Here is a 922,746-nt window from a genome sequence, read left to right on the forward strand (position 1 = left end):
CTCAGCCTGGCCGACGGGAACGGTATTGATGCCGGAGCGCAGTGCCTCGCATACGAAGGCCGCGGTGTAGGCGACGAAGCCGAGGATGGCGAGCCGGAAGCCCTGGACCTTGAAGTCGTCGGGCGCGCCCATCGTCATGCCGAAGATGTCGGCGAGACCCAGCGACGTGAAGACGATGATGACGGTCAGCGGGATGTTCCGCACGAGGTTCACATAGACGGTGCCGAAGCCGCGCATCAGGGGTACGGGGCTGACGCGCATGGCCGCCAGCAGAGTTCCCCAGACCAGTGAGCCGATGGCTGAGAGGACGGTGAGCTTGACCGTCATCCAGAACGCACCCAAGAAGCTTGGGTCGTTGTAGTTTGAAAGGAAGTCGAACACTGTCTCCCGCGCTTCCGGGTGTGTGGCGTACGAGGCAGGCGCGCCGCGCCGCCGCCCCTACCGCGCTCTGCGGCGGGCGGCGGCGCGACTACGAGAACCGCGCTGGATGCGGATGTCCGCTTACTTGATGTCGCCGATCTTCGGGGCGGGCTCGTTCTTGTAGTCGGCCGGGCCGAAGTTCTCCTTGACCGCGGTCTCCCAGGCGCCGTCGCTGACCATCTTCTCCAGCGCGGCGTTGATCTTGTCGACGGTCGCGGAGTCGCCCTTCTTGACGCCGATGCCGTAGTTCTCGTTGCTGAGCTTCAGGCCCGCGAGCTTGAACTGACCCTTGTAGTTCTCCTGCGCGGCGAAGCCCGCGAGGATCGAGTCGTCGGTGGTGACCGCGTCCACAGCGCCGCTCTGCAGGCCGGCGATGCACTCGGAGTAGCCGCCGTACTCCTTCAGCTGGGCGTCCGGGGCGATGTCCTTCTTGACGTTCTCCGCCGAGGTGGAACCGGTCACCGAGCACAGCTTCTTGCCGTTGAGGTCCGTGCCCTTGCTGATGTCGGAGTCGGCCTTCACCAGCAGGTCCTGGTGGGCCAGCAGGTAGGGGCCGGCGAAGTCGACCAGCTTCGCGCGCTCGTCGTTGATCGAGTAGGTGGCCGCGATGAACTTGACGTCGCCGCGGGCCAGCGCGTTCTCGCGGTCGGCGCTCTTGGTCTCGACGAACTCGATCTGCTTGGGCTCGTAGCCGAGCTCCTTGGCCACGTACGTCGCCACGTCCACGTCGAAGCCGGAGAAGGAACCGTCGGGGTTCTTCAGGCCGAGACCTGGCTGGTCGTACTTGATACCGATCTTGATCTTGTCGCCGCCACCGGAACCGGAGCCCGAGCCGCTCTCGTTGCTGCTGCTGTCGTCACCACCACAGGCGGTGGCCGTAAGAGCGAGGACGAGGGCGGTGGCCGCTGCGGCGGAGACCTTGCGGAGCTTCATGGTGAACATCCTTTGAGTGGAGAAGAGATGCGGACCGTCATGGTGCGGGTGCCGGGGGCGGGAAACGGCATCGGCGGGGCCGTCAGTGGTGCAGGATCTTCGACAGGAAGTCCTTGGCCCGGTCGCTGCGGGGGTTGCTGAAGAACTGGTCCGGCACAGCCTCTTCGACGATGCGGCCGTCCGCCATGAAGACCACCCGATTGGCGGCCGAACGGGCGAAGCCCATCTCGTGGGTGACCACGACCATGGTCATGCCCTCCCGGGCGAGCTGCTGCATGACCTCCAGGACCTCGTTGATCATCTCGGGGTCCAGTGCCGAGGTCGGCTCGTCGAAGAGCATGACCTTGGGGTCCATGGCCAGCGCCCGCGCGATCGCGACACGCTGCTGTTGGCCGCCCGAGAGCTGCGCGGGGTACTTGTCCGCCTGGGTGCTCACGCCGACCCGGTCCAGCAGGCTCCGGGCCTTCTCCTCGGCCTGCTTCTTGTCGGCCTTGCGGACCTTGATCTGCCCCAGCATCACGTTCTCGAGCACGGTCTTGTGCGCGAAGAGATTGAACGACTGGAACACCATGCCGACGTCCGCGCGCAGTCTGGCGAGCGCCTTGCCCTCGGCGGGCAGCGGCTTGCCGTCGATCCGGATGTCGCCGGAGTCGATCGACTCCAGCCGGTTGATGGTGCGGCACAAGGTGGACTTGCCGGACCCGGAGGGTCCGATCACCACGACGACCTCGCCCCTGGTGATCGTCAGATCGATGTCCTGGAGTACGTGCAACGCGCCGAAGTGCTTGTTGACGTTCTTCAGGACGACCAGGTCGTCGGCCGCGGGCACCGCGTCCTTGACCACCGAAACTTCGGTCATCGCTTTGGGCTCCGTCTTCCTCGGTTTCGGAGGACAGTAGTGACCGGCGACGACCAGCGTCATTACATCTGAGCGAGAATTGAGCATAACGATCTGGTACCCGGGCGATCACTGCACGTGACGAGGCTGCGCACGGCGTTCCGGCTGTATGACGGAACCCGTTCGGAACTCGTACGGCCTTGACGGCGTCCTCACTCATCAGTGTGACGGCGAAGGGGGCAATGCGCGCGTGCCCGGGATGCGGATCCGCGTAGTGTGTGCCAGCCGAGGCGTACAAATGAACGAAACGCGAGATCGGGCGCGAGGCCGGACGTGAAACCGTGCGCGAGGCCGGACGCGGCACCGTGCGCGAGGCCGGACGTGAGACCCGCGCAAGACCGCAGCAAGACGACCGAACCGAACCGAACCGTAAGGGGCCGGAATGAGGCTGCTCCTCGTCGAGGACGACAACCACGTCGCCGCCGCCCTGTCCGCGGTATTGGCGCGGCACGGCTTCGACGTCACCCACGCCCGCAGCGGCGAGGAGGCCCTCCAGGCGCTCGTCCCGGAGGGAAACGGCTTCGGGGTCGTCCTGCTCGACCTCGGCCTGCCCGACCAGGACGGCTACGAGGTCTGCGGCAAGATCCGCAAGCGCACCAGCACCCCGGTGATCATGGTGACGGCCCGTTCCGACGTCCGGTCCCGGATCCACGGCCTCAACCTGGGCGCGGACGACTACGTGGTCAAGCCGTACGACACCGGTGAGCTGCTCGCCCGCATCCACGCCGTCGCCCGCCGCCGGGCCCCCGACGAGGCCGCGGCTCCCGGCGACAGCGGGCTGCGCCTCGGGTCCGTGCTCATCGAGCTGCCCACCCGCCAGGTCAGCGTCGACGGCACGGTCGTCCAGCTGACCCGCAAGGAGTTCGATCTGCTCGCGCTGCTGGCCCAACGGCCCGGGGTGGTCTTCCGCCGCGAACAGATCATCAGTGAGGTGTGGCGGACCAGCTGGGAGGGGACCGGCCGCACCCTGGAAGTGCACGTCGCGTCCCTGCGGTCCAAGCTGCGGATGCCCGCCCTGATCGAGACGGTGCGCGGGGTCGGCTACCGGCTGGTCGCCCCGACGCCGTAGCGTGCCCGCGTGCGCACTCGTCTTCTTCCGCTGCTCATCGTCCTGATGGCCGCCGTGCTGCTGGCTCTCGGCGTCCCGCTGGCGGTGAGCCTGGCGGCGGCGCGGCAACAGGAGGTGGTCGTCGACCGCATCGACGACACGGCGCGTTTCGCGGCGCTGGCTCAGTTCGTCACCGAGTCGCCCACCGGTTCCCGGACCAGCGGCGCGACCGACGGCCGTCGGGAGACGTTGCAGCACGAACTCGACCAGTACCACCGGGTGTACGGAATCAAGGCCGGTGTCTTCTACCGGGCCGGGGGCGGGCGGGCGATGGCCAACGCCCCCTACAACTGGGAAGTGCCCTCCGAGGGCGAGGGGCTGGCCGCGTTCGAAGAGGCGCTGCTGGGTCGTCGCCCGCACAATCCGGACCAGGTGTGGCCCTGGCAGCGCGGCCGGCTCGTCGTCGCCTCCCCGGTCATCCACGACGGTGACGTGATCGCCGTCGTCGTGACCGACTCGCCCACGGGACAGATGCGCTCCAAGATCCTGCGCGGCTGGCTGGTCATCGGCGCCGGTGAGTTCGCCGCGATGCTCCTCGCCGTCGGCGCAGCGCTGCAGCTGACCGGCTGGGTCCTCAAACCGGTACGCGTCCTCGACGCCACCACCCACTCCATCGCCTCCGGGCGGCTGAAGTCACGCGTCGCCGTGGCCAGTGGGCCGCCCGAACTCCGGCGGCTGGCACGGTCGTTCAACGAGATGGCCGACAACGTCGAGGACGTGCTGGAGCAGCAGCGCGCCTTTGTCGCCGACGCCTCGCACCAACTGCGCAATCCCCTCGCCGCGTTGCTGCTGCGCATCGACCTCCTCGCCCTCGAACTGCCCGAGGACAACGAGGAGATCGCCTCCGTGCGCACCGAGGGCAAGCGCCTCGCCCACGTCCTCGACGACCTGCTCGACCTGGCCCTCGCCGAGCATGTCGACGCCGATCTGCGGCTCACCGACATCGGCGAGCTGGCCGCCGAGCGGGTGGCCTCCTGGTCGCCGGTCGCCGACGACAAGGGGGTGGCGCTGGTGGGCGACTGCCCCGCCACCACCGCCTGGGCCGACCCGGTCGCCCTGTCCAGCGCCCTGGACGCGGTGATCGACAACGCCCTGAAGTTCACCCCTGCCGGAGAGAGCGTCGAGGTCCGGGTCGCCTCGAACGGGGAGGTCTCCACGGTCGTCGTCACCGACGCCGGGCCCGGCCTCAGCGACGAGGAGCTGGAACGGGTCGGCGACCGCTTCTGGCGCAGCACCGCGCACCAGAACATCAAGGGTTCGGGTCTCGGGCTCTCCATCTCACGGGCTCTGATCGTCGCGGGCGGCGGCGCCATCGCCTACGCCCACCGCGAGCCCCACGGGCTGCAGGTGACGGTGACGGTGCCCCGGACGCGCCCGACGGAGTGAGCGGGGCCCCGAGTGCTTCCCGGCCCTACGGCTTGACCGACCGGTAGTACTCCTTGGCGCCCTTCTGCAGGTACAGCGGGTCCGTGTAGATGGCGGTGCGCAGGTCCACCAGCTGTGCCGCGTGCACGTCCTTGCCGATCCGGTCCCGGTTCTTGATGACCATGCGGGTCAGCCACTCGGTCAGCCGGGGATCCATGTCCTCGCGGGTGATGAGCAGGTTCGCGACCGTGATGGTGGGCACGGTGGAGTTCCGCAGGATGGACGGGTAGGCGTCGGCGGGCATCACGGCGGTCCGGTAGTGGAGGAAGGAGTCGTCCTCGCCGTGCAGCTTCGCCACCAGCTCGCTGCCGATCGGGACGAACCGGTACTCGTACCCCGTGGCCGCCAGGTCGGACAGACCCTTCGTTGGGAGTCCCCCCGACCAGAAGAACGCGTCGATACCGCCGCGGCGGAGCGCGTCGGGGCTGGTGCGGATGGTGTCCGGCCGTGACCGGATGTCCTTGTCGATGTCCAGCCCCTCCGCGGCCAGCACGCGTTCCGCTATCAGCCGTACGCCGGAGCCCTTCGGCCCGACGGCCACGCGTTTGCCCTTCAGGTCCGCGATGGACTGGATCGGGGAGGTGACCGGGACGACCACCTGCACATAGTCGTCGTACAGCCGTGCGAGGCCCCGCAGCTTCCCGCCGCCGGGCCTGCGCTCGTCCAGGTACGTCTGCACGGCGTCGGCCGCGGCGATGGCGAAGTCGGACTCACCGGTGGCGACCCGTTCGACGTTCTCCTGGGAGCCGTCGCTGGATCTCAGGTCGATCGTCAGGCGGGGCATGTCCTGGGCGATCGCGGTCTTCATCTCCTGGCCGTACTGCTGGTAGACGCCGCTGTCGGCACCCGTGCTGAGCGTGATCGTCCCGCTCGGCGGCTCCTCGCGCGGCCACAGCCACCACGCGAGCAGCCCGAGGACCACCAGCGAAGCCACCGAGCCCAGCAGCGCCTGCCGCGTGCCGATGCGTGGGAGTACCTGGACCATGCGCGAGATCCTGCCAGGTCACCCGCCGGGCGGCCAGGACGGGACCCATCCGGTGCGAGGCTGTGACCTCGTGACCTCGTGACCTCGGGGCGCCCGGACCTCCGGACCTCGTGACCTCGGGGCGCCCGGACCTCCGGACCTCCGGACCTCGGGACATGCCGGGTCGATAGGGTCGCCGGATGAGTTCCTCTCCCGCTCACCTGGTCCGCGAGTTCCACCGGGCCTTCGGCCTCGACGCCCGGACCGCCCCCACCGAGGTGTCGCCCGAGCTGGCCGCCCACCGCGGCGAGCTGCTGGCCGAGGAGGCCGCGGAGGTGGCCGAGGTGGCGGTCGACGGCCCGCTCGACCGGCTCGCCCACGAACTGGCGGACGTCGTGTACGTGGCCTACGGCACCGCCCTCGTCCACGGCATCGACCTCGACTCCGTCATCGCCGAGATCCACCGTTCCAACATGACCAAGCTGGGCCCCGACGGCCGCGTCGCCCGCCGGGACGACGGCAAGGTGCTCAAGGGGGACCACTACCGGGCGCCCGACGTGTCGGCGGTGCTGCGCCGACAGGGGTGGACCGGCGGAGCCGCCTGACAGACGAGCGCCCCCGGCCGCTGCCTTAGGCTTACGGAGTGACCAACAGCAGCGACCGGAGTCAGGCAGTGGGCGTCAAGACATACGAAGTACGTACTTATGGATGTCAAATGAACGTCCACGACTCCGAACGCCTGTCCGGACTTCTGGAGGACGCCGGATACGTCCGCGCACCCGAGGACGCCGGCGAGGGCAACGCCGACGTGGTCGTCTTCAACACCTGTGCCGTACGGGAGAACGCCGACAACCGCCTCTACGGCAACCTCGGCCGCCTCGCCCCGATGAAGACGGCCCGCCCCGGCATGCAGATCGCGGTCGGGGGGTGTCTGGCCCAGAAGGACCGGGACACCATCGTCAAGAAGGCGCCCTGGGTGGACGTCGTCTTCGGCACGCACAACATCGGCAAGCTCCCCGTCCTGCTGGAGCGCGCCCGCGTCCAGGACGAGGCACAGGTCGAGATCGCCGAATCCCTGGAGGCATTCCCCTCCACGCTGCCGACCCGCCGCGAGAGCGCCTACGCCGCCTGGGTCTCCATCTCCGTCGGCTGCAACAACACCTGCACGTTCTGCATCGTCCCGGCCCTGCGCGGCAAGGAGAAGGACCGCCGTACCGGCGACATCCTCGCCGAGATCGAGGCCCTGGTCGCCGAGGGCGTCTCCGAGATCACCCTGCTCGGCCAGAACGTGAACGCGTACGGCTCCGACATCGGCGACCGCGAGGCGTTCAGCAAACTGCTGCGTGCCTGCGGAAAGATCGACGGCCTGGAACGGGTCCGGTTCACCTCGCCCCACCCCCGTGACTTCACCGACGACGTGATCGCCGCGATGGCCGAGACGCCGAACGTGATGCCGCAGCTGCACATGCCGCTCCAGTCCGGCTCGGACACGGTCCTCAAGGCCATGCGCCGCTCGTACCGCCAGGAGCGCTACCTCGGGATCATCGAGAAGGTCCGCGCCTCCATCCCGCACGCGGCCATCACCACCGACATCATCGTGGGCTTCCCCGGCGAGACCGAGGAGGACTTCGAGCAGACGATGCACGTGGTCCGTGAGGCCCGCTTCACCCAGGCCTTCACCTTCCAGTACTCCAAGCGTCCCGGCACGCCCGCCGCCACGATGGAGAACCAGATCCCCAAGCAGGTCGTGCAGGCCCGCTACGAGCGCCTCGTCGCCCTCCAGGAGGAGATCTCCTGGGACGAGAACAAGACGCAGGTCGGCCGCACCCTGGAACTGATGGTCGCCGAGGGCGAGGGCCGCAAGGACGGCGCCACCCACCGCCTCTCCGGCCGCGCCGCCGACAACCGCCTGGTCCACTTCACCAAGCCGGACCAGCAGGTCCGCCCCGGTGACGTCGTGACCGTGGAGATCACGTACGCCGCCCCGCACCACCTGCTCGCCGAGGGCGCCGTCCTCGACGTGCGCCGCACGCGGGCGGGCGACGCCTGGGAGAAGCGGAACTCCGCGCCCGCGCAGACGCCGGCGGGTGTGATGCTGGGGCTGCCGAAGATCGGGGTTCCGGAGCCCCTGCCGGTGGCGGCCACGGGTGGGTGCGGCAGCCACTGAGCGGCCTCAGGTCCGAGGCTCCGTAGCCGATCCGTAGGCGTCGGGTTCCGCCGCACCCCGCGCCCCGGGCGGCGCGGCTGTCCCCGTACCGTCGGGGCGGCACGGCTGCCCCCACGCCGGTCGCGGAAGTTACCCTGCGGATCATGCTTGTAGCCGCTGCCGTGTGCCCCTGCCCCCCGCTGCTCGTGCCGGACGTCGCCGCGGGAGCCGCTCCCGAGCTGGACCCCGCGCGGGACGCCTGTGCGGACGCGCTCGGGGTGCTCGCCGCCGCTCGGCCCGACCGGCTGGTCGTCGTGGGCCCCGGCGGGCGGGACGCGTCGTACCCGGAAGGGGCGCGCGGCTCCTTCCGGGGGTTCGGCGTGGATCTGGACGTCCGGCTGGGACGCGGGGCGGCGGACTCGCCCGCCGAGTTGCCCGCCTCCCTCGCCGTGGCCGCCTGGCTGCTCCACCGCACCGGCTGGGCCGAGGCTCCCGTGGAAGGGCTCGGCGTGGCGGAACCGCTCCCGGTCGAGCGGTGTGTCCGGGCCGGCCGGGACATCGCCGGGACGGCCGGGCGAGTGGCCCTGCTGGTGATGGGCGACGGCAGCGCGTGCCGGACGCTGAAGGCTCCGGGATACCTGGACGACCGTGCGGCCGGCTTCGACGCGGAGATCGCCCGTGCGCTCGGCGCCGCCGACATCGCGGCCCTCCGGGCGCTGGACGCCGGTCTCGCGCGCGAGCTGAGGGTCTCCGGCCGCGCCCCCTGGCAGATCCTGGCCGGCGCCGCAGAGAACGCGGATCTGGGCGGCAGCCTGCTGTACGACGACGCGCCGTACGGGGTGGGCTACCTGGTTGCCGCCTGGTCGTAGGCCGGACACGGCGGACGGCCGGGAGCACGAGGCGCTCCGCGGCCGTCCGACGATGGGAAGGTGCTCAGGAAGCCGGTGGCGGTGGTGTGGCGCCGCCGCCCGGAGGCGGGGGCGTGCGGCCGGTGCCCGAGGGCGGGGGAGTGGGGCCACCGCTCGCGGACGGGGTGGTGTGCCCCCCGCCCGTCGGCGAGGACGTCCGGTCGCCGTGCTCATGGTGCGCGAGTCGCTCCATGGCGTGCTTCGCCTTGCCCGTGCCCGACTGGATCCGGCCGCTGTACTTGCCCTTGGTCTTCTTGTCGACGGTGTGCGCGGCCTTGTCGAGACCGTGATGGATCTTGTCCTCGTGCTTCTGTGCGAGGTGCGAGACCTTGTCCTTGGCCGGGGACAGTTTGGATTTCAAATTATCCAGCAGACCCATGGTTCACCTTTCCGCGCGGGGCAGTCATTTGCGGGCGCCCTCGCCGGCCTCGTTGTCGGCCGCCTGGTCGGCGGTCTGCTGCTTGGGGATCTCCACGTCGTCCGCCGCCTCGACGGTCTCCGCCTCCTGCTCGACGGACTCGTCCGCGGTCGCGGCCTCCGGTTCGGGCTGGACGGCCTCGGTGGATCCCTTCGCCTCGTCCGACTTCTCCGCCTCGGTCTCGGTGCTCGGCGCGGATGCCGTCACGACGGCCTCGTCCGCGCCCTTCGCCTTGCGCCGGAACAGTGAGAAAACGCCCATCTCAACCTCAATGCTAATCATGCGGGCCAATTCCCGCGCTCTCCCGGAGCGTCCCATCGCGTCATCCGGGCCGCCGGAGCTCGCCTCCGGCGCTTCGAACTCGCAACACGCAACGACCCCGGCTGCCTCGCGTCACGTAGCTCGTTCGAGAAGTGGGGCCGACATTTGCGAGACTGGGGCGGTGAGTAGCGCAGTTCCCCCTTCGCGGGTCATCGCCGTCGTCGGACCGACCGCGGCCGGAAAGTCCGATCTGGGCGTCTTCCTCGCCCAGCGCCTCGGCGGCGAGGTCGTCAACGCCGATTCCATGCAGCTCTACCGGGGGATGGACATCGGCACCGCCAAGCTGACCCCGCAGGAGCGCGACGGAGTACCGCACCACCTCCTGGACATCTGGGACGTCACGGCCGCCGCCAGCGTCGCCGAGTACCAGCGCCTCGCCCGCGCCCGCATCGACGCCCTGCTCGCCGAGGGCCGCTGGCCGATCCTCGTGGGCGGCTCCGGGCTGTACGTCAGGGGGGCCGTCGACCATCTGGAGTTCCCCGGCACCGACCCCGAGGTCCGGGCCCGTCTGGAGGAGGAGCTGGCCCTGCGCGGGTCCGGCGCGCTGCACGCCCGGTTGGCCGCCGCCGACCCCGAGGCCGCCCAGGCGATCCTGCCGAGCAACGGCCGCCGGATCGTGCGCGCCCTCGAAGTGATCGAGATCACCGGAAAGCCGTTCACGGCGAATCTCCCGGGCCATGACTCGGTCTACGACACCGTCCAGATCGGTGTCGACGTGGCGCGTCCCGAACTCGACGAGCGCATCGCCCGCCGTGTCGACCGCATGTGGGACGCCGGTCTGGTCGAGGAAGTGCGCGCTCTGGAGGCGCGGGGGTTGCGTGAGGGGCGCACCGCGTCGCGTGCGCTCGGCTACCAGCAGGTCCTCGCGGCGCTGGCCGGGCAGTGCACCATGGACGAGGCGCGAGCCGAGACCGTGCGTGCCACCAAGCGCTTCGCGCGCCGCCAGGATTCATGGTTCAGACGCGACCCGCGGGTGCATTGGCTCAAGGGGGGCCTCGCCGACCTGACGGAACTCCCGCAGCTCGCACTGGCGTTGATCGAACGACCGGTCACAGCCTGATCACGTCATGGCATCGGGTCGCCCCGGCGGTCATCCCGGCCTCCGGGGGCGTGCCATCATCGAGCTTCGATCGACCAAGTGGAGTCCGAGTTGGGAGGGCGCGTGGCGATGGAGGCCGGCCCTCGCGACACCGCACAAGGCGCGGAGCACGACGCCGCGGAGGACGCGGATCAGCTGGTTACCGAGGGGTACGCACTGGATCCCGACGACGACCCGCTGAGCCCCGACGGTCCCGACGACCAGACTCCCGGTGGTGTGAGCGACGACGGACCGGAACCGGACGAGATGACCGGGCCGGAGGTCGAGGTCGAGCTGCGCCCCCAGCGCAGGCTCCGGCTCTGGCAGCTCGCGCCCATCGTGGGTCTCGCCGCGGTCGGCTCCCTGATGTTCGCCTTCCCGCTCGCCTTCGAGTTCGGTGACGGCGGCGCCGTCGTCGCCATGCTCGGGCTGCTGATCTGCGCCACCGCGGCCGGCTGGGGCATGATGGCCGCCCGCCGCGTCGGTTACACGTGGCCCGGACTGCCCGCACGCGGCTCAGGCCGCCGCCCGGACTGGCGGATGGCCCTGCTCTACATCCTGATCGTGGCCGCCGTCGTGGTTTTGGCCGTGTGGCGGGTGGCGCGGCTCCGCTAGCGGGTGCGCGAAAGTCCCGTGCGCCGCCCGCCGACGGACGCGCCGCCGGGTGGAACACCGCTCCGTCGCGCGAGCACCGGCCGCCCGGGCTCTGCCCCGGCCCCCTCGTGCTCTTGCGTCGCTCATGACACCACAGGGCTCCCGTACGATCGAGGAATGAGCACGCGGATCGCCTTCCTCAAGGGGCACGGGACCGAGAACGACTTCGTGATCGTCCCGGATCCCGAGAACGCCATCGACCTCTCCCCGGCCGCCGTCGCGGCCCTCTGCGACCGCCGCGCGGGCATCGGGGGCGACGGCGTCCTGCACGTCGTACGGTCCGCCGCGCACCCCGAGGCCAAGAACCTGGCGGCCGACGCCGAGTGGTTCATGGACTACCGCAACGGCGACGGGTCCATCGCCGAGATGTGCGGGAACGGCGTCCGCGTCTTCGCCCGCTACCTCCTGCACGCCGGTCATGTCACCGAGGGCGACCTCACCGTCGCCACGCGCGGGGGCGTGAAGAAGGTGCACATCGACAAGGACGGTGACGTCACGGTCGGCATGGGCGGCGCGCGCCTCCCGGAGGGCGACGTCACGGTGAGCGTCGGCGAGCACAGCTGGCCCGCGCGCAACGTGAACATGGGCAACCCGCACGCGGTCGCCTTCGTGGACGACCTCGCGCAGGCGGGCGACCTGCTCTCCCCGCCGCCCTTCAGCCCCGCCTCGGCCTACCCCGACGGCGTCAACGTCGAGTTCGTCGTCGACCGGGGCCCCCGGCACGTGGCGATGCGCGTCCACGAGCGCGGGTCCGGCGAGACGCGCTCCTGCGGCACCGGTGCGTGTGCCGTCGCCGTGGCCGCCGCCCGCAGGGACGGGGCGGACCCCGCCGTCACCGGCGCCCCGGCGACCTACACCGTCGAGGTGCCCGGTGGCACGCTGGTGATCACCGAACGACCCGACGGCGAGATCGAGATGACCGGGCCCGCGGTGATCGTCGCCGAGGGCGAGATCGATGCCAAGTGGCTGGAAACAGTGGGGCGTTGAGGTGTGGTAAGGCTTGACTTGGCAGTGTCCGGAGGGCGGACGTCGTCAACATCCAAGCCCACCGTGCGTCCGGAGGTGCGAATCCATGGTGCACTCCGGGTGAGGTGGCCCGAAACCGCAAACCGTCGAGTCTTCCCTCTAATGGGTGATCCGTTTCACGCTCGGCGAGAGGCGGTCGGACGGGCGTGATGGGCTCGGTAGCATCAAGCACCGGCACGGACGGGGGAACGACACGATCCCCTGAGCCGCCGCACGCCATGGGGCACCCGTCCGCCGGTCCACGCAGCCGGAGGTGCCCATGAGCGCGGAGGCCACGAACCCCGCCGTATCGCCCGCCCCTGCGCCGCCACCAGCGCACCGCAGGAAGGGCCGACCTCGTATCGACCTGCGCCGTCTGGGCCGCGCCGCACTCCTGGGCCCGACGACACGCGACCGGTTGCCCGACGCGATCGGCCACGTCGCCGACGCGCACCGCGCCCACCACCCCGACGCCGACCTCGAACCGCTGCGCCGGGCGTACGTCCTCGCCGAGTCGTCGCACCGCGGCCAGATGCGCAAGAGCGGTGAGCCGTACATCACCCACCCCCTCGCGGTGACCCTGATCCTCGCCGAACTGGGCGCGGAGACCACGACCTTGACGGCCTCTCTGCTCCACGACACCGTCGAGGACACGGATGTGACCCTCGATCAGGTGCGCGAGGAGTTCGGCGAGGAGGTGCGGTACATCGTCGACGGCGTCACCAAGCTGGAGAAGGTGGACTACGGAGCCGCCGCCGAGCCCGAGACCTTCCGCAAGATGCTCGTCGCCACCGGCAACGACGTCCGGGTGATGTCGATCAAACTCGCCGACCGGCTGCACAACATGCGCACCCTCGGCGTGATGCGCCCCGAGAAGCAGGAACGCATCGCCAAGGTCACCAAGGACGTCCTGATCCCGCTCGCCGAACGGCTCGGCGTCCAGGCGCTCAAGACCGAGCTGGAGGACCTCGTCTTCGCGATCCTCCACCCCGAGGAGTACGCGCACACCCGCGAACTCATCACGGAGAACGCGGCGCGCGAGAGCGACCCGCTCGCGGAGATCTCCGACGAGGTGCGCGGGGTCCTGCGCGAGGCCGGCATCCAGGCCGAAGTACTCATAAGGCCGCGGCACTTCGTCTCACTGCACCGGGTCTCGCGAAAGCGCGGACAACTGCGCGGCTCCGACTTCGGCCGGCTCCTGGTCCTCGTCAACGAGGACGCCGACTGCTACGCGGTCCTCGGCGAACTGCACACCTGTCTGACGCCCGTGGTCTCGGAGTTCAAGGACTTCATCGCCGTACCGAAGTTCAACCTCTACCAGTCGCTGCACACCGCCGTCGCCCGCGCCGACGGCCAGGTCGCCGAAGTCCTCATCCGCACCCACCAGATGCACAAGGTCGCCGAGGCCGGCGTCATCGCGCTGGGCAATCCCTACGCCGCCCCCGCGGAGGAGCAGACCGACGGCGAGGGCGAGCGCATCGACCCCACCCGCCCCGGCTGGCTCTCCCGGCTCCTCGACTGGCAGGAGGCGGCACCGGACGCGGACATGTTCTGGTCCACCCTGCGCGAGGACCTCGCCCAGGACCGCGAGATCACCGTCTTCCGGCCCGACGGGGGCACGTTGGGGCTCCCCGAGGGCGCCAGTTGCGTGGACGCGGCGTACGCGCAGTACGGCGAGGACGCGCACGCCTGCATCGGCGCCCGCGTCAACGGCCGCCTGGTGCGACTGAGCACGGTCCTGAAGGACGGCGACACCGTCCAGCTCCTCATGGGCCAGGACCCGGCCTCCGAGCCCTCCAGGGAGTGGCTGGAGCACGCCCACACGCCCGGCGCGCGCATCGCCATCCAGCGCTGGCTCGCCACCCATCCCGCCCCCGCCACCGAGGAGGGGCACGAGGAGCGCGACGACGCGCGCAAGGACGGGACACCGGCCCTGCGCCCCGCCATCGACGAGCCCGCCGCCACCTCCGACACCGTCGGTGCCGTGATCGTCGTCGACAGGCCCGGGGCGACGGCACGTCTCGCCGGCTGCTGTACGCCCGTACCGCCCGACGAGGTCACCGGCTTCGCCGTCCGTGGGGGAGTGGTGACCGTGCACCGCGTCGCCTGCCCCGCCGTCACGCGCATGAAGAACCTCGGGCGCCCGGAGATCGAGGTGCGCTGGGGCGACACCACCGAGTTCCGGGTCACCCTCGTCGCCGAGTCCTTCCAGCGGCCCCACCTGCTCGCCGACCTCACCGAGGCCATCGCCCTGGAGGGCGTCGCCATCGTCTCCGCCACCGTCGAGCCGCCGACCCAGCAGCGCGTCCGCCACACCTACACGCTCCAACTCCCCGACGCCGCCCACCTGCCCGACCTGATGCGGGCCATGCGGAACGTACCCGGCGTGTACGACGTGGGCCGGGCCCAGCACCAGGCGGCGGCCGGCCAGTGACCACCGCGCGGGCGGGTTCTGACCCCCGAGAGTGAAGGCGGCCCGGCCGACGGCCTGCCGCTCGTTCGGGTGGGACCGCTGCGCGTCGGCCGCGCACGGTGCGTGCGCGCTGGTAGCGGTGGTCCATGCCGCTCATCCCACGCTCCAGGAGCCGCCGCGTCCAGGCCGCGCTGCTCGCCTCCGCCGTCTCCGTCTGCCTGATCGCCGCGAGCGCCCCCTCGCCCGCCGTGCCCCTCGGCGTCGGCGACCGCCTCTTCCCGCACCTCGGCAACCCCGGATACGACGTGCGGTCGTACGACCTCTCCTTCAGCTACCGCGGCAGCAACCGCGAGCCGCTCACGGCCGTCACCACGATCGACGCCCGGACGACCTCCCGTCTTGAGCGGGTCAACCTCGACTTCTCGCACGGCAAGGTCGGCTCCGTCGAGGTCGACGGGGAACCCGCTGCCTTCACCAGCGCGGGCGAGGATCTGGTGATCACACCCACGGAGCCGCTCCCCGAGGGCAGCCGCACCCGCATCACCGTGCGGCACACCAGCGACCCCGTGTACACGGGGAGCGAGGAGGGCGGCTGGCTGCGGACCGCCGACGGGCTCGCGATGGCCAACCAGGCCGACGCGGCACATGTGGTGTTCCCGTGCAACGACCACCCCTCCGACAAGGCCATGTTCACCGTCCGCGTCACCGTGCCCGACGGCTACACGGCCGTCTCCAACGGTCTGGCCACCGGCACGGACCGCGCCGCCGGAACCACCACCTGGACCTACCGCACCCAGCACCCCATGGCCACCGAACTGGCCCAGGTCTCCATCGGCCGCTCCGCGGTCCTGCGCCGGACCGGACCGCACGGCCTGCCCGTGCGCGACGTCGTCCCCGCGAAGGACCGCGAGAAGCTCGAACCGTGGCTCGGCAAGACCCCCGCCCAGATCGAGTGGATGGAGGACAGGGTCGGCCCGTACCCCTTCGAGACGTACGGCGTGCTGATCGCCGAGGCGCAGACCGGGTTCGAGCTGGAGACACAGACCCTCTCCCTCTTCGAGCGCGAGCTGTTCGTCCGGCCCGAGTACCCGAAGTGGTACGTCGAGTCGATCATGGTGCACGAGCTGGCCCACCAGTGGTTCGGCAACAGCGTCAGCCCCCGCACCTGGTCCGACCTGTGGCTCAACGAGGGACACGCCACCTGGTACGAGGCCCTGTACGCCGAGGAGGTCGCGGGCCGGACGCTGGAGGCGAGGATGAAGGCCGCGTACGGCGCCTCCGACCGCTGGCGGACCGCCGGGGGCCCGCCCGCCGCACCCAAGGAGGCCAAGGACGGCCAGAAGATCGGCATCTTCCGGGCCAACGTCTACGACGGGGCCGCGCTCTTCCTCTACGCCCTGCGCCAGGAGATCGGCGCCCCCGCCTTCGACCGGCTGCAGCGGGCCTGGGTCACCGTCCACCGGGACGGTGTCGCCTCGACCGCCGACTTCCGGGACCTCGCCTCCGTGATCGCCGGACGCGACCTGGACGCGTTCTTCCACGCCTGGCTGTACGAGGTGCGGACGCCGCCGATGCCGGGCCACCCCGACTGGAAGTCGACCCCGGCGTCGGCGGCGCCGGCGAAGCGGTAGCCGGGTTCCGCCGGGGTGTGGCCCCGCTGCGGACGGGAATAACCTGGGTGACGAGACGGGGCGTACCGTGCGACCATCTTCGGGTCGGCGACGGGGGAATCTCCCGGAAGCCCCGGGCGTTGTCACCCTTGACAGGTCGCGATCCGTTTTCGTGATCCTCGCCCTTCGGTATCCCTATCGACGTAAGGACCCAATGACCTCCTCTTCTTCCCCTTCCCAGGCCGCACAGAGCGCCTTCGCGCAGAACAACCCCGAGAATCTTCGGGCCGATGCCCTGATGGAAGAGGACGTCGCCTGGAGCTTCGAGATCGACGGAGAACGGGACGGCGACCAGTTCGACCGCTCCGACCGCGCGGCTCTGCGCCGTGTCGCGGGCCTCTCCACCGAGCTCGAGGACGTCACCGAGGTCGAGTACCGACAGCTCCGTCTGGAGCGCGTCGTACTCGTCGGTGTCTGGACCACGGGAACCGTGCGGGACGCGGAGAACTCGCTGGCCGAGCTGGCCGCCCTCGCGGAGACCGCGGGCGCGCTCGTGCTCGACGGCGTGATCCAGCGCCGCGACAAGCCGGACGCGGCCACCTACATCGGCTCCGGCAAGGCCAACGAGCTGCGGGACGTCGTCCTCGACTCGGGCGCGGACACCGTCATCTGCGACGGTGAACTGAGCCCCGGCCAGCTCATCCATCTCGAAGACGTCGTCAAGGTCAAGGTCATCGACCGTACGGCCCTGATCCTCGACATCTTCGCCCAGCACGCCAAGTCCCGTGAGGGCAAGGCGCAGGTCGCGCTCGCGCAGATGCAGTACATGCTGCCGAGGCTCCGCGGCTGGGGTCAGTCACTGTCCCGTCAGATGGGCGGTGGCAAGGGCGGTGGCCTCGCCACCCGTGGTCCCGGTGAGACCAAGATCGAGACGGACCGGCGACGGATCCGCGAGAAGATGGCGAAGATGCGCCGGGAGATCGCGGAGATGAAGACCGGCCGCGAGATCAAGCGTCAGGAGCGCCGCCGCAACAAGGTGCCCTCGGTCGCCATCGCCGGCTACACCAACGCAGGCAAGTCCTCCCTGCTCAACCGCCTCACGGGCGCGGGTGTGCTGGTGGAGAACTCCCTGTTCGCGACCCTCGACCCGACCGTGCGCCGGGCCGAGACCCCGAGCGGGCGGCTGTACACGCTGGCGGACACCGTCGGCTTCGTACGCCACCTGCCGCACCACCTCGTCGAGGCGTTCCGCTCCACGATGGAGGAGGTCGGTGACGCCGACCTGATCCTGCACGTGGTCGACGGCTCGCACCCCGCGCCGGAGGAGCAGCTGGCCGCCGTGCGCGAGGTCATCCGTGACGTGGGCGCGACCAAGGTCCCCGAGATCGTGGTGATCAACAAGGCGGACGCGGCCGACCCGCTGACGCTGCAGCGGCTGCTGCGGGTCGAGAAGCGCTCCATCGCGGTCTCGGCCCGTTCCGGCCAGGGCATCGCGGAGCTCCTCGCCCTGATCGACCACGAGCTGCCGCGTCCCTCGGTCGAGATCGAGGCGCTCGTGCCGTACACCCACGGCAAGCTCGTCGCCCGCACCCACACCGAGGGCGAGGTGATCTCCGAGGAGCACACCCCGGAGGGCACCCTGCTCAAGGCCCGGGTGCACGAGGAGCTGGCGGCCGACCTGGCGCCGTACGTCCCGGCGGCGACGCTTTGATGGCCTGAGGCCCATCGTTCGCCTGCGGGCGAACGTTCGCCTGTGGTGTTCGAGTGCGGGGCCGTCGCTTTTGGGCCCCGCAGGCCTGGTCTTTCAGGGGCGCGGGGAACCGCGCGAGAAGATCCACCGGACCCGCACCCGCAAACGCGACCCGAAGGCCCGTCCCCCTCCGCCGAGGGGGACGGGCCTTCAGCATGCGAGCGTGACGCTGCCGTCAGCGCCTGCCCGGAGTCAATGCGCGAACTTGTCGCTCACGGCCTGGTACACACCCTCGGCCTCCTTGCCCAGCCGCGGCCCCGCCAGCCAGCCGGCGCTCGCCGGACCGATGGAGGTGTTGGACACCAGCGCGGGCTGCCCGTCCGAACCGGTCGCCACCCAGCCGCCGCCGGACGAACCGCCGGTCATGGAGCAGCCGATGCGGTACATCGTCGGGTCGGCCTCGACGAGCGAGAACCGGCCGGGCCTGTCCTGGCACTGGTACATCGTCTCGCCGTCGTACGGAGCCCCGGCCGGGTACCCCGTCGCCGTGATGCTCTTCACCTGCGGCACGGCAGGCGCGTCGAAGTCCACCGGCAGGGCCGAACCGACCGTCTCCTCCAGCGACTTGCCCCCGCTTCCCTCCTCCGGCGTCACATGGATCACCGCGAAGTCGTACGGCGCACCGTCACCGCCCGTCTGACCGCCCTGCTCGATCCACTGGTCCGAGGTCTGCGCCCAGTCACCCCACCAGACGCCGTACGGAGCGACCTCCTCCTTGGTGGCGGTCTGCCGCTCCGACGCCGACCTGCCACTGTCGTTGTACGAGGGCACGAAGGCGATGTTGCGGTACCAGCCGCCCGCCTTGCCGGCGTGCACGCAGTGGCCGGCCGTCCACACCATGTTGGACTTGCCCGGGTTGGCCGGATCCTGGACCACGGTCGCCGAGCAGACCATGGTGCCTTCGGGCGCGTCGAAGAACACCTTGCCCGCCTCGGGGACGTTCGCGTGGTACTTCGCCGACACCGCCGTGGCATCGACGGGCCGCGGCGTCGGGTCGGTCACGCCCTGGTCACCGGTGAGGTCGCTCTCGTCGACCTCCTTGTCCGGCTCCTCGGCGTCCCGCATCCGATCCGGGTCCCACAGGTCCTCGATGATCGGGTTGACGTAGTCCTCGGCCTCGCGCAGCCAGTCGTCCTTGTTCCAGTTCTTCCAGGCACCGCCCCGCCACTTGTCGAGATCGATCCCGTGTTCCTTGAGCTTGTCCTTGATGTCGTCCGGAATCCGGATCTTGCCGTCGCCCGCGCTGCCGCTGTCCTGCGCGGACGCCGACGCGTCGGCGTTGGCCGTGGTGTCACCCGAACCGCACGCGGTGGCGGTCAACGACAGAACCGTGGCAAGGCCGACCGCGGCCACGACGGGGGAGGTTCTGCGGCGCGTGCCCCTCCCGCGACGAGCGGTGAAGAGCGGTCGTATGGGTCGCATGGTCTGAACTCCCCCTGGGCGTGTGAGAACTCTGTGCTGCCGAAGCGGGTCGCGCACGGTCATCCGCGCGCCACCGCCTCCTTGTACGTGAGCGACACGGCATCGCGCGGCTCCGTACCTCGGTTTCTTCGTACGTAGTCGTCCTACGAGGACGTCCCACGCGGTCGTCCTACGTGATCGCCGCACTCGGTAGCCGTACGCGCGACTTGCCACGCATCACGCCGAGCCGCGTCCTGCGGAACGGCACCACACACTATGCGGTCGTTGTGGGGGACATCCGATGGAACGGCAACGGTTCCGTCACGGCAAGGATCTTCGTCCCACCCGCTTCCCCGCGCGAGTCCCGTCGTTGGTAGGTGCGGGGGACCCGCCGGTGCTCGGTGCCCCCTGCCAACTCGCCTTCGGACAGCGGGAGGAAGTGCAGTCGTGGCGGTGACCGAGTCTGCGGTGGCGCCGGTGGGACGTGAGCCCGAACGGGCGCGTTCGGGACACGAGGACGAACGGGCGCGCACACGACGGGAACACGACGGCGCGCGCTCGACGCACGAGGGGATCCTGCGGCGGCAGGCCGCCCGTGAGTCGGCGGCGCGCACCTACGCACGCGCCCTGCCCATCGTGCCCGTGCGCGCACGCGGGCTGACCATCGAGGGCGCCGACGGCCGCCGCTACCTCGACTGCCTGTCCGGCGCGGGCACCCTCGCCCTCGGCCACAACCACCCGGTCGTCCTCGAAGCCATCCGGAAGGTGCTCGACTCGGGCGCCCCGCTGCACGTCCTCGACCTGGCCACTCCGGTCAAGGACGCCTTCACCACCGAGCTGTTCCGCACCCTTCCCCCGGGGCTCGCGGACCGCGCACGCGTCCAGTTCTGCGGACCCGCCGGCACGGACGCGGTCGAGGCGGCCTTCACCCTGGTCCGGGCGGCGACCGGACGCACGGGGATGCTCGCCTTCGCCGGTGCCCACCACGGCGTGACCGCCGAGGCACTGGAAGTGCCCGGAGGCGTCCACGACGCACCCGTGACACGTCTGCCCTACCCCCAGGACTACCGCTGTCCCTTCGGTGTCGGTGGTGAACGCGGTGCCGAACTCGCCGGCCGCTGGACCGAGTCGGTCCTCGACGACGTCACGTCCGGCGTACCGCGGCCCGCGGGCATGATCCTCGAACCGGTGCAGGGTGAGGGCGGTGTCAACCCGGCGCCGGACCATTGGCTTCGTCGTATGCGTGAGATCACCGCCGCGCGCTCGATCCCGCTGATCGCCGACGAGATCCACACCGGTGTGGGCCGCACCGGCCGGTTCTGGGCCGTCGAGCACAGCGGCGTCGTCCCCGATGTGATGGTCCTGTCCAAGGCCATCGGTGGCAGCCTCCCGCTGGCCGTCGTGGTCTACCGCGACGACCTCGACGTCTGGCGACCGGGCGCCCACACGGACGCCTTCCGCGGCAACCAGCTGGCCATGGCCGCCGGCACCGCTACCCTCGCCCACGTCCGGGAGAACGGCCTCGCCGCACGTGCCGAATCCCTGGGCGCCGGCATGCTCAGCCAACTCCGTGGCTTCGCAGAGCACTTCGCCTGCGTAGGCGACGTACGAGGACGTGGGCTGATGCTCGGCATCGAGATGGTCACCCCGGGAGCGCCCTCCCCCTCCGGCGACCCGGGCCCGCCCCCGCCCGCCCCCAGCCTCGCCTCCGCGGTCCAGCGCGAGTGCCTTCGCCGTGGCCTGATCGTCGAACTCGGCGGCCGCCATGCCGGCGTCGTCCGCCTCCTCCCGCCTCTCACGATCACCGACGAACAGGCGAACGCCGTACTCGACCGCCTGACCGACGCGATCGCCTCGGTAGCGGCCGCCGCCGGGGGCCGCGTCCCCGTGAGCCCGAAGCCCGAGCGAGCCGGAGGCCCCGGAGACCCGCCCGGCGGCTGAGCACCGAGCCCACGCGCCCCTCCGTCCGATACGGCCCCCACTTCGCCCGCGAACCAGCCACGCACCCCAGGCACCGGCCCACCCGGCCACCACCCCGCGACTCCGCCGAACGAGCCCCCGAAACACCATCGCCTCGCCTCCCTCCACACCCCCGTCGCCCGCACCACTTTCCACCTCCGCACAAGCACCCGGCCCCGCTCGACCGCACCCGCCCGCGACTGCCCTTCCGCACGAGCAACCCCAGGAACCGCCTTGAAGCCGCCGCCCGCCCCCGAGGCCCGCACCCACGACACGAACAACCGCACTCCCCTCACCCCTGGCCAGCCCGGCGACGAACAGTCGCCCGCCCATGTGGAAACGAGGTTCGACCAGGCCGGACCGGGGTTCGGGCAGGTTGAGCCGAAGTCCGACCTCGCCGCCCTGGGCTCCGGCCAGACCACCGTGGGCTTCGGCCAGACCACCGTGGGCTTCGGCACGGCCGCTTCGGCGCACGGCCAGGCTCACCGGGGGGCCGCTCCGCCGGTCGGGCAGCGGCTCGGGCAGCCTGAACCGGGATCCGGTCACGCCGAGCCTCTGCCCGGCCAGGCCGGGCCGACGCCCTGCCGCACCGAGCCGGAACCCTGGCGGGACGAGCCCCTTCCGTACCCCGTGACTCCGGTCCCTCACCAAGCGGCGCCCACTCGCACACCGGTCCCACCACGTGATGAGTGGCTTCAGCCGGCGCCCGGCGAGACCGACGAAGCCCGCCCCACCGAGCCGCCCGACAGCCCCCTCACCGACCCTCTGCTCCACCCCGACCCGCACACCGCGGCCCAAGCCGCAGCGATCGAGAATCTCCTGCGCTGCTGGGTACGCGAGCACAACCTGACCTCCCCCCACGACGGCACCCTCCGCATCCCCCTCCCCACAAGCGCCACGACGCTCCTCGCCCCCGTGCACTACTGGTCCCTCAGCGGCTGGCACCGCTTCGGTCCGCCACGCCTCGCCGGCACCCCCGAGAGCGCACCCCCTCTCGACGCGGCGAAAGTGGCGGCCCTGTTGGCCGGTGAAGCGACTGCCCGAGGCCCGCTCAGGACCAACACGTACGAGCCCCGACCCACAGCAGCGCACGCCCCCACCACACCCCCACGCCCCCCGAGCGGCCCGGCGAGCACCGGTCCGCTCACCCGGCTCGACCATCCACACCGGCCCTCCCACGGGTCCGTCTCCGTCGACCGGCCCGGCCCCCTCGACCAGCCCGGCCGATCCGGACAGCGCGACCGGCTCGATCAGCTCGACCCACTCGATCTCATCGGACGGGTCGCCGACTCCACCCGACGCGTCGCCATGTTCATCGCCGAGCGCCGGGTCGGGCCCGCCGACGGTCCGGGCCGATTCCTCGCTGCCGAGCAGGCTCTCGTCCTCGGCCACCCCCTGCATCCGACGCCGAAAAGCCGGGAGGGCCTCTCGGAGCTCGAAGCGCGGCTCTACTCACCGGAGTTGCGTGGCTCCTTTCCCCTGCACTGGCTGGCGATCGCTCCCTCCGTCATGTCGGCCGACTCGGCATGGACCGAGCGCGGTCGTGCTGTCCGCGTCGAACAGCTGACCGCCCGGCTGGCAGGCCCGGAGCTGCCGCTGCCGGAAGGCCACGGCGCCCTGCCCGTGCACCCCTGGCAACTTCGCGAGATCCGCCGCCGTCCGGCCGTCGCCGCTCTGTTCGACGCCGGCCTGCTCAGGGACCTGGGGCCGCACGGCGACCCATGGCACCCCACTTCCTCCGTTCGCACCGTTCACCGCCATCACGCCCCCGCGATGCTGAAGCTCTCGCTGGGCCTGCGCATCACCAACTCCTGTCGCGAGAACCTCCGCAAGGAACTCCACCGCGGTGTCGAGGTCCACCGCCTGCTCCGCACCGGCCTGACCGCGCAGTGGCAGGCGGCCCACCCCCGGTTCGACATCGTCCGTGACCCGGCGTGGCTGGGCGTCACCGCACCGGACGGCGGCCCTCTGCCCGGCCTGGACGTGTTGGTCCGACACAACCCGTTCGGCCCGGTGGACGACGTGGCCTGTGTCGCGGGGCTCGTCTCACCGAGGCCGTATGCCCATGCCGAGTCGCGAGCCGCCCACCGCGCGGACCGTCGCAGTACGCAAGGCGAGGGCGCCGAGGGGCATCAGCCGCAGTACCCCGTCAGCACCCTCCGGCAGGGCCCCGACGCCGCTTCGGAAACGCACCTCATGGTCGGGTCCCGACTCGCCGATGTCGTGACCCGCCTCGCCGGGCGCACCGGTCGGCCCCGAGGAGCCGTCGCCGTCGAGTGGTTCCTGCGCTATCTGGAACAGGTCGTGCGCCCCGTGCTGTGGCTGGACGGCGAGGCAGGGATCGCCCTCGAAGCCCACCAGCAGAACACGCTCGTCCTGCTGGACCCGGACGGCTGGCCCGTCGGTGGCCGGTACCGCGACAACCAGGGTTACTACTTCCGCGAGTCCCGCCGCGCGGATCTCGCAGCCCGACTGCCCGGCATCGGCGAGCGCAGCGACACCTTCGTCTCCGACGAGGTCGCCGACGAACGGTTCGCCTACTACCTCGGCATCAACAACGTGCTCGGCCTGATCGGTGCGTTCGGCTCGCAGCGCCTCGGGGACGAGCGACTGCTGCTGGCCGCCTTCCGCCGCTTCCTCTCGCATGCGGCCACCGGCCCCGCCCGAATGAACACCACCCTGCCGGCCCAGCTGCTCGACTCACCTGTTCTGCGTTGCAAAGCCAACCTCCTGACCCGCCTGCATGGCCTCGACGAACTCGTCGGCCCCGTCGACAGCCAGTCCGTCTACGTCACCATCACCAACCCCCTCCATCGCTGACCGGGGCGTTCGCTGCTGTGCGGCCCCGCTCGGCTTGGTCATCCCGACTCCCTCCAGCCCCGAGGAACATGACCCACCCGATCTCCTGAGAGGAACGTCGCCGTGGCTCCCACCGACGCGAGCACCGACGCGAGCACCGACACCGGCCCAGCCTCGACCCCGACGTGCCATGAGGACACGCTCGAACTGCGCCTGCCCGACGACTTCCTCGCCCTGCTGTCCGAGGACGGCGGCGCGTGCGGCGGTGAGACCGAACCGGCGCACCAAGGCCCCCGGGCCGACGGCGAACTGCTCGACCACCTCGCCGACTGGGGGCCGGTCGTCACCTCCGCAGGCACCCTGCACCTGGTCCCTGTTCGCCTCGAACGGGAGCTCCCGCTGATCTCCCGCTGGATGAACGACACGACCGTGGCCTCGTACTGGCAGCTCGCCGGCCCCGACGACGTGACCGCGGACCACCTCCGCACCCAGCTCTCCGGAGACGGCCGCAGCGTGCCCTGCCTCGGAATGCTGGACGGCACCCCCATGAGCTACTGGGAGATCTACCGGGCAGACCTCGACCCCATCGCCCGCCATTACCCCGCCCGTCCCCACGACACCGGGGTCCACCTCCTCATCGGACCCGTGGCCGACCGGGGGCGGGGTCTGGGAGCCACCCTGCTCCGCGCCGTGGCCGATCTCGTCCTCGACAGAAGACCTTCCTGTGCCCGCGTCGTGGCGGAACCCGACCTTCGCAACTTTCCCTCCGTCTCCGCGTTCCTGAGCGCAGGCTTCCGGTTCTCCGCAGAGGTCGACCTGCCCGACAAGCGGGCCGCTCTCATGATCAGAGACCGGCTCCTTCGCGATCTGATGTAGATCCGATGTGGATCTCCTGTGGCGCCGTCACTTTTGGTACACCGCCCGCGACGGTCCGGTTCCCGATCACCGCCGACGAGATCTCCGGACTCCCGGGGAATCCACCCGGCCCGACGAAGAGACAACGGTCTTGATCCCGCACCTCACGCCTCGTGCTTCCGCCTGGATAACCCGTTTGTCAGTGGTGAGCCGTAGGGTGGTCGCGCTATGACGAAGCCCTCACTCCACGAACTCCTGCACGCCGCTGTCGCCGCTGTCGGCGGTATGGAGCGCCCCGGCCAGGTGACCATGGCCGAAGCCGTCGCGGAGGCGATCAACGACGGTTCCCATCTGCTGGTCCAGGCGGGCACCGGTACCGGAAAGTCGCTCGGTTACCTGGTGCCCGCACTCGCGCAGGGAGAGCGCGTCGTCGTGGCGACGGCGACCCTGGCGCTGCAGCGCCAGCTCGTGGAGCGGGACCTGCCGAGAACGGTCGACGCGCTGCATCCGCTGCTGCGCCGCCGCCCCGAGTTCGCGATGCTCAAGGGCCGGTCGAACTACCTGTGCCTGCACCGTCTGAACGAAGGCGTGCCCCAGGACGAGGAGGAGGGCCTCTTCGACCAGTTCGAGGCGGCCGCACCCTCCACCAGGCTGGGCCAGGACCTGCTGCGGTTGCGGGACTGGTCGCAGGAGACCGAGACCGGCGATCGTGACGACCTCACCCCGGGCGTCTCCGACCGGGCGTGGGCGCAGATCTCCGTGTCGTCCCGGGAGTGTCTGGGCGCGTCGAAGTGCGCGTACGGCGCCGAGTGCTTCGCCGAGATGGCCCGGGAGCGGGCCAAGCTCGCCGAAGTGGTCGTCACCAATCACGCGCTGCTCGCGATCGACGCCATCGAGGGCGCGCCGGTCCTCCCGCAGCACGAGGTGCTGATCGTGGACGAGGCACACGAACTCGTGTCACGAGTGACCGGCGTGGCGACCGGCGAACTCAGCCCGGGCCAGGTCAACCGCGCTGTGAAGCGGGCGGCGAAGCTCGTCAACGAGAAGGCCGCCGACCAGCTCCAGACCGCCGCCGAGGGATTCGAGAGGGTCATGGAGCTGGCCCTGCCGGGCCGTCTGGAGGAGGTCCCCGAGGATCTCGCCTACGTCCTCATGGCGTTGCGTGACGCCGCCCGTACGGTGATCTCGGCGATCGGCAGCACGCGCGACAAGTCCGTCCAGGACGAGGACGCCGTGCGCAAGCAGGCGCTGGCGGCCGTGGAGAGCGTGCACGACGTGGCGGAGCGGATCAGCAACGGCTCCGAGTGGGACGTCGTCTGGTACGAACGTCATGACCGGTTCGGAGCGTCCCTGCGCGTCGCCCCGATGTCCGTGTCGGGTCTCCTGCGGGAGAAGCTCTTCGCGGACCGTTCGGTCACCCTGACCTCGGCCACGCTCAAGCTGGGCGGCGACTTCAACGGCGTGGGCGCCTCACTGGGTCTCGCGCCGGAGGGCACCGAGGGGGACGACCTTCCGCAGTGGAAGGGAGTGGACGTCGGATCGCCGTTCGACTACCCGAGGCAGGGCATCCTCTACGTCGCCAAGCATCTTTCGCGGCCCGCGCGGGACGGCGACCGGGCGGACATGCTGGACGAGCTCACGGAGCTGATCCAAGCGGCGGGCGGCCGGACCCTCGGTCTGTTCTCCTCGATGCGGGCCGCCCAACTGGCGGCGGAGGAGCTGCGGGCCCGGATCCCCGAGTACCCGATCCTGCTCCAGGGCGAGGAGACGCTCGGCGAGCTGATCAAGGGCTTCGCGGCCGACCCGAAGACCTGTCTCTTCGGCACGCTGTCGCTCTGGCAGGGCGTCGACGTGCCGGGTCCCAGCTGTCAGCTGGTCGTCATGGACAAGATTCCGTTCCCGCGCCCCGACGACCCCCTGATGAGTGCCCGGCAGAAGGCCGTCGAGGAAGCGGGCGGCAACGGCTTCATGGCCGTCGCCGCCACCCACGCGGCCCTGCTGATGGCCCAGGGCGCCGGCCGCCTCGTACGGGCGCAGGGAGACCGCGGCGTGGTCGCCGTCCTGGATCAGCGGCTGGCGACCGCGCGGTACGGCAGCTACCTGAAGGCGTCACTGCCCGACTTCTGGTACACGACGGACCGTAACCAGGTCCGTAGGTCGCTCGCCGCGATCGACAGCGCGGCGAAGGACAGGGAAGCAGGGGTGGAGGCCGAGACGGCGGAAGCATGACGGACGGCCGGCGGTCCGTCCCGGAGCATCGGGACGGACCGCCGGCCGCGTTTCGCGCACATCGTCAGGCCCCGCAGATGTTCATCGGCGAGTCCTGGACAAGCCAGGACCCCGGAACCGGCGCAGTGGATTCCGGGGCCTGGATCAGGGGCGGGGACGAGCACGGGGACCGTCCGCCGCTGGGTGTCAGACGCGGCGCAGGACGGCCACCACCTTGCCGAGGATGGTCGCGTCGTCACCCGGGATGGGCTCGTAGGCCGCGTTGTGCGGGAGCAGCCAGACGTGGCCGTCCTCGCGCTTGAAGCGTTTGACCGTGGCCTCGCCGTCCAGCATGGCGGCCACGATGTCGCCGTTCTCGGCGACCGGCTGACGGCGGACCGTCACCCAGTCCCCGTCGCAGATGGCGGCCTCGATCATGGAGTCGCCCACGACCTTGAGGACGAAGAGTTCGCCGTCCCCCACCAGCTGGCGGGGGAGGGGGAACACGTCCTCGACGGATTCCTCGGCGAGGATCGGGCCACCGGCGGCGATCCGCCCGACGAGCGGCACGTACGAAGCGGCCGGTTTGCCCGCGGTGTCCGTCGGCTGCGCCGAGGACTGGTCGGAGCCGCGGACCTCGTACGCACGTGGGCGGTGCGGGTCGCGGCGCAGGAAGCCCTTGCGCTCCAGTGCCATCAGCTGGTGTGCCACGGAGGATGTGCTGGACAGGCCGACCGCCTGGCCGATCTCCCGCATCGACGGCGGGTATCCACGCCGTTGCACCGAGTCCCTGATCACCTCGATGACCCGGCGCTGCCGATCGGTGAGCCCGGAGCTGTCCGCCCTGATGCCTGGAGGTCGGCCGGGCAGGGCTCGCTTGGGCCCTTCATGGTTCGTGGCTTCGTTCATCGCATGCACCGGCTCGAGTCGGCTCTGGGAGCGGTCCTGGGCAGTGATGGTGGCACTGTCAGCGGTGGTGGTCACGTCGGCCCCTCTCGATGGTCTCCCGTGCAGCACAACGGTAGTTGCTTTCGAAAGGTTGCGCCAAACACACGTTCGAGTGAAAAACCGTGGATTACCGGACGTGGCCTTCTGTCTGGGTGTAGGGCCTGAGCTTCGGCGGACAAAAGCACTGATTGCTGTACTCTTCACCGCCGGAACGGCTGGCCTTGTGGGCCGCTGTCGCCGCGTGGCCCAGTCTGCCACCCGGTACTTCACCGGCCGGGTACCGACCCCTTCCTTTGTGCCGCCTTACCGCGACCGCGTCCGCTCCGCGACGGTGCGGCTGCGCTCCGCGACGGCGCCCGCGTCCGGTACGTGCCTCTACGTGGGCGACACGCGCGCCGTAGGTGGATTTACGTGCCAAGCCCTACATCTAGTGCTTGGATTGCCGCAACAGCCCAGAAGTTGTGGTCCCCCGGGTCCTAGGCCTCTTGGTCATCCCCTATGCTTGGGGCTGCTTCCGCGGGGCCCGAGGGACCTGTGGGGGCTATCGAGTCGTGCTGTGAGGAGGGTTGGAGTTATGCACTGTCCCTTCTGCAGGCACCCCGACAGCCGTGTCGTCGACAGCCGTACGACGGACGACGGCACGTCGATCCGCAGGCGCCGTCAGTGTCCCGACTGCTCCCGTCGTTTCACGACGGTGGAGACGTGTTCGCTGATGGTGGTCAAGCGGTCCGGCGTGACCGAGCCCTTCAGTCGTACCAAGGTCATCAACGGCGTCCGCAAGGCATGCCAGGGGAGGCCCGTCACCGAGGACGCGCTCGCCCAGCTCGGCCAGCGGGTCGAGGAGGCGGTGCGCGCGACCGGAAGCGCCGAACTGACCACCCACGACGTGGGGCTGGCCATACTCGGCCCGTTGCAGGAGCTGGACCTCGTCGCCTACTTGCGGTTCGCCTCGGTCTACCGGGCGTTCGGCTCGCTGGAGGACTTCGAGGCCGCCATCGGGGAACTGAGGAACGAGCAGCACCAGCGCCCGGTCGCGAACGACGAGGACGTCGAGAACGCGGCCGAGGGGCGCCCGAAGAACGACCGCGGGTCCGGAGGGGCTGCCCAAGTCCCCGTGCCCGCCAACGCCGCCGACTGACGGCGGGCCGCACCGCCGGACCGAAGGGTCCGGACGATCGGCGGCGATCCAGACCTGTCGCGAACGGCTGTGCGGCCGGGTCGCGACACAAGACAGAACACCGTGTCACGGGAACAACGCGACACTTCAGGGCGTTTACGCCCGTACAGGGAGGCGGCATGACAGAGACGGCGAGCGGTCCGGCACGGAGTTCCCGCGCCAAGGCCACCAAGGCGAGCAAGGGCCTGCGTATCGAGCGCATCCACACCACTCCCGGCGTGCACCCGTACGACGAGGTGGTCTGGGAGCGCCGTGACGTCGTCATGACCAACTGGCGCGACGGCTCGGTCAACTTCGAGCAGCGTGGCGTCGAGTTCCCCGACTTCTGGTCGGTGAACGCGGTCAACATCGTCACCAGCAAGTACTTCCGCGGTGCCGTGGGCACCCCGCAGCGCGAGACCGGCCTCAAGCAGCTGATCGACCGCATCGTGAAGACCTACACGAAGGCCGGCGAGGACAACAAGTACTTCGCCTCGCCCGCCGACGCCGAGATCTTCGAGCACGAACTGGCGTACGCCCTCCTGCACCAGGTCTTCAGCTTCAACAGCCCTGTCTGGTTCAACGTGGGCACGCCGCAGCCCCAGCAGGTCTCCGCCTGCTTCATCCTGTCCGTCGACGACTCCATGGAGTCGATCCTCGACTGGTACAAGGAAGAGGGCATGATCTTCAAGGGCGGCTCGGGCGCCGGCCTGAACCTGTCCCGCATCCGCTCCTCCAAGGAGCTGCTCTCCTCGGGCGGCAACGCCTCCGGCCCGGTCTCCTTCATGCGGGGCGCCGACGCCTCCGCCGGAACGATCAAGTCGGGCGGCGCCACCCGCCGCGCGGCCAAGATGGTCGTTCTCGACGTGGACCACCCGGACGTCGAGGACTTCATCGCCACCAAGGTGAAGGAAGAGGAGAAGATCCGCGCCCTGCGCGACGCGGGCTTCGACATGGACCTGGGCGGCGACGACATCACGTCCGTCCAGTACCAGAACGCCAACAACTCGGTCCGCGTGAACGACGAGTTCATGACGGCCGTGGAGAACGGCACAGAGTTCGGCCTGCGCGCCCGTATGACCGGCGAGGTCATCGAGAAGGTCGACGCCAAGGCGCTGTTCCGCAAGCTCGCCGAGGCCGCGTGGGCCTGCGCCGACCCGGGCATCCAGTACGACGGTGTGATCAACAACTGGCACACCTGCCCCGAGTCCGGCCGCATCACCGCGTCCAACCCGTGCAGCGAGTACATGCACCTGGACAACACGTCCTGCAACCTCGCCTCGCTGAACCTGATGAAGTTCCTCAAGGACGACGGCCTGGGCCGCCAGTCCTTCGAGGTCGAGCGCTTCGCCAAGGTCGTCGAGCTCGTCATCACGGCGATGGACATCTCCATCTGCTTCGCCGACTTCCCCACCCAGAAGATCGGCGAGAACACCCGCGCCTTCCGCCAGCTCGGCATCGGTTACGCCAACCTGGGCGCCCTGCTGATGGCGACCGGTCACGCCTACGACTCCGAAGGCGGCCGCGCCCTCGCCGGTGCCATCACCTCCCTGATGACCGGCACGGCGTACAAGCGTTCGGCGGAACTCGCCGCGGTCGTCGGCCCGTACGACGGTTACGCCCGTAACGCCGACGCCCACAAGCGCGTCATGAAGCAGCACTCCGACGCCAATGGCACGGCCGGTCGCATGGACGACCTGGACACCCCGGTGTGGGCCGCCGCCACCGAGGCCTGGCAGGACGTGCTGCGCCTCGGCGAGAAGAACGGCTTCCGCAACTCCCAGGCGTCCGTGCTCGCGCCGACCGGCACGATCGGGCTGGCCATGTCCTGCGACACCACCGGTGTCGAGCCGGACCTGGCGCTGGTCAAGTTCAAGAAGCTGGTCGGCGGCGGCTCGATGCAGATCGTCAACGGCACGGTCCCGCAGGCCCTGCGCCGCCTGGGGTACCAGGAGGAACAGATCGAGGCGATCGTCGCCCACATCGCCGACCACGGCAATGTGATCGACGCCCCGAGCCTCAAGCCGGAGCACTACGAGGTCTTCGACTGCGCCATGGGCGAGCGCGCCATCTCCCCGATGGGCCACGTCCGCATGATGGCCGCGATCCAGCCGTGGATCTCCGGCGCCATCTCCAAGACGGTCAACATGCCGGAGACGGCGACCGTCGAGGAGGTCGAGGAGATCTACTTCGAGGCCTGGAAGCTGGGCGTCAAGGCGCTGGCGATCTACCGCGACAACTGCAAGGTCGGCCAGCCGCTCTCCGCCAAGACCAAGGACTCGGAGAAGGCCGAGATCACCGAGAAGGCCGAGGAGACCATCCGGGCCACGGTCGAGAAGGTCGTCGAGTACCGCCCGGTCCGCAAGCGCCTCCCGAAGGGCCGTCCCGGCATCACCACGTCCTTCACCGTCGGCGGCGCCGAGGGTTACATGATCGCCAATTCCTACCCGGACGACGGCCTGGGCGAGGTCTTCCTGAAGATGTCCAAGCAGGGTTCGACCCTCGCGGGCATGATGGACGCCTTCTCGATCGCCGTCTCGGTCGGTCTGCAGTACGGCGTGCCGCTGGAGACGTACGTCTCCAAGTTCACGAACATGCGCTTCGAGCCGGCCGGTATGACGGACGACCCGGACGTGCGGATGGCGGCGTCGATCGTCGACTACATCTTCCGCCGCCTGGCGCTGGACTTCCTGCCCTTCGAGACGCGCTCCGCGCTCGGTATCCACTCCGCCGACGAGCGTCAGCGTCACCTGGAGACCGGTTCGTACGAGCCGATCCTCGACGACGTGGAGGTGGACGTCGAGGGCCTGTCCCAGTCGGCGCCGCGGCAGTCCCTGAAGGCCGTCGCCGCCCCGAAGGCCGACGAGGAGGGCGCCAAGCCCGCCCCGAAGCAGGCCCACACCAGCGCCGAGCTGGTGGAGATGCAGTTGGGCATCCAGGCCGACGCCCCGCTGTGCTTCTCCTGCGGCACGAAGATGCAGCGCGCCGGCTCCTGCTACATCTGCGAGGGCTGCGGCTCGACGAGCGGCTGCAGCTGATCTGAGCGCCCTCGGGCGCGAACCGGCACGTCAGGGCGGTGGAGTCGAAGTCGACTCCACCGCCCTCGGCGTGTCGAAGGGCGGTTCGTCAGGGCCGGGGCGGGCGGCCCATGACACGGGCGAAGGTCGCCGGGTCCTCGTCGTAGCCGGTGATGCCGGGGTGGAAGGTCCACTCGCCGGTCGCGTCGCGGACGAACGAGGCGACGGTCGCCGCGGTGGAGCCGAGCACGCCGGCGAAGTCGTCCTCCGCGAGGACCGTGTATCCCTCACGGATGCGCAGGCCGGGATTCTGGACGCCGGCGAAGGTCTTCGTGCCGGATTTCTGCTGTATGGCGACGCCGATGACGACCCGCCCGTAGCGGGCGTCGAGGCGGTTCAGCTCCACCGTCATCATCTCGTCCCAGCCGAATCCCTGGCCGGTCTGGCTGTCGCGGTTGAGGGTGATGGTGCCGTCGGGCGAGCGGCTGTCGAAATGGACGACATAGGCGGGGTCGCCACTCGGGTCGGCCGCCAGGTAGGTCGCCGCGACGATGTCGAGATCCGTCGGCGGCTGCCCGGCGGGGCTCGGGTCCCACTTCAGCGACACCTCGACCTTGCGGATGCCCTTGTTGAGGCCGTTCAACAGAACTCTCCTCCCCGTCCTTCTGTGCTTGCGGGCCGAACTGCCTGGTGGTCCAGGCCAGTTGTCCATCCTCGCACGCGGACCGGGCCCCTCGCCCGGGTGTGACCGGCCGGAGAGTGACCGCCGCCACGTTCGGTGGCCTTACCATGGCGCGGTGCTGGTCAAGTGGATTCGCTGCACCGTGGTGGACCGCCGCGGTTTCGAGCGGGGGCAGCGAAAGTGGGCGGGGCTGCCGGGGGAGCCGGGTTTCCGGGGACAGGGTGGGGGTTGGAGCCGGGTGCGGCCCGGCGTGGCGCACATCTTCTCCTTCTGGGAGAGCCGCGCCTTCTACGACTCCTTCATGGCACGCTCCCACGACCGGCTCGCCGCCTCGCAGTCGGGCACCTTCAAGGACCTCCAGGTCAAGCTCTTCGACCACCGCTTCGACGTGAAGACCGGTTTCGAGCCGCGCTTCACCGAGGCCGATGTGGTGCGGGTGGCGCACTGCCGTGTCCATGAGGAGCGCGCCGAGCACTTCGCCCTGATGCAGGAGAAGGTCTGGAACCCCGCGATGGCCGGATCCCCGGGCATGGTGCGGGGGCTGTTCGGCGAGGCGCCGGGACATGAGTTCATGATCCTCTCCATGTGGCATTCGGCCGCGGAGCACGGCAAGTACCGCGCCGAACGCATCGAGCGCCTCGCCCTGCGGGCCCAGCTGGAGGCCGATGTCGCGGCCCTCGCGGGCGACATCGTGGAACTGGAGCCGAGCTGGACGGTTTGAGATCCGGACTCGGGTCGGTTCGGATTTCCAACCTGGCTGATCGGCGAGCGGGACAGGTGTGACCTACGCCGTATGGCACCTGGACGAGTGCTCGATCCGGCCTCGTCCCCTTTAGGGTCTTGGCATGGCACGACCACGGCGCATCATCCTTGTCCGACACGGCGAGTCAACGGGCAATGTTGATGACACCGTGTACGAGCGCGAACCCGACCACGCCCTCGCACTCACCGATCTCGGCTGGCAGCAGGCGGAGGAGACCGGAAAACGCATCCGCGACGTCCTCGGTCGCGAGCGCGTCAGCGTGTACGTCTCCCCGTACCGCCGGACCCACGAGACCTTCCAGGCGTTCCATCTGGACCCCGAACAGGTACGGGTGCGCGAGGAGCCCCGGCTGCGCGAGCAGGACTGGGGCAACTGGCAGGACCCCGACGACGTACGGCTCCAGAAGGCCTATCGGGACGCGTACGGGCACTTTTTCTACCGCTTCGTGCAGGGCGAGTCCGGCGCCGATGTGTACGACCGGGTCGGCGGCTTCCTGGAGAGCCTGTTCCGCAGCTTCGAGGACCCCGACCACCCGCCGAACGTCCTGCTCGTCACCCACGGACTCGCCATGCGGCTGTTCTGCATGCGCTGGTTCCACTGGACGGTGGCGGAGTTCGAGTCCCTGTCGAATCCCGGGAACGCGGAGATGCGGATGCTCGTTCTCGGCGAGGACGGCAAGTACGCGCTCGACCGGCCGTTCGACCGCTGGCGGGACCCGGAATCGTACGGGGCCACCGGATAGAGTGGCAGGGCGATGACCGCTGACTCCTCTTCCGAAGGCCGCCTGGAGCGCGCCCTGTCCAGCCTGCGCGGGCTCGCGGTGGGGGACGCGCTGGGCTCGCAGTACTTCGTGCCTGTGAACTATCCGCTGCTCAAGCGCCGTGAGGTTCCGCCCGGCCCCTGGCAGTGGACCGACGACACCGAGATGGCCTGTTCCGTCGTGGCCGTGCTGGCGGGGCACCACCGGATCGACCAGGACGAGCTGGCGCGCTCCTTCGCCGTGCACCACGACTTCGACCGGGGCTACGGCCCCGCGGTCAACCGTCTGCTGCGCCTGGTCCGGGAGGGCGGCGACTGGCGGGAGCTGGCCTCGGCGCTCTTCAACGGCCAGGGATCCTGGGGGAACGGCGCGGCCATGCGGATCGCCCCGCTGGGTGCCTGGTACGCGGACGACCCCGAGCAGGCCACCCACCAGGCGGAGATCTCGGCCTACCCCACGCACCAGCACCGCGAGGCCGTCGTCGGTGCCATGGCCGTCGCCGCAGCCGCCGCCCTCGCGGGCGACCCGGCCGGAGCGCCGAGCGCGGAAGCGTTGCTCGACGGCGTCATCGCGCTGGTCCCGAAAAGCGCCGTCGGCGCGGGGCTGCGCCGCGCCCGGGACATGCTCGACTACGCCGACGCGGACACCGTGGCCGCCGTACTGGGCTGCGGGCGGCGCACCACGGCGCATGACACCGTGCCGTTCGCGCTCTGGTCGGCGGCACGCGCCCTCGGTGACTACGAGCAGGGCTTCTGGACGACGGCCCAGGTGGGCGGAGACGTCGACACCACCTGCGCCATCGTCGGCGGAGTGGTCGCCTCCGGGAAGACCGGGACGCCCCCCGAGGCATGGGTGGAGCAGACCGAAGCGTTCCCGGGCTGGCTGCGTCCGGCGTAGCCGACCGGAGGAGATGCGCGGCGGGACCCCATCAGCCCCAATCGCCCTGACTGTCACAGGAGTGCCACAGTGCCTTCCTCGGTCGGTCGCGCGTGCCCTCCCGCGGCTAGCCTGTCCGCCACGCCGCCTGTTGATCATGACGAGACGCGGCGACGAGGCACCGGCCGCGGGCCCTTAGCCGTAGTGACGCGCTGCGTACGGGGGCGGTGGGGGCCGGTCGTGGGAGGGGGCCCATGTCCGAGACACCGTCAGAACAAGCCGATCCGGAGCCCGAAGGGCCGGCGTCCAGGGCGCGCGCCGCGAGCGCGGAAGGCCGCTCCGCGCCGGCAGCGCCCGGCCGTGCCGAGCCGCAGGGCAGCAAGGGCGGGCCCGCACGGATACCGCTACCGGGACCGCCGCCCGAGACGCCGAAGTTGATCGACTTCAGCCCGGGGGAACCCGCGCCCATCCGCACCGCGACCCTGTGGGCCGCCCTGGCCACCGGTGTCCTCAGCATGTTGCTGCTGGGCGAGGGACTGGCGGTGAACATACTCGTCGTCACCGTGCCCGCCACGCTCGCCGTGTACGTCGCCGGACGGCGGGCGGGCCGGCGCCCTCGACCCTGGGCGTTCGTCTGGGGCGTCGGCGGGGTCGCCCTGCTGGCCGTACCCGCGCTGCGCGCCGCCGAGTGGCCCTCGTTCCTCGCCGTCGTCACCGCGCTCGCGGCGGGCTCGCTCGCTCTGCACGGCGGCCGTACCTGGCCCGCGGTCCTGCTCGGCCCGGTCGGTGTGTTCACCTCACTGGTCACCGGCCCGGCGTGGGCCTGGCAGGGGCTGCGGGAGCGGGTGGGCGACGACCGGGGTCGTGTGGTGCCCCTGTTCCGCGCGGTCGTCGTGGCGGCGGTCCTGCTCCTCGTCTTCGGCGCGCTGTTCGCCGGGGCCGACGCGGCCTTCGCGGATCTGCTCGGTGCGCTGGTGCCCGACGTCTCCGTGTCCGACGGACCTTGGCAGTTCCTGCTTCTCGCCCTCGGCCTGTTCGGGACTCTCGCGGCAGCCCGCACGGCGGCCGCGCCCGCCCGTTTCGACCGCGTGCAGGTCCCCGCGGGACGCGCGCGCGGGCGCGTCGAATGGGCACTGCCGCTGGTCGGGCTCGTGGCGCTCTTCGCCGTCTTCAACGCCGTCCAGCTGGCCGTGCTCTTCGGCGGCTACGACGCCGTCCTCGCGAAGACCGGCCAGACGTACGCCGAGTACGCGCGTCAGGGATTCTGGCAGCTGCTCATGGCCACACTGCTCACCCTGCTGGTCATCGTGATCGCCCTGCGCTGGGCGCCCCGCACTCGTCCGAGTGACCGGACGCTCGTACGCGGTGTGCTGGGAACGCTGTGCGCCCTGGCGCTCGTTGTCGTGGCATCCGCTGTGCGACGTATGGACATGTATATGGAGGCCTATGGGCTGACAAGGCTGAGGGTCTCGGTGCTGACCATGGAGCTCTGGCTCGGTCTGGTCATCGTGCTCATCATGGCCGCCGGCGTGTGGGGCGCCCGCTGGCTGCCGCGCGCCGTCGCGGTCAGTGTGGTCGCCGTGGTGCTGGCGTTCGGGCTCGCGTCGCCCGACGCGTTGATCGCGGAGCGCAACGTCCAGCGGTACGAGGCGACGGGCCGCTTCGACCTCCCCTACGCCAGGGGGTTGTCCGCCGACGCGGTGCCCGCCCTGGACCGGCTGGAGGAGCCCTTGAGGTCGTGCGCGCTGAGGGACATCAAGGAGGAGCTGGACGAGCGGCACCACATCCCCTGGTACGCCACGAGCTGGGGCGAGGCCGAGGCGAGACGGGTCCTGGCGGAGCGCCCGCCGGTGCCGGGGTCGAGCGGCCCGGCCTGCGGTGAGTCGGGGTCGGAGTTCTACCGCTGAGACGTCCGGGTGTGCCCGCGCAAGGCCGGGCCACGCTCCCTGCCGCAGTCAGCCAGGGGCATGGTCCGGCCGTTCGTGGCCGATCGGGCGCCCGCCCGGTCAGCCTCCGGCAGCGGGCCCGGCGGTGCCGGACAGGGCCTCCAGGTCGCTCTTGCGGACCCTGATCACGAAGATGGCGGTGAGCAGGGCCAGTACGGCCATCGCGACAGCCGGGACGAACGCCGTCGAGATGCCCTGCGCGAGTACTTCGTGGCCCCAGGGGGCGGGGAGCTGGTGAGTCTGGGCGAACTCGGTCTTCTGTTCCGCCGTGGCCTGCGCCATGAAGAGCTGCACCTGCTTGTCCGCCTCGTCACGGCTGGCCGTACCGAAGACCGTGGTGAGGATGGAGAGGCCGAGCGAGCCGCCCACCTGCTGGGTGACGTTGAGCAGGCCGGAGGCCGCGCCCGCCTCGTGCGGCGCGACTCCGGAGACCGCGGTCAGGGTGAGCGTCACGAAGTTCAGGCCCATGCCGAAGCCGAACACCACCATCGGGCCGAGCACTCCGCCGACATAGGAACTGTCGGGATTGATCAAGGTCTGCCAGCCCAGCCCGAGAACGACCATCGTCGAACCGGTCACCATGAACGGCTTGGGCCCGAGCACCGGCAGGAACCGCTGGGACAGTCCGGCGCCCGTCACGATCGCGAAGGTCACCGGCAGGAAGGCCAGGCCGGCCTCGATCGGCGTGTACTGCAGCACGTTCTGCACGAACAGCACGATGAAGAAGAACATCCCGAACATCGCCGCCGCGAGGCTCAGCATGATCACGTAGGTGCCCGAGCGATTGCGGTCGGTGAACATCTTCAGCGGGGTGATCGGCTCCCTGGCCCGCCGCTCGATGAGGCCGAACAGCAGCAGCAGGACCGCTGCCGCCGTGAAGGACCCGATGGTCAGGCTGTCGCGCCAGCCCTCCTCCGCCGCGCGGATGAACCCGTAGACCAGCGAGGCCATACCGGCTGTCGAGGCGAGCGCGCCCGCGACGTCGAACCGTCCCGGGTGCCGCTCGGACTCGGTGATGTACATCGGGGTGAGGACGGCTATCAGCACGCCGATGGGCACGTTGACGAACAGCACCCAACGCCAGTCGAGCCACTCGGTGAGCATGCCGCCCGCGAGCAGGCCGATGGCGCCGCCACCGGCGGACACCGCGGCGAAGACACCGAACGCCCGGTTCCGCTCCGGCCCTTCGGGGAACGTCGTGGTGATGAGTGCCAGCGCGGTCGGCGACGCGATCGCCCCGCCGACGCCCTGGAGAGCGCGTGCCGCGAGCAGCTGCCAGGGCTCCTGGGCGAGTCCGCCGAGCAGTGAGGCGAGCGTGAAGACGAGGATTCCGGTCATGAACACACGGCGGCGGCCCAGGATGTCACCGGCCCGGCCGCCCAGGAGCAGCAGGCCGCCGAAGGTCAGCGTGTAGGCGCTGACCACCCATGTCAGGTCGGTGGTGCTGAACTTGAGCGCGTCTTGAATGTGCGGGAGCGCGATGTTCACAATCGTCGCGTCGAGTACCACCATGAGTTGGCAGGCCGCGATGACGGTGAGCGCGATGCCGGGACGCCCCTCCCGGCGGGCTGCTCCCGGCTTCTGATCCTTGGTCAACGGAGAGGTCGTCACTATGGGTCCCCCACAAGTGCCTTAGTGAACGCTTGCGTTCACCGACGCGTCCACGGTAGTGAGTCCCCCTTAGTGAACGCAAGCGTTCATTGAAGTCGCCGCCGCGGAGTGTGCCGCCCGCCGTTTTTTGGCTTTTCGCACCCCCGCCCCTCGGCTCAACGGAGAAACACAGATGGTCACTTCGCGCTGGACGGCCGCTCCCGCTCAGACGGCCTCCCCGCGTCGGCGCGGCGCCGTACTCGAGCGCGCGATCCTCGATGCCGCGCTCGAACAGCTCAGCACCGTGGGCTGGAGCGGCCTCACCATGGAGGGGGTCGCTGCGGGCGCCCAGACGGGCAAGGCGGCTGTCTATCGACGCTGGCCCTCCAAGGAGGATCTCGTCGCCGACGCGCTCCAGGCCGGGCTGCCCCGCTTCGAGGAGGCGCCGGACCTCGGGAGCGTGCGCGAGGATCTGCTGGAGTTGTGCCGTCAGGCGCGCGAGGCCATGTTCTCCCGGCCGGGTTTCGCGCTGCGCTCGGTCATTCACGAATGCGACACCATCCAGGCAGAGCGCTTCCACGGTGTCATCGTCGGCGGTGTCGTGGAGCCGACGGTCAAGCTGTTGCGGGAGGTCGTCGAGCGCGGAATCAGGCGCGGCGAGGTTCGGCCCGACGCGGCGAACGGCTATGTCTTCGACGCGATTCCGGCCATGATGATGTACCGCTCGAAGATGTGCGGGAGCGAATGGAGTGAGCGGGACATCAAAGAGATGATCGACCAGTTGATGGTCCCGCTGCTGAGCCCGAGGGGTGCCTGAACGGGGCCGCCGGGAGGGCTGGGGCGCCCCTGGGAAACCTGGGTGTCGTCGAGGGGTGTGGGCGGCGTAGGCTAAGGGCGCCATGCCGTACGAACCGCCTACTCACACCGTCGAGCGCTCTCTGCGTGCCACGACCGGAGCGAAGATCATTGCCGGTGTCGACGAGGTGGGGCGCGGAGCGTGGGCCGGCCCCGTCACCGTCTGCGCGGCGGTCACCGGACTGCGCCGGCCGCCCGAGGGCCTCACCGACTCCAAGCTCCTGACGATCAAGCGACGCGAGTCGCTCTCCGAGGAACTGCTGAAGTGGGTGACCTCGCACGCCCTCGGTCACGCCTCTCCGGAGGAGATCGACGACCTGGGGATGACGGCCGCACTGCGACTGGCCGCGGTACGGGCCCTGGAGGCGCTTCCCGTACGGCCCGACGCGGTCATCCTCGACGGCAAGCACGACTACCTGGGCTCGCCGTGGCGGGTCCGTACGGTGATCAAGGGCGACCAGTCCTGCGTCGCCGTGGCGGCCGCCTCGGTGATCGCCAAGGTTCAGCGCGACAAAATGATGGCCGAACTGGGTGTTGACCATGCAGACTTCGGTTTCGCGGCCAACGCCGGGTATCCGTCGCCTGTCCACAAGGCCGCGCTGGCGGAGCGGGGCCCCACCCCGTACCACCGGTTGTCGTGGGCGTATCTTGATGCGCTGCCCCAGTGGCGGCACCTCAAGAAGGCCCGCAACTGGGCGAACGGAAACGTTCCGGAGATCGAGGGCCAGCTCGGCTTCGATTTCTGATGGATCCGTTCGCACTCATGTGCCACCCCGCGACGCGAGTCGCACCGGCGTTTGATAAAAATCAGCTCATGCCTCTCATTCCCGAGGAGCCTCAGATTCACGAGAGTGCCCAGGGCCCGCGTGCCACTCCGGCCAGCGGCCGGGTCGCACCGACCCCCCGTCCCGTACCCGGTCCCCGTCCCGCGGCCCCGCCGCGTCCCGGTCGTCCGGGTCCTGCCCGGCCGGTGCCGGCCCAGCGTGCGGCGCATGCCGCCGCAAAGCCCGGGCCGTCCGCTCCTGCCGCCACCCCGCAGATCCAGCTGATCCCGGCCTCGGCCGAGGGTGCGCTGGACGCCGCCGAGGAAGCCGTCGACCTGCTGTTGGAGTCGGGCCGTGCCCCCGGCGACGTGCTGGTGATCACCACCGGCGAGTCGCATCCGTGGGCCGCCCACGAACTCTCCTTCGGTGAGGCCGCCTACTGGGCGCAGCACGACGCGGGCGACGACGTCTTCTACGCCGATGCCTCGGCCACCGAGCGGGCCGCGCCGCGTCCCGTGGTCGTGGTCGCCGTCAACGGCGGGACCGACGCCGTCGCCACGCACGCGCTGCCCAAGGCCCTCGGCCGGGCCCGGGCCCTGCTGATCGTGTGCGGCGACCCGCAGACGATCAACTCGGTTCTGGGCGCCGGAGTCTGAGCGACTGCGGAACCCGCCCCGGTCGGCCCCACAAGGCTTGCCGGGGAGCCGTTGCGAGCCCGGACGGCGACGCCCGGGCGCCACGACGGCCACACCCCGCGACGGGGCGCTTCGGCGTGCCTGCGGGGTGTTTCGGCGTGTCCGGGACGCGTCGCGCGCGATCTCGCGGGGCGGGGGTGGCGTCGCTGCTCAGTGTGGTGCCGTCCGGCCCGACGCGGGTCGGACGGCACGCGGGGTGAGGGTACGGGCGACGTTCGGGGCGTTGGGGCATTGCCGCACGCACCCCCGCAGACGCAGACGCAGACGCAGACGCAGACGCGGGTGCGGGTGCGGGTTTCGGGTCGGTCTGCCCCTTGTCGCGTCGGCGGCCCGCGCCGCTCAACGTGCGGCGGCTCGGCGAAGTACTTCCGAGGCGACACCGCCGGTGCGCGGCATGGGCGGCGGTGCCACGGCCGTGGCGAAGGGTTCCGCCGGCGAGTCCGCGTGAGGACGGCGACCGCCCCGGCCCTCGCCGAGCACCTGCCAGCCGTCACGTGTCAGCGTGATGTACGCGCCGCAGCGCAGCCCGTGCAGGGTGCAGGCGTCCCTCAGCCCCCACATCCACGCCCCGTCCTCCTCGGTCCAACGCGCGTCACCGTCACGGCAGTAGAGCAGCACCGCCGTTCGCACCGGGGTCCGCCGGCGCAGGTCGTGCGGAATGACCCGCCTCAGCTGGGCGAGAAGCGCGTTGCGGAACATCCAGCCGTCGGCCGGTGCCGGACGCCTGATGAACGAGGCACTCGCCAGCAACCGCTCGTCCGGATCCAGGACGGCGATGACCGCCGTCGCGGGCCGGGGCTGATGTCGCGCGTGCAGCCCGCTGACGACCTCCCGGGGATTACGCAACAGCGGAATCCCGGCGGCGGCCCATTCCGCGGGCTCGAGCATCCGGTTGGCGGAAGCGGCGGACAGGTCGGCAGACGTCGACACGGAGGCCGCCGAGGACGGAGCGAATCCGAAGGTCACGATCCTCCCTTCGGCTACGCGCCCATTCTGCGGGCGAGGGTCGGACTTGGGGGAGCGCACGCCGCAGCGAAAGCCCTACCGATCGACGGGTAGGCCGTGCGGGGAGCGGACTCCAATTCTTCCTGGCGAACTTGGTTGCGGCAACGAGCAATTGGGGCCACTGACAGTTTTGTGGTGATTCACTGCTTATATCCCTGCACATAGGGCTCGTCGGCAACGCCCGGCGGTACCGCGCCTCGTCGGGGCGCCTGGTCGGTCACGCCCGGACGGCGAGAACGAGTGGCAACACCCCCTGTGCACCCGCGCGCCGGAGCGCACGCGCGGCGACCGCGAGTGTCCAGCCGGTCTCGGTGGCGTCATCGACCAGGAGTACGGGTCCGCCCGCCTCCTGGAGGGCGACGGCGAGCTCGGGGGGCACGGTCATCGCCCCGTCGAGTGCCTTGAGTCGTTGCGCGCTGTTGCTACGGGTGACCTGGGAGACCCCGCCGGTGTACGCCACCGAGCCCAGCAGGGGCAGACGGCCGATCTCGGCGATCCGAGCGCCCAGGGAACCGATCAACTGCGGCCGGGAGCGGGAGGCCATGGTGACGACACCCACGGGACGGGGCTGGGCGTCGGCCGGCCCGGAGGCCCAACCGTCGGGGCCCTTCGCCCAGTCGGCCAGCACGGCCACCACGGCCTTCGCCACATCGTCCGGGACCGGCCCGTCCGGGGCCTGGGGAGCGAGCATCGGCCGCAGACGATTTCCCCAGCCGATGTCCGACAGTCGCCCCAGAGCCCGTCCGGGAGCGGCCTGTTCACCGGCCGGAATGCGTCCCTTCAGGTTGACCCCCACGGCAGGCAGGCCCGTCGGCCACATCTTGCGGGGTTCGACCTCGACACCCGCGCGCCCCAACTCGCCGCGCGCCACGTCCAGAGCCGCCGGGGAGACGGAGTCCGCGAACCTGGGCTTCGTGCAGTTGTCGCACCGCCCGCACGGGGCGGCTTCCTCGTCGTCCAACTGCCGCCGGAGGAACTCCATGCGGCAATCCGGTGTCGCGACGTAGTCACGCATGGCCTGCTGCTCGGCGGCACGCTGCTTGGCGACCCAGGCATAGCGCTCGGTGTCGTAGACCCAGGGCACGCCGGTGGAGATCCAGCCGCCCTGGACGCGTCGGACCGCGCCGTCCACGTCGAGGACCTTCAGCATCGTCTCCAGTCGGGAGCGGCGCAGCTCCACCAGGGGTTCGAGGGCGGGGAGGGAGAGCGGTCGCTCCGCGTGCGCGAGGACGTCCAGGGTGCGGCGCACCTGTTCCTCCGGGGGGAAGGCGACCGAGGCGAAGTACTCCCAGATCGCCTGGTCCTCCTTGCCCGGCAGGAGCAGCACCTCCGCGTGCTCGACCCCACGGCCGGCGCGGCCCACCTGCTGGTAGTAGGCGATGGGGGAGGACGGTGAGCCGAGGTGGACCACGAAGCCCAGGTCGGGTTTGTCGAACCCCATGCCCAGCGCTGAGGTGGCGACCAGGGCCTTGACGCGGTTGGCGAGCAGGTCCTCCTCGGCCTGCTGCCGGTCCGCGTTCTCCGTCTTGCCCGTGTACGAGGTCACGGTGTGTCCGCACTGGCGGAGGAACGCGGTGACCTCCTCGGCCGCGGCCACCGTGAGCGTGTAGATGATCCCGGAGCCCGGCAACTCGTTCAGGTGGTCGGCGAGCCAGGCCATGCGATGGGCGGCGTCCGGCAGTTGGAGCACCGCAAGGCTCAGACTCTCGCGGTCCAGCGGCCCTCGCAGCACCAGCGCGTCCGTGCCACCGCCGGTGCCCAGCTGATCGGCCACATCGGCGGTCACACGCGCGTTGGCCGTCGCGGTGGTGGCGAGCACCGGGACGCCGGGCGGGAGGTCGGCCAGCATGGTGCGCAGCCGGCGGTAGTCGGGACGGAAGTCGTGGCCCCAGTCCGAGATGCAGTGCGCCTCGTCCACCACGAGCAGACCGGTCGCGGCCGCCAGCTCGGGCAGGACCTGGTCACGGAAGTCCGGGTTGTTGAGCCGCTCGGGGCTGACCAGGAGTACGTCGACCGTGCCCGCGGTGACCTCCTGACGGATCGTGTCCCACTCCTCCGTGTTCGAGGAGTTGATGGTCCGCGCCCGGATTCCGGCGCGGGCGGCCGCCTCCACCTGGTTGCGCATCAGCGCCAGGAGCGGCGAGACGATGACGGTCGGGCCCGCCCCCTGCTCGCGCAGCAGCGCGGTCGCGACGAAGTACACCGCGGACTTGCCCCAGCCCGTGCGCTGCACCACCAGGGCTCTGCGCTTGTCCGCGACCAGTGCCTCGATGGCGTGCCACTGGTCCTCGCGCAGCCTCGCCGTGCCCTCCGGGGCTCCGACGAGACGGGCGAGTACGGCGTCGGCGGTCGTGCGCAGATCCTGGCGGTCCGTCGTGGGCTGGTCTTCGTCGCTCATGACTCCATGCAACCCGATGCCTCGGACATCGCGCGAACGAGCGGGTCGAACTGTGGACAGCTTCTGACGTGATCATGGTCAGACTTATCCACAGGCAAAAGCGGAATCTCAAGATCCGCGAGATGGTCACCGCATGACGAATCACAGCGAAGCAGCCGGGACCTCCGGCAACAGTGACATCAGCGGGCAGAAGGGGTGCGGCAGCAGTGGGCCCTCCTCCGCCTTTCTGGGACACCGTGCGGCCACCGACCCCGGCGGGGAACCACAGGTGACCCTCCGCACGCCGGCCGAACTCGCCGATGCCCTTCCCTACCTGCTGGGATACCGCCCCGAGGACAGCATCGTCCTCGTCGCACTGCACGACCGGGACACACGAGGCCGGTTCGGCGGGAGGGCACGGCTGGGCATCCCGGCCCAGACGGACGACTGGCCGTCCGTCGCCCAGCAGCTGGCTCACGGTCTGGTGACCGGAAGTGAGCGCCGGGGAGCCAAGCCGGAGAGCATGGTCGCCTTCCTCTGCCAGGACACGGCGAGCGGTGAGTCACCGCGTGACGTCATGGAACGCCTGCGGCCACTCGCCCAGCTGCTGCGCAGGGCCTGCGGCAGCATGGACGTGCCGGTGATCGAGGCCCTGTGCATCTCCGACGGCCGTTTCTGGTCCTACTGCTGCCCCGGCAACGGATGCTGCGCGCCCGACGGAGAGCCGATGGGGCTGCCGGGCACCTCCGTGCTGGCCGCCGCCGCGACCTACGCCGGCCTCCGGGTGCGCGGCACCCTGAAAGAGATGCGGGCCAGGCTCCTGCCGTGGGAGACCGCCGCCGCGCTCCAGCAGGAAGCCGCCCTCGACTCCGCGCAGTCCGCCCTCGTTCCCAGGATCCTGGACGCGGAAAGCCGCAGGGAAGTGGCCGAGGAGACCCTCGCGGTGGCACGGCGCGTCATCGGACGCCTGGCGGGCACCGCGACCTCGACCGCCCCCCTGGACGCCGACCTCCTCGACGACGAGCTCGTCACACACGAAGACGCCGCCACCCTGATCCTCGGACTCCAGGACCGCGCCACCCGCGATCGCGCAGCCGAATGGATGGAAGGCGACGAGGCGGCCCCGGCGCTTCGTCTCTGGCGCACCCTCGCCCGACGCTGCGTCGGCCCCTACGGCGAGCATGCAGCCGCCCCGCTCACCCTCGTCGGCTGGGTCGCCTGGTCCTCCGGCGACGAACTGGAGGCCCGCGAAGCCCTCGCCATGGCCCTCGCCGCCGACCCCGACTACCTCTTCGCCCGCCTCCTCCACCAGGCCTGCAACGAAGGGCTCGACCCCGAGACCATTCGCCGCTGCCTGCGCTCGGAGCGCAGGGGCCGCGATCTGGCGGCGGCCCCCGCCGGTGCGGGGACCGACGGTGAGACGAGCGCCGCTGACCCGTCGCCCGACAACCCCTCCGCCTCGGACCGGCCCTGCGTCGCGGCCGGCCCCCGTCGCCGACGCAGGCCCCGCTCGGAGGGGGGCACCGAGGCCCGTGCCGTCCGGCGATCCCCCGGTGCGGCGCAATCCCGTCGCGCACCTTCCGCCGACGGCAGCCCACCTGTCGGCCGACGTCCGGGACGTACGGCGGACGGGGCGAGCGGACGGGCACAAGCCCGCCGTACGGCCGGAGGGCAGTCCAGGGCGGGGGAGACGTGAGCGTGTGGAACCTGTCGAGTCATGGCATGCCTCGCATTCCCCGCATGCATGCGCTGTTCTGGATCTGGGCGTACCTGAGGGCCACGCTTCTCCACCGGGATCACGCGAGCCGCAATTGCGGAGCCGGGCCGAGCGCCTCGGCCGTGCTCCGGAAGCCGCTGGGCACGCTGCCCTGCCTTGCCGCCCGCATGAGTGCGGCTCTGCGAATCCGAGTGCGCCCGGAGCCACTGCTCGACCGCGGTGCGCGGCTACGGTCCTGCTGGGGTACCCGGCTACGGCCCCTCGGCGGTGCGCGTCCACTGCCCCTGTGCGGCGGTGGGGCGACGCGAGTGCGGCCTGTGCGCCGCGCTCATGTCGAGCGCCGGCTCCCCTGCGCATCGCGGCTGCCTGAGGCTGAGGCCACCGCTTGCGGTTGCACGGTCACCCCCGGCGCAGTGGCACGACGTGCTGGTTCGGTCGGCTTCTCCGTACGGGGGCGTGACCCGGAGCGCAGCCGCTCCGTTCACCTGTGTGGCGGTACCCACGGCCTGGTTCCGCCGCCCCGCCGCCCTGTCCCACACTCCGTCCCTCTCCGGTTCCCCACTCGGTGCCGAGCGCACCCCACGCGCGCCGAAGACAGAAGAAGCCGCCCCATGTCCCTCCCCTCGTTGCCCGAAGCCCCTGATGACGTTCCGACCTTCCCCAGGCCCCTCCAGCCCTCTCCCCGGGCCCGTGGAGACGGCATCGGTGTTCCCCGCGGGGAACACCGAACCCCGGCGGCCCGGGCCGTGGGTCCACGCCTGGGAAGCCTCGGTGGTCCCGGGGTATCCGTGCCCGACGCGGGGGGCTCTCCGGGGCCTCGCCTGCCTGCGCAGCCAGGAACGGCGAGCACGCCGACCCCGCAGTCACCCACCTCCGCCCCGCGCCGCCCCACGGAGCTGCCACCGGCCCACACCACGTTGATCTGTGTCGCCCTGCCGGGCCTCGCGATCTCGACGGACCAGGGCCAGCTGAACGGCAACGGGCTGGAGGGTTTCTACCGCGCGGGACGTCGCATGCTCTCCCGTTGTCAGGTACGGGTGGCCGGACGCGAACCGCTCGCCGTGCAGGCACGGATGGTGACGGCCGACCGGGCCCGATTCATCGCGACCCTGCGCCTGTCCACCGACGCCGGACCGGATCCGGACGTCATGGTCGAGCGCACCCGGTACGCGGACGGCACCGAGCGGATCACCCTGCACAGCACGGCCCGCCGCCCGCTGTGCCTGCCCGTCGAGGTGGCACTGGGCACGGATCTCGCGGAGCTGGGGGCGGTCGCCTCCGGCAGCGCGGGGCCCGAACTGCCGGCAAGCGTCCACGACTCCGGCCTCCGCTGGACCTGCGTCAACGGACACTCCACGGTGACCGCCCATCCTCCACCCACCGACGCCCTGGCCTCCGCGGGACTGCTGCGCTGGGAGCTGCAACTCCCGCCCGGCGGCAGCCGGAGTGTGGAGCTGCGGGTGCGACCTGACGGCGCATGACCCATCAGGCCGGTGGGGCGGGGCGCCACCAGCCCGCTCGCCCAGGCACGCGTCGCGGGGGACGACCCGGTGGCGCAGTCCCTGCTGCACACCTGCCTGGAGGACTTGGAGGCTCTGCTGCTGCGTGACCCGAGGAACCCGTCCGACACCCACCTCGCGGCGGGGGCGCCCTGGCGCTGCGGTATGGCTCCGGCCGACGCGCTCGTCGCGGCCCGGATGACGCTGCCGCTCGGCACGCGCCTCACGGCAGGCACCCTGCGCACCCTGGCCCGCACCCAACTCGCGAGCATGGGAGCCCGGTCCGGCATGATTCCGGGCCCCCGACGGGACGCGGGCCCGCATCTGCCGGCGGGCTGCACAGGTACCGAGGCGACCCTGCTGTTTCCCGTGCTCCTCGCGGAGGCCCGGCGGTGGGGACTGCCCGAGCAGGAGACCGAGGCACTGCTGCCTGCCGCCGAGCGCTGTCTGCGGTGGCTGCGGGGCGCGGTCGGCAGCGGTGTCTATCTGCCCGACCCGGGCCCGGGCGGACCATCGCGTTGCGAGACCCAGGCCCACGCCCACCGGGCCGCTCTCCTGGGCGCCGACCTTCTCGACGCGTACGGCCGGCCGGGTGGTGCCGAGCTGCGGGACTGGGCGAGTGAGCTGCGGAGCCGGTTCATGGTGGACTTCTGGGTGGAGGACCGGAGCGGGGGCAGACCCGCCGCCGCCCGCACCCCGGACGGGCGTCCGATGCCGCACCTGGGCGCGGGGGCCGCCCACCTTCTCGACACCGGGCTGCTCGGCGCGGGAGAACTCGCTCCGGGGCTCCTCGACAAGGTGCGCACCGAACAGCTGGCACGCCTGCTCGGAGGGCCCGCCATGGACTCGGGGTGGGGGCTGCGGAGTCTGGGAGCGAAGGAGGCCGCGTACAACCCCTTCGGTCATCGCGGCGGCGCCGTACGCGTGCAGGAGACGGCGGTGGCGGTCGCGGGACTGGCGGCCGCCGGTTACGAGAAGGAGGCGAGCGCCCTGCTGCGGGGCGTGCTGGCGGCGGCGGAGAGCTTCGGACATCGGCTGCCGGAGATGTACGCGGGGGAGCAGCGGACCGCGGGAGGCGCCCCGCTGCCGCATCCCGCCTCCTGCAGACCGGCCGCGACGGCGGCGGGCGCCGGGGTGCTGCTGCTCGCCACCCTTGTCGGGATCCGCCCCGACGCCCCAGCGGGGACGGTGACCCTGCGGCCGGTGCGCAGTGCGCCGCTGGGCGAGATCGGCTTGACGGGGCTGCGGGTCGCGGGGGCCCCGTTCACCGTACGCGTCAGCAGGCTGGGGCTCGCGATGGTCGAGGAGGCGGCCGACCGACTGCAGTTGGGAGTGTGACCTCGCGCGACACCGGACGGGACTGCGGGTGGCGTCGGCTTCCCCGGGGCCCGAGCGTGGCCCTGGGATAGGTGGCGGACAGAAGTGGATCAAGTGGGGAAGCGGCAGCGAAGGGAGTGTTTATCGTCAGGCAGACGACTATGATCGCGGCATGCCCTACGACCCGTCGGACTACCCGCCCTTCGCTGTCACCGTGGACCTGGTCGTGCTGACCGTCCGTCGTCACGCGCTCTGCGCGCTGACGGTACGGCGGGGCGAACAGCCTTTCCAGGGGCGGTGGGCGCTGCCCGGTGGCTTCGTCCGGCCGGACGAGGACCTGTCCCAGGCCGCGGCCCGGGAGCTGGCCGAGGAGACCGGCCTGACCGCCCATGAACCGTCCGAGCCCGCTCAGGACAACGGCGCGCACCTGGAGCAGCTGGCGACCTACGGCGACCCCAAGCGCGACCCCCGGATGAGGGTCGTCAGCGTCGCCCACCTCGCCCTTGCTCCGGACCTGCCGGCGCCGCGGCCGGGTGGGGACGCCAACAGCGCACGCTGGGCGCCGGTCGAGGAGTTGCTGGAGCAGGGCGGCTACGGACGTGACGGCGAACCGGTGGCGCCGTTGGCCTTCGACCATGCGCAGATCCTCGCGGACGGGGTGGAGCGCGCCCGTTCCAAGATCGAGTACTCGTCGCTGGCCACCGCCTTCTGCCCGCCGGAGTTCACAGTCGGCGAGCTGAGACGGGTCTACGAGGCGGTGTGGGGCGTGGCGCTGGACCCGCGCAACTTCCACCGCAAGGTGACGGGTACGCCGGGATTCCTGGTGCCCACAGGGGGTACCACCACGCGCCAGGGCGGCCGCCCCGCCCAGCTCTTCCGCGCCGGCGGTGCCACCCTCCTCAACCCGCCGATGCTGCGCCCCGAGGTCTGACCCGGCAGGGGTCGAGGCAGGGGCTGACGGCGGGGGCCGAGCCCGCGCAGCCCCGTGCGGCGGCCTCGTTCGTGGGCGGCTGCCGAGGGTGCTCGGGGAGGGTGAGCCCCGGGCTCGGGCCCGGGATCGGCGTGTGGCTTGCCCGGCGGTGGTGTGGCTGCCCGCGAGGTGCACCGCAAGGTACCCGAAAAAACGGACATACCGCGCTATCTTGCCTAGGGTGATCCAGGCCCTCGGATTGACCAGCAATCCCCGCAAGGAGCTTCCGCCTGCCGTCGACGATGTGTCCTTCGAGGCGCACTCCGGTCGCGTCACCGCACTCCTCGGGGCTCCCGGTGCGGGCAAGTCGACCGTGCTGAAACTCGCCCTCGAACTGCAACAGGGCCGTGGGGTGGCCTACTTCAGGGGCCGCCCCCTGCACCGCATCGCCCACCCCACACGCGAAGTGGGCGTCCTCCTCGGCGACGTCCCCGGCCACCCCGCCCGCACCGTCCGCGGGCATCTGCGCATGCTGTGCGCGGCCGCGGGGCTGCCCGCACGGCGTGCCGACGACGTCCTTGAGGTCGTGGGACTGGTCAGTCTCTGCGACGCGCGGCTGAACACGCTCTCGCGCGGCATGGACCGCCGCCTCGGCCTGGCCTGCGCCCTGCTGTCCGATCCGCACACCCTCGTGCTGGACGAACCCGCAGACGGGCTGGCGGTCCGCGAGGGGCGATGGCTGCACGGAATCATGCGCGCGCACGCCGACCAGGGCGGCACGGTCCTGTTCACCACCGGCGATCCGAAGGAGGCGGCGCGGACCGCTGATCGGGTCCTCACGCTCGAACGGGGCAGGCTCGTCGCGGACCAGGAGGTCGCGGACTTCTCCCGCACCCGGCTCCGCCCCAGAGTCGCCGTCCGTACCCCGCACGCCGCCCGGCTCGAAGTGCTGCTCACGAAGGAGGCCCGGACCGCGCGGCGTTCCGTGGAGATCGTGCGGGAGGGCGGGAACCGGCTGTCGGTGTACGGCAGCACGTGTGCCGAGATCGGCGAGACCGTGTTCCGGCACGGCATTCTCGTCCATCAACTCGCTGACGAGATCGGGGACATGGGCCCCACGCCGCCGTCGCCGCCGATGCCGCTGCCGTCAGCGCCGCCGTCGCTCGCGGATGAAGGCCCGGCGGTGGCCGAGACCGCTCGGGGCCCGCATCAGGAGACCCGCGGGTCGATCGACGAGTGCCTGGCACTCACCGACGACCCGTACGCACTCACCGGCCACCCGCACGCGCTCACCGACGACCCGCACGTACTCACCGGCCACCCGCACGCGCTCACCGGCCACCCGCACGCGCTCACCGACGACCCGCACGCACTCACCAGCGACCCGCACGCACTCATCCACCACCCTCACGAACTCGCCGGCGACCCGCACGCCCACGAAGCCGCCGAAGATCCGCAGGCGACCACCGATGAGACGTGGACGCTGGCTGACGGCTCATCGGAGGTCAACCCGGCGCCTCTCGTCGACCTCGAACCCCCCGCCGACCCCGCGCCGCGCACGGATGCCGAATCCCATGATCATTTCCGTCCGCATCCGGATGCCGCCGCTGATGACCACCTCGGGACACGCCCGGGCCGCGTACCGAGCGACCCGCCCGGTACGGTCGCGCTGCCGCCGCCCATCACGGTGCGCCCGGCGCCAAGCCCGTTGCGGCCGCTGCGTTACGAGCTGCGGCGGGCGGGCGGGGTCGGCACCGCGTACTTCACCGCCGCGGCGGTGCTCGTCACCTCCGCCCTCATGTCGGTGCTCCTGGCCAGGGTCGGGCACACTCCACAGCCGCGGCTGCTGGCGGCATGGCCGCGAGAGCTGCCACTGCCGCCCGCGGCCATCGGGGCGGGGCTGCTCGGGGCGATCGCCTTCGGCGACGAGTTCCGCCACCCCGCCCTGGCCGCTGCCCGTGGCACCGTCCCTCGCCGACTGGGGCTGCTCCTCGCGAAGCTGCTTGTCGCGGCGGTCACCGCGCTGCTGCTGGCCGTCCTCACCGTGGGCTGCGACCTCGAAGTGCTCTATCTCGTCTACGGTCCGGAACTCGTCTCGGTCCCCGCCGACTGGTTCCCGCTCGGCGCGAGTTGGCTCGGCCTCGTCGTGGGGTGTGGCTGGGCCGGGGTGCTCGCGGCGGGCGTCTTCCGGTCCACGTCCGCCGGGCTCGCCGCCGTGGTCGCCGTGCCCCTCGTCGTCGTGCCCCTGGTGCAGCAGGCGCTGGAGGGAACAACCGTGCGGAGTGCGGTCGGGTTTCCGGTGCGGCTGCGCGAGCTCGTCCTGGTGCAGTGGCCGTTCGGGGGAGGGCGCTATCTGGAGGCCTTGGCGCGGACGGTCTCCCAACCCGTGGGCGGGGCGCTGTTGTTGTCACTGACGGCGCTGCTGGGGGCCTACGTGCTCACCAACCTCCGCAGCCGGGTCCGGTGATGATCGTCCTCATCCTTTCGTGCTCACTGTCCGTGCCCTTGCGTTGGTGCAATGCGCACAACTCCTCGTAGAACGCCCATTTCTTTCCGATAAGGCGTCAATTGCGACGGGGTGAGCGATCACCCTTTCGTGTGCTTTTCACCAAAGACCTCAAGGGAGTTGGAAACGCAGCCGACAAAGGATGCGTGAGTACCCTTGCGCACACCATGATGACCGCCGCCCGCTCCGCCGACTCCGGCCTCGCCGGACCGGGCGATCTCGACCGCTACCCGTACGCCGAGCACGCGGGCGTCGACCGCGTGAGTCTCCCCGCCTGGGACGGCGCCGAGCCCGAGCTGGGCCGCGTGGGCCGCCGCGCCGCCGGGAGCCGCGGACGCGGACTGCACGGCCAACTCGTCCAGCAGCTCGGCCAGATGATCGTCTCCGGCGACCTCGGCGCGGACCGCCCCCTCGTGCCCGAGGAGATCGGCCAGCGCTTCGAGGTCTCCCGCACCGTCGTCCGTGAATCCCTGCGTGTCCTGGAGGCCAAGGGCCTGGTCAGCGCGCGCCCGAACGTCGGCACGCGCGTCCGGCCGGTCAGCGACTGGAACCTGCTCGACCCCGACATCATCGAATGGCGGGCCTTCGGTCCGCAGCGCGACAACCAGCGGCGCGAGCTCAGCGAGCTGCGCTGGACGATCGAGCCCCTGGCCGCCCGCCTCGCCGCCGGTCACGGCCGTGACGACGTCCAGCAGCGCCTCGGCGACATGGTCGAGCTCATGGGCCACGCCATGGCGCAGGGCGACCCGCTGACCTTCTCGCGCGCGGACGCCGAGTTCCACTCGCTGCTCATCCAGCTCGCGGGCAACCGGATGCTGGAGCACCTCTCCGGCATCGTCTCCTCGGCACTGCAGGTCTCGGGCGGCCCGGCCACCGGGTGTGACCGGCCGACCGAGTCGACCCTCACGCACCACGCCCGGATCGTCGACGCCCTCGCCGCGGGCGACGGAGCGGCGGCCGAGGCGGCCATGCGGCAAGCGCTGACCGTCCAGCCCGAGGTGGAGCGTGTGGTGCCGGCGCCGCGCGAACACTGAGGGCGCCGAGAGCGCGGCGAGGCCCACCGGCGGGGGCACCTGCCCTTCCGCGGCGTCGCTCGACCGGCGGATCCGTGCCGACGGGCCCCAGCGAACCCTCCCAGGGGTTCGGCGGGGCCCGGCGGCACGACGAGCGGAGAGTGACGTCGGCATCGCGCGGCACGGGGCGGCGGCCCTGAACAGGCGGCCCACGCCGCCGCAGGACTCGCAATGTCGGATGCCCCCACCGCGGGAGGACTCACACCGTCGGATGACCCGCACCGCCGGGATCGCCGGGGCTGAAGGCGGCGGCGGAGGTGACGGGATCAGATGGGAGCAGCGGACCGACGGTCCTGCGAGCCCGTCGGGTCGAGGGAGCCCCTTGCGGTGGCTGCCCCGGACAGGCCGCCGGAACCCGAGGAGAACGGTGATCCACGTTGCGGAGTTCGTTCGGGAATCGTTCGGGTACCCGTACCTGTAGAACAGGTTGTGGCCTTGATCGATCACCTCTGGCAGCGTCTGACCGCTTTTGCGCGCTTACGGGGTGTGACTCGGGCCACGCAGATTGGGCGTAACGCTCGCGGGAACAGCGCGATGACCTAAGAGGCGACAGCCGCGGAGGGAATACGGACGCCGTTCACGGCGCTGTGCATCTTCCCGGCCCCCGCCCGCACCGTCGGCCCACTCCCAAGCCGGTGGTCGGCTCCTGTCCGCAGTGGACGGGGCCGGAAGTCGTTTTCCAACGTTCCGAGAGGTTGTTCGTGTCGGCCAGCACATCCCGTACGCTCCCGCCGGAGATCGCCGAGTCCGTCTCTGTCATGGCGCTCATTGAGCGGGGAAAGGCTGAGGGGCAGATCGCCGGCGACGATGTGCGTCGGGCCTTCGAAGCTGACCAGATTCCGGCCACTCAGTGGAAGAACGTACTGCGCAGCCTCAACCAGATCCTCGAGGAAGAGGGTGTGACGCTGATGGTCAGTGCCGCGGAGCCAAAGCGCACCCGAAAGAGCGTCGCAGCGAAGAGTCCGGCCAAGCGCACCGCCACCAAGACGGTCGCGGCGAAGACGGTGACCACCAAGAAGGCCACCGCCACAGCCGCCCCCGCGGAGCCCACCGCCGACGCCTCCGCCGAGGACGCCACCCCCGCCAAGAAGGCCGCCGCGAAGAAGGCGGTCGCCAAGAAGGCGGCCCCCGCCAAGAAGACCGTCGCCGCCAAGAAGACGGTGGCGAAGAAGACCACGTCCAAGAAGGACGACCCCGAGCTCGCCGACGAAGAGGTTCTCGAGGAGACGCCCGGCGCCAAGCCCGGTGAGGAGCCCGAGGGCACCGAGAACGCCGGTTTCGTGCTGTCCGACGAGGACGAGGACGACGCGCCCGCCCAGCAGGTCGCCGCCGCCGGTGCCACCGCCGACCCGGTCAAGGACTACCTCAAGCAGATCGGCAAGGTCCCGCTGCTCAACGCCGAGCAGGAGGTCGAGCTCGCCAAGCGCATCGAGGCCGGTCTGTTCGCCGAGGACAAGCTGGCCAACGCCGACAAGCTCGCCCCCAAGCTCAAGCGCGAGCTGGAGATCATCGCCGAGGACGGCCGCCGCGCCAAGAACCACCTCCTGGAGGCCAACCTCCGTCTGGTGGTCTCCCTGGCCAAGCGCTACACCGGCCGCGGCATGCTCTTCCTGGACCTCATCCAGGAGGGCAACCTCGGTCTGATCCGCGCGGTCGAGAAGTTCGACTACACCAAGGGCTACAAGTTCTCCACGTACGCCACCTGGTGGATCCGTCAGGCGATCACCCGCGCCATGGCCGACCAGGCCCGCACCATCCGTATCCCGGTGCACATGGTCGAGGTCATCAACAAGCTCGCGCGTGTGCAGCGCCAGATGCTCCAGGACCTGGGCCGCGAGCCCACCCCGGAGGAGCTGGCCAAGGAACTCGACATGACCCCCGAGAAGGTCATCGAGGTCCAGAAGTACGGTCGCGAGCCCATCTCGCTGCACACCCCGCTGGGCGAGGACGGCGACAGCGAGTTCGGTGACCTCATCGAGGACTCCGAGGCCGTCGTCCCGGCCGACGCGGTCAGCTTCACGCTCCTGCAGGAGCAGCTGCACTCCGTCCTCGACACCCTGTCCGAGCGTGAGGCGGGCGTCGTTTCCATGCGCTTCGGTCTCACCGACGGTCAGCCGAAGACCCTCGACGAGATCGGCAAGGTCTACGGCGTCACGCGTGAGCGCATCCGTCAGATCGAGTCCAAGACGATGTCGAAGCTGCGTCACCCGTCCCGTTCGCAGGTCCTGCGCGACTACCTCGACTAGACGGCACGGCATCCGCCGCCCGGTCGGTCCGAAGGCCCGGTTCCCTCGACGGAGCCGGGTCTTCGGCGTTGTGCGGCTGCGGAAGCCGATCCCGTGGATCACTCTGGGTGTGCCATCCATGTCCTGGAGTGAGGAGCGCGCATGCGTCGATCGTTCGCCCGACTGCTGGCCGTCGCGGCCACCGCCGCCGTCATACCGCTGGCGTCACCGCCGCCGGCGACGGCCGAGGTCGTCATCGGCGGCCATCCGGTCGAGATCTCCCAGGCGCCCTGGACGGTGGCGCTGTCCAGCCGTGACCGGTTCGGGGGTACGCGGGCGGGACAGTTCTGCGGCGGCGTGGTGGTCGGCCGCTCGACCGTCCTGACGGCCGCCCACTGCCTCAGCGAGAGCGTGCTGGGTGGCCCTCCGGAACGCGTCGGCGACCTGAGGGTCATCGCCGGCCGTGCCGAGTTGCAGTCGGCCGAGGGCCAGGAGATCGCGGTGAGCGGCGCGTGGGTCAATCCCGAGTACGACCCCTATACGAACGCGGGGGACTTCGCGGTGGTGACGCTGGCCTCACCGCTGCCCGAGAGCTCCGTCATCGCGTTGGCGACGGCCGGTGACTCCGCGTACGCGTCCGGCACACCGGCCGCGGTCTACGGCTGGGGGGACACCACGGGCGCCGGCGACTACGGCGGGAGCCTGCGGGCCGCGCCGGTGAAGGTGCTGGCGGACGAGGTCTGCGCGAGGGCCTACCCGGGCAGTGCGGACGGAAGATACCTGTCCGGGTCCATGGTCTGCGCCGGTGAGGAGGACGGTGGCCGGGACGCCTGCCAGGGGGACAGCGGTGGGCCGCTGGTCGCCCAGGGGAAGCTGATCGGGCTCGTGTCCTGGGGCAGCGGCTGTGGGGTCGCCGGGAACCCCGGCGTCTACACCAGGGGCTCGTACGTCGCCCGTGTGCTCACGGGGAGCCGCTGAGGCGCGGTGCGCCCGTCGTAGACGTGTATGTGCGGCACGAGAGCGGGCGGCCACCCCGTGTGTACGGGAGTGGCCGCCCGGTCACCGGCCTCGAGCCGGTGGGGGCTCGTCGTAGGTGCGAAGCGTCAGCGCTCGTCCTCTTCCGCGGTGGCGGGAGCAGCCGTGAGCCGCTCCGTCTCGTCCTGTATCTCCGAGGCGATCTTCTTGAGCTCCGGCTCGAACTTGCGACCGTGGTGGGCGCAGAACAGAAGCTCCCCACCGCTCAGCAGGACGACGCGCAGATATGCCTGGGCGCCGCAGCGGTCGCATCGGTCCGCGGCCGTCAGCGGGGTCGCGGGGGTCAGAACAGTAGTCACGTCGCCTCTTCTCTAGCTCGACGAGCTGTCGTACCAGGGTCAACATCCAACCAGGCCGAAAACGTTCCCGCTCGCGGCTTTAACTCGAAAAAATCTTTCCGGGCCGGCTGTCTGCTGCCGGTTGGCGGCGAATGAGCCGTAGTGCGTGTCTTCGTGTCGTACGGGCTTCGCGCTGGCTGTCGGTGGTTCTGGTTGTCGTTCTTTCGGTTGTACGGTCCTCCCGGCTGGGTTGCCGGTTGTTCATGAGGACGTGCCCGGAGCCTAAATGGTTCATGCCCCGAAGGGAACGTGATATGTACTTCACCCCATCGAGGGATCGAACGCGTATGCGACTCTGCACTACTCTGACTTTCGGACGAGGGTGGCGTGACAACGGCTCTACCAGGCCTCGGTACCCTCGGACCGGCAACAGAGCCCGGCCCCTTACCCAAAAGGGCCTCACCTGAAATTCAGCGAGGAGCGAACCGCGTGACCGCCGATACGTCCGTGCCGTCCACAGCGCTGCTGACCGGAGCAGACCGGGACGGTTCCAACTACACCGCGCGGCACCTGCTCGTCCTCGAGGGGCTCGAGGCCGTGCGGAAGCGCCCCGGTATGTACATCGGCTCGACCGACAGTCGAGGCCTGATGCACTGTCTCTGGGAGATCATCGACAACTCCGTGGACGAGGCCCTCGGGGGGTACTGCGACCACATCGAGGTCATCCTCCACGACGACGCCTCCGTGGAGGTGCGGGACAACGGCCGGGGCATCCCGGTCGACGTCGAGCCCAAGACGGGCCTGTCCGGCGTCGAGGTCGTGATGACCAAGCTGCACGCCGGCGGCAAGTTCGGCGGCGGCTCGTACGCCGCCTCCGGCGGTCTGCACGGCGTGGGCGCCTCCGTGGTGAACGCGCTCTCGGCCCGCCTCGACGTCGAGGTCGACCGCAACGGCGCCACGCACGCCATCAGCTTCCGGCGCGGGGTGCCCGGCGCCTTCGCGGGGCAGGGCGCGGACGCGAAGTTCGAGTCGGCCGGCGGCCTGCGCAAGGGCAAGCGGATCCCCAAGACGCGCACCGGCACACGCGTGCGGTACTGGGCCGACCGCCAGATCTTCCTCAAGGACGCCAAGCTCTCGCTGGAGCACCTGCACCAGCGCGCCCGCCAGACCGCCTTCCTCGTCCCCGGACTGACCATCGTCGTCCGGGACGAGTTGGGACTCGGTGAGGGCGGCAGCAAGGGCGAGGAGTCGTTCCGCTTCGACGGCGGCATCAGCGAGTTCTGTGAGTACCTGGCCTCCGACAAGCCGGTCTGCGATGTCCTCCGCTTCTCCGGGCAGGGCATCTTCAAGGAGACCGTGCCCGTCCTGGACGAGCACGGTCAGATGACGCCCACGCAGGTCACCCGCGAACTCGGTGTCGACGTCGCCATGCGCTGGGGCACCGGCTACGACACGACCCTCAAGTCGTTCGTGAACATCATCGCCACCCCCAAGGGCGGTACCCACGTCGCGGGCTTCGAGCAGGCCGTGGCCTCCACGATGAACGAGGTGCTGCGCGCCAAGAAGATGCTGCGCGTCGCCGAGGACGACGTCGTCAAGGACGATGCCCTGGAGGGTCTGACCGCCGTCGTCACGGTGCGTCTGGCCGAACCTCAGTTCGAGGGGCAGACCAAGGAGGTGCTCGGCACCTCGGCGGCCCGGCGCATCGTGACGCAGGTCGTCGCCAGGGAGCTCAAGGCGTTCCTGACCTCCACGAAGCGGGACGCCGCGGCTCAGGCGCGGGTCGTCATGGAGAAGGCCGTCGCCGCCGCGCGTACCCGTATCGCCGCACGTCAGCACAAGGACGCGCAGCGTCGCAAGACGGCGCTGGAGTCCTCGTCCCTGCCCGCCAAGCTCGCCGACTGCCGCAGTGACGACGTCGAGCGCAGCGAGCTGTTCATCGTGGAGGGCGACTCGGCGCTCGGCACGGCGAAGCTCGCGCGGAACTCCGAGTTCCAGGCGCTGCTGCCGATCCGGGGCAAGATCCTCAACGTCCAGAAGTCGTCCGTCACGGACATGCTCAAGAACGTCGAGTGCGGCGCGATCATCCAGGTCATAGGGGCCGGGTCCGGGCGTACGTTCGATATCGACGCGGCACGTTACGGCAAGATCATCATGATGACCGACGCCGATGTGGACGGGTCGCACATCCGGTGCCTGCTGCTGACCCTCTTCCAGCGGTACATGCGGCCGATGGTCGAGGCGGGACGGGTCTTCGCGGCCGTGCCGCCGCTGCACCGGATCGAGCTGGTCCAGCCGAAGAAGGGGCAGGACAAGTACGTCTACACGTACTCGGACCGTGAGCTGCGCGACAGGCTGCTGGAGTTCCAGAGCAAGGGTGTCCGGTACAAGGACTCCATCCAGCGCTACAAGGGCCTCGGCGAGATGGACGCGGACCAGCTGGCGGAGACGACGATGGATCCGCGGCACCGGACGCTGCGTCGGATCAACCTGTCGGACCTGGAGGCGGCGGAGCAGGTGTTCGACCTGCTGATGGGGAACGACGTCGCGCCGCGCAAGGAGTTCATCTCCAGTTCGGCGGCTACGTTGGACCGGTCGCGCATCGACGCGTAGGCGCTGCGCTGGGCTGGGCTTGGGCGAGGGTGCCTGGGCCGGCCGTGTTCTGGCTTGGCCCGGCCCGGTCTGAGGGTGGGCGGTCTGGCTTGGGTCCCGTTCGGCTGGGGCCGGGTCGGGGGCTGGGATGCCGTCCGGCTCGGGCCGGGCGCCTTCGGTGGTTGGGGGTCGGCGGCGTGCAGGGGGTATCCGTCCTCGGAACGGCGCCGAGTCGGTCGGCTGGGAGGCGCGGGGCGTTGACGCGCCGACCGCTGCGGGCGGACACCACCCGGCACGCCCCCTTCGCGCCGTACGCGGTCGGCCGTCGTGCGTGCCTTCGGGTCATGGATTGGGGGCGCGAGTTCTTCGTTCTGTCCGAGTGGGGGAGGCTGGCCGGGGTTTCACCTGATGGGGTGAAGAATCGTGAAGAGGTACGTCGAGGGTCTATCTGTTCTGGCCATGCTTGGGCATGCAGTCAAGCACCGGCCGTCCCCGCCGACGCGGGGGTGGTTCTGAGAGCCCGGTTGAGCAGCACGTGGGGCACGTCCTCGACGACGAGGACGTGCGGTTCGACGATCCCTGGTACGACGCGCTGGCCTCCGGCTGGGGGGAGTTGGACGGCACGGGCGAGTCGGCCCCGGTCGTGGCCGAGGCGCGGGAGGGCCAGGTCGGGGGTGCGGCCGAGGTGTACCTGGAGGTCCAGCGGAGCGCCGCCTTCCAGGAGGTGCGCAGCCGTTACCGCAGATTCGTGATCCCGGGTGTCGCCGTCTTCTTCAGCTGGTACCTCGCGTACGTCGTGACGGCGACGACGGCCCCGGGGCTGATGGCGCGGCCGGTGGCGGGCGCGGTGAACGTGGCCATGCTGGCGGGGCTCGGGCAGTTCCTCACGACGTTCCTGTTCACCTGGGCGTACGCGCGGCATGCCCGGCTGCGCCGGGACCGGGCGGCGCTCGATCTGCGCTGGGACACCCAGGAGTTGACGCGTGGCGTCCGAGGGGGCGAGCGGTGACCGCCGACCATCAGACGCTGGCACTGCTGCTGTTCAGCGCGTTCGTGGCGGTCACCTTGGGCATCACGACATGGGTGAGCCGTCACCGGCACGGCTCGGCGGAGGAGTTCTACGCCGGGGGGCGGCTGTTCTCGCCGATGGAGAATGGTTTTGCCATCGCGGGCGACTACATGTCCGCCGCGTCCTTCCTCGGGATCTCAGGTCTCATCGCGCTCTTCGGGTACGACGGGCTGCTCTACTCGGTGGGTTTCCTGGTCGCCTGGCTCGTGGTGCTGTTCCTGGTGGCCGAACTGGTGCGCAACTGCGGGCGGTTCACGCTCGCCGACGTGGTCGCGGCCCGGATGAGCGAGCGGCCGGTGCGGATCGCCGCGGGAACTTCCTCGGTGACCGTGTCCGTTCTGTACCTGGTGGCGCAGATGGTGGGAGCGGGCACCCTCGTCGCGCTGCTGTTGGGGGGAGAGAGCGAGGCGGCGCAGGCCTGGACGGTCATCGGGGTCGGCGCGCTCATGGTCGTCTATGTGTCGTTGGGAGGGATGCGGGCCACCACCTGGATCCAGATCGTGAAAGCGGTCCTGCTGATGGGCGGGGCGACCGCGCTGACCGTGCTCGTACTGCTGCGGTTCCACGGCGACTTCAACCAGTTGCTGCGGACGGCCGCCGAGCGCAGCGGACACGGTGACGCGTTCCTCGCACCCGGGCTGAAGTACGGCGGTGACTGGGTCGCGCGCTTCGACTTCATCAGTCTCGGACTCGCGCTGGTCCTCGGCACGGCCGGGCTGCCGCACATCCTGTCGCGCTTCTACACGGTGCCCACCGCGCGGGCCGCGCGCCGCTCGGTGGTCTGGTCGATCGGTCTGATCGGCGGCTTCTACCTGATGACGATCGTGCTGGGCTTCGGCGCGGCCGCCGTGGTCGGCCCTCAGGCGGTACGGGGTTCCAACGCGGCCGGCAACACCGCTGTGCCGTTGCTGGCCCTCGATCTGGGCGGTGGCGTGGACTCCACCGGCGGAACGGTTCTGTTCGCGATCGTCGCCGCCATCGCCTTCGCCACGATTCTCGCGGTCGTCGCCGGTATCACCCTCGCGTCGTCGGCGTCCGTCGCCCATGACCTGTACGCGTCGTTGCGGCGCAGACGATCGAAGCCGCGCAGCGAGGTCGCCGTGGCACGTACGGCCGCCGTCGGGATCGGCATGCTCGCGATCGGGCTCGGGCTGCTCGCCAAGGATCTCAACGTGGCCTTCCTCGTCGGCCTCGCCTTCGCGGTCGCCGCCTCCGCCAACCTGCCCGTACTGCTGTACTCGCTGTTCTGGCGCGGCTTCACCACACGCGGCGCGGTGTGGTCCGTGTACGGCGGACTCGTCCCCTCCCTGGTCCTCGTGCTGCTGTCGCCCGTCGTGTCGGGCAGCGCCGACTCGTTGTTCCCCGGCCTGGACTTCCAGGTCTTCCCGTTGCAGAACCCCGGCCTCGTCTCCATCCCGTTGGGATTCCTCGCGGGCTGGCTCGGTACGGTCCTGTCGGCCGAGCCGCCGGACGAGGCCAAGCACGCGGAGACCGAGGTGCGTTCGCTGACGGGCGCCGGGGCGGTGTGAGAGCGAGGGGCGCCTACGACGACGTGGCGGTCGGCCAGGGGCTTCTCAGGGGCGGGTCGCCCATGCGTAACGGTGCTCCGGGCGGCCGGCGTCCCCGTACTTGAGGGTCAGGCGGGCCCGTCCCGTGCGCTCCAGGAGCTTCAGATAGCGCTGGGCGGTCTGGCGGCTCAGTCCGGTCCGGTCGGCGATCTCCTGGGCGGACAGCGGCCCCTCGGCGGTCATCAGGGCACGGCGTACCAGCTCGGTGGTGGTGGGGGAGTGGCCCTTGGGCAGGTCCGGCTCGCCGCCCGCCGAGAGCGCGCCGAAGATCCGGTCCACCTCCGCCTGTTCGGCCTCGCCGCCACCGTCCAGGGTGCGCCGCAGCTCCGCGTACGCCTCCAGCTTCGCCCGCAGCCCGGCGAACGCGAACGGCTTGACCAGGTACTGGAGCGCGCCCTGGCGCATCGCCGCCTGGACGGTCGAGACGTCTCGGGCCGCCGTCACCATGATCACGTCGCTCTGGTGACCCCGGCGCCGCATCTCCTGGACCACCATGAGCCCCGTGTCGTCCGGCAGATAGTGGTCCAGCAGGACCAGGTCCACGTGCGGCAGCGTCTCCAGGCGGTGCAACGCCTCGGCCGCGCTGTGGGCCACACCGGCGACGTGGAAACCGGCGACCTTCTCCACGTAGGCGGCGTTGACGCGGGCGACTCTGGTGTCGTCGTCCACGATCAGGACCTCGATCATCGCGGCTCCTTGTCGGCGGCTCTGCCGGCGGCTTCGGGCTCCCGCGCGGGGCCAGGCCGGCCTTCGTGACCGGCGATCGGCTCGTCCTGCCGCGCCGGTCGGTCCTCGGGTGCCACAGGGGTGGGCGTGGGTGCGGGCACCGGCGTCCCCGGGCCGTGCTCCGAGAGCGCGTCGGGCAGGACGACGGTGAACTCCGCGCCGCCGCCCGCCGCCTCCGTGACCCGGGCGCTGCCGCCCTGCCGCTCGGCGAGCCTGCGCACCAGACTGAGGCCGATGCCGCGCTCGCGATGGACGGGCGGCGTCTTGGTGGACCAGCCCTCGGTGAAGATCAACTCCCGCTTGTCGGGCGGGACTCCGGGGCCCGTGTCGCGCACCCGGAGGATCGCCGTGCGCCCCTCGGCGCGCAGATCGACCTCCACGCGCGCGTGCGGCGTGCCCGCGACGGCGTCCAGGGCGTTGTCGACCAGGTTGCCGACGACGGTGACGAGCCCACGCGGGTCGATCAGCCGGTCCGGCAGCATCGTGCCGTCCGCGACCGCGAGGGCCACCCCGCGCTCGGCCGCGACGGTCGCCTTGCCCACCAGGACCGCGGCGAGCAGCGGATCGTGGATCTTCTCGGTGACCTGCTCGGCGGTGGCCCGGTGGTCGCCGACGACCTCGCCGACGAACTCCACGGCCTCGTCGTACATCTCCAGTTCGAGCAGGCCGAGGAGGGTGTGCATCCGGTTGGCGTGCTCGTGGTCCTGGGCGCGCAGGGCGTCGGTCAGGCCGCGCGTGGAGTCCAGTTCACGGCCGAGCTGCTCCAGTTCGGTGCGGTCGCGCAGGGTGGCGACGGCGCCTCCGTCGTCGGTGGGCATGCGGTTGGCGACCAGTACGCGCTGACCGCGCACGGTCAGGAGGTCGGTGCCCGTGACCCGGCCCGCCAGCACATCCGTCGTACGGCCGGCGCCGAGCGCCTCGTCGAGCGATCGGCCGACCGCCTCGTCGCCGATCCCGAGCAGCCGCCGCGCCTCGTCGTTCAGCAGGCGTACGCGACCGGCGCGATCCAGCGCGACCACGCCCTCCCGGATGCCGTGCAGCATCGCCTCGCGCTCCGCGAGCAGCCCCGCGATATCGGAGAAGGCCAGGTCACGGGTCTGACGGTGGACCCGTCGGGAGATGAGGTACGCGGCCAGCGCCCCGACCGCCATGGCCCCGCCCGCGTATGCCAGGAGCCCGGGGATCGCGTGAATCAGCCGGGCGCGCACGCTGTCGTATTCGATGCCCACCGAGACGGCGCCGACGATCCTCCCGTCGGCGTCACGCAGCGGCACCTTGCCCCGGGCGGAGCGTCCCAGGGTGCCCGAGTCGATCTCCATGACCTCGTGACCGGCCAGGGCGCGGCGCGGGTCGGTCGAGACGAGCCCGCCGATCTCCGCGGGGTCCGGGTGCGACCAGCGCACTCCGACCCGGTCCAGCACGACCACGTACTCGGCTCCGCTGGCCTTCCTGATCCGCTCGGCCTCTACCTGGACGGGGCCGTGCACGGACGGCCGCGTCGACACCAGGTCCTCCGCGATCTGCGGCTGGGCGGCGGTGGTCTGCGCGATCGCGAGGGCCCGCCGCATCGCCTGGTCGTCCAGCTGTTCGCTGAGCGGCGCGAGGAACAGCCCGGTCGCGAGGACGGCGACACCGGCGGCGATCGCCACCTGCATCAGCAGGACCTGCGAGAACACCCGCCGCGGCATACCGAGACGCAGGCGGCGCGCGGGGGGAGTGGGGCTCATACCCAAGACGGTACGTGGACAGGGTGGGCCGGTCGTAGAGGGGTGTGGCGTGGATCTCAGGCACCGGGTGTTTCTACGACGGCGACGGGACGAGGCGGGGGCTGTGTCCGTGCCCGCTGGTGCCCGGACCGCTAGTGTGCGGCCGCGATCGGCGACAGCTCTCGTACGGTCAGTACGTCCAACCGCGCCGGGGAGCCCAGCGGGGAGCCGCAGCTCTCCGGGCGGGGCGGCTGGGCGGCACCCTGAACGACGGCGACGGTCCAGCGGCGGCCGTCGGTGTGGGCGACGGTCACCTCCCACCGAGGAGCCGAGCCGTCCGTGCGCAGGACGGTGAGCGCGGCGGCCGCGTCCTCCCCGGTCTCGGTGCGCACCGCCAGCTCGGCCGCCTGGCCGGGACGCTCCCAGGCGGAGTTGCCCCGGCACCCCCCGGTCACGACACGGCCCTCCCGTACGCCGTGGAGGACTTCCTTGACGTGGTGTGCCTCCGCGCGGCCGTACACGTACCCGAAGGGGAGCACGAGCAGGGTGGGGGAGAAGCGGTGACCACCCAGATGGGTGACCTCCCAGGTGCCCTCGACCCCCGAGGCGGCCAGTTCGGCGGCGAGCGGCCGGCCGAGGAGGGCGCAGCACCGGTCGCGCTTGCCGTTGGTGCAGACGAGCGCCAGGGGGGCGCCGGTGTGGGGCCGCCCCCGCAGAGCCGTTGCGAAGGTGCGGTGGTCGCCCTGGCCGAGGGCGGCGAAGTCGAGACCGAGCAGTTCGTGGGGGTCGGACGTCGTGGCGGTGTGCAGCCAGACGTTCCCGGGGACGGTGTGCGCCACGTACACCCGGCGCTCGCGGATCTCACGGCAGTCCGCGTGGCGGCCGGGACGCCGGATGAGCGCCACGCGTACGCCGGTGCCCTCGGCCGCGGCTTCGAGGGCACGGCCGAGCACGGGGTCGAGATGGCTGGAGGTGAGCGCCTTGACGCCCCAGGGGCCGGGCTGTTCCAGCAGCAGCCATGTCCTCGCCGTGGCGGCGGTCCCGGCGAGAGGCTCGCCGAGATGTCGGGACGCGGATGTGCACGTACTCACAGAGGTGAGCCTAACCTGACTCGCGTCCGGGCGGCTTCCGGAGGGGCCGAAGGAGTGTGCGGAGGGCTGCGCGAAGGCCGAGAAAGGGGCTTGGGGCTGGGGCCCGGGGAACTGGGTCCGGGGGCTGGGGCCCGGTTTATTGCCGACGGGTGAGAGATCAGACCCGGTCGAGCGGTCCGGCGGCGCGAGGGGCCCGCGCTGTAGTGCAGGCGAGCCCCCGTTCAGGATCAGGCGTCGGGGATGTCCGACTTTGCCCGGATGAGAGTGTCGCGGCTGATGACCACGATCCTCTCGTAGTCAGCGCGCGAGGCGTCGACAGGAAGCTCGGGGTCGAGTCTCTCTGTCTGGTCGGTCCCGATCACTGCGAAGTTGCCATCCTGCAGTTCGAAGATGTCTGGGCATGTCTGCCCCGCGGCACTGCCCCTCTCACGAGGGGACGCACCGATGCGGCGCACGATTTTCAACGGGTTCGATCCTTGAATCATGAGTAGTGATAACGAGCGGGCCAAACTTAGCCGCATGAAGCCGGTTGATGCGCATGCATCCAAGGTGCGCTGGAGTGAAGGCGGAGGTAGGGGTCGCGCTGTGGGGGGGCGAGCGCCGTGGGGGTGAAGGCTGCGGGAGCGAGGGCCGTGGGAGCGAGCGCCGTGGGGCTGAGGGCCGTAGGGGCGTGGATCCTATTCGGCGGGCGGCTCGCCCACGACCCACCACTCGTCCGTGCTCGCGTCCTCCAGATCGCTGATCAGGGCGTCGACCATCCTGCCGATCTCCGACTCCTCCGACCCCTCTTTCAGGCTCGACCGGTGGTGTCGTGTGGCGGCCCAGTAGTCGCGCATGAGGGTGCTCTGGAAGATGCCGCGGAGGTGTCCGTACAACTCGGCCCGGCTGAAGACGCCCACCCGGTAGCCCTGGAGGACGTGGGTGTAGAGGAGGTTGGCGAAGAGGTACTGCCGCTGCCTGTCGGTGGACAGTTCCTCCTCATAGGCGTTCAGGACCGGAAGGAGTGTCGGGTCCGCTGCCGCCTTCATGACCAGGTCGACGTTGTGCTGCTGATAGCTGATCAGGGCGGCACGCTGCTCGGTCTCGCGCTCCAGCCGTTCCAGCCGTTCCAGGCGTCGAAGTACGGTGCGGACGCGCCGCTCCACGGCGACCGCGCCCAGCGCTCCCACCAGGAAGGCGAAGCCCGCTGCTGCGGCGGGGCCGATTCCCCGCGCCCCAAGATTCTGTGTGGCCATGTCAACCCCCGATTCAGGCGGCCGTCCGCCGGTCGTCGGTACGGGGCGACGGGATGGGTACCGGCGAGCGATGGGCGGCGCTTGCCGCCTCTCAGTGTCGCCGAGCGGCACCGGTCGGCTGGGAGGCGGAGAGGAGGCGCACGGAAGGATGTGTGGGTCGCGCGGACCGACGCCATGCCCAACGTGTGCCCCTCGGGCGCCGCTGACAACCGTCCACTCCCCGGGGCGTTCGGCCCCCACTCGTATCCTGGGGCGGCATTCAAGAAAGGCGCGGGAGCTGCGGTGTTCCGGTGTGAGCCGGTTCGTGAACCGGCCTCGGGCGGTGATCGGCCGCGTGCCGGCGCACGCAACGGTGTGAGAGAGGGCGCGTGTTGAGCCAGTCGTCGAGTCAGGACCGGAAGACGCGACCGGAGCCGGAGCCGCAGACCCGACCGGAGCCCGAACCCGGCGCGCGTCCTGAGCCGGGACTCGGGTCTGAGCCGGAACTCGGGTCCCTGACCGGGCTCGGGTCTCTGCCGGGACCGGGGGTGGGGTCGAACCCGGAGCCCCGGCAGGCATCGAGGCCGCAGGGCTCGCGGGAGTTTGAGGAGTCGCCTGAGTCGCAGCGCTCGCACCGCCCCCAGGACTCACGTGAGTCGCAGCGCTCGCGCAGCCCCCAGGACTCACGGGAGTCACAAGGCCCGCACAGCTCCAAGGCCGCACACGGCTCGTACCGCCCGAACGACCCGCAGGTCGCACAGGACTCGCAGAACGCACAGGACTCGCAGAACGTGCAGGACTCTCAGGTCGGACAGGTCGGACAGGACACTCAGAGCACGCAGGACGCGCAGCGTTCGCAGCCCTCGCCCCAGATCCCCGTGGTCGTCCTCGCCGGCTTCCTCGGCGCGGGAAAGACCACCCTGCTCAACCACCTCCTCCACCGCAGCGGCGGCAGCCGTATCGGAGCCGTCGTCAACGACTTCGGGGCGATCGAGATCGACGCGATGGCGGTGGCCGGCGCGCTCGGGGACTCCACGGTGTCGCTGGGCAACGGATGTCTGTGCTGTGCCGTCGACGTCGGTGAACTGGACGAGTATCTGGAGCGGCTCACCGCTCCCGCCGCCGGGATCGACGTCATCGTCATCGAGGCGAGCGGGCTCGCCGAGCCGCAGGAGCTCGTGCGGATGGTGCTCGCCAGCGAGAACCCACGGGTGGTGTACGGCGGCCTCGTCGAGGTCGTGGACGCGGCCGAGTTCCCGCAGACCCGGCAGCGGCATCCCGAGATCGACCGGCACCTCGCCCTCGCCGACCTCGTCGTCGTGAACAAGCTCGACCGGGCCGAGGACGGGGACGGGGTCCTGTCGCTCGTCCGGTCGCTCGGTGACCGTGCCGCCGTGGTGCCGGCCGTCCACGGGCGCGTCGACCCCGAGTTCCTCTTCGACTGCCGGCCGTCCGAGGAGCGCGTCGGCCAGCTCTCCTTCGACGACCTGCACCGGCACGACCCCGACGAACTCCACGAGGACGCCGGGCATCTGCACACCGGCTACGACAGTGTCGCCTTCGTCTCCGACGTGCCGCTCGACCCCCGGCGGCTCATGGCCTTCCTGGACGGGAGGGCCGAGGGGCTCTACCGGATCAAGGGGTACGTCGACTTCGGACCCTACGACCCGCGCAACCGCTATGCCGTGCATGCCGTGGGGCGGTTCCTGCGGTTCTACCCGGAGCCCTGGCCGGACGGCGACGACGGCATCGGCAACGGCCACCGGCTCACCCAGCTCGTGCTCATCGGGGCCGGTGTCGACGCCCCCGCGCTGCGCAAGGAGCTGGAGGCGTGCAAGGGCGGCAAGGACGCCCCGCACGCCGACGAGCACGGCATGTGGGGCGTCCTGCGCTATGTCCAGGAGGCAGCGGCCGAGGACCCCGAGGCCTCCTGCGACGTCCTGTGAACCCCACGACGTCCCGCGGGCCCACTACGACGTCCCGCGGGCCGCCTACGACGTCCTGCGGGGTCTCCGCTCACACCGGCCCCGCCACCGACGCCACCGTCTTGCCCAGGGACACGCCCGAGCCGTCGCGGCGCGGGTCCATCTCCGGGAGGTCGGCCGGGGTGCCGTTCTTCTGGGCGGCGCGGGCCGGGGCGGGACCCGCCCAGGCGACGGAGAGGCAGTCCTCGCCCTTGAGGAACCGCTGGCAGCGGACGCCGCCCGTGGCGCGGCCCTTGCGGGGGTACTGGTCGAACGGGGTGAGCTTGGCCGTGGTCTGGACGGAGTCGTCGAGGGTGCCGCGGGAGCCCGCGACCGTGAAGACGACCGCGTCGACGGCCGGGTCGATGGCCGTGAAGGAGATGACCTTCGCGCCCTCGGTGAGCTTGATGCCGGTCATACCGCCGGCCGGGCGGCCCTGCGGGCGGACCTGGGAGGCCTGGTAACGCAGCAACTGGGCGTCGTCCGTGATGAAGATCAGGTCCTCCTCGCCCGTGCGCAGCTCGACGGCACCGACGATCCGGTCGCCGTCCCTGAGCGTGATGACCTCCAGCTCCTCCTTGTTGGACGGGTAGTCGGGGACCACGCGCTTGACGACGCCCTGCTCGGTGCCGATGGCCAGCCCGGGCGACGACTCGTCGAGCGTCATCAGGCAGATGAGCGTCTCGCCGTCCTGGAGGGTGAGGAACTCCGCGAGCGGGGCGCCGCCCGAGAGGTTGGGGGCCGCCGAGGTGTCCGGCAGCTGCGGCAGATCGACCACGCTCAGGCGGAGCAGGCGGCCGGTGGAGGTCACCGCGCCCACCTCGCCCCGGGCCGTCGCCGGGACCGCGGAGACGATGACGTCGTGCTTGGTCCGCCTGCCGTCCTCGTCCGCCGTGAAGGGCTCGGCGCTCGCCGTCCGGGCCAGCAGACCCGTCGACGACAGCAGCACCCGGCACGGGTCGTCCGCCACCTGCAGCGGGACCGCGGCCACCTGGGTGCCCGAGGACTCCAGCAGCACCGTACGGCGCTCGGTGCCGAACTTCTTCGCCACGGCGGCGAGTTCGCCGGAGACCAGCTTGCGCAGCTCCGCGTCCGACTCCAGGATGCGGGTCAGCTCGGCGATCTCGGCGTTGAGCCGCTCCTTCTCGGACTCCAGCTCGATGCGGTCGAACCGGGTGAGGCGGCGCAGCGGGGTGTCGAGGATGTACTGCGTCTGGATGTCCGACAGCGCGAAGCGCTCGATCAGGCGCTCCTTGGCCTGGGCGGAGTTGTCGCTGGAGCGGATCAGACGGATGACCTCGTCGATGTCCACCAGCGCGGTGAGCAGGCCCTCGACCAGGTGCAGGCGGTCGCGCTTCTTGCCGCGGCGGAACTCCGAGCGGCGCCGCACCACCTCGAAGCGGTGGTCGAGGTAGACCTCCAGCAGCTCCTTCAGGCCCAGGGTGAGGGGCTGGCCGTCGACCAGGGCCACGTTGTTGATGCCGAAGGACTCCTCCATCGGCGTCAGTTTGTAGAGCTGCTCCAGGACGGCCTCCGGCACGAAGCCGTTCTTGATCTCGATGACCAGGCGCAGGCCGTGGGCGCGGTCGGTGAGGTCCTTGACGTCGGCGATGCCCTGGAGCTTCTTCGCGCCGACCAGGTCCTTGATCTTGGCGATCACCTTCTCCGGGCCGACGGTGAACGGCAGTTCGGTGACGATCAGGCCCTTGCGGCGGGCCGTCACGTTGTCCACCGTCACCGTGGCGCGGATCTTGAAGGTGCCGCGACCCGTCGCGTACGCGTCCCTGATGCCGGTGAGACCGACGATCCGGCCGCCGGTCGGCAGGTCCGGGCCCGGGACGTGCTTCATCAGCGTGTCCAGGTCGGCGTTCGGATACCGGATCAGGTGGCGCGCGGCCGCGATGACCTCGCCCAGGTTGTGCGGCGGCATGTTGGTGGCCATGCCGACGGCGATGCCCGACGCGCCGTTGACCAGGAGATTCGGGAAGGCGGCGGGCAGGGCCACCGGCTCCTGCTCCTGACCGTCGTAGTTCGGGGAGAAGTCGACCGTGTTCTCCTCGATCGACTCCGTCATCAGGCTCGTCGCGTCGGCCATCCGGCACTCGGTGTACCGCATGGCGGCCGGCGGGTCGTCGTTGCCCAGGGAGCCGAAGTTGCCGTGGCCGTCGACCAGGGGGAGCCGCATGGAGAAGGGCTGGGCGAGGCGCACCAGGGCGTCGTAGATCGAGGAGTCGCCGTGCGGGTGCAACTTACCCATGACCTCGCCGACCACGCGGGCGCACTTCACATAGCCGCGGTCGGGGCGCAGGCCCATCTCGTTCATCTGGTAGACGATCCGGCGGTGCACCGGCTTGAGTCCGTCACGGGCGTCCGGCAGGGCTCGGGAGTAGATGACCGAGTACGCGTACTCCAGGAAGGAGCCCTGCATCTCGTCGACGACGTCGATGTCGAGGATCCGCTCCTCGAACGCGTCGTCGGGCGGCGGGGTCTTCGTGCTGCGGCGGGCCATCGCTGCCGGCTCCTCTTTTTCTGGTCGCTCACCTACGGGGCGCTCACGTCTCCGGCTCACTCGCGGCGCGAGGTGAACGGGAACTGACGCGCACCATTGTGGACTGCCGCACTGACAACCCCGACACGACCCGGCACCGACCGCCGGGCACGGCCTGCCGGGCCGCCACGTCAACAGCGTGCGCCGACCTTAACCAGTGACCGCCGGCCGCAACCCCGGTCTCGCTCTCGGCGTACGACGCCCGGGAACTTCTCCAGGGGTCCGCGCGCTTGCATACAGTGGCGGGACCGGCAGGAAACAGCGGTTTCCGCGACGATTCCACGACGGATCCCGCGCACACAGCACAGCGATCGAAGGGACGTACCGCCCATGGGTCACACGGCCACAGCCGAGGCCGGCTCCGAAGGCCTGACAGTGAGGGAGCACCGCCTGGACAACGGCCTGCGCGTGGTGCTCTCCGAGGACCACCTGACCCCGGTCGCCGCGGTGTGCCTCTGGTACGACGTCGGTTCGCGTCACGAGGTCGCGGGCCGTACGGGCCTCGCCCACCTCTTCGAGCACCTGATGTTCCAGGGCTCGGGCCAGGTCAAGGACAACGGCCACTTCGAGCTGGTCCAGGGCGCGGGCGGTTCGCTGAACGGCACCACCAGCTGGGAGCGCACCAACTACTTCGAGACCATGCCCACCCATCAGCTGGAGCTGGCGCTGTGGCTGGAGGCCGACCGCATGGGCAGCCTGCTGCTCGCGCTCGACCAGAAGAACCTGGACAACCAGCGGGCCGTCGTCAAGAACGAGCGCCGCCAGCGGTACGACAACGTGCCCTACGGCACCGCCTTCGAGAAGATCTTCCGCCTGGCCTACCCCGAGGGCCACCCCTACCGGCACACGCCCATCGGCTCGATGGACGACCTGGAGGCGGCGAGCCTGGAGGACGCCCAGCAGTTCTTCCGGACGTACTACGCGCCCAACAACGCCGTCCTGTCTATCGTCGGCGACATCGACCCGGAGCAGACCCTCGCGTGGGTGGAGAAGTACTTCGGCTCCATCCCCACCTACGACGGCAAGCCCGCGCCCCGCGACGGCTCGCTGCCGGACGTCATGGGCGAGCAGCTGCGCGAGGTCGTCGAGGAGAACGTGCCCGCGCGCGCGTTGATGGCCGCCTACCGGCTGCCGGAGGACGGCACGCGTGCGTGCGACGCGGCCGACCTGGCGCTGACGATCCTCGGCGGCGGCGAGTCGTCCCGCCTCTACAACCGGCTCGTACGACGTGACCGTACGGCCGTGACGGCCGGTTTCGGCCTGCTGCGGCTGGCCGGCGCGCCCTCCATGGCGTGGATGGACGTCAAGACCTCCGGTGACGTCGAGGTGCCGGTCATCGAGGCCGCCGTCGACGAGGAGCTCGCCCGGTTCGCCGCGCAGGGCCCGACGGCCGAGGAGATGGAGCGCGCCCAGGCACAGTTGGAGCGCGAGTGGCTGGACCGGCTCGGCACGGTCGCCGGCCGCGCCGACGAACTGTGCCGGTACGCGGTCCTGTTCGGCGACCCGAAGCTCGCCCTCACCGCCGTCGACCGCGTCCTGGAGGTGACGGCCGACGAGGTCCAGGAGATCGCCAAGGCCCGCCTGAGGCCCGACAACCGCGCGGTGCTCGTGTACGAGCCCGTCGCCGGCGCAGAGGGCGCCGAAGAGGAGGCCGCCGACGCGGAGGCCGTCGAGAGCACCGACGAGAACGAGGAGTCGGCGAAGTGACCGAGCTCGCGAGCATGGAATTCCACCCGCAGCCCCAGGCCGGCGACGCCCGCCCCTGGGCGTTCCCGGCGCCCGAGCGCGGCACCCTGGCCAACGGCCTGACCGTGCTGCACTGCCACCGCCCCGGCCAGCAGGTCGTCGCCGTCGAGGTCGTCCTCGACGCGCCCCTGGACGCCGAACCGGCCGGCCTCGACGGTGTCGCCACCATCATGACCAGGGCGTTCTCCGAGGGCACCGACAAGCACACGGCCGAGGAGTTCGCCGCCGAGCTGGAGCGCTGCGGCGCCACCCTCGACTCGCACGCCGACCACCCCGGCGTCCGCCTGTCCCTCGAAGTGCCCGTGTCGCGGCTGGAGAAGGCCCTGGGGCTGCTCGCAGACGCCCTGCGGGCCCCCGCGTTCGACGACGGCGAGATCGAGCGTCTGGTGGCCAACAGGCTCGACGAGATTCCGCACGAGACCGCCAGCCCGGGCCGCCGGGCCGCCAAGGAGCTCTCCCGGCAGCTGTTCCCGGCCACCTCGCGCATGTCGCGGCCCCGGCAGGGCACCGAGGAGACCGTGGAGGGCATCGACTCCGCGGCTGTACGCGCCTTCTACGAGCGGCACGTGCGCCCCGCGACCGCCACCGCCGTGGTCGTCGGCGACCTCACCGGGGTCGACCTCGACACGCTGCTGGGCGACACCCTGGGCGCCTGGACCGGCTCCCCGGCCAAGCCGAGCGTCGCCCCCGCGGTGAGCGCCGACGACACCGGGCGCGTGATCATCGTGGACCGTCCCGGTTCCGTGCAGACCCAGTTGCTCATCGGACGGGTGGGCGCCGACCGGCACGACCGGGTGTGGCCGGCCCAGGTGCTCGGCACCTACTGCCTCGGCGGCACCCTCACCTCCCGCCTGGACCGCGTCCTGCGGGAGGAGAAGGGCTACACCTACGGGGTGCGCGCGTTCAGTCAGGTGCTGCGTTCCGGGCCGGAGGGATCGGGCACGGCGATGCTGGCCATCAGCGGGTCCGTCGACACGCCCAACACCGGTCCGGCGCTCGACGACCTGTGGACCGTGCTGCGGACCCTCGCCGCCGAGGGGCTGACCGACGCCGAGCGCGACGTCGCCGTGCAGAACCTCGTCGGGGTCGCCCCCCTGAAGTTCGAGACGGCGGCGGCCGTGGCGGGCACGCTGGCCGACCAGGTCGAGCAGTTCCTGCCGGACGACTACCAGTCGACGCTGTACCGCCAACTCGCCGCCACCGGCACGGTGGAGGCTACCGCGGCCGTCGTGAACGCCTTCCCGGTGGACCGTCTGGTGACCGTCCTCGTCGGGGACGCCGCGCAGATCGAGGAGCCGGTCAGGGCCCTCGGGATCGGCGAAGTCACCGTCGTACCGGCCGAGTAGGGAGCCGAGGGGAAACCGGGCGGAAGGACACGCACGTGTGAGGCCCTGGTGACTGAAGAGTCACCAGGGCCCAGGTTTGTCCGTATTGATGGCGGAGGTTGTGTGTCTGACCTGTGGCGTAGCTAACAAATCCTGTGATCCGTTTGTTATTTCGAAGACGCCGCACTTAGCGTCGGTCCGGCTGTTCGTCAGATGTTCGCCGCAGCCGCGGCACCGGACAGTCATCGCCGAGTCCCCATGGCGCGAGCCCGGGGAGCCGGGGACCCACCTAGTCCCCCGGGGTGAATCGGGTGCCCTTCGCGAGCGACGCGAAACGGGGGGCAGCCGTAGGAGACCTTCCTGCTCCGAACCCGTCAGCTAACCCGGTAGGCGAGAAGGAAGGAAAGGACCAGCCACTTCATGGCGTTCACCCGCGCCCCTGGGAAGCACCGCCGTCCCGGCCGTGTACAGCGCACGACCACGAGGAACGTGGGCGTAGCCGCTCTCACCACCACCGGTGTCATCGGTACCCTCGCCGGCCCCGCGCTCGCCGCGGAGGAGCCCGCCGTCGAGCAGACCGGCCTGAACCAGATCATCGTCCTCGGCGACACGGTCGCCGACCAGGTGGACGCCCAGGCCGTTGCCCAGCAGCAGGCCGCCGAGGTGGCTGAGGTCAAGAAGAAGGCGCAGGAGGAGGCCCGCAAGGCCGCCGCCGAGAAGGCCGAGCAGGAACGTGCCGCCGCCAAGGAGCGCGAGGAGATCAAGGCCCGCGCCGCCCGCGCGGCCGAGCGCGAGCGCCTCAACACCTACGTCTCGCCCATCAGCGGCTCGTACATCTCCACCGGCTACAAGGCCGGCGGCGCCGTCTGGTCCTCCGGCAGCCACACCGGCGTCGACTTCCACGCCGCCACCGGCACGGCCGTCATGGCGGTCGGCTCCGGCACCGTCGTGGAGGCGGGCTGGGGCGGGGCGTACGGCAACAACATCGTCATCAGGATGACCGACGGCACGTACACCCAGTACGGCCACCTGTCGTCCATCGGCGTCTCCGTCGGCCAGACGGTCACCCCCGGCCAGCAGATCGGCCTCTCCGGGGCGACCGGCAACGTCACGGGCGCGCATCTGCACTTCGAGGCCCGGACGACGGCCGAGTACGGCTCGGACATCGACCCCGCCGCGTACCTGCGTTCGCACGGCGTGAACGTCTGAGACACCGCTCCACGCTTCTGGCGAAGGCCCCGGCTCACCGAGCCGGGGCTTTCCGCGTTGTGCGAACGCCCGGTGACGCGCCTCCTGTCCAAAAAATATCCCTGGATTCCGGCCCGCCGTCGGAAATTCCGGCTCGCTGCAATAGAGTCGCTGGAAGACACGTCAATCATCGACGTTTCACGGGGATTAAGGCGGAGGTCGGTCATGCGTATTCCGGCGCATTCGGTATGCACGGCGATCCGAGATGACATCGTCGCGGGTGTCTACGAGCGCGGCAGCCGTCTCACCGAGGAACTGCTCGCCCGCCGGTACGGCGTCAGCCGGGTCCCCGTGCGTGAGGCGCTGCGCACGCTGGAGGCCGAGGGCTTCGTGGTGACCCGTCGGCACGCGGGCGCGTGCGTCGCCGAGCCGACCGAGCAGGAGGCCGCCGACCTGCTGGAGATGCGCATGCTGCTGGAGCCGCTGGGAGCCGCCCGCGCCGCCCAGCGCCGCACGGAGGCCCATCTCAAGGTGCTGCGCGGCCTGGTCAGACTGGGCCAGGAACGGGCCAGACGGGGCACCAGCGAGGATCTGCGCTCCCTGGGGGGCTGGTTCCACGAGACGCTCGCACAGGCGTCCGGCAGCCCCGCCCTGACCTCGACACTCGCCCAGCTGCGGCACAAGATCGCCTGGATGTACGCGGTCGAGGCACCCGCCGACCCCGTGGAGTCCTGGGCGGAACACGGCGGCATCGTGGACGCCGTCGCGCGCGGCGACGGCGACCGGGCCCGGACGCTCACGTCCCTGCACGCCGAGCGCGCCACCGACGCGCACCGCTTCCGGTTTCCGGGCGGGGCCGGCGCGGCGGAGCGGGCGGAGCGTGTGAGGACTTCGCAACACCCCGTAAACATGTCGAGCCTGCGGCATTAACGCGGGAGCCGTATACAAAGAGGCGGGAATTCCGAGGGGCATTCTTTCTGCTGCCCGCAGAACGAAATCGGGACGACGGCAGAGGGAAATCGGAGCGGTAGGGGAACGAAATGACGAAGGGCCCGCCCGATAAATCGGACGAGCCCTTCGATGTGTGTGCGGGTGGCCTTTCAGGCCTGTTTCCGTTCCGGGCGCCCGGTCACGGGGTCGCTCAGACCGTCTCGGGAAGTTCCTCGAGTCCCTCGGCCACGAGCTTCGCCAGACGGTCGAGCGCGACGTCCGCGCCCTCGGCCTCGGACGCGAGCACGATCTCCTCGCCGCCCTGGGCGCCGAGGCCCAGGACCGCCAGCATGGAGGCCGCGTTGACGGGGTTCCCGTCGGCCTTGGCGATCGTCACGGGGATACCGGAGGCCGTGGCGGCCCGGACGAAGATGGATGCGGGTCGGGCGTGGAGGCCCTCGGCCCAGCCGACGTTGACGCGGCGCTCAGCCATGTGATGCTGCCCTTCGGATGTCTCGGGTGGTTCAGAGAGGTCTAGACCGGGTTGTCTAGACCAGTTTCCCATATGGCGCGACGGAGCGGAACGGGCCCACGGCCTGGCCACGAACCGGCTCTCGCGCTTCTGTTGTGCTTCCCCAGACTGCCCCGCGCCGTAGCCTGGCGCGAGCCGTACTCTGGGGCCCATGCAGACCTCGTCGGACCGGCACGAGTACCCCGCCCACTGGGAGGCCGACGTGGTGCTGCGCGACGGCGGCACCGCACGCATCAGGCCCATCACCGTCGACGACGCCGAGCGTCTGGTCAGCTTCTACGAGCAGGTCTCGGACGAGTCGAAGTACTACCGCTTCTTCGCGCCGTACCCTCGCCTGTCCGCCAAGGACGTCCACCGCTTCACGCACCACGACTTCGTGGACCGGGTGGGGCTCGCCGCCACGGTCGGCGGCGAGTTCATCGCCACCGTACGCTACGACCGGATCGGCGCCGACGGCATGGCCGCGTCCGCCCCCGCCGACGAGGCGGAGGTCGCCTTCCTCGTCCAGGACGCCCACCAGGGCCGCGGCGTGGCCTCCGCCCTCCTCGAACACATCGCCGCCGTCGCCCGCGAGCGCGGCATCAGACGCTTCGCCGCCGAGGTGCTCCCCGCCAACAGCAAGATGATCAAGGTGTTCACCGACGCCGGGTACCAGCAGAAGCGCAGCTTCGAGGACGGTGTCGTCCGCCTGGAGTTCGGCCTGGAGCCCACCGACCGCTCCCTGGCCGTGCAGCGCGCCCGGGAGCAGCGGGCCGAGGCCAGATCCGTCCAGCGTCTGCTCGCCCCCGGCTCCGTCGCCGTCATCGGCGCCGGGCGCACGCCGGGCGGAGTGGGCCGCGGCGTCCTCGCCAACCTCCGGGGCGCGGGTTTCACCGGACGGCTGTACGCGGTGAACAGGGCTCTCGGCGAGGACGAGAAGGAGATCGACGGGGTGCCCGCGCACCGGTCCGTCACCGAGATCGAGGGGCCCGTCGACCTCGCGGTCGTCGCCGTCCCCGCCGCGTACGTCCCCGAGGTCGTCGCCGAGTGCGGCGAGCACGGTGTGCAGGGGCTCGTCGTCGTCTCCGCCGGGTATGCCGAGAGCGGCCCCGAGGGGCGCGAGCGCCAGCGCGAACTGGTGCGCCAGGCGCGCACGTACGGCATGCGCATCATCGGGCCGAACGCCTTCGGGATCATCAACACCGCCCCGGACGTACGGCTGAACGCCTCACTCGCCCCCGAGGCACCGCGCTCCGGGCGCATCGGTCTCTTCGCCCAGTCCGGCGCCATCGGGATCGCACTCCTGTCCCGGCTGCACCGGCGCGGCGGAGGGGTCACCGGCGTCACGGGCGTCTCCACCTTCGTGTCGTCGGGCAACCGCGCCGACGTCTCCGGGAACGACGTCCTGCAGTACTGGTACGAGGACCCGGACACCGATGTCGTCCTCATGTATCTGGAGTCCATCGGCAATCCGCGCAAGTTCACCCGCCTCGCCCGGCGCACGGCGGCGGTCAAGCCGCTCGTGGTCGTGCAGGGCGCGCGCCACGGCTCCGCGCCCCAGGGGCATGCCGGGCGCGCCACCGAGCTGCCCCACACCACCGTGTCCGCGCTGCTGCGGCAGGCCGGGGTGATCCGGGTCGACACGATCACGGAACTGGTCGACGCGGGGCTGCTGCTGGCCCGGCAGCCGTTGCCGGCGGGGCCCCGGGTGGCGATCCTCGGGAACTCCGAGTCACTGGGGATGCTCACGTACGACGCGTGTCTCTCCGAGGGGCTGCGGCCGCTGCCCCCGCTCGACCTGACGACCGGGGCCTCGGCACGGGACTTCCACGCGGCGCTGTCGCGGACGCTCGCCGACGACGCGTGCGACGCGGTGGTGGTGACGGCGATACCGACGTTGGGGGAGACGTCGCCGGGGGACGCGGCCCTGGCGGAGGCGCTGCGGTCGGCCACCGCCGCGAATCCCTCGAAGCCGGTGCTCGTGGTGCACGTCGAGCTGGGCGGCCTGGCCGAGGCGCTGTCGGCCGCGGCCAGCACGGCACCGCAGGCCGGCGACAGGACGCCCGGCAGCGACGGCGGCACCGGCCTGTCCCGCCCTGCGCAACCACCGCTTACCCCAAGCCAGGAGACGACAGAGACGGGAGAGGCGAACGCGTCCCCCTCCGAGCGCGCCGGCTCCCGGCTCATCCCCGCCTACCCCGCCGCCGAGCGGGCCGTCCGCGCCCTCTCCGAGGCCGTGCACTACGCGCAGTGGCGACGGGAGGCGGCGGAGCCGGGACGGGTGCCCGCGTACGAGGACATCGACGAGAAGGGCGCGGCCGAGCGGATCGACGCGCTCCTCGCCACGGGTGAGGGGCTCACGCTCGGCGCGGAGGAGGCGGGCGCGCTGCTCGGCCGGTACGGCATCCACCTGAGGCAGGCGCGGCCCGCCCCCACGCCCGACGAGGCGGCGCGGGCGGCCGAGGCCCTCGGCTATCCCGTCGCGCTCAAGACGACGGCCCCGCACCTGCGGCACCGGGCCGATCTCGGCGGCGTACGGCTCGACCTGGCGGACGAGGAACAACTGCGCCGGGCGTACACGGAGTTGACCGAGCTGTTCGGGAGTCCGGCGGAACTGCGCCCGGTCGTGCAGGGCATGGCCCCGCGCGGGGTCGACACGATCGTGCGGAGCGTGGTGGACCCGGCGGCTGGCGCCGTGCTCTCGTTCGGGCTCGCCGGGCCCGCGTCGCAGCTGCTCGGCGACATGGCGCACCGCCTGATTCCGGCCACCGAACGAGACGCGGCCTCGCTGGTCCGGTCGATCCGGACGGCACCGCTCCTCTTCGGCTGGCGGGGCTCGGCCCCCGTGGACACGGACGCGCTGGAGGAGCTGCTGCTGCGGGTCTCCCGGCTGGTCGACGACCACCCCGAGGTCGTGGCGGTCTCCCTCGAACCCGTCGTGGTCGCCCCGCACGGCCTGAGCGTCCTCGGCGCCACCGTCCGGCTCGCCCGCCCGCCCCTGCGTGACGACCTCGGCCCGAGGACGCTTCCGGTCTACTGACGGACCCGCCGCAGCGAGCCGACGACGGCCCGCGCCCCCACCCGGTGCGAGCCGCACGGCCCACCCCGTGCGAGGGCCGCCCGGCCCGCCGCGCGAGGGCGCGCGCACCGCGTGCGGACGGCGCACGGCAGCCCGCATTGATCCGTCCACGACAGAACAGAGACGGCAGAGCGGTCCCTCGCAGTCAGTGCGCCACCGTAGGATGGACATCATGGCCAAGACCAGTACGACGACCCAGGGGCTGCGTGCGGCGATCGAGCGCAGCGGCTACTACCCGGCCCTCGTGGCCGAGGCGGTGGAGGCCGCTGTCGGCGGCGAGGCCATCAAGTCGTACCTGGTCCACCAGGAGACGACGTTCGACGCGAACGAGGTGCGGCGGCATGTCACCGTCCTCGTCCTCACGGGCAACCGCTTCATCGTGAGCCACACCGACGAGCAGGCCGCGGACACCACCTCGCCGACGCCGTACGCCACGACGTCGACCGAGTCGGTGAAGATCGGCCGGATCTCGTCGGTCGTGCTCAGCCGTGTCGTCGCCAACCCGGAGTCGTACACGCCGGGCACCCCGCCCCGCGAGGTCGTCCTGACCATCGGCTGGGGCGCCGTCTCCCGCATCGACCTGGAGCCCGCCGCCTGCGGCGACCCCAACTGCGAGGCGGACCACGGTTACACGGGCAGCTCGACGGCGGACGACCTCAGCCTGCGCGTCAGCGAGGCCGGGGACGGCCCGGAGACCGTGCGCCAGGCCCTCGCGTTCGCGCAGTCCCTCTCCGAGGCGACCGCGGACACCGCCCGCTGATGGCGCTGCCCACCTGGGACGACCCGCAGCCGCTGGCCCTCGGCTCGGCCCCCGTCCCCGAGTACGGCGCCGGCTCGCTCGCGGATCTCCTGCCCACCCTCGCGGCCGGCATGGGGGTCGCCGGGACGACCGCGTCGATACCGGAACTGACCGAGGCCGACCGTGCCTGTGTCTTCCTGGTCGACGGCCTGGGCTGGGAGCAGCTGAAGGCGCACCCGGACGAGGCGCCCTACCTGACCGCGCTGCTGGCCTCCTCGCGCGGCGGCACCGGTCGCCCCATCACCGCGGGCTACCCGGCCACCACCGCGACCTCCCTCGCCTCCGTGGGTACGGGCCTGCCCCCGGGCGCACACGGGCTGCCCGGCTACACGGTCCGCAACCCGCAGACGCGGGAGCTGATGAACCAGCTCCGCTGGCAGCCCTGGACGTCCCCGAGCGAGTGGCAGCCCTACCCCACGATCTTCCAGCTCGCCGACCGGGCGGGTGTGCACACCGCCCAGGTCACCTCCCCGGCCTTCCAGAACACCCCGCTCACCAAGATCGCGCTGAGCGGCGGCACCTTCCACGGCCGTCTCTCCGGCGAGGACCGTATGGACGTGGCCGCCGCGCAACTGGCCGCCGGGGACCGCGCGCTGGTCTACACGTACTACTCCGAGCTGGACGGCGCCGGCCACCGCTTCGGCGTCGACTCGGACGCCTGGCGCGGCCAGCTCATGCACGTCGACCGGCTGGCCCAGCGCCTGGCCGAGCAACTCCCGCCCCGCACCGCGCTGTACGTCACCGCCGACCACGGCATGCTCGACGTCCCGTTCGACGAGCAGCACCGCATCGACTTCGACGAGGACTGGGAGCTGCGCGCCGGGGTCGCCCTGCTGGGCGGCGAGGGCCGGGCCCGCCATGTGTACGCCGTGCCGGGCGCCGAGTCGGACGTCCTGACCTGCTGGCGCGAGGTGCTGGGCGAGCAGTTCTGGATCGCCTCGCGCGACGAGGCGATCGCGGCGGGGTGGTTCGGACCGCGGATCGACGAGCGCGTGTACGCCCGCATCGGCGACGTGGTCGCGGCGGCACACGACGACGTCCTGATCATCGCCTCCGAGCGGGAGCCCAAGGAGTCGGCGATGGTCGGCAACCACGGCTCGATGACCCCCGTGGAGCAGTTGGTCCCCCTCCTCGAAGTACGCTCCTGAGGCACCTCGCCCTGCCGTCCGTTCGCCCGCGCCCGTCCGCCCCGCCCCTCGCCGTCCATGCCGAAAGGTGCTCAACTCACCATGCCCGAGCTGGTGTTCTTCTCCGGAACCATGGACTGCGGGAAGTCGACGCTGGCCCTCCAGATAGAGCACAACCGTTCGGCGCGCGGCCTCCAGGGCATGATCTTCACGCGTGACGACCGCGCGGGCGAGGGCAAACTGTCGTCACGGCTCGGCCTGGTCACCGACGCCGTCGAGGTCGAGGACGGACAGGACCTCTACGCCTACCTCGTCGATCATCTCTCCCAGGGCCGCCGCGCGGACTACGTGATCGCCGACGAGGCCCAGTTCCTCGCCCCCGAACAGATCGACCAGCTTGCCCGCGTCGTGGACGACCTGAGCCTCGACGTGTACGCCTTCGGCATCACGACCGACTTCCGCTCCAAGCTGTTCCCCGGCTCCCAGCGTCTGGTCGAGCTGGCCGACCGCGTCGAGGTCCTCCAGGTGGAGGCCCTGTGCTGGTGCGGCGCCCGCGCCACCCACAACGCCCGCACCATAGGCGGCCAGATGGTCGTCGAGGGGGCCCAGGTGGTCGTCGGTGACGTCAATCAGCCCGACGACATCGGCTACGAGGTCCTGTGCCGGCGCCACCACCGCCGCCGTATGACGGCGGCCTCCGCCCATGCGAGCGCCCTCGCCCCGGACGTCCTGCCGGTCGAGACGGTCTGAGGGGGCGGCGGGCGCCGCCCGGGATCACCCGATCGTGTGACGGGCCGAGCAGGCGGCTCAGCGCTGCGTGTGCACCACGGCGAACTTCGCGCCCTCCGGGTCGGCCAGCGTGGCCACCGGCCCGTGCGGGGTGTCGTGGACGGGGTCGAGGACGCGTCCGCCGAGTTCGATGACGCGGTTGGCGGCCTCGTCGGGGTCGCTCACCTCGAAGTAGGTCAGCCAGTGGGGGCCCCGGTCGCGGGGCAGCGCGCCGCCGACGCCGTGGATGCCGGCGACGGAGCGGCCCTCGACGCGCAGGGTGACGTAGTCGTCGTCGGCGGAGACCACCGGCTCCTCCTCGTACCCGAACGTCGTCTCGTAGAACTTGGCGACCAGCGAGCTGTCGACGGTGAGGAGTTCGTCCCACGCCGGGGTGCCGGGCACTCCGGTGATGTCCGCGCCGAGATGCTCCGCCGCCTGCCAGACACCGAAGACGGCTCCCGCGGGGTCGGAGGCGATCACCAGCCGGCCCGCCTCACCGGCGTCCAGCGGACCGACGCCGACGGTGCCTCCGCAGTGCCGTACGGTCTCCGCCGTCCGGTCCGCGTCGTCCGAGGCGAAGTACGGCGTCCACGCGATGGGCAGATGGCGGTCGGGCGGAAGCTGCCCGATGCCCGCCACCTGGCGCCCGTCGAGCAGTGCCCGCACGTACGGGCCGAGCTGCTGGGGGCCGGGCTGGAACTCCCAGCCGAACAACGCACCGTAGAAATCCTGGGTCGTGGCCATCCCGTGCACCATCAGGCTCACCCAGCAGGGTGTGCCCGGTGGATACGCCGTGCCGCTCAGGCCGGCCGACCCCCGTGCCTCCGTCATCGTCACTCTCTCCTCGGCCGCTCGCGGTGGCCGTGTCCGTCCGCCCTCCGTACGTGTACCGCGTCCGCGCGCGATCACGCCCCGTGCCGATGCTCGCACCAGCCGTAGCGCCACGGGCCCGCGCCGCACCGCCGAGCGAGGTGTACGTGCGCGAGGATGCCCGACGATCCGGTACCCGCCGCCGTCCGCGTCGCTGCCGCGCGGTGTCCATCGGCCGTACGGCATGTGTCCGATCCCGTACTGCTGGTGATCGGCACCGGCGGGCAGAGTAGCCGGACCCGGGCGACGCGGCCACCCCGTGCGCGAGGATGGAGCCATGAACGCCATCATCACCGCCTCCGACCTCGCCGGCGAACTGGCGGGACCCCGTCCGCCGGTCCTCCTGGACGTCCGCTGGCAGTTGGGCGGCCCGAACCAGCGTCCCGAGTACGACAAGGCGCACCTCCCCGGAGCCGTCTTCGTCGACCTGGACGCCGAACTCGCCGGTCCGGCGGGCTCCGGCGGCCGCCACCCGCTGCCCGACACCGACGCCTTCGGCGCTGCGATGCGGGCGGCCGGGGTCGGCGCCGACCGCCCCGTCGTCGTGTACGACGGCGGGCTCAACTGGGCCGCCGCGCGCGCGTGGTGGCTGCTCCGCTGGGCGGGTCACCCCTCGGTACGGGTCCTGGACGGCGGCCTGGCTGCCTGGGAAGGCCCCCTGACGGCCGAGATCCCGCGGCCCGAGCCCGGCACCTTCGAGCCCGTCCCCGGCGCGCTGCCGCTGCTCGACGCGGACGGCGCCGCCGAGCTGGCCCGCACCGGACTCCTCCTGGACGCCCGGGCCGCCGAGCGCTACCGCGGCGACGTGGAGCCCATCGATCCGGTCGGCGGCCACATCCCGGGCGCGGTGTCCGCCCCCACCACGGAGAACGTGACCGAATCCGGCCGCTTCCGCTCCGCCGCCGAACTCGCCGACCGCTTCAAGGGATTCGGCGCGACGGCCGACTCCGAGGTCGGCGTCTACTGCGGCTCCGGGGTCTCCGGCGCCCACCAGGTGCTGGCGCTGGCCGTCGCGGGCATCCCGGCGGCCCTGTACGTGGGCTCGTGGTCGGAGTGGTCCCGGGACGGGAGCCGTCCGGTCGCCACCGGGCCCGACCCCCGGTGAGTCACCGCTGACACGAACGCCGTGGGGCCCGCGTCTGAACGACGCGGGCCCCACACACGTATGAATGACCGATCCTGCTCCCACAAAAAACACCAGCACACACCACCAGCGAAACCATCAGCGAAGACGCAGACAGGACACCGCCACAGACACAGACGAAGAAACGCGTCCGCGAGAACGACCGGTCCGACTCCCCACCGTGGGGTCCGCTACTCCTGTTTCTTGCGCCGCGTACCGAAGACGATCTCGTCCCAGCTCGGCACCGCCGCGCGACGGCCCGGACGGACGCCGTCCGCCTCGGCCTGGCGGTCGGTGGCGCCGATGAGCCGGTCGCGATGGCCGTTGACCGACCGCGGCATGAGGACGTCCGCGTAGGCGGAACCGGCCGAGGCCGCGGGGGCCGCGGACTCCTCCTCCGCCCCCTCCTCGACGGAGACGGACGAGGACTCCTCCTGCGGTTCCACGGAGGGCAGTTCGGGCACCACCAGGTCGCCCCGGTAGCTCGGGACGGCCTCCAGGATGCTGGTGAGCGAGTCGCGCTCGCTCACCAACTCGTCGTCGGACTCCGAGGGCGGGGGCAGGGCGGGACGTTCCGCCTGGCGGTCCAGGGGGCGGTCACGGGGCAGCCGCGCGATCCTCGGCACGAACGGGAAGCTCGGCTCGGGCGTCCCGAGGTCGTCGGACTCGCCGATCAGCGAGCGTGCCTCGTCGTCGACGGCCTGGACGAGCCGTCGGGGCGGGTCGTACGTCCAGCTCGCCGAGTGCGGTTCGCCCGCGACGCAGTACACCAGCAGGACTTCCCAGGTGCCGTCGTCGCGGCGCCAGGAGTCCCACTGGACGGTGTCCTTCTCGGCGCCGCGCAGCAGCAGTCGCTCCTGGACGGCCTCACCGAGCTGGGGTCCGGCGGCGTTCTCGCCGGGGCGGCGGACCGGCGTCTTGCGGGCCCGCTCGGCCATGAAGGCCCGCTCGGCGAGGACGGGACCCTCGAACCGGCGGACCCGGTCGACGGGGATGCCGGCGAGCTGCGCGACCTCCTCGGCCGTGGCACCCGCGCGTATCCGCGCCTGGATGTCACGGGGGCGGAGATGGCTCTCCACCTCGATCTCGATCTGGCCGAGGCGTGGACGGTCGCCGCGCACGGCGGCACGCAGCCGTTCGTCGATCGGAAGCGTGTACTCCGTGGAATCGGCAGCCTTCAGCACCAGCCGTGTGCCGTCATTGGAGACGGCCACGACACGCAGTTCGGGCATGGGGACCTCCCGGGTGGTGCCTGCCGACGTCACGTGCGTCGCTGCTTCCGCTAGTCGAGTGTGGCCTGCCCGGGTGCAGCCTGCCACAACCTTGCCGAGTTGCCCGGCGTGTCGGGCGTGAGCCCGAGGTTGCCGTTATGGCACGGTTATCAATTCGCAACGCTAAGTGACGAACCTCATCACCCTGTGCAACGATCCCCCTCCCGGCGGTCCTCGAAGGCCCCGGACACCCTGGCGGGAGTCCGGACCCAGGGCTCGCAACAGTACTCCATTCGGGCCACTTGCGTGGATCGGCACGCCGCCCAACTTCTCACGCCAGACGTCGATCCGGCGTGGGAACAGACCTTTTCGTGACCTCGGGAGGGACGCCCTTCACACGATCGACGACAACCGCCCGAGGCGCTACGCGCCGAGCACCCGGCGCAAGTAGTCGTTCTGGAAGCGCCGTTCGGGGTCGAGCCGGTCACGCAGCGCGGTGAACTCGCCGAACCGCGGGTAGACCTTGGCGAAGTAGTCCGTGTCGCGGGTGTGCACCTTGCCCCAGTGCGGCCGCCCCTCGTGCGCGGTGAAGATCCGCTCGGCGGCGGTGAAGTACGCCTGATAGGGCGTGCCCTTGAACATGTGCACGGCGACGTACGCGCTCTCGCGGCCGGAGGCGGTGGAGAGCGTGATGTCGTCGGCCGGCGCGGTGCGCACCTCGACCGGGAAGCTGACGCGCAGCTTCGAACGGTCGACCATCGCCTTGAGTTCACGCAGCGTGTCCACCAGGGCCTCGCGCGGCACGGCGAACTCCATCTCCACGAACCGCACTCGGCGCGGAGAGGTGAAGACCTTGTAGGGAATGTCGGTGTACGTCCGCGCGGACAGGGCGCGGCTGGAGATCTGCGCGATGGTGGGGATGGTCGCGGGGACCGCCTGGCCGACCCAGTTGGCCACCTGGAACACGCCGTTGGAGAGGAACTCGTCCTCGAACCAGCTGTTCAGCTGCGGTACGGGCTTCTCGGGGCCCGCGCTGCGGTTGTTGCGCTTGGTGTTGGTGTTGCCGGTGTGCGGGAACCAGTAGAACTCGAAGTGCTCGTTCTCGGCGTGCAGTTCGTCGAACTCGGCCGTCACCCTCTCGAACGACATCGGTTCCTCGCGTGCCGTGAGCAGGAAGATCGGCTCCACGGCGAAGGTGATCGCGGTGACGATGCCGAGGGCGCCGATGCCGACGCGGGCGGCGGCGAAGACGTCCGCGTTCTCCGTCGGCGAGCAGGTGAGGATCGAGCCGTCCGCGGTGACCAGTTCGAGGCCCCGGATCTGGGCGGCGATGGAGGCCGAGTCCCGGCCGGTGCCGTGCGTTCCGGTGCTGGTGGCGCCGGAGACCGTCTGCTCCATGATGTCGCCCATGTTCGTGAGCGACAGGCCCTCGCGGGCGAGGGCCAGGTTGAGCCGCTTGAGCGGGGTGCCCGCGGCGACCGTGACGGTCATGGCCTCACGGTCGATCCTGCGTATGCCCGTCAGCAGTTGGGGACGGATCAGCACACCGTCCGTGGCGGCCGCCGCCGTGAAGGAGTGACCCGTGCCGACCGCCTTCACCCGCAGGTCGTCCTCGGCGGCCTTCCGCACGGCCGCTGCGAGCTCCTCGACGGTGGCCGGGGTGACCTCCCGTACGGGCCGGGCGGTGACGTTCCCCGCCCAGTTACGCCACGTGCCGCTCTTGCCGATCACTGTGGTGCTCATGGGGCCCTCCCCGCCTTGGAGCCGGCCTGCGCAGCCGGCGGTACCCGAGGAAACCCACCGCGACCGCGACGGCCCCGGACGCCGCCGGAACCACGTACCCCGCCTTCGCCCCGGCTGCGTCGATCACCCAGCCGGAGACCGAGGAGCCGAGCGCGACCCCGACCGCGAGTCCGGTGCTCACCCAGGTCATGCCCTCGGTCAGTTGCGTGCGTGGTACGTGCTCCTCGATCAGGGACATCGTCGTGATCATCGTGGGTGCGATGGACAGTCCGGCGACGAAGAGCGCCACGGCCAGGAACGGCAAGTTTCCGACCAGTAGGAGGGGGATCATACTCACGGCCATGCCGCACACGCCCATCAGCCACCGTCGTTCAGCCGCCCCGCCGAAGCGCACCAGCCCGAAGGCGATGCCCGCGGCGCAGGAACCGGCCGCGTAGAGGGCCAGGACGACGCTCGCGGCGGCCTTGTGGCCCCGCTCCTCGGCGAAGGCCACGGTGACCACGTCGACGGCCCCGAAGATCGCCCCGGTCGCCACGAAGGTGGCCACCAGGACCCGCAGTCCGGGCGAGCGCAGCGCCGAACGGCGCCTGTCGTGCCGCGCGCGCGGGTGCGGCGCCGGCTCGGTCGCGCGCTGGGCGGTGAGCCAGAAGACGCCGGCCGCCAGGAAGCAGGCGGCGAGCAGCGGGCCCGCCTCCGGGAACCACGCCGTGGAGAGCCCGATGGAGATGATCGGCCCGAAGATGAAGCAGATCTCGTCGACGACCGACTCGAAGGAGTACGCGGTGTGCAGCTGCGGGGTGTCCCGGTACAGGGCCGCCCAGCGCGCCCGGGTCATCGCCCCGAGGCTCGGCACACAGCCGATGCCGGCCGAGCAGACGTAGAGCACCCAGTCCGGCCACGCGTAGTGCGCGGCGAACAGCAGCGCGGCCGCCGCGGTCAGTGCGACGAGGGTCGCCGGGCGCAGCACCCGGCGCTGTCCGTACTGGTCCACCAGCCGGGAGATCTGCGGGCCGAGTACGGCGGCGGACAGCGCGATGGTCGCCGACAGCGCGCCCGCCAGGCCGTACCGTCCGGTGAGCTGGGAGATCATCGTGACCACGCCGATGCCCATCATGGACAGCGGCATCCGGCCGAGAAGACCCGCGGCGGTGAAACCCCTGGTGCCGGGGGCGGCGAACAGGGCGGTGTAGGGGCTGGGCACGGGGTCTCCGGTCGGTCCGGTACGCGGAGGAGAAGGTTCCTCGTAAGGCGTGACTGTGGTCGATACAGCTTACGGGTGAGGTGACCCTCGGTCCTCCTCGGACGTGGGCCGGGATCCCGGCAGCCGGCGCCGGGTGGCAGGATCGAAGACATGCCACACGCGCACGACGCCACCCCCTACGACGCTCTGCTCCTGCTCTCGTTCGGCGGCCCGGAGGGCCCGGACGACGTGGTCCCGTTCCTGGAGAACGTGACGCGGGGGCGCGGCATCCCCAAGGAACGCCTCAAGGAAGTCGGGCAGCACTACTTCCTGTTCGGCGGGGTCAGCCCCATCAACGGCCAGAACCGCGCCCTGCTCGACGCCCTGCGCAAGGACTTCGCCGAACACGGCCTGGACCTGCCGGTCTACTGGGGCAACCGCAACTGGGCGCCCTATCTGACCGACACGCTGCGTGAGATGGTGGCCGACGGCCGCCGCCGCGTCCTCGTCCTCGCCACCAGCGCGTACGCCTCGTACTCGGGCTGCCGCCAGTACCGCGAGAACCTCGCCGACTCGCTCGCCGCCCTGGAGTCCGAGGGCCTCCAGCCGCCGAGGATCGACAAGATCCGGCACTACTTCAACCACCCGGGCTTCCTGGAGCCCATGATCGACGGCGTCCTGCGGTCGCTCGCCGACCTTCCCGAGGACGTCCGTGACGGCGCGCACCTCGCCTTCTGCACGCACTCCATCCCGAACGCCTCGGCGGACACCTCCGGCCCGGCCGAGGACCACGGGGACGGCGGCGCCTACGTCGCCGAGCACCTGGAGGTCTCGCGGCTCATCGTCGAGGCCGTGCGCGAGCGGACCGGGGTCGAGCACCCCTGGCAGCTCGTCTACCAGTCCCGCTCCGGCGCCCCGCACATCCCGTGGCTGGAGCCCGACATCTGCGACCACCTCCAGGAGCGGCACGAGTCCGGGGTCCCGGCCGTCGTGATGGCGCCCATCGGGTTCGTCTCGGACCACATGGAGGTCCTCTACGACCTCGACACCGAGGCCATGGCCAAGGGCGAGGAGCTGGGGCTGCCGGTCCGCCGGTCGGCCACCGTGGGCGCCGATCCGCGCTTCGCCGCCGCCGTCCGCGATCTCGTCCTGGAGCGCGCCGCCGTCGAGCGGGGCGACGACGTCGCACCCTGCGCCCTCGGCGCACTCGGCGCGAGCCACCACCTGTGCCCGGTCGGCTGCTGCCCGGCCCGCGCCCCCCGGCCCGCCGCCGCGGGCGTCGACAGCCCGTACGCGTGAGGAGCACCGTGAACGACCAGACAGAGCGCCCGGACGGCCTGCGGGCCGAACTGCTGGAGATCGCCCTGGACGCGGCCCACCGCGCGGGAGCCTTCCTGCGCGACGGCCGCCCCGCCGACCTCGGCGTGGCCGCCACCAAGTCCAGCGCGGTCGATGTCGTCACCGAGATGGACATCGCCTCCGAGAAGCTGATCACCGGCCTGCTGGCCGAGCGCAGGCCGCACGACGGCGTGCTCGGCGAGGAGGGCGCCAGCGTCGAGGGGACCAGCGGCGTCCAGTGGGTGATCGACCCCATCGACGGAACCGTCAACTACCTCTACGGCCTGCCCAGCTGGGCCGTGTCCATCGCCGTCCGGGTGGACGGCGAGACGGTCGTGGGCGTGGTCCACGCTCCGGAGCGAGGCGAGACCTTCCGGGCCGTCCTCGGTGAGGGCGCCTACCTGAACGACCGCCCCGCGCGCGTGCGCCCCGCCCCGGAACTGGGGCTGGCCCTCGTCGGCACCGGTTTCGGCTACCGGGCCGAGCGGCGGGCCGCGCAGGCCGACGTGCTGCGCGAGCTGATCCCGCACGTGCGGGACATCCGACGCGGCGGCTCGGCCGCGATCGACCTGTGCGACGTGGCCGCGGGCCGCCTGGACGCCTACTACGAGCGCGGTCTCAACCCCTGGGACTACGCGGCGGGCGACCTCATCGCCCGGGAGGCGGGCGCCCTGACCGGTGGCCGCCCCTCGGAGCCCCTCTCGCCCGAGCTGACCGTCGCCGCCCCACCCGCCCTCTTCGAGGTCCTCCAGACCCGCCTGGAGGAGCTCGGCGCCTGGCACGACTGACACGCACCCGCGCAGAGCAGCGGGCCCCCGGCCTGGATCTGGCGGGGGCCCGCTGTGGTGCGTAGGGCTGGTAAGTGGGCCGGGAATGCGGACGCCTAGGCGCCGACCTCCACACCGTGGTCGGCGGCGAGGCGACGCAGGTCGTCGAGTTCGCCCTGCTCGACCTCGGCGAGGAAGTCGTCGCCCTCGTCGCGTGCCCTGGTCAGGTCGGACTCGGTCGTCCTTATGCGCTGCAGAAGTCCTGCGGTGAATGCGTCCATGCTGCGCCCCCTCGTCCTGGGTCGTGGGTCGGTGGCACGGGGGTGTGCCGTTCGGAAGGGGCGATCACGTCTCCTGCGGGTGCCCAGCGCTGCCCTGCCGGGCGGCGACGGTGCCGGACACCCACGCCCGCTCTGCGGAAAAGCGGATTGCCGCGTACCGCATGGTGGTGCGGCACAAGCGGAGCGTGATCGCGGGGTGTAAAGCCGTCCTCCCCCCGGTCCTTCCGACGGAAACCTCAACCGAACGAAAAAATCCCGTATTCCCGGCCGGGCCCCAGCGGCCTTCCTGCCCGGTGGCCGCCTTACCGCCGACTTACGGCCGAAAAAGGCAGGATGGAGGTCACACACCCACGAACCCCTGCCCGTGCGCGCCTTCGGCGCGCTACGCGGGTGGACACAGGAAGGACAAGCGACGTGCGCGTACTCGTCGTCGAGGACGAGCAGCTGCTCGCCGATGCGGTGGCCACCGGACTGCGCCGGGAGGCCATGGCCGTCGACGTCGTGTACGACGGTGCGGCCGCCCTGGAACGCATCGGCGTCAACGACTACGACGTGGTCGTCCTCGACCGCGACCTCCCCCTCGTCCACGGCGACGACGTCTGCCGCAAGGTGGTCGAGCTGGGGCTGCCCACGCGCGTGCTGATGCTGACCGCGTCCGGCGACGTCAGCGACCGCGTCGAGGGCCTGGAGATCGGCGCCGACGACTACCTGCCCAAGCCGTTCGCCTTCAGCGAGCTCATCGCGCGCGTACGGGCCCTCGGCCGGCGGACGAGCCTGCCGCTGCCGCCCGTGCTGGAGCGCGCCGGGATCAAGCTCGACCCCAACCGCCGTGAGGTCTTCCGCGACGGCAAGGAGGTCCAGCTCGCCCCCAAGGAGTTCGCGGTCCTGGAGGTCCTGATGCGCAGCGAGGGCGCCGTCGTCTCGGCGGAGCAGCTCCTGGAGAAGGCCTGGGACGAGAACACCGACCCGTTCACCAACGTCGTGCGCGTGACGGTCATGACACTGCGCCGCAAGCTCGGCGAACCGCCGGTCATCGTCACCGTGCCCGGCTCCGGCTACCGGATCTGATCCGCCGTGGCCCCCACCCCCGCGCCGCCCCAGGCGCCCCCCAAACCCACCTGGGACCCCCGGCGGGCGCAGAACCCGCTCCCGTGGCTGCGCCCGACCATCCGGATACGGCTCACGCTGCTGTACGGCGGTATGTTCCTGATCGCCGGGATCCTGCTGCTGTCGATCATCTACCTGCTGGCCGCCCAGGCCGTGAGCACCGGCAACACCCCGGTGTTCAAGATCGAGGGCGGCACGAACATCAGCGTCTCCAGCAATATCTGCCCCGCCGTCGACGCCGACACGGCCCCGACCAATCTCAAGCTCGACGACTTCAACGCGGCGATCGCCGCGTGCATCGACCATGAGCGCCAGGTCGCCCTCGACACGCTGCTCAGTCGCTCCCTGCTGGCTCTGCTCGGGCTCGCCGTCATCGCGTTCGCCTTCGGGTACGCCATGGCGGGGCGGGTGCTCGCACCGCTCGGCCGGATCACCCGTACCGCGCGCGCCGTGGCCGGCTCGGACCTGTCCCGGCGCATCGAGCTGGACGGCCCGGACGACGAGCTGAAGGAGCTGGCGGACACCTTCGACGACATGCTGGAGCGGCTCCAGCGGGCCTTCACGGCCCAGCAGCGGTTCGTCGGGAACGCCTCGCACGAGCTGCGGACGCCGCTCGCGATCAACCGCACCCTGCTGGAGGTGCACCTCTCCGATCCGGGCGCGCCGGCCGAGCTGCAGCAGCTGGGCAAGACGCTGCTGGCCACCAACGAGCGCAGTGAGCAGCTCGTCGAGGGTCTGCTGTTGCTCGCCCGCAGCGACAACCAGATCGTCGAACGCAAGCCCGTGGACCTCGCCGAGGTCGCCTCCCAGGCCATCGACCAGGTGCGCTCGGAGGCGGACGCCAAGAAGGTGGAGATCCGCGGCGAATGGGCCCCCGCGGTCGTCCAGGGCAACGGCGTCCTGCTGGAGCGGATCGCCCTGAACCTGGTCCAGAACGCCGTCCGGTACAACGTGCCGGGGCCGGGCGGCTGGGTGGAGGTCACGACGGAGCTGCAGCACGGACAGGCGGTTCTGGTGGTCACGAACACCGGGCCCGTGGTCCCGGCGTACGAGATCGACAATCTTTTCGAGCCGTTCCGGCGGCTGCGTACGGAGCGCACGGGCAGTGACAAGGGCGTGGGCCTCGGCCTGTCGATCGTCCGGTCCGTGGCCCGCGCGCACGGCGGCCACATCGCCGCCCGGCCACGAGAGGGGGGCGGACTCGTGATGCGCGTGACCCTGCCCGTCTGAGAAAATGACCCCGGTTTCCAGGACGTGTTCGCTTTGCGCGGAATTTCCGGGGTACCTGATCGAAACGGTCGTGCACGACCGATGTGTGATCGATCACATGGGCGAATTTCCAGCCATATACCGAGAGTGATCATGTGGCCGCCGGAAAGCCGGGAAAATCCGGGTTTTCGGGGGTTGGGATCACGGGAAGTACATGCTGAAGCGCCTTTGTATGCAGCCTCAGGACCGTGTACGGTCCCGTTCGCCATCCAAGCCGATCACTCTCGAGGGATCCGGTTGGGTGTCGATTGAGTAACAGACCTTGATGTGAGGCAAAATCTCCGCCTCAGGTCGGGCACAAGTCCGGCCTCTCACGCGTTACGTGCGCTGGAGACACCGCAGACACCCAGAGGGGGAGAGCGCGACATGGCAACGGATTACGACACCCCACGCAAGACCGACGACGACGTCGACTCGGACAGCCTGGAAGAACTCAAGGCTCGCCGGAACGACAAGTCGACGTCCGCCGTGGATGTAGACGAGTTCGAGGCGGCAGAAGGCCTGGAACTGCCCGGGGCCGACCTCTCGAACGAGGAGCTGGCCGTCCGGGTGCTGCCCAAGCAGCAGGACGAGTTCACCTGCATGAGCTGCTTCCTGGTGCACCACCGCAGCCAGCTGGCCCGCGAGAAGAACGGTCAGCCGATCTGCCGCGACTGCGACTGAGGCAGGGTCGGCCGTGACTGGCTCGACCCCTCCTTGGAAGCGCCGCTCCCGCAAGGGGGCGGACCCGGGGCCCGAAGTGGGTTCCGACGGCGTGCGTGACGACGAGCGGGGCTCCTCCGATCAGGGAGCGGCCTCGCTCGAACGGGCGTCCGCCATGGCGTCGGGGGGCGCCACGGATGAGCAGGAACGTCTGCCCGTACCGGTGGACGCCCCGGCGCCGGTCGCCACCCGGCGCGCGGCCGTCGTCCGCGCGGGACTGAAACAGGGCCTGAAGGTCGGGGCCCGCAAGAGCGGTGACCGGGCCCGAGCGGGGCTCGCGTACATCACCGACCGGATCATCGAGATCGCCCCGCGGATTCCCGTACGCGATCTCGCGACCCTGCGTGCCCAGTTCCCGGGGCTGGGGCCCGAGCAGATCGCCGACAAGCTCGTCGCGGGGGCCGCGGGCGCGACCTCCACGGTGGGCGCGGGCGTCGGGGCCGCCGCGATGCTGCCGGCGCCGCCCGCCATGCCCGCGGAGCTGGCCGCCGAGATCACCGGGGTCGCCGCGATCGAGCTGAAGCTCATCGCCGAGCTGCACGAGGTGTACGGCGCGCGGCCGCCGGGGAACCTGCGGCAGCGCAGTACCGCCTACCTGAACTCCTGGTCCGGTGAGCGCGGCATCGACGTGACCAGACCCTCCACGGTCAACTCCGCGCTCGGCGGCCAGATGAAGCGGCAGCTGCGTCAGCAGATCATGAAGCGCATGGTGCGGGACCTGCCGAACCTGATGCCGTTCCTGGTCGGCGCGGCGGTCGGGGCGGTCATGAACCACCGGGACACCAAGCGCGTCGCGGAGCGCATCCGCAAGGACCTGCGGCGCACACAGGTGCCGTGGGAGGCGCTGCCGGAACTCCCGCCGCTGGACGAGCCGGCCGATCCCCTGACGGTGGGTGAGCTGCCCGAGGAACTGGGCGGGGGCTGAGCGCCGGTAGGAATTCGGCGAGAAACCGTGCCGCCCACCGGGAGGTGCGCCCCGGGGGCTCGCCGCGCTAAGCCGTCGTCCGTGCCGCTTCCAGGGCGGCGACCAGGCGCTCCGGCTCCCTCGTCGACAGGTACACGTACGGGGTGGGGTCGGCCGGGTCGGTGACCGGGATACGCAGGGCGGTCGGGATGTAGGCGCGCAGGAGCATGAACGCGTGGGGGTTGGCCTTGTACGTGCGCCAGGCCTGGGCCTCCTCACGGTCCAGGATCTCCGGTTCGCCCAGGGCGCTCACCGGGATCTTCGCCTCGCCCGCGACCAGGGAACCGCCGACGACACGGATGCGGACCGAGCCGTACGAGCTGGCGACGACCGCCGCGACCGCGGTGCCGCCGACGAGCCCGCCCAGCAGCGGGAGGGTGCCGAACGGCAGCAGGATGAGGGCCATCGAGACGCCGACCAGGAAGCAGACGAGCCACCAGGTGCGGGGCGCGGTGAGGCGTTCTTCGTACGGCGAGGCGGGGAGCTGCATGGCGTCAAGCTTGGCATGCGGACCCTCCCGCCCCGGAATAGGGGCGTCCGAGGGGAAACCCTGTCCGTAGGGACGGTGGCCGGACGCTGACGGGCGGGTAAGGTCTGCGCCTGTGAGAGGTACTTCCGCGGCCCTGCGCCCCCCGGCTGACGCCACGGCGCCCGTACGGCATCCCGAGGCGCCCGCCCCCGGTGAGCCGCTCGGCGCGCACTACGGGCAGTGTTTCGGCTGTGGTGGTGAGCAGCCGCACGGGCTGCACCTGGAGGCGACGGCCGGTGAGGGCGTCACTCTCACCGCCGAGTTCACGGTGCGGCCCGCGCACCAGGGAGCCCCGGGCCTCGCGCACGGCGGAGTCCTGGCCAGCGCCCTGGACGAGACCCTCGGCTCCCTCACCTGGCTGCTGCGCACCATCGCGGTGACCGGGCGGCTGGAGACGGACTTCCTGCGGCCCGTCCCCGTCGGCACCGTGCTGCATCTGCGGGCCGAGGCGACGGCGGTGGCCGGACGCAAGATCTTCGCGACGGCCGAGGGACGCATCGGCGCTCCCGACGGCCCCCTGGCCGTCCGCGCCGACGCGCTGTTCGTCGAGGTCAAGGTCGACCACTTCATCGACCACGGGCGCGCCGAGGAGATCCGGGCGGCCATGGACGACCCCGACCAGGTCCGGCGGGCCCGCGCCTTCGAGGTGAACCCGTGAGCGACGGCCGTACCCCTCTCGACGTCCTGATCCGGCGCGTCGACCCCGACGTGCCGTTGCCGGACTACGCGCGCCCCGGTGACGCGGGAGCCGATCTGCGCACCACCGAGAGCCGGGAGCTGAAGCCCGGCGAACGGGCCGTACTGCCCACGGGAGTGTCCATCGCGCTCCCGGAGGGGTACGCGGCCTTCGTACACCCACGGTCCGGCCTCGCCGCCCGCTGCGGCGTCGCCCTGGTGAATGCCCCGGGGACGGTTGATGCCGGGTACCGTGGGGAGATCAAGGTGATCGTGGTGAATCTCGACCCGCATGAAGCCGTGCGGTTCGAGCGCTTCGACCGGATTGCCCAACTGGTCGTCCAGCAGGTCGAGAAGGTGCGCTTCCAGGAGGTGGCGGAGCTTCCCGACTCGGCGCGGGCCGAGGGGGGCTTCGGGTCCACGGGCGGTCATGCCGCCGTGGGCGGACCATGGGTGGCAACGGGTGGGAATCGATACGCTTCGGTCGTATCCGACCGGGAAGGACAGTGACGTGTTCGGACGTCGCAAGAAGAAGGGTTCCGCCGAGGACGCGGCGGACGCGGCGAGCGAGGCCGAGCAGGTCGACGGCGTCGCTGGGGACGTCGACACCGAGGCGGACGAGGGCGGCCGGGAGCGCGTACGGCTCGAACCGGAGCCCCGCCCCGACGGTCCGTGGGACAGCACCGAGGTGCGCGAGCCCGGCGAGGGCCGGGTGGACCTCGGCGGCATCTTCGTGCCCGGAGTCGACGGCATGGAGCTGCGGGTCGAGGTCGCGGGCGACGCGATCGTCGCCGCGACCGTCGTGCTCCGCGACAGCGCGGTCCAGCTGCAGGCCTTCGCCGCGCCCAAGCGCGAGGGCATCTGGGGCGAGGTCCGTGAGGAGATCGCCTCCGGCATCACCCAGCAGGGCGGTGTCATCGACGAGGTCGAGGGCCCCCTCGGCTGGGAGCTGCGCGCCCAGGTGCCGGTGCAGCTGCCGGACGGCACGGGCGGCTTCCAGGTCGTCCGGTTCGTCGGCGTGGACGGGCCCCGCTGGTTCCTGCGCGGAGTGATCTCCGGCCGGGGCGCGGTGGAGCCGCAGACCGCCGGGCTGCTGGAGCAGATCTTCCGGGACACGGTCGTCGTCCGCGGCGAGGGCCCCATGGCCCCGCGCGACCCGATCGTCCTCAAGCTGCCGAACGACGCGCAGATGGTCCCCGAGGGTGTCCAGCAGGACGAGCAGGCCGGCTCGCGCTTCTCCGGAGGCATGGGGCAGCTGCAGCGCGGACCGGAGATCACCGAGGTGCGCTGAGCGTTCGGTGCTCGGTGGGGCCGTATCCCTGGCGGGGTGCGGCCCTTTGCCATGTGCCGTCCGCCGTCTGCCGCCCGCTCACGCACTCCTGCCTGCCGCCCGCTCGTTGCCGTCCGGTGCGCGTCAGGGTTACGTCAAAGAGCCGCTCCGGCGGGTCTCCCGTCCCCTTTGCCGCGATTATTGGCCGTAGGGTCGACGCTGCGTAGGCAGCGGTCACGAGCGACCACGGTCACGGGAAGACAGTGGGGACATGGCACGCGGAAAGCTTCGGATCTACCTCGGCGCGGCACCGGGCGTCGGCAAGACGTACGCGATGCTGTCCGAAGCGCACCGCCGGACCGAACGCGGCACCGACTGCGTGGTGGCCGTCGTGGAGCACCACGGCCGCCCGCGCACCGAGGTGATGCTGCACGGTCTCGAACAGATCCCGCGTCGTGAGCTGGAGTACCGGGACGCGGTCTTCACCGAGATGGACCTGGACTCCGTCCTCGCCCGGCGGCCGCGCGTGGCCCTCGTGGACGAACTGGCCCACACCAACGTGCCCGGCTCCCGCAACGACCGGCGCTGGCAGGACGTCCAGGAACTGCTCGCGGCCGGCATCGACGTCATATCGACGGTCAACATCCAGCACCTGGAGTCCCTCGGCGATGTCGTGGAGTCGATAACGGGCGTACGGCAGCGCGAGACCGTGCCCGACGAGGTGGTACGGCGGGCCGACGAGATAGAGCTGGTCGACATGTCGCCGCAGGCGCTGCGACGGCGGATGGCGCACGGCAACGTCTACCAGTCGGACAAGGTCGACGCGGCCCTGTCGAACTACTTCCGGCCCGGCAACCTGACCGCGCTGCGCGAGCTGGCGCTGCTGTGGGTGGCGGACCGGGTCGACGAGTACCTGAACGCCTACCGCAGCGAGCACCAGGTGTCGCGGATCTGGGGATCGCGCGAGCGGATCGTGGTCGGGCTCACCGGCGGCCCCGAGGGTCGAACCCTGATTCGGCGGGCCGCCCGGCTCGCCGAGAAGGGCGCGGGCGGCGAGGTCATGGCCGTCTACATCGCCCGCAGCGACGGGCTGACCTCCGCCTCGCCCAAGGAACTCGCCGTTCAGCGCACCCTCGTCGAGGACCTCGGCGGCACCTTCCACCACGTCGTCGGCGACGACATCCCGGCGGCGCTGCTGGCCTTCGCGCGCGGGGTCAACGCCACCCAGATCGTGCTCGGCGTCTCGCGCCGCAAGAGCTGGCAGTACGTGCTCGGACCGGGTGTCGGCGCGACCGTCGCCCGGAACTCCGGACCCGACCTGGACGTCCACCTCATCACCCACGACGAGGCGGGCAAGGGGCGCGGGCTGCCCGTCGCACGGGGCGCGCGGCTCGGCCGGGCCCGGATGATCTGGGGCTGGCTGGCCGGGACGGTGGGCCCGTTGCTGCTGGCCCTGCTGCTCGCCAACGCCGCGAGGGACCTGGGCCTCACCAACGACATGCTGCTGTTCCTGTCGCTGACGGTGGCCGCGGCCCTGCTGGGCGGTCTGCTGCCCGCCCTGGCCGCCGCCGTGCTGGGATCACTGCTGCTCAACTGGTTCTTCACACCCCCCGTCCACACCCTGACCGTCGACGACCCGACGAACATCGTCGCCATCGTGGTCTTCATAGGGGTCGCGGTGGCGGTGGCGTCCGTGGTGGACCTCGCGGCCCGGCGCACCCACCAGGCGGCCCGGCTGCGCGCCGAGTCGGAGATCCTCTCCTTCCTCGCGGGCAGCGTGCTGCGCGGGGAGACCAGCCTGGAAGCACTGCTGGAGCGAGTACGGGAGACCTTCGGGATGGAGTCGGTGGCCCTGCTGGAGCGCGGGAGCGACGTGGAGCCGTGGACCTGCGCGGGCAGCGTGGGGCCCCGCCAGGTGGACCGTCCGGAGGCCGCGGACGTGGACATGCCGGTCGGCGACCACATGGCGCTCGCCCTCTCCGGACGCGTCCTGCCCGCCGAGGACCGCCGGGTGCTCGCCGCGTTCGCCGCCCAGGCCGCCGTCGTACTGGACCGGCGGCGCCTGCAGCACGAGGCGGACCAGGCCAAGGAGCTGGCCGAGGGCAACCGCATCCGCACCGCGCTGCTCGCCGCCGTCAGCCACGATCTGCGCACCCCGCTGGCCGGTATCAAGGCCGCCGTCTCCTCCCTGCGCTCCGACGACGTGGCCTGGTCGCCGGAGGACGAGGCCGAGCTGCTCGCCGGGATCGAGGAGGGCGCCGACCGGCTCGACCACCTCGTGGGCAACCTCCTCGACATGTCCCGCCTCCAGACCGGCACCGTCACCACGCTGATCCGCGAGATCGACCTCGACGAGGTGGTGCCGATGGCCCTCGGCGGCGTTCCCGAGGGCAGCGTCGGACTGGAGATCCCCGAGAGCCTGCCCATGGTCGCCGTCGACCCCGGGCTGCTGGAGCGCGCGGTCGCCAACATCGTCGAGAACGCCGTCAAGTACAGCCCGCCCGGCACGCCCGCCCAGGTCTCCGCCAGCGCCCTCGGCGGCCGGGTCGAGGTCCGGGTCACCGACCGGGGGCCCGGCGTCCCGGACGAGGCCAAGGACCGCATCTTCGCCCCCTTCCAGCGCCACGGGGACGCTCCGCGCGGGACCGGCGTGGGGCTGGGCCTCGCGGTGGCCCGCGGCTTCGCCGAGGCGATGGGCGGCACGCTGGACGCCGAGGACACCCCTGGCGGGGGGCTCACGATGGTCCTCACGGTGCGGGCGGTGGCGAAGGGCTCCACGGCGGTGGCGGCAGGGGCGTCGGACGGGACGCCCTCACCCTCGGCCTCCTCACCGGGCGGGGGCACTCCGGCAGGTGCGGGTGGGCGGGCCGACGTGGCCCCGTCGGCCGGCGCGGGTGGATCCGGTCGTGGGGCCGTATCGGTGGAGAGGCGGGGCATATGACCCGGGTGCTCGTGGTCGACGACGAGCCGCAGATCGTGCGTGCGCTCGTGATCAACCTCAAGGCACGCAAGTACGAGGTCGACGCGGCCCACGACGGTGCGACGGCCCTCGAACTCGCCGCCGCCCGGCACCCCGACGTCGTGGTCCTCGACCTCGGGCTGCCCGACATGGACGGCGTCGAGGTGATCAACGGGCTGCGCGGCTGGACCCGGGTGCCGATCATCGTGCTCTCCGCCCGCCACACCTCCGACGAGAAGGTCGAGGCCCTGGACGCCGGCGCCGACGACTACGTCACCAAACCCTTCGGCATGGACGAACTGCTCGCCCGGCTGCGCGCCGCCGTCCGGCGTGCCGAGCCCGTCGGGGGCGAGGAGGGCGACGTGATCGTGGAGACCGACGACTTCACCGTGGACCTGGCCGCGAAGAAGGTGAACCGGGACGGCAGGGACGTCCGGCTGACACCCACCGAATGGCACCTCCTGGAGGTGCTGGTCCGCAACACCGGGCGTCTGGTCGGCCAGAAGCAGCTGCTCCAGGAGGTCTGGGGGCCGTCGTACGGGACGGAGACCAACTACCTCCGCGTCTACATGGCCCAGCTGAGGCGCAAGCTGGAGGGCGACCCGTCCCGGCCGAGGCACTTCATCACCGAGGCGGGCATGGGGTACCGCTTCGAGAAGTAGCCGGGGTTACGGCTCTCACGGCGCGCCCCGGTACGCTTTCGTCATGAGTGCTGTTCCTCGTTCCGAGAAGCCGGCGGGCCGGTTCCGGCGCATGCTCGACCGGCTCTCCTCGTCCCAGACGGACCTGGAGTCCGAGGAGCTGCGCGAGGACGCGGACACCGCGGGCTGCACGCGCATCTGTGACTGCCACGACCGACAGATAGTGACGGTTACTGGTACCTTGCGCACGGTCACGCTGCGCCCCCGGGCCGGTGTCCCGGCCCTGGAGGCCGAGCTGTTCGACGGTTCCGCCGCGCTGGACGTGGTGTGGCTGGGCCGGCGCTCCATCGTCGGGATAGAGCCGGGGCGCAAGCTGATCGCATCCGGCCGGGTCTCGATGAGCCGGGGCCGTAGGGTGCTGTTCAACCCGAAGTACGAACTCAGACCCCTCGGACGGGAGTAGCCGGTGACGTCGCTCGACAAGCCGACGGAAGACGCCCAGCGCGGCGTCCAGGACGCACAGGGCGGACAGGACGGCTCGCAGGACTCCAGGGCGGTGACGGAGGCCGCGCTGTTCGAGGCGTTCGGTGGCGTGCGCGGCATGGTCGAGACCGTGCTCCCGGGCCTGCTCTTCGTCTCCATCTTCACGATCAACAAGGACCTGCACTCCGCGGCCCTCGCGGCCCTCGGTGTCTCCGTCCTGCTGGTCGTGGTGCGGCTCGTCATGAAGGACACCGTCAAGCACGCCTTCAGCGGTGTCTTCGGGGTCGCCTTCGGCGTGGTCTTCGCGATGATGACCGGCAACGCCAAGGACTTCTATCTGCCGGGCATGCTGTACACGCTGGGCCTCGGGCTCGCGTACATCATCACGACGCTGGCCGGTGTGCCGCTGATCGGCCTGATGCTCGGCCCGGTCTTCAAGGAGAACCTGTCCTGGCGGACGCGGAACCCCGGCCGCAAGAAGGCGTACGCGAAGGCCAGTTACGCCTGGGGTGCGATCCTGCTGGCCAAGTGCGCGATCCTCTTCCCGCTCTACTGGTGGGCCGACACCACCCAGCTGGGCTGGGTGCTCATCGCCCTGAAGATCCCGCCGTTCCTGCTCGCGGTGTGGCTGACCTGGATCTTCCTCGCGAAGGCGCCGGCCCCCATCGACGTGTTCGCGGAGATGGAGGCGGAGGAGCGCGCGGAGGAGGAGCGGAAGGCCGCGGCGCGGTCCGCCGAGTAGCCGCGGTCTGCCGGGCAGGCGCCGGGCGCGGGCGCGCGTACCGGCGCGGGAGCACCGGGGGCATCGGGGGCACCGGGGGCTGCGCCCCCGGACCCCCACTTCGGCCTGAACGGCCTCGTCCGCGAGCGCCGGGCTGGAGGGCCCCGGTGGGGTGCGCAGCACCGCTGCGAAGTGGCGGCGGGGAAGCGGGGCGGCACGGCGAAGGCACCGAGCAGCGGCCCGGTGCGAAGGCACCTGGCAGAGGCACCGCTCCCGGAGGCGCCGCGGAGCTGCACCGGGCGGGACACTGAGCAGCGGCGCCGAACAGTCGCGCCGCCCCGCGGTGCCGAAGCCGACCCGCCGTGCCGAAGCCGCAGCCGACCCGCCGTACCAAAGCCGAAGCCGACCCGCCGTACCGAAGGCGAAGGGGCGCCCGGAGATCTCCGGGCGCCCCTTGCTGTCGTCGCCGTGCGGCGGTCGCTCAGCTCGTCGCGTCCTCGCGGCGGACCGAGAGGAGGTCCTCCAGCTGCTCCTCGCGGGCCTGGGCGGCCACGAACAGCAGTTCGTCACCTGCCTCCAGGGAGTCGTCCGCGGTGGGGGTGAGGACCCGGGTGCCGCGGATGATCGTGACCAGGGAGGTGTCCTCCGGCCACTCGACGTCGCCCACCTGGGTGCCGGCCAGGGCCGACTCGGGCGGCAGGGTCAGCTCGACCAGGTTCGCGTCGCCGTGGCTGAAGCGGAGGAGCCGGACCAGGTCACCGACGCTGACCGCCTCCTCGACCAGGGCCGACATCAGCCGCGGGGTCGACACGGCCACGTCCACGCCCCAGGACTCGTTGAACAGCCACTCGTTCTTGGGGTTGTTGACGCGGGCGACGACGCGCGGAACGCCGTACTCCGTCTTCGCCAGCAGCGAGACGACCAGGTTGACCTTGTCGTCGCCGGTCGCGGCGATGACGACGTTGCAGCGCTGGAGCGCGGCCTCGTCCAGCGAGGTGATCTCGCAGGCGTCGGCCAGCAGCCACTCCGCCTGGGGGACGCGCTCGACCGAGATCGCGGTCGGCGCCTTGTCGATGAGCAGGATCTCGTGGCCGTTCTCCAGCAGTTCGCCCGCGATCGAGCGGCCCACCGCTCCGGCTCCGGCAATGGCGACCCTCATCAGTGACCGCCCTCTTCGTCGGGGCCCTCGGCGAAGGCCGCCTCGACCTTCTCCACGTCGTCCGTCCGCATCATCACGTGCACGAGGTCGCCCTCCTGCAGCACGGTCTGGGAGGTCGGCAGAACCGCCTCGCCCAGCCGGGTGAGGAAGGCGACGCGGACCCCGGTCTCCTCCTGCATCTTGCTGATCTTGTGGCCCACCCAGGCGGACGAGGCGTGTACCTCGGCGAGTTGGACACCACCGGTGGGATCGCGCCACAGCGGCTCGGCCCCGGAGGGCAGCAGCCGGCGGAGCATCTGGTCGGCGGTCCAGCGGACCGTGGCGACCGTCGGGATGCCGAGGCGCTGGTAGACCTCCGCGCGGCGGGGGTCGTAGATCCGCGCCGCCACGTTGTCGATGCCGAACATCTCGCGGGCGACGCGGGCGGCGATGATGTTCGAGTTGTCGCCGCTGGAGACGGCGGCGAACGCGCCCGCCTCCTCGATGCCCGCCTCGCGCAGGGTGTCGCGGTCGAAGCCGATCCCGGTGACGCGCCGGCCGCCGAAACCCGAGCCCAGACGACGGAAGGCCGTGGGGTCCCGGTCGATCACGGCGACCGTGTGCCCCTGTTGCTCCAGGGTCTGGGCGAGGGTGGAACCCACCCGCCCGCAGCCCATGATGACGATGTGCACGACCGTCCTTCCGGTGTCAATAGCTACTGTTCAGCCGAAACGTCGAAAACAGGGTCTCAGACCGTCGCCCAAGCTACACACGTGCGGTCCACCGGGGGCACCCCCCGTGCAGACTCGGGTCACATCGTGGGACGACGCCGGCTGATCCGGCGGACGCTGATCCCCGTCAGGACGCCCAGCCCGAGTAGGGAGGCGAGAGCGCCGATCAACTCCGCGGTCGCGGCCTGCATGGGGTCTCCAGAGGGTGAGGTGGACGAGTACGTCACGGCGTTCGTCGTGGACGCGGAGCACACCCGGCGGTCGGCGAGCGCCTCCGGCGGGCGACGCGTCCGCACGGGATTCGTCATATAGACGTGAGGACGCCGTCCATGAGACCGGAGGATGCGTGACGTGACGCACTTCGCAGCCGTCCCGGGAAGGATTTCACCCCGGGGCCCGCCGGGATTTCACCCGGATGTGCCCAGAACCAGTCGGGGCGCTTACGATCCTCTGCGTGTCCAAACTGACCGACGTGCCCAAACGGATCCTGATCGGGCGGGCCCTGCGCAGCGACCGGCTGGGTGAAACGCTCCTGCCGAAGCGCATCGCACTCCCCGTCTTCGCCTCCGACCCGCTCTCGTCCGTGGCGTACGCACCCGGAGAGGTGCTGCTGGTCCTCTCCATCGCGGGCGTGTCGGCCTACCACTTCAGCCCCTGGATCGCCGTCGCGGTCGTCGTGCTGATGTTCACCGTCGTGGCGTCCTACCGCCAGAACGTGCACGCCTACCCGAGCGGCGGCGGCGACTACGAGGTGGCGAACACCAACCTCGGCCCCAAGGCCGGTCTCACCGTCGCCAGCGCGCTCCTCGTCGACTACGTCCTCACCGTCGCCGTGTCGATCTCCTCGGGCGTGGAGAACCTCGGTTCGGCCGTCCCCTTCTTCGTCGAGCACAAGGTGCTGTGCGCGATCGGCATCATCGTGCTGCTCACGCTGATGAACCTGCGCGGGGTGAAGGAGTCGGGCAAGCTCTTCGCGATCCCGACCTACGTGTTCGTCGTCGGTGTCTTCCTGATGATCGCGTGGGGCGCGTTCCGCGGGCTGGTCCTCGACGAGACCATGCGGGCGCCGACCGCCGACCTGGCGATCAAGCCCGAGCATCAGGGTCTGGCCGGCTTCGCGCTCGTCTTCCTGCTGCTGCGCGCGTTCTCTTCCGGCTGTGCCGCCCTCACGGGGGTCGAGGCCATCTCCAACGGCGTCCCCGCCTTCCGCAAGCCCAAGTCGAAGAACGCGGCCGCCACGCTGGCCGCGATGGGCCTGCTCGCGGTCACCATGTTCTGCGGGATCATCGGCCTCGCCATGGCCACCGAGGTGCGGATGGCGGAGAACCCGGCGAGCGACCTGTTGCGCGACGGCACCCCGGTCGGCGACTCCTACGTCCAGAACCCGGTGATCTCCCAGGTGGCCGCCGCCGTCTTCGGGGACGGCACGTTCCTCTTCGTCGTGTTGGCCGCCGCCACCGCCCTCGTGCTGTTCCTGGCCGCCAACACCGCCTACAACGGCTTCCCGCTGCTCGGCTCGATCCTCGCCCAGGACCGCTACCTCCCGCGCCAGCTGCACACCCGCGGCGACCGCCTCGCCTTCTCCAACGGCATCGTCCTGCTGGCCGGCGCCGCCGTGCTCCTGGTGTGGATCTACGGCGCCGACTCCACGCGTCTGATCCAGCTGTACATCGTCGGGGTGTTCGTCTCCTTCACGCTCAGTCAGACCGGTATGGTCCGGCACTGGAACCGCCATCTGCGCACCGAGAAGGACCCGGCCAAGCGGCGCCACATGATCCGCTCCCGCGCGATCAACACCTTCGGCGCCTTCTTCACCGGACTGGTCCTGATCGTCGTCCTCGGCACCAAGTTCACGCACGGCGCCTGGGTCGCCCTGCTCGGCATGGTGATCTTCTACGCGACGATGACGGCCATCCGTAAGCACTACGACCGGGTCGCCGCGGAGATCGCCGCGCCGGACGGCCCGAGCGACGACGTCGTCCGGCCGTCGAGGGTCCACTCCGTGGTGCTGATCTCCCGGATCCACCGCCCCACCCTGCGGGCCCTCGCCTACGCCAAGCTGATGCGCTCGCACACCCTGGAGGCGCTCAGCGTCAACGTCGACCCGGTCGAGACCAAGGCCCTCCAGGAGGAGTGGACGCGGCGCGGCATCGACGTACCGCTGAAGGTCCTCGACTCGCCCTACCGCGAGGTCACCCGGCCGGTCATCGAGTACGTCAAGGGGCTGCGCAAGGAGTCGCCGCGCGACGCGGTGTCGGTGATCATCCCCGAGTACGTGGTCGGTCACTGGTACGAGCACCTGCTGCACAACCAGAGCGCGCTCCGGCTCAAGGGCCGGCTGCTGTTCACGCCTGGTGTCATGGTCACCTCCGTGCCGTACCAGCTGGAGTCCTCCGAGGTCGCCAAGCGGCGGGCGCGCAAGCGGCAGGAGTGGAGCGCTCCGGGGTCGGTACGGCGCGGACCGGCGCAGGAGCGGCCGAAGGAATCCTCGGCCAAGGCATCGGCCAGGACGTCGGGCAAGGCACCGGACAAGCCGTCGGGCACGTCGTCGGGCACGTCGTCGGCCGACAACGGCTGACCCGCGCCCGGGCCGACGCGCGCCCGGGCCACACGCTCCCCGGCCGACCTTCGTGGTCAACGGCCGGACGGCACCCACGTAGACTGGTGGGCTGTTGTCCGGCCGTTGTCGCGTTCCCCATCTTCTGGAGTCACCCCACCATGCAGGCAGAACCGAAGAAATCGCTGGTGGGAGAGGAGTACGAGGTCGAGGTCGGCCCCGTCGCCCACGGCGGCCACTGCATCGCGCGTACGTCCGAGGGCCAGGTCCTCTTCGTCCGGCACGCGCTGCCCGGCGAGCGGGTCGTGGCGCGGGTGACCGACGGCGAGGAGGGCGCGCGTTACCTGCGGGCGGACGCGGTCTCGGTCCTCACGGCCTCCAAGGACCGCGTCGAGGCCCCCTGCCCCTACGCCGGCCCCGGCCGCTGCGGCGGCTGCGACTGGCAGCACGCCAAGCCGGGCGCCCAGCGGCGCTTCAAGGGCGAGGTCATCGCCGAGCAGCTGCAGCGGCTCGCGGGCCTCACGCCCGAGGAGGCGGGCTGGGACGGCACGGTCATGCCGGCCGAGGGCGACAAGGTTCCGGCGGGCGAGGTGCCGGCGTGGCGCACGCGCGTGCAGTACGCGGTGGACGCCGAGGGCCGGGCCGGGCTGCGCAAGCACCGCTCGCACGAGGTCGAGCCGATCGACCACTGCATGATCGCCGCGCCGGGTGTCTCCGAACTGGGCATCGAGAAGCGCGACTGGGCGGGCATGGCCTCCATCGACGCGATCGCCGCCACCGGTTCGCAGGACCGCCAGGTGATCCTCGAACCCCGGCCGGGCGCGCGCCTGCCGCTCGTCGAGCTGGACCGGCCGGTGTCGGTGATGCGGGTCGAGGAGAAGGACGGGGGCGTGCACCGCGTGCACGGCCGCCCCTTCGTGCGCGAGCGCGCGGACGACCGTACGTACCGGGTCGGCAGCGGCGGCTTCTGGCAGGTCCACCCCAAGGCCGCCGACACCCTCGTCAAGGCCGTCATGCAGGGCCTGCTGCCGCGCAAGGGCGACATGGCGCTGGACCTCTACTGCGGGGTGGGCCTCTTCGCGGGCGCCCTCGCCGACCGCGTCGGCGACAAGGGCGCCGTGCTCGGCATCGAGTCCGGCAAGCGCGCGGTCGAGGACGCGCGGCACAACCTCGCCGGCTTCGACCGGGTGCGGATCGAACAGGGCAAGGTCGAGGCGGTACTGCCGCGCACGGGTATCGACAAGGTCGACCTCATCGTCCTGGACCCCCCGCGCGCCGGGGCGGGCAAGAAGACCGTCCAGCACATGGCGTCGCTGGGCGCCCGCCGCATCGCCTACGTGGCCTGCGACCCGGCGGCGCTGGCGCGGGATCTCGGGTACTTCAAGGAGGGCGGGTATCGGGTGCGGATGCTGCGGGCGTTCGATCTGTTTCCGATGACGCATCATGTGGAGTGCGTGGCGATTCTGGAGCCTGCCGGGAAGGGTGCCTGAGCTGCGGTTTCGCGGTTCCGGTGAGTCGCTCGACCTGTTTCCCTCGGAACGGGGGGTCGAGCGACAGGACCGACCTTGCAGGCTGCCTGACCTGCGCATTCATGGGAGAGACGCTTGCAACGGAGACGCCTTCAGGGTCTCGTTCGGAGATCGTTGACGCTCGGATGACGCTCATCTCGGGGCTCTGGGTTAGCCGCGTTGCTCTCATCGCGGGAGACGATCACCGGGCGAGGCCGGTATCTCTGGCCACGCAAGGTACCTCAGCTCCCGGAGACCGATGCCCAGTGGGCCTGTTTGGCCACCAGGGAGAGGACGAGAAGCTCGGGAAGGGGCGCCTGCAGAGCCTTGCCCGCAGTCTCACGGTCTTTCTCGGGCAGAGGGTTGGTATTGAGCGGCACAGGAGTTCGGCCTTTCATGTGCGTTGCTGGCACCCTCGTCATGGAAGCCGTCGGATCTGTTGCATGAGCACGGGCGGCAGACGTGTGTATCGGCTGCGCTGATGGCTTCCAGACTATGGACGGTCACGGCCACCCTCGTAAGGTTCAGCCTCTCCGCCGCGAGATGATGCGTGCCGTACGACCTCTCTCCGAGTCGACCGCCACGGCGTCGTTTTGGTGGGCGGGTCCGCTTCGCCCGGGCCGGCGTTGGGTCGATCTGGGCATCAGGGGCCGCGTCGCACGGCTCTGACACCGTTCGCACAGTGGTCAGAGCGTCGGCCGCCGCATCTCCTCGAAGTCACGCAGGTCGATGGTCGAGAGGGCAAGGGACACATCGGCGAAGTGCCGTTGCTCGGTCGAGCACTCCGGGCACCGGCGACGTGGGCGGCGTTTCCGGCGTCCTGCCCAGTGCGCCGATCACCACGCAGGGCCTGGACGGCGGCTCCTCCCTGATCAACTCGCAGTTCACCATGCTTCGCTTCTGTGGGGGCACGGCGCGGGATGACGACTTGAGAGGGCCTCGTCAGGAGGCGGAGGAAAGCCCGCACGGAGGGCCATATGCAGGCCCGGTGGAGCGGTGGAGAGCACGGACGGTTACACCGGCCGTGACTATTCCCCGAGAACACCCTGTTTCTGCAGTCCCTTACGCAGTGCCCGCACGGCGTAGAAGGCACGGCTCTTGACCGTACCGGGCGGGATGCCGAGGTGCTCGGCCGTCTGGGCGACGCTGCATTCCAGGTAGTACATGAGGCGGATGATGGTTCTCTGCTGCTCGTTCAGTTCCTGCAGGGCCTTCAGCACCACATGGGAGGTGATCGTCGATTCCGTGCTGTCCCAGGAGGCGTCCAGGTCCTCGACCGGCATGAGCTCCAACGGCCTGATCCGCCGGGCCCGATGGTGGTCGATGACGAGGTTCCTCGCCACGGTGAACAGCCACGGCCGGATGTGCTCGCCGCGGGTGCCCAGGAACCGGGCGTGCTTCCAGGCGCGGGCCGCAGTCTCCTGGAGGATGTCCTCGGCCTCGTGCCAGTCACCGTCCAACAGTCGCGTGGCGTACCGAACGAGCAGAGGCCCGTACTGATCGTAGATGTCTCGGACAAAGGCGTCGCAGTCGGTCTCCGATGCGACGGGCCGGGCGTGCGCCCGAGCCGGAGCGAGGAGGGCGGTCCCCGCTTCCATGATCCCGTTCATGGGTGGTGCCCATTCCTGTTCAAGTGCTCTATTGCGTGCTCTACCGCAGGTGCGGGCGAGTGGCTCAACACTCGTAGGAAGCCCTTAGCCAAACCTTGTCGTTCCCTTGTCGTGCCGGCCGGCGAGAGCGACAAGGGCCAGGTGAAGGTCGGCGGGCGGCGGGTGATGCTCGGCGGCCCTGGTGCACGGGTGCCAGCTCCGGCCCTCGGTGCCGACGGCTCCATGGCGACCCGTTCTGTGCAGCGGACCGTTCATCGTCCGCGGCACAAGGTGAACCGCCGCCCTGTTCCGGTCGTTCGCAAGAGAGGGACACGCGTTCGGAGAACACGGTGCGCGGTTCTGCGACGGACGCTGCGCCGCGCCTCGCGGGCCTGCTTCCCATCCACCATGCCCCCGGCGTTCTCGCCGGTGTCGAGATGAAGAGGAATATGTGTGATCGGTTCACGGCTTCGCCGGTTCCTGCTGCCCGGAGCAATACTGGCCGGTGTCAAGCCCGAACAGCACGCCCAATGTCGGCAGTTACATGAACAACCGTACGACCTCGCTCCGGAACCGGACCAACCACACCGTCGGTATGGACCGGCACGAGAACTACATCTACGACATGGGGTGTTACGGGGCTGGTGGCTCGACCGGCGTGCTCCCCATCCACAGCGACGAGCTGACGAGCTTCCGGCCCGTGCGATCCCGACGCGGGAGAGCACCGTACCGGCCGGCACTCAGGAGTGAAGCCGGGTTCGGTCCCGGGCGGTCCGGCTGAGCAGCCTGAACCGTCCGGGACCGCAGGAGAAGCCTCATACGCCCGCTGAAGATCAGCGGACGGCGGACGAGTGGCCACCCGCCGAACCGTCCCGCTCGGAGCCCTGACGCGCAGGGTCACCACTCCTCGGCGTCGGGAGCCGATGGCTCCCCTCCGCCCTCTCCGGAACGGCGGGCGTAGGGTCCGAGTCCATGTCCAGAGCGGTGAGCCGGTCGCGGATCTGCTGAGCGCTGTGGGGCATGGCTCGCTCGACGGCGCCGTCGAGGGCGCATGCCCAGTCCGCTCGTGCCCCTTCCCGGTCGCCCAGGGCCAGCCGCGTGTCGCCGAGTCGCATCAGTGTGCCGATGGCGTTCCGGTGGTCCCCCAGTTCCTCGAACGCCCGCGTCGCCCGCTGGTACGTGGCCACCGACTCTTCGTAACGGCCGAGCATGCGGAGGTTGTAGCCCAGAATGTCCCAGGCTTGGGCCAGCTGCCACGGCGCGTCCAGCTGCTGGAACAGGGCGATGCCCTCCTCGCTGTACTGAAGGCTTTTCTCGAGCTGCCCCAGGTTGGATCGGAACCAGGCGAGTTCGACGAGGCACTCGGCCAACCACAACTCTTCACCTGTCTCCCGGGACAGCTCCAGTCCCCGCTCGGAGGACGTCACGGCCTCCTGGACCCGGCCGAACAGGAACAGCGCGCACGCCGTGACGTAGTGGGCTCGGGCCAGCTCACCGGTTGCGTCGAGCTCCTCGAAGATCGTGGTGGCGAGTCGCAGGTGGTGCAGGGCTTGTTCCTGATGGCCGAGATAGCCGTGGACGCCACCGAGGTGGCGTAGGCAACGGCCTTCTTCGAGGCGGTTGTTCTGGCGCCGGGCCACTTCGAGGGCGGGGGTCAGCGCGGTGATGGCTTCGGGCCAGAATTCCTGCCGGTAGAGATAGTCCTTGAGCGACCAGGCCAGCCCGGTGGTGTGGTGGTCCAGCTGCTGGCTGACGGCGGTGTGGAGCAGGCCGGTCAGCACCCGGTGTTCGGCGGTGAGCCATCGGGTTGCCTGCTCGATGGTGGTGAGGTTCTCCGGGGTGACGCCCGGGTTGGGTGTACCGAGGTCGAGTTCGGGCGTTGTGTCGTGTTTCAGGAGCTGGTTTGCCTCGTGGGCGGTGAACAGGTAGTGGTCCAGGACCCGGAGGGTGGCGTGGTGGCGTTCGTCGGTGGTGTCGTGGGTGTCGGTCAGTTCGGTGGCGTAGCCGCGCAGCAGGTCGTGCAGGCTGTAGCGGCCGGGTAGCGGCTGTTCCACCAGGCAGGCACTGACCAGGCAGGCGAGAGCACGGCGGGTCCGGGGGAGGGAAAGACCGGCGAGGCCGGCGGCGGCCGGGGCGGTGATGTGCGGGCCGGAGTGCAGGGCCATGAAGCGGAAGAGCCGGGCGGTGGACTCGTCCAGGGACTGGTAGGACCAGGAGAAGACGGCGCGTACATCGGTGGTGGTGTCGAAGCCGGTGAACGCGTCGAGGCCGCCGTGGGTGTGCCGCAGCTCGTCGGCGATGGCGTGAAGGGGGAAGGAAGGATCGAGTTCGGCGCGGGCGGCGACCACAGCCATGGCCAGGGGAAGTCGTCCGCACAGGCGGATGATTTCGGCTGTGGCGGCGGGCTCGGCGACCAGTCGTTCGGTTCCCAGGCGTCGTTCGAGGGCTTGGTGGGCCTCGGTTGGTGAGGGCAGGGGGAGTGTGAGGGGTTTGGCGCCGTCGGTGGTGATCAGGCCGGGGAGTTGGTTGCGGCTGGTGATCAGGGTGAGGCAGCCCGCTCCCGCGGGAAGCAGGGGGCGCACTTGTTGCTCGTCGCGGGCGTTGTCCAGGACGAGGAGGATCTGCCGGTCGGCGAGGAGGCTGCGGAAGAGTGTGCTGCGGCCGGGGGTGTCTTCGGGGATGCGCTGGGCGGGAACACCGAGGGCGGTGAGGAAGCCGTGCAGGGCGTTGCCGGGTTCGACGGCGGGTGCGTGGGGGTGGAATCCGCACAGGTTGACGAAAAGCTGACCGTCGGGGAAGGAGGGGGCGATGCGGTGGGCGTGGTGGACGGCGAAGGTGGTCTTGCCGACACCGGGAGCACCGCTGATGACGACGACAGGGGCAGCGGTCGGTCCCGGCCGGCCCGGTGCACCGCTCACGGCCGACAGCCACGCACCCTCGGCCGCCCGCCCGGCGAACACCGGCAGCGCGCGCGGCAGTTGTGCCGGACGCGCCAGGGGCGGCGACGTGGTTCTCTCGTCATCCGTGGCCGGGTAGCACCTCGCAGCGGACCGATCGGCCTCGTCGGCCGGTGCGTCGGCGGCCTGGCCGACGGGCGCGGTTGCCCTGCCCTCGTCCGGCACCCTGGACATGGCCGACCCGATCGGATCGCGGCCGTGCGCGGCACCCCCGCCGGGGACGGATGCCGCGCCGAATCTGTTCAGTTCATCGGCTGCGTGAAAGGGGGGCAGGTCGTGGTGAAGGATGCCGTGGTGCAGGGCACGTAGGGACGGGCCCGGTTCGAGGCCGAGTTCGTCGGCGAGGTGCCGGCGCAGGTCGGTGTAGCGCTGAAGCGCTTCGGGGTGCCGGCCGGCGAGGTACAGGGCGCGCAGCAGCAAGCCCCAGCCGGTTTCCCGCAGGGGATGCTCTGTGGTCATCTCCTGTGCCGCGTCCAGCGCTTCGGTGATCCGTCCTTGCAGGAGCAGGGCAGAGGTGCGGATCTCGCGGGTGGTCTGCCGCAGTTCTTCCAGGCGTGCTGCCTCGTGGATGGCGAACAGGTGGTGCGCGGCGTCGGCGAACGGGGTACCGCGCCACATCTCCAAGGCCTTTCCGGCCTCTTCCACGACGCGTTCGGGCCGGCCCTGCTCCATGAACCGGTGTGCCTGGGCAAGAGCCCGCTCGAAGCGTACGGTGTCACGGCTCTCGGGCGGCACACGCAGGGCGTAGCCCAGGGGTTCGGTGACCAGCACCTCGAAGGTGCCCTGTCGGCGCAGGTGCTGGGGTTCCAGGACCGCGCGTACCTTGCTGATGTGGGCGTGCAGGGAGCCCATCGCTGCGCCCGGTGTGCGTCCCGGCTGCTGCGGCCACAGTTCCTCGCACAGCGTCTGCGGAGTGACCGCCCGGCCGTCGGCGAGCAGCAGGCGGATCAGTAGCAGCCGCTGCCTGCGCCGACCCGGATCGAGTACCGTGCCCGCCCGTCGTACCACCAGCGGACCCAGCAGTCCGAAGTCGAGCCCCTGCCTCACAGTTGCCACCGTACCCACTCAGAATCCCGCTCGACGGCGCCGCCATCGGGGGCACACACATGACCATGACCCGCGGACCTGCGGGCGACCCGCTCCCGCGGTGACGAAAACCGCGCGCCGACACACCCGGGCACCCGCGCGACCCTCGTCGCGGTGACCTGTCCGCCGAGGTGGGGTGGGGGACCGGAGCATGTGATCGCCGTGGCGAGGACCCCGTCGTCCGCTTCCCGCATATCGGACAGGACATTAGCAGGACGCCACCCGGCGGGATGACTTCACCGGCGGCGCGATGCGCCGAGGTGACAGGGGCACCTTCGTCGGCCGCGGGGCCCGCAGCCACGCAGCATCCCACCCGTCCTGAGAGGAAGGCTCTCGCCGGCGGCCAGGCGCTGGGCAGCTTCCTCGTCCACGGGGAAACGCGGCCGCTGGAGCGCTGAGCACGGTGCGCGTCAGATGGCCCGGGACGAGTCCACCCTGGTCGAACGCCGGAGCTGCCGCCGCGTGGGCCCGTACCCGTGCCGACGGCACGTCCTTGGCCGGGTGCTCGCTGATGGGAAGGGGATGGCCGCGTCGCGCATCAGAGTGGAAGCGGTGTGCTGTTGCCGGCCGCATCGACGAACTGTCCGATGCGGGATTCGGGGGCGCTCCTCCGTCGGTTGCGCATGGCGGCCTCCTGGAGTTCGTCGTCGCTGCGCTCGTGCCCGGGCGCCATCGAGGTGCCCAGGCGGCGATAGAGGTTCAGCGGGCGAGCCCGAAGGTGGCGGCGCGGGGCAGGAACACCGTGCCCCGTACTTTTGCGTCGCCGGCGCCGAGACGTATCAGGTGCCTGGGTCCAGTTCGGCCGCCTTCTTCGCAGAGCAGGCCGGATTCCCTGTGGACGGCCCCTGCAGGTGACCTGCTGCCAGAGGGCCCCCGCGGACACCTCTCACCTGCGACGAAGCGTGAACCAGCGTGATGTTCATTCCGTTGAGTGGTCGAACGGTCGTCGTCAGGAGTGGGAAAAAGACATGGTCATCGTCGAAGGAACGAGCACCGCCCGGTTCGAACCGGTCCGAGCGGCGCTGGCAGCGCACCTGGAGTCCTGCGAGGAGTTGGGGGCGTCGATCGCCGTCGATGTCGACGGAGTCATGGAAGTCGATCTGTGGGGTGGGCATGCCGACGAAGCGCGGACCGTTCCGTGGCACCAGGACACGTTGGTCAGCCTGTGGTCGACCACCAAGACCCTCAGCAGTCTGGCGGCCCTCGTCCTCGTCGACCGGGGGGCACTGGATCTGCACCGCCCGGTCGCGCACTACTGGCCCGAATTCGCTGCTCAGGGCAAGCGGGACATCGAGGTGCGGCATGTCCTGTCACACACCTCGGGGCTCTCCGGCTGGCAGCAGCCCTTCACCATCGACGATCTGTACGACTGGCCGACCGCGAGCGCCCGGCTGGCCGCGCAGGCGCCCTGGTGGGAGCCGGGCAGTGCCTCGGGCTACCACGTGCAGACTCAGGGACAGCTGGTGGGAGAGCTTGTCCGGCGGGTCAGTGGCCGTACCCTGACCGAGTTCGTCGACACCGAGATCGCCAAGCCGTCACAAGCCGACGTCCAGATCGGTGCGCGGCAGGCCGACTGGCCGCGCATCGCCGAGCTGGTGGCCCCGTCGCAGCTCCCCGGAATGCCCGCCGGCCTCGATCCCGAGGGGATCTTCACCAAGACGTTGCTCGGAAGCCCCGCTCGGGACGAGCACGTCGACACCCCGCAGTGGCGCCGTGCCGAACTCGGAGCCGTCAACGGACACGGCAACGCACGAGGCATGGCCCGTGCCCTCTCCGTGATCTCACGGCGCGGTCAGGTGAACGGCCTCCGGCTCCTCTCCGCGGACACGGTGGACAAGGTCCTCGACGTACAGGCCGACGGAATCGACCTGTTCCTGGGCGTTCCCGTGCGCTGGGGCATCGGCTTCGCGCTCGCCGATGCGAGGACGATGCCGCACATGCCCACCGGAAGGGTCTGCTTCTGGGTCGGCCGGGGCGGTTCGATCGTCATGATGGACCTCGACCGGCGCGTCACGTTCTCGTACACGATGAACCGGCTGGGCGACGGAATACTCGGCTCGGAGCGCACCCACAGCTACATCAGGCATGTCTACGAAGTCCTGGACTCCACCTCCTAATGACGTTGTCAAGCCGCTGCTGTGACCGGGAGTCTGTCTTGGTAGCACCGTCCGTCACGAATCAGCGCCCACAGGACGTTCACGCGTCGACGGGCCAGGGCGAGGACCGCCTGGACGTGGCGTTTGCCTTCGGCGCGCTTGCGTTCGTAGAAGCGCCGAGAGGCATCACAGTTGCGGATGCTGATCAGCGCGGAGGTGTAGAAGACGCGTTGGAGGCCGCGGTGGTAGCGACGCGGCCGGTGCAGGTTGCCGTTGACGCTGCCCGAGTCCCGGGGAGTCGGAGCGACGCCGGCCATGCTGGCCAGCCGGTCGGCGGAGCCGTAGCGGCTCATGTCACCGGCGGTCGCGGCGAGGAACTCTGCGCCCATCAACGGGCCGATGCCGGGCATGCTCTCGATCACTTCGGCGAGTTCGTGCTCGCGAAACCGGGCCGCAATGAGCTTGTCGATCTCGGCGAGCTGCTCGTTGAGGCCCATCACCTCCTTCGCCAGGGTGTGGATCACCTGCGCGGTGATCTTCTCCCCGGCAAGCGCGGTCTGCTGTCGGTCGGCTGCCGAGAGAGCGGCTTCGGCCAGGGACTCGGCCCCGCGGACCTGGCGGTTTCTGAGCCAGGTCTCCAGCCGTTTGCGGCCGGTGCGGCGGAGAGCTGCGGGTGTCTGGTAGCCGGTCAGCAGGACCAGCGGGCCGACGTTGCCCAGATCGAGTACTCGTTCAAGTGCGGGAAAGATGCTGGTCAGTTGGCCGCGCAGGCGGTTGATTCGCCGGGTGCGGTCGGCGCTGATGTCGGCCCGGCGGCCGGTGAGGACGCGCAGTTCAACAGCGTGTTCATCGTCGGGCCGCAGTGTGGTCAGGTCCCGGCGCATGCGGGCCTGGTCGGCGATGACGACGGCGTCCTTGGCATCGGTCTTGCCGGTGCCTCGGTAGCCGGCGGCGGCTCGGTTGACCGCGAGGCCGGGTATGTAGACGAGCTGCTGGCCATGGTTGAGCAGGATGTTGATCCACAAGGCTGCCATGCCATCAGCGACGTCGACCGCCCAGACCACGTCTTCGTCGATGGCCATCACGTCGGCGAACAGGGCCAGGAGCTCCGGCTCATCGTTGAGTACCCGCCGCGACAGCAGTCGCTTGCCGTCGGCGTCGAGCACCACGCAGTGGTGGTGGGTCTTGCCGATGTCCGTCCCCGCCCAGATCAGGGCCACCTGTTCCTCCCGTCGTTCGAGGTGCGCGGTTCGTCCGGACGACCTCGCCAGCGTGGTCCTACTCAGCGATGCACCCGCAGGGGCCCGCAGCTCCTAATCAGCGGCCGAGTCGTCGTGAGACGCCGGGTGGCCAGGTGGGGTGAACCATCTTGTGCAACCGACTGAAAGCCATACCCGCCGTCTCTGGATCTCAGGACCTTACGACGACCCGTCCAACCCACCAACAACGTAGGACCGACTGAGGCCCGCCCGCTCCACCCCGGAGGCCCGGAGGCCCGGAGTCCCGGACCAGCAGTTCCGTGGGCAAAGCCCAGCGACTGACCGCCGAGCCCCACGCAGCCACGCTCGATGCCCGCGAACGAACATCCCGTCCCCGGGGTGAACCGGCCCTGTCTCCTCATCGTTGGACAGGACGAAAGACGTTCTGCCCCGGCAGTTGAGGGTTCGGGCGATGCTCCAGGGCCAGGTCGGCGGCAGCCCGGCAGCCGCTCTCCGGGCCGCTGCCGCGTGTCGCACAGCACCCATCCGATCCGCGCTGACCACCTGGCGCAGACGGAACGCACAACAACTCGGTCATCCACAAAGGAACCCGGTGCTTCGTTCCTCGAACGCACCGGCCCGCTTCGCCGGCGCACAGGCCGGTGAGAGCCGACAACCAAGGAAAAGGACATTCACGCATGCGCATCACCCGCCTGGCCCGACCGAGCCGCAGATCCGCCCTGCTCGGTGTCACAGCGGCCGTGGGGCTGTCTGTGGCCGCCGCCACCCTGCCCGGCGTAGCCGGTGCGGTGTCCCACCATCCGACACGTCCGACGATCGTGCTGGAGCACGGGGCGTTCGCCGACGCGTCGAGCTGGGACGGTGTCGTCACTCGGCTGCAGCGTGCGGGCTATCCCGTGGTGTCCGCCGCCAACCCGCTGCGCGGTCCGGCGACTGATGCCGCCTACCTGCGCAGCGTCGTCGACCACATCGACGGGCCCGTGGTCCTGGTCGGTCACTCCTACGGCGGTACCGTCATCAGCCAGGCCGCCGCAGGCCTGGAGGGCAAGGTGAAGGCGCTGGTCTACATCGCCGCGTTCCTGCCCGACACGGGCGAGAGTTCGCTCGGACTGACGAACAAGTTCCCCGGCAGCACCCTCGGCCAGGCGATCGAGTCCGTCAACTACACGCTGCCCGACGGTGGTCAGGGCGCAGACGTGTACATCAAGCCGGAAAAGTTCCGCGACCAGTTCGCTGCGGACGTGCCGGCGGACAAGGCCAGGCTCATGGCAGCAGGACAGCGTCCGATCGCCGCCGCCGCGCTGGAGGAGAAGTCGACGCAGGCAGCCTGGAAGACGATCCCCTCCTGGTCGCTGGTCACCACCGAGGACCTCAACATTCCCGTGGCCGCCCAGCGCTACATGTCGGCCCGTGCCGGGGCTCGCACCACGGTCATCGACGCGTCGCACGCGGTATCCGTGTCCCGCCCCGAGGCCGTCGCCCGCATCGTGGAGCAGGCGGCCCGCACGGTCCGCTGACCGACGGTTCCGCCCCGTCGCGTCATCGCACATCCCCACAGCCATGCCCACCCGGGCACTTCACCACCAGACGCGTTTCCCACCGAAAGGCAGTAACCAGCATGGCGTTCATCACCGTCGGCCAGGAGAACTCGACCAGCATCGAGCTGTACTACGAGGACCACGGCACCGGGCAGCCGGTCGTACTGATCCACGGCTACCCGCTCGACGGCCACTCCTGGGAGAAGCAGTCCGCCGCCCTGCTGTCGGCTGGCTACCGCGTGATCACGTACGACCGGCGCGGCTTCGGCCGCTCCAGCCAGCCCACCACCGGCTACGACTACGACACCTTCGCCGCCGACCTGAACACGGTCCTGGAGACCCTCGACCTCAACGACGTCGTCCTGGTCGGCTTCTCCATGGGTACCGGCGAGGTCGCCCGCTACCTGGGAACCTACGGCTCCGCCCGGATAGCGAAGGCAGCCTTCCTCGCCTCTCTCGAGCCTTTCCTCCTCAAGACCGACGACAACCCCGGCGGCGTCGACGGCACCATCTTCAAGGACATCGAAGGGGCAGTCACCGCCGACCGCTATGCCTACTTCACCGCGTTCTACGAGAACTTCTACAACCTCGACGAGAACCTCGGCACCCGCATCAGCGAGGAAGCCGTCCGCAACAGCTGGAACGTCGCCGCCGGAGCCTCCGCGTACGCCTCCCTGGCCTGCGTGGCGACCTGGTCCACCGACTTCCGTGCCGACCTCCCCAAGATCGACGTCCCGGCGCTGATCCTGCACGGCACCGCCGACCGCATCCTGCCCATCGAGGCCACCGGAGTACGCTTCCACCAGTCACTCCCGCAGGCGGACTACGTCGTCATCGACGGCGCCCCCCACGGCCTGCTGTGGACCCACGCCCAGGAAGTCACCCAGGCCCTCCTCACCTTCCTGGCCAAGTGACCGAACGGCCGACGGCCCTCCCGCCGGGAAAGGGCACGCGGCCCGTTACGCGGGGGACGCGAGGCTGAACCTGCTCGTTCGCTCGCGGGCCGCTCGTCGGCCGGACCGTGAACCGTGCGCACCCCGCCGTCGTCCCCACGACGGCGGGGTGCACGAACCTCTCCTGGATCCAGGACAGTTGCCCGCCGAGTGGCTCCGGCATGGTTCGAGAGCGGGAGTGACGCCTCCCTGCTCCTCCCGCGCCATCTCCAGCAGACCGAGGGGATGACCGGCGAACGCAGCTCCGCCGGGTCCCACTCGCGGAAGTACGTGCGGACCGTGACGCTCATCTGACGCGGAAAATGGTGGACGGGTCTGATGGGCCGAAGCCGCCTCTGGCCCTCATCTCGCGGGCTCTCACTCGAGGCGTTGCCCTGTGATGCCTTGAACAGGGAACGGACTCGGTCCCTTCGGCACATCGGCCGAGCCGATCGTGCGCCACCTCGTCGACCAGGGCTACCTGGACCGGGACGACGGAATGCTGTTCATCGGCCCGGAGGCGGAACGGCGCTCCGGCCACCGGCACTTCATGAACCTCACCGCCGTGTTCACCGCGCCCCCGCAGTTCACCGTCCTGCAAGGGCGCGCGGAGATCGGCCGCACCGACCCCAGCCTCCTCGCCGAACGGATCGACGGTCCGCGCAGGCTGCTGCTGGGCGGGCGGAGTTGGCAGGTCACGTACATCGACTGGCGGCGCAGGCGCTGCTTCGTCGAGCCCGTCGACGGGGGAGGAAAGGCCAAGTGGAGCAGCGCAGGGTTCGGCCCGGCGGGTTCCCATGAGCTGACGCGCGCCGAACGCCGGGTACTGCTGGGCGAGGACCCGCCCGTGCGGATGACGGGGCGGGCGACTGCCGCCCTGCGCCAGGCCCGCGAGGAGTACCTGGAGCGGGTGCACCCCGGAGGCACCCTGATCATTCAGGACACGGGCGGCCACCTGCGCTGGTGGACCTGGGCGGGCCATCGCACGAACGCCACACTTGCCGCGACCCTCGGCACGGTCGCCGTGCCGGCGCGCAGCACATCAACGACCGGTGGATCCGCCTGCGGGAGGACATCACCGCGCGTACCTGGAGCGATGCGACGCGGGACGTGACGGACCGGTTGTGCCTGCCGGACGTCGACGAACGCGCTGTGCGGGGGCTGAAGTTCGGCGAAGCCCTTCCTCCACGCCTGGCCGAGACCACCCTGTCGGCGCGGCTGGCCGACACGGAGTCCGCTACCGCCGTACTCGCGGAATCGGTGCGTTTTGTCCGGAGCTGATGGTGACGTCGTCGGTGGTGTTCCGGCTGACCTGGGAAGGGCGGCATGAGCGTGCCGAGCACAGAAAAAGCGGACATCCTGCCCAGTAGAGGACGCCGGTCCGGAACAATGGATTGACGATGGCCTCCAAGACGCCCGAGTCCTCCCCGCCCGTCGACCCTACTCCGCGGAGTCTTCGCCCACCTCACAGTTACCGGGGCTGCAGCCTTCTCGCCGACTGATTTCCCATGGCAGGCCCGATGTGCTTGAGATGGGACAAGTCCGCGACTGGCTGCTTTCCTACTTGCTCGTCTCTTGGCACTTGCTCTGGTCGCTTGCGGATGTGATCTCATCCGGACGTGATCAGTCGATGTCCGGCTCTCCGGCCTCTTCGAGGAGACGGTGGCGAGATCGTCGGCCCACTGCACGGCCCAGGTGCGGAGAGCGGTGATGGTGGCGTCATCGAGCCCATAGGCGACGAAGGCTTCGTCGTCGGTCCACTCGGCGCCTGTGAGGTTCGCCTGCAGATCCTCGCGCTCGAAGCGGCCACGGGCGTGGCGGCGGCCGAACTCCTCGAGTTCTGAATTGGAGCAGCGGCGGGAGGCCGCGAACACGTCGATCAGATCGCGGGGCGCTCCGCGGTCGGCGAGGGCGCGGACCTTGGTCCCGATCACGTCCTCCTCCGCGAGGACGGGCCCGTACGGACTCTGAGCGACCGGTCGCCAGAAGATCTCCTTGAGGATGTCGACTTCGCACTCCTGCCCGGTGCCGGGTCGGTCACGGTGAAACGGGCGGACAGCGGAGCGGTCTCCAGCGCGTGCACCTTCCAGCCGCGGGCTTCCAGGCCCACCTGGAGCGTGGCGGCGATATCGGCCATGGGCGCCGGGTTCTCGGTGGCGACATCAAGGTCCTGACTGGGGCGGTTCACAAGGCGGTGCGCCCCGTACGGCATATCCGCCGGTGAGGACCAGGGGATACGGCGAGCCGAGCGCGATCACATCCGCCAGGAGCCGCCTGTGCAGCTCCGGCATGTCCGTCACGCGGTTGCCCGGGCGCGGGAGGCGAGCTGGGGGAAGGCGTCTTCCCATACGGCGCGCACGGTGCGGCCGACGAGAGTGCGCAGCACCGGCCACAGATGGAGGAGCAGGTCCTCGTTGAGGTAGTGGGGCAGATCGTCGCGCAGGCCCTCGTGCAGGACAGTGCGGTACAGGCCCATGCGCTGGCGAGGCTTGCCCAGGTCGTACGAGGTCATCCCCGACCAAGCCATGTGTAGCGGCAGGTCTACGATCCCCTGGGTCGGGCCGTGCAACACGTCCAGCGACTCCGGCAGACGCCGCCGGAACTTCTCTCGGTACAGCGCGAGGTCCTCGGCGACCGCGCCCGAGGGGTCGCTCGGCGTGGGTGCGGCGTGCTGTGAGCTGGAGGGCATGACTCCATATGGCGGCCGGAGAAGCGGTGAGGGTCATGATGTGCGAGCTTGCGTCCGGAGTGAGCGGGAGCGGGCTCTGCAGGTGAGCTGGTCGTGGCAGCCTGTTCCGCCCGAAGAGGAGGGATGGACTGTGGGTCATGACGCTCGTTTGACGCTCTGGGAGCCCGCACGCGGGACAGTGAGCCGAGAAACCGGCTCTGACCTGGGAGTTTCCGAGACTCGCCCAGACCAACATCTTTCCGATGACGGACCATGTGGAGTGCGTGGCGATTTTGGAGCCTGCTGCAAAGGGGCTCTGACCTGCGGTTTTCCCAGGTTGCTCAGGCATGCCCGGGTGCGCTCGACATGTTGGGACGCATTCACCTCGATCCGTGGCGGTGTAAGGGCAAGCGTCCTGACGCTCATGTGACGCTGGTTCAGACGCGGCGTCAGGTGGTCCCTGGGCGTTGACCGGGCGCCGGCCACGGCCTGCCCGGTGGTGGAGTCAGGGTGATGCCTCCCTGCCCAGGGGCCGGCGCGCCGAGGGCGCGGTGAGACCGCCACCCACGTCACCGAGGAGCTTCCGGGCTGCTGCGTGGAGCGCGGCAGTTCCAGGTCCTGTTCGCTGACCCTGCGGTGTCCGTGGGTGTGGTGAGCACCGCTTCGGCCGCGGTGACCTGGATGCGTGCCCAGGTGCGCGGACCGTGCGGACTGAACGCCTCGGGGGCGGCGGGGATCGTCATCGGCCGGGGTGCGTCCAGGAGCGTCAGGACGGCATGTGCCGGGGCGAGCCGCGGAGGCCGGTGAAGGCTGGGGCCCGGGTGAGGAACGGTTCGACATCCAACAGTCCGGCCGGGTCGTCGGTCCAGGAGGGTCGCCAGGAGCGTGCGTCGACCACATCGATCTCCCGCCCTCCGCTTCTCCCAGGCGCTCCCCGCTGCCGTTCGGCGTCACTCCGACGTACACCGGTTGCGGCACACGCCCTCAACTGGCTGCAGGGCATGGCCTCGATCCACCGGCCGTGTCCAGGCGGCGGCCCGTCGCCGTCAGCTGACGGGGAGGAGCCTGGGCGGCCCGGGGGGCAGGGACTGCGGTCGCCGTTGGTTTCCGACGACGGAGAGCAGTTCGAGTTTGCTGTGGCTCTCCGTGCCGGGGCGGGTGGTCAGTACCACCAGGGTCTGGGCTCGGTTCTCGGTGTACAGGAGCTGGGCGTCGACGTCGATGCGGCCGAGTTCGGGATGGAGGATGGTCTTGCAGTCGCCGTAGCGGGCGACCTCCTGAAGTTCCCACATGCGGACGAACTCGGGGCTGCGTGCCTGGAGTTCGGCGAGGATCCGGGCGGCTCGGGGGGTGTCGCTGCCGGCCGTCAGCGCGGCCCGCAGGCGTGCTGCCTGGGCGCGGCCGTGGCGTTCGTGGGTCTCCTCGGGATACACCAGACGTTCGGCCGGGTCCATGAACCAGCGGTAGTAGCCGCTCCTGGCCAGACCGGTGTGACGGGTCTGGTCACCGAGCAGGGCGACGGCCAAGGGGTTCATCGCGAGGGTGTCGACCAGGTCGGTCGTCACCAGGGCCGGGGAGTCTTCGAGGCGGTCCAGGACCCGCATCAGCGTCGGGCTGACGTGTTCGGAGCGGTGGAAGCGGGCCGGGGCGTGGTGTCCGATGAGGACGAAGAGATGGTCGCGTTCGTCCAGGGTCAGCCGCAGCGCCCGGGCGAGCGCCGTGGTGATCTGGACGGAGGGCTGCGGCGCCCGCTGCTGTTCCAGGCGGGCGTAGTAGTCGGTGGACATGCCGGCGAGCTGCGCGACCTCCTCGCGGCGCAGCCCCTGCGTACGCCTGCGCGCCCCCTCGACCAGCCCGACGTCGCGGGGCCGCAGCGTCTCACGGCGGTGGCGCAGGAATGCCGCCAGTTCCTTCTTGTCCATGCCCCCATCTTCGCCGCATCCCGCCCGGCTATCCAGGGACCGCCGATCCATGGCTGAGCAGTTCTCTCCCACCCGCGCACGAAGCCGCTCGCACGGCCGACGCCGAGGGCGCTCGCGGCGAGGCGTCCCGACGGTGACCTGACCCGCATGACCCGCCGGGAATGCGCCGGCTGTCGGCGGTGCGCCGCAAGGTGCCGGCAGGGAAGACGGCCCGCGGCGCCGGTCCTCCGCCGAGGACGCCCGACGCTGTGGACCGGCGCCGGGCCTCGTCGCCCGGCCCGGCACGTCTGAGACGACGGTGTTCGCCGTGTCGAACGGGCGCTCGCCCGCCCCCGCCACTCAGGACGGAGCCGGGCGTCTCCAGCGTGACGACCGGGGCGCAGCCGAAGGCGTCCTGACCTGGCATGACGAGTCGGTCAGCCGCCGCTGATCATGGCGAGGACGTCGTCGTAGGAGCCGTTCGCCACCGCGTCGCGGATGAACCTGGCGCGCTCGACGACCACCTCCTTCGCGTCGGGCTGCTCGCGCAGCAGGTCGAGGGCTTCGGTGAGGAAGTCGTCCAACGGCATGGACTGCTCGCTGTCCTGCTGGCCCAGCAGGGTGGTGCGCACGCCCGGCGGGACCACCTCGATCACCTGGACGCCGGCGTCAGCACCGGCGAGCTGGATGCGCAGGCTCTCGGAGAAGGAGTGCAGCGCGGCCTTGGTCGCGCTGTAGGTCGGGGTGCTCTTGAACGGTACGAACGCCAGCGCGGAGGTGACGTTCATGACGGCCGCGTCGTCCTTGCCCATCAGCAGGGGCAGGAAGGCGTACGTCATCCGGATCGTGCCGAGCAGGTTGACCGTGACGTGATCCTCGGCGACCCGGAGTCCGGCCGGGTCGAGGAGGTTCTCCAGCATCATGATGCCCGCGTTGTTGACCAGGACGTTCAGCCCCGGGTGGCTCGCCGCCACGCTCTCACGGGCCCGGGCGATCGAGTCGGGGTCCGCGACATCGAGGACGAGCGCGCCGATGCCCGGGTGCTCGGCCGTGATGTCGTCGAGAAGTTCCTTGCGCCGGCCGGCGACGATCACCTCGTTGCCGGCCTCGTGCAGCCGCAGGGCCAGGCCGAGGCCGATGCCCGAGGTTCCGCCGGTGATCAGGATCGTGTTGCCGGTCATCTTCATGGAGGTCTTGCTCCTTCGGTACGGCGGGCCGGTGAGCGCCCGCAGCCTCGACCGTAAGAGCGTCCGCACAAGGGCGGGAGAGGACGGCTTATCCATGGATCGGCGGTCTCTGCCTCGTGAGGAGAACGCCGGCCGTCGGGCCGGGTCCTTACGCGGCGGCGATGATCGGTGCAGGCACCAGGATCGTCAGACACAGCCGGACGACTCGGACGTTCCGGCACGCTCGCCCGCGACACGAGCGGGGAGGGCCGCGCGCACCGTGGGGGAGAGGGGGAACAGCGAGTCGAGGCCGAGAAGGCGCCACACCTGGTGGTAGTGGGCGTTGAGAGCGGCGACGCGCAGAGTGCCGGCCCGGTCGCTGAGTACACGCCACAGCTTGATGATCATGCTGATGCCTGAGGAGTCGAGATAATCCACTTGGGAGGCGTCCAGCACCAGGGTGGCACATCCCTGACCGACCAGGTCCTCGCACAGTGCGCCGACGAGCGCGGCGTTGTCGTAGTCGACCTGCTTCGGCAACTGGGCCACCGCTGTGTCCCCGTCCTGCATTCGCACGATGACCATGGAATAGGTACTCCCGACTTGTCCTCGCTGTTTCCGCCGTGCTGTGCCAAAGCGTAATTGCACGTTTTCCCGCAACTTCGCCACCTACTCCGCGAGGGGATCGTGCTCGGGGGGCGGCGGATGTTCGAACTGCGCCCGGCCGGCGGCTGACGCCCCGCGTCAGGGCCGAGAGGGGCGCATGCAGACCGGGGCCCCTGCTGACGAGCGTCCAGGGCAGACGGATGTGCCGCTTCCCGGCCGTTGATTCGCGTCCAGCCCGGCACGGCCGGCCTCCCGCGTGCCTTGGATGCCCTCCCGAGGGAGTCGACAGCGTGGGCTCACTCGGGCAGTTCGGTGTGGAGGCGCACCGTTGTTCCCTCGTCCGGTGTGGAGCGGATCTCGACAAGATCCGCGAGCTGGTGGACGAGCCACAGTCCGCGTCCGCCGACCTGCCCGGGGTGCGGCCGTGTATGCCCGATCAGGGGGTTCTCGATGTAGCCGGCGTCGCGGAACTCGCATACGAGGCGGTCGCCCTCGCTCCACGTGCGCAGCACCCCCTGTCCGCCGCCGTGCCGGATACTGTTGGTGGCCACCTCGGTGGCGGCCAGATGCAGCTCGCGCAGGCGCCTGCCGGCCAAGCCGTGCTCCTCGGCGCACGCGGCGATCTTTTCCCGCAGGGCGGGCAGGTCACCGGTGGTGTAGGTGAATTCGTCGTACGGATCGCAAGGGTGGGTGAGCGGGACGAACGCGTACGGTACCTGCGGGTCGTAGTCCTCGCAGGGCATCGTCCGGCCGTCCCTGCGCAGTTCGGGGTGGCACCGGGCCATCTTCTGCAGACCGGCCTCGTCGTGAGCGATGTCGTAGGGACACAGCAGCCACCAGGCCGGCCCCTGGGCGAAAGCTCGGTTGAGCAGCCACTCGTGGTAGCGCAGTTCCTCGGCCTCCGCAGGGCTGCGGACCTGGTCCCAGGGCGACTCGCCGATCCCGCGGACCGGCCGCCCCTGCGCGACGTGTTCCCTGATCCATTCCTGCCAGGCGTCGATGAGTCGTCCCGGACGACGCGCCACCCGGCTCGTGTCGACGAAGCGCACAGCCTCGTTCTCGCGGATCTCGGCGCGCAGCAGGGACGCCTTGTCCTGCGGGACAGCCACCACGACGGCCTCGCCCCCCTCGAGCGCGTCCCGGATGAAACCCAGTGTGCCGTGGACGAACTCGTCCCCGCCGGTGTACGGGTACAGCTCGTGCCGGTACCCCGTGCCCGGGGTGGCGGGGGCAGGCTCAAGCGAGGCGGTCATGGTGCCATCACCACCGGAATGTCGGGGATCGCGAAGCCAGACAACTCCCAGGCGAGCCGCACGGTCTCGTTGGCACCTTCCATGATCACCTTACGGTCCGGAAGGTACCTGGCGGCATCGGCCAAGGCGCTCATCCCGGCGGCGTCGAAGAACTCCAGGGCATGGCACAGCAGGCGCACCGTCGCCGTCTGGGCGACGAGCGAGCACAGGATGGTGCCGAAAAGCGCCGCGCCGTCGCTGTCGACGATCCCGTCCACCGCCCATCCCTTCCGTCCCGCCCGGTACACCTGGAACGCGGGTGAGGCTGCACGGCTGCCCAGATGATGCGGATGCACGCAACCGAGCTGCCGCAGCGTGGACAGGTCCCAGCCGACACCGCTGTAGGCACAGACCACCAGGGCGCCGGTATCGGCCGCGAACTCCTCGAGATCGAGTTCGCTGCGCAACAGTTCCCTCGCCTGCTCCGCATGGCAGCTGGGCCGGACATGGTGCAGCACCCGAAGCGAGCGGAATCCCTCACGGTCGGCATAGGCCGCCTCGCGACGCACCGCGGCGAGAAGAGAGCCGTCCAGTCGGCCAGGGTCGAGTACGAGCTGAGCGAACTCGGTCCCCGCCTGGAAAGCGGCCCCGACGATCACCACCTTGTCACCGTGCAACGCGCCGTCGGCGACGAAGGCCCGGCTGCGGTCGATGACGTCGTCCATGCGGTCCAGCACCTGGCAGACGTGGTCACCGGTGTCGACCTCGTCCAGGGTTGTCAGAGTGCGCGGCGCTCTCACTGCTCCTCCCTCGCTTCCTCACCTCACCTTACTGACACCGGTGCCGCCCTACTCCGCCAGCCCTTCGAGGACGTGGTACGCGACCGCTCGGCCTCGGACAGCGGAGCCGTCGACGCTGCCACGAGCTGGGTGGGCACAGAGCCGTGGATGTCCGATCGACCGGCCATAGAGCGCGGACGCCGGACCGGCGACCAGGAAGGGAACGGGGCGTGAGGGTCCGCAAGTCAGCCAGGTGCTCGACGCCCGTACCGCCGGGGGAGACGATCGCCCTGGCACTGAGGGACGTACAGGCCGGGGATGCACCCGTCCGGCCGGGGGCCCCGGGCGGGCGGATGCACTGCAGCCATGCTCTCGCGAGCGCGGACGGCCATCGCCTGGCTTCCTAAGCGACCCCTCGCGAGGCAGAAGCTGTGTCGGCGTGCCGTCACGGTTGCGTCTCACGTACTTCCACGGTCTCACCACAATCACCGCCCGTACAGGGCGGACAGCAGGGACTTTCCGGCTGCGAACGTCACGGCCGGGGTCGCAGCGGCGGCCGGGGAGCGGGAGGCCCGCCGGCAAGACCGGTGACCAGACGCGTGCAGACGTCCCGGAGCTTGAGATTGGTTTCCTGGGAGAGCCGGCGGAGCAGGTCGAAAGCCTCTTCCGCGGTGCAGTGCCGCCGTTGCATCACGCTGCCGATGGCCTGGTCGATGACGCTGCGCGAGGCGAGCGCCGTCTGCAGGTCGCGGCTGAAGTCCTCCGCGTCGGCCAGCCGCTGCGCCAGCGCGAGCCCGCCACCTGCCTGCGCGGCGAGCAGCGCGAGCCTGCCTCGGTCGTCCTCCGTGAACGCGTCCTGGCCGGCGGCATAGAAATTGAGGGCCCCTGCGGTATGGGTGCGGGCGGGTATCGGCAGGGACAGCGAGGAGCGGATACCCATGTCGGCCGCGAACCCTGGGAAGGACTCCCACCGGGCCTCACCCAGCATGTCCGGCACATACACGCTGCCCCCGCTGCGCAGACAGTGAAGGCACGGGCCGTCGTCCAGTCCGTACTGTTTCTCGTCCAGCTTTTCCGCCACCCCACCGGTGCTGACCACGGTCAGCGGCCGGTGCCGCCGTTGCACGGTCACGCCGCAGCCGTCCGCGGCCGAGGCGCTGACGGCGTCGTCCACCAAGTGCTGCAGGAACTCCCGAAGGGAAGTGGTCTCCAAGAGCCAGTCGATCATGTCGAGTACATGTCGATCGCGATCGGGCCGGTCCACCGCCCGCCACCTCCCATTGTTGTGACAGCCGTTTCCGTTCCACTCGCACAGCCGTTTCCGCTCCACTCGCACGGATACCCACTGCACCCGGCTTCCTGACACCCCCCTGTGCTGTACACCGACGGTCTGGTCGAGCACCGAGGCGAGGACCTCGACATCGGCCTCGCACGCATGATTACGGCCCTGGCCCAGGACCCACCCTCGCCCCCGAGCAGCCGGCCGACGCGCTGCCGCGCCGTCTCTCGGCGTCGCCGACGGAGGCCCCGATGACATCCCCTCGTCATCATCCGCCTCTGAACTGTGCACCGCCCTTCGAGGGCCCACGGGGCTGTCTGCACGGGGATGAGAAACGGGCGATCTCAGCGACCAGGAGAGGCACGCGCGTCGTGTCGAGGCCGATCTGCCAGGCGCCCTCGGTGACACCATCGCCAAGTCCCCTGACTCGGGAGGGTTGTGCCATCGTGCTCGCTGCTGCTGAGAGGCAGGTGCAGGACAAGGGTGGCGGTGTGGGCCAGTCATGCGCGAAAACGAACATGAGCCGCTGCTGTCCCCCAAGGGGGCGGCGAGCAGTGTCACACGGGGAGATCGGCGCTCCATCGCTTCATGGCCGGGGGCGCAGGTCAGGGCCGGCGGGGGGTTGCCCGGTGAGGTTGGTGATCAGTTCGGCGCACAGGTCGCGGAGTTTGATGTTGCGGTGCTGGGAAGCGGAGCGCAGGATGTCGAAGGCGTCGTCGGCGGTGCAGCGGCGTTGGCCCATGATCACCCCGAGGGCCTGGTCAATGACGCCACGGGAGTGCATCGCCGTCTGCATCTGCTCGGCGAACTCCTGCGCGTCGGCGATGCGCTGGGCCAGAGCGATGGCGCCGGTGGCCTGCGCGGCCAGTGAGCGCAGCGCGCTGAGATCGGCGTCCTTGAAGGCGTGGGGCGGGCCCGCGTAGAGGTTCAGGGCGCCGGTGGTGTGGGTGCGGGCGGAGATCGGCAGGGAGAACGAGGAGCGGATCCCGCAGGCCGCGGCGTAGGCCGGGTAATTGCCCCAGCGGGTCTCCCTGAGCATGTCCTCGACGACGACCTCTTCGCCGGTGCGGGCGGACCGAAGGCACGGGCCGTCGTCCTGGCCGTACTGTTTCTCGTCCAGCTTCAGCGCCGGCGGACCCGCGCTGGCCACGGTCAGAGGCCGGTGATCGCGTTCGATCGTGACCCCGGCGCCCTCGGCGCGGGTCAGTTCCAGAGCCGCGTCGGCCAGAGACTGCAGGAAGCCCTCCAGTGACTCGGTCTCCAGCAGCCACTGCATGACGGAAGCACTGTCGTGCGTGTCGTCGGAACTCACCGGTAATCCTTCGTGAGGCCGTCGGCCCCGTGTTAGGTGCCATGATCACCGGGGCGACGGAGCCCAGTCTCCGAAGGAACATCTCCAGCGCGGGCGGCCACCATCTCATCGCCGGCACATCAGCCGACGCGGCAGGGCCTCTCCCGATCCACCCTACAGACCAGGTCCCGGCGTGCCGCCCGCCGCATGATCGCTCAGGGTGACGGTGGCCGGATCGTTCACGAGCGTCCACGAACACCAGCCGCGCGTGGGCGCGGCGCCGTACTGCGCGGCCAGGGGCGGCCTCGGGCTGGTCACCCAGTCATGGGGCTCGACCGGCCGAACACGGGATCACCGTCAGCGCCGTCGCCCCCGGGGAGATCACCCCGCCGATGACGGGCCAGGGGGACGGCGACGCCGACACCGAGCGGCGTGCCGGCACACCAGTGGGACGGCCCGGGGACGCCCGCCAGGTCGCGGCTGTCATCGCGTTCCTCGCGGGGGCCGACGCCTCCTTGAGTCACGGGCGCCTCCTGAGCGGTCGACGGGGGCATGCTGCGCTTGGGCCCGCCAGCCGGCAGCCACCTGCCCGACGGCGCCCGGCGCCGTCCCCGACCGGGAGATCCGTCCCGGCTCGTCGGAGCTTGCGGGCCCTGAGCGTCACCGGTTGGGCCGCGCGACGCTGATGTCGCCGAGAGCGGACTCCGAGTCACGCTCCATGGCCAGGTCACCGATGGAGACGATGCCCACGGGGTGCCGGCCTTCGTCGACCACGGGCACCCGGCGGACGGAATGCTCACGTATGACGTCACGTTCGCGGCCGGCCGCGCTCAACGGAGCCCCTTACGGCCCCGAGGCACGCCGCTACGGCCGGGGTCCTCGCTGACGAGCTCCAGTTCGGTCGGCTGCCGCTTCGGCAGGTGGTGACGCCCGTTTGACGCTCCTCAGGACTCCCGTCCCGGAGCGCGGGTCAACCGCGGGAGGCGACTCGTCGCGCTCCGATGCCGAGCGCACGGGCGTACGGCGAGGAGTCATGGGGCGGGGACGGGGACGGCCCGGGATCCGGGGGCAGCCCCATGAGGCGGGCGGCGGCCGACGCGGCGTCCTGGGCGAACAGGGCGCAGGCCAGCCGGAGGGCGAGGTGCTCCCGGGAAGGGGCCGGTGATGTCCGGGGCGTGAGTCGTTCGGGTTCACCATGCATGGGGGAAGCGTCGCCGGTGGCGGTGGAGAGGCGCCGGAGAGCGGCTCCAGGCTCGGGTACGGCACGGCACGGCTCGGGCCTCTCACGATGTTCGAGGGCCGCCCTCGCTCACTGCACCGACTCGTCGGGGCAGGGTGGCCGGGACGGTGAGCGGATGGCCTGCCCCCTGGCGACGACGAGGCGAAGGTCCCGTAGGGCCGACACGTCGTGCAGCGGGTCGCCCTCGACCGCGATGAGGTCGGCCCGCAGGCCGAGTGCGATCCTGCCGGTCAGGGTCTCGACCCGCAGGGCGCGGGCCGCACGGGACGTGGCGGCCTCCAGTATCTCCGCGGGCGGCAGACCGAGCCGGGCCATCCCTATCAGGCCCTGGACGTAGGCGTGGTGCGGTGCGCCGTCGGTGCCCGCGTCGGTGCCCGCGACGATGGGGACGCCCTGCCGGTACAGCGTCGGCAGGGCGGGCAGCGGGCCGGGGGCGAGCCGGTCCCAGCGTTCGGTGAAGCGCTCGCTGATGGTGGGACACACGTGAACACCGCTGGCGGCGAGCCGGCGTACGAGGGCGGGATCCGGGGCGATCGCGCCGGACGGGTCGAGGAAGCTGCAGTGTTCGATGGTGTGCACCCCGGCCCTCAAGGACGCCGCTATTCCCGCCGTGCCGTGCGCGTGCGCGGCGACGGGGACACCCGCCCGCGCCGCCTCGTCGACGACGGCCGCGAGCTCCCGGTCCGTGAACTGCCCCTCGGACAAGGCCGAACCCCGCGTGAGTGCTCCGCCGGTGGCCATGACCTTGATGAGGTCGACACCGGCTCCGGTCTGTTCCCGTACCGCCTGCCGCAGCGCCTGTTCACCGACGTGGGCACCGCCCATGAACCAGCAGTGTCCGTCCGGTACGGTCAGCGGCGCTCCCGACACGACCAGTGCCGGCCCGGGAGCGAGGCCCGAGCGGACGGCGTCGCGGACGCGTACACCGAGACTCCCGGGTGCGCCGAGGTCCCGGGCGGTGGTCACGCCCGCGGACAGCAACGCGCCCGCGTTGCGCAGCATCAGCGCGTACAGCTCCGCGGGTGAGGCCGACCGCATCCGGTCCATGGCGCCGGGCGCGCCGTCCAGTGCCAGATGGACATGGCTGTCGATGAGCCCGGGCAGCAGCGTGAGCGGACCGAGATCCACATGCTCACTCCGCCGACGCAGCCGCCACGGCACCTCGTGGGAGGGTCCCACCCAGCGGATCAGCTCCCCGTCCACGAGCACTCCGCCGTACCGGATGCATCTGCCGCGATCACCGGTGATCAGCCGGTCCGCCGTGTAGTACCTGATCATGGATTCTCGTCTCTGCCGGGGGCGCGCACCGGCATCCGGAGACCGCGCCCAGGATGTCGGGGGGCGGGCGCTCCTGGACTGGGGGCTCATGGGCCGGGGGCGGGACCGAGGTCCCGCCCCCGGCCCGGCCGGCCACCGTCAGTAGTTGCCCAGACCACCGCACACGTTCATGGCCTGAGCCGTGATGGAGGCGGCGAGGTCGTCGGCGAGGTAGCCGACGAGGCCCGCGACCTCCTCCGGGGTCGAGTAACGGCCGAGAGGGATCTTCGCCTGGAACTTCGTCAGCACCTCGTCCTCCGTGGTGCCCCAGTGCGCCGCGTAGCCCTGACGTACCCGGGCCGCCATCGGCGTCTCCACATAGCCGGGGCACACGGCGTTCACGGTGATGCCGGACTGGGCGAGTTCCTTGCCGAGTGCCTTCGTGAAGCCGATGACGCCGTGCTTCGACGCGGAGTACGGGGCGGCCAGTTCGACGCCCTGCTTGCCGCCGGTGGAGGCGATGTTGATGATGCGGCCGTGGCCGCGTGCCAGCATGCCACCCTGCGACAGCACCTCGCGGGTGATGCGGAAGACGCTGTTGAGATTGGTCTCGATGACCGCCTCCCACAGCTCGTCGGGGAGTTCGGCGGTCACCCCGCCCCCGCCGCGCCCCGCGTTGTTGACAAGGACGTGGAGGGGTCCGAAGCGGTCCACCGCGGAGCGGACCAGGCGCTGGACGTCCGGCTTCGACGTGACGTCGGCGGCGACTCCGTCCGCCTCGAAGCCGCGGCCGCGCAGCTTGTCCACGACGGTGGCGACCGTCTCACCGTCCCGGCCGCACAGGAACACCGCATGCCCCCGCTCGGCGAGCAGTTCGGCGACGGCGAGGCCGATGCCGCTCGTGCTCCCGGTGACCAGGGCCACCCGCCGCTGTCCGGCCTTCGCGTTCTCCTGCTGAGAGGCTGCTTGTGCCACTGCCATTGCGGATCCTTTCGCCATGACGTTCGGGGAGGTGCGGGATGCCCTGCGGGCTGTTCAGTGCGCGGGCCGGTGCAGCACGTGCCGCAGGGCGCGTTCGATCTCGGCGGCCGGGTCCGGATGCGTCCCGGTGCACCGCCACGCCACGAACCGGTCGGGCCGCACCAGCGCGGCCCCGTCGGCACCGATGCCGTACGCGGTGGAGAACGCTCCTTCCGCATCGAGCAGTTCGGAGCCGGGACCGACCCGGTGCACCTGGACGGCGACGCCGAGCGCGTCCGCCGAGGCGAGTGCGCCCTCGGCCCACGCGGCGCCGTCCGGTCCGGTGAGCAGCACGAACGCGTGACCGAAGAGGGCGGTCGTCGAGGTGGCGGAGCCGTCCCTCCGGGTGAGAGGGACGTACGGGGCGTGGGAGCCGGGCCGGCCGGTGGGCCGGGACGGGTCCTCGAACAGTTCGCCGTCGTCGTCAGGTTCGAGGAGTACGGCCCCCTTGGGAAAGCGGTAGCCGAACGCGACGACCGGTGGCGGCAACGCCACGGCCAGCGACTCGTCCGCGAGCTCGGGCGAGATGCGGTCCACCAGGTTCGCGAACTGCTGCTCCACCAACTCCTCGGCGTACGGACGGCGTTCGGCGTCGTGACTGTCGAGCAGAGTCTCGCCCGCCGTCCCCCGCAGCACGGCCGCGAGCTTCCAGCCCAGGTACAGCCCGTCCAGATAGGCGGTGTTGCCGCCCATACCGCCGGTCGGCGGCATCACGTGCGCGGCGTCGCCCACGAGCAGTGCACGGCCCTCGCGGAAGCGTTCGGCGACCCCGCAGGAGATCTCCGTCTCGCTGATCTCCTCGATCTTCAGCGGGATGTCCGGGATGCCGAGGTCGGAGCGGATCTGCGCGGCGACGGTGTCCTCGTTCGTCCACCAGCCGTCCGGCAGTTCGGGCGTGAGGTTGCGGAAGTACCCGTACAGCCCTGGGATCTCGGTGTTGAACAGGACCGCGCGGCCCACATGCAGCGCGGTGAACCGGCGGCCGTCCGCCGCGCCGTCCGTGTGCGACAGGGGCTCGCTCAGATCGGCCTCGAACAGGACGCGCAGCACCTTCCCGACCGTGCCCCGACCGCGCATCTCGATGCCGAGGGACTGGCGGATGCCGCTGCGCCAGCCGTCCGCCACCACCAGGTACCGCGCCCGGATCACCCGTCGCTCGCCGGTCCCGGTGTGCTGGGTGACCGCGGTGACCCCGTCGGCGTCCTGGGTGAGCGATGTCAGCCGGGTCGAGAAGCGCAGCCGCGAGCCGAGTTCCGCCGCCCGGTCGGCGAGCACGCTCTCCACGGCGGACTGGCTCGCGGTGCCCCAGTCCTCCGGGGACACATGGCGCATGCTCAGCTGGTCGCCGCTCATCAGCGTGCGCAGCACCGGACCCGCGAGGGTCTTCGCGACGACCATGTGGAAGTCGCTGCGGTACGCGCGACCGCGCTCCCGCACGGTCCCGGCGGCGCCGGCGATGGCCAGCGCCTCCATCGTGTGCGGGTACTGGCCGGTGGCCTTCACCGCGGTCGAGGTGCCCGGGTGGCGCTCGACCACCAGCGCGGGTACGCCGTGCAGGCCGAGGAAGACGGCCGTGCTGAGGCCGCCGGGGCCGGCTCCGGCGACGAGGACGGGCACGGTTTCGTCGGGCGCGGGCGCGGGCGCGGGCGCGGGCGCGGGTACGGGTGTTGGTGGGGCGGCCGGATCCGGCCGTCGCGCTCTCTGGGTCATGGTGACGGGCTCCCGCGGATCAGGGGACGAGGACGACACGGCCCAGCTGGGTACGGCTCTCGATGACCCGGTGGGCCTCGGCCGCCTCGGTCAGCGGCAGCGTGGTGTGCACGGCGACCCGCAGTCCGCCCGACGTGACCAGCCGGACGAGCTCCGCGCGTGCCTCCGTCACCCGGACCGGGTCCGCCTTCGCCCAGGCGTCGAGCGAGGTGCCCACCACGTACGTGAGACCGAGGAGTTCGGTCATCGCCACTTTCGCGACCTCGCCGTCGGCGCCCGCGAAGCCGTAGTAGACGAGTCTCCCGTACGGCCTGAGCAGCTTCAGCCCGTCCTTGAACACCGCGCCCTCGACGCTGTCGAGGACCACGTCGACGCCCTGCCCGCCGGTGAGTCGGCGGACCTTGTCCGCCCAGTCGGGCTGCCGGTAGTCGACGACGTCGTCGGCGCCGTGCGCGCGGACGAAGTCCGCCTTGGCGGGCGAGCCGACCGTGCCGATCACCCGGCCCGCGCCTCGCGCCTTCGCGAGCTGGGTGACGAGATGGCCGATCGCGCCGGCCGCGGCGTGCACGAGCACCGTGTCGCCCTTCACGACCCGGGCCGCGTCGAGGACGCTCCAGGCGGTCTGCGCGGTGGAACCGAGCGCGGTCGCGGTGGCCGCGTCGAGGTCCGCGGGGACGACGACGAGGCGCTCGGCGTCGACGACGACCTCGTCCGCGTACGCGGCGGGCACGCCGTACGCCACGACCCGGGTGCCGGGCGCGGGGCCCTCGGTGTCCGGACCGAGCGCCTCGACCCGGCCCACCACGTCGCCACCGGGGCGGCCGGGCAGCGGGGAGGGGAACGGGGCGGTGCCGCCGCGCAGTTGTGTCTCGATGAAATTGACACCGACGGCCTCGGTGCGCAGCAACAGCTGACCGGGGCCGGGGGTGGGCACGGGGACGTCCTCGACGCGCAGGACGTCGGGGGAGCCGTGCTCGTCATAGCTGATCAGTCGCATGGGAACCTCGCGGTGCGGTGAGGGAAGTGGGCTTCGCGGGTACGGCGCACTACGGGCGCCCGGGGTCACATGGACAGGACGACCTTGCCGTTGATCTCGCGGGAGTACAGGGCGTCGATCGCGCGCTGCGGGCTGGTCCAGGGCATCAGCAGGCCGGGCTCCGCCACCAGCCTTCCGGCGGCGACCAGCGCGAGCAGGAGAGACAGGTCCGCCGGTACGTCGCGCCGGGTGACCTCATCGAGCAGGAACAGGTACTCGATGCGCACGCCCGGGCGTGCGTGGCCCCAGTCGGCGGGCAGGCGCAGCTCGGCGCGGACCGTGTTGCCGAAGACGGTCGCCACGCCGCCGCGGCGCAGGAGCCGGTAGCCGGTGCTGAACACCTCGCCGCCGACACTGTCGACGAGGATGTCGACGGGGGTGGTGGGAGGCTCGTCGTAGCCGGCGACGACGTCGGCGCCGAAGTCGGCGAGCCCCTTGCCGCGGGCCGGGGAACCGACCCAGGCGATCACCTCGCTGCCGCCCGCGCGGGCCAGTTGTACGGCCACACGGCCGACGCCGCCGCTGGCCCCGGTGACGAGGGTGCGCCTGCCCAGGAGCCAGCCGGCCTTCCTCAGTGCGTAGAGGGCGGTGAGGCCGGCGACGGGGAGGGTGGCCGCGTCGGTGTCGGTGACGCCGTCCGGGATGACCGCCAGGCGGTCGGTGCGCACCGCGGCCAGCTCCGCCCAGGCGCTGTTCTCCGCCAGGCCCGTCACACGGGCGCCCGCGGGTGGGCCGCTGCCGTCGGACGCGGGGCGCAGGACCGTGCCGACGACGTCCAGCCCCAGGGAGGAACCGATCGGACGGCGAACCGCGAGGAGGAGATCGGCCCTGTTCAGGGCCGTCGCATGGACCTCGACCAGTGCCTCGTCCGGACGGGGGCGGGGGTCGAGTACGGACCGCAGCTCGACGGTGAGCGGATCCACGGCGGTGGTGACCAGAGCCTTCAACGTTTTCCTCGCGGGCAGACGGGTGCGGTGGGTTCTCCCAGGTATAGGAGGGAGCGCTGGATTCCTGGTCCAGCGGCCATGGGGCGGACCGAGCGGATGCCGGGTGCCGCCGTGGGCCCGGCGGACGGAAAGACGTCGGCCCGCCCCCCGGGGCGATGAGGGGCGGGCCGGTGCCGGGGGCGCGGCGGTCAGGCCGGGGTGGATTGCGGGAAGGCGCCCTTGTCCCCCGTGGGCTGCTCCGGGGGTGCTTCCGCGCGGAAGGAGCCGGGGAGGGCGAGGGCCGCGAGGGCAGCGATCAGACTGAAGGCGATGATCACCCAGTACGAGCCGCCGTACGCCCCCGCGGGGTGCTCGCCGGATGTGCCGAGCCGCTCCTGCAGGGTGATCGCGATGACCGCGATGCCGAGCGCGCCGCCGATCTGGTTGAAGATGAACAGCGCGCTGGTGGCCCGCGCCGCGGCGGCCTCGCCGACCGCCCTGTACATGAAGGCCATGGTGCCGGGCGCGGTCAGCCCGATGCCGTAGCCGGTGAGGCCGAAGGCGACGGAGAGCAACGCGGTGTTCGTGCCCGAGCCGATCTGGGAGAAGGCGAGCGCGCCGAGTGCGGTGACGAGCATGCCGACCGTGGAGGTGAGCCGCGCGGTGACCTTGCTCGCCGTCTTGCCGGAGGTGATCGCGCCGGCGGCGCCGAGGATGCCGGAGGGGATCAGCAGCAGACCGGCGTGCAGGGCGCCGAACCCGCGGGACTGCTGGTAGTACAGCGGGGTCAGGAGCAGCAGGGCGTTGGCGACGGCGCCCACGAAGAACATCGTGACGACGGCCATGGTGAAGCCGCGCTTGCCGAACATGCGCAGGTCGATGAGCGGTGTGACCGAGGTGCGCAGGGCGTGCACCGCGTATCCGACGAGCAGGAGCACACCGGCGCCGAAGGCGACGAGCACCTTCGGTGACGACGCGTCACCGGAGTGCGCGGCCGTCGTGAAGCCGTAGACCAGGGCCGCGAACCCGGGGGAGAGCAGCGCCAGGCCGAGGACGTCCAGACGCTCCTCGGGGCGGCCGGCGTGCTGGTCGGCGGGCAGGGTGCGCAGTGCGAGCAGCAGGGCGACCAGACCGATGGGCAGGTTGATCAGGAACATCCAGCGCCAGCTCACGGCGTCCACGAGGACACCGCCGAGGACGGGGCCGAGGATCGGGCCGAGGGTGAGGGGCAGCGAGATCAGTGCCATGGCCTTGGCGACGCGCGCGGGGCCCGCGGTCGTGGCGAGGACGCTCTGCACGACGGGGACGATCATGCCGCCACCGAGGCCCTGGAGCACCCGGAACGCGATCAGCGACTCGATGGACCAGGCGAAGCCCGACAGTACCGAGCCGAGTACGAACAGGGAGACGGCGGCGAGCCACATCGTGCGGCCGCCGAAGCGGTCGACGGCCCAGCCCGCGAACGGTGTGGCGACGGCGACGGCGAGCAGATAGCCGGCGGTCACCCACTGGACGGTCGCGAGCGGCGAGCCGAACTCGCCGCTGAGCGTCTTCACGCCGACGTTGACGATCGTCTCGTCGAGCAGTGCCATCAGCAGCGCGAGCAGCAGGACACCGGCCATGCGCATGAAGGCCGGGTCGAGTTTGTCGTTCACCTCGGCGGCGCTCTCCGCCGCCGCTGGAGCGGTCTGCGAGGGGTCGGGTGTCGTATCGGGTGCCGTGGACGATTCGGGAGTTCCGCGTGTCATGCGTACCGCCTGGGGTCGATGCAGTCGGGGACGGGCGCGGAACGACGCCGCGCTCTGTGCGTCCCTCACCCTACGAGTAAATGCAGGCGCCTGCATCTAATTTTCGGACAGATCTCTGTCTGCCTTGCTGATGGCCGGTCCAATGGGGCAGGCTGTGAGGGAAAGCGCTTGAAAAATGCATGCATAGACATGGTTTATGCATGGAGTTGGTTATAGTGGAGGGGGAGTGAGCGAAGGGGAGGCGGACATGGCGGCCGATGACCGTGGAGGGCGTCCCGGTGAGTTCGACCTGTGGCGTCGGATGACGCTGATGGTCGGTCAGCTCAACCAGTCGCTGGAGAAGACGCTCGCGAGCGAGCATCAGATCTCCCTGCCCGAGCTGATGGTGCTGATCGAGCTGCGGCACGGTCACGAACGCGGCACCCGGGTGCAGGAGCTGTCCACCGCGGTCGGGCTCGACCAGTCGTCCATGAGCCGGCTCGTCACCCGCCTGGAGAACAAGGGCCTCACGACCCGCGTCTCCTGCGAGCACGACCGCCGCGGCGTCTACTGCATGCTGACGCCCGCGGGCGCCGAGCGCGGTGAGCGGGCCGAGGCCCGCTGCCGTGAGGAGCTGACCGGACTGCTCGATGTCGCCTCGTTCGACGACCGTTGGGCATCGCTCGTCTCCCGCTTCCGGCACAGCGCGGCCGGAGCCGCCACCCCTTAAGCGCGTCACCCCCTCCTTTCGGCCCTGTCCGTGAAGGAGACCAGCGTGAAACTGTCCGTCCTGGACCAGTCCGTCGTGCCGGAGGGAAGCACCCCGGCCACCGCCCTGCACAACTCCCTGAACCTGGCACGTCTCGCGGACCGGCTCGGTTACCACCGCTACTGGTTCGCCGAGCATCACGCCACGCCCTCCTTCGCGGGCCCCGCGCCGGAGATCATGGCCGCCAGGGTCGCCGCCGAGACCCGTCGCATCCGGGTCGGCTCCGGTGGGGTGCTGCTGCCGCACTACAGCCCGCTGAAGGTCGCCGAGGTGTTCCGGGTGCTCGGCGCGCTCTCGCCCGGCCGGATCGATCTCGGTGTCGGCCGCGGTATCGGCGCCGGGAGCATCGAGGCGCACGCGCTCGCCCCGGGTACCTCCGGGGGCGGGGACGACGGGGACTTTCCCGGCAAGCTCGCCGAACTCCTCGCCTTCCTGCACGGCGGCTTCCCCGACGGGCACCCCTATGGCCGCATCCAGCTCATGCCCACCGCGGGCGCGCCCGAGGTGTGGCTCCTGGTGGCCAGCCCGCAGAGCGCCGAACTGGCCGCCCGGCTCGGGCTGCCGGTGTCCATAGCCCACTTCGGCCGGCCCCAGGTCACCCGCTCCGTCGTCGAGGCCTACCGCGGCGCCTTCGACAGTCACGACGGCTCGCGGCCGCGCGTGCAGATCGGTATCGGGGTGTACTGCGGGCCCACGGAGGAGGAGGCCCGGCGGATCTTCGCCAGCCAGCGGCTCTTCCGGCTGCGCATGGGCCGCGGGCTGCTGCTGCCGCTGCCGTCGCCGGAGGCCGCTCTCGACGGGCTGCGCGGCGAGGTGGAACCGCTCGCGGACGAGGTGGCCGAATGGCCGAGGTGCGTGGTCGGCGACCCCGACCATGTGCACAAGGAGCTCACGTCCATGACCGAGGCGCTGGAGATCGACGAGTTCATGGTGCTCTCCACGATCCACGCCCCCCGAGATCGCATGCGTTCCTATGAACTGCTCGCGCGGCGCTTCGGGCTGACCGGGGAGGGCGGCGGCGACAGTGCCGCGTGAAGCGGAGCGGACGGCCTGCCGAAGAATGTCCGGAACCATATGACACACCGGCTCGCCGAATGTGGCCTGGATCACATGACGGCGGCCCCCTGCGCAAGCACGTTCTACTGTGGCGCTGGGCACGGCTGACCGTGCGCAGGGGGACCGACGGGGCAGGTGTGCACGTGAATGGGGAACACGCTTCGATCTACGACTTCCGAATACTCGGACCCCTGGCGGTCCTCACAGGGGGAAGAGAACTGACCGTCTCGTCCCCCAAGCAGCGGGTGCTTCTCGCGTCCCTGCTGCTGCGGGCCGACCGGGTGGTCACGTCCGACGAACTCATCCGAAGGCTCTGGGACGACCAGCCGCCACGAGACACCCGCGCCGCGCTGCACGTCCATACCACCCGGCTGAGGGCGCTGCTGCGCGAATCACTGGACGTCGGCGACCCTCCGGTCATCGAGACCCACCCGGGCGGCTACCGGCTCGCGATGGATTCGGCGGCCCTCGACCTCACCCGCTACCGGAAGGCGGCCGACGAGGCCCGCCTCGCCCGGGGCCGGGGGGACACCGCCCGGGAACTGGCCGCCCTGGAACGAGCGCTCGCCGAATGGCGCGGGGATCCCTTCGAGACCGTGCCCTCCGCCTCGCTGCAGACCGAGGCCGTACCGCAGCTCGCGGAGGAACGCCTCACCCTCGTCGAACGGCGCTTCGCGCTCCTCCTCGACCTCGGCGGCAGCGCCGACATCATTCCGCAGCTGCGCGCACTCGCAGCCGAACACCCGGTACGGGAACGGCTTCGCGAGTACCTGATGCGGGCTCTGCACCGCACCGGGCAGGTCGCCGCGGCGCTGGAGGAGTACCGCGACTACTACCGGATGCTCGACCGTGAACTCGGACTCCCCCCGGGGCAGGAACTCCAGGAGCTGCACCGGCAACTGCTCGCCGAGACCGGTGAACTCCACACCCCCCAGGCCGGCCCCTCGGGCCGCCGCGCGTACGCGGTCCGTGAGGTGCACCGGACCGCCGGGGTGCAGCCCACCAACCCCAGCGCGCCCTGGGTGGTGCAGCGCCAACTCCCGCCAGAGGCAACCCACTTCGTCGGCCGGGAGGAACTGCTGGAGGAAGTCGTCGCCGCGCTCACGCCACGCCAGCGCGCGGCCGTACCGCTGGTCAGCCTCGTCGGCCCACCCGGCGTCGGCAAGACCGCGCTCGCGTTGCGGGCCGCGCACCGGCTCAGCCCGGCCTACCCCGACGGGCAGTGGTACATCCGCCTCCACGACGCCTGCGGCGGAGCCCGGCCCGTGCACGACATCATCGCCGAGCTGCTGCACGCCTCCGGCGCCGACGTCTCCGTACTGCCCACCGAACGGCACCAGCTCACCGGCGTGCTCCGCAGCAGGCTCGCCGACCGGCGCGTCCTCATCGTCATCGACGACGTCAACAACAGTGAGCAGGTCCCCGACCTGCTGCCGGGTTCTCCGAGCTGCGCCGTGCTCGCCCTGCACCGCGAATACCGGCCCGACCTCGTCGCCGTCTACGGCGCACGCAGCTTCACCCTCGACCTGTTGTCGCAGAAGGAGGGTGAACAGGTACTCACCGCCGTTCTCGGCAGGGCCCCGGAGACCCTGTGCGCCACGGCCGTCACCGAACTCGTCGAACTGTGCGGCCGGCTTCCGCTCGCCCTGCGCATCGCCGCCGGACACCTGGCCGGACGGCCCTGGCGCTCCGTCGAGTCCTTCGCCGAGGCGCTGCGCGAGGGCGACCCGCTGGAACTCCTCGCCCTCGGCGACAGCCCGTCGACCGCCGTACGGGCCGCGTTCGGCGTCGCCTACGAGTCGTTGCCCGCACTGTCCCGACGGTTCTTCCGATTGCTCGGCGTCGTCGGCGACATGGCCTTCACCGCCCTTACCGCCGCCCAACTCGCCGACTGCGAGCCCCAGGTGGCCGACCAGCTCCTCGACAAGCTCGCCGCGGCCCAGCTCATCGAGGTCTCGTCCCAGGACACCTACCGCTTCCACAGCCTCATCGCCCTGTACGCGGCCGAGCGCAGCATCGAGGAGGACGGTCCCGCCGACCGGAGGCAGGCCCTGAACCGGCTGTGCCGCTGGTACCTGCGCCGCACCGACGAGGCCGTGCGGTCCTGCTACCCGGGCTTCCTGCGGGTGTTCCGGCCCGACCCCCACGGCCCGGACATCGAGGTCGAACCCCGGGCCGCGCAGGAGTGGCTGCGCGTCGAGCAGTCCAACCTCGTGGCCCTGGTCGTCCGCGCCGCCGACGAGCACCTGGACGAGGTCTGCGTCCGCCTGGTGGACATGCTCCGCGGCTACTTCACCCTCGGCCGGCTCCAGACCGACTGGCTCACCATCGCCCAGGCCGGGTTGCGCGCCGCGCGCTCGCTCGGCGACCAACGGGCCACTGCGGTGATGCGGCTCAGCGTCGGACTCGCGCTGCAGGGTCTCAACCGGCTCCCGGACGCGGCCCGCGAACTGCGCCTAGCCCACCGGGAGTTCATCCGACTGGGCGTGCGCGACTTCGAGGCCGTCACCGTCAACGCCATCGCGATGAACCAGCTTCAGCGACCCACCAAGCACATCGACAGCGCCGTCACCCTGCTGGAACGCGGCTTGGAGATCAGCCGGCATCTGGAACTGCGGCATGTCGAGGCCCGCGGGCTGATGTACCTGGGCATGGCCCGGCACAGCCAGGGGCGGCTGCACGTGGCCGAGGCCCATTTCAGCCGCGCCGCCGCGATCCTCGACGAGGACGGTGTCCAGCGCTCCCGCCCCGAGGTGCTGGCCCGGCTCGGTGCCGTCCACGCCGACCTGCGCGAATGGGACGCGGCCATGGCCAATCTCAGCCTCGCGCTGTCGCTCAGCAAGGAGTTCAACGCCCCTCACTCGACTGTTCTCGCCTCCTACGGGCTCGCCCAGGTCTACGCCTGCAACAGCTATGTCGACCTCGCGTACCAGCACGCCGAGAGCGCCGTCGTCATCGCCCGCGACCACGGCTATGTCGCCCTGGAGGCCAACGCCCGCAACACCCTGGGCGGGCTGCACCTCATCCGGGGCAGATCCGCCGACGCCCGCGAGGAGTTCACCCGCACTCTGGCCATCGCCGAACGCATCGGTCATCCCCAGTCGGAGGCCCACGCCCTCATCGGCCTCGGGCGGCTCGAACTGGCGGGGGGCCGGCCTGCCGAGGCCTACCAGCTCGGCGCGCGCGCGGTCACCGTCGCCGACGGGTCCGGGCTGCTCCTCCTTCGCGCCCAGGCCGAGGAGCTGTGCCGACGCACCGGCAACACGCCCGGCCGGGAACACCCGGAGTCCGCCGGAAGGCGCGCGGACGACAGCGGCACGGTCCTGCCCGAGGCGTCCGGCAGCCTCCACGCACTGTTCCCGGAATGCAGTGCATGACGGTGGCGGGAGCGGTGACAGGGGCGCCTTCGGGCAAGGGCGCCCCTGAGCATGCAGGGCGGCTTCGTCAACGCCGTGTTGCGGCCGTACGACGGCCCTGCCCCGCGACGCCGCGTGCAGGGAGGATCGCGCCGGGCTGAAAGGCCGCCGAAAGTGAGGTGCAAGATCCAGCGGCCACGATGGTGCCCGTACCCCATCAAGCCAGCCCTGGAGGCGAGATGTACGCACGAATCCTCGGCACGCTCACCCTCTCCGACGGCCCGCGCACCGTCACCCCGCGGGCCCCGAAGCAGCGCCAGCTCCTGAGTCTGCTGCTGCTGCACGCCGGGCAGGTCGTCACCGTGGACGAATGCGTGGACGAACTGTGGGCGGACTCGCCCCCGCACAGCGCCCACTCCACACTCCAGACGTACGTGATGCAGATACGCAAGACCCTCAGAAGCGCCGCCACCGCCACCGGCACCTCTGCGGAGATGTACCTGGAGACCCGTGACCGCGGCTACCTCCTCGCCGTCGGCGCCGGTCAACTGGACCTGCACCAGTTCGAGAAGCTCGTCGAGCAGGCATCCCTCGCCCGCATCGTCGGCGACCACACCCGCGAGTCGGAGCTCCTGCACCGGGCCCTCGGACTGTGGTCGGGCAAGGCGCTCGCCGACGTGACCTGCGGACCGCTGCTGCGCACCCGGCTCAGTGGATTGCGTGAGACACGGCTGGGCGCCCTCGAACAGCGCATCGACGCCGACCTGAGGATCGGCCGCCACCACCGGCTCATCGGCGAACTCCGTGTGCTCACCCGTCAGTACCCCACGTACGAGAATCTCCACGCCCAGCTGATGATCGCCCTCTCCCGGTCCGGGCGCACCGCCGACGCCCTTGAGGTGTTCGCCGGGCTCCGCCGCACCTTCAGCACCGAACTCGGCCTGGAGCCCTCGGCCCGGGTCCGGGACCTGCACGCCGATCTGCTCAACTCCGTGCCGGTGAGGGAGTCCGTGTACCTGCCGGGGCCGGACAGCACACCCGTACCGCTGCGCACGGCCGGCTGACCCCCGCGCCCGGCCCGTACGCGTGGAGCCGGACTCCACGCCTGCTCCACCGGAACCGGCGAAGGTGGCCCGGACCTCGGCGCCCGACAGGCGCCCACGAAGCACAGGAGGAAGACCGTGACACGGACCGCACCTCCGGACACCCACACCGTGTCCGACCTGGACTACGCGGCCATCACCCGGTTCTACGCCGGACACGCGCAACTGCTGGACGCCGGCCGGGCGGAGGAATGGGCCGAGCAGTTCACCGAGGACGGCACGTTCGCCCAGAACGTCAAACCCGGCGTCAAGCGCGGCCGCGCGGACATCGCCGCCGGCATGCGCAAGGGCATCGACGCGCTCGCCGCTCGCGGTCTGACCCGCCGCCACTGGTTCGGCATGATCGCCGCCGAGCCCGTCGAGCCCGGAGTCGTGCGCACCCGTTACTACGCCGTCGTGTTCGAGACCCCGAAGGGCGGCGAACCCCGGCTGTACCTGAGCACGACCGCCGAGGACGTCCTGGAGCGCCGTGCCGGGACATGGTCCGTCCGCAGCCGCTACATCAGCCACGACGGCGCCGAGACGATCACCGGACGCGAAGCCGTCGCCGGGGCCGGGGCATGAGCGGCCTGTTCGGCTCGACCCCGTTCGGTGGCCTCACCCTGCCGAACAGGATCGTCATGTCCCCGATGGGCCGCGGCCGGACCACAGTCGACGGAACGCCGCTGCCGGTCATGGCCGAGTACTACGCGCAGCGCGCCAGCGCCGGACTCATCATCAGCGAGGCCACCCATCCGAGCCCCCTGGCCGTCGGCCACGCCCACAGCGTCCGGCTGCACACCGCCGAACAGGCCCGCGCCTGGGCCCGGATCGTCGACGCCGTGCACGAGGCGGGCGGGCGGATGTACCTCCAGATCATGCACGCGGGCCGGGTCAGCCACCCCGACCTGCACGGCGAGACCCCCGTGGCGCCGTCCGCCGTCCGGGCCGAGGGGACCGCCCGGGTCTTTGCCGGCAAGCCGGCCCACCCGACACCGCGACCCCTGCACCGGGACGAGATCGCCGCCACGATCCAGGACTTCGTGCGCTGCGCCCGCACCGCCACCGACATCGGCTTCGACGGCGTCGAGATCCACGGCGCCAACGGCTATCTGCTGCACCAGTTCCTGTCGCCGGTGACCAACACGCGCGAGGACGGGTACGGCGGCGACACCGAGGGCCGCATCCGGTTCCCCGTCGAGGTCGCCCGGGCCGTCGCCGCGGAGATCGGGGCGGAACGCACCGGCATCCGGCTCTCCCCGGGGTTCGCGCTCAACGACATGTCCGAGCCGGACCGGACCGAGGTGTATCCGGTGCTCGTGGATGCGCTCGCCGCACTCGGCCTCGGCCATCTCCACTTCGTCGCGGGCAGTGATCCGGCCCTCGTCCACGAGCTGAGCCGACGGTGGCCACGTACCGCCGTCGTCAACCTCGGCACCGGACCGCTCGACACCGACGGCACACTCGCCGCCGCCGACGAAGCCCTCGCCCACGGCGCCGGCCTCCTGTCCTTCGGCCGCCAGTTCCTCGCCAACCCCGACCTGCCCGAGCGGTTGCGCACCCGCGCCCCGCTCAACGCCTGGAACCCGCGGTTCTTCTACGAGGGCGGCGCCCAGGGCTACACCGACTACCCGGTCCTCGCCGCCGCCGGCGCGGCGGGCACCGCGGGCTGACCGAAGTCCGCCCCACGTACCCGCGCCGCCCAGCACGCACGACCACCCGCGTACGAACATCCACCCGAGGAGACCACCATGGCCGTCGTGTTCGTCAACAAGCTCACCCTGATCGGCGACGCCGAGGAGTTCGAGAGCCGCTACGAGGCCGTCGGAGCCTTCATGGAGACCCAGCCGGGCCTCGTCCGTTACTCCCTCGTACGGTCCACCAAGGACGACTCCGTGTACTTCAACATCGCCGAGTGGGATGACGAGGACACCTTCCGCAAGGCTCTCGCGGAGCCGGAGTTCCGCCGCCGGCTCGACGCGCTCACCGGGCTCATCAAGGGCGAACCGCACCTGAGCCTGCCGGTGCGACAGGGCCGGGCCGCCCAGGTCTGAGCCGGAGCGGACCGCGGGTCGGCACGTACACCACGCGCCGGCCCGCGATCGCCCGAGGGGACGCGCTCAGCGCACGCCACCGTCGACACGCAGCACCTGACCATTGATGTAACTGCTCTCCGGCGAGGCCAGGAAGAGCACCGCCCGGGCCACCTCGTCGCCCGTACCGGGACGTCCGGCCGCGAGCGACGGGGCGAGCTTCGGCCACAGCGTCTCGTTGCCGATGAGGGCCTTGCCCATGCCGGAATCGATGTAGCCCGGCGCCACGCAGTTCACGGTCACCCCGTCCGCGGCCAGCTCCAGCGCGGCGACGGCGGTGAACGCCTCGACCGCAGCCTTCGACGCGCAGTACGCCGCGGCGCCCGGCATGGCGCGCGAACCCAGGAGGGAGGACATGGTGACGATCCGGCCGCCCGGGGTCTCACGCACATACGGCGCCGCCGCCCGCACGGTGTGGAACACGCCGTGCAGATTCGTGTCGACCACCTCGTTCCAGTGCTGCACGGACAGCGCGGCGACCGGGCCCGGGCGGCTCAGACCCGCGTTCGCCACCACGATGTGCGGACCCCCGTACCGCTCGTGGACCGTGTCCATCAGCGCCGCCATCGAGTCGGGGGCGGTCACGTCCGCCTTCAAGGCGATCAGCCCGTCACCGGGGTCGTCCGGGACCTCCCGTGCGGCCACCACGACGGTGGCTCCCGCACCGGTGAGCGCGAGCGCCACGTCCCGGCCGAGCCCTCGGGTCCCCCCGGTGACGACGGCGGTCCTGCCACGCAGATCCATCTCTCCTCCACAGCATCGGCTTCGCAACTTCGCCGAGCGTGCGCGGCACGGCTCGCGCCTCGACGGAGGAGGACTGGAGACCCTCCGATGCGCGGGCACGCCCGGGAGAGTCGTCCAGCGCACCTGGAGTCCCGCTCCACCGGGCGCCGGAACGCTGCGGGGCATGGACACCTCCGTACCGCGGAGCACGCAGCCCTGCTGTCCGTCAGGCCGGGCTGCGCAGGGGACGGCCGCCGTTGAAGGCGACCATCTCGCGCATCGCCGGCGCCGACTCGATACGGGCGCCGGGCGCACCGCCGCACGCCTCGTGGTAGGCGCGGTGGAGGTTGCCGACCAGTCGCTCGCGGTCCAGCAGGGTGGCGAACGCGCCCTCGTCGGCGCGCGTCGCCGTCTCCAGGGGGCTCAGCCCGTCCGCGAGTCCCCGCTCGGCGAGCTTCGCGACCCAGCGCAGGTAGTCCTCGGTGAACGTGAGCAACTCGGGCCCGCCGACGGGCCCGTGCCCCGCGACGACGACCAGGGGATCGAGCTCCCGCAGCCGCGCGAGCGCCGCGAGGGACCCGGCCAGCGAACCCATCAGCACGAACGGCGCGGCCCCGGAGAACACCAGGTCGCCCGCGAACAGCACCCGCCGCTCGGGCAACCACACCACCAGGTCGTCCGAGGTGTGCGCCACACCGGGATGGATCAGCTGCGCGGTGATGTCGCCGAGGCGCAGGCCGACACCCTCGCGCACGGTCAGCGTCGGCAGCACGGTCGGGGTGTGACCCCACTCGACCCCCGGCCACATCAACTGCAACGCCGTGCCCTTGCGCACCAGTTCGGCAGGACCCGCCTCATGGCTGACCAGCAGCGTGTGGGGGCCGGAGAACACATGGTTGCCGAAGGTGTGGTCGCCGTGGTGGTGGGTGCTCACCACGATCCGGCGCGGGCCCGGCGCCAACGCGTCCACAGCCTCCCGCAGCGCGAGTGCCCGCTTCTCGGTGGCCGCCGTGTCCACGACGAGGACCGTGTCTCCGCCCACGACGATCCCGGCGTTGTTCACACACCAGCCGACCGGTTCCTGTACATACGCGTGCACCCCGTCGGCCACCGTCACCACAGTCCCCGGCATGACCCCTCCACCTGTTCCGCGCAACCTCGGTTCCCTGCCCGTCCATTGGGCCGACAGCCGGTGGAGCGCCGCTGGAAGGACCACGGAAGCCGCACCTGAACCACCGCCCCAGGCGAAGAGAGGATCCACGATGGAATTCGGCGTGCTCGGGGGGCTGTCCGTCGAGGACAGCGATGGCCGCCATCTGCCCACCGCGCCCAAGCAGCGCCAGCTGCTCGGTCTGTTGCTGCTCCACGCGGGCGAGGTCATGCCCGCCCACACCTGTGTGAGCGAGATCTGGGGCGAGCATCCGCCGCCCAGCGCGGCCACCACCCTGCAGACGTATGTGATGCACCTGCGCCGACTGCTGGCCCGCATGCCGTCCGTCGGCTCCCGTGAGGCCGCCCGTGACCGGCTCAGGACGACCGGACAGGGCTATCTCATGGTCGTCGAGCCCGAGGAGCTGGACCTGCTCAGGTTCGAGCGGCTCGTCGAGCAGGCGGGCCGGGCCGGCGACGACGCCACCGTGGAGCGGCTGCTGCGCGGCGCGCTCGCTCTGTGGAGTCGGCCCGTCCTCGCCGATGTGCGGACCGGACCGGTGCTCCGGTCCGCCGTCACCCACTGGGAGCGGCGCCGTCTGGAGGTCCACGAGATGTATCTCGATGTGCGGCTCCGGCTCGGACGCCCGCGCGACGTGCTCGCCGAACTGGCCGTCCTCACCCGCAGCCACCCCACCCACGAAGCCCTGCACGCCCGGTACATGACCGCGCTCCACCAGACCGGCCGGGCCGGTGACGCGCTCGATGTCGCGTCCCGGCTCACCAGCCGGCTCGCCCGCGACCTGGGCGTCGTGCCGGGCCCCGTGATCGGGCGGCTGCAGGCCGCGATCCGGCGCGGCGGCAGCGTCGTCGTCCCCTTTCCGCTCGTCCCACCGTCCGTGCCCGGCCGGCGCCGGCCGTAAGGAGACCCCTCCCGTGCCCGTACCTCTGCAACGCGACCCCGACCTGACCCGTGCCGTCCTCACCCACTGGTTCGGCACCCGTTCCGCCGAGATCGGTGCGGTCGAGCTCGGACCCGTCACCGTGCCGAAGGAGGCGGGATTCTCCGGAGAGATCCTGCTGTTCGACGCCGAGTGGACCGAGGGCGGCACCTCCCGGCGGCGGCCGCTCGCGGTCCGCGTCGCCCCGACCGGGCACCGGGTCTTTCCCGAGGACTTCTGGGGCGACCAGGTACGGCTGCTGAAGCTGCTCGGCGACACCGGCCTGCCCGTACCGCCGGTGCTGTGGGACGAGCCCTCCGCCGAGTACCTGGGCGCGCCGTTCCTCGTCATGGAACGCGTCGACGGCCAGGTGCCCGCCGATCTGCCCTCCTACCACCGGCAGGGCTGGCTGACCCGGCTGCCGCCCCCCGGCCGGGCCGCCGTGTGGAACGGGGGAGTGGACGCGCTCGCCGCCGTCCACCGCCTCGACCCGAAGGAGGCGGGGGCCGACTTCCTCGACCGGCCCGAGTTCGGCCCCACCGGTCCGGCGCAACTGCTGCGGCACTTCACGCATCACCTGGACTTCTACGGGGTCGCCGACGACAACACGACCGCGGCCGACGCTCTCGACCGGCTGCGCGCCCACGTGCCCGACGACCAGGGACCGGCGTCGCTGCTCTGGGGCGACGCCCGGATCGGCAACATCATCTACGCCGGGACGCGGCCCGCCGCGCTGCTCGACTGGGAGATGGCCGCGTTGGGGCCCGCCGAGAGCGACCTTGCCTGGTACCTGCACATGGACCGGCACCTCAGCGAGGGCATCGGCCTGCCCCGGCTCGCCGGGCTGCCCGGCCGGGCCGAGACCGTGGCCCGCTGGGAGGAGGGTGTCGGGCGCACCGCGCGCGACCTTCCGTACTACGAGCTGTTCGCGGCGTACCGGTTCTGCGTCGTCACCGCGCGTGTGGCCCGGCTGCTCGACGAGAGCGGCATCCTGCCCCCCGGCACCGACTTCCCCCTGCACCGCAACGCGACGGCGCTGCTGGCGAAGGTGCTGGACGAGCACCGCCGGAACTCCCCCTCCAGAGGTTATGGACCCGCCCTCCAGCGCCCTTCGAAAGCCTGAGCGGGCAAGGGAGGAGCTACAGACCCATGGCGATCGATGACGAACTGTTCCGCGCGATGTTCAGCGCGCACCCGGCCGCGGTCTGTGTCGTCACCGCCGCGGGCCCCGACGGCCGGCCGAGCGGTCTGACGACCAGCGCCGTCACCTCCGTGTCGATGGACCCGCCGTTGCTGCTCGTGTGTGTGGGCACCGGGTCGCGGACCCTGGCCGCCATCCGGCACTCGGGCGGCTTCGCGGTCAACTTCCTCGCCGTGCACAACGAACGGCTCTCGGAGCGCTTCGCCGGCAAGAGCACCCAGAAGTTCGACGGCCTCGACTGGCGGCCCTCGGGGCGGGCCGCGCAGGCCCCACTCCTGCCCGCGCACCACCTCAGCGCCGTCGCCGAGTGCCTGGTGCACCAGGAGGTACCGGCCGGCGACCACAGCGTGTTCCTGGGCCGGATCGAGGGCGCCGTCGTGCACGGCCGCGCGCCGATGCTCTACCACGAACGCGACTACATCCATCTGCCCGTACCGGCCCTGTCCGGGACCGTGACGGCCGACTAGCCGGCAGCCGCGGCCCCCGGCCGCGACGCACACACCGTCCGTCCAGCCATCACATCGAGAGGACCCCATGAAGTTCGGCATCAACCTCTTCCCCACCGTGGGACCTGCGGAGAAATCCGCCGGACAGCACTTCGAGGAGTCGCTTCGGCTGGCCGAACTCGCCGACGAACTGGGCTTCCACCATGTCAAGACCGTCGAGCACTACTTCCACGAGTACGGCGGCTACAGCCCGGACCCGGTGACCTTCCTCGCCGCCGCCGCGGCCCGCACCCGCCGGGTACGCCTCGTCACCGGCGCCGTACTGCCCGTCTTCACGCACCCGCTGAAGCTGGCCGGCAAGCTCGCCATGCTCGACAACATCTCCCAGGGCCGCCTGGACGTCGGCTTCGGACGGGCGTTTCTGCCCGACGAGTTCACCGCGTTCGAGATCTCGATGGACGAGAGCCGGGCCCGCTTCGACGAGGGCGTCGAGGCGGTCCGCCGGCTCTGGGCGGAGGAGGACGTCGTCTGGGAGGGCACCTTCCACCGCTTCGGCCCGGTCACCATGCTTCCGCGCACCTGGCAGCGCCCGCATCCGCGCATCCTCGTCGCCACCGCGAAGACGCCCGCGTCCGCGGAGGCGGCGGCCCGCGCCGGGCACGGCGTCATGCTCGTCCCTTCCATCAACCCCCGCGAACAGGTGCAGAAGACGCTCTCCCTGTACCGCGACGCCGCCTCCGCCGCGGGCTTCAAGCCCACCGAGGAGGACATCCACATGAGCTACAACTGCTACCTCGCCGAGGACGGCCAGGAAGCCCGGCAGAAGGGCGGACAGGCCTCCGAGCGGGCCAACCGGGCGCTCGCGTCCGCGGTGTCCGCGTGGCGCGAGACCCGCAGCGCCGACTACCCCGGATACGAGAAGATCGTCGAGAAGGCGGGCCGCGGCGACTTCGACCGCGCGGTCGCCGAACGCAAGGCGCTGGTCGGCACCCCCGACGAAGTGCGGGCCGCGATCGACGACATCCGCGGCTGGTTCGGGGACTTCACCATCAGCCTCCAGGTCATCTCCGGCGCCATGCCGTTCGAGGAATCGGCCCGCACCATGCGCCTGTTCGCCGAGCACCTTCTGCCGCACTACGCAGCGAACGACTGAGGGACGGACCGCCGATGGTTTCCTTGCGCACCGAGCACGGCCGCACGGGCCCGGGCGACGGCACCGGCGGCGAGGACCGTACGTCCCGGGCCCGCAGGCTCCGTTCGGACGGAACCGGCGGGCCGGGCCGGAAGGCGGCGGACGGGGCGGACGCGGCGTTCGCACGGCCGCGCCCCCGCCCGCTTCGCTGGGTGGCCGCGGCGGCGGGCCTGGTCCTGTTGGCGATGGCCCTCAACGCCCTGATCACCAACGACGCGTTCCGCTGGGACGTCGTCGCCAAGTACCTCTCCGCGGAGACGGTGCTCGCCGGACTCGGCACCACGCTGTGGCTGACGGCGATCGCCTTCACCGGCGGCTTCGTCCTCGGCACCGCGCTCGCCGTGATGCGGCTGTCCCGCAACCCGATCCTCGTGACGCTGAGCTTCGGCTACACCTGGTTGTTCCGGTCCGTTCCGATGCTCGTGCAACTGCTTTTCTGGTACAACATCTCGCTGCTGTACCCCGAGCTGTCCCTCGGCATCCCGTTCGGGCCCGCGTTCACCGAGTTCTCCACCGAGCGGATGATCAGCGGCCTGACGGCCGCCGTCATCGGGCTGGTCCTCCACGAAGCCGGGCAGCTCGCCGAGATCGTCCGGGCGGGCATCCTCTCCGTCGGACGCGACCAGACCGAGGCCGCGGAGGCCCTCGGCCTCGGCGGCTGGCGGACCTTCCGCCGCATCGTGCTGCCGCAGGCCATGCCCGCGATCCTGCCGCCCGCCGGCAGTCAGATCATCGGCCTGCTGAAAGGCACGTCCATCGTCAGCGTCATCGCCGTACAGGACCTGCTCTACGCGACCCAGCTGATCTACAACCGCAACTACCTGGTCATCCCGCTGCTTCTGGTGGCCACGCTCTGGTACCTGCTGCTGACCACGCTGCTCAGCGTCGTCCAGCACTTCGTCGAACGGCGCTACGCGACGGGGGACCGCGGATGATCGAGGCAGTCGGTGTCCACAAGTCGTTCGGCGGGCTGACCGTACTGGACGACGTCTCGCTCACCGTCCCCGAGTCCACCGTCACCTGTGTCATCGGCCCCTCGGGATCGGGCAAGAGCACCCTGCTGCGGTGCGTCAACCGGCTGGAGCGCATCGACGCCGGACGCATCGTCGTCGACGGCGAACTCGTCGGCCACGAGTGGCGAGGCGACCGGCTCTACGAGCGCCCCCGCCGCGCGATCGCCCGGCAGCGGACCCGTACCGGCATGGTCTTCCAGAACTTCCGGCTCTTCCCGCACATGACGGTGCTCGGCAATGTCACCGAGGCACCGCGCGCCCTGCTCGGGCTGAGGCGTGCCCCGGCCGAGGAACGGGCCCGCGACCTGCTCGCCAGGGTCGGCCTCGCGGGGAAGGAGACCTCCCGTCCGCATCAGCTCTCCGGGGGCGAGCAGCAGCGGGCCGCGATCGCCCGGGCCCTCGCCATGGAACCGAGGGCGATGCTCTTCGACGAGCCGACCAGCGCGCTCGACCCCGAACTCACCCAGGAGGTGCTGACCGTGATCCGGGAACTCGCCGACGGCGGGATGACGATGATCGTCGTCACGCACGAGATGCGGTTCGCCCGGGAGATCGCCGACCAGGTCCTCTTCATGGACAACGGCAGGGTGGTCGAGACGGGCCCGCCGGACGAGGTCTTCGACGCCCCGCACAACGACCGCCTGGTCCGCTTCCTGGCCCGTGGCTGACGCGGAGGCCGCGCCGCCGCCCGCGCTCGACGGGAGGCCGTGCCCGGTCCCCGCCCCTCACCGTGCCCCACCCGTCCCAGAACAGAGCCCCGTACCGTCGAGGAGACCCCATGTCCCGAACTCCGGCCGCGCGCCCCACGGGCGTGCGCGGACGTCGCCCGCGCACCACTCGGGCGCTCACCACGGCAACCCTGTTCACCCTGCTCCTCGCGGCCTGTGGCTCCGGCAAGGAGGAGATCCCCGAGGACACCCGGGCCGCCGACCTGGGGCGCGAGGACGTCGTCTCCGCGGTCCACGAGGAATCCGCCATCTCCGCGGCCCTGCCCGCGAAGCTGCGCGAGTCGGGGGTGCTGCGCATCGGTTCCGGCATCGGCGTGCCCCCCGTCGCGTTCAGCCCCGAGGACGGCGGCCCGCCGCGCGGCATCGACATCGATGTCTCCGAGGCCGTGGCCCGCGTCCTCGGACTCAAGGTGGAGCGCAAGCACGTCAGCGGCGCCTCCCTCATCACCGGCCTGAGCGCCGGCCGGTACGAACTCGGCACCGCGAATCTCGCCGTGACCGAGGAACGCAAGCAGGTGCTCGACTTCGTCCTCTACGTCACCGACGGCACCGGCTTCGCCGTGCGGGACGGCAGCGCGCTGAAGAAGGTCGACGACCTCGGTCAGCTCTGCGGACTGCGCGTCGGCACCGGTACGGGCACGACGTTCGAGGCGGATCTTGAGGCGGCGAGCAAGGAATGCGCGGCCGACGACAAGGAGCCGATCGAGATCAGTACCTACCCGGACGCGGCCGCGCACTTCCTCGCGCTGCGCCAGGGCCGGGTGGACGTCCTGATGACGACGGCCAGCGTGCTGCGTTACGCGGCCACCCAGCAGCCGGACCTGCGCTACCTCAACGAGATCGAACGCAAGAACATCGGTCTCGCCGTCAAGAAGGGCTCCCCGCTCGCCGAACCCCTGAAGGAGGCGGTGAACCAGCTCATCGAGGACGGCACGTACGCGAAGATCCTCAAGAAGTGGCAGCTGGAGCCGGCGGCCGTCGAGAAGTCGGTCGTCAACCCGCCGGCGCAGCCCTGACCCGGCGACAGGGGCAAGAGGACAGAAACAGGGACAAGAGGACAGAAAGAGGCAAGGGGCGGGCCGCCGCGGACCGGCGGCCCGCCCCGACCCGCTCGGCGCGCATGCGCCACCGGCGCGGCGCGGTCATCCGGATCCCGTCTCTCCCGCGCCCGTACCCGTGAACTCCACGATCGCGCAGCTCCAGGTGAAACCCGCACCGACCCCGAACAGCAGCCCCAGTTCACCGGCGCGCGCCCGGCCCGACTCGGCGAGGAACGCGAGACCCGCGAACTGGTCACCGGCCCCGAGGTGACCGACCGAACGGCCCCACCGCCAGGTGGTCCGCTCCTCCTCGATGCTCCAGCGACGCAGGAACGTGGAGTTCAGCCGGCCGCGTCCGAAGTTCGGGAGCACGAACCAGGAGAGGTCGGCGAGCGTGCAGTCCGCCTCGGCGAGCGCCCGCTTCAACGTCTCGTCCTGCCCGGCCGTGATCCGGGCGACGCTGTACGACCGCCCCGTGTCCTCGATGAACGCCCTCTGCAGCAGCCCCAGATCGATGGGCTGCCGGACGGCGAACGGCACCGGCGAGAACGGGTCCCGCCCCCTGTGCATCTGTTCGAGATCGGCGTCCGACACGGTCACCAGGCTGCGCAGCCGCGCGAAACCCCCGCGTCCCCGGGCCAGGACGAGCGCGGTACCAGCGTCCCCGTACACGGTGCCGGGGTCACTGCGCCAGCGGTCGAAGCCGGGATCTGTGAACACGTCGCCCGTGGTCAGCAGCCCGGCCGTGGGGCCGGGCGCGCCGGCGAGGTAGGCGGACGCGAGTTCCAGCGCGGCCATGCCCCCGTTGGAGAGCTGCTTGATCTCGATCGCGGGGCATCGGTTGCCGAGCGCGTATCGCTGGATGTACGAGGCGGGGGCCCACAGATCGTGCCCCTGGTGCTGCACGGTCGCGTGCAGCACCAGATCGATGTCGGTGGGATGCGTGCCGGTACGCTCCAGCACCTGCCGCGCCGCGCCCACCGCGAGTTCGGGCGCGGACGAGCCCGTCGACACCGCCACGGAGGCGATCCCGCTGCGCGTCGCGGTGCGCTCGTCGCACCGCCCGTCCCGCAGCGCCTCCGCCACGGTGGTCGTGCCCTCCAGGTGCACGGCGGCCCCGGCGATGTACAGGTCCTCGAACCTCATGTCCCGATGCCCTTTCACCGGCCGTCAGGGGAACCACGGTCGGGACACCGACGGCCGCCGGGCCGGGTGGTACCCGGCCCGGCGGCCTTCGTTCCGCCCGCGGCGCACCGGGGCGACGGGTCGCGTGCCTCCGGCTGGGGACAACACTCCGGCCGGCCGGTGGACGAGCGGTCCAGAACGGCTGGAGCGGCTCGGTCGGGGCCGCTGCGAGGCGGACGGCGTCCGTGCGGTGCCGCGCCGCCCGGCCGCGGACGTTGTGCCCGGGGTCGACCGAGGCTCCAGCCGACGCCTCCAGCATGGCGGGACAGCGAGGAGAGGAGACCCGTCGTGACCGCACCGCGGCCGGCCGTACTGCTGTTTCCCGGGCAGGGCGCGCAACAACCCGGTATGGGCGTCGGCCTGTACCGCGCCCATCCGGGTTTCCGGACCCGCATGGACGAGGTCCTCGGACTGTGGCGCGCGCACGGGTTCGATCTGCGCGCCGACTGGCTCGCCGCCCGCACCGGCCCGGAGACCGACGGTCCGCGCACCGCCCAGCCGCTGCTGTTCGCACTCGACTGGGCCGTCGGCCGCACGGTCCTCGACGCCGGGGTGCGGCCCGCGGCCCTGCTCGGGCACAGCGTCGGAGAGGTCGCCGCGGCCACCCTCGCCGGCCTCTTCGACCTGACCGACTCCGTGGCCCTGATGGCGGACCGCATCAGCCAGCTCGACGGCACCCCGCCGGGCGGCATGCTCGCCGTGCAGGCGAGCCCCGACGAGGTCACCCCGTACACCACCGACGAGGTCGTCGTGGGCGCCGTCAACGCGCCCCGCCAGGTGCTGCTCGCCGGCCCCGAGGAGGGCCTGCGCACCGCGCAGCAGAAACTGCGCGCCGACGGCTTCACCTGCCGCAGGGCTCGCGCGCTCAACCCGTTCCACAGCCCGGTGCTCACCGAAGCGGCCCTGCGCGCGCTGCCGCTGCTCGCCTCGGTGCCCGTCCGTCGGCCCCGGTTGGTACTGCACTCGGCGTACGAGCCCGGGCCCCTGACCTACGAACGGGCCCGGGACCCGAGGTTCTGGGCGCTCCAGCCCGCGCGTCCCGTGCTGTTCGGGCCGGCGCTCGACCTCCTGCTCGCCGAGCGGGAGGTGGTGCTCGCCGAGGCGGGTCCGGGACAGGGGCTCACCGTGCTCGCGCGCCGCCATCCACGGGTCGCGAGAGGAGGCTCCCGGGCGGTCGGTCTGCTGCTCGCGCGCCCCGGCACACCCGAAGCCGAGCGCGAGGCCTTCGACAGGGCCCTCGCCGAACTCTCCGACGCACCCGCAGAACCGGCCGCCGACGCGACGGCACAGGCGTCCAGGCCGGTTCGAGCGGGTCTCCAGGCCGGATTGACACGTTTGCGACCCGGGACCGGAGCGCCGGTTCCCGCCGACAGCGAGTGAGGATGCCCATGGAACGACGCGTCGTCATAACCGGAATCGGTGCGGTGGCGCCCGGGGGAACAGGGATCAAGAGGTACTGGGATCTGCTGTCGACCGGGCGGACGGCCACCCGCACCATCTCCCTCTTCGATGCCTCCCCGTACCGCTCCCAGGTCGCGGCCGAGGTCGACCTCCGGCCCGCCGCGGCGGGGCTGTCCCCGCAGGAGGAGCGCAGGCTCGACCGCGCGGGCCAGTTCGCGCTGATCGCCGCCCGGGAGGCGGTGGCCGACTCCGGCCTCGACCTCACGACCTCACAGGCGGCGCGCACGGGTGTGTCGCTCGGCTGCGCGGTGGGCTGCACCACGTCGATGGAGGACGAGTACGTCGTCCTGAGCGACGGCGGCGCCCACTGGCTCGTCGACCCCGCGTACGCGGTGCCCCGGCTTTACGACCACTTCGTGCCGAGCTCGCTGGCCGCCGAGCTGGCCCGCGAGGTCGGGGCCAAGGGTCCGGTGTCGCTGGTCTCCGACGGCTGCACCTCCGGCCTCGACGCCGTCGGTCACGGGGCCGATCTCATCCGCGAGGGCAGCGCCGACGTCATCGTCGCGGGGGGCACCGACGCGCCGATCTCACCCATCACCCTCGCCTGCTTCGACGCCATCAAGGCGACCACGCCCCGCAACGACGACCCCGAACACGCCTCCCGCCCCTTCGACAACTCCCGCAACGGGCTCGTCCTCGGCGAAGGCGCGGCGGTGCTGATCCTGGAGGAACTCCAGCACGCGCGGAAGCGCGGCGCACGGATCTACGCCGAGGTCGCCGGATTCGGCACGCGCAGCAACGCGTACCACATGACCGGACTGCGCTCGGACGGCGCGGAGATGGCCGAGGCGATCCGGGTGGCGCTCGCGGAGGCGCGGCTCGCACCGGGGGAGATCGACTACGTCAACGCGCACGGCTCCAGCACCAAGCAGAACGACCGGCACGAGACCGCCGCGTTCAAGACCTCGCTCGGCGAGCACGCCCACCGGGTGCCCGTCAGCTCCATCAAGTCGATGATCGGGCACTCGCTCGGCGCGATCGGCGCGCTCGAACTCGTCGCATGCGTGCTCGCCATGGAGAACGGCCTGATCCCGCCCACCGCGAACCTGCACGAACCCGATCCGCTGTGCGACCTCGACTACGTCCCCAACATCGCGCGGGAGGCCCGGGTCGACTCCGTGCTCAGCGTCGGCAGCGGCTTCGGCGGTTTCCAGAGCGCCGTCGTCCTCGCCCGTCCCGAAAGGAGTGCCGCGTGACGGCCACCGCCACCCGACCCGTGATCACCGGACTCGGTGTCGCCGCCCCCACCGGCCTCGGCACCGACGCACACTGGTCGGCCGTCGTCGAGGGCACGAACGGCATCGCGGAGATCACCCGTTTCGACGCCTCCGGTTACCGGGTGCGGCTCGCCGGCGAGGTACCCGGCTTCGAGGCCTCCGCGCACATCCCGAGCCGGCTGCTGCCCCAGACCGACCACATGACCCGCCTCGCCCTGTACGCGGCCGACGAGGCACTGAAGGACAGCGGTATCGATCTCGCCGCCCTGGCCCCCTACGAGGCAGGCGTCTCCTCGGCCTCGTCGATGGGCGGCTTCGAGTTCGGCCAGCGCGAACTGCAGAACCTGTGGAGCAAGGGCGGCCAGTTCGTCAGCGCGTACCAGTCCTTCGCCTGGTTCTACGCCGTCAACACCGGCCAGATCTCGATCCGGCACGGGCTGAAGGGCCCGAGCAGCGCCGTCGTCACCGACCAGGCGGGCGGACTCGACGCCATCGGGCACGCGCGGCGGCAGATCCGCAAGGGTACGAAGGTGATGCTCGCGGGAGGCGTCGACGGCGCCCTGTGCCCACTGGGCCTCGCGGGACAGCTCGCGTCCGGTCGGCTCAGCACCGAGAACCGCCCCGACCGCGCTTACCTGCCCTTCGACGAGGCGGCGTCGGGCCATGTCCCGGGCGAGGGCGGCGCGTACCTGGTGCTGGAGGACCCGGTGTCCGCCGAGGAACGCGGCGCCCGTGTCCACGGCGAACTCGCCGGATACGCGGCCACCTTCGACCCCGATCCGCGCGACCCCGGGGCCGACGGTCTGGAGCGCGCGATCCGTGCCGCCCTCGCGGACGCGGACCGTACGCCCGACACCATCGCCGTCGTCTTCGCGGACGCGGCCGGCGTACCCGAGGCGGACCGGGCCGAAGCGGCCGCGCTCGCCGCGGTGTTCGGCCCCCGCGGGGTACGGGTCGCGGTACCGAAGGCGCAGACCGGCCGCCTGTACGCGGGCGGCGGGGCCCTCGACCTGGCCTCCGCGCTGCTGGTCCTGCGTGACGGGAGCGTTCCCCCGACCGCGCACGTCACCTCGGTCGCCGCGGACTGCCCCGTGGACCTGGTGACGGGCGAGGCGCGCACGCTCACCGGCGACGCGGCGCTGGTCCTGGCCCGCGGCGAGGGCGGCTTCAACGCGGCCGCGGTGGTCACGCGCGCGAACTGAACCACCGCCGCACCGAAGAACCAGCGCCCGCACAGACCACCGGCACCCCCGGTGAACCCACCCGAGCACGCATCCGACGGAAGGAAACCACTCATGAGCGCCAACGGGGTCACGGCACTGAGCATCGACGACTTCACCCGCATCCTGCGCGAGTCGGCCGGCCAGGACGAGGGCGTCGACCTGAGCGGAGACATCGCCGACGTGTCCTTCACGGACCTCGGCTACGACTCCCTCGCCCTGCTGGAGGTGGCCGGCCGTATCACCCGCGCCTACGGCGTGACCCTTCCCGACGAGGACCTCGACGGCGCCGAGACCCCCCGGGCCTTCGTCGACCTGGTCAACTCGTCCCTGTCGGGAAGCTGAACCGGAACACGGAGGCGGGGCCCCGGTTGTCCGGGGCCCCGCCCGCTTCCGTTCGCCCGGCGTCAGCGGGACGCGGTGCGTTCCGCGGCCTCCTTGGCCAGGGTGAGGGTGGCCGTGCTGTTCCTGCCGAGGGCCTCGCGTACGAGGTCGCGGGCCGCGGCGAGTGTGGCTTCGGGGCCCAGCAGTTCGCGCACCCGATCCGGGCGCAGGACGACCGTGTGGTGCGAGGTGGCGCGCACCCCGCCCTCGGTGGTCTCGACGGTCCAGCGGCCCGTGTGCGCGGCCATCAGCGGGGGCACCTGGATCTGCTTGTACACGAGCCGGTCCGGCGCGAACCCGACGCGTACCGACTTGGTCGTGTGTACCGAACCGTCGGCGGCGCGGGTATCCATCTCCACCGTCTGCAGGTCGTCGCCCGGCTCGGTCAGCACGAGCCTGCTCACATGCGGAAGCCGCTCCTCCCACAGGTCGGCCCGCCACAGGAAGTCGTACACCTCCTGCCGCGCGCCCGAGATGTCGACGTGATCGGAGAACGACAGCAAGGCCCCCGGCTCCGCTGCCAGGGACTCCGCGGCCGTCTTCAGCGCGGCCAGCTCGGATTCGCTGTTGGTGTCGACGGCGCGCCCCACCCACTCACGGTCCGCCGGGTCGTCGTCGACGACGGTGAAGTCGTGCAGCAGGACGACGCTACTGCCGCCCGGCGCGGCCTCGATGATCCATTCGCCGCCCATCGACGCGACCGGCGCGGACGACACCTCCTGGCGGAACGTCACCCGCAGCGCGCTCGGATCCAGTTCCCGGCGGGAGGTCCACGACCGCACCTCCCCGTTCGCGAACGCCCGGATCCGCAGCCGTTCCGACCGGCCGTCCCGGTCGAACTTCTCCACATGCACGGTGGGAGGAAAAATGTGCGGCCAGTCCTCCGCCGCCGCGATCAGCTCGTACACGGCCTTGGGCTCGGCCGCCACATGGATCGCATGACGCGTCCTGACGACGCCTGAGTCCGGCATGAAGTACCCCTTCCCGAGATGTCACAGCGAGTCTCGGGGCCGCCGCTCCAGCGTCAGTGGAGAGCGACTGGACGGCCGGCCGCGTCAAGGGCCCCAGGTCCGGCACCGGGGAGACACCTGCGACGCCGGCGGCCCGGTGCGGGCGACCTGCCGTCCATGAAAAGTGGGGGGTTAGGGTGGCGCGCAGGGACACGACGGGGGGGCGTTGGTGGCGGAGGTCGAGGGCCATGTCGGGGTCGGGCCCGGCGGACCTGGTGGGCGGCGGGCCGCGCCGCCCGTGCTGTCCGCGCCGCCCGTGCTGCCGGCGGTGTTGCGTGCGTGGCTCGGGACGGTGGCCGTTCTCGCCGCGCTGGGGGTGGCCGTCGGTGGGGTCGTGTTCGCCGGGGACGGGGAGCCCGGTGCGGTGGACGTGCGGGTCTCGGCGGTGGTCGACGGGGTGGGGCCCTCGTGGCGGCGGGTCGCTCTCGGCACGGACTTTCTGGGGGAGCCCGCCGGGGCGGCGGTGCTGGTCGTGGCCGTCGTGGCGGGCTGTCTCCTGCTGCTGCGGCGTCCTCGGGCCGCGGTGTTCGTCCTCGCCTCGGTCGGCGGCGCCGTGGGGGCGACCACGCTGCTCAAGCCCCTGGTCGGACGCACCATCCACGGCGACGACAACCTGTCGTACCCGAGCGGGCACACCGCCTTCCTCACCGCGCTCGCCCTCGCGGTGGCGCTGCTCGCGGCCGGGCGGCTCCGCCTCGGCAGAACGGCCGGCCTCACCCTCGTGCTCGCCGCCGCGCCGGCCGCCGGGGCCGTCATGGGCTGGGCGCAGGTCGTGCTGGGCGCGCACTACCCGACCGACGTCCTCGGCGGCTGGTGCACCGCGCTGGCGGTGACACCGGCCACCGCGTGGCTGGTCGACCGGACGGGCGGACGGGCAGGGCCTCGCTGACGTTCCCTCACGCCAGACGGCGGAACACCGGTTTCACCGGCCGTCCGGACAGCCAGGGCGTGGGGTCGCCGGCGTCCAGCGCCTTCCGGTACACCGCGCACGCCTGGGCGACCACGTCGACGGTCCGATCGATGTCGGCGTCGTCGAGCGCGGCGCTCACCACGAACGACGGGGCCAGCACCCCGCCCGCGAGGAGCCGGCGCAGGAACAGGGTGCGGTACTCCTGCGACGGCCGCCCGTGCTCGTCGAGGGTGGCGAAGACCAGGTTGCTGGGCCGGCCCTTGACGAGGACGTGGTCGCCGACGCCCATGGCGGCGGCGACTTCACGGACGCCGGTGGCCAGCCGCTCGCCGAGGGCGTGCAGCCGCGCGGTGACGCCCTCCTCGACGTAGGTGCTCTGCACGGCCATCGCGGCCGCCAGGGAGTGCGTCTCCGCACCGTGCGTGGTGGACAGCAGGAACACCCGGTCGCCGGAGTGGCGCAGCCCGCCCAGCTCCATCAGGGCGCGGCGGCCGGCCAGCGCGGAGACGGCGAAGCCGTTGCCCAGCGCCTTGCCGAACGTGGAGAGGTCGGGGACGACGCCGTACAGGCCCTGGGCGCCCGCCTCGGACCAGCGGAACCCGGTGATCATCTCGTCGAAGACGAGGACGCAGCCGTGCCGGTCGGCCAGTTCGCGCAGGCCGGCCAGGTAACCGGGCGGCGGTTCGCTGTGGGTGGCGGGTTCGAGGATCAGGCAGGCGATGTCGTCCGGGTACCGGGTGAGCAGTTCCTCGGTGGCGGCCAGGTCCGCGTAGGGGAACGTCACGGTGAGGTCGTTGGTGGCCGACGGGATGCCGGCGGACATCGCCGTGGTGCCGATGAACCAGTCGTCGGTGGAGAAGAACGGATGGTCGGCGCAGAGGGCCACCCGCCGGCGCCCGGTGGCGGCACGCGCGAGGCGCACCGCGGCGGTGGTGGCGTCGGAGCCGTTCTTCGCGAACTTCACCATGTCGGCGGTGGGCACCGTCGCCAGGAAGCGTTCCGCGGCCTCGACCTCCACGATGGACGGCCGTACGAAGTTGCTGCCGCGGTCGAGTTCCCGACGCACAGCCTCGCTCACGCGCGGGTGGGCGTGCCCGAGGCTGACCGACCGCAGGCCGGAGCCGTACTCGATGTAGCGGTTGCCGTCGACGTCCCACACATGGGCGCCGCTGCCGTGGCTGATGACCGGGGCCAGGTGCTCCGGGTACTGGTCGTCGCCCTTGGCGTAGGTGTGCGCGCCGCCGGGCACGAGGGCGTGCAGCCGCTCGTTGGCCGCCCGCGACCGGGGCAGTTCGTACTCTTCGGTGTCCACGGCGACCTCAACTCTCCCTGTGCTTCAGGACGTCGGCGAGGCTCGGCGCCTTCCGGTCCCGCTCGGACATCGACGTGACCGGCAGCGGCCAGGGAATGGCCAGTTCCGGGTCGTCGAAGGCGATCGTCACGTCCTCGGCCGGGTCGTGCGGGCGGTCGATCCGGTACGAGGTGTCGGCGGTCGCGGTCAGCGCCTGGAAGCCGTGCGCGCAGCCCGCCGGGATGTACAGGGTCCTCTGGGTCTCGCCGGACAGCTCGAAGAAGGCACGGCCCAGGTAGGTCGGCGAGTGGGGCCGCAGGTCCACGACGACGTCGAAGATCTTCCCGGACGAGCACCGCACCAGCTTGGCCTCGCCGGCGCCGGAGCGCAGGTGCAGGCCGCGCAGCACACCTCCGACCGAGCGGGACAGGCTGTCCTGGATGAAGGCGTCCGGGTCGAGCCCCACCGAGCGGACCACGTCGGCGTCGAAGGTACGGCAGAAGAAGCCGCGTTCGTCGGCGTACGGCGTCGGCTCGAACAGGTAGGCGCCGAAGATCTCCGGGACGGCGGTCGCTTTCATGGTGTCTCCTGCCGGGTGGACGCGGGGGAGGGGGTGCGGGTGCGGCCGGCCGCCGGGAACAGGGCCGCTGTCAGAGCCGTGAACTGCCGGTCGAGCTGCCGGGCGACGGTCAGGTTCCGCTCGGCGAGGGTCCGCCGTACGTCCGCCGCGTTCTTCTCCAGCTCCCGGAACTGTTCGAGCAGCCGGTCGGCGTCGACCTCGCGAGCCGGATGGCAGTACGTGTCCAGCCCCATCCTCGCCATGAGCGCGTCACTCTTGGCCGCGTAGCCGAGGGCGAGCGTCGGGGTGCCGGCCCTCAGCGCGCAGACCAGGTTGTGGTAGCGGGTCGCCACCACGGTCTCGGCGGCCGCCGTCTCCTTCAGCAGGTCGGCCAGCGAGGTCGCCTCGGCGGCGGTGACCAGCGGCGAGTCCACCGCGTCGAGGATCGCGGCGACCACCGGCGCGTCGCACGCGTCGCCGGTGAGCAGCCGGACGGGTCTGCCCTCCTCGGCCAGCGCGCGGACGAAGCGGGTCGTCCCGTCCAGGTAGCGCCGGTGGATCTCCTCGGCGCGGTCGCGGTCGTCGTCGCCGCCGTGGAAGTCCATGACGCCGACGCACACGAGGCCCGGCGGGTCGCCGGCCGCGCTCACCGGCGGCACCGGCAGGGCGAAGGCGAGGTCCGGATGGACCTCGTCGCGCGAGGTGTCCACGCCCATCGCCCGCAGCGCGTCACGGGACAGCTCGTCCCGGTACGACCGGTGGGCGGCCAGCCGCGCCGACCAGCGCACCAGGGTCCGGGTCGCCCGGTTGCCGATCGGGCCGGCCCCCACGCCGACCAGCGCGACCCGGGTGCCGGACAGCCGGCCGCTCGCGCACAGCAGGAACAGCGCGTACGGGAACCCCCACGGCCGCAGCGGCAGCGTGGCCTCCAGGACGCCCATGCCCGGCACGATCACCACGTCGTGCCGCCGCACCCAGGCGGCGGTGCGGAAGGCGTCGACGAGCTTGCCCAGCCCCTTCCCCGCGATCGCGCCCGCTCGGGAGGCGGTCCGGTACTCCCCGCGATACCAGTGCAGCCGCGTCGCGGGGATGCCGTACCGGGCCGTGACGACCTCGGGTCCGCCGCACAGCGCGTCCACGACCGCCTCCGGATGCGCGGCGCGGAGCTGGCCGAGCACGGCCTCCAGGGACCCGTCGTTGCCGAGGTTGCCGGAGCCGAGCAGGCCGAACACCCCGACGCGTACCGGCCTGCCGGGCGCGGACGTCATGCCTGCCTGCCTTCACGGCCGGCGACGAGATCGTCGACGCGGACGGTCGGCAGGTCCGGGTCGACGGGGGCGCGGTCCTCGACCCGCTCGCCCGCGCCCGGCCGGACCCGGCTGGTCATCCACGCGGCCAGATGGCGGTGGCAGGCGCGCCGGTCGGCCGGGGACAGCGGCGCCCGCCGGATCGCCGAGACGAAACCCCACACGTACTCGGCGAGCAGCCGGGGCGTCGGGTGCAGCGGGCCCGCCCGGCGCGGGTCCAGGTTGACGCACCGGGAGCGCTTGGAGGGGTTGGCCCGCTCGGCGCGGGTGGGGTGGTCGCGGCGGAAGTACAGCAGCTCGGGCACCTGGTGGAAGGGGCCGTGCAGGGTGATCTCGGCGACGAACGTGCGGTCCGCGTGGTGGTAGCTGTCGTGCGGCTTCACCCGGCGCAGCATGTCGGCCCGCATCACCCCGTAGAAGTCGTCGCCGCCGGGCTCGAACAGCAGGCTGCGGAAGCGCTCCGGGGCGTGCGGCGAGTCGGTGGCGAGCCCGTACGCGTAGGGGACCTTCACCTTGCCGTCCTCGTCGATGACCGCCTGGTCGCTGTGCGCGAGGACCACGTCCGGCCGTTCGTCGAGCGCCTCGACGCAGCGCAGCAGCAGGTCCCGGGCGTACAGGTCGTCGTGCGAGGCCCACTTGAACAGCTCGCCGCGGCACTCGGTGAACACGAAGTTGTGGTTGGGCGCGGCGCCGATGTTGCGGGGCAGCCGGATGTAGCGGATGCGGGAGTCCTTCGCCGCGTACCGGCGGCAGATGTCCTCGGTCCCGTCGGTCGAGGCGTTGTCGGAGACGACCAGCTCGAAGTCCTCGTAGGTCTGGCCGAGCAGGGCGTCGAACGACTCGGCGAGGTACTCCTCGCCGTTGTAGACGGGCAGGCCGATGCTCAGCCTGGGGTGGGCGGTCATGGCGTCCTCACTTCGCGGATGGAGTCCTGGTGGTGCTCGCGCAGGGCGGAGCGCAGCTGCAGCCACCACACGGCGGAGCTCGCGAGGGTCGCGGCGGCGACGCCCCAGGCCGAGCCGACCGTGCCGGCCGCGACGGCCCCGCCGAGGCCGCCGCCGACGTAGCAGGCGGAGGCGAACAGCTGGCAGCGCAGAGAGCGGCGGGCCGCGCCGAGCGCGCGCAGCCCGGCCGCCGCGCCGGTGCCGAGACCGGCGCCCGCGACACCGAGCGTGGCCGGCACGATCAGCTCCGAGGCGGCCTGCCAGACGTCGCCGAGCACGAGTTCGCCGGCGTGGTCCGGCACCAGCAGCAGGGCCGCACCCCAGAGCAGCGCGGCGACGGCCTGGGCGCCGCCCAGGAGGAGGCAGAACTTTCCGAGCCGGTGCGGGGCCCGCCGCAGCACCCGCGCCGCCTCCGCGACGGTGACCAGCGACAGCCCCATCAGCACGGCGAGGAACGGGCCGAGCAGCAGCTCGGCGCCCCGGACCACACCCACCGCGCCGACCCCGACGATCGCGCCGAGTCCGTACGCCCGCAGCTGGGCCGCGCCGCTGAGGCAGGTGTTCTCGACCAGGTACCGGTAGCCGAGGTCGCGGTGCTCGCGCAGCCAGGCGCGCGCTCCGGTCAGCCGCGGCCGGATGCCGGACTGGAGGCAGCCGTACACCGCGGCGACCGCGGCGGACGCGCCCCAGGCCAGGACGAACGCGGCCACCGTGCCCACGCGGGCCGCCACGACCATGGCCGGGACGAGCGCGACGCCCCACACCAGGTCGTTGACGAACGCCTTCCGCCCGGTGCCGGCGGCGAAGAACGAGTACCGCCAGGCGTCCTGCAGCAGCAGCCCCGGCAGCAGGACGCCCAGGCAGGCGAAGGCGGGCCCCACCGGACCGCCGACGGCCAGTCCCGCCCCCAGGCAGGCCGCGCCGATGACGCCGCCGACGCCGAGGGCGGTACCCGACGAACGGGCCACGGCCCCGCGCCAGGAGGCCTCCGGCACCCCGCTGAAGCGCACCACGAGCGGGTCGGTGGCCAGCCCCCGGGAGACGCTGAGCACCACGCCGTACGTCACCCAGGCCAGGCTGAACACGCCGAACGCGGTGAGCCCGAGCGAGCGCGCGACGTAGATCCCCACCGCGAAGTTGGTCATGCTGGAGGCGGCCTGGTCGGCCAGCCCCCAGGACAGCCGGCCGAGCAGGGCCCGCCGGGCGGGCCCGGCCCGTGCCGTCGCCTTCTCCTTCTCGGTGGTCATCGGCGTCATGCCTTGATCAGCCCGGCGCCGTGCAGGGCGCCGGCCGCGGCGGCGACGGTGTCGAAAGGCAGCCCGGCCCGCTCGGCCACGTCCAGCAGCGCGTGCTCGCCGTCGGAGAGGCTGAGCACCCACAGCATCGCCATCTGGGCCTCTTTGGCGTCGCTGCGGCCGCCGAGCGAGTCGTACAGGCCCCGCCGGCCCAGCTGGGGCTCGCCGTAGGGGCTGAGGTTGACGTACCGCCGGTTGCCGTCGAGCACGGCGAACGCCTCGCGGCACAGGGTGAGCGTGTCCGTCATCGCCTCCGGGGTGACGAAGTCCGGGTTGTCCGCCGAGGTGTGATATTCCGGGTAACCGGCGTACGGGGTCCGGCTGAGCGAGCCCACGCCGAGATCGAAGCCCGGTGAGCAGTACTGCCGCTCGTCGTAGCCGTACGGGGTGAACTCGGCGATGTGGTGCGGGCGTTCGGAGGCGGTCAGCACATGCCGCATCACCCGGTCGATCTCGGCGTCACCGCGCCGGCTCCGCTTGTACGTCAGCCGGCCCCGGTCGCCCGCGCAGGCCAGCACCAGGCCGTGCTTGACTCGCTCGATCCTCTCCGCGTTGCGGGCCAGCCAGGTGATCGCCCCGATGGTGCCGGGCGCGAAGATGAACCGGTAGGTGTAGTACGGGGTCCGCTCCGCCAGCGCCCGGGCCAGGAACGTCGCCACCGCGACACCGGCCAGGTTGTCGTTGGCCAGCGACGGGTGGCAGACGTGGCAGGAGACGATCACCTCGTCGGCGATCTGCCCGGGGACCACGTGCTCGGCGTAGGTGAGGTGGCCGTCGGCGAGCGTGGAGTCCACGCGCACCTCGTACTCGCCGTCCGGCATCGCGTCCAGGATGTCCTGGGAGAGACAGAACCCCCACTGCGGCTTGTAGTAGCTGGTGCGGTACGGCACCCAGCTCGGCCGCTCCGGCAGCGTGTACAGATGCTCGCGCAGCTCGGCCAGCGGCATCGTCGCCGACACCGGCACGCTGTAGCCGAGCACGTGCAGGCTGGACGCGGCGAAGTCGACGACCCGGTTGCCCGCGGCGTCGGCGATGTAGGCGTCCCGGATGTTCCACTCCTGCGGCACCGTCCAGTCGAGCACCTGGGTCCCGGTCGGCACCTCGTGCACCTGGAGCGGGATGTACTCGCCGACGATGTCCAGGGTGGCGCGCACCCCGTCGCCGGTGATGCTCCGGCACAGCGGGTACAACCGCTCCACCAGCGCGTGCATCTCCTCGCCGACGGTCATCCGCGCCACCGCAGGGTGTCGTCGACGGTGCCGGCCTCGGACGCCGCCCGCAGCACGGCCAGCCGGGTGAAGCGGCGCTCGAAGGCCTCCTGGGTCAGCCCGAACTTCCGGTAGGCGTCGGCGAGTTCGAGCGCCCCCCGCTTCACCGACCACTCGCAGTCGAAGCCGGGGATCGCGGCCCGGAACCGGGAGAAGTCCACCCGGTACGACCGGGGATCGGCCCCGTTCTCGCCGGTGATCACCACCTTCGCGCCGGACACCGCCTCGGCGACCTGCTCGGCGATCTCGGCGACCGTCACGTTGTTGGTCTCGGTGCCGATGTTGAACGCCCGGTCGTGCACCGCCTCGCGCGGCGCGTCCAGCGCGGCCGTGAAGGCCCGCGCGATGTCGGCGGCGTGCACCAGCGGGCGCCAGGGGGTGCCGTCGGAGAGCACCAGCACCTCGCCGGACAGCAGCGCGTGGCCCACCAGGTTGTTCAGCACGATGTCGGCGCGCAGCCGGGGGGAGTAGCCGAAGGCGGTGGCGTTGCGCATGTACACCGGGCTGAAGTCGGCGTCGGCCAGCGCGTGCAGGTCGTCCTCGACCCGCACCTTGGACTCCGCGTACGGGGTCACCGGGCGCAGCGGGGCGTCCTCGGCCACCAGTTCGTCACCGCCGGCGGCGCCGTACACCGAGCACGTCGACGCGTACAGGAAGCGCCGCACCCCGGCGTCGCGGGCCAGCCGGGCCAGCGTCACGGACGCGTGGTGGTTGATGTCGTAGGTGAGCTGCGGCGCCAGTGAGCCCAGCGGGTCGTTGGACAGGGCCGCCAGGTGGATCACCGCGTCGACCCCGGCCACGTGTGCGGCCGTGAGGTCGCGCAGGTCCACCCGTGCACCCGGCGGGTCCGCCGGCTTCGGCCCCAGCACGCAGTCGGCGAACAGGCCGGCGTCGAGGCCGACGACCTCGTGCCCGGCCTCGGCGAGGACCGGGGCCATCACGGTGCCCAGGTAGCCCTGGTGTCCGGTCAGGAGTACGCGCATGGTTCAACCCCCCAGGTTGAGCGTGAGTTTGGTGACGGCGAACGCCTCGGCGTAGCGCTCGTGGCATTCGATACCGCGGATCCGGGCGAGACCGAGGAAGGCCTCCCGGTCGTACCAGGGCCGGTGGCGCTGCGAGGGGTAGTGCTCCTGCAGCAGCCCCACCTTGCGCTCGGCGGTCTCCGGCGAGAGCGGCTGGTACGCCGCCGGACGGCCGAGATCGCCGTCCCACTTGACGATCTCGTAGCCGAGCACCAGGTGGTCGCGGAACGCGGTGGGGATCAGCTTCGCCAGGCCGCGGTGGTCCTGGTGGGCGTCGTCGGTGCGCGGGGCAAGCACGAGGTCCGGGTCCGTCGCCGCGCGCAGCTCCTCGACCGCGGCCTTGGCCTCCTCCCAGTGCGCGGGCAGCCGGCCGTCCGGCAGCTTGTGCACGGTCAGCCGCAGGTCGGCTCCCGGACAGAAGGCGGCGAGCGCGGCCCGCTCCTCCTGCTCCCGGTCGCCGCCGCCGCCGGACAGCACCAGCGCGTCGACGCGCAGGCCCGGGCGCGCCAGGCACATCGTCAGCAGCGTGCCGCCGGCGCCGATGGCGATGTCGTCGCAGTGCGCGCCCACCGCGACGACCCGGTCCGGGCGCCCGGCGCCGAGCCGGATCACGCGCCCACCCCGGTGGCGTCCCGTTCCCACACGGCCCACGGGCGGTCGCCCCGGGCGTAGGCGTCGTCGAGCGCGGCCCGCTCCTTGACGGTGTCGGTCGGCTTCCAGAAGCCGCGGTGCTGGTGCGCCACCAGGCGGCCCTGCTTGGCCAGTTGGCCGCAGCCGTCGGCGACCAGGTCCCCGCCCTGCGGGATGTGGTCGAAGATCTCCTGGCGGAGCACGAAGTAGCCGCCGTTCTCCCACAGCGGCATGTCGCTGACCGCGGTGATGCCCCCCACCAGGCCGTCCTCGCCCAGGTCCACGCAGTGGAACGAGGACTGCGGCGGCACCACCATCATCGACGCGCCGGCGTCACGCCGGGCGAAGGAGTCGATCATCGTCGGCAGCGGCGCGTCGGTGAGCACGTCGGCGTAGTTGGCGAGGAACATCTCGTCGCCGTCGAGGTGGTGGCGCACCCGGCGCAGCCGTTCCCCGATCGGCGACTCGACGCCGGTCTGCGCGAACGTGATCGTCCAGTCGGCGATGTCGGTGGACAGCAGTTCGGTCCGTCCGCCGCGCAGCACGAAGTCGTTGGACGTCGTCTCCTCGTAGGTGAGGAAGAAGTTCTTGATGTGGTGGGCCCCGTAGCCGAGGCAGAGGATGAACTCCGTGTGCCCGAAGTGCGCGTAGTAGCGCATGACATGCCAGATCAGCGGGCGCGGGCCGACCATCGCCATCGGCTTGGGCACGTCGTCGGAGGTTCCGTTGCGCATCCGCATGCCGTAACCGCCGCAGAACAGGACGACCTTCATGCCTTGACCTCGACAATGCTCAGTTCCGGTATCGGGAAGACCAGCCGGCCGCCCCACTCGTGCACGTACGCCAGCTGCTCGACCAGCTCGGCCCGCAGGTTCCACGGCAGCACCAGGACGTAGTCCGGCCGGTCGGCGGCGATCCGCTCGGGCGGCAGGATCGGGATGCGGGTGCCCGGGGTGAACCTGCCGTGCTTGTAGGGGTTGCGGTCGACCGTGTACGCCAGCAGGTCGGGCCGGATGCCGCAGTGGTTGAGCAGGGTGTTGCCCTTGCCCGGGGCGCCGTAGCCGACGACCGTCTCGCCGCGCTCGGCCGCGTCGATGAGGAACCGCAGCAGGTCCCGGCGCACCTTGGCCACCCGGGCGGAGAACTCGGTGTACCCGGACAGCTCCTGCAGCCCGGCGGCCTTCTCCCGGGCCAGTACGTCCGCCACCCGCGCGGTGGGCTCGCCGGCCACCTCGCACGGGCGGGCCCACAGCCGGATCGACCCGCCGTGCGTGGGCAGCAGCTCGACGTCCACGAGCGTGAGTCCGCCGCTCGCCAGCGCCCGGATCGCGGCCGCGACCGTGTAGTACTGGAAGTGCTCGTGGTAGATCGTGTCGTACTGGTTCTCCTCGATCAGGGTCAGCAGGTGCTGCACCTCGACTGAGACCCAGCCGTCGTCGGCGACCAGCGCCCGCAGCCCCTGGGTGAACCCGACCACGTCGGGGATGTGCGCGTACACGTTGTTGGCCACGACCAGGTCCGCCGGGCCGTGCTCGGCGCGGACGCCGGCGCCGGTGTCCGGGCCCAGGAACGCCGTGAGCGTGGGCACCCCCGCCTCCCGCGCCGCCGCCCCGACGTTCACCGACGGCTCGACGCCGAGGCAGCGGATCCCCCGGTCCACCACATGCCTCAGCAGATACCCGTCGTTGCTCGCGACCTCGACCACGAAGGCGTCGGGGCCGAGGCCCACCCGCTCCACGGCGCCCGCGACGAAGGCGCGCGCGTGTTCCACCCAGGAGGTCGAGAAGGAGGAGAAGTACGCGTACTCCTCGAACGTCTCCTCCGGTGTGATCAGCGGAGGGATCTGCGCGAGCCAGCAGTCGGTGCAGACCCGCAGGTGCAGCGGGTACGCCGGTTCCGGCAGGTCCAGTTGTCCCGCGGCGAGAAAGCTCTCGCACGGCGGGGTCGCCCCCAGGTCGACGACGCTCTCCAGCGCCGACGAGCCGCAGAGTCGGCATCCGGTCATCTACTGCCCCCCAATGATTCCGTCCGCCCCGCGATCGCGGAGCGGTACCCCTCCACCAGGCGCTCCAGCCCGACCGCCGGGCTGAAGTCCCGCTCGTAACGGCTCCGGGCCGCCCGGCCCAGCTCCCGGCCGAGGGCCGGGTCGGCCGTGATCCGGCGCAGACAGGACGCGAGCGAGGCGGCCTCGCCCGGCCGGTGCAGCAGACCGGTCACCCCGTCCTCGACGAGTTCGACGAACGCGCCGTGACCGGCGGCGACGGCCGGCACCCCGGCCGCCATCGCCTCCACGACCACCAGGCCGAACGCCTCCAGCCACGTCGAGGGCGCCACCACGGCGACCGACCGCGCGACGGCCTCGCGGACCTGCGCGGTGTCGTACAGGCCGGCGTACCGCACGTCGTCGCGGCCCGCCGCCCAGGCGGTGACCTCCGGCTCCAGCGGCCCCGCTCCGGCGATCACCAGCGGCACCCCCACCCCGCCGCCGGCGGTCAGCTCGTCCCAGGCGGCCATGAGCAGCCGTACGCCCTTGGCCTCCGCGAGCCGGCCGAGATACAGCAGGTGCTCGCCGTCGCCCTCGCGGCGCACGTCCGGGTCGGGCACGAAGTTGTGCTTCACCGCCAGCCGCTCGGCCGGCATCCCGGAGCGCACCAGGACCTCGCGCTGGGCCGCCGAGATGCAGAAGAACCGCTCCACACCGGACCACCACCGCCGCCGGTTCACCGACAGGCTGACCGCGAGCGGCACCGTCGCGAGCCGGGAGCCGCGGTAGCAGCCGTGCCGGACGGCGGGCAGCGGCGCGGACCCCACGCACTCGGCGCACGGCCGGCCGTCGCGCTGCAGCGTGCCGGGCGGGCAGACCTGGGTGTAGTTGTGCAGCGTGGCGACGGCCGGCACCCCGGCGTCCGCGCAGGCGGCCAGCACCGCCGGCGACAGCAGCGGGAAGACGTTGTGGACGTGCACCACGTCCGGCCGCTCGGCGCGCAGCTTCGCGGCGAGTTCCCTGCGGACCGCCGGGTTCCACGGCACCAGCAGCGGGATCGCGGCCTTGGCCGGCAGGGACCGGGCTGCGATGTCGTCGCTGCGCCGCTCGAAGACCTCGGCCCGGTGGCCGGCTTCGCGCAGCAGTGCCACCTCCTGGTCGACGACCTTGTTCTCGCCGCTCGGCTGCGCCGAGGCGTAGCGGTTGTGCACCACGAGAACATGCATGCTTCAGGCCACCTCCGTTCTTCGGACCCAGCGCGTGACGCGCCGTCGGGGGACTGCGGGGGCCGGGAGGGCGGCGGCCGTGTCGGGCACCGCCAACAGCGAGGCGGCCACCGCCAGATGGAGCAGGTACGGCGAGGCGTCGCCCAGCCCGGCCTCGGTGTACGACGCGATCCCGCAGTAGCTGATCAGGAAGATCGCGCAGGCCCTCGACAGCGAGGGCGGCCGCAGCAGTGCGACACCGCCCAGGACGACGATGACCGCCGCCACCAGCGTCACGCCGGTCATCCCCTGCTCGTGGAAGACGGCCAGCCAGCTGTTGTCGATCGGCAGCCCGCCGAAGGACTTGTCACCCAGGCCCATGCCGAACAGGTACTCCGAGGTCGTCCGGGGTGCCGCCAGCAGCGCCTCCCAGACCTTGGCCCGGCCGGTGAGGCTGGTGAAGTTCTCCTGGCTCTGTCCGCGCAGGAACCACGACCGCAGCGCGGGGCCGAACCCCACCGCGGCCACGGCGGCGCACAGCACCACCCAGGCGAAGAACCGGCGGGCGGCGGTGCTGGTCAGGAAGAGCGAGCCGATCGCCAGCACCAGCCCGATCAGCATCCCGAGCGTGGCCGTGCGGGTGTGGGTCAGCGCGAGCAGGACCAGGGACGGCACGATGACCAGCGCCGCGCTGGCCCGGGTCGTCCGGCGGCCCAGCAGGAGCAGCACGGAGAGCCCGATGATCACCGCCGCGTACTGTCCGATCTGCGGCGGGGTGAGCGGCCACAGCGCGCCGACCAGACGCCCGCCGTACAGCTCGGGCAGGGCGGCGCCCGGGGAGACGACCGCGCCGACGGCCACCGACCCGAGGACCACGAAGTACATCCGGATGTGGAGCCGGACGAACCGCAGGTCGCCGTCCCACCAGCGGGTGAGCAGCCACAGCGTGCTGACGAACAGCGCCAGCCGGGCGCAGCGGAACACCGCGCCGAACCCGGACTCCAGGTCCGCGCTGGAGATCACGCTCGGCACCAGCAGCAGGGTCAGCAGGAACAGGAAGGCGTTGGGCCGCACGCGCAGCCGGGGATTGACCACGAGCGCCAGCGCGAACGCGGCGACCAGCGCGCCCATGGTGGCCATCTGGATGAGTGAGCGGGGCAGCGGGACGATGGTCTTCGCCCCGGCGGAGCCGAGCGTGTTGAGGACCAGCAGCCCCCAGACCGTCCCGACGATCTTCGACGTGTGGTCGGCGGGCATCTCAACCGCCTTTCCCGGCACGGTACTTGCTGCCCGCGTCCTGCCGGTACGGCGTGTCCCGCCACTGGGAGAAGTCCAGGACCCGGCTCGGGTCGTGGACGACGAACCTCCACGGTCCCCGGTAGACGTTGTCGTGCCAGCGGTTGTGCTGCTTGCGCGTGATCGCCTCGGCCACCCGCTCGCCCCGGTAGGGGGACCAGTCCGGATAGGTGCCGTAGTTGGCCAGCACCGCCATGCGGTCGCACTTCGCCGTGCAGTCGAGGACGGACTTGTCCAGCGTGAAGCGGTTGTCGTGGACGTCCACCCGCTGGGTCCGCCACCGGCAGTCGTCGTACAGCGGCGCCTTGGCGATCGCGGGCCGCTCGCAGCGGTCGATGTCCTTCACCAGGAGGGTGCACTCACCCGAGGAGGTGTTGGCCGGGCTGTTGCAGAACCGGTCCGCGTTCTCCCACAGGGTGATCCCGGACCAGTTGTTCTCCAGCACGTTGCGGTAGATCTCGATCTTGTCCGTGCGGGCCGGGACGCGCGGCTCCCCGCCGGACTCCGATATGTACACGGTCGCGAACGGGAAACTGTCGCCGCGCCCGGCGTAGTCGCGGCCCTCGACCCAGTTGTTCCGCCGGATCCGGTTCTTGCGGATGACCGCGTTGTAGCTGGTCTCGTAGATCAGCGCCGCACCGTCGTTGGCCTCCAGCAGGTTTCCCTCGATACGGAAGTCGTTGTTGTTGGTGTCCGCCCACAGCCCGGTGCCGCGGTTGTCGTGCACCCAGTTGCCGCGTACGTCGGCGCCGTCGACGGCCCAGAACTTGACGCCTGCGGTGCAGCCGCAGCCCGGCCGCCGCCGCTCCCAGTCGTCCGTGTTGTTGCCCACGATCTCGTTGCCCTCGACCACCAGGCCGGTGATGAGGCCGTCGGCCTTGTAGGCGTTCATGCCGTACTGGCCGTTGTCACGCAGGCAGTTGCCGCGCACCCGCTGGCGGGCGCCGGCCATCAGCCCGGCGCCGGAGTTGTTCTGGACCGTCGTGTGCTCGATGACCCAGCCGTCGGCCGAGTCGTGGTTGACCACGCCCTCGTCGTGCGGCGCGACGAAACGCTGCACGGTCAGGTGGCGGATGGTGACGTCGCGGGCGGAGCCGCCGAACGCGTACTGGTTGGTCTTCCGGCCGTCGAGCACCGCGCCCGGAGCGCCGACGTAGGTGTCCCCCTCCTTGGGAAGGACCTGGGCGTAGCGGTCCGGGCCGAGCCGGTGCTTGCCCGGGAGCAGCCAGAACGTGGTGCCCGGGGGATTGCTCTCGGTCTGCACGGCCAGGTCACCGGGCACGGCGGGGTCCACCGTCACCGCGCCGGCCGGCGCCTTCGTGGGCCCGGCCGCGCGCTCGGCGCACACCCGGGCCACGGACGTGGACGGTGTGGTGGTCGGCTTCGGCCGCGCGTCCGGCGTGCCCTCGCAGCCGGTCGCCGCCAGCAGGGCCAGCACCAGTGGTGCCGTGACCCGTGCTCGTCGCCGCCCCTTGATCCCCAAGCGTCCTCCCCTAGCCCCGGAACCCGAGTACGGTGGTGAACTCCCCGGACGCGGTGCCGCCGGCGAAGCCGGTGCCGATCAGTGTGGTGACGGGTTCCTTGCGCCCGAAGCCCGCGGAGTACCAGCCGAGCGGCGGGTCGCTCTCGCCGCGATGCGCCCGCCAGGACAGCTGCCCGGGCAGTTCGAGCACCGCGGAGCGGTCCTCGCCGTCCCGGGTCCAGGTCAGTTCCGCGACGGTGCCCACCAGGTCCGCGGCGATCGCCGGGCCGAGGTGGAACGCCAGCCGCACGGCCCGGCGCGGGCCGCGCACCTCGTCGCTCACCCGCAGCTCCCGGCTCGCGGCCGTCAGCTCCACCCGGCGCCGGTGCACGGAGGGCTCGTAGCCGTCGTGCTCGGCGCACCAGCGGGCCACGCCCTGGCCGGACGTGTCGGCGACCAGGACACGGCTGCGGGCCTGCCGGGTCCACAGGAACGGACCGCCGGAGACGGACTGGTCGTCGCCGTCCAGTTCCAGGGTGTTGTGGCCGAGGGTCGAGCGGAAGTACCGCCGCCACTCGGGCTGCCCGTGGTAGCAGTACGTCCCCGGGTCGGCCAGCACGTCGACCCCGTCGTGCCGCACCTCCAGGGACAGCGCGTCGGCGTGCGCGTGCGCGGCGATGGACAAAAAGCCGTGCGGGCCGCCGTCGCAGCGGCACCAGATCTCCTGCGGACCCCGCAGGATGGTCATGCCGGCGTCGGCGAAACGGTCGGGCCGGGTCGCCGGGCGGGCCACGGCAGGCGCGGTCCCCTCACGCGGGTGGGGCCGCACCAGCGCGGCCAGCAGGGGGGTGCGTACGTCGGTGCCGGTCACCGCCGGCCACCAGTCCAGCCGGCCGAAGACGGCGTCCCCGGTGGCCAGCAGCGAGGCCCAGCGGTCGGTGCCCGCGCCGTCCACGACCAGACCGTGCCCGTCGTCCGCGTCCCCCTGGCGCGGCGGCCGCAGCCGGTTGTCCACGACGGCCGCGAGCGCGTCGGTCATCCGCAGCAGCACCAGCCGGACCGTCGCGGGCACCGGCACGCCCGCGGCGTCCGCCTCGGCCAGCGCGGCCAGGCCCAGCTCCAGCACCAGCCCGTGGTACTCGGTGGCCAGCTCGCGGTTGAGGCCCGAGGGGAAGGTGTTGGCGCGCAGCTGCCGCTCCAGTGACCGCAACGCGTCCGTGCGCCAGCGCGCCGAGGAGGGGAACCAGTCGAAGGCGCAGGCCGCGGCGAACTGCCCGGCGGTCTCGGCGATCACATGGTTGTTCGCGGAGGAACCCCGGCTGGGGAAGGCGGCCAGCCAGCGCTGGTGGTGCCAGATCTGCCGGTGTGCCACCGGGTTGCCCTCGAACAGCCCGGCCGCGCCCGGCCAGCCGTCGAGCAGTCGGCGCACCCACACCCAGGACAGCAGCCGGATGCCCAGCTCGATGCCGCTGGTCCAGTGCACCCCGCGCAGCGGTGTGTTGGCCGCCCACCACGACCGCAGATGGGCGGCCACCCGCTCGGCGTACCGCTCGTCCCCGGTGACCGCGTAGGCGGCGGCGAGCACGGTGAGGTACTGGTGCCGGGACAACTCCCAGATCTGCTTGATGTCGCCGACCGCGTCCTCGTCGCGGTAGGGCACGTCGAAGGCGTGACCCCAGGGCGCCCGGCGCCCGGTCTTCGGGTCGTGGCACCAGTCCGGGTCGACCAGGTCGTCGCGGAGCACCCCGAAGTACTCGGCGTGCCCGTCCATCAGCCGGTCCGCCGCGGCGACGAGACGTTTCGCGGCGTGCGGGGGCACCGCGGCGACGGTCCCCGCGGGCAGTACGGCGGTGAACCGGGCACCGGTCACAGCCGGGCTCCGGGGCGGCGCCGACCGCCACCGCCGCCTGCGCAGCGTGTCGCCCACCCGGCCGCCGACCTCCCGCGGCCCCATCCGGGACAGCCGCCGCAGGTACCAGCCCGGACTTCCCGCGCGCACGGTCATCGCGTCCGCGCCAGCGTCACCGGCGCGCCGGCGGCGAGGCCCGCCCGCACGGCGAGGGTGGCCGCCGTGGTGGCGACGAGCGACTCCAGCGGCACCGGCATCGGCCCGCCGGTGCGCACGGCCCTGACGAACGCGGCCAGCTCGGCGGACTGGCCCTTGTCCCGGGCCTTGGGCAGCCGCGATCCGACCCACTGCCTGCGGCGGCCGTCGTAGACGGCGGCACGGACGAAGTCGTCCAGCCGCAGCACCCTGCCGTCCGCGACCAGGTCCAGCGTCTCCTTGGGGAAGCCGGGCGCGCCGGTGGTGACGTAGCTGATCGTGGCGGTGGACCCGTCCGGGTAGCGCAGGACGACCTGGAGGTCCTCGTTGCCGGGCGTGGTGAGGGCGTACACCGAGACCGGGTCGGCCTCCAGCAGCCAGCTCGCCGTGTCGACGAAGTGTCCGCCCTCACCGGCGAACCGCGAGCCCTCGGTGTCCTGCCGCAGGTACCAGCTGCCGTGGTCGAGGCGGCCCGCGTTGACCAGGTAGCGCAGGCTCGCCGGTCCGGTGCGGGCGCCGAACCGCTGCTTCGCCTCCCGCAGCAGCGGCGCGAACCGGCGGTTGAAGCCCACCTGCAGCCGGTCGTTGCCGGACTCCTCCACCGCCGCGAGCACCCCGGCCAGCTCCTCCTCGGTGAGCGCCAGCGGTTTCTCCACGAACACGGCCTTGCCGGCCAGCAACGCCCTGCGGGTCAGTTCGGCGTGCGAGCTGTGCCGGGTGACCACGAACACCGCGTCGACTGACTTGTCGCCGAGCACGGCGTCCAGGTCGGTGGTGGCCTCGGCGAAGCCGAACTTCCGCTGGGCGTTGGCCGCCGACAGCGCCGTCGTGGTGACGACCGTGGACAGCTCGACGCCCTCACGCCGCGCCAGGTGCGGCAGCAGCATCGACGTCGCGTAGTTCCCCGCGCCCACGAACGCCAGCCGCACCGGCGCCCCGGCCGCCCGGCGCGGGGCGGCACCCGCGCCACCGCGCCGCACCGCGGGCACCGCGACCTCCGGGGCCGCGGCCTCCTCCGTCTCCCGCTGGTCACCGGGGTACCGGAACAGCACCGCCACGGCCTTCAGCTCGCCGTCCTTCAGGCTCCGGTACGTCTCGACCGCGTCGTCGAAGTCGGCGGTGTGGGAGATCAGTGGCTGCACGTCGACCCGGCCGCGCGCGAGGAGATCGAGGAAGCAGGCGAGGTTCCGGCGCTCGGTCCAGCGCACATAGCCGATCGGGTAGTCCCGTCCCTCCAGCTCGTACGAGGGGTCGTAGCGCCCGGGGCCGTAACTGCGGGAGAAGCGGACGTCCAGTTCCTTCTCGTAGTACGCGTTCCACGGCAGGTCCAGGCGGCACTTGCCGATGTCGACGACCCGGCCGCGGTCCCGGCACAGCCGGGCGGCCAGCTCGACGGGCTGGTTGCTCGCGCCGCCGGCGGCCAGGTACACCTGGTCCACGCCATGGCCGTCGGTGAGTTCGGCGACGGCGTTCACCACGGCCGGGGAGTCGGGATCGCCGCAGGCGGCGGCGCCCAGGCGCTCGGCCAGCTCGCAGCGCGCCGGATCCGGGTCGACCCCGACGACACGGACACCGGAGGCGGTCAGCAACTGCGCCACCAACTGCCCGATCAGCCCGAGGCCGATGACCAGTGCCACCTCGCCGAGCTGCGGTTCGCCCTGGCGGACGCCCTGCATCGCGATCGATCCGACGGTGCCGAAGGCCGCGTGCCGTGACGCGAGGCCGTCCGGCACGGGGGCGTAGAGGTTCTTCGGCACCCAGTTCAGCTCGGCGTGCAGCGCGTGCTCGTTGCCGGCGCAGGCCACGAGGTCGCCGACCTTCACGTCGTCGATCCCGGCCCCGACCTGCTCGACCACCCCGCACAGCGAGTAGCCGAGCGGCGTGTAGGAGTCCAGCTTGCCCATCACCTTGCGGTAGGTGGCGCCCACCCCGTTCGTGGCCACGCTCTGCGCGACCTTGGCCACCTGGTCCGGCCGCGAGCGGGCCTTGCCCACCATCGACATGCCGGCCTCGGACACCTTCATCAGCTCGGTACCGGTGGATATCAGCGAGTGGGCGGTCCGCACCAGCACGCCGCCCGGCTTGCACCCGGGCACCGGCACGTCGAGCAGCGCCAACTCGCCGCTCTTGTAGTTCTGCACTACCTGTTTCACCCGAAGTCCCTTGTCTCTACGCCGTCAGGGAGCGGTCCGGCCGGAGCCGGAGGTCGCGCCGCGATACCAGTGTTCGAGGGTCAGCACATGCCACAGATGCTTGGAGTTGTCCCGGTGCCCGGCGGCGTCCTCGGCGACGAGCCGTCGCAGCGCGTCGCGGCGCAGGAACCCGGAACGGACGAGCTCGCCGTCGTTCACCACCTCGCGCACCAGCGGCGCCAGGTCCCGGCTCATCCAGGCCCGCAGCGGGGCGCTGAACAGGCCCTTGGGCCGGTAGACGATCTCCCGGGGCAGGATCGAACAGGCGGCCTCCTTGAGGACGGCCTTGCCCTGCCGGCCGACGATCTTGCGGTCACCGGGCACGGCGAACGCCGCCCTGACCACCTCGACGTCCACGTACGGCACCCGCACCTCCGTCGACGCGGCCATGCTCGACCGGTCCGTGTAGGCGAGGTTCAGGCCCGGCAGGAACATCCGGGTGTCGCCCAGGCACATGCGGTTGACGAAGTCGTCGAGGTCGTTGTCCCGGTAGACGTCCGCGTGCTCGGTCAGCACGTCGTCGACCGTCCCGGCCAGATCCGGATCGATCAGGCCGAGCAGCTCGTCCCGGTCGTACATGGTGTAGCTGCGCCGGAACGCGGTCTCCTCCGGCAGGTCGGCGAAGGAGAGGAACCGCTTCGCGAACCGCACCGACCGGTACCCCCGGCGGGCCGAGGCGACCGGCAGCCGGTCCACGGCCGCGGACAGCCCGCGCCGCAGGGGCCGCGGGACGCGCTGGTAGCGCAGCGCGAGCAGATTGGCGAGGTGCTTGCGGTACCCGGCGAACAGCTCGTCGGCGCCCATCCCCGACAGCATCACCTTGACCCCGGCCTCCCGGGCGGCCTCGCAGATCAGGAAGGTGTTGATCGCGGCGGGGTCGCCGATCGGCTCGTCCAGGTGGTACGTCATGTGCGGCAGCAGGTCGAGCACGTTCGGGGCGATCTCGATCTCGTGCAGGTCGACGCCGAACCGCTCGGCCACCTGCCGGGCGTAGCGCAGATCGTCCGGCATCGCCTCGAACCTGGCGTCCTCGGCGCGGAACCCGATCGTGTAGGCGGAGATCCCGGGCCGGTCGCGGGCCGCCAGCGCCGTCAGGTAGCTGGAGTCGAGCCCGCCGGAGAGGAACGTCGCCACGGGCACGTCGGACAGCAGATGACGCCGCGTCGACTCCTCGACGACGGCGGCGAGGTCCGGCAGCTCACCGCTCAGGGCCCGCTCCCGGCCCTCGGCGGCGACGTCCCGCAGGTTCCAGAACCGGCCGCGCTCCACCCGGCCGTCGGGCCGGCACCTGAGCCAGCTCCCCGGCGGCAGCTTCTCCGCCTCGCGGAACGCACACCGCGAGTCCGGCACCCAGTAGTACAGCAGCGAGGCCACCAGCGCCGCGTGGTCCACCTCCAGCGTCCCGCCCGTCACGGCGGCCAGCGCCTTCAGCTCGGAGGCGAACACCAGCCCCTCGCCGCGCCGGAGCAGGAACAGCGGCTTGATGCCGAGCTGGTCGCGGGCGAGCACCAGCTCACCGGTGCGCTCGTCGAAGATCCCGAACGCGAACATCCCGCGCAGCCGGGGCAGGCAGTCCGTGCCCCAGCGCCGCCATGCCTCCAGCAGCACCTCGGAGTCGGACGTACCGCGAAAGCGCACCCCGGCGCCCGCCAGCTCGGCACGCAGCTCGGGCGCGTTGTACAACTCGCCGTTGTACGTCAGGACCAGGCCGTCCGAGACCATCGGCTGGGCGCCGGTGTCGGACAGGTCGATGATGGCCAGCCGGCGGTGCCCGAGGTGCACCTCGCCGTCGCCGACGGGGTGGCTGTAGCGGCCGGCCCCGTCCGGGCCGCGGTGGGCGAGGACATCGGTGAGCCGGTCGGTCACGGCCTTCCCGTCCGGCCACCGGTACGTACCTGCGATGCCACACATGGCTACCGTGCCTCCTGGTCGCTGTCCGGGACCCGCTCAGCCCACATCGGCAGCCGCTCCGCCCGCCGCCTGCCCGACCCGTTGCGCACGGTGGGCCGCTCGCCGCGGCCACGCGCCGCGCCGGGCGGCCCGTCCCACAGCGTGCCGTCGGTCCGGTCCCGTGGATCGGGGTCGATCAGCACCACCCCGAGCACCGCGATGTGCTGGTCCGCGAGCTGCCGCGCCACGGTGTGCAGCCACGCGACACTGCCGTGCCCGGCACGCACGACGAGCACCGTCCGGGTGCCGAGGTACCGCAGGTCGGTCCACGCCGTGCCGGGGGCCACCGAGCCGACGCCGATCCGGCGGTCCCCGGGCGGCAGGGCCTCCGCCTGCGCGCCGCCGACCACGACCGGCTCTCCCGGCTTCGGGCGGCGGCCCGAAAGCTGCCGGCCGGGCAGCCCGTCGACGACGACCACCGGTCCCTGGGCCGCCAGTGCTCCGGCGAGGTCCAGGGCGATCACGCTCGCGCCGCGCGCACAGCCCAGCTCCAGCAGCGACACCGGGTCCGTGGAGCCGCGGACGGCGCGGGTGAGGGAGAGGGTGAGCCGTGTCCGTGCCGCCCGGGTCCGGCGCCGCCGCCACAGCCGGGGCGAGCGGCGGGGCAGTTCCGTCAGCACCGAGGCGCCGAGGTGCGCGGCGATGTCCCGGCGCAGGACGGGTCGGTCCGCCACCACCGTGCCCACCGCGGCCACCGCGAGGCCGAGGGCGAGCCCGAGGACGAACCCGATCGCCGCGTCGGTGGCGAGGGTCCGTGGCAGCGAATGCCGCACCGCGCGCGGCGCGTCCACGATCTGGGTGCCCGCGACGAGCTGGGGGGTGCCGATGCGCGCCTCGGCGGCACGCTGGTCGAAGTCGGAGATGCGGGAGGTGAGTTCGGCCCGGCGGGCGAAGAGGGACTCCATGTCGGCCGACGCGCTCGGCCCGCTCTCCGGTGTGCCGTCCCCGATCGCCTTGTTGACCTTGGCGAGGTCGGACTTGATGCGGTCACGCTGGTCGAGCAGGGCCTTGGCCTCGGCGTTCGCGGCTTCCCGTATCCGCCTCACGTGATCGGCGACGAACGCGTCGGCCAGTGCCTTCGCGCGGGCCACCGCCTGCGTCTCGCTGTCCCCGGTCACCTCGATCTGCAGCATGTTGTTGGTCAGGCCGAGACCTTGGTAGTCCTCCATGAAGTCCTCGGGTTTCTCCGAGGAGCCGAGGGACTTCAGGGCCTGGCCGGCGATCCGGGTGGTCTGCAGCAGCGCGACGTCGGTGCGGATCAGCGTTCCGGGGTCGTTGGGCTGGTCCTCCTGGTGCGCCACCAGCACCTTGGTCACCGCGGTCGGCGGCGGAGGCAGCAGGACCGCCACCCCCGCGCCGCCGAGCAGCCCGAGCAGCGCCATGGAGCTCCAGAGCCGGCGTCGCCTGCGCACCGCCACCACCAGCCCCTGGAGGTCCACCAGCGGTGCGGCGGCCGACGGCTCCGCGGTCGTACTCGTCGTCACCGTGCACCTCCCCGCGCGTCGTCGCCGACCGCGAGCGCCGGCGCCACGGCCTCCCGCGGAGGCCCGGCGGACCGGGTCGTCGTACGCGCCCGGACCGGGCCGGCGAGGACGATGCCGACGATCTCGTGCTTGGCGTCCGCACACGCCTCGGCGATGCCGGCGAGCTCTCCCGCGGTCCAGCTGCCCGCGCTGAGCACGACCAGGACCCCCGACTCGCGGTCGCGGTCCGGCACCAGCGGCCGGGCCACCGAAACCCCCACCACCCGCAGCAGCGGATCGTTCTCGGCCTCGGCGACCAGCCGGTCGGCGGCCCGGCGGGCGGTCTCGTCGCCCTCGGGGACGACGACCAGCAGCCGCCGGGGGATCGGCAGCTGTTCCCGCAGCCGGGTGCACACCCGGCGGTAGCGGATCTGTCTGCTGGCCTCGTCGCCGGACGTCCGCGGGGTCGGCAGGTCCCACCGGACGTCGACGCCCAGCAGCCGGCGCAGCAGGGCCCCGGGACCACGGCCCCCCGACCGCTGCGCGGTCCGTCCGCCGGGCACGTCGACGGCGCCCAGCAGGTCCGAACCCAGCGCCGCGGCGATCTCCGCCTCGGTGCGCAGCCGGCGGCTCATCCGGGCGGCGACGAGATGGCCGACGACCGTGAGCAGGAAGAACAGCAGGGCTCCGGCGGCGATGAGCTGGGTCCTGGTCGGCGGCGCCTCACCGACCGGCCGGGCCGCGGACCCCATGACGACCAGGTTGGCGGCCTGCTCGTCGGCCGGGTCGGCCTGGTCCAGCTTGTCGATGGCCTCCTGCAGCGCGGTGCGCAGCTTCGCCAGCTCGGTGCGGGTCTGCACGCTCTCCACGGTCTCCCCCGCACCGGCCTGCTCGGCCAGCTCGGTGATGCGGCGGCTGGTCCTCTTCACCGTCTGCCGCAGTGCTTCGGGCGCCCCCGCGTCGGGGTCGGCGCTGTCGCCCGCGACCTGCTTGGCGAAGGCGACGAACTGCCGGGCCACCTGGTCGGAGAGGCGCTGGGCGCGCTCGGGGGTGTCGGACGTGCCCGAGATCTTGATGATGTTCCCGTCGGTGGCCTTGGCGCTGACGTGCTCCCGCACCTCGCTGCCGTCGACCCCGGTCCAGCCGAGCGCGGTGGCCGCACGGTCGACCACCACCGAACTCGTCGCGATCTCCGCCTGTGTCAGCAGCTCGCGTTCCTCCCACGCCCCGGGCAGCAGGACCGACGCCGACGTCGTGTAACGCGGCGGAAGCAGCAGGGAGGTGCCGTGGCCGACGAGCGCGCCCACCACGGTGAGGATGATGAGCAGCCGTCGGCGCCGACGGATAATCCGCCCGATCGTGACCAGGCGTATCGTGTCATCGCTCAACTGCGCGGCCTCGTTCCCGGCCCGTCCGTGTCGCTCGCCGAGGCCGTACCGCTCGCCCCGTCTGTACCGCCGGTCGCGTCCGTACCGCTCACCCCGTCCGTCGTGTCGCTCACCGGGGCCGGGGAGCGGTCGCCGCAGGCCGCGGCGTACGCGGCGAGCAGCGACCGCTGGGAGTTGCGCCAGGAGAGCGCCCCGCCGATCCGATCCTGGCCGATCTTGCCCATCTGGGCCCGCTGCTCCGGATCGTCCATGAGCCGCGCGATGAGCCCGGCGAAGGCGGCCTCGTCGTTGGCCGGCGCGTAGACGGCGGCCTCACCGGCGGAGACCCGCGCCTCCCGGAGGTCGAACGAGACGATCGGCCGACCCATCACCATGTACTCCAGCACCTTGTTCATGGTCGACACGTCGTTGAGCGGATTGTGCGGGTCGGGGGAGAGGCACACGTCCGCGGTGGACAGGTAGCGCGCCAGGTCGGCGTCCGGGATACGGCCGGTGAACTGCACCTGCTCCGCGAGCCCGAGCCGCCGGGACAGCTCCACCATCGCGTCGAAGGTGTCACCGGCGCCGACGAACACCGCGTGCCAGTCGGTCCGTTCGACCTCGTCGCGCAGCTTCGCCAGCGCCCGCAGGGCGTAGTCGACGCCGTCCTGCGGGCCCATGACGCCGAGGTAGCACAGCAGATACGGCTTGCCGCGCTTCAACTCCGGCTCGGGCGGCACGGGGTGGAACCGGTCGGTGTCGGGCGCGCTGCGCACCACGAAGACGTCCTCGGGCCGTTTGCCGCCGCGGCGCACGGCGACGTCCCGGTAGCTCTCGTTCGTGGCGAGCACGACGTCCGCGGCCCGGTAGGTCCGCCGCTCCAGCGCGCACACGGCCCGGTAGAGCAGGTCCTCGCCGCGGTCGAACCGCGACAGGTACAGCTCGGGCACCAGGTCGTGCTGGTCGAAGACGAAGCGCGCGCCGCGCCGCTTCATCCACAGTGCGGGCAGGAACAGCAGGTCGGGCGGGTTGCAGGCGTGGACCACGTCGACCGGGCCGACCTTGCGGGCCAGCCTGACCGTGTGCCACAACGCCGAGCCGTACTCCCGCAGATAGCCGGACGGGCCGCCGGTGGCCGCGCGCAACGGGTAGCGGTGGATCCGCACCCCGTCGATCTCCGCCTCCGGCTCGGTGTCCCGCTTGGTCCCCTGCGGGCAGATGACGTGCACCGTCCAGCCCGCGTCGCGCAGCGTCGTGCACTCCTGCCACACCCGCCGGTCGAACGGCACCGACAGGTTCTCCACCAGAATCAGCGCACGCCGGTCCGGCCGGCCGTCACGCGTCGTGTCACCAGGCAAGGCCCATGTACCCCGGTTCGGTCCGGCGCGCGTCGGCGTCGGGAAGGTGGACGAGATCGACGATCACATGGCCGTCGCCGTGGGGCAGTGCCGACAGCACCTCCGGGTCCCTGGTGCCGACCAGGAGCACGTCGGCGTGTTCGAGCACCTCGTCGACGGAGTCCGCGAGCAGCTGCGCGAGGTGCGGCAGCCGGGTCTCGATGTACTCGCGGTTCGCGCCGAGCAGCCGGGACAGGCTCACGTTGGCGTCGTAGATCTTCAGGTCGTACCCCTTGCCGAACAGCCTCTCCGCCAGTTCGACCAGCGGGCTCTCGCGAAGGTCGTCGGTGCCGGGCTTGAAGGACAGCCCGAACAGTCCGGCCCGGCGTTTTCCGGTGCGCTCGACCATCTCCACCGCGCGCTGCAGATGGTCGGCGTTGGAGGGCAGCACATGGGACAGGATGGGCACCGAGACATCGGCCCGCTGCGCCGCGTGGACCAGGCTGCGCAGGTCCTTGGGCAGGCACGAGCCGCCGAAGGCGAAGCCGGGCCGCAGGTAGGCGGAGCTGATGTTCAGTTTGCGGTCGGCCAGGAACACGTCGATCACCTGGTGCGAGTCGACCCCGAGGGCCTGGCACACCGCGCCCAGTTCGTTCGCGAAGCCGATCTTGAGGCCGTGGAACGCGTTGTCCGCGTACTTGATCGCCTCGGCCGTCGGGACCGGCACCCGGAAGACCTCGCCGGGCAGGCCGTCGTACAGCGCCAGTACCGCGTCGCCGCTCGCCGGGTCCAGCTCGCCGATGACGGTCTTGGGCGGGTCGAAGAAGTCCCGCACGCTCGTGCCCTCGCGCAGGAACTCCGGGTTGACCGCGACCCCGACGTCCACCCCGGCCGTGCCGCCGACGTACTTCTCCAGGATCGGCACCAGCAGGTTCAGACAGGTGCCCGGGAGCATGGTGCTGCGGAACACGACCGTGTGCCGCCCGCCCCGCTCGGCGAGCGCGGCGCCGATCTCCTCGGTGACCCGCTCCAAGTAGGTCGTGCACAGGCTGCCGTTGGGCTCCGAGGGCGTGCCCACGCAGACCAGCGACACCTCGCTGTCCATGATCGCCTCGCGGACGTCGGCGGTGGCGCGCAACGCCCCGGTCCGCACGACCTCGGCGATCATTTCGCCGATCCGCTCCTCCACCACCGGGGCCCTGCCGTCGTTGACCAGGTCCACCTTCACCTGGTTCACGTCCACCCCGACGACCTCGTGCCCCATGCTGGCCAGGCACGCGGCCGACACACAGCCCACATAGCCGAGCCCGAAAACGCTGACTCTCATGACCCGTTCCTCCCCCCAGGCAGGCCCCCACGGCCTGCGGTCCGCGCGTCGGCGGCACGGTCGGGTTGCAGTCCCCGGCACAGTCCCCGGCACATCAGTAGGCCCCCTGCCCGTGGATCACCGCGCGCAGCGTCTTCCAGAGGATCACGCTGTCCAGGGCGAGCGACCAGTCCTCCACGTACCGCAGGTCCAGCCGCACCGCCTCCTCCCAGGACAGGTCGCTGCGTCCGCTGATCTGCCACAGACCGGTGAGGCCGGGCTTGACCAGCAGCCGCCGCCGGATGTCCGGGCCGTACGCGGCGGACTCCTCCGGCAGCGGGGGCCGCGGACCGACGAGCGACATCGATCCGGTCAGCACGTTGAGGAGCTGGGGGAGTTCGTCGAGCGAGTACCGGCGCAGCACCGCCCCCACCCGGGTCACCCGCGGATCCCGGCGGAGCTTGAACAGCGGGCCGGCGCCCTCGTTGCGGTCGGCCAGCGCGTCGCGCACCCCGTGCGCGCCGGCGACCATGGTGCGGAACTTGAGAATGGTGAACTCGCGGCCGTCCTTGCCGACCCTGCGCTGGCGGTAGACCGCCCCGCCTCGGCTGTCCACCAGCACGAACAGGGCGACGAGGGCCATCAGCGGCGCGAACAGCAGCAGCAGAATCGTTGCGCCTATGCGGTCGACGACCTCTTTGACCGCCCGGCGGCCCCCGGTGAAGGTCGGCATGCTGACCCGCAGCAGCGGGATCCCGAGCACCGCGTCGACGTGCAGCCGGGGGCCGGCCACCTCCATCAGCACGGGGGCCACGACCATCTCGGCGTCGCTGCCCTCCAGGTTCCAGGCGAGGCGCTGCAGCCGGTGCGGTGACCAGTGCGGGTCCGGGGTGACCGCGACGACGCGGTAGCCGTCGCGGCGGACATGGCCCGCGACGTCCGCCAGCCGGCCGACGACCGGCACTCCGTCCAGATACTCACCGCCGAACCCGAGTCCGTCCGTGGTGCACACCGCGTCCACCCGCCAGCCGAGGTGGGGGAACTTGCGGGTGCGGGCGATCAGATCGCGCACGGTCGCCGGGCTCCCGGCGGCGAGCACCGGTCTCAGACAGCGGCCTTCCTTTCGCTGTCTGTGCAGCGAAAGGCGCAGCAGATATCGCACGGTCATGGTGACCAGCGCGATCGCGGGAATCGCGACGAAGATCCACAATTTGATGTTGCGCGAGGTGAGAGCGATTCCGCCCAGAGCCAGTACGACGGTCGCCGTGAACAGCGAGCGTCCGAGCCGGCGGAATTCCTCGGCACCCTGGCCGAGCACGGCGGGAGCCCAGGCACGGCTCACCGCGAGCGCACCCAGCACCAGAAGTTCGGTGCCGAATGCCAGAATTCCCCACTTCTCGTGCCAGTTGGCCGCGTCCCGGGCCCCGAAGAAATTGCCGATCGCCGCCACCACGGTGGCCGTGGCCACGGTGTCGCTGGTGATCACGGTACGTCGGTACCGCTGTTCCCACTCGATCGTGGTCCGGCTGATGGCCCCGTCCGCCAGACGCCCCCGCGCCGACGGAAACGGGCTGACCAATTCCCCTTGCCGCACAGAACCCCCCAAGGTTCCCAGTGGTTCGACGTGTTCGCCGCACACTGTTTCCGCGCCCCGGGAGGCCCCCGCCCCCCGCAGTGTCCCTCCCCTCGGGAGACCCCCGCCCCCGCGTCGCGCTGTTTCTCCCCCGGGAGGCCCCCGCCTCCCGCGCCCATGCCGTTCCGGATTTCGGGGCGCGCGTGAACCCTCGGAATCCGGGGTGCTCCCGGCACCCGTAGCCCCCTCCCGGGCTGGCGAATGATCATCCCCACGTCCGGCGCGGGGGACGCGAAAAACCGGCATTCCCCGACGTCGGACCTATAGATCGTTAACGGTCGCCTCGTGTCCGAACAGCTGAAGCACGGTCAATCTAGACCATCGGGGCCAGTATTGAAGAGGGGATGTGTGTAATTTGTGTTCAAGCTTTGCGGCTGAAACAACCAACGGTGGCCGCGTATGGATGTCTTTGCGCCACCGGATGATCCGGGAGCCTCACGGAGTCCTCGGACGCGGTTTCTGTGGCGTCCAGTTCGACGTCGCCTTTCCGCTGTTCACGGCATACGGCGAACCATTGTGGCGCCTGAGGCGGCCGGTGTGATCGATCTTGCCTACGAGGCGCGCGACCTGATCGCGTCGGTGTTCCCGTACGCACCGATGCGCAACCGACGAGGCGTCGCTCCGTGCGGCGCCGGACCGTTCGACCGCCGTGATCCTCTCGGACACCATGTTCTTCGACGGGTTCGCCGTACGCCGAGGCGATCGCCGACCGTGCCGAGCCCGATCCGAGCCGATCCGAGCGCGTTCCGGGCACGCCCCGCATGCGACCGCGTACGACCGGCGCACCACCGGACACGACCCCGGGGCGTGTCCGCGACGACGGCGCGGCGCTCAGTCCGCCCCGGGCGTGCCGAGCCTGGCCGAGGCTTCGGAGGGCTGGGCCGGAGCCGCCGACGGCGCGGTGGCCTCGGGATCCTCCCCGGTGGGGGGGACCGAACGTTCGACGGCCTCGGACGGGGTCGCCGACGGTGCGACGGTCCCGGCACCGGTCCTGGCCGGCGGGGCCGAGGGGACCGGGCGCGGGCCTTCGTCGGAGGGCGCGGGGGTGTCGGGCGGGGCGGAATCCGACGGAGCGGGGGAGGGGCTGCCGGTCGCGGGCGGCGGGGCCAGGGGGACCGAGGGGGAGTCGGGGGCGTCGTTGCCGGCGAAGTGCAGGGGCAGGGCGAGCAGGGCGACGGCCGCGCAGGTGGCGGCGGCGCCGGCCGCGGCCCGGACCAGGCGGCGCCGGGCGGCGGCGCGACGGACGGTCTCGAAGTGGCCGGGGGGCGGCCCGAGACGGTCGGCGGGGGGACGCAGGATGACGGTGAGCGGGTCGTCGTCGGGTCCGGGGCCCGGGCCCTCGTCAGGGCGTGTGGTCAAGGCTTCTCCTCAGGTGGGCGCGGAGCAGTTCGCGGGCCGCGTGGAGGTCGGCCTTGACGGTTCCTTCCTTGCGTCCGGTGAGCACGGACACCTCCCGGATCGGCATGTCAGCGTAGTAGTGCAACAGGATCGGCACGCGCAGCCGTTCGGGCAGCGACTGCACCAGCAGCCGGACCGAGGGGTCGGACGGTTCGGCATGGCCGGCCGGCCGGCGCACCGAGGCCTCCGCGGTGGCCCGGTGCATCGCCCTGCGTTCGCGTTCCAGCTTGCGCCAGTGGTCCCGCACGAGGTTGGCCGCGGTGACGTAGAGGAAGCCGTGCGGCTCCGCGACGGACGTCCAGCGGGCCCAGAGCCGCGTGAACGCCTCCGACGCGATCTCATGGGCCGTCTCGTCGTCGTCGACCAGGCGACGGCACCAGCCGGCCAGGCGCGGGTAGAGGGCGGCGAACAGCTCGGACGCGGCCTTCTCACGGGACCGTTTCAACGCTCTCCATGGTCGTGGTGGTGCGGCAGACGGCAGCGCGGGTACGTCCGTCGCCGCTTCGAGGGGCGGGCTGTGGGTCACCGCGCCGCGCGGCTCAGCGTGGCGAAGACGATCACGTTGTCGCGGTACTCGTCCCCCGTGCGCGGGCCCCCGCAGGTGACCAGACGCAGTGCGGGACGGTCCACGTTCCCGTAGACCTCCTCCGCCGGGAAGTCGGCCTTGGCGACCGTCGTCACGGAGTCGACGGTGAACTCCGGTGCCGAGCCGTTCTCCAGGCGCGCCTCGATCCGCTCGCCCCGCCGCAGCCGGGCCAGGCGGCGGAAGACCCCGTCGCCGTAGCTGCCGACCGTGACATGGCCGAGGATCACCGACGGGCCGGTCTGTCCCGGTGTCGGTGAGTGCTCGTACCAGCCCGCCCGGTCGTGCGCCGTGATCGGCGGCACCTCCACCGTGCCGTCCGGCGCCAGCCCCAGCCGGATGACCGGAGTGTCCACCCCGATGCCCGGTATCAGCAGTCTGACCGGGACCGACCGGCCGAGGGGGCGTACGGCGCCGGCGGGGGACGCAGAGGCAGGGGGCGGCGAGGACGCGTCGCCCGTGGAGGGCCCGGTCCTGGCGTGGTCGCTCCGCCCGCCGTCGCAGCCCACGAGCAGCGAGGCCGTCGCCGCGGCGGCGAAGGCGCGCCTGGAGAACAAGGTCAGGCCCCGTTCGTCCGGCGGCGGCGCAGCACCACGACGGCCGCGCCCCCGCCGACGAGCACCGCGGTGGCGCCCGCGCCGGCCAGCACGCCCGCGCCGCCGGACCCGTCCGACCCGGTCGCCTCACCGGTGTCGGGCGCGCCGCTGGGAACGACGGAGACCTGGCTCGGCACCGGGCTCGCGTCGCGGTCCTCCGGGGCCTTGGTGGGTTCGGCCGGGCGCGGGGACTCGTCGGCCGGGGCGGACGGGACCACGCTCGGTGCGGTGCTCGGCGCCGCGCTCGGTGCGGCGGAGGCCTCCCGCGGGACGACGGTCGGGCTCGTGTCGTCGGCGAACGCCGACGGCGCGGTCGCCAGCACGGCGGTGAAGACGAGTGCCGTGGCACTGAGGACGGTTCGGCGCATGGGTCGCTCTCTCTCGTCGGGCTCAACGGGCCGTGCCCGCCGTCGGGTTCGACGGGGGCGACGGCCTCGTGTGCCGCCCGGCCGGTCACCGGCACGCGGCGGCGTCACATATCGAGCGGAGAGACGAGACAGCGGTGGGACACGTTGTAAAGAGATGGCAAAGTCGTTCTGGGTGGGCTCAGTACACGTCCCGGACGTACCGCTTCTCCGTCGCGAGTTGCTTCACGTACGCGGCGGCCTCGCCCTCGGTCATCCCGCCGTGGGCGACCGCGACGTCCCGCAGGGCCCGGTCGACGTCCTTCGCCATGCGGGAGGCGTCGCCGCAGACGTAGAAGCGGGCGCCGTCCTGGAGCCGGTGCCACAGCTCGGGCCCATGCTCGCGCATACGGTCCTGGACATAGACCTTGGCGCGCTGGTCACGGGAGAAGGCGGTGTCCAGCCTGCCGAGCACGCCCGCCTCCTGGAGGTCCGCCAGTTCCTCCCGGTAGTAGAAGTCCGTCGCCCGGTGCTGCTCCCCGAAGAAGAGCCAGTTGGGCGCCCGGTGGCCGAGGGCCCGCCGTTCCTGGAGGAAGCCGAGGAAGGGGGCGACGCCGGTGCCCGGACCGATCATGATCATGGGGGTCGCCGGGTCGGTGGGCGGCCGGAAGTGCGGCGAGCGCTGCACGAAGACCGGCACCTCCAGGCCCGCCTCGCCGTCCGCGAGGAAGGGCGAGCAGACCCCGCCGCGCGGGCGCCCGCTCAGGTTCTCGTAGCGCACGACCGACACCGTCAGCGAGATGTGGTGCGGGTCGACGAGCGGGCTCGACGAGATCGAGTACAGCCGGGGCTGGAGCCGTTTGAAGACGCCGGCCCATTCGCCAGCGCCGGCCCGCACGGCGAACTCGGCCACCACGTCCACGGCCTGCCGCCCCCAGGACCACCGGGCGAGGCCGTCCTTGTTGTCCGGGCGCATCAGCTTCTTCAACTCCCGGTTGTCCCGCGTCCGTTCGGAGACGAAGCGGAGCAGGTCCGGGGTGATCCGGGTGATGTCGAGATGCCGGTGCAGGGCCTCGGCGAAGGGCAGCTCGCCCGCGCCGGAGACCTCCACCGGAGCCGAGCCGTCCAGACCGGTCACCGCCAGCCATTCCGCCACCAGATCAGGGGAGTTGACCGGCCGCACCCCGAGCGCGTCGCCCGCCTCGTACGACAGGCCCGTCCCGCTGGTGTCGAAGGTGAAGCGGCGAACCTCCTTGCCCGCCCCGGGCAGGCTGAGCAGCCGGTTGCCGACCAGCCGGGCGGCGGCGGGCGCGGGCCTGGCGGAACGGGCGGGCGCGGGCGCGGAGGGCTGCGGGGCGACGGTGGTGGCTGCGCCTGTGGCTGGGGCTGTGTCTGCGCCTGTGCTTGCGCCTGGACCGACAGCCGTGGCCGTGGCCGTGGCCGCGGTGGTGGCGGTGGCGGTGGTGGTGGCGGTGGCGGTGGCGGTGTGAGATTGCCAAGTCCCGGGCGCACCCCCGGTCCCGTCCGCCTCGGTGCCGAGCGCGGTGATGACCTGGCCCAGCCAGGCGTCCGCCGACGGTTCGTAGTCCGGCTCGCAGTCCGTGCGGGGCGCCAGGCGCACCGCGCCCAGCTCGTCGAGCCGGGCGTCGAGGCGGCGGCCGTGCCCGCAGAAGTCGTCGTAGGAGGAGTCGCCGAAGGCCAGCACCGCGTAGCGCACTCCGTCCAGGCGGGGGGCCTCCCGGTGGGACAGCGCGTCCCAGAAGCCGGAGCCGTTGTCAGGCGCGTCGCCGTCCCCGAAGGTGCTGGTGATCAGCAACAGGTCCGCCCCGACCGGCAGCCGCTCCGGCTCGGCCTCGTCCATCCCGACCAGGGTGGCCCGGTGTCCGGCGGCTCCCAGATGCTCGGCGGCCGCCACCGCGAACTCCTCGGCCGTCCCGGTCTGCGAGGCCCACAGCACGACGACCTCACGCCCGGTGGTGACGGCCGCCGGCGCGGGTCCCGGGTCCGCCGACCGCGAGTACATCCCGGCGAGCACCCCGTTGACCCACATCGCGTGCGCGGGGCTGAACGGCGCGTCCACCGGCAGCACGGGCACCCCCCGCACGCCGGACCCGAGCCCGGCGAGGAAGCCGGTGAGGTACTGGCGCTCCTGGGCGGAGAGCACGGGCGGGGGCGAGGGTTCGAGACCGAAGACCTCGGCGCCGGCAGCGACCACCGGAACCGCCACGGCCGCCGGAACCGTCACCGAGGGCGGCGCGGTCACGGTCGCCGGAACGGTCAGCGCGGTCGGAAGGGCCGGAGCAGGCGGAGCGGTCGTCCCGGCCGGAACGGCCGAGGCTTCCGGAGCCCGTACCGGCGCGGCCACCTTCGCCAGCGACACCGCGCACACCTTCAACTCCGGCTGGAACGACAGCGGATCCACCGCGTCGCTCGTCACCGCGTTGATGCTCAGATACTCGCCGAACAGGTCGTTCCAGTGGAACGGCGCGAACACGCACCCGGGCATCACCCGGTCCGACACCACCGCCGGGAGCACGGCACGCCCCCGCCGCGAGGCGACCTCCACCAAGTCCTTGTCCCGCAGGCCCAGCGCGTCCGCGTCCCGCGGATGCACCTCCAGGAACGGCCCGGGGTTCAGCTTGTTGAGCTTGGCGACCCTGCCCGTCTTCGTCAGCGTGTGCCACTGGTGCTGCAAGCGCCCGGTGTTGAGCACGAACGGATAGTCGTCGTCCGGCATCTCGGCGGCCGGCAGGTGCGGCCGGGCATGGAACACGGCCCGTCCGCTGGGTGTGGGGAAGAGGAGCCCCCCGTCCGCCCCGGCCCCGGCGTACCGGATCGGGTTGCGCGCCGGCCCGTCCTCCGTGGCGGCGGGCCACTGCACCGACCCCGACCGGAGCCGCTCGTAGCTCACCCCGCGCAGATCCCACCCGGTCTTCGGGTTCCACGCCCGCCTGATCTCCTCGAAGACCTGCTCGGCGGTGTCGTACGAGAACCCCTTCTCGAAGCCCATCTCCCGCGCCACGGCCGCGATGATCCGCCAGTCGGCCATCGCCTCGCCCGGCGGGTCGGCGGCCGGGGCGGCGAGCGTGAGGTTGCGCTCGCTGTTGACGAGGACGCCCTCGGACTCCGTCCACAGGGCGCCGGGCAGGACGACATCGGCGTACGCGTTGGTCTCGGTGTCGGCGAAGACGTCCTGGGTGACGACGAACTCGGCGGCCTCCAGGCCCTCGATCACGGTCCGGCGGTTGGCGACCGAGGCGACGGGGTTGGTGCAGATGATCCAGCAGGCCTTGATCTCCCCGTCGGCCATCTTCCGGAACATCTCGACCGTGCCCCCGCCGACACCGTCCGCGCGCAGGCTGTCCGGGGCCAGTTCCCACAGCTCCTCGACGAACGCCCGCTCCTCGTCCACCAGCACGGACCGCTGCCCCGGCAGCCCCGGCCCCATGTAGCCCATCTCGCGCCCGCCCATGGCGTTGGGCTGTCCGGTGAGGGAGAACGGGCCGCTGCCCGGACGGCAGATCGCGCCGGTCGCCAGATGCAGGTTGACGAGCGCGTTGGTGTTCCAGGTGCCGTGCGTGGACTGGTTGAGCCCCATCGTCCAGCAGCTCGTCCACTCGGCGGCCTCGCCGATGAGCCGGGCCGCCTCGCGGATGTCGTCCGCCGGGATGCCGGTGATCGCGGCGACGGCGTCCGGCGCGTAGTCGGCGAGGAAACCGGGCATCGCCTCCCAGCCCTCGGTGTGGGCGGCGATGAAGTCGGGGTCGGTGTGCCCGTCCGCGTGCAGCAGATGGAGAAGCCCGTTGAGCAGGGCGAGATCGGTCCCCGGGCGTATCCGCAGGAAGAGATCGGCCTTCTCGGCCGTCGCCGTGCGGCGCGGGTCGACGACGATCAGCTTGGCGCCCGCCTTGACCCGGTCCATCATGCGCAGGAACAGGATCGGATGGCAGTCCGCCATGTTCGAACCGATGACGAGGAAGACGTCCGCCCGGTCGAGGTCCTCGTACGAGCCGGGCGGCCCGTCGGCGCCGAGCGACAGCTTGTAGCCCGTGCCGGCGCTCGCCATGCACAGCCGGGAGTTGGACTCGATCTGGTTGGTGCGGATGAAGCCCTTGGCCAGCTTGTTCGCCAGGTACTGGGCTTCGAGGCTCATCTGGCCGGAGACGTAGAAGGCGAACGCGTCGGGTCCGTGTTCGTCGATGATCGCGCGCAGCCGCCGGGCGGTCGCGGCGATCGCGTCGCGGACGGGCGCGGGGACCGGCTCCTCCCCCCGGTCGTCGCGGACGAGGGCGGTGGTGAGGCGGCCGGGTGCGGCCAGCATGTCGGCCGTGGTGGCGCCCTTGGTGCACAGACGGCCGAAGTTCGCCGGGTGGGACTTGTCGCCGGACGCCTTAAGGACCGTCCGCCGGCCGTCGGGGCCCATCCCGACGTCCAGGAGCATGCCGCAGCCGACACCGCAGTACGAGCACACGGTCCGCACCTGGGTCGTGGTGCTCTGCGGGCCCTGTGCGGCCACGGGCGGCCCCTCTCTGTCGGCGTCCGGGGTGTCCGGTCGGTCGTCCGAACCGGTCCGCCGTCGCTGTCCGGTACGGCGGACCGGTTGCTTCTCAGGTACGGCGGACGGTTGGCTTCCGCTCAGCTCCGGGGCGCGGCCCGGCAGGCTCGATCGTACGAATTGCCCGTTACGCCTGTGTCACATGACCTGATCATGAGGCGTTACGCCCGCCACACACGGCCGCGCAAGGGGCTGTGAGGGCGCGTTCCGGCCGTTGTTCCGGAAGGAGGCGTGGCGGTCCGTGTCGTTGTTGGGCCGAACGGGTGACCATGCGTAAGAATTGGCTGATGCAGTCATTCAGTGCGAGCCAGGGGGAAGGCCGGTGAACAGGGTGAACAGCCACGATGTCACCGACGAGCAGTGGGAGGGGCTCGCCCAGGTCGTGCCGTTGCGAGGCCGGGACGCCTGGCCGTCCGCGGTCGGCCACCGGACCATACCGGAGGCCGAGACCGAGGCCCGCCGGCGCTTCGTGGTGCTCCGCGTCAACGTCTTCGCGGACGCCCGTGACGTGGCGGAAACGCTGATGGCGGGCATTCCGGTGCTGCTGGATCTGTCGGGCGCGGAGGCCGACACAGCCAAGCGCGTACTGGATTTCAGCACAGGGGTCGTTTTCGGCCTCGCCAGCGGGATGCACCGCGTGGACCGGAACGTGTTCCTTCTCACCCCACGCGGAACCGAGGTGCGGGGGCTGATGGAGGGGGCGGGGATTCCCGGGGCCTGAGAAACGCGGCGGGGGTGCTCGGGGCCGGCGCTGCCGCTCCCGATCCGATCGGGGCGCTTTTCGAGGAGTGCGGGGCGCCCCCTCCGGACGAGGGCGCTCCCTCGATCGTAGGAAGATCCACTCGGCGGAACGGTTTGCCTGGCGAACGGGCCCCTACTGTCCGCATATGACCGTGTCATCCCTGTCGCCGATGCTCCCCGGCGCGGACGCCGGGGCGCGTCCGGAGCGGCCGAGCGTCATCGAGTTGCGGCTCTCCGCCTTCGCCGGGCACCGGGGCGCCTTCCTGCCGCTGGGTCCGCTGACCCTCCTCGCGGGACGCAGCGGCAGTGGCAAGACCACCGCCCTGCGGGCCTACGAGGCGCTCGCGAGACTCGGCGGCGGCGCCCGCCTCGACGAGGCCTTCCCCGACCCGCTCGGCTGCGTCCCCGAACGGGCCCGGCCCGACGCCCAGCGGCGGCGCGGCTTCCGCATCGGCTGCACGACCGACGGCCCCGAAGGCCCCGTGCACCTCGACGTCGCCGTGCAGGCCGAGCCCGAACTCCGCGTCGTGGGCGAGCGGTTGACGTCCGGCGGCCGCACCCTGCTGCAGACGGCGCTCGTCGACCCGGGCCGCCCCGTCGTCCAGGCCTCCTGGCACACCGCCGGCACCTCCCCGGTCACCCGCGGCCCGCTCCCCGACGACCGCCTCGGCACCGCGCTGCTCCCGCTGCGCGTGGCCGGCAAGACGGACGGCCAGCGCCAGGTCCTCGCCGCCGCCGAGCAGACGGTCGTCGCCCTCCGGTCGGTCTACGCCTGCGATCCGCGCCCCGGCCGGATGCGCGCCGCCGTACCGCTCGGCTCGGGACGCCTGCTGCGCGGCTGCGACAACCTCGCCGACGTGCTGTGGCGCACGCGCACGGAGTGCGGCCGGCGGCACGCGCTGCTCGTCGGGGCCGTGCGCGACGGCTGCGCGGGACCGGTGCTGGACCTGCTGGCCGAGCCGCTGCGCGACGGCGCGGTACGGGCCGTGCTGGACCGGGGTGACGGGGTGCGGACGGCCCTGGGCCTGCTCGGTGACGGGGAACTGCGGTATCTGGCGCTGGCCCTGGTGCTGTTCACCGGGCCCGGCGTCCTGGAGGTCGACCCGGTCGCGGAGGTGCCCGCGGCACTGCAGACGCTCACGGTCCTCGCCGACGGCTTCGACCGGTCCCTCGATCCGAGGCAGGCCCTGGAACTGGTGCGACTGGCGGCCCGGATGTGCGAACGCGGGCACATCCGGCTGGCCGGCACGGTGAGCGATGCCTCCTGGGCCGCGGGGCTGCCAGGGGTGACGGTGGTAGACCTGAACCGTGAAAGATCCTGAACCCGCGCGGGAGTCCGCGACCGAACTCGACCTGGCGACCCTGCAGCGGCGCCTCGCGGAGTTCGCCGCCGCCCGCGACTGGCAGCGGTACCACACCCCGAAGAACCTGGTCTCCGCGCTGAGCGTGGAGGCGTCCGAACTCGTCGAGATCTTCCAGTGGCTGACGCCGGAGGAGTCCGGCCGCGTGATGGCGGACCCCGGGTCCGCCCACCGTGTCACGGACGAAGTCGCCGACGTGCTGGCCTACTTGCTCCAGTTGTGCGAGGTCCTGGGGATCGATCCGCTGTCGGCCCTGGCTGCGAAGATCGACCGCAACGAGCGGAGATTCCCGGCGCCGGAGCGCCCCTGACGGTGCTCGGCGGGCGCCCGGTGGGGGGTCGGCGGCACCGGGTTCTCGCACCACCGTCACTCTCCGGAGTCAAAAAGTTCTCCACAGCCGACTTGTTATCCACAGATTTCAGACTTCCTCTGGCTTTCCGTATCGGCGACCCTCACTGTGGGTAATGAACAGGCAGGAGTTCAGGCGGACGTGTGAGAGCACGTCGGGACAGTCGGGGGCAGCGCATGGATGCGGTGCGGCTCATTGTGGCGAGCAGGCGAGCACTGGCGGGCAGCGCCGAGGGACCTCAGCTCATGGCGGAGGCGTGGCAGTCCTATGCCCTCGCCCAGGCCATCGGCAGCCGCCTCGCGGTCTCGGGGCCTCCCGAACTGCGCGGCGAGGCCCTCGGGTTGACCGAACTGGCCGGCAGCGGCTGCGGCATACTCGGCGCGCCCCCGCTCGGCGTGGGCGACTTACGCGCCGCCCAACTCACCGAGTTGGGCGACGCCCACGAGTCGCTCGTGCGGCTCGGCGTCCTGCTCGGCGAGGTCGGTATCGCCCTCGTCGGCCTGGCCAGCGGCGCCGGCGACGAGGCGACGTACTGGCAGTGCATGGAGGCGATCGACGCGGCGGACGAGGCCCGCGACCGCGTCCTGGAGATGCTGCGTCGCCTGGCGGTCAGGGACCAGGTCCTCTCGGAACGGGACGCGGCCACCGGATGACCCTCTCATCAAGGGCCGGGCCCCGTTCTTCCAGGGCGCGGGGGACTGCGCGACCCTCAGGGAGGGATCAGAGGGCGCCGCTCTCCTCCGCGGCGGCGGCCCGCGGCACCGAGAGGTCCGCGTCGAGCTGGGACAGGTCCGCGTTCAGGGCAGCCATCAGCTCCTCCATCTGCTGGAGCAGACCCTTCGGCTGCGCAGGCACGGCAGTCTGCTCCGGCACGGCTTCCTGGGACATGTGACGGCTCCTCGGCCCTCGCCCCCCGAGGGGGCACGTGTGCGGGCGTCCCGGCAGCGGCCGCCGGCGACGGGTGCCGGGCGGTCCGGCTCCTCCCGAGCAACGATCACCGTTCGCGCCGGTCACTGGGCCGAGCCCGCCCCGTGCGCCGGAGCGACGGATTTCACCCGACCGTGGCGCGACGGCACCGGCGGGACCGGTGCCGTCGACCGGTGTCCGAGCATGCAGGATGGAGGCATGGATCTTCGCATCTTCACCGAGCCCCAGCAGGGGGCGACCTACGACACCCTCCTCACCGTCGCCAAGGCCACCGAGGACCTCGGCTTCGACGCCTTCTTCCGCTCCGACCACTACCTCAGCATGGGGTCCTCGGACGGCCTGCCCGGCCCCACCGACGCCTGGGTCACCCTGGCCGGACTCGCCCGCGAGACCAGGCGCATCCGCCTCGGCACGCTGATGACCGCCGGCACCTTCCGGCTGCCCGGCGTGCTCGCCATCCAGGTCGCCCAGATCGACCAGATGTCCGGCGGCCGCGTCGAACTCGGCCTGGGCGCGGGCTGGTTCGAGGAGGAGCACAAGGCCTACGGCATTCCCTTCCCCAAGGAGAAGTTCGCCCGCCTGGAGGAGCAGCTGGCCATCGTCACCGGTCTGTGGGCCACCGAGGTCGGCAAGACGTTCTCCTACGAGGGCACCCATTACCAGCTGACCGATTCGCCCGCGCTGCCCAAGCCCGCGCAGGCCAAGGTGCCGGTTCTCATCGGCGGTCACGGCGCGAGCCGTACCCCGCGCCTCGCCGCGCGCTACGCCGACGAGTTCAACATGCCGTTCGGCTCGATCGAGGACAGCGAGCGCCAGTTCGGCCGGGTCCGCGCGGCCGCCGAGGAGGCCGGCCGCAAGGGCGACGACCTCGTGTACTCCAACGCCCTGGTCGTCTGCGTGGGCAAGGACGACGCGGAGGTCGCCCGCCGCGCCGCCGCGATCGGCCGCGAGGTCGACGAGCTGAAGGCCAACGGCCTCGCCGGCTCCCCGGCCGAGGTCGTCGACAAGATCTCCCGCTACCAGGCCATCGGCTCCCAGCGCCTCTACCTCCAGATCCTCGACCTCGACGACCTGGACCACCTGGAACTGATCGCCGGCCAGGTGCAGTCCCAGCTGTCGTAGGGGAAGCGAAAGGACGCGTCCCCGTGCCCTCCTGAGGCGCGGGAGCGCGTGGCCACGCGGCCGGACGCACGCGTGGCGCACGGCCGCCACGCATGCGGTGGCGTGCGGAAAATGCCCGCGTGCGGCCCGAGCCCTGCCTGTACGTTGGGGGCGCGCGCCGAAACGGGACGATGCGCAGGTATCCGCAGTTCAGACACCTTCTCCTCGACGCGGGCACCCGCCCCGGACACTCACCACGAGGCCACTCCACCGTGTTTCTGACGATCAGTACCACCGGCACCCCAGAGCGCCCAGCGACCGATCTCGGCTTCCTGCTGCACAAGCATCCCGATCGGACGCAGGCGTTCTCCACCTCGTACGGCAAGGCCCACGTCCTCTACCCCGAGGCGGGCGTCGAGAGGTGCACGGCCGCGCTGCTGCTGGAGGTGGACGCGGTGGCGCTGGTCCGGCGCGGCAAGGGCAAGGGCCGCGGCGGGGCACCGGACGCGGCCCTCGCGCAGTACGTCAACGACCGCCCGTACGCGGCCTCCTCTCTCCTCGCCGTCGCGCTCAACGACGTCTTCTCCAGCGCCGTGCGCGGCCAGTGCAAGGCCCGGCCCGAACTGCCGGAGCAGAACCGCCCGTTGCGCGTCGAGATACCGGCGCTGCCCGCGCGCGGCGGCCCGGACCTCGTCGTCGCGCTGTTCGAGCCGCTCGGCTGGACGGTCACCGTGGAACCGGTGGCGCTGGACACCCAGTTCCCGGAGTGGGGCGCCTCCCGTTACGTACGGCTCGTCCTTGAGTCGGAGTCGCTGACCCTGGCCGAGGCGCTGCGCCACCTGTACGTCCTGCTGCCGGTCCTCGACGACACCAAGCACTACTGGGTGTCCTCGGACGAGGTCGACAAGCTGCTGCGCGCGGGGGAGGGCTGGCTCCCGGCCCACCCGGAGCACCAGCTGATCACCAGCCGCTACCTCTCCCGTCGCTGGTCGCTGACCCGGCAGGCCATGGAGCGCCTGGAGCTCGTCCGCCTCGCGGAGGCCGACGACAGTGAGGTCGAGGCGATCGACAACGCCGTCGAGGAGGCCGCGGACGGCGAGGCCGGGGTCGAGGAGAAGCCGACACCGCTCGCCGTGCAGCGCCGGGACGCGATCCTCGCCGCGCTCGCGGAGTCCGGCGCGGCGCGGGTCCTCGACCTGGGCTGCGGCCAGGGCCAGTTGGTGCAGGCGCTGCTCAAGGACGTCCGCTACACCGAGATCGTCGGTACGGACGTGTCGATGCGCGCGCTGACCATCGCCTCCCGCCGCCTCAAGCTCGACCGCATGGGCGAGCGCCAGACGGCCCGCGTCCAGCTCTTCCAGAGTTCCCTCGCCTACACCGACAAGCGGCTCAAGGGGTACGACGCCGCTGTGCTCTCGGAGGTCGTCGAGCACCTCGACCTGCCCCGGCTGCCCGCCCTGGAGTACGCGGTGTTCGGCTCGGCCCGCCCGCGGACCGTCCTTGTGACCACGCCGAACGTCGAGTACAACGTCCGCTGGGAGAGCCTGCCGGCCGGCCATGTCCGGCACGGCGACCACCGTTTCGAGTGGACGCGCGAGGAGTTTCGGACCTGGGCGGCGAGGGTGGCCGAACGGCACGGCTACGAGGCCGCGTTCGTGCCCGTCGGACCGGACGACCCGGAGGTGGGGCCGCCCACCCAGATGGCCGTGTTCAAGCTGCGCAACACCAACGAGAAGGAGGCGAAGGCGGCATGACCGAGACCCAGCTGAAGCAGGGGCGCACCCTGCCCGTTACCGACCTCTCCCTCGTGGTGCTGATCGGCGCGTCCGGCTCGGGCAAGTCGACGTTCGCCCGGCGGCACTTCAAGCCCACCGAGATCATCTCGTCCGACTTCTGCCGCGGCCTCGTCTGCGACGACGAGAACGACCAGGGCGCGACGAAGGACGCCTTCGACGTCCTGCACTACATCGCGGGCAAGCGCCTCGCGGCCGGCCGCCGCACGGTCGTCGACGCCACCAGCGTGCAGCAGGAGTCCCGCAAGCAGCTGATCGAGCTGGCGCGCGCACACGACGTCCTGCCGATCGCCATCGTGCTCGACGTGCCGGAGGAGGTGTGCGCCGAACGCAACGCGGCCCGCACCGACCGCGCCGACATGCCACGCCGCGTGATCCAGCGCCACACCCGCGAACTCCGCCGCTCCCTGAGGCACCTGGAGCGCGAGGGCTTCCGCAAGGTCCACGTCCTGCGCGGCGTCGAGGACGTCGAGAACGCCACGGTCGTCACCGAGAAGCGCTTCAACGACCTCACCCACCTCACCGGCCCGTTCGACATCGTCGGCGACATCCACGGCTGCGCGAGCGAGCTGGAGGCGCTGCTCGGCAAGCTGGGCTACGTCGACGGCGTGCACCCGGAGGGCCGTACGGCCGTCTTCGTCGGCGACCTCGTCGACCGGGGACCGGACAGCCCGGGTGTGCTGCGCCGGGTGATGTCCATGGTCGGCTCGGGCAACGCCCTGTGCGTCCCCGGCAACCACGAGAACAAGTACGGCCGTTACCTCAAGGGCCGCAACGTCCAGCACACCCACGGCCTCGCCGAGACCATCGAGCAGATGGAGGGCGAGAGCGAGGAGTTCACGAAGCAGGTCCGGGAGTTCATCGACGGGCTCGTCAGCCACTACGTCCTCGACGGCGGCCGGCTGGTCGTCTGCCACGCCGGTCTGCCGGAGAAGTACCACGGCCGGACCTCCGGCCGGGTGCGCAGCCACGCGCTGTACGGCGACACCACCGGCGAGACCGACGAGTTCGGACTGCCGGTGCGCTACCCGTGGGCGGAGGACTACCGGGGCCGCGCCGCCGTGGTCTACGGCCACACCCCGGTGCCCACCGCCACCTGGCTGAACAACACCATCTGCCTCGACACGGGCGCCGTCTTCGGCGGCAGGCTCACCGCGCTGCGCTGGCCGGAGCGCGAACTCGTCGACGTACCCGCCGAGCGTGTCTGGTACGAGCCGGCGAGGCCGCTGGCCACGGAGGCGCCCGGCGGGCACGAGGGCCGGCCGCTGGACCTGGCGGACGTGTACGGCCGGCGGGTCGTCGAGACCCGGCACGCGGGCCGGGTCTCGGTCCGTGAGGAGAACGCCGCCGCCGCGCTGGAGGTCATGAGCCGCTTCGCGGTCGACCCGCGCCTGCTGCCGTACCTGCCGCCGACGATGGCCCCGACGGCCACCTCGCGCGTCGACGGTTTCCTCGAACACCCGGCCGAGGCGTTCGCGCAGTACAAGGAGGACGGGGTCGCCCGGGTCGTGTGCGAGGAGAAGCACATGGGTTCGCGGGCCGTGGTCCTGGTCTGCCGGGACGCGGACGCGGCGCGCGAGCGCTTCGGTGTGGACGGTCCCACCGGATCCCTCTACACGCGCACCGGCCGCCCGTTCTTCGACGACGAGGCCCGCACCGAGCTGGTCCTCGGCCGGATACGCGAAGCCGTGGCCGCGGCCGGGCTGTGGGAGGACCTGGCCACCGACTGGGTGCTGCTGGACGCCGAACTGATGCCCTGGTCGCTGAAGGCGTCCGGGCTGCTGCGCACCCAGTACGCGGCCGTCGGGGCCGCCTCCGGCGCCGTCTTCCCGGGCGCGCTGGCCGCCCTGGAGGGTGCGGCGGCCCGTGGCGTGGACGTGGGGGAGCTGCTGGGCAAGCAGCGTGAGCGGGCCGCCGACGCGGCCGCGTTCACCGACGCCTACCGGCGGTACTGCTGGCCCACCGAGGGCTTGGACGGTGTCCGCCTCGCCCCCTTCCAGATTCTCGCCGTCCAGGGCCGCAGCCTCGCCGCCCTGCCGCACGACGAGCAGCTGGCCCTCATCGACCGGCTCGTCGAGTTCGACGTCAGCGGTCTGCTGCAGACCACCCGGCGCCTCTTCGTCGACACCGGCGACGAGGCCTCGGTGCGGGCCGGGATCGACTGGTGGCTGGAGATGACCGGCCGGGGCGGCGAGGGCATGGTCGTCAAGCCGGTCGGGGCCGTGGTCCGCAGCGGCCAGGCAAGGCTGGTCCAACCGGGCATCAAGTGCCGGGGCCGGGAGTACCTGCGGATCATCTACGGCCCGGAGTACACCCGCCCCGAGAACCTCGACCGGCTGCGCGGCCGGTTCCTCAACCACAAGCGGTCGCTCGCCCTGCGCGAGTACGCCCTCGGCCTGGAGGCCCTGGACCGACTCGCCGAGGGTGAGCCGTTGTGGCGGGTGCACGAGGCGGTGTTCGGGGTACTGGCCCTGGAGTCGGAGCCGGTCGACCCCCGTCTGTGATAACCCGCGTCCGGGGCCCACGGGCCCCCGGCGCGATGGGGTACGGCCCCTGCCCGTGCCGGACGGAACCCCCGTCCGGCACGGGCGGACCCGCGCCCGGGAGGCGACAATGCGGCTGATAATGTCGCAGCCAGGCGTGGCCGTGCACTGCGTTCGAATGGTTCCGGCGGTTCCGGCAGTGCTCGGGGGAAAGTGATCGCAGCCAGTCGCAGGCGATCGCTGTCACCCGAGTCGGTCCCATCGGTCCCATTCGAAGGTATGTGGGGTTTCCCATGCGTCGCAGCATCACGCGGTCCGTCACCCGGTCCGGGCGAGAGCGATCGGCACTCGACGCCGCGTACGAGGAGTGCCGCCGCCTGGTCCGCTCGACCCGGCCCACCGAGTACGCCCTGATGCAGCTGATGCCACCGGCCGTACGCCCCGCCTGCTGGGCTCTGTACGCCGCCCTCGCCGCCGCCGACGACCTGGTCGACTCGACCGAGGGCACCCCGCAGGAGCGCGCCCGCCGGCTCGAACAGTGGCGGGCCGCGCTGGAGTCGGACCTGTCGAGCGGCACCAGCGACGACCCGGTCCGGCGGGCGCTGACCGACGCGGTGTGGCACTGGGGGCTCGACCTCGGCGACCTGCTGGCCTCTCTGGACGCGGTCGGGCGGGACGAGGGCCGTGAGGGCGTCGCGACCTGGCAGGAGTGGCGGGAGCGCGCGCACGCCCAGAACGTCAGCTGGCCCGAGCAGCTGATGCGGATGCTGGTCCGGTCCGGGCTGCCCGTCCCCGTGCGCCTGCGCGACCTTCCGGGCTTCACCCGTTTCGTGGACGGCCTGTTCCTCACCGACATGCTCCGCGACCTCCCCGAGGACCTCGACGCCGGGCAGGTCTGGTTCCCCGCCGAGGTCCTCGACCGCTTCCACGTCACACCGGCCGAGCTGCTGTCCCGCGAGTGGACCCCCGCCGTCCGGGGGCTGGTCTCGCACCTCGCGGGCCAGGCCCGTGAATGGCTGGAGAACTCCCGCCGGGCGCTGCGGAACACGCTGCCGCTGGGCCCCGCCATCGTGCTCGACAGCGCGGTCGAGCTGTTCGGCGCGGAGCTGGACGCGATCGTCCGGGCCGGATCGGCCGTCCTGCACCGGCCGGTTCGGGTTCCCCGGCACGTCGAATGGCGCATCCTCGGCCCGGCGCGGGCGCGGGCGGCCGTGGTGTGGCGGCTGACGCTGCCGCCGGGCGACTCCCCGGAGAGGACGGCGGCCGGGGCCCGCGCGGGTACGACACCGTCCGCCGACGGGGCCCCGGACGCGCCGGCACCGGCCCTGGCCGACGGCACCGGGCCGGGCACCACGCGGATCGCCGAACCGCCGCTGCCGCCGCGCCCGCACCGCGACGGTGTCCGCCCGCCGGCCATACCCGAGGCTCATCTCCCGCGGCACGTGGCGATCGTCATGGACGGCAACGGCCGGTGGGCGACCGGGCTCGGGCTGCCCCGTGACGAGGGTCACCGGGCCGGAGCGGTCGCCCTGCGGGACGTCGTCCAGGGCGCCCTGGAGATCGGTCTCGCCCATCTGACGGTCTACGCCTTCTCCACCGAGAACTGGAAGCGGTCGCCCGACGAGGTCTCCAAACTCTTCGCGATCATGCGCGCCGAACTCCTCGACGGCGAACTCCTCGACCACGACGTACGTCTGCGCTGGGTCGGTTCCCCCGACGGCCTCCCGGAGGACGTGGTGGAGGTTCTGCGGGCCCAGGAGCACGCCACCCGCCACCGCACCGGCCTCACCTTCAACGTCTGCGTCAACTACGGCGGGCGTGCCGAACTGGCCCGCGCGGGCGCGGCGCTGGCCCGTGCCGCGGTGGCCGGCGAGGTCGACCCCGCGCGCGTCTCCGAGCAGCTTTTCGCCGCCCATCTGCCCCACCACGCCCTGCCGGACGTGGACCTCCTGTGGCGCACCAGCGGCGAGATCCGCACCTCCAACTTCCTCCCCTGGCACGCCCACTACGCCGAGCTCCACTTCACCGACGACCCCTGGCCCGAGGTGGACCGCCGCGACCTGTGGGAGGCGGTGGTCGCCTACACCCACCGCAAGCGCCGCAAGGGCGCCGCGTCGGTGCCCACGTCTGCCGACGGGGCCGAGTGACGGGGCCGCTTCAGAGCTCGGGGGCGCGGTTCGGTCGGCGGCTGCGGGTGGTGCGTGGTTGCTCGCGCAGTTCCCCGCGCCCCTGATGGCCCTGTGGCCCTTTCAGGGGCGCGGGGAACTGCGCGAGAAGCCCCACCGAACCCGCGGACGGGGGTCGAAGGGGCGCAGCCCCTGGGGATGGGACGGGTAGGGGCGGCGGGGGGCGACCCACCGTGTCAGCCCACCAGCCGCAACCGGACCCCCGCCACCCCCACCCGCACCGTCTGCCCCCACGTCAGCTCCAGCGCGTCCCCCTCCATCCCGTCCCCGAAGACGATGAGCCGGTCCGACTCGGCGGTGAGGCACAGCCGGGCGGCCGCCGCCAACTGTCCCGCCACCAGCGACGTCCCGGTGGCGGGCGAGGGCCATGCCTCGCGCACGAACCACAGGAGCCGGTCCTCGCCGGGCCCGGGCAACGCCAGCTCACTCGCCCGTTCCTGCCACACCGACCGGATCCATCCGCTCGCCCCGGTCCCCGTCCCGACGAGCACCCCGGACGAGGCCTGGGGTTCGACGGCACCCCTGTCGCCGTCGAACCCCAGGCGGTACCGGGCGGTCTGGTGACCCGCCGCGCCGAGGTAGATCTCGTTGAGCGCCACCAGCCGCTGCGTGTCGTCGGCGACGGCCTCCACCATGGTCAGCTCGTCCGACCCCACGCCGTGCTGCGAGGAGGTGAGCAGCTTGCCCGCCTGATCGGGCCGGTGGCGCACCAGCACCCCCGGATTGCGCCGGGGGTCGGGGTTGATCCCCACCACCGGCTGCCCCGCGAGGTACTTGGCGACATTGGCCACCAGCCCGTCCTGCCCGACCACGACCACGACGTCCTCGGGGGCGAACAGGAACCGGTCCAGGTCGCCCCGCTCGACCCGCGCCTGACGCCAGGTCAGCGGCACCGAGGCCGTGACCTCCGCCAGCGCCCCGCGCTCGCGCCGGTGCCGCTCGGCCACGTCCTCGATGTCCCGCCCCCGGGACCGCAGGAAGAAGGCTGCCTGGCCGTGCGTCCCGTGCCGGGCCACCAACTCCTCGTACTCGGTGGTGCGATGGACCAGCACCACCCGCGGGGCGAGACTCACGCCGCGTCCCCGCCGCCGCCCGCCCCGCCCAGCCGTGAGAGCAGCCCGGTCAGCACGTCCGGCGAGACGGTCACGCTCTCGATGCGCGGCAGGTTCTCCGCCAGCCGTGTCGCGGTCAGCGCGTGCAGCGTCGCCGCGTCCACCTCGGCGTGCACCCGCAGCCAGGCCGCCTGTGCCTCGGCCCGCGCCGCACCCACGGCCCGCGCGGCACGCGCCTCCGCCTCGGAGAGCCTGACCTGCCGCTGCGCCTCGGCCTCGGCCAGCTTCACGCTCCGCGTGGCCTCCGCCTCCGCGAGCCTCACCGTCCGCTCGGCCTCCGCCTCGGTCAGCCGTACCGTCCGGGCCGCCTCCGCGCCTGCCTTCACCGCGTCCGCCGAGGCCCTCTCCTCCGCCTCCCGCCGTGCGTTGGTCCCCCGCTGCTCGACCAACTGCTCCTCCCGCCTGGCGAGTTCGATCTGGCTGGCCAGCTCGTTCTCGGCGATGGCCCGCTCCCGCTCGACGGCCACCGCCCGCCGTTCGTAGGTCGCCCGGTCCGCCTCCTGCTGGATCTGTTCCCGGGCGGGCGTGCGCAGCGCGCGTTCCACCTCGGGCTCGGGCCGCAGCGCCACCACGCGTACGGCCACGATCTCGATCCCGGTGGCGGGGAGCCGGGGCTCGGCCGCCAGCCCGCTCGCCACCCGCTCCCGGACCGCCGCGACGCCGTCGACCAGGGCCGACGCCAGTGTCGTCCGGGCCAGGACGTCCAGTGCGTGCTGCTGGGCCGTCTCCGTCAGCAGCGTCGAGAGCTGTTCCAGGGGTGCCCCGCGCCAGACGCCCGTGTCGGGGTCGACGGAGAAGTCGAGGCGGACGGCGGCGATCGCCGGGTCACTGACCCGGTAGGTGACCGTCGCCTGCACCGCCACGTCCTGGAAGTCGGAGGTACGGGCGTGGAAGGTCATCGCCAGCTCCCGGTCGTCCACCGGTATCTCGGAGAGCGCGGCGCTCAGCGACCGGTACCAGAAGCTCAGCCCCGGGCCGTCGTGCACGAGCCGCCCGGAGCGGTGGTGGCGAATGTGCGCGGTGGGCGCGCCGCGCAGATGCCGCCAGCCGAGACGTCTGGTGATGTCGGCCATGGATGATCCCCCTCGTGATGACTGATCGACCCCGCTTAATGTCACTCAGACGATAATGGGACGGCCTCTTATCGTCAAGGGGACGAGATGGAAGGATTCCGATTCGGCCGACCGGCGGGTGAACACGCGCCCGAATGGTCAGGATGAGGACATGGGATTCCACGTCGACTCCGAGGCCGGGCGGCTGCGCCGCGTCATCCTGCACCGGCCGGATCTAGAGCTCAAAAGGCTCACCCCCAGCAACAAGGACGCGCTGCTCTTCGACGACGTGCTCTGGGTGCGCCGGGCGCGCGCCGAGCACGACGGGTTCGCCGACGTGCTGCGCGACCGGGGGGTCGCCGTCCACCTCTTCGGCGACCTCCTCACCGATGCCATGCGGATCCCGGTCGCCCGGGGGCTGGTCCTCGACCGGGTCTTCGACGAGAAGGAGTACGGCCCGCTCGCCACGGACCATCTCAGGACCGCCTTCGAGTCGCTTCCCCTGACGGAGCTGGTCGAGGCGCTGATCGGCGGCATGACCAAGCGCGAGTTCCTCGACGCGCACATGGAGCCGACCTCCGTCCGCTTCCATGTCATGGAGCTGGACGAGTTCCTCCTCGACCCCCTGCCCAACCACCTCTTCACCCGCGACACCTCCGCCTGGATATACGACGGGGTCTCCATCAACGCCATGCGCTGGCCCGCTCGTCAGCGCGAGACCGTCCACTTCGAGGCGATCTACCGGCACCATCCCCTCTTCCGCGACGAGACGTTCCACGTCTGGTCGGAGGGGCAGGCCGACTACCCCTCGACCATCGAGGGCGGCGACGTCCTCGTGATCGGCAACGGCGCCGTCCTCATCGGCATGAGCGAGCGCACCACCCCCCAGGCCGTGGAAATGCTCGCCCACAAGCTGTTCGCCGCCGGCTCCGCGCAGAGCATCGTGGCCCTCGACATGCCGAAACGCCGCGCCTTCATGCACCTCGACACCGTCATGACCATGGTCGACGGCGACACCTTCACCCAGTACGCCGGACTCGGCATGCTCCGCTCCTACACCATCGAACCCGGCGTCGGCGAGAAGGAGCTCAAGGTCACCGACCATCCGCCGGAGCACATGCACCGCGCGATCGCCGCCGCGCTCGGCCTGGACTCCATCCGGGTGCTGACCGCCACGCAGGACGTGCACGCCGCCGAACGTGAGCAGTGGGACGACGGCTGCAACGTCCTCGCCGTCGAGCCCGGCGTCGTCGTCGCCTACGAACGCAACGCCACCACCAACACGCATCTGCGCAAGCAGGGCATCGAGGTGATCGAGATTCCCGGGAGCGAGCTGGGGCGGGGGAGGGGCGGGCCGCGCTGCATGAGCTGCCCGGTGGAGAGATCGGCCGTATAGGCGGCCGGCCCTACGGCATGCGGCCGTCCGGCCGTCCCTCCGTCCGGCCGTCCCTCCGTCCCTCCGTCCCTCCGTCCGCCCGGACATGCGCCCGTATAGAAATGTGGAACATCGTATAGACTTCCAGTCTTCCTTACGCTGACCCTGTCCCGTCGACCCAGGAGCGCCCCATGGCGACCGTTCCCCACGCCCTCGCCGGGCGCCACTTCCTCAAGGAGCTGGACTTCACCGCGGAGGAGTTCCGCGGGCTGATCGGGCTGGCCGTGGAGCTGAAGGCGGCCAAGAAGGCCGGGACGGAGACCCAGCACCTGCGCGGCCGCAACATCGCGCTCGTCTTCGAGAAGACCTCGACACGCACCCGCTGCGCGTTCGAGGTGGCCGCGGCCGACCAGGGGGCCCGGACCGTGTACCTCGACCCCTCCGGCTCCCAGATGGGCCACAAGGAGTCCGTACGGGACACCGCGCGGGTGCTCGGCCGGATGTTCGACGCGATCGAGTACCGCGGGGACAGCCAGGCCAACGTCGAGGAGCTGGCCGCGTACGCCGGCGTCCCGGTCTACAACGGCCTCACCGACGACTGGCACCCCACCCAGATGCTGGCCGACGTGATGACCATGACCGAGCACTGCGCCAAGCCGCTCCACGAGACGGTCTTCGCCTACCTCGGCGACGCCCGCTTCAACATGGGCAACTCGTACCTGGTCACCGGGGCCCTGCTCGGCATGGACGTCCGGATCGTCGCCCCGCAGGACTACTGGCCGGCCGAGGAGATCGTCGTCCACGCGCGCAAGCTCGCGGAGATCAGCGGGGCGCGGATCACGCTCACCGAGCACGTCCACGAGGGGGTCGAGGGCGCCGACTTCGTCGCCACCGACGTCTGGGTCTCCATGGGCGAGCCCAAGGAGGTCTGGGACGAGCGCATCGGCGCACTGTCCCCGTACGCCGTGACCATGGACGTCCTGCGGGCCACCGGCAACGCGGACGTCAAGTTCCTGCACTGCCTGCCGGCCTTCCACGACCTCGGCACGAAGGTGGGGCGCGAGATCCACGAGATGCACGGGCTGGACTCGCTGGAGGTGACGGACGAGGTGTTCGAGTCGTCGCACTCGGTCGTCTTCGACGAGGCGGAGAACCGGCTGCACACGATCAAGGCGGTTCTGGTGGCGACGCTGGGCTGAGCCCCGCGCGGCCCCGCTACACGTGGCGGCGCTGGGGCGGCACCGTCGGCAGCCTGAACCACACCGCCTTGCCCGAGTCCGTCGGGCGGTGGCCGCACGCCGAGCTGAGCGCGCGGATGAGAAGCAGTCCGCGGCCGTGCTCCTGCCAGGGGTCGGGGTCGAGGTGGCCCGGAGCGGTCAGATCGCCCGGGGGCGCCGGGTCGGGGTCGTGGACCTCCACCTTGCAGCCGGTCGGGACCAGCTCCACCACCAGCTCTATGGGACCGTCACCGGCCGCGTGCTCGATCGCGTTCGCGACCAGCTCCGCCGTGAGCAGCTCCGCCGTGTCGCAGTCCGCCCCGTGCTCCAGTTCGGTCAGCGCCGTACGCACCAGTGCACGGGCCACGGGCACGGCCGCGGCGGTGTGCGGCAGCGCGATGCGCCAGGAGGCGGGGGCGGAGGGTTCTTGCAAGGCGGCGGGTCCGTTCATGGAGCAGGTCATGGCTCGTCCTGCTTTCAACGTGATGAATGGTACGGCGAGCACCGGCAAAGCCGCTCGGCGGGCGCCGCGGGGGACCTTCGGCCCCGTTGCCGCCGGTCTACCCACGGCAACGCTCCGCCGCGCCCGGCCGATCCCGTCGTTACGGCCTTGTCGAACGCCCGTGACCGAGTCACGCCGGGCGTGCCGGCGAGGACACGGGGGACCGCCGTCCTGCCCGCGCTCGGCGGCCCGACGGGTCAGACCGTCCCGCCCGGCGCCCCGTGCCCCGGGCGCCCCGGGCCCCTGCGCGGGTCCACCCCCGCGAATGCCGCCCCGGGGTCCCGCAACCGCGCGTGCAGGGCCCGGAACACGGCCGCCGCACGCACCCCCGGCCAGTCCGCCGGAAGCAGCGCGGCGGGCAGCCCCGGGTCGACGTACGGGAGGTGCCGCCAGGAGTCCAGGGCCGTCAGATAGTCGCGGTACGCCTCCTGCGGCGGGGTGTCCTCGCGGCGGTCCCAGCCGCGCAGCACGGGCGCGTGCCGGTCGAGGAACGCCTCGTGCCGCTTGGCGATCCCGGACAGGTCCCACCATCGCGCCACGGCCTCGGCGGTCGCCGCGAACCCCAGATGCTCGCCCCGGAACAGGTCCACGTACGGGTCGAGCCGCAGCCGGGTCAGGGTGTGCCGGGTCTCCTCGTGCAGCCGGGCCGGCGCGATCCACACGCCCGGGGCGGCCGTGCCGAAGCCGAGTCCGGCGAGCCGGGAGCGCAGCACATGCCGTTTCTGCCGCTCCGACTCCGGCACCGAGAACACCGCCAGGACCCAGCCGTCGTCCTGTTCGGCCGCCGGCGCGTGGATCCGCCGGTCGCTGTCGTCCAGGAGCCGCCGCGCGTCGTCCGACAGCGCGTACCCGGCCGCCCCCGCCGCCGTACGGGCCGGCAGCAGCAGGCCACGCCGTTTCAGCCGGGACACCGAGGAGCGGACGGAGGGTGCGTCGACACCGATCGCCGCGAGCAGCCGGATCAGCTCGGAGACGGGCACGGGTCCCGGCACCGAACGGCCGTAGGCGCCGTAGAAAGTGACGATGAGCGAACGAGGTGCGTGCTGTTCCGACACGTTGATCATTTTAGGTCGCCGGTATCACCGCTGGTCACGCAGGGTGCGTCGTTCCGCCGCGAACGGAAGGGCGTTTCAGGCGGCGGTCGCCAGGTGGCCGAAGGCCGGGCGGTGCGGGGCGACCACGCTGCCGTCGGGCAGGAGTTCACCGGTGTCGTCGAAGACGATCGCCCCGTTGCACAGCAGGTTCCAGCCCTGCTCGGGGTGGAAGGCGACGATGTGCGCGGCGTCGCGGTCCGTGCTGTCGATCGAGGGGCACAGGGGCTGGTGAGCACACATGGCGCACCTCCACGTCGTGGTGAGTGCCGGCGGCGAGCACCGCCTCGCACCCCAGACCATGCCCGCGCCGGGACCTCATGGCCACACGGTTCCGCGAGACGTGACAGCACCCGGACGTGCCGTGACAGGACGCGGACACAACGCCCGGCGCGCGGGCCGCGGCCGGTAGTGAGGACGGCGCAACCGACGCGCCGACGCGGGGGTGACGATCACGGGCGCGCACCGGCCGGGCCGGTACCTCTGAAAACCCCGTTCCCAGGAGGTATCCCATGCCCTTGTCCCCGGCCTTTCCGCAGGTCCCGCGCGTGCTCGGCGCCGTCGCCGGTGCCGCGCTGCTGCTGCTCGGCGCCGCTGCGTCCGCCGGTGCCGCGTACGACTCGTCCGAGACGGTGACCATCGACCCCACCGGGTACGTCGCCCCGGACGGCACCCTCACCCTGTCCGGCACGTACCGCTGCCTCGGCAGCAGCGGCCCCGTGTTCGTCTCGTCCTCGCTCCAGCAGGGCGACAGCAGGGTCCGCAAAGGGGTCGGCGGGTCGTCGGCGGTCTGTGACGGCGCCGAGCACGCCTGGACCAACACGGACAGGGCCGAGCCGGGCCGCTATCTGCCGGGCCCCGCCCGGGTGGAGGCCACCGTCACCGAACTGTCGGGCGGCGGCCTGCCGCTGCCCAGGTTCCACGCGGTGCGGCAGCAGGACATCACCCTCGTCGAGGGCTGAGCCGGCGGGCGGGCGAGTCCCGGGCCGCGCGCCCGCGACCGCACAGAAGAAGGCGGCTCCGGCGGTGGGTGGTCCACCGGAGCCGCCTTCCTGCCGCCCGGGCCTGTCGCCCCGGGCGGGCGTGCGCGCTACTTGAGCAGATGCACCCGCTGCGTCGTCAGGTCGTAACGGGCGCCGACGACGGCCACCTTGCCGGCCTTGAGCCTGGCGGCGACGTCGGGGTCGGCCACGACCTTGGAGCGGACGAGCCGGACGTTCGCGTCGATCGTCGCCGCGACCCGCGCGTCGCCGGTCACACTGTGGTCGATGGCCGGGGCGATCTCGTCGGCGATGTACTGGATGCCGCTGGGCAGCTCCTCACCGCTCTCGTCCACCGCGACGGCGGCCTTCACGGCCCCGCAGGACTGGTGGCCGAGCACCACGACCAGCGGGATGTTCAGTTCGAGGACGCCGTACTTGACGCTGCCGAGCACCGACTGGTCCAGCACCTCGCCCGCGCTGCGCACGGTCATCAGGTCGCCGAGGCCCTGGTCGAAGACCAGCTCCGGGGGGACGCGGGAGTCGATGCAGCCGAGAATGAGGGCGAACGGCTCCTGACCGGTCGTCAGGGCCTTGCGCACGGCGTAACCCTCGTCGGGGTGCCGCTCGTGCAGGGTCCGCCAACGGCGGTTGCCCTTCGAGAGTTCCTTCAGTGCCTCGTCCGCCGTGCTCGGCCGCTTGGGGGTGGGGGGCGTGGAGTGCGAGCGGGTGGAGCGGGTGACGGGCTCGGCGTTCGCCGGGAAGGCGCCGACGGCGAGGCCGCCGCCGACGACGGCGGTGCCGGCCAGCGCGGCGCGCAGGAGTGAGCGTCGGCCGCGAGGCTTCGCGTGGGATATCGGTGCGTCGGCGCCGGTGGCGGTCGCCTCGGCGGCGTCGCCGCTGTGGGGTGCTGCGTCAGGATTCACGGGCAGGAACGTACGTCCGGCCTAAACGCTCAAACGTTCAAGATGCCGAATCATGGACGAGTGTTGATCAATCATGGCTGACCCTTGAATGGTTCTTGGTCACTTCAGTGCCGGTTTTTGGACAGCCGGTCGCTCACTGTTCAATTCACGGGTGGGGAGCGCCTTCTGTCTCCGCGTCCGGCCGGCTGGTCGGCGCCCGCCGCCGGCGGCGGGTCGTCACCACGTCCGGTGCGCGAAGACCACCAGGTTCTTCGTGTAGTCCATGACGCTGCGGTCGTAGTCGCCCGCACAGGTGATCAGCCGGACCTCCGGCCGGGACGCGTCGGCGTACACCCGCTTGTCGGGGAAGTCGTCCTTCTCGAACGTCTCGGCGGCGTCGACCACGAAGGACACCCGCTCGCGGTCGGCGCGTACGACGTGGAAGACGTCCCCCTTCTCCAGTTGGCCGAGCCCCGCGAAGACGGCAGGCGAGGTCTTCGTGTCGACGTGCCCGGCGATGATCGAGGTGCCCGTCTCCCCGGGGGCGGCGCCCTCGGCGTGCCAGCCCACGAGGTTCACGTCGTCGGCCGGCGGAGCCTCCAACTGACCGGAACGGCCGACGTACAGAGGGACGAACGGGGCGCTCACCCGGATCTTCGGGATGAGCAGCCGGACCGGCCGGGACCCGCTCTCCCGCTGCCGACGTGCCGGCGGCTCGGCGGGGCGGTCCTGCCCGGCCGAGGAGGGCGGGGCGGCCTGCGGGGCGTGCCGGGCGTTCGGCGGGCGGGAGGCGTCGGTCGAGGAGTCCTCACCGCCGAACAGGCTCACCACGAGGATCATCAGGCCCACGGCGCACAACGCGGTCGTATTGACCCGGGCGCTCGGGCGGGCCGGCACCGGACCGGTACCGGGGGGAGTAGGGCGGGCTGCCATCGGACACCACCTCACCAGGTACGGCAGCGGAACGGACGGACGGGCACAGGACGGTCGGGGGACATCCCGGAACGCCGGCCGGGCCGCCACACGACACACGGTGTGGCGGCCGCGGCCGCTATCGCGCCAGGTATCGCGCCCGGCATGGGCTCAGGCCGCGCTTCCGGCGGTCTTCCTGCGCCGCAGGGCGTACATGCCCGTACCGGCCACCGCGAGGACGGCCATCCCGCCGGCGGTCACCGCGGGCGAGGCCAGCGCGCCGCCACCGGTGTGCACACCGCCGCGCGGCTTGTCGTGGTCGCCCTTCCAGGCCCCCTCCTCCTCGTCCTTCCAGGAGCCCTTGTCCTGCTCGTCCTTCCAGGACTCCTTCTCCTGGCCGTCCTTCGTGGCCTCCTCCTTGTCGTAGCCCCCCGCGTCGGGCTTGGCGCCCCGCTCGGAGCTCCAGTCACCCTCGGTGTTCAGCGAGGTCAACGCACCGCCACCCGTGTGAACCCCGCCGCGCGGTCCGTCGTGGCTGCTGTCCTTGTCGTGCTCCTTGCTGTAGCCATGGTCCTCGTGGTCCCACTGGTCACCGTCGGCGTAGGCGCCGGGCGCGGTGATGGCGAGGACGGCGGTGGCCGCCGCCGTAGCGAGAAGCATGCGAGCAGAACGCATCTGATGGTCCTTCCGCCACAGCCGGGCAGCTGGTGCTTCGTCAGCTGACTTGACCCGGCTCCGACGTGATCCACCGTCAGCCGGATCACGATCCGCCACCACTCGGGGCGCTCAGCCGGGTGAACCGGAGCGGTCCGTCCGGGGGACCTGGCCCCGGCCGGACACCACGGAACACATACGCCCGGCCGTCGGGCGCGCCCCCGCCGGGACGGGCGGAGCCCGTCTACTCCTGCGGGCCGGAGTCCCCGAACGCCTCCAGGATCCGCTCGGCGGCCAGCGTGGCCGTCAGTTCGCCGTCCCTGACGCGCTGTTCGAGGACCGGAGCGAGGGACCGTACGCCGGGGTGGGTGCGCAGCCGGCCGAGGAGTTCGTCGCGGACCATCGACCAGGTCCAGTCGACCTGCTGGTCCCGGCGCTTGGCGGCGAGCCGGCCGGTGGAGTCGAGGAGCGTGCGGTGCTGCTCCAGGCGCTCCCACACGGCGTCCAGGCCGGTGGACTCGCGGGCGCTGCAGCTCAGCACCGGCGGCGTCCAGGCCGCGTCCCTGCCGTGCATCAGCCGCAGGGCGCCCGCCAGCTCACGGGCCGCCGTACGGGCGTCGCGCTCGTGCGGGCCGTCCGCCTTGTTGACGGCGAGCACGTCGGCCAGCTCCAGGACACCCTTCTTGATGCCCTGGAGCTGGTCGCCGGTGCGGGCGAGGGTGAGGAGGAGGAAGGAGTCGACCATGTTGGCGACGGCCGTCTCGGACTGGCCGACGCCGACGGTCTCCACGAGCACCACGTCGTAGCCGGCCGCCTCCATCACCACGATCGACTCGCGGGTCGCCCGGGTGACCCCGCCGAGGGTCCCGGCCGTCGGCGAGGGCCGCACGAAGGCCGCCGGGTCGACGGCCAGCCGCTCCATCCGGGTCTTGTCGCCGAGGATCGAGCCGCCCGTACGGCTCGACGACGGGTCCACCGCCAGCACCGCCACCCGGTGCCCGAGCGAGGTCAGCATCGTGCCGAACGCGTCGATGAACGTCGACTTGCCGACGCCCGGCACCCCGCTGACCCCGATCCGCCGGGCCCGGCCGCTGTGCGGCAGCAGCGCGGTCAGCAACTCCTGCGCCAGCGCGCGGTGTTGGGGCCGAGTGGACTCGACGAGAGTGATGGCGCGGGCGATGACCGCCCGCTTCCCGTCGAGCACACCCTTGACGTAGGCGTCGACATCGATCACAGGTCGTGCCCGAGGTCGTCCGACAGCCTCTTCACCAGGTCATGCGCCGCGTCCGGGATCACCGTCCCGGGCGGGAACACGGCCGCCGCGCCCATCTCCAGCAGCGTGGGCACGTCCTGCGGCGGGATCACCCCGCCGACCACGATCATGATGTCCGGCCGCCCCTCCTCGGCCAGCTGCTCCCTGAGCGCCGGTACGAGGGTGAGGTGCCCGGCGGCCAGCGACGACACCCCGACGATGTGCACGTCCGCCTCGACGGCCTGCCGGGCCACCTCGGCCGGGGTCTGGAACAGCGGGCCGACGTCCACGTCGAAGCCGAGGTCGGCGAAGGCGGTCGCGATCACCTTCTGGCCCCGGTCGTGGCCGTCCTGGCCCATCTTGGCGACCAGGATGCGCGGCCGGCGGCCCTCGGCCTCGCCGAAGGCGTCCACCAGGCTCCGGGTGCGCTCCACGTTCGGGGACTCGCCTGCTTCGTTGCGGTACACGCCGGAGATGGTACGGATCTGGCTCGCGTGCCGGCCGTACACCTTCTCCAGGGCGTCGGAGATCTCGCCGACCGTGGCCTTGGCGCGGGCCGCCCGCACCGCCAGCTCCAGCAGGTTGCCCTCGCCGCCGGCGGCCCGGGTGAGCGCGTCCAGCGAGGCCAGGCACTCCTGCTCGTCGCGGTCCGCGCGCAGCCGGCGGAGCTTGTCGATCTGCTGGGCGCGGACGGAGGAGTTGTCGACCTTGAGGACGTCGATCTGCTCGTCGGTCTCCACGCGGTACTTGTTGACGCCGATGACCGGCTGCCGTCCCGAGTCGATCCGGGCCTGGGTGCGGGCCGCGGCCTCCTCGATGCGCAGCTTGGGGATGCCCGCGTCGATGGCCTTGGCCATGCCGCCCGCCTGCTCGACCTCCTGGATGTGCTGCCAGGCGCGGCGGGCGAGGTCGTAGGTCAGCTTCTCGACGTAGGAGCTGCCGCCCCAGGGGTCGATGACCCGGGTCGTGCCGGACTCCTGCTGGATGAGGAGCTGGGTGTTGCGGGCGATGCGCGCCGAGAAGTCGGTGGGCAGGGCGAGCGCCTCGTCGAGGGCGTTGGTGTGCAGCGACTGGGTGTGGCCCTGGGTGGCGGCCATCGCCTCCACACACGTCCGCGTGACGTTGTTGAAGACGTCCTGCGCGGTCAGCGACCAGCCCGAGGTCTGCGAATGGGTGCGCAGGGATAGCGACTTGGCGTTCTGCGGATCGAACTGCCGCACCAGTTTGGCCCACAGCAGACGGGCCGCCCGCAGCTTGGCGACCTCCATGAAGAAGTTCATCCCGATCGCCCAGAAGAACGACAGCCGGGGCGCGAACGCGTCCACGTCCAGCCCCGCCTCCCGGCCCGCCCGGATGTACTCCACCCCGTCCGCGAGCGTGTACGCCAGCTCCAGGTCGGCCGTCGCGCCCGCTTCCTGGATGTGGTAGCCGGAGATGGAGATGGAGTTGTAGCGGGGCATCTTCTGCGAGGTGAAGGCGAAGATGTCGGAGATGATCCGCATCGACGGCTTCGGCGGATAGATGTAGGTGTTGCGGACCATGAACTCCTTGAGGATGTCGTTCTGGATGGTCCCCGCCAGCTTCTCGGCCGGCACACCCTGTTCCTCCGCCGCCACGATGTAGAGCGCGAGCACGGGCAGCACCGCGCCGTTCATCGTCATCGACACGGTCATCCGGTCCAGCGGGATGCCGTCGAAGAGCTGCCGCATGTCGAGGATCGAGTCGATCGCCACGCCCGCCATGCCGACGTCACCCGTCACCCGGGGGTGGTCGCTGTCGTAGCCCCGGTGGGTGGGCAGGTCGAAGGCGACCGACAGACCCTTCTGACCGGCCGCCAGGTTGCGCCGGTAGAAGGCGTTCGACTCCTCCGCCGTGGAGAAGCCCGCGTACTGCCGGATGGTCCAGGGCTGGTTGACGTACATCGTCGGGTACGGGCCGCGCAGGTACGGCGCCATGCCGGGGTAGGTGCCCAGGAAGTCCAGGCCCTCCAGGTCCTGACCGGTGTACAGCGGCTTGACCCCGATGCCCTCCGGGGTCTCCCACAGCAGGTCGTCACCGCCCGCCGCGTTCTTCACCGCCGTACGCCACTCGTCGGCACCGCCGCCGACGGCCGGGGAACCCAGCTCGATCCCGGAGAAGTCGGGGACGGAAGGGACGGTCATCGGGACACTCCCATACGGTCGAGGGTCGCGGACAGCACGGCCACGGCGTCACAGCCGGCGAAGACGAAACCGTCCACACCGGTGTACTCGGCGGGACGGCCGGCGAGGAACACGTGCGAGGCACCGGCGGCCCTCAGCCCGGCCGCCGATGTCGCGGCCCGCTCCTCGTAGACGGCGTCACTGGAGCACAGGCAGACCTCCGTGGCACCGCTCTCCTCGAACGTGCCCTCGGTGACGGGCTCGATGCCGCCCGCCTGGAAGAGGTTGGCGGCGAAGGTCGTCCGCGCGGTGTGGGCGGCCGCGGGGCCCAGGGACGCCAGGTAGAGGCGCGGGCGGGAGCCCGTCGCGGCGAGGTGGGCGTCCGAGCGGGCGCGCAGCGCCTCGAACGTCTCGTCACGGCTGACGCGGGGGAGACCGCCGGACGGCGGCTCGGGCGCGGGCGCGCGGACGACCGGCTTCTCGGCCAGATGGGGGAACTCGCTGACGCCGGTGACCGGTTCGCGCCGCTGGGCGAGCTTCGCGCTGCGGGCCGCCCAGGTCTCGGCGAGGCGCTCCCGTACGGCGCCGGAGCGCAGGGCCGCCGCCTGGCCGCCCGCGCGCTCGATCTCCTGGAAGAACTCCCAGCCCGCGTGGGCCAGTTCGTCGGTGAGCCGTTCCACGTACCAGGAGCCGCCCGCCGGGTCGATGACCCGGGCGAGGTGGGACTCCTCCACGAGGATCGTGGAGGTGTTGCGGGCGATACGCCGGGCGAACGCGTCCGGCAGTCCGAGGGCGTGGTCGAAGGGCAGCACGGTGACGGAGTCGGCGCCGCCCGCCCCGGCTGCCAGCGTGGCGATGGTCGTGCGCAGCATGTTCACCCACGGGTCGCGGCGCGTCATCATCACCGGCGAGGTCACCGCGTGCTGGATCTGCGCCCCGGCCGAGGGCGCCCCGCACACCTCGGCCACCCGGGCCCAGAGCCGCCGCGCGGCTCGCAGCTTGGCGATCGTCAGGAACTGGTCGGCGGTCGCGGCGTACCGGAACTCCAGCTGGGCACAGGCCTGTTCGACGCTCAGCCCGGCCCCGGTCAGCTCCCGCAGATACGCGACACCGGTCGCCAGCGAGGCACCCAGCTCCTGCGCGGCCGAGCCGCCGGCCTCGTGGTACGGCAGGGCGTCCACCGTCAGGGCGCGCAGCCCCGGGTACTCCTCGGCGCACAGCCGGGCCAGTCCGGCCACGGGCGCGAAGTCGTAGGTCTGCCCGGTGCGGGCCTCGTGGCCGAGGGGGTCCGCGCCCAGGGTGCCGCGTGCCGCCTCCTTGGCGACGCCCCGTTCGGCGTACAGGCGCAGCAACTCATCGGCGGCGGGCTCGGTCTCGGCGCCCGCGTCCAGGACGACCGGCGCGAGATCGAGATACACGCCGTCGAGGACCCGGCCGAGCGAGGACACCGGGAGACCGGCCTCGCCGAGCACGAGCCACAGAGAGGTGACGCCGTTCTCCAGGTCGGCGAGGACCGCGTCGCGGTCCGCCGTCGTGTGCCGCTGGCGTACGTCCCAGCCGCCGTCGGTGTTGCCCGCGGCCCGGCCTCCTCGTACGAAGGGCGCGAATCCGGGGAAACCAGCAGGGGGCGCGGTGTCGTGCGCGGTGTAGAGGGGACGGGTGCGCAGCCCGTCCTCCAGCGCGGTGGACAGGGCTTCCTCGGCCTGAGTGCCCTCGACGTCCTTGCCCGACTTGCGCAGCACGCCCGCAACGAGGCGCTGCCACTGCTCGTGGGTTGTGTCAGGGAACTCGGCGGCCAGCTCAAGCCCGTCGTCAGGGAGGACCGTCATGCTCGGATGCTAGGCCAGAGGCGCAAAGGAGCAGCAGGGGGCGCGGCTGTGACCTTGCCCTCCCTGGGGTGACCTTGAAATCGGATGGGTTACCTGCCGGTCACTTACGGGCCGGGAGTGAACGTCGGGGGGTGGTCCGCCGTACCTGGTGCCACGCGGCCCGTGCGCCCCCGACGGCACGGTCACCGGGCCGCCCGAGGACAGGAGCGACCCATGGCCGAGAAGTACTTCACCGTGTCCGGGATGAGCTGTGGCCACTGCGCCACGAGCGTCACCGAGGAGGTCGCCGCGGTGCCCGGCGTGAGCGAGGTCGATGTCGACGTACGGGCCGGCCTGGTGACCGTACGCGGCGAGATGGCCGACGACGGGGCTGTACGCGCGGCGATCGTCGAGGCGGGCTACGAGGTCGCCGAGGTCGTACGGCGGGCCGCGGCCTGAGCCGGGAAGCGGGCGTGGACAGGCCGGGGCCGGCCCGGGGCAGGGCTTCCTCGACGGCTTCGAGCGGGTCCTCGCGGGCGCCGCGCCCACCGGCCGTCGCCCGACGCGGGACGAGATCGAGTCGCGGCGGGCGCTCGGCGCGCGGGCGGCGGAGGTCGGACACGGCCGGCGGCCCTGCGGGCGCACCTCGTGGCCGGCCGGGACAACCGGCCGCGGGCGACCGACCCGGACAGCGCGCTCGCCGTCATCGAGCAGGCCGTGGACGCCTTCGCCGACGGCTACGAGCGCGCCCAGCGGCTAGTGGTCCGCAAGGAGGCGGCCACCCGTCGGGAGTTCATCGACGACCTCCTGCGCGGACGCGGCGACCCCGGTCACCTCGCGGCCGGCTCGGAGCGGTTCGGGCTGCGCCTGTCCCGCGCGCACGCGGTCGCCGTCGCCGAGGGGCCGGAGAAGTACGACGAGCCCGACCCCGTACCCCGGCAGGTGCCCAGCGACCTCTTCGCCCGCTTCGAGAACCGCCGCGTCCTGTTCGCCACCGAGGACGGCCGGATGGTGTGCGTCGCCCCCGGCGACCAGGACGACGTCCTCACCCACTTCGCCACACGCCGCTACGCCGCCACCGGCCGCGCCCAGGTCGCCATCTCGGACAGCGGTCATCGACGCCCGCCTCCTCGACCGGCCCACCAGAGCCCTGAGTTCGGCGCAGCCGTCTGCCCGGCCCTCTTGTGCGGGACCCGCGCCACCGCACTCGGTGGGGTTCGGCCATTCCCACCCCCTGGCCGGTGTATGTCTGGCGCCGGGTGAGCAGGACGAGCATCGTGGACACCGAGGGCTTCGAGTGACGGCGCACAGGACCGGTGCGCCACGGTGATCGGGAGCCGTGGGGGACAGGTGGAGTTCCGGGTGCTGGGGCCGGTCGAGGTGTGGCTCGACGGGCAGCGGCTGCCGCCGTTCCCGCCCAAGCCGACCGCGCTGCTCACCGCCGGGCTCGTGGAGGCGGGAAAGCTGGTGTCGGTCGACCGGCTGGTCGACGCCGTGTGGGGGGACCGGCCACCGGCGTCGGCGGCGAAGCTGGTGCAGGGGTATGTCCTCAAGCTGAGACAGGTGCTCCACAGGCCGGACACCCGAGAGGTGATCAAGACCCGTCCCCGCGGCTATGTGTTCGAACCGCAGGAGGGACAGCTGGATCTGCAGCTGTTCCAGGCGCTGCTGGAACGAGGGCACGCGGAAGCGGCCCGGGGCGAACACGGCGGTGCCGCGGACCTCTTCGAGGAGGCGCTGGCGCTCTGGAGAGGCCCCGCGCTCGGCGCTCCGACGACCTCGGTGCTCCAGGCCGAGGCGACGCGGCTGGAGGAGATCCGGCTGGCCACGGTGGAGCGCGTGCTCGACGCGCGGCTGGAACTGGGCGGGGGAGCGGAGCTGGTGGGCGACCTCACCGGGCTGGTGGCCGAACATCCGCTGCGGGAGCGATTACGGGTGCAGCTCATCATCGCCCTGGACCGCTGCGGACGCCGGGCGGACGCCCTGGCTGTGTACCGGGACGGCCGTCGTCTGCTGCACACCGAGTTGGGTATCGAACCCGGCCCGGAGCTGCGGGAGGTGAACGCCCGGCTGCTGGTGGCCGACCGGCCCGCCGGAGGCGGCGGCGTGGGGGAGACGCGTGCACGGTGGGGGATGCGCACGAGGCGCGAGCCCGGCGGGGCACCGGCTCCCGTGCAGCTGCCGGCCCCGCCGAAGTGGCTGACCGGACGCGCGAGGGAAACGGCCCGTCTGGAAGCCGCGTTGCGCGAGGGCGGCGAACACGGCCGGGTCTGTGTCGTGCACGGGATGGCGGGTGTCGGCAAGACGGCCCTGGCGCTGCACGTGGCGCACCGGGTCGCGTCGGCCTTCCCCGACGGGCAGTTGCACGCCGGACTGGGGGGTGGGGACCCGGCCCGTGCGGCCGACCCCGCCGAGGTCCTCGCGGGTTTCCTGCGCGCGCTGGGCGTCGGACCGGGCCAGGTCCCCTCCTCGCTGCCCGAACGGGCGGCCGCGTTCCGTACGGTGCTGGCCGGTCTGAGGGTGCTCGTGGTGCTGGACGACGCCGCCACCGAGGAGCAGGTGCGCACCCTGCTCCCGGGCGCGGGCAGCGGGAGCGCCGTGCTGATCAGCAGCCGGAAGGCCCTGCACGGCCTGGACTGCGTCGAGCGGGTGGGCCTGGAGGTGCTGGACCTCACCCACGCCGTGCAGCTCCTGGCCCGGCTCGCGGGTCCCGCCAGGACGACGGCGGAGCCCGAGGCGGCGGCCGAGATCGCCCAGTTGTCCGGCGGGCTCCCGCTGGCCCTGCGTATCGCCGGGTCCCGGCTCGGCACCCGCAGCGCCTGGCCGCTCGGCGCCCTGGCCGAGAGGCTCCGAGACGAACACGTCCGGCTGGACGAGATGGCCTCCGGGGACCTGGACGTACGGGCCGGGATCGAGGTCAGCTACCGTGCGCTGCCGGCGGCGGAACGGCTGGTCTTCCGCCGGCTCGGGATGCTGGAGTCACCGGACCTCGCGCCCTGGGTGGCCGCCCCGCTGGCCGGCATCGACGTGTCCGACGCGGAGCGTCTGGTCGACCGGCTGGCGGACGCCCATCTGCTGGAGCCGCTGGGTGCGGACCGCACCGGCCGTGTTCGCTACCGCTTCCACGACCTGGTCCGGCTGTACGCCAGGGAACGGGCCGAGCGGGAGGAGACCCGCCAGGACCGGACCTCGGCGCTGTCCCGGCTGCTGCGTACCTGGCTCGCGCTCACCCGCCGGGCCGGGGACCTCGACCCCACCGGGGTGCCGCACCTCGCGCCCCAGGGGGCCGCGGAGGACGCCGACCTGGGACTGGGCGGGAGGCTGCTCGCCGATCCGCGCGCGTGGCTCCACGCCGAGCACGGTTCGCTGGTCGCCGGGGTGGTGCTGGCGGCGCGCCTCGACCTCGACGAGGAGGCGTGCGACCTGGCCTCGGCGCTCGTCCAGGCCTCCTTCCGGGTCAACAACCAGTTCGAGGACTGGGAGCGCACCCACGACGCCGCCCTCGCCGCGGCCCGCCGGGCGGCGAACGCGCGCGGGGAGGCCGTGGTGCTCACCGGCCTCGGACAACTGCGCTACGAACAGGACCGGTTCGACGAGGCCGAACGCCACTTCCGCGAGGCTCTGGCCGGGTTCGTACGCCTGGACGACCTCGGCGGCCGGGCCACGGCCCTCGCGGGGATCGCCGTCGCCGGCCGGGAGCAGGGCAACTTCGGCGAGGCGACGGCCTGTCTGGAACAGGCCCTGTCCGCGTTCGAGGAACTCGGGGACGCCGCGGGGGCGGCCGGCGCCCGCTACGACCTGGGGTCGATCCTGCGGGAGAAGGGGAACTTCGACGAAGCGACGGTCCACCTCGGCAGGGCGCTCACGATCTACCGGTCCCTCGGCAGTCGGCGGGGTGAGGGGCTGGCCCTGCGGGCGATCGGACTCGTGCACCGCGCGGCCGGTGACCTGACGCGCGCGGAGGAACGGTGCTCGCAGGCGCTCGACCTCCTGCGATCGGCGGGTGACCGGCTGATGGAGGCGTACGCCGTACAGGCGTTGGCCAAGGTCCGCTTCCGGCTGAAGCCCGACGACGCGGAGCTGCCCGCGCTCCTCGGCGCGCTACGGGTGTGCCGGGAGCTGGACGACGGGTTCGGCGAGGCTCTGGTGCTGCGCACCCTCGGCGAACTGCACCTCGCACAGGGGCGGGTGGACCACGCCTCGGCCTGTCTCCGGCAGGCACTGGACCTGTGGACACGGCTGCGGCATCCGGTCTTCCGCGCCCGCACCCTGCGCGATCTGTCCCGCCTCCACGAACTCCTCGGCGACCGGCCCGGCGCCCGCGCGCTGCGCCGGGAGGCGCTGCTGACGTTCCAGCTCTACGGCACCCGGGAGTACGCCGAACTACGCGCCGTCGAGGAGCCGGACCCGAGCGTCCACACGGGCTGAACCAGGACTGAACCGGCACTGCGCCCCGGCTGCACCGCCGTCGCCCACAGTGAGGGGGCAACGAAGGAGCAGGACCCGACCAAGGGGGAAGAACCCGATGCGCAAGCGCACCATCGCGGCTCTGTCCGCATCCGCCGCCCTGGCCGCCGTGGCCGTCGCGGCACCCACCGCGTCCGCCGAACCGAACCCGCCCGGCTGCGACCGGGGGGCCTTCTGCATCTACTCCGGCACGGGTCAGACCGGTTCACTGGTCGTGGAGAGCCAGGGCAACTGGTCCGGCAGCGTCAGTGGGCGTTCCGTCTTCAACAACGGCACGAGTTTCCCCGGTGCCGACCACATCCAGCTCACCTGGACCTACAACGGGGGCACGTACAGCGACTGCCTCCACTTCAACCCGGGCCCGGGCGACTACAAGTGGGACTTCGCGCCCGGCGTCGTCTTCAAGAAGGCCACCTGGCGCGGCGAGTGCTGAACCCCGCCACCGCACGCACGGCCGCCGCGGATGTCCGCGGCGGCCGTGCGTGCGGTGGCGGTGACCTGCCGCAATGGGTGGTCGCTGGTGGCTGACCCGTCGGCGGGTGCCCAAGCCGTCGGTCTCGGTGGATCGGCCGCTTCAGCGAACGCGGCGGAATTCTCTCCTCCACAGGCTGAGGTCGCCCAGCGGGCGGGCAACAGCGTCGAGGCCCCGCTGTCCCGCTGTCACCATCCCGTCAGGAGGAGGTGGTTGACGAGCAGGGCCAGGGAGGCTTGTGCCGTGAGCCAGGTGCGGGGGCGGGGGAGGAAGGCACATGCGGGGAGGAGCCACATCGCGAAGGGCAGCCAGATGCGCTCCGTCTCGGCCTTGCTCATCCCGGACAGGTCTGCCACGAGGAGGGCGAGTACGGCGGCGGACACGAGCAGGGCGAGGCGGGCGTCGGCGGCGGGGGCGCCCGGACCGTCGGGTCGGGTGAGGATGCCGCGGCCCTGCCTGACGAGGGCGGTGCCGCAACGACGCAGACCCGCCGCGGTCGCCAGGCCCACGACGAAGACGGTGCAGGCGAGGTTGGCCCAGACCCAGTATCCGTAGGGTCGCAAGCCGCCGGCCCCTTGGTGGTAGCGCTCGACCAGGAGGTGATAGGCCTCCCACCAGTCGAAGCCGGCGAGTGTGAAGGCGAGCGGCGCGACCGTGGCTCCGGCGAGCAGGAGGGGGAGTGGGCGTGCCCGGTCGCGTCCGAGGAGCAGAACTCCCGCCGCGATCACCGCGAAGAGGGTGAGACCGTAGGAGAGGTAGCAGGTCAGGCCGAACAGGAGACCGGACCCAAACGCGGCGGCTCGCGCGCGGCGCCCCGGCTGCCCGGTCACGGCGCACGCGAGCAGTGCCACCGACCATGCGGCGACCGCGGCGAAGTACCCGTCGGCCGACGTGCCCATCCACACCGCGGCCGGGGCCAGCACCAGGAACGGTGCCGCCCGCCGGGCGAGGGCCTCGTCGGCCAGCGCCCGCACCGTCACCAGCACGGCCACGCACGCCGTGGCGCCGACGGTGATGCACCAGACCCCGGCCCAGCCCCCGCCGCCCAGGCCGATCCGGTCGAGGAGGACGAAGGTGAGCGTGGCCCCCGGCGGGTGTCCGGCGACGTGCGGGGGCCAGTGGTCCGGTGAGCCGAGCAGGATGTGGTGGGTGAAGTCGCGCAGGGTGGCGGGGATGTCGTCGAAGCGGTCGATGACCTGGAGGTACTCGTAGCGGGTGGTGAGCCGCACCGCGATGCCCCGGTGCCAGCCGTCGACCAGGGCCAGGGACGTGGTCCAGGCCATGGCTGTGCCCCAGGCCGTGGTGAGGAGAGCGCGCCAGGGCAGCCGGGCCGCGAGGACGGGCCCGTACGCGACGACGGCGACCGCCACCGCCAGGGCGGCCGGGGTGCCCGGGCCGATGTGCGGGCGCCACTTCGCGTACAGGGGTGGCCAGCCCACGTGCAGATTGTCGTAGGTGAAGTGCAGATGCCGGCCGACCAGGATGCCGGCCACGACGAGGACGACTGCTGCCAGGGCGGCGGCGAGGTCGCGGTGAGGGGTGCGGATCACACCGGGAACGCTAGGGCGCAGGGGGGTGAACGCGGTCGCCCGCACCGTTGACGTCAGCGTTTCGTCATGGGTTGCGCACCCCTTCGCGGGTCGGTCCCGGCCTACGGTCGGGACATGCCCGACCAACGCCTTCCCACTTCTCCCGGCTTCTGGCGCAGTCCCCTGCGCGGTCCCTGGTTCACCTCGGTGCTCGGTGTCGTGCTGCTCGGCGGGATCACGGTGCTGTTCGTGACGGGGCTGCTGTCCTACGCCGCCTACAACCCCGACCTGTCGCCGGTGAACGACAAGACGCCGGACAAGGGGTTCCTCGGCTTCTACCTCTTCGACTGGCCGACCGATCCGTACTGGCTGTACCGGCTCAACCAGGGCATCCACGTCACCCTGGGCATCACCCTCGTCCCCGTCCTGCTGGCCAAGCTGTGGTCGGTGGTGCCGAAGCTGTTCGCGCTCCCGCCGGCCAGGTCGCTCGCCCACGCGGTGGAGCGGATCTCGCTGCTCCTGCTCGTCGGCGGCGCGCTCTTCGAGTTCGTGACGGGTGTGCTCAACATCCAGCTGGACTACGTCTTCCCCGGCTCCTTCTACCCGTTGCACTTCTACGGGGCGTGGGTGTTCTTCGCCGCGTTCGCCGTGCACGTGGTGCTGCGGGCGCCCGCCGCCGTACGCAATCTGCGTCGCATGCGGGAAGGAAGCGGCCCTCAGGAGGAGGCCGGAGCGCAGCCGGAGTTCCCACTGGTCTCCCCGCGTCCTGCGGAGCCCACCGTGTCGCGGCGCGGGGCGCTGTGGCTGGTCGGGGGCGGTTCGCTGCTGTTGTTCGGGACCACCGTGGGGCAGAACTTCGACGGTCCGCTGCGGCGGACAGCCCTCCTCGCACCGCACGGGGGCGCCGATCCGGGCAGTGGCCCGAACGGCTTCCAGATCAACAAGACGGCAGCGTCCAGGGGGATCCGTGCGTCGGACACGAGCGAGGAGGCGTGGCGGCTGGTCGTCACCGGGCCCGCCGGGACGGTCCGTCTGAGCCGGTCCGAGCTGCTGGATCTCCCCTTGCGCAGTTCGGCGTTGCCCATTGCCTGTGTGGAGGGCTGGTCGACCTCCGACCAGTGGTGGCGGGGTGTACGGCTGCGGGATCTCGCCGCCCTGGTGGGATACGAGGCGGACATGGCGCCCGATGTCCTGGTGGAGTCCCTCCAGCGGCGTGGTGCCTTCCGCCGGGCGGCCCTGCGCGCCGATCAGGTGCGCGACCCGCGCTCCTTGCTGGCGCTGGACGTCAACGGTGAGCCGCTGAGCCCCGACCACGGCTACCCGGCGCGCATCATCGTCCCCGCTGCTCCCGGTGTGCTGAACACCAAGTGGGTGGCCCGGATGACCTTCGGTGACCTGTGAGAAGGCGGGTGGGAGGACAGGTGAGGGAACGTGCGCGAGAAGCCGCGGTGCGACTCCGCCCGAAGGTGGGCAGCCCCCTTCAACTGCTGCTCCTGGCCTGTTCGTTCGCACTGGCCGGCTATGCGGGTGTACGCCTGCTGGCGGATGACTGGTTCCAGGTGGCGCTGTGGTTCGTGGGGGCGGCGCTGGTCCACGACCTGGTGCTGCTGCCGCTGTACGCGGTGGCGGACCGCCTGGTCGTACGGTCACTCGGCGCGGCCGGACACCGGGAGTGGGCCCTGTACGTCCGTGTGCCGGCCGCTCTGTCCGGGCTTCTTCTGCTGGTGTGGTTCCCGCTGATCAGCGGTCGGGTGGCGGACCACTACCCGTCGGCGACCGGCCTGTCCGGGGACGGCTTCCTCGCCCGCTGGCTGCTGATCAGCGCTGTGCTTTTCGGCGGCTCGGCGCTGCTGCTGGCATCGCGGCTGCGCAGGGCCACGAAACAGCGGCCACCGGCCGACCATTGATCGACGGTACGCCAGTCCAGCGGACGGGCGTACCGCAGCAGCGCCGGGGTCCCGATCCGGGCCCAGGGGAACGGGGCACTCGCGCTTGCCGGGTTGCCGGTGACACAGGCGCCGCGGGTGCCCCGGACCAGGTCGACGCTGAGCCGCTCGTCCACGTCCACCGGGACCGTCTCGGCGATCAGCAGGCCGCCGGGCGCCAGGAGCCGGGCCAGCCGTTCGAGCAGCGCGCCCGGGTCACCCCCGATGCCGACGTTTCCGTCGACGAGAAGGGCCGTACCCCACCGGCCCTCATCCGGTAGCGGTTCGAAGACGGACGTCAGCAGCGCCTGCCCTCCGATCCGCACCGTATGCGTCACAGCGGCCTCGCTGACGTCTATGCCCAGCGCGGTGCGGCCCTGGGCGGCGAGTTCGGAGACCAGCCGCCCCGGCCCGCAGCCCACGTCCAGCACGGCACCCTCGCACCGGTCCAGCACCTGCAGGTCCACGGCGTCGGCCCGCGCACACCACCGTTCCACCTCCAGGGGCAGCAGCCAGCCGTCGCCACGGCGCAGGAAGAGCGGTCCATGCCCGGCCCGCAGGGCCTCGGCGTACGGGCCGGCGGACCAGTTCTGCTCCACGGTGCTCGGCACCATCACCTCGTGTGCCGTGCTCATCGGCTGCCGACCGCCCGCAGTCGGGCCAGCTCCGCGGCGAAGCAGCCGTGCGGCGCCACGGCGGCGACCGCCTCGGCGTCGGCGGCCGTGTCGACGTCCCGCAGGCGCGGCAGGTCGCGCACGCGCAATCCCGCGGCAACGAGCCGTTCTCGCTGTGCGGCGCCGGTGGCGGGCGTCGACATCGGGACCCCGCGCAGCAGTTCGGGGTCGGGCTCGGCCAGCCCGAGCGCCCAGAACCCGCCGTCCTCGGCCGGCCCGAAACAGGCGTCGCACCCGTCGAAGTCCACGGCCAGCAGGTCCGGTGTCACCTGTGGGGTGTCCATTCCGATCAGCAGGGCCGGGCCGTCGCAGCCGGCGAAGGCCGCGGCCAGCCGTTCGTCGAGACCGCCCGCGCACTGCGGTACGACGTCGAAGCCGGGCGGCAGCCAGGGTCCGGCCGTCCCGTCCAACACCAGGACCCGGCGTCGGGCGGGTGCCGAGGCCACCGCGCGCAGAGTGTCCGCGAGGGCGGCCTCGGCGAGCGCCGCGGCCTCCTCGGGTGTGAACGGCGGGGTGAGCCGGGTCTTCACCCGGCCGGGGCGGGGTTCCTTGGCGATGACGAGCAGGGTGGTCATCGGTGGACCCCTCCTCGCGCTCGCGCCTGCTTCCCGTTCTCGGCGGGTACGGCGGGTGCCTCGGCCAGGACGCGGCTCATGTCACGTACCGCCTGCCAGGTTCCACGCCAGGTGCCCGTCACCTTCGATGCGCCGGTTCGCGGCAGGTACGGGACGTCGTGCTCGGTGACGTGCCAGCCCGCGTCGGCGGCGCGTACGACCATCTGCAGGGGGTAGCCGCTGCGCCGGTCGGTGAGGCCGAGGCCGAGCAGTTCCTCGCGGCGGGCGGCGCGCAGGGGACCGAGATCGTGCAGGCGAAGTCCGGTGCGGCGGCGCAGCATGCGGGCGAGCGCGAGGTTGCCGGCCCTGGCGTGGGTGGGCCAGGCGCCCCGGCTTTGCGGTCGGCGCCGCCCGAGCACCAGGTCGGCCTCGCCGCGCTGGACCTCCCGCACGAACGGCACGAGCAGGGCCGGGTCCAGCGAGGCGTCGCAGTCGCAGAAGCACACGATGTCGGCCGTGGCCGCGGTCAGCCCCGCGTGGCAGGCGGCGCCGAAACCGCGGCGCGCTTCGTGGACGACGGTGGCGCCGAGTGCGCGGGCGATGTCGGCCGAGCCGTCGGTGGAGCCGTTGTCCACGACGAGGGCGCGCCAGCCGGGAGGGATGCGGTCGAGTACCCAGGGCAGGGCCTCGGCCTCGTTCAGACAGGGGAGGACGACATCGACGTCCTCGGGTGCGGAAGGGGTCATCACGGCTTTCACCCTACGAGCGCGAACGGTGCATTTCGGACTGAAGCTCCTTACGAAACGCGGACGTCGGCGCCTGCGGGCAGTCGGAGAGCGACGCGGGAGGGCGCGTGGTGCGAGGCTGTCGGTATGGAGCATCAGCCGTACGAGCCGTACGAGCCGTACGAGCCGGACGCAGCCGGGTCGGCCGGCCAAGAGGTCGTCGGCACCCGTGTCCTCGTCGTCGACGACGACCCCACGGTCGCCGAGGTCGTCTCGACCTATCTGGACCGGGCCGGATACGTCGTGGACCGGGCCGGCGACGGGCCGAGCGCACTCGCCGGCGCCGCCACGCACTGGCCGGACCTGGTGGTACTCGATCTGATGCTGCCCGGCATGGACGGCCTGGAGGTGTGCCGCCGGTTGCGCGGACGCGGCCCCGTCCCGGTCATCATGCTCACCGCCCGCGGCGACGAGGACGACCGCATCCTGGGCCTGGAGGTGGGCGCGGACGACTACGTCACCAAGCCGTTCAGCCCCCGGGAACTGGTACTGCGGGTGGAGTCCGTGCTGCGCCGCACACGCCCCCTCGCGGGTACGCCCTCCCTGAGCGCGGCCGGCCTCACCGTCGACCCCGCCGGCCGCCGCGCCACCAAGAACGGCGGCGAACTGGCCCTCACCCTCCGCGAGTTCGACCTGCTCACGTTCTTCCTCCGGTATCCGGGCCGGGCCTACAGCCGCGAAGACCTCATGCGGGAGGTGTGGGGCTGGGACTTCGGCGACCTGTCGACCGTCACGGTCCACGTCCGGCGGCTCCGCAACAAGGTCGAGGACGACCCGGCCCGGCCCCGCCTGATCCAGACGGTCTGGGGCGTCGGCTACCGCTTCGATCCCACCCCCGCTTCCGCTTCCGGCCAGGGTGGGGAGTGACCATGCGCGACACCCTCCTCATCGCCCTGTACGCCCTCCTCGGCGCCGGCGCGGCCGGGCTGCTGGGCGCGGGAGCGCTGTGGCTGCTGCGCCGCCGCTCACTGACCGCCTCACTCACGGTCGTGGCCGCCGTGGCCGTGGCCGCGATGCTCGCGGGCACGCTGTCCGTGGCCTGGGCGATGTTCCTGTCCGCGCACGACCTGTCCGTGGTCACGACGGTGGTCGCGATGGCGGCCGTCGTCTCCCTGTCCACGGCGCTGCTGCTGGGCCGCTGGGTCGTCGCCCGCAGCCGCGAACTCCAGCTCGCCGCCCGCTCCTTCGGCGACGGCGGAGAATTCGCGGCTCCCGTCGGCCCCGCGACCGCCGAACTCGCCGCGCTGAGCCGCGAACTGGCGGCCACCAGTGCCCGGCTCACCGAGTCCCGGGAGCGTGAACGCATGCTGGAGTCCTCCCGGCGTGAACTCGTCGCCTGGATCTCGCACGACCTGCGCACCCCGCTCGCGGGGCTGCGCGCGATGTCCGAGGCGCTGGAGGACGGCGTCGCCGCCGACCCCGACCGCTACCTGCGCCAGATCCGCACCGAGGTCGAACGCCTCAACGACATGGTGGGCGACCTTTTCGAACTCTCCCGTATCCACGCCGGGGCCCTCGCCCTCACGCCCTCCCGGATCTCGCTGTACGACCTGGTCGGCGACGCCCTCGCGGGAGCCGACCCGCTCGCCCGCGAGCACCGGGTGAGGCTGGTGGGCGGGCGCATCGAGCCGGTCCCCGTGGAGGTGGACGGCAAGGAGATGAGCCGGGTGCTGGGCAACCTCCTGGTCAACGCGATTCGCCGGACACCCGCCGACGGCACGGTCGCCGTCGCCGCCGAGCGCTCACCCGAGGGCGTGGTGCTGTCGGTGTCGGACAGCTGCGGTGGCATCCCCGAGGAGGACCTGCCCCGGGTCTTCGACACGGGCTGGCGCGGCACGCACGCGCGTACACCGCCCGCCGGGGCGGGCCTCGGGCTCGCCATCGTCCGCGGGATCGTGGAGGCCCATCAGGGCCGTGCCGCCGTACGCAACATCCCCGGCGGCTGCCGCTTCGAGGTGACGTTGCCCGCAGTCAAGGCGTGAGCGAACGGCCCGCTGAAGAATCACGGACGAGGTCCGGCTGAGCACTCACTCCCCGCGCAGCCGGGCCCGCGCGAACTCCCGCATCCCCTCGGCGAAGCCGGCCTCCGGCTTCCACCCCAGCCCCGCGCGCAGCCGCGATGAGTCCGCCGTGATGTGCCGGACGTCCCCGAGGCGGTACGGCCCGGTCACCACGGGCTCGGGCCCGCCGTACGCGGCGGCCGGCGCCCGCGCCATCTCCCCGACGGTGCGCGGCTCGCCGCTGCCGGTGCCGTACGCGGCGAGCGCGCCGACGGGTGCATCCGCCTCCAGTGCCGCCGCGTCGGCGGCCGCCGCGTTCCGCACGTGAACGAAGTCCCGCCGTTGTCGGCCGTCCTCGAACACGTACATGTTGCGAGGGTCCACCGGCGCGTCCTCGCGGACCGGTCCAGGCGACACCCAGGCGATGCGCCGACCGAGGAAGGACGCCGCCCGGGTGGAGATCAAGACGATCGGCCCGCCGCAGTCGGTCAAGGACGCGATGCGGAAGCGGATGCGGGCCGAGCCCCCTTCAGGGGGCACGGCACCGGCGCCGCTCAGATGTCCCGGAAGATCTCGATCTGCGCGCCCACCGTGTTCAGGCGCTCCGCCAGATCCTCGTAACCCCGGTTGATGACATAGACGTTGCGCAGGACCGACGTGCCCTCCGCGGCCATCATCGCCAGCAGGACGACCACGGCCGGACGCAGGGCCGGCGGGCACATCATCTCGGCGGCGCGCCAGCGGGTGGGCCCCTCGACCAGCACCCGGTGCGGGTCAAGGAGTTGGAGGCGGCCGCCGAGGCGGTTGAGGTCGGTCAAATAGATCGCGCGGTTGTCGTAGACCCAGTCGTGGATCAGGGTCTGGCCCTGCGCGGCGGCGGCGATGGCCGCGAAGAACGGGACGTTGTCGATGTTCAGGCCGGGGAACGGCATCGGGTGGATCTTGTCGAGCGGTGCCTGGAGTTTCGACGGGCGGACGGTGAGGTCCACCAGCCGCGTACGGCCGTTGTCGGCGACGTACTCCGCCGAGCGGTCGTGGTCGAGACCCATCTCCTCCAGGACCGCCAGCTCGATCTCCAGGAACTCGATCGGCACCCGGCGCACGGTCAGTTCGGACTCGGTGACGACGGCGGCGGCCAGCAGGCTCATCGCCTCGACCGGGTCCTCGGAGGGTGAGTAGTCGACGTCCACGTCGAGGTGCGGCACCCCGTGCACGGTGAGCGTGGTGGTGCCGATGCCCTCCACCCGTACGCCGAGCGCCTCCAGGAAGAAACAGAGGTCCTGGACCATGTAGTTGGAGGAGGCGTTGCGGATGACGGTCACGCCGTCGTGCCGGGCGGCGGCCAGCAGCGCGTTCTCGGTCACTGTGTCACCGCGCTCGGTCAGCACGATCGGCCGGCCGGGGCTGACGGACCGGTCCACCTCGGCGTGGTACAGCCCCTCGGTGGCGGTGATGTCCAGGCCGAAGCGGCGCAGCGCGATCATGTGCGGCTCGATCGTCCGCGTCCCGAGGTCGCAACCGCCCGCGTACGGGAGTGTGAAGTGGTCCATGCGGTGCAGCAGCGGGCCGAGGAACATGATGATCGAGCGGGTGCGGCGGGCCGCCTCGGCGTCGATGGCCGCCAGGTCCAGTTCGGCGGGCGGCACGATCTCCAGGTCCACACCGCCGTTGATCCACCGGGTGCGTACGCCGATGGAGCCGAGCACCTCCAGAAGGCGGTACACCTCCTCGATGCGGGCCACCCTGCGCAGCACTGTGCGCCCCTTGTTCAACAAGGAGGCGCACAGCAGCGCGACACACGCGTTCTTGCTGGTCTTCACATCGATCGCACCGGACAGACGGCGCCCGCCGACCACCCGCAGATGCATCGGACCCGCGTATCCCAGCGAGACGATCTCGCTGTCCAGGGCTTCACCGATTCGGGCGATCATCTCAAGGCTGATGTTTTGATTACCGCGCTCGATACGATTCACCGCGCTCTGACTCGTGCCGAGCGCCTCCGCCAACTGCGACTGAGTCCAGCCACGGTGCTGCCTTGCGTCACGAATGAGCTTGCCGATGCGTTCGAGGTAGTCGTCTGCCATGAGGCCGAGGTTATCTCAGATATGAGATCACGCCTCTTGAGGGGTCCGTTGGAGTTGTGACGAGAGGCCATTCGGGTGACGGGGCGTCAGCCGTACGGCGGCGACGGCGGCGGTCTCAGTGACGCCTGGCGTTGCGTGTGCGGCGCCAGCCGAACGGGCCGGGCAGGTCCATCGAGGTCGTACGGCGCCCCGTGCTGCTGTGGGTGTGGCGCGGGCCGTTGTGGCCTCCGGTGGTGATGGACCAGGAGCGCTTGTTGATGTTCAGTCGCACACCCGGCAGGATGCGGAAACTCTTGCGGAACGTGAGCGGCATGTGTGCCTCCTTCCCGATGCACACCGGGTACCCCCTCCTGCCGTTCGCATCCCTGCTACTTGACGGCAACTGCGGCTTCGGTGCGGGGGGTTGGCTCCGCGTGCCTGCGTCAGCGGGGCGGCAACACGCAGAACTCGTGGCCGTCGGGGTCGGCGAGCACCACCCATTCGACGTCGCCCTGGCCGATGTCGACGGGCGTCGCGCCCAGGGAGACGAGACGGTCGACCTCCGCCCGCTGGTCGCCGCCGACGGGCGGGGCGAGGTCGAAGTGGAGGCGGTACTTGCCCGCCTTCGGGGCCAGCGGCGGCCCACCCCAGGTGACCTTCGGGCCGCCGTGCGGCGCGCGGATCGCGGTCTCCTCGTCCTGGTCCCAGACCAGGGGCCAGCCGAGGGCCCGGCTCCAGAAGTACCCGACCTCCTGCGAGCCGTCGCTCGCGAGCGCGCCGATGAATCCGCAGTCGGAGAGGAAGCCGTTGCCCGGCTCGATGACACAGAACTCGTTGCCCTCGGGGTCGGCGAGGACCACGTGCTCCTCGTCCGGGAGCTGGCCGATGTCGATGTGCCGGCCGCCGTGGTCGAGCACCCTCGCCACGGTCTGCCGCTGGTCGTCCAGGGACCTGCTGGTGAGGTCGAAGTGCATCTGGTTCGGGACGGCCTTCTTCTCCTGGCTCGGCAGGAAGCGGAGCCGGAACCCGGTGTCGTCGTTCGGCGCGAGCGCGAGGGCGCCGTAGGGATCGTCGACGGTCTCCCAGCCCAGGACGCCGGCCCAGAAGCGCGCCAGGCCGGCGGGGTCGTTCGCGTCGAAGCAGAGTGCGTGGAGGCGGGAGGTCATGCCGGGGGATCTCCGATCCGCTGACTCACGGCCGCGCACCGGGCTCGTCCCCGTGCCCATGAGGCCCACCATGCTAGGAAGCGCGGGAATCGCGGTGCAACGCAAATAGAGGCGCGGCGGTGCGAGGTGGCGGGCTCGCCGGTGGGACGGCGGCGGGCACGCCGGTGCGGTGGGGACGGACTGATCGGTGGGGCGGACTGATCGGTGGGGTGCCGAGGGGGCCGGACCGTGCGGCGGACGGGCCGGTCCGTCCGGCGGGGACGGACCGTCTCGTGCGAGGCGGCCGATCGGCGTACGGCGCGGACGGGCGCCCCCTGCGGGCGAACGAGCCGACCCAGGGGCCGGACGGCACGTCTGCGGGCGGTTGAGGCGACCCCTGGGACCGGACGGGCCGTCTGTGAGTGCACGGGCCGCCCCCTGCGACGCGAATCAACCGTCCCGTGACACGCGGACAGGCACCCGACGTCGCGCCGGGGCATGCGGTGATCGCCCCCGCCCCCAGCCCCCGCGCTCGGCGCCCCACGCACCGCGCACCGCACGCTGCGCCCCTGGCACCGCACCCCTCGCTCCCGCGTCCCGACGGGATTGGCGCACGCCACATCGGGCCGGGCATGACCAGCCCGCGCCCATGTACTACTGTTATCTCGACATCGAGATATCTGCCGAGGCGCACTGCGGCCGCCACCCCGGTAAGGGGTGCCTAACTTAGCCTTACCTTAGCGGATCGGCCAAGAGGGCCTGGCGGCAGGATGCGGTGGTACGCGCACATGGAATGAAGGAGACTGTCGTGTCGGCGAACAGCTTCGACGCCCGCAGCACGCTGCAGGTGGGCGACGAGTCGTACGAGATCTTCCGGCTGGACAAGGTGGAGGGCTCGGCTCGCCTGCCCTACAGCCTCAAGGTCCTGCTGGAGAACCTGCTCCGCACGGAGGACGGCGCGAACATCACCGCCGACCACATCCGTGCCCTCGGCGGCTGGGACTCGCAGGCCCAGCCCAGCCAGGAGATCCAGTTCACCCCGGCCCGCGTGATCATGCAGGACTTCACGGGTGTGCCCTGCGTGGTGGACCTCGCCACCATGCGTGAGGCCGTGAAGGCGCTCGGCGGCGACCCTGCGAAGGTCAACCCGCTCTCCCCGGCCGAGATGGTCATCGACCACTCCGTCATCGCCGACAAGTTCGGTACCAGCGAGGCCTTCGCGCAGAACGTCGAGCTGGAGTACGGCCGCAACAAGGAGCGCTACCAGTTCCTGCGCTGGGGCCAGACCGCGTTCGACGACTTCAAGGTCGTCCCGCCCGGCACCGGCATCGTCCACCAGGTGAACATCGAGCACCTCGCCCGTACGGTCATGGTCCGTAACGGCCAGGCGTACCCCGACACCCTCGTCGGCACCGACTCGCACACCACCATGGTCAACGGCCTCGGTGTGCTCGGCTGGGGCGTCGGCGGCATCGAGGCCGAGGCCGCGATGCTCGGCCAGCCGGTCTCCATGCTCATCCCGCGCGTCGTCGGCTTCAAGCTCACCGGTGAGCTGCCCCCCGGCACCACCGCCACCGACCTCGTGCTGACCATCACCGAGATGCTCCGCAAGCACGGTGTCGTCGGCAAGTTCGTCGAGTTCTACGGCGAGGGCGTGGCCGCCACCTCGCTCGCCAACCGCGCCACCATCGGCAACATGTCGCCCGAGTTCGGCTCGACCGCCGCGATCTTCCCGATCGACGGCGAGACCATCAAGTACCTGAAGCTCACGGGCCGCAGCGAGCAGCAGCTCGCGCTCGTCGAGGCGTACGCCAAGGAGCAGGGCCTCTGGCTCGACCCGGCCGCCGAGCCCGACTTCTCCGAGAAGCTGGAGCTGGACCTCTCCACGGTCGTCCCCTCCATCGCCGGCCCGAAGCGCCCGCAGGACCGCATCGTCCTCGCGAACGCCGCCGAGCAGTTCAAGACGGACGTCCTCAACTACGTCGACGCCGTGGACGAGGCGGGCAAGGAGTCCTTCCCGGCCTCCGACTCCCCGGCCGTCGCCCCGAACGGCGCCCCGTCCAACCCGGTCACCGTGACCGCCCCCGACGGCTCGACGTACGAGATCGACCACGGCGCGGTGACGGTCGCGGCCATCACCTCCTGCACCAACACCTCGAACCCGTACGTCATGGTCGCCGCCGCGCTCGTGGCGAAGAAGGCGGTCGAGAAGGGCCTGACCCGCAAGCCGTGGGTCAAGACCACCCTCGCCCCGGGCTCCAAGGTCGTCACCGACTACTTCGACAAGGCGGGCCTGACCCCCTACCTCGACAAGGTCGGCTTCAACCTCGTCGGTTACGGCTGCACCACCTGCATCGGCAACTCCGGCCCGCTGCCGGAGGAGGTCTCCAAGGCCGTCAACGACCATGACCTGGCCGTGACTTCGGTGCTCTCCGGCAACCGTAACTTCGAGGGCCGGATCAACCCCGACGTCAAGATGAACTACCTGGCCTCCCCGCCGCTGGTCGTCGCGTACGCCCTCGCGGGCTCCATGAAGGTGGACATCACGCGCGACGCGCTGGGTGTGGACCAGGAGGGCAAGCCGGTCTTCCTGGCCGACATCTGGCCCTCCGAAGCCGAGGTCAACGACGTCGTGGCGAACGCCATCGGCGAGGACATGTTCTCCAAGTCCTACTCCGACGTCTTCGCGGGCGACGCCCAGTGGCAGGCCCTGTCCATCCCCGAGGGCAACACCTTCGAGTGGGACCCGCAGTCGACGTACGTCCGCAAGCCCCCGTACTTCGAGGGCATGACGATGGAGACCACCCCGGTCTCGGACATCGCCGGCGCCCGCGTGCTCGCCAAGCTGGGCGACTCGGTCACCACCGACCACATCTCCCCGGCCGGCGCGATCAAGGCCGACACCCCCGGAGGCAAGTACCTCACGGAGCACGGTGTCGAGCGTCGTGACTTCAACAGCTACGGCTCGCGCCGCGGCAACCACGAGGTCATGATCCGCGGCACGTTCGCCAACATCCGCCTGCGCAACCAGATCGCGCCGGGCACCGAGGGCGGCTACACCCGCGACTTCACCCAGGACGGCGGTCCGGTGTCGTTCATCTACGACGCCTCCCGCAACTACATCGAGCAGGGCATCCCGCTGGTCATCCTGGCCGGCAAGGAGTACGGCTCCGGTTCGTCCCGTGACTGGGCGGCCAAGGGCACGGCCCTCCTCGGCGTCAAGGCCGTCATCGCCGAGTCCTACGAGCGCATCCACCGCTCGAACCTCATCGGCATGGGCGTGCTCCCGCTGCAGTTCCCGGAGGGTGCCTCGGCCCAGGCCCTCGGCCTGACCGGCGAGGAGACCTTCTCCTTCACCGGCGTCGAGGAGCTGAACAACGGCACCACCCCGCGCACGGTCAAGGTCACCACCGACACCGGTGTCGAGTTCGACGCGGTCGTCCGCATCGACACCCCCGGTGAGGCCGACTACTACCGCAACGGCGGCATCATGCAGTACGTGCTGCGCAGCCTGATCCGCAAGTAGGCGGACCGGTACGGCAGTCGAGGGCCGCATCCCCGTGCGACGGGGATGCGGCCCTTCGCCGTCCCGGCAGCCGTTCCCTACAGCCCCACCCCTGCGGCCGACCGGTGGGGCGCGCTACAACCAGCCGCGCCGCGCCGCGCCGCCCGCGCCCCCGGCCGGAAGCGGCTCGCCGCGCCCGGCGGCTCCTGGAGGTCGCTCCCCGGCGGCGCAGGGTCCGCAGGCTCACGCCCAGCTGACGGGCGACCGCCTCGTCCTTCTTCCCGGCCGCCGGCAGCCGGGTCGACGCCCGGTCGGCCTCCGAGAGTTCGGCGTCGGCGGGCCGGCCCCGACGACGCCGCGTCCGACGGCATCCCGCCCGACGGTGCCGCGACCGCCCGCTCCACGCACCCCAGGACCGTGCCCGGCCTCGGCACCCACCGGATCACCGTCCGTCGGATGCCTGGGGGCCATCAGGTCCGCCGGTGCTTCGGGCCCACCGGGTCCATCAGGTCCGCCGGGTCCGCCGGGTCTATCGGGCCCACCAGGCCCACCAGAGCCACCAGGCCTCGGCCCCCGTGGAGCCGGTCGCCCGACGGGACCAGGCAGCCGAGGCCGACCGACGAGCAGCCCCGTCGACACCCCCCGAGCCCTGCGCGGCCAACTGCCGGCCGGGTGCGCGGGGAAGCGGCCCCACCTGCTGTCGCGAACCCCGCCGGACGAAACCCTGGCGATGTCGAGGCCGCAGGGCGAAGACTTGGCCCATGGATGCACCGATGCGGCGCAGCGCCCCTCTCCCGTTCGTCGACGAGCACGCCGTCCTCGTCGAGGCGAACGCCGATGACGTCTGGTGGGCCCTCGCCGAGACGCTCGACTGGGCCTTCTCCCGTCCCGCCGTGGTCCGCTACGCCAAGCTCGTGGGCTGCGCCGACCACACGGCCGCCGGACCGCGCCCGCCCGTGGAGGGCGCGACGACGTTCCCCGGCTTCCGCACGGCGGCCGCGACCCCGCCCCGGGAGCTGACCCTCCTGGGCCGCCACCGCTTCTCCTCCTACACGTGGACCTTCCGCCTCGACGCGGAGGGGCCGGACCACATCCGTCTTCGCGCCGAAACCCGCGCCGCCTTCCCGGGCCCGGCCGGCGGCCTCTACCGCCTCCTCGTCCTCGGCACCGGCACACACGCGAAGCACACCCGCCGCCTGCTGACCGACGTCCGCCGCCGCGCCGAGCGCTCCTGGACGCGAGGACCGGCGACCTGACGGAACCCTCGCGGGGGACAGCGGCCGGCCGCAGCCGTTTACAAGCGCGGCGCTCCGCGCTAGCTTCCGGAGTAGGTGGGGGTGGGAGCGCTCCCATATGAGCGCGGCGGACCGGAACCCGCCGTGCCCGGGCCAGCTCCCACCCCGCACCACTCATCCACGCACGGGCATCGCACACCGGCATCCGCACGCCGGCACCGCACACCCGCGCTTCCGCACCGGCACGCGCACGTCCCCCCACCTCCAAGCCGTACACGCAAGGAGACTATGTCATGCACGTGACAAGATTACGATTAAGGCTGCCCCGACGCCACCAGGCACTCCTGCTCGTCCTGCTCGCCCTTGTGACCACCATCCCGGCGCTCGGCCTGGTCCTCGCGGCCGGCAGCGGCAGGGCGGAGGCGCACGGCACCCCGATGAAACCCGGTAGCCGCACCTTCCTGTGCTGGCAGGACGGGCTGACCGACACCGGTGAGATCAAGCCGATCAACCCGGCGTGTCGTTCCGCGCAGCAGGTGAGCGGGACGACCCCGTTCTACAACTGGTTCTCGGTGCTCCGCTCGGACGGCGCGGGCCGTACCCGCGGCTTCGTCCCCGACGGGCAGCTGTGCAGCGGTGGCAACACCAACTTCACCGGGTTCAACACCCCGAGCGCCGACTGGCCGCTGACCCATCTGACCGCCGGCGCGACCATCGACTTCTCCTACAACGCGTGGGCGGCGCACCCGGGCTGGTTCTACGTCTACATCACCAAGGACGGCTTCGACCCGACGAAGACGCTCACCTGGAACGACCTGGAGGCACAGCCGTTCCTGAGCGTCGACCACCCGCCGCTGACCGGCAGTCCGGGCACGGTCGAGGCCAACTACTCCTGGCAGGGCCGGCTTCCCGCGAACAAGTCGGGCCGCCACCTCGTCTACATGGTGTGGCAGCGCTCCGACAGCCAGGAGACCTTCTACTCCTGCTCCGACATCGTCTTCGACGGCGGCAACGGTGAGGTGACCGGCATCAAGCAGCCCGGCAACCCCAGCGAGCCGGTGCCGGGCGAGTGCGCCGCCACCCGGCGTACGACGGGCAACTGGTCCGGCGGCTATCAGTCCGAGGTCGTCGTCACCAACACCGGTGACGTGCCGATGCTCGGCTGGATGGTCGACTGGACCCTGCCGTCCGGGCAGCGGGTCGACAGCCTCTGGAGCGGCAGCGCGACCTACAGCGGGCAGAACGTGATGGTGCACAACGCCAACTGGAACGGGGAGCTGGATCCCGGCGAGACCGCCTCGTTCGGCTATGTGGTCCAGGGGTCAGGAGGTGACAGCGCGACCACGCTGCCCTGCCGGGTGGGCTGAGGGTCCGATCCGGCGGGGACGCTCACACGCTCGGGAGCCCCGGGGCCGCCCCGCCGGTCCGGTCGGGGCCGGGTGCGTCGCGGCACCCGGCCCCGACCGGTCAGGACAGCAGCTCCACCTCCGCCAGCGTCGCGCTGTCGTCGAGGACGAGGCGGTAGTGGTCGTACGCCCTCGGGGTGGTGATCGAGAAGGCCCGGGTCTGGCGGTCCCAGGCGAAGGATTCGCCGGAGCGCCGGTCGAGGGTCTTCCAGTCGGTGCCGTCGGCGGAGGCCTGGAGGGTCCAGCCGGCCGGCGCCTCGGTACGGTCGGACGAGGTCAGCGTGTACTGGACCGCCTTCGTGCGGGCCGGCACCGGGAGCGCCACCGTCCCGGCGGTCGCCTTCGTCGCCGAGGTGTCGTCGAACAGCCCGCCGTCACCCTCGACGGCGTCCGAGCGGGGCGCCGGAGCCCTGTCGTCCTTCGTGATCGACACCGGGGCAGCGCTCTCCCCGGTGCCCCAGCGGGACGGCTTCGGGCCCATGTCGAACCTCAGCGTGCCGCCCCGGGCGAGGAGCGAGTGCGGCAGCGACGTCGACGTCCACGCCTTGCCGTTGACCTTCAGGCCCCGCACGTACACGTTCCGCGCGCTGTTCTTCGGGGCCTCGACCACCAGGTCCCTGCCGTTCTCCAGGTGCACGGTCGCCTTGGTGAACAGCGGGGAGCCGACGGCGTACTCGCCGCTGCCCATCACCAGCGGGTAGAAGCCGAGCGCGGAGAACAGGAACCAGGCGGACTGCTCGCCGTTGTCCTCGTCGCCGTGGTAGCCCTGGCCGATGTCGCTGCCGACGTAGAGGCGGGACAGCACCTCGCGGACCTTCTCCTGGGCCTTCCAGGGCTGCCCGGCGGCGTCGTACATGTAGATCGCGTGGTGGGCGACCTGGTTGGAGTGGCCGTACATGCCCATGCGCACGTCACGGGCCTCGGTCATCTCGTGGATGACCCCGCCGTAGGAGCCGACGAGGTCCGGGGAGGCCGTCTCCGGGGTGGTGAAGTAGGTGTCCAGCTTCTTCGCCAGCCCGCTCCGGCCGCCGTACAGATTGGCCAGGCCCTTGCTGTCCTGCGGCGCGGTGAAGGCGTATCCCCAGCCGTTGGTCTCGGTGTAGTCGTGGCCCCAGACGCGGGGGTCGTACGCCGAGGAGTCGACCCGCCAGGCGCCCCGGCCGTCCCGGCCCTGGAAGAAACCGGCCTTGTCGTCGAACAACTTCACATAGTTCCGCGCCCTGTCGAGGAAGTAGACGGACTCCTCCGCGTACCGCTTCTCGCCCGTCTCCCGGTACAGGGCCCGGCCCATCCGGGCGATGCCGTAGTCGTTGAGATACCCCTCCAGGGCCCAGGACAGGCCCTCGTGGGTGTCGGTGGAGGTGTAGCCGAGGAAGGGCGAGGTGGCCATGCCCTTGCGGCCGACGCCCGACGACGGCGGGACGACCGTGGCGTTCTTCAGGGCCGCCTCGTAGGCCGACCTCGCGTCGAAGTCCACGCCCTTCACGTACGCGTCCGCGAACGCCACGTCCGAGGAGGTGCCCGTCATCAGGTCCGCGTAGCCGGGGGAGGACCAGCGGGAGGTCCAGCCGCCGTCCTTGTACTGCTGTACGAACCCGTCGGCCATCTGGCCCGCCTGACCGGGCGTCAGCAGCGCGTACGCGGGCCAGGTCGTCCGGTAGGTGTCCCAGAAGCCGTTGTTGACGTACACCTTGCCGTCGACGATCTTCGCGCCGGTGTGGGTCGGGGTGTCCTGGCCGGTCATGGGGGAGAACGGCGAGGCGTACCGGTGCTTCGAACCCACCTTCTCGAAGCCGGAGTTGGGGTACAGGTACAGCCGGTAGAGGCTGGAGTACAGCGTGGTCAGCCGGTCGGGGGTCGCACCCTCGACCTCCACCTTCCCCAGGATCCGGTCCCACTGCGCCCGCGCCCGGTCCTTCACCGTCTCGAAGGCCGTGCCGTCCGGGATCTCCTGGCGCAGGTTGTCCTTCGCCTGGTCCAGGCTGATCAGTGAGGTGGCCAGGCGGAGCGTCACCGTGCGGTCCGCGCCGGCGTCGAAGCGGAGGTGGCCCTTCACACCGGTCGAGCCGCCGTCCGTGACCGGCGCGTCGAACACCCCGTACACGAAGAGGCGGGTCGCGCCCGTGGAGAGTCCGGACTTCACATCCGAGAACCCCGTGACGACTCCCGCCTCCTTGTCCAGGGTCAGGCCCGCCTGGTCGGTCACGTTGTCGAAGAGGACGCTCGCGTCGTCACCGGGGTAGGTGAAGCGCAGCGCCGCCGCGTGGTCCGTGGGCGCCATCTCGGCCCTGACGCCGTTCTCGAAGTGGACCCCGTAGTAGTGCGGCCGGGCCGTCTCGTTCTCGTGCCGGAAGGCCAACGCCCGTGCGGTACGGCTCAGTTCGGGGGTGCCGGCGGCGGCCGAGGGCATCACCTGGAAGGTCTGACGGTCGCCCATCCACGGGCTCGGCTCATGACTCGCGCTGAACGCCTGGACGGTCGGCAGATTGTCCGCGTCGTTGGCCCGCGCGTAGTCGTACAGCCAGCTCAGTGATCCGGCGTTGGTCACCGGCGTCCAGAAGTTGAAGCCATGGGGCACCGCGGTCGCCGGAAAGTTGTTGCCGCGGGAGAAACCGCCGCTGGAATTCGTTCCCCTGGTGGTCACCACGTAGTCGGAGAGATGCGCCTTCGGCCGCTCGGGCGCCCGCACCCGCAGTGTGACGTCGTCCAGCCAGCCGCGGAACCGCGCCGGGCCCTTCGGGGAGTCGTAGGCCACCACGATCCGGTCCACGGTCCGCCCGGCAGCGACCGAGCCTATTCGGGAGACCACGTCGTTCCACTGGTTGACGTACAGCACCTTCGCCGCGCCCTGGCCACGCGGCGACAGCGGGAACCCGTGGCTGTCCCGCGCCCCCAGGTCGCTGAGCGAGCCGCCGTCGGTGAAGACCAGGTCGACCGAGACGTTCGTGGCGTCGTAGTCCAGATCGCGGTCCGCCATCGAGGGGAAGATCCGGTACGCCAGCTCCGTGTTCCGCTCGACGGCCACGTTCACGTCGAAGACCTTGTTGTACGCGTACGCCCGGCCGTCGGCGGTGTGCCGGCCGGCGTACCGCAGGGCCCGCTTGCCGGTGAAGCCCATGCCGGCCTTGGCGGTCGCCGAGCCGCTCGGGCCCCGGTCGACCAGCGACAGCATCTCCTTCGGCGCGGGTGCCTGCCCGCCGCCCGTCGAGAACCGCACATCGGCGAGCTGGGTGATCATCGAGGCGCCGTTGTTCCTGGTGATGTCGAGCCGGAAGTGCCGGTACTCGGCCACCGCGTCGCCGGGGATGTCGTACGACTTCGTCTCGAAGCGCTCCCCGAAGTCTTCGCCGGAGCGGGTGTCGAGGGTCTTCCACTCCTTGCCGTCGGTGGAGCCCTTGAGGGCCCAGTCCCTCGGGTCGCGCGCCTCGACGTCGTTCGCCGAGGTCAGCGCGTAGGTGACGACCTTCGCCGGGCGGTCCAGGTCGAACTCCGCCCAGCCGGTGGGCTGGAAGGTGAGCCACTTGGTGCCGGACTCGCCGTCGACGAGGTTCTCTTTCACCTCCCCGCCGCCCGTGTTCTCGCCACTGGCCCGGACGTCGGTGACATGGTCGGTGATGTCGCCCGGGATGCCGCTGGTGTAGCCGCCGTCGACGCCGGAGGCTCGGGGGGAGCCGTCCGGTGCCGTGTCGGTCGTACTGAGCCAGTCCGGAGCCGGGTCGTCCGGTTCGAACGAGGAGCTGAACTCCCGCTCCCCGGCCGCCGGCCGGTCCGGTAACGCGACCGCCGCGCCCTGCGAGGCCACCACCAGTGCGAACGCGGCGGCGCCGAGCGCCGCCGTGGAACCCCGTCCGTGCCGCATCAGCGAGCACTCTCCCTACGTCCAGCAGACAGTTTTCGATCAAGAAATGATCGAAAGAGGACAACGTTGTCGACCGCGTAACGCAGGGACCAGTAGGGGTTGAAGTGATGGGTGGTGTCAAGGGTGTTGAGTGCGCCACCCGGGAGGAATGGCGGGGATTTTCCGGTCAGGTGGCGCAAGGTCGCTCATATTTCCGAGAGGTCTCAACTCGGAAAAGACCGATGGCCAACCTTGCATTCGATCTTGCCCCGCTGGCGGGAAGTGGACTATACCTGTCGGCGTCCGCATAGTGGTCACACAGCCGCGGACAGGCCCTACCCGGGGGGAATCAGCGTGGTCGCGGACGTGTCCGCGTGCCGACCGCCGTCTTGCCCCTGTTGAATCCTCACGCACGACCCCAGCTTGAACCGACCGCGGTGCCGGGAGGATCCGGTTCACCGCCTGAGTCCTGGAGAAGGCGAGGACTTGAGCATGGGATCCACTACCGCTGAGAACGACAACGGCCCCGAGGGGGTCGCCGCCACCGACCCCGAAGGCGTCGGCCGCCGCGATCTGATCAAGCGTTCCGCCGCGCTGGGCCTGATCACCGTCCCGACGATGAGCTTCCTGTCCGCGTGTGCCAGTGGGGGCGGCGACGACGACACCTCCGAGGACAGCCAGGGCAAGACCTCCGCCTCCAACCCCTTCGGCGTCAAGAAGGGCAGCAAGCTCGACGTCGTCATCTTCAAGGGCGGCTACGGCGACGCCTACGCCAGGGCCTGGGAGGCCGCCTTCCAGAAGAAGTGGGGCGTCAGCTCCACCCACACCGGCACCCAGGAGATCACCGGCAAACTCCAGCCGCGGTTCAACGCGGGCAACCCGCCGGACATCGTCGACGACTCCGGCGCCCAGCAGATCCCGATCGACGTGCTCTACAAGAACGACCAGCTCCTCGACCTCGCCGAGATCCTGGACGCCCCCTCGATCGACGACCCGGACAAGAAGGTCCGCGACACGCTGATCCCCGGCACGCTCGACGCGGGCATGCAGGAGAACAAGGTCGTCGCCCTGAACTACATCTACACGGTGTGGGGCCTGTGGTACTCCGGCAAGCTGTTCAAGGAGAACGGCTGGGAGGAGCCCAAGACCTGGGCCGACTTCCTCACCATCTGCAAGGAGGCCAAGGCCAAGGGCATCGGCGGCCTCGCCCACCAGGGGAAGTACCCGTACTACATCAACGTCGCCATCATGGACCTGATCGCCAAGACGGGCGGTCTGGAGGCCATGAAGGCGATCGACAACCTCGACCCCAAGGCGTTCGTCGGCTCCGACGCCGCGAAGGCCGGCGTCGAGGCGATCTACGAGGTCGTCGAGAAGGGCTATCTGATGCCCGGCACGAACGGCCTGACCCACACCGAGTCCCAGGCCCGCTGGAACCAGTACAAGGCCGTGTTCATCACCTCCGGCTCCTGGCTGGAGAACGAGCAGCTGAAGCAGACCCCGGACGACTTCGAGATGACGTTCATGCCGATGCCGGTGCTCCCGGACAGCGTGATGCCCTTCGAGGCGATTCGGGCCGGTTCCGGGGAGCCGTTCATCATCCCGTCCAAGGCGAAGAACCTGCCGGCCGCCAAGGAATTCATGCGGATGATGCTCTCCAAGGAGTGGTCGACGCTGTTCGCCAAGGAGGCGAACTCCCTGACGATCGTGAAGGACGGGGTCGACACCGGCGTCTCCCTGCGGCCCGGTACCCAGTCGACGGTGGAAGTCTCCAAGGCCGCCGGTGACGACACGTTCCGTTACCTGTACACCGAGTGGTACAGCGAGATGGACACGGCGATCCAGAACGCGTCGAACGAACTGATGGCCAAGCGGATCCAGCCGGCCGAATGGCTCAAGCGGGCGCAGGCCGCGGTGGACAAGCAGGCCAAGGACCCCGATTCCAAGAAGAACCGTCGGGACTAGGGGGCGTCGGAGCGCCGGGGGAGCTGCGCACTGTGGTGAGCTGCGAGTTCGTGGTGGCTCACCGCGTGGTTCCCCGCGTCCCTGAAAAACTGGGGCGCGCCTTTCGTCTCATGGAAGCCGAGGCAGGGAAACGCCAATGCGTAAAGGGCAGAACCGGTTCGTCGCGGGGTTTCTTCTCGCCCCCGTGGCGCTTTATCTGATCTTCGTGATCTGGCCGTACATCCAGACGTTCGGCTATTCACTGACGGACTGGAAGGGACAGTCGCAGACGTTCTCCTTCATCGGCCTGGACAACTACACGGCCTTGTTCCAGGACGACATCTTCCTCCAGGCGATCTGGCACAACATCCTGTTCCTGGTGTTCATCCCGGTGATCACCATCCTGCTCGCGCTGTTCTTCGCCTTCATGCTGAACGCGGGCGGACGCGGCCGGGCTGGCGGGGTCTCGGGGGTCGCCGGGTCGGGGTTCTACAAGATCGTCTACTTCTTCCCGCAGGTGCTGTCACTGGCGATCCTCGCCGTGCTGTTCGGGGCCGTGTACCGCAGCGACAGCGGAGGCATGCTCAACGGCCTGCTGCTGAAGCTGGGGCTGGTCGACGAGAGCAGCCCCGTCGAATGGCTCAACGAGCCGAACTTCGTGCTGTGGGCGCTCATCCTGGTCGTCGTCTGGCACGGTGTCGGCTTCTACCTCGTGCTGTTCTCCGCCGCCATGCAGGCCATCCCGAGGGACATCTACGAGGCCGCGCTGATCGACGGCGCCGGCCGCGCCCACACCTTCTTCCGCATCACCCTGCCGCTGCTGTGGGACTCCGTGCAGACCGCCTGGGTCTACCTCGGCATCGCGGCGATGGACATGTTCATCCTGGTCTCCACCATGACCGCGGGCGAGTACGGGGGCGGTCCCGACCACCACAGCGAGGTCATGGCGACCGTGATGATGCGGAACTTCCTGCTGTACGGCAGGAGCGGCTACGCCTGTGCGATGGGCGTCGTGATGCTGCTCCTCACCCTGATCGTGTCGGTGGTCATGCTGCGCGCCACCCGTCGCGAACGCGTCGAGTTCTGAGCGGGAGATACGACAGAAGTGATGAGTGCACCCCTCAAGACCGCCTCGCGCGGCGACTCGGTCCCCACCGGCCCGACGGTGGACAAGGGCAGGACCGGCCCGGGCGACGAGCGCGGCGAAGGCGTCGTCCTGAACGTCTTCTCGCACGGCTTCCTCGCCCTGTGGGCCCTGCTGATCGTGCTGCCGCTGCTGTGGCTGGTGCTCAGCGCCTTCAAGACCGACGCGCAGATCGGCGGCTCGGCCTTCGGCTGGCCCGAGAACTGGTCCCTGGAGGTGTTCTCCCGCGCCTGGGACAAGGGCATCGGGGACTACTTCGTCAACACGGTCATCGTGCTGGTCTTCTCCGTGCCGCTGACCATGCTGTTCGGCTCCATGGCCGCGTACGTCCTGGCCCGCTACCCCTTCACGGGCAACCGGCTGCTGTACTACTTCTTCGTCGCCGGGGCGATGTTCCCGGTCTTCCTCGCCCTGGTGCCGCTGTTCTTCATGGTCAAACGGCTGGACATGCTGAACACCTACCAGGGTCTGATCCTGGTGTACGTCGCCTACTCGCTGCCGTTCACGGTGTTCTTCATGCACGCGTTCTTCCGGACGCTGCCCACCGCGGTCTTCGAGGCGGCCATCCTGGACGGGGCCTCGCACACCCGGACGTTCTTCCAGGTCATGCTGCCGATGGCCAAGCCGGGGCTGATCAGTGTGGGGATCTTCAACACCCTGGGTCAGTGGAACCAGTTCATCCTGCCCACGGTCCTCATGCAGCCCCAGAGCGGCGACGACCCGGAGCGGTACGTCCTCACCCAGGGACTCATCCAGCTCCAGCAGCAGCAGGGCTACGCCTCCGACCTGCCCGTCCTCTTCGCCGGTGTCACCATCGCCATGATCCCGATGCTCGTGGTCTACCTCTCCTTCCAGCGCCAGGTGCAGGCGGGGCTCACCTCGGCCACCCTCAAGTAGCCCGTTCCGGGACCTCAAGTAGCCGCAGAGTGACATTTAGTGGTCACTCGGCGGTCCCAGTTTCCCTCAAGGACTTGACTGCGGTAACCCGTTCAGCGGAGCTTGGAGTTCACAACTTGTAAGTGACCCGGGTTTCTGGCTGTGGCCTGGGTCACGGGCGGCGTGCGGGCCGTCCGTCCTGGGACGGGAGTGGATGAGTCGATGGAGACTCCGGGGTCGCAGTCGTCGCTGCACAGAGCAAATCTCGAACGCGTCGTCCGGGCGGTGCGGCTCGCCGGGTCGCTGACCCAGGCGGAGATCGCCAGGACGACCGGTCTGTCCGCCGCCACGGTCTCCAACATCGTGCGCGAGCTGAAGGACGGCGGAACCGTCGAGGTCACGCCCACGTCGGCCGGCGGCCGGCGGGCGCGCGCGGTCTCGCTCAGCGGGGACGCCGGGATCGTGATCGGCGTGGACTTCGGGCACACCCATTTGCGCGTCGCGATAGGGAACCTCGCCCATCAGGTGCTCGCCGAGGAGGCCGAGCCGCTGGACGTGGACGCCTCCTCCACGCAGGGTTTCGACCGGGCGGAACAGCTGGTCACCCGGTTGATCGAGGCCATCGGGGTGGATCGCGCGAAGATCGCCGGCGTGGGCCTCGGCGTGCCCGGTCCGATCGACGTGGAGTCCGGCTCGCTCGGCTCCACGGCCATCCTGCCGGGCTGGACCGGCACCAAGCCCGCCGCCGAGATGCGCGACCGGCTCGGTGTGACCGTGCACGTGGACAACGACGCCAACCTCGGCGCCCTGGGTGAGCTGGTCTGGGGCAGCGGCCGGGGGGTGCGGGACCTGGCGTACATCAAGGTGTCCAGCGGCGTGGGGGCCGGACTGGTGATCGATGGCAAGATCTACAGAGGTCCGGGTGGCACAGCGGGAGAAATCGGGCATATTACTCTTGATGAATCCGGCCCGGTCTGCCGCTGCGGCAACCGTGGCTGCCTGGAGACCTTCGCGGCCGCGCGCTATGTGCTGCCGCTGCTCCAGTCCAGCCATGGCACCGACCTGACCATGGAAGGGGTCGTACGGTTGGCGAGGGACGGGGATCCGGGCTGCCGTCGGGTGATCGCCGACGTCGGCCGACACATCGGAAGTGGAGTCGCCAATCTCTGCAATCTGTTGAACCCGAGCCGCGTGGTTCTCGGTGGCGATCTCGCCGAGGCCGGAGAGCTGGTTCTCGGACCCATAAGGGAGTCGGTCGGCCGGTACGCGATCCCAAGTGCCGCACGTCAACTCTCGGTGTTGCCAGGGGCACTTGGCGGCCGAGCCGAGGTCCTCGGGGCCCTGGCCCTGGCCCTCAGCGAGATGGGTGATTCGACCCTTTTGGACGGCACCCTCTCCGCAGCAACCCCTGTCTTCACTTAGAGAACGAAACACGCCGTTGCCAACCCGTTAAGGATTTACTTCTTGACGTCGCACGTGTGGCCGAGTTGACTTCCAGCCACCTCGGCCGCAGTGCTGCGGCCCGTGTCAGGGAGGCACAACCCAAATGAACGCAACGATGCGTAGAGTCGCGATCGGCGCCACCGCGATCTCGCTGGCGCTGTCCGTGGCCGCCTGTGGCAAGGCCGGCGACGACAAGGACTCCGACAGCGGCAGCGACAGCGGCTCGGGCAACAAGACCATCGGTCTGCTCCTGCCCGACAACGTCACCGCGCGCTACGAGAAGTTCGACCGGCCGTACTTCGAGGACAAGGTCGAGGAGCTGTGCTCCGACTGCAAGGTCGAGTACGCGAACGCCGCCGCGGACCCCACCAAGCAGGCTCAGCAGATGAGCACCATGGTGACCAAGGGCGTCAAGGTCATCGTCGTCTCCGCCCAGGACTCCGCCGCCATCAAGTCCTCCATCCAGTCCGCGGTGAACAAGGGCGTCAAGGTCGTCGCCTACGACCGTCTCGCGCAGGGCCCGGTCTCGGCCTACGTCTCCTTCGACAACGTCAAGGTCGGTGAGCTGCAGGGCCAGGCCCTCATCGACGCCCTCGGCGACAAGGCCACGCCGAAGGCCAAGGTCGTCATGATCAACGGCGACGACGCCGACCCGAACGCCGGTCAGTTCAAGGAGGGCGCGCACAAGGCCCTCGACGGCAAGGTCGACATCGCCTACGAGCAGTCCGGCCTGTGGAAGGACACCGTCGCCGCCCAGAAGATGTCCGCGGCGATCACCCAGCTGGGCGCCAAGAACATCGCGGGCGTCTACGCCGCCAACGACGGCATGGCCGGCGGCATCGCCAACACCCTCAAGGGTGCGAAGATCAGTGGCATCCCGCTGACCGGTCAGGACGCCGAGCTGGCCGCCATCCAGCGGCTCGTGGCCGGTACCCAGTCCTCCACGGTCTACAAGGCCTACAAGCCGGAGGCCGACACCGCCGCCGAGCTGGCGGTCAACCTGCTGGACGGCAAGGACATCAAGTCCCTGGCCGACACCGAGGTCACCAGCGGCTCCGGCGACAAGGTCCAGGCCAAGCTCCTGGTCCCGGTCTCCGTCACCAAGGAGAACATCAAGGACACGGTGGTGAAGGACGGCCTCTACACGGTCGCCGACATCTGCACCCCGGAGTACGCCAAGGCGTGCAAGTCCGCCGGCCTGGAGTAGTCGCTCCGGCCCACTGAGCCTGTCCGGCGCCCGCCCCACCCATACCCCGCTTCCGGGGCGGGCGCCGGACGGAACCGCCGCCGAAAGAGCGGCGGCCACTCGCATGTTCACCTTGTAAGCCTTGTGCGAGCGCCCCCGTCGACGGGGCCCGCACATTCCTCCGCGCCTGGTTCCCAGCGCGGCATCCCCGCCGGTCAGGCGGCGAAGGAGATGGTTCACGTGTCCGCTACGCCCGTGCTGGCGTTGCGCGGAGTCTCCAAGCGATTCGGTGCGGTTCAGGCCCTCACCGACGTCGAACTGGAGGTCCACGCCGGAGAAGTGGTCGCCCTGGTGGGCGACAACGGCGCAGGAAAGTCCACCCTGGTCAAGACGATCGCGGGTGTCCACCCCATCGATGAGGGCGTCATCGAGTGGCAGGGTGAGCCGGTCAGGATCAACAAGCCGCACGACGCCCAGGGACTCGGCGTCGCGACGGTCTACCAGGACCTCGCGCTGTGCGACAACCTCGATGTCGTCGGCAACCTCTACCTCGGGCGCGAGCTGCTGCACCGCGGCGTCATCGACGAGGTGTCGATGGAGAAGAACTCCCGCGAACTGCTGTCCACGCTCTCGATCCGCATCCCGAGCGTCCGCATCCCGATCGCGAGCCTCTCCGGCGGTCAGCGCCAGGTCGTCGCCATCGCCCGCGCCCTCATCGGCGACCCCAAGCTCGTCATCCTCGACGAGCCCACCGCCGCCCTCGGTGTCGAGCAGACCGCGCAGGTCCTCGACCTGGTCGAGCGGCTGCGCGAGCGCGACCTCGCCGTCATCCTCATCAGCCACAACATGGCCGACGTCAAGGCGGTCGCGGACACCGTCGCCGTCCTGCGCCTGGGCAAGAACAACGGCTCCTTCTCCGTGAAGGACACCAGCCACGAAGAGATCATCGCCGCGATCACGGGTGCCACGGACAACGCCGTGACCCGTCGTGCGGGGCGGCGCACCACGGAGGCGGCAAAGTGAGCGACACGTCCAAGACCCCCGTGAAGAGTGATTCCGTGCAGGGCCAGACCACGGTCGCGCCCGCCGACGACCCCACGGCCGCGCCGGTCTCCGTCGTCGACCCGCGTCTGCTGGTCCGCGAAGAGGGCCTCAAGGGCTACGTCACCGAGTTCAAGCGCAAGGTGAAGGGCGGCGAGCTGGGCTCGCTGCCGGTGGTCATCGGCCTGATCGTCATCTGGACGATCTTCCAGCTCCAGAACGACCGCTTCCTGAGCGCCGACAACCTCTCGAACATCAGCTACTTCCTCTCGGCCACCGGCATGCTCGCCATCGGCCTGGTGTTCGTGCTGCTGCTCGGCGAGATCGACCTGTCCGTGGGCTCCGTCAGCGGTCTGGCCTCCACCCTGTTCGCCGTGTTCGCGGTGACCCACGGTGTGAACGCCTGGCTGTCACTGGTCCTCGCGATCATCACCGGTGTCGCCATCGGCGCGCTGCAGGGATGGTTCTTCGCCAGGATCGGGGTGCCGGCGTTCGTCGTCACCCTGGCCGGCTTCCTCGGCTGGAACGGCCTGATGCTGTGGCTGCTGGGCGACAGCGGCACGATCAACATCCCGTCCGACACGGGTCCGGTCCACCTGCTCGGCCAGAGCTCCTTCTTCATGGACCAGGCCATCATCGGCGCGTACATCCTGGCCGGTGTCGCCGTCGTCCTCTCCCTCGTCGGCAACCTCAACGAGCAGCGCCGCCGCCGGGCGGCGGGCGTGCCGTTCCGGCCGACCAGCGAGATCCTGCTGCGGGTCGGCGCCCTCGCCGTCGCGTCCTTCGTGGCCGCCGCGGTGCTCAACGACGCCTCCGGTGTCTCCAACGCGCTGGTGATCTTCCTCGTGGCGCTGGTGGTCGTGGACTTCGTGCTGCGTCGTACGACCTACGGCCGCAAGGTGTTCGCGGTCGGCGGCGGCATCGAGGCCGCCCGCCGTGCCGGTATCAACGTGCCGATGATCCGGATCTCCGTGTTCGCCATCTCGGGTGGCTTCGCGGCGGTCGGCGGCATGTTCTTCGCCGGTCAGACCGCGAGCGCGACGCTGTCCGCCGGTGGCGGCAACACGCTGATGCTCGCGATCGCCGCGGCGGTCATCGGCGGCACCAGCCTCTTCGGCGGCCGGGGTTCGGTCTGGTCGGCGCTGCTCGGCATGCTGGTGATCCAGTCGATCCAGACCGGTCTCGACCTGCTGAACATGAACACCTCGATCCAGTACATGATCACGGGTGCGGTTCTGCTGGGTGCGGTCGTCATCGACTCCGTCAGCCGTAAGAGCCAGAAGGCGGCAGGTCGCGCGTAGCGGCCCTCGACGCCTCACGCCCTCTCAGGGCGCGGAAGTGCCCGGTGCCTTCGAGGCGCCGGGCACTTCTCCGTGTTCTCGGACGTTTCGTACGGGTACGTGCGCGCAGGATGGTTTACGCCGTTCGCGTGACGTAGCAGGCGACCGCCCGGCCGTCGGCCGTCCGCGCGGAAGATTAGACTTCGACGAGCCCGGTAACGCTCGAACAGCACTATCGCAAGGAGGCACGGGTGCCGCTGCTGACCCGCATCAGGGGACCGCGCGATCTGGACCGGCTCAGCCTGGAGGAGTTGGACCAGCTGGCGGAGGAGATCCGGACCTTCCTCGTGGAGGCGGTGTCGAAGACCGGCGGTCACCTCGGCCCGAACCTCGGCGTGGTCGAGCTCACCATCGCGATGCACCGCGTCTTCGACTCGCCCCGCGACAAGGTCCTCTGGGACACGGGACACCAGTCCTACGTCCACAAGCTCCTCACCGGTCGTCAGGACTTCTCCCGGCTGAAGATGAAGGGCGGCCTGTCCGGCTACCCCTCGCAGGCCGAGTCCGAGCACGACGTCATCGAGAACAGCCACGCCTCCACGGTGCTCGGCTGGGCCGACGGCCTCGCCAAGGCCAACCAGGTGCTCAAACGCGACGACCACGTGGTCGCGGTCATCGGCGACGGCGCGCTCACCGGCGGTATGGCCTGGGAGGCGCTCAACAACATCGCCGACGCCAAGGACCGCCCGCTGGTCATCGTCGTCAACGACAACGAGCGCTCGTACGCGCCCACCATCGGCGGCCTCGCCAACCACCTGGCCACCCTGCGGACCACCGACGGCTACGAGCGGTTCCTGGCCCGCGGCAAGGACCTGCTGGAGCGCACGCCCGTCGTCGGCCGCCCCCTCTACGAGACGCTGCACGGCGCCAAGAAGGGGCTGAAGGACTTCATCGCCCCGCAGGGCATGTTCGAGGACCTGGGCCTGAAGTACGTCGGCCCGATCGACGGGCACGACATCGAGGCCCTGGAGTCCGCGCTCGCCCGCGCCAAGCGCTTCGGCGGGCCGGTCATCGTGCACTGCCTCACCGAGAAGGGCCGCGGCTACCAGCCCGCCCTCCAGGACGAGGCGGACCGCTTCCACGCCGTCGGCAAGATCCACCCGGACACGGGTCTGCCGATCGCCTCCTCCGGCGCCGACTGGACCTCCGTCTTCGGCGAGGAGATGGTGAAGCTCGGCAAGGAGCGCGAGGACATCGTCGCCATCACGGCGGCCATGCTCCAGCCGGTCGGCCTCGACAAGTTCGCCAAGGCCTTCCCCGAGCGCGTGTACGACGTCGGCATCGCCGAGCAGCACGGCGCGGTGTCCGCGGCGGGCCTCGCGACGGGCGGCCTGCACCCCGTCTTCGCCGTCTACGCCACCTTCCTCAACCGTGCCTTCGACCAGGTCCTGATGGACGTCGCCCTCCACCGGTGCGGGGTGACCTTCGTCCTGGACCGGGCCGGCGTCACCGGCACCGACGGGGCCTCGCACAACGGCATGTGGGACATGTCGATCCTCCAGGTCGTGCCGGGGCTCAGGCTCGCCGCGCCGCGCGACGCCGATCAGGTCCGCGCCCAGCTGCGCGAGGCCGTCGAGGTCACGGACGCGCCGACCGTGGTGCGCTTCTCCAAGGGCGCCGTCGGCCCCGCCGTACCGGCCCTGCGCCGTGTCGGCGGCATGGACGTGCTGCGCGAGCCGGGCACCGACACCCCGGACGTGCTGCTCGTCTCCGTCGGCGCCCTCGCGCCGATGTGCCTGGAGATCGCCGGACTGCTCGACAAGCAGGGGATCACCACGACCGTCGTCGACCCGCGCTGGGTCAAGCCGGTCGACGAGCACATGGCTCCCCTCGCGGACAAGCACCGCGTGGTCGTCACCGTCGAGGACAACTCCCGCGTCGGCGGCGTCGGCTCGGCCGTCGCCCAGGCGCTGCGCGACGCCGGCGTGGACATCCCGCTGCGCGACTTCGGCATCCCGCCGCGCTTCCTCGACCACGCCACCCGCGCCGAGGTCCTGGCCGAGATCGGGCTCACCGCGCCCGACATCGCCCGCCAGGTCACCGGCCTGGTCTCCAAGATCGACGGGCGGTTCGGCGACACCACGGCGGAGGTGGAACCCGTCCGCGACTGATCGGTCCGGTTGGGCCGTCCGGGCCGGTCCCACCATTCTTTACGGTGGTGAGACCGGCCCGTTCGCGTGAAACCCCTCGCGCCGGGGCATGTGCACCACGCCCCCTCTCGATCATGTCGAGGACGACAAGCGTGGGAGGTACGCCTGTGAGCAGCACACTCTTCCGGACGAAGAAGGTCGAGCAGTCCATCCTCGATACCGAGGAGCCAGAACACGCGCTCAGGAAATCCTTGTCCGCGCTGGATCTGACGGTCTTCGGCGTCGGTGTCATCATCGGCACCGGCATCTTCGTCCTCACCGGCACGGTGGCCAAGAACAACGCCGGTCCCGCCGTGGCCCTCGCCTTCGTCGTGGCCGGCGTCGTCTGCGCGCTCGCCGCCCTGTGCTACGCGGAGTTCGCCTCCACGGTCCCGGTCGCGGGATCCGCGTACACCTTCAGTTACGCCTCACTCGGGGAACTGCCCGCCTGGATCATCGGCTGGGACCTGGTCCTGGAGTTCGCGCTGGGGACGGCGGTGGTGGCCGTCGGCTGGTCCGGCTACATCCACTCGCTGCTGGCCAACGCCGGCTGGGAACTGCCGGCGGCCCTCGGCACGAGAGACGGGGCCGACGGCTTCGGCTTCGACATCCTCGCCGCCGCGCTCGTCCTGATCCTCACCGCCATCCTCGTGATCGGCACCAAGCTTTCCGCGCGGGTCACCTCCGTCGTCGTCGCCATCAAGGTGACGGTCGTCCTCACCGTGATCATCGCGGGCGCCTTCTTCGTCAAGGGCGACAACTACGACCCGTTCGTCCCGAAGGCGCAGGCGGTCGAAGCGGGGGACGGCCTCCAGTCGCCGCTCATCCAGCTGATGTTCGGCTGGGCGCCCTCCAACTTCGGTGTGATGGGCATCTTCACGGCCGCCTCCGTGGTCTTCTTCGCGTTCATCGGCTTCGACGTCGTCGCCACGGCCGCAGAGGAGACGAGGAACCCGCAGCGGGACATGCCCCGGGGCATCATCGGCTCGCTCGTCATCTGCACCGCGCTGTACGTGGCGGTGTCGATCGTCGTCACCGGTATGCAGCACTACACGAAGCTGTCGGTGACCGCGCCGCTCGCCGACGCCTTCAAGGCGACCGGGCATCCGTGGTTCGCGGGCTTCATCAGCTTCGGCGCCGCCGTCGGCCTGACGACCGTGTGCATGATCCTGCTGCTCGGCCAGACCCGGGTGTTCTTCGCGATGAGCCGAGACGGGCTGCTGCCGCGCTTCTTCTCCCGCGTCCACCCCCGGTTCAAGACCCCGCACCGGCCGACCATCCTGCTCGGTGTGGTCATCGCGGTCCTCGCGGGCTTCACCCCGCTGAGCGAGCTGGCCGAGCTGGTCAACATCGGCACGCTGTTCGCCTTCGTGGTCGTCGCCATCGGCGTGGTCATCCTGCGCCGGACCCGCCCCGACCTGCCCCGGTCGTTCCGCACCCCCTGGGTGCCGGTCATCCCGATCCTGTCGGTGTGCGCGTCGCTGTGGCTGATGCTCAACCTGCCCACGGAGACCTGGCTCCGCTTCGCCGGCTGGATGCTCCTCGGCTTCCTCGTCTACTTCGTCTACGGCCGCTCGCACAGCCGGCTCGGACGCCACGAGGAGACCCTGACGGGTGACCCGGGCGGGCCTCCGGGACGCGGCGACGCCTCGTAGCCGGTCCGCGCCAGGGCATGTGCCCTCCGGCCCCGTACGCCCCCTTTTCGCGGGGCGCACGGGGCCGGACCGTGTTCAGGATTCCCCGCGCACCGCCCTGGGCCCGGTCACCTCGGCACCCAACTCGCCGACCCGGCGCCGCAGTTCGCGGTCGGCGGTGACGACGAGGCAGGCGCGGTCGCGGGCCTCCTCGGCGACCAGTTCCACGATGCGGTCGTCGCCGCTGCGCGGGGCCGCCTCGACCCGTACGCCGGGGACCGGGTCCACACCTCGGGCCGCGCCCTCGACTACCATCACCAGCTCGACGGGCTCCTGCCGGCCGGGGACCCCGTCCCGGGCGAGGCGGTCGCGCAGGCGTTCCGCCGCGCCGCGCCGGTCGCGCCACCAGCCGTCGGGCACGGAGCCGATGACGTTGGCGGCGTCGACGATCACGAGCAGCGGGGCGTCCATGCGGACAGGGTCGCACGCCGGTCGACCCCACCGGGTGTGGGCGCCGACGGCAGCGTCCACGTCCTCGCGCGCAACGCGGGCGGCGGTGTCATGCTGCTCCGGGAGCCGGCCGGGGGCAGGTGGAGCCCGTGGACGGACCTCAAGGGCAGCGGGGTCCGGGGCCCGGTGACCGTGGTCGCCCACTCCTCCGGGCGCATCGAGGCGATGGCCGCCGGCCGGGACGGGTGGCGACTTCGGCCAGGAGCCCGCCCTCCCCCTCGCGGGGGTCCGCGGCGGCGCGGTGGGCCTGGAGACCGCGCCCGGCCGGGCCACGTACTACTGGACCGACCCGACGACCCGGAACACTGCTGGCGCACCGCGACGCCGAGGGCCGGGTGCTGCTCGCGGCGTGCGGTACCGAGAACGACCGGGCCGGGATGGAGTGGGCGCCGACGGGCGAACGCTGTCTGGGGGCACCGGCGTTGGCACGGGACGCGCACGGACGGGTGGTGCTCGGGGTGATCGGGGCGGACTGCACGCTGCGGACGTCCCGGCTGGGGACACCGGACTTCAGGTTCGCCGAGGACGCATGACAGGAGGGTCTCCGCCCTGCGGCGCAGACCCTCCTGTCGGTCCGTACGGCCCTCAGGGCCGAGACCGTGTCATGCCGGTGCGATGGTCACGCGGGGACCGAGGCGACCCCGGCCTCCAGGAACTTCTTTCCGTTGACCCGCTCGCTGACGCCCTCGCGGTCCAGGTACGGCGTGATGCCGCCCAGGTGGAAGGGCCAGCCGGCGCCGGTGATCAGGCAGAGGTCGATGTCCTGCGCCTCGGCGACGACACCCTCGTCGAGCATGAGCCCGATCTCCTGGGCGACGGCGTCGAGCACGCGGGCCCGCACCTGCTCCTCGGACAGGACGACGTCGCCCTGCTTCAGGAGCGCGGCGACCTCGGGGTCCAGCTCCGGCTTGCCGGAGTCGTAGACGTAGAAGCCGCGCTTGCCGGCCTTGACGACGGCGGCGAGGTTCGGGGAGACCGTGAAGCGGTCCGGGAAGGCGCGGTTGAGGGTCTCGGAGACGTGCAGACCGATGGCCGGGCCGACCAGCTCCAGGAGCACCAGCGGCGACATCGGCAGACCCAGCGGCTCGACCGCCTTCTCGGCGACCTCGACCGGCGTGCCCTCGTCGATGACGTTCTGGATCTCGCCCATGAAGCGGGTCAGGATGCGGTTCACGACGAACGCCGGGGCGTCCTTCACCAGGACCGCGGTCTTCTTCAGCTTCTTGGCGACGGCGAACGCCGTGGCGAGGGAGGCGTCGTCCGTGGTCTCGCCCCGGACGATCTCCAGCAGCGGCAGGATCGCGACCGGGTTGAAGAAGTGGAAGCCGACGACCCGCTCGGGGTTCTTCAGCTTCGACGCCATCTCGGTGACCGACAGCGAGGAGGTGTTGGTGGCGAGGATCGCGTGCGCCGGGGCGACCGCCTCGACCTCCGCGAACACCTGCTGCTTGACGCCGATCTCCTCGAACACGGCCTCGATGATGAAGTCCGCGTCCGCGAAGCCCTCGGCCTTGTCCAGGACACCGGTGACCAGCGCCTTGAGGCGGTTGGCCTTGTCCTGGTTGATCCGGCCCTTGAGCAGCAGCTTGTCGATCTCGGCGTGGACGTAGCCCACACCCTTGTCGACGCGCTCCTGGTCGATGTCGGTCAGGACGACCGGCACCTCCAGGCGGCGCAGGAACAGCAGCGCGAGCTGGGAGGCCATCAGACCGGCGCCGACGACACCGACCTTGGTGACCGGGCGGGCCAGGTTCTTGTCCGGGGCGCCGGCGGGGCGCTTGCCGCGCTTCTGCACCAGGTTGAAGGCGTAGATGCCGGAGCGCAGCTCGCCACCCATGATCAGGTCGGCGAGGGCCACGTCCTCGGCGTCGAAGCCCTGCTGGAGGTCGCCGTTCTTCGCGGCGGCGATGATGTCCAGCGCGCGGTACGCGGCCGGGGCCGCCCCGTGCACCTTGGAGTCCGCGATGAACCGGCCCTTGGCGACGGCCTGGTCCCAGGCCTCGCCGCGGTCGATCACCGGGCGGTCGACGACGATCTCGCCCTTGAGGACGGACGCCGTCCAGAGCAGCGACTGCTCCAGGAAGTCGGCGCCCTCGAAGATGGCGTCGGCGATGCCGAGGTCGTAGACCTGCTCGCCCTTGAGCTGCTTGTTCTGGTTGAGGCTGTTCTCGATGATCACCGAGACGGCCTTGTCGGCACCGATCAGGTTCGGCAGGATCGTGCAGCCGCCCCAGCCCGGGACCAGACCCAGGAACACCTCGGGGAGCGAGAACGCCGGGAGGGCGGCGGAGACGGTCCGGTAGGCGCAGTGCAGACCGACCTCGACGCCACCGCCCATCGCGGCACCGTTGTAGTACGCGAAGGTCGGGACGGCGAGCGCCGACAGCCGCTTGAAGACCTCGTGGCCGCCCTTGCCGATGGCGAGCGCGTGCTCGTGCTCCTTCAGCAGCTCGACACCCTTGAGGTCGGCGCCGACGGCGAAGATGAACGGCTTGCCGGTGACACCGACACCGACGATCTCGCCGGCCGAGGCCTCCTTCTCGACCTGGTCGATGGCGGTGTTCAGGTTCGCCAGCGACGCCGGGCCGAAGGTGGTCGGCTTGGTGTGGTCGAAGCCGTTGTCCAGCGTGATGAGCGCGAAGCGCCCGGCGCCGAACGGCAGGTCGAGGTGGCGTACGTGCGCGGAGGTCACGACCTCGTCGGGGAACAGCTCCGCCGCGCCCTTGAGAAGCTCGGTGGTGGTGGTCACTTGTCGCCTCCGGCGTCCTTGTGGTGCGGGTTCTCCCAGATGACCGTGGCGCCCATGCCGAAGCCGACGCACATCGTGGTCAGGCCGTAGCGGACCTCCGGCTGCTCCTCGAACTGGCGGGCGAGCTGCGTCATGAGACGCACACCCGACGAGGCCAGCGGGTGACCGAAGGCGATGGCGCCGCCGTACTGGTTGACGCGCGCGTCGTCGTCGGCGATGCCGTAGTGCTCCAGGAAGGCCAGCACCTGGACGGCGAAGGCCTCGTTGATCTCGAACAGACCGATGTCGTCGATGGACAGACCCGCCTGGGCGAGCGCCTTCTCCGTCGCCGGGATCGGGCCGTAACCCATGACCTCCGGCTCGACACCCACGAAGGAGTACGAGACGAGGCGCATCTTGACGGGGAGGTTGTTCTCGCGGGCGAAGTCCTCGGAGGCGATGAGCGAGGCCGTCGCGCCGTCGTTCAGGCCGGCCGCGTTACCGGCGGTGACCCGGCCGTGCACGCGGAACGGGGTCTTGAGGCCCGTCAGGTTCTCGAGGGTGGTCCCCGGCCGCATCGGCTCGTCGGCGGTGACCAGGCCCCAGCCGGTCTCGCCGGCCTCGGCGTTGGTGCGGCGGACCGAGATCGGTACCAGGTCGGCCTGGATCTTGCCGTTGGCGTACGCCTTGGCGGCCTTCTCCTGGGAGCGCACGGCGTACTCGTCGGCGCGCTGCTTGGTGATCGTCGGGTAGCGGTCGTGCAGGTTCTCGGCGGTCATGCCCATGAACAGGGCGGACTCGTCGACCAGCTTCTCGCTGACGAAGCGCGGGTTGGGGTCCACGCCCTCACCCATGGGGTGGCGGCCCATGTGCTCGACACCGCCGGCGATGGCGACGTCGTAGGCGCCGAAGGCGACGGAACCGGCGACCGAGGTGACGGCGGTCAGGGCGCCGGCGCACATGCGGTCGATGGAGTAGCCGGGCACCGACTGCGGCAGACCGGCGAGGATGCCCGCCGTGCGGCCGATGGTCAGGCCCTGGTCACCGATCTGGGTGGTCGCGGCGATGGCGACCTCGTCGATCTTCGCGGGCTCCAGACCGGGGTTGCGGCGCAGCAGCTCCCGGATCGCCTTCACGACGAGGTCGTCGGCGCGGGTCTCGTGGTAGATGCCCTTCGGGCCCGCCTTGCCGAACGGGGTGCGGACGCCGTCGACGAAGACGACTTCCTTGACGGTACGAGGCACGATGGCTCTCCTCCAGAGGTGCGGGACGGCACTGCTGCGATGCGCAACCGCTGAGCGGGCGCTCAGCCCCATGCTACTTGCGGGTAACTGTGCTGCACACCCCTGGACGGGGGAGCGGCGAAGGTCACACGGGTTTCGCGAGTTACCGCCGGTTACGCATTCCTACCTTAGGGGCGCGGGGAACCGTGCGACCAGCCACGACGCACCCGTTGTCCCCTACGACACCCGAGGGGCGGTCGCGGTGGACCCCCGGGGAACCAGTACGGGCGTGGCCACCGGATGCGACACCCCGACCTCCTCGTCCCCGTCGATCACCCCGAACAACGTCCGCGCCACATCCGCCCCGAACCCGTGCACGTCATGACTCATCGCGGAGAGTGTCGGCCGCGTCAGCCGGCAGAGCTGCGAATCGTCCCAGGCCAGCAGGGACAGCTCCGCCGGCACCCGCACCCCCATCTCGGCGGCCACGGACAATCCCGCCACCGCCATGATGTCGTTGTCGTAGACGATCGCCGTGGGCCGATCGTCCCCCGCCCCGGACAGCAACGCCCGCGTCGCCCGCGCCCCGGCCTCCCCCGAGAAGTCGGTCGCCACCTGCCAGACCCGGACCGGCGTCAGCGACCCGGCCGCCTTCGCGAACGCCGCCGTACGCAGGGCCGAATGGCCCAGCGACCCCGCGCCCCCCACCCGCGCGATCCGCCGGTGCCCCAGCGCCGCCAGATACCGCACCGCCTCCGTCACGGCGGTCGTGTCGTCCGTCCACACGGAGGTCAGTCCGCCGGTCAGTGAGGGATGCCCGACGGCCACCACCGGCATCCCCAGCCGCTGCGCCGCGGCCACTCTCGGATCGTCCCCGCGGAAGTCGACGAGGATCGACCCGCTGACCTGCCGCCCCCGCCACCACGCGTCCTGGAGCCCCACCTCCTCCTCCAGGTTCCGCACCAGCCGCAGCAGCAGCGAGCAGGACCGTTCGGTCAGCACGCCCTCCACCCCGGAGATGAACTCCATGTAGAACGGTTCGAGCCCGAGCAGCTTCGCGGGCCGGCAGACCGCGAGACCCACCACGTCGACCCGGCGGTTCGACAGCGACCGCGCCGCCAGGTTCGGCGCCCACCCCAGCTCCCGTGCCGCCGCGAAGATCCGGTCCCGGGTGGCGTCGGCCAGCCCCGGCTTCCGGTTGAACGCGAGCGACACCGCTCCCTTGGACACCCCGGCGAGCGCGGCGACGTCCTTGATGGTCACACGGGAGGTCGTCATCGGCTGGGCTCCAGGCAGTACAGGGCTGATCGGGCGGCTTCCGCACCGGGAGTCTTCCAGCCGCTGACACCGATGGTCACCTGTTCCCCGGGGAGCAGGGTGACCAGCCCCCGGTCCGCCCGCGCCTCGGGGTCCAGCCGGTCGGCCTGCAGCAGCAGGTCCCGTACGAGGGTGCGGGCCGTCACCGTGACCGAGTCCGGCGTGACGCCGACGTCGAACTCCGGCCGGGGGTAGGGGATCTCGCGGTCGGGGCTCGGGAAGAGCAGGGCCCGCAGCCCGTCGGCGTCCGCGACGAGGAACTCCTTCGGCCCGCCCGGCTCCAGCTCCTCCGGTACGCCGACACGGGCCACCGTCCGCCCCGCCGCGGCGAACCCGACCCGGGCCTCCCCGATCACGGCCCCGTCGACCGACATCCGCCGCAGCCGCGCGGAGCCCGTCCACGGCCCGGCCGCCTGGTTGACCACGGCCAGCACTCGTGGCGACAGCGTCAGCAACCGGTCCGCGTACAGCCGCCGCAGTTCGTGGTAGAGCGGCTTCTCCCGGCCGTCCCCGTCGATCGCCGCCCAGGAGGTCACCGGCCAGCAGTCGTTGAGCTGCCACACGATCGTGCCCGCGCACACCGGCCAGTGCGACCGCCAGTGCTCGATCCCGGCGGCGACCGCCCGCGCCTGGTTGACCTGCGTCAGATAGTGCCAGCGGTCGAAGTCCCCCTCGGGCAGGGCGAAATGACGCGCGAGCCCCCGCTCCAGCTTCCCGTTGCCGTCCTCGGCCTTCTGGTGGTGCAGCATGCCGGGGGAGTCGGGCGCAGGCTCCTCGCCCGGCAGCGCCCGCCGCAGCGTCGCGTACGCGGGGGGCGCCTGCCAGCCGAACTCGGCCACGAAACGGGGCACGTTCACCCGGTACCGCGCGTAGTCCTCCCGGTTCCACACCTCCCAGGAGTGGTGCGTGCCGTGCGCGGGGTCGTTCGGATGCCGCTCCCAGGACCCCGACCACGGGGAGCCCGCCGTGTACGGCCGTGCCGGGTCCAGTTCGGCCACCACGCGCGGCAGTACGCCCAGGTAGTACCCCTCGCCCCACGACTCCCCGGCGAGCCGCTCCTCCCAGCCCCAGTCCCGGAACCCCCACAGGTTCTCGTTGTTGCCGTTCCACAGGACCAGCGAGGGATGCGGCATCAGCCGGACGACGTTCTCCCGCGCCTCGGCCTCCACCTCGCCCCGCAGCGGCTGTTCCTCCGGGTAGGCCGCGCACGCGAACGGGAAGTCCTGCCAGACCAGCAGGCCCAGCTCGTCGCAGACGTCGTAGAAGTCCTCGCTCTCGTAGATCCCGCCGCCCCAGATCCGTACGAGGTCGACCCCGGCCCCGGCCGCCCGCACGAGCCGCGCGCGGTACCGCTCGGGCGTGATCCGGGAGGGGAACACGTCGTCCGGGATCCAGTTGACCCCGCGCGCGAACAGCCGCTCACCGTTGACCACGAGGGTGAACCCGGTGCCGTGCTCATCGGCGCCCTGGTCCAGCCCGACGGTCCGGAACCCGATCCGCCGCCGCCACACGTCCAGCGCGTCGCCCTCGGCGTACAGCGCCAACTCGACCTCGTACAAGGGCTGTTCGCCGTAACCGCGGGGCCACCACAGCTCCACGCCCGGCACCTCCAGGCGTACGGCCCCGCTCGTCCCCTCGACCTCCGCGACCGCGGTGACACCCCCCACCCGCGCCTCCAGCCGCAGCCCCGCCTCCCCTGCCGCCCGCTCCACGTCGACGAGCAGCTCCGCGTGCCCGGTCGTGCCGTCGACGCTCACCAGCGGCCGTACCCGCGCGATCCGGGCCGTCGACCACCTCTCCAGCCGGACGGGCCGCCAGATCCCGGCGGTCACGAGCGTCGGACCCCAGTCCCAGCCGAAGGAGCAGGCCATCTTCCTGATGTACTGGAAGGGTTCCAGATAGGCGTTCGGCCGGTGGCCGAGCCGCTCGCGCACCGCCTCCGCCTCGGCGTACGCCGAGGCGAAGCGCACCGAGAGCAGGCCGCTCAGACCGGTGATGTCGAAGCGGTACGAGCGGTGCATGTTCCGCACGGAACCGAGGACCCGGCCGTCGAGCCGGATCTCGGCGGCGGTGTCGAGCCCGTCGAAGACCAGGTCGGTCCGGTCGTGCCCGCCGTCCGCGCCGACGCCGGGCAGCTCGACCTCGTACGTCCACTCCCGGCGCCCCACCCACGCCACCTCGGTCTCGTTGCGCCCGAGAAAGGGGTCCGGGATCAGCCCCGCCGCCAGCAGATCGGTGTGCACGCACCCGGGCACCTCGGCCGGGAGGGCATCTCCCTCATGGCGCAGGATCCAGCCCTCGACGAGCGGTGTGGCGTCCAGCATGCGCACTCCTAAACCGGTCCAGTCAATTCCCCGACACTATCGCGAAACTATTTCGAAATCCTTGGCGCAATAGGGACTTTACCGGTTCAGTAACTGCCTGCCAGAGTGCCGAACCAGCCATCCCACTCGTGCTCGTCCGTCCCAGAACGGAGCTGGTGCACATGAACCACCGGAAGACGCTCACCGGAACACTGCTGGCGGCCGCGCTCCTCGCGTCGGGCTGCACAGGCGGCGGGGGAAGCTCGAAGGGCGCCGACGCCGAGGCGGCGGACGACCCGACGCGGGTGTCCGGATCCATCACGGTCCTCACCCACCGGACGGACATCGTGCAGGACGGCACGATGAAGAAGTACGCCGACGCCTTCAACAAGACCTACCCGAAGGTGAAGGTGAGGTTCGACGCGATCACCGACTACGAGGCCGAAGTCAAGATCCGTATGAACACGGACAACTACGGCGACGTGCTCATGATCCCGGCCGTCATCAAGAAGAACGACTACCCCAGGTTCTTCGCCTCGCTGGGCACCCAGAAGGAGCTCGGCAAGAAGTACCGCTTCACCGACTTCACCACCGTCGACGGCAAGGTCTACGGGCAGAGCCCGATGGGCGCGGCCCCCGGCTTCCTCTACAACAAGCGGATCTGGGCCGAGGCCGGCGTCACCGACTGGCCCACCACCCCGGCGGAGTTCCTCACCGCGCTGAAGGCCATCAAGTCCAAGACCGACGCCGTGCCGTACTACACCAACTTCGCCGCCCAGTGGCCGCTGAGCCAGTGGACCGCCGTGAACGGCTCGGTGAGCTGCGACACCGGGGCCACCACCAGGCTCGCCGAGGGCAACCCGTGGGGCGAGGACGGCGAACTGCGCGTGGCCGACAAGCTGTTGTACGACATCGTGCACCAGAAGCTGATTGAGAAGGACCCGACGACCACCAACTGGGAGAACTCCAAGCCGCAGTTGGCGAAGGGCGAGATCGCGACGGCCTGGCTCGGCAGCTGGGCGGTCATCCAGTTCCGGCAGGCCGCCGAGAAGGCCGGCGCCGACCCGGACGACATCGGGTTCATGCCGTTCCCCGCCCGCGTCGACGGCAAGGCCTGCGCGACCGTCAACCCCGACTACAACCAAGCGGTCAGCATCCACTCCGAGCACAAGGCGGCGGCCCGCGCCTGGGTCGACTGGTTCACCGACAAGTCGGGCTACGCGCAGGACAACCTCTCGATCTCCACGCTCAAGGACGCCCCCCTGCCCGAGGTCCTGCGGCCGTACGAGGAGCAGGGCGTCGAGCTGATCGAACTCGACGACGCCGAGGGCGGGACGGTCAAGGAGATCGACAACGCCTCCGAGGTGGGCATCAACGCGCCCGCCTACCGACAGGACCTCGTCGACATCGCCCGGGGCGCCAAGGACGGCGACGTCGACGACTTCCTCGACGGCCTCGGCGAGCGCTGGACCGAGGCACAGAAGACCGCGGGGTCCTGATGCCCCCCGCGCGTACGACGGACTCCTCGCACGCGGTGAAGAAGGTGGCGCGGCCCTCCACGGCCGCGCCCCGGCCCCCTGCGCCGCGGCGCGCCCCCCGCGAGGTGCGCCTGTGGCGCGGGCTCACGCCCTGGCTCTTCCTGGCCGCCCCGCTGGCCCTGCTGATCACCTTCACCTACGCGCCGGTCGCCAACATGCTGGCGTACAGCTTCACCGACTGGGACGGCGTCAGCCCCGAACTGCACTACACCGGGGTCGACAACTACGTCGAGATCTTCACCCGCCCCGAGCTGTTCCAGGTGTTCTTCGTCAGCGGCTACTACCTCGTCGCGTCGGCCGTGCAGATCGTGCTCGCCCTCTACTTCGCGACGGTCCTCAGCTTCAACCTCCGCTTCCGGAACCTCTTCAAGGGCATCCTGTTCTTCCCGTACCTCATCAACGGGGTCGCGATCGGGTTCGTCTTCCTCTACTTCTTCCAGGACGGCGGCACCCTCGACTCGGTCCTGGCACTCTTCGGCCACGAGTCCGACCGCGCCTGGCTCGGCACGCGGACGTCCGCGAACATCTCTCTCGCGAGCGTCTCCGTCTGGCGCTACATGGGCCTGAACTTCGTGCTCTTCCTCGGCGCGATCCAGTCGATCCCGGGGGAGCTGTACGAGGCCGCCGAACTCGACGGCGCGAGCCGCTGGCACCAGTTCCGCTACATCATCGCGCCCGGCATCCGCCCCGTCCTGAGCCTGAGCGTGATCCTCTCGATCTCCGGCTCCCTGGCGGTCTTCGAGATCCCGTACATCATGACGGGCGGCGCCACCGGCACCGAGACCTTCGTGATCCAGACGGTGAAGCTGGCGTTCCAGTTCAACAAGACGGGCCTCGCGTCCGCCGCCGCGGTCGTCCTGCTGCTGATCATCCTGGCGGTGACGTGGCTGCAACGCCGACTGGTCCCCGACGACAGGGTGGACCTCGTATGACGACTCTGACGACCCCGACCCCGGTCACCCGCAGGCGGGTCGCCCGCACCCTCACCTATCTGTCCCTGGTCGGCGCGTCGGTCGTGGTCCTGCTGCCGCTTGTGGTGGTCCTGCTGACCTCGCTCAAGACCGAGCGGCAGATGGCGGACGACAGCGGCGCGCTCACCCTGCCCGACAGCTTCCTGAACCTCGGCAACTACGCGACGGCCTTCCGCGACGGCGAGATGCTCGCCGCCTTCGGCAACACGGCCCTCATCCTCGTCCTCGCCGTCACCGGCACGGTCGTCATCGGCTCGATGGCGGCCTACGCGATCGACCGCTTCACCTTCCGCTTCCGGAAGCCGGTCGTCGCCCTGTTCCTCGTCGCCACCCTCGTCCCCGGTGTCACCACCCAGGTCGCGACCTTCCAGATCGTCGACAGCTTCGGCATGTTCGACACCCTCTGGGCCCCGATCGCCCTCTACATGGGCACCGACATCGTCTCGATCTACATCTTCCTGCAGTTCGTGCGGTCGATCCCGATCTCGCTGGACGAGGCCGCCCGGCTGGACGGCGCCAACGCCTTCACGATCTACCGGAAGGTCATCTTCCCGCTCCTGAAGCCCGCGATCGCCACGGTCGTCATCGTCAAGGGGATCACCGTCTACAACGACTTCTACATCCCCTTCCTGTACATGCCCTCCGACGACCTGGGCGTGATCTCCACGTCCCTCTTCCGCTTCAAGGGCCCCTTCGGCGCCCACTGGGAGACGATCTCGGCAGGAGCGGTCCTGGTGATCCTGCCGACCCTGATCGCCTTCCTGCTGCTGCAGAGGTTCATCTACAACGGCTTCATGAGGGGCGCGACGAAGTAGGAGGGCCGCTCTCCGGGCGGCGCCTAGGCCTCTTTCGCCTTCGCCACCGCGGACATCGCCCCCACCAGCACCGGCGTCACCAGCTCCACCTGCCAGGCCCGCGCTCCGTACCCCGCGAGCGCCGCGCTCACCGCCTCCGCGTCCAGCGACCTCGGCGGCTCCCAGCAGAGCCGCCGGACGGTGTCCGGGGTGATGAGGTTCTCCTGCGGCATGTTGAGCTGCTCGGCGAGCGCGGACACCCCGGCCCGCGCGGCGGACAGCCGTGCCGCCGCCGCGGGATCCTTGTCGGCCCAGGCCTTCGGCGGGGGCGGCCCGGTCACGGGCTGCCCGTGCGCCGGCAACGCCGAGTCCGGCAGCGCCCGGGCCCGGTCGACCGCCGCCTGCCACTGCTCCAGCTGACGCCGCCCCATCCGGTGCCCGAACCCGTTCAGCGCGGCCAGCGCCTGCGCGTTCACCGGCAGGGCCAGGGACGCCTCGACGATCGCCGCGTCGCTCAGCACCTTGCCCGGTGACACGTCCCGCCGCTGCGCGATCCGGTCCCGGGCCTCCCACATCTCCCGCACGACCGCCATCTGCCGCCGGCGCCGTACCTTGTGCATCCCGGACGTACGCCGCCACGGGTCCTTGCGGGGCTCCGCCGGCGGCGCGGAGGCGATCGCGTCGAACTCCTGGCGGGCCCACTCCAGCTTCCCCTGCCGGTCCAGCTCCTTCTCCAGGGCGTCCCGCAGGTCCACGAGGAGTTCCACGTCGAGCGCGGCGTACCGCAGCCAGGGCTCGGGCAGCGGGCGGGTCGACCAGTCGACCGCGGAGTGGCCCTTCTCCAGGACGTAGCCGAGCACGCCCTCGACCATCGCGCCGAGGCCGACCCGGGGGAACCCGGCGAGCCGCCCGGCCAGCTCGGTGTCGAAGATCCGGGTGGGGACCATGTCTATCTCGCGCAGACAGGGCAGGTCCTGGGTGGCCGCGTGGAGGACCCACTCCACGCCGGAGAGCGCCTCGCCGAGGCCGGAGAGGTCGGGGCAGGCGACGGGGTCGATGAGCGCGGTGCCCGCGCCCTCGCGGCGCAGCTGCACCAGGTAGGCGCGCTGACCGTAGCGGTAACCGGACGCGCGTTCGGCGTCCACGGCGACGGGACCGGAGCCGGCGGTGAAGGCCGCGATCACCGCGGCGAGCGAGGACTCGTCGGCGATGACGGCGGGAATGCCGTCCCGGGGCTCCAGCAAAGGGATCGGCGCCCCCGCTTCAGAAGATCCGCCGTCGTCCGGAGGGGCGCCTCCGGTGGTTCGCAGGGTCTCGTCTGCTGCGGTCTCTTGGGCGTCGGTCACCTGTCAAGGGTATCTGTGTATGGACAAGGCCCGCCGACGGAACGTTCCGCCGACGGGCCGAGCAGGGGCGTAAACCAGTCACGTATCACACGTGTCAGTGAATGTTTCCGGCAAATCGGGAGAGGCCGGACACCGGGCAACGATTGCGGTCCTTTCTGGCCGGGGTGTCCTCGGTGTCAGTGGATGATCCCGGTGCGCAGGGCCACCGCCACCATTCCGGCGCGGTCGCCGGTGCCGAGCTTGCGTGCGATTCGGGCCAAGTGGCTCTTGACCGTGAGCGCGGACAGGCCCATGGAGACGCCGATCGCCTTGTTCGACTGTCCCTCCGCGACCAGGCGCAGTACCTCGACCTCGCGGCCCGACAGCTCCCGGTAGCCGCCCGGGTGGCTCGGGGCTCCCGGGGGGCGGCGGTGCATACGGGCGGCGGAGCCGATGGGGGCGGCACCCGGGCGGGTGGGCAGTCCGATGTTGGTGCGGGTGCCGGTGACGACGTATCCCTTCACACCGCCCGCGAGGGCGTTGCGTACGGCGCCGATGTCGTCGGCCGCGGAGAGGGCGAGGCCGTTGGGCCACCCCGCCGCGCGGGTCTCGGAGAGGAGGGTGAGGCCGGAACCGTCCGGCAGGTGAACGTCCGCGACACAGATGTCACGGGGGTTGCCGATGCGGGGACGGGCCTCGGCGATGGACGAGGCCTCGATGACATCGCGGACCCCGAGGGCCCACAGGTGCCGGGTGACGGTGGACCGAACCCGTGGATCGGCCACCACCACCATCGCGGTCGGCTTGTTCGGACGGTAGGCGACCAGGCTTGCGGGCTGCTCGAGGAGAACGGACACCAGGCCTCCTGGGTGCGGGGCGGGGGGCTGGTCCGCCGGGCTCGTGGGGTCGAAGCCAGGACGAACCGTACTTTCAAGGTCACAGAGGTCTTCGGCACCAAACCTCTGCTCCTTTAGAGAATGATCACGATTTAGTGAGTAACAATCCGTGCAATTCGGACACGTCTTCGATCATTCGAAGACCGAACGGTGTCGCTTCACGTCGATACAAGGCCGAAAGTGGCCGTATCGACAAAGTGATGGTTTTGATCGGCGTGGCGACACGCACGGAAAAGGACCGTGCGCCCATGGCGCACGGTCCTAGGTTCCGCGAAGGGTCCGGGGACTCTCAGCGGGTCTGCGGCCCCCGCCGCTGCGGCAGCGTCACCACCGCCGCGTCCCCGGGGTCGACCGCCGGAGGCAGTCCCGCGATCTGGGCGAGCAGATCGCACCAGGAGGCGAGATGCGCGGCGGTGTCGGGCACGCCGCCCAGCACCTCGCGTGGGGTCCAGGACGCCCGGATCTCGATCTGCGACGCGGCCGGCCGCGTGGCCAGCCCGCCGAAGTAGTGCGAACTCGCCCGCGTCACCGTCCCGCTCGGCTCGCCGTACGACAGGCCCCGGGACTGCAGTGCGCCGGTCAGCCACGACCAGCAGACCTCCGGCAGCAGGGGATCCGCCGCCATCTCGGGCTCCAGCTCCGCCCGGACCAGCGTCACCAGCCGGAAGGTGCCCTGCCAGGCGTCGTGCCCGGCGGGGTCGTGCAGCAGCACCAGGCGCCCGTCGGCCAGGTCCTCGTCCCCCTCGACGACGGCGGCCTCCAGGGCGTACGCGTACGGGGCGAGCCGCTGGGGCGGTTTGGTCGACTCGATCTCGATCTCCGGCCGCAGCCGTGTGACCCGCAGCGCTTCGACGGCGGAGCGGAACGGCTCCGGTGCCGTCTGACTCCCATCGCGCTCCCCCTCCTTCGCGTCGTCCATCCCGCCAGCGCCGTCCGACAGTCGTCCCTGAGCCGCAGCCATGCCGGAACATTAAGGGGAACCGGGCTCCGGCGCAGGGCAAGACACCCGTGCGCTGGGTCACTGTCGGATCGCGCTCAGCGAACGCAGGCCGCCCCGCGGGCCGGGAGCGGTGGCCGCGCGAGCGGGGGTCCCGGCCGGTGTCCCGGTTGTCCACAGCCCCGGCCGTCGGCGTCGGGGAGGCGTGCGAGACTTTGCCTCGTGAGTGCCAATGCCGGCCCCTCGGGCCACCAGCCGACCGCCACGTACGACTCAGCCTTCCTGAAGGCGTGCAGGCGTGAGCCCGTCCCGCACACACCGGTGTGGTTCATGCGGCAGGCGGGGCGCTCGCTCCCCGAGTACCTGAAGGTGCGCGAGGGCATCGGGATGCTGGACTCGTGCATGCGGCCGGAGCTGGTCACCGAGATCACCCTCCAGCCGGTCCGCCGGCATCACGTGGACGCGGCGATCTACTTCAGCGACATCGTCGTCCCCCTCAAGGCCATCGGCATCGACCTCGACATCAAGCCCGGCGTCGGCCCGGTCGTCGAGAAGCCGATCCGTACCCGCGCCGACCTCGCCCAGCTCCGCGACCTCACCCCCGAGGACGTCTCCTACGTCACCGAGGCCATCCGGCTCCTCACCGCCGAGCTGGGCGAGACCCCCCTCATCGGCTTCGCCGGCGCCCCCTTCACTCTCGCCAGCTATCTCGTCGAGGGCGGCCCGTCGCGCACCTACGAGAACGCCAAGGCGATGATGTACGGCGAGCCCGAGCTGTGGGCCGACCTGCTCGACCGCCTCGCCGGGATCACGTCCGCGTTCCTCCGGGTCCAGATCGAGGCGGGCGCCTCGGCCGTGCAGCTGTTCGACTCCTGGGCCGGCGCCCTCGCCCCGGCGGACTACCGCCGCTCGGTGCTCCCCGCCTCCGCGAAGGTCTTCGAGGCCGTCGCCGGGTACGGCGTCCCGCGCATCCACTTCGGCGTCGGCACCGGTGAGCTGCTGGGCCTCATGGGGGAGGCCGGCGCGGACGTCGTCGGCGTCGACTGGCGCGTCCCGCTCGACGAGGCCGCCCGCCGTGTCGGCCCCGGCAAGGCGCTCCAGGGGAACCTGGACCCGACCGTCCTGTTCGCCGGCACGGAGGCCGTCGAGGCCAAGACCCGCGAGGTCCTCGACGCCGCCGCCGGCCTGGAGGGCCACGTCTTCAACCTCGGCCACGGCGTCATGCCCAGCACGGACCCGGACGCCCTGACCCGCCTCGTGGACCACGTCCACACGCGGACGGCGAAGTAGTACCCCGGCTCACCAGCCCGGCCGCGCCCGCCTGCCGAACAGCAGGCCGCGCGGCTCGGGCGGGGGCGGGGTGCCGGGGCGCAGCGGCCAGGCCAGCAGCATGCCGGCGACGAAGCCGACGAGATGGGCCGCGTACGCCACCGTGCCGATGTCGGAGACGCCCTCGCCGGACGAGTAGAACGCCTGGAGCACGAACCAGAAGCCCAGCACCAGCCAGGCGGGCAGTCTCAGGGGCAGGAAGACCAGGAACGGGACGAGGACCCACACCCTGGCCTTCGGATAGAGCACGAGATAGGCGCCGAGCACACCGGCGATCGCCCCGGAGGCGCCGATCAGCGGGTCCGCCGAGTCGGGGTGCGAAAGTGCGTACCCGTAGGTGGCCGCGTATCCGCAGGCCGCGTAGAAGAGCGCGAAGCGTACGGGGCCCAGCCGGTCCTCGATGTTGTTGCCGAAGATCATCAGGAACAGCATGTTGCCCAGCAGGTGCAGCCAGCCGGAGTGCAGGAACAGCGCGGACAGGACGGACAGCGCGGGCGACTTGTCGTAGCCCGGCGGGCCGAGCGCGCAGCCGCCGGACGGGGCGAGTTCGCCGGTGGGCACCAGGTGTGGCAGCTGATGCCGGATCAACTCCTGCGGTATCGCCGCGTACTGCTCCAGGAACGCCTGGGTGTGGCACAGCCGGGCCGGTTCGCCGTCGCCCGGCATGGAACCGGCCAGCGCCGGCATGAAGACGAAGACGAAGACGTTCGCGGCGATCAGCGCGTAGGTCACGTAGGGCGTGCGGCTCACGGGGTTCACGTCGTGCACGGGGATGACCACACCGGACTTGTGCCCGGGATGGGGGGCCGGAATCAGCGCGACCCGCGGCGGCGCGGGCCTCGCGCCCGGTGCCGGTGAACGTGCGGGGCGGGCGGTGCGTATGACTCCTCAACCGCGGATCTACGTGAGGAACAGGCGATGAACGACCGAGTTACCCCGGCGATGCACGCCACCCCCGATGGTGAGGCCGAGATCTCGCTGGTGGTGCGGCTGCCCTGGGAAGACGTCGCGGCGCTCGGCCAGGAGGCCGGGCGGCTGGCGGCGCGGATGCAGCGGCCGGTGACCCTGGACGAGGCGGTCAGTCATCGACTGCGCTCGGCACGGCCGGCGGCCGCGCACGCGAAGCCGGCCACGGCACAGGCCACCGCGCCCGCCGCGGTGACGTCCTCCGCCTCCGTGTCCTCCCTGCCGGCCCGGCCGCCGGCGGAGCAGGCCCGGCAGGCCATCGACCGGATCACCGGCACGTCGGCGGTGTGACGGGGCTCCCCGCGCCCCCTGCGGGACAGGGGGCGCGGCCCCCGTCGTGGGGCCCCTGACCGCCTCAGGCGCTCGACCTCACCGCCGTCACGGCCTTTCTCGCCGCCACCAGGATCGGATCCCACACCGGCGAGAAGGGCGGGGCGTAGCCGAGGTCCAGGGCGGTCATCTGCTCCACCGTCATCCCTGCCGTGAGGGCCACCGCCGCGACGTCGACGCGCTTTCCCGCGCCCTCCCGACCGACGATCTGGACGCCGAGGAGCCGCCCGGTGCGGCGTTCGGCGAGCATCTTCACCGTCATCGGGGCGGCACCGGGGTAGTACCCGGCGCGGCTGGTGGACTCGATGGTGACGGCCACGTACCGCAGGCCGGCCCGGTCGGCGTCCTTCTCGCGGAGGCCGGTGCGGGCGATCTCCAGGTCGCAGACCTTGCTGACGGCGGTGCCGACCACGCCGGGGAATGTGGCGTAGCCGCCGCCGGCGTTGGCGCCGATGACCTGGCCGTGCTTGTTGGCGTGGGTGCCGAGCGGGATGTGGCGCAGGCTGCCGGAGACCAGGTCGAGGACCTCGACGCAGTCGCCCCCGGCCCAGATGTTCTCGTGCCCGCGGACCCGCATGGCCAGGTCGGTCAGCAGACCGCCGTGAGCGCCCAGCGGCAGGCCCGCCGCCTTCGCCAGCTCCGTCTCCGGGCGGACACCGATGCCGAGGACCACCACGTCCGCCGGGTACTCGGCGTCCTTGGTGGCGACCGCGCGGACCCGGCCGTCGGCGCCGGTGCGCAGGGCGGTGACCTCGGCGTCGTCGACCATCGTGATGCCCAGGCCCGTCATGGCCTTGTGCACCAGCCGGCCCATGTCCGGGTCGAGGGTGGACATGGGCTCCCTGCCCCGGTTGACGACCGTGACCTCGTACCCCCGGTTGATGAGGGCCTCGGCCATCTCCACGCCGATGTAGCCCGCGCCCACGACCACGGCCCGGCGGCCCTCGGTGGCGGACAGGGTGTCCAGGAGGGCCTGGCCGTCGTCCAGGGTCTGCACGCCGTGCACTCCCGGGGCGTCGACACCGGGCAGGTCGGGGCGGATCGGCCGGGCGCCGGTCGCGATGACGAGCTTGTCGTACGAGGTCCAGGTCTCGGTGCCCGCGTCCAGGTCCCGCGCGCGCACGCGGGCGCCCTCGACATCGATCTCCACGACCTCCGTGCGCATCCGCAGATCGATGTCGCGGGCCCGGTGCTCCTCGGGCGAGCGGGCGATGAGCCGGTCCCGTTCGGGGACGTCGCCGCCGACCCAGTAGGGGATGCCGCACGCCGAGAACGAGGTGAAATGGCCCCGCTCGAACGCCACGATCTCCAGTTCCCCGGGCCCTCGCAGCCGACGGGCCTGCGACGCGGCGGACATACCCGCCGCGTCGCCCCCGACGACCACCAGGCGTTCCCGTGAACGTTCCTCAGTACGGCTCATGTTCATGGGAACACGCTACGGGGGCCCGGCATTTCGGCATCGCGCGGTCGTCAGTCCTGCCCCTGTCCCTCCCGCCGGCCCGGCTTCTGCCCCGGCTCCTCCTCCGGGTCCGGCGCCGCGGCCGGGAGCGAGCCGGCGGTGCCCGCCGCGGCCGCCGCCGGAGCGGGCCGGGGGCGGGTGAAGCGGAGCCACAGGAACACCAGGACGGCGGTGGCCACCGCGAAGGGGAGGATCGCGGCGAGGGCCATGGCCAGCCAGCGGAACACGGCGACGAACGCGTTCCAGCCGCCCGCGAGCGCGTCCAGGAAGCCGGGCTCGTCGTCGGCCTTCTCGGCCTTCTTCACCGCGGTCTCGGACAGGGACAGCGTGATGGTGGCGAGGCTCGTGCGGTCCTTCAGGGACTTCTGCCGGCCCAGCAGGGACTCCAGGTCGGCCTGGCGGCTGCTCAGCTCGCCCTCCAGGGTCACCACGTCGCTGAGCTTGCCCGCGCGGTCCATCAGCTCACGGATCCGGGCGACGCTCGCCCGCTGCGTCCTGATCCGGCTCTCCACGTCGACGACCTGGTCGGTGACGTCCTCGGCCTTCGTCTTCCGCTCGATCAGCTTGCCGGTGCCCTCCAGTTCGCCGAGGACCTGCTCGTACTTCCCGGACGGCACGCGCAGGACGACCCGGGTGCGTTCACGGTCCTTGCCGTCACGGGTCGTGGACTCGCTGCCCACGAACCCGCCCGCGGTCTCCACGGCGGTACGGGCCTCGTCCAGGGCCTTCGGCACGTCCTTGACCCGTACGGTCAGGGTGGCGGTGCGGATGATGTGGCTGGGCGCGATCTCGACCGGCGCGTCCGTGTCACCCGCGCCGCTCCGGCCGCTGTCGGCGCTTTCGCTGTTCAGGGCGCCGTCCTGCTCGGCGGACCTGTCCATCTTGCTGTCGGCGGCCGAATCGCTGGTCGCGCCGGCGCCGTCGCGGCCGTCGGAGCAGCCCGCGAGCGCCAGAGCGGCCGCGAGGAACAGCGCGGCCAGGGCCCCCGCGGGCCGCCGGGAACGTCGTACGTGTGTGTGGGCCATTGCGGCGTACCCCCCGAGGGTCGTGGCAGGCGTGTTCGCCCGCCCTGCTGACGACTCTTCGACGCCGGAGGGGCCCGGAACGTTGGGGGGCATCGGTCCCGAAGCGGTCACGGTCGGGACTCGGCGGGGCCACAGCGGCGCACGGACCCGGCACAGGACCCGCCGCAGGACCGGCGCCATGACTGTCAGTGACATCTGAGAGGGTGGAGCCATGAGCGGATCACGTACGGACGTCGGGCGCGACGCCGGGCATGTCGTCGTCATCGGGGCCGGGATCGCGGGGCTCGCCGCCGCGCACGGGCTGCTGGAGCGGGGTGCGAGAGTGACCGTCCTGGAGGCCACGGACAGAGTCGGCGGCAAGCTGCTCCCCGGTGAGATCGCGGGCGCGCGCGTCGACCTCGGCGCCGAGTCGATCCTGGCCCGCCGCCCCGAGGCCGTCGCCCTCGCGCGTGAGGTCGGTCTCGCCGACCGCCTCCAGCCGCCGGCCACCGCCTCGGCCAACCTCTGGACCCGGGGCGCCCTGCGGCCGATGCCCAAGGGACACGTCATGGGCGTCCCCGGCATCGCGTCCGCACTCTCCGGAGTCCTGTCCGACGAGGGCCTCGCCCGGATCGAGCGCGACGCCGACCTGCCCCGCACCGAGGTCGGCGACGACGTGGCGGTCGGGGAGTACGTGGCCGCCCGCCTCGGCCGCGAGGTCGTCGACCGCCTGGTGGAACCCCTGCTCGGCGGTGTCTACGCGGGCGACGCGTACCGCATCTCGATGCGCTCGGCCGTCCCGCAGCTCTTTCGGGCGGCCCTGACCCACACCTCCCTCACCGAGGCCGTCCGGGACATCCAGGAGCGCGCCGCCGCCATCGGGCAGAGCGGACCGGTGTTCATGGGCATCGAGGGCGGGATCGGGCAACTGCCGCTCGCCGTCGCCGAGTCGGTGCGGGCGCGGGGCGCCGACATCCGCACCCGGACGCCCGTGGCGGAGCTGCGCCGGGAGGCCTCCGGCGGCTGGCGCGTCGTCACCGGCGGTCCGGGCGGCGGCGGTGAGGAGCGCGTGCTGCGCGCCGACGCGGTCGTCGTGGCGGTCCCCGCCCCGGTCGCCGCCGGGCTGCTCCGCGCCGAGGCCCCCGAGGCCGCCGCCGAACTGTCGGGCGTGGAGTACGCCTCGATGGCCCTGGTCACCCTCGCCTACCGCCGGGCCGGCCTCACCCTCCCCGAGGGCAGCGGCTTCCTGGTGCCGCCGGTCGACGGCCGCACGATCAAGGCGTCGACGTTCTCCTCCCACAAGTGGGGCTGGATCGCCGACGAGAACCCGGACCTGCTGATCCTGCGCACCTCGGTCGGCCGGTACGGCGAGACGGCGATCCTGGACCACGACGACGCCCACCTCGTGGACGTGTCGAGGACCGACCTGCGCGAGGCCACCGGCCTGACCGCCACCCCCGTCGCGACCCGCGTCACCCGCTGGGACGACGGCCTGCCCCAGTACCCGGTCGGCCACCACGCGCGCGTGGCCCGCGTCCGCGAGCACCTCGGCAAGCTGCCCGGCCTCGCGGTCTGCGGCGCGGCGTACGACGGCGTCGGCATCCCGGCCTGCGTCGCGAGCGCCTCCGCCGCCGTGGACCAGATCCACGGCGACCTGCGCGCGGTGCGGGACCTCACCGCCGACCCGGTGCAGAGCCTGCACGGCGGAGCGGGAGAATAGGGCCATGAGCGACGTCGCCCCCTCCACCGAGCCCGGCCGGATCCCCAACAAGGGCAAGCTGGCCAAGGACCTCAACGAGGTCATCCGCTACACCCTTTGGTCCGTCTTCCAGCTGAAGGACGTGCTGCCGGAGGACCGCACCGGTTACGCCGACGAGGTCCAGGACCTGTTCGACCAGCTCGCCGCGAAGGACGTGACCGTCCGCGGCACGTACGACGTGTCGGGCCTGCGCGCCGACGCCGACCTCATGATCTGGTGGCACGCCGAGACCAGCGACCAGCTCCAGGAGGCGTACAATCTCTTCCGCCGCACCCGGCTGGGCCGCGCGCTCACCCCGGTGTGGTCGAACATGGCGCTGCACCGCCCCGCCGAGTTCAACCGCTCGCACATCCCGGCGTTCCTCGCCGACGAGACGCCCCGCGACTACGTCAGCGTCTACCCCTTCGTGCGCTCCTACGACTGGTACCTGCTGCCCGACGAGGACCGCCGCCGCATGCTCGCCGACCACGGCAAGATGGCCCGCGGCTACCCGGACGTCCGCGCCAACACGGTCGCGTCGTTCTCGCTGGGCGACTACGAGTGGATGCTCGCCTTCGAGGCCGACGAGCTGTACCGCATCGTCGACCTCATGCGTCATCTGCGTGCCTCGGAGGCCCGGATGCACGTCCGCGAGGAGGTCCCGTTCTACACGGGCCGCAGGAAGTCGGTGGCCGAGCTGGTGGCGGGCCTGGCGTAGGTCCCGCGAGGAGCGCGGGGCCGTCGCGGCGGCGGCCCCGCGGCGCGGGCGGTCAGCCCTTGACGGCCCGCGGTGTCCCGGCGGCCCGGCCCCGCGAGGGGCTGGGCTCCGGACGTGGCGCGCAGGCCGCGTGCCGCTCCGGCAGCCGCCCCTCCAGCAGGTACGCCTCCAGATGGCCGTTGACGCACTTGTTGGTTCCCCAGGCCACCCCGTGGTTACCGGCGTCCCGCTCGGTCACCAGCACCGACCCCCACAGGCGCCGGTGCAGTTCGAGCGCCCCGTCGTACGGCGTCGCCGCGTCCCGCTCGGCCGCGAGGATCAGCGTGGGCGGCAGCTCACCGGGCCCGGTCCGCACATCGAGCGGCTGCTGACGCGGCCCCTTCCAGTACGCGCACGGCAGGTTCGTCCACACGTTGTCCCAGGTCTCGAAGGGCGCGGTGCGCGCGAGCCGCGTGTTGTCGCGGTCCCAGACCCGCCAGTCGGTGGGCCAGGGGCCGTCGTTGCACTCGACGGCCGTGTAGACGGCGCTCGTGTTCTCCTGCTCGACGGCGGCCTCCGGGTACGGACCGGCGATCTGCACCAGCGGCTTCGGGTCGCCCTTCAGATACGCGGAGAGGGCCAGGGCACGCTGCGGCCAGAGGTCGTCGTGGTACGCGGCCTGGAGGAACGCGCCCTGCAGCTGCCCCGGTCCCACCTTGCCGCCGGCGGGCCGGGCCGCCAGCCGCGCCGCCGCCCGCTCGTAGCTCCGCAGCACCTTCTCCGAGGTGTCGCCCAGCCCGTACACCGTGTGGTGCCGGGCGGCCCAGGACCGGAAGTCCGCCCAGCGCTCCTCGAACGCGGCCGACTGGTCGAGGTTGTTGCGGTACCAGATCTGCTCGGGGTCCGGGTTCACCGCCGAGTCGAAGACCATCCGGCGTACGCGGGAGGGGAACAGCGCCGCGTACAGCGCGCCGAAGTACGTGCCGTACGACGCTCCCATGAAGGTCAGCCGCGGTTCGCGGAGCGCGGCGCGCAGGACGTCGAGGTCCCGGGCGTTGTTGAGGGAGTGGTAGTGCCGCAGCGCGCTCCCGCCCCGCCGCGCGCACTCCCGCGCGAACTCCTCGGCCCGCGCGATCCGTTCCTTCTTGTACGCCTCCGAAGGGTGGGTCGGCGCCGGTGCGGGCCCGTGGTGCAGCCGCTCGGGGTCCCGGCAGGACAGCGGCGCCGACCGGCCGACCCCGCGGGGGGCGTACCCGACGAGGTCGTACGCGGCGCCGAGCCGTTTCCACTGCGGGAGGTAGCCGAGGAGCGGGAAGAACATCCCGGAGGCCCCGGGGCCTCCGGGGTTGAAGACGAGCGCCCCCTGCCGGGCGACCTTCTTGCCCTGGCCGTCCTTGCCCGTGGCCCGGATCCGGCTGACGGTCAGCGCGATCTGTGTGCCGTCGGGGCGCGCGTAGTCGAGCGGCACCTCGACCGTCCCGCAGCGCACCCCGTCCGGCAGCCCCTCCACCGCCGGACACTTCCCGAACCGGATGCCCTCGGCCGCGGCCCGCTCCGCCACCCGCTCCGCCACCCGGCCGGTGAGCGTGTCCCCCGCGGCCGGGGGAGCGGCGAGGCCGCTCAGCAGCAGCACCGCCGCGGCGGTCACGTGGAGAACGGCAGCCCGCATGGCGAATCCCTCCGAAGCACGACAGCGACACAGGGATGTTTGGTGCGAAAGAGGGTGAATGTAAAGCACCGTCGGACGGTGTCGGCGAGGCGTTCCCTTACGGTGTCACCGCTGTTCGAACGCCGCCCGTAACTCGGGGGACTCCACGGCCCCCACTCCCCGGACGGCCACCGAGACGAGGTCCGGGACGTCGCTCCCGCTCCGGCCCGCCACGGCCTTCAGCACCCGCATCCCCTCCGGCGACGCCCACCGCGTGCCCGACGGCCCCTCGACCCTGGCGATCACGAGGCAGCTGAGCGTCAGCACCAGCGGCAGCGCGAACCACAGCGCCACCAGCGCACGGTGTTCGGCGAGCCCCTGCGCGGGCAGCGTCGACGCCAGCGCCCCGAGGCCGCACACACCGAGCGCCGCGCCCCGTACCTGGGTGACCGCGTCGGCGACCCCCGTCCGCGCGGCGTCGGGTAGGGCCAGTCCCGCCGCGACGAGCCGGTCGGAGAGGTGCCGTACGGACTCGGCGGCGGCGGCTCTGCGGCGTACGGGCGCGATCCGGGACTGTCCGCCGGGGCCTATCGCGCCTATGACCGCGCGCTCCATGTCGTCGCGGCCGTCCGGGTCCACGACGGTCGCCCAGCCGGTGTGGGCCAGCAGGACCCGGCGCCGGCAGGCCATGGAGACGAGGGTGAGGTCGGCGACGCGCGCCGGGCCGCCGGACAGGAACGCCGCCTCGTAGAGCGTGAGCCGGTGGCAGTGGTGGACGCGGTCCGCGGGGACGTCGTCGGCGGCCGCCGCCCGCAGCGAGGCCAGGCACAGTCGGGCACAGGACACGCCGGCGGCGGCCCAGGCCAGGAGGAGGAAGAGGACCCAGAGCATGGCGTGTTTCTACGCGGCGGCCGGGACCCGCGGCGGGCGATGTACGGAATCCGGAGGGAAGCTTCCCGGTCTCGTTCGTTCGTACGCCGTTACGGCCCGCAATTGCCAGGCCGCCGGGCGGTGCCCGAAGCGCTCCGGGGTGCTAGCCGTCGTCCGACGGCCCGTTGGCGGCCGGCGGCAGGGTGTAGACCGACGGGGACGGGGAGGGCGTCACCGGGATCGGCGAGCCGGGGTCGTTCGGTGTGCCGGGCGGGGCCGGGGAGCCGGTGAGGGGCGGGGCGCTCGCGGAGACGGTGTCGCGGGCGATCGCGTCGTAGTCGACGAGCCCGGTGGCCTCCAGGACCGTGATGTGGTCGAGGACGGTGGTGTTGGCGTCGTCGGCGAGGGCGCGGACCAGTGAGTTGCGGGTGGTGGCGCGGACCTGGGCGACCACGGAGAAGACCCTGCCGTGCGCCAGGCGCAGGATGTTCGCGAACTCGCGGTCGTAGGTCTCGCCCCGCGCCGCGTTCAGGGTGGTCAGCCACGCCTTCTGCTGGTCGTTCGGCTGGTTGGGCAGGGGCAGGTTCAGGCGCGCGGCGACGTCGCGGACGCGGGCGTCGAGGAAGGTGTGCCCCTCGATGAGGTGCTCACCGGCGGTCCGTACGCCCGCGGTGGTGCCCTTCGTCTCGGCCTGCTGTCCGGCGGGCAGCTCCCACAGTCCGGCCAGTCTGACCTTCGTGATGAAGTCCCGGTCCAGGGCGGACAGCGGGCCGTACCGCGTCGTCATGGTGGTCGCGTTGAGCACGCTGACCTCGGTGCCCGAGCGGTCCGCGTACGACCAGACCGGGAAGACCAGCGCGATGAGCGTCGCCGTCAGCCCGGCGACGATGAGTCCTGTGCCACTGAAAAGTCCCCCTCTGCCCCTGGTGGTTCGCATGGTGCCTCCTGCTCGCGGCACCGCGCGCTCATGCGCGACGGGTGCTGCTCGGCCTACGGACCGGTATGTTACTGCCCGGTCCGCGTCAACCGCCTTGTGCGAAGGAATGGTTGAGGAGTGGACAAAATGCTGTGGACGGGGTAGGTGAAGCGGTGGACCAACCGGGGCGAACGGGCGCAAACGACGGGAAACCCGTGCGGGAGACACGGGTTTGTTAGTCGCAGCACATCTCGGGGTGAACGCCCTGGGTCAGCGGCGAAGCAGCACCCTGCGGGTGGCTCGGGCCAGCCGGGCCGTGGGGCGCCGGGACAGCGGGGCGGGGCCCGAGCGCTCCAGCCACCACCGGCGCACCTCCCGCTGGACGTCCGCGTCACCCGGGCGGCCGGTCAGCAGGACGTGCTCGGCGAAGGACAGGGCGTCGCGCCGGTAGCCGTCGGTCATCGGGTGGCCCTGCGCGTACGCCACGAACGTCGGCCGGTACGACGGGCCGAGGATCTCCGGCAGCTCCGGCGCCACCTTCGCCACGACGTCCGCCCGCTTGGCCGCGAGGGACCGGGCCTGCACCCCCAGCCGCACCCGGTCGAACCCCTCGGGCACCGGCGTCCCCGCGACCAGCGCGGACAGCAGCGCGGCCTGCCCGAGCCCGAGCCGTTGCCGGGCGACGGGCTCGGCCTCGGGTCCGGGTCCGGGTCCGGCGACGGGCTCGGCCTCCGCGGCGGGCAGCGTCGTCGCGGGGCCGCGCACCTCGGCCTTCTCCAGCACGCCGCGGATCGACTCCAGCTCCCGCTGCAGCTCGCCCGGCTCGGGGAAGTTGTCGTCGCGCTCCAGGAGGACGCCCGGCGGGGTCACGCGGGAGGCGAGGTCGGCGAGGACGTCGAGGACCTGCCGGGGGACGGGGTGGGCGTGGCTGTCGTGCCAGACGCCGTCCCGTTCGAAGCCGCCCGCGACATGGACGTACGCGATGGCCTCGACCGGCAGCTCGTCGAGCGCCTTCGCGGGGTCCTCGCCCCGGTTGACGTGGTTGGTGTGCAGGTTCGCCACGTCGATGAGGAGCCGGACGCCGGTGCGGTCGACGAGGTCGTAGAGGAACTGTCCCTCGGTCATGTCCTCGCCGGGCCAGTTGATGAGGGCGGCGATGTTCTCCAGGGCGAGCGGCACGGGCAGCGCGTCCTGGGCGATGCGGACGTTCTCGCACAGCACGTCCAGGGCGTCCCGGGTGCGCGGCACCGGCAGCAGGTGCCCGGCCTCCAGCCGCGGCGACGCGGTGAGGGCGCCCCCGGCCCGGACGAACGCGATGTGCTCCGTGACGAGGGGGGCGCCCAGTGCCTCCACGCGCTCGGCGAGGGCGCGCAGGCGCTGCTCGTCGGGGCGGTCGGCGCCGCCGAGACCCAGGGAGACGCCGTGCGGCACCACCGTCACGCCGCGCTCGCGCAGGCGCAGCAGCGACTCGTGGACGTGGCCGGGACAGACGTTCTCGGCGACGACCTCGACCCAGTCGACACCGCCCGCCCGCCCGGCCATGCGCTCGACGGCGTCGGCGATCTCCGGCCGCCAGCCGATCCCCGTTCCCAACTGTGCGATCTGCTCCATCGTCCCCTCCTCGGTCACGTCGGCCACGGCTTCACCAGACCCTGTGCGTCTCCTCATGGCGGACCCGTGTTCCGGCGTGACGGAGTCATGGCCCCGAGGAACGGGGGCGAACCCCGGGGAGGGGACCTTCAGAGCAACATTTGAGCTTTCTACTGGACCGCCGGCTCGCCCTGGTCCTTGTTGATCTCCTCCGGGTCCGGACGGCCGGTGGGGACCTGGTTGCCCGGGAAGGGCGACGGGCGCGACTTCACGTCCGGGTTGGTGGACGGCTCGGCGGGGGGCGCCGCGGGCGGCACCTGACCGGCGACGGGCGGCGGCGGGCCGGTCGGGCTCGCGGTACCGGTGACCGAGTTCTGGGCGATGGTCGCGAAGTCGACCTCGCCGGTGGCCTCCAGGATCGTGATGTGGTCCAGCACGGTCTGGTTGGCGTCGGAGGCCAGCTGGCGGATCAGCGTGTTGCGGGTGGAGTTCCGCACGGAGGCGATCGCCGGGAAGATCTTGCCGTGGGCGGTCCGTAGCAGGTTCGCCCAGACCTTGTTGTAGTCGGCCTCGGTCTTCGCGGCGGTCATCTGGTCCAGGAAGCCCTGCTGCTCCGGAGTCGGCTGGTTGGGCAGCTCGACGCCCAGCTTCGCCGCGATGACCCGGGACCGCTTGTCGAGGTCGGTGTGGCCCACGATCAGGTGGTCGGCGGCCTCCCTGACGGCCTTGCTCCCGCTGCGCTCCAGAGCCTGCTGCCCGGCCGGCAGCTCCCACAGGCCCGCCAGCCGCACGCGGATGAGCAGGTCGCGGTCGCCGGGGGTGAGCGGCCCCCACTGCGTGGTCACCGTGTCACCGGTGAGCGCGGCCGCGGCCGTCGCGTTGCGGTTGGGGTACGAGTAGAAGATGGGATAGGCGACCGCGGTGAGCGTGCCGGCGATCGCCAGGGCGACGAGGACTGAGCCCTTGGAGCGTCGCAAAAGAGCCTCCCGGAGGAAACCAACTGATCGTTGGGGTCTGACTGTTGCTTGGGGTGCGGCGGGTGAGCGCCGGGTGTGCCTGGTCCGTGGCCGCCGCTCGGGGGCGGGTCCGGGGCCGCGTCAGATCGTGCCGTTGGCGATGGCGTCGAAGTCGACCTGGCCGGTCTTCTCCAGCATCGTGATGTGGTCGAGCACGGTCTGGTTGGTGTCCGAGGCCAGCTGGCGCACCAGGGTGTTCTCGGTCTGGTTCCGGATCGTCCCGATGGCCGGGAAGATCTTGCCGTGGGCGGAACGCAGCAGGTTGGCCCACACCCGGTCGAACTGGTCGTCCGTGGCGTTGTCCATCTGCTGGAGGAAGCCCTGCTGCTGCTCGTTCGGCACGTTCGGCAGCTCCACGCCCAGCTGGGACGCCACGGCCCGCACCCGTTCGTCGAGGTCCTTGTGGCCCACGATCAGGTGGTCCGCCGCCTCCTTCACCTGGGGGCTGCTCGACCGCGCCATCGCCTTCTCGGCGGCGGGCAGCTCCCACAGCCCGGCGAGCCGCACGCGGATGATCAGGTCCCGGTCGGAGGCCGTCAGCGGCCCCCACTGGGTGTTCACCGAACCGGCGGCCATGTTGGCCTGGGCGGTGCCCGAGCGGTCGGCGTAGGACCATACCGGGAACGCCAGCGCGCCTACGGTGACGACGAGAGCCAGGCCGGCGATGAGCGAGCCGTTGAGACGCCGCAAAGTGATCCTCCCGGATGATGCCAACTGGTCGTTGGGACAGTTGCTTGGCCAGTGCCGGAAGATACGTGCGCAGCCCCGGAGTTGTTCAACGGGCTCGAAACCCGCTGAGGAGGTCCGGTCAGGCGGACACGATTCAGCGGGGGTACGGCCGGGGGGCTCAGGCGTGCAGGGCCCGGTGGTCGGCGACCACGGTGCTGGAGCCCGGGGCGACCTCCGTGAAGCCCGCGTCGCGGACGAGGGGGAGGCCGGAGGCGGTGAGGGCTGTCCAGTGGGCCGGGGTGGTGGTGCGGACCGCGAGAGGGAAGCCCGCGTCCCGCCAGGTGGCCCGGGCCGGGGCGTCGAGGTCCCACCACGCGAGCTGGGCGCCGTGACCGGCCTGGGCCATCGCCTTGCCCGCCGACATCTCGACCTCGGGGTTCAGCCAGAGCACCGGGGCGGCGGGGTCGGGCTCGGCCGGTGGTGCGGGATCGTCGAGGTCCGTGCCGGAGACCTGGAGGCGGGCCAGGTCCTTGGGCCAGCCGTCGAGGGGGACCGGCGGGAAGACGCGTACCTCGGCCGATCCGCCCGCCACGGTGATCCCCGGCAGCGCCTCGGCCCGCCGCCACTCCGCTCCGCGCGCCCGCCGGACCACCTTCCGGATCCGGGCGTCCTGCCAGCTCCGCATCGCCTCGGCCCATTCCCCGTCGCCCAGTGACCGCGCGTCGCTCAGCATCACCAGCACCGCCCGCGCCGCCGTCTCCAACGCGTCCGTACGCGCCGGGGGAGCGCCCCGCTCGATGCGCGCGACCAGGGGCAGCACGAACTGCGGCGCCTCGTCGCGCGCGGTCCGCTCGTCCCGGAAGGGGCTGTCCTCGGGGGCGGCGGGGGCGGCGGGGGTGGTGGGGGCCGGGGCGGGGATCGGGTCGCTCGTGGTCACCCGCCCAGTCTGCCAGGCGAAAAGAGCCGGCCCCCGCCCCGCGCTCGTTCGCCTGTACGAGGATGGGGGCATGGAACGTGAGTTACCGCTGAGGCTGGAAGGGGTCGGCCGCCGCTACGGATTCCGGGGACCCTGGGTGCTGCGCGACGTCGACCTGGAGATCGCCCCCGGCACGCTGACCCGGGTCGAGGGCGCGAACGGCACCGGCAAGTCGACGCTCCTCCGCGTCCTCGCCGGGCTCGACGCGCCCACGGTGGGCCGGGCCACAGGGCGCCCGCGCACGGCGTACGTCCCCGAACGCTTCCCCGCCGCGCTGCCGTTCACCGCCGCCGAGTACCTCACCCACCTCGGCGCCGTCCACGGCCTGGACCGCCCGGCCGCCGCCCGCGCCGCCGCCGGGTGGCTGGAGCGCTTCGGGGCCGCCGAGTACGCCCGTACGCCCATGGGGGAGCTGTCCAAGGGCAGCAGCCAGAAGGTCGCCGTGGCCCAGGCCCTGCTCGCCGCACCGGAGTTGCTCGTCCTCGACGAGGCGTGGACCGGCCTGGACGCCGACGTCCGCGAGGAGCTGGAGCGCGCGGTGGTCGAGCGGACCGCCGCCGGGGCCGCGGTGGTGTTCGTGGACCATGACCCGCGGCGACTCGCGGGGGCGCCTGACGCGACGTACGCGGTGGTCGGGGGCGCGCTCGCTCTCCTGGAGGGGACGGGAACCGCGCGAGCGGAGGCGGCGGCGGACGAGACGCCGGCCGCTGTGGTGGTCGAGGGGCGTGCGCCTTCGGGGCGGCACGTCCCGCAGTCGGCGCGGGCCTTGGCGACCCTCGTCGAGGAGACGGGCTCCGGGACACACCGGTTCACCGTCCCGGCGGCGGCCTCGGACGCGCTGCTCAGGGCGTTGCTGGAGGCCCGCCCCGCGTGGCACGTGGTGAGCGTGGGCCCGGCACCCGCGGCCACCCCGACCGAACCGGAACCCGCGCTGGAAGGCGAACGCTCCTGATGACCGCACTCCTCCGCTACCAGGCAGCCCTCCTCGTCCGCTCCCAGCGCTGGCTCCCGCCCGTCATCCTGTACGCGGCGTTCCTCGCCATCGGTGTGCAGAGCGGGCAGCCGGTGCTCGACTCTCTCGGCTACACGGCCGCCGCGCTCCTGCCCGTCTCCGCCTGGCTGATGCGGATCTGCGTCACCAACGAGCCCCCCGCCGCACGCAGTTGTACGGCGGCGGCGGCCGGACCCGGCCGGGCGCACCTGGCCTGCGTCCTCGTCGCCTTCTCGGCGGCGGCGCTCCTCGGGACGGTGGCCACGGTCCTCGTCACGATCATCAGCGCGCCCACGAGCACGGACCACCAGACCCGGGTCGAGTCGCTCCCGGCGGCCGGCGCCGGGCTGCTGGCCGCGCTCGTCTGCGCCCTCCTCGGCACGGCCGTCGGCGCGCTCACGAACTGGCCGCTGCTGCGCTCGACGGGCCGGGCCGTGCCCGCTCTGCTGCTGGGCGCGCTGCTGGCCCTGGTGGTGGCCGGTTCCCCGGCCCGGATCGCGGTCACCGCCCTGGTCGACGGCTCGCGGCGGGCGACGGTCCCGGTCCCCGTCCTGCCCCTGATCGCGGCAGGGCTGCTGACGGCGGCCGCGACCGCCGTGGCGTGCGCCCTGACGGCGCGCCGCTCAGCCTGAACAGGCGGTCCGCTCGGCCTCCCGCCACTCGCACACCGGGCACAGGGTGATCCCCTTGTGGGACTCCGGGTACTCGGTGGGCTTTTGGCACAGGACGCACTCGGCGAAGGGCGGGCCGTCGTCCGCGGCCGGGGCGGGCCCCTGAGCCGCGGACGTCTCTTCGGTGCCGCAGTAGTCGCTCATACGTCCAGCGTAGAACGATCAGCCGGTACCGGACCCGCGGCCGAACGCCCCCTCCGCCTTCGCCGCCGTTGCCGCCGTCGTCCCGACCAGCTCCGACACCTTCACGAAGCGGAACCCGCGCGCCCGAAGCACCGGCACGATCTTCGCCACGGCCCGCTCCGTGACCGGCGCGGCGCTGCGCGTGCAGTGCATGACCACCACGGACCCCGGCCGCACCCCGTCCAGCACCTGCCGCACCACGTCGTCCGCGTCCGTCGCGAACGCGTCCCCGCTCACCACGTCCCACTGCACCGCCGTCACCCCGGACGCGCTGAGCCTGCGCAGCGCGCGGCTGTCGTAGCAGCCGCCGGGGAACCGGAAGTACGGCATCGGGTCCGTCACCCCCGCCTCCCGGAACACCCGGTAGGCGCGCTCCAGATCCGCCCGCATGCGCTCCGGCGTTATGGTGGGCAGGCCGTGGCAGTTCTCGGTGAAGGCGTGATGGCTGTACGAGTGGTTCGCCACCTCGAACAGGGGGTCCCGCCCGATGGACCGCGCCTGGATCGGGTACTCCTCGACCCACCGCCCCGTCATGAACACCGTGGCCGGAACCTTCAGCCGGCGCAGCGCCGCGATCAGTTCCGGATTGTCGAACCGTTCACCGGCGGCGGCCCTGTCCCCCTGGTCCGGCGTCATGTCCGCGTCGAAGGTGAGCGCGACGGTCTTGTCCCTACGGCTCCGCAGACCGTGCTCGAACACCGGGGTCAGCCCCGCCGGACCCGGCGCGAGCGTGGGCGGCCGGGACGACGACACGGCCGTGGGGCTCGCGGTGGCATTGACGATGCGCGTGGAGGCGTGCGGCGCGCCACAGGCGGCGAGGGCGGCGCCGAGCGCGCCGAGTGCGCAGAGCGCGGTGATTCTTCGTACAGGGCTGATCACCGTACGAAAGTTACGGCGATGGGGTCAGCGGACAGTCGGATTGGCTGCCGGATTACAAGGAGTCCGGCACGAAGTCACCCACCTGGGCGATGAAGGGGGCCCAGGCGACGGGGGAGAGAGTCAGCTCCGGGCCGGCGGGGATCTTGGAGTCACGGACGTGGATGGTGGAGGGGTGGGTGGCGACTTCTACGCAGTCGTCGCCTTGGGCGCTGCTGTAGCTGCTCTTGGTCCAGTGAGGTCCAGTGGTGCTCATAGTTCTCCTCGCATTCGCCTCAACAGGCCCACGGATTCCTGCGGGGAGAGGGCCTGTGAACGCAGTCTGGCATAGCGCAGGGAGAGCTTGGCCACCTCCTTCTTGTCGGCGATCAGGCGCCCGCTCTCCTGCCCCTCCGAGTAGGCGTACCGCTGTGTATCGGGGGTTTCGAGGAGGCGGATGGGGCCGGCCAGACAGGCGTGGTGCTCGGTGCGCGCGGGCATGATCTGGAGGGTCACGTTGCGCAACTCGCTTGCCGCCAGCAGGCGATCGAGCAGAGCCCGGCACACGTCCGCGCCCCCGAGGCGGCGCATGACGACGGACTCTTCGACGATGAAGTCGAAGGTGGTTCTGGGTTTGTCGCGGAACAGCCTCTGGCGTTGCATGCGGGCCGCGACGAGCGCCTCCAACTCCTCGTCGGGAAGCGGTGGAACGTCCTCGTCGCACAACGCCCTCACATACGACTCCGGTTGCAGCAACCCCGGCACCAGACGGCACTCGTATGTGCACAGGCTGATCGCCTGGGCCTCCAGCTTCGCCCACCGCCGGAACCACGACGCCAACCCCGGCTGTCGCGAGACATGCCTCGCCGCCCGCACCAACGCCCCCGTGCTCCCCAGCACTTCGTCCGCCCGCTCCACGAACACCTCGTCCGCCATCCGCCTCCCCAGCTCGATCGAGGCGACCGTGTGGACGCTGAACCGCACCAGCGGCGCGAACCGCTCCCTCGTGTACCCGTGATGCTCCCGCAGCGCCTGTACGAACGCCCCGAACGTCTTCAGACTGTCGGACGGGTCCGGCTCCCAGTCGACACTCACGCGCGGCCACCTCCAGATGAGTTCGGACTCCCCCACGATCAACTCACCCAGCGTCACGAACGGTTACGCGTACTGTCCATCGAACAGGGATGTACGGCGGTGGCCCGTACATCCCTGTTCGGTCACGCATCAGCTAACGGTCACGTACGACGCCACGGCCCCGTCACCGCGAAGGTCGTCCCCGGGGTGTAGCAGTTGACGTACATCGTCCGGCCGTCGGGGGAGAAGGTGACGCCGGCGAACTCGCCCCATTCGGGGTCGGTCGGGGTACCGATGTTCTGGGCGTTGCGGGCCATGGCATAGACCTCGCCGCGGCGGGTGACGCCGTAGACGTGCTGGGCGCCGTTGCCGTCCTCGCAGACCATGAGGCCGCCCGAGGGGGCGAGGCAGATGTTGTCGGGGGACTCGCCGGGGAGCTGGAGGTCGGTGTCGGGGCCGAAGGCGATCACCAGCGTGAGGGTGCGGTGGTCGGGGTCGTAGCGCCAGATCTGGCCGTAGTGGTCGGCGGCCGAACCGTCCGCGCTGCGGGCGAAGGAAGAGACGAAGTACACGCAGCGGCCGCCCCAGTAGCAGCCTTCGAGTTTCTGCGCGTGGGTGATGCCCTTGGGGCCGAAGTCCTGGTGGCGGATGGCCGTCGTCGTGGCCAGGGGGTCGGGGACGTCGACCCACTCGATGCCGTCGAAGCGGGCTCCGGGCTCCTGGACGGGGGAGAGGTCGGGTACGCCCGGGACCCGCATCGCCTGGAGGCGGCCACCCGCGCGGAGGGAACCGAGGCCGCCCTTGGGCTTGTCGGGAAGGAAGCGGTAGAAGAGGCCGAAGGGGCGCTCGAAGGCGTCCTCCGTCTCGTAGACGACACCGCGCTTCGGGTCGACGGCGATCGCCTCGTGCTGGAAGCGGCCCATCGCCGTCAGGGGCACGGCGCCCGAGCGGCGCGGGTCGGCCGCGTCCACCTCGAAGATGAAGCCGTGGTCCTTGGTGTAGCCGTTGGTGCCCGCTCTGTCCTCGGTCTCCTCGCAGGTCAGCCAGGTGCCCCAAGGGGTGGGTCCGCCGGCGCAGTTGACGGCTGTGCCGGCGATGGCGACGCCCTCCGCGAGGACCTTGCCGCGGGCGTCGAGTGTCAGGGACGTACAGCCGCCCTTGCCCATCGGGTCGTAGGTCAGGCCCTCGACCGTGGGGACCGGGATGCGGCCGGTGGCACGGTTCTCGTGGTTGCGGACGAGGTGGACCCGTCCGTGTCTGCCGGGGAAGGCGGACATGCCGTCGTGGTTGCTGGGGACCAGGCCCTCGCCGGAGCGCAGGGCGTCGCCCTCGCGGGAGAGGACCTGATAGCGGAAACCTTTCGGCAGGTCGAGCAGACCGTTCGGGTCGGGGATCAGGGGGCCGTAGCCGGAGTGGCCGAGGTCGCTCTGCGCGGCGGCCGAGCCCGCGAAGAGTTCGCCGAGGGCTCCGGTGAACGCGATACCTGCGACGCCTGCGCCGGAACGGGCGAGGGCCTGGCGGCGGGTCACTGACACGGGATTACCTTCCTGTTGGCGGACAGGATGTGACCCGCCTGTGTGTATCACGAGGTCACGGCCGCGTGAACCACGCGCGTAGAAGGAAGCGGAGGAGTCGCCCCCGTGTCACTCGGTCGGAGGGGGAGCGGACGCGGGGGGCGGGGAGGGCGGCCGGGGCCGCCCCGGCGGGTCCGGCGGGGGGCCCGCCTGGGCGCGTTCCAGGAAGCGCAGGAGTTCCACCGGGAAGGGGAGGACGAGGGTGGAGTTCTTCTCCGCCGCGACCGCCACCACCGTCTGCAGCAGGCGCAGTTGCAGGGCGGCGGGCTGCTCGGACATCTGCTGGGCGGCTTCCGCGAGCTTCTTGGAGGCCTGCAGCTCCGCGTCGGCGTTGATGATGCGGGCCCGGCGTTCGCGGTCGGCCTCGGCCTGGCGGGCCATGGAGCGCTTCATGGTGTCGGGGAGGGAGACGTCCTTGATCTCCACGCGGTCGATGGTGACGCCCCACTCCACGGCGGGGCTGTCGATCATCAGCTCCAGCCCCTGGTTGAGCTTCTCGCGATTGGAGAGCAGGTCGTCGAGGTCGCTCTTGCCGATGATCGAACGCAGGGAGGTCTGGGCCATCTGGGAGACGGCGAAGCGGTAGTCCTCGACCCGGACGACGGCGTTGGCCGCGTCCACGACCTGGAAGTAGACGACCGCGTCGACGCGTACGGTGACGTTGTCGCGGGTGATGCCCTCCTGCGCCGGGACGGGCATCGTCACGATCTGCATGTTGACCTTGCGGATGTGGTCGATGCCGGGGACGACCATGGTGAACCCGGGGCTTCTGGGGGCGCCCCGCAGCCGGCCGAGGCGGAAGACCACGCCTCGCTCGTACTGCTTGACGACCCGGGCCGCGGCGGCGACGTAGACGACCGCGGCGGAGCCGACCGCCGCGGCGGTGATGAGCAGCGTCTCGACCATGACGACCCCCTTGAGTCGTCCGCTATCGGTGCGAGTACCACGATATGCCGGAGTCGGGGGGCGGGGCGACTGTCGGCCGGGGGTGGGTTTCGCTCACCGGCGCCTGCCTGCCGGGCGGGCGGGCGGGATGGGGCGCCGGGGAGGGGGCGGACGGGCGGACGGAGCGGACCGGTGCCCCGGCGGTAGGCCGGGGCACCGGGCGCCGGGGCCGGGTCAGGAGGTGCCCGAGGTCGCCTTCTCCAGTTCCGGCACCGTCATGCGGACCGGTTCCGTGCCCGTCGCGCTGTGGCGGGAGGCCCAGTTCTCCAGGGCCGTGCGGCAGGCGTGATCGAGGTGGTGCAGGCCGGTGAGGTGGAGCTCCACCGGGCGGTCCTGGGGGAGGGACTCCAGGTTGTCGAGGATCTTCGGCAGGCGCAGGAAGGTCGCGTTGCCGGAGAGGTGGGCCTGGACGGGCCCGGCGCCCTTGTCGACGACCTCCAGCCTGATGTGCGAGGCCTCCCAGGCGGTCTTGGCCACGGAGAGGGCCAGACCGATCAGCACGCCCTCGAACATGTTGATCGCGACGATCGCCACCGCCGTGGCGACCAGGATCAGCGCCTCGCCCCGGTGGGTGCGCCACAGGGAGGCGACCTCACGGAACGGGATCAGCTTGAAGCCCGCGTGGACGAGGATGCCGGCCAGGGCGGGCAGCGGGATCAGGGCGAGGGCGCCCGGCAGCAGGGCCGCGAAGAGCAGCAGCCAGACGCCGTGCAGGACGCGGGACGCCTTCGTCCGCGCGCCGGCCTGGAGGTTGGCGGAGCTGCGCACGATCACGGCCGTCATGGGCAGCGCGCCCAGCAGCCCGCACACGGTGTTGCCCGCGCCCTGGGCCATCAGCTCCTTGTCGTAGGCGGTGCGCGGACCGTCGTGCATCCGGTCCACGGCCGCCGCGCTGAACAGACTCTCGGCGGAGGCGATGAGGGTGAAGGCGAGGATCGTGCCGAGGATCGCCACGTCCGCCAGCCGGCCGAAGGCGTCGAGGCCGGGGGGCTGGATGGCGTCCAGCAGCCCCTTCACCTCGACGTGTGCCACCGGCAGGCTGAAGACGAGGCCGGCGAGCGTGGCCAGCAGGACCGCGACGAGGGCGCCGGGGACCAGCTGGGCCTTCTTCGGCAGGCGCTTCCACAGCACCATCACAGCGACGGTGCCCGCGCCGATCGCCAGCGAGGCGAGCGCGGCGGTGGAGCCGAGGGCGTCGGCGGCGGCGCCGGGCAGGCCCGTGATCTTGTCGATGCCGGAGGCGGGGGCCTTCAGACCGGCCGCCGCGTAGAGCTGGCCCGCGATGATCACGAGGCCGATGCCGGCGAGCATGCCCTCGACGACGGAGACGGATATCGCGCGGAACCAGCGGCCCAGCTTCAGCGCGCCCATGGCGAGCTGGAGCAGACCGGCGGCGAGCACGATCACCCCGAGGGCGGGCAGCCCGAACTGGCGTACGGCCTCGAAGACCAGCACGGTCAGACCGGCCGCCGGGCCGGAGACCTGGAGGCTGCTGCCGGGCATCAGACCGGCGACGAGACCGCCCACGATGCCGGTGACCAGGCCGAGTTCGGCCGGGACACCGGAGGCGACGGCGACGCCCACGCACAGCGGGAGGGCGACCAGGAACACGACGAGCGAGGCGCCGAAGTCCTGCCGCAGATGGGGGAACCTGGATATGAGGGGGGACGCGGACGAGGCGGGGGGCATGGAGGTCCTGGAACTCTCGGAGGGCTGTTCGGTCGTCTCGGACACCTGGCCGTCGCTCACAGGGTCTCGAACCGGTCGGTGTCCGCGCGGTGTTCGCGCACCGCACCGGTGTGGACCTCGTAGTACCAGCCGCGCAGCCGCAGCCGGCCGTCCGCGAGGCGCTTCTCCACGCAGGGGTAGGAGCGCAGACGCAGGAGCTGGCTGAGGACGTGGTTCTGCACTCCGTCGGCGACGGTCGGGTCCTCGACGGCCCCCTCGGGGCGCGGGCTGGCGTGGGCCAGCCAGTCGCGCACGGCCGGTACGGCGTCCAGGTCGTCGCCGCGCACCAGGGCGCCGACGGCGCCGCAGTGCGAGTGTCCGCAGACCACGATGTCGGTGACGCCGAGGACCTCCACGGCGTACTCGATGGTGGCCGTCTCACCGGTGGGGCGGTCGGGGGCGTACGGGGGGACGATGTTGCCGGCGGTGCGCAGCTCGAAGAGCTCGCCGGGGCGGGCGCCCGTGATCAGGGCCGGGACGACCCGCGAGTCGGAGCAGGTGATGAACAGGACCTCGGGGGACTGGCCTTCGGCCAGCCTGGCGAACTCCTCAGGGCGCTGTCCGAAGGTACGGGCGTTGTCGATGAGGGGCTGCATGATGTGGTGACTCCTCCTGGCGCGCCTCGGCGGCGCGTCGGGCTTGCACGGCAAGGTGTGGGGGGACGGGCCGACGTGGCTCAGCAGCGGAAGACCTGGAGGGCGGCCGGGGTGTGGGCCGCGCGGGATCTCGCCGCCCGGTGGTGCCGGGGCGAGGGCTGTTCGGGCCGGCTCGCGGCTACCGGGTCCTCCTCCCGCGACGGACGCGCGGGGGGCCCTGGGACGGTGTGCGGTGCCGCGCGATGCCGGTCGCGGGTGCGGAGCGGACCGGTCGGGTCCTGGGCGGGTGCGCAGCTGCGGTGGGTGGCCGCCTTGTCGCGCACCGGCTTCGCGGTGGGGGTGTTTCCGGGCTCGGCTTTGGCCTTGGTGTGACCAGGTGTGTGCGCGGCTGCGAAGGAAGCCGCGGGAGCGAAGAACGTGAGGGTGAGCAGGACGGCGGCTAGGGCCGAAAGGACGGTCCGGGTCGTCGTACCACGCAATAGAGGCCTCCTCCCTGGCAGTTCTCGGTGTCTCCCACGCGTCGGCAGTTGCCTGACTTGGTCAACCATTGGTCAACCGCTGGTCAAGAAACACGTTAACCCTGCGAAGTTGTTTGCAGGGTTAACTTAACGTTGCGAGCTGAAGAGAGCCTGAAAAGCGAGGGCGGGTTGGCCGAAATCGACCCTTGACCTGGGGGAGTTCGTCAGGGGCGGTTCGTGATCGGCGCCGGTGGGGTCAGTGCTCCACGAGTCGCCCGGCGTCCCGCGCGAGGGCGGTGAGGCGGGATATGGCGCGGAAGTACTTCTTGCGGTAGCCGCCGTTCAGCATCTCCTCGCTGAACAGCCGGTCGAAGGGCATCCCCGAGGCGAGCACGGGCACCTCGCGGTCGTACAGCCGGTCGGCGAGCACCACGAGGCGCAGGGCCGTGGACTGGTCCGGGATCGGCTGGACGTCGGTCAGGCACACCGCTTTCAGGCCGTCCGTGAGGGCGCCGTACCGGCTGGGGTGGACGCGCGCGAGGTGGCCCAGCAGATGCGGGAAGTCGTCGAGCGAGGCGCCCTCGGTGGCGTACGCCGCCTTGGTGACCTCCTCGTCGGAGTACGGCGCCGGGGCCTCGGGCAGGCCGCGGTGGCGGTAGTCCTCGCCGTCGATGCGCAGGGAGCGGAAGTGGGCCGACAGTCCCTGGATCTCGCGCAGGAAGTCGACCGACGCGAACCGGCCCTCACCGAGCTTGCCCGGCAGTGTGTTCGAGGTGGCGGCCAGGGCCACGCCCGCGTCGACCAGCTTGCCGAGCAGGGTCGACACGAGGACGGTGTCGCCCGGGTCGTCCAGCTCGAACTCGTCGATGCACAGCAGGCGGTGCCCGGAGAGCGTCTGGACCGTCTTCTGGAAACCGAGGGCGCCGACCAGGTTCGTCAGCTCCACGAAGGTGCCGAAGGCCTTGAGGGAGGGCTCGGCCGGGGTGGCGTGCCAGAGGGAGGCGAGGAGGTGGGTCTTGCCGACGCCGTAGCCGCCGTCCAGGTAGACGCCGCGGGGGCCCGCCGGGACCTTGGGGGCCTTCGCCCTGCCGAGGCCGAGGAAGCCGCGCCTGCCCGCGCCGGTCGCGTGGGCCCCGCCGAGGCCCGCCGCGAAGCCGCTCAGGACGCGGACGGCCTCGGTCTGGCTGGGCTGGTTCGGGTTCGGGAGGTAGGTGTCGAAGCGCACCGAGTCGAAGCGCGGTGGCGGCACCATCTCGGCGACGAGCCGGTCCGCGGGGACGTGGGGCTCGCGAGTGCACAGGGACGAGGGGGCCGCTTCGGGTATCGGGCCGATTCCGGACACGGTGGCTGAGGACGACGACACGGTTACCGAGTCTAAGGGTCGTGCCACACTGCACGACATGCGACGCCTGTTCCCTGTGACCGAAGAGACAGCGGCCCCGACGCGCGAAGTGGCCCGTGGTGCGCATGCGCCTGAGGTGCGGGCACCGGACATCGTCGACCGGGAGTGGAGTCTCGGTGAGCTGGCCGCCGCGTACGCCTATCCCGAGTCGGCGTCCGGGGGGAGCGAGCCGTGGATGCGGGTCAACATGGTGTCCACGCTCGACGGCGCCGCCCAGCACGGCGGACGCTCGCAGCCGATCTCCGGCGACGCCGACATGCGGATCTTCGGCACGCTGCGGGGGCTCGCGGACGTGGTGGTCGTCGGCGCGGAGACGGTACGCCAGGAGGGGTACCGTCCGGCGCGCGCGCGCGAGGCGTTCGCCGAGGCGCGCAGGGCGGCCGGACAGACGCCCGCGCCGGCCGTCGCCGTGGTGAGCGCGAGCCTGGACCTGGACTTCTCGCTGCCGCTGTTCAGCTCGCCCTCGGTCCCCACCCTCCTGCTGACCGGTGCCGCCGCCGCTCCCGACCGGGTCGCCGCCGCCGAGAAGGCGGGCGTCCGGGTCGTGGTCGCCGGGGACGGCACGGGCGTCGATCCCGCGCGGGCCGTACGGGCCCTCGCCGATCTGGGGCTGACCCGGCTGCTCGGCGAGGGCGGGCCCCGGCTGCTGGGCCAGCTGATCGCCTCCGACGTACTCGACGAACTGTGTCTGACCGTGTCGCCGACGCTCACGGCCGGGGACGCCCAGCGGATCGCCGGCGGCCCCTCCGTGACGGTGCCCAGGCGCTTCGCGCTGGCCTCGCTGCTGGAGGAGGCCGGGTTCCTGTTCGGTCGTTACCGTCGCACGTGAAAGCGGTCGGAACCTACCGTTCCGTTCAGCTTTCGCCGGGCACACTAGAACCCTGAGGAGTGAGGGCCCGCGGGGCCCTCCGATGAGAAGGGCGCCTGTGGTGTCGTTCACGAGCGTATTGATGATCGAAAAGGCTCTGACGTCTGCGGACGTGGAGTTCGTCACGACCCTGCACGGCGACGAGCGGGCCTTCTTCCATGTGCTGCTCCAGCCGCGGGGCAATCAGGCCGACCGGTTGCTGCGGGCCGTCGACGACCTCGCCCTCGGTGAGCTGGACGAGGCGGCGAAGGAAGGGGAGACACCGGAGGGGGAGCAGGCGCTGGACGCCGGGGAGCGGGCACTGGAGGTGTCGTTGCAGGCACTGCGAGGGGCCGGGAGTCCGGCGGAGGGGCGGCTGATCGAGGATCACCCGCTGGACGCGCTGAAGTCGCTGGTGGAGGAGGTGGAGGCCGATGAGGTGCTGGTGCTCACCGATCCCCACTACGTGGAGGAGTTCTTCCACCGGGACTGGGCTTCTCGGGCACGCCACAAGGTCGGGGTGCCGGTGTTGAAGCTGTTCTCGCACAGTCGGGCTTGAGGGCACTCGGCGCCGTAGGGGGCTGTGCCGGATGCGGGTCCGTCGTGGCTGTTCGCGCGGTTTCCCCGCGCCCCTGGACGGCAGCCCGCGCCGCCTGCCGGGGGCGCGGGCTGCCGGCGGCGGTTGCGGGGGGCCCCTACGGCAGGCAATAGGCTGAGGGGGTTCATCGGCTTCGTACGTCACCTGGAGAACAGACATGGCACCCGGACTGCCTTCCGCCATGGATCGGCCGCACTTCATCGGGATCGGTGGGGCCGGGATGTCCGGGATCGCCAAGATCCTCGCGCAGCGCGGGGCGAAGGTCGCCGGAAGTGACGCCAAGGAGTCGGAGACGGCCGAGGCCCTGCGCGCACTCGGGGCGACCGTGCACATCGGGCATGCCGCCGGGCATCTCGCCGACGACGCGACCGCCGTGGTCGTCTCGTCGGCGATCCGGGCCGACAACCCCGAACTGGCCCGCGCCGCCGAGCTGGGCATCCCCGTGGTCCACCGGTCGGACGCGCTCGCCCGGCTGATGGACGGGCTGCGGCCGATCGCCGTGGCCGGGACGCACGGCAAGACCACGACGACGTCCATGCTGGCGGTGTCGCTGGCGGAGCTGGGCCTGAAGCCGTCGTACGCCATCGGCGGCGACCTCGACGTACCCGGGTCCAACGCGGTGCACGGGGACGGGGAGATCTTCGTCGCCGAGGCGGACGAGAGCGACCGGAGCTTCCACAAGTACGCGCCCGAGGTGGCGATCGTCCTCAATGTCGAGCTGGACCACCACGCCAACTACGCCTCCATGGACGAGATCTACGAGTCCTTCGAGACGTTCGCCGGCAGGATCGTGCCCGGCGGCACCCTGGTGATCTCGGCCGACCAGGAGGGCGCGCGGGAGCTGACCTCCCGGCTGTCCGGCGTGCGCGTGGTGACGTACGGCGAGAGCGAGGACGCCGACGTGCGCGTTCTCTCGGTCCTCCCGCAGGGGCTCAGGAGCGAGGTCACCGTCCTGCTGGACGGGCGGGAGATCACCTTCACCGTGTCCGTGCCGGGACGGCACTACGCGCACAACGCCGTGGCCGCGCTGGCGGCCGGCGTCGCCCTCGGGGTGCCGGCGGCCGAGCTGGCGCCCGCGCTGGCGGCGTACACCGGCGTGAAGCGGCGGCTGCAGCTGAAGGGGGAGGCGCGGGGCGTGCAGGTCATCGACTCCTACGCCCACCACCCGACCGAGATGACCGCCGACCTGGAGGCGATGCGGGCCGCCGCCGGCGACGCCCGGATCCTCGTGGTCTTCCAGCCCCACCTGTTCTCCCGCACCCAGGAGCTGGGCGCCGAGATGGGGCAGTCCCTGGCACTGGCGGACGCCTCGGTCGTCCTCGACATCTACCCGGCCCGCGAGGACCCGGTCCCGGGAGTGACCAGCGAGCTGATCATCGGGGCGGCGCGGAGCGCGGGCGCGGACGTGACGGCCCTGCACGACAAGGCGGAGGTCCCCGGCACGATCGCGGGAATGGCGAAGCCGGGTGATCTCGTTCTCACCATGGGCGCGGGTGACGTGACGGACCTGGGCCCGAAGATCCTGGACCGTCTCGCAGAATGAGGGGCTGAGGCACATGTCGTACGACGTCGAGAAGCCGGACGAGCAGTGGCGCGCGGAGCTGACACCGGCCGAGTACGCCGTGCTGCGGCAGGCCGGCACGGAGCCCGCGTTCGTCGGTGAGTACACCGACACCAAGACCAAGGGCGTCTACTCCTGTCGCGCCTGCGGTGCCGAACTCTTCACCTCCGACACGAAGTTCGAGTCGCACTGCGGCTGGCCGTCCTTCTACGACCCGAAGGACACCGACGCCGTGGAGCTGCTGTCCGACCGGTCGCACGGCATGGTCCGCACCGAGGTGCGGTGCGCCCGGTGCGGCTCGCACCTCGGGCACGTCTTCGAGGGCGAGGGGTACGCCACCCCGACCGACCAGCGGTACTGCATCAACAGCATCTCCCTGACGCTGGCCGCCGACGAGAGCTGACCTCGGCCGTCGACCCCCTTCACCCGCGGTCGCCCGGGGCCCGCGCGCCCGGGCCCCGCGCCCGTCGCCAGGTTTGACCACGTGACTATTGTGTGAAGGGTGTTGACGGGGGCGGATCGAGCGGAAGACGACGCGGTCGAGCGGCCGGACGGGCACCGGCGAGAAGGCTTCCGGACATGGGCCGTGGGCCCGACGTGAACGGACTGGTCTACTACGTGGCGGCCGCCGTCGTGTGGACCGGCTTCGCGGTCCAGCTGCCCGGCCTGTGGCACGGCTGGCGCGACCCGCTCAAGCGCGCGCTGTGCACCGTGATCCTCCTCGCCGGCTGCTGCTTCGTCCTCGGCGCCCCGCCCACCGTCGGCTTCGTCAACGACACCCTCGGCGTGCCCAACGCCGCCGCGTGCCTCACCTACGGGGCGGTCAACGCCTTCTCCGCCGCCTCCCTCGTCCTGATCGTCCACTGGCGCGGGGCCGACGACCCCGCCCGGCTGCGGCGGGTCTCCCGCGGATGGCTGCTCGCCTACACCGTGATCATCGCGGCGCAGACCGCGCTCTTCGCCGCCGGGGACGCGCCGGTGGAGCGACGCGCGGACTTCGACACCTACTACGCCGGCACACCGTTCGTCCGCGAGATGATCGTCCTCTATCTCCTGGCCCACCTGGCGGCGGCCCTCACCACCACGATCCATTGCTGGCGCTGGACCCTCCAGATCGGCGGCTGGACACGGCGGACCCTGGCGGTGCTCGCCGTCGGGTGGCTGTGCAGCAGCGCGTACGGCGTCGTCAAGATGACCGCCGTCGCCGCCCGCTGGGGCGGCCACCACTGGGACCCGCTGAGCACCCGGCTGGCCCCGATGCTGGCCACCGTCGGCGCCGTCCTCACCTCGGCCGGCTATGTCCTGCCGCTGCTCGGCCCGCGTATCGACAGCCTCCTCGCCTTCCTGCGGCTCGGGCCCCTCTTCCGGCTCGTCGGCGCCAGGAACACCGGCCGCATCAGGCGCGACGTGCTGCTGTCCTGGCGCTCCCTCGGCGATGTCGAGCTGCGCCTGACCAGCCGTACGACGGCGATCCGGGACGGACTGCGGGACGTGTCCGTCCACTTCGACGAGGCCGTCCGGGAGAGGGCCTACCGCCAGGCCCTCTCCCTGGGCTCCAGCACCGGCGAGGCCGAGGCCATCGGGGACGCGGCGATGGTGGCCGTCGCGGCGCTGTCCGGCACGGGCGGCTCCACCGGGCGGCGGCGTCCGGACGCCCTGGATCCGGCCGTGCTGGACAGCGTCGCCTTCGACGCCCTCGTGGGACTCGCCGCCGGCCACGCGAAACCCCCGGCCGGCGAACAGGGCCTGGACACCGGCCAGCCCTCCCTGATCCGGATGTCACGAGCGGTACGGGCGGGGGTCGTGGAGGAAGCGGTCCGGAGCGCGGCGGCAGGGTGAGTGTCACGTCCTCCTGCCGGGGCGCCCCGCCGTGTCCCGCCACTCGCTCGGTGACATGCCGTACGCCGCCCGGAACACCCGGCTGAAGTGGGTGGCGCTCAAGAAGCCCCAGCGGCCGGCGACCGAGGCGATGGTGCGGCGGTTGCGGAGGCCGAGCACGAGGTCGCGACGGCACTCCTCCAGCCGGCGGCGCTGGATCCAGCGGCCCACGGTCGTGCCCTCGTCCCGGAACAGCTTGTGCAGGTAGCGCACCGAGATGTGATGGGCCCCCGCGATCACCTCGGGCGACAGGTCCGCGTCGGCCAGGTGCTCGTCGATGAACCGCAGGACACGTGCCACCATCGGCGACCGGGTGGCCGGTGCGTCCGTCACGACCCGCCCCGACCGCTCCGTGGCGAGGGTGGCCAGCAGGTTCACGGCGTTCCGGGCGAGCATCTCGCCGACCGGGGGCTCGGCGGAGACCACCGTGTCGGCCAGCTCGGACAGGAACGGCGACAGCAGCGTCCCCAGCCGGGAGGACCGGGCGACCGGGGTCGCCACCACGCGCCGCAGATCGTCGTCCTCCAGCCCCAGTTCCTCGTGCGGGACGAGGAAGACCTTCAGCCGGCAGCGCTCGGGTAAATCGGGCACCGGCGGGTGGTTCGCGTCGTAGAAGCAGATGTCGCCCGGTCGCAGGGAGACGTCCGGCATCCGCTCGGCGAGCGGAACACCGCTCCCGCGCACCCCCACGAGCAGATACGCGCCGCCGGTCCGCCCCGTCAGCCGGTACGCGTCCGGCGCGGACCGTCCGTCCCCGGGCAACGCCACGGCCGCGCCGTCGAGGACGCGGATGCGAAGACCCGCCTCCTCCACGACGCCGGTGCCGGACCTCGTCATCTCTTTTCTCCTCCATGGCGGTTCGAGCACACCGTCGACCAGTGCACTCGGAGCGTAGGAAGGAGGATGTGAAAAAAGAGTGACCGTGAAGTGACGGTGGCCGCTACGGGGTGCCCGAAGGGGAGCCGTGGCCGAGCAGGCGGCGGCGGGCGGCGCGGCGCTCCTCCGGCGCGTCGTACGTCGCGGCCAGCTCGGCGGCGAAGGCACGCAGCAGGTCGTGCTGCGCGTAGCGGCCGGGCGCGCGCTCGGCGACGAGGTGGGCGTCGGCGAGGCCGTCGAGCAGCAGCCGGGCGCGGCGGACCGGGAGCCCGGCCAGCGCCGCGGCCGACTCCGGGGTCAGGTCGCGCCCGGGGTGCAGGGACGACAGCCGGAACAGCCGGGCGCTCTGAGGGGCCAGCCGACGGTAGGAGCGGGCGAAGGCGGTCCGGAGGTCGGGCGGATCGCCGGGGTGGGTGTCGGGTTTGGGGTCGGGGGCGGCGGGGCCCGGGTGGGTGCGGGGAGTCGCCGTCGTGCCGGTGAAGGCGTCGAGGGGGTTCCCCGCGTGGCGCAGTTCGCTCGCCAGGGCCGAGAGCGGGAGGTCCGGACGGGCGGCGGCGCGGGTGGCGACGAGCGTCAGGGCCAGGGGCAGCCGGCCGCACCGGACGACGATCTCGTCGGCCGCCCCGGGCTCGGCGGCCGAGCGGGCGTGACCCGTGCGCGCGGCCAGCATCGCTCGCGCGTCCGGCGCCGACGGCAGGTCCAGGCGGAGCGGATGGGTGCCCGAAGCGATCAGACCGGACAGGGCGTTGCGACTGGTGACCAGGGTCAGACACCCGGGCGAGGCCGGCAGCAGCGGCCGTACCTGTTCGGTGTCCGCCGCGTCGTCCAGCACCACCAGCAGCCGCCGGCCGGCCAGCAGACTCCGGTACAGCCCGGCGAGGGAGTCCGTGCGGACCGGCATCCGCGCGGCGGGCACCCCGAGCGCGGCGAGCATCACGCGCAGCGCCGCCGCCGGGTCCAGCGGTGCCCGGGCGGGGTCGAACCCCCGCAGCCCGACATGGAGTCGGCCGTCGGGGAAGCGTCCGGCGACCTGGTGGGCCCAGTGCAGGGCGAGGGCGGACTTCCCGACACCGGGCATCCCGCTGATCAGCACGGTCGCCGGCGCGCCCGGTGCGTCCGGTGCGTCCGGTGCGCCCGGAGCGGGGGCGTCCGCGCTCGGGGCCGTCCCCGCCCGGCGGGTGGCCGCGTCCGTGATCTCCGCCAGACGGCCGAGTTCGGACCGTCTGCCGACGAACGCCCCCGACCCGAGCGACGGTCGGGCGCCGGCGTACGGGCGGGCCGTGTCTCCCGTCGACGGCAGGGCGGACGGCACGAGTGCCGGTGCGGGGCGCGGTCCGGGCACGGGGTCCGCCCGATCCCCGTCCGGACCGACAGCCGGATCAGTCGGCGGACCGGCTTGTGGCGTGCTCGCGGAAGGGCCGGGCAGTGTGGCCGACCCGGTGGTCGCCGGGCCCGGATCCGCAGCCGCCCGGGGGCCGGCCGCTCCCCATTCCTGGCGGAGCACCCTGGTGTGCGCCGCGGCCAGTTCCGCGCCGGGTGCCACCCCCAACTCCTCGGCCAGCAGCCGTCGTACGCGCTCGTACGCGGTCAGCGCCTCGGCCTGGTGGCCGGACGCGGCCAGGGCCAGGACGAGCGCGGCGTGCAACGACTCGTCGAGCGGGTCGCGTTCGAGGGCCTGTCGCAGCGGGGGCAGCACCTGCTCACTGCTTCCGCACAGGAGCGCCGCGTCGGCGGCCATCCGCGCCGTGCCGGCCAACTCGCGTTCCACCGCGGCGAAGACGGCGTGCTTTCGTACGGCGGTGGGCATCCCCATGCCCACCGGGCCCCGCCACTCGCCCAGCGCGTTCACGAAGTGCCGCGACGCCACCTCGGACCGCCCGGTGGCCGCCGCCCGCTTGCCCCGCTTGGTGGACGCGCGGAACCGCAGCAGATCGACCTCCTCCTCGGCCGCCGCCAGCAGATAGCCCCCGGCGCGGCGCAGCAACCGGTGTCCGGGTACCCGGGGTGGCAGCCCGGGTTCGAGCAGCCGCCGCAGTGAACCGGCGTAACGGCGCACCACGTTCCTCGCGCTGGCCGGTGCCCGCTCCGGCCAGAGCACGTCGACGATCTCGCCCGCCGGCACCGGCCGGCCCGCCCGCACCACCAGCAGAGCGAGCAGGGCCCGCTGTTGCGGGAAGCCGAGGTCGAGGTCCTCCTCGCCCCGGCGGACCCGCAGGGGCCCCAGCACCTCGAACCGCAGCGACACCCCCGCCGAGCCGGACCGGTCGGTGGCCGCGGCGCCTCGCCCGGCCCGGCCCGGCGACCCCGTGACACCCGACCCCGCGACAACCGGGCCGCCGGTCATCCGCACCGCTCGCTCGCGGCGATCCGTTCCCGCACCCCGTCGGCGTCGGGGTGGCCGAGGGTGATGAGGAGGGTGAGGGCCTGCTGCAGGACCTCGTGGGCGGCGCGGTGGTCGCCCATCGCGGCGTGCGTGTCACCGATGTGGACGAGGGTGCAGGCTTCCAGGTACGGCACGCCCAGCTCCCGGTAGAGGGCGAGGGCGTGGCCGTAGCCCACGAGGGCGTTCGGGTGGCGGCCCAGGTGGTGGTGGGCGTACGCGAGGGTGTGCCACGTGGCGGCCTGGCCGTAGCGATCGCCGAGCCGCTGGAGCAGGGTCAGGGCCTCCTGGCAGCGGCGCAGGGCCTCGGGGTGCTCGCCGAGCAGCGCGTGGTACCAGCCGACGGAGTTGAGGACGCTGGCGTACGCGGCGCTGCGGCCGCTGCCGCGGAACAGCTCCATGGCCAGCCGGTTGTGGTGCAGGGCGCCGGACAGATCGCCCTCCTGGTCGAGGGTCCAGCCGATACTGCGGTGGGTGTCGGCCCGCCCGACGTCGTCACCCAGGTCGGTGAACAGCCCCAGCGCGCGATCGAGGCGGGGGCGGGCGGAGCCGTACAGCCCGAGCCGGCCCTCGGCCCGGGCCAGCGCGCGCAGCCCCCGGGCCTCGAACGCGGGCTCGGCCAGCCGCAGGGCCGCGTCGAGGGCGATCCGCTGGACCGTCGCCCAGTCGTGCCAGTGGCCCCGGCGGTCGAGGAACGGCTCCAGCGACCAGGCCAGCAGACACGCCGACCGGTCGCGGCCCGACCGGGCCGCCGCCCCGACGACGGCGAGCAGCACCGGATACTCCTCGGCCAGCCAGGCGAGCGACTGCTCGTGGCCGACGAGCGGCTCGGCGCGGACACCGGCCGGCAGCGGGCCCGGGGGCATCGGGTCGGCGTACGGGGCGAGGAGCGGTTCGGTGAGGTGCGCGCTGTGCACGTAGTACGCGTACAGCCGCTCGGTGGCCGCCTCGCGCCCGGCGTCCGGGACCTGGTCCTCCAGGAGTTCGGCCGCGTGGGCGCGCAGCAGATCGTGCAGGGCGTACCGGCCGGGGGCGGGCTCGCCCGCGAGGTGGACGTCGGCCAGCTCGGCGAGGAGCGACCGCGTCCGGCGCACGGGCAGATCGGCCAGCGCGGCCGTCGCGGACACGGAGAAGTCCGGCCCGGGGTGCAGGGCGAGCAGGGGGAAGAGGCGGGCCGCCGCGGCCGACACCGCGCCCAGCGACCAGGAGAACACCGCGCCGACGTTCGCGGAGGCGTCCGTCCGGCTGAACGCGTCCAGGCTGCCGTGCGCCGCGCGCAGCTCCGCCGCGATCGCCGACAGCGGGAAGTCCGGGTGGGCGGCGGCCCGCGCGGCGACACAGGCCAGCGCCAGCGGAAGCCCGCCGCACAGCGCCGCGATCTCCGCCACCGCCCGCTCCTCGCCCGTGAGCCGCGCGGCGCCCAGTCGGCGTTCGAGGAACACCCGCGCCTGTGCGGTGTCCAGCGGCCGCAGTGCCAGCGTGTGCGCGCCGTGCGCGGACACCAGGCCCGACAGCTGGTTGCGGCTGGTGACGATGGTGAGGCAGCCCGGGGTGCCCGGCAGCAGCGGCCGCACCTGTTCGGTGTCGCGCGCGTTGTCCAGCAGCACCAGGAACCGGCGCCCCGCCAACAGGCTGCGGTACAGCGCCGCCTGGGCGTCCACCCCGTGCGGCACCCGCTCCGGCGGTACGCCCAGCGCGTCGAGGAAGACCCGCACCGCTTCCCCCGCCCGCATCACGGCCCCCGACGGCGCGAACCCCCGGAGGTTGACGTAGAGCCGGCCGTCCGGGTACCGGTCCGCGACGCGGTGGGCCCAGTGCACGGCGAGGGTGGTCTTGCCGATGCCGGCCATCCCGCCGATGGCGCTGATCACGACGGTCCCGGTGGGCGGCACGGCGTCGCCGGGACCACGGTCGCCGCCGGGATCGTCGAGGAGGGCCAGTACCCGCTCCAGCTCGGCGCGGCGGCCGGTGAAGGTCGGCAGGTCGTGGGGGAGCTGGGCGGGGACGGCGATGGCCGGAGCGGGCGGTGCCGACGAGGCCACGGTGCTCACGTGGGCGGTCTCGGCCCGGGAGGGAGCGGGCGGGGCCGCACCGGCGCCGCGTACGACCGCCGCGTGGGCGTCGCGGAGTTCCGCTCCGGGGTCGATGCCCAGCTCGTCGGCGAGCCTCGCACGGGCGGCCCGATAGGTGCCCAGCGCCTCCGCCTCGTGCCCGGCGGCGGCCAGCGTGAGCACGAGCCGGGCCAGCAGCGGTTCGTCCAACGGGGCGTCCGCGGCGGCCTGTCTGAGCAGGGGGAGGACGGCGGCGGGGGTGCCGGCGCGCAGCGCCGCGTCGGCCGCGTCCCTCAGAGCCGCCGGCCGTTCACGGTCCACCGCCGGGAACCCGGCGCGCTCCCGCACCTCTTCGGGCAGCCCCGCCCCGACGGCCGGCCCCCGCCACAGGCCGAGGGCCTCGGTGAGAAGCTCCACGACCCGGCCCGGCGACGGGGGAGCGCCGGCGCCCGTCCGACGCGCTTCGTCCCGTAGCCGGCGAAACCGCAACAGATCCAGGGAGCCGGCGTCGACGACGAGCCGGTAGCCGCCCGCGTCCCGTATCAGCCACCGCCCGGCCGCCCGGTTGGGCAGCCCCGGCTCCAACAGCCGCCGCAGCGAGCCCACATGCCGCCTGATCACATTCACCGCGCTGTCCGGCGGCCGGCGCCCCCACAACACGTCGACGATCTCGCTCACCGCCACCGGCTGCCCCGCCCGCACCAACAGCAGCGCCAGCAGCGCCCGTTCCTGCGGGCGCCCCGACGCCGCCTCCGCCCCCGCCCGTTCCACCCGGACCGGCCCCAGGACCGCGAACCGCACCGGTTCCGGCGCCAATCGGCCCTCCTCGTATCTCATATCTCGTATCTCGCCCGCACCCCATGACGATACGTCCCGTGCCGACGTAGCCGGAGTCACGCGCCGGTCGTCACCGGCGGACGGGCCGGACCCGGCACGGTCCCTGGTGTGCCGACGCGGCGGCTCACCGGCCACGGTGATACAGCTGTTCATCGAGTGATCTCCGGAAAAAAGAGGGGTGCGGTCGGTGAACTCGGTACGGACGCGGGGCCGTTTGGTCTCACAGGGGGTGGCGGGATCCGCCGGGCGGCACGTGGTGATCGTCGGTGGCAGTCTCGCGGGGCTGCTCGCCGCGCGGGCCCTCGTCGGTCACGCGGAGCGGGTGACGATCGTGGAACGGGACCGTCTTTCGAAGGGCGACGGCGAGGGAGCGGCGTACCGGCCGGGTGTGCCGCAGGCCCGGCACCCGCACGTCCTGCTGGAGGGCGGCCAACTCGCTCTCGACGCGCTGCTGCCCGGATTTATGGCGGAGCTGACGGCCGCGGGTGCCCCGCGGGTCGGGATGCCGGCGGACATGGCCGCCTTCCAGAGCGGCCGCTGGTTCCGGCGGATGCCCGCGTCGACCCATATCCACACCGGGTCGCGCGCGCAGCTGGAGGGGCTGGTACGGCGCCGGGTCCTCGCCGAGCCGTCGGTCACCCTCGTCGAGGGGACGGAGACGGTCGGCCTGACCGGCGACGCCAGGCGCGTGCGGGGGGTCCTCGTGCGGGAGCGGGGTGACGGGGCCCGGGGCGAACAGCGGGAACTGGCCGCCGATCTGGTCGTCGACGCCTCCGGCCGCGGTACGAAGGGGCCGCGGTGGCTGGCGGCCCTCGGCGCGCAGGCCCCGTTCGAGGAGATCATCGACACCGGGCTCGCCTACGCCTCCCGCGTCTACCGCGACACCACCGGCACCCTCGGCGACGGCCCGTCCGCCGGAACGCTCGGCCTCCACGTCGTCCCCGACCCCGCGCAGCCGTACGGCGCCGTCGTCGTCCCCCTGGAGGACGGCACCCACCTGGCCACCTTCTCCGGACTGCGCGGCGACGAACCGCCCACGGACGAGGAGGAGTTCGAGTCCTACGCCGAGCGGCTGCCGCACCCCGTGGTGCGCCGCTGGATGCGCGGGGCGGAGCCGCTGACGCCCGTCTCCGGCTTCCGGCGCACCGCGAACGTACGGCGCCGCTACGATCTGCCCGGCCGCCGCCCCGCCGGTTTCCTGGCCACCGGCGACGCCCTGTGCACCTTCAACCCGATCTACGGGCAGGGCATGGCCGTCGCCGCGATGGGTGCCGTCGCCCTGCGCGACGCGCTGGCCGACCCGCGCCGTACGCCGACCACCCGCCGGGTGCAGCGGGCCCTCCTCGCGGCGTCGCGGCAGGCGTGGGACATCTCGGCCGGGGCGGACAGGAAGATGCCGGGGGCGATCGGCAACGCGGTCACCGACCGGCCCGCGGACCGTGTCGCCGGCTGGTATCTGCGGCGGGTGCAGGAGCGTGTCCCCGGTGACCCCCTGGTGGGCCGCGCCTTCCGTTCCGTCGTCTCCCTCAGGGAGCCGCTGGGTGCCCTGTTCGCCCCGGCGGTGGCCCGGGCGGTCCTCTTCGGGCCGGTCAAGGACACACCTGCCGGGCCGCCGATGGCGAGGGAGTGAGCCGAGGGCGCCGAAGGCGGACAGGGCGGTGCCTCCTGGGTCTTGACGTGGATGGAAAGCGCTTGCCACACTCGCGGCCCGCCACACGAAGTGCCTGCCGCCACAACGCCGTTCGGTCCCGTGCCGTGCGACGCCGCGCCACTCCAGGTCACCGGCCCCTCGGGGCCCTCGGCCGTGGACGGTCCGGGTCGAATCGGGTTCGACGGGGGTTTCTGGTGCGGTTCCGGCCGGGGCCCACCCGGGTCCCGGCCGCGCCGGACCGGTCCCCGCCGAGTTCGGTCGCGTTCCGGACGGGTCCCGGCCGGCCCGTCGAGGAGTGCGCGGCGGACGGCCGTCGTACGGCAGGCGCGCCGATCCCCCACAGGAGAAGCCGACATGGGACGCAGAGCCGCAGCCCGGACCACCGACACCAGGACGTCCCGCGCCGCCCGCGCGACGCCGCGCGGTGCCGATACGACGGCGATCGACCGGTCCGGCCGCCCCGCCGTCCGCCGTACGAGAGCCCTCGCCACCGCCGCCTTCGCCACCGCCCTGCTCACCGGGGCGGCCGTGCCGACCGCTCCCGCGAGCCCCGCCACGGAACTGGCGGCGGCCCCCGTCACCGCCGGGGCGGCCAAGAGCGCGGCTGCGTGCGGTGAGGGCTCGTACCAGGCGGAGGCCGTGCTCGGCGGCGGCACCTGGACCGCCAGGCGTGGCGGCAGTGTCACGTACACCGGCACCGACATGCGCGCGGCGATGCAGGCCGCCGTCAACAGCCTCACCGCCGGCCGGACCTCGAAGGAGCGGGTCGTCGTGCGCGGCTCGGGGTCCATCGGCGCCGGCTCCCGGGTCTCGCTGCCCAGCTACACCGTGCTCGACGTGTGCGGCACGATCGACGTGACCGGCACCGGCTCGGGCGACCAGGCACCCGTCTACTCGCGCGGCACCCGTGACATCGAGGTCCAGCACCTCAACCTCACCGGGACCCCGCTGTACGGGATCTTCCTGCGCAACGTCCAGAACGTCGTCCTCGGGCAGCTCGACATGCGCCTCTCGCGCGGCCTCGGCGTCCGGATCGACAACCGGGGCGACACCAGCCAGTGGACGCGCAACGTCAGGATCGACAACGTGTACGTGTCGGGCGCGAGCAGTCACGCGGTGGAGACGTACGGCGTCGACGGGCTCACCGTCGGCACGGTGACCGCCCGCGACGTCGGCGAGTCCGGACTGCTCCTCAACCAGACGGTCAACGCCACGGTCACCAAGGTCGACGCGGACGGCGCGGGCACCGGCACCGGCTACGCGGCCTTCCGCATGGCCAACCGCAACGGCCGGGTGGGCAGCGCCTACCCGACCAACATCCGGGTCGGCGAGGTGGTCGCGCGCGGCGGCGGACGCGGCGTCTTCTGCGTCTCCGAGAGCGGCGGCGCGGTGATCGACCGGATCAGCCTCACCAACACCGGCAACAACGCGATCCTGATCGAGAACTGCTACAACGTGAACCTCGCCGCCCAGAGCGGCACGGTCTCCGGCGGGGGCGAGATCCGGCTCGCGGCGCGCTCGGAGTTCGCCAACAACCGTGACATCACCGTCCAGAACCTGACGGTCACCAACTCGTCCCTCAGGGAGAGCCCCTGCGGCGAGAACACCACCTTCCGCAACAACCGCCTGGTCGCCAGCGCACAGAGCATCTGCTGACCGGCTCTCCCGCAGGGCGCGCCCGGCACCCGCTCCCGGGCGCGCCCGCACCTTCGCCGCCGCTCGCCGATCGCCGTCGTGCGGTGACCGGTCAGGGTGACGCCGCCGCCTAGCACCGGACGGCCACCGTCCGGTCCGGGCCCCAGCGCTGCTCGACCGTGGCCAGGAACTGCCGGCCGAGCCGTTCGTGGAGCGCCGCCGCGGCGGTGTCGGACGCCACCACATCGAGCGCCGGGTGCAGGACGCACCGTCGCGCCTCGGCGCCGGAGGGGGCCGGCAGCGACGCGCCGAGCCCCCGGCCCCGGGGCCGACGGAGCGACGAACAGGCGGCCGACCACGGCCGTCCGGTCGACGCCCAGTCCCGTACGGTCGCTCCACAACCCGGGGCGCCGCGTCGCCCGCGCCGCTCCGGGCCAGGCCGACATGACCGGCGATCCGGCCGTCGAGTTCCGCCCCCCCCGGGCGGCGACGAGCGAGGGTGGGGTCAGCCGGGCGCCGGGCCGCTCGGGCCAGTCGACCGGACAGCCGTCGCGGTCGTGGACCTCCGCGAGCACCGCGGCACAGTCCCCGAGATCACGATCGGCGCGGTACCGGACACTCGGGGCCGCGCTTTCGGCGGACTCGTTCTCGCTCGTCACCGCGGCATCGAAGCGCGCGGCGAGGGCGGGCCGCCCTCCACCTTCCCGACGGGCCTCTCGGCGCTCCCACCACCACCCCCGGCGGCCCCCGCACCCCATCCGTCACTCCCGTACCGCCCCCGCCGCACCGCCCCGCGGGGGATCTTGACGGCGAGGATGTTACCGGTAACACTTCGAGAGTCCCAGTCACGGAGAGGCGGATTCCGGCGTGCCCGCATCATCGACCGCGCAAGAGGTGAGACCCGTCCCGCCGGCCCCGGACAGCAGGGTGTTCAGCCCGGCCGCCGTGGTCGCCTCGTGCGTCGGATTCGTCCTCATCGGCGCGCTCCAGGCGCTCTACGGGCCCGCCATCCCGGCCTTCCGCGAGGACTTCGCGCTGTCGCCCTCGGCCGCCGGTCTGGGGCTCAGCGCCCACTTCGTCGGCGGGGTCGCCGGAGTCCTGCTCTTCGACCGGCTGTACGGGCGGCTGGGCAACCGGCGGCTGCTCGGCGGCTCCTACCTGCTGATGGCGCTCGGCGCGGCGGGGTTCGCGCTCGCGCCGACCTGGCCCGTCGCCCTCGGCGCCGCCCTGCTCGCCGGACTCGGCTTCGGCGGCATCGACTACGGCCTCAACCAGCTCTTCGCCGTCGGCTTCGGCCACCGCTCCACCGCCATGCTGAACGTCCTCAACGCCCACTTCGGCGTCGGCGCGATCCTCGGCCCCGCCCTCGTCGCCGCCGTGGGCGCCGAGCACTACCCGGCGCTCTTCCTCGCCTTCGCCGCCGCCAACCTGCCGCTGCTGCTGTGCCTGCGCGGCGTACGCGACCAGGTGCCCCAGCCCGGCGCGACGGGCGCGACGGGCACCGTCGGCGCGGCGGCGGGCGGCTCGCCCCTCGCCCGCAGCCTCGGCTCGGTGCTCGCCGTCTTCGTGACCCTGTACGTCCTGCACGTCGGCATCGAGGCCGGCGTCGGCGGCTGGGAACCCACGCACCTGGAGACGGTCGGATACGGCGCCGGTGCCGCCGCGACCGCCACCTCCGTGTACTGGCTGATGATGACGGCCGGCCGCTTCCTGGTGGCCCCCCTGGCCCTGCGCCACGCACCGCAGACGATCATCACCGTGTCCTGCGCCGGCATGACGGTCTGCCTGCTGCTGGCCTCGGTGCCCCCGCTCGCCCCGTACGCCTACGCCGGAGTCGGCCTGTTCATCGCCCCGATCTTCCCCACCGGCCTGCCCTGGCTGAACGCGGCCGCGCCCCGGGCCCGCCGGGCCGGAGCGCTCGTCATCGCCGCCTCCATGACCGGCGGAGTGGCGGCCGGACCCGCGCTCGGCAAGGCCATCGAGTGGTCCGGCGTCCGCGCGGTCCCGCTGCTGCTCGGCGCCGTCTCCGCCCTGTGCCTGCTGGCCACGCTGTGGCTGATCCGCGCCACCCGCTCCGACCCGCCCTCCCCGTAGTACGCGGTGCGGGTGCTCCTCGCCCGCCCCGCCCCGCCCCGGACACCCGGGGCCGCCGTCCTCCTCGCCCGTACGCCGGAACGGCCCTGCCACCCCGTACACCCCGCCGAAGGGAAACAGCCTTGAGCACGCCCGCTCTGACCACGACGTCCGACGGTTTCCTCCTGCACGGTGAACCGTTCCGGATCATCTCCGGCGCGATGCACTACTTCCGCATCCACCCCGACCTGTGGGCCGACCGGCTGCGCAAGGCCCGGCTGATGGGCCTGAACACCGTGGAGACGTACGTCCCCTGGAACCTCCACCAGCCCGACCCCGACAGCCCGCTCGTCCTCGACGGACTGCTCGACCTGCCCCGCTATCTGCGCCTGGCCCGCGCCGAGGGCCTGCACGTCCTGCTGCGCCCCGGCCCGTACATCTGCGCCGAGTGGGACGGCGGGGGCCTGCCCTCCTGGCTGACCTCGGACCCCGACATCCGGCTGCGGTCCAGCGACCCCCGTTTCACCGCCGCCCTCGACGGCTACCTCGACATCCTGCTGCCCCCGCTGCTGCCGTACATGGCGGCGAACGACGGCCCGGTCATCGCCGTCCAGGTGGAGAACGAGTACGGGGCGTACGGCGACGACACCGCGTACCTCAAGCACGTCCACCAGGCGCTGCGCGCACGGGGCGTGGAGGAACTGCTGTTCACCTGCGACCAGGCGGGCTCCGGCCACCACCTGGCCGCCGGCAGCCTGCCCGGCGTCCTGTCCACCGCCACCTTCGGCGGGAAGATCGAGGAGTCACTGGCGGCGCTGCGGGCCCACATGCCCGAAGGGCCCCTGATGTGCTCGGAGTTCTGGATCGGCTGGTTCGACCACTGGGGCGAGGAGCACCACGTCCGGGACGCGGCCGGCGCCGCCGCCGACCTGGACAAGCTGCTGGCCGCCGGCGCCTCCGTCAACATCTACATGTTCCACGGCGGCACCAACTTCGGCTTCACCAACGGCGCCAACCACGACCAGTGCTACGCCCCGATCGTCACCTCCTACGACTACGACGCCGCCCTCACCGAGTCCGGCGACCCCGGTTCCAAGTACCACGCCTTCCGCGAGGTCATCGCCCGCCACGCCCCGGTCCCCGAGGAGCCGGCTCCGGCGCCCGCGCCGAAACTCACCGGCATCACCGTGGAGTTGGACCGCCGGGCACCGCTGCTGCCGTACGCCACCGGTCTCGGCGCCGCCGGGGAGCGCACCGAACACCCGGTCACCATGGAGGAGTTGGGTCAGCGCTCCGGCTACGTCCTCTACCGCACCACCCTTCCCGAGGCGGGCGACGGCCTGCTGCACTTCGACGGCGGGGTCGGCGACCGCGCCCAGGTCTTCGTGGACGGCGCCCCGGTCGGCGTGCTGGAGCGCGAACGCCACGACGAGACCCTGCCCCTGCGGGTCCCGCGGGCCGGCGCCACCCTCGACGTCCTGGTCGAGAACATGGGCGGCGTCAACTACGGCCCCCGCATCGGCGCCGCCAAGGGCCTGCTCGGCCCGGTCACCTTCAACGGCACCGCCCTGCTCGGCTGGGACGCCCACCGCCTCCCGCTGGCGGACCTGTCCACGGTCCCCTTCGCCCCGGCCGACGCGGCCCCGGTCACCGTCCCCGCCTTCCACCAGGGCACCTTCGAGGTCGACACCCCCGCCGACACCTTCCTGTCGCTGCCCGGCTGGACCAAGGGCCAGGCCTGGATCAACGGCTTCCATCTCGGCCGCTACTGGAACCGGGGCCCCCAGCGCACCCTCTACGTCCCGGGTCCCGTCCTGCGCCCCGGTGCCAACGACCTGGTCCTGCTGGAACTCAACGCCACGACCAACTCCCGCGCCGCGTTCACGGACACACCGGACCTGGGGCCGGTGAAGCCCTGATGACGCCGCCGCACCGGGTGCGCCTCCCGGCGCCCGGCGACCCCCCGCAGCGCGGCCGGCTCCCCTTCGCCGACGCCCCGGACGCGCCCGACCCCATCGAGGTCAACAGCCGTTGGCTGACCCGGGGCGGCCGTCCGTGGTTCCCCGTCTCCGGAGAGTTCCACTACAGCCGTTACCCGGCCGGGGAGTGGGAGGAGGAGCTGCTGAAGATGAAGGCGGGCGGGGTCACGGTCGTCGCCGCCTACGTCATCTGGATCCACCACGAGGAGATCGAGGGCCGCGTCCGCTTCGACGGCGACCGCGACCTGCGGCGCTTCGCGGAACTCTGCGCGCGCCACGGCCTGGACCTGATCCCCCGCATCGGCCCCTGGGTGCACGCCGAGGTCCGAGGCGGGGGCCTGCCGGACTGGGTCCTCGACCGCACCGACGCCCCCCGCACGGACGACCCGGCCTACCTCGCCCCCGTACGCACCTGGTTCGCGGCGATCGCCGGGCAGCTGCGGGGCCTGGACCGGGCCCACGGCGGTCCGGTCGTCGCGCTCCAGATCGAGAACGAGCTGTACGACCGGCCGGACCATCTGCTGACGCTGAAGCGGACGGCCCAGCAGGCCGGCCTGTCGGCCCCCCTGTGGACGTCGACGGCCTGGGGCGGGGTGCGGCTGCCCCCGGACGAACTCCTGCCCCTGTACGGCGGCTACCCCGACGCCTTCTGGACCGAGGCGGACGGCGGCTGGCCCGACACCTGCCGCAAGCACTTCTTCTTCACCCACCAGCGCGACGACGAGGGCATCGGCGCCGACCTCCGCCCGACGACGGCACGCGGCGGTGACCGGGCGGAGCCGACGGACCGATTCCCCTGGGCCACCTGCGAACTGGGCGGCGGCATGGCGGTGGCCTACCACCGCCGGCCGCGCGTCGACGCCGCCGACGTCGGCGCCCTCGCCCTCACCAAGATCGGCTGCGGCTCGGTCTGGCAGGGCTACTACATGTTCCACGGCGGCACCAACCCGCCGGGGGAGCGCACCACCCTCCAGGAGTCCCACGCCACCGGCTACCCCAACGACCTCCCCCTGCTCACCTACGACTTCCAGGCCCCCCTCGGCGAGTACGGCCAGTACCGCCCCTCCTACGACGAACTCCGCCTCCAGCACCTGCTGCTGGCCGACTTCGGTCATCTGATCGCCCCGATGGCCTCCGCCCTGCCCGAGCGGCGGCCGGCGAGCCAGGACGACCGGGCGACCCTGCGGTGGGCGGTCCGGGGGGACGGCCGGTCCGGCTTCCTCTTCGTCAACAACCACCAGCCGCACGAGCCGTTGCCGGACCGTCCGGGCACGACGTTCACGGTGGAGTTCCCGGACGGACCCGAGGGGCCGGAGGCCGGGGCGCTGACCCTGCCGAGCGAACCGGTCACGATCCCCCGAGGGGCCTACTTCTGCTGGCCGTTGCGGCTCGACCTCGCCGGGCTGCGGCTGGACTGGGCCACCGCCCAGCCCGTCTGCACGGTCGACGACGGCCGTGGCCGTACGGTCCTCGTCCTGGCCGCGACGGACGGAATCACCCCCGAACTCGCCCTGGACCTGCGTACGGTGACCACGGTCCGCGTGCCGTCGGGCGAGGTCACGACGGTGGGCGACCGCGTCCTGGTGACCGGGCTGCGCCCGGGCACCGACGCCCTGGTCGAGGTCGACACCACCGACGGCGGCCGGGTGGGCCTCCTGGTCCTGGACGCCGCCACGGCCCGCACCGCGTACCGGGGCCGTGCCTGGGGTGCCGAGCGGCTCGTCCTCGGTGAGGCCGGCGGCGGGGTGGTCTTCGACGCCCACGCGGACGAGGTGCGGGTCCACAGCACGGCCCCGCAACCGTCCTTCGCCGTACTGCCCGCCCCCGAGCGCGCTCCGGTGGCGACCGGGGCGGTGGTGAAGGAGACGGCCGACGGGGTCTTCGTCCGCTACACGCTGGTGGCGGACGACGAGGGCCGGCGCGGCTCCGGCGGCGCGGACGGCGCACTCCCGGTCACACTGATCCGGCCCCCGGGCGAGGCACCCCCCGTCACGACGGGCGCGCTGGGGCGGGCGAGCGTGCCGGCCGACGAGCACTTCGACACGGTGGCCGCCGAGTACGGCATCGCGACTCCGGACGACGCGCCGCCCGGCGCCCTCCTGCGCGTCCACTGGACCGGCGACGTCGCCCGCGCCCACGTGGGCGGCCGCCTGGTCGCCGACCAGTTCTACTCCGGCCGCGTCTGGGACATCGGCTTCGACCGGCTGCCCGCGGACGGGGCGCGGTCGGAGGGACTGCGACTGCGGGTGCTGCCGTTGCCCGCGGGGGCGCCGGTACACGTACCGGGCCGGGCGGGCGCCTCCGCCATCCCGGCGGAGATCACCCGAGCCGAGTACGTCACCCCCCGAACCTGGCCGCTTCGCCCCGGCTGACCTCGTGGGGTTCGTAGGCGGGTGGGGTGAGTGGGGCTTCTCGCGCAGTTCCCCGCGCCCCTGAAAGCCCAGGCCCTGCGGGCCTGAAAAGCAGCGGGCGCAGCCCCTGCTTTTCAGGGGCGCGGGGAACTGCGCGACCAGCCCCCACCGGGCGGACGCTCGGGGGTCGAAGGGGCGCAGCCCCTGGGGACGGGACGGGTAGGGGCGGCGGGGGCGAAAAACCCCGGGCCCCGCCCCCGGACCTATCCTGTGGCCCACGCAGAACACGACAGACCGGACGACAACCCTCCGCAGACAAGGAAGAAGCCGCATGCCCCGCAGCACCACGGACGGCAACGCGGCCGAACCCCCCGCCAAACCCACCCGAGGCCGCAGCCGCCGCAACTTCGCCGGCTCCCGCCCGGTCATGGACGACGTCGCCCGCCTCGCCGGCGTCTCCAAACAGACCGTCTCCCGCGTCCTCAACGACAACCCGGCCGTCCGCCCGGAGACCAGGCAAGCCGTGCTGGAAGCCATGCGCACACTCGGCTACCGCCCCAGCCGCAGCGCCCGCTCCCTGGCCAGCGGCCGCACCCGCATGCTCGGCGTCATCTCCTTCGACGCCGCCCGCTACGGCCCCGCCTCCACCCTGACCGCGATCAACACGGCGGCCCAGGAAGCGGGTTACCTCGTCAGCTCCATCGCCCTCGACACGGCGGACCGGGACACCGTCGTGGAGGCGGTGGACCGGCTGTCGGCCGAGGGCGCGGACGGCATCATCGCCATCGCCCCCCAGCGCCCGGTCGCCACCGCGCTGGCGCGCGCCCGCCCGGACACCCCGCTGGTGATGCTGGACAACGGCCTCGGCGACGGCACTCCCGTGGTCTCCTCGGACTTCACCGCGGGGGCCCGGCTGGCGACCGGCCATCTGCTGGGCCTCGGCCACCCCACCGTCCGGCACATCGCGGGCCCCACCGGCTGGACCTCCGCCGACCGGCGCGCCGAAAGCTGGCGCGAGACCCTGGCGAGGGCCGGCGCGTGTGTCCACGAGCCCCTCGTCGGGGACTGGAGCGCCGACTCCGGCTACGCGCTGGGCCGGCGGCTGGCGGCCGACCCGGACGTCACCGCCGTCTTCGTCTCCAACGACCAGATGGCACTCGGTCTGCTGCGCGCCCTGCACGAGGCGGGGCGCCGGGTCCCGCGGGACGTGAGCGTGGTCGGCTACGACGACATCCCGGAGGCGGCACATCTGCTGCCGCCGCTGACGACGATCCGTACGGACTACTCGGCGATCGGCACGACCGCGCTGCGCCTGCTGCTGCGCCAGCTGGACGACCCGGAGGAGACGGGCGACGCCGGCGACACCGGTGCCACGGGCGACACTCGGGTGCGGGGCCCGGTCATCCCCGTGGAGCTGATCGTCCGTGACAGCACGGGGGCGCCCGCATAGCCCCGCCGCCCGAGCGGCCCCGGCGCGCCCCGACGGGTGGGGCCCCCGGCCCGACATCTCCGGATGCCGGACCAGGGACCCTCAGAACCCTCAGAACCCTCAGGATTCTCAGTTACCTCAGGAAGCGCAGGCCGGCTCAGGCCGGCCGTTCACGGCTTCCTCGCGATCGCCCCGTACATCGCGATGTCCTCGTCGCGGATGTTCTCCTCGCCCGTGCCGTCCGGGTGCCACTTGTGGACCTGGACGATGCCGGGCTCGACGAGTTCGAGGCCGTCGAAGAACTCGTGGGCCTCGTCGATCGTGCGCAGCCGCATGGGCATGTCGCGCGCGGCGTACTCGCGGGCGACGCGGCCCACCTCCTCGGGGGCGAACTCGGCGGTGGCGATGGTCATCGCCAGATAGCTGCCCGAGGGGAGGGGTTCGAGGAGACGGCGGACGATACCGACCGCGTCGTCCTCGTCCAGCACGAAGTGGACGATCGCGATCACGGTGAGCGCGACCGGCTTGCTCAGGTCGAGGGTCTCCGCGAACTCGGGCGAGCCGAGCACGGTCTCCGGGTCCTGGAAGTCGGCCTCGATGTACGCGGTCCTGCCCTCGGGGGTGCTGGCCAGTAATCCCTGGGACAGGGTGAGGACGATCGGGTCGTTGTCCACGTAGACGACCCGGGACTCGGGGGCCACCGACTGGGCTATCTCGTGGAGGTTGGGGGAGGTGGGGATGCCGGTTCCGATGTCGAGGAACTGGCGCATGCCCGCCTTCTCGGCGAGCCAGCGCACCGCGCGGTTCATCCAGTCGCGGTTGGCGCGCATGTGGACCGGCAGGGCCGGCCACTCGTGGGCCATCGCGTCACCGGCCTCCTTGTCGGCCGGGTAGTAGTCCTTGCCGCCGAGGATGTAGTCGTAGATACGCGCGGAGTGCGCGTGCTCGGTGTCGATCCGGTCGGCCGGCCATCCGTTGTCGGGCAACGCCGTCCCTCCCATCAGGTCGTGTCGTACAGGTAAACGGTCGGACAGGGCCAGGGGTTCGACGGACGACGGAACCCGACGGCCACACAGGTGGTGCGTCAACGAGGCGTGGCAGCAAGCAGGTCAGAGCAGGAAGTCGGCCTCGCCCGCCTTCACACCGGCCAGAAAACTGGTCATCTCACGGGGCGTGAACAGCAGCGCCGGCCCGTCCGGGTCGGTCGACTGGCGTACGGCGACCCGGCCGTCGGCGAGCTTCTTCACCTCCACGCAGGCACCGCCGGCGTCGTCGCTCCAGGGGCGGTGCCAGTCCTGCTTGCCGAGTTCGCGGGCGGGCATGCCGTTGCGGACGCCGTTGTGTACTCCGTCGGGTATGGGGTGGTGCACGTCAGAGCTCCTTGCGTAGCGCACCGAGGAGGGCCTCGGTCTTTCGGGCGGGCGCCGACTGCGCGCCCAACCGGTCCAGGGCCTCGCGGTAGACGACGACGTCGTCGCCCTTGTCGAGATAGACGGCGCCCACCAGACCGTTGAGGTAGACGATGTCCGGCAACTCCGGTGCCCTGAAGCGGAAGAGGTGGAACGCACCGGCCCGCATCGCCGGATGCGGGCCGTTGTGGAACGGCATGATCTGAACCGTCACATGGGGCAGCCGGTTCAGCTCGATCAGGTGGTCGACCTGGGCGCGCATCACCTCCGGTCCGCCGACCGGCCATCTGAGCACGGTCTCGTCCATCACCACCCACAGCCGGGGCGGCTGGGGCCGGGTGAGGAGTTCCTGGCGCCGCATCCGCAGCGCCACGCGCCGTTCGGTGTCCTCGGTCGCGGCGTGCGGATCGCCGGCGCCGAGCAGGGCGCGGGCGTACTCCTCGGTCTGGAGCAGGCCGTGCACGAACTGCGCCTCGTACGCCCGGATCTGGAGCGCCGCCTGTTCCAGGCTGAGGTAGGCGGCGAACCAGTCGGGCAGTACGTCGCGGTAGGTGTGCCACCAGCCGCGTTTGTTGGCCTCGCGGACGGACTTCAGGAAGGTCTCGATCTCCTGCTGGTCCCGCACACCGTAGATCTGGAGCAGTTTCTCGACGTCCGGGAGGCGGAGCCGGGCGACCTTGGCGGCTTCCAGGCGGCGGATCGTGGAATGGCTGACTCCGATCGCCTCACCGGCCTGTTCGAACGTGAGTCCGGCACGTGTGCGCAACTCCTCCAGCTGTCTGCCGAGGATCATGCGCAGGACGGAGGGGGCCCCGCCCCACTCGGTCTCCGCGGTCACGCCCACCACCCCCTCACGCCGAGCACTGAGGTCATGTCGCACTGCCTTACAGGTCTTGCGCGCTTTCCTTCAAGGGTTGCGCGTTGTTGTGCGAGTCGCTTCGAGAGCGCAGTCTGACACGATCTTGGCTCGATCGGTGCCGACATGCGACCCGCAAAATGCAAATTTCAACTTGCCGGTTGCGAGGTGTTGTTCGCGGATGCCACAGTGGACGTACCGTCACGGCTTCGACGAACACCGGAGCCGCGCGGCCAGGTTGGGGGAGATGTGGCCGCAACTCAGCGCTGTCCGTCATGAGTTGCCACAGCTCGCGGCGTACGGCGAGGCGGCCGTGGCACCGGCTCCCCTCCGGTGCGAAGGGCCAACGAAAGGCTTACGGCGATGGCTCCGCCCACTCTCCCCCCCTCCACGGACCGGTTAGCCCCGACCATGTACCCACCCCTTGGACCAGAGACGTACGAACCGCACAGAGCGGGCGTGTTCGGACTGCCGGCGGTGCCCGCGTCGGCGGGCGAGGCGCGCAGAACCGTGCGCGAGCTGCTCGGTGAGTGGGGGGTGCCTCCGGAGACGGCCGAGGACGTCCTGCTGATCACGTCCGAGCTGGTCACCAACGCGTTGACCCACACGGACAGCGAGTGGATCGTGTGCCGGCTGCAGTACACCGGCCGTCGGCTCCGCATCGAGGTCGAGGACCAGAACAGCGGTCACGCACAGCCTGCCCGGCGTCGTCCGGGCCCCGACGACCAGAACGGGCGTGGGCTCATGCTGGTCGGCATGCTCAGCAGCGACTGGGGGGTGCGCGACACCCCACAACGGTCCGGTCGTGTCGTCTGGGCAGAACTGCCGTCGGAGGGCCGGGAAACCCCCGAGCCCGCCCCTCCGACGGCTCCGCGACGGAACGGGGGATTCCCCATGTCCGACCCGTCCTGGACCTAGGCCCCGTCCCGCCGCCCGGCTCCCGGCCCGCTGCCGCCCGTGCCGGCGGGTGACCGGCGTCCCGCTCCGGTCACCCGCCGGCCTGCCCGCACGTACGCTGCCTCCACAGTGAACCCCTCGCCGCTGGAGGCACGTTGCGCACCGAGTCCGAGATCGACGTCCTCGTGCTGGGCGGGGCGGGTGTCGACACCATCGTCTACGTGCCCGAGCTGCCGCTCCCGTTCGCCGACAGCCATCTGGTGCCGGCCATCGAGACCAGGGCGGGGCAGACCGGCGACTTCCTTTCGGTGGCCGCGCACAGCCTGGGCCTGCGGACCCACCACCTCGACCTCCTCGGCGACGACCACGAGGGCGACCTGGTCCGCGCGCTGCACCGGGACCGCGGCATCCCGCTCACCGAAGGACACCTGCCCGGCGGCACCCGGCGCGCGGTGAACCTGGTCGGCCCCGACGGCCGCCGCTGCTCGCTCTACGACGGCAGCCGGAGCCAGGAGGTGGACGAACTGCCGCCGGACACGGTCCGGGCCCTGGCCGGGGTCAGCCGTCACGTCCACGTGTCCATCAGCCGGCCGTGCGCGGCCTCGCTGCCCCTGCTGAGCGAGCTGGGCGTGCCCGTCTCGACCGACCTGCACGACTGGGACGGCGTCAACCCGTACCACGAGACGTTCGCCCACGCCGCCGACCTGGTCTTCCTGTCGGCGGCGGGGCTCACGGACCCGGAGAGGACCATGCGCCGGATCACCGAGCGGGGACGCGCCCGCACCGTCGTCGCCACGGACGGGGCCCGCGGCGCGTACCACCTGGTCGACGGCGAACTGAGCCACGTCCCGCCGGTGGCCCCGCCGACGCCGGTCGTGGACTCCAACGGCGCCGGGGACGCCTTCGCGGCGGGCTACCTCTTCGGCCGGCTCGCCGGCGAACCGCCGAGCCGCTGCGGTCTGTACGGCGCGATCGCGGGCGCCTACGCCTGCACCGTCCCCTCGACCCGCACCGACGCCATCGGCCGTGCGGACCTCCTCGCCCGAGCAGGGGGGCCGGTTCGCTGAGCTGGGACCCCCGGCTCCCCGGCCGGCCCCTCAGCCCGGCCGCAGGCCCGCCGCCACCAGCCGGGCCTCCATCTTCCGGCGGGCCGCCCCGAGCACGGCCAGCAGGAGTTCCCTGCTGGACTGGCGCTGGCGGACGTCGCAGAGAAGGACCGGCACGGTGGGCGCCAGGTCGAGCGCCTGGCGGACCTGCTCGACGTCGGCCTCGCGGCGGCCGTCGAAGCAGTTGACGCCGACCGCGAAGGGGATGGAGCGCGACTCGAAGAAGTCGACCGCGGCGAAGGAGGCGTCGAGCCGCCGGGTGTCGGCGAGGACCACGGCCCCGAGGGCGCCGCTGCACAGGTCGTCCCACATGAACCAGAAACGGTCCTGGCCGGGTGTACCGAAGAGATAGAGCACCAGTTCGGGGGAGACGGTGATGCGGCCGAAGTCCAGGGCGACGGTGGTCGAGGCCTTCTTCTCCACGCCCCTGAGGTCGTCCACCCGCCGGCCGGCCGCGCTGATGTGCTCCTCGGTCGCCAGCGGGGTCACCTCGCTGACCGCGCCGACCATGGTGGTCTTGCCGACCCCGAAGCCACCCGCGATGAGGATCTTCAGGGCGGTGGGTACGACGGTCTCGGAGCTGACGGACACCATCCATCACCCTTTCGACGAGTTCCGGGCCCGGCCGCAGCGGCGGCTCACGCGTCCTGCACGTAGTCGGACGGGGTCTCCGCACGGGGCGCGGCGCTCAGATACTTGCCGACCTGCTTGACCAGGGTGCCCATCTCGAACGCCATCATCCCGACGTCCACCTCCTCCGAGGCGATCGCGGCCAGCCGCGCGCCCCGGCCCGCGGCGGTGACGAAGAGGAACGCCCGCTCCATCTGGATGACCGTCTGCTGGACCTCACCGCCGTGGAAGTGGCGGGCCACACCCCGGGCCAGGCTGTACATGCCCGAGCCGACCGCGGACAGATGCTCGGCGTCGTCGAACCGGATGTCCTTCGACTTGCCGATGAGGAGGCCGTCCCCGGACAGCACGATGGCGCAGCGGATCTCGGGTATGCGTTCCACGAGCCCGTCCAGCAGCCAGTCCAGTTGGGGACCGGTTCGTACCTGCTCTGTCATGTCGTGCGTGTTCCTCACGGTCGGTCGGCGCCGGGGTGGGCGCCGGTTCGTCGGGGCGCCCGGGGAAGCGCCCGTCAGGCGGCGTCGGGGCCGGGCCGTGGTGCCGGTCGGCCGTCGGTGCTGTCGGTGTCGTCCGGTCCGGCGAGCCGGGCGCGGTCCGAGCCGCACCGGATCGCCACCATGGCGCGCGCCATGGCGTCCGGGGAGAGGGTGTCGTCCGTGTCGTCGTGCGTTCCGTGGGCCTCGGCCTCGACGGTCCGGGGGGCGGAAGGGGTGCTCCGGGGCCGGCGGGGCAGGCTCTGGGGGAGGGGCGGGGCGGCGGCCTCGGTGCGGGGTGTGTCACCGCTCATCGTGGCCACCGAGTCGTGTCGCGCGTGGCGCCGATGCGGGGGAGGGTGCCTGGCATCTGCTTCCTCGTACGACAGCGAACGTCCGATGGCGGTGGGGGCGCCGAGAGCTGTCCGGCGGCCCCCGTGCTCCGGCTGGACACACCGTCGGCGATGTCAGCGGGCGGACGGAACGGTATCAGGACCCGAGCCCCGTCGTCAGCATCCGCCGGGCCGTGATGTGGCGTCAACTCGGGCACCGGCACGGCTGATTGACGACGACTTCGACAGTCGGCCGGGGCGGGCTCGGGGTGGTCGGGCGGCGCCGCCGCTTCCGGAGGCTGCGCCGAATGAATACTTGTCGACACGGTAGAGCCTCCGAATCGGCACGGTCCGGCCACATTCGTCACCTGCGGAAGTGGCTTGAAATGTGTGGCACCCTGATCAAACCTGCCCGGACGGCGTGTCAGTTTGGTATTTGGGGGTGCACAGCGTGGAGGGAAGGCCTGTCTCGGCGGGTGTGCCTGGTGGTCTGGTCGGCGCGTGCCCGAGTTCGGGTCGGGGTGACCGTGCAAGTTCGGCTTGGAAAGTATCAAAATGTGGACAACGCCCCTTTCCTGTCTCACATTTACGTTCAGATTTCAACGGTCAATCTTTCGGCCAAACCCTCTAAACGATCTTGGCGTTAGAGGTTGATTTGTAGACCATGTTGCAGGTCGGCCCGTCTCCCACCGGAACCACGGCTGACGCACAGCCACCGCGTCTCCCCCGGGCGCGGGGTAACGCTCAGAAGGGCACGGCGTGGAACACGTCTTCACCACCCAGGACCACGAGGATCTACGGCAGCGCGTACGGGAGTTCGCCGAGCGCGTGGTACGCCCGCTGATACCCGAGATGGAGGCCTCCCGCACCGCACTGGTGGGGCTCTCCCGGCAGATCGCCCAACAGGGCTGGATCGGCGCCACGATCGACCCGGCCTACGGCGGCATGGGCGCGGGCCACCTTGCCAAGACCGTCATCATCGAGGAACTGTCCCGTGTCAGCGGCGCGATGGGGGCCATGGTCCAGGCCTCCCAGCTGGGTGTCGCGAAGATCGTCCACTTCGGCGACGACAGCCAGAAGAGGGCCTGGCTGCCGAGGATCGCCGCGGGAGAGGTGCTGCCGACCATCGCGGTCACCGAGCCGGGGTCGGGGGGCCATGTGGCCGGCATGGAGAGCAGCGCGGTCCGGGACGGCGACGACTACATCCTCAACGGCCGCAAGATCTTCGTGGGCAACAGCCATGTGGGCGACGTGCACGGTGTCGTGGTCCGCACCGGTCCGGGCTCCCAGGGCATGACGGCGTTCCTCGTCGAGTCCGACCGGCCCGGCTTCTCCCTCGCCGAACAGGTGCCCTCCATGGGGCTGCACGGGTTCAGCTTCGGGGAACTCGTCTTCGACAACTGCCGGGTGCCGGCCGCCAACCGGCTCGGCGAGGAGGGTGAGGGACTGGCCGTCGCCTACTCCTCGTCGGTCCTCTACGGCCGTCTCAACCTGACGGCGGTGTCCCTGGGCATCCACCAGGCGGTGTTCGAGGAGACCGCCCGGTACTGCGGCGAGACGCAGCGCTACGGAAAGCCGCTGGGGCACCTGCCCAACATCAAGATCGAGCTGGGGCGCATGCTGCAACGCCTCACCCTCGCGCGGCAGAGCGCCTATCTCGCCGCGCATCTGCTGGATCAGGGGCGGCCCTGCGACATCGAGCTGATGTCCGCGAAACTCTTCAACGTCGAGTCGTCCATCGAGTCCGCCCAGGCGTCCGTCAAGATGCACGCGGCCTGCGGCCTGTTCACCGACCGCCCGCTGGAGCGCTACCTGCGCGACGCCTTCCACATCTACGCCCCCGCCGGCACGTCGGAGATCCAGGGGCTGAGACTGGGCGAGTTCGCCCTCGGCGAGAACAAGGGCCAGTGGTCCGAACGCCTCGCCGACCTGGTCCGCACCCCACCGCCGGAATCGCGAGAGCCGGCACCGGACCCGGTCCCGGTCGGCGAACTGGTCTGACTCCCGCCACCGGAGCCGACCCCGTGGGCCCGGTGGCTCCCCACGCCCCGCGCGAAGCCCGCCCGACGGCGTCCCGGCACACCACGAGACTCGGTCGGCGCACCACCTGCCGCCGGCCGGACGGTGGGCGAAACGGTCCGGACCGCCGGGGCCGCTCGCGCGGCGGCCCGGGTCCGATGCGCCGGACGGGCCGGGTCCTCCGTCGGCCGGGGGCGCGAAACCGCGACCGTTCGACCGGTGAGCGGCGGTGGGGCGCGTCTCGGACGGGGTGTCGGGCGCGTGCCCTGGCGGGCGGGTGCGCGGGGCTTGGTTCGACCCGTCGGCGCTGTTCGTGTGGTGTGCGCGGGTCCGGCGGGCTTTCGCTGTTCGGATGCGGGGCGGCGAAGCCGGCGGCCGGCGGGCCCCGGGGTCGTGAGGGGCGTACATCCGTGATGGTCCGGGCCGGGTGCCGTCGCACGTGCCGTCGGCCCTCGTGCGCGCCTCGACCTCGGTCGTGCCCGGGGTCCGCGTAGCGCCCCGCCCCATGTCGCGTCCGGGACGGAGAAACCGCGGACACGATGGCGTGTCCGCGGCTTTCGTCGGGGCGGGTGGTCGGCGGTCCGGACTGTCTCGACCCGGTGGGACCGCCGGCCGGGGCTCAGTGGCCGGAGGCGATGGCGTGGATCTGGTCGGACATCTCCTGGGCCATGTGCTTGATGATCTCCAGCCGCTGCCGGCCCCAGGTGCGGGAGTCGGTGTCGACGACGCAGATCGTACCGAGGTTGATCCCCGCCAGGGTGTCGACCAGCGGCGCGCCCATGTAGGAGCGGATGCCGATCTCGTCCACGACCGGGTTGCCCGCGAATCGCGGGTAGTCGCAGACGTCGTCGAGCACCAGCGCCGCGGTCCGCTTGACGGTGTGCGGGCAGAAGCCGTGGTCCAGGCGCATCTCCCGGCTCATCGAGCTCTCGCTCGCCAGCCCCTGCGCGATGTTCACGGGTCCGGCGTCCGGCGTGTAGAGCCCGGCGAAGAACTGGCGCTTGTCGTCGACGAAGTTGACCATCGCGTACGGCGCGTCCAGCTCCAGGGCCAGTCGGCGCGCGAACGCGTCGAACTCCGCCCGGGGGATGTCGGCGAGCCCCAACTGGGCAAGCCTGGCGGCGCGTTGCGGGCCGCCCGGATCCTCGGGGGTGAGGAGCAGGCGGTCGAGCGGTGGCTCATAGGAGGAATAGGGGCTGTTCATCGGAACTCCGTTCGAGGTCGGCCGAGTCGAGGGGGAAGGATCAACGGAGCACGGGTGGCTCGTACGTCGCCACGCCGGGTGTCATGCGGAGCAGATGCTGCACGAGTTCGACGAGCACACCCGTACCGGAGCTGCAGTGCCGGGCGTCGCAGAACACGATCGGCGCGTTGGACTTCAGGCCGATGGCGTCGCGTACCTCCTCGACGGAGTACTGGTACGCCCCGTCGAACTCGTTCACCCCCACGACGAACGGGATGCCGCGCACCTCGAAGAAGTCCACCGCGGGGAAGCACGCGTCGAGCCTGCGGGTGTCGGCGAGCACCACCGCGCCCAGTGCCCCGTCGGACAACTCGTCCCACATGAACCAGAACCGTTCCTGCCCGGGGGTGCCGAACAGATACAGGACGTGCTCCGAGTCGAGAGTGATCCGCCCGAAGTCCATGGCCACGGTGGTGGTGTACTTCTCCTCCACCCCGTCGAGACTGTCGGTGCGGACACTGGCCGTGGTGATGACCTCCTCGGTGCTCAGCGGAGCGATCTCGCTGACCGCCCCCACGAAGGTCGTCTTGCCCACTCCGAACCCTCCCGCCACCAGGATCTTCAGGGCGGTCGGGAAGGGGTCAGAGCCGTGCGCGTAGGCCATTGAGCACCGCCTCCAAAACATTTCGGTTGGCGGCGGAGGCCGCCTCGACCGCACGGGGCGCCCGTGCGGTGAGCGCCTCGTGCTGCACCAGGTCGGACAACAGGACTTTGGTGACGGCGATCGGGAGGTTCATCCGCGCGGCGACCTCGACCACCGGCACCGGCCTGAGGCACAGGCCGAGCACCAGGTCGTGGTCGGGGCCGAGGTCGGCGACCGGCCGGACGCCGGTGGCCATCACCAGGGTGAGCAGGTCGAACGACGTCGAGGGTCGAGTGCGCCCGTTGCTGACGGTGAACGGCCGGACTAACCGTCCGGCCTCCTCGTCCAGGAACAGCTCGTCCGTCATTCGCGTCACATCCCCGCGCCGGACGGCGCGCTGGGCCGGCGGGCCGGCGTGGCGAGGAACGGCTGCACGGCCCGGATCAGCATGCCCATCTCGTAGCCGAGCGTCTCGGTGTGCGTGGTCGCGTCCGCGGTGACCGCCAGCACGGCGCCGTGGCCCGCCGAGGCCACGATGAGGATGCCGTTGTGCAGTTCCACGATGACCTGCCGGACGGTGCCGCCGTTGCCCAGCACCCTGTCGTGACCGAAGGAACGGCCCAGGGAGTTGAGCCCGGAGGATATCGCCGCCAGCCGGTCGGCGTCGTCGGCGCTCAGGTCGACGTGTGCCTTGCTCAAGCCGTCGGACGACAGCAGCAGCACCTGCCGGGTGCCGGGCACGGTCTTCTTGAGGTTCTCCAGCAGCCAGTCGATGTTCTGTCCGGTGGGGTGGCTATCGCTCACCATGGTGGGGTTCTTCTCCTTGCGGTCGGGGCGGGGCCCAGCGCGCGTCGTCGACGGGGATCGCGTCGGAGGTCGCGCCGGCGAGACCGAAGCCTCGGTTGATACCGGCCAGGAGGCCGGGACTGAAGTTGAGGTCCTGCTCGTGGGTCTCGGGACGCGGCGGGGGCCCCTGACGCAGCTCGGGCGCCAGGTGCTCCATCGCCCGGCGCTTGGGCAGTACGGGCCGGGCGGGCCCACCGGCCCCGTGCGGGGCGGCGCCCGGCCGCTCGTAGCCCGACGAGGGCCGGTACTCGGACCGTACGTCGGAGACGGGCTGCGCCCGCTCGTGCCGGCCGGCCGCCGGGGGCGGCACGGGGGCGGCCGACCGCTGCGGCACACCGGCCGGGGGACCGGCGTGGGCGGCCGGGGCGGCCATCGGGCGACCCGTGTGCGACGGTACGGCGCCGGGCGGCGTCGCGTGGGACCGGGCATCCCAGGCGGGCCCGGACGGCTGCCCCGGGTGCGGTGCGGCCGGACGCGCCTGGACCGGTGTCCGCACGGGCGCCTGGACGGGCGCCTGCACGGGCGCCTGGACGGGTATCTGCCCCTCCTCCTCGCCCAGCAGCCCCTGCGGGAGCACCAGGATGGCCTGGACGCCGCCGTAGATGTTGCCCTGCAGCTGGACCGCGATGCCGTGCCTGCGGGCCAGGGAGGAGACCACGAACAGTCCGATCCGGCCGTCGGCGAGCAGCTTGGCGACGTCGATGCGGGCCGGGTCGGCGAGCAGCGTGTTGATCCGCTCCTGGTCCTCCTGGGGGATGCCGAGGCCGCGGTCCTCGACCTCGATGGCGATGCCGGCGGTCACCCGGCGGGAGCGCAGGAGGATCTGGGTGTCCGGGTGGGAGAACATGGTGGCGTTCTCGACCAGTTCGGCCAGCAGGTGGATGACGTCGGCGACCGCGTGGCCGCGCAGGGTGCCCTCGATCGGCGGCACCAGCTTGACGCGGGAGTACTGCTCGACCTCGGCGATCGAGGACCGCAGCACCTCGGTCAGGGTCACCGGGTTGGTCCACTGGCGGCGGGAGATCGCGCCGCCGAGCACCGCGAGGTTCTCCGCGTGCCGGCGTATTCGGGTCGCCAGGTGGTCGATGCCGAAGATGCGCCGGAGCAGGTCCGGGTCCTCGACCTGGTTCTCCAGATCGTCCAGCTCACGGATGGTGCGGTGGACGAGCGACTGCAGCCGGCGGGCCAGGTTGACGAAGACCTCGACCTTGTCGCTGTTGTCGTCGGAGGCGGACTGGAAGTAGCTCGCCGCCCAGACGAGGGCCTCCCGGGCGCGGTGCTGGGCCTCGGTGACCTCGTACTCCAGCTTCTGGTACGGGTCCTCGGCGCGCGACGCCTGGTAGGCGAAGCCGCGCGAGAGCAGGGACTCGCCCCGCTTGAGGCGGGTCAGGTCCTCGTCGAGGGCCCAGTTGCCGGTCGTGATGGTCTGCCGCAGCTTCTCGGCCCGCTTCGCGTCCGACCTGGCCCGTGACCTGGCCGCCATCACGGCACCGGCCAGACAGCCGCACCCGAGGACCGCGCCGCCCGCCAGCACACCCCAGGTGGCGGCGTCGGCGGTGCCCTCCTGCAGCCGCAGGACCGTGCCCGTGACGGCGGTGGATATTCCGGCCATGAAGGCGGCGGGGAGGACGGCGAGGCGGGTCAACCGTGGCTGGGTGGCGGAGGAGTTCGCGGAATCCGACGCCCCGGTCTTTCCGTGCCGGTGACGAGACGGGGGCGTCGTCGTGTCCGGCCGACCGTGCTGCGGGGTCGTGGCGAAGGGTGGGGGTTCAGGCATCGGAGTCCTCTCGATCAGCCAGTACGCGACAGAGTAGCGAAGAACGTCAACCAGCTGACCAGCGGTCCTGGACGCTCGGGGATGGTCTGTCACCTGAGATGCCGTCAGTGGCGGCAAGGGTCTGCGACGCCTTTTTACCGTCAATCCACGAGGCGGCGCCCCAGCAGTTCTTCACACCCCGTCCACCGACCGGTGCGGTCTGTGAAAGCGGGCCGCCGGGCGGCGGGCCACCTGCGGGTTCCTTGTCCCGGCGGTCCGTCGGGGGTGTGTGCGGCGAACAGTTCACGCCATTCGGCCGGGATGTTGTCTCGTGTCAACTTCCTTTGTGGCATGGGGGGACCGGCGGCGAAACGGGCCCGCTCGCACAGGGCGCGCACGATGCACCCGAGGAACATTCACACCAGGTGGGCCGGAAAGTGACGGGGTTCACGGACCGGACATGCTTTGACTAAACTTTAGACTTCAATCGACCGGTGGGTCCGGGTGGATGTGGGACGCTGTTCGCGAGTTGTCCTCGCCGAATGTTTTCCGCCGAACTCCCTTGATTTCATGTGTAGTTGTGCTGCCGTATGCTCTGACGCATCTCCCGTGGGCTCACGTCGTAGCGTCGGCGGAAGGCCGTGCTGAGGGCGCTCGCGGACGAGAAACCGGCGGCGTAGGCGAGATCCGTGATCGTCATGTGCTCGCACTCCGTACACAGCAGACGGTCCCGGACCAGACGCAGCCGCTCCTCACGGATCAGCTCCCGGGGTGTGGTCCCCGCCTTCTGCAGGGCCAGTTGGATCTGACGCAGCGACCAGCCGAGCGCACGCGCCACCGCCGTCCCATTGAGGTTCGGGTCGGCCGCGTGGTCGCGCACATAGCGGCGGACCAGGGTCTCCACCTCGCCCAACTGCCCGGGGGCGTCCGGACGGTCGTCGCCGGCGGTGAGCATGCACACCAGCTCCACGATCCGGTCGGTGACGGCGTTGAACTCCGGGTCGGTGAGGTGCTCCCGCTCCTCGTGCAGTCCGGTCAGCATCGAGCCGACGATCCGGCCGAGGCCGGATCCGAGGTCCAGGCCGCTGGCGACCGGTGACCTGGTGTTCAGCCGCCCGTCCACCTCGCGGGCCGGGATGGTCAGGATGAACGCGTCGATGGCATCGCTCTGCAGGCACTGGAAGGGCGCCGCGAACGTGACCAGCGCGGCCGTGCCCGGGGTGAGCCTGGCCTCCCCGCCGTCCTGCCGCAGGACGATCTCGCCGCTCGTCGGCAGCAGCAGCCGGTAGTCCTCGTCCGGGTCCTGGCGCACCTGGCGCATCGTGCGGGTGTACTCGATCTCGTCGGAGCGGTACTTCACCAACTGGTACGTGTCGGTGCGCTGCCGGACGGTCTCGCCGCAGAAGTCGTCCGACTGGGCGTACCTGAATCCCATCCGGGACTGGTACGAGCCGATCCGCTCGGCCCAGAAGTCGGCACGCTCGCGCGGGTTCACCTCCTCGGTGGTCAGCGCCTCGACGCTGTAGCTTCCCGCGGGCAACGCCGCTCCTCCCTGGTGCCGGCCCCCGAACGCGTGCTTGTGGTCGTCTACGGTCTGAGATGGGAAAATCTTCAATCTCTGATTGATCAAAGACAGTTACCGACCGGTCGGACCCGGAAGGCACCCTAGCGTGGCAAGCGATTGCCGTGCCGCCGGGCCGAGGATGGCCGAATATGCCGCGGGAAGAGTCACGGCATCCACCACGCCCCTTGCGTCCCTCGTGCGCCCTGTGACAACTTCCCTGCGCGTCACGGAAAGTACTCGCGCGGCCCCGCCGCTAGCGTCGGGCGCTCCGTCAACTCCCCTCCGGCGTCCCGCACTCGCCGACGCCAGGGACTTGAGGACGTAAGGACTCGTACTTCATGACCGAACCGATACCGCAGGCGGTGACCTGGGCGCTCGCAGCCGCTCTCCTCACCACCGCCGTGCTCCTGCTGCGCCAGCGGGGCATCACCCGGCGGCAGCGCCGGAGGAACGCCGTCCTGGCCGACGACGTGCGGGTCCGCCAGGAGGAGCTGCGTCATCTCCTCACGGTCCGTCTGCCGGCCCTCGCCGACCACTCCGGCCGGCCCGGCCCGGCCGTGGGACCGCTCGACGGGCGGCTCGCCGAGACGGAGTTCGGCCAGAGCCTCGACGAGGTGCTGACCCGCTTCTCGGGGGCCGTCGAGCACGCGCGGACCCGTGCCGACCAGTCCGCCAAGGCCGCCCTGAAGGCCTCCATGCGCTCGATCCAGGCCCTCGCCAACGAACAGCAGGTCTCCATCTCCGAGATGCAGGACCGGCACGACGACCCCGACGTGCTGCGCGACCTCCTCGAAGTCGACCACACCAACGCCCAGTTCGCCCGCCGCGCCCAGGCCATCGCCGTACTCTGCGGTTCCTGGCCGGGACGGCAGCGCGCCACCTCCCCGCTCGTCGAGGTCGTCCGCGGCGCCACCTCCCGCATCCGTGACTACCGGCGCGTGCGCGTCCACGGCCAGGCCGACATCGCCGTGGAGAGCCGCGCCGTCGAACCGGTCGTCCTCGCCGTCGCCGAACTGCTCGACAACGCCGCTCGGCACTCCCGGCCCGACACCAGGGTCGAGGTCGACGTCCAGCACGTGCACAACGGCGCGTGCGTCGTCATCGACGACGCGGGCGTCGGCATGGACGCCCAGGCCGTACGACGCGCCACCGAGCTGCTCGACGGACACGGCGAGGTGGACGTCACGCGCCTCGGCGACCCGCCCCAGTTCGGCTTCGCCGTCATCGGGATGCTCGCCCGGCGCTACGGGTTCACCGTCTCCGTGGACACCCGCTCACCGTACGGCGGCGTCCGTGCCGTGGCGTTCCTGCCGACCGCGCTGCTCACCCACCCGGAGCCCGCCGCCCCGGAGCCGCCGGTCGGCCTGACATCCGGGACCGAGCCCGCCCCCCGCGCGACCCGCTCCGCCCACGCCCCCGAGACCGCCCCCGCGGACACCACCGAGGGCGGACTGCCCAGACGGCGCCGGCGCACCCCCCGGCGCACGGCCGCCCCCGAACCGCTGCCGGAGCACGCGACGGCCGAGGAGATCCCCGGCCGCTCACCCGAGGAGAACGCCCGCGTCATGGGCGCCTTCGCCCGCGGCACCCGCTTCGGCCGGGCGGCGGGACGCATCCTCGACGAGGACGAGTACGCCCCCGACCCCGCCGCGGACACCGGGCGGCCCACCCCCCACGAGAACGAAGGGACCCCCCGCGCATGATCGAGCCCACGACCAACGAGCTGGGCTGGATGCTCGACGACGTGCTGAAGGTCCCCGAGGCCCGCCACGCCATCCTGCTCTCCGCCGACGGCATGCTCCGCGCCCATTCCGCCGACATCGGCCGCGACGACGCCGAGCGGCTCGCGGCCGGGCTCTCCGGGCTGCAGTCGATCAGCCGCAGCACCGCCGAGTTCTGCGGCCCGTCGGAGAGTCCCTGGCGGCAGACCCTGATCGAGTTCGGGCACGGCTACGTCTTCCTGGTCGCGGCCGGCGAGGGCGCCTACCTCGCGGTGTCCACCGGCGACGAGGTCGACATGGAGTCGGTGACGTACCGCATGCACAAGCTCGTCGACCGGCTCGGCAGGCAGCTGTCCAGCCCGGCGAGGCTGGACACGGGCAGCAGGGCATGACGCCCCGCCGGCCCGCGGGACGTCTGGTGCGGTCGTACGTCGTCACCGGCGGCCGCTCCCATCCGACCCGCAACACCCTCGACCTGGTCACCCTGCTGATCGCCACCGGCGACCTGCCGCTCGCCGGTCTCACCCCGGAGAAGCGCCGGGTGGCGGAGCTGTGCCGCCCCGGCGCGCTCTCCCTCGCCGAGGTCGCCGGCCTGCTGTCCCTCCCGGTCAGCGTGACCAAGGTGCTGGTCGCCGACCTCATGGACAGCGGCCACCTCGTCACCCGCGCCCCGGTCCCGGCCGCCCGGCCGTCCGACGCCGGCATCCTCCAGGAGGTCCTCGATGGGCTCCGCGCCCGCCTCTGACCACGTCCATCTGCGGCCGACGGTGCGGACGGCGGCCAAACTGCTCGTCGTCGGTCACTTCGCGGTCGGCAAGTCCACGTTCGTCGGCACGCTCTCCGAGATCCGGCCGCTGCGCACCGAGGAGGTCCTGACCGAGGCGGGCGCCCTGATCGACGACCTGGCCGGCACCCGTGACAAGAGCACCACCACGGTCGCCATGGACTTCGGCCGGCTCACGCTCGACGACTCCCTCGTGCTGTACCTGTTCGGCGCGCCCGGCCAGCAGCGCTTCACCAGGCTCTGGCAGGACATGACCCGCGGCGCGCTCGGCGCGCTCGTCCTCGCCGACACCCGGCGGCTGTCCCACTCCTTCGAGGTGATGGGCGTCCTGGAGGACCTGGGGCTGCCGTACGCCGTCGCCGTCAACGACTTCGACGGCGCTCCCGTGCACGGGCTGGACGAGGTGCGTGAGGCGCTCGACCTGCTCGACGAGACCCCGCTGGTGCGCTGCGACGCCCGTGACCCGGACTCCTCCACCCGGGCCCTGATCGCCCTCGTCGAGTACCTGCTCAGCCGCGACACCGAGACCGAACCGGAGCCCGCGTGACTTCCGCACCGCCGTCCGGGCCGCCCCCGGGCTGCCCCGCCCACCAGCCCATGTACGGGCCGGAGTTCGCCGCCGACCCGGCCGCGTTCTACCGGCGGGCGCGCGCCCACGGACCCACCGCACCCGTCGAACTGGCCCCCGGTGTCCGGGCCACCCTCGTCACCTCCTACGACGCCGCGCTGCACGTGCTGCGCGGCACGGAGACGTTCGCCAAGGACGCGCGCCGCTGGAACGACCTCGCCGACGGCACGGTCCCCGCGGACAGCCCCGTCGTCCCGATGATGATGTACCGGCCCAACGCCCTGTTCTCCGACGGCGAGGAGCACCGGCGGCTGCGCGGCGCCATCACCGACAGCCTCGCCCGGGTCGAGCCCCACACCCTGCGCGGTTACGTCGAGCGCAGCGCCGACACCCTCATCGACCGGCTCGCGCCCACCGGCGGCGCCGACCTCCTCGGCGAGTACGCCCAGGTCCTGCCCCTGCTCGTCTTCAACCACCTCTTCGGCTGCCCGGCCGAGCTGGGGGTCAAGCTGGTCGAGGGCATGTCCGCGATCTTCGACGGGGTGGACGCCGAGCGGGCCGACGCGCTGCTCACCGCCACGCTCCTGGAGCTGGTCACGCTGAAGCGGAAGCGGCCGGGACCGGACGTGACCTCGTGGCTCACGCTGCATCCGGCGCGGCTCACGGACGAGGAGATGATCCACACCCTCGTCGTCCTCATGGGCGCGGGCACCGAACCCCAGCAGAACCTCATCGCCAACGCCCTGCGTCTGCTGCTGTCCGACGACCGCTTCGCCGGTGACCTGTCCGGTGGCAGCCTCCCCGTCGACGACGCGCTCGACGAGGTGCTGTGGACCGACCCGCCGATGGCCAACTACGCCGTGCACTACCCGAAGCGGGACGTGCTCCACGAGGGCGCGCTGCTGAGGGCCGGAGACCCGCTCGTCGTCTCCCTGGCCGCCGCCAACACCGACCCGGCCCTGGGCAACGACCGGCGGAAGGGCAACCGGGCCCACCTGGCGTGGAGCGCGGGCCCGCACAACTGCCCCGCCCGGAGCGAGGCCCGGCTGATCGCCTCGGTGGCGGTCGAAAAGCTCCTCGACCGCCTGCCGGACGTCGAACTCGCCGTACCCGCAGATGAGTTGGAGTGGCGCCCGGGCCCCTTCCACCGCGCCCTGTCCGCGCTCCCGGTGACCTTCCCGCCCACACCGGTACTCACCACCGCCGCTCCTCCCCCCACTCGCCCCGCGCCGGACCCGAACGCCCCCGCCCCCCGGCCCCCGGCTCCCACCCACCCACCGAGCGGCTGGACCCGACTGCTGTCCTGGTGGCGCGGGGAGTAGGCGAAGGTCAACGCTCGCCGGCTCCCGGCCGGACGGTCAGCCGGACCGTCCGGCCGTACGGCACCGGGCCTGTCGTACGGCGACATCGTCCGCACGGGCCCGCTCGCCCGTACGAGGAGGCGCTACACGACCGGGCGTCCGGCGGTCACCACGGCGCCGACCTCGCCGGACACCCCGTGGTCGCGCACGCCGGCGTACCCGCCGTCGAGGCCGACGGGGTGGAGGACACTCGCCAACGCCGTCCGGCGCACCACCGGCGTCCGTCACCGTCGTCCGCCTGTCAGCCCCGGCGGACCGGCAGCCGGCGGTGGCCGTTGGAGATGAAGGACTCCACGTGGCCCAACTCCTCGTCCGCCGCTCCCAGTTCGAGGGAAGGGAAGCGTGCGAAGAGGGCCGGGAGTGCGATGCGGGCCTCCAGACGGCCGAGCGGAGCGCCCAGGCAGTGGTGGACGCCGTGGCCGAAGGCGAGGTGCTCCTTGTCGGCGCGGGTGACGTCGAAGACGTCGGCGTCCTTCCCGTGGCGCTCGGGGTCGCGTCCGGCGGCCGCGTAGGCGGCCAGGATCGGTTCGCCCTTGGCGATCACCACCCCCGCGGGACCCCCGAACTCGGCGAGGTCGAGGTCCTCCACGGCGTAGCGCAGGGGCAGGCTGGCCACCGGTGCCTCCACCCGGAGCGTCTCCTCGATCACGTCGTCCCAGGTGGCGCGGCCCTCCCGGACGTGGGCGAGCTGCTCGGGGTGGGCCAGCAGGGAGTGCACGGCCCGGTCGAGGAGGTTGACCGTGGTCTCGTGCCCGGCACTGACCACCAGCACCAGGGTGTCGAGGAGTTCCTGCTCGCTGAGCCGGCCGTCGTCCTCGTCGCGGGCGGCGATCAGCCCGCTGGTGAGGTCGTCGCCCGGCGACCGGCGCTTGGCGGTGACGAGCTCGCCCAGCACGCCGTACATGCGCTCGTACGCGGCGGTCATCTCACCCGGCTCGGCGGAGGTGTCGAACAGCTTGTCCACCAACTCCCTGAGCACCAGCCCCCTTTCCTCCGGCAGGCCGAACAGCTCGCTGATCACCTGGATCGGCAGCGGGTAGCAGAACTCCTCCCGCAGATCGACCGTCCCGCCGCGCCGGAAGCCCTCCTCGACACGGGCGAGCAGTTCCTCGGTGATCTCCTCGACGCGCGGGCGCAGCGCGGCCGTCCGGCGCGCCGTGAGCGCCTTGGAGACCAGGATCCGCAGCCGTCTGTGGTCGCCGCCGTACGCGGTGAACATGTTCTGCACGGCGACCCAGGTGAACAGCGGCCACTCCGGGGTGATCTCGCCGGAGGCCAGCCTCGGCCAGTGCTGACGCGCGTCCTTCGACACGCGGGGGTCGGTGAGCAGCCGCTTGAGCAGGTCGGGGCTGCTCACCGCCCAGGCCTCGACATCGTGCGGCCCCGGAAGCACGACCCGGGTCGCCGGGCCCCGTTCGCGGATCCGGGCGGCCTCACCGTGGATGTCACGGCCGGTCGGGTCGATCACCAGGGGGCTGGGGTGGCCCATGGGGGGTCCTCCTGCGGTCGAAAGGAGTCCAACAGCGCAACGTACGAGCCCGGTCACGCTACGGCGCGGTGGCGGGGCCCGGCGAGATCCGGCACCGCGGGCTGCGTACAAGGGCAACTTCCCTGCGCGTACCCGCAAGTCGGGGTCCGGACCGGCTCCTAGGATCGGGCGCACCCCCATGAAAAGCCGGTGAGTGCCATGACTGTCAGCAGGGCCCCGCGCTGGATGTGCTCCTACAGCCGCGAAGTTCGCACCGTGCCGGCCGGTCGCTGGTGGACCGCCGTACGGGTGCCGGGCGCTCTCGGCGCCCTCGCTCTGCGGTCCCTCGGGGACGGGACGGGCGCCGTCATCGAGGACGGCTACGGCGGCATCATGTACTGGCTGGTCCCGCCGGGCGACGCGGCCGGCTGGCTCCTGCCCGGCGTACAGGTCCTCGACCGCGGCAGCCATGTGGCGGTCCCGCCCCTGCGCCGCACCTCGGGCCCCGGCCTCTACTGGCGCGTCCCGCTCTCCCACGAGAGCTACTGGACGGACGCCGAACGCCTGCGCGCGGCCCTGACGGAGGCGATCGTCACGACCCCCCGGAACAACAGAACCCCGCGCCCCGCCTGAGGGGACGCGGGGAACCGCGCGAACGATCACGGACAGGCACGCACCGGCGCGAAGGGTCCGTGCACGCCGTGTACGCCGTACACGCCGAACCGCCGGAACTAGCCGAGTTCCACGGCGTGCTTCTCGCTCTGATGTGCCGCCCGCCTGGCCGACCGCTTCTGCCGGGGTTCCTGATCCGGCAGCCAGCCGAAGGCCAGCGTGCTGCCCACGGCGCCCATCAGCAGGCCCACCATGAAGCCGCCGATGTTGGACGTGAGCCAGGTGCCCAGGGAGAGCATGATCCCGAGGATGGAGTAGAACAGCCGCTGAGTGGGGTTGAAGAGGATCAGCAACCCGCACACGATCATCAGCGAGGGCAGGAGGTAGCCCGCCAGACCCTGCATTCCGATCTTCAGGATGACCGGCAGCGGTGCCTTCATGGTCAGCAGGATCTCGGTGCCGCCCAGTGCCAGCAACACACCACCGGCGAACGGCCGGTTCCCCCTCCACTCCCGGTATCGGCTCACTTCGGGCAGCCCCCGCTCGTGAAGTTCATGTGCAGGTCGGGAAGCTTGAAGACGGCCGCGGTGGCGGCGTAGTTGTGCTGGTACAGGTTGTTGATGGTGACCGAGTCGGCCTGCTGGCCGTAGACACCGGGAGGACCCTGCTGGTCGACCTTGTCGAACGTGCTGGAGTCGCGGCCGATCTCGATGTTGTTGAACGAGGCGTCGCCCGAGATGTCGTCGGAGTCGATCGCCAGGTTCTTCACGCTCACCGGCGTGCCCTTGTTGCCAGCCGTGAGGACCAGCTGGATGCCGCCGAGGTCGACGCTCTGGCACAGGTTGGTCAGCTTGCCGTTCTTCACGACCGAGGTCACGACCAGCACCTGACCGCCGGTGTCACCCTCGTTCGGGCTGTTCTCGATCATGTGGTCGAGGGCACCGAACTGGGCGAAGCCCTGGCCCTCCAGCTTGTCCGCGGTGACCACGAACGGCATACCGGAGATGGCGAACTGGACACCCAGAGCGCCCTGCGCGGTGAGGATCATCAGACCCGCGGCGACCGCCGTGGCCGGCACCGCCATCACGGCGGCGCGCTTCAGGCGTACCCGCCCGCGTCTTCCGGACGCTTCGGGACCCTCGGGTCTTTCGTTGGTGGACGCCGTGGCGTCCGAGGACGAGGCCATGTGTGCTCCCTGGACTTCCATGTCATTGCAGGTGGGGCTTCGACGGCACGTTGTCCTGGCGCGGACAGCGGTTGCGGCGCGACGCCCCGGAGCACCTCCCGTAGGTGCAAGGGCTTACTTGCTACGCCGCAGTAGCCATTCGGGAAGTTACCGGTGGTTACATTCAGGGGTCAAGGCGCTTGTGGCAAAAGGATGTTGGTTGTGCCGCCCCTGTGAAACATGAACATCTCTCACCTTTGGTTTTACCATCACGCGCCGCGAATCCCGGCCGACCCCGTAGCGGTCATGGGTGAGCAACTTGCCTACGATCCCTTGACGTTGACTCTTCATCAGGTCTACAACTCATCGGGGTTTCCCCACGGATCCGTGGCGCCGGATCCGACGCGCAGCGCATGCCACCGTCCCGAACTCCCCGTCGCAGGCGGGGAGTGAGTGGTACCACCTGAACGCGCTGCGCGGCCCGACGCAGCACCACCCCTCGCCGTGGTGCCGGGCACGGTCGCCTTCCCTCCACTGGGCCGTGTCCGGACCCCGGCTGTCGCTGTCGCTGTCGATCCGTCACGTACGGAGAAGGCGTGTCACGGATCGGCGGCGACCGTACGGCGTCGTGCGGCATCGCCGCGCCACCCCCGCGCGAACGGTGTCATCCCGCGTCCCCTGTCCAGCCCCCTTCCTGAGGGCTGTCACCCGCACCTCGCGAGAGCCGTCACCCGCGGCCTCACTTCATGAGAAGAGGCACCCCCATGCGTACGCGATCCCTCCTTGCCCTCGCCGCCGGCACCGCCGCCCTGATGGTGTCCGCCGTCAGCCCCGCCTCCGCCGCCGACACCGTGCTCACCACCGGCGGCCTCGCCGGTGACGCCGTCGCGGTCGGCGACGTCCTCAACGCCTCGCTGGCGGCCGGCACGACGGGCAAGTTCTACTCCAGCGCGACGGGCACGAGCGGCGTCAGCTGTGCCGCGTCGACCTTCACCGCCACGGTCACCGACAACCCGGCCGCGCCCGGCACCGCCACCGAGCGGGTCGACGCCCACACCTTCGGCAGCTGCACCAGCAACGTCTTCGGTGTCACCGGCGTCAACAGCGTCACGGTCAACAACCTGCCGTACACCACGGCCGTGACCTCGGACGGCGTCGTCACGGTCAGCCCGGCGGCCGGCTCGGTCCTGCAGACCACGGTCGTGCTGCGCACCCTGCTCGGCACCATCAACTGCGTCTACCAGGCCCCCAGCATCACCGGCACCTCCAGCAACGACGACAACAGCATCAACTTCACCGCCCAGCCGTTCACGAAGACGTCCGGCTCGTCCCTGTGCTTCGCCACCGGTTACTTCACGGCGAAGTACGCGCCCGTCACGGACGCCGACCAGGGCAACGCGACGGTCTTCACGAACTGACCCGACCCACTGGACGTCGGTTACCGGTCCGGCGGCCGGTAACCGACTCGGCCGATGCGCTCCGGCGCCCGGTCGGCAGCGCGACTGTCCACCCGGTCAGTCGGCGATACGGGAGCGGCGCCTGCGTCCGCGGAGGAACAGGGCGGTGCCCACGGCGAGTACCAACGCCGTGGCGCCGCCCGCCACCAGCGGCACGGAGGTGCCGCTCCCGTCCGTCGTGGAGGCGACGGGAGTTCCGGGATCGGCCGCCTGCGCGTCGGCGCCCGTGTCCGGGGGCGGCGGCGCCTGCGTGCTCTCGCTCGGTGCCGTCGTGTCGGGCTCCGACGTCCCGGCGGCCGGCTTCTCGGCCCCGGCCTCCTCACGCTCCTCGCGCTCGTCGGGCGACTTCGGCGAACTCGCCCCGCCAGTACCGGAGTCGGCCCGCTTCGCCGCCGGGAACACCACGTCCGAGCACGAGTAGTAGGTGTCGACCGTGCTCGTGTTCTGCCAGATCGTGTACAGCACATGGTGCCCGGACCGGTCCGCCGGCAGCTTCGCCGAGAACCGGTACGAGCCGTCCCGCAGCGGCGGGTCCGTGACCGAGGCGAACGGTTTCCCGGGCAGATCGGACCAGGCCAGCGGCTTCGTGGGGTCGTACCCCGGTTCGGTCAGGAACAGCTTGAAGGTGCCGGTGTGCGGAATCGTCGACCGGTACGTCAGGTTCAGCGTGCTGCCGGGGGAGAGGCGGGTCGAGGGCCAGTCGGCGCGGGCCAGGTCGAGCCCCTTGTAGGCCGCGAGCCCTCCGCTGCACAGTTGCCCGTCCGGGACGACCTCCCGGTCCCGTCCGTTCACCCCGGCGACGCGCAGGTTGTCCCACGCGGTGAAGGGGGCGCCGTTCGCGGCGACCGCCGCCCCGCACGCCGCCGAGCCCTGGCCGCCGCCCTCGGGCGAGCACGCCGAGACCCGGCTCACCGGATCCGTCGGCGCGCCGTGCGCCCAGGCCGGGGTGACGGCGCCCGCGGTGAGGAGCAGCGGGGCCGCGACGACGGCGGCCGCCTTCGGGACCGCGACGCGGCGGCGACCGGTGCTGCGGCGGGCGGACAAGCGGTGCATCCGATACGTCCGATCCATGGGGGGTCGAGGGCTGACGGTCCACGGTGTCGTACGGGACCCGGGGGTGCCGCGTTCAACACGGCAGCCGTGTTCGACCGGTCGGATCCGGCCAGGTGCCGCGCGTCGGCCGTGCCTCGGCAAACCCGGCGAAGCGCCACATCGGGGCCCGACTCCCCCCTGGCATAGGGGAGTTCCCGAGGGGTCGAGGGTTTTCCCCGTATCCCCATGACCTGCGCCTTGCCTAATGTCATCGCACAGCCGAACCATAGGTAACCCCTGGTGGACGGCTCGCGCTCGGCCGGTCTTCAGCGCCGCCCCTTTCTGGACCCCCCGCCGCTTCGATGAAGAAGCGCTTCACTGCCGCTCCTCCCCTGACATGAGCAGGCCACGAAAGGCGAAGCCCTTGCGTTCCTCCACCACCCGTACCGCCGGCCGGAAGCTCATATCCGCCGCCGCGGTCTCCGTCGCCCTGGTGGCCGGTATGACCTCTTCGGTCGCCGTCGCCCAGACCCCCTCCGCCGAGGCGGACGCCGCGCCCGCCGTCGCCGGTGCCACCGAGGCCGCGCCCGGTACCACCGCAGAGCGTCTGATCGTCGGGTACAAGTCCGGCGCCGCCGAGGCCACGTCGAACAAGGCCGCCGACGCCGACGCCGCGGCCAAGGGCAAGGAGGCCGGCGAGAGCCTCGACTTCCAGCGCCGGCTCGGCAGCGGCGCGGCCCTGGTCGACCTGGGCGAGGACGTCACCAAGGCGGACGTCGCCGACGTCATCGCCGAGTACCAGGCCGACCCGCAGGTCGCCTATGTCGCTCCGGACCGCCTGAACAAGGCGCTGGCCACCCCGAACGACACCGAGTACAGCAAGCAGTGGGACCTCTACGAGGCCACCGCCGGCATGAACGTGCCCGGCGCCTGGGACAAGGTCACCGGCACCGGTGTGACGGTCGCCGTCATCGACACCGGTTACGTCGCCCACTCGGACGTCGCCGCGAACATCGTCGGCGGCTACGACTTCATCGCCGACACCGCGGTCGCCAACGACGGCAACGGCCGTGACAGCAACCCGGCCGACCCGGGCGACTGGACCGCGGCCAACGAGTGCGCCGCCGGTGAACCGGCCAGCACCTCCTCCTGGCACGGCACGCACGTGGCCGGCACCATCGCCGCCGTCACCAACAACAACAAGGGTGTCGCCGGTATCGCCTACGGCGCCAAGGTCTCCCCGCTGCGGGTCCTCGGCAAGTGCGGCGGCTACGACTCCGACATCATCGACGCCATCACCTGGGCGTCCGGCGGCACCGTCTCCGGCGTGCCCGCCAACACCAACGTCGCCAAGGTCATCAACATGAGCCTCGGTGGCGGCGGCGCCTGCACCTCCGCGACCCAGAGCGCGATCACCGCCGCCGTGAACCGCGGCACCACGGTCGTCGTCGCGGCGGGCAACAGCAACGCCAACGCGGCCAACTACTCGCCGGCCAGCTGCAACAACGTGATCTCGGTGGCGGCCACCAACCGCGCCGGCGCCCGCTCGTACTACTCCAACTTCGGCTCGGTCGTCGACATCGCGGCCCCCGGCGGCGAGACCCGTACGACCGAGTCGGGCGGCATCCTGTCCACGCTGAACGCCGGCACCGCCGGCCCGGGCACGGAGTCGTACGACTACTACCAGGGCACCAGCATGGCCGCCCCGCACATCGCGGGCCTCGCCGCGCTGGTGAAGTCGGCGAACTCCGCGCTGACCCCGGCCCAGATCGAGTCCGCGATCAAGACCAACTCGCGTGCTCTGCCGGGCGCTTGCTCGGGCGGCTGCGGCGCGGGCCTGGCCGACGCGGCCAAGACGGTGCAGGCGGTGACCGGTGGAGGATCCACGGGGGGCACCACCTTCACCAACACCACGGCCGTCTCCATCCCGGACAACGGCGCCGCGATCGAGTCCTCGATCGCCGTCACCGGCCGCACCGGCAACGCGCCCTCGACGCTCCAGGTCGGCGTGGACATCACCCACACCTACCGCGGTGACCTGGTCCTGACCCTGGTGGCCCCCGACGGCTCGACCTACCCCCTCAAGGCCTCCAGCTCCGACTCCGCCGACAACCTGGTCACCACCTACTCGGTGAACGCCTCCAGCGAGGTCGCCAACGGCACCTGGAAGCTGCGCGTCCAGGACGTCGCGGACGCGGACACGGGCCGCCTCAACAACTGGAAGCTGACCTTCTGATCCTCGGCCCCCGGGCCGAACCCCCGGCCGGACGGCCGGACCGCAGGACCGCCACCCCCCACTGCCGGCGGCCGACCGATGCGAGCGGGCATCGGCCGGCCGCCGGCTCCTGTACGGCGGGCGTTAGCGTATGCGTATGCCGACAGAGAAGCCCGAGGTGTCCGCCCACGTCCCGGCCCCGGTGATGTGCCCCCGCTGCGGGGCTGCGGGGCCGTCGGTGCGCACGGTCCCCGACGCCTGCGCCGATCCCGACTCCCGGCGCTCCGGTCTGTCCGACCGGCTCGCGAAGTCCCCGGGGGCGCATTCCAGGTTCGACAGCTTCACGCACTTCCTGGAGGGCATGGTCCTCGCCGGCATCGGCGCGGGCCTCGCCTACAGCGGTGTACAGAACGACAAACCCCTCTACACGGTCGGCGGCTCGGTCCTCGCCGTCCTCCTCTTCGCCGGCACCCTCTGGGTGATCCGCGGCGAGTCCCGCGAACGCGCCACCGTCACGGCGGGCGGACCCCGCGCCGAAGCCCTGTGGCGGCCCGCCCACCACTGCGCCTCCTGCGACTCGGTCTTCTACCCCGGCGGCAGCCCGTGGCCCGGCCCCCTGACGGCGGACCAGTTCCAGAAGTACGTGTGGACCGAGGCCGGCTTCCAGCAGCACATGGACGCGCGACTGACCGAGGTGGAACTCCCGCCCCGAACCCCCGCCGACCCGAGGGGCACCCACGGCCATGCCTGACGCCCCCGTCGTCCACAGCGACGACCCGGCCTCCTTCCCGCACAGCGTCCTCGCCGAACGGCACCCCGCCCTCCTGCGCAAGGTCCGGGACGCCACGCCCTACGGCCCCGAACAGCGCCAGGCCCTCGACGAGTTGCTGCACAACACCCTCCACGGCACCGTCGAACCACCGGCGGACGACGACTGGTGGGACACCTGGAACGTACGCCGCCACGCCGGCCGCTCCTGGTTCACCCTCCCCTTCCTCGTCGCCGAGAGCTGCTTCTACCGCCAACTCCTGCGCGCGGTCGGTTACTTCGGCCCCGGCCCCTGGCAGGGCGTCGACCCGTTCCGCCCCTTCAAGCTCGCCGAACTGGACACCCCCGAAGCGGCCGCCGAACTCACCGCCCTCGGCCCCCTGTCGAGCCGGCCCCTCCCGGACCAGCTCAAGGCGCTCCTCCACGGCTCCCTCTGGGGCAACCGCGCGGACCTGGGCTTCCGCCTCCAGACCGAGCGGGACGGCGAGGCCTCCGCCGCGTCCCCCCTGGTGGCGGACGACACCGAGCCGCTGCTCTCCCTGCTGACGGACGGGACCGGAACCTCTGCCGGGCGCACCCTCTGCCTGGTCGCCGACAACGCCGGCCGGGAACTGATCCCCGACCTCCTTCTCGTCGACCATCTCCTCACCCACGGTCACTTCGCCCGTGCCGTCCTGCACCTCAAGCCGTACCCGTACTTCGTCTCGGACGCCACCACCGCCGACACCCTCGACGCGGTGCACCACCTGGTCGCGGCGAAGACCGACGCGGGGCACCGCCTGCGCACCGCCCTCACCGAGGGCCGCCTGACCCTGCGCACCCACCCCTTCTCCTGCGCACCCCTGCCCTACGCGGACATGCCGCCCGACCTCCACGACGACTTCGCCCGCGCCGACCTCACCCTGATGAAGGGCGACCTCAACTACCGCCGCCTGGTGGGCGACCGCCTCTGGCCTCCCACCACCCCCTTCACCGAGGCCACCGCCTACTTCCCCGCCCCGGTGGCCGCCCTGCGCACCCTCAAGTCCGACGTCATCACCGGCCTGACCCCCGAAACGGAAACGGCCCTCGTGACCGCCGAGGGCCGGCGCTGGCGCACGAGCGGGACGAGAGCGCTGATCCAGGTCCGGTCCTGACGGCGGCGCGGCTCCCGCCCCGCGTGGTCCGGCGGTGTGCGGCGCGCTCGGACTCACGTCCAGATTCACGCGATGGTGTGATCATGTGCCCCTGTCCGGATGCCCGCCGCGGGCCACGGGTAGGGCCCGGCCATGACGCAGCCGTTCGTACTTCCGCACTTCTACATGCCGTATCCCGCGCGGCTGAACCCCCACCTCGAAGAGGCCCGTGCTCATTCCTCCCGGTGGGCGCGGGAGATGGGCATGCTGGAGGGCTCCGGTGTGTGGGACCAGGCGGACCTGGACGCGCACGACTACGGCCTGCTGTGCGCGTACACCCATCCCGACTGCGACGCCCCGGCGCTCTCGCTCATCACCGACTGGTACGTGTGGGTCTTCTTCTTCGACGACCACTTCCTGGAACTCTTCAAGCGTTCCCAGGACCGTGCGGGCGGCAAGGCCCACCTCGACCGGCTCCCCCTCTTCATGCCGCTGGACCTCTCCACCCCCGTGCCCGAGCCGCGGAACCCGGTGGAGGCGGGCCTCGCCGACCTCTGGGCCCGTACGGTGCCGGCGATGTCGATGGACTGGCGCCGCCGCTTCGCCGTGGCGACCGAACACCTGCTCAACGAGTCGATGTGGGAGCTGTCCAACATCAACGAGGGCCGGATCGCCAACCCGGTCGAGTACATCGAGATGCGCCGCAAGGTCGGCGGCGCGCCCTGGTCGGCCGGGCTGGTCGAGTACGCGACCTGCGAAGTCCCGGCCTGCGTCGCGGAGTCCAGGCCCCTGAGGGTCCTGATGGAGACCTTCTCCGACGCCGTCCATCTGCGCAACGACCTGTTCTCGTACCAGCGTGAGGTCGAGGAGGAGGGCGAGAACAGCAACGGCGTGCTCGTCCTGGAGACCTTCTTCGGCTGCGGCACCCAGCAGGCCGCCGAGACGGTCAACGACATCCTCACCTCCCGGCTGCACCAGTTCGAGAACACCGCGCTCACCGAAGTCCCCGGAATCGCCCTGGAGAAGGGCCTCACCCCGGCCGAGACCGCCGCCGTCGCGGCGTACACGAAGGGCCTTCAGGACTGGCAGTCCGGTGGTCACGAGTGGCACATGCGCTCCAGCCGCTACATGAACGAGGGGGCCGCCGCCTCGCGCGGCCCGCTCGACCTCGGCGGCACGGTCCTGTCCGGCCCCGCCCTGGTCGCCCGGGCCGGGTTCGGCACGTCCGCCGCCGACGTGGGGGCACTGCTCGCGACCGCCGCCGCGGAACGGCTGCGGGCGCACACGCATCAGCCGTACCAGAAGGTCGGACCGTCGCGACTGCCGGACTTCTTCATGCCCTTCCAGGTGGAGCTCTCCCCGCACCTGGACGGCGCCCGCCCCCGCCTCACCGCCTGGGCGCACGCGACGGGCATCCTCGGCGAGGGCGTCTGGGACGAGGAGCGGCTCGCCGCCGCCGACCTGCCCCTCTGCTCGGCCGGCCTCGACCCGGACGCCACCCCCGAGCAACTCGACCTCAGCTCCCAGTGGCTCGCCTGGGGCACCTACGGCGACGACTACTACCCCCTGGTCTTCGGCCACCGCCGCGACCTCGCCGCCGCCCGGCTGACCACGGCCCGGCTCTCCGACTGCATGCCCGTCGAGGGCGAGCCGGTCCCCCTCCCGGTGAACGGCATGGAACGGGGCCTGATCGACCTCTGGGCGCGGACGACGGCGGGGATGACCCCGGACCAGCGGCGCGGTCTGAAGGCATCCGTCGACAAGATGACGGAGAGCTGGGTGTGGGAGGTGTTCAACCAGATCCAGCACCGCGTCCCCGACCCGGTCGACTATCTGGAGATGCGCCGCGCCACCTTCGGCTCCGACCTCACCCTCAGCATGTGCCGGATGGGCCACGGCCCACAGATCCCGGAGGCGGTCTATCGCAGCGGCCCCGTCCGCTCACTGGAGAACGCGGCGATCGACTACGCCTGCCTCGTCAACGACGTCTTCTCCTACCAGAAGGAGATCGAGTACGAGGGCGAGGTCCACAACGCGATCCTCGTCGTGCAGAACTTCTTCGGCTGCGACTACCCGACCGCGCTCGGTGTGATCCACGACCTGATGACCCAGCGCATGCAGCAGTTCCAACACGTCGTGGCCCATGAACTCCCCGTCGTCTACGACGACTTCGGGCTGACAGAAGAGGCGCGCGACATCATGGGCGGCTATGTGACCGACCTGCAGAACTGGCTGTCCGGCATCCTCAACTGGCACCGCTCGGTGGACCGTTACAAGCCGGAGTTCCTGGCCCGCCGGGCCCACGGCTTCGTCCCGGACCGTCCCCCGGTCCTGTCCTTCGCGCCGGCGCTCACCGGCTGAGCCGCGCCGCTCCCGGCCGGACCGAGCCGCCCCGGGGTCAGGCCGGGTGGGGCGCCGCCGCCCGGGTCGCGTGCGCGACCGCGGCCCGGGCGAACGCCCGCAGGACCGGGTGCGGCCGACTGCCGTCGCCGACCGGGCTCCGGCTGGAGGCGCGTTGCCGCCGGCCTTCTCCACCGGTGTGCCGCTACGCGGCACGGTTTCCGGCACAGACCGATATGACGGGGTGTCAGTCTCACTCTTTCGGGGCTCGTCGGGCCGGGACGGCCCGGGTAGGTGTCCGGCCGGAGGTGGCGACACCATGGAACAGACCGCGTTGAGACCCAAACCCATGCCGGGCCGGGAGTCCGGTGAGGACCGCCCGTCCGGCACCGCCCGGCGCCCGCACGCCGCACCCCGCCGCGCCCGGCAGCGACTGATCACCCTGCTGTTCGCCCTGGTCGTCTGTGTGGCCCTCGTCCTGTCGGGCGTGGGGCTCGGCACGATGGGCGCCACCGTGATCGGCATGAGCCGACTCGCGGAACCGCGGGCGGACGCGTCGGAGGCCACCGCCCGGCCCGACGGCGGCCGGGCCCGGCCGGGACTTCTGTCCTCGGCCCCCGGGCAGAGGAGTTCGCCGCCCGCGAGCCCCATGGCGGCCGTGCGCCCCACCCTCGGTGTCGACGTCGTCGACGCCCCCGCGGACGCCCCCGGCCGAGGGGCGCTCGTGGCCGGGGTCCATGTGCCCGGCGCCGGCTACAGCGCGGGCCTGGTCCGCGGCGATGTCGTGCTGGCGCTGGGCGGCACCCGCACCGGCACGGCGGCCGACCTCGCGCGGGCGATCGCCGCCGCCCGCCCCGGTACGGCGCTCAGGCTCGCCGTACGCCACGCCAACGGCACCCGGCAGTACCTGGTGGCCGTACCGGGAGTGAGCACCTGACCGTGGCGCGTCGCCGGACCGGGGTCCGCGGGCCGGATCGCGCCGGAGGGGCGAGGCCGGGGCCCCACGACAGCCGACGCCATGAAGCAATCGGCTCGCGTGCGCGGCGGCGGAGGGGCAGGATGCTGCCCGTAGGTCCAGGGAGCCCCGAGCAGACGGAGGCAAGCATGACCGGCCCGCCCCCGCCCTTCACCGTCGACGACTACCGGGCCCGCATGCGGCGCGCGGCACGGGCCGCCGCGGACGCCGGGCTCGACGGGCTGCTGATCGCGCCCGGCCCGGACCTGGTGTGGCTGACCGGGCACCGGCCGCCGGAGACCGAGCGGCTGACGATGCTGGTGCTGCGCGACGGCGAGGACCCGGTGCTGGTGGTGCCCACCCTGGAGGCCCCGGACGCCGCCGGGGCACCCGGCGGCCCCGCGCTCACGCTCCGCGACTGGACCGACGGCAAGGACCCCTACGAGGCGGCCCACTCCGTCCTCGGCCCGCGCGGCCGCTTCGGCGTCAGCGACAACACCTGGGCCCTGCACCTGCTCGGTCTGCGACGGCGGCTGCCCGGGACGACGTACACGGCGCTCACCGAGAGCCTGCCGATGCTGCGGGCCGTGAAGGACGCGGCAGAGCTGCGGCGGATGGCGGCGGCGGGCGAGGCCGCGGACCGGGCGTACGAGGAGATCCGGCAGGTGCCCTTCGCCGGGCGCCGGGAGGCCGAGGTCGCGGCCGACCTCGCCGGGCTGCTGCGCCGGTCCGGGCACTCCCAGGTCGACTTCACCATCGTCGCCTCGGGCCCGAACGGCGCCAACCCGCACCACGAGGCCGGCGACCGCGTCATCCGCGACGGCGACATGGTCGTCCTCGACTTCGGCGGCCTCAAGGACGGCTACGGCTCCGACACCTCCCGGACCGTCCACGTCGGCGAACCGTCCGCCGAGGAGCGCGAGGTGCACGACCTCGTACGGGCCGCCCAGGAGGCCGGGTTCCGCGCGGTACGGCCCGGGGCGGCCTGCCAGGACGTCGACCGGGCCGCCCGCGCCGTCATCACCGACGCCGGGTACGGCGACCGCTTCGTCCACCGCACCGGGCACGGCATCGGCGTCACCACCCATGAACCGCCGTACATGGTCGAGGGGGAGGAGCGCCCCCTCGTGCCCGGCATGTGCTTCTCGGTCGAACCCGGTGTCTATCTGCCGGGCCGGTTCGGGGTCCGGATCGAGGACATCGTGACGGTCACCGAGGACGGCGGCCGACGCCTCAACAACACCGCGCGCGAGATGGCGGTGGTCGAGTGACCGAGCGCGTACCCTCGCTGCTCTGAGCCCCCGGACGACGGCGCGACCATGACCCAGGCACCGACACCCACCGCGGACAGCGTCCGCCTGCTGGTCCGTTCCCTGCTGCGGAACGGGGCGGGCCGGGGCGGCGGCGAGCGCGCCGACGGACCCGACGTACGGCCCGTCGCCGGCGACGACACGCACCGCACCTGGTGGGTCGGCACCCGCCATGTGCTGCGCCTGACGACCGACCGGCACGCCGTCGTACGGCAGAAGCGCGAGCTGCGGCTGCGGGACCTGGTACGTCCGCACATCGGCGTGGCCGTCCCGGTGAGCGTCGCGCACGGGGAGTGGTCCGGCGCGCTCACCTACACGCTCGACACCAGACTGCCGGGCGGCACGGCCGAGGACCACGACGTCTCCGCGGTGGGCGAGGCCGATCTGGCGGCGCTCCTCACGGGGCTGCGCGAGGTGCCGCCGCGGCAGGCCGAGGCGCTCGGGGTGCCGCGGCACGCCCCGCGCTCGCTGGAGACACTGCGCACGGCGGCGGGGCGGGCGGCGCGGGTCCTCGCCGACGCGGACGAGTTCGACGCGGGGCGGCTCGGGCAGCTGACCTCGGGGAGCGCCGCGCAGCTGACGGCGCCGGGGGCGGTGCTGGTCCACCACGGGCTGACGGGCGACCACCTCGTGGTGAGCGCGGACGGCCGGGTCCGTGGGGTCCTCGGCTGGACCGACACGGCCGTCGGCGACCCCGCCGAGGACATCGCAGGGCTCGCCACGGCCGTGGGTTCTCCGGCCGCCGTCCGCGCGGCCACCCTCGCCGGGTACGGTGCCCGGCCCTGTCTGCGTGGTCTCTGGCTGGCCCGCTGCGACACGGTCATCGCCCTCGCGGAGGGCCTGCGCGGACGGGGCCGGGCTCCCCTCCCGGTCCTCCGCCACCGTCTGCGCCGGACCTGGGAGGCGATCCTGCTGGAGAGGGTGACGGATCTGCGGGGCGAGGACTGACGGGACCGGGCCCTCGTCCTGGCGCCGGGTGCCGCGCTCACGCCACCGTCAGCACCACGCACGACTCCCCGCCCAGGGTCAGCATCCCGTCCGCGCCCGGCGCCGACACCGGGTCCCAGGACGCCAGGACCCGGGCGTGCGGGACGCCGACCGGAATCGCGGCGGTCTCCTTGCCCAGATTCAGTGCCACGCGTACGTCACCGCGCCGGAAGCCGAACCACCGGGCCTCCTCGTCGTAGGCGACCTTGACGTCGGAGAGGTCGGGGTCGGACAGGTCGGGGAAGGTGCGGCGGAGGGTGACGAGGGTGCGGTACCAGGCCAGCATCCGGGCGTGCGGCTCGCGCGCCGGCTCGGACCAGTCGAGGCAGGAGCGGTCGCGGGTCGCCGGGTCCTGGGGGTCGGGAACGTCCTCCTCGGCCCATCCGTGCGCCGCGAACTCCCGGCGCCGCCCCCGCCGTACCGCCTCCGCGAGTTCCGGGTCGGTGTGGTCCGTGAAGAACTGCCAGGGAGTGGAGGCCGCCCACTCCTCGCCCATGAAGAGCATGGGGGTGAAGGGTCCCGCGAGGACGAGCGCGGCCGCGCAGGCCAGCAGGCCGGAGGAGAGGGTCGCGGCCAGGCGGTCCCCCTGGGCCCGGTTGCCGATCTGGTCGTGGGTCTGGGTGTAGCCCAGCAGCCGGTGCGCGGACAGGCTCATGCGGTCCAGGGGGCGGCCGTGGCGGCGCTCCCGGAAGGAGGAGTACGAGCCGTCGTGGAAGTAGCCGCCCGTCAGGGTCTTCGCCAGACCTGCCAGGCCCGCCCGCGCGAAGTCCTCGTAGTAGCCCTGCGCCTCACCGGTCAGGGTGGTGTGCAGGGTGTGGTGGAAGTCGTCGTTCCACTGGGCGTGCAGCCCGAGCCCGCCCTGCGCGCGCGGGGTGACCAGGCGCGGGTCGTTCAGGTCCGACTCGGCGATCAGGAACAGCGGGCGGTCCACCTGCTCGGCGAGCGCGTCGACGGCCGTCGACAGCTCCTCCAGGAAGTGCAGGGCACGGGTGTCCTTGAGCGCGTGCACCGCGTCCAGCCGCAGTCCGTCGAGGCGGTAGTCGCGCAGCCAGGCGAGCGCGCTCTCCAGGAAGTACGCCCGCACCTCGTCCGAACCGGGCGCGTCCAGGTTGACCGCCGCGCCCCAGGGCGTGTGGTGCCGCTCGGTGAAGTACGGGCCGAAGACGGGCAGGTAGTTGCCGGAGGGGCCCAGATGGTTGTGCACGACGTCGAGCACGACCCCGAGCCCCAGCTCGTGCGCCGCGTCCACGAACCGCTTCAGCGCCTCGGGACCGCCGTACGGCTCGTGCACGGCCCACAGCGAGACGCCCTCGTAACCCCAGCCGTGCGTCCCCGGGAACGGGCACAGCGGCATCAACTCCACGTGTGTGACGCCCAGTTCGACCAGATGCGCGAGGCGCCCGGCGGCCGCGTCCAGGGTGCCCTCGGGGGTGTAGGTGCCGATGTGCAGCTCGTACAGCACCGCGCCCGCCAGCCCGCGCCCGGACCACGCGGCGCGCCACGCGTACCGCCCGTGGTCGACGACCGCGCTCGGGCCGTCGGGGCCGTCGGGCTGCCGGCGCGAGCGTGGATCGGGCAGGACCGGGCCGTCGTCGAGGGCGAAGCCGTAGCGCGTGCCGTCCGATCCCTCCGCCTCGACCGTCCACCACCCCGGCCGCTCGGGATCGCGCTCCATCGCGTGTGTCACGCCCTCGCGGTGGAGCGTCGAACGGTCGGCCTGCGGTGCCCACACCTCGAACTGCACGGAACGCTTCTCCCTCGGCTGCCGGTGGTCCTTCTGGGTAGTCAGGGGCCGAGCCGCTCCGGGCCGTAGGGACACGTGCCGGAACCGCTCGCCTCCATCGTGCGCCAAACGGGATCTCCGCGCGGTCGGATCGCCGCTTTCGCCCCGTGAGTCGCACCACCGGTCAGGCATGTGTCCGGGGATGGTCACCGTTTACGGCTTGTCTGGACACCCCAGGTCCCCCTGACCGACAATCACACGCGTGACGTCGTCCTTCGAGTTCCACACGTACCCCGCGCGACTGTCGGACGCCGAGCGCGACCGCGCGCTGAGGGCGCTCCGTGACGGCGTCGCACTGGGCCGTCTGTCGCACGACACCTTCATCCGGCGGATGGAGCTGGCGCTCACCGCCCGTCGCTCCGACGAACTCGCCGTGCTCGTCGCCGATCTGCCCGTCGAGAAGCGCTGGTCCCGACTGGTGCTCGGCACCGTCGGTGCGGTCTCCGGCTTCGGTGTGAAGCTGCGCCGGGCCTGGCAGGCCGAGCGGCTCCCCAAGCTCCAGCTGCCGCACCCCGGGAGCGAGCACGCCCTGCGCATCGGCCGCGACCCCGGCAGCGGCCTTCGGCTCAGCCACGAGACGGTCTCCCGGGTGCACGCCGAGCTGAGCCGCCAGGGCGGCCTGTGGATCCTGCGCGACCTCGGCTCCACCAACGGCACGACCGTCAACGGCCGTCGGGTGATCGGCGCGGCCGTCGTGCGTGACGGCGATCAGGTCAGTTTCGGCCGCATGAACTTCCGCCTCTCCTCGGAATGACCTTCCGACCGATCCCACGGTAAAGCTCTGGCCTGGGATTTACGCAGCGAGTTTGTCGACTTCCCTTCCCTTCCAGGGTGTTGACGTGCGTTCTCGGCCATGACTGACTGTGTGTACACCATGCACACCAGGTGAACCGACGGCACCACATTCGTGGAGGTGTGTGCCCTGCCGCCACTCCTCCGCTATCCGACCGTGGACGAGTTGTCCGCCCGCGCGGCAACCCTCGTCGACCGGCATCCGCACCGCGCCCGACTGCGCCGCGTGGGCACCTCACGGGCGGGCACCCCGATGTGGCTGCTGTCCGTCGGACGGGGCGGCCGCCACACCCTCGTCGTCGCCGGCCCGCACGCCAACGAGCCGGTGGGCGGGGCCACCGTCCTCCGGCTCGCCGAACGGGTGCTGGCCGACCCCCGGTTGAGCGAGGGCGCCGACACCACCTGGAACCTGCTGCTGAGCCTCGACCCCGACGGCTCCCGCCGCAACGAGGGCTGGCTGTCCGGCCCGTACACCCTCGGCCACCACTTCCGGCACTTCTTCCGCCCCGGCTTCCTGGAACAGCCCGAATGGCTGCCCGACGGTGCCGCCGGCGCCGTCATGCCCGAGACCCGCGCCCTGCTCGACCTCCAGGACGAACTGCGGCCCTTCTTCCAGTGCTCCCTGCACGGCGTCGACGTCGGCGGCGGCTTCGTCGAGCTGACCCGCGACCTGCCGGGCCTCGACCGGCGCGTCGCGTGCGCCGCCGCCCGCCTCGGCATCCCGCGCGAGCTGAGCCCGTACGACACCCTGTACTGGCCCCGCCTCGGCCCCGCCGTCTACCGCATCCCGCCCCCGCGCCGCGGCGACCTGGCCGCCGCCATCACCGAGGCCGCCGTCGAGTCCACCTGGTACCACCCGCACCGCTACGGCACGGTCACCGCCGTGGTCGAGGCACCCATGTGGGGCGTGACCGCCGTCGAGGACGGCTCCCCGTCGCCCGACGCCGACGCCGTGCTGCGCCGTGTCAGCCGCGCGCTGCGCCGCGACACCCGGCTCCTGGAGGGCATCCTCGGCCGCGTGCGCACCTCGGTGGGCGGCGGCCCGGACGCCGCCCGGTTCCTCGCCCCGGTCGACGACTACCTCCTGGTCGGGCCGGGCCTCGCCGACTCCTGGGACCCCGACGTCCACGACGCCGACGCCCGGCCGCTGCCCCCGCTCGACACCGCCCGGCTCACCACCCTCGCCATCTCCGGCCGCCGGGTCGCCCTGCGCACCGCCGGGCTGCTGCACCAGCTGGTGACCCGCGCCGGACGCGACCCGGCAGGCGCGCTGCCCGAGCTGGACCGGCTCGTCGAGGAGTGGTGCGCCGACTACCGCGACGGCTACCGGGCGCGCTGGATCCCCGTCGCCCGCCAGGCGGAGTACCAGACCCGTGTGGTCCTCGCCGCGTTCGACCTGGCGTCCGGGCGTCCGGACGGCTCCCGTTCGGGTGAGCCGGGATGGAGTTCCGAGCCCGCCGTGCCGATGCACCGGGAATGACGAACCCCACCCGCGCGGTACGCGCCGGCCTGCTCGCCGCCCTCGCCCTCCTCAGCGTCGCCGCCTCGGCCCCCGGCCGGGCGACCGCCGTCCAGGGCGACTGGCTCTACGTCTCCCTCACCCGCGGCGACGCCCGCTCCTCCGACACCCGGGGCGCCCTGCTCCTGTGCGACCCGCCGCAGGGCCACGGCCGCGCCACCGAGGCCTGCGCGGACCTCCGCCGCTCCGGCGGCGACATCGCCCGCATCCCCCACCGGCCCACCCTCTGCACCCAGATGTACGCCCCCGTCCGCGCCACCGCCGAGGGCCAGTGGAACGGCCGACAGGTCGCCTACGAACGGACCTTCGCCAACGCGTGCGTGATGGCGGCCCGTACGGGAGCGGTGTTCGCCCTGTCGGACTGACCCCTCAGGTCCCCGTGGTCCCCAGCGCACAGGACGCGGCCGCCAGCACCGTGCGCACCTGATGCTCGACCTGGTCGGCCAGCGGCACCGGCCGGGCGCGGAACCGGTCGGCGAAGGACTCGCACCACTCGGCGACGAGCCCTTCGAGGAGGGGCGCCCCCGGTGCCTCGGCTTCCACCAGGACGCGCCGCAGCATCGCCGCGGCCCGCAGCGGCAGCCGGCGCCCGAAGGCGTCCACACTGCCCACGTACGCCGTCGACAGGTCCGGCACCGGCCCGTCGGTCCAGTCCCGGGCCAGCCCCGGCACCAGGGCCAGCGCCCACCGGGCGGCCCGCAGCAGCGGCCCCTCGGGGCCCGGCAGCCCGGGCAGCGCCTGAGCGAGCACCCGCTCCACCTGGCCCGCGTCCGCGAGGAGCCGCCGCGCCAGATGGCGCAGCGCCGCCGCCGGGGCCGGGTGCGGGGCGATGTCGTCCACCAGGTCGCTCGCCCACATCGGCACCTCGACGACCGCCGTCAGGCCGCCGTACCGGTGGGCGTGGTACCAGGTGCTGTGCCGGGCGTCGTCCGGCATGCTCGGGTAGGCGGCGTGCCCGCCGGGCCGGGGCATCACGAACACCCCCGGGCCGGACACCGGCCAGCCCGCGGCGTCCGAGGCGCCCCTCTCCACCGGTATCCCCAGCTCGGCCGCCGACTTGGCGAACGGCTCGGCCAGCCCCGGCACGTCCTTCGTCAACTGCACCCAGCTGCCGCCGAGATCGGTGCCGTGCAGGGTCACCTGGAGGTAGGGCCGCAGCTCGTCCAGCACACCGAGCAGGGCGTGCGTCTCGGGCGGCAGCCGGTCGGGCGGCAGTACCGACGGCGACCACTCCGGCTGCTCGGGACCGGCCGGCCGGAAGAACCCCAGGTGATAGTCGAACAGGGTGCGCGGCGCCGGGGTCGTGTGCAGACTCGCCCCGTCCGGGTCGGCGCACAGCACGAAGTGCCAGGAGACACCGGCCCGTAACTCCCGCTCCCGCAGGACCCGTTCGGCCAGCGCGAGCACCGTGGAGCCGCCGGTCGGCTCGTTCGCGTGGGCGCCCGCGACGACCAGGACCGCGCGTCTCGCATGGCCCACGGACAGCAGCCGCAGCGGCCGGCCCGCGCGGGACACACCGATCCGCCGCAGCGCGCACAGTCCCGGCCGGCGCACCGTCAGAGTCCGTGCCGCGGCCTCCAGTTCAGCCACCGTGGGATAACCGAGCTCCGACAGCAGACCCACCCCCGTCCAGTCCACCTGGCATCAGCATCCGCACACCCGGCACGGCCGGGTGGGGAATATGCCCAGTGTCCGCCTTTATGGGGGGCGGCGCCCAGGGGCGCCCGAGCGCATTCACCGATTCCCCGTACGAGAGCCACCGCTCCCCGCCCCGGCGCCGGGTGACGTCCTCCCCGTCACCCCGGCGGGGGAGCCGCCCTCACGCGCCGACCCGCTCCAGGAGCGCGACCGGTAGCGTCCCGAAGAGGTCCGCCACCCGCACGTCACCCGTGAACTCCCGCTCTCCGCCGAGCACCTCGGCCCACCGGCCCTCCGGCAGCGTCAGCCGGGTGTCCCGCCAGCCCCCGGCCTCCGCCAGCCGCAGCGACAGCCGTGTCACCGCCGTGACCACCTCCCCGGACCGGGCGAAGGCCACACAGTGCCCGGCCCCGGGCCCGTCCGCCGACAGCGGTACGTACGTCGCCGCGTCCCCGAACACCTCCGGCCGCCGCGCGCGCAGCCGCAGCGCGGCCGAGGTGAGCCGGAACTTCTCGGACGCGTCGGGGCCCGCGTCGCGCGACGCGAAGGGCCGGCGGTTGTCCGGGTCCACCAGCGCCCGGTACTCGTCCTCCGTGCCCTGGTAGAGGTCCGGCACCCCCGGCATGGTCAGCTGCACCAGGGCCGCGCCGAGGCGGTTGGCCCGTACGTACGGCTCCAGCTCCTCCCGCAGCGCGGCGACCCGGGTGTCCACGGCGGGGCCCCGTGCGACGAACTGCGCCACCGCCTCTTCGTACGCCGGGTTCTGCTCGGTCCAGGACGTGTGCAGACCGGCCTCCCGCACATGCTTCAGCAGGGCGTCCCGCAGCCGGTCGCCGTCCGCGGGTCCGAGCCCGAACGCCGTCTGCCAGGCCGCCCACGCCAGCTGCGGATCCGGCACACCTGCCCCGGCCCCGTCGCCGGCGCCCGTCACCTCCGCGAGGACGTCGCCCCACCGCTGCGGGCACTGCGCGAGCACCGCGATGGCCGCCCGCACATCCGCGCTGCGCTTGGTGTCGTGCGTCGACAGCACGGTCCCCGTCGCCGGCCAGTCGCGCTGCACCCGGGCGCAGTAGGCGTGGAAGTCCTCGGCCGACACGGCCGGGCTGCCCGGATCGCCCCCCACCTCGTTCGCCGAGAGCAGTGGCACATAGCGGTAGAACGCCGTGTCCTCCACCGACTTGGCCCGCAGCGCCGACGAGGTCTGCGCGAACCGGGCCCGGAACTCCGCGTGCTCCGGCCCGTCACCGGCCCGGCCCAGCACCAGATCCCGTACGGCGTCCACCGACCGGGCCTCCTCGGGCACCACGAACAGCGCGCGCGCCTCGGCCGCGGCCTCCTCGGTGACGACGAGGGAGGCGTCCTCGGAGGTGTACGGCCGGTACACCTCCATCCGCGCGAGCAGCTCGCACAGCGCGGTGCGCAGCGCCCACGGCGCCTGGTCGCGCAGGGCGAGCAGCGGGGAGCGCTCGCACAGGCGGTGCGCCACCCGGGTGAGCCGTTCCACCTCGGCGACCAGTTCGTGCGTGAGCACCCGGTACGCGGCCCGCCGCACGGTCGACTCCCAGTCGCCGCCCCGGTCGGTCTGCGCGGCCGTGAACCGCCGGTACCGGTCCAGCAGTTCATCGGCCCCCGCCGGATCCGTGAACAGCCCGTCGACGTGCCGCAGCGCGTCGTAGCCGGTGGTCCCCGCGACCGGCCAGGCCGCCGGCAGCGGCTCCCCGTCCGCCAGGATCTTCTCGACGACGGTCCATCGCCCGCCGGTCGCCCCGTGCAGCCGCCGCAGATAGGCGTCCGGGTCGGCGAGCCCGTCGGGATGGTCGACCCGCAGCCCGTCGACGACTCCCTCCTCCAGCAGCCGCAGGATCATCGCGTGGGTCGCGTCGAACACGTCCGGCTCCTCGACCCGCACCCCGATCAGCTCCGAGATGCTGAAGAAGCGCCGGTAGTTCAGCTCCGTCCGGGCCAGCCGCCACCACACCGGCCGGTACCACTGCGCGTCCAGCAGCTGCGGCAGCGGCAGTTTCTCGGTGCCCTCCCGCAGCGGGAACACATGGTCGTAGTAGCGCAGCTCCCGCCCGTCGACCACGAACCGGTCGATCTCCGCGCCCAGCGGCCCCCCGAGCACCGGCAGCAGCACCCGGCCGCCCTGTGCCTCCCAGTCGATGTCGAACCACCGCGCGTACGCCGACTCCGGCCCCTCCCGCAGCACCTCCCACAGCGCCCGGTTGTGCCGAGGGGCCATGGCCATGTGGTTCGGCACGATGTCCACGACGAGGCCGAGTCCGTGCTCCCGCGCGGTGCGGGCCAGCGCCCGCAGTCCCTCCTCGCCCCCGAGTTCCTCCCGCACCCGCCCGTGGTCGACCACGTCGTAGCCGTGCGCGGACCCGGGGACGGCCTCCAGCACGGGGGAGAGGTGCAGATGGGAGACGCCGAGGGAGGCGATGTACGGGACGGCGGCCGCGGCGGCGGCGAAGGGGAAGCCGGGCTGGAGCTGGATGCGGTAGGTGGCGGCAGGCACGACAGAGGTCATGCAGTCCTACGTACCCGCCCCACGACATTTGGAGCACCGTGACACGCGACGACACGTATCGCTTCCGGGGACGCGGGGGTCCTCGCGCATCACGGGGCACTCCACCTAGGCGGGCCTGCGGAAGACCACCAGACTCCGGTCCACCAGACTCACCCTCTCCCCGGCCGCCACCTTCGGCCCGTCCGCCGGAACCGCGTCCTCGCGCCCCGTGTCCACCACCATCTGCCACTGCGGCCCGTGGTTGACGGGCACCACGAACTCCAGCGGCTCGGCCGACGCGTTCACCATCAGCAGGAACGAGTCGTCGGCGATCCGCTCACCGCGCGCACCCGGCTCGGAGATCGCGTTGCCGTTCAGGAACACGCTCAACGCCCCGGCCTGCGCCGAGTCCCAGTCCCGCTGCTCCATCTCCTGCCCCTGCGGCGTGAACCAGGCGATGTCCGACAGCTCGTCGTGCGTCCCCTCCACCGGCCGCCCGTGGAAGAACCGGCGCCGCCGGAAGACGGGGTGGTCCTTGCGCAGCCACACCATCGCGCGCGTGAACTCCAGCAGGTCCCCGTAGACCCCGCCGTCGTCCCCGTCCCCCTCCTCGCCGCTGCCGTCGGACGGCCACGGCACCCACGACAACTCGTTGTCCTGGCAGTAGGCGTTGTTGTTGCCGCCCTGCGTACGCGCGAACTCGTCCCCGTGGCTGAGCATCGGCACGCCCTGCGACAGCATCAGGGTGGCGATGAAGTTCCGCATCTGGCGGACGCGCAGCGCGATCACCCCGGGGTCGTCGGTCTCGCCCTCGGCCCCGCAGTTCCAGGACCGGTTGTGGCTCTCCCCGTCCCGGTTGTCCTCGCCGTTGGCGTCGTTGTGCTTCTCGTTGTAGGAGACCAGGTCCCGCATCGTGAAGCCGTCGTGGCAGGTCACGAAGTTGATGGAGGCCAGCGGGCGCCGCCCGTCGTCCTGGTACAGGTCGGAGGAGCCGGTCAGCCGGGACGCGAACTCCGCGAGCGTGCGCGGCTCGCCGCGCCACAGGTCCCGCACGGTGTCGCGGTACTTGCCGTTCCACTCGGTCCACAGCGGCGGGAAGTTCCCCACCTGGTAGCCGCCCTCGCCGACGTCCCAGGGCTCGGCGATCAGCTTCACCTGCGAGACCACCGGGTCCTGCTGGACGAGGTCGAAGAACGACGACAGCCGGTCCACCTCGTGGAACTGCCGGGCCAGCGTCGCCGCGAGGTCGAAGCGGAAGCCGTCGACATGCATCTCGGTGACCCAGTACCGCAGCGAGTCCATGATCAGCTGCAGGACGTGCGGCGACCGCATCAGCAGGGAGTTGCCCGTGCCCGTGGTGTCCATGTAGTAGCGCGGGTCGTCCGTGAGCCGGTAGTACGACGGGTTGTCGAGGCCCTTGAAGGAGAGCGTCGGCCCCAGGTGGTTGCCCTCGGCGGTGTGGTTGTAGACCACGTCGAGGATGACCTCGATCCCCGCCTCGTGCAGCGCCCGCACCGCCGACTTGAACTCCAGCACCTGCTGCCCCCGGTCGCCCCAGGAGGCGTACGCGTTGTGCGGGGCGAAGAAGCCGATCGTGTTGTAGCCCCAGTAGTTGCAGAGGCCCATGTCGGCGAGCCGGTGGTCGTTCACGAACTGGTGTACGGGCATCAGCTCCAGTGCCGTGACGCCCAGCGCGGTCAGATGCTCGATGATCGCCGGGTGGGCGAGCGCCGCGTACGTGCCGCGCAGTTCCTCGGGCAGCCCCGGGTGGCGCATGGTGAGGCCCTTGACGTGGGCCTCGTAGATCACCGTGTGGTGGTACTCGGTGCGGGGCCGCCGGTCGTCGCCCCAGTCGAAGTAGGGGTTCACCACGACGGACGTCATCATGTGGGGCGCCGAGTCGAGGTCGTTGCGCTCCTCGGGCGCCCCGAAGCGGTAGCCGTACACCTCCTCGCCCCACTTGACCGCGCCGCTGATGGCACGCGCGTACGGGTCGAGGAGCAGCTTCGCGGAGTTGGAGCGCAGCCCGCGCTCCGGCGCGTACGGGCCGTGCACGCGGAAGCCGTACCGCTGTCCCGGCATCACGCCGGGCAGGTACGCGTGCCGCACGAACGCGTCCGTCTCGCGCAGTTCCACCGCCGTCTCGGAGCCGTCGTCGTCCAGCAGACACAGCTCGACTCGATGCGCGGCCTCCGAGAAGACCGCGAAGTTGGTACCGGCGCCGTCGTACGTGGCACCGAGTGGATACGCCTGTCCAGGCCAGACCTGCATGGATACGACTCTTCCAGTTGTCGCGCGCCGCTGGGGGCGACTCCGAGGGGAGTCTCCCCCAAACTGATGGAACCTCCTAGGACATACGTCCCTCCTGCCCAGTGCGGGACACTTCGTGACGCTCCGGAGGCCGCCAGTGTCGGGTCCTCGCCGCCGACCGCCTATGAATCAGCTCACTCCCGGCCCGGCAACGGGGCGGAACAGGGCCGTCACGTCCGGCAGTTGGGAAAGGACCTGCCCATCCGGCTGTATCGTCATCCGCTACCGGAGTACCCTCCTTGATCGTTGAGTAGGGGTCGGCTCAGGGGAGCGGAAGGCGGTACGCGGGTGGGCTCGGGAGGGCTGGAGCTGCCTCCTGGTGACACGGGCGACACGGGTCACGAGGGGAACTCCACGGATGTCCCGCCCGGCGCGGTGTCCCTGGCACGGCCGATGGAGACGGGATCCATCGGCCCGGAACTGGACTGGAACGCCGACGCCTGGCTCGAAGTGCGCACCCGCGCCCAGCGGGCCGGCCGCGCCTACATCTGGCTGAACCTCGTCGAACAGCGGCTGCGCGCCGTGGTGGCCGCGGTGCTGCGGCCCGTCTACGAGCCCGTCCACGGCGACGACTGGGTGGTCGCCGCCGCCGGACCCGCGGGTCAGGAGTGGGTGCAGCGTGCCGTCGCCGTACGCGAGGTCAGCCGCCGCAAGGGCTATCTGCTCGACCCCGCCGACGACAACACCCTGAGCTTTCTCACCCTGCCCCAGCTGCGCGAGCTGATGGTGCAGCACTGGCCCTGCTTCGAGCCCTACATCGACGAGCGGCGCGACGTGGAACTGGCTCTGGACGAGCTGGAGGTCACCCGGAACGTCGTCTCCCGCAACCGGGCCCTGTCCGAGGCCGTCCTCGCCCAGGCCGAGCGTGCCTCGGCGAAGCTGCTGGAGATCCTGGGCGCGGGCAGCGACGTGCCCTCCGCGCGCCGGCTGCCCGTCGACGCGGTCGAGGAGCTGGTCGGCGACCGGTACGCGGACGTGGTCGGCGTCCACCCCGACCGGGTGCGGCTGCTGCGGCAGTTCCCCGCCGAGGACCTGTTCGGCGGCGCCCGCCGCCTCGACGCCATCGGCATAGGCCTGAACCTGCTCGTGCAGAACTTCTCCGGGCGGCGGCTCGTGCGGCTCGCCGAGTCGGGCTGCCGGGCGCGGCTGCTCTTCCTCAACCCGGCGTCCAGCGCGGTCAAGCGGCGCGAGCGCGAACTGGGCATAAAGAGGGGTGAGTTGAGCCGCGCGGTGGAGATGAACATCCTCCATATGCGCCGGGTCCGCTCGCGGCTGCGCGATCCCGACGCCTTCGAGATCCAGGTCTTCGACGAGACGCCGCGCTTCACCGCCTACCTCGTGGACGGCGACGGCTCGGACGGGGTCGCGGTCGTCCAGACGTATCTGCGCCGCACCCGGGGCATGGAGGCGCCGGTCCTCGTGCTGCGCGGCGGCAGCCGGGTCCTCAAAGCCGGCGACAACGGCGAATTCGGTCTTTTGGACACCTACCGGGAGGAGTTCGAAGTGGCGTGGGCGGACTCGCGACCGGTGTCGTGAGCCGGGCGTGACGCGGGCCGTGACGTGGTGGCGCGGCGTCGGGCGGAACGCGGTCCTCGGATTGTCAGTGGCCCATGCGATGGTGGTGGTCACTGGGGGAAAGCACCACCAAGAAGGGGGGCCAGCATGGGTTGGCACCGGCAGCTGCTGATCGGCTTCGACCTGGAGACCACCGGGACGGACCCGCGCGAGGCGCGTATCGTCACGGGCGCGGTGATCGAGGTCAGGGACGGGGAGCCGGTCGGACACCGGGAATGGCTGGCCGATCCGGGCATGGAGATCCCGGAGGAGGCCGTGGCGGTGCACGGCATCACCAACGCCCGCGCGGTCGCCGAGGGCGGACCCGCCGACCAGGTCGCCGACGCCATCGCCGACGTCCTCGTCTCCTACTGGAAGACGGGCGTCCCGGTCGTGGCCTACAACGCGGCCTTCGACCTGAGCCTGCTCTCCGCCGAGCTGCGCCGGCACGCCCTGCCGTCCCTGCGCGACCGTCTCGGCACCGACCCGGCGCCGGTCATCGACCCGTACACGATCGACCGTTCCGTCGACCGCTACCGCCGCGGCAAGCGCAACCTCGAAGCGGTCTGCGGGGAGTACGGCGTCGCGCTCGACAGCGCGCACGACGCCTCCGCCGACGCCCTGGCCGCCGCCCGGCTCGCCCGCGCGATAGCCCAGCGCCACCCGAAGGTCGCCGCCCTCGGGCCGGCCGAGCTGCACCGCCGCCAGATCGAGTGGTACGCCGAGTGGGCCGCCGACTTCCAGGCCTTCCTGCGCCGCAAGGGCAACCCCGAGGCGGTCGTGGACGCGACCTGGCCGCTGCGCGAGTCGGCCGAGGAGACGGTATGACGGCCGCCGTGATCTCCCTGCGCGAAATCCGGGACGGCGACCTGCCGTTGTACTGGGAGTTCTCCTCCGATCCGGAGGCCCGGCGGATCGCCGCCTTCACGGGGGCGTACCACTACGACCGCGCGCTCTTCGACGCCCACTGGGCGAAGGTCCGTGCCGACCCCGACGTCCTGGCGCGCACGGTGCTCGCCGACGGCGAGGTCGTCGGCACCGCCGCGGTCTTCGGGCCGCCGGACGAACGCGAGGTCACCTACTGGATCGACCGCGCCCACTGGGGCCGGGGCCTCGCCACGGCCGCGCTCGGCGCCCTGATCGACCTGGTCCCCACCCGGCCCCTGTACGCCCACGCGGCCGCCGACAACAGCGGCTCGATCCGCGTGCTGGAGAAGTGCGGCTTCGTCGTCACCGGCCACGACCGGGGCTTCGCCCAGGCCCGTGACGCCGAGATCGACGAGGTGGCGCTCATCCTCCGGGCCGTCTGACCGGGAGCCGCTCAGAACGGATACCAGCGGACCGTCTCGTCCCCCTCGCGCAGCGAGGCGACACGGCGGGCGAACTCGGCCGCCGCCGCCGGGTTGCTCGGCGCGTGCTGCGCCACCCAGGCGCAGCTCGCCGTCTCGCGGGCGCCGCGCAGCACCGAGCAGCCGTCCCACTCCCGCACGTCCCAGCCGTAGGTGGCCGTGAAGGTCTCGTAGTCCCGCGCCGGCAGCCCGTAGCGGTCGTGGGAGAGGGCCATGACGACGAGGTCGTGCTCGCGCAGGTCGCCGGAGAAGGTCTCCAGGTCGACGAGGACGGGGCCGTCCGGGCCGACGTGCACGTTGCGGGGGAGGGCGTCGCCGTGGATCGGGCCCGGGGACAGCCGCGGGGTGAGGGCGGCCGCGTCCGCCGCGAAGCCGTCGCGCCGCTCGCGGAGGTAGGCCGCGTCCGCCGGGTCGATCGCGTCGCCGGCCAGGCGCAGCCAGCGCTCCACGCCGCCCAGCAGTTCACGGCGGGGAAGCGCGAACGGCGGGGCGGGCAGGGCGTGGACCAGCCGTAGGAGTTCGGCCAAATCGCGGGGACCCGCGGGGCGTACGGCGTCGGGCAGGCGGTGCCACACGGTCACCGGGTGCCCCTCGACGAGCGTGGCCTCCGGCTCGGCGGCCCGCACGGCCGGGAGGCCCGCCTCGGCGAGCCAGGCCGCGATGCCCAGCTCGCGGCGGGCCCGGTCCAGGAGTTCGGCGTCGCGGCCCACCCTGACCACCAGGTCACCAGCGGCGAACACCGCGTTCTCGCCCAGCGCGAGCAGCCGCGCGTCCCCGGCCGCACCGGGCAGCACACCGGTCGCGTCCAGTACGTCCCGCGCCCGAGCCTCGTCCATCCGTCGCCTCCGTGTCCGTACGGCCGACGCTCCCCTCGGGGGCGCCGGGTTCACGCCATTCGCGGCCAGTCTCGCATTCGCACAGGTCGGAGCCTGTGCGCGCTGCCTTGACGCCCTGTCATGCCCTCAGGACCATGACGGACATGACCTTGGCGACCGCGAAGCCGAAACGCACGCGACCGGCCAAGCGGCGCACCCCGGCGGACGGCCGGGAGCGGCGCCCGATCGACCACGGCGCCTGGTTCCTGGTGCTGCCCGCGCTGATCCCCATCCTGGTGCTGAGCGTCGGACCGCTGCTCTACGGGATCGCGCTGGCGTTCACCGACGCCCAGTCCGGGCGGACCGAGCCCACCCGCTGGATCGGCACCCTCAACTTCCAGGACCTGCTGCACGACACCCTCTTCTGGGAGTCGTTCCGCATCGGCCTGCTGTGGGCGTTCGGTGTCACCGTGCCGCAGTTCCTGCTGGCCCTCGGTCTCGCCCTGCTCCTGAACCAGCCCCTGCGGCTGCGCTGGCCGGCACGAGCGCTCGCGATCATCCCCTGGGCCATGCCCGAGGTGGTCGTCGGCATCATGTGGCGGCTCGTCTACAACCCCGACGCGGGCATCCTCAACGAGACCCTCCGCGACCTGGGCCTCGGCGACGGCCGCGACTGGCTGAGCGGGCTGGCCATCGCCCTCCCCGCCGTCATGGTGGTCGGCGTCTGGGCGGGCCTGCCCCAGACCACCGTCGCCCTGCTCGCCGGGCTGCAGAACACCCCGCGCGAACTGCACGAGGCCGCCGCGATGGACGGCGCCGGCGCCTGGCGCCGCTTCCGCACGGTCACCTGGCCCGCCCTCAGACCCGTCGCCCTCGCCATCTCGGCGCTCAACCTGATCTGGAACTTCAACTCCTTCGCCCTGGTCTACGTCCTGACCAACGGCGGCCCCGGCGGCCGTACCCGCCTGCCGATGCTCTTCGCGTACGAGGAGGCGTTCCGCTACGGGCAGTTCGGGTACGCGGCGGCGATGGGATGCGTGATGGTCGCGGTGATCTCCATCGTCCTCGCCTTCCGTCTGGCCGGCCAGCTGCGGCGGGGTGGTGAGGCGTGAGGACCAGCAGGACCGCGCGCGCCGGCCAGTACCTGGCCCTTCTCGCGTATCTCGTCTTCCTCGCGTTCCCCTTCCTCTGGCTGGTCTCCACCGCCTTCAAACCGGCGCGCGAGCTGGGCAGTCTCCATCCGACCTGGGTCCCCGGGAACCCGACTCTCGCCAACTTCCGCCAGGCCTTCGACGAGCAGCCGCTGCTGGAGGCCGCGCTGAACTCCCTCCTCGCGGCGCTCGGCGCGGCCGTCGTCGCCGTACTCGTCGCGACCCCGATGGCCTACGTCATGGCCCGGCACCGCACGACGCTGTCGCGCATGGCGACCGGGTGGGTGGTGGTCAGCCAGGCGTTCCCGTTCGTGCTGGTGATCATTCCGCTGTTCCTGGTGCTGAAGAACCTGCGGCTGATCGACTCCGTGTCCGGGCTGGTCATGGTCTACGTGGTGTGGGCGCTGCCGTTCGCGCTGTGGATGCTCGTCGGCTACGTCCGGGCCGTGCCCGTCGAGCTGGAGGAGGCGGCCGCGGTGGACGGGGCCGGGAGGCTGCGGACGCTGGTGTCGGTGACGGCGCCGCTGCTGGCGCCGGGCATCGTGGCGACGGCGCTGTTCGCGTTCATCACCGCGTGGAACGAGTTCTTCTTCGCGCTGGTGCTGCTGAAGACCCCGGAGAAGCAGACCCTCCCGGTCGTCCTCACCCACTTCATCGGTGCGGAGGGCGTGGCCGACCTCGGACCCCTGGCCGCCGCGGCCTTCCTCGCGACGCTCCCCTCGCTGGTCGTCTTCGCGGTCATCCAGAAACGGATCACGGGCGGCATGCTCGCCGGGGCGGTGAAGGGCTGATGCGCGCCCGATGGCCGGTCGCGGCCCTGCTGCTCTGCCTGCTGGCCGGCGGCTGCACGGCCGGCGAGGGTGACCCCGCCGACGGCCGGGTCACTCTCCGCTTCCAGTCCTTGGCCTGGCAGGAGGAGTCGGTCGCCGTCAACAAGGAGCTGGTGAAGGAGTGGAACGCCACCCATCCGGGCGTCGAGGTCGAGTACGTCCAGGGGAGTTGGGACAGCGTCCACGACCAGCTGCTCACCTCCTTCGAGGGCGGTGAGGCGCCGGACATCATCCACGACGCCTCCGACGACCTCGCGGACTTCGCGTACGGGGGCTACCTCGCCGACCTGCGCGAGCTGCTGCCCGAGCGGCTCAGGACGGACATTCCGGGGCGCAGTTGGGAGACGACGACGTTCGGGGACGGGATCTACGGCGTGCCGTTCCTCCAGGAACCGAGGGTGCTGATCGCCAACGCGACGTGGTTGCGGAAGTCGGGCGTGCGCATGCCGACCCCCGGGGACCCGTGGAGCTGGGAGGAGTTCCGGGAGGTCGTCGGGGAGCTGAGCGGCGACGGCGGGTACGGGGTCGCCTGGCCGCTGAAGGAGCCGGTGTCGGCCACCCTGAACCTCTCCCTGTCGGCGGGCGGGCAGCTGTTCCACCGGGACGCGGACGGCCGGGTCGAGGTCCGTTTCGAGGCGGCCGACGCCGTCGTCCCGAGGACCGTGCGGGACCAGGTGAACACCGACGGGAGCGCGCCCCGCACCACGCTCGGCATGGGCGGCTCCGACACCCTGCCCGGTTTCTTCGGCGGCAGGTACGCGATGGTCCCGCTCGGCTTCTCGTACCGCCAGCAGATCGTGCAGCAGGCCCCCGAGGGCTTCGACTGGCAGGTGCTGCCCGCCCCGGCCGGCGCCGACGGCCTCACCCAGGGCGTCAGCCCGCAGACCCTCTCGGTCGCCGAGGACAGCCCGCACAAGAAGGAGGCCGCCGAGTTCATCGACTTCCTGCTGCGCCCGGAGAACATGGTCCGCCTCGCCCTCGGCGACTGGATGCTCCCGACCGGCACGGAGGCCCTGAAGGACCCGGCGCTGCGCACGAGCGAGCACGACTGGGCCGTCGGCACGGCTCTCGCCGCCCACCTCCGCTCCGCCCCCGCCCAGTCCGTACGCGGCTACCCGGAATGGAAGGACAAGGTCGCCACCCCCGCGTACCAGGAGTACTACAGCGGGGCGATCGGCCTGGGTGAGCTGCGGAGACGTCTGGAGCGGGACGGCAACCTGGTCCTGGCCCGATACCAGCGCTAGGGATGCCGAGGGGGTGCGTGGTCGGGTGCGGGTGCGTGGGGGCTCCTCGCGCCGTTCCCCGCGCCCCTGAAAAGCAGGGGCTGCGCCCCTCGCTTTCCGGCCCGCGGTGCCGCTGTCCTTCAGGCCCACAGGGCCTGGTCGTTCAGGGCCGCGGGGGAACTGCGCGAGAAGCCCCACCGGACCCGCACCCGGCGGAGCACCCCGAAAACCTGATTGCACGAGACGTATCGTCTCGCGTACTATCGAGCCATGACCTCCCACATCGCCATGTTCTCCATCGCCGCCCACGGCCACGTGAACCCGAGCCTCGAAGTGATCAGGGAGCTGGTGGCCAGGGGCCACCGGGTGACGTACGCGATTCCGCCCGCCTTCGCGCGGAAGGTGGCGGAGGCCGGGGCCGAGCCCAGGATCTGGCGGTCGACACTGCCCGGCCCCGACGCCGACCCCGAGGCGTGGGGGAGCACGCTCCTCGACAACGTGGAGCCCTTCCTGGACGACGCGATCCAGGCTCTGCCGCAGCTCATCGAGGCGTACGAGGGTGACGAACCCGACCTGGTGCTGCACGACATCACCTCCTACCCCGCGCCCGTCCTCGCCCGCCGCTGGGGTGTGCGGGCCATCTCGCTCTCCCCGAACCTGGTCGCCTGGACCGGCTACGAGGAGGAGGTCGCCGCGCCCATGTGGGCCGAGCCGAGGAAGACCGAGCGGGGCCGTGCCTACTACGCCCGCTTCCAGGCCTGGCTGGACGAGAACGGGATGGACGCGGACCCCGACTCCTTCGGCGCCCGACCCGGCCGCTCGCTGGTCCTCATCCCGAAGGCCCTCCAGCCGCACGCCGACCGGGTCGACGAGAGCCGCCACACCTTCGTCGGCGCCTGTCAGGGCGACCGTGCGGCGCAGGGCGACTGGACGCGGCCGGCACACGCCGAGAAGGTGCTGCTCGTCTCGCTCGGGTCGGCCTTCACCAAGCAGCCCGACTTCTACCGCGCGTGCGTGCGGGCCTTCGGCGACCTGCCCGGCTGGCACACGGTGCTCCAGGTCGGCAGGCACGTCGACCCGGCGGAGCTGGGTGAGATCCCGGCCGGTGTGGAGGTGCGGGACTGGGTGCCGCAGCTCGCGATCCTCAGGCAGGCCGACGCGTTCATCACCCACGCGGGCGCCGGCGGCAGTCAGGAAGGGCTCGCCACCGCCACGCCCATGGTCGCCGTACCGCAGGCCGTCGACCAGTTCGGCAACGCCGACATGCTCCAGTCGCTCGGCGTCGCCCGTCACCTCCCCAAGGAGGAGGCGACGGCGGACGCCCTGCGCGAGGCGGTCCTCGCCCTCGTCGACGACCCCGACGTGGCCCGCCGACTCAAGGAACTGCAGCGGGAGATGGCGGAGGAGGGCGGCACCCGACGCGCCGCCGACCTCATCGAGGCGGAGCTGGCCGGTGGTTCGGGGCGGCGCGGATAAGCAGCGGATAGCGGGGCAAGCCGTCAGGTTCCACGTTTATCGTGAAGTCACGGCACATTTTCGGTAACGGTCCGGTCATTTCATAACGTTGGGGTAACGTCGGCTCCGCGAGATGGACGCATTGACTCTGTTGCCGGGTTGGACCGTTACCCCCCGCGAAAGGTTGTGGTCGGCGCTTCTTGTTCCTCGGATGAACGAAACCCAAGCTGGGTGTGAATTCACTTCGAACGCCAGGAAGTTGACCCATGCGCCGAGACATACCCGACCTCGCGGAAGTGCGCCGCGTCACGCAGAAGAAGCGGGACGCCTGGTGGACCGTGCTGCTCGTCGACCCGGTCGCCACACCGCTGGTGCGGCTGACCGCGAAGTACACGAGGATCACACCCAACCAGCTCACCTGGGGTGCCTTCGTACTGGGTCTGGTCTCCGCCGCCTTCTTCGCGCTCGGCGACTGGCGCTGGCTGATCGCCGGTGCCGTCGTCTACCACCTGAGCTTCATCCTCGACTGCATGGACGGCAAGGTCGCCCGGCTCACCGGCCAGGGGTCCGTGTTCGGGGCCTGGCTCGACTTCGTCTTCGACCGGGTCCGGGTCGCCGCCTGCTCGGTGGCCCTGATGGCAGGGCAGTACCACCGCACCGGCGAGACCTTCTACATCTGGCTCGCCGCCGCCGTCATCGGCTGCGACGCCCTGCGCTACATCAACTCCCTGGAGACCTTCAAGGTCCGCCACACCATGCGCAAGCAGATCAAGGCCCGGCTGCGCGAGGCACGCCGCGCCGAGAACGAGCGGGAACTGGCCTTCATGGAGGACCTGCTGCGCGAGAACCCCGAGGCCGACATCGAGCAGGACCTGCGCACGGCCACCGCCGAGGTCACCCAGGCCGCGCCGCAGACCCAGGTCGTCGACCTGCACCAGGAGTTCCGCCGCCGCTTCCCCGCCTACCTGCGCGTCCGGTCCTTCCTGCTGCGCCACCGGGTCCGCCCCCACCTGATCAGCGGCATCGAGTTCCAGATGGGCGTCTTCATGATCGGCCCGTTCATCGACTCCGTGATGATGGCGACCATCGTCTCCGGCGCCCTGCTGCTCGTCTTCGAGCTGGCCATCGTCTACAAGCTGCTGCTCTCCACCCGCGACTTCACCCGCACCCTGGACTCCTTCGACCGGGGGGACATGGCCGCGGCCGCCTGAGCCGGTCGGCCCGAGGGGGACACGCACGGGGGTACGGACGGGGGCCGGAGGCGATGACACCGCCTCCGGCCCCCGTCCGTACCCCTCCCCGGGTCAGATGCGTACCCTCTCGCCCTCCCTGGCCGACAGCGGCGCGGGCTCCGGCGACTCGTCGTGGGTGAGGTCCGGCAGCCGGTTCAGCCACGTCGGCAGGTACCAGTTGCGCTCGCCGAGCAGGGCCATCACCGCCGGGAGGAGCACACCCCGGATGATCGTCGCGTCGATGAGGACGGCGGCCGCCAGGCCCACACCCATCTGCTTCATCGACTGCATGGACAGCGTCCCGAAGATCGCGAACACGGCGACCATGATGACGGCGGCACTGGTCACGACCCCCGCCGTGGTGACGACACCGTGCCGGATCGCCTCCTTCGTCGTACGGCCCCGCAGCCGGGCCTCACGGATCCGCGAGACCACGAACACGTGGTAGTCCATCGACAGCCCGAACAGGATCACGAAGAGGAACAGCGGCAGCCAGGTGATGATCGCGCCGACGCCCTCCGCGCCCACCAGCGAGGCGCCCCAGCCGTGCTGGAAGACCGCGACGAGGATGCCGTACGCGGCGCCCACCGACAGCAGGTTCAGCACGATCGACGTGACCGCGATCGTCAGCGAGCGGAACGACAGCAGCATCAGCAGAAAGGCGAAGACCACGACGAAGGCGAAGACGGGGACGACTGCTCCGGTCAGCTGGTCGTTGAAGTCCTTGTTGCCCGCGACCTGCCCGGTGATCGGCGCCTCGACGCCGTCGACCTCGCCGAGCGTCGCGGGCCGTACCTCGTCCCGCAGCCTGTCCAGGCTCGCGCCCGCCCTGTCCTGGTCGGAGCCGCCCACCAGCGGCACGTACACGAAGGCCACGTTCTGCGCGTCGTGCACCTTGATCTCCACCGGGCCCCGCGAGGCACCCGAGGCGACGGCCTCCTTCTTGAAGTCCGCCAACGCCGCCCGTACGTCGGGGGCGTTGATGTCCTTCGCCTTCACGACCACCTCGGCCGGTTCGGAACCGCCCGGGAAGGCCTCGTTGACCCGGTTGTAGGTCTGCACGATCGGCAGCGAGTCGCCGAACTCCTGGTCCAGCGTGAGGTTCTGCGTCTTCATCCCGACCGCGGGAGCGGCCACGGCCAGCAGCGCACCGGTCGCGACCACCAGCGACAGCGCCGGCTTGGCGAGGACGACCCGCAGGACGGCGTTCCAGAAGCGGCTCTCCGCACCGGCCCCCGAGCCGCCGTTCCTGCGCCGCTTGTCCGGGTGCAGGAACGGGATGCGGCCCTTCTCGACCCGCCCGCCCAGCAGCGACAGCAGCGCCGGCAGCACCGTCACCGAACCGACCATCGCGACGGCGACGACCATCAGCGAGGCCAGGCCCATCGCCTCGAACTCGGCGAGCCCGGTGAACAGCATGCCCGCCATCGCCACGCACACCGTGACACCGGAGACGATGATGGCGCGGCCACTGGTCGCCGCGGCCACCCGCAGCGCGGTCTGCGCGTCCCGGCCCGCCGCACGCTCCTCGCGCTCACGGCGCAGATAGAACAGGCAGTAGTCGACGCCGACGGCCAGACCCACCAGCAGCATCACGGAGTTGGCGGTGTCGCTCATCGGGATCACATGGCTGACGATGGCCATCAGGCCCATCGTCGCGATGATCGCGGTGACGGCCAGCGCCACCGGCAGCAGCGCCGCGACGACCGCGCCGAACGCGATCAGCAGGATGCCGAGCGCCACCGGCACGGCCGAGTACTCGGCCTTCTGGAAATCTTCCCCGAAGGCGTCGTCGAACGTCTTCATCATCGAGGCGCCGCCGATCTCCTCGATCCGCAGCGTCCCGTGCTCCTCCTGGACGCCCTCGACGGCCTTCAGCACCGGCTCGATGCGCTCACCCGCGGTGTCCGAGGCGCCGCGCATGTCGAACTGCACCAGTGCGCTGCGGCCGTCCTTCGAGATCGTCCCCGCGGCGTACGGCGAGGTCACGTCCATGACCTTCCCGGTGTCGCCGACGGCCTTCATCACGTCGTCCACGGCGGCCCGGAAGGCGGGGTCCGTGGCCTTGGTGCCGTCGCCCTTCGCCTGGATCAGGACGCTCTCACCGGCGGGCTCCTCGATCCCCGCCTCCTCGACGATGTGGGCCGCCGTGCTGGTCTCCCCCTTGAGCTGGTCGCTGTCCTCGACCTCGACCGAGCCCATCGCCGAGCCGATCCCCATCGTCAGCACGACGAACAGCACCCAGACACCGACGGCCGCCCACCGGTGCCGGGCGCTCCAGCCGCCGGCGCGGGCGGCGATCCCCCGCACCCGTACGTCTCCGTTCCCCATGACGGGCCAGCCCCCTCGATGTCGATGGCGACCCCCTGCCGCCACCTTTCGTTTCGAAGGTATGAGCTGGATAAAGGCATCTCATCGTGCTGTCCGGTGAACACCCGCGCCTACGAGTCCTCCCCTCGGACCGCACCCCCTCCCCACCAGGGAGGACAGCGGTCCCCTACACCTATCCCGCCCTCTCGGGGCCGCCCCTCAGGGTGCACCGGCCCCGACCTGCCTATCGTGACCCCATGACGACGTACGCGGCGCTCCTGCGCGGGATCAATGTGGGCGGCAACAAGAAGGTCCCCATGGCCGACCTCCGCACCCTTCTGACCGGCCTCGGCCACACCGGCGTGGCCACCTACCTCCAGAGCGGCAACGCGGTCTTCACCAGTGACCACGGCGACGAGGACACCCTCGCGGCCGACCTGACGACCGCCCTCGCGGGACACTTCGGCTTCACCGTCGACGTCCTCGTACGCGATCACGCGTATCTGGAGGCCGTGCGCGCCGACTGCCCGTTCCCGGCGGCGGAACTGCAGGGCAAGCAGCTCCACGTCACGTACTTCTCGCAAGCCGTGGAGCCGGCCCGCTTCGAGTCGATCGATCAACAGGCCTTCCTCCCCGAGGAGTTCAGGATCGGCGACCGCGCGCTCTACCTGTACGCCCCCGAGGGCCTCGGCCGTTCCAAGCTGGCGGAGGCCCTGTCCAGGCCGCGCCTCGGCAAGGGCCTGATCGCCACCACCCGCAACTGGAACACGGTGGTGAAACTGGCGGAGCTGACCGGGGCGGGCTGACCGGGACCGGCGGCCGGCTGTCGCGTTTGTTCAAGAGGACCGGGCGCGCCGTCCCTAGCGTGGGACGCATGGAGAGCCACGACAGCACCACGCACCCGCACCACCCGTACATGCGCGCATGCGCCGCCGAGGCGGCCCGGGTCGCCCGGGGCGTCACGGCGGACCACCTCGACCGGCCCACCCACTGCGGCGACTGGGACGTCCGCGCCCTGGTCAACCACTGGGTCCTGTACACCTCGCACGGCCTCGAACACCGTGCCCTGCGCACCCCCCTGCCCGAGGAACTGACCAAGCGCGACTTCACCGCCGCCCCCGACTGGGCCGACGCCTACGCCGCCCAGCTGGACCGCGCGGTCACGGCCTGGGCCGACCCGGCGCTGTGGGAGGGCGACATCGACCTCGGCATGGGCCCGCTGCCCGCCGCCGACCTCGCCGGCATGGTCATCAAGGAGATGGCCGTCCACGGCTGGGACGTCGCGACCGCGACCGGTCAGCCCTTCCGTGTCCCGGACGCCGCGGCCCACTTCGTCCTCGGCGTCGTGAAGACCCACGGCGCCCTCTACCGCCAGTACGACGGCTTCGCCGACCCCGTCCCGGTACCGGCCGACGCGCCGGTGTTCGACAGGGCACTGGCGTCGAGCGGCAGGGACCCGAAGCTGAGCGCCTGACCACGGGGAGGGCGGCGCCGGACGGCTCAGGCCGCGACGAGCTGCCCCTGCCGCAGGGCGGCGGTGTAGCGGCGCAGCAGCAGCGCGGCCAGTTCGGGGGAGGGGCCGAGCACCTCGGCCAGTACGTCCGCGCCCGCCTCCGCCGCGCCCCGCGCGATCCGGTCCGGCAGCCGGCCGGGTGCGATGACGTACGGCGCCACGGCCACCCGCTCGCAGCCGAGGGCCCGCAGTTCCCCTACGGCGTCCTCGGTGCGGGGCAGGGATGCGGAGGCGAACGCGGGTCGCACGGCGCACCAACCGGTGTGCCACCACTCCCGCGCGATGTCGGCGATCACCGCGATCGCCTCCGGGTCGGAGGACCCCGCCGAGGCCAGGACGACCCCGGTCGAGGACTTGTCGGCGGGGCTCAGCCCCGCCTCGTACAGCCGGCGTTCGAGGGCCGACAGCAGCAGCGGCGAGGGGCCGAGGACCTCCGCCCGGCGGATGCGCAGGGACGACGGCGCCTCCCGCAGGACCGCCGGGATGTCCGCCTTGGCGTGGAAGGCGCGGGTCAGAAGCAGGGGCAGGGCCACCACGTCCCGCACGCCCTGTGCCGCCAGCGACTCCAGCACACCTCGGACGGAGGGGACGTCGAAGTCGAGGAAGCCGGTCTCCACGCGCAGCCCGGGGCGCGTCGCCCGCACCCGCCGGACGAGGGCGTGCACGGTCGCGGCGTGCCGCGGGTCGCGGCTGCCGTGGGCGACGACGAGGAGAACCGGATTCTCGGACATGCGGATCAGCTCTTCACCATCAGACCGCGGCTGCGCAGCACCCACCGCTCCAGCGGGCTGAAGATCAGCAGGTCGATGGCGATACCGACGATCAGGATGAGGAAGATCGCGAGGAACACCTGCGGCATGCTGCTGTTGGTGCGGCCCGCCTCCAGCATCTGCCCGAGACCCGAGCCGATGTCGGGGGCCTTGGCGATGATCTCGGCGGCCATCAGCGAGCGCCACGAGAACGCCCAGCCCTGCTTCAGACCGGCCACGTACCCGGGCAGGGCCGCCGGCATCACGATGTGCCAGGTGCCCTTCAGCCCGGTCGCGCCCAGGGTGCGGCCGGCCCGCAGGAACAGCGGCGGCACCTGGTCGATGCCGGACACCAGGCCGTTGGCGATCGAGGGGACCGCGCCGAGCAGGATCACCGTGTACATCACCGACGGCTCCAGGCCCAGCCAGACCACCGCGGCCGGCACCCACGCCACCGACGGCAGCGACTGCAGACCGGAGAGGATCGGGCCGATCGCCGCCCGGACGACCCGGACCCGGGCCACCAGCAGACCCAGCGGGGTGCCGATCGCCAGAGCGGCCAGGAAGCCGAGCAGGCCGCGCGAGACGCTGGTCCAGATGGCCTCCAGGAGCGTGCCCTGGAGCCAGGCCTGCCGGACCTCCCCCCAGACCGCCGAGGGAGCGGGCAGCTTGTAGGCGGGGGCGACCTCCGCCAGGACGAGGAGCTGCCAGACCGCCAGCACCAGCGCGACCGCGGTGATCGGGGGCAGCACCTTCTGGACGAGTACCTGGCGCAGCGGCGGCCGCCCGGTCTGCACCGAGTCCAGCGCGTCGAGGCCCGCCTCCAGCCCGGCGAGATCGTCGGCGTCCTTGACGCCCTTGACCTCCCTGACGTTCTTGCCGGGGACGGTGCCGCTCTCGGTCTCAGTGCTGGCCATGGCGGCGGATCTCCCTACGCAGTTCTTCGGTGATCTCGACGGACAGCTCCGCCACGGCGGTGTCCTCGATGCGGCGCGGCTGCGGGATGCCCACGGTCCACTCGCGGGCCACCCGGCCGGGGCGCGAGGACAACAGGACGACCCGCTCGGCGAGCCGTACCGCCTCACGCACGTTGTGCGTCACGAACAGCACCGAGACCTGTGTCTCGTTCCAGATCCGGGTCAGCTCGTCGTGGAGCACGTCCCGGGTGATGGCGTCGAGCGCGGCGAACGGCTCGTCCATCAGCAGCAGCTTGCTCTCCTGCGCCAGGGCGCGGGCCAGGGCGACGCGCTGGCGCATACCGCCCGACAGCTCGTGCACCCGCTTGCCGTACGCGCCCTTCAGCCGGACCAGACCGAGCAGTTCCTCGGTCCGCTCACGGCGCTCGTGTTTGGCGACTCCCCGCAGTTTCAGGGCGAGTTCGATGTTCTTGCCCGCGGTGAGCCACGGGAACAGGGCGTGCTCCTGGAACATCAGGGCCGGACGCCCGTCGGTCGTGATGCTGCCCGCGGTCGGGGCGTCGAGACCCGCGACCAGGTTGAGCAGCGTCGACTTGCCGCAGCCCGAGGCCCCCAGGAGGGTGACGAACTCGCCGGGAGCGACATCGAGCGTGATGTCGTCCAGCACGAGCTGCTGCCCGGCCGGTCCGGAGAAGGACTTCGATACGTGCTCGATACGGGCGGCGTGCTGCGCCGCCTGGACGCCGTCGGCGGCCTTGGCGAGTGCGGTGGCCATGGTCGTCACCTCCTGGGAACTCATCGGACTTCGCGGTTACTTGACGCCGAGACCGGCGTCGCTGACCTCGTCGTCGCCCTCGGCCTTCAGGACCTTGTTGAGCAGCGTCAGGTCGTAGATCCCGTCGAGCTTCGGGTTCTCCAGCAGGCCGGCCTTGACCGCGTGATCGGCCTCGGTCTGCAGGGTGGACGCCAGCGGGTCGTTGATGAACTGGATGGACTTCCACGCCGGGTCGAGCACGTCGGCCGGCAGTTCCTTACCGGAGTCGGCCTTGAGCTGGGCGTTCGCCGCGGCCTTCGCCTCGTCGGCGTTGGAGCCGATGAAGGCGTTGGACTTGACCGAGCCGCGCAGCACGGCCTCCACCACGTCCGGGTGCTCCTTCAGGAACTCCTGGCGCACGATGATGTTCGTGATCACGAACTTCTTGTCCGGCCAGAGGTCGGCCTCGTCCAGCAGCACCTTCGCGCCCTCGGCGACCAGCTTGGACGCGGTCGGCTCCGGCACCCACGCGCCGTCGACGGCACCGGACTTGTAGGCGTCCGGGGTGACGGAGTTCTCCGTGCGGACCACGGACACATCGCCCTTGCCGGTGTTCGCGTCGACCTTCCAGCCCTGCTCCGCGATCCAGTTGAGGAACGCCACGTCCTGCGTGTTGCCGAGCTGCGGGGTGGCGATCTTCTTGCCCTTGATGTCCTTCAGGGACTTGATCTTGTCCGGGTCGACGACGAGCTTCACTCCGCCGGACGCCGAACCGCCGATGATGCGCAGGTTGGCGCCGTCGGCCTTGGTGTAGCCGTTGATCGCCGGGGAGGGGCCGATCCAGCCGATGTCGATGGAGCCGCCGTTGAGGGCCTCGATCTCCGAGGGACCGGCGTTGAAGGTCGTGTACTTCGCCTTGGTGGCGCCGAGCTCCTTCTGGAAGAAGCCCTTCTGGATACCGACGAGAGCGGTCGCGTGGGTGAGGTTGCCGAAGTAGCCGATGTTGACGGTGTCGAGACCGTCGATCTTCTCGGCGCCGGCGGCGACCTTGTCGGTCTCGGCGTCCGTGGACTCGGAGCCGTAGCCGCAGGCGGCCAGGGCCAGCAGCGGGAGCGCGGTGACGGCCGCGAGGGTACGTCGGAAGGCTGCGGAGCGGTGTGCAGGCACGGGAGGTGTTCCTCTCGGAGGCCCGGCGGTCACGGTCTCTCAGGTCGTGGCCGGGAAATCGGGTTTTCGTCTACGGCGGTGGGGGGTGAGGGCGCGCAGGCAGTGCGCGTACGTCAGCGCACACATCGCGCCACTCCGCCCTGCCCGCTTCCGAGGGCGCCGCTGCCCACACGGCCGCCCTCCTTCGCGAACGTCGCGTAGAAGTCCTGGGAGTTCATGTCAGAAGTCCCACCCGTCGTCCTCGGCCTCGTCCTTGACGGGCTCGGGGGAGGCGAACGACTCGCCGACCATTCCGGCCGTGAGCGTGGTGCCGTCGTTCGGGTCGATGAGGATGAACGAACCGGTGCGCCGCGAGTCCGAGTAGGAGTCGACGGGCAGCGGCTCGGCGGTACGGATCTTCACTCGGCCGATGTCGTTGGCGACGAGCTGTCCCGGGTGCGGGTGCAGGGACAGGTCGTCGAGCGTGAGCCGGGACGGGATGTCCTTGACGATCGCCTTGACGGTACGGGTGCCGTGCTTGAGCAGCACGCGGTGGCCGACGGTCAGGGGCGCGTCGGCGACGTGGCAGACGGTCGCCTCGATGTCCTGGGTGGTCGGCGGGGCGTCCTTGCTGGGCACCAGCAGGTCGCCGCGCGAGATGTCGATGTCGTCCTCCAGGAGGATCGTCACCGACTGGGTCGTCCAGGCGATGTCGACCGGCACGCCGAGCAGGTCGATGCCGGCGATCTTCGTGGAACGCCCCGAGGGCAGCACCGTGATCTGCTCGCCGACCCGGAAGGAACCGGCGGCGATCTGACCGGCGTAGCCCCGGTAGTCGGGGTGCTCGGCGGTCTGCGGCCGGATGACGTACTGCACGGGCAGGCGCGCGTGGCAGTGGCTCAGGTCGTGGGCGACCGGGACCGTCTCCAGGTGCTCCAGCACGGTCGGGCCGCCGTACCAGTCCATGTTCGCGGACGGCTCCACCACGTTGTCACCGGCGAGCGCCGAGATCGGGATCGCGGTGACCTCCGGGACGCCGAGTTCAATGGCGTAGGCCGTGAACTCCTCGGCGATCGCGGCGAAGACGGGCTCGGCGTAGTCGACCAGGTCCATCTTGTTGACCGCGAGCACCACGTGCGGCACCCGCAGCAGCGCCGCGAGGGCCGCGTGCCGACGGGTCTGCTCGACGACACCGTTGCGGGCGTCGATGAGGATCACCGTCAGCTCGGCCGTGGAGGCGCCCGTCACCATGTTGCGGGTGTACTGCACATGGCCGGGGGTGTCGGCGAGGATGAAGCGGCGGCGGGGGGTGGCGAAGTAGCGGTAGGCCACGTCGATGGTGATGCCCTGTTCCCGCTCGGCCCGCAGGCCGTCGGTGAGCAGCGCGAGGTCCGGGGCCTCCTGGCCGCGGCTGGCCGAGACCCGCTCCACGGCCTCCAGCTGGTCGGTGAGGACCGACTTGGAGTCGTGCAGCAGCCGTCCGACGAGGGTGGACTTGCCGTCGTCGACGGAACCGGCGGTCGCGAACCGCAGCAGCGTGGTGGCCGAGAGCTCCTCGGCGGTGATCGTGCTCATGCTTAGAAGTACCCCTCGCGCTTACGGTCTTCCATCGCGGCCTCGGACATCTTGTCGTCGGCGCGGGTCGCGCCGCGCTCGGTCAGCCGGGAGGCGGCGATCTCGGTGATCACGGCGTCCAGCGTGGTCGCGTCGGAGTCGACGGCGCCCGTGCAGGACATGTCACCCACGGTCCGGTAGCGCACCAGGCGCTTCTCGACACTCTCGCCGTCCTTGGGCCCGCCCCACTCGCCCGGGGTCAGCCACATGCCGGCCCGCTGGAACACCTCGCGCTCGTGGGCGAAGTAGATCTGCGGCAGCTCGATGCCCTCGCGGGCGATGTACTGCCAGACGTCCAGCTCGGTCCAGTTGGACAGCGGGAAGACGCGGACGTGCTCGCCGGGGGCGTGGCGGCCGTTGTAGAGGTTCCACAGCTCGGGGCGCTGGCGGCGCGGGTCCCACTGGGAGAACTCGTCCCGCAGGGAGAACACGCGCTCCTTGGCGCGGGCCTTCTCCTCGTCGCGGCGCCCGCCGCCGAAGACCGCGTCGAACTTCTCGGCCTGGATCTTCTCGGTCAGCGGCACCGTCTGGAGCGGGTTGCGCGTCCCGTCCGGGCGTTCCTTCAGCACTCCGCGGTCGATGTAGTCCTGGACGGAGGCGACGTGCAGGCGCAGCCCGTGGTCGGCGACGGTGCGGTCGCGGTACTCCAGGACCTCGGGGAAGTTGTGCCCGGTGTCCACGTGCAGCAGGGAGAAGGGGACCGCCGCGGGCGCGAACGCCTTCAGCGCCAGGTGCAGCATGACGATGGAGTCCTTGCCGCCGGAGAACAGGATCACCGGCCGCTCGAACTCACCCGCCACCTCGCGGAAGATGTGGACCGCCTCGGACTCCAGGGCGTCCAGGTGGGACAGGGTGTAGGGGGTGCCGGTCTCCCCGGAGACGGCGGCGACGGTCGTCGTCATGCCAGACCCTTCTCGGTGAGCAGCTGGTGGACCAGCGCCGCGGACTCCTGGACCGTCTGGTTCTGCGACTCGATGCGCAGGTCCGGGGTCTCGGGAGCCTCGTACGGGTCGTCGACACCGGTCAGCCCGGAGATCTCGCCGGCCGCCTGCTTGGCGTACAGACCCTTCACATCGCGCTCCGAGCACACCTCGACGGGCGTGGCCACATGCACCTCGACGTACGCCGCACCACTCGCGGCGTGGCGCTTGCGGACCGCCTCCCGGCTGTCGGCGTAGGGCGCGATGACCGGCACGAGGGCCTTGACGCCGTTACGGGCGAGGAGTTCGGCGAGGAAGCCGATGCGCTGCACATTGGTGTGGCGGTCGGCGCGGCTGAATCCCAGGTCCGCGGTGAGGAGCTCGCGGATCTCGTCGCCGTCGAGGACCTCCACGAGGTGGCCGTCCGCGCGGAGGCGGCCGGCCAGCTCGTGGGCGATGGTGGTCTTGCCGGCACTCGGCAGACCCGTGAGCCAGACGGTGGCTCCCGTGGCTCCGGTGACTCCGGTCGTCACTAGGTTCTCCTGGTTCGTCTCGGGGGCACGGCCCGTCCCGGGGACGGTGCTCCCGACGGTGTCGGCTGTCTCGGCGGTGGCGGTGGGCACTGCGGCGCTCACAGGTGCAGCCCGCACTCGGTCTTGGTGTTGCCCGCCCAGCGGCCGGCCCGCGCGTCCTCGCCCGGGGCGACCCGGCGGGTGCAGGGCGCGCAGCCCACGGAGGTGTAACCGTCCATGAGCAGGGGGTTGGTGAGCACGCCGTGCTCGGCGACGTAGGCGTCCACGTCGTCCTGCGTCCAGCGCGCTATCGGGGAGACCTTGACCTTGCCGCGCTTGTCGTCCCAGCCGACGACCGGGGTGTTCGCCCGGCTCTCGGACTCGTCGCGGCGCAGGCCCGTCGCCCACGCGTCGAACCGGGTCAGGCCCTCTTCCAGCGGCTTGACCTTGCGCAGGAAGCAGCAGAGGTCGGGGTCGCGGTCGTGCAGCTTCGGTCCGTACTCGGCGTCCTGTTCGGCGACCGTCTGCCGCGGGGTGATCGTGATGACGTTGACGTCCATCACGGCCTCGACGGCGTCCCGGGTGCCGATGGTCTCCGGGAAGTGGTAGCCGGTGTCCAGGAACACGACGTCCACGCCGGGCCTGGCCCGGGAGGCGAGGTGCGCGACCACCGCGTCCTCCATGGAGGAGGTCACGCAGAAGCTCTTGCCGAAGGTGTCCACGGCCCACTGGAGGATCTCCAGCGCCGAGGCGTTCTCCAGATCACGGCCGGCCTGCTCGGCGAGCGCCTTGAGCTCGGCGCGCTTCGCCGCTTCCGGGCCGGCCGTGTCCGGCGAGGAAGCCGCTGTGTCGGAATCCGCCTGAACGGTAGTCATATGTGATCCCCTCCGCTGTCGGCTCGCTGAAATCCCCGGGACAGCAGCCCGAGGAACTTCAACTGGAAGGCTCGATTGCAGGCCCCGCATTCCCACGCGCCGTGTCCGGCCTCGTGGGGGCGCAGGTCCTCGTCACCGCAGTAGGGGCAGTGGAAGGGGGCGGCTCGCTCGCTCACGACAGGGCCTCCTCGTCGGCGCGGGTGACCCACGTGGCGAACCGCTCGCCGTCCGCGCGCTCGTCCTGGAAGCGCTTGAGCACCCGCTCGACGTAGTCGGGCAGTTCGTCGGCCGTGACCTTCAGGCCGCGCACCTTGCGGCCGAAGCCGGCCTCCAGACCGAGCGCGCCGCCGAGGTGCACCTGGTAGCCCTCGACCTGCTCGCCCGCGTCGTTCAGGACGAGCTGGCCCTTGAGACCGATGTCCGCCACCTGGATACGCGCGCAGGCGTTCGGGCAGCCGTTGATGTTGATGGTGATCGGCTCGTCGAACTCCGGGATGCGGCGCTCCAGTTCGTCGATCAGCAGCGAGCCGCGCGCCTTGGTCTCGACGATGGCGAGCTTGCAGTACTCGATGCCGGTGCAGGCCATGGTGCCGCGCCGGAAGGGGGAGGGGTTGACCGTGAGGTCCAGCGCCTCCAGGCCCGAGACGAGCGAGTCGACCTGCTCCTCGGTGACGTCGAGCACGATCATCTTCTGCTCGACGGTGGTCGCGACCCGGCCGGAGCCGTGCGCCTCGGCGAGGTCGGCGATCTTCGTCAGCGTGGTGCCGTCCACGCGGCCCACACGCGGGGCGAACCCGACGTAGAAGCGGCCGTCGTTCTGCGGGTGCACGCCCACGTGGTCGCGCCAGCGCGCCACCGGCTGGTCGGGCGCCGGGCCGTCGACCAGCTCGCGCTTCAGGTACTCGTCCTGAAGGACCTGACGGAACTTCTCCGTGCCCCAGTCGGCGAGCAGGAACTTCAGGCGGGCGCGGGTGCGCAGCCGCCGGTAGCCGTAGTCGCGGAAGATCGAGATGACGCCCTCGTACACGTCCGCGACCTCGTCCAGCGGCACCCACGCGCCGAGCCGCTGCCCGATCTTGGGGTTGGTGGAGAGGCCGCCACCGACCCACAGGTCGAAGCCGGGGCCGTGCTCGGGGTGGCGGACACCGACGAACGCGATGTCGTTGATCTCGTGCGCCACGTCGAGCAGCGGCGAGCCGGAGATCGCGGACTTGAACTTGCGGGGCAGGTTCGAGAAGTCCTTGTTGCCGATGATCCGCCGCTGGATCTCCTCCATCGCGGGCGTGCCGTCGATGATCTCGTCCGCGGCGATCCCGGCGACGGGCGAGCCGATGATCACACGGGGGGTGTCACCGCAGGCCTCGGTGGTGGACAGGCCGACGGCCTCCAGCCGCTCCCAGATCTCGGGCACGTCCTCGACGCGGATCCAGTGGTACTGCACGTTCTGCCGGTCGGTGATGTCGGCGGTGCCCCGCGCGAACTCCTGCGAGATCTCACCGATCACCCGGAGCTGGCGGGTGGTCAGCCGCCCGCCGTCGATCCGCACGCGCAGCATGAAGAACTTGTCGTCCAGCTCCTCCGGCTCCAGGATCGCGGTCTTGCCGCCGTCGATCCCGGGCTTGCGCTGGGTGTACAGCCCCCACCAGCGCATGCGGCCGCGCAGGTCGTTGGGGTCGATCGAGTCGAAGCCGCGCTTGGAGTAGATCGTCTCAATGCGTGTCCGCACATTGAGACCGTCGTCGTCCTTCTTGAACTGCTCGTTGCCGTTCAGCGGGGTGAAATGCCCCGCGGCCCACTGGCCCTCACCACGGTGACGGCTCGCCTTGCGGCGGGGCGTGGCGGGGTTCTGCGGGGTGGCGGCCATGGGTGTATGTCCTTCGGGAAAGGCGGGGAGGCGGCTCTGACCTGCGCTTGGGCGCGCATGCGGGCACACGCGGGCGGCGTGTGCGGCGCCTGCGCGTCCTTGCGCGGGCTGAAACAGAGGAGGTGCGGCGCTGGGGCCCGGGGTCGTCCAACCCCTCGCGGTCGGGCGTCAGCTCACCGGACAGATGGCGCTGGACATGCGGCCGAGGTCGACGTGCCGCCGACTCACCAAGGCAATTCCAGTTCCAGACATGACGGAAGCGTGGCACGGCTCTTTAGACCGAGTCCACCGTTATCCACATGTCGGACAAGGATGTCTCGCATGGCGAGACGGTGTGATGTGGGTCATGGTGTGGGAACGGCCGCTCCGGGCCAGGGCCCCGGCGCCGGGACGTCCGCCTCCTCGGTCACCTTCGTGTCGAACAGCCGGAACCCCCGCCGCAGGTAGTTCCCCATGGCGTGCTCCCCGTCCAGGGAGCAGGTGTGCAGCCACACCCGCTCGGTCGGCGGCAGCTCGGGCCACCGCTCGGCGAGGTCCCAGGCGCGGGCCGTCCCGTGCGACAGCAGGTGCCCGCCGATGCGCCGCCCCCGGAACGCCGGGACCAGCCCGAAGTACACGATCTCCACGACCCCGTCGTCCTGCGGCTCCAGCTCCACATAGCCGGCGGGCGTCCCCCGGTCGTGGGCGACCCAGGTCTCCACCCCCGGGCGGCCCAGGTGCCGCAACCACTGCTCGTACGACCACGACAGCCGGTCGGTCCAGCGGATGTCACCGCCGACGGAGGCGTACAGGAAGCGGCTGAACTCGGGGGAGGGGACCTCGGCGCGCACGATCCGGACGTCGTCGCCCCCGGGCGCGGCGGCGGGAAGCAGATCGCTGGGCGAGGTCTGCTCCAGGGACCAGGTGGTGACGGGACTGCTGCTCATGGGCCCAGGGAACCACGACGCCCGGCCCGCCTCCAAGGCCGGGCCGGGTCGCTGGGGCGGGCCGGGTCTGTGGGCCTGCCGGTCGCCCTAGCCGAGCGCGCTGTCGACGTCCCGCAGCCGCACCGCGTAGAGCACACGCTCCGGGACGGGGTCGGTGAGCGTCCACACCTCGCCGGTCTCCGGCGAGTAGGAGAGGGAGGCGCTGTGCCGCCCCCAGCAGGCGTACGACTCCAGGTCCGCGCCCGAGGTCCCGCTCGACTCGTTCGCCGGGCACTTCGCGGCGTCGGCCCCCTCCTCGTCCTGCCGCCAGAGGCTGCCGTGCGTGTCGCGATTCTCCGCGGCCTGTTCGACGTACCAGTCCCCCCGGTGGGCGAGGACCCCCCGGACACCGGTGGCCTCGGTCTCGTACGCCTCGGTCGCCACGGCGTCGCTCCGGCGCCCGCTGGTGGTGAGCAGGCCGGTGCGGTCGCCGGTGACGTCGAGGGCGTAGCGCCAGACGCGGGCGGGTTCCTCCCGGCCGGGGCGGAACCGCTCGCCGGCGACGACCGTGGGCGGTGTCGACGTCCTGTCGAGGGAGAGCGAGCCGAAGCAGGGCACCCCGTCGTTGTCGCGCGCGTCGCAGCCGTCGCCCGACGGGGGGCTGTAGGAGGCGACCGCGGGCAGCGCGTACCGGTAGTGGTGGGCCGACCAGCCCTTGCCGGCCTTGGCGCCCTTGCCCGGCTTGTCGGCCTTGCCGATCGCGTCGCTGTCGGTCACGTCGGCGCGCAGGAAGCGGGCCAGGTCGAACACGTACAGCGAGTCGTCCCGCCCTTGGCGGCCGCCGGGACCTTGCGCGGTGACGATCAGCTTGTCGTCGTACCAGGCCATGCCGCCGAGCCGGGAGCGCAGGCCCTCGAAGCCCTGGCCGCCGGCCGTCGGCACGACCAGCAGGACCCAGCGGTAGGCGAGGTTCGCCGGGTCGCTCGCGTCGACGAAGGCGACCCGGGCGAGCCCCTTCTCGTCGACGGGGACGAGGCCGGTGCCGTCCCGGTCCGCGCCGTCCGTGCCGCCGCGGTCCGCGTTCGCCGCGCCGCCGCCGGGCGGGACGCTCCGCACACCGGTGTGCGACCAGCCGGCCGCGATGACCTGGTTGTCCCGGGACGTGGTGACCGAGCGGGGGGTCCACTTGTCGCTGACCGCGTCGCCCGCCTCCCAGCAGTACGCCCGCACGGCCACCGGCTCGACGGGCAGATTGTCCTTCTCGCTGTCGAAGCAGTCGTCCTCGCCGCGCATCGCGTGGTTCGCGCTGCGCAGCACCTCCTCGACACCGACCGGGCCGCCCGTCGCCCGGGCCAGACGGTGCAGCTCGGCGGGGTCGGTCAGGGTCTCCCGGAGCTGCAGCCTGCGCAGCTCACCGGCCGAGGTGAGGGAGGTGAGGGAGCCCGGCGTGCTGCCGCCCGCGGCCTGCGAGGTGCTGATCAGCGTGGCCGCCGCCGTGAGCGCCAGCGCGGTGCCCGCCAGGGACGCGCGCAGCGCACGTCCCCTTCTGCGTCGTCGGTGCCTGCCGCGGTGCTGCATAAAACCTCCCGGGGACGGCCAACTGCCCGCCGTGAAGAAGATCTTGACGGGGAGGCAGGTGGGGCGGCCTGGCAGCGATGCTACGGCAGTGGGACACGTGTCACGCCGAGGTCCCGGGAAATACAGGGAGATCCCTCACCCCGAGGCCATGATCCGTTCACCGGGAGCTGTTGCGGATGTTCGACCTGGGTTCAGATGACCGGCTCGGCTCTCTGATGTCCCAGGGGCCCCTCGTCGCGGAACGGCCCACGCGCGCAGGCGCCCCGCGCCCGCACCACCCCCGGTGCCACCGAGTGCGGCAACAGGCCCGACGGGGCCTCGGGCAGCCGGACTTCGACGTCGGCCCGCTCGGTGAAGCGGTACGGGCGGTGGTCGAGGAAGGCGCCGAGGTAACGGCGTACGCGGGACATCTCGGCGCGGACGGTGACGGTGCGGGCCGGGTCGCCGAACATGTCGTCGGCGAGGGCGGAGGCGCTGCGGCCGCCGCGGTGCAGGGCCAGGAGGTACAGCAGTTCGGCGTGTCGGGGGGTCAGTTCATGGGTCCAGGAGCCCGCGGAGCCGGCGACGGTGACACTCCAGCGGCGCGGGTGGGAGACGTCGAGGGTGATGTGCGTGGCGCTCGGCGCGGGCGCCGGGTCCGCGGTGGGGCGTATCAGCCAGCCGTCGGGCAGCGGCTCGACGGTGCACAGACCGAGCGCCGGGAGCCAGCAGCGGCCGGGGGAGAGCGACTTGGGGAGGGCGACGCGGCTGGTGTACGGCATGCCGGTCACCGCGGCCGTCCAGCCGTCCCGGTCCACGGCCACCGCGCGGCCGCCGATACGGGCCAGCACCGGGGCCGCCACCGCGCGCAGTTGTTCGAGCGAGGTCAGATGCAGGTCCCGCAGCCGGGCCTGGGCGAGTTTGGCGACCGAGTCGACCAGGGCGAGGGTGGCGGGGTGCAGGGTCTCCAGGGGTCCGCTGATGTCCACCACGCCGAGCAGCCTGCCGTCGCGCGGGTCCGTGACTGGGGCGCCGGTGCAGGTCCAGGGGTGCAGGGCGCGCACGAAGTGCTCGGCGGAGAAGACCTGGACGGCGCGGCGGGAGACGAGAGGGGTGCCGATGCCGTTCGTGCCGACGGTCTGCTCCCGCCAGTCCGCGCCGATCCCGAGCCCCTGTCCGTCGGCCTTGCGCAGTACGGCCGGACTGCCCTCCCGCCACAGCACCCGGGCGTCGGCGTCGGCGATCATCATGATGTGCTGCGCGGTGTCCGCCAGGGAGAGCAGCCCCTCGCGGAGCACCGGCAGGACGTGGCGCAGCCGTGTGGTCCGGCGGCGGCGCTCGATCTCGTCGAGGCCGAGGAGGTCGGAGCGGAAGTCGTGGTCGGGGTCGACACCGCTGCCTACCGTACGGCCCCAGGACTCGCGGATCGCGGGGCGCGGGGCGGGTTTCGAGGGCCGGCCGTCGAGGGTGTGGGCGCGTACCTCGCCGAGGATGCGGGCCGCTCGGGCGGCGTCCGTGGCGGTGAGCCGCGCGACTTCCATCGGCGAGTGCGGCACTCGTTCCTCCCCGGCAGGCCCCTGGCTCCTCGGCCCCGGTGGCCGTGGAAACCCGGCTCTGCGCGACGGTGTTGACTGTGGGCTTCCCAGTCTGCCGCTCTTCGGCCACGGAGGGGCACACTCCGGCCACAGAGCGCCGACGAGTTGCAACCCCCTGCAACCCTGGCGGACCGCCCCGCTCTCCCTGAAACATGTTCGACGTCGCCCCGGTGCGACGCACACGCTCCTCAAGGGGGCTCCGGAAGCGGGGGTGGTGCCGTGTCGGCGCAGCACCACTCCCGCGTCGTACAGCCCGGTGTCGGCCCATCCGAGAATCGGGCCACCCGCCCTCGGACCACCCGAAAGAGGGGCGCCCGCCGCGGGCGGGATTCCGCGCGGCGGCGGCTCAGCCGACCGGACGGGCCCGTTCCACGATCGACGCCAGATCCAGCGTGTGCGGCAGGGTGCCGAAGGCCGTGCCCCGGTCCCCGCCGAGCCGGGAGGCGCAGAACGCGTCGGCGACCGCCGGGGGCGCGTACCGCACGAGGAGCGCCCCTTGCAGGACGAGGGCGAGCCGTTCCACGAGCCGGCGTGCGCGGGCCTCGATGCCGTCCAGGTCGGCGAGTTCGGTCAGCAGGCCCTTGATCGCGCCGTCGAGCCGGTGGTCGGCGCCGCGCGCCCGGCCCACCTCCCGCAAGTAGGCGTCCAGGGACCCCGGTTCGCGCTGGAGCGCGCGCAGCACATCCAGGGCCTGCACGTTTCCGGCGCCCTCCCAGACGGAGTTGAGCGGGGACTCGCGCAGCAGACGGGGCATGCCGGACTCCTCGACATAGCCGTTGCCGCCGAGGCACTCGGACGCCTCGACCACGAGCGGGGCACAGCGCTTGGTCACCCAGTACTTGGCCACCGGCACCGCGAGCCTCAGGAACGAACGTTCGTTCTCGTCGCCCGACTCCGCCGCGTCGTACGCCGCCGCCAGCCGCATCGCCAGGACCGTCGCCGCCTCCGACTCCAGCGCCAGATCCGCGAGCACGTTGCGCATCAGCGGCTTGTCGATCAGCGGCCCGCCGAACGCCTCCCGGTGCGCGCAGTGGTGCACCGCCTGCGCCACCGCCTGCCGCATCAGAGAGGCCGCGCCCAGCGCGCAGTCCAGCCGGGTGGCCGCCACCATCCCGATGACCGTGCGCACCCCCCGCCCCTCGTCCCCGACCCGGCGCGCCCACGTCCCGTCGAACTCGATCTCGGCGGAGGCGTTGGAGCGGTTGCCCAGCTTCTCCTTCAGCCGCTGGATGCGGAAAACGTTCCGTGACCCGTCGGCCAGCACCCGGGGCACCAGGAAGCACGTGAGACCTCCCGGAGCCTGCGCCAGCACGAGGAACCCGTCCGACATCGGCGCCGAACAGAACCACTTGTGCCCGGTCAGCTCGTACGTCCCGTCCTCGGCCAGCGGCCGGGCGACGGTGGTGTTGGCGCGTACGTCGCTGCCGCCCTGCTTCTCGGTCATGGCCATCCCGAAGAGGGCGCCGGCCTTCTGCCCGGCGGGCCGCATGTCCCAGTCGTAGAGCATGGACGTCAGCCGCGGCTCCCACTCGGCGGCGAGCGCCGGGTCCGTGCGCAGGGCGGGCACCGCCGCGTGCGTCATGGACAGCGGGCAGCCGTTGCCGGCCTCGACCTGGGTCCAGACGACGAACGCGGCCGCCCGCCGCACATGCCCCCCGGGCCGCGTCCAGGCCGCGGTCAGCCCGGCCGACACCCCCTTGCCGAGCAGCCGGTGCCACGACGGATGGAACTCCACCTCGTCCACCCGGTTCCCGTACCGGTCGTACGCCCGCAGCTTCGGCGGATTCTCGTTCGCCAGCCGTCCCCACTCCTGCACCTGCGCGGAGCCCGCCGTCCGGCCGAACCCCGACAGCTCCCCGCGCGCCTCCTCCAGCACCTCCGGCGCCAGATACCGCTCGACCGCCTCCGTGAGCACCTGGTCGGCGGCGAAGACGTCGTAGTCCACCAGGGGCGGAGCCTGATTGGTCACTTCGTGGGTGCTGGATGCCATATCCGGAACCTACCCCTCGGTGTCACGTCGTCACGGCGACGCTCACCAGTATCCGACGGGCGGGTGTCCGGTGCCGGACCAGGACGGTCCGGCACCGGATCGCTCAGGCCGGCTCAGACGGGCGCCGCCAGCTCGCCCGTCCCCACGTCACCCGTGCCGAACTCCTCCTCCGGGGCCGCCACGCCCTCCCCGTACTGCTCCTGCGGCCAGCCCGGCCGGTAGATCGTGTCGAGGTAGCGCTCCCCGAGGTCCGGGGAGATCGCCACCGCCGTGGTGTCGGGCGAGCCGTTGCGGGCCAGCCACGCGCCGGCGCCGCTGACGACCGTGCCGGTGGAGCCCCCGAAGAGGAAGCCGCGCCGGGCCATGCGGTGACACGCCCGTACGGTGTCGGCCTCCTCCACCCGGACGACGTCGTCCACGTAGGACGCGTCGAGCAGCGCCGGGGTCACGCTCGTGCCGAGCCCCGGGATCATCCGGCGGCCCGGCGCCCCGCCGAACGCGACCGAGCCGACACTGTCCACCGCGACGATCCGCACCCGGCGCCGCCGTTCCCAGAACCACCGGGCGCAGCCCATCAGCGTCCCCGAGGTGCCGACCCCCACGAACAGCACGTCCAGGCGCGGGAACTGCCGGGCGACGGCGGGCGCGGTGGTGCGGTAGTGCGCCTGCCAGTTCGCCTCGTTGGTGTACTGGTCCAGCCACACGTACCGCGGATCGGTCGCGCACAGCGCGCGCACGTACGCGATCCGGGCACCGAGGAAACCGCCGTGCGGGTCCGGTTCGGAGATGACGTGGACCCGGCTGCCCAGCGCCTCGATCACGCGCCGGGTCTGCGGATTGCACCGGGAGTCGGTCACGCACAGAAACCGGTGGCCCCGGCTCGCCGCGATCATGCTCAGCGCGACGCCCAGATTGCCGGACGACGACTCGACCAGCGTCGAGCCCGGCCTCAGACGCCCCTCCCGTTCGGCGGCCCGCACCATCTCGGACGCGGCCTTGAGCTTGATCGAGCCGGCGAAGTTGAACCCCTCGCACTTCAGGAAGAGCCGCTGTCCGACGACCTGGCGCAGATCGACGTACAGCTCCTCCTCGTTGAAGTCCGTGGGAACGGATATGACTGGCACCGCTGCCCCCCTGGTTGTGCACTGTCGTACGCGCTGCGCCCGGCGTTCAGCCGTGGCGGCGCAGCTCGTGGAAGAAGTCGTCCACGACCCGCAGTCCGCCGGAGCGGGCCACGTGCTCGTGGACATGACCGCCGACCGCGAGGTCGAGGACCCCGAGGCCGAAGGGCGAGAAGACCACCGGACGGTCCGCCGGCACGGACACCCGGCCGGTGAGGACGTCGTGGAGCGTTCCGTCGAGGAAGTCCCGCGCGCCGGTGAGCTGTTCGGTCAGGTGCGGTGACGTGTTCGCCTTGAGGCAGTGCTCGACGTCGTCGACGAAGTTCGCCGACGCGAGCAGCACCTCGGGCGCGAGATCGCGCAGCGACACGTGCAGCACCAGCGGGTTGTGGGCGAACCACTTCGGTTCATGGACGTGCGGCTCGCCCGCGATCGTCGCGAACACCACCAGGTCGCTCGCCCGGATCACGTCCTCGGCGCCCTCGTACACCGTCACCCGCCCGTCGGCGCCGGACCGCTCCAGGTACCCCCGGAACCCGGCCGCGCTGTCCGCGGACAGGTCGTGCACCCCCACCTCCTCGAACGCGAAGTCCGTCGCCGCGAGGAACGTGTGGATGTACCGGGCGATCAGGCCGGTGCCGAGGAAGCCGACCCGGGCCGGCCGCGGCGCCCCCCGGCGCGCGCTCAGCCGGTCGGCCGCCAGCGCCGCCGACGCCGCCGTCCGGGTGGCACTGATGACCGAGGCCTCCAGGCACGCGAACGGATAGCCGGTGGCATGGTCGTTGAGGATCAGCACGGCGGACGCGCGCGGCAGCCCGGACGCCGTGTTCTCCGGGAAACTGGAGATCCACTTCAGCCCGTCCACCTGGAACCTCCCGCCGAGCGAGGCGGGCAGCGCGATGATCCGCGAGGACGGACGGTCGGGGAAGCGGAGGAAGTACGACGGCGGGTTGACCGTGTCGCCGGTTTCCCCGTTCCCGTGCAGGAGGTAGGCGGACTCGACCAGTTCGACGATCTCCCGCTCCCGTCCCCGCAGGGCCTGCTGCACCTGGGCGCCGGAGATCACGGCGAAACCCGGAACCTCGGTCATACGGAACTCTCCTTCGTGGGGAAGCCGCCCGGCCGGAAGTCCGCCGGCCGTACCGGGTCCGCGAGACCCACCAGCACCTCGCGGGGGCCCTGATACGGCTCACGGCTGTGGGCGCAGCGGAGGTTGTCGACGAGGAGCAGGTCGCCCGGCCGCCACGGCCGGCGGACGGTGTGCGCCTCGTAGACCTCGTTGAGCGTCTCGACGACGTCGGCGCCGATCGGTTCGCCGTCGCCGTAACGGGTGTTGAAGGGCAGCCCGTCGGCCCCGTACAGGTCCACCAGGTACTCGCGCACCTCGGCGTCCATCGTCCATTCGCTGAGGAACGCGATCTGGTTGAACCAGCACCGGTGGCCGCTCACCGGGTGCCGGAGCACGGCGGGGCGCCGCTGCCGGGTGCGCAGGGTCCCGTCGGGCCCCCAGTCGAAGTCGATGGAGTGCGCCCGGCAGTAGGCCTCGACGACGGTCCGGTCGTCGGTGCCGAACGCCTCGGCGACCGACGCGCCGATCTCGTCGTTGTACGAGCGGGTGAGCAGCCAGCCGTCCCGCTCGAACCGTTCGGTCAACTCCGCCGGGAGCGCGGCCAGGACGGCCGCCGAGTCGGCGATCCCGGTGGCCCCGCCCCGCTCGGCGGCCTCCAGACACGCGAGGAGCAGCAGTCCGGGGACCTGCACGCCGTAGCTCGACTCGTGGTGCATGCACATCGGTTGGTTCGGCGGCCAGGCCGTCGACGAGTACACGCCCCGCCCGTACGTCCGCCGGGGCGCGAACGCCTCCCTCTCGGTCATCAGCGTGTCGGTCAGTCCCCGGAAGACGGCGCCCACTTCGGCGGCGTCCCGCAGGCCGAGTCCGCGCACCAGCACCGAGCCGTGCTCGGCGACGGCGGCCCGCAGGGAGTCCCGCCGCCCGGCCGCCCACCGGGCGGCGGGTTCGGCGGGGGAGACGGTAAGCAGCGGGGGGCTGTCGGTCGACAGCTCGATGTCCGGCAGCGGCAGGGCGGTCGCGGGCGACGGGGCCGCCGCCGCGTCCTTCCGGCGGCGCCCGGCGGCGCGGCGGCTCAGGAAACTCATGACGTCCTCCCGAAGGCGGTGGGGGCGGCGGCGGCCCTGGTGTCGATCAGTCCGGCCAGCCCGGACAGCACCGGATGGGCGGTCACGTCCTTGGGGGACACCGCCCGCCGCAGGGCGATCGCGAGCTTCACCGCCGACAGCGAGGTGCCGCCCCGGTCGAAGAAGTGGTCGTGCCGGCCGATCCCGGCGCGTGGCACACCGAGCACCTCGGCCCACGCGTCGGCCAGCCGCTCCTCGGTCGCCGTCGCCGGCGGCTCGCACGGCCGGCCGTCCACCGCGTCGAGTTCCTCGGCCAGCGCCGTCAGCGTCCGTCGGTCGGTCTTGCCGTTCGCGGTCAGCGGCAGGCTCTCGCGCCGGTGGAACGCCGACGGCACCATGTACGCCGGCAGCGAGGCCGCCAGCCGGTCCCGCAGCTCCTCGGCCGCGAGGGGCCGGCCGGAGTGGAAGGCGACCAGACGCTCGCCCCCCGCGACCACCACCGCGCCGTCCCGCACCCCCGCCACCTTGAGCAGCGCGTTCTCCACCTCGCCGATCTCGATGCGGAAGCCGCGCACCTTGACCTGGGTGTCCCGGCGGCCGAGGAACTCCAGCTTCCCGTCGGGCCGCCAGCGCCCGTGGTCCCCGCTGCGGTAGAGCCGCTCGCCGGGCCGGTAGGGGTCGGTGGTGAAGGCCTGCGCGGTGCGCTCGGGATCGTTGACGTACCCCCGCCCGACACACACCCCGGAGAAGACGATCTCCCCCGGCGCGCCCAGCGGCACGAGGGAGAGACGCTCGTCGACGACGTACACGCGGACGTTGCGCACGGGACGGCCCAGGGGCACCCGGCCCCCCTCCGGAGCCCGGTCCATCACCTCGTGGTTGGTGTCGTCCGAGGTCTCGGTCAGCCCGTAGGCGTTGACCAGGGGTGTCCCCGGCTCGGTGGCGAACCAGCGATCCGCCAGCTCCTTCTTCAGCGCCTCCCCGGTGACCGACACCCGGCGCAGGTCGGGCAGTTCGCGCGGGTGCCGCTCCAGATGGGCGAGGACCGCTTCCAGGTACGACGGCACGACCTGCAGCACGTTCACGCGGCCGTCCGCGACGCGGTCGACGAACCGCTCGACGTCCAGGACCGCCTCCTGCTCCACCAGGAGGGTCCGGCCACCGGCCAGGGGTCCGGCCAGCAGCTGCCACAGGGAGATGTCGAAGCACTGGGGCGCGGTCTGCGCGACCGTGTCCCCCTCGCCGATGCCGAGGTCGTCGAGCTTGGCGAGGAGGTGGTTGAGCATCCCGGCGTGCTCGCACATCGCGCCCTTGGGCTCGCCCGTGGAACCGGACGTGAAGTAGATGTACGCGAGCCGCTCCGGACCGATCTCCAGGCCGAGGTCGGAGTCCTGGTGGCCCTCGTCGTAGGCGTCCTCGACGAGCAGCCGCCGCACCCCGGGCAGTGTGGTGAGCGCCCGGTCCAGCGTGGTCGTGCTGCCCCGTTCGGTGAGCACCAGCTCGCATCCGGCGCGGGCCAGTGTGGTGGCGATGCGCTCGGCGGGGAAGTGCGGCTCGACCGGCAGATAGACGCCGCCCGCCTTGAACACCGCGAGGACGGCCGCCATCCAGTCGAGGTCGCGTTCGGTCACCACCGCCACGACACCCTCGCGGCCCAGGCCCCGGGCCAGCAGGGCCCGGCCGAGCCGGTTGGCACGGGAGTCGAGTTCGCGGTACGTCCACTGCCGCTCACCGTGGACGGCCGCGACGGCGTCCGGGTGCGCCGCGACCCGCTGCTCGAACAGCTCGTGCACCCGGGCCTCCGGCAGGTCGCGCAGTGGCCCGGCCAATCCGTCGAGCTGGAACCGGAGTTCGTCGTCCGACACCAGGCTCCGCCCACCGTGCCCGGTGTCCGGTCCGGTGGCCAGCAGGGTGAGGGCGGTGACGTGGTACCCGGCGATCCGGGCCGCGCCGTCCTCGTCGAGCACGTCGGTGCGGTAGCGCAGCCGCAGCGCCGGGCCGTCGTCGCGGTGCACCAGCCCCACCCGCAGGGCCACGTCCGTGTCGAGGTCGCCGTCGCCCCCGCCGGTGTCGAGCATCGTCTCGAACGGCGGCTCCGTAAGGCCCAGTTCCTGCCTCAAGGCGTCCACCGGATGTCCGGCGTGCGTCAGCACCTCCGCCGTGACCCGGTGGGCGTGCTCCAGCAACGCGCGCCAGGTGCCGTCGGGCGGGACGCCGAGCCGGCACGGCAGCAGGCGGCCGTCCTCCAGCCAACCGGTGGTGACCTCGCTCTCGCCCGTCAGCGCGGCGAGCACCTTCGCGTGGGCGGCGAGCAGCGCGGCCGTGCCGTCGACGGCCGTCAACAGCCCTTCGGGCAGGGCGGCTTCGTGAACGCCCACCCCCTTCTCCGGGCCGGCGCTCCACCGCGGTATCACGGTCCGCCCCCCGGCGGTGAGCACCTCGTGCCAGTACGTGCGGGCAGCCCTGCCCGCCTGCGAACGGTCCATCGTTTCCCCCCGATTCACCGTGCTCCGGTGTTCTCCGTCGCCGGGTTCCCGCCCCAGCGCGCGTGCGGCGGCACCTCCTCGCCCTTCATCAGGAAGGAGTCGGGCGCGAGCACGGCTCCTTCGCCGAGGACGACGCCGTAGTGGACGAACGCCCCGACCTCCAGCGTGCTGCCGGCGCCGATCGTGACGTGGTCGGACTTGAAGGTGCCGTCCTCCTGCGAATGCGCCTGGATCTTGCTCCCGGCGGCGAGCGTGCAGTCGTCCCCGACGGCCGTCAGGGTCCGCTCGGTGATGTACACCCCGTCGTCGAAGACCCGGCGCCCGATCCGCACCCCCAGCAGCCGCCAGACGAGGCTCTTGTAGGGAGTGCCGTTGAGTACCTCCAGGTGGGCGCCCGGCAGCTTCCACAGCCGCTCCTGCCGCCAGAAGACCGGGTCGTATATGGAGCACAACCTCGGCCGCAGCGGCCGGAAGCGGGTCAGGGACCTCTCCACCAGCGCGTAGTACAGGACGGTGAACACCAGCGCCGCCAGGGGCAGCGCGGTGAGCGCGAGCAGCCCGGCCGGGCCGTCCCCGTGGCCGTACAGGTCGAAGGCCGCGAAGCCGAGCACGGTGAGCGCGAAGGCGTGCAGCCAGCGCAGGAACAGGAACAGCCCCATCGAGCGCAGGTTGAAGCGGTTCTTCGCGGCGAGGCGCCGGCGCAGCTCCTCGCCCTCGCGCAGATGGTCGAAGCGGCTGTCGCGCTCCACCGAGCGGGGGATCTCGAAGGGCGGCGAGCCGAGCAGCCCGACACCTTCGCGGATCTCGCCGTCGAGCGGCACCAGCACCTTCGTGGCCAGCAGACAGTTCTCGCCGGTCCGCCCGCCCACCGGGTAGGCGATGGCGTTGCCCAGGAAGTTGTGCCCGCCGATGGCCGTCCGGGACAACCGGAACGAGGTGGAGGAGTAGTCCGCGTTCATGACCGACAGACCGTCCGCGATCATCGTGCCCGCGCCGACCTTCACCAGGTACGGCGTCTCGTGCTGCACCGCGGTCCCGAAGTTGGAGCCGGTCTGCTCGACGCGGGAGAGGTCGTACCCGAGGGCCCTGAGGCAGGGGACGATGTAGGAGCTGTCGCCGCACAGCCACGTGAAGAACTTCAGGTTGGTCAGCCGGGCGACCGTGCGGTGCACCGAGTAGTGGAAGCCGTACAGCGGATAGGTGCGGTCCGGCTTCACCAGTGGGCGCAGCAGCCGCGGTACGACGAACACGGCGACGGCGGCCACGACGACGGAGCCGGCGAACAGCGCGAGCGACAGGGCCGCCGCCTCGGCGTAGAAGCGGGCGGTGGTGAGGTGCAGTGACGCCGGGTCGAGCAGGGTGTGCAGCGCGGGGGCGGCGGTGAGCAGCAGACAGGTGCCGCCGACGGTCAGCGGCACGTACAGCAGCAGTGCCTGGAGCAGGGCGGCGAGCCCGTATCCGGCCCGCCGGAGCGTGCCGCAGGGGAGCGGGGCGACCCTGATGTGGTCCACGTCCGTGCGCCGGGCCGGTGAGCCGTGCCGGCTCTCACCGGCCGGGACCGATTCGCCGTCGCGCAGCGCGGAGGAGTGGCCGAGCTGGGAGCCGTCGCCCAGGGCGGTGCCGATGTCGAGGACGGTGTGCTCGCCGACGAAGACGTCCCGGCCGAGGGTGACGGGGCCGGTGCGGATGCGTCCGGCGCGCGCCCGGTAGCAGAGGAACGAGGAGTCCTTGCGGATCACCGTGCCCGCGCCGATCGTCAGCAGGTCGGTGCAGACCGGGAGGGTGCGGCTGAGGACGGTGACGCCCGGTCCGATGCGGGCGCCGAGGGCGCGCAGGTACAGCACGTACAGCGGGTTCCCGACGAACAGGAGCATCGGGCTGGTGCGCAGCAGCGCCTTGACGATCCAGAACCGCAGGTATGCCGGGCCCCAGACCGGGAACTCCACGGGCTTCCACCGCCCGATCAGCAGCCATTTGGCGGCGACCGGCAGGACGCACAGGGCGGACAGGGCGAGCGCGCCGAAGACCGCCGAGCGCAGGTAGACCGCGACGAACCCCGAGGCGTCCGCCACCCACTCGTACCCCCGCATGTATCCGGTGGTGGCCAGGAGGCAGTACCCGGCGAAGAGGAGCAACTGCACGACCCCGCAGAGGGTGTAGCGGAAGGTGCTGCCCGGGGGCACGGGCTCGGCGGGCGGCGGTGGGGCGGCCGGCGTCGCGGCGGCCTTCGTCAGCGCGGCGGCGAGGCTGCGGAGGGTGGGGTGGCCGTAGACGTCCCGGATGGACACCGACGGGAGTTCGGGGTGCTTTCTGACCCGGGCGCAGAAGTGCGCCATCGTCAGCGAGTTGGCACCGAGATCGTCGAAGAAATGACTTTCTGCGGATATGTGTTCGACGCAAGCGACGTCGGCCAGGAGTTCGGCCAAGAGTCGTTCGGTGGCGGTGTACGATTCCGCCGCGTCCGGCTCGGCCCCCTGGACCTCGCCCGGTATTTCCACCACGGGTCGTGGCGCTGGCAATGTCATTGAATTTCTCCGCGACAGGTATGGCGATGGAAGGCGCCCGGGGGTGAACGGGACGGCGCGCGGAATGACAGAAGGAGGGGGAGTTGCGGGGAGAGTTGCGGAAATCGAATGCGGTGACGTGTGGGACGGAACTGATCAGGCCTGCTCGGGACCTGGGCGAGTTCCCCGGCGTGCGCTGTGCCGGCGGCTGGTCCGGATGGGCACAGCGGAATGCAATCCGGATTCTTTCGGTACATTCGGGAACGGGTCAAGCGGGGCCGGACGATTGACGCTTTCCCGCCCCTTTCCCGATCACTTCGGAGGTGTCGGACCCGAACCCGCCCCACGCTCCAGCGGGAAACTTTCCGAGGAATGACACGAATGCGCCCGAACGTTCACCTTTCTTCCCCGTAGTGATTCGGCCAGCACGTGCATGACAGAAAAGGCGATTCGGAATCACCTTTGGTTTCTCCTGGGTTTCCCTTTGTTTGCTGCCCCGTCACGCGACCGGAGGGAACCGTGCGCCGCACGCGGACTCGGCCGCGGCCGACGGCACCGGGAGGTGAGGGTGACACGCGCAGGCGGATACCTTTAGGGCGTGCAGCCAGCAAGTCAGTCGCCCCCATCGCCCGAGAGCCCGCATGGGCGTCTCCACCGCGCGCGTGCCCTCTACCGGGACGTGTCCAAGCGCAGGACCGCCTGGCTGCTCCTGAAGGACACCGTCAACTCCTGCATCGAGTACCGCATCCTGGGCCTCGCGGCCGAGGCTGCTTTCTTCTCGCTGCTCTCCGTGCCGCCGCTGCTGCTCAGCATGATCGGCCTGCTCGGCTACGTCGACGACTGGACCGGTGCCGCCACCATCGCCAGCCTGGAGCTGAACCTCCTGGAGGCCTCGCGCACCGTCCTGTCCGAGAAGGGGGTCGCGCAGATCGCGCAGCCCATCCTGGACGACGTGATGAAGGGCGGTCGCCCCGACGTCATCTCCATAGGCTTCCTGTTCGCCCTGTGGTCCGGCTCCCGTGCGGTGAACGTCTTCATCGACACCATCACCGTCATGTACGGCCTCGACGGCGTCCGCGGCATCGTCAAGACCCGCCTGATGGCGTTCCTGCTGTTCATCGTGGCCCTGCTGATCGGCTCGATCGCCCTGCCGCTGATGGTCGCCGGGCCCGACGCCGTCGTCCGGATCGTCCCGTGGTCGGCGACCGTGGTCCAGGTCCTCTACTGGCCCGTCGTGATCGTCCTGTCCATCGTCTTCCTGACGACGCTCTACCACGTGTCGGTGCCGGTCCGCTCGCCCTGGGTCGAGGACGTCCCCGGCGCCCTCGTCGCGCTCGGCATGTGGGTGCTGGGCAGCTTCCTGCTGCGCATCTACCTCTCCAACACGGTCGAGGGCGCGACGATCTACGGCTCCCTGGCCGCCGCCGTCGCGGTCCTGCTCTGGATCGGTGTGGGCGCCTTCGCCGTCCTCGTCGGCGCCGCCGTCAACGCCGCGATCGACCGCGTCTGGCCCGCCGCCGCCACGGCCGCCGCCCGCGCGGCCAACGAACGCCTCCGCGAGGAACAGGCTGCCGAGTACGTCGCCCGCGCCGCGGCCGCCCGCACCTACGACCCCGAGGACCCCGACATGCCCTCCGAGTTCCCGGAGCGCTGGTCCCGCTTCCTCCCCCCGGAGGACGTGACGTCGCGACTGCGGCCGCCGGTGAAGAAGGGGGAGGAGTAGGGCACGGGGAGCCGCGATCAGCCACGGACGGCCCGCGGCCGGCGCATCCCCCGCACCCCCCACCCCCACGCCGCTCGGCGTTCCGGGCCCCGGGCGGCCGGTGGCCACAGGCGTAGCCTTCTGCGTGTGTACGCGGAGAGGGCTTCTCGGCTGGGTGACGGGGCCGTCGTGTGGACGAACGCACCCGACGGCCCGGGTGGGGCCGGCCCCGGGCGGGTACTGCCGGACGGGTGCATGGACCTGCTGTGGAACGACGGGCGGCTGCTGGTCGCCGGTCCGGACACCAGGGCGTACGTCACCGAGGGGGCTCCGAGCAGTTGGGCGGGCCTGCGTTTCTCTCCGGGTGCCGCGCCCGCCTTCCTCGGTGTACCGGCGCACGAACTGCGCGACCGGCGGGTGGAACTGGGCGATCTGTGGTCCCCGGTGGTCGTGCGACGGCTCACCGCCCGGGTGAACGCGGCGCGTGATCCGGCGAGCGGGCTGGAGGAGGTGGTCCTGGAGCGGGCTGCCGAGGTGGGCCTGCCCGATCCGGTCCTGCGGCAGATCGTCACCGACCTCGACGCGGGGCGGTCCGTCGCGGCGACCGCCGACCGACTGGGCCTGGGAGCCCGGCAGTTGCACCGCCGGTCGCTCGTCGCCTTCGGGTACGGACCCAAGACGCTGGCGCGGGTGCTCCGGCTGCGACGGGCGCTCGCGCTCGCCCGGGACGGACTGCCCTTCGCCGAGACGGCCGCCCGGACCGGCTTCGCCGACCAGGCGCATCTGGCCCGTGACGTCAGGGAGTTGACGGGGCTGCCGCTCGGCGAACTGCTCGCCGGCCGGTAGCGCGGCGGGCGTCCCGCTCGGCACCCGGCCGTCGCTGTCGGCGGTGACCGCGGGGAGCGGTCCGGCCGGTCACCCGGCGGCGGGTTCCGGCAGGGGTGCGAAGAGGTCGACGCCATTGCCGTCGGGATCGAGGATCACGGCGTACCGCTGGCCCCACACCGCGTCCCACGGCTTGAGTTCGCCCCGGTACCCCGCGTCCACCAACTCCTCGTACACCGCGTCGACTTCGGCCGGACTGTCGCACAGCAGGGCGAGCCCGGCGCCGCCACCCGTTCCCGGGCGGTACCCCGGGTGGAAGGAGCGGACGGTCTCCTCGGTGTCGAGCAGCAGCCGCAGCCCGCCGGGCAGGTGGGCCTCGGCGTGCGGCAGGTTCTCGGCGCCCTCCGGGAAGGCGAAACCGAGGCGGCGGTAGAAGGCGACGGAGGCGGCCATGTCCGAGGCCACCATCCCGATCGCGTCGAGTCGTGGAGTCATACGGTCACCGTAGGCGGACCGGTGACGGCCGGTCTTGAAGGAATCGGACACGGACCCCGACGGGAACGGGGTGAGCAAGCGCTCTCACGAGTACGGACTCTTCGGCCCACCTGTGGGACAGCTGTGCGGCAGGATGTAAGCATGTACATGACCCGTACCGCGCGTGTCCTGCTGCCCCTGGCCCTGCTGCCGTCGCTGCTGCTCACCGCCTGCGGGACGGACAAGGTCGTGGACACGGGCCGTGCGCCCCTGGCGCCGGTCCCCGACCGGGCGGAGCTGACCGCTCGGGCCGAGGCACTGGGTTTCGCGCCGGGGCTCGTCTACGTCACCGAGGCCCCGGGATTCACGCTGGCCCGTCAGTCGGTCGGCGTGTACGGCGCCGACGGTTTCTCCGCCGCCTACTGGTCCCGGAGGAACAGCGCCCAGCTCCTGCTCCACGTCGACCGAGGCACGATGACCGCCGAGAGCTGTCCCGAGCGTCCGCTCGGCCGGGGCACCGAGGGGCCGGTCGGCTGTGAGCGCGACGGGGACGCCTGGTACCGCACCTCGGCGGGGCAGCACGAGTACGCGGTGCCGCGGGACGGGCACCTCGTCCTGATCAGCGCCGCCACGGACGCCGTCGACCGTGCCACCCTGCGCACCGCCGCCCGGGCCGCCCACCGCCCCACCGACGCCGAACTGGCCTGCATCCTCCCGCGCAGCCGCCACGACGAGCCCCGGCCCGCGCTCTCGTCCCCGCACGACGGGCAGCCGGCCGAACGCGGCGATCTCCCCCCGGTGGGCGACGGGGCACCCGACAACGAGGTGGGCACCTCGGGGTGAGCCCGGACACCGCCGCACCGGGGCGGGCGAGCCGGCCGGACCTCCTACGGCGCGCTCTCCCCCTGCGGGCCGAACGCCGTCATGAAGCGGTCGCGGAACTTGTCCATCCGCCACACCGGGGTGTCGTCGGCCGGCTGGAGACCGTCGGTCCAGCCCCAGTCGGCGACCTTCTTCAGCACCTCGGGGTCCTTGGCGACGATCGAGACCGGCACGTCATGGCTGGGGTTGTCGCCGGTGACCGTCTTGTTGGGCTGATGGTCACCGAGGAAGACCAGCACGGTGTCCCGGGAGCCGTGCTTCGCGACGAAGTCGACGAGGCTGCTCACCGAGTACTGGATCGACTTGCGGTACTCGTCCCGTACGGCCAACGGGTCCTTCCAGACCTCCGTGGGGTTCTTGCCCTCGGCCTTCTGCAGCGAGTGGTAGACCGACCCGTCGCCGACCTGGTCGTCGGGGATCGTGCGCGGGATCGGTGCCCACGGGTTGTGGCTGGAGGTCAGGATGATCTCCGCCATCATCGGCCCGCGGCCCTTCTTGCCGTGCTCCAGCTCCTCGAAGGCCTTCAGCGTGTACTGGTCGGGCATGGTCGACCAGCTGAACTTCGGACCCTTGTAGCCGAGTTGGTCGGAGTCGTAGATGTGGTTGAGGCCGAAGTACTTGCCCTCGGGCCAGGCCATCTGGGTGCCCGGCACGACACCGACCGTGCGCCAGGCGCCGGTTCGACGGAACGCCTCGGTCAGGGTGAGCCGGTCGCTCGCGACGAGGTTGGCGTAACGCGACTGGTTCTTGATCCACAGACCGGACAGGAACGTGGAGTGGCCCAGCCAGCTGCCGGCGCCGGTGATGGGGGAGCGCAGCCAGCCGCTCTGCGACGCGTAACCGGCGTCCTTCAGCTCCCGCGTCTTCTGCGTGAGCGTCTCGCTGAGCGGCTCACCCATCCGCGGGTCGTCGATCGCGGAGCGGCCGTAGCTCTCGATGAACGTGATCAGTACGTCCTTGCCGCGCAGCCCCGTCAGGAGCTGGTCGGGCGGCACGTCCGCGAACGCGTCCACCGCGGACTGCTTACGGAACGCCTCTCCGTCCTTCAGCCCGTCGCTCACCGCCTCGATCCGGTTCTCCACGAGCGTCGCCGCGCTGTGCGAGGCCACCGGGACGTCGGACACCTCCAGCGTCAGCGTCGAACACGTGATCCATGCGGTGCCCAGGACGAGCAGCGTGCGGCCGGCCGTGTGCCGGTGGCGCACCATCAGCCTGCTGATCCGCACGACCGCCAGCGTCATCAGCACCGGCAGCGCCAGCGCGAGGAGGACCACCCCGACCGTCGCGGCCTGCGCGGCGCCACCGCCGAGCGAGTCCTTCATGAACGACTGCGCGTCGTCCAGCAGGATCCAGTCGAGCACCAGGTCGAACGGGCGGTCCAGGGTCCAGTACGACCCCATGTCCAGCACCTTGACGATCGTCAGCAGCCCGAGCAGGACCCCGACCACCACCACCGCCACGCGCCGCGCCTTCGTCGGCAGGACGAGCAGCAGCCCGGCCACGAGGATGCCCTCCGCCGGGATCCGCAGAAAGCGTCCGAACTCCATGCGGGTGATGTCGTTCGGCACGAGCAGCGCGAACATGACGAGCGCGACGGCCAGCCCGGTCACGGCCCAGGTGACGGCCCGCGCGGCCCGGGGGTGCGCGGCCCGCCAGCCGGAGGGGGCTGTGGCGGTGGTCGGCGAGGGGGACGGGGAGGGGGCAGGGGCCGATGTCGGGGTGGGCTCTGGTTGCGGGTCGGGGGTCGAATCCTGCTCCGGTTCCCCTTCCGGTTCCGGATCCCGATCCGGGTTCGACCCCGGGTCCGACGTCTGCTCCGATGCCGAATCCGGTTCCGTCACCGAATCCGGTTCCGTGATCGGTTCCGGTTCCGGTTCCGGCTCGGCTTCCGTCATCGGTTGCGACTTCGTCGCCGGCTCCGACTCCGTCTGCGTCTCTGCTTCGGGCGCGGATTCCGTCCTGGCCCCGGACTTGGCCCCGGACTTGGCCTCGGACTTGGCCTCGGACTTGGCCTCGGTCCTGGCCTCGGACTTGGCTTTGGGCTCCGGCTGGGCCTCGGGCTCGGACGTGGCCCCGGGCTCCGGCTCGGTCTCGACGCCGGGGGCCGGCTCTGTCTCCGTACCGGCTTCCGCCGTTGTCTGTTCGCCAGCCGTCGCTGCCGCGTCCGGGGAACCCGCTTCCGACGCCGGCTCCGGAGGGGCGGCTCCGTCGGGGGTTTTGTCGTCGTCCGGTGCCGGTGTCGGTCCCGGAAGCTGCGGAGAGCGTATGTGCGACAACCCGAAGGTCCTTCCCTGTGGAGCATGTCGAGCTCGGTGCTGGTGGCGCGAAGTGGGCCGGGGCCGGTGCGGCCGCGGAACACCCGAGGGGCGATCCCTATCCGTACGGTCGCACGACGCCAACCGTTCACCGGAACTCAGGGTCGCCGCAACCACTTGACCGAACCAAATCGCACCAGGCTCCCACCCGCGCCGACCTGCTCAGGCCGAGCGCGGCACCCCCGTGCTTGACCGCTCCACCAGCCGCGTCGACAACTCCGTGCGTGTGCCCTCCGGTTGGTCGCCCTCCATCATCCGCACCAGCAGCCGGAGAGCACTCTGGGCCATCTCCGAGAGCGGCTGGCGGATGGTGGTCAGCCCGGGAGTCGCCCAGCGGGCCTCGGGAAGGTCGTCGAATCCGACCACGCTGATGTCGTCCGGCACGCGCAGCCCCCGCTCGGCCAGCGCCTCGTACACCCCGAGAGCCATCTTGTCCGAGCAGACGAACACGGCGGTGGGCGGCTCGGGAAGGTCGAGCAGCTGGAGCATGCGGTGGTGGGCGGTGGTCTCCATGAAGTTGCCGTAACGGACGTACTCCGGCCGGTACGGGATCCGCGCGGCCGTCAGCGCCGAGCGGTAGCCCGCCACCCGGGCGCTGCCGCACATCTTGCGCCGGTATCCGGCGATCACGGCGATCCGCTCGTGCCCCAGGGACAGCAGATGGTCGGTGGCGGTCATCCCGCCCTGCCAGTTGGCCGCGCCGACCGACACCACGCCCGGCGGCGGTTCCAGGACCGGGTCGATGAGCACGAACGGGATGCGGTGCTGGGTCAGCCAGGAGTACTGGGCGGGGGACAGCTCGGCGAGGTTGAACAGCACGCCCGCGGAGCCCCGCGCGGTCAGCTTGTCGAACCAGCCGCGTTCGGGGCGGGCGCCCCGGGTGCGGGTCAGGCCGGCCGAGACCACGACCTCCAGGCCGGCGTCGTGGGCGGCCCGTTCGACACCGTGCAGGACCGCGCCCGACCAGGAACTCTCCAGGGAGTGGACCACCAGGTCGACCATGCGCGGCGGTTGCGACGCCTCGAAGCGGGGTCTGCGGACGTAACCGAGCCGGTCCAGCGCCTCGGTGACCCGGCGCCTGGTCTCCGGGGCCACGTCCTCGCGGCCGTTGACCACCTTCGAGGCGGTCGGCACGGACACCCCGGCCTCGCGTGCCACCACCGCCAGCGTCGGCCCGGCCGTCGCGCTCCCGCCACGCACCATCGCGACTCCACCTCTCAGGGCCCCGTCCCGAAGGCCGGTGAAATTTTCGAACAGCGTCTCTGCGCGGCGCAGGTGTGCACCGCATAGCAAGCGCTTCCTACGGTAAGCCCAACTCAACACGGCGGGAAGGAGCGGGGATTCACAGGACCGCCCAGGCCAAGTCTTTCGAAACTTCGAACAAGGAGGGCCGGGGGAGGAGTGCCGTCGCGCACCCCGGAAAACGAGCCCTCGCATCCCCTGGTTCGGGGACGCGAGGGCCCCCTGTCGCCTCAGGCGAGGGCGGCGACCAGCAGGGTGAAGGCCGCGACGATGACGGCGACGCGGACGTGGTGGTAGCGCTCCCAGCGCTTCATCTGCTGCTTCCAGTCCTCGGGCCGGTCGTCGGACGTCCAGGTCTTGCCCCGGTTGTTGATCGGCACGAGCAGCAGGATCGACATGATCACGCTGACGAGTAGCAGCGCGCCGGCGGCGATGACGAGACCGGTGCCGTGGTGCTGCCACCCGGCGACGGCCCAGATGCCGACGAGGACGAGTGAGCCGATGTACCAGACCGGCATCACGGCGCCGAGCATCCGGCCCCCGTGGGAGCGGGCCTGCTGATTGCTGTCGTCCGGGAGGGCGTCGAAGATCCGGTTCATGACGAAGGCGACGGAGAACTCCACCCCCACCATCAGGCCGACGAGCACGGTGGTGACGACCTCAAGTGCGTTGAGCATGGCGACCCTCGCAATATCTAGTGTTGCTAGCTTCTGAGGCAACGCTAGTACTGCTAACGCTCCTTTGTCTAGCGGTGCTAGAATCGAGGCATGTCGGTACAGGAACGCAAGCAGCGCGAGCGGGCGGAACGCGAGCGCCTCATCGTGGCGACGGCCCGTGAACTCGCCGAGCGGCAGGGCTGGGACGCGGTCACCACGCGTCGGCTCGCCGAGCGCATCGAATACAGCCAGCCCGTCCTCTACAGCCATTTCCGCGGCAAGCGCGAGATCATCGGCGCCGTCGCCCTGGAGGGCGCGGTCGAGATGGCCGCGGCGCTGCGGGCCGCCGTCTCCGCGGCGGACGGCGGCCCTCGCGCCCGGGTCACCGCCCTCGCCCGCGCCTACCTGGACTTCGCCGAACGCAACCCGGCGGTCTACGACGCGATGTTCCAGCTCGACGGCGGCCTGGCGTTCGCGCGGGAGGACACACCGGAACCCCTCAAGGACGCCTTCGCCGCGCTGCTGGAGTGCCTCGGCGAGGTCGCCGGGGACGGCGTGGACCCGGGGCTGTTCACCGAGTTGTTCTGGGCGTCCCTGCACGGCGTGGCGACCCTGACCCGGTCGGGACGGGTGCCGCGGGAGTACTCCGAGCCGAGGGTGGAGCTGCTGGTCGCCCGGCTCGCCGCGGTCTGACCCTCCGTCCGGCGGGCAGGCGGCCGGGGACTCGACGACAGGTCCCAGGCCTCCGCGGCCTGCCCGCGGCCTCGCCTCCGGTCACGCGCGCCCGTCGCGCAGGGGCCGCCCCTCACCTGGGAGGCACCCGCTCCCGAACCGGTGCGCCCTCCTGTCCTCGCCCGCCGCTTCCCGCGTCTCGTCCCACCCCTTCACTCCACCTCGCACACCAGCCGGAACCCGCTGAAGTCCGCGGTGAACTCCGCCGCGACCGGGTCCTGCCTCGCCGAAGGCACGCGGCCGGGCGTCCACGGTGACCTCCACCTCCGCCCGGTGCTCGGTGAGCCGCTTGGCCGGCAGCCTCCGCTCCCGGCAGACCCGCACGGCCGTCTCGTCGGCGAGCCGGGGCCGGCTCCGCCCGGGTGCGGGACCTCGTCCACCACCACTACGCACGGCGACGGGGTCTGTCCGTCCCGTGCATCACCGCCATGGCCGAACGGGTCCGTCCCGAGGGCGGCGGCGGTGACTACGGCTCGGCCGGCGGCTACGACCACCGGGGCTTCGGCACCCTGATGTACCCCCGATGGTGCCGGACGGGCCCGTTGTCCCCCGAACGGCCGTCCGAAGACCCGGCACGACCGGAATACCGCGAGGGGATGTGGTGCTCTGGGGTGGACGACGGTCCACGAGCGGGCGGGCGTGAGGAGCTGGTGCGATGACGGCGGACCGGCAGGGCCCCGTGGCCAGGACGCCGTACGGGCTCGTACGGGGCACGTACGAGCACGGGGAGGGCCACGAGAACGGGATCGCGGTCTTCCGGGGCATCCCCTACGCGGCTGCGCCCTTCGGCCCCCACCGGTTCCGCCCGCCCGTCCCGCCCGAGCCCTGGGCGGGGGTGCGGGACGCCGTCACCTTCGGGCCGACGCCTCCGAAGCCGCCGTACTCGGAGGCGTTCGCCCGCTATCTGTCGGACCCCGTCGTCCCGGGCGACGACTGCCTCAACCTCAACGTGTGGACACCGGCCCCGGACCCCGCCGCCCGGCTGCCGGTCATGGTCTGGATCCACGGCGGTGCCCTCACCCGGGGCTCGTCGGCGGTCCCGGTCTACGACGGTGCCGCCTTCGCTCGTGACGGTGTGGTGCTGGTGTCCCTCAACTACCGCCTGGGAGTGGAGGGTTACGGCCTCTTCCCGGACGCCCCGCACAACCGCGGACTGCGTGACCAGCTGGCCGCGCTGGAGTGGGTGCGCGAGGCGATCGCCGGGTTCGGCGGCGACCCGGACCGGGTGACCCTGGCCGGCCAGTCGGCGGGCGCCATCAGCGTCGGCGCGCTGCTGGCCGTCCCCCGCGCGCGGGGCCTGTTCCGGCGGGCCGTCCTGCAGAGCGGGCCGCCCGAGGCCCTGGACCGGGACAAGGTGCGCCGTATGGTCCGCCGGATGGCGACCCGGCTGAAGGTCCCGGCGACCGCCGAGGCCTTCGCCGCCGTGGACCGGACCGCTCTCGTCGAGGCGCAGGCCGAGGCGGGCCGCCTCAGCAGCCCGGTGCTGGGCGGCCCCGCCTTCGGTCTCGTCGTCGACGGCGATCTGCTGCCCACCGATCCGCTGGAAGCCCTGACCGAGCACGGCGCGGCTCCCGGGACCGACCTCCTCATGGGCTGGACCCGCGACGAACACCGCCTCTGGCTCGTCCCCGGCGGCCTCCAGGAACGCGTCGACCGGCTCGGCACGGTCGCCCTGGCCGGTGCGCGCGCCCGCTGCCGCTGCGGCCCCGAGCTGCCCCGCGGCTACCGCGAACTCCATCCCGACACGGGCACCGCCGACCTGGTCGGCCGACTCGTCACCGACCACCTGCTGCGCGTCCCCCTGCACCGCGTGGCGGACGCCCGCCTCGACCACGCCCGGTCCTACCTCTACGAGCTCGCCTGGCCCTCCGGCACCCCCGCCCTCGGCTCCTGCCACGCCCTCGAACTCGGTTTCGTCTTCGAGACCGGCGACACCTCGGCGTCCGCCAAGCTCGCCGGAGAGGACCCGCCGCACGACCTCGCCGCCGCCATGCACACCGCCTGGGTCCGCTTCGTCACGGAGGGCACCCCCGGCTGGCCCGCCTGGGACACCACCCACCCGGTGCGCGTCTTCGACAGCCCGGTGGACGCGGACACCCCGGACGGCATCCGGATGGTCCTCGGTCCCTACGACCCCGAACTCGCTCTCTGGGACGCGGACGCCAGACGCCCCCGCAGAGTCCAGGGCGCGGGCACCTTCGTCACCTCCGGCGGAGGCCCGCTCCCCCCGGCCCTGCGCCGCTTCCGCCGCAGTCCGTGACGCCGTCTAGGCGTGCGCCGAGCCGGGCTCGGCGGTCTTGTCGTCCGCCGGCGCCGGGGGCTTGGTGTGGAGGATCGCGCGGGCCTGTTCCGCGGCGCGGAGGGTGTTCTCGCTGACGAAGTCGAGGAAACGGGCCACGTTCTCCAGGCGTGCGGCGGCGGGAGTGCCGGTGCCGAGGACACCGACGCCCTGACGGGCGGTCTCGACGACCTGGGCGATGCCACGGGCGCTGGCGAGCATCGACTGGTACCAGACGTCGTCGTCGACGATGTAGCGCTCGCGGCGCCGCTCGCCCTGTTCCCGGCGGACCATGCCCTGGCCGTCGAGGAACGTGATCGCCTTGGAGATGGACGCGGGGCTGACCTGGAGACGCTCGGCCAGCTCGGACGCGGTGAGGCTGCCGCTGTCGGTGAGCGTGAGGCAGGCCATCACCCGGGCCATCATCGTGGGCATTCCCGAGGCCATCATGACGGTCGTGAACGTCTCCTCGTACTCGCGTACGGCCGCGGCGTCGCGCCCGTGGGGCTGCTCGGGCGCCCGCGCGGCGAGGGGCGTGGCCGGGCGACGGCGGTGGGCGCGGCGTTCGGTGGCGCGGTGCGCCAGCTCGGCGCGGTAGCCGGTGGGGCCGCCGTTGCGCATCACCTCACGGGTGACCGTCGACGTCGGACGGTCGAGCCGTCTGGCGATCTCCGCGTAGGCGAGGCCGTCGGCCAGCCCCAGCGCGATCTGCCGGCGTTCCTGCTGAGTGAGCCTGCCTCCCGGCATCGCTGTCTCCTTCGTGCTCCGTGGTGCGCCCACCATAGCGTTCACCTTGATTCATTGCAACGAGATGTGGGCGTTCCGTTGCGTTAGTCTCGAACTCATCGCAACGAATTAGGGCCTTCTAGCTGCATAAATGGTAGAGCTATGCAACAAGTGTGTTGCTGGAACTGTGAACGCAACGTAGCTTTTCCATTGTCAGAAACAAGACGCGAAGGAGAGAACGATGCAGAAGTTCGACACCCCCGCCCCGATCTCCGCGGTGCTGAACATCCCGGCCGGACGCGTGCGGTTCATCGCCGCCGACCGGGTCGACACCATCGTCGAGGTCCGGCCCGCCAACGCCTCCAAGGACCGTGACGTCAAGGCCGCCGAACGGACCACGGTCGACTACCGCGACGGGGTGCTGCGGATCGAGGCCCCCAAGGCGAAGAGTGAACTCCTCGGCCCCTCCGGAACCCTGGAGGTCACGGTCCAGCTGCCCGCCGGCTCCCGGGTCGAGGCCACGGCGGCCGCCGCCGAGTTCCGCGGCGTCGGACGGCTGGGCGAGGTCTCCATCGACGGCGCGCACGGTTCGGTCAAGTTCGACGAGGTCGCCGGCGCCCGTCTGGCCCTCCTGGCAGGCGACGCCCTCGTCGGCCGTCTGGACGGCCCCGCCGAGATCACCAGCGGCAAGGGCGACCTGCGCGTCACCGAGGCCACGGGCGGCACCGTCACCCTGCGCACCGGACACGGCGAGATCTCCGTCGGGGCCGCCGCCGGCGTCTCGGCCTCGCTGGACGCCTCCACCTCCTACGGCCGGATCCGCAACTCGCTCAGGAACGGCGAGGGCGCCGCCGCCCGGCTCGACATCAGCGCCACCACCGGCTACGGCGACATCACCGCCCGCAGTCTCTGACCCCCCCCGACCGCCACCCGTGACCTTCGAAGGAGCGACTCTCATGACCGACCCGGCCATCGCGGCGAAGGGGCTGCGCAAGTCCTACGGTGACAAGACCGTCCTCGACGGCATCGACCTCGCCGTCCCGGAAGGGACGATCTTCGCCCTGCTGGGGCAGAACGGTGCCGGCAAGACCACCGCCGTCAAGATCCTCTCGACCCTCGTCCCCGCCGACGGCGGCCAGGCCCAGGTCGCGGGCCACGACCTCACCGCCGACCCCCAGGCCGTACGCGCGGCCATCGGTGTCACCGGGCAGTTCTCCGCCGTCGACGGCCTGATCACCGGCGAGGAGAACATGCTCCTCATGGCCGACCTGCACCACCTGACCAAGGCCGAAGGACGACGCGTCGCCGCCGAACTCCTGGACCGCTTCGACCTCACCGACGCCGCGAAGAAACCCGCCTCCACCTACTCCGGCGGCATGAGACGCCGCCTCGACATCGCCATGACCCTCGTCGGCGACCCCCGCATCATCTTCCTCGACGAACCCACCACCGGCCTGGACCCCCGCTCCCGCCACACCATGTGGCAGATCATCCGCGAACTCGTCACCACCGGCGTCACCGTCCTGCTCACCACCCAGTACCTCGAAGAAGCCGACCAGCTCGCCGACCGCATCGCCGTCCTGCACAACGGCCACATCGCCGCCGAAGGCACCCCCGAACAACTCAAACGCCTCGTCCCCGGCGGACACGTACGCCTGCGCTTCACCGACCCCACCGCCTACCGCACCGCCGCCGGCACACAACCCCACGCCACCCGCGACGACGACGCCCTCGCCCTGCACCTGCCCAGCGACGGCACCCAGCGCGAACTGCGCGCCATCCTCGACCAGCTGGACACCGCCGGCATCGAGGCCGACGAACTCACCGTCCACACCCCCGACCTCGACGACGTCTTCTTCGCCCTCACCGCCGACACCACCCTCCCCCACCAGGCCACCCAGGCCACCCAGGCCACCCAGGCCACCCAGACCAAGGAGACCGTCCGATGAGTTCCCTCGCCCTCGCCGTCCGCGACTCCTCCACGATGCTGCGCCGCAACCTCCTGCACGCGCGCCGCTACCCGTCGCTCACCCTGAACCTGCTGCTCACCCCGATCATGCTGCTCCTGCTCTTCGTCTACATCTTCGGCGACGTGATGAGCGCCGGCATCGGAGGCAGCGACCGCTCCGACTACATCGCCTACATCGTCCCGGGCATCCTGATGCTGACCATCGGCGGCACCGTCGTCGGCACCGCGGTGTCCGTCGCGACGGACATGAACGAGGGCATCATCGCCCGCTTCCGCACGATGGCGATCCACCGCGGCTCCGTGATCATCGGGCACGTCGTCGGCAGCGTGCTGCAATGTGTCGCCAGCGTGGTCCTCGTCGGCGCGGTCGGCGTGGCCATCGGCTTCCGCTCCGTCGACGCCACCCCCCTGGAATGGCTGGCCGCGTTCGGGCTGCTCGCCCTGTTCTCGCTGGCGCTCACCTGGATCGCGGTCGGCATGGGCCTGGTCAGCCCCAACGCCGAGGCGGCCGCCAACAGCGCACAGCCGCTGGTCCTCCTGCCGCTCGTCTCCAGCGCCTTCATCCCGGCCGACACCATGCCGGGCTGGTTCCAGCCGATCGCCGAGTACCAGCCCTTCACCCCGGCCATCGAGACCCTGCGCGGCCTGCTCCTCGGCACCGAGATCGGCCACAACGGCTGGCTCGCCCTCGTCTGGTGCCTGGGCCTCGCGGTGCTCGGCTACTTCTGGTCGGCCGCCAGGTTCAACAGCGACCCGAAGTGACGCCGTGACCACCGGATCCGCGACTCAGGTCCCCGTGTCCCGCAAGGGGCGCGGGGACCTGTCGCCATCGCTCACGCGGGCAAGCGCCGGCCGCGTGGCGGGTCCTCAGCCCAGCGTCCGCGCGATGGCCGCGATGGCCTCCGGCCCCACCCGGCAGCATCCGCCGATGAGCCGGGCCCCGGCCGCCCGCCACCCCTTGACCTGCTCGGTGGTGAACGTGGACCGCCCGGTCCAGGCCCGGGCCGACGCGTCCCAGGTCTCCCCGCTGTTCGGGTACACGACGACCGGCTTGCCGGTGACCCTGACGGCTGTCTCGATCGCGCCGTCCACGTCGTCGGAGGCGCAGCAGTTCACGCCGACGGCCACGACCTCCTCGGAGTCGGCGGCGAGCGCGAAGGCCTCCTCCAGCGGCTGCCCGGCGCGCGTGCGGTCGCCGGCGACGGTGTACGACAGCCAGGCGGGCACGCCCAGGCCGCGGACCGCCCGCAGCAGGGCCTCGGCCTCGTCGGTGTCCGGAATCGTCTCCAGGGCCAGGACGTCGGGACGGGCGGCGGCCAGCGCCTCCAGGCGGGGCCGGTGGAACCGTTCCAGCTCGGCCGGGCTCAGCCCGTACCGGCCCCGGTACTCGGAACCGTCCGCGAGCATGGCCCCGTACGGGCCGACCGAGGCGGCCACCAGCAGCGGGCCCGAGCGGCCCCGCGTCTTCGCCTCCACCGCTGCGTCCACGGCCGACTCGACGCTCAGGGCCATGAGTTCGGCCGCCCTCCCCCCGTCGATGCCGCGCTTGGCGAAGCCCTCGAAGGTGGCCTGGTAGCTCGCCGTGATCGCCACGTCGGCGCCCGCCTCGAAGTAGGCGAGATGGGCCTCGGTGAGCGCCTCGGGCCGCTCCGCGAGCAGCCGCGCCGACCACAGCTCGTCGCTCAGATCGTGCCCGGCGGACTCCAGCTGGTTGGACATACCGCCGTCGAGGACGAGTACATCGGTGCCGAGGGCCGCGGCGAAGGGGCCGACGGGAGGGCCGGGGACGGGGGAGAGGCTGCCGGGTGCGTTGCTGGTCATGCCGACGACGGTAACCGAGCCCCTGAGGCGGACCCCGAGTATGTCCAGTGTGTGAACAGATCGACCACCATGTGGACTGCGGGGGTACGATCACGCCCTCCCCGTCCCCACCCCGCCCCCTCCCCCGGGAACCGCCATGACCACCACCAGCACCCCCGAGGCCACCGAGCCCGAACCGAGCCCGGCCGGCGACGCCGGGGCGACCCCGGCCGCCGGGCCCGGCGCGAGCGCGGCCGCCCCGGGCCGCAAGTTCGGCGTCGTCGCGGCCACCGCCCTCGTCATGGGCAACATCATCGGCGGCGGCATCTTCACGCTCCCCGCCGCCGTCGCCCCGTACGGCACGGTCAGTCTGCTCGCCTTCGGCGTCCTCTCCGTGGCCGCCGTCCTGCTGGCGCTGCTCTTCGGGAAGCTGGCCCGGCGCAGCCCGGTCACCGGTGGTCTCTACGTCTACCCGCGCGACGCCTTCGGCCCCTTCGCGGGCTTCCTGTCGGCCTGGTCGTACTGGACGATGTGCTGGGTCAGCATCGCCGCGCTCGCCGTCGGCGTGGTCGGCTACGTGGACGTGCTGATACCCCTGGGCGACGGCAAGGCCGTCCCGGCGCTGGTGGCCCTGGCCGCCCTGTGGCTGCCGGCCGCCGCGAACTTCGCGGGCACCCGCTATGTGGGCGCGGTGCAGATCGTCTCCACCGTGCTGAAGTTCGTGCCGCTGCTGCTGGTCGCCACCATCGGTCTGTTCTTCGTCGACACCGACAACTACGGTCCGTTCAACGCCTCCGGCGAGAGCACGCCCGGCGCCCTCGCGGCCGCCGCGGCGCTCCTTCTCTACAGCTTCCTGGGCGTCGAGTCGGCCGCCGTCAGCGCGGGCGAGGTCAAGGACCCCGAGCGCACCGTGGGCCGGGCCAGCGTCCTCGGCACGCTCGCCTCCGCGCTCGTCTACATCCTCGGCACGGTCGCGGTGTTCGGCCTGGTCCCGCACAAGGAACTGGTGGAGTCCGGGGCGCCCTTCGCCGACGCCGTGAACGCGATGGCCGGCGGCAGCTGGGGCGGCACGGTGATCGCGCTGGTCGCCGTCGCCTCGATCGTCGGCTGCCTGAACGGCTGGGTCCTGCTCAGCGCGCAGATGCCGTACGCCGCCGCCCGCGACGGTCTCTTCCCGAAGCCCTTCGCCCGGCTCGGCAAGGGCGGTGTGCCCGGCTTCGGCGTCCTCGCCACCGCCGTCCTCGGCTCGCTCCTCATCGTCGTCAACTACGCGGACGACCCGGACACCGCCTTCCGCGTCCTCGTCCTCATCACCACGTTCACCGGCTGCGTCCCGTACCTGCTGTCCGCCGCGGCCCAGCTGTACTGGCTGGCCAGGGGCACCCGCGAGCGGGTCCGCCCCGCCGGCCTGGTCCGCGACCTGATCGTCGCCGCCCTCTCCTTCGCCTTCTCCTTCTGGCTGATCGCCGGAGCCGGCTACGCGGCCGTCTACCAGGGCGCCCTGTTCCTGTTCGCGGGCATCCCGGTCTACGTGTGGCTGCGGGGCCGGCAGGAGGGCGCCCAGGACGAGGCGGACACGGTCGCCGGGGCCGGGGTCTGAGCCGGACGGCACGCCCGTGCCTCAGCCCGTGGCCGCGTGACGCCCGCCGCCGCGGCGGCGGTTGTTCCTGCGCCTTCGGATCACCGGCGCGAGCAGCCCGGAGAGACAGCCGACGGCGAGCGCGTACGGCCACCAGCCGAGGCCGGTGCCGGCGGAGGCACTCGCGTTCTGCGTACGGGTCTGCGGGCCACCGGAGCCGGAGCCCGCGGCGGCCTTCACCGCCGGTGACCGGTTCGCCTTCGCCCGGGAGAGGACGACGTCGTTGCCGTCACCGCCTCGGTAGGTGATCCGGTACGTGTGCTCGGCCAGCTTCACCTCGGCGCCCTCGCGGAGCCCGGTGAACGACCCGCTGTTCCGGCCTTCGCCCCGGTGGTCGATCACGGTGACCTTCGCGCCGGGCCCGCCGGCGGCGGCCGGTGCCGCGAGGTCCAGACCGCCGGCCAGCCGTACCGCGCCGGAGACCTTCAACGGCTTCGCGCGCAGGACCAGTTGGCCCTTCTTCGTCTGCGTGTAGCCGCCCGTCACCGTGAGGCCGGTCACGACCGCCCCCGCGTTGGTCACGGCTCCCTTCACCGTGCCCCTGCCGGACAGCGACCGGGTCACCGTGAGCCCGGCCGTGCCCACGTCGAGCGTCGCCCCGGCGGTGGTGAGCCGCACGGTGCGGCTGTGGGCGAGGGTCGCTCCCGAACGCAGGGCCAGCGTGCCCCTGGTGACGGTCGTCGGCCCGGTGTACGTCACCGCGCCGCCGGTCAGCGTGGTGGTGGCCTTACCCGACTGGGTGAGCGAGCCGCTGCCGCCGATCCGCGACAGCGTCACGGGCCTGGCGGTGTTGCGGACGATCAGTGAGCCGTTGTCGACCACCTCGCAGAGGCCGCCCTCGGTGTACAGCCCGCCGTCGCCGCCGGACCTGCCACTGCCCAGCCGCAGTACCGCGCCCTTCTCGACCGTCGTCGACCCGTTGTAGTACTGGACGGCGGCGAAGGTGACGTCGTTGCCCTTGGTCCCCTTGACGACGATGTCCCCGGCGCCCGGCGCGGAGAGCGTGTCGTGGAAGCGGCCGCCGCCGATGGGGGCGCCCAGGGTGACCGGCCCGTCGTAGTCGAAGGTGAGCCGCGAACGGGAGCGCGCGGCGAGCAGGTTGATGTACACCGTCTCGGCGGTGCCCGGCATGAAGATCCTGTTCGTGGTGCCGTCGCCCCACTGGACGTCGGCACCCTTGATGTTGGTGCCGCGCTTGTTGACGTGTTTGCGGGCGGGTGTCCAGTTCAGGGCGGGGTCGCTGAGCGAGGGGTCGGTGTCGCCGCCCCGGTCGGACCAGCTGTACTGCCCGGTGAGGATCACCTTGCCGCCGGGCCGCGACTGCACGTTGATGTCGCTGCCGTACTCGCGCTGGTAGAAGTCCATGCCCTGGGTGACGGTCCGGCCGAGCGGGGTGTCCACGGTCCAGGTGCCCTGGTTGAGGACCTTGCGCGCGTTCGGCAGGGAGGTCGCGTACTCCGGGCGTCCGGCGTTCACCTGGGTGCCGTTGTCGATCACACCGCTGAAGGGATGGGTGCCCGACAGGTCCCAGGTGGCCCACAGGAACCGCGGCTGGCTGACCAGCCCGGAGCCGCTGATCGTTCCCAGGTTGTACGCCACGTCCTTCAGGGCGAGCCGCAGGGTGCCGTCGACCCGGATGTTGTTCTGGTTGAGCCGGAACGCCGGGGTGCCGTACGGGTAGTGGCCGATCACACCCGTCGAGCCGCTGTCGCCGTACTGGAGGGTCGCGCCCCGCTCGACGGTCACCGCCGGCGGGTCCGGGCGGGTGACGGTGACGTGGGGATGGTTGCCGCCGAGGATCCGTACGCTCTGCCGCTGCCGGGACTTCGGCAGGGTGAAGTCGCTGTCCCTGGTGAGGACCAGTGTTCCGGCGCCGCGCACGGTGAGCGTGCCGGTGCCGCTGAACACACCGCCGTACCGGGTCGTCCCCGACGGCACGGTCACCACCGTGTCCCCGGCGAGCGTGACATCGCGCCCGGCCAGCACGTCGGTGGTCGCGTCGCGGGGGCCGGCGGCGGTCGCGGTGGGGGCGCCGAGCATCAGGGCGGTGACCGCCAGGGCTCCTGCGGCGGCCGCTGTCTTGTGGGTTTGGCTGTGCACGCTGTCGGAGACGGTCCGGGGCTCACCCCGATAACAGAAACTTCGTGAAGTCCGGCTTCCGCGCATCGGTTCGTTCCTGTGCTCATGTGTTCGTCTTGCCCGACCCGTTGACCTGGACGTAACACGCCCTTACCTTTTCGCCGTTCGCCATGACTGATCTTGTGCGAAATGTCGAACGAATCTGTTCTTTTTTGTGTCTCTCCTTTCCTCTCCCTGTCCCCCCGACCTCCCCCCGACCTCCCCCCACGTGCAGAACCCCGCAGAGAGGCGGACCGCATGAGCCGCGAGCACGAACTCCCCGATCCCCCCGACCGCAGGCTGCTCCTCAAGAGCGCCCTGGCCGCGGGCGCCCTGACCGCCCTGCCCGCCACCGCCGCCCGGGCGGCCACGCCCCCGGCGGCCACCTCCCGGCCGGCGTACGTCAATCCGCTGGTCCGCAATCGCGCCGACCCGCACATCAACCGGCACACCGACGGCTTCTACTACTTCACCGCGACCGCACCCGAGTACGACCGGATCGTCCTGCGCAGATCCCGCACCCTGCGCGGGCTGTCGACGGCCGCCGAGTCGGTGATCTGGCGCAAGCACGAGACGGGTGCGATGGGCGCGCACATCTGGGCGCCGGAGATCCACCACATCGACGGCAAGTGGTACATCTACTTCGCCTCCGCGCCCGCCGAGGACATCTGGGCGATCCGCATCTGGGTCCTGGAGAACTCCCATCGGGACCCGTCCCGGGGCACCTGGGTCGAGCGCGGGCAACTGAAGACGGCCTGGGAGACCTTCTCCCTGGACGCCACCACCTTCACCCACCGGGGCTCCCGCTACCTGGCGTGGGCGCAGCACGAGCCCGGGATGGACAACAACACCGCCGTCTGGCTCTCGAAGATGGCCGACCCCTTGACCCTGACGGGACCTCAGGTACGGCTGACGACACCGGAGTTGGACTGGGAGGTCATCGGCTTCAAGGTCAACGAGGGGCCGTCGGTCATCGAACGCAACGGCCGTCTCTTCATGACGTACTCGGCGAGCGCGACCGACTTCAACTACTGCATGGGCCTGCTGACCGTCGACGCGGACGCCGACCTCATGGACCCCGCCAACTGGTCGAAGTCCCCGACCCCGGTCTTCACCAGCAACGACACCACACGACAGTACGGGCCGGGCCACAACAGCTTCACCGTCGCCGAGGACGGCCGCACCGACGTCCTCGTCTACCACGCACGCCAGTACAAGGACATCGTCGGAGACCCGCTCGACGACCCCAACCGGCACACCCGCGTCCAGCGCCTGCGCTGGAAGCCCGACGGCACCCCCGACTTCGGCGTACCCGTCGCCGACGCACCCACCCCGAGCACCCGGTAAGGAGAGCTGAGATGAGACGTGCGTACGCGATGCTCCTCGCGCTCTGTCTGGCGCTGGCCGGCGCCCTCGTCACCGCGGGTCCCGCCCAGGCGGCGCCGCAGACGATTCCCAACGGCGTCCAGTTCAAGGACACTTCGGGCAACCCCCTGCACGCCCACGGCGGCGGTGTCATCAAGGTCGGCACCTACTACTACTGGTTCGGCGAGAACCGCAACGCCGACAACACCTTCAGGTACGTGTCGGCGTACCGCTCCACGGACCTGAAGAACTGGGAGTTCCGCAACAACGTCCTGACCGAGGCCACCGCCCCGGAGCTGGCGACGGCCAACATCGAGCGGCCCAAGGTCATGTACAACGCGGCCACCGGCAAGTTCGTGATGTGGATGCACAAGGAGAACGGCACGGACTACAGCGAGGCCCGCGCGGCCGTCGCCATCTCCGACACCGTCGACGGCGACTACACCTGGCAGGGCAGCTTCCGTCCGCTCGGCACCCACATGTCCCGTGACATCACCGTCTTCGTGGACACCGACGGCACCGGCTACATGATCTCGGCGGCCCGCGAGAACTACGACCTGCAGATCTACCGGCTCACCGCCGACTACACCGGCATCGCCGCCCTCGTCGCCGACCCCTGGCACGGCGGCCACCGTGAGGCTCCGGCCCTGTTCAAGCGGGGCGGCGTCTACTTCATGCTCACCTCGGGCGCCACGGGCTGGAACCCCAACCAGCAGCAGTACGCGACCGCCACCAGCATCGCGGGCCCCTGGACCGCCATGACCAACGTCGGCGACGCCACGACCTTCGGCTCGCAGACCGCGTACGTCCTGCCCGTGCAGGGCACCTCGACCACCTCGTACCTGTACCTGGGCGACCGCTGGGGCAACTCCATCGGCGGCACGGTCAACGACTCCCGCTACGTCTGGCTGCCGCTGACCTTCCCGACCTCGACCACGATGTCCATGTCCTGGACCCCCGAGCTGACGGTCGACACGGCCACCGGCACGGTCAGCGGCACCAGCGCCACGTACAACACGCTGATCGCCCGCCACTCGTCCAAGTGCGCCGACGTCACCAGCCAGTCGCAGTGGCCGGGAGCCCAGATCAAGCAGTACACCTGCAACGGCGGCAACAACCAGAAGTACTGGTTCAAGTCCGTCGGCAGCGGCTACTACCAGCTGACGACCCGGCACAGCTCCCTGTGCGTCCAGGAGAACGCCGGCACGGTCACCCAGGAGAACTGCAACTCCTCGTCCACCGCCCAGCAGTGGTCGCTCACCACCACCGGATCCTTTGTGAACGTCAAGTCCCGCGCGACCGGCAAGTGCCTGGACGTCAACGGCGCGTCCACCGCCGACGGCGCCGCCGTCATCACGTACGCGTGCGGCAGCGGCACCAATCAGCAGTGGACGCGCGGAACATGATCAGAGGTCAGTTCAACAGGTCGATCGCGTCGACCGACGTCCCCGCACTGAGATAGGCGGTCGTCCCCGACCCGCTCACCACGTTGATCCGCAGCACGTTGTACTGACTCGTGTCGGTCAGCCAGGCCGACGCCGGGACGCTGTAGGTGAACGTGTGGTTGTTGCCCCGATAGGACCCGTTCGTCAGCGACCGGGTGTTCGGCTGGGTGGGCGGGGAGGGGATCGCCGAGGTCCAGGCGTCGTTGACGACGACCTGCGGCCGGCCGTTCGCGTAGGCCGTCGTCACGCCGATGCGCAGGGTGTGGGCGGCGGCGGCCTGCGCGGCGGTCAGCCGGAAGTACACGAGCAGACCGCTGTTGACGTCCTTCCAGAGGTAGCAGGGAAAGCCCGAGGTCTCGGTGCCGCTGCCGACGACCACGTTGCCGGTCCAGGCGGCGGCCCGGACGTCCGACGGATGCGCGTACGTCATCAGGTCGGCGTTCTTGAAGCCGCTCGGCGTGCCGTTCCAGTCGTTGATCCGCCAGATCGCGCCCGCGTTGGACGGGTCGTTGGTGGACGGGATCGCGATCGAGTTCAGCGTCGTCGTCCCGCCCGCGGTGACCGACACCGAGGTGGTGTACACCGCCAGCTCACCCTTGTAGACCGTCAGCGTGTACGTCCCCGGCAGCACGCCCGGGACGGAGAAGTAGCCGTCCGAGGCCCGCGCCGAACCCCAGTACTGGGCCGCCGAGTTGGCGAGTCCGACCGTGTAGGCGTGCGACGTGTTCCGGCCGGTGATGCCGACACCCGCGACCCGGCCCCGGCCGCTCGCGGGGACGTACCCGGACAGGCCGAGCGAGTCCGCCCACGGCGTGGTCAGGGTGCCCGGGAACAGCGACGAGGAGGGAGCCCCGCCGTCCGTGAACGCGATGACGTACGGGCCCTGGAGACCGAACCGCTGCTCCTCGGTCTGGTTCTGGCCGTAGTACAGGATCTCGTAGAGGCCGCCGCCGTCCGCGCTCTGGTGGCGCAGCAGGGAGCGGTAGAAGGGGCCGCCGGAGGCCTTCTCGTGGTTGCTGCGGACCATCCACAGGCCGACGCTGCCGGTCTTCCAGCCGATGTATTCGTAGTCCATCACGCGGAGTCTGGAGTAGTGCTTGGAGCGGGTCTGGCCGTCGGACTTCCTGAACACGTCCGAGGCCTCGATGGTGCTGTTCGTGTAGGTGTACGAGTCGGGCTCGTCGTTGAGGAACAGGCCCGCCTTCACGCGCAGGATGTAGCGGGTCGCCGAGACCGAGGTGTCGGCCTTGTTGGTCCACAGGTAGACGTTGTTCTCGCCGCTGCGGGCCGCGTAGTAGTGCTTCAGCGTGCCGTAGGTGACGGAGACGAGGATCGTCGAGCCGGACCGGGTGACGGTGACGGTCGAGCTGCCGAGGCCGGACTCGATGTGCGAGTTCATGCCGCCGTAGCCCTGGTACTCCGTGCCCCGGTACACGAGCGAGGCCAGGTCGCCGTTGCTCTTGCGGACCTTGAACACGAGGTTCGCGCCGGTGTCGATCACATAGTGGGTGCCGTCGTCGGTGTAGCCGAAGGCGGCGGCGCGGGCGGTGCCGGCCAGCGGCCCGGCGAGCGCGGCACCGGCCGCCGTGGCGGCGGCGCCGACGACGAGGCCGCGGCGGCTCGGGCCGGACGCGGGCGGGGGTGTGTCGCAGGCCGCCGCGGGCGTGGCCGCGGGCGTGGATTCGGACATGGGGATCCTCCTCGGGGGCGGTGGGGGGAGTGCGGTGATTCGGAAGGGTGACAGTTGAATCGTTTTCGCGAAAGGGCTTTCACTGGGTGGAAGTTGGCAATCATGTGAATGCCGGCACAGCTCTAGAAAGCGCTTGTCGAACGATGTACCGTCCAGCCGCCGGGCTTTGTCACTCCTCGGAGGAGCCGCAATGAGACGTTTCACCATCGCCGCGCTGACGGTGGCGACGACCCTGGGCACCGCCTTGACGGCCGTACCGGCCGAGGCGCACCAGGGCCGGCCCGTGCTGGGCCCGGAGAGCTGCACCGCGAACGTCTGCCACTTCGACGTGCCCGCCGGCACCTACGACGTGCGGGTCCGGCTGGGCGGTGACACGGCGGCCGCCACGAAGATCACCGGTGAGACGCGCCGCACGCTCCTGGCGGAGACGGCCACCGACGCCGGTGCGACCGTCCGGCGCAGCTTCACCGTCGACGTCCGCACCCCGGAGGGCGAGCCGACCGGGCCCGACGGCAGCCCCGGCCTGGACCTCGTCGTCGGCGGTTCGGCGCCCGCCCTCGCCGACATCCGGGTGACCCCCGCCAAGGGGGCCCGCCAGATCTTCCTCGTGGGCGACTCCACGGTCTGCGACCAGCCGGGCGAGCCGTACTCCGGCTGGGGGCAGCAGCTCCCGCAGTACCTGACGAAGCGGCTGTCGGTCGCCAACTACGCCGACTCCGGGGAGAGTACGGTGTCCTACCTCGCCGACCCGAGGCTGTGGGCCACCGTCCGGCCGCGGATCGGGCGCGGCGACCTGGTGCTGATCCAGCTGGCCCACAACGACAAGCAGACCGACGAGGCCACCTACCGGGCCAACCTGGAAACCCTGGTCGCGGGCGTCCGCGAGAAGGGCGGGAAGCCTGTACTGGTCACCCCGATCGTGCGCCGCTGGTTCAACTCCGACGGCACCCTCAACAACGGCACCGCCCTGCTGGTCAACGGCCTCGGCGTCGACCATCCGGCGGTGACCCGCGCGGTCGCCGCCGCCCACGGTGTGCCGCTGATCGACCTCACCGCGAAGACCAAGGCGCTGGTGGAGTCGCTGGGCACGGAAGGCTCCAAGGCGCTGTACCTCTACAACGAGAAGCGGGACAACACCCATACGTCGACGCACGGTGCGACCGTCTACGCCGGCCTCGTCCGTGACGAACTCGTCGCCCAGGGCCTGGTGCCCGAGGGCAGGACCAGGATGGGATGAGACCCCTGGGGCGTCCCGACCGGAACCGGGGCGCCCCAGGTCTGCGCGAGAGAGGGGGCGGGTGGCGTGGCGTACGTCGGCGCCTGCGGCGGAGCGAAGCGTCTCGCGCAGTTCCCCGCGCCCCTGAAACCATGGGCTACGCCCCAGTCAGGCCCGTAGGGCCTGATCGTTCAGGGGCGCGGGGAACTGCGCGAGAAGCCCAAACCCAGCCGCACACGTCACGCACCCCGCCACCCCGAACCGCCCCGCCCCGGTCCCCAGTCAAGAAAGCGCACGCCACATGCCCTCCCAGCCGCGAGAAGACCACACCATCAGCCCGTACACCGGCTACACCCGCGCCCACTGGGAGGCCGCCGCCGACGCGCTGCTGGCCGCCGTGGAGCCGTACGCGAGTGCCGACGGCGCGCTCTACCAGCTGCCCGGCGACCGGGCCAGCTGGACGGGCCGGCTCTCCGACGGGCTGGAGGGATACGCCCGCACCCTCCTGCTCGCCGCCTTCCGCCGGGACGAGAAGGCGCTCGCGCGCTACGCGGACGGCCTCGCGGCCGGAGTCGCGGGCGTCTGGCCCCGCATCGAGGACCGCACGCAGCCCCTCGTCGAGGCCGCGTCGATCGCCTTCGCCCTACGAGTGACCCGGGACCTGCTCTGGGACCGCCTCGACGACGCCGTTCAGCAACGCGCGGCGGCCTGGCTCGGCGACGCGCTCACCGCCGAACCCTGGCCCTGCAACTGGGAGTTGTTCCCGGTGACGGTCGGCGGCTTCCTCGAAGAGATCGGCCACGAACCGGAGACGGCCCGCCGCGTCATCGACCAGCGCCTCGACCGCATCGAACAGTGGTATCTCGGCGACGGCTGGTACACCGACGGCGACGGCCGCAAGTTCGACTACTACAACGGCTGGGCCATGCACCTCTACCCGGTGCTGCACGCCTGGCTCGCCCAGGACGACCGCCTCCTCGCCCACTACGGCGACCGCCTCTCGACCCATCTCGACGACTACGCCCGGCTGTTCGGCGGCGACGGCGCCCCCCTGCACCAGGGCCGCTCCCTCACCTACCGCTTCGCGACGACCGTCCCGCTGTGGCTGGGCGCCCTCACGGGCCGTACGCCGCTGTCGCCGGGGCAGACACGGCGGCTGGCGTCGGGCGCGCTGAAGTACTTCCTCGACCGGGGCGCGGTCGACGAGCACGGCCTGTTGTCCCTCGGCTGGCACGGCCCCGACTCCACCGTCCTGCAGGGCTACTCGGGCCCCGCCTCCCCGTACTGGGCCAGCAAGGGCTTCCTCGGCCTCCTGCTGCCCCCGGACCACGAGGTGTGGACGGCGACGGAGGAGCCGGGCCCGGTGGAGAGCGAGGACGAGCTGCGTCCCGTCGGCCCGCCCAACTGGCTGCTGCAGTCCACGCGTTCGGACGGCCTGGTCCGCCTCCACAACCACGGCAGCGAGGACGTCCGCTACGACCCCTTCTACACCCGGCTCGCCTACTCGACGGTGACGCGGCCCGTACCCCTGGCGGAGCCCGCCGAGTCGTACGACAACAGCGTGATCGTCGGCGGCGACGCGAGCCGCACGGACATCGAACCGCTGGGGGTGGGCGAGGGCTGGGCGGCCTCCCGGCACTCGGTCGGCGAGGGCGGTGTCCGGGTCACGAGCCTGGTGGCGGCCCGGGGGGCGGTGGAGGTCCGGGCCCATCTGGTGACGGGCGCGGCCCCCGGTACGCCGGTGCGGGTGACGGGCTGGGCCGAGGCGGAGGGCGTGCGGTGCGCACTCCACCCCGCGTACGGTCTGTCGGGCGCCGCCGCCGGGCCGGGCCTGACCGGTGCGACGGCAGACGCGGACGCGACCCTCTTCGTCGCCCTCGCCCGCCTCACCGCCGACGCCGACCCCCAGCCCCTGCCGGAGTTGGTCTCGGTGGAGGTGCGGGGCGACTATGAGCTGTCCGTGCACTGGGCCCACGGTGAGCGGGCCCAGTTCGTGTTCACGGCGTCACACGGGCGATCCTCAGCGTCTTCGTGGTCGGTGACGCCCCGTTGAGGGCGGTCGCGTAGGACGGGGTGACGGGGGCGTAGGCCCAGGTCAGCGTCCCGTCCTTCAGGACCGCGATGTCCCCGCAGACGCGGGCCTTCACGACCTTGTCGGCGCCCTGGAGCTTGCCGTTCCAGTCGACGAGGCGGACGTGGGTGCCCGTGAAGGTGCCGGTGCACGTGCCGCTCGCGCACGTGGCGTTCTTGAGGGTCTCGTAGGAGACGAGGAGCCGGTCCTTGCCGTACGGGGCGACGCGCACGTTGACGTGTTCGGTGCCCTTGCGGGAGGTGAGGTACACCGGCTTGCCCGAGGGTGTGGTGCGGTTCTTGAGGAACGCCAGCGCGACCTGGTGGGTGCTCGTCCTCGGCTCGACCGTCCAGCCCCGGCCGCTGGAGTCGTCCGGGTTCTTCTTGGCGGAGGCGGCGCCGCGCGAGGCGAAGGCGGTGGCGTAGCGGCCGGTGGAGGACTTCACCAGGTCGCCGGTGCGGCCCGCGAAGGTGCCGCCGCAGTAGCCGGCCCAGCACTGCTCGCGCTGCACGACCGGCGCGTCGTCCGGGGCGGCGATGCCGGTGGAGACGAACAGGCCCGAGCGCCAGTCGTCGAAGCAGAGGGAGGCGAAGTCGCCGCTGGTCTCGGCGCGCAGGGCTATGCCCTCGTTGTGGGAGCAGCCCCAGCCCCAGCCGCCGCCGAGCTTCTTGCCCTTCGGGCCCACGTAGGACAGCTTGTCGCCGAAGTGGCCGTCGGCGAAGCCGCCCGCCCCGTGCACGACGAAGTAGGCGCCGTACTTCTTGCCGTTCCAGGCGAGTTGGCCGTCGAGCAGCGGGGCCGTGTCGTGGGAGGAGGTGGCGGTGAGCTTCGTCCGCCAGGTCTGCTTGCCGTTCTGGTAGCGGATGAGCGCGGCGGCCGTCTCCTTCCATTTGTTGGTGTCGGCGACGCGGGTCAGCAGCGCGAACCCGTCGTCGTGCGCGACGAGCCCGCCGACCTCCTTCGTGCCCTTGACGACCGTGTCGGCGCCCGACCGCTTCCCGGCCGCCGTCAGCGGGGTGACATGGATGCCGTCCGACGCGGGCCAGGCGACCCGCAGCGTGCCGTTCGGCGCCGCGGCCGTCGCCGTCCGCGTCCACTCGCGGCTGTTGTTGTAGCCCGCCGAGAGGTAGGGGAACTTCGCCGGCAGGGTCACGGTCGTGTTCGTGACGGTGAGACCACCGGCCGCGGCGGGGGCCGTGGGCGCCGCCCCGGCGGTCGCGTACCAGGCACCCGCCAGCACGGACGCGGCCACGAGCGAGCCGACGACGGGCTTGCGCGCGAGGTGGCGACGGCGGTGGCGGGACGGAGCGGAGGCGGCGGAGGCGGAGGGGGTGGGTGTTGCAGGTGTCATGTCCTGTGGTCGTCCCCGAGACGGCGGAAGGTTGCCGCCGTCGGGCCGGAGATCGTGTGGGACCACCGGACCTCACGGGCGGCTCCGGCCGGATCACGCCGTCTCGGGGTTCTCCCGCGGCCAGTGCGTGAGCGCCAGGTGCAGCGCCTCGACGCACCGGTCCCAGGACCTGCGTACGTCGCGGGGCGCGCCGAAGCCGCCGCCGGCCTCCAGGGCGCAGAAACCGTGGAAGGTGCTGCGCAACAGCCGTACGGCGTCCGTGGAATCGGGCTCGTCGAGGCCGTAGGCGCGGAGCATGCCGTAGGTGATCTCGGCGGTGCGGCGCAGGGCGGGGGAGTCGGTGACGGGGATCTGGTCGAGCGGGAGCTGGGTGGCCGCGTACCGGCCGGGGTGCCGCAGGGCGTACTCGCGGTAGGCCCCGGCGAAGGCGGCGAGCGCGTCCTTGCCGGCCCGTCCGGCGACGGCCGCCGCGATCTGCTCGATCATCTCGCCACCGGCCAGCAGGGCCATCCGGACGCGCAGGTCCTGGAGGTTCCGCACGTGCGAGTACAGGCTCGCGTCCTTGACCCCGAAGTGGCGGGCCAGCGCGGACAGCGAGACGTTCTCGAAGCCGACCTCGTCGGCGAGATCGGCGGCGGCCGCGGTGACGCGGTCGGGGGTGAGACCGGCTCGGGGCATGGGCCACCTCTGGACGGGACGGGAACCTAGGGGCTCTAGGTTAAGGTCCGCCCGCCCCTGTGCCGTACCCGGACGCGTCGGCGGCGGCCCCTGCGGTCCGGCCCCCGCCGGCCGGCCCACCCGCCGGCCGGACCCCCTGGTGGTCACGGTGGGGCGGGGGACCGGCCGGCTCATGGGCTTCCGACCGTCAGGACGCCCGTTTGCCTCTGTCGATGGCCGCGCGCACGTCGCTCTCCCAGCCGAGGTCGGCGGCCACCCGTGCCGGGTCCTTGACGATCACGATATTGCCCTCGGCGCGGTGGACCCGGTGGCCGGCGACGCCCGCCGACACCAGGAACTTTCGCAGCTTGGCGTCATGGCCCTGGGCGTAGGTGCTCTGCGTCGTACTCGTGCACTCGGTGGTCTTGCGTTCCCAGACCTGGTCTCCGCCCGCGTCCTCGTGAAGGGGCACCAGGTAGGAGTAACTCCCGCAAGCACAGGGCTTGCCGGCGGCTGTCGGTGTCGTCATGGCCCGATGATAGGGACACCGGCCCGGCCCCCGACCGTCCCCGCCGGGGAGAGGTGTATCCCGGCCGGCCCCACCCCGTGGCGGTCGGGGTGGGGCCTGGGGTCCGGGGGACGGCCTCGTGCCGGGGGTGCTCAGCCGATCGGTGCGTACAGCACGCCCAGCTTGTCGATCTCGTCTCCCGCGCGGCCGGTGAAGCCGACGATCTGCCAGCCGGTGGGAGCGGTGAAGGTCTTCGCGTCGGAGGTGGCCGTGCCGGAGGCGAGGGTGCGGCCCTTGTCCGTGCCGAAGGCGGCGGAGAAGATCCGCGTACGGCCGTCCTTCTGGCCCTGCGTCAGCTTCACCGAGGTGAGGTGCTCGCCGGAGGCCAGGGTGAGGGAGGCCGCCGTGCCGCCGGTACCGCCGTGGGTCAGGGTCGTACCGCCGTCGAGCGTGAGCGAGATCCCGTCGAGGCGGGAGGCGCCGCGCAGGGTCAGGGTGCGGGGCGAGACCGTCGAGGGCAGGTTGTCCGCGTCGGTGAACGCGGTGCCGTGCGGGCCGCCGGCGAAGTCGCTGGCCCGCAGTCGCGGGTTGAGCTTCCAGGAGAAGTCGACCGTGTGCGGGAAGTGGTCGGAGAGGTTGCCGCCCGCCGAGTCGAGGAACTTCGCCCACTCGTTGTTGTAGCGGCTCGCGGTCAGGTCGACCACGTTGCTGTCCCGGTACAAGACCTTGTCGACGACCTCGCAGTCGTTGGCCGGGGCCGTGGTCGGGCAGACCAGCGCGTCACTGCCCAGGGCGGGGGCGACTCCGCCCTTGACCAGCTGCACCCACGGGTCGGTGAGGCCGTTCTCGCCGGCCAGGCTGCGGATGTTGTCGCCGGTGCGTGTGTAGCGGGTGTTGGTGTCGCCCATGACGATCACCGCGTTGCCCGCCGAGTTCGCCTTGATGAACTCCGAGAGCTGGGTGACGTTGGCGCGGCGCGCGGCCATGGCGGCGTCGTCGGAGTCGGCGTTCGTGTGCACGTTGTAGAGGTCGACGTAGACCCCCTCGTCGAGCCGTACGCGGGCGAGCGAGAAGCCCTTCGGGGTAAGGCAGTTGGTGCCGGTGCAGGTGTTCCACTTCACCCGCTGGAAGTCGTCGAACGCGTAGTCCGACAGAGTGTTGAGGCCGTCGCCGAAGGGCACCCCGCCGCTGGTCGCCGTGCGGTAGGGGTGATTGTCGCCCGCGTACAGGGCCGCGTGGTAGTTGAAGTCCTCCTGCACGTTGACGATGTCGTACGCCCCGAGACGCGGCGAGATCAGCGGGGTGTTCGTCGCGGGCTTGCCCGAGCTGAGTCCTTCCGGCAGACCGGCGACGTTGTACGTCAGTACGTTGAACGTGCCGTCGGTGGCCGCCGCGGCGGGGGTGGCGCCGGTGGTGGCCAGACCGGTGACGGCCAGCGCGCCGGCGGCGAACGCGCCGAGCAGTCTTCGCATCGGGCGCGGGGGGTTCGTGGAACGCATGGGGGCTCTCCGGGGGGCGTGGGGAAGATGAGCGGTGCTCAGGTTCAACGTCAATCAGTGTGACGTGCAAGGTCAGTTGGGGAAACAGTGAGGGACGAGGTGATCCGTCGTATCCCTGGCACCCGGCAGCCACGCCGTGATCGTTCGACGTTCATGTGCCCCCTCGATCCTCCACAGGCGGCAGGGTCGTGCCGCGGAGGCGGCCGCGGACGGCAGCGGCAACCGGGCGGCGCTTCATGGAGCATGGGCATGGGCACGGGCACGGTCACGGCCGTCACCACCCCGATCAAGAGCACGGACGCGGGGCCGGCCGCCCCCTCTTCCCTTCTGGTGCGGGGGGACCGGCCCTCGGGACGCCCTGTCCCTCGCGGTGCCGTCCGATCCGCTTCTGAGCACCGTCCAGGAGCGGCTCGCGGCCCGTGAGAAGCGGCCGGTCGGCGTGATCGCCGACCGGCCGCTCCACCCCGGCCCACCACCTGCTCCTTACGACCTCGTCGCCGAGAACACGAACGAGAACTCCGCCGGCCCGGCGAGCAGCTGGTACTGCGGCAGCGGGCCCGGACCGCAGGACTGGGAGCCGATGCCCATCTGGCCGTGGTCGAGGTTGACCCAGACCGTGTCGCCGGCCCGCAGGTCGGTGAGGTGCTCGGCGGCGTCCAGCTGTTCGGTGGTCCAGCGGCGGGCCGTGAACCAGAACTCCGGGTCACCGTCGACGCGCAGACCGCCCAGTTCCGCCCAGCGCACGTCCGGGCGGGCGCCGTTCTCCTGGGGGCGGAGGTAGGGGGTCTGCAGTTCGTCCACCGTGGAGTGGTGACGGCTCACCAGGGACGCCGACCTGGTGTCGGGGTAGCCCTCGCCGGGGCCGCCGCCGTACCACGTCACCGCGTTCGCCGACGGCAGCCCGAAGCGGATGCCGAGCCTCGGGAGCGGGACGGTCCAGTCGCCCTCCGGGGCCACCGACACGGTCAGCTTCAGCCGGGTGTCGTCGGCGGTCCACCGATAGGCCGTGCGCAGGCCGACCTCCGCGGCGGCCGGTGCCACTCGCGTGCGCACGGTCAGCGCGTCCTCGCCCAACTCCACCCCGTCGAGGCGGTGTCGCATACGGTGCAGGCCCAACTTGCGCCACAGCTTTGCGTACGGCGGGACCGGGTGCCAGGGATCGGCGGCGTCGTTGTCCGTCGGTGCCCGCCACACGTCCAGGCGCAGCCCGGTCACGTCGACTTCGCCGATGGTCTTCAGCGCGCCCGTGCGGACGTCGAAGGAGGCCGGGCCGAGATGGATCAGCCGCTCACTCGCCGCGGGGCGGTTGCTCGACGCGACGGTCGGCGACGGCCGCTCGACGGACGGCAGTTGGGCCCACGCGACCTGGTGGTCCTTCCTGCCCCAGGCCGTGTCCTCGGCCAGCAGCGCCCGTACGGTCCACAGCGCCTCGCCCGCCGGTCCGCCGGACGGCGGCTGCGGCAGCTTCACCTCGGCCGACTCGCCGGGCTTCAGGTCGGGCACCGCCAGGGCGCCGGCCTCCACCGTCTTCCCGTCGACCTCGTACGCCCACTCGAAGGCCAGCTCCGACAGATCCGCGAAGTCGAACGCGTTGCGCACCCGGACCGTTCCGGCCCTACCGTCGCCGTCGATACGGACCGGCTCGATGACCTTCTTGAACTCGATCAGGCCGGGGGACGGCGTCCGGTCGGGGAAGATCAGGCCGTCGCAGACGAAGTTGGCGTCGTGCAGCTCCTCGCCGAAGTCGCCGCCGTAGGCGTAGCCCAGCTCCGGGTGCGTGACGCCGTGGTCGATCCACTCCCAGACGAAGCCGCCCTGGATGCGCTCGTGCGCCTCGAAGATGCGCTGGTAGTCGGCGATGCCGCCGGGGCCGTTGCCCATGGCGTGGCCGTACTCGCACTGGATGAAGGGGAGCCCGCGGCGCTTGTGGGTACCGCCGTCCAGACCCTGGCCGATGCGCTCGGTCTCGGCGTGGTCGGCGTACATCCGGGAGTAGATGTCGGTGTCGCGGCAGTCCCAGTCGCCCTCGTAGTGCACGAGACGTGAGCCGTCGCGGCCGTGGATCCACTCGGCCATGGCGGTGAGGCCGCGGCCGGTGCCGGCCTCGTTGCCGAGCGACCAGATGACCACCGAGGGGTGGTTCTTGTCGCGCTCGACCATCCGGGCCGCGCGGTCCAGGAGGGCCGGGGTCCAGCGGTCGTCGTCGACGGGGTTGTCCCGCCAGTTCTGCTCGGTGAAGCCGTGCGTCTCCAGGTCGCACTCGTCGATCACCCAGAGGCCGTACTCGTCGCACAGATCGAGGAAGGCCGGGTGCGGCGGGTAGTGCGAGGTACGGACCGCGTTGAGGTTGTGCCGCTTCATCAGCAGCACGTCCTCGCGCATCGTCTCCAGGTCCAGGGCGCGGCCCGTCTCCGGGTGCCACTCGTGCCGGTTGACGCCCTTGAACAGGATCGCCTTCCCGTTGACCTTCAGCAGGCCGTCCTCCAGCACGACCGTGCGGAAGCCGATCCGCAGCGGGACGCGCTCGCCCTCGGTGACCAGCTCGCCGTCGTACAGCTTCGGGGTCTCGGCGGTCCACGGCTCGACCGGGACCGTCACCGGCTCGCCGGTCGCGACATCGATGTCGAGGGAGGGCACGAGGACCCGGCCGTCGACGTCGGAGTCGACGCGCAGGGTCCCGATGCCGCCCGTGTGGTCGTAGGCGGCGTGCACGAAGAAGTCGAGGGCGCTGCCCGCAGGGCGGTGCAGCAGGGTGACGTCCCGGAAGATGCCGGGCAGCCACCACTGGTCCTGGTCCTCCAGGTAGGAGCCCGCCGACCACTGGTGGACCCGGACGGCGAGCACGTTCCCCGCCGGCTTCAGCAGGTGCCCGACCGCGAACTCGTGCGGCAGCCGGGACCCCTTGAACTCACCGATGTCCGTGCCGTTCAGCCACACCCGGGCACAGGACTCCACACCGTCGAACCGCAGCACCGCCCCGCCCTCGTCGAGAGCGGGCCACTCCTGCGGCAGGTCGAAGAACCGCAGGTGGTCGCCGGTCGGGTTCTCCGTCGGCACCCGCGGCGGGTCCACCGGGAAGGGGTACAGGTGGTTGGTGTAGATCGGCGCCCCGAAGGCACCGTCCCCCTGCAGCACCCAGTGGCCCGGCACCGCCACCTCCGCCCAGCCCCCGGCGTCGTACCCCTGCGCCGCGAACGAGTCGTCCTCGGCGTCGGCGCTGGGGGAGAGGCGGAAGCGCCAGCTCCCGTTGAGCGACAGCGACCGGGCGTCGGAGGACGCGTACCAGGCACGGGGCGGCAGGGCCCCGCTGCCCGGCGAGACGTCCTCGACGTAGTCGACGGATGTGCCGGTGGAGGAGGTGGTGGTGCCGGTGGTGCGGAAAGACATCGGTCTCCTTGCTGATTTTTTCCTAGCCCTTGATCCCAGTCTGCGCGATGCCCTGCACCAGCCAGCGCTGGAGGAAGAGGAAGACGAACACCAGGGGCAGGATGGAGATGGCTGTGGCCATGAAGATCAGGTGGAAGTTGACGGTCTGGCCGGTCATGTAGTTCGAGAGTGCGACCTGGACGGTCCACGCGCTCGGGTCCTGACCGATGACCAGGGGCCACAGGAAGGAGTTCCACCCGCTGATGAACGTGATCGTCGCCATCGCGGCGAAGAAGTTCAGCGAGTTGGGTACGACCACCCGCCAGTACGCGCCCATGTATCCGAGCCCGTCCACACGCGCCGCCTCCTCCAGCTCCTTGGGGAACCCCAGGAAGTACTGCCGGAACAGGAAGCAGGTGAAACCACTGAAGAGGCCCGGAATGATGAGGCCCCGGTAGGTGTCGATCCAGCCGAGGGAGGACACCAGCACGAAGCTGGGCACGAAGGTCACGGCGGTGGGGACCATCAGGGTGCCCAGCACCGCGTAGAAGATCTTGTTGGCGTGCTTGTACGGGATACGTGCCAGGCCGTAGCCGGCCAGCGAGCAGACGAGCAGCGTACCCACGGTGTGCAGGACGCCGACGACCGCCGAGTTCCACAGCGAGCGCGCGAAGTCGACCGACGGATCGTCGAACGGCTCGCTGATGTTGCCCCACTGGATGTCGGTGGGGAACCACTGCCATTCCTCGCCCGTGATCTCCGGGTCCGTCATCAGCGCGTTGCGGAGGATCAGATAGAACGGGATCAGGAAGAGGAGGGCGGCGAAGCCGGTGGCGACGTACAGCCCGGTCGAGCCGATCACACTGCCGGTGCGCACGCGACGCGGCTTGGCCGACACGTCCGCCCGGTCCGCCGGAGGTGTCGTGGTGGTGGTCACTTGGACTCCTCACCCCTTCCGAATCCCATGAACTTGCCCTGGAGCAGGGTGACGAGGCAGATCAGTACGGTGAGGATCAGCGCGCCCGCACTGCCCGCGCCGTAGTCCTGGCTGTCACCCAGCGCCTTGTAATACAGCTCGACAAGTGGCGGTCTGCCCCAGGTGGTCTTCGACAGCAGGTTGAAGAACTCGTCGAAGGCCTGGTACGCCGCCACGAGCAGCAGCAGGATCACGGCGGTGGAGGTCGCCCGCAGCTGCGGCAGGGTGATGTGCCAGAAGGTCTGCCAGCCCGGCTTCGCACCGTCGATCGAGGCGGCCTCGTACAGCTCCTGCGGGATGTTCTGCAGGGCCGCGATGAAGAGGATCATGTAGAAGCCGGCCTGGAGCCACAGCCGGACACTCAGGATGACCAGCCAGTACCACGGCGGGTCGGGGGTGGCCAGCCAGGAGGTGTTCTCGATGCCGAAGACGCCCAGGAAGGTGTTCATCATGCCGAAGCGGACACCGCTGAAGATGGACATCTTCCACACCAGCGAGGCGGCGACATAGCTGACCGCCGTGGGCAGGAAGAACACTGACCGGAAGAACGCCCGCATGAACCGCAGCCGGTTCACCATGAGCGCCAGCCCCAGCGAGGCCGCCCAGGTGGTCGGCACGATGAAGAGGGCGAAGATCGTGAAGGTGACGAGGGACCCCATGAAGTCCTCGTCGGTCAGCATCGTCACATAGTTCTCGAAGCCGATGAACGTACTCGGGGTGACCGTGAAACGGGCCTCGAAGAACGACAGATACAGACTCCACAGGATCGGCAGGTAGACGAAGACCGCCAGGCCGATCAGGAACGGCCCGGTGAAGAGCCAGAAGTTGAAGGTGGGGGAGCCCCGCAGCCCCCGCCGCGGCTTGGCCGGGGAGGCCTTGGCCGGGGCGGGGCTGGAGACGCCGTCCTTGGTGATGGTCGACATGGTGTGAGTACCTGTCCGCCGGCCTATCCGAAGAGCTTCTTGAGCTCTTTGTTGACCTTCGCGTCGGCCTTGGTGAGTTCCTTGTCCGGGTCGCCGCCCTTGCGCACGGAGTTGGCGAGGACGTCCTCCAGGGCGGTGATGCTCGCCTGGGTCCAGCCGATGTTGTCGAAGTTGCCGTACTCGTTGAAGAGCTTGACGCCCTCAGCGGGCAGACCCGACTTCAGCTTCTCGGCCGACTGCGCGATGGAGGTGCGCGGCGGGATGTGGAAGCCGTAGGAGAGCGCCCAGTCCTCCTGGTACTCCTTCTGGTCGATCCACAGCCACTTCACGTATTCCTTGGTCTCGTCGACGTTCTTGCCCTTGGCGTTGACGAACATCGACCAGCCGCCGTTGTAGACGGAGAGCTTGCCCGCGTCGCCGACCTTCGGGAACGGGAAGATGCCGAGGTCGTCGCCGAGCGCTTCCTGCATCTGGGGCATCGCCCACATGCCGCACCACTGCATGGCGGTCAGGCCCTGGTTGAGCGCCGACGGGTCCCAGAAGTCGGTCGGGGCGTCGAGCAGCAGATCACCGCTGGTGAACAGCTTGCGCAGCTGCTTGAAGCCGTCGACGACCGCGTCCGTGTGGTAGGCGATCTGGTTCTTGTCGTCGAGGTGCTGCGCGCCGGCCGACCAGATCAGCGGGTTGATCATCGAGTGCAGGGTGTTGCCGAGGTAGGCGCCCTTGACCTTGCTGGTGGTCAGCTTGGCGGCGGCTTCGGCCAGCTCCTCCAGCGTCTGGGGGACCTCGACACCGGCCTTCTCGAACATCGACTTGCGGTAGAAGAAGAACTGCGGGTCGTCGATCATCCGGATGCCGTATATCTTCCCGTCGACCGTGTGCGAGGCGATGTCGGCCGGGTTGAAGTCGTCCTTGACGGGGTTGATCAGATCGCTGAGGTCGGCGACCTGACCGCTCTCGATCATCTGCAGCTGCGGGTGGAACTCGAAGCAGTCGGGGGCCTTGTCCGTGAGCAGCGAAGCGAAGAGCTTGCTCTCGAAGTTGGAACCGGTGATCCACTGCGTGGTGACGTTTCCGCCCTTGTAGGCCTTCGCGTACTTCTTGATCGCCTGCTCGGTGCCCGCCTCGCCGTACGCGTGGAAGTACTGCGTGAGACCGGCGCCCGACCCCCCGCCGTTGCTCCGGCCGGTGTTGCTGCCGCATGCGGCCAGACCGCCGGCGGCGGCCAGACCCATGGCGGCCCGCAGTACGGAGCGGCGGTCGAAGTTGCTGTTGCTCATTGCCGACATGCTGACGTCCTTGTCTCGAGTACGGCTGCGGCGCTGCGCCCACGGCTCGGCGGCTCAGTGCCAGTTGGCTCAAAGAGGCTTGCGGTGCGGGACGTTAACCTTCGGCTAAGGCTTCGGCAAGGGGTTGGACGAAGTCTGTTCGAAGCGTTGTATTCGGTTCGGTGTTCCGAACGTCCGTGCGGTGCAATGCATTTGACGTGGGGGTGAGGGCCGCCGGGTCAGGGTCCGGCGGCCCTCGGCTCAGGGGTGTGGGTGCAGCCGTTCGCGCTCGTCGAGGCGCCCTCGACGGCGTACGGCGGGCTTGCCCGGGGCGGCGCGTCTGCCCGGCTTCTGCCCGACCGACTGGAGCGCGCCCTCCAGCGCGAAGGTCGCCGCGCCGAGGCATGCCGGGTCGGTGGGGATCAGGGAGAGGACGATGTCGGTGGCGGCCATCGGGCGCGGCAGCGCGTGCCGGGCGACGGCCTCGCGCACCTCCGCGACCAGCGGCTCACCGAGGGCGGCCGCGACCCAGCTGCTCAGCACGACCACTTCGGGATTGAAGAGATTGACCAGGTCGGCGATGCCCGCACCCAGATAGCGGGCGGTGTCGCGCACCACCTTGATCGCCACCGGGTCCTGCCGGGCCACCCCCCGCGCGAGCGCGGCGATGGTGGCCGTCTGGTCCTCGGGATGCAGCAGCGTGCTGCGCGGACTCAGCTCCCGGAGGTTCAGCATGATCCCCGGGGCGCCCACATACGTCTCCACGCACCCGTGGTTGCCGCAGTGGCACAGTCGGCCGTCCAGCACGATCGTGGTGTGGCCCCACTCCCCGGCGCTGTTGCTCACGCCCCGGTGCAGCCCGCCGCCCAGAACGAGCCCGGCTCCCACACCGGTCCCGAGGTTGACGATCACGGCGTCACCGCGCCCCCGCGCGGCCCCGAACCACAGCTCGGCCACCGCGACGGCGCGCAGCGGATTGTCCAGGTACAGGGGATAGGCGATGTGCTCGGTCAGCAGGTCGAGCAGAGGCACGTCGTGCCAGTCCCAGTTCGGCGCGTACTCCGAGATGCCGGTGGCGCGGTCCACCTGCCCCGGCACGCTCACCCCGACGCCGAGCACCCGCGCGCCCTCGATGCCGGCCTGCGCGACCACCGAGCCGACGGCGGCGGCCACGTGCCCCACCATCTGCTCGGGCAGATTCTCGCCGGGCCGGACGTCCTCCTCGGCCCGGGCCAGGACGTTCAGCGCCAGGTCGAACAGCTCGACATGGACGTACGTCTCGGCGATGTCGACGCCGATCAACGCGCCCCCCGACGCGTTGACGGCCACCAGTCCCCGGGGGCGGCCCCCGGCCGAGTCCTCGAACCCGACCTCGGTGATCATGCGGAGGTCGAGCAGTTCGCCGACGAGCGTGGCGACCGTGGCGAGGCTCAGCCCGGTCGCCGCCGCCAGCTCCTGCCGGGAGGTGGGAGACTTGGCGATGATCTGGCGGAGCACCTCGTAGCGGTTCGCGGTGCGAATGTCGCGTGAGGTGCGCTTCACCGACGACATGATCCCCTCGATCCCTCCAGGCCATGACGAGGCCTGTTGCCCCGGCGCGGTCGAAGGCTATGGCGCGGAAGGGGCTTTCTACAAGGGGTTAGGAAAGGGGGTTTACGAAGTCGTCCGGCGAACCGCCGACCGTGGCCGGAGAACGACCGTGAGCTTCTACGCGCCGAGAACCTCCCGTACGAAGGTGTTGCGGAACGTGCCCGCGGGGTCCAGCCCGTCGGCCACCCGCCGGAAATCACCCAGCCGGGGGTACAGCCGCCCCAGTTCGGCCGCCGGCACGGTGAACACCTTGCCCCAGTGCGGCCGCGCCTCGAACGGTGCGAGCACCTCCTCCACCCGCCGCACCACCGGCAGGACCGGTGCCGCGTCCGCGATCCACGTGAAGTGCAGCGCGACCGTGTCCCGGCCCTCGGCGGGGCCGATCCACTGCTCGTCGGCGGCCATCGTCCGGACCTCGCAGACCTGCAGCACCGGTGCCACGGCGTGCCGGATCCCGTCGACCGCGCGCAGGGCGTCCAGGGCGAACGGGCGCGGCAGCAGATACTCCGACTGCAGTTCCTCCCCGCTGCTCGGCGTGAACTCCGCCCGGAAGTGCGGCAGCCGCTCGTGCCAGGGGCCGGGCACCCCGAACTGCTCGGTGCAGTTCACCGCCGGCATCCCCGGCACCGGGTGCATCGCCTCGGTGGCGGGCGCGGCCCACGGGAAGTCGGTCGTGGGCCGGTCCCGGCGCCGCTTGACCCACACCTGGTCGAAGCCGGCGTGCTGCCAGCGGGTGAAGAGGCTCACGCTGTACGCCGACGCCGACACGGCATCGAAGTCCAGTCCGTCCAGGGGGAGTTCTCCGAAGACGTGCTGGGTCACCTCGAAGGCGGGCTCCAGGTCGAGGGTGAGCGCGGTGACCACGCCGAGGGCGCCGAGCGAGGTGACCGCCGCGCCGAAGCGCTCGTCGCCACGCGTGAGCGTCAGCGCCGACCCGTCCGCCGTGACCAGCTCGACCTCGCGCACGGCCGCCGCGAGCGGACCGTTGCCGTCGCCGGAGCCGTGGGTGCCGGTGGCCACCGAGCCGGCGACGGAGATGTGCGGGAGGGAGGCCATGTTGTGCAGGGCGAGACCGTGGGCGTGCACCGCGCGGGCCAGCTCCGCGTACCGGACACCGCCGCCGACCCGGACCGTACGGGCCACCGTGTCCACGTCGATCGCCGGTGGCAGGCCGGTCAGGGAGAGCAGAACGCCCTCGGGGCCGGGCTCCGCGATCTCGTTGAACGAGTGCCCGCTGCCCAGCACCCGCACGCGCTCGCTGCCCGCGACCAGGGCCCGCAGCGCGTCGACGGTGCGCGGACGGTGCAGCTCCTTCGCGGTGTACGTGATGTTCCCGGCCCAGTTGGTCAGGGTCTCCGCCGTCATGCTGGATGTCCTTTGCGCTCCACGAGCCGTCGCTGTCGAGGGCCATCTTCTCCGCCCCGGTCCCACCGCTCCTTCATTGACCCTCTGGCAGGCGCCTGCCTACCGTAGAGAGCGGTTGCTGTCGCCTGCCTCCCCCCTGTCGGAAGGTCCTTCCTTGCCCGAGCGTCCGCTCGCCCTGTTCGCCATGACGGCAGAGAACGTTCCGCGGGTCTTCCCGCCGGAGGTGCTGTCACGGCTGCGCGAGAGCGTCGAGATCGATCCCGCCCTGGTCGCCGAGGACTTCGCCGACCCCCGGGTCCACAAGGCGCTGGCCGAGGCCGAGGTGCTGGTCACGGGCTGGGGCTGCCCCCGTATCGACCGGGCGGTCCTGGACGCCGCGCCCCGGCTGCGGGCGGTGCTGCACTCGGCGGGCTCGGTGAAGGGGTTCGTCACCCCCGCCGTCTGGGAGCGGGGGATCGCCGTCTCCACGGCCGCCGCCGCCAACGCCGTGCCCGTCGCGGAGTACACGCTCGCCATGATCCTGCTCGCCGGCAAGGACATCCTCGGCCGCCGTGAACGCCTGCGGACCGAGCGCGCCTCACCGGGCTGGGGATTCGTCCCCGGCATCGGCAACCACGGCCGCCGCGTCGGTGTCATCGGCGCCTCCCGCATCGGCCGCCGCGTCATCGAGCTGCTGCGCCCCTTCGACCTCCGGGTGAGCCTCACCGACCCCTACGTCGACGAGGCCGGGGCCGCCGCCCTCGGCGTACCCCTGCTGCCGCTCGACGACCTGCTGCGCACCTGCGACATCGTCACCGTGCACGCCCCGGACACCCCCGAGACCCACCGGCTCCTCGACCGCCGCGCACTCGCCCTCATGCCCGACGGGGCCGTCCTGATCAACACCGCGCGCGGCGCCCTCGTCGACCACGACGCCCTCCTCGACGAGCTGCGCGCCGGCCGGCTCTCCGCGATCCTCGACGTCACCGATCCCGAACCCCTGCCCGCCGACTCCCCCCTCCTCGACCTGCCGAACGCCTTCGTCACCCCCCACCTGGCCGGCTCCCAGGGCAACGAGGTCGCCCGTCTCGGCCTCGCGGTCACGGAAGAGGCCGAACGCCTCACCACCGGCCGGGAACTGGCCCATGCCCTGGACCGCACGACGCTGGAACGCATGGCGTGAACCCGGCGCCGCCACCGCGGCGGCCCATGCCACGAGGCACCCGAACGAATCGACCGGCCCCGGCACGAGGAGCGGCCGCCGCCCCCCGGACCGCTCCCGGCGGCCGGTGCCCGCGCGGCGGCACTCACGAGGAATCCGGTGACCGCCGTCACCCTCGCCCCGCCGAGGGCCCCCGCTCCCACGTCCCCGCCCGCGGAGGCATACCGTGAGGTGGCGAACAACGACGACGGACGACCTCTTGCGTGACGTCGGGAGCGAGGAGAACGGGATGGGCAGCCGCACCGCACTGGTGGAGGACCTGATGGAGAGGTTCCCGCACGTGCCACGGGAAGCCGTCTTCAAGGAGGACCTGCTCAGGGGTGGAGTGGCGTTCGACGCCTCCGCGCTGAGCGACAACGAGAAGGGCGATGTCAAGCCGAAGTCGTACTTCATCTTCTCCTTCGACCACGGCACCCTCCCCGAGCTGGGCGAGGCCGCACTGCGCCGCCCGCCGGAGGAGATCATCCTCACCGGCGGCCCGTACGACCTGCGGCGCACGGTCGTCTCCGTACGGGTCAACCCCGCCTCGCCCTACCGGGTGGCCTCCGACGAGGAGGGCCTCCTCGGCCTCTACCTCGACGGGCGGCGCATCGCCGACGTCGGCGTGCCGCCCATGCCCGAGTACTACCGGCACACCCTCTCCAACGGGAAGTCCGTGATGGAGGTGGCCCCGACGATCCAGTGGGGCTACCTGATCTACCTCACCGTCTTCCGGGTCTGCCAGTACTTCGGCGCGAAGGAGGAGTGCCAGTACTGCGACATCAACCACAACTGGCGCCAGCACAAGGCGGCGGGTCGGCCGTACACGGGTGTGAAGGACGTCGACGAGGTCCTGGAGGCGCTGGAGATCATCGACCGGTACGACACGGCGAAGACTTCCACCGCGTACACGCTCACCGGCGGCGCCATCACCAAGACGGTCTCCGGCCGGGACGAGGCCGACTTCTACGGCCACTACGCCAAGGCCATCGAGGAGCGCTTCCCCGACCGCTGGATCGGCAAGGTCGTCGCCCAGGCGCTGCCGATGGACGACGTCAAGCGCTTCCACGACTACGGCGTCAAGATCTACCACCCCAACTACGAGGTGTGGGACGAGTACCTCTTCAAGATGTACTGCCCCGGCAAGGAGCGCTACGTCGGCCGCGACGAGTGGCACAAGCGGATCCTGGACTCGGCGGGCGTCTTCGGCGCGCGCAACGTGATCCCCAACTTCGTGGCGGGCGTGGAGATGGCCGAGCCGTTCGGGTTCACCACGGTCGACGAGGCCATCGCCTCGACCACCGAGGGCCTGCGCTTCTTCATGTCGCACGGCATCACGCCCCGCTTCACCACCTGGTGCCCGGAGCCCACGACCCCGCTCGGCAAGGCCAACCCGCAGGGGGCGCCGCTGGAGTACCACATCCGGCTGCTGCAGGCCTATCGCGCCACGATGGACGAGTTCGGACTGTCCTCGCCGCCCGGCTACGGCCCGCCCGGCCCCGGCAACGCCGTCTTCTCCGTCAGCTCCTTCATGGACAGCCTCCCGGCCGTCGAGGAGGTGCCCGAAGGGGCGCCCAAGGAGGCGGCCGAGGAGACGACCAGGGGCTAGAGAGGGAGAGAAGGGGGGCCGACACGGAGAGTACCGACGACGTTTCCCTTCGGTAACTCCTGTGACCGTTGAGTCGATCGGGTCCGGCGTACGTACCACTCCACAAGCGTGACCGCTGGTGACGGCAGTTGAAGACGCGGCTTGTCAGTTGTGCGGAAACCGTGAAAAGCTCTGGGCCACCCGCAAGGTGGTCCCCCCAACTCCCTTGAAGCAAAGGGTAGTTGACCGCTTTTGCGAACTTCCCCCCTCGCTCTGTGGATGCAGGAGACCCATGCCCGACCTGCCGAAGCCCCAGGACGCCGCCGAGGCCGCGTTGTTCTCGGAGTGCTGGGACGCGGTCCTGTCGTACGCCGACCTGTGCACGTCCGGTTCGACGGCGGCGACCCAACTGGCCACCGACGCCTTCACGCACGGCATGCACGAGGCCCGCGCCCTGGAGTTCGACATCTGGGCCGACCGCGGTGCCGGACGGCGTGCCCTGCGACTGCCACGCATACCCTTCCTCCTGACCTGGGTCAGGACCACCGCCGCGACCTGGGAGACGGGCGGCCAGGGTCACCGGCTCGACCCCGACCTGCGCCTGTGGCTCAACTCGGACAAGGCCGCCCGTTACACCGGCCCGCCGCTGCACCGCCCCCTCGCCCTGCGCGCCCTGCGTGACATGCAGGAACCCGACGCGGCCCTGCTGTGGCTCGCCGAGGTCGAGTCGCTGCCGCTGGGCTCGGTGGCCCGCCGCCTCGGCCTGGACCCGGAAGTCGCCCGGTCCGAACTCGACCAGGTGCGTGCGCTGTTCAGGGACCGCTGCGCCCGCAGCCAGCTCGACACACCCATGAACCCCGACTGCCGCAGCTACGCCCGGCTGCTGGACGCGGTCACCCGGTCGCCCGGCACCGACACCCCCGACGACCTCTCGCGCCACCTCGCCACCTGCGTGGAGTGCGCCGAGGCCGCGGCCTGTCTCGGCCTGCACGGCGGCGGTCTGCCCGCCGCGCTCGCCGGCGGCGTGATCGGCTGGGGCGGACTCGCCTACCTGGAGCGCCGCCGCCGCGCGGCCGACGCCGGGCTGCTCCCCGGGCGCGCCGACGCCACCGGTAGCGACCGCGGACTCTCACCGGGCCGGGAGCCGGGGCCCCGGTTCGGCCGCAACGGGCTGCTCGTCGCCGCCGGTCTGGTCTCCGTGCTGGCGCTCGCCGTCTCCCTCATGCCCTTCGGCGAGGACGACACGGTCGCCGGCGGCCCGTCCGCCGACGACTCACCGGTGGTCCAGCAGGACCCGAGGTTCCCGGTGTCCCCGCCCCCGTCCGGGGAGGGGTCCGAACTGCAGAGCACGACCCGGCCCGGGCCGACCGGCTCCGGCGACAAGGACGACAAGGGCGACAAGGACGACAAGGACAAGGGCGGCAACAGTAACGAGGAGCCCCAGGGCGACTCCTCGTCGCCGGCCCGCGTCTCCCACAAGCCGGTCGACCCCGGCAAGTCGCCCAAGGCCGTCTGTCACGTCCGCTACCAGCTCGTCAACGAGTGGCCCGGCGGCTTCCAGGCCACCGTCACCGTCACCTCCAAGAAGGCCATCGACGGCTGGCGCCTCGGCTGGACCTACGCGGGCGACCAGCGCGTCACCCAGATGTGGGACGGCACCTTCGACCAGGAGGGCTCGCAGGTCAGCGTCACCGCCGCCGACTACAACAAGTCCGTGGCCGCGGGCGGCACCTTCGGCGTCGGCTTCCTCGGCATCTGGCAGGGCTTCGACAACCCCGACCCCGTGAAGTTCACCCTCGACGGGAGTCCCTGCGCGACGGGGAAGTGAACGCGTCGCGTCCCGGAGGGCCCAGAGCCCGCCCGGGGCGCGCGCCCCGCTCCGCCCCGCCCCGCAGCGCGTGCGGTGGCGCCCGTCGCGGCGCACCGTCGCGGACAGCCGGCGGGCCCCCGCGAACGCGAACCCCGGCTCCACCCTTGCGCTGCCGGGCAAGAACCGGTGCACTCGTGGACGATCGACAGCGGGTGATTCTTCCTATGGTCGTCGCATTCCCGCCGTGCGTGCCGCTCAGCCGGACGCCGGTCATCCGCGAACGAAGGAACGAACCCCATGCCGTACATCACCGTGGGCCAGGAGAACTCGACCACCATCGACCTCTACTACGAGGACCACGGGAGCGGTCAGCCGGTCGTCCTCATCCACGGCTTCCCGCTCGACGGGCACTCCTGGGAGCGGCAGAGCGCCGTACTCCTGGAGGCCGGGTACCGCGTCATCACGTACGACCGCCGCGGTTTCGGACAGTCCAGCCAGCCGACGACCGGCTACGACTACGACACCTTCGCCGCCGACCTGAACACGGTGATGGAGACCCTCGACCTGCGTGACGCCGTCCTGGTCGGGTTCTCCATGGGCACGGGCGAGGTCGCCCGCTACGTGTCCGCCCACGGCACGGAGCGGATCGCCAAGGTGGCGTTCCTCGCGTCGCTGGAGCCCTGCCTGCTGAAGTCCGACGACAACCCCGACGGGGTCGCCCCGAAGGAGTTCTTCGACGGCGTCGTCGCGGCCGTGAAGGCGGACCGGTACGCCTACTACACCGCCTTCTACGAGGACTTCTACAACCTGGACGAGAACCTCGGCACCAGGATCAGCGAGGAAGCGGTCCGCCACAGCTGGGACGTCGCGGCCGGCGGCGGGTTCTTCGCCGCCGCCGCCGCGCCGTCGACCTGGTACACCGACTTCCGGGCGGACATCCCGGCCATCGACGTGCCGGCCCTGATCCTGCACGGCACGGGCGACCGGATCCTGCCCGTGGAGGGCACCGCCCGCCCCTTCCACAAGGCGCTCCCCTCCGCCGACTACGTCGAGATCGAGGGCGCCCCGCACGGTCTGCTGTGGACCCACGCGGAGGAGGTCAACACCGCGCTCCTCGCCTTCCTCGGGAAGTGACCCGTACGGGACCGACGGCCGGGGGAACCCGGGCGTCGGTCCCCCGCCCCTTTGCGGTGCGGCAGCCGTTCCAAGCCCCTGAGAAATTGGCTGGCGTGCGCCGCCGGGTGTTCCTATCCTGAGGGGGCTTCACGCGGTGGCTCACGGCTGCCGCTGTCAGTCGTGTGTCAGTAGGACGAACCAGTACGCGGAAGTACGTCAGTCGTACGGAGAAACGGGAGGTGTGACCGATGGCTGTCTCTGTGATGGGCGCTGCCCGCAACCAGAAGATCATCCACTCCACCCCCGTGGCCTCCGGCTGACCTTTCCCACACAGCGCGCACACGCGTGCCGCCGGGGCCGCCCTTGTGAAGGGTTTCCCTTGAACCTCCTTTCTCTTTCGGCCTCTTCGACTTCCCCGCACCCCCTCGCCGCGTACGGCTGGGACGAGGGCTGGGAAGCGGAGTTCGCCGTCCACGCCGAGCAGGGTCTGCTGTCCGGCCGTGTCGTCCGGGTCGACCGCGGGCAGTGCGACGTCATCACCTCGGACGGTCTGCTGCGGGCCGACACCGCGTTCGTCACCCCCCACGACCCGCTGCGGGTGGTGTGCACGGGCGACTGGGTGGCCGTGGAACCCGCGGGCGACCCCCGCTACGTCCGCACCTACCTGCCCCGCCGCAGCGCCTTCGTACGCTCAACCTCCTCCAAGCGCGCCGAGGGACAGATCCTGGCGGCCAACGTCGACTACGCGGTCGTCGCCGTGTCGCTCGCCCTGGAACTCGACCTCGGCCGTGTCGAACGGTTCCTCGCGCTGGCCTGGGAGTCCGGGGCGCAACCGGTGGTCGTGCTCACCAAGGCCGACCTCGTGCCGGACGCCGCCACACTGGCGCATCTGGTGCAGGACGTGGAGACCGTCGCGCCCGGCGTCGCCGTGCTGACGGTCAGTTCCGCGTTCGGCGAGGGCCTCGACGTCCTCGCCGCGGTGCTCTCCGGCGGAACCTCCGTACTGCTCGGGCAGTCCGGCGCCGGCAAGTCGACCCTCGCCAACGCGCTGCTCGGCGACGACGTGATGGACGTCCAGGCCATCCGTGACGTGGACGGCAAGGGACGGCACACCACGACCACCCGCAACCTCCTCGCCCTGCCCGGCGGCGGGGTCCTCATCGACACCCCGGGCCTGCGCGGCGTCGGCCTCTGGGACGCCGAGAGCGGGGTCGGACAGGTCTTCGCGGAGATCGAGGCCCTCGCCGCCGACTGCCGTTTCCACGACTGCGCGCACATCGCCGAGCCCGGCTGCGCGGTCCTCGGCGCGGTCGAGTCCGGTGAACTGCCGGAGCGACGCCTCGACAGCTACCGCAAGCTGCTCCGCGAGAACCAGCGGATCGTCGCCAAGAGCGACGCGCGGGTGCGGGCCGAGATCCGCAAGGAGTGGAAGCGGCGCGGCGCGGAGGGCCGCGCGGCGATGGAGGCGAAGAGGGGCGGCCGTCGCTGATCCCGGCGCGGGCGGGAGGGGCGTGTCGCGCGGTTCCGCGCGCACGCCCCCGGGGGAGGCGAGGCCGCGCGCCCCTGCTTCCCTTCCCCGTCCCCCGGGGCGCCCAGCGTCGTGTCCGAATCCCGCCAGCCCCGCTCGTCGCCGTCGCCGACACTTGATGTCATGAGGGACGAGGACACCAGGTACGAGGCCGTACGCAGTAGGGACGGGCGGTTCGACGGCGAGTTCTTCTTCGCCGTCGGGACGACCGGAATCTACTGTCGGCCGAGCTGCCCGGCGGTCACGCCGAAACGGGAGAACGTCCGCTTCTACGCGTCGGCCGCCGCCGCCCAGGGCGCGGGCTTCCGCGCCTGCCGGCGGTGCCGGCCGGACGCCGTCCCCGGGTCGGCGGAGTGGAACGTCCGCGCGGACGCCGTGGGGCGGGCCATGCGGCTCATCGGGGACGGCGTGGTCGACCGGGAGGGCGTCGCAGGGCTGGCCGTTCGGCTGGGATACAGCGCGCGCCAGGTCCAGCGGCAGCTCACCGCCGAGGTCGGCGCCGGGCCCGTCGCCCTGGCCCGCGCCCAGCGGGCCCACACCGCCCGCGTGCTCCTGCAGACCACCGCGCTGCCGGTCACCGAGATCGCCTTCGCCTCCGGTTTCGCCAGCGTGCGCCAGTTCAACGACACGATCAAGGCCGTGTACGCCCTGACGCCCAGCGGCCTTCGCGCCGGCGCACCCCGGCGCTCCGCGGCCTCGCCGAGCGCCGGTATCCCGCTCCGGCTCGCTCACCGGGGCCCGTACCAGTCCACCGCGCTCTTCGACGTCCTCGCCGCCGAGGCCGTCACCGGCGTCGAGGAGATGACCGGCGCACGCGGCCGGCGCACCTACCGGCGCACCCTCCGCCTGCCGTACGGCACCGCCATCGCCGAGGTCGGAGAACGGCCGGTGAGCGGCCGGCCGCGCACACCGCCGCCCCCGGCCCCGTCCGCGGCCCAGCACCCCGGCGGCTGGCTCGACGCCCGGCTGCGTCTCACCGACCCCCGGGACCTGACCACCGTCGTGCAGCGGCTGCGGCGGCTGTTCGATCTGGACGCCGACCCGTACGCCGTGGACGCGCGCCTCGCCGAGGACGCGCGCCTCGCCCCGCTCGTCGCCGCCCGGCCGGGGCTGCGCTCGCCGGGCGCGGCCGATCCGGAGGAGTTCGCGGTACGGGCGCTCGTGGGCCGCGAGGAGGCGGCGCGACTCGTACAGGCGTACGGCAAGACCCTGGACGTCCCGCACGGGACGCTGACCCACCTGTTCCCCGAACCGGCCGCGCTGACCGGCGAGGCCGGCCCGCTCGGCGCTCTCGCCACCGCCCTGGCCGACGGCACCGTCCGCCTCGACGTGGGGGCGGACCGGGACGCCACCGAGGCGGCCCTGCTCGCCCTGCCCGGACTGGGCCCCCGTACCGTCGCGGCGATCCGCGCCCGCGCCCTCGGCGACCCGGACGCGGCACCCCGGGACGAGACTCTTCCGGACGCCTGGCGGCCCTGGCGTTCGTACGCCCTCCAGCACCTCGGCACGGCGGACGAGCGGGAGCCGGTCACGGCCGCCCGGCGACGGACGCGGACACGGGTGCGGACGCAGTCGCAGGCACAACCCAAGACACGGGCACAGGCACAACCCAAGACACGGGCACAGGCGCAGGAAACGGCTCTGGGACAAGGAGTTCAGTCGTGAGCACCGAGCAGGACACCTACTACACCGTCGTCGACAGCCCCACCGGCCCCCTCCTCCTCACGGCCGACGGCTCCGGCGCCCTCACCTCGCTCTCCGTGCCGGACCAGAAGGGCGGGCGGGTCCCGCTGCCGGGCTGGGTGCGTGACCCGGGGCCCTTCCGGGCGGCCGAGGAGCAGCTCGCCGCCTACTTCGCCGGGGACCTCACGGAGTTCCGGCTGGAGTTGCGCGGCGAGGGCACCGACTTCCGGCGCCGGGTCTGGGCCGCGCTCGACGACGTCCCCTACGGCGCGACCACCACGTACGGTGCCATCGCCGCCCGTATCGGGGCGCCCCGGGCCGCCGTACGGGCCGTGGGCGGGGCGATCGGCGCGAACCCCCTCCTCATCCTCCGCCCCTGCCACCGGGTGATCGGCGCGAACGGCACCCTCACGGGGTACGCCGGCGGCCTCGGCCGCAAGCGTCTCCTCCTCGGCCTGGAGGGCGTGCTCTAGCGTGGCGGCTCGCGGTGTGGGGGCGCGGCATGGGGGCGCGCCGTGCGGGGCGCGCGGTGGTGCCGGACGGCGTGGGCCGGTCTCAGCCGCCGAACACCACACCCACCCACGCCCCCGCCACCAGCAGGCACGCGAAGAGTTCCGCCAGCACGCTCGACCCGCCCGCGCGCATCGCCGTGCGGGTGGCGGCCTTCGCCGCGCCGTGACGGCCGAGGCGGAGCCGTTCGGAGAGGTAGATACCGCCGACGAAGCCCGGGATCGCGCCGAGCACGGGGAGCAGCACGAAGCCGAGGAACGCGCCGGAGCCCGCGTACACGCCCATGCGGGGAGTGGCGCCGCTCTCCGTCAGGCGCCGGGGTGGCAGGCCCCGGCGGACCGCCCAGGACACGAGCAGCACGACGGTGGCGCCGACCAGCACCCACCAGGCGGCGGGCCGGGGATCCTCCAGCGCCCACCACATGACCCCGGCCCACACCAGCCAGGACCCCGGCACGCCGGGCACCAGCACTCCGCACAGGCCGAGCAGCAGCACCACCGCGACCAGCAGGAGTTCCCACGCTCCCATCTGCCCAGGGTGCAGGACCGCGCGCGAAAGCGCAGGTCAGATATATCGGTCCAGGTCACCGGGCCGGCACACGTACGAGCCGGGCCGGCGGGCGGCCGACGAGGCATGGCCCCACAGCGGGATCCGACGACATGCCGCACACTCGGGCCGACCGGCCACGCGCCCGAGCCGCGTGGCCCGGATCCCTGTGACCCCTCGACTTTCCCCGACTCCCTTGCCTCGCACCGGAGTTCGACGTGTAGTCCGACACGCCGTGACGTCGTCGGCTCTGCGGACCGATTTTCCGGATGCCCCGTTTTCATATGGCTCCTGAGGTGGACAATCAGGGGATGAGCCAGCAGGGGGAGAGGCCCACCGGTCACGAGGACGACTGGTGGCGGCAGTTGTACGACGACGACATCAACGGGGACACGGGCCCCTCGGTCGCGGCCGATTCCCTCGACGACCGCTTCGCCTCGGCGGCGGACACGGTCGGGAAGCCGCGGACGACTCCGACGAGCGCGCCGGACGGACCGGATGCACCGGTTCCGCCGGAAGTGCCGAACGCGCCGGAAGCAACGGAAGTGCCGGACGCACCGGAAGTGCCGGACGCACCCGACCCGGCGAGTACGCCGAGTCGGCCGAGGGCGTCGAGTCCGCCGGGCGCCTGGGGGGCCGTACCGGGCACCTCCGGCGCATGGGCGGCCGTGCCGGGCACATCGGCCACCAGGGCCACGTCACGCGGCGAGCCCGACGGACGGCGGGGCGGCACGGGCAGCGGCCCGACCCCGCCGAATCCGTCGACCGACGCGGTCCCGCCGCCCCCCGGCCACGCCCCCGGCCCCTACACGGACAGGGTGCCGCCGCAGGGCTCGCCCGGCGACCCCCGGCGAAGCGACCGTGGCGACCGGTCGGGTCACCCGCCGGCATCCGACCGCATCCCGCCTCCGCCGGACCGCATCCCGCCTCCGCCGGACCGCATCCCGCCTCCGCCGGACCACACCCCTGCGTCCTCGCCCTCCGACCTCACCCCTCCCCTGCCCGACCACGCCCCTCCGCCCCCGGCCCCCACCCTTCCGCCCGCCCCCGTCCCCGCCGCGGACCCCCGCCGCGGGCTCGCTTCGCAGCGGGCGCCCTGGGAGCCGCCGGTGGCCCAGGCGTCCGGGCCGGTCACCTTTCCGTCCGGGCCCACCCCGCCCGGCTTCCGCGCGGTCGCGCCCGGGTGGCGTGCGCCCGCGCAGCGGTCCCCGGGTGGCGTGCCCGTCGTGAGCCCCCCGGCGGATGCGCCGCCCGAGAGCGGCAGCGTGCACCCCGGGGGTCTGTCCCGCGGTGGCACCCCCGCACCCTCCCCGGCCACCGAACCGTCCGACGCCCCGCCCCCCACGCTCCCGGCGCAGGAGGCCACCCTGGTCACGGGGAGCAGGCGCGTGCGGGTCGAGTACGTGGGGTCCGGGCCGCCCACGTACGACGCGGAACCGACCGCGCTGCCGCCGGCGGACCCGGAGGATCTGGGTGACCTGGTCGCCGACACGGTGCTGGACGGCGCGCGCTACGGGGCGTGCACGCTGCGCGCCGCGTCGCTGCGCGGCGACTCGGCGCGCTACCGGGGGGAGCCGCGCCGCGACGCGCTCCTCACCGCCCGCTTCGGCCTCGGCGAACAGGCGCTCGTGCTGGTGGCCGTGGCGACCGGCGCCCGCGCCACACCGGGCGCGCACCGCGCGGCGGCGGAGGCGTGCCGGTGGATCGGGCGGGCCGTCGGGCTGAGCCACGCACGGCTGGTGGAGGACATCCGCACGGCCCGGCGCGGCGACCTCAAGTCCGGTCTGCACCGGCTGACCGACCGCAGCCTCGGCAAACTGCGCGCCGGCGCGGTCGAGCAGGGGCTCGACCCGGAGGAGTACACGGCGAGCCTGCGCTGCCTGCTGATCCCGGCCGACCCCGGGTGCCGTACGCGCGTCTTCTTCGGGGTGGGCGGCGGCGGGCTGTTCCGGCTGCGGGACGGGGAGTGGCAGGACATAGAGCCCCGGGTCGCCGACACGGCCGGCGCGCCGGTGCTCGGCTTCGGTTCGCTGCCCCACGAGACCCCCGACGGCGACCGCCTCACCATGGACCTCAACATCACGACCCCGCCGAGCCCGTACGAACCCGCCCCCGCGCCGCCCCGCGAGCCCTTCCGCTTCCGCGCCTCCGTGGCCCGGGAGGAGGACGTCCTGCTCCTGTGCAGCAGCGGCCTGGCCGAACCGCTGCGTGGGGAGGCCCCGCTCGCCGAACATCTGGCGTCGCGCTGGGGGGCCGGCGAGCCGCCCGGTCTCGCCGCCTTCCTCGCCGATGCCCAGGTCAGGGTCAAGGGCTACGCGGACGACCGTACGGCCGCCGCCGTGTGGGAGGCCTGAGACCTCAACCCCACGGGACGCGCAAGGGCGTCAATCAGCCGCGGGTTGGCCTGTACCAGCGAAGGTTTCCGGCCAATCAACATCATCGAGCCGGGCCGCCGGTCCGGGTCGGCATCGCGGTGCGCGCGGGGCGGCCGTCCGCGGGTGGGATGTGGCCGGATCCGGGGCCCGGCATGGGCAGTTGCGTCCGCCCTCGGCCTCGGGTGGGGGTGGCGCGGGTGCGGTGGGCGGACGGGTCCGGCGGGCCGTGCGGGGGTTTCGGGGGAGGGGAAGCGCTCTCCCGCGGTGGCGACAGCTGGCTTGACCCTGTGCGTTTGAAAGCGTACGGAGGGTCGTTGACGATTCGACATGAGTGCCGCGATCCGGACGGGGCATGGATCCCCGTGTGCGTGTTCGGGAACAGGGGGAATCGTCATCGGCGCGTGGGCGGGGGTCATGAAGAGGCAGGCGCGAGGGAGTGGTCCCGTGGCGACAGGGGCCTCCTCGGCAGAGGTGGTGGAGGAAGCGGTCGGCGACCCGAAGGACAGGGCCGACGCGGAACAGCTGGAACGCACACTGGGGCGGGCGGACCTGAAGGCGGTGCCCGAGGCCCGCAGGGCCCTGCGGGAGCTGCTGCGGCAATGGGGGCGGCCGGAACGATCGGAGATAGCGGAACTGCTGACGAGCGAGCTGGTCACCAACGCGCTCATCCACACCGACCACGACGCGGTACTGACCGCGACCGTCTCACCGCGCGGACTCCACGTGGAGGTCCGGGACTTCGTGGGACGCAGGCCCAGACCCAGGGCGCAGAACGCCGACGACAGCACCAACGGACGCGGCCTCTTCCTCGTCCAGGCGCTCGCCGACGCCTGGGGGGTACGGCCGCACGGGGTGGGCAAGGCGGTCTGGTTCGACCTCGACGGCGGGCTGGCGTCCTCCTCGACGTGAAACGGACAGGGGCGCGGCTTCTGCCGCGCCCCTGTCCGATGTGCGACTCCGTCCGAGCCGCCGGCTTCCTCAGCCGAACTGCTGCTCCAGATCCTTGAGCTTGCGCTCCAGGGAGTCGAGTCGCGGCAGCGCCATGGTGTCGTCCTCGGCGGTGAGGTCGACGGTGAGCGACTTGTCAGCGTTGCGCACGGGCTGCAGGGAGGGACGCGAGCGCACGGGCAGCTGCTCCGGCGTGGATATGGCAGGCTCCGAGGCCACCTGGGCCGCCGGTACGCGCTCCACGGTGGTGTCCACCTGGCGCCCGCCACCGCCGCCACCGCCGCCACGACCGGGCAGACCCCGGTGGCCCCGGCTGATCGCCTTGAGGTGGGCGCGCTCCAGACGCTCCTGCTCCCGCTTGCGCGTCCGGGTCTCTTCCTTGATCCGCTTGTCCTCGCGCACCTCGTCCACGGCCTCGTCCAGGCTGCGCACGCCCTCCAGGAGCATCAGCGACCAGGCCTTGTACGTCTCGCGCGGGGCCCGCAGCCAGCGGACGATACGGATCTGCGGCAACGGACGCGGCACCAGGCCCTGCTCGCGCAGCGCGGCGCGGCGGGTCTGCTTGAGTGCGCGGTCGAAGAGCACCGCGGCGGACATGGACATGCCTGCGAAGAACTGCGGGGCGCCGTCGTGGCCGAGACCCCTGGGGGCGTGCACCCAGTTGAACCAGGCCGCCGCACCGGCGAACGTCCACACGAGTATCCGTGAGCCGAGGGCCGCGTCACCGTGGCTGGCCTCGCGCACGGCGAGTACCGAGCAGAACATGGCGGCGCCGTCCAGGCCGAACGGAACCAGGTACTGCCACCCGTTGGAGAGGCCCAGGTTCTGCTCGCCGAAGCCGACCAGGCCGCGGAAGGAGAGCGCGGCGGCGACCGCGGCACAGCAGAAGAGGAGGATGTAGGACGCCGTGGCGTAGAGGGCTTCCTTGCGCCTGCGGCGCTCCTCGCTGCGTTCCCACGAGTCATCGGTCTTCGCGTGCTCCCCGGAGCGCTTGCCGCGCGCGAGCACCGCAACCGCCGCCAGCATCCCCAGGAGCAGTACGGCGCCCGGAAGCAGCCAGTTCAGCGATATGTCGGTCAATCTCATCAGGGGGTCCCTTGCATTGGGATAGGGCGTAACGCCCGCCATAGTGGCCCAATCCTCGCGGCCCTCAGGGGGTTTCGGGACAAGAGACCGCCAAAGAAGTGCAATGAGTGACGCCAGGCGGCATTCTGCTCGAACTACCGCGCGAGGGACGGGAGTAGAGTGCGAGTGAGATTACCCGTTCGAGTGGTTCCACGGAAAGTTCCTGCGACAAGTGAGGAATTTGTGAACCAGCTGTAATCAAACGAGGGTCCCACCCGGATTTGATCTTACGGCACAGGCGGCGGTCGATCGCCGGGGGGTGGCCCGGCGAGAAGCATCCTCGTCCCCCGAGGGCCCGTCAACTGCGTGCGGCGGCCGTCAGTTTGCCGATCCGGTCCGCCTCACAGGTGCGCGGGCAGGTGACACAGGTGTCCTCCGGGGCCAGCGTGTAGAACATGCAGCAGCTCGCCCGGTCCCGGGTGGGCAGTGACTCGCCGCCGGGGCCGGTCAGTTCACGGAAGCCCGCGGCCCCCACGTACGGCCGGGTCGCCCCCGGCAGCAGCAGCTCCAGCTCGCGCCGGCAGCGCTCCTGCTCGTCGGCGCCCAGGAGTTCGGCGACGTACCAGATCCCCTCGACGATCTCGTCGGTCGCCATGCCCCACAGTGCCCGGCCCCGCCGCCGCATCCGGGGGCCGAAGCCGCCGAGGACCGGTTCTATGTGCTCGGCGAAGGCCGCCCGCAGCTCGGCCCGCAGCGCATCCTCGTCCGGGACCACCCGGGCGCCCGGTTCGGCGGCCGCCGGATCGCCCGGCAGGCAGCTGAACGTCTCGCCACGCACCGCCAGCCGGCTCCGCTCCCGCTGGAACGCCACCTGCCCGGCGGGGAACCGGGGCACCCGGCGCTGCAGGAACCAGGGGACGGTGAAGAGGAGGCAGGCGTACCAGGCGTACCGGTGCAGTCCGAAGGCCGCCACCACGTCCGGCCGGCCCTCGCGGCCGTGGTCCCGGCGTATCTGGGCCTCGTCCCAGGCGAGGAACGCGTCGAGCTCGGATCCGGCCGCCGCGAGCCCGGCCGCGCGGACCCACCCCTCACCGTCGGGCAACGGATCCATGGGGGAGAGTTCTGTCACGCTCACCATCGGCAGGACCTCGCTCAGGCGGGCGTACGCGGTCGTCATGGGCGACGTGCGCGCGGAAAGGGCCGGTGCCGGAGCTGAGTGGGGCATGCGGGGACCGCCGTTTCGCCATCGCTGGCCAAGTAAGGCTTACCTTACCCGAGGTGGTCGAGGTTTGAACTGAGGGCATGTGCGCCTATGGTGCTTTACGACCGGTAACAACCCCAGTAGTGACCTAAGCGCCCCCATGTACCCCGTCGGCCGCGCTGCTCGACCCACTCGACACACGACTCGGCTCGCAGGAGGACCCGTGGAGCAGGCCGGACCGCGCTCGCGTCAGGCCGCCCCGAGTGCGCCGCAAGCCGCCGCCCGTCCGGCGTCGGCCTACCGCGTGCCCGCGCAGCCCGGAGTCGCGGACGTCGACCGGGAGCGGGGCATCACCGCGGACGGCGCCGGCCCCGCCGCGGTGCGCGGCGACACCGGCGGCGTCACCGACGCGGCCCGGGGCGAGCACACGCACAGCGAGACGCCCATCCCGCTGCCGCGCACGCCGCTGCCGCGCACGCCGGAGCGGCCCGTCCTCCAGCGGTCCTCGGTACGGGGGCAGATCCTCGACGCGCTGCGGGCCGCGCTCGCGGGCGGTGAGCTGACGCCGGGCGAGGTGTACTCGGCGCCCGCGTTGGGCGAGCGGTTCGGGGTCTCCGCGACCCCTGTGCGCGAGGCGATGCAGCAACTGGCCATCGAGGGCGCGGTCGAGGTCGTGCCCAACCGGGGCTTCCGCGTCGTACGGCGGGGCGCCCGGGAGCTGGCCGAGCTGGCGGAGGTGCGGGCGCTGCTCCAGGTGCCGGTGGTCATGCGGCTCGCGCGTACGGTGTCGGCGGACCGTTGGGGCGAACTGCGGCCGCTCGCCGACGAGACGGCTCGCGCGGCCTCGACCGGGTGCCGGGCCACGTACGGGGACGCGGACCGGGCCTTTCACCGGGGGGTGCTGGGTCTGGCCGGGAACGAGCAGCTGCTGCAGATCGCGGACGATCTGCACCGGCGTACGCAACTGCCTCTAGGGGTCGGTCACTTGGGGGATGTCGGGAGTGGGGGGCGCGTGGAGCTGATGGCTGACGCGGCGGAGCACATCGCGTTGCTGGACGCGTTGATGGCCGAGGACCTGGAAGCGGCGTGCTGTCTGGTGGAGAAGCACTTCGGGGCGATGGGCTGAGGCCGCGTCGGCGGCCTCATGCCCCCGTCCCCCCGTCCCCCCGTCCCCCCCCGTCACGCCGTCGCGGCCGGCGGTGGTGCCAACTGCCGGGACAGCCAGGTCGGTACGCCGCCCAAGAGCCGGAACAACCGCCCCGCCTCCTCGCGCAGCCGCGACGCCTCCGGTTCGGACTCGGTGTCCGCGAGGGCGACGAGAGCCGGGGCGGTGCCGACCAGATAGCCCAACTCCTCGCGAATCCGCAGGGATTCGGCGAAGCCGTGCCGTGCCTCGGCCAACTCGCCGTCGCGCAGGGCGAGTCCGGCGAGATGACGCCAGGTGAAGGACTGCAGGAGCAGATCGTCGTGCGCGGTGGCCCCGGCGTGGGCCCGTCGATAGGCGGCACGCGCGGCCTGCGGGGAGCGGGCGAGGTTCTCGGCGAGAACCCCCCGCCGGAAGTCGAGAAGGGCCCGGCCGGGCGCGCCGGGGGCGATCAGTGCCGCCGCCCGGCCGAGCGCGGCCCGCGCCTCGTCGGCGCGGTCCCGGACATGGAGCAGCGTGGCCGCGTACGCCAGTTGGCCGCGCTCGCAGGCCGCCGCGCCCCGCTCGTCGTCGGTACGGGCCTGCGCCTCGGCCGTGCGCAGCGCGTCCTCGGCCTCCTCCCAGCCCTGCTCGGTGTAGAGGCAGCGCTCGACGAGCAGCGCGGTCCGCTGCAGCGAGGCCTGTGGGGTGTCGGGCTCGATCAGGGCTGCCGCGTCGACCCAGCAGGCGCGTGAGCGCAGCCGCCATACCGCGGTCTGGAGTGGATCGTCATCGGCGGTCGTTCCGTTACCAGACATGGCGGTGTGCGCCACGTTGCCCTCCCCGAGCACGCCCTTGAGCTTTGAGTGGTGGCCGCATCTCAGCACGGATTCCGTGGCCCGGCCAAGGGGGTGGGTGAAGGAATTCACAAAGTCATGGGGTGCGGACGGCGCACATGGGTCTTCGCCCACCACCCCATGACCTCAGCTCATGCGCAGGGCCAGGAAGAAGTCCAGCTTGTCCTCCAGCCGGGAGAGGTCCCGGCTCGTCAACTGCTCGATGCGGCCCACCCGGTAGCGCAGCGTGTTGACGTGCAGGTGGAGCCGGGCGGCGCAGCGCGTCCAGGAGCCGTCGCACTCCAGGAACGCCTCCAGGGTGGGGATCAGCTCGGCGCGGTGCCGGCGGTCGTAGTCGCGCAGGGGGTCCAGGAGTCGGGCCGTGAAGGCGCGGCGCACGTCGTCGGGGACGAAGGGCAGGAGCAGCACGTGCGAGGCCAGTTCCTGATGGCCCGCCGCGCACACCCGGCCGGAACGGGCGGCCGCCACCCGGCGGGCGTGCCGGGCCTCCTCCAGCGCGCCGCGCAGGCCCTCCGCCGAGTGCACGGCGGCGCTGACACCGAGGGTGAGCCGTCCGTCGTCGTCGAGTCCGGCGGTCAGCGGGTCCCGTACGGCGGTGAGGAGCGTGTCGGCGTGGATGCCGGGCTCCGGACCGTCGGGCCCTGAGGAGACCGCGGGGAGGGGGACGAGGGCGATGGCCTCCCCACCCGTGTGGGCTACGGCGATCCGGTCCGACGGCTCCGGGCCCGTCGCCAGGGGATCGACGAGGATCTCCTCCAGAAGCGCCTGGGTGACCGGACCGCTGTCGGCCTCGTCGCCGTCCCACTCGACCCGCCCCACGACGATCTGCCAGTGCGGCGCCGACCCGAGACCGGGCAGCAGCACCGGCGCGGCCACCCGCAGCCGGGCCGCGATCTCGGCCGGGGCCGCCCCCGCCTGCACCAGTTCCAGGACCTCCTGGGCGAGTCTTCGCCGTACCGTGCGGGCCGCGTCGCGCCGGTCGCGCTCGACCGCGATCAGCTGGGTGACGCCCTGCAGCAGGTCGAGCCGTTCGGCGGGCCAGTCCCCGGCGTCCGCCTCGACCGCGAGGAGCCACTCGGACAGCACGGTCGCGCGCACGTCCCGCGCGAGGGGCTCCGAGCCGCGGCCCGCGCCGCCGATCGGGAAGAGCGAGTACGTGGTGGTGCCGACGGTCACGCGGTACGGTCCGCGCCGTCCCGTGCGGGTCGCCGCCAGGTGCTCGGCGGCCAGCCGCGCGCGCAGGTCGGAGGGCAGGGCGGGCCCGGCGTCCTCGGGGCCCGCGACGAGCCGGCCGGCGGGGGAGAGAACCCAGGCGCGCAGGTCCAGATCCGAGCCGAGCAGGTCCAGGACCACGTCCGGGCCGCCGCCCGCCGGGCCGGAGGTCATCATCCGGCGGTGGCGGTCCACCACGGCCGCCAGGTCTCCGGCGCGCTCGCCGGAGACCTGCCGTACGACGTGCTCGGTGATCGTCGCGAAGGCCACCGACTCGTTCACCGCGAAGAGCGGGAGCCGGTGCCGGGCGCAGGCCACGACGAGGTCCTCCGGGATGTCGCCCAGCTCCGCCTCCCCGGCCGCCAGCGCGGTGACCCCGGCCCCCGCCAGGAGCCGTACGAAGGGCTCGGAGTCGGCGGCGTCCCGGCGCCAGGCCAGGCCCGTGAGCACCAGCTCGCCGCCGGAGAGGTAGCGGCTGGGATCCCTGAGGTCGGTGGTCATCACACCGCGCACGGTGCGGTCCAGCTCGTCCCCGCCGCCGAGCAGCCGCAGACCCAGCGCGTCGGTGTCCAGCAGTGCGCGCAGCCGCATTTCTCGTCGCCGCCGTTCTTGTCTAGAAAACAACGTTCGGTTCGCCCGGGGAGCGTGCCCGAGGCTTCCGCGGGAGGGTGGTCGTGGAGGCCGGGCGCCCCGTGTGTGTGCGGGGTGTTTCCAGCCGAAAACGAAGAGGTTGCCGAGGGCCTCCGTTCATACGAATCTACAAGATGCGCCCCTTGGCCAGCCAACTCCTTCATGTTTTCCGTGACTGACCGGGGTCGGGCGGGCGCTGTGTACTGAGACACACGACACGTGAACAGCCCATGGACGAGCCGGGCCCGCCGCACACGATGATCTGGCTCAAAAGACGACACAGACGAAGAAGAGAGCCGGTCACATGGACTTCCTTCGCCCCGCCAGCTGGGAGGAGGCGCTCGCCGCGAAGGCCGAGCACCCCACCGCTGTGCCGATCGCGGGCGGCACCGACGTGATGGTCGAGATCAACTTCGACCACCGTCGGCCCGGGCATCTGCTCGACCTGAACCGCATCGGCGAACTCTCCGAGTGGGAGGTCGGCGAGGATACGGTCCGTCTCGGCGCGTCCGTCCCCTACACCCGGATCATGGAGAACCTCCGTACCGAGCTGCCCGGCCTCGCCCTGGCCTCCCACACGGTCGCCTCCCCCCAGATCCGCAACCGCGGCGGCGTCGGCGGCAACCTCGGCACCGCCTCCCCGGCCGGCGACGCCCACCCGGCCCTCCTCGCGGCGGGCGCCCAGGTCGAGGCCGAGTCCGTACGCGGCACCCGGCTCATCCCCATCGACGACTTCTACACCGGCGTGAAGCGCAACGCCCTCGCCCCGGACGAGCTGATCCGCGCGGTGCGCATCGACAAGGCGGACGGCCCGCAGCAGTACTCGAAGGTCGGCACCCGCAACGCCATGGTCATCGCCGTGTGCGCCTTCGGGCTCGCCCTCCACCCGTCGTCGCGGACCGTGCGGACCGGCATCGGCTCGGCCGCGCCGACCCCCGTCCGGGCCAGGGCCGCCGAGGAGTTCCTGAACGCGGCGCTCGACGAGGGCGGCTTCTGGGACAACGGCCGGATCATCACCCCGTCGGTCGCCAAGCAGTTCGCCGACCTGTGCGCCGGCGCGTGCAACCCGATCGACGACGTCCGCGGCACCGCGAGCTACCGCCGCCACGCGGTCGGCGTCATGGCCCGCCGCACGTTGATGTGGACCTGGGAGTCGTACCGCGGTACCGCCGCCACCGAGGGAGCTGCGTGATGCGCGTCAATTTCACGGTCAACGGCCGTCCGCAGGAAGCCGACGACGTGTGGGAGGGCGAGTCCCTGCTGTACGTGCTGAGGGAACGGCTGGGACTCCCGGGTTCCAAGAACGCCTGTGAACAGGGCGAGTGCGGGTCCTGCACGGTCCGGCTGGACGGCGTGCCGGTGTGCTCGTGTCTGGTCGCGGCCGGACAGGTGGAGGGCCGCGAGGTCGTCACCGTCGAGGGCCTGGCGGATTTCGCCAAGCAGCGGGCGGAGCACGGTGGTTGCGCGTCGGGTGCGTGCGGTTCGCCCGGCACGGGCGGGACTTCGCTCGACTCGGCCAGACAGTGGGCCGCCCGAGGGGCCGACTCACAGACCGGTGAAGTGGGCGGGGTGTCCCCGCGCGCGACGCTCTCGCCGATCCAGCAGGCGTTCATCGACGCCGGCGCCGTGCAGTGCGGCTTCTGCACGCCGGGTCTGCTCGTCGCGGCCGACGAGATGCTGGAGCGCACCCCCAACCCCAGCGACGCGGACATCCGCGAGGCGCTGTCGGGCAACCTGTGCCGCTGCACCGGCTACGAGACGATCATGGACGCGGTCCGCCTCGCGGCCGCCCGGCAGTCCGAAGGGGTCTGATCATGGGAACCACCGGCCTGCCCACCACCCTCACCCAGGGCTCTCGCACCAGAGGCGGCATCGGCGAGTCCACGCTCCGCCCGGACGGCACCCTCAAGGTCACCGGCGAGTTCGCGTACTCGTCCGACATCTGGCACGAGGATATGCTCTGGGGCCAGATCCTGCGCTCCCCGGTCGCCCACGCCGAGATCGTCTCCATCGACACGGCCGAGGCCCTCGCCACACCGGGCGTGTACGCCGTCATGACCTACGACGACCTGCCGACCGAGGTGCGCCACTACGGCCTGGAGATCCGGGACACCCCGGTCCTCGCCCACGGCAGGGTCCGCCACCACGGCGAGCCCGTCGCGATCGTCGCCGCCGACCATCCGGAGACCGCGCGCCGCGCCGCCGCCAAGATCAAGGTCGAGTACCGGGAACTTCCGGTCATCACCGACGAGGCCTCGGCGACCGCGCCGGACGCGCCCCTCGTCCACGAGGGCCGCGACGACCATCACTTCGCCCATGTCACGCACCCGAACATCGTGCACCGCCAGCCGGTCATCCGCGGCGACGTGGCGGCGGCCCGTGAGCGCGCCGACGTGATCGTCGAGGGCGAGTACGTCTTCGGCATGCAGGACCAGGCCTTCCTCGGGCCGGAGTCCGGGCTCGCCGTGCCCGCGGAGGACGGCGGCGTCGACCTCTATGTCGCCACCCAGTGGCTGCACGCCGACCTGAGCCAGATCGCGCCCGTCCTCGGCCTGCCCGAGGACAAGGTACGGATGACGCTGGCCGGTGTCGGCGGCGCCTTCGGTGGCCGCGAGGACCTGTCGATGCAGATCCACGCGTGCCTGCTGGCGCTGCGCACCGGCAAGCCGGTCAAGATCGTCTACAACCGTTTCGAGTCCTTCTTCGGTCACGTCCACCGCCACCCCGCGAAGCTCCACTACGAGCACGGGGCCACGAAGGACGGCAGGCTCACCCACCTCAAGGCCCGCATCGTCCTGGACGGCGGCGCGTACGCGTCCTCCTCCCCGGCCGTCGTCGGCAACGCCGCCTCGCTCGGCGCGGGCCCGTACGTCATCGAGGACGTCGAGATCGAGGCCCTCGCGCTCTACACCAACAACCCGCCCTGCGGCGCCATGCGCGGCTTCGGCGCGGTCCAGGCGTGCTTCGCCTACGAGGCGCAGATGGACAAGCTGGCGGCGAAGCTCGGGATGGATCCGGTGGAACTCCGGCGGATCAACGCCATGGAGCAGGGCACCCTCCTGCCGACGGGCCAGCCGGTCGACTCCCCGGCGCCGGTCGCCGAACTCCTGCGCCGTGTCAAGGCGATGCCCCTGCCGCCGGAGCGCCAGTGGCTCGCGGCGGGCGAGGCGGCCGACGTACGACAGCTGCCGGGCGGCCTGTCCAACACCACGCACGGCGAGGGCGTCGTCCGGGGCGTCGGCTACGCGGTCGGCATCAAGAACGTCGGCTTCTCCGAGGGCTTCGACGACTACTCCACCGCCCGTGTCCGTATGGAGGTCGTCGGCGGCGAACCCGTCGCCACCGTCCACACGGCCATGGCGGAGGTCGGCCAGGGCGGCATCACCGTCCACGCGCAGATCGCCCGCACCGAGCTGGGCGTCACGCAGGTGACCATCAACCCGGCCGACACACGGGTGGGTTCGGCCGGCTCGACCTCCGCGTCCCGGCAGACGTACGTCACGGGCGGCGCGGTGAAGAACAGCTGCGAGCTGGTCCGGGAGAAGGTTTTGGAGCTGGGCCGGCGCAGGTTCGGCACGTACCACCCGGCCTGGGCCACCGCCGAACTCCTCCTGGAGGGCGGCAAGGTCGTCACCGACACCGGTGAGGTGCTGGCCGACCTCGTGGACGTCCTCGGGGACGAGGCCGTCGAGGTCGAGGCGGAGTGGCGCCACCGGCCGACCGAACCCTTCGACCTGCGGACCGGGCAGGGGTTCGGGCACGTGCAGTACTCCTTCGCCGCACACCGCGCGGTCGTCGAGGTCGACACCGAGCTGGGCATGGTCAAGGTCGTCGAGCTGGCCTGCGCCCAGGACGTCGGCAAGGCGCTCAACCCGCTCTCCGTGGTGGGCCAGATCCAGGGCGGTACGACCCAGGGCCTCGGTATCGCGGTGATGGAGGAGATCGTCGTCGACCCGAAGACCGCGAAGGTCCGTAACCCGTCCTTCACGGACTACCTCATCCCCACGATCCTCGACACGCCGACCATCCCCGTCGACGTGCTCGAACTCGCCGACGACCACGCGCCGTACGGGCTGCGCGGCGTCGGAGAGGCCCCGACCCTGTCGTCGACTCCGGCCGTCCTCGCGGCGATCCGGAACGCGACGGGTCTGGAGCTGAACCGGACGCCGGTACGGCCGGAGCATCTGACCGGTACGGCGTAGTCCGTGGCCGCCGGGCGGTAGGAGCTCGGGCGGTTCGGTTCGTCGGCGGGTGCGGGTGGGTGCGGGCTGGTCGCGCGGTTCGCCGCGCCCCTGAGAAGCAGGGGCCGCGCCCATGGCTTTTCAGGGGTGCGGGGCCGCCGCTTTCGGGCCCGCACGGGCCCTGGGCTTCCAGGCCCGCAGGGCCGTGGCTCTCAGGCCCGCAGGGGCCTGGCTTTCAGGGGCGCGGGGAACCGCGCGAGAAGCCCACCGGACCCGCACCCGACAACGCACCCACCAGCACACCCCGTTCGTCTCGGGCCGTCCCCCGGGTCGGGCACTTCCCAAATCCCGCCGCAGCCCAGTGCGACGGCCGGGTGCCCCTGTGAACCTTGGGAGAAGGCCCCATGACCCAACAGTCGCTGAAGCCGAGGACGGCCGCCGAAGGCACCGTCGACCCGGCCGGCCGGTCCCGTCTCGACCGGTACTTCCACATCACCCACCGAGGCTCCACCGTCCCCCGAGAGGTCCGCGGCGGCGTCACGACCTTCATGGCGATGGCGTACATCCTCCTGCTCAACCCGCTCATCCTGTCCGGCCCGGACGCCGCGGGCACCACCCTCGGCCAGAAGGCCCTGATCACGGCGACCGCACTCGCGGCGGCCGTCACCACGCTCCTCATGGGCTTCGTGGGCCGGGTGCCGCTCGCCCTCGCCGCCGGCCTCTCCGTCTCCGGTGTCATCGCCTCGCAGGTCGTCCCCCGGATGACCTGGCCGCAGGCGATGGGCATGTGCGTGATCTACGGCGTGATCATCATGCTCCTGGTCGTCACCGGCCTCCGGGAGCTGATCATGAACGCCATCCCGCTCGCGCTGAAGCACGCCATCACCATGGGCATCGGCCTCTTCGTCGCCCTGATCGGCTTCTACAAGGCCGGCTTCGTGCACCAGGGCAGGGCGACCCCGGTCAGCCTCGGCCCGAGCGGCGAACTCGCCGGCTGGCCGGTCCTCCTCTTCGCGGTCACCCTCCTCGCGATCTTCATGCTCCAGGCCCGCGGCGTCCCCGGGGCGACCCTGCTCGGCATCGTCGGCGGCACGGTCCTCGCCGTCGCCCTCAACGCCCTCGACGTCGTCGACCCGAAACAATGGGCCGGTGGCGCACCGGAGTTGCACGGCGCCGCGGTCTCGATGCCGGACTTCTCGCTCCTCGGGCACGTCGAGTTCGGCGGCTGGGGCGACGTCGGCGCGATGACGGTCGGCATGATCGTCTTCACGCTCGTGCTCGCCGGGTTCTTCGACGCCATGGCCACCATCATCGGCGTGGGGACCGAGGCCGGGCTCGCCGACGACAAGGGCCGGATGCCGGGGCTGTCCAGGGCACTGTTCGTCGACGGCGCCGGCGGCGCGATCGGCGGCGTGGCCGGCGGCTCGGGCCAGACCGTGTTCGTCGAGTCGGCGACCGGCGTCGGCGAGGGTGCCCGCACGGGGCTCTCCTCCGTCGTCACCGGCCTGTTCTTCGCGGCCTGCCTGTTCTTCACCCCGCTCACGGCGATCGTGCCCGGCGAGGTCGCGGCCGCCGCGCTCGTCGTCATCGGCGCCATGATGATGATGAACGCCCGGCACGTCGACTGGTCCGACCGGGCCACCGCGATCCCGGTCTTCCTGACCGTCGTGATCATGCCGTTCACGTACTCCATCACCGCGGGCGTCGCCGCCGGAGTCGTCTCCTACGTCGCCATCAAGCTGGCCCAGGGCCGGGCGCGGGAGATCGGCGCGTTCATGTGGGGCCTGACGGCGGTCTTCCTCGTCTTCTTCGCCCTCGACCCGATCGAGAGCTGGCTGGGCGTGCACTAGACGCCCGGCGCCGAGTACCGTCCGCACACCCGTCGCTTCAAGGAGACCGAACATGCTGGACATCGCCGAAGAACTGCACCGGTGGGTCGAGCACGGGCGCGACTTCGCCGTGGCCACCGTGGTGGCCGTCGGCGGCAGCGCTCCCCGGCAGCCCGGCGCCGCCCTCGCGGTGGACGACGAGGGCACCGCGATCGGCTCGGTCTCCGGCGGTTGCGTGGAGGGCGCCGTCTACGAGCTGTGCCGACAGGCGCTGGCGGACGGCGAACCGGTGCTCGAACGCTTCGGCTACAGCGACGAGGACGCCTTCGCGGTCGGTCTGACCTGCGGCGGTGTCATCGACATCCTCGTCACACCGGTGCGGGCCGGCGACCCGGTCCGCCCGGTCGTCGTCGCCGCGCTCTCCGCCGCCACGAGCGGGGAGGCGGCGGCGCTGGCCCGGATCGTCTCCGGCCCGGCGGACCTGCGGGGCCGCGCCCTGCTGGTCCGCCCGGACGGCGCGTACGACGGCGGCTACGGCGCCCATCCCGAACTGGACCGCGCCGTCGCCGCCGAGGCCCGCGCCTTCCTCGACGCCGGCCGCACGGGCACCCTGGAGATCGGAGAGCAGGGCTCACGGTGCGGAGCACCGCTCACGGTCCTCGTCGAGTCGTCCGTCCCACCGCCCCGGATGATCGTCTTCGGCGCGATCGACTTCGCGTCGGCGCTGGTCCGGGTCGGCAAGTTCCTCGGCCATCACGTCACCGTCTGCGACGCCCGTCCCGTCTTCGCGACCCGTGACCGCTTCCCGGAGGCGGACGAGATCGTCGTCGACTGGCCCCACCGATACCTGGAGCGGACGGCCGTGGACGCCCGTACGGTCCTGTGCGTCCTCACCCACGACGCCAAGTTCGACGTCCCACTCCTCCAGCTCGCCCTCCGGCTCCCCGTCGCCTACGTCGGCGCCATGGGCTCCCGCCGCACCCACCTCGACCGCAACGAACGACTCCGGCAAGTGGGCGTCACCGAGATGGAGTTGGCACGGCTCAGGTCCCCGATCGGCCTCGACCTCGGGGCCCGCACGCCGCAGGAGACGGCCCTGTCCATCGCCGCCGAGATCGTCGCCGCCCGGCGCGGCGGCAGCGGCGTCGCCCTGACCGGCGCGCACACCCCGATCCACCACGACGGCACCCCCGACGTCACACGGCTGCCGAGCCTACGGGTCTCCTGACCCCCAACCCCCGAACCCGCGCCGCGACTTGACCCCCAGGGCGACAGGGCGGACCGTTGCGATACGACAACAGCACTACGGGGGCGGACAGTTGGGTACGGCGAGCGGCGAGGAGCGCCCGGCCGTGGGCGCGGACCAGGGCCCGGACGGCACGCCGCGCGCGGACGCGGGCGACGGTAGCGCAGGCACGAGCGGGAACGGCGGCGCCACGCCCCCGGGCGAGAGCACCGCCGCCCGCGACGCGGGCTCCGCCACCGATGACGGCGCGGGCGAGGACTCCGGCACCCACTCGTGTGAGGGCTCCGGCGCCGACTCGGGAGACGACCCCGGCACCGGATCGGGCGAAGCCCCTGGCGCGGACCCGGCCGACCCCGCCGACGGCGCCGCCCCTGAACCCGACGCCACCCCCGACGAACGGCGGCTGTCCACCCTCTCGACGACCCTGCTCGGACTCTTCCTCCTCGCCGACGTCGTCTTCGTCTGCGGAGCCCTCGTGACGCTCTGGCCCGCCGTGCTGGCGACGGTCGAGCCCGGGGCGGAACCCACGGCCACCGCGCGCTGGTCGCCCTTCGGGCTCGGAAACTGGTCCCTGACCGCCGACACCGCGATGCTGCTCGCCGTGGTCGTGTGCAGCGCGCTCGGCAGCTTCGTCCACGCGGCCACGTCCTTCGCGACCTACGTCGGCAACCGTCGGCTCTACGCGAGCTGGCTGTGGTGGTACCTCCTGCGAGCCGGAATCGGGGTGGCCCTCGCGCTCCTCGTCTATCTCCTCCTGCGTGGCGGCCTGTTCGCGGGCAGCTCCGGCACCGGCGCCACCAACCCGTACGGTTTCTCCGGCATCGCCGGGCTCTGCGGACTCTTCTCCAAACAGGCCACCGACAAGCTCCGCGAGATCTGCGACACCCTCCTCAGCACCTCGGGCGACGGCGACCGGGACCGCCGGGACGGCCTGTCCACCAACCGCAACGGAGACCCGGGCCCGTCCTGACCGGCCCCGGCCCCGGTCTCCGCCCTCCCGGCGGTTCACCCGGCCTGCGCGCCGGCACGTACGCCCGGGGCGTGGCCGCCGTGGTGTCCGGCCCCGTCGAGGTCGAGGGGGTGACCGTACGCGTGCGTGAGGTGCACGCACTCGTCCCCCACCCTGTACGCCGGCGCGAGGAGGCCGCCGGGCGCGAGGACGCGAGGGAACTCCCGGAACAGGGACGGGAGTTCGTCGAGCGGCGTATGGACCGTCGGGTACCGGGCGAGGGCACCCGCCGACGAGCCGTCCTCGAAGTCGAGCGCGGTCATCGTGCCCACGTCGAACCGCAGCCGTGGACGGGCTCAGCGGGCCACGGTTTGTCGGAGGCGTCGGCTCAGCCCGGCCGTCGGGCGCCGGACGCGAGCAGTCCGTCCACCGCCCGCCCGAACATCCACCGTGCCACCAGCCCCAGCGGGCGGTCGAAGAGGCCCGGCAGCCCGCGTACCCGCAGGTCCTCCCGCCAGACCACACGGCACGCGCCCGCGCCGTCCGGACGGACCTCGATCTCGGCCCACCCGGTGACGAACGAACCGTGCTTGACCAGCCTGCACCTCCCGTCGGCCGCCCCTTCCGGCGGCTGCCAGAGCGTGACCTCCATCGGGTCGTCGAAGGCGAGCGGGCCGACACCGCTGCGGGCCACGAACACCGTGCCCTCGCCGGTCGGGGGAGGTGTGCGGACGGTGACGCGGGTCAGCGGGACGACGTCGGCGTGCCGGGGCCAGTCGGTGAGACGCTGCCAGGCGCGGTCCGCGGGGAGTGGTGGGAGGCGTTCCAGGACGAAGAGAACCACGGGGCGATCGTAGGCGCACGGGAGTGTTCCCCCTCCTCCCGACCCGCGGGCCCGTCCCGGCGCGGAGCCCCTACCGCGCCGCCCCGCCGTACGGCACCATGAGCGCGACCGCACGCCCGCCCCTGGCCGGAAGGTGCTCCCGTGGACGCTGAACTGCACGGCAGGCTCGACGAGTTACAGCGGGATCCGTATCCGCACTACGCGCGGGCCAGGGCGGCGGAGGGGCTGACGTACGTCCCCGAGCTGGACTCCTGGCTGGTCGCGCGGGACGCCGACGTACGGGAGGTGCTGCGGCGCCCGGAGGACTTCTCGTCGGCGAACGCGCTGCGTCCGGACGTCATGCCCGCGCCCGCCGCGCTGGCCGTGCTCGGCGGCGGCTTCGGCGGCCGTCCCGTCGTCGTCACCGCCGACGGGACCCTGCACCAGGAGCTGCGGGCACCCATCGTGCGGGGCCTGTCGCCCGCGAGGGTCGCGGCGGTCCTCCCGTATGCCGCCGAGCGGGCCGAAGCCCTGATCGACGGCTTCGTCAAGGACGCCGAGGGGAGCAGGGGCGCCGAGAGCGGGCGGGTCGAGCTGATGTCCGCCTATGCGGGCCGCCTCCCCGGGGAGGTCATCGGCCGCCTCGTCGGGTTCGACCCGGACGACGTACCGGCGCTGGTCCATGGCGGTCACCGGGCCGAGCAGCTGCTGTTCCGGCCCATGACGGAGGCCGAACAGATCGCGGCGGCCGAGGACGTGGTCGCCACGGCCCACCGTCTCGACGCGTTCGTGCGGGCCCGGCACGCCGACCCCCGCGAGGACCTGGGCACCGAACTCATCAGGTCCGTCGTCGGGGCCGGCGCCGGTGAGCTGACGCTCGACCACCGTCATCAGGTCGTCGCCCATCTGCAGAACCTGCTCATCGCCGGGCATCTGACCACGACCGCCCTGATTGGGACGACCCTCCTGCACCTGCTGCGCGACCGCCGGCAGTGGGAGCTGCTCTGCGCCGAGCCGGAACGCATCCCGGCCGCCATCGAGGAAGCCGCCCGCTACGACACCGCGTTGCAGGGTTTCCGCCGGGTCACCACTCGGCCGGTCACCCTCGCCGACACCGAACTCCCCGCCGGGACACCGGTGTTCCTGGCCTTCGGCAGTGCCAACCGGGACGGTTCGCGTCACCCGCGCCCCGACGACTTCGACATCACCCGGCCCGCCGGCAGCCGCCACCTCTCCTTCGGCTCCGGCACCCACACCTGCCCCGGCTCACAGCTCGCCCGCGAACAACTCCGCCTCACCCTGGAGCTGTTGACCAGCCGCCTGCCGGGCCTCCGCCTCGCGGACGGCCCACACATCACCATGCGCCCGACCTTGATCCACCGCTCCCCGGAGCGCCTCGAACTCGTCTGGTGACCCGCACGGCGTGAACGCCGGCCGGCGCGCGGGAGGCCCGCCCGGTCACGGCCCGCCGCTTCCTCGGGGCCCTGCGGCGGTGACTGCGGCCCGGCGACCCGGCCGCGGGGTTCGTGGCCCTCGCCGGCCCGACCCTCGTCCTCGCCGACCCGGCCGTCGCGGGCGCCGGACTCCCGGGCCTTCGCGCTCCTCGCCGCCGTCATCGGCGTCGGCGCCGCGATGGTCGGCCTTCGTGCCTGCGCACGCCCCGAATCCGTCGTGGGACCGGCCCGCCCGGTGCTGCAGGGATCGGCGCGGGACGCGGTGCGCGGTCCGTGCGGCAGCGGCCTGGTCGTCCCGGCCGTGGCCACGGCCGCGCTGAGCGCGTGGATGCCGCTGCCGCCGGCCTTCCTCGTACCGGGACCGCCGGCGCCGGCGCTCACCGCCGCGGACCTGCGCGGAAACGGGTCGCTTCCCGGCCGGGCGTGTGATGGGGTGACGCCCGGGATGTCCTCAGGAGGGGGAGCGCACGGTGAACATACGGCGGCGGAAGAAGCTGTCCCGGCGGCTGGTGTGGGCCGCGATGATCGGTGACACCGCCGGGGTCGACACGCTGCTGCGTGCCGGAGCGCCCGCGGAGACGGCCGACGCCGAGGGGACGACGCCCCTGTACGCGGCATCCGTCCACGGGGCCGCCGACACCGTCCGCCTGCTCCTGGCCGCCGGAGCCCTGCCCGACACCGAGAGCGGACGCGGCGCGGAGGGCACACCGCTGTGCGGCGCCGCGTGCTGGGGGCATACCGAAACGGTGCGCGCGCTCCTCGCCCACGGCGCCGACCCCGGCCTGCGCGAGGACCACGGCACCGGCCGCACCCCGCTCGACTGGGCGACCGCCGGCCCCCACCCCGAGACGGCGGCCCTGCTGCTGGCCGCGGGGGCGCGTTCTTCCTAGTGCACCCGTCCCGGTGCGGGACGGGTGCGGAACGGGTGCGGGACGGTCAGAACGCGTACGGTCCGAAGCGGCCCCAGGCCACCACGGCCGCCAGGATCAGCAGCACCAGGCTCGGGACGCTCTCCTTGATCTCCTTGCGCCGGACATGGAAGCCGACCGCGCCGAGCATGGTGAGGACGAGGCCGGTGGCCGCCAGCGGGACGAGAACCGGGGCTATGTCCAGTGCCGCCGGGAGGATCAGGCCGAGGGCGCCCAGGGCCTCCACCGCGCCGATTCCCTTGACCGCGGCCGGGGAGAACTCCTCGGCCCAGTTCATACCGGAGGCGATCAGTTTCTCCCTGGTCCGGGTGGTCTTCATCAGGCCGGCGGCGAGGAAGGCGGCCGCGAGCACGCTCGCGATGATCCAGAGGGTGGCGTTCACGGTGGGCACGTCCGGTTCATGAGGTCTTGTGAGTTGAAAGTTCAAGGGATGCGGGGCTCAACGTAGGGGTGCGTGAGTTGAAGCGTCAAGCCATCGAAGCGTCAAGTCATGCCGTGGGCGGTCACTTGGAGCGGCACGTAGAGTGGGCGTCATGGAGGCCATGGAGACACCGCGCCGGTCGTGTGGGCTGACCGAGGAGGAGAGCGAGACCTGGCACGCGCTGGCGGGCCTGATGGTCCGACTGCCGAGTGCTCTGGACACGCGTCTCCAGCAGGACTCGGGGATCAGCCACGTGGAGTACCTGGTGATGTCGATGCTCTCCCAGAGCGAGGAACGCACCCTGCGGATGAGTGACCTGGCCAGGCATGTCGGTTCGTCGCTGTCCCGGCTGTCCCATCTCGTGAAGCGGCTGGAGAGGAGCGGATGGGTGCGCCGGGAGCCGGACCCCTCCGACGGGCGCTACACGCTGGCCGTGCTCACCGAGGCCGGTCACGCCAAGATCGTCGAGAGCACGCCGGGGCACGCCGACGCCCTGCGGCACCTGGTGTTCGACGCGCTCACGAGGACCCAGCAGCGGCAGCTGAGGGACATCGGGCGGCGCGTCTGGCGCAGTGTCGCGCCGGACGACCACTGCGTGCCGCCGCCGGGCTGACGGCGCGGCCCCGGGCGAACGGGAGACCGGCGGCCGACGCCTCAGTGGCCGGCCGGCGGGCCCGTGGTGCCGCGGACCTCCAGCGTCGGCGTGGTCAGGACGACCTTGCCGACGCGCGTCGGGTCGGCGATACGGTCGAGGAGGCACTGGGCGGCGGCCCGGCCGACGTCGTGGCTGGCGTTGTCCACGGTGGTGAGCCAGAGGTGGCGCAGGCGGGCGACGTAGGTGTTGTCGTAGCCCACGAGGGAGAGGTCGCGCGGCACCTTCAGGCCCATCTCCTCGGCGGCGGAGAGGGCGCCCACGCAGGCCATGTCGTTGAACGCCACGATGGCGGTGGGGCGTTCACGGGCGCCGAGCAGCCGGACCGTGGCGCGGTAGCCGCCCTCCTCCGTCAGGTCGCCCCGCTCGACGGACGCCAGGTCGCCCAGCCCGTGCTCGCCCATCACCGTCTCGAAACTGCGGCGGCGCAGCGCGCCGACGACGCCGTCCCCGGCGATGTGCGCGATACGCCGGTGCCCGAGGCCGAGGAGGTGCTCGGTGGCGAGGCGGGCGCCCAGCTGGTCGTCGCCCGCGACGACGTCCACATGGGGGAGCGTGGGCTCCCGGGCGCCCGCCACCACGGTCGGGATGAGCCCGGCCGCCGCGCGCAGGGCCTCGGACGGCGGCAGGGTGCCGACCGCTATCAGCCCGTCGACCCGCAGCTCCGTGAAGGTGCGGGTGAGGTCCTCGCCGAGCCGCCGGTTGAGATGGCCGTCGGCCAGCAGCATCCGCAGGCCGTTGTCGTGCAGCCGGGAGTTGAGGCCGTCCAGCAGCTCCACGAACCAGGGGTTGCGCATGTCGTTGAGAAGGACGCCGACCGTGCGGGTGCGGCGCTCGCTCAGGCTGCGCGCGGCGGCGTTCGGCCGGTAGCCCAACTGGTCCACGGCCGTCAGGACGGCCTCCCGCTTCTCGGGGCGCACCTGGTCGGAGCCGCGCAGCACCAGGGAGACCAGTGACTTCGACACGCCGGCCCGCTCGGCGACGTCGCGGATGGTCGGGGGTCTCATGGCGTGGACCGTTCCATAGCGGCGGCGCGCTTGTCAAAGGGCTTGACAGCCAGGAAGACGGGCCCGCATGGTGAGCGGCGTACGTTCTGGAACGGTCCAAAGCGCCGGTCCAGAGCGCCGGTCCAAAGCGCGGTCGACCACGCTCGCCGCGTACCGAACAAGCCCATGGCACGACCCCTCGCTCGGTCCCCAGGTCGCGGTGACGATGCGAGCGGGTCCGGGCAGGGTCGAGGAAGGGCAGTCATGGTGAGTGCGCTCGGTGTCGCCGTCGTGGGGTTCGGCTGGATGGGACGGGTGCACACCCAGGCGTACGCCCGCGTGACCCATCACTTTCCGCAGCTGTCCCTGCGGCCCGAGCTGGTCACCGTCGTCGAGGAGGTACCCGGCCGCGCCGAGGAGGCCGCCCGGCAGTTCGGGTTCGCCTCGACCGCCCGGGACTGGCGCGAGGTGGCCGCCGACCCCCGCATTCGGGCGGTCAGCATCACCGCGCCGAACTTCCTGCACCGCGAGATCGGTGTCGCCATGGCCGAGGCCGGCAAGCACATCTGGATCGAGAAGCCGGTCGGGCTCACCGCCGCCGACGCCCGCGCCGTCGCCGACGCGGCCGCCCGGGCCGGTGTCCAGGGGACCGTGGGCTTCAACTACCGCAACGCGCCCGCCGTCTCCACCGCCCGGGAGCTGATCGCCGCCGGCCGGATCGGCACCGTCACGCACGTGCGCATCCGTCTGTTCAGCGACTACGCCGCCCACCCCGAGGGCGCCCTGACCTGGCGCTACGAGCGGGAACGCGGCGGCAGCGGCGTCCTCGGCGACCTCGCCTCGCACGGCGTGGACCTGGCCCGTCACCTGCTCGGCGACATCACCTCCCTCACCGCCGACACCGCGATCTTCGTCCCCGAACGGGCCCGGCCCACCGGCGCCACCGCCGGCCACACCCGGGCCTCGGGGGGCGAACTCGGCCCCGTGGAGAACGAGGACTACGTCAGCTGCCTCCTCCGCTTCGCCTCCGGCGCCCGGGGCGTCCTGGAGGCCTGCCGGGTCTTCGTCGGCGAACAGAACAACTACGGCTTCGAGATCCACGGCACCGAGGGCGCCCTCTTCTGGGATTTCCGCCGCATGGGGGAGCTGGGCGTCAGCAGGGGTGAGGCCTACCAGGACCAGTCCGTGCACACCCTCTTCGTCGGCCCCGGCCACGGCGCGTACGGCGCCTTCCAGCCGGGCTCCGCCAACGCCATGGGCTACGACGACCTCAAGGTCGTGGAGGCGTACAACTTCCTGCGCTCGATCGCCGAGGACACCCCGCACGGCACCACCCTCGCCGACGCCGTGCACAGCGCCACCGCGCTGGACGCGATGAGCCGCTCGGCCGAGTCGGGGGCGTGGGTGAACCTCTGAACCGGGGGCGAGCGGAGTTCTTGGACCGTTCCCGGTACTTGAACTCCCTTGCCCTGGCGGTCAGTTGCGGACGAGGAGCTGGAAGTCGAAGGAGTAGCGCGAGGCCCGGTAGATGTGGGTGCCGTACTCCACCGCGCGGCCGGTGTCGTCGTACGCCGTGCGCCGCATGGTGAGCAGCGCGGCGCCCTCCGGCTCGCCGAGGCGTCCGGCCTCCTCGGAAGTGGCGGTACGGGCGCCGACGCTCTGATGGGCGCTGTGCAGGGTGATGCCGGCGTTGCGCATCATCCGGTACAGGCCCGTCGACTCCAGATGCTCGGTGGCGAGGTCCAGCAGCCCGCCCGGCACGAAGTTGGCCAGGTACGCCACCGGCTGGCCGTGGGTCAGGCGCAGCCGCTCGAAGAGGTGCACCTCGGCCCCCTCGGCGATGCCCAGGGCGGCCGCGACCTCGGCGGAGGCCTGCCGGACCTCGCTCAGCAGCACCCTGGTCGTGGGCTGCTGACCGGCCGCCTCCAGGTCGTCGTACAGGCTGCTCAGCTCCAGCGGCCGTTTCACCTGGCTGTGCACCACCTGCGTACCGACACCCCGGCGGCGTACGAGCAGGCCCTTGTCGACGAGCGACTGGATGGCCTGCCGCACGGTCGGGCGGGACAGGCCGAGCCGGCCCGCGAGCTCGATCTCGTTTCCCAGCAGGCTGCCGGGGGCGAGGGCGCCGTGCTCGATCGCCGACTCCAGCTGCCGGGCCAGCTGGTAGTACAGCGGCACCGGGCTGCTCCGGTCGACGCTGAGGCCGAGACTCCCTGTACTCCCCGTGGTCGCGCTGGTCACGCCCATGAGAGTAGCCGTCCGTCCGGATGACAGGAACCCCTGTCATCGCATTGTCCTGACATGGGCGGGGCAGTGGCGGGGAGGCCGGCTCGGGGATCGGCCGGGAAGCCTGCCCGGGGATCGGCCCGGAGACCGGTGCGGGACCGGTCGCGAGTCCGACCGGAAGCGGGGGCCACCGAAGGGCACCGGTGCGCGGGCCCCTCGGTGGCCTTCGGCGGTGCCCCGTCAGAGATGGCGCCGCCGGCCGGCCGCCTCGCGGTCGTACGCCGCGCGTGCCTCGATGGCCGCCGGGCGGGAGGCCGTCTGCGCGACCGGCACGTCCCACCAGGCCTCCGCCGGGGGAGCGGTGGGCGCCGGGTCGGTCTCGACGTACACACAGGTGGGCCGGTCCGAGGCACGCGCCGTCGCGAGCGCCTCGCGCAGCTCCCGCACGGTCTTGGCGCGGATGACGTCCATGCCGAGGCTGGCCGCGTTCGCCGCCAGGTCCACCGGGAGCGGGGCTCCGGAGAAGGTGCCGTCGGCGGCGCGGTAGCGGTAGGCGGTGCCGAAGCGCTCGCCGCCCACCGACTCCGACAGGCCGCCGATGGAGGCGTACCCGTGGTTCTGGATGAGGACCAGATTGACCGGCAGGCCCTCCTGGACGGCCGTCACGATCTCCGTCGGCATCATCAGATACGTGCCGTCCCCGACCAGCGACCAGACGACCGTGCCGGGCGCCGCCTGCTGGACACCGATCCCGGCGGGGATCTCGTAGCCCATGCAGGAGTAGCCGTACTCCAGGTGGTACTGGCGGGGGCTGCGGGCCCGCCACAGCTTGTGCAGGTCGCCGGGGAGCGAGCCGGCCGCGTTGATGATCACGTCCTCGTCGCCGACGACCGAGTCCAGGGCGCCGAGCACCTGGGTCTGGGTGGGAGCGGCGTGCTCGTCGGCCGGGGTGTAGGCGGCCTCCACGACCCGCTCCCAGCGCTCCTTGCCGGTCCGGTACTCCGCCTCGTACGCCTCGCTCACCCGGTGGCCCTCCAGCGCCTCGGTGAGCGCGGTGAGACCGGCCCGCGCGTCGCAGACGACCGTCCGGGCCGACAGCTTGTGGGCGTCGAACGCGACGATGTTGAGATTGACGAAGCGGACGTCCGGGGTCTGGAAGAGGGTGTTCGAGGCGGTGGTGAAGTCGGTGTAGCGGGTGCCGACGCCGATGACCAGGTCGGCGGTGCGGGCGATGTCGTCGCAGACGGCCGTGCCGGTGTGCCCGATGCCGCCGAGGTCGGCCGGGTGGTCGAACCGCAGGGACCCCTTGCCCGCCTGGGTGGACGCGACCGGGATGCCCGTGGCGTCGACGAGCGCCTTCAGCGCCCCCTCGGCCTCGCTGTGGTGGACGCCGCCGCCCACGACGATCAGCGGCCGCCGCGCGGCGCGGACGGTCCGTGCGGCCTCCGCCAGTTCCACCGGGTCGGCCGCGGGACGCCGTACGCGCCACACGCGCTCGGCGAAGAACTCCTCCGGCCAGTCGTACGCCTCCGCCTGGACGTCCTGCGGCAGGGCGAGGGTGACGGCGCCGGTGTCGGCCGGGTCGGCGAGGACCCGCATGGCGTTGAGGGCGGCCGGGATCAGGGCCTCGGGGCGGGTGACGCGGTCGAAGAAGCGGGAGACCGGGCGCAGCGTGTCGTTGACCGAGACGTCGGCCTCGGTGGGGTGCTCCAGCTGCTGGAGCAGCGGGTCGGCGGTGCGGGTCGCGAAGTAGTCGCCGGGCAGGAGCAGCACGGGGAGGCGGTTGATGGTGGCGAGGGCGGCGCCGGTGACCAGGTTGGTGGCGCCGGGGCCGATGGAGGTGGTGACCGCCTGCGCGGAGAGCCGGTTCAGCTGGCGGGCGTGACCCACGGCGGCGTGCACCATGGACTGCTCGTTACGGCCCTGGTGGAACGGCATCGCCTCCTCACCGGCCTCCAGCAGCGCCTGGCCGAGCCCCGCGACATTGCCGTGGCCGAAGATGCCCCAGGTCCCGGCGATCAGCCGGTGGCGCTCCCCGTCGCGCTCGGTGTACTGCGCGCACAGGAACCGCACCAGCGCCTGGGCGACGGTCAGACGGCGGGTGGGGGACTGGGACATCGGGACCTCACGGGTTGGGGTGGTGGTGGGTTGGTGTGCGGGGCGGGCTCAGAGCAGCCCGACCGCGGTGTCGACCGCTCTCTCCACGCCGCCCTCGGCCGGGTAGAGCAGGGAGCGGCCCGCGACCAGGCCCTGCACGGTGGGCAGGCGCAGGGCCTTGCGCCACTTCTCGTAGACGCCCTCCTGATCCCTGCCCACTTCGCCGCCGAGCAGCACGGCCGGCAGGGTGGACGTCTCCAGGACCTCGCCCATGGCGTCGGGGTCGTCGGTGACGGGCAGCTTGAGCCAGGTGTACGCGGAGGTGCCGCCGAGCCCGGCCGCGATGGCGATGGAACGGGTGACGGCGTCGGCGCCCAGGTCGTTGCGCACCCTGCCGTCGACGCGGCGGGAGAAAAAGGGCTCGACGAACAGCGGCAGTCGGCGGGCCGCCATCTCGTCGACCGCGCGGGCCGTGGAGTACAGCGTCCGCAGGGACCCGGGGTCGTCGTGGTCGATCCGCAGCAGCAGCTTGCCCGCGTCGAAGCGCAGCCGCGCTAGGTCCCGCGGTCGGTGGCCGGTGAAGCGGTCGTCCATCTCGAACGAGGAGCCGGCGAGCCCGCCGCGGTTCAGGGAGCCCATGACGACCTTCCCCTCCAGCGCGCCCAGCAGGAGCAGGTCCTCGCAGAGGCGTTCGAGGAGGTCGGCGCGGTCGGCCATGGCGAGCGGGCGGTCCCCGACGCGGAGGGCTCCGCGGGCGGGGTGGTCGGCGGCGACGATCATCAGACGGCCGGTGTCGCCGACGAGGGGACGCCGGGTGCGGCGCGCCGCCGCCTCGGCGATGGCCTCGGGGTGCAGGGCGCGCACGCGCACGAGGTCGGGGATGCGGACGGCCAAGTGGGGCTCCTGTCGTTCGGCGGGTGCGGGTGCGGGAGGTGCGGATGAGGTGCGGGTGCGTGGGGGCCGGTCGCGGTTGTCGCCCCCCGAAACGCAGGGGTTGCGCCGCCGGACGCTCGTCAGGCTGCCCGCGTCAGGCCGCCGCCCGCATCAGCGTGCCGCCGGCATCGGGCCGCCCGGGGGGCGGGAGCCCCGGAGGCACTGCCGAGGAACCCGCCGACGGCTCGACGCGCGCGAGAGGGACGCCGGTCTGCAACGGATGGAGATCGATTGCGACACGGCTTGTCGTGAGCGGATCGAAGGATTCGGCGGACTCCGCCATGCGCGTCGCTCCTCAAGGCGGGGATGCGGGCCACCGGAGGTCCGCGGCGCGCGGGGATGCGCGCACTCGGGTCCGGATGTATCCCAGGTGTAGGACCCGAAGCGGCCCCCTGTCAAGACTTTGTACTGACATCCTGACTTGCTCGTGAAATAATGTCTTAACAAAGTCTTGACAGGGGGGTCCGCCAGGGGTTTGTATCCCGTCCCAACGAATCAGCGCAGTCGGCCTACCGGCACAATGATCCGGACTTTCGAAGTCCGGGCCCGCGCGGGCGCTCCGCCCGACGCTGTCCCGATCCCTTTCCCCCTGTCGCACAGTGAGGTGCAGGAAAGATGGACCGCACGTTGTACTCCCGCTCACGCAGAGTGGCTCCCTTCTTCGCCATGGCCGCAGCCTCCGCGCTGCTGATAGCCGGCTGCTCCAGCGGCTCCGGCGGGAAGGAGTCCGAGGAGGGCGGGGCGGACGCCTCCGCGGGCAAGGCGAACACGCCCCGGATGAAGGTCGCGCTGGTCACCCACCAGGCCCCCGGTGACACCTTCTGGGACATCGTCCGCAAGGGCGCCCAGGCGGCGGCCGACAAGGACAACATCGAGCTCATCTACTCGGCGGACCCGAACGCCGGCAACCAGGCCAACCTGGTGCAGAACGCGATCGACCAGAAGGTCGACGGCATCGCCATCACCCTCGCCAAGCCCGACGCGATGAAGGACGTCGTGGCCAAGGCGACGAAGGCGGGAATCCCGGTCGTCGGCCTCAACTCCGGTCTGAGCGACTGGCAGAGCCTCGGTCTGATGTCCTTCTTCGGGCAGGACGAGAGCGTGGCGGGCGAGGCGTTCGGCAAGCGGCTGAACGAGGTCGGCGCGAAGAAGGCCGTCTGTGTCGTCCAGGAGCAGGGCAACGTCGGCCTGGAGCAGCGCTGCGCGGGCGTGAAGAAGACCTTCGAGGGCGACACCGAGACCCTCAACGTCACGGGCACCGACATGCCGTCCGTGAAGTCGACCATCACGGCCAAGCTCAAGCAGGACACCGCCATCGACTACGTGGTCGCCCTCGGTGCCCCCTACGCCCTGACCGCGGTCCAGTCGGTCGGGGACGCGGGCAGCAAGGCGAAGGTCGCCACCTTCGACCTGAACAAGGACCTGACGGACGCCATCAAGAGCGGTGACATCCAGTTCGCGGTGGACCAGCAGCCGTATCTGCAGGGCTACCTGGCCGTGGACTCGATGTGGCTCTACAAGAACAACGGCAACTACAGCGGCGGTGGCGAGGAAGCGGTGCTGACCGGCCCCGCGTTCGTCGACAAGAAGAACGTCGACACGATCGCCGAGTTCGCCGCGAAGGGCACCCGGTGATCTGAATGACCCAAGCAACGGCTCCGGCGGCGAGTTCCTCGCCGCCGGCTCCGCCGGCCGGCACGCAGAAGGACGGGCGCACCGCGCAGCGCTCGCTCGGACGGCGGCTGCTGGCCCGCCCGGAGGTCGGCGCTCTGATCGCCGCGATCGGGGTGTACGTCTTCTTCTTCTCGGTGGCCCCGTCCTTCCGGGAGGCCAGTTCGCTGGCGACCGTGCTCTACCAGGCCTCCGTCATGGGCATCATGGCGATTCCGGTGGCCCTGCTGATGATCGGCGGCGAGTTCGACCTGTCCGCCGGCGTCGCGGTCACCACCTCCGCCCTCACCGCCGGCATCCTCAGCTTCCAGCTGACGGTGAACGTGTGGACCGGCGTGATCGTCGCACTGATCGTGTCGCTTGCGGTGGGGGCGTTCAACGGCTGGCTGCTGATCAGGACCGGGCTGCCCAGCTTCCTCGTCACGCTCGGGTCGTTCCTGATCCTCCAGGGCTCGAACCTGGCGGTGACCAAGATCTTCACCGAGAACGTGGCGTCCGACTCGATCAGCGACATGGACGGCTTCGACCAGGCCAAGAGCGTCTTCGCCTCGGAGGTGTCGATCGGCGGCGTCGACGTCAAGGTCACGGTCTTCTACTGGCTGGCGTTCGCGGCGATCGCGACCTGGCTGCTGCTGCGTACCAAGTTCGGCAACTGGATCTTCGCGGTCGGCGGGAACAAGGACAGTGCGCGGGCCGTCGGCGTGCCCGTGAACTTCACCAAGGTCGCCCTCTTCATGGGGGTCGGCGCGGGCGCCTGGTTCGTGGGCATGCACCTGCTGTTCTCGTTCAACACGGTGCAGTCCGGCGAGGGCGTGGGCAACGAGTTCCTGTACATCATCGCCGCGGTGATCGGCGGCTGTCTGCTGACCGGCGGCTACGGCTCGGCCGTCGGCCCGGTGATCGGTGCCTTCATCTTCGGCATGGTCTCCCAGGGCATCGTCTACGCCAACTGGAACCCGGACTGGTTCAAGGCCTTCCTCGGCGTGATGCTCCTGATCGCCGCCCTCGTCAATCTGTGGGTCCGCAGCCAGGCCACCCGGAGGTGAACCACCCCATGACCACCAGCAACGAAACCACCACCCCCGCGACCTCGGGCGCGGGCGAGGCCCCCGTGGTCGAGCTGCGGAACACCGGCAAGGCCTACGGCAACGTCCGCGCCCTGCACGGTGTGAACCTGACTGTCCACCCCGGCCGTGTCACCTGCGTCCTGGGCGACAACGGCGCCGGCAAGTCCACGCTGATCAAGATCATCTCGGGCCTGCACCAGCACACCGAGGGCGAGGTCCTCGTCGACGGCGAGCCGGTGCGCTTCACCACCCCCCGCGAGGCACTGGACAAGGGCATCGCCACCGTCTACCAGGATCTGGCGACCGTCCCGCTGATGCCGGTCTGGCGCAACTTCTTCCTCGGCTCGGAGTTCACCAAGGGCCCCTGGCCCGTCCGGCGTCTGGACATCGCCCGGATGAAGGAGACCGCGGACACCGAACTGCGCAACATGGGCATCGTCCTGGACGACCTGGACCAGCCCATCGGTACCCTCTCCGGCGGTCAGCGCCAGTGCGTGGCCATCGCCCGCGCCGTCTACTTCGGTGCCCGCGTCCTCATCCTCGACGAGCCCACCGCCGCCCTCGGCGTCAAGCAGTCGGGTGTGGTGCTGAAGTACATCGCCGCCGCCCGCGACCGCGGCCTCGGCGTCATCTTCATCACCCACAACCCCCACCACGCCTACATGGTCGGCGACCACTTCAGCGTCCTGCGCCTCGGCACCCTCGAACTGAGCGCCGCCCGCGACCAGGTCACCCTGGACGAACTCACCAACCACATGGCCGGTGGTACCGAACTCGCCGCCCTCAAGCACGAACTCGCCCAGGTGCGCGGCGTCGACGTCGAAGAACTCCCCGAAGCGGAGGACCTCACGGCACCCGTGGGCACCTCGAAGGACGGGGCCGCGTAGCACCCGGCGGCCGCTCCTCGCGAGCGGTCCCGCCGCCGGCACGGCCGGGTCGTCAGGACGGCTCTCCGGTTCGACGGCCCCTTGGACCGAAGGGGCGTCCGGGAGAGGCATCCTGACGACCGCGGCCGTTCGCGCCCACGGTGTGCGGCGCACGGCGAAAACCCTTGCCGCTCACCGGGGTTCACCAGCCCCGGACCCGCGTCGTGGCACCGCCTCCGAGGCGGTGGCGACGTCTTCCGTCTGCCCGATTCACGACTTGGCTGGCGATCGCCTTGCTGTTCGGTTACCGGGCCGTCACCATGAGGTGTGCCGCCCGGAGCCGTACGCTCGAGGAGACGCCTATGGACAGGTACGAGCAGCCCTTCGCCACGAGCGTCGTCAGGGACTTGCACGACACCTCACTGGACGAGGTACCGGAGTCCGCTCAGGAGTCGGCCATGGCAAGGATGCTCGCAGGTGGCGGAGAGCCGGTGGCCGCATTCCAGTCCTCGCTCTGACCGGTCCGGCCGGAACGACGGGGAACCGTACCGGTGACGGTGGCGGCGCGGCCCTTCCGCCAGTTCGTGATCAAGGTGCACAGCCGGTGCGATCTGGCCTGTGACCACTGCTACGTCTACCAGCACGCCGACCAGAGCTGGCGCGGGCGTCCGGGGACGATGTCCGAGGAGACGTTCCGTCGTACGGCCGAGCGGATCGCCGAGCACGCCGCCGCGCACCGGCTCACCCGCGTCCATGTCGTCCTGCACGGCGGCGAACCCCTCCTCGCCGGGCGGGAACGGCTGCGCGGCTACGCCCGTGAACTGCGCTCGGCCCTCGATGGTGTGGCCGCGCTCGACCTGCGGATGCAGACCAACGGACTCCGGCTGGACGACGCGTTCTGCGCGATGCTCGTCGAGGAGTCCATCGTCACCAGCGTCTCGCTCGACGGGGACGAGGTGTCGAACGACCGCCACCGGATCAGACGGGACGGCTCGGGCTCCTACCGGGACGTGGTGCGCGCGGTGCGCCTGCTGGGCGCGCCGGCCCACCGGGGCGCCTTCGGCGGACTCCTCTGCACGATCGACGTCGAGAACGACCCCGTGGAGGTGTACCGGGCACTGGCCGAACTCGCCCCGCCCGCCGTCGACTTCCTGCTGCCGCACGCCACCTGGGAGTACCCGCCGCCCCGGCCCGGCGGTGAGGCCGGCTCCGAGTACGCCCACTGGCTGATCGCCGTGCACAAGCAGTGGACCGCCGACGGCATGCCGATGCGGATCCGCATGTTCGAGTCGATCAGCCGGCTGAGCCGCGGCAGGGGCAGCCTCACCGAGGCGCTGGGGCTGGGCAGTTCGGACCTGCTCGTGGTGGAGACCGACGGCGCCATCGAGCAGGCGGACTGGTTGAAGACGGCCTATCCGGGAGCCCCCGGGACCGGCATGCACATCGACACCCACCGCCTGGAGGAGGCCGCCGCCCACCGGGGCATCCAGGCCCGCCGCGCCGGACTGGACGGACTGAGCGCGCAGTGCCGCGCCTGTCCCGTCGTGTCGGTCTGTGGCGGGGGCCTCTACGGACATCGTCACCGCAGGTCCAACGGCTTCGACAACCCCTCCGTCTACTGCGCGGACCTGCTGAGGATCATCGAGTACGTCCAGACGACCGAACGCGACGACGCCGACGTCCGGCACGGCTGGCACGGCCTGTCCTGGGGGCACTTCGACGAACTGGCCGCCGGGCACGGCAGCACGGCCGCCGTCCGGTCGCTGGCCGCGGCCCAGAACAGCCAGCGGCGCGCGCTGCTGGCGGCAGCCCGCCGCGCGGACACCCAGGGGCCGGGCACCCCGGCGCCGGGTGCGGGTGCGGGTGCCGGTGCGGGTGTGGGCTCGGGCTCGGGCTCGGATGCGAGGTACGGCCCGGTGACCGGCGGCTCGGCGGACTCGGCCCCCGGCTGGGACGCGGTCCTCGCCCTGCCCGCCGCCGCGCTGGACGTGCTGCTCGCCGACCCCTATCTGCGCGTGTGGGCGCTCGCCTGCGGCCAGTCGGTGCGACGGCGGGCCGAGGGCCACCCGGCCGAGGCCGCGCTGTCGGCCGTCGCGCGCACCGGCGGCCGGCTGACCCTGGCCGTACCACTGCGGCACGGCCCCGAGGGCCCCGCGGTCCATCTGCCCGGCATCGGGCGGCTGTTGCTGCGGGGTGACAGCCGTGACCGGCCGTCCCGGACGCTGACGGTGACGGCGGCCGACACCGCCCTCACCGTCGAAGGACGCACCCTGGGCCGGGAGCGGCCACCCGACGGCATGATCTGGCAGCCGCTGCGCCGTCTGTCCTCGGACGGGCTGGACGTGGCCCTGGACGACCTGGACCCCTCCCGTGACTGCTACGGCTACGAGCCCCGGCCCCGGCTCCCCGAGGCCGAATTCCGACGGTGGGAGGCGATGTTCGAGGAGGCCTGGCAGCTGATCCGGACCGAGTACGCCGACTACGCGCAGGCCATCGCCGTCGGCCTGAGCACGGTCACCCCGCTCACCCCCGCACCGTCCGGCGACGACGTCAGCGCCACCTCCCGGCACGCCTTCGGAGCCGTGGGCATCGCCCTGCCCCGCACGGCCGAGGACCTGGCCATGCTGCTCGTCCACGAGTACCAGCACGTCAAACTGGGCGCGATGCTCGACATGTTCGACCTGCTCGACGGCGTCGACGAACGCCGCTACCGAGTGCTGTGGCGCCCCGACCCCCGGCCGCTCGACGCCATCCTCCAGGGCGCGTACGCCCACCACGCCGTCGCCGACGTGTGGCGGATCCGGGTCCGGCGCGGTGCGGCCGGTGTCGGCGCCACCCTGTACGAACGCTCCCGGGCGGAGGCCGACAAGTGGCGTACGGCCGTGCTGGACGCCCTCGACACCGTGGCCGGAACCGGCTCCCTGACGGCCCTCGGGCACCGCTTCGTACGCGGGTTGCGGGGCGAGGCGGAAACACTGGGCGGAGTGGCCGAAACCGGCCCAGCCGCGGTCTAATGTCGGATCAACTCCCATTCGTCGTAACGGTGTCCGATACAACTTGAGTCGGTAGACCACTGGCACCCACGGCGGTTTTCGCGTTCCAATGGATCCTGGAGAAGATCCAGCTGTGATGCTCGGGACCGGGAGACCCGAGGTGGGCGACGGGGGAGGGGAAAGGCGAGTCCATGATTCATCCGGCTTCTCGCACGAATCAGTCGGCGGATTCCTCCGATCCGTATGTGTTCTTCATGAGCTATGCGCGCACGCCACTGGCGGGGGCGCGAGTCAGGAAGGACGCGTCGGACACGGCGCTGGAACAGTTTTATGTCCAGTTATGTAGCGACATCTTGCAGTTGACCGATCACGACGGCCGGGAATTTCCCGGTTTTCTCGACAAGAGAATGGAACCCGGCGACTACTGGGAAAGCAGACTCAAGCACGCCCTGGCCACCTGCCGGGTCTTCGTGCCGATCTACAACAGCCGGTACTTCAGAAGAGAATGGTGCGGCAAGGAATGGGACGCCTTCGCACGGCGTCAGCGCCTCCGAACCGGGCCGTACACGGGCAACGCGATCATCCCCGTCCTCTGGGTGGGGGAGCAACATCTGACGCTGCCGCCAGTGGCCGCCGAAGTGCAGTACGCCCACCCGGATCTGGGTAAGGACTACGTACAGTCAGGTCTCTACGGGCTGAAGCAGGCGGGGCGTCACGCCAAGTACCGCAGCTCCGTGTGGTCGCTCGCCCAGATGATCGTCAAAGTGGCACAGCAAACCAGCCTTGAACCGTGCGACGTGGAGCTGTTCAGTGACCTCCGGAACGTCTTCGAGGGGGAATAGCGGGATGCCGATGTTCTTCATGAGCTATGCGCGGGTTCCTGCTCCCCGGCACCGGGACATCTCGCAGGACCCCAACCGCCTGGTTTTCCAGTTCTTCGACCAACTGTGCGGAAAAGTGGCGCTGCACGCGAGAGTGTCGCGGGAGGAGGCCGGTTTCGTCGAGCTCCCCGGGGCGCCGGGCGAAAAGTCGATCAAGGCGCTCCTCGGCTGCCAGGTCTTCGTCCCGCTCTACTCGAAGCGGTACTTCAGCAATCCGCAGTGCGGGCGCCAATGGACCGCCGTGACGCAAGTAGGCGCTCAGGGTACCCGACCGGGCATTCTCCCGGTGCTGTGGACGCCGTATCCACCCACGTCGTTGCCGAAGAAGGTCAAGGAGCAGTACCCGGAGGTGCCCGAAGGCATCGGTGAGGCCGCCGAGAGCTATGCCTCCATGGGACTGCACCGGCTGCTCGACCAGTTGTCGGAGCTGACCGAACGGCCGGACCCGGAGGATGAGCACGCGGCGGGCCGGGTCGTCGCCCAGGTCGCTCAGGTGACCGACTGGCTCGCCCGGCGCATCGTCGACCAGGCGGCGACCGTACCGAGGCAGTCGCGGACGTCCTCCGGCGGAGGACCGGCGACGCAACCGGCGACGTTGGCCGGATTCGACGACGCCTTCGCCGACCCGCCCTTCGTCTCCCCGCTGCACATCACCGTGCTCGCCCCGACCGAGGAGCAGCTACCGGTCGGCCGGGACAACACGCGCTACGGGCCACGGGTCCAGGACTGGCGGCCCTACGGCCAGACGGTGGGACCCCTGGTCGCGCAGATGGAGGCGCTGGCCCGCAATCTGGGCTTCGAGCCCACCGTGCTGCCCTTCCACAAACATCAGGCGGAGCTGAGGAGCGCGGAGATCCCTACGGCGCCCTGGGTCCTGGTGGTGGATCCCTGGGCCCTGGAGAATCCGCACATGGCCAGCCAGGCGCGGGAGTTCGACGCAGCCAGGCGGCCGTGGACGGCGGTGCTCAGCACCCTGGCGGGGGACGACGTGCAGACCAAGGAACAGTCCGACCGGCTGCGCGGGCTGCTGCTGACACACTTTCCCCGTTTCCTCAGCGAGGGCCGTGCGGGAGAGCAGGAAGCGGTCCGGGGGCTGACCGGGGTGGATGTCTTCACCCGCTGGTTCAGCGAGCTGGCCGAGGCAACCAAGATCCGCTACTTGCGGTACATTCATTCGCAATTATCCCGGAGTGCCACCGGTGCCCGGGACGTTCGGGAATCCGGTGCGGACCTGCCCCGTCGGCCCGACACCGACGGGGACGACGGGGCACCTAGCGGCGGACGTCGCACGGAGGACAGGCCATGACCGGCGAGGACGCGCGCAGAATCATCACGTTCTACTCGTACAAGGGCGGTACGGGAAGGACGATGGCGCTCGCCAACACGGCGTGGATTTTGGCCTCCGCAGGCAACCGTGTCCTGGTGGTGGATTGGGACCTCGACGCTCCGGGTCTGGACCGCTTCCTGCACCCCTTCCTCAGCGAGAAGCAGTTGCGCGAGACGCCGGGAGTGCTTGAACTGGTCAGTCGGTCGACCCAGTTCGTGCTCTCGGCGCAGGGCCTGGGCGATCCCACCCATCGGATCGAGCCGATCCCCGAGTATGCGGGCGCGGCCGAGCTGGGGGTGTCCGACGGAATCACCCTCAACAGATGCCTCATCCAGGTCGACTGGGATTTCCCCCAGGGCGGTCAGCTCTACTACCTCCCCGCCGGCACGAAGAACAAGGGTTACCTGGCGGCGTTCTCGCAGTTCGACTGGAAGGAGTTCATGGAGGGACCGCTGGCCACCCGGTTCCTCGAGGGGCTCAAGCGCGAGTTCAGCGAGAACTTCGACTACGTACTCATCGACAGCCGTACGGGACTCAACGACATCTCCGACATCTGTACCGTCAGTCTGCCGCAGGCCGTGGTTACCTGCTTCACCCCCAGTAGCCAGAGCATCGAGGGCGCCGCCGGTGTCGCCGAGCGCATCGACGGGATGTTGTACCGCAACCGGGACATCCGGATCCTGCCCATCCCCATGCGAGTGGAGAATGCCGAGGCCGACCGGCTGGATGCGGCACGGGGCCAGATCCAGTACCGCTTCGACCGGATCGTGCGCAAGCACATCCCCGAACGGGACCCCGAGGACTACTGGCGCAGTGTCGAGATCCCGTACGTGCCCATCTACTCGTACGAGGAGACGCTCGCCCCGTTCCGTGAGCAGCCCGGGGACCCGAAGAGCCTGCTGTCGGCCTACGAGCGACTCGCCGACGTCATCACGGACGGTCAGGTCGTTTCGATGCCGCGCATCGACGAGCCGCTGCGTCGCAAGACCCTGGAGCTGTACACCCGCCATCGGCCGCCCAGTATCTCCGATGTGTATGTCAGTTTCGTTCCTCAGGACAGGAGTTGGGCCAATTGGGCGAGCGCGGTCCTGGGACAGGCCGGTTTCAAGGTCCACCTGGCGCAGGAGGGCACGGTCGAGGGCGCGCTGGTGCGGGACGAGATCGAGCGCGGTGTCGAGTCGGCCTCGCACACTTTGATCATCTTCTCTCAGGACTACCAGGGGTCGTCCCGGTTCCGTACGACCTGGGAAGCGGTCTGGGCCGAGAGCGACCGACGCACGCATCAACTGGTCTCCATGAAGGTCGACAAGGTCCTTCTGGAGGCGCCCTTCACGGAGCAGCTCGCCGACATGACGCGCTGCGGAAGCCATGAGGAGGGGCGCGACAAGCTGTTGGCGTGGTTCGGGCGAAGCGGGGAGTCCCTGACGCACAGCCACTTCACAGGCGCCGAGGTCAAACTCCCCCGCTTCCCGAAAACCGAGCCTGCTGTCTTCCAGGTCCCGCTGCGCACGTCGTCCTTCACGGGCCGCACGGAACTGTTGGAGAGCATCCGGGAGAAGCTGTGGCAGGAGGACACCCGAGCGCTCGTCCTCAAGGGCATGGGAGGTGTCGGGAAGACCCTGCTGGCCCAGGAGTTCGCCTACCGCTACAAGAGCGACTACGACGTCGTTTATCACATCCAGGCCGAGGAGGACTACCGGGGCCTTGAGACGTACGCGAACCTGGCCGCGAAACTCGATCTGCAGGAGCGGCCCAATCCGACCGACACGGCCAAGGCTGTCCATGAGACGCTCAACGACGGTGACCGGTACGACAGTTACCTGCTGATTCTGGACAACGTCCCGGAGCCCGGCAACCTCCTCGAATTCCTGATGGACGGCAGGCGCGGCCACATCCTGGTCACCAGTCAGCTCGCCGAGGGCTGGGGGCGCTTCGTGGACACGATCGACGTACCCGTCTTCGAACGGAACGAGAGCATCACCCACCTGCGCACACGGCTGCCCGACTGCGGCCGGACGGAGGCATACCAGATCGCGGAGGCGCTGGGCGACCTGCCGATCGCGATCGAGCGTGCTGCGGCGTACATCGAACAGACCAGGGCCGACGTCCACGGCTACATCCAACAGCTCCAGCCCCATGCCGCCGGCGCTCCGGCCGACAACACCGTCGGGGACGTCAAGCACACCTGGGAGTTCGCTCTGGGGCAACTGAGATCGAACTTTCCGGCGGCGATGCGGCTGCTCCAGATCTGTTCGTACTACGGTCCTGAGCCGATCTCGATGGATCTGCTGGAGGGCTTCGAGGTCTCCCGGGCACTCGGCGACGTCCGCACGGTCTCCCGCGCGTACAAGGAGCTGAGCAAGTTCTCCCTAGTCACGGTGGACCGTAAGGCCCGGAGTATCACGGTGCACCGCATGATGCAGGTCGCGATGCGGGGGATGATGAGCGAGGAGGAGCGCGAGGCGGCACAAGCGGTGGTCTATCGCTCGCTGGTCGCCGCCCGGCCCGGTGGGGACGACCCCGAGAACCCCAACACCTGGGAGAGGTACCGCATCATCTGGCCGCACCTCGCGACGCCGTGGGCCAAGACCACCGCTGACGAGGGCATCAGGGAACTGTTCGTCGACCGGGTTCGCCAGCTGCGCCGCCGGGGAGAGCTGAACCAGGCCATGAAGTACAGCGCTCAGCGGGTGGTCGACTGGTCCAAGGACGGCTCCCGGGACGAACGCTGGACGCTCCACATGCGCTTCCAGATCGCCAACGTCATGCGCGCCCAGGGCAGATACGAGGAGTCCCTCGCCCTGGACCAGGAGGTTCTGGAGCGGCAACGCGCGGTTCTGGAAGACGAGGACGACCAGCACATCCTCATGACCACCAGCAGCATCGCTGCCGACCTGCGTGGGCTGGGACGGCTGTCGGAGGCTCTGCGCTACGACGAGGAGACGTACGAGAAGTACGGGGAGATCTACGGGGAGGACCATGCGCGGACCCTCAGCGCGGCCAACAATCTCGCTGTGGCCCTGCGTCTGTCCGGTGAGTATCACAAGGCCCGTGACCTCGACCGGAGGACACTGGAACTGCGGGAGGCGATTCAGCTCGAGGACCACCCCCTGACCATCGAGTCGGCGGTGAACCTGGGTCGGGACTTGCGTGACTGCGGTGACTACGAAGAGTCCGTCACGCTGCTTCAGCGCGCCTATGAGCGGTGTCTGCGCAATCCCCGCCTCACCCAGGGCTCGCCGACTGTGTTGAACACGGTCAAGGGCCTGGCCGGTTCCCTGCGCAGGGCGGGCCGCGCGGCGGAGGCCGAGGAGCTGGTGCGCCATGTGCTGCGGAGCACTCCCACACCCGACGGAGAGAAGTCGTCCTCCGAACAGTTGGTGCTGGAGATGAGCCTCGCCGGTGATATCGCCGCCCAAGGCCGCGTCGACGAGGGACTGAAGCTGATCCGCAAGGTTCACGACGACCTGCGTGAGACGCTGGGGGAAATGCACTCCCAGACGGTGGCCTGCTCGGTCAACCACGCGGTGCTGCTGCTGCACGACAGTGGAGCCGTAGCGCCGGAAGTGGCCGCCGAGGCAGAGGACTTGCTGCGCAAGGCCGAGCGGAGGTTCACCGAGCTCAACGGCGAGCACCACCCGCATGTACTCATCTGCCGGACGAACCTTGCCGTCGCGCAGGCGGCGCTCGCCGAGTGGGAGGCCGCCCGTGGAACCAGCCTCGAGGCCTATGAGCTACTCAAGGGGGGCCTTGAGCCCAACCATCCTTCGACGCTGACCTGCGCGGGGAACCATGCCGTCGTACTGAGCCGTTTGGGCCGCGCCGACGAGGCGCGCACCAAGCACCATGACGCTCTGTCCGCCCTCACCAAGCGGATCGGCAGGGAGCACCCTCGTGTGCTGGCGCTCAAGGAGTGGAAGCTGAGCTGTCTCGACGTGGAACCGCACCCGATCTAGAAGGGGCGAGCAGGGCGGTGCGGCCGGTGCCGGTGCCGGTGTCGGCCGCACAGGTCTCCGCGGCTGTCAGCGGTCGGCGGAGTCCCGGGCCCAGGCCAGCACCTGGGGCAGGGCTGGCAGTGCCGCGAAGTGGGCCGCGGAGGGCTGCAGCATGGCCTTGGCCCTGGGGATCTTCTTGGCAAGCCAGTGGAAGTGGGCGACCGGGGCGAAGATGTCCCGTTCGCCGTGCCACAGCAATACGGGCACGGAACCGTCGATGTCCTTGAGATCGAAGCCCCAGGGTCGCCGGAACGCGACCAGGTCGTCCACCCAGCCCATCGGCGCGCGGGGGTCGACCGCCTCCCCCTCGCCCACCGCCGACAAATAGTTCCTGAGGAGATGCTGGCGGATCCCGGCGTCCTCGACGATCACGCGGTCCACGCTCGGCATCTCGTCGCGCAGGGACGCGAGGAAAACGGTGGGGTCGCGCCGGATGGTCTCGGCGTTGCGGGCCAGCAGCGCGCCCAGCTCTGTCACATCGGGTGCGTGGCGTCGCAGCAGCTCATAGGTCGACACATTGGACTCGGACATCTCCTTGTGCCAGTCGAGCCAGTCGAGTCCGTCGACGGCGCTGTCGCCGGGGCTGTCGTCATCGCAGTCGGGCTTCGGTGGCGCGAGGGAGACTAACGCGGCGACACTCGCCACCTGGCTGCCCATGTTCCGTGCAGCGCAGGCCAGCGCGTGCGGCGCCCCACCGGATCTGCCCACCACGGAGTACTTCTTGAGATCCAGTTTCTCGGCGATGAGGGCGACGTCCTCGGCGGCATGAACCACTCTGCGGCGCTCATGACGGTCGGAACCGCCGTACCCCGGCCGGTCGTAGGCGATGAGCCGCACGCCGAGCTTGTGGAGGTCGAAGGTGCGCAGGCGGGGCCCGAGTCGGCTTCCGGGAGTTCCGTGCAGCAGAAACACCGGGTGTGCGTCCGGATCGCCCCAGGTCTCGTAGGCGATCGTCCGTCCGCCGGACGGCGTCTTCACTGTCTTGACCACCCGATGCCCTCCCGTGCCAGCGGCTGTGGAGTGAAGCGCGGGACCTCCCAGCATTACGCATGGGAAGCCCCGCTCCTAGTAGCTGCTCAGCCGTTCTGGCTTCATGTGGCAAGAATTGGGTAAACGTGGGCCGCTCGGCTGTTCACGCCCCAAGGTAGTGCACACGGGCACGGGTCGCCGGATCAGGAGGGAATTCGTGGTGACCGAGTGAGTCATGAGGTATGCCCCCTCCTCGCGCTTGTGACGTCCGTTCCGTTCCTTCGTGATGCCCGGCACCTGGGTGAACACACATCCACCCGTACGGAGCATGACGGACGCTGACGTTCCGGAAGTGGCACGCGTCACGCCCCCGGCGCCGGCTCGGGACGGTGCACACCGCGCGGCCGATAACCGAGGAGGTCGGAGCGGCCCTGCAGATCGGCCAGCAGCCAGACGATCGCCAGCCACATCTCCGTCCCCTGCAACCCCGGCTCGGGGCCGGGCCCCGCCGGGCCAGGGCCGAAACCGAACCCCCCGCCGTCCTGCCAGCGGGTCAGGACGGCCGAGAGCCGCTGTTCGGCCCAGCCGCGGATCTCGGCCGAACGGTAGCCGTCGGCGCTCGCGCCCCGGCCGCCGATCTGCCGGGTGCACAGCCACAACGGATGGGCGACGTCGAGGACGTTGCAGGCGTTCTCGCGGCCCGCGCCGAAGTGGCGGGTGTCGCGGGCGTGGTCCAGGATCGCGTCCACGACCCTTTCCGGATGCGGCACGGGTACCCCGAACTGTGCGAAGGAACCCCGGGTGAGCCGGTAGTAGCCGTTCACCACCTGCAGGCGGCCGGTGGTGGCCGAAGGGCTGCCCCACATGCCGGTCCAGGGGTCGGCGCGGGTGAGGAGCCAGCCGAAGAGCGCGTCGAGGGTGCCCGGGGTGAGTCCGGTGGTGTCCGGGTGCCGGAGGTTCCAATGGGCGGCGGTGGCCCAGGAGTCGACCCAGGCGCCGGCTCCCCATGCCTGGTCCGTCCAGGGCAACTGTTGCAGTCGAGCGATGAGTTGAGGGGCCGTCATGTCACGTACGCCGCGTATCGGCCGGGGGAACGACGATCCCAGGAGATCCAGCGCGTAGCCCACCGACAGCACGTGGTACAGCGCCGCTCCCTCGCCGACGAAGCCGTCGTCGTCCGGCGTCGGCGGCCGGTCGCCGAGCTCGGGCACCAGACCGGACTCCGGGTCCTGGAGCGAGGCCAGACGCTCGATGTGCCGCTCGCGGTCCAACGGCTCAGGCACGGAGGCCAAAAGGAGGTCGGCGATCTCCACGGCGTCGCAGTGCGCCCGCACGGTGGGGGCGGCGCCGGGGCGGTCGGTGTAGTGCTCGCCGTCCCAGCAGCGGGCGATGATGTCGCAGGCCTGGGCGCGGGCGGTGTCGGCGAACCGGGCCAGCGCGTCATCGGCCACCCGACCCCCGGTCATCCCCTGCTCGGAGCGTCCCCGACCGCCCGTCTCCCGACGGTCCCGGATCCGTCGCGCCGGATTCCCCGCCGCCACCGACCACGCGGGCAGGTCCTTCGTCACCACCGCCCCGGCGCCGATGACGCAGTGGTCGCCGATGGTGACCCCGTCGACCACGACCACATGGGAGCCGATCCAGACGTCGTCGCCGACGGTGATGCCCCGGCTGGTCTGGGGCTGCCGGAAGACCGGCCGGTCGGGAGCGGTCGAGTGGTTGAAGCCGAGGAGCGAGGTGTGGGCGCCGATGCGTACGCCGGTGCCCAGGCGGACGGTGCCGCGGACCACGGTGAACGGGTTCAGCGTGCAGTCCGTGCCGGTGGTGAGGTCACCGGTGACGTAGGCGTGGGCGGCGATGTACGAGTCCTCGCCGAGGCGGAGCCGGTCGGGGTACACCGCCGCCGACCCGGCCACGTAACAGCGCTCGCCGACCTCGCTGTCACCGCCGAGGGACCGCCGCCGCTCCCGCTGCGCGGCTCGCTGCTCCGCCGTCGCCTCCTTCTCGAACAACCAGGGGCAGTGGTCGAGGCGGTCGGAGTGCGCCGCGGGCGGCTGCTGTCGGTGGTCGTCCATGGGGCGCACGCTAGGCGGACGGGCGCCTCATGAGGAAGAGGGTCTCGCGGAGGAGGGGCGCAGGACGGGCCCCGTCGCCCGCGCCGTGCCGCGCGTCCCGGATCAGGAGACGCCCGTCGTCAAGCCGTCCCTCGCCGTGTCGAAGACAGGGCGGTAGGTGTCCCAGTCGAGGTCCGGGGCCGACAGGTAGATGTCGTACTCCCGTTCGCCCTCGCGGCCGAATCCCAGATCGATGGCGCGGAAGGCGCGGGCGCGGCCCTGGAAGGTGAACTCCCAGATGGCGGCGGGTAGTTCACGGAAGGTCGTCTTCTGCATGCGCAGCCTGCGGTACGTACCGGGGTAGTTGAGCTTGGTGTTCGCCTCGATGTCCTCGAAGTGGGCCATGGGGTGCGAGCCGGCGGGGTCCACGACGCCGATGGTGAGTCCGGCCAGTTTCGTCTCGTCGGTGTAGGTGACCGACTCGGCCGTCCGCTTGGCGACCTTCCAGCCGTCCGGGACGGGGAGGGAGATGCCGAGCCCCTTCTCCGTGACCAGGCGGAAGCCGTCGGGGACGGGCGGGGTGGAGGGCGGGGTGGCGGTCGCCGTCCTTCCACCGCTCGGTGACACGGTGTTCCCGTCGGGGTCCGCCGTCACGTACAGCGCGGCCCCGACGACCATCGCGGCCACGGTCACCGCGACGGCGACCGGGACGAGGATCCGGCGCTTCCTCCGGCCCTGGCGGGACGGTCGGTCGGCGTCGGGGCCTGGTGCCGTTCCCTCACCGGGATCGGTGGACGGCTCCCCGGCGGACCGGCCGGCGAGCAACGTGTCCCCGTCGACCGGAACCCCGCTGTCCCGGCTGTCGCGAGCCCCGTCGACGAGGCCGCCCCCGACTCCCGGTATCGGCGGGGCGGTCGTCGCCTGGCCGGCCACCACGGCCCGCAGCGCCCGTTCCGTCTGTTCGATGGTGGGGCGGTCGGCGGGGTCCTTGGCGAGCAGGGCCTCGATGAGGGGTCCGAGGACGCCGCCCTGCTTCAGGGGCTCCAGAGGGTCCACCGCGATGGCGTACGCGGCCTCCATCGCGGTGAGGCGGCGGAACGGCGGGCGGCCCTCGACGGCTTGGTGGAGAGTCGCGCCCAGGGCCCACAGATCCGAGGCCGGGCCGGGCTTCTGGCCGCGGATGCGCTCCGGGGCCATGTAGTGGATCGAGCCGACCATCTCGCCGGTCCTGGTCAGGGTGGAGGCGTCGGCGGTCATCGCGATGCCGAAGTCGGTGAGGACGACCCGCCCTTCGGCGGCGAGCAGGACGTTGGCGGGCTTGACGTCCCGGTGCAGTACGCCGGCGGCGTGCGCGGCGCGCAGCGCGGCGACCATGCCCAGAGCGATCCGGGCCGCCTCCTCGGGCGGGAGGGTCCGGCCGTCCGTGAGGAGGTCGGCGAGCGTGGGCGCCGGGACGTACTCCATGACGATGCAGGGCCGGCCGTCACCTGTCCCGACCCCGGTCCCGGTCCCGAAACCGCCCCGCACACCGTCCTCGTGGCCGTCCGCATGGTCGTCCACATGGTCGTCCACGACGTCATGGACGACGATCACGTTCGGGTGGGCGATCCGGGCCGCGCTCCGGGCCTCACGGCGCGTGCGCTCGTACAGGGTGACGAGGTCGTCGGGGGACAGATGCGGCTGCACGTGCAGCCGCTTCACCGCGACCTGACGGCCGAGGACCTCGTCCCCGGCGCGCCACACGGTGCCCATGCCGCCGCGGCCTATCTGCTCCGTGAGCCGGTAGCGCCCGGCGACGAGCCGCCCTACGTCCGACACCACGTGCCCTCCGCCAGCCCTGCGTACGTTCGATTCGCCACGTCACCCTAACCGGCCGTGGGCGAGGGCCGGGAAGGAGGACCACCCGCAGACGTGGTCGACCCCCTGGCGGCGCCGCGCGGGCTGACGGCGGCCGCGGGCCAGCGGTGGGGCGTGGGCGGTGGTTCGGCGTACCGTCGTGACTGTGGACCTCACGGCAGACGGTCTCGTGTCCCGCGTCGCGCGTGAGCTCGTCCCCCGGGCGGACGAGCTGACCGCCGAGGTGGAGTGGTGCCTGCGCCGGGAGCTGCCGGAACTGTGGGCGCACCCCGACGCCATGACCTCCAAGAATGTCGCCGAACACGTCATGGCGGTGCTGTCCGCCCTCCAGTACGGCGTGGACCCGGACAGCATCGAGGTGCCGGACGCCGAGCTGGAGCGCGTCCGTCGCGTCGCCCGGCACGGCATCCCCGTCAGCGCGGTGCTGCGGGCCTTCCGGCTCGGCCAGGGCATCGTCCTCGACCGGCTGCTGGAGGAGATGGCCCGGCGTACCGACGACGCGGCCCTGATCAGCGAGGCCACGCGCAGCCTGATCGCCACGGCGACCGGGTACGTGGACCGCACCTCCGAGCAGGGCGTCGTGGCGTACGAGGAGGAACGGGACCGGCGGCTGCGGTGGCGCCTGTCGATGGTGAACGAGGCGAGCGTGCGCATCGGCACCACCCTGGACATCGCCCGCACCACCCAGGAACTGGCCGACTTCGCCACCGAGCACTTCGCCGACCTCGTCACCGTCGACCTGCTCCGCTCCGTGCTCACCGCCCACGACGCCCAGGCGGACGAACCGTCCGCGTCACCCGCGCTCCACCGCCTCGCCCAGCGGTCGGCCGGCCACCCGGACCCGGCGTCCTCCCGGCGGCACCCCCACACCTTCCCGCCCGGCTCGCCACCGGCCCGCGCTCTCGCCACGGGCCGGCCGACCAGGCATCGCCTCGACGACGGCGGCCGGGGACCGCACGACCCGCACGGCCCCGCGGAGCCCCCGGCCGACGGCTGCGCGGGGGAGGGCGCGGGGGAGGGCGTGACGGACGACGGCGACGGCACGGTGGGGGACAGGGAGCCGGCGAGCGCGGACGGCGAGCCCCCCGGCCCTGCCCGTACGGTCCACTCCACGCTGGTGGTGCCGTTGCGCGCCCGGGGCGCCACGCTCGGTGTCGCGCAGTTCTGCCGGGACCGCAACCCCGACGCGTTCGACGACGAGGACCTGCTGCTGGCCCAGGAGATCGCCGCCCGCGCGGCGGTCGCCGTGGACAACGCCCGCCGCTACACACACGCCCGCGCCACCGCCCTCACCCTGCAACGCAGCCTGCTCCCGCGCCGAACCCCGCGCCAGTCCGCCGTCGAGGTGGCCTTCCGCTACCTGCCGGCCGATGCCCACGGCGGGGTGGGCGGCGACTGGTACGACGTCATCCCGCTCTCCGGGGCCAGGGTCGCCCTCGTCGTGGGTGACGTCGTGGGCCACGGCATCCACGCCGCCGCCACGATGGGTCGCCTCAGGACGGCCGTACGCACCCTCGCGGACATCGACCTGCCGCCCGACGAACTCCTCACGCACCTGGACGACGTCGTGATCCGCCTGGCCGCCGAGGCGGAGGACGACGACGCGGACGATGTGGCGGGGGCGGGCGCGGGGACCCGGACCGACGCCGAGGCCGGGGCGGGAGCCGATGCCGGCGGCGGAGGTGGGGACATCGGTGCCACCTGCCTCTACGCGGTGTACGACCCCGTCTCACGCCGGTGCACCCTCGCCCGCGCCGGGCACGTGCTGCCCGCACTGGCGAGGGCGGACGGCACCGTCGACATCCTGGACCTGCCCCCGGGCCCGCCCCTCGGCCTCGGCGGGCTGCCGTTCGAGACGGCGGAGATCGAACTGCCCGAGGGCAGCCTGCTCGCGCTCTACACCGACGGCCTGGTCGAGGCACGGGACCACGACATCGGCGCGGGCCTGGACCGGCTCCGTGACGCCCTCGCCCGGCCCGCCGCCTCGCTGGAGGCCACCTGCGACGCCGTGCTCGAAGCCCTGCTGCCCGCCAGGCCGCCCGACGACGTGGCCCTGCTCCTGGCCCGGACCCGCCGCCTCGGTGCGGGCCAGGTCGCCACCTGGGACCTGGAGGCCGAACCCGCCGCCGTGGCCAGGGCCAGGGCCCACGTCACCCGGCAGCTCGGCGAGTGGGGCCTCGCGGAGCTGGAGTTCACCGCCGAGCTGGTGGTCAGCGAACTCGTCACCAACGCCATCCGCTACGGCCGGCCCCCGATCCGGCTGCGCCTCATCCGCGACCGCACCCTTCTGTGCGAGGTCTCCGACTCCGGCGGCACCACCCCGCACCTGCGCCGAGCCCGCGTCTTCGACGAGGGCGGCCGCGGCCTCCTCCTGGTCGCCCAGCTCGCCGAGCACTGGGGCACCCGCCGCTTCCGCCGGGGCAAGACGGTCTGGGCCGAGCTGAACGACTCCGCCACCGTCCCGCTCGCGGCCCTGGCGGCCTTCTAGGGGCCGTCCGGGGGGTGCGCGAAGGCTCCACGCGAGGCAGGGCCGGCTTCGGCGGGCCGGGGCCAGTTCGGCGCGACCGTGTCGAGGAGGGCGCCGGCCATCCGCCGAGCGGGCTCCTCGGTCCGGTACGCGACCCGGCGGAAGGTGTCCTCGGCGGGGCGGGCCGGCCACTCGGGGGGCAGGTGGCGGGCGGGGAGGCGGGGGTCGGCGCGGACGGTCCGGAGCCAGTCGCTGACCAGCCGCAGACGCGTCGCGATCGGGTCCTCGGCCGAACCGGCGCCCAGGTGGGCCGTCCAGCGCTTGTCGAAGGAGACGTAGCGGGCGGCGATGCCCTCCACGTCCCAGGTGTCGCGGATCATCAGCTCGATGTCGGTGGCGACGTCCGCCCGGGCGTGAAAGATCTTGACGTGGCCGGTGAGTCCCAGCTCCGCGACGACACCGGCGATGTCGACGTCCCCCGGGGCGATCCACAGCCCGTTGTAGAGGGCGCCGAACCCGGACCAGGTCAGTCGCGAGCGCAGGTCGTGCCGCCGGCGCTTCCAGGAGTCGGGGAGGGAGAAGCCGAGGAGGGTCCAGGTGCCGTCCCAGTCGTCGTTGACCGCGCCCTGTCGCCAGATGCGCGTGCGGCCGTCCAGCAGGACGCGGGTCGCCTGCGGTGTGAGGCCGAAATACATCCTGCGGCCCTCGCGCCGGCGCCGCAGCAGACCCCGGTTGACCATGCGGGTCAGCGTGGAGCGTACGGCCTGTTCACCGACGCCGACCCGGCCCAGCACGTCGATGATGCTGCCCGAGTACACGCACCGGTCGCGATCGCCCTCCTCCAGCACGTGGTTGCCGAAGAACGCGAGCATCAGCGACTGCGCGCGCGGCTGCGGGCCGCCCGTGGTGTCGCTGTCCGGGGGGTCGCCGCCCGTGTTCTCGCGGCCCGTGTTCTCGCGGTCCGGGGTCTCGCTGTCCAGGTCGTCGCTGTCCGGGGTGTCCAGGATGTCGTAGTCCTCCACGAGGGCCAGCGTACGGCCGCCCGTCGGCGCTCCCGCGGGCGGCTTACCAGGTCACCGCGGCGTGGACGGACCGGGGGCGTCGTGCCGACGCGGGCGCGCCCTGCGTCACGATGGGGACCGTAGAACGCGTCCCCGGGGCGCGGCCGCATGCGCCCCTCGGCCAGGAAAGCTGGAAGCCATGACCACCATCGCCGTCATCGGAGCCGGGCCGGGCCTCGGCGCGGCCGTCGCCCGTCGCTTCGGCCGTGAGGGGTTCGCCGTGGCGCTCGTCGCCCGCGACCCGCAGCGGACGAGGGCGCTCGCCGCCGACCTGGCCGACCAGGGCGTCACGGCCCAGGGCTTCGCCGCGGACGTTCGCGACCCGGACGCCCTGACCGCCGCGCTGGAGGCGGCGCACACGGCGCTGGGGCCGGTCGAGGTCCTGCAGTACAGCCCGCTGCCGCACCGGGACTACATGCTGCCGGTGCTTCGGACGGGCGCCGCCGACCTGGTCGGCCCGATCGAGTTCTCCGTCTACGGCGCGGTCGCCGCCGTCCGGCAGGTGCTGCCCGGCATGCGCGGCCTCGGCCGGGGCACGGTCCTCCTCGTCAACGGCGGCACCGCCGTGGTCCCGCACCCCGACCGGGCCGGCACGTCCGTCGCGTTCGCCGCGCAGAGCGCGTACGGCCGGATGCTGCACGACACCCTCGCGGGAGAGGGCATCCATGTCGCCCAGCTGGTCGTGCCCGGCGCGATCGTCCCCGGGCACCCCAGGAAGGACCCGGCCGTCCTCGCGGACACCCTGTGGGGCATCCACCGCGACCGGCACGGCTTCCGTCACTTCGCCGACGACCTCGACGCTTCCTGACCCGACGCCTCGTAGGGGTCCCTCCGCAGTCCGGCGGCGACCGGCCCGCCCGCCCGTGACGCGGCCGACGCGCGGTCGCGCGGGGCGGGTGTCAGGCTGGGATCACCGGATCCGCGAACGTGAAGGGGTATCCCGTGATCACCACCGACCTCACCCCCGGCTCCCCCTGCTGGCTCGACCTCGGCGCCCCCGACGTACCGGCCGCGGCGGCCTTCTACCACTCGGTGCTCGGCTGGGAGTACGAGCCCATGGGCGGCGGCGGGGACGCGGACGAGGGCATGGAGGGCGAGGGCGGAGTCTTCCGCAAGGACGGCAAGATCGTCGGCGGGCTGGGCGAACTCACCGAGAAGGGCGCGCACCCGGCCTGGATGATCTACTACACCGTCACCGACGCGGACGCCACGACCCGGGCCGTGGAGAGCGCCGGGGGCACGGTGCGCGTGGCGCCGCGGGATCTCGGCGACTGGGGGCGGATGGCGCAGTTCAGCGACCCGCAGGGCGGCCAGTTCGCGGCGTGGCAGCCGGGCGCCAACGCGGGGTTCGAGCTGGCCGACGAGCCGGGCTCACTGTCCTGGACCGAGCTGTACACGACCGACGCCGCGGCCGCCAAGGAGTTCTACGGCGGCGTCTTCGGCTGGCAGTTCGGCGACATGCCCCTGCCGGAGGGCGCGGGCACGTACAACCTCGTCACGCCCGCCGGACTCCCGGAGGAGCGGATGCAGGGCGGCGTGATGCAACTCCGCCCGCAGGACCTCGCACTGACGGACGGACGGCCCTACTGGCACCCCGTCTTCGCCGTCACCGACTGCGACGCCGCGGTCGGCGCCGTCACCGGGCACGGCGGCAGTGTGCAGATGGGGCCCGTGGACATGGAGGGCGTCGGCCGGCTGGCCGTCTGTCTCGACCCCTCCCGCGCGGACTTCGTGCTCCTCGCCCCCGCCGAGAGCTGACCGGCGCGCCCGCCGGACCGCATCTCCCGGCTCCCGACCATTGCGCGAAACAGGATCAGCGGCCATCATCCCATCAACAGGAATCCTGTTAATTCAACGTTGTAGGGATGGGCGGGGCCGATCATGCCGTTCAGTGCCAGTTTCAAGGCCAGAGGGGTCCAGCTGCTGCTCAGCGGCGTCATGACCCGTGTCCACAAGGACCTGCGCTTCACCGATGTCCCGACGCGGACGGAAACCCTTCGCATCGAGACCGGCGCCGGACCGGTCCAGTGCACGGTCTACCGCCCGCCGGCCGACACCGCCGCCCCGGCCCCCGTGTACGTCAACTTCCACGGCGGCGGCTTCATCGTGGCCCGCCCCGAGCAGGACGACCACATCTGCCGCTCCATAGCCGCCACGGCCGGCTGTGTGGTGATCAACGTGGACTACGCCGTCGCGCCGCAGCGAGTCTTCCCCACCGCCGTCACGCAGGCCTACGACGTCACCGAGTGGATCGTCGAGAACGGCTCGGCGCACGGCTGGGACGGTTCACGGGTCGCCGTGGGCGGACACAGCGCGGGAGCCAACCTGGCCGCCGGGATCTGCCGTACGGCCCGCGACCGGGGCACCTTCACCCCCCGCCTCCAGATCATCGACTCCGCCCCGCTCGACATGCGCGCCGACCCGGCCACCAAGCGGTCCCGCATCGCCAAGCCGCTGCTCACTCCCCAGCTCATGCGGATCTTCACCGCCGCCTACGTCCCCGACCCGGCCGACCTCACCGACCCCCTGGTCTCGCCCGGCCTCGCCGACGACCTCACCGGACTGCCGCCCGCCCTCGTCATCACCGCCGAGAACGACCGTCTGCGCGACGAGGGCGACGCCTACGCCAAGGCCCTCCAGGCCGCGGGCGTCCCGGTCACCCACCGCCTCTTCGAGGGCGTCGACCACTACTTCACCCACACCGGCCCGGTGCCGGAGGGCAAGGAGGCGATAGCCCTGATGGCCGAGGCCCTCCGCACGGCGCTCGACGCCACGGTCCCCGACGCCGCTTGATCCGGCCCCCGGCGACGGCCCGGCGCTCACCCTCGCCCGGTTCTCCGCGCATGCGCCTACGGCCGAACAGGCCTCCCCCGTCGCATCGTTGGGCGCGGGAGGTCTCGCCGTGCCGGGAACGGCCGGGTGGCCCGGGGCGCTCGAAGCCAGGGGACCGAGGGCGTTAGCCTGAGGCGCAGCGGGAGGCCGGCGCCGCGTCGGTCTCCGTGGACGAAAGGTGCGATGTGCGGCTCCACACCCGGGAATGGGGCGCGGGTGAGCGGACGGCCCTGCTCGTGCACGGCATCATGTCGGACTCCCGTACCTGGCGACGCGTGGCGCCGGCGCTCGTGGAGCGCGGCTACCGGGTGATCGCCGTGGACCTGCGCGGCCACGGGGTCTCGCCACGCGGTGAGTACAGCCCGGAACTCTTCGCCGGCGACCTCGTCGACACGCTGCCCCGCCAGGCGGACCTGGCCCTCGGTCACTCCCTGGGCGGGCTCACCCTGTCCCTCGCCGTGGAGCGGCTGCGGCCTCTGCGGGCGGTCTACTCGGACCCGGCCTGGTCCTCGGCCGACCCCGCCCGGCACATCGGCCCCGAGATCTTCGCCGCCTTCAAGCGCGCCGGCCGCGCGCAGACCGTCGCGCTCAACCCGCGCTGGGACGCCGAGGACGTCGACATCGAGATGGCCACGCTGGCCGCGTGGGACGCCGCCTCCGCGCACTTCCTCGGCGGCCGCCCGCTCACCGGCTTCGTCCCCGACCGCCCCGCCGTGCCCTCCCTGGTCCAACTCGCCGACCCCAGCTTCCTGGTGGGGGCCGAGGACGCCGACCGGCTCCGGGCGAGCGGCTTCGAGGTCCGTACGGTCACCGGCGCGGGACACACCATCCACCGCGACGACTTCGACGGCTTCATGAAGTCCCTGGACGGCTGGATCTGACGTCCGCGCCGCCCGCCCCGCGAACCGCAGCGCCCCCGACCGGTTTTCGCGCTGTCCCTCGACCCGTCCTCAAACCCGTCCTCAAACGCGTCCTTCACGCCGCCGTACCGCGAGCCCTCTCCCACAGCACGGGATCGTGCGCGTTGACGATGCGCAGGCCGCTCTCCTCGCGCCGGTGCAGCTCGGCCAGCCGGGCGTGGTTGTCGCGGACCTTCCTCCGGTCGTCCGCCAACAGGTTCTCCACCGTGCGCAGGGCGCGCGGCACCGGGGCGTGTCCGTCGAGTGTCGCGCGGTGGAAGAAGGCGTCACCGGCGTGCAGGATCCAGCCGCTTGCGGTGTCCACCGCGACGCAGGCATGGCCGCGGGTGTGCCCCGGCAGGGAGATCAGCACGATGCCCGGGGCGACGGCGCCGAGTTCCTCGGCGGCGGCGAAACCGCGCCACGCCTCGCCGTCCGGGGTGTGCTCGACGACCTTCGGGCCGTGGGCCCACTGGACCGGCCGGTAGCGCGAACGCTCCCGCCACGACGGGGAGACCATGGACCCCAGGGCCTCGGCGGCGGTCGTGTGGACCTGCGCGTCGGGGAAGTCGGCCAGCCCTCCGATGTGGTCGAGGTCGAAGTGCGTGACGACGATGTGCCGCACGTCGTCCCGCCGGAACCCGAGCGCCTCGACCTGACGCGCGGCCGTCTCCTCCTCCCGGAGCACCGGCCTGAGCAGATGCCGGTCCCGCCCCAGCCGGCGCCGGGGATCGGCGACATCACGCAACCCGAACCCGGAGTCCACCAGCACCAGCCCGCCCGGCGTCTCGACGAGCAGGACGTGGCAGACCAGCGCGCCGGTGAGGGGGAGCATCGTCCCGCAGTTGAGGTGGTGGACCTTCACGGCAGCACCGCTTTCGCGACGTCGACGGGAGAGCGACACGAACCCGCTCCCGGCCCCCCTTCCGGGAGGTCCGGGAGACAGCGTACGGCCGCCACTGCGGTCACGTGGCGGGACCGGGGCTGCCGACAGGTGCCGGCGACCGGGCCCCTCAGCGAGTCGCTCCCCCTCCGGGTCCCGCAACCAGGATGCGCCCCGCCGGGGTCGAACGACCTCGTGGAAGGCGGTGTGCTCCCGGCCGAGCAGCGAGCGGTGCCGGACCTCCACGATCGCTTTCGGTCAACATCACCTGATCGTCGACGTTGCCCGCACCATCGGCGTACAACTCGTGGGTCCGATGTGCACCGGTGTGGGCGTGATGGGAAGGCGACTCGTGCTGTCCGATGAAGTCTGGCGCGACCTGCGCAGTCAAGGCGTGACCAGGACCTTTCCGAAGCGCAGCGTGATGCTGCGGCAGGGATCTCCCGGGACCCACCTCCTGGCCCTTACCTCCGGGTTGGCCAAGGTGGTGTGCCGAGAGCCCAACGGTGCCAACACCTGGCTTGCGTTCCGAGGGCCGGGGGACCTCCTGGGAGAGGTCTCGGTCTTCAACGGAACCGCACGCACGGCAGACGTTGTCGCCTTGACGTCCTGTGTTGCGGTCGTCCTGGACGCCGAGCGCTTCGTGCGGTTCGTCGAGGAGCGCGGACTGGTCATCCATCTGATGCGCCAGGCACTCGCCAGGATGCGCGAGTCGGACCTCCACCGAGGTGAACTGCAGACCCTGCCCTTGGCCGTGCGGTTGGCGCGCACGCTCCTGAGGCTGGCCGTGCTCACCGGTCAGATGGCGGAGAGCAACGTCGTTCGGCTGACCGGCCTGAACCAGGAAGAGGTCGCGCAGGCAATCGGCGTGACACGCAATGCGGTCATCAGCACGTTGGGGCAACTGCGGGCGGTCGGGCTCATCGAAACGGCGCGGCGGGTGATCGTCATCAGGGACGTGGAAGCCCTGCGGCGCTGGGCGGCGGCCGATTGACGACGGTCTGTGACCCGGGCCACACTCCATGCGCCCAGCGCTGTGCACTGAGCGGAGCGGCACGGATGGAACCTCGAAGCAGACCGACTACGGCTGCTCAACGGACCATTCGTCAGGAGATTCCGCGTGCCTGTCCCCATGCCTCATCCGTATGCCGAAAGCCGACCGCTCCCGCCGTACCGTGCCCTGTTCGCCGTTGACGCAAAGGACTTCACCGGCCTGCCCGCCGCTCAACACGGCCCGGTCAGCCAGCTCATTCCCCAACTCGTGGACCAGGCCCTCGAGCGGGCCGGCTTGCACCAGTTGCGCGATGCCCAGAGGTTTCCCGCCAATACGGGGGACGGGGTCGTCTTCGGGTTCGATCCGATGCATCTGCCCTTCGTGCTCTGGCCCTTCCTGGGCGTTCTGGACGACGTGCTCGGTTCGTACAACCGGCAGGCCGTCGGACCGCGGATCAGGCTCCGGGCCAGCGTCCACGTCGGCCCGCTGCCCGACGGGGGCGAGCCCGGAGACGGCAACGGTACGGCCCGCAACGACATGCACCGACTCCTGGACGCACGTCCAGTCAAGGCGATCCTCGCCGCGGCGAGCGAGGAGGTGACCCACCTCGCCGCAATCGTCTCGGAACGGGTCTACGAAGACGTCGTGCTGGGCGCCTACACAGGGCTCCACCCCGACCGGTGTGTCGAGGTGTCGGCCACCGTCGAAGGAAAGAACTTCTCCCAGCGGGCCTGGTTGTACGTCCCTTCGCCCTCCGGGAATCTTGTGCGGGCGGGCATCCAGCCGCGTGAGGAACCCGTAGGCGTGGTGCCGACGGCGCCCGGCGCGGCACCGGACAAGGGGCCAGGCGCGGAGTACAGCGGAAACTCCCAGCATGTCGGGGAAGGCGCCGCGATCATGGGCAACGTCGGTCGGGACTTCACCTATAGCGCGCCCACGACTACGTACCGCGGAACCAACCAGCACTGGGGCAGCGGAGACAACGTCGTGGGTGACAAGCGGGCCGGCGACGGGGACCATCGGTGAACGCCGGACGGGACCCGGCCGCTGAGCCGGACATCCAGCCGGACACCGACCAGCCTGATCTGTCGGTCGGCCCGGGCGCGGCTCAGCGCAGTTCCCTCCGTGAGGGCCAGCAACGGGTGGACAGCGGCGTCGCGTTGATGGGAAACGTCGGCGGTGACTTCACCTACCTGAACATCAGTGCGTGGGACGACGAGGCCACCGAGCGAATCCTCAAGCCGCGCCTGCGCGAGGGGCCTTATCCGGCGGAAGAGGTGCGCGGCCGGCTGTACGGATTCGTCGAACCGCCGTCGTACGCACACTGTCGGAAGGCGCTGGACAGCCGGATCGTGCTGCTCAGAGCGAGGGCCGGAACGGGCGTCGGCACGGCGGCGTTTGCCCTTCTCGCCGACAGGCACGGCGAGGGTGGTGTCACGGGCCTGGACGCGATGGTGGATCTGTCGACATGGCGTCCTAAGGCCGACCGTGGTTACCTCCTACAGGGGTTGCCGGCGGCATCCGCCCGATCCCTCGACGACGTGCGGCTGGCGGGCTTGGCCGAGGCCTTGCGCGGCGCCGGGGCGCACCTGGTCGTCACCATGGCGCAGGATGCCTGGTTGCCGTCAGACACCAGCCGGTGGGAAGCGGTGCATGCCGGGCCCGGACCGTATGAGGTTGCTGAGAGGCGACTAAGGCTCGCGGCCGCTGAAGAGAGGCTCGACAGTGCACAGCTGGACGCCTCACTGGGGCACCTGGCCTCTCCCGAGTTCACCGACTACCTCTCGACGCATCCGCTGCCCGGCGACGCCGTCGACGTGTCGGATGCGTTGCGGCAGTCTGTGGAGACCTCGGCACCGACCGGGTCCGTGCTCAAGGACCTCCTGACCGGCACCGAAGCTGCCGCCCGGTCCGCACTCGCTCAGGCTCGGCACAGTGCCGACAAGGTCTCCTTGATGGCAGCCGTCGCTCTGCTTCCTGGACAGGACCGCACGGTGATCGAGCAGTTCGCCACAGCAATGCGCCCCCTACTCGGCGCGCGTGTGGCCAAGAAGGGAGAGAACGAGAGCCCTGAGGATCTGTTGCCGGACGTCCTCGGCCCTTCGTTCGAGGACCGACTCGAAGCCATCGCTGCCCGTCCCCTGGCACCTCGCACGTCTACCGCCGACCGGTATCGCTACCCCGTGCAGCCGATCGTCTTCTCCGGCAGGCACCGCTCGGCGACACTCCTGCGGCACCTGTGGCTGGACTTCGAAGGCATGCCGGACGTGCTGTGGGAAGCGCTTGAGCAGATGCGCTATCAGCCAGGCCTCGATCTGGCCGCTGGAGAGGCCATAGGCCGGGTACTCGCGCACGCCACCGGCCCCGGCGCGCTGACTCAGCTGCACCGCTTCGCCTCCTCGAACGACCGCTGGCGTCGACGTCTGGTCGCAGTGGCGCTGGGAGAGATCGTCCAGCATCCCCTGGTGTCGGGTGCGGTCAAGGAGCAGATGCGCCGGTGGAGCCGGTCGTCCGCCGTTCTTCGCTGCACGGTCGCCGAGACCTGTGCAGGTAGCTACGGTCTCGCCAGGCCGGCCGCGGCCCTCAAGCTCCTGGACGCCATTCTCGACGGCTCCTCTCCGGAGCTGGAGGCGAAGCTGCGTGCCGCCGTCGCCTTCGCGCTCGGCGCTCTCCTCACCGAGGAGGGGAACCACGTCGCGGTCCTGGAGACGGTGGCGAGGTGGCTGGAAACCGGCCGGGGAACACCTCGGCACACGTTGGCGGTGCACGTTGTCCACTCCCTGTCGCTTTCGACGTTCCCTCAGCCGGGGGCACCAGGCGCCGTCCGGATGAGCCTGGCCCAAACTTTGGAGCGCTGTCCGGCGCAGGGCTTCGCCATCGTCGTGCTGGGCCTTGATGATCCCGCCACGTACGAAGCGGTGGCCCAGGGGCTGGAGCGGATCGAAGCCGAGCCCGACATGATCCAGAGGACGGCCTTCGGCCACGTGTTGAGCGAGCTCTCCCGTACCGCTCGCCATCGGCGGGGAGTCATCCGATTCCTACTGGGGCGCCACCGAGATCACACGAACGCATCGCGAAGGGTGGGTGTGTCATGAGTAGGCCACTGTTTGCGCCGGTCGAGTCTTCACCGGTTCGGCAGCTGTTGCGGCAGCGGTTCGGATCGTCTTCGAATCGCGCGCTGGTCTTCCTCTCGGATCAGGAGACGGACCGCCTTGAGCCCCCTCGCGGTGGAGACTTCTGGGGGTACCCCCGACCGTCGTTCCGGACCGCCTTCCGATGGGAGTTCGACTCGTTCGGATGGGTCTCGCTGGCGGAACGCCGGACCGTGGTGGAGGTGCCACGCCGGGACCCCGCGACATCAACCCCATCGCGAGCACGCTACGAAGTCGCCTGGAAGGTCAGCAACCCGGTAGTCGCGGCGCGGAGTGGCCTCACGGAGGACACCGTGTGCCGGCTGATCGACCAGGATGTCCGTGGAAGTGGCGGACCGCCGGGTGCTTCTGATCCCCTTCGACAGCCGCCGATCCTGAACGGGACCACTCAGGTTGAGCCCCCTGGTCAGCCACGGAGCATCGACGGGGCGGGTCTGACCTACTGGTTCCTGGACCCTCCAGCCGGCCTTCTGCCTGCTTCGAGTCATCCGGCCGAACTCCTCCTTCCGGCGGGCTTCGGTGAGGCCCACCGCGAGGCATACCGCTTCTACCGCGAGGTGGTCGCCGGTGGGCCGGTCGGTCTGGCGGCGCTCTGGCTGCTTCACCACCCCGACCAGGCCAGGGAAGTGCTCGACTGGACGGTCGCACACGACAAGCTGCTCACCGAGCGTGATGGATGGGAGCGGACGTTGGCCGCAACGCTTCAGGGGCTGACGAAAGAGGACCGGGGCTTCGTCGGGGTGAACCTGGCACGCCTCCTCGGCGAAGTCGGTGTACCCCAGGGTGAGGAGGTGTTGCGCAGGCTGGATGACTCGGGTGCACCGCGCAGCGGCGTGAACGGCTTTCGCGGAGGGACGCCGTGACAAGGGGTCTGTCGTCGCGCCTCGCCCGATTGAGGACCCGGCCCGAACGCCATGCCTCGGACACGGACCACGCGGTGGTTCTGTCGCGAGAACTCATCGCGCAGAACTATCTGGACATCGGGCGAGCCGACGGCAAGGCGGCCATTCTTCTGGCTACAGGGGGAACACTCTTCGGATTCTTCCTCGTACGGCGTCCCCTTGACGCCGTGTGGGCCGTCCCCTTGTGGTGGACGGCAGCGGTCACCACGACCGGGGCGTTGGTCTTTCTCCTCCTGGCTCTCGCCCCGCGCCGTGGGGCACGAGCCGAAGAGGGGTGCGGCCTCCTTGCATACTACGAAGACGTGGTGCGTGCGAAAACGCGCGCCGATTTGTCGGCTGGACTCAGACGGGACGGTTCGGGTCCCCAGGCCCGGCTACTCCTTGCGCTGACAGAGACCAGCAGGATCGCCCGAGCCAAGAACCGCTGCGTGCGGCACGCCATAGTGCTGCTGCCAGCGATCACCGCGGCGCTCACGATGCTTGCGCTCGGTCACTGACCGGCGCATCGTCTCGCAGAAGCGCGGAGGCCCCTTTGCGATATGGTCTTCTGCTCCGCGACTGATCCGCCGGCACGGAGGTGTCTGCCAGAGGGACTCTCGCCCGAGTGTGATCAGTCGATGTCGAGGTCACCGGACTCTTCGAGGAGACGCGTCGCGAGATCGCCGGCCCATTCCACGGCCCAGGCGCGCAGAGCGGTGATCGTGGCGTCGTCGAGGCCGTAGGCGGTGAAGGCTTCGTCGTCGGTCCACTCGGCGCCGGTGAGGTTCGCCTGGAGGTCCTCGTGCTCGAAGCGGCCGCGGGCGTGGCGGCGGCCGAACTCCTCGAGCTCGGCGGTCGTCCAGTGGCGGGAAGCAGCGAACACGTCGATCAGGTCGCGGGGTGCTCCGCGGTCGGCGAGGGCTCGAACCTTGGTCCCGATCACGTCCTCCTCGGCGAGGACGGGCCCATACGGGCTCTGGGCGACGGGTCGCCAGAAGATCTCTTTGAGGATGTCGACTTCGCACTCCTGCCCGGTGGCGGGGTCCGTCACGGTGAAGCGAGCGGACAGCGGGGCGGTCTCCAGCGCCTGCACCTTCCAGCCCCGGGCTGTCAGGCCGCTACAGAGCGCGGCTGCGATGTCGGCCATGGGCGCCGGGTTCTCGGTGGCGACGTCCAGGTCCTGGCTGGGTCGGTTCACGAGGCGGTGCGCCCTCACGGCGTACCCGCCGGTGAGGACCAAGGGGTACGGCGAGCCGAGAGCGATCACATCCGCGAGTAGCCGCGCGTGCAGCTCCGGCATGTCCGTCACGCGGCTGCCCGGGTGCGGGAGGCGAGCTCGGGGAAGGTGTCCTCCCACACAGTGCGCACGGTGCGGCCGACGAGGGTGCGCAGTACGGGCCACAGCTGGAGGAGCAGATCCCGGTTGAGGTAGCGGGGCAGGTCGTCGCGCAGGCCCTCGTGCAGGACGGTGCGGTACAGCCCCATGCGCTGGCGAGGTTTGTCCAGGTCGTACGAGGTCATCCCGGACCAGGCCAGGTGCAGCGGCAGCTCCACGACACCGCGGGTCGGCCCGTGTAGCTCGTCCAGCAAATCCGGTAGACGGCGTCGGAACTTCTCCCGGTACAGCGCGAGGTCCTCGGCGTCCGCGCCGGAGAGATCCCTCGGCCCAGGTCCGGTGTGCTGCGGGTGGGAGGCCATGCCCCCATTATGGCGGCCGCGCAGGGCCGGGGGCTTGTGGCTTCATCCATGGAGCCGATGTCGCTGTCTGTTGTCCATCGCGGATGCGGCAACGGACACCGGCAGGATGCTTGGCGGGCAACGGGGCGGCGACGAAGTTGTAGTTACAGGGCCTGTGTCTCGGCTGATTCTCCCCGGATTCTCCCCAGCGGCTTCAGGAGGGCAAAAGTGCTGGTCAGGGTTTCAGTGGAGGCAGGTAGGCGAGATCAGCCGCATCACTTCTCCCCAGGGACTCCCCAGAGCCGATTCTGGCCCGGTCCGCGACCGGTGCGAGAGTAAAGGGCGCATAGGACTGGGCCCCGCAAGAGGGAATCAGAGCCAGTCCCGTCGCTTGAAAATCACGTACAAACTGGCACAGACAACCCCCATGAGGCCGATCGCGAACGGGTATCCGAAGCTCCAGCCCAGCTCCGGCATGTGCTCGAAGTTCATCCCGTAGATAGTTCCTACGAGCGTCGGAGCAAAGAGAATGGCCGCCCAAGAGGAGATCTTCTTGATCTCCTCGTTCTGTTCGAAGCCCGCTTCCGCCAACGCCCTCATCTCCGCGTTCTGTTGCTGGGTGACGAGGGTGGCGTTCACCGTGAGGATGTCGGTGAGGGCCTGCCGGAAGCCGTCGACCCGTTCGCTGGTGTGGGTCACGTGGTCGGCGACGTCGCGGAGGTAGCGCTGGAGTTCGTCGTCCGTCTCGTACTTGGCGAAGCCGGCCATGAGGCCGTGCAGCATGCCGACGAGGGGGCGGGTGGCGCGCTGGAACTCCACCATCTCGCGGGAGAGTTCGTAGATGCGGCGGGAGACCTCCGGGTCGCCGCGGAAGACCTCCGTCTCGATCTCGTCGACGTCGTTCTGCACCCCGGCGACGACGGGCGCGTACCCGTCGACCACCGCGTCGAGGATGGCGTAGAGGACCGCCTCGGGACCCAGCTTCAGCAGCTCCGGGGTCTCCTCCATGCGGCGGCGGACGGCCGACAGGTCCGGTGCCGCGCCGTGCCGGACCGTGATGACGAAGTCCGGCCCCACGAAGACGTGCAGCTCGCCGAAGTCGACCTCCTCGGGGGCGTCGAGATAGCGGGCGGCGCGCAGGACGACGAAGAGGGTGTCGCCGTAGCGCTCCAGCTTGGGACGCTGATGGGCCTCCATCGCGTCCTCGACGGCGAGCGGGTGGAGGTCGAACTCAGCGGCCAGGGAGAGGAGTTCGCCCTCGGTCGGGCGGGCGAGGCCGATCCACGCCATCCCGGCCGGCGCCTCCCGCAGCTCGCGGAAGGTGTCCGCGAGCGTGGCGGGCGAGGAGACGCGTACGCCGTCCTGGTACACGGCCGCCTCGACCACGCTGGCCGCCCGTTCGGCCGGGGTCGGCGCCGCCGGTTCACGGCTCGGGGTGGTGGGCGGGGCGGGTGGTGCCGACGAGGGGGGCAGGGCGCGGCGCCAGCCGGACTTCCGGCCGCCCCTCGGGGCAGGGCCGGCGCTCTCCGGGCCCCGGCGCTCGCGTCGATCGGCCATCGTGGATGCCTTCCGAGTTGCGCGTCACGTACGACTGTGCGATCACCGAGCAGGATATACGGGGCAAACGGCGCGGGCGTGGTGAGAGGCGGACGACGCGACGCGGGCGGCGCGGCGGTGACGGCGTGGCGGGCCGGGGACGGGTGCCTCGCACATGCCCGGCAGCGGGACCGCTGAGCGCTCGCCGCACCCGGTGACGGGCGCACCGCCGCACCCGGTGAGGAGCGCCCCCCCCGGCACACCGCCGCACCCCGGTGCGGGGCAGATCGCCGCGAACACCGACCGCGCGCGTCGAGACCATCGCGGACAGAACCTGTCCGCGACTCCCGCTAGCGTGCGCAGCATGACGAACAAGGCGACCCAGACCGCCCCCCGGCTCGGCATCCAGGCCCTCAACCGCGCGACCCTGGCCCGCCAGCTCCTGCTGCACCGGGCGCCCGTGTCCGCCGAGGCCGCCCCCCGGGCGACCGGCGGCCCCACACCCCCGCCCGTGTCCGCCCACCCCGCCGTCACCCACCTCCTCGGGCTCCAGGCGCAGAACGTACGGCCGCCGTACTACGCCCTCGCCGCCCGGCTGGACGGCTTCGCGCCCGAGCAGCTGTCGACGCTGATGGCCGACCGCGACGTCGTGCGCATCGTCACCATGCGGTCCACGATCCACACGCACACCGCCGACGACTGCCTCGCCCTGCGGCCGCTGGTGCAGCCGGCCCGGGAGCGGGAGCTGAACCTGTTCCGCAAGGGGCTGGCCGGGGTCGACCTGGAGCGGCTGGAGGCGATCGCGCGGGAACTCGTCGAGGAGGAGCCGCGCACCCTGAAGCAGTTGCGCGAGGCGCTGATCGTGGAGTGGCCGGACGCCGACCCGTTCGCTCTCGGCCTCGCCGCGCGCTGCCGGCTGCCGCTCGTGCAGGTCACCCCGCGCGGCCTGTGGGGCAGGAGTGGGCAGGTCGCCCTGACCACCGCCGAGCACTGGCTCGGGCGTCCCGCCCAGCAGGCACCCGCGCCCGAGACCGTCGTCCGGCGTTATCTCGCCGCCTTCGGACCCGCCTCCGTGAAGGACATGCAGGCCTGGGCCGGAGTGACCCGCCTGCGCGAGGCGTTCGAGCGGCTGCGACCGGAGCTGCTCGTCTTCCGCGACGACCGCGGCACCGAACTCTTCGACCTCCCGGACGCGCCTCGCCCCGACCCTGAGACCCCGGCGCCGCCCCGGCTGCTCCCCGAGTTCGACAACCTGCTCCTCTCCCACGCCGACCGCTCCCGCGTGGTCCCGCCGGACCTCAAGGGCCGCTCCTGGCAAGGGAACCAGGCCTATCGCACCTTCCTCGTCGACGGGTTCCTGGCCGGTCTGTGGAAGCTGGACGAGAACCTCCTCACGCTGGAACCCTTCGGCGCTCTCACCGGGGAACAGCGGACCGGCCTGGTGGCGGAGGCCGAGCGGACGCTCCGCACCCTGCACGGCGACGGACCGTACGACATCCGCTTCGGCACGGTCGTCACATGAAGCGCTTCGGCACGGCCACGTGATCCGCTTCGGCACGGTCGCCACGTGATCCGCTTCGCCATCGCGGCCGGCTGAGCGGGCGCCCGCCCCGCGCATGGAGAGGGGGCGCCGCGAACCGCTCGTGGCAGGTTCGCGGCGCCCCCTGGCAGTTCCCGGGGACGTACCCCGGGAGTCTGTCGGCTCGCGCCTCGCCTCGACTACGAGGCGATCTGCGCGGCCACCGTGTTGGAGAAGGTGGTCAGCCGGGTGTAGATGCCGGGGTACTGCGCGTCGGCGCAGCCGTAACCCCAGGAGACTATGCCTGCCAGGACGCCCCCGATCATCAGGGGACCGCCGCTGTCGCCCTGGCAGGTGTCGACGCCGCCGGAGGAGAATCCGGCGCAAACCATGGAGCTCGCCACGAACTCGGAGCCGTAGGAGCTGGAGCTGCCGCAGACCGAGTCGGCCACGACCGGGACGGTCGCGGTGCGCAGCTGGTTGGAGGAGGAGCCGCCCGAGGAGGTGGTGCCCCAGCCGATGATGCGGGCGGTGGTCCCGGCCGCGTAGACGCCCGTCTGCGAGGCGCTGACGTAGGACGCCGTGGTGTAGGGCTGCGCGACGGCGAGCGTCAGCACGGCCACGTCGCTGGTCATCGTGGAGCTGTTGTAGCTCGGGTGGATCCAGATCTTGCTGAGCGTGCTGACCGTGCCGTTGGTGCCGTTGCGGTAGGTGCGGCCGCCCACGACGCGGGTGTTGGAGGTGGTTCTGCCGACCATGCAGTGCGCGGCGGTGATCACCTTGGTGGGCGACACGAGGGTGCCACCACAGAACTGGCTCTGCGAGGCGTTCGTGATCTGCATGACGTACGGGTACGCGCTCGCGGTGGTGGTCGTACCACCCACGATGGGCTGGGGAGCGGCGGCGGCGCCCGGCGCGGTGAGCAGCGCGGCAGCGGCGGCGGCAGCGGTGGCGGCTGCGGCGACCATCGACTTCTTGACGCGGTTGAACCCGAACATGGTTCTCCTCAGGGGGGAGTTGCCGGTGGGGGACGCGCGGGTGGGGGGTGGAGCACAGAGCCTGCGGTGCCGCCCCCGCTCGGGGGAGCCGAGCGGGGGCGGCGGGCCGGTCTGTGTGCCCTGGCGTGCGGCACGTCACAAAAAATAGGAGCCGGAGTCATCCCCTCCCAAGGGGGGATCCCCCTAAGGGAGTTGGGAAGGGAAAACCCTCGATGACCCGGGCCGGGGTTTGAGCCTAGGCTGAAGCCGCAAGGTCGCTGCGCGCACCTGGTCCCGCCGAGGCGCGGCGGACGCGGGCGCGACGACAGGGCCCAGGTCCCGGGAGGGGCTCGTCAGCCGGTCCCGGGGAGGTCAGTTCGTACGGTGTCCCGCCGCCAGTCGCACGATGTCCACACGCGACCGGATGCCCAGCTTCCGGTAGACGCGCGTCAGTGTCGCCTCGACCGTCTTCACGCTGATGTAGAGCCGGCCGGCGATCTCCCGGTTCGTCGCACCCTCCATGACCAGCTCCGCGACCTGCCGTTCGGTCGCCGCGAGCACGGCGAGGGCGTCCAGCGCCGACGGCGCGATCGCGGGCTGCTGCGGAGGCGCCGGGGCGACGGAGGCCTCCTCCACCCGGCGCAGCCACGGCAGGGCACGGCAGCGGCGGAACAGCCGGGACGCCTCGTCGTACGAGCCGGGCCCGGACGCCGGCGCCGCCCCCGGCCGGGCGAGGCCCGGCCCCTGCGGAAGGGCGCGCAGCCCTGCGAGGGCGAAGGCGGCCCGCGCCTCCTCCAGACCGTAGCCGAGCTTGGCCAGCCGGTCCTGCGCCGACGTCAACTGCCGTACGGCGGCGTCCTGTTCACCCCGCGCCGCGCGCACAAGCGCCTCGGCCCGGTCGAGGACGGCGAGCACACTCTCCCGGCCGAGCCGCAGCGCCTGCTGCCGGGTGACGTCGATGACGTCCTGGGCCTCCGTCAACTCGTTCACCCGTACCAGGGCTTCGGCGAGATCGCCGTGCCACCGGCCGCGCGCGGGATCGTAGATCCCGAGGCCGTCCTCCAACTCCCGTACGCGGCGCAGGGACTGCACCGTGCCCGGCGCGTCCCCGGCGACCAGCTGGGCGTGCCCGAGGGCGCCCAGGGCGCGGGAGAGGTACATCAGGTCGCCGTCCTGCTCCGCGCGGTCGGCGGCCTCGCGGGCGAGCGCCCGGGCCCGCTCCACATCGCCGCCGGCGGCCTCCGCGAGCGAGGTGAGCATGGCGGACGCGCCCTCGCCGATGCCGGAGTCGCGGGCGAGGACGTAGCCCTCGCGGGCGAGGTCGAGCGCCCGGCCGCAGTGCCCGGAGCGCAGCTCGGTCTCGGCGAGGAAGCGCACGTAGTGCACCTCGCTCTCGACCATGCCGCGCCGGCGCACCTCGCGCAGCAGCGAGGTGATCGTGGCGCGGGCCTCGCCGAGCTGGTCGCTCATCATCAGCCAGCGGAAGCGGGTCGCGCCCGCCCCGTTGTGGTGGCAGGCCAGCTGCGGGTCCTGCGGCTCCTTCAGGGCCCGCTTGATCGTCATGGGCGCGTCCGGGTGGCCCATCAGCATCTCGGTCTGGGCCTGGAAGGAGAGCGCGAGCAGCTCGGTGCGCCGGTCCTCGGCCCGCGCCGCCAGCTCCGCGGCCCGGGCGGCCTCCTCCCGGCTCTGCGCGAAGTCGCCTTCGAGGACCAGGGCGCGCCAGGCCAGCTGGTAGCGGACCAGGCCGAGCAGCCGCGGGTCGTCGCCCGCGTCGGCGAGGACCTGCGGGTACACGGCGTCGACCTCGGCGAGCGACTGCCCGGCCGCGTCGATCACCACCATCCAGGCCCGGACCCGCTCGGCGGGCTCGGTGGCCCGGCTCAGCACCTCACGGGCGATGTCCCGGCCGAGGTCGTTCTCCCCGGCGGTCAGCGCGTCCTCGGCGGCCTGCAGCCGCCGCTCGTCGGGACCCGGTGTGGCGTCCGCCGGGGTGCGCCGGGCCGAGAGGAGCCCCAGCTCGGCGGCGACCGAGGGCGCGCCCCGGTCCCGGGCCACGGCCGCGGCCTCGCCGAGCCGCGCGGCGACCAGCGGATCGGTGCCGTGCGTGGACAGCGCCAGGTGCCGGGCCCGCTCGATGGGGTCGACGGCGGCGGTGGACAGCGCGGCGTGGGCGGCCCGCCGCTCCTGGGCGGTCGCCTCGGCGTACAGCGCGGCCGACACCAGCGGGTGCGCGAACCGTACGCCCGGACCCTCCCGCTCCGGCGCGAGCAGCCCCAGCTCGACGGCCTGCGCGGCCTCCGCCTCGGCGTTCTCCCGCCCGGCGGCGCGCAGCAGCGCCACGGTGGGCCGGGCGCCGGCACTGGCGACGAGCAGGGTGCGGCGGGCCTCGGCCGAGAGCATGTCCAGCCGGTTCAGGACCAGGGTCCGCAGCGAGGTCGGCACGGGCAGCTGCTCACCGGGACGCGGCGGCGTCGGGCTGTCGGCGAGGGCCCGGCCCAGCTCCAGGGCGAAGAGCGGGTTGCCGCCGCTGGTGCGGTGGATGTCGCGTACGGCGGAGCGGGGCAGACCGGTGTGGCCGCGGTGCTCCAGCAGCTCGGCGACGTGCGTCCTCGACAGCGGGGTGAGCCGGAGGGCGAGGGTGTCGGGCGGGGACGCGCGTAGATACCTGTCCTGCTCGTGACCGTGCGGGTCCGTCGAGGTGCGTACGGCGCACAGCATGCGCACCGGCAGCTCGCCCAGCCGCCGCGCGGCGAACCCGAGCAGCTCCACACTGGCCGGATCCAGCCACTGGAGGTCGTCCGCGACGATCAGCACCGGGCCCTTGGCGGCCAGGGCGCGCAGGGTCGACAGCACGGCCAGCCGGAGCGCGAGCCCGTCGCGCTGGAGGGTGGACTCGCCACGACCGGTGAGCGCGGACTCCAGCGCGGTGCGCTGCGGCGCGGGCAGCTGCTCGGACACCTCGTCCATGACCAGCCCGAGCAGATCGGTCAGCGCGAGGAAGGGCAGATGCGACTCGGACTCGGTGGCCGAGCAGCGCAGGACCGTCCGTGCCGATTCCTCGTATTCCGCGGCCAGAGCGCGCAGGATCGTCGATTTCCCGATACCCGCGGAACCGTGCACGAGCACGCTGCCGCCCCGCGCCAGCTGCTCACGCGCCGCCGTGAACAGCTCCTCCCGGCCAATGACCAGGTCGGGGCGGGGTCTCCCAGGCTCCTTGTACTCCCGTCGCACGGGCCACCGCTCCCCTCGAGTGTCGTGTCCGGGCCAATATTAGGCATCCGGTCATTGAATTTCGGAACGTAGACCCGGTGTGGGAAATAACAGGAAGGGTACGGCACAGGGAATTTCACCTGCCCGTTACATGAAAGCCGGGCTTCGCAACACCCCCGTCTCGGCGCGGGACCACGCCCGACGAGGGCCCGCCGGGCCGCCGGGGACGGAGTTCTACGGCAGCTGCCCCGCCCGCCGGGCGGCCACCACCGCCTCCAGACGGGTGTGCGCCCCGAGCTTCCGCATGGCCGACCGCAGATACGCCTTCACGGTCTCCGGACGCAGTCCCAGCCGCCGCGCCGCGACCGCGTTCGTCGCGCCCATCGCCACACAGGCCAGCACATCCACCTCACGCGCGGTGAGGGCGGTCCGCTCACCGCCGCCCGGGGCGGGCACGGCCCGATCGCCTGTGACCTCGCCGGAGGGGGACGCGCCCGCGAGCCGTCCGCACACCCGCAGCAGCTCCGCCCGCAGCGCCGGATCGTCGATGCGCGGGGCCAGCGCGCGCAGCGCTCCGTGCGCCTCCCGGACCTCCTCCCACGCCCCGGCCGAGTCTCCGTGCTCGACGGTCGTCCGGGCCGTGACCAGCAGGTTCCGTGCCTCGTCCCGCACCACCAGCGCCTGCTCCAGGTCCCGCGCCGCGTCCAGCGCGGCACCCACCGTGCGGTCGCCCAGCGGCTGCGCCGCGCGCAGGGCGCCGTACAGCACCCCGCGCACCTGACGCCGTACGACGACGGGGACCGCGAGGACGGAGCGGATGCCCTCGGCGGCGACCGCGGCGTCGTACTCGTGACTGATCTGGCGTGACAGTGAGTAGTCGGTCACCCAGCAGGGGCGGGCCAGGGCCACCGTCCTGCCGCCGAGGCCGTTGCCCGCGTGCACGGCGAGACCGCTGAGCGCGGTCGTCCGGTGGCCCTGGAGTTCGCTGATGCGCAATTGCCCGGGGCCGGGCTCGACCAGCCCGGCGAAGGCGAGGGGCAGCCCGGTGGACCGCCGCAGGATGCGCAGGGCGCTCCGCAGGTCCGCCTTTTCCGGCCAGACCGTCCCGAGGGGATACGAGGGATCGGTTGCCACGAACTCACCCCTTCCGCGCGGCGCACCCCCGTTCGGGGGTGGTGAGACGTGTATCACGCATTACACGATGTCAGGCAACGGTCCGGCAATGAGGAGGACACATGTCGGCGAGGACGAGCGCCACGGACGAGTTCCGGGCGGCCCGGGACTTCCTGCTGGCCCATCGTGAGGACTACGCCACGGCCTACGAGGGCTTCACCTGGCCACGCCCCGAGTACTTCAACTGGGCGCTCGACTGGTTCGACGTGATCGCACGCGGGAACGACCGCGCGGCGCTGCACATCGTCGAGGAGGACGGCACCGAGACCGTGGTCTCCTTCGCCGAGATGTCCGAGCGCTCGTCCCGGGTCGCCAACCGGCTGCGGGACCGGGGCGTCCGCGCCGACGACCGTATCCTCGTCATGCTCGGCAACCAGGCGGAGTTGTGGGAGACGGCCCTCGCCGCGATGAAGCTGCGGGCCGTCGTCATCCCCGCCACCCCGCTGCTCGGCCCCGCCGACCTGCGCGACCGGGTGGAGCGCGGCCGGGTCAGGCACGTGATCGTACGGGCCGAGGACGCCCCCAAGTTCGCGGACGTGCCCGGCCGTTACACCCGTACGACGGTCGGCGGCACGGTGGACGGCTGGCGGCCGTACGAGGAGGCGTACGCGGCCCCCGCCCGGTTCGAGCCGAACGGGCCGACCAACGCCTCCGACCCGCTGATGCTGTACTTCACCTCGGGCACGACCGCCCGGCCCAAGCTGGTCGAGCACACCCATGTGTCGTACCCCGTGGGCCACTTGGCGACCATGTACTGGATCGGCCTCAAGCCCGGCGACGTGCATCTGAACATCTCCTCGCCCGGCTGGGCCAAGCACGCCTGGTCCAACCTCTTCGCCCCCTGGAACGCGGAGGCGACGGTGTTCATCCACAACTACACCCGCTTCGACGCGGGCCGGCTGCTGTCGGAGATGGACCGCGCCGGCGTCACCACCTTCTGCGCCCCGCCGACCGTGTGGCGGATGCTGATCCAGGCCGACCTCACCCAGCTGAGGACCCCGCCCCGGGAGGTCGTCGCCGCCGGCGAACCCCTCAACCCCGAGGTGATCGAGCAGGTGCGCCGCGCCTGGGGCGTGGACATCCGCGACGGCTTCGGCCAGACCGAGACCGCCGTCCAGGTCTCCAACAGCCCCGGCCAGGAAGTCAAGACCGGCTCGATGGGCCGGCCCGGCCCCGGCTTCGAGGTCGTCCTCCTCGACCCCGTCTCGGGCGCCCCCGGCGCCGACGAGGGAGAGATCGCCCTCGACCTCTCCAACCGCCCGGTCGGTGTCATGACCGGTTACCACGGCGACCCGGACCGTACGGCGGAGGCGATGGCCGGCGGCTTCTACCGCACCGGTGACATCGGCTCCCGCGACGAGGACGGCTACATCACCTACGTGGGGCGCGCGGACGACGTGTTCAAGGCCAGCGACTACAAGATCAGCCCCTTCGAGCTGGAGAGCGCCCTGCTGGAGCACGACGCGGTCGCCGAGGCGGCCGTCGTGCCGGCGCCGGACGAGCTGCGCCTCGCCGTGCCGAAGGCGTACATCGTGCTGGCGGCAGGCTGGGAGCCGGGCCCGGACACCGCGAAGGTGCTGTTCGAGCACTCCCGGACCGTCCTCGCCCCCTACAAGCGGCTCCGCCGCCTGGAGTTCGGCGACCTGCCGAAGACCGTGTCCGGCAAGATCCGCCGTATCCAGCTGCGCGAGGCCACGGCCGCGGGCTCGGACGCGGAGTACCGCGAGGAGGACTTCCGGTGAGCGGCGAGCTGTCCTACACCCACGGCACCGGTGGCACCGCCCTGCTCGGCGACACCATCGGCGTCAACCTCGACCGCGCGGTCGAGGCCTGGCCCGACCGCGAGATGCTCGTCGACCTGCCCTCCGGTCGCCGCTGGACGTACGCCCGGTTCGCCGCCGACGTCGACGCGCTGGCGTACGCGCTGCGCGCGAGCGGCGTCGACAAGGGCGACCGGGTCGGCATCTGGGCCGTCAACTGTCCGGAGTGGGTGCTCGTCCAGTACGCCACCGCCCGCATCGGCGCGATCATGGTGAACATCAACCCGGCCTACCGCACCCACGAGGTCGAGTACGTCCTCGAACAGGCGGGCGTGTCCCTGCTCTTCGCCTCGCTCAGCCACAAGGCGAGCGACTACCGGGCGATGGTCGAGGAAGTGCGCACCCGCTGTCCGAGGCTGCGGGAGACCGTCTACTTCGGGGACCCGAGCTGGGACGCGCTGATCGCGCGCGGGACACCGGTGCCGTTCGAGGACCTGTCCTGCGACGACCCCATCAACATCCAGTACACCTCCGGCACCACCGGCTTCCCCAAGGGGGCGACCCTCTCCCACCACAACATCCTCAACAACGGCTACTTCGTGGGGGAGTCGCTCGCCTACACCGAGCGGGACCGGATCTGTGTGCCCGTGCCCTTCTACCACTGCTTCGGCATGGTGATGGGCAACCTCGCGGCCACCTCGCACGGCGCCTGCGTCGTCATCCCGGCCCCGTCCTTCGACGCGAGGGCCACCCTGGAGGCCGTCCAGCGCGAGCGCTGCACCTCCCTGTACGGCGTACCGACCATGTTCATCGCGGAGCTGAACCTCCCCGACTTCGGCGCGTACGACCTCTCCTCCCTGCGCACCGGCATCATGGCGGGCTCGCCCTGCCCGGTGGAGGTGATGAAGCGGGTGGTCACCGAGATGCACATGAGGGAGGTCTCGATCTGCTACGGCATGACCGAGACCTCGCCCGTGTCCACCCAGACCCGGCGCGACGACGACCTGGAACACCGCACCGCCACCGTCGGCCGCGTCCTGCCGCACATCGAGGTGAAGGTCGTCGACCCGGTGACCGGGGTGACGCGACCACGCGGCACCGCAGGGGAGTTGTGCACCCGCGGCTACAGCGTGATGCTCGGCTACTGGGAGGAACCGGAGAAGACCGCCGAGGCCGTCGACCCCGGCCGGTGGATGCACACCGGCGACCTGGCGACCATGCGCGAGGACGGATACGTCGAGATCGTCGGACGGATCAAGGACATGATCATCCGGGGTGGCGAGAACATCTACCCGCGCGAGATCGAGGAGTTCCTGTACGGCCACCCGAAGATCGCCGACGTCCAGGTGGTGGGGGTGCCGCACGAGCGGTACGGCGAGGAGGTGCTGGCTTGCGTCATCCCGCACGAGGGCGCCGAACCGCTCACCCTGGAGGAGCTACGGGCCTACTGCGACGGGCAGTTGGCGCACTACAAGATCCCGAGCGCGCTCCGTGTCCTGGACTCCTTCCCGATGACGGTGTCGGGGAAGGTGCGGAAGATCGAGTTGCGGGAGCGGTACGCCGCCGGATAGCCGCCGCGCGCGAGCGCCGCCTCAGGCCCCCGCACCCAGGGCGACCAGCTCCGTCGCCGCGCCGTTCACGGGCTGCGGGGTGCCCGTGAGGTCCAGGACGAACAGGCAGACGCCCAGGCCGTCGGCGCGGTCGCGGACGTCCTCGCCGTACCCGGCGAGGGAGAAGTAGAGGCAGCCGGTGGACTCCGTCATGGCGGTCAGCCACAGGCACTCGACATCGCGCCGCGAGGCCGGGCGGACCGACGGGTCCACCTGGGCCAGGACGCCCCGCGCGGCCAGGCCTATCCCGGACGGCTGGCGCCGGTCGGCGCGCCGGATGTCCCGGTAGCCCAGCCAGCGCAGATAGAGGGCGACGGCGGTGACCGCGTCGCGGTCCGTGCGGATGGTGAAGGGCCGGAAGGCCGCCCGGGGACCGGCGGGCTCTCCGGCGGTGCCGAGGGCGCCGCCCGGGCTCGGCGCGGGCAGGGTGCCGGACACGGGCACGCGCAGCACGGTCCCGCAGGCGCAGCCCAGCTCCGGATGGGGCCACTCACCGGCGCGGCCGCAGCCTCCGCAGCGGACGGTGACCCAGTCCTCGTCCCAGGTGTGGTGGGTGACGGAGGTGGGGGTGGCGCGGCGGTTCAGGGGCGGGGCGACCGGGGTGCCGCACGCGCAGGGGTAGGCAGGCGGGGCGTACCGGTGTTCCCGCCCGCAGTCCGGGCACCGCACCGCCATGCTCTCGCTCATGATCCCCACCCCACCACCCGAGCCGCACCGAGAACGCCTCCTCATCGTCCTCCAGCCGGGGCGGCTCCGGCAGGCAAACACCCCGAGACGCACCGGTGGATCGGCGCTGCCCGCGCCCTTGACGCTCCCTGCCGCCCCTCCTAATCTGATTCCAGATAGCAGAAAAGCTTTTCCGCATTGCGAAATAATGATGGAAAGGTCACTGACGGAATAACGGAAGTGCTCACCGCGGGGCGCGACGGGAGTGGGTCCGGCAGCTGAAGCAGGAGTGAGCACATGGCTCGTATGACCGCTGCCCGCGCGGCAGTCGAGATCCTCAAGCGCGAGGGTGTCCGTGACGCGTTCGGTGTCCCCGGCGCGGCGATCAACCCCTTCTACGCGGCCCTGAAGGCCGCCGGCGGGATCCAGCACACCCTGGCCCGGCACGTCGAAGGCGCGTCGCACATGGCCGAGGGTTACACCCGCACCCGTCCCGGCAACATCGGCGTGTGCCTCGGCACCTCCGGGCCCGCCGGGACCGACATGATCACCGGCCTCTACTCGGCCACCGGCGACTCCGTCCCGATCCTCTGCGTCACGGGCCAGGCGCCCACGGCCGTGATCCACAAGGAGGACTTCCAGGCGGTCGACATCGCCTCCATCGCCGGGCCGGTCACCAAGATGGCCGTGACCGTGCTGGAGGCCGCGCAGGTCCCCGGAGTGTTCCAGCAGGCCTTCCACCTGATGCGCTCGGGCCGTCCGGGGCCGGTCCTCGTCGACCTGCCGATCGACGTCCAGCTCACCGAGATCGAGTTCGACCCCGACACCTACGCGCCGCTGCCGGTCTACAAGCCGGTCGCCACCCGTGCCCAGATCGAGAAGGCGATCGGGCTGCTGAACGCGTCGCAGCGGCCGCTGATCGTCGCCGGCGGCGGTGTCATCAATGCCGACGCGTCCGAACTCCTCGTGGAGTTCGCCGAGTTGACGGGCGTTCCGGTGGTGCCCACGCTCATGGGCTGGGGCGTCCTGCCCGACGACCACGAGCTGAACGCCGGCATGGTCGGTCTGCAGACCTCGCACCGCTACGGCAACGCGACCTTCCTGGAGTCCGACTTCGTCCTCGGCATCGGCAACCGCTGGGCCAACCGGCACACCGGCAAGCTGGACGTCTACACGGCCGGACGGAGGTTCGTTCACGTCGACATCGAGCCCACCCAGATCGGCCGGATCTTCGCCCCCGACTACGGCATCGCCTCCGACGCCCGGGCCGCGCTGGAGCTGTTCGTCACGGTGGCACGGGAGTCGCAGGCGGACGGCCTTCTGCCGGACCGCTCCGCGTGGGCGGCCGACGCGCAGGACCGCAAGGCCCGCCTCCAGCGCCGTACGCACTTCGACGACATCCCGATCAAGCCGCAGCGCGTGTACGAGGAGATGAACAGGGCGTTCGGCCCCGAGACCCGGTACGTCTCCACCATCGGCCTCTCCCAGATCGCCGGCGCCCAGATGCTGCACGTCCACCGTCCGCGCCACTGGATCAACTGCGGCCAGGCGGGCCCGCTCGGCTGGACGGTCCCGGCCGCGCTCGGCGTGGCGAAGGCCGACCCGGAGGCGTCCGTGGTCGCCCTGTCCGGCGACTACGACTTCCAGTTCATGATCGAGGAGCTGGCGGTCGGGGCACAGCATCGCATCCCGTACATTCACGTCCTGGTCAACAACGCCTACCTGGGCCTCATCCGCCAGGCCCAGCGCGCCTTCGACATCGACTTCCAGGTCAACCTGGAGTTCGAGAACGTCAACTCGCCCGAGCTGGGCGTCTACGGCGTCGACCACGTGAAGGTCGCCGAGGGGCTCGGCTGCAAGGCGATCCGGGTGACCGACCCGGCCGAGCTGGGCGCCGCCCTCGAAGAGGCGAAGAAGCTCGCGGCCCGGTACCGGGTGCCGGTCGTCGTCGAGGTGATCCTGGAGCGCGTCACCGACATCGCGATGTCCACGACCAACGACATCGGCGACGTGACGGAGTTCGAGGAGATCGCGACGGAGCCGGGCCACGCGCCCACGTCGATCGGGTCGTTGCGGGTCTGAGAGGTCGTACGCGGCTGGGGGGCGGCCGTCCGAGGGGCGAGCCGCCCCCTTCGGCGGTGCGTGGGCGCGAGCGGACGGCGACGTGAAGCGCGACGAGGGGAGGCCCTGCGGCGGCGCGACCCCGCTGGACGCGAGCCGCTTCGTCGTACCGCCGCAGGGCCTCCCCCTGCCACCCCGGGTCTCCCCCGATCCCCGGGCCCCCGTTTCCCCCGTGGTCCCCCGTGCGTTTTCCCCGGGCCCCCGTTTCCCCCGTGGTCCCCCGTGCGTTTTCCCCGTGCCTCCGCGTTCCCCCGTGGAGGCTTCCCCCGTGGAGGCCCGCCGCCCCCGTGCCGACGGGCCTCCTGTGACGAGAATGTGCCCTGCATCACCGGTAGTTGAAGCCCCCACGCACGGGTTCAGAGGTTGATTTGAGGGTTCCGTAGACGGCCTACGCACGCTTGCGTAGGCACGAGGGCGACGGCGCCGGCCGTGATCGGGCCGCCGGACAGAACCGCTGTCGGCGCGGGCGCGGGCCGTCGACCACCTGCCGGGAGCCGACGAGGGCCGGCACCGCCTGCGCGGTACCGGTCCTCGTCGGCTCCCCCCGGGGCCGGTGCGCCGACGCTCGCCGTGCCGGGCCCGGACCGCGGCGGATGCGTCGGCGCCGGTTCCGCGTCCCTCACGTCGAGACGCGGAACCGGAGCCTTCGCCACCGCACTGGCGCGCACACCGCCGCGGTCCGTGCCCTGCCCGCGCGCGTCCGACACGCACCCCTCATCCGGGTCGGTCGGAAACGGTCGCGGGCGGTGCGTCCGATGGCTGATGGGTGACCATCAGGGACCGGACGCCGTTCGGGAATGCAGGAAGTCGATCGCCGGATCGTGCGGTCGCCGCAGCTCGGCGCGCCCCCGTGGCCTCGGCCAGGCCCTCACCCACCGTCAGGCGACGTACGCGCCTCCGGGCGCGGCGCCTACGCCGCTCAGGAAGTCGGCGTAGGCCGGACGGTGGTTCCGGCCCGCGGCGGTGCCTGGGCGCGACAGGACAGATGTCGGCGCCGCCGCGGACCGGAAGTTCGGGGAGGTGCCGGCCTCAGACGCGGGCGCCGGAGAGGCGCTCCACGGCCCGCAGCAGGGCCGAGTGGTCCAGGCCGCCGTCGCCCTGGGCGCGCAGTGAGGCGACCAGCTGGGTCACCACGGCGCCCACGGGCAGCGCGGCGCCCACGGCGCGGGCGGCGTCGGTGACGATGCCCAGGTCCTTGTGGTGCAGGTCGACGCGGAAGCCCGGCTGGAAGTCGCGGTTCAGGAAGTTGTTCTTCTTGCGGGTCAACACGGTCGAGCCCGCGAGCCCGCCGTTCAGGACGTCGAGGGCGGCCGCCAGGTCCACGCCCGACCTCTCCAGGAAGACCACGGCCTCGGCGCACGCCTGGATGTTCACGGCGACGATCAGCTGGTTCGCGGCCTTCACGGTCTGCCCGGCGCCGTGCGGACCGCACAGCACGACGGTCCTGCCGAGCGCCTCGAAGACCGGCTCGGCCTCGGTGAAGTCGGCCCGTTCGCCGCCGACCATGATGGACAGCACGGCCTCGACCGCGCCCGCCTCGCCGCCGGACACCGGGGCGTCGAGCACCCGGATGCCCTTCTCCCGCGCGGCCTTCGCCAGGTCGACGGAGGTCCGCGGGGTGATGGACGACATGTCGATCAGCAGCGTGCCGGGCCCGGCGTTCTCCAGGATGCCGCCGGGGCCGTACGCGATGGCCTCGACCTGCGCAGAGGCGGGCACCATCGTGATGACGACGTCGGCGTCGCCCACGGCCTCGGCGACGGAGGCCGCCGCGGTCCCGCCGGCGGCGGTCAGCCGGTCGAGCTTGTCCTGCTCCAGGGTGTGGCCCGTGACGTCGTAACCCGCCTTGATCAGGTTCTCCGACATGGGGGACCCCATGATGCCGAGACCTATCCACGCGACCTTGGGGAGATTGCTCATGGTGAGGGTGCCTCTCTGACTGCTCAGCTGCGTCTTCGGGGAGGGGCCGCGACCGCGGGACGGGCCTCCTGAGGCGGGGGCCTCAGCGGGCCGCCCGGGCCTCTCGGGGGAGCCATGCGAAGGCCTCGGCGCTCGGGCGGTCGCCCGGCTTGTACTCCAGCCCGACCAGGCCCTCGTAACCGGCCTCGGCCAACCGGTCGAGGAGGTCCGCCAGCGGGACGGTGCCGGTGCCCGGGGCGCCGCGACCGGGGTTGTCGGCGATCTGCACATGGCCGGTCCTCGCGGCGTACTCGGCGATCACCCGCGGCAGGTCCTCGCCGTTCATGGACAGGTGGTAGAGGTCCATCAGGAAGCGCGCGTTGCCGAGGCCCGACGCCTCGTTGACCCGGTCGACGACAGCGACGGCGGCCGGGGCCGACACCAGCGGATACCGCGGCGACTCCACCCGGTTCAGGGCCTCGATCAGCAGGATCGCGCCGATCCGGTCGGCCGCGCGGGCCGCCGCCACCAGGTTGTGCAGGGCCAGCGCGTCCTGCTCGGCCGGATCCACCCCGTCGACGCGGTTGCCGTACAGGGCGTTGAGCGCCGTGCAGCCGACCGACTCGGCGAAGGCCGCGGCCACCTCGATGTTGGCGCGGAACCTCTCCGACTCCTCACCCGGGACCGACAGCGCGCCCCGATCCGGGCCCGGTAGGACACCGGAGTAGAAGTTCAGCCCGGTGAGGTGCACGCCCGCGCCCTGCAACGCGCCTCGCAGGGAGTCCAGTTCGGACGGTGCGGGGGTCGGGGAGTCGACCCACGGCCACCACATTTCGACCGCGGTGAAGCCGGCCGCGGCGGCCGCCGCGGGGCGCTCCAGGAGCGGGAGTTCCGTGAAGAGGATCGACAGGTTGACGTTGTAGCGCTGCTCCGCGAATCCCATGGGGCTTCCGGCGCTCCCTTCCGCTCTGATTTCCATATAGTGGAACTTTCTTTCTGCCTAACGGAAGAGTGCCGTCGGTCTTCGAGGCTTGTCAAGGGGGCTCGGTGGAAAACGGCGCCGCGCGTTAGGTTGTGCCCGTGCGATTGAGAGTGGAGTTCACGACCGAGCCCTTCGACCTCGACGAGGCCCCGGCGCACGCGCTCGTGGCCCGTGAGGTCGTCGAGGCGGCCGCACTGGACGCGGTCGACGTCGGCCCGTTCGGCAACACGGCGGAGGGGGATGCCGACGCGGTGCTCACCGCCGTGGACGCCCTGCTGCGCCGGACCCTGGAGTCCGGCGCCACCCGGATCTCGCTGCAGATCAACGTGCTCGGGGAGAGCGGCGAGTGACCCGCGCCGGTGACGAACCCTTCGTCGCGGCCGTCAAGCCGCTGGTCGACGCCATGGGTGGGCTCATGCTGCCGCCGGACGAGGCCGGCCCGGACGACGTGGTCCTCTCCTGGGAGGGCGCCGACGTCGTCGCCGTACGCCTGCCGCAGCTCGCCGAGTCCCTGGATCACATCCTCGCCGCGATGGAGCGCCGGAAGGGCCGGCCGCTGGCGGACCTCGACCGCAAGGCCAAGCAGGAGGTCGTACGGACCCTGGAGGCGCGCGGTGCCTTCTCCGTGCGCCACGGCGTGGAGACTGTCGCGAGCGCGCTCGGCGTCAGCCGCTTCACCGTCTACAACTACCTCAACCGTGAGAAGGAGGCCTGAGGGCTTCCGGGGTCCGAGAGCTTCAGGACGCCTCGCGGGCCTTTCGTGGGCGCCTCTGCGCACCGCGCTGTAACCGCGATTTTTCAACAAACTGTTGACGTGATGTCGTCGTGAGGCGTTAGCTTGCCGTAGCCAGTCCAGCACCACGGCTAACGGAGGCACCCGTGATCTCGCGTTCTTCGGCACCGGGCCTCGCCCGTTTCAACGCCCTGGAGGAGCACGCGGCCACCGCGGCGCTCCACGAGGTGTGCGCCTCGGCGGCCTGGGGCCGCAGACTCCTCGCCGCCCGCCCGTACACGACCGTCGAGGAACTCCTCACCGCCAGTGACGCCGCCATGGCCGAGCTGACCGAGGGGGATCTGGCGCAGGCCATGGCCGGGCACCCGCCGATCGGCCGTCCGAAGCCGGGCGACCCGACCTCCGCCCGGGAACAGCGCGGTATGGCCGGCGCCTCCGACCGGCTCCGGGCGGAGATGCTCGAACTCAACCTGGCGTACCAGGAGAGGTTCGGCCATGTCTTCCTGATCTGCGCCACCGGCCGCACCGCAGAGCAGATGCGCGACGCGCTCAAGGAGCGGATCGGCAACGCGCCGGAGCGGGAACGCGAGATCGTCCGCACCGAACTGGGCAGGATCAACCGCATTCGCCTGGCCCGGCTCGTCGAAGTGGAAGAGGAAGCCCCGTCATGAGCACCAGCACGACCGCCTCGGTGTCCACGCACATCCTGGACACCTCCGTCGGCCGCCCCGCCGCGGGCGTCGCCGTCCACCTCGCCGCCCGTACGGGACGCGACGGCGACTGGCAGGCACGCGGCGGCTCGGCGACCGACGCCGACGGCCGCTGCAAGGACCTCCCGGCGCTGCCGGAGGGCACGACCCACGTACGGCTCCTCTTCGAGGTCGAGCCGTACCTCGCACAGACCGTGAACGAGCAAGCCGATGCGCAGCAGGACGCCCCCGCGAACCGGGACGGCGGTGCCGTGTTCTTCCCCGAGGTCGTGATCACCTTCGCGGTGACGCCCGGTGAGCACTACCACGTACCGCTGCTGCTCAACCCGTTCGGCTACTCCGTATACCGAGGGAGCTAGCACCCATGCCCATCCTGGGACCGAACCAGTACGGCAAAGCCGAGAACCGGGTCGTCAAGATCACGCGGGACGGCGCCACCCACCACATCAAGGACCTGAACGTGTCCGTGTCGCTCTCCGGCGACATGGCCGAGGTCCATCTCTCGGGTTCGAACGCGAACGTCCTGCCGACGGACACCACCAAGAACACGGTGTACGCGTTCGCCAAGGAGCACGGCATCGAGTCCGCCGAGCAGTTCGGCATCCACCTGGCCCGGCACTTCGTGACCTCCCAGCCGGCCATCCACCGGGCCCGCATACGCATCGAGGAGTACGCCTGGGAGCGCATCGAGCACGGCGGCGAGGGCGCGCACTCCTTCGTCCGCAAGGGCCAGGAGACCCGGCTGGCGCAGATCACCTACGACGGCTCGTCCTGGGAGGTCCTCGCCGGCCTCAAGGACCTCACCGTCATGAACTCCACCGACTCCGAGTTCTGGGGCTACGTCAAGGACAAGTACACGACCCTGCCCGAGGCGCACGACCGCATCCTCGCCACCGAGGTCTCCGGCCGCTGGCGCTTCAACTGGACCGACGACGCGGGGGAGATGCCTGACTGGGAGACGTCCTACGAGCAGGTGCGGCAGCACATGCTCCGGGCGTTCGCGCAGACCTACTCGCTCTCGCTTCAGCAGACCCTCTACCAGATGGGCGCGCGGATCATAGACAACCGGAGCGAGATCGACGAGGTCCGCTTCTCCCTGCCCAACAAGCATCACTTCCTGGTCGACCTCACCCCCTTCGGCCTCAAGAACGACACGCCCGACGGAGCCGTGTACTTCGCCGCCGACCGCCCCTACGGCCTGATCGAGGCCACGGTCCTGCGGGACGGGTGCGAGGCGAGGATCCCGGCGGACCTCACCAACCTGTGAGGCGACCTCCGCAGTGACTCCGCAGTGACCTCCGAAGAGACCTCCGAAGGACGGACCATGGCAGCAACCCAGCGCATCGTCATCGAGAACGCGGCGATCGCGACCGTGGACGCGCGAGACACCGAGTACGCGTCCGGTCATGTGGTCGTGGCGGACGACGTCATCGAGTCGGTCGGCGCGGGCCGGGCCCCCGAGGGCCTGCCGGACGTCGTACGCCGGATCGACGCGAGCGGCCACCTCGTGACCCCGGGCCTCGTCAACACGCACCACCACTTCTACCAGTGGATCACCCGGGGCCTGGCCACCGACCACAACCTCTTCGACTGGCTCGTCGCGCTCTACCCGACCTGGGCCCGCATCGACGAGCGCATGACGTACGCGGCGGCCCAGGGCTCGCTGGGCATGATGGCCCGCGGCGGTGTGACCACGGCCATGGACCACCACTACGTCTTCCCCAAGGGCTCCGGCGACCTGTCCGGCTCCATCATCCGGGCCGCGCGCGAGACCGGCGTCCGCTTCACCCTCGCCCGGGGCTCCATGGACCGCAGCGAGAAGGACGGCGGCCTGCCCCCGGACTTCGCCGTCGAGACCCTGGAGGGCGCGCTCGCCGCCACCGAGGAGACCGTCCGGCAGCACCACGACGCCTCCTTCGGCGCGATGACCCAGATCGCCGTCGCCCCCTGCTCCCCCTTCTCGGTCTCCACCGAACTGCTCCGCGAGGGAGCCGAGTTGGCCCGCCGCCTCGGGGTGCGGCTGCACACCCACGGCTCGGAGACGGTGGAGGAGGAGAAGTTCTGCCACGAGCTGTTCGGCATGGGCCCCACCGACTACTTCGAGTCGACGGGCTGGCTCGGCGAGGACGTGTGGATGGCCCACTGCGTCCACATGAACGACTCCGACATCGACGCCTTCGCCCGTACGAAGACGGGGGTCGCCCACTGTCCCTCGTCCAACGCCCGGCTGGCCGCCGGGATCGCCCGCGTCCCGGACATGCTGGCCGCCGGCGTCCCGGTCGGTCTCGGCGTCGACGGCACGGCCTCCAACGAGTCCGGCGAACTCCACACCGAGCTGCGCAACGCGCTGCTGGTCAACCGCCTCGGCACCCACCGCGAAGCGGCCCTCACCGCCCGCCAGGCACTGCGCCTGGGCACCTTCGGCGGCGCCCAGGTCCTCGGCCGGGCCCGCGAGATCGGTTCCCTGGAACCCGGCAAGCTCGCCGACCTCGTCCTGTGGAAGCTGGACACCCTGGCCCACGCCTCGATCGCCGACCCGGTGGCCGCCCTGGTCCTCGGCGCGGCCGCCCCGGTGACGGCGTCGTTCGTGAACGGCAGGCAGATCGTGGAGGACGGCCGCCTGCTGCACGTCGACGAGGACGCGATCGCCCGCTCCACGAGGGACGAGGCCCGGCGGCTGGCACGGATCGCCGCCGAGGCGTGACCCGCTGAACTCCGGTCGAGGGGGACGGCCCTCGGCCGGAGCCGTGGACCCGGAGAGGTCCACGGCAGCCGTCTGACGGGGCGCGCGTACACGCGTGCCCCGGAGCGGCCCGTTCTCGCACGACATCGAGGTGGGCATGCTGCGCCGCGAGGCTCAGGAGAGCGCGGTGAGCCGGTCCCGGACGCGTGTCGCGACCGCGTACGTGTCCCCGGTCGGCTCGGTCGCGAGCGGCCCCGGATTCCGCGCCCAACGGTCCTCCAGGGCGAACCAGTCGATCTTCTTCGGCGCCCGGCCCGCCGCCAGCGCGGCCCGCAGCTCCTCGAAGTACGTCGACCAGCGCAACCGGTACAGCCCGCCGACCAGCCCCGCCCACTCCCGGTTGGCGTAGTCCCGCAGCCCCGCGTCCGCGCCCTCCCGCGTCCCCCACACGGTGAGCAGCGACAGGTTGTCGTACCCCAGCTCCGTCCGCTCGGCCGCGCCCGCACCCCAGGAGCGGGCGTCCGCGACCCAACGACCCAGCAGATGACGGGAGTCGGTGGCCACCAGCTCGTCCAGCAGGTCCATCAGGGAGAGCCAGTCACGGCTCGCCGCGGCCAGCCGCGTGGCGTCCTTGGCGTCGTACGCGGCCTTGATCTGCGGCAGCATGACCCGGCTGCGGTTGGACAGGGCCTGACGGGCCACGTCGAGCAGGTCGCGGCGGTACGCGGAGGACGCCCGCAGCTCCGGCCGCACCCGCAGCATCTCGCCGAGCGCGGGCTCGAAGTCGGCGGCGTCGTAACGGAGTTGCTTGGGAGACCAGCGGCCCGCCCGTACGGCGTTCAGCGCCGGCCGGGAGCCGAACAGGCCGTCGGCGCCCTCGCTCCAGGAGTCGGCGCGCGTGGTGCCGTACGCGGTGCGGCGCAGGATGTCCCAGGCCGCCTCGGCATGCGGGTCACGGCCCCCGTACCGAGCGTGCGCCCACTCGGCGAACCAGGTCTTGAGATCCAACTCGCCCTCTCGCCAGGCGAGTTCGGAGAAGAGGGCGAAGGCGGCCGGGTTGTTGTCCGCCGCTTCCGGCATCAGGGCGATCCCGTGCAGCCTGCTGCCGTCCTTGGTGCGCCACTTCTCGTACAGCGCGGCCCAGTCGGGGGTGTTCGCGCCCAGCGCGGTGTGCCCGCCGAAGTTCCAGATCGACCCGAACGCGTAAGGGGTGTCGCCCCAGTCCGCCTCGCGGTCGGTGACCGTGGGGAAGCGGTCGGAGAGTCCGTCGACGACGAGCATGTGCTGTTTGTCGACCGCGTCGACGATCGCGCGCGGCGGGTTGTGCTGCCAGCCGAGGATCACCCACGTGGCCCCGGGACGGGACCGCCGCAGCGCCCGCTCGACACCCTTCGCCGCGTCGGCGACGGGCACGTCACCCGGGTCGCCGCCCTCGTGCAGCAGATCCATCTTGTACAGGGACGACGGGCCGAACATCTCCTCCTGCACCCGGTAGAAGGCCGCCGCCACCCGCGCGAAGTCGTCCGTGCGCGGGTCCAGCCAGTCGGGGCGCGCGAAACCCATCCACTCGCCCTGCGGGACGGTCCGCGCCCCCGGGACCCGCTCCGCGAACCCGGCCGGGACCGTCCCGAAGTAGCCGGGGAACACCGGTGTCATCCCCAGCTCACGCACCCGGTCGGCGATCCGGCGCCCGAGGACGGCCCGCGCGTCCAGGAGCTGCCGCGAGACGGGGGAGGGGAAGGCCGACAGGTTCTGCAGCAGCCACCACGGCTGATGGGCCGGGCCCGGCACCCACTCCCGCAGCTCCTCCTCCCGGTACCCGAACTCCTGGAACACCCGGTGGTACAGCGCGTCCGCGCCCGCGTAGACGAGGACCTCGTTGTAGCCGTGCAGTGCCAGCACGTCCAGCTCGCGCTCCCAGTACGTCCAGTCCAGGTACGCGCCCGTGTAGCCGTCGTTGGTGTCGTTCAGGGCGAAGCGGTGGATGACGTTGGCCTGCCGGGCGACCGTGCCGTCGAGGCCGGGCAGCTCGCGCGGCAGGAGGTTCGTCTGCTCTCCCGCCCAGTTGATCTCGGCGTACGCGATGTGCCGCAAGTACCAGTTGAGGCCGGTGAGTTGGGTGGCCGGTGTGTCGCCGGCGATGGTGATGCGCCCGGTGCTCCCCGACACGCGGAACGCGTCGAGCTCCCTGGTGTCCGTGAACGTGATCTGGCGCCAGTGGTCCGGCAGCAGCCGCCGGGCCGCCGCCGAGGCCGTACGCAGCGCCTTGTCGGCCCCTGGGGTGTCGTCCGAGGGGATCGCGCGGGCCGGGGTACAGGCGACCGCGGGAGTGGCGGCGAGGGCGGCGAGCAGGGCACGGCGGGCGAGCGGCATGGTGTCTCCGGGGTGCGGTGGGGGTATGCCGTGGGAGGAATACCCGCCGAAACCGCACTTGTGCGCAGACACAGGGCCACACGGGGGAGAACCCGGCATGAACGACTCCTTCCGCCGCACTTGTCCCTCCGCCGCACGTGGATCTCGGGGCCGGTGCGACGACCCGACGCTACGTCGATATGGGTAGATTGATACGCGTAGATCTCCTGGTTCGGGAACCCCTCGTCGCCGACGGCACGTTGTCGGGAAACAGGGATTTATCCGAATGATCACTTCGCGTCCGGTGGGGGCTGGTACCGACGGAGAGAACCGGTGGATCCGGTTGTGACCGTTCGCGGAGCAGGGGGACAGAACGGGGACACCCATGGTGCATCGACACCATCGCGAGACCTACTACGTCGTCGACGAGGGCCGGATCCTGGAGTTCGAGAAGGGGGAGGCGGTCGCGCGCGTACTGAGCGCGACCGAGCAGCAGATGGCCTTCCGCTTCTCCCGGTTCGGCGGGAAGGGGGTCCAGCTCGACGAGGCGCTCCGCGCCAAGCTGGCCGAGGCCATGACCACGGGCACGGGCGGCGCCGACCCCGACTCGGGGGACCTCGGCGGCAAGGCGGTCCCGGCGGGCTTCACCTACCTCGGTCAGTTCGTCGACCACGACCTGACCCTGGACCGCACCCAGGTGGGGCTGGGCGAGCCGGTCCCGGTCGAGGATCTGGTGCAGGGCCGCAGCCCCGCCCTCGACCTCGACTCGCTCTACGGCCTGGGCCCGCACCACGGCAGCAGCGCCCGCTTCTACGAGTCCGGCGGGCGGCTGCGGACGGGCACCACGCTCGGGGTGGGCTTCCCGCCCGAGTCGACGTCCAACACCGACCACGAGGGCTTCGATCTGCCGAGGGCCGGTGCGGCGGCCGGCGGCACCCGCGCGGACCAGCGTGCCGCGCTCATCCCGGACGCGCGCAACGACGAGAACCTGGCCGTCGGCCAGATCCACCTGGCGTTCATCCGCTTCCACAACCGCGTCGTCGACCTCCTCGCGGAGCGCGGAGTGCCCGAGCACCGGCTGTTCCAGGCGGCCCGCGACCTCGTCGTGAAGCACTACCAGTGGGTGCTGCGCACCGACTTCCTGCCGCGCATCGTCGACCCGGACATCGTCGAGCGCGTCTTCACCCGAGGACGCCGCCACTTCGAACGCCCCGGCTACACCCGGCCGGGAGACCTGCCGACGATGCCGATCGAGTTCTCCGTCGCCGCCTACCGGCTCGGACACAGCATGGTGCGCGGGGCCTACCAGTGGAACAGCGTGTTCCGCGCGGGCGGTCCCGGCCCGATCGCCTCGCTCGGGCTGCTGTTCCGGTTCAGCGGCACGGCGGGCAACCTCACGCCGGGCCCGGCCGACCTGAGCGACCTCGACGACCCGAACTCGGGGGAGAACCTGCGGCTGCCGAGCAACTGGATCGTCGACTTCCGGCGGCTGTTCGACTTCGGTGAGATCGGCCGGGACGACCTGGTCGTGCCCGCGGGCGAGTTCAACACCGCCAAGCGTCTCGACACGCTCCTCGTCGACCCGCTGTCCACCCTGCCGACCGGCACGTTCGACGGCCGTGGCCGCCCGGTCCCGCCGCCGATCCAGCGCAACCTCGCCTTCCGCAACCTCACGCGGGCCGCGATGGTCGAGCTGGCCACCGGGCCGCAACTGGCCGCCCGGATGGGTTTCAAGCAGCTGACGGAGGACCAGATCCTGCGGGGCAACGGCGGCGCCGCGCTGGAGGGCCTCACCGACACCGAGCGCGCCCAGCTCGTGGAGCACACACCGCTGTGGTTCTACGTCCTGCGCGAGGCCGAGGTGAACGAGGCCGGCCCCGGCAGGCTCACCGGCGTCGGCGGCACCCTCGTGGCCGAGGTCTTCCACCGTGCGATCGAGGGCAGCCGGAGGTCGATCGTGAAGCACCCGGGCTGGCGGCCCAGCCTCCCGTCACACCGCAGGGGCAGGTTCACGATGACGGACCTGCTCCTCTTCGCCTTCGAGAACGACCCGGAGCTGCTCAACCCGCTGGGCTGAGCGCACACCCTCCGGCACACATCCCGTCGGGCGCACGTCTCTTCCGGCACGCATCTCTTCCGGCACGTATCCCGTTCGGCACATCTCGGCACGTATCCCGTTCGGCACATCCCGTCCGGTGCCGACCGGACGCCGGGACGCGACGGCCACCGACCGGGCCGCGGGCGACCCCGCCCCGCGGCCCGGTCGGCGGTGTGCGTCCTCACAGTCCGAACAGCGAGGGATCCTTCGCCAGCGCCCGGAAGTACGCCCGCGGGTCGGCCACCAGCTTGCGGAGCTTGAGGTCCATCAGGCCGCCCACGCCGGCGATCTCGGCCGCGACGGTGCCGTCCGTCCTGCGTACGGTCTGCTCGATGCGGAACGTCCTGCCCTCACCCCAGACGAAGACGCAACTCACCTCGACCTCGTCGCCGGCCAGCAGTTCACGCCGGTAGCTGATGGTCGTCTCCAGCGCCACGGGCCCGACGCCCTTCGCCATCAGGTCGGCCTGGCGAATTCCGGCGGCCTGCAGCAGCGACCAGCGCGCGTGCTCGCCGTACTGCAGGTACACGCTCTGGTTCAGGTGCCCCTGCACATCGGTCTCGTATCCCCGCACGGTCACCGGAACGGAGAACGGCTCGGCCATGACTTCCCCCTATGAGGCTTGAGGCTGAAGCGAACGGAACGCGCGCCCCACCTTACTGAGCGCTTGCTCAGCAGCCCTTGCCCGGCCCGCCGTCAGGCCCGTCTCGGTGAGGCCAGCAGATATCGCTCCCGAGTGCGCGGATCGGTGTGCTCGCTCACCTGCCAACCGGCCTTCTCCAGCGTCGCCGCGCAGGCCCCCAGCGCCGCCGTGTCCGGCTCCCGCACGGCGACGGCCTCCGGCTGGGGGGTGGCCCGCACGCGGTAACCCCCGCTCGCCGGGTCCGCGCCCGCCGGCCGGTGACCCGCGGCCTCCAGCGCCAGTGCGGCGGCCCGCACCAGATGCGTGCGCTCCCAGCCGCACGGACGGTCCGTGGAGCCGCCCGGATCGGTCATCCGGCGCAGCTCCAGGAGCCCCTGCCACGCGCTGTGCACCTCGCGGTCGCGGGCCGGGCCCCCGGCCGCGGCCTCCTCGCCCCCGACCCGCGCGGCGAAGACCCCGCTGTCGGTGGGGGCGGCATCCTCCGGAGCCGCCCGAGCGGCGTCGACCGGTGCGGTCTCCCGTACCCGGTGGCCCGCCGGCGTCAGGAAGTGGTCGTGCGGCGGGCGCGGATGCCGGAAGGCCAGCCCCCGCTTCACCAGCGCGGCGAGCTGCGCCCGCGTACCCGTCAGCCGCCCGGTCACCGGCTCGGCGGCGTCGATGATCCGCCGCTGCGCGGCGGTCGGCGGTCGTGTCACGGCACCCTCCCTCACCCGAGCCCGCTCCGGTCACCCCACGCGAAGACTACGAGGGGGGTCTGACATTCCAGCCCGCGACGACCGGGCGTCCGTGCTCCGTGCCGAGGCGGCAGACCGTGCCCGTGGCCAGCTGGAACAGCGCGCCCCCGGAGGCGGGCAGGCCGAGATAGCGGGCCGTGAGGACCCGCAGGACGTGCCCGTGCGCCACGAGCACCACGCTCCCCTCGCTGTTCGCCAGCGCCGCGTGCGCCTTCGCCAGCATCCGGTCGGCGCGCGCCCCGACCTCCTCCGGGCTCTCCCCGGGATGCTCCGGCGGACCGGGCGCGACCCCGTCCGTGAACAGGAACCACTCCGGCCGGGTGCGATGGATCTCGACGGTCGTGACGCCCTCGTACCCGCCGTAGTCCCACTCGACGAGATCCGCGTCGACGCGCGCGCCGGTGAGCCCGGCCAGCTCCGCGGTCTCCCGGGCCCGCTTCAGAGGACTCACGAAGACGGTGCCGACGCGGTGCGAGGCGAGCAGCGGGGCGAGACCGCTCGCCTGCTCGCGGCCGTGGTCGGTCAGTGAGAGGTCGGTCCAGCTGGTGTGCTGCCCGGACGCCGACCACTCGGTCTCGCCGTGCCGCACCAGAAGAAGATCACCCATGCCCCCAGGCTACGAGCCCGCCGCACCGGTGCCGTCCAGGCCGCCCCCCAGGGCGCGGGCCCACCGCTCCAGCTCCGTGAACTCCTCCTCGCGCAGCCCCCGGCGCGGATCGATCCGCAGCAGCAGGGCCGGTGTGCCGTGGTGCTCGGCCACGTGCCGTACGTCGAGGTCGGTGATCATGTCGTCGACCCAGACGAACGGCCGTCCCGCCGCCCACTCCAGGACCCGCCGGGTCTTCCAGTACAGCCCGTCGGCGTCCGTGGCGAAGAGGTTGCCGAACTCGATGACCGGCAGATCGCGCGGCAGCCCGATCACCGGCCCGATCATCTCGTTGGCCTCGTGCATCCAGGTCGTGGCCCACGCCAACTCGTAGGGCAGCGCGAGCAGTCGCTCCCCGTGCGCCGGGTTCAACCTAATCCGCAGGCCCCGGCGCAGCCGGCGGGACCCCGGTTTCTGCCGGGAGGACCAGTTCGCGGGATGCACCCGCCGGGTCACATAGCCACGGGGACGCCACAGCCGGGCGCCGAAGGGATTGAGGGGACCGTCGACGTCGAGGAGGAGCAGGGGTCGGCTCGTCATGGGAAGGGTCTACCCATGACGAGCCGACGCCTCGCGTGCGCGGCTCGACGGTCTCCGTGACGCGGGGCCGAAGCTCACCGACGTTCCTCCGGCGCACCGCTGAGCGGGCGACTACTGTCGCGGTCATGGTCGACCACGATGTCCTCGCTGCCACGCGCGACGCCTACGACGCCGTCGCCTCGACCTATGCGCGGCTGTTCGGCGACTCGCTGCGGGACAGTCCCCTGGACCGCGCGATCCTGGGTGCCTTCGCCGAGGTCGCGCGGGCGCGCGGGGGCGGTCGGGTCGCGGACCTGGGGTGCGGGCCCGGCCATGTCACCGCTCATCTCGCCGAGTCGGGGCTGGAGGCGTTCGGGGTGGACGCCTCGCCGGCGATGGTCGAGCTGGCCCGGCAGGCCCACCCCGGGCTGCGGTTCGAGGTGGGCTCGATGGCCGCGTTGGACATCCCGGACGGTGCGCTCGGCGGCGTACTGTCGCGTTGGTCCGTCATCCACACCCCGCCGCACGAGGTCCCCGTCCTCCTCGCGGAGTTCCACCGCGTGCTGGCGCCCGGTGGCCACCTGCTCATCGGCTTCTCGGCGAGCGAGGGGCCGTCCCACCCCACGCAGGTCTTCGATCACACCGTCGCGCCCGCCCACCGGTGGTGGCCCGATCACCTCGCCGCGTTGCTGCGCACGTCCGGACTGGCCGAGGTCGCCCGGATGGTGCGCGAGCCGCAGCCCACCGACCGCAGGCAGTTCCAGGAGGTCCAACTGCTGGCCCGCAAGGCTGAGGAGTGACGCGGGCGACAGGGGCCGCTACTGCCGGTACCCGCTCAGGAACCGGCCGATCCGGCTGATCGCCGCGTCCAGGTCGTCCGCGTGGGGGAGGGTGAGGATGCGGAAGTGGTCGGGGGTGGGCCAGTTGAAGCCGGTGCCCTGGACGACCTGGATCTTCTCGCGCAGGAGCAGGTCGAGCACGAACTTCTCGTCGTCGTGGATCTTGTGGACCTTGGGGTCGAGCCGGGGGAAGGCGTAGAGGGCGCCCTTGGGCTTCACGCAGGAGACGCCGGGGATCTCGTTGAGCTTCTCCCAGGCCACGTCGCGCTGTTCGTACAGGCGGCCGCCGGGCGTGGTGAGGTCGGTGATGGACTGGCGGCCGCCGAGGGCGGCCTGGATGGCGTACTGGGCGGGCGCGTTGGCGCACAGCCGCATGGAGGCCAGCATCGTCAGGCCCTCCAGGTAGTTGCGGGCGTGCTGCCTGGGGCCGGTGACGACCAGCCAGCCGGAGCGGAAGCCCGCGACGCGGTAGGTCTTCGACAGGCCGCAGAAGGTGAGGACGACCAGGTCGGGGGCGAGCGCGGCGGCCGAGTGGTGCACGGCGTCGTCGTAGAGGATCTGGTCGTAGATCTCGTCGGCGAAGACCATCAGGCCGTGGCGGCGGGCGAGGTCGAGGATGCCCTCGATGATCTCCTTCGGGTACACCGCGCCGGTGGGGTTGTTGGGGTTGATGATGACGACGGCCCGGGTGCGGTCGGTGATCTTCGACGCCATGTCGTCGAGGTCCGGGTACCAGTCGGCCTGCTCGTCGCAGAGGTAGTGGACCGCCTTGCCGCCGGCGAGGGTGGTGACCGCCGTCCACAGCGGGAAGTCGGGGGCGGGGATCAGGATCTCGTCGCCGTCCTCGATCAGTGCCTGTACGGCCATGGAGACCAGTTCGGAGACGCCGTTGCCGAGGAAGACGTCGTCCACGTCCACGTCGAGGCCGCGGTCCTGGTAGCGCTGGGCGACCGCGCGGCGGGCCGAGAGGATGCCGCGCGAGTCGGTGTACCCGTGGGCCCGGGGGAGCATCCGGATCATGTCCTGGAGGATCTCCTCCGGCGCCTCGAAACCGAAGAGGGCGGGGTTGCCCGTGTTGAGGCGCAGGACGCTGTGGCCCGCCTCCTCCAGTGCGTTGGCGTGCTCGATCACGGGGCCGCGGATCTCGTAACAGACCTCGCTGAGCTTGCTCGACTGCCGGAACTCCATGCGCCCTCGCCTTCCGGTTCGTGTGTTGCTTGGTTTTACCAAGTAGACGCTTGGAAAGTCCAACGACATGTCTAGACTGCGTTCCATGTCACCTCGCCGAAGCTACGACCAGTACTGCTCCGCCGCGCGGGCGCTCGACCTCGTCGGGGACCGCTGGACCCTGCTGATCGTGCGGGAATTGCTGGCCGGGCCGCGTCGCTACACGGACCTGCACGCGGACCTGCCGGGGGTCAGCACGGACGTCCTCGCGTCGCGGCTGAAGGACATGGAGCGGGACGGGCTGACCACGCGCCGCCGGCTGCCGCCGCCGGGTGCGGCCTACGTCTACGAACTCACCCCGCGCGGACGGGAGTTGCTGCCGGTGCTGCAGGCGCTCGGGGTGTGGGGGGAGGCCGCGCTCGGGGAGCGCCGGCCCACCGACGCCGTGCGGGCCCATTGGTTCGCGCTGCCGTTGCTGCGTGCGCTGGAGGGGGGCAGCGCGGGGCTGGTCGAAGTCCGGCTGGAGGAGGGGGAGTTCCACGTGCGGGTGGGCGCCGGGGAGGGGCCGGTGTACGGGGAGGGGGGCGCGCCGGGGGAGGCGGACGTGCGCCTGTCCCTCGACGCGGGCACCTGCGGTGTGCTCGGCCGGGGGGAGCTGGGGTTGCGTGAGGCTGTGCGGCGGGGCTTGGTCGAGGTGACGGGGGAGGGGGCGCTGGCGAAGGAGCTGCGGGACGCCTGAGGTTCATCGTCGACCGCGGCTCCGGTAGGGCTTCCCGCGCAGTTCCCCGCGCTCCTGAAACCCAGACCCGGCGGGCCTGAAAGCCGGCGCCCGGCGACCTGAGGGCACCGATGGGCCCCCACCGGACCCGCCGACGGGGGCGAGGGGTGGGGAAAGGCCCGCCGAACCGTGGCCTACGGTTCGGCGGGCCTGCCGGCACCGGTCAGGCGCCCGGCGGCGGTACCCGGGTCGGGCGGCCTGTGCCTCGGGTCAGGGTGTAGCCGCCGATACCCGCCAGCGCGGCCAGCGCGGCGCCCAGCGCCGTCCAGACCCAGCGGTCGCTCCACCAGCCCGAGGACCAGCCGTCGTCGGGTTCGAGGGAGGACAGGACGGCCCCCGTGGAGGAGTCGTCCTCGGCGTCCTCCTGCGCGGAGGTGACGGCGACACCGGGCACCAACGGCCGCGCCAGCGAACCGTCGACGGCCGCGGCCCCGCCCATGTCCTTCGACTCGACCCCGACCTCGGTGCCGACCGGCAGCCCCAGATCGGCCGTGGCCACCCGGACCGTGGTGAGGCGGACGTAGTACGTGCCCGGCAGCGGATCGTCGGCCCACGGCTCCGACCAGGCACGCACCGTGCGCAGGGTGCAGGACAGCTCGACGGAGGCCGCCCCCGCCCCGGCGGTCCGGGTCTGCGCACCGTACTGACAGGCCTGGCGGCGCCGCAGCCCGTCGAACACGTCGATCTGCCAGGTGGAGGCGGACCCGGCGCCCTCGGGCAGCTTCACGGTCGCCCGTACGGTGGGCCGTTGGCCGGCGTCGGCCGGGAACGACCAGTACAGGTAGTCGCCGGTCGAGGCGCTCGCCGTCGCGGTCTGCCCCTGCTCGAACTCCGTGGCCGTACGGAAGGAGGTGCCCGCCTGCGTGGGCGCGTCACCGTCCTTCGCGGGGCTCGCGGAGGGGGTGGTGTCGGCGACGGCCGGGGAGACGGCCAGGCCGAGCATCAGCAGGGCGGTGCCCAGCACACGTGTGATCCGCATCAGTTGGTCCTCCAGACCGCGAGCCGCCAGCGCGACAGCCAGCCCCACAGCACACCCGCCAGGAACCCGGCGAGCACCAGCACACCGAGCAGCCACCAGCCGCGGCCGAGGCCGAAGGAGGCCACGTCGCCCGCCCGGTCGGGGCCTTCGACGACGTCGACGGTGATTTCGAGCGGCAGACCGGGCGTGGTCTTCACACCGGCCGCCGGTGAGTAGGCGTGGGTCACCTGCAGACACACGGTCTCGGCGTCGTCCGTGGCGTCGTCCTCGTCCTCGGTCTCCGCCTTCGGGTAGCGCAGACCGGTCGAGATGACGTCCGTACGGCCGTTCCCGGCCGCCTCACCGCGCACGATCTCGCGGTTCTTGGTGGTCACCGCGCGCAGCAGCACCCCGTAGTCGGGGTTGACGTCACGGTCGGCCGCGACGCTCACCGAGGCGCGCAGCTCCTGGCCGGGTTTCACGTCCACCCGGTACCAGCGCTGCCGGCCGAACTCCTCACGGTCGGTGTACAGCCCCGACGTGAGCGTCGGCGCCTTCGCGCACGCCTCGGCGCCCTCGACGGCCTTCGGCACGACCACCGGGTCGGCGGCGCGGTCGACCAACTGATTGACGCGTTCGGTGAGTTCGTCACCGTGCTCGATCGAGGTGTACGTGCCGCCGGTCGCCTCCGCGATACAGCTCAGCTGGAGCCGCATCTTGGCGTTCGGGACCAGGCCGAGCGTGTCGATGGTCAGGCCGATGCCCTTCGCCGCGATCTCCCGGGCCACCTCGCACGGGTCGAGCGGGGCGCAGGTGTCCTCGCCGTCGCTGATCAGCACGATGCGCTTGGTGCCCTCGCCGCCCTCCAGGTCGTCGGCCGCCTTCAGCAGCGCCGGGCCGATCGGGGTCCAGCCGGTCGGGGCGAGCGTCGCCACCGCCGTCTTCGCCTCGGTACGGTCCAGCGGCCCCACCGGATAGAGCTGCGCGGTGTCCTTGCAGCCCGTCTTCCGGTCATCGCCCGGGTAGTCGGCGCCCAGGGTGCGGATGCCGAGCTGGACCTCCTCGGGCGTGGCGTCCAGTACCTCGTTGAACGCCTGCTTGGCCGCGGACATGCGGGACTGGCCGTCGATGTCCTTGGCCCGCATCGAACCGCTGACGTCCAGCAGGAGGTTGACCTTGGGCGCGGTGGCCGAGATCTCGTCGGCGACTGCCGTGGAAGGGACCGCGATCCCGGCCGTCAGGACGGCGAGCAGGACGAACACCCCTGTCGCCAGCCTTTGTCTTGTGATCATCGGCGGATCCTATTGATCCGGAGGGTCACCCTTCAAAACGAGACCGCCTGTCGACGATCCGTTCACCGGACGGACGGCGCGCGAGCACGGTCCCTTTCGGCCCCGCCGCTCACCTCAGCGGACTCGGCATCTCCGCCCAGATGTCGCCGGGCCGCTCCGGCGAAAGACGCATCAGCGTCAACGCCTTCGTCGGTACGGGCCCCTCCAGCAACGTGGCCAGATCGGGCGTGCGCGGCAGATCCCGTACGGCGGCGGACAGCGCCTCGCGCAGCACCGGCGTCGAACCGGCCGTCGCGCCCAGCGTGCCCGTGATCAGGGCGCCGAACAGCTTGCGGCGCAGGGTGGCCTCGTCGTCCGTGATGATGCGGCCGGTCATGGCCGGGGCGGGGATGCCGTGCCGGGCGAGGCGGGCGGGGCTGACCCTGATGTCCGCGAGGTCCCGGTAGACGAGACGGCGGGGGGCACCCGAGGGGGACAGGACCACCAGGAGGTTCTGGCCGTGCGCCTCCAGGGCCACGCCCAGGTCGAGGAGCCGGAGGCAGACCGTGAGGGCGAGACGGGCGAAGTCCGCCAGCCAGGACGGCGACCCGGGCAGCCCGGTCGCCGCGAGCGCGGCCACCGGCAGGACCCGCTCGCCGGTCGTCGTGTCCGCGTACGTCTCCGGCGACTCCCGCAGCACCGCGGCGAGATCGGGCGAACCGGCGGTGACCGCGCCGAGGGTGCGCGTGACGTGCAGCAGTCCCTCGGTGCGGGCGGCGACCTCCGCCATGAAGTCCGACACGATCGCGGACGTCTCGATCGAGTAGACCGAGATGTCCCGGACGGACGAGGTCAGCCGGGCGCTCAGCGCGGTCTTGACGTGCGGGCCGCCGTCCGCGAGGGCGAGGGTGCGCAGGGACATCAGCGGATGCGCCTCGATCACCTCACCCGGCATCCCCGGCGGACACTTGAGCACATGGGCCGCCTGCCACGGATGCACCGGAACCAGCACCCGCCCACCGTCCCGGAACTCGGCCGGCCAATGCCCGACGACCAGCGCGTCCTCCACCGGGGCCAGCCCCAGCCGTACGACCTGCCGGTGCTCGGGCCCGTAGGCGAGCTGGTCGCCGGCCGAGAACCCGGGCCGGGAACGGCAGTTGGGATGGAAGGGGTGGCCGTCGACGATCCGCTGTTCCCACTCCCAACTGGTCACCGGGTCGGCGACGGACTCCGTCCGATCGGCGCGGGACAGCGCCAACGAGGCCACGCTGTGGCCGAGTTCGACCGCGAAGGCCGCGCTGTGCGGCACCGCCAGGGCGGTCATGAGCCGCGCGGGACGGTCGTAGCGCCGCTCGTCGAGCCACACCTCCGCGGTGTGCGCGGCCGTGCCGTACGGGTCCACGGCCGGGCCGTGCAGCCGGCGGCCGTCGGCCAGGTGGAGCGTGACCCCGTCGCCCCCGGCCGCGACCCGGCGTACCACCCACGGCAGCGGCTCATGCACGAGGCCGCGCCACAGCCGGGACAGCACCGCCGCCCGGGCGCCGGGCAGGGCGGCGGTGTACGGCAGCGTCAGATCGGGGCGTACGGCGCCCAGTTCGGCGCCCAGCGCCGCCTCGGCGTCGCACAACGGGTGACGGTCCACGGACGGGCTCCTCGGTGAGGGACGGGCACGGAACCCGCATCGGCATCGACATAGGCGTACGACCACTGCCCGCCCGCCCGCCTCCGCCGCGACGCCCGACGGCAGCGCGACGCGGCCCCGCATGGCCGCTTCGCGACGGGCAGACATACTGATCACGAGTGCACCGTAAGGAACGAATGGACCCCGTGGACACCGACCCGCCTCGTGACACCACCGGCCTGCCCGCCGCCACCCCCGATCCGGCCCGCGACGCCACGGCTCTCGCCGCCGACGCCTACGCCGCCGCCCCGCTGCTCAACTGTCTGCTGAGGGAGGCGGCGGACCCCGTCGAGGCGACGGGTGAGGGCGTGGTGCACCGGCTGCGGGCCGGGGGGCGGCTTCTGCGGGTACGCGGCACCCGGCGTCCCGCGCACCCCGAGGTGCGGGCGGCGGGGGCGTGGCAGGCGCTCGGCCACGCCGCACTCGTCGAACTCGCCGCCGAGGAACTCCGCGCTCTCACCGGAGTGCCCAACCCCGACCTGCCCGCCGAGATGCTCGACAGCCGCGAGGCCGTGGCCGCCCTCCTCGCCGCGCGCGCCCGCACGCCGGCGCCCGAGGACCCCTACCGGCGCTCCGAGCAGTCCCTGATCACCGGCCACCCGTTCCATCCCGCGCCCAAGGCCCGCGGCGGCGGCCCGGTCGCGGGCTGGCTGTCGTACGCGCCCGAGGTGTACGCCGCGTTCCCGCTGGTCCTTCTCGGGGTCCGTGCGGACGCGGTGGTCGAGGAGGGGGACACGGGCGGGCTCGACGCGCTCGGCGCGGCCCCGCCCGGCTACCGGCTCCTGCCCGCCCATCCCTGGCAACTCGACCTCGTGGGAGCGGAGTTGGCCGACGCGTTCGCCGACGGCCGCCTCGTACGCCTCGGCCGGACCGACGCCGAGGTGTGGCCGACGGCGGCGATCCGCACGGTGTACGTGCCCGAGGTCCCGCCCGGGTCCGGGCCGGCCGCCCCCGACCTCTTCCTCAAGTTCAGCCTGGACGTGCGGATCACCAACGACATCCGCCGCCTGTGGCGCCACGACCTGCTCAGGCTGCGCCGGACGGACCGGGCGGTCGTCGGCGCCTTCGCCCAGGCGCCCGGTGCGTGGCTCGGCGACCGCGGGTACCGCACCGCCGACTTCGCCTTCGAGGAGCTGGCGGTCCTGGTCCGGGACGGCCTCGGCGGCCATGTGCCCCCCGGCACGACCCCCCTCCTCGCCGCCGCCCTCACCGAGGACGGCGACGCCTTCCCGGACAACCCGCTGGCCCGCGCCGCCGACCCCGGCGCCTGGTGGGAGGCGTACCTGCGCGCGGTCGTCCCCCCGGCTCTGGCCGCCTTCCACGGCCACGGTGTCGTCCTGGAGGCCCACCTGCAGAACACCCTCGTCGTCTGCGACCCCTCGGGAACGCCCGTGCGGGCCCTCTACCGCGACGCCGAGGGCGTGAAGCTCCTCCCGGAGGTGACGCGTGAGGCGGGCTGGGAGCGGCTGGTCTACTGCCTGTTCGTCAACAACATCCTGGAGATCGCCGCGGCCCTGGCCGAACACCACCCCGGGTGCGACCCCTGGCCCGCCCTACGGAAGGAGCTGGCGTGCCACGGCGAGGTGCCGGAGGTCGCCGGTCTCCTCGACTCGCCCACGCTGCCGGGCAAGACGAACCTGCTGCTGAGGTGGACGGGGGCCGACGGCGCAGACGCGCGCTACCTGCCACTGCCCAACCCGTTCGGGCGGACGTCCGGCCGACGCGGGCGACCGTCCGTCTGAACGCCCGGACGCCCGCCTGATCTGCGGTGGCCGGTGTGTCACGGGAAGTGACCGCCGTGGTCCAGTGGCCCGTCGGTCGCGGTGACGCCGTACCGGGCCTCGTCCGCGGCGATGAGCGCGCTCGCGGTCAGTGTCGGGCCGTCGTGGTCGGACGCGGCCGCCAGGAGCCTGGCCGTAGCCTTGGCCCCTGTCTCGGGCGGCATGACCAGCAGGTCCCAGCGACCGGCGTCGTGGGACAGCAGCAGCTTGTGCGGGTCGATGTCCGCGGTGAACCAGGTGATGCGGGCCCGCAGGGGTCCAACATGCTGGTCAGCGCGGGCAGTTCGACCAAGAGATCTCGGGAGCGGGGCCACCAGGCCCCGTCCAGGAGCCCGCGGGACGCACCGTCCGCACCGTCGGTCCTCAACGCGAGACGCGCGGCCGGGGCAGCGGCGGCCGCGTGGTGCGGCAGAGGGGGAGCAAGGTCGCCGACATGACGCGGACCCGTCTCCGGACCGCTGCTGTGGCGGCCCGGGTCTCATCTCTCGCCGACAACGACCCGGCGTGGATGCCGGTGTGCGAAATGCCCTCGGCAGTGGCCACACCACTCCGTACTCTGCCGGGAGTGCCCTGCGGCCGCCTAGAGGTTGAGCAGCCGCTGGGTGATCTCCCGGTACTGCCTCAGCGCCTGCCGAAGCTCCTCGGACTGCGTCTCGGAGTCCTGGTCCTGCCACCCGGCACGCAGGACACGCCGCCGCTCTGCGAGGGCGCTCACGAGCTGGGCGGTCGCCTCGTCATAGGCGCTCTCGGCCTCCTCCAGCGCATCGCGCGGAGTGTCGGCGAAGGTGTTGAGAACGCGTCGCAGGCGCAGGAGAATCCTGTCCCTCTCGGCCGACGGGAGCAGTGGCTCCGGGCCCGGGGTACGGCGTTCGGCGGGGCCGGAGTTCCGGTCCGCGGGCTGCTGGGCGCGAGTCTGGTCGTACATCATCCGGTGCTGTTTCCGTCCCGCCCTGAGGCGTCCTCGGTCTTCTCGACGGCCTGTTTCAGGCTTTCGGAGCCCTGGCCGATCCTGTCCCGGCGCCGCGGTCGCCTGCTGCGGGTGGCCCGGTCGAAATCTTCGGTGATCCGCTAGTCGGTGTCCGCGCTCTGTTCCTGGTCGGCCGGGCAGCGATGATGGCGGGTTCTGTCGGTGTCCGGTAGGCGGTTCCCGCCGGGTCTGGGCGGGGCGGGAAGGCGGAGTGCTTCGCGGTGTGTTCCGGAGTGCGATGGTCCCACGCCGTGCCGCCAGTCAATATCCGGCGACGGCCCGTGTCAACGCGGCCCATGCGGCAGCCCACCGATGTCCCCGGGACGGAGGGGTCCGCGCCGGGCTCGACCGCGGCGCGGCCGCCCCGGTTCCGCGCGAACCGAAGGTCGGCGGCAGGCTTCAGCGAGGGAGCCGGTGCGTCGTGGTGGGCTCAGTCGAGGGTGGCGAGGTGATCGGCGTCGCCGCCTCGCCATTCGACGAGGAGGATGGTCGCGTCGTCGGTCGTGGTGCCACCGCGTTCGTGTTTCAGGGCGTGGGAGAGCGCTCGCACCACCGCCCGTACCTCTGTTCGGTCGCGGAGGATCCGGTTGGTCCATTCGACGAGCTGCTTCTCACCGAACTGATCCCCGCCGACCTGGTGCTCCTCGATCAAGCCGTCGGTGAAGCACAGCAGCCGGTCACCGGGTCGCAGCATCCGCTCGCTGACCACCGGTTCCTCGCCGCCGAAGCCGACCGGCAGTGTGGTCGGACTCTCCAGCCGGTCCACCACGGCGCGGTCCCGGATCAGGAACGGGGCCGGATGACCGGCGTTGACCCACTGCAGCCGGCCTGTGGCGATGTTCAGAATCATCATCTGCGCGGTGACGAAGTGGTCGGGGCCGAACTGTTCGTCGATGGCCCTGTCCATGAACGCGTACACCTGGGACAGATCCGTATGAGCCCGCCGCGTGTGGCGATAGGCGCCGACGGCCACCGTCGCCATGGTCGCCGCGTCGAGCCCGTGGCCCATCGCGTCGAGCATGGCCACGTGCAGGATGTCACCGTTGAGGGCGTAGTCGAAGCTGTCGCCGGCCACGTCGTAGGCGGGCTCCAGGATCCCGGCCACCTCGACCTGGGGAACGGTCATCGACAGTGGGGGCAGCAACGACCACTGGATCTCCGCGGCCACGCTCATCGGGGCGCTGCGGCGGGCCTGGAAGAACTGGTCGGTGTAGGCGTCCTTGGTGACGATCATGTCCGCGACCAGACCGGCGAGCCTGCGGAGCAGCCGCCTGTCGTCGTCATCGACGTGGTCCAGGGTGACGGCCATCACCCCGATCTGGTCGCTTCCGTCCAACAGCGGCAGGTACATCCGCACACTGCCGTCCTTCGGCACCTCCACCGTTCTGCGGCCCAGGAACGCCTCGCCGGCGGGAGAGTTCTCGACCGGCTCGGGGCCGCCGACCTTCAGCCTCCGGCCGGGCAGGGGCACCAGCAGCACCTGTTCGTAGTCCTGAAGGAGGATGGAGACCTCCCGCCCCCCGACCCTGGCCACCTCTTCCGCGACGAGTGGGGCGATCAGATCCGGCGGCATCTCGTGGGCCCGGTCCAGCAGCACCCCGAGCAGCCGTTCGCCGAACCCCTCCGACCGGTCCACCCCGAGTCTGTCCGGCCTGCGCCCACGGTCCGTCATCGCTGTCTGCTTCCCTTCGTCCCCTGGCAGGAAGACCTCATCGGGGTTGCTTCGCCCACGCGGTGTTCGCCTGGCGGCCCGGTGCCGGCCGGAACGGCGTCGGCGCCTTTCGACTCCTTGCCCGCGTATCCGGACGTCGTGCCCGGCACCACGCACACCCCGCCCCGCTCGGATTCACCAGCGGGCAACAGCGGTCAGCGTGGGGCGACGTCGTCGACCGACACAGGCTCGCATCGCCGACCGTCCAACGAGCCGATTACGCCATGAGCAGCATGTCGCCCCCAAATGCCGTTCACCACAAAAGGCTTGGGGCGGCGAGGACGGAGGGGCCCGCCTGTGAGCGGCCCGGGTCGGGCAACCGGTCCTGAACGGAGCGATCGACGGTGGTCATGGCCGACAGGTCGGTGACGGTGTCCGGGTGGGCCGGACTGCCGTGTTCCTTCCCGACCGCTTCTACGCCTTCCTGCCCGGCCTCTGCCGACGCGCGATGCGGCGAACGGACAGCCGACGTCCGGCGCCCGGACGAGCGGCAGGATCCACCACTTCTCCATCAAGCCGACAGCGAGCAGTTCCGTCGTGGCCGTGGCCGTGGCCGTGGCCGTGGCCCGGTGGCTCGGGCACTCAGCACCGGCGATCACCCTCGGTTACTATGCTCACTTCATGCCGGAGCTGATGACGGGCATCTCCCGCTGTTGGACGCCTCCGAGATTGAGCGTGGATTGCAAGGTCGATGAGCAGGGTGGTCTGAGAAAGTGCTGAGGGAAGTCAAGGTAACCCGCTATGTCGAACCTCTCCGGGCGGGCGGCTCCGTTCCCGGGGTCGTCGAGGCCGACGACCTGGGCACGTATGTCGTGAAGTTCACCGGCTCCGCGCAGGGGCGCAAGGCGCTGGTCGCCGAGGTGATCGTCGGTGAGCTGGCGCGGGCGCTCGGCCTGCGCTTCCCCGAGCTGGTCCTCGCGCACTTCGACCCGGCGATCGCCGAGAGCGAGCCCCACCAGGAGGTGCGGGAACTGCACGGCGCGAGCGCCGGCCTCAACCTCGGCATGGATTACCTGCCGGGCGCGAAGGACTTCACCCCGGAGGTCGCGAAGGGCTTCCGGGTGGACTCCCTCGAAGCCGGCCGGATCATCTGGCTCGACGCGCTCACCGTCAACGTCGACCGCACCGTGCACAGCTCGAACCTCATGGTCTGGCCCACGCTCGGCGTCGCGCCCGCGCGGCTCTGGCTGATCGACCACGGCGCGGCCCTCGTCTTCCACCACCGCTGGGACGCCTCCGACCCCGCCAAGGCGTACGACTTCCGCCACCACGCGCTCGGCCACTACGCCCCCGACGTGCGCGCGGCGGACGCCGAACTCGCGCCGAAGGTGACGGAGGAACTGCTGCGGCGGATCGTCGCCGAGGTCCCGGACGCCTGGCTGCCCACCGAGGACGGCTTCGCCTCGCCCGACGAGGTCCGCGACGCCTACGTCCGCTACCTGCACGCCCGCGTGCGGGCCTCGGCCGCCTGGCTCCCCACCGACTTCCCCACCCGGGAGGAACTCGCCGCCGAGGAGGCCCTCCGCGCGGCGAAGACCCGGCGAGACCGCCCGAACTGGCTCAAACAGGTCCCCGACCTGCACGGCGAACCGGCGGCCGAACAGGATTGGTCGGTGCATCTCGGATGAGCCCCGTCGTACAGATCGAGTACTGCACCCAGTGCCGCTGGCTGCCGCGCGCGGCCTGGCTCGCGCAGGAACTGCTCACCACCTTCGAGACGGAGCTGACCGAGCTGTCGCTCAAGCCGGGCACCGGTGGCGTCTTCGTCGTCCGGGTCGACGACGAGGTGGTGTGGGACCGCCGTGACCAGGGCTTCCCGGAGCCGACGGCGGTCAAGCAGGCCGTACGCGACCGAGTGGCCCCGGGAAGGTCCCTGGGCCACTCGGACGGGCCGGCGGGGGAGTAGGGCGGGTCAGCCCTTGAGCTGCTCGTACGCCGGGAGCGTCAGGAAGTCGGCGTAGTCCTCGTCGAGGGCGACCTCAAGAAGCAGGTCGTGGGCCTGCTGCCAGTGGCCGGCCGCGAAGGCATCCTCGCCGATCTCGGCGCGGACGGCGGCCAGTTCGCCGGCCGCGACCTCACGGGCCAGCTCCGGCGTCACCTTCACCGTGCTCCCGTCGTGCTCGAACTCGACGCCCGCGTTGATCCACTGCCAGATCTGGGAGCGGGAGATCTCGGCGGTGGCCGCGTCCTCCATGAGGTTGAAGATGGCGACCGCGCCGAGGCCGCGCAGCCAGGCCTCGATGTAACGGATGCCGACCTGCACGGCGTTGACGAATCCGGCGTACGTCGGCCGGGCCTCCAGGGAGTCGACGGCGATCAGGTCGGCGGCCTTGACGTCGACGTCCTCGCGGAGGCGGTCCTTCTGGTTCGGCCGGTCACCGAGGACCGCGTCGAAGGAGGCCATGGCGATGGGGACCAGGTCGGGGTGGGCGACCCAGGAACCGTCGAAGCCGTCGTTCGCCTCGCGGTCCTTGTCGGCCTTGACCTTCTCGAACGCGACCTTGTTGACCTCCTCGTCGCGCCGCGAGGGGATGAACGCGGCCATGCCGCCGATCGCGTGCGCGCCGCGCTTGTGGCAGGTGCGGACGAGGAGTTCGGTGTACGCCCGCATGAAGGGGGCCGTCATCGTGACCGCGTTGCGGTCCGGGAGGACGAACTTGGGCCCGCCGTCACGGAAGTTCTTCACGATGGAGAAGAGGTAGTCCCAGCGGCCCGCGTTCAGCCCCGAGGCGTGGTCGCGGAGTTCGTAGAGGATCTCCTCCATCTCGTACGCGGCCGTGATCGTCTCGATCAGGACGGTCGCGCGGACGGTGCCCTGCGGGATGCCGACGTGGTCCTGCGCGAAGACGAAGACCTCGTTCCACAGGCGGGCCTCCAGGTGCGACTCCGTCTTCGGCAGGTAGAAGTACGGGCCCTTGCCGAGGTCCAGCAGCCGCTGGGCGTTGTGGAAGAAGTACAGGCCGAAGTCGACGAGCGCGCCGGGGACGGGGGTGCCGTCGGCGTCGACGAGGTGGCGCTCGTCGAGGTGCCACCCGCGCGGACGCATGACGACCGTCGCCAGCTCCTCGTTCGGGCGCAGGGCGTACGACTTGCCGGTGCGCTCGTCGGTGAAGTCGATGTTCCGGGTGTAGGCGTCGGCCATGTTCACCTGGCCGAGGACCACGTTCTCCCAGGTCGGCGCGGAGGCGTCCTCGAAGTCCGCGAGCCAGATCCGGGCGCCGGAGTTCAGGGCGTTGATCGTCATCTTGCGGTCGGTGGGGCCGGTGATCTCGACGCGGCGGTCGTCCAGCGCGGCCGGGGAGGGGGCCACCCGCCAGGAGTCGTCCGCGCGGATCGCCGCGGTCTCAGGAAGGAAGTCGAGCGTGGAGGTGCGGGCGATCTCGGCGCGCCGCTCCGCGCGGCGGGCCAGCAGCTCCTCACGCCGGGGCGTGAACCGCCGGTGCAGTTCGGCCACGAACGCGAGGGCGGCCTCGGTGAGGACCTCGTCCTGGCGGGGCAGGGGCTCGGCGTCGACGATGGCCAGCGGGGACGGCGCTGGTGCGGACATGAGCGGTCACTTCCTTCAGCGGGCGTGGCACCGGGTGTCGGTCGACCCGGGTGGGGCGGTGAAGGCCTGCGGATGAGTCGGGCGCTTCTGAACAGTGGATACTAGTTTCCTCATGGTGGAAGTTCAATCTTTTGTTGATGTCGAGATTCTTCGGGTCGAGCGGGCGGCGCCGGGTGCCGTGCCCCTCACTCCAGATGGGCGAGGTCGGCCTCGGTGTCGATGTCGTACGGCCGCGCCACGTCCCCGCACTCGACGAGCGTGAGCGCGTCGCCGTGGGCCCGGAGATAGGCGCGCGCCCCGTGGTCGCCGGTGGCCGTCGCGGCGATCCCCGCCCAGTGGCCGGCGCCGAAGAGGACCGGGTGACCCCGCTCGCCCTCGTACGCGGCCGCCGCCAGCGACTCTCGCGACCCGTACGCGGCGAGAACGCGGGCCACCGCCTCCGGGCCGATGCCCGGCTGGTCGACGAGCGAGACCAGGGCGGCGTCGGCGCCCGCCCCGGTCAGCGACTCCAGTCCGGCCCGCAGCGACGAGCCCATGCCCTCGGTCCACTCCGGGTTGTCGACCAGGACGCAGCCGGGCAGTTCGGCGCGGGCGCGCACGGTCGCCGCGTCGGCGCCCAGGACCACGTGGATCCGGGTGCAGCCGCCCGCCCGCAGTACCCCGACCGCGTGTTCGACCAAGGGGCGGCCGCGATGGGTCAGCAGGGCCTTGGGGCGGCCGCCGAGGCGCCGCCCGCCGCCGGCGGCCAGCAGCAACCCGGCGACCTGGCTCCCGGGGTGTCTCCGGGCCTCGTGATGCGTCATGTCTCCTGCATACCCGACCGCGGGCGGCTGTCCCGGCCGGCCGGACGGAGCGGGAGGCGCTCTGCGATGCCCCGGGACTGAATTTAGGTCCCCGTGGTGGCGTTCGCCACACCGTTGGCGTTAACTGTCCCGCGCCACCCCCGGCGCCCGACCGACGCCATGGGTGGCCGGCCGTGCTCGGGCGCGCGGCCAGGCTCGCGCACGAGGGAGTGGGCGAGAGGGGGGAGAGCTGTGTTGCGGAGCTTGGGGCAGAGGCCAGTGACCGGCAGTGACGAGGATCCGAAGGTGGCGGGGCTGCGGTCGGCCGTGTCCCGGCTGCGCCGTGAACTGGCCGCCCATCCGGCCGAGTTCCCCGACCGGGGCATCGCGGAGGACGAGCTGGCGGCGCTCGCGGCGATGGCGGTCACCGGGATGCCCGAGGTGCCGCGACTGCGTCGGTCCCTGCTGCTGATCGCGGGGTCGATCGGGTCGGTGAGCGCGTTGTCGCGGGGGCTGGCCGATGTGCGTACGGCGGTGGAACTCTTCGGGGAGCCACCTCGGCGCTGACCGGACCGGGCCGGGCCTGTTCGCCGCCCGGCCCCCGCTGAACTCTCGGTCGAACACCCGCTCCTACTGCCTCAGCCGCCCGTCCCCGAACTCGCCAGGGCCTCCGACAGCTCCACGGCCACCTGGCGCAGCACCGGCACGATGCGTTCCGTCGCCGCCTCGGTGACGCGTCCCGCCGGGCCGGAGATGGAGATGGCCGCGGCGGTGGGGGAGTTGGGGACGGAGACGGCCAGGCAGCGGACGCCGATCTCCTGTTCGTTGTCGTCGACCGCGTAGCCGAGGGTGCGGACGTCCTCCAGGGCGGCGAGGAAGCCGTCGGGGGTGGTGATCGTCTTGTCCGTGGCGGCCGGCATGCCCGTACGGGCCAGCAGGGCGCGGACCTCGTCGGCCGGGACGTCGGCGAGGAGGGCCTTGCCGACGCCGGTGGAGTGGGGCAGCACCCGGCGGCCCACCTCGGTGAACATCCGCATGGAGTGCTTGGACGGCACCTGGGCGACGTACACGATCTCGTCGCCGTCCAGGAGTGCCATGTTCGCCGTCTCGCCGGTCTCCTCCACCAGGCGCGCGAGGTAGGGACGCGCCCAGGTGCCGAGCAGCCGGGACGCGGACTCGCCGAGGCGGATCAGGCGCGGGCCGAGGGCGTACCGCCGGTTGGACTGCTGGCGCACGTAGCCGCAGACGACCAGCGTGCGCATCAGCCGGTGGATGGTCGGCAGCGGCAGCCCGCTGCTCGCGGACAGCTCGCTGAGACCCACCTCGCCGCCGGCGTCCGCCATCCGCTCCAGCAGATCGAAGGCGCGCTCCAGGGACTGGACGCCACCGGAGGACGACTTGGTGGACTCGGTGGCGCTGGCGCTGGAGGTCGGCACGGGCACGGTCCTTTCGGATGGCAGGGAGGTCGCAGCCTACCGGGCAGTTCGCTGACTGCTCGCTTGTGCGTCACTACGTTCTGCTGAGTGGAACTCTAATTCCGTCTTGTGAAAACATCCAGAGTGGATGCGGTCGAGGCAGAGTGGAGGGGTGCGCCCTTGACGGGGTGGAGGCAGGGGTGAAAACTCCTTCAACAGAACGTTGAATTCCGTTACGCGGAAGTAAATACCGTGACGCGGAAGTGAACAGCGGTACGGCGAGAGGGGTCCCGGTGTCCGAGGCTGAACTGGTGGTGCGCTCGACGCGCGTCCTGACCCCCGGCGGATCGCGCCCCGCCGCGGTCGCCGTCGCGGACGGCAGGATCACGGCCGTACTCCCGTACGACGCCGAGGTACCGTCCGGTGCCCGCCTGGAGGATCTCGGCGACCACGTCCTGCTGCCCGGCCTCGTCGACACCCACGTCCATGTCAACGACCCCGGCCGCACCCACTGGGAGGGCTTCTGGACCGCCACGCGCGCCGCGGCGGCCGGCGGCATCACCACCCTCGTCGACATGCCGCTCAACTCCCTCCCGCCGACCACGACACCCGACCACCTCCGCACCAAGCGCGAGGTGGCCGCCGACAAGGCGCACATCGACGTCGGCTTCTGGGGCGGCGCCCTGCCCGACAACGTCAAGGACCTGCGGCCGCTGCACGACGCCGGGGTCTTCGGCTTCAAGGCGTTCCTGTCGCCCTCGGGCGTGGACGAGTTCCCGCACCTCGACAGGGGCGGACTCGCCCGGTCCCTGGCCGAGATCGCCGGCTTCGGCGGCCTGCTCATCGTCCACGCCGAGGACCCCCACCACCTCGACGCCGCACCCCAGCGGGGCGGACCGCGCTACGCCGACTTCCTCGCCTCCCGCCCCCGCGACGCCGAGGACACCGCCATCGCGACCCTCATCGCCGAGGCCCGCCGCCTCGACGCGCGCGTCCACGTCCTGCACCTCTCCTCCAGCGACGCGCTCCCGCTGATCGCCGGGGCCAAACGCGACGGCGTACGCATCACCGTCGAGACCTGCCCCCACTACCTCACCCTCACCGCCGAGGAAGTACCGGACGGCGCCAGCGAGTTCAAGTGCTGCCCGCCCATCCGGGAGTCGGCCAACCAGGACCTCCTCTGGCAGGCCCTCGCGGACGGCACGATCGACTGCGTGGTCACCGACCACTCCCCGTCGACGGCCGACCTGAAGACCGGCGACTTCGCCACCGCCTGGGGCGGCATCTCCGGTCTGCAACTGAGCCTCGCGGCGGTCTGGACGGCTGCCCGGGGGCGCGGCCACGGCCTGGAGGACGTGGTCCGCTGGATGTCGTCGCGCACGGCCGAACTGGTGGGCCTCGACGACTGCAAGGGCGCCATCGAGGCGGGCCGCGACGCCGACTTCGCCGTCTTCGCCCCGGACGAGACCTTCACCGTCGACCCGGCCGCACTCCACCACCGCAACCGCGTCACCGCGTACGCCGGCAAGACCCTGTACGGCGTGGTCAAGTCCACCTGGCTGCGCGGCGAACGCATCGTCGACGACGGCCGGTTCACCGCCCCGAAGGGACGACTCCTCACCCGCACCCCCTGATCCACCCACCGCACCCGCGGCGGACGACCACCGAAAGGCAGACCTGATCATCGTGACGGCGCAAGCGCACTCCCCGTCGGCGAGCTTCACCGGCGACGCGAGCCCGTACGGCGGCGGTGACCCGTACGCGGACTACCGCACCGCCGACTTCCCCTTCACCCGCTACGCCGACCTCGCCGACCGACGGCTCGGCGCCGGTGTGATCGCCGCCAACGACGAGTTCTTCGCCCAGCGCGAGAACCTGCTGGTGCCCGAGCGCGCCGAGTTCGACCCCGAGCACTTCGGGCACAAGGGCAAGATCATGGACGGCTGGGAGACGCGCCGCCGCCGGGGCGCCTCGGCCGACCACCCCTGGCCGACCGCCGAGGACCACGACTGGGCCCTGATCCGCCTGGGCGCGCCCGGCGTGATCCGCGGGATCGTCGTCGACACGGCCCACTTCCGCGGCAATTACCCGCAGGCCGTCTCCGTCGAGGCCGCGTGCGTGGCCGGGGCCCCCTCCCCGGAGGACCTGCTCGCCGACGACGTGAAGTGGACGACCCTCGTCCCGCGCACCCCGGTCGGCGGCCACGCGGCCAACGGTTTCCCGGTCTCCGCCGAGCGGCGCTTCACCCACCTCCGCCTGAACCAGCACCCCGACGGCGGCATCGCCCGGCTGCGGGTGTACGGCGAGGTCGTGCCGGACCCCGCCTGGCTGGCCGCCCTCGGCACCTTCGACGTGGTCGCCCTGGAGAACGGCGGCCTGGCCGAGGACGCCTCCAACCTCTTCTACTCACCCGCCACCAACACCATCCAGCCCGGCCGCGCCCGGGTGATGCACGAGTGCTGGGAGACCCGCCGCCGCCGCGACCAGGGCAACGACTGGATCCGCTACCGCCTCGCCGCCCAGTCCGAGATCCGCGCCCTGGAGATCGACACGGCCTGCCTCAAGGGCAACGCGGCGGGCTGGGCCACGGTCTCGGTGCGCAACGGGGAGGACGGCGACGACGGCGACTGGACCGAGATCCTTCCCCGCACCCGCCTCCAGCCCGACACCCCGCACCGCTTCGTCCTCGACACCCCGGTCGTGGCCACCCACGCCCGCGTCGACATCTACCCCGACGGCGGCATCTCCCGCCTGCGCCTCTTCGGCTCGCTGACGCAGAAGGGCAGCGCCCACCTGTCGACCCGCCACCAGGAACTGGGCGGCTGAGCAGCGCCCCCGCCACCCGGGAGCCCCTCGGCGGGGGCCTGGGGCGGCAGGACCCCGAAGGACCCCCACCCGCGGCGCGACCCGTCACGGCCGACGGGTCACCCGGGCTTCCGGCTCTCCGCCGCCGCGAACAGGGCGAGGGCCAGGACGATCAGCGCGATGCTCACGTACAGCTCGTAGCCGTCCAGGGCGCTCCACCGCTGCGTCACCCCCCACCCCAGCTTGCCGGTGACTTCGTACACGAGACCGCCCGTGCCCTGCAGCAGGGCGAGGAACCCGAAAAGCTCCAACAACCGCTTCATGCCCAGGATCCTCGCCCCGCCGCCTCCCCGCCCGCATCGGCCGCGGGGCGAGGCCTGTCCGACCGGAGTACCGATCCACCGGGCCGGGAACCGACCAAAGTCGCCCGGACCGCTACTTTCGTCGCGATCACCGGCGTGAGGGAGGTGGCGGCTGCCGCGCCTGCGTAGATTTGTCGACCGTGAATGGTGACAAGCCGGTGCCGGAGTCCCCGGCCTTTTCCGGGCGGAGCTGGCTGTTGCCGTCGGCCCTGCTCGACGACGACCACGACCCCGGGCTCGACCAAAGCCCCGGCCCCGGCCCCGGACCCGGGCTGGTGTCCGGCCGCCCCGGACACCGGTCCCGGCGGACCGCGCGTGACTGGGTCGTCGACTTCACCTGCTTCCTGCTGGCCGTGCTCATCGGTCTGCTGGGCGTGGAAACGGTCAGGAACGAGCCCGACCTGCCGCAGGCCTTCGCCGTCCTCGACCAGGTCCTGGGCGCGCTCGCCTGCGCCGCCGTATGGCTGCGCCGCCGCTGGCCCGTCGGCCTCGCCGTGGCCATGGTTCCGGTCTGCTTCGTGTCCGCCACAGCGGGCGGCGCCGGCATCGTCGCCCTCTTCACGCTCACCGTGCACCGGCCCTTCCGGTACGTGGCCTGGACCGGCGGCGCGGGCCTCCTTCTGAACCCGCTGTTCTTCTGGCTGCGCCCCGACCCGGACATCACCTATCCGTGGTCGGTCCTCCTCACCGTGTTCCTCACCGCCGCGATCGTCGGCTGGGGCATGTTCGTACGCTCCAAGCGGCAGCTCATGCTCAGCTTCCGGGACCGCGCCCGGCGCGCCGAGCGGGAGGCGGCGCTGCGGGCCGAGCAGGCGCAACGGCTCGCCCGTGAGTCCATCGCCCGCGAGATGCACGACGTGCTCGCCCACCGTCTGACCCTGCTGAGCGTGCACGCGGGCGCACTGGAGTTCCGGCCCGACGCACCCCGCGCCGAGATCGTCCGCGCGGCGGGCGTCATCCGGGAGAGCGCCCACGAGGCCCTCCAGGACCTGCGGGAGATCATCGGCGTACTGCGCGCCGGTGAACCGGACGACGCGGGCCGTCCCCAGCCCACCCTCGCCGCGCTCGACACGCTCGTTGCCGAGTGCCGGGAGGCCGGCATGAAGGTCGCCCTCGACCAGCACGTCACCGACCGCGACGCCGTCCCCGCCTCGATCGGCCGCACCGCCTACCGCATCGCCCAGGAGTGCCTGACCAACGCCCGCAAGCACGCCCCCGGCGCCGAGGTCACCGTCACCGTCACGGGCGCCCCGGGCGACGGACTCACCGTCGCCGTACGCAACCCGGCGCCCCCGGGGGAGGTCCCGCACGTCCCCGGCTCCGGCCAGGGCCTCATCGGCCTCACCGAACGCGCCACACTGGCCGGCGGCCGCCTGGACCACGGCCCCGAGCCGGACGGCGGATACCACGTGCGGGCCCGGCTGCCCTGGGACTGACGACGGATTGAGGCGTGCGCGAGGCCATCTCGTCCAGCATGATGGCCAGTTGGCGCGTGCCGACGCGTGCGTGCCGTGCGGCACAGCACACCTGGTGGGTCTCGGGAGGACAGGTCAGTGAGTTTCGGGGGACACAACCCGTATCAGCCGCCCTGGCAGCCGAACGGAGGGCCGTACCCCCCTCCTCCGGGCGCGCCCCCGGGACCGTACGTTCCACCCCGGCCGGGCCCGCCGCCGTCCCCCCACCCCCCGCACCCGTACGGCCCGCAGCCGCCGCCCACCCTGGTGCGGCGGCTGCGGGAGGACGAATGGCCGCCGCTGCGGGAGTTTTTGAGCGGGCTGCAGCTGCACGGCTGCCTGTGGGCGATGGCCGTGATGTGCGCCTGGCCGATGGTGGTCGGCCTGCTGGTCGGCTATCCGCTGGCCCGCTCCGCCCGTCGCCCGGCGCGGCGGATCTTCCCCTCCCGCGCCCGCCACCGCCTTGTGGACGACGACGTGGCGCGGATGCAGAAGCGTCGGGCCTGGACGGCCACCCTCATGTCCCTGCTGATCCTGGCGGTGTACGGCAAGCCCGAGGACGTGGACCAGGCGCAGCTGCAGTTCACGATGCGCCTGTTCGTCACCCCCTGGCTGCTGCTGCTCAGCGCGCCCGTGGTCGTCGCCGCCCTCTTCCACCGGTCGTCGCCGGCCACCCGGCGGGCCATGCGCGCCCCGCTGCGCACCGCCGGGAAATCGGCCCTGTGGTACGTCGGCGCCTTCACGGCGGTGCCGCTCCTCGCGGGCGCGATCTACTACACACGCACCCACCTGGCGCCGGACACGAACGTCTGGGCGCCCTTCGCCCTCCTCGTGCCCCTGCTCTGGGTACTGCTCTTCATCGCCTTCGCCTCCGGCCCCGCCGTGCGCAGCGCCTTCAACACCGCCGATGTGCATCCGGCGCTCCCGGCGCTGCTCACCGGCGGCCTGGTGTGGGAGTTCGCCGCCCTCAACCTGGCCGTCGGCGGGCCGCCGCCGGGCCCGCCCCTGGTGCAGCTCGCCGCCCTCGTCGGCGGTCCGGCCTCGGTGACCGCCGTGGCCTGGTGGGAGGTACGCCGTCTGCGTACCCGGTACGGGGTACGCCTGCGTGCCTGAGGCCTGCTCCCCGGTGCCGTCACACCGAGCGCGGCACCACCCGCTGCCCCGCCGAGCCGTACACCCACGCCGACGCCTCGTCGATGAAGTCACCCGGGAAGCCGAGGCGGAAGGCGGTGGTCTCCTCCAGCCGGGCCAGCACCTCCTCGGGCAGGACGAGCCGGGCCGCGCCCAGGTTGTCCATGAGCTGCTCGACACGGCGGGCGCCGAGGATGGGGTGCACGGCGGGGGAGTGGGCCATGGTCCAGGCGATGGCGATCTGCGCCGGGGTGGCCCCGAGTTCGTCCGCGGCGCTCTGCACGGCCTGCGCGATCGCCCGCTCACGCTCCCCGACCGCCTCGGCGGACAGCCGGGTCGCGGTGCCCGGCGCCACCCCGCCCGGGCGGGTGTACTTGCCGGACAGGAGCCCGTTCTGCAGCGGGCTCCAGGCCGCCACCGACATGCCGAACGCCTCCGCCATCGGCAGCAGTTCGCGCTCGATGTCCCGGTTGAGCAGGCTGTACGGAACCTGGAGCGCCGACAGCGCCGACCAACCTCGCCACTCCGCGAGGGTGTTGGCGCGTGCGACCACCCAGGCCGGGGCGTCCGAGATGCCGATGTAGAGCACCTTCCCGGACCGTACGGCGTCGTCGAGGGCGCGCATCGTCTCCTCGACCGGCGTGTTCCGGTCCCAGATGTGCACCCAGTAGATGTCGACGTAGTCGGTGTTCAGGCGCCGCAGGCTCGTCTCCAGGGACAGCGCGAGGTTCTTGCGGTGGTTGCCGGCGGCGTTGGGGTCGCTGCCGTCGCGGGAGACGGTGTACTTGGTGGACAGCACGAACCGGTCGCGCCGCCCCTTGAGCAGCTCGCCGACGATCCGCTCGCTCTCCCCGCCCCGGTAGTTGACGGCCGTGTCGATCACGTTGCCGCCGGCTTCCGCGTACACGTCGAGGATCCGCGCGCACTCCTCCCGGGGTGCTCCCACCCCACCCTGCTCCCCGAACGTCATGGCGCCCAGGAACAGCTCGGAGACGCGCAGCCCGGTCCGGCCCAGGAGTCGGTAACGCACCCAGAACCTCCGTCAGTTGAATGCCGTACCGGCCGACACTAACGGGTCGGCCGTGGCGACGCGGCGGTCCGGGCCGGGCGTCATTACGGTAGGACCCCATGACCGACACCGGGCATGCCCATGACCGACTCCTGTACGTGCTTCACGACCGACTCCCGAACGGTGTGCCGATGACCGCGATCCGACTGCTCCTCGTCGACGACGACCCCCTCGTGCGCGCCGGGCTCTCCTTCATGCTGGGCGGCGCCGACGACATCGAGATCGTCGGTGAGGGCGCCGACGGCGACGAGGTGGACGCCCTGGTCGACCGCACCCGACCCGACGTCGTCCTCATGGACATCCGGATGCCGACCGTGGACGGCCTCACGGCCACCGAGCGGCTGTGCGCCCGCGCGGACGCGCCGCAGGTCGTCGTCCTCACCACCTTCCACGCCGACGACCAGGTCCTGCGCGCCCTGCGCGCGGGCGCCGCCGGCTTCGTCCTCAAGGACACCCCGCCCGCCGACATCGTCGAGGCGGTACGACGGGTCGCGGCCGGCGACCCCGTCCTCTCGCCCGCCGTCACCCGCCGGCTCATGGCCCACGCCGTCGGCGGCGCCCCCGACACCCGCCGCGGCGCCGCCCGTTCCCGCGTCGCCGTCCTCAACGACCGCGAACGCGCGGTCGCCGTCGCCGTCGGCCGGGGTGCCTCCAACGCCGAGATCGCCGGCGAACTCTTCCTGAGCGTCGCCACCGTCAAGACCCACGTCTCCCGCATCCTCGCCAAACTCGACCTCAACAACCGGGTGCAGATAGCCCTGTTGACGTACGACGCGGGGCTCTTGGACGACGACGGGCACTCCTGAGCCGGGCGGGGAGTTGGAGGGGCGAGGGGGGAAGTCATGGGGCATGAGCATGTGATCGACCTGGGGGAGTACGGGCCGGGGTTCACCGAGAACCCGCACCCCGTCTACGCCGAACTGCGCGAGCGCGGCCCGGTGCACCGGGTCCGGCTGCCGAAGCACGACGCACACCACGAGGCCTGGCTCGTCGTGGGGTACGAGGAGGCGCGGGCGGCGCTCGCCGACCCCCGGCTGTCCAAGGACGGCTCGAAGATCGGGACGACGTTCCTCGACGAGGAGCTGATCGGCAAGTACCTGCTGGTCACCGACCCGCCCCAGCACACCCGGCTGCGGGGGCTGATCACCCGCGAGTTCACCGGCCGCCGGGTCGAGCGGCTGCGGCCCAGGGTCCAGGAGATCACCGACTCGCTGCTGGACGCGATGGTGCCGCGGGGTCGCGCCGACCTCGTGGAGTCGTTCGCGTACCCGCTGCCGCTCACCGTCATCTGCGAGCTGCTCGGTGTGCCCGAGATCGACCGGGCGGCCTTCCGCAAGCTGTCCACGGAGGCGGTGGCGCCGACCAGCGGTGAGAGCGAGTACGAGGCCATCCTGCAACTCGGCGTCTACCTCGGCGAGTTGATCGACGACAAGCGCTGCTCGCCGCCCGCCGACGACCTGCTGAGTGCCCTGATCCGGACGACCGACGAGGACGGCGACCGGCTGTCCCCCGCCGAACTGCGCGGCATGGCCTTCATCCTCCTCGTCGCCGGCCACGAGACCACGGTCAACCTCATCACCGGCGCCGTCCACGCCCTGCTCACCCATCCCGGGCAACTCGCCGAGGTGCGGGCCGACATGGACCTGGTCGACGCGGTCGTGGAGGAGACCCTGCGGCACGAGGGCCCGGTGGAGAACGCGACGTTCCGCTTCGCCGCCGTGCCGCTGGAGATCGGGGGCACGGCCATTCCGGCGGGCGACTCGGTGCTGATCGGCCTGGCCGCCGCCGACCGCGACGACACCCGGTATCCCGCCCCCGACCGCTTCGACCTCCACCGCGACACGCGTGGCCACCTCGCCTTCGGCCACGGCATCCACTACTGCCTCGGCGCCCCGCTGGCCAGGCTGGAGGCCCGCGTCGCCCTCGGGGCTCTCTTGCGGCGCTGCCCCGACCTGGCCCTCGACGGCCCGCCGGGCGAGTGGCTGCCGGGCATGCTGATACGGGGGGTACGGAGCCTGCCGCTGCGCTGGTGAGGGCGGGTTCCCGCCGAGTGGGGACAGCCCGGCCGGGGCGCTGAAGCTGAAGAGGCAGGGGCGCAGCCCCGCCGCTTCAGGGGCGCGGGGACTGCGCGACAAGCCCTCACCGGACCCGCGGCCGCGCGACCCACGCAGGCCCCCCGGACGAAGCGGACCCCGCAGGCAGCAGGCCGACCGCTACTCCCGACCCCCCGCGATCTCCCCGAGGTTCACGGGCCGGTGCTCCAGCCGGGACAGCTCGCACGCCTCGGCGACCCGCAGCGCCTGGAGTGCCTCACGCCCGTCGCACGGATTGGCCCGCTCCCCGCGCACCACCTCCACGAACGCGGCGATCTCGGCCTCGTAGGCGGCGGCGAAGCGCTCCAGGAAGCCGGTCCAGGGCTTGTCCGCCGGTGGTGGCCCCTTCGGCTCCGTGGACGCGACCGGCGTACGGTCGTCCAGGCCGACCACCACGGTGTCCAGCTCCCCGGCCAGCTCCAGCCGCACGTCGTACCCGGCACCGTTCACCCGTGCCGCCGTCGCCGTCACGAGCGTGCCGTCCTCCAGCGTGAGCACGGCGGCGGCGGTGTCCAGGTCGTGCGCCTCCCGGAACATCGGGTGCCCGGCGTCCGACCCGGTGGCGTACACCGTGGCGACCTCGCGCCCCGTCACCCACCGCACGATGTCGAAGTCGTGGATCAGGGTGTCCCGGTAGATCCCGCCGGACACCGACAGATAGTGCGCGGGCGGCGGAGTCTGGTCGGCCGTGAGCGCGCGTACGGTGTGCAGCCGCCCGAGCCGGCCCGCGCGTACCGCCTCCCGCGCGGTGACATAGCCGGAGTCGAAGCGCCGCTGGAAGCCCATCTGCAGCACCGTCCCGGCCGCGTCGACCTCGGTCAGCGCGCTTAACGTGCTCGGCAGGTCCACGGCGACGGGCTTCTCGCAGAACACCGGGAGACCCGAGCGTGCTGCCCGACCGATCAGTTCGCCGTGGGCCGAGGTCGCGGCCGTTATGACCACGGCGTCCACACCCCAGGTGAAGATCTCGTCCACTCCCGGCGCCACCGTCTCGCCGAGGCGATCCGCGAGGTCGTGGGCCCGGGCCGGATCGACGTCCGTGATGATCAGAGAGCCGACATCACGGTGGCGGCTGAGCGTGGTCGCGTGGAAAGTCCCGATGCGACCCGCGCCGATGAGTCCGATGCGCATGGGAAACAAAGTGGGGTCGTACCCGCCGCTGTGTCAATGCTTTGTCCGGACAACCGAACCACGCAACTTCCCGTCACCAGGCACCGGGGCTACGCTCGGCCCGTGCCGAAACCAGAAGAGGCTCCGACCGTGTCGCTCCAGCTCAGCGTCGACCGCAGCAGTCCGGTCCCGCTCTACTTCCAGCTGTCCCAGCAGCTGGAGGCGGCGATCGAGCACGGCGAGCTGACTCCGGGCAGTCTGCTGGGCAACGAGATCGAGCTGGCCGCCCGCCTCGGCCTCTCCCGCCCGACCGTCCGCCAGGCCATCCAGTCCCTGGTCGACAAGGGTCTGCTCGTACGCCGCCGCGGCGTGGGCACCCAGGTCGTCCACAGCCAGGTCAAACGCCCCCTGGAACTGAGCAGCCTCTTCGACGACCTGGAGGCCGCCGGCCAGCGCCCGGCCACCCGCGTCCTCCTCAACACCACCGTCGCCGCCTCCGCCGAGGTCGCCGCGGCCCTGGCCGTCGCGGAGGGCGGCGAAGTCCACCGTATCGAGCGACTCCGTCTGGCCCACGGCGAACCCATGGCCTACCTCTGCAACTACCTCCCCGCCGACCTCATCGACCTCGACTCCCCCCAGCTCGAAGCCACCGGTCTCTACCGCCTCATGCGCGCCGCGGGCATCACCCTGCACAGCGCCCGCCAGACCATCGGCGCGAAGGCGGCCGCCCCGGACGAGGCCGGCCGCCTGAGCGAACCCGAGGGCGCCCCCCTGCTCACCATGCAGCGCACCACCTTCGACGACACGGGCCGAGCGGTGGAATACGGCACCCACATCTACCGGGCGTCCCGCTATTCGTTCGACTTCCAATTGCTGGTGAGGGCGTAGGGAATGTCTTTCCGGCCCGCAGCGCCCCTGGGAAGGCGGCGCAGCCGCCGCGAAGGGGCGCGGGGAACTGCGCGACCGGCCCCCACTCACCCGCACCCGAAAAACAACCCATGGCACCCCCCGCCCCCACGCCGCACCCAGCGGAGCGTTAAGGCAGAATCGGCCCGATGAGCACTTACCGCGACTTCACCCACCGCGGCTCCGCGCGGGCCACCGTCCTGCGGACCGTGGGAACGCGAGAGCGCCGCTCCCATCTGACGGCCCCCCGCGTCCCCACCGTCGGTATCGACATCGGCGGCACGAAGGTGATGGCGGGCGTCGTGGACGCCGACGGCAACATCCTGGAGAAGCTCCGCACGGAGACCCCGGACAAGTCCAAGAGCCCCCAGGTCGTCGAGGACACCATCACGGAACTGGTCCTGGACCTCTCCGACCGGCACGACGTGCACGCCGTCGGCATCGGCGCCGCCGGCTGGGTGGACGCGGAGCGCAACCGGGTCCTGTTCGCCCCCCACCTGTCCTGGCGCAACGAGCCGCTGCGCGACCGCCTCGCCGGCCGGCTCGCCGTCCCGGTCCTGGTCGACAACGACGCCAACGCCGCCGCCTGGGCGGAGTGGCGGTTCGGCGCCGGCCGCGACGAGGACCACCTGGTCATGATCACGCTGGGCACCGGCATCGGCGGCGCGATCCTGGAGGACGGCCAGGTCAAGCGCGGCAAGTTCGGTGTCGCGGGCGAGTTCGGCCATATGCAGGTCGTGCCCGGCGGCCACCGTTGCCCCTGCGGCAACCGCGGCTGCTGGGAGCAGTACAGCTCGGGAAACGCCCTGGTCAGAGAGGCGCGGGAGCTCGCGGCGGCCGACTCGCCGGTGGCGTACGGGATCATCGAGCACGTCAAGGGGAACATCGGGGACATCACCGGCCCGATGATCACCGAGCTGGCCCGTGAGGGCGACGCGATGTGCATCGAACTGCTCCAGGACATCGGCCAGTGGCTCGGCGTCGGCATCGCCAACCTCGCCGCCGCCCTCGACCCGTCCTGCTTCGTCATCGGCGGCGGTGTCTCGGCCGCCGACGACCTGTTGATCGGCCCCGCCCGGGACGCCTTCCGCCGCCACCTCACCGGCCGCGGCTACCGCCCCGAGGCCCGCATCGCGCGTGCCCAGCTGGGCCCCGAGGCCGGCATGGTGGGCGCCGCCGACCTCGCCAGACTCGTCGCCCGCCGCTTCCGCCGCGCCAACCGCCGCAGGGTGGAGCGCTACGAGCGCTACGCGCGGTACGTGGAGGCCCGCCGCACCACCCAGGACACCGCGTGACCACCTCGGTGCCGCGCCAGGGCTCCTCCCCGGAGGAGCCGGAGCGGCCCGCGGAGGACCGCGGGCACCGCAACCGCCGCCGGGCGATCACCCTGGCGATCATCGTGCTGCTCATCGGCGTACCCGCCGGCTACCTGGTGATCTCCGCCAACCAGAGCCGCGACAGCGGCAAGGACAAGGAGGAGAAGTACTCGGCGACCGGCCTCACCGCCCACTGGCCCTCCCGGGTCCAGCAGCGCCTCTACCAGGTGCCGATCCCGCCGTACTCCAAGCACGTGGCGTACTACGAGACGAACAACTGGCGGACCAGCCGTCTCTACGTGCAGTTCTATACGAGCAACGAGGGTTTGGAGAGCTTCCTCGGCCAGGTCGGCGTCAGCACCGCAGACCTGAAGAAGGACAAGATCGCCATCAACGCCCGTGACCGGGGAATCGTCGGCTGGGACTTCACCGGCGTCGGCCCCTGGTACGGCCTCGTCAGCGACCGGAAGAACCCCGCGCCCACCCATGACATCGTCGTGAACCGGACCAACCCGGACCATCCGATGGTGTATGTGGTCTCGCGAACCGTGCCCTGACCAGGGAGAATCCCGGTCCGGGCGCGCTCGCCCGCGGTCGCCGGCATCGATTGTCGTACCCCGCCCGTAGAGTCGGAGACAGCTGATCGGAGCCGCACCAAGGCGGCTCCCGCGACCGAAGGCGGGTGACCGGACACATGGGGGACAGGGCTGCTCCCGAGGCCGGCACGGCCGTCCCCGCGCGGCCGGCCGTGCCCGTCCGGCTGGCCGCCGTCTTCCTCCCGGCGCCGCTGCCCCGCCACGGCCGGTTCGCGTTCTGGGACCCGGCGGGCGGCGAGCCGCCACCGGGAGACACCGAGGACCTCACGGTCGTACGACAGCACGGCACCGGAGCGCGCAGAGGCATCGTCCCCGCCCGGTACGTGACGGTCGGCGAAGCCCTCCCCCTGCTCACCGGCGCCCGGCGCGACCCCGCCGCCCACCCCGCCACGGCCTGCTGGGGCGCGGCCGCGCTGCACGCGCTGCGCCTGGTCGCCCGGGGGCGGCTGCTGCCGGGCCTGACCGCCGACGGGTACGACGCGTGGCGGGCGGGACCGCTCGACCCGGACGACATCGCCCACCTCAGGGCCGTCGCCGCCGCACTGCCGTACGAGGGCCACGCTGTCCCACTGCCCGGCAAGGGCCCGCTGCGGCTGCCCGAACCGGAGCCCTTGCTGCGGTCCTTCCTGGACGCGGTCGCCGACACACTGCCGCGCGGCCCTGCCGCGCCGTACGTCTCCGGGAAACCGTTCGCCGCGCACGCCGGACAGCGGCTGCCGCAGGCCCGTGACTGGGCGGCCGAGGTCGCCGCCGGCATGGACGCGGGCGTACGCGTCTCCCTGCGGCTGGACTTGGCCGCGCACGACCTCTTCGACGACAGCGAAGGTGCCCTGCGGGCGGGCGCGGCGGTCGTCCAGGTGCACAGCCTCGCCGACCCCACCCTCGTCGTCGACGCCGCCGCGCTGTGGGCCGGGGACGCGGACGCGGCGTTCGGGCCCCGCGCACGCGTGGACGCCGCCCTCGCCGTCCGGCGCGCCGCCCGCGTCTGGCCGCCCCTGGACCGGCTCTGCGAACAGGACGTGCCCGACGTCCTCGCCCTGTCCGAGGACGAACTTTCCGACCTGCTCGGCGTCGCCGCGACCCGGCTCGGCGCGGCGGGCGTCGCCGTGCACTGGCCCAGGGACCTGGCCCACGACCTGAGCGCCCGCGCCGAGGTACGCCCCGCACCCGGCTCCGCCACGGACGGCACCGGGTTCTTCGAGGGCGAGGAACTGCTGCGCTTCCGCTGGCAGTTGGCGCTCGGCGGCGACCCGCTCACCGAGGCCGAGATGGACACCCTCGCCGAGGCCCACCGCCCGATCGTGCGCCTGCGCGACCAGTGGGTCCTCGTCGACCCCGCCCTCGTCCGCAAGGCCCGCAAACGCGAACTGGGCCTTCTCGACCCGGTGGACGCCCTGTCCGTGGCCCTCTCCGGCACCGCGGAGGTCGACGGGGAGACGGTGGAGGCCGTGCCGGTGGGCGCCCTGGCGGCCCTCCGCGACCGCCTGACGGCCGGCGTCGGCCCGGTCGACCCGCCCCCGGGCCTGTCCGCCACCCTCCGCGACTACCAGCTCCGGGGCCTCGCCTGGCTGGACCTCATGACCTCCCTCGGGCTCGGCGGCTGCCTCGCCGACGACATGGGCCTCGGCAAGACGATCACGGTCATCGCCCTCCATCTGCGCCGGGCCCGCCCCGAACCCACCCTGGTCGTCTGCCCCGCCTCCCTGCTGGGCAACTGGCAGCGCGAGATCGCCCGCTTCGCCCCCGGCGTGCCCGTGCGCCGCTTCCACGGCCCCGACCGCACCCTGGACGACCTCCACGGCGGCTTCGTCCTCACCACGTACGCCACCATGCGCTCGACGGCCCCGCGCCTGGCCCAGCAGGAGTGGGGCATGGTCGTCGCCGACGAGGCCCAGCACGTCAAGAACCCCTACTCGGCGACGGCGAAGGCCCTGCGCACGATCCCGACCCCCGCGCGCGTCGCCCTCACCGGAACCCCGGTCGAGAACAACCTCTCCGAGCTGTGGGCCCTCCTCGACTGGACGACACCGGGGCTCCTCGGTCCGCTGAAGTCCTTCCGCGCCCGTCACGCCCGCGCCGTGGAGAACGGCGAGAACCCCGGCCACGACGAGGCCGTGACCCGTCTCGCCCGGCTCGTCCGCCCCTTCCTCCTGCGCCGCAAGAAGTCCGACCCGGGCATCGTCCCCGAACTCCCGCCCAAGACGGAGACCGACCACCCCGTCCCCCTCACCCGCGAACAGGCCGCGCTGTACGAGGCCGTGGTCCGTGAGTCGCTGCTCGCCATCGAGACGGCGCAGGGCATCGCCCGCCGGGGCCTGGTCCTGAAACTGCTCGGAGCCCTCAAACAGATCTGCGACCACCCGGCGCTGTATCTCAAGGAGGAGCCGGGCAGCGCCACCGGAGACCGGTTCGCCGCCCGCTCCGGCAAACTGGCCCTGCTGGACGAGCTGTTGGACACGCTGCTCTCCGAGGACGGCTCCGCGCTGGTCTTCACCCAGTACGTCGGCATGGCCCGTCTGATCACCGCGCACCTCGCCGCCCGCGCCGTCCCGGTCGAGCTGCTGCACGGCGGCACACCGGTCAAGGACCGCGAACACATGGTGGACCGCTTCCAGAGCGGGGCGACCCCGGTGCTCGTCCTGTCCCTGAAGGCCGCCGGCACCGGACTGAACCTGACCCGCGCCGGTCATGTCGTCCACTTCGACCGCTGGTGGAACCCGGCTGTGGAGGAACAGGCCACCGACCGCGCCTACCGCATCGGCCAGACCCAGCCCGTCCAGGTGCACCGCCTCATCACCGAGGGCACCGTCGAGGACCGCATCGCCGAGATGCTGGAGTCCAAGCGGGCCCTCTCCGACGCCATCCTCGGCTCGGGCGAGGCGGCACTCACGGAGCTGACGGACCGGGAGCTGACCGACCTGGTGTCGTTGCGGAGGTCGGCGTGAGCGGGGAAGAGGAGACACCGGCGGGCGTGGAGAGGCCGGATCACGCGGCCGAGGCCCGGCCCGCCGACGCGGCCCGCCGGGCGTTGCGGGCGGCGCGGGAGCGGGACAGGTACGGCGTCGAGGCCGAGGACCCGCAGGAGTCGGCGGCGGACGGTGCGCCCGTGGCCCGGACGGCTCGCGAGGCCGCCGCTCGGCCCGGTGACGCGGCACGGGACGCCTTGCGCCGGGCCGCGCGGTCCCGGGCGGCGGGCCTCGACGAGCCGGCGGTGATGCCGGAAGCGGTAGAGCCGGAAGAGGGGGAGTCGGAAGCGGTAAAGCCGGAAGAAGGGGAGCCGGAAGAGGGGGAGCCGACGGAACGGCCGGACGAGGACGGGCCGTTGACGCCGAGCGCTGCGGACCGGCGGCCGGCGGAGCGTGCCTCCGCCGATCCCGGAGACCCCTCGTTCACCGGCGGGCCCGGCCCGGGCGCGCCGACCGGGGAGGGAAGCAGGCCCGCCGCTCGCCCCGGCGACATCGCCCGCGAGGCGTTGCGGGCCGCCCGTGAGGCCACCGGCCGGGCCCGGGCCGAGGCCGGGACCACGCGCGCCGAGGCCACCGCCGGGGAGGGCCGGACTCCCCGGCGCGCGGCGACGGGACGCGACCGGGCCTCGACCGGCCGGGTGGGGGACGTACGCGAACTGCTCGCCGACGCCTTCGAGTTGCCCTCCGAGGCGGCACGCGAACCTGCCGGGACCTCCCTGCCGGGTCCGGACACCATGAGCGAAGAGACGGCGGGCCCGGGTCCGGAGACGGAGGCCCCGAAGGTGCTGGGGGACGAACCCGGTCGGGCACCTGACGCGTCACCTGAGGCTCCTGGGTCACCGTCACCCCGGCCGTCCCCACCCACAGGCGGCCGTGTCCCCCGCACCATGGCCGCCCCCTCCCGGGACGGTGAACTGAGGCGTACCTTCCGCCCGTTCCCGCAGCGCCCCTCGGCCGGGGAGGCGTTCGCGGAGAGCTGGTGGGGCAACGCGTGGGTGACGGCGCTGGAGGAGGGCGCGTTGGACCCGGCGCGGTTGGCGCGTGGACGGGGGTACGCCGACAAGGGGCGGGTGGACGCGATCACCGTCACACCGGGGCTGGTGCTGGCGTACGTGCACGGCAGCAGGGCTCGGCCCTACCGGGTCCAGCTGCGCCTGCGGACACTGGACGACGACGAATGGGACCGCTTCCTGGACGCGGCGGCGGAACAGCCGGCCCACATCGCCGCGCTGCTGGACAAGGAACTGCCCCAGACACTGGCCGGACCCGGACCCGGACCCGGACCCGGACCCGGACCCGGACCCGGAGCCACACCCAGGTCCGGACGCGGCGTGCGCCTGCTGCCCGGCCCCGGTGAGCTGGAACCCCGTTGCAGCTGCCCCGACTTCGGGCACCCCTGCAAGCACGCGGCCGCGCTCTGTTACCAGACGGCGCGGCTGCTGGACGAGGACCCGTTCGTCCTGTTGCTGCTGCGGGGCCGGGGCGAGCGGGAGCTGCTGGACGCCTTGTCGCGGCGGAACGCGGCCCGCGCCGCGCGTGCCGCCCAGGAGCAGGAGCCCGCCCCCCAGCCGGGGATCCGGGCCCGCGACGCCCTCGCGCCCCGCACCCTCCCCCCGCTGCCCGCCCCGCTGCCCCCGCCGCCGCACCCGGAACAGCCGCCGGTGTACCCGGCCGCGCCCGGCGGCCCGGACCCCTTCGCGCTGGACCAGTTGGCCACCGACGCGGCCGCCCGCGCGCACGCGCTGCTCACCACGGGCCGCGACCCGGTCGCCGAACTGACGCTGTGGCAGGACGCGGTACGACTCGCCGCCGCCCGCCCCGGCTCCGGTCTCACCGCCACGACCCGCGCCCTGTACTCGTCCCTGGCCGCCGCCACCGGGCGCACTCCGGCCGACCTGGCCCGCGCGGTCGCCGCCTGGCGGCAGGGCGGTCTCGAAGCGCTGACCGTCCTGGAGGAACCCTGGGACCCGCCGGCCGGCCGCTTCGACCGCGCCCGCCCGCAGCTCCTCGCCGCCGACCTGCCCGCCTTCCGCCCCTGGCGCAACCACCTCACCCACCCCCGCGGCCACGTGCAACTCCGTCTCGGCCGCGACGGCCTGTGGTACGCGTACGAGTCCGAACCGGGCCACGACGACTGGTGGCCGAGAGGCACCCCGGACCTCGACCCGGTGGGCGCGCTGACCGGCCTGGGAGCGACCGACGACTGACGCGTCCCGGCCCGCACGCGATCCGGCGACCCCGAACGTGCCGCGGGCCGCGGGCCGCGCGACACGACACGCGACACGCGGGGAAATGTGTTCGACAGCGTGGACCGGAGCTCGGCGCGGACCGCGCGCCCGCCCCGTGACCTGCGCTCAGGTGAAGACGATGTGAGAGTTGCCCGCTGATGTTCGGGAGTCGTCCGGGCCGATTCGGGGGCCCGGGACCGAGCACGGGCCGAGGGACGTTAGCGTGGAGCGGTGAGTGAGACGCAGACCCCCGCCCTCCAGTACCGGTTCGACGGGCCGGACGACGCCCCGGTCCTGATCCTCGGACCCTCGCTCGGCACGACCTGGCACATGTGGGACCGGCAGGTCCCCGAACTGGCCAAGCAGTGGCGGATCTTCCGCTTCGACCTGCCTGGCCACGGCGGTGCCCCCGCGTACCCCGGCGGCTCGGTCACCGAGCTGGCCGCCCGGCTGCTGGCCACCCTCGACGCCGTCGGGGTGCAGCGCTTCGGCTACGCGGGCTGCGCGCTGGGCGGTGCCATCGGGGCCGAGCTGGCGCTGCGCCACCCCGAGCGCCTCGCCTCGCTCGCGCTGATCGCCGCCTCGCCCCGCTTCGGCACGGCCGACGAGTTCCGGCAGCGCGGAGTGATCGTCCGGACGAACGGCCTCGACCCGATCGCCCGTACGTCCCCGGACCGCTGGTTCACCGGCGGGTTCGCGGCGGCGCAGCCCGCGATCACCGAGTGGGCGGTGCAGATGGTCCGCACCACCGACCCCGGCTGCTACATCGCCGCCTGCGAGGCGCTCGCCTCCTTCGACGTGCGCGCCGAACTCGGCCGCATCGGCGTCCCCACCCTCGTCCTCGTCGGCTCCGACGACCAGGTCACCGGCCCCGCCGAGGCCCGCACGCTCGTCGCGGGCATCCCGGACGCCCGCCTCGCCGTCGTCCCCGGCGCCTCGCACCTCGTCCCGGTCGAGCAGCCCGCCGCCGTCACCGACCTCCTGGTCCGGCACTTCTCCACGGCCTGGCAGCCCGCCTACGACTCCACCACCGGCCAGGTCGCCGTCCCGGCGACCGCGGTCAAGCCGGCCCTGGCCGCCGTGCCGCCGCAGGCGGGGCCGGTCGCCGCGATCGCCCCGGCCGCCGCCCAGCCCGAGGCGCTGGGCAGACCCGACCCGTACGACGCCGGGCTCAAGGTCCGCCGCGAGGTCCTCGGGGACGCGCACGTCGACCGGGCGCTGGCCACGGCGGACGAGTTCTCCGGCGACTTCCAGGAGTTCATCACCCGCTACGCCTGGGGCGAGATCTGGGACCGGCCCGGTCTCGACCGTCGCTCCCGCAGCTGCGTCACGCTGACCGCGCTCGTCGCCGGCGGACACCTGGACGAACTGGCCTTCCACACCCGTGCCGCCCTGCGCAACGGCCTCACCCCGGACGAGATCAAGGAGGTCCTCCTCCAGGCCGCCGTCTACTGCGGGGTGCCGGCCGCGAACAGCGCCTTCCGGGTGGCCCAGCAGGTCATCCGTGAGGAGACCACCCCCGACGAGTGAGCCCGGACCACGCCGGCGGCCGGGGGGCCCGGCACCGGTGGGCGGGGCAGGATGGACCCATGAAGCTCACGAAGAAGTCGCACGCCTGCGTCCGTCTGGAGAAGGACGGACGCACGCTCGTCATCGACCCGGGCGGGTTCAGCGAGCAGGACGCCGCGGCCGGCGCGGACGCCGTCCTGGTCACGCACGAGCACGCCGACCACTTCGACGAGGGACGGCTGCGGGCGGCCCTGGAGGGCAACCCGGCCGCCGAGATCTGGACGCTGCGCTCCGTCGCCGAGAAGGTCTCCGCCGCCTTCCCCGGCCGGGTGCACACCGTCGGCCACGGCGACACGTTCACCGCCGCGGGCTTCGACGTCCAGGTCCACGGCGAACTGCACGCCGTGATCCATCCGGACATCCCCCGCATCACCAACGTCGGCTACCTCGTCGACGCCGGCCGCGTCTTCCACCCCGGCGACGCCCTCACCGTCCCCGACCACGCCGTCGAGACGCTGATGCTGCCCGTCATGGCCCCCTGGAGCAAGATCTCCGAGGTCATCGACTACGTCCGCGAGGTGAAGCCGCAGCGCGCGTACGACATCCACGACGCCCTCCTCACCGACCTCGCCCGCCCCATCTACGACCGCCAGATCGGCGCCCTGGGCGGCGCGGAGCACCTGCGCCTGGCCCCCGGCGCCTCGGCGGACGTCTGAGCCGGGCGTACGTCCCCGCACGCGAACGGGCGGGACCGGCGTTGTCGGACCCGCCCGGTAGGTTGGGGAACATGCGCATCGCGACCTGGAACGTGAACTCGATCACCGCCCGCCTCCCGAGGCTTCTGGCCTGGCTGGAGAGCAGCGGCACGGACGTGCTCTGCCTCCAGGAGGCCAAGATCGCCGAGGACGGCTTCCCGCTCGACGCCCTGCGCGAGGCGGGCTACGAGGCGGCCGTGCACGCCACGGGGCGGTGGAACGGCGTGGCGGTGATCTCGCGCGTCGGCATCGAGGACGTGGTCAAGGGCCTGCCGGGCGACCCCGGGTACGACGGCTCGGTGGAGCCCCGCGCGATCTCCGCGACCTGCGGCCCGGTCCGCGTCTGGTCGGTGTACGTGCCGAACGGCCGCGAGGTCGACCACCCGCACTACGCCTACAAGCTCCAGTGGTTCGAGGCCCTCAAGGCCGCCGTTGCCGGTGACGCCGCGGGCAGCCGCCCCTTCGCGGTGATGGGTGACTACAACGTGGCGCCGACGGACGACGACGTGTACGACGTCGCCGCCTTCGAGGGCCTCACCCATGTCACCCCCGCCGAGCGCGCCGCCCTCGCCTCCCTCCGCGAGGCGGGCCTGAGCGACGTCGTCCCCCGCCCCCTGAAGTACGACCACCCCTTCACGTACTGGGACTACCGCCAGCTCTGCTTCCCCAAGAACCGGGGCATGCGCATCGACCTGGTGTACGGCAACGAGGCGTTCGCGAAGTCCGTGACCGACTCGTACGTGGACCGCGAGGAGCGCAAGGGCAAGGGCGCCTCGGACCACGCGCCGGTCGTGGTGGACCTGGAGGTGTAGACCCAGGCCCCCACGCTCACAGGAGCGTGAGGTCCACCGACCCGGCCAGCGCCGCCAGCCCCGCCTCGTTCGGATGCAGATGGTCCCCGCTGTCGTACGCGGGGAGCAGCCTGGCCGGGTGTTCGGGGTCGCGCAGCACCGCGTCGAAGTCGAGGACGCCGTCGGAGTCCTCGTCGCCCCGGATCCACGCGTTCACCGCGACACGTTCGGCGTCCGCGGCGGCCGTGCAGCGGGCCTCTCCCTCGCACGGCGCGATCGTCGCCACCAGCACGCGCAGGCCCCGCGCGTGCCCCCGGGCCACGATCTCCCGCAGCCCGGCGACGACCTCGCCGGCCGTCGTGCCCCAGCGGACGTCGTTGACGCCCTGGAAGACGACGACGGTACGGGCGGAGGTCTGGGCGAGGACGTCCCGGTCGAGGCGGTGCAGGGCGCTCACGCCGCCCGTGTCGGTGGAGACGGCGTCGCCCGGGTAGCGGTCGGTGACCACGCGGTTCGCCGAGATCCCCTGGTTGAGGACGCCGTAGCGCGGGACCTCGTCCTGGTCCCGCAGCCGCCCTGCCAGCACGTCCGGCCACCGCCGGTTGGCGCCGACCGTCACCTTCTCGCCGTCGGTGATCGAGTCCCCGAGCAGGACCACCGAGCCCGGGCCGCCGCCCACGTCCACCCCGGTCAGCAGCGGCCAGGTGGTCACCGTCGAGGTGTACGCCGCCGCCGAGGTCTCGCCCGCGTGGTCGCCCGGCCCGCTCAGGTACGACGTCTGCTGGGCGAGCCGGTGCACGGGCGCGGCCGTCACCGTGTCCGGCAGATGGAAGCTCACCAGGAGGTCGGTGTCCGGGGGCACCTCGAAGCCCAGCGGGTCGCTGAACGCCTGTGCCCCCGCCGGGATCCGGGTGCCCGCCGCGCCCCCGAACGACAGCGCCACCGGCGTGCCGCGCGCGGCGGCGCCCTCCGCCCGCAACGCCACCGTCGCGCTCCCCACCCGTACCGGCGCCGACGCGAAGGTGTTGTCGAGCCGGATCCGCACCCGGGGCCCGCCCGCCGAGGTGTGCACGACCAGCCGCAGCGTCCGGTCGGTCCAGGGGCCGACGGCCGTGTAGCCGGAGGTGGACGCGGCCCAACCGCCGGTCCAGCCGCGCGACTCGGGGCGGACGGAGAGGGCGAACACATGCAGGTCGCCGTTGCGCGGCAGGGTGACGGAAGCGACCTCGCGGCCCCGCCCGACCGCCACCGTGACGACGTACAGCCGTGCCTTCTCGGCGAGTTGACCGCCGGGGGTGTTGATGTGGGGCAGCGCGACGGCCTTGGTGGCGAGCGGGCCGGTGCGCCAGTCGGGCGCGGTGAGGCGGTACGAGGTGCGGGCGCCGTTCGCGTACCGGACCGTCCCGGTGCCGGTCGCCTCGGTGCCGCCCGTGGCGGTGACGAGGAAGGCGAGGGCGTCGCCCCGGCCCCGTACGCGGACCGACTGGCCGGCGGCGCGTACGTTGTCGGGCTCGCCCGCCGTGCGGCGCGGCCAGGTCAGACGCGCGCCCTGCACGGTCAGCGCGCGCCCCGGCGTCCATCCGGCGGCCGTCAGGTCGGCGGCCGAGAGGGAACCGCCGCGTCCGTCGAAGTCGGCCTCGGCGGGCCGCGCGTCGTCGCTGACCGCCCGGTTGTCGAAGAGACGTTCCAGCGGCGCCGGTTCGCCCCCTTCGGCGTCGGCGGCGCGGGCCGTGGCGACCGGCGCGGCCGTCGCCAGGAGTGCCAGTACGCAGGCCGTTCCCCAGACGCGTGGGCGCACGCGGGACCCCTCCCGTTCGCTGATGATCATGATGGTGACGATGATGACGGATGCGGCATGGGTACGGTGACGAGGCGACTGATGTGTCTTGAACCTAAAGAGGCGTCAGGAACCCGTCAATGAGGCGTGCGTCGACGGCGAACGAACTCCCGACGAACACCGGGACCCGCGCGCCTGTGGTGCCGGGGGTGAGGTGGATGACACGCTGAGCGCATGAACATCTCTTTCCTGGGCAACTGGCGCAAGAGGCGTGGTCCCGCCTTCGGGGTCGCGGTGTTCACCGGCGACGGTGACGACGACGGTCACGAAGGCCTCGGCGAACTCCTCGCCGAATGCGAACTGCTGCGTGCTCAGGCCGCCCAGGCAGGTGTGCGACTGGACGATTCCGCGTCCTCGTTGGAAGCCCTCGACCAGCTCGTCCCGCGCTGGCGCGACGACGAGGAGACCGCGGCCTGGCTCGGCAACGACGCCGGGCTCTATCTGGGCACGGTCGTCGTACGGACCGTCCCCGGCGCCCGCTGGGAGATCTGGCGAAACGGGCAGCCCGTGGTGCGGCTGGCGTCCGGCCGTGAGATCGACGTGGTCGCGGCCGGCCAGGAGTGGGCCGCGAGCGGCGCGCCGGAACTCTCCCAGCTGTACGCCGAGGTCGCGGAGAGCTGACGGGCCCTCACCAGCCCCACGCGCCGCCGGTCCCCGACACTGCGGCTGATCCGCGGCCGCGCGTGTCGCGTACGGGGACCACGGCCGTCCGGATAGGTTGCGGCACCTGCGACACGACACACGCCAGGGCGTCACACGGCACGCAAGGGCGTCACACGGCACGACATGGCACACCATCGCACGGCCGAGAGCGAGTAGGGCGGGCAGGGCATGGCGGTCGATCCGCTGATCGAGATGCGCGACGTGAACAAGTACTTCGGCGAGCTGCATGTCCTCCAGGACATCGACCTCACCGTCGGCAAGGGGGAGGTGGTCGTGGTCATCGGCCCGTCGGGGTCGGGGAAGTCGACGCTGTGCAGGGCGATCAACCGGCTGGAGCCCATTCGTTCCGGCACCATCCTGCTCGACGGGCAGCCGCTGCCGGACGAGGGCAAGGCCCTCGCGGCGCTGCGCGCGGACGTCGGCATGGTCTTCCAGTCCTTCAACCTCTTCGCGCACAAGACGGTCCTGCAGAACGTGTCGCTCGGTCAGGTCAAGGTCCGCAAGAAGAAGAAGGAGGACGCCGACCGACGCTCCCGCCAACTCCTCGACCGGGTGGGCCTCGCCGACCAGGCGGACAAGTACCCGGCGCAGCTCTCCGGCGGCCAGCAGCAGCGCGTGGCCATCGCCCGCGCCCTGGCGATGGATCCCAAGGCCCTCCTGTTCGACGAGCCGACGTCGGCCCTCGACCCGGAGATGATCAACGAAGTCCTGGAGGTCATGCAGCAGTTGGCGCGCGAGGGCATGACCATGGTCGTCGTCACCCACGAGATGGGCTTCGCCCGCTCCGCCGCCAACCGTGTCGTCTTCATGGCGGACGGCCGCATCGTCGAGGACCGCGCTCCGGACGCGTTCTTCACGGACCCGGAGAGCGACCGCGCCAAGGACTTTCTCTCCAAGATCCTCAAGCACTGACCTCCGCCACCGGACCGGGCGCGGGTCTCGACTACGATGAGCGGTTCATCCACTTGGGGTGAGCGAGGCCGTGGACGCCACCCCGGCCGAAACAGGGAAGCCGCTGCCGGACAGGCGGCGGCCAGGGGCCAGGCCCGTCCGGCGGCAGCCGGAGATCACTGCTCGCGCAGCGGGATCGACACGTACGACGGGTCGTTCGGCGGCGAGGAGAAGGTCAGCTGCGCGCCGGTCGGGTTGTGCTCGATGTAGAGCGGGTCGACGGTGTCGACGACCAGGGCGAGACGGTGGCCCGCCGGAACGTCGTAGGCCGTGGAGAGCAACTCCAGGTCCAGGCCGAAGGACTCGCCGGGCGTCTCACCGTGGAAGGTGTACGGCGCGTGGCTGACCAGCTTGCCGAGGCCGAGCGGGCCCACGTCGTACAGATAGGCGACGAGGGTGCCGCTCTCCTTGGTGGGGGTCACCGTGGTGTGCAGCTTCGCGGTGCCGCGCACGGCCTGCGCCGTCGCGTACTTCTCCGACTGCCACACGGCCGCCCAGCGGCGCGGCAGCAGCGGGATCGAGGCCACGGGCGGGAGTTGCGTCACCTGGTCCAGGATGCTGGACAGGAAGACGATCCCGCCGTTCGCGCCCGAGTCGACGTTCGCGCGGATCGTGGTGCCGCTCGTCAGGGCGATCTTCTGGCGGGACGCGGTGACCGACTTCCAGTCGGGATAGCCCTCGAAGGCGCCGCCCGTACGGGACTTGAGGCGGACGGGCCGCTCGCGGTCGATGCCGTTGTCGGTGCCCTTGAGATAGCGGTCGAACCAGCGCTGCGTGTCCGTCCACACGTCGTTCGGCAGCCCGAACAGACCGGTCAGCTCCGTGGTCGCGTGGTCGCCGGGACGCAGCTCCAGCCGCTTGGGGCCGGTGAGCTTCTCGTAGAAGTCGGCGTACTGGTTGGGCGGGAAGACGGAGTCGCCCCAGGCGTTGGCGAGCATGACGGCCGTGCCGTTGGTGTTGAGCTGGTCCAGATAGGTCTCGGGGGAACGTTTCTTCCCCCAGGCGATCATCTCCGCCTCCGTCGTCAGGTCGGAGGCGTAGAAGTTCTTGAAGATCTGCTGGATCTCGGGGCCCTGGCGGCCGGTGATCCGTCCGGCGCCGTCCAGCAGGGCGCCGGCCTGGAGGTGCTGGGTGCGCCCGCCGTAGATCGAGTCGATCAGGTCCGCCCAGCCGCTGAGCGCGGCGACCGCCTTGACGCGCTTGTCGTGCGCGGCGGTGAGCAGGCTGATGCCCGCCCCGTAACTCAGCCCCGCCATGCCGATGTGCGCGGCGTCGGCCGGGGTGTTGGCGAGGGCCCAGTCGATCACCTTGGAGGCGTCGGCCGTGTCGGGTGGGCCGGCGACCTCTATGTACCCGCCGGACTCCCAGAAGCCGCGGACGTTGTAACTGACCACGACATAACCGGCGTCGGCCAGTTTCCGTGCCTGGGCCAGGTACTCGATCTGCGGGAGGCCCCAGCTCGTGGGCAGCACGAGGAGCGGGTAGGCGCGCGAGGTGTCGGCGGGTGCGACGACATTGGCCTTGAGGACCGTGCCGCCGTCGCCCGCGATGTCCACGAAGCGGGTGGTGGGGGCGGCGGTGGAGCCGGACGCCGCCTGGGCGGCGGGGGCGAGACCGAGGGCCGTACCGGCGATCAGGGTGGCCGAGACGGCGCCCGCGGCGCTCGTCCGCAGCGCCCTGGCCGTACGCGAGGTGGTGCCGTGCTGGTGTCTCATGGGTCGCCTCACTCGTGTAAGTGCAAAGTGACCCGACGGTAACCGGACACCCTTACCAGAAGTAACTCCCCGGTAAGTTACGTGACGGTAACGTTCGGCGGTGAACTAGGAGGCGCGGTGCGAGATCTGGGCCGGCGCGGCAGGGGCCGGGGCCTGGGCCGCGCGTGTGACGTCCGCGACGAGTTCGACCAGGTCGGGGCCGTACGCCTGGGAGTTGACGACCTTCAGGAGCAGGACGAAGGTGCCGGTGCCGTACTTGCGGTGCAGGCGCTCGTGGTTGCGGGCGAGGTAACGGGTGGCGGCCTGGTTGGTGATCGCGCGCTGCCCGCAGAAGAGGAAGACGGGCCGGGCCTGGTCGGGCTGGCCGGTGGTGAGCCGGGCGAGGAGGACGTGCTCGGTGATGCCGGGGTCGAGGCGGTACTGCTCGCCGCCGATCTGGAAGGCGGCTCGGTGAGGGCCGGGCTCGGGGTCGTTGTTGAAGCTGACGCCGGGCAGCATCGCCGATATGTGTGCCGCCATCCGGCGGTTGGAGACAGGGCCGCCCACGCAGAACTCGGTGCGCTCGCCGAACCCCTGCTGGGCCGCGTCCTGCGTGATCATCTGGGCGTGCGAGCCGCAGTCCTTGATCAGCGCGGACAGCTCCAGCAGCGCGAACACGTCGTACCGGTGGACCGCCAGGTCCGCGCTGGACGGGTCACGGTTGACCACCAGCAGGGACTCGGAGTTGTCGGGCAGCCCGAAGAACGTCTGCTTGCGGTGGAGCTTCCGCTTCCAGAGGTACGTCCGGAAGAACCAGCCCAGCGAGGCGCTGAGCCCCGCCGCGATCACGCCGAGGACGATATTGCGCACGTCGTCATTCATGGCCGCGCATGGTAGCGGGCGCGGCCGAACAACGCTCGAATCCCTGTCCGATTCAGGGCTCGGTGTCCCGGTTCGCCCCGCCGTCGCGGGAGTCGCGAGGTACCGCCGGATGGCCGAGACGCCGCTGCCGGGGCCAGGGCACCCGCGTTAGTCTGCGCGGACGGTCCTGACTGGAGGTACGGATGCGTCTGCGTCGTCCTGTCGCGCGGAAACTGGCGGTACTGGCGGCGACGTCCGCCGTGGTCGCGGTGGGGGCGGCCCCGCCGTCCTCGGCCGCGCCGGACCCCGTGGAGAAGGTTCCGCTCGCCGTCGGCTACGGCGGTGCCGTCTCCAGCGTCGACCCGGACGCCTCGGCCGCCGGTGTCGAGGTGCTCCGCAAGGGCGGCAACGCGGTGGACGCGGCCGTCGCCACGGCCGCCGCGCTCGGCGTCACCGAGCCCTACTCGGCCGGTATCGGCGGGGGCGGCTACTTCGTCTACTACGACGCCGGCTCCCGTACGGTGCACACCGTCGACGGCCGGGAGACCGCGCCCCTGAGCGCCGACGAGGGCCTCTTCCTGGAGAACGGCACGCCGATCCCGTTCGCCGAGGCCGTCACCAGCGGGCTGAGCGTCGGCACGCCCGGCACCCCCGCGACCTGGCAGACGGCGCTGAGCAGCTGGGGCAGCAAGCCGCTCGCCAAACTGCTGAAACCCGCCGTGAAGCTCGCCCGCCACGGGTTCACCGTCGACGCGACCTTCCGCGCCCAGACCGCCTCCAACGAGGCCAGGTTCCGCAACTTTCCGGCCACGGCCGACCTGTTCCTCCCCGGCGGGCAGTTGCCGGTGGTCGGCTCGACCCTGAAGAACCCCGATCTGGCCCGTACCTACACGGAGCTGGGCCGCAAGGGTGTCGGCGTCCTGTACCGGGGCGACCTGGCCGAGGACATCGTCGACACGGTCAACAAGCCCCCGGTGGACCCGGGTTCGGGCTACAACGCCCGGCCCGGCGATCTGACCGCCGCCGACCTCGCCGGGTACCGGGCCAAGCGCCAGGCGCCCACGAAGGCGTCGTACCGAGGCCTCGGGGTCTACGGGATGGCCCCCTCCTCCTCCGGCGGCACGACGGTCGCCGAGGCGCTCAACATCCTGGAGCGGACCGACCTGTCCAAGGCGAGCGACGTGCGGTATCTGCACCGCTACATCGAGGCGAGCCGTATCGCGTTCGCCGACCGCGGCCGCTGGGTCGGCGACCCCGCCTTCGAGGACGTTCCCACGAAGGAACTGCTGTCGCAGAGGTTCGCCGACTCGCGCGAATGCCTCATCAAGGACGACGCGGTGCTCACCAGCCCCGTCGCGCCGGGCGATCCGCGTGATCCGGCGGCCTGCGGAACCGGTGGCACCGCCGCGCCGACGACCTACGAGGGCGACAGCACGACCCACCTCACGGTCGCCGACAAGTGGGGCAACGTCGTCTCGTACACGCTCACCATCGAACAGACCGGTGGCAGCGGCATCACCGTCCCGGGCCGTGGCTTCCTGCTCAACAACGAGCTGACGGACTTCTCCTTCACCCCGGCCAATCCGGCCGTGCACGACCCCAACCTGCCGGGTCCGGGCAAGCGGCCGCGCTCGTCGATGTCGCCGACGATCGTGCTGGACCGGCACGACCAGCCCGTGGTGGCGCTCGGTTCGCCGGGCGGCGCGACCATCATCACGACCGTGCTGCAGACCCTGACCGGCTTCCTGGACCGGGGCCTGCCGCTCGTCGACGCGATCGCCGCGCCGCGCGCCAGCCAGCGCAACCAGACCACCACCGAACTCGAACCGGGCCTGTGGAACAGCCCGTTGCGGACGGAACTCGAAGCGATCGGGCACGGCTTCCGGCAGAACCCGGAGATCGGCGCGGCCACCGCCGTCCAGCGCCTGTCGGACGGCAAGTGGCTGGCCGCCGCGGAGACCGTACGGCGCGGGGGCGGCTCGGCGATGGTCGTGCGGCCCGTCAGGTAGAGCCGCCGCAGGCGGGCGGCGTCGTACGGAAGGCGAGCCGCCCGTCCTCCTCCTCCGCCACCACCCGGCTGCCGGACGGCAGCCGGCCGTCGAGGAGGAGGCGCGACAGGGGGTTGTCGACCTCGCGCCGGATCGTGCGGCGCAGCGGGCGGGCTCCGTACTCGGGCTGGTCGCCGTGGCGGGCGAGCCAGGCTACGGCCCGCTCGCCGAACTCGATGGTGACGCCCCGTGCGAGCAGCCGGTCCCGGGTGCTCTCCAGCAACAGGTCGGTGATCCGCCGCAGCCGTTCGTCGGTGAGGCGGCGGAACACCACGATCTCGTCGACGCGGTTGAGGAACTCGGGCCGGAAGTGCTCCCGCAGCGGCCGCAGGATCCGCTCGCGCCGGTTCTCCTCGGCCGCCTCCGCGTCGGCCGCCGTGAAGCCCGGTGCGGCCCCGCCGCGCCCGATGGCCTCCGAGCCCAGGTTGCTCGTCATGACGATCACCGTGTGGGTGAAGTCGACCGTGCGGCCCTGCGCGTCGGTGAGCCGTCCGTCGTCGAGGACCTGCAGCAGCAGGTTGAAGACGTCCGGGTGGGCCTTCTCCACCTCGTCCAGCAACAGCAGCGCGTACGGGTGCCGCCGTACGGTCTCCGTCAGCTGACCGGCTGCCTCGTGGCCGACGTAGCCCGGCGGGGCGCCGACCAGCCGGCTGACGGTGTGACGCTCCTGGTACTCGCTCATGTCGAGCCGCACCATCCGGTCCTCGGCGCCGAAGAGGGCCTCCGCCAACGCGCGGGCCAGTTCGGTCTTGCCGACGCCGGTCGGGCCCAGGAAGAGGAAGCTGCCGATCGGCCGTCCGGGTCCGGCGAGCCCGGCGCGCGAGCGCAGCACGGCGTCCGCGACCGCATCCACCGCCTCGTCCTGCCCGACGACCCGCCCACGCAGCCGTTCCGCCAGTCCGAGCAGCCGCTGTGTCTCCTCCTGGGTGAGGCTGCTGACGGGGATGCCGGTCTGCCGGGAGACGACCTCGGCGATGTCCTCGGCGGTGATCTCCAGACTCTGCCCGTCGTCGGCCCGCCCTCCGGCGTGGTCCGTGCCGATCCGCTGCCGCAGCTCGCCGATCCGGTCCCGCAGCCGGGTGGCCAGCTCGTACTGCTCGCCCGCGACCGCCTGGTCCTTGTCCCTGGTCAGCTGCTCGATCTCGCGCTCCAGGGTGCGCAGATCCGTTCCCTTGGTCCGGGCGCGGAGCCGGACCCGGGCACCGGCCTGGTCCATCAGGTCGATGGCCTTGTCGGGCAGCCGTCGGTCGGCGAGATACCGGTCGGACAGGTCGACGGCGGCCGTCAGCGCCTCGTCGAGGTAGCGGACCTGGTGGTGGGCCTCGTACCGGTCGCGCAGCCCGCGCAGGATCTCCAGGGCGTCCTCGCCGCCGGGCTCGGGGACCAGCACCGGCTGGAACCGGCGGGCCAGCGCCGCGTCCTTCTCGATCCGCCGGTACTCCTCCAGGGTCGTAGCCCCGACGATGTTCAGCTCGCCGCGCGCCAGGGCCGGCTTGAGGATGTCGCCCGCGTCCATGCCGCCGCCCTCGCCCGAACCGGCGCCCACGACGGTGTGCAACTCGTCGACGAAGACGACCAGTTCCTCGGAGTGCGCGCGGATCTCGTCGACGATGTTCGTCAGGCGCTCCTCGAAGTCGCCCCGATAGCGGGTCCCGGCGACGACCCCGGAGAGATCCACGGCGACCACCCGGCGTCCGGCCAGCACGTCGGGCACGTCCCCCTCAGCGATCCGCTGGGCCAGCCCCTCCACGATCGCGGTCTTGCCGACGCCCGCCTCGCCGATGAGCACGGGGTTGTTCTTCCCGCGCCGGGAGAGCACTTCGACGGTCTGCTCGATCTCCTCCCGCCGCCCGATCACCGGGTCGAAACGGCCCTGGCGGGCGAGGTCGGTCAGATCGCGGCTGTACCGGTCGAGGGTCGGGGTCGCGGTCGGGGTGCGGCGCGGCAGGTCGGAGGGCGGCAGTCCGGAGAGGGGGATCCCGGCGGGCGGGGTGTCCGCCGACGGGTCCGACGCGTCCGGCGGCGGCGCGGCGGCCGACAGCCGTGCCGCGCCGAGGATGTGACCGGCCGCCGAGTCCGGGTTGCCGGCGAGGGCGCTCAGCACGTGTTCGGGGCCGATGTGGCCGGAGCCGGTGACCCGGGCCAGTTCGTGCGCGTCCAGGAGCGCCCGTTTGACCGCGGGGGTCAGGGCCAGGGACGCGGGTGCCGGTCCCTGGCCCGGTCGGTGGCGCTCCGGGCCGGACCGCTCGTCGATCTCACCGGCCAGCGCGTCGGGGTCCGCGCCCGCGCGGGCCACCAGACTTCGGGTCGGTTCGGCGGTGAGCGCGGCGCGCAGCAGGTGCTGGGTGTCCAGGTCGGTGCTGCCGTGCCGCGCCGCGTACGCCGCGGCGTCGGCCACCAGCTGGCGGGCCGGGCCGCTCATCAGGCGGCCGATCTCGATCCGCTGGGGGCGCGGGCCGCCGAAGAAACGGGCGAGGAACTCACTGAAGGGGTCCGGACCGTAGCCCTCGGGCCCCGGGAATCCGCTGTTCATTCGCCACCGGGTTCCCTGGTGCGGTTCGGCTATGCGGGGCGCCACGGGGGTTCCGGTGTTCTTGTGACCGCGGGTGCGTCGTGGTGGCCCGCGCGTTCCCGGCGCCCCTGAGATCCGGGGCCGCGCCCCGGGCTTTCATCGCTCCGCGCCGCCGAGGCGGGCGCGGCGCCGGCGCCTCCAGGCCCGCGGGGCCTGGCTTTTCAGGGGCGCGGGGCCTGGCTTTTCAGGGGGCGCGGGGGACCGCGCGAGAAGCCCCACGCATCCGCAGCCGCACTCGCAACAGCACCCGAACCCACACCCCCCGCCGGCCCCCTAGCGGGCGGTCAGCACGCGGGGGCCCGTCTCCGTGACGGCGACCGTGTGTTCCGCGTGGGCCGCCCGGGATCCGTCGTCCGTGCAGAGCGTCCACCCGTCCGGTGCCGCGTGAAACCCGTCCGCGCCCCCACCGAGGACCATCGGCTCGATCGCCAGGACCATCCCGTGCCGCAGTCTCATGCCCCGCCCGGCCCGCCCCTCGTTCGGCACGCCCGGGTCCTCGTGCATCTGGCGCCCGATCCCGTGCCCGCCGAACCCGTCGGGGATCCCGTACCCGGCGGCACGGCACACGGTGCCGATCGCGTGCGCGATGTCGCCGATGCGGTTGCCGACGACGGCCGCGTCGATGCCCGCCGCGAGGGCGCGTTCGGCCGTCTCGACGAGCCGCAGGTCGGCCGCGCGCGGCTCGCCGACCACGAAGCTGATCGCCGAGTCCCCGGCCCAGCCGTCCAGAACGGCGCCGCAGTCGATGGAGACGAGGTCACCGTCGCGCAGCCGGTACGCGGTCGGGATGCCGTGCACGATCGCGTCGTTGACCGAGGCACAGATCACGGCGGGGAACGGTGTGGGCGCGAACGAGGGCCGGTAGCCGAGGAACGGCGACGAGGCACCCGCCTCCCGCAGTACCTCGTGTGCCACCTCGTCCAGTTCGAGCAGGGACACCCCCACGTCGGCGGCCTTGCGCACCGCCGTCAGCGCACGCCCCACGACCTGTCCGGCCTCGTACATCGCGTCCATCGACGCATCCGTCTTCAGTTCCACCATGCCAATTACTATACCGCTCACTACCCAATTAAAATACCGGTCCATCGACGAGGATCGGTATTAGAATGGGGTCATGGTGCGCACCCCCCTGACCCCCGAAGAGCGCGAACGCGGCGAGCGGCTCGGCCGGTTGCTGCGCGAGGCCCGCGGCGGTCGCAGCATGGCGGAGATCGCCGCTCACGCGGGCCTCTCCGCGGAGACCCTGCGGAAGATCGAGACGGGCAGGGCCCCCACTCCCGCCTTCTTCACGATCGCCGCCCTCGCCCGCGCCCTGGGCCTGTCCATGGACGAACTGGTCACCCGGTGCGCACCGGCCGCCGAGACCGTCCCGACGGCCGCGGTGGCCTGACTCGTATCCCGTCCTGGCTCGAACCCGTCACGCACAGCCGTGGTGCGACCGCGTACGGCACACCGCGTCCACTCCGAAAACTCCACGTAGCCCCGCCGTAACACAACTGGTGTTTTCTTGCGGGTCGGAGCACTCCAGTCGGCCGGGGAGCATGCGATGACTGTGGATCAACTCCCGGGTCAGGTGCGGGAGTTCGCGCAATACCTGAACAAGCTGATGACGAAGCTGGACCAGGGCGGCGGCTGGTGCGCCGTCTTCTGGCAACGTGATCCCGACGGCATGCGCGCCTGCCTGGACGGTCTGGAGGTGCCGCCCTGGGACGTCGTGGAAGCGCTCATGCACGACCTCGACACCGCCTACGGCCCCGCCGCCGCGGCCCAGGAGACCGAGCGGGCCCGCGCCCTGCACCGCGCCTCCCTCGCCGCCCACGACTCCCGGCCCGGTGGCCGCGAGGCCCTCGGTGACCGGCTCGACGTCATGCTCCGCGAACAGCGCTACGCCGCCGAACGCACCGCCGAGCTGACCCGCCGGCTCCAGTCCGCCACCACCCAGGTCGAGGCCGACTCCGTCCGCCTCGACCTGGCCTGGGCGCACGACGACCGCGAACGCGCCACGGCCCGCTGCACAGAGCTGCGCACCCGCATCGAGCACGCCGACCGCCGCGCCCCGCACGGCCCGGCGCAGGACGCGGCACACGTTTCCGGGGACCCCACCGGCGACGTCTTCCGCATGCAAGCGCGCGTGGACGCACGGGTGGAAGCACCGGAGGCGGGCCGACCCACGGCCGACGCGGCCGGCCCGGCGGAGCACCCCGGACAGCGTGCGCGCACGGACCGCTACGGCGCCGCAGGCGTGTTCGCCGAGCCCGACGCGCGCGCACTCACCACTCCGGTCGCCGGCTCCGACTCCGGCGCCGACTCCGGCGCCGCCGAGCCCGCCCCCGGGGGCCCCGACCCGGAACCCGCCGCCCAGGCGCCCGCCAGGCAGCGCGCCAAGCGCCGCCCGCGCGGAGGTGCGCGTTTCGCCGGGGCGGTGGAGGCGGAGCAGGATCCGCCCGTCGTACCAGGGGCCGCACCGGCCGCCGACCGCAAGGAGCGTGCTCCCCGGGGCGCCCGCTACGCCGGTGTCGCGGAGCGGAGCGAGGCGCCGGCGCCCCGGCAGCCGCAGGCGCGCCGGCCGCTCGACGACGACGCGCGGCGCGAGGTCGCCGAGACCGTGGAGCGACTGGTCCGGCTGCGCCGGGAGAGCCGCAGCGGCGAGGCGCACGCCCTCCTCGTGGAGGCCGCGCGCTGGCCCGCCGCCCGGTTCCCGCTGCTCGCGGCCGAACTGCACCGTGCGGGGCTCGGCGCCGACTGGGCGACCCTGCTGTGGGAGGCCGGCTCGCTGCCCGCCGACCGGCTGGTCGCGGTGGCGGACGCTCTCACCGCGGTGGGCCGGGCCCCGGACGGCGAGCAGCTGCTGCGGCAGGGTGTCTCGCGTCCCGCCGAGGAGATCGGCGAGGCGGTGCTCGCCTTCACCGCCGAGGGGCGCGAACGGGAGGCGCGTGCGCTGCTCGACGTCTATGTACGCGTGCGCACCCCGCAGGAGGCGGCGCGCACCGCGGAGGCCCATCCACGACGGCTCGGGCCCCTCGTGCTGGCGGCGGCCCGCGGTGTCTCGGAGCAGCGCTACCGGGACGTCGTGCACGCACTGCGCGTGCAGGGACTCACCTGACCCGTCGGCCACGGCCACCGCGTCCACCCCGTCCGACCCACCGGCCCGCGCCCGACGGCGCGGGCCGGTTCCCCGCGCGAAACACAGCCGTGATCACCCACTGGAGTGCGAAACGTGATCGACTCGGCCGGTTGACGACGATGGTCTTGCCCAGCCCGTCGACGGGGCTTAGTTTCAAGCCTCTACGGCCTTCGTCTACGGGCGTAGAGGCTCTCTGAGGTCCCTGTCGAAGGAGCAGCTGAGATGGCCCACGTCGTACGCGCCGCCCTCGTCCAGGCGACCTGGACCGGCGACACCGCATCCATGGTCGCCAAGCACGTCGAGCACGCCCGCGAGGCGGCCCGGCAGGGCGCGAAGGTGATCGGCTTCCAGGAAGTCTTCAACGCCCCCTACTTCTGCCAGGTCCAGGAACCCGAGCACTACGCCTGGGCGGAATCCGTGCCCGACGGCCCCACCGTCACGCGCATGCGGGAACTGGCCCGCGAGACCGGCATGGTGATCGTCGTCCCGGTCTTCGAGGTCGAGCAGTCCGGGTTCTACTACAACACCGCCGCTGTGATCGACTCCGACGGCACCTACCTCGGCAAGTACCGCAAGCACCACATCCCCCAGGTCAAGGGATTCTGGGAGAAGTACTACTTCAAGCCCGGGAACCTCGGCTGGCCGGTCTTCGAGACGGCCGTCGGCAGGGTCGGCGTCTACATCTGCTACGACCGTCACTTCCCCGAGGGCTGGCGCCAGCTCGGTCTGAACGGCGCCCAGCTCGTGTACAACCCGTCCGCGACCCACCGGGGCCTGTCCTCCCACCTGTGGCAGCTGGAACAGCCCGCGGCCGCCGTGGCCAACGAGTACTTCGTCGCCGCGATCAACCGGGTCGGCGTGGAGGAGTACGGCGACAACGACTTCTACGGCACCTCCTACTTCGTCGACCCACGCGGCAAGTTCGTCGGCGAGGTAGCGAGCGACAAGGGCGAGGAGCTGGTCGTACGGGACCTCGACTTCGACCTGATCGAGGACGTACGGCAGCAGTGGGCGTTCTACCGGGACCGCCGGCCCGACGCGTACGAAGGACTCGTCCAGCCCTGACGTGGGCACGTACAGCCGTGACACACGCAGAACCCGTACAGGAGTGAAAGGAGTGGTGCAGCCGTGACCGACGAACTGCTCGGACGCCACAAGGCCGTACTGCCCGACTGGCTCGCGCTCTACTACGCGGACCCGCTGGAGATCACCCACGGCGAGGGCCGGCACGTCTGGGACGCCGGGGGCAACAGGTACCTCGACTTCTTCGGCGGCATCCTGACCACGATGACGGCGCACGCGCTTCCCGAGGTCACCAAGGCGGTGAGCGAGCAGGCCGGGCGGATCATCCACTCCTCCACGCTCTACCTCAACCGGCCGATGGTCGAACTCGCCGAGCGGATCGCCCAGATGTCCGGCATCCCGGACGCCCGCGTCTTCTTCACGACCTCCGGCACCGAGGCCAACGACACCGCGCTGATGCTGGCGACGACCCACCGCCGCAGCAACCAGATCCTGGCGATGCGCAACAGCTACCACGGCCGCTCGTTCAGCGCGGTCGGCATCACCGGCAACAAGGGCTGGTCCCCGACCTCGCTGTCCCCGCTCCAGACGCTGTACGTGCACGGCGGCGTCCGCACCCGCGGCCCCTACGCCGGCCTGAGCGACGCCGACTTCATCACGGCCTGCGTCGCCGACCTGGAGGACCTGCTCGGTCACGGCCGCCCGCCCGCCGCGCTGATCGCCGAGCCGATCCAGGGCGTCGGCGGTTTCACCTCACCGCCGGACGGCCTGTACGCGGCTTTCCGCGAGGTGCTGCAACGGCACGGCGTGCTGTGGATCGCGGACGAGGTGCAGACCGGCTGGGGCCGTACCGGCGACAACTTCTGGGGCTGGCAGGCGCACGGGCAGAACGGCCCGCCGGACATCCTCACCTTCGCCAAGGGCATCGGCAACGGCATGTCCATCGGCGGTGTCGTCGCCCGCGCCGAGGTCATGAACTGCCTGGACAGCAACTCGATCTCCACCTTCGGAGGCACGCAGATCACCATGGCCGCCGGGCTCGCCAACCTGAACTACCTGGTCGAGCACGACCTCCAGGGCAACGCGCGGCGCGTGGGCGGACTCCTCATCGAGCGGCTGCGGGCGATCACCGCCCAGATCCCCGAGGTACGGGAAGTGCGCGGCCGGGGCCTCATGATCGGCATCGAGCTGGTCAGGCCCGGCACCGACGAGGCGAACCCGGACGCCGCGTCCGCCGTCCTCGAAGCCGCCCGCCGGGAGGGCCTGCTGATCGGCAAGGGCGGCGGCCACAACACCAGCGCGCTGCGCATCGCGCCCCCGCTGTCGCTGACCGTCGCCGAGGCGGAGGAGGGCGCGGACGCCCTCGAACGCGCTCTGCGGAGCATCCAGTAGCGCACGAGCCGAGCAAGGGCGAGTGAACCGAAGGAGCGCACCCGGCGACACGGCGGGGGCGCTCCGGAGGCGACCGAGCCGGCAGAAATAAGGGGCACGCCGCATGACCACCGCCTTGGAACCCGCCCTGTCGGTACGCCAGGTCCTCAACCTGGACCGGGTCCTCGCCGGAGAGCCCGAGGTGGTGGCCGGCGCCGGTCACCTCGACCGCCCCGTGCGCTGGGTGCACGTGGCCGAGGCCCCCGACGTGGGCGTGATGCTCAGCGGCGGCGAGATGGTCCTCACCACCGGGGTCCTGCTCGCCGGGAACGAGGACGCCCAGGCCGAGTACATCCGCTCGCTGTACCGGGCCGAGGCCGCCGCGGTCGTCCTCGGCCTCGGCCGGGCCTTCCCCACGCCACCCGACGTGATGCGCCGGGCGGCGGAGCGGTGTGCTCTGCCCATGGTGGTGCTGCACCGGCCGTTCCCCTTCGCCGAACTGACCGAGGAGGTCCAGTCCCGGCTGGTCCGGCGCAAGTTCGCGGCCGTCAGCCTGTCGGAGACCGTCCGCACGGCCCTGACCTCGCTGATCACCGGCGGGGCCCCGCTGCAACGGCTCCTCGACGAGATCGCCCACCACGCGGGCTGTCCGCTCGTCGTCACCAACCTCGCCCATCGCGTGCTCGCCACGGCGGGGGAGCGGTCGGCCGTCGACGACGTGCTGCGCGACTGGGAGCGGATCTCCCGGCAGGCGGGCGGCAGCGAGGGCGACGGGTGGGTACGGGCCGAGCTGGGCGGGCGCGGGGAGCGCTGGGGCCAGATCGTGCTGTGCGGGCACCGGGGCGACACCGCCACGGCGCGGCTGCTCGCCGACCGGGCCGCCGAGGCGCTCGTCCTGCACCGCATGCTCGGCGGTTCGGCGCACAGCTGGGAGGAGCAGTCCGCGCAGAGCCTGCTGACGGACCTCGTCTCCGGGGTCGTACCGGCGCGACAGCTGCTGCCGAGGGCGCGGGCGGCCGGGCTGCCGGTCAACCGCCGTACCTTCGTGCCGCTCGTCGTGCGGGAGGAGGACCCGGCGCAACTCGACCGCGTGCTCAGGATGCTGGGACTTCCCGGGCTCGTCGCCGAACTGGCGGAGGGCGCCACCGCCGTCCTCCTCAGTCTCGCCCGGGACCAGGACGCGGTCGCGCTCACCGCGCACTTCGCGACCCGGCTGCGGTCGGAGTCGGGGGCGCGCGGGACGGTCGTGGCGGCCGCGGAGGCGCGCACCACGTGGGAGGACGTGCCGGGCGGGCTGCGGGAGGCGCGGCATGTGGCGGACGCCGTCGCCCAGTCCGCGACGACCGGGCTCGACCTGCCCCTCGTCGTACGGCTGCGCGATGTCCATCTGCGCGGCCTGGTCCGGCTGCTGCGGGACGACCCGCACGTCCAGGCCTTCGCGGAACGGGAGCTGGACGGTCTGCTGTGCGGTGACGGGCACGCCGAACAGGATCTGCTGCCCGTGCTGCGCACCTACCTCGCGACCGGCCGCAACAAGTCGCACACGGCCCAGCTGCACCACGTCAGCCGGCCCGCGCTGTATCGCCGGCTCGAAGCCATAGAGGCCCGCCTCGGCGTGGACCTCGACGATTTCGAACAGGCCGCGTCCGTGCACATCGCCCTCCTCGCGCACGACGCGCAACAGAGCTGAAACATGTCGGGACCTGCGAAAACGGCGGTGAAACATGCGCCCGCGAAGGGGTGACACGGTGGAACGGAGAAGGCCCGCAGACGTGACACCGTGCAACTCAAACCGGCTTCCCGGACTTTCTACTCTCACTGCACACCGAGTGACCGGAGGTCCCGATGAGCAGAGTCATCCGCGCAGCCATCTTCCAGACGGCCTGGACCGGCGACAAGGAATCGATGATCCAGGTCCACGAGCAGGCGGCCCGCGACGCCGCCGCGCAGGGCGCGCAGGTCATGTGCTTCCAGGAGCTGTTCTACGGGCCCTACTTCTGCCAGGTCCAGGACAAGGCGTTCTACGAGTACGCCGAACAGATCCCCGACGGCCCCATCGTCAAGCGCTTCCAGGCGCTCGCCAGGGAACTCGGTCTCGTCCTCGTGCTGCCGATGTACGAGGAGGAGCAGCCGGGCGTCCTCTACAACACCGCGGCCGTGATCGACGCGGACGGCACGTACCTCGGCAAGTACCGCAAGCACCACATCCCGCAGGTCCCCGGTTTCTGGGAGAAGTTCTACTTCCGCCCCGGCAACGCGGGCTGGCCCGTCTTCGACACCGCCGTGGGGAAGATCGGCGTCTACATCTGCTACGACCGGCACTTCCCGGAGGGCTGGCGTGCGCTGGGCCTCGGCGGCGCCGAGATCGTGTTCAACCCGTCGGCCACCTCACGGGGTCTGTCCCGCTACCTGTGGCAACTGGAGCAGCCGGCGTCGGCCGTCGCCAACGAGTACTTCATCGGCGCCATCAACCGGGTCGGCGTCGAGGAACTCGGCGACAACGACTTCTACGGCACCTCCTACTTCGTGGACCCCGAGGCCCAGTTCGTCGGCGAGGTCGCCAGCGACAAGGAGACCGAACTGGTGGTCCGCGACCTGGACCTGGCCAAGCTCCGCGAGGTCCGCGACCGCTGGCAGTTCTTCCGCGACCGCCGCCCGGACGCGTACGGCCCGCTGACGGCGCCGTAGCGATGCACCTCCCGCGCCCTTGGGACCCCGCAGGGGCTCTCACGGGGCGCGGGCAGCATCTGAACCGCGGCTTCCGCCGCGTGGGCGCGACCAGCCCAAGACAACCGGCACTTTCCCGACAACCGAACGGAGCGTGACCGAATGACCGGCCGTACCCTCATCCGCGGCGGTCTCGTCATCACAGCGTCCGACGAGATCCACGCCGACGTCCTGATCGAGGACGGCCGAGTGGCCGCCCTCGCTGCCGCGGGCACCACCACCGCCGCCGCCTGGACCGCCGACCGCACTCTCGACGCCACCGGCAAGTACGTCATCCCGGGCGGCGTCGACGCCCACACCCACATGGAGCTGCCGTTCGGCGGCACCTCCGCCTCCGACACCTTCGAGACCGGCACCCGCGCCGCCGCCTGGGGCGGTACGACGACGATCGTCGACTTCGCCGTGCAGAGCGTCGGCCACGCCCTGCGCGAGGGCCTCGACGCCTGGCACGCCAAGGCGGAGGGCAACTGCGCGATCGACTACGGCTTCCACATGATCGTGTCCGACGTGAACCAGGACACGCTCAAGGAGATGGACCTGCTCGTGCAGGAGGGGGTCACCTCCTTCAAGCAGTTCATGGCCTACCCCGGCGTCTTCTACAGCGACGACGGCCAAATTCTGCGCGCCATGCAGCGCTCCGCCGAGAACGGCGGACTGATCATGATGCACGCGGAGAACGGCATCGCGATCGACGTACTGGTCGAACAGGCACTGGCCCGCGGCGAGACCGACCCCCGCTACCACGGCGAGGTCCGCAAGGCCCTCCTGGAGGCCGAGGCCACCCACCGCGCGATCAAGCTCGCCCAGGTCGCCGGCGCCCCCCTCTACGTCGTGCACGTCTCGGCGATGGAGGCGGTCGCCGAGCTGGCCAGGGCACGCGACGAGGGGCTCAACGTCTTCGGCGAGACCTGCCCGCAGTACCTGTTCCTGTCCACCGACAACCTCGCGGAGCCGGACTTCGAGGGCTCCAAGTACGTGTGCAGCACGCCCCTGCGGCCGCGCGAGCACCAGGCGAAGCTCTGGCAGGGCCTGCGCACCAACGACCTCCAGGTGGTCTCCACCGACCACTGCCCCTTCTGCTTCGTCGGCCAGAAGGAACTCGGCCGCGGCGACTTCTCCAAGATCCCCAACGGCCTCCCGGGTGTCGAGAACCGCATGGATCTCCTCCACCAGGCGGTCGTCGACGGACACATCTCGCGCCGCCGCTGGATCGAGATCGCCTGCGCCACCCCGGCCCGTATGTTCGGCATGTACCCGAAGAAGGGCACCATCGCGCCGGGCGCGGACGCCGACATCGTCATCTACGACCCGCACGCCGAGCAGGTCATGTCCGCCGAGACGCACCACATGAACGTCGACTACTCGGCGTACGAGGGCAAGCGCACCACCGGCCGGGTCGAGACGGTCCTCTCGCGCGGCGAACTCGTCATCACCGAGCGGGAGTACACCGGGCACGCCGGGCACGGCGCCTACACCCCCCGCTCCACCTGTCAGTACCTCAACTAGGAGTGGCGCCCATGGACTTCGGACTCGTCCTGCAGACCGACCCACCGGCCTCGCGTGTCATCGAGCTGATGAAGCGCGCCGAGGACAACGGCTTCACGTACGGCTGGACCTTCGACTCCGCCGTGCTCTGGCAGGAGCCGTTCGTCATCTACAGCCAGATCCTGTCCCGGACCACGAAGCTGACGGTCGGCCCCATGGTCACCAACCCGGGCACCCGCACCTGGGAGGTCACCGCCTCGACCTTCGCCACGCTCAACGACATGTTCGGCAACCGCACGGTCTGCGGCATCGGCCGCGGCGACTCGGCGATGCGTGTCGCGGGCCGCAAGCCCAACACCCTGGCCCGGATCAGCGAAGCCATGAAGGTGATCCGGGCGCTGGGCAGCGGGGGAGAGGCCGACCTCGGCGGCACGGTCATCAGCTTCCCGTGGATCAAGGACGACGCGGAACTCCCCGTGTGGATGGCCGCGTACGGCCCCAAGGCCCTGAAGATGACCGGGGAGGAGGCCGACGGCTTCATCCTCCAGCTCTCCGACCTGTATCTGACCGAGTACATGGTCAAGGCGGTCAAGGACGCGGCCGTCGCCGCCGGGCGCGACCCGTCCGAGGTGAAGATCTGCGTGGCCGCCCCCGCGTACGTCACCGAGGACGACTCGCCCGAGGCGCTGGCCCACGCGCGCGAGCAGTGCCGCTGGTTCGGCGGGATGGTCGGCAACCACGTCGCCGACCTGGTGTCCAAGTACGGCGAACACTCCGCGGCCGTCCCCGAGGAGCTGACGGACTACATCAAGTCCCGCGAGGGGTACGACTACTCCCACCACGGACGTGCCGACAACCCCGACACCCAGTTCGTGCCGGACGAGATCGTCGACCGGTTCTGCGTCATCGGCACCCCCGAGGCGCACATCGCGAAGCTCGACGCGCTGCGCGCGCTGGGCGTGGACCAGTTCGCCGTCTACGACATGCACGACGCACAGGAGCGGGTGATCGACGTGTACGGCTCGACGGTCATCCCGGCCGTCAACGGCTGACCCGTTCTCCCTTTCCGCGACCGGTCGGCGACTGCGACAATCCGGCCACCGCAATGAACCGGAATCAATAGCTCCTCTTCCTGCGTCAACCGCCTCGACCGCCTCAACCGCTTCGACCGCCCCACCCGTCGACCCCCCACACCTTGTCTCCCTTCCCTCCGCCGTCCCGGAGGGAAGGGGCCCAAGGCCTCCGCACGGCCTTTCGTTCCCGTCCCGTCTCCCCTGATTGGCCTGCCCATGACCGAAACAGTCCCCACGGGGTCGTCGATATCCCAGTCCGCCGACCCGTCCGGCCGGATCGAGCTGGCCCCCGGGGCCTTCCCCGCCGAAAGCCCCTTCGCCAACGAGGACCTGCGCCCCGTACCCGTCTCCGAGCGCAAGTGGACGACGTACAACTTCGCGGCACTGTGGATCTCCATGGCCCACTGCATCCCCAGCTGGACCCTGGCCTCCGGCCTGGTCGCCCTCGGCATGGACTGGAAGCAGGCCGTCTTCACCATCGCCCTGGCCAACATCATCGTGCTGCTGCCGATGCTGGCCACCGGGCACGCCGGACCCAAGTACGGCATCCCCTTCCCGGTGCTCGCCCGCGCCTCCTTCGGGCTGCGCGGCGCCAACATCCCGGCGCTGATCCGCGCGGCCGTCGCCTGCGGCTGGTTCGGCATCCAGACCTGGATCGGCGGGTCCGGCATCTTCGCGCTCGGCTCCAAGCTGACCGGCGGCGAGTGGGAGAAGGCGGGCCAGATCGCGGGCAACCCCTGGCCGCTGTGGCTCTGCTTCATCCTGTTCTGGGCGCTGCAGATAGCGATCATCTACCGGGGCATGGACTTCCTGCGGCACTTCGAGAACTGGGCCGCGCCCTTCGTGATCGTCGGCGCGCTCGTGCTGCTGGTCTGGATCGCGGTCAAGGCCGACGGCTTCGGCGCGCTGCTCGACCAGCCGTCCAAGCTCGGCTGGGGTGCCGACTTCTGGCCGGTCTTCTTCCCGTCGCTGATGGGCATGATCGGCTTCTGGGCGACCCTGTCCCTGAACATCCCCGACTTCACCCGCTTCGGCGCCAGCCAGAAGGCGCAGACCTGGGGCCAGGCCCTGGGCCTGCCGACCACGATGACCCTGTTCGCGGTCCTCGCCGTGCTGGTCACCTCGGGCTCCGAGGTGGTCTACGGCGAGGCCATCTGGGACCCGGTCGCGCTCGCCGCCAAGACGGACAGTGCCTTCGGGCTGCTCTTCGCGCTGATCATCGTGCTGGTCGCCACCATCTCCGTGAACATCGCGGCGAACGTGGTCTCACCGGCGTACGACCTGGCGAACCTCGCCCCGAAGCTCATCAACTTCCGTACGGGCGCGCTCATCACGGGTGTCGTGGGCATCCTGATCTTCCCGTGGAAGCTGATCTCGACGCCCGAGTTCTACATCTTCACCTGGCTCGGCGTCGTCGGCGGTCTGCTCGGCACGGTGGCCGGCATCCTCATCGCCGACTACTGGATCATCCGCCGGACCGTCCTGCACCTCGCGGACCTGTACACGCCCGGCGGGCGCTACTGGTACGCGTCCGGCTGGAACTGGCGGGCCATAGCGGCCTTCGTGGTCGGCGGTGTCCTCGCGGTCGGCGGCTCCTACTCGACCGTCTCCGAGGACGGCGTGGCCTCGGGACCGTTCCCGCACGACGGCATGATCCCGTTCCTCAAGCCGCTGGCCGACTACGGCTGGGCGGTGGGTCTGGGTACATCGATGCTGCTGTACGTGGCGCTGATGGCCGGGGAGAGGAAGAAGGTGCGGGAGCAGGCGGCGAAGGCGACCGTCTGACGACGGCACCGACCGGGGCGGCGGCGGCCGTACCGGAGGGAGCTACCCCTGGCGGGCGCCCTCCAGTACGGCCGCCGCCTCCTTCGCGGCCTTGATGGCACCCTTGTTGATCACATCGGTGCCGGGCGCCTTCTGGGACTCGAAGTCGCTGCCGTTGTAGGTGACGACCACCAGGGCGTTGGACATGCGGACGTACACCACGCCCTCGCGGGTCTGCTGCTTGTCCTCGGTGGTGAGGTTCACCACCGAGTAGGCCTCGTCGCCGAGGCCCGGGACGGCGCCGCCGCCGTTCTTCTCCGTGGTGCGGGTCCGGTAGGCGCTTTGTGCCTTCTCGTCCGATTGCTGGATCTCGTACGAGACGTCGAGCCAGCGGTAGTCGAAGCCCTTGAGCGCGTTCCACGAGCAGGTGCGGCGCACGGACTCGTTGGTCGACGCGATCTCCTTGCCGGCCGTCTTCGCGCCCGGAACAAGGTCTTTGACCGTTTTCGTCGTGACGCCGGAGCAGGGCGACGGCGCCTTCGCGTACGTCTTGGTGGCGGTCGCCGTCGACGGCGCGGGCCCGGAGGTCGAGGCGGGATTCGACGCGGTGTCCGGCGTGGAGTCCTTGCCGGCCGGGCTCACCGACAGCGGACCGGACGACATCGCCCAGCCCGCGGTGGCGAGTACGGCGACGGGCAGCAGTCGCGCGGTGAGGGCGAGCGGCAGGGGCAGATCACGCACAGCGCACTTCTCGGGGTCGAGGCGGCGGTACCGCCGGGCGGTGGGGTACGTCAGTGTCACATGACTCTCTGTGGGACGAAAGTGCGAACTCTCTCCGTGCATACGTGGTGACAGGGGTGTCCTGTTCAAGAGGGGCCCGCCGTCCTCGTGTCGGCGGCGGAGTCGCGGCCTCCGCGGAGTGTCCGTGTCAGGATCGGGTTCATGATCCCGATACGCGATCGCAGGGCCTCTCGCTCCCGCGTGCTCCTCGTGGCGGCACTGACGCTGGCCGTGGCCGGCTGCGGGCTCTCCGAGGAACTGGACCGCGAGCGTGACCCCGACCGCGCCGGGCCCCCGGCGCCCGCCTCGTCGCCCGCCTCGCCGGCCGGCACGGACGCGCCTGAGGAACCGCGGGACCCGGAGCCGACCGGCACCCCGGCCGCCTGTCCGCCCTCCGGGGTGCGCATGACCCCCGGTCCCGTGGAAGCGGCGATGGGGCTGCGGGCGATGGGCGTCACCCTCACCAACTGCGGCACCGAGCCGTACACCCTCAAGGGCTACCCGGCGATCCAGGTGCTCGACGAACACGGCGAGCCCTACGGCGACATACGTGTCCTGCGCGGCTCCCGGCACATCACCACCGGCGTGCCCGACCTCGGTCCGCACCCGGTCACCCTGGAGCCCGGCGAGTCCGCCAGGACCGAACTGGTCTGGCGCAACACGGTCACCGAAGCGGACGTACCCGCCGTCCACGCCCCGACCCTGAGCATCGCCCCCCGGCCGGGCCGGCCGGCCGAGGTCGTCGACCCCGAGGGTGACATCGACCTCGGCACCACGGGCCGCCTCGGCACGACGGCCTGGGCCCGGGTCGCCGGGGAGGGACGTTAACCGGTTGCGGGGCCTCGCGGGCGATCAGCACCCTGGGCGCATGACGCGGTCACAGGACGCCACTCAGGACCAACTCCCGTCCCTGCCAGGGGAGATACTCGCCTACTACGAGCGCGGAGGGGAGCACACCCGTCTGAGGGAGGGCGCGGGGCGGCTGGAGTTCTGGCGCACCCAGGACATCCTGCGGCGGCTCCTGCCGGGTGCCTCCGCGCGTGTGCTCGACGTCGGCGGCGGCACGGGCATCCACGCCGAATGGCTGGCCGAGGACGGGTACGAGGTCGAGGTCGTCGATCCCGTACCGATGCACGTGGAACGGTCCGGGCGCCTGCCCGGGGTCACCGCCCGGCTCGGCGACGCCCGGGCGCTGCCCGCCGAGGACGCCGCGTACGACGTCGTGCTGTTCCTCGGACCGCTGTACCACCTGCCCGAACGCCCGGACCGGGTGCGGGCGTTGGCGGAGGCCGGCCGGGTGGTCCGGCCCGGTGGTGCGGTGGTCGCGGCCACGATCAACCGCTTCGCGGGGCTCAACGACACCCTCAGGCAGGGGAACTACTTCATCCCGGAGCGCCGCGAGCGCACCGACGCCGTGTCGGGCGACGGCAGGCACCGGTGGTCCCCGGCGGACCCGCACTTCACCACCGCCTACTTCGCCGACCCCGCCGACGTCCCCGGCGAGTTCACCGAGGCCGGGCTCGCCCACGAGGGGCAGTACGGCGTCGAGGGGGTCGCCTGGCTGATGGGCGGGGTGGAGGACTGGCTGGACGATCCGGAGCGCCGGGAGTCGGTCCTCGCGGCGACCCGGCGGATCGAGTCGGAGCCGTCGCTGCTCGGGGCGAGCGGGCATGTGCTGACGGTGGGGCGCCGGCGTCCCTGAGGGGCCGGTCGAGGGCTGCGTACGATCATCGGACGTCCGTCGCGCAGCGAGGAGTCCGTCCGTGTTCACCACCCGACCGACGCTCCAGGGGACCTTCGGCATGGTCTCCTCCACGCACTGGCTCGCCTCCCAGTCGGCGATGGCGGTCCTGGAGGACGGCGGCAACGCGTTCGACGCGGCCGTGGCGGCCGGCTTCGTCCTGCACGTCGTGGAACCCCACCTCAACGGGCCCGCCGGCGAGGTGCCGATCCTCCTCGCGCCGGCGGGCGGGGAGGTCCGGGTGCTGTGCGGACAGGGGGTGGCGCCCGCCGGGGCGACGGCCCGGCACTACCGGTCGCTCGGACTCGAACTGGTCCCCGGCACGGGACCGCTGGCCGCCGCCGTGCCCGGCGCGTTCGACGCGTGGATGCTCCTGCTGCGCGACCACGGCACCAAGGACCTGGCCGACGTGCTGAAGTACGCCATCGGGTACGCCGAGCACGGCCACGCGCCCGTGGAGAACGTCGGGGCGACGGTCGAGTCCGTGCGGGACCTCTTCGAGAAGGAGTGGCTGTCGTCGGCGGAGGTGTATCTGCCGGGCGGACGGGCGCCCCGCCCCGGCGAGCTGTTCCGCAACCCGGCGCTTGCCGCGACCTGGCGCAGGCTCCTCGCCGAGACCGCGGGGGCGGGGGACCGGCAGGCCCGTGTCGAGGCGGCCCGCGAGGTCTGGCGCGCCGGCTTCGTCGCCGAGGCCCTCGTCCGCCAGTCCGGGCGACCCACCCTGGACACCAGCGGCGAACGGCACACCGGGACGCTCACTCTCGCCGACCTCGCCGGCTGGTCCGCGTCCTACGAGGCCCCGGTGACGTACGACTGGAACGGCTGGACCCTGTGCAAGGCGGGTCCCTGGAGCCAGGGCCCGGTCCTGCTCCAGCAACTCGCCCTGCTGCCGCCGGAGCTGCCCGCCCACGGATCCGCCGCGTACATGCACCTCCTCATCGAGGGCTGCAAGCTCGCCATGGCGGACCGGGAGGCCTGGTACGGGGACGCGGCGCCGGTCCCGCTCGACGAGCTGCTGTCCGACGAGTACAACGCCGCGCGGCGGGCGCTCGTCAGTGACTCGGCGTCGTACGAGCTGCTGCCGGGCGCCCCGGCCGGCCGTACGCCGCGACTGAGCGCGCACGCCGGCGTGGTGGCCGGCGACGAAGAGGGCGGCGCCGCCCTGGGGGTCGGTGAGCCCACCGTCGCCAAGGGGCCCCGGTCGCCGGTGCCGGGGGAGCCCGAGGTCGCGGCCGACGGAAGCACCCGGGGCGACACCTGCCACCTCGACATCGTCGACCGCTGGGGCAACATGGTCGCGGCCACGCCCAGCGGCGGCTGGCTGCAGTCCAACCCCGTCGTCCCCGAACTGGGCTTCCCGCTCGGCACCCGGCTGCAGATGGCCTGGCTGGAGGAGGGGCTGCCCAACTCCCTCACCCCCGGCCGCCGGCCCCGCACCACCCTCACCCCCTCGCTGGCGCTGCGCGACGGCGTGCCGGTGATGGCCTTCGGCACTCCCGGCGGCGATCAGCAGGACCAGTGGCAGCTGCACTTCTTCCTCGCCGTCGCCCTGCGCCCGCCGGTGCGCGGCGGACTCGACCTCCAGGGCGCGATCGACGCCCCGAACTGGCACAACGACAGCTTCCCCGGCTCCTTCTACCCGCGCGGCACGCGCCCCGGCAGTGTCACCGTCGAGTCCCGGACGCCCCCGGAGGTCGTCGAGGAGCTGCGCCGGCGCGGCCACGACCTCGTGATCGGCGAGGCCTGGTCCGAGGGCAGGCTGTGCGCGGTCGCCCGCGACCCCCGCAGCGGGGTGCTGTCGGCGGCGGCCAATCCGCGCGGGATGCAGGGGTACGCGGTCGGGCGCTGAGTGCGGGGCGCATCGGGGATCCCGCTGCGGCACTGGCGGGCGCCGCGGTTCGGTCCGCCCCGGGTGTTCACGGCGATTCCCTACCGAATACACCGAACGGGAGGGGATTGTCAGTGCCGCGTGCTGTCATGGAGGCATGATCGAAGACACCGAAACCATCGACGAGTTTCTCGCCCGGCACGCCTCGGACGTCGAGGAAGCGATCCGCAAGGCCGCCGCGGCGGAGATCATGCCGCGCTTCCGGCAGCTCGCCGCGCACGAGGTCGACCAGAAGGCCGGCCCGCACGACCTGGTGACCGACGCCGACCGCAAGGCCGAGCTGTATCTGACGGAGGCGCTCTCCGCGCTGCTGCCGGGCTCGGTCGTGGTGGGCGAGGAGGCGGTGCACGCCGACCCCGCGTCGTACGAGGCGCTCCGGGGCGACGCGCCCGTCTGGATCGTCGACCCGGTGGACGGCACCCGCCAGTTCGTCGACGGCGACCCCGGCTTCTGCACCCTCGTCGCCCTGGCCCGGGGCGGTGTCCTGCACGCCTCCTGGACGTACGCCCCCGCCCTGGACCGGATCGCCGTGGCGATCCGCGGCCGGGGTGCCACCGTCGACGGCGTGCCCCTGCGCGCCGGTTCGCCCGACCCGGGCCGGGACCTCGACATCGCCACCTCGCACCCGGACTACACCACGCCGGAGCAGAAGCGGGCCCTGCTCGGCCTCTGGACGGACGGCGTGGCGCCGCGTGCCTGCGGTTCGGCCGGGCTGGAGTATCTCGCCGTCGCCGAGGGCCGGCTGGACGCGACCGCGTTCAGCTGGGAGGCCGCCTGGGACCACGCGGCCGGGCTGCTGCTCGTCGAGGAGGCGGGCGGTGCCCACCTCACCCTGGCCGGCGAGCCCTTCCGCATAACCGGGGGCAACGCCCTGCCCTTCACCGCGGCCCGGGACGCGGCCACGGCCCGCCGGGTGGTGGGGCTGCTGGCGGGCGGCGCCTGACGCGAACAAGCGGAAGCGCCACCTCCACCCGTTGGCCGTGGCCGCCTGCCGGGCCCGTCGGTGGCCGGGCATATCCTGAGCGCAGGTCTGTCCGCGGGCGGGGATTCCGTCGGCGGAGTACGGCCATCGACTGACGAAGGGGTCCGGACGTGCCGTCGATGCTCGACGCGGTGGTGGTGGGGGCGGGGCCGAACGGCCTGACGGCTGCCGTGGAGCTGGCCCGCCGCGGCTTCTCCGTGGCCGTGTTCGAGGCGAAGTCCACCGTGGGCGGGGGCTCCCGCACCGCGGAGCTGACCCTGCCGGGCTTCCGCCACGACCCGTGCGCGGCCGCGCACCCGCTCGGCGTCAACTCGCCCGCGTTCAAGGCGATGCCGCTGCACCGTTACGGCCTGGAGTGGCTGCACGCGGAGCTGCCCATGGCGCACCCCTTCCCCGACGGCTCGGCGGCCGTGCTGTCGCGCTCGGTGGGGGAGACGGCCGCCTCGTTCGGTCCACGTGACGCGGGCGCGTACCGCAGGCTGGTCGAGCCGTTCCTGTCCAAGTGGGACACGCTCGCCCGGGACTTCATGTCGCTGCCGCTGTCCGCGCTGCCCCGCGACCCGGTCACCCTCGCCCGGTTCGGGCTGGCCGGGCTGCCGCCGTCCACCTGGCTGATGCGCCGCTTCAAGGACGAGCGGGCCAAGGCGCTGTTCGCCGGCCTCGTCGCCCATGTCATCGCCCCGCTCGGCGGCCTCGCCACCGGTGCGGTGGGGCTGGTCTTCGCGCTGGCCGCGCACGCCGGGGGCTGGCCGGTCGCCCGGGGCGGCTCGCAGGCCATCGCCGACGCGCTCACCGCGTATCTGAAGGACCTCGGCGGCACCGTCCACACCGACTACGAGGTCAAGCGCCTCGACGACCTGCCGCCCGCGCGCGCGTACGTCTTCGACACCTCGCCCACCGCGCTGGCCCGGATCGCGGGCTTCGGCGGTCACTACGAGCGGTACCGCTACGGTGCGAGCGTCTTCAAGCTCGACTACGCGCTCGACGGCCCCGTGCCGTGGACCGCCGAGGAGGCGCGCCGTGCCGGGACCGTGCAGGTCGGGGCGAGCAGCGCCGAGATCGGCGCGGCGCTCGACGCGGCCTCCCGCCACGGCCGGGCGCCCGACAGGCCGTTCCTGATCACCGTGCAGCCCAGCCTGGTCGACCCGAGCCGGGCCCCCGAGGGCAAGCACGTCTTCTGGGCCTACGGGCATGTGCCCAACGGCTGGACGGGCGATCTGACCGACACCGTCGAGCGGCAACTGGAGCGGTTCGCCCCGGGGTTCCGCGACCGCGTCCTCGCGCGCGCCACCGCCGGCCCGCCCGAACTCGCCGCGCACAACGCCAACTACGTGGGCGGCGACATCGCCTGCGGCGCGGCTTCCGGACTCCAGCTGCTGCTCCGCCCCAAGCTCTCGCTCGCCCCGTACAGCACCCCGCACCCGGCCGTCTTCCTCTGCTCCTCGGCGACCCCGCCCGGCCCCGGCGTGCACGGCATGTCGGGACACAACGCGGCCAAGGCGGTCTGGCGCAGACTGCGGCAGGAACGCTGAGATGCGTCCGGCGCACCGGGTGATGTCACGAACCGACAAGGATCTTCACGTTTTCCCCATGTGAATGTTCAAGTCACCCGGGTAAGTTGCCGCCATGAATGATCGGAGTGCGTTACCGGACTCCGGCTCGCGGCCTGCCGTGGGCCTCGCCGACCTCGCACAACTCGTGCGCGCACCCGCCGCCCTGAGCGTTCCGGGCGACGTGCTCGCGGGTGCCGCGGCGGCGGGACACCCGCTCGGTGCGCGGACGTTCGGTGTGATGGGCTCGTCCGTCTGCCTCTACTGGGCCGGCATGGCCCTCAACGACTACGCCGACGCCACGATCGACGCGGTAGAGCGTCCCGAACGCCCCGTCCCGTCGGGCCGGGTCCCGCGCCGCACCGCCCTCGCCGTCGCCGGAGCCCTGACCGCCGGGGGCCTCGCGCTCGCCGTCGCCGCGGGGGGCCGCCGGAGTCTGCTCGGGGCGCTGCCCCTGGCCGGCGCCGTCTGGGCGTACGACCTGAAGCTCAAGTCCACCCCGGCGGGCCCGGCCGCCATGGCCGGCGCGCGTGCCCTGGACGTCCTCGCGGGCGCCCTGGCCGCCGGGCGCGGCGGGGAGCGTGCGACCTCGACCGGTACCGCCCTGCTGCGCGGTGCCGTCCCCGCCGCGCTGATCGGTGCCCACACCTACACGCTGACCGCGCTGAGCCGCCACGAGATCTCGGGCGCCCCCGCCCGGCTGCCGGCCACGACCCTCGCCGCCTCCACGGCCACCGCCCTCGCGGCGGTCCTCCCGGCCGTCCGCACGGCCGTCGCCCACCGTGCGGGGCGCGAGGGGACCGCCGGCGTGTCACCCTCGGCCGCGGCCCGGACCGCCGTGGTCACCGCCGGGGCCCTCGCCTACCTCGGCAGCTACGGCGCGGCCCAGGCCCGCGCCGTACGGGAGCCGTCGGGCGAGAACGTACGGCGGGCCGTCGGGGCCGGGATCCTCGGTCTGATGCCCCTGCAGGCGGCGCTGACCGCACGGAGCGGTGCCACGGCCGCGGCGGCGGCCCTGGGTGTCGTCCACCCCCTCGCGCGACGGCTCGCGCGACGCATCTCCCCCACCTGAACAGCACGGACCTCTACGGAGGAAAGCCGACATGACCCCGCCCCCCACCCCCCTCAGATTCGGCTACGGCACCAACGGCTTCACCAACCACCGCCTCGCCGACGTCCTCGCGGTCCTCGCCGACCTCGGCTACGACGGCGTCGCGCTCACCCTCGACCACGGCCACCTCGACCCCTACGCGCCGGACCTGCCCCGACAGGTGGACGCCGTCGCCCGGGACCTGGCCCGGCACGGACTCGACGTGACGGTCGAGACCGGCGCCCCCTATCTCCTCGACCCCTGGGGCAAGCACCACCCGACCCTCATGGCGGACGGGGCCGAGCGCAGGATCGACCTGCTCCGGCGGGCCGTCCGCATCGCCGCCGACCTCGGCTCGCCCACCGTCCACCTGTGCAGCGGCCCCGCGCCGGACGACGGACTGCCGGAGCGGGACGCCTGGAAGCGGCTCGCGGCGGGCGTCGAGACCGTCCTGGACACGGCGGGGGAGTACGGCGTCTCGCTGGCCTTCGAACCCGAGCCGTACATGTTCGTCGACACCGTGGAACGGTGCCTGGAACTGGCCGAGTTGACCGGCGGACACGAACTGTTCGGGATCACCCTGGACGTGGGGCACGCACACTGCGTGGAGGACCGGACGGTTCTGGAGTGCGTCCGCCTCGCCGCCCCACGCCTGCTGAACGTGCAGATCGAGGACATGCGCCGGGGAGTCCACCAGCACCTCGAACTCGGCGCCGGCGAGATCGACTTCCCACCCGTACTCGCCGCCCTCCAGGACCTCGACCACCGGGGACTGGTCAGCGTGGAGATCCAGGGCGGCTGCCTCGACGCCCCCGAAGTGGCCCGTCGCTCACTGGACTTCCTCCGCGCGGCGACGGCCTGACCCGACCCGGCCCGACGACCACCCCCCTCAAGTCCTCCCACCCCTCAAGAGGTCGTTCCGTCATGCTCTCCACCGCACTGCCGAACGCCGCGTCACCCGATCCGGCCGAACCCCCCGACCCCCCCGATCCCCGAACCCTCCTCGCCCGGCACCCGCTGGACGCGGCGGCCCGTGCCTGGCTCGACGAGGCCGTGGCCCGGGTCGCCGACCGGCCCGCCGCGATCCGCGCCCTGTTCCCCGTCGTCCGACGACGCTGCGGCCGCGCCCCGCTGGACGCGCGCCTCACCGTCGACGAGGCCGCCCGCGCCGTGCTGCTCACCGCGCTGCCGCTGGGCGGACAGCCGCTCGCCGACGAACTGGCAGGTCTCTTCCGCCACGGCGACCCGGCCGAACAGCGGGCCGTCCTGCGCGCCCTGCACCTGTTCACCGACGCCGAGGGCGGCGGCACCGGCCGCGAACCCCTCGGCGATCTCGCCCTGCCGCTCGTCCGCGAGGCGCTGCGCGGCAACGACAGCGGCGTCGTCGAGGCCGCCCTCGGCCCGTACGGCGCCGCCCGCCTTCCCGATGCCGAGTACCGGCAGGCCGTGCTCAAGTGCGTCTTCCAGGAGATCCCGCTGGACCGGATCGCCGGACTCGCCACCCGCGCCGACGCCGAACTCGCCCGCATGCTCGCCGACTTCGCCCACGAGCGGGTAGCAGCCGGACGGGACGTACCGGCGGACATCTGGCCCGTCGTCGGCCCCTTCCCCGCCGCCGGAGGGCTGGCCGACCGGCTCACCGCCGAGACGCGGGCCGCCGCGCCCGACCGCCGCGAGGCCGCCGACCGCGCCCTGCGAGCCCTGAACCGGGCCGCGGCCCGCGCCCGGACCACCACCGCCCCCTGAGCACACCGCGTCGCACCGCCCACGGAACAACCCGAGACAGAGGCCAGCACGTGCGCATCTTCGACCCCCACATCCACATGACCTCCCGCACCACCGACGACTACGAGGCGATGCACGCGGCCGGAGTGCGCGCCGTCGTCGAGCCGGCCTTCTGGCTCGGCCAGCCCCGCACCTCGCCGGAGAGCTTCTACGACTACTTCGACGCCCTGCTCGGCTGGGAGCCCTACCGGGCCGCCCAGTTCGGCATCCAGCACTTCTGCACGATCGCGCTCAACCCCAAGGAGGCCAACGACCCGCGCTGCCGGCCCGTGCTGGACGAACTGCCGCGCTATCTCGCCAAGGACCGGGTCGTCGCCGTCGGCGAGATCGGCTACGACTCGATGACGCCGGAGGAGGACGAGGCGCTCGCGCTCCAGCTCCGGCTCGCGATCGAGCACGAACTGCCCGCCCTCGTCCACACCCCGCACCGCGACAAGGTCACCGGCACCCGCCGGACCCTGGACGTCGTACGGGAGTCGGGCATCGCCCCCGAACTCGTCGTCCTCGACCACCTCAACGAGCTGACCGTCGGCATGGTGCTCGACAGCGGCTGCTGGGCCGGGTTCTCGGTCTACCCGAGGACCAAGATGAGCGAGGACCGCATGGTGACCATCCTCCAGGAGCACGGCGCCGAGCGCATGCTCGTCAACTCGGCCGCCGACTGGGGCCGTTCGGACCCTCTCAAGACCAGGAAGACCGCCGACGCCATGCTCGCCGCCGGGTTCGACGACGACACCGTGGACCGGGTGCTGTGGCGCAACCCCGTCGCCTTCTACGGGCAGAGCGGCCGGCTGGACCTCGACGAGCCCAAGCCGGACGAGGAGTCGAGCTTCCAGGGCAACTCCGTCCGGCGCGGCGGCGAGTGAGAGGACGGACCATGCGCTTCCGGCACCCGGACGGCACCGCCGTCCACCTCGGCTACTGCAGCAACGTCCATCAGGCGGAGGACCTCGACGGCGTCCTCGCCCAGCTCGCCGGCCACGCCGAACCGGTGCGCGAGCGCCTCGGCGTCGACCGGCTCGGCATCGGCCTCTGGCTCGCCCGCGACGTGGTGACTGAACTGGTCGCCCTACCGGGCGAGTTGAAACGCCTCAGAGACGAACTGGCGGCTCGCGGACTGGAGACCGTCACCCTCAATGCCTTCCCCTACGCCGGGTTCCACCGGGAGGTGGTCAAGAAGGACGTCTACCTCCCCGACTGGGCGGACGAGGCCCGGCTGAGCCACACCCTCGACTGCGCCCGCCTCCTCGCCGCCCTCCTCCCGGACGACGCCGCGCGCGGTAGCGTCTCCACCCTGCCGCTGGCCTGGCGCACGCCGTGGCCCCCGGACCGCGCCGACACCGCGCGCCGCGCCCTGGACCGGCTCACCGCCGGGCTCGCCGAGGTCGAGGCGGACACCGGCCGCCGTATCCGGGTCGGCTTCGAACCGGAGCCCGGCTGCGTCGTGGAGACCACCGCCCAGGCCGTCCGGGAGCTGCGCGGCCTCGACCCCGAGCGGCTCGGGGTCTGCCTCGACGCCTGCCACCTCGCCGTGCAGTTCGAGGAACCCGGCGCCGCCCTGCGACGCCTCGCGGACGGCGGGCTGCCCGTGGTCAAGCTCCAGGCGTCCTGCGCGGTCGAGGCCGCCGACCCGGCCGACCCCGCCGCCCACGCTGCCCTGCGGCGCCTCGCGGAGCCCCGGTTCCTGCACCAGACGCGCACGGCGACGCGGCAGGAGGCGCCGGACGTGCGGGGCGTCGACGATCTGCCCGACGCGCTGGACGGGGGCCTGCCCACGGACACCGGCCCCTGGCGCGTCCACTTCCACGCCCCGCTGCACGCCGACCCCGAACCGCCGCTGCGCACCACCGCCGACCAGCTGACCCAGGTCCTGGCCGGGCTGCTCGGCGGGGCCTCGGCCGACTGCGACCACATCGAGGTCGAGACCTACACCTGGTCCGTCCTCCCCGAACCGCCCACCGACCTGCCCGGCGGCATAGCCGCCGAACTCGCCTGGGCCCGCGACCGGTTGACCGGCCTCGGCCTTGAGGAGGACCACAAGTGAGTGTCCGGACCAGTACCCGATCCCACCGGCTCGTCGTCCTCGACATCGTCGGTCTCACCCCCGCACTGCTCCGTCACATGCCCGCCGTCGCCGCCCTCGGTGAGCGCGGCTTCCGCGCCCGGCTCGACCCCGTCCTGCCCGCCGTGACCTGCGCGGCGCAGTCCACGTTCCTCACCGGCGAACCGCCCTCGGGACACGGCGCGGTGGGCAACGGCTGGTACTTCCGGGACCTCGGCGAGGTGCTGCTGTGGCGCCAGCACAACGCGCTCGTCGGCGGCGAGAAGATCTGGGAGACCGCCCGCAGGGCCGACCCCGACTACAAGGTCGCCAACATCTGCTGGTGGTACGCGATGGGCGCCGACGTCGACCTCACCGTCACACCACGTCCGGTCTACTACTCCGACGGCCGCAAGGAACCCGACTGCTACACCTGGCCGCCGTCCCTGCACGACGAACTCACCGACCGCTTGGGCCCGTTCCCCCTGTTCACCTACTGGGGCCCCAACGCCGGCATGCCCTCCACCCAGTGGATCCTCGGCGCCGCCCGCCAGGTCTTCGACGAACACCACCCGGACCTCACCCTCGTCTACGTCCCCCAGCTCGACTACGAACCGCAGCGCTCCGGCCCCGACTCCCCGGCCACGCTCCGCGCCGCACGCCAACTCGACGACGCCCTGCGCCCGTTGATCGACCACTTCCTGAGCGAGGGCGCCACCGTGGTCGCCCTCAGCGAGTACGGCATCACCCCCGTCTCCCGCCCCGTGGACATCAACCGCGCCCTGCGCCGGGCCGGTCTGCTCCAGGTGCACACCCAGGACGGCATGGAGTACCTCGACCCCTGGACCTCACGGGCCTTCGCCGTCGCCGACCACCAGATCGCCCATGTGTACGTACGGGACCCGGCCGACACGGCGGAGGTCGCCAAGCTCCTCGCCGAACTCGACGGCGTGGACGAGGTGCTGGACGACGCGGGCAAGGCGGCCCACGGCCTGGACCACGAACGCTCCGGCGAACTGGTCGCCCTCGCCGACCCCGACGCCTGGTTCACCTACTACTACTGGCTCGACGACGCACGCGCGCCCGACTTCGCCCGCCAGGTCGAGATCCACCGCAAGCCCGGCTACGACCCCGCCGAGCTGCTGTACGACGAGACGGTCCCCGCGGTGAAGCTCCGCGCCCTCGGCCAGGTCGCCCGCAAGAAGCTGGGCTTCCGCTACCGCCTCAGCACGGTGCCGCTGGACCCCTCCGGCGTCAGCGGCAGCCACGGACGCCTCCCGGCCGACCCGGAGTACGGGCCCGTACTGCTGTGTTCCACAGGCGAGTCGGCCCGTGAGGCGTACGCCGCCACCGAGATCAAGTCCCTCCTGCTGGAGCTCGCGGGACTGCGTGAAGAAGGGCGATCCGCATGACCACCCACCCTCCCCTGCCCACCCTCCGCCCGCTCCTCGACCCCGCGCCCGAGTACGCCAAGTGGCGTGCCGAGGAGCCGATCCGCCGGGTGACGGTCTGGGGCGACACCACCCCCTGGCTGGTCACCCGGCACGAGGACGCCCGCACGGTCCTCGCCGACCCGCGCTTCAGCGCCGACTCCACCCGCGCCGGCTTCCCCGGCTTCCGCCCGCAGTCGCCGCCGCGGGCGCCGGGACAGTTCTTCATGATGGACCCGCCCGACCACACCCGGCTGCGCCGCGTCCTGCTCCCCGACTTCACCTTCCGCCGCATCGGACGACTGAGGCCGGCGATCACCCGGATCTGCGGCGAACTGCTCGACGCGATGACGGCCGCCGGCGCCGAGGGGGCGGATCTGGTCGAGGCCTACGCCATGCCGCTGCCGTCCCTCGTCATCTGTGAGCTGCTCGGGGTGCCGTACGAGGACCACGACTTCTTCCAGCGGCAGGCACGGTCCTTCAGCAGCCTCGCCTCGGGGCCGCAGGAGATGCTCGCCGCCCGCCAGGCCCTCCACACCTACCTGGGCGAACTCCTCGTCCGGCGCACCCGCGAGCCCGCCGACGACCTCGTCTCGCGGCTGGCCCGGGACCGGGTGGCGACCGGCGAGGTGAGCGCGGCCGAGGCCGTCGGGATCGCCTCGCTGCTGCTGGTGGCGGGTCATGAGACGACCGCCAACATGTTCCCGCTCGCGGTCGTGGACCTGCTCCGCCACCCCGGACAGCTCGCCGCCCTGCGCGCGGACCCCGGCCTGTGGCCCGGCGCGGTGGAGGAACTGCTGCGCCATCTGACCGTCGCGCACTCGGGGCTGCGCCGCATCGCCACCGAGGACGTGGAGGTCGCGGGCGTCCGCATCCGCGCGGGCGAGGGCGTGATCGTGGCGGTCCACGCCGCCAACCGCGATCCGTCCGGTTTCGCCGACCCCGACACCCTGGACGTCCGCCGCGACACCGCCGGCCATCTGGCCTTCGGCCACGGGCTGCACCAGTGCATCGGCCAGTCGCTCGCCCGGGCGGAACTGCAGGTGGGCCTGCCCGCCCTGTTCGACCGCCTGCCGAACCTGCGCCTGACCGCACCGCCGGAGGACTTCGCGTTCACGATGAGCACGACCCACGGGGTGCGGTCGTTGCCGGTGAGCTGGTAGGTCGCCGAGCCGGTGGGCCGAGGGCCGGTGGTGCGCTGGGCCGACAGGGCGGCGAGCCGGTGGTCGGCCGGGTCGCGGGCCCGTCGGGGCACCGCCGAATCGGGGGGCCCGTACGGCTCCGCGGCTGATATAGAGGCGGGCATGACGACCATCACCCTCGTCCGGGGCGACATCACCCGGCAGTCCGTCGACGCCATCGTGAACGCCGCGAACTCCTCCCTCCTCGGCGGGGGAGGAGTGGACGGCGCCATCCACCGGCGCGGCGGCCCGGCCATCCTGGCCGAGTGCCGCAAGCTCCGCGCCTCCCACTACGGGCGGGGCCTGCCCACCGGCCAGGCCGTCGCCACGACGGCGGGCGACCTGGACGCGCGCTGGGTCATCCACACGGTCGGCCCGGTCCACAGCCAGAGCCTCGACCGCTCCGCCCTCCTCGTCTCCTGCTACCGCGAATCCCTCCGCGTGGCCGACGAACTCGGCGCCCGCACGGTCGCCTTCCCCGCCGTCTCCGCCGGTGTCTACGGCTGGCCGATGGACGACGCGGCCCGTATCGCCGTGGAGACCGTCCGCACCACGGAGACCTCGGTCGAGGAGGTCAGGTTCGTCCTCTTCGACGACGAGGCCTACGCGGTCTTCGCCGCACGGACGAGCTGACACCGGCTCACATCGGCGCGCCCGCAGCGGCGCCGAGCGCGCGGCGGGTTGCGTCGCACGGTCCGGCGTGTCGTGCTGCCGCACTCCGACGGACGAACGGCCGGAGTGGTTCGAAGGGAGTGGTACGGAGCCGTACGCAGGAAGAAAAACGCTGGTCAGCGTCGTCGGCGTGGCACGTTGACAGGCCGGGCCCCGGCGCCCTGACCGGTTGCGGCGGGCCGTACCGCCTTCCACGGTGAGCGCAAGGACAGCTGCTTCGAAAGGAACGTGCATGCGCGCCCTCGTCTCCCGTGGTCTCCTTCTGTCGCCCCTGGTGTGCGGGGCACTGGTCTTCGGTCCGGTCGGCACCGCCACCGCGGCCGTCGACGCGGGCCGCACCGCCTCGGACCGCACCTCGGCCGGGGCCGCGGCGGTCCCCGAACCCGATCTGGACGCCCTCTTCGACGCGTTGGACGCGGAGATCGACGCCCTCCTGGCGAAGGAGGAGGCCGACGCGGACGCCCTCGTCGCCAAGGAGATCGCCGACGTGGACGCGCTGCTCGCACGGCTCGACCTCGACATGGACGGGCTGCTGGCGGACATCGAGGCCGACGTGGACGCCGCCACGGCCACGGCCACCGAGACGGAGACGGTGACGGAGACGGTGACGGAGACGGAGACGGAGACGGCCACCGAGACCGACGCCGTCGCGACCGACACGGACGTGCTCCTGGACCAGCTGGACCTGCTCGACCGCATGGACCAGAACGATGTCCTCGCCCCCCTGCTGGACGAGCTGACCACCATCGCCGAGCTGGACTCCGACAGGCTCGACGCGGCCGAGGCCGCCCGGCACGCCACGGCCCTGCGGGCGGCCCACACCGCCGTGCAGAAGCGGCTGCAGAAGCTGAAGACGGCGGCCCCGGCCGGCACCGACCGCACCACCGCGGCGGCCGACCCGGTGGCGGACCTGCTGGCCGCGCTGCGGTCCGCGGTCGACGGCCTGCTCAAGGCGCTGGCCTCGCTCGACCTGGGTTCCGTCCTGGGCGCGGTGACCGGTCTGCTCGCCCCGGTCCTCGGGGTCGTCACCGGCCTCCTGCAGCCCGTGCTCGGCCTGGTCACCGGCCTGGTCGGGGGACTTCTCGGCGGTCTGCCGCCCGTGACGCTGCCGGCGCTTCCGGCGGCGTGAGCGCCTCAGTCCCCGTCGGGAGCGTCGCTGAGGCCCAGCCTCAGGTGCTCCACGTGGAAGACGGCCTGGTCCAGCAGCTCGGCTACATGATGGTCGTGCAGCGCGTACACCACCGAGCGGCCCCGCCGCTCGCCCACGACCAGGCCGAGGTTGCGCAGCAGACGCAGCTGGTGGGAGCAGGCCGACTGTTCCATCCCGACCTCGGCGGCCAACTCGGTCGCCGGGAGCGGGCCTTCGCGCAACCGGGCCAGGATCAGCAGGCGGGACGGGGTGGAGAGGGCCTGGAGGGTGGTGGCCACCTTGGCGACGTTGCCCGCGTCCAGGCGCACGCGAGGGGTGGCGTCCTGCGCTGAGGTGACGGCTCCATGACCCATGGCCCGTATCCTACTCATCGCACATGAAGGCATGAACGAGTCTTCATGTGTTCCTGTATGGTGTGCCGCGTGTCTGCCACCCTCGCCCCGTCACCCGCCCCCCGTTCGTCCCTGCCGACGGCCCCCCGCCGCCGCACCCGGGTCCTCGCCCTGCCCGAGGCGCGCTGGGCGCTGGCCTCGACCGTCGCCTTCCTGCTCGCCTTTCCGCTGGACCTCGCAGGTGCCTCCGCCTGGCTCCACGGCCCGCTCTACGCGATCGCGTACGTGGCCGGCGGCTGGGAGCCCGCGCTCGAAGGGCTGCGGGCGCTGCGGGACAAGAGCCTCGACGTCGACCTGCTGATGATCGTCGCGGCGCTGGGCGCGGCCGCGATCGGCCAGGTCCTCGACGGCGGTCTGCTGATCGTCATCTTCGCCACCTCCGGAGCCCTGGAGGCCCTGGCCACCGCCCGCACCGCCGACTCGGTACGGGGGCTCCTCGACCTCGCGCCCACCACGGCCACCCGGCTGCCGGCGGACGGCTCCGCCGAGGAGACCGTGCCCACCGACCGGCTCGCCGTCGGCGACGTGGTGCTGGTCCGCCCCGGCGAGCGCATCGGCGCCGACGGGCGGGTACTCGAGGGGGACAGCGAGGCCGACCAGGCCACCATCACCGGCGAACCCCTGCCCGTGCCCAAGGCCCCCGGCGACGAGGTCTTCGCGGGCACCCTCAACGGCACGGGAGTGCTGCGCGTCCGCGTCGAACGGGACCCGGCCGACTCCGTGATCGCCCGCATCGTGAGCCTCGTCGAGGAGGCCTCGCGCACCAAGGCGCCCACCCAGCTGTTCATCGAGAAGGTCGAACAGCGGTACGCCGTCGGCGTCGTCGTCGCCACCCTCGCCGTCTTCGGCATCCCGCTGGCCCTCGGCGAGGACCTCACGGCCGCGCTGCTCCGCGCCATGACCTTCATGATCGTGGCCTCGCCCTGCGCGGTCGTCCTCGCCACCATGCCCCCGCTGCTCTCCGCCATCGCCAACGCCGGCCGCCACGGTGTCCTGGTCAAGTCCGCCGTCGCCATGGAGCGGCTGGGCGAGATCGACGTCGCCGCCCTCGACAAGACCGGCACCCTCACGGAGGGCGCGCCCGAGATCACGGCCGCAGTGCCGCTGCCCGGCTCCGGGCTCGACGAGGACGGGCTGCTGGCGCTGGCCGCCGCCGCCGAGCACCCCAGCGAGCATCCGCTGGCCCGCGCCGTGGTGGCCGCGGCCGGCGTCCGCGGGCTGCGGGTGGCCGCCGCCGGGGACTTCACCGCCCTGCCCGGACGGGGCGTGCGGGCGACCGTGGAGGGGCGCGTGGTGACGGTGGGGCGGCCCGGGGAGAGCGAGGGGGCCGACTCCGGCACGGCGGCCGAGGGGACGACCGTCGTCGTCACGCGCGACGGGGAGGCCGTCGGGACGCTCACCCTGGCCGACCGGCTGCGCCCCGACGCACCCGGCGCCGTGGCCGCGCTCGTGGCCGTGACCGGTGGGTCGCCGGTCCTGCTCACCGGGGACAACGCCGGTGCCGCGGCCCGGGTGGCGGCGGACACCGGCATCGCCGACGTGCGGGCCGGGCTGCTGCCGCAGGAGAAGGTGGCGGCGGTACGGGGACTCCAGGACGAGGGCCGGAAGGTGCTCTTCGTCGGGGACGGTGTCAACGACGCGCCCGCGCTCGCCGCCGCCCACTCCGGGGTGGCGATGGGGCGGGCCGGGTCGGATCTCGCCCTGGAGACCGCGGACGCGGTGGTGGTGCGCGACGAGCTGGGCGCGATCCCGGCGGTGGTGCGGCTGTCGCGGGCGGCCCGGCGGCTGGTGGTGCAGAACCTCGTGATCGCCGGGGTGTGCATCGCGGTGCTGGTGGTGTGGGACCTGGTGGGTCATCTGCCGCTGCCCCTCGGGGTGGCGGGGCACGAGGGGTCCACGGTGGTGGTGGGGCTGAACGGGCTTCGCCTGCTGAGGGAGTCGGCCTGGCGCAGGGCCGCGCGCGACTGAGGGGGAGGGCGGGGCGTCGGGTGCCGGCGGGCACGCATCCGCACGGGCCGGTCGCGCGGGCCGGTCGCGCGGTTCTCGCGCTCCCCGGGCGCCCGAGGCCCGCGGGGCACCCGCACCTCGATGTCGGATTCTCGCCAGCCCTCCTTGCTCCCCTCCCCGATGCTGGTGTCATGCGGAACGGGATGCACGATGACACGGAGCGGTGCGTGCGGGCCGTGCGGTCGAAGGACGCGCGGTTCGACGGGTGGTTCTTCACGGCCGTGGTGACCACGCGGATCTACTGCCGGCCCAGCTGCCCGGTGGTGCCGCCGAAGGCGGAGAACATGACGTTCTATCCGAGTGCGGCGGCCTGCCAGCAGGCCGGGTTCCGGGCCTGCAAACGGTGCCGGCCGGACACGAGCCCCGGATCACCGGAGTGGGATCAGCGGGCGGACCTGGTGGCGCGGGCGATGCGGCTGGTGGGGGACGGGGTGGTGGACCGCGAGGGCGTACCGGGGCTGGCGCGGCGCCTCGGGTACAGCTCCCGCCAGGTCGAGCGGCAGCTGCTGGCCGAGCTGGGGGCCGGGCCGCTGGCGCTCGCCCGGGCGCAGCGGGCGCAGACCGCGCGGCTGCTGATCGAGACGACCGCGCTGCCGATGGCGGAGATCGCGTTCGCCGCCGGGTTCGCGTCGATCCGGACGTTCAACGACACCGTGCGGGAGGTCTTCGCGCTGTCGCCGAGCGAACTGCGCGGGCGGGCCACCCGCTCGGCCGGGCAGCGCGCCGACTCCCCCGGCACCTCGGGCGCGCTGAGCCTGCGACTGCCGTTCCGGGCCCCGCTCAACCCCGACAACCTCTTCGGTCACCTCGCCGCGACCGCCGTGCCCGGGGTGGAGGAGTGGCGTGACGGCGCGTACCGGCGGACCCTCCGGCTGCCCTACGGGCACGGCATCGTGGGCCTCACGCCGCGCCCCGACCACATCGCCTGCCGGCTCACCCTCGGTGATCTGCGTGACCTGCCCGTCGCCATCAGCCGCTGCCGCCGTCTGCTCGACCTGGACGCCGACCCGGTCGCCGTCGACGAGCAGCTGAGCGGCGATCCCGTGCTCGCGCCCCTGGTGGACAAGGCGCCGGGGCGCCGGGTGCCGCGTACCGTCGACGAGGCCGAGTTCGCCGTGCGGGCCGTGCTCGGCCAGCAGGTGTCCACGGCCGCGGCCCGCACACACGCGGCCCGGCTGGTCGTCGCGCACGGCGAACCGGTCGACGACCCCGAGGGCGGCCTCACCCGTCTCTTCCCGACCCCCGAGGCGCTGGCGGGCGTCGACCCCGAGACCCTGGCGATGCCCCGCACCCGCCGGACCACCTTCTCCACCCTGGTAGGCGCTCTCGCCGACGGCGAGCTGCACCTGGGCGTCGACAGCGACTGGGCCGAGACCCGTGCCCGCCTCCTGGCCCTCCCCGGCTTCGGCCCCTGGACCGTCGAGGTCATCGCCATGCGCGCCCTCGGAGACCCCGACGCCTTCCTCCCCGGCGACCTCGGAATCCGGCGCGCGGCCCGGGAGTTGGGCCTGCCGTCCACCCCGGCGGCGCTCACGGCCCGGGCGGCGGCCTGGCGGCCCTGGCGGGCGTACGCCGTCCAGTATCTGTGGGCGACGGACAGCCACCCCATCAACTACCTTCCCGTATGAGCCCGTTCAGGGCGGACGCATCTTTCAAGGATCCTTCATGAAGCACCAGGCGTCGCGGAAGCGGCACACGGTCGTCGACAGTCCCTACGGCCCCCTCACCCTCGTCGCCGACGACGACGGTGTGCTGTGCGGGCTCTACATGGCCGAGCAGCGGCACCGGCCGCCGCAGGAGAACTTCGGCCCCCGTGACGACTCGCTCTTCGCCGGGGCGGAGGAGCAGCTGAAGGCCTATTTCGCCGGTGAGCTGCGGGAGTTCACCCTCGAACTCCGACTGCACGGCACCCCGTTCCAGCGGCTGGTCTGGGAGCGGCTCGTGGCGATCCCCTACGGCGAGACCCGCGCGTACGGCGATCTCGCCGACGACCTCGGCAACCCCAAGGCGTCCCGCGCGGTCGGCCTGGCCAACGGCCGCAACCCCGTCAGCATCATCGTGCCCTGCCATCGGGTGGTCGGCTCCGACGGCAGCCTCACCGGCTACGGCGGCGGCGTCGAACGCAAGCGGCGGCTGCTGGACTTCGAGCGGGGGGCGGCCCTGTTCTAGCCCGAGGACGCGGGGGAGCGGGGGAACCGGGGAACGGGAGCGCGTCGGGCGCGGGGATCACGACAGCAGACGGCGTTCCTTCGCCACGGCCACCGCGCCCGCCCGCGTCTCCACCCCCAGCTTGGCGTAGATGCGGCCGAGGTGGGTCTTCACGGTCGCCTCGCTGATGAAGAGGGCCCGCGCTATCTCCCGGTTGCCCAGACCGCGGGCCAGCTGGCCCAGGATCTCGTGCTCACGCTCGGACAACGTGGGCCGTGGGCTGCGCAGTTGGGCCATCAGCCGGTCGGCCACCGGTGCCGACAGCGCGGTACGCCCGGTCGCGGCGTCGCGGATCGCCGCGAACAGTTCGTCGGGCCGCTCGGCCTTGAGGAGGTAGCCGGTGGCTCCCGCCTCGATGGCGCGGCTGATGTCGGCGTCGGTGTCGAACATGGTGAGCACGAGAACGCGGGGCACCGGCGCGGCGGGTGCCTCCGCGTCCTCGGCCGGGCGCGCCGTCAGCCGCCGGGTGGCCGTCACCCCGTCCATGCCGTCGCCGAGTTGCAGGTCCATCAGCACCACGTCGGGGCGCAGGCGGGAGGCCAGCGCGAGCGCCTCCTCGCCGGTGCCCGCCTCACCGACCACCTCGATGCCGTCGGCAACGGACAGCAGCGCGCGCAGCCCGGCGCGTACGACGGCGTGGTCGTCGCACAGCAGGAGCCGCACCGGCGGCCGGGCGACGGGCGACGACCCGGCCGGCCCCGAGGACACCGGCCCGCTCATCGGACGTACTCCCCGGCGGTGTCGCGGACGATCGGCGTACGGGGGACGGCCGCCGACACCACCGTGCCCTCGCCCGGAGCGGACTCCACGGTGAGGGTGCCGCCCGACTGCCGTGCCCGGATGCGCATGGCCGGCAGCCCGTGCCCGCGCTCCCGCCCCGGCACCGCCCCGTCCGTCCCGGTGGCCGTCCGGCGCTCCGCGTCGAAGCCCCGCCCGTTGTCGGCGATGTCCAGCGAGACCTGGTCGTCGAGGCAGGTCAGGGTCAGTGCGGCCCGGGTCGCGGCGGCGTGTTCGCGGACGTTGGCCAGGGCGCCCTGGGCGATGCGCAGCAGGGCCGCCTCGGCGCGTTCGGGGAGCGGGCCGGGGGTGCCGTCGAGGCGGAACTCCACCGTCAGGCCCGGCCCGCTCTCCCGTTCGGCGAGGGCGCCGAGCGCGGCGGGCAGCGAGCGCTCCACGAGGTCGGCCGGGGCCAGGTCGTGCACGAACCGGCGTGCCTCGGCCAGGCTGTGGGAGGTGATCTCGGCCGCCCTCCCGATGTGTCCACGGGCCGCGTCCGGGTCCGTGTCCCAGACGCGTTCGGCGGCCTGGAGCAGCATCCGCTGGCTGGACAGCCCCTGGGCGAGGGTGTCGTGGATCTCCGTGGCCAGCCGCTGCCGCTCCGCGAGGACCCCCGCCCGCCGTTCGGTGGCCGCGAGATCCCGGCGGGTGCGGACCAGGTCGCCGATGAGGACGCGCTGCCGGGCCGCCTGCCGCCGCAGATGGACGAAGAGGGCGGTGGCGACCGCCGCGATGGCCGGCGGGGCGGCGACCATGTTGGGGTTGACGGTGCCCTCGGACACCCGTATCTCGGCGGCGACCACCAGCGTGGTCAGCAGCACCGCCAACGGTACGGCCAGCCGCGGCGGCAGCGTGTGGAGCCCGGCGAACAGCAGCGGCATGGCACACCAGGTGGCACTCGGCGCGAGCGCGAGCAGGACGACCCAGACCGCCGTCACCGACCCCAGCCAGACCAGATGCCGGGTGGAGGGCCGGCTGCCGGGAGGCGGGGCGGGAGCCGCCAGATGCCCGACGGCGTAGAGGAGCCCGAACACCGCGAACAGCGCCATCACCCAGCCGGCGCGCGTCCCGCCCTGGTCGCGGGTCAGGAACCGGGCGAACGAGGAGCACAGCAGCAGGAAGAACGCGGCGTGCACGACGGCGGCCAGCCAGCGGCCGTCCGGGTCCGTGCGCTCCTGCTCCGGCCAACTCATCGCCCCACCGGCTCTCTCGTCGTGCTCCTCGGGTACTTCACAGGTCGCCCTCCTGTGTCTAACGTGACCGGCTCCCGCCCGCATCAACCGATCGGCTGATACGAGGATCGCCCGAACCGCCCGCGGACCGGAGCCGGTCGACCGAACCGCACACCCCGCCGCCGCCCCGAGGCTGGCAGCACGACCCGAGCCGCCTCGGGACGCGACCTTCGAGTCCTCAGGGAAGGAAGCCCCGTGCCGCCGACCGAGAAGAACCTCACCGTCAACCGGGCCGCCCTCGGCCACCGCGTCACCTACGCCCTGCGCCACCCCGGCCGCGTGCCGCGCCATCTGATCCGCGTGACCCGCGACATGTGGCTGCGCCACCGCCACCCGGACCACATCGACTACTACCGCGCGGTGATGCGCTCCGACACCCGCGCCGACCCGGACGCGGCGGTCGGCAGCCGCAGCCGGGAGAGATGGCTGGCCCTGGGCGCGATGCAGTTCGACTACCTTGTCGGCCACGGTCTGCGCCCCGAGCACCGGATGCTGGAGATCGGCTGCGGCAACCTGCGCGGCGGCTGGCGGTTCATCCGGCACCTGGAGCCCGGCCACTACTACGGCCTCGACATCTCGCCCGACATCCTCGCCGCCGCCCAGGACACCATCGTCGAGATGGGGCTGCAGTCACGCCTGCCCACCCTGACGCCCGTACGCGACCTGACCCTCAGGTTCCTCCCCGACGCCCACTTCGACGTCGTGCACGCGCACAGCGTCTTCTCGCACTCGCCGCTCCACGTCATCGAGGAGTGCCTGTCCCACGTCGGCCGGGTGCTGACCCCGAACGGCTGGTTCGACTTCACCTTCGACCGCACCGAGGGCACGGAACACCACGTCCTGCGGGAGGACTTCTACTACCGCACCGAGACGCTCGTCGCCCTGGCCGAGAAGCACGGACTTCAGGCCCGCTTCATGGACGACTGGGAGGAACTGCCGCACGGCCAGTCCAAGCTCCGCGTCAGCCGCCCCGCCGGGGCCTGAAGCACGGGCGCCCGGCGGCCCGGTCAGCCGCTCGCGGCACCGAGCCCCCGCAACAGCTCCGGCAGCGCGGTCCCGATCGGCTCCCGTACGACCTCGTCCGCCCGGTCGTCGTACGGGGTCGGGTCGGCGTTGACGATGATCAGCCGTGCCCCGTGGTCGGCGGCGACTGCGGCGAGCCCGGCGGCGGGCTGGACCTGGAGACTGGTGCCGACGGCGATGAAGACCTGGCTGGCCTTGGTGATGGCGACGGCCTCGCCGAGCACCACCGGGTCCAGGCGCTCGCCGAACATGACGGTGGCGGACTTCAGGATGCCGCCGCACGCCAGGCACGGCGGATCGTCCTCACCGGCCTCGACCCGGGCGAGGGCGTCCTCCATCGGCGTACGGGCGTGGCACGCGACGCACACCACGGACCGGGCGCTGCCGTGGAGTTCGAGGACCTTGCGGGCGGGCATCCCGGCGAGCTGGTGCAGCCCGTCCACGTTCTGCGTGATCACCCGCACCGGCACCCCGGACCGCTCCAGCTCGGCCACCGCCCGGTGCGCCACGTTCGGCTCCGCCCGCAGCGTCCGGTTCTGCCGCCGCATCCGCCACGCGCGCCTGCGGATCTCCGGGTCACCCATGTAGTACGCGTACGTCACCAGCTTCTCGGCCTCGGGATCGCGCCGCCACAGCCCGTTCGGGCCCCGGTAGTCGGGGATGCCGGAGTCGGTACTGATGCCGGCGCCGCTGAGGAGGGCGACGAGGGGCTTGTTCATGGGGTGAGGGTAGGTCGGGGTTCCGGCCGGGGCGAGCGGATATCGGGGCGGCGCCCCGGCCGCGTGGTGTCAGGGGGCGGGCAGCCCGTACGTGCGGTCGTAGTGCTGGGCGACCAGGACGCCGCTGTGGTCGCAGGCGAGCTGCCAGTCGTTGACTCCGGTCTCCACGCCGTCGGTGAAGTTCCACAGGAGCCGGCCCTTGGCGGCGCCGATCGCGTAGATGCCGTCCCTGTTCTGGTAGGCCGGGACGTAGACGGCGCCCGGGCCCGTGGTGACCGGCTGGTCGATGTTGAGGCGGGGGGTGGGGCAGAACCAACGGCGGGCGCCGGTACCGGCGTTGAAGGCGTACACACCGGCGGGGTCGGTGCCGGTGACGTAGACCGTGTTGCCGTAGCCGCCGAGGGAGGCGAACATGCCGCGCTCGGGCTTCACCCGCCAGCGGAGCTTGCCGGTGGTCAGGTTCAGGGCCTCCAGCTGCCGGCCGATGGCGAACACCGTGCGGTCGAGGACGGCGAGGCCGGGCCGGAGGTCGTAGCCGACGGGGTGGCGCCACACGACACCGGAGTCGTTCAGACTACGGGCGGTGACATTGCGCAGGCCGTCGGCGTAGACGAAGAAGCCGGGGACGATGACCGGCGCCAGCCGGACCCCGACGTCCTCCGGGCTGATGGGGATGACCTCGGCGCGGCGGCCCGCGAGGTCGACACTGAACACCGTGTCCGTGGAGGTCGCGACGCCCTGCTCCTCGGACTGTCTCCTGAGGCGGACGCCGATGACGGAGATGGCCCGGTCGTCGGTGGCGCCGAGCAGCGTGTCGAAGCGGAAATCCGGCCCGAAGTCGATGGTGAAACGTTCCGTTCCGTCGACCGGGTCGACTCCGATCACCGTCGCCCCCTCACCGAGCGCGACCGCGGCGTCGAAGGCCAGCACGGTCGGGGTCGGCGACGGGCTGATGCCCTCGTAGACCCACCGGGGCCGGGTGCCGTCCCGGAGATCGAGGCTGAGCATGTCACCCGGGCGGGTCTTCAGCAGGGCGGTGCCGTCCTCGAAGACGGCGGGCGCCTGGACCAGCGGGCCGCCCCGATAGGTCCACAGCGGCTTGGGGGGCGGGCCCGCGGGCTTCGTGGAGCGCGCGGCCGGCTTCTCCGGCCGGCCGAGCACCACGGCGGCACCGACGGCGGCGGCCGTGGCGGAGCCGGCCGACACGCCCAGGACCGTGCGCCGGGAGACGCCCGGCCGCGACACCGCGCGGCGGTGCCCGCCGGAGGCCCGGTAGGGCTCGGGCTCCTCGGGAGGGGAGTACGGCTCCGCACGGGTGCGGGGCCCGGTCCCCGAGCGCGGTTCGCCGCCGGCACCGCCGGGCGGCGGCTCTTGCGCGGCCCGGCCCGGCTGCCCGGAGCCGTCGTACGGGCGGCCGGACTCCGTCGCCGACGGGCTCCGGGTGTCGCGGGCCCCCTCGCCGTCCCGCTGGAAGTCGTACGCGGCCCGGCTGTGCCGTGCGGTGTGGGCGTCCGGCTCGGTGCCGGTCCCGGCCGAGGGGAACGTGACCTCCGTGTACGGCGCGGTGTCCAGGGTCCGCACCGCCGCCGCGCGCAGTGCGATCGAGGAGGCCACCGACGCGGGCAGCCAGCCGTCCCCCGTCAGCTGCTCCACGCCTCCGGGCGCGCAGGCCGCGGCCAGCTTGTCGGGAGTGATGCGCAGCCGGGGGTCCTTGGTGAGACAGAGGTTGATGATCTTGTCCAGGGGCTCGGGCACCCCGGTCAGATCGGGGGTGCTGTGCACGACCTGGTAGAGGAGCGTGGCCGCCGCGGTGCCGCTGAACGGCGCGTGTCCGGTCGCGGCGAACGTGAGCACCGAGCCGAGCGAGAAGACGTCGCCCTCGGGCCCCAGCGGCTCGCCCGTGGCCTGCTCGGGGCACATGTACTCGAAGGAACCGAAGAGGGCGCCGGAGCGGGTGAGGTCGTAGCCGTCGCTCGCCCGGACGATGCCGAAGTCGATGACGCGCGGGCCGTCGGCGGCGAGCAGCACGTTGGAGGGCTTCAGATCGCGGTGCACCAGCCCGGCGGCCTGCACCGAGATCAGCGCCTCGGCGATGCCGGCGCCCAGCACGAGCACCGACTCCACCGGGAGCGGACCGTGCGCGGCGATCGCCTCGGCCAGGGTGGGACCGGCGATGTAGTCCGTGGCCAGCCACGGGACGGGACCGTCCGGGTCGGCGTCCACCACGGGCGCGGTGTATCGGCCGCCGACCGCTCCGGCGGCCTCCACCTCCCGGCGGAAGCGGATACGGAAGTTCTTGTCCCCCAACAGCTCGGGACGGATGGCCTTGACCGCGACGGTCCGCCCCTCGGGGGAACGCGCCAGATAGACCCGCCCCATCCCTCCTGCGCCGAGCCGGGCCACGAGACGGTAGGGACCTAGCTCCTCGGGATCGTCTGAGCCCAGTGGTTCCATGACCTCAGCTGCCTGTTCGGTGAGGACGGGCGACAATCGGCCCGCGGGCGGGGGGAGACGCACTGCTCCGGGCGGCTCCCGGTGACCGTTCCCCCAGGTGCTCCGGGTCTCCCGGAGCCACGGCCCGCGCCCGGGCCGCCGATCACGGTGTCCCGAGTGCTGCCCCGGTTCCTGAGCGGGACACGAGGCGCCATCGCTCGGACGGGGGTGATGTCAGCCTAGATGCTGGAGTGACGAACGGGCAGCGTTTTCGGCCAGCGCTTTAAAGTTGCATTAAATGTCCCCTCCACTCTTCTCACGTTCTGTACAGGGGCAGTTGACTCGAAGTCAGGTGACTCCTGTCACCAGCCGAGCGCCCCCGCCGTGGCCGGACGTCGTCGGTTCAGCCGACCCGGCAGCCGTTCTCCAACTCGACCGGACCCGTGCCGTCCGCCAGCACGTCGAGGTCGGCGAGCACCCGCGGGCCGAGCACCCCCGGGAGGTATCCGGCGAGTTCGGCGCGCGGGACGAGCCGCCACGACAGCAGCTCCTCCTCCTGCAGACGGATCCGCTTCAGATCCTCCTCGCCGAGCACCCCGCCGTCGTACAGGTACGCCACCAGCGGCGGCCGCCCCACCCCGCGCACCCAGTCCACGGCGAGCAGCCGCCCCGGCTCGACGTCCAGCCCGATCTCCTCCAGCGTCTCGCGCCGCGCCCCCTGCCTCGGACTCTCCCCGTCGTCCGACTCGATCGTCCCGCCCGGGAGCGCCCATCCCTCGCGGTAGTTGGGTTCGACGAGGAGGATCCGCCCCTCGGCGTCCCGGAAGAGGGCGGCGGCGCCGGCCAGGACACGGGGCAGGCTCGCGATGTACGCGGCGAAGTCCGGAGTACTCATCCAGGCAGGGTAGACGGCCCGCGGGGGGCGGGAGATCGGCGCTCGGGGAGCACGACGACCGGCGCTCAGGAGCCGGCGGCCTCGGCCAACCGCACCGTGCGCTCCGCGAGTTCACTGATGCGCACCCCGTCGAAACCGAACACGGCGCTGCGCACGGTGTCCTCCAGGGGGTCCTTCCACCGGTCCGGGATCGCCGCCGCCCCGCACAGCACCCCCGCCACCGACCCGGCGGTGGCTCCGTTGGAGTCGGTGTCCAGGCCACCGCGGACGGTCAGCGCGATCGTCCGGGTGAAGTCGCCCCCGCCGTACAGCAGCCCGGCGGTCAGCACCGCCACGTTCGGCACGACATGGATCCAGCCCAGCCCGGCCGTCTCCTCGCCCACCGTCGTCAGTGTGTCCGCCCAGTCCAGCCCGGCGTCGTGCAGGGCGACGACCCGGCGCACGGTCCGGGCGAGGCGGCTGCCCGCCGGGATCACCGCCTGCGCCTCGTCCACGGCCGCCCGCACATCCGTGGCCGTGAACGCCGCCGCGACCAGCGCCGCCGCCCACATGGCGCCGTACACCCCGTTGCCGGTGTGCGAGAGCACCGCGTCCCGCCGGGCCAGCGAGGCCGCGCGCCGGGGCAGACCGGGGCACGTCCAGCCGTGTACGTCGGCGCGGATGAGGGCGCCGATCCACTCCTGGTACGGGTTGTCGTACGTCGCGGTCACCGGCGGCTTCAGACCCCGGGCGAGATTGCGGTAGGCCGCCCGCTCCGCCGTGAACGTCTGCAGATACGGCAGCCGCAGCAGCCACAGGTCGCCGACCTGCTCGGTACTGAAGCCGAAACCGTGCGTCTCCAGCAGGTGCAGCCCGAGGATCGCGTAGTCGACGTCGTCGTCGCGGCAGCTGCCGTGGATCCGTCCCCGCACACAACTGCGCCACTCCGGCCGCAGCGCGCGCCGGTCGCTCTCGGTGGCCGGCTCCGGGAGGTAGTCCGTCAGGGGAAGGGCCCCGGCCTCGCGGAGGTACCGGTCGATACGCTCCCGCGTCCACAGCTCGCCCTGCTCGACCGGTTTGCCCAGCATGTTCCCCGCGATCCGGCCCAGCCAGCCCCCGAGGACACGGTCGCCGAGTTCGGCCCCCACCGGGGGTGTGAGGGTCGCGGGGCTCGTGGGCGTCATGGTTCAGGTCTACCCACTTCCGGGCACGGCGGCCCGTCCTGCGGTGTTCGGCGGGCGGGACGGGGCATGACGTACGGGTGCCCGGCCGGTTAGGGTCGCAGCGGCGCGACTGCCTTGACGTGCGCAAGGCCCGATGAGCGAGGGGAACGCAAGGTGGCGAACGCCGCAGTGGACGGGATCGGTATGTCCATCGACACGGACACGGACACGGCAGTCCCGCGGGTGCTGATCGCCGCGGACAAGTTCAAGGGCACGCTGACGGCCGTCCAGGTCGCCGAACGGGTCACGGCGGGCCTGCGCCGGGTCCGGCCCGAGCTGGCGGTGGAGGCCCTGCCGGTCGCCGACGGCGGTGACGGCACGGTGGCCGCGGCGGTCGCCGCCGGCTTCGAACAGCGCGAGGTGAGGGTCGCCGGTCCGCTCGGCGAGAGCGTCACCGCCGCGTACGCGCTGCGCGGTGACACGGCCGTCGTCGAGATGGCGGAGGCGAGCGGACTGCAGCGGCTGCCCGCCGGGACCTTCGCCCCGCTCACCGCCTCCACCTACGGCTCCGGGGAACTGCTGCGCGCCGCTCTCGACGCGGGCGCCCGGACGATCGTGTTCGGTGTGGGCGGCAGCGCGACGACGGACGGCGGCGCGGGCATGCTCGCCGCGCTCGGGGCACGCTTCCTGGATGCGTCGGGGGAGCCCGTCGGGCCCGGCGGCGGCGGTCTGCGCGACCTGGTGACGGCGGACCTGTCGGGCCTCGACGAGCGGCTCGCGGCGATCGAACTCGTCCTCGCCAGCGACGTCGACAACCCGCTGACCGGCCCGAAGGGCGCACCCGCCGTGTACGGGCCGCAGAAGGGCGCGAGCCCCGAGGACGTGGCGACGCTCGACGCGAACCTGGCCCACTTCGCGGCCGTCCTGGAGAAGACCCTCGGCGGACGGGCCGCCGAACACGCCCTCGCGCCCGGTGCGGGCGCCGCCGGCGGCATCGGCTTCGGCGCCCTCGTCCTCGGCGCCCGGTTCCGCCCCGGCATCGAGGTCATGCTCGACGTCCTCGGCTTCGCGGCGGCGCTGGAGAAGGCGACCCTGGTGATCACCGGCGAGGGGTCCCTCGACGAACAGACCCTCCACGGCAAGGCCCCGGCGGGTGTCGCGGCGGCCGCCCGCGCCGCCGGCAAGGAGGTCGTGGCGGTCTGCGGCCGCCTGGCCCTCCCGTCGGCGGCGTTGGGGCGTGCGGGCATCCGCCGGGCGTATCCGCTCACGGAGGTCGAGCCGGACGTCCGGCGCTGCATCGCCGATCCCGGCCCGATCCTGGAACAGGTGGCCGAACGGATCGGCCGGGACTTCCTCGCCTGACGGCTACGGCACGGGGATCAGATTGCCGTCCAGTTCCCTGAAGTACTTGCCGCTGCTCAGGCCCTCCACCTTGCCGTTCTTGAACCAGTGCTTCGAGAAGTGGTGGATGGCCTGGGCGGTGGTCTCCCAGACCAGGGAGTGGCTGGATCCCTCGAAGCAGACCATCAGCTTCTTCGTGCCTGCGACGGCCGCGTAGAGATCCGGGACGGAGAAGTGCAGATCGTCGGGCATCGGGGTCGGACTGTTGGCCGTCCGGTCCAGTTCCCCGTAGGCGATGAGCACGGGAACCCGGTCGCCCAGCACGTACCTGCCCTCGTGCTTGTGCGGCACGGTGTTGCTGTTCCAGCCCCACCAATAGGTGTTCCGGTACCGCAGAACTCCCTCGTGTTCGCCGTCCGTGAGAGGTCCCCACTTACTGGCGACGGGGTCGTCCTCCATGGCGGCGGCCCAGGCCAGCTCGTCGATGCCGGGCTCCCACAGGGAGGGCGTACCGGTCAGCGCTCTCTTGAATCCGGTCTTGCTGGTGACGTGCATCGGGAAGCCGAACTGGGCGGGCGGCTTGCCCACCGGCAGTGAGGTGACACCCGGGGGACGACCGAACGGGTCCTCGGGCTTGGCCGACCAACGTCCTCGCGGCGGGAACATCGGAGCCAGCAGGAACAGGCTCTCGACGTCCCCGGGATGCTTGAGGGTGTAGGGGCCCATGACGAACGAGGCGGCGGACCAGCCGACGAAGCGGATCCGCTTCCCCGGGCCGACCTGCTTCTTGATGAACCCCACCACGGTGGCCAGCTCTGCCTCGTCACTCTCCGAACTGCACAGCTCGCTCTTGTACTTGGGCGCGCCGGGCGCCGGGATGGTGTGGTCGACGAGGACCGGCTGCTGCTGCGCCGGATTGGTGTTGTACGGATCGTCCATCGGCCCGGGGCGGGGCGACCGGCCGGAGCCCTGCAGATCCATGAGGAAGACGTCGAAGTTGGCCTGCGCGAGTTGCTGTGCCCAGCTGTACCTGAGGGGCTTGCCACCGGGCACCGGCGCGAGGTCGAACCCCGGCAGCACCGGCACGCTCCTGCCGTGCAGCATCAGCACCGGCTCACGGTCCTGACCGTTGGGGGTGCCGTCGTACTCCCGGACGGGCAGCTCCAGCTCGACGCCCATGGTCGCCGGGACCGTCGACTTGTGCTTGACCTTGTGCTCTCTCAGCTCGTACTCGCCCATGTCCATCTCCTGACGCTCGAATGAGGGCAACAGGTGTGATTTCGCCCCCTTTCCACCGTCCACCTCTTCCTCACCCCCAGCAACTCGGCGCCCACGCCAGGTAGTTGACCCGTCAAGGGCACACCGCGGACGCCCTTGAACCCGAAACGGGTGTGGCCCGAGCCATGAAGGCTCGGGCCACACCCGTCGGTGCTGAAGCGAAGGTCAGGGCAGCTGGGCCGCGCGGGCCTCGCGTCGGTTGCCGCGGAAGTTGTTCACCCGTCGCGCCGTGGCGAAGAGGGGGATCACCGCGCCCATCACGAGCTGCAGGGCGCAGCCGGTCTGGAGGAGGAGCTGACCGCCGGGGGCGTCGAAGGCCCAGGCCATCAGCAGGCCCATCGACAGGACGATCCAGGAGAGCATCGCGCCCGCGAGGGGACCCCGCGGCTTCGGGTACTCGACCCGGCTCACCATCAGCCACGCCGTGCCGATGATCGCCAGGAGCGTCGCCACGAAGGGCAGCTCCAGGAGCACGATCGACACGACGGTCAGCGCGCCGAACGGCGACGGCATGCCCTGGAAGGTGCCGTCCTTCACCGTCACGCAGGAGAATCTCGCGAGCCTCAGCACCACGGCCAGCAGCACGACGATCGCACCCACCGCGGCCACCCGCTGGTGCGCGTCGTCCGCGACCATGCCGTAGACGAGGACGAAGTACGCCGGCGCCAGGCCGAAGCTGATCAGGTCGGAGAGGTTGTCCAGCTCCGCACCCATCGGCGAGGAGCGGAGCTTGCGCGCCACCAGCCCGTCGAACAGGTCGAAGATCGCCGCGCACAGCATCAGGATCACGGCGGTGGCCGCGCTGTGGCGGGCCATGCCCGTCTCCTGGCTGCCGGTGAGGTGCGGGATCAGGATGCCGGTGGTGGTGAAGTACACCGCCATGAAGCCGCACGTGGCGTTGCCCAGCGTGAGCGTGTCCGCTATCGACAGCCGGAGCGACAGCGGCATCTCCTCCGCGTCGTCCTCCACGTCGACCTCGGGCACCCAGCCAGCCCCGGTCTGGCCGGGTTGGGTCTCAGGATCAGTCACGGTCAATGCGAGTCACCCCAGCCACGGTCTTCTGCCCCACCTCGACGTCGATCTCCACACCCTCGGGCAGGTAGATGTCGACCCGCGAGCCGAAGCGGATCAGCCCGATCCGGTCACCCTGCTCGACCTTGGTGCCCTCGGGGATGTACGGAACGATACGGCGAGCCACGGCGCCGGCGATCTGGATCATCTCGATGTCACCGAGTTCGGTGTCGAAGTGCCAGACGACGCGCTCGTTGTTCTCGCTCTCCTTGTTGAACGCCGGTACGAACCCGCCCGGGATGTGCTCGACCGACGTCACCGTGCCGGACAGCGGCGCCCGGTTGACGTGGACGTTGAGCGGGCTCATGAAGATCGCGACGCGGGTCCGGCCGTCCTTCCACGGCATGATGCTCTGCACCACTCCGTCGGCGGGCGAGATGACCCGGCCCTGGGCGATCTCACGCTCGGGGTCGCGGAAGAACCACAGCATGCCCGCCGCCAGCGCGGTGGCGGGTACGGCCACCGCCCGCGCGGCACCGGAGCGGCGCGAACGGGCGAGGCTGAGTGCTGCGGTGGCGACGGTCGGGAGAAGCCACGGCGATGCTCCGCGCGCGAGCCGTACACCGGCAAGGCTGTCGCGAGGTGCAGAGGTTTGGCTGTGGGGCATGGATGACCTTCGTAGCGGATGATGCCGCGCGGTGACTGGGGACGGCGGCTTTCCTGGGAATCGTACCGGTCGCGGACCGCAACTGGGCAAGCCAGGAAGCCGAGTCGACAGCCGGAACGTGCTGACGGGGTGTGATCTTCTTCTCGAAGAAAACACCCCAAGCGGGACAACCGGCCCTCGACCAGCCCTTGACTAACCCTGGAACCGATACTCCTCGAGCAGTCGACGACCGATGATCATTTTCTGGATTTCGGCGGTACCTTCACCGATCAGCAGCATCGGTGCCTCTCGGTAGAGGCGCTCGATCTCGTACTCCTTGGAGAAGCCGTAACCGCCGTGGATCCGGAAAGCGTCCTCGACGACTTCCTTGCAGTATTCGGAGGCGAGATACTTCGCCATCCCTGCTTCGAGGTCGTTTCGTTCGCCCGAGTCCTTTTTGCGCGCTGCGTTCACCATCATCGCATGCGCGGCCTCGACCTTGGTAGCCATCTCGGCCAGCTTGAACTGGATCGCCTGGTGCTGGGCGATCTGCTTGCCGAAGGTGTGGCGCTGCTGGGCGTACCGGACGCCGAGTTCGAAGGCACGGTGAGCGACACCGCAGCCACGTGCGGCCACATTCACCCGGCCCACCTCGACGCCGTCCATCATTTGGTAAAACCCTCGGCCGGTGGTGCCACCCAGGACACGATTGGCCGGAATGCGCAGTCCGTCCATGATGAGCTCGGTCGTGTCGACGCCCTTGTAGCCCATCTTGTCGATCTTCCCGGGAATGGTGAGGCCGGGGCGGACCTCTCCGAAGCCGGGCTCCTTCTCGACCAGGAAGGTCGTCATCGACTTGTGGGGGGCCGTGCCCTCCGGGTGTCCTTCGTCACTTCGGACGAGTACGGCGACGAGTGTTGACGTTCCGCCGTTAGTCAGCCACATCTTCTGACCGTTCAGGACGTACTCGTCGCCGTCCTTGACCGCCTTGGACGTGATCGCCGACACATCGGAGCCGAGACCCGGCTCCGACATCGAGAACGCGCCCCGGATGTCACCGGCCGCCATCCTCGGCAGAAAATAATCTCTCTGCTCCTGCGTGCCGTGCTGCTTCAGCATGTACGCGACGATGAAATGCGTGTTGATGATGCCGGACACCGACATCCAGCCCCGGGCGATCTCCTCCACGCACAGCGCGTAGGTGAGGAGGGACTCGCCCAGACCGCCGTACTCCTCGGGGATCATCAGGCCGAAGAGGCCGAGTTCCTTGAGTCCGTCGACGATCTGCTGCGGGTATTCGTCCCGGTGCTCCAGCTCGGTCGCGACCGGGATGATCTCCTTGTCCACGAAGTCACGGACGGTGGACAGGATCTCCTGCTGGACGTCCGTGAGGCCGTGGGTCTGGGCGAGTCGTGCCATGGCTACTTCTCCTGCTCCCTGAGCTCGGGGCGGCCCGGCTGCTCGCCGCCGCGCTCCTTGATGTACGTCTCGGTCGGCACCATGACCTTGCGGCGGAACACGCACACCAGCGTGCCGTCCTGCTTGTAGCCCTTGGTCTCGACGTGGACGATGCCGCGGTCGTTCTTCGACTTGGACGGCCACTTGTCGAGCACGGTCGTCTGGCCGTAGATCGTGTCGCCGTGGAAGGTCGGCGCCACGTGCCGCAGCGACTCGATCTCCAGGTTGGCGATCGCCTTGCCGGAGACGTCCGGCACGGACATGCCCAGCAGCAGCGAGTAGACGTAGTTGCCGACCACGACGTTCTTGCCGAAGTCGGTCGTCCTCTCCGCGTAGTTGCTGTCCATGTGGAGCGGGTGGTGGTTCATGGTGAGGAGGCAGAAGAGGTGGTCGTCGTACTCCGTGACGGTCTTCCCGGGCCAGTGCTTGTAGACCGCCCCGACCTCGAACTCCTCGTAGGTGCGTCCGAACTGCATCGCGCTCAGGCCTCCGGGATCTCGAACTTCGACGTCCGCCGCATGCCGGCGGCACGCCCCTTGCCGGAGATGACCAGGGCCATCTTGCGGCTGGCCTCGTCGATCATCTCGTCGCCGAGCATCGCCGAGCCCTTCTTGCCGCCGGCCTCGGACGTGCAGTAGTCGTAGGCGTCCAGGATCAGCTCGGCGTGGTCGAAGTCCTCCTGCGAGGGCGAGAAGATCTCGTTGGACGCCTCGACCTGGCCCGGGTGCAGCACCCATTTGCCGTCGAAGCCGAGCGCGGCGGCGCGCTGCGCGACCTCGCGGTAACCGTCCACGTTGCGGATCTGCAGGTAGGGGCCGTCGATCGCCTGGAGGTCGTTGGCGCGGGCGGCCATCAGGATCTTCATCAGGATGTAGTGGTAGGCGTCCGCCGGGTAGCCGGGCGGCTGCTCGCCCACGACCAGCGACTTCATGTTGATCGAGGCCATGAAGTCGGCCGGGCCGAAGATGATCGTCTCCACGCGCTGGGAGGCGGTCGCGATCTCGTTGACGTTGTTCAGGCCCTGCGCGTTCTCGATCTGCGCCTCGATGCCGATCCTGCCGACCTCGAAGCCCATGGTCTTCTCGATCTGCGTCAGCAGCAGGTCGAGGGCGACGACCTGCTGGGCCGTCTGCACCTTCGGCAGCATGATGCAGTCGAGGTTCTGCCCGGCGCCCTCCACGACGGTCACGACATCGCGGTACGTCCACTCCGTCGTCCAGTCGTTGACCCGCACGACCCGCGTCTTGCCGGTCCAGTCGCCCTCGTTCAGGAACTTGACGATGGTGTGCCGCGCCTCGGGCTTGGCGAGGGGGGCGCAGGCGTCCTCCAGGTCGAGGAAGACCTGGTCCGCCGGGAGGCCCTGCGCCTTCTCCAGGAAGCGGGGGTTGCTTCCGGGGACCGCGAGACACGAGCGGCGCGGACGCAGACGGTTGACGGTCATGCGGGGACCTCCAGGGGGTCGAGCTTGTTGGCCTTGCGGATCTCGTCGACGATACGGCCGATGATCCCGGTGATGTCGAAGTCCTTCGGGGTGAACACGGCGGCCACTCCAGCGGCCCTGAGCTGCGCGGCGTCCGCGTTCGGGATGATCCCGCCGGCGATCACCGGGATGTCGTGGGCGCCTGCCTCGCGCAGCCGCTCCAGGACGTCCGGGACCAGCTGGGCGTGCGAGCCGGAGAGGATGGAGAGCCCGACCGCGTGCACGTCCTCGGCGAGGGCCGCGTCCACGATCTGCTCCGGGGTGAGCCGGATGCCCTGGTAGACCACTTCGAAGCCCGCGTCGCGGGCCCGCACGGCGATCTGCTCGGCCCCGTTGGAGTGCCCGTCCAGACCCGGCTTGCCGACCAGGAAGCGGAGCTTGCCGACGTTCAGGTCCTTCGCCGTCAGCTCCACCTTGCGGCGGACCACCGACATGGCCGAGCCCTCCTCGGCGGAGACGGCCACCGGGGCCGACGACACGCCGGTCGGCGCCCGGAACTCCCCGAACACCTCCCGCAGGGCCCCGGCCCACTCGCCGGTCGTGACCCCGGCGCGGGCGCACTCCAGGGTGGCCTCCATGAGGTTGCCGGTGCCCTTCGCGGCCTCCTTCAGCCGCTCCAGCGCCTTGCACGGGCGCGGGTGGTTGAAGGGCGGCTGGTAACGGGTGTCACGCCAGTTCCGGAGCGATGTGATCACCCGGGCCTCGACCGCCGGGTCGACCGTCTGGATCGCCGCGTCCAGGTCGGCCGTCAGCGGGTTCGGCTCCGTCGACTCGAAGACGTTGACGCCGACGATCTTCTCCTGGCCGGACTCGATCCGGGCCCGGCGTTCGGCGTGCGAGGAGACCAGCTGGGACTTGAGGTAGCCGGACTCGACGGCGGCCATCGCGCCGCCCATCTCCTGGATCCGCTCGATCTCGGCGAAGGACTGCTCGACCAGCTCGGTCACCTTCGCCTCGATGACGTGCGAGCCCTCGAAGATGTCCTCGTACTCCAGCAGATCGCTCTCGTGCGCCAGCACCTGCTGGATCCGCAGCGACCACTGCTGGTCCCACGGCCGGGGCAGCCCGAGGGCCTCGTTCCAGGCCGGCAGCTGGACCGCCCTGGCCCGCGCGTCCTTGGAGAGGGTCACGGCCAGCATCTCCAGGACGATCCGCTGGACGTTGTTCTCCGGCTGCGCCTCGGTCAGACCGAGGGAGTTGACCTGGACGCCGTACCGGAAACGCCGCTGCTTGGCGTTCTCGATGCCGTACCGCTCGCGGGTGATGCGGTCCCAGATGCGGCCGAACGCGCGCATCTTGCACATCTCCTCGACGAAGCGGACGCCCGCGTTCACGAAGAAGGAGATACGGGCGACGACCTCGCCCATGCGCTCCTGCGGGACCTGCCCGGAGTCCCGCACGGCGTCCAGCACCGCGATCGCCGTGGACATCGCGTACGCGATCTCCTGCACCGGCGTGGCGCCCGCCTCCTGCAAGTGGTAGCTGCAGATGTTGATCGGGTTCCACTTCGGCATGTGGGAGACCGTGTACGCGATCATGTCCGTCGTCAGCCGGAGCGAGGGTCCCGGCGGGAACACATGGGTGCCCCGCGACAGGTACTCCTTGACGATGTCGTTCTGGGTCGTGCCCTGGAGCCGGGTGATGTCCACACCCTGTTCCTCGGCGACGACCTGATAGAGCGCCAGCAGCCACATGGCGGTGGCGTTGATGGTCATCGAGGTGTTCATCTGGTCCAGGGGGATGTCCTGGAACAGCCTGCGCATGTCACCGAGATGGGCCACCGGGACGCCGACCCGGCCGACCTCGCCGCGGGCGAGGATGTGGTCGGAGTCGTAGCCGGTCTGGGTCGGCAGGTCGAAGGCGACCGACAGACCCGTCTGCCCCTTGGCGAGGTTGCGCCGGTACAGCTCGTTGGACGCCTCGGCCGTGGAGTGACCGGCGTACGTGCGCATGAGCCACGGCCGGTCCTTGGCTTTCCCGCCCTCGGCGGGCTGACGCTCGCTCATCGTGGACCTCAGATGTTCCGGAAGCGGTTGATGGCGTCGATGTGCTGGGCGCGCTTGTCGTGGTCGCGGACGCCCAGGCCCTCCTCGGGGGCCAGCGCGAGGACGCCGACCTTGCCCTGGTGGAGATTGCGGTGCACGTCGTACGCGGCCTGCCCGGTCTCCTCCAGGGAGTAGACCTTCGACAGCGTCGGGTGGATCTTGCCCTTGGCGATGAGGCGGTTGGCCTCCCACGCCTCGCGGTAGTTCGCGAAGTGCGAGCCGATGATCCGCTTCAGCGACATCCACAGGTAGCGGTTGTCGTACTCGTGCATGTAGCCCGAGGTCGAGGCGCAGGTGGTGATGGTGCCGCCCTTGCGCGTGACGAAGACGCTCGCCCCGAAGGTCTCGCGGCCGGGGTGCTCGAAGACGATGTCGATGTCCTCGCCGCCGGTGAGGTCGCGGATGCGCTTGCCGAAGCGCTTCCACTCCTTGGGGTCCTGGGTGGTCTCGTCCTTCCAGAACTTGTAGTCCTCGGCGGTGCGGTCGATGATCGCGTCGGCGCCCATCGAGCGGCAGATGTTCGCCTTCTGCTCGCTGGAGACGACACAGATCGGGTTGGCGCCGCCGGCCAGCGCGAACTGGGTGGCGTACGAGCCGAGGCCGCCGCTGGCGCCCCAGATCAGCACGTTGTCGCCCTGCTTCATGCCGGCGCCGTTGCGGGAGACCAGCTGCCGGTAGGCGGTGGAGTTCACCAGCCCCGGGGCGGCGGCCTCCTCCCAGCTGAGGTGGCCGGGCTTCGGCATCAGCTGGTTGGACTTGACGAGCGCGATCTCGGCGAGGCCGCCGAAGTTGGTCTCGAAGCCCCAGATCCGCTGCTCGGGGTCGAGCATCGTGTCGTTGTGGCCGTCGGAGGACTCCAGCTCGACGGAGAGGCAGTGCGCGACGACCTCGTCACCGGGCTTCCAGGCGTTGACGCCGGGACCGGTGCGCAGGACGACGCCCGCGAGGTCGGAGCCGATGATGTGGTACGGCAGGTCGTGGCGCTTGGCCAGCTCGTTGGTGCGGCCGTAGCGCTCCAGGAACCCGAAGGTGGACAGCGGCTCGAAGATCGAGGTCCACACGGAGTTGTAGTTGACCGAGGAGGCCATGACGGCCACCAGAGCCTCGCCCGGGCCCAGCTCCGGGAGCGGGACCTCGTCGAGGTGGATCGACTTGCGGGGGTCCTTGTCGCGGGTGGTGAGCCCCGCGAACATCTCCGTCTCGTCCTTGTGCACGGTGATCGCGCGGTACGACTCGGGGAGCGGCAGAGCGGCGAAGTCGGCCGACGTGGAGTCCGGCGACTGGATCGCGTCCAGGATTTCCTTCACGGTGGTGCCTCCGGCGACGAGCGTCCTGAGGGAAGACGCTGTTGAGGGTTACGTCGGGTGCTGCTGGTGGGTGTGGTGCCGTCGGTTCGGCGGAGGTGGTGCTACGGCGGCGCTTTGTGGCGCGGAGGGTGCCTGTGACGCAGGCGTCCGGGCGCGCGGACCGTGGTCTGCGGGGACAGCCGGCGTACGGGAGTTCTCTGCACCCCGGCCGCCCGGACTCCTTCAACGTATGGCACGCCGTGTCACCTCGCAAGGCACCGAGTGCCAGAAAGTTCGCTCAGGTGAAATCTTTACGTAACACGTGAGCGATGATCGATCAGACGGCAGGGCAAAAGGGCCTCTGACATGGCAAAACGGCCACCCCGCAGGGTGGCCGTCCTCACAGTTACCGATGAGTAGAACGTGGTCCGGATCGGGTTCAGCGGTCCCGGAGTGCCTCTTCGATGGTCCGCATGACCTCGTCGAGGGAGGCGTCGGTGCGGGCGACCGTCACCAGGACCTCGCCGTGGGCGGAGGCCGTCGCGGCGGCCGGCTCGGGTGCCAGGGTGCGGCCGGCGCCGGTGCCCGTGCCGAACGTCCTGCGCACGATGGCGAAGGCGTGGTCGAGATGGGTCTCCACGTCGCCCTGCCCGCCCGAGCGGAGCCACCGGCGCAGTACGTGGTTGTGCGCGGTGACGACCGCGGACGCGGCCACCTCGGCGAGCAGCGGGTCGTCGTTGCCGGCGTCGTGGTGGGCGTTCTCGTCGAAGTGGCCCAGCAGATAGCGGGTGAACAGACGCTCGTAGCGGGCCACGGAGGCGATCTCCGCCTCCCGCAGGGTGGGGACCTCACGGGTCAGCTTGTAGCGGGCGACCGAGATCTCCGGCCGGGCCGCGTACATCTTCATGACTTCCTTGATGCCGCGGCACACCGTGTCGAGCGGGTGCTCGTGCTGGGGTGCCGCGTTGAGCACCGCCTCGGCCCGGATCAGGGTGTCGTCGTGGTCCGGGAAGATCGCCTCTTCCTTGGAGCGGAAGTGGCGGAAGAAGGTGCGGCGCGCGACCCCGGCCGCCGCCGCGATCTCGTCGACGGTGGTCGCCTCGTACCCCTTGGTCGAGAACAGCTCCATGGCCGCGGCCGCCAGTTCCCGGCGCATCTTGAGGCGTTGGGCGGCGGCGCGACTTCCCGCGGCGCTCTCCGGAGCGTCGGGCGCAGCTGATGTACGTGAGGACTTGGCGGGCTGGGACATGCCCCGAACGTACTGCATCCGTGCAGGAGAGTGCGCGTGTCCGGCCATCCCCCCGCGCCGCTCGGACGAGGAGGTGACCAGGTGGGCGGGCGGGGCGGCGGCGGTGCGGGCCGGCCCGGAACGGCTGCCCGGACCGAGCAGCCCTCCCCAGTCCGGGCCGTCGGCCACCGTCGGCCGGCGCACCGGATCGGCGTCCGCCGTCGACCCGCCCGCCCGGGGCACCCCGGGCGGGCCCGACGAGGACGCCGGGCCCGGGGGCGCTCCGATCCCGTCGTCCCCCCGCTCAGCGCTTGGCATATTCGCGGAAGCCACGGCCCGTCTTGCGGCCGAGGCAGCCCGCGGCCACCAGGTGCTCCAGCAGCGGCGCCGGGGCCAGTCCGGGATCGCGGAACTCGCGGTGCAGGACCTTCTCGATGGCCAGCGAGACGTCCAGGCCGACCACGTCCAGCAGTTCGAACGGACCCATCGGGTAGCCGCCGCCCAGCTTCATGGCCGCGTCGATGTCGTCCAGCGTCGCGTAGTGCTCCTGGACCATCTTGATCGCGTTGTTCAGGTACGGGAACAGCAGCGCGTTCACGATGAAACCGGCCCGGTCCCCGCAGTCCACCGGGTGCTTGCGGACCTTCGCGCACACCTCGCGGACGGTGGCGTGCACGTCGTCGGCGGTCAGGACCGTGCGGACCACCTCGACCAGCTTCATCGCGGGCGCCGGGTTGAAGAAGTGCATCCCGATCACGTCCTGCGGGCGCGAGGTGGCGCGGGCGCAGGCGACCACGGGCAGCGAGGAGGTGGTGGTGGCCAGGATCGCGCCCGGCTTGCAGACCTTGTCGAAGGTCGCGAACAGCTGCCGCTTGACCTCCAGGTCCTCGGCCACGGCCTCCAGCGCCAGATCGACGTCCGCGAAGGCGTCGTAGGAGCCGGCCGGGGTGATCAGGTCCAGGGTCTCGGCGGCGGCCTCGACCGTCATCCGCCCCTTGTCGACGGAGCGCGCCAGCGACTTGCCGATACGGGCCTTCGCGGCCTGCGCCTTCTCCTCGGTGCGGGCGGCCAGCACGACCTCGTACCCGGACTTCGCGAACACCTCGGCGATCCCGGACGCCATGGTCCCGGAGCCCGCGACGCCCACGGAACGGACGGTACGGCCGGGGACCGTGACGACCCCGTCCAGCGGTGTCAGCGCGTCCCGCACGACGGTGGCGGAGCCGGGGGCCTCGTAGGAGTAGAAGCCGCGCCCCGACTTGCGGCCGGTCAGACCCGCCTCGCTGAGCTGCCGCAGGATCGGCGCCGGGGCGTGCAGCCGGTCGTGCGAGGCCGTGTACATGGCCTCCAGGACCGTGCGCGCGGTGTCGACGCCGATCAGGTCCAGCAGGGCCAGCGGACCCATCGGCAGGCCGCAGCCGAGCCGCATCGCCGCGTCGATGTCCTCGCGGGAGGCGTACTTCGCCTCGTACATCGCGGCTGCCTGGTTGAGGTAGCCGAACAGCAGTCCGTCGGCGACGAATCCGGGCCGGTCGCCGACCGCGACGGGCTCCTTGCCCAGGTCGAGGGCGAGATCCGTGACCCGGGCGACGGCCTGGGGCGCGGTCAGCACCGAGGAGACGACCTCGACCAGCTTCATCGCCGGCGCCGGGTTGAAGAAGTGCAGGCCGAGCACCCGCTCCGGGCGCGCCGACTCGGCGGCCAGCCGCGTCACCGACAGGGCGTTGGTGCCGGTGGCGAGGACGGCGTCCGGACGCACGATCGCGTCCAGCTCACGGAAGACCTGCTGCTTGATCTCGTACGACTCCGGGACCACCTCGATCACCAGGTCGGCGTCGGCCGCGGCCTGGAGGTCGGTGAAGGTGCGGAAGCGGGCGAGGGCGTCACCGCGCTCCTGCTCGGTGAGGCGCCCACGGGTCACGGCACGCTCGGTGGCGGCCTCCAGCGCGGCGACGGCGCGGGCGGCGGCGGCCTCGCTGAGGTCGATGCCGACGACCTCACGGCCGGCCCGGGCCAGCACTTCGGCGATACCGGTGCCCATGGTGCCGAGGCCGACCACGGCGATCGTCTTGAACGGGGACTGCGCGGACAGCGGGGACAGCGACGAGTCGGAAAGGGGAGTGGCCATCGCGGGACTCCAGACGAGGTGACGACTGAGGGAAACGCCGCGGGTGCGCGAAGAGCGCGCAACCGGCGCGTGGCGTGCGGGTGCGGGTGGTGCCGGGCTGATGAACGCACACGCCCGGTGCCGTCGCCGGGGCGTGCACACGCCCGGGGGAACGGCTGAACCGACCGGCCCTGTCCCGAGGCCGAGCCGTACTGGTACTCCAGGTACCGAACCGACTGTGCTCACGACGGCTGCGTCACCAAACCGTCGGGAGCGAACACGAGTGGGTAACTCGCTCGTCTGAGCTTAACCGGCGGGTAACGAGCGCGCCAGCCCCCGTGTGTTGTGACGTACGTCCCCCAAGCGTGCCGGGCGCCCGTACGCTCGACGGCATGGACGAGGAGTTGCGATCACTCACGGAGCGTGTGCGGAGCGAGTCGGGCGGCGCGGCGGGATACGAGCGGCTCGTGCGGACCGAGTCCACGGACGAACTGGCGGGCGTGCTCGTCGAGCAGGGGCAGCCGCTGTGGGCGCGGGAGTTGGCCGCGTTCCGGCTCGGCGTCGCGGGGGACCGCCGGGCCTTCGAGTCCCTCGTCCTCCTGCTCAACCACCGCGATCCCCCGCGCTGCGCCTCGGCCGCCTACGCGCTCGCCCGGCTCGGTGACCCGCGCACCGCGCGCGCGGCGGCCGCCCTCGCGACCAACGAACTCCGGGTCGCCTACGCCCTGCACCCGGTGCGCCTCCTCGTCGAACTCCGTGCCCCCGAGTCCGTCCCGGCGCTGATCACCACACTCCGGCGCCGTCTGCACCCGCACGACCCCTACCGCCGGGTGGCGCTGGCGTGCGTGGACGGGCTGGGCGTTCTCGGGGACGCCCGCGCCAGGACCGTACTGAACGACGCCCTCGCGCATCCCACGCTCGCGGAGGCGGCGGTGCGGGCGCTGGCACGCATCCCCCGGCAGCGTTAGGCGCCGAGCTCCCGCACGTACCGGACCTCGGGCACCTCGGTTCCGCCCACCTCGAACGGCTCCTCGGCGCTGTCCGCGGTGAAGCCGTGGCGGGCGTAGAAGCGGCGGGCCCGCACGTTCTCCTTCAGCACCCACAGGCGCACCGAGCCGTGGCCGGCCGCCTCGCAGCGCGCGGCGGACTCCCGCAGCAGCGCGGTGCCCACTCCGGTGCCGTAGTGCCCGGGGCGCGTGTAGAGGGCGTACAACTCGGCGTCCCCGGTGCGGGCTTCGCCGTCGCGGTAGGGGCCGTACGCCGCCCAGCCGACGATCTCGCCTGCCCGAACGGCGATCAGGTTCACCACGGGGTTGCCGGCCTTCGCCAGCATCACGCGGCGCTTCTCGGCGTCCTCCTCCACGTCCATGGCGTCGAGGTGGGACGAGGGGACGAGGCCGGCGTACGCGGTCCGCCAGCCGCCCACGCGGATCTCGGCCACGGGACGGCAGTCGGACGGGGTCATCTCGCGGACGCGGAGTTCGCCGAGGTCGTGGGGGGCGTCGTTCATGACGGCACCCTAGGCGGGGCGGGCCGCGGGAGTCCCGTGCTTTTCCGGCGGGACCCCCACGGCCCCGGCTCAGCCGCGGAAGCCCAGCAGACCGTGCAGCGTCGTGCCCCGGGACGAGGCGGACGCGGCCTTGTTCTTCAGGGGCTCGGGGGCGGCGAGCTTCGCGCAGGTGGCGTCGATCTCGCCCTGGCCGCGCGGCACCCTGCCGTCGGTCAGATAGGCCGCCAGGTGCTTGTCCAGGCAGGCGTTGCCGCTCAGTGAGATGCCGTGGTTCCCGCCGCCCTCCTCGACGACCAGGCTGGACCCGCGCAGCAGCTGGTGGGTGACGACCCCGCCCTCGTAGGGAGTGGCCGCGTCGTCCGTCGCCTGGAGGATCAGCACCGGCGGCAGCGCGGTGTTGGAGACGTCCACGGGGTCCAGGGACGCGGTGGGCCAGAACGCGCAGGGCGCGTTGTACCAGGCGTTGTTCCAGGTCATGAACGGTGCCTTCTCGTACATCGCCCAGTTGTCCTCGCGCCACTCGTCCCAGTCACGGCTCCAGCGCGCGTCACGGCACTGCACCGAGGCGTAGACGCTGTAGCCGTTGTCACCGGCCGCGTCGACGGCGCCGAAGTTCTCGTACGCCTCGACCAGCGGATCGTCGTTCTTCTTGTTCACGAAGGCCGCGAACGCCTCGGCGAGATAGGGCCAGTAGCCGTCGTAGTAGCCGCCGGGCATGAACGTGTCCTCCAGTTCGGAGGCGCCCACCTTGCCGTCCGCGGGGCGCGCGGCCAGCGCCGACCGCATCGCGTACCACTTGGCCTCGATCTTCTCCGGATCGGTGCCGAGCCGGTACGTCCGGTCGTGCCGGGCGATCCAGGCCATCAGCGCCCGGTGGCGGTCGTTGAACGCATGGTCCTGCCCGAGGTTGCTGTCGTACCAGACCCCCGTGGGGTCCACGACGGAGTCCAGCACCACGCGTCGTACCCGGTTCGGGAAGAGCTTGGCGTACACGGCGCCCAGGTAGGTGCCGTACGAGTACCCGAAGTAGTTGATCTTCTTGGCGCCGAGGGCCGCGCGGATGGCGTCCAGGTCCCGGACCGCGCTCACCGTGTCGATGTACGGCAGCACGTCCGCGTACTTCTTGGCGCACGCCTGGGCGAAGGCCCTGGCACGCGCGAGGTTGGCCCGCTCGGCCTTCGGGGTGCTCGGCAGGGAGTCGGGGCGCACCGCCGCGAAGTGGCCCGGCCTGCAGTTCAGCGCGGGCTTGCTGGCGCCGACGCCGCGCGGGTCGAAGCCGATGACGTCGTACTGCGCCGCCACCTTCTTCGGCAGCGACGACGCGACGAAACCGGCGAGGGCGCGGCCGCTGCCACCGGGGCCGCCCGGGTTGACCAGCAGGGGGCCCTGGTAGGTCTTCGCGGTGTGCGGGACGCGGGAGAGGGCGAGCGTGATCTTTCTGCCGTTCGGCTTGCCGTGGTCCAGCGGCACCTTCAGGGGGGCGCACTGGAGCTTGGGATGGTCGGCGGTGGCGCACTTCTTCCAGGCCGGCTTCGCCGTCGGGGCGGTGGCCATGGCGCCGCTCGCGCCGGCGGGGACCGCCGTGACCATTCCGGCCAACAGGGCGACGGCACCGCACAGAGCAGCTGTGCGTTTCTTCATCGTCAGGCCTCCCAGGACGGAGGATTTCGGGCCGTGCACGCCACGGCCTTCGTCGCATCGTCCCGAACCGGGCCCCGCGAAGAACGCGTTCTCCCGAGACTTGACCCGTTCGGGGCGGGAGAAGCGCCCGGATGCTCCCCGAGGGGCCGGAAGAGGTCGAGGAAGGTTCGAAGGGTGTCGGAAGCGTCGTGGACGGGTCCGAGGAGGGTCAGAGAAGAGTCAGCTGGGTCGGTTCCGTGTCCCGGGCCGTCTCCGGCGCGGGACGCTCGCGCACCGGCGGCCGTCGCAGCCCCTCGTTGCGCCGGGGCCCGATGCCGTACTCCTCGGCCAGTTCGTGGACCTGACGGGTGATCTGCCGCTGATACCACTTCGGGGCATAGGCGCCCTCCGCGTAGAGCAGCTCGTAACGCCGTACGAGACGGGGGTGGTGGCGTTCCAGCCAGGCCATGTACCACTCGCGCGCGCCGGGCCGCAGATGCAGCACCAGCGGGGTCACGGAGGTGGCGCCGGAGGCCGCGACGGCCCGCACGGTCTCGCGCAGCCGGTCGGGGTGGTCGCTGAGGAAGGGCAGCACGGGGGCCATCAGCACCCCGCAGCCGATCCCCTGCCCGGTGAAGGCCCGTACGACGTCCAGCCGGCGCTCCGGCGCGGGCGTGCCGGGCTCGACCGTGCGCCACAGCTCGGGGTCGGTGAAGCCGACGGAGACCGACAGGCCGACCTCGGTGACCTCCGCCGCCTGCCGGATCAGCTCCAGGTCGCGCAGGATCAGCGTGCCCTTGGTCAGGATGGAGAAGGGGTTCGCGTGGTCGCGCAGGGCCGCGATGACGCCCGGCATCAGGCGGTAGCGGCCTTCCGCGCGCTGGTAGCAGTCGACGTTGGTGCCCATCGCGATGTGCTCGCCCCGCCAGCGCGGCGAGGCCAGCTGCCGGCGCAGCAGGTCGGGCGCGTTGATCTTCACGACGATCTGCGAGTCGAAGTCGAGGCCCGTGTCGAGGTCCAGGTAGCTGTGGGTGCTGCGGGCGAAGCAGTAGACGCACGCGTGCGTGCAGCCCCGGTAGGGGTTCACCGTCCATTCGAACGGCATCCGCGAGGCGCCCGGCACCCGGTTCACGATCGTCCTCGCCCGGACCTCGTGGAAGGTCATGCCGCGGAACTCGGGAGTGTCGAAGGTCCGGCTCGTCACCATGTCCGCGCCGAACAGCGCGGCGTCCCGGGCCGTGGCGGGGTTCTCGGCCAGATGGTCCCAGCGCATGGACGCCTCCTCGGTTGCTCTGCCGCCAGAATAGAACACATGTTCCCTTGATCGTGCGAACTGGTTTTCGAACATCGTGTGGAGGTCTCGTCGGTGGTCCTCGGGGGGGACCGCCGGGGTCCCTTGGGGCACCCCGATTTGGGCCCTCCGGCCGGGGGGTGGTTGGCTTTCCGCACATCCCCGAGTTACCAAGTGCTGGAGGAAGTGCAATGGCGCAGGTCGAGGCCACGACTGAACGAGTCGTCGCGGCGGACGCGGAGACGGTGTTCGACACCCTGGCCGACTACAGCGGCGCGCGCGGGAAGCTGATGCCGCAGCACTTCAGCGAGTACGAGGTGCGCGAGGGCGGCGACGGCGAGGGCACCCTCGTCCACTGGAAGCTCCAGGCCACCAGCAAGCGTGTGCGCGACTGCCTCCTGGAGGTCACCGAGCCCTCCGACGGGGAACTCGTCGAGAAGGACCGCAACTCCTCCATGGTCACCGTCTGGCGGGTCACCCCGGCCGGCGAGGGCGGCTCCCGCGTCGTCGTCACCACCACCTGGCAGGGCGCCGGCGGTATCGGCGGCTTCTTCGAGAAGACCTTCGCCCCCAAGGGCCTCGCCCGGATCTACGACGCCCTGCTCGCCAACCTCGCCGCCGAGGTGGAGAAGTAGCCTCCTGGGCCGGGAGCCGACTCGCCGGTGGTGCCCGGTCCAACGAACGCACCTCGGGGGCGCGTTGCCGCCCTCACCGGTTCGAGTGGATCTCCGTGACGTGCGCCGGAATGCCGTAACTCGTCGCACTTGCCGACAGTTCCCGCTTATCGCGGGAATTGTGCGGTAAGTGCGACGAGGGGAGCGGCACGCATGAGCGCGATCACACTGGTGAAGGACGATCCGGCCACCACACCCGCGACACCACCACCGGCGGACGACGCTCCCCCGCACGGCCCGCACCGCGTCCGGCTCGTCTTCTTCGCCCTGCTCCTCGTCCTGCTCCTCGCCGCGCTGGAGCAGATGGCCGTCGCCACCGCCCTTCCCGAGATCGTCGGCGAACTGCGCGGCGCCGACCGGATGTCCTGGGCGATCACCGCCTATCTCCTCACCGCGACCGTCACCCTGCCCGTCTACGCCGCGCTGAGCGAACTCCGCGGCCCCAAGGGCGTGTTCCAGTGGGCGCTGGTGCTCTTCGTGACCGGCTCCGCCCTCGCCGGAGTCGCCCGGAACATGGACCAGCTCATCGTGTTCCGCGCGCTCCAGGGCGCCGGCGCGGGCGGCCTCATGATCGGTGCGCAGGCGATCGTCGCCGCCGTCGTGCCGGCCCGGAGACGCGGCCGCCATCTGGGCGCCGTCGGCGCCGTGTTCGGCCTCGCCTCCGTCACCGGGCCGCTCCTGGGCGGCTGGCTCACCGACCACCTCTCCTGGCGCTGGTGCTTCTACGTCAACGTGCCCTGCGGGCTCGTCGCCCTGGCCGTCGTCACCTTCGCGCTGCGGCTGCCGAGAACCTCCGCCAGGGGACGGCTCGACGTCCTGGGCACGCTGCTGCTCGCCGCCGCCTCGACCTGTCTGGTCCTCCTGGCCGGTTGGGGCGGTACCTCGCACGCCTGGAACTCGCGGCTCGTCCTCGGTCTCGCCGCCGGCGCGGTCCTGGCGACCGCGCTCCTCCTCGTCGTCGAGCGGTTCGCGATCCAACCCCTGTTTCCCCTGCGGCTGTTCAGGAACCCGGTCTTCGTCGTCAGCGGCCTGGTCGGCATCACCGTCGGTCTCGCCCTCTTCGGCACCGCCGGTTACCTGCCCACCCAGCTGCGCATGGTCGGCGGGATCTCCGCCACCGAGTCCGGGCTGCTCATGCTGCCGATGACGACCGGCATCGTCGGCGCGTCCGTCGTCTGCGGCCGGCTCATCGCCCGCACCGGGCACTTCCGTACGTACCCGGTCCTCGGCAGTGCCCTGACCGCCCTCGGCGTCTGGCTGCTGTCCCGCCTGGAGCCGGACACGCCCCCGCTGCAGTTCGGCATCTGGACGGCCCTCCTCGGCGCCGGTATCGGCATGGTGATGCCCGTCCTGGTCCTCGCGGTGCAGAACTCCGTCCGCCCCGCCGACCTCGGGGCCGCCACCGCCGCCGGCGACTACTTCCGGCAGCTCGGCGGCAGTGTCGGCGTGGCCGCCTTCGGCGCGCTCCTCACCACCCGCCTCGCCGAGCGGCTTCCGGAACGTGCGGGCGCCGTCCTCCCCGACCCCCGCTCCCTCACCCCCGAACTCGTCCACGCCCTGCCCGGCCCGCTGCGCGACGCCCATGTCGACGCCTACGCGCAGACCGTGCCGCGCCTCTTCCTGTACCTCGTGCCGGTGCTCGTGCTCGGGGCGCTCGTGGCCTGCTTCCTCCGGGAGCGGGCGCCGGGGGCGGCCCGCGACGACGTCCCCGCCGGCCCCGCGCCCGCGCCGGCCCCCGCTCCCGTGCCGGCCGCCCGGCTGCCGCGGACACGGGCCCCCTACGGGCCCGGGGTCCCCGTCCGCGGCACGGTCCGTCAGTCCGACGGCACCGTCGTTCCCCGCGCCGCGCTCACCCTGATCGACGGCACCGGCCGGCAGACCGGGCGCGGCGCCGTCGGCGAGGACGGGCGGTACGCGCTGTCCACCCCCGGGCCGGGGGCGTACGTGCTGATCGCGGCCGCGGGCGGCCACCAGCCGCAGGCCCTGAGCGTCACGGTCGGGGACGGCCCCGTCGAGGTCGACATCGTGCTCGGCGGCGCGGGGCGTCTGGCCGGGACCGTACGGACGGCGGACGGGCGGGCGGTCGGCGACGCGACCCTCACGCTCACCGACGCGCACGGCGAGGTCGTCGTGACCACCCGCAGCGGGGCGGAGGGCGCCTACCTCATCACCGAGCTGGTCGCCGGGGACTACACCCTCGCCGTGAGCGCCCACTCCCACCGCCCGGCCGCGCTCCCCGTCACCGTCCGGGCCGCCCGCGAGACCCGCCGGGACGTCGAACTCGCCGGGGGCGCCGTCCTGCGGGGCACGGTCCGCGCCGGGAGCGGCAGGCCGGTGGAGGAGGCGCGCGTGACGCTCCTGGAGGCCACCGGGGACGTCGTCGACACGATCACCACCGGCGTCGACGGAACGTTCCGGTTCGCCGACCTCGCCCCCGGCGAGTACACCGTCATCGCCACCGGCCATCCCCCCGTCGCGACGGTGCTCCAGGTCGCCGGCGGCGGCACGGAGCGGGACCTGCGGCTGGGGTACGAGGACTGAGCCCACGTCCACGGGGGAGCGGGCCGGTGGTCGGCCTCCGAGGGTGCGCGCATGATCGTGCGCCGCCCGTGCGGCCTGCGTGTGCGCCGGAGCCTCCCCGGGAGCAATTCGCGTATTGCCACACATCGCGACGCTAGGCGGTCGTACCGTAGTGGGGGCGGCGCAGATCTTGGGAGCCGTGGGGAGAGAGGGCCTTGGCCATGGACCGTGGCACCGACACGGGCGCGACCACCGGCCACGGAGCCGGTGACGGCACGGCCGAGGGGGCCGCGGTCGGTCGTATCCCCCTGGCCGTGGTCGTCGTCGACCGCGCCGGCCTCGTGTCGCACTGGAGCACCGGCGCACGCCGTCTCTTCGGCACCGCCAAGGACGAAGCGGTGGGCCGGCCCGCCCTGGACCTGCTGCCCGTCTCCGGCGCCCTCCCCGACGAGGACGACATCCCGCCCCGTGGGGCGTACGGCGCGTACGACGCGCTCGGCCACGACCTGGAGACCTCCCTCGACGGACACCTCTCCTACCCGGCGGCCGGCCGCGCCCGGCTCACCGTGCCTGGCCGCGACCGAATGGACGTCCTGTGGTGGGCGTATCCCCTGGTCGGCCCCGGCCGGGAGCGTCTGCTCGTCCTCGCGGCCGACGCCGAGACGCTGCGCCGAGGGGACGACGAGCCGGTCCTCGCCGTCGAGCGCATCGCCCCCGGTTTCGCCCTGCACACCGACTTCCCCGGCGCCGAGGAACTCGCCCGCAGGCTCCCCGAGATCCTGCCCAGCATGAGCGTCGGCGAGAGCGCCCGCATCGTCGCCCAGGTCCTGGAGCTGGGCTATCCGGTGCTGGAGTTCAGTCAGAACGACCGGGTGCCCGTCACCCCCGACTGGGGCGTGCCCCGGCGCGCGGAGCGCCGGGCGCGCCGGGAGCGGGCCGCGCGCGCCGTCGCCGAGGGGCTGCCGGTCCCCCCGGACGCGCGGGAGGAGGACGAGGACCTCGAATACGCGGCCGTACGCGAGCGCCTGGAGTTCCTCAACGAGGTCAGCGGACGCATCGGCACCTCCCTGGATCTGTCGCAGACCATCGTCGAGGTGAGCCGGGCGGTCGTGCCCCGCTTCACCGACGTCGCCGGCACCTATCTGCGCGAGCAGGTCGTCGCCGGCGAGGGCTTCCCCGAGGGCGTGCCGGACACGACGACCATGTGGCACCGGGTGGCCCTGGAGCACACGGACGAGCCGGGCCGCTGGGACGACGTCGTCCCCGTCGGCGAGGCCATGCCGTTCCCCGCGCACACCCCGTTCTTCCAGTGCATGACCACCGGCGAGCCCGTCCTCGTGCCCCGCATCAGCGAGCAGATGGGGCACGCGATCGCCGCGCAGTTCGACAAGCGCGACATCCGGCCGCTGATCACGGGCCGCTCCATGCTGGTCGTGCCCCTGAAGGCCCGCAACGTGGTGCTCGGCTTCATGATCCTGCTGCGCCACCCGGAGCGCGAGGTCTTCGACGACATGGACCGCGTCACCGGCGCCGAACTCGCCGCCCGCGCGGGTCTCGTCCTCGACAACGCCCGGATGTACACCTACCAGGAGAACGTCGCCGAGACGCTCCAGGACAGCATGCTCCCGCAGATCGAGGCCCACATGGCGGGCTGCGACATCGCCACCCGCTATCTGCCCGGCACCCTGCTCGGGCGGGTCGGCGGTGACTGGTTCGACTCGGTGAAGCTGCCGGGCGCCCGCACCGCCCTGGTCGTCGGCGACGTCATGGGGCACGGCCTCAACTCCGCCGCGATGATGGGGCAGCTGCGCACGGCCGTGCAGACCATGGCCGCACTCGACCTGCCGCCCGCGCAGCTCCTGCGCAACCTCGACGACCTCGCCCAGCGCCTCGGCGAGCACTACCTCGCGACCTGCCTCTACGCCGTCTACGACCCCGTCGTGGGCGAGCTGCACCTCGCCAACGCCGGCCACATCCCGCCCGTACTGGTCCGCGCGGTGGACGGCCGTACCGAACTCCTCGACCTGCCCACGGGCGCCCCGATCGGTGTCGGAGGAGTGCCGTTCGAGGCGGTACGCGTGCGCGTGGAGCCCGGCGACCGGCTCGTGATGTGCACCGACGGGCTGGTCGAGGTGCGCGGCGAGGACATCGGCGTGGGGCTCGCGACCCTCTGCGAGTCCGCCGCCCACCCGGCCGCCTCCATGGACGACGCCTGCGACACGATCATCCGTGCCCTCAACACGCGCGGCGGCCGCAAGGACGACGTGGCCCTGCTGATGGCCCGGCTCAACGGCATCGCACCCGAGGACGTCGCCGAGTGGCGTCTCGCCCCCGACCCGGTCGAGGCGGCCCGCGCCCGCGCCGCCGTCCGCGAACAGCTGTGCGTCTGGGGCCTCGACGCCCTCGCGGACACCACCGCGCTCCTGGTCGGCGAACTCGTCACCAACGCCGTACGCCACGCGCGCGGGCGCCGCATCGAAGTGCGCCTCGTCCGGGGCGACACCCTGCAGTGCGAGGTCTACGACGACGACCCCACCCTGCCGAACCTGCTCAGCGCGGCGCCCACGGACGAGTTCGGCCGCGGACTGCGGGTGCTCACGACCCTGGCGCGCGAGTGGGGGACCAGCCGGGCGGGGGCGGGCAAGACGGTGTGGTTCGAGCTGACGCTGCCGAGGCGGCGCTGAGGACCCGCGGGGGCGAGGAGGGGCGCCCCGGCAGCTGACGCGCGGGTGGCCGCACGAGTTGCCGACACGCGGGTCTGGACACGAGGTGAAGGTGCGTGCAGGGCGCTTGCCCGCGCGTGCCGGGCACGGTAGACCGATCTGGGCCCGCCGCGGCGGCGGGCCACGACGCGTTCAACGGGGGGTTGCGCATGAGTGTGACGAGTCGGTACCGGGAAGCCTGGGAGGGGTTCTGGCGGGAGGCCCCCGACGGACCGGGAGAGGTCTTCTGGGACGCCGGGCCGGAGCGGACCGCCGCCGTCCACCTCGCCCTGTTCGAGCCCCACCTGACGGCCCCCGGCCTGCCCCTCGTCGACCTCGGCTGCGGCAACGGCACCCAGACCCGCTACCTGGCCGACCGCTTCCCCCGGGTGATCGGCGTCGACCTCTCCAGCGCCGCCGTCGACCGGGCCCGCCGCGCCGACACCGGCGGCCGGGCCGCCTACCGCGCGCTGGACGCGTCCGACCGCACGGACGCCGAGACCCTGCACACCGACCTGGGCGACGCCAACGTCTACGTACGCGGTGTGCTCCACCAGTGCGAACCCGACGACCGGCAGCGGCTCGTCGACTCCGTCGCCACGCTGGTGGGCGAGCGCGGCCGGGTCTGTCTCGTCGAACTCGCCGAGGCCGCCAAGCCCGTGCTCATGGGCCTCGCGCAGAGCCCCGCCGGCCCGCCCGCCAAACTCGCCCCGGTCTTCCGGCACGGCATCGCCCCGGGCGAGGTCAGCGACGCCGCGGTCCCGCGGTATCTGCGGGCGGCCGGCCTCATCCTCGTCGCCGAGGGCGAACTCCCGCTGATCACCACGGAGCACACGGCCGACGGCACCCTGATCGAACTGCCGTCGAGGTGGTACGTGGCGGGGCGCCCGGCGTAGGGGGCTCGGGCGGTCCGTGAGCCGTCCCGGGGGTGTCCGGGGGCCGCGGCGGTGAGAGTTGTCCACAGGTCTGCCACGGATCGGCGCGACCGCGTACGGTTTCGAGCCATGAAGATCCTCATCAGCGCCGACATGGAGGGCGCCACCGGTGTCACCTGGCCGGCCGACGTGCTGCCGGGGACACCGCAGTGGGAGCGGTGTCGTGCGATGTTCACCTCGGACGTGAACGCCGCCGTGCTCGGCTTCCTCGACGGCGGCGCCGACGAGGTGCTGATCAACGAGGCGCACTGGACCATGCGCAATCTGCTGCTGGAGGAGCTGGACGAGCGCGCGCAGATGCTGACCGGCCGGCACAAGGCGCTGTCCATGGTGGAGGGCGTGCAGCACGGCGACGTGGACGGCATCGCCTTCGTGGGCTACCACGCGGGCGCCGGTATGGAGGGCGTCCTCGCCCACACCTACCTCGCCAACTCGATCACCGGCGTGTGGGTGAACGAGGAGCGGGCCAGCGAGGGGCTGCTCAACTCGCATGTCGTGGCCGAGTACGGGGTACCGGTGGTGCTGGTGACTGGCGACGACGTGGCGTGCGAGGACGCCCTCGGGTATGCGCCCGAGGCGCTCAAAGTGGCGGTCAAGGACCATGTTTCGCGGTACGCGGCGGTGTGCCGCACCCCGGCGAGAACGGCCGCCGACATCCGCGCGGCGGCGAAGGAGGCCGCCTCGCTCGCCGTGCGGCACACACCCGTCAGGGGCGGCCCGTTCACCGTGGCGCTGGAGTTCGACGCCGAGCACCTGGCGATGGCCGCGACGGTCGTACCGGGTGTGACCCGTACCGGTGAACGCAAGGTCGCGTACACCAGCCCGACCATGTACGAGGGAATCCGCACGTTCAAGGCGGTCACCACGATCGTCTCTGCCGCGGTGGAGGAGACATATGGCTGAGTCGGCGAAGCTCCCGGCGGCGGGGACCTCGCAGCTGCAGGCGCTGGACGAGGTCGTCCGTTTCACCTCCGACCTCATCCGCATCGACACCACCAACCGCGGCGGCGGGGACTGCCGGGAGCGGCCCGCCGCCGAGTACACCGCCGCGCTGCTGGCCGAGGCGGGCCTGGAGCCCACACTGCTGGAGCGCACCGAGGGCCGGACCAACGTCGTGGCGCGCATCGAGGGCACCGACCCGTCGGCGGACGCGCTGCTCGTCCACGGTCATCTGGACGTGGTGCCCGCGCAGGCGGCGGACTGGACCGTGCACCCGTTCTCCGGTGAGATCCGCGACGGCGTGGTCTGGGGCCGGGGCGCGGTCGACATGAAGAACATGGACGCGATGATCCTCGCGGTCGCCCGGCACTGGGCGCGCTCGGGCCTCAGGCCCCGCAGGGACGTGGTGATCGCGTTCACCGCCGACGAGGAGGCGAGCGCCGCGGACGGCTCCGGCTTCCTCACCGACGCGCACCCCGCACTCTTCGAGGGCTGCACCGAGGGCATCAGCGAGTCGGGGGCGTTCACCTTCCACGACGGAGCGGGGCGGCAGATCTACCCGATCGCGGCCGGAGAGCGCGGCACCGGCTGGCTGAAGCTCACCGCGCACGGCCGGGCCGGCCACGGCTCCAAGGTGAACCGCACCAACGCGGTGACCCGGCTGGCGGCCGCGATCGCCAGGATCGGCGCGCACGAGTGGCCGCTGCGGCTCACCCCGACCGTCCGCGCGGCCCTCGCCGCACTCGCCGCGCTGTACGGAGTCGAGGCCGACCTCGACGACCCCGGCGGCGTAGACCGGCTCCTCGACAAGCTCGGTCCGGCCGCCGCCCTGGTGGAGGCCACCGTCCGCAACAGCGCCAACCCGACGATGCTGGACGCCGGTTACAAGGTCAACGTGATCCCGGGGGAGGCCGTGGCCCGCGTGGACGGGCGGTACCTCCCCGGTGGCGAGGACGAGTTCCGGCAGACCCTCGACCGGCTCACCGGACCGGACGTGGAATGGGAGTACGAGCACCGGGAGGTGGCCCTCCAGTCGCCGGTGGACTCGGTGACGTACGCCCTGATGCGGGCCGCCGTCGAGGAGTTCGCGCCCGAGGGGCACGTGGTGCCGTACTGCATGCCGGGCGGCACGGACGCCAAGCAGTTCTCGCGCCTCGGCATCACCGGGTATGGCTTCTCGCCGCTGAAGCTGCCCGAGGGCTTCGACTACGCGGCGATGTTCCACGGGGTGGACGAGCGTGTCCCGGTCGAGGCGCTCCACTTCGGCGTCCATGTGCTCGACCGCTTCCTGCGGACGGCCTGAGCGATGACACACGGGGGACCAAGGCAGATGGGGGACAAGGTGCAGACCCTGGCGTACGGTTCGTGGCCCTCGCCGATCGACGCGGCGCTCGCCGCCGCGCACGACGGGCATCCCGAGTTCGTGGGCTTCGTCGGCGACGAGGCGTGGTGGACCGAGCCACGCCCCGCCGAGGGCGGCCGGCGCGCCCTGGTCCGGCGCAGGGCCGACGGCACCCAGGAGTCGGTGCTGCCGGCCCCGTGGGACGTGCGCAGCCGGGTCATGGAGTACGGCGGGCAGCCCTGGACCGGCGTCGTGCGGGACAACGGCCCCCTGGTGGTCTTCGTCAACCACGCCGACCAGCGCCTCTACGGCTTCGCACCGGGTGGCGAGCCCGTCCCGCTCACCCCGGTGTCGACGGTGGGCGGCGGCCTGCGCTGGGCGGACCCGCGCCCGCACCCGGAACGCGACGAGGTGTGGTGCGTCCTGGAGGAGTTCACCGGTGACGGGCCCACCGACGTCCGGCGGGTCGTGGCCGCGGTGCCATTGGACGGCTCGGCGGCCGAGGACCGGCACGCCGTACGCGAACTCACCGACGACCGCCGCCGGTTCGTCACCGGCCCCCGCCTCTCGCCCGACGGCCGCCGTGCCGCGTGGCTGGCCTGGGACCATCCGGCCATGCCGTGGGACGGCACCTCACTGCTGGTCGCCGAGGTGACCGGGGACGGCCTGCTGGGCGAGCCCCGGACCGTCGCGGGCGGCCCGGAGGAGTCGGTCGCGCAGGTCGAGTGGGCGGCCGACGGGACCCTCGTCCATTCCAGCGACACCACCGGCTACTGGAATCTCTACCGGCTCGACCCCGACAGCGGTGACCGCACGGCTCTCTGCGCGCGGGAGGAGGAGTTCGGCGGACCGCTGTGGAAGATCGGCCACCGCTGGTTCGCGCTGCTGGACGGCGGACTCGCCGCCGTGGTGCACGGGCGGGGTGCCACCGCGCTCGGCATCCTCGACCTGGACACGGGGCAGGTCGTCGACGCCGCCGGACCGTGGACCGAGTTCGCCCCGTCGCTCGCCGTGCGCGGCAGCCGGGTCGTCGCCATCGGGGCCAGCCCCCGCAGTGCCTACGAGGTGGTCGAGCTGGACGCGGCCACAGGCGACGCCCGCGTGATCGGGGCCGCGCACGACGACCCGGTCGACCCCGCCTACTACCCCGAACCCCAGATCCGCTCCTTCCTCGGCCCCGCAGGACGCGAGATCCACGCGCACGTCTATCCGCCGCACCACCCCGGCTGTGTCGCCTTCGGCACCGAACTGCCGCCGTACGTGATCTGGGCGCACGGCGGGCCCACCAGCCGGGCGCCCCTGGTCCTCGACCTGGCGATCGCCTACTTCACCTCACGCGGCATCGGGGTGGCGGAGGTCAACTACGGAGGGTCGAGCGGATACGGGCGGGAGTACCGCAACCGGCTGCGCGAGCAGTGGGGGGTCGTGGACGTCGAGGACTGCGCGGCGGTCGCCCTCGCCCTCGCCGACGAGGGCACCGCCGACCGGACCAGGCTCGCCATCAGGGGCGGCAGCGCCGGTGGCTGGACCGCCGCCGTGTCCCTCACCACGACCGACGTCTACGCCTGCGGAACCATCCTGTATCCCGTTCTCGACCTCACGACCTGGGGGTCGGGGGAAACCCACGACTTCGAGTCCCAGTATCTGGAGAGCCTGGTGGGGCCGCTCGCGGAGGAGCCGATGCGGTACGTGGAGCGGTCGCCGAGCGAGCACGCCGACCGGATCACCGCGCCCTTCCTGCTGCTCCAGGGCCTCGACGACGTGATCTGCCGGCCCGCACAGTGCGAGCGCTTCCTGGCCGGGATGGAGGAGCGGCGGGTGCCGCACGCGTACATCGCCTTCGAGGGGGAGGGCCACGGTTTCCGGCGGGCGGAGACGACGGTGCGCGTCCTGGAGGCGGAGCTTTCGCTGTACGCGCAGGTCTTCGGGTTGAATCCTCCGGGTATCCCTACTCTGGAGCTCACCAAGTGACCCCACTGACCCGACCCGCCCGTCTCGCCCCCGGTGCCCGTGTGGCCGTCGTCGCCCCCAGCGGGCCGGTGGCCGAGGAGCGGCTCAGCGCCGGGCTGGACATCCTGCGTGGCTGGGATCTGGACCCCGTCGTCGCCCCGCACACGCTCGACCGGCACCCGGATTTCCCCTACCTCGCCGGTACGGACGCCGACCGGGCCGCCGACCTCCAGGCCGCCTGGTGCGACCCGTCCGTGTCCGCCGTGCTGTGCGCCCGCGGCGGCTACGGCGTGCAGCGCATGGTCGACCTGCTCGACTGGGACGCCATCCGCGCGGCGGGCCCCAAGACACTCGTGGGGTTCAGCGACATCACCGCGCTCCACGAGGCGTTCGCCACCCGTGCCGGGCTGGTCACTCTGCACGGCCCCATGGCGGCGGGCGTCGACTTCATCAAGAACACCCGATCCCAGGAGCATCTGCGCGCCACCCTGTTCGCCCCCGAGACGGTACGCACGATCCGGGCCGCCGAGGGCAGCACCGCCCTGGTGCCCGGCCGCGCCCGGGGCGTCCTCCTCGGCGGCTGCCTCTGCCTGCTCGCCGCCGAACTCGGCAATCCGCACGCCCGCCGGTCCGCCCGGGGGGCCCTGGTGTGTCTGGAGGACGTGGGCGAGGAGACCTACCGCCTGGACCGCTACCTCACCCAGCTGCTCCGCGCGGGCTGGCTCGACGGCGTCGCCGGCATCGTCCTCGGCTCCTGGGCGGAGTGCGAACCGTACGACAAGGTGCGGGCGCTGCTCGTGGACCGGCTCGGCGGGGCCGGGGTGCCGGTGGTGGAGGAGTTCGGTTTCGGGCACGGGGAGGGGGCGCTGACGATCCCGTTCGGGGTGACGGCGGAGCTGGACACCGAGGCGGGGACGCTGACGCTGGACGAGCCGGCGCTGATCTGAAGGCCGCATGCCGAGGCAGCCGGAGGGCTCCCACCGGGCGGGACTCGGCGGCCCGCGTCATCCTTGAGTCATGAGCCCGAAGACATCGGAACGGGTCGGCACGCACCGGCGGAAGCGGTGGGGTGATCTGCTGACACCCGGCAGGGTGGTCGTGGGGCTGCTGGCGGCCCTGGCGCTCGTCTTCATCTTCCAGAACACCCAGAGCACCGAGATCCAGCTGCTGGTCACCGAGGTCAGCATGCCGCTGTGGATGGCGCTGCTGGGGACAGGCCTGGTGGGGGCGGTGTGCGGGGTGTTCTTCATGAGACGGCGCAGGTGACACCTGGCCCGAAGTACCGTGGCGGGGTGTCCGGACATGTTCGTCACCTCATCGCGGGCCCCCGCGTCGCCATCCGGCACTTCACGCCCGAGGACGGCTCCGAGTTCACCGCGCGGGTGCGGGAGAGCAGGGATCTGCACCACCCGTGGCTCTTTCCGCCGGCCACCCCCGCCGCGTACGTGGCGTACGCGGGGCGGCTCATCGAGGATCCGACGAAGGCCGGGTTCCTGGTGTGCGAGCGGGACGGCGGGGGGATCGCCGGCTTCATCAACATCAACAACATCGTGGAGGGCGGCTTCCGCAGCGGAGCCCTCGGCTACGGCGCCTTCGCGCATGCCGCCGGACGGGGGCTCATGGGGGAGGGGCTCGGGCTGGTCATCGATTACGCGTTCGACTTCATGGGGCTGCACCGACTGGAGATCAACGTCCAGCCCGGCAACGCCGCCTCCATCGCGCTGGCCCGGCGCTGCGGGTTCCGGCTGGAGGGGTTCTCGCCGGACTTCCTCTTCATCGACGGGGCGTGGCGGGACCATCAACGATGGGCCCTGACCGTGGAGATGGGGCGCCCGGGACCCGCTCGGGAGTCCTGAGCCGACCGGCCCGCGAGCCGGGGCCCGCGCCCGCCCGCCCCGGGTCTCGTGCCCGGCTGCCACAAGCTCGCCGGCGCGCCGCGGGAGCAGGGCATCGTGCGACGGCGTCTTCGACGAGGGCGCGATCCCCCTCGTACACGCGCAGAGCTTCGGGACACCCGAACCGGGCGGCTTCCGGGTGCACCTGGACGCCGACGTGCTGGACCCGTCCGTCGTGCCCGCCTTCGCCGAACCGGCCCCGCCGGACGCCGGGGCCCCCGGCCGGCACCCACCTCCGTGCACCGAACGGCTAGCCCGTCGCCCGGCGGTCGGCGTACTCGTAGACCGAGCCGTCGGGATGGACCGCGATGAGGTTGCGGCCGACGGGGGTCGGGATCGGGCCGGCCAGCACCTTGGCGCCGGAGGCGGTGAGGATCTGGCCGGCCTCGTCGACGTCGTCGACGGCGAGGGTGGCGGTGACCTTCCGCAGGACCTCCAGCTCGGACTCCGGGCCGCTCATCAGCAGGAAGCAGCCGACGGCGGCCACCTGGACGCCACCGCGTTCGAAACGCATCGCCGGTCCGCCCGAGAGTCTCTCGTAGAACGGGACCGCCGCTTCCAGGTCGTCGACGCAGATGCGGAGCGTGGTACCGAGAATCTCCATGCGGACGAGCCTAGTTGGGGCCGGACGGCGACGGTGATCGAAACGCGGGATCACCGCACGCGTGTCCGCGCCGCTCGCGTGCGCAGTGCCGTGTGCCGCGTTACGGGCGTAGGGGGCCGGGTACTCGGCCGTGATGGACCGCTTGGATCATCTGGAACATCTGGACAGGCACCTGGTCGACGAGTTGGCGCAGGTGGCCCGCGAGACCATCCGTGAGGAGCTGCGGCAGCAGACCCGTAAGCAGCGGCGCAAGGCGGCGCTGTACGCGGCGTCCGGGGCGCTCGCCCTGTACGCGGGTGCCGCCGTGGCGCTGGCCGTCGGGCTGGCGCTCTGTCTGGTCCTGCCCGACTGGGCCGCCGCCCTGATCACCGCCGTGGTGCTCGGTGTGGCCGCGTACCTGCTCAGGGGCGCGGCGCGGCCCTCGGCGGACCGTGACGGGGCCGTCGGCGGTACGGCGCCGGGGACACCCCCGGGCGGCCAGGGACCGGCCGGGTATCCGCCGCCTCCGCCCGTCGCACCCGGTGTCGGGACCGCGACCGACAGCGTGACCGAGGCCGCGGGCGCAGCCGCGTCCACAGGTGCGGACTACGAGGACCGGCGCCACCGTGGCCTGTGAGTCAGTCCCTGTGAGTCAGGGTGAGTCCCTGTGAGTCGGGGCCACCGAAAAGCCGGTACACGCACATACGGCGGGGCCGGGACGTCACGACCGTCCCGGCCCCGCCGCACGTGCTCGCCCGAACCCGCTCAGCGCGGGAGTCGCGGCAGCACCTTCGTGCGGTAGAAGTCGAAGAAACCGCGCTGGTCCGGGCCGATCTGGCTGACGTAGACACGGTCGAAGCCGGCGTCGGCGAACGCCCGCAGCTCGGCGACATGTTCGTCGACGTCGTCGCCGCAGACCGTGTTCTCGCCGACCATCTGCTCGGTGACCAGCGGTTCCAGCTGCTCGAAGTGGCTCGGGGTGGGCAGGATCTGGCCCATCTCGCCGGGCAGGAGCTGACTCGACCAGAGGTGGCGGACGAGGCGGACGGCCGCGTCACGGTCGGTACCCCAGCACACCTTCGTCCCGCCGCTGACCGGGTTCGCGCCCCCGCCGCCCTTGCGGTACCGCGTGACCAGCTCCTCGTCGGGGCCCATGGTGATGAAGCCGTCGCCGACGCGGGCGGCGAGCGCGGTGGCCTTGGGGCCGAAGCCGGAGATGTCGATCGGGACGGGCTGGTCCGGGAGCGTGTACAGGCGGGCGTTCTCCACGGTGAAGTGGGGGCCGCGATGGGTGACCTCCTCGCCGGTGAACAGCCGCCGCATCACCTGGACCGACTCCTCCAGCATCTCCAGGCGGACGTCCGCCGAGGGCCAACGGGTGCCGAGGATGTGCTCGTTGAGCGCCTCGCCCGAGCCGATGCCGAGACGGAACCGGCCACCGGTCAGCACCGCGCTGGTCGCCGCCGCCTGCGCGACGATCGCCGGGTGGATCCGCACGGTCGGACAGGTCACCGCCGTCTCGATGGGCAGCGACACGGCCTCGGAGAGCGCCCCGATCACCGACCACACGAACGGGCTCTGGCCCTGGGCGTCGTTCCACGGGTGGAAGTGGTCCGAGATCCACAGGCAGTCGAACCCGGCCTGTTCGGCCATCCTCGCCTGCTCGATCAGCTCCGCGGGACCGAACTCCTCGGTCGCCAAGAAGTATCCGTACTCGGGCATGGGGGGTACCTCCGCGACATTCTGCGATCGGGTTGGGGTCGGGTCGCGTTCCGGGTACCCGGGGGCCCGGGCGGAAACCCGTGGACGGGCGGGGCCCAGGCGGTTTGGGCACCCTGACCAGGGGGACGCGGAAGGTTCGCACGCCACAGGAACCGACCCGTACGTCTTGAGGACGCTGAGGACTCCGTATGCGCGACCCCGCCGGAGGCGAACCCGTGAGTCGACCCCGCATCGTGATCGTCGGTGCCGGCTTCGCCGGCTACCGGACGGCCCGCACCCTCGCGCGGCTGACCCGGAACAAGGCCGACATCACTCTGCTCAACCCGACCGACTACTTCCTGTATCTGCCCCTGCTGCCCCAGGTCGCCGCCGGTGTCCTGGAGCCACGCCGGGTGACCGTCTCCCTCACCGGCACCCTGCGTCATGTGCGCCTGGTGCTCGGGGAGGCCGAGGACATCGATCTCGACGCGCGCACCGTGCGGTACACCGACCCCGAGGGCGGGACCGGCACGCTGACCTACGACCGGCTGGTGCTCGCGGCCGGCAGCGTGAACAAACTGCTGCCGATCCCGGGTGTCGCCGAGCACGCCCACGGTTTCCGGGGACTGCCCGAGGCGCTGTATCTCCGGGACCACGTGACCCGGCAGGTGGAGCTGGCGGCCGGCAGCCAGGACCCCGAGAGCTGCCGCGCACGCTGCACCTTCGTGGTGGTCGGGGCCGGCTACACCGGGACCGAGGTCGCCGCCCAGGGCCAGATGTTCACCGACGCACTGGTCCGGCAACAGCCGCTGCGGGACGGCGTACGGCCGCGCTGGATGCTGCTCGACATCGCGAAACGGGTGCTGCCCGAGATGGACGAGAAGCTGTCGCGGACCGCCGGCAAGGTGCTGCGGCAGCGGGGCGTCGACGTGCGGATGGAGACCTCCGTGAAGGAGGCCACGCAGGACGGAGTGCTGCTGAGCGACGGGGAGTTCGTCGACACCCGCACCCTGGTGTGGTGCGTGGGCGTACGGCCCGATCCGCTCGCCGAGTCGCTGGGGCTGCCGATGGAGCGCGGCCGGCTGCTGGTGGACCCCACGCTGCAGGTGCCCGGCAGGCCCGAGGTGTTCGCCTGCGGGGACGCGGCCGCCGTGCCCGATCTGACCAAGCCCGGCCAGTACACCCCGATGACCGCGCAACACGCGTGGCGGCAGGGCAAGGTGGCCGCGCTCAACGTCGCCGCCTCCCTCGGCCGCGGCGAACCGAAGCCCTACCGCCACAGCGACCTGGGCTTCGTCGTGGACCTCGGCGGCGTCAAGGCCGCCGCCAACCCCCTCGGCGTACCGCTGTCCGGCCTCGCCGCCGGCGCCGTCACCCGCGGATACCACCTCGCCGCCATGCCCGGCAATCGCGTCCGCGTCGCCGCCGACTGGTTCCTGGACGCCGTACTGCCGCGCCAGGGCGTCCAGTTGGGGCTCGTCCGATCCTGGTCGGTCCCCCTGGACACGGCGTCACCGGAGCTGGCGAGGATGCCGGGAGGGCGGTCGAGCACGGACGCCGACCGGGCCTCCGCGAAATCGCCCCAGCCCGCCGAACGTTCGGAAGGAGCGTCATGAACAGCCGTCGACTCAGCGAGCTGGCACAGCAGTTGAGGGTGGACAGTGTGCGCGCGTCCGGCGCCGCGGGCTCCGGGCACCCGACCTCGTCCATGTCGGCCGCCGAACTGATGGCGGTGCTGCTCGCCAAGCATCTGCGCTACGACTTCGAACGCCCCCAGCACCCCGCCAACGACCGTTTCGTGCTCTCCAAGGGACACGCCTCGCCCCTGCTGTACTCCGCGTACAAGGCGGCCGGCGCGATCAGCGAGACCGAGCTGATGACCTACCGCAAGCTGGGCAGCCGGCTCGAAGGGCACCCCACGCCCCGGCGGCTGCCGTGGGTGGAGACGGCCACCGGCTCGCTCGGCCAGGGCCTGCCCGTCGGCGTCGGCATCGCGCTGGCCGGGAAGCGGCTGGACCGTACCGGCTACCGGGTGTGGGTGCTGTGCGGCGACAGCGAACTCGCCGAGGGCTCGGTGTGGGAGGCCGCCGAGCACGCCTCGTACGAGCATCTGGACAATCTGACGGCGATCGTGGACGTCAACCGGCTCGGACAGCGCGGACCCACCCGGCACGGACACGACCTGGACGCCTACGCCCGCCGCTTCGCCGCCTTCGGCTGGCACACCATCGAGATCGACGGACACGACGTGGACGCCGTCGACCGGGCGTACGCCGAGGCCGAATCGACCAAGGGGCAGCCCACGGTGATCCTCGCCCGCACCCTCAAGGGCAAGGGCGTCGAGGCAGTCCAGGACCGCGAGGGCCTGCACGGCAAGCCCCTCAAGGACGCCGACGAAGCGATCGCGGAACTCGGCGGCGTACGCGACCTGCGCGTCGAGGTCCGCCAGCCTCCCGCCGCCCGGATGCTGCACGCCGTACGGACCGGGCACCTGGAGCTGCCGCGCTTCGAGGTCGGCGAGGAGGTCGCCACCCGGGACGCCTTCGGACAGGCGCTCGCCGCGCTGGGCGACGCGCGCGGCGACATCGTCGCCCTGGACGGCGAGGTCGGCGACTCCACACGCGCCGAGTTCTTCGCCAAGGAACACCCCGAGCGGTTCTTCGAGTGCTACATCGCCGAACAGCAGCTGGTGGCCGCCGGGGTCGGTCTCGCGGCGCGCGGCTGGGTGCCGTACATCTCCACGTTCGCGGCGTTCCTCAGCCGGGCCCACGACTTCGTCCGCATGGCGGCGGTCAGCGGGTCCGGGCTCAACCTCGTCGGCTCCCACGCCGGGTCCGCCATCGGCCAGGACGGGCCCTCGCAGATGGGTCTGGAGGACCTGGCGATGATGCGGGCCGTGCACGACTCGACGGTGCTGTACCCGTGCGACGCCAACCAGACCGCCAAGCTGGTCTCCACGATGGCCGGTCTCGAAGGCATCCGTTATCTGCGCACGTCCCGCGGCGCCCTGCCCGTCCTCTACAGCCCCACCGAGGAGTTCCCCGTCGGCGGCAGCAAGGTGCTGCGCGCCTCGGACACCGACCGGCTGACGGTCGTCGCCGCCGGGGTCACCGTCCACGAGGCCCTCAAGGCCGCCGAGGCGCTGGACGCCGAGGGCATCCAGGTCCGGGTGATCGACCTCTACTCGGTCAAGCCCGTGGACCGCCGCACCCTGCGCGAGGCCGCCGAACGCACCGGCTGCATCCTCACCGTCGAGGACCACCACGAGGAGGGCGGCCTCGGGGACGCGGTCCTCGACGCCTTCCTCGACGGCCGCCCGGTGCCCCGCCTGGTGCGCCTGGCCGTCCGTACGATGCCGGGCTCGGCCTCCCCCGAGGAGCAGCTGCGCGAGGCGGGCGTCGACGCGGAGGCGATCGCGGTGGCCGGGCGGCTGCTGGTGGAGCACGCGATCGCGTCCTGAACCCGGTGTCCACAGAAGGGAGTCGGTGATGGGGGACACGCACCCGATGCGGGTCGGCCGCCGGACCGTCGAGATCCACCGGCCGGACAAAGTGCTGTTCCCCGCCGACGCGGACGGCGGCGGCAAGGAGTACACCAAGGGCGATCTCGTCGCCTACCACCGGGCCGTCGCCCCCTTCATGCTGCCCCATCTGCGCGGGCGCCCGCTGATGCTGGAACGGCACCCCGACGGCGTCGACGGGCCCATGTTCATGCAGAAGAACACCCCCGAGCACTACCCGGACTGGATCGAACGCGTGGAGGTGCCCAAGGAGGGCGGCACGGTCGTCCACCCCGTGTGCGAGGACGCGGCCACCCTCGTCTACCTCGCCGACCAGGCCTGTCTCACCCTGCACCGCTGGCTCTCCCGGACCGGCGGCATCGACCGGCCCGACCGGCTGGTCTTCGACCTCGACCCGGCGGTGGACGACTTCGCCGAGGTCCGGGACGCGGCCGGACGGGTACGGGAGTTGCTCGACGAGCTGGGACTGCCGTCCGTGCCGATGACCACCGGCTCCAAGGGCCTTCACGTCGTCGTACCGGTGAACGGGCACGACGACTTCGACGAGGTCCGCGCCTTCGCCGCCGAGGTCGCCGGAGAACTGGTCCGCGCCCACCCCGAGCGGCTCACCACCGAGGCCCGCAAGAAGGACCGCGGCGACCGGCTCTATCTCGACATCCAGCGCAACGCCTACGCCCAGACCGCCGTCGCCCCCTACTCCGTGCGCGCCCGGCCCGGCGCGCCCGTGGCCACCCCCCTGACCTGGGAACAGCTCGACGACCCCGCGGTCGGCGCCCGCCACTGGACCCTCGCGGACGCCGTCGAGCAGGCCCGCACCAACCCCTGGGCGGGGGCGATGAGCAGGGGCCGGGCGCTGGGGCCGGCCCGGCGGCGGCTCGCGGCGCGGCGCCGCTGAGACCGGAGGCGACGGCGCGCGGCACCCGGGAAATGTTTGGCCAACGGACGTGGGGCCACTCGGTGTTCGAGGTGGCCATGTCGAACACATCCAACACATCCAACACATCGAAGACACAGAGTTCACGGAAGTCCCGAGAACCGGACGAAACGGACGAGGTGCAGGAGTCGGAAGAGGCGCAGGATACGGAGGAGGCGCACGAGCCGGCGGACGACCGGCCCAGCCCCATGCAGGTACTGCGCCATGCGCGGACCCAGCTCGCGGAGCTGACCGGCATGGCGCCCGAGTCCGTGTCGTCGTTCGAGCAGACCGAGGGCGGCTGGACGCTGGAGGTCGAGGTCCTGGAGATCGCCAGGGTCCCCGACACGATGAGCCTGCTCGCGAGCTATCGCGTGGAGCTGGACCCCCGGGGCGAGCTCACCGGCTACCGGCGCGTCCGCCGCTACGAGCGCGGCAGGGCCGACCCGCATCGCCGGTAGGCCCTCGTCGCGCCCGGGCGGTCCGCGCCCGGGACCCACCGTCCGTGGACGAGATCCACACAGACATTCACAGGCACGTTCCCTATGCGAGGAGGATCGGCCGGCATGACCGTAGTACCGGCACAGCAGTCCGGCGGCGGAGGCGGCAGCAGCGGCCTGTACGACGTCCTGGAACTCATTCTCGACAGGGGGCTCGTCATCGACGCCTTCATACGAGTCTCCCTGGTGGGCATCGAGATCCTGAAGATCGACGTCCGGGTCGTCGTCGCCAGCGTCGACACCTATCTGCGCTTCGCGGAGGCGTGCAACCGGCTCGACCTGGAGGCCGGGCCGCGCAAGAACCCCGGCCTGCCGGACCTCGTCGGTGAGATGACCGAGTCCGGCGCGCGCGGCAAGTCCAAGGGGGCGCTGTCCGGCGCCGCCGAGACGATCTCCGACGCGTTCAAGCAGTCCCGCGAGGAGAGCCAGTCCGAGCCGCGCCCGCGGGCCCGCAGGACCACGAGCTCGCGCAAGAAGGAGGAGCAGGAGTGAGCACGTACGTCTACGGCATCACCGCCGGCTCACATCCCGCCCTCCCCGAGGGCATGGGCGGCGTGGGCGACCCCGCCCGCCCGGTGCGCATCCTCAGGGAGGGCGAGCTGGCGGCGATCGTCAGCGAGGCCCCCGAGGGGCTGCGGCCCAAGCGCAAGGACCTGCTCGCCCACCAGAACGTCCTGAGCGAGGCGGGCGCGGGCGGCTCCCTGCTGCCCATGCGCTTCGGGAGCGTCGCACCGGACGACGCGTCCGTCACCGCGGTGCTCGCCGAACGTGCGAAGCACTACCTGGAGCGGCTCGGCGCCCTCGACGGCAAGGTCGAGTACAACGTGAAGGCCAGCCACGACGAAGAGGCCGTGCTGCACCGCGTGATGGGGGAGAACCCCGAGCTGCGCGCCATGACCGAGGCCAACCGGCAGGCGGGCGGCGGCACCTACGAGGACCGGCTGCGGCTCGGCGAGATGGTCGTCGCCGCGGTGCAGGCCCGTGAGGCGGAGGACGCGGCGGAGCTGCGGCGGACGCTGGAGCCGGCCGCGGAGGACGTCAGCGCGGGCCCCGACTCCACCGGCTGGCTGGCCAATCTGTCGTTCCTCGTGGACCGGGAGTCGTCCGCGGCGTTCCTCGACGCCGTGGAGGAGGTCCGCAAGAGCCATCCGCACCTGGAGGTGCGGGTGAACGGGCCGCTGCCGCCGTACAGCTTCGTCGAACCGGCGCCCGCGCAACCCGCGGAGACCACGCACTGACAGCGCGTTCCGCATATGTCCACGGCGCGCCGCAGGCACGGCGTTCCCAGGCCGAGGAGGCGAGTACATGGGACTGATCACCGAGGTGCTGCTGCTGCCGTTCGCACCGGTACGCGGCAGCCTCTGGACGGTGCGACAGGTGCTCACCGAGGCCGAGCGCCAGTACTACGACCCGGCGGCCGTCCGAGCCGATCTCGCCCGCCTCGAGCAACGGCTGGAGGCGGGCGAGATCGACGAGGAGGAGTTCGACCGTCTGGAGGACGAACTGCTGGACCGGCTGGAGATCAGCACTCAGAGAAGCACAGGAACCGGCAACGGGACGACACAATGAATCGAATCGGGCTTGGCCTCGCCGTAGGGGCCGGATACGTCCTCGGACGTACGAAGAAGATGAAACTCGCGTTCGCGGTCGGCACCATGGTGGCCGGCAAGCGGATGCAGCTGAGCCCGCGGGCGATCGCGGACCTGGTCTCGCAGCAACTCCAGAACAACCCGCAGTTCAAGGAGATCGGCGACCAGCTGCGCGGGGACCTGCGCGGTGTCGGCAAGGCGGCCACCGGGGCGCTGGTCGAGCGGCAGATCGAGGGGCTCGCCAGCCGGTTGCACGGACGCACCTCGCAGGTGCGCGACCAGCTCGCGGGCGTGGCGCCGGATCTGCCGGGACGCGGCGGGAAGGACGACGACGCGTACGAGGAGGACGAGTCCTCCGACGACGAGCGCGCCGACGCGCGTGACGAGGACGAGGAGGAACCGCAGGAGGAGCCCTCGCGCAAGCGCCCGGCGAAGAAGTCCTCGCCCCGGGCGGAGGGCAAGCCGGCCGCGAAGAAGGCGGCTCCCGCGAAGAAGACCGCCGCTCCCGCGCGCAAGACCGCGAGCAAGAGGACGGCGGCGAAGAAGTCCGCCCCCGGCAAGGCCCCGGCCAAGAAGGCCGCGCGCAGGGCCACCGGGTCGCGGGCCACGAGGGGAGGCGGAGACGATGACTGAGACCCTCGGAGCATCGAACGGACGCGCGACGGACCGCGTGAAGGACGCCACGAAGAGCAACCCGCTCACCGAGGTGGTGCACGGCGAGGCCGTCGACCGCCTCAAGGAGGAGGCCCGGGAGTACCTGGCCGCCCAGGCCCAGCGGATCCTGGTCGGCGCCGGGCGCAAACTCGGCGAGACCACCGGCAAGCTCAACGACATCGCCGAGGGCAACAGCCCCGGCTTCGCCAAGCTCGCCCTCGACGGCGGCCGCAAGCTCGCCGAGGGCAAGGGGCCGCTGCGCTCCGCCCTGGAGGTGGGCGCGGGCCGTGCCAAGGACAACGTGCTCGGCGCGCTGAAGGGCCTCGGCGGCAAGGGCAAGCGCAAGGGCGGCTCGGGCAACAAGCCCACGGTGATCATCGAGTCCATCGACGTCGGGGTGCCGGTGCGCACCGCGTACGACCAGTGGACCCAGTTCCAGAGCTTCAGCACCTTCGCCAAGGGTGTGAAGAGCGCCAACCAGGCCGACGAGACGCACTCCGACTGGCAGATGAAGATCTTCTGGTCCAGCCGGAGCTGGAAGGCCCACACCACCGAACAGGTGCCCGACCAGCGGATCACCTGGACGTCGGAGGGCGCCAAGGGCACCACGAAGGGCGCCGTCACCTTCCACTCGCTGGGGGACAACCTCACCCGGGTGCTGCTGGTCCTGGAGTACTACCCGAAGGGTCTCTTCGAGAAGACCGGCAACATCTGGCGCGCCCAGGGCCGGCGGGCCCGGCTCGACCTCAAGAACTTCGCCCGCTTCATCACCCTCCGTGGTGAGGCCGAGGACGGCTGGCGCGGCGAGATCCGCGACGGTGAGGTCACCGTCAGCCACGAGGACGCCCTCGCGGAGGAGGAGCGGGACCAGCAGGACGACGAGGGGCCGGAGGACGAGTCGCCGGAGGACGACGAGGCCGAGGCCGAGTACGCGGACGACGAGCCGGAGCCGGACGAGGACGAGCCCCGCGACCTCGACGAGAGGGACGAGGTCGACGAGCCGGACGAGACCGACGAGACCGCGGAGTACGACGAGGAGGACGACGAGGGCGAGCCGGAGGACGCGGACGAGGTCCCCGAGGACGAGTACGAGGAGGTTCCCGAGGCGGAGGACGACGCCGAGGAGGACATCGAGGAGGAACCGTACGAGGATGAGGTCGAGGAACCGGCCCCCGCGGGCAGGGGCCGTCGATGACGTTCCCGAGCCGGGTACCGGAGCCGTACGGCCAGAGCGGCGCGAGCGCCAATCTGGCCGACATCCTGGAGCGTGTACTCGACAAAGGTGTGGTGATCGCGGGTGACATCCGCATCAACCTGCTCGACATCGAACTGCTCACCATCAAGCTGCGCCTGATCGTCGCCTCCGTCGACAAGGCCAAGGAGATGGGGATCGACTGGTGGGAGTCCGACCCGGCGCTGTCGTCCAACGCCCGCCGCGACGAACTCTCCCGAGAGAACGCCGAGTTGCGCGCCCGGCTCGCGGAGCTGGACGAGGGCGGGTACCGGCGGGAGCCGGAGCCGGCCGTCGAGCGCGGCCGCGCCAGAGAGGAGCCCACATGACCGGTCTGCGGTACGTGTACGCCGTCTGCCGCCCCTTCGACGCGGCGCTCCAGTCCCAGCTCACCGGGGTCGCGGGCGCGCCGCCCCGGCAACTGCGCCACCACGACCTGATCGCCGTCGTCAGCGAGGTGCCCGAGAGCGATTTCGCGGAGCAGCCGCTGCGCGCCCATCTGGAGGACCTGGACTGGCTGACCGAGACCGCCCGCGCGCACCAGAGCGTGATCGACGCCCTCACCGTCGTCACCACGCCCCTGCCGCTCCGGCTCGGCACCGTCTTCCGCGACGACAGTGGCGTCCGGGTGATGCTGGAGGCCCGCGAGGCGGGCTTCCAGCGGACCCTGGACCGGCTGGCGGGCCGCGTGGAGTGGGGCGTCAAGGTGTACGCGGAGTCCGAGGAGCAGGAGCGGCCCCAGGAACCCGCGAAGGTCGCCAGCGGGCGCGACTATCTGCGGCAGCGGCGGCGGAGCCATCGGGCCCACGAGGAGATGTGGGAGAACGCCGACCGGTTCGCGCGCGCCCTGCACGGCACCCTCTCGGCCTTCGCCGAGGACACCCGGCTGCACGCCCCGCAGAATTCCGCGCTCTCCGGCGCTCCGGGACGCAATGTGCTGAACGCGGCCTATCTGGTGCCGCGCGCCCATTCCGAGGAGTTCGTGGAACTCGTGGACCGCACGAAGGGCGAGGAACCGGGACTGCGGGTGGAACTCACCGGGCCGTGGGCGGCCTATTCCTTCAGCGGAGAGAGCGCGGAGAACCCGGAGGACACCCCGTGACCGTGATCGAACGCCGGGAGGTCGCCCTGGTGGACCTCCTCGACCGGCTGCTCGCCGGCGGGGTCGTGATCACCGGCGACCTCACTCTGCGTATCGCGGACGTCGATCTCGTCCGCATCGACCTGAACGCACTGATCAGCTCCGTGAACGAGCAGGTCCCGTCCCCCTGGGGAGGCATCGAGTGACCGGCCGCAACCGCGTCGAACTGGAGCCCGACACGGTGGAGAGGGACCTGGTCAAGCTGGTCCTGACCGTCGTCGAACTGCTCCGTCAGCTCATGGAGCGGCAGGCGCTGCGCCGTTTCGACACCGGGGAGCTGTCGGAGGACCAGGAGGAGCGGATCGGGCTCACGCTGATGCTGCTCGACGACCGGATGACCGAGCTGCGCGAGCGCTACGGCCTGCGGCCCGAGGACCTCAATCTGGACCTCGGGCCGCTCGGACCGTTGCTCCCGCGGGAATGAACGGACCGTCGCCCCCGCGGGGATGAATTCACCACCTGTACCAGCGTCCCCTTCCTCCGGAGGCGGACGTGCCGCGCACCAGGAATCCGAGGAGCCACAGCACCAGAACGACCAGTGCGACGTACCAGAGAACCTCGACCGCGAATCCGGCGCCGAAAAGAATCAGCACCAGAAGCAGTACCAGCAGGATGGGAACCATTTCGCGAACCTCCTGCTGGTCCGGGTTTCCTGAATACGCCTTTTCAGGCCGTTTTGCGGCAGAGGATCTCTCCGTGGAGCACGGCGAACCAGCCGTCCTCCCGCCGCCCCCATTCCCGCCAGGCCGACTCGATCGCGCGGAGCCGCTCCCGCGTGGCGTGACCGCCCTCCGTAGCCCGTTCGGCGTATGCGGAGGCGACCGTCCGGTCCGCCCACAGCCCGCTCCACCAGGCCCGCTCGTCCGGCGTGGCGTAGGTCCAGGTGGCGGAGGTGGCCGTGATGTCGGTGAGCCCGGCGCGCAGGGCCCAGGACTTCAGCCGGCGCCCCGCGTCGGGCTCACCGCCGTTGGCCCGGGCCACCCTGCGGTACAGGTCCAGCCAGTCGTCCAGGCCGGGGGACGCCGGGAACCAGGTCATCGCCGCGTAGTCGGAGTCACGGACCGCGATCAGGCCGCCCGGCCTGGTCACCCGCCGCATCTCGCGCAGCGCCTGCACCGGGTCGCCGACGTGCTGGAGCACCTGGTGGGCGTGGACCACGCAGAAGGTGTCGTCCGGATAATCCAGCGCGTGGACGTCCGCCACCGCGAAGTCCACGTTGTCCAGGCCGCGTGCGGCGGCCGTGGCGCCGGCCTGCTCCAGGATGCCGGGGGCGTGGTCGACGCCGGTGACCCGCCCTTCGGGGACCAGGGCGGCCAGGTCCGCGGTGATGGTGCCCGGACCGCAGCCGATGTCCAGGATCGTCATGTGGGGCTGCAGCGAACCGAGGAGATAGGCCGCCGAGTTGGCGGCGGTCCGCCAGGTGTGCGAGCGCAGCACCGACTCATGGTGTCCGTGCGTGTAGACGGCGGTCTCCCGTGCCTTCGACATGGCCGTTCCCCTTCCACGAGGTCCGTGAGGTCCACGAGTTCGTGCTCGAACGGTACGCGACCGTGCCGAATATTGAGACCGCCGTCTTGAATTGTGGACGCACCCCGCCGGGTCAGCGCATCGGTACCGGCCGGTAGACCGTCAGCGCCTCCGGCAGCTTCTGGAGCGTCAGGTCCCCTTGCGCCTCGGCGACTTCGCCGTCGTACGCGAGCAGGGTGCCCGGCGCGATGCCGTCCACCCGGAGCCGTCGTACGCGGACCGCCGCGTGGGCCGGGGTGCGCGTCAGCGGGCCGGCGAGGGCCGCGGCCAGCAGCCGCAGGGCCGGGCGGCGGCCGCCGTGCACGACACGGACGTCAAGCAGTCCGTCGGCCAGGTCGAAACGCCGGGCCGGGGCGAGGCCCAGCCGGTGGTACGTGCCGTTGCCCGCGAACAGCAGCCAGATCGGGCGCGGCCGGCCCTCGAAGGTGGCCTGGAGCGGATGGCGGTCGGCGCGCAGGACCCGCAGGGCCGCGATCACCCCCGCCGGCCAGCCGCCGACCGCCTTCTCCCAGCGCTCGCGCTCCCGCACCAGCTCGGGGTAGACCCCCAGGCTGAACGTGTTGACGAAGTGGCCCTCCGTGTCACCGCTCCTGAAGTGTCCGAGGTCCACCCGGACGGCCTCGCCCTGGCGCACCGCGCGGCCCAGGTCCCGCACGTCCTCCACACCCAGGTCGAACGCGAAGTGGTTGAGCGTGCCGCCCGGGAGCACGGCGAGGGGGAGGCCGTGACGCAGGGCCACCTCGGCGGCCGCGTTCACCGTGCCGTCGCCGCCGCACACGCCGAGCACCCGCGCGTGGGCCGCGGCCTTCTCCAGCTCGGCCCTGACGTCCTCCGGTTCGCACTCCACGGTCTCGGCGCCGGGCAGCACGTCCCGCAGCGCGCGCACCCGGTCCGACGTCCCCGAGGCACGGTTGGCCACCACCACCAGGCCGTCCCCGTCCGGCAGCGCGGGCGCGTCCACGTACGGACGGCCGGGCGGCGGGAGCTGGTCGCGGGTCGGCACCATGCCTCGTACGGCGTAGGCGGCGCCCACGCCCAGGGCGGCGCCCACCAGGACGTCGCTCGGGAAGTGCACGCCCGTGTACACGCGGGACAGTGCCACGGCCGTCGCCAGGGGCGCCACCGCCGCGCCCCAGCCGCGCGACTCCAGGGCGACGCCGGCCGCGAAGGCGGCGGCGGAGGCGGAGTGGCCCGAGGGGAAGGACGTGGTGATCGGCTGCCGCTTCAGCTGCCGGGTCAGCGGGACGGCGTCCAGCACCGGGCGGGGGCGGCGGACGGTCCGCTTGCCGAGCGTGTTGATCGTCGCCGAGGCGAGTGCGAGCGAGGCCACGCCCCGCACCGCTGCCCGGCGGGCCCTCGGACTCCGGGTCGCCGCGATCGCCGCCGCCGTGGCGAACCACAGCACACCGTGGTTCGCGGCGCGGCTGAGCTTCGGCAGGAGGGGGTGCGCGCCCGGCCAGTCGCGGGTCGCCACCGCGTTGAACACGCGGCTGTCGGCGGCGAGGAAACGGTCGCGGAGGATGTGGTGGCCCGGGGGGCGGACGGTGAGGTCGACGTCTGGGGTCATGCTCCACGGGTACCCCATGCGTGCGGAAGCGTGTCGGGCGGGGTGGGGATCGGCGGCAGGGAGTGAATCCACCGGGGGCAGGTCCGGACGGGTCCGGGCAGGTCGGGGCAGGTCGGGCCGGTGTGCGGGAAATGGATTTGCCCGCTCGTTCCCCCGGCTCGGACAATGCGCCCCATGGGACATCTCGAAGCCGCTCATCTGGAGTACTACCTGCCGGACGGGAGGGCTCTGCTCGGGGACGTGTCCTTTCGGGTGGGGGAGGGGGCCGTCGTCGCCCTCGTCGGGCCCAACGGCGCCGGCAAGACGACCCTGCTGCGGCTGATCTCCGGGGAGCTGAAGCCGCACGGCGGGTCGGTGACCGTGTCCGGGGGGCTCGGGGTGATGCGGCAGTTCGTGGGGTCCGTGCGGGACGAGTCGACCGTGCGCGACCTGCTCGTGTCGGTCTCACAGCCGAGGATCAGGGAGGCCGCGAAGGCGGTCGACGCCGCCGAGCACGGGATCATGACCGTGGACGACGAAGCGGCCCAGATGAAGTACGCGCAGGCCCTCTCCGACTGGGCCGAGGCGCGTGGCTACGAGGCGGAGACGCTGTGGGACATCTGCACCACGGCCGCGCTCGGGGTGCCGTACGAGAAGGCGCAGTGGCGGCAGGTGCGCACGCTCTCCGGCGGTGAGCAGAAGCGGCTCGTGCTGGAGGCGCTGCTGCGCGGCACCGACCAGGTGCTCCTGCTCGACGAGCCCGACAACTACCTCGACGTGCCCGGCAAGCGCTGGCTGGAGGAGCGGCTCGCGGAGACCCGCAAGACCGTGCTCTTCGTGTCGCACGACCGGGAGCTGCTCTCCCGCTCCGCCGAGAAGATCGTGAGCGTGGAGCCGGGACCGGCCGGCGCGGACGCCTGGGTGCACGGCGGCGGGTTCGCCACGTACCACGAGGCGCGGTCGCGGCGGTTCGAGCGTTTCGAGGAGCTGCGCAGACGCTGGGACGAGAAGCACGCCCAGCTGAAGAAACTGGTGCTGACCCTCCGTCAGATCGCCGAGAACAGCCCGGACATGGCCTCGCGCTACCGGGCGGCCCAGACCCGGCTGCGCAAGTACGAGGAGGCCGGGCCGCCCCCGGAGCCGCCGCGCGAGCAGGACATCACGATGCGGCTCAAGGGCGGGCGCACCGGCGTGCGGGCGGTCACCTGCGAGGCGCTGGAGCTGACCGGGCTGATGAAACCCTTCGACCTGGAGGTCTTCTACGGCGAACGGGTCGCCGTCCTCGGCTCCAACGGGTCGGGCAAGTCCCACTTCCTGCGGCTGCTCGCCGGCGGCGACGTGGCCCACACGGGGGTGTGGAGGCTCGGCGCACGGGTCGTGCCGGGGCACTTCGCGCAGACGCACGCCCATCCGGAGCTGGAGGGGCGGACACTGCTCGACATCCTGTGGAAGGAGCACGCCCAGGACCGGGGCGCGGCCATGTCCCGACTGCGCCGGTACGAGCTGACCGGGCAGGCCGAGCAGTCCTTCGACCGGCTCTCCGGCGGCCAGCAGGCCCGGTTCCAGATCCTGCTCCTGGAGCTCCAGGGCGTCACCGCCCTCCTCCTCGACGAGCCCACCGACAACCTCGACCTGGAGTCGGCGGAGGCCCTGCAGGAGGGCCTGGAGGCCTTCGAGGGCACCGTCCTGGCGGTCACCCACGACCGCTGGTTCGCTCGTTCGTTCGATCGCTATCTGGTCTTCGGCTCCGACGGCCGCGTACGGGAGACCCCGGAACCGGTCTGGGACGAGCGGCGCGTGGAGCGCGCCCGCTAGCCCCTCGCCCCCCGCGCACGAGGGCCCGGGACCCGGGATCTTCGTACAGTGGAGGGAGGAACGCGAGATCCATGGCTCCCTCCCGGACACCCGTCGGGGTAACGCCCGCCGGACGGGTACCCGGACCCCCTGGAGGAAGACGACGATCGGGGTACCACCATGACCGGAGTGCACCCGGACCAGCTGGACGACCAGCAGCTGATGAAGGAGCTGGAGTCGATCCACCGCACGCGTCACGACACGCTCCTGCACGGTTCGACCGAGGCGCTGCGCACCCACAACGAACGGATGGCGCAACTGGAGGGCGAGTACCTGCGCCGCCACCCGCGCCGGCCGGTCGTCTCGGGCCGCACCCGCGACGGCGCGCGGGATCGGGGACCGGCGGCGCCATGACACCTGACGCGACCGCGCGTGGCGGCGCCGTGACACCTGACGCGACCGCGCGTGGCGGCGCCGTGACACCTGACGCGACCGCGCGTGGCGGCGCCGTGAAACCCGACGCGACCGCGCGTGCGCTGCTGGCCCGGCACGCGCAGGCGCAGGACCTGTTCGGCGCGCGCGTCCGCGCCGTGCGCGAGGACCAGTGGGACGCGGCTACGCCCTGCGCCGAGTGGTCGGTCCGTGACCTCGTCAACCATCTCGTCTCGGAGCAGCTGTGGGTGCCGTCGCTGGTGCGGGACGGCTGCATGATCGAGGAGGTCGGCGACACCTTCGAGGGAGACCTGCTGGGGCCCGACCCGGCGGCCTCCTGGGACACGGCCGCGCGTTCCGCGCGGGAGGCGTTCACCGCGCCCGGCGCGCTCGACCGGACGGTCCACCTGTCCTACGGGGACACGCCGGCGGTCGCCTATTGCGGACAGATGGTCGCCGATCTCGTCGTGCACACGTGGGATCTCTCGCGGGCGACCGGGGCCGACGAGCGTCTGCCCGACGCGCTGGTGTCGTTCGCCACGGACGAGATCACGCCGTACGCGGGGGAGCTGGAGAAGACCGGGCTGTTCGAGGCCGCGGTGGCACCGCCGGCGGGGGCCGACGCGCAGACCAGGCTGCTGTGTCTGCTCGGGCGCAGGCCGTAGGACGTTCCGCCTCGGGCTCGTGCCGTCGCGAGGGACGGTGCCGCTCGTGCTCGTATCGTCGCGAGGAACGGGTCCCCCCGGGCTCTTGTCGTCGCGTCGCGCTCGTGGAGGCCGGGCTGCCTGTCGGACCGCCCGGCCTCCTGCCGCCGCCCTCAGCAGCGGGCCGGCGGGCGGCCCCGGTGACGGTGGGCCGCGATCGCCGCCAGGAACTCGCGGGTGAACTCGTCGCCCACCCGGCCCTGGGCGGTGTCCGTCACGACACCCCGGTCCGCCACCACGTGATGGAACTCCGAGGAGAGGCGTATCCCCTCGGGTCGCAGGGCCGCGACGACGCCCACCCCGGAGCCGAGCGCGCCGATCGGTTTGCCGTGACGGTAGGCGTCGCGGACGAAACGCATGGCGTCGGGGTCGGCCGCGGAGGGCGGGGTGGCCACGGGGCCGCCGGGAAGCAGCACCGCGTCGTAGAGGACGGACGCCATCGTCGGCAGGGCCCGGTCCACGGTGTACTCCGCGCCGTCCGCGCCGCGCACGGTGCCGTCCTCGGCCGCCAGCGCCTCGACGACCGCACCCTCGGCCGCCAGTGCCTCCCGCACACCGGTCACCTGCTCCGCGTCCACGCCGTCCGCGACCAGGACGGCGATCCGGCGGGTGCGGAGGGAACCGGGGCCGCGCTGGGACTCCAGGCTGAGCGCGGGCGAGGTGAGCTTGTACGCCGGCGGCTCGGTGTCCGTCGGGGTCGGAACGCCGATGCCCTTGGCCACCTCGGCCGCCAACCGCGGGTCCACCTTGGCCAGTTGCTCCACCGTGCGGGCCCGGACGGTGAGGGCGCCCACCTTGCCGAGTTCGAAGCGGAAGGCCGCCACGATGTGCTCCTGCTCCCAGGGGGCCATGCTGTTCCAGAACAGGGCGGGCTGGCTGTGGTGGTCCTTGAAACTCTCGCTGCGGCGGCGGATCTTGGCGCCGTCGACGCGCTCGGCGTGGTGGCGGTAGGCGTGCGGGTCGCCGCCCGCGTGGGCCGGACAGCCGCCGCCCAGGGAGTTGGGGAAGTAGTTCGTGCCGCCGTGCACCGCCGACTGGTGGTAGCCGTCACGGTGGTTGGTGCGCACCGGTGCCACCGGGCGGTTCACCGGCAACTGGGAGAAGTTGGGTCCGCCGAGGCGGATCAACTGGGTGTCCAGATAGGAGAAGTTGCGGGCCTGGAGGAGCGGGTCGTTGGTGAAGTCGATGCCCGGGACGACATTGGCGGTGTGGAAGGCCACCTGCTCCGTCTCGGCGAAGAAGTTCTCGGGGTTGCGGTCCAGCACCATTCGGCCGATCGGCCGGACCGGCACCTGCTCCTCCGGAATGAGTTTCGTGGCGTCGAGCAGATCGAAGTCGAAGGCGAACTCGTCCTCCTCCGGCACGAGTTGGACCCCCAGCTCCCACTCCGGGTATTCACCGGCCTCGATCGCGTCCCACAGGTCGCGGCGGTTGAAGTCCGGGTCCCGGCCCTGGCATTCCTGCGCCTCGTCCCACACCAGCGAGTGCGTGCCCAGCTTCGGCTTCCAGTGGAACTTGACGAACGTGCCGCGCCCGTCGGCGGTCACGAAACGGAACGTGTGCACACCGAAGCCCTGCATCATGCGGTAGCTGCGCGGGATCGCCCGGTCCGACATCAGCCACATGATCGCGTGCAGGGTCTCCGGCTGCAGCGACACGAAGTCCCAGAGGGTGTCGTGGGCGGACGCGCCCGTCGGGATGTCGTTGTGCGGCTCCGGCTTCACCGCGTGCACGAAGTCGGGGAACTTGATGCCGTCCTGGATGAAGAAGACCGGGAAGTTGTTCCCGACCAGGTCGTAATTGCCCTCCGACGTATAGAACTTGGTCGCGAAACCGCGCACGTCCCGCACGGTGTCGGCCGAGCCGCGCGGCCCCTGCACGGTCGAGAACCGTACGAAGACCGGGGTGCGGACCGAGGGGTCCTGGAGGAACGCGGCACGGGTGAACTCCGCGCAGGACTCGTACGGTTCGAAGTACCCGTAGGCGCCCGCGCCCCGGGCGTGGACCACCCGCTCCGGGATCCGCTCGTGGTCGAAGTGGGTGAGCTTCTCCCGGAAATGGAAGTCCTCCATCAGGGTCGGCCCGCGCTCGCCGACGGTCAGGGAGTCGTCGGTGTGGTCGACGGCCACCCCCTGGTCGGTGGTGAGAGGCCCCGACGCCGGGTCGTCCGGGTGGGCGGCCTCGCGCTGTTCCCGCTTGCGGTCCATGGGTGAGGTCATCGGGCGGCCTCCTCGGAGAACACGTCCAGGAACGCCTCGCAGAACGCCTTGAGGTCGTCCGGTTTGCGGCTGGTGACGAGCTTGTTGGGGCCGTGGTCGCAGATCCGCACCTGCTCGTCGACCCAGGTGCCGCCCGCGTTGCGGATGTCCGTCCGCAGGCTCGGCCACGAGGTCAGGACCCGGCCCCGGACCACGTCCGCCTCGACCAGCGTCCACGGTGCGTGACAGATCGCGGCGACCGGGCGGCCCCGCTCGAAGAACTCCCGGACGAAGGAGACGGCCTGCTCGTCCATGCGCAGGAAGTCCGGATTGGCCACTCCACCGGGCAGGACCAGAGCGTCGAACGACTCGGCCGGGGTCTCGCCCACCACGGCGTCCACCGGGAACGTGTCCGCCTTGTCGAGGTGGTCGAAGCCCTGGACCCGTCCGGACGTCGTCGACACCAGCACGGGCTCGTGCCCGGCGTTCTTCGCCGCCTGCCATGGCTCGGTCAGCTCGATCTGCTCGACACCCTCGGGTGCGGTCAGGAATGCGATACGCATGGCTGCGATCTCCTCTCGTCAGGTGTGTCCGTCGTTCATGTGTCCGTCGTTCATGTGCGTACGTCGTTCATGTGTGTCCGTGGTTCATGTGCGTACGTCGTTCATCGGGCCACCACCCGCAGGGTGCGCAGCTGCGGGTCCGAGGGGTCCGGCACGTACATGCCGTGCTCCACCCCGGACGCCAGGTACTCCACGACCGCCCGGTTGATCCGCTCGCCCGGGCAGATCACCGGCACTCCGGGCGGATAGGGACTCGCGGGCTCGGCGGCCACCCGGCCCACCGCCTCCTCCAGCGGTACCTGCTCCACCGGGCCGAAGAACGCGTCGCGGGGCAGCATCACGCCCTCCAGCTCCAGTTCCTCCGGTTCGGGCAGCCGGACGGGCGGAGGCGGCGGCAGCGACTCGCGCCGCTTCACGAGCTCGGTGAGGGCGTAGACGAGCGGTGGTCGGGTCGTCGGTCCGTGGTCACACTGTCGTCGTCCATGTTCTCCTTGCCCTCGCTGTCCGTCGTGCCGGGCCCCGGGGCGGAGCCCCGAGCCGCCCGCCGGGGCCGGGAACCGGGCTCGGCGGGCGGCCGCTCAGGTCGGGGTGGAGCCCGGCCGGGTGTCCGGCTCCGCGCGGCTGATGTGGGCGAGTGCCGACTCCGGTTGCCGGGAGACGGCCAGGTCGCCGAGGCTGACCATGCCCACCGGGTGCCCGTCCTCCACGACGGGAAGCCGGCGTATCGCGTGCTCGCGCATCAGCTCCTCGGCGACCGACACCGTCTCGTCCGGGCCGACCACGACCGGGTTCGGGGTGCAGACGGCCTGGGCGCTCACCGTCAGCGGGTCCGCGCCGGCGGCGACCGCGCGCAGGGCGATGTCGCGGTCGGTCAGGACCCCCACGACCTGCCCGTGCGCCGCGACCAGAACGTCCCCGACGTCCTTGGCCCGCATCAGCCGCGCCGCCTCGACGAGCGAGGCGGCCGGGCGGACCGCCACCACCCCTGCCGTCATGACGTCCCTCACGAACTCGGCCATGGGCCCTCCGGGCCTCTCGTCGCTCCGCCCCGACTGCGGGGGCGCACGCACACACCGGCGTGACCTTGCCCGCAGTACCCGTGCGCGAGGGGCCTATGTGTCCCGCTCGTGTGCGGATTCCGTGCCCTCGGCCGAGGGCCGCGCCGCACCGCCCCCGGTCTCGTCACCGGTCTCACCGGTCTCTTCCCCGGCGTCGACCACCGCCTGCGCGAGCCGGTGCGCCGAGTCGTAGCGCGCGTCCCGCGGCAGCCGCTCCAAGGGCTCCACGAGCGCGTCCGGGGCGTGCCGGCCCCGTAGGACCCCGATCAGCTCGGCGGGCCCCGCCGGGAAGGACGTACGGCCCAGGACCCGGGCCAGCTCCAGTTGCAGCGCCGCCACCCGTGTGGGCGCCCGGCTGGGCGTCACCGGCCCGTACGCGACCTCCGGGTCGTCCTCGGCGTAGGGCTCGGGGTCGTGCCACTCCTCCGTCCGGGTGGGATGCCCCGAACGGAGCAACCCCTGGAGTTCCTGCTTCATCTCGTCGTCGCGGTGGGCGCTCAGCCTGTCGCTGCCTCGCTGCATGACTCCCCTTGGATCGTCGGTGGCCCTCGCGTACCCGAACACCCCGGGGCGACACGGACGCATCCCGTCCGGTTCCGCGCGGCGCCCTGGTTTACCCGTCCGCGCGGCGGAGACCCGGCCCGACGCCCCCCCACGGCACGTTCCCCGGGAAGGACCGGACCCATGACGGCTGTCGCTGTGATCATTCCGCTGCTCATGCTCGGCGTCGTACTGGCGCTGGGCCGCTACGAGGAGCTGGTGCTGCCACCCGTCGAGCGGGCCGACCGGCCGGAACAGACCGTGCCGGTCCGCTGAACGGCGACGCGAACGGCGCCCGGTGTCCAGGACCACTTGCCAGGCCACCGGGCACGGCGCACGGACCGCTCAATCCTCCTTGCCGCTGTCGGACAAAAGAGAAGAGTTCAGTCCCCGTGGCCCTGACCTGGGCACTGAACTCTTCGGCCTGTGGGTGACCTTCTGATGGCCGCCCTCGCGCTCGGCCCCGTCATCGCGGGCGTGATCCTCGACCACTTCGCATGGCGCTGGATCTGCCTGCTGCCCGTCCCCGCCTCGCTGCTTGCGCTGGTCGTCGCGGCGAAGCTGCTCAACGATTCCCGTGCCCCGGGCACGCGTCGGCTGGACTGACCCGGCCAGGTCTCCGCAGCCCTGCGGTGAGCTGACAACTGCCACACCTGGTCAGTGACCTACGGCGCCGTATCAGCGAGGATCCGGTCCTCGGCGCCGCACTCCCGCGGCCCGCGCACTCCGATTCCGACGGTTGATAGATGAAGGCCATCGGTGAGTCGGCAGCGGCTTCATCCGGATGTCTTCTACTGGTGGAACTGACGGCAGCTCGCGCATCAACCCCTCCTGCTGACGTGGGCTGCGCCCGGTAGCTACCTCGTGAACACATGTGTCTGCCCCCGCACCCCCGGCGCTGCGCGCGTCATGGGTTGATCCTGCCGAGCTTGACGAGCGGTCGCTCGATCCAGCGCCGTGGCGGCGCCTCTCCAACCACACAAAAACCAACGCACTTCGACAAAACCATTGACCTCCCTATGCCCCACCTCTACTTTTTGACCACTTCCCCGGACTTCGGCCGGTGTATCGGACGGCGATGACGATGCCGGGCAGGCGTGTCCTCCGCGGGGCCTAGTTCGCCGAGCGCCCGTTCCCCCACACGTCTCTTTTGGAGAGCAGATGAGCGCAAGATCCACTCCTCTCGGACTCGCCGACGCTCCGTCGTGTCCTTGCCGTCGGTTAACTCCCCGACCCGCTGGCTGCGGCACCACAGCTACGAACTGAAGCTGGACGTCAACGACGGCGCCACCGCGTTCGCCCGTGACACCAAGTTCCCCTGGACAGCGGGCTTGGCCGAATCCACCTGCACGTTCTTCCGGTCCCACGACTTCCCGACTGGCCACATGACGCACTGGAACCACTCCCTGCGCATCGATCCCGCCTCCACCGCCACCGACCGCGCGGACGCCACCTTCTCCATCGTCTACTGACGCCCCGGCTGAACACGGCGCCGCAGGGCCCAGCGAACCGGCAACCCCAGGCACAGTGGCCCGGGCCGGCGGACACCTGTCGGCCCGGGGCGTCGTGAGACCGGCTTCATTTCCCCTTCCCTCCCTTCCCCTGGAGAGCCGCATGCCCCACCCCGCCGCACGAAGATGGACCAGACGCATCACCGCCCAGGTCCTCGCCGTCGGACTCGCCGTCCTGGGTCTGGCGAGCCTCGACCGGCCCGAGCCGCCGGCGCCCCTGTCCGCCGAACCGGCCGCCGTCAGCACCAACCAGATCGGTGTCACCCCGCCGTCGATGGGCTGGGCGTCCTGGAACACCTTCTTCAGCAGCATCGACCACAATGTGATCAAGCAGCAGGCCGATGCCCTGGTCTCCTCCGGCATGGCTGACGCCGGCTACAAGTACGTCAACCTGGATGACGGCTGGTGGCAGGGCGCCCGTGACGCCAACGGCAACATCGTCGTCGACGAGAATCTGTGGCCGGGCGGCATGAAGGCGATGGCCGACTACATCCACAGCAAGGGCCTGAAGGCCGGCATCTACACCGACGCGGGCAAGGACGGCTGCGGCTACTACTTCCCCACCACCCGGCCCGCCGCCCCCAACACCGGTATGGAGGGCCACTACCAGCAGGACCTGGAAACCTTCCAGCGCTGGGGCTTCGACTACGTCAAGATCGACTGGTGCGGTGGCCAGGCAGAGAAGCTGGACCAGGAGGCGACGTACAAGCAGATCGCCGCCGCGAACGAGGCCGCCTCCGCAGTCACCGGCCGCAAGCTGGTGCTGTCCTTCTGCGAGTGGGGCACCGGACTGCCCTGGAACTGGGCCACCGGTCACGGCGACCTGTGGCGCACCAGCCACGACGTCTTCCTGCGCGGGGAGACGCCGAGCATGACGAAGATGTACCGCAACTTCGACGAATCCCTCCAGTCGGCTGCCCAGCACACTGGCTACTACAACGACCCCGACATGCTGATGGTCGGCCTGAATAGCATGACCGCCCAGCGCAACCGGCTCCACATGAGCCTGTGGTCCATCTCCGGCGCCCCGCTGCTGGCCGGCAACAACGTGGCCACGATGAGCACCGAGACCCGCGACATCCTCACCAACCCCGAGGTCCTCGCCATCGACCAGGACCCGCGCGGCCTGCAGGGCGTCAAGGTCGCCGAGGACACCCGCGGCCTCCAGGTGTACGACAAGGTGCTCTCCGGCACCGGCAAGCGCGCGGTGATGCTGTTCAACCGCACCGGATCCGCAGCGAACATCACCGTCCGCTGGGCCGACCTCGGCCTGACCACCGCCTCCGCCACCGTGCGCAACGCCTGGACCCGCACCGACGCCGGATCCTTCGCCACCGGCTACACCACCTCCGTCCCCGCCAACGACGCGGTGCTCCTGACCGTCTCCGGCACCGAGACCGCCGGCTCCACCTTCGAGGACACCACCACCGCCACCACCCCGACGTTCAGCAACGTCACGGCCTCGTCCGCGGGCACGAAGCTGGTGGACATCACGTACGCCAACGGTGGCACCACCGCGCGCAAGGCCACCATCCAGGTCAACGGCCAGTACGCGTACCGCGTGGCCTTCCCGCCTACCGGCTCGGCCACCACCTACCGCACCGTCTCCGTGCTCGCCCACCTGGCCAAGGGCGCCAACACCGTCAAATTCGCCGCGGTCTCCGGCAGTACCGCACCGGACGTCGACGCTCTCCGCGTCCAGGGCATCCCCGGCACCGACGGGGCAGCCCTGGTCGGCTCCCCCTCGGCCCGCTGTCTGGACATCGAGAAGAACACCAACGTCAACGGCACCCAGGCACAGCTGTGGGACTGTGCCGGCGGGCGCAACCAGACCTTCACGCAGACCTCGCGCGGCGAACTCGTCGTCTACGGCAACAAGTGCCTCGACGCCAACAACAGCGGCACCACCAACGGCACCAAGGTCATCATCTGGGACTGCACAGGCGGCACCAACCAGAAGTGGACCGCCAACTCAGGCGGCACCATCACCAACAACCTCTCCGGCCTCTGCCTCGACGCCTCGAACGCGGCAACCGCCAACGGCACCAAACTGATCCTGTGGACCTGCACCGGAGCGGCCAACCAGAAGTGGACACTCACCTGACACCCCCATCTACCTGACCACCACGGCACGCGTGGGTTCCGGCAGCCCCGCTGACGGTTACCGAAACCCACTGTGCGCAAGCCCTCCTACACCTTCCATCCCGGACCGTCCGCCGCGGCACAACACTGGCCGCGGCGGACGGAATCACGCCCGGAGAGCGGAAGGTGTGAGTCCCCGCCGGTGCTACTTGAGATACGCGGCGAGCGGGAGATCTTCCTCCACAACGAGACGCCCCCGCCGCCGAGCGGCGGGCCAATCGTCGGCGCCGACTCCCGTCGCTGCCTGGACGTGCCGAACGCGTCGCAGACCCACAGCACCCGGGCCCAGCTGAGGGACTTCTCGGGCGGTACCAAGCAGCAGTAGACACGCACCGACGCCGGGGAACTGCGCGGCCTTTCGTGCGCCCACAGAGTGTTTGCAGAAGATTGGCCAGTTCCATTGACGTGCTCTTGGCCGAAACCTATCTTCCTGTCGAAGTTACGTACGGCGTTCGAAATGTCGAACCCGATGGCCGTCAAAGGGGACAGCCCGTGTACCGCACCCGTTATTGGTTCACTCTCGTGGCTCCTCGGCCGGCCCTGCTTGCTCCACTCGTCACCCGGCCCCCAGCTGAGCTGTCTCCGGTCGCTGCCGCATTCAGGCGATAACTGCGGCTCCTCGGCCGCCGATCGGCCCACGCGATGTTCCGCGTCCCGCGACAGCAGGTTCTGTCCCTCAGACACCGCGACCGCGAGCTTCCTCTTCGACCCCGTCTTCACCCGATCATGGCACCCGCAGTTCGACAGGAGACCCACATGGCCAGGCTCCTCGGCCGGCTGGCGGCGATATTGGTCGCCGCCTGCCTACTCTTCACGTCCCAAGCCTTGACCACACCCGAGCAGGCCGCTGCCGCCGACCCGGGCTACCTGATGGTGCACTTCACCGGGGAGGGGTCGACTAACCAGCAGATGTACCTCTCGCACAGCACCGACGGCCTCCATTGGAACGACCTCAACGGTGGAGGCATGGTCCTGCGTTCCACCCTTGGCACGAAGGGGGTGCGCGACCCCGCCCTGGTCCGCGCCCCGGGTGGTGACAAGTACTGGATCATCGCGACCGACCTGTGCATCGACTGCGGGCAGACGTGGAGCCAGTCCATCAACGACGGCAGCCGCAATCTTGTGGTGTGGGAGTCGACAGACCTGGTCACCTGGTCACAGCCGTGGCTGCTCAACGTCGCCGGCGCGATCCCCGACGGGCGCAACGCGTGGGCGCCTGAGGCGATCTGGGACCCTGCGACCAACGACTACGTCCTGTACTGGGCGACGAACAAGCCCCTCAACGGTGCGACGAAGCACCGCATCTACTACGCCCGCACCAGCGACTTCCGCTCCATCACCACCCCGCAGATCTACATCGACCGCCCAGGCAGCCAGGAGATCATCGACACCCAGATCATCGAGGTGCCGGCGGGGGTCGGCAATTACCGCTACGTGCGGGCCTCCGGCGACGGTCAGATCACGCTCGAAGGCAGCAACTCGATCCTCGGGACGTGGACCAACCTCGGCAACCTCTCCGGCATCGGCCTCACCGGCTCTCAGGTCGAAGGCCCGATGTGGATGAAGTTCAACGGTCGCAACGAGTGGGGCCTCTACCTCGACCAGTACGCCTCCAGCGGCGGGTACATGCCGGTAACGACGACCGACCCCTCCAATCCCGCCGCTTACCGGAAGCAGGCGTCGGGAAGCTACAACATGGGCGGCACGAAGAAGCGCCACGGCTGGATCCTGAACATGACGGCCGCCGAGGAGAGCCGCGTGCTCACGCGCTGGCCCAACACCGCGATCAACCGGCTCCAGTCGTACAACTTCCAGGACCGGTACGTGCGGCACACCAACCTCGACGTGCGCATCGACCCCAACGTAAGCCCCGCCCAGGACTCCCAGTTCCGGATGAGAACCGGCCTGGCAGGCTCCGGCACCGTCTCCTTCGAGTCGGTCAACTTCCCCGGCTACTTCCTGCGGCACGCCGGATTCGACTTCCAGCTGGCCTACAACGACGGCACCACCGCCTTCGCCAACGACGCCACCTTCCGCCAGGTCGCCGGGCTCGCCGACGCGACATGGTCGTCGTTCCAGTCCTACAACTACCCCGACCGGTACCTCCGCCACTACGCCTACCAACTGCGGCTCGACCCGATCGCCAACACGACGGGCCGCAGTGACGCCACCTTCCGTGTGACGAGCTGACCCGACAGGGATGCCGGCGCCCTCACGGCGACCCCCCACCCGCCGCCCGCCTTCCAGCGGGAAGGCGTCGGCATCCCACCCAGGAGTGGTTCGTAAGGGAGAGCGAACGACGGTGAAGGCCGCTCGTATGGTCCGGCGGCCGGACGTGTCAGGAGTCCGCAGGCGGCGACGAGTTGTCGAGCCGGATGGAAATTGTTGTCTTCTTCAGGGGAAGTGAGCCCATGCACAGCGTCAGACCTCAGAGCCGTCGAAGATTCCGGCCGGGCGCTCTGGCCGCCGTGGCCGCCGCCTCGCTCCTGGTGGGCGTCGTCGGCCCGGCGGCCCCCGCCCAGGCGGCGGAGATCACCGACGGCCTGGCTCTCTGGTACAAACTCGACGCCACCTCGGGCAGCGTGGCGGTGGACGCCTCGGGCAACGGCCGGAACGGAACTGTCAACGGCGCCGCAGGCTGGTCGAGTGCCGGCGACGGGCTCACGTTCAACGGCTCCGACACCTCCATCAAGGTGCCGGACAACATTATGAGCGGCATGAACTCGATCACCGTCTCGATGGACGTGCAGATCGACGCCACCCAGGCCACGCCGTACTTTCTCTACGGCTTCGGCAACACCAGCAACGGCGCCGGCAACGGATATCTGTTCACCACCGGCAACGCGTTGCGGACCGCCATCGCCTCCGGGGGCTTCTCCACCGAGCAGAACACCCAGGCCTCCGCCGCTCTGCCGCGCTCGGTCTGGAAGCACGTCACCTACACCCAGACCGGCACCATGGGCGTCCTCTACCAGGACGGCGTGGAGGTGGCCCGCAACACCTCGCTCACCCTCACCCCCGGCTCCATCGGATCCGGCATCACCACGGCCAACTACATAGGCAGGTCTCTCTACAACGGTGACAAGCTCTTCAAGGGCAAGATGCGCGACTTCCGGGTCTACAACCGTGCGCTGTCGCCCGGCGAGGTCCTCGAAGTCAGCGGGAACAGCACGGGCATCGCCGCCGCCACCCACCCCTCGCTGAAGATCGCGGCCGTCATCGACGATGCCAACAGCAAGATCACGCTGCCGGTGAAGGAGGGCACGGACCTCACCGCGCTCGCCCCACAGTTCACCCTCGCCCAGGGCGCGTCCATCAGCCCGGCCTCCGGCACACCACGCGACTTCACCGCACCCGTGACGTACGAGGTGACCGGTTCCGACGGCCAGAAGCGCACTTGGACCGTGTCGGCGCTGGTCATGCGGAGCCCGGTCCTGCCGGGGCTCACCGCCGACCCGAACATCGTCCGGTTCGGCGACACTTACTACATTTACCCGACCACCGACGGGTTCGCGGGCTGGAGCGGTACGCGGTTCAAGGCCTACTCGTCCAAGGACCTGGTCCACTGGACGGACCACGGCGTCATCCTGGACCTCGGCCCTGACATCAGCTGGGCCGACGCCCGGGCCTGGGCGCCGACGATGACCGCGAAGAACGGGAAGTACTACTTCTACTACTCCGCCGACGCCAACATCGGCGTCGCGGTCTCCGACTCGCCCACCGGCCCGTTCACGGATCCGCTGGGCAAGCCGCTGATCGCCGGCGGCGCCTTCACCGGCCAGATGATCGACCCGGCGGTCTTCACCGACGACGACGGGCAGTCGTACCTCTACTGGGGCAACGGCCGGGCGTACGTCGTCCCGCTGGGCGACGACATGATCTCCTTCGACGCCTCGAAAGTCACCGACATCACCACCAGTGGCTTCCGCGAGGGCGCCTTCGTCATCAAGCGCAAGGGCACCTACTACTTCACGTGGTCGGAGAACGACACCCGGGACGAAAACTACCGTGTCGCCTACGCCACCGGCTCCTCGCCCACCGGCCCCTGGACCAAGCGGGGCGTCATCCTGGAGAAAGATCTCGCCCTCGGCATCAAGGGCCCCGGTCACCACTCCGTGGTGCAGGTGCCGGGCACCGACGACTGGTACATCGCCTACCACCGCTTCGCCATCCCCGGCGGTGACGGCACCCACCGCGAAACGACCATCGACAAGCTGGAGTTCGACTCCGACGGGCTGATCAAGAAGGTCGCCCCCACCCTGAGCAGCATCACACCGGTCTCCGGTGGCACCGCCCTGCCGACGAACACCACCCGCTCGCTCCAGTCCGTCAACTTTCCCGGCCGCTACGCCACCGTCCGCTCCGACAGTCTCGGCTACCTCGACCCGGTGACCTCCACCAGCACCGCAGCGGTCAAGCAGAGCGCCACCTTCACCGTCATACCCGGCCTGGCCGACTCCGCCTGCTACTCGTTCCGTGACTCGTCCGGCCGCTACCTGCGCCACAAGGACTACCGGGTCCGCTTCGACGCGAGCAACGGCACGGTGCTCTTCAACAAGGACGCCACCTACTGCGCCCGGCCGGGTTCGGCCACCGGCTCGGTCAGCCTGGAGTCGTACAACTACCCCGGCCGCTACCTCCGCCACTACAACTACGAACTGCGCGTCGACCCCTTCCAGGACAACGCCACCTTCCGCTCCGACAGTTCTTTCACGGCGGTCAACCCCTGGGCCTGATCGCCTTCCCCCGCTGGACAGGTGACCCGCACAGCTTTGGCCTGCGGGTCACCTGGCTGCCGTGCCCGACGCACCATCGGCGAGGTCCTCGCTGTTTCGGGCGGGGGACCGGCTGGGGCCGGAGCCGTTGCGGGTGCTGTTCGCCACGACTGTCAAGCCGATGGCCACCGAAGCGACGACGGGTGCGTTCTGGCGGGGCTTGCGGCTGCCGGCCGTGGACGGAACCTGCTGGGACCCTTGCGGACAGCGAAGCCGACGAGGCCGTCTTCGGGAGGCCGGGCAACGGCCGCGGGACGGGCCGGAGCGCGTATCCCCAGGTGCGGATGGCCGCTCTGGTGGAGGTGGGCACGCCTGCGGTGCTGGACGCGGAACTCGCCGGCTAGCCGCACCGGGGGAGTCCCCCCTGGTCGGCCGCCTGCCCGGCTCCTACGGCCCGGGACAACTCGTCCTGGCCGACCGGGAGTTCCTCGGCACGGGGTTGTGGTGGGCCTTCACCACCACCGGCGCTGATCCGCTGGGTGCTCTATCGGGAGGCCAGGCTCCGGAGGACTGCTGAAGAGAGCGAAGCGGGCAGGACGCGCAGCGTTCGAACCAGCGCGGCCGTCGCCCAGGGGAAGTACGCCTGCGCCGGTTCCCTTTCCAGAGCGCGTATGACGCAGCGTGCCGCGTGCTCCGTGCTGACCTGGAAGGGCTTGGGCAGTCCGTCGGCGTTGACCCGGTCGGTCGCTACGAAGCCGGGTGGATGCTGGTGAACCGGATCTTCTTGGGCGCCAGTTCGACGCGCGCGGAGTCGATGAGCGTGCGGGCGGCCGCCTTCGCTGCGCAGTAGGGGCCTTGGCGGGGAATGTTCCATGAGCCCTGCCAACGAGTTGGTGTGGGTGATCAGGCCACCGTGCGGTTGGTTTCCCATGTGTGTGATCAGCGGGTCGAGGTAGTTGACGACGACGTCGTAGTTCAGCGCCATGATCCGTGACACGTCTGCCACGCTGACGTCGTCCGTCGTCCATCGACATGTCCGGTCCCTGGCCGGCGTTGAGCAGGGCGATGTCGATGGATCCGTACTCGGCGACGGCGGCCGCCCCCACATCGGCGGGCCCCTGCGGGTCCAGGGCATCGGCAGGAATGTCCAGGCAGGCGCTGCCGGCGGCTCGTACGTCCCTTGCCAGGGCTGCCAGTTCGGGGTCGCGTCGTGCCGTGGCGACCAAGCGGTTGCCACCGTGGCCGAGCCGGCGTGCCACCTCCGCGCCGATCCCCGTTGAAGCGCCGACGATCAGAATCGTCCGGTCCGTGATGCTTGCCATGGCGTTCCTTGCTGACGTGGTGGAGAGATGCCCCCTACCGGGACCCCTCCTTCGACTACCTCGACACCTGCCGGGGAGTGGCGCCCCGGTAACGGGGTCCGCCTCGCGGCGGTGACGGGCAACTGCACGGTGACGGGACGCGCGGACGCCACCCTCAACCGTGCTGGGGTACGGCTGGGCACGGCTGATTTCGATGATCGAGGGCCTGCTGCGGCACTGCACGGACGCCGAGATCGAGTCCAACCACGTCGACACGCACGACACGAGTGTCGTCGGATTCGCCTTCACCGAGCTGCTCAACTTCCGTCTGCTGCCGAGGCTGAAGAATGCCGGCAGCATCCCCCTGTACCGACGCCCCGTCCGGCTGGCCTGCGCTCGGTGCCTCCCTGACGCGCAATCCGCTGGGAGACCCACGGCGGCCTCCAGGCCGTGGAGAAGTGGAACAGCGCGAACACCGTGCTCCACTACCGCCAGGACGGCGCCCTGACCGGCCCGGACAAGGAGCACGCCGAAACTCAATGCTCGCCCTCCACCTGCTGCAGTCCGCGCTCGTTAACACTCAGCTGGTGCAGCAGGTCCTGGCCGAGCCGGCGTGGGCATCAAGGCTGAGCGACGAGGATGCCGCAGCCTGACCGACCGCGCGGTTCTGGTCCAATGCCAACCCGTACGGCACCTTCCGGCTGGACATAGACAAACGCCTCGACCTGGGGCCCGCCGCTGCCGTGCCACGGCTGCGCACACCGACGGACGCCGCCGGCCAGTCCGGCGTGCGTCTGGCCTGATGCGGTCCTGCGCAGTGCGGGAATCGTCAGCGCGGCCTGCTGAAGCGACGGACCGGTCGAGCTGTGCCGGCAGCACGCGCTGGCCACCTGTGACCGGCTGCCGTCGACATGGCCATGGCTGCCGGCGAGGGTGATGACGAGCAGGCTTCACCAACGCAGGCGGTGCCCAGATGGTGGCGGACCGGTCGTCAGGCCGGGTTCGACGTGCCGGTGACGACGTCCACCGCATGGCGGCGGTGGACGGCGAAGAGCGGGAGCGCGGCCTGGGCGTCGCGGGCGCGCAGGGCGGCGGCCAGCGCCTGGTGCTCCTGGGGGATGCAGTCGAGGTAGCCCTCGGTGCTGAGGCCGATGCGGGTCAGCAGGAACAGGTGGACCTGGCAGCGGATGGTCTCCCAGGCCGCGACGAGACGCTGGTGGCCGGTGGCGGCGAAGACGGCGTCGTGGAAGGCGATGTCCAGGCGGACCATGGCGTGCGAATCCGTCGTACGGTCCATCACGCCGGCCGCCTTCTCGATGGTGGCGAGGTCCTCCTCGGAGGCGTGTGCGATGACCTGCTGGACAGCGAGATCCTCAAGCGCGCCGCGCAGGCTGTCCAGCTCGGCGACATCCTCGGCGGACAGCGTCGTGACCACGGTGCCCCGGTGCCAGGCGCAGTGCACGAGTCCCTCGCGCTCCAGTACGCGCAGAGCCTCACGCACCGGCCCCCTGCTGACCTGCAGTGTGCCGGAGAGTTCGACCTCTCGCAGCGGTGCCCCGGGGGCGTACGCGCCGCTGAAGATCGCCTCCCGGATCCGGTCGGCGACCTCGTCGGCCAGTCCGCGGCGGCGGGCGGGGGCCACCGCGCGATCTCCTGTGGGTTGACTCTTCTCCATGTCGTGATGTTAACATTCTATCGTTGTCGCAATGTCAACATTGAGACAACTGGATTGACCGGTCGTTCGGTCAGGAGAGGGGCGATTTGCATGAAGGTGTTCCAGATCGGTGCCGCCGGCGGTGTCGGCAGGAGGCTCGCCGGCCTGCTGTCCGCGCGCGGCGACGAGGTGACCGGCATGCACCGCAGCCCGGCCCAGGCCGACACGATTCGCGCGACCGGTGCGACGCCGGTGACCGGCGATCTGATCGCCGACTCTGTGGAAGAGCTCGCCGGCAAGCTGGCCGGGCACGACGCAGTGGTGTTCTCGGCCGGTGCCCACGGGACCGGCATGGACAAGACCACGCTCATCGACGGCAAAGGCCTGGAGAAGGCAGCCGCTGCGGCCGAGATCTCAGGAGTCCCGCGCTTCGTCCTCGTCTCCGTGTTCCCCGACGCTTTGCGCGGCGGTGGAGCGTCCGAAGGCTTTGAGCACTATGCCAGGGTCAAGAAGAGCGCGGACGTCTATCTCACCCGCACCAGTCTGGACTGGTTGATCGTCCGCCCGGGCACGCTGCTGGACGGACCGGGTACCGGGCGGGTCGCCGCCGGGCCCGCTGTCGAATACGGCGACGTACACCGCGACGATGTCGCCGCGTTCATCGACGCCGCCCTGCACGAGCCCGCCCTCAGCCGCGTCATCGTCGAGCTGACCTCCGGCGACACCCCCGTCGCGGACGCGGTCGCGCGCCTCGCCTGAGCTTGGCGCTCCTGCCCGCCCCTGCATCCCCCGCCAGAGAAGGACAGCCGCCTTGACTGCGATCGATTCCTACAGCCATGGCGTCTCGGGCGAGCGCGAGTTCGGCTTCGCCCAGGCCATCAGGGTCGACCACACGATCTATGTCTCGGGCCAGCTCTCCCATGACGCAGAGGGCAGCTTCCTCCACCCCGACGACTTCGACGCCCAGAGCGAGCAGGTCTTCGCCAACTTCGAGAAGGTCCTCGCCCACTACGGCGCCACCCGCAACCAGGTCGTGTCCGAGACCCAGTGCATCGTTGACCTGCCGAAGTACGACAACGCGATGGCGGCCGCCAACCTGGCCTACTTCGGCGACCATCGCCCCACCAGCAGCACCATCGGCGTGGCCCACCTGTTCTTCCCCGGCCAGCTCATCGAGACCAACTTCGTCATCGACACCCGTCTGCCCGCCTGATGGCACAGGCGTACTGGAGCTCGGTCTTCACCAGCTCCGCGGACGAGACATGGGCCGTCGTCCGGCGGTTCAACGGCCTGCCCGACCGGCACCCGGCCATCCGGGCGAGCGGGATCATCGGGGGCGAGGGCGGGCTCACCCCCGGTGCGGTCCGCCTTCTCACCGGGGTGGACGGCGGCATCTATCGGGAACGGCTCGTGGGCCTGGACGATGCCGGCCGGAAGCTGAGTTACGAGATCGTCGAGGCACCGCTGCCGGTCCGTGGCTACCGCTCGACGTTGCACGTCCAGCCCGTCTCCGACACCGGCGGCGCCTTTCTCAGCTGGCACGCCACCTTCGAGCCGGCCGAGGGCACCACCGCCCAGGACGCCACCGCAATCCTCGAAGCCGCCTACGCCCCCGCCCTCGCAGGCCTCCACACGATCATCGCCTGACCCCGGACGGCAGCCGCCACGTCCGGGGGCATCGATCACCGACCATGAAAGAAGCACCCCCCGCATGAGTACCCTGTTCACCCCCCTCACCCTGCGATCCCTTGAGATACCCAACCGGGTGTGGATGTCCCCGATGTGCATGTACTCCGCCGCGGCCCAAGGCCCGGACACCGGTGTGCCGACCGACTTCCACCTCACCCACCTGGCCTCCCGCGCCGCTGGCGGGGCGGGCCTGGTCATGGCCGAGGCCACCGGTGTGCGCCCCGACGGGCGCATCAGCCCCTGGGACCTGGGCCTGTGGAACGACCGCCAGCAGGAGGCGTTCACCCGCATCGTCAAGGCCGTCAAGGCGCACGGCGCCGTCCCGGCCATGCAGCTCGCCCACGCCGGCCGCAAGACGTCGATGGACAAGCCCTGGCTCTCCGACCGGTACGTGCCCGAGGCCGAGGGCGGCTGGCAGCCCGTCGCCCCCAGCGCCATCGCGTTCGGCGGACTGGCTGTTCCTCATGAACTGACCGTGGAGGAGATCCAGCAGCTTGTCCGGGACTTCGCGGACTCCGCGCGGCGCGCGCTGGCCGCCGGGTTCCAGGTCGTCGAGGTGCACGGCGCCCACGGCTTCCTGATCAACTCCTTCCTCTCCCCGGCGTCCAACCACCGCACCGACGCCTACGGTGGCAGCTTCGAGAACCGCCTCCGCTTCGTCCTGGAGGTCGTCGACGCCGTCCGCGCGGTGTGGCCCGAGGACCTGCCGGTCTTCTTCCGCACCTCGGCCACCGACTGGCTGACCGAGAACCCCGAGGACCAGCGCGAGGGCTGGACCGGGGACGACACCGTTCGCCTCGCCAAGGAACTCCAGGCCCACGGCATCGACCTGCTCGACGTGTCCACCGGCGGCATGGTCCCCGACGCCAAGATCGTCGCCGGACCCAACTACCAGGTGCCCTTCGCCACCCAGGCACGCCAGGCCACCGGCATCCCCACCGGCGCCGTCGGCATCATCACCGAGCCGCAGCAGGCCGAGGACATCCTCACCAGCGGGCAGGCCGACGCGGTCCTCCTCGGCCGTGAACTCCTGCGCAACCCCTACTGGCCACAGCACGCCGCGCTCGCGCTCGACGCCGAGCCGACCTGGCCCGACCAGTACGCCTACGTCGTCAAGCGCCACAAGCCCTGACAAGACAGCAGCGTGCCGAGCCATCTCACCGGGAGACACCCATGAACCACCTTCAGGACAAGGTCATCGTCATCACCGGTGCCTCCTCCGGTATCGGCGCCGTCAGCGCCAAGGCTCTCGCCGCCCGCGGCGCCAAGATCGTCGCCACCGCCCGCAGCCAGGAGGACCTCGACCAGCTGGTCGCCGACATCAACAAGCCCGGCGGCACCGCCGTCGCCAAGCTCACCGATGTCGCCGACACCGCCGCCATGCAGGCACTGGCCGACTTCTCTGTCGAACGGTTCGGCCGGATCGACGTCCTGGTCAACAACGCCGGCCTGATGCTGTTCTCCTTCTGGAAGGACCTCGCGCTCGACGACTGGAACCGGATGATCGACGTGAACATCCGCGGCTACCTCAACGGCGTCCACGCCGTCCTTCCGGTCATGCTGCGCCAGAAGTCCGGCCACATCCTCAACGTGGACTCGGTCGCCGGCCACCAGGTCGGCGACGGCGCCGGTGTCTACAGCTCCACCAAGTTCTTCGTCCAGGCCATGACCGAGTCCATGCGCAAGGAGCTCGGCGTCCGCGAAGGCATCAAGGCCTCCACCATCAGCCCCGGCGTCATCGACACCGGCTGGGCCGACAAGGTCACCGACCCCGTCGGCCGCAAGGCGGCCCAGGAACTGAACGCCATCGCCGTCAGCCCGCAAAGCGTCGCCGACGCCGTCGTCCACGCCCTCGACCAGCCCGCCGACGTCACCGTCAACGACCTGATCATCTCCCCCACCCGCCAGAACTGGTAAGCGCCAGGCACTCCACGCCGCACAGAAGGAACCCCAGGCCCATGTCCGGTCTCGCCTCCCCGATCCCCCGCTTCCACCTCGCCGTCCCGGTCGACGACCTGGACGCCGCCCGCCGCTTCTACGGCGAGACGCTCGGCCTGGAGCAGGGCCGTAGCGCCGACACCTGGGTGGACTGGAACCTGCACGGCCACCAGTTCGTCGCCCACCTCGCCCCGGCCCGCACCGAACAGATACACAACCCGGTCGACGGCCACGACGTCCCCGTACCGCACTTCGGGCTGATCCTGACCATCGACGCCTTCCACCGGCTCGCCGACCGGCTGCGCGCCGCGGACACCGCATTCGTCATCGAGCCCTACGTGCGCTTCGCAGGCGAAACCGGCGAGCAGTGGACGATGTTCCTGCTCGACCCGGCAGGCAACGCCCTGGAGTTCAAGGCGTTCGCCGACGACTCCCAAGTGTTCGCCACGCCATGACGCCGGGACCCTGCGGCGCGCCCCGGCCATGAACTGGCAGATACCCCAGCTAATCAATGGGCTGGTGGCTCAACGACCGGGACAGGCATAGCACAGGTCCTCGACCAAGAGGCCACCGCTGCCACTGATCCACGTCTCAACCAACCCGGCGCAAGCGCGCCGCAACCTCAGACTGGAGACACAACATGTCGAAACCGACCTATGTCGCTGACCACATCGCAATCACCGAGGTGCTGGAAAAGTACAACCAGGGCGTCGCCAAGGCCGACAGCTCGATCATGAAGCCCGCGTTCGCCGAAGAGGCGACGATCTTCGGCGTGGAGAACGGCAAGCTCTCCGGCGGCGCGATCACGGCCCTCTACCAGGGGATCGACAGGGATTTCCACCCCTCGCCGGAAGGCCGCGCCGTGATCGCCTACATCAACGTGACCGGCACTGCAGCCAACGCACGTGTCGATACCAACGATGTCTCCGGCCTGTGCTTCACCGACTACTTCAACCTGTTGAAAGTCGATGGCACGTGGACCATTGTCAGCAAGATCTACCACACCAACGACGCGCCGAAATCGTAGCTGCGCACACGGCCGGGCGTAGATGACAGGCCAGCAGCACACCCGCCGCAGTTCCGTCAGAGCGTGAGCGAAACCGGCGAGCAGCGGACGATGTTCCTGCTCGACCCGGCCGGCAACGCCCTGGAGTTCAAGGAGTTCGCCGACGACTCCCAAGTGTTCGTCGCCTGACATCTTCTGTGGTCGGTGGAGGGCTTTCGGAGGGGCTGCCCGCCTATCCCATTGGGCAGCCCCCTGTTTCATAGGCGGTGACAGACGTTCTCGCCCCGACGATCAGCCCTCCAGCCAGGACAAGCACCCCGGCCACGACTCACACAAGGAACCTGACCAGGCAATTCAGAATGAAATGATCTCCTTGGGAGGGATAGATACGAGTCCCTCGAATTTGGACGATAATCAAATTTTGACAGAGGTCGAAGCTGCATGCCGACTGGCGGGCCCGGCGCACCCCCGCGCGTGGCCGACGGTCGCGGGAGGCGTCGATGGCGCGACTTACCCGCGCCCGACCAGCACACTTCCCTTTTTGTCTATATGAGACTTTAAAGTGCATACTGTTGCATTAAGCATGCTTCTTCTACGGTCGGAAGCGACAAGAACCCCACTGAACGACAGGGATGATCTTTCGTGTCCGCACACCTTTTTGACCCGCTCACGATCCGCGACGTCACCTTCCGGAACCGGATCGCCATGTCCCCGATGTGCATGCACTCCGCTGACGCCCAGGGGCGGGCCACCGACTTCCACACGGTGCATTACGGCGCGCGGGCACTGGGCGGTGCCGGCCTCGTGATGCTGGAGACGGCGGCGGTACTGCCCAACGGGCAGATCGGCCCGGGCGACCTCGGCATCTGGAGCGATGACCACGTCGCCGGCCTGTCGGGCATCGTCGAGGTGATCCACGGTTTCGGCGCCAGGGCCGGCGCCCAGATCGGCCATGCGGGGCGGCAGCTCGGCGTGGAGTCCGAGACCCCGGTGGCCCCCTCCCCCATTCCCTTCAGTGACGGTTCACGCGTTCCGCAGGAGCTTGGCGTCGGGGACATCAAGGAGGTCGTCGAGGCATTCCGGACTGCGGCGGCACGGGCGAAGGCCGCCGGATTCGACGTGCTCGAGGTGCACACGGCGCACGGCTTCCTGCTCAACGAGTTCCTCTCGCCCCTGGCCAACCACCGCACGGACGAGTACGGAGGCAGCCGGGAGAACCGCTACAGGATCGTGCGGGAGACCATCGACGCGGTGCGCGGCGAGTGGGACGGCCCGCTGTTCGTCCGCATCTCTTCGACCGACTACGCGGAAGGCGGGAACGCGCCGGAGGACTTCGTCACCTACGGCAGGTGGATGAAGGAGCAGGGCGTCGACCTGATCGACGCCTCATCCGGCGGCATCGCCCCGGTGAAGGTGCGGTCCTACCCGAACTACCAGGTGCCCGCCGCGGAACTGATTCGCAGGGAGGTGGGAATCAAGACCGGTGCTGTCGGCCTGATCGAGAGCGGCCGCCAGGCTGAGGAGATCCTGCAAAACGACCGCGCCGACATCGTGCTGGTCGGCCGGGAGATGCTGAAGGACCCCTTCTGGGCCCGGACCGCCGCGGACGAGCTGCGTGCCGCCATCGAGGTCCCGTTGCAGTACACCCGCTACGGGTCGGCCTGGCAGCGCTCGCAGCCCCCGCTGCCCGCCGCGCCGATGGACGCCACGGTCTCCTAACCGGTTCTGCCCTGGTCCCGCAACCAACCACCCCGGGACAAGGACACCGAACTCCTCGCGGCCGCCCGGTGCCGGGGCGGCCGCAGCGCTCCCGGCACCGGGCGGCGGACCAGCCCTGTGCCCGGAGGGGATGCCCATCCGGGCACGAGATACTCGACAAGGCAGCACGACTCGGAGGTGCCCCATGCCGCGGACGCGACCGTTTGACGACCTGCCAGGCTGCGCGATGGAAGCAACAGTCAAGATCATCGGCGGGAAGTGGAAAGGTGTGATCCTTTTCCATCTGCTTGAGGGGACCATGCGGTTCAACGAGCTGCATCGCCAGGTGCCCGGCATCGCTCCGCGCCTGCTGACCAAGCAACTGCGTGAGCTGGAGGAGGACGGTCTGGTGCAGCGAACTGTCTACCCGGTCGTCCCGCCCAAGGTGGAGTACACCTTGACCGAGGAGGCCCGCTCGATGGAGCCGCTGCTGATCGGACTCAGCAACTGGGGTGAGCAGTGGTTGGCCCGACGTGGCATCGTCCTGCCGGATCCCAAGGACGCGCAGGAGGAACCCTCCTCCGCCACGCCGTCGGCACCGTCCGAGGCTTAACCCGACTGCGTCGGGAGCCTTGAGGTTTCCCGGTGCGGGTACATGATCAGCAGGCAGGCTCGGGGCGGTCGATGAGTCCGCTCTCGCCCCGCCAGCGCGTCCAGATGCCTTCTGGTGGCCGCCGGGTACTGGATTCGCCGTCGTGGAGGACAAACTGGGTTCCCTGCCGGCCGAGGCGGCGGTCGGTCAGGCGGCGCTGGCTGCGGCCCGGTATTGCCGGCAGGTTCTGGGCGGGATCGGGTTCCACTGAACGCCCGCTGCGCCCCGGCTGGTGCAGCTGTGATTCACCAGGGCAGCGGACCGTTGGCGTCGAAGTAGCCGCCGGTCGGGCCGTCGGGACCGATCTGCGCCATGCGGACGATGATCTCGGCGCCCTGCTCGACGGTCTGCGTGCCGGTGTTGTCGTTGAGGTCCGTCTTGATGAAGCCGGGCTCGACGGAGTTGATCCGCATGTCAGGGAACGCCTTCGCGTACTGCACGGTGAGCATGTTGACCGCGGTCTTGGACGCCGGGTAGGCGACGCCCGGGTAGAAGTGCGTGGGATGCCCGGGGTCGGAGAGGTTTGTCAGCGAGGCGAGGCCGCCGGTGACGTTGACCACGACCGGTGCGGCCGAGCGCTGCAGCAGGGGCAGGAAGGCGTGGGTGACGCGGACGACGCCGAAGACGTTCGTCTCGAAGGTGTTCCGCATCTGGTCGGCGGTCACGGTCTCGGCGGTGGGCACACTGTGGGCGTCGGCCCTGCTCGCGATTCCGGCGTTGTTGATCAGTACGTCGAGGCCGCCGTCGGCCGCGATGGTCTTGGCCGCGGCCTCGACCGTGGCGTCGTCGGTGACGTCGAGGAGGACGAACCGTGCGCCCAGCTGCTCGGCGGCCCGGCGTCCGCGCTCGGCGTCGCGGGCACCCATATAGACGGTGTGACCTGCGGCGATGAGCTGGCGGGCGGTCTCGTGGCCGAGGCCCTTGTTGGCTCCGGTGATCAGTGTTGTCGTCATGCGTCCAGCCTCCGGCGCCGCGGCACGATCAGCCAGAAGACCCTTCTTCCTGGGACTGCGAGTACCAGGCACATGTGTGGCCGGCGGTGTTCACTGGGCGCATGACCGCGACGGAACTCGGACAGGCACTGCGGCGCTGGCGCGACCGGGCCGCCCCGCACGCGGCGGGCCTGCCCTCCGGTGGACACCGGCGCGCGGCCGGTCTGCGGCGCGAGGAGCTGGCCCTGCTGGCCGGGATCTCGGCCGACTACATCACGCGCCTCGAACAGGGCCGGGCGGCCAACCCCTCCGGGCAGGTCGTCGAGGCGCTGGCCCGTGCGCTGCGGCTGTCGGCAGACGAGCGGGCATACCTGTTCGGGCTGGCGGGGCTGACTCCGCCCGGTCCCGACATGGTGCCCGGGCACATCACGCCCAGCGTCCAGCGGCTGCTGGACCGGCTCGTCGACGCACCCGTCGCGGTCTCCGACGCGGCCATGACGCTGCTGCTGGCCAACTCGATGTACGCGGCGCTGATGGGCGACCCGTCCGGCCTGCGCGGCCCGGAACGCAACGACGCGTGGCGCACCTTCATGGGGGTGCCGACCCGGGTGCGGCATACGCCCGAGGAACGCAGCGCCTGCGAGGCCGGCATGGTCTCCCAGCTGCGGAGGACCGCCGCCCGCTATCCGGCGGACCGCCAACTTCGACGCCTGATCGCGGAGTTGCGTACCGACAGCGAGCGATTCGCCGAGCTGTGGGACGCGGGCGCTGTGGGACGGCTCGAAGCCTGGCACAAGACGATCGAGCATCCGCAAGTGGGACTGCTGACCCTGGACTGCGACCTGCTCCGGCTGGAGGAGAGCGGCCTGTACATCCTCGTCTACTCGGCCGAGCCGGGCACTAGGGCCGCCGAGAAGCTGGAGCTGATCTCGGTGGTCGGCATCCAGAACCTGGTCGAGTAGCGCCTGCTTGAGCTTCTTCTTCATCTCGTCGAGCTTCGCAAGGATCGGGTTTCCGCTGAGCGCGTTGCCGCGCCCGCTTTGGTGGATCAGCAACCAGCACCACTCCATAGCCATAGCCAAGGGCCGCATACCTCCCCCCGCACCACGTCTCCTTCGAGCTGTGCGGGATCGGCGAGTACATGCGTGGCTCCGGCCGCGTGATCCGGGGTGGCTTCCAGAAGATCTGGAGCCCGGGACGCACATGGCGGGCGGCGACACCTTCACCTACTTCCTCGGCCCGCCCGGCAACACGGTCGAGTACACGACGGAGTTGGAGCCTGGCACCCGCCCGTCTGCGATTTCTCGCAGCCCGAGGTCACTGACCAGTGGGGCACCGCGATCCCCATTCCGGGCGGCGGCGAACCTCTCCCGCGTCGTCGAGGAGACACGAAGGCGGGCGAAGCATGCGCGGGTGCTCCTGGTCGACTACCTCACGGTGATCGGCCCCGACACTCGATCCAGCCGCGAAACCCCCTTCGACGAAGCCACCTTGGGGGAGTTCCGCCGACTGGGCGACCAGGTCGCCGAAGTCTTCGCCCGCACGGCGCCCCGCACCGGCGCGGAACTCGTCACCGTGGGAAAGCGCAGTCGCGAGCACGCTCTCGGATCGGCCGAACCCTGGGTGACCGCACTCCCGGAACGCCTGCGCGGCTCCGCCCTTACGGGCGCGTTCCACCCCAACGGCGCCGGAATGCGCGCCGTGGCAGACGCGATTGCCGCGCACCTGAAATGACTGGGGCTTGCCTGACAGTCGCGGAAAAATGGGACGGCCCGATCACATCCACGACGGGTGTCGGTCGTTGTGCGGGTCTGGGTGGAAACCGGAACCCGTAGGTGGCGCATCCGGCAACTGCTGCACGCCCTCCTCACCCACCACGGCCAGGAGATCGCCCCTACCCGGTGCTCCACCGTCCAGTCTTCGTCGGCGGCGTGCTCGACTGTGCTGGTTGAGGGGCTGGGCGTGGTCAGGACCTGGTAGATCTCGCGGGCGATGTACCGCTTGAGACAGCGGATGATCTCCTTCTTGGAGAGGCACTGCGTGGTGCCGTGCTGTGCTTGGTGCGTTCGTCCCAGCGCAGTCGGCACAGGACGATGCGGTAGAGGGCCGAGTTGGCTCCTTGGTCGCCGCCCTGGTTGAGGCGGTGGCGCTGGGTGCGGCCGGAGGAGGCCGGCAGTGGCTCGAAGCCGCAGAGCATGGCGAAGGCGGCCTCTGAGCGCAGTCGCCCGGGGGTCTCACCGACCGTGACCAGCAGTTCCTGGGACGTCCGTGTTAACGCCATTCGGGGCGAGCAGGGCCGAAGCGATCTCGGTGACCAGCGGGGTGATGAGCTCATCGAGCTCCTCGCCGAGTCGCTGATGGCGGGGCAAGGGTCCGCAGTGCGAGCCTGGCCGCGACGACCGGCTCGCCGACCCGCTTCGCGTCCGGCCGTGAGGCGGCGCACGGAGCGATCAGCTGCCGGTCGCTCAGGTCCCGCAGAACGCCGCGTAGTTCCTCCGGCGCCGTGATGATGAGTGTCTTCATCTGCCTTGGCATGTCAGCGCGTTGGCGGATCGCGGTGCGGCGGGCAACGCAGGCTCCACAGGGCCTCCACCCGGCCGTCGCGCTGCTTGAGTATGCCGGTGCGGCGCTGGGCGAGGGCGGCGCGGGCCGCCGCTTCGGCGTCGACGGGGGCGGACTTGCCCTGGCAGCGGCGGGCCTTGCGGTCCGGGCGGCCGATCTCGACCACCGCGACGTCCTGCTCGCGCAGGTGGCGGGCGAGCCCGGCCTCGTAGGCGCCGGTGCCCTCCACTCCGACCAGCACCAGGGTGCCGAACGAGCGGAGCCACGCCAGGAGCTTGCGATAGCCGGCCGGGCGGGGCCGACAGATCCCGTTGAGGACCCAGGGTCAGTCAGGCGGTGGGTCGGACCCCGCCGGGAGACGCTCATGAACATCCTCACCGTCAGGCGGGATCGGGTATCCAGCTGCCGTGGAAGCCGAGCGGCACGCGCGTCGGCAGGTGCACGGTGGCGATCGGGGCGCCGGTGAAGTCCTGCCCGGAGAGGATCACCAGGTCGGTGGCACCCCGCTCGGGGTCGAAGACGTAGGCGAGGACGTAGCCGTCGTCCTCCGTCCGCGCGCTCTGCGCGGGCACGAAGTACGCCTCGCTGGTGTAGTGACCGGTGCCGAAGCCGCGGACCGTCGCGGTCTGCCGGTCGAGGTCGTGCTTGATCAGCGAGTCGCTGAACGCGTCGACGGGCAGGCCGTCCAGGGTGCCGGCCGGACCCATGTAGCGGATCAGGTCCAGGGTGACCGCGGAGTATCCATAGCGGTAGGCGCCGGTGACGACGGCCGGACTGACCACGGGGAACTCCTGCGGGTGGTCGTCGAGGCGCGTCTCGGTGACCTTCCCGGTGACCGTATCGATGACCCAGCGGTCGAGCGTGGGAAAACTGTTGCCCATCAGCTCGGCCCCCACGAACATCCGCGGGTAGCGCACGACGTCGACCACGACCGTCTCGCCCTGGTCGTAGGCGTTGAGGGTATGGAAGACCCAGCACGGATTGACATCGAACCAGCGCACCTCGGTGCCGCTGCGGGGCAGCAAGCCGATGCGGCCGCCGCGGGCCTCGTTCCAGTTCATCGGGAACGCGTTGCCGGAATCTGCGGCAGCCTGGCTGAAGGTGACCGGGAGGTCGTACAGCACGGCGTACCTCTGGGTCAGCGCGAAGTCGTGCATCAAGGGCGCGTGCGGAGCGGGGACGGCCACGCTGCGCACGACCTTGCCGAGGGGGGAGACGACCAGGTAGGTCAGCGTGTCGCCGCCGATGACGTAGGTAACGGCGTGCAGTTCTCCGGTGGCGGGGTCCAGCTTGGGGTGGGCGACGAAGCCGTCGCGCAGGGTCCCGTCGAAGTCGCAGGCTCCCACGGTGTCCAGGTCGTAGGCGAGTTCGTAGGGTCGGGAGCCGCCTTCGACCAAGGCGAAGGTGCGGTTGGCGTGGCCGATGACGTGGGTGTTGGGTCCGGCGTCCACGCGGCGCATTGAGGCGCCGGGGCGGGGCTGTTCGCCGAGTGCCTCGGCGACGCGCGCCGAGCGCACCCAGCGGTTGCGGTACCACTCGGCCTTGCCCTCGCGCAGTCGTACGCCGTGCACCATGCCGGTTCCGGTGAACAGGTGGAGCCGGGGCTCGTCGAGGTTCAGGGGGTTGGGGCCGTTGCGCAGGTAGCGGCCGTTGAGCTCGGCGGGGATGGTGCCGGTGACCGGGAGGTCGAAGGAGGTGACTTCCTCGGCGACAGGCGTATAGGCGCCCTGGAAGCCGTTCTTGGGGTTCATTGCGGTCCTCTCACGATGGCGTGTCGTCCGGCGCTGGCGAGCCGGGCTCCAGACAACAATCACAATACTCAAGAATATGAGTAATAGCGAAGCAGAGTAGAGTGTGAGCGTCGACACCCCGCCGACGCCCCACAGGGGCCCAACGGCGCAACACGGACAGGAGGCCGACGATCATGGCTCTGCGGCACGCGGTACTGGCCGCGCTACTGGACGGCGAGTCCAGCGGCTACGAACTGGCCAAGACGTTCGACGCGGGCATGGCCAACTTCTGGCACGCACTGCCCCAGCAGCTGTATCTGGAGCTGGCCAAACTGGAGAAGGACGGCCTGATCCAGGGGCGCGCCGTGATCCAGGAGACGCGCCCGACCAAGCGGCTCTTCTCGGTCACCAATGCCGGCCTCGCCGAGCTGGAACGGTTCGCCGAATCCAGCGCCAAGCCGGCCTTCATCCGCGACGATCTTCTGGTCAAGGTGCGGGCCGTGGACAGTGCGTCCGCGAAGGCCGTGATCGAACAGCTCGAAGAGCGGGCACTCATCGCCGCAGCCAAGATCGACCTCTTCGAGAGGTACATGGAACGCCAGCGCGGCGACGCCGATGAGCAGGCATTCCTGAACTCCGGCGACCGGATCGGGCCATACCTGACCTGTCTGCGCGGCCTCCGCTATGAGCAGGAGACGGCCGACTGGTGCCGACAGACCGCTCAAATCCTCCGCGAACGATGCGGGGCCAACGTCGGCACATGACCATGGTGCTGGCGCCCCCGGCGATAGCACGCCGTCGACCTCATTGAGACACCCTCCATTTCCTTCTTCGCCCGCCCGTGCAGCATGTCAAAAAAGTTATTAGACACATGCTTGAGTATCTAGAGGAGGTCATGGAGGCGTCCGCACGCTTCCGCGCCGCCGTCGAGACGGGCGAACACAACGCACTGGAAGATCTGTTCACCCAGGACATCCGCTTCTACTGCAGCCCGGTGAAGTTCACCCCTTTCAAGGGCAAGCCCAACGTGCTGGGTCTGTTCAACGTACTGCTGCGCACGCCTGGTTTGCTGGGCTGCCCTCGGCAGGCCTTCCGCGAGCAGGTCCCCGGACTGTTAGAGCGGTACCAGCGCCGCGTAACCCGCCTGGCCGGCCAACGCGGCTTCATGGCCAAGGAACGAGCAGAACGGATGCCTGCCTGTCGCGACGCCTTGCCGTCGTGATCTCCCGCTGTCCGACTGCGGATGCCGCGGCTGCCCCTGGCGCCGCGGCGCGTGCCAAGAAGCGGTCGTCATGCGGGGGAATGACCCGCGCGACGTGTCGGGTCGGCCGAGGAGCGCTGCGTCGGGCGCCCGGTCCGGGGTGTGGCTGCTGGCGGGTGTCGTGCTCGGCTCGGCGAGCTGCGGGCCGCAGTGACCGGGGCGGGTCCGCTGCCCCCCGGCAGCGGGACATCGACCGGCCTGTCCGGCACGTGGACCGGACTGCTCGGCACCCCGCCGCTGCTCACTTCGCCGTCATGTTGGTCGGCCGGACCGCACATCGCCACGGTCCACCCCGCGCCCTGGTCGTCTCGCTGGCCGTGCTGGCGGCCGGGCTGCTCATGCGCTCCCTGCCAGGTCTGTTCTTCCTGTTTGCGGGCACGGTGGTGGTCGCGGCCGCGATCGCGATCGCCTACGTGCTGCTGCCCTCCGTCATCAAAAGCACCGTGTCGTGCGCAACTGAACTACTCACTGCGGTTCAACAGCCGCCCCTGTCCTTCGCCTGGTTGCCGGGCAGGAACTCCTGCAGCTTCGCCTTGAAGCCCTGCTTGACCATGGACGCCCGGTCGGCGTCGCCCTTGAGGATCGAGGCGGCCGTGGCCTCCATCTGCTCCCAGGTGGCGTGCGGCGGGATCGGCGGCACCGCGGGATCGGTGACGAACTCGACGACCGCCGGGCCGTCCGCCGCCAGGGCCGCGCGCCAGCCCGCCTCGACGTCCTCGGGCTTCTCCACCCGGATGCCGGTCAGCCCCAGGGAACGCGCGAAGGCGGCGTACTGGACGTCCGGCAGCTCCTGCGAGGGCAGGAAGGACGGCTCCCCGCCCATCGCCCGCAGCTCCCACGTCACCTGGTTCAGGTCGTGGTTGTTCCAGACGCCGACCACCAGCCGCGGATCCTCCCAGCGGTCCTGGTACTTGGCCGCCGTGATCAGCTCCGCCATGCCGTTCATCTGCATCGCGCCGTCTCCGACCAGGGCGATCGCCGGACGGTCCGGGTGGGCGAACTTCGCGCCGATCGCGTACGGCACTCCGCAGCCCATCGTCGCCAGCGTGCCCGACAGCGAACCGCGCATGCCGTCCCGCATCGTGATGTGCCGGGCGTACCAGTTCGCGGTCGAACCGGAGTCCGACGAGATGATCGCGTCGGCCGGCAGCAGCGCGTCGAGGGCATGGGCCACCAGCTCCGGGTTGATGGGGTCGGCGGACAGCCGCGCCCGGCGCGCCGTCACCTCGCGCCAGCGCGCCACGCCGGCACACACCTCGTCGTACCACTCGCGACCGCGCTCCGGATCGATCAGCGGGATCAGCTGCTCCAGCGTCGCCTTCGCGTCCCCGATCAGGTTCACCTCGTACGGGTAGCGCATCCCGACCATGTGGGGGTCGATGTCGATCTGGACGGCCCGCGCCTTGCCGAAGTCCGGCAGGAACTGGGAGTACGGGAACGACGAGCCGATGGTCAGCAGCGTGTCGCAGTCGCGCATCAGCTCGTACGAGGGGCGGGTGCCCAGCAGGCCGATCGAGCCGGTGACGTACGGCAGTTCGTCGCTCAGCGCGTCCTTGCCGAGGAGTGCCTTGGCGACGCCCGCGCCGAGCAGCTCGGCGATCCGCGCGACCTCGGCGCGGGCCCCGGCGGCGCCCTGCCCGATGAGGATCGCGACCTTGTCCCCGGCGTTCAGGATCTCGGCGGCCCGCCCGACCGACTCCCCGGAGGGCACCGTCGTCCAGGAACCGCGATCCAGGCTGGAGGGGACCATCTTGAACTCGTGGGTGGGCGGTGAGTACTCCAGTTCCTGCACGTCACCGGGGATGATGACGGCCGTCGGCGCGCGGCGGGCGTACGCGGTGCGGATCGCCCGGTCGAGGACGTTCGGCAGCTGCTCGGGCACGGTCACCGTCTCGACGAAGTCCGAGGCCACGTCCTTGAACAGGGTGTGCAGGTCGACCTCCTGCTGGTACGAGCCGCCCATCGCGCTGCGGTGCGTCTGGCCGACGATCGCGACCACCGGCACATGGTCCAGTTTGGCGTCGTACAGGCCGTTGAGCAGGTGGATCGCGCCGGGGCCCGAGGTCGCCGCGCACACGCCGAGCCGGCCGGAGAACTTCGCGTAGCCGACCGCCTGGAAGGCGGACATCTCCTCGTGCCGCGACTGGATGAACCGGGGCCGGTCCTCGGCCCGCCCCCAGGCCGCGAGCAGCCCGTTGATGCCGTCGCCCGGGTAGCCGAATACCTGTTCGACTCCCCAATCGCTCAGCCTGCGCAAGATGTGATCGGCGACCGTGGTGCTCATACTGGAACCTCCCGGAGTGTGATCTCCCGAGCGAGTCACCCTCCGGCGGAATGAAAAACTTCGAATGTGTTTGCTCGGCATGATCCGGGGCAGGCGCATAACAGTGCTTCGGACAGGAGGCACGTCCGTGGAAGAGGCGATTCCCCTCACGGGTGTGTCATTCCTGTCACGTCCGCGCCTCCCACGGTGACCGTCCACCCCAGAAGCATCATCCAGGGAGTTGCGACGCACCATGCGTACCCAGGCGAAGCACCACCCCCACGACGACGCCCCCGACACGGCGGAAGCCTTCCGGACCCTTGCCGCGCTTCCTCCCGGTCAGCAGCGGGACACGCTGCGCGACCAGATCATCGAGGCGTGGCTCCCCATGGCCGAACGGCTCGCGGGACGTTTCCGCAGCCGCGGCGAGAGCTACGAGGACCTCCGGCAGGTCGCGTCGCTCGGCCTGGTCAAGGCCGTCGACCGCTACGACCCCGAACTCGGGAACGCCTTCGAGAGCTATGCCGTACCCACCATCACCGGTGAGATCAAGCGGCACTTCCGGGACCACATGTGGACCCTGCACGTGCCGCGCCGGGTCCAGGACCTGCGCAACCGCGTGCGGTTCGCGACCCAGGACCTGTCCCAGACGATCTCCGGACGACGGCCCACCGTCGCCGAGATCGCCCAGCACGCGAACATGAGCGAGGAGGACGTCCAGGTCGGACTCGAAGCCCTGGAGAGCTTCACGGCGCTGTCGCTGGACGCGGAGCTGCCGGGGAGCGAGGACGGCTACTCCCTCAGTGACGCGCTGGGGGCCGCCGACCCGGCGCTGGACACCGTGGTGGACAGGGAGGCCGTGAAGCCGCGCCTGGCCGCGCTGCCGGAGCGGGAGCGGGCCATCCTGTACATGCGGTTCTTCGGGGACATGACGCAGAGCCGGATCGCCGAACAGCTGGGGATCTCGCAGATGCATGTGTCCCGGTTGATCAGCCGGTGCTGCGACCGGCTGCGCGACCAGGTGATGCATGACATCGCCTGACGCGGCGGGACGTGGTGGCGTGCCTGGGCGGTCGGCCGATTCGCGGCCGGCCGCCCACGCGGTGCGCCCACGCGGAGCGTGCGGCGCGGCGGGGGATCGGCAGGGCGGTGGAGCGGCCAGGGGCGGCCGTGGTGGAGCGGCCCTGCCCGGGTGACGTTCCCGGCCGCGCGGGCGCGGCCGGCTCCCCGCCGGGGCGGGGCTGCGACACACGGAGTCGGCGCACGGTGGCCCACCCGGCCGGACCCCGGTGGAGCGCACCGTCACCCACTCGGCGGCCCGTGTCCCGCGAATGGTGCCCGGCCGCGCGCGCCGCGCCGGGCCCGGCGCTCTGATGGAGCGGGGCACGGCGCTCGTGCCCCGTCCGCCGGAGCCGGCCGAAGGAGCCCCGCCCATGCGCCGCAGAGCCCGCGTCCTGTCCGCCACCGCCCTGATCAGTGCCGTCCTGGGCCTCGCCGCCCCGCCCTCCTTCGCGGATCCGGCGGCCGAGGTGAACCCGCACTCCGTCGAACCGGGCGGCACGCTCACGTTCTCCGTCTCCTGCGACCCGACCGGCGGCCCCGCCCCCGAGACCATCGACGCCAGCTCCCAGGCCTTCGAACAGGGCACCGTCACGCTGCAGCGCCTCCCCGGCAACGACGACTCCGCGGGCGGCCCCTCCTACCAGGGCACCGCCAAGATCGCGCCGGCCGCGGACTTCGAGACCGGTGCCGACGCGGCGAACTCCGCCACCGAGTGGGGTGTGGACGGCCTCTGCCCGGCGGCCCCGGGCGGCGAGGGCAGGCAGTGGAGCGCCACCTTCGACGTCGCCCCGGCCGGCGACGCCCCGCTGTACGACATCGAGCGGTACCCCAGCCATCCGCCGACGCACCAGCCGACGAAGGACCCGACACATCTGCCGTCCCACCGGCCCACCCACCCCACCGGCCACCCGACCGCCCCCGTCCAGCGGGGTGTCCACGCGGGCGGCGGCGGTGCCTTCACCGACTCAGTCCCGGCCATGGTCGCGGGAGGCATCCTCGTCGTGGGGGCGCTGGGGGCGGCCGCGCACCGACTGCGCCGCCGGGAGCGGGGGGCGCCGCCGCTGTGACCGGCGCAACAAATGCGGGCGCCCTTGGGGCGCGCGTGCCTGGGTACTGACACGCCGAGGGCGCGTACGGCGCCGCCCTCGACACGACGACGAGCACGTGCGGCACGACGCACCACGACTGCGCGGAGGCACCCATGCGGGGGACGGATCCGGAAGGGCACGGCCCGGTCCGCTACGGCCCGCCCCTTCCCGCCCAGGGCCTGCCCGTGCTGCCCGAACTGGCCGCCGTGCTCTGCGCCGCCGCGAGCCGCCCCCACGCCGTACCGCCCGGTGGCGATCCGGCCCTCCTGGACGCCGCCTGCGGCTACTGGGACCGCCGTGGACTGCGCACCACACCGGACAGGGCCGCCGCCGCCCCCGGGGCCCCCGCCCTGCTCCTCGCGCTGACCGCCGCGATCGGCGGGGACGTCCTGCTCCCCCGCCCGTGCGCCGCCTGGTGGGAGCCGCAGGCGCGGGCGCTGGGCAGGTCCGTCTTCCCGGTGGCCACGCCGGCCGAGTGCGGAGGCGTGCCGGACCCGTACGCGCTGCTGGAGACCGTGCGCAGGATCCGGGCCGAGGGCGGCGACCCCCGGCTGCTCGTGCTGTGCGTCGCCGACGACCCGACCGCCACCGTGGCTCCGCCCGAGATGGTGCACGAGGCCATGGAGGCGGCGGTGGGGGAGGGGCTGCACCTGGTCAGCGACGAGACCTGGCGCGACACCGTGCACGATCCGCACGACACGGTGCTGCTCAGCCCCGCCGAGATGCTGCCCGACCGGGTCACCGTCGTCACCGACCTCGCCGGACCCTTCCTCCCGCCGGGCTGGCCGGCCGCGATCGCCCGGTTCCCCGCGGACGGGGACGGCGGGGGGCTGCGCGACCGGGTCCTGGACGTGCTCACCGCGATGGGCGCCCGGGTCGCCACCCCGGTCGCCGCGGCCGCCGCGTACGCCCTCGACGAGCCGGACCCCGTCACCGAACGGCTCGCCGCCGCCGTACGCCTGCACGCGCGCCTCGCCACCGCAGCGCACCGGGCCGTGGTGGCCGCCGGCGCGCTCGCCCTGCCACCGCGCGCCGGACGGCATCTGTACGCCGACCTCGCCCCCCTGCGCTCGTCGCTCGCCGCGCACGGGGTCGGTGACGCCCAGGAGGCGGAGGACTTCCTCGGCGCCCGGCTCGGGATGCCCGCGCCCGGCGGCCACCGGTTCGGGGACGACCTCGGGGAACTGCGCGTCCGGCTGTCCACCGCCGCGTTCCTCGGCGCCACGGACGCGGAGCGCGCGCAGGTCCTCGACACGGACGACCCGCTGGAACTACCGCACGTGGAACGCGCGTTGACGCTCTTCGGAGCGGCTTTCGAGGGTCTGCGATGACGAGGACCCGGGGGCGTCCGCGCTCCGGAGGCCGGCCATCGAGGACCTTGCCCCACGACCCCTGACGACGACGGTCCCGGCGATGCCGACCGCCTCGGCGACGTGGGCGACCACGGCGGCCCGTGCCCCCGGCGTCGCCGGCGGCCACCGCGATGCCGGCACCCCGGCCCCGCATCGCCCTTCGACGACCTCCACCCACGCCTAGCGACCTTCAGCGACGACGATTCTTCGTGACGACGCTCAGCGACGGGAGCATCCTCGATGACGCAGCGGTCCGAGTCGACCACCTCCGCCACGACCTCCTCCTCCGCCTCCGCCTCCTCCACGACCTTCACGACCACCGCCGAGGACACCGGTGGTCCGGGGTCCAGGGCCCTTTTCGAGCGGACCTTCACCCACCCCCTCACGCCGAACCCCCTCGCGCCGCACCCTTTGGCACCCCCGCCGCTCGCCGAGCCCCGCCCGCTCGGTGAGCGGCGACGCTGGCCCCGTTCCTTCGCCGACCGGCTGACCACGCCCCTGCCCGGCCTGAAGGCCCTCGCCCGGTTCGCCCGCGAGGGCTCGGTCCGGCCGGGGCCCGAGGGGCTCGCGGACATCCCGCGACTGCCGTACCGGCCCGGCCCGTTGCCCCGAGTGGACGCGCGTACCGTCGCCGTCTCCTGGGCGGGGCACGCGAGTTGGGTGGTGCGGATCGGCGGGCTCACCGTCCTCACCGACCCCGTCTGGTCCCGTCGCATTCTTGGCACCCCGGCCCGGATCACCCCCGTCGGCCTCGGCTGGGACGCGCTGCCCCGGGTGGACGCGGTCGTCATCAGCCACAACCACTACGACCACCTCGACGCCCCCACCCTGGCGCGACTTCCGCGCGACACACCGGTCTTCGTGCCCGCCGGGCTCGGCCGCTGGTTCCGGCGGCGCGGGTTCGGCCGGGTCACCGAGCTGGACTGGTGGGAGGCGGCCGAACTCGACGGCGTCCGCTTCGACTTCGTACCGGCCCACCACTGGTCCAAGCGCACCCTCACCGACACCTGCCGCTCGCTGTGGGGCGGCTGGGTCCTCACCGCGCCGGACGGCAGGCGCCTCTACTTCGCCGGCGACACCGGTTACGGCCACTGGTTCTCCCTCATCGGCCGTCGCCATCCCGGCATCGACCTCGCCCTGCTGCCGATCGGCGCCTACGACCCCCGCTGGTGGCTCAGCGACGTCCACTGCGACCCGGAGGAGGCGGTCCGCGCCTTCCAGGACCTCGGCGCCCGTCGCATGGCCCCCATGCACTGGGCGACCTTCGTCCTGTCGGCGGAACCGGTCCTGGAACCCCTCACGCGGGTGCGGGCGGCATGGCGGGCGGCGGGCCTGCCCCGGGAGGACCTGTGGGACCTGCCGATCGGAGCCTCCCGGGTGCTCGGCTGACCCGGCCGGGGCACCCCCGCGCTCCCGGAGGGGCGAGACCCCCTCCGGGAGCGCGGGAAAGCGAGGTCCTCAGCGGACCAGCCGCCGCCACACTCCCGGCACCACGCTGAGCAGCAGGGTCAGCACGACCGCCGCCAGCACCCCTTCCCACGGCTCCTTGAACAGCGACCCACCCAGAACGCCGATCAACTGGTAGGTCACGGCCCACGCCAGGCACGCCGGCAGGTTCCCCCGCGCGAACCGCCGCAGCGGCATCTTCGCCAGCAGACAGGCCAGCATCACCGGGATGCGCCCGGCCGGCATCAGCCGGGACAGCACCAGCACGGCCACCCCGTGGTCGTCGAGCTGCGCCTGCGCCTGCGTCAGCCGGTCCTCGGGCGCCCGGCGGCGGATCGCCTCCAGCCAGCGCGAGCCGTTCTTGGAGCCCATCCCGCGCCGCCCCAGCCAGTACAGCGCGATGTCCCCGAGGAACGCGGCGACCGACGCGACCACGAACACCAGCAGCATGGAGAAGGGAGCCGACTGATGGAACGCCACCACCGCCGCCGAACTGACCAGCGCCCCCGTCGGCACCACCGGCACCAGCGCCCCGACCAGCACCAGCAGGAACAGCATCGGGTAGCCGATCGCCTGCTGGGTGGAGGCGTACGGCACGGGGGTGCTCACGGCGGCCAGCAAGATCACCGTGTCTCCTCCACGCGCCGTGCGGCCTGCGTCGGCCGGAGTCTCATCGCGCCACCCCCGGTCGAACGCTTTCCCCGTGTTCCAGCCGGTGCACCTCCACACCGGGAGCGCGTGCCGCGGCAAGGCGGACGAACTCCTCACCGGGGGCATGGAATTCATGGGGGCGCACGGCGTCCAGCCCGATCGGCCAGTACGTGCCGTAGTGCACGGGAACCGCGCTCCGGGGCGCGAGCAGCGCAAGCGCCTCCGCCGCGCGCCCCGCGTCCAGATGGCCCTCGCCGAGATGGGGTCCCCAGCCGCCGACCGGCAGCAGCGCCACGTCGACCGGCCCGACCTCCTCGGCCATCTCCCGGAACAGCCCGGTGTCCCCGGCGAAGTACGTCCGCGCGTCGCCCTCGATGACGAAGCCGAGCGCCGGCGAGCGGTGCGGACCGACCGGCAGCCGCCGTCCGTCGTGTCGGGCGGGCACGGCACGGACGACCAGGTCACGAATGCTCAGCTCGTCCCCGGCCGTCACCTCGCTGAGGCGCAGATGCGCCAGCCTGCGCAGCCCCGGAACCTGGCGCGACGCGCCCTTCGGGAGCACCAGCCGTGTCCCCGGGGCGAGTCGGGCCAGTGAGGGAACGTGCAGATGGTCGGCGTGCAGATGTGACACCAGCGCGACGTCCGCGACCGCCGCCTCCGCCGGGGGAGGCGCACCCCGGCGCCTTCGCAGATGCGCGAGCCAGCGCGCGAACAGGGGGTCGGTCAGCACTCTCGTGCCCGAGTCCTCCACGGTGCAGGTCGCATGGCCCCACCAGGTGATCTCCACCGGCACTCCGTTCGCCTCCTTCGCGCTACTCCCCCGAGCCTACGGGCTGGAGTAGGGTCTGCGGCCTGGGCCTGTCCGGCGGATCATGCAGGGAACAGGCGTGCCGGACCCCGTGTCCGCCGCTCGTTCCGCCGGCGGGCTCCGGGACCCGGAGGGTGAGGGGGACACCATGGGAGACGAGGCAGCCGCGAGCGGCGCCTCCGGCGTGGCCCGCCAGGACGCGGTGCGCGGCGGCGGGCCGGCGGGATGCGGGACCGTGGTGCGGGTCGCGGCCATAGCGAGCCTCACGCCCCTGGAGGAGCTGGAGGCCGATCCCTTCCTGGTCGACTCCCGCAGCCAGCACGCCATGTGCGCCCGCTGGGCCGCCGAGCGCGGCTATGTGGTGACCCGCGAACTGCTCGTCCGCGCACTGCGCCCCGACCACTGCGCCCTGTGGGCCGATGTCGACGCCGGCCTCGTCGACCTCTTCGTCGCCCCCAGCCGCCGCGTCCTCGAACGCGCCCTCGCCTCCGTCGACGACTTCACCGCCGAGTGCGCCCGCCGCGGCATCCGCGTCGAGACGGTGGGCCGCGCCGAACCCGCCTACGACGCCCAGATGAAGGCCCGGGTCCACCGCCGGCTGTCCATGCCGACGGCGGGGTACGACGGCCGCTGAGCGGGAGTGCCCGTACCCCGGGAGTGCCCGCACCCCGTGAGCCCCGTCCCCCGGGGGCGCCGGACCGCACCCCGCCCCTGCCCCCGTGCCACCCCGGAACGCCACCCCGGCGCCCCGGCCCTCTGTGACAGGCTGGGCCCAGGACCGGGACGGGTAAAGGTGGCCAGAACGTGGGCGGTGGTCGATGGCGAAGAGTGCTGAGCGGCGTCTGGCGGATGCTCGCCGTGTGGGCGGTGTCCACCCTGACGATGCTCGTGCTCGCGGGCGCGCTCCCCGACTTCCGGCTCCAGTCCGAGAGCGGTGAGAGCGCCACCCAGATCGCCGTCACCGCGGCCTTCGGCGCCGGCGCGTTCGGTCTGCTCTCCGCCCTCGTGTGGCCGCTGCTCGTGCGGGCGCTGCTGCTGGTGCCGGCGCTCGTGCTCGGCCTGCTCGTCTTCTTCCTCAACGGCTCGCTGCTTCTGCTCGCCCTGCGGATCAGTCCCGCCGGCCAGGGGGAGGCCGCCCCCGAGACCGCCGTGGTGGTCGCCGCGGTGATGTCGGCCGTCGCCTCCGCCACCGGCGGCGCCCTCACCGTACGGGACGACGACGCCTACCGGCGCCGCCTGTACCGGCTGGCCGACCGCCGCCGCGGGCGCGCCGACGGCGGCCCGGGGCCGGCGGGATCCGGCACCGTCTTCCTCCAGCTCGACGGCGTCGGCCACGACGTGCTGGAGGCGGCGGTGGACAAGGGCCTGATGCCGACCGTCGCCGGCTGGCTCGGCCGCCCGGCCGACGGCATTGTCCGCCCCCGGCCCACCCACCGGCTCACCCCCTGGCGCACGGACTGGTCCAGCCAGACCGGCGCCAGCCAGCTGGGCATCCTGCACGGCACCAATCACGACGTGCCGGCCTTCCGCTGGTACGAGAAGGACACCCGGGAGGTGATGGTCTGCAACCGGCCCTCCGGTGCCGCCGAACTGCAGCGTCGGGCCATCGACCGCACCGGCGACGGCGGTCTGCTCACCGTCGACGGCGCCAGCCGCGGCAACCTCTTCAGCGGCGGCGCGGAGCAGCTCGCGCTCGTCCTGTCGATGGCCGCCCGCCGGGGCCGGCGCAACCGTTCCCGCGCCGGGTACTTCGCCTACTTCTCCGACCCGGCCAACGCCGTCCGCACCGCCATGTCCTTCGTCGCCGACGTCCTGCGGGAGACCGGCCAGTCCATACGCGCCCGGTTCGCGCAGCAGCGGCCTCGGGTCAAGCGCGGCGGCCTCTACCCCTTCATCCGTGCCTTCGCCACCGTCGTCGAGCGCGATGTCGTGGTCTCCGCGGTGATCGGGGACATGTTCGCCGGCCGCGCGGCGATCTACGCGGACCTCGTGGCGTACGACGAGGTCGCCCACCACTCCGGCCCGCACAGCCGCGACGCCGCGAAGGTCCTCGAACGTCTCGACCGCTCCATCGCGCTGATCGCCCAGGTCGCCGAACACGCCCCGCGCGCCTACCGGATCGTCCTCCTCTCCGACCACGGCCAGAGCCCCGGCGAGACCTTCCTCGGCCGCTACGGCCTCACCCTCGGCAACCTGGTCCGCGCCGGCTGCGGCCTGCCCGTGCCGCGCCGGGCCCGGCGCACCCACAGCGGCTCCGAGGCACGCACGGCGGTACGGGCCGCGCTGCGCATCCCCGTCGAGGAGCGCGTCGAGGAGCACCGGACCACGCGCCGCTTCGAGCCGGTCGTCCTCGCCTCCGGCAACCTCGGCCTCGTCTCCTTCCCGGACGTCCCCCACCGGATGAGCCGCGAGGAGATCGACGCCCGTCACCCCGCCCTGCTCTCCACCCTCGCCAACCACCCCGGCATCGGATTCGTCCTCGTCCGCAGCGAGGAGCACGGCGGCGTCGTACTCGGCGCCCACGGCGCGGAGGTCCCCATCGGCGAGCTGAGCGACGAACACCCCGGCCCCCTGGCCGACTTCGGCCCCGGCGCCGCCGACGCCGTACGCCGCACCCACGGCTTCCCGCGCACCGCCGACATCATGGTCAACTCCTGGTACGACCCCGACGAGGGCGAGGTCCTCGCCTTCGAGGAGCAGATCGGCTCCCACGGCGGCCTCGGCGGCTGCCAGTCCCGCCCCTTCCTCATGTCCCCGCTGGCCCTCTCGGAGCCGGCGGAGGAGGGCGAGACCTTGGTGGGCGCGGAACACATCCACCAGGTGCTGAGGAGGTGGCTACGGGAATCGAACGGTCCCCAGGTCCCCCTGGCCGAGGCGGAGCGCCCCGAAGGGGAGGGAACCGCGCGACCGGCCACGGACGAGCCCGCACCGGCCACGGACGAGCCCGCACCGGCCACGGACGAGCCCGCACCGGCCAAGGAACAGAACCCGGCAGGCGCGTAGGCGTGTAGGCGCCCCGACCCCCGGAAATTGGGCTGCGTCCCGTGAGCAGGTCGCCCACACTGTTCGCACCGTTCGCAGAACACCCCCTTGGAGTCCCCGCCTTGCAGGCAGCCGTGACCGTCACACCCTCCCGCATACCCGAGCTGCTGCTCGGCCTCGCCACCGTCCGCCCCGTCTTCGTCTGGGGCGCCCCCGGCATCGGCAAGTCCTCCCTGGTCAGGGCCTTCGCCGAGTCGCTGGGCCTGGAGTGTGTGAGCCTTCTGGGCACGCAACTGGCGCCGGAGGACCTGATGGGCGTACCGCAGATCCGGGACGGGCGCTCGGTGTTCTGCCCGCCGGAGGCCATCGCCCGCGACGAGCCGTACTGCCTGTTCCTGGACGAGCTGAACGCGGCCACCCCGGACGTGCAGAAAGCCTTCTACTCACTGATCCTGGACCGCCGGATCGGCGCCTACGAGCTGCCCAAGGGGTCGATCGTCATCGGCGCCGGCAACCGTGCCACCGACAACGCGCTCGCCCGTCCCATCGCCTCCGCCCTCGTCAACCGTCTCACCCACGTCCACCTCCGGGCGTCCGCGACGGACTGGCTCGGCTGGGCGCGGGAGAGCGGCATCCACCCCTGGGTCCTGGACCACCTCACCGACCGCCCGGACCACCTGTGGTCCAAGCCGCCGAAGACCGAGGAGCCGTTCTCCACGCCCCGCTCCTGGCACATGCTCTCCGACGCGCTGCACTCCTTCGGCCGCGACCTCGACGAGGAGACCCTGAAGGTCCTCGCGCACGGCACGCTCACCCCCACGCACGCGGTCGCCTTCTGCGGCTACGTCAAGATCGTGCGCAGCCGGTTCGGCATCGAGGCGATCCTCAAGGGCGAGGCCGGCTGGCCCCACCGCGTGGAGGACCGCGACCTTCTCTACTACCTCGCCGACTCCTTCCGCGGCAGGCTGATCAAGGAGCTGCCCGCGAGCAAGCAGCACATGTCGGCGAACGGGCGGCAGACCGCGTACCGCGCCAAGTCGCTGCTGGTGCAGCTCGCCGAGATCTCCGTCGAGGTCGCCCAGACCGTCATCGCCTCCGACGCCGACGGCAACCCCGTCCTGCCCGCCTGGTTCCTCGTCGAGGCTGCCCGGGACATGCCCCGGCTGGTGGAGGCCCGCCGGTGAGCGCGGCCGGCGGCAAGGGCAAGGGCAAGGGCAAGGGCGTACGGAAGACCCAACGGGACCTTGCCGCAGAGGCCTTCGAGGCCGGGCTCGCGACGGTGCGGGGCAACTCCGCGCTCCGGGCGGTCGGGTTCGACACCTGCCGCAAGGAGAAGTGCGATCACGCGCCCCGCGACGGGCTCGTCCGCGTCGACTCCGAGGGCGTGCTGCACGCGCACCCCGACCGGCTCGCCGAACCCGAGGCCTGGGCCTGGGCCCTCGCCCACGCCGCCCTCCATCTCGGCTTCGGGCACGTCCCGGCGGCCCAGGGCGTGCGCGAACAGCCCGACCGCTTCGACGTCGCCGCCCGCTGTGTGGCCGTCAACCGCTTCCTGCTCACGTTCCCCGTCGGCCTGCCTCCGGTGAACCTGCCCAGCCGTTACCCGGACGGCGACGAGGAGCGACTCGCCGCCCACTGGCGCCGCGACGGGCTCCCCACGGCGTACGAGCGCTGCGGCACGGCCGGCGCCGAACCCGACCAGGTCCTCCTGGCCTGGCCCAAGTGGCGGCCGCTGCCCCCGGACCGGCAGCTCGCCTTCGCCCACGCCCTGACCAGCACCATGTCCGCCGCGATGGACATGGCCGGCGGCCGCCGCGAGTCCCTGTACGACGAGCCGGTCCTGCGGCGGCCCTGGGAGAAGGCACTGAGCTGGTTCATCTCCTCCTACCCCCTGCTCGGCGGCATCGCGGCCGGCATCCGGATCGTCGCCGACGTCGAACTCGCCCACGCCCACGGCATCGCCGTCGCGGCCGTCGACGCGGACGCGGGGGAGATCTACATCAACCCGCTCCGGCGGTTCGAGGACGAGGAATGGCGGTTCATCCTCGCCCACGAGATGCTGCACGCCGCTCTGCGCCACGGCGACCGCTGCGGCACCCGCGACCCGTACCTGTTCAACATCGCCGCCGACTACGTCATCAACGGCTGGCTGCGCGAGATGGACGTCGGCACCATGCCAGACGGCCTCCTGCACGACCCCGAGCTGGCCGGTCTGTCGGCGGAGGAGGTGTACGACCGGATCGTCGGGGACCTGCGCCGGATGCGCCGGCTGTCCACCCTGCGCGGCAAGGGCGCGGGCGACATCCTCGGCGGCCCGCTCGGCTCCCCGGGCGACTACGTGGACCTCGACGAGTTCTACCGCCGTGGCCTCGCCCGGGGGTTCGACCTGCACGAGCGGCAGGAGCGCGGCCTCCTGCCCGCCGGACTGGTCGAGGAGATCCGCGCCCTGAGCCATCCGCCGCTGCCCTGGGACGCGCGACTCGCGCGCTGGTTCGACGAGTTCGTGCCCAGCCCGCAGGCCGTACGGAGCTACGCGCGCCCCTCGCGCCGCCAGTCGGCCACCCCCGACATCCCGCGTGCCGGACGGTACTTCCCGCCCGAGGAGACCGCCCGCTGCACCTTCGGTGTCGTCCTCGACACCTCCGGCTCCATGGACCGCGCCCTGCTCGGCAAGGCGCTGGGCGCGATCGCCTCGTACGCCGCCGCCCGGGACGTGCCGGCCGCCCGGGTCGTGTTCTGCGACGCGGCCCCGCACGACGCGGGCTTCCTCCCGGTCACCGAGATCGCCGGGCGCGTCCGGGTGCACGGGCGCGGCGGCACGGTGTTGCAGCCGGGCATCGACCTGTTGCAGCGGGCCGACGACTTCCCGCCCGGCGCTCCCGTCCTGGTGATCACGGACGGCTGGTGCGACGTGCTGCGGGTGCGGCGGGAGCACGCCTATCTGATTCCACAAGGTGCTCGTCTGCCGTTCACCGCGCGGGGGCCGGTGTTCAGGGTGAGATGAGGCTCGGACCGCCCGGAGTGTGATCGGATGGGGGCCACGGAACCCGGCAACGGGACCCCATCGAAAGGACTCATCGTGGCAACCACGCGCACCGCACACACGGTCTGGGAAGGCGAGCTCCTCAAGGGCACCGGCACCGTCACCTTCGACTCCTCCGGCATCGGTTCGCAGCCGGTGTCGTGGCCGTCGCGCGCGGAGCAGGCGAACGGCAAGACCAGCCCCGAGGAACTGATCGCGGCCGCCCACTCCAGCTGCTTCTCCATGGCGCTCTCGCACGGCCTCACCGGCGCGGGCACCCCGCCCACCCGTCTGGAGACGAAGGCCGACGTGACCTTCCAGCCCGGCGAGGGCATCACCGGCATCCACCTCACCGTCCGCGGTGAGGTCCCCGGCCTCGACGCGGCCGGCTTCCAGGAGGCGGCCGAGGGCGCCAAGAAGAACTGCCCGGTCAGCCAGGCCCTGACCGGCACGACGATCACGCTGACGGCCGAACTGGCCTGACGTACGACGCCGTACGCCCCATTGACGAAAACCCTCTCGGGTTCTGTGCTGGTGTGGGGAACACCGGGCGGAACCTTGGGGAAGGGGACGGCGATGGGGCGTGCGGTCGGGGTCGATCTCGGTACGACGAACTCGGTGGTGGCCGTGCTGGAGGGCGGCGAGGCGACGGTCGTCGCCAACGCGGAGGGGCAGCGGACCACACCTTCGGTGGTGGCGTTCGCCAAGAACGGCGAGGTCCTGGTCGGCGAGGTCGCCAAGCGGCAGGCCGTGACGAACGTGGAGCGCACGGCACGCTCCGTCAAACGCCACATGGGCGACACGAGTTGGCGCTTTCCCGAGCAGGGGGCCGTGGACGGCACCCGGTTCCGGGCCCAGGAGCTGTCCGCGCGCGTCCTGCAGAAGCTGAAGAGGGACGCCGAGTCGTACCTCGGGGAGGACGTCACCGACGCCGTCATCACCGTGCCCGCGTACTTCGACGACGCCCAGCGGCAGGCGACCAAGGAGGCGGGGGAGATCGCGGGCCTGAAGGTCCTGCGGATCATCAACGAGCCCACGGCCGCGGCCCTCGCCTACGGCCTGGACCGGGGCGAGGAGCAGACCGTCCTCGTCTTCGACCTCGGCGGCGGCACCTTCGACGTCTCCCTCCTGGAGATCGGCGACGGGGTCATCGAGGTGAAGGCCACCAACGGCGACACGCGCCTCGGGGGCGACGACTGGGACCAGCGGATCGTCGAGTACCTCGTCACACGCTTCCAGGGGCAGTACGGCGTCGACCTCGGCAACGACAAGATGGCACTCCAACGGCTGCGCGAGGGCGCCGAGAAGGCCAAGATCGAGCTGTCCGGCTCCTCCGAGACGTCCGTCAACCTGCCGTACATCACCGCCTCCGACCAGGGTCCCCTCCATCTGGAGGAGAAGCTGACCCGCGCCCAGTTCCAGGAGCTGACCGCCGACCTGCTCGACCGCTGCCGGACCCCCTTCCACCAGGCCGTCAAGGACGCGGGTGTGAAGCTCGCCGCCGTCGACCGTGTCGTCCTCGTCGGCGGCTCGACCCGGATGCCCGCCGTGAGCGACCTGGTGAAGGAACTCACCGGCAAGGACCCGCACAAGGGCGTGAACCCCGACGAGGTGGTGGCCGTGGGCGCCGCGCTCCAGGCGGGTGTCATCCGGGGCGACGTGAAGGACGTGCTGCTGCTCGACGTCACCCCGCTGTCCCTGGGCATCGAGACCAAGGGCGGCATCATGACGAAGCTCATCGAACGCAACACGACGATCCCGACCCGCCGTTCGGAGATCTTCACGACGGCCGCCGACAACCAGCCCTCGGTCGGCATCCAGGTCTACCAGGGCGAGCGGGAGATCGCCGCGTACAACAAGAAGCTGGGCGTCTTCGACCTCACCGGTCTGCCGCCCGCGCCGCGTGGCGTCCCCCAGATCGAGGTGGCCTTCGACATCGACGCGAACGGCATCATGCACGTGTCGGCGAAGGACCTGGCGACCGGCCGCGAACAGAAGATGACGGTGACGGGCGGCTCGGCCCTCCCCAGGGACGACATCGACCGCATGATGCGGGAGGCCGAGCAGTACGCCGACGACGACCGCCGGCGCCGCGAGGCCGCCGAGACCCGCAACCACGCCGAGCAACTCGTGTACCAGACGGAGAAGTTCCTCCGCGAGAACACCGACCGCGTACCCGCCGACAGCCGTCCCGAGGTCGAGTCCGCCGTCGCCGACCTGAAACGCCTTCTGAAGACCCCTGAGGACACCGCCGCCCTCCGTGCCGCCACCGAGCGCCTGGCGACCGTCAGCCAGCGCATGGGCCAGGCCATGTACGCGGCGGCCGCGGCCTCCGCCGCCCCGGCCGGCGGACCGCCGCCCGGACCCGCCGACGAGGAGGGCGTGGTCGACGCGGAGATCGTGGACGACGACAAGGGGCCCACGGGCGGAGGGGCGTAGAACGGGAGCGGACCGTCGGTTCGGCGAGCGGCCGAAGCTCAGTACCGCTCGCGGTAGTGCCTCAGCAGCGTCCTCGTCCGCTCGGCCGACGCCGCGTGCGCGGCCATGTGGTCGAGGACTTCGAGGTGGAGCGCGACCTCGGTGCGCGAGTCGAGGTAGAGGGCGCCGGTGAGGTACTCGGTGTACACCATGTCGGGGAGTTCCGGTTCGGCGAAGCGGAAGAGCGAGAAGGGGGCGTAGGTGCCCGGGTGGGGCCCGTCGGCGAACTCGCAGACCTGCAGGATGACGTGGTCCTTCTCGGTGCTCTCCAGCAGCCGGTCGATCTGGTCGCGCATCACCTCGGAGCGGTTGCTCACCGGACGTCTGAGGGCCGTCTCGTCCATGATCACCCAGAGGTGCGGCGGCGTCTCCCGGGTGAGGAGCTTCTGTCTCTCCATCCGCAGCGACACATGGCGTTCGATGGTCTCGGGACCGGTCCGGCCGACGGTCCCGGCCTCCATCACCGCGCGCGCGTACTCCTCGGTCTGGAGCATCCCCGGCACGAAGTGCGGCTCGTACTGCCGGATCAGATGCGCCGCGCCCTCCAGGCTGACGTACACGCTGAACCAGTCGGGCAGCACGTCGTGGAACCGCTGCCACCAGCCCGGCTTGTTCGCCTCCTCGGCCAGCTCCAGGAACGCGGCGGCGTCGGCCTCGCCGAGGCCGTACGTCGACAGCAGGACCTGGACGTACGGGATCTTGAGCGCGACGTCGGCCGTCTCCATGCGCCGTACGGTGGCGGGGGCGACGTGCAGGACGCGCGCGGCCTCCTCGCGCTTGAGCCCGGCGGCCTCACGCAGTTCCTGAAGACGTCTGCCGAGCACCACCTGACCGACGGTCGGGGCGGGCCGCCGCTCACTCACGTCACGCCTCCCCACGCGCCGAGGTACCTCACCAGTCTGTCATGTTCCGGTGTACATCTCACAGGGGCGGCCGGAACGGTCGCCCCTGGTTCCGGATGGCGACGGGGCCGGGGCGCCGACTGCGGCGGACCTCCGTCGCGACGACGCCGCAGGACAGGGGCTCGCCCACGTCAGGACGGCCGTGAGTGCAGGTACGCGACCGTCGCCGGGTCGGCCGGGAGGAACGTCTCGATGGCCAGTTCGGCCACGGTCACGTCCATGGGGGTGTTGAACGTGGAGACCGAGGAGATGAACGACAGCACCCGGCCCTCGTGCTCGATCCGCAGCGGCAGCGCGAGGCGGGCACCCGCGCCCGCAGCGGGGTCCTCGCCGGGATCGCCGTCGGGCGTGCCCGGCGGCAGCGGATACGCCGCCACCTCCTCGTGGAGCGCGCGCAGCGGCTCCGAGCGGAGCAGTGCCAGCTGCCGTCCCATCTGCTCCAGCAGATGCCCCCGCCAGGCGCGCAGGTTCCGGATGCGCGGCGCCAGGCCCTGCGGGTGGAGGGTCAGCCGCATGGCGTTGAGCGGCGGCACGAGCAGCGACTCGGGGACGCCGTCGAGCAGCATGAGGATGCCCCGGTTGGCGGCCAGCACCTCGTACGTCGCGTTCATCACCAGCGCGGGATACGGCTCGTAGCCCTGGATCAGCCGTTCCACGCCCTCGCGCAGGGCGGCCATCGACGGGTCGTCCAGCGGGGTCTGCGGGTAGTGCGGGGCGTAGCCGGCCGCGAGGAGCAGGGCGTTGCGCTCGCGCACCGGTACGTCCAGGTGCTCGGCCAGCCGCAGCACCATCTCCTCGCTCGGCCGGGACCGGCCCGTCTCGACGAAGCTGATGTGCCGTGCCGAGGACCCGGACCGCAGCGCCAACTCCAGCTGGCTGACCCGGCATTGCTCCCGCCAGGCCCGCAGCAGCGGGCCCACGCCCGGGTCGGAGGGGGCGGCAGGCCGCCGCGGGGCGCCGGTCGGGACAGTGGTCATGCGAAGAACGTAACCGAGGCGGTCGAGGGGCGGCTCGCGTTCCACCCGCCGCCGCGGCCCCGAACGTCGTTCGCGCGGCCGAATGTGTACGCCTCGGCCCGCCGGCCGACCCTCTGACCTGGGAATCGGCCGCGCCGCTGTGGCACGCTGAGAGGGATCGCACGTCATGGAGGGGTGTCCCGGAAGGAGTGGGTCATGTCCGTCGCAGCCCTGTCGCAGAAGGAGATCGAGGACCGGCTGGCCGAGCTGCCCGGCTGGTCGCTGGCCGGGGACCGGCTGGCCCGTACCTACCGGCTGGGCTCGCACTTCGCGGCGACCGCGCTGGTCGTGCACATCGCCCGGACGCAGGAGGAGCTGAACCACCACTCCGACCTCACCCTCGGCTACGACACCGTCTCGCTGACCATCAGCACGCACAGCGCCGGCGGCGCCGTCACCGAGAAGGACTTCGAGCTGGCCCGCAGGGTGGAGGCGCTCGCGCCGGGTCACGGGGCGGGCTGAGGCGGATGCTGGACTACGACAAGGAGGCCGGCGACTACGACGCCCTGCGCGGCGGCGAGCCCCGGGCCGAGGCCGCCGCCCGCGCCGTCCTGGGACTCCTCCCCGAGGGCACCCGGCGGCTGCTCGACGTCGCCTGCGGCACCGGGATCGTGACCCGGCACCTCGCGACCGCGCGGGACGGGATGCTGGTCACGGGCCTCGACCTCACCCACGCGATGGCGAGCCGGGCCGCCGCGCGGCTGCCCGGCTCCGTCGTGATCGGCGACGGGCGGCGGCTCCCGTTCCGCGACGGGGAGTTCGACGCCGTGACCAGCGTGTGGCTGCTGCATCTGCTGGGCGGCCCCGAGGACGTACGGGCCGTGGTCGGCGAGTGCGCCCGGGTGCTGCGCCCCGGCGGCGTCTACGTCACCACCGTCGACAAGGCCGCCGCCCACAACGTGGGCAGTGACATCGACGCCGTGCTCGCCCCGCGCCCCCGGGCCCCCGCCATGGACCCCGCGCCGGTCGTCGAGAAGTACGCCGGCGAACACGGTCTGCGCACCGCCGGACACGCCCGCTTCCCGGGCCGCGGCCAGGGCCGCAGCCCCCGCCGCACCGTCGCCGACCTGCGCCGCGGCTGGTTCGTGACCCTCCCGCCCGGCGATCCGCTGGCCGACGACTACGCGGTACGGCTCGCCGCCCTCCCCGACCAGGACCGGCCACGTCCGGAACCGGAGTTCAGCCTGCGGGCGTTCCGCAAGGACTGACCGGGAGCCTCGGGCGCGCCGCCCGTTCCTCAGGCCTGCCCCTGGCGTGGCCGAACCGGCCGAAAGGTGCGGCAACGTAGCCGGGTCCGGCGGCGACGGACAGTGCGGAACGCATCCCCGTCCGTCCCCTCTGGAGGTTCGTCACGTGCAGCACCCGCACAGGCACCACAGACGCCGAGCCGCACGCTCGCTGGTCACCGTGGCCCTCGTCGCCGCCGGACTCACCACGTTCACCGGCCCGCCCGCCGAGGCCGCCACCGCCCGCCAGGTCGAGGCCCTCGACCGGGGCGTGGTCAGCGTCCACGTGGACAGCGGCAATCTGGTCAGCTGGCGCTGGCTGGGCACCGACCCGGACACCGTGTCGTTCAACGTCTACCGCGCCGGCACGAAGGTCAACACGGCCCCGGTCACCGGCTCCACGAACTACTTCCACTCCGGCGCCCCCGCGCAGGCCGACTACACCGTCCGCGCGATCGTGAACGGCGTGGAGCAGGGAGACTCGGTGCACGCGGTCCAACTGCGCACCGGATACAAGGACGTGCCGATCAGCGCACCGGCGGGCGGGACCACCCCGGACGGCGTCGCGTACACCTACGAGGCCAACGACGCGTCCGTGGGCGACCTCGACGGCGACGGCGCCCTGGAGTTCGTCCTGAAGTGGCAGCCGACGAACGCCAAGGACAACTCGCAGTCCGGGTACACCGGCAACACGATCGTCGACGGCATCAAGCTCGACGGCACCCGGCTGTGGCGGATCGACCTGGGCCGCAACATCCGCTCGGGCGCGCACTACACGCAGTTCCAGGTGTACGACTACGACGGCGACGGCCGGGCCGAGATCGCCATGAAGACGGCGGACGGCACGGTCGACGGCGCCGGCACGGTGATCGGCGGCTCCACCGCCGATCACCGCAACTCCAGCGGCTACGTCCTGTCCGGCCCCGAGTACCTGACCATGTTCGACGGCCGGACCGGCAGGGCCATGCAGAGCGTCGACTACGTCCCGGCCCGGGGCACGGTCTCGTCGTGGGGCGACTCCTACGGCAACCGCGTGGACCGTTTCCTCGCCGGGACGGCGTACCTGGACGGTGCCCGGCCCTCGCTGATCATGGCGCGCGGCTACTACACCCGTACGGTGATCGCGGCCTGGGACTGGCGGGGCGGGCCCTCCCCCCGCCGCTGGACCTTCGACACCAACTCGTCCAGCAACAGCGGCCGGGGCTACGACGGGCAGGGTTCGCACAGCCTCTCCGTCGGGGACGTCGACAACGACGGCAGGGACGAGATCGTGTACGGCGCGATGGCCGTGGACGACAACGGGGGCGCCCTGTGGACCACGAGGACGGGCCACGGCGACGCCCAGCACCTGGGCGACCTCGACGCGTCCACCCCCGGCCTGGAGTACTACAAGGTCTCCGAGTCCACGTCGCAGCCCGCCGCGCTGTACATCGACCCCGCGAACGGCGCCGTCCGCTGGCGGCTCGCCGCCTGCTGCGACAACGGCAGGGGCGTGGCCGGTGACCTCCACGCGGGCAACGACGGCCCCGAGATGTGGTCCGCCTCCGACTCCTCCGTCCGCGACAGGACCGGGGCGACCAGGGGCCGCGAGCCCTCCTCCGTCAACTTCCTGTCCTGGTGGGACGGGGACCCGGTCCGTGAACTCCTCGACGGCACCCGGATCGACAAGTACGGCAGCTCCGCCGACACCCGCCTGCTGACCGGCTCCGGTGTCTCCTCCGGCAACGGCACCAAGGCCACGCCCGCGCTCTCCGGTGACATCCTCGGCGACTGGCGCGAGGAGGTCGTCTGGCGCACCAGCGCCAACACGGCCCTGCGGATCTACTCGACGCCCGTCGAGACGAGCACGAGGATCACGACCCTGCTGCACGACCCGATGTACCGCACCGGCCTGGCCTGGCAAAATACCGCCTACAACCAGCCCCCGCACACCAGCTTCTTCATCGGCGACGGCATGCCGACGGCGCCCCGGCCGACGGTCTACACCCCGTAGCGGACCGGTCCGGGGGCCGGCCCGCCCCCGGACTCCGCCGCGTCGCTCAGCCCAGCGTCAGCGACACCTGGACCGGCAGATGGTCGCTCGGGAACTGGCCGCCGGACGCGAAGGTGTTGATGGCCGCCCGGTGCGCGGTGACGCCCGGTGTGGTCAGGATCCAGTCGATGCGGTCGCCGCCCGGGGTGAGGGGACGGTAGCCGTGGAAGGTGGCGTACAGGTCGCCCCGCTCGGCCGCCGTGTCCCAGGTGTCGACGAGTCCGGCGCCCAGCATCGTGTCGTAGACGGAATTGCGGTGGGCGGCCACATTGAAGTCGCCGGTGACGACGAGGGGGAGCGCGGGGTCGAATCCGGCGACCCGCCGGGCGATCAGGGTCGCGGCCCGCTCGCGGGCGTACTGGCTGGCGTTGTCGAGGTGGGTGTTGAGGACGTGGAACTCTCTGCCACCGTCCCGCAGGTCCCGGAACCTGACCCAGGTGACCATCCGGATGGAGCCGCCGCCCCAGGTGTTGGAGCCGGGCACGTCGGGGGTGTCGGAGAGCCAGAAGTGCTGGTACTCGACGGGCGCGAGCCGGCGGGTGTCGTAGAAGACCGCCATGAACTCGTCGCGGTCGCCGCCCGCCCGGCCGGTGCCGATCCAGCGGTAGTCCGGTCCGAGGTCGGTCTCGATGTCGAGCAGTTGCCGGTGGAGGCCTTCCTGGGTGCCGATGACATGCGGTGCCTCCTGCCGTAGCAGTGCCCGCATCACGGGCCGGCGCTCGGCCCAGCTGTGGGGCCGGGTGGTGTTCGCGTAGCGCAGGTTGAACGACATGGTGTCGAGACGGGGGCTGACGGCGGGCTCCTCTTCCGCCGCGGCGGCGGCGGGTCGGGCGGACAGTCCGGCGTTCGACAGGGGCAGCAGGACGGCCGCGGCGAGTGCGGTCCGGAGGCTGAGGCGACGCGTGACCCGGGTGTGATTCGGCACTGGAGCTCCTTCTGCGGCGGCTTCCGGGCGAGTCGTGCGCACAACAGTGTGGAACTGCTTTCCATGGTAGGCATGAACATGTCGATGTATCGAGATGTACGCGACCCGAAAAGATCAAGGCACCCGAAACGCACGAAGAGGGCGCGCGCCCGACCCGGGCGCGCGCCCTCTCCTCGTCCTGCCCGGGGTGTCAGGTCACCGCGCAGGACTGGTCACCGAGCTTGAACGCGGCCGGCCTGCCGTTCGTCCCCGACCAGCTGCCGGTGAAGCCGAAGCTCACCGACGAACCGGCAGCCACATTGCCGTTCCAGGTGATGTTCCTGGCCGTGACCGCCGACCCGGACTGCGTATGGGCGGCGTTCCAGATCTGGGAGACACTCTGGCCGTCGGGGAAGGTCCAGCCGAGGGACCAGCCGGTCCACGCGCTCGTGCCCGTGTTGGCGAGGCGCACGTCCGCCTGGAAGCCGCCTGCCCACTCGTTGGTGACCTTGTACGTCACCGCGCAGGCCCCCGTCGGCTGGGGCCCGGGGTCCGGATCGGTGCCCCCGCCACCCGTGTCGGAGGAGTCGCCGTAGACGACCCCGCGCCCGTTCGTCGAGACGTAGACCCGCCCGTACACCCTCGGGTCACCCGTGATCGCCCCGCCCGTCCAGCCCCACTGGTGGGCGTCGTCGTTGATACGGGTCCAGCTCGCGCCCTTGTCCGTCGAGCGGAAGATGCCGCGCACCCCGCCGATCTTGGCGCTGGTGTAGAGCGTCTGGTACGAGGCCCCCGAGGCCGCCTTGCCGAAGCCGATCGTGTCGGCCTGCTCGACGCCGGAGACCTTGGTGAAGGTGGCGCCCGCGTTCGTGGAGTGCCACAGGCCGTACGCCCCGTCCGTCGCCCCACCCGCCAGCCACACGTCACCCTTCACCCCGGGCAGCGCCTTGAAGCGCACGCTGTCGCCGCTCGGCAGGCCGGTCGCGTTCGACGCGGTGAAGGTCGCACCGCCGTCCGAACTCACGTAGAACTTCCCCGACTTGAAGCCGTAGAAGGTCTTCGGGTCCACCCGGTCGGACTCCACGATCGCGCCGGCCGGGATGCCGGTCGACGCCGACCACGAGGTGCCGAAACCGGTCGCGTACCGCACGCCCGTGCCCACCGGACTCCACACGAACCGGCTGCCGTCCGAGGCCGCCGCGACCGTGCCGCCGCCGCTCACCCCCGACGGGTCGGTGCCCGCGAACCAGTTGGCGCCGTTGTCCGTGGAGAACGCGATGTGCGGACCGGAGTCCAGATTGCCCACACGCACCACCGTGTTGGGGTTGGACTCGGCGAAGTCCAGGCTGGTCGTCGTCGTGAAGTTCGGCTGGGTGAACATCATCGACGGGACCTTCGTCAGATCCGTGTGCCGGAAGCCGCCGATGTCACCGAGCGCGCTGAGCAGCGGGGCGCCGGACGGAGGCGAGGCCAGGTCGTTGACGGCCGTCTCCTCCAGACCCCGCACCATCGGCTTGATGGCGAACTGGCCGCCGCTGTCCCAGTTCCCCAGGTTCTCCGTGCCGTAGATCGTGGCGCCCGTCCCGTACATCATCCGGTTCGAGTCGAACGGGTCGATCTCCAGCGCCTCGGTCATCCAGCCGAGTTTGGGGCTCTGCTCCGGCGGCGAGGGGTTGGCGCCCCAGGTGAGCCAGGGAGAGGACGAGACGTCCATGGCGAAGCGGTTCGAGCGGTTCGGATAGGAGGAGTAGTCCCACGCCTTCGTCCAGGTCGCGCCGCTGTCCGTCGAGCGGAAGATCTGCGTGTCCGGCCACCAGGAGCTGTACGCCGTCGCCATCACCGTGCCCGGATCCTGCCGGTCGACGGTCAGCCCGCTGAAGCCGTAGTAGGTGTCGGCCTCCGCCACCGGACTGATGTTCGTCCACGCGCCCGTCGCGGTCGTGTACCGCCACAGCTGGCCCTTGCCGCCGTCGTAGGGGCCGCCCTTGTCGCTGTACGACAGGTACAGATGGCCGTTCGTCGCGTCGAGCACGCCCTTGTGGGCCAGGTGGCCGGTCGGCTGCCCGGCCACCCTCGACCAGGTCGCGCCCGCGTCCGTCGAGCGGTAGACGGCGTTGTCCTTGTCGGCGACCCCGACGTAGACGGTCTTCGTCGCGTTCCCGGACGTCCCCGTGGTCTCGTCGAAGGTGACCCAGACGATGCCCTGGTTGTCGCTGGAGTACCCGCTCGTGTCGGACGGGTCGGCCACGTAGTTGCCGACGTTGGGGAAGTTCGTCACCTGCGACCAGCTGGCCCCCGAGTCGGTCGAGCGCCACAGACCCTTGCCGCTGGGCGCGCCCAGGTACAGCACGCTGTTCTTGTTCGGATCGACGGCCAGCCGCTCACCCATGCCCCGGCCGGGCATGTTCCCGCCCAGCTTGAACGGCAGGCCGGCCTTCCGCCAGCTCGCACCCCGGTCGGACGACCGCAGGATCGCCCCGTTCCCCGGGTCCCAGCTGTTCGTGTACGTACCGGCCGCCACGTACACGTTGTCGGGATCGACCGGGTCGGAGGCGAGACTCACCACCCCGGTGTGCCCCCAGTCGTCCCAGCCGACGGAATCGAGGAGCGGGGTCCAGGTCTTCGACGACTGCACCCAGCGGTAGGCCCCGCCGATGTCGGTCCGGGCGTAGGCGAGGTTGCGTTCCTTGCGGTTGAAGACGATCCCGGGGACGAAGCCGCCGCCGTCGATGCGGGCGTTCTTCCAGGTGTAGGTGTCGGCGGCGACGGACACCGACCGGTCGGCGCTGCCGGCCTTCTCGGCGGCCATCACGGGTGGGGAGCCCGCGAGCAGGCCGGCCGCGAGGGCCAGGACGGTGGTGAGGATGCGGGTTCTTCGCAACGTGGGGGTCCTCTCCTGACGAGTGGGGGGAAGTTCTCAGAAAAGGGCACACAGACCCCGCGCCCGTGGGGGGCGCGGGGCTGTGCTCGGTGCTCGGTGCTTGATGTGCGGTGCCTACTCCAGGAGTTCCGCGTACGCGCCCATGGCCAGGGCGATGTCGGCCTGGGCCCAGAACCGGTGGTAGGTGAAGGAGGGCGCGGCGCCACCGGCCAGGTACGCCTCGATCTTCGACCACGCGGGGTCGTCCTCGTAGAACGACCGGATCGACTCGAACGTCGACGACGAGTTGATCGTGTCCCCGTTCGGCATCGTCCCGGTCCATCCGCTCGGCACGTACACCCGGTCGTCGAACCGGTTGTAGTCGGCCCGCGTCTCGGGCACGGCGATCCCGAGCCCGTCCTGGTGGTGGTCCCACATCCCGTCCAGCAGCGCCTTCGCGACCCGGGCCGCGTCGGCGTCACCGGAGCGGTCGGCGTAGTACGTCAGCGTCTTGGCGTACGCCGCCGCCACACCCACGTCGTCGGTGTAGTCGGCGACGGTGACGTGAAGTCCGGCGTTCGCGCCGGGACTCGACGCGCTCCAGGTGTCGGGCGCGCCGGACCACTGGAGGGTGGAGGGAATCCGGTAGGTGCCGTCCGGGTTGACCGTCGTCTTCGACAACGCCCAGTCGACCCACTTGTCCAGCACGGTCTTGGCGGCCGCGTTGCCCGTCTGCTGGTAGTACTCGGCGACCCGCTCCATGGACCACGCCTGGAAGCCGAACCACTGGTTGGACGGCGGGTCGTGGTACACCGGCTTCTCGTCGTAGAACATGCCGTAGAAGGTCGGCGTCCCGGCCGGGGGAGTGGCGTACCGCCCCGCCCAGCTGTTGGTGGCGCCGCCCGCGATGCCGCCCTCGTCGGACTGCAGCCAGCGGTAGAACTCGATCTGCCGGTCGAGGGACTTGGCCCAGTCCGCCTGTCCGGTCGCCGACTTCGGCTTCAGCGGGGCGTAGTTGGCGAGCGCGTACGCGGCCAGCGGGTTCTGGTAGCCGCCGTGCGTGTGGCTGGAGCCGATGCGCCAGGACCAGCCGGCCGCCGTGTCGGTGGCGCCGCCCCACGCGTAGTACCAGGACAGCAGGTAGTGGGAGGAGTCCTTGCCGGTGCCGGCCGGGCAGGACGTGGCGCCCACACAGTTGCCGATCTTCTTGAAGTACTTGTCGTACATCGCGTAGCGCAGATAGTCACCCATCTTCGCGGCCTTGCCGATGGTCGCGGAGACGTCGCCGCCCTTGCCCTGCGCCTTGGCCCACTTGTCCGCCCAGTACGCGGCCTGCACGGCCCGTGCGTCGGCGTCCGGGGCGTTGGTGAACTTCCACTGCTTGGCGTAGGAGGCGTCACCGGTGAACAGGTCCAGGTAGCCGTTCCTGCCGCCGTACTTGAACTGGTCGCAGGTGGGCTGCGGGACGGTCTCCCACACGGACTCCTGCGGCCCGCGCTGGAAGGTGTTGATGTACGACGGACCCGTGTCGGCGGGCCCCGCCTCGCACTTGCCGGGCGAGTTGCCGTAGCCGTAGACGTTGTCGACGTCCTGCAACCAGTGCATGCCGTACACGTCGTCCGTGCCGTAGGCGGTCTTCAGCTCCGCGGCGATGGGGTCCGGGCCGACCGAGACACCGGTGTTGAGCTGTGCCGGGTACTCGTTGGGGGTGTCGTGCTCGGGGGCGTAGGTCGCCGGCTTGGAGGCGTTGTAGAAGGAAGTGGTGGGCTGGTCGGCCTTGGTCGGGATCATGAACTTCTCCATGATGTCCCAGGCCCCGTTGAACTTGGACCAGTCGCCCGTCACCTTGCCGTACATGGCCTGCAGCCACAGGAGGTAGCTGTACGCCTCCGACGTGGTCTCATGGCCGTGGTCCGGTGCCTCGACGATCAGCGTCTCCACCGAGTGGTACGGGATGCCCTCGGGGGAGAAGTAGCCGTTCGCCGGGTTGGTGATCTTGCCGTACATCTCCAGGAAGCGCTCGTCGTACGTGCTCGACGCGGCCAGCTGGGTCACGGTCACCGAGGCCTTGGCGTGGCCGGTGGCCGTCGAGTCGAAGACCGCCGAGCCGGTGCCCGAGGCGTTCGCGCCGATGGTCACCTTCTGCGCGGTGTTCCAGTTGGACGGCGTGAAGGTCAGTGACCCGCCGCCCGTCACGGAGAGCCCGGTGTTGCCGGACGCCCGCGCGGTCGTGACCGTCACGTTCCCGGACGGCTGGGTCGAGAGTTTCACGTCATAGGTGCCCGACTGGCCCTGGCGGACGCCCAGTTGGGTCGGCGAGACCACCACGGCGGGACCCGAGGCGACCGTGATGCCGACCGGCGTGGAACTCGCCGAAGCGCCCAGGCTGTCGTACGCCTTGGCCACCAGCGAGTGACTGCCCACGGCCAGCCCGGCGGCCGAGTGGGTGTACGGCGAGGTCGTGTCCGTGCCCAGCAGCGTGGTGTCGTCGTAGAACTCGACCTTCGTGATCGTCGCGCTGTCCGCGGCGGCGGCGGTGGCCGCCATCGGCACCGCGGTGCCCTGCGAGTACACCGCGCCCGGCGCCGGGCTGGTCAGCACCGTGATCGGCGGCTGGTGCGCGCCCACACACGTGGTGCCGTTGATCGCGAAGCCGGTCGGCGCCGCGTTCGCGCCGCTGTACGTGAACTGGGCGCCGGTGGTCACGGCGGCCCCGACGGCGATCCTGCCGTTCCAGGAGGCGTTCTTCGCCGTCACCGCCTTGCCGGACTGCGACCAGGTGCCGCTCCATCCGCTGCTGAGCGTCTGGTTGCCCGCGTAGGCGTAGGTCAGGGTCCAGCCGTCGATGGCTTCCGTACCCCGGTTGGTGATCGTCAGCTCGGCCGTGAAGCCCGAGCCCCAGTCATTGGTCTTGTAGTCGACGTTGCAGGCGACCGCGGCCGCGCTGGCGGAGGTCGACCCGGTGCCGAGCATCGTCAAGGGGAGGGCGAAGGCCGCGACCACGGCCGTCCACAGACGCCGCGAGGCACGGCGTCTCCGTCTGGGGTGCATGCTCTGGTTCCTTCCGTGCGGCTCTGGCGAAGGTGGGGGCGGAGCGGCAACAACAAGCCTTGAACCAGTGGGAGCGCTCCCATATTGAGGAGGAGGGCGCAAGGGGTCAAGGCGTTTGAAGAGTCGAAATGATTCGATCGGGTCGAAACATTTCATCGATCGCAATAACGCAAGACCTCTGTCTTTTACCGTGACTTGGCGCTACCTTCACGAGCACCAGTGGGAGCGGTTCCACCAGTCGACGCGTTCGTCCCAGACGCGTCCGAGCTGCGAGGGACGCTCGAAGAACCCCCAGCGTTCAGGTCTTTTACTCGCCTCGGGCGACAGCGCGACGACTCCTCCTCGTACACCCCACTACGGAAGAGGAAACCCGCACTCATGAGCCGTACCAGAACAGCACTCCTGGCTGCGTTGGCGCTGGTCGCCGGCGCGGCCGGGACCGCCATGGCCGCCGTGCCGGACGACGCCGGCGTCCAGGCGGTTCCCTGCACGGTCGACTACAAGGTCCAGAACCAGTGGTCGACCGGCTTCACCGCCGCCGTCACCATCACCAACAACGGTGCGGCCAAGTCCTCCTGGGCCGCGAAGTGGTCGTACGCCGGGAACCAGCAGGTCACCAGCGGCTGGAACTCCCGGATCACCCAGAGCGGTTCGTCGGTGACCGCCGCCAACGAGACGTACAACGGCACGCTGGCCACCGGCGGTTCGGTCAGCTTCGGCTTCCAGGCCTCCTACAGCGGCACCAACGCCCTGCCGACGACCTTCACGCTCGACGGCGTGACCTGCAACGTCGACGGCGGCGGCGGTGACCCGGGCGACCCGGACCCCGGCACACCGGGCAGCAGGGTGGACAACCCCTACGCGGGCGCCAAGGTGTACGTGAACCCGGAGTGGTCCGCGAACGCCGCCGCCGAACCGGGCGGCAGCCGGATCTCCAACCAGCCGACGGGCGTCTGGCTGGACCGCACCGCCGCCATCGCGGGCGCCGGCGGCAAGATGGGCCTGCGCGCCCACCTCGACGAGGCGCTGAAGCAGAAGGGCTCGGGCGAACTCGTCGTCCAGCTGGTGATCTACAACCTGCCGGGCCGTGACTGCTCGGCCCTCGCCTCCAACGGCGAGCTGGGCCCGACGGAGATCGACAAGTACAAGACGCAGTACATCGACCCGATCAAGACGATCCTCGCCGACTCCAAGTACGCCGGCCTGCGGATCGTCACCACGGTCGAGATCGACTCGCTGCCCAACCTCGTCACCAACGTCGGCAGCCGCCCGACGGCCGTGCCCCAGTGCGACGTGATGAAGGCCAACGGCAACTACATCAAGGGTGTCGGCTACGCGCTCAACAAGCTGGGTGACGTCCCCAACGTCTACAACTACGTCGACGCCGGCCACCACGGCTGGCTCGGCTGGGACGACAACTTCGCCCCCTCCGCCGCCATCATGAAGGAGGCCGCGACCGCCGAGGGCGCCACGGTCAACGACGTCCACGGCTTCATCACCAACACGGCCAACTACAGCGCCCTGAAGGAGAACAACTTCACCATCAACGACACCGCGGGCGGCAAGTCGGTCCGTGAGTCGAAGTGGGTGGACTGGAACCGCTACGTCGACGAGCTGTCCTTCGCCCAGGCATTCCGTGCCCAGGCGGTCTCGGCGGGCTTCAACTCGAACGTCGGCATGCTGATCGACACCTCCCGCAACGGCTGGGGCGGTGCCGCCCGGCCCACCGGACCGGGTGCGACGACCACCGTCGACACCTACGTGGACGGCGGGCGCTACGACCGCCGCCTGAACACCGGCAACTGGTGCAACCAGGCCGGAGCCGGTCTCGGTGAACGCCCGAAGGCCGCCCCGGCGACCGGGATCGACGCCTACGTCTGGATGAAGCCCCCGGGCGAGTCCGACGGGGCCAGCTCCCTCATCCCGAACGACGAGGGCAAGGGCTTCGACCGCATGTGCGACCCGACGTACACGGGCAACCCGCGCAACAACAACAACATGTCCGGTGCACTGGGGAACGCCCCGCTCTCCGGGAAATGGTTCTCCGCCCAGTTCCAGCAGCTGATGCAGAACGCGTACCCCGCGCTCTGAGTCCGCTCCGATGAGCCGGTCCGCCAGGGGTCAGTCACACTTCCCCCACCCCCTGGCGGACCGGTGGCATGTCCGTGTGAGCCGGGTCACGATGAGGGAGGTGGGCGGGTGCGATGAGTTCCGGGCGACGCGGCGGTCTTCATCGCCGTAAGCCCGTGACGGTACCGAGGAAAGAGAACCCCATGCGCATCGTGATCTGCGAGTTCATGAGCCTGGACGGTGTGGTGCAGGCGCCCGGCGGTCCCGACGAGGACACCGAGGGCGGGTTCGCCCACGGCGGCTGGACGCACCCGTTCTTCGACCCGGAGGTCGTGGGCGGTGCCTGGGACGCCGCGCTGGGCCGGGCGGACGCGTTGCTGTACGGCCGCCGCACCTGGCAGGCGATGGCCGGGGCGTGGCCGGACCGGGCGGGCGACCCCTTCGCCGACCGGATGAACTCCCTGCGCAAGTACGTGGTGTCCGCGACGCTCACCGACTCCGAGCTGACCTGGGAGAACAGCACGCGGATCCCGGGCGGCCAGGCCGTCGCCCACATCCGTGAGCTCCGTGAGGCCGAGGGCGGCGACCTGCTCGTCATGGGCAGCCCGACCCTCGCCCGCACCCTCCTGAGCGAGGGTCTCGCCGACGAACTGGTCCTGATCGTCATGCCGGTCGTCCTCGGCGGCGGGAAGACGATCTTCCCCGGCGACGGTGCCGAGCACACCCTGGAGCTGGTTTCCACGACCACCAGCGGCACGGGTGCGCACGTGTGCGTCTACCGGGTGGCGGATCAGGGCTGAACCGGCACCCTGGCGGCACCGCACCGCACCGCACCGGCACGGCGTCGTCGGTCTGCCGGACCTGTCGACCCGTATCGGCACAGCGGATTTGCCGATACGGCAAGGGAAGTGGCTGTTCTCCGGTGCCTCGGAGCAAGCTGGCGGCACCCGGCAGAGAGGCTCACCGTCATGGGACAGCGCCACCACGGCCACCAGGGGCACCGCACCCCCCACGGCGCCCACGGCAATCACGACCACAGCGACATCGACTGGGGCGAGCAGGCCGGGCATCTGGAGGAACAGGCCGAGCTGTTCGAGCCGCTGAACCGGCAGGCCGCCGCGTGGGTCGCCACGTGGCAGCCGGAGCCGCAACTGGTCGTCGACGTCGGCAGCGGACCGGGGGTCGTGAGCTGTCTGCTGGCCGATGTGTTCCCCGGCGCCCGGGTCGTCGCCCTGGACGGCTCCGGACCGCTGCTGCAGCGGGCCCGCGCCCGCGCCGGGCGCCTGGGCCTCGCCGACCGGTTCGACACCCTGGAAGCACAACTGCCCGACGGCCTCGACGACTTGGACTACCCGGCCGACCTGCTGTGGGCCAGCCGCAGTCTGCACCACCTCGGCGACCAGCGCGCGGGCCTCGCCGCCTTCGCCGAACGCCTGGCGCCCGGCGGCACGTTGGCCCTCGTCGAGGGTGGGCTGCCCAGTCGGTTCCTGCCGCGTGACCTCGGCATCGGCCGCCCCGGACTGCAGTCCCGGCTCGACGCGGCGGAGGACCGGTGGTTCGGCGAGATGCGGGCCACGCTGCCCGGCAGCGTCCCGGAGACCGAGGACTGGCCGGGGCTGCTCACCGCCGTCGGCCTGCGCGAGGTGACGTCCCGCACCTTCCTGCTGGACCTCCCGGCGCCCGTCCCGCAGGCCGCCCGCGCCTACGCCGTGGCCTCGTTCCAACGCGGCCGGGGAATGCTCGCGGACCTCCTCGACGCCACCGACCTCGCGACCGTCGACCGGCTCCTCGACCCCGACGACAGGGCGAGCCTGCACCACCGCGCGGACCTGTTCGTCCTCGCGGCCCAGACGGTGCACGTGGCCCGGCGCTGACGTCGTCCCCGGCGTGCCCCGGCAGGGCGGCACTTGACTTCGAGAGCGCTTCAAGTGGTGGACTCCATCCGTCGGCCGGGGTCCAGTCCGCCGACGCGACACTAAGGGGGAACAGTCATGTCCGAAGCACCGGTCGCGCTCATCACCGGCGGCGGCAGCGGTATCGGCGCCGCGGTCGCCCGCCAACTGCTCGACCACGGCCACCGGGTGGCCGTCACCGGGCGCAAGGCCGAGCGGCTGCGGGCGTTCGCCGCCGAACTCGGCGCCCCCGAGGGGCTGTTGACCATACCGGGGAACGCCGCCGAGTACGCGGACGTCCAGGCGGCGGTGGATGCCACGCTGAAGGAGTTCGGGCGGATCGACACCGTCCTCGCCAACGCCGGGTTCGGCACGCACGACACGGTCGCCGAGGGTGACCCCGCCGGGTGGACGGACATGGTGCTCACCAACGTGCTGGGCCCCGCCCTGCTCATTCGGGCCTCCATCGACGCCCTCAGGGAGACGCGGGGGCGGATCATGCTGGTCGGCAGCGTCGCCGGGTTCATCCACGGTCCCGGCAACATCTACGGGGCGACCAAGTGGGCGGTGACCGGGCTCGCCGAGAACACCAGGCGGCAGGTCACCGAGTGGGGCGTCGGTGTGACGCTGATCGCGCCCGGCCGAGTGGAGACCCCGTTCTGGGACGCCTACGGCAGCCTGCCGCCCGGCCATCTCCTCACCGCTGACCAGATCGCCGACTCCGTGGTCTGGGCGATCCGGCAGCCGCCCGGCGTCGACGTCAACACGGTGGTCGTACGCCCGATCGGCCAGCCGGTCTGAGAACCGCGCCACGTCCGGGCGAGGGTGCGTCCGGACGCGGCGCCGACACGTGGGACCGCCCGCCGGACGAGATCCGGCGGGCGGTCCGTCGTCTCGCGCGCCCGGCGAGCGGGCGCCGAGCCGGGGCCTCGGCTCAGGCCTGGTTGAACGTCGCCGGGTCGGGGCCGATGCGCCGGTCCTCGTTCAGCGCACTGATCGCCGCGATGTCCTCGGTGTCCAGGGAGAAGTCGAAGACCTCGATGTTCTCCTTGATACGGGAGGGGGTCACGGACTTGGGGATGACCACGTTGCCCAGCTGGAGGTGCCAGCGCAGGACCACCTGGGCGGGGGTGCGGCCGTGCTTCTGGGCGATGGCGATGACCGCCGGGACCTCAAGGAGCCCCTTGCCCTGGCCGAGGGGCGACCAGGCCTCGGTGGCGATGCCCTGCTCCGCGTGGTACTCGCGGGAGGCGATCTGCTGGAGGTGTGGGTGCAGCTCGATCTGGTTGACCGCCGGAATGACGCTCGTGGCCTCGATCAGCGTCTCCAGGTGCTCCGGAAGGAAGTTGGAGACACCGATGGCCTTCGCGCGGCCGTCCGCGTAGAGCTTCTCGAACGCCTTGAAGGTGTCGACGAACGTGTCCCGGGCCGGCATCGGCCAGTGGATCAGATACAGGTCCACGTACTCCAGGCCGAGCTTGGCCAGGGAGTCGTCGAAGGCGCGGAGGGTTGAGTCGTAGCCCTGGTCGCTGTTCCAGAGCTTGGTGGTGACGAAGAGATCCTCGCGGGGCACGCCGGCCGCGGCGATGGCCTTGCCGGTGCCCTCTTCGTTGCCGTAGATGGCGGCGGTGTCGATGCTGCGGTAGCCGGCCTCCAGTGCGGTGGTGACCGCCTGCTCGGCCTCGTCGTCCGGCACCTGCCACACGCCGAAGCCCAGCTGGGGCATCTCGACGCCGTTGTTCAGGATGATCGGGGGGACCTTGCTGCTCACGAGCTCTCGATCCTTAAGTCGTCGGGTGGTACTTCCCATCGTCAACGATCACGGAGCGCGATGCATTCCTGGGCGGGCCGCTCGCGCTCCCGATCGCAGATTGGCCGGAAATGGATCCGGCGGTTCAAGAGTATCGGTCTGGACCATTGACCGACCACGGTCATGAGTGGACTCTGTCCCTGCCGTAACGCACGTTGGTGAATGACGGCCACATACGTGAATGGATGGCTCATGACCCCCACGCGAAGGAACGTCCTCGGCGCCGCGCTCGGCGGCGCCGCCGCGACCGCCGTCGGGCTGCCCGCCCCCGCCGCGCACGCCGCCTCCTGGCAGGTGAAGTGGTCCCCCTCGGCGAGCGCCGACGGGCTGCGCGCCTTCGAAACCCTGGAGGACGACCGCGCCGACTCGCACACCTCCGCCTCGCCGCACATCCGTGCCGTCGGCGACACTTGGCGGTTCGACATGCACACCGTCGACCGGGACACCTCCACCGACCGCCAGCGCCACGAGGTCACCGGCCTGCGCACCGGCAGCGGCTTCCTGCGCTGGACCGAGGGGCAGACCTGGCGCGTCACCTACGGGATGTACATCCCCAGTTCGCTGAAGGCGACCACCAGCTTCACGCACATCATGCAGATGAAGCAGCCCGGCGCCGGCACCTCGCCCCTCGTGGTGCAGTCCCTGCGCCGGGTCAACGGCGCCCAGACCATCGAGCTGAAGCTGCCGATCGACGACGTCCTCGTCGGCCGCACCGATCTGGCGCCCCTGCACGACGCCTGGGTCGACGTCGACTTCCAGGTCAAGGTCGGCAACGGTGCGGCCGGTTCGGTGCGCTGGATCCTCAAGAAGGGCTCGACCACCCTCATCGACGTCTCCCGCTCGGGCGTCGACACCTTCCTCGCCGACCGCCTGCGCCCCAAGTGGGGCATCTACCGCTCCCTCGGCGACACCTCGGGCTCCCTGCAGAACTGTCACCTGCTGCTGCGGAACATGAAGGGCTACCAACTGGTCTGACCAGGAAGGGGAGAGGGGCCGGCGGGCCTCATGCCCGGTACAGCGCCTCCACCTCCTTCGCGTACGTCTTCTCGATCGCCTTGCGCTTCAGCTTCAGCGACGGCGTCAGCAGCCCGTGCTCCTCGGTGAACTGGTGGGCGAGGATACGGAACGTGCGGATCGACTCGGCCTGCGAGACCAGGGTGTTGGCGGCGACCACCGCCCGCCGCACCTCGGTCTCCAGTTCCGGGTCGCGCACCAGCTCGGCCGGGATCAGCTTCGGCTTGCCGCGCATCTGCAGCCAGTGCTCGACCGCCTCGCCGTCCAGGGTGACCAGGGCGGCGATGTACGGGCGGTCGTTGCCGACGACGATGCACTGGGCGACCAGCGGATGGTCGCGCACCCGCTCCTCCAGGATCGCCGGCGAGACGCTCTTGCCCCCCGACGTCACCAGGATCTCCTTCTTGCGCCCGGTGATGGTGAGATAGCCGTCCTCGTCGAGGGAGCCCAGGTCGCCGGTGGCGAGCCAGCCGTCGTGCAGGGTCTCGTCGGTGGCTTTCGGGTTGTTCAGATAGCCCTGGAAGACATGGGGTCCGCGCAGCCAGATCTCGTTGTCGTCCGCGATGTGCACGCTCGTGCCCGGGATGGGCTGGCCGACCGTGCCGTACCGGGTGCGCTCCGGCGGGTTGGCGGTCGCGGCCGCCGTACACTCCGTCAGGCCGTACCCCTCGAAGATGTGGACGCCGGCGCCCGCGAAGAACAGCCCGAGCCGTCGGTCCATCGCCGAGCCGCCGGACATCGCGTACTTGATGCGGCCGCCCATCGCCTCCCGGATCCTGGCGTAGACGACCTTGTCGAAGAACTGGTGCTGCATCCGCAGGCCCGCCGACGGGCCGGGCCCGGTGCCCCAGGCCCTCGCCTCCATCGCGTCCGCGTACTTCACGGCCACCTCGACGGCCTTCTCGAACGGCCCGGCCCTTCCCTCGCGCTCCGCCTTGCGCCGGCTCGCGTTGAAGACCTTCTCGAAGATGTACGGCACCGCGAGGAAGAAGGTCGGCTGGAAGGCGGCGAGGTCGGGCAGCAGGACGGCGGCGTTGAGCTGCGGCTGATGGCCGAACTTGACCTTTCCGCGGATGCCCGCGACCTGCACCATCCGCCCGAAGACATGGGCGAGCGGCAGGAACAGCAGGGTCGCCGCCGCGTCGCCCTTGCGGGACTTGAACAGCGGAGCCCAGCGCTCGATGACCGTGTCCGCCTCCACCATGAAGTTGGCGTGCGAGATGACACAGCCCTTGGGGCGGCCCGTCGTGCCGGAGGTGTAGATGATCGTCGCGATCGACTCCGGGGTCACGGCGAGGCGGTGCCGGTGCACCACCTCGTCGTCGAGATGCGCCCCCGACTCGTACAGCTCCTGGACCGCGCCGACGTCCAGCTGCCAGAGCCGGCGCAGCTGCGGCAGCCGGTCGATGACCGTGGCGATGGTCATCGCGTGGTCCTCGTGTTCGACCATGGCCGCCGTGCACTGGGAGTCGTACAGCATCCAGAAGACCTGCTCGGCGGAGGAGGTCGGGTAGACGGGGACGACCTGGGCGCCGACCGTCCACAGCGCGTAGTCGAACAAGGTCCACTCGTAGCGGGTACGGCACATGATGGCGACCCGGTCGCCGAACCGGACGCCCTGCGCCAGCAGCCCCTTCGCCAGCGCGAGGACCTCGTCGCGGAACTCGGCGGAGGTCATGTCGCGCCACTCGCCCCGCTCGTCCTTGCGGCCGAGCGCGATGTACGACGGGTCCTCCTGGGCGTGCTCGAAGACGACGTCGGCCAGACCGCCCACCGGCGGCGCCGACGCCAACGGGGGGTTGGTGAACTCGCGCAAACCCGCTCCTCGTGGCGCTCCGAACAGCGCGTGAAAGCTACCTCACCGCGAGAACGGACGGGAGGGTTGTGGAGGGGGCGCATAGGGATGCATGACGCGAGTCGGTGCCGAAAAACGACCGCAGAAGCGGAGGTATCCGGCATAGTGCCGGACCTCGCGGTAAGTCCCGTGAGGTCAATCTCCACTGAACCCGCACGCCCCGGTCACGGTGAGCGTCCTGACGAACACCGTCCGCCCTGGTCGGACGTGAACATCCCTCACCTCTGCGGGACGGGCGGGCCGCACCGAGCCCGGCGCGAGGGCGGGGGCGGGAGCGCGGCGTGCCGACTGCCGCCGGGCCCGCCGCCAAGCCCCTCGTGCTCGGCCGTGTGGCCGGTCGTCGTCGCGGTCGAGGGTGCCGGGAGGGGTGTCCGTCGTGCCTGCGGTCTCGCCGGCCTCCTCCGTGCGGGGACCGCTTGCCGCCGGGCCGTCGGCCGGGTTTCCGCCCGGTCGACGGTCGCCTGCCTCGCGCTCGGCCGTACAGCCGGTCTCGGCGGGGAGGAGGGCTGTCGGAAGGGGGTGCGTCGGGCCTGTGCCGCGTCCGGCCTTTGTCGCGAGGGGGCTGCTTGCCTCGGACCGAGGGGCCGTCGGGTCCAGGTCGGCGTTCCGTCCCGCCCCCGGTCAGATCTCCCGTGCTCGTCCGTGCAGACGGTTTCCGCCGGAGAGGATGGCTGCCGCGAGGGCGTCCGCCGCGCCGGCCGCCGTGCCGGGGCGGCGGCCGTGGACGAGGACGAAGTCGACCTCGCCCAGCTCCGGCAGTCCGGCCCGCTCCGGGACCCGGACCAGGCCGGGAGGCACCAGGCGGCGGGAGTGCGCCATCACGCCGAGGCCCGCGCGGGCGGCGGCGATGAGCCCGTTGAGGCTTCCGCTGGTGCAGGCGATGCGCCAGGAACGGCCCTCGCGCTCCAGCGCCTCCAGCGCCAGGGCGCGCGTGATGCCCGGCGGCGGGTAGGCGATCAGTGGGACCGGACGGTCGGGGTCGACTCGGAGCCGCTCCGCGCCGATCCAGACGAGCCGGTCCGTCCACACGGGTTCGCCGCGCGGGTCCTGCGGGCGCCGCTTCGCCAGCACCAGGTCGAGCCGGCCGGCCGCGAGCCGCTCGTGCAGCGTGCCCGACAGCTCGACCGTCAGCTCCAGATCCACCTCGGGATGGTCGTGCCGGAAGGCCTCCAGGATCTCCGGGAGCCGGGTGAGCACGAAGTCCTCGGACGCGCCGAACCGCAGCCGCCCGCGCAACCGGGTCCCGGTGAAGAACGCCGTCGCCTGCTCGTGCACCTCCAGCAGCCGCCGGGCGAACCCGAGCATCGCCTCGCCGTCCTCCGTCAGCTCCACGGAGTGGGTGTCCCTGGAGAACAGCTGCCGCCCGGCCGCGTCCTCCAGACGGCGGACATGCTGGCTGACCGTGGACTGACGCAGCCCCAGCCGCCGGGCGGCCTGCGTGAAGCTCAGCGTCTGGGCCACGGCGAGGAAGGTGCGCAGATGGGAGGGCTCGTACACGAGCGCCACCCTACTCGGTCATCGCAAAACGTGATGACAGTCAGAACGGTATGACGGATTCCCGATCAAGGGGTCGAGGAGGACGATGGAGAGGGGCCTTCCGGTCCCGGACACCACCCTCGCCGACAGCACGTGGAGCACCGTGAAACGCCTGAAGTGGCCGAGCCGGCTGCCGATCGACCCCTACATCCTGCTGCTGCTCGCGACCGTGGGCGTCGCGGCGCTCCTCCCGGCCCGGGGAACGACCGCCGAGGTGGCGTCGGGCGCGTCCACCGTCGCGATCGCCTTCCTCTTCTTCCTCTACGGCGCCCGGCTCTCCACCCGTGAGGCGCTCGACGGCCTCAAGCACTGGCGGCTGCACGGCACCGTCCTGGCCTGCACGTTCGTCGTCTTTCCGCTGCTGGGCCTGGCGGCCCGGGGCCTGGAACCGGTGCTCCTGAGTCACTCCCTCTACACCGGGCTCCTCTTCCTCACCCTCGTCCCGTCGACCATCCAGTCCTCGATCGCCTTCACCTCGATGGCCCGGGGCAACGTGCCCGCCGCGATCTGCGCGGGCTCCTTCTCCTCCCTCGCCGGCATCGTCCTCACCCCGCTGCTCGCGGCGGCCCTGCTCGGCGGCAGCGCCGGTGGGTTCTCCGCCGACTCGCTGCTGAAGATCGTGCTCCAGCTGCTGGTCCCGTTCGTCGCCGGGCAGCTCGCCCGCCGCTGGATCGGCGCCTTCGTCACCCGCCACAAGCGGATCCTCGGCCTCGTCGACCGGGGCTCCATCCTCCTCGTCGTCTACGTCGCGTTCAGCGAGGGCATGGTGCGCGGGATCTGGAGCCAGGTCAGCCCGCTGCGGCTGGCCGGACTCCTCCTCGTGGAGGCCGTCCTGCTCGCGGTGATGCTCCTGCTCACCTGGTACGGCGGCAAGGCGCTGCGCTTCGACCGGGCGGACCGGATCGCCATCCAGTTCGCCGGCTCCAAGAAGTCCCTCGCCTCCGGACTGCCCATGGCGAGCGTCCTGTTCGGCCCCGAGGCCTCCCTCGCCGTCCTGCCACTGATGCTGTTCCACCAGATGCAGCTCATGGTCTGCGCGGTCATCGCCAAGCGCCGCGCGCACGACCCGGTGGAGCCGGCCGTCACGGAGGAGCGAGACGAAGCGATACGAACCGCGGTCGGTACAGGGACACGTTCCGCGTGATGTTCAGCTGCGCCGCCGCCGCGTCGGCGTCCAGCCAGTTGACGTCGTAGCTGAGCACCAGGCGCCCGTCGTCCGCCGTCCGGTGCGCCTGGGGGTTGTACGCCGCGACCCCGCTGTTCGGCAACGGGGGACGGAACCCCTTGGTGGGCCCGTGCCACGGCCCGGTGGGGGAGCAGGCCCAGTACGCGGTCACGGTCGTCAGCCCCGCCGTCCCGGCCGCCATGGTGAGCAGCACATAGGTACGCCCGTCCCGTACGACGGTGAAGGCGCTGCCCACCCCCTTGTCCGCCCCGTTCCCGAGCACGGGCGCCCGCCGCCCCCGCACCTCCCAGCGCGCGCCGTCCCAGTACTCCCACGCCCCCGGCTCCCCGAGCCTGCCGCGCGGCACCCGGGCGACGTACGCGTGCGAGGTCGGCCGGGAGGCGGCCTGCGCGTCGGTGCCGCCGTAGACGTAGGTCCAGTCACCCGCGTCGACGGCCGTCGTCCCGAACAGCACCCGCCGGGCCGGATCGGCGACCGACGCCTGGTCCAGCACCGTCGTGATCCCCTCCAGCCGCAGACCGGGCAGCGACAGCGTGGCCACCTCCGTCGAGGTGGGCACCCCGTAGATCCACGGCGCTCTGCCGGCCGTACGCGTCCACAGCAGCACCCGTACGACCTTCTCGTCCGAGCCGGGGGAGCGCGGCTCGACCCGGGCGGCCACCGGCCAGCGCCAGTGCTGCGGGGCCGGGTCCGGGAAGACGGGGGCCGGGAGCGTGGCTTCGAGGCGCCCCGAAGGGGACATCACCACGGCCGAGTTGCGCACCAGCGGCGTCGCGATGTCCCGCCATGCCACGGACTCGCCCGCCGGGTTGGGCGGGGGGTGCACCTGGCCCAGATACGTGTCCGAGAACAGCCACAGCAGCCGTCCGTCCGGGAGCCGCACCGAGTGGGTCCCGTCGCCGCCGGTCCAGTCGTCGGTACGGGTCGCGTCGTCGCCGTACCGGGTGAACTCGCCGGTCAGGGCCGGGTCCGGGTCCCAGTCCCGGACCGTACGCGCCGTGCAGGCGCCGCCGCCCTCCCGGTCGTCGTCCGGGAGGGCGGTGAGCAGCACGGCCGCGAGGGCCAGGACCAGGGCCAGGATCAGGACCGGTCCGGCCCCCGTCCGCTGTCGTGCTCCTGCGTCATCGGGCACGGGAGGGACGTTAGTTGCCCGCGTCCACCCGGTCCATGGGCAGACGCAGGATCTCGCCCCGGGTCGTCGCGTCCCGCGTGGCGAGCCCGGCCACCTCCACGTCGCTCAACGCCCGGTCGTACAGCCGTACTTCGTCGATCGCGCCGGTGAAGTGGGCCCGGCTGTCGACCCGTTGCCCGATGTGCACGCCGAACGGCGCGTTGCGGCTGACCGAGCCGGGGACGTCGGCGGTGGCGAACGGGGTGCCGTCGACGAAGAGGGTGAGCTGCCCGCCCCCGTCGCGCCGCAGCACCAGCTGATGCCACTGCCCGTCGTTGTACGCGCCCGTGGACCGCACCGACGCCGTCCGGGGCGGCGAGGCGCCGTCCCGCACGGTGATCAGGCCGGTCAGCCGCCCGGCCGCGGGCTCCCCGCGCACCCACACCTGCGGCTGGGTCGTCCCGACCCCGCCCATCCACAGCATCGGCTGCTCCCCGGCGGTCGCGGTGTACCGGAACCGGAGCGAGGCGGTGAAGTCCTTGGTGCCGAGCGGGAGCCGGGGCCGGTAGGGCAGGCGGACGGCGTCGTCGACCCCGTCGAACTCGATCGCGCCGCCGGCCGTCCCCACCGTCGGCCGGGCACCACCGAGGACGGCCGCCGGACGGCCGCCCGGGGCCCGGTCGGGCGTCCTCGGGTCGGGGCCCCGGCGCGGCTTCAGCCAGTCCTCGGTGAACCGGGCGAAGCGGATCTCGTCCCGGGCGTCGAGGGCGCCGCCCTCGTACAGCAGCCCCACGACATCGTTGCCACGGGTCCCGCCACCGATCCGGACCAGGTCCGAGTAGCCGGACCAGTCCGTGGTGACGACCGTGCCCCGGTCCACGCTCTCCCAGGTGCGGCCGCCGTCGTAGGAGGACCGGACGGCCATCGTCCGGCGGCGGTCGGGGTCGGCGGGGGCGGCCAGCAGCATCCGGCCGCCCAGGCGCAGCACGGACCCCTGTACCTGGGGTGTGTACAGGTCAGGGAGGGCCCGGAAGGGCGCGGCGAACGTGGTGCCGCCGTCCCGGCTGACCGTCTGGGCGCGATGGCCCAGGTCGGTGCCGTCCTGCTCGCGCCCGCTGACGAGCAGCGAGCCGTCCGCGCGTTCGGCGAGCGTCAGCTCCGACGGCTTCTGGCGGAACGTGCCGTCGTCCGCGATCGGCCACGAGTCGGTGGCGCCGACCTTCCAGTTCTCCCCGCCGTCGTCGCTGGTCACCAGCGCCGCGTGGTTGGCGCTGACCCGGCCGTCCGCCCAGCTCTCGGCGTTGACCCCGAGGACCAGCCGCCCCGCGTGCCGGCCCCGGGTGAGCTGGACCCCGTGCACGGGGCCGGTGGCGTACCAGGAGTTCCAGCCGGCCGGGCGGATCTGGTCGCCGAGGCCGCGCGGCTCGGACCAGGTGAGTCCGTCGTCGTCGCTGTACTGCAGGTGCGGGGCCCGGTCGCAGGGGACCTCGCAGCTCGCGCTGTCCAGGCGGCCCGTGTTGTACGTCTCCGCCAGCACGACGCGGCCGGTCTCGCGGTCCACGACCGGCGCGGGGTTGCCGTGGGTGTCGCCCCCGCCCGCGTTGACCACCCGCAGCGGACCCCAGGTGCGGCCGCCGTCCGTGGACCGCTTGACCACGAGGTCTATGTCGGCGGCGTCCCCGCAGTTCAGTACGCGTCCCTCGGCGAAGGCGAGGAGGGTGCCCGCGGTGGTCCTGACGATCGCCGGGATCCGGAAGCAGGCGTAGCCGGGGTCCTGCGAGGCCTTGAAGAGGACCTGCTGCTCGAACTCGGCGGTGGTGGGGGCCTGTCGGGGCGCGGCCCCGGCGGGGTGGGGGAGGGCGAGGAGGGCGGTGGTGGTGAGCACCGCGGTGAGGGGAGAGGTGAGGGATCTGAGACGTGCGTGAAGACTCGACGGCACGATGCGGCCAGCCCTTCATCCGTCTGGAGGATGGGACATCGGACGTCCTACGTCCGACGTGCGGCCCACGACGGTACTTGGGGGTTCTGGGGCTCACAAGAACCGTGCGGGTGGTCGGGCGTGTTTTCGCGGGAGGGGCGGGGGTTCGGATACGTCGGCGTGGCTGAAAGCGATGGGCGTGGCCCCCTGTTTCTCAGGGCCCAATGCGGAGCGAAAGGCGGGGCCCCCGGGGCGCAGGGGGCGCTCCCCGCCACCAGGGGCCCCGCCGTCGTGGAGGCGGGCCCCGTCAGCCCCGGTCGGCCGCGGCCCGCAGAGCGATCCGGTGCTCGCCCGCGTACACGTTCATGGAGGACCCCCGCAGGAACCCCACCAGCGTCAGCCCGGCCTCCGCCGCCAGATCCACCGCGAGGGACGACGGCGCCGACACCGCGGCCAGCACCGGTATCCCCGCCATCACCGCCTTCTGCGCCAGTTCGAACGAGGCCCGCCCCGACACCAGCAGCACCGCCCGGGACAGGGGCAGGCCGCCGTTCTGCAGGGCGCGGCCGACCAGCTTGTCGACGGCGTTGTGCCGGCCCACGTCCTCCCGTACGTCGAGCAGTTCACCGTCCTCGCCGAACAGGGCCGCCGCGTGCAGACCCCCGGTCCGGTCGAAGACCCGCTGCGCCGCGCGGAGCCGGTCGGGGAGGCTCGCGAGGAGTTCGGGGTCGAGCCGGACCGGGGGAGCCTCACCGCCGTGGGTGTCGTCGACGGCCCAGCGGGCGGTCGTACGGACGGCGTCCAGCGACGCCTTGCCGCAGAGCCCGCAGGACGAGGTCGTATAGACATTGCGTTCGAGGGTGATGTCCGGGATCACCACACCCGGCGCGGTCCTCACGTCCACCACGTTGTACGTGTTCGCCCCGTCCGCCGTCGCGCCCGCGCAGTACACGATGTTCTGCAGGTCCGACCGCTCGGCGAGCACCCCCTCGCTGACCAGGAACCCCGCCGCCAGCGCGAAGTCGTCCCCCGGGGTGCGCATGGTGATCGCGAGCGGCTTGCCGTTCAGCCGGATCTCCATCGGCTCCTCCGCGACGAGCGTGTCCGGGCGGGTGGAGACCGCGCCGTCCCGGATGCGGATCACCTTGCGTCGTTCCGTGACTCGTCCCATGTCGTGTCTCAGTCCCGGTTCTGTACGTGCTGATAGCCGAAGCGGCCCTTGATGCAGAGGTTGCCGTGGGTCACCGGGTTGTCGTGCGGCGAGGTGACCTTCACGATCTCATTGTCCTGCACGTGGAGGGTGAGGTTGCAGCCCACTCCGCAGTACGCGCAGACCGTGGTCGTCTCCGTCTGCGCCGACTCGTCCCAGGTGCCCGCCGCCCGCATGTCGAACTCCGATTTGAAGGAGAGCGCGCCCGTCGGGCACACCTCGACGCAGTTCCCGCAGTACACGCAGGCCGAATCGGTCAGCGGGGCGTCGTGCTCCACGGCGATCCGCGCGTCGAAGCCGCGCCCGACGACCGAGATCGCGAACGAGTTCTGCCACTGCTCCCCGCAGGCGTCCACGCACTTGTAACACAGGATGCACTTGTCGTAGTCCCGGACGTACAGCTCGTTGTCGACCCTCGGTTCCTCGTCCAGCCGGGCCGCGTCCGGGCCGAAGCGGTCCGGTTTCGCCTCGTACTCCTTGATCCACCCCGCGGCCTTCGGCGTCGTCGAGAGGTCGACCGACGACGCGAGGAGTTCCAGGACGACCTTGCGGCTGTGCCGCGCCCGCTCGGTGTCCGTCCGCACCCGCATACCGGGCTCGGCCCTGCGGGAGCAGGCCGGGACGAGGGTCCTGGCCCCCTCGACCTCGACGACACAGACCCGGCAGGCGTTCTTCGGCCTGAGCGTGTCGCCCTCGCAGAGGGTGGGCACGTCCTTGCCGGCGGCCCGGCAGGCGTCCAGGATCGTCGAGCCCTCGGGCGCCCGCACCGGCTCACCGTCGAGGGTGAACTCCAGCAGACGACGCGGCACTCCCAGCGGGATCACGGTCATTCGTACGCCCCCAAGCGGTCGATGGCGGATTCCACGGCGTTCCACGCGGTCTGCCCGAGACCGCAGATAGAGGCGTCCCGCATCGCGCGGCCGACCTCCCTGAGCAGCGCGATGTCACCGGCCGCCGCCGCGCCGGTCCGCCCGGCGATCCGGTGCAGCGCCTCCTCCTGCCGTACGGTCCCGACCCGGCACGGCACGCACTGCCCGCAGGACTCGTCGCGGAAGAACTCCGCGATCCGCAGCAGCAGCCGGGGCAGCGGCACGGTGTCGTCGAAGGCCATCACGACCCCCGAGCCGAGCGTGGTGCCCGCCTCCCGCGTCCCCTCGAAGGTGAGCGGGATGTCCAGCTCGTCGGGCCGTACGAAACCACCGGCCGCGCCGCCGAGGAGCACGGCCCGCAGCCGCTCCCGCACCCCGGCGAGGGCGAGCAGGTCGCCGAGGGTCGCACCGAAGGGCAGCTCGTAGACGCCGGGCCGGTCCACGCTGCCCGATACGCAGAACAGCTTCGGTCCGGTGGAGCCGCCGGTGCCGATCGCCGCGTACGCCGGGGCGCCCATGGTCAGGATCGGCAGGACGTTCACCAGGGTCTCGACGTTGTTCTCCACGGTCGGCTTGCCGAACAGGCCCTTCTCCACCGGGAACGGCGGCTTCGAGCGGGGCTCGCCCCGGTAGCCCTCGATGGAGTTGAACAGGGCCGTCTCCTCGCCGCAGATGTAGGCGCCCGCGCCCCGGCGGATCTCGATGTCGAAGGTGTAGCCCTGGCCGAGGACGTCGTCGCCGAGCAGACCCCGGGCGCGCGCCTGGGCGAGGGCGTTCTCCAAGCGGCGCAGGGCCCGCGGGTACTCACCCCGCAGATACAGGTGGCCCCGGTGCGCGCCGGTCGCGTACCCGGCGATGGTCATCGCCTCGACCAGGGAGAACGGGTCGCCCTCCATGAGCACGCGGTCCTTGAAGGTGCCCGGCTCGGACTCGTCCGCGTTGCAGACGAGGTAGTGCGGACGGTCGGGCTGCGACGCCGTGGCCTGCCATTTGCGGCCGGTGGGGAAGGCGGCGCCGCCGCGCCCGACCAGGCCCGAGTCGGTCACCTCGCGGATGACCCCGGCGGGGCCCAGCTCGAAGGCCCGCCGCAGGGCCGTGTAGCCGCCGTGGGCGCGATAGTCGTCGAGGGAGGTCGGATCGACGACGCCGACGCGGCTCAACAGGGTCAGGGAAGGGTCCTGGGCCTGGGGCACCGCCATGACGGCCGGCGGCTCCTCTTCCGCCGAGTCGGGCGCGCTCGCCGCGAGGACGGCCGCCTCGGCGGTCGCGGGCGCCGCGACCGCCGTGCGCACCGGATCCCCCGCCTTGATCGCGAGCGCCGCCGGCGCCCGCTCGCACAGCCCCAGACACGGGCCGCGCTGCACGCTCACCCCGCTGCCGGGGCCGAGACGGGCCTCGACCCCGGCGCACAGCTCGGCCGCCCCGGCCGCCGCGCACGCCAGGTCCGTGCAGACGTGCAGCACGGTGGCCGGGCGCGGCTCGACCGAGAACATCGCGTAGAAGGTGGCCACGCCGTAGGCCTCCGCCGGCGGCACGGTCAGCCGACGGCAGAGATAGTCCAGCGCACCCTCACTGATCCAGCCGATCCGGTCGTTGAGGGCGTGCAGCCCCGGCAACAGCAGGTCACGGCGGTCCCGGGCCTCCCGGCCGCCCCGCGCCCACCGCAGATCCTCGGCCCTCGTCGCGTCGCGGGCCGCGCCCTGCCAGGAGGATTCCGGCGGGCCGAGCAACGCGTCGACGGCCGCCCTCTCCTCGTCGGTGGGCTTGCTGCCACCGAAGTGCAGGTCCACTTGACATCACCTCACGATGGTCGCGACGGGCAGCTTCTCGATCCGGATCGCCGACGCCTTGAACTCCGCCGTGCCCGCGATCGGGCAATTGGCCTCGATCGTCAGCTGGTTGGTGTCCACCTCGTCGGGAAAGTGCATGGTCATGAAGGCGAGGCCGGGCCGCAGGGCGAGGTCGATCCACACGGGCGCCACCACCGATCCGCGCCGCGAGGACACCTGGACCTCCTCGCCCACCGCGACCCCGTAGCGCTCCGCGTCCTCCGGACACAGCTCGATGTACTCCCCGCGCCGCAGCGGCGAGGCGTAACCGCCGCTCTGCACACCGGTGTTGTACGAGTCGAGCCGCCGCCCGGTGGTGAGCCGGATCGGGAACCGCTCGTCGGTCAGGTCCACCGGCGGATCGTGCCGCACGATCCCGAAGGGCGCGAGCGGGCCCCGGCGCGCGGGGTCGGGGTCCCACAACCGCCCGTGCAGATAGGACGGTTCGAGCCGGTCCGGGTCCGGGCAGGGCCACTGGATGCCCTGCTCCCGCGCGAGCCGTTCGTACGTCATCCCGTAGTGGTCCGGCGACACCGACCGCAGCTCGTTCCAGACGGCCTCGGCGTCGGCGTACTTCCACTCGTGCCCGAGCCGCGAGGCCAGGTCGCAGATGATGTCGATGTCCTCGCGGGCCTCGCCCGGGGGAGTGACGGCACGGCGGACCCGCTGGACCCGCCGTTCGCTGTTGGTGGTCGTGCCGTCGGTCTCCGCCCATCCGGCGGTCGCGGGCAGCACGACATCCGCCAGCTGGGCCGTTCTTGTCAGGAAGATGTCCTGGACCACGAGGAAGTCCAGTTGCCCGAGCCGCCGTACGGCCTGCTCGCTGTCGGCCTCGGACTGCGCCGGGTTCTCCCCGATGCAGTACACGGCCTTCAGCGAGCCCTCCTCCATGGCCTCGAACATCTCCGTCAGGTTCAGCCCGTGGTGCGGCTGGATGACGGTGTCCCACGCCGACTCGAACTTCAGCCGGGACTCCGGGTCGAGGATGTCCTGGAAGCCGGGCAACCGGTTGGGGATGGCGCCCATGTCGCCGCCGCCCTGCACGTTGTTCTGGCCGCGCAGGGGCTGCAGGCCCGAGGCGTAGCGGCCCACGTGGCCGGTGAGCAGCGAGAGATTGATCAGCGCGCGGACGTTGTCCGTGCCGTTGTGGTGCTCGGTGATGCCGAGCGTCCAGCACAGCTGGGCCCGTTCGGCCCGGGCGTACGCGTGCGCCAACTCCCTGACGGCGGCGGCCGGTACGCCCGTCACCTTCTCGGCCAGCGACAGCGTCCACGGTTCGACGAGCGCCCGGTACTCCTCGAAGCCGCTGGTCGCCCGCTCGATGAACGCCTCGTTGGCGAGGCCCGCGTGGATGATCTCCCGGCCGATCGCGTGGGCCATCGGGATGTCGGTGCCGACGTTCAGCCCCATCCAGCTCTCCGCCCACTCGGCGGTGGAGGTCCGCCTCGGGTCGACGGCGTACATCCGGGCGCCGTTGTGGATGCCCTTGAGTACGTGCTGGAAGAAGATCGGGTGCGCGAAGCGGGCGTTGGAGCCCCACATCACGATGACGTCGGTGTGCTCGATCTCCTCGTACGAGGAGGTGCCGCCGCCCGAGCCGAAGGCGGCCGAGAGGCCGGCCACGCTCGGCGCGTGACAGGTGCGGTTGCAGGAGTCGACGTTGTTGGTGCCCATGACCACGCGGGCGAACTTCTGGGCCACGTAGTTCATCTCGTTCGTGGCGCGGGCGCAGGAGAAGAGGCCGAACGCGTCGCGGTTGCGGGCGAGGCCCCGTGCGGCGCGGTCCAGCGCCTCCTCCCAACTCGCCCGCCTGAAGGGCTCGTCGCGGCAGTCGCGGACGAGGGGATGGGTGAGCCGGGTGTAGGTCTTCGGGGTCCGGTCGCGTTTCCTCATACGACGCTCCTCATGCCGCGCTCCTCAGCGCGAGCAGGTCCGAGATGGCGTGGACGGTGCGCAGGGTGGGCACCTCGACACCCGTGATGTCCGCGAGCTCGACGACGGCGGCCAGCAGGACGTCGAGTTCCAGCGGTCTGCCGCGCTCCAGGTCCTGGAGCGTGGAGGTGCGGTGGTCGCCGACGCGTTCGGCGCCCGCCATCCGCCGCTCGATGGAGACACCGACCTCGCAGCCCAGCGCCCGGGCGACGGCCAGGGTTTCGGCCATCATCGTCTCGATGACCTGGCGGGTGCCGCCGTGCAGACACTCCCCCGGAGGGGGCGCCCCCAGCCGCATGGTCGCCCTGGCCAGGGCACTGATCGGGTTGAACGAGATGTTGCCGAGCAGCTTGATCCAGATGTCGCCCCGCAGATCGGGCTCCACCGGGCACTTCAGCCCACCGGCGACCATGGCCTCGCTGAACGCCCGGCAGCGCGGCGAGACCGTACGGTCCGGCTCGCCGACGGAGAAGCGGGTGCCTTCCAGGTGCCGTACGACACCGGGCCCTTCGAGCTCGGTCGCCGCGTAGACGACACAGCCGATGGCCCGTTCGGGCGCGAGCACCGCACTGACCGCGCCGCCCGGGTCGACGCTCTCGACACGGTGGCCGTCGTGCGGGCCGCCGTGCCGGTGGAAGTACCACCAGGGGATGCCGTTCTGGGCGGCGATCACCGCCGTGGTGCTGTGGAGCAGGGGCTCGATCAGCGGCCCGCACGCCGCGTACGAGTGGGCCTTCAGGCCCAGGAAGACGAAGTCGACCGGGCCGATCTCGGCCGGGTCGTCGGTGGCGTGGGCGCGGGCGGTGAAGTCCCCGCGCGAGCTGAGCACCCGCACCCCGTCCCGCCTCATGGCCGCGAGATGTGGTCCACGGGCGACGAGGTGCGTGTCGGCGCCGGCGCGGTGGAGCGCGGCGCCGACGTAGGCGCCGATCGCACCGGCGCCGAGAACTGCGACTTTCATGGTGAGGGAGCTCCGTTCGGTCGAGGGATACCGCGGAGAGGGCACGCTTCGCTACCTAAATCTGTCGACGAAATATTGTCTACAGTATGGAAGTTGGAGCGGCAAGGGTTCACGCAACGGCCGGGCAAGGCATTGCCCGGACATGACGGTGGCCGGTACCCGGGCATGAGGGTGGCCGTTACCCGGGTATGACGGTGGCCGGCCTCCGGCACGGCGGTGCCAGGTGCCCGGCCGTGTGGGTGGCCGAGGAACGACCGTTCGGCGCGCGCTGCATACCGCTCACCGCATACGGCCGACGCGCCGCCTTTCCAACCCCCTTCGGCACTCCCTACCGTCCGGGATCATGAGTCCCCCCGTCGCACCCCCGGGCTGGAGCCGCTGGCTCGTCCCCCCGGCCGCGCTCTCCGTTCATCTCTCCATCGGGCAGGCCTACGCCTGGAGCGTCTTCAAGCCGCCGCTCGAATCCGCGCTCGGCCTCAGCGGCACCCAGAGCGCACTGCCCTTCCAGCTCGGCATCGTCATGCTGGGTCTGTCCGCCGCGTTCGGCGGCACCCTCGTCGAGCGCAACGGGCCGCGCTGGGCGATGACGGTGGCGCTGCTCTGCTTCTCCTCCGGCTTCCTGATCGCCTCGCTCGGCGCGGCCACCGAGCAGTACTGGCTGATCGTCTTCGGCTACGGCTTCGTCGGCGGGATAGGCCTCGGCATCGGCTACATCTCGCCCGTCTCCACCCTGATCAAGTGGTTCCCGGACCGGCCCGGCATGGCCACCGGCATCGCGATCATGGGCTTCGGCGGCGGCGCGCTCATCGCCTCGCCGTGGTCCGCCCAGATGCTGGAGTCCTTCGGCTCCGACTCCTCCGGCATCGCCGTCGCCTTCCTGGTCCACGGACTGTCGTACGCCGTGTTCATGCTGCTCGGGGTGCTGCTGGTACGGGTGCCGCGCACCGAGAGGCCGGTCGACACGGGACCGGGCGTCCTGGACGGTCCGCAGGTCTCGGCCCGCAACGCCATCCGTACCCCGCAGTTCTGGTGCCTGTGGGTCATCCTCTGCATGAACGTCTCCGCGGGCATCGGCATCCTGGAGAAGGCCGCCCCGATGATCACGGACTTCTTCGCCGACTCCTCCACCCCGGTCACCGTCACCGCGGCCGCCGGCTTCGTCGCGCTGCTCTCCGCGGCCAACATGACCGGCCGGATCGTCTGGTCCTCGACGTCCGACCTGATCGGACGCAAGAACATCTACCGCGTCTACCTGGGCGTCGGCGCGCTGATGTATCTGCTGATCGCCCAGTTCGGCGACTCCTCCAAGCCGCTGTTCATCATCTGCGCCCTGGTCGTCCTGTCCTTCTACGGCGGCGGCTTCGCCACGATCCCCGCCTACCTGAAGGACCTCTTCGGCACGTACCAGGTCGGTGCCATCCACGGCCGGCTGCTCACCGCCTGGTCCACCGCCGGCGTCCTCGGACCGCTGATCGTCAACTGGATCGCGGACCGGCAGGAGGAGGCGGGCAAGTCAGGCCCCGACCTGTACGGCACGTCCTTCTTCATCATGATCGGCCTGCTCGTGATCGGCTTCGTCGCCAACGAGCTGGTCCGGCCCGTCGACCCCCGCTTCCACATCCCCGCCCCGAGGGAGGCCACCGATGTCGTCCAGCGACAGCAGTCCGAATCCGCCTGACCGGCGCCCCCTGATCGTCTTCGCGTGGATCTGGGTGGGCGTACCGCTCGCCTACGGACTGTACGAACTCGTACGGAAGGCCACGCAACTGTTCACCGGGTGAGCGCCGCGACCGTGCTGTGCCGATGCCGATGCCGATGCCGATGCCTGTGCCGAGACCCGGGCATCGGCATCGGCACACTCACGTCGCGGACCGGTCCTCGGGGGTCGTCGGCCGATGCGCCGTCACGGCGGTGGGGAGGGTGACGGCGGCGCTGTCGCGCCGGACGCCGGAGCCGGCTGTGGGCCGGTCGGGGGCGGCGCGGTCCAGCCAGAGCAGCAGGAGACCGAGCGCGCAGGCGAGCGCCGGCCAGTAGACGTAGCGGTAGTTCGTCGCCGGCACGATGGGCAGGTAGCCGAGCACGTAGGCCAAGGAGCTGATGCCCAGCGCCCGGATCGGCAGGGAGAACCTCCCCCGGCCCGGCCGGATGGTGAGCACGAGCGCGACGGCGAGCCAGAACCACCCCCGAAAGAGCGGCCGCAGATCGGTGGCCGCGCCCACGACGTACGAGGCGAGGGTGGCTTCGAGCCGGGGGCGGGCCACTTCGATGCCGAGGTCGTTGGCGAAGACACCTTGCTGGTACACGTAGCCCGTCTCGAAGAGCAGGGCGGTGAAGAGCCGCAGCCGGTACTGGAGGTAGCCGGAGGCGTGTCCGGGCATCTCGCGCAGCCACAGGGAGGTGAGCTGGTCCGCGTCCCGGGACAGTCCGTCCGGCGAGCGTTGGTAGCAGGCCCAGTAGGCGTCCGACACGGCGTCGACGCGGTCGCACTCCTCGGCGGCGGCCACCAGGCGGTCCCGCAGCTCCGGCCGGACGTCGGCCGACCGCAGTTCCTCCACGGTCAGGACGTGGACGAGATCGTCGAGCAGGATCTGCGCGCCCTGATCCGTCTGCACGGGCCGCGCGAACATGGAGATCGCCGCGGCGGGCAGCACGACGGCGGCCACCAGCGCCGCCGTGCACGCGGCCCACGTGCGACGCCCGGGGGAGTGCCACAGCGCGAGGACGAGCAGGACGAACATCGGAATGGCGGCGAGGAAGGCGTTCTTGCGCACGAGCACGGCGTAGGCGAGGAAGAACACGCCGAGCCAGAGCAGAGCCCAGCGCGTCCGGGCGGACAGGCCGCTGTCCCGCAGCCGCAGCCCGACGAACGCCACCGCGCAGGCCGCCAGCAGCGCGCAGGCCGCGTGCACGTCCTTCCACACCACGCCGACGAACGTGAGCACGGGGGGAGTCAGTCCGAGGCCGAGGACGGCGAGCGAACCGGCACGGCTCGCGGTCATCTCCCAGACGCACCGGGCGAGCACCCACAGCGCGCCCCACAGGACGACGGACTGGAGGACGGCCATGGACGCGGGCGTGCCGGTGACGGCGATCAGTGCGCGCCACAGCAGGCTCAGCACGGGTGGATGCCAGTCGGTCAGCGGCGTCCTGCCCATGGCCTGCCGGAGCTGGTCGATGCTGTCGGGACTCATGAACCCGGGGGTGAAGACGATGCTCGTGGCCACGCAGCACGCCACGGCGACAGCGGTCAGCCACCAGATCCAGTGCTTTTCGCCCTGAATATGCACCTTTCGTCCCATGTGGCGGATGCTAACAGCGTCGACGGGACCGTACGGGTCAGGGCGCGGCGCGGAGCAGAGTGCGGCGCGGATCGGAGCGCGACACGGATCAGGGTGCGACGAAGACGTAGCGCCGGTAGGTGAAGAAGCGGAACAGGGTGGCGAGGACCCAGCCGAAGACGCGGGCCGCGTTGTCGCTGCCCATCGATTCCAGCCCGAGCACCTGCCGCGAGGCGAAGACCGTGCCCGCGGTGATGGCGACGCCGACCACGTTCACGAACAGGAACAGGGCCAGTTCCTGCGTCATGTTCGCGCGATGCCGGTGGCGGTAGGTCCAGTAGCGGTTCCCCGCCCAGCTGAAGAGCGCCGCGGCGGTCGTCGCCACGACGGAGGCCCGTACGGGGGCGGCCCCCATCACCCCGCCCTCCGTGCCGCCGGGAAGGCCGAACACCAGCAGGTTGTAGCCGCCGTTGTCCACCGCGAAGGCCAGCGCCCCGACCATCCCGAACTTGGCGGCCTCGCGCCAGACGCCCCGGATGGCGTCACGCACACGCAGCGCCGTGGATACGAGGACCAGCACACGGCGAGAGTAACGACCCGGCGCGTCCCGGCCGTCCGGACGCGCCCATAACGCATTATTTCCTCTCATCACTCGTAATTCTGTCGTCATCCGACGCCGGGTCAGGTAGGGAGTGGCCGTGCAACCGACGATCGCGTGTGTCGTGCCGTGTCACAACGAGGAGGCCGCTGTCGGCAAGGTGGTGCGCGACCTGCGGACGGCGCTCCCCGAGGCGCTCATCTACGTGTACGACAACGCCTCGACGGACCGCACGGTGCAGGTCGCCCGTGAGGCGGGTGCGATCGTCCGCGAGGAACCGCGCAAGGGGAAGGGCAACGTCATCCGGCGGGCGTTCGCCGACGTCGACGCCGACGCCCTGCTCCTGATCGACGGTGACGACACCTACGACGCGTCCCGGGCGCGCGACCTGGTCAACCTGCTCTTCGAAGGGCCGTACGACCAGGTGGTCGGCGCCCGCCGCGAGACGGGCAGCGCCGCCTACCGGGTGGGGCACGCGACCGGCAACAGGCTGCTCACCGGCGCGGTGCGGTCCCTGTTCGGCAACGACGTGACCGACATGCTGAGCGGCTACCGCGTTTTCTCGCGCCGCTTCGTCAAGTCCTTCCCGGCGCTGGCCCGCCAGTTCGAGACCGAGACCGAGATGACCATCCACGCCCTCCACCTCCGGCTCCCCACAGCCGAGTTGGAGGTGGACTACCGGGTCAGGCCCGCCGGGAGCGAGAGCAAACTGCGCACCTTCCGGGACGGCTGGCGCATCCTGCGGGTCATCCTCGATCTCGCCCGGCGCGAGCGGCCCTCACTCGTCCACACCGTGGTCGCGGGAGTCCTGGCCTTCGTCTCGGTCGTCCTCGGCATCCCCGTCATCGCCGACTTCGTCCGCACGGGCACCGTGCCGCGCATCCCCACGGCGATCCTCGCCGCCGCGATCATGACGATCGCGGTGCTCGTCCTGCTCGTCGGGTACATCCTGGAGTCCCTGATGCGCATGCGTCAGGAACACTCCCGCCTCGTGCACCTCGCCTACGCGGCGCCGGGCCGGCCACCGCGCTACACCGGCCACCGGCCCGGCACCGGTCCCGTCCCCGCCAGGAACATCTCGGAGCGTCCTTAGACGTCGTTTCACTTGGCGAGTCAGCGATAGTTGATCGGGCTGGTGTCTATGACGGTGAAGGCGAGGAAGTGCTCGGGCTTGCACTCGTTGCGTCGGTGCAGTCGGCGGCAACCGGAGATCAAGGACTTGGTGCGCTTGACGAACCAGAGGTGTCCGCCCAGTCGCTGCGACTTCGATGCGGTGGCTGGCTGGTCCGTGGCCGCACCGGCCGGTCGGCGCGGCCGATCAGCCGGTCTTGGGGGCGCAACGCATGCCGATGTAGACGCAGCGTGTGCCGTCGGGCAGGGCGGAGAAGATCACCGGTGTGTAGTCCGTGCTGAAGGCTGAACCCACGCCCGTGCCGGCGAAGGCCGTCTCCGTGACCGGCAGCAGGTTGATCTGCAGGGGCTTTGAGAGGTCCTTCATGCCGTCGACGAACTCGTAGAGTGCGTGCCCGGAGCCGTCCTTCTCGGTCACCGTGATGATCACACCCTCGCGCCGGTACGTGCCGATGAGCGGTGTCCAGTCCACCACGGGTGGCGTGGCGGACGGGGCGAAGGGATCCGGCATGGTCACCCCGGCCAGGTCGGCGAGAAGCTCGCGGTAGAGCGCTGCGTACACCTCACGCGCACCGCCGCCGTTGGTGAGCAGCGCGACGGCGACGTCGGCCGAGGGCACCACGCGCAGGTAGGCGTACTGCCCGATGGAGGCGCCGTCGTGGCCGTAGCCCTCGACGCCGTTCCAGTCGTACAGGGTCCAGCCCAGACCCCAACCGTCCGAGCTGACCGTCCACTTGTCGGGACAGTCCACCACCCGGCGTTGCATCAGGGCGACCGTCTCCTCGGAGAGCACGCGGGTGCCGTCCTCGGCCACGCCGCCGGCAAGGTGCATCCGTGCGAGCCGGGCGAGGTCGCCCGCAGTGGCGATGACCCTCCCGTACGGGCCCGCCGATCGCGGCATCATGTCCCACTCCGGCGCCGGGTCCGGCGCCTGGCCGGGCTCGCCCAGGTGTCCCATGGCCGCGCGGAAGCGCAGCGCCTCTTCGGGCAGCGTCATGGTGCGAGTGAGGCCGAGCGGGGTCAGGAGCAGGTCCTTGAGGGCCTGGTCCCAGACCTTGCCGGTCACCACCTCGATGATCCGGCCGAGCACGTTGTAGCCGACGCTGCTGTACGAGATCGCGCTGCCGGGCGGGCAGTCGAGCGCCACGTCCTTCGCGGCCTCGACGTACTTGGCGAGGCAGTCGTCGCCGCGCCCGCTGTCGTGATTGAAGTCGCAGGTGAGACCGCTCGTGTGGCTGAGCAGCCGGCGGACGGTGATCATCGCGGTCGCCGCGGGGCCACCGACGGAAAACTCCGGCAGCACGTCCGTGACCGGTGCGTCCAGGTCCAGCAGGCCGTCCTCGACGAGCCGCATGACCAGGGTGGCCGTGTAGATCTTGGCTATGGATCCCATCTGGAAAACCGACTCGGTCGTCGTCTCCACGCCCGTACCGCGATGCAGGACGCCGCTCGCGCACTCGTGGACGGTCCCGTCGACGAGGACGGCCAAAGACGCTCCCGGCACGTGGTGTTCGGCGCAGAGCTGGTCGAGGCGGGCCTGCCACCGGGCGAGATCCAGCTTCCGCCCGGTCGAGTTACGGGTGCCCCACGCCCCTTCGGCACTCCAGTCGCCCTTTTCGTCAAAGTTCGTACCGTTCAGCACAGCCGACTCCCCTCCATTGCGCACGGTGATCCTCGATGCGAACACTGTACGCACCGAGGATCCTCGTTCGCAACACGCGTACGGTGTCGCTACGGTGAGGGATGACAAGCAAGCGGATCGACCGACGGGAGTGAGCGCGCATGCCTCGCGACGCCAAGCCGATCACCTCGGTGTGGACACGTCCGCATCGCCCGCAGCGAGAGCAGCTGACGCGGGAGCAGATCGTGACCGCGACGATCGAGCTGCTGGACGTGGAGGGGGTGGAGGCGCTCAGCATGCGCAAGCTCGGAACTCGTCTGAAGGCCGGGGCCACTTCCCTCTACCGGCATGTGGCCAATCGGGACGAGCTGATCCAGCTAGCCGTGGACGATGTGTTCGGTGAGCTGGACCCGCCGGCCGCCGCCACCCACGGGACATGGCGCACGGCGGTCGCCCGCGCCGCCACCGACCTGCGGGCAATGGTCCTGCGCCACCCCTGGGTCGGCCCCGAACTCGGCCAGGTCGGGCTACTCCACGTCGGCCCGAACGCCGTCCGCATGACATCGGGTCTCCTCGCGCAGTTCCAGGCGGCCGGTTTCCCTGCAGGTGAGGAGGACCAAGCCGCTGGGGCGCTCATGTCCTACGTCGTCGGGATCGCCACCAGCGAGGCCGCGTACCTCTCGCTGATCGCCCGCAGTGGTGTCTCCGAGCGCGAATGGCTGTCGGGCCACAGCCCGGACTTCGGTGAGGAGGTAGACCCGCGGCAGGTGCGCGAGGACCGCTTCGCATATGGACTCGACCGGATCCTCGACGGCCTCGCCGGCCGGCTCACGCAAGGCAATGACGGTGGTTCTCGCCCCACCGGACGGTGACATCGCGAGCGAGCCCGGATGAAGTCGCTTGACGATCTCCTGAGCCGCATGGGCCGACCCGCCAAGACCCGGGGCATACGAGAGGCTGCACCACGTGAACCGCTTGGGCAGCGCAACCTCGACTTGGACCTCGCTTCACTTGGCGAGTCGGCGATAGTTGATCAGGCTGGTGGATATGGCAGTGAAGGCGAGGAAGTGCTCGGGCTTGGACTCGTAGCGTCGGTGCAGCCGGCGGCAGCCTGCGAGCCAGGACATGGTCCGCTCGACGACCCATCGGTGACGTCTCAGTCGCTGTGATGTCTCGATCCCTCGACGGGCGATCCGAGGTGCGATGCCCCGCTCACGGAGCCACCGCCGCAGGTGGGGGTAGTCGTAGCCTTTGTCCCCGTGGAGCTTGTCGGGTCGTCGACGACGGGGGCCCGACGGCTTCGGGCCGGGGGTATCGACGCGACGAGCGGCTGCAGAGCGAGACTGTCGTGGGCGTTCGCAGCGGAGATGGCGACCGCGACCGGCAGACCGGGCCGGTCGGTGACGAGATGGATCTTCGATCCCTTCTTACCGCGATCGGTCGGATTCGGTCCGGTCAAAAGCCCCCTTTGAGGGCCCGGACGCTCACCGAGTCGACAGCGAAACGCGACCAGTCCAGCTCTCCCCGGGTGCCGAGTCCATCCAGGATGACCCGGTGCGGACGGGCCCAGACCCTGTCCTTGCTCCAGCGGGCGAAACGCCGGTAAACCGTCGGCCAGGCCGGCCCGAACAACGGCGGCACCTGCCGCCACGTGCACCCCGACGTCGCCACGAACACGATCGCGGCCAGACATTCACGATCCCCCGCCCGCCGACGGCCACCTCCCTGCGGGCGTATCACCACCGTCTCCGGCACCACCCTGCGGAACAACTCCCACAACTCATCCGGCACCAGCCGTTCAGTGAGACTCGTCATGCTCAGCACAACGAGCCAGCCCGCCAAAGGAAACGACGTCTTACCCCGACCTGCACCGCCGTCCCGGCCACGTGCTGCCGTCGTCGTCCCGGTCGGACGGTACGGCGACGTCGGCGGCCCGCCCGAGCCCGGGCCGAACACCCGGTATGGCCGCCGCCGGTCGGGCCACCGGGGAAACGGCCGCTGGTTCCCGCACGTCACCTGGGACCCGAGGAACCCTGACCACCACCCCGGACGACACGGCCGCCCAGCTCCCCGGGCTGTGCGCACCACCGGCGGGCGGTCGCGTGGTCGGGCGTACGACGACGGTCACCGCAACGCAATCGCCACGCGGCCAGTACTCATCGGGGCTCTGACGGAAGCCCACAACTTGGGCCGCGCTTTACTGTCGCCTCGGCCGCCCTCATACCCGTGAGTCACTGATCAGACTGGTGGATCCCGCTGACCACAGGCTACGAGGGGAACCACTCATGAACGGCTCGCGCATCGTCGCCGTCGGCCACTACCAGCCCGCCAAGGTGCTCACCAACAAGGACCTGGCGGATCTGGTCGAGACAAGTGACGAGTGGATCACGAGCCGGGTGGGCATTCGCACACGGCACATCGCAGGACCCGACGAACCGGTCGACGAGCTGGCCGGCCACGCCGCCGCCAAGGCACTGGCCTCGGCCGGTCTCGGCCCGGAGGCCATCGACCTGGTCGTGGTCGCCACCTCCACCGCCATCGACCGCTCCCCGAACATGGCGGCCCGGGTCGCGAACCGGCTCTCCATCCCGAACCCGGCCGCCATGGACGTCAACGTCGTCTGCGCCGGGTTCACCCACGCCCTGGCCACCGCCGACCACGCGGTACGCGCGGGGGCCGCCACCAGGGCACTGGTCATCGGCGCCGACAAGATGTCCGAGGTCACGGACTGGGCCGACCGCACGACCTGCGTCCTCGTCGGGGACGGGGCGGGCGCGGCCGTCGTCGAGGCCGCCGAGGAACCCGGCATTGGGCCGGTGCTGTGGGGATCGGTGCCCGAGATGGGCAACGCCGTGCGGATCGAGGGCACCCCGCCGCGCTTCGCGCAGGAGGGCCAGAGCGTCTACCGCTGGGCCACCACCAAGCTGCCTCCCATCGCCCGCGCGGCGTGCGAGAAGGCCGGACTCACGCCCGCCGACCTCGCCGCGGTCGTCCTGCACCAGGCCAATCTGCGGATCATCGAGCCCCTCTCGACGAAGATCGGCGCGGTCAACGCCGTGGTCGCGAAGGACGTCGTCGACTCGGGGAACACCTCGGCCGCGAGCATCCCCCTCGCCTTCTCCAAGCTCGTCGAACGCGGCGAGATCTCCAGCGGCGACCCCGTGCTGCTGTTCGGTTTCGGCGGGAACCTGTCGTACGCCGGACAGGTGGTCCGCTGCCCGTGAGTGGCTGAGCAGGTCGTTCGCGGTGCCGCCAGGGTGCCGCTCGCGGCGGTGTGACGAGGCGTACTCGTCGGTCCTCTGGTCATCGCGGGTCGTAGACTGTAGACGAAAGACAATCCATACTGGCCGTTGACTCGGACTTTCCAGTTCTTTCCGGTACGGGCCGTCGGCTTTCCGTGTGCAGTACACCCAGTGGTGCTCTGGAGGGGGACCCGATGTTGTCGACAGGACTTCCGCAAGGGGCGGTGCCCAAGCTCGAACGCCCCGGCCCGCTGCGCGACCGCGTCTACGAGGCCCTGCTCGAACTCATCACCACGCGCGCGCTGCGCCCCGGCCAGCACCTCGTCGAGAGCGAACTCGCCGGGCACCTCGGGGTGTCCCGGCAGCCCGTGCGCGAGGCCCTGCAGCGCCTCAACACCGAAGGCTGGGTCGACCTCCGGCCCGCCCAGGGCGCCTTCGTCCACGAGCCGACGGAGGCGGAGGCGGACCAACTGCTGACGGTCCGTACCCTGCTGGAGGCCGAGGCCGCCCGCCTCGCCGCGGCGAACGCCGGCACGGCGGGCATCACGGCCCTGGAGGAACTCTGCGCGCAGGGCGAGGGGGCCGTCGGCGCCGACGACGTGGACGCGGCCGTCACCCTGAACGCCCGCTTCCACGCCAAGGTCATGGAGCTGGCCGGCAACACGGTCCTCGCCGAACTCGCCGCCCAGGTCGACCGCCGGGTCCGCTGGTACTACACGCCCGTCGCCCGGCAGCGCGGCAACGAGTCCTGGATCGAACACCGCGAACTGATCGCCGCCATCGCCGCCCGCGACGAGGCCCGCGCGACGCAGGTCATGCGAGCGCACACGGAACACACGCGCAAGACGTACCACGAGCGGGAGAATTGACATGCAACCCCTCCCTGAAGGGAGGGGCTTCTGGCCTTCCGGCCTGGTGCTGCGTCGCTACGCGGCGCGGTCCCAGGTGCGGATTCCTTGGCTTCCTGCTTCTTCACGCCCCGCCATGGCCTTGGGCCAGGGTCTTCCGGGCGCTCCACGGGCATGTACCGCTTGTCCAGCGGCGTGTTCGACGTTGATCGCGGCGTTGATGTCGCGGTCCAGGTGCGCACCGCATGCGGGGCAGTCCCATTCCCTGATGTGCAGGGGTTTGGGGCCGTCGATGTGGCCGCACTGTGAGCAGCGGCGGGTGGTCGGTTCGAACCGGCCGATCTGGACGAAGGTCCGTCCGTACCGTTCGCATTTGTACTGGAGCATGTTCACGAATGCTGACCAGCCCGCGTCGTGCACGCTCTTGGCCAGCCGTGTGCGTGCCATTCCGGAGACCGCCAGGTCCTCCACGGCGACCGCTTGGTGTTCGCGGACGATGCGGGTGGACAGGTGGTGGTGGAATTCGCGGCGTGCGTCGGCGACTTCGGCGTGGGCGCAGGCGGCCTTCTGCCGGGCCTTGGCCCGGTTCTTCGACCCTTTCTCCTTACGGGACAGCTCGCGCTGGGCCTTCTTCAGCTTCTTCTCCGCCCTGCGCAGGAACCTGGGCGAGGCGATCTTCGTGCCGTCGGACAGGACGGCGAAGTGCTTGAGTCCAAGGTCGATGCCGACGGTCGGGAGGTCGTCGGCATCGGGTGCGGCCGCCAGGTCGGTGGCGGGGTCGGTTTCGATGACGAAGCCGGCGAAGTACCGTCCGGCCGCGTCCTTGATGACGGTGACGCTGGAGGGGGTGGAGGGCAGGGTGCGGGAGAAGCGGACCGGGACCGTACCCACCCCGGGCAGGACCAGGCGCCCCTTGTCGTCGATCTTGAAGCGGGCGTTCTTGGTGAAGCGGATGGACTGCCGGTTGCCCTTGCGGGACTTGAACGCCGGAGGTTTCACCCTGGGGCCCCTACGCTCGCCCTTCAGGCCCGCGAAGAAGGCCGCATAGGCAGCGCCGAGGTCCCGCAGGGACTGCTGGAGCACCACCGCACTGACCTCGGCCAGCCAGGCCCGCTCGGGTGTCTGCTTGGCCTGCGTGATCAGCATGGCCGACAGCTCGGCCATCGTCGGGGGCTTGCGTCCTTCGGCGCGTGCCTTCTCGCGGGCGGCGATGGCGTCGTTGTACACCACCCGTGCGCACCCGAACGCGCGGGCCAGCGCGGTGCGCTGGCCCGGAGTCGGGGTGAGACGGAAGGAGTACCTGAGCTGCATGACGGCCAACCTACATACTTGGGTTATGGGTGAGATGCAGACGATCAGAACTGGTCGCACTGTGCTTTTGTGATGCATGTCCACTTGAACGTCTCCTCCCGCCGGCTGCGCCAGGAGTTCCCCGACCTGGTGCGTCACTACTGGCGGGCCAACAAGCTGTGGTCGGGCTCGTACTTCGTCGGGACCGTGGGCGGCGCCCCGCTGTCCGTGGTGAGGCAGTACATCGAACAGCAGAACCCGCCGGTGTGAGCTGTGCCCCGGCTCTGCCGGGAGCGAGCCGTCACGGCGGCCGCACGGTGCCCGGCTCCGCCGGACGAACAGCTGCGACGCTCCGCGTCGCGACTATCAGATTCGCTTCACCACCGGCCTGAAGGCCGATGCACTGCGAATGAATCCCGGTAGCGGGCGGGGAGGCCGGCCGGCGGCTAGGTTCGTCCGATGGCCGTGTACATCGAGTTCAATGACCAGAGTCGTCCGGCGAAGCATTTCACCGACGAGTCGTTCGACAGGGACAAGGTGGCTCACACCTACAGCTACGAGTTGCTGCCGCATGGCGTCGTGGCCGTGTACCGGGCCGTGCGTCCGGTGAAGCGCGATCAGATGGGCGAGCCGACGAGCTTCGAGGAGATCGGTGTGTTCGGTCCGTCCGCCTGGTTCTCGATCCAGGGTGACCGCTTCACTCGCTGACCGGACCCCTCGCATCCCCTCGGCGTCCCCACACGGTCTCCTTTGTCCTCTCAGTGGAGAAAGTCTGCGCTAATTGCTGCGCGACTTCTTCCCAGGCCCGGCAGCCGCTGCTACGTTCCCCTCGAAAGCCAAGCACGGCGGTGCCGATGAGGCGGGGAGGGGCTTGTGAGACGTATGACAGCTCGACCTGCCAACGCGCACCAGGCCAGGCTGCTGCGGCTGTTGCGGGACGGTGGGCCCAACTCCCGGGCCCAGCTCGGCGACCGGGTCGACCTCTCGCGGTCGAAGCTGGCCGTGGAGGTGGACCGGCTGCTGGAGACGGGGCTCGTCGTGGCGGACGGACTCGCCGCCTCGCGCGGTGGGCGCCGCTCGCACAACATCCGGCTCGCCCCCCAACTCCGTTTCCTCGGCGTCGACATCGGTGCCACCTCGATCGATGTCGCCGTCACCAACGCCGAGTTGGAGATCCTGGGCCACATCAACCAGCCCATGGACGTACGGGACGGCCCGGTCGCCGTCTTCGAACAGGTGCTGTCCATGGCCGCCAAGCTGCGCGCCTCCGGGCTCGCGGAGGGGTTCGACGGCGCCGGTATCGGCGTCCCCGGACCGGTCCGCTTCCCCGAGGGCGTCCCCGTCGCCCCGCCGATCATGCCGGGCTGGGACGGGTTCCCGGTGCGCGAGGCGCTCAGCCAGGAACTCGGCTGCCCCGTCATGGTCGACAACGACGTGAACCTCATGGCGATGGGTGAGCAGCACGCGGGCGTCGCCCGTTCCGTGGGCGACTTCCTGTGCGTCAAGATCGGCACCGGCATAGGCTGCGGCATCGTCGTCGGCGGCGAGGTCCACCGCGGGACGACGGGCAGTGCCGGCGACATCGGGCACATCCTCGCCGTACCGGACGGCCGCCCCTGCGCCTGTGGCAACCGGGGCTGCCTGGAGGCCCACTTCAGCGGCGCCGCCCTCGCCCGCGACGCCAACGACGCCGCCCAGCAGGGACTTTCGGTGGAACTCGCCTCCCGGCTGGAGATCAACGGCACCCTGACCGCCGTCGACGTGGCCGCCGCGGCCGCCGCCGGCGACGCCACCGCCCTAAACCTCATACGCGAGGGCGGCAACCGCACCGGCCAGGTCATCGCCGGACTCGTCAGCTTCTTCAACCCCGGCCTGGTCGTGATCGGCGGCGGGGTGACCGGCCTCGGCCACACCCTGCTCGCCGCGATCCGCACCCAGGTCTACCGCCAGTCACTTCCCCTCGCCACCAACAACCTGCCCATCGTGCTGGGGGAACTCGGACCCACCGCCGGAGTCATCGGCGCGGCCCGCCTCATCAGCGACCACCTGTTCTCACCCGCGTAGGCCGTTTCCCACCACAAGGCCTCACCGGTCGGCGCCCCGCTCCGCCCCGCGTCGCCCCGCCCTGCCCTGAACACGCCTGCCCACGCACGCGCAACGCCCTGCAACCGGCCCGCACGCCCGCCAAGGGGAACTCATGGCACCAGAATTACCGCTGCTCACCATGTCCGGCATCACCAAGTCGTTCCCCGGAGTCCGGGCCCTGGACGGCGTCGACCTCGACGTCCAGGCCGGAGAGGTCCACTGTCTGCTCGGCCAGAACGGCGCCGGGAAGTCCACCCTGATCAAGGTCCTGGCCGGCGCCCACCAGCCCGACGACGGCACCATCACCTGGCGGGGCGAGCCCGCCACCCTGAAGTCCCCGATCGCCGCCATGAGCCTCGGGATCGCCACCATCTACCAGGAACTCGACCTGGTCGAGGGCCTGTCGGTGGCCGAGAACGTCCACCTCGGCCATGAACCCACGGCCGCCGGTTTCGTCGTACGAGGGAAAGCGGCGCGTGCGTCGACAGCCGCCCTGCTCAAGCGGCTTGGGCACCCGGAGGTCGATCCGGCGCGGCTCGTGGGTGAGTTGTCGGCGGCGCAGCGGCAGATCGTCTCCATGGCGCGGGCGCTCTCCCACGACGTACGGCTGATCGTGATGGACGAGCCGTCGGCCGCGCTCGATCCGGACGAGGTCGACAACCTGTTCAGGATCGTGGGGGACCTGACGGCCGCCGGGGTGGCTGTCGTCTACATCTCGCACCGCCTGGAGGAGATCCGGCGGATCGGCGACCGCGTGACCGTCCTGAAGGACGGGCGGGCCGTGGCCGGCGGGCTGCCCGCGAAGTCCACGCCGACGCGCGAGGTCGTGGCGCTGATGACGGGACGGAACGTCGAGTACGTCTTCCCCGACCGGCCCGTCGCGCCGCCCACCGGGAGCGCACCCGTGCTGGAGGTGCGGGGGCTGGCGCGCGCCGGTGAGTTCGAGCCCCTCGACCTGGAGGTGCGGCCCGGCGAGATCGTGGGCCTCGCCGGACTCGTCGGCTCGGGGCGGTCGGAGATCCTGGAGACGATCTACGGCGCCCGGAAGCCCACGGCGGGCTGGGTGAGCGTCGACGGGCGGCCGTTGAGGCCCGGCAGCGTACGCGCCGCCGTACGGGCCGGGCTCGGGCTCGCCCCCGAGGAGCGCAAGGCGCAGGGGCTGCTGATGCTGGAGTCCGTCACCAGAAACGTCTCCGTGTCGTCGATGGGCCGCTTCGCGCGCGTCGGCTGGATCGACCGGAGCGCCGAACACCGCGCCGCACGGGCCGCGACCCGCGAGCTGTCCCTGCGCCCCGACAATCCCGACGTACCGGTCCGCACGCTCTCCGGAGGCAACCAACAGAAGGCGGTGCTCGCCCGCTGGCTGCTGCGCGGCTGCCGGGTCCTGCTGCTCGACGAGCCCACCCGGGGCGTCGACGTGGGCGCCCGCGCCGAGCTGTACGCGGTGGTGCGCCGGCTCGCCGACGAAGGGCTCGCCGTGCTGCTGGTCTCCAGCGAGGTGCCCGAAGTCCTCGGCCTCGCCGACCGGGTGCTCGTCCTGCGCGAGGGCCGGGTCGTGCATACGGCGCCCGCCCGTGAGCTGGACGAACACCGTGTCCTCGACCTCGTGATGGAAGGAAGCCCGGTGGACAGTGTGGCAAGTCCGGCGGCCAGTGCGGGAAGTCCGGTGGCCGGTGCGGGGAGCCCCGTGACCGGTGAAGGGAGCCCGGCGTCATGACCCAGCCCGTGTCCCCGCCCCGAGGGACGGACAAGGTGACACCTGTCGACGCACCGCCCGCCTGGCGGGCCCGCGTGTTCCGCGCCGACGTCCGCACCCTCTCGCTCCTCGGTGTCCTCGCCGCGCTGATCCTCATCGGCGGTTTCACCAGACCCGACGAGTTCCTCGACACCCGCAATCTCCAACTCGTCCTCACCCAGGCGTCGGTGATCGGTGTCGTCACCGTCGGCATGACCTTCGTCATCACCTCCGGCGGCATCGACCTGTCCGTCGGCGCGATCGTCGCCCTGGCGTCCGTGTGGGCGACGACCGTGGCCACCCAGGAGTACGGATTCGCCGGCATCCTCTTCACGGCGGTGATCGTCGGCGTCGGCTGCGGGCTGGTGAACGGGCTGCTCGTCGCCTACGGCGGGGTGGTCCCCTTCATCGCCACCCTCGCCATGCTCGCCTCGGCCCGCGGACTCGCCCTGCAGATCACCGACGGCAGCACCCAGGTCGTCACCGTCGACTCCGTCCTGGAGCTCGGCGAGCGCGAGGCGTACGTCCTCGGGATCCCGCCGCTCGTCCTGGTCTTCGCGGTCGTGACGATCATCGGCTGGCTCGTGCTGAACCGCACCACCTTCGGCCGGCGCACGGTCGCCGTCGGCGGCAACGCGGAGGCGGCCCGGCTCGCGGGCATCGACGTCCGCCGCCAGCGGCTCTATCTGTACCTGCTCTCCGGGCTGTGCTGCGGCATCGCCGCGTTCCTGCTGATCGTGCTGTCCGGCTCGGGCCAGAACACCAACGGCAACCTCTACGAACTCGACGCCATCGCCGCCGTGATCATCGGCGGAACCCTTCTCAGCGGGGGACGGGGCACCATCACCGGCTCCGTCATCGGCGTCCTGATCTTCACCACGATCACCAACATCTTCGCGCTCAACAACCTGCAGAGCGACGTCCAGCAGATCGCCAAGGGCGCGATCATCGTCGCCGCGGTCCTGGTCCAACGACGTACGGCAAGCACGACCTGAGACACCGAAGAGCCGACACGGGAAAGGTCCACCGCCATGCCAGAGAACACCAGCCGCAGAAGACTGCTCTTCGGAACCGCCGCCGTCTCGGCCGGCGCCCTCCTCGCCGGTTGCACCAGCAACGAAGCCAAGGACGACCCGGCCGCCGACAAGCAGCCGGCCGCCGACGACAAGCCCGGCAAGGCGGTCACCATCGGCTTCGCCGGACCGCAGGCCGACCACGGCTGGCTCAACGCGATCAACCAGAACGCCAAGAGCCGCGCCGAGCGGTACGAGGACGTCACGCTGGAGATCACCGAGGGCTCCAACGACACCGCCCAGCAGATCGGGCAGATCGAGACCCTCATCAACAAGAAGGTCGACGTCCTGGTGGTGCTGCCCGCCGACGGCAAGGCGCTCACCCAGGTCGGTCTCAAGGCGATGCGGGCCGGCATCCCCGTCGTCAACCTCGACCGGATCTTCAACTCCCCGCAGGCGTACCGCTGCTGGATCGGCGGCGACAACTACGGCATGGGGCTCAACGCCGGGCACTACATCGGCGAGCAGCTCAAGGACAAGGGCGACGCCCGGGTCATCGAGCTGGCCGGACTCGACAACCTGGAGCTGACCAAGCAGCGCACCAAGGGCTTCGACGACGCGCTGAAGAACTACCCGAACATCAAGAAGGTGGCACGCCAGGCCGCCGAGTTCACGGTCGAGTCGGGCCAGGCCAAGATGGCCCAGCTCCTCCAGGCCCAGTCGAACTTCGACGCCCTGTGGAACCACGACGACGACCAGGGCGTGGGTGCCCTGCGCGCCATCGAGCAGGCCGGGCGCGACGACTTCCTGATGGTCGGCGGCGCGGGCGCGCTCTCCGCGTTCCAGGCGATCAAGAAGGACGACGGGGTGCTGAAGGCCACCGTCCTCTACCCGCCGACCATGGCCGCCTCCGCGATCGACCTCGCCCGCGCCCTCGGCCAGGGCAAGGGCGTCGGCGGCCTCGCCGAGTTCGAGATCCCGTCCTCGCTGACCCTCTACTCGGCCGTCGTGGACAAGGCCAACGTCGACCAGTACATGTCCACGGGCTTCAAGTGACGAGACCCGCCGACGGGGTCTGACCGCCGATGGGGACCCGAACCCCCGACCCCCGCACTCGCGGTCAGGCCCCAGCGCCCCACCGCGCCGCCACCACGAGGAGGACACACGCATGGGACAGCCGCAGCAGCCCGACCAGGCCGAGGCGGAGGAGTCAGGAAGGCCCCGGCCCGGGGGAGGGGTCTGGCCCGCCGGGCACGCCGGGGGGCTCGGCGCGCCGCCGCTGCGCGTCGGCATGGTCGGCTACGCCTTCATGGGGGCCGCCCACTCCCAGGGCTGGCGCACGGCGGGCCGGGTCTTCGAACTGCCGCTCAGTCCCGTGCTGGCCGCCGTGTGCGGGCGGGACGCCGACGCGGTGCGGACCATGGCGGACCGGCACGGGTGGGCGTCGACGGAGACCGACTGGCGGGAGCTGATCGCCCGGGACGACATCGACCTGGTCGACATCTGCACCCCCGGCGACAGTCATGCCGAGATCGCCCTCGCCGCTCTCGCCGCGGGCAAGCACGTGCTCTGCGAGAAACCCCTCGCCAACACGGTCGCGGAGGCCGAGGCGATGGCGGCGGCGGCCGAAGAGGCATACTCGCGTGGCCAGTTGGCCATGGTCGGCTTCAACTACCGTCGCGTACCCGCCACCGCGCTCGCCCGCCGTATGGTCGCCGAGGGCCGGCTGGGAGCCCTGCGGCACGTGCGGGTGACGTACCTCCAGGACTGGCTCGTCGACCCGGAGTTCCCTCTGACCTGGCGCCTGCGCAAGGAGTCGGCCGGCTCCGGGGCGCTCGGCGACCTCGGCGCCCACATCGTCGACCTCGCGCAGTACGTGGCCGGCGAGCCGGTGGTCGGCGTGTCCGCGCTGATGGAGACCTTCGTCCGCGAACGTCCCCTGCCCGCGGGCGCCTCCGCGGGCCTCGCGTCCACCGGCGGCACGGCGGGCAGGGGCGCGGTCACCGTCGACGACACGGCCCTGTTCACCGGCCGCCTCGCCTCCGGCGCCGTCGCTTTCTTCGAGGCCACCCGCTTCGCCACCGGCCGCAAGAACGCCCTGCGCATCGAACTCAACGGCGAGCGCGGCTCGTTGGCCTTCGACCTGGAGCGCCTCAACGAACTCGCCTACCACGACCACACCGAACCCGCCGCCCACGCCGGGTTCCGCCGCATCCTCGTCACCGAGCCCGACCACCCCTACCTGGACGCCTGGTGGCCGCCGGGCCACGGCCTCGGCTACGAGCACACCTTCGTCCACCAGGCCCGTGACCTGGTCCACGCCGTCGCGGCGGGCCACCGGCCCGAGCCGTCCTTCGCCGACGGGCTCCAGGTGCAGCGCGTGCTCGCGGCGGTCGAGGAGAGCGCCGAGAAGAACTCCGTCTACACCCCGACCCACACCCCCACCACGGTCTGAGGAGACCCGGACATGCCGCGCGACTTCACGCTGTTCACCGGCCAGTGGGCCGACCTGCCCCTCGAAGAGGTCTGCCGCCTCGCCCGCGACTTCGGCTACGACGGTCTCGAACTCGCCTGCTGGGGCGACCACTTCGAGGTCGACAAGGCGCTCGCCGACCCGTCCTACCTGGACTCCCGGCACCAGCTCCTGGAGAAGTACGGCCTGAAGTGCTGGGCCGTCTCCAACCACCTCGTGGGGCAGGCCGTGTGCGACGCCATCATCGACGAGCGCCACCGCGCCATCCTGCCCGCTCGCATCTGGGGCGACGGCGAGCCCGAGGGCGTACGCCGGCGGGCCGCCACCGAGATGGCCGACACCGCGCGGGCGGCGGCCGCCCTCGGCGTCGACACCGTCATCGGTTTCACCGGCTCCGCCATCTGGCACCTGGTCGCCATGTTCCCGCCCGCCCCCGAGTCGATGATCGAGCGCGGCTACGACGACTTCGCGGCGCGCTGGAACCCGATCCTCGACGTCTTCGACGCCGAGGGCGTGCGCTTCGCCCACGAGGTCCACCCCAGCGAGATCGCCTACGACTACTGGACGACCCAGCGAGCCCTCGAAGCCGTCGACCGCCGCCCGGCGTTCGGCCTGAACTTCGACCCCTCGCACTTCGTGTGGCAGGACCTCGACCCGGTCGGCTTCCTGTGGGACTTCCGCGACCGGATCTACCACGTGGACTGCAAGGAGGCCCGCAAGCGCCTCGACGGCCGCAACGGCCGCCTCGGCTCGCACCTGCCCTGGGGCGACCCCCGGCGCGGCTGGGACTTCGTCTCGGCGGGCCACGGCGACGTCCCCTGGGAGGACGTCTTCCGGATGCTCCGCTCGATCGACTACCGGGGACCGATCTCCGTCGAGTGGGAGGACGCCGGCATGGACCGGCTCCAGGGCGCCCCCGAGGCCCTGACCCGCCTCAAGGCGTTCGACTTCGAACCGCCGTCGGCCGCCTTCGACGCGGCGTTCGGCGGCAACGACTAGGCCCGGCGCACCACAGGGCCACCTGTTGACCGGGCCCTCACGGCCCGGTCGTGTCTCCGGGGTGACGGCGCACCCCGGCGTACCGCACACACCCGTACACCTCCGTACGACCAGCCCCTCTCTGGAGGCATTTCGTGCACCCGTACGACGACAACAGACACCCCACCAGCCCCTTCGGGCGCCGCCGAGTGCGCGGGCCCATCGCCCTGCTCAGCGGTCTGCTGCTCGCCGGTGCCTCGCTCTCGCTGACCGCGCCCGCCGCGGGCGCGGCCGACGCCCAGAAGGCAGGCGCCCCGAAGACGGGCGCCGCCGCGGCCGAGGACTTCCAGCAGGTCACCCTCGCCAAGGGCGAACCGGAGGTCGGCGAGCCCATGTCGCTGGCCGTCCTCCCGGACCGCTCGGTCCTGCACACCTCGCGCGACGGTGAACTGCGGCTGACCGACGCCGCGGGCAACACCAGCCTCGCCGGCAAGCTCGACGTGTACGCGCACGACGAGGAGGGCCTGCAGGGCATCGGAGTCGACCCGGACTTCGCCGACAACCGCTTCATCTACCTCTACTACGCGCCCCCGTTGAACACCCCGGCCGGTGACGCCCCCGAGACCGGTACGGCCGCCGACTTCGCGCCCTTCGACGGCGTCAACCGGCTCTCCCGCTTCGTCCTGAAGACCGACGGCACGCTCGACAAGGCCAGCGAGAAGAAGGTCCTCGACGTCCCCGCCTCCCGGGGCATCTGCTGCCATGTCGGCGGCGACATCGACTTCGACGCGGCGGGCAACCTGTACCTGTCGACGGGCGACGACAGCAACCCGTTCCAGTCGGACGGCTTCACCCCCATCGACGAACGCGCCAACCGCAACCCCGCCTTCGACGCCCAGCGCACCTCCGGCAACACCAACGACCTGCGCGGCAAGATCCTGCGCATCAAGGTCGGCGCCGACGGCTCCTACACCATCCCCGACGGCAACCTCTTCGCCCCGGGCACGGACAGGACCCGCCCCGAGATCTACGCGATGGGCTTTCGCAACCCCTTCCGCTTCAGCGTCGACAAGAAGACCGGCGTCCTCTACGTCGGTGAGTACGGCCCCGACGCGGGCGCCGCCAGCCCCTCGCGCGGCCCGGCCGGGCAGGTCGAGTTCGCCCGCGTGACCAAGCCGGGCAACTTCGGCTGGCCGTACTGCACCGGCAAGAACGACGCCTACGTCGACTACGACTTCGCCACCGGCACCTCGGGCGCGGCCTTCGACTGCGCGGCCCCGAAGAACACCTCGCCGAACAACACCGGCCTGACCGACCTGCCCCCCGCCGAGCCCGCCTGGATCCCCTACAACGGCGCCAGCGTCCCCGACTTCGGCGACGGCTCCGAGTCACCCATGGGCGGCCCGGTCTACCACTACGACGCCTCGCTCGACTCCCCGGTGAAGTTCCCCGAGGCCTACGACGGCGACTTCTTCGCCGGTGAGTTCGGCCGCCGCTGGATCAAGCGCATCACCAGCGACGGCGACGGCACCGTGCGGTCCATCAGCGACGTGCCCTGGACCGGCACCCAGATCATGGACATGGCCTTCGGCCCGGACGGCGCGCTGTACGTCCTCGACTACGGCATCTCCTGGTTCGGCGGTGACGAGCACTCCGCCCTCTACCGCATCGAGAACGCCACCGACGGCCACTCCCCGGTCGCCGCCGCGTCGGCCGACCGCACCTCGGGCCAGGCGCGACTGCGGGTCCGCTTCTCCTCAGAGGGCACCAGCGACCAGGACGGCGACGCCCTGACCTACAGCTGGGACTTCGGCGACGGCGGCACCTCCACGGCCGCCAACCCCCGGTACACCTACCGGACGAACGGCACCTACACCGCGACCGTGACCGCCAAGGACAGCACCGGCCGCACCGGCAGCGCGAGTGTGCGGATCGTGGTCGGCAACACCGCGCCCGAGGTCGAGCTGCGACTGCCCGAGGACGGGCAGCTGTTCGCGTTCGGTGACGCCGTGCCGTTCAGGGTGAAGGTGAGCGACAAGGAGGACGGCACCCCCATCGACTGCGCCAAGGTCAAGGTCACCTTCGTCCTCGGCCACGACAGCCACGGCCACCCGGTGACCTCCGCCAACGGCTGCACCGGCACCATCCAGACCAGCGCCGACGGCGGCCACGACGAGAACGCCAACATCTTCGGGGTGTTCGACGCCGAGTACACCGACGGCGGAGGCGGCGGCCAGGCCCCGCTGACCACCCACGACCAGAACGTCGTCCAGCCCACCCACCGCCAGGCCGAGCACTACGGCGACTCCTCGGGCATCGCGGTCCAGTCGAAGGACACCGCACACGGCGGCAAGACCGTCGGCAACATCGACGACGGGGACTGGATCTCCTTCGAGCCGTACGTCCTGTCCGACGCCGAGAAGATCACCGCACGTGTCTCCTCAGGCGGCGCCGGCGGCACGCTGGAGGTCCGCGCCGGCTCGCCGGCCGGCCGTCTCCTCGGCAGCGCCACCGTGCCGGTGACCGGCGGCTGGGACACCTTCCAGGACGTCACGGCCGACCTGGCCAGGGGCCCGCGCGGCAGCACCACGCTCTACCTGGTCTTCAAGGGGAGCGACTCAGGTGGCCTGTTCGACGTGGACGACTTCACCTTCACGAAGCGGTGAGGGGGCACCATGCCGACGAACCGACGACTGCTGACCGCACTGGCCGGCGCCGCCCTGCTGATCGGAGGCGTGTCGGGACCGGCCGTGTCCGATGAGGCGGGCCGCTCCGGGGGTCACGAGGACGAACGCCGGGTGCTGGTCTTCTCCAAGACGGCAGGCTTCCGCCACGACTCGATCCCCGAGGGCGTCACGGCCGTACGGGAACTGGGCGCGGCCCACGGCTTCGCGGTCGACGCCACGGAGGACGCCGGCGCCTTCACCGCCCGCAACCTCGGGCGCTACGACGCCGTGGTGTTCCTCTCGACGACGGGTGACGTCCTCGACCCGGCCCAACAGGGCGCGTTCGAGCGGTACATCAAAGGCGGGGGCGCCTACGTAGGCGTCCACGCCGCCGCCGACACCGAGTACGACTGGGCCTTCTACGGCGGACTCGCGGGCGCGTACTTCCAGTCGCACCCCGCGATCCAGCCCGCCACGGTCGACGTCGAGGACCACGCCCACCCGGCCACCGCCGGACTGGGCGCGACCTGGAACCGCACGGACGAGTGGTACAACTACCGCTCCAACCCCCGTGAACGGGCCCATGTCCTCGCCTCGCTCGACGAGTCGTCGTACAGCGGCGGCACCATGAAAGGCGACCATCCCATCGCCTGGTGCCAGAACTACCAGGGCGGCCGCGCCTTCTACACCGGTGGCGGCCACACCAAGGCGTCCTTCGCCGAACCCGCCTTCCGGCAGCATCTGCTCGGCGGTATCCGGTGGGCGATCGGCGAGTCCCGCGCCGACTGCCGCCCGGAGAACGGGTACCGGCCGCTGTTCGACGGAACCTCCCTGGACGGCTGGCGGCAGGCGGGACCCGGCTCGTTCACCCTGTCCGACGACGGCACGATCACGTCGTCCGGCGGGATGGGCATGCTCTGGTACGCCGGCCGGAGCTTCGGGTCGTACTCCCTGAAGCTCGACTGGAGGATGTCCGGCGCCTCGGGCGACGACAACTCCGGGGTGTTCGTGGGCTTCCCGCCCTCGGACGACCCCTGGTCGGCCGTGAACAACGGCTACGAGGTCCAGATCGACGCCACGGACGTATCCGAGAGGACCACCGGGTCCGTCTACGGCTTCCGGTCCGCCCACATCAGGAAGCGCGACCGCGCCCTGAACCCGCCGGGTGAGTGGAACACGTACGAGATCCGCGTGGAGGGCGAGCGTCTGCGCGTCTGGCTCAACGGCAAGAAGATCAACGATTTCACCAACACCGATCCGGTACGGAGTCTGCGCGAGGGGCACGTCGGCCTCCAGAACCACGGGGCCGGGGACCAGGTGTCCTTCCGTGACGTCCGGATCAAGGAACTGCCCGCACGGGCCGCCGACCGGGCGGACCCGCCGCCGGGCGACTGAGCGACGGCGGGCGGGGGACGCCGGACCTCCGCCCGCCGTCCTGTCCCTTCTCCCTTTTCTGTTCCCTCTTCCCCCACGGAGGGTTCCCGGCCCTTCCCACCCCTGGCCCGACGAGGAGGCTGCCCATGTCCGCGTCCGTGTCCGTCACCCCACCGAGCGTCGGCGTCTGGCTGATCGGAGCACGGGGTTCCGTCGCCACCACCGTCGTCGCGGGCTGCGCGGCCGTCACGGCGGGCCTGCACGCCCCGACGGGCATGGTCACCGAGACCCCCCTCTTCGCCGGGACGCGCCTTGTGCCCCTGTCCGCCCTCGCCTTCGGCGGCCACGACACGGTCGACTGCCCCCTGCCCAAACGGGCCGAGGCCCTCGCGGCCGGGGGCGTCCTGCCGCACGGCCTTCCGGCGGCCGTCGCAGCCGAACTGGCCGTCGCCGACCGGGAGATCAGGCCCGGCGGCCCCCTCCCGGGCGACACCAGGACCCCCGACGAGCTGATCTCCTCCCACGCCGCCGACATCCAGGACTTCGTACGCCGCCGGAACCTGACCCGGGCCGTGGTGGTCAACGTCGCCTCCACGGAACCCGCGCCCACCGGCGCCGCCCTTCCTCCCAGCTCCCTCTACGCGGCGGCCGCCCTCCGCGCGGGCTGCCCCTACGTCAACTTCACCCCCTCGACCGGTCTCCACCACCCGCTACTGGCCCCGCTCGCCGTCTCCGCCGGACTCCCGTACGCGGGCCGCGACGGCAAGACCGGCCAGACCCTGCTCCGGTCCGTCCTCGGCCCGATGTTCGCCCAGCGGGCCCTGGCCGTCCGGGCCTGGTCCGGCACCAACCTCCTCGGCGGGGGTGACGGCGCCGCCCTCGCCGACCCGGCCGCCGCGGCTGCCAAGAACGCCGGCAAGGAACGCGTCCTGACCGACAGCCTGGGCGCCACCCCCGAGGGCGAGACCCATATCGACGACGTTCCCGCCCTCGGCGACTGGAAGACCGCCTGGGACCACATCGCCTTCGACGGTTTCCTCGGCACCCGGATGGTCCTCCAGACCACCTGGCAGGGCTGCGACTCCGCCCTCGCCGCCCCTCTGGTCCTGGACCTCGCCCGCCTCCTGGCCGGGGCCCACGCGGCGGGCCTCACCGGGCCCCTCGCCGAGCTGGGCTTCTACTTCAAGGACCCGGTGGGGGACGGCCCGACGGCCCTGGGGGAGCAGTACGCGGCGCTGGCCGGGTTCGCAGAGCGGCTGCGGCCGGGGGCGAAACCCCGGACGCGGCCCCTGCGCGACCCGGAAGCCGGGCCGCAAGCCCCCGGGCCGGAAGCCGACCCGGAGGCCGAGCCGGAACCGGGGCGTGCGGCGCAACCGCGCGAGGAGACACGATGAGCCGCCACGACACCCCCCTCTCCTTCGGCTACGGCACCAACGGCCTCGCCGACCTCCGACTGGACGACGCCCTCGCCCTCCTCGCCGACCTCGGCTACGACGGCGTCGGTCTGACGCTCGACCACATGCACCTCGACCCGCTCGCCCCCGACCTCGCCGCCCGCACCCGGCGCCTCGCCCGCCGACTGGACGCCCTCGGCCTGACCGTCACCGTGGAGACCGGCGCCCGCTATGTGCTCGACCCGCGCCGCAAACACGGCCCCACGCTGCTGGACGCCGACCCCGACGACCGTGCCCGCCGGGCCGACCTGCTGCTCCGCGCCATACGGGTCGCCACCGAACTCGGCGCCCACGCCGTGCACTGCTTCAGCGGCGTCGCCCCGCCCGGCACGGACGAGGACACCGCCTGGAAACGTCTGCCCGACGCGCTCACCCCCGTCCTCGACGCCGCCACCGCCGCCGGCGTCCCCCTCGCGATCGAACCCGAACCCGGTCACCTCCTCGCCACGCTCGCCGACTTCCATCGCCTGCGCGAGACCCTCGGGGACCCCGCCGCCCTCGGCCTCACCCTGGACATCGGTCACTGCCAGTGCCTCGAACCCCTCCCTCCCGCCGACTGCGTCCGCGCCGCCGCGCCCTGGGTCCGCCACGTCCAGATCGAGGACATGCGACGCGGCGTCCACGAGCACCTCCCCCTCGGCGAGGGCGAGATCGACTTCCCGTCCGTCCTCGCGGCGCTGGCCGCCGTCGACCACCGAGCCCTGACCGTCGTCGAACTGCCCCGCCACTCCCACGCCGGCCCGCACTTCGCCGAGCAGTCCCTCGCGTTCCTCGAACGGTCCCTCGGCCTCCGCCACAGCGCGACCGGCCGCACCATCCTTCCCGGGAGCACCCCGTGATCCACCACCACACCCCGGCCGGACCGACGGCCCACCCGGCGCACACCGCTCCCGCCGACCTGCACCGCCACCTCGACGCCCACCTCACCGAGGGCGCCCGCACCTGGCTGGCACGGGCGCTCGACGAGGCCGCCGACCATCCGGGCACCCATGGCCCCCTCGCCGTCTGGGAGCTGCGCCTCGCCGAGGCCGGCCGGCGCTGCGGCACCGAACACGCCGACGCCGTCCGCGTCCTGATCCTGCACGCGGCCCGCGCCGACGCCGACGCCCTCACCCGGGTCTACGACCAGGGCACCGCCGACGAACGCAGAGCGGTGCTCCACGCGCTGCCGCACCTCGTGCCCGGCCCCGAGGCGCTGCACCTCGTCGAGGACGCCCTGCGGACCAACGACACCCGTCTCGTCGCCGCCGCACTCGGCCCGTACGCCGCCCGCCGTCTGGCCCCGCACCACTGGCGGCACGCCGTGCTCAAGTGCCTGTTCACCGGTGTGCGCGTCGACGAGATCACCGACCTGGCCCGCCGCTCCCGCGGAGATGGCGAACTCGCCCGCATGCTCGGCGCCTTCGCCGAGGAACGCACCGCCGCGGGCCGTCCCGTACCCGAGGACCTGCACCGCGTCCTGGCCCTGACCGAGCCCCCACCGGCCGACGAGCACGACCTCGACAGCGCCCACGGCATCCACGGCACTCACGGCAAGGAGTCCTGATGCGCATCTTCGACCCCCACATCCACATGACGTCACGCACCACCGACGACTACGAGGCGATGCACGAGGCGGGCGTGCGCGCGGTCGTCGAGCCGGCCTTCTGGCTGGGCCAGCCCCGCACGTCGGCCGCCTCCTTCGTCGACTACTTCGACTCCCTGCTGGGCTGGGAGCCCTTCCGCGCCGCCCAGTACGGCATCGCCCACCACTGCGCCCTCGCCCTCAACCCCAAGGAGGCGAACGACCCGCGGTGCACACCGGTGCTAGACCTGCTGCCCCGCTATCTGCTCAAGGACCGGGTCGTCGCCGTCGGAGAGATCGGCTACGACTCCATGACCCCGGCCGAGGACCACGCACTCGAACACCAGCTGCAACTGGCCGCCGACCACGGCCTGCCCGCCCTCGTCCACACCCCGCACCGGGACAAGCTCGCCGGTCTGCGCCGCACCCTGGACGCCGTACGGGCCTCCGCCCTGCCCGTCGAGCGGGTGCTGCTCGACCACCTCAACGAGACCACCGTCAAGGAGGCCAGGGACAGCGGCGCCTGGCTCGGTTTCTCCGTCTACCCGGACACCAAGATGGACGAGGAACGCATGGTCGCCGTCCTCAAGGAGTCCGGCCCGGAGAAAGTCCTCGTCAACTCCGCCGCCGACTGGGGCAGAAGCGACCCCCTCAAGACCCGCAAGGTCGCGGACGCGCTGCTCGCCGCCGGGTTCGACGAGGACGACACCGACCTCGTGCTGTGGCGCAACCCCGTCGCCTTCTACGGACTCAGCGGGCGCCTCGCCCTGGACGTCACCGCCACGGACCCCACGCACGAGGGCAACAGCATCCTGCGCGGCGGTGAGTGACCCGTGCGCTTCCGCCACCCCGACGGCTCCACCGTCCACCTCGCCTACTGCACCAACGTGCACCCCGCCGAGACCCTCGACGGCGTCCTCGCCCAGCTGCGCGACCACTGCGAGCCCGTACGCCGCCGCCTCGGCCGCGACCGCCTCGGCATCGGCCTCTGGCTGGCCAGGGACGCCGCCACGGCCCTGGTGACCGACCCGTCCGCCCTGCGCGGCCTGCGCGCCGAACTCGACCGGCGCGGCCTGGAGGTCGTCACCCTCAACGGCTTCCCCTACGAGGGCTTCGGCGCCGAAGAGGTCAAGTACCGCGTGTACCGGCCCGACTGGGCCGACCCCGAGCGCCTCGACCACACCACCTCCCTCGCCCGTGTCCTCGCCCGGCTGCTCCCCGACGACGTGACCGAGGGCACCATCTCCACTCTCCCCCTGGCCTGGCGCACCGCCTACGACGACAGCCGCGCCGCCCGCGCCCACGCCGCCCTGCGCACTCTCGCCGAACGCCTCGACGCCGTGGCCGAGCTGACCGGCCGCTCCATCCGCGTCGGCCTGGAACCCGAACCCGGCTGCACCGTGGAGACGACCGCCGACGCCATCGTCCCGCTGACCGCCCTCGGCCACGACCGCATCGGTGTCTGCGTCGACACCTGCCACCTCGCCACCTCCTTCGAAGACCCGCACACCGCCCTGGACGCGCTCACCCGAGCCCGCGTCCCCGTCGTCAAATCCCAGCTGTCCGCCGCCCTGCACGCCGAACACCCGCACCTCCCCGAGGTCCGCGAGGCCCTCGCCGCCTTCGCCGAGCCCCGCTTCCTGCACCAGACCCGCACCCGCTCCGCCGCCGGCCTGCGCGGCACCGACGACCTCGGCGAGGCGCTGGAGGGCGACACCCTGCCCGACGCCTCCCCCTGGCGCTCCCACTTCCACGTCCCGCTCCACGCGGCCCCCGCCGCACCCCTCACCTCCACGCTCCCGGTCCTCAAGGCCGCCCTCGCCCACCTCGTCGGCGGCCCCCACCCCCTCACCCGCCATCTGGAGGTCGAGACCTACACCTGGCAGGCCCTGCCACCGGAGCTGCGCCCCGGCACCCGCGCCCAGCTCGCCGACGGCATCGCCGCCGAACTCGCCCTCGCCCGGGACCTGTTGACGGACCTCGGCCTCAAGGAGCTGCCATGAGCCGGGACGACACCGCCCCGCACCCCGCAACGGCTTCCGCGCCCGCGTCCGGCCCCACCCCTCTCCTCGTCCTGGACGTCGTCGGCCTCACCCCCCGTCTCCTCGACCACATGCCCCACCTCAAGGCCCTCGGGCAGTCAGGCTCCCGCGCCCCGCTCGGCACCGTGCTGCCCGCCGTCACCTGTGCCGCCCAGTCCACCTTCCTGACCGGCACGCTCCCCGCCGAGCACGGCATCGTCGGCAACGGCTGGTACTTCCGCGAACTCGGCGACGTCCTGCTGTGGCGCCAGCACAACGGCCTCGTCGTCGGCGACAAACTCTGGGACGCCGCCCGGCGCGTCCACCCCGGCTACACGGTCGCCAACATCTGCTGGTGGTACGCCATGGGCGCCGACACCGACTTCACCGTCACCCCCCGTCCCGTCTACTACTCCGACGGCCGCAAGGAGCCCGACTGCTACACCCGGCCCCCGGCCCTGCACGACGAGCTCACCGACAGGCTCGGCACGTTCCCCCTGTTCCACTTCTGGGGACCGGGCGCCGACCTCGTCTCCAGCCGCTGGATCATCGACGCGACCCGCCACATCCTCCGCACCCGCCGCCCCGACCTGGCCCTGTGCTACCTCCCCCACCTCGACTACGACCTGCAGCGCCACGGCCCCGACGACCCGCGCTCCCTGAAGGCGGCCGCCGACCTCGACCGGGCCGTGGCACCCTTGCTCGACGACGCCCGCGCGCAGGGCCGAACCGTCGTCGCGCTCTCCGAGTACGGCATCACCCGCGCCGACCGCCCCGTCGACATCAACCGCGCCCTGCGCCGCGCCGGCCTCCTGGAGGTGCACACCCAGGACGGCATGGAGTACCTCGACCCGATGGCCTCACGTGCCTTCGCGGTCGCCGACCACCAGATCGCCCACGTCTACGTACGCCGCCCCGAGGATATGGACGCCACCAGGGAAGCCCTCGCGGACCTGCCCGGTATCGATCAACTCCTCGACGACGAGGGCAAGAAGGCCCACCACCTCGACCATCCGCGCTCCGGCGAACTCGTCGCCGTCGCGGAGCCGGACGCCTGGTTCACGTACTACTACTGGCTCGACGACGACCGTGCGCCCGACTTCGCGCGCACCGTCGAGATCCATCGCAAACCCGGCTACGACCCGGTCGAGCTGTTCATGGACCCGCTCGACCCGTATGTGAAGCTCAAGGCGGCCACGGCACTGGCCCGCAAGAAACTGGGCCTGCGCTACCGCATGGCGGTCGTGCCGCTGGATCCCTCGCCTATTCGCGGCAGCCACGGCCGCCTGCCCACGAGCGACGACGACGGTCCGCTCATCATCTGCTCCACCCCCCGAGCCGTCGGCGACCGCGTGGCGGCCACCGATGTGAAAGCACTCCTGCTGCGTCTGGCCGGTCTCCCCGACCGGTGACGAGCACCCCCATGTCCCGACTGGTCACAAGTGAAGCACTCACCACTGACAACGCCCGCCCACTCAGAGGAGTTCCAGGCATGAGCCGCACCGACAAGACGGATCCCGAACTCACCCACCGCCTCAGCAGACGAGGCATGCTCGGCGTCGCCGCGGGCGCCACCGTCGCCGCCCTGCTGGGCGCGGCCGCCCCCGCCCAGGCGGCCGCCGGCACCGAGGCGGCCGCCGCGGGCAAGGGCCGGGGCCGCCCCGTGCTCCCGCCCGGCCGCCTCGGCATCCAGCTCTACAGCCTCCGCGACAAGGTCTCCACCCTCGGCTTCGCCCCCGTCTTCGCCGAGCTGAAGAAGTACGGGTACGACGAGGTCGAGTTCGCCGGCTACACCCAGGGCTCGGCGGGCCCGATCACCCTCACCCAGCTCAAGCGGCTGGCCCGCAACCACGGCCTGAACCCGATCGGCAGCCACGTCGGCTACTACGCGAGCGACCCGAACGCGTACACCTTCGCCCAGAACCTCACCAAGGTCCTCGACGACGCCCAGGCCCTCGGCCTGAAGCACATCGGCACCGCCGCCGGCCCCTTCCGATACGGGACGACCGTCGACGCGGTGAAGCGGGCCGCCCACGAGTTCAACACCTACGGCGCGGCCGCCAGGGCGCGGGGCATCAAGTTCTACCAGCACAACCACTCCGAGGAGTTCTCCTTCGCCACCGACAACCCCCAGGTCCGCCTCTACGACGTCCTGCTCCGCGAGACCGACCCCGACCTCGTCTTCCTGGAGATGGACATCTTCTGGGCGTACGTCGCCCAGTTCCGTTTCTCCAAGCGGCCCGACGGCACCGCCGCTCCCTTCGAGCCGCTCGACTACGTCCAGCGCCGCCCGGACCGATACCCGCTGTTCCACGTCAAGGACGGCGAGAGCGACCCGTCGAACCCGTACGGCTACCGCATGACGGACGTCGGCGACGGCGACATCGACTACCAGAAGTTCATCTCGGCCGTCAACGGTCTGAAGGGGTCCCGCCGCGCCCACCACTGGCAGGCCGAACACGACAACCCCACCGAGTCCTTCACCTTCGCCCGCCGCTCCAGCGAGCACCTGCACGCGCTGCGGGAGGAGAACTGACCGAGGCCGGGGAATCAACGGCAGCAGGCGGCCGCCCCGTGGTGCGGGACCACGGGGCGGCCGCCTGCTGCCGTACGCGAGGGCGTCAGGCCGCTTCGTCACCGAGGGGACGGGGGTTGGGAGCGATGTGCCGGTCGCGCGGCCGCCCCGGCGGGTGCAGGAAGATCGCCACGAACCCGGCGAACAGCGAGATGGAGCCGGCGAGCACGAAGGCGCCCGCGTAGTCCCAGGCGCCCACGACCACGGCGCCCATACCGGAGCCGAGCAGACCCGACACCAGCTTGGAGCTGTAGACGAGACCGTAGTTGGAGGCGTTGTTGTTCTCGCCGAAGTAGTCCGCGGTCATCGCCGCGAACATCGGGAAGATGGCCCCGCCGCCGAACCCGGAGATGCTGGAGAACACCAGGAAGAGCGGCAGGTTGCCGATGTTGCCGGACCAGAGGATGCCGTACTGGGACAGGCCCAGCACGATGCAGACGAAGATCAGACACTGCTTGCGGCCGTAGCGGTCGGAGAGCCAGCCGATGACACCGCGGCCGGTACCGTTGACGATCGCCTTCAGCGACATGGCGGTGGCCACGATCCCGCCCGCGAAACCGACCTCGTTGCCGAAGGGCACCTGGAAGGCGATGCCGAAGATGTTCACGCCCGAGGTGCACAGGAGGCAGAACCACATCAGCGCGACGCGGCCCGTCCGCCATGCCTCGCTCGGCGTGTACTGCTTCACGGCCGGCGGGTTCTTCTCCAGCGCGCGTCGCGCGCGCGGGTCGTCCGGCTTGCGCAGCGGGTCGACCTCGGCGGGCCACCAGTTCTTCGGCGGGTCCTGGAAGAAGTGACCCGCCACGGCGACGACCGCCGCGAGGAACAGACCGACGCCGACGAGCACCCACCGGAAGTTCGTCAGGTCCATGAACCCGGTGAAGATGAACACGAACGGCACCGAACCGTAGGCGAACCCGCCGTTCACGAAGCCGGTCTTGCCTCCCTTGCGCTCCGGGTACCACTTGCCGACCATGTTCACGCAGGTCGCGTAGACCATGCCGGCGCCCATACCGCTGAACATGCCGAAGCCGATGTATGCGACGACGACGTGCGGCGCGAACGCCAGGGACAGATAGCCGAGCAGGGTGCCGACGGCGCCCAGCATCATCGCCCAACGGGCCGGCAGTCTGCCGCTCTCCCGGAGCTTGCCCGCCGGGAAGGCCACCGCGGCCTGGAAGAACACCCACACGCCCAGCATCCAGAAGATGTGCTGGTTGCTCCAGCTGTGCGCGGTGTGCAGGGTCTCCTCGGCGGACGCGAACGCGTACTCCGCCGAGCTGATGCCCATCATGCCCACCCACGGCAGGATGACCATCCACTTGCGTTTGCGCCCCATGATGTCCAGGTCGGACTCGCCGATCCGGTACATCCTGCCGCCTGCGTCCGTCACCTCCCGGTAGGGGACGGGTGTGGAGATGTCAGTTGTTGCCATGTCGTTCGAACCCTCCGCGTGGAAGAAGTCTGGCCAGCGCCCCCTGTCCGTGCTTCTCTGCGCCGGGGCCCGCGGTGAGCGGTCGCCGCGGGCCCCGTGGTTCGGGCCGTCGCTCAGCTCATCGCCACCGCCCCCCGGCGACCGAGCCACCCGGGCCGGTCACAGCAGCCCCGCGGCCCGCGCCCACCGATACTTCGCGCCGAGGACGGCGACCGGCTTCTCGGTCGTGTACGGGTACGCCACGACCCCGTGCTCGAAGAGGTACTGGCACGCCTCCTCGACCTCGACGTCGCCCGCGAGCGACGCGACGACCGGCTTCTCGACGCCCCGCTCGCGGAACTCTGCCACCACGCGCGCGGTCAGCTCGGCGAACACCATGGGCGGGGTGACGATCGTGTGCCAGTAGCCGAGGACGAGCGCGTGGATGCGCGGGTCCTCCAGGCCCAGCCTGATCGTCGCCTCGTACGTCGACGGGGGCTCGCCGCCGGTGATGTCGACCGGGTTGCCGGCGGCCCCGAAGGGCGGGATGAAGGCGCGGAACGACGCGTCCAGGTCCGGCGGGATCTCCATCAGGGTCAGCCCGTTGTCGGTGACCGCGTCCGACAGCAGTACGCCGCTGCCGCCCGCACCCGTGATGATCACGACGTTGTCGCCCTGCGGAGCGGGGAGCACCGGCAACGCGCGCGCGTACTCCAGCATCTCGTTCAGGCCCGGCGCCCTGATGACACCGGCCTGTTTCAGGATGTCCTCGTACACGGCGTCGTCGCCCGCCAGCGCGCCCGTGTGCGAGCCCGCCGCCTTCGCCCCGGCCGCCGTACGGCCCGCCTTGAGGACCACGACCGGCTTCTTCGGGACGGTCGCCCGCGCGGCCTCCACGAAGGCCCGTCCGTCCTTCAGGTCCTCCAGGTGCATCGCGATGCACTCGGTGCGGGGGTCCTCGCCGAACCAGGTCAGCAGGTCGTCCTCGTCGAGGTCCGACTTGTTGCCGAGCCCGACGATCGCCGACACACCCGTCTTCGTGGTCCGCGCGAACCCCAGGATGGCCATCCCGATGCCACCGGACTGCGAGGTCAGCGCCACCCCGCCCTTGACGTCGTAGGGCGTGCAGAACGTGGCGCAGAGGTCCTGCCACGTCGAGTAGTAGCCGTAGATGTTCGGCCCGAGCAGCCGGATGCCGTGCCGCTCGGCGATCGCCACGATCTCGTCCTGGAGTTCGTGCTCGCCGGTCTCCGCGAAACCCGACGGGATCAGTACGGCGTTGGGGATGCCCTTGCGGCCCACCTCCTCCAGCGCCGCGGCCACGAACTTGGCGGGGATCGCGAAGACCGCCACATCCACCTCACCGGGAACGTCCGTGACACTCTTGTACGCCTTGCGGCCCAGGATGTCATCGGCCCTGGGGTTCACCGGATGGATCTCGCCCGAGAAGCCGCCGTCGACGAGGTTGCGCATCACCGAGTTGCCGATCTTGCCCTGCTCGTTGGAGGCGCCGATCACGGCCACCGCCGAGGGCTGCATCAGCCGGCGCATCGACGTGAGGATCTCCTCGCGCGTGTACCGGCGCCGCGGCTTCGGCACCGACTCCGCGAGGATCACCCGGATGTCCGCCGCGACCGCGCCCTGCGGGGTCGCGATCACCGGGTTGAGGTCGACCTCGGCGATCTCCGGGAAGTCCGCGACGAGTTCGCAGACCCGGCGGATCTGCTCCGCGATCGCCCACCGGTCCACGGCGGGCGCCCCGCGCACCCCGCGCAGGATCTCCGCCGCGCGGATCGAGTCCAGCATGGACAGCGCCTCGTCCGCGTCGACCGGCGCGAGCCGGAACGTCACGTCCTTGAGGACCTCCACCAGCACCCCGCCGAGCCCGAACGCGACGACCTTCCCGAACGTCTGGTCGGTGACCGCGCCGACGATGACCTCCTGCCCCTGCGGCAGCAGCTCCTGCACCTGGACGCCCTCGATCCGGGCGTCCGGCGCGTACGCGCGCGCGTTGTCGACGATCCGGTGGAACGCGGCCCTCACGTCCGCCGCGCCCTCCACCCCGACGATCACACCGCCCGCGTCGGTCTTGTGCAGGATGTCCGGCGAGACGATCTTCATCACCACCGGCCCGCCGAAGCGCGCCGCGAACGACACGGCCTCCTCGACGTCCCGCGCCAGCTCCTCGCCGGGTACGGCGATCCCGTACGCGTCGGCGACCACCTTGCCCTCGGGAGCGGTCAGCGCGCTGCGCCCCTCGGCCCGTACGGCGTCGAGGAGTCCACGTACCCTCAGCACCCGGTCTTCGGCCATCAATCAGATCACTCCGTCCGACTTGAGCAGGCGCAGCTCCTCGTCGCCGAGCCCCAGCTCGCCGACGTAGACCTCTTCGTTGTGCTCGCCCAGCAGGGGTGAACTGGTCACGTCCACGGGGGAGTCGGACAGCTTCAGCGGGCTGCCGACGGTCACGAAGTCGCCGCGCTCGGGGTGCGGCACGGTGACGACCATCTCGTTGGAGACCAAAGACTCGTCCTCGATGATCTCCTTGGTGGAGAGGATCGGCCCGCAGGGGATGTTGTGGTCGTTGAGCCGCTCCAGCACCTCCCACTTGGGCAGGGTGGCCGACCACTCCTCGATGAGCTGGAACATCTTGCCGAGCTTGGGCAGCCGGGCCTCCGGCGTCGCCCACTCGGGGTCCTCCGCCAGTTCGGGCCGGCCGATCAGCTCGCTCATCGGCCGCCAGCCGACGGGCTGCACGATGACGTACACGTAGTCGTTCGGGCCGCCCGGCGCGCACTTCACGGCCCAGCCGGGCTGGCCGCCGCCGGAGGCGTTCCCGGACCGGGGAACCTCGTCGCCGAAGTCCTCGTTGGGATATTCACGGAGCGGGCCATGGGCCAGCCGCTGCTGGTCCCTCAGCTTCACCCGGCAGAGGTTGAGGACGGCGTGCTGCATGGCCACGTTGACCCGCTGGCCGCGCCCGGTCGACTCCCGCTGGTACAGCGCGGCGAGAATCCCCGCCACGGCGTGGACGCCCGTGCCCGAGTCCCCGATCTGGGCACCCGTCGCCAGCGGCGGCCCGTCCTCGAAGCCGGTGGTCGCCATGGAACCGCCCATGGCCTGCGCGACCACCTCGTACGCCTTGAAGCCGGTGTACGGACCGTCCCCGAACCCCTTGATGGAGGCATAGACGATCCGCGGATTGATCTCCTGGACGCGGTCCCAGGTGAAGCCCATGCGGTCGACAGCGCCGGGGCCGAAGTTCTCGACCATGACGTCGGAGCGCCGGATCAGCTCGGTGAGGATCTCCTTGCCGCGCTCGGTCTTGGTGTTGAGGGTGATGCTCCGCTTGTTGCAGTTGAGCATCGTGAAGTAGAGGGAGTCGACGTCCGGGAGGTCGCGCAGCTGCCTGCGCGTGATGTCCCCGCTCGGCGCCTCCAGTTTCACCACGTCCGCGCCGAGCCAGGCGAGCAGCTGGGTGGCGGACGGGCCGGACTGGACGTGTGTCATGTCCAGGACGCGGACGCCTTCGAGGGCCTTGCCGGGCGGGGTGGGCCTGACGGTCTCGGTGGTCACCGGGGTCACCTCACTTGTACATCGTCTGGTTCATGGTTCCGGGGGCGTACGCGTCCGGGTCGACCCAGACGTTGACGAGCGACGGCTTGCCCGACTCCCGGGCGCGCCGCAGCGCGGGGGCGATGTCGGCGGGGTCGCGGACCTCCTCGCCGTGACCGCCCAGCATCTGGGCGAACTTGTCGTAGTGGACGTCGCCGAGGGTGTTGCCGATCCGCTCGCGCTCCTCGCCGTACTTGGCCTTCTGGCCGTAACGGATCTGGTTCATGGAGGAGTTGTTGCCGATGATCCCGACGAAGGGGAGGTCGTAGCGGACGAGGGTCTCGAAGTCCCAGCCGGTGAGGGAGAAGGCGCCGTCACCGAAGAGGGCCACCACCTCCTTGTCGGGTCGTGCCTTCTTGGCGGCGAGCACGAAGGGGACGCCGACGCCGAGGGTGCCGAGGGGGCCCGGGTCCATCCAGTGCCCGGGTGACTTGGGCTGCACGACCTGACCGGAGAAGGTGACGATGTCGCCGCCGTCGCCGATGTAGATGGAGTCCTCGGTCAGGAATTCGTTGATCTCGCTGACCAGCCGGTACGGGTGGATCGGCGAGGCGTCGGACCTCAGGCTGGGCAGCCGCTTCTCGATGGCGCTCTGCTCGGCGGCGCGCAGCTCGTCGAGCCACTCCTTGCGCCTCGACGCGCCCCCGTCGATGCGCCCGGAAGCCGCCTCCGTCACCGACTTCAGCACCAGGCCCGCGTCGCCGACGATCCCGAGGTCGATGTCGCGGTTCTTGCCGACGGTCCGGTAGTCGAGGTCGATCTGTACGACCGTCGCGTCCGGCGACAGCCGCTTGCCGTAGCCCATGCGGAAGTCGAAGGGCGTCCCGACGATCACGATGACGTCGGCGCCTGAGAAGGCGTACCGGCGGGAGAGCTGGAAGTGGTGCGGGTCGCCGGGAGGCAGGGTGCCGCGGCCGGCGCCGTTCATGTAGGCGGGGATGTTGAGGGTGCGTACGAGGTCGATGGCGGCCTCGGTGCCCCGGGTCGTCCACACCTGGCTGCCCAGCAGGATCGCGGGCCTCTCGGCGTGCACCAGCAGGTCGGCGAGCTTCTCGACGGCCTCGGGGTCACCGGCCGAGCGGGTCGAGGCCCGGTAGGCACCGGCCTTCGGCACGCGTGCCTTCTCCACGGGCACCTTGGCGTCCAGGACGTCGCGCGGGATCTCCAGGAAGGAGGGGCCGGGGGCGCCGTGGTAGCACTCGCGGAACGCCATGGACACCATGTCGGCGGCGCGGGCCGTGTCCGGCACCGTCGCCGCGAACTTGGTGATCGGCGTCATCATGTCGACGTGCGGCAGGTCCTGCAGCGACCCCATCTTGTGCTGGGTGTGCGCTCCCTGGCCGCCGATCAGCAGCATCGGGGACTCCGCGCGGAAGGCGTTGGCGACCCCGGTCACGGCGTCGGTCGTACCGGGGCCGGCGGTGACGACCGCGCAGCCGGGCTTGCCGGTGATCCGGGCGTAGCCGTCGGCGGCGTGGGCGGCGACCTGCTCGTGGCGGACGTCGACGACCTCGATGCCCTCGTCGACGCAGCCGTCGTAGATGTCGATGATGTGGCCGCCGCACAGGGTGTAGATGACCTCCACACCCTCGGCCTTGAGCGCCTTGGCGACGAGGTGACCACCGGAGATGAGGTCCTGGCTGTTGCCGTCGGGCATGGCGAAGTCCTGTCCCTTCGTAGGGGTTTTCGTGGGTCTTCGTTGAGCGTCGGAGCGCACTCGCGGTTGATTGCATACAGTCGACGAATACTGTATGAACCTTGTTATCCCGCATCCCATGGATGGTGTCCAGGGGGCGTGCGGCACTTTTGAGTCAGGAGCCGGAATGGACCTTTTCGAGCACCAGGCCAGGGAACTCTTCGAGGAACACGGCATCGCGGTCCCGCGGGCCGAGGTCACCGACTCGCCCAAGGAGGCCCGTGAGATCGCCCGCAGGCTGGGCGGACGCGTCGTCGTCAAGGCACAGGTGAAGACCGGCGGGCGCGGCAAGGCGGGCGGGGTGAAGCTCGCCGCCGACCCCGCCGCCACCGAACTGACGGCACGGCAGATCCTCGGCATGGACATCAAGGGCCACACCGTCCGCACGGTGATGGTCGCCGAACCCGTCGCCGTCGAGAGCGAGTTCTACGTCTCCTACGTCCTCGACCGCGCGGCCGGCCGTTTCCTCGCGATCGCCTCGGCCGAGGGCGGTATGGACATCGAGGACGTCGCCGCGAGCCGGCCCGAGGCCGTGGCCCGCATCCCCGTCGACCCCGCCGAGGGTGTCACCTCGGCGAAGGCGTCCGAGATCGCCGAGGCCGCCGGCCTGCCCCCGCAGAGCGTCGACGTCCTCATGCGGCTCTGGCAGGTGCTGACCCGCGAGGACGCGCTCCTCGTCGAGGTCAACCCGCTCGTCCGCACCGGACAGGGCCGGATCCTCGCCCTGGACGGCAAGGTCACCCTCGACGACAACGCGGGCTTCCGGCAGTCCCGCCGGGGCGACGAGGGCTTCGCGCACGACGATCCGCTGGAGGCCGCCGCGGCCGCCAAGGGCCTCAACTACGTGAAGCTGGACGGCGAGGTCGGGGTCATCGGCAACGGCGCCGGACTCGTCATGTCCACCCTCGACGTGGTCGCCGGCTGCGGCGCCCGCCCCGCCAACTTCCTCGACATCGGCGGCGGCGCCTCCGCCCAGATCATGGCCGACGGTCTCTCCGTCATCCTCTCCGACCCGGACGTGAAATCCGTCCTCGTCAACGTCTTCGGTGGGATCACCGCCTGCGACGCGGTCGCCGACGGCATCGTGCGGGCCCTGGACAGCGTGCGGTTGACCAAGCCGCTCGTCGTCCGCCTCGACGGCAACAACGCCGTACGCGGCCGGGCGATCCTCGACGACCGCGACCACCCGCTCGTCCACCAGGCCACCACCATGGACGGTGCCGCGCGCCGCGCCGCCGACCTCGCCCACGCGAACTGAGGAGCCCGGACATGGCCATCTACCTCACGCAGGAGAGCAAGGTCCTCGTCCAGGGCATGACCGGCGGCGAGGGCATGAAGCACACCCGCCGCATGCTCGCGGCCGGCACGAACGTCGTCGGCGGCGTCAATCCCCGCAAGGCCGGGCGCACCGTCGACTTCGGCGACCGCGCCGTCCCCGTCTTCGGCTCGGTCGCCGAGGGCATCGAGGTCACCGGCGCGGACGTCACCGTGGTCTTCGTCCCGCCCGCCTTCGCCAGGGCCGCCGTCGTCGAGGCGGCCGACGCCGGCATCGGCCTCGCCGTCGTCATCACCGAGGGCATCCCCGTCCACGACTCCGTCGCCTTCACGGCGTACGCGCGCTCCCGGGGCACCCGGATCATCGGCCCCAACTGCCCCGGCCTGATCACCCTCGGCCGGTCCAACGCCGGCATCATCCCCGCCGACATCACCAAGCCGGGACGCATCGGCCTGGTCTCCAAGTCCGGCACCCTCACCTACCAGCTCATGTACGAACTCCGCGACACCGGCTTCTCCACCTGCGTCGGCATCGGCGGCGACCCCGTCGTCGGCACCACCCACATCGACTGCCTGGCCGCCTTCCAGGACGACCCCGACACCGAACTGATCGTCCTCATCGGCGAGATCGGCGGCGACGCCGAGGAGCGGGCCGCCGCGTACGTCCGCGACCACGTCACCAAGCCCGTCGTCGGCTACATCGCCGGCTTCACCGCCCCCGAGGGCAGGACGATGGGCCACGCCGGCGCGATCGTCTCCGGCTCCTCGGGCACGGCGCAGGCGAAGAAGGAGGCGCTGGAAGCGGTCGGGGTGCGGGTCGGCGGCACGCCCACCGAGACGGCCGGGCTGGTGCTCGCGGCCCTGGAGAGCGAGGTCTGACCTCCTGCCGCACCACACCCGTCCGCCCCGCCCGGCATGCGGCCCTCGACGCGGCCCCCGCCCCCGGCTGTGCACCGAGAGCGGAGAACCCCATGGCACCACCCACCCTCGCCCCCGCCCCCCTCGTCCTGAAGTCCGGCACGGCCTGGACCGACGCCTGGCAGCGCTGTCTGACCATCGCCCCCGAGGCCTTCCGGGACGACCGCGTCCTCAACCACTGGAGCGCCGCCTGGCGCCCCGACGGCCGGGCCCTGCCCGCCACCAGCCCCGTCGACGGACGTCCCGTCGCCGCCCCGCCCCGCCTGGACGGGATCACCGCCCACCAGGCGGTCAGGGCCTCCCTCGACCAGCACCGGGCCTGGCGCCACGTCCCCCTCGACGAACGCCGCGCCCGGGTCGCCGCCACCCTCGACGCCCTCACCCACCACCGCGAACTGCTCGCCCTGCTCCTCGTCTGGGAGATCGGCAAACCCTGGCGGCTCGCGCAGGCCGACGTCGACCGGGCCATCGACGGCGTCCGCTGGTACGTCGACGGAATCGAACCCATGCTCGAAGGCCGGATCCCCCTCGACGGGCCGGTCTCCAACATCGCGAGCTGGAACTACCCGATGAGCGTCCTCGTCCACGCGATGCTGGTCCAGGCGCTGGCGGGGAACGCGGTCATCGCCAAGACCCCGACCGACGGCGGCGTCGCCTGCCTCACCCTGGCCACCGCCCTCGCCGCCCGCGAGGGCCTGCCCCTCACCCTCGTCAGCGGCAGCGGGGGCGAGCTGTCGGAGGCGCTCGTGCGGGCCCCGGAGATCGGCTGCGTCTCCTTCGTCGGCGGCCGCGACACCGGCGCCGCCGTGGCCACCGCCGTCGCCGACCTGGGCAAACGGCATGTCCTGGAGCAGGAGGGGCTGAACACCTGGGGCATCTGGAACCACACCGACTGGGACACCCTCGCCGCCGTCGTCCCCAAGCTCTTCGACTACGGCAAGCAGCGCTGCACGGCGTATCCGCGCTTCGTCGTCCAGCGGGAACTGTTCGACGAGTTCCTCGCTGCCTACCTCCCGGCGGTCCGCACCCTCAGGGTCGGCCACCCGCTCGCCGTGGAGCACCCCGAGGACCCGTACCCGAAGCTGGACTTCGGGCCCGTCATCAACGCGGCCAAGGCCAAGGAGCTGACCGACCAGGTCGCCGAGGCCGTCGACCGGGGCGCCGTCCCGCTGCACCGGGGCGGGCTCGCCGACGCGCGCTTCCTGCCCGGCCAGGACACCGGCGCGTACGTCCAGCCCGTCACGCTCCTCAACCCGCCCCCGTCCTCCCCGCTCCACCACGCGGAACCCTTCGGCCCCGTCGACACGATCGTCCTGGTCGACACCGAGGCCGAACTGCTCGCCGCCATGAACGCCTCCAACGGAGCGCTCGTCGCCACCCTCTCCACCGACGACCGGGCGACGTACGAGCGGCTCGCCCCCCAGATCCGGGCGTTCAAGGTCGGCCACGGCACACCCCGCTCCCGCGGCGACCGCGACGAACTGTTCGGGGGCTTCGGCGCCTCCTGGCGGGGCGCCTTCGTCGGCGGCGACCTGCTGGTGAAGGCCGTCACGCGCGGTCCGGCGGGGGAGCGGCTGCCGGGGAACTTCCCCGGGTACCACCTCATGCCGCCCGCGGCCTGAGACCGCCGCGGCGTGATCGTCCGATCACCGCGGGTGAGGTCGTGCGGGCCTGCGTGACGAGGCCCGCACGACCCCGTCCGGAGCCCGGATATGCAGGTGAAGGGCACTCCGAAGTCTTGGTATTGTTGTCCATGTCGCCGCCGGGAGCACTCCTGGCAAGGCGGCGGACACCTGGTCCGGGTGGCGGAATGGCAGACGCGCTAGCTTGAGGTGCTAGTGCCCTTTATCGGGCGTGGGGGTTCAAGTCCCCCCTCGGACACTCGCTACGGCGATGAGCATGCGAAGGGCCCCGACCGACCGGTCGGGGTCCTTCGCGTTCTCGTGGCCCCGGGCGATGCCCCAGGCGATGTCACGGATGCGGAGTCCCGTGATCCTTTCAGGCGACCCGCTCGCGCTCAGGCTCTTTCCTTTCCCCCCAACCTCTAGTCAAATAGCGGCACTTGAACCACACGCGTGTCACGCGCCGGCGCCGTCCCCGACCAGGACGCCTTTCTCGGCCGGCCGACCGCGTCACGGGAAGGACCCCCACACGTGCCGGAGAGACACATGCCCATTTCCCCCCTGAAGCGTCGCGCGTTCATCCTCCTGGGGGCCGCGGTCGCCGCGGCGGCCGGCACCCGGACATCCGTGGCCGCCACGGCGGCCTCCCCCTCGGGGCCGCCCGGCACGCCGACGCCGGTCCGGATCGTCGACGACCGGGCGACCCCCGCCACCCGCGCGCTGTTCGCGTACCTGAAGCGGCAGCAGGGCAGAGGCATCCTGTTCGGGCACCAGCACGACCTGACCTACGGCTTCACCTTCACCACACCCGACGGCAGGGCGTCCGACACCAGAGCGGCGGTGGGCGACTACCCCGCGGTCTTCGGCTGGGACACCCTCGTCCTCGACGGCGACGAACGCCCCGGCGCCGAGAACGGCACCGACGCCGAGAACATCGCCGCGCTCAGCCGGTGCATCCGGCAGGGGGACGCGCGCGGTGGGATCAACACCCTCAGCGCCCACATGCCGAACTTCGTCACCGGCAAGGACTTCCGGGACACCTCGGGCCGGGTCGTCGGCCAGATCCTCCCCGGCGGCGCGCGGCACGCGCGCTTCAACCGGTTCCTCGACCGCCTCGCGAAGGCCGTCAAGGGCGCGCGGCGCCCGGACGGCACCGCCATCCCCGTCATCTTCCGGCCCTTCCACGAGAACAACGGGGGCTGGTTCTGGTGGGGCGCCGGTCACACCACCTCGGGCGAGTTCATCGAGCTGTTCCGCTACACCGTCGAATACCTGCGCGACACCAAGGGCGTACACAATCTCCTCTACGCCTACTCGCCCAACTCCAGTCTCGGTGGGGACCCGGCCGGCTACCTCAGGACCTACCCCGGTGACCGCTTCGTCGACGTCCTCGGCTACGACTCCTACGACGAGGGCGCCGGTCCGACCCCCTGGCTCGACGGTCTGGTGCGGGACCTGGCCATGGTGGTCCGGCTGGCCGACGAGCGGGACAAGGTGCCGGCCCTCACGGAGTTCGGGGAGAGCGGCACCGAGGTCCGCGACCCGCAGTGGTTCACGCGTCTGCTGCGGGCCGTCGAGGCGGACCCGCTGGCCCGCCGGGTGACCTACATGCCCACGTGGGCCAACTTCGGAGGCACCAGGCGCGCCTACGTGCCGTACCCGGGGCACGCCCTGCTGCCGGACTTCGTCCGGTTCCATCAGGATCCCTACACCCTGTTCGCCTCCGATCTGCGGGGAGTGTTCGCCGCCCGCACCACCGCCGTCAGGAACGGCCCGTCCGTGCATCTGGTGACACCCACGGACCGGCAGCGCGTGACGGCCGCCAGGACCACCGTCCGCGTGCGGGTCACGCCCGCGCGGGCGAGCCGGGTCACCTACTCCGTGGACGGCGGGCGCGCCCGGCCCCTGCGCCTGGACGCGGACGGCTACCACTCGGCCACCTGGTCGATCGGCGCGGCCCCGCGCAAGAAGGGCTCGGCGACCCTCACCGTGCGCGCGCGGGTGGGCGGTGAGACCCTCACCGACTCCGCCGTCGTCCTCCTCGGCGAGGCCGCCCCCCTGCCCGCCGGCTGGATCGACGACTTCGAGGGGTATGCCGGGGACGATGTCGCCCTCGGCGAGGCGTACACCCACCTCAACGCCCACACCCTCACCCTGTCGCCCGACCACAAGTCCTCGGGCTCCTACGGACTGGCCTACGCCTACGACTTCACCGGCGCCGCGTTCACCGGCATCGGCCGGCCGGTCGTCGCGGACTGGTCCGGCTTCACCTGCCTGGCGCTGTGGCTGCGGGGCGACGGCTCGGAGAACGCCGGGGCGCTCGAGATCGTCGCCGACGGAGTCCCGTTCCAGTACAGGTTTCCGCTGGACGACACGAGCGGGCAGGAGATCAAGGCCCCCTTCGGCGAGTTCCAGCCCGCTCCCTGGGACACCGAGCATCCCACCGCCGTGCTCGACGCGGCCCGTCTGGCCAAGGTGACGGCGTTCAATCTGTACCTCGGCCGGGGCGGCGGGACGGTGACCAAGGGCGTCGTCCACGTGGACGACATCAGGGCCGAGTGAAGCACCCGGCGGAAAATGCGGTGACCCGGCCCCGTCGCTGTCCCTAGACTCACCGCACCAAGTGACGAGAGAGGGGAGCCCGGCCATGTGCGACCGCACCGCCGTCGTCGTTCCCCGTTCCCTGTACGAGGTGATCCTCGTGTCCTCGTCGGTCCGGTGCCCGCTGCGCGGCCGGTACCGGATGCCCGTGACGCACGTCTGACGTCGAACCCCTGTGCGTGTGACGGAGCGACAGCTCCGTCACACGCACACGTTCTCGGCGTCCGCCGTCCCCGCACGGGAATCGCGCTGCCCCGAAACAGCTCAGCTGAAAGGCCACGGGCCATGCGCAGCACCGTCACCACCCACGCCGACCCTCTGACCGCCGTCCGCAACCTGGGCATCCTCGCCCACGTCGACGCCGGCAAGACCACCGTCACCGAGCGGTTCCTGTACGCCACGGGGACCACGCACAAGCGCGGAGAGGTCCACGACGGCACCACCGTCACCGACTTCGACCCGCAGGAGCGCGACCGCGGCATCACCATCTTCGCGGCGGCCGTGAGCTGCGCCTGGGACGGGCACCGGATCAACCTGATCGACACCCCGGGCCATGTCGACTTCGCCGACGAGGTGGAGCGTTCGCTCAGGGTGCTCGACGGCGCGATCGCCGTGTTCGACGCGGTCGCCGGGGTCGAGCCGCAGAGCGAGTCGGTGTGGCGGCAGGCCGACCGGCACGGCGTCCCGCGTATCGCCTTCGTCAACAAGCTGGACCGCGCGGGCGCCGACCTCGACACGGCCGTCGACTCGATCCGGCGGCGGCTCCATCCGGTGCCGCTGGTGGTGCAGTTGCCGATCGGCCGGGAGGACGCCTTCCTCGGAGTGGTGGACCTGCTCCGGATGCGGGCGCTGGTCTGGGCGGACGGCGACGACACGGCCGCGGAGGTTCCGGTGCCGGACGACCTGCGGGAGGAGGCGCGACGACGCCGACGGCTGCTGGAGGAGGCGGTGGCGGAACTGCATCCCCTGGCGCTGGAGGAGTTCTGCGCCGAGTCCGCGCTGAGCGCGCGGACGCTGGCCTCGGCGCTGCGCGACCTGACCCGCACGGGTGAGGGCGTGGTCGTGCTGTGCGGCTCGGCCTACCGCAACCGTGGCATCGAACCGCTGCTCGACGCGGTCGTGGCGTATCTGCCCTCGCCGCTGGACGTACCGCCCGTGCGCGGTACGCACGACGGGACGGAGCGGGAGCGCCCGGCCGACGCGACCGTGCCGCTCGCGGCGCTGGCGTTCAAGGTGAGCGCCACGGCCACGGGACGGCTGACCTACCTGCGGCTGTACTCGGGAACGATCCGGAAGGGGGACACCGTGCTGGACGCGGGCACGCGGCGCACCGAGCGGATCGGCCGGATCCTGCGGGTGCGGGCCGACCGGCACGCCGAACTGGACCACGCGGTGGCCGGGGACATCGTCGCGGTGGTCGGGCTGAAGTCGGCCCGCGCGGGCACCACCCTGTGCGCGCCGGCGGCGCCGCTGCTCCTCGAACCCCCGTCCGTCGCCGACCCGGTGGTCTCGGTGGCCGTCGAGGCACGCAGGAGCACCGACACCGACCGGCTCGCGACGGCCCTCGCGCGGCTGGCCGAGGAGGACCCCTCGCTGGTCGTCCGGACCGACCCCGAGACCGGTCAGACCCTGCTGTCCGGCATGGGCGAACTGCATCTGGAGGTGGCGGTGGAGAAGGTCCGGCAGAGCCATGGGCTCGACGTCGTCGTCGGCCGGCCTCGCGTCGCCCATCGCGAGACGGTCGTGCGCGGGGTGTCCGGGCTGGTCCACCGGCACGTCAAACAGGACGGCGGGGCGGGGCAGTTCGCCCATGTCGTCCTCGACGTGGCACCCCTGGAGGCGGAGGGCGACCGTGCTGCCACGGGCTTCGTGTTCCGCTCGACCGTCGTCGGCGGGCGGGTGCCGCAGGAGTACGTCCGCGCGGTCGAGGCCGGCTGCCGGGACGCCCTCACCGAGGGGCCCCTCGGCGGGCACCCGGTGACCGGGCTGAGCGTGACGCTGACGGACGGGGCGACCCACTCCAAGGACTCCTCGGAGATGGCGTTCCGCACGGCCGGGCGGTTCGCGCTGCGGGAGGCCATGCGGGTGGGGGTGATGGGGCTGCTGGAGCCTGTCGCCGATGTCACGGTGACCGTGCCCGCGGATGCCGTGGGCGGGGTGCTCGGGGATCTCGCCGCGCGGCGGGGGCGGGTGTCGGACTCCGAGGCCCGGGGCGGGTCGGTGGTCGTCACCGCGACGGTGCCGATGGCCGAGCTGTTCGGGTACGCGACGCGGTTGCGCAGCCGGACGCAGGGGCGGGGGACGTTCACGGCGCGGCCGGCGGGGTATGTGCGGGCGCCGGGGACGGTGCCGGTGAGTTAGGAGGTGGCGGGGGCGTGGAGTTTCCTCGTCCCCGCCACCCCTTCCCGTCCCCGGGGCTCCGCTCCGGACCCCGCTCCTCGAACGCCGGAGGAGCTCGATGGAGTCAGGCCCAGGGGCTCACCGCCGTGAAGGAGCTGTCGGCGCGGAAGGTGTCCGTGGCCTGGTAGGTGTCCAGGCGCAGTTCGTAGTTGTAGTGGCGGATGTACCGGCCGGGGTAGTTGTACGACTCAAGGCGGACCGAGCCGGAGGCCGTGCCCGGGCGGGCGCAGTACGTGGCGTCCTTGTCGAACACGGTCGTGCCGTCGTCCGCGTCGGAGCGGATCCGGTAGTCCCAGTGGCGCAGGTAGCGGCCGGTGGAGGTGCGGAAGGAGTAGCAGTTGGCGTCCGCGAGGCCGGGCACGACCGTGAGGGTGGCGCTCTGCTTGACGGCGGTCGTGCTGGAGGACGTCACCGGGTCGACGTAGCCGAGGTTGTCGGAGCGGGTCACGGCGTAGCGGCCGGTGTAGTTGACGGACTGCAGGGAGCGGGTGGTGTCGGTGGGCAGGGTGACACCGCCGGACACGGTCTCCTTGAGGACCGTCAGGTGGCGGACGAACCCGGTGAGGCCCGGGAGCTGTGTCGGGGTCGACCAGGTGGCGAAGCCGTCGTAGCTGTCGCTGTACCAGTACTGCCCCGCGCCGTAGGCGTCGTAGTAGATCCGCCAGCCCCCGTTGTCGAGCTGGACGAGTGCCGGGCCCTCCATCCCGGAGCCGAAGCCCGCCCAGTTGCCCGTCCTGCGGATGGTGTACGGGCCGGTGAGGCTGGAGGCGGTGGCGTACTCGATGTACTTGGTCGTCTCGTTCTTGGTGAACGCGTGGTAGGTCGAGCCGACCTTGACGACGAAGGTGTCGATGTAGTTCGGGCCGATGCCGGAGAGCACGGTGGGCGCGGACCAGGCGGTGAGGGCGGAGTTGGTGGCCGTCAGCTTGTACGGCTTGAAGATGTACTCTCCGTCGGCCGCGACGGACGCGGACAGGATGATGTTGACGCTGCCGTTGGTGTCGACGAACCACTCGGGCGCCCAGGCGCGCTGCAGGCCGCTGATCGGGACCGTGTAGTCGTACAGGAAGGTCCAGTTGAGGCGGTCGGTGGAGCGGGCGAAGCCGATGGTGGTGGAGAGCGCCGACCAGGTGCGCGTGGTGTAGGTCAGGTAGTAGTAGCCGTCCGTGTGCTTGAAGATGCTGGGGTCGCGGATCATGCCGGAGGGCGGGGTGTAGGCCGGGCCCTTGCGGAGGGTGAAGCCGGTCGCGTCCGGCGAGTCGTAGACGTACATGTTCGACTCGCTGCTGTTCGTGAACGCGGTCATCGTGTACCGCGTCGCCTGCCCGGCAGCCGGGTGGGCGGCTCCGGCCGGGGAGGCGAGGGCGGTGGTGAGGCCCAGCAGGGCGGCCACCGAGGTCAGGAGGGCGAGGACCGCCCTGCGGGTTCTGTTCAACGCTCGTCCCGTCTTTGCGCGAACTGCCCTGAGGCGTGGGAGGTTGTTCGAAATGTCGGCTCTTGTGCGGAAGTTCGATCAGAAGATAAGAGGGGGGCATGTTTGCGTCAATGGGTTGGGCGCGGATTGTGCGAGACGGGGTTCCGCTTGTCCGCCCCGAAGATCACCGGCGTTGCCTCCGGCCGGTATCGGCGCAGCTCATGACCGGTTTCCCGGACGGCGCACAGGAGGGCAACAGGAAACCCGTCGACCTCGGCCGGTGGCCGGGGCAACTCTGATGTCGACAGCACACGGCAGGACCCACGACCAAGGGGGAACGATGCGCAAGCTCAAGGCGATGCGGACCGCGGCGGCACTGGTACTGGCAGCCGGCGCGGTGATGACCGCCACCGCGACCCAGGCGCAGGCCGCCACCAGCCACGGCTGCCCGGACGGGTACGTCTGTATCTACCCGGAGAACGCGGGCTGGAACAACGACCAGCCGTCGCACAAGTACTACACCTACGGCTACCACAACCTCAGCAACATGGTCGGGACCCACCGCATCATCAACAACCAGACCGGCGGCGCCACCATGCAGACCTGCACCGGGTACAACGGCACGGGCTGCGAGGGCTACCTCCCCGGCGGCGGCTGGTCGATCGACAAGTACATGACGCCGATCAACTCGATCCGCCTCAACCCGTAACCCTCGGGCGCCACGGGGGACGAGGCGCCGAGGCACGGGGGAGACGACGTCCGGAACCGCATCTGCCCGCGGTTCCGGGCGTCGTGTTTTCGCCACTCCGGGTGAATGATTTGGTCGCTCTCACCACCCCGACAGTAACCTGGGCATCCGCCGTCTCACGGCCGCACTGCCTTGGGGGACACCTTGGGGGACCCGCAGCTCGGAGTCGAGCCAGATCCTCGCGACGACGCGGACGGGACCGCGCCGACCACGCTGTCCTTCCCCGCCCAACTGCGCCGACTGCGGCGCGAACGCGGACTGTCGCTCACCGACCTGGCCCGCCGCACCCACTACAGCAAGGGCTACCTCAGCAAGATCGAGACCGGTACGAAACGCGCCACGGTCGACGTCGCCCGCCTCTGCGACCAGGTCCTGGGCGCCGAGGGCGAACTGCTGCGCCTGGTACGCCGGACACCGCCCCGCGAGCCCGGCTCCGACACCACGCCACCCCGGTCCGACGGAGTGTGTCCGTACCGCGGCCTGTCGGCGTTCACCCCGCAGGACGCGGAGTGGTTCTTCGGCCGCGAGCGCGCCACGGCCGCACTGGTGGAGCGGATCTTCGAACGGGTGGGCAGCGGACCGCTGATGCTCGTCGCCCCGTCCGGCGCCGGCAAGTCGTCCCTGCTCAACGCCGGTCTCGTCCCCGCGCTCGGCCGCGGCGACCTCCCCATGCCGGGTGCCGACCGCTGGCCGGTCATCCACCTCACCCCCACCGCACGTCCCCTGGACGAACTGCTGGAACGCACCGCGAAGGCGCTGGGCAGCGACCTCGGCCTCACCGCCGAGGAGGTGCGGGACGACCCGGGGGCCCTCCTCGGCGCCGTACGGGCCAGATCGCAGGCCCCGCCGGAGGCACCCGGCGAGCGGCGGCCCCCACCGCCCCGACCGGTCCTGATCGTCGACCAGTTCGAGGAACTGTTCACCCTCTGCACGGACGAGGACGAACGCCGCTCCTTCGCCCGTGTGCTGTGCGCCCTCGCCACCGCCCGGCCGGCGGAGTGTCCGCACCCGCCCGCCGTCGTGGTGCTCGGGGTCCGCGCCGACTTCACCGGCAGCTGTCTGGGCCTGCCCGAGCTGGCCCCCGTCTTCACCGACGGGCTGTTCGTCCTCTCCCCGATGACCGTGGCGGAACTCCGGGAGTCCGTCACCCTCCCGGCGGAACTCGCCGGGCTCACCCTCGAACCAGGCCTGGTCCCGCTGCTGCTGCGGGACGCGGGACTGCGCGACGACCCGGCCCCGCGCCCTGGGGGTTCCGCGATCGGCTCCGACGAGACGCCCTCCGGCGCGCTCCCGCTGGTCTCCCACGCGCTGCTCGCCACCTGGCAGCGGCGCCGGGACTCCGCGCTGACCGTCGACGGGTACGAACGGGCGGGCGGCATCCAGGGAGCGGTCGCCCGCACCGCCGAGAACGTGTTCGCGCGCCTGTATCCCGCCGAGCAGAAGACGATCCGCCGCATCCTGTCCCGGCTGGTGCTCGTCATGGACGGAACCGGGGCGACCCGCCGCCGGATGAGCAGGGACGCCCTGATGGCGCGGCTCGGCGACGCGGACGGGGCCGCCGCCGCGCTCGACGCCTTCGTCCGGGCCCGGCTCATCACGATGGACAGCGACACCGTCGAGATCACCCACGAGGCGCTGCTGCACGCCTGGCCCCGGCTGCGCGGCTGGATCCACGCCGACCGGGCCGGACTCCTGCTGTACCAGCAACTCGCCCACGCGGCCGCCGAGTGGGAGCGCGAGGGCCGCGACCCGTCCGCCCTCTACCGGGGCACCCGCCTCGACACCGTGCGGGCGTGGGCCGAGGAGTCGGACGGCTGGAGCAGGCTCGGCCCCGACGAGGAGGCGTTCCTGAGGGCCAGTCAGGCCGAGGAGGACGCGCGCCGCGGCCAGGCCCGGCGGCAGGTACGGCTGCGGCAGTCCATGCTCGCCACGCTCGCCGTGCTGCTGGCTCTCGCCGTCACCGCCGGAGGACTCGCCTACCAGCAGCGTGAGGGCGCCCTCGACCAAGAGCGCGTCGCCCGCTCCCAGGCCCTCGCCGCGCGCTCCGCGTCGCTCGCCGGTGGCCGGCCGGAGGCGTCGATGCTCCTCGCGGAGCAGGCCTACCGGACCGCGCCCACCGCCGAGGCCCGCGGCGCCCTGCTCAGCACCCAGTCACAGCCCTTCACCGCGCGGCTCGACGGACACCGCGGCCCGGTCAACGCGGTCGCCTTCGCGCCCGACGGCCGCAGCCTCGCGACAGCCAGCTCCGACGGCACGGTCGTCCTGCGCCGCACGGCCGGCGGCCACCGCGTCCTCGCCCGGATCACCGTCGCCGGGCGCGTGCGCTCGGTCGCCTTCGGCGCGGACGGCCGCACGGTCGCGGTGACGTCGACCGACGGGCCGGTGACCCTGTGGAGCACCACCGGCGGCCAGCGCAGGACGGGCACGCTCGGCGGCCGTACCCAGGGCGCGCGCTCGGTCGCCTTCGACCCGCGCGGAGGGACGCTCGCCGTCGCCGCCGCCGACGGGACCGTCCAGCTGTGGGACACCGGCCCCCGCCCCCGGCTCACCGCCGCCCTCCCCGGACACAAGGGCGGCGTCAACGCGCTGGCCTACGCCCCCGACGGCCGGATGCTCGCCTCCGCCGGCACCGACCGCGCCGTACGGCTCTGGGACACCGGCCGGGCCCGGCTCGTCGACGCGCTCAAGGGGCACGCCGACGACGTGCTGGGTGTCGCCTTCTCGCCGGACGGCAGGACGGTGGCCTCCGCCGGCGTCGACCGGACGGTCCGGCTGTGGGACGTCGGCGACGGACGACTGACCGACACGTTCACGGGGAGCAGCGACGACATCAACGCCGTCGCCTTCACCCCGGACGGGACCACGGTCGTCGGCGCGGTCGGCGACGGGACGACCCGGCTGTGGGACGTGCGCGGCGGCCGGCAGACCCTGGTCCTCGCCGGACACACCGACTACGTCCTCGGGGTGGCCGTGACCTCCGACGGCGCCCTGCTGGCCACGGCCGGTTTCGACCAGTCGGTCGTCCTGTGGGACCTGAACGGGGCGGTCCTGACGTCGCGTCCGTTCACGGAGGTCTGGCAGACCGCCTACAGCCCCGACGGGAAACTGCTGGCCACGGCCGACGCCGACCACTCCGTACGGCTGTGGGACGCGCGGACGCACACCCTCGTGGCAGCCCTGGAAGGGCACACCGAGACCGTGTTCTCGGTGGCCTTCTCGCCCGACGGGCGGACCCTCGCCTCGGCGGGCTCCGACGGCACGGTCCGGCTGTGGGACGTCGCGGGGCACAAGGCGCTGAAGAAGCTGACCGGGCACGGCGGGCAGGTCTTCTCCGTCGCCTTCTCGCCCGACGGGCGGACCCTCGCCTCGGCGGGCTCCGACCACACGGTGCGCCTGTGGGACGTGGCAGGGCGCCGGCAGCTCGCCGTGCTCCGCGGCCACGAGGACTTCGTCAACGACGTCGCGTTCAGTCCCGACGGCCGCACCCTGGCCGGCGCCGGCGACGATCTGACCGTACGGCTGTGGGACGTCGCCGGACACCGCGAACTCGCCGCGCTCACCGGTCACTCGGGCGCGGTGCGGGGGGTGGCGTTCAGCCCGGACGGCCGCACCCTCGCCAGCAGCGGCAACGACGGGACCGTACGCCTGTGGGATGTCCGCAGCCGCCGCTTCGAGACCGCGCTGAGCGGCCACTCGGGCGCGGTGCGGGGGGTGGCCTTCAGCCCCGACGGCCGCACCCTCGCCAGCAGCGGCAACGACCGTACGGTACGCCTGTGGGACATCGCCGGACGGCGGCCGTGGGCGACGCTCACCGGTCATACGAACGCGGTCTGGGGCGTCGACTTCGCCCCCGACGGGCGGACCGTGGCCAGCAGCAGCACGGACGGCACCGTACGGCTGTGGGACCTCGACCCCGGCGCCCGGCTGGCGGACATCTGCCGGTTGCGTGCCGGCATCGGGCCCGAGGAACGCGCGAGACTGCTGCCCGGGGTGCCCGCCCCGGCGGACTCGTCACCGTGCGGGCCGCGTTGAGCGACAGGCCGGGGCGATTCGTTGCCGCTCGGCAACCGCCCTGCTCGCGAGGGGTTTCCCAGGTGTTTCCCGTTGCCCGTCGGCAGGGGGCGACACCCGGGTCTCGACGAGCGGGGCGCGGGTCGAGCAGGCTGCTGTCCGACCACCACCACCCAGTCCATCGAAACCTTCAGGGAACGGGGGTTCCGGCATGGTGAGCCGGACCAATGTCATCCGCACACTGATCGCACTCATGGCCCTGCTCCTCTGGGCGCCGGTGTCGACGGCCTCGGCGGCACCGGCCGCCCCCGCCGCCGGCTGCGGCGTTCTCGCGCCCGGCGCCTCGGCCGCCGCCGAGCGGGCGATCGCCGCGGCCTGCGCCGAGGTCGCCGCGGGCACCTGGTACTCGTGGGGCGGCGGCCACGGCGCCCAGCCGGGGGCCACCTACGGGCAGGTGGACCCCACCGACCCGGCCAGTGAACACGACCCCGAGCGGCGCGGCTTCGACTGCTCCGGCCTCGTGCGGTACGCGTACGCCCAGGCCGCGGGCGGCACGGACATCCTCAACGGCGTGGCCAGCCAGCAGTACTACACGCACCGAGCCGCCGCCCGCTTCACCGCCGCCCAGGGCCTCGCCCCGCTCGTCCCGGGCGACCTGCTGGCCTACGGCACCAAGAAGGACCTGCACCACATCGCCATCTACCTCGGCGCGGGCAAGATGGTCGAGGCCAAGCAGTCCGGCACCCGGCTGATGGTCAGTGACGTCCGCCTCGGCGGCGACTACTTCGGCGCGGTCCGCGTCAACACCGGCCAGGTCACCGGCCACATCCACCAGACCTGGGGCACCGGCGTCTGGACCAAGGAGGAGCCCCGCATCGGGTCCGGCCGTGTCTACGCCTTCCCGTACTCGACCACCATCCGCGTGTACTGCCAAAAGCACGCGGAGCTGGTGAAGGCGGAGGGCTACGAGAACGACGTCTGGTCCTACCTGCCCGACTACAGGGCCTGGGTCACCAACATCTACATCAAGGGCCCGGCCTGGCTGGACGGCGTACCCGACTGCAAGGACGTACCCCCCGTCCCCTGACGGACGCGCGCCGGTGACCGTCGGGGGGCGGCCACCGGCACGGGCGTCGCCCGGCCCGTACGCTGCGTCAGCGTACGGGCACATTCTGTGGACAGTACGCACACCTTCCCGTCACGCTGGGTGCCGTCGGGGCATGGGGGCCACAGCGCACGAAGACCGGAGGTGGCCGCGGATGACGGGCGGCGGCATGGGCAACGACTACGACGAGGTACTGGCCGACGAGGGGACGGTGGTGGACCGCGAACCCGACCCCTCGGACAGTCTGCGGACGTGGGGCGCCGTGACACAGGCGCTCCGCGAGCACGCCGGGTACAGCCGGGCCGAGTTCGCGGATCTCGTCCGCTTCTCCCGGCACACGGTGGAATCGGTGGAGCAGGGGCGCCGGATGCCGGACGCGAACTACGTGGAGCGGGCCGACGAACTGCTGGGGAACACCGGGGCGTTGCGCAAGTCGTCACAGTATGTGACGCGGGGGCGGGGAGACGTGGGCCTCGCGGCCTGGTTCCGCCAGTGGGCCCGACTGGAGCGGGTCGCGGTGAGTCTGTGCACGTACGAATGCAGGCTGGTCCCGGGCCTGTTGCAGTCGCGGGACTACGCGCGGGCGGTCTTCGAGGGGACCGTCCCGGTGACCCCGGACGACCAGCTGGACAGCTTCATGGACCGCCGGATGGAGCGTCAGCGGATGCTGTGCGAGCGACCGACGACACCGTTCAGCTTCATCGTCGAGGAGCATGTGTTCCGGCGGCGGTTCGGGGACGACGCGCGGATGCGGGGGTTGTTCGACCACGTGCTGGAGCTGAGCGCGCCGCGCAACGTGACGCTTCAGATCGTGCCGCTGGAGGCCGGGTTGCACGCGTGTCTCGACGGGCCGGTGCGACTGCTGGAGACGCCGCAGGGGCAGCGGCTCGCGTACTCCGAAGGCCAGCAGAACGGCCGTCTGATCTCCGACTCGAAAGAGGTGAGCCTGCTCCACCAGCGCTATGACACACTGCGCTCGCAGGCCCTCAATGCCAGGGATTCGCGGGCGCTGCTGGAGCGACTCCGAGGGGATCTGGACCTATGAGCACGACGGAATTGGCGTGGTTCAAGTCAAGCTACAGCGGCAGTCAGGGTGACGACTGCGTCGAAGTCGCCGTCACCCGGCAGGCCGTGTGCGTACGGGACTCCAAGGACCTGGCGCTTCCTCACTTCGCGGTCGGACGTGAGGGGTGGTCGCGGTTCGTGGGGTTCGTGGGGCACGAGGGAGGTCCGCGACAGGCGGGCTGCACCTCGTAGGCCGGGGTCGGTGCGCACCTCTCGGCCGGGGTGCGCACCGCTCGGGACCTACCACGGCGGTGTAGGTCCCCCGTCGGGGTCCAGGCCGTAGGGCCACAGACTCGTCTCTCTGTCCGCGGCGGCCGTGTCCCGGATCTTCGCGAGCCAGAACAGGACGCTGATGCTGCCCGCGTCCGCGGCCTGTCGGGCGATCCGCTCGGCTCCCTCCCGATCCCCCTTCTCCTCACGGGCTTCGGCGAGCCAGAGCCAGACAGTGGTGTCACCGGCGGCCGCGGCCTGCCGGGCGGGCTGCTCGGCTCCCCCCTGATCTCCGTCCTGTTCCCGCGCTTTGGCGAGCCAGAGCAGGGCACCGGTATCACCGGCGTCCGCGGCCCGCTGGTAGAGCGCTGCGGCCTCCTGGAGGGCTCCGTCCCTCTCCCGCAGCGCGGCGAGTCGGCCCAGGGCGAACGGGGCGCCCGCGTCCACGGCCCGTCGGTACAGGCGTTCGACCTCCTGCGGGTCACCGTCGTGTTCTCGCATCTCGGCGAGACGTACCAGAGCACGGATGTCACCGGCGTCGGCTGCCAGCCCGCACAGGCGCTGGGCTGCTTTCCGGTCGCCGGCTCTCGCTCGCCGTTCCGCGAGCCGGACCAAGGCAGCCGGGTCGGTCGTGGCCGCCGCCTGCGGGACGGTCTCCTCGGCTCCCTCCAGGTCGCCGTCCTCGTTTCGCAGAAGGGTGAGCCAGAGCAGAGCGAGGGGGTCGCCCGCGTCAGCGGCCAGCTGATGGAGCCGTTCGGCTTCCAGTCGCTCCTCGTTCTTCTCCCGCGCCATGGCGAGCCAGGCCAGGACATCCGGGTCACCGGCGTCGGCCGCGCGCAGCGCGATGCGTTCGGCTCCTTCCCGGTCCCCGCTTGTCTCCCGGAGCCTGGTAAACCGCATCAGGGCAGTGGGGTGGCCCGCTTCGGCCGCACGCAGGGCGATCCGTTCGGCTCCCTCCGGGTCCCCGCGCTGCTCACGCAGCCTGGCGAGCCAGAACAGGGCACCGAGGTCGCCGACGTCCGCGGCGTGCTGATACAGCAGCTCGGCCCGTTCCTCGTCGCCCGCCTCCCGCATCGCAGCGAGCCGGATCAGGGCGGTGGTGTCTCCGGCGTCGGCGGCTTGCCGGGCGATCTCCTCGGCCTCTTCCCGGTCCCCCTCCTCGTCCCGGATCCTGGCGAGGTGAATCAGGGCGGGAATGCTGCCGTCGCCCGCGGCCCGCCGGTACAGCAGTTCGGCCGCCTGCGCGTCCCCCTCCCTCTCTCGCATGCGGGCGAGCCAGAGCAGGGAAGCGGTGTTGCCGACCTCGGCGGCTCGACGGGCGATCTCTTCCGCCGACCGCCGGTCACCGGCGTCCTCCCGCATCCGGGCGAGCCAGAGCAGGGCAGTGGCGCTGCCCGTGTCCGCGGCCCGCCGGAACAGCCGCTCGGACCAGCGCAGGCGGTGACGGACTCGGGCCGCAGTAGCGAGTCTGCTCAGGTCGTCAGCCCCGAAATGGTCGTGAGCGGCCTGCCAGAACGATTCCGGTGGACACAGATGTGCACGCTGGTGGCGTCCGTGCTGTTCGAGGTAGTCGGCCAGCCGGTAGAACATGCCGGGTGGGTTCACCGCCGGTGCACCGGGGCGGGTGGGGCGCGGGCGGACGCGGCGTAGGGGAGCGAGACGCCCGTGCACAGGGCGAGTGGTGTCGGCAATGGCTTGTTCGAGCCAGTTGTCGGTGAGGTCGTCGTACTCGTCGTCGCCGAGATAGTCCTCCGCCGCTTGTCCCAGGAAGGCCGCCGGCAGGTGGAGTCCGGCGCCGAGGCGCCGGGCGTCCATGGCCGCGTGGAGCAGCGCTCGGGCCGAGGGTGATGAGGTCGCGTGGCGGCGCAGCAGTTCCGGCGCTCCGGCCAGGAATTGTGTCAGTCGACCGCTGTTCATGTGGTGCAGGGCGTGGGCGAGTTGCCGGTCGCCCGCTGCCGCGAGGACCTCGGCCCGATGGGTGGCGTCGGTGTCGAAGCTGTCCGGCAGAACGATCTGGCGTCCGGCCAGCAGCTCACGGACCCGTGGATGCGCATCCGGAGCCTCGGGTTCGGGAAGGGCCGTGTAGACGTCCGCGTACTCGGGCCACAGCGTCGCGAGGACCAGCACCGGAGCGCGCGCCGGTGCGGTGAGCAGATTGTGGACGGCTGCGGCGATGCGCTCACCCACACCCGCGCCGGCGCCGAAGTAGTGCTGTGCCTCGTTCAGCCACACCACCGTGCACGGTGCCACCCTCACCAGGTCTGCCAGTGCCGCCTCCGCCCGCGTCGGGTCGAACGGATGCCACAGCCGCCACCCCTGGTGGGCCAGCGGCTGCACCGACTCCCAGCAGGCCCGTGTCTTCCCCGCCGACGACGGACCGACCAGCACCGCCATACCGCTGCGCCCGGCTTGAGCCGCCAGGACCACCGCCGCCAGTTCCTCGTCATGGGGGCGGCGTACATATCCGGGCAGTGACGTCGCCCTGCCCCGAACCCCTCCTCCCTTCCCATCGTGCTGCCGCCCCATGACCGGTGCCACGACCGCGGGATCGACGACCGCCGCCGGGACCTCGGCCGCAGGGTGGACCTCCAGGTCGTGCGGATCCCATTGTGTGATCGGGCGCCCCGGCACCTCGCGATCCGCCACAGCCGCCGCACCCCGGCCCAGCGCCGCGTCCAGCAGAGCCGACAGCACGGAGAAGTCCAGCCGCAGCACCCGCGCCAGGGCGCCCACCGTGTCCGCGGACGGGGGAGCCGACGCGGTGGCACTCAGGGCCTGACTGACCGTCGTACGCCCCAGGCCGGCCGCGCGCGCCAGCTCGGTCTGGTTCAGCCCTCGTGCGATGCGCCCGGCCTCCAACCGGGCGCGCAGATCCGTCAGGGCCATCGGATCCCGCACCTCGCCCGCTCCCACGCCGTGCCCCCGAAGTCCGCCGCCGCCGTACTGCTGTTCATCTGTGTTCATCATCGACAGGTGAACCACGGCGAACACCCAGGACGCGACATTCGGCACCGACGACGCCAACAGTGCCGAGAACGACTGGGGGACTGACACCATGTCGGACCACGACGCCGTGATCCTGCTCGCCTGCGCTCAGGTGATCTTGATCGCCCTCCTTGCCGCGGCCGCCGCGGGCTATCTGGCCCGCCGGGATCACGCCTCCTATCCAGCCGCGCTCACCCGTGCCGCCATCGCCTTCACCGCCACGCTCACCTTGGCCGCAGCCCTGGCGACGGCGCTGCCGGCCCTGACCGGAAGGGTGGGGTGACCGCAGTGCGACTTCCTACGAGGCTGGGACACATGCAAAGGGCGACCGGCACGCCCGGCACGCCCGGCACGCTTGGCGTGCCGGGCGGCAGAGCCCCGGGGGGCTCGCTCGCGCCGCTGTTCCGGGCCGCCGTGCGGTCGACTATGCCCGTCCCCCGGACGCGGGGCGGACGTACGCGGCCACGGGCCCGGGATCAGTAGCCGTAGATCATCTTGTAGGCGACCTCGGGCAGGAACTGGCCCGCCGAGGAGCCGGATCCCACGCCGCAGTTGCCGTCGGACTCACCCGGGACCTTGATCCACAGCAGCATCTCGGCGCCTCCGCCCTGCTGGGTGGCGGGGCCGATGCGGCGGCCCGAGGGGTTGCACCACTGGCCGTTGGAGCCGTTGCCGTTGCGGCTGGTGTCCACGACGAAGGGCTTGGTGTAGCCGTAGCGGGCGCTGAGCTGACTGTTGACGGCGTTGCCGTAGGCGGTGTTCTCGGCGGTGGTGAGGTAGTTGGAGACGTTGAGCGAGAAGCCGTGGGCCTGCCGCACGCCGGCCTCGTGCAGGCGCCGGGCCATGGTCCCCGCGTCGGTCCAGGCGGGGTTGCCGGCGTCCATGTAGACCCAGGTGTTGGGGGCCTGGCGGGCGAACTGGGACAGGGCGCCGCTGAGCATGTTCTGGCGTTCGGTGATCTGGGCCTGGTTCATGCAGCCGTAGTCCCCGAGGGAGTCGGGCTCCAGGACGACCAGGGCCGGGCGGTTGCCGATCCCGCCCGCGAACTGGGCGATCCAGCTCGCGTATGCGGACGGTGAGGCGGCCCCGCCGGCGGAGTGCCCGCCGCAGTAGTCGCGGTTGTAGATGTTGTACGCGACCAGGAGGGGCAGCTTGTCGCGGCTGTCGGCGGCGCCCGCGTACGCGCCCGTGGCGGTGCCGACGGACCCGCTCCAGGAGCCGAACCAGCGGGCCGTCGGGGTGTTGGCGATGGAGGCGTTGATCGCGGACGCCCGGCCGTCGCCGGGGTTGGCCGCCACCCACCTCTTCGCGCTGGAGTCGGGGTCCACGTAGAACCCGCTGGTCATGGAGGTCGGGTCGGCCGCGTGGGCGGACGGCGCGGCGGTGAGCGCCAGCGGCAGGGCGAAGAGCGCTGCCGTCAGGACGCGGAGTCTGCGGCGCATGACATCACCTCGAATTCCTGGGAGGGACACGTCACGCGCTCTCGTCCCGAGCGGGTGACGCGCTGAGGAAGTGCGGTGGTGCGACGTTCCCCGGATGCTGGGAGCGCTCCCACTGGAAGCGCTCCCAGTGACGCTGAGAACCTTCGGGGTGTGGTGGGTATCGTGTGGCCGCCTGCGAGAACTGTCAAGGGCCGAGGTGTGAACCGCCTTCTGTACACGGCGGGTTCGAGGCTCTACGGTCCTTGGGACCGGAAGCGCTCCCAGCTTTCGGGCCGACGGCGGCCGGCGGGGGCCGATGGGGCCGACGGGGCGACGGGGCGACGGGGCGACGGGGCGACGGGAAGGGGCTCGTGGTCATGGTGGCGGATCCGGTGCGTCGGCGGCCCACGCTCGACGCCGTGGCCGAACTCGCCGGGGTCAGCCGGTCCGTGGCCTCCCGCGTCCTCAACAACGCACCGCACGTCAGCCGTCCGAAACGCGAGGCGGTCGAGCGGGCCGTCCGGCAGCTCGGTTACGTACCCGATCCGAGCGCCCGCGCCCTGGCCACCCGGCAGACGGGCGCGGCCGCCCTGGTCATCTCCGGAGAGGAACCGTCGATCTTCGCGGATCCGTTCTTCGCCCAGGTGATCGTGGGGGCGTCGGCCGCTCTGGAGGAGGCCGACCTGCATCTGATGCTGTGCCTGGCCGCCTCCGACCGGGGACGCGAACGGGTGGCGGAGCTGCTCCGCTGCAAGGGCGCCGACGGCGTGATGATGATGGCGCTGCGCGAGGGCGATCCGCTGGCCCGGGCGGCCGAGGAGTCGGACCTGCCGGTGGTGTTCGGCGGACTCCCGGTCGGGACGGTCCCCCGCTGGTACGTGGACGTCGACAACACCGGCGGAGCCCGCGCGGCGACCGAGCACCTGCTCGCACGCGGCAGGACGCGGGTGGCGGCGATCTGCGGGCGCATGGACACCGAGGCGGGGCGTGCCCGGTACCGCGGCTACCGGGACGCCGTGCTGGCGGCCGGGCTCGATCCGTTCCCCCCGCGCGAGGGCGACTTCACCGAGGCCGGGGGAGCCGCCGTCATGGCCGCGCTGCTGGCCGAACACCCGGACGTGGACGGGGTGTTCGCGGCCAGCGACAACATGGGGGCGGGGGCGCTGCGCACCCTGCGTCAGGCGGGCCGGCCGGTCCCCGGGGCCGTGGCGGTGGTCGGTTTCGACGACCTGGCGGTGGCCCGGATCGCCGATCCGCCGCTCACCACCGTCCACCAGCCCATCGCGGCCCTCGGGCGCGAGATGGCGCGCATGCTCGCCGCGATCGTCGACGGCCAGGACCCCACCCCGCTGATCCTGCCCACCCGGCTGGTCGTCCGTTCCAGTTCCTGACTTGTCATTTAAGGTCCGGCGTCGAACGCGGCTCGAACTTGGTCGGCGTTTTCACAGTTCAGCGGACGTGAAGGCGGCCTTCGTCTGATCCTGCGCTCCGTCACAGAGGCACAGGAACCAGCTCGAAGGCCGTGGTCGTGAGAACGTCGCCCGGGTCCGGGCGACGCCGGACTGGATCGAGACCGCAGTCGACACCGGCAAGGTCGACGTCGACGGCGAGCTGGCCAAACTGCTGCAAGGCGAGTAGGCGATGCCTCGCGCTTCCGAGCGCAGATCACCCGCCGCCCAGCGACACCCCGACACCGTCCGGTTCCCTCTTCGAGGCCCGCCCGGCCTGACCTTCAACCAGCTGGTCAGATCCAGCGAACTCTCGCCCCACCAGACCCGCTCCGGCCTGGCCTGCCTGCGGGACACCATCACCGAACGCGGCTGGCCGCCCCTGATCTGGACCAGGAAGGAGGCTATAGGTTCTGCGCCGACCCCGCCGAGCTCCAGGCGTACGAGGTCGCGGTCATCCGCGGGAAGCTCACCGAGATCCGCCGGTTCATCACCGGGACGGTCGCCCCGCACACCGCCCCGTCCTTGAGCACGTCGAGGCTGGTGAAGTAGATCGAGTAGCCGGCTCGGCAGGCCGCGACCGCGAGAGCGACAGCGATATGCGTCTTGCCCACCCCGGGCGGCCCCAGCAGCGCGGCGTTCGCCTTGCCGTCGACGAAGGAGAGGCTGGCGAGGTCTTTGACCTTGCGCGGGTCGAGCTCGGGCTGGAACGAGAAGTCGTACTCGTCCAGCGTCTTGTGGTGCGGCAGCTTCGACAGTCGCAGGCCCTGGCTGAAACGGCGGTCGTCGCGGACGGCCAGTTCCTCGGACAGGACCAGGTCGAGGAAATCGAGGTAGCCCATCTTCGCCTCGTCGGCCCGGCGGGTGTACTCGTTGATGGTCTCTGCCAGGTGCGGCAGGCCGAGCTTGCCGGCCGTGGTGCGGATGCGGTTGCCGGTCAGCTCGCTCAAGACGACTCATTCGTCGGGTAGTTGGTGGTGAAGGGCCGGGTGCCGGTCAGTTCGTCATAGACCGACAGCGGCCGCCTCCCGACCTCGATCTGGGTTGCAGCGGCCCGGTTCAACAGGGCTTGCAAGGATCCGATTCGACCGGACGCGGGGGACTCGCTCCGCGGTGGTGGCGGCTCGTCGCCCGTCGTGGTGCGGCGGTTCTTGCCGGTTGGCAGGCCGTCCCAGTGCTCATCCTGCTTGACAACCACGCCGCGGCCGACCGCCCGCGGATGGCTGGACAGCAGTGTCTCGCCGCTGGCATCGGGGACGGTCGTGTGCAGCATGACCTGGGATTTCGTCGCTCTGATCTCAACCAGCTGACGCGGGCGGACCTTGCGGGCGGGCACCGAGTATAGGTTTCCGCCGAACGCGACCAGACAGTCCTTGCCCACCGGCCGCAGACGCCGCTCGGCCACCAGATAAGGCGAGGATGGCAACGGCTTGAGGGCGGCGTGATCCCGGGCGGCTCGGTGTCCGATGACCTCGTGGTGGGTGGCGTGGGTGCGGGCGCGTCGCTGCGGCAACCACGCCATGAACGCGGCATCCAGCTCCTCGAGCGAGGAGAACGCCCGCCCGGCCATCACGTGATCACGCACGATCAACACCTGGCGTTCGACCCGGCCCTTCCCGGTGGGCCGGTAGGCGGCCAGCACGTCGATGTCGAAGTCGTAGTGGCCGGCGAAGTCGACCGCTTCCGGATGCAGCGGAACCGCCTCACCGGGAGCGACGTGTCGGCGCACGACGGTCTTGGTCCGGTCGTAGACGATCGACATCGGCACCCCTCTAATATGCGGGTCTCGTTGTCAAGTCATCGTCGAATCGAGGGAGAGTCCGCCCAGTGAGCACTGAGCCGCTCCGCAGCCTGCGCTATGTGGACGACATCATCCGCGATGACGTCCTCGCGCTGGAGGCGTTCATCTACTCCCAGATTCGGCCAGTCCAGGATGCGGCTGGCGAGACCGGGGACACGTTCTGCGCGTTGCGTTCCCTGGAAATCTTGGTCTGCGACTCGGCAGGACTGATGCTCGCACTCCTCGACCGGGGCGGGCTTGGCCAGGAGGAGCGGTCCACCATGCTCCGTGAATGGAACCGGCTGTGGACCACCGCAAGCTGGTGGAACTATCGCGACGGATACGACAGCGACCGCTGGAATCGACTGGAGCATGTGGACGCCCCTGCCGAAGCCTCACACCATGCCGAGATTGCACGAGCTCAGGCAGCCGCTGGGGAGGTCCCGTGAGATGGGCAACTGTCGTACGAACTTGGCGAGTCGACACAGTCAGGAGGCTTCTCCGTCGAGTCGGCTGAGGAGTCCGTCGAAGATCTGCTCGCGTGCGACCTGTCCCTTGGCCGCCGCGTCGTCTCGCTGGCGTTCGAGGGTGGGCCGGAACTCGATCGTGGTGACGAAGAAGGTGCAGGACTCGCAGATCGACTCGAAGTGGCAGTCCATCTCGACGGGGCGAGCGCAGTAGCCGTTGCCGAGCATCCGGCGGTGCATCTCCCGCCTGAGCTTGGTCATCTCCGTTCCCTCGGCGTCGGCCGGCAGCTGGCGCGGGGCGTCGTAGAGTGCCTCGACCTTCTCCGAGACGGCGAAGTACTCGTCGGCAACGGTCCGGTCAGCGATCCGCGCGTAAACGCGTGTCATGGACAGTGACTTGTGTCCCAGGAGTGCGGCGATGGCCTCCAGGGACATGCCTCGGTTGATCGCCTGGGTGGCCAGAGTATGGCGCAGTTGGTGCGGGGTGACCCTGCCCAGTCCGGCCCGCTCGGCGGCCTTGCGGACGGCGGCCTCAATGCGGGAGGCATTGACCGGGCGGCCGTGGTCGGTGAACAGCAGGTTCGAGCGCAGGCCCTCGGGGCGGTGCAGCAACCAGTCGTCCAGCAGCGCCTTCAGCTGCGGATGCAGGGGAACATAGCGGTCGGTGTGCATCTTGCCGACCGGGACACGGAGCCAGTAGGCGGAGCCGATCTGCACGACCGCATCGATGGTGAGGCCGAGCATCTCGCTGCGTCGCATCCCAGTGCGGGCGAGAATTTCGATGGCCAGGCGGGCGAATACGGATCAGGATCCTTGCGAGCGGCGGACAGAAGTTTGGCGGCCGCGGCGTCGTCGAGGAAGCGCGGCAGTGGCTCGTCCGCGATCGGGAAGTCGCTGTCGAACACCAGCTGGCGAGGTGGCCGGTCGGCGGTGTCCCATTCGTCGAGGCGGCGGAGAAAGCCGCGGACTTTGCTCAGGCGGTCGCGGACGGTGTGCCGGTGCAGCGGGCCTCCGCGGGCGGCCGGCCGCTCCAGCAGCCACTGTCGGTAGCGTTCGACGTGTCGCCGCTTGAGCTCGGCGACGCAGCTGACGGCCGCGTCTTCGGCGGCGACCAGCAAGGCGAACTCTCGCAGCGTCAGCTCGGCGTTCTTCACCGTGCCCGGCCGCAGCGTCCCGGCGATCTGCTGCAGATAGTGCTGCATCGTCTCCGCCATCCTGGCCGGGACGCGGGCCCATTCGCGGGCTCGCATGTCGGCCCGGTCCGGGGTGCGTCGGCGCGGGAGCTGGTCGGTCAACTCGCAGTGGAACAGAGTGGCTTCGAGGTTGAACAGGGCGGTCGACAGGGCCTTGACGCCGCGGTTGGGGATGCGGCGTGCGGCGTCCAGCAGAAGGCGGCGTCCCTCGTCCCAGTCGCGTTGCTGCAGTTCGTGGGGCTGGTTGCCGAACAGTGCCACGAAGTGACCCAGCAGGTTGAACTGGGTCATGGCCACTGTGTCGCGAAAGCCGAGTGTGCGGGCGGTCTCCATGAACCGCAGGTGCAGTTCCGGCTCCGTGCGGGCGAGTACGATCCCCAGTCGCGGGCGCCGGGCGACCAGGTAGTCCGCGCCCGGCTGCATCCGTCCCGTGACCGCAAGCCAGCTGATGAACCGGTGGGTCTCGTGGTTGAAGGCGAGCTGACGTTCCAGTGGCAGGCGACAGAAGTCGGTCAGGTCAGGCACTGCGGCAAGCAGTGCCCGGGCACCCCAGCGGACCTTGTGGTCGGTGTTCATGCCCTGCGCGGCCCGGTGGGCGAGGTAGAACTCGACCAGGTCCGGGCGCACTATCGGCAGGGCCGCGGCGCGGGCCCGGCGCATCAGGACTCCGCTCGGTCGGCGTCGATCGCGGCACTGGCCTCCAGGTACTGCTCGACGAGCCAGCTGTTCGCGAGGTGGATGTAGACGCGGGTCGACTCGATGGAGCGGTGTCCGGCCTGGGCCTGTACCGCTTCCAGAGCCATGCCTGCCTCCCGCAGCCGCGTCAGGCAGGTGTGCCGGAGCTGATGGCATGTCAACTTCGGTAGTCCGGTTCGTCTTCGGACTCCGTCGAGGATCTCGTCGAGACCGTCGGCGGAGAGCGGCCGGCCGCGGGTCGGCCCGCGCAACACCACGAACAGCTGGTCGTGGTCCACGGGTGGACGCTCACGGTCCAGGTAGTCGCCGACCGCGCTGAAGAACTGCGCGGAGACGGGTATCAGGCGCTGGTGCCCGCCCTTGCCCTCGCTGATGAAGACCCGACGCTCGCCCGGTGAGAGGTCACCCAGGCGCAGGCCGAGGACCTCGCAGCGGCGCAGCCCGCCCAGCAGCATCGCCAGGATCATCGCCCGGTCCCGTGCGGTGTTCAGGGCGCCGAGGACCGCCTCGACCTCGGTCGGCCCGAGGACGCGTGGGAGGGTGCGAGGCGTGCGCAGCAGAGGTGCCCCGCGGGTGCCACTGCGGCGGCGGTTGGCCAGTCCCGTCGGCACCGGGTTGCGGTCGACAGCGAGGTCGTCGCGGGTCATCAGGTAGCCGAACAGCCCAGAGACGCTGGCGAGCCGGCGCTTGATGGTCCGGGCTGAGAGTCCGGCTTCACCGTCTTCGAGCCGGACGACCTTCGGGCCTTGACGCGGCTTCTTCTGCGCGGTGATGAACGCGAAGATGTCTGCGGTGACGACGTCGGCCGGCTCCTTGGGCACCACCGAGAAGAAGACCTTCAAGTCGTAGGCGGTGGCCAGCAGGGTGTTCGGCCTGCAGCGGGCCGCCACGAACTCCAGGTAGTCGTCGACCAGGACGTGGCCGAGCGATGCAGCAGGGTTGCCCGCGGCATCAACACGTCGTACCAACTCCGGCTGCCAGGCCATCCGAGCTCCTCGACGGGAGCGACCATCCTGACGGGCAACACGAGATCGAGGAAGAGTTGTCACCCACATAACCGCCGAAGTGCGCAAATGCCCGCCGGTGGCAGTCGAAGAAGGTCTGCAGGTCCTGGCTCGTGGTGAAGCAGCAGAACGGATCGCGCGAGTACGGCAGCACCATATGGAACGAGTAGACCTTCGGGATTCCCAGGTGGGCGAGGATCTTGCCTTCATCGCCCCAGTCGACCTGAGCCTGGGCCCCGGGAACCACCTCGAAGCGGCGGTGCATACCCGCCAACTCCCGTGGCTCGATCCCCAGTTCACCCGCGATCCGCGGCCGGGCCTCCTGTAGATAAAGCTTGACCCGCTGATAGTTGATCGTCGAGCCGTACTCCTTCACCAGGCGTTCGTGCACCACAGCGCCCTTGATGAGGATCTCTGCCCGCAGCATCGCGTCGATCAACGGGGCGACCTCGTCGACCGCTTTCTTCCGGGGCCGGCCGTTCAACGTCCGCCTCGGCGGCACCGACACCGCCGAGCTCGACAGATACTTGCGGACCGTCTTGCGGTCCAGCCCAGTCTCCTTGGCCACCTCGGTCAGACTGACCGCCCCTGACTCGACCAGAGCACGGAACCGCCGCAGTTCCAGCCAGCGCTGCGGGTCCAAAACCACCGCGTCACCACCCTCCGTCACCCTTCACCGAACGAGTAGAAGAGTGCCGGGCACCACGATTCACCGCACCATCAAGCGTCCCTTTTCACTCGTACGCGACCGGGGACGATCGTGGCTCTGGCGAGATTTTCGTAGTCGGAGATCATCTCGGTGACACGGTGGGCCGGTCTGCGTAGTGTCGGCGGAGGTGGGCGATTAGGACGACGCGGTGGCGGAGGAGCGGAACGCCGGCGCGGCCGGCCATGAGGCGTTTCTGCAGCTTGACATCGGTGATGCGGCCTTCGTTCACCCCGGAGTTGTAGAGGGTGGCGATGCCCTGGGCGACGGCATGCCGGTCTTCGCGCAGGGCTCCAGCGAGGCCGGCGAGAGGGGTCAGTCCGCTGTTCGTGAGGTCGTCGAGCCAGCCGGGGAGGAGTACGGCGTCGCGGTTTTCGAGCATGCCGGCGAACCGGCGGACCAAGTCGTGGGCGGTTCGGAGTTCAGGGCAGTGAGCGAGGAGCCGGGGCAGGCGGTCGTTGATGTGCAGGCTGCGGCGGGCCGGATGGGTGGTGATCCAGCGGGCGGTTTCACGCGGGGAAGGCGGTCGCTCGCGAGGCGCGTCCAAGGGCAGGCCCCGTCGTAGGGGTGCGACGGCCATTTTCACCCGCTGATAGTGGCCGAGATAGCCTTTGGCCTGCAGTTCCTCGTGCAGGATCTTGGCGCTGTGCTGTCCCTCGTCCCAGCGTTGTTGCAGGTAGTCGAGGTAGGGATCCAGGGTGGAGGGCTTGCGGGGCGGGCGGCGCATCACTTCCTGCCAGCTGCGGGCTCGCGCGTACTTGTGCACGGTGCGGCGGTCCAGGCCGAGCTCCCGGGCCACGGAGCTGTGGCTCCGGCCGGTGCGCGTCAGAGCGTGCACGGCCTCGAACAACCTTCGGGCATGGCGCCCGGCTCGGGTGGCTTCCGCGGCGTCCTCGGTAGTCTCCTCCACCGGTCCTGAATTGATCTCGCTGACGGGGGGCAGCGCTGCGGGCAGGCAGCCGCGGTGCGTGGAGGCGATGTCCTGGACGCGGCGGGAGAGCCCCTGCCAGAGATGGAAACGGTCGCTGACCTGCACTGCGTCAGGGGCACCAGCGGTGATGCCCTGCCGGTAGGTGAGCGAGCCGTCGAGGCAAGCCACCTCGACACCGGGGTGATCGCGGAGCCACTGGCTGAGCTGTGCGCGTCGCGACCTTCCCAGAGGGTGAGCGGGAGCCGGGTGGTGGCGTCGACCAGGAGGGTGCCGTAGGTGTCGCCGTAGAGCGCGAAGTCGTCCACCCCCAGCAACTGGGTGTCTCCAGTGGCGGAAGCGGCATCCGCATCAGCTGAGACAGAACCGTGCACCGCGAGAGCGTGACGTTCAGGATGCGCAGCATCCGGGAACCGCCCCGCCCGGCCAGCACCACACCAACGGCCTCAACCAGGCGCTGCAGCTCTGGTGTGCGCCGCTGGTAACGCACGGTCAGTCCCGCCACTTGCTCGGTGAAGGTCACTTTCGGGCAAGCGGGGTTTTCGCAGTACAGGCGGCGTACGGACAAGTGGATGTGCAGAGGCCGGCCTCCGAGAGTGATGTCGGCGAGGCGCCGTATGTAGCGGCTGTGGATCCACGCGCTTGGCTCGCCGCATCCCGGACATTCCGCTGGAACACCGGACCTCGTGCGGGCGCGGACCGTCACGGCAGCATCGGAGACATCAATCGAAACCACCAGTACATTTGCCAACTGGGTTAACAGGCTTGCTAGTTCAACAGAGCACAGCCACAGACTTCCCCTTACGGGGGACCGGCCCACTGTGTTCCCGAGATGATCTCCGGCTACGAAAATCTTGCCAGAGCCACGATCGTGTGTACGCCGACAGGCGGCATAGGGCACGATCAGTTCTTCGAGCAGGGCATGCGTGCCTCGTGACTCATACCGGTCAGAGTCGGGGCCGTCAGCGCCTGGCGGGTCAGTGTCGCGGGGGCGTGCTCGGCCGGGCCGCTGCCGGTGACCCAGGCGCGGAGGTCCTCGGCGCGGGTGAAGTAGCGCACGACGGTGGGCGTGATGCTGATTTTCCGTTCGTCCAGCAGCTTCCGGGTGGCCTTGATGCCGTGGCCGATGGTGACGGGGTTCATCCCGAGCAGGTCGCCCAGCACCTTCTGTGGGCAGACTTGGCGCAGGTAGATGACAGTGAGCAGGACTTCGTCCGCATCGGAGAGCAGTGATCGGCTGCGGCCGGTGGTGGCGACGCGTCGCCCTTTGCGGAGCACGTAGCGGTGTTGTTCAGCCGCGACTGCCTGGGCGGGGGCCAACTTGGCTTTCAGCGCGTCCAGTTCGTCGGTGCTCATGCCGGTCAGGCGGGGGTCGGTGAGTAACTGGAGGGCTTGGGCGCGGGCCTCGGCGCGTTCGTCGGTGCGCGGCGCGAGGGCGGTGCCGCCACTCGGGGCGATGCTGTAGTTCCACTGGCCGTGGTTGGCATGCGCGGTGATCGGCAGGGCCTGCAACTGCTCGCGGCTGACCGCGATGCCGGTGGGGTAGGAGCCTTCGTCGAGAGCGGCCTCGACACGCAGGCCGGTCCGGGTGGTGGTCGCGTTGATTGTTTTGAGGACGACTTCGTGGCTGGTCAGGGGGCGTCCGCGCCAGTTCATCGTGATGTGGGAGAACAGCCGGTGCTCGATTTTGTTCCATTTACTTGTGCCCGGCGGAAAGTGACACACCGTGACGTTCAGGTTGGCATCGGCGGCGAACGCGGCCAGTTCGGCCTTCCAAACCCGGTAGCGGTAGCTGTTGGAACCCCCGGCGTCCGCGGTGATCAGCAGCCGTGATGCCTGGGGGTCGTCGTTGCGGCCGCGCGCCTGCCACCAGCGGCGGATCGAAGCTGCCGCGAACGTGGCAGTGTTGTGGTCGGTGCCGACGTTCACCCAGCCGGTGTTCGTACTCATGTCGTAGATCCCGTACGGGATCACGGACTCCACATGCGGACCGGCGAAGAAGCTGTGGTCCTCGACCTCGACGGGCTGTCCGGCCGGCCGCCATTCCTGCCCGGGCATCGGCAGCTGCCCCACTTGTTCCTTATTCTTCGCGTCCACGCTGATCACCGGATCACCCGCGGCCTGATGTTCCTTGACCTGCTCGTTGATATAGCGGAACTGCGCGTCCCGGTCTGGGTGTTGATCGCCTTCCAGTGTCTTGGCGGTGCCTTGCAGGCTGAACCCCTGCTCCTTCAACAGCCGACCGACAGTGGGTGCGGTCACGCGATGTCCTTGCCGGGACAGCTCTGCGGCCAGGTGCCGCAGCGACTTCGTTGTCCAGCGCAGCGGCGATATCGGATCACCGCGCTCGTCCGGTTCAACCAGCGCCATCAGGGCCGGAACCAGCTGAGGGTCGACCGCCTCGGCCCGCATGCGCCCGCCACCAGGGCGCCGGATACGTCCCTCGGGCAGCGGGTCGGCCCCGGCCTCGAGCTCGAACACGCCCTTGCGGACAGTCGTCTCGCTGACCTGGGCTATCCGTGCAATCAGTCCGACGCCTCCGTGCCCGATCAGCCGGGCCTCGGTCGCCAGCGCCAGTCGCCGTTGACGCTCGTTCAGATGCGGGAGCAGAACGTCGAACCGTTGCGCCAACTGGCTGCGGGCCTCGTCGGATATGCGCATACCACATCAACGATCTCGTCTCCACGAAGCAACGCGTTGTTTCTTGACGGCTTCGGTGGACCACACAGGTCTGGAACGTGGTGCGGGGCCAGACGGCCTCGACCGCGTCGGGCAGGCCCTTGAGCCCGTCGCAGACCAGCATGAGGACGTCGTTGACACCGCGGTTCTTGATCTCGGTGAGGATGTGCATCCAGTGCTTGGCGCCCTCGCCGCCGTCGTCGGCCCACAGCCCGAGGATGTCCCGCCGGCCCTCGACAGTGACCGCCAGGGGCACGTAAATGGGCCTGTTGGCCACCGCCCCGTCCCTGACCTTGGTTCTGTCGACGATCTTGTGATCCGGACGGCTGAGCGGCTCGTTCCGAACTGTTCGCGATCATGCATCGCGTGCTCTCGTGATGTGCTCCTGGAGCTGTTTCCGTACTTGTCCGCGTTGCTGATCGAGGAGGTCGAGCGGCGACCGGACCAGGTAGTGCTGCGAACGCGGGTGCGGGCGACGACTGGCTCCTGTCGGTGCGGCCAGAGCTCGGCCCGGGTGCACGGCCGGTACGTACGCAGGCTGCGTGATGTCGCCGCGGGCGGGCTCGGTGTCGTGATCGAATTATGCGTGCGCCGCTTCCGCTGCGAGAACCCTGCCTGCACGGCGGTGACGTTCGCCGAACAGGTGTCGGGACTGACGACCCCGCACAGTCGGCATACCCCGCTGCTGCGCGGGGTGTTGACGCAGATCGGGCTGGCCCTGGCCGGCCGGGCAGGAGCCCGACTGGCGGCTGCGGTCGGCCTCACCATAGGTAAGGACACGCTTTTGCGGTTGGTCAGGTCCCTGCCCGAGCCGGAGATCGGCAAGGTGGAGATCCTCGGTGTCGACGACTTCGCCTTCCGCAAGGGCCGCCACTACGGCACGGTCCTGATCGACATGGCCACCCACCGGCCGCTGCACCTCTACGACGGCCGCGAAGGCGAGGACCTGGCCGCCTGGCTCCGCGATCACCCCGAGGTGAGGGTCATTTGCCGGGACCGTTCCAGCGGCTACTCGGAGGGCGCTCGGGCCGGGGCCCCGCAGGCCGAACAGGTCGCGGATCGCTATCACCTGTGGGCCAACCTCGGCCATGCGGTCGAGAAGACGGTCAACGCCCATCGCTCCCGCCTGGCCGAAACGCCTCCCGGATCGGCCTCCGGCCCCGACCACGTGGAGGTGGAGCCCGAGGTGGTCCGGCCGCCGAATGAGCCGAAGATCGTGATCCGGCTGCGTGAGCAGCATGCTGCCGCCCACGAGCTGTGGCAGCAGGGGATGTCGAAGGCGGCGATCGGCCGGAAGCTCGGGCTGCACCAGGCCACCGTCCGCAAACTGGTCAACGCCCGCTCCGCCGACGAGGTCGTGGCCAAGAACCTCCAACGAGCGCATGTCGTCGACCCGTACGTCGGCTACCTGCACCGGCGCTGGAATGAGGGCGTCAGGAACGCCGCCCAGCTCTACCGCGAGATCAAGCAACTCGGCTATCCCGGCGGCGAGCTGGCTGTTCAGCGGCATCTGCGGCGCTACCGGACCGGGCGCGGACACGCACCCGACCCGGGACCGAAGCCCCCGTCGGTCCGCGAGGTCACCTCCTGGATCATGACCCACCCCGAGCACCTGCGGGACGAGCACGCCGACAAGCTGCACCGGCTGCGTGAGCGCGATCCCGAACTCGACCGGCTCACTCTTCACATCAGGAAGTTCGCCGCGATGATGACCGGCCGCCACGGCGACCGCCTCGAGGACTGGATCACCGACGTCGAACGCGACAGTCTGGTTCCGCTCGCGGGCTTCGCCCGCAACCTCCGCCGCGACTTCGACGCGGTCTGCAACGGGCTCTCTTTGCCGCACAGTTCCGGCGCCGTCGAGGGCAACATCAACCGGCTGAAGACGCTGAAACGCCAGATGTTCGGCAGGGCCAGTCTCGATCTCCTTCGCAAACGCGTCCTCCTCACACGGTGAGCCTCGAGCTCCCGCATCACAAGATCGTCGACAGAACCCGGATCTTCACGTGGATGGCGTCAATGAAGATCACGGGACAGACGGCGTCGAGCGGTCGGTTCTGCCATTCGGCCATGCCGTCGAGAACCTTGTCGTGATCGTGGAGATGGTCTGCCGGGACACCTCGGCTCCATAGACCTCGGCAAGGTGGGCCTGGACCTCACCGGTCGTCAGGCCCTTCGCCGCGAGCGAGATGACCATCTCGTCCACACCGGACAATCGCTTCTGCCGCTTCTTGACGATCCTCGGCTCGAAGCTGCCTTCCCGGTCGCGGGGCATGGCTATCTCGACCGGGCCGACGTCGGTGAGCACGGTCCTGGCGCGGGTGCCGTTACGGGAGTTGCCGCCGTTCTTCCCGGCCGGATCGTGCTTGTCATAGCCGAGATGGTCGGTGATCTCACCCTCGAGAGCGGACTCCAGGAGCCGCTTCGTCAGCTGCTGGAGCAGCCCGCCCTCGCCGGTCAGCTGAAGGCCCTCGGCCTGAGCCCGGCCCACCAGCTCGTCAATCAGCCGGTCGTCCACAGACTTCGCCGACGCCGCCTCAGACGGCTCGCCGGGTTCAACCTCGGTCACGTTGTCGCTGGTCATCGATGCATCTTCCATGATCGGGAGTTACACCGAACGTTTACAGTCCCCTACCGCAGCACATGATCAAACCGGACGATCCAGGCGCTCGCCGGGGCCCTGCAGCGGAGTTCGACACCGTGATCGCTGACAGCGGCGTCCTCAACATCCTTCCCCGCGTCCAGCGCCTGCGGCTGCCTGCTGAACACGGCGGGCGCCTCGCTCACGTGTGGGTCGACGAGCATAGTGTTCACGTGCTGATCGGCGGCGAGCACGTCCGCACCGCCGCGTCCAACCTGACCAACGGCGATCTGGAGGAGCTCCGATACGCGGTGCCCGCCCGACGGGCCCGCCCCACGCCGTCACGGCCCGCTCCAGCCGTGTCCCCGCCGGCGCGGTCATCGAACTGACGCGCGCTGGCGGGGACACGGCATTTGCGTCCAGTTCAGCCGTCCTTCGGACCATGGCATCGCCGCAGCGAGTATCACCACGACGGTCTCGCCCGCCGACCGGGGAAGCGGGGGTGAAGTTTGAAAGGACATCCCGCGCTTGGCGAACGAGATCTCCCGGTGCTCAGTCATCGATGTCACTCCGCGTCAGACGGTGGCCGCCTGACCTTCCCGAACGGCGCCCGGCGACCAGGGCAAAGACGTGCCGACGGAGTTCATCGACACCCAGGCCTGTGTGAGCCGGTCGTCGATGCGGAGGCCGGGCGGATCGCGCACATTCAACTGGCCGTATGGAGCAAACGAGCACGAAGCCTGTTCCCACGCGGTCGGCGGCGCGCTGCAGGTCACGGCCGACCTTCGACTTGAGGGGCTGCCTGCCGTCTACCTGGCCCACGCGGCAGATTCGGCGCTCATCATCGTCGCCGTGTCGCGTTGGGTCGGCGATGCGCTCACCCGTTGACGTACCCCGTACAGGAGTGGCAGCCGGGTCACGATCTACCTTGCGGAGAGGCGCTCAGCGTCACGCGCGGCGATAACGTCTCGGTAGTGCTCTACGGTGTTGCGCGCCACATGTTCCCAGGTGAAGCGGCGCAGCACGCGGTCGCGTCCGGCCTCGCCCAGTCGGCGCCGAAGCGCGGGGTCCTCCAGCAGCCGAATCAGCGCGGCGGCCAGCGCGCCGGGATCGCGGGGCGGGACGGCCAGGCAGGTCTCGCCATCCTGTCCCGCAACCTCGGGTATGGCGCCGCCGGTGGTGGCGACCACCGGCGTGCAGGTCGCCATCGCCTCGGCGGTCGGCAGCGAGAAGCCCTCGTAGAGCGAGGGCACACAGGCGACCTCGGCCCCGCGGATGAGGTCGACCAGTTCGGCGTCGCTGATGCCTTTGACGAAGGTGACGGCCCGGCCGAGGCCGTGGCGTTCGATGGCGTCCACGACTGGCCCCCGAACGGGCTGCGGGCCGACGACCACCAGGTGCGCTTGCTCGTGTTCATGGCGCACCTTGGCGAGCGCCTCGATCAGGAAGATCAAGCCCTTGAGGGGGGCGTCTGCGCTCGCTGTCGTGACGATCCGGCCAGGAACCTCGGGGACGGACCCGTCCGGTGAGAAGAGGCGGGTGTCCGTGCCGAGGGCTACGACGTGGATACGGTCTGTGGGCACATTCATGTCATCGATGATTGCTCGGCGGGAGGCGACCGAGTCGGTGAGGACGGATGAAAGGCGGCGGGCAACCCTCCTCTGCATCGGGTGGTATCCGCAGGAGCGGCGCAATGCCAGCCGCTGCAGCGGACCGTCGGCGACGGCGAGCGCAAGGCGGAGGTCCACGGTGGTCGGATGGTGGATCGTGGTGACCAGAGGCGCGAAGCGGCGGTCGATGCCGAGCAGGCCGTAGCCCACGCTCCCGTTGTCGTGCACCAGGTCGAAGGTGTCGGACGCAGCCGCGCGAGCGGCGAGGTGGCGGCGGGCACGCAAAGTGAAGGCAAGCGGTGCGGGATTGCCACCGGTGCATATGCCGGCGACCTCGATCGCGTCGATCCAGTCGCGGATCTCCCGCAGGCGCGGCGCATGGAAGAACTGGTCGGGCCGACGATACGGGTCGAGGCTGGGCAGCGGGGTGAAACCAATACCCTTCACCTCGTCGAGCACAGGGTAGGGCTGGCCGCTTATGACCTCGATGCTGTGGCCGAGGCGAGCCAGCTCACGTGACAGGTACCGGACATAGACGCCTTCGCCGCCACAGTAAGGGTTGCCCTTGTAGGTGAGAAGTGCGATGCGCAGCGGAGCATCGGCTCCCCGTGGCACGGAAGCTGACCCGGCTGCCCGAGCGTTGATCGCAGACATCGGTTCGTCTCCTTTGTGGCGCGCAGCCGCGCACCCGCGCATGCGGGTACGCGGCGGTGACTTACGGACACCGGCGGCCGGTGCCACTGCCATGGTCGTGGCACCGGCGGATCGGGCACCATCGGTGGTTGTACGGAGAGCGGCGTCCCTGCCGTTTACGTAGAAGCACCGATGGTGCCGACCCGCCTCCGGTCCCGATCCTGAGAGCGGCGCACGCCATCCGAACTGGACTTCCTCATCCTGGACGACCGGAGCGGTCGGCCCGCCCGACCGGCCCACCGTTCCCGGGCTCACCGCCAACTGGCAGGTCCCCTCGTAAGGGGCAGGCCCTGGCACAAGGAAGGAAGCAGCAAAGTGCATGAATCAGGCACCCAGCCCGGCAAGGTATGCGTGATCGGCCTCGGGTACGTGGGGACGTCCCTGGCTGTCACGTTGGCCGCGCGCGGTCGGTACGTGGTGGGCGTCGAGCGCGATCCGGAGATATGTCGGATGCTCCGGCAGAAGACCCCGCACGTGCACGAAGAGGGACTCCAGTTGGAGGAGGCCGTCGACAGCGGGCGGCTGCGCGTTTTCAATTCCATCCCGCGCGACGCCGCGATCGACACATACGTGGTCTGTGTCGGCACAAATGTAGACGCCGAGGGAGGACCCGATCTGACCCAGGTGGAATCCGTTGCCAGGGAAATCTCCGAGGTCGCCAACGACGGCGCCCTCGTGGTCCTGCGCTCCACCGTCCCGGTTGGCACCAGTCGGCGACTACGCGACCGCTGCCTGACGGCCGGGGGCAAGAACCTCGACATCGCCTTCTGCCCCGAGCGGACCGTCCAGGGGCTCGCCGTCCACGAACTGCGCAGCCTTCCTCAGATCGTCGGGGGCGACAGCTCCCGCGCCCGTGCCAGGGCCGCGCGTCTGTTCCATGACCTGACTGACCGAATTGTTGAGGTCGAGGAACTGGAGACGGCAGAAATGGCGAAACTCGCCTGCAACGCCTTCCGGTACACGGTGTTCGCCTTCGCCAACGAACTCGCCCTGCTGTGCGAGAGCGTGGGCGTCAGCATGAGCGAGACCTTGCGGGCCGCCTCCAGCGGCTACGAGCGCGGAGCCATACCCCAGCCCGGGCCCGCTGGAGGATCATGCCTGCCCAAGGACGCCAAGATGCTCGCTGGAGCGTTCGGGGACTTCACCTCATCCGTGTCACCATTGCTGGACAGCGTTTCACGTGTACATGACACCGTGACCTCCCGGGTGAGCGAAGTCATCTTCGCCCATGGGCGGGAACTCACCACCGCCGGCAGGACGGAGATCGCGCTGCTGGGTGTCGCGTTCAAGGGCAACCCGCCGACGGACGACGCGCGCATGTCCCCCTCCGTCGACCTGATCGAACAGCTCCGCGAACGCTTCCCTCAGGCCAGGGTCCGCTCGCACGATCCGCTGGTCGGCGGGGAACGCCAGAGCGACCTGGGCTTCGAGCCCTGTTCCTCCATCGAGGAGGCGGTCAGCGGGGCCCACATCGTCGTCATCGGCACCAACCACAAGGATTACGCTGACCTGTCGCTCCCGGATGTGGTCCGGTACGCCGACACCCGGTGCGTCGTCTACGACGTATGGGCCCTGCACGCCCAAAAGAGCGGGCAGCTGCCGCAGGGCACGACCTACCTCGCGTTCGGCGAGGGTCAGCTCCTCGCAGCTGGCCAATCGGAAGCACACGACGTACAGGATCGGTGGCACACAAATTGACGAAAGTGCTCGTGACCGGTGCGGCGGGGTTCATCGGCGGCTACGTCGTCGAGGAACTCCTGGCCCGCGGCTACACCGTAGTCGGCCTGGACAACCTCTCCAAGTACGGAAGACCCGCCCGCTCCTTGCCAGACCATCCCCGGTACACCCCCGTCATCGGCGACGCCGGGGACCGCGCGCTCTTGACCCAGCTCCTGGACCACTGCGAGCACTTCATCGCGAACGCTGCCTTGATCGGCGGCGTGCGGTACATGGCCGAACTGCCGCTGGACATCCTGGCGGAGAACAACCGGTTGGTGGCCGGTGCGGCCTACGCCGGTATCGAGGCGTACCGTACAGGAGTGCTCCGCAAGGTGACCTACGTCAGCTCGTCGATGGTCTTTGAGAAGGTCGAGGACGGAAAGATCGCGGAGGGCGACGAATTGGAGTTTCCTCCGCCGGCCACCGCGTACGGCTTCCAGAAACTCGCAGTCGAGTACTACGCGAAGGCCGCGTGGGACCAGTACGCCCTGCCCTGGACGATCGTCCGGCCCTTCAACTGCGTCGGCGCCGGCGAACGCCGGACGCCGCACGGCGGCGCCGACCCGGGAGAGCAACGTCCCCTGGTTCAGGGCCATGTCATTCCAGACTTCGCCGAGCGCGCCCTGCGACGCGAGACCCCCTTCCGCATCCTCGGAGACGGGCAGCAGTTCCGCACCTTCACCCACGCCCGCGACATGGCGACCGGAATCGTGCTCGCCATGGAGCAGGAAGCCGCGACGAACGAGGACTTCAACCTCTCCGGCTCCTATGGCTGCACCATCGAAAGCCTCGCGCGACTCGTGTGGGACAAAATCAACCCGAGTATGCCACTGGTCCTGGAGCACGTTCCCAGCTTTCCGAACGATGTGCGGGCGCGGCACCCTTCTGTCGGAAAGGCAGAGCGGCTGCTCGGGTTCACCCCCACCACTCCGCTGGAGGCCATGGTGGACGAAGTCGTCGAATGGGTGCGCCAGGAAGGCGTCGCCGTAGTAACGGCCGCAAAAGCAACGGATATCGCTGCCCTGGGACGATAAGCCCGCCGCGATTGGTCCGTTTACCTGACTGGGTGTGGGCTGGGGCTCTACGGTGTGGCGCACGATGCCTGCGGAGGGCGGGCCTTGGGTTGTGGTGGGGGTTCGGGGTGGCGACCCGTGTGTTCGCGGACAATGAGCTGGAGCGACTGCGCGGCTATCCGTAGATCAGCAAGGAAGAGCTGATCCGGTTCTTCGCGCTGACCCCGGCGGACGTGGGGTTCATCGACCCGGGCCGGGCCGGAGTCCGAAGGCCAGACTGGGGCTGGCGGTCCAGCTTTGCACCCTGCCGTGCCTCGGGGCCGTACCGGACAACGTGGCCTCGGCGCCCCCGGCGGCGGTGGCCCGACCGCCTCCTCCGAAAACACCGTCGCCAGCAGCCCGTCGACACGCCATCCGTCAGCCGACCCGCAGCCCCGCCCTCAGCTCGCTCCACCAGAAGACCATCGCACAATGATCGCTAACCTCGCGCTTTCACGCGGTGGGTTGTCCGATGCTTGATCAAATAAGCGGAGAGTGCTCCTGAACTGCAACGATGGGACTTGTCTAGGGTCCTGTTGGCTGCACGGAAAGAAGCACTCTCCAGGTGAAGAAGCGTATCGGGTGTACCCACGTGTCCGCATCGAGGGCGGCGGCCGGACGGTGGTCTCGCAGGCCGGGGGCGTGCTGCTGGGCGAGACCGTCCGCAAGGCCGGCTTGGACACCGCGATATCAGCGGCGCTGACGCCATGGCGGAAAACTCGGGCGGTGCACGACCCGGGCAAGATCCTTCTGGACGTGGCCCTGGCGGTCGCGCTGGGCGGGGACTGCCTCGCGGATGTCGCCATGCTGCGGGCCGAGCCGGCCGTGTTCGGGCCGGTGGCCTCCGACCCGACGGTCTCCCGCCTCATCGACACCCTCGCAGCCTCCGGGGAGAAGGCCCTGCGGGCCATCCGTGCCGCGCGGGCTGAAGTCCGCCGGCATGTCTGGCGGTTGGCCGGCCGGGAAGCGCCTGATGCGGGCGGGACCGTGACCGTGGACCTCGACGGGGTGCTGGTGATCGCGCACTCGGACAAGGAGGACGCCGCACCCACGTGGCAGCGAACCTACGGCCACCACCCGCTGATGGGGTTCGTCGACCACGGGCCAGGCGGCACGGGTGAACCGGTCGCGGCCCTGCTCAGACCAGGCAACGCGGGCTCGGTGCGACACGAGGTCGCACAGTTTGAGTGGTTGCACCGATTGGAGGTTCGACTGATGTCGAAGGTGTAGATCCGGGCCAGTGTCCAAGGCCCGTCCCCGCTTCGACGTGCGTCACTGGTAACGGTGGGGTGCGGAGCTCGAAGAAGACGCCCAAGGGTTCCCGATCCGTCCGGGGGCCACAGGCAAGGGGAAGACCGGACGGGTGAACGCAAGTGAACCCCTGATGATGCCTCGTCACGTTTGGGCTCCGCCAGACGGAGTCTTCAGCGGAGTGCAGGGACTGGCCGCTGAGAAGCGGCGGGTGCCGGTCGGACAGCGAACCGCCGACCGGGAGGACACCACCGTCCCCGGGGTATAGGGGGCGCCCACCCCGGTCGTATCTCAACTGTGTGGAACGTGGAAACCCCGACGGGGTCCGCTCAGGTGACTGAGCGGTGAGCCGACTGCGAGGAAGGCCCAGCCCCCGGGCGGGAACAGGATGGCCCAAGAAGCGAACGCCGGCAGCTGAAAGGCAGCGGGAAGACGGGGCAACACATTCGGCCCTTCGCCGATCGCCCTGCATAACCGGCCGGATACGGGCACGTGCCCGAACTCGGAAGGGTGCCGACGTGGGTCAGGTGAGTCTGTGGAGACCAGATGCTCGAACACCCCGAACCGAGGGACAAGTTGGACGCCCCGGCTGAGGCTGCGGTGAACGGACCTGAGGACGAGATCACCGACTGGCTGGCCGTCGACTGGCAGCAGGTCGAAGACGACGTACGGCGACTTCGGCAACGCATCTTCACGGCATCGCAGGCAGGGGACCTGAAAAGGGTCCGCAATCTGCAGAAGCTGATGCTCCGCTCCCGCGCCAACACGCTGCTCAGCGTGCGCCGGGTCACGGAGATCAACGCTGGCCGCACGACCGCCGGGATCGACGGGAAGGTGGTGCTGCTGCCCCAGGGCAAGGCCGAACTGGCCGACTGGATGCAGCGATCCGCCGACACGTGGAGGGCCCGGCCGGTCAGGCGGGTGCATATCCCCAAGGCAGGAGGGAAGAAGCAGCGCCCGCTCGGCATCCCGGTGATCGTTGACCGCGCTCTCCAGGCGCGGGCCCTCAACGCGCTGGAACCCGAGTGGGAGGCACGGTTCGAGCCGAAGTCGTACGGCTTTCGGCCCGGCCGTGGCTGCCATGACGCCATCGAGCGGGAACCCCATTTCGTAGAGTCGCGGTGGCTTCAGTCCGTACGACTCCAGCTCGGCCAAGAGATCATCTTTCGACCGGTCCGGACCATCGAGCAGGGGGAACTCCACCCTCCATGGCGCCCAGTTCCGACGGATCGAGTGCATTCTGGGCCGGTCCTTCTTTGTCGGCTCGATGCCGACGTACGCCACAGACGTCTCGGGAGGAGCATGCTCCGTCATCCAGTCCCTGCAGGGAATCTGCTTGAGGTACCTGGTGCAAGGCGCGAAGAGGTTGTTGCCCAGGAACCCGACATCCATGAAAAGTTGCCAGGGATCACGTCCGTCCTCGACGATCACCAAGGGCACCTCGATGAGGGACGTCAGATCGTTTGCGAATCTCCACAGGTCGTCGTCTTCGACCTGTGTATTGGCGATCAAAAGCGTCATTTGTGAAGGCCCGAACCGCTCGGCGACAGAGAGTGCAGCAAGCGCCGAGCCGACTCCGCCACTGAACTGAATGACATGCTGGTCGGGGTCCTGGTACTGAACTGGTGGAGGCGGCAGGCCGGAGGGCTACTGCCACCGGCAGATGATCGACGCGGTGCGCTACCTCGTCGACAACGGCATCAAGTGGCGGGCGATGCCCGCCGACTTCCCGCCCTTTCTGTGGAATCTGGCCTGTCAAGTGGTGTCGAAGTTCGGCCTGGTCGATATGCGTTGGCCGGTTGGGGTGAAGGCCGGGAGACTCATGTGCTGTGAACATGGGGATCTCTGGTTTCGAGCCGTCCTTCCTGATCGGGGTCGATGCGATTCGGCAGGCGCACGGATCACGCCTGGCGAGGCTCGCCGGTAGGCGGCTGACGAGGTTCGCGTTGGTGCGGTTCGCCGAAGACCGGGACTGGTTCGCCGACTGCCCGGTGGTGATGGACTTCGACGGTCTCCAGGTGGAGGTCTGCCACTGGAAGCTCGACGAACTCTCGATCGGCTGGGACACGGTCGACACCGCGGCGACCATCACCGGGTGGGAGTGGTTCGAGCTCACGCCCCAGTGGTCTCACAGCGATGAACGCCTCGAACCGCTCGTCGGCCAGGAATTGTGCGAGGTCACGCTCCTCGAATGGCGGCCAGCAGACCATGACCTGGCGGCTGGAACCGTGGCAGTGGAGTTCGTCTTCGCTGGCGGCTGCCTGCGGATCGTCAACGGCCTCGACGAGAACTGCATCGAGGTCGGTGCGGCCCACCCGGATTACGTCCGACACAGGCTGGGCCGCTGAGTACTACCTCTCCGTCGGGTTCCGGTTGATCTCGATGACCGGCAGCAGGGTGGCCTGAGCTGGGATGCCGATCTGCCGGGGAGTCGGCCCGGCCGGCGTGGGAACGTCGGTGAGTCGTTCCAGCAGCTGGTCGAGTGCGGCTTGCCCGTCGTCCACTGCGGCGCGTTCGTCGTCGGTCAGGGGGATGGTGGCGAGCATCTTCTGCAGGTTCTCCTTCGCCTCCAGGAGCTGGCCCTTGCTGGAGGCCTTCGGGGTGTAGAAGTCGCAGCGTGCGCAGGCCATGCGGTGCTGGCATTGCTCGAAGAAGGTATAGGTGCACCAGCCGTGGCCGAGGTCGTAGTACTGCCAGGGGTCGCCGTTCGCCGCGGCTCCGGAGGCGACGGCGTCGCGGTCGACGAGGACTTCGACGGTGCGGACGTTGCGGGCGAAGTAGCCCGCGTCGTTGTAGGCCTTGGCGAGCGTGTTCGGGGTGATCTTGGCGTAGTGGGCGGTGGCTTCGGGAGTCCGGTGGCCGAGCCATTCCTGCAGCTCGAACAGGGTCATGGGCTCCTTGGCGTTGTAGAGCTGGCTGGCGATGGTCGAGCGGGCCCGGTGGCTGGTGATGTTGCCGTGGACGTCGGCGGTGGGAACGCCGGCCTTGCGGCAGAGCATCGGGATGATCGTGCCGTTGATGTAGTGCTTGGAGACCCGGCGGGCGCGGAAGGCGAACAGGAAGTCCGCGCGCTCGTTGGTCTTCGGGTCGAGGATGGCGGGCTGGTCGGGTCGGACAGCCTGCCAGGCCTCGATCGCCTGCCCTAGGAGCGGGTCGACGGGTTTGGTGAACGCGGTGCCGGTCTTGTGGGTGGGGACGTCGAGCAGGCAGACAGCGTCGCGGGCCAGAACCTCGCCGGAGTCGCCGGGGATAGGCATGCCGTCGTGCTGCCAGCGAATGCAGCCGACGCGGAGCCGGGCGACTTCGTCGCTGCGTTGCCCGGCGAACAGCCAGGTCAGAGTGATGGCCCGGATCAACTCGGCCGGATAGGTGCGGCCATCCGCGGTCGGCAGGTCGCCAGACTCGACGTTCAGCCCGGCCCACAACAGCTTGGCCCAGATGTCGTCCGCGATCACCCGGGGATCCGGACCCATGAGGGCCTGAACGCTGCGGGGCGTCCTCAGCGCGTGGGCAGGGTTGAACCGTTGCGGGATCCACTCCCATTCGTGCAGGTCACGGAAGAACGCGCGGGGCACCTTCAGATAGCCGGACTTGGCCTGCGGCGTCAGCGGCTTGCCGATGCGGCCCTGCGACCGCATGCCCGCCGTCCACTGGGAGTAGTCGCCGACCGTCATGCGGTCGACGGCCGCCACCCAGGACGCGCAGGTTTGGCGGGTGCAGTGCTCCGGCGCGGTGATGTCGGGGTGCTCGGTGGCAAGCCAGCGTCCGATCTTCGCGAGCACGCTCCGATAGCTGCTGCGGACCCTCGGCGTCAGCGTCGAGGTCGCGTGCCAGCGCTCGACCCAGTCCGCCCAGGCTCCTGAGGTGCCCTCGATCGCCGTGGGCCCGGGACCATGCCGGGGACGCGGCGGCGGGTCGGCGTGCCCGAGAGCGGCAACGGCGCGGTGGATCCCGTGCAGGTCGCTGGCCCACTCGCTCTCCTGCATGGCCGCCGTCGCGCGGATCGCGGCCAGAGCTGCGCTGGACAGATCCTCCAGTCGAGGGCTGCGGTTCAGCAGCAGGATCTGGCAGACGGCGGAGACAAGGCGTTCGGGACGACGCTGGTAGCCCCAGTCACCGAGGACCGCGAGGATCTTCCCGACCGCGTCGTCGACCGCGGTCTGGCCGAAGATCCGGTGGGCGAGCGTGGGCCGCTGGAAGCGTCCGACCTGCTCGAACGCGGTGAAGCCGCCGAGGAGGTAGGCGTAGGCAATCACGAACGGGCGCGCGTTCGGGCCGATCTGGCCGCCCCATCGGCGCCGGAACTCGGCCCCGGACCGGTCGATCAGGTCGGCCCAGTCCTGGTCCGACCAGCCCCAGTAGCTGCGGCCGAGTTCACCGCAACGGATCAGGACCAGGCCGGCCGCGTCGCGGGCGAACCGTCTCTGGTTGCCAGTGCCCGGCGCCCACTGGAGGCAGTCCCGGGCGTGGGCCAGCGGCTCGACCAGCCGCTTGGGGGCCGCCTGCGGCGTCAGTCCCAGGCGTCGCAGCTGTTTGATCTCCAGGGCGCCGAGGGCCTTCGCCTCGGCGCCGGTTACCAGGGCTCGCCGGTCGTATCGGGGCAGGTCGAGCGGCCACGGCCAGCTGACAGCCCGCCGCCCGAGCCTGGGTGGTCGTCGCTGTCACTGGCCGTCCACCCCACCCGGGTGGCCGGCACGGGTCAGCATGTCGATGCGCCAGGAGTGGATCTGCTGCATGCCGCGGTTCAGCTTCTCCGCGAGGTCACGTCCGGACAGGTGGATGTAGGTCATGGTCGACTCGGTGTGGCGGTGTCCCGCGAAAGTCGCGATGGCGTGCAGTTCCCAGCCCATCCTGGCCAGGTCGGTAAGGCAGAGGTGACGGGTGGTGTGGGTGGAGAAGCGCGGCAGGTCCGCGGCCAGGGCGACGCGGCGGATCACCTTCGACCAGGTCCACAGGCTCAGCGGCTGCCCGTGGTTGCGGCGCGACTCTGACAAGAACAGCGGGCCGCGGGCCCGGCTAATCGAGGCCCGGTGTGCGAGGTAGCCGGACAGCAGCATGCCAGTGGGCGCGGAGTACGGGACCACGCGCTCGCGGCGGGTCTTCGTCGTCTCCGCCCTGATCCGCAGCGTCCGGTGAGCAGGATCGACGTCGTCGGTCCGCAGCGAGCACAGCTCCTCGCGCCGCAGAGCGGCGTCGTAGGCCAGAGCGAGCATCACCCGGTTCCGTACCGGCTCCTGCCTCACGACGTCCCGCAGGTCGAGCCACTGCTGTTCACTGGGGATCCAGGGCAGCTTCACCAGGCGCGGCACCAGACCGCGCTCGTGGCTGCCGAACTTCCGCCCCGGCGTGTAGCGGCCGCGGCCGACTGGGTTCGACTCCCGAAGTCCCTCCTCGATCAGGTAGTCGTAGAACAGGCGGACCGGCACCAGCCGCTGCTGCAGCGTCGCGTTCGCCAGACCCGCCCCCGAGTACAGGGCGACCACGTTGGCTCCCCGGCGGCTCGGCCGCGTGGACAGGTCCTTCACGAACGCGGCCACGTGCAGCCGGCCCGCTGTCACCGGGTCGACGTCGTCGCGCTCGCAGATCAGCAGGTACTCGGCCAGGCCCCGCGCATAGGCGTCGATCGTCCGCGGAGCCCTCCCAAGGTCCGTCCACACCCGCAGCCACTCGGCCGCCCGCTCATGCCGACCGAGGACCGGCCACTTCTCCTCCAGCACCACCGCGCTGCCCAACACGCCTCCTCAGCCCATGGGGACGCCGCAGGATACGAGATGGCTCCTGCGGCGCGTGATTCCACGTAACTGATAGGCGCACGTGGTACGGGTTCATGGCCCGCTGGGCCGCCTGCGGCGTCGTCGGCCAGATCCGTGACCAGCTCCGCACACGCATCCGCCGCGAGAGGGGCAAGGCGCCCGGAGCCGTCGCCACCGTCATCGACCCCCAGTCGATCAGGGCCGCCGGGACCGTCGGCAAGGACTCCCGCGGCTACGATGCCGGCAAGAGGACATCCGATGCGAAGAACGTGTCAAGCGGCGAGGGCAAGACGGGGTTCTCGCGAGGTCGGGAAGGCTACGGCCTCGTTGAACGGGACACGGTGAGTCAGGCAGTGGTGGAGGCAGCCGATCATCCGGTTGAAGAGGTTCCTCTGAGCGGCCGTGTGCCGGTCTCCGGCCTCACGTCGGCGGTCGTAGTGAGCCCGCGCTCCCTCTGAATGGGCCATCGCTGAGAAGGCCCACATATAGCCGACGCCGGCCAGCCGCTGATTCTTCACCCTGCGGGCCGCGACGAACACGCTCTTGCCGGAGGCCCGGGTGACCGGGGCGGAACCCGCGTACGCCTTCAGACCTCTGGCGTCGGCGAACCGAGTCCGGTCGTCGCCGATCTCGGCCAGAACCCGAGCTCCGCTGAGCGGCCCCAGCCCTGGGAAACTGGTGATGATCTCGGCATCAGCATGTGCCTCGAACGCCTGCACCGCAGCCTCGGCAAGATCATCGGTGCTCGTGCACGCGGCTTCCAACTGCCGCAGCAGCGCAAGCGCCTGGCGCCCCATGGCCTCCTCGACAAGGGGAAGATGGCGCATCTGCGATGCGCGAAGTGCGCTGTGCAGACGCTCGACCTCTCTGTCGATGGTGTTCTTGCGGCCGGCCTTCTTCAGCACGGCCCGCATCTGCGGGCGGGTTAGCTTGGCCGCCTGGAGCGGGGTCGGCGCCGCGGCCAGGAGAGCCCGGGCTATGGGGTGATAGATGCCCTCGCGGCGGTGCCCGACGGCGGCCAGATAGCTGGGGAAGTACTCGCGCAGGTGGGAGGTCAGCTTGTTGCCGGCCTGGGTTCGGTCCCAGACGGCGTCCTGCTGGGCACGGGCAAGGACCGCGACGGCCTGGGCTACCTCCGAGTCGGCGGGAAGCATGCGGTGAGCTGCGGCGTCGGTGCGGAGAATGTTCGCCAGCACCATGGCGTCCAGGTGGTCGGACTTCTTCCGGGAGACCGTGTGACGGTCCCGGTAGCGGCCGGCGGCCATTGGATTGATGGCGTAGACAGGGCGGTCCGTTGCCCGAAGGCAGGCGACTAGAAGCCCGCGGGAGGTCTCGATGGCCACCGGGATGGGGCCCTGCGGACTGTCGTCGTGCTCGGCGAGCATCTGAAGCAGTTGGCCGAGCCCTTCCGCAGAGTCATCGATGCGAGCGCGAGCCAGTAGCGACCCCGTTTCGTCGACGATGGCTATGTCGTGGTGGTCGCTGGCCCAGTCGATGCCGCAGAACGCTCTCACTCGCCTCACGCTTTCTCATCGAACCTGTGTTGTGGCTGGTCACAGCCGTGCAGGGCATGCGTCTCTCTAATGGAAGGGCTCGGTGGCCCGACATCCGATTAGCCGTTCATGACCCCAGCGACCTGCGGGGCCCTCGGTCTTGATCGGAGCTGGTGGCTCCCGAACACGTAAGAGGTAGTCCCCGCAGGGGGCTTGGACCACGATCATCATCGGTGATCAAGTGATCGCTCTCGATGCCGACGGCGAGCGCCAGCACACGTCAGTCTTCTTCGAGGGCTCAAGGCCCGGATCAACGGAGGACGTCGTGCTGACGCCAGCGATCGGCATCGAGAAGGGGTTTCAACGAGCTCAGCTCTCGCCCATTAGATCAACGTCTGCAAGCGCCACCTGGTCGTGGACACCAAGGGCCTGCCGCTGTTCGTCATGGTCACCCCGGCCGACATGACCGACCGCAACGCGGCCAAGGAAGTGCTCTTCCGGCTGCGGCTGATGCACCCCGGGATCATCATCGTCTGGGCCGGCTCTGCCTATGCCGGACAGCTCGCGACCTGGGCCAAGACCTACCTAAACCTGACGATCAAGACCGTCAGCCGCCTGGATCATGCATGCATGGAGGCACGCACGCGACTACGAACGGCTCATCCAACACTCCGAGTCGCTCATCACCTGGGCAGCGATCACCCTCATGAGCAGGCGAATCACCCGCCGAAGCTCCCGCAGAGGCGGCCAGCCAGCATCCCGGGAAGCCCAGCGGGACTGATCGTTTCCAAGGCCGGGGCCATCACCTTGGCCCAGACGCGGCCCCGAGCACCACTCTCCCACCGCCGACGAAGCCTGTCAGCGGATCCAACGCTCAACGGGTTCGCCGCACTCAGAGGTGGTTTGCCGCGTCGATGTATGTCTTGGTGGCGTCGGTGATGAAGTCGCGGCTGCTGTCGAGGCTGAGCGCCTGGGCCTGAAGGTGGTCATGCAGCACGCTGTAATGCTGCACGTCGAAGGGCTTCTCCAGGTAGAGGTCGCTGGTGAACCGCTCCAGATGCACCACCGGTTCCGCGGAGCTGTCGGCGAACCGCAGGATGGAGAACTGTCCTGACAGGCCCGGATGGGCGCCTGCGGTGTAGGGGAGGATCTGCACCGCGATGTGCGGCTCGGCACCGAGTGCGTTCAGGTGCTCCAGCTGTTCCCGCATGACGTCCGGGCCGCCGACGACACGGCGCAGAGCCGATTCGTCCAGGACGACCCACAAGCGCAGCGGGCGGGCCGGGTTGTAGATCCGGTGCTGACGGCGCAGCCGTACCTTCAGGCGCGCGCCGGCCTCTTCGGAGGTGAGCTGGGGAATCGTTTCCCCGATGACCGCGTGGGCGTACGCGGGGGTCTGCAGCAGAGCGGGGATCGCCATGGGTTCGTAGGCATGGAGGGAGGTGGCGTCCGTCTCCAGGGCGATGTAGACGCTCTGGGGGATGTGGCCGTAGGCGTGCCACCAGCCCTGTTGCCCGGATTCCCTGGCCATCTGCATCAGCGAGTCGATGACCTGCTGGTCCGTCACTCCATAGATCGCGCACAGGTCGCGTACGTCGCGGGGGCTGATGGCGCGGTTGCCGTTCTCCAGGTGGCTGATCTTGGGCTGGGAGACCATGAGCCGCTTGGCCACCTCTGCGCCTTTCAGCCCACTGGCCAGGCGAAGCCGGCGAAGCTCGGCTCCCAGACGGCGTTTCCTGACGGTGGGGTTGCTGTTCGCCGCCACGAGCGGTGTACCTCCGGCTCCAAGTCATCCTGCTGGCCCGCAGATTGCCATGGAGCACAGGTTGTTGATCACGCGCCATGCCGACTTGTTCGTCGGACGGCCAAGACGGAAGGTAGCGCTGTCATATGCCTCGCGGCAGGGGCGTCCAAGCGGAGGGACAAGGAACAGGTACTGATGTGGGCGGGGCCGTGTGGCCGGGCGGGGCCTCCACCCGGCCGCGCGGCCCCGCTCATGCCGGGCTCGGACCCTCAGTCGGCCTGCCGGCGCACCTCGTCCAGCCGCACCGGCCGGTGCTCGGCCACCGAGAGGGTCGCCGCCTCGGCGATCCAGCTGGCCTCGATGGCGTCGGCGACGGTGCAGGGTGAGGTGCGGGTGCCGGCGACGACCTCGGTGAAGGCGGTGAGTTCGGCGCGGTAGGCGGGGGCGAAGCGGTCCATGAAGAAGTTGTGCGGGGGGCCGGCGGGGAAGGTCACGCCCGGCTCGGCGGAGCGCAGCGGCAGCTGGGTGTCGAGGCCGGCGGCGATGCTGTCCTTCATGCCGTGGAGTTCCAGGCGGACGTCGTAACCACGGGCGTTGTGGCGGGAGTTGGAGATGACGCCGATCGTGCCGTCGTCGAAGGTGAGCAGCGCGGAGGCGGTGTCGACGTCGCCGGCCTCCTCGATGTACGCCGCGCCGCGGTTGCCGCCGGTCGCGTAGACCTCCACGACCTCCCGGCCCGTCACCCAGCGGACGACGTCGAAGTCGTGCACCGCGCAGTCCCGGAAGATGCCGCCGGAGGACGCCACGTAGCCGGCCGGCGGGGGCGCCGGGTCCAGGGTCGTCGAGCGGACGGTGTGCAGATCGCCGAGTTCGCCGTCCAGGAAGGCCTGTCGCGCCGTCACACAGCCCGCGTCGAAGCGGCGGTTGAAGCCGATCTGGACCTGCACGTCGCCGCCTTCGACGGCGCGCAGTACAGCGAGGCTCTCCTCGATGGTCTTCGCCACCGGCTTCTCGCAGAAGACCGGGATGCCCGCCTCGACCGCGGCCAGGATGAGCCCCGGGTGCGCGTCGGTCGCGGCGGTGACCACGACGCCGTCGATGCCGGAGGCGAAGACGGCCTCGGGCGAGTCGGCCACGGTGGCGCCGTACTTCTCGGCGGCGGAGGTGGCGGCCGCGGCCAGCGGGTCGGAGACCACCAGCTGCTCCACCACGTCGAGCCCGGCGAGAGTCCCGGCGTGGAAGGCGCCGATGCGGCCCAGCCCCAGGATGCCAATGCGCATGATCGAGTGTCCCTTTCGGATGTGCTGAAGAAGCGGGAGAAGCGGAAGGAGGCGAGGGGGGAAGAAGCGGGGGCGGGGCGGTCAGTCCTGGGCGCCGAAGACGTTCTGGTCCCAGTCGATCACGGAGCCCGTCACCACGCCGCTGCGGTCGGACAGCAGGAGGACGACGAAGTCGGCGATCTCGTCGACCTGGCCGAGCTTGCCCATCGGCAGGCGCTCGGCGGCACGCTCCCGCCAGTCGTCGCCCGCCCCGTGGAACTCCCGCTGGATCGCGTCCTCGCCCTCGGTCTCCGTCCAGCCGATGTTGAGGTCGTTGATCCGGATCCGGTCCCAGCGGTGGGCGTGGGCGGCGTTGCGGGTCAGGCCCGCGAGGCCGGCCTTCGCGGCGGAGTAGGGGGCCAGGTTCGGGGGGCCGCCGTGCGCGCAGTTGGAGCCGATGTTGACGATCGTGCCGGGCGCCGAGCGGCCCACCAGGTGCTCGACCACGGCCTGCATCGCGAAGAAGGGGGCGCGCAGGTTGATCGCGATGTGCGCGTCGAACAGGTCGGGGGAGGTGTCGAGGAGCGAGCCGCGGGACGTCAGGCCGGCCGCGTTGACCAGGCTGTCGACCCGGCCGTGGGCGGCGACCACCCGGTCCACGGCGCCGCGCACCTGCGCCGGGTCCGTCAGGTCGGCCCGGACGAACGTGGCGCCGGTGTCCGCCGCCAGCTTCTCGCCGATCTCGGCGCGACGGCCGGTGAAGGCGACGGTCGCGCCCTCGCCGAGGGCCGCGCGGACGATGCCCGCGCCGACGCCCTGGCTGCCGCCGTTGACGAGGACGACTCTGTCCTCCAGTAGTGCCATGTGGGGTGTGTCCTTTCCGTCCGCTCCCGGCGGGTGCCGCCGTACCCGGTGGTGGCCCGCTCGCAGGCGAGCTTTCGCGGCGTCCTCGCCTCTGTCAGTCTTGGGGCGCGGGGCCCCTCGTACAACCCGCAGCGGACCATCAAAAACCCATCATCCGGTTCCCCGCGGCCCCACCGGGCACCGGCGCCGGGAGCGTCGACATCCGGGACACATCGCCATGACACACCCCTACACGATCCGTGAGATCGCCCGTCAGGCCGGGCTGAGCCAGGCCACGGTCGACCGGGTGCTCAACGGCCGGGGCGGGGTGCGGGAGAGCACCGCCCGTGAGGTGCACCAGGCCGTCAAGGACCTGGACCGGCAGCGGACGCAGGTGCGCATCGGCGGCCGTACGTTCATGGTCGACATCGTGATGCAGACCCCGGAGCGGTTCTCCACGGCGGTCCGGGAGGCGCTGGAGGCCGAGCTGCCGTCCCTGCATCCCGCCGTCGTGCGGTCCCGGTTCCACTTCCGGGAGACGGGGTCCGCGTCGGAGATGGTCCGGGTGCTCGACCGGATCGGCCGGCGCGGCTCACAGGGCGTCATCCTCAAGGCGCCCGACGTCCCGGAGGTGACCGCCGCCGTCGAACGGCTGGTCGCGGCCGGGACACCGGTGGTCACCTACGTGACGGACCTGCCCGGCAGTGCGCGCGGAGCGTACGTCGGGATCGACAACCGGGCCGCCGGGGCGACCGCCGCGTATCTGGTCCGGCAGTGGCTCGGCGACCGGCCGGGTGCCGTGCTGGTGACGATCAGCCGCGGCTTCTACCGCAACGAGGAGGAGCGCGAGATGGGCTTCCGCGGGGTGATGCGCGCCGTCGACCCACGGCGGACCCTCGTCGAGGTCACCGACAGCGACGGCCTCGACGCCACCCAGCGCGACCTCGTCCTCGACGCGCTGCGGCGCGAGCCGGGCATCGCCGCCGTCTACTCGATCGGCGGCGGCAACACCGCGACGCTCGACGCCTTCGCCGCGATCGGCCGGGAGCCGCACGTCTTCGTCGCCCACGACCTCGACCACGACAACACCCGGCTGCTGCGCGAGCACCGGCTCTCCGCCGTGCTCCACCACGACCTGCGCCAGGACGTCCGCCGCGCCTGCCAGATGATCATGCGTGCCCACCAGGCCCTCCCCGACGAGGGCCCCTTCCTCCCGTCGGCGATCCAGGTGGTGACGCCCTACAACATGCCGCCCTGGGCCGGGGCGGCCGTCACCGGCTAGCCGGTGCGGGAGCCTCGGCCCCCGCCCGGAACGTACGCCGGTACGTCAGCGGCGACACCCCGATCGCCGCGTGCAGGTGCTGGCGCAGCGACGTGCCCGTGGCGAAGCCCACATGGCCGGCGATCTCGTCGACCGGGAGGTCGGTGGACTCCAGGAGGTGACGGGCGCGGGACACGCGCTGCTGGACGAGCCAGCGGCCGGGGCTCATGCCGACCTCGTCGCCGAAGCGGCGGGCGAAGGTGCGCAGGCTCATCCGGGCGTGCCGGGCGAGGTCGGCAAGCGCCAGCGGAGCGTCCAGGTGTTCGAGCGCCCACTGGCGGGTGGCGGCGGTGCCGCTGGCCGGGTCCTGGGGGACGGGCTGCTCGATGTACTGCGCCTGACCGCCCTCCCGCCACGGCGGCACCACGCACCGGCGGGCGACCCGGTTGGCGACCTCGCTGCCGTGGTCCCTGCGCACGAGGTGCAGACAGAGGTCGATGCCGGAGGCGGCGCCGGCCGAGGTGAGGATGTCACCGTCGTCGACGAACAAGACGTCCGGGTCCAGGTCGACTTTCGGGAAGCGTTCCCGGAACGCCTGGGCCAGCGCCCAGTGCGTGGTGGCGGGCCGGCCGTCCAGCAGTCCGGCCGTGGCCAGCACGAAGGCGCCCGTGCAGATGGACACCAGCCGGGTGCCGGGCCGGATCCGGGCGAGCGCCGCCGTCACGGGCTCCGGCAGCTCCGGTGACAGCAGTCGCGCCGCGGCCGGGGTGAGCCCGAACGAGGCGACGATCACGGTGTCCGCGGTGTCCAGTACCTCGGGGCCGTGATCGACGGCGATGGCGAAGTCGGCCGCCGAACGCACGGGCCGCCCGTCCGCGGTGCAGGTCAGCACCTCGTACAGGCCCTCGGTCGCGTCGAAGATCCGGCTCGGGACGCCCAGTTCGAAGGGGTAGACCCCGTCGAGGGCGAGGACGACCACACGGTGCGGGGATGTCATGCCGACCAGTGTGGCACGATCCCATCGAAGGATGGCCATCCTGCCATTGTCGTGATCGTCGGCCCGTCGCAGGCTGGACGGCATGACGGAAACCACCGAGAAGAACAGCGGCGCCGCCGGCATGCGCGCCATGACCCAGGACACCTTCGGCGGCCCCGAGGTGCTGCGGGAGACCGAACTGCCGCGTCCCGTCCCGCTCATGAGCGAGATCCTCGTGCGGGTGCACGCGGCCGGCGTCAACCCCACCGACTGGAAGAACCGCGCCTTCGGACTGTGGCACGCGGAACCGCTGCCCGTCCTCGGCTGGGACGTCTCGGGGGTCGTGGAGCGGGTCGGCCTCGGGGTCACCCTCTTCAAGCCGGGCGACGAGGTCTTCGGCATGCTGCCCTACCCGCACCGCGCGGGCGCCTACGCCGAGTACGCCACGGCGCCCGCCCGGTCCTTCGCGCACAAGCCGGCCCGCCTCGACCACGTCCGCGCCGGAGCCCTGCCGCTGGCCGCGCTCACCGCGTACCAGGCGCTCGTCGACACCGCCGGCGTAGGGCCGGGGCAGCGCGTCCTGATCCACGCCGCCGCCGGGGGAGTGGGCCACCTCGCCGTGCAGATCGCCAAGGCGCGCGGCGCGTACGTCATCGGCACGGCCAGCGCGGGCAAGCACGAACTGCTGCGCGAGCTGGGCGCGGACGAACTGATCGACTACCGGACCACGGACTTCACCGAGGCCGTCGCCGACGTCGACGTGGTCCTGGACACCCTCGCCGGTGATGTCCGCAGCCGTTCCCTGGACGTCCTGCGCACGGGCGGCGTCCTCGTCACGATCCTCCCGCACGGCTGCGAGGAGGACCTGAAGCGGGCCGCGGAGCTGGGCGTACGGCTGGAGCCGATGCTCGTCGAGGCCGACCACGCGGGGATGCGGGCCGTCGCCGAACTGGTGGAGAAGGGGCAGTTGCGCCCTCTCGTCGACGCGACCTTCCCGCTCGCCGAGGCGGCCGAGGCACACGCCCACGGTGAGACCGGCCGGACCACGGGGAAGATCGTCCTCACGGTCCGCTGAGTCGCTGCCGCGATTCCCCTCGTGCGAAGGGCCGCTGAGCCGGGCCCCGCACGGGATGGGCTCGCGGTGAGCCCGTCGGCCGGACGGTGGTCAGCTCGTGACGAGTTCGGCGGTCCGGCGTGCGGCGGGGGCCACCACGGCCACGGTCACCGTCCCGCCGGCGGTCGCCGTGGCCGCCGTCGGCTCGACGCCGGCCGTCCGGTTGCGGAACAGCCAGGCGATGTCCCGCCCGAAGGACCAGAGCAGCGAGCCCAGCGCCAGCGCGACCAGGGCGAAGCCCGCCGCGTAGGGCAGCAGACCGGAGGCGGCGACCAGCAGGAAGACGCCCTGGACCGCGGCGACCGTCTTGCGGGCCATGCTGTGCGGAAGGGAGTTGTTCAGCCAGGGCAGGACCTTGGCGGCGGCGACGAAGCCGTATCGCATGAGACCGATCAGCAGCACCCACGGGCCCATCGACATCGCCACGTACACGCTCAGCACCAGGATCAGGAACGCGTCGACCTCCATGTCGAAGCGCGCGCCCAGCGCGGTCGAGGTGTTCGTGCGCCGGGCCACCTGGCCGTCGACACCGTCGAGGATCAGGGCCACGGCCGTCAGGCCGACGAACAGCGAGACCGGCGGCGAACCCTGGAAGGAGTCGGCGACCAGGGCCGTCACGGCGCCGACGAGTATCGCCCGGCCGAGGGTCACGCGGTTGGCGGGTCCGAAGGTGCGGGTCCGCGTGCGCAGCAGGGCGCGGTTGAGGACGGCCCAGGTGGCGAGCCCGAAGGCCAGCCCGGTCAGCCAGCCCGCCGGGCCCAGTTCGATCGCCGTGCCCAGGAAGGCGAGAAGCAGCACCTGGGCGCCCGCGCCCACAGTCGTCTCCGAGAGCAACAGCCGGCCGTCGTATGTGTTGATCAGGGCCACCGCATACCTTCCGAACGTGTGACAAGTGGATCATCGCCGCGTACCGTGTCCGCGAACTTCCACCGCTGCGTACGTGGCGAACCGCTCGACCGTTCACGGAGACGCACATGAAACCGACAGCCCGAGCCTTCTGGCTACGCTCCCCCGAAGTGGGTGAGATTCGCGAGGAGACCCTCGCCACACCCGCTGACGACGAGGTTCTCGTCCGCGCGCTGTACTCGGGGGTCAGTCGGGGCACCGAGACGCTCGTGTTCCGCGGCCAGGTGCCCGAGAACCAGTACGCGACCATGCGCGCGCCCTTCCAGGACGGGGACTTCCCCGCCCCCGTGAAGTACGGCTATCTCAGCGTCGGGCGGGTGGAAGAGGGGCCGGACGCACTGGTCGGCAGGACCGTCTTCTGCCTGTATCCGCACCAGAGCCGCTACGTCGTTCCCGTGAGCGCCGTCACCGTCGTGCCGGAGTCGGTGCCCGCCGCGCGGGCCGTCCTGGCCGGGACCGTGGAGACCGCCGTCAACGCCCTGTGGGACGCGGCCCCGCTCATCGGGGACCGGATCGCCGTCGTGGGCGGCGGCATGATCGGCTGCTCGGTCGCCGCGCTGCTCGCCCGCTACCCGGGCGTCCGCGTCCAGCTCGTCGACGCCGATCCCGCGCGCGCCGACATCGCCCGCGCCCTCGGCGTGGACTTCGCGCTGCCCGAGGACGCGCTCGGGGAGTGCGACCTCGTGGTGCACGCCAGCGCCAGCGAACAGGGACTCGGCCGCTGTCTCGAACTCCTCGCCGCCGAGGGCACGGTCATCGAGCTGAGCTGGTACGGCGACCGCCGCGTCGCCCTGCCGCTGGGCGAGGCCTTCCACTCGCGCCGGCTCACCCTGCGCAGCAGCCAGGTCGGAACCGTCTCCCCGGCCGCACGCGCCGGACGTACGTACGCGGACCGGCTGGCGCTCGCCCTCGAACTCCTCGCCGACGCCCGTTTCGACGCGCTCGTCACCGGAGAGTGTGCCTTCGAGGAACTCCCGGACGTCCTGCCGAAGCTGGCGAGCGGAGAGCTGCCGGGCATGTGTCATCGTGTCCGCTACGAGGCCGAGTGAGGCCGAGGTCGACCGTTCCGGGTTGTCCCACCCGCCCCTGAACTGCCCGAACGGAACATCGACCTCCAAAGAAACAGCAAAACTCGGCTGAACAACGGGTAGGGAGCAGCCGTACTACACGGCATGCCCCGGCCCGGGGGCAGACGTACCGCACTGGAGGGTCGTCCGTTGTTCAGCATCACCGTCCGCGATCACATCATGATCGCCCACAGCTTCCGCGGGGAGGTCTTCGGACCCGCGCAGCGCCTCCACGGCGCCACCTTCCTCGTGGACGCCACCTTCCGGCGCGCCGAACTGGACGACGACAACATCGTCGTAGACATCGGGCTGGCCACGCAGGAGCTGGGTGCCGTGGTGAGCGAGTTGAACTACCGCAACCTCGACAACGAGCCCGCCTTCGCCCACACGAACACCTCGACGGAGTTCCTGGCGAAGGTGATCGCGGACCGCCTCGCCGAGCGGATCCACAAGGGGGCCCTGGGGGAGAACGCCAAGGGCATCGCGGGTATCACGGTCACCCTGCACGAGTCGCACATCGCCTGGGCGAGTTACGAGCGTGCCCTGTGACCGACGTGACCATCGACCGGGCGGTCGTCGGCACCGCCCAGGCATACGGCAGCGCTGTCCAGGCAGACGGGGGAGAGCAAGTGCGGCTCGGCTATGTGCCCGTGCAGAACGCGGTGCTGAAGAACGCGGCGATCGTCCCCATGTCGCTGCGCTCGATGCACTTCGTGATGCCGGGCGGCGTGGACGACCTGGCCCGCCCGAGCGGCGGCAACGCCTACGACCGCCGGATCTGTCTCGATCTGCCCGGCTTCGGCTGGCAGGTGCACAAGCACACCGTCGCCGGCAGCTGGCCCAGCCCGTCGGAGCCGGACCGCGCCGAACTCGCCCGTACGCTGCGCGAACTCCCCGACGGCACGGTCGTCCTGCTGGACGGTCTGGTCGCCTGCGGTGTCCCGGAGATCATCCTCCCCGAGGCCGAGCGCCTGTGCCTCGCCGTGCTGGTGCATCTGCCGCTCGGTGACGAGACGGGCCTGGACCCCGTGCTCGCCGCCGAACTCGACGCCAAGGAGCGGGCCACCCTGCGGGGCGTGTCCGCCGTGATCGCGACCAGCGAATGGGCCGTCCGCAGACTCGTGTCACACCACGGGCTCGCCCCCGAGCGGGTCCATGTCGCCGCCCCGGGCGCCGACATCGCGCCTCTCGCCTCCGGCACCGACGGCGTCTCCCGGCTGCTGTGCGTGGCCGCGGTCACCCCCCGCAAGGGCCAGCACCGGCTGGTGGAGGCCCTCGCGACCGTCACCGAACTGCGCTGGAGCTGCGTCCTGGTGGGCGGCCTCGACCAGGAGCCCGAGTACGTCGACCACATCCGCACGCTGATCGCGAAGTTCGGCCTGGAGGACCGCTTCCACCTGGCCGGACCGCAGGCGGGCGCCGAACTCGACGCCAGCTACGCCGCCGCCGACCTCATGGTCCTCACCTCCTACGCCGAGACGTACGGCATGGCGGTCACCGAGGCCCTCGCGCGCGGGATCCCCGTGCTGGCCACGGATGTCGGCGGACTGCCCGAGGCCGTCGGCCGCGCCCCCGACGGCGGGGTCCCCGGCATCCTCGTACCGCCGGAGAACCCCGCGGCCATCGCGGCGGAGCTGCGCGGCTGGTTCGGTGAGGCCGACGTGCGGCGCCGGCTGAAGGCCGCGGCGCGCGGACGCAGAGCCGCGCTGGACGGGTGGGCGACCACAGCCCGCAGCCTCGCCCACGTACTGGGACGGCTGCGGCACGAACCCCGGAGGGCGGCATGACCACTTCCGCCGACATGACCGCGTCCGCGGGCGGCCCGCTGTCCGTGGGCCCCACCGCCGCGACGGCCGGTGCGTCCGCCGCCGGGGCCGCGCTGAGCATGGCGGGGCGCGGCGGTGACACACCCGCGCCCGAGGGGCACCAGTACGCGCCGCAGTGGCTGGAGCTGCGCGAGAGCGCCGACGTCGACGCCCGCGCGGCGGAGCTGCTGGACCCGCTGCGGATCCGGCTGGCGAACCTGCCGGGGCGGGCCACCGCGCTGACCGTCCACGACCTGGGCTGCGGCACCGGCTCCATGGGCCGCTGGCTCGCGCCCCGGCTCGACGGCGCCCAGCGATGGGTCCTGCACGACCAGGACCCGAACCTGCTGCGGCTGGCCGTCGCGCGGGCGCCCCGTGCGGCCGCCGACGGCAGCCCCGTCACGGTCACCACTCGGCGCGGCGACATCGGGCGGCTGACGGCGGCCGACCTGGCCGGTGCCTCGCTGGTCACCGCGTCCGCGCTCCTCGACGTGCTCACCCGCGAGGAGATCGAGGCGCTCGCCGCGGCCTGCGCGGGCGCCGGGGTCCCCGCCCTGCTGACGCTGTCGGTCGTGGGCCGGGTGGACATCGCCCCCGCCCACCCCATGGACGCCGAGTTCGCCGAGGCGTTCAACGCCCACCAGCGCGCGAGCGATCTGCTCGGTCCGGAGGCCATCACCGTGGCCTGCGAGGCCTTCGCCCAGCAGGGCGCCACGGTGCGTGTCCACCCGAGCCCGTGGCAGCTCGACACGCGGTACACCGCCCTCACCGAGGAGTGGCTGCGCGGCTGGGTCGGCGCCGCCTGCGAACAGCGCCCCGAACTCACCCAGCGCGCCGAGGCGTACCTCCGCGACCGGCTCGCGGCCGGCGCGGCCGGCGACCTCCGCGTCGTCGTCCACCACAGCGACCTGCTGGCCCTGCCCCGGCCCACGGGCGGGGTCTCATGACGGCGCCGGTGGAGGAGACGGTCGAGGCCCGCGCGCTCACGCCCGGCGCGAGCCCGCGCGGGGCGGCCCCGGAGCCGAGCGCCACCCCCACGACCGTTTCCGGCCCCACCGCCCAAAACGGGCCCACCGCCTCGAAAGCCGGCGGCTCGGCGGTCACCCGCGCCCTGCGCACCCACTTCGGCACGCTCGCCGGAACGGCCATCCTCGTCGTCGTGTTCTGGCGGATGGGGACCGGCGTGTTCGTGGACGGGCTGCGGCGGATCGACGGCGGGACGCTGGCGGCGGCCGTCGCGATCGGTGTGTTCACCACGGTGTGCAGCGCGTGGCGCTGGTGCGCGGTGACGCGGGCGCTCGGCATCAGGCTGCGGCTCGGGCCCGCCGTCGCGGACTACTACCGGGCGTTGTTCCTCAACGCGGCCCTGCCCGGCGGTGTCCTCGGCGACGTGCACCGCGCGGTGCGGCACGGCCGGAGCTCCGGGGACATGGGCCGGGGCGTGCGCGCGGTGGTCATCGAGCGCACCGCGGGCCAGTTGGTGCTGGCGGTCGTGGGCGTAACGGTTTTGCTGGTGCTGCCCTCGCCGGTGCGCGAGCAGACCCGCTACGCGGTGGGCCTGACCGCGCTCGTCGCGTTGGGCGTGTCGGCGATCTGGGCCGCGACCCGGATGGGCCGCGGGCCGGCGGCGTCTGGAGTCCGCGCCGGCCGGGGCCGCCGGGTCCGGGCCGCTCTCGCCGAGGCGCGCGGCGCGCTGCTGGACCGCGACAGCGGCCCCGCCGTGCTGGTCTCCTCGGTTGCGGTCCTCGCCGGGTACGTGGCGACGTTCCTGCTCGCCGCCCGCGTCGCCGGTTCCGGCGCGACCACGCCGGAACTCCTGCCCCTCGCGCTGCTGGCCCTGATCGCCATGAGCCTGCCGCTCAACGTCGGTGGCTGGGGGCCCCGCGAGGGCGTCACCGCCTGGTCCTTCGGCGCCGCCGGTCTGGGCGCCTCCCAGGGCCTGACCGTGGCCGTCGTCTACGGTGTGCTCAGCTTCGCGGCCGCCCTCCCGGGGGCCCTCGTGCTCGTCGGACGCTGGTACGGCTCCCTGCGGGCCCGCCGTCAGCCGGCGGACGAGGCGGCTGCCGAAGGCGTCCCGGGCGGAACCGTTCCCGTGTCCCAGGCGTCCGAGGTGACCAACGAGAAGTACGCGCCGAAGGAATGGACGAACCCTGCCAGCAACTCCTTTCCCTTCGCGGCGGATGCCAGGGACGGACGGCCGATGACACCGGAATCGGTGTAGGCCGACATACCGAGGGAGAGGAGATGACGGCGGTCGTCGGCAAGGAAATCGGTGGTCTCGTGACCGGGCCGGACCAATTCGGGATGGCAATGCAGAAGTATGGAGGTCTCTATTTCTCCCGCGTGCATATCACTGAGCAACGAGGTCTGTACGCCCGCCCGTTCGCGGGCGGCTTCCCAGTCCTCCATCGCCGGGAAAAGCGCCATTCGATGTCCCGCCGCGGTGGATTCCTGGACGATGTTGCCCAGGACATAATTCCCGCCGTGACCGTTCACCACCACCAGCGCCTCGACGCCCGAGCGGCGCAGCGACGCGGCGATGTCGCGGACCATCGCGTGCAGGGTCGTCGCGGAGATGCTGACGGTGCCCGGCCAGGCCGCGTGCTCGTGCGAGCAGGCGATGGTCACCGGCGGCAGGAGATGCACCGGATACGCGGCCGCTATCTCCCGGGATATGGCGCAGGCGACGAGGGTGTCGGTGGCCAGCGGCAGGTACGGGCCGTGCTGCTCGTAGCTGCCGACGGGGAGCACCGCGACCTGAGGACCGGCCGCCCGCTCCCCCCGCGCGCGGACGTCCGCGGTGGTGTCCGTCGGAACAAGACTCGAACTGCTCATCTTTACACGGCCTTTCGTCTCTGCTGATGCTCCGTCATTTTCGCATGACGCCAGGGCTTACCAGATTGGAACAGATCATGACAGAAAATGTTGGTGTACTCGGCACGAATGCCCAGTCCTCCGGCGCCGTACGTGTGGTGAACGCCCCCCTGCCCACGACCTACGGCGACTTCGAGGCCGTAGGTTATCTCGACCAGGACCGCGGCGAGGAACAAGTGGCACTGGTGTACGGCGACATCAGCGGCGGTGAGGGAATTCTCATACGGCTGCACTCGGAGTGCCTGACCGGTGACGCGTTCGGGTCCCAGCACTGCGAATGCGGTGAGCAGCTGGACAGCGCGCTGCGGGCGATAGTCGCCGAGGGCCGCGGCGTGCTCGTCTATCTGCGCGGCCACGAGGGCCGCGGGATCGGCCTGCTCGCCAAGCTCCAGGCGATGAAGCTCCAGGCGGAGGGCCTGGACACCGTCGAGGCGAACCTCGCCCTCGGACTGCCGGTGGACGCCCGCGACTACCGGGTGGCCGCCGAGATGCTGCACGACCTCGGCGTACGGTCGGTCCGGCTGATGTCCAACAACCCCCGCAAGCGGGAGGCGCTGCTGCGCCACGGCATCACGGTCTCCGAGCAGGTGCCGCTGCTGATCACGCCGTGCGAGGACAACATCACCTACCTGCGCACCAAGCGGGAGCGGCTCGACCACTACCTGCCGCACCTGGACGCGGTGGTCCACTCGTCCTGAGCGCCGGGGTCCGCGCGGCGGCCGTCGTGGAGAGGTGCCCACAACTCCGACACCGGCCGCCGCGCCCGCCCGGAGCGCCCCACGCGCCGCCCCCGCACGGGACGGTACGCGGGCGCTCCGCATGAACGTTCGCCCGTGGTGGAAGACCTGATTCGGTCGGGCCGTCCGACCGGGGTCGGGCGAAGGGAGCGTTCGTGATCCGCAGCGCACGGGTCGTCGTCATCGGCGGAGGCGTCATCGGGACGAGCATCGCCTACCACCTCGCCGCCGCCGGAGTGGAGGACGTCGTCCTCGTCGAACGCGACGAACTGGCCTCCGGATCGACCGCGAGGGCCGCCGGCGGGGTCCGCGCGCAGTTCTCCGACGAACTCAACATCCAGCTCGGCGCCCGCAGCCTGGAGGCGTTCGGCCGCTTCCGGAAGGAACCGGGCCACGACATCGGACTGCACCGGGTCGGCTACCTCTTCCTCCTGACGACCCCGGGCGAGGTCGCCCAGTTCGAGGCCGGGGTGCGGCTCCAGAACGACCTGGGCGTCCCCAGCCGCATGCTCGACCCGGCCGAGGCCCAGCTGCTCTCCCCGCTGATCTCCACCGAGGGCCTGCTCGCCGCCGCGTTCTCGCCCGACGACGGGCACTGCACCCCCGAGTCCGTGGTCCACGGCTACGCCGCCGGGGCCCGCCGCCACGGGGCGACCGTGCTGCGCGCCTGCGAGGTCCTCGGCATCGAGACCTGGCGGGACACGATCACCGCGGTGGTCACCAGCAAGGGACGGATCGTCACCGACACCGTCGTGTGCGCGGCCGGCGCCTGGTCCCGGTCCGTCGGCGCCATGGTCGGCGTGGACCTTCCCGTGGAGCCCCTGCGCCGCCAGATCGCCGTCACCGAAGCCGTCCCCGGCCTCCCGCCGAACCTCCCCATGACGATCGACTTCACCAGCAGCCTCTACTTCCACGCCGAGGGCCCCGGCCTCCTCGTCGGCATGTCCGACCCCGACGAGCGGCCCGGCTTCTCCACCGACACCCACGACCGCTGGATCCCCCGCCTGTACGAGGCCATGGAGCGCCGCGCGCCCGGCCTGCTCGACCTGCGCCGGACGGGTGGCTGGGCGGGCCTGTACGAGATCACTCCGGACCACAACGCGCTGATCGGCGAGGCCGGTTCGTGCTCCCGCTTCCTGTACGCCACCGGGTTCTCCGGCCACGGGTTCCTCCAGGGCCCGGCGGTCGGCGAGGTGGTCCGTGACCTGTACCTCGGGCGCGTACCCTTCGTCGACATCAGCCCGCTGAGCGTCGACCGGTTCACGGCCGACACCCTGCGCCCGGAGGCCAACCTCGTATGACCGATCTCCACTTGTGGCTCCGCCACGAGACCCGCACCACCGAACGCCGCACCCCGATCGTGCCGTCCGACGCCCGGCGGCTCGTGGAGAGCGGAGTACGGATCACCGTCGAGGAGTCCCCGCAGCGGATCTTCCCCCTGGAGGAGTACGAGGAGGCCGGCTGCCAGGTCGCCGACCCCGGCTCCTGGGTCTCGGCGTCGGCGCGCGCGGTGATCGTGGGCCTCAAGGAACTCCCGGACACCCCGGACGAGTTGACCCACCGCCACATCTTCTTCGGTCATGCCTACAAGGGGCAGCCCGGTGCGCGGGCGCTGCTGCGCAGGTTCGCGGCCGGGGGCGGTGCGCTGCTGGACCTGGAGTACCTGGTGGACGACCGGGGCCGCAGGCTCGCCGCCTTCGGTTTCTGGGCGGGCTATCTGGGCGCGGCCCTCGCCGTGCTGCACCACCGGGGCGCTCTGCGCGGCCCTCTCCAGCCGACCACCAAGGAGGCGATGGAGGCCGAACTCCGGGCGTCTACAGGTGACATGCGCGCGTTGGTGATCGGCGCCCTCGGCCGCAGCGGCCAGGGTGCCCGGGTGGCGTTCGGTGAGGCGGGCGTCGAGCCGACCTGCTGGGACCTGGCCGAGACCCGCGACCTGGACCGGCCCGCCCTGCTCGCCCACGACCTGCTCGTCAACACGGTGCTGACGACCAGCCCGGTCCCGCCGTTCCTGACGGACAAGGACCTCGACGGCCAAGGCCGCCGCCTGAGGACCCTCTCGGACGTCACCGTCGACGTCGGCTCCCCCATGAACGTCCTGCCGGTCTACGACACGACCACCGAGTGGGACCACCCCGTACGGCGGTTGCGCGAGCACCCTCCGCTCGACCTCATCGCCATCGACAACCTGCCCTCCCTGCTGCCCCGGGAGGCGAGCACCGACTTCTCGGCCGCGCTGCTGCCGCAGCTGCTGGACTTCGGCACCGGTGGGGCGTGGGGCCGGTGTCTGGACCGATTCCGTCAGGTGAGCGCCGAATCGGGGCTCACGGAGAGGTAGGTGCCCGATGACCGCCGAGGTGGTTCCCCCGAGCGGTACCGTCCACTGGGTCGGCGCCGGACTGTCCACGGGCAGCGGCCTGGCGGTGCTGTGCGACAGCGCCGCCCGGGTGCGGCTGTGGCACCGCAGCGAGGAGCGCGCCGGGCATGCCCTGGCCGCGCTGGGCCTGACGGGCCGCGCCGAGCCCCGCGCGTACACCCTGCCGGCCCTCGCGGCCGAGCTGGCACCGGGCGACGTCGTGGTCTCGATGCTCCCGGCGCCGGACCACGGGCCGCTGCTCGGGGCGTGCGTCGGCGCGCGGGCCCATTTCGCCTGCTCCAGCTATGTCTCGGACGCGGTCCTGGAGCAGGTCCCGGCGGCCGAGGCCGCCGGGGTCACCGTGCTCACCGAGGCCGGCCTCGACCCGGGCATCGACCACCTCTTCGCGCACAGCCTGATCGCCCGGGCGGCCCGCGCGATCGGGCCGCAGACCGCCGCCTCCGTCACCTTCACCTCGTACTGCGGAGGTGTGCCGGCCGTGCCCAACGACTTCAGGTACCGCTTCAGCTGGGCCCCGGCCGGGGTGCTGGGCGCGCTGCGCTCGCCCGCCCGTTACATCGAGGACGGCGCCGAGACGACGGCCGGCCGGCCCTGGACGGCCACCCGCCCCCATGTCATCGACGGCGAGACCTTCGAGGTCTACCCCAACCGCGACAGCGTTCCCTTCGTCGCCCAGTACGGCCTCCCGCCGGCCTGGAGGCCGCGGACCTTCGTCCGGGGCACCCTTCGCCTCGACGGCTGGCAAGCGGCCTGGGCGCCGGTGTTCGCGGAGCTGGAGGGCGGCGACGACCGGCGCATCGCCGCGCTGGCCCGCGAACTGGCGGCCCGCCATCCGACGACCGACGCCGACCGCGACCGGGTGGTCCTGGCCGTCTCCCTCGACGTGCGGACCGGTACGGGAGAACACTGGTCCGGCCGCCACCTCCTCGACGCCGTCGGCACCGAGGAGGAGAGCGCGATGGCCCGCCTGGTGTCCCGCCCGCTGGCCCTGGGGGTGGGACACATCCTGGACGGATCACTTCCGGCGGGCCTGAGCCGGGCCGCGGAGACGGGAGAGCGGTCGCAGGCGTGGCTGGCCGAACTGGCCCGGACGGGCGTGGAGTTCACCTAGCGAGGCCACCGACGGGGGACGGGGCGCTACGTGAGGGGCCCCTGTCGGAGCGGCTGCTGGATCACCGCCTCGTGCACCCACCGCTTCAGGTCGGGATAGACCGAGAACGACGACCGCCGCCGCACCTGCGTCATGAACTGCACCGTCAGATCCCGCACCGGGTCCACCCAGAAGATCGTGGTCGCGGCCCCGGTCCACCCGAACGTGCCGAGGGAGGAGGGGTGCTCGGTCCGGGCAGGGTCGATGACCACGGACACCCCGAGCCCGAAGCCGACGCCCACGTTGCCCGGCTGCCGGTGGAAGGGACTGCCGTGCGTGTGGATGTCGACGCCCCCCGGCAGCTGGTTCGTGGTCATCATGTCGACGGACCCGGCGGAGAGCAGCCGTACGCCGTCGAGTTCGCCGCGCCGGCGCAGGAACTCGGCGAAGCGGTGGTAGTCCCGGGCGCTGGCGGCGAGGCCCCCGCTGCCGGAAAGGAAGCGCGGCCGGCCGCCGCGCAACGGCAGCCCCGGCACGGGCGCGATCGAGCCGTCCTCCTGCTCGCCGTACAACTCGGCGAGCCTGCCCGCCTGTTCGGGACCGACCTGAAAGCCCGCGTCCGCCATGTCGAGCGGGCCGAGGATCCGCTCGGCGAAGAACGCGTCGAGGTCCTGCCCCGACACCACCTCGACGATCCTCCCGAGGACGTTGGTGGAGACGGAGTAGTTCCACTGCGAGCCCGGCTCGAACTGCAGCGGCAGACGCGCGTACTCCGCGCACGTCTGCGCCAGGGTGGCCCCCGGCCGGACGGAGTTCTCCAGGCCCGCGTCGCGGTAGAGCGCGTCGACGGGGTGGTCGTAGTAGAAGCCGAACGTCAGGCCCGAGGTGTGGGTCAGCAGATGGCGGACGAGGATCGGCTGCTCGGCCGGCCGGGTCCGGACGTCGGCGCCCGCCCCGGACTCGTACACGCGCGGCTCGGCGAACTCCGGGAGGTAGCGGGAGATCGGGTCCGTCAGTGACAGCCGGCCCTCCTCGACCAGTATCAGCGCGGCGACCGAGGTGACGGGCTTGGTCATGGAGTAGACCCGCCACAGCGTGTCGGTCTCGACGGGAAGCCCCGCCTCGCGGTCGCGGTGTCCGTACGTCGTCAGGTGGGCGACGCGGCCGCCGCGGGCCAGGGACAGCAGGTAGCCGGGCAGCCGGCCCTCGTCGACCTGGCGGGCCAGATGGGCGTCCAGGCGGGCCAGGGTCTTCGGGTCGAGGCCCGCCTCGCGCGGCTCGACCTCTCGGCGCAGTCGTTCCATGGTGGTTCTCCTCCGGTGGCCCGGCTCACGGCTCTCGTTCAACGCTGTCGTCCTCATCGTTCCGTACTGATCGCGTTCCATCCCTCGTGGGGCGGGCGGGTCGAGGCATTCGTACGGCGAGCGGCGCACCGAGCGCGGCCACGCCGGCCAGGAGCAGCAGGGCGGGGCCCGTGCCGAACGGCATGAGCGTCGTCGCGGCCGCCACCCCCAGCGCGGGGCCGACGTTCAGCGCGGTCTGCTGCAGCCCGCCCGCCACTCCGGCCGACTCGGGCGGCGCCTGTCGTACGACGACGGCGGTCGCGGTGACCATCAGCGCGCCGAAACCCGCTCCCAGCAGCAGGAATCCCGCCCCGATCAGCGGCGTCGACGAGCCCGGGCCGAGCCGGGACAGCGCCAGCACACCGGCGGTCAGCAGCACCACGCCCATCAGGGCCGTGGGGCGGGCCCTCCACCGGCGCAGCAGGACGGCCGACAGCGGCGCCCCGAGCACCATCGTCACGCCGCCGGGCAGCGCGACGAGGCTCGTACGCAGCGGGTCCAGGCCGAGGACGTCCTGGAGGACGAAGCTGCACACGAACAACGCGCCGAGCATCGCCGCCGAAGCGGCCACCAGTACCCCGAGCGCGGCGCGCACCGGCGGCGAACCGAGCACGGCGGACGGCAACAGCGGGTTCGGTGTGCGCCGTTCGTGCCGTACGAGGGCGAGGGCGGACGCGGCGGCGATCAGCAGACCGAGCGCACCGGTGGCCGTCCAGCCGTGCTCAGGCACCCCGACCAGCGTGTGCACGAGAGCCGCGAGGGTCACGGCGAGCAGCGCGGCGCCGGGCAGGTCGAGCCGGGGGCCCGGAGCCCTGTTCGCGGGCCGCGCCGCAGGGGTGCGCACCGCCAGCGCCGTCAGACCCATGACCAGCGCCGGTACGACGTTGAGGAAGAACACCGCCCGCCAGCCCAGCTGGGCGACGAGCACACCGCCGACCAGCGGACCGGCGGCGACGGCCACACCGATGGCGCTGGTCCGCAGCGCGATGGGCATCCCCAGTCTGTCGGGCGGGAACGCGGCCCGCAGCATCCCGAGCGTGGCGGGCTGCAGCAGCGCCCCGAAGACACCCTGGACGACCCGCAACCCGATCACCCAGCCCACCCCGGGCGCGAACCCGATGCCGGCGGAGGCCGCGCCGAACCCCAGCACGCCCCAGGCGAAGACGCGCCGATGGCCGAACCGGTCGCCGAGCCTCCCCGCGAACACCAACAGCCCCGCCACCGCGATCAGATAGCCGGTGCTGGTCCACTGCACCTCGGTGAGGGACGCGCCCAGATCCTCGCGCAGCGCCGGCTGGGCGATCATCAGCACGGTTCCGTCGAGGGCGACCAGCACGGCACCGAGCACGCTGTTGGCGAGGGTCAGCCGGCGGTGGCGCGCGGATGCCGGTGTGCTCCCCTCGACGCCGGCCTCGGTCGTGGACGCCGTCATCGCCCTTCGCTCCCCAGGTGCGCGTCCAGCGCGGTGCGCAGCAGGGGCGCGAGGTCGGCGGCGCCCGTGGTGAGCTGGAGACTGCCCCAGGTCCACAGCTGGGCGATGCCGTAGAGGTTCGCCAGCAGGGCGCCCGCCACGAGCCGGGCATCGGCGTGGGGGCGGGCCCGTGCGACGAGGTCCACCAGCAGGCCGAAGATCGGCAGGCTGGCGTCCCGCAGCCTCAACCCGTCGCTCTCCAGCAGATCATGACGGAACATCAGCTCGTGCATGCCCCGGTGGGTGAGCGCGAAGTCGAGGTACACGCGCCCCAGCGTCGCGATCTGCTCGCGCGGGCTCGCCGTACCGTCCCCGAGTGCGGCCGCCCCCCTGGCCGCCAGGTCCTCGAAGCCCCGGCGCGCGATGGCCGAGAGCAGCTCCAGATGGGTGGGGAAGTAGCGGCGCGGCGCCCCGTGCGACACCCCCGCCCGCCGTGCGATCTCCCGCAGGGACAGCGCCTGGACCCCCTCCGCCGTCACCAGCTCGACGCCCACGTCCACCAGCCGGGACCGCAGCCCCGTGTTCGGCTCGCTCATGGACACTGTCTACCAAGGAGAGGTAGACAGTGTCTACTCGGCGTCGGCCCGTCGGTCTGCTCGCCCCCTCGGTCTGCGCGCCCGCCGGTCTGCTCGCCCCGTCGGTCCGCGCGCGCGTCCGTCTACCCGCCGCTGTGGTCGGCCGCCTTCCTCAGCACGCACAGGTTGCCTTCGTCGGGGTCGCCGACGTAGTCCCACAGGAGAGGGTTCTTCACCGTGCCCCGGGCGTCGTACTGGGTCCAGATCCCGCCCGGCGCGAACGTGAGACGGATCTGTGTTGCGGGGTCCCTCGTGTCGACGTCCGGCGTGATGTCGTGTGTCCAGCTGCCCGCGCCCGGGTTCGGCGCGACGGCGGTATCGAGGTCGGCGTCGTTGAAGTCGCCGCAGATCCCGCGCGAGGCGAACGTTCCGTCTGCCTTCAGCTCCAGCCGTCCGCCCTGCCCGTCCACTCAGGTGCCCGTGACCTCGGCCGGGCGCATGGCCCGGGGATCCCCGTCGGGAACGGGGACCGTCAGCCGGCTCACCAGGAGCAGCAGTGCGAACGCCCCGAACAGGAAGAGCAGCCCGCACCCCGCCAGGCCGACGAGCGGGACGAGCAGGGCGATCCGTCGGCGCCGTCTGCGCGTCTGTGCCGAAGGCCACCCCTGCCACGGAGGCGGAGGGGTCCTGCAAGGGTCCTCGGCGCGCTTCACATCGCCCCCCCCGACGCGGTGCCGCGTTGTCGCGGCGGTGTGCGGTCATCCTGCCGCTGAGCTGCGCCGCCCTTCGTGTCGGGGGCGCCGGCGTGAGGGCCGCCGCGACGCACGGGTCCCCGGACACCGCAGGGGTGTCCGGGGACCCGGAGCGGGGCGCGGCCGGGGTTTCAGGCCGCGACGCGCTCCCGGTCGTTCTTCTCGCGCGGGGTGCGGACGCCGAGGAGCTCGGTCGGGATCCTGTGGGTCTCGCGGGCGGTGAGCGCGGCGATGACCGGCGGGACGCAGAGGGCCGTGGTGAACAGGGCCACGGCGAACCAGTCGTCGCCGTCCGGGCCGGCGATCTGCGCGGCGAAGGTGACGGCGAAACCGGCGACGGCGAAGCCGATCTGGGTGCCGATGGCCATGCCGGACAGCCGGACGCGGGTGGAGAACATCTCGCCGTAGAAAGAGGGCCAGATGCCGTTCGCGGCGCTGTAGACGACACCGAAGGTGACGATGCCGAGGACCAGGACCAGCGGGTAGGCGCCCGTGGAGATCGCCCACAGGTAGACGAACATCATCACCGCGCTGCCACCCGCGCCGATCGCGAACACCGGGCGGCGGCCGATGCGGTCGGAGAGCGTGGCCCACAGCGGGATCGCGGCGAGCGCGACCAGGTTGGCGAGCGCGCCCACCCACAGCATGGAGGAACGGGACAGGCCGACCGACTCGCTCGTGCCGTACGCCAGCGCCCACACGGTGAAGATCGTGGAGACCGAGGCGACCAGCGCGCCCGCGATCACCCGCAGCACGTCCGCCCAGTGCTCGCGCAGCAGGACGGCCAGCGGCAGCTTCGCGACACCCTCGGACTCGGTCTGCCGGGTGAAGGCCGGGGTCTCCTCCAGCGTGCGGCGGATGACGTAACCGACGACGGCCACCGCGATGCTCATCCAGAACGGCACGCGCCAGCCCCAGGACAGCAGCTGGTCCTCGGGGAGCGCCGCGATCGGGAGGAAGACCAGGGTGGCGAGCAGCTGGCCGCCCTGGGTGCCGCTGAGGGTGAAGCTCGTGAAGAACCCGCGCCGGTCCGACGGCGCGTGTTCCAGCGTCATGGAGTTCGCGCTGGCCTGCTCACCGGCCGCCGAGATGCCCTGCAGCACCCGGCAGAGCACCAGGAGGACCGGGGCGAGCGAGCCGACCTGGTCGCGCGTGGGCAGGCAGCCGATCAGGAACGTCGACACGCCCATCAGGATCAGGGTGAAGACCATGATCTTCTTGCGGCCCAGCCGGTCGCCGAAGTGCCCGAGGAACAGCGCGCCGATCGGCCGCGCCGCGTACGCGACACCGAAGGTGGCCAGGGAGAGGAGGGTCGCGGTGGCCGGGTCGGACTCGTCGAAGAAGACCGTCGGGAAGATCAGGGCGGCGGCGCTGCCGTAGATGAAGAAGTCGTAGTACTCCAGGGCGCTGCCGATCCAGGCGGCCGTGGCGGCCTTCCTGGGCTGGCCGGGCGGTGCGGCGGGGACGGACACGGCGTGCTCCTTCGAGGGGTCTCCACCGTAGGCGGAGGGAGGAGGAGGGAGGCAGGGGGTGCTGCCGGGGGAGAGGCGCCGGAACCCTGGGGGTGATCGGGACGGCCGTGCCGGATTCTTCTCCGGCTAATTAACCCACTGGATAGTTAGTAGCGGTTGGCTACGGATGTTGCGCCGACGTTTCCCGGGTGTCAAGAGGTCATGCCGAAGGATCTTCCCGGCGCGGGGCGGCGCGGGGCGGCCGGGACGGGGGCGACGCGGCCCACGGCCGCGCGTCCCGCCGCCGTGTTCCTCGTGTTCCTCGTGTTCCCCGTGTTCTCCGCGTGCTCAGTCCGCCGCGCGGTCCGCCGTCAGATACGCGATCACCATGTCACCGAGCATCGTGCGGTAGTGCTCGCGCCGGCCGGGATCGACCAGGTCGCGCCCGAAGAGGGCGCCGAAGGTGTGGCGGTTGGCGACCCGGAAGAAGCAGAACGCGCTGATCATCGCGTGCAGGTCGACGGCGTCGACCTCGGCCGTGAACAGGCCCGACCGACGGCCCGACGCCAGGATCCGGCGGATCACGTCCAGCGCGGGCGAGCCGATCCTGCCGAGCATCTCGGAGGAGGCGATGTGCTCGGCCTCGTGGATGTTCTCGATGCTCACGAGACGGATGAAGTCGGGGTGCGCCTCATGGTGGTCGAACGTCACCTCGGCGAGCCGGCGGATGGCCGCGACCGGGTCCAGATGCTCGACGTCCAGCTCCTGCTCGGTCTGCCGGATCACGGAGTACGCCCGCTCCAGCACGGCGGTGAACAGCTGCTCCTTGCCGCCGAAGTAGTAGTAGATCATCCGCTTCGTGGTGCGGGTCCGGGCCGCGATCTCGTCGACCCGGGCGCCGGCGAACCCGGAACGGGCGAACTCCCTGGTCGCGACGTCGAGGATCTCGGCCTTGGTGCGGGCGGCGTCACGGATGCGCCCGTTCGGCCGTGCCGGTTCTTCGACGCTGGTCATCGCGTTCCTTCGGGCAAGGGGCCAGTGTCGGCGATTGTAGAAGCCCCCGCCCGGCGGCCGGGCGCCGAGTTCCCGTGCCGGTTCTGGTCCGGGGCTCGATCCCGGTCCGGCTCCGGCGCCCGATCCTGGTCGTGCTCGGGTCGTGCTGGGGTCGTGTGCGCGGTCGTGTGCGCGGTCGTGTGCGCCGTCGTGTCCGGGCCGGGGCTTCCCAGGTCCGATCCCCGGGTGCTATGACTAACGTACTAGTTCGTACATTAGTGAGCCGCTCAGGAGGCCCCGTCGTGCCCCAGGTCTCGAACCCCGCCTCTCCGCGGGACTCGTATCTCGTCGGCCTCATCGGCTCCGGTATCGGGCCCTCGCTCAGCCCCGCCCTGCACGAGCGGGAGGCCGACCGGCAAGGTCTGCGCTGTCTGTACCGGCTGATCGATATCGACGACCTCGGGGTCGCGCCGGAGGCGGTTGGCGACCTCGTACGCGCCGCCCGTGACCTGGGCTTCGACGGGCTGAACATCACGCACCCGTGCAAGCAGCTCGTCATCGGGCACCTCGACGGACTCGCCCCGCAGGCCGCCGCGCTCGGCGCGGTCAACACCGTCGTCTTCGAGGAAGGCCGGGCCGTCGGCCACAACACGGACGTCACCGGCTTCGCCGCGTCCTTCGCCCGCGGGCTGCCCGACGCCCCGCTGGAGCGGGTGGTGCAGCTGGGAGCAGGGGGCGCGGGCGCGGCCGTCGCGCACGCCACGCTCACGCTCGGCGCGGAGCACGTCACCGTGGTCGACGCGATGCCCGACCGGGCGACCGACCTCGCCGCCTCCCTCACCCGGCACTTCGGTCCGGGGCGGGCCGCCGCAGCGACGCCGGACGCGCTGCCGTCGCTGCTGGGGGCGGCCGACGGGGTCGTCCACGCGACGCCCACCGGGATGGCCGCGCACCCGGGACTGCCCTTCGCCGCCGAGCTGCTGCACCCCGGGCTGTGGGTGGCGGAGGTGGTGTACCGGCCGCTGGAGACGGAGCTGCTGCGCGCGGCCCGGGGGGCGGGGTGCGCCACGCTGGACGGGGGAGGAATGGCGGCGTTCCAGGCAGCGGACGCGTTCCGCCTGTTCACCGGGCGTGAGCCGGACACGATGCGGATGCTGGCCGACATCACCGAGCTGGCCGGGATCGCGGGCGCCCGCAACTGACCGCCGTCGGGCGCGCGGCGTCACCTCATTGAGCCTCGATGAGCCTCCAAGGAGCACCACCATGCGTACATCCATCGCCACCGTCTCGCTCAGCGGGTCCCTCACCGAGAAGCTGACCGCCGCCGCGCGGGCCGGCTTCGACGGGGTGGAGATCTTCGAGAACGATCTGCTCGCCAGTCCGCTCGCGCCCGAGGAGGTGCGGGCCCGCTGCGCGGACCTGGGCCTGAGCATCGACCTCTACCAGCCGATGCGGGACATCGAGGCCGTACCGGCGGAGGTGTTCGACCGGAATCTGCGGCGGGCCCGGCACAAGTTCGAGGTGATGGGGCGGCTCGGCTGCGACACGGTGCTCGTCTGCTCCAGCGTGCACCCGCTCGCCGAGGACGACGACGCGCTCGCCGCGTACCACCTGCGACAACTCGCCTCCCTGGCGCAGGAGTTCGGCATCCGGGTCGCGTACGAGGCGTTGGCGTGGGGGCGGCACGTCAGTACGTACGACCACGCGTGGCGCATCGTGGAGGCGGCCGACCATCCGGTGCTCGGCACCTGCCTGGACAGCTTCCACATCCTGGCCCGGGGCTCCGACCCCAAGGCGGTCGAGGACATCCCCGGCGAGAAGATCTTCTTCCTGCAGCTCGCCGACGCGCCGCTGATGGCGATGGACGTGCTGCAGTGGAGCCGGCACTACCGCTGTTTCCCGGGACAGGGCGGCCTCGACGTCACCGGGCTGGTGCGGCACGTCATGGCGGCCGGATACGAGGGGCCGCTGTCGCTGGAGGTCTTCAACGACGTCTTCCGGCAGGCCGAGGCCGGCCCCACCGCCGTGGACGCCCACCGCTCGCTGCTGATGCTCCAGGAGGCGGCGGGCATCGCCGCGCTGCCGGAGCGGGTGGTGCCCACGGGTGTCGCCTTCACCGAGCTGGTCACGCCCGACGCCGAACCGGTGGGCGCGCTGCTCGGCGCGCTCGGCTTCGCCCGCACGGCCCGCCACCGCAGCAAGCCGGTCGACCTCTGGCGGCAGGGCGAGGCACGCGTACTGGTCAACACCGGCCCGGCCGCCCGGCGCGAGGGCACCCAGCTCGCCGCGATCGGACTGGAGTCACCGGACCCGGCCGGCGCCGCCCGTCGGGCCGAGGCCCTGCTCGCACCGGTGCTGCCGCGCCGCCGCGCCGCCGAGGACGCGGCCCTGGACGCGGTGGCCGCCCCCGACGGCACGGAACTCTTCTTCTGCGCCACGGACCGACCCGGACTCCCCAGCTGGACCGCGGACTTCCGGCCCGTGGACCACACCGGGCCGGCGGACCACGTCCGCGGCGTCGACCACCTCGCCCTGACCCAGCCCTGGCACCAGTTCGACGAGGCCGCCCTCTTCCACCGCACGGTGCTCGGCCTCCGGGCCAGCGGCAGCGTCGACGTCGCCGACCCCTACGGCCTGTTCCGCAGCCGGCCGGTGACCAACGAGGACGGCACCGTCCGGATCGCCCTCGGCGTCGGCCCCGCCCCGACCGACGACACCGCCCGCCCCCAGCACATCGCCCTCGCCACGGACGACGTGGTCGCGGCGGCCCGCGCCTTCCGCGCGGCCGGGGGCCGGCTGCTGGCCGTCCCCGCGAACTACCACGACGACCTGGCCGCACGGTTCGCGTTCGCCGACGGCGAGCTGGAGACGTACCGCGAACTCGGCATCCTCTACGACCGTGACGAGGACGGCGAGTTCCGCCACTGCTACACCGAGACCGTCGGCCGGGTATTCTTCGAACTCGTCCAGCGGGACGGCGGCCACCAGGGCTACGGCGCGCCGAACGCGCCCGTGCGGCTCGCCGCCCAGCACGCCGGGCGGCCGGTCGGCTGAGGGGAGTCACTGACGGCTGACGGTGCGCGTCACACCCGTGACGACCGTCGTCGCCAGGATCCAGCCGGTGAGGACGAGAAGGTACGACAGCCACTGGCCCGGCCCCTCGGGCGCGTAGGCCCGCTCCTGGCCGAAGTCGATGATCGGCACAAGGAGGTCGAGGGTGTAGAAGACCGCGTTGAACGGCGGGGCCTCGTCCGCCTTCAGCGGGCTCGGCGGCTGCGCCGCGTACGCGACCGAACCCACCGCCATCAGTGACAGCATCCAGACCGCCGCGCGCAGCGGACGGAAGCCGTAGCCGACGGTGACGTCCTGGGCGTAGCCCCAGAGCCGCCCGTACCAGCGGAGCGTGGCCCGGTGCCGGCGCTGCTTGGCGAGCTGGACGCGCCGGGCCGCGTCCTCGTCACCGATCCGGCGGTACGAGGCCGTCAACTGCTCGTAGGCGTACGGCAGATACGCCTCCCCGTCCCGCTCCAGCATGGGCAGCCGCCGCTGGGCGGACTCGTGCGGGATGAGGGAGGTGTAGGTGAGGCTGTTCAGCAGGACCGTGTCCGGCAGCATGTCCGGCTCCGCGAACAGCACCTCTATCTGGGCGCGCCGCATGTTGAGGATGCCCTCCATCGGGGGGCCGTTGCGCAGCCACAGTTCACTGATGACGGAACTGCTCACCCGCAGCGCCGTGCCCCCGGGATTCGACAACCGCGCGTACGACAGCTCCAGCCAGCCGCCCACCCGGGCACCACGCAGCTCGACCCGGCCGCGTACGTCGGCGTGGCGCAGCACGATGTCGGACTCGGTGGCGAGCGCCTCCGCGCCGAGGGCGGTGCCGCCGGGCCGGTGCAGCCGTGCGCGCTTCAGATCGACCGCGCCGGCGACATGGGCACCGCCGAGCCGGACCTCACCGTCCGCGCGCAGTCCGGGGGCGCACAACTCCTCGCCGATCTGCGCCTGGTTGAGCCGCAGCGCGGGCTCGTCGTCCGACCCGGTGAACTCGGCGCGCTCCATGAACAGGGTCCCGGAGATCTGCGCCCCGGTGAGCCGGACCGGGCCCCGGAACCGGCATGCGGTCAGCCGCAGCCCGCCGTCGACCCGCATCCGGGCCGAACGCAGGCCGGGCAGCACCGACTTGGTCAGATTGAGGTAGGTGAATTGCGCGCCCGAGAAGTCCGGGACCTCGTCGAAGTGGCACTCGCTCAGCCGGACGACACTGTCCACCGTCGCGTACTTCAGATCCAGTCTGCCGGTGATCCGCGCGCCCGCGATCTTGAGGGCGGCGACCTCGCCCTCCTCCTGGGGCGCGGTGAGCAGCAACGCCCGCAGCACCCGGGCCCGGACGGTCCGCTCGGGCCCCCAGCCGGAGCCGTCCGCCGCGGTCCCGCCCTCGGCCGTTCCCGGACCGGCGGTCGTGAAGTCCACCGCCGCGCCGAGCGGAAAGGCGTCCCACACCCGCCGCTCGGCCGCCGTCAGATCGTTGATCATCATCAACGGGCATCTCACCCGCAACGTCCGTACCTGTCAACCACGCCTAGTGGGACCACACTTCGGCGTGCGCCCGGTGCGCGTCCGTGAGGCCGTTGGTGAAGAACCGCTCGTAGTACTCGTTCTCCACATGGTGGGCCTGGAGCCACACGCCCGGGACATGGATCGCGTCCGTGTGGGCGGGGAAGCGGCCGTGCGTGCGGAAGATGTACTCACAGATGTCACGGGCGCAGTCGATCACCCGCTCGTCGTACTCGCTCGCCTCCGTGAGATAGCGCTGCCCGTAGTCCTCGCGGTAGATCCGGGCGAAGACGTCGCGGTCGGTGTAGACGCCGCCGCGGCCGAACTTCTGCCGGACGACGCGGTCCACGGCCTGCGACATCGTCCCGACCATGGGCGGGCAGGCGGCGGCGATCAGCGGGTCGCCGCCGTCCGGGGAGGGCAGCCGTACCGGGTGCGAGCGCACCTCGGCGTACTTCGGCAGGGGGATGTGCCAGCGCCAGATGTCGGCCGGGCGCCAGCGCGGGGTGACGAAGTCGAAACCGAGCATCCTGCCGTACACCCGGGAGAACTTCGGGTCGCCGAGGGCGATCTGCGGGTTGATGGTGGCGTGGATCCAGGCGCCCAGACCCATCGCCTCGGCGGTCAGCATCAGGTTCTGCAGCAGCAGGTCCGCCTCGATCTGGGTGCGCATCGGACCGAGGGCGCCGAGCGGCAGCTTGAGGTCGCCGTCGAGGAAGCCGTTCCTGACCCACTTCCGCACCCCGGCGGCACGGTAGAGATTGCGGTCGTCCACGAGGGTCGGGCGGGCGCCGTCCGGCTGGGTGAGCAGATACATCAGCGCGTTGACGTACTGGTGGGAGAGGTCGACCACCGGGAAGAGCAGGGTCGTGCCCGGCAGGTTGGACAGGAAGCGGTTGGAGTCCAGGTACGCCGGGAAGTCCCGCATGCCCGGCGCGACGTCGAGGCGGTGGTCCAGGACCTTCACCTTCGCCGCCCGGGCCCGCGCCACCAGGGTCTCGGCGTCGAACGGCTCCCCGGGCGCCGGCTCCAGCCTGCGCAGGAAGTACGTGCCGGAGTCGTTGACGAGGAAGAAGTGCGTGCCCTGGGCGTTGTCCGGGCTGCCGGCGGTGCGGCCCGCCATCGTCAGGTTGGGCTTGGACATGATCGGCGTGCCGTCGTCCGGGTCCTCGAAGGGCCGGTCGGGCATGGTCAGTCCCGTGGTGCCGGTGACGGCGATCAGTACCGCCTCCTCCAGCTCCGTCAGGGGCTGCACCGGGTTGGGGGACGTGTAGGTCATCGTCCCCGCGGACACCTGGGCGCCCCGGCTCACCCGGTGCGTACGGCGGCGCCACACCGTCCGCAGCAGCGGGCGCGCGAGGAGGTCGGCGAGCCCGGGGTGTGCGGTGACGGTGCCGGCCGGGGCAGGACCCGCGTCCGCGGCGGTCCCGCCGAGCGGCCCCTCGGCCGCGGGCACCCCGGTAGGGCTGTCGGTGAAGGTCATGCTGTTCCCCCGTTGTGTTCCGGACCCGGGCCGGACCCGCCCCGGGTCGTCAGGTCACGGCGTCATGGCGCACCGCCGTCGTCACCCGTCGGCCGCACCGTCCGCCAGGGTGCGAAGGCGCTCGCGCCGCGTGGCAGCAGCGGCGCCAGCTCCGGGCAGTGGCGCAGGACGACGGAGTGCATACCGCCGTTCTCGACCCAGTCGATGCCGAGCGGTGTGTACACCTCCGGCCGGTAGTCGACGGTCAGGAACCGGTCGCTCTGCAGCCGTCGGCTGGCCATCAGAATGAAGATCCGGAACGCGGTGTCGCTGAACCCGAAGCCCTCCGGCGGGTTCTCCGCGAACAGCCCCACCACCGTGTCGATCTCGTCGACGTCGCGGTAGACGTCCTTCAGCCGGGCCAGCGTCTGCGGGTTCCTTGTCAGTTCCTCGAAGGAACGGATCCGCCCCCGGTGCAGCCCGGCCCGGAAGTCGTTGTAGCGCGGCACACCGCGCCGGCGCGTGCGCACGAGGTCGACGACCGACAGGTCGACGATCTCCCCGTCGCGCTCGAAGCGCTGCAGTGCGCGCGGGAAGTTGTGCAGGGTGATCGCGCCCGGGTGGGCGATCCCGAAGGAGTACAGCGTGTTCGCGAGACCCGTCTTGCGGATCTGCGACTCGGCCGCCGCGCCCTGGATGTCCGCGAAGCCCACGGTCTCCAGCCGCCGGCCGAACTGGTGCTCCCGCAGCTCGTAGTCGTCCGGGATCAGCGGATGCATGCGGTAGACGGTGACGAAGTCCTCCGTCAGCGAGTACGGCGCCGCGTGGTGGTCCGGCAGGGTCTTCGGGATGCCGGTCAGCGAGTGCGCCTCGAACAGCCACAACCCCAACTGGTTGAGCCAACTCTTCGGCGGACCGGACCAGTTGGTGTGCAGCGCGAGGTCGATCGCCTCGGTGGCGAGGATCGCCGGGGTCCACTCCACCGTGTGGATCTTCGCGATGAGGGCGGAGACCACCAGCCGTGCCGTGTGGTGGATCCGCTCCTCGCCCATCGCCGGGTACTCGGCGCGCAGCGCCGCGCAGACCGCGTTGTGCTCGCGGGCGAAGAGCGTGTGCATCGCGCTCAGGCCCATCCACCAGCTCTCGTTGAACCCGGTGAGCGGGACGCCCATGCCGTTCATCGGCATGTGGCCCTCCTCCAGGCGGAGTTCGGCGCGGCCGTCGGCCTCCCGCAGGATCCGTGCGGTCCGCTCGTCCGCGCCGTACACCTCGGAGCCGTCCCACCAGTGGGAGGCGCTGTTGGCGAACAGGATCGGCGGCTCGCCCGGCCGTTCGACGCCCTCGTTCTCCGCGAACCGCATCACGTTCTCGACCGGCCCGTTCGGGGTGTTCCGCCACGGGCCGTGGCCGGGTGGCAGCGGCACCTCCACACCGCGGCCGCCCGGCTTGTGGCGGCGGTGGTTGACCCAGTCGTGCACCTGGAACTGGATCCACGCCGCCGCCAGCACATTGAGTGAGGTCGCGGGCACGAAGCTCTCGCGGTGCAGCAACTGTCGGCTGACCGTGACCGGGTTCGGCGTGTCGAAGGTGTCCGGCCGGTAGTCGGGCTTCAGGTTCCGGCCGAAGGCGGCGCCGACCGCGCCCATCGACGGCTCGGACAGGTCGTTGTACGTCCCGTCGTACGACCGCTCCGTGCGCAGCCGCTCGGGGATCGGGTCCGGCACGGGCTGGGCCCGGGGCGGCGCCTCGCCGGGCTCGGTGTCGATCAGGTTCAGCCGGCGCAGCGCCTTCCGCAGGAACATCAGGTTCAGCAGGCTCAGGGACAGCGGCAGGCGGTGCCAGGGCACGGCACGGTTCAGCAGCCCGAAGACGGGACCCGCGAGACGGCCGAGCACCTTGTTGCGCACGGGTTCCTCGGTGACGAAGCGCTGCCCGAGGCGGTGCGCGCCGCTCGCCCGGTACGCGGCCTTCCGCGCACGGTTGATGTTCCCCAGTGGCCGGAACTCGTCGGTCGTGTACCAGGGGTTGAAGGTCAGCTCCTCGATCCGCCGGGCGGCCGCCCGCGCCTCGGCACCGTCCAGATCCTGAGCCGGGACGGTGAGCCGGGCGATCGGCACCGCCGGTGCCACCGCGTCCGTCCACTCCACCGCCGCGTCCTCGACCGGCGTGCGCCGCTCGTCCACGTACCGCTGGACGCACAGGTCGAACGCCACGTCGGCCTGCGCCAGGCGTCGTGCGAACTCGCGGTGCAGGAAGTCGGGGTCCTGCCGGTCGGGCGCGGACGCCACCGGCGTGCCAGGGGCGGGCCGGAGCAGGTACCGCACCGGCCCGGCCTCGCCCCACAGCATCGCGCCGCGGCTCCAATAGGTCTCGCTCGCCAGGGAGTTCACCGGGCGCCGGGTGGCCGCGCGCACGTTCCGCCGCATCCGCCCGGCCGTGCCGAGACCCACCGCGAGCGGCAACTTCACGAACAGCCCGAACGCCTTCCGCAGCGGGCTGCGCGCCCCCGCCATGGCCTTGGCGAACGCCACGAACTCCCGCGCGTTCGCCGCGTGCGACACCGGGAAGCCGGTGGCCAACAGGTCGTGGCTCTCCTCGTCCGACACCCGTACGCGTATCGCCACGCCGTGCAGGTCGGCAGAGCCGTCGCCCTGCCGGATGCCGCTCGCGTTGGACAGCCGGACCACCGCCGCATAGTCGGCTCCGGGCTGCGCGAAGCCGACCCGCAGGGCGGCCGGGAGGTCGTCGTGGAAACGCAGCCGCGCGTTCTCGACGGCCACCGGGGCCTTCGCGTGGAACGCGCGCGCGACCCCGCCGCCCCCGGCCCGCCGGTTCCTGAGCTGGACGTCCATCAGCTCCTGGGCCAGCCGCTCGAACACGAGCCGCTCGGCCTCCGGGCCGCCGTCCTCGTACCGCTCGTACCGCTGCTCGTGCCGCCCGGTCATCGCCATCGGTCGCTTCCTTCGTGCGGACGCGTGGACATGCGTCCGGGATGCATACGTGACAGGGGCCGCACGCTACCGGCGGCGCCGGGTGGCCGCAGCGACAGTTCACGCCATGTGCGTATCTAAGGACAATATGGTGACAGTCGCACGAGTCATGCGCCGGCGCCAGTCGAACGCGGTCCGTGGCACGCGCCGCTACGAGGCGAGTTCCTTGGTGATGCGGTCCAGCATGAACGCGGAGGACTCCTCGGCCCGTTCCTCCCAGGCGAAGACACAGGCCGTGGCGACGCCGTCGAAGTCCAGCTCGCGCAGGGTGCCGAAGAAGGCGTCCCAGTCGACCTCGCCCTGGCCGATGTCCAGGTGCTGGTGGATCCGGGCGGTGGTGCCGGGCGGGTTGAGGATGTACCGCAGCCCGCTGGAACCCTTGTGGTTGAAGGAGTCGGCGATGTGCACGTGCCGGAGCTTGTCACCCGCGTAACGCATCATCGCCGCGACGTCCGCCGCCGGATCTGCCCCCGAGAGGTGGAAGGAGTGCGGCGCGCAGTAGAGGTAGTTGACCCAGGGCTTGTCGATCGCCCGGACCAGGTCGACGGCGGGGGTGTTCTCCTCGCAGAAGTCGTCCGGGTGCGCCTCCAGGTTCAGCGCGATGCCCTCCCGCTCGAAGAGGGGGAGCAGTTCCTCCAGCGAGCGCCAGAACGCCGCCTCGCTCTCGGCCGCGCGCTCGGGACGGCCGTTGAACTCCGAGTTCATCAACGGGCATTCGAGGTCGGAGGTGATCTCGATCATCCGCTTCCAGTAGCGCACCGCGGCCTGCCGTTCGGTCTCGTCGGGCGAGGACCACTTGTACAGGGGCAGTACCGAGGACAGCCGCACACCGTGGGTGCGCAGGGAGGTCTTCAGCTCGGCGACGCGCTCGTCGTCCGCCCGCGGATGCAGGAAGAACGGCATGAAGTCGTCCCGTGGCGACAGCTCGATGTATTCGTAGCCGAGTTCGGCGACCGTGCGCACCATCTCGTCGATCGGCAGCGCGCGGAACATGTACGGGTCGAGGGAGATCTTCATGCGGTGCCTCCGTAGAGCGTGGGGCGGGGCTTGAGGTCCGTGCCGACGACGCGGCCCGTCTCCAGGGCCTCGACGGTCGCGGCGGTGATGACGGTGGCGGCGTAGCCGTCCCAGGCGGACGGGCCGGTGGGTTCGTCGCCGGCCGCGAGGGTCGCGATCCACTCGCGGAACTCCGTGTCGAAGGCGTCCCGGAAGCGCGCCACCCAGTCCGTCGGCACCTGCGTGGTGTGCTGGGCCGACGTGCGCACACCCACCGCGGCGGGGTCGGGCAGCCGGACAAGGCCCTCCTCGCCGACGGCCTCGCACTGGATGTCGTAGCCGTACTGGCAGTTGACGAAGACCTCCAGGTCGATGCGGACACCCTTGGCCGTCTCGAAGAGCATGATCTGCGGGTCCTTGAGGTGCGCGAACCGCTTGCCGGTGGCACGCGGGGTCACCACCTGCGTGGAGACGATCTCGTCGTCCAGCAGCCAGCGCAGCACGTCCACCTCGTGCACCGCCGTGTCCAGGGCGGCCATCGCGGAGGTGTACGACTCGGGGACCGTCGGATTGCGGTGCGCGCAGTGCACGATCAGCGGCTCGCCGATGCGGCCGGAGTCGATGACCTGCTTCATCTGGCGGTAGCCGGCGTCGTAGCGGCGCATGAAGCCGACCTGGACCAGACGGCGTCCGTGCGCCGTCTCCGCCTCGATGATCCTCAGACAGTCCTCGGCGGTGGTGGCCAGCGGTTTCTCGCAGAAGACCGGCTTGCCCGCCGCGATCGCGGCCAGGACGTGCTCGGCGTGCGTGGGCCCCCACGACGTCACGAGAACGGCGTCCACGTCGTCCGACGCGACCACCGCCGCGCCGTCCGGCAGGACCAGCGCCCCGACCGGTGCCGCGGCCTCCTCGGCGCGGGCCAGGTCGAGGTCGGTGACCGCGGTGACGCGGGCACCGGTGACGGTGTGGGTGAGGCGGCGGATGTGTTCGTGGCCGATCCAGCCGGCGCCGATGACTCCTACACGTACGGGCATGGTCATTCCTTCCAGGAGAACGGGGGGCGAAGTTCCATGGGCCCCTACCGGCGGGTGCCGGGGCGCCGGGTCCCGGCCAGACCGCAGCCGGCCAGGTGCTCACGGGTGCTCACCGCGATGGGCAGCGGAACCTCGGGCGCGCACGGGTACAGGTCCTGCTCGACGATGACGAACAACTCGGCGTCCAGCTTGGCCAGTTCGGCCACCACGTCGGCGGGCGCGGGCACCCCCGCGGGAGGCGACACGCACACCCCGCGCTTGACGGCCTCCCCGAACGACAGCTTCTCCGCCGCCACCTGGGCGAGGATCTCGGGGTCCATCTGCTTGATGTGGACGTAGCCGACGCGCTCGCCGAAGCGGCGGATGAGGTCGAGGTTGTCGCCGCCGCCGTAGGCCACGTGCCCGGTGTCCAGGCAGAGGTTGGTCCAGCGTGAGTCGGACTCGTTGAGCAGCCGCTCGATCTCCGGCTGGGTCTGGATGTGGCTGTCGGCGTGCGGGTGGAGGACCAGACGGATGTCGTACTCGTCGAGCAGCAGTCGGCCGAGCCGGTCCGCGGCCCTGCCGAAGCCCGCCCACTGCACCGCGGTCAGCTCGGGCGACTCGGTGAACTCACCGGTCTTCTCGTCCCGGTACATGGGAGGGATGAGGACCAGGTGGTGCGCGCCGGCCGCCGCGGTCAGCGTGGCGACCTGCCGGACGTGGGCGAGCATCTCGTCCCACGCCTCGGGCCGGTGCAGCGCGCCGAACGCCGTACCGCCGGAGACCTTGAGGCCGCGCGCGTCCAGCTCCTCCCTCAGGCGGTGGGGGTCGGTGGGGAGGTAGCCGTAGGGACCCAGCTCCAGCCACGTGTAACCGGCCTGCGCGAGCTCGTCGAGGAAGCGGGTGTACGGCACCTGGTGCTCGTCCTCGGGGAACCACACGCCCCAGGAATCGGGGGCGGAACCCAGGCAGAGGTTGCCCGCGGCGGTGCGGAGGGGGGAGGGAGCGGTTGCCATGGCGTGTCCTTGGGGGAGAGAAGGGGCCGGTGTCAGTCGGAGGTGGGGAAGTCGAAGCCCGCCGCGACGTGGTGGTTCTGCCGGGGCCAGCGCGAGGTGACGACCTTGGGGCGGGTGTAGAAGCGGATGCCCTCGGGGCCGTGGACCGGCGAGTCGCCGATGAGGGAGTCCTTCCAGCCGCCGAAGGAGTAGTACGACATCGGGACGGGCACGGGGACGTTGACGCCGATCATGCCGACCTTGACGGAGCGCTGGAACCGGCGCGCGGCCTCACCGGAGGCGGTGAAGACGGCGGTGCCGTTGCCGTAGGGGTTGGCGTTGATGACGTCGATGGCCGCGTCGAGGGTGTCGACGCGGACGACGGCGAGGACCGGGCCGAACAGTTCCTGCCGGTACGCCTCCATCTCGGTGGTGACGTGGTCGAGCAGGGAGGGGCCGGTGAAGAAGCCGTCCTCGTGGCCGGCGACCTTCAGCCCGCGGCCGTCGACGACGACGGTGGCGCCCTGGGCGGCGGCGGTGCCGACGGCGTTCTCCACCCGTTCCTGGGCGGCCCTGGTGACCAGCGGACCCATCTCCGTGCCGGGGGCGTCGCCCGGACCGACCTTGACCTCGCGGGCCTTGCGTCGGAGCACCTCCACCAGCCCGTCGGCCGCCTCACCGACCGCGACGGCGACGGAGAGGGCCATGCAGCGCTCGCCCGCGGAGCCGTAGGCGCCGGCGGTGATGTGGTTGGCGGCGAACTCCAGGTCGGCGTCCGGGAGGACGACGGCGTGGTTCTTCGCGCCGCCCAGGGCCTGGACCCGCTTGCCGGCCGCGGTTGCCCGCTCGTGGACGTACCGGGCGATGGGGGTGGAGCCGACGAAGGAGACGGCCTCGATGCCGGGGTGGTCGAGGATGGCGTCGACCGCGTCCTTGCCGCCGTGGACGACGTTGAACACGCCGTCGGGCAGGCCCGCCTTCCGGTACAGCCCGGCGACGAAGTTGGCGGCGGACGGATCGCGTTCGGACGGCTTGAGGATGAACGTGTTGCCGGTCGCGAGGGCGATCGGGTGCATCCAGAGGGGAACCATCGCGGGGAAGTTGAACGGCGTGATGCCGGCGACGACGCCCAGGGGCTGACGGAAGCTGTGCACGTCCACGCCGCGGGAGACCTGGTCGGAGAAGTCGCCCTTGAGGACGTCGCCGAGCCCGCAGGCGAACTCGACGACCTCACGGCCGCGGACGATCTCGCCGCGGGCGTCGTCGACGGTCTTGCCGTGCTCGCCGGAGATGATCCGCCCCAGTTCCTCCTCGTGCTCCACGAGCAGCTGGCGGAAGGCGAACATCACCTGCGTGCGCGTGGTGAGGGAGGACTCCGACCAGGTCGCGAAGGCGGCGGAGGCGGCCCGTACGGCGGCGTCCACGTCCGCGCCGCCGCCCAGGACCACACGGGCCCGCTCGGCGCCGGTGGCCGGGTTGTGGACCGGCTGGGTGGCGGTGGTGGAGCCCTCGGCGGGCGAGCCGTTGATCCAGTGGGGAATGGTGTTCACGACAGCGGTGTCCTTAGAGGTAGTGGCGCTGGTGGTGCTTGTGGGCGACGTACGTGGCGTGGGCGGCCCGGGTGGACTCCAGGGCGGAGACCTCGCTGACCGGGACGTCCCACCAGCCGTGGCCGGGCGGATGGGGGCCGTAGAGGTCGGTCTCGACGTGGACGACGGTGGTGCGGGTGGCGGCCTTCGCCTTCTCCATCGCCGAGCGGAACCCCTCGACGGTGGTGGCGTGCAGCACGTCCGCGCCGAGGCTGGCGGCATTGGCGGCGAGGTCGACCGGCAGGACGCCGCCGTCCAGGAGCCCCGAATCACCGTCGCGGAAGCGGTACTGGGTGCCGAAGCGCTGCGAACCCAGCGACTCCGACAGGGCGCCGATCGAGGCGAAGCCGTGGTTCTGGACGAGGACGACGACGACCTTCAGCCCCTCGGAGACCATCGTGGCGATCTCCTGGGCCATCATCAGGTACGAGCCGTCACCCACGAGCACGACGACCTCGCGGGAGGGGTCGGCCATCTTCGCGCCGACGCCGGCGGCGATCTCGTAGCCCATGCAGGAGTAGGCGTACTCGACGTGGTAGGCCTTCGGGTCCCGGGCCCGCCACAACTGCTGCAGATCGCCCGGCATGGAACCGGCCGCGTTGATGACCACCGCGCGGTCGTCCAGGACGTCGTTGAGAGCGCCGAGGATCTCGGTCTGGGCCGGCAGCGGACCATGGCCGGCGGCGAAGCACTTCTCCTCGATCTCCCGTGTACGGGCGATGAGTTCGCGTGTCCTCGCCCGGTACGACGGGTCCACCTCCCAGCCGTCCAGGGCCTCGGCCAGGGCCTGGACGCCCAGGCGGGCGTCGGCCACCAACGGCTCGGCGGAGTGCTTGACGGCGTCCAGGCGGGCGACGTTCAGGTTGACGAAGGCGACGTCCGGATTGCCGAAGACGGTGTGGCTGGCGGTGGTGAAGTCCGAGTAACGGGTGCCGATGCCCAGCACCACGTCCGCTTCCCTCGCCAGTTCGTCGGCCGCGTGGGAACCGGTGGAGCCGATGCCGCCGACCGCACAGGGGTGGTCCCACGGCACCGCGCCCTTGCCGGCGTGGGTGTCGGCGACCGGGATGCCGGTGGCCTCGGCGAACGCCCGCAGCGCGGTCTCCGCACCGGAGTACACGGCGCCGCCGCCGGCCACGATCAGCGGCTTCCCGGCGCCCCGCAGCAGCCGGGCCGCGCGCTCGACGGCGGCCGGCTCCGGCACCGGGCGGCCCACGTGCCACACCCGGCGCCGGAAGAGGTCCACCGGCCAGTCGTGGGCCTCGGCCTGCACGTCCTGCGGCAGCGCGAGGGTGACGGCGCCGGTCTCGACCGGGTCGGTCAGCACCCGCATCGCGGCCAGCGCGGCCGGGATCAGCTGCTCCGGACGGGACACGCGGTCGAAGTACTTCGACACGGCCCGGAAGGCGTCGTTGACGGTGACGTCCCCTCCGCGGGTGTCCTCCAGCTGCTGCAGCACCGGGTCGGCCGCGCGGGTGGCGAACATGTCCGAGGGCAGGAGAAGGACCGGCAGCCGGTTGGTGGTCGCCAGCGCGGCACCGGTGATCATGTTGGTCGAGCCGGGTCCGGTCGAGGCGGTGCAGGCGAACGCGGCCAGCCGGTCGCGCATCTTGGCGTAGGCGACGGAGGCGTGCACCATGCCCTGTTCGTTGCGGGCCAGGTAGTACGGCAGGTCGGCCTCGCCGGTGGTGGCCGCCTGGAGCAGTGCCTGGCCGAGGCCGGCCACGTTGCCGTGTCCGAAGATGCCCCACACGCCGGGGATCAGGCGGTGCTCCTGGCCGTCGCGCTCGCTGTACTGGTTGGCCAGGAAGCGCACCAGGGCCTGCGCGGTCGTCAGTCGGACGGTGTTCATCGTTTCTCTCCGAAGGGCAGGCGGTCGTCGACGTCCTGGGCGTCCCACGTCGCACGCACCCAGCCGTGCGCGGGGTCGTCACAGATCAGCCAGGCGCGGTCCTGCCCGGGACCGGCCATGACGTTGAGGTAGTAGAGGTCGTATCCGGGGGCCGCGACGGACGGGCCGTGCCACCCGTGCGGGATCAGCACGGTGTCGCCGGAGCGGATCTCCGCCAGCACGTCGATGGGCCGCTCGGGGGTGCCGTAGACGCGCTGGTAGCCGAAGCCGTTCTCGCCGCCGGAGACCTCGAAGTAATAGATCTCCTCCAGCTCCGACTCCTCGCCCGGCCGGGCCTCGTCGTGCTTGTGCGGGGGGTACGACGACCAGTTGCCGCCCGGCGTCAGCACCTCGCACACCAGCAGCTGTTCGGCGTCGAAGGTGCCGGGCAGGCAGTAGTTGTTGACCTGCCGCGAGCAGGCGCCCGCGCCCCGCAGTTCGACGGGAACGTCCTCCTTGCGCCCGTACCGGGCGGGGAGGCCGCCCTGCCCGGTACGGGCGCTGGGCAGCGCGTACGTCCCGCCGGACGCACTGCTGAGGGTGGCCTCCGACGCGCGGGGGAGGTACGCGAAGTCGGTGGCCGAGGCGAACACGCCGGTCCGGCCTTCGAGTGCGAAGGTGCCGCCGTCCGTGGTGACGGTGCATGAGCCCGTCAGCGGCAGCACCAGGAACTCGGACTCTCCGGTGGACAGGGTGTGCGCCTCGCCCGGCCCCAGGGTCAGGATCCTGAGGCCGGAGTGTCCCCAGCCCGCCGTTTCCGGCGTGACCAGGAGGTCGTAGGGGCCGTGGGCCGCACTGCCCCTCGGCAGGTGGTACCGGCTCGTGGAGGTCACAGCAGGCTCACCGCCTTGTCGACGGCGCCGGCCACGTCGCCGCTGGACGGGTACAGCAGGGACCGTCCGACGACCAGCCCTTGCGCGGTGGGCTGCTTCAGGGCCCTGCCCCAGGAGGCGAACGCGGCGTCGGCGTCCTTGACCTCGCCGCCCAGCAGCAGTGCGGGGAGGGTGGAGGAGGCCAGGACCCGCTCCATGTTCTCGACGACCGGCAGCTTCAGCCAGGTGTAGGCGGTACGGCGGCCCAGACCCGAGGCGATCGTGACGGACTTGACGACCGCGTCCGTGGACAGGTCGTTGCGGATCCTCCCGTCCCGCCACTCGGACATGAACGGCTCGACCATCGCGATCAGCCGGCGGTCGTTGAGCTCGTCGACCGCCCGGGCGGTGTTCTCCAGGGCCGAGGGCGTCGCCGGGTCGTCCAGGGCGATACGGGTGAGCATCTTGCCGCCGTCGAAGTTCATCGCCGCGAGGGTGGCCGCGTCGTAGCCGGTGAACCGGTCGTCTATCTCGAACACCGAACCGGCCAGGCCCGCCCGGTTCATGGAACCGAAGACGCTCTTGCCGTCCAGCACACCGAGGAGGAGCAGGTCTTCGAGGATGTCGGCGGTGCCCAGCACCCCGGTCACTCCGGGGCGCTCCAGTGCGGTGCACAGCCGGTCGAGCAGTCCGGAGCGGTCGGCCATGGCGTGGGGGTCACCGCCGACGCCGTTGGCGCCGCGCGCGGGATGGTCGGCGGCGATGATCATCGCCTTGCCGTGCTCGCCCAGCAGCGAGGTGGCCCGGACCCGGCGGGCGGCGGCGGCCGCGATGGCGCCGGGGTCGCCCACCCGGGCGGACACGATCCTGCTCAGCTTCTCAGACACTGGTCACCTCATCGAGCTTGGTGTGGACTTCGTCCTCGGTCGGCATGGCGTCGGAGCAGGACAGACGGCCGGCGACGAGGGCCCCGGCGGCGTTGGCGAAGGACACCGTGCGTCGCAGGTCCCAGCCGGACAGCAGCCCGTGGCACAGGGCCCCGCCGAAGGCGTCACCCGCTCCGAGCCCGTTGACCACGTCCACCGGCACGGGGGCGATCTCGGCGACCTCGCCGCTGCGGTGCACGGCCAGCACACCCTTCGGGCCCTGCTTCACCACCGCCAGCTCCACACCGGCCGCGAGCAGCGCGTTCGCCGCCGCACCGGGGTCGCGCTCGCCGGTGGCGACCTCGCACTCGTCGAGGTTGCCGACCGCGACCGTGGTGTGCCTCAGGGCCTCGGCGTAGAAGGCGCGGGCCCGGGCGGGGTCGGCCCAGAACATCGGACGCCAGTCCAGGTCGAACACCGTGATGCCCGCCTTGGCGCGGTGCCGCAGGGCGGCCAGGGTGGCCGAGCGGCTCGGCTCCTCGCTCAGTCCCGTGCCCGTCATCCAGAACACGGCCGCCCCGCGGACCGCGTCCAGGTCCAGTTCGGCGGCGGTGATGTCCAGGTCGGGCGCCTTGGGCAGGCGGTAGAACCAGAGCGGGAAGTCGTCCGGCGGGAAGATCTCGCAGAACGTCACCGGGGTGGGCGCGATGTCCGACGTACCGACGTAGCGGCTGTCGACGCCGTAGCCGTCCAGAGCGGCGCGTACGAAGTCGCCGAACGGGTCCCGGCCGGTCTTCGTGACCACCGCGGCCCTGCGGCCGTGACGGGCCGCCGCCACCGCGACGTTGGTCGGGCTGCCGCCCAGGTACTTGCCGAACGAGGTGACGTCGGCCAGCCCCACGCCGCTCTGGAGCGGATACACGTCCACCCCCACCCGGCCCATGGTCAGCACTTCGTACGGCATCACGCTGGTGTCCCTTCGATCCGGAGACTCGGGTGAAGCCCCGGAAGCGTCTCGGGAGAGTTTCTGTCGCGCTCTACTAGTGCGCTCTAGTCCGAGTACGATGACCCCAGTCCAAATGTCATGTCAATAGACTGTTGTCGGAAGATTTCAAGATCGCCGCTCCGGTGGGCGGCGTCGGAGGGTGGGGCAGGGGTGGATGCACCAGGCAGGCAGCGGCCCACGATGGCGGACGTCGCCGAGAAGGCGGGCGTGTCGCGGGCGCTGGTCTCGATCGTGTTCCGCGGTCAGCCGGGCGCGAGCGAGCAGACGCGGCAGCGGGTGCTGCGGGTCGCCGACGAGATCGGCTACCGCCCCGACAGCGCGGCCCGCCTCCTGGCCCGCGGCCGCAGCCGCACGCTCGGCGTGATGTTCACCGTCCAGCAGGCCTTCCACACCAATCTCATCGAGGGTATCTATCCCGAGGCCGAGCGCCTCGGGTACGAGGTCCTGCTGTCCGGCGCCACCCAGAGCCGCAGCGAGAAGAAGGCCGTCGAGGCGCTGCTCAGCCACCGCTGCGAGGCGGTGCTCCTGCTGGGCTCCTTCGCCGAGCCGGCCTTCCTGGAGGAACTGGGCGGCCGCACGGTCGCCGTGTCCGTCAGCCGCCGGGTCCCGCACGCGCACGTGGACTTCGTGCACTCGGCCGAGGGCAGGGGCGTACGGCAGGCGATGGACCACCTCGTCGAGCTGGGGCACCGCAGGATCGTGCACCTGGACGGCGGCCGGGGCCCCGGCTCGGCGGAGCGCCGGCGCGCCTACCGGGCGGCGATGCGGCGTCACGGGCTGGAGGCGGAGGAGCGGGTCGTCCCCGGCGAGCACACCGAGCGCTCCGGCATCGAGACCGGGCGGCTGCTGCTGACGGAGCGCGACGGGGGGCGGCCGCTGCCGACGGCGGTGCTCGCGGGCAACGACCGCAGTGCGATGGGCCTGCTGATGGCCCTGACCCGGGCCGGCGTCGAGGTGCCGCGCGACATGTCCGTGGTCGGCTACGACGACAGTCATCTCTCCCACCTCATGCCGATCGGACTGACCACCGTCCGCCAGGACGCCGGCCTCATGGCCGAGCACGCGGTGCGGTTCGCGGTGGAGCGCCTGGAGGACCCCCGGCGCGAGCCACGGGAGGCCGTGGTGGAGCCGAAGATGGTGGTACGGGGGACCAGCGGGCCGCCGCCGAAGCGCTGACGTGGGCCGGCGGTCACGGCGCGGGCGGGCGCGATGCCCCCTGCCCTGGGCCTTCCCGGGGGAAGGAGATGCCGCACAGCCGGCGGATCTCGTCCATCACCCGCAAGGTGGCCACGGAGTCGGACAGGGGCCGCAAGGGGGTCTGCAGCCGTCCGTCCCGGACGCACCGGGCCACCTCCGCCGCCTCGAAGTACAGGGCGTCGTGCCCGCTCCGCGGCTCGGTGTACGACAGCGGCGCGCCACCGCCCGCCGGGGCCAGGAGAACCTCGCCGGGCTGGGGGAAGGGACCGGGCAGGCTCAGGGTGGCGTGTGTCCCGGCGACCGCCGCCGAGGTCGGTGTGTCGCTGAACAGCGTGGTGTGCACGATGCCCTGGGCGCCGACGGCGTTGCGGAGCAGCGCGGCGGTCTGGCCGTTGACACCCGAGGGATGCGGCTGGGCGCTCGCCTGCACCTCCACAGGGTCTCCGAGGACCGACACGGCGAGGGAGACCGGGTAGGTGCCCAGGTCGAGAAGGGGACCGCCGGCCAGGTCGGCACGGAGGATGCGATGGCCGGCCGCGAAGTGCTCGCCGTGCTCGGCCCACACGGTGCGGACCTCACCGAGGACGCCTGAGCCGAGTACCTGCCGGACGACATCGAACCTGGGCAGGAAGAACGTCCACAGCGCCTCCGCGCAGAACAGGCCGCGCTCCGTGGCCAGTCGGGCGATCTCGGCGGCCTGGGCGGCGTCGAGGGCGAGCGGCTTCTCCACCAGGGTGTGCTTGCCCGCCGTGAGGGAGATCCGGGCACAGCCGAGGTGGGCCGTGTGCTCCGTGGCGACGTACACGACGTCGACGTCCGCCGACGCGGCCAGCTCCTCGTAGGAGCCGTACGCGCGCGGGACGCCGTGGCGGTGCGCGAACTCCGCGGCGCGGGCGGCGTCGCGGGACGCGACGGCGGTGAAGCGCTGTCGGGTGTGGCGTCGCACCGAGGCGACGAAGCGTCCGGCGATCCAGCCGGTGCCCATCACGCCCCAGCGCAGTGCGGGCGCGTCCATCGGGTCCGGGGTGCGCGGGGCGGGCAGGGAGGCGGGGAAGACCGGCATGCTCAGACCTCCGGGACCTGGACGGCGACGGTCCGGCCACCGTTCCTCATGGAGGTGATGACGGCCTCGGCCACCGCGCTCGCCACCAGACCGTCCTCCGCGGTGGCCAGGGGCGACGGCGTGCCCGAGGCCATCGCGTCGGTCCACGCCTGGAGTTGGACGCGGTAGGCGTCGGCGAACCGGGGCCGCCAGTCGGCCGGATAGCCGCAGGATCGCGCACGGGCCGAGTCGGTGACCACGCGGGCCGGGGTGGCCAGCGCCAACACGCCGCGCTCACCGGCCACTTCGCAACGGATGTCGTAGCCGTAGCCGGCGTTCAGGAACACCTCGACGGTGGTCAGCGCGCCGTCGGCGGTACGCAGCATCATCAGCTGTGGATCCCGCAGGCCGGTCGCCGCGCCGGTGGAGCGGGGCGCATGCCAACTCACCTCTGTGATCGGTGAGTCGAGCAGCCAGGGCACGATGTCGAACTCGTGAACGGCGGAGCCGGTGATGCTCAGCTCGTCGGTGGCACCGGGAGCGGAGCGGACCCCTCGGCTGACACAGCGCAACAGCAGCGGCGCCCCGCAGGCACCGGCCGCCACCGCGTTCCTCAGCTCCTGGTACGCGGGGTCGAAGCGACGCATGAAGCCGAGCGAGATCCCCGGCCCGCCCACCCGTCGCTCCTCGCGCACGACACGGACGCATTCCTCCAGCGTCGGGGCGAGGGGCTTCTCGCACAGCACGGGCTTTCCGGCGCGAACGGCCGCGATGCTCAGATCCGCGTGGGTCGAGTCGTGCGAGGCGACGACGACGGCGTCGACCTCGCCGTCACTGATCAGGGCGTACGGGTCGCCGGTGGCGCGGGTGCCGGGGAGAGCGCCGGCGACCGCGGCGGCCCGCTCCCTGTCGATGTCGGCGACCATGGTGACCACGGCGCCGGACACACGGCGATGCAGGGTGTTCACATGATCGGCGCCCATGATGCCGGCGCCGATCACGCCGATGCGTACGGTGCTCACGCCAGGTCCTCTCCTGTGGTCGAGACGACGCCGGTGGGCGCCGCGGGTGCCGAGCGGCACTTCGCGGCCCCCTGGGGCCGGGCGCCCCGGGATCGGTGCCCGGTGCCCGACCATGGACGCCCACCGGCGGGGGTGGGGGCGGTGGATGCCGGCGCCGCCCGTCAGGGCGCGGCCGTGTCTCCCTTGCCGGCCCCCTGTGCGGTGAGCTCCTCCGCTTCGGGGAGCCCTTCGACGTCGACACCGCGGACCTGGGACAACTCATGCTTGAGGGAGGCCAGTTCGGCGCCGCCGGCCATGTGGTTGGTCAGTTCGTCCAGGCCTACCTCGTCACGCGAGGCGTTGAGTTCCATGGTGCCGAGGCGCAGGACGCTGAAGTGGTCGCCGACCATGTAGGCGTGGTGGGGGTTGTGGGTGATGAAGATGACGCCGAGGCCGCGGTCGCGGGCGGCGGCGATGTACTTCAGCACCACACCCGACTGCTTGACGCCGAGGGCGGCGGTGGGCTCGTCGAGGATGAGGACGCGGGCACCGAAGTAGACGGCGCGGGCGATGGCCACGCACTGGCGCTGACCGCCGGAGAGAGTGCCGATGGGCTGGTCCAGGTCGTCCAGGACGATGCCCATCTTGCGCAGTTCGGTGTCCGCGGTCTCCTTCATCCGGGCGATGTCCAGACGCCGCACGGGCCAGGGGCCCTTGGTCGTCTCGGAGCCGAGGAAGAAGTTGCGCCACACCGGCATCAGGGGGACGACGGCGAGGTCCTGGTAGACGGTGGCGATGCCGGCGTCCAGGGCCTCGCGCGGGGTGGAGAAGCGCACCGGCTCGCCGTCGACGAGGACCTCGCCCTCGGTGTGCTGGTGCAGGCCCGAGATGATCTTGATCAGCGTGGACTTGCCGGCGCCGTTGTCGCCCAGGACGCAGGTGACACGGCCGGGGTGGACAGTCAGGTTCACACCGTGCAGGGCACGGATGTTGCCGTACGCCTTGCCGGCGTCGCGCAGTTCGACGATCGGGCGGTCCTCGCCCTCGGACGGGGCGTCGGGGAGGGTGGCCCCCTGGGTTCCGGACGCGTTCTTCGTCATCGGGTCACCTCCGGGTCGCCGTGCGCTGGATGTACTGGTTGATCAGGACGGCGCCGAGCAGCATCACGCCGAGGAAGGCCTTGAACCAGTCGGGGTTCCAGCCGGCGTAGACGATGCCCTGCTGCACCATGCCGAACATGAAGGCGCCGAAGACCGGGCCGATCGCCGAGCCGGCCCCACCGGTCAGCAGACAGCCGCCGATCACGGCCGCGGAGATGTAGATCAGCTCCTGGCCCACGCCCTCGCCGGACTGCACGGTGTTGAAGGTGAACAGCTGGTGCATGCCGACGAACCAGGCGCCGAGGCCCACCAGCATGAACAGTGAGATCTTGGTGAAGTTCACGGGCACACCGACCGCCCGCGAGGACTCCTTGTTGCCGCCGACCGCGAAGATCCAGTTGCCGTACCTGGTGCGCAGCAGCATCCAGGTGGCCAGGGCGGCGAAGACGAGCCAGTAGACCACCGTGATCTTGACCTGGACCCCACCGACGTCGAAGGTCGACGCGAAGACCTTCTTGGCCTGGGCGAAGCCGTCCATGTCGCTGATGTCGTCGGTGGCCACGTTGCCGGTGACCAGCTTGGTCACCGCGAGATTGACGCCCTGCAGGCCCAGGAAGCTGCCCAGGGTGATCAGGAAGCTGGGCAGTCCGGTCCTGACGACCAACCAGCCGTTGAAGAAACCGATCGCGAGGGACACGACGAGCGCCAGGGCGGTGCCGACCCACACGTTCACACTGAGCTGGTAGCTCAGCATGCTCGCGGTCAGCGCCGAGGTGATCACGGCGACGCCGGCCGACAGGTCGAACTCCCCGCCGATCATCAGCAGGGCCACCGGAATCGCCATGATGCCGATGGTCGACGACTGGTAGAGCACGTTCGCCATCGAGGAGCCGTCGCGCACCGGCGGCGCCGCGACGAGGAAGAACACGTACACCGCCAGGGCGCCGAGGAGGACACCCACCTCGGGGCGGGCGAGCAGCCGGAGGGCCAGGGGCCTCGCGGTGGTGCGCCCGTCGGTCTCCTCGGGGCCGGGGGCCGGCGGTGTGGTCACCGCCGGCTCGGCATGCTGGGTCACACTCATCACCGCGTTCCCTTGGCGGCGAACTCGGCGACGGCGTCCACGTTGTCCTTGGTGATGAACGCGGGGCCGGTCAGGACGGGGGCCGTGCCGCCGCCGCTGAAGTTGCCGTTCGTCCGGTACAGCCACAGCGAGTCGACCGCCAGGTAGCCCTGCAGGTACGGCTGCTGGTCGACGGCGAACTCGACCTGACCGCTCTGGACGGCCTTGACGAGGTCCTTGTTGAGGTCGAAGGTGGCGACCTTCGCCTTGCCGCCGGCGTCGGAGAGGGACTGGACGGCGGTCAGGGCGATGGGGGCGCCCAGGGTGACGACCTGGTCGATCGAGGAGTCCTGCTTGAGCTTGGCGGTGATCGTCGACTTCACCGACGGCATGTCGGTGCCGTTGACGTAGAGGACGTCCGTCTTGCCGCTGAAGCCCTTCTTCAGACCGGCGCAGCGGGCCTCCAGCGCCACCTGGCCCTGTTCCTGGATGACGCACAGGGCGTGCTTGGCGCCGAGGTCGTTCAGGCGCCCGCCGAAGGCCTGGCCGGCGATGTTCTCGTCCTGGCCGAAGTACTCCAGCAGGCCGAGCTTCTTCCAGTCGTCGACGCCGGAGTTGAAGCCGACGACCGGGATGCCCGCCGCGGTGGCCTTGGCGATGACGTCCTTCAGCGCGTCGGGCTTGGCGGCGGTCAGGGCGATGCCGTCGACCTTCTGGTCGATCGCGTTCTGGACCAGGTTGGCCTGGTTGCCGGCGCTGGGGTCGGAGGAGTAGACGAGCTTGATGTTGTCCTTGGCGGCCGCGGCCTGGGCGCCCTTGCGCACCAGGTCCCAGAAGGTGTCGCCGGGGGAGGCGTGGGTGACCATGGCCACGGTCATACGGGGGGTCGTGGCCTTGCCCGCGGAGGCCGCCTCGCCGCCTTCCTCGGCCTTCTTGCCGCCGCTGCCACTGGAACAGGCGGCGAGCGTCAGGGTGCCGGCGAGGAACGCGGCGGTCAGGGCGGCGGCTCGGTGGTTTCTGTGCATGTCCCTTGCACCTCACTGTGCTGGTCAGGGTGGGAAATGGGATGACGGCTCAAGAAGGGCCCGGCCCGGCGTGCTGGCCGGGACGCGTGATCGGGGGTTGCCGTGTGCGGCGGAACGGTGTCGTCGTCGGCGGCGGTGGGTGTGTGCCGCCTGTTCTCGGCCGTCTAGAGCGCGTTACTAGCGCGCTCTAGAGCACGTACTATGAAACGGCCCCGAGGTGATGTCAAGAGCTTTGTCAGGACGTATCGACAAGGTTGCCGGGTGGTCACGACACGGTGGAGACGCCGCTCGTCCCGTGGACGGCGGCCGGGGCGAGGCGGTATGCGAGGGCCGGTCCCTGCCGGTGGTCTTCGGCGGTCGCGCCGTCGTCCCCAGGCGTGTCCGGGGGACTCCGTGCGGGCTGCCGGGTGGACCCGGGCGGGGCGGTTCGGCCGCCGCAGGCTCGCGGGGTCGCGATGACAGCGCACACCTCCGCATGGTTCGGCGGTCGTCCCACCGGTCTGGCCGGAAGACGTCGCGGACGGCGCGGACGCCGCGGGGGCAAGGGGCGCCACGGCGCACGGGCGCAGGGGCGTGGTCGGGTGACGGTCGGGGGCCGGGCCCGTGGCCCGCCCGCCCGTCGTGGCCGCACGGATGCGGGACGTCACCGCCTCGTGGGTGCCTCACCGGACCGGACCGCGGTGACGGTGGAGGCGGGAAACGGTGCGCGGCCGTCCGCCGTCCGCCGTCGTTGGGCTGGTGGGCTGGTGGGCTGGTGGGCTGGTGGGCCGGTGGATCGGTGGGTCGTGGTGCTCCGCCACGGGGCCGCCGAGCGCGTGAGAGGCGGGTCCTCCGGCGGCGGTCACCTCACCGCTGTGCTCCCGGGGCGAGCCGGTGGGCCCGGACGGCCGCCGGGAGCACTTCCAGGTGCCGTCGACGGTTCACGGTCAGCCGCGCACGGGCTGCCCGGCAGGGGCCGCGTCATCGGGCAGGGCCCGTCGCGAAGCACGGACGCGGATCAGGAGGGGGCGCGAGAGGACCTTCCGCGTGCGGCTCCCCGCGCCCTTCCGAGCGTGGTTCCCCGCGCCCTGGCGGGCGCGGGGAACTCTCCGGTCGGCGTCGCGGAGCGCTGTCGCCTACTTGTTCGACTCCACCGCGTGCCCGCCGAACTGGTTGCGCAGCGCGGCGATCATCTTCATCTGGGGGGAGTCGTCCTGACGGGACGCGAAGCGGGTGAACAGCGACGCGGTGATCGCCGGCAGCGGCACCGCGTGGTCGATGGCGGCCTCGACGGTCCAGCGCCCCTCGCCCGAGTCCTCGGCGTAGCCGCGCAGCTTCGCCAGGTGCTCGTCCTCGTCGAGCGCGTTGACGGCGAGGTCCAGCAGCCAGGAGCGGATGACGGTCCCCTCCTGCCAGGAGCGGAACACCTCGCGCACGCTCGTCACCGAGTCGACCTTCTCCAGCAGCTCCCAGCCCTCGGCGTAGGCCTGCATCATGGCGTACTCGATGCCGTTGTGGACCATCTTGGAGAAGTGCCCGGCGCCCACCTTGCCCGCGTGGACATAGCCGTACGGCCCCTCCGGCTTGAGGGCCTCGAAGATCGGCTGGAGCCGCTCCACGTGCTCCTCGTCGCCGCCCACCATCAGGGCGTAGCCGTTCTGGAGCCCCCACACGCCCCCCGAGACACCCGCGTCGACGAAGCCGATGCCCTTCGCGCCCAGCTCGGCGGCGTGCTTCTCGTCGTCCGTCCAGCGGGAGTTGCCGCCGTCGACGACCGTGTCGCCGGGCGACAGCAGCTCCGCCAGCTCGTCGACGACCGACTGCGTGGCGGCGCCGGCGGGCACCATCACCCAGACCGTGCGCGGACCGTCGAGGCGCTCGACCAGTTCGGCGAGGCTGCCCACGTCGGAGACGTCGGGGTTGCGGTCGTAGCCGACGACGGTGTGGCCGGCGCGGCGGATCCGCTCGCGCATGTTGCCGCCCATCCTGCCGAGCCCGATCAGACCGATCTGCATGTCAGTTCGCTTCCTTCTGTGCGTCGGGGGTGGGGGCCTGCCGGTCGCCGCCACGCAGGGCGACGGCGTACATCTCGTCGGCGTCGAGACGCCGCAGTTCCTCGGCGATCAGCTCGGAGGTGGGGCGCACCTTCAGGGCCAGGGTGCGGGACGGCTGTCCCGGCAGCGTGAGGGTGGCCAGCGGGCCCTCGGGACGGTCGATGACGACCTCGCCCCGGGCGGTGCCGAGGCGCACGCCCGTCACGACCGGCCCGGCGGTCAACACCCGCTCGACGGCCACGCCGAGCCGGGCCTCCAGCCAGCGGGCCAGCAGTTCGGCGCTCGGGTTGTCGGCCTCGCTCTCCACGGCGGCCGAGGTGATGGTCTCCTTGGCCTGGTCCAGGGCTGCCGCCAGCATGGAACGCCACGGCGTCAGCCGGGTCCAGGCGAGATCGGTGTCGCCGGGGGTGTAGGAGGCGCGGCGCTGCTCCAGCGCGGCGAGCGGGGACTCCACGGCGTACATGTCGGTGATCCGGCGCTGGGCCAGCGCGCCCAGCGGGTCCTTCGCCGGGTTCTCCGGCGCGTTCACCGGCCACCACACCACCACCGGCGCGTCCGGCAGCAGCAGCGGCAGGACCACGGAGTCGGCGTGGTCGGACACCTCGCCGTAGGTCCGCAGTACGACCGTCTCGCCGGTGCCCGCGTCGGCGCCGACCCGTACCTCGGCGTCCAGGTGCGACTTGGTGCGGTCCTTCGGGGTCCGGGCGTGCCGCTTGATGACGACCAGGGTGCGCGAGGGGTGCTCGTGCGAGGCCTCCTCGGCCGCCTTGATCGAGTCGTAGGCGTTCTCCTCGTCCGTCACGATCACCATCGTGAGGACCATGCCCACGGCGGGCGTGCCGATGGCCCGGCGGCCCTTCACCAGGGCCTTGTTGATCTTGCTTGCCGTGGTGTCCGTCAGGTCGAATTTCATGGCCTGCGCCAGCTCCGTCCGTCTCGTGCGAGCATCTCGTCCGCTTCCTCGGGGCCCCAACTGCCCGAGGCGTACTGCGCGGGCCTGCCCTGCTTGGCCCAGTACTCCTCGATCGGGTCGAGAATCTTCCAGGACTCCTCCACCTCCTGGTGGCGGGGGAAGAGGTTGGCGTCGCCGAGCAGCACATCCAGGATCAGCCGTTCGTACGCCTCCGGGCTGGACTCGGTGAACGACTCGCCGTACGCGAAGTCCATGGTGACGTCCCGGATCTCCATCGAGGTACCCGGCACCTTCGAACCGAAGCGCACGGTCATCCCCTCGTCCGGCTGCACCCGGATGACGACCGCGTTCTGCCCCAACTCCTCGGTGGCGGTGGAGTCGAACGGGGAGTGCGGCGCGCGCTGGAAGACCACCGCGATCTCCGTCACCCGGCGGCCCAGCCGTTTGCCGGTCCGCAGGTAGAAGGGCACCCCCGCCCAGCGCCGGTTGTCGATGCCGAGCTTGACCGCCGCGTACGTGTCGGTCGTCGAGGAGCGGTCGATGCCCTCCTCCTCCAGGTAGCCGGGCACCCGCTCACCGCCCTGCCAGCCGGCCGCGTACTGCCCGCGCACGGTGTGCCGGCCCAGATCCTCCGGCAGCCGTACCGCCTTGAGCGCCTTCAGTTTCTCGGTCAGCAGCGACTCCGCGTCGAACGCGGCCGGTTCCTCCATGGCGGTCAGGGCCAGCAGCTGCAGGAGGTGGTTCTGGATGACGTCACGGGCCGAGCCGATACCGTCGTAGTACCCGGCGCGACCGCCGATGCCGATGTCCTCGGCCATCGTGATCTGCACGTGGTCGACGTAACTGCGGTTCCACAGGGGCTCGTACATCTGGTTGGCGAAGCGGAGCGCCAGGATGTTCTGGACGGTCTCCTTGCCGAGATAGTGGTCGATGCGGAAGACCTGCTCGGGGTCGAACACGTCGTGCAGGACCGCGTTCAGCTCGCGGGCGCTGGCCAGGTCGTGGCCGAACGGCTTCTCGATGACCGCGCGCCGCCAGGATCCCTCGGGCGGACTGGCCAGCTTGTGCTTCTTGAGCTGCTTGACGACCTTCGGGAACATCTTCGGCGGCACCGAGAGATAGAACGCGAAGTTGCCGCCCGTGCCCCGGGAGCTGTCCAGCTCCTCGACGGCCTCGCGGAGCCGCTTGAACGCCTCGTCGTCGCCGAAGTCGCCGGGGATGAACCGCATCCCCTCGGCGAGCTGCTGCCAGACCTCCTCACGGAACTCGGTGCGGGCGTGCTCGCGGACCGCGTCGTGCACGATCTGCGCGAAGTCCTCGTCCTCCCAGTCCCGGCGCGCGAAGCCCACCAGCGAGAAGCCCGGCGGCAGCAGGCCCCTGTTGGCCAGGTCGTACACGGCCGGCATCAGTTTCTTGCGGGACAGGTCACCGGTCACCCCGAAGATGACGAGCCCGGACGGGCCCGCGATCCGGGGCAGCCGGCGATCGTCTGCGTCCCGGAGCGGGTTGTGCCACTCGGCGGTCATTCCCCATCAACTCCCTTGCTGTTCAGCGACTTCGCCACCATGTCCGACAGCTCCTGCCACGCCGCCTCGAACGCGGCGACACCCTGGTTCTCCAGCAGACCCACGACCTCCTCGTAGGAGATGCCGAGCGCCTCCACGGCGGCGAGGTCGGCACGTGCCTGCGCGTAGCCGCCGCTCACCGTGTTCCCGCGGATGTCGCCGTGGTCGGCGACGGCGTCGAGCGTGGCCTCGGGCATGGCGCTGACGGTGCCGGGCGCGACCAGCTCGTCCACGTACAGGGTGTCCTTGTACGCCGGGTTCTTCACGCCGGTCGAGGCCCATAGCGGGCGCTGCTTGTTGGCGCGGGCCCCGGCGAGGGCGGTCCAGCGGCTGCCGGGGTGCGCGGTGTCGCCGGCCTCGCCGAACACCTCCTCGTACGCCTCGTAGGCGAGCCGCGCGTTGGCGAGCGCGGCGCGGCCCCTGAGGGCCAGTGCCTGCGGTGTACCGAGCAGCGTCAGCCGCTTGTCGATCTCGGCGTCGACGCGGGAGACGAAGAAGGAGGCCACGGAGTGGACGGCGGACAGGTCCAGGCCCGCCGCCCGTGCCTTCTCCAGGCCCGCCAGATAGGCGTGCATCACCTCGAAGTGGCGCTCCAGCGAGACGATCAGCGTGGCCTCGACGCCGATGCCGAGCCCGATGACCTCGGTGATCGCCGGGAGGCCCGCCCTCGTCGCCGCGATCTTGATCATCACGTTGGGGCGGTCGACGAGCCGTACGAGCTGCCTGGCCTCGGCGACGGTCGCGGCGGTGTCGTGGGCCAGCCGGGGGTCGACCTCGATGGAGACCCGGCCGTCCCGGCCCGCCGTCGCCTCGTACACCGGACGCAGGACGTCGGCGGCGGCGCGCACATCGGCGGTCGTCATCATCCGGACGGCCTCGTCGGCCGTCACCCCGCGCACGGCGAGGTCGCCGAGCTGCTCCTCGTAGCCCTCCCCGGAGCCGATGGCGGCCCGGAAGACGGACGGGTCGGTCCGCACGCCGACGACGTGGCGCTTCTCGACGAGCTTGGCGAGGTGGCCGGAGGAGACGCGGGTGCGGGAGAGGCCGTCGAGCCAGACGGAGACGCCCTCGTCACCGAGGCGTTCCAGGGGGTCCGTGGCGGTGTCCGCCACGGCTGTTTCGGTGGTCACAATGATCATCTTCCTTCAGGCGCTCGCGTCAACCGCGCACGGCGGTGAGTGATTCCCTCGCGGCGGCGACGACGTGCTCGGAGGTGAAGCCGTACTCGGCGAACAGCGTCTTCGCGTCGGCGGAGGCGCCGAAGTGTTCGAGGGAGACGATGCGGCCGTGGTCACCGACGTAGCGGTACCAGGTCAGACCGATCCCCGCCTCGACCGCCACGCGGGCCTTCACGGACGGCGGCAGCACGTGCTCGCGGTATTCGCGCGGCTGTTCCTCGAACCACTCCACCGACGGCATCGACACGACCCGCGTCCCGACCCCCTCGGCCTCCAGCCGCTCCCGGGCGCCGACGGCGAGCTGCACCTCGGAACCCGTGGCGATCAGGATCACCTCCGGGGTCCCGGTCGAGGACTCCTGGAGCACGTAACCGCCCTTCGCCGCCCGGGAGTCGGGCGCGTACGTCGGCACGCCCTGCCGGGTGAGCGCCAGCCCGTGCGGGGCCGGGTCGGTGGCGTGCCGCCGCAGGATCTCGGCCCAGGCGATCGCCGTCTCGTTGGCATCGGCGGGGCGGACGATGTTCAGGCCCGGGATCGCCCGCAGCGAGGCCAGGTGCTCGACCGGCTGGTGGGTGGGGCCGTCCTCGCCGAGACCGATGGAGTCGTGCGTCCACACGTACGTCACCGGTAGCTGCATCAGCGCCGACAGGCGTACGGCGTTGCGCATGTAGTCGGAGAACACCAGGAACGTGCCGCCGTGGATACGGGTGTTGCCGTGCAGCGCGATGCCGTTCATCTCCGCGGCCATGGAGTGCTCACGGATGCCGAAGTGGATCGTGCGCCCGTAGGGGTCCGCCTCCGGCAGCGGGTTGTCCGCGGGGAGGAACGACGACGTCTTGTCGATCGTGGTGTTGTTGGAACCGGCGAGGTCGGCGGAGCCGCCCCACAGCTCCGGGATCACCGCGCCCAGCGCCTGGAGGACCTTGCCGGACGCGGCACGCGTGGCGACACCCTTGCCCGTCTCGAACTCCGGCAGATGCGACTCCCAGCCCTCAGGCAGCTCGCCCGCGCTGATCCGGTCGAACTCCGCAGCCCGCCCGGCGTTGCCGTCACGCCACTCCTGCAGCCGCTTGTCCCAGACGGCACGCGCCTCACGGCCCCGCTCACCCAGCGCGCGCGTGTACTCGATGACCTCGGCGGCGACATCGAAGCTCTTGTCCGGGTCGAAGCCCAGCACCCGCTTGGTGGCGGCGACCTCGTCCGCGCCGAGCGCCGAGCCGTGCGCGGCCTCGGTGTTCTGCGCGTTCGGCGCCGGCCAGGCGATGATCGAACGCATCGCGATGAACGAGGGCTTGTCGGTGACCGCCTTCGCCGCCTCGATCGCCGCGAACAGCGCGACCGGGTCGAGGTCGCCGTTCTCCTTGGGCTCCACCCGCTGCACGTGCCAGCCGTAGGCCTCGTACCGCTGGGTGACGTCCTCGGAGACGGCCGTCTCGGTGTCACCCTCGATGGAGATGTGGTTGTCGTCCCACAGCAGCACCAGATTGCCGAGCTTCTGGTGACCGGCCAGCGAGGACGCCTCGGCGGAGATGCCCTCCTGCAGGCAGCCGTCACCGGCGACGGCGAAGACGTGATGGTCGAACGGCGACTCCCCGACAGCGGCTTCCGGGTCGAACAGCCCGCGCTCGTAACGGGCGGCCATCGCCATGCCCACCGCGTTGGCCACCCCCTGGCCCAGCGGCCCGGTCGTCGTCTCGACGGCCTTGGTGTGCCCGTACTCGGGGTGGCCCGGGGTCTTCGAACCCCACGTGCGGAAGGACTCCAGGTCCTCCAGCTCCAGGCCGAAACCCCCCAGGTACAGCTGGATGTAGAGGGTCAGGGAGGAGTGGCCGGCGGACAGGACGAACCGGTCACGGCCCACCCAGTCGGGATCGGCGGGGTCATGGCGCATCACCTTCTGGAAAAGGGTGTACGCGGCGGGCGCAAGGCTCATCGCCGTCCCCGGATGGCCGTTGCCGACCTTCTGGACGGCGTCGGCGGCCAGGATCCGGGCGGTGTCGACGGCCCGCTGGTCCAATTCGGTCCACGCGAGGTCTGTAGTGGTCGGCTTGGTGCTCACCCTGGGTCAGGGCTCCTCTCCACATGTCTCGTGCCGGTGTTCTTCACGGCACCGGCCGTTGTCGAGCCTACCCCCGTAGGAACGCGCATTTTTTCGAGTCATTACAGACTGCCGGGACTGTGTCCCGTCCGCCTCCCGACCAGTGGTTCGCATGCTGAGACCAGGGGGTTCCGCTGTTCGACATCTGAATACGGACCCGCTCATCCGACTGCTCAACGCAAGTGTGTCCGGCCCGCCGCGGGGCACCCACAAACACGACCCCACCCCCTTGAAAGGCTGGCTCTGGGCAACGTCTACAGTGGCGTGGTACGCGCGAGCCGTCACGGGGAGTTCACATCCGGAGGCTTGCTGAGGAGTCTCTGTCAGGGGTGTGCGTGACGGCCGTCGAATCCCGTCCACCGGGCGTGCTGGGCGCGAGCAGCACGAGCAGCAGCCGGGGTCAGCGGCCGATCGGGGCCCGCGTCATGGCCTTCGTGGCGCTCACGAAGCCGCGGATCATCGAACTACTGCTGATCACCACGGTTCCGGTGATGTTCCTGGCGGAACAGGGTGTCCCGGACCTCTGGCTGGTGCTCGCCACCTGCGTCGGCGGTTACCTCTCGGCGGGCGGCGCCAACGCGCTCAACATGTACATCGACCGGGACATCGACGCGCTCATGGAGCGCACGTCGCAGCGCCCCCTGGTCACCGGCATGGTCACCCCGCGTGAGGGTCTGGTCTTCGGCCTCACCCTCGCGGCCGTCTCCACCGCCTGGTTCGGACTCCTCGTCAACTGGCTGTCCGCCTGGCTGTCACTCGGGGCGCTCCTCTTCTACGTCGTCGTCTACACGATGATCCTCAAACGGCGTACGTCGCAGAACATCGTCTGGGGCGGCATCGCCGGCTGCATGCCGGTCCTCATCGGCTGGTCCGCCGTCACGAACTCGATGTCGTGGGCCGCGGTCATCCTCTTCCTCGTCATCTTCTTCTGGACTCCGCCGCACTACTGGCCCCTGTCCATGAAGGTGAAGGACGACTACGCCCGGGTCGGCGTCCCGATGCTCCCGGTGGTCGCCTCCAACAAGGTCGTCGCCCGTCAGATCGTCCTCTACAGCTGGGTGATGGTGGCGGTCTCCCTGATGCTGACCGTGCTCGGCTACACCGGCTGGTTCTACACGGCGGTCGCCGCGGTCACCGGCGGCTGGTGGCTCTGGGAGGCGCACGCCCTCCAGACCCGCGCGAAGGGCGGCGCGACCGGCGGCAAGCTCAAGGAGATGCGCCTGTTCCACTGGTCGATCACCTACGTGTCGCTGCTCTTCGTGGCGGTCGCGGTGGACCCCTTCCTGCGCTGAGGCGCGCCCCGTGAGGGGCGCGGGGAACCGCGCGAGCAACCACGACGGGCGTCACGCACCCACTCACCGCGACGTACGACGGCGAGTGGCGAAGCCCACTCGGGCCACCATCGCCGCTCGCACTACCCATCGGTAGCATCCTGACCATGTCAGACACGAAGCAGGCAGACGAGGCCAGGGAAGCCAAGGCCGCCGCGAAGGCCGAGCGCCGAGCGACCCAGCTGGCCAAGCAGATCGGCACCTTCGCCAAGGCTCACGGAGGAGCCGAGGCCCAGGTCGCCTACATCGGCCAGATCGGCGCCCGGATCGTCCTGGTCGGCGAGGACGGCGGCTGGGGCGACCTCGTGGCCCCCACCCACGCCATCGCCGAGGCCGCCGTGCGGAAGGCCGGCGTCACCGTCCACGAGGACTTCGACGGCGAGTTCGCGGCCAAGGTCACCACCGGCCCCTACGAGTGGTCGCGCATGGCCGGAATCCAGGTCGGCGGTCCGAAGAACAGCAACACCTGAGCCCGGCTCGCCCGTTAGGCCCCGTGAACGACGGAGTCGGCCTCGGGGAGCTCGGATGATCGAAACGCCGTCCCTCGTGGACCAGTACTGCCACGGCGTACTGCGCACGGAGCTGGGCCTCGGCACCTTCGAGGCCCACCTCGCGCGCAGCGAGGGCCCGCCCGCGCCCGGCACCACCTTCTTCGACACCCAGACGGGTTTCGCCGTACGCCGCTGGTGCCCGCCCCTGCTCGGTCTGGAACCGCACTGCCCGCCGGCCCGTTATCTGGCCCGGCGCCGCGAACTGGGCGTCCTGGAGGCCGGCCGCAGACTCCTGCGAGGCAGCGGCATCACGACCTACCTCGTCGACACGGGGCTGCCCGGCGACCTCACGGGGCCGGGCGAGATGGCCTCCACCGGAGAGGCGGACGCCCACGAGATCGTCCGCCTCGAACTGCTCGCCGAACAGGTCGCCGACACCTCCGGCACCGTCGAGTCGTTCCTGGCCAATCTCGCCGAGTCGGTGCACGCGGCCGCCGCGAACGCCGTCGCCTTCACCTCGGTGGCGGGCGTACGGCACGGCCTGGCGTTCGCGCCCGAGCCGCCCGGCCCGGGAGAGGTGCGCGGCGCGGTGGGGCGCTGGCTCGCGCACCGGCCGGTCGGCGGGGCGCTCACCGACCCCGTCCTCCTGCGCCATCTGCTGTGGATCGCCGTCGCCTCGGGCCGCCCCCTCCAGCTCCACGCGGGCCTCGGCGAACCCGGCCTGCGCATCGACGCCACCGACCCCGTCCTGCTCACCGACTTCGCCCGCGCCACGGCGGGCCTCGGCACCGACCTGGTCCTGCTGCACGGCTACCCGTACCACCGTCAGGCGGCCCACCTCGCCGGGGTCTTCCCGCACGTCCACGTCGACCTGGGCGCCGAACTCGTGCGCACCGGCGCCCGGGCCGCCGCCGTGCTCGCCGAGGTCCTCGAACTCGCCCCCTTCGGCAAGCTCCTCTTCTCCAGCGGCGCCCACGGCCTGCCCGAGCTGCACGTGGTCGGGGCCCGGCTGTTCCGTGAGGCGCTGGCCCGGGTGCTGGGGACCTGGGTGGCGGAGGGCGCCTGGTCACCGGTGGACGCACAGCGCGTGGCGGGACTGATCGCGGCGGGGAACGCCCGGCGGGTGTACGGGCTGGAGTGAGTGGGTGAGACTGGCCCGCATGACAGACAGCGACACGACCGCCGGCTTACCCGCGGCCGCAACCGAGACCGCGGCCCTGGTCGGACGCTTCCTCGACGAACTGCGGGACCTCTCCCCGCTCGCCGTCTGGGCCCACGGCTCCCTCGGCGGCGGCGACTACCAGGAGGGCCGCAGCGACCTGGACCTGATCGCCGTCGTGGAGGGCCCGGTCACCGCCCGGACCGCCTGGCGGGCGGGACGCCTGCACGCCCGCCTGCGCCACGCGCCGCAGGCGGCGAACCTGCACTGCACGTACCTGACGCCTCCCACGGCGGCCGACGCCGGGCGCCCGCACCTCACCTGGGCGCACGAGCGGCTGTTCCGGCGCACGGTCACCCCGGTCACCCGGCGCGAGCTGCACACCTTCGGTCTCGTCCTGCACGGCGAACCGCCCGGGGCGCTGCTGCCACCGGTCTCCGACACCGAGCTGAACGCCTTCGTCGTCCGCGACCAGCGGGAGTTCTGGCGCCCGGCGCTCGACAAGGCCCACCTGTGGGACCGGGACATCTGGGTCGACCTCGGGCTGCTCACCTTCGCCCGCGCCACCGCCACCCTGCGTGAGGGCCGGCTGATCTCCAAGCGCGAGGCCCTGGACCTGCTGCCCACCCTGGGCGCGCCCGTCGAGGTGGTCGAGGACATCAGGCGGCGCCGGTACGGGCAGCGGACCGAGGAGGTACGGCACCGGGGCGAGCTGACCCGCCGGTTCCTGGCCCCCGCGATCGACGACCTCGTACGGACCTACGGCTGACGCGGCGGGCGCGGGCCCGTCCCGGACTCAGCCGTGCGCGGCGACCGGCGTCTCCGTGACGGCCGGTCCCGGCGCGTCCGTCTCGTCCGCCGGGCGTTCGCGCAGGGACAGCAGGACGCGCAGGGTGGCGATCCACACCAGGCAGGAACCCAGCATGTGGGCGCCGACCAGGATCTCGGGGAGGTCGGTGAAGTACTGGACGTAGCCGACGGCGCCCTGGGCGAGGAGGACCAGGAACAGGTCGCGGGTGCGGTCCAGCGGCGCGCGCGGGGCGTCCACCGCCTTCAGGACGAACCACAGGGCGAAGGCCAGCGTCACCACGATCCAGGCCAGCACCGCGTGCAGCTTGGTGACGTTCTCCCAGTTCAGCGGGATGCGATGGACCTCGCTTGAGTCACCCGCGTGCGGGCCGGCGCCCGTGACGACCGTGCCCACCGCGATCAGCAGCAGCGTGACACCTACCAGGATCGCCACCAGCTGCCGCACCGCCTGGCCGACCACCGGACGCGGGGCGGTGTCGCCCTCGCCGGTGCGGTGCCACATCACGGCGGCCACGGCGATGAGCGCGGTGGAGAGCAGGAAGTGCGCGGCCACCGTGTACGGGTTGAGGCCGACCAGGACGACGATGCCGCCGAGCACCGCGTTGCTCATGACGACCCAGAACTGCGCCCAGCCCAGCCGGGTCAGGCTGCGCCGGTACGGCTTCTGCGAGCGCGCGGCGACGATCGCCCAGCCGACCGCCGCGCACAGCACGTACGTCAGCATGCGGTTGCCGAACTCGATGTAGCCGTGGACGCCCATCTCACGGGTCGCGGTGAGCGAGTCGTCGGTGCACTTGGGCCAGGTCGGGCAGCCGAGGCCCGACCCGGTGAGCCGCACGGCACCGCCGGTCACCACGATGACCACCGCCATGACGAGGGCGGCGAGGGCCGCCCGGCGGACCGTTCTGGGGTCCGGGGTCCAGCGGTCGGCGATGAAGGCGAGCGGGTTGCGCGCAGCGGAGACGAGGTCGTCGCGGGTCGGTTTCGGCACGCCCACCATGGTAGGCGTGCCGCTTGTGCACGCGTTCACGAGGGTATGGCCGGGGCGCTGAGCTGCGGTTACTCCCAGCGGAAGAACCGGGCCGCCGCGCCCAGCCCGAGCACCGCCCAGACGGCCAGGATCCCGAGGTCCCCCCACGGCATGCCCGCGCCGTGCTGGAGCACGTCCCGCAGCCCGTCCGACAGCGCGGAGATCGGCAGCAGTCCGAGCGCGCTCTGGGCCGCGTCCGGGAACCTGTCGAGCGGGACGACGACACCGCCGCCCACGAGCAGCAGCAGGAAGACCAGGTTCGCCGCCGCGAGCGTCGCCTCCGCCTTCAGCGTGCCCGCCATCAGCAGGCCGAGGCCCGAGAAGGCGGCCGTACCGAGGACGAGCAGGAGCAGCACGGCCAAGGGGTTGCCGTGCGGGTTCCAGCCCATCGCGAAGGCGATCACGGTGAGCAGGGCCACCTGGAGGATCTCCGTGACCAGCACGGAGAGTGTTTTCGCGGTCATCAGGCCCCAGCGGGGGAGCGGTGAGACGGCCAGCCGCTTCAACACGCCGTAGCGGCGCTCGAAGCCGGTGGCGATGGCCTGACCGGTGAAGGCCGTCGACATCACGGCGAGCGCCAGGATGCCGGGCGCCAGGAAGTCGACCGCCTGGCCCTCGCCGGTGTCGACGATGTCCACCGAGCCGAACAGCACCAGCAGCAGGGTCGGGATGACGACCGTCAGAAGCAACTGCTCGCCGTTGCGCAGCAGCATCCTCGTCTCCAGGGCCGCCTGCGCCGCGATCATGCGGGGCAGGGGGGCGGCGCCCGGCTTCGGCGCGTACGTGCCGGTGCCCGTGTTCGTCCTCGCGGTCATGAACGCAGCTCCTTGCCCGTCAGCTCCAGGCTGTGCCCTTCCGGGGGGCAACCCCCGGACCCCCGGCCGGTCCGTGTGTTGGCCGGGATCATGAACGCAGCTCCTTGCCGGTCAGCTCAAGAAAGACGTCTTCCAGGGTGTGCCGTTCCACCGAGATCCGGTCCGGCATCACCCCGTGCTGGGCGCACCAGGAGGTGACGGTCGCGAGGAGCTGCGGGTTGATCTTGCCGGTCACCCGGTAGACGCCGGGCGTCAGTTCGGCGGCTGCGGAGTCCGCCGGGAGGGCCTTGAGCAGGGAGCCGACGTCGAGGGCCGGGCGCCCGGTGAAGCGCAGGGTGTTCTCGGCGCCGCCCCGGCACAGCTCCTCGGGCGCGCCCTGGGCGACGACCCGGCCGCCGTCGATGATCGCGACGTCGTCCGCGAGCTGCTCGGCCTCGTCCATGTAGTGCGTGGTGAGGATGACCGAGACGCCGTCCCTGCGCAGGTCCCGGATCAGCTCCCAGGTGGCCCGGCGGGCCTGCGGGTCGAGGCCGGCGGTCGGCTCGTCGAGGAAGACCAGCTCTGGGCGGCCGACCACGGCCATCGCGAGGGCGAGCCGCTGCTGCTGGCCGCCGGAGAGCCGGCGGTAGGTCGTACGCCCGCAGCCGTCGAGGCCCAGGCGCTCGATCAGGGCGTCCACGTCGAGGGGGTGGGCGTGCAGTTCGGCCACGTGCCGGAGCATCTCGTCGGCGCGGGCGCCGGAGTAGACGCCGCCGGACTGCAGCATCACGCCTATCCGGGGACGCAGCGCCGCGGCCTCGCGGACCGGGTCGAGACCGAGGACCGACACCGAGCCGGAGTCCGGCTTCCGGTAACCCTCGCAGGTCTCGATCGTGGTCGTCTTCCCCGCGCCGTTGGGGCCGAGGACGGCGGTGACGCCCGCTCGGGCCGTCAGGTCCAGGCCGTCCACCGCGGTCTTGTCGCCGTACCGTTTCACCAGGGACCGGACCTGGACCACGGGGTCACTTCGCATGGGGCCGAGTCTAGGGACGCGGCCGGGCGCCGAGGCGGCCGGGTCCGGAGATCTCCTCCTCACGGGGACGGTGCACCGGGAGCCAGCGCTCGGCGTACGCCACCGCGTCGGCCACCGGGAACAGCCGTACGTCCGCCCCGCCCACCCTGGTCCGGCGGATGCCCCGGTCGCGCTCGAAGTCGTGGCCCAGTTCGTCGAACCGGTCCGAGTCGATCGACACCTCGGTCACCACCTCCCAGCCGTCCGGGCCCGGCCGGCCGACCTCGACCAGCGGTGCGGGTATCCGGTACTCGGCCAGGTGGAAGCTGGTGCAGGTGTCGTAGCCCGCGCCGAGCAGCAGCACCCGGGCGCCCGCCCGCTCCAGCCGGGCCAGCGGGCTGCGCTCGCCGAGGCGGCAGTCGGGGGCGTGGTCCGCGAGGATCGCCGCCGCGGCCGGGCCGATCGCCGCGAAGGAGGTCTGGGGGTGCGCGCTGCGCCGGGCGCCCGGCCAGGTCCGTACCGTCTCGGGGATCACCCCGACCCCGCGGCTGGGCGTGATCGCGGGGTCGTAGCCGGGCATGGCGGCCCGAATGGGCTCCCACCATTCCTCCGGCACCGGTGGCCGGGACCAGAGCGCGGGATCCGACAGGTCGCCGGTCTGGCTGGGGACGACCAGGGTGCCCTCCGGACCGAGTGCGTCGAGCAGCGCCCGGACGACCGCGACGGCACCTCCGCAGACCCATCCGAGCGCGCTGAGCGAGGTGTGCACGAGAAGGGTCTCGCCGGGTTCGACACCGGCGGCGCGCAGGTCCGCCGCCAGTCCGGCGCGGGTGACAAGTGGGCCGGTGGGAGGGGTTGTCGACATGGTGTGGCAGTCTTCCGGAGCACCCTTCGAGGCGCCAGCCCTTCGATCGATCAGTGATCGTTTCCCCAGGTCGGCTTAGGTTTGCCTAAGTGATGCACGGCACCGCCCGCCCGTCCGGCGCGGCTTGCCCCTCTCTGAGGAATTACGCAACAATGGCGTTGTGAAAAACGTCGGCGAGGCTCCGCAGGAGGAACTCGCGACCGGTGAGCGGTCCACCCGCAACCGTGTCGCGCGGTCCATCCTGTCCCACGGCCCGTCCACGGTGGCCGACCTCGCCGGGCGGCTCGGACTCACCCAGGCGGCCGTCCGCCGTCACCTCGACGCGCTGGTCGGGGACGACGTCGTGCAGCCCCGCGAGCAGCGTGTCTACGGCGCGCGCACGCGCGGGCGCCCCGCCAAGGTGTTCGCATTGACGGACTGCGGCCGGGACGCCTTCGACCAGTCCTACGACAAGCTCGCCATGGACGCGCTCCGCTGGATCGCCGACCAGGAGGGCGGGGAGCAGGCTGTCGCCGCCTTCGCCCGGGCCCGGGTCGCCGCCGAGGCCGGCGCCTACCGTCGGGCCGTCGAGGCCGCGGACCCCGAAGAGAAGACCGAAGCCCTGGCCAAGGCCCTGAGCGCCGACGGGTACGCTGCTACGGCGCGCAGCGCGCCCCACCCCCACCAGGGGGAGCAGCTCTGCCAGCACCACTGCCCGGTGGCCCATGTCGCCGAGCGGTTCCCGCAGCTCTGCGAGGCCGAGACCGAGCTGTTCGCCGAACTGCTCGGCACGCACGTCCAGCGGCTGGCCACCATCGCCCACGGCGACGGCGTCTGTACGACGTTCATCCCCAGAATTTCCAAGACAGCCACCGACACCGCATCTGCACGTACCGCCGGGAGGAACCCCGCATGACGCTCCCCATCGAGGAGACCGCCCACCCCGAGCTCGAGGGTCTGGGCAACTACGAATACGGCTGGGCCGACTCCGACGTGGCCGGTGCCTCTGCCAAGCGCGGTATCAACGAGGACGTCGTCCGAGACATCTCCGCCAAGAAGAACGAGCCGGAGTGGATGACCAAGCTCCGCCTCAAGGGCCTGCGCCTGTTCGAGAAGAAGCCCATGCCGAACTGGGGCTCGGACCTGTCGGGCATCGACTTCGACAACATCAAGTACTTCGTGCGGTCCACGGAGAAGCAGGCGGAGTCCTGGGAGGACCTGCCCGAGGACATCAAGAACACGTACGACAAGCTCGGCATCCCCGAGGCGGAGAAGCAGCGCCTCGTCGCCGGTGTCGCGGCCCAGTACGAGTCCGAGGTCGTCTACCACCAGATCCGTGAGGACCTGGAGGAGCAGGGCGTCATCTTCCTCGACACGGACACCGCCCTCAAGGAGCACCCGGAGCTCTTCAAGGAGTACTTCGGCACGGTCATCCCGGTCGGCGACAACAAGTTCGCGTCGCTGAACACCGCGGTGTGGTCCGGCGGTTCCTTCATCTACGTGCCGAAGGGCGTGCACGTGGAGATCCCGCTCCAGGCCTACTTCCGTATCAACACGGAGAACATGGGCCAGTTCGAGCGGACGCTGATCATCGTCGACGAGGGGGCCTACGTCCACTACGTCGAGGGCTGTACGGCCCCGATCTACAAGTCGGACTCCCTGCACAGCGCGGTCGTCGAGATCATCGTCAAGAAGGGCGCCCGCTGCCGCTACACGACCATCCAGAACTGGTCGAACAACGTCTACAACCTGGTCACCAAGCGCGCCGTGGCGTACGAGGGCGCGACCATGGAGTGGATCGACGGCAACATCGGCTCCAAGGTCACCATGAAGTACCCGGCCGTCTACCTGATGGGCGAGCACGCCAAGGGTGAGACCCTCTCCATCGCCTTCGCGGGCGAGGGCCAGCACCAGGACGCCGGCTCCAAGATGGTCCACATGGCGCCGAACACCTCCTCCAACATCGTCTCCAAGTCGGTGGCGCGCGGCGGCGGCCGTACCTCCTACCGCGGCCTGGTCGAGATCGGCGAGGGCGCCCACGGCTCCAAGTCGAACGTGCTGTGCGACGCGCTGCTCGTCGACACCATCTCCCGCTCGGACACCTACCCGTACGTGGACGTCCGCGAGGACGACGTGTCCATGGGCCACGAGGCGACCGTCTCCAAGGTCTCCGACGACCAGCTCTTCTACCTGATGAGCCGTGGCCTGAGCGAGTTCGAGGCGATGGCGATGATCGTGCGCGGCTTCGTCGAGCCCATCGCGAAGGAGCTGCCGATGGAGTACGCCCTTGAGCTCAACCGGCTGATCGAGCTGCAGATGGAAGGCGCGGTCGGTTAAGACCGTCCCTGCCGGCAGTAGCCAGATTTCTTGACGTAGGAAGAGAGCAGACCGACAGCCATGGCTGAGGCTCAGAACATCCCCGTGGGATCCACCACCGCGGGCCAGATCGCGGTGGCCGCCGAGTCGACCGTCGCCACGCGCATGAGCGCGCCCCCGTCCTTCGACGTGGCGGACTTCCCCGTGCCGCACGGCCGCGAGGAGGAGTGGCGGTTCACCCCGCTGGAGCGCCTGCGCGGGCTGCACGACGGCACCGCCGTCGCCACCGGCGACGGCCTCAAGGTCGACGTCCAGGCCCCCGAGGGCGTCACCGTCGAGGCCGTCGGCCGTGACGACGCGCGCCTCGGCAGGGCCGGCACCCCGGTGGACCGCGTCGCCGCCCAGGCGTACTCGGCGTTCGAGAAGGCCGGCGTGATCACCGTCCCCAAGGAGACGGTCCTCACCGAGCCCATCCGCATCGCCGTGCACGGTGAGGGCGGCACCGCCTTCGCCCACCAGGTGATCGAGCTGGGCGCCTTCGCCGAGGCCGTCGTCGTCATCGACCACACCGGCGACGCCGTGCTCGCCGCCAACGTCGACTACCTCCTGGGCGACGGCGCGAAGCTGACCGTCGTCTCCGTCCAGGACTGGGACGACAAGGCCGTGCACGTCGCCCAGCACAACGCCCTGGTCGGCCGCGACGCCTCCTTCAAGTCCGTCGTGGTCACCTTCGGCGGCGACGTCGTACGCCTGCACCCGCGCGTGACCTACGCCGGCCCCGGCGGCGAGGCGGAGCTGTTCGGCCTGTACTTCACGGACGCCGGCCAGCACCAGGAGCACCGCCTCCTGGTCGACCACAACGTCCCGCACTGCAAGTCCAACGTCGTCTACAAGGGCGCGCTCCAGGGCGAGCGCGCCCACGCGGTGTGGATCGGCGACGTGCTCATCGAGGCCAAGGCCGAGGGCACCGACACCTACGAGATGAACCGGAACCTGGTCCTCACGGACGGCGCCCGGGTCGACTCGGTGCCGAACCTGGAGATCGAGACCGGCGAGATCGTCGGCGCCGGCCACGCCTCCGCGACCGGCCGCTTCGACGACGAGCAGCTCTTCTACCTGATGGCCCGCGGTATCCCGGCCGACGAGGCCCGCCGCCTCGTCGTCCGCGGCTTCTTCGCCGAACTGGTCCAGCAGATCGGTGTCGACGACATCCAGGACCGCCTCCTCGCGAAGATCGACGAGGAGCTGGAGACTGTGTCTGGATCGGCCCGATGACCACCTACGTACGCGCCTGCGGGCTGAGCGAGCTGGAGAAGGACACCCCGAAGCGGGTGGAACTCGACGGCACGCCGGTCTCGGTCGTACAGACCGAGGGCGAGGTGTTCGCCATCCACGACATCTGCTCCCACGCGAACGTCTCGCTCTCCGAGGGCGAGGTGGAGGACTGCCAGATCGAGTGCTGGCTGCACGGCTCCGCGTTCGACCTCAGAACCGGCAAACCGTCCGGCCTTCCCGCGACGCGCCCCGTCCCCGTATACCCCGTAAAGATCGAAGGGGACGACGTGCTCGTCTCCCTCTCCCAGGAGTCCTGAGGCATCCATGGCAACGCTTGAAATCCACGACCTGCACGTCACCGTCGAGGCCGACAACGCCACGAAGGAGATCCTCAAGGGCGTCGACCTCACCGTGAAGCAGGGCGAGACACACGCCATCATGGGCCCGAACGGCTCCGGCAAGTCGACCCTCGCCTACTCCCTCGCGGGTCACCCGAAGTACACGATCACCGGCGGCACCGTCACCCTCGACGGCGAGGACGTCCTGGAGATGTCCGTCGACGAGCGCGCCCGCGCGGGCCTGTTCCTGGCGATGCAGTACCCGGTCGAGGTCCCCGGCGTCTCGGTCTCCAACTTCCTGCGCACCTCCGCCACCGCCATGCGCGGCGAGGCCCCCAAGCTCCGCACCTGGGTGAAGGAGGTCAAGGAGGCCATGCAGCGCCTCAACATGGACCCCGCCTTCGCCGAGCGCAACGTCAACGAAGGCTTCTCCGGCGGTGAGAAGAAGCGCCACGAGATCCTCCAGCTGGAGCTCCTCAAGCCCAAGGTCGCGATCCTCGACGAGACGGACTCCGGTCTGGACGTCGACGCCCTGCGCATCGTCTCCGAGGGCGTCAACCGCGTCCGCGAGACCGGTGAGGTCGGCACCCTGCTGATCACGCACTACACGCGCATCCTGCGCTACATCAAGCCCGACTTCGTCCACGTCTTCTCCGGCGGGCGCATCGTCGAGTCCGGCGGCGCCGAGCTCGCCGACAAGCTGGAGAACGAGGGCTACGAGGTATACACGAAGGGTGGCGCATCCGCGTGACACAGCTGCCGGGCCTCCTCGACACCGAGGCGATCCGCAAGGACTTCCCCATCCTGGACCGCCAGGTCCACGACGGTAAGAAGCTCGTGTACCTGGACAACGCGGCGACC

758 protein-coding genes, 1 tRNA gene, 27 pseudogenes and 1 riboswitch (2 of these 787 only partly in view) are annotated in these 922,746 nt (G+C 71.6%); of the genes and pseudogenes, 422 read left to right on the forward strand and 364 right to left on the reverse strand.

Features of this window, described 5'->3' with window-relative positions; genetic code table 11:
- The 3 genes from STRBO_RS0109635 to STRBO_RS0109645 form a co-directional block, all read right to left on the reverse strand.
- Positions 1-381, reverse strand: partial view of an amino acid ABC transporter permease gene (locus STRBO_RS0109635; protein WP_028796560.1) — the 5' portion only. Its footprint begins 297 nt before the window's first position; the window shows 381 of its 678 coding nt (coding positions 1-381); the start codon lies at positions 379-381; its stop codon lies beyond the left edge, outside the window.
- A gap of 120 nt (positions 382-501) precedes the next feature.
- Complete coding sequence (locus tag STRBO_RS0109640) at positions 502-1,353, reverse strand: glutamate ABC transporter substrate-binding protein (RefSeq protein ID WP_020114116.1); 852 nt, start codon at positions 1,351-1,353, stop codon at positions 502-504.
- Positions 1,354-1,435: 82 nt separating this feature from the next.
- The gene (locus STRBO_RS0109645) at positions 1,436-2,212 is read right to left on the reverse strand and encodes an amino acid ABC transporter ATP-binding protein (RefSeq protein ID WP_020114117.1); all 777 of its coding nucleotides are present in this window, start codon (positions 2,210-2,212) and stop codon (positions 1,436-1,438) included.
- 421 nt (positions 2,213-2,633) lie between these two features.
- Here STRBO_RS0109645 and STRBO_RS0109650 point away from each other — a divergent pair, with 421 nt between their 5' ends.
- Positions 2,634-3,320 carry a response regulator transcription factor gene (locus tag STRBO_RS0109650; RefSeq protein WP_005481480.1) on the forward strand — a complete coding sequence of 229 codons (687 nt, stop codon included), beginning with the start codon at positions 2,634-2,636 and terminating at the stop codon, positions 3,318-3,320.
- A 9-nt stretch (positions 3,321-3,329) separates the two neighbouring features.
- Complete coding sequence (locus STRBO_RS0109655) at positions 3,330-4,745, forward strand: sensor histidine kinase (RefSeq protein WP_005481482.1); 1,416 nt, start codon at positions 3,330-3,332, stop codon at positions 4,743-4,745.
- 25 nt (positions 4,746-4,770) lie between these two features.
- Here STRBO_RS0109655 and STRBO_RS0109660 read toward each other — a convergent pair whose 3' ends face one another.
- Positions 4,771-5,769, reverse strand: a complete 999-nt coding sequence (locus tag STRBO_RS0109660; RefSeq protein WP_005481483.1) for a TAXI family TRAP transporter solute-binding subunit — start codon at positions 5,767-5,769, stop codon at positions 4,771-4,773.
- 179 nt (positions 5,770-5,948) lie between these two features.
- Here STRBO_RS0109660 and STRBO_RS0109665 point away from each other — a divergent pair, with 179 nt between their 5' ends.
- The 3 genes from STRBO_RS0109665 (at position 5,949) to STRBO_RS0109675 (ending at position 8,763) form a co-directional block, all read left to right on the forward strand.
- On the forward strand, positions 5,949-6,353 hold the full coding sequence (locus tag STRBO_RS0109665; protein WP_005481485.1) for a pyrophosphohydrolase domain-containing protein: 405 nt from the start codon (positions 5,949-5,951) through the stop codon (positions 6,351-6,353).
- A gap of 38 nt (positions 6,354-6,391) precedes the next feature.
- Positions 6,392-7,915: a tRNA (N6-isopentenyl adenosine(37)-C2)-methylthiotransferase MiaB gene (gene miaB / locus STRBO_RS0109670; RefSeq protein ID WP_078531488.1), complete on the forward strand. Its 1,524-nt coding sequence runs from the start codon at positions 6,392-6,394 to the stop codon at positions 7,913-7,915.
- Between the two features lie 143 nt (positions 7,916-8,058).
- Positions 8,059-8,763 (forward strand): class III extradiol dioxygenase subunit B-like domain-containing protein, encoded by a 705-nt coding sequence (locus tag STRBO_RS0109675; RefSeq protein ID WP_028796562.1) that lies wholly within the window; start codon positions 8,059-8,061, stop codon positions 8,761-8,763.
- A gap of 64 nt (positions 8,764-8,827) precedes the next feature.
- Here STRBO_RS0109675 and STRBO_RS0109680 read toward each other — a convergent pair whose 3' ends face one another.
- Both STRBO_RS0109680 and STRBO_RS0109685 read right to left on the reverse strand, forming a co-directional pair.
- On the reverse strand, positions 8,828-9,181 hold the full coding sequence (locus tag STRBO_RS0109680) for an antitoxin (RefSeq protein ID WP_005481491.1): 354 nt from the start codon (positions 9,179-9,181) through the stop codon (positions 8,828-8,830).
- Between the two features lie 24 nt (positions 9,182-9,205).
- Positions 9,206-9,481 (reverse strand): hypothetical protein, encoded by a 276-nt coding sequence (locus tag STRBO_RS0109685; RefSeq protein WP_005481492.1) that lies wholly within the window; start codon positions 9,479-9,481, stop codon positions 9,206-9,208.
- Between the two features lie 181 nt (positions 9,482-9,662).
- Between STRBO_RS0109685 and miaA the strand changes: the two genes are divergently transcribed.
- The 6 genes from miaA (at position 9,663) to hflX (ending at position 18,012) form a co-directional block, all read left to right on the forward strand.
- A complete protein-coding gene (gene miaA, locus STRBO_RS0109690) occupies positions 9,663-10,601 on the forward strand; it encodes a tRNA (adenosine(37)-N6)-dimethylallyltransferase MiaA (protein ID WP_005481494.1) in 939 nt (312 codons plus the stop codon).
- Positions 10,602-10,709: 108 nt separating this feature from the next.
- On the forward strand, positions 10,710-11,234 hold the full coding sequence (locus tag STRBO_RS0109695; RefSeq protein ID WP_020114120.1) for a hypothetical protein: 525 nt from the start codon (positions 10,710-10,712) through the stop codon (positions 11,232-11,234).
- 156 nt (positions 11,235-11,390) lie between these two features.
- Positions 11,391-12,260, forward strand: a complete 870-nt coding sequence (dapF, locus tag STRBO_RS0109700; protein ID WP_005481496.1) for a diaminopimelate epimerase — start codon at positions 11,391-11,393, stop codon at positions 12,258-12,260.
- Positions 12,261-12,558: 298 nt separating this feature from the next.
- Entirely contained in the window at positions 12,559-14,712 is a 2,154-nt protein-coding gene (locus tag STRBO_RS0109705; protein ID WP_202499242.1) for a RelA/SpoT family protein, read from the forward strand.
- 125 nt (positions 14,713-14,837) lie between these two features.
- Positions 14,838-16,322 carry a M1 family metallopeptidase gene (locus STRBO_RS0109710; protein WP_005481498.1) on the forward strand — a complete coding sequence of 495 codons (1,485 nt, stop codon included), beginning with the start codon at positions 14,838-14,840 and terminating at the stop codon, positions 16,320-16,322.
- 193 nt (positions 16,323-16,515) lie between these two features.
- Entirely contained in the window at positions 16,516-18,012 is a 1,497-nt protein-coding gene (gene hflX, locus STRBO_RS0109715; RefSeq protein WP_005481499.1) for a GTPase HflX, read from the forward strand.
- 231 nt (positions 18,013-18,243) lie between these two features.
- Here hflX and STRBO_RS0109720 read toward each other — a convergent pair whose 3' ends face one another.
- Positions 18,244-19,473 carry a trypsin-like serine peptidase gene (locus STRBO_RS0109720; RefSeq protein WP_086016341.1) on the reverse strand — a complete coding sequence of 410 codons (1,230 nt, stop codon included), beginning with the start codon at positions 19,471-19,473 and terminating at the stop codon, positions 18,244-18,246.
- A 426-nt stretch (positions 19,474-19,899) separates the two neighbouring features.
- Between STRBO_RS0109720 and STRBO_RS0109725 the strand changes: the two genes are divergently transcribed.
- The 4 genes from STRBO_RS0109725 to STRBO_RS0109740 all read left to right on the forward strand — a co-directional run bounded on the left by STRBO_RS0109725 (position 19,900) and on the right by STRBO_RS0109740 (position 27,294).
- On the forward strand, positions 19,900-21,393 hold the full coding sequence (locus STRBO_RS0109725; RefSeq protein WP_020114121.1) for a diaminobutyrate--2-oxoglutarate transaminase family protein: 1,494 nt from the start codon (positions 19,900-19,902) through the stop codon (positions 21,391-21,393).
- A 252-nt stretch (positions 21,394-21,645) separates the two neighbouring features.
- Positions 21,646-24,231, forward strand: coding sequence for an IucA/IucC family protein (locus STRBO_RS0109730; protein WP_005481515.1), 2,586 nt, complete (start codon positions 21,646-21,648; stop codon positions 24,229-24,231).
- Positions 24,232-24,333: 102 nt separating this feature from the next.
- On the forward strand, positions 24,334-25,086 hold the full coding sequence (locus STRBO_RS0109735; protein WP_005481516.1) for a GNAT family N-acetyltransferase: 753 nt from the start codon (positions 24,334-24,336) through the stop codon (positions 25,084-25,086).
- A 207-nt stretch (positions 25,087-25,293) separates the two neighbouring features.
- On the forward strand, positions 25,294-27,294 hold the full coding sequence (locus STRBO_RS0109740; protein WP_005481518.1) for an ATP-dependent DNA helicase: 2,001 nt from the start codon (positions 25,294-25,296) through the stop codon (positions 27,292-27,294).
- Positions 27,295-27,480: 186 nt separating this feature from the next.
- Here STRBO_RS0109740 and lexA read toward each other — a convergent pair whose 3' ends face one another.
- Positions 27,481-28,257 (reverse strand): transcriptional repressor LexA, encoded by a 777-nt coding sequence (lexA, locus tag STRBO_RS0109745; RefSeq protein ID WP_020114122.1) that lies wholly within the window; start codon positions 28,255-28,257, stop codon positions 27,481-27,483.
- Positions 28,258-28,795: 538 nt separating this feature from the next.
- On the opposite strand from lexA, the gene nrdR reads away from it, so the two are divergent.
- Both nrdR and STRBO_RS0109755 read left to right on the forward strand, forming a co-directional pair.
- Entirely contained in the window at positions 28,796-29,359 is a 564-nt protein-coding gene (gene nrdR, locus STRBO_RS0109750) for a transcriptional regulator NrdR (protein ID WP_005481522.1), read from the forward strand.
- A gap of 158 nt (positions 29,360-29,517) precedes the next feature.
- Entirely contained in the window at positions 29,518-32,415 is a 2,898-nt protein-coding gene (locus STRBO_RS0109755; RefSeq protein WP_005481524.1) for a vitamin B12-dependent ribonucleotide reductase, read from the forward strand.
- Between the two features lie 88 nt (positions 32,416-32,503).
- On the opposite strand, the gene STRBO_RS0109760 is transcribed toward STRBO_RS0109755, so the two are convergent.
- Positions 32,504-33,037, reverse strand: coding sequence for a TerD family protein (locus STRBO_RS0109760; protein ID WP_005481526.1), 534 nt, complete (start codon positions 33,035-33,037; stop codon positions 32,504-32,506).
- A gap of 154 nt (positions 33,038-33,191) precedes the next feature.
- Here STRBO_RS0109760 and STRBO_RS40015 point away from each other — a divergent pair, with 154 nt between their 5' ends.
- The 4 genes from STRBO_RS40015 to STRBO_RS0109780 all read left to right on the forward strand — a co-directional run bounded on the left by STRBO_RS40015 (position 33,192) and on the right by STRBO_RS0109780 (position 37,382).
- On the forward strand, positions 33,192-33,797 hold the full coding sequence (locus STRBO_RS40015) for a YdbC family protein (protein WP_005481527.1): 606 nt from the start codon (positions 33,192-33,194) through the stop codon (positions 33,795-33,797).
- A 124-nt stretch (positions 33,798-33,921) separates the two neighbouring features.
- The gene (locus tag STRBO_RS0109770; RefSeq protein WP_005481532.1) at positions 33,922-34,581 is read left to right on the forward strand and encodes a histidine phosphatase family protein; all 660 of its coding nucleotides are present in this window, start codon (positions 33,922-33,924) and stop codon (positions 34,579-34,581) included.
- Positions 34,582-34,593: 12 nt separating this feature from the next.
- Positions 34,594-35,496, forward strand: a complete 903-nt coding sequence (locus STRBO_RS0109775) for an ADP-ribosylglycohydrolase family protein (protein ID WP_005481533.1) — start codon at positions 34,594-34,596, stop codon at positions 35,494-35,496.
- Positions 35,497-35,729: 233 nt separating this feature from the next.
- Entirely contained in the window at positions 35,730-37,382 is a 1,653-nt protein-coding gene (locus STRBO_RS0109780; RefSeq protein ID WP_237547450.1) for a DUF4153 domain-containing protein, read from the forward strand.
- A 99-nt stretch (positions 37,383-37,481) separates the two neighbouring features.
- On the opposite strand, the gene STRBO_RS0109785 is transcribed toward STRBO_RS0109780, so the two are convergent.
- Complete coding sequence (locus STRBO_RS0109785) at positions 37,482-39,032, reverse strand: MFS transporter (RefSeq protein WP_005481535.1); 1,551 nt, start codon at positions 39,030-39,032, stop codon at positions 37,482-37,484.
- Positions 39,033-39,204: 172 nt separating this feature from the next.
- On the opposite strand from STRBO_RS0109785, the gene STRBO_RS0109790 reads away from it, so the two are divergent.
- From STRBO_RS0109790 to STRBO_RS0109800, 3 genes are all read left to right on the forward strand, one after another.
- Positions 39,205-39,828 carry a TetR/AcrR family transcriptional regulator gene (locus STRBO_RS0109790; RefSeq protein ID WP_005481538.1) on the forward strand — a complete coding sequence of 208 codons (624 nt, stop codon included), beginning with the start codon at positions 39,205-39,207 and terminating at the stop codon, positions 39,826-39,828.
- Positions 39,829-39,910: 82 nt separating this feature from the next.
- Entirely contained in the window at positions 39,911-40,612 is a 702-nt protein-coding gene (locus STRBO_RS0109795) for a ribonuclease HII (RefSeq protein ID WP_005481541.1), read from the forward strand.
- Between the two features lie 68 nt (positions 40,613-40,680).
- The gene (locus STRBO_RS0109800; RefSeq protein WP_086016342.1) at positions 40,681-41,286 is read left to right on the forward strand and encodes a hypothetical protein; all 606 of its coding nucleotides are present in this window, start codon (positions 40,681-40,683) and stop codon (positions 41,284-41,286) included.
- 378 nt (positions 41,287-41,664) lie between these two features.
- Here STRBO_RS0109800 and STRBO_RS0109805 read toward each other — a convergent pair whose 3' ends face one another.
- Both STRBO_RS0109805 and STRBO_RS0109810 read right to left on the reverse strand, forming a co-directional pair.
- Positions 41,665-42,291, reverse strand: a complete 627-nt coding sequence (locus STRBO_RS0109805; RefSeq protein ID WP_005481543.1) for a hypothetical protein — start codon at positions 42,289-42,291, stop codon at positions 41,665-41,667.
- A gap of 256 nt (positions 42,292-42,547) precedes the next feature.
- The gene (locus STRBO_RS0109810) at positions 42,548-44,728 is read right to left on the reverse strand and encodes a RecQ family ATP-dependent DNA helicase (RefSeq protein WP_005481544.1); all 2,181 of its coding nucleotides are present in this window, start codon (positions 44,726-44,728) and stop codon (positions 42,548-42,550) included.
- Between the two features lie 133 nt (positions 44,729-44,861).
- Here STRBO_RS0109810 and STRBO_RS0109815 point away from each other — a divergent pair, with 133 nt between their 5' ends.
- From STRBO_RS0109815 to STRBO_RS0109845, 7 genes and pseudogenes are all read left to right on the forward strand, one after another.
- The gene (locus tag STRBO_RS0109815; RefSeq protein ID WP_005481545.1) at positions 44,862-46,403 is read left to right on the forward strand and encodes a DUF4192 domain-containing protein; all 1,542 of its coding nucleotides are present in this window, start codon (positions 44,862-44,864) and stop codon (positions 46,401-46,403) included.
- A 989-nt stretch (positions 46,404-47,392) separates the two neighbouring features.
- Positions 47,393-49,261, forward strand: a pseudogene (locus tag STRBO_RS40020) (glycogen debranching N-terminal domain-containing protein).
- 151 nt (positions 49,262-49,412) lie between these two features.
- Positions 49,413-50,171: an NUDIX hydrolase gene (locus STRBO_RS0109825; protein WP_005481548.1), complete on the forward strand. Its 759-nt coding sequence runs from the start codon at positions 49,413-49,415 to the stop codon at positions 50,169-50,171.
- A 220-nt stretch (positions 50,172-50,391) separates the two neighbouring features.
- Positions 50,392-52,617 carry an ABC transporter ATP-binding protein gene (locus STRBO_RS0109830; RefSeq protein ID WP_005481550.1) on the forward strand — a complete coding sequence of 742 codons (2,226 nt, stop codon included), beginning with the start codon at positions 50,392-50,394 and terminating at the stop codon, positions 52,615-52,617.
- A 185-nt stretch (positions 52,618-52,802) separates the two neighbouring features.
- Positions 52,803-53,690 (forward strand): FadR/GntR family transcriptional regulator, encoded by an 888-nt coding sequence (locus tag STRBO_RS0109835; protein WP_086016343.1) that lies wholly within the window; start codon positions 52,803-52,805, stop codon positions 53,688-53,690.
- Positions 53,691-54,430: 740 nt separating this feature from the next.
- Entirely contained in the window at positions 54,431-55,975 is a 1,545-nt protein-coding gene (locus STRBO_RS0109840) for an RNA polymerase sigma factor (RefSeq protein ID WP_037627809.1), read from the forward strand.
- 141 nt (positions 55,976-56,116) lie between these two features.
- Positions 56,117-56,932: a serine protease gene (locus STRBO_RS0109845; protein WP_005481554.1), complete on the forward strand. Its 816-nt coding sequence runs from the start codon at positions 56,117-56,119 to the stop codon at positions 56,930-56,932.
- Between the two features lie 125 nt (positions 56,933-57,057).
- Here STRBO_RS0109845 and STRBO_RS0109850 read toward each other — a convergent pair whose 3' ends face one another.
- On the reverse strand, positions 57,058-57,288 hold the full coding sequence (locus tag STRBO_RS0109850; protein ID WP_005481555.1) for a DUF7455 domain-containing protein: 231 nt from the start codon (positions 57,286-57,288) through the stop codon (positions 57,058-57,060).
- A gap of 468 nt (positions 57,289-57,756) precedes the next feature.
- Here STRBO_RS0109850 and STRBO_RS0109855 point away from each other — a divergent pair, with 468 nt between their 5' ends.
- From STRBO_RS0109855 to STRBO_RS0109865, 3 genes are all read left to right on the forward strand, one after another.
- On the forward strand, positions 57,757-59,880 hold the full coding sequence (locus STRBO_RS0109855) for a DNA gyrase/topoisomerase IV subunit B (protein ID WP_005481556.1): 2,124 nt from the start codon (positions 57,757-57,759) through the stop codon (positions 59,878-59,880).
- Between the two features lie 448 nt (positions 59,881-60,328).
- Positions 60,329-60,868, forward strand: coding sequence for a DUF485 domain-containing protein (locus tag STRBO_RS0109860; RefSeq protein WP_202499244.1), 540 nt, complete (start codon positions 60,329-60,331; stop codon positions 60,866-60,868).
- Entirely contained in the window at positions 60,865-62,457 is a 1,593-nt protein-coding gene (locus STRBO_RS0109865) for a solute symporter family protein (protein ID WP_005481558.1), read from the forward strand. The genes STRBO_RS0109860 and STRBO_RS0109865 overlap by 4 nt, the downstream gene beginning before the upstream one ends.
- Positions 62,458-62,502: 45 nt before the next feature.
- Here the strand turns inward: STRBO_RS0109865 and STRBO_RS0109870 are convergent, their stop codons facing one another.
- From STRBO_RS0109870 to STRBO_RS0109890, 5 genes are all read right to left on the reverse strand, one after another.
- Positions 62,503-63,183: a response regulator gene (locus tag STRBO_RS0109870; RefSeq protein WP_005481559.1), complete on the reverse strand. Its 681-nt coding sequence runs from the start codon at positions 63,181-63,183 to the stop codon at positions 62,503-62,505.
- A complete protein-coding gene (locus tag STRBO_RS40025; protein ID WP_078531490.1) occupies positions 63,180-64,949 on the reverse strand; it encodes an ATP-binding protein in 1,770 nt (589 codons plus the stop codon). Before STRBO_RS40025 ends, STRBO_RS0109870 begins: the two co-directional genes overlap by 4 nt.
- 131 nt (positions 64,950-65,080) lie before the next feature.
- Positions 65,081-66,019 (reverse strand): ferredoxin family protein, encoded by a 939-nt coding sequence (locus STRBO_RS0109880; RefSeq protein ID WP_005481561.1) that lies wholly within the window; start codon positions 66,017-66,019, stop codon positions 65,081-65,083.
- Positions 66,020-66,246: 227 nt separating this feature from the next.
- On the reverse strand, positions 66,247-66,483 hold the full coding sequence (locus STRBO_RS0109885; RefSeq protein ID WP_020114130.1) for a hypothetical protein: 237 nt from the start codon (positions 66,481-66,483) through the stop codon (positions 66,247-66,249).
- A gap of 213 nt (positions 66,484-66,696) precedes the next feature.
- Positions 66,697-67,254, reverse strand: coding sequence for a DUF6082 family protein (locus STRBO_RS0109890; protein ID WP_005481565.1), 558 nt, complete (start codon positions 67,252-67,254; stop codon positions 66,697-66,699).
- Between the two features lie 851 nt (positions 67,255-68,105).
- Here STRBO_RS0109890 and STRBO_RS40030 point away from each other — a divergent pair.
- Positions 68,106-69,179, forward strand: a complete 1,074-nt coding sequence (locus tag STRBO_RS40030; RefSeq protein WP_037627812.1) for a CobW family GTP-binding protein — start codon at positions 68,106-68,108, stop codon at positions 69,177-69,179.
- Between the two features lie 70 nt (positions 69,180-69,249).
- Here the strand turns inward: STRBO_RS40030 and STRBO_RS0109900 are convergent, their stop codons facing one another.
- Positions 69,250-71,706: a DNA gyrase/topoisomerase IV subunit A gene (locus tag STRBO_RS0109900; protein ID WP_005481568.1), complete on the reverse strand. Its 2,457-nt coding sequence runs from the start codon at positions 71,704-71,706 to the stop codon at positions 69,250-69,252.
- 369 nt (positions 71,707-72,075) lie between these two features.
- On the opposite strand from STRBO_RS0109900, the gene STRBO_RS0109905 reads away from it, so the two are divergent.
- From STRBO_RS0109905 to STRBO_RS0109920, 4 genes are all read left to right on the forward strand, one after another.
- Positions 72,076-73,452, forward strand: coding sequence for a M16 family metallopeptidase (locus STRBO_RS0109905; protein ID WP_020114132.1), 1,377 nt, complete (start codon positions 72,076-72,078; stop codon positions 73,450-73,452).
- Positions 73,449-74,837, forward strand: a complete 1,389-nt coding sequence (locus tag STRBO_RS0109910; protein ID WP_020114133.1) for a M16 family metallopeptidase — start codon at positions 73,449-73,451, stop codon at positions 74,835-74,837. Before STRBO_RS0109905 ends, STRBO_RS0109910 begins: the two co-directional genes overlap by 4 nt.
- 215 nt (positions 74,838-75,052) lie before the next feature.
- Positions 75,053-75,223, forward strand: a riboswitch (cyclic di-AMP (ydaO/yuaA leader).
- Between the two features lie 13 nt (positions 75,224-75,236).
- Positions 75,237-76,025, forward strand: a complete 789-nt coding sequence (locus STRBO_RS0109915) for a M23 family metallopeptidase (protein WP_020114134.1) — start codon at positions 75,237-75,239, stop codon at positions 76,023-76,025.
- 204 nt (positions 76,026-76,229) lie between these two features.
- Positions 76,230-76,934 carry a GntR family transcriptional regulator gene (locus tag STRBO_RS0109920; protein WP_005481572.1) on the forward strand — a complete coding sequence of 235 codons (705 nt, stop codon included), beginning with the start codon at positions 76,230-76,232 and terminating at the stop codon, positions 76,932-76,934.
- Between the two features lie 211 nt (positions 76,935-77,145).
- Here STRBO_RS0109920 and STRBO_RS0109925 read toward each other — a convergent pair whose 3' ends face one another.
- Positions 77,146-77,427, reverse strand: a complete 282-nt coding sequence (locus STRBO_RS0109925) for an HPr family phosphocarrier protein (protein WP_005481573.1) — start codon at positions 77,425-77,427, stop codon at positions 77,146-77,148.
- A 190-nt stretch (positions 77,428-77,617) separates the two neighbouring features.
- Here STRBO_RS0109925 and STRBO_RS0109930 point away from each other — a divergent pair, with 190 nt between their 5' ends.
- The 4 genes from STRBO_RS0109930 (at position 77,618) to STRBO_RS0109945 (ending at position 83,200) form a co-directional block, all read left to right on the forward strand.
- Complete coding sequence (locus STRBO_RS0109930) at positions 77,618-80,485, forward strand: bifunctional acetate--CoA ligase family protein/GNAT family N-acetyltransferase (protein WP_005481574.1); 2,868 nt, start codon at positions 77,618-77,620, stop codon at positions 80,483-80,485.
- A 211-nt stretch (positions 80,486-80,696) separates the two neighbouring features.
- On the forward strand, positions 80,697-81,284 hold the full coding sequence (locus STRBO_RS0109935; protein WP_020114135.1) for a DUF5998 family protein: 588 nt from the start codon (positions 80,697-80,699) through the stop codon (positions 81,282-81,284).
- Entirely contained in the window at positions 81,284-82,471 is a 1,188-nt protein-coding gene (locus STRBO_RS0109940) for an alkaline phosphatase family protein (protein WP_005481577.1), read from the forward strand. The genes STRBO_RS0109935 and STRBO_RS0109940 overlap by 1 nt, the downstream gene beginning before the upstream one ends.
- Before the next feature lie 81 nt (positions 82,472-82,552).
- The gene (locus STRBO_RS0109945; protein ID WP_020114136.1) at positions 82,553-83,200 is read left to right on the forward strand and encodes a thymidine kinase; all 648 of its coding nucleotides are present in this window, start codon (positions 82,553-82,555) and stop codon (positions 83,198-83,200) included.
- 57 nt (positions 83,201-83,257) lie between these two features.
- Here the strand turns inward: STRBO_RS0109945 and STRBO_RS0109950 are convergent, their stop codons facing one another.
- A complete protein-coding gene (locus tag STRBO_RS0109950; RefSeq protein WP_020114137.1) occupies positions 83,258-84,052 on the reverse strand; it encodes a VOC family protein in 795 nt (264 codons plus the stop codon).
- 316 nt (positions 84,053-84,368) lie between these two features.
- On the opposite strand from STRBO_RS0109950, the gene STRBO_RS0109955 reads away from it, so the two are divergent.
- Entirely contained in the window at positions 84,369-85,196 is an 828-nt protein-coding gene (locus STRBO_RS0109955; protein WP_005481583.1) for a sulfurtransferase, read from the forward strand.
- Between the two features lie 209 nt (positions 85,197-85,405).
- Here the strand turns inward: STRBO_RS0109955 and sepH are convergent, their stop codons facing one another.
- From sepH to STRBO_RS0109970, 3 genes are all read right to left on the reverse strand, one after another.
- Positions 85,406-86,446, reverse strand: coding sequence for a septation protein SepH (gene sepH / locus STRBO_RS0109960; protein ID WP_005481585.1), 1,041 nt, complete (start codon positions 86,444-86,446; stop codon positions 85,406-85,408).
- Between the two features lie 402 nt (positions 86,447-86,848).
- Complete coding sequence (locus tag STRBO_RS0109965; RefSeq protein ID WP_028796564.1) at positions 86,849-88,168, reverse strand: D-arabinono-1,4-lactone oxidase; 1,320 nt, start codon at positions 88,166-88,168, stop codon at positions 86,849-86,851.
- On the reverse strand, positions 88,128-89,369 hold the full coding sequence (locus tag STRBO_RS0109970; RefSeq protein ID WP_005481589.1) for an MFS transporter: 1,242 nt from the start codon (positions 89,367-89,369) through the stop codon (positions 88,128-88,130). Before STRBO_RS0109970 ends, STRBO_RS0109965 begins: the two co-directional genes overlap by 41 nt.
- Before the next feature lie 150 nt (positions 89,370-89,519).
- Here STRBO_RS0109970 and STRBO_RS0109975 point away from each other — a divergent pair, with 150 nt between their 5' ends.
- Both STRBO_RS0109975 and STRBO_RS0109980 read left to right on the forward strand, forming a co-directional pair.
- Positions 89,520-90,647, forward strand: a complete 1,128-nt coding sequence (locus STRBO_RS0109975; RefSeq protein ID WP_005481591.1) for a ferrochelatase — start codon at positions 89,520-89,522, stop codon at positions 90,645-90,647.
- A gap of 8 nt (positions 90,648-90,655) precedes the next feature.
- On the forward strand, positions 90,656-91,474 hold the full coding sequence (locus STRBO_RS0109980) for an inositol monophosphatase family protein (RefSeq protein ID WP_005481593.1): 819 nt from the start codon (positions 90,656-90,658) through the stop codon (positions 91,472-91,474).
- Positions 91,475-91,569: 95 nt separating this feature from the next.
- On the opposite strand, the gene STRBO_RS43715 is transcribed toward STRBO_RS0109980, so the two are convergent.
- Complete coding sequence (locus STRBO_RS43715) at positions 91,570-91,734, reverse strand: hypothetical protein (RefSeq protein ID WP_005481595.1); 165 nt, start codon at positions 91,732-91,734, stop codon at positions 91,570-91,572.
- 414 nt (positions 91,735-92,148) lie between these two features.
- Here STRBO_RS43715 and STRBO_RS0109990 point away from each other — a divergent pair, with 414 nt between their 5' ends.
- The 4 genes from STRBO_RS0109990 to STRBO_RS0110005 all read left to right on the forward strand — a co-directional run bounded on the left by STRBO_RS0109990 (position 92,149) and on the right by STRBO_RS0110005 (position 95,737).
- On the forward strand, positions 92,149-92,802 hold the full coding sequence (locus tag STRBO_RS0109990; RefSeq protein ID WP_005481597.1) for a response regulator transcription factor: 654 nt from the start codon (positions 92,149-92,151) through the stop codon (positions 92,800-92,802).
- 6 nt (positions 92,803-92,808) lie between these two features.
- On the forward strand, positions 92,809-94,071 hold the full coding sequence (locus STRBO_RS0109995) for a sensor histidine kinase (RefSeq protein WP_020114139.1): 1,263 nt from the start codon (positions 92,809-92,811) through the stop codon (positions 94,069-94,071).
- A gap of 405 nt (positions 94,072-94,476) precedes the next feature.
- On the forward strand, positions 94,477-94,773 hold the full coding sequence (locus STRBO_RS0110000) for a DUF4193 domain-containing protein (protein ID WP_005481602.1): 297 nt from the start codon (positions 94,477-94,479) through the stop codon (positions 94,771-94,773).
- Positions 94,774-94,786: 13 nt separating this feature from the next.
- The gene (locus tag STRBO_RS0110005; RefSeq protein ID WP_028796565.1) at positions 94,787-95,737 is read left to right on the forward strand and encodes a hypothetical protein; all 951 of its coding nucleotides are present in this window, start codon (positions 94,787-94,789) and stop codon (positions 95,735-95,737) included.
- A gap of 67 nt (positions 95,738-95,804) precedes the next feature.
- On the opposite strand, the gene STRBO_RS0110010 is transcribed toward STRBO_RS0110005, so the two are convergent.
- Positions 95,805-96,266 carry a DUF3093 domain-containing protein gene (locus STRBO_RS0110010; RefSeq protein ID WP_005481604.1) on the reverse strand — a complete coding sequence of 154 codons (462 nt, stop codon included), beginning with the start codon at positions 96,264-96,266 and terminating at the stop codon, positions 95,805-95,807.
- 112 nt (positions 96,267-96,378) lie between these two features.
- On the opposite strand from STRBO_RS0110010, the gene STRBO_RS0110015 reads away from it, so the two are divergent.
- The 7 genes from STRBO_RS0110015 (at position 96,379) to STRBO_RS0110045 (ending at position 103,075) form a co-directional block, all read left to right on the forward strand.
- On the forward strand, positions 96,379-96,963 hold the full coding sequence (locus tag STRBO_RS0110015) for a PaaI family thioesterase (RefSeq protein ID WP_005481605.1): 585 nt from the start codon (positions 96,379-96,381) through the stop codon (positions 96,961-96,963).
- Positions 96,960-97,490, forward strand: coding sequence for a dUTP diphosphatase (gene dut / locus STRBO_RS0110020; RefSeq protein WP_005481606.1), 531 nt, complete (start codon positions 96,960-96,962; stop codon positions 97,488-97,490). The genes STRBO_RS0110015 and dut overlap by 4 nt, the downstream gene beginning before the upstream one ends.
- 1 nt (position 97,491) lies before the next feature.
- Positions 97,492-98,271, forward strand: coding sequence for a DUF3710 domain-containing protein (locus STRBO_RS0110025; protein ID WP_020114140.1), 780 nt, complete (start codon positions 97,492-97,494; stop codon positions 98,269-98,271).
- A 250-nt stretch (positions 98,272-98,521) separates the two neighbouring features.
- Positions 98,522-101,191: a sensor histidine kinase gene (locus STRBO_RS0110030; protein ID WP_005481608.1), complete on the forward strand. Its 2,670-nt coding sequence runs from the start codon at positions 98,522-98,524 to the stop codon at positions 101,189-101,191.
- Positions 101,188-101,871 carry a response regulator gene (locus STRBO_RS0110035; protein WP_005481621.1) on the forward strand — a complete coding sequence of 228 codons (684 nt, stop codon included), beginning with the start codon at positions 101,188-101,190 and terminating at the stop codon, positions 101,869-101,871. Before STRBO_RS0110030 ends, STRBO_RS0110035 begins: the two co-directional genes overlap by 4 nt.
- A 43-nt stretch (positions 101,872-101,914) precedes the next feature.
- Positions 101,915-102,313 carry an OB-fold nucleic acid binding domain-containing protein gene (locus tag STRBO_RS0110040; protein ID WP_005481623.1) on the forward strand — a complete coding sequence of 133 codons (399 nt, stop codon included), beginning with the start codon at positions 101,915-101,917 and terminating at the stop codon, positions 102,311-102,313.
- Positions 102,314-102,316: 3 nt separating this feature from the next.
- The gene (locus STRBO_RS0110045; RefSeq protein WP_005481624.1) at positions 102,317-103,075 is read left to right on the forward strand and encodes a DUF3159 domain-containing protein; all 759 of its coding nucleotides are present in this window, start codon (positions 102,317-102,319) and stop codon (positions 103,073-103,075) included.
- A gap of 460 nt (positions 103,076-103,535) precedes the next feature.
- On the opposite strand, the gene STRBO_RS0110050 is transcribed toward STRBO_RS0110045, so the two are convergent.
- From STRBO_RS0110050 to STRBO_RS43425, 3 genes are all read right to left on the reverse strand, one after another.
- A complete protein-coding gene (locus tag STRBO_RS0110050; protein WP_028796566.1) occupies positions 103,536-104,213 on the reverse strand; it encodes a potassium channel family protein in 678 nt (225 codons plus the stop codon).
- Entirely contained in the window at positions 104,213-104,884 is a 672-nt protein-coding gene (locus STRBO_RS0110055; RefSeq protein ID WP_005481627.1) for a potassium channel family protein, read from the reverse strand. The genes STRBO_RS0110050 and STRBO_RS0110055 overlap by 1 nt, the downstream gene beginning before the upstream one ends.
- 119 nt (positions 104,885-105,003) lie before the next feature.
- Positions 105,004-105,219, reverse strand: a complete 216-nt coding sequence (locus tag STRBO_RS43425) for a hypothetical protein (protein WP_158690973.1) — start codon at positions 105,217-105,219, stop codon at positions 105,004-105,006.
- Between the two features lie 158 nt (positions 105,220-105,377).
- Between STRBO_RS43425 and STRBO_RS0110070 the strand changes: the two genes are divergently transcribed.
- Both STRBO_RS0110070 and STRBO_RS0110075 read left to right on the forward strand, forming a co-directional pair.
- A complete protein-coding gene (locus STRBO_RS0110070) occupies positions 105,378-107,501 on the forward strand; it encodes an APC family permease (RefSeq protein ID WP_005481637.1) in 2,124 nt (707 codons plus the stop codon).
- Positions 107,502-107,641: 140 nt separating this feature from the next.
- A complete protein-coding gene (locus STRBO_RS0110075) occupies positions 107,642-108,970 on the forward strand; it encodes a class I SAM-dependent RNA methyltransferase (RefSeq protein ID WP_005481638.1) in 1,329 nt (442 codons plus the stop codon).
- A gap of 1,046 nt (positions 108,971-110,016) precedes the next feature.
- On the opposite strand, the gene STRBO_RS0110080 is transcribed toward STRBO_RS0110075, so the two are convergent.
- Together STRBO_RS0110080 and STRBO_RS0110085 are read right to left on the reverse strand one after the other, a co-directional pair.
- Entirely contained in the window at positions 110,017-110,598 is a 582-nt protein-coding gene (locus tag STRBO_RS0110080; RefSeq protein ID WP_020114144.1) for a sigma-70 family RNA polymerase sigma factor, read from the reverse strand.
- 812 nt (positions 110,599-111,410) lie between these two features.
- On the reverse strand, positions 111,411-114,581 hold the full coding sequence (locus STRBO_RS0110085) for an AfsR/SARP family transcriptional regulator (RefSeq protein WP_005481642.1): 3,171 nt from the start codon (positions 114,579-114,581) through the stop codon (positions 111,411-111,413).
- Positions 114,582-115,588: 1,007 nt separating this feature from the next.
- On the opposite strand from STRBO_RS0110085, the gene STRBO_RS0110095 reads away from it, so the two are divergent.
- Entirely contained in the window at positions 115,589-116,737 is a 1,149-nt protein-coding gene (locus STRBO_RS0110095) for a serine hydrolase domain-containing protein (RefSeq protein WP_020114145.1), read from the forward strand.
- 8 nt (positions 116,738-116,745) lie between these two features.
- Here STRBO_RS0110095 and STRBO_RS0110100 read toward each other — a convergent pair whose 3' ends face one another.
- On the reverse strand, positions 116,746-117,936 hold the full coding sequence (locus tag STRBO_RS0110100) for an IS110 family RNA-guided transposase (RefSeq protein ID WP_005481656.1): 1,191 nt from the start codon (positions 117,934-117,936) through the stop codon (positions 116,746-116,748).
- A gap of 677 nt (positions 117,937-118,613) precedes the next feature.
- Here STRBO_RS0110100 and STRBO_RS0110105 point away from each other — a divergent pair.
- The 4 genes and pseudogenes from STRBO_RS0110105 to STRBO_RS40035 form a co-directional block, all read left to right on the forward strand.
- Positions 118,614-119,453 carry an alpha/beta fold hydrolase gene (locus STRBO_RS0110105; RefSeq protein ID WP_005481660.1) on the forward strand — a complete coding sequence of 280 codons (840 nt, stop codon included), beginning with the start codon at positions 118,614-118,616 and terminating at the stop codon, positions 119,451-119,453.
- Positions 119,454-119,554: 101 nt separating this feature from the next.
- Entirely contained in the window at positions 119,555-120,388 is an 834-nt protein-coding gene (locus STRBO_RS0110110) for an alpha/beta fold hydrolase (RefSeq protein ID WP_005481661.1), read from the forward strand.
- Positions 120,389-120,577: 189 nt separating this feature from the next.
- Complete coding sequence (locus STRBO_RS43720) at positions 120,578-120,721, forward strand: hypothetical protein (protein WP_005481664.1); 144 nt, start codon at positions 120,578-120,580, stop codon at positions 120,719-120,721.
- 100 nt (positions 120,722-120,821) lie between these two features.
- Positions 120,822-121,687: pseudogene (locus STRBO_RS40035) on the forward strand (DEAD/DEAH box helicase); the annotation flags it as partial.
- A 342-nt stretch (positions 121,688-122,029) separates the two neighbouring features.
- Here STRBO_RS40035 and STRBO_RS44495 read toward each other — a convergent pair.
- The 9 genes and pseudogenes from STRBO_RS44495 to STRBO_RS0110175 all read right to left on the reverse strand — a co-directional run bounded on the left by STRBO_RS44495 (position 122,030) and on the right by STRBO_RS0110175 (position 131,349).
- Positions 122,030-122,697, reverse strand: a pseudogene (locus STRBO_RS44495) (nucleotidyl transferase AbiEii/AbiGii toxin family protein).
- 5 nt (positions 122,698-122,702) lie between these two features.
- Positions 122,703-123,095 (reverse strand): hypothetical protein, encoded by a 393-nt coding sequence (locus STRBO_RS0110130; RefSeq protein ID WP_005481672.1) that lies wholly within the window; start codon positions 123,093-123,095, stop codon positions 122,703-122,705.
- A 1,025-nt stretch (positions 123,096-124,120) separates the two neighbouring features.
- Positions 124,121-124,996, reverse strand: coding sequence for a helix-turn-helix transcriptional regulator (locus tag STRBO_RS0110140; protein WP_005481676.1), 876 nt, complete (start codon positions 124,994-124,996; stop codon positions 124,121-124,123).
- 416 nt (positions 124,997-125,412) lie between these two features.
- The gene (locus STRBO_RS0110150; protein WP_020114146.1) at positions 125,413-126,162 is read right to left on the reverse strand and encodes an SDR family oxidoreductase; all 750 of its coding nucleotides are present in this window, start codon (positions 126,160-126,162) and stop codon (positions 125,413-125,415) included.
- A gap of 186 nt (positions 126,163-126,348) precedes the next feature.
- Positions 126,349-126,726, reverse strand: a complete 378-nt coding sequence (locus STRBO_RS0110155; RefSeq protein ID WP_005481681.1) for an STAS domain-containing protein — start codon at positions 126,724-126,726, stop codon at positions 126,349-126,351.
- A 317-nt stretch (positions 126,727-127,043) separates the two neighbouring features.
- Positions 127,044-128,000 (reverse strand): sensor histidine kinase, encoded by a 957-nt coding sequence (locus STRBO_RS0110160; protein WP_005481683.1) that lies wholly within the window; start codon positions 127,998-128,000, stop codon positions 127,044-127,046.
- Positions 127,997-128,779, reverse strand: coding sequence for an MEDS domain-containing protein (locus STRBO_RS0110165; protein ID WP_005481685.1), 783 nt, complete (start codon positions 128,777-128,779; stop codon positions 127,997-127,999). The genes STRBO_RS0110160 and STRBO_RS0110165 overlap by 4 nt, the downstream gene beginning before the upstream one ends.
- Before the next feature lie 511 nt (positions 128,780-129,290).
- A complete protein-coding gene (locus tag STRBO_RS0110170) occupies positions 129,291-130,022 on the reverse strand; it encodes a GAF and ANTAR domain-containing protein (RefSeq protein ID WP_425336020.1) in 732 nt (243 codons plus the stop codon).
- A 601-nt stretch (positions 130,023-130,623) separates the two neighbouring features.
- Positions 130,624-131,349, reverse strand: a complete 726-nt coding sequence (locus STRBO_RS0110175; protein ID WP_005481689.1) for a GAF and ANTAR domain-containing protein — start codon at positions 131,347-131,349, stop codon at positions 130,624-130,626.
- 168 nt (positions 131,350-131,517) lie between these two features.
- Between STRBO_RS0110175 and STRBO_RS41495 the strand changes: the two are divergent.
- Positions 131,518-131,985, forward strand: a pseudogene (locus STRBO_RS41495) (SDR family oxidoreductase); the annotation flags it as partial.
- Between the two features lie 3 nt (positions 131,986-131,988).
- Here the strand turns inward: STRBO_RS41495 and STRBO_RS0110180 are convergent.
- The 8 genes and pseudogenes from STRBO_RS0110180 to STRBO_RS0110210 form a co-directional block, all read right to left on the reverse strand.
- Positions 131,989-132,135: pseudogene (locus STRBO_RS0110180) on the reverse strand (CBS domain-containing protein); the annotation flags it as partial.
- Between the two features lie 163 nt (positions 132,136-132,298).
- Positions 132,299-132,529, reverse strand: a complete 231-nt coding sequence (locus STRBO_RS43430) for a hypothetical protein (RefSeq protein WP_005481694.1) — start codon at positions 132,527-132,529, stop codon at positions 132,299-132,301.
- Between the two features lie 108 nt (positions 132,530-132,637).
- Positions 132,638-133,846, reverse strand: coding sequence for a metal-dependent hydrolase family protein (locus STRBO_RS0110185; protein ID WP_005481695.1), 1,209 nt, complete (start codon positions 133,844-133,846; stop codon positions 132,638-132,640).
- Between the two features lie 138 nt (positions 133,847-133,984).
- Complete coding sequence (locus STRBO_RS0110190; protein ID WP_005481696.1) at positions 133,985-134,806, reverse strand: SDR family NAD(P)-dependent oxidoreductase; 822 nt, start codon at positions 134,804-134,806, stop codon at positions 133,985-133,987.
- A 54-nt stretch (positions 134,807-134,860) separates the two neighbouring features.
- Positions 134,861-136,555, reverse strand: coding sequence for an FAD-dependent monooxygenase (locus STRBO_RS0110195; protein WP_005481697.1), 1,695 nt, complete (start codon positions 136,553-136,555; stop codon positions 134,861-134,863).
- 19 nt (positions 136,556-136,574) lie between these two features.
- Positions 136,575-137,552, reverse strand: coding sequence for a quinone oxidoreductase family protein (locus STRBO_RS0110200; RefSeq protein ID WP_005481698.1), 978 nt, complete (start codon positions 137,550-137,552; stop codon positions 136,575-136,577).
- 65 nt (positions 137,553-137,617) lie between these two features.
- Positions 137,618-138,538 (reverse strand): zinc-binding dehydrogenase, encoded by a 921-nt coding sequence (locus STRBO_RS0110205; protein WP_005481699.1) that lies wholly within the window; start codon positions 138,536-138,538, stop codon positions 137,618-137,620.
- Positions 138,539-138,726: 188 nt separating this feature from the next.
- Positions 138,727-140,265 (reverse strand): DHA2 family efflux MFS transporter permease subunit, encoded by a 1,539-nt coding sequence (locus tag STRBO_RS0110210; protein ID WP_005481700.1) that lies wholly within the window; start codon positions 140,263-140,265, stop codon positions 138,727-138,729.
- A gap of 247 nt (positions 140,266-140,512) precedes the next feature.
- Here STRBO_RS0110210 and STRBO_RS0110215 point away from each other — a divergent pair, with 247 nt between their 5' ends.
- The 7 genes from STRBO_RS0110215 (at position 140,513) to STRBO_RS0110245 (ending at position 148,561) form a co-directional block, all read left to right on the forward strand.
- Positions 140,513-140,974, forward strand: coding sequence for a MarR family winged helix-turn-helix transcriptional regulator (locus STRBO_RS0110215; RefSeq protein WP_020114152.1), 462 nt, complete (start codon positions 140,513-140,515; stop codon positions 140,972-140,974).
- Positions 140,975-141,019: 45 nt separating this feature from the next.
- The gene (locus tag STRBO_RS0110220) at positions 141,020-142,048 is read left to right on the forward strand and encodes an LLM class flavin-dependent oxidoreductase (protein WP_020114153.1); all 1,029 of its coding nucleotides are present in this window, start codon (positions 141,020-141,022) and stop codon (positions 142,046-142,048) included.
- Positions 142,049-142,212: 164 nt separating this feature from the next.
- Entirely contained in the window at positions 142,213-145,446 is a 3,234-nt protein-coding gene (locus STRBO_RS0110225) for an AfsR/SARP family transcriptional regulator (RefSeq protein WP_005481705.1), read from the forward strand.
- A gap of 218 nt (positions 145,447-145,664) precedes the next feature.
- The gene (locus tag STRBO_RS0110230; protein WP_005481709.1) at positions 145,665-146,489 is read left to right on the forward strand and encodes an AfsR/SARP family transcriptional regulator; all 825 of its coding nucleotides are present in this window, start codon (positions 145,665-145,667) and stop codon (positions 146,487-146,489) included.
- Positions 146,490-146,606: 117 nt separating this feature from the next.
- Positions 146,607-147,092, forward strand: a complete 486-nt coding sequence (locus STRBO_RS0110235; protein ID WP_005481710.1) for a nuclear transport factor 2 family protein — start codon at positions 146,607-146,609, stop codon at positions 147,090-147,092.
- Positions 147,089-148,180, forward strand: a complete 1,092-nt coding sequence (locus tag STRBO_RS0110240; RefSeq protein ID WP_005481712.1) for an alkene reductase — start codon at positions 147,089-147,091, stop codon at positions 148,178-148,180. The genes STRBO_RS0110235 and STRBO_RS0110240 overlap by 4 nt, the downstream gene beginning before the upstream one ends.
- A 78-nt stretch (positions 148,181-148,258) precedes the next feature.
- The gene (locus tag STRBO_RS0110245) at positions 148,259-148,561 is read left to right on the forward strand and encodes an antibiotic biosynthesis monooxygenase family protein (RefSeq protein ID WP_005481714.1); all 303 of its coding nucleotides are present in this window, start codon (positions 148,259-148,261) and stop codon (positions 148,559-148,561) included.
- Between the two features lie 66 nt (positions 148,562-148,627).
- Here STRBO_RS0110245 and STRBO_RS0110250 read toward each other — a convergent pair whose 3' ends face one another.
- A complete protein-coding gene (locus STRBO_RS0110250; RefSeq protein ID WP_005481716.1) occupies positions 148,628-149,344 on the reverse strand; it encodes an SDR family NAD(P)-dependent oxidoreductase in 717 nt (238 codons plus the stop codon).
- A 205-nt stretch (positions 149,345-149,549) separates the two neighbouring features.
- On the reverse strand, positions 149,550-150,455 hold the full coding sequence (locus tag STRBO_RS0110255) for an MBL fold metallo-hydrolase (protein WP_202499248.1): 906 nt from the start codon (positions 150,453-150,455) through the stop codon (positions 149,550-149,552).
- A 130-nt stretch (positions 150,456-150,585) separates the two neighbouring features.
- On the opposite strand from STRBO_RS0110255, the gene STRBO_RS0110260 reads away from it, so the two are divergent.
- The 7 genes from STRBO_RS0110260 (at position 150,586) to STRBO_RS0110290 (ending at position 157,009) form a co-directional block, all read left to right on the forward strand.
- A complete protein-coding gene (locus STRBO_RS0110260; protein WP_005481720.1) occupies positions 150,586-151,395 on the forward strand; it encodes an AfsR/SARP family transcriptional regulator in 810 nt (269 codons plus the stop codon).
- Positions 151,396-151,408: 13 nt separating this feature from the next.
- The gene (locus STRBO_RS0110265) at positions 151,409-152,536 is read left to right on the forward strand and encodes a phosphotransferase family protein (protein ID WP_020114155.1); all 1,128 of its coding nucleotides are present in this window, start codon (positions 151,409-151,411) and stop codon (positions 152,534-152,536) included.
- Positions 152,537-152,562: 26 nt separating this feature from the next.
- Positions 152,563-153,081, forward strand: a complete 519-nt coding sequence (locus tag STRBO_RS0110270; RefSeq protein ID WP_005481723.1) for a flavin reductase family protein — start codon at positions 152,563-152,565, stop codon at positions 153,079-153,081.
- Positions 153,082-153,148: 67 nt separating this feature from the next.
- Positions 153,149-154,213 carry an LLM class flavin-dependent oxidoreductase gene (locus STRBO_RS0110275; protein ID WP_005481725.1) on the forward strand — a complete coding sequence of 355 codons (1,065 nt, stop codon included), beginning with the start codon at positions 153,149-153,151 and terminating at the stop codon, positions 154,211-154,213.
- Positions 154,214-154,227: 14 nt separating this feature from the next.
- Positions 154,228-155,187 (forward strand): amino acid ABC transporter permease, encoded by a 960-nt coding sequence (locus tag STRBO_RS0110280; protein WP_005481727.1) that lies wholly within the window; start codon positions 154,228-154,230, stop codon positions 155,185-155,187.
- Positions 155,184-155,933, forward strand: coding sequence for an amino acid ABC transporter ATP-binding protein (locus tag STRBO_RS0110285; protein ID WP_005481728.1), 750 nt, complete (start codon positions 155,184-155,186; stop codon positions 155,931-155,933). The genes STRBO_RS0110280 and STRBO_RS0110285 overlap by 4 nt, the downstream gene beginning before the upstream one ends.
- A gap of 110 nt (positions 155,934-156,043) precedes the next feature.
- Positions 156,044-157,009 carry an ABC transporter substrate-binding protein gene (locus STRBO_RS0110290; RefSeq protein WP_020114156.1) on the forward strand — a complete coding sequence of 322 codons (966 nt, stop codon included), beginning with the start codon at positions 156,044-156,046 and terminating at the stop codon, positions 157,007-157,009.
- Positions 157,010-157,135: 126 nt separating this feature from the next.
- Here the strand turns inward: STRBO_RS0110290 and STRBO_RS0110295 are convergent, their stop codons facing one another.
- Positions 157,136-158,179 carry a ketoacyl-ACP synthase III family protein gene (locus STRBO_RS0110295; RefSeq protein ID WP_005481732.1) on the reverse strand — a complete coding sequence of 348 codons (1,044 nt, stop codon included), beginning with the start codon at positions 158,177-158,179 and terminating at the stop codon, positions 157,136-157,138.
- A 327-nt stretch (positions 158,180-158,506) separates the two neighbouring features.
- Here STRBO_RS0110295 and STRBO_RS40040 point away from each other — a divergent pair, with 327 nt between their 5' ends.
- The 4 genes from STRBO_RS40040 to STRBO_RS0110315 all read left to right on the forward strand — a co-directional run bounded on the left by STRBO_RS40040 (position 158,507) and on the right by STRBO_RS0110315 (position 162,461).
- On the forward strand, positions 158,507-159,598 hold the full coding sequence (locus STRBO_RS40040; protein ID WP_020114157.1) for an acyltransferase domain-containing protein: 1,092 nt from the start codon (positions 158,507-158,509) through the stop codon (positions 159,596-159,598).
- 8 nt (positions 159,599-159,606) lie between these two features.
- On the forward strand, positions 159,607-160,875 hold the full coding sequence (locus STRBO_RS0110305) for a beta-ketoacyl-[acyl-carrier-protein] synthase family protein (RefSeq protein WP_005481734.1): 1,269 nt from the start codon (positions 159,607-159,609) through the stop codon (positions 160,873-160,875).
- Entirely contained in the window at positions 160,872-162,098 is a 1,227-nt protein-coding gene (locus tag STRBO_RS0110310; protein WP_005481735.1) for a ketosynthase chain-length factor, read from the forward strand. The genes STRBO_RS0110305 and STRBO_RS0110310 overlap by 4 nt, the downstream gene beginning before the upstream one ends.
- Before the next feature lie 93 nt (positions 162,099-162,191).
- Complete coding sequence (locus STRBO_RS0110315) at positions 162,192-162,461, forward strand: acyl carrier protein (RefSeq protein ID WP_005481736.1); 270 nt, start codon at positions 162,192-162,194, stop codon at positions 162,459-162,461.
- 62 nt (positions 162,462-162,523) lie between these two features.
- Here the strand turns inward: STRBO_RS0110315 and STRBO_RS0110320 are convergent, their stop codons facing one another.
- Complete coding sequence (locus STRBO_RS0110320; protein ID WP_028796567.1) at positions 162,524-163,471, reverse strand: aromatase/cyclase; 948 nt, start codon at positions 163,469-163,471, stop codon at positions 162,524-162,526.
- Positions 163,472-163,748: 277 nt separating this feature from the next.
- Here STRBO_RS0110320 and STRBO_RS0110325 point away from each other — a divergent pair, with 277 nt between their 5' ends.
- Positions 163,749-164,399, forward strand: a complete 651-nt coding sequence (locus STRBO_RS0110325; RefSeq protein WP_020114158.1) for a phosphatase PAP2 family protein — start codon at positions 163,749-163,751, stop codon at positions 164,397-164,399.
- 7 nt (positions 164,400-164,406) lie between these two features.
- Here the strand turns inward: STRBO_RS0110325 and STRBO_RS0110330 are convergent, their stop codons facing one another.
- The 26 genes from STRBO_RS0110330 to STRBO_RS0110455 form a co-directional block, all read right to left on the reverse strand.
- Positions 164,407-165,732 carry a glutamate-1-semialdehyde 2,1-aminomutase gene (locus STRBO_RS0110330; protein ID WP_005481739.1) on the reverse strand — a complete coding sequence of 442 codons (1,326 nt, stop codon included), beginning with the start codon at positions 165,730-165,732 and terminating at the stop codon, positions 164,407-164,409.
- A gap of 7 nt (positions 165,733-165,739) precedes the next feature.
- Positions 165,740-166,291: a dTDP-4-dehydrorhamnose 3,5-epimerase family protein gene (locus tag STRBO_RS0110335; RefSeq protein ID WP_005481740.1), complete on the reverse strand. Its 552-nt coding sequence runs from the start codon at positions 166,289-166,291 to the stop codon at positions 165,740-165,742.
- Entirely contained in the window at positions 166,288-167,538 is a 1,251-nt protein-coding gene (locus STRBO_RS0110340) for a polysaccharide pyruvyl transferase family protein (protein ID WP_005481741.1), read from the reverse strand. The genes STRBO_RS0110335 and STRBO_RS0110340 overlap by 4 nt, the downstream gene beginning before the upstream one ends.
- Positions 167,535-168,482, reverse strand: a complete 948-nt coding sequence (locus tag STRBO_RS0110345; protein ID WP_005481742.1) for a glycosyltransferase family 2 protein — start codon at positions 168,480-168,482, stop codon at positions 167,535-167,537. The genes STRBO_RS0110340 and STRBO_RS0110345 overlap by 4 nt, the downstream gene beginning before the upstream one ends.
- A complete protein-coding gene (locus tag STRBO_RS0110350) occupies positions 168,479-169,777 on the reverse strand; it encodes an MATE family efflux transporter (protein ID WP_078595557.1) in 1,299 nt (432 codons plus the stop codon). Before STRBO_RS0110350 ends, STRBO_RS0110345 begins: the two co-directional genes overlap by 4 nt.
- On the reverse strand, positions 169,774-171,045 hold the full coding sequence (locus tag STRBO_RS0110355; RefSeq protein ID WP_202499249.1) for a DUF4910 domain-containing protein: 1,272 nt from the start codon (positions 171,043-171,045) through the stop codon (positions 169,774-169,776). The genes STRBO_RS0110350 and STRBO_RS0110355 overlap by 4 nt, the downstream gene beginning before the upstream one ends.
- A complete protein-coding gene (locus STRBO_RS0110360) occupies positions 171,042-172,067 on the reverse strand; it encodes an NAD-dependent epimerase/dehydratase family protein (RefSeq protein ID WP_005481747.1) in 1,026 nt (341 codons plus the stop codon). The genes STRBO_RS0110355 and STRBO_RS0110360 overlap by 4 nt, the downstream gene beginning before the upstream one ends.
- 3 nt (positions 172,068-172,070) lie before the next feature.
- Positions 172,071-172,718 carry a PIG-L deacetylase family protein gene (locus tag STRBO_RS0110365; RefSeq protein ID WP_005481748.1) on the reverse strand — a complete coding sequence of 216 codons (648 nt, stop codon included), beginning with the start codon at positions 172,716-172,718 and terminating at the stop codon, positions 172,071-172,073.
- Positions 172,715-173,509: a glycosyltransferase family protein gene (locus STRBO_RS0110370; RefSeq protein ID WP_005481750.1), complete on the reverse strand. Its 795-nt coding sequence runs from the start codon at positions 173,507-173,509 to the stop codon at positions 172,715-172,717. Before STRBO_RS0110370 ends, STRBO_RS0110365 begins: the two co-directional genes overlap by 4 nt.
- A complete protein-coding gene (locus STRBO_RS0110375; RefSeq protein WP_005481751.1) occupies positions 173,506-174,741 on the reverse strand; it encodes a class I SAM-dependent methyltransferase in 1,236 nt (411 codons plus the stop codon). The genes STRBO_RS0110370 and STRBO_RS0110375 overlap by 4 nt, the downstream gene beginning before the upstream one ends.
- Entirely contained in the window at positions 174,738-175,946 is a 1,209-nt protein-coding gene (locus STRBO_RS0110380) for a glycosyltransferase (RefSeq protein WP_005481752.1), read from the reverse strand. The genes STRBO_RS0110375 and STRBO_RS0110380 overlap by 4 nt, the downstream gene beginning before the upstream one ends.
- Before the next feature lie 3 nt (positions 175,947-175,949).
- Entirely contained in the window at positions 175,950-177,182 is a 1,233-nt protein-coding gene (locus STRBO_RS0110385; RefSeq protein ID WP_005481754.1) for a hypothetical protein, read from the reverse strand.
- Position 177,183: 1 nt separating this feature from the next.
- A complete protein-coding gene (locus tag STRBO_RS0110390; protein WP_005481756.1) occupies positions 177,184-178,704 on the reverse strand; it encodes a right-handed parallel beta-helix repeat-containing protein in 1,521 nt (506 codons plus the stop codon).
- 10 nt (positions 178,705-178,714) lie between these two features.
- A complete protein-coding gene (locus STRBO_RS0110395; protein WP_005481758.1) occupies positions 178,715-180,688 on the reverse strand; it encodes a heparinase II/III family protein in 1,974 nt (657 codons plus the stop codon).
- Complete coding sequence (locus STRBO_RS0110400) at positions 180,685-182,880, reverse strand: bi-domain-containing oxidoreductase (RefSeq protein ID WP_028796568.1); 2,196 nt, start codon at positions 182,878-182,880, stop codon at positions 180,685-180,687. The genes STRBO_RS0110395 and STRBO_RS0110400 overlap by 4 nt, the downstream gene beginning before the upstream one ends.
- A gap of 24 nt (positions 182,881-182,904) precedes the next feature.
- Entirely contained in the window at positions 182,905-184,830 is a 1,926-nt protein-coding gene (gene asnB / locus STRBO_RS0110405) for an asparagine synthase (glutamine-hydrolyzing) (RefSeq protein ID WP_005481760.1), read from the reverse strand.
- A gap of 2 nt (positions 184,831-184,832) precedes the next feature.
- The gene (locus STRBO_RS0110410) at positions 184,833-186,353 is read right to left on the reverse strand and encodes a Wzz/FepE/Etk N-terminal domain-containing protein (protein WP_005481761.1); all 1,521 of its coding nucleotides are present in this window, start codon (positions 186,351-186,353) and stop codon (positions 184,833-184,835) included.
- Positions 186,350-187,720: a Wzz/FepE/Etk N-terminal domain-containing protein gene (locus tag STRBO_RS0110415; protein ID WP_005481762.1), complete on the reverse strand. Its 1,371-nt coding sequence runs from the start codon at positions 187,718-187,720 to the stop codon at positions 186,350-186,352. Before STRBO_RS0110415 ends, STRBO_RS0110410 begins: the two co-directional genes overlap by 4 nt.
- Entirely contained in the window at positions 187,717-189,057 is a 1,341-nt protein-coding gene (locus STRBO_RS0110420) for a glycosyltransferase family 4 protein (RefSeq protein WP_005481763.1), read from the reverse strand. Before STRBO_RS0110420 ends, STRBO_RS0110415 begins: the two co-directional genes overlap by 4 nt.
- Positions 189,047-190,363 carry a nucleotide sugar dehydrogenase gene (locus tag STRBO_RS0110425; protein ID WP_005481764.1) on the reverse strand — a complete coding sequence of 439 codons (1,317 nt, stop codon included), beginning with the start codon at positions 190,361-190,363 and terminating at the stop codon, positions 189,047-189,049. Before STRBO_RS0110425 ends, STRBO_RS0110420 begins: the two co-directional genes overlap by 11 nt.
- A 94-nt stretch (positions 190,364-190,457) precedes the next feature.
- The gene (locus tag STRBO_RS0110430) at positions 190,458-191,936 is read right to left on the reverse strand and encodes a sugar transferase (RefSeq protein WP_028796569.1); all 1,479 of its coding nucleotides are present in this window, start codon (positions 191,934-191,936) and stop codon (positions 190,458-190,460) included.
- 870 nt (positions 191,937-192,806) lie between these two features.
- The gene (locus STRBO_RS0110435) at positions 192,807-193,334 is read right to left on the reverse strand and encodes a hypothetical protein (RefSeq protein ID WP_005481768.1); all 528 of its coding nucleotides are present in this window, start codon (positions 193,332-193,334) and stop codon (positions 192,807-192,809) included.
- The gene (locus STRBO_RS0110440; protein ID WP_005481770.1) at positions 193,318-193,818 is read right to left on the reverse strand and encodes an RNA polymerase sigma factor; all 501 of its coding nucleotides are present in this window, start codon (positions 193,816-193,818) and stop codon (positions 193,318-193,320) included. The genes STRBO_RS0110435 and STRBO_RS0110440 overlap by 17 nt, the downstream gene beginning before the upstream one ends.
- 77 nt (positions 193,819-193,895) lie before the next feature.
- Positions 193,896-194,519, reverse strand: coding sequence for a class F sortase (locus STRBO_RS0110445; protein ID WP_028796570.1), 624 nt, complete (start codon positions 194,517-194,519; stop codon positions 193,896-193,898).
- The gene (locus tag STRBO_RS0110450; protein ID WP_005481773.1) at positions 194,516-194,920 is read right to left on the reverse strand and encodes a hypothetical protein; all 405 of its coding nucleotides are present in this window, start codon (positions 194,918-194,920) and stop codon (positions 194,516-194,518) included. Before STRBO_RS0110450 ends, STRBO_RS0110445 begins: the two co-directional genes overlap by 4 nt.
- Before the next feature lie 178 nt (positions 194,921-195,098).
- Positions 195,099-199,412: a bifunctional nitrate reductase/sulfite reductase flavoprotein subunit alpha gene (locus STRBO_RS0110455; protein WP_005481775.1), complete on the reverse strand. Its 4,314-nt coding sequence runs from the start codon at positions 199,410-199,412 to the stop codon at positions 195,099-195,101.
- 370 nt (positions 199,413-199,782) lie between these two features.
- On the opposite strand from STRBO_RS0110455, the gene STRBO_RS0110460 reads away from it, so the two are divergent.
- From STRBO_RS0110460 to STRBO_RS0110475, 4 genes are all read left to right on the forward strand, one after another.
- Complete coding sequence (locus tag STRBO_RS0110460; protein WP_028796571.1) at positions 199,783-200,172, forward strand: cell division protein SepF; 390 nt, start codon at positions 199,783-199,785, stop codon at positions 200,170-200,172.
- 166 nt (positions 200,173-200,338) lie between these two features.
- The gene (locus tag STRBO_RS0110465; RefSeq protein ID WP_005481780.1) at positions 200,339-201,514 is read left to right on the forward strand and encodes an AAA family ATPase; all 1,176 of its coding nucleotides are present in this window, start codon (positions 200,339-200,341) and stop codon (positions 201,512-201,514) included.
- A complete protein-coding gene (locus STRBO_RS0110470; RefSeq protein WP_005481781.1) occupies positions 201,501-201,863 on the forward strand; it encodes a nucleotide pyrophosphohydrolase in 363 nt (120 codons plus the stop codon). The genes STRBO_RS0110465 and STRBO_RS0110470 overlap by 14 nt, the downstream gene beginning before the upstream one ends.
- A 215-nt stretch (positions 201,864-202,078) precedes the next feature.
- Positions 202,079-202,555 carry a DUF6099 family protein gene (locus STRBO_RS0110475; protein ID WP_028796573.1) on the forward strand — a complete coding sequence of 159 codons (477 nt, stop codon included), beginning with the start codon at positions 202,079-202,081 and terminating at the stop codon, positions 202,553-202,555.
- A 67-nt stretch (positions 202,556-202,622) separates the two neighbouring features.
- On the opposite strand, the gene STRBO_RS43725 is transcribed toward STRBO_RS0110475, so the two are convergent.
- The gene (locus STRBO_RS43725) at positions 202,623-202,790 is read right to left on the reverse strand and encodes a hypothetical protein (RefSeq protein ID WP_020114164.1); all 168 of its coding nucleotides are present in this window, start codon (positions 202,788-202,790) and stop codon (positions 202,623-202,625) included.
- Between the two features lie 237 nt (positions 202,791-203,027).
- On the opposite strand from STRBO_RS43725, the gene STRBO_RS0110485 reads away from it, so the two are divergent.
- The 4 genes from STRBO_RS0110485 to uppS all read left to right on the forward strand — a co-directional run bounded on the left by STRBO_RS0110485 (position 203,028) and on the right by uppS (position 210,353).
- A complete protein-coding gene (locus STRBO_RS0110485; RefSeq protein WP_005481783.1) occupies positions 203,028-203,951 on the forward strand; it encodes an LLM class F420-dependent oxidoreductase in 924 nt (307 codons plus the stop codon).
- A 251-nt stretch (positions 203,952-204,202) separates the two neighbouring features.
- Positions 204,203-205,684: a 3' terminal RNA ribose 2'-O-methyltransferase Hen1 gene (locus STRBO_RS0110490; protein ID WP_020114165.1), complete on the forward strand. Its 1,482-nt coding sequence runs from the start codon at positions 204,203-204,205 to the stop codon at positions 205,682-205,684.
- The gene (locus STRBO_RS0110495; RefSeq protein WP_005481785.1) at positions 205,681-208,227 is read left to right on the forward strand and encodes a polynucleotide kinase-phosphatase; all 2,547 of its coding nucleotides are present in this window, start codon (positions 205,681-205,683) and stop codon (positions 208,225-208,227) included. Before STRBO_RS0110490 ends, STRBO_RS0110495 begins: the two co-directional genes overlap by 4 nt.
- 272 nt (positions 208,228-208,499) lie before the next feature.
- The gene (gene uppS / locus STRBO_RS0110500; RefSeq protein WP_005481786.1) at positions 208,500-210,353 is read left to right on the forward strand and encodes a polyprenyl diphosphate synthase; all 1,854 of its coding nucleotides are present in this window, start codon (positions 208,500-208,502) and stop codon (positions 210,351-210,353) included.
- Positions 210,354-210,568: 215 nt separating this feature from the next.
- On the opposite strand, the gene STRBO_RS0110505 is transcribed toward uppS, so the two are convergent.
- Both STRBO_RS0110505 and STRBO_RS0110510 read right to left on the reverse strand, forming a co-directional pair.
- The gene (locus tag STRBO_RS0110505) at positions 210,569-211,465 is read right to left on the reverse strand and encodes an inorganic polyphosphate/ATP-NAD kinase (RefSeq protein WP_020114166.1); all 897 of its coding nucleotides are present in this window, start codon (positions 211,463-211,465) and stop codon (positions 210,569-210,571) included.
- Positions 211,462-212,577, reverse strand: a complete 1,116-nt coding sequence (locus STRBO_RS0110510) for an SPFH domain-containing protein (RefSeq protein WP_005481790.1) — start codon at positions 212,575-212,577, stop codon at positions 211,462-211,464. Before STRBO_RS0110510 ends, STRBO_RS0110505 begins: the two co-directional genes overlap by 4 nt.
- Positions 212,578-212,728: 151 nt before the next feature.
- Between STRBO_RS0110510 and STRBO_RS0110515 the strand changes: the two genes are divergently transcribed.
- Positions 212,729-213,952: an arginine deiminase gene (locus STRBO_RS0110515; RefSeq protein WP_020114167.1), complete on the forward strand. Its 1,224-nt coding sequence runs from the start codon at positions 212,729-212,731 to the stop codon at positions 213,950-213,952.
- Between the two features lie 170 nt (positions 213,953-214,122).
- Entirely contained in the window at positions 214,123-215,130 is a 1,008-nt protein-coding gene (argF, locus tag STRBO_RS0110520) for an ornithine carbamoyltransferase (protein WP_005481793.1), read from the forward strand.
- A gap of 16 nt (positions 215,131-215,146) precedes the next feature.
- On the opposite strand, the gene STRBO_RS0110525 is transcribed toward argF, so the two are convergent.
- The 3 genes from STRBO_RS0110525 to STRBO_RS0110535 all read right to left on the reverse strand — a co-directional run bounded on the left by STRBO_RS0110525 (position 215,147) and on the right by STRBO_RS0110535 (position 216,984).
- Complete coding sequence (locus tag STRBO_RS0110525) at positions 215,147-215,599, reverse strand: ATP-binding protein (RefSeq protein WP_028796574.1); 453 nt, start codon at positions 215,597-215,599, stop codon at positions 215,147-215,149.
- A gap of 248 nt (positions 215,600-215,847) precedes the next feature.
- Positions 215,848-216,714 (reverse strand): PaaX family transcriptional regulator, encoded by an 867-nt coding sequence (locus tag STRBO_RS0110530; RefSeq protein WP_005481795.1) that lies wholly within the window; start codon positions 216,712-216,714, stop codon positions 215,848-215,850.
- Between the two features lie 66 nt (positions 216,715-216,780).
- On the reverse strand, positions 216,781-216,984 hold the full coding sequence (locus tag STRBO_RS0110535) for a DUF5999 family protein (RefSeq protein ID WP_005481796.1): 204 nt from the start codon (positions 216,982-216,984) through the stop codon (positions 216,781-216,783).
- 269 nt (positions 216,985-217,253) lie between these two features.
- Here STRBO_RS0110535 and STRBO_RS0110540 point away from each other — a divergent pair, with 269 nt between their 5' ends.
- Positions 217,254-217,703, forward strand: a complete 450-nt coding sequence (locus STRBO_RS0110540) for a DUF6299 family protein (protein ID WP_020114169.1) — start codon at positions 217,254-217,256, stop codon at positions 217,701-217,703.
- Positions 217,704-217,831: 128 nt separating this feature from the next.
- Here the strand turns inward: STRBO_RS0110540 and STRBO_RS0110545 are convergent, their stop codons facing one another.
- From STRBO_RS0110545 to STRBO_RS0110570, 6 genes are all read right to left on the reverse strand, one after another.
- On the reverse strand, positions 217,832-218,647 hold the full coding sequence (locus STRBO_RS0110545; RefSeq protein WP_005481798.1) for a carbonic anhydrase: 816 nt from the start codon (positions 218,645-218,647) through the stop codon (positions 217,832-217,834).
- Between the two features lie 216 nt (positions 218,648-218,863).
- On the reverse strand, positions 218,864-219,559 hold the full coding sequence (locus STRBO_RS0110550) for a class F sortase (RefSeq protein ID WP_237547451.1): 696 nt from the start codon (positions 219,557-219,559) through the stop codon (positions 218,864-218,866).
- Positions 219,560-219,709: 150 nt separating this feature from the next.
- Positions 219,710-220,213, reverse strand: a complete 504-nt coding sequence (locus tag STRBO_RS0110555) for a hypothetical protein (RefSeq protein ID WP_028796575.1) — start codon at positions 220,211-220,213, stop codon at positions 219,710-219,712.
- A gap of 223 nt (positions 220,214-220,436) precedes the next feature.
- Positions 220,437-221,426, reverse strand: coding sequence for a methylmalonyl Co-A mutase-associated GTPase MeaB (gene meaB / locus STRBO_RS0110560; RefSeq protein WP_005481803.1), 990 nt, complete (start codon positions 221,424-221,426; stop codon positions 220,437-220,439).
- Positions 221,423-223,606, reverse strand: a complete 2,184-nt coding sequence (scpA, locus tag STRBO_RS0110565) for a methylmalonyl-CoA mutase (protein WP_005481805.1) — start codon at positions 223,604-223,606, stop codon at positions 221,423-221,425. Before scpA ends, meaB begins: the two co-directional genes overlap by 4 nt.
- Positions 223,603-225,414, reverse strand: coding sequence for a methylmalonyl-CoA mutase family protein (locus STRBO_RS0110570; protein WP_005481807.1), 1,812 nt, complete (start codon positions 225,412-225,414; stop codon positions 223,603-223,605). Before STRBO_RS0110570 ends, scpA begins: the two co-directional genes overlap by 4 nt.
- A 213-nt stretch (positions 225,415-225,627) precedes the next feature.
- Here STRBO_RS0110570 and STRBO_RS0110575 point away from each other — a divergent pair, with 213 nt between their 5' ends.
- From STRBO_RS0110575 to STRBO_RS0110590, 4 genes are all read left to right on the forward strand, one after another.
- Complete coding sequence (locus STRBO_RS0110575) at positions 225,628-225,852, forward strand: heavy-metal-associated domain-containing protein (RefSeq protein WP_005481809.1); 225 nt, start codon at positions 225,628-225,630, stop codon at positions 225,850-225,852.
- A gap of 189 nt (positions 225,853-226,041) precedes the next feature.
- On the forward strand, positions 226,042-226,656 hold the full coding sequence (locus STRBO_RS0110580) for a CdaR family protein (RefSeq protein ID WP_005481811.1): 615 nt from the start codon (positions 226,042-226,044) through the stop codon (positions 226,654-226,656).
- Between the two features lie 63 nt (positions 226,657-226,719).
- A complete protein-coding gene (locus STRBO_RS0110585) occupies positions 226,720-229,821 on the forward strand; it encodes an AfsR/SARP family transcriptional regulator (protein WP_245170584.1) in 3,102 nt (1,033 codons plus the stop codon).
- Between the two features lie 97 nt (positions 229,822-229,918).
- On the forward strand, positions 229,919-230,293 hold the full coding sequence (locus STRBO_RS0110590) for a peptidase inhibitor family I36 protein (protein WP_005481816.1): 375 nt from the start codon (positions 229,919-229,921) through the stop codon (positions 230,291-230,293).
- Positions 230,294-230,520: 227 nt separating this feature from the next.
- Here the strand turns inward: STRBO_RS0110590 and STRBO_RS0110595 are convergent, their stop codons facing one another.
- The gene (locus STRBO_RS0110595; protein ID WP_005481818.1) at positions 230,521-231,882 is read right to left on the reverse strand and encodes a hypothetical protein; all 1,362 of its coding nucleotides are present in this window, start codon (positions 231,880-231,882) and stop codon (positions 230,521-230,523) included.
- 114 nt (positions 231,883-231,996) lie between these two features.
- Between STRBO_RS0110595 and STRBO_RS0110600 the strand changes: the two genes are divergently transcribed.
- Positions 231,997-233,262: a molybdopterin-dependent oxidoreductase gene (locus tag STRBO_RS0110600; protein WP_005481820.1), complete on the forward strand. Its 1,266-nt coding sequence runs from the start codon at positions 231,997-231,999 to the stop codon at positions 233,260-233,262.
- Between the two features lie 361 nt (positions 233,263-233,623).
- Here the strand turns inward: STRBO_RS0110600 and STRBO_RS0110610 are convergent, their stop codons facing one another.
- From STRBO_RS0110610 to STRBO_RS0110620, 3 genes are read right to left on the reverse strand one after another with little or no spacing between them, the layout of a single operon-like run.
- The gene (locus STRBO_RS0110610) at positions 233,624-234,421 is read right to left on the reverse strand and encodes a methyltransferase domain-containing protein (RefSeq protein ID WP_005481821.1); all 798 of its coding nucleotides are present in this window, start codon (positions 234,419-234,421) and stop codon (positions 233,624-233,626) included.
- A complete protein-coding gene (locus STRBO_RS0110615) occupies positions 234,418-235,035 on the reverse strand; it encodes a TIGR04282 family arsenosugar biosynthesis glycosyltransferase (RefSeq protein ID WP_005481823.1) in 618 nt (205 codons plus the stop codon). The genes STRBO_RS0110610 and STRBO_RS0110615 overlap by 4 nt, the downstream gene beginning before the upstream one ends.
- Positions 235,032-235,760, reverse strand: coding sequence for a glycosyltransferase family 2 protein (locus STRBO_RS0110620; protein WP_020665522.1), 729 nt, complete (start codon positions 235,758-235,760; stop codon positions 235,032-235,034). Before STRBO_RS0110620 ends, STRBO_RS0110615 begins: the two co-directional genes overlap by 4 nt.
- A gap of 126 nt (positions 235,761-235,886) precedes the next feature.
- On the opposite strand from STRBO_RS0110620, the gene STRBO_RS0110625 reads away from it, so the two are divergent.
- Together STRBO_RS0110625 and STRBO_RS0110630 are read left to right on the forward strand one after the other, a co-directional pair.
- A complete protein-coding gene (locus tag STRBO_RS0110625; RefSeq protein WP_020114172.1) occupies positions 235,887-236,666 on the forward strand; it encodes a response regulator transcription factor in 780 nt (259 codons plus the stop codon).
- Between the two features lie 2 nt (positions 236,667-236,668).
- The gene (locus STRBO_RS0110630) at positions 236,669-237,781 is read left to right on the forward strand and encodes a sensor histidine kinase (RefSeq protein ID WP_020114173.1); all 1,113 of its coding nucleotides are present in this window, start codon (positions 236,669-236,671) and stop codon (positions 237,779-237,781) included.
- Between the two features lie 45 nt (positions 237,782-237,826).
- On the opposite strand, the pseudogene STRBO_RS0110635 reads toward STRBO_RS0110630, so the two are convergent.
- The 4 genes and pseudogenes from STRBO_RS0110635 to STRBO_RS0110650 form a co-directional block, all read right to left on the reverse strand.
- Positions 237,827-238,162: pseudogene (locus tag STRBO_RS0110635) on the reverse strand (NAD-dependent epimerase/dehydratase family protein); the annotation flags it as partial.
- A 191-nt stretch (positions 238,163-238,353) separates the two neighbouring features.
- Complete coding sequence (locus tag STRBO_RS0110640; protein WP_005481830.1) at positions 238,354-239,883, reverse strand: helix-turn-helix domain-containing protein; 1,530 nt, start codon at positions 239,881-239,883, stop codon at positions 238,354-238,356.
- A 115-nt stretch (positions 239,884-239,998) separates the two neighbouring features.
- Positions 239,999-240,196 carry a DUF4236 domain-containing protein gene (locus tag STRBO_RS0110645; protein ID WP_020114176.1) on the reverse strand — a complete coding sequence of 66 codons (198 nt, stop codon included), beginning with the start codon at positions 240,194-240,196 and terminating at the stop codon, positions 239,999-240,001.
- Positions 240,197-240,305: 109 nt separating this feature from the next.
- Entirely contained in the window at positions 240,306-241,028 is a 723-nt protein-coding gene (locus tag STRBO_RS0110650; protein WP_005481833.1) for a VOC family protein, read from the reverse strand.
- Between the two features lie 787 nt (positions 241,029-241,815).
- Between STRBO_RS0110650 and acnA the strand changes: the two genes are divergently transcribed.
- The 3 genes from acnA to STRBO_RS0110665 all read left to right on the forward strand — a co-directional run bounded on the left by acnA (position 241,816) and on the right by STRBO_RS0110665 (position 247,114).
- Positions 241,816-244,533: an aconitate hydratase AcnA gene (gene acnA, locus STRBO_RS0110655; protein WP_028796578.1), complete on the forward strand. Its 2,718-nt coding sequence runs from the start codon at positions 241,816-241,818 to the stop codon at positions 244,531-244,533.
- Positions 244,534-245,285: 752 nt separating this feature from the next.
- Complete coding sequence (locus tag STRBO_RS0110660; protein WP_005481837.1) at positions 245,286-245,768, forward strand: hypothetical protein; 483 nt, start codon at positions 245,286-245,288, stop codon at positions 245,766-245,768.
- A 272-nt stretch (positions 245,769-246,040) separates the two neighbouring features.
- Positions 246,041-247,114 carry a lytic polysaccharide monooxygenase auxiliary activity family 9 protein gene (locus tag STRBO_RS0110665; protein WP_028796579.1) on the forward strand — a complete coding sequence of 358 codons (1,074 nt, stop codon included), beginning with the start codon at positions 246,041-246,043 and terminating at the stop codon, positions 247,112-247,114.
- Between the two features lie 100 nt (positions 247,115-247,214).
- On the opposite strand, the gene STRBO_RS0110670 is transcribed toward STRBO_RS0110665, so the two are convergent.
- Positions 247,215-251,012 carry a GH92 family glycosyl hydrolase gene (locus tag STRBO_RS0110670; RefSeq protein ID WP_005481840.1) on the reverse strand — a complete coding sequence of 1,266 codons (3,798 nt, stop codon included), beginning with the start codon at positions 251,010-251,012 and terminating at the stop codon, positions 247,215-247,217.
- Positions 251,013-251,483: 471 nt separating this feature from the next.
- Here STRBO_RS0110670 and ngcE point away from each other — a divergent pair, with 471 nt between their 5' ends.
- From ngcE to STRBO_RS0110715, 9 genes are all read left to right on the forward strand, one after another.
- Complete coding sequence (gene ngcE, locus STRBO_RS0110675; protein WP_005481844.1) at positions 251,484-252,956, forward strand: N-acetylglucosamine/diacetylchitobiose ABC transporter substrate-binding protein; 1,473 nt, start codon at positions 251,484-251,486, stop codon at positions 252,954-252,956.
- A 136-nt stretch (positions 252,957-253,092) separates the two neighbouring features.
- Entirely contained in the window at positions 253,093-254,022 is a 930-nt protein-coding gene (locus tag STRBO_RS0110680; protein WP_005481845.1) for a carbohydrate ABC transporter permease, read from the forward strand.
- A 21-nt stretch (positions 254,023-254,043) separates the two neighbouring features.
- Positions 254,044-254,976, forward strand: a complete 933-nt coding sequence (locus STRBO_RS0110685) for a carbohydrate ABC transporter permease (RefSeq protein WP_020114177.1) — start codon at positions 254,044-254,046, stop codon at positions 254,974-254,976.
- Between the two features lie 201 nt (positions 254,977-255,177).
- Positions 255,178-256,377, forward strand: coding sequence for an ROK family transcriptional regulator (locus tag STRBO_RS0110690; protein ID WP_020114178.1), 1,200 nt, complete (start codon positions 255,178-255,180; stop codon positions 256,375-256,377).
- Positions 256,378-256,501: 124 nt separating this feature from the next.
- Entirely contained in the window at positions 256,502-257,605 is a 1,104-nt protein-coding gene (locus tag STRBO_RS0110695) for a sugar ABC transporter substrate-binding protein (RefSeq protein ID WP_381197662.1), read from the forward strand.
- 210 nt (positions 257,606-257,815) lie between these two features.
- Positions 257,816-258,607 (forward strand): ATP-binding cassette domain-containing protein, encoded by a 792-nt coding sequence (locus STRBO_RS0110700; RefSeq protein ID WP_078531497.1) that lies wholly within the window; start codon positions 257,816-257,818, stop codon positions 258,605-258,607.
- Positions 258,604-259,926, forward strand: coding sequence for a sugar ABC transporter permease (locus tag STRBO_RS0110705; protein WP_005481855.1), 1,323 nt, complete (start codon positions 258,604-258,606; stop codon positions 259,924-259,926). The genes STRBO_RS0110700 and STRBO_RS0110705 overlap by 4 nt, the downstream gene beginning before the upstream one ends.
- A gap of 230 nt (positions 259,927-260,156) precedes the next feature.
- Positions 260,157-262,076, forward strand: coding sequence for a 1-deoxy-D-xylulose-5-phosphate synthase (gene dxs / locus STRBO_RS0110710; RefSeq protein ID WP_005481858.1), 1,920 nt, complete (start codon positions 260,157-260,159; stop codon positions 262,074-262,076).
- A gap of 146 nt (positions 262,077-262,222) precedes the next feature.
- A complete protein-coding gene (locus STRBO_RS0110715; RefSeq protein ID WP_005481859.1) occupies positions 262,223-263,749 on the forward strand; it encodes an amino acid permease in 1,527 nt (508 codons plus the stop codon).
- Positions 263,750-263,824: 75 nt separating this feature from the next.
- Here the strand turns inward: STRBO_RS0110715 and STRBO_RS0110720 are convergent, their stop codons facing one another.
- A complete protein-coding gene (locus STRBO_RS0110720; RefSeq protein ID WP_020114179.1) occupies positions 263,825-264,199 on the reverse strand; it encodes a hypothetical protein in 375 nt (124 codons plus the stop codon).
- A gap of 374 nt (positions 264,200-264,573) precedes the next feature.
- Here STRBO_RS0110720 and STRBO_RS0110725 point away from each other — a divergent pair, with 374 nt between their 5' ends.
- On the forward strand, positions 264,574-264,771 hold the full coding sequence (locus STRBO_RS0110725) for a hypothetical protein (protein ID WP_005481862.1): 198 nt from the start codon (positions 264,574-264,576) through the stop codon (positions 264,769-264,771).
- A gap of 86 nt (positions 264,772-264,857) precedes the next feature.
- On the opposite strand, the gene STRBO_RS0110730 is transcribed toward STRBO_RS0110725, so the two are convergent.
- The 4 genes from STRBO_RS0110730 to STRBO_RS0110745 form a co-directional block, all read right to left on the reverse strand.
- Positions 264,858-266,987: a 3-hydroxyacyl-CoA dehydrogenase NAD-binding domain-containing protein gene (locus STRBO_RS0110730; protein ID WP_005481864.1), complete on the reverse strand. Its 2,130-nt coding sequence runs from the start codon at positions 266,985-266,987 to the stop codon at positions 264,858-264,860.
- Entirely contained in the window at positions 266,984-268,210 is a 1,227-nt protein-coding gene (locus STRBO_RS0110735; protein ID WP_005481866.1) for a thiolase family protein, read from the reverse strand. Before STRBO_RS0110735 ends, STRBO_RS0110730 begins: the two co-directional genes overlap by 4 nt.
- 216 nt (positions 268,211-268,426) lie before the next feature.
- Positions 268,427-269,467: a LacI family DNA-binding transcriptional regulator gene (locus tag STRBO_RS0110740; protein ID WP_005481868.1), complete on the reverse strand. Its 1,041-nt coding sequence runs from the start codon at positions 269,465-269,467 to the stop codon at positions 268,427-268,429.
- A complete protein-coding gene (locus tag STRBO_RS0110745; RefSeq protein WP_005481870.1) occupies positions 269,464-271,830 on the reverse strand; it encodes a glycoside hydrolase family 2 protein in 2,367 nt (788 codons plus the stop codon). The genes STRBO_RS0110740 and STRBO_RS0110745 overlap by 4 nt, the downstream gene beginning before the upstream one ends.
- A 161-nt stretch (positions 271,831-271,991) precedes the next feature.
- Here STRBO_RS0110745 and STRBO_RS0110750 point away from each other — a divergent pair, with 161 nt between their 5' ends.
- The 3 genes from STRBO_RS0110750 to STRBO_RS0110760 are packed head-to-tail and all read left to right on the forward strand — an operon-like array spanning position 271,992 to position 275,133.
- Entirely contained in the window at positions 271,992-273,308 is a 1,317-nt protein-coding gene (locus STRBO_RS0110750) for an ABC transporter substrate-binding protein (protein WP_020114180.1), read from the forward strand.
- Positions 273,308-274,279: a carbohydrate ABC transporter permease gene (locus tag STRBO_RS0110755; RefSeq protein ID WP_005481873.1), complete on the forward strand. Its 972-nt coding sequence runs from the start codon at positions 273,308-273,310 to the stop codon at positions 274,277-274,279. Before STRBO_RS0110750 ends, STRBO_RS0110755 begins: the two co-directional genes overlap by 1 nt.
- The gene (locus STRBO_RS0110760) at positions 274,276-275,133 is read left to right on the forward strand and encodes a carbohydrate ABC transporter permease (protein ID WP_005481875.1); all 858 of its coding nucleotides are present in this window, start codon (positions 274,276-274,278) and stop codon (positions 275,131-275,133) included. Before STRBO_RS0110755 ends, STRBO_RS0110760 begins: the two co-directional genes overlap by 4 nt.
- A 23-nt stretch (positions 275,134-275,156) precedes the next feature.
- Here STRBO_RS0110760 and STRBO_RS0110765 read toward each other — a convergent pair whose 3' ends face one another.
- From STRBO_RS0110765 to STRBO_RS0110775, 3 genes are all read right to left on the reverse strand, one after another.
- The gene (locus tag STRBO_RS0110765) at positions 275,157-276,458 is read right to left on the reverse strand and encodes a ribonuclease D (RefSeq protein ID WP_209442939.1); all 1,302 of its coding nucleotides are present in this window, start codon (positions 276,456-276,458) and stop codon (positions 275,157-275,159) included.
- Positions 276,459-276,634: 176 nt separating this feature from the next.
- Positions 276,635-277,294: a helix-turn-helix transcriptional regulator gene (locus STRBO_RS0110770; protein ID WP_005481878.1), complete on the reverse strand. Its 660-nt coding sequence runs from the start codon at positions 277,292-277,294 to the stop codon at positions 276,635-276,637.
- Positions 277,295-277,622: 328 nt separating this feature from the next.
- Positions 277,623-278,252 carry a DUF3000 domain-containing protein gene (locus tag STRBO_RS0110775; protein WP_005481880.1) on the reverse strand — a complete coding sequence of 210 codons (630 nt, stop codon included), beginning with the start codon at positions 278,250-278,252 and terminating at the stop codon, positions 277,623-277,625.
- Positions 278,253-278,492: 240 nt separating this feature from the next.
- Between STRBO_RS0110775 and hemE the strand changes: the two genes are divergently transcribed.
- Positions 278,493-279,560: a uroporphyrinogen decarboxylase gene (gene hemE / locus STRBO_RS0110780; protein ID WP_020114181.1), complete on the forward strand. Its 1,068-nt coding sequence runs from the start codon at positions 278,493-278,495 to the stop codon at positions 279,558-279,560.
- Between the two features lie 9 nt (positions 279,561-279,569).
- Here hemE and STRBO_RS0110785 read toward each other — a convergent pair whose 3' ends face one another.
- Positions 279,570-280,379 (reverse strand): rhomboid family intramembrane serine protease, encoded by an 810-nt coding sequence (locus tag STRBO_RS0110785; RefSeq protein ID WP_005481882.1) that lies wholly within the window; start codon positions 280,377-280,379, stop codon positions 279,570-279,572.
- 138 nt (positions 280,380-280,517) lie between these two features.
- Here STRBO_RS0110785 and STRBO_RS0110790 point away from each other — a divergent pair, with 138 nt between their 5' ends.
- Positions 280,518-280,856 carry a hypothetical protein gene (locus tag STRBO_RS0110790; protein WP_028796580.1) on the forward strand — a complete coding sequence of 113 codons (339 nt, stop codon included), beginning with the start codon at positions 280,518-280,520 and terminating at the stop codon, positions 280,854-280,856.
- Between the two features lie 64 nt (positions 280,857-280,920).
- Here STRBO_RS0110790 and STRBO_RS0110795 read toward each other — a convergent pair whose 3' ends face one another.
- Positions 280,921-282,321 carry an FAD-dependent oxidoreductase gene (locus STRBO_RS0110795; protein ID WP_005481885.1) on the reverse strand — a complete coding sequence of 467 codons (1,401 nt, stop codon included), beginning with the start codon at positions 282,319-282,321 and terminating at the stop codon, positions 280,921-280,923.
- 44 nt (positions 282,322-282,365) lie between these two features.
- On the reverse strand, positions 282,366-283,379 hold the full coding sequence (locus STRBO_RS0110800; protein ID WP_005481887.1) for a DUF4349 domain-containing protein: 1,014 nt from the start codon (positions 283,377-283,379) through the stop codon (positions 282,366-282,368).
- A 211-nt stretch (positions 283,380-283,590) separates the two neighbouring features.
- On the opposite strand from STRBO_RS0110800, the gene hemG reads away from it, so the two are divergent.
- Both hemG and hemQ read left to right on the forward strand, forming a co-directional pair.
- On the forward strand, positions 283,591-285,078 hold the full coding sequence (hemG, locus tag STRBO_RS0110805) for a protoporphyrinogen oxidase (RefSeq protein WP_005481888.1): 1,488 nt from the start codon (positions 283,591-283,593) through the stop codon (positions 285,076-285,078).
- 4 nt (positions 285,079-285,082) lie between these two features.
- Positions 285,083-285,814 carry a hydrogen peroxide-dependent heme synthase gene (gene hemQ / locus STRBO_RS0110810; RefSeq protein WP_005481890.1) on the forward strand — a complete coding sequence of 244 codons (732 nt, stop codon included), beginning with the start codon at positions 285,083-285,085 and terminating at the stop codon, positions 285,812-285,814.
- 52 nt (positions 285,815-285,866) lie between these two features.
- Here the strand turns inward: hemQ and STRBO_RS0110815 are convergent, their stop codons facing one another.
- From STRBO_RS0110815 to STRBO_RS0110845, 7 genes are all read right to left on the reverse strand, one after another.
- On the reverse strand, positions 285,867-287,462 hold the full coding sequence (locus tag STRBO_RS0110815; protein WP_005481892.1) for an alpha/beta hydrolase: 1,596 nt from the start codon (positions 287,460-287,462) through the stop codon (positions 285,867-285,869).
- A gap of 105 nt (positions 287,463-287,567) precedes the next feature.
- A complete protein-coding gene (locus STRBO_RS0110820) occupies positions 287,568-288,332 on the reverse strand; it encodes a TIGR04222 domain-containing membrane protein (protein WP_005481893.1) in 765 nt (254 codons plus the stop codon).
- A 142-nt stretch (positions 288,333-288,474) separates the two neighbouring features.
- Positions 288,475-289,248, reverse strand: a complete 774-nt coding sequence (locus STRBO_RS0110825) for a DUF4142 domain-containing protein (protein WP_005481894.1) — start codon at positions 289,246-289,248, stop codon at positions 288,475-288,477.
- Positions 289,249-289,497: 249 nt separating this feature from the next.
- A complete protein-coding gene (locus tag STRBO_RS0110830) occupies positions 289,498-290,838 on the reverse strand; it encodes an MbnB/TglH/ChrH family RiPP precursor modification enzyme (RefSeq protein ID WP_037627818.1) in 1,341 nt (446 codons plus the stop codon).
- A 149-nt stretch (positions 290,839-290,987) separates the two neighbouring features.
- Positions 290,988-291,794 carry a DUF4142 domain-containing protein gene (locus tag STRBO_RS0110835; RefSeq protein ID WP_005481896.1) on the reverse strand — a complete coding sequence of 269 codons (807 nt, stop codon included), beginning with the start codon at positions 291,792-291,794 and terminating at the stop codon, positions 290,988-290,990.
- 120 nt (positions 291,795-291,914) lie between these two features.
- On the reverse strand, positions 291,915-292,523 hold the full coding sequence (locus STRBO_RS0110840) for a DUF4142 domain-containing protein (protein WP_005481898.1): 609 nt from the start codon (positions 292,521-292,523) through the stop codon (positions 291,915-291,917).
- A gap of 157 nt (positions 292,524-292,680) precedes the next feature.
- Positions 292,681-293,439 carry a peptidyl-tRNA hydrolase gene (locus STRBO_RS0110845; protein ID WP_005481900.1) on the reverse strand — a complete coding sequence of 253 codons (759 nt, stop codon included), beginning with the start codon at positions 293,437-293,439 and terminating at the stop codon, positions 292,681-292,683.
- A 70-nt stretch (positions 293,440-293,509) separates the two neighbouring features.
- Between STRBO_RS0110845 and STRBO_RS43730 the strand changes: the two genes are divergently transcribed.
- Both STRBO_RS43730 and STRBO_RS43735 read left to right on the forward strand, forming a co-directional pair.
- A complete protein-coding gene (locus STRBO_RS43730) occupies positions 293,510-294,430 on the forward strand; it encodes an ABC transporter ATP-binding protein (protein ID WP_020114184.1) in 921 nt (306 codons plus the stop codon).
- Entirely contained in the window at positions 294,430-295,101 is a 672-nt protein-coding gene (locus STRBO_RS43735) for a hypothetical protein (protein WP_005481903.1), read from the forward strand. Before STRBO_RS43730 ends, STRBO_RS43735 begins: the two co-directional genes overlap by 1 nt.
- On the opposite strand, the gene STRBO_RS0110860 is transcribed toward STRBO_RS43735, so the two are convergent.
- The 10 genes from STRBO_RS0110860 to zapE all read right to left on the reverse strand — a co-directional run bounded on the left by STRBO_RS0110860 (position 295,093) and on the right by zapE (position 303,955).
- Complete coding sequence (locus STRBO_RS0110860; RefSeq protein WP_005481904.1) at positions 295,093-295,284, reverse strand: hypothetical protein; 192 nt, start codon at positions 295,282-295,284, stop codon at positions 295,093-295,095. The two genes, STRBO_RS43735 and STRBO_RS0110860, sit on opposite strands and share 9 nt — an antisense overlap.
- Positions 295,285-295,302: 18 nt before the next feature.
- The gene (locus STRBO_RS0110865) at positions 295,303-296,202 is read right to left on the reverse strand and encodes a polysaccharide deacetylase family protein (RefSeq protein WP_005481906.1); all 900 of its coding nucleotides are present in this window, start codon (positions 296,200-296,202) and stop codon (positions 295,303-295,305) included.
- Positions 296,203-296,254: 52 nt separating this feature from the next.
- Positions 296,255-296,455, reverse strand: coding sequence for a DUF397 domain-containing protein (locus STRBO_RS0110870; RefSeq protein ID WP_005481907.1), 201 nt, complete (start codon positions 296,453-296,455; stop codon positions 296,255-296,257).
- Positions 296,452-297,273, reverse strand: coding sequence for a helix-turn-helix domain-containing protein (locus STRBO_RS0110875; RefSeq protein WP_245170585.1), 822 nt, complete (start codon positions 297,271-297,273; stop codon positions 296,452-296,454). The genes STRBO_RS0110870 and STRBO_RS0110875 overlap by 4 nt, the downstream gene beginning before the upstream one ends.
- Positions 297,274-297,413: 140 nt before the next feature.
- Positions 297,414-298,781, reverse strand: a complete 1,368-nt coding sequence (locus STRBO_RS0110880; protein WP_005481909.1) for a PhoX family protein — start codon at positions 298,779-298,781, stop codon at positions 297,414-297,416.
- Between the two features lie 114 nt (positions 298,782-298,895).
- On the reverse strand, positions 298,896-299,732 hold the full coding sequence (locus STRBO_RS0110885; RefSeq protein WP_005481910.1) for a slipin family protein: 837 nt from the start codon (positions 299,730-299,732) through the stop codon (positions 298,896-298,898).
- 213 nt (positions 299,733-299,945) lie between these two features.
- A complete protein-coding gene (locus tag STRBO_RS0110890) occupies positions 299,946-301,460 on the reverse strand; it encodes a SulP family inorganic anion transporter (RefSeq protein WP_051085353.1) in 1,515 nt (504 codons plus the stop codon).
- 56 nt (positions 301,461-301,516) lie between these two features.
- Entirely contained in the window at positions 301,517-302,095 is a 579-nt protein-coding gene (locus STRBO_RS0110895) for a carbonic anhydrase (RefSeq protein WP_005481912.1), read from the reverse strand.
- A gap of 80 nt (positions 302,096-302,175) precedes the next feature.
- A complete protein-coding gene (locus STRBO_RS0110900; RefSeq protein WP_020114185.1) occupies positions 302,176-302,574 on the reverse strand; it encodes a hypothetical protein in 399 nt (132 codons plus the stop codon).
- Between the two features lie 235 nt (positions 302,575-302,809).
- Positions 302,810-303,955, reverse strand: coding sequence for a cell division protein ZapE (gene zapE, locus STRBO_RS0110905; protein ID WP_051085344.1), 1,146 nt, complete (start codon positions 303,953-303,955; stop codon positions 302,810-302,812).
- Between zapE and STRBO_RS0110910 the strand changes: the two genes are divergently transcribed.
- From STRBO_RS0110910 to STRBO_RS0110930, 5 genes are all read left to right on the forward strand, one after another.
- Positions 303,954-304,784, forward strand: a complete 831-nt coding sequence (locus tag STRBO_RS0110910; protein WP_028796584.1) for a pyrimidine reductase family protein — start codon at positions 303,954-303,956, stop codon at positions 304,782-304,784. The two genes, zapE and STRBO_RS0110910, sit on opposite strands and share 2 nt — an antisense overlap.
- Positions 304,785-304,905: 121 nt before the next feature.
- Positions 304,906-305,361, forward strand: a complete 456-nt coding sequence (locus STRBO_RS0110915) for an indole-3-glycerol-phosphate synthase (protein ID WP_028796585.1) — start codon at positions 304,906-304,908, stop codon at positions 305,359-305,361.
- 196 nt (positions 305,362-305,557) lie between these two features.
- Complete coding sequence (gene murC, locus STRBO_RS0110920) at positions 305,558-306,943, forward strand: UDP-N-acetylmuramate--L-alanine ligase (protein WP_167336822.1); 1,386 nt, start codon at positions 305,558-305,560, stop codon at positions 306,941-306,943.
- A 13-nt stretch (positions 306,944-306,956) separates the two neighbouring features.
- Positions 306,957-307,364 (forward strand): peptide-methionine (R)-S-oxide reductase MsrB, encoded by a 408-nt coding sequence (msrB, locus tag STRBO_RS0110925; RefSeq protein ID WP_005481917.1) that lies wholly within the window; start codon positions 306,957-306,959, stop codon positions 307,362-307,364.
- A 176-nt stretch (positions 307,365-307,540) separates the two neighbouring features.
- A complete protein-coding gene (locus tag STRBO_RS0110930) occupies positions 307,541-308,800 on the forward strand; it encodes an MAB_1171c family putative transporter (protein ID WP_005481918.1) in 1,260 nt (419 codons plus the stop codon).
- A gap of 3 nt (positions 308,801-308,803) precedes the next feature.
- On the opposite strand, the gene STRBO_RS0110935 is transcribed toward STRBO_RS0110930, so the two are convergent.
- From STRBO_RS0110935 to STRBO_RS0110945, 3 genes are all read right to left on the reverse strand, one after another.
- A complete protein-coding gene (locus STRBO_RS0110935; protein WP_020114187.1) occupies positions 308,804-309,676 on the reverse strand; it encodes a helix-turn-helix domain-containing protein in 873 nt (290 codons plus the stop codon).
- 103 nt (positions 309,677-309,779) lie between these two features.
- The gene (locus STRBO_RS0110940) at positions 309,780-312,059 is read right to left on the reverse strand and encodes an AfsR/SARP family transcriptional regulator (protein WP_020114188.1); all 2,280 of its coding nucleotides are present in this window, start codon (positions 312,057-312,059) and stop codon (positions 309,780-309,782) included.
- Positions 312,056-314,962 (reverse strand): AfsR/SARP family transcriptional regulator, encoded by a 2,907-nt coding sequence (locus tag STRBO_RS0110945; RefSeq protein WP_005481921.1) that lies wholly within the window; start codon positions 314,960-314,962, stop codon positions 312,056-312,058. Before STRBO_RS0110945 ends, STRBO_RS0110940 begins: the two co-directional genes overlap by 4 nt.
- 250 nt (positions 314,963-315,212) lie before the next feature.
- Here STRBO_RS0110945 and STRBO_RS0110950 point away from each other — a divergent pair, with 250 nt between their 5' ends.
- Entirely contained in the window at positions 315,213-316,613 is a 1,401-nt protein-coding gene (locus STRBO_RS0110950; RefSeq protein WP_020114189.1) for an FAD-dependent monooxygenase family protein, read from the forward strand.
- 375 nt (positions 316,614-316,988) lie between these two features.
- Positions 316,989-318,290 carry a hypothetical protein gene (locus STRBO_RS0110955; RefSeq protein ID WP_005481923.1) on the forward strand — a complete coding sequence of 434 codons (1,302 nt, stop codon included), beginning with the start codon at positions 316,989-316,991 and terminating at the stop codon, positions 318,288-318,290.
- A gap of 109 nt (positions 318,291-318,399) precedes the next feature.
- Here STRBO_RS0110955 and STRBO_RS41515 read toward each other — a convergent pair.
- Positions 318,400-318,844: pseudogene (locus tag STRBO_RS41515) on the reverse strand (GNAT family N-acetyltransferase).
- A gap of 292 nt (positions 318,845-319,136) precedes the next feature.
- Between STRBO_RS41515 and STRBO_RS0110965 the strand changes: the two are divergent.
- From STRBO_RS0110965 to STRBO_RS0110980, 4 genes are all read left to right on the forward strand, one after another.
- The gene (locus tag STRBO_RS0110965; protein ID WP_245170586.1) at positions 319,137-320,363 is read left to right on the forward strand and encodes an MFS transporter; all 1,227 of its coding nucleotides are present in this window, start codon (positions 319,137-319,139) and stop codon (positions 320,361-320,363) included.
- 122 nt (positions 320,364-320,485) lie between these two features.
- Entirely contained in the window at positions 320,486-322,261 is a 1,776-nt protein-coding gene (locus STRBO_RS0110970; RefSeq protein ID WP_005481926.1) for a glycoside hydrolase family 35 protein, read from the forward strand.
- Positions 322,261-324,693 (forward strand): beta-galactosidase, encoded by a 2,433-nt coding sequence (locus STRBO_RS0110975; protein WP_005481927.1) that lies wholly within the window; start codon positions 322,261-322,263, stop codon positions 324,691-324,693. Before STRBO_RS0110970 ends, STRBO_RS0110975 begins: the two co-directional genes overlap by 1 nt.
- A gap of 310 nt (positions 324,694-325,003) precedes the next feature.
- Positions 325,004-326,122: a LacI family DNA-binding transcriptional regulator gene (locus tag STRBO_RS0110980; RefSeq protein WP_005481929.1), complete on the forward strand. Its 1,119-nt coding sequence runs from the start codon at positions 325,004-325,006 to the stop codon at positions 326,120-326,122.
- A 149-nt stretch (positions 326,123-326,271) separates the two neighbouring features.
- On the opposite strand, the gene STRBO_RS0110985 is transcribed toward STRBO_RS0110980, so the two are convergent.
- From STRBO_RS0110985 to STRBO_RS0110995, 3 genes are all read right to left on the reverse strand, one after another.
- A complete protein-coding gene (locus STRBO_RS0110985; RefSeq protein ID WP_020114190.1) occupies positions 326,272-327,087 on the reverse strand; it encodes an SAM-dependent methyltransferase in 816 nt (271 codons plus the stop codon).
- A gap of 123 nt (positions 327,088-327,210) precedes the next feature.
- Entirely contained in the window at positions 327,211-327,471 is a 261-nt protein-coding gene (locus STRBO_RS0110990) for a DUF397 domain-containing protein (RefSeq protein WP_005481932.1), read from the reverse strand.
- Between the two features lies 1 nt (position 327,472).
- Entirely contained in the window at positions 327,473-328,348 is an 876-nt protein-coding gene (locus STRBO_RS0110995; RefSeq protein WP_028796586.1) for a helix-turn-helix domain-containing protein, read from the reverse strand.
- Between the two features lie 477 nt (positions 328,349-328,825).
- Between STRBO_RS0110995 and STRBO_RS0111000 the strand changes: the two genes are divergently transcribed.
- Both STRBO_RS0111000 and STRBO_RS0111005 read left to right on the forward strand, forming a co-directional pair.
- Positions 328,826-329,284, forward strand: a complete 459-nt coding sequence (locus STRBO_RS0111000) for an ATP-binding protein (protein WP_005481934.1) — start codon at positions 328,826-328,828, stop codon at positions 329,282-329,284.
- A 134-nt stretch (positions 329,285-329,418) separates the two neighbouring features.
- On the forward strand, positions 329,419-330,330 hold the full coding sequence (locus STRBO_RS0111005) for an adenosine kinase (RefSeq protein ID WP_005481935.1): 912 nt from the start codon (positions 329,419-329,421) through the stop codon (positions 330,328-330,330).
- Positions 330,331-330,360: 30 nt separating this feature from the next.
- On the opposite strand, the gene STRBO_RS0111010 is transcribed toward STRBO_RS0111005, so the two are convergent.
- The 3 genes from STRBO_RS0111010 to STRBO_RS0111020 form a co-directional block, all read right to left on the reverse strand.
- Positions 330,361-330,963 carry a GTP-binding protein gene (locus tag STRBO_RS0111010; protein WP_005481937.1) on the reverse strand — a complete coding sequence of 201 codons (603 nt, stop codon included), beginning with the start codon at positions 330,961-330,963 and terminating at the stop codon, positions 330,361-330,363.
- Positions 330,964-331,007: 44 nt separating this feature from the next.
- Entirely contained in the window at positions 331,008-331,436 is a 429-nt protein-coding gene (locus STRBO_RS0111015; RefSeq protein ID WP_020114192.1) for a roadblock/LC7 domain-containing protein, read from the reverse strand.
- A 74-nt stretch (positions 331,437-331,510) separates the two neighbouring features.
- Positions 331,511-331,786 carry a hypothetical protein gene (locus tag STRBO_RS0111020; RefSeq protein ID WP_020114193.1) on the reverse strand — a complete coding sequence of 92 codons (276 nt, stop codon included), beginning with the start codon at positions 331,784-331,786 and terminating at the stop codon, positions 331,511-331,513.
- 777 nt (positions 331,787-332,563) lie between these two features.
- Between STRBO_RS0111020 and STRBO_RS0111025 the strand changes: the two genes are divergently transcribed.
- Positions 332,564-333,805, forward strand: a complete 1,242-nt coding sequence (locus tag STRBO_RS0111025; protein WP_005481940.1) for an acyl-CoA dehydrogenase family protein — start codon at positions 332,564-332,566, stop codon at positions 333,803-333,805.
- Between the two features lie 637 nt (positions 333,806-334,442).
- Here STRBO_RS0111025 and STRBO_RS0111030 read toward each other — a convergent pair.
- The 6 genes from STRBO_RS0111030 to STRBO_RS0111055 form a co-directional block, all read right to left on the reverse strand.
- Positions 334,443-335,027 (reverse strand): GAF domain-containing protein, encoded by a 585-nt coding sequence (locus STRBO_RS0111030; RefSeq protein ID WP_005481941.1) that lies wholly within the window; start codon positions 335,025-335,027, stop codon positions 334,443-334,445.
- 40 nt (positions 335,028-335,067) lie between these two features.
- The gene (locus STRBO_RS0111035; RefSeq protein ID WP_005481942.1) at positions 335,068-335,670 is read right to left on the reverse strand and encodes a GTP-binding protein; all 603 of its coding nucleotides are present in this window, start codon (positions 335,668-335,670) and stop codon (positions 335,068-335,070) included.
- On the reverse strand, positions 335,648-336,016 hold the full coding sequence (locus tag STRBO_RS0111040) for a DUF742 domain-containing protein (RefSeq protein WP_005481943.1): 369 nt from the start codon (positions 336,014-336,016) through the stop codon (positions 335,648-335,650). The genes STRBO_RS0111035 and STRBO_RS0111040 overlap by 23 nt, the downstream gene beginning before the upstream one ends.
- A gap of 5 nt (positions 336,017-336,021) precedes the next feature.
- Positions 336,022-336,456 carry a roadblock/LC7 domain-containing protein gene (locus STRBO_RS0111045; RefSeq protein WP_020114194.1) on the reverse strand — a complete coding sequence of 145 codons (435 nt, stop codon included), beginning with the start codon at positions 336,454-336,456 and terminating at the stop codon, positions 336,022-336,024.
- Positions 336,443-338,140: an ATP-binding protein gene (locus tag STRBO_RS45375; RefSeq protein WP_020114195.1), complete on the reverse strand. Its 1,698-nt coding sequence runs from the start codon at positions 338,138-338,140 to the stop codon at positions 336,443-336,445. The genes STRBO_RS0111045 and STRBO_RS45375 overlap by 14 nt, the downstream gene beginning before the upstream one ends.
- Before the next feature lie 679 nt (positions 338,141-338,819).
- Positions 338,820-339,791, reverse strand: a complete 972-nt coding sequence (locus STRBO_RS0111055) for a helix-turn-helix domain-containing protein (protein ID WP_005481947.1) — start codon at positions 339,789-339,791, stop codon at positions 338,820-338,822.
- 362 nt (positions 339,792-340,153) lie between these two features.
- Here STRBO_RS0111055 and STRBO_RS0111060 point away from each other — a divergent pair, with 362 nt between their 5' ends.
- The 5 genes from STRBO_RS0111060 to STRBO_RS0111080 are packed head-to-tail and all read left to right on the forward strand — an operon-like array spanning position 340,154 to position 344,210.
- Entirely contained in the window at positions 340,154-341,518 is a 1,365-nt protein-coding gene (locus STRBO_RS0111060) for an ATP-binding protein (protein WP_005481948.1), read from the forward strand.
- Positions 341,515-341,928, forward strand: a complete 414-nt coding sequence (locus STRBO_RS0111065; protein ID WP_005481949.1) for a roadblock/LC7 domain-containing protein — start codon at positions 341,515-341,517, stop codon at positions 341,926-341,928. Before STRBO_RS0111060 ends, STRBO_RS0111065 begins: the two co-directional genes overlap by 4 nt.
- The gene (locus tag STRBO_RS0111070; protein ID WP_020665525.1) at positions 341,925-342,281 is read left to right on the forward strand and encodes a DUF742 domain-containing protein; all 357 of its coding nucleotides are present in this window, start codon (positions 341,925-341,927) and stop codon (positions 342,279-342,281) included. The genes STRBO_RS0111065 and STRBO_RS0111070 overlap by 4 nt, the downstream gene beginning before the upstream one ends.
- The gene (locus STRBO_RS0111075) at positions 342,259-342,867 is read left to right on the forward strand and encodes a GTP-binding protein (protein ID WP_005481952.1); all 609 of its coding nucleotides are present in this window, start codon (positions 342,259-342,261) and stop codon (positions 342,865-342,867) included. The genes STRBO_RS0111070 and STRBO_RS0111075 overlap by 23 nt, the downstream gene beginning before the upstream one ends.
- A 50-nt stretch (positions 342,868-342,917) precedes the next feature.
- Positions 342,918-344,210 carry a cytochrome P450 gene (locus tag STRBO_RS0111080; RefSeq protein ID WP_005481954.1) on the forward strand — a complete coding sequence of 431 codons (1,293 nt, stop codon included), beginning with the start codon at positions 342,918-342,920 and terminating at the stop codon, positions 344,208-344,210.
- Between the two features lie 122 nt (positions 344,211-344,332).
- Here STRBO_RS0111080 and STRBO_RS45380 read toward each other — a convergent pair whose 3' ends face one another.
- Together STRBO_RS45380 and STRBO_RS0111090 are read right to left on the reverse strand one after the other, a co-directional pair.
- Entirely contained in the window at positions 344,333-344,464 is a 132-nt protein-coding gene (locus STRBO_RS45380) for a hypothetical protein (RefSeq protein ID WP_005481955.1), read from the reverse strand.
- A 26-nt stretch (positions 344,465-344,490) separates the two neighbouring features.
- Positions 344,491-345,738 carry a cytochrome P450 family protein gene (locus STRBO_RS0111090; RefSeq protein WP_005481957.1) on the reverse strand — a complete coding sequence of 416 codons (1,248 nt, stop codon included), beginning with the start codon at positions 345,736-345,738 and terminating at the stop codon, positions 344,491-344,493.
- A gap of 198 nt (positions 345,739-345,936) precedes the next feature.
- Between STRBO_RS0111090 and STRBO_RS0111095 the strand changes: the two genes are divergently transcribed.
- Entirely contained in the window at positions 345,937-346,350 is a 414-nt protein-coding gene (locus STRBO_RS0111095) for a hypothetical protein (RefSeq protein WP_020114197.1), read from the forward strand.
- A 98-nt stretch (positions 346,351-346,448) separates the two neighbouring features.
- On the opposite strand, the gene STRBO_RS0111100 is transcribed toward STRBO_RS0111095, so the two are convergent.
- Together STRBO_RS0111100 and STRBO_RS0111105 are read right to left on the reverse strand one after the other, a co-directional pair.
- Entirely contained in the window at positions 346,449-346,856 is a 408-nt protein-coding gene (locus STRBO_RS0111100; protein WP_334660138.1) for a DUF6114 domain-containing protein, read from the reverse strand.
- Positions 346,853-347,515 carry a DUF6230 family protein gene (locus tag STRBO_RS0111105; protein ID WP_012999858.1) on the reverse strand — a complete coding sequence of 221 codons (663 nt, stop codon included), beginning with the start codon at positions 347,513-347,515 and terminating at the stop codon, positions 346,853-346,855. Before STRBO_RS0111105 ends, STRBO_RS0111100 begins: the two co-directional genes overlap by 4 nt.
- A 743-nt stretch (positions 347,516-348,258) precedes the next feature.
- Between STRBO_RS0111105 and STRBO_RS0111110 the strand changes: the two genes are divergently transcribed.
- The gene (locus tag STRBO_RS0111110) at positions 348,259-348,912 is read left to right on the forward strand and encodes a hypothetical protein (RefSeq protein ID WP_005481966.1); all 654 of its coding nucleotides are present in this window, start codon (positions 348,259-348,261) and stop codon (positions 348,910-348,912) included.
- A 96-nt stretch (positions 348,913-349,008) separates the two neighbouring features.
- Here STRBO_RS0111110 and STRBO_RS0111115 read toward each other — a convergent pair whose 3' ends face one another.
- Positions 349,009-350,004, reverse strand: coding sequence for a lytic polysaccharide monooxygenase auxiliary activity family 9 protein (locus STRBO_RS0111115; protein WP_020114198.1), 996 nt, complete (start codon positions 350,002-350,004; stop codon positions 349,009-349,011).
- 403 nt (positions 350,005-350,407) lie between these two features.
- Between STRBO_RS0111115 and STRBO_RS0111120 the strand changes: the two genes are divergently transcribed.
- The 7 genes from STRBO_RS0111120 (at position 350,408) to STRBO_RS0111150 (ending at position 359,634) form a co-directional block, all read left to right on the forward strand.
- The gene (locus STRBO_RS0111120; RefSeq protein ID WP_005481968.1) at positions 350,408-352,219 is read left to right on the forward strand and encodes a S8 family peptidase; all 1,812 of its coding nucleotides are present in this window, start codon (positions 350,408-350,410) and stop codon (positions 352,217-352,219) included.
- A gap of 130 nt (positions 352,220-352,349) precedes the next feature.
- Positions 352,350-352,949, forward strand: coding sequence for a hypothetical protein (locus STRBO_RS0111125; RefSeq protein ID WP_005481969.1), 600 nt, complete (start codon positions 352,350-352,352; stop codon positions 352,947-352,949).
- Complete coding sequence (locus tag STRBO_RS0111130; protein ID WP_005481970.1) at positions 352,942-354,102, forward strand: damage-control phosphatase ARMT1 family protein; 1,161 nt, start codon at positions 352,942-352,944, stop codon at positions 354,100-354,102. Before STRBO_RS0111125 ends, STRBO_RS0111130 begins: the two co-directional genes overlap by 8 nt.
- 132 nt (positions 354,103-354,234) lie before the next feature.
- Entirely contained in the window at positions 354,235-356,442 is a 2,208-nt protein-coding gene (gene cyc2 / locus STRBO_RS0111135; protein ID WP_005481971.1) for a germacradienol/geosmin synthase Cyc2, read from the forward strand.
- 298 nt (positions 356,443-356,740) lie between these two features.
- Entirely contained in the window at positions 356,741-357,358 is a 618-nt protein-coding gene (locus tag STRBO_RS0111140; protein ID WP_005481972.1) for a PDZ domain-containing protein, read from the forward strand.
- Positions 357,359-357,525: 167 nt separating this feature from the next.
- Positions 357,526-358,647 carry an aminopeptidase P family protein gene (locus tag STRBO_RS0111145; protein ID WP_005481973.1) on the forward strand — a complete coding sequence of 374 codons (1,122 nt, stop codon included), beginning with the start codon at positions 357,526-357,528 and terminating at the stop codon, positions 358,645-358,647.
- Between the two features lie 48 nt (positions 358,648-358,695).
- The gene (locus STRBO_RS0111150; protein ID WP_005481974.1) at positions 358,696-359,634 is read left to right on the forward strand and encodes an aminoglycoside phosphotransferase family protein; all 939 of its coding nucleotides are present in this window, start codon (positions 358,696-358,698) and stop codon (positions 359,632-359,634) included.
- 37 nt (positions 359,635-359,671) lie between these two features.
- On the opposite strand, the gene treZ is transcribed toward STRBO_RS0111150, so the two are convergent.
- Positions 359,672-361,417, reverse strand: a complete 1,746-nt coding sequence (gene treZ / locus STRBO_RS0111155) for a malto-oligosyltrehalose trehalohydrolase (protein ID WP_020114201.1) — start codon at positions 361,415-361,417, stop codon at positions 359,672-359,674.
- Positions 361,418-361,658: 241 nt separating this feature from the next.
- On the opposite strand from treZ, the gene STRBO_RS0111160 reads away from it, so the two are divergent.
- The 3 genes from STRBO_RS0111160 to STRBO_RS0111170 all read left to right on the forward strand — a co-directional run bounded on the left by STRBO_RS0111160 (position 361,659) and on the right by STRBO_RS0111170 (position 364,132).
- The gene (locus STRBO_RS0111160; protein ID WP_005481978.1) at positions 361,659-362,210 is read left to right on the forward strand and encodes an FHA domain-containing protein; all 552 of its coding nucleotides are present in this window, start codon (positions 361,659-361,661) and stop codon (positions 362,208-362,210) included.
- 195 nt (positions 362,211-362,405) lie between these two features.
- Positions 362,406-363,728, forward strand: a complete 1,323-nt coding sequence (locus STRBO_RS0111165; protein ID WP_381213701.1) for a M14 family zinc carboxypeptidase — start codon at positions 362,406-362,408, stop codon at positions 363,726-363,728.
- The gene (locus STRBO_RS0111170) at positions 363,725-364,132 is read left to right on the forward strand and encodes an SSI family serine proteinase inhibitor (RefSeq protein WP_005481981.1); all 408 of its coding nucleotides are present in this window, start codon (positions 363,725-363,727) and stop codon (positions 364,130-364,132) included. The genes STRBO_RS0111165 and STRBO_RS0111170 overlap by 4 nt, the downstream gene beginning before the upstream one ends.
- Before the next feature lie 4 nt (positions 364,133-364,136).
- Here STRBO_RS0111170 and STRBO_RS0111175 read toward each other — a convergent pair whose 3' ends face one another.
- From STRBO_RS0111175 to glgX, 3 genes are all read right to left on the reverse strand, one after another.
- Positions 364,137-365,390: a M14 family zinc carboxypeptidase gene (locus STRBO_RS0111175; RefSeq protein ID WP_028796588.1), complete on the reverse strand. Its 1,254-nt coding sequence runs from the start codon at positions 365,388-365,390 to the stop codon at positions 364,137-364,139.
- A 196-nt stretch (positions 365,391-365,586) separates the two neighbouring features.
- Positions 365,587-367,935 (reverse strand): malto-oligosyltrehalose synthase, encoded by a 2,349-nt coding sequence (gene treY, locus STRBO_RS0111180; protein ID WP_005481983.1) that lies wholly within the window; start codon positions 367,933-367,935, stop codon positions 365,587-365,589.
- Positions 367,936-368,040: 105 nt separating this feature from the next.
- Positions 368,041-370,185 (reverse strand): glycogen debranching protein GlgX, encoded by a 2,145-nt coding sequence (gene glgX, locus STRBO_RS0111185; RefSeq protein WP_005481984.1) that lies wholly within the window; start codon positions 370,183-370,185, stop codon positions 368,041-368,043.
- Between the two features lie 327 nt (positions 370,186-370,512).
- On the opposite strand from glgX, the gene STRBO_RS0111190 reads away from it, so the two are divergent.
- The 3 genes from STRBO_RS0111190 to STRBO_RS0111200 all read left to right on the forward strand — a co-directional run bounded on the left by STRBO_RS0111190 (position 370,513) and on the right by STRBO_RS0111200 (position 373,088).
- Entirely contained in the window at positions 370,513-371,760 is a 1,248-nt protein-coding gene (locus STRBO_RS0111190) for an SAV2148 family HEPN domain-containing protein (RefSeq protein ID WP_020114204.1), read from the forward strand.
- 126 nt (positions 371,761-371,886) lie between these two features.
- Positions 371,887-372,606: a 3'-5' exonuclease gene (locus STRBO_RS0111195; protein WP_005481988.1), complete on the forward strand. Its 720-nt coding sequence runs from the start codon at positions 371,887-371,889 to the stop codon at positions 372,604-372,606.
- Positions 372,603-373,088, forward strand: coding sequence for a GNAT family N-acetyltransferase (locus STRBO_RS0111200; protein ID WP_005481989.1), 486 nt, complete (start codon positions 372,603-372,605; stop codon positions 373,086-373,088). Before STRBO_RS0111195 ends, STRBO_RS0111200 begins: the two co-directional genes overlap by 4 nt.
- 11 nt (positions 373,089-373,099) lie before the next feature.
- Here the strand turns inward: STRBO_RS0111200 and STRBO_RS0111205 are convergent, their stop codons facing one another.
- A complete protein-coding gene (locus STRBO_RS0111205) occupies positions 373,100-373,963 on the reverse strand; it encodes a phosphotransferase enzyme family protein (protein ID WP_005481990.1) in 864 nt (287 codons plus the stop codon).
- Between the two features lie 143 nt (positions 373,964-374,106).
- Here STRBO_RS0111205 and STRBO_RS0111210 point away from each other — a divergent pair, with 143 nt between their 5' ends.
- The 5 genes from STRBO_RS0111210 (at position 374,107) to STRBO_RS0111230 (ending at position 379,812) form a co-directional block, all read left to right on the forward strand.
- Positions 374,107-375,054 carry a carbohydrate ABC transporter permease gene (locus STRBO_RS0111210; RefSeq protein WP_020114205.1) on the forward strand — a complete coding sequence of 316 codons (948 nt, stop codon included), beginning with the start codon at positions 374,107-374,109 and terminating at the stop codon, positions 375,052-375,054.
- The gene (locus tag STRBO_RS0111215; RefSeq protein WP_005481992.1) at positions 375,051-375,884 is read left to right on the forward strand and encodes a carbohydrate ABC transporter permease; all 834 of its coding nucleotides are present in this window, start codon (positions 375,051-375,053) and stop codon (positions 375,882-375,884) included. The genes STRBO_RS0111210 and STRBO_RS0111215 overlap by 4 nt, the downstream gene beginning before the upstream one ends.
- The gene (locus STRBO_RS0111220; protein ID WP_005481994.1) at positions 375,884-377,167 is read left to right on the forward strand and encodes an ABC transporter substrate-binding protein; all 1,284 of its coding nucleotides are present in this window, start codon (positions 375,884-375,886) and stop codon (positions 377,165-377,167) included. The genes STRBO_RS0111215 and STRBO_RS0111220 overlap by 1 nt, the downstream gene beginning before the upstream one ends.
- 249 nt (positions 377,168-377,416) lie before the next feature.
- Positions 377,417-378,622: a glycosyltransferase gene (locus tag STRBO_RS0111225; protein WP_005481995.1), complete on the forward strand. Its 1,206-nt coding sequence runs from the start codon at positions 377,417-377,419 to the stop codon at positions 378,620-378,622.
- Between the two features lie 245 nt (positions 378,623-378,867).
- Positions 378,868-379,812, forward strand: coding sequence for a CDP-alcohol phosphatidyltransferase family protein (locus tag STRBO_RS0111230; protein ID WP_005481997.1), 945 nt, complete (start codon positions 378,868-378,870; stop codon positions 379,810-379,812).
- Positions 379,813-379,905: 93 nt separating this feature from the next.
- On the opposite strand, the gene STRBO_RS0111235 is transcribed toward STRBO_RS0111230, so the two are convergent.
- Positions 379,906-382,164, reverse strand: a complete 2,259-nt coding sequence (locus STRBO_RS0111235) for an MMPL family transporter (RefSeq protein ID WP_005481999.1) — start codon at positions 382,162-382,164, stop codon at positions 379,906-379,908.
- Between the two features lie 236 nt (positions 382,165-382,400).
- Here STRBO_RS0111235 and STRBO_RS0111240 point away from each other — a divergent pair, with 236 nt between their 5' ends.
- Together STRBO_RS0111240 and STRBO_RS0111245 are read left to right on the forward strand one after the other, a co-directional pair.
- Positions 382,401-382,949 (forward strand): DUF1697 domain-containing protein, encoded by a 549-nt coding sequence (locus STRBO_RS0111240; RefSeq protein ID WP_020114207.1) that lies wholly within the window; start codon positions 382,401-382,403, stop codon positions 382,947-382,949.
- Between the two features lie 68 nt (positions 382,950-383,017).
- A complete protein-coding gene (locus STRBO_RS0111245) occupies positions 383,018-383,617 on the forward strand; it encodes a TIGR03086 family metal-binding protein (protein WP_005482003.1) in 600 nt (199 codons plus the stop codon).
- Between the two features lie 26 nt (positions 383,618-383,643).
- Here the strand turns inward: STRBO_RS0111245 and STRBO_RS0111250 are convergent, their stop codons facing one another.
- The 20 genes from STRBO_RS0111250 to STRBO_RS0111340 form a co-directional block, all read right to left on the reverse strand.
- Complete coding sequence (locus tag STRBO_RS0111250) at positions 383,644-384,387, reverse strand: sirohydrochlorin chelatase (RefSeq protein ID WP_005482004.1); 744 nt, start codon at positions 384,385-384,387, stop codon at positions 383,644-383,646.
- 5 nt (positions 384,388-384,392) lie between these two features.
- Positions 384,393-385,322: an ABC transporter permease gene (locus STRBO_RS0111255; RefSeq protein ID WP_005482005.1), complete on the reverse strand. Its 930-nt coding sequence runs from the start codon at positions 385,320-385,322 to the stop codon at positions 384,393-384,395.
- On the reverse strand, positions 385,309-386,097 hold the full coding sequence (locus STRBO_RS0111260; RefSeq protein ID WP_020114208.1) for an ABC transporter ATP-binding protein: 789 nt from the start codon (positions 386,095-386,097) through the stop codon (positions 385,309-385,311). Before STRBO_RS0111260 ends, STRBO_RS0111255 begins: the two co-directional genes overlap by 14 nt.
- A 36-nt stretch (positions 386,098-386,133) precedes the next feature.
- Positions 386,134-387,243 carry an aliphatic sulfonate ABC transporter substrate-binding protein gene (locus tag STRBO_RS0111265; RefSeq protein ID WP_005482007.1) on the reverse strand — a complete coding sequence of 370 codons (1,110 nt, stop codon included), beginning with the start codon at positions 387,241-387,243 and terminating at the stop codon, positions 386,134-386,136.
- Positions 387,244-387,462: 219 nt separating this feature from the next.
- Complete coding sequence (locus STRBO_RS0111275; RefSeq protein ID WP_005482009.1) at positions 387,463-388,797, reverse strand: sulfate adenylyltransferase subunit 1; 1,335 nt, start codon at positions 388,795-388,797, stop codon at positions 387,463-387,465.
- 2 nt (positions 388,798-388,799) lie between these two features.
- Positions 388,800-389,738, reverse strand: coding sequence for a sulfate adenylyltransferase subunit CysD (gene cysD / locus STRBO_RS0111280; RefSeq protein WP_005482010.1), 939 nt, complete (start codon positions 389,736-389,738; stop codon positions 388,800-388,802).
- Complete coding sequence (cysC, locus tag STRBO_RS0111285; protein ID WP_028796589.1) at positions 389,735-390,289, reverse strand: adenylyl-sulfate kinase; 555 nt, start codon at positions 390,287-390,289, stop codon at positions 389,735-389,737. The genes cysD and cysC overlap by 4 nt, the downstream gene beginning before the upstream one ends.
- A gap of 98 nt (positions 390,290-390,387) precedes the next feature.
- Positions 390,388-391,143 (reverse strand): phosphoadenylyl-sulfate reductase, encoded by a 756-nt coding sequence (locus tag STRBO_RS0111290; RefSeq protein WP_005482012.1) that lies wholly within the window; start codon positions 391,141-391,143, stop codon positions 390,388-390,390.
- The gene (locus tag STRBO_RS41525) at positions 391,140-391,319 is read right to left on the reverse strand and encodes a hypothetical protein (protein ID WP_078531503.1); all 180 of its coding nucleotides are present in this window, start codon (positions 391,317-391,319) and stop codon (positions 391,140-391,142) included. Before STRBO_RS41525 ends, STRBO_RS0111290 begins: the two co-directional genes overlap by 4 nt.
- Positions 391,316-393,007 carry a nitrite/sulfite reductase gene (locus tag STRBO_RS0111295; protein ID WP_005482013.1) on the reverse strand — a complete coding sequence of 564 codons (1,692 nt, stop codon included), beginning with the start codon at positions 393,005-393,007 and terminating at the stop codon, positions 391,316-391,318. Before STRBO_RS0111295 ends, STRBO_RS41525 begins: the two co-directional genes overlap by 4 nt.
- 168 nt (positions 393,008-393,175) lie before the next feature.
- Positions 393,176-393,259 (reverse strand): putative leader peptide, encoded by an 84-nt coding sequence (locus tag STRBO_RS45620; RefSeq protein WP_309474722.1) that lies wholly within the window; start codon positions 393,257-393,259, stop codon positions 393,176-393,178.
- 92 nt (positions 393,260-393,351) lie between these two features.
- The gene (locus tag STRBO_RS0111300; protein ID WP_005482015.1) at positions 393,352-393,933 is read right to left on the reverse strand and encodes a GNAT family N-acetyltransferase; all 582 of its coding nucleotides are present in this window, start codon (positions 393,931-393,933) and stop codon (positions 393,352-393,354) included.
- An 87-nt stretch (positions 393,934-394,020) separates the two neighbouring features.
- Positions 394,021-395,490 (reverse strand): hypothetical protein, encoded by a 1,470-nt coding sequence (locus STRBO_RS0111305; RefSeq protein WP_005482016.1) that lies wholly within the window; start codon positions 395,488-395,490, stop codon positions 394,021-394,023.
- Positions 395,491-395,681: 191 nt separating this feature from the next.
- Positions 395,682-397,010: a helix-turn-helix domain-containing protein gene (locus STRBO_RS0111310; RefSeq protein ID WP_005482019.1), complete on the reverse strand. Its 1,329-nt coding sequence runs from the start codon at positions 397,008-397,010 to the stop codon at positions 395,682-395,684.
- Between the two features lie 400 nt (positions 397,011-397,410).
- The gene (locus STRBO_RS0111315) at positions 397,411-399,054 is read right to left on the reverse strand and encodes an acyl-CoA dehydrogenase family protein (RefSeq protein ID WP_028796590.1); all 1,644 of its coding nucleotides are present in this window, start codon (positions 399,052-399,054) and stop codon (positions 397,411-397,413) included.
- A gap of 113 nt (positions 399,055-399,167) precedes the next feature.
- Positions 399,168-400,178, reverse strand: a complete 1,011-nt coding sequence (gene sbnA, locus STRBO_RS0111320) for a 2,3-diaminopropionate biosynthesis protein SbnA (protein ID WP_005482024.1) — start codon at positions 400,176-400,178, stop codon at positions 399,168-399,170.
- A gap of 46 nt (positions 400,179-400,224) precedes the next feature.
- Positions 400,225-401,265, reverse strand: coding sequence for a 2,3-diaminopropionate biosynthesis protein SbnB (gene sbnB / locus STRBO_RS0111325; protein WP_005482025.1), 1,041 nt, complete (start codon positions 401,263-401,265; stop codon positions 400,225-400,227).
- Positions 401,262-402,332, reverse strand: coding sequence for a TauD/TfdA family dioxygenase (locus STRBO_RS0111330; protein ID WP_005482026.1), 1,071 nt, complete (start codon positions 402,330-402,332; stop codon positions 401,262-401,264). Before STRBO_RS0111330 ends, sbnB begins: the two co-directional genes overlap by 4 nt.
- Positions 402,329-404,797: a non-ribosomal peptide synthetase gene (locus tag STRBO_RS0111335; RefSeq protein WP_020114211.1), complete on the reverse strand. Its 2,469-nt coding sequence runs from the start codon at positions 404,795-404,797 to the stop codon at positions 402,329-402,331. Before STRBO_RS0111335 ends, STRBO_RS0111330 begins: the two co-directional genes overlap by 4 nt.
- Before the next feature lie 14 nt (positions 404,798-404,811).
- A complete protein-coding gene (locus STRBO_RS0111340) occupies positions 404,812-407,322 on the reverse strand; it encodes a Pls/PosA family non-ribosomal peptide synthetase (RefSeq protein WP_202499257.1) in 2,511 nt (836 codons plus the stop codon).
- Between the two features lie 577 nt (positions 407,323-407,899).
- Between STRBO_RS0111340 and STRBO_RS0111345 the strand changes: the two genes are divergently transcribed.
- Both STRBO_RS0111345 and STRBO_RS0111350 read left to right on the forward strand, forming a co-directional pair.
- On the forward strand, positions 407,900-409,024 hold the full coding sequence (locus STRBO_RS0111345) for a YihY/virulence factor BrkB family protein (RefSeq protein ID WP_209442940.1): 1,125 nt from the start codon (positions 407,900-407,902) through the stop codon (positions 409,022-409,024).
- Between the two features lie 126 nt (positions 409,025-409,150).
- Positions 409,151-409,849: a helix-turn-helix domain-containing protein gene (locus tag STRBO_RS0111350; RefSeq protein WP_028796591.1), complete on the forward strand. Its 699-nt coding sequence runs from the start codon at positions 409,151-409,153 to the stop codon at positions 409,847-409,849.
- Between the two features lie 69 nt (positions 409,850-409,918).
- On the opposite strand, the gene STRBO_RS0111355 is transcribed toward STRBO_RS0111350, so the two are convergent.
- Positions 409,919-410,323 carry a VOC family protein gene (locus tag STRBO_RS0111355; RefSeq protein ID WP_202499258.1) on the reverse strand — a complete coding sequence of 135 codons (405 nt, stop codon included), beginning with the start codon at positions 410,321-410,323 and terminating at the stop codon, positions 409,919-409,921.
- Positions 410,324-410,464: 141 nt separating this feature from the next.
- On the opposite strand from STRBO_RS0111355, the gene STRBO_RS0111360 reads away from it, so the two are divergent.
- A complete protein-coding gene (locus tag STRBO_RS0111360) occupies positions 410,465-411,145 on the forward strand; it encodes a hypothetical protein (protein WP_005482033.1) in 681 nt (226 codons plus the stop codon).
- Between the two features lie 44 nt (positions 411,146-411,189).
- Here the strand turns inward: STRBO_RS0111360 and STRBO_RS0111365 are convergent, their stop codons facing one another.
- The 3 genes from STRBO_RS0111365 to STRBO_RS0111375 all read right to left on the reverse strand — a co-directional run bounded on the left by STRBO_RS0111365 (position 411,190) and on the right by STRBO_RS0111375 (position 415,418).
- Positions 411,190-413,460: an alkaline phosphatase family protein gene (locus tag STRBO_RS0111365; RefSeq protein ID WP_020114212.1), complete on the reverse strand. Its 2,271-nt coding sequence runs from the start codon at positions 413,458-413,460 to the stop codon at positions 411,190-411,192.
- 201 nt (positions 413,461-413,661) lie between these two features.
- The gene (locus STRBO_RS0111370; RefSeq protein WP_005482036.1) at positions 413,662-414,702 is read right to left on the reverse strand and encodes a LacI family DNA-binding transcriptional regulator; all 1,041 of its coding nucleotides are present in this window, start codon (positions 414,700-414,702) and stop codon (positions 413,662-413,664) included.
- Between the two features lie 269 nt (positions 414,703-414,971).
- Positions 414,972-415,418, reverse strand: a complete 447-nt coding sequence (locus tag STRBO_RS0111375; RefSeq protein WP_005482038.1) for an anthrone oxygenase family protein — start codon at positions 415,416-415,418, stop codon at positions 414,972-414,974.
- Between the two features lie 90 nt (positions 415,419-415,508).
- Here STRBO_RS0111375 and STRBO_RS0111380 point away from each other — a divergent pair, with 90 nt between their 5' ends.
- Positions 415,509-416,090 carry a TetR/AcrR family transcriptional regulator gene (locus tag STRBO_RS0111380; protein WP_005482039.1) on the forward strand — a complete coding sequence of 194 codons (582 nt, stop codon included), beginning with the start codon at positions 415,509-415,511 and terminating at the stop codon, positions 416,088-416,090.
- 694 nt (positions 416,091-416,784) lie between these two features.
- Positions 416,785-418,389, forward strand: a complete 1,605-nt coding sequence (locus STRBO_RS0111395) for a carboxylesterase/lipase family protein (RefSeq protein ID WP_005482043.1) — start codon at positions 416,785-416,787, stop codon at positions 418,387-418,389.
- Between the two features lie 6 nt (positions 418,390-418,395).
- On the opposite strand, the gene STRBO_RS0111400 is transcribed toward STRBO_RS0111395, so the two are convergent.
- On the reverse strand, positions 418,396-419,154 hold the full coding sequence (locus STRBO_RS0111400) for a helix-turn-helix domain-containing protein (RefSeq protein WP_005482044.1): 759 nt from the start codon (positions 419,152-419,154) through the stop codon (positions 418,396-418,398).
- Between the two features lie 220 nt (positions 419,155-419,374).
- On the opposite strand from STRBO_RS0111400, the gene STRBO_RS0111405 reads away from it, so the two are divergent.
- The 3 genes from STRBO_RS0111405 to STRBO_RS0111415 are packed head-to-tail and all read left to right on the forward strand — an operon-like array spanning position 419,375 to position 421,864.
- Complete coding sequence (locus STRBO_RS0111405; RefSeq protein ID WP_005482045.1) at positions 419,375-420,046, forward strand: DUF4097 family beta strand repeat-containing protein; 672 nt, start codon at positions 419,375-419,377, stop codon at positions 420,044-420,046.
- Positions 420,047-420,089: 43 nt separating this feature from the next.
- Positions 420,090-421,082, forward strand: a complete 993-nt coding sequence (locus tag STRBO_RS0111410) for a daunorubicin resistance protein DrrA family ABC transporter ATP-binding protein (RefSeq protein WP_020114213.1) — start codon at positions 420,090-420,092, stop codon at positions 421,080-421,082.
- Positions 421,079-421,864, forward strand: a complete 786-nt coding sequence (locus STRBO_RS0111415) for an ABC transporter permease (RefSeq protein ID WP_005482047.1) — start codon at positions 421,079-421,081, stop codon at positions 421,862-421,864. Before STRBO_RS0111410 ends, STRBO_RS0111415 begins: the two co-directional genes overlap by 4 nt.
- A 105-nt stretch (positions 421,865-421,969) precedes the next feature.
- Here STRBO_RS0111415 and mmuM read toward each other — a convergent pair whose 3' ends face one another.
- A complete protein-coding gene (gene mmuM / locus STRBO_RS0111420; protein ID WP_005482048.1) occupies positions 421,970-422,923 on the reverse strand; it encodes a homocysteine S-methyltransferase in 954 nt (317 codons plus the stop codon).
- A gap of 136 nt (positions 422,924-423,059) precedes the next feature.
- On the opposite strand from mmuM, the gene STRBO_RS0111425 reads away from it, so the two are divergent.
- Positions 423,060-424,502, forward strand: a complete 1,443-nt coding sequence (locus tag STRBO_RS0111425) for an amino acid permease (RefSeq protein ID WP_005482049.1) — start codon at positions 423,060-423,062, stop codon at positions 424,500-424,502.
- Positions 424,503-424,523: 21 nt separating this feature from the next.
- Here the strand turns inward: STRBO_RS0111425 and STRBO_RS0111430 are convergent, their stop codons facing one another.
- Positions 424,524-426,641 carry an autotransporter gene (locus STRBO_RS0111430; RefSeq protein WP_028796593.1) on the reverse strand — a complete coding sequence of 706 codons (2,118 nt, stop codon included), beginning with the start codon at positions 426,639-426,641 and terminating at the stop codon, positions 424,524-424,526.
- 276 nt (positions 426,642-426,917) lie between these two features.
- On the opposite strand from STRBO_RS0111430, the gene STRBO_RS0111435 reads away from it, so the two are divergent.
- The gene (locus STRBO_RS0111435) at positions 426,918-428,006 is read left to right on the forward strand and encodes a glycoside hydrolase family 43 protein (protein ID WP_005482051.1); all 1,089 of its coding nucleotides are present in this window, start codon (positions 426,918-426,920) and stop codon (positions 428,004-428,006) included.
- Between the two features lie 11 nt (positions 428,007-428,017).
- On the forward strand, positions 428,018-429,430 hold the full coding sequence (locus STRBO_RS0111440; protein ID WP_020114215.1) for an RICIN domain-containing protein: 1,413 nt from the start codon (positions 428,018-428,020) through the stop codon (positions 429,428-429,430).
- A 7-nt stretch (positions 429,431-429,437) separates the two neighbouring features.
- Here STRBO_RS0111440 and STRBO_RS0111445 read toward each other — a convergent pair whose 3' ends face one another.
- Complete coding sequence (locus tag STRBO_RS0111445) at positions 429,438-431,159, reverse strand: rhamnogalacturonan lyase B N-terminal domain-containing protein (RefSeq protein ID WP_005482053.1); 1,722 nt, start codon at positions 431,157-431,159, stop codon at positions 429,438-429,440.
- A gap of 190 nt (positions 431,160-431,349) precedes the next feature.
- Between STRBO_RS0111445 and STRBO_RS0111450 the strand changes: the two genes are divergently transcribed.
- Entirely contained in the window at positions 431,350-432,396 is a 1,047-nt protein-coding gene (locus STRBO_RS0111450) for a rhamnogalacturonan acetylesterase (RefSeq protein WP_005482054.1), read from the forward strand.
- A 280-nt stretch (positions 432,397-432,676) separates the two neighbouring features.
- Positions 432,677-434,428, forward strand: a complete 1,752-nt coding sequence (locus STRBO_RS0111455) for a DUF2264 domain-containing protein (RefSeq protein WP_005482055.1) — start codon at positions 432,677-432,679, stop codon at positions 434,426-434,428.
- Here STRBO_RS0111455 and STRBO_RS0111460 read toward each other — a convergent pair.
- From STRBO_RS0111460 to STRBO_RS0111505, 10 genes are all read right to left on the reverse strand, one after another.
- Positions 434,373-435,797: a hypothetical protein gene (locus tag STRBO_RS0111460; RefSeq protein ID WP_020114216.1), complete on the reverse strand. Its 1,425-nt coding sequence runs from the start codon at positions 435,795-435,797 to the stop codon at positions 434,373-434,375. The two genes, STRBO_RS0111455 and STRBO_RS0111460, sit on opposite strands and share 56 nt — an antisense overlap.
- 93 nt (positions 435,798-435,890) lie before the next feature.
- Positions 435,891-436,475 (reverse strand): TetR/AcrR family transcriptional regulator, encoded by a 585-nt coding sequence (locus tag STRBO_RS0111465; protein ID WP_005482057.1) that lies wholly within the window; start codon positions 436,473-436,475, stop codon positions 435,891-435,893.
- Positions 436,476-436,662: 187 nt separating this feature from the next.
- Complete coding sequence (locus STRBO_RS0111470) at positions 436,663-436,983, reverse strand: hypothetical protein (protein WP_202499259.1); 321 nt, start codon at positions 436,981-436,983, stop codon at positions 436,663-436,665.
- Positions 436,984-437,114: 131 nt separating this feature from the next.
- Positions 437,115-438,434: a jacalin-like lectin gene (locus STRBO_RS0111475; protein ID WP_005482059.1), complete on the reverse strand. Its 1,320-nt coding sequence runs from the start codon at positions 438,432-438,434 to the stop codon at positions 437,115-437,117.
- 510 nt (positions 438,435-438,944) lie between these two features.
- Positions 438,945-441,848 carry a glycoside hydrolase family 2 TIM barrel-domain containing protein gene (locus STRBO_RS0111480; protein ID WP_005482063.1) on the reverse strand — a complete coding sequence of 968 codons (2,904 nt, stop codon included), beginning with the start codon at positions 441,846-441,848 and terminating at the stop codon, positions 438,945-438,947.
- A gap of 22 nt (positions 441,849-441,870) precedes the next feature.
- A complete protein-coding gene (locus STRBO_RS0111485) occupies positions 441,871-442,764 on the reverse strand; it encodes a carbohydrate ABC transporter permease (RefSeq protein WP_005482065.1) in 894 nt (297 codons plus the stop codon).
- Positions 442,761-443,726, reverse strand: coding sequence for a carbohydrate ABC transporter permease (locus STRBO_RS0111490; RefSeq protein WP_005482066.1), 966 nt, complete (start codon positions 443,724-443,726; stop codon positions 442,761-442,763). Before STRBO_RS0111490 ends, STRBO_RS0111485 begins: the two co-directional genes overlap by 4 nt.
- 23 nt (positions 443,727-443,749) lie before the next feature.
- The gene (locus STRBO_RS0111495; RefSeq protein WP_028796594.1) at positions 443,750-445,015 is read right to left on the reverse strand and encodes an ABC transporter substrate-binding protein; all 1,266 of its coding nucleotides are present in this window, start codon (positions 445,013-445,015) and stop codon (positions 443,750-443,752) included.
- Between the two features lie 240 nt (positions 445,016-445,255).
- Entirely contained in the window at positions 445,256-446,545 is a 1,290-nt protein-coding gene (locus tag STRBO_RS0111500; protein WP_005482069.1) for an ROK family transcriptional regulator, read from the reverse strand.
- 156 nt (positions 446,546-446,701) lie between these two features.
- Positions 446,702-447,949 (reverse strand): FAD-binding protein, encoded by a 1,248-nt coding sequence (locus STRBO_RS0111505; protein ID WP_005482070.1) that lies wholly within the window; start codon positions 447,947-447,949, stop codon positions 446,702-446,704.
- A gap of 154 nt (positions 447,950-448,103) precedes the next feature.
- Here STRBO_RS0111505 and STRBO_RS0111510 point away from each other — a divergent pair, with 154 nt between their 5' ends.
- The 7 genes from STRBO_RS0111510 to STRBO_RS0111540 all read left to right on the forward strand — a co-directional run bounded on the left by STRBO_RS0111510 (position 448,104) and on the right by STRBO_RS0111540 (position 457,327).
- On the forward strand, positions 448,104-449,111 hold the full coding sequence (locus STRBO_RS0111510; RefSeq protein WP_005482071.1) for a hydroxyacid dehydrogenase: 1,008 nt from the start codon (positions 448,104-448,106) through the stop codon (positions 449,109-449,111).
- Between the two features lie 268 nt (positions 449,112-449,379).
- Positions 449,380-450,738, forward strand: coding sequence for a radical SAM protein (locus tag STRBO_RS0111515; protein WP_020114218.1), 1,359 nt, complete (start codon positions 449,380-449,382; stop codon positions 450,736-450,738).
- A 271-nt stretch (positions 450,739-451,009) separates the two neighbouring features.
- Positions 451,010-452,545, forward strand: a complete 1,536-nt coding sequence (locus STRBO_RS0111520) for a cellulose-binding domain-containing protein (protein WP_005482075.1) — start codon at positions 451,010-451,012, stop codon at positions 452,543-452,545.
- A gap of 279 nt (positions 452,546-452,824) precedes the next feature.
- The gene (locus tag STRBO_RS0111525; protein WP_005482076.1) at positions 452,825-453,661 is read left to right on the forward strand and encodes an alpha/beta fold hydrolase; all 837 of its coding nucleotides are present in this window, start codon (positions 452,825-452,827) and stop codon (positions 453,659-453,661) included.
- A gap of 361 nt (positions 453,662-454,022) precedes the next feature.
- Positions 454,023-455,132 carry a ribosome small subunit-dependent GTPase A gene (gene rsgA / locus STRBO_RS0111530; RefSeq protein ID WP_005482077.1) on the forward strand — a complete coding sequence of 370 codons (1,110 nt, stop codon included), beginning with the start codon at positions 454,023-454,025 and terminating at the stop codon, positions 455,130-455,132.
- 162 nt (positions 455,133-455,294) lie between these two features.
- Positions 455,295-456,836 carry a DNA-3-methyladenine glycosylase 2 family protein gene (locus STRBO_RS0111535; protein WP_020114219.1) on the forward strand — a complete coding sequence of 514 codons (1,542 nt, stop codon included), beginning with the start codon at positions 455,295-455,297 and terminating at the stop codon, positions 456,834-456,836.
- The gene (locus tag STRBO_RS0111540) at positions 456,833-457,327 is read left to right on the forward strand and encodes a methylated-DNA--[protein]-cysteine S-methyltransferase (RefSeq protein ID WP_005482079.1); all 495 of its coding nucleotides are present in this window, start codon (positions 456,833-456,835) and stop codon (positions 457,325-457,327) included. The genes STRBO_RS0111535 and STRBO_RS0111540 overlap by 4 nt, the downstream gene beginning before the upstream one ends.
- 82 nt (positions 457,328-457,409) lie before the next feature.
- Here the strand turns inward: STRBO_RS0111540 and STRBO_RS0111545 are convergent, their stop codons facing one another.
- Positions 457,410-457,892, reverse strand: coding sequence for a DUF456 domain-containing protein (locus tag STRBO_RS0111545; RefSeq protein ID WP_005482080.1), 483 nt, complete (start codon positions 457,890-457,892; stop codon positions 457,410-457,412).
- A 329-nt stretch (positions 457,893-458,221) separates the two neighbouring features.
- Between STRBO_RS0111545 and STRBO_RS41535 the strand changes: the two genes are divergently transcribed.
- Both STRBO_RS41535 and STRBO_RS0111560 read left to right on the forward strand, forming a co-directional pair.
- Positions 458,222-460,264 carry a protein phosphatase 2C domain-containing protein gene (locus STRBO_RS41535; RefSeq protein ID WP_078595559.1) on the forward strand — a complete coding sequence of 681 codons (2,043 nt, stop codon included), beginning with the start codon at positions 458,222-458,224 and terminating at the stop codon, positions 460,262-460,264.
- Positions 460,265-460,699: 435 nt separating this feature from the next.
- Complete coding sequence (locus tag STRBO_RS0111560; RefSeq protein WP_202499260.1) at positions 460,700-461,194, forward strand: ATP-binding protein; 495 nt, start codon at positions 460,700-460,702, stop codon at positions 461,192-461,194.
- 69 nt (positions 461,195-461,263) lie between these two features.
- Here the strand turns inward: STRBO_RS0111560 and STRBO_RS0111565 are convergent, their stop codons facing one another.
- Complete coding sequence (locus STRBO_RS0111565; RefSeq protein ID WP_028796597.1) at positions 461,264-462,319, reverse strand: DUF2637 domain-containing protein; 1,056 nt, start codon at positions 462,317-462,319, stop codon at positions 461,264-461,266.
- A 337-nt stretch (positions 462,320-462,656) separates the two neighbouring features.
- Complete coding sequence (locus STRBO_RS0111570; RefSeq protein ID WP_381209251.1) at positions 462,657-463,523, reverse strand: (2Fe-2S)-binding protein; 867 nt, start codon at positions 463,521-463,523, stop codon at positions 462,657-462,659.
- 199 nt (positions 463,524-463,722) lie between these two features.
- Between STRBO_RS0111570 and STRBO_RS0111575 the strand changes: the two genes are divergently transcribed.
- Positions 463,723-464,625: a GntR family transcriptional regulator gene (locus STRBO_RS0111575; protein ID WP_020114222.1), complete on the forward strand. Its 903-nt coding sequence runs from the start codon at positions 463,723-463,725 to the stop codon at positions 464,623-464,625.
- A gap of 53 nt (positions 464,626-464,678) precedes the next feature.
- On the opposite strand, the gene STRBO_RS0111580 is transcribed toward STRBO_RS0111575, so the two are convergent.
- Positions 464,679-465,455, reverse strand: a complete 777-nt coding sequence (locus tag STRBO_RS0111580; RefSeq protein WP_028796598.1) for a hypothetical protein — start codon at positions 465,453-465,455, stop codon at positions 464,679-464,681.
- 150 nt (positions 465,456-465,605) lie between these two features.
- Positions 465,606-467,282 (reverse strand): PucR family transcriptional regulator, encoded by a 1,677-nt coding sequence (locus STRBO_RS0111585; protein ID WP_005482088.1) that lies wholly within the window; start codon positions 467,280-467,282, stop codon positions 465,606-465,608.
- A gap of 343 nt (positions 467,283-467,625) precedes the next feature.
- On the opposite strand from STRBO_RS0111585, the gene STRBO_RS0111590 reads away from it, so the two are divergent.
- The 6 genes from STRBO_RS0111590 (at position 467,626) to STRBO_RS0111615 (ending at position 475,547) form a co-directional block, all read left to right on the forward strand.
- A complete protein-coding gene (locus STRBO_RS0111590; RefSeq protein ID WP_005482089.1) occupies positions 467,626-468,513 on the forward strand; it encodes an FAD binding domain-containing protein in 888 nt (295 codons plus the stop codon).
- The gene (locus STRBO_RS0111595) at positions 468,513-469,133 is read left to right on the forward strand and encodes a (2Fe-2S)-binding protein (RefSeq protein WP_005482090.1); all 621 of its coding nucleotides are present in this window, start codon (positions 468,513-468,515) and stop codon (positions 469,131-469,133) included. The genes STRBO_RS0111590 and STRBO_RS0111595 overlap by 1 nt, the downstream gene beginning before the upstream one ends.
- A 2-nt stretch (positions 469,134-469,135) precedes the next feature.
- Positions 469,136-471,523: a xanthine dehydrogenase family protein molybdopterin-binding subunit gene (locus STRBO_RS0111600; protein WP_005482092.1), complete on the forward strand. Its 2,388-nt coding sequence runs from the start codon at positions 469,136-469,138 to the stop codon at positions 471,521-471,523.
- Between the two features lie 383 nt (positions 471,524-471,906).
- On the forward strand, positions 471,907-473,352 hold the full coding sequence (locus STRBO_RS0111605) for an NCS2 family permease (protein ID WP_020114224.1): 1,446 nt from the start codon (positions 471,907-471,909) through the stop codon (positions 473,350-473,352).
- A 52-nt stretch (positions 473,353-473,404) separates the two neighbouring features.
- On the forward strand, positions 473,405-474,559 hold the full coding sequence (locus tag STRBO_RS0111610) for an XdhC family protein (protein ID WP_005482098.1): 1,155 nt from the start codon (positions 473,405-473,407) through the stop codon (positions 474,557-474,559).
- 124 nt (positions 474,560-474,683) lie between these two features.
- A complete protein-coding gene (locus tag STRBO_RS0111615; RefSeq protein WP_237547454.1) occupies positions 474,684-475,547 on the forward strand; it encodes an ICP22 family protein in 864 nt (287 codons plus the stop codon).
- 35 nt (positions 475,548-475,582) lie between these two features.
- Here STRBO_RS0111615 and STRBO_RS40045 read toward each other — a convergent pair whose 3' ends face one another.
- Both STRBO_RS40045 and STRBO_RS0111625 read right to left on the reverse strand, forming a co-directional pair.
- Positions 475,583-475,858, reverse strand: coding sequence for a class I SAM-dependent methyltransferase (locus STRBO_RS40045; RefSeq protein ID WP_020114225.1), 276 nt, complete (start codon positions 475,856-475,858; stop codon positions 475,583-475,585).
- 56 nt (positions 475,859-475,914) lie between these two features.
- Positions 475,915-476,370, reverse strand: a complete 456-nt coding sequence (locus tag STRBO_RS0111625; RefSeq protein ID WP_005482101.1) for an SRPBCC family protein — start codon at positions 476,368-476,370, stop codon at positions 475,915-475,917.
- A 141-nt stretch (positions 476,371-476,511) separates the two neighbouring features.
- Here STRBO_RS0111625 and STRBO_RS0111630 point away from each other — a divergent pair, with 141 nt between their 5' ends.
- Positions 476,512-477,762: a cytochrome P450 gene (locus STRBO_RS0111630; RefSeq protein WP_005482102.1), complete on the forward strand. Its 1,251-nt coding sequence runs from the start codon at positions 476,512-476,514 to the stop codon at positions 477,760-477,762.
- A gap of 511 nt (positions 477,763-478,273) precedes the next feature.
- A complete protein-coding gene (locus STRBO_RS0111635) occupies positions 478,274-478,693 on the forward strand; it encodes an ankyrin repeat domain-containing protein (protein ID WP_005482104.1) in 420 nt (139 codons plus the stop codon).
- A 46-nt stretch (positions 478,694-478,739) separates the two neighbouring features.
- On the opposite strand, the gene STRBO_RS0111640 is transcribed toward STRBO_RS0111635, so the two are convergent.
- A complete protein-coding gene (locus STRBO_RS0111640; RefSeq protein WP_028796599.1) occupies positions 478,740-479,114 on the reverse strand; it encodes a DoxX family protein in 375 nt (124 codons plus the stop codon).
- 151 nt (positions 479,115-479,265) lie between these two features.
- Between STRBO_RS0111640 and STRBO_RS0111645 the strand changes: the two genes are divergently transcribed.
- A complete protein-coding gene (locus tag STRBO_RS0111645; RefSeq protein ID WP_020114227.1) occupies positions 479,266-479,766 on the forward strand; it encodes a MarR family transcriptional regulator in 501 nt (166 codons plus the stop codon).
- Between the two features lie 41 nt (positions 479,767-479,807).
- Here the strand turns inward: STRBO_RS0111645 and STRBO_RS0111650 are convergent, their stop codons facing one another.
- Positions 479,808-480,812 (reverse strand): LacI family DNA-binding transcriptional regulator, encoded by a 1,005-nt coding sequence (locus tag STRBO_RS0111650; protein WP_005482108.1) that lies wholly within the window; start codon positions 480,810-480,812, stop codon positions 479,808-479,810.
- Between the two features lie 243 nt (positions 480,813-481,055).
- Between STRBO_RS0111650 and STRBO_RS0111655 the strand changes: the two genes are divergently transcribed.
- The gene (locus STRBO_RS0111655; RefSeq protein WP_005482109.1) at positions 481,056-482,207 is read left to right on the forward strand and encodes a Gfo/Idh/MocA family protein; all 1,152 of its coding nucleotides are present in this window, start codon (positions 481,056-481,058) and stop codon (positions 482,205-482,207) included.
- Between the two features lie 60 nt (positions 482,208-482,267).
- On the opposite strand, the gene STRBO_RS0111660 is transcribed toward STRBO_RS0111655, so the two are convergent.
- From STRBO_RS0111660 to STRBO_RS0111670, 3 genes are all read right to left on the reverse strand, one after another.
- Positions 482,268-483,038, reverse strand: coding sequence for a GntR family transcriptional regulator (locus tag STRBO_RS0111660; RefSeq protein WP_005482110.1), 771 nt, complete (start codon positions 483,036-483,038; stop codon positions 482,268-482,270).
- Positions 483,039-483,257: 219 nt separating this feature from the next.
- On the reverse strand, positions 483,258-485,135 hold the full coding sequence (gene iolD / locus STRBO_RS0111665) for a 3D-(3,5/4)-trihydroxycyclohexane-1,2-dione acylhydrolase (decyclizing) (RefSeq protein ID WP_005482112.1): 1,878 nt from the start codon (positions 485,133-485,135) through the stop codon (positions 483,258-483,260).
- Between the two features lie 48 nt (positions 485,136-485,183).
- Positions 485,184-486,008 (reverse strand): Cgl0159 family (beta/alpha)8-fold protein, encoded by an 825-nt coding sequence (locus tag STRBO_RS0111670; RefSeq protein WP_005482113.1) that lies wholly within the window; start codon positions 486,006-486,008, stop codon positions 485,184-485,186.
- Positions 486,009-486,662: 654 nt separating this feature from the next.
- Between STRBO_RS0111670 and STRBO_RS0111680 the strand changes: the two genes are divergently transcribed.
- The 8 genes from STRBO_RS0111680 (at position 486,663) to fxsT (ending at position 498,808) form a co-directional block, all read left to right on the forward strand.
- Entirely contained in the window at positions 486,663-487,682 is a 1,020-nt protein-coding gene (locus STRBO_RS0111680) for a sugar ABC transporter substrate-binding protein (protein WP_020114229.1), read from the forward strand.
- A gap of 5 nt (positions 487,683-487,687) precedes the next feature.
- Complete coding sequence (locus STRBO_RS0111685; protein ID WP_005482115.1) at positions 487,688-488,764, forward strand: ABC transporter permease; 1,077 nt, start codon at positions 487,688-487,690, stop codon at positions 488,762-488,764.
- Positions 488,765-488,772: 8 nt separating this feature from the next.
- Complete coding sequence (locus STRBO_RS0111690) at positions 488,773-489,672, forward strand: ATP-binding cassette domain-containing protein (RefSeq protein ID WP_020114230.1); 900 nt, start codon at positions 488,773-488,775, stop codon at positions 489,670-489,672.
- A gap of 341 nt (positions 489,673-490,013) precedes the next feature.
- Positions 490,014-490,169 (forward strand): FxSxx-COOH cyclophane-containing RiPP peptide, encoded by a 156-nt coding sequence (gene fxsA / locus STRBO_RS41030; RefSeq protein ID WP_005482117.1) that lies wholly within the window; start codon positions 490,014-490,016, stop codon positions 490,167-490,169.
- Positions 490,170-490,202: 33 nt separating this feature from the next.
- Positions 490,203-492,665: an FxsB family cyclophane-forming radical SAM/SPASM peptide maturase gene (locus tag STRBO_RS45385; RefSeq protein WP_005482118.1), complete on the forward strand. Its 2,463-nt coding sequence runs from the start codon at positions 490,203-490,205 to the stop codon at positions 492,663-492,665.
- A gap of 170 nt (positions 492,666-492,835) precedes the next feature.
- The gene (locus tag STRBO_RS0111705; protein WP_028796603.1) at positions 492,836-493,486 is read left to right on the forward strand and encodes a TIR-like protein FxsC; all 651 of its coding nucleotides are present in this window, start codon (positions 492,836-492,838) and stop codon (positions 493,484-493,486) included.
- Between the two features lie 4 nt (positions 493,487-493,490).
- Positions 493,491-494,831: an FxsC protein gene (gene fsxC / locus STRBO_RS0111710; RefSeq protein ID WP_005482120.1), complete on the forward strand. Its 1,341-nt coding sequence runs from the start codon at positions 493,491-493,493 to the stop codon at positions 494,829-494,831.
- Positions 494,828-498,808, forward strand: a complete 3,981-nt coding sequence (gene fxsT / locus STRBO_RS0111715) for an FxSxx-COOH system tetratricopeptide repeat protein (protein WP_005482121.1) — start codon at positions 494,828-494,830, stop codon at positions 498,806-498,808. Before fsxC ends, fxsT begins: the two co-directional genes overlap by 4 nt.
- 66 nt (positions 498,809-498,874) lie before the next feature.
- Here fxsT and STRBO_RS0111720 read toward each other — a convergent pair whose 3' ends face one another.
- The 3 genes from STRBO_RS0111720 to STRBO_RS0111730 all read right to left on the reverse strand — a co-directional run bounded on the left by STRBO_RS0111720 (position 498,875) and on the right by STRBO_RS0111730 (position 503,691).
- The gene (locus STRBO_RS0111720; protein ID WP_005482122.1) at positions 498,875-499,837 is read right to left on the reverse strand and encodes an alpha/beta fold hydrolase; all 963 of its coding nucleotides are present in this window, start codon (positions 499,835-499,837) and stop codon (positions 498,875-498,877) included.
- Positions 499,838-500,178: 341 nt separating this feature from the next.
- On the reverse strand, positions 500,179-501,891 hold the full coding sequence (locus STRBO_RS0111725; RefSeq protein WP_005482123.1) for an acyltransferase: 1,713 nt from the start codon (positions 501,889-501,891) through the stop codon (positions 500,179-500,181).
- A gap of 102 nt (positions 501,892-501,993) precedes the next feature.
- Positions 501,994-503,691 carry a serine/threonine-protein kinase gene (locus tag STRBO_RS0111730; RefSeq protein ID WP_005482125.1) on the reverse strand — a complete coding sequence of 566 codons (1,698 nt, stop codon included), beginning with the start codon at positions 503,689-503,691 and terminating at the stop codon, positions 501,994-501,996.
- 181 nt (positions 503,692-503,872) lie between these two features.
- On the opposite strand from STRBO_RS0111730, the gene STRBO_RS0111735 reads away from it, so the two are divergent.
- Positions 503,873-506,215 carry a SpoIIE family protein phosphatase gene (locus STRBO_RS0111735; protein ID WP_020114232.1) on the forward strand — a complete coding sequence of 781 codons (2,343 nt, stop codon included), beginning with the start codon at positions 503,873-503,875 and terminating at the stop codon, positions 506,213-506,215.
- Here STRBO_RS0111735 and STRBO_RS0111740 read toward each other — a convergent pair.
- A complete protein-coding gene (locus tag STRBO_RS0111740; protein WP_005482131.1) occupies positions 506,212-507,216 on the reverse strand; it encodes a PaaX family transcriptional regulator in 1,005 nt (334 codons plus the stop codon). The genes STRBO_RS0111735 and STRBO_RS0111740 overlap by 4 nt on opposite strands.
- Before the next feature lie 178 nt (positions 507,217-507,394).
- Here STRBO_RS0111740 and STRBO_RS0111745 point away from each other — a divergent pair, with 178 nt between their 5' ends.
- From STRBO_RS0111745 to STRBO_RS0111760, 4 genes are all read left to right on the forward strand, one after another.
- Positions 507,395-508,063 (forward strand): SDR family NAD(P)-dependent oxidoreductase, encoded by a 669-nt coding sequence (locus STRBO_RS0111745; RefSeq protein WP_005482133.1) that lies wholly within the window; start codon positions 507,395-507,397, stop codon positions 508,061-508,063.
- Between the two features lie 134 nt (positions 508,064-508,197).
- The gene (locus STRBO_RS0111750) at positions 508,198-509,013 is read left to right on the forward strand and encodes a VOC family protein (protein WP_020665528.1); all 816 of its coding nucleotides are present in this window, start codon (positions 508,198-508,200) and stop codon (positions 509,011-509,013) included.
- Positions 509,014-509,136: 123 nt separating this feature from the next.
- Positions 509,137-510,048, forward strand: coding sequence for an alpha/beta hydrolase (locus STRBO_RS0111755; protein WP_005482137.1), 912 nt, complete (start codon positions 509,137-509,139; stop codon positions 510,046-510,048).
- A gap of 224 nt (positions 510,049-510,272) precedes the next feature.
- Positions 510,273-510,968 carry an alpha/beta fold hydrolase gene (locus tag STRBO_RS0111760; protein WP_020114233.1) on the forward strand — a complete coding sequence of 232 codons (696 nt, stop codon included), beginning with the start codon at positions 510,273-510,275 and terminating at the stop codon, positions 510,966-510,968.
- Positions 510,969-511,062: 94 nt separating this feature from the next.
- Here STRBO_RS0111760 and STRBO_RS0111765 read toward each other — a convergent pair whose 3' ends face one another.
- On the reverse strand, positions 511,063-511,851 hold the full coding sequence (locus STRBO_RS0111765) for an MBL fold metallo-hydrolase (protein ID WP_005482141.1): 789 nt from the start codon (positions 511,849-511,851) through the stop codon (positions 511,063-511,065).
- Between the two features lie 370 nt (positions 511,852-512,221).
- Here STRBO_RS0111765 and STRBO_RS0111770 point away from each other — a divergent pair, with 370 nt between their 5' ends.
- The 5 genes from STRBO_RS0111770 to STRBO_RS44525 all read left to right on the forward strand — a co-directional run bounded on the left by STRBO_RS0111770 (position 512,222) and on the right by STRBO_RS44525 (position 517,414).
- Positions 512,222-512,863 carry a Crp/Fnr family transcriptional regulator gene (locus tag STRBO_RS0111770; RefSeq protein ID WP_245170587.1) on the forward strand — a complete coding sequence of 214 codons (642 nt, stop codon included), beginning with the start codon at positions 512,222-512,224 and terminating at the stop codon, positions 512,861-512,863.
- A 138-nt stretch (positions 512,864-513,001) separates the two neighbouring features.
- Positions 513,002-513,889 carry a hypothetical protein gene (locus tag STRBO_RS0111775; RefSeq protein ID WP_005482144.1) on the forward strand — a complete coding sequence of 296 codons (888 nt, stop codon included), beginning with the start codon at positions 513,002-513,004 and terminating at the stop codon, positions 513,887-513,889.
- Positions 513,886-515,958: a hypothetical protein gene (locus STRBO_RS0111780; protein WP_005482145.1), complete on the forward strand. Its 2,073-nt coding sequence runs from the start codon at positions 513,886-513,888 to the stop codon at positions 515,956-515,958. The genes STRBO_RS0111775 and STRBO_RS0111780 overlap by 4 nt, the downstream gene beginning before the upstream one ends.
- Positions 515,955-516,878, forward strand: a complete 924-nt coding sequence (locus tag STRBO_RS40050; protein ID WP_051085347.1) for a hypothetical protein — start codon at positions 515,955-515,957, stop codon at positions 516,876-516,878. The genes STRBO_RS0111780 and STRBO_RS40050 overlap by 4 nt, the downstream gene beginning before the upstream one ends.
- Positions 516,879-516,952: 74 nt before the next feature.
- The gene (locus tag STRBO_RS44525) at positions 516,953-517,414 is read left to right on the forward strand and encodes a Pycsar system effector family protein (RefSeq protein ID WP_005482147.1); all 462 of its coding nucleotides are present in this window, start codon (positions 516,953-516,955) and stop codon (positions 517,412-517,414) included.
- Positions 517,415-517,527: 113 nt separating this feature from the next.
- Here STRBO_RS44525 and STRBO_RS0111795 read toward each other — a convergent pair whose 3' ends face one another.
- The 3 genes from STRBO_RS0111795 to STRBO_RS0111805 all read right to left on the reverse strand — a co-directional run bounded on the left by STRBO_RS0111795 (position 517,528) and on the right by STRBO_RS0111805 (position 520,130).
- Positions 517,528-518,196 carry a nucleotidyl transferase AbiEii/AbiGii toxin family protein gene (locus STRBO_RS0111795; protein ID WP_037627820.1) on the reverse strand — a complete coding sequence of 223 codons (669 nt, stop codon included), beginning with the start codon at positions 518,194-518,196 and terminating at the stop codon, positions 517,528-517,530.
- Positions 518,197-518,201: 5 nt separating this feature from the next.
- Positions 518,202-518,594 carry a hypothetical protein gene (locus tag STRBO_RS0111800; protein WP_005482149.1) on the reverse strand — a complete coding sequence of 131 codons (393 nt, stop codon included), beginning with the start codon at positions 518,592-518,594 and terminating at the stop codon, positions 518,202-518,204.
- Positions 518,595-518,945: 351 nt separating this feature from the next.
- On the reverse strand, positions 518,946-520,130 hold the full coding sequence (locus tag STRBO_RS0111805; RefSeq protein ID WP_020665529.1) for a magnesium and cobalt transport protein CorA: 1,185 nt from the start codon (positions 520,128-520,130) through the stop codon (positions 518,946-518,948).
- Between the two features lie 343 nt (positions 520,131-520,473).
- On the opposite strand from STRBO_RS0111805, the gene STRBO_RS0111810 reads away from it, so the two are divergent.
- Positions 520,474-521,631 carry a winged helix DNA-binding domain-containing protein gene (locus tag STRBO_RS0111810; protein ID WP_020114237.1) on the forward strand — a complete coding sequence of 386 codons (1,158 nt, stop codon included), beginning with the start codon at positions 520,474-520,476 and terminating at the stop codon, positions 521,629-521,631.
- A gap of 197 nt (positions 521,632-521,828) precedes the next feature.
- Here the strand turns inward: STRBO_RS0111810 and STRBO_RS0111815 are convergent, their stop codons facing one another.
- From STRBO_RS0111815 to STRBO_RS0111825, 3 genes are all read right to left on the reverse strand, one after another.
- Positions 521,829-522,626: a S1 family serine peptidase gene (locus STRBO_RS0111815; protein ID WP_005482155.1), complete on the reverse strand. Its 798-nt coding sequence runs from the start codon at positions 522,624-522,626 to the stop codon at positions 521,829-521,831.
- Positions 522,627-522,977: 351 nt separating this feature from the next.
- Positions 522,978-525,836, reverse strand: a complete 2,859-nt coding sequence (locus tag STRBO_RS0111820) for a helix-turn-helix transcriptional regulator (protein ID WP_005482156.1) — start codon at positions 525,834-525,836, stop codon at positions 522,978-522,980.
- Between the two features lie 213 nt (positions 525,837-526,049).
- A complete protein-coding gene (locus STRBO_RS0111825) occupies positions 526,050-526,949 on the reverse strand; it encodes a helix-turn-helix transcriptional regulator (protein ID WP_005482157.1) in 900 nt (299 codons plus the stop codon).
- 101 nt (positions 526,950-527,050) lie between these two features.
- Between STRBO_RS0111825 and STRBO_RS0111830 the strand changes: the two genes are divergently transcribed.
- Positions 527,051-528,730, forward strand: coding sequence for an AMP-binding protein (locus STRBO_RS0111830; protein WP_005482158.1), 1,680 nt, complete (start codon positions 527,051-527,053; stop codon positions 528,728-528,730).
- The gene (locus STRBO_RS0111835; RefSeq protein ID WP_005482159.1) at positions 528,727-530,319 is read left to right on the forward strand and encodes an AMP-binding protein; all 1,593 of its coding nucleotides are present in this window, start codon (positions 528,727-528,729) and stop codon (positions 530,317-530,319) included. The genes STRBO_RS0111830 and STRBO_RS0111835 overlap by 4 nt, the downstream gene beginning before the upstream one ends.
- A 21-nt stretch (positions 530,320-530,340) precedes the next feature.
- On the opposite strand, the gene STRBO_RS0111840 is transcribed toward STRBO_RS0111835, so the two are convergent.
- Positions 530,341-531,054 (reverse strand): hypothetical protein, encoded by a 714-nt coding sequence (locus tag STRBO_RS0111840; protein WP_005482160.1) that lies wholly within the window; start codon positions 531,052-531,054, stop codon positions 530,341-530,343.
- Between the two features lie 267 nt (positions 531,055-531,321).
- On the opposite strand from STRBO_RS0111840, the gene gcl reads away from it, so the two are divergent.
- On the forward strand, positions 531,322-533,106 hold the full coding sequence (gene gcl, locus STRBO_RS0111845; protein ID WP_028796604.1) for a glyoxylate carboligase: 1,785 nt from the start codon (positions 531,322-531,324) through the stop codon (positions 533,104-533,106).
- Positions 533,107-534,174: 1,068 nt separating this feature from the next.
- On the opposite strand, the gene STRBO_RS0111850 is transcribed toward gcl, so the two are convergent.
- Together STRBO_RS0111850 and STRBO_RS0111855 are read right to left on the reverse strand one after the other, a co-directional pair.
- Positions 534,175-535,065: a 2-hydroxy-3-oxopropionate reductase gene (locus STRBO_RS0111850; protein ID WP_005482163.1), complete on the reverse strand. Its 891-nt coding sequence runs from the start codon at positions 535,063-535,065 to the stop codon at positions 534,175-534,177.
- A gap of 82 nt (positions 535,066-535,147) precedes the next feature.
- Positions 535,148-535,987 carry a TIM barrel protein gene (locus STRBO_RS0111855; RefSeq protein WP_005482164.1) on the reverse strand — a complete coding sequence of 280 codons (840 nt, stop codon included), beginning with the start codon at positions 535,985-535,987 and terminating at the stop codon, positions 535,148-535,150.
- Positions 535,988-536,124: 137 nt separating this feature from the next.
- On the opposite strand from STRBO_RS0111855, the gene STRBO_RS0111860 reads away from it, so the two are divergent.
- The 6 genes from STRBO_RS0111860 (at position 536,125) to STRBO_RS0111885 (ending at position 540,173) form a co-directional block, all read left to right on the forward strand.
- A complete protein-coding gene (locus STRBO_RS0111860) occupies positions 536,125-536,376 on the forward strand; it encodes a YkoF family thiamine-binding protein (protein ID WP_078531519.1) in 252 nt (83 codons plus the stop codon).
- Positions 536,373-536,741: a helix-turn-helix domain-containing protein gene (locus STRBO_RS0111865; RefSeq protein ID WP_005482167.1), complete on the forward strand. Its 369-nt coding sequence runs from the start codon at positions 536,373-536,375 to the stop codon at positions 536,739-536,741. Before STRBO_RS0111860 ends, STRBO_RS0111865 begins: the two co-directional genes overlap by 4 nt.
- Before the next feature lie 164 nt (positions 536,742-536,905).
- Positions 536,906-537,430 carry a 2-oxo-4-hydroxy-4-carboxy-5-ureidoimidazoline decarboxylase gene (uraD, locus tag STRBO_RS0111870; RefSeq protein ID WP_005482169.1) on the forward strand — a complete coding sequence of 175 codons (525 nt, stop codon included), beginning with the start codon at positions 536,906-536,908 and terminating at the stop codon, positions 537,428-537,430.
- A complete protein-coding gene (gene uraH, locus STRBO_RS0111875; RefSeq protein WP_005482171.1) occupies positions 537,427-537,828 on the forward strand; it encodes a hydroxyisourate hydrolase in 402 nt (133 codons plus the stop codon). The genes uraD and uraH overlap by 4 nt, the downstream gene beginning before the upstream one ends.
- A 5-nt stretch (positions 537,829-537,833) precedes the next feature.
- Positions 537,834-538,736 carry a factor-independent urate hydroxylase gene (gene pucL, locus STRBO_RS0111880; protein ID WP_005482172.1) on the forward strand — a complete coding sequence of 301 codons (903 nt, stop codon included), beginning with the start codon at positions 537,834-537,836 and terminating at the stop codon, positions 538,734-538,736.
- Between the two features lie 57 nt (positions 538,737-538,793).
- Positions 538,794-540,173 (forward strand): 8-oxoguanine deaminase, encoded by a 1,380-nt coding sequence (locus STRBO_RS0111885; RefSeq protein WP_020114238.1) that lies wholly within the window; start codon positions 538,794-538,796, stop codon positions 540,171-540,173.
- A gap of 153 nt (positions 540,174-540,326) precedes the next feature.
- Here the strand turns inward: STRBO_RS0111885 and STRBO_RS0111890 are convergent, their stop codons facing one another.
- A complete protein-coding gene (locus STRBO_RS0111890) occupies positions 540,327-542,525 on the reverse strand; it encodes an alpha-N-acetylglucosaminidase (protein ID WP_005482174.1) in 2,199 nt (732 codons plus the stop codon).
- 364 nt (positions 542,526-542,889) lie between these two features.
- On the opposite strand from STRBO_RS0111890, the gene STRBO_RS0111895 reads away from it, so the two are divergent.
- Positions 542,890-544,581 (forward strand): peroxidase family protein, encoded by a 1,692-nt coding sequence (locus STRBO_RS0111895; RefSeq protein ID WP_005482176.1) that lies wholly within the window; start codon positions 542,890-542,892, stop codon positions 544,579-544,581.
- A 202-nt stretch (positions 544,582-544,783) separates the two neighbouring features.
- Here the strand turns inward: STRBO_RS0111895 and STRBO_RS0111900 are convergent, their stop codons facing one another.
- From STRBO_RS0111900 to STRBO_RS0111915, 4 genes are all read right to left on the reverse strand, one after another.
- The gene (locus STRBO_RS0111900; RefSeq protein ID WP_005482177.1) at positions 544,784-545,206 is read right to left on the reverse strand and encodes an acyl-CoA thioesterase; all 423 of its coding nucleotides are present in this window, start codon (positions 545,204-545,206) and stop codon (positions 544,784-544,786) included.
- A 92-nt stretch (positions 545,207-545,298) separates the two neighbouring features.
- Positions 545,299-545,940, reverse strand: coding sequence for a hypothetical protein (locus tag STRBO_RS0111905; protein WP_005482178.1), 642 nt, complete (start codon positions 545,938-545,940; stop codon positions 545,299-545,301).
- A gap of 46 nt (positions 545,941-545,986) precedes the next feature.
- Positions 545,987-546,586 carry a histidine phosphatase family protein gene (locus STRBO_RS0111910; RefSeq protein ID WP_005482179.1) on the reverse strand — a complete coding sequence of 200 codons (600 nt, stop codon included), beginning with the start codon at positions 546,584-546,586 and terminating at the stop codon, positions 545,987-545,989.
- Between the two features lie 9 nt (positions 546,587-546,595).
- On the reverse strand, positions 546,596-547,165 hold the full coding sequence (locus STRBO_RS0111915; RefSeq protein WP_020114239.1) for an HAD domain-containing protein: 570 nt from the start codon (positions 547,163-547,165) through the stop codon (positions 546,596-546,598).
- Positions 547,166-547,290: 125 nt separating this feature from the next.
- Here STRBO_RS0111915 and STRBO_RS0111920 point away from each other — a divergent pair, with 125 nt between their 5' ends.
- A complete protein-coding gene (locus STRBO_RS0111920; RefSeq protein WP_005482183.1) occupies positions 547,291-547,944 on the forward strand; it encodes a class I SAM-dependent methyltransferase in 654 nt (217 codons plus the stop codon).
- Positions 547,945-547,962: 18 nt separating this feature from the next.
- Here the strand turns inward: STRBO_RS0111920 and STRBO_RS0111925 are convergent, their stop codons facing one another.
- Positions 547,963-549,171, reverse strand: a complete 1,209-nt coding sequence (locus tag STRBO_RS0111925) for a pyridoxal phosphate-dependent aminotransferase (RefSeq protein WP_005482185.1) — start codon at positions 549,169-549,171, stop codon at positions 547,963-547,965.
- Between the two features lie 85 nt (positions 549,172-549,256).
- On the opposite strand from STRBO_RS0111925, the gene STRBO_RS0111930 reads away from it, so the two are divergent.
- Complete coding sequence (locus STRBO_RS0111930) at positions 549,257-549,889, forward strand: winged helix-turn-helix transcriptional regulator (RefSeq protein ID WP_005482187.1); 633 nt, start codon at positions 549,257-549,259, stop codon at positions 549,887-549,889.
- 202 nt (positions 549,890-550,091) lie between these two features.
- On the opposite strand, the gene STRBO_RS0111935 is transcribed toward STRBO_RS0111930, so the two are convergent.
- The 3 genes from STRBO_RS0111935 to STRBO_RS0111945 all read right to left on the reverse strand — a co-directional run bounded on the left by STRBO_RS0111935 (position 550,092) and on the right by STRBO_RS0111945 (position 553,799).
- Positions 550,092-550,907: a hypothetical protein gene (locus STRBO_RS0111935; protein ID WP_020114240.1), complete on the reverse strand. Its 816-nt coding sequence runs from the start codon at positions 550,905-550,907 to the stop codon at positions 550,092-550,094.
- Positions 550,907-552,178: a VWA domain-containing protein gene (locus STRBO_RS0111940; protein WP_028796606.1), complete on the reverse strand. Its 1,272-nt coding sequence runs from the start codon at positions 552,176-552,178 to the stop codon at positions 550,907-550,909. Before STRBO_RS0111940 ends, STRBO_RS0111935 begins: the two co-directional genes overlap by 1 nt.
- Positions 552,179-552,287: 109 nt before the next feature.
- A complete protein-coding gene (locus STRBO_RS0111945) occupies positions 552,288-553,799 on the reverse strand; it encodes an IucA/IucC family protein (RefSeq protein WP_005482193.1) in 1,512 nt (503 codons plus the stop codon).
- Positions 553,800-553,975: 176 nt separating this feature from the next.
- On the opposite strand from STRBO_RS0111945, the gene STRBO_RS0111950 reads away from it, so the two are divergent.
- The gene (locus tag STRBO_RS0111950; RefSeq protein WP_005482195.1) at positions 553,976-555,580 is read left to right on the forward strand and encodes an IucA/IucC family protein; all 1,605 of its coding nucleotides are present in this window, start codon (positions 553,976-553,978) and stop codon (positions 555,578-555,580) included.
- Positions 555,581-555,618: 38 nt separating this feature from the next.
- Here STRBO_RS0111950 and STRBO_RS41540 read toward each other — a convergent pair.
- From STRBO_RS41540 to STRBO_RS0111965, 3 genes and pseudogenes are all read right to left on the reverse strand, one after another.
- Positions 555,619-555,986: pseudogene (locus STRBO_RS41540) on the reverse strand (DUF5994 family protein).
- A gap of 213 nt (positions 555,987-556,199) precedes the next feature.
- On the reverse strand, positions 556,200-556,547 hold the full coding sequence (locus tag STRBO_RS0111960) for a hypothetical protein (RefSeq protein WP_005482197.1): 348 nt from the start codon (positions 556,545-556,547) through the stop codon (positions 556,200-556,202).
- 469 nt (positions 556,548-557,016) lie between these two features.
- Positions 557,017-558,258, reverse strand: coding sequence for a PP2C family protein-serine/threonine phosphatase (locus STRBO_RS0111965; protein WP_020114241.1), 1,242 nt, complete (start codon positions 558,256-558,258; stop codon positions 557,017-557,019).
- 752 nt (positions 558,259-559,010) lie between these two features.
- Here STRBO_RS0111965 and STRBO_RS0111970 point away from each other — a divergent pair.
- Both STRBO_RS0111970 and STRBO_RS0111975 read left to right on the forward strand, forming a co-directional pair.
- On the forward strand, positions 559,011-559,925 hold the full coding sequence (locus tag STRBO_RS0111970; RefSeq protein WP_005482204.1) for a HipA family kinase: 915 nt from the start codon (positions 559,011-559,013) through the stop codon (positions 559,923-559,925).
- Positions 559,922-560,203, forward strand: a complete 282-nt coding sequence (locus tag STRBO_RS0111975) for an Rdx family protein (RefSeq protein WP_020114242.1) — start codon at positions 559,922-559,924, stop codon at positions 560,201-560,203. The genes STRBO_RS0111970 and STRBO_RS0111975 overlap by 4 nt, the downstream gene beginning before the upstream one ends.
- A 6-nt stretch (positions 560,204-560,209) precedes the next feature.
- On the opposite strand, the gene aceB is transcribed toward STRBO_RS0111975, so the two are convergent.
- Positions 560,210-561,844, reverse strand: a complete 1,635-nt coding sequence (gene aceB, locus STRBO_RS0111980) for a malate synthase A (protein WP_005482208.1) — start codon at positions 561,842-561,844, stop codon at positions 560,210-560,212.
- Positions 561,845-562,029: 185 nt separating this feature from the next.
- Positions 562,030-562,647 carry a nucleotidyltransferase family protein gene (locus tag STRBO_RS0111985; RefSeq protein ID WP_005482210.1) on the reverse strand — a complete coding sequence of 206 codons (618 nt, stop codon included), beginning with the start codon at positions 562,645-562,647 and terminating at the stop codon, positions 562,030-562,032.
- 258 nt (positions 562,648-562,905) lie between these two features.
- Here STRBO_RS0111985 and STRBO_RS0111990 point away from each other — a divergent pair, with 258 nt between their 5' ends.
- Positions 562,906-563,193, forward strand: a complete 288-nt coding sequence (locus STRBO_RS0111990; RefSeq protein ID WP_005482211.1) for a DUF5955 family protein — start codon at positions 562,906-562,908, stop codon at positions 563,191-563,193.
- Positions 563,194-563,264: 71 nt separating this feature from the next.
- Here the strand turns inward: STRBO_RS0111990 and STRBO_RS0111995 are convergent, their stop codons facing one another.
- Complete coding sequence (locus STRBO_RS0111995; RefSeq protein WP_020114243.1) at positions 563,265-564,062, reverse strand: IclR family transcriptional regulator; 798 nt, start codon at positions 564,060-564,062, stop codon at positions 563,265-563,267.
- Positions 564,063-564,334: 272 nt separating this feature from the next.
- Between STRBO_RS0111995 and allB the strand changes: the two genes are divergently transcribed.
- Together allB and alc are read left to right on the forward strand one after the other, a co-directional pair.
- Positions 564,335-565,675 carry an allantoinase AllB gene (gene allB, locus STRBO_RS0112000; protein ID WP_020114244.1) on the forward strand — a complete coding sequence of 447 codons (1,341 nt, stop codon included), beginning with the start codon at positions 564,335-564,337 and terminating at the stop codon, positions 565,673-565,675.
- Positions 565,676-565,727: 52 nt separating this feature from the next.
- Entirely contained in the window at positions 565,728-566,867 is a 1,140-nt protein-coding gene (alc, locus tag STRBO_RS0112005) for an allantoicase (protein WP_005482216.1), read from the forward strand.
- A gap of 98 nt (positions 566,868-566,965) precedes the next feature.
- On the opposite strand, the gene STRBO_RS0112010 is transcribed toward alc, so the two are convergent.
- Positions 566,966-567,169: a hypothetical protein gene (locus STRBO_RS0112010; protein WP_005482217.1), complete on the reverse strand. Its 204-nt coding sequence runs from the start codon at positions 567,167-567,169 to the stop codon at positions 566,966-566,968.
- A 179-nt stretch (positions 567,170-567,348) separates the two neighbouring features.
- Here STRBO_RS0112010 and STRBO_RS0112015 point away from each other — a divergent pair, with 179 nt between their 5' ends.
- Positions 567,349-568,644 carry a sensor histidine kinase gene (locus STRBO_RS0112015; RefSeq protein ID WP_005482218.1) on the forward strand — a complete coding sequence of 432 codons (1,296 nt, stop codon included), beginning with the start codon at positions 567,349-567,351 and terminating at the stop codon, positions 568,642-568,644.
- A gap of 285 nt (positions 568,645-568,929) precedes the next feature.
- On the forward strand, positions 568,930-569,775 hold the full coding sequence (locus tag STRBO_RS0112020; protein ID WP_005482219.1) for a hypothetical protein: 846 nt from the start codon (positions 568,930-568,932) through the stop codon (positions 569,773-569,775).
- Between the two features lie 19 nt (positions 569,776-569,794).
- Here STRBO_RS0112020 and STRBO_RS0112025 read toward each other — a convergent pair whose 3' ends face one another.
- A complete protein-coding gene (locus tag STRBO_RS0112025; RefSeq protein WP_005482220.1) occupies positions 569,795-570,823 on the reverse strand; it encodes an aldo/keto reductase in 1,029 nt (342 codons plus the stop codon).
- Between the two features lie 170 nt (positions 570,824-570,993).
- Between STRBO_RS0112025 and STRBO_RS0112030 the strand changes: the two genes are divergently transcribed.
- Positions 570,994-571,668, forward strand: coding sequence for a response regulator transcription factor (locus tag STRBO_RS0112030; RefSeq protein WP_028796607.1), 675 nt, complete (start codon positions 570,994-570,996; stop codon positions 571,666-571,668).
- A 36-nt stretch (positions 571,669-571,704) separates the two neighbouring features.
- Entirely contained in the window at positions 571,705-572,895 is a 1,191-nt protein-coding gene (locus tag STRBO_RS0112035; RefSeq protein WP_005482222.1) for a cytochrome P450 family protein, read from the forward strand.
- A gap of 180 nt (positions 572,896-573,075) precedes the next feature.
- Here STRBO_RS0112035 and STRBO_RS0112040 read toward each other — a convergent pair whose 3' ends face one another.
- Complete coding sequence (locus STRBO_RS0112040; RefSeq protein WP_005482223.1) at positions 573,076-574,086, reverse strand: Gfo/Idh/MocA family oxidoreductase; 1,011 nt, start codon at positions 574,084-574,086, stop codon at positions 573,076-573,078.
- A 129-nt stretch (positions 574,087-574,215) separates the two neighbouring features.
- Here STRBO_RS0112040 and STRBO_RS0112045 point away from each other — a divergent pair, with 129 nt between their 5' ends.
- From STRBO_RS0112045 to STRBO_RS0112080, 8 genes are all read left to right on the forward strand, one after another.
- Positions 574,216-574,953, forward strand: coding sequence for a GntR family transcriptional regulator (locus tag STRBO_RS0112045; RefSeq protein ID WP_005482224.1), 738 nt, complete (start codon positions 574,216-574,218; stop codon positions 574,951-574,953).
- 167 nt (positions 574,954-575,120) lie between these two features.
- Entirely contained in the window at positions 575,121-576,266 is a 1,146-nt protein-coding gene (locus STRBO_RS0112050) for an ROK family glucokinase (protein ID WP_005482226.1), read from the forward strand.
- Complete coding sequence (locus STRBO_RS0112055) at positions 576,263-576,844, forward strand: hypothetical protein (protein WP_005482227.1); 582 nt, start codon at positions 576,263-576,265, stop codon at positions 576,842-576,844. The genes STRBO_RS0112050 and STRBO_RS0112055 overlap by 4 nt, the downstream gene beginning before the upstream one ends.
- Before the next feature lie 137 nt (positions 576,845-576,981).
- The gene (locus tag STRBO_RS0112060; RefSeq protein WP_020665532.1) at positions 576,982-579,828 is read left to right on the forward strand and encodes a DEAD/DEAH box helicase; all 2,847 of its coding nucleotides are present in this window, start codon (positions 576,982-576,984) and stop codon (positions 579,826-579,828) included.
- Between the two features lie 26 nt (positions 579,829-579,854).
- Entirely contained in the window at positions 579,855-582,056 is a 2,202-nt protein-coding gene (locus tag STRBO_RS0112065) for an SWIM zinc finger family protein (RefSeq protein ID WP_005482231.1), read from the forward strand.
- A 252-nt stretch (positions 582,057-582,308) separates the two neighbouring features.
- Entirely contained in the window at positions 582,309-583,607 is a 1,299-nt protein-coding gene (pcaDC, locus tag STRBO_RS0112070; protein WP_005482233.1) for a bifunctional 3-oxoadipate enol-lactonase/4-carboxymuconolactone decarboxylase PcaDC, read from the forward strand.
- Between the two features lie 59 nt (positions 583,608-583,666).
- Positions 583,667-584,302: an MBL fold metallo-hydrolase gene (locus tag STRBO_RS0112075; protein WP_005482234.1), complete on the forward strand. Its 636-nt coding sequence runs from the start codon at positions 583,667-583,669 to the stop codon at positions 584,300-584,302.
- A gap of 71 nt (positions 584,303-584,373) precedes the next feature.
- Complete coding sequence (locus STRBO_RS0112080) at positions 584,374-585,153, forward strand: exodeoxyribonuclease III (RefSeq protein ID WP_005482236.1); 780 nt, start codon at positions 584,374-584,376, stop codon at positions 585,151-585,153.
- A 16-nt stretch (positions 585,154-585,169) separates the two neighbouring features.
- Here STRBO_RS0112080 and STRBO_RS0112085 read toward each other — a convergent pair whose 3' ends face one another.
- Positions 585,170-586,960 carry an SGNH/GDSL hydrolase family protein gene (locus tag STRBO_RS0112085; protein WP_020114248.1) on the reverse strand — a complete coding sequence of 597 codons (1,791 nt, stop codon included), beginning with the start codon at positions 586,958-586,960 and terminating at the stop codon, positions 585,170-585,172.
- A 183-nt stretch (positions 586,961-587,143) separates the two neighbouring features.
- Between STRBO_RS0112085 and STRBO_RS0112090 the strand changes: the two genes are divergently transcribed.
- On the forward strand, positions 587,144-587,590 hold the full coding sequence (locus STRBO_RS0112090) for a DUF6278 family protein (RefSeq protein ID WP_005482239.1): 447 nt from the start codon (positions 587,144-587,146) through the stop codon (positions 587,588-587,590).
- A gap of 210 nt (positions 587,591-587,800) precedes the next feature.
- Positions 587,801-588,544 (forward strand): amino acid ABC transporter ATP-binding protein, encoded by a 744-nt coding sequence (locus STRBO_RS0112095; protein ID WP_005482240.1) that lies wholly within the window; start codon positions 587,801-587,803, stop codon positions 588,542-588,544.
- Positions 588,545-588,699: 155 nt separating this feature from the next.
- Here STRBO_RS0112095 and STRBO_RS0112100 read toward each other — a convergent pair whose 3' ends face one another.
- Positions 588,700-590,298: an alpha/beta fold hydrolase gene (locus STRBO_RS0112100; protein WP_005482242.1), complete on the reverse strand. Its 1,599-nt coding sequence runs from the start codon at positions 590,296-590,298 to the stop codon at positions 588,700-588,702.
- 105 nt (positions 590,299-590,403) lie between these two features.
- A complete protein-coding gene (locus STRBO_RS0112105) occupies positions 590,404-591,159 on the reverse strand; it encodes a hypothetical protein (protein ID WP_005482244.1) in 756 nt (251 codons plus the stop codon).
- 182 nt (positions 591,160-591,341) lie between these two features.
- Between STRBO_RS0112105 and ggt the strand changes: the two genes are divergently transcribed.
- On the forward strand, positions 591,342-593,147 hold the full coding sequence (gene ggt / locus STRBO_RS0112110; RefSeq protein ID WP_005482246.1) for a gamma-glutamyltransferase: 1,806 nt from the start codon (positions 591,342-591,344) through the stop codon (positions 593,145-593,147).
- Here ggt and STRBO_RS0112115 read toward each other — a convergent pair.
- Together STRBO_RS0112115 and map are read right to left on the reverse strand one after the other, a co-directional pair.
- Positions 593,140-595,719, reverse strand: a complete 2,580-nt coding sequence (locus tag STRBO_RS0112115; protein ID WP_005482248.1) for an ATP-dependent Clp protease ATP-binding subunit — start codon at positions 595,717-595,719, stop codon at positions 593,140-593,142. The two genes, ggt and STRBO_RS0112115, sit on opposite strands and share 8 nt — an antisense overlap.
- A 312-nt stretch (positions 595,720-596,031) precedes the next feature.
- Positions 596,032-596,799 carry a type I methionyl aminopeptidase gene (gene map, locus STRBO_RS0112120; RefSeq protein WP_005482249.1) on the reverse strand — a complete coding sequence of 256 codons (768 nt, stop codon included), beginning with the start codon at positions 596,797-596,799 and terminating at the stop codon, positions 596,032-596,034.
- A gap of 73 nt (positions 596,800-596,872) precedes the next feature.
- On the opposite strand from map, the gene STRBO_RS0112125 reads away from it, so the two are divergent.
- From STRBO_RS0112125 to STRBO_RS0112165, 9 genes are all read left to right on the forward strand, one after another.
- Entirely contained in the window at positions 596,873-597,148 is a 276-nt protein-coding gene (locus STRBO_RS0112125; RefSeq protein WP_005482250.1) for a helix-turn-helix domain-containing protein, read from the forward strand.
- Positions 597,149-597,304: 156 nt separating this feature from the next.
- Complete coding sequence (locus STRBO_RS0112130) at positions 597,305-598,861, forward strand: hypothetical protein (RefSeq protein WP_005482251.1); 1,557 nt, start codon at positions 597,305-597,307, stop codon at positions 598,859-598,861.
- Positions 598,862-599,104: 243 nt separating this feature from the next.
- Positions 599,105-599,947, forward strand: coding sequence for a nitrilase-related carbon-nitrogen hydrolase (locus STRBO_RS0112135; RefSeq protein WP_005482253.1), 843 nt, complete (start codon positions 599,105-599,107; stop codon positions 599,945-599,947).
- 63 nt (positions 599,948-600,010) lie between these two features.
- Positions 600,011-601,297: an aspartate aminotransferase family protein gene (locus STRBO_RS0112140; RefSeq protein ID WP_005482254.1), complete on the forward strand. Its 1,287-nt coding sequence runs from the start codon at positions 600,011-600,013 to the stop codon at positions 601,295-601,297.
- Positions 601,298-601,400: 103 nt separating this feature from the next.
- A complete protein-coding gene (locus tag STRBO_RS0112145) occupies positions 601,401-602,966 on the forward strand; it encodes a PucR family transcriptional regulator (protein ID WP_005482256.1) in 1,566 nt (521 codons plus the stop codon).
- A 155-nt stretch (positions 602,967-603,121) separates the two neighbouring features.
- A complete protein-coding gene (locus STRBO_RS0112150; RefSeq protein ID WP_005482257.1) occupies positions 603,122-603,964 on the forward strand; it encodes a nitrilase-related carbon-nitrogen hydrolase in 843 nt (280 codons plus the stop codon).
- Between the two features lie 141 nt (positions 603,965-604,105).
- On the forward strand, positions 604,106-605,509 hold the full coding sequence (gene hydA / locus STRBO_RS0112155) for a dihydropyrimidinase (RefSeq protein ID WP_005482260.1): 1,404 nt from the start codon (positions 604,106-604,108) through the stop codon (positions 605,507-605,509).
- Positions 605,510-605,520: 11 nt separating this feature from the next.
- A complete protein-coding gene (locus tag STRBO_RS0112160) occupies positions 605,521-606,540 on the forward strand; it encodes a TIGR03842 family LLM class F420-dependent oxidoreductase (RefSeq protein ID WP_005482261.1) in 1,020 nt (339 codons plus the stop codon).
- A 237-nt stretch (positions 606,541-606,777) separates the two neighbouring features.
- Positions 606,778-608,346 (forward strand): NCS1 family nucleobase:cation symporter-1, encoded by a 1,569-nt coding sequence (locus tag STRBO_RS0112165; RefSeq protein ID WP_005482263.1) that lies wholly within the window; start codon positions 606,778-606,780, stop codon positions 608,344-608,346.
- A gap of 42 nt (positions 608,347-608,388) precedes the next feature.
- Here STRBO_RS0112165 and STRBO_RS0112170 read toward each other — a convergent pair whose 3' ends face one another.
- Complete coding sequence (locus STRBO_RS0112170) at positions 608,389-609,066, reverse strand: hypothetical protein (RefSeq protein ID WP_028796611.1); 678 nt, start codon at positions 609,064-609,066, stop codon at positions 608,389-608,391.
- A 201-nt stretch (positions 609,067-609,267) separates the two neighbouring features.
- Between STRBO_RS0112170 and STRBO_RS0112175 the strand changes: the two genes are divergently transcribed.
- The 14 genes from STRBO_RS0112175 (at position 609,268) to STRBO_RS0112240 (ending at position 624,594) form a co-directional block, all read left to right on the forward strand.
- Positions 609,268-609,933, forward strand: a complete 666-nt coding sequence (locus tag STRBO_RS0112175; RefSeq protein ID WP_202499266.1) for a DUF4232 domain-containing protein — start codon at positions 609,268-609,270, stop codon at positions 609,931-609,933.
- Positions 609,934-609,973: 40 nt separating this feature from the next.
- Positions 609,974-610,807 (forward strand): class I SAM-dependent methyltransferase, encoded by an 834-nt coding sequence (locus tag STRBO_RS0112180; RefSeq protein WP_005482267.1) that lies wholly within the window; start codon positions 609,974-609,976, stop codon positions 610,805-610,807.
- A gap of 61 nt (positions 610,808-610,868) precedes the next feature.
- Positions 610,869-612,695 (forward strand): gamma-glutamyltransferase family protein, encoded by a 1,827-nt coding sequence (locus STRBO_RS0112185; protein ID WP_005482268.1) that lies wholly within the window; start codon positions 610,869-610,871, stop codon positions 612,693-612,695.
- Positions 612,696-612,831: 136 nt separating this feature from the next.
- Positions 612,832-613,677, forward strand: coding sequence for an inositol monophosphatase family protein (locus STRBO_RS0112190; RefSeq protein WP_005482269.1), 846 nt, complete (start codon positions 612,832-612,834; stop codon positions 613,675-613,677).
- A 158-nt stretch (positions 613,678-613,835) separates the two neighbouring features.
- Positions 613,836-615,248, forward strand: coding sequence for a phytoene desaturase family protein (locus tag STRBO_RS0112195; RefSeq protein WP_005482270.1), 1,413 nt, complete (start codon positions 613,836-613,838; stop codon positions 615,246-615,248).
- Between the two features lie 94 nt (positions 615,249-615,342).
- Positions 615,343-616,338: an SCO3242 family prenyltransferase gene (locus STRBO_RS0112200; protein WP_202499267.1), complete on the forward strand. Its 996-nt coding sequence runs from the start codon at positions 615,343-615,345 to the stop codon at positions 616,336-616,338.
- Between the two features lie 31 nt (positions 616,339-616,369).
- On the forward strand, positions 616,370-617,218 hold the full coding sequence (locus STRBO_RS0112205; protein WP_005482272.1) for a sugar phosphate isomerase/epimerase family protein: 849 nt from the start codon (positions 616,370-616,372) through the stop codon (positions 617,216-617,218).
- Between the two features lie 62 nt (positions 617,219-617,280).
- Complete coding sequence (locus STRBO_RS0112210; protein ID WP_005482273.1) at positions 617,281-618,102, forward strand: EboA domain-containing protein; 822 nt, start codon at positions 617,281-617,283, stop codon at positions 618,100-618,102.
- A 50-nt stretch (positions 618,103-618,152) separates the two neighbouring features.
- Entirely contained in the window at positions 618,153-619,007 is an 855-nt protein-coding gene (locus STRBO_RS0112215; RefSeq protein WP_005482274.1) for a TatD family hydrolase, read from the forward strand.
- Between the two features lie 11 nt (positions 619,008-619,018).
- Entirely contained in the window at positions 619,019-620,185 is a 1,167-nt protein-coding gene (gene eboE, locus STRBO_RS0112220) for a metabolite traffic protein EboE (protein ID WP_005482275.1), read from the forward strand.
- Positions 620,182-621,594 (forward strand): alkaline phosphatase family protein, encoded by a 1,413-nt coding sequence (locus STRBO_RS0112225; RefSeq protein ID WP_005482276.1) that lies wholly within the window; start codon positions 620,182-620,184, stop codon positions 621,592-621,594. The genes eboE (STRBO_RS0112220) and STRBO_RS0112225 overlap by 4 nt, the downstream gene beginning before the upstream one ends.
- Entirely contained in the window at positions 621,591-622,775 is a 1,185-nt protein-coding gene (locus STRBO_RS0112230) for a cytochrome P450 (RefSeq protein ID WP_005482278.1), read from the forward strand. The genes STRBO_RS0112225 and STRBO_RS0112230 overlap by 4 nt, the downstream gene beginning before the upstream one ends.
- A 141-nt stretch (positions 622,776-622,916) precedes the next feature.
- Positions 622,917-623,426, forward strand: a complete 510-nt coding sequence (locus tag STRBO_RS0112235) for an O-acetyl-ADP-ribose deacetylase (RefSeq protein WP_005482279.1) — start codon at positions 622,917-622,919, stop codon at positions 623,424-623,426.
- A 271-nt stretch (positions 623,427-623,697) separates the two neighbouring features.
- Complete coding sequence (locus STRBO_RS0112240) at positions 623,698-624,594, forward strand: hypothetical protein (protein WP_005482280.1); 897 nt, start codon at positions 623,698-623,700, stop codon at positions 624,592-624,594.
- A 5-nt stretch (positions 624,595-624,599) separates the two neighbouring features.
- Here the strand turns inward: STRBO_RS0112240 and STRBO_RS0112245 are convergent, their stop codons facing one another.
- Positions 624,600-624,968 (reverse strand): ArsR/SmtB family transcription factor, encoded by a 369-nt coding sequence (locus STRBO_RS0112245; RefSeq protein WP_028796612.1) that lies wholly within the window; start codon positions 624,966-624,968, stop codon positions 624,600-624,602.
- Positions 624,969-625,025: 57 nt separating this feature from the next.
- Between STRBO_RS0112245 and STRBO_RS0112250 the strand changes: the two genes are divergently transcribed.
- From STRBO_RS0112250 to STRBO_RS0112260, 3 genes are all read left to right on the forward strand, one after another.
- Positions 625,026-626,975, forward strand: a complete 1,950-nt coding sequence (locus STRBO_RS0112250) for a heavy metal translocating P-type ATPase (protein WP_020114252.1) — start codon at positions 625,026-625,028, stop codon at positions 626,973-626,975.
- Between the two features lie 182 nt (positions 626,976-627,157).
- Positions 627,158-628,642, forward strand: coding sequence for an AlkA N-terminal domain-containing protein (locus STRBO_RS0112255; protein ID WP_005482288.1), 1,485 nt, complete (start codon positions 627,158-627,160; stop codon positions 628,640-628,642).
- Positions 628,643-628,679: 37 nt separating this feature from the next.
- Positions 628,680-629,183: a methylated-DNA--[protein]-cysteine S-methyltransferase gene (locus STRBO_RS0112260; protein ID WP_005482290.1), complete on the forward strand. Its 504-nt coding sequence runs from the start codon at positions 628,680-628,682 to the stop codon at positions 629,181-629,183.
- Between the two features lie 57 nt (positions 629,184-629,240).
- Here the strand turns inward: STRBO_RS0112260 and STRBO_RS0112265 are convergent, their stop codons facing one another.
- Positions 629,241-629,942: a response regulator gene (locus tag STRBO_RS0112265; protein ID WP_051085349.1), complete on the reverse strand. Its 702-nt coding sequence runs from the start codon at positions 629,940-629,942 to the stop codon at positions 629,241-629,243.
- Positions 629,939-631,192 carry a sensor histidine kinase gene (locus STRBO_RS0112270; RefSeq protein ID WP_005482294.1) on the reverse strand — a complete coding sequence of 418 codons (1,254 nt, stop codon included), beginning with the start codon at positions 631,190-631,192 and terminating at the stop codon, positions 629,939-629,941. Before STRBO_RS0112270 ends, STRBO_RS0112265 begins: the two co-directional genes overlap by 4 nt.
- Positions 631,193-631,426: 234 nt before the next feature.
- Between STRBO_RS0112270 and STRBO_RS0112275 the strand changes: the two genes are divergently transcribed.
- Entirely contained in the window at positions 631,427-632,215 is a 789-nt protein-coding gene (locus tag STRBO_RS0112275) for a class I SAM-dependent methyltransferase (protein ID WP_005482296.1), read from the forward strand.
- A gap of 23 nt (positions 632,216-632,238) precedes the next feature.
- On the opposite strand, the gene STRBO_RS0112280 is transcribed toward STRBO_RS0112275, so the two are convergent.
- The 4 genes from STRBO_RS0112280 to STRBO_RS0112295 form a co-directional block, all read right to left on the reverse strand.
- Positions 632,239-632,973 (reverse strand): SIR2 family NAD-dependent protein deacylase, encoded by a 735-nt coding sequence (locus STRBO_RS0112280; RefSeq protein WP_005482298.1) that lies wholly within the window; start codon positions 632,971-632,973, stop codon positions 632,239-632,241.
- 69 nt (positions 632,974-633,042) lie between these two features.
- Positions 633,043-635,352 carry a protein kinase domain-containing protein gene (locus tag STRBO_RS0112285; RefSeq protein WP_005482301.1) on the reverse strand — a complete coding sequence of 770 codons (2,310 nt, stop codon included), beginning with the start codon at positions 635,350-635,352 and terminating at the stop codon, positions 633,043-633,045.
- Positions 635,353-635,809: 457 nt separating this feature from the next.
- Positions 635,810-636,301 carry an NUDIX domain-containing protein gene (locus STRBO_RS0112290; RefSeq protein WP_005482302.1) on the reverse strand — a complete coding sequence of 164 codons (492 nt, stop codon included), beginning with the start codon at positions 636,299-636,301 and terminating at the stop codon, positions 635,810-635,812.
- A gap of 65 nt (positions 636,302-636,366) precedes the next feature.
- Positions 636,367-637,464 carry an ADP-ribosylglycohydrolase family protein gene (locus STRBO_RS0112295; protein ID WP_020114254.1) on the reverse strand — a complete coding sequence of 366 codons (1,098 nt, stop codon included), beginning with the start codon at positions 637,462-637,464 and terminating at the stop codon, positions 636,367-636,369.
- Positions 637,465-637,647: 183 nt separating this feature from the next.
- Between STRBO_RS0112295 and STRBO_RS0112300 the strand changes: the two genes are divergently transcribed.
- Positions 637,648-638,805 carry a glycerate kinase gene (locus STRBO_RS0112300; RefSeq protein ID WP_051135882.1) on the forward strand — a complete coding sequence of 386 codons (1,158 nt, stop codon included), beginning with the start codon at positions 637,648-637,650 and terminating at the stop codon, positions 638,803-638,805.
- A gap of 3 nt (positions 638,806-638,808) precedes the next feature.
- Here the strand turns inward: STRBO_RS0112300 and STRBO_RS0112305 are convergent, their stop codons facing one another.
- The 10 genes from STRBO_RS0112305 to STRBO_RS0112350 form a co-directional block, all read right to left on the reverse strand.
- Positions 638,809-640,023, reverse strand: coding sequence for an alpha/beta hydrolase (locus STRBO_RS0112305; RefSeq protein ID WP_020114256.1), 1,215 nt, complete (start codon positions 640,021-640,023; stop codon positions 638,809-638,811).
- A gap of 204 nt (positions 640,024-640,227) precedes the next feature.
- On the reverse strand, positions 640,228-641,046 hold the full coding sequence (pssA, locus tag STRBO_RS0112310) for a CDP-diacylglycerol--serine O-phosphatidyltransferase (protein WP_005482314.1): 819 nt from the start codon (positions 641,044-641,046) through the stop codon (positions 640,228-640,230).
- A 37-nt stretch (positions 641,047-641,083) separates the two neighbouring features.
- A complete protein-coding gene (locus STRBO_RS0112315) occupies positions 641,084-641,740 on the reverse strand; it encodes a phosphatidylserine decarboxylase (RefSeq protein WP_078531507.1) in 657 nt (218 codons plus the stop codon).
- Between the two features lie 192 nt (positions 641,741-641,932).
- Entirely contained in the window at positions 641,933-643,138 is a 1,206-nt protein-coding gene (locus tag STRBO_RS0112320; protein WP_005482317.1) for an acyl-CoA dehydrogenase family protein, read from the reverse strand.
- A 2-nt stretch (positions 643,139-643,140) separates the two neighbouring features.
- Positions 643,141-643,653, reverse strand: coding sequence for a MaoC family dehydratase (locus tag STRBO_RS0112325; protein WP_005482319.1), 513 nt, complete (start codon positions 643,651-643,653; stop codon positions 643,141-643,143).
- Positions 643,654-643,658: 5 nt separating this feature from the next.
- Positions 643,659-644,618 (reverse strand): HpcH/HpaI aldolase/citrate lyase family protein, encoded by a 960-nt coding sequence (locus tag STRBO_RS0112330; protein WP_005482321.1) that lies wholly within the window; start codon positions 644,616-644,618, stop codon positions 643,659-643,661.
- A complete protein-coding gene (locus STRBO_RS0112335; protein ID WP_005482323.1) occupies positions 644,615-646,663 on the reverse strand; it encodes a protein meaA in 2,049 nt (682 codons plus the stop codon). Before STRBO_RS0112335 ends, STRBO_RS0112330 begins: the two co-directional genes overlap by 4 nt.
- Before the next feature lie 8 nt (positions 646,664-646,671).
- Positions 646,672-648,009 (reverse strand): crotonyl-CoA carboxylase/reductase, encoded by a 1,338-nt coding sequence (gene ccrA, locus STRBO_RS0112340; protein ID WP_005482325.1) that lies wholly within the window; start codon positions 648,007-648,009, stop codon positions 646,672-646,674.
- 418 nt (positions 648,010-648,427) lie between these two features.
- Positions 648,428-649,237: a TetR family transcriptional regulator gene (locus STRBO_RS0112345; RefSeq protein WP_202499269.1), complete on the reverse strand. Its 810-nt coding sequence runs from the start codon at positions 649,235-649,237 to the stop codon at positions 648,428-648,430.
- 283 nt (positions 649,238-649,520) lie between these two features.
- Positions 649,521-651,344, reverse strand: coding sequence for a 3-hydroxyacyl-CoA dehydrogenase family protein (locus tag STRBO_RS0112350; RefSeq protein ID WP_005482328.1), 1,824 nt, complete (start codon positions 651,342-651,344; stop codon positions 649,521-649,523).
- 371 nt (positions 651,345-651,715) lie between these two features.
- On the opposite strand from STRBO_RS0112350, the gene STRBO_RS0112355 reads away from it, so the two are divergent.
- Positions 651,716-652,291: an adenylosuccinate lyase gene (locus tag STRBO_RS0112355; RefSeq protein WP_028796615.1), complete on the forward strand. Its 576-nt coding sequence runs from the start codon at positions 651,716-651,718 to the stop codon at positions 652,289-652,291.
- Here the strand turns inward: STRBO_RS0112355 and STRBO_RS0112360 are convergent.
- From STRBO_RS0112360 to STRBO_RS0112370, 3 genes are all read right to left on the reverse strand, one after another.
- Positions 652,288-652,833 (reverse strand): GNAT family N-acetyltransferase, encoded by a 546-nt coding sequence (locus tag STRBO_RS0112360; protein ID WP_005482331.1) that lies wholly within the window; start codon positions 652,831-652,833, stop codon positions 652,288-652,290. The genes STRBO_RS0112355 and STRBO_RS0112360 overlap by 4 nt on opposite strands.
- Positions 652,834-652,902: 69 nt before the next feature.
- Entirely contained in the window at positions 652,903-654,474 is a 1,572-nt protein-coding gene (locus STRBO_RS0112365; protein WP_028796616.1) for an alpha/beta hydrolase, read from the reverse strand.
- 208 nt (positions 654,475-654,682) lie between these two features.
- Positions 654,683-655,726 carry an Rv2578c family radical SAM protein gene (locus STRBO_RS0112370; RefSeq protein ID WP_005482333.1) on the reverse strand — a complete coding sequence of 348 codons (1,044 nt, stop codon included), beginning with the start codon at positions 655,724-655,726 and terminating at the stop codon, positions 654,683-654,685.
- Positions 655,727-655,935: 209 nt separating this feature from the next.
- On the opposite strand from STRBO_RS0112370, the gene STRBO_RS0112375 reads away from it, so the two are divergent.
- The 10 genes from STRBO_RS0112375 to STRBO_RS0112420 all read left to right on the forward strand — a co-directional run bounded on the left by STRBO_RS0112375 (position 655,936) and on the right by STRBO_RS0112420 (position 668,662).
- A complete protein-coding gene (locus STRBO_RS0112375; RefSeq protein ID WP_005482334.1) occupies positions 655,936-656,379 on the forward strand; it encodes an SRPBCC family protein in 444 nt (147 codons plus the stop codon).
- 192 nt (positions 656,380-656,571) lie between these two features.
- Positions 656,572-658,959 carry an MFS transporter gene (locus tag STRBO_RS0112380; protein WP_005482335.1) on the forward strand — a complete coding sequence of 796 codons (2,388 nt, stop codon included), beginning with the start codon at positions 656,572-656,574 and terminating at the stop codon, positions 658,957-658,959.
- A 200-nt stretch (positions 658,960-659,159) separates the two neighbouring features.
- Positions 659,160-661,622, forward strand: coding sequence for a SpoIIE family protein phosphatase (locus STRBO_RS0112385; RefSeq protein WP_005482336.1), 2,463 nt, complete (start codon positions 659,160-659,162; stop codon positions 661,620-661,622).
- Positions 661,623-661,810: 188 nt separating this feature from the next.
- Positions 661,811-662,536, forward strand: coding sequence for a class I SAM-dependent methyltransferase (locus tag STRBO_RS0112390; RefSeq protein WP_005482337.1), 726 nt, complete (start codon positions 661,811-661,813; stop codon positions 662,534-662,536).
- 108 nt (positions 662,537-662,644) lie between these two features.
- Complete coding sequence (locus tag STRBO_RS0112395; protein WP_005482343.1) at positions 662,645-663,478, forward strand: M55 family metallopeptidase; 834 nt, start codon at positions 662,645-662,647, stop codon at positions 663,476-663,478.
- The gene (locus tag STRBO_RS0112400; protein WP_005482346.1) at positions 663,471-664,817 is read left to right on the forward strand and encodes a M20/M25/M40 family metallo-hydrolase; all 1,347 of its coding nucleotides are present in this window, start codon (positions 663,471-663,473) and stop codon (positions 664,815-664,817) included. The genes STRBO_RS0112395 and STRBO_RS0112400 overlap by 8 nt, the downstream gene beginning before the upstream one ends.
- 27 nt (positions 664,818-664,844) lie before the next feature.
- Complete coding sequence (locus STRBO_RS0112405; protein ID WP_005482348.1) at positions 664,845-666,827, forward strand: S9 family peptidase; 1,983 nt, start codon at positions 664,845-664,847, stop codon at positions 666,825-666,827.
- The gene (locus STRBO_RS0112410) at positions 666,824-667,753 is read left to right on the forward strand and encodes a S66 peptidase family protein (protein WP_020114258.1); all 930 of its coding nucleotides are present in this window, start codon (positions 666,824-666,826) and stop codon (positions 667,751-667,753) included. Before STRBO_RS0112405 ends, STRBO_RS0112410 begins: the two co-directional genes overlap by 4 nt.
- Before the next feature lie 70 nt (positions 667,754-667,823).
- Positions 667,824-668,072, forward strand: coding sequence for a lipopolysaccharide assembly protein LapA domain-containing protein (locus tag STRBO_RS0112415; protein ID WP_005482352.1), 249 nt, complete (start codon positions 667,824-667,826; stop codon positions 668,070-668,072).
- 26 nt (positions 668,073-668,098) lie between these two features.
- Positions 668,099-668,662 carry a GNAT family N-acetyltransferase gene (locus STRBO_RS0112420; RefSeq protein WP_005482355.1) on the forward strand — a complete coding sequence of 188 codons (564 nt, stop codon included), beginning with the start codon at positions 668,099-668,101 and terminating at the stop codon, positions 668,660-668,662.
- 289 nt (positions 668,663-668,951) lie between these two features.
- Here STRBO_RS0112420 and STRBO_RS0112425 read toward each other — a convergent pair whose 3' ends face one another.
- Entirely contained in the window at positions 668,952-669,305 is a 354-nt protein-coding gene (locus STRBO_RS0112425) for a VOC family protein (protein WP_005482356.1), read from the reverse strand.
- A 133-nt stretch (positions 669,306-669,438) separates the two neighbouring features.
- Between STRBO_RS0112425 and STRBO_RS0112430 the strand changes: the two genes are divergently transcribed.
- Entirely contained in the window at positions 669,439-669,921 is a 483-nt protein-coding gene (locus tag STRBO_RS0112430) for a phage holin family protein (RefSeq protein WP_005482357.1), read from the forward strand.
- 128 nt (positions 669,922-670,049) lie between these two features.
- Here STRBO_RS0112430 and STRBO_RS0112435 read toward each other — a convergent pair whose 3' ends face one another.
- The gene (locus tag STRBO_RS0112435; RefSeq protein ID WP_005482358.1) at positions 670,050-671,006 is read right to left on the reverse strand and encodes an LLM class F420-dependent oxidoreductase; all 957 of its coding nucleotides are present in this window, start codon (positions 671,004-671,006) and stop codon (positions 670,050-670,052) included.
- Positions 671,007-671,221: 215 nt separating this feature from the next.
- On the opposite strand from STRBO_RS0112435, the gene STRBO_RS0112440 reads away from it, so the two are divergent.
- The 13 genes from STRBO_RS0112440 to STRBO_RS0112500 all read left to right on the forward strand — a co-directional run bounded on the left by STRBO_RS0112440 (position 671,222) and on the right by STRBO_RS0112500 (position 680,957).
- Complete coding sequence (locus STRBO_RS0112440) at positions 671,222-672,601, forward strand: NAD(P)/FAD-dependent oxidoreductase (RefSeq protein WP_425336021.1); 1,380 nt, start codon at positions 671,222-671,224, stop codon at positions 672,599-672,601.
- Positions 672,598-674,445: a transketolase gene (locus tag STRBO_RS0112445; RefSeq protein WP_005482360.1), complete on the forward strand. Its 1,848-nt coding sequence runs from the start codon at positions 672,598-672,600 to the stop codon at positions 674,443-674,445. The genes STRBO_RS0112440 and STRBO_RS0112445 overlap by 4 nt, the downstream gene beginning before the upstream one ends.
- Before the next feature lie 28 nt (positions 674,446-674,473).
- Positions 674,474-675,400, forward strand: a complete 927-nt coding sequence (gene ligD, locus STRBO_RS0112450; protein WP_005482361.1) for a non-homologous end-joining DNA ligase — start codon at positions 674,474-674,476, stop codon at positions 675,398-675,400.
- Positions 675,401-675,477: 77 nt separating this feature from the next.
- Positions 675,478-675,879 (forward strand): gas vesicle protein GvpO, encoded by a 402-nt coding sequence (locus STRBO_RS0112455; RefSeq protein ID WP_037627828.1) that lies wholly within the window; start codon positions 675,478-675,480, stop codon positions 675,877-675,879.
- Between the two features lie 105 nt (positions 675,880-675,984).
- Positions 675,985-676,410 carry a gas vesicle structural protein GvpA gene (locus tag STRBO_RS0112460; RefSeq protein ID WP_020114260.1) on the forward strand — a complete coding sequence of 142 codons (426 nt, stop codon included), beginning with the start codon at positions 675,985-675,987 and terminating at the stop codon, positions 676,408-676,410.
- The gene (locus STRBO_RS0112465) at positions 676,407-677,156 is read left to right on the forward strand and encodes a GvpL/GvpF family gas vesicle protein (protein WP_005482364.1); all 750 of its coding nucleotides are present in this window, start codon (positions 676,407-676,409) and stop codon (positions 677,154-677,156) included. The genes STRBO_RS0112460 and STRBO_RS0112465 overlap by 4 nt, the downstream gene beginning before the upstream one ends.
- Before the next feature lie 67 nt (positions 677,157-677,223).
- Complete coding sequence (locus STRBO_RS0112470) at positions 677,224-677,487, forward strand: gas vesicle protein GvpG (RefSeq protein WP_005482365.1); 264 nt, start codon at positions 677,224-677,226, stop codon at positions 677,485-677,487.
- The gene (locus tag STRBO_RS0112475) at positions 677,484-678,140 is read left to right on the forward strand and encodes a hypothetical protein (protein ID WP_005482366.1); all 657 of its coding nucleotides are present in this window, start codon (positions 677,484-677,486) and stop codon (positions 678,138-678,140) included. The genes STRBO_RS0112470 and STRBO_RS0112475 overlap by 4 nt, the downstream gene beginning before the upstream one ends.
- Positions 678,133-679,356 carry an SRPBCC family protein gene (locus tag STRBO_RS0112480; protein ID WP_020114262.1) on the forward strand — a complete coding sequence of 408 codons (1,224 nt, stop codon included), beginning with the start codon at positions 678,133-678,135 and terminating at the stop codon, positions 679,354-679,356. Before STRBO_RS0112475 ends, STRBO_RS0112480 begins: the two co-directional genes overlap by 8 nt.
- On the forward strand, positions 679,353-679,721 hold the full coding sequence (locus tag STRBO_RS0112485; protein ID WP_005482368.1) for a gas vesicle protein: 369 nt from the start codon (positions 679,353-679,355) through the stop codon (positions 679,719-679,721). Before STRBO_RS0112480 ends, STRBO_RS0112485 begins: the two co-directional genes overlap by 4 nt.
- A complete protein-coding gene (locus STRBO_RS0112490) occupies positions 679,718-680,494 on the forward strand; it encodes a GvpL/GvpF family gas vesicle protein (protein ID WP_005482369.1) in 777 nt (258 codons plus the stop codon). The genes STRBO_RS0112485 and STRBO_RS0112490 overlap by 4 nt, the downstream gene beginning before the upstream one ends.
- Positions 680,491-680,679 (forward strand): gas vesicle protein, encoded by a 189-nt coding sequence (locus STRBO_RS0112495; RefSeq protein WP_005482370.1) that lies wholly within the window; start codon positions 680,491-680,493, stop codon positions 680,677-680,679. Before STRBO_RS0112490 ends, STRBO_RS0112495 begins: the two co-directional genes overlap by 4 nt.
- The gene (locus STRBO_RS0112500) at positions 680,676-680,957 is read left to right on the forward strand and encodes a gas vesicle protein K (protein WP_005482371.1); all 282 of its coding nucleotides are present in this window, start codon (positions 680,676-680,678) and stop codon (positions 680,955-680,957) included. The genes STRBO_RS0112495 and STRBO_RS0112500 overlap by 4 nt, the downstream gene beginning before the upstream one ends.
- Positions 680,958-680,985: 28 nt before the next feature.
- Here STRBO_RS0112500 and STRBO_RS0112505 read toward each other — a convergent pair whose 3' ends face one another.
- The 3 genes from STRBO_RS0112505 to STRBO_RS0112515 form a co-directional block, all read right to left on the reverse strand.
- A complete protein-coding gene (locus tag STRBO_RS0112505; protein WP_005482372.1) occupies positions 680,986-681,156 on the reverse strand; it encodes a hypothetical protein in 171 nt (56 codons plus the stop codon).
- Between the two features lie 43 nt (positions 681,157-681,199).
- Positions 681,200-682,021, reverse strand: coding sequence for a methyltransferase domain-containing protein (locus STRBO_RS0112510; protein WP_005482373.1), 822 nt, complete (start codon positions 682,019-682,021; stop codon positions 681,200-681,202).
- A gap of 112 nt (positions 682,022-682,133) precedes the next feature.
- A complete protein-coding gene (locus tag STRBO_RS0112515) occupies positions 682,134-683,627 on the reverse strand; it encodes a bifunctional phosphatase PAP2/diacylglycerol kinase family protein (protein WP_005482375.1) in 1,494 nt (497 codons plus the stop codon).
- A 174-nt stretch (positions 683,628-683,801) separates the two neighbouring features.
- Between STRBO_RS0112515 and STRBO_RS0112520 the strand changes: the two genes are divergently transcribed.
- From STRBO_RS0112520 to STRBO_RS0112530, 3 genes are all read left to right on the forward strand, one after another.
- Complete coding sequence (locus STRBO_RS0112520) at positions 683,802-685,421, forward strand: ABC-F family ATP-binding cassette domain-containing protein (RefSeq protein ID WP_005482376.1); 1,620 nt, start codon at positions 683,802-683,804, stop codon at positions 685,419-685,421.
- Between the two features lie 159 nt (positions 685,422-685,580).
- A complete protein-coding gene (locus STRBO_RS0112525) occupies positions 685,581-685,814 on the forward strand; it encodes a DUF6158 family protein (RefSeq protein ID WP_005482377.1) in 234 nt (77 codons plus the stop codon).
- A gap of 95 nt (positions 685,815-685,909) precedes the next feature.
- On the forward strand, positions 685,910-686,497 hold the full coding sequence (locus tag STRBO_RS0112530; RefSeq protein ID WP_005482378.1) for a TIGR03086 family metal-binding protein: 588 nt from the start codon (positions 685,910-685,912) through the stop codon (positions 686,495-686,497).
- 152 nt (positions 686,498-686,649) lie between these two features.
- Here STRBO_RS0112530 and STRBO_RS0112535 read toward each other — a convergent pair whose 3' ends face one another.
- From STRBO_RS0112535 to STRBO_RS0112555, 5 genes are all read right to left on the reverse strand, one after another.
- Positions 686,650-688,755 carry a catalase gene (locus tag STRBO_RS0112535; RefSeq protein WP_005482379.1) on the reverse strand — a complete coding sequence of 702 codons (2,106 nt, stop codon included), beginning with the start codon at positions 688,753-688,755 and terminating at the stop codon, positions 686,650-686,652.
- Entirely contained in the window at positions 688,752-689,297 is a 546-nt protein-coding gene (locus STRBO_RS0112540) for a type 1 glutamine amidotransferase domain-containing protein (RefSeq protein WP_005482380.1), read from the reverse strand. Before STRBO_RS0112540 ends, STRBO_RS0112535 begins: the two co-directional genes overlap by 4 nt.
- 101 nt (positions 689,298-689,398) lie before the next feature.
- On the reverse strand, positions 689,399-689,713 hold the full coding sequence (locus STRBO_RS0112545; protein ID WP_005482381.1) for an Orn/Lys/Arg family decarboxylase: 315 nt from the start codon (positions 689,711-689,713) through the stop codon (positions 689,399-689,401).
- Between the two features lie 162 nt (positions 689,714-689,875).
- Complete coding sequence (locus tag STRBO_RS0112550; RefSeq protein ID WP_005482382.1) at positions 689,876-690,316, reverse strand: CBS domain-containing protein; 441 nt, start codon at positions 690,314-690,316, stop codon at positions 689,876-689,878.
- A gap of 93 nt (positions 690,317-690,409) precedes the next feature.
- Complete coding sequence (locus STRBO_RS0112555; RefSeq protein ID WP_005482383.1) at positions 690,410-690,877, reverse strand: DUF2795 domain-containing protein; 468 nt, start codon at positions 690,875-690,877, stop codon at positions 690,410-690,412.
- 162 nt (positions 690,878-691,039) lie between these two features.
- On the opposite strand from STRBO_RS0112555, the gene STRBO_RS45390 reads away from it, so the two are divergent.
- The 7 genes and pseudogenes from STRBO_RS45390 to STRBO_RS40065 all read left to right on the forward strand — a co-directional run.
- A complete protein-coding gene (locus STRBO_RS45390; protein WP_005482384.1) occupies positions 691,040-691,171 on the forward strand; it encodes a hypothetical protein in 132 nt (43 codons plus the stop codon).
- Positions 691,172-691,321: 150 nt separating this feature from the next.
- Complete coding sequence (locus STRBO_RS0112565) at positions 691,322-691,501, forward strand: hypothetical protein (protein ID WP_005482385.1); 180 nt, start codon at positions 691,322-691,324, stop codon at positions 691,499-691,501.
- 599 nt (positions 691,502-692,100) lie between these two features.
- Positions 692,101-692,367 carry an AbfB domain-containing protein gene (locus STRBO_RS0112570; protein ID WP_005482386.1) on the forward strand — a complete coding sequence of 89 codons (267 nt, stop codon included), beginning with the start codon at positions 692,101-692,103 and terminating at the stop codon, positions 692,365-692,367.
- A 142-nt stretch (positions 692,368-692,509) separates the two neighbouring features.
- The gene (locus STRBO_RS0112575) at positions 692,510-694,510 is read left to right on the forward strand and encodes a lectin (RefSeq protein WP_005482388.1); all 2,001 of its coding nucleotides are present in this window, start codon (positions 692,510-692,512) and stop codon (positions 694,508-694,510) included.
- A gap of 180 nt (positions 694,511-694,690) precedes the next feature.
- Positions 694,691-694,873, forward strand: a complete 183-nt coding sequence (locus STRBO_RS0112580) for an RICIN domain-containing protein (RefSeq protein WP_005482389.1) — start codon at positions 694,691-694,693, stop codon at positions 694,871-694,873.
- Positions 694,874-695,304: 431 nt separating this feature from the next.
- The gene (locus STRBO_RS0112585) at positions 695,305-696,738 is read left to right on the forward strand and encodes a glycoside hydrolase family 43 protein (protein ID WP_020114264.1); all 1,434 of its coding nucleotides are present in this window, start codon (positions 695,305-695,307) and stop codon (positions 696,736-696,738) included.
- A gap of 260 nt (positions 696,739-696,998) precedes the next feature.
- Positions 696,999-699,284 (forward strand): annotated as a pseudogene (locus STRBO_RS40065) (family 43 glycosylhydrolase); the annotation flags it as partial.
- Between the two features lie 523 nt (positions 699,285-699,807).
- Here STRBO_RS40065 and STRBO_RS44540 read toward each other — a convergent pair.
- Positions 699,808-700,248, reverse strand: a complete 441-nt coding sequence (locus STRBO_RS44540) for a Rossmann-fold NAD(P)-binding domain-containing protein (RefSeq protein WP_245170681.1) — start codon at positions 700,246-700,248, stop codon at positions 699,808-699,810.
- Positions 700,249-700,348: 100 nt separating this feature from the next.
- Positions 700,349-700,585: pseudogene (locus STRBO_RS44545) on the reverse strand (SDR family NAD(P)-dependent oxidoreductase); the annotation flags it as partial.
- A 193-nt stretch (positions 700,586-700,778) separates the two neighbouring features.
- On the opposite strand from STRBO_RS44545, the gene STRBO_RS41560 reads away from it, so the two are divergent.
- Positions 700,779-701,072 (forward strand): Tn3 family transposase, encoded by a 294-nt coding sequence (locus tag STRBO_RS41560; RefSeq protein WP_158690974.1) that lies wholly within the window; start codon positions 700,779-700,781, stop codon positions 701,070-701,072.
- 483 nt (positions 701,073-701,555) lie between these two features.
- On the opposite strand, the gene STRBO_RS0112610 is transcribed toward STRBO_RS41560, so the two are convergent.
- Positions 701,556-702,239, reverse strand: coding sequence for a GntR family transcriptional regulator (locus STRBO_RS0112610; protein ID WP_005482399.1), 684 nt, complete (start codon positions 702,237-702,239; stop codon positions 701,556-701,558).
- Positions 702,240-702,329: 90 nt separating this feature from the next.
- Here STRBO_RS0112610 and STRBO_RS0112615 point away from each other — a divergent pair, with 90 nt between their 5' ends.
- The 10 genes and pseudogenes from STRBO_RS0112615 to STRBO_RS40070 all read left to right on the forward strand — a co-directional run bounded on the left by STRBO_RS0112615 (position 702,330) and on the right by STRBO_RS40070 (position 709,162).
- Entirely contained in the window at positions 702,330-702,977 is a 648-nt protein-coding gene (locus tag STRBO_RS0112615) for an NAD(P)H-binding protein (protein ID WP_005482401.1), read from the forward strand.
- 52 nt (positions 702,978-703,029) lie between these two features.
- Positions 703,030-703,431: a RidA family protein gene (locus tag STRBO_RS0112620; RefSeq protein ID WP_005482410.1), complete on the forward strand. Its 402-nt coding sequence runs from the start codon at positions 703,030-703,032 to the stop codon at positions 703,429-703,431.
- Positions 703,431-703,865: an SRPBCC family protein gene (locus tag STRBO_RS0112625; RefSeq protein ID WP_005482412.1), complete on the forward strand. Its 435-nt coding sequence runs from the start codon at positions 703,431-703,433 to the stop codon at positions 703,863-703,865. The genes STRBO_RS0112620 and STRBO_RS0112625 overlap by 1 nt, the downstream gene beginning before the upstream one ends.
- Before the next feature lie 64 nt (positions 703,866-703,929).
- Positions 703,930-705,039 (forward strand): NADH:flavin oxidoreductase/NADH oxidase, encoded by a 1,110-nt coding sequence (locus STRBO_RS0112630; RefSeq protein WP_005482414.1) that lies wholly within the window; start codon positions 703,930-703,932, stop codon positions 705,037-705,039.
- A 41-nt stretch (positions 705,040-705,080) separates the two neighbouring features.
- On the forward strand, positions 705,081-705,824 hold the full coding sequence (locus STRBO_RS0112635) for an SDR family oxidoreductase (RefSeq protein WP_005482421.1): 744 nt from the start codon (positions 705,081-705,083) through the stop codon (positions 705,822-705,824).
- 41 nt (positions 705,825-705,865) lie between these two features.
- The gene (locus STRBO_RS0112640; RefSeq protein ID WP_005482422.1) at positions 705,866-706,300 is read left to right on the forward strand and encodes a VOC family protein; all 435 of its coding nucleotides are present in this window, start codon (positions 705,866-705,868) and stop codon (positions 706,298-706,300) included.
- 185 nt (positions 706,301-706,485) lie between these two features.
- Positions 706,486-706,872 carry a nuclear transport factor 2 family protein gene (locus tag STRBO_RS0112645; protein WP_005482424.1) on the forward strand — a complete coding sequence of 129 codons (387 nt, stop codon included), beginning with the start codon at positions 706,486-706,488 and terminating at the stop codon, positions 706,870-706,872.
- Between the two features lie 69 nt (positions 706,873-706,941).
- Positions 706,942-707,040 (forward strand): annotated as a pseudogene (locus tag STRBO_RS0112650) (dioxygenase); the annotation flags it as partial.
- Between the two features lie 453 nt (positions 707,041-707,493).
- Positions 707,494-708,570 carry an NADPH dehydrogenase NamA gene (namA, locus tag STRBO_RS0112655; RefSeq protein WP_005482426.1) on the forward strand — a complete coding sequence of 359 codons (1,077 nt, stop codon included), beginning with the start codon at positions 707,494-707,496 and terminating at the stop codon, positions 708,568-708,570.
- 226 nt (positions 708,571-708,796) lie between these two features.
- Entirely contained in the window at positions 708,797-709,162 is a 366-nt protein-coding gene (locus STRBO_RS40070; RefSeq protein ID WP_005482427.1) for a winged helix-turn-helix transcriptional regulator, read from the forward strand.
- 284 nt (positions 709,163-709,446) lie between these two features.
- Here STRBO_RS40070 and STRBO_RS0112670 read toward each other — a convergent pair whose 3' ends face one another.
- Entirely contained in the window at positions 709,447-710,154 is a 708-nt protein-coding gene (locus STRBO_RS0112670) for an SDR family oxidoreductase (protein WP_005482429.1), read from the reverse strand.
- Positions 710,155-710,255: 101 nt separating this feature from the next.
- Here STRBO_RS0112670 and STRBO_RS0112675 point away from each other — a divergent pair, with 101 nt between their 5' ends.
- The gene (locus STRBO_RS0112675) at positions 710,256-711,095 is read left to right on the forward strand and encodes a helix-turn-helix transcriptional regulator (protein ID WP_005482431.1); all 840 of its coding nucleotides are present in this window, start codon (positions 710,256-710,258) and stop codon (positions 711,093-711,095) included.
- Positions 711,096-711,180: 85 nt separating this feature from the next.
- Positions 711,181-711,482, forward strand: a pseudogene (locus STRBO_RS41570) (VOC family protein); the annotation flags it as partial.
- A gap of 748 nt (positions 711,483-712,230) precedes the next feature.
- On the opposite strand, the pseudogene STRBO_RS45895 reads toward STRBO_RS41570, so the two are convergent.
- The 3 genes and pseudogenes from STRBO_RS45895 to STRBO_RS0112695 form a co-directional block, all read right to left on the reverse strand.
- Positions 712,231-712,360: pseudogene (locus STRBO_RS45895) on the reverse strand (transposase); the annotation flags it as partial.
- Between the two features lie 309 nt (positions 712,361-712,669).
- Positions 712,670-713,002, reverse strand: a complete 333-nt coding sequence (locus STRBO_RS40895) for an IS110 family transposase (RefSeq protein ID WP_381237547.1) — start codon at positions 713,000-713,002, stop codon at positions 712,670-712,672.
- 73 nt (positions 713,003-713,075) lie between these two features.
- A complete protein-coding gene (locus STRBO_RS0112695; RefSeq protein WP_005482441.1) occupies positions 713,076-714,446 on the reverse strand; it encodes a carotenoid oxygenase family protein in 1,371 nt (456 codons plus the stop codon).
- 173 nt (positions 714,447-714,619) lie between these two features.
- Here STRBO_RS0112695 and STRBO_RS0112700 point away from each other — a divergent pair, with 173 nt between their 5' ends.
- The gene (locus STRBO_RS0112700) at positions 714,620-715,189 is read left to right on the forward strand and encodes a PadR family transcriptional regulator (protein ID WP_005482443.1); all 570 of its coding nucleotides are present in this window, start codon (positions 714,620-714,622) and stop codon (positions 715,187-715,189) included.
- A gap of 131 nt (positions 715,190-715,320) precedes the next feature.
- Positions 715,321-715,647: a hypothetical protein gene (locus STRBO_RS0112705; RefSeq protein WP_020114273.1), complete on the forward strand. Its 327-nt coding sequence runs from the start codon at positions 715,321-715,323 to the stop codon at positions 715,645-715,647.
- Positions 715,648-716,161: 514 nt separating this feature from the next.
- On the opposite strand, the gene STRBO_RS0112710 is transcribed toward STRBO_RS0112705, so the two are convergent.
- Positions 716,162-717,970, reverse strand: coding sequence for a thiamine pyrophosphate-requiring protein (locus STRBO_RS0112710; RefSeq protein WP_005482446.1), 1,809 nt, complete (start codon positions 717,968-717,970; stop codon positions 716,162-716,164).
- Between the two features lie 232 nt (positions 717,971-718,202).
- Here STRBO_RS0112710 and STRBO_RS0112715 point away from each other — a divergent pair, with 232 nt between their 5' ends.
- The 4 genes from STRBO_RS0112715 to STRBO_RS0112730 all read left to right on the forward strand — a co-directional run bounded on the left by STRBO_RS0112715 (position 718,203) and on the right by STRBO_RS0112730 (position 722,840).
- Positions 718,203-718,991 carry an RNA polymerase sigma factor SigF gene (locus STRBO_RS0112715; protein WP_005482447.1) on the forward strand — a complete coding sequence of 263 codons (789 nt, stop codon included), beginning with the start codon at positions 718,203-718,205 and terminating at the stop codon, positions 718,989-718,991.
- Between the two features lie 391 nt (positions 718,992-719,382).
- Entirely contained in the window at positions 719,383-720,078 is a 696-nt protein-coding gene (locus STRBO_RS0112720; RefSeq protein WP_028796621.1) for a hypothetical protein, read from the forward strand.
- A gap of 134 nt (positions 720,079-720,212) precedes the next feature.
- Entirely contained in the window at positions 720,213-721,430 is a 1,218-nt protein-coding gene (locus STRBO_RS0112725; RefSeq protein ID WP_005482450.1) for an aminotransferase class I/II-fold pyridoxal phosphate-dependent enzyme, read from the forward strand.
- Positions 721,431-721,691: 261 nt separating this feature from the next.
- Positions 721,692-722,840 (forward strand): MBL fold metallo-hydrolase, encoded by a 1,149-nt coding sequence (locus tag STRBO_RS0112730; RefSeq protein WP_005482452.1) that lies wholly within the window; start codon positions 721,692-721,694, stop codon positions 722,838-722,840.
- A 69-nt stretch (positions 722,841-722,909) separates the two neighbouring features.
- Here the strand turns inward: STRBO_RS0112730 and STRBO_RS0112735 are convergent, their stop codons facing one another.
- Both STRBO_RS0112735 and STRBO_RS0112740 read right to left on the reverse strand, forming a co-directional pair.
- Positions 722,910-723,524: a DedA family protein gene (locus tag STRBO_RS0112735; protein ID WP_005482453.1), complete on the reverse strand. Its 615-nt coding sequence runs from the start codon at positions 723,522-723,524 to the stop codon at positions 722,910-722,912.
- Positions 723,525-723,567: 43 nt separating this feature from the next.
- Positions 723,568-724,341 (reverse strand): MBL fold metallo-hydrolase, encoded by a 774-nt coding sequence (locus tag STRBO_RS0112740; protein ID WP_005482454.1) that lies wholly within the window; start codon positions 724,339-724,341, stop codon positions 723,568-723,570.
- A gap of 163 nt (positions 724,342-724,504) precedes the next feature.
- Here STRBO_RS0112740 and STRBO_RS0112745 point away from each other — a divergent pair, with 163 nt between their 5' ends.
- The 6 genes from STRBO_RS0112745 to dnaK all read left to right on the forward strand — a co-directional run bounded on the left by STRBO_RS0112745 (position 724,505) and on the right by dnaK (position 732,799).
- Positions 724,505-724,990, forward strand: a complete 486-nt coding sequence (locus STRBO_RS0112745) for a hypothetical protein (RefSeq protein ID WP_005482456.1) — start codon at positions 724,505-724,507, stop codon at positions 724,988-724,990.
- Positions 724,991-725,205: 215 nt separating this feature from the next.
- Positions 725,206-727,359 (forward strand): phage holin family protein, encoded by a 2,154-nt coding sequence (locus STRBO_RS0112750; protein ID WP_202499375.1) that lies wholly within the window; start codon positions 725,206-725,208, stop codon positions 727,357-727,359.
- Between the two features lie 101 nt (positions 727,360-727,460).
- Positions 727,461-728,522 (forward strand): ATP-binding protein, encoded by a 1,062-nt coding sequence (locus STRBO_RS0112755; RefSeq protein ID WP_028796622.1) that lies wholly within the window; start codon positions 727,461-727,463, stop codon positions 728,520-728,522.
- Positions 728,519-730,342: a vWA domain-containing protein gene (locus STRBO_RS0112760; RefSeq protein WP_005482460.1), complete on the forward strand. Its 1,824-nt coding sequence runs from the start codon at positions 728,519-728,521 to the stop codon at positions 730,340-730,342. Before STRBO_RS0112755 ends, STRBO_RS0112760 begins: the two co-directional genes overlap by 4 nt.
- A gap of 75 nt (positions 730,343-730,417) precedes the next feature.
- The gene (locus tag STRBO_RS0112765; RefSeq protein ID WP_012999567.1) at positions 730,418-730,843 is read left to right on the forward strand and encodes an OsmC family protein; all 426 of its coding nucleotides are present in this window, start codon (positions 730,418-730,420) and stop codon (positions 730,841-730,843) included.
- Positions 730,844-730,936: 93 nt separating this feature from the next.
- A complete protein-coding gene (gene dnaK, locus STRBO_RS0112770) occupies positions 730,937-732,799 on the forward strand; it encodes a molecular chaperone DnaK (protein WP_020114275.1) in 1,863 nt (620 codons plus the stop codon).
- A gap of 38 nt (positions 732,800-732,837) precedes the next feature.
- On the opposite strand, the gene STRBO_RS0112775 is transcribed toward dnaK, so the two are convergent.
- Both STRBO_RS0112775 and STRBO_RS0112780 read right to left on the reverse strand, forming a co-directional pair.
- Positions 732,838-733,701, reverse strand: a complete 864-nt coding sequence (locus tag STRBO_RS0112775) for a helix-turn-helix domain-containing protein (protein WP_005482465.1) — start codon at positions 733,699-733,701, stop codon at positions 732,838-732,840.
- Positions 733,702-733,871: 170 nt separating this feature from the next.
- On the reverse strand, positions 733,872-734,717 hold the full coding sequence (locus tag STRBO_RS0112780) for a helix-turn-helix domain-containing protein (protein ID WP_028796623.1): 846 nt from the start codon (positions 734,715-734,717) through the stop codon (positions 733,872-733,874).
- 195 nt (positions 734,718-734,912) lie between these two features.
- Between STRBO_RS0112780 and STRBO_RS0112785 the strand changes: the two genes are divergently transcribed.
- The 3 genes from STRBO_RS0112785 (at position 734,913) to STRBO_RS0112795 (ending at position 737,975) form a co-directional block, all read left to right on the forward strand.
- Positions 734,913-735,218, forward strand: coding sequence for a 4a-hydroxytetrahydrobiopterin dehydratase (locus tag STRBO_RS0112785; RefSeq protein WP_020114277.1), 306 nt, complete (start codon positions 734,913-734,915; stop codon positions 735,216-735,218).
- 5 nt (positions 735,219-735,223) lie between these two features.
- The gene (locus STRBO_RS0112790) at positions 735,224-735,964 is read left to right on the forward strand and encodes a class I SAM-dependent methyltransferase (protein ID WP_005482470.1); all 741 of its coding nucleotides are present in this window, start codon (positions 735,224-735,226) and stop codon (positions 735,962-735,964) included.
- A gap of 145 nt (positions 735,965-736,109) precedes the next feature.
- Complete coding sequence (locus STRBO_RS0112795) at positions 736,110-737,975, forward strand: rhamnogalacturonan lyase (RefSeq protein WP_020114278.1); 1,866 nt, start codon at positions 736,110-736,112, stop codon at positions 737,973-737,975.
- A gap of 46 nt (positions 737,976-738,021) precedes the next feature.
- On the opposite strand, the gene STRBO_RS0112800 is transcribed toward STRBO_RS0112795, so the two are convergent.
- From STRBO_RS0112800 to STRBO_RS0112810, 3 genes are all read right to left on the reverse strand, one after another.
- Positions 738,022-738,939, reverse strand: a complete 918-nt coding sequence (locus tag STRBO_RS0112800; RefSeq protein WP_020114279.1) for an endonuclease/exonuclease/phosphatase family protein — start codon at positions 738,937-738,939, stop codon at positions 738,022-738,024.
- Between the two features lie 190 nt (positions 738,940-739,129).
- Positions 739,130-741,799 carry a cellulose binding domain-containing protein gene (locus tag STRBO_RS0112805; RefSeq protein ID WP_005482476.1) on the reverse strand — a complete coding sequence of 890 codons (2,670 nt, stop codon included), beginning with the start codon at positions 741,797-741,799 and terminating at the stop codon, positions 739,130-739,132.
- 114 nt (positions 741,800-741,913) lie between these two features.
- The gene (locus STRBO_RS0112810) at positions 741,914-744,829 is read right to left on the reverse strand and encodes a glycoside hydrolase family 48 protein (RefSeq protein WP_028796624.1); all 2,916 of its coding nucleotides are present in this window, start codon (positions 744,827-744,829) and stop codon (positions 741,914-741,916) included.
- Between the two features lie 378 nt (positions 744,830-745,207).
- Between STRBO_RS0112810 and STRBO_RS0112815 the strand changes: the two genes are divergently transcribed.
- The 4 genes from STRBO_RS0112815 (at position 745,208) to STRBO_RS0112830 (ending at position 749,592) form a co-directional block, all read left to right on the forward strand.
- Complete coding sequence (locus tag STRBO_RS0112815; RefSeq protein WP_005482479.1) at positions 745,208-746,920, forward strand: glycoside hydrolase family 6 protein; 1,713 nt, start codon at positions 745,208-745,210, stop codon at positions 746,918-746,920.
- A gap of 182 nt (positions 746,921-747,102) precedes the next feature.
- A complete protein-coding gene (locus tag STRBO_RS0112820) occupies positions 747,103-747,699 on the forward strand; it encodes a dihydrofolate reductase family protein (RefSeq protein ID WP_020114281.1) in 597 nt (198 codons plus the stop codon).
- Between the two features lie 168 nt (positions 747,700-747,867).
- Positions 747,868-748,773 carry a class I SAM-dependent methyltransferase gene (locus STRBO_RS0112825; protein ID WP_005482483.1) on the forward strand — a complete coding sequence of 302 codons (906 nt, stop codon included), beginning with the start codon at positions 747,868-747,870 and terminating at the stop codon, positions 748,771-748,773.
- Positions 748,774-748,890: 117 nt separating this feature from the next.
- Positions 748,891-749,592, forward strand: coding sequence for an SDR family oxidoreductase (locus STRBO_RS0112830; protein WP_005482484.1), 702 nt, complete (start codon positions 748,891-748,893; stop codon positions 749,590-749,592).
- A gap of 133 nt (positions 749,593-749,725) precedes the next feature.
- On the opposite strand, the gene STRBO_RS0112835 is transcribed toward STRBO_RS0112830, so the two are convergent.
- The gene (locus STRBO_RS0112835) at positions 749,726-750,562 is read right to left on the reverse strand and encodes an aldo/keto reductase (RefSeq protein ID WP_005482486.1); all 837 of its coding nucleotides are present in this window, start codon (positions 750,560-750,562) and stop codon (positions 749,726-749,728) included.
- Between the two features lie 231 nt (positions 750,563-750,793).
- On the opposite strand from STRBO_RS0112835, the gene STRBO_RS0112840 reads away from it, so the two are divergent.
- The gene (locus STRBO_RS0112840; protein WP_005482488.1) at positions 750,794-751,576 is read left to right on the forward strand and encodes a hypothetical protein; all 783 of its coding nucleotides are present in this window, start codon (positions 750,794-750,796) and stop codon (positions 751,574-751,576) included.
- Between the two features lie 28 nt (positions 751,577-751,604).
- Here the strand turns inward: STRBO_RS0112840 and STRBO_RS0112845 are convergent, their stop codons facing one another.
- Together STRBO_RS0112845 and STRBO_RS0112850 are read right to left on the reverse strand one after the other, a co-directional pair.
- A complete protein-coding gene (locus tag STRBO_RS0112845; protein WP_005482490.1) occupies positions 751,605-753,431 on the reverse strand; it encodes an AMP-dependent synthetase/ligase in 1,827 nt (608 codons plus the stop codon).
- A gap of 660 nt (positions 753,432-754,091) precedes the next feature.
- Positions 754,092-754,967, reverse strand: a complete 876-nt coding sequence (locus tag STRBO_RS0112850; RefSeq protein ID WP_028796625.1) for a LysR substrate-binding domain-containing protein — start codon at positions 754,965-754,967, stop codon at positions 754,092-754,094.
- A gap of 85 nt (positions 754,968-755,052) precedes the next feature.
- On the opposite strand from STRBO_RS0112850, the gene STRBO_RS0112855 reads away from it, so the two are divergent.
- Positions 755,053-756,150, forward strand: a complete 1,098-nt coding sequence (locus STRBO_RS0112855; protein ID WP_005482493.1) for a bile acid:sodium symporter family protein — start codon at positions 755,053-755,055, stop codon at positions 756,148-756,150.
- Here STRBO_RS0112855 and STRBO_RS0112860 read toward each other — a convergent pair.
- The 7 genes from STRBO_RS0112860 to STRBO_RS0112890 all read right to left on the reverse strand — a co-directional run bounded on the left by STRBO_RS0112860 (position 756,089) and on the right by STRBO_RS0112890 (position 766,022).
- Positions 756,089-757,324 (reverse strand): glycoside hydrolase family 183 protein, encoded by a 1,236-nt coding sequence (locus STRBO_RS0112860; RefSeq protein ID WP_020114282.1) that lies wholly within the window; start codon positions 757,322-757,324, stop codon positions 756,089-756,091. The genes STRBO_RS0112855 and STRBO_RS0112860 overlap by 62 nt on opposite strands.
- Before the next feature lie 10 nt (positions 757,325-757,334).
- Positions 757,335-759,242, reverse strand: a complete 1,908-nt coding sequence (locus STRBO_RS0112865) for a sialidase family protein (protein WP_005482496.1) — start codon at positions 759,240-759,242, stop codon at positions 757,335-757,337.
- A 286-nt stretch (positions 759,243-759,528) separates the two neighbouring features.
- On the reverse strand, positions 759,529-760,392 hold the full coding sequence (gene fdhD / locus STRBO_RS0112870) for a formate dehydrogenase accessory sulfurtransferase FdhD (RefSeq protein WP_005482497.1): 864 nt from the start codon (positions 760,390-760,392) through the stop codon (positions 759,529-759,531).
- Between the two features lie 8 nt (positions 760,393-760,400).
- Positions 760,401-761,261, reverse strand: coding sequence for a 2Fe-2S iron-sulfur cluster-binding protein (locus tag STRBO_RS0112875; protein WP_005482498.1), 861 nt, complete (start codon positions 761,259-761,261; stop codon positions 760,401-760,403).
- Complete coding sequence (locus STRBO_RS0112880) at positions 761,258-763,090, reverse strand: NADH-ubiquinone oxidoreductase-F iron-sulfur binding region domain-containing protein (RefSeq protein WP_005482499.1); 1,833 nt, start codon at positions 763,088-763,090, stop codon at positions 761,258-761,260. The genes STRBO_RS0112875 and STRBO_RS0112880 overlap by 4 nt, the downstream gene beginning before the upstream one ends.
- A gap of 6 nt (positions 763,091-763,096) precedes the next feature.
- Entirely contained in the window at positions 763,097-765,022 is a 1,926-nt protein-coding gene (locus tag STRBO_RS0112885; protein ID WP_005482500.1) for a molybdopterin oxidoreductase family protein, read from the reverse strand.
- 10 nt (positions 765,023-765,032) lie between these two features.
- Positions 765,033-766,022, reverse strand: coding sequence for a 2-dehydropantoate 2-reductase (locus STRBO_RS0112890; protein WP_005482501.1), 990 nt, complete (start codon positions 766,020-766,022; stop codon positions 765,033-765,035).
- A gap of 343 nt (positions 766,023-766,365) precedes the next feature.
- On the opposite strand from STRBO_RS0112890, the gene STRBO_RS0112895 reads away from it, so the two are divergent.
- Together STRBO_RS0112895 and STRBO_RS43750 are read left to right on the forward strand one after the other, a co-directional pair.
- Entirely contained in the window at positions 766,366-767,700 is a 1,335-nt protein-coding gene (locus STRBO_RS0112895) for an OFA family MFS transporter (RefSeq protein WP_005482502.1), read from the forward strand.
- A complete protein-coding gene (locus STRBO_RS43750; RefSeq protein WP_005482503.1) occupies positions 767,666-767,803 on the forward strand; it encodes an MFS transporter small subunit in 138 nt (45 codons plus the stop codon). Before STRBO_RS0112895 ends, STRBO_RS43750 begins: the two co-directional genes overlap by 35 nt.
- Before the next feature lie 78 nt (positions 767,804-767,881).
- Here STRBO_RS43750 and STRBO_RS0112905 read toward each other — a convergent pair whose 3' ends face one another.
- Together STRBO_RS0112905 and STRBO_RS0112910 are read right to left on the reverse strand one after the other, a co-directional pair.
- Positions 767,882-769,321: a hypothetical protein gene (locus STRBO_RS0112905; RefSeq protein ID WP_005482504.1), complete on the reverse strand. Its 1,440-nt coding sequence runs from the start codon at positions 769,319-769,321 to the stop codon at positions 767,882-767,884.
- 88 nt (positions 769,322-769,409) lie between these two features.
- Entirely contained in the window at positions 769,410-769,880 is a 471-nt protein-coding gene (locus tag STRBO_RS0112910) for a GtrA family protein (RefSeq protein ID WP_005482505.1), read from the reverse strand.
- A gap of 112 nt (positions 769,881-769,992) precedes the next feature.
- Between STRBO_RS0112910 and STRBO_RS0112915 the strand changes: the two genes are divergently transcribed.
- Positions 769,993-770,991: a glycosyltransferase family 2 protein gene (locus STRBO_RS0112915; RefSeq protein ID WP_005482506.1), complete on the forward strand. Its 999-nt coding sequence runs from the start codon at positions 769,993-769,995 to the stop codon at positions 770,989-770,991.
- 20 nt (positions 770,992-771,011) lie between these two features.
- On the opposite strand, the pseudogene STRBO_RS44550 reads toward STRBO_RS0112915, so the two are convergent.
- A pseudogene (locus tag STRBO_RS44550) lies at positions 771,012-771,161 on the reverse strand (IS5/IS1182 family transposase); the annotation flags it as partial.
- A 55-nt stretch (positions 771,162-771,216) separates the two neighbouring features.
- Complete coding sequence (locus STRBO_RS0112920) at positions 771,217-772,671, reverse strand: serine hydrolase domain-containing protein (RefSeq protein ID WP_020114285.1); 1,455 nt, start codon at positions 772,669-772,671, stop codon at positions 771,217-771,219.
- A 140-nt stretch (positions 772,672-772,811) separates the two neighbouring features.
- Here STRBO_RS0112920 and STRBO_RS0112925 point away from each other — a divergent pair, with 140 nt between their 5' ends.
- Positions 772,812-773,522 (forward strand): TetR/AcrR family transcriptional regulator, encoded by a 711-nt coding sequence (locus STRBO_RS0112925; RefSeq protein WP_005482508.1) that lies wholly within the window; start codon positions 772,812-772,814, stop codon positions 773,520-773,522.
- Positions 773,523-773,657: 135 nt separating this feature from the next.
- Here the strand turns inward: STRBO_RS0112925 and STRBO_RS42790 are convergent.
- Positions 773,658-774,465: pseudogene (locus STRBO_RS42790) on the reverse strand (IS5 family transposase).
- A 470-nt stretch (positions 774,466-774,935) separates the two neighbouring features.
- On the opposite strand from STRBO_RS42790, the gene STRBO_RS0112940 reads away from it, so the two are divergent.
- The gene (locus STRBO_RS0112940) at positions 774,936-775,874 is read left to right on the forward strand and encodes a beta-ketoacyl-ACP synthase III (protein ID WP_005482512.1); all 939 of its coding nucleotides are present in this window, start codon (positions 774,936-774,938) and stop codon (positions 775,872-775,874) included.
- A 212-nt stretch (positions 775,875-776,086) separates the two neighbouring features.
- Entirely contained in the window at positions 776,087-776,761 is a 675-nt protein-coding gene (locus STRBO_RS0112945) for a GntR family transcriptional regulator (protein ID WP_028796629.1), read from the forward strand.
- 57 nt (positions 776,762-776,818) lie between these two features.
- Here STRBO_RS0112945 and STRBO_RS0112950 read toward each other — a convergent pair whose 3' ends face one another.
- Complete coding sequence (locus STRBO_RS0112950) at positions 776,819-778,051, reverse strand: RNA-guided endonuclease InsQ/TnpB family protein (protein ID WP_005482516.1); 1,233 nt, start codon at positions 778,049-778,051, stop codon at positions 776,819-776,821.
- Between the two features lie 93 nt (positions 778,052-778,144).
- Between STRBO_RS0112950 and STRBO_RS40090 the strand changes: the two are divergent.
- The 17 genes and pseudogenes from STRBO_RS40090 to STRBO_RS0113035 all read left to right on the forward strand — a co-directional run.
- Positions 778,145-778,300, forward strand: a pseudogene (locus tag STRBO_RS40090) (transposase); the annotation flags it as partial.
- A gap of 189 nt (positions 778,301-778,489) precedes the next feature.
- Positions 778,490-778,738, forward strand: a complete 249-nt coding sequence (locus tag STRBO_RS0112960; protein ID WP_005482519.1) for a hypothetical protein — start codon at positions 778,490-778,492, stop codon at positions 778,736-778,738.
- A 174-nt stretch (positions 778,739-778,912) separates the two neighbouring features.
- On the forward strand, positions 778,913-780,094 hold the full coding sequence (locus STRBO_RS0112965; RefSeq protein ID WP_005482521.1) for an ROK family transcriptional regulator: 1,182 nt from the start codon (positions 778,913-778,915) through the stop codon (positions 780,092-780,094).
- Between the two features lie 133 nt (positions 780,095-780,227).
- Positions 780,228-781,832: a sugar ABC transporter ATP-binding protein gene (locus STRBO_RS0112970; RefSeq protein WP_005482523.1), complete on the forward strand. Its 1,605-nt coding sequence runs from the start codon at positions 780,228-780,230 to the stop codon at positions 781,830-781,832.
- On the forward strand, positions 781,829-782,845 hold the full coding sequence (locus STRBO_RS0112975; protein ID WP_020114289.1) for an ABC transporter permease: 1,017 nt from the start codon (positions 781,829-781,831) through the stop codon (positions 782,843-782,845). The genes STRBO_RS0112970 and STRBO_RS0112975 overlap by 4 nt, the downstream gene beginning before the upstream one ends.
- 36 nt (positions 782,846-782,881) lie before the next feature.
- Positions 782,882-783,919 carry a substrate-binding domain-containing protein gene (locus STRBO_RS0112980; RefSeq protein ID WP_005482526.1) on the forward strand — a complete coding sequence of 346 codons (1,038 nt, stop codon included), beginning with the start codon at positions 782,882-782,884 and terminating at the stop codon, positions 783,917-783,919.
- A 112-nt stretch (positions 783,920-784,031) separates the two neighbouring features.
- A complete protein-coding gene (locus tag STRBO_RS0112985; RefSeq protein ID WP_005482528.1) occupies positions 784,032-785,318 on the forward strand; it encodes a Gfo/Idh/MocA family protein in 1,287 nt (428 codons plus the stop codon).
- 12 nt (positions 785,319-785,330) lie between these two features.
- On the forward strand, positions 785,331-786,335 hold the full coding sequence (locus STRBO_RS0112990; RefSeq protein WP_005482530.1) for a sugar phosphate isomerase/epimerase family protein: 1,005 nt from the start codon (positions 785,331-785,333) through the stop codon (positions 786,333-786,335).
- 134 nt (positions 786,336-786,469) lie between these two features.
- Complete coding sequence (locus STRBO_RS0112995) at positions 786,470-788,980, forward strand: PQQ-dependent sugar dehydrogenase (RefSeq protein ID WP_005482532.1); 2,511 nt, start codon at positions 786,470-786,472, stop codon at positions 788,978-788,980.
- 9 nt (positions 788,981-788,989) lie between these two features.
- On the forward strand, positions 788,990-790,375 hold the full coding sequence (locus STRBO_RS0113000) for a ThuA domain-containing protein (protein WP_005482533.1): 1,386 nt from the start codon (positions 788,990-788,992) through the stop codon (positions 790,373-790,375).
- 125 nt (positions 790,376-790,500) lie between these two features.
- The gene (locus STRBO_RS0113005) at positions 790,501-791,748 is read left to right on the forward strand and encodes an inositol-3-phosphate synthase (RefSeq protein ID WP_005482535.1); all 1,248 of its coding nucleotides are present in this window, start codon (positions 790,501-790,503) and stop codon (positions 791,746-791,748) included.
- Positions 791,745-792,647, forward strand: coding sequence for a sugar phosphate isomerase/epimerase family protein (locus STRBO_RS0113010; protein WP_005482537.1), 903 nt, complete (start codon positions 791,745-791,747; stop codon positions 792,645-792,647). Before STRBO_RS0113005 ends, STRBO_RS0113010 begins: the two co-directional genes overlap by 4 nt.
- Positions 792,644-793,354: an EboA domain-containing protein gene (locus STRBO_RS0113015; RefSeq protein ID WP_005482538.1), complete on the forward strand. Its 711-nt coding sequence runs from the start codon at positions 792,644-792,646 to the stop codon at positions 793,352-793,354. The genes STRBO_RS0113010 and STRBO_RS0113015 overlap by 4 nt, the downstream gene beginning before the upstream one ends.
- The gene (locus STRBO_RS0113020) at positions 793,354-794,202 is read left to right on the forward strand and encodes a TatD family hydrolase (RefSeq protein WP_005482540.1); all 849 of its coding nucleotides are present in this window, start codon (positions 793,354-793,356) and stop codon (positions 794,200-794,202) included. Before STRBO_RS0113015 ends, STRBO_RS0113020 begins: the two co-directional genes overlap by 1 nt.
- Positions 794,203-794,205: 3 nt before the next feature.
- The gene (gene eboE, locus STRBO_RS0113025) at positions 794,206-795,375 is read left to right on the forward strand and encodes a metabolite traffic protein EboE (RefSeq protein ID WP_005482542.1); all 1,170 of its coding nucleotides are present in this window, start codon (positions 794,206-794,208) and stop codon (positions 795,373-795,375) included.
- Positions 795,372-796,805 (forward strand): alkaline phosphatase family protein, encoded by a 1,434-nt coding sequence (locus tag STRBO_RS0113030; protein ID WP_005482544.1) that lies wholly within the window; start codon positions 795,372-795,374, stop codon positions 796,803-796,805. The genes eboE (STRBO_RS0113025) and STRBO_RS0113030 overlap by 4 nt, the downstream gene beginning before the upstream one ends.
- Positions 796,806-796,885: 80 nt before the next feature.
- A complete protein-coding gene (locus STRBO_RS0113035) occupies positions 796,886-797,929 on the forward strand; it encodes a sugar phosphate isomerase/epimerase family protein (RefSeq protein ID WP_020114290.1) in 1,044 nt (347 codons plus the stop codon).
- 85 nt (positions 797,930-798,014) lie between these two features.
- On the opposite strand, the gene STRBO_RS0113040 is transcribed toward STRBO_RS0113035, so the two are convergent.
- The 4 genes from STRBO_RS0113040 to STRBO_RS0113055 form a co-directional block, all read right to left on the reverse strand.
- Positions 798,015-799,403, reverse strand: a complete 1,389-nt coding sequence (locus STRBO_RS0113040) for an OFA family MFS transporter (protein ID WP_005482545.1) — start codon at positions 799,401-799,403, stop codon at positions 798,015-798,017.
- A 159-nt stretch (positions 799,404-799,562) separates the two neighbouring features.
- On the reverse strand, positions 799,563-801,695 hold the full coding sequence (locus STRBO_RS0113045; RefSeq protein ID WP_005482547.1) for an acetate--CoA ligase family protein: 2,133 nt from the start codon (positions 801,693-801,695) through the stop codon (positions 799,563-799,565).
- Between the two features lie 3 nt (positions 801,696-801,698).
- On the reverse strand, positions 801,699-802,958 hold the full coding sequence (gene frc / locus STRBO_RS0113050; RefSeq protein ID WP_020665535.1) for a formyl-CoA transferase: 1,260 nt from the start codon (positions 802,956-802,958) through the stop codon (positions 801,699-801,701).
- Between the two features lie 10 nt (positions 802,959-802,968).
- Positions 802,969-804,654 (reverse strand): thiamine pyrophosphate-binding protein, encoded by a 1,686-nt coding sequence (locus STRBO_RS0113055; protein ID WP_005482550.1) that lies wholly within the window; start codon positions 804,652-804,654, stop codon positions 802,969-802,971.
- Positions 804,655-804,820: 166 nt separating this feature from the next.
- Between STRBO_RS0113055 and sucC the strand changes: the two genes are divergently transcribed.
- The 6 genes from sucC (at position 804,821) to fusA (ending at position 813,470) form a co-directional block, all read left to right on the forward strand.
- Complete coding sequence (sucC, locus tag STRBO_RS0113060) at positions 804,821-805,951, forward strand: ADP-forming succinate--CoA ligase subunit beta (RefSeq protein WP_005482551.1); 1,131 nt, start codon at positions 804,821-804,823, stop codon at positions 805,949-805,951.
- Between the two features lie 11 nt (positions 805,952-805,962).
- A complete protein-coding gene (gene sucD / locus STRBO_RS0113065; RefSeq protein ID WP_005482552.1) occupies positions 805,963-806,847 on the forward strand; it encodes a succinate--CoA ligase subunit alpha in 885 nt (294 codons plus the stop codon).
- A 92-nt stretch (positions 806,848-806,939) separates the two neighbouring features.
- The gene (locus tag STRBO_RS0113070; RefSeq protein ID WP_005482553.1) at positions 806,940-808,508 is read left to right on the forward strand and encodes an aldehyde dehydrogenase family protein; all 1,569 of its coding nucleotides are present in this window, start codon (positions 806,940-806,942) and stop codon (positions 808,506-808,508) included.
- Positions 808,509-808,682: 174 nt separating this feature from the next.
- Positions 808,683-808,767: transfer RNA gene (locus tag STRBO_RS0113075), tRNA-Leu, on the forward strand.
- A 287-nt stretch (positions 808,768-809,054) separates the two neighbouring features.
- On the forward strand, positions 809,055-811,070 hold the full coding sequence (locus STRBO_RS0113080; protein WP_005482555.1) for a glycosyl hydrolase: 2,016 nt from the start codon (positions 809,055-809,057) through the stop codon (positions 811,068-811,070).
- Positions 811,071-811,394: 324 nt separating this feature from the next.
- Complete coding sequence (gene fusA / locus STRBO_RS0113090; RefSeq protein WP_005482557.1) at positions 811,395-813,470, forward strand: elongation factor G; 2,076 nt, start codon at positions 811,395-811,397, stop codon at positions 813,468-813,470.
- Between the two features lie 103 nt (positions 813,471-813,573).
- Here the strand turns inward: fusA and STRBO_RS0113095 are convergent, their stop codons facing one another.
- The gene (locus tag STRBO_RS0113095) at positions 813,574-814,944 is read right to left on the reverse strand and encodes a glycoside hydrolase family 43 protein (RefSeq protein ID WP_005482558.1); all 1,371 of its coding nucleotides are present in this window, start codon (positions 814,942-814,944) and stop codon (positions 813,574-813,576) included.
- A gap of 319 nt (positions 814,945-815,263) precedes the next feature.
- On the opposite strand from STRBO_RS0113095, the gene STRBO_RS0113100 reads away from it, so the two are divergent.
- From STRBO_RS0113100 to STRBO_RS0113120, 5 genes are all read left to right on the forward strand, one after another.
- Positions 815,264-815,632 (forward strand): hypothetical protein, encoded by a 369-nt coding sequence (locus tag STRBO_RS0113100; protein WP_005482559.1) that lies wholly within the window; start codon positions 815,264-815,266, stop codon positions 815,630-815,632.
- 183 nt (positions 815,633-815,815) lie between these two features.
- Entirely contained in the window at positions 815,816-819,703 is a 3,888-nt protein-coding gene (locus STRBO_RS0113105) for a WD40 repeat domain-containing protein (RefSeq protein WP_005482560.1), read from the forward strand.
- Positions 819,704-819,893: 190 nt separating this feature from the next.
- A complete protein-coding gene (locus tag STRBO_RS0113110; RefSeq protein WP_005482563.1) occupies positions 819,894-820,769 on the forward strand; it encodes an NlpC/P60 family protein in 876 nt (291 codons plus the stop codon).
- Between the two features lie 172 nt (positions 820,770-820,941).
- Positions 820,942-821,832 carry a helix-turn-helix domain-containing protein gene (locus tag STRBO_RS0113115; RefSeq protein ID WP_005482564.1) on the forward strand — a complete coding sequence of 297 codons (891 nt, stop codon included), beginning with the start codon at positions 820,942-820,944 and terminating at the stop codon, positions 821,830-821,832.
- Positions 821,829-822,044 (forward strand): DUF397 domain-containing protein, encoded by a 216-nt coding sequence (locus STRBO_RS0113120; protein WP_005482565.1) that lies wholly within the window; start codon positions 821,829-821,831, stop codon positions 822,042-822,044. The genes STRBO_RS0113115 and STRBO_RS0113120 overlap by 4 nt, the downstream gene beginning before the upstream one ends.
- A gap of 48 nt (positions 822,045-822,092) precedes the next feature.
- Here the strand turns inward: STRBO_RS0113120 and STRBO_RS0113125 are convergent, their stop codons facing one another.
- The gene (locus tag STRBO_RS0113125) at positions 822,093-825,029 is read right to left on the reverse strand and encodes a helix-turn-helix domain-containing protein (protein WP_237547460.1); all 2,937 of its coding nucleotides are present in this window, start codon (positions 825,027-825,029) and stop codon (positions 822,093-822,095) included.
- Positions 825,030-825,117: 88 nt separating this feature from the next.
- Between STRBO_RS0113125 and STRBO_RS0113130 the strand changes: the two genes are divergently transcribed.
- Positions 825,118-825,330: a hypothetical protein gene (locus tag STRBO_RS0113130; RefSeq protein WP_005482567.1), complete on the forward strand. Its 213-nt coding sequence runs from the start codon at positions 825,118-825,120 to the stop codon at positions 825,328-825,330.
- Positions 825,331-825,523: 193 nt separating this feature from the next.
- On the opposite strand, the gene STRBO_RS0113135 is transcribed toward STRBO_RS0113130, so the two are convergent.
- The gene (locus STRBO_RS0113135; RefSeq protein WP_020114292.1) at positions 825,524-826,489 is read right to left on the reverse strand and encodes a glycoside hydrolase family 6 protein; all 966 of its coding nucleotides are present in this window, start codon (positions 826,487-826,489) and stop codon (positions 825,524-825,526) included.
- A 356-nt stretch (positions 826,490-826,845) separates the two neighbouring features.
- On the opposite strand from STRBO_RS0113135, the gene STRBO_RS0113140 reads away from it, so the two are divergent.
- From STRBO_RS0113140 to STRBO_RS44560, 3 genes and pseudogenes are all read left to right on the forward strand, one after another.
- Positions 826,846-827,859 (forward strand): LacI family DNA-binding transcriptional regulator, encoded by a 1,014-nt coding sequence (locus tag STRBO_RS0113140; protein ID WP_028796630.1) that lies wholly within the window; start codon positions 826,846-826,848, stop codon positions 827,857-827,859.
- A gap of 175 nt (positions 827,860-828,034) precedes the next feature.
- Positions 828,035-828,106 (forward strand): DUF6192 family protein, encoded by a 72-nt coding sequence (locus tag STRBO_RS44555; RefSeq protein WP_381365862.1) that lies wholly within the window; start codon positions 828,035-828,037, stop codon positions 828,104-828,106.
- 3 nt (positions 828,107-828,109) lie between these two features.
- Positions 828,110-828,435 (forward strand): annotated as a pseudogene (locus STRBO_RS44560) (RacP protein); the annotation flags it as partial.
- 14 nt (positions 828,436-828,449) lie between these two features.
- On the opposite strand, the pseudogene STRBO_RS0113150 reads toward STRBO_RS44560, so the two are convergent.
- Both STRBO_RS0113150 and STRBO_RS40095 read right to left on the reverse strand, forming a co-directional pair.
- Positions 828,450-828,866, reverse strand: a pseudogene (locus tag STRBO_RS0113150) (ATP-binding protein); the annotation flags it as partial.
- Positions 828,863-829,678, reverse strand: coding sequence for a Mu transposase domain-containing protein (locus STRBO_RS40095; RefSeq protein WP_020114294.1), 816 nt, complete (start codon positions 829,676-829,678; stop codon positions 828,863-828,865). The pseudogene STRBO_RS0113150 and the gene STRBO_RS40095, both read right to left, overlap by 4 nt.
- A gap of 98 nt (positions 829,679-829,776) precedes the next feature.
- Here STRBO_RS40095 and STRBO_RS40905 point away from each other — a divergent pair, with 98 nt between their 5' ends.
- Positions 829,777-830,145 (forward strand): hypothetical protein, encoded by a 369-nt coding sequence (locus STRBO_RS40905; protein WP_158698344.1) that lies wholly within the window; start codon positions 829,777-829,779, stop codon positions 830,143-830,145.
- 39 nt (positions 830,146-830,184) lie between these two features.
- On the opposite strand, the gene STRBO_RS44115 is transcribed toward STRBO_RS40905, so the two are convergent.
- The 5 genes from STRBO_RS44115 to STRBO_RS44570 form a co-directional block, all read right to left on the reverse strand.
- Positions 830,185-830,907, reverse strand: coding sequence for a tyrosine-type recombinase/integrase (locus STRBO_RS44115; RefSeq protein WP_245170656.1), 723 nt, complete (start codon positions 830,905-830,907; stop codon positions 830,185-830,187).
- Complete coding sequence (locus tag STRBO_RS44565; RefSeq protein ID WP_028796632.1) at positions 830,796-832,016, reverse strand: hypothetical protein; 1,221 nt, start codon at positions 832,014-832,016, stop codon at positions 830,796-830,798. Before STRBO_RS44565 ends, STRBO_RS44115 begins: the two co-directional genes overlap by 112 nt.
- Positions 832,016-833,038, reverse strand: coding sequence for a tyrosine-type recombinase/integrase (locus STRBO_RS0113175; RefSeq protein WP_005479607.1), 1,023 nt, complete (start codon positions 833,036-833,038; stop codon positions 832,016-832,018). The genes STRBO_RS44565 and STRBO_RS0113175 overlap by 1 nt, the downstream gene beginning before the upstream one ends.
- Complete coding sequence (locus tag STRBO_RS40105) at positions 833,004-833,705, reverse strand: hypothetical protein (RefSeq protein WP_425336022.1); 702 nt, start codon at positions 833,703-833,705, stop codon at positions 833,004-833,006. Before STRBO_RS40105 ends, STRBO_RS0113175 begins: the two co-directional genes overlap by 35 nt.
- A 142-nt stretch (positions 833,706-833,847) precedes the next feature.
- On the reverse strand, positions 833,848-834,861 hold the full coding sequence (locus STRBO_RS44570) for a transposase (protein WP_078531606.1): 1,014 nt from the start codon (positions 834,859-834,861) through the stop codon (positions 833,848-833,850).
- Between the two features lie 38 nt (positions 834,862-834,899).
- Here STRBO_RS44570 and STRBO_RS44575 point away from each other — a divergent pair, with 38 nt between their 5' ends.
- On the forward strand, positions 834,900-835,049 hold the full coding sequence (locus STRBO_RS44575) for a hypothetical protein (protein ID WP_245170682.1): 150 nt from the start codon (positions 834,900-834,902) through the stop codon (positions 835,047-835,049).
- Between the two features lie 239 nt (positions 835,050-835,288).
- On the opposite strand, the pseudogene STRBO_RS45625 reads toward STRBO_RS44575, so the two are convergent.
- The 3 genes and pseudogenes from STRBO_RS45625 to STRBO_RS41595 all read right to left on the reverse strand — a co-directional run.
- Positions 835,289-835,591 (reverse strand): annotated as a pseudogene (locus STRBO_RS45625) (hypothetical protein); the annotation flags it as partial.
- Positions 835,592-835,593: 2 nt separating this feature from the next.
- On the reverse strand, positions 835,594-837,351 hold the full coding sequence (locus STRBO_RS0113190) for an ISAzo13 family transposase (RefSeq protein WP_005484855.1): 1,758 nt from the start codon (positions 837,349-837,351) through the stop codon (positions 835,594-835,596).
- A gap of 54 nt (positions 837,352-837,405) precedes the next feature.
- Positions 837,406-837,664 (reverse strand): annotated as a pseudogene (locus STRBO_RS41595) (transposase); the annotation flags it as partial.
- Between the two features lie 108 nt (positions 837,665-837,772).
- On the opposite strand from STRBO_RS41595, the gene STRBO_RS0113200 reads away from it, so the two are divergent.
- Positions 837,773-839,326, forward strand: a complete 1,554-nt coding sequence (locus STRBO_RS0113200) for an ISL3 family transposase (RefSeq protein ID WP_202500385.1) — start codon at positions 837,773-837,775, stop codon at positions 839,324-839,326.
- A gap of 37 nt (positions 839,327-839,363) precedes the next feature.
- On the opposite strand, the pseudogene STRBO_RS40110 reads toward STRBO_RS0113200, so the two are convergent.
- A pseudogene (locus tag STRBO_RS40110) lies at positions 839,364-839,953 on the reverse strand (transposase); the annotation flags it as partial.
- A gap of 59 nt (positions 839,954-840,012) precedes the next feature.
- On the opposite strand from STRBO_RS40110, the gene STRBO_RS43435 reads away from it, so the two are divergent.
- Together STRBO_RS43435 and STRBO_RS0113215 are read left to right on the forward strand one after the other, a co-directional pair.
- Positions 840,013-840,339: a hypothetical protein gene (locus STRBO_RS43435; protein WP_158690987.1), complete on the forward strand. Its 327-nt coding sequence runs from the start codon at positions 840,013-840,015 to the stop codon at positions 840,337-840,339.
- Positions 840,340-840,580: 241 nt separating this feature from the next.
- The gene (locus STRBO_RS0113215) at positions 840,581-840,838 is read left to right on the forward strand and encodes a hypothetical protein (RefSeq protein WP_005484850.1); all 258 of its coding nucleotides are present in this window, start codon (positions 840,581-840,583) and stop codon (positions 840,836-840,838) included.
- A gap of 35 nt (positions 840,839-840,873) precedes the next feature.
- Here STRBO_RS0113215 and STRBO_RS0113220 read toward each other — a convergent pair whose 3' ends face one another.
- Positions 840,874-842,214, reverse strand: a complete 1,341-nt coding sequence (locus STRBO_RS0113220) for a glycosyltransferase family 4 protein (RefSeq protein WP_020114299.1) — start codon at positions 842,212-842,214, stop codon at positions 840,874-840,876.
- Positions 842,215-842,604: 390 nt separating this feature from the next.
- On the opposite strand from STRBO_RS0113220, the gene STRBO_RS40120 reads away from it, so the two are divergent.
- From STRBO_RS40120 to STRBO_RS0113245, 6 genes and pseudogenes are all read left to right on the forward strand, one after another.
- A complete protein-coding gene (locus tag STRBO_RS40120; protein ID WP_020114300.1) occupies positions 842,605-843,951 on the forward strand; it encodes a nucleotide sugar dehydrogenase in 1,347 nt (448 codons plus the stop codon).
- A 5-nt stretch (positions 843,952-843,956) separates the two neighbouring features.
- On the forward strand, positions 843,957-845,006 hold the full coding sequence (locus tag STRBO_RS40125) for an NAD-dependent epimerase/dehydratase family protein (protein WP_005484846.1): 1,050 nt from the start codon (positions 843,957-843,959) through the stop codon (positions 845,004-845,006).
- Between the two features lie 558 nt (positions 845,007-845,564).
- Positions 845,565-846,185 (forward strand): annotated as a pseudogene (locus STRBO_RS0113235) (transposase); the annotation flags it as partial.
- Between the two features lie 636 nt (positions 846,186-846,821).
- Positions 846,822-847,367, forward strand: a pseudogene (locus tag STRBO_RS46145) (reverse transcriptase N-terminal domain-containing protein); the annotation flags it as partial.
- Positions 847,368-847,896: 529 nt separating this feature from the next.
- A pseudogene (locus STRBO_RS41605) lies at positions 847,897-848,013 on the forward strand (transposase); the annotation flags it as partial.
- 97 nt (positions 848,014-848,110) lie between these two features.
- Entirely contained in the window at positions 848,111-848,623 is a 513-nt protein-coding gene (locus STRBO_RS0113245) for a hypothetical protein (protein ID WP_063743203.1), read from the forward strand.
- Positions 848,624-848,626: 3 nt separating this feature from the next.
- On the opposite strand, the gene STRBO_RS0113250 is transcribed toward STRBO_RS0113245, so the two are convergent.
- Together STRBO_RS0113250 and STRBO_RS0113255 are read right to left on the reverse strand one after the other, a co-directional pair.
- Positions 848,627-850,531 (reverse strand): tyrosine-type recombinase/integrase, encoded by a 1,905-nt coding sequence (locus tag STRBO_RS0113250; protein WP_005484840.1) that lies wholly within the window; start codon positions 850,529-850,531, stop codon positions 848,627-848,629.
- Positions 850,532-850,936: 405 nt separating this feature from the next.
- Positions 850,937-852,010 (reverse strand): tyrosine-type recombinase/integrase, encoded by a 1,074-nt coding sequence (locus tag STRBO_RS0113255; protein ID WP_245170588.1) that lies wholly within the window; start codon positions 852,008-852,010, stop codon positions 850,937-850,939.
- Positions 852,011-852,084: 74 nt separating this feature from the next.
- Between STRBO_RS0113255 and STRBO_RS43770 the strand changes: the two are divergent.
- A pseudogene (locus STRBO_RS43770) lies at positions 852,085-852,294 on the forward strand (IS5-like element IS4811 family transposase); the annotation flags it as partial.
- A 6-nt stretch (positions 852,295-852,300) separates the two neighbouring features.
- On the opposite strand, the gene STRBO_RS0113260 reads toward STRBO_RS43770, so the two are convergent.
- Complete coding sequence (locus STRBO_RS0113260; protein ID WP_005484838.1) at positions 852,301-853,542, reverse strand: IS110 family RNA-guided transposase; 1,242 nt, start codon at positions 853,540-853,542, stop codon at positions 852,301-852,303.
- Positions 853,543-853,908: 366 nt separating this feature from the next.
- Here STRBO_RS0113260 and STRBO_RS41610 point away from each other — a divergent pair.
- Positions 853,909-854,248, forward strand: a pseudogene (locus STRBO_RS41610) (transposase); the annotation flags it as partial.
- Positions 854,249-854,413: 165 nt separating this feature from the next.
- On the opposite strand, the gene STRBO_RS0113270 reads toward STRBO_RS41610, so the two are convergent.
- From STRBO_RS0113270 to STRBO_RS0113280, 3 genes are all read right to left on the reverse strand, one after another.
- On the reverse strand, positions 854,414-855,286 hold the full coding sequence (locus STRBO_RS0113270; protein WP_005484835.1) for a helix-turn-helix domain-containing protein: 873 nt from the start codon (positions 855,284-855,286) through the stop codon (positions 854,414-854,416).
- 248 nt (positions 855,287-855,534) lie between these two features.
- Complete coding sequence (locus STRBO_RS0113275; protein WP_005484831.1) at positions 855,535-856,545, reverse strand: Gfo/Idh/MocA family protein; 1,011 nt, start codon at positions 856,543-856,545, stop codon at positions 855,535-855,537.
- 81 nt (positions 856,546-856,626) lie between these two features.
- The gene (locus STRBO_RS0113280; protein WP_005484830.1) at positions 856,627-857,388 is read right to left on the reverse strand and encodes an SDR family oxidoreductase; all 762 of its coding nucleotides are present in this window, start codon (positions 857,386-857,388) and stop codon (positions 856,627-856,629) included.
- Between the two features lie 217 nt (positions 857,389-857,605).
- On the opposite strand from STRBO_RS0113280, the gene STRBO_RS0113285 reads away from it, so the two are divergent.
- Positions 857,606-858,649 (forward strand): LacI family DNA-binding transcriptional regulator, encoded by a 1,044-nt coding sequence (locus tag STRBO_RS0113285; RefSeq protein WP_005484829.1) that lies wholly within the window; start codon positions 857,606-857,608, stop codon positions 858,647-858,649.
- Here the strand turns inward: STRBO_RS0113285 and STRBO_RS0113290 are convergent.
- The gene (locus tag STRBO_RS0113290; protein WP_037627843.1) at positions 858,639-859,625 is read right to left on the reverse strand and encodes a GlxA family transcriptional regulator; all 987 of its coding nucleotides are present in this window, start codon (positions 859,623-859,625) and stop codon (positions 858,639-858,641) included. The two genes, STRBO_RS0113285 and STRBO_RS0113290, sit on opposite strands and share 11 nt — an antisense overlap.
- Before the next feature lie 121 nt (positions 859,626-859,746).
- Here STRBO_RS0113290 and STRBO_RS0113295 point away from each other — a divergent pair, with 121 nt between their 5' ends.
- The gene (locus STRBO_RS0113295; protein WP_202500499.1) at positions 859,747-860,679 is read left to right on the forward strand and encodes an NADP-dependent oxidoreductase; all 933 of its coding nucleotides are present in this window, start codon (positions 859,747-859,749) and stop codon (positions 860,677-860,679) included.
- 90 nt (positions 860,680-860,769) lie between these two features.
- Here STRBO_RS0113295 and STRBO_RS0113300 read toward each other — a convergent pair whose 3' ends face one another.
- Positions 860,770-861,585, reverse strand: coding sequence for a CDP-alcohol phosphatidyltransferase family protein (locus STRBO_RS0113300; RefSeq protein ID WP_005484826.1), 816 nt, complete (start codon positions 861,583-861,585; stop codon positions 860,770-860,772).
- Positions 861,586-861,692: 107 nt separating this feature from the next.
- Here STRBO_RS0113300 and STRBO_RS0113305 point away from each other — a divergent pair, with 107 nt between their 5' ends.
- From STRBO_RS0113305 to STRBO_RS45630, 5 genes and pseudogenes are all read left to right on the forward strand, one after another.
- Positions 861,693-862,673, forward strand: a complete 981-nt coding sequence (locus STRBO_RS0113305; protein WP_028796634.1) for a zinc-dependent alcohol dehydrogenase — start codon at positions 861,693-861,695, stop codon at positions 862,671-862,673.
- A gap of 168 nt (positions 862,674-862,841) precedes the next feature.
- Positions 862,842-863,240 carry a 6-pyruvoyl trahydropterin synthase family protein gene (locus STRBO_RS0113310; protein ID WP_005484824.1) on the forward strand — a complete coding sequence of 133 codons (399 nt, stop codon included), beginning with the start codon at positions 862,842-862,844 and terminating at the stop codon, positions 863,238-863,240.
- Entirely contained in the window at positions 863,237-864,478 is a 1,242-nt protein-coding gene (locus tag STRBO_RS0113315) for a glycosyltransferase family 4 protein (RefSeq protein ID WP_005484823.1), read from the forward strand. Before STRBO_RS0113310 ends, STRBO_RS0113315 begins: the two co-directional genes overlap by 4 nt.
- Positions 864,475-865,443, forward strand: coding sequence for a methyltransferase domain-containing protein (locus STRBO_RS0113320; RefSeq protein ID WP_005484822.1), 969 nt, complete (start codon positions 864,475-864,477; stop codon positions 865,441-865,443). Before STRBO_RS0113315 ends, STRBO_RS0113320 begins: the two co-directional genes overlap by 4 nt.
- Positions 865,440-866,465, forward strand: a pseudogene (locus STRBO_RS45630) (lysylphosphatidylglycerol synthase transmembrane domain-containing protein); the annotation flags it as partial. The gene STRBO_RS0113320 and the pseudogene STRBO_RS45630, both read left to right, overlap by 4 nt.
- Positions 866,466-866,536: 71 nt before the next feature.
- Here the strand turns inward: STRBO_RS45630 and STRBO_RS41615 are convergent.
- Entirely contained in the window at positions 866,537-867,331 is a 795-nt protein-coding gene (locus STRBO_RS41615; protein ID WP_078531605.1) for a creatininase family protein, read from the reverse strand.
- Between the two features lie 77 nt (positions 867,332-867,408).
- Between STRBO_RS41615 and ribA the strand changes: the two genes are divergently transcribed.
- The 4 genes from ribA to STRBO_RS0113350 all read left to right on the forward strand — a co-directional run bounded on the left by ribA (position 867,409) and on the right by STRBO_RS0113350 (position 871,595).
- A complete protein-coding gene (gene ribA / locus STRBO_RS0113335) occupies positions 867,409-868,068 on the forward strand; it encodes a GTP cyclohydrolase II (RefSeq protein ID WP_028796635.1) in 660 nt (219 codons plus the stop codon).
- Positions 868,069-868,262: 194 nt separating this feature from the next.
- Positions 868,263-869,408, forward strand: coding sequence for an NAD(P)/FAD-dependent oxidoreductase (locus tag STRBO_RS0113340; RefSeq protein WP_005484816.1), 1,146 nt, complete (start codon positions 868,263-868,265; stop codon positions 869,406-869,408).
- Positions 869,405-870,445 carry a saccharopine dehydrogenase gene (locus STRBO_RS0113345; RefSeq protein WP_005484815.1) on the forward strand — a complete coding sequence of 347 codons (1,041 nt, stop codon included), beginning with the start codon at positions 869,405-869,407 and terminating at the stop codon, positions 870,443-870,445. The genes STRBO_RS0113340 and STRBO_RS0113345 overlap by 4 nt, the downstream gene beginning before the upstream one ends.
- A gap of 7 nt (positions 870,446-870,452) precedes the next feature.
- The gene (locus STRBO_RS0113350) at positions 870,453-871,595 is read left to right on the forward strand and encodes a saccharopine dehydrogenase family protein (protein ID WP_005484814.1); all 1,143 of its coding nucleotides are present in this window, start codon (positions 870,453-870,455) and stop codon (positions 871,593-871,595) included.
- Between the two features lie 26 nt (positions 871,596-871,621).
- Here the strand turns inward: STRBO_RS0113350 and STRBO_RS0113355 are convergent, their stop codons facing one another.
- From STRBO_RS0113355 to STRBO_RS0113385, 7 genes are all read right to left on the reverse strand, one after another.
- Positions 871,622-872,878: a serine hydrolase domain-containing protein gene (locus STRBO_RS0113355; RefSeq protein ID WP_020114308.1), complete on the reverse strand. Its 1,257-nt coding sequence runs from the start codon at positions 872,876-872,878 to the stop codon at positions 871,622-871,624.
- A gap of 25 nt (positions 872,879-872,903) precedes the next feature.
- A complete protein-coding gene (locus STRBO_RS0113360; RefSeq protein WP_005484810.1) occupies positions 872,904-874,349 on the reverse strand; it encodes an MFS transporter in 1,446 nt (481 codons plus the stop codon).
- Entirely contained in the window at positions 874,346-874,924 is a 579-nt protein-coding gene (locus STRBO_RS0113365) for a TetR/AcrR family transcriptional regulator (protein ID WP_020114309.1), read from the reverse strand. The genes STRBO_RS0113360 and STRBO_RS0113365 overlap by 4 nt, the downstream gene beginning before the upstream one ends.
- Positions 874,925-875,046: 122 nt before the next feature.
- Complete coding sequence (locus STRBO_RS0113370; protein WP_005484807.1) at positions 875,047-875,373, reverse strand: hypothetical protein; 327 nt, start codon at positions 875,371-875,373, stop codon at positions 875,047-875,049.
- Positions 875,374-875,616, reverse strand: coding sequence for a hypothetical protein (locus STRBO_RS0113375; protein WP_005484805.1), 243 nt, complete (start codon positions 875,614-875,616; stop codon positions 875,374-875,376). It lies immediately after the preceding gene.
- 170 nt (positions 875,617-875,786) lie between these two features.
- The gene (locus tag STRBO_RS0113380) at positions 875,787-877,127 is read right to left on the reverse strand and encodes an MFS transporter (protein ID WP_005484804.1); all 1,341 of its coding nucleotides are present in this window, start codon (positions 877,125-877,127) and stop codon (positions 875,787-875,789) included.
- Positions 877,128-877,454: 327 nt separating this feature from the next.
- On the reverse strand, positions 877,455-878,120 hold the full coding sequence (locus STRBO_RS0113385; RefSeq protein ID WP_005484803.1) for a TetR/AcrR family transcriptional regulator: 666 nt from the start codon (positions 878,118-878,120) through the stop codon (positions 877,455-877,457).
- 281 nt (positions 878,121-878,401) lie between these two features.
- Here STRBO_RS0113385 and STRBO_RS0113390 point away from each other — a divergent pair, with 281 nt between their 5' ends.
- Both STRBO_RS0113390 and STRBO_RS0113395 read left to right on the forward strand, forming a co-directional pair.
- Entirely contained in the window at positions 878,402-879,301 is a 900-nt protein-coding gene (locus tag STRBO_RS0113390) for a shikimate dehydrogenase (RefSeq protein WP_005484802.1), read from the forward strand.
- A gap of 61 nt (positions 879,302-879,362) precedes the next feature.
- Positions 879,363-881,153: a bifunctional sugar phosphate isomerase/epimerase/4-hydroxyphenylpyruvate dioxygenase family protein gene (locus STRBO_RS0113395; protein ID WP_005484801.1), complete on the forward strand. Its 1,791-nt coding sequence runs from the start codon at positions 879,363-879,365 to the stop codon at positions 881,151-881,153.
- Between the two features lie 6 nt (positions 881,154-881,159).
- Here the strand turns inward: STRBO_RS0113395 and STRBO_RS0113400 are convergent, their stop codons facing one another.
- From STRBO_RS0113400 to iolC, 11 genes are all read right to left on the reverse strand, one after another.
- Positions 881,160-882,635, reverse strand: a complete 1,476-nt coding sequence (locus STRBO_RS0113400; protein WP_005484799.1) for a pentapeptide repeat-containing protein — start codon at positions 882,633-882,635, stop codon at positions 881,160-881,162.
- Between the two features lie 43 nt (positions 882,636-882,678).
- Positions 882,679-884,136, reverse strand: a complete 1,458-nt coding sequence (locus STRBO_RS0113405; protein ID WP_005484798.1) for a hypothetical protein — start codon at positions 884,134-884,136, stop codon at positions 882,679-882,681.
- A gap of 62 nt (positions 884,137-884,198) precedes the next feature.
- Positions 884,199-887,066, reverse strand: coding sequence for a peroxidase family protein (locus STRBO_RS0113410; protein WP_005484797.1), 2,868 nt, complete (start codon positions 887,064-887,066; stop codon positions 884,199-884,201).
- A gap of 189 nt (positions 887,067-887,255) precedes the next feature.
- Entirely contained in the window at positions 887,256-888,122 is an 867-nt protein-coding gene (locus tag STRBO_RS0113415) for a sugar phosphate isomerase/epimerase family protein (RefSeq protein WP_005484796.1), read from the reverse strand.
- Positions 888,119-889,135 (reverse strand): Gfo/Idh/MocA family protein, encoded by a 1,017-nt coding sequence (locus STRBO_RS0113420; RefSeq protein ID WP_020114310.1) that lies wholly within the window; start codon positions 889,133-889,135, stop codon positions 888,119-888,121. Before STRBO_RS0113420 ends, STRBO_RS0113415 begins: the two co-directional genes overlap by 4 nt.
- Before the next feature lie 44 nt (positions 889,136-889,179).
- Entirely contained in the window at positions 889,180-890,130 is a 951-nt protein-coding gene (locus STRBO_RS0113425; protein WP_020114311.1) for a TIM barrel protein, read from the reverse strand.
- A 32-nt stretch (positions 890,131-890,162) separates the two neighbouring features.
- A complete protein-coding gene (locus STRBO_RS0113430; RefSeq protein WP_005484792.1) occupies positions 890,163-891,659 on the reverse strand; it encodes a CoA-acylating methylmalonate-semialdehyde dehydrogenase in 1,497 nt (498 codons plus the stop codon).
- Positions 891,660-891,672: 13 nt separating this feature from the next.
- Positions 891,673-893,550: a 3D-(3,5/4)-trihydroxycyclohexane-1,2-dione acylhydrolase (decyclizing) gene (gene iolD, locus STRBO_RS0113435; protein WP_005484791.1), complete on the reverse strand. Its 1,878-nt coding sequence runs from the start codon at positions 893,548-893,550 to the stop codon at positions 891,673-891,675.
- A complete protein-coding gene (gene iolB / locus STRBO_RS0113440; protein WP_005484790.1) occupies positions 893,547-894,422 on the reverse strand; it encodes a 5-deoxy-glucuronate isomerase in 876 nt (291 codons plus the stop codon). The genes iolD (STRBO_RS0113435) and iolB overlap by 4 nt, the downstream gene beginning before the upstream one ends.
- Entirely contained in the window at positions 894,419-895,288 is an 870-nt protein-coding gene (locus STRBO_RS0113445) for a Cgl0159 family (beta/alpha)8-fold protein (RefSeq protein ID WP_005484789.1), read from the reverse strand. Before STRBO_RS0113445 ends, iolB begins: the two co-directional genes overlap by 4 nt.
- Positions 895,281-896,231 (reverse strand): 5-dehydro-2-deoxygluconokinase, encoded by a 951-nt coding sequence (gene iolC, locus STRBO_RS0113450; protein ID WP_020114312.1) that lies wholly within the window; start codon positions 896,229-896,231, stop codon positions 895,281-895,283. Before iolC ends, STRBO_RS0113445 begins: the two co-directional genes overlap by 8 nt.
- Before the next feature lie 222 nt (positions 896,232-896,453).
- Here iolC and STRBO_RS0113455 point away from each other — a divergent pair, with 222 nt between their 5' ends.
- Positions 896,454-897,449, forward strand: coding sequence for a LacI family DNA-binding transcriptional regulator (locus STRBO_RS0113455; RefSeq protein ID WP_005484784.1), 996 nt, complete (start codon positions 896,454-896,456; stop codon positions 897,447-897,449).
- Positions 897,450-897,462: 13 nt separating this feature from the next.
- Here the strand turns inward: STRBO_RS0113455 and STRBO_RS0113460 are convergent, their stop codons facing one another.
- From STRBO_RS0113460 to tkt, 10 genes are all read right to left on the reverse strand, one after another.
- Positions 897,463-898,533: a Gfo/Idh/MocA family protein gene (locus STRBO_RS0113460; RefSeq protein WP_005484780.1), complete on the reverse strand. Its 1,071-nt coding sequence runs from the start codon at positions 898,531-898,533 to the stop codon at positions 897,463-897,465.
- Between the two features lie 2 nt (positions 898,534-898,535).
- Positions 898,536-899,534 carry a Gfo/Idh/MocA family oxidoreductase gene (locus tag STRBO_RS0113465; protein WP_005484779.1) on the reverse strand — a complete coding sequence of 333 codons (999 nt, stop codon included), beginning with the start codon at positions 899,532-899,534 and terminating at the stop codon, positions 898,536-898,538.
- Positions 899,535-899,695: 161 nt separating this feature from the next.
- Positions 899,696-900,613, reverse strand: coding sequence for an ATP-binding cassette domain-containing protein (locus STRBO_RS0113470; RefSeq protein ID WP_020114313.1), 918 nt, complete (start codon positions 900,611-900,613; stop codon positions 899,696-899,698).
- A gap of 4 nt (positions 900,614-900,617) precedes the next feature.
- Positions 900,618-901,694, reverse strand: coding sequence for an ABC transporter permease (locus STRBO_RS0113475; RefSeq protein ID WP_020114314.1), 1,077 nt, complete (start codon positions 901,692-901,694; stop codon positions 900,618-900,620).
- On the reverse strand, positions 901,694-902,698 hold the full coding sequence (locus STRBO_RS0113480; RefSeq protein ID WP_005484776.1) for a sugar ABC transporter substrate-binding protein: 1,005 nt from the start codon (positions 902,696-902,698) through the stop codon (positions 901,694-901,696). Before STRBO_RS0113480 ends, STRBO_RS0113475 begins: the two co-directional genes overlap by 1 nt.
- A 1,115-nt stretch (positions 902,699-903,813) precedes the next feature.
- Positions 903,814-904,692 (reverse strand): phosphogluconate dehydrogenase (NAD(+)-dependent, decarboxylating), encoded by an 879-nt coding sequence (gene gnd, locus STRBO_RS0113485; protein ID WP_005484775.1) that lies wholly within the window; start codon positions 904,690-904,692, stop codon positions 903,814-903,816.
- A gap of 1 nt (position 904,693) precedes the next feature.
- Complete coding sequence (opcA, locus tag STRBO_RS0113490) at positions 904,694-905,644, reverse strand: glucose-6-phosphate dehydrogenase assembly protein OpcA (RefSeq protein WP_005484774.1); 951 nt, start codon at positions 905,642-905,644, stop codon at positions 904,694-904,696.
- Positions 905,641-907,170, reverse strand: coding sequence for a glucose-6-phosphate dehydrogenase (zwf, locus tag STRBO_RS0113495; protein ID WP_005484773.1), 1,530 nt, complete (start codon positions 907,168-907,170; stop codon positions 905,641-905,643). Before zwf ends, opcA begins: the two co-directional genes overlap by 4 nt.
- Positions 907,167-908,348 (reverse strand): transaldolase, encoded by a 1,182-nt coding sequence (gene tal, locus STRBO_RS0113500; protein WP_005484772.1) that lies wholly within the window; start codon positions 908,346-908,348, stop codon positions 907,167-907,169. Before tal ends, zwf begins: the two co-directional genes overlap by 4 nt.
- 19 nt (positions 908,349-908,367) lie before the next feature.
- Entirely contained in the window at positions 908,368-910,446 is a 2,079-nt protein-coding gene (gene tkt, locus STRBO_RS0113505; RefSeq protein ID WP_020114315.1) for a transketolase, read from the reverse strand.
- Between the two features lie 374 nt (positions 910,447-910,820).
- Between tkt and STRBO_RS0113510 the strand changes: the two genes are divergently transcribed.
- The 4 genes from STRBO_RS0113510 (at position 910,821) to STRBO_RS0113525 (ending at position 914,235) form a co-directional block, all read left to right on the forward strand.
- The gene (locus STRBO_RS0113510; protein WP_005477902.1) at positions 910,821-911,777 is read left to right on the forward strand and encodes a heme o synthase; all 957 of its coding nucleotides are present in this window, start codon (positions 910,821-910,823) and stop codon (positions 911,775-911,777) included.
- A 146-nt stretch (positions 911,778-911,923) separates the two neighbouring features.
- Positions 911,924-912,286 (forward strand): hypothetical protein, encoded by a 363-nt coding sequence (locus STRBO_RS0113515; RefSeq protein ID WP_005477901.1) that lies wholly within the window; start codon positions 911,924-911,926, stop codon positions 912,284-912,286.
- A 55-nt stretch (positions 912,287-912,341) separates the two neighbouring features.
- Positions 912,342-913,448: an amidohydrolase family protein gene (locus STRBO_RS0113520; protein WP_005477900.1), complete on the forward strand. Its 1,107-nt coding sequence runs from the start codon at positions 912,342-912,344 to the stop codon at positions 913,446-913,448.
- 19 nt (positions 913,449-913,467) lie between these two features.
- Complete coding sequence (locus STRBO_RS0113525; RefSeq protein ID WP_005477899.1) at positions 913,468-914,235, forward strand: nucleotidyltransferase domain-containing protein; 768 nt, start codon at positions 913,468-913,470, stop codon at positions 914,233-914,235.
- 27 nt (positions 914,236-914,262) lie between these two features.
- Here STRBO_RS0113525 and STRBO_RS0113530 read toward each other — a convergent pair whose 3' ends face one another.
- The 4 genes from STRBO_RS0113530 to STRBO_RS0113545 form a co-directional block, all read right to left on the reverse strand.
- On the reverse strand, positions 914,263-915,276 hold the full coding sequence (locus tag STRBO_RS0113530) for a COX15/CtaA family protein (protein ID WP_005477898.1): 1,014 nt from the start codon (positions 915,274-915,276) through the stop codon (positions 914,263-914,265).
- Between the two features lie 59 nt (positions 915,277-915,335).
- A complete protein-coding gene (locus tag STRBO_RS0113535; RefSeq protein WP_005477895.1) occupies positions 915,336-916,121 on the reverse strand; it encodes an ABC transporter permease in 786 nt (261 codons plus the stop codon).
- 88 nt (positions 916,122-916,209) lie between these two features.
- On the reverse strand, positions 916,210-917,133 hold the full coding sequence (locus STRBO_RS0113540) for an ABC transporter ATP-binding protein (RefSeq protein ID WP_028796636.1): 924 nt from the start codon (positions 917,131-917,133) through the stop codon (positions 916,210-916,212).
- A 10-nt stretch (positions 917,134-917,143) separates the two neighbouring features.
- Positions 917,144-917,977: an AAC(3) family N-acetyltransferase gene (locus STRBO_RS0113545; protein WP_005477891.1), complete on the reverse strand. Its 834-nt coding sequence runs from the start codon at positions 917,975-917,977 to the stop codon at positions 917,144-917,146.
- Between the two features lie 160 nt (positions 917,978-918,137).
- Here STRBO_RS0113545 and STRBO_RS0113550 point away from each other — a divergent pair, with 160 nt between their 5' ends.
- The 6 genes in view from STRBO_RS0113550 to STRBO_RS0113575 are tightly spaced (at most 60 nt apart) and all read left to right on the forward strand, a layout consistent with a single transcriptional unit that may run on beyond the window.
- Positions 918,138-918,872: a helix-turn-helix transcriptional regulator gene (locus STRBO_RS0113550; protein WP_005477889.1), complete on the forward strand. Its 735-nt coding sequence runs from the start codon at positions 918,138-918,140 to the stop codon at positions 918,870-918,872.
- Complete coding sequence (gene sufB, locus STRBO_RS0113555) at positions 918,869-920,293, forward strand: Fe-S cluster assembly protein SufB (RefSeq protein WP_005477887.1); 1,425 nt, start codon at positions 918,869-918,871, stop codon at positions 920,291-920,293. Before STRBO_RS0113550 ends, sufB begins: the two co-directional genes overlap by 4 nt.
- 60 nt (positions 920,294-920,353) lie before the next feature.
- Positions 920,354-921,547 (forward strand): Fe-S cluster assembly protein SufD, encoded by a 1,194-nt coding sequence (sufD, locus tag STRBO_RS0113560; protein WP_005477885.1) that lies wholly within the window; start codon positions 920,354-920,356, stop codon positions 921,545-921,547.
- Positions 921,544-921,864: a non-heme iron oxygenase ferredoxin subunit gene (locus STRBO_RS0113565; RefSeq protein WP_005477883.1), complete on the forward strand. Its 321-nt coding sequence runs from the start codon at positions 921,544-921,546 to the stop codon at positions 921,862-921,864. The genes sufD and STRBO_RS0113565 overlap by 4 nt, the downstream gene beginning before the upstream one ends.
- 7 nt (positions 921,865-921,871) lie before the next feature.
- Positions 921,872-922,636, forward strand: coding sequence for a Fe-S cluster assembly ATPase SufC (sufC, locus tag STRBO_RS0113570; protein ID WP_005477882.1), 765 nt, complete (start codon positions 921,872-921,874; stop codon positions 922,634-922,636).
- Positions 922,633-922,746: the beginning of a cysteine desulfurase gene (locus STRBO_RS0113575; protein ID WP_005477881.1), read on the forward strand. It continues 1,143 nt past the right edge of the window; the window shows 114 of its 1,257 coding nt (coding positions 1-114); its start codon is at positions 922,633-922,635; its stop codon lies off the right edge, out of view. Before sufC ends, STRBO_RS0113575 begins: the two co-directional genes overlap by 4 nt.

Origin of the sequence: Streptomyces bottropensis ATCC 25435 (genome assembly GCF_000383595.1) — a bacterium.
GTDB classification, from domain to species: Bacteria; Actinomycetota; Actinomycetes; order Streptomycetales; family Streptomycetaceae; genus Streptomyces; species Streptomyces bottropensis.

Bases quoted from the DNA above. Each gene is read 5' to 3' on its own strand.
- STRBO_RS0112730 (WP_005482452.1), top strand. From the start codon at position 721,692: ATGACGCAGCGGTCCGAGTCGACCACCTCCGCCACGACCTCCTCCTCC.
- STRBO_RS0113285 (WP_005484829.1), top strand. From the start codon at position 857,606: ATGACACACCCCTACACGATCCGTGAGATCGCCCGTCAGGCCGGGCTG.
- STRBO_RS0112365 (WP_028796616.1), bottom strand. From the start codon at position 654,474: ATGAAGAAACGCACAGCTGCTCTGTGCGGTGCCGTCGCCCTGTTGGCC.
- STRBO_RS0111475 (WP_005482059.1), bottom strand. From the start codon at position 438,434: ATGCGAAGACTGCTCGGCGCGTTCGCCGCCGGCGCGCTGGCCGTCACC.
- STRBO_RS0113245 (WP_063743203.1), top strand. From the start codon at position 848,111: ATGGGGATCTCTGGTTTCGAGCCGTCCTTCCTGATCGGGGTCGATGCG.
- STRBO_RS0110955 (WP_005481923.1), top strand. From the start codon at position 316,989: ATGGGACGCAGAGCCGCAGCCCGGACCACCGACACCAGGACGTCCCGC.
- STRBO_RS0112035 (WP_005482222.1), top strand. From the start codon at position 571,705: ATGGGGCATGAGCATGTGATCGACCTGGGGGAGTACGGGCCGGGGTTC.
- STRBO_RS0112240 (WP_005482280.1), top strand. From the start codon at position 623,698: ATGCGCGCCCTCGTCTCCCGTGGTCTCCTTCTGTCGCCCCTGGTGTGC.
- STRBO_RS0111090 (WP_005481957.1), bottom strand. From the start codon at position 345,738: ATGGGCCACCCCAGCCCCCTGGTGATCGACCCGACCGGCCGTGACATC.
- STRBO_RS43435 (WP_158690987.1), top strand. From the start codon at position 840,013: ATGATCAAACCGGACGATCCAGGCGCTCGCCGGGGCCCTGCAGCGGAG.
- STRBO_RS0111685 (WP_005482115.1), top strand. From the start codon at position 487,688: ATGACCCAAGCAACGGCTCCGGCGGCGAGTTCCTCGCCGCCGGCTCCG.
- STRBO_RS0110210 (WP_005481700.1), bottom strand. From the start codon at position 140,265: ATGACACGCGGAACTCCCGAATCGTCCACGGCACCCGATACGACACCC.
- STRBO_RS0112405 (WP_005482348.1), top strand. From the start codon at position 664,845: ATGGGGGACAAGGTGCAGACCCTGGCGTACGGTTCGTGGCCCTCGCCG.
- STRBO_RS0110890 (WP_051085353.1), bottom strand. From the start codon at position 301,460: ATGCCCCCCGCCTCGTCCGCGTCCCCCCTCATATCCAGGTTCCCCCAT.
- STRBO_RS0113010 (WP_005482537.1), top strand. From the start codon at position 791,745: ATGAGCCGCCACGACACCCCCCTCTCCTTCGGCTACGGCACCAACGGC.
- STRBO_RS0110600 (WP_005481820.1), top strand. From the start codon at position 231,997: ATGCCCGACCAACGCCTTCCCACTTCTCCCGGCTTCTGGCGCAGTCCC.
- STRBO_RS0111370 (WP_005482036.1), bottom strand. From the start codon at position 414,702: ATGGTGCGTGGCGGGAGCGCGACGGCCGGGCCGACGCTGGCGGTGGTG.
- STRBO_RS43735 (WP_005481903.1), top strand. From the start codon at position 294,430: ATGACCGCACTCCTCCGCTACCAGGCAGCCCTCCTCGTCCGCTCCCAG.
- ngcE (WP_005481844.1), top strand. From the start codon at position 251,484: ATGGGATCCACTACCGCTGAGAACGACAACGGCCCCGAGGGGGTCGCC.
- STRBO_RS43730 (WP_020114184.1), top strand. From the start codon at position 293,510: ATGGAACGTGAGTTACCGCTGAGGCTGGAAGGGGTCGGCCGCCGCTAC.
- STRBO_RS0112610 (WP_005482399.1), bottom strand. From the start codon at position 702,239: ATGGAGAAGAGTCAACCCACAGGAGATCGCGCGGTGGCCCCCGCCCGC.
- STRBO_RS0112485 (WP_005482368.1), top strand. From the start codon at position 679,353: ATGACGTTCCCGAGCCGGGTACCGGAGCCGTACGGCCAGAGCGGCGCG.
- STRBO_RS0113080 (WP_005482555.1), top strand. From the start codon at position 809,055: ATGCCCATTTCCCCCCTGAAGCGTCGCGCGTTCATCCTCCTGGGGGCC.
- STRBO_RS0113410 (WP_005484797.1), bottom strand. From the start codon at position 887,066: ATGGCGATGACCGGGCGGCACGAGCAGCGGTACGAGCGGTACGAGGAC.
- cyc2 (WP_005481971.1), top strand. From the start codon at position 354,235: ATGACGCAGCCGTTCGTACTTCCGCACTTCTACATGCCGTATCCCGCG.
- STRBO_RS0111095 (WP_020114197.1), top strand. From the start codon at position 345,937: ATGACTGTCAGCAGGGCCCCGCGCTGGATGTGCTCCTACAGCCGCGAA.
- sufC (WP_005477882.1), top strand. From the start codon at position 921,872: ATGGCAACGCTTGAAATCCACGACCTGCACGTCACCGTCGAGGCCGAC.
- STRBO_RS0110940 (WP_020114188.1), bottom strand. From the start codon at position 312,059: ATGACCGGCGGCCCGGTTGTCGCGGGGTCGGGTGTCACGGGGTCGCCG.
- STRBO_RS0113140 (WP_028796630.1), top strand. From the start codon at position 826,846: ATGGTGGCGGATCCGGTGCGTCGGCGGCCCACGCTCGACGCCGTGGCC.
- STRBO_RS0110295 (WP_005481732.1), bottom strand. From the start codon at position 158,179: ATGAGGTTCGAGGACCTGTACATCGCCGGGGCCGCCGTGCACCTGGAG.
- STRBO_RS0111395 (WP_005482043.1), top strand. From the start codon at position 416,785: ATGACGGCGGACCGGCAGGGCCCCGTGGCCAGGACGCCGTACGGGCTC.
- STRBO_RS0110075 (WP_005481638.1), top strand. From the start codon at position 107,642: ATGCAGGCAGAACCGAAGAAATCGCTGGTGGGAGAGGAGTACGAGGTC.
- sbnB (WP_005482025.1), bottom strand. From the start codon at position 401,265: ATGACCGAGGTTCCGGGTTTCGCCGTGATCTCCGGCGCCCAGGTGCAG.
- STRBO_RS0110885 (WP_005481910.1), bottom strand. From the start codon at position 299,732: ATGGTCGAGACGCTGCTCATCACCGCCGCGGCGGTCGGCTCCGCCGCG.
- STRBO_RS0110290 (WP_020114156.1), top strand. From the start codon at position 156,044: ATGTCCCGAACTCCGGCCGCGCGCCCCACGGGCGTGCGCGGACGTCGC.
- STRBO_RS0110190 (WP_005481696.1), bottom strand. From the start codon at position 134,806: ATGGCAGTGGCACAAGCAGCCTCTCAGCAGGAGAACGCGAAGGCCGGA.
- STRBO_RS0112330 (WP_005482321.1), bottom strand. From the start codon at position 644,618: ATGACCGTCAACCGTCTGCGTCCGCGCCGCTCGTGTCTCGCGGTCCCC.
- STRBO_RS0112785 (WP_020114277.1), top strand. From the start codon at position 734,913: ATGTCCGTCGCAGCCCTGTCGCAGAAGGAGATCGAGGACCGGCTGGCC.
- STRBO_RS0113515 (WP_005477901.1), top strand. From the start codon at position 911,924: ATGTCAGACACGAAGCAGGCAGACGAGGCCAGGGAAGCCAAGGCCGCC.
- STRBO_RS0109710 (WP_005481498.1), top strand. From the start codon at position 14,838: ATGCCGCTCATCCCACGCTCCAGGAGCCGCCGCGTCCAGGCCGCGCTG.
- hydA (WP_005482260.1), top strand. From the start codon at position 604,106: ATGACCGGCCGTACCCTCATCCGCGGCGGTCTCGTCATCACAGCGTCC.
- STRBO_RS0112975 (WP_020114289.1), top strand. From the start codon at position 781,829: ATGACCCAGCCCGTGTCCCCGCCCCGAGGGACGGACAAGGTGACACCT.
- STRBO_RS0113030 (WP_005482544.1), top strand. From the start codon at position 795,372: ATGAGCCGGGACGACACCGCCCCGCACCCCGCAACGGCTTCCGCGCCC.
- STRBO_RS0109705 (WP_202499242.1), top strand. From the start codon at position 12,559: ATGAGCGCGGAGGCCACGAACCCCGCCGTATCGCCCGCCCCTGCGCCG.
- STRBO_RS0110525 (WP_028796574.1), bottom strand. From the start codon at position 215,599: ATGAACGGACCCGCCGCCTTGCAAGAACCCTCCGCCCCCGCCTCCTGG.
- STRBO_RS0112505 (WP_005482372.1), bottom strand. From the start codon at position 681,156: ATGGTTCCCATCCTGCTGGTACTGCTTCTGGTGCTGATTCTTTTCGGC.
- STRBO_RS0112030 (WP_028796607.1), top strand. From the start codon at position 570,994: ATGACCGCGATCCGACTGCTCCTCGTCGACGACGACCCCCTCGTGCGC.
- STRBO_RS0112490 (WP_005482369.1), top strand. From the start codon at position 679,718: ATGACCGGTCTGCGGTACGTGTACGCCGTCTGCCGCCCCTTCGACGCG.
- STRBO_RS0112435 (WP_005482358.1), bottom strand. From the start codon at position 671,006: ATGCCCGAGTACGGATACTTCTTGGCGACCGAGGAGTTCGGTCCCGCG.
- STRBO_RS41615 (WP_078531605.1), bottom strand. From the start codon at position 867,331: ATGAGCAGTTCGAGTCTTGTTCCGACGGACACCACCGCGGACGTCCGC.
- STRBO_RS0112300 (WP_051135882.1), top strand. From the start codon at position 637,648: ATGTCCATCGACACGGACACGGACACGGCAGTCCCGCGGGTGCTGATC.
- STRBO_RS0112430 (WP_005482357.1), top strand. From the start codon at position 669,439: ATGGACCGCTTGGATCATCTGGAACATCTGGACAGGCACCTGGTCGAC.
- STRBO_RS0112320 (WP_005482317.1), bottom strand. From the start codon at position 643,138: ATGGCACGACTCGCCCAGACCCACGGCCTCACGGACGTCCAGCAGGAG.
- msrB (WP_005481917.1), top strand. From the start codon at position 306,957: ATGTCGTACGACGTCGAGAAGCCGGACGAGCAGTGGCGCGCGGAGCTG.
- STRBO_RS0111245 (WP_005482003.1), top strand. From the start codon at position 383,018: ATGGAGAGCCACGACAGCACCACGCACCCGCACCACCCGTACATGCGC.
- treY (WP_005481983.1), bottom strand. From the start codon at position 367,935: ATGACCTCTGTCGTGCCTGCCGCCACCTACCGCATCCAGCTCCAGCCC.
- STRBO_RS0109770 (WP_005481532.1), top strand. From the start codon at position 33,922: ATGGCACGACCACGGCGCATCATCCTTGTCCGACACGGCGAGTCAACG.
- STRBO_RS0113420 (WP_020114310.1), bottom strand. From the start codon at position 889,135: ATGCCCGTACGTGTAGGAGTCATCGGCGCCGGCTGGATCGGCCACGAA.
- STRBO_RS0111650 (WP_005482108.1), bottom strand. From the start codon at position 480,812: ATGAGACCCCCGACCATCCGCGACGTCGCCGAGCGGGCCGGCGTGTCG.
- STRBO_RS0112105 (WP_005482244.1), bottom strand. From the start codon at position 591,159: ATGAATGACGACGTGCGCAATATCGTCCTCGGCGTGATCGCGGCGGGG.
- STRBO_RS0111590 (WP_005482089.1), top strand. From the start codon at position 467,626: ATGGACTTCCTTCGCCCCGCCAGCTGGGAGGAGGCGCTCGCCGCGAAG.
- STRBO_RS0111915 (WP_020114239.1), bottom strand. From the start codon at position 547,165: ATGACGAGCCGACCCCTGCTCCTCCTCGACGTCGACGGTCCCCTCAAT.
- STRBO_RS0111290 (WP_005482012.1), bottom strand. From the start codon at position 391,143: ATGACTACCGTTCAGGCGGATTCCGACACAGCGGCTTCCTCGCCGGAC.
- STRBO_RS0112925 (WP_005482508.1), top strand. From the start codon at position 772,812: ATGCCTCGCGACGCCAAGCCGATCACCTCGGTGTGGACACGTCCGCAT.
- STRBO_RS0111690 (WP_020114230.1), top strand. From the start codon at position 488,773: ATGACCACCAGCAACGAAACCACCACCCCCGCGACCTCGGGCGCGGGC.
- STRBO_RS0111795 (WP_037627820.1), bottom strand. From the start codon at position 518,196: ATGCCGGAGCTGCACGCGCGGCTACTCGCGGATGTGATCGCTCTCGGC.
- STRBO_RS0112965 (WP_005482521.1), top strand. From the start codon at position 778,913: ATGACAGCTCGACCTGCCAACGCGCACCAGGCCAGGCTGCTGCGGCTG.
- STRBO_RS0111375 (WP_005482038.1), bottom strand. From the start codon at position 415,418: ATGCTCAACGCACTTGAGGTCGTCACCACCGTGCTCGTCGGCCTGATG.
- STRBO_RS0110255 (WP_202499248.1), bottom strand. From the start codon at position 150,455: ATGCCGGGGACTGTGGTGACGGTGGCCGACGGGGTGCACGCGTATGTA.
- STRBO_RS0110515 (WP_020114167.1), top strand. From the start codon at position 212,729: ATGGGATTCCACGTCGACTCCGAGGCCGGGCGGCTGCGCCGCGTCATC.
- STRBO_RS0113395 (WP_005484801.1), top strand. From the start codon at position 879,363: ATGCGTACATCCATCGCCACCGTCTCGCTCAGCGGGTCCCTCACCGAG.
- STRBO_RS0111150 (WP_005481974.1), top strand. From the start codon at position 358,696: ATGACCCAGGCACCGACACCCACCGCGGACAGCGTCCGCCTGCTGGTC.
- STRBO_RS0111305 (WP_005482016.1), bottom strand. From the start codon at position 395,490: ATGCAGCACCGCGGCAGGCACCGACGACGCAGAAGGGGACGTGCGCTG.
- STRBO_RS0110345 (WP_005481742.1), bottom strand. From the start codon at position 168,482: ATGACCGCCCACCCCAGGCTGAGCATCGGCCTGCCCGTCTACAACGGC.
- STRBO_RS0113035 (WP_020114290.1), top strand. From the start codon at position 796,886: ATGAGCCGCACCGACAAGACGGATCCCGAACTCACCCACCGCCTCAGC.
- STRBO_RS0113525 (WP_005477899.1), top strand. From the start codon at position 913,468: ATGACAGACAGCGACACGACCGCCGGCTTACCCGCGGCCGCAACCGAG.
- STRBO_RS0111310 (WP_005482019.1), bottom strand. From the start codon at position 397,010: ATGGAAGTCGCGCGGCTCACCGCCACGGACGCCGCCCGAGCGGCCCGC.
- STRBO_RS0112720 (WP_028796621.1), top strand. From the start codon at position 719,383: ATGCGCCGCAGAGCCCGCGTCCTGTCCGCCACCGCCCTGATCAGTGCC.
- STRBO_RS0109935 (WP_020114135.1), top strand. From the start codon at position 80,697: ATGGCCAAGACCAGTACGACGACCCAGGGGCTGCGTGCGGCGATCGAG.
- ggt (WP_005482246.1), top strand. From the start codon at position 591,342: ATGCGTCTGCGTCGTCCTGTCGCGCGGAAACTGGCGGTACTGGCGGCG.
- zwf (WP_005484773.1), bottom strand. From the start codon at position 907,170: ATGACCGCCGAGTGGCACAACCCGCTCCGGGACGCAGACGATCGCCGG.
- STRBO_RS0109950 (WP_020114137.1), bottom strand. From the start codon at position 84,052: ATGACGGAGGCACGGGGGTCGGCCGGCCTGAGCGGCACGGCGTATCCA.
- STRBO_RS0110680 (WP_005481845.1), top strand. From the start codon at position 253,093: ATGCGTAAAGGGCAGAACCGGTTCGTCGCGGGGTTTCTTCTCGCCCCC.
- STRBO_RS0111070 (WP_020665525.1), top strand. From the start codon at position 341,925: ATGACGCCCCGCCGGCCCGCGGGACGTCTGGTGCGGTCGTACGTCGTC.
- STRBO_RS0111525 (WP_005482076.1), top strand. From the start codon at position 452,825: ATGCCGTACATCACCGTGGGCCAGGAGAACTCGACCACCATCGACCTC.
- STRBO_RS0111470 (WP_202499259.1), bottom strand. From the start codon at position 436,983: ATGACGACACCGACAGCCGCCGGCAAGCCCTGTGCTTGCGGGAGTTAC.
- STRBO_RS0112670 (WP_005482429.1), bottom strand. From the start codon at position 710,154: ATGACGACAACACTGATCACCGGAGCCAACAAGGGCCTCGGCCACGAG.
- STRBO_RS0112355 (WP_028796615.1), top strand. From the start codon at position 651,716: ATGGACGAGGAGTTGCGATCACTCACGGAGCGTGTGCGGAGCGAGTCG.
- STRBO_RS0112100 (WP_005482242.1), bottom strand. From the start codon at position 590,298: ATGAGACACCAGCACGGCACCACCTCGCGTACGGCCAGGGCGCTGCGG.
- STRBO_RS0113480 (WP_005484776.1), bottom strand. From the start codon at position 902,698: ATGCACAGAAACCACCGAGCCGCCGCCCTGACCGCCGCGTTCCTCGCC.
- STRBO_RS0112360 (WP_005482331.1), bottom strand. From the start codon at position 652,833: ATGAACGACGCCCCCCACGACCTCGGCGAACTCCGCGTCCGCGAGATG.
- STRBO_RS0110700 (WP_078531497.1), top strand. From the start codon at position 257,816: ATGGTTCACGTGTCCGCTACGCCCGTGCTGGCGTTGCGCGGAGTCTCC.
- STRBO_RS0111585 (WP_005482088.1), bottom strand. From the start codon at position 467,282: ATGCGGCTGCGCGCACTGCTGGACACCGACGCGCTGGGTCTGCGGCTG.
- STRBO_RS0109800 (WP_086016342.1), top strand. From the start codon at position 40,681: ATGCCTCTCATTCCCGAGGAGCCTCAGATTCACGAGAGTGCCCAGGGC.
- STRBO_RS0110465 (WP_005481780.1), top strand. From the start codon at position 200,339: ATGACCGTGTCATCCCTGTCGCCGATGCTCCCCGGCGCGGACGCCGGG.
- STRBO_RS0112960 (WP_005482519.1), top strand. From the start codon at position 778,490: ATGGCCGTGTACATCGAGTTCAATGACCAGAGTCGTCCGGCGAAGCAT.
- STRBO_RS0110215 (WP_020114152.1), top strand. From the start codon at position 140,513: ATGGCGGCCGATGACCGTGGAGGGCGTCCCGGTGAGTTCGACCTGTGG.
- STRBO_RS0112645 (WP_005482424.1), top strand. From the start codon at position 706,486: ATGTCGAAACCGACCTATGTCGCTGACCACATCGCAATCACCGAGGTG.
- STRBO_RS0111655 (WP_005482109.1), top strand. From the start codon at position 481,056: ATGGTGAGTGCGCTCGGTGTCGCCGTCGTGGGGTTCGGCTGGATGGGA.
- tal (WP_005484772.1), bottom strand. From the start codon at position 908,348: ATGATCATTGTGACCACCGAAACAGCCGTGGCGGACACCGCCACGGAC.
- STRBO_RS0113520 (WP_005477900.1), top strand. From the start codon at position 912,342: ATGATCGAAACGCCGTCCCTCGTGGACCAGTACTGCCACGGCGTACTG.
- STRBO_RS0113045 (WP_005482547.1), bottom strand. From the start codon at position 801,695: ATGGCCGAAGACCGGGTGCTGAGGGTACGTGGACTCCTCGACGCCGTA.
- STRBO_RS0112950 (WP_005482516.1), bottom strand. From the start codon at position 778,051: ATGCAGCTCAGGTACTCCTTCCGTCTCACCCCGACTCCGGGCCAGCGC.
- STRBO_RS0111115 (WP_020114198.1), bottom strand. From the start codon at position 350,004: ATGCACCGCTTGTCCGCCCGCCGCAGCACCGGTCGCCGCCGCGTCGCG.
- STRBO_RS0112060 (WP_020665532.1), top strand. From the start codon at position 576,982: ATGGGGGACAGGGCTGCTCCCGAGGCCGGCACGGCCGTCCCCGCGCGG.
- STRBO_RS0112825 (WP_005482483.1), top strand. From the start codon at position 747,868: ATGGGACAGCGCCACCACGGCCACCAGGGGCACCGCACCCCCCACGGC.
- aceB (WP_005482208.1), bottom strand. From the start codon at position 561,844: ATGTCCGCACCAGCGCCGTCCCCGCTGGCCATCGTCGACGCCGAGCCC.
- STRBO_RS0112725 (WP_005482450.1), top strand. From the start codon at position 720,213: ATGCGGGGGACGGATCCGGAAGGGCACGGCCCGGTCCGCTACGGCCCG.
- hflX (WP_005481499.1), top strand. From the start codon at position 16,516: ATGACCTCCTCTTCTTCCCCTTCCCAGGCCGCACAGAGCGCCTTCGCG.
- STRBO_RS0112855 (WP_005482493.1), top strand. From the start codon at position 755,053: ATGGAGAGGGGCCTTCCGGTCCCGGACACCACCCTCGCCGACAGCACG.
- STRBO_RS0109965 (WP_028796564.1), bottom strand. From the start codon at position 88,168: ATGAGCACCACAGTGATCGGCAAGAGCGGCACGTGGCGTAACTGGGCG.
- STRBO_RS0109815 (WP_005481545.1), top strand. From the start codon at position 44,862: ATGACGAATCACAGCGAAGCAGCCGGGACCTCCGGCAACAGTGACATC.
- STRBO_RS0113455 (WP_005484784.1), top strand. From the start codon at position 896,454: ATGGCGGACGTCGCCGAGAAGGCGGGCGTGTCGCGGGCGCTGGTCTCG.
- STRBO_RS0113040 (WP_005482545.1), bottom strand. From the start codon at position 799,403: ATGGCAACAACTGACATCTCCACACCCGTCCCCTACCGGGAGGTGACG.
- STRBO_RS0110540 (WP_020114169.1), top strand. From the start codon at position 217,254: ATGCCCTTGTCCCCGGCCTTTCCGCAGGTCCCGCGCGTGCTCGGCGCC.
- STRBO_RS0112080 (WP_005482236.1), top strand. From the start codon at position 584,374: ATGCGCATCGCGACCTGGAACGTGAACTCGATCACCGCCCGCCTCCCG.
- STRBO_RS43725 (WP_020114164.1), bottom strand. From the start codon at position 202,790: ATGTCCCAGGAAGCCGTGCCGGAGCAGACTGCCGTGCCTGCGCAGCCG.
- iolD (WP_005482112.1), bottom strand. From the start codon at position 485,135: ATGTCCCAGTCCCCCACCCGCCGTCTGACCGTCGCCCAGGCGCTGGTG.
- sufD (WP_005477885.1), top strand. From the start codon at position 920,354: ATGGCTGAGGCTCAGAACATCCCCGTGGGATCCACCACCGCGGGCCAG.
- STRBO_RS0112510 (WP_005482373.1), bottom strand. From the start codon at position 682,021: ATGTCGAAGGCACGGGAGACCGCCGTCTACACGCACGGACACCATGAG.
- STRBO_RS0110385 (WP_005481754.1), bottom strand. From the start codon at position 177,182: ATGCCCGCCGACCACACGTCGAAGATCGTCGGGACGGTCTGGGGGCTG.
- STRBO_RS0112640 (WP_005482422.1), top strand. From the start codon at position 705,866: ATGTCCGGTCTCGCCTCCCCGATCCCCCGCTTCCACCTCGCCGTCCCG.
- STRBO_RS0110140 (WP_005481676.1), bottom strand. From the start codon at position 124,996: ATGGACAAGAAGGAACTGGCGGCATTCCTGCGCCACCGCCGTGAGACG.
- STRBO_RS0111925 (WP_005482185.1), bottom strand. From the start codon at position 549,171: ATGGAGTTCCGGCAGTCGAGCAAGCTCAGCGAGGTCTGTTACGAGATC.
- STRBO_RS0111755 (WP_005482137.1), top strand. From the start codon at position 509,137: ATGCCGTTCAGTGCCAGTTTCAAGGCCAGAGGGGTCCAGCTGCTGCTC.
- STRBO_RS0109755 (WP_005481524.1), top strand. From the start codon at position 29,518: ATGACAGAGACGGCGAGCGGTCCGGCACGGAGTTCCCGCGCCAAGGCC.
- STRBO_RS0113190 (WP_005484855.1), bottom strand. From the start codon at position 837,351: ATGCGCATATCCGACGAGGCCCGCAGCCAGTTGGCGCAACGGTTCGAC.
- fxsA (WP_005482117.1), top strand. From the start codon at position 490,014: ATGGACAGGTACGAGCAGCCCTTCGCCACGAGCGTCGTCAGGGACTTG.
- STRBO_RS0112270 (WP_005482294.1), bottom strand. From the start codon at position 631,192: ATGAGTTGGCCGGAGCAGGAGCGCACGGACCCGGACGGCCGCTGGCTG.
- fsxC (WP_005482120.1), top strand. From the start codon at position 493,491: ATGCCGATGTTCTTCATGAGCTATGCGCGGGTTCCTGCTCCCCGGCAC.
- STRBO_RS0111355 (WP_202499258.1), bottom strand. From the start codon at position 410,323: ATGACTCCACGACTCGACGCGATCGGGATGGTGGCCTCGGACATGGCC.
- STRBO_RS0111465 (WP_005482057.1), bottom strand. From the start codon at position 436,475: ATGCCCCGAGCCGGTCTCACCCCCGACCGCGTCACCGCGGCCGCCGCC.
- STRBO_RS41560 (WP_158690974.1), top strand. From the start codon at position 700,779: ATGATCGAGGGCCTGCTGCGGCACTGCACGGACGCCGAGATCGAGTCC.
- STRBO_RS0113425 (WP_020114311.1), bottom strand. From the start codon at position 890,130: ATGGCAACCGCTCCCTCCCCCCTCCGCACCGCCGCGGGCAACCTCTGC.
- STRBO_RS0112380 (WP_005482335.1), top strand. From the start codon at position 656,572: ATGAGCGCGATCACACTGGTGAAGGACGATCCGGCCACCACACCCGCG.
- STRBO_RS0111130 (WP_005481970.1), top strand. From the start codon at position 352,942: ATGCCTGACGCCCCCGTCGTCCACAGCGACGACCCGGCCTCCTTCCCG.
- STRBO_RS0111060 (WP_005481948.1), top strand. From the start codon at position 340,154: ATGACCGAACCGATACCGCAGGCGGTGACCTGGGCGCTCGCAGCCGCT.
- STRBO_RS0110130 (WP_005481672.1), bottom strand. From the start codon at position 123,095: ATGCCCTCCAGCTCACAGCACGCCGCACCCACGCCGAGCGACCCCTCG.
- STRBO_RS0111035 (WP_005481942.1), bottom strand. From the start codon at position 335,670: ATGGCCTACGCGCACGGCTCTGACCCCTTCCCGACCGCCCTGAAGATC.
- STRBO_RS0112335 (WP_005482323.1), bottom strand. From the start codon at position 646,663: ATGAGCGAGCGTCAGCCCGCCGAGGGCGGGAAAGCCAAGGACCGGCCG.
- dnaK (WP_020114275.1), top strand. From the start codon at position 730,937: ATGGGGCGTGCGGTCGGGGTCGATCTCGGTACGACGAACTCGGTGGTG.
- STRBO_RS40025 (WP_078531490.1), bottom strand. From the start codon at position 64,949: ATGAGCCCCACTCCCCCCGCGCGCCGCCTGCGTCTCGGTATGCCGCGG.
- STRBO_RS0110270 (WP_005481723.1), top strand. From the start codon at position 152,563: ATGGCGATCGATGACGAACTGTTCCGCGCGATGTTCAGCGCGCACCCG.
- STRBO_RS0113365 (WP_020114309.1), bottom strand. From the start codon at position 874,924: ATGAGCGAGCCGAACACGGGGCTGCGGTCCCGGCTGGTGGACGTGGGC.
- STRBO_RS0112350 (WP_005482328.1), bottom strand. From the start codon at position 651,344: ATGGCCACTCCCCTTTCCGACTCGTCGCTGTCCCCGCTGTCCGCGCAG.
- murC (WP_167336822.1), top strand. From the start codon at position 305,558: ATGGCACCCGGACTGCCTTCCGCCATGGATCGGCCGCACTTCATCGGG.
- STRBO_RS0112205 (WP_005482272.1), top strand. From the start codon at position 616,370: ATGACCCCGCCCCCCACCCCCCTCAGATTCGGCTACGGCACCAACGGC.
- STRBO_RS0109930 (WP_005481574.1), top strand. From the start codon at position 77,618: ATGCAGACCTCGTCGGACCGGCACGAGTACCCCGCCCACTGGGAGGCC.
- STRBO_RS0111145 (WP_005481973.1), top strand. From the start codon at position 357,526: ATGACCGGCCCGCCCCCGCCCTTCACCGTCGACGACTACCGGGCCCGC.
- STRBO_RS0109790 (WP_005481538.1), top strand. From the start codon at position 39,205: ATGGTCACTTCGCGCTGGACGGCCGCTCCCGCTCAGACGGCCTCCCCG.
- STRBO_RS0111940 (WP_028796606.1), bottom strand. From the start codon at position 552,178: ATGATCACAAGACAAAGGCTGGCGACAGGGGTGTTCGTCCTGCTCGCC.
- STRBO_RS0111200 (WP_005481989.1), top strand. From the start codon at position 372,603: ATGACGGCCGCCGTGATCTCCCTGCGCGAAATCCGGGACGGCGACCTG.
- STRBO_RS0111275 (WP_005482009.1), bottom strand. From the start codon at position 388,797: ATGAGCACGATCACCGCCGAGGAGCTCTCGGCCACCACGCTGCTGCGG.
- STRBO_RS0110320 (WP_028796567.1), bottom strand. From the start codon at position 163,471: ATGCCGGACTCAGGCGTCGTCAGGACGCGTCATGCGATCCATGTGGCG.
- STRBO_RS0111040 (WP_005481943.1), bottom strand. From the start codon at position 336,016: ATGACGGACGAGCTGTTCCTGGACGAGGAGGCCGGACGGTTAGTCCGG.
- mmuM (WP_005482048.1), bottom strand. From the start codon at position 422,923: ATGACCAGCAACGCACCCGGCAGCCTCTCCCCCGTCCCCGGCCCTCCC.
- STRBO_RS0113000 (WP_005482533.1), top strand. From the start codon at position 788,990: ATGCCGACGAACCGACGACTGCTGACCGCACTGGCCGGCGCCGCCCTG.
- STRBO_RS0110360 (WP_005481747.1), bottom strand. From the start codon at position 172,067: ATGCGCGTACTCCTGACCGGACACCAGGGCTACCTGGGCACCGTGATG.
- STRBO_RS0110695 (WP_381197662.1), top strand. From the start codon at position 256,502: ATGAACGCAACGATGCGTAGAGTCGCGATCGGCGCCACCGCGATCTCG.
- STRBO_RS0113290 (WP_037627843.1), bottom strand. From the start codon at position 859,625: ATGACATCCCCGCACCGTGTGGTCGTCCTCGCCCTCGACGGGGTCTAC.
- STRBO_RS0113130 (WP_005482567.1), top strand. From the start codon at position 825,118: ATGTCGGACCACGACGCCGTGATCCTGCTCGCCTGCGCTCAGGTGATC.
- STRBO_RS0112280 (WP_005482298.1), bottom strand. From the start codon at position 632,973: ATGAACAAGCCCCTCGTCGCCCTCCTCAGCGGCGCCGGCATCAGTACC.
- STRBO_RS0112885 (WP_005482500.1), bottom strand. From the start codon at position 765,022: ATGAGGAAACGCGACCGGACCCCGAAGACCTACACCCGGCTCACCCAT.
- STRBO_RS0112250 (WP_020114252.1), top strand. From the start codon at position 625,026: ATGGTGTGCCGCGTGTCTGCCACCCTCGCCCCGTCACCCGCCCCCCGT.
- STRBO_RS0110755 (WP_005481873.1), top strand. From the start codon at position 273,308: ATGCCCCCCGCGCGTACGACGGACTCCTCGCACGCGGTGAAGAAGGTG.
- STRBO_RS0113400 (WP_005484799.1), bottom strand. From the start codon at position 882,635: ATGATGATCAACGATCTGACGGCGGCCGAGCGGCGGGTGTGGGACGCC.
- cysD (WP_005482010.1), bottom strand. From the start codon at position 389,738: ATGACGACGACCGTCGCCGCCGTCTCCGGGGAGACCGGCACCCCCTAC.
- STRBO_RS0110915 (WP_028796585.1), top strand. From the start codon at position 304,906: ATGATCGAAAAGGCTCTGACGTCTGCGGACGTGGAGTTCGTCACGACC.
- STRBO_RS0109975 (WP_005481591.1), top strand. From the start codon at position 89,520: ATGCCACACGCGCACGACGCCACCCCCTACGACGCTCTGCTCCTGCTC.
- STRBO_RS0112230 (WP_005482278.1), top strand. From the start codon at position 621,591: ATGACCACCCACCCTCCCCTGCCCACCCTCCGCCCGCTCCTCGACCCC.
- STRBO_RS0111300 (WP_005482015.1), bottom strand. From the start codon at position 393,933: ATGAGCAGCAGTCCCGTCACCACCTGGTCCCTGGAGCAGACCTCGCCC.
- STRBO_RS0113415 (WP_005484796.1), bottom strand. From the start codon at position 888,122: ATGAAGATCTCCCTCGACCCGTACATGTTCCGCGCGCTGCCGATCGAC.
- STRBO_RS0112195 (WP_005482270.1), top strand. From the start codon at position 613,836: ATGCTCGACGCGGTGGTGGTGGGGGCGGGGCCGAACGGCCTGACGGCT.
- STRBO_RS0110105 (WP_005481660.1), top strand. From the start codon at position 118,614: ATGCGCATCACCCGCCTGGCCCGACCGAGCCGCAGATCCGCCCTGCTC.
- STRBO_RS0110795 (WP_005481885.1), bottom strand. From the start codon at position 282,321: ATGAACATGAGCCGTACTGAGGAACGTTCACGGGAACGCCTGGTGGTC.
- STRBO_RS0111230 (WP_005481997.1), top strand. From the start codon at position 378,868: ATGCGCCGAGACATACCCGACCTCGCGGAAGTGCGCCGCGTCACGCAG.
- STRBO_RS0110895 (WP_005481912.1), bottom strand. From the start codon at position 302,095: ATGCAGCCCCTCATCGACAACGCCCGTACCTTCGGACAGCGCCCTGAG.
- STRBO_RS0111030 (WP_005481941.1), bottom strand. From the start codon at position 335,027: ATGAACAGCCCCTATTCCTCCTATGAGCCACCGCTCGACCGCCTGCTC.
- STRBO_RS0109685 (WP_005481492.1), bottom strand. From the start codon at position 9,481: ATGGGCGTTTTCTCACTGTTCCGGCGCAAGGCGAAGGGCGCGGACGAG.
- STRBO_RS0111505 (WP_005482070.1), bottom strand. From the start codon at position 447,949: ATGACGGCGGAGACCCTGACCAACTGGGCCGGGAACATCACGTACACC.
- STRBO_RS0111380 (WP_005482039.1), top strand. From the start codon at position 415,509: ATGTCGGTACAGGAACGCAAGCAGCGCGAGCGGGCGGAACGCGAGCGC.
- STRBO_RS0113110 (WP_005482563.1), top strand. From the start codon at position 819,894: ATGGTGAGCCGGACCAATGTCATCCGCACACTGATCGCACTCATGGCC.
- STRBO_RS0112905 (WP_005482504.1), bottom strand. From the start codon at position 769,321: ATGGGACGAAAGGTGCATATTCAGGGCGAAAAGCACTGGATCTGGTGG.
- STRBO_RS0112085 (WP_020114248.1), bottom strand. From the start codon at position 586,960: ATGATCATCAGCGAACGGGAGGGGTCCCGCGTGCGCCCACGCGTCTGG.
- STRBO_RS0113295 (WP_202500499.1), top strand. From the start codon at position 859,747: ATGCGCGCCATGACCCAGGACACCTTCGGCGGCCCCGAGGTGCTGCGG.
- STRBO_RS0112160 (WP_005482261.1), top strand. From the start codon at position 605,521: ATGGACTTCGGACTCGTCCTGCAGACCGACCCACCGGCCTCGCGTGTC.
- STRBO_RS0110590 (WP_005481816.1), top strand. From the start codon at position 229,919: ATGCGCAAGCGCACCATCGCGGCTCTGTCCGCATCCGCCGCCCTGGCC.
- STRBO_RS0109695 (WP_020114120.1), top strand. From the start codon at position 10,710: ATGGAGGCCGGCCCTCGCGACACCGCACAAGGCGCGGAGCACGACGCC.
- STRBO_RS0113355 (WP_020114308.1), bottom strand. From the start codon at position 872,878: ATGGAACGACTGCGCCGAGAGGTCGAGCCGCGCGAGGCGGGCCTCGAC.
- STRBO_RS0111140 (WP_005481972.1), top strand. From the start codon at position 356,741: ATGGAACAGACCGCGTTGAGACCCAAACCCATGCCGGGCCGGGAGTCC.
- STRBO_RS0113100 (WP_005482559.1), top strand. From the start codon at position 815,264: ATGCGCAAGCTCAAGGCGATGCGGACCGCGGCGGCACTGGTACTGGCA.
- STRBO_RS0110910 (WP_028796584.1), top strand. From the start codon at position 303,954: ATGCGACGCCTGTTCCCTGTGACCGAAGAGACAGCGGCCCCGACGCGC.
- STRBO_RS0110570 (WP_005481807.1), bottom strand. From the start codon at position 225,414: ATGACGGTCCTCCCTGACGACGGGCTTGAGCTGGCCGCCGAGTTCCCT.
- STRBO_RS0111500 (WP_005482069.1), bottom strand. From the start codon at position 446,545: ATGTCGTCGGTGAAGCGCACCTCACGCGACATTCGCACCGCGAACCGC.
- STRBO_RS0110630 (WP_020114173.1), top strand. From the start codon at position 236,669: ATGCGCGACACCCTCCTCATCGCCCTGTACGCCCTCCTCGGCGCCGGC.
- STRBO_RS0111610 (WP_005482098.1), top strand. From the start codon at position 473,405: ATGCTGGACATCGCCGAAGAACTGCACCGGTGGGTCGAGCACGGGCGC.
- STRBO_RS0109660 (WP_005481483.1), bottom strand. From the start codon at position 5,769: ATGGTCCAGGTACTCCCACGCATCGGCACGCGGCAGGCGCTGCTGGGC.
- STRBO_RS0111660 (WP_005482110.1), bottom strand. From the start codon at position 483,038: ATGGGCGTGACCAGCGCGACCACGGGGAGTACAGGGAGTCTCGGCCTC.
- STRBO_RS0110750 (WP_020114180.1), top strand. From the start codon at position 271,992: ATGAACCACCGGAAGACGCTCACCGGAACACTGCTGGCGGCCGCGCTC.
- STRBO_RS0109955 (WP_005481583.1), top strand. From the start codon at position 84,369: ATGAACGCCATCATCACCGCCTCCGACCTCGCCGGCGAACTGGCGGGA.
- STRBO_RS0110975 (WP_005481927.1), top strand. From the start codon at position 322,261: ATGACGCCGCCGCACCGGGTGCGCCTCCCGGCGCCCGGCGACCCCCCG.
- STRBO_RS0110030 (WP_005481608.1), top strand. From the start codon at position 98,522: ATGGCACGCGGAAAGCTTCGGATCTACCTCGGCGCGGCACCGGGCGTC.
- opcA (WP_005484774.1), bottom strand. From the start codon at position 905,644: ATGAAATTCGACCTGACGGACACCACGGCAAGCAAGATCAACAAGGCC.
- STRBO_RS0113280 (WP_005484830.1), bottom strand. From the start codon at position 857,388: ATGGCACTACTGGAGGACAGAGTCGTCCTCGTCAACGGCGGCAGCCAG.
- STRBO_RS0112555 (WP_005482383.1), bottom strand. From the start codon at position 690,877: ATGCAGCGAGGCAGCGACAGGCTGAGCGCCCACCGCGACGACGAGATG.
- STRBO_RS0110195 (WP_005481697.1), bottom strand. From the start codon at position 136,555: ATGACCCAGAGAGCGCGACGGCCGGATCCGGCCGCCCCACCAACACCC.
- STRBO_RS0112940 (WP_005482512.1), top strand. From the start codon at position 774,936: ATGAACGGCTCGCGCATCGTCGCCGTCGGCCACTACCAGCCCGCCAAG.
- sucD (WP_005482552.1), top strand. From the start codon at position 805,963: ATGGCCATCTACCTCACGCAGGAGAGCAAGGTCCTCGTCCAGGGCATG.
- STRBO_RS0112875 (WP_005482498.1), bottom strand. From the start codon at position 761,261: ATGACCGTGATCCCGCTGGGAGTGCCGCGTCGTCTGCTGGAGTTCACC.
- STRBO_RS0110690 (WP_020114178.1), top strand. From the start codon at position 255,178: ATGGAGACTCCGGGGTCGCAGTCGTCGCTGCACAGAGCAAATCTCGAA.
- STRBO_RS0112895 (WP_005482502.1), top strand. From the start codon at position 766,366: ATGAGTCCCCCCGTCGCACCCCCGGGCTGGAGCCGCTGGCTCGTCCCC.
- STRBO_RS0113120 (WP_005482565.1), top strand. From the start codon at position 821,829: ATGAGCACGACGGAATTGGCGTGGTTCAAGTCAAGCTACAGCGGCAGT.
- STRBO_RS0112675 (WP_005482431.1), top strand. From the start codon at position 710,256: ATGACCGCGACGGAACTCGGACAGGCACTGCGGCGCTGGCGCGACCGG.
- STRBO_RS0112790 (WP_005482470.1), top strand. From the start codon at position 735,224: ATGCTGGACTACGACAAGGAGGCCGGCGACTACGACGCCCTGCGCGGC.
- STRBO_RS0109675 (WP_028796562.1), top strand. From the start codon at position 8,059: ATGCTTGTAGCCGCTGCCGTGTGCCCCTGCCCCCCGCTGCTCGTGCCG.
- STRBO_RS0111170 (WP_005481981.1), top strand. From the start codon at position 363,725: ATGACGAACCCCACCCGCGCGGTACGCGCCGGCCTGCTCGCCGCCCTC.
- STRBO_RS0110860 (WP_005481904.1), bottom strand. From the start codon at position 295,284: ATGAGCGACTACTGCGGCACCGAAGAGACGTCCGCGGCTCAGGGGCCC.
- STRBO_RS0109680 (WP_005481491.1), bottom strand. From the start codon at position 9,181: ATGGGTCTGCTGGATAATTTGAAATCCAAACTGTCCCCGGCCAAGGAC.
- STRBO_RS0110000 (WP_005481602.1), top strand. From the start codon at position 94,477: ATGGCAACGGATTACGACACCCCACGCAAGACCGACGACGACGTCGAC.
- STRBO_RS0110095 (WP_020114145.1), top strand. From the start codon at position 115,589: ATGGTCATCGTCGAAGGAACGAGCACCGCCCGGTTCGAACCGGTCCGA.
- STRBO_RS0111705 (WP_028796603.1), top strand. From the start codon at position 492,836: ATGATTCATCCGGCTTCTCGCACGAATCAGTCGGCGGATTCCTCCGAT.
- STRBO_RS0112210 (WP_005482273.1), top strand. From the start codon at position 617,281: ATGCTCTCCACCGCACTGCCGAACGCCGCGTCACCCGATCCGGCCGAA.
- STRBO_RS0111080 (WP_005481954.1), top strand. From the start codon at position 342,918: ATGTACGGGCCGGAGTTCGCCGCCGACCCGGCCGCGTTCTACCGGCGG.
- STRBO_RS0110935 (WP_020114187.1), bottom strand. From the start codon at position 309,676: ATGACGAGGTCCGGCACCGGCGTCGTGGAGGAGGCGGGTCTTCGCATC.
- STRBO_RS0112190 (WP_005482269.1), top strand. From the start codon at position 612,832: ATGATCGAAGACACCGAAACCATCGACGAGTTTCTCGCCCGGCACGCC.
- STRBO_RS0111110 (WP_005481966.1), top strand. From the start codon at position 348,259: ATGCGTACGCGATCCCTCCTTGCCCTCGCCGCCGGCACCGCCGCCCTG.
- STRBO_RS0112295 (WP_020114254.1), bottom strand. From the start codon at position 637,464: ATGACGCCCACGAGCCCCGCGACCCTCACACCCCCGGTGGGGGCCGAA.
- STRBO_RS0111920 (WP_005482183.1), top strand. From the start codon at position 547,291: ATGGTCGACCACGATGTCCTCGCTGCCACGCGCGACGCCTACGACGCC.
- STRBO_RS0111490 (WP_005482066.1), bottom strand. From the start codon at position 443,726: ATGTCGACCATCACCAAGGACGGCGTCTCCAGCCCCGCCCCGGCCAAG.
- STRBO_RS0111600 (WP_005482092.1), top strand. From the start codon at position 469,136: ATGGGAACCACCGGCCTGCCCACCACCCTCACCCAGGGCTCTCGCACC.
- pucL (WP_005482172.1), top strand. From the start codon at position 537,834: ATGCCCATCCTGGGACCGAACCAGTACGGCAAAGCCGAGAACCGGGTC.
- STRBO_RS0112445 (WP_005482360.1), top strand. From the start codon at position 672,598: ATGAACAGCCGTCGACTCAGCGAGCTGGCACAGCAGTTGAGGGTGGAC.
- STRBO_RS0110375 (WP_005481751.1), bottom strand. From the start codon at position 174,741: ATGACCGGATGCCGACTCTGCGGCTCGTCGGCGCTGGAGAGCGTCGTC.
- STRBO_RS0111800 (WP_005482149.1), bottom strand. From the start codon at position 518,594: ATGGCCTCCCACCCGCAGCACACCGGACCTGGGCCGAGGGATCTCTCC.
- STRBO_RS0110535 (WP_005481796.1), bottom strand. From the start codon at position 216,984: ATGTGTGCTCACCAGCCCCTGTGCCCCTCGATCGACAGCACGGACCGC.
- STRBO_RS0110620 (WP_020665522.1), bottom strand. From the start codon at position 235,760: ATGACCCCTTCCGCACCCGAGGACGTCGATGTCGTCCTCCCCTGTCTG.
- STRBO_RS0109810 (WP_005481544.1), bottom strand. From the start codon at position 44,728: ATGAGCGACGAAGACCAGCCCACGACGGACCGCCAGGATCTGCGCACG.
- gcl (WP_028796604.1), top strand. From the start codon at position 531,322: ATGGCTCGTATGACCGCTGCCCGCGCGGCAGTCGAGATCCTCAAGCGC.
- STRBO_RS0111240 (WP_020114207.1), top strand. From the start codon at position 382,401: ATGACGACGTACGCGGCGCTCCTGCGCGGGATCAATGTGGGCGGCAAC.
- hemG (WP_005481888.1), top strand. From the start codon at position 283,591: ATGAGCGGATCACGTACGGACGTCGGGCGCGACGCCGGGCATGTCGTC.
- STRBO_RS0110645 (WP_020114176.1), bottom strand. From the start codon at position 240,196: ATGCCGCTCACGTTCCGCAAGAGTTTCCGCATCCTGCCGGGTGTGCGA.
- STRBO_RS0113385 (WP_005484803.1), bottom strand. From the start codon at position 878,120: ATGACCAGCGTCGAAGAACCGGCACGGCCGAACGGGCGCATCCGTGAC.
- STRBO_RS0111975 (WP_020114242.1), top strand. From the start codon at position 559,922: ATGAGCCCCGTCGTACAGATCGAGTACTGCACCCAGTGCCGCTGGCTG.
- STRBO_RS0109945 (WP_020114136.1), top strand. From the start codon at position 82,553: ATGCCCGAGCTGGTGTTCTTCTCCGGAACCATGGACTGCGGGAAGTCG.
- STRBO_RS0112425 (WP_005482356.1), bottom strand. From the start codon at position 669,305: ATGGAGATTCTCGGTACCACGCTCCGCATCTGCGTCGACGACCTGGAA.
- STRBO_RS0112255 (WP_005482288.1), top strand. From the start codon at position 627,158: ATGCACGATGACACGGAGCGGTGCGTGCGGGCCGTGCGGTCGAAGGAC.
- STRBO_RS0112390 (WP_005482337.1), top strand. From the start codon at position 661,811: ATGAGTGTGACGAGTCGGTACCGGGAAGCCTGGGAGGGGTTCTGGCGG.
- ribA (WP_028796635.1), top strand. From the start codon at position 867,409: ATGACAGAAAATGTTGGTGTACTCGGCACGAATGCCCAGTCCTCCGGC.
- STRBO_RS0113020 (WP_005482540.1), top strand. From the start codon at position 793,354: ATGCGCATCTTCGACCCCCACATCCACATGACGTCACGCACCACCGAC.
- STRBO_RS0111570 (WP_381209251.1), bottom strand. From the start codon at position 463,523: ATGCCCCACTCAGCTCCGGCACCGGCCCTTTCCGCGCGCACGTCGCCC.
- STRBO_RS0111775 (WP_005482144.1), top strand. From the start codon at position 513,002: ATGCCTCATCCGTATGCCGAAAGCCGACCGCTCCCGCCGTACCGTGCC.
- STRBO_RS0111015 (WP_020114192.1), bottom strand. From the start codon at position 331,436: ATGACAGAGCAGGTACGAACCGGTCCCCAACTGGACTGGCTGCTGGAC.
- STRBO_RS0111885 (WP_020114238.1), top strand. From the start codon at position 538,794: ATGGCAGCAACCCAGCGCATCGTCATCGAGAACGCGGCGATCGCGACC.
- STRBO_RS0112630 (WP_005482414.1), top strand. From the start codon at position 703,930: ATGAGTACCCTGTTCACCCCCCTCACCCTGCGATCCCTTGAGATACCC.
- STRBO_RS0112830 (WP_005482484.1), top strand. From the start codon at position 748,891: ATGTCCGAAGCACCGGTCGCGCTCATCACCGGCGGCGGCAGCGGTATC.
- STRBO_RS0113115 (WP_005482564.1), top strand. From the start codon at position 820,942: ATGACGGGCGGCGGCATGGGCAACGACTACGACGAGGTACTGGCCGAC.
- STRBO_RS0112245 (WP_028796612.1), bottom strand. From the start codon at position 624,968: ATGGGTCATGGAGCCGTCACCTCAGCGCAGGACGCCACCCCTCGCGTG.
- STRBO_RS0110010 (WP_005481604.1), bottom strand. From the start codon at position 96,266: ATGCAGCTCCCCGCCTCGCCGTACGAAGAACGCCTCACCGCGCCCCGC.
- STRBO_RS0112535 (WP_005482379.1), bottom strand. From the start codon at position 688,755: ATGACCTCACCCATGGACCGCAAGCGGGAACAGCGCGAGGCCGCCCAC.
- STRBO_RS0111410 (WP_020114213.1), top strand. From the start codon at position 420,090: ATGACCGACCCGGCCATCGCGGCGAAGGGGCTGCGCAAGTCCTACGGT.
- STRBO_RS0111725 (WP_005482123.1), bottom strand. From the start codon at position 501,891: ATGGACGACCACCGACAGCAGCCGCCCGCGGCGCACTCCGACCGCCTC.
- STRBO_RS0110305 (WP_005481734.1), top strand. From the start codon at position 159,607: ATGGAACGACGCGTCGTCATAACCGGAATCGGTGCGGTGGCGCCCGGG.
- STRBO_RS0109890 (WP_005481565.1), bottom strand. From the start codon at position 67,254: ATGGCCACACAGAATCTTGGGGCGCGGGGAATCGGCCCCGCCGCAGCA.
- asnB (WP_005481760.1), bottom strand. From the start codon at position 184,830: ATGTGTGGCATCGCAGGTACGTACCGGTGGCCGGACGGGAAGGCCGTG.
- STRBO_RS0112615 (WP_005482401.1), top strand. From the start codon at position 702,330: ATGAAGGTGTTCCAGATCGGTGCCGCCGGCGGTGTCGGCAGGAGGCTC.
- STRBO_RS0112945 (WP_028796629.1), top strand. From the start codon at position 776,087: ATGTTGTCGACAGGACTTCCGCAAGGGGCGGTGCCCAAGCTCGAACGC.
- STRBO_RS0111850 (WP_005482163.1), bottom strand. From the start codon at position 535,065: ATGAGCAATCTCCCCAAGGTCGCGTGGATAGGTCTCGGCATCATGGGG.
- STRBO_RS0111250 (WP_005482004.1), bottom strand. From the start codon at position 384,387: ATGTCCGAGAATCCGGTTCTCCTCGTCGTCGCCCACGGCAGCCGCGAC.
- STRBO_RS0109780 (WP_237547450.1), top strand. From the start codon at position 35,730: ATGTCCGAGACACCGTCAGAACAAGCCGATCCGGAGCCCGAAGGGCCG.
- STRBO_RS0111235 (WP_005481999.1), bottom strand. From the start codon at position 382,164: ATGGGGAACGGAGACGTACGGGTGCGGGGGATCGCCGCCCGCGCCGGC.
- STRBO_RS0112370 (WP_005482333.1), bottom strand. From the start codon at position 655,726: ATGCGCTGGGACCATCTGGCCGAGAACCCCGCCACGGCCCGGGACGCC.
- STRBO_RS0113545 (WP_005477891.1), bottom strand. From the start codon at position 917,977: ATGTCGACAACCCCTCCCACCGGCCCACTTGTCACCCGCGCCGGACTG.
- sucC (WP_005482551.1), top strand. From the start codon at position 804,821: ATGGACCTTTTCGAGCACCAGGCCAGGGAACTCTTCGAGGAACACGGC.
- STRBO_RS45390 (WP_005482384.1), top strand. From the start codon at position 691,040: ATGACGGCTGTCGCTGTGATCATTCCGCTGCTCATGCTCGGCGTCGTA.
- STRBO_RS0110450 (WP_005481773.1), bottom strand. From the start codon at position 194,920: ATGCGCCGAACCGTCCTCAGTGCCACGGCACTCGTCTTCACCGCCGTG.
- STRBO_RS0112040 (WP_005482223.1), bottom strand. From the start codon at position 574,086: ATGCGCATCGGACTCATCGGCGCGGGTCGCATCGGGACTTTCCACGCG.
- STRBO_RS0110380 (WP_005481752.1), bottom strand. From the start codon at position 175,946: ATGCATGTTCTCGTGGTGCACAACCGCTACGCCTCGGCGCAGCCGAGC.
- STRBO_RS0111595 (WP_005482090.1), top strand. From the start codon at position 468,513: ATGCGCGTCAATTTCACGGTCAACGGCCGTCCGCAGGAAGCCGACGAC.
- STRBO_RS0113320 (WP_005484822.1), top strand. From the start codon at position 864,475: ATGACCACTTCCGCCGACATGACCGCGTCCGCGGGCGGCCCGCTGTCC.
- STRBO_RS0111450 (WP_005482054.1), top strand. From the start codon at position 431,350: ATGAGACGTTTCACCATCGCCGCGCTGACGGTGGCGACGACCCTGGGC.
- STRBO_RS0112315 (WP_078531507.1), bottom strand. From the start codon at position 641,740: ATGCCCCACAGCCAAACCTCTGCACCTCGCGACAGCCTTGCCGGTGTA.
- STRBO_RS0111405 (WP_005482045.1), top strand. From the start codon at position 419,375: ATGCAGAAGTTCGACACCCCCGCCCCGATCTCCGCGGTGCTGAACATC.
- STRBO_RS0109795 (WP_005481541.1), top strand. From the start codon at position 39,911: ATGCCGTACGAACCGCCTACTCACACCGTCGAGCGCTCTCTGCGTGCC.
- STRBO_RS0113475 (WP_020114314.1), bottom strand. From the start codon at position 901,694: ATGAGTGTGACCCAGCATGCCGAGCCGGCGGTGACCACACCGCCGGCC.
- STRBO_RS0111960 (WP_005482197.1), bottom strand. From the start codon at position 556,547: ATGATGTACGACCAGACTCGCGCCCAGCAGCCCGCGGACCGGAACTCC.
- STRBO_RS0112990 (WP_005482530.1), top strand. From the start codon at position 785,331: ATGCCGCGCGACTTCACGCTGTTCACCGGCCAGTGGGCCGACCTGCCC.
- STRBO_RS0112050 (WP_005482226.1), top strand. From the start codon at position 575,121: ATGAGCACTTACCGCGACTTCACCCACCGCGGCTCCGCGCGGGCCACC.
- STRBO_RS0111435 (WP_005482051.1), top strand. From the start codon at position 426,918: ATGAGCCGCGAGCACGAACTCCCCGATCCCCCCGACCGCAGGCTGCTC.
- STRBO_RS0111360 (WP_005482033.1), top strand. From the start codon at position 410,465: ATGTACATGACCCGTACCGCGCGTGTCCTGCTGCCCCTGGCCCTGCTG.
- STRBO_RS0110665 (WP_028796579.1), top strand. From the start codon at position 246,041: ATGCACGTGACAAGATTACGATTAAGGCTGCCCCGACGCCACCAGGCA.
- STRBO_RS0110625 (WP_020114172.1), top strand. From the start codon at position 235,887: ATGGAGCATCAGCCGTACGAGCCGTACGAGCCGTACGAGCCGGACGCA.
- STRBO_RS0112575 (WP_005482388.1), top strand. From the start codon at position 692,510: ATGCCCCACCCCGCCGCACGAAGATGGACCAGACGCATCACCGCCCAG.
- STRBO_RS0112820 (WP_020114281.1), top strand. From the start codon at position 747,103: ATGCGCATCGTGATCTGCGAGTTCATGAGCCTGGACGGTGTGGTGCAG.
- gnd (WP_005484775.1), bottom strand. From the start codon at position 904,692: ATGCAGATCGGTCTGATCGGGCTCGGCAGGATGGGCGGCAACATGCGC.
- STRBO_RS0110550 (WP_237547451.1), bottom strand. From the start codon at position 219,559: ATGGCAGCCCGCCCTACTCCCCCCGGTACCGGTCCGGTGCCGGCCCGC.
- STRBO_RS0109640 (WP_020114116.1), bottom strand. From the start codon at position 1,353: ATGAAGCTCCGCAAGGTCTCCGCCGCAGCGGCCACCGCCCTCGTCCTC.
- STRBO_RS0111260 (WP_020114208.1), bottom strand. From the start codon at position 386,097: ATGGCCACCGCACTCGCCAAGGCCGCCGACGGCGTCCAGGCGGCGCAG.
- STRBO_RS0112395 (WP_005482343.1), top strand. From the start codon at position 662,645: ATGAAGATCCTCATCAGCGCCGACATGGAGGGCGCCACCGGTGTCACC.
- glgX (WP_005481984.1), bottom strand. From the start codon at position 370,185: ATGCAGGTCTGGCCTGGACAGGCGTATCCACTCGGTGCCACGTACGAC.
- STRBO_RS0110790 (WP_028796580.1), top strand. From the start codon at position 280,518: ATGAACGACCGAGTTACCCCGGCGATGCACGCCACCCCCGATGGTGAG.
- STRBO_RS0110370 (WP_005481750.1), bottom strand. From the start codon at position 173,509: ATGAAGGTCGTCCTGTTCTGCGGCGGTTACGGCATGCGGATGCGCAAC.
- STRBO_RS0109845 (WP_005481554.1), top strand. From the start codon at position 56,117: ATGCGTCGATCGTTCGCCCGACTGCTGGCCGTCGCGGCCACCGCCGCC.
- STRBO_RS0109825 (WP_005481548.1), top strand. From the start codon at position 49,413: ATGCCCTACGACCCGTCGGACTACCCGCCCTTCGCTGTCACCGTGGAC.
- STRBO_RS0110870 (WP_005481907.1), bottom strand. From the start codon at position 296,455: ATGAGCACCACTGGACCTCACTGGACCAAGAGCAGCTACAGCAGCGCC.
- argF (WP_005481793.1), top strand. From the start codon at position 214,123: ATGGCGACCGTTCCCCACGCCCTCGCCGGGCGCCACTTCCTCAAGGAG.
- STRBO_RS0111195 (WP_005481988.1), top strand. From the start codon at position 371,887: ATGGGTTGGCACCGGCAGCTGCTGATCGGCTTCGACCTGGAGACCACC.
- STRBO_RS44565 (WP_028796632.1), bottom strand. From the start codon at position 832,016: ATGCGCCGGGCCCGCGCCGCGGCCCTGCCGATAGTGCGCCCGGACCTG.
- STRBO_RS0112260 (WP_005482290.1), top strand. From the start codon at position 628,680: ATGAAGCACCAGGCGTCGCGGAAGCGGCACACGGTCGTCGACAGTCCC.
- STRBO_RS0110800 (WP_005481887.1), bottom strand. From the start codon at position 283,379: ATGGCCCACACACACGTACGACGTTCCCGGCGGCCCGCGGGGGCCCTG.
- STRBO_RS0110640 (WP_005481830.1), bottom strand. From the start codon at position 239,883: ATGGCAGACGACTACCTCGAACGCATCGGCAAGCTCATTCGTGACGCA.
- STRBO_RS0110650 (WP_005481833.1), bottom strand. From the start codon at position 241,028: ATGACCTCCCGCCTCCACGCACTCTGCTTCGACGCGAACGACCCCGCC.
- STRBO_RS0110240 (WP_005481712.1), top strand. From the start codon at position 147,089: ATGAGCGGCCTGTTCGGCTCGACCCCGTTCGGTGGCCTCACCCTGCCG.
- STRBO_RS0110200 (WP_005481698.1), bottom strand. From the start codon at position 137,552: ATGCGACTGATCAGCTATGACGAGCACGGCTCCCCCGACGTCCTGCGC.
- STRBO_RS0110615 (WP_005481823.1), bottom strand. From the start codon at position 235,035: ATGACCACCCTGCTCGTCATCGCCAAGGAACCCCGCCCCGGCCGGGTG.
- STRBO_RS0112165 (WP_005482263.1), top strand. From the start codon at position 606,778: ATGACCGAAACAGTCCCCACGGGGTCGTCGATATCCCAGTCCGCCGAC.
- STRBO_RS0112890 (WP_005482501.1), bottom strand. From the start codon at position 766,022: ATGAAAGTCGCAGTTCTCGGCGCCGGTGCGATCGGCGCCTACGTCGGC.
- STRBO_RS0110245 (WP_005481714.1), top strand. From the start codon at position 148,259: ATGGCCGTCGTGTTCGTCAACAAGCTCACCCTGATCGGCGACGCCGAG.
- STRBO_RS0112745 (WP_005482456.1), top strand. From the start codon at position 724,505: ATGGGAGACGAGGCAGCCGCGAGCGGCGCCTCCGGCGTGGCCCGCCAG.
- STRBO_RS0112415 (WP_005482352.1), top strand. From the start codon at position 667,824: ATGAGCCCGAAGACATCGGAACGGGTCGGCACGCACCGGCGGAAGCGG.
- STRBO_RS0111520 (WP_005482075.1), top strand. From the start codon at position 451,010: ATGCCCGACCTGCCGAAGCCCCAGGACGCCGCCGAGGCCGCGTTGTTC.
- STRBO_RS0113305 (WP_028796634.1), top strand. From the start codon at position 861,693: ATGAAACCGACAGCCCGAGCCTTCTGGCTACGCTCCCCCGAAGTGGGT.
- STRBO_RS0109940 (WP_005481577.1), top strand. From the start codon at position 81,284: ATGGCGCTGCCCACCTGGGACGACCCGCAGCCGCTGGCCCTCGGCTCG.
- STRBO_RS0112130 (WP_005482251.1), top strand. From the start codon at position 597,305: ATGACTGTGGATCAACTCCCGGGTCAGGTGCGGGAGTTCGCGCAATAC.
- STRBO_RS0110575 (WP_005481809.1), top strand. From the start codon at position 225,628: ATGGCCGAGAAGTACTTCACCGTGTCCGGGATGAGCTGTGGCCACTGC.
- STRBO_RS0111535 (WP_020114219.1), top strand. From the start codon at position 455,295: ATGAGGGACGAGGACACCAGGTACGAGGCCGTACGCAGTAGGGACGGG.
- sufB (WP_005477887.1), top strand. From the start codon at position 918,869: ATGACGCTCCCCATCGAGGAGACCGCCCACCCCGAGCTCGAGGGTCTG.
- STRBO_RS0112700 (WP_005482443.1), top strand. From the start codon at position 714,620: ATGGCTCTGCGGCACGCGGTACTGGCCGCGCTACTGGACGGCGAGTCC.
- STRBO_RS0111965 (WP_020114241.1), bottom strand. From the start codon at position 558,258: ATGACGGACCGTGGGCGCAGGCCGGACAGACTCGGGGTGGACCGGTCG.
- STRBO_RS0113460 (WP_005484780.1), bottom strand. From the start codon at position 898,533: ATGCCGGTCTTCCCCGCCTCCCTGCCCGCCCCGCGCACCCCGGACCCG.
- STRBO_RS0111125 (WP_005481969.1), top strand. From the start codon at position 352,350: ATGCGTATGCCGACAGAGAAGCCCGAGGTGTCCGCCCACGTCCCGGCC.
- STRBO_RS0113055 (WP_005482550.1), bottom strand. From the start codon at position 804,654: ATGCCCGACGGCAACAGCCAGGACCTCATCTCCGGTGGTCACCTCGTC.
- STRBO_RS0110355 (WP_202499249.1), bottom strand. From the start codon at position 171,045: ATGACCGTCGGCGAGGAGATGCACGCGCTGGTGGAGCGGTTGTACCCG.
- STRBO_RS0111400 (WP_005482044.1), bottom strand. From the start codon at position 419,154: ATGCCGGGAGGCAGGCTCACTCAGCAGGAACGCCGGCAGATCGCGCTG.
- STRBO_RS40070 (WP_005482427.1), top strand. From the start codon at position 708,797: ATGGAAGCAACAGTCAAGATCATCGGCGGGAAGTGGAAAGGTGTGATC.
- STRBO_RS0111560 (WP_202499260.1), top strand. From the start codon at position 460,700: ATGAAGAGGCAGGCGCGAGGGAGTGGTCCCGTGGCGACAGGGGCCTCC.
- STRBO_RS0111805 (WP_020665529.1), bottom strand. From the start codon at position 520,130: ATGGCCGATCGACGCGAGCGCCGGGGCCCGGAGAGCGCCGGCCCTGCC.
- STRBO_RS0112480 (WP_020114262.1), top strand. From the start codon at position 678,133: ATGACTGAGACCCTCGGAGCATCGAACGGACGCGCGACGGACCGCGTG.
- STRBO_RS0110340 (WP_005481741.1), bottom strand. From the start codon at position 167,538: ATGACGTCCGCGCCCGGCAGGCCGGTACGCGTCGGGGTGTTCGGCCTG.
- STRBO_RS0111480 (WP_005482063.1), bottom strand. From the start codon at position 441,848: ATGTCTTTCCGCACCACCGGCACCACCACCTCCTCCACCGGCACATCC.
- map (WP_005482249.1), bottom strand. From the start codon at position 596,799: ATGGTGGAACTGAAGACGGATGCGTCGATGGACGCGATGTACGAGGCC.
- STRBO_RS0111020 (WP_020114193.1), bottom strand. From the start codon at position 331,786: ATGAGCGGTGACACACCCCGCACCGAGGCCGCCGCCCCGCCCCTCCCC.
- STRBO_RS0111425 (WP_005482049.1), top strand. From the start codon at position 423,060: ATGACCACCACCAGCACCCCCGAGGCCACCGAGCCCGAACCGAGCCCG.
- STRBO_RS0111315 (WP_028796590.1), bottom strand. From the start codon at position 399,054: ATGGCATCCAGCACCCACGAAGTGACCAATCAGGCTCCGCCCCTGGTG.
- STRBO_RS0113135 (WP_020114292.1), bottom strand. From the start codon at position 826,489: ATGCGCCGCAGACTCCGCGTCCTGACGGCAGCGCTCTTCGCCCTGCCG.
- STRBO_RS0109650 (WP_005481480.1), top strand. From the start codon at position 2,634: ATGAGGCTGCTCCTCGTCGAGGACGACAACCACGTCGCCGCCGCCCTG.
- STRBO_RS0112540 (WP_005482380.1), bottom strand. From the start codon at position 689,297: ATGCGTATCGCATTCCTGACCGCACCCGAGGGTGTCGAGCAGATCGAG.
- STRBO_RS0113405 (WP_005484798.1), bottom strand. From the start codon at position 884,136: ATGACCTTCACCGACAGCCCTACCGGGGTGCCCGCGGCCGAGGGGCCG.
- STRBO_RS0111950 (WP_005482195.1), top strand. From the start codon at position 553,976: ATGGACCCCGTGGACACCGACCCGCCTCGTGACACCACCGGCCTGCCC.
- STRBO_RS0110775 (WP_005481880.1), bottom strand. From the start codon at position 278,252: ATGGACGACGCGAAGGAGGGGGAGCGCGATGGGAGTCAGACGGCACCG.
- uppS (WP_005481786.1), top strand. From the start codon at position 208,500: ATGCGTCGCAGCATCACGCGGTCCGTCACCCGGTCCGGGCGAGAGCGA.
- STRBO_RS0111415 (WP_005482047.1), top strand. From the start codon at position 421,079: ATGAGTTCCCTCGCCCTCGCCGTCCGCGACTCCTCCACGATGCTGCGC.
- STRBO_RS0110685 (WP_020114177.1), top strand. From the start codon at position 254,044: ATGAGTGCACCCCTCAAGACCGCCTCGCGCGGCGACTCGGTCCCCACC.
- STRBO_RS0112385 (WP_005482336.1), top strand. From the start codon at position 659,160: ATGGACCGTGGCACCGACACGGGCGCGACCACCGGCCACGGAGCCGGT.
- STRBO_RS0112515 (WP_005482375.1), bottom strand. From the start codon at position 683,627: ATGACCCCAGACGTCGACCTCACCGTCCGCCCCCCGGGCCACCACATC.
- STRBO_RS0112780 (WP_028796623.1), bottom strand. From the start codon at position 734,717: ATGACCACTGTCCCGACCGGCGCCCCGCGGCGGCCTGCCGCCCCCTCC.
- STRBO_RS0112840 (WP_005482488.1), top strand. From the start codon at position 750,794: ATGACCCCCACGCGAAGGAACGTCCTCGGCGCCGCGCTCGGCGGCGCC.
- STRBO_RS0111210 (WP_020114205.1), top strand. From the start codon at position 374,107: ATGACCTTGGCGACCGCGAAGCCGAAACGCACGCGACCGGCCAAGCGG.
- STRBO_RS0112810 (WP_028796624.1), bottom strand. From the start codon at position 744,829: ATGCACCCCAGACGGAGACGCCGTGCCTCGCGGCGTCTGTGGACGGCC.
- STRBO_RS44115 (WP_245170656.1), bottom strand. From the start codon at position 830,907: ATGCTCGGCCTCACCATCGATGCGGTCGTGCAGATCGGCTCCGCCTAC.
- STRBO_RS0111930 (WP_005482187.1), top strand. From the start codon at position 549,257: ATGTCACCTCGCCGAAGCTACGACCAGTACTGCTCCGCCGCGCGGGCG.
- sepH (WP_005481585.1), bottom strand. From the start codon at position 86,446: ATGCCCGAACTGCGTGTCGTGGCCGTCTCCAATGACGGCACACGGCTG.
- STRBO_RS0112715 (WP_005482447.1), top strand. From the start codon at position 718,203: ATGCGTACCCAGGCGAAGCACCACCCCCACGACGACGCCCCCGACACG.
- STRBO_RS40095 (WP_020114294.1), bottom strand. From the start codon at position 829,678: ATGTCGATCGTCTACGACCGGACCAAGACCGTCGTGCGCCGACACGTC.
- STRBO_RS43715 (WP_005481595.1), bottom strand. From the start codon at position 91,734: ATGGACGCATTCACCGCAGGACTTCTGCAGCGCATAAGGACGACCGAG.
- STRBO_RS0110660 (WP_005481837.1), top strand. From the start codon at position 245,286: ATGCGGCGCAGCGCCCCTCTCCCGTTCGTCGACGAGCACGCCGTCCTC.
- fusA (WP_005482557.1), top strand. From the start codon at position 811,395: ATGCGCAGCACCGTCACCACCCACGCCGACCCTCTGACCGCCGTCCGC.
- STRBO_RS0112710 (WP_005482446.1), bottom strand. From the start codon at position 717,970: ATGAGCACCACGGTCGCCGATCACATCTTGCGCAGGCTGAGCGATTGG.
- STRBO_RS0113360 (WP_005484810.1), bottom strand. From the start codon at position 874,349: ATGACGGCGTCCACGACCGAGGCCGGCGTCGAGGGGAGCACACCGGCA.
- hemQ (WP_005481890.1), top strand. From the start codon at position 285,083: ATGAGCGACGTCGCCCCCTCCACCGAGCCCGGCCGGATCCCCAACAAG.
- STRBO_RS0111810 (WP_020114237.1), top strand. From the start codon at position 520,474: ATGACGAACAAGGCGACCCAGACCGCCCCCCGGCTCGGCATCCAGGCC.
- STRBO_RS0112475 (WP_005482366.1), top strand. From the start codon at position 677,484: ATGAATCGAATCGGGCTTGGCCTCGCCGTAGGGGCCGGATACGTCCTC.
- STRBO_RS0110110 (WP_005481661.1), top strand. From the start codon at position 119,555: ATGGCGTTCATCACCGTCGGCCAGGAGAACTCGACCAGCATCGAGCTG.
- STRBO_RS0112115 (WP_005482248.1), bottom strand. From the start codon at position 595,719: ATGAACAGCGGATTCCCGGGGCCCGAGGGCTACGGTCCGGACCCCTTC.
- STRBO_RS0111075 (WP_005481952.1), top strand. From the start codon at position 342,259: ATGGGCTCCGCGCCCGCCTCTGACCACGTCCATCTGCGGCCGACGGTG.
- STRBO_RS0111220 (WP_005481994.1), top strand. From the start codon at position 375,884: ATGCGCGCCCGATGGCCGGTCGCGGCCCTGCTGCTCTGCCTGCTGGCC.
- STRBO_RS40050 (WP_051085347.1), top strand. From the start codon at position 515,955: ATGAGTAGGCCACTGTTTGCGCCGGTCGAGTCTTCACCGGTTCGGCAG.
- STRBO_RS0109740 (WP_005481518.1), top strand. From the start codon at position 25,294: ATGACGAAGCCCTCACTCCACGAACTCCTGCACGCCGCTGTCGCCGCT.
- STRBO_RS0112375 (WP_005482334.1), top strand. From the start codon at position 655,936: ATGGCGCAGGTCGAGGCCACGACTGAACGAGTCGTCGCGGCGGACGCG.
- STRBO_RS0110315 (WP_005481736.1), top strand. From the start codon at position 162,192: ATGAGCGCCAACGGGGTCACGGCACTGAGCATCGACGACTTCACCCGC.
- STRBO_RS0111335 (WP_020114211.1), bottom strand. From the start codon at position 404,797: ATGGACCGTTCGCAGGCGGGCAGGGCTGCCCGCACGTACTGGCACGAG.
- STRBO_RS0112345 (WP_202499269.1), bottom strand. From the start codon at position 649,237: ATGTCCCAGCCCGCCAAGTCCTCACGTACATCAGCTGCGCCCGACGCT.
- STRBO_RS0113345 (WP_005484815.1), top strand. From the start codon at position 869,405: ATGACCGATCTCCACTTGTGGCTCCGCCACGAGACCCGCACCACCGAA.
- STRBO_RS44540 (WP_245170681.1), bottom strand. From the start codon at position 700,248: ATGGCGCTGAACTACGACGTCGTCGTCAACTACCTCGACCCGCTGATC.
- STRBO_RS0111205 (WP_005481990.1), bottom strand. From the start codon at position 373,963: ATGGACGAGGCTCGGGCGCGGGACGTACTGGACGCGACCGGTGTGCTG.
- STRBO_RS0112635 (WP_005482421.1), top strand. From the start codon at position 705,081: ATGAACCACCTTCAGGACAAGGTCATCGTCATCACCGGTGCCTCCTCC.
- STRBO_RS0110350 (WP_078595557.1), bottom strand. From the start codon at position 169,777: ATGACGCCGATGACCACCGAGAAGGAGAAGGCGACGGCACGGGCCGGG.
- STRBO_RS0111815 (WP_005482155.1), bottom strand. From the start codon at position 522,626: ATGTTCGGGTTCAACCGCGTCAAGAAGTCGATGGTCGCCGCAGCCGCC.
- STRBO_RS0110745 (WP_005481870.1), bottom strand. From the start codon at position 271,830: ATGCTGGACGCCACACCGCTCGTCGAGGGCTGGATCCTGCGCCATGAG.
- STRBO_RS0111460 (WP_020114216.1), bottom strand. From the start codon at position 435,797: ATGACACCTGCAACACCCACCCCCTCCGCCTCCGCCGCCTCCGCTCCG.
- STRBO_RS43750 (WP_005482503.1), top strand. From the start codon at position 767,666: ATGTCGTCCAGCGACAGCAGTCCGAATCCGCCTGACCGGCGCCCCCTG.
- STRBO_RS0112400 (WP_005482346.1), top strand. From the start codon at position 663,471: ATGGCTGAGTCGGCGAAGCTCCCGGCGGCGGGGACCTCGCAGCTGCAG.
- STRBO_RS0110250 (WP_005481716.1), bottom strand. From the start codon at position 149,344: ATGGATCTGCGTGGCAGGACCGCCGTCGTCACCGGGGGGACCCGAGGG.
- STRBO_RS0113350 (WP_005484814.1), top strand. From the start codon at position 870,453: ATGACCGCCGAGGTGGTTCCCCCGAGCGGTACCGTCCACTGGGTCGGC.
- STRBO_RS0113125 (WP_237547460.1), bottom strand. From the start codon at position 825,029: ATGATGAACACAGATGAACAGCAGTACGGCGGCGGCGGACTTCGGGGG.
- fxsT (WP_005482121.1), top strand. From the start codon at position 494,828: ATGACCGGCGAGGACGCGCGCAGAATCATCACGTTCTACTCGTACAAG.
- STRBO_RS0111895 (WP_005482176.1), top strand. From the start codon at position 542,890: ATGGTGCATCGACACCATCGCGAGACCTACTACGTCGTCGACGAGGGC.
- STRBO_RS0112525 (WP_005482377.1), top strand. From the start codon at position 685,581: ATGACCGGAGTGCACCCGGACCAGCTGGACGACCAGCAGCTGATGAAG.
- STRBO_RS0109900 (WP_005481568.1), bottom strand. From the start codon at position 71,706: ATGGCCCGCCGCAGCACGAAGACCCCGCCGCCCGACGACGCGTTCGAG.
- STRBO_RS0111255 (WP_005482005.1), bottom strand. From the start codon at position 385,322: ATGGCCAGCACTGAGACCGAGAGCGGCACCGTCCCCGGCAAGAACGTC.
- STRBO_RS0110425 (WP_005481764.1), bottom strand. From the start codon at position 190,363: ATGAGAGTCAGCGTTTTCGGGCTCGGCTATGTGGGCTGTGTGTCGGCC.
- STRBO_RS0111565 (WP_028796597.1), bottom strand. From the start codon at position 462,319: ATGAGATTGACCGACATATCGCTGAACTGGCTGCTTCCGGGCGCCGTA.
- iolD (WP_005484791.1), bottom strand. From the start codon at position 893,550: ATGAACACCGTCCGACTGACGACCGCGCAGGCCCTGGTGCGCTTCCTG.
- STRBO_RS0113470 (WP_020114313.1), bottom strand. From the start codon at position 900,613: ATGACGAAGAACGCGTCCGGAACCCAGGGGGCCACCCTCCCCGACGCC.
- STRBO_RS0111295 (WP_005482013.1), bottom strand. From the start codon at position 393,007: ATGGCCGCCACCCCGCAGAACCCCGCCACGCCCCGCCGCAAGGCGAGC.
- STRBO_RS0110475 (WP_028796573.1), top strand. From the start codon at position 202,079: ATGGATGCGGTGCGGCTCATTGTGGCGAGCAGGCGAGCACTGGCGGGC.
- STRBO_RS0111495 (WP_028796594.1), bottom strand. From the start codon at position 445,015: ATGTCGGCAATGAGCAACAGCAACTTCGACCGCCGCTCCGTACTGCGG.
- STRBO_RS0112150 (WP_005482257.1), top strand. From the start codon at position 603,122: ATGAGCAGAGTCATCCGCGCAGCCATCTTCCAGACGGCCTGGACCGGC.
- STRBO_RS0113175 (WP_005479607.1), bottom strand. From the start codon at position 833,038: ATGGCCTGGCAGCCGGAGTTGGTACGACGTGTTGATGCCGCGGGCAAC.
- STRBO_RS0112585 (WP_020114264.1), top strand. From the start codon at position 695,305: ATGGCCAGGCTCCTCGGCCGGCTGGCGGCGATATTGGTCGCCGCCTGC.
- STRBO_RS0112175 (WP_202499266.1), top strand. From the start codon at position 609,268: ATGATCCCGATACGCGATCGCAGGGCCTCTCGCTCCCGCGTGCTCCTC.
- STRBO_RS0110485 (WP_005481783.1), top strand. From the start codon at position 203,028: ATGGATCTTCGCATCTTCACCGAGCCCCAGCAGGGGGCGACCTACGAC.
- STRBO_RS0109870 (WP_005481559.1), bottom strand. From the start codon at position 63,183: ATGATCGAGGTCCTGATCGTGGACGACGACACCAGAGTCGCCCGCGTC.
- STRBO_RS0110555 (WP_028796575.1), bottom strand. From the start codon at position 220,213: ATGCGTTCTGCTCGCATGCTTCTCGCTACGGCGGCGGCCACCGCCGTC.
- STRBO_RS0112985 (WP_005482528.1), top strand. From the start codon at position 784,032: ATGGGACAGCCGCAGCAGCCCGACCAGGCCGAGGCGGAGGAGTCAGGA.
- STRBO_RS0110980 (WP_005481929.1), top strand. From the start codon at position 325,004: ATGCCCCGCAGCACCACGGACGGCAACGCGGCCGAACCCCCCGCCAAA.
- STRBO_RS0113005 (WP_005482535.1), top strand. From the start codon at position 790,501: ATGTCCGCGTCCGTGTCCGTCACCCCACCGAGCGTCGGCGTCTGGCTG.
- STRBO_RS0112265 (WP_051085349.1), bottom strand. From the start codon at position 629,942: ATGAGCGGGCCGGTGTCCTCGGGGCCGGCCGGGTCGTCGCCCGTCGCC.
- STRBO_RS0111910 (WP_005482179.1), bottom strand. From the start codon at position 546,586: ATGGGTGATCTTCTTCTGGTGCGGCACGGCGAGACCGAGTGGTCGGCG.
- STRBO_RS0112095 (WP_005482240.1), top strand. From the start codon at position 587,801: ATGGCGGTCGATCCGCTGATCGAGATGCGCGACGTGAACAAGTACTTC.
- STRBO_RS0110825 (WP_005481894.1), bottom strand. From the start codon at position 289,248: ATGCGAACCACCAGGGGCAGAGGGGGACTTTTCAGTGGCACAGGACTC.
- STRBO_RS0112460 (WP_020114260.1), top strand. From the start codon at position 675,985: ATGACCGTAGTACCGGCACAGCAGTCCGGCGGCGGAGGCGGCAGCAGC.
- STRBO_RS0110160 (WP_005481683.1), bottom strand. From the start codon at position 128,000: ATGACCGCCTCGCTTGAGCCTGCCCCCGCCACCCCGGGCACGGGGTAC.
- STRBO_RS0110080 (WP_020114144.1), bottom strand. From the start codon at position 110,598: ATGAACGGGATCATGGAAGCGGGGACCGCCCTCCTCGCTCCGGCTCGG.
- STRBO_RS0111855 (WP_005482164.1), bottom strand. From the start codon at position 535,987: ATGGGATTCGCGGAGCAGCGCTACAACGTCAACCTGTCGATCCTCTTC.
- STRBO_RS0112305 (WP_020114256.1), bottom strand. From the start codon at position 640,023: ATGGGCGAGTACGAGCTGAGAGAGCACAAGGTCAAGCACAAGTCGACG.
- STRBO_RS0111645 (WP_020114227.1), top strand. From the start codon at position 479,266: ATGGAGGCCATGGAGACACCGCGCCGGTCGTGTGGGCTGACCGAGGAG.
- STRBO_RS0112090 (WP_005482239.1), top strand. From the start codon at position 587,144: ATGAACATCTCTTTCCTGGGCAACTGGCGCAAGAGGCGTGGTCCCGCC.
- STRBO_RS0112285 (WP_005482301.1), bottom strand. From the start codon at position 635,352: ATGGGGCGGGTCTATCTGGCGCGTTCCCCCGAGGGGCGGACCGTCGCG.
- STRBO_RS0111515 (WP_020114218.1), top strand. From the start codon at position 449,380: ATGGGCAGCCGCACCGCACTGGTGGAGGACCTGATGGAGAGGTTCCCG.
- STRBO_RS0109645 (WP_020114117.1), bottom strand. From the start codon at position 2,212: ATGACCGAAGTTTCGGTGGTCAAGGACGCGGTGCCCGCGGCCGACGAC.
- STRBO_RS0110720 (WP_020114179.1), bottom strand. From the start codon at position 264,199: ATGGACGCCCCGCTGCTCGTGATCGTCGACGCCGCCAACGTCATCGGC.
- STRBO_RS0110760 (WP_005481875.1), top strand. From the start codon at position 274,276: ATGACGACTCTGACGACCCCGACCCCGGTCACCCGCAGGCGGGTCGCC.
- nrdR (WP_005481522.1), top strand. From the start codon at position 28,796: ATGCACTGTCCCTTCTGCAGGCACCCCGACAGCCGTGTCGTCGACAGC.
- STRBO_RS0112705 (WP_020114273.1), top strand. From the start codon at position 715,321: ATGGAGGCGTCCGCACGCTTCCGCGCCGCCGTCGAGACGGGCGAACAC.
- STRBO_RS0112010 (WP_005482217.1), bottom strand. From the start codon at position 567,169: ATGAAGCGGTTGTTGGAGCTTTTCGGGTTCCTCGCCCTGCTGCAGGGC.
- STRBO_RS0110150 (WP_020114146.1), bottom strand. From the start codon at position 126,162: ATGAAGATGACCGGCAACACGATCCTGATCACCGGCGGAACCTCGGGC.
- STRBO_RS0110610 (WP_005481821.1), bottom strand. From the start codon at position 234,421: ATGAGCACGGCACACGAGGTGATGGTGCCGAGCACCGTGGAGCAGAAC.
- STRBO_RS0110530 (WP_005481795.1), bottom strand. From the start codon at position 216,714: ATGATCAACGTGTCGGAACAGCACGCACCTCGTTCGCTCATCGTCACT.
- STRBO_RS0110740 (WP_005481868.1), bottom strand. From the start codon at position 269,467: ATGACGACCTCCCGTGTGACCATCAAGGACGTCGCCGCGCTCGCCGGG.
- STRBO_RS0111900 (WP_005482177.1), bottom strand. From the start codon at position 545,206: ATGGCCGAGCCGTTCTCCGTTCCGGTGACCGTGCGGGGATACGAGACC.
- STRBO_RS0113530 (WP_005477898.1), bottom strand. From the start codon at position 915,276: ATGGTGGGCGTGCCGAAACCGACCCGCGACGACCTCGTCTCCGCTGCG.
- STRBO_RS0110820 (WP_005481893.1), bottom strand. From the start codon at position 288,332: ATGCTCTGGGTCCTCTTCCTCCTCCTGGCCTGGGCCGCCGCCGGCGTG.
- STRBO_RS0112180 (WP_005482267.1), top strand. From the start codon at position 609,974: ATGACGCGGTCACAGGACGCCACTCAGGACCAACTCCCGTCCCTGCCA.
- STRBO_RS0110830 (WP_037627818.1), bottom strand. From the start codon at position 290,838: ATGGAGCAGATCGCACAGTTGGGAACGGGGATCGGCTGGCGGCCGGAG.
- STRBO_RS0110230 (WP_005481709.1), top strand. From the start codon at position 145,665: ATGTACGCACGAATCCTCGGCACGCTCACCCTCTCCGACGGCCCGCGC.
- STRBO_RS0112135 (WP_005482253.1), top strand. From the start codon at position 599,105: ATGGCCCACGTCGTACGCGCCGCCCTCGTCCAGGCGACCTGGACCGGC.
- STRBO_RS0109720 (WP_086016341.1), bottom strand. From the start codon at position 19,473: ATGCGACCCATACGACCGCTCTTCACCGCTCGTCGCGGGAGGGGCACG.
- STRBO_RS0110040 (WP_005481623.1), top strand. From the start codon at position 101,915: ATGAGTGCTGTTCCTCGTTCCGAGAAGCCGGCGGGCCGGTTCCGGCGC.
- STRBO_RS0113275 (WP_005484831.1), bottom strand. From the start codon at position 856,545: ATGCGCATTGGCATCCTGGGGCTGGGCCGCATCGGCGCCTTCCACGCC.
- STRBO_RS0113535 (WP_005477895.1), bottom strand. From the start codon at position 916,121: ATGACCGCGAGGACGAACACGGGCACCGGCACGTACGCGCCGAAGCCG.
- STRBO_RS0109775 (WP_005481533.1), top strand. From the start codon at position 34,594: ATGACCGCTGACTCCTCTTCCGAAGGCCGCCTGGAGCGCGCCCTGTCC.
- STRBO_RS0110395 (WP_005481758.1), bottom strand. From the start codon at position 180,688: ATGACCGTGCGCGCGGGAAGTCCGGGCTGGTACCTGCGGCGGCTGTCC.
- STRBO_RS0111010 (WP_005481937.1), bottom strand. From the start codon at position 330,963: ATGGTGTCCGTCAGCTCCGAGACCGTCGTACCCACCGCCCTGAAGATC.
- STRBO_RS0112290 (WP_005482302.1), bottom strand. From the start codon at position 636,301: ATGAGTACTCCGGACTTCGCCGCGTACATCGCGAGCCTGCCCCGTGTC.
- STRBO_RS0111440 (WP_020114215.1), top strand. From the start codon at position 428,018: ATGAGACGTGCGTACGCGATGCTCCTCGCGCTCTGTCTGGCGCTGGCC.
- STRBO_RS0110260 (WP_005481720.1), top strand. From the start codon at position 150,586: ATGGAATTCGGCGTGCTCGGGGGGCTGTCCGTCGAGGACAGCGATGGC.
- STRBO_RS43430 (WP_005481694.1), bottom strand. From the start codon at position 132,529: ATGCATGGTGAACCCGAACGACTCACGCCCCGGACATCACCGGCCCCT.
- STRBO_RS0111985 (WP_005482210.1), bottom strand. From the start codon at position 562,647: ATGACGCATCACGAGGCCCGGAGACACCCCGGGAGCCAGGTCGCCGGG.
- iolC (WP_020114312.1), bottom strand. From the start codon at position 896,231: ATGCCGTACGAAGTGCTGACCATGGGCCGGGTGGGGGTGGACGTGTAT.
- STRBO_RS0112200 (WP_202499267.1), top strand. From the start codon at position 615,343: ATGAATGATCGGAGTGCGTTACCGGACTCCGGCTCGCGGCCTGCCGTG.
- STRBO_RS0110335 (WP_005481740.1), bottom strand. From the start codon at position 166,291: ATGAAAGCGACCGCCGTCCCGGAGATCTTCGGCGCCTACCTGTTCGAG.
- STRBO_RS0112325 (WP_005482319.1), bottom strand. From the start codon at position 643,653: ATGCAGTTCGGACGCACCTACGAGGAGTTCGAGGTCGGGGCGGTCTAC.
- STRBO_RS0110185 (WP_005481695.1), bottom strand. From the start codon at position 133,846: ATGATCAGGTACTACACGGCGGACCGGCTGATCACCGGTGATCGCGGC.
- STRBO_RS0110275 (WP_005481725.1), top strand. From the start codon at position 153,149: ATGAAGTTCGGCATCAACCTCTTCCCCACCGTGGGACCTGCGGAGAAA.
- zapE (WP_051085344.1), bottom strand. From the start codon at position 303,955: ATGTCGTGCAGTGTGGCACGACCCTTAGACTCGGTAACCGTGTCGTCG.
- STRBO_RS0110495 (WP_005481785.1), top strand. From the start codon at position 205,681: ATGACCGAGACCCAGCTGAAGCAGGGGCGCACCCTGCCCGTTACCGAC.
- STRBO_RS0111330 (WP_005482026.1), bottom strand. From the start codon at position 402,332: ATGAGTTTCCTGAGCCGCCGCGCCGCCGGGCGCCGCCGGAAGGACGCG.
- STRBO_RS0109915 (WP_020114134.1), top strand. From the start codon at position 75,237: ATGGCGTTCACCCGCGCCCCTGGGAAGCACCGCCGTCCCGGCCGTGTA.
- STRBO_RS0113540 (WP_028796636.1), bottom strand. From the start codon at position 917,133: ATGCGAAGTGACCCCGTGGTCCAGGTCCGGTCCCTGGTGAAACGGTAC.
- STRBO_RS0112470 (WP_005482365.1), top strand. From the start codon at position 677,224: ATGGGACTGATCACCGAGGTGCTGCTGCTGCCGTTCGCACCGGTACGC.
- STRBO_RS0113565 (WP_005477883.1), top strand. From the start codon at position 921,544: ATGACCACCTACGTACGCGCCTGCGGGCTGAGCGAGCTGGAGAAGGAC.
- dapF (WP_005481496.1), top strand. From the start codon at position 11,391: ATGAGCACGCGGATCGCCTTCCTCAAGGGGCACGGGACCGAGAACGAC.
- STRBO_RS0111935 (WP_020114240.1), bottom strand. From the start codon at position 550,907: ATGCGGATCACACGTGTGCTGGGCACCGCCCTGCTGATGCTCGGCCTG.
- STRBO_RS0109925 (WP_005481573.1), bottom strand. From the start codon at position 77,427: ATGGCTGAGCGCCGCGTCAACGTCGGCTGGGCCGAGGGCCTCCACGCC.
- STRBO_RS0112550 (WP_005482382.1), bottom strand. From the start codon at position 690,316: ATGGCCGAGTTCGTGAGGGACGTCATGACGGCAGGGGTGGTGGCGGTC.
- ligD (WP_005482361.1), top strand. From the start codon at position 674,474: ATGGGGGACACGCACCCGATGCGGGTCGGCCGCCGGACCGTCGAGATC.
- eboE (WP_005482275.1), top strand. From the start codon at position 619,019: ATGCGCTTCCGGCACCCGGACGGCACCGCCGTCCACCTCGGCTACTGC.
- STRBO_RS0112075 (WP_005482234.1), top strand. From the start codon at position 583,667: ATGAAGCTCACGAAGAAGTCGCACGCCTGCGTCCGTCTGGAGAAGGAC.
- STRBO_RS0110155 (WP_005481681.1), bottom strand. From the start codon at position 126,726: ATGGTCATCGTGCGAATGCAGGACGGGGACACAGCGGTGGCCCAGTTG.
- STRBO_RS0111605 (WP_020114224.1), top strand. From the start codon at position 471,907: ATGACCCAACAGTCGCTGAAGCCGAGGACGGCCGCCGAAGGCACCGTC.
- STRBO_RS41535 (WP_078595559.1), top strand. From the start codon at position 458,222: ATGAGCCAGCAGGGGGAGAGGCCCACCGGTCACGAGGACGACTGGTGG.
- STRBO_RS0113220 (WP_020114299.1), bottom strand. From the start codon at position 842,214: ATGTCTGCGATCAACGCTCGGGCAGCCGGGTCAGCTTCCGTGCCACGG.
- STRBO_RS0111045 (WP_020114194.1), bottom strand. From the start codon at position 336,456: ATGGTGAGCGATAGCCACCCCACCGGACAGAACATCGACTGGCTGCTG.
- STRBO_RS0110050 (WP_028796566.1), bottom strand. From the start codon at position 104,213: ATGAGGGTCGCCATTGCCGGAGCCGGAGCGGTGGGCCGCTCGATCGCG.
- fdhD (WP_005482497.1), bottom strand. From the start codon at position 760,392: ATGGGACGAGTCACGGAACGACGCAAGGTGATCCGCATCCGGGACGGC.
- STRBO_RS0112750 (WP_202499375.1), top strand. From the start codon at position 725,206: ATGCTCGCCGTGTGGGCGGTGTCCACCCTGACGATGCTCGTGCTCGCG.
- STRBO_RS0110930 (WP_005481918.1), top strand. From the start codon at position 307,541: ATGGGCCGTGGGCCCGACGTGAACGGACTGGTCTACTACGTGGCGGCC.
- STRBO_RS0109665 (WP_005481485.1), top strand. From the start codon at position 5,949: ATGAGTTCCTCTCCCGCTCACCTGGTCCGCGAGTTCCACCGGGCCTTC.
- STRBO_RS0113070 (WP_005482553.1), top strand. From the start codon at position 806,940: ATGGCACCACCCACCCTCGCCCCCGCCCCCCTCGTCCTGAAGTCCGGC.
- STRBO_RS0112520 (WP_005482376.1), top strand. From the start codon at position 683,802: ATGGGACATCTCGAAGCCGCTCATCTGGAGTACTACCTGCCGGACGGG.
- STRBO_RS0112625 (WP_005482412.1), top strand. From the start codon at position 703,431: ATGGCACAGGCGTACTGGAGCTCGGTCTTCACCAGCTCCGCGGACGAG.
- STRBO_RS0110285 (WP_005481728.1), top strand. From the start codon at position 155,184: ATGATCGAGGCAGTCGGTGTCCACAAGTCGTTCGGCGGGCTGACCGTA.
- STRBO_RS0110280 (WP_005481727.1), top strand. From the start codon at position 154,228: ATGGTTTCCTTGCGCACCGAGCACGGCCGCACGGGCCCGGGCGACGGC.
- STRBO_RS0111225 (WP_005481995.1), top strand. From the start codon at position 377,417: ATGACCTCCCACATCGCCATGTTCTCCATCGCCGCCCACGGCCACGTG.
- STRBO_RS0111445 (WP_005482053.1), bottom strand. From the start codon at position 431,159: ATGTCCGAATCCACGCCCGCGGCCACGCCCGCGGCGGCCTGCGACACA.
- uraH (WP_005482171.1), top strand. From the start codon at position 537,427: ATGAGCACCAGCACGACCGCCTCGGTGTCCACGCACATCCTGGACACC.
- STRBO_RS45620 (WP_309474722.1), bottom strand. From the start codon at position 393,259: ATGTCTGGAACTGGAATTGCCTTGGTGAGTCGGCGGCACGTCGACCTC.
- STRBO_RS0111830 (WP_005482158.1), top strand. From the start codon at position 527,051: ATGTCGGCGAGGACGAGCGCCACGGACGAGTTCCGGGCGGCCCGGGAC.
- STRBO_RS0109920 (WP_005481572.1), top strand. From the start codon at position 76,230: ATGCGTATTCCGGCGCATTCGGTATGCACGGCGATCCGAGATGACATC.
- STRBO_RS0112815 (WP_005482479.1), top strand. From the start codon at position 745,208: ATGAGCCGTACCAGAACAGCACTCCTGGCTGCGTTGGCGCTGGTCGCC.
- STRBO_RS0112980 (WP_005482526.1), top strand. From the start codon at position 782,882: ATGCCAGAGAACACCAGCCGCAGAAGACTGCTCTTCGGAACCGCCGCC.
- STRBO_RS0111065 (WP_005481949.1), top strand. From the start codon at position 341,515: ATGATCGAGCCCACGACCAACGAGCTGGGCTGGATGCTCGACGACGTG.
- STRBO_RS0110670 (WP_005481840.1), bottom strand. From the start codon at position 251,012: ATGCGGCACGGACGGGGTTCCACGGCGGCGCTCGGCGCCGCCGCGTTC.
- STRBO_RS0111745 (WP_005482133.1), top strand. From the start codon at position 507,395: ATGACCACCATCGCCGTCATCGGAGCCGGGCCGGGCCTCGGCGCGGCC.
- STRBO_RS0109860 (WP_202499244.1), top strand. From the start codon at position 60,329: ATGCAGTCAAGCACCGGCCGTCCCCGCCGACGCGGGGGTGGTTCTGAG.
- STRBO_RS0110510 (WP_005481790.1), bottom strand. From the start codon at position 212,577: ATGGCCGACATCACCAGACGTCTCGGCTGGCGGCATCTGCGCGGCGCG.
- STRBO_RS0112125 (WP_005482250.1), top strand. From the start codon at position 596,873: ATGGTGCGCACCCCCCTGACCCCCGAAGAGCGCGAACGCGGCGAGCGG.
- scpA (WP_005481805.1), bottom strand. From the start codon at position 223,606: ATGACCGTCCCTTCCGTCCCCGACTTCTCCGGGATCGAGCTGGGTTCC.
- STRBO_RS0109905 (WP_020114132.1), top strand. From the start codon at position 72,076: ATGGGTCACACGGCCACAGCCGAGGCCGGCTCCGAAGGCCTGACAGTG.
- STRBO_RS0112455 (WP_037627828.1), top strand. From the start codon at position 675,478: ATGTCGAACACATCCAACACATCCAACACATCGAAGACACAGAGTTCA.
- STRBO_RS0112145 (WP_005482256.1), top strand. From the start codon at position 601,401: ATGACCACCGCCTTGGAACCCGCCCTGTCGGTACGCCAGGTCCTCAAC.
- STRBO_RS0110035 (WP_005481621.1), top strand. From the start codon at position 101,188: ATGACCCGGGTGCTCGTGGTCGACGACGAGCCGCAGATCGTGCGTGCG.
- STRBO_RS0111890 (WP_005482174.1), bottom strand. From the start codon at position 542,525: ATGCCGCTCGCCCGCCGTGCCCTGCTCGCCGCCCTCGCCGCCACTCCC.
- STRBO_RS0112235 (WP_005482279.1), top strand. From the start codon at position 622,917: ATGACGACCATCACCCTCGTCCGGGGCGACATCACCCGGCAGTCCGTC.
- STRBO_RS0111340 (WP_202499257.1), bottom strand. From the start codon at position 407,322: ATGACATTGCCAGCGCCACGACCCGTGGTGGAAATACCGGGCGAGGTC.
- STRBO_RS0111680 (WP_020114229.1), top strand. From the start codon at position 486,663: ATGGACCGCACGTTGTACTCCCGCTCACGCAGAGTGGCTCCCTTCTTC.
- STRBO_RS0111545 (WP_005482080.1), bottom strand. From the start codon at position 457,892: ATGGGAGCGTGGGAACTCCTGCTGGTCGCGGTGGTGCTGCTGCTCGGC.
- STRBO_RS0112695 (WP_005482441.1), bottom strand. From the start codon at position 714,446: ATGAACCCCAAGAACGGCTTCCAGGGCGCCTATACGCCTGTCGCCGAG.
- STRBO_RS0110815 (WP_005481892.1), bottom strand. From the start codon at position 287,462: ATGCGGGCTGCCGTTCTCCACGTGACCGCCGCGGCGGTGCTGCTGCTG.
- STRBO_RS0112970 (WP_005482523.1), top strand. From the start codon at position 780,228: ATGGCACCAGAATTACCGCTGCTCACCATGTCCGGCATCACCAAGTCG.
- STRBO_RS0111455 (WP_005482055.1), top strand. From the start codon at position 432,677: ATGCCCTCCCAGCCGCGAGAAGACCACACCATCAGCCCGTACACCGGC.
- STRBO_RS0111105 (WP_012999858.1), bottom strand. From the start codon at position 347,515: ATGGCCTCGTCCTCGGACGCCACGGCGTCCACCAACGAAAGACCCGAG.